The sequence below is a fragment of the Gordonia jinghuaiqii genome (assembly GCF_014041935.1).
Classification (GTDB): Bacteria; Actinomycetota; Actinomycetes; order Mycobacteriales; family Mycobacteriaceae; genus Gordonia; species Gordonia jinghuaiqii.
The window spans coordinates 1,035,876-1,958,621 of record NZ_CP059491.1 but is presented as its reverse complement, the minus strand read 5'-3'; the positions used below and the strand labels follow the sequence as shown (position 1 = coordinate 1,958,621).

Genomic DNA, 922,746 nt, shown 5'->3' with positions numbered 1-922,746 from the left:
AACTCCTCGATACTCTCCCCGCCGTGAGGTCGCGCGGCGGGATCGGCGAACCACACGCCGAGCTCGCCGGGATCGATCTCCTCCGGCGTCCGCCCTACCCACGCACCGGTGTCGAGGGTCCTCAGGCCGTCGTCGACGGCGAACCCGGTATGCCCGGCGAGCAGCCGCGCACTCTCGCGCGTCGCGCTTTCCGGGCCGCAGACACACGGGGCCCAGACATTCGGGCCACCGACACTCGGGGCACCGGCACTCGGGGCACCGGCACTCGGGGTGCCGGCGAGCTTGCCGAGCGCGAGGATGTCCCGACATCCGCGGTCGTCCAGCGACAGGTCACCGCCGAACCGCACCGATCGGTTGGGCCCGGTGCGGCCGGCGGTGACGATCTGCATCTGCCGGGGGGTCGTCGGCTCAGACCCGGTCGACGCCGGACCGTTCCGGTGAAGCGGTGTTCGCCGAGCGCGACATCGCTCCGATGATCAGGGCGAAAGCCACCGTGAGGACGGTCCACAGGATCACCTGATTGGTGATGGCGTAGACGCGGAAGTCCCCCACCACATCACTCGGGAACCCGGGGAACACGATCTGGCCCGCGTCGTTGCGGAGCGGTTCGGGGACCTCGCTGAACGACGGCAACAGTGCGACGGTGGTCGCCACCGCCGCGAGATAGGCGCAGGCACCAACGACCGCGGACACGAGGCCGCCGATGCGCGGTCGCAGCCACAGCGCGAGCACCACGGCGCCGATCGCGACGATCACCGACACGACGCTGATCGTCAGGAACGCACCCGTCCGGTCGCCGATGGTGTCGTCGTCGCCCACCGCGGGCGGATTGGCCGGGTAGGCGAAGAAGGGGACCCCGAACACGGCCACGAAACCGATCGCCCCCAGCGCACCCGCGACCCCGCGGGGGTCGGTGGCCGGGTACCTGTTGCCGAGGTAGCTCCACAACACGGTGAACGCGACGGCGAAGAACGCACCCATGCACAGGGCGAAGACGAGGTTGCCGACGCCGGCACCGAGGTTCTCCTGCATGGCGCGGGTGAACACCTCGCCTCCGTCGCCGTGGGAATGGCCACCGGGTCCGGCCGCGTGGGCGAGGGCTTCCTCGGCTTCCGAGCGCGCCCCCTCGTAGTCGATGGCGTCGGCCACGACGGGTTCGAGATGGATACGCGCGAAGACGAACGAGATGATTCCGGCGATCAGGCCTGCCAACAGGCCCGCGCCGATGAACTTCTTTTCCATGTGAAGTCGACTCCTGAGTCGGCGAGTGGTCGGTTCAGACCGGCTCAGTGGCAGGGAAAGCCGAGGAAGTGGCGGGCATCGTGAACGAATTCGTGCACATGCGTGTCCTCGCCGAAGACGGACACGACGCCCTGGTCGTAGCCGAGGAAGTAATAGGCGAGCCCGGCGAGCAGCACGGTCAGGCTGAGCCAGAGCGCTGCGCTCGCGACCGACAGATTCGGTACCGCCAGCGCGCGTGGTGAGGGTGTGACTGCTTCGGACGTACGGGGAGCGGTCATGGAATTGTCCTTTCGCCGATCTCGCGTCGGAGAGTTGTGGATCAGGTGTCGCCGGCACGGCATCCTGACTCACGTCGTCTCCGGGGCATCGTCGAATCCTCGACCGCATTCCCCGAGTCGGCGTACACAGTGGCGCGACCGTTCCGGATTCTCACCGGATTCCCCGTACAGGCGTGAGGTGACTGTATACCGCGCCCTGTCACACGCGTGAGACATAGTGGAGAGATGCCTCGCCCATCGGTGCTCGATCGATTCACCGCCCCCACCCGGCGATGGTTCACCGGCGCGTTCACCAAGCCGACGGCGGCACAGAAGGGTGCGTGGACCTCGATCGCCGATGGCGCGAACACCCTCGTCATCGCGCCGACCGGTTCCGGCAAGACCCTGGCGGCGTTCCTCTGGGCCCTCGACCGGCTCGCCGCCGAGACCGGATCGCGCACCCCCGGCACCAAGGTCGTCTACATCTCACCGCTCAAGGCGCTGGCCGTCGATGTCGAACGGAACCTGCGTGCGCCGCTGACCGGCATCACGCGGGCCGCGCAGGAGCTGGACCTCCCCGAACCGAACATCACCGTCGGGGTGCGTTCCGGAGACACCTCCGCTGCCGACCGCCGTGCGCTGGTCAAGACACCGCCGGACATTCTCATCACCACTCCGGAGTCGCTGTACCTGATGCTCACCTCCGCGGCGCGGGAGAGTCTCACCGGCGTCGAGGCGATCATCATCGACGAGGTGCACGCCGTCGCGGCCACCAAACGCGGCACCCACCTCGCGCTGACCCTCGAACGTCTCGACGAACTGCTCGACAAACCCGCCCAGCGGATCGGCCTGTCGGCAACCGTCCGGCCCCCCGAGGTGGTCGCGGGCTTCCTGTCCGGCGCGGCCCCGTGCCAGGTGGTGAAACCCAAGGCGGACAAGACCTTCGACCTGCGCGTCGACGTCCCCGTCGAGGACATGGCCAACATCCCGGCACCGCCGTCGGACGCCGACCCCGCCGCGCTCGACGACGCCTTCTCCCCCACCGCCGGATCACTGTGGCCGTATGTGGAGGCCTCCATCGTCGACCAGATCGAGGCGAACCGCGCCACCATCGTGTTCGCCAACTCGCGGCGCCTGGCCGAGAAGCTCACCGCGCGCCTCAACGAGATCCACGCCGAACGGTCCGGCTCGCCCGCCGAGCCGACGGCCAATCCGACGGTCGCGGGCGGCGCCCCGGCATTCGTGATGGGCAGCGGGGCGAGTTCGGGCGCCGAGCCCCTCCTCGCCCGCGCCCATCACGGTTCGGTCAGCAAGGAGCAGCGCGCCCAGATCGAGGACGACCTCAAGGCGGGCAGGCTGGCCTGCGTGGTGGCCACGAGCTCGCTTGAACTCGGCATCGACATGGGCGCGGTAGACCTGGTGATCCAGGTGGAGGCCCCGCCGTCGGTCGCGAGCGGACTGCAGCGGATCGGGCGCGCCGGCCACCAGGTCGGTGAGATCAGCCAGGGCATCCTGTACCCCAAACACCGCACCGACCTGCTGCACTGCACCGTCACGGTCGGCCGCATGCTCGACGGCGCCATCGAGGAGACCAGGGTTCCGCAGAACCCCCTGGACATCCTCGCCCAGCAGACGATCGCCGCCGCCGCGATCGACGACCTCGACGTGGACCACTGGTACGAGGTCGTACGACGCGCCGCGCCGTACCGCGAACTGGGTCGGGGCGTGTTCGACGCGACCCTCGACCTCATCGCCGGTCGCTTCCCCTCTGATGAGTTCGCCGAGCTGCGCCCGCGGGTGAACTGGGACCGCGACGCCGGCGTCATCACCGGCCGGCGCGGTGCCCAACGACTCGCGGTGACCTCGGGCGGGTCGATCCCCGACCGCGGCCTGTTCGGGGTGTTCATGGTGGGCGAGAAGTCCACGCGTGTGGGCGAACTCGACGAAGAGATGGTCTACGAGTCGCGCGTGGGAGACGTGTTCGCCCTCGGCGCCACCAGCTGGCGGATCGAGGACATCACCCACGACCGGGTCCTGGTCTCGCCGGCGTTCGGACAGCCCGGCCGCCTGCCGTTCTGGATCGGCGACGCCATCGGCCGTCCGGCCGAGCTCGGCGCGGCCATCGGCGCGTTCACCGGCACGATCGCCGACCCCGGGAAACTCGACGACCACGCCGAACGGCTCGGGCTCACCGAGAACGCCCGCACCAATCTCGCGGCGCTCATCGCCGAACAACGCGAGGCGACCGGACACCTTCCCACCGACCGCACCCTGGTGGTCGAGCGGTTCCGCGACGAGCTCGGCGACTGGCGGGTGATCCTGCACTCCCCGTATGGCCTCCGCGTCCATGCGCCGTGGGCGAGCGCGATCTCGCAGCGGCTCATGGAGACACTGGGCCTCGAGGGCGCCACCACCGCCTCCGACGACGGGATCATCCTCCGCCTGCCGGACACCGACGACACCCCACCGGGCGCCGAGAAATTCCTCCTCGATCCCGACGACGTGGAACAGCTCGTCACCGACGGCCTCGCCGACTCGTCGATGTTCGCGTCTCGGTTCCGCGAATGCGCCTCTCGCGCATTGCTTTTACCACGCCGCGACCCCGGCCGCCGCGCCCCGCTGTGGCAGCAGCGCCAGCGCAGCGCCCAGCTGCTCTCGGTGGCCTCGAAGTTCCCCGACTTCCCGATCGTCCTCGAAGCGGTTCGCGAATGCCTCCAGGACGTCTACGACCTCCCCGCCCTGCTCGACCTCCTCACCCGCATCCGTGCACGCCGAATCCGCGTCGTGGAGACCGAGACCCCGAGCCCGTCGCCATTCGCGGCGTCGCTGCTGTTCGGTTATGTGGGCGCCTTCATGTACGCCGACGACGCACCCCTCGCCGAGCGCCGGGCGGCGGCGCTGTCGCTCGACACGAGCCTGCTCGCACAGTTGCTCGGTCGCGTCGACCTCCGCGAACTCCTCGACCCGGCGGTCATCGCCGATGTCATCGCCCGGCTGCAGCGCCTCGCCCCCGAACGTCGGGCGCGCGACGCCGAGGACGTCGTCGACGTGTTGCGCTGGCTGGGCCCTCTCGACACCGACGAGGTGGCGGCCCGCTATTGCGGTGCCGATCCGGTGGACGGGGTGCTGAGCGAGCTGCATCGCAGTGGTCAGATCATCTCGGTGAACCACAACCGGCGCGCACTGTGGGCGTCGATCGACGACACCGCCCGATTGCGTGACGCATTGGGAGTGCCTGCGCCGCTGGGTATTCCGGCCGCATGCCTCGAGCCAGTCCCCGATCCGGTCGGTGACCTCATCGGCCGGTACGCACGCACCCACGGCCCGTTCACCGTGCCCGACGCGTCCGCCGCGCTCGGTATCCCCACCGGCGTCGTGCGCGACACACTCACCCGCCTCGCGGCGGAACGGCGTGTCATCGAAGGAGATTTCCTGCCCGAGGCCCCGCCCGCCGATTCCCCGGTCGGGGCCGTCCAGGCTCAGCAGACCAGCCAGTGGTGCCACACCGATGTGCTCGGGCAGATCCGCCGCGGATCACTCGCCGCGAGCCGGGCCGAGGTGGCGCCGGTCGGCACGGAGGTTCTCACCCGGTTCCTCCTCGACTGGCAGCACGCTTCGCCCGGGACGCAGTTACGCGGCGCGGACGGCGTCGCCACCGTGATCGATCAGCTGGCCGGGTATCCGTTGCCCGCCTCCGCCTGGGAGTCCCTGGTGCTGCCCGCACGGGTCAGCGACTACGCGCCGGCGATGCTCGACGAGCTGCTGAGTACCGGCGAGGTCCTCTGGTCGGGGCACGGCCGGATCGGCAGCTCGGACGGCTGGGTGGCACTGCACCCCGCGGACGTCGCCGCGCTCACCCTGCCCGACCCCGACGAGATCGACACCACCACCGTCCACGACGCGATCACCGCCGCGCTGACTCCCGGTGGGGCCCTGCGCTTTCCGCAGATCGCCGCCACCATCTACGGCTCCGAGGCATCACCGCCCACGACGACCCCGGCCGCCGACACCGAGACGGCACTGTGGGACCTGGTGTGGGCGGGGCAGGTCAGCAACGACACCTTCGCACCCCTCCGGGCCCTCCTCCACCCCCGACGCACCCCGTCGTCCCCGCGTTCGGCCCCGGCCCACCGCGCACGAGGGCGCGCGCCGAGACTGCGGGCCGGGCGCCTGTCCGCGCGGTACCTGACCGACCACGCGACGAGCCCCCCGGTCTCACCGACCGCGAGCGGCCGCTGGTTCGCCCTCGACCACCCCTCCACCGGGCCGACGGTCGCGACCCAGGCGCTGTGCGATCAGCTCCTGACCCGCTACGGTCTGATCACCCGGGGCAGCGTCACCGCCGAGGAGGTGACCGGCGGGTTCGCCCGGGTGTACAAGGCGCTCACCGTTTTCGAGGACAACGGACACGTGCGTCGTGGCTACTATGTCGACGGGCTGGGCGGTGCCCAGTTCGCCTCGCCCGCGACGGTCGACGAGTTACGACGCCACGCACTGCCCGACCGCAAACCACCCCGCGAGGCGACCGTCCTGGCCGCTACCGATCCGGCCAATCCGTTCGGCGCCGCGTTGGAGTGGCCCCGATCGCGCGATGCCGACGCCGGGCACCGGCCCGGGCGCAAACCCGGTGCTCTGGTGGTACTCGTGGACGGCGAACTCGTGTGTTTCGTCGAGCGGGGCGGCAAGACGCTGCTCACCTTCACCGAGTCGATCCCGGGCCTGGAATCCGCGGCGGGCGCGTTGGTCGCCCTGGTCCGCGCCGGCCGGATCTCGCGGCTGACCATCGACCACATCGATTCCGAGCCGGTCCGCGCCACCGATTTCGGCAAGGTTCTCGTCGAGGCGGGATTCTCGACCACCCCGCGCGGCATCCGCCTACGGTTCGGTGCCCATGCCTGAAGGCGACACCGTCTACGCCGCGGCGGCCCGGCTGCGCACCGGACTCGCCGGCCGCGTCCTCGAATCGACCCAGTTCCGCACCCCGTCGCTGGCGACCGCCGATCTGTCGGGCCGGGAGGTCATCTCGGTCCGGTCGCGGGGCAAGCACCTTCTGATCGACGTCGGGGAAAGCCGGCCGGGTGCGGCCGACACCCTGAGCATCCACTCGCACCTGAAGATGGAGGGCGCCTGGCACGTCCATGGTCGCGGACAGCGGTGGCGGCGCCCTGCCCACCAGGCGCGCGTCGTGCTGCGCACCGGTGATGTCGAGGCGGTCGGGTTCGATCTCGGGGTCCTCGAACTACTCGCCGACCCCGACGCCGCGCTCTCCTACCTCGGACCCGACCTGCTCGCCGACGACTTCGACCGGAACGAGGCCATCAGCAGGCTCGCAGCGCATCCGGACGACACGATCGGCACCGCGCTGCTCGATCAGCGACTGATCGCGGGCATCGGAAACGTGTTCCGCAGCGAGATCTGCTTCCTGCGAGGTGTCCTGCCCACCCGAGCGGTGCGGGACGTCGATCTGGGACCGATGGTGGACCTCAGCCGACGCCTGCTGTGGGCCAACCGGATGCGATCGGCACGCACAACCACCGGGAACACCTCACCCAACGCCCGCATGTGGGTGTACGGACGACAGGGCCGGCTGTGCAGGCGGTGCGCGACGTTGGTCAAGCGCGACGAATTGCATTCCACGGGAGGCGACCGCGTGATCTACTGGTGCCCCCGCTGCCAGAGTTGATCATTCGACCAGAACTACACCCTGGTGAACCGGATCCAGAATCCGCCTGCGGCCGAGTCGCACTCGCGGTCCAGAGGATTTGGGATCGCGCTGATCGCAAGGTTGTGAGGCCGAATCAGGCTCCGCTACTTTTCGTTCGATCACATGATCCCGATTCCTCCGAGCGAAAGCTGTGAGCAACCGGCGAGCCCGCCTAACCCGATCATCGGCGTGAGGTTCACCCGATCTCGGCACCCGGGTCGGCAACACACGTTGCGTTTCAACAGATCTCGAGCGCGGCCCCGCAGCCGCGCGCCATATGAGCACGCGCTGCTCGACGTTCTTCGAAAGGTTCCTGATGACAACAACCGACAACCAGGACGCGGTCCGTGGCGATGGTGCTGACAGACTGGAGATCAGACGCCGTCCACGGTGGATCTGGATCGCGATCGTACTCGTCGGGGCGGTCACCGTGGCAGCAGGCATGGTGTTCGCAGCTGGCGGTGATGACAAGTCCCCGAACGAGATTGCGGGCGCAACCCTGGTCATCGCAACAGACGAAGGGTGCGCCGGCGAGCAGGCTCTGGTCGAGTTCATTGCCGAGAAAGTCGCCCCGAAGTACGGGATCAAAGTCGAGAATCGCGGGCTCTCCGACAGTACGACCATCAATCGAGCCGTCAGCGAAGGCGAGTTCGCGGGAACGCTCTACCAACACAAACTTTGGCTCAAGCAGGTTCTCGAGGCAAACTCTGACTTCGAGGAGATTGCTGTCACGCCAGTGTTCCGATGGGGCTTCGGCATCTGGTCGGAAAAGTACAACAATCCGGTACAGCTACCTGACGGAGCGACGGTCTCTCTGTACTCCGACCCGGCCAACGAGGCCCAAGGACTATGGCTTCTGGAACGTGCGGGACTGATCAAGCTCGATCCCGACGCCGAGAAGTGGCGCGTCACCCAGAAGGACATCATCGACAATCCCAAGAATCTCAAGTTCTTGTTGCTCGACTTCGCTGCTCAGTCGCGGTCGCTGCCCGACCTCGATGCCGCGGTTGGTTATACCTACTTCTACCAGGCTGCGAAGGTCTCGGAGAAGTACCAGATCTTCGCGCCACCGCCGCCGGACGAGTTCGCGGGACAGCTGACCATCGGCACCAAGTGGGCCGACACGGAGAACATCAAGAAACTGGTCGCAGCATTCAAAGATCCTGCTGTCCAGGAGTTTCTGGCGACTGATCCGAGTGTAAAGGGCGGGCTGCTGCCACTGCAGTGACACCGAGCGGACCAGCACCTTCCGGTCCCTCACTGAAATATGTTGTCCGCTCATACGATTCCACACTTTCGATCGGCGCGATTACAGCGTTGGGCGATGGGGGTCGTTTGCCCGGTTGAGTTTCTGCGGTTCGTCACACGAGTCGCACGCACGTACCCATTTCGAATCAGGTTGACGCGTCAGAGAGGGCCCACATGGCACCGAAGAAAAAGGCACATCTGCTCGGCTTCATGCAGAACGGATTCAACAGCCACGCGACCGGGATGTGGCGTCATCCCCGAGACAAGGTCAATTGGGACTTCGGTCATTACGACTACTGGCAGCACATCGCTCGTGTCCTGGAACGCGGACTCTTCGACGCGATCTTCATCGCCGACCAGCTCGCTCCGTACGCCACATACGAGAACTCGTCGGACGCCAGCGTGAAGTACGCGGTGCAGTTTCCCTGCAACGAGCCATCCACCATCGCGCCGGCGATCGCGACCGTGACCGAACGCCTCGGAATCGGCGTCACGCTGTCCACCGCCTTCGAACACCCTTATTCCATGAGCCGCCGTCTGTCCACACTCGACTATCAGTCGAAGGGTCGCATCGCCTGGAACATCGTGTCATCGTTCTCGCACGGCGAATGGAATGCCTACGGCGTCGACGGCCGCGAGCGAGGAGACCGCTATGAGCGGCTCGAAGAGTACATGGAGGTCTGCTACAAACTCTGGGACTCCTGGGACGACGGCGCGATCATCGCCGACAAGGCTTCCGGCGTCTACGGTGACCCCGCCAAGATTCACGAGGTCGACCACCAGGGGAAGTACTTCAGCACCAAGGGAAGGCATTTCGTCGCGCCGTCACCACAGAGGCACCCGGTGCTGTGGCAGGCAGGCTCCTCGGACCGCGGCCGGGACTTCGCCGCCAAACATGCCGAGGCAGTGTTCGCGGTCCATCCGACCATCAATCGGATGAAGGAGTACTCCGCAGACCTCGAGCAGCGCGCAACCGGACGCTTCGGGCGTGCACCCGGAAGTGTGAAGCGGATCTTCGGACTGCAGACAGTGGTCGGCGAGAGTCGGGCCGAGGCCGAGGACAAGTTCGAACGGATCAAGGAATGCATCCCGCTCGAGGGCGCCCTCGCGTGGATCTCGGGACACTTCGGTATCGATTTTTCGAAGTACTCGCTCGACGACAACGTCGCCGACATCGAAGTACCCGGCATCCAAGGTTTGTTCGAGTCCATCCTCTACGCGAAAGACGGCGCGCCCGTCACCGTGCGCGAGGCTGCCCTCATCTACGCACAGGGCATGGGCATGCCGGTCGCTGTCGGTACGGCTGCCGACATCGTCGATCAGATGGAGGTGTACCTCGACGAGGGCGGCGCCGATGGGTTCATGCTCGCGACAACGTTCACACCGGGCTGCTACGAGGAGTTCGTCGACTGGGTGGTGCCCGAATTGCAGCGACGCGGCCGCTACCGCGAGCGCTACACCGGCACCACCCTGCGCGAGCACCTGCGGGAATACTGAGACAAACCACCACGGACGGCCTGGTCCACCCACGATCGCCGGTACACGAGGTCGGTCTCGAGGCGATGTCGCGACAACCCCCGGAAACCGCCGATCAGGGGGCGGATCAGTCCATCCGTAGTTGGTGTGTGCGGGGCCTACGCCTCAGACCGGGTAGCGTTCGGGTTCCGGTCCGAACTCGAAGCGCCGCGCGCTGATCTCCTCGACCACGATCTCCACGTAGTTGTACTTCATCGTGGGGATCCACGGGCGTAACGGCAGGCGGTCGGCCTCCTCGATCTCGCGGAGCGAGGTGAGGACGCGCGCCGTACCTTTCGCCACCACACTCCAGCCACCGGTGTCGGTGTGCCCGTCGGACTCGAACACCACCCTGCTGTTGACGACGAGTTCGGCGAGTTTGGTGCCCTCGCCGGTGCGCAGCAGTATGCGGCCGTCGCCGGCGTGGTAGTTGACCGGGAAGATGTCGGGTTGACCGTTGACACTCAACCCGATCCGTCCGAGTTCGGTACTGCCGAGCAGGTTCCATGCCTCGTCGGCAGTCAGCACCTGAACCGGATTGTCGACCATGATGTGCTCCTTCTCCCCCGACGTCGATACTGCCGCACCGGCGGTGGGCGCGCCAGGGGACAACGGCTCACCCTCGCGCACGACCGGCCGGAAGGGATCCACCGGCGACCTGCCGGAGCCTCAGTCGGGGACGGGCACCGGCTCCAATATCTGCGGCCGTGCCTCGGGTGCCGCAGCACGTAGTTCATCGGCGGAGTCGTCGTCGGGCTGCTGCTGGGAGGCCACCTCGGCCTCGACGCGCGCGATGTACGTCGCCACCTCGAAGTCGCGTTGTTCGGTGGTCCAGTCGAGGATCGGCGCGAGCAGGTCGGCGACCTCGTCGGCGCAGTCGACACCTCGGTGCGAGTATTCGATCGCGATCCGGGTGCGCCGGGCGAGGACGTCCTCGAGGTGGAGGGCGGCCTCATCGACGGCCGCGTACACCACCTCGACACGCAGGTACTGCGGTGCCGCGGCGAGCGGCTGCAGCAGCGACTTGTCGCCGTCGGCGTAGTACAGCACATCGTCGATCAGTGAGCCGTAGCGATTGAGCAGACGACGAATCCGGTACGGGTGCAAGCCGAATCGGCGCCCGAGGTGTTCGCATTGGTTGATGAGCGCAAAGTATCCGTCGGCGCCGAGCAGCGGCACCCGCTCGGTGATCGACGGCGCCACCCGGGTGGGGATGAAGTCGTTGCACGCGTCGACGGCGTCGGCGGCCATCACCCGGTAGGTGGTGTACTTGCCGCCGGCGATCGAGACGAGACCCGGCGCGACAGTGGCCACCGCGTGCTCACGGGACAGCTTCGAGGTCTGGTCGTCCTCACCGGCCAGCAACGGACGCAGTCCCGCGTAGACGCCTTCGATGTCGTCGTGGCCGAGCTTGGTGACCAGGACCTCGTTGACGCGCTCGAGGATGTAGTCGATGTCGGCGCGGGTGGCTGCCGGATGCGCGAGGTCGAGATTCCAGTCGGTGTCGGTGGTCCCGATGATCCAGTGGGTCTCCCACGGGATCACGAACAACACCGAGTTCGCGGTGCGCAGGATGATCGCGGTCTCGCTGACGATCCGGTCACGGGGAACGACGATGTGCACACCCTTGGACGCACGGACCTTGAAGTGGCCGCGCTGCTTGGACAGTGCCTGTACCTCGTCGGTCCACACCCCGGCGGCGTTGATGACGCAGTGCGCGCGGATCTCGGCAACGTCGCCGGTCTCGGTGTCGCGCACACGAACTCCGAGGACCCGGTCGGATTCGCGGAGGAAACCGATCACCTGCGTCGAGGTGCGGATCACCGCGCCGTAGTTGGCCGCCGTGCGCGCGACCGTGAGGCTGTGGCGGGCGTCGTCGACGACGGTGTCGTAGTACCGGATTCCGCCGATGAGCGAATCGCGTTTGAGTGCGGGCGCCGCGCGCAGGGCGCCCGAACGCGTGACGTGGCGTTGTCCCGGAACCGACTTGGCGCCACCCATACGGTCGTAGAGGAAGATGCCGGCGCCAACGTAGGGCCGCTCCCAGACGCGTCGGGTCAGGGGGTAGAGGAACGGCAGAGGCTTGACCAGGTGCGGCGCCAACAGACGCAGCGACAGTTCGCGCTCCTTCAGTGCCTCACGGACGAGCCCGAACTCGAGCTGTTCGAGGTACCGCAGCCCGCCGTGGAACATCTTCGACGACCGGCTCGAGGTCCCCGAGGCGATGTCACGAGCCTCCACCAGTGCGACCCGCAGACCGCGGGTCGCGGCGTCGAGAGCGGCGCCGACGCCCACCACACCACCGCCGATGACCACGACGTCGAACTGCTCCTCACCGAATCGTCGCCACGCCTCGGCACGGTAGAGCGGACCCATGTCGGCCGGCCGGTCCGGGTTGAACTCGGTGTTCATGTTTGCCGAGCCTAATTGATCTCGGCCGGTGTCACAGCGTGCGACACTGGCCGCGTGCGCAGGACAGGCAAATACGTGGCGGCGATAGACCAGGGCACCACCTCGACCCGGGCGATGATCTTCGACCACAGGGGACGCGTGGTCAGCGTCGAACAACTCGAGCACGAACAGATCTTTCCGCGGGCGGGCTGGGTCGAACACGACGCCGCCGAGATCTGGCGCAACACCCGGCGGGTGGGTGCCGCCGCACTGGCATCGGCCGACCTGACCGCCAAGGACATCGTCGCGTGCGGGATCACCAATCAGCGCGAGACGACGGTGATCTGGGAACGCGAAACCGGTAGGCCCGTGCACAATGCGATCGTCTGGCAGGACACCCGGACCGGCGAGCTGTGCGAACAACTCGCCGGCGACGCCGGGATCGACCGTTACCGCGAACGCACCGGCCTGCCGTTGTCGACGTACTTCGCCGGCCCCAAGGCACGATGGATCCTCGATTCCGTCGACGGCCTGCGCGAGCGAGCCGAGAACGGCGAACTCTGCTTCGGCACAATGGATTCCTGGATCGCCTGGAACATGACCGGCGGCGTCGACGGTGGCCGGCACGTCACCGACGTCACCAACGCCTCCCGCACGATGCTCATGGATCTCCGGACATTGTCGTGGGATCCCGACATCTGTGCCGAGCTGGGCATCCCGATGGCGATGCTCCCCGAGATCCGCAGCTCGTCAGGCGATTTCGGCGCGCTGCGTGGTTCGGGCCCGCTACCCGGGGTGCCGTTGTCGGGCATCCTCGGCGACCAGCAGGCGGCCACCTTCGGTCAGGCATGCCTGGAGCCCGGCGAGGCCAAGAACACCTATGGGACCGGAAACTTCCTGCTGCTCAACACCGGAACCGAGCCGGTGTTCAGTGAACACGGACTGCTCACCACCGTCTGCTACCGGATCGGCGAGGAAAAGCCCCGCTACGCACTCGAGGGATCGATCGCGGTGACCGGTTCGCTCATCCAGTGGCTGCGCGACAACCTCGGCCTGTTCCCGAACGCCTCCGACGTCGAGAGACTCGCCGCCGAGGTCGACGACAACGGCGGTGCATACTTCGTGCCCGCCTTCTCGGGCCTGTTCGCCCCGCGCTGGCGATCCGACGCCCGCGGTGTCATCGTCGGTCTCACCAGATTCGTGAACAAGAACCACATCGCGCGAGCAGCGTTGGAGGCCAGCGCTTTTCAGACACGCGAGGTGATCGAGGCAATGCAGGCCGACTCCGGCGTGACGTTGTCGACGCTCAAGGTCGACGGCGGCATGGTGGTCAACGAATTGCTGATGCAGTTCCAGGCCGACATCCTCGACGTCCCGGTGGTGCGTCCGGTGGTCAACGAGACGACCGCACTGGGCGCGGCCTATGCGGCGGGCCTGGCGGTCGGTTTCTGGGAGAGCGAGGACGACATCCGCGCGAACTGGGCGGAGGACAGGCGCTGGGAGCCGGGCATGGCCGTCGAGGACCGCGATCGGCTCTACGCCGAGTGGAATCGGGCCGTCGAGCACAGCTTCGGGCTGAACTGAGCGGCGGCTACACCACGAAGTCGGCGAGAACGGCCACGACCCCGGCGCTGCCCCCGAGTGCCGCGGCCGCCTCGTAGGCGGCTTCGCGCAGCGCGGCACGGGGAGGCCGGCCTGCGGTGGACGTCGACATCGCCGCCAGAACACATTCGACGGCCCGCGCGCGGCGGAAACTGTCCCGTTGACCGTCGATGTCGCCCCGACGCTGCTGCGCGAAAGCGTCGAAGTCGTGCTGGGCCGCACTCAGCCGCAGCTGCGATGTACCCGACGCGGCGGCGCTGCCCTGCTCACGCCACTGACGTGTCACGTCCCGGATCTCCGGCGTCGACGCGGCCGTCACGTCCATGACGGTGGCGACGAGAAGGTGGAGGCATCGGGTGATGTCCTCGTCGGGTACGGCGTCGACGAGCCGGGCCACACCGCCGGGCAACCGGTCGACGCGGTTCAGCATCCCGACATCCCCGACACCACGCTGGTGTGGCCTCGGCCGGCGGCACTCATGTCGCCTCGGCCGGCCGCGGCGTGACCGGTTGCGACGGCGGTGACCCGGCCGTGTCGACCGGTGCCGGTGCATCGGGGTCCTCGCGCGGCCCGGCCGGCATCGAATGCCCCGCACCCTCGCCCGGTCCGTCGACGGGCTCGGGCGTGGCGTCTGGCGCCGTGGGGAATGCCTGCCGGATCCAGTCGCCGATCACCGGCGGGCCGACGAGCGGCATGTCGCCGACGATCTCCGCGCCGTGCTCGCGGTTGTTCAGGTAGGGAGCGGCCTTGTGTTCGTCGTCCCGCGCCGCCGGGCGTCGACCCGCCGGCGGCGCACCGGCCGGACCCGTCGGGGGCATCGCCGCCGGACGCTGGCCGGCCGGATTCGCCGGGGCGCCGGCCGGTGCCGACGGCGGTGGCGCCGCGGGCGTGGCGGCCGAGAGCGGGACGATCGGTCCGGCACCGCCGGTGCCCGACCCTTCCCTGCCCCATCCGTCCGCCCCCGCCCCCGCCCCGTGGCCGGAACGACCCGCACCGGCCACCGGCACTACGGGAGCAGCTGCGTTCGCCGTACCCTGACCGCCTCGCGGGAGACCGTCGGGACCGCCCGCGCCACCTCGCCCGGAGGAACCCGACGACGGGCCGGACGCGGCGGCAGGCGTCGCCGACGGAGCCGGACCGTTGCCACCCGGCCCGGGCCCGGCCGGAACCGCGGGGGTGGGAGCGACGGGGGCGCCGGAGGGGCCGAAATCGCCGGCGTCGACGGTGTTGGCCGCCTGTCCGCGCGCGGTCTCCGAGCCGAGACCGCCGCCACCCGCCGCCACGGCGTCGGCGCGCGTGAGCCCGTTCGCGCCGCTGCCGTCGCCCGGTAGCCCGGCCTGCACACGGACCATCGGCGACGAGTAGGTCCCCGTCATCAGCTGATCGGCCTCGAAGCGCACCGACGGCGAGGCCTCGGGATGCTCGCGCAGGTGCCGCTGCATCTCCCGCAACCGCGCTTCCTGGGCGCGGGTCGCATCGAGGATGCCGACCGCGCTGCTCATCGCATCGCCGATGTGGGTGGCCGTCTCCGATGTCGCCGTCATGGCGGAGGACAGCCTCTTGCCCGCGTCGAGGGCGGCGTCGGAGGCCAGACCCGACATCTGGTCCCCGAACATGGCATTCATCCGTTCCGCGGCGCGCCGCACGGCGTCGATGGCGGAGAGGATGGTGTCGACGTCACCGCGTGCACGGCCGGGATCCATCGTCGCGAGCTTGTCGAGGATCTCGTCGATGCTCATCGTCGCCCAGTCGGTAGCACCGCCGGAGATCGACCGGTCGCGCGCGGAGGGGTCGGCGTTGTACGACTGTTCGGGCGATGTCACGGCGCATTCCTTGTCGCGGGGTCCGGGCCTTGTCGCGGGGTCCGGGCCTTCTCGCAGGGTTCGAGCCTGGTCGCAGGGGCCGGGCGCAGGGCAGATGGGTACCGACCCTACCGTGACCAGCCGGCGATCGGCGGTCGCCGAGTCGGCCCTGTGCACAGACGCCGTCTGCGGTCAGTCCAGGTCGTCGTGGCGGACCAGCTGACGCGCGGCCTCGGTGATCGATCCCGACAGCGACGGATACACCGACAGCGTCTGCGCCAGATCGCCGACGGTCAGCTTGTTCTGCACCGCGAGCGCGATGGGGAGGATGAGCTCGGAAGCGGTGGGCGCCACCACCACTCCGCCGATCACCACACCGGTGGCGGGGCGGCAGAAGATCTTCACGAAGCCGCGGCGCAGTCCGCTCATCTTGGCGCGCGGGTTGGTCGCGAGGGGCAGCATCACCGTGCGCGCCGGGTATTCGCCGGCGTCGATCGCGTTCTGCGACACCCCGACGGTCGCGATCTCCGGGCGCGTGAAGATCGCCGACGCAACGGTTTTCAGCTTGATCGGGCTGACGCCCTCGCCGAGTGCGTGGTACATGGCGATGCGGCCCTGCATGGCCGCCACCGATGCGAGCGGGAACAGGCCGGTGCAGTCCCCGGCCGCGTAGATACCTGCCACCGACGTGCGCGAGACACGGTCGACCTCGATGTAGCCGCCCTTGCCGATCGCCACCCCGGCACGCTCGAGCCCGAGGTCGGTGGTGTTGGGGACCGAGCCGACGGTCATCAGGACGTGACTGCCGGTGACGGTGGATCCGTCGGCCAGATATGCGGTGACCGAATCACCTGATCGCTCGACCTTGTCGGCGCGGGCGTGCTTGACGAGCTCGACGCCACGTTCGGCCAGAGCGTCCTCGAGCACCAGCGCGGCGTCCTCGTCCTCGTGCGGGAGCACGCGGTCGCGGCTCGACACCAGCGTCACCTTCACACCGAGTTCGGTGTAGGCGTGCACGAATTCGGCGCCGGTCACACCCGAACCGATGACGACGAGGTGTTCGGGCAGTTCGTCGAGGTCGTAGAGCTGACGCCAGGTCAGGATGCGTTCCCCGTCGGGCTGGGCGTCGGGCAGGATGCGCGGCGAGGCGCCGGTCGCGAGCAGCACCACGTCGGCGTCGTAGCGTTCGGTGGTGCCGTCGGGCAGGGTCGCGATGACGCCATGGGTCGATTCGCCGCGCTGCGCCTCGTCGAGGGTCGCGGTGCCGGAGACCAGCTTGACGCCCTCGCTGATGAGCCGTGAGCGGATGTCGGCGGACTGCGCGAAGGCGAGGTCGCGGACGCGCTGATGGATCTGCGGCAACGTGACCATGGCGTCGTCGGTCTTGATGTTGATGCCGAGGTCGACGGCGCGACGGACCTCGGTGCGGACTCCGGTGGAGGCGATGAACGTCTTCGACGGCACGCAGTCCCACAGCACGCAGGCGCCGCCGATCCCGTCCGAATCGATCACCGTGATGTCGGCGCCGTACGCGGCCGCGGCGAGTGCCGCCTCGTATCCGGCTGGTCCGCCGCCGATGATGACGATCCTGGTCACTGTCCACTCCTGTCCTGTCGCCGGGTCCGCCGCGTCCTTCGTGGGGACGCCGTGCGCCGGCTGCGTGTTGTCGTCTTGAACTCGTTGGTGCCGGACCGGGCGATGTCCGACGGCGCCTGGAGGTCTCGCGGGGTGATGCGTCGCTCGGGCCTGGCGAGCCGATCAACAGGTGTTCTCGCCGCCTACCAAACTAGTCGCGTACTGCGCGGCCGTGTGAACTCGGGCGCTGCATCTCCTCCGACGCGGCGCGTCGCGCATAACTCAGATCACATCTGGCCGGGACGCGCCGCTCGGTCACAGCTGCGGCGCGCGGGGGCGGTGTCGGCTACCGCAGTGGCCGTGGACCATCTAGGCTCCATCCGTGCCGATTTATGCCGCCTACGGATCAAACATGCATCCCGAGCAGATGGCCGAGCGCGCGCCCCATTCGCCCATGGCAGGAACCGGATGGCTCCGCGGATGGCGGCTGACCTTCGGCGGCGGCGACATCGGATGGGAAGGTTCCCTGGCCACGGTCACCGAGGACCGCGACAACCCGGATGCGCGCGTCTTCGTCGTCCTCTACGACGTCACCACCGAAGACGAGGACCTCCTCGACCGGTGGGAGGGTTCCGAACTCGGTATCCACCGCAAGATCCGCGCACGCGTCGACACCGCCGACGGTCCGGTCCTGGCGTGGCTGTACGTCCTCGACGCCTTCGAGGGCGGACTGCCCTCGGCGCGTTATCTCGGCGTCATGGCCGAGGCCGCGGAGATCGCCGGCGCACCGGCCGAGTACGTGCAGGACCTCCGGTTGCGCGAGTCGCGCAACGTCGGTCCCGGCCCGGGGGCCGTCGAACCCTAGAGCCCGGGGGCCGTCGAACCCCAGAGCCCGGTCAGGCCAGGCCTGCGGCGCTGCGTGCGTCGAGGACGACGCCGGCGAGAGTGCGCACACCGATCGCGAGGGCACGTTCGTCGAGGTCGAAGTTGGGTGCGTGCAGGTCGACGTGCGGGCCGAATCCGTCCCACACCCCGAGTCTCGCCATCGCGCCCGGAACCTGTTCGAGGTACCAGGAGAAGTCCTCCCCGCCGGGTGACTGCGGGGTGTCGGCGACCGCGTTGGGGCCGATCGCGGCGACCGCACGTTCGAGCATCTCCACGGCGATCTCGTCGTTGACCACCGGTGGCACCCCGCGGAAGTACGACAGGTCATAGCGCACGCCGAGCGGGGCGAGGAGTTCGCCGACGACGCTGCGCACGAGGGGTTCGAGCTCTGCCCAGGTGCCGTGGTCCCCGGTGCGGACCGTGCCCCGCATCCGCCCCTCCTGGGGGATCGCGTTGGCGGCGCTGCCCGCGTTGGCCGCTCCCCACACCATGACCGTGCCCGATCGCGGGTCGACGCGCCGGGACAGGACCCCGGGCAGGCCGGTGATCACGGTGCCCATCGCATAGATCAGGTCACCGGTCAGATGGGGGCGGGAGGTGTGTCCGCCGGCGGAGTGGAGCTGCAGGTCGATGTGGTCGGCCGCCGAGGTCAGCGGACCGGAACGCAGGCCGACGGTGCCGACCGGCAGGCGTGGGTCGCAGTGCAGCGCGAAGATGCGGCCGAGCCCGCTCGTGACCCCCGCCTCGATGGCGTCGAGGGCACCGCCGGGCATGACCTCTTCGGCGGCCTGGAAGATGAGTCGGACTCCCACCGGAAGCGGTTCGGCGGCCGCGAGCAGCTTGGCCACGCCGATCAGGATGGCGGTGTGCGCGTCGTGGCCGCACGAGTGCGACGCGCCCTCGACCGTCGAGGTGAAGGGCAGGCCGGTGTGTTCGGTGACGGGCAGCGCGTCCATATCGGCGCGCAGGCCGATGCGGGGCCCGCCGTCCGGCCCGAGATCGCAGACCACGCCGGTGCCGAGCGGCAGTCGCCGCGGGGTGAGTCCGACGGAGGCCAGTTCACTCAGCACCAGCTCGGTGGTGCGAACCTCCTGCCGGGAGACCTCGGGGTGGGCGTGGATGTCGCGGCGCCACGCGATGAGATCCGGCCCGTGGGCGGCGAGCCACGTGTCGATCGGGTTGGCGGCCGCTGCCGGGCCGGCACCCACGACCGTCATCAGAACACCCCGGGAGGAGTCGGCAGCGCGAGGTCGTCGAGCAGCGGGCCGCGCAGTCCGCGCTTGATGAGTGCGAGGTTGGGACCGACGGTGGCCGTGCGCGCGGCCGCGAGCGCAGCCGCTCGGGCGGTGAGTTGTTCGGCGTCGACCGCCTCGTCGACGATGCCGGCGGCGACCGCGTCGGCGGCCCCGTAGCGTCGGCTGCTGTACATCGCCTCGGTGACGGCCCGGTCGTTCAGTCGGGTCCGCAGGAGCGTGGCCATACCGCGGGTGAACGGCATGTTGAGCGCCGCCTCGGGCAGCGACCAGAACCCGCGCTCGGTGCGCATCAGCACCTGATCGGCGCAGAGGGCGAGCATTGCGCCCGCACCGAAGGCGTGCCCGTTGACGGCGGCCACCGTCGGGACCGGGAGGGTGAGGACCTTCGAGAAGAGCATGTGAACCCGGTCGAGGTAGGCCGGCAGCTTCTCGGGGGCGGCGAAGATGTGATCGGTGTCGAGTCCGTTGGAGAAGAACTTGCCGCCGGCGGTGAGCACCAGCGGGCGCTTCGGATCGGAGCCGACCTCGTCGAGCAGCCGCTCCACCTCGTCGAGCCAGTCCAGCCGGAAGCGGTTCTCGGGGTTCGCTTCGCCGGTCTGATCATCGGGGGCTCCGAGGTGGAGTTCCACGACCTCCCCGGTCTCGTTGAGAAATGGCATGCGCCGACCTTATCGCCTGAGCGCGCGGTCCCGGCGCGCGCGGCCGCAGTCTCGGAGGGTCACGGTCGCGGAGGGTCACGGTTTAGGGTTGGTGCATGGATCCCACAGCCGACGCCGACGCCGCGGCCATCGTCGCCGCGGCCACGATCGCCGCCGAGACCGATGCTGCGGCACACGATGTGGCCGTCATCCTCGGCTCCGGGTGGGCGCCGGCCGCCGAGGCGTTCGGGACACCCATCCGCTCACTGCCGATGGCGTCGATCCCGGGTTTCACCCCGCCGAAGGCGGCCGGCCACGGCGGTGTCATCCATTCGGTGCGCATCGGCGACCGCCGAATCCTGTTGATGCTCGGCCGTATTCACGCTTATGAGGGACACGACCTCGCACGGGTGGTCCACCCGGTTCGGACTGCTGCGGCTGCCGGGGTCCACACGGTGGTGCTGACCAACGCCGCGGGCGGGTTGCGCGAGGACTTGTCGGTCGGTCAGCCGGTGCTGATCTCCGATCACCTCAATCTGACGGCACGTTCCCCGCTCGTGGGTGCGGATTTCGTCGATCTCGTCGACGCCTACTCCCCCCGTCTGCGTGAGCTGGCGCGCCGGACCGCCCCGTCCTTCACCGAAGGCGTCTACGCCGGCCTGCCCGGCCCCCACTACGAGACACCCGCGGAGATCCGGATGCTGCGGACCCTCGGCGCCGACCTGGTCGGGATGTCGACGGTGCACGAGACCATCGCGGCCCGCGCCGCCGGGCTCGAGGTCCTGGGGATGTCCCTGGTCACCAACCTGGCCGCCGGCATGACCGGTGAGCACCTCAGCCACACCGAGGTCCTCGAGGTGGGCCGGAGTTCGGCGGCCCGCATGGGCGAGTTGCTGGCCCGGATCGTCGGCGAACTCTAGGCCCGTCCGCGTCGTTGCGAACCGGCCACACCGGCCGAACCCGAAGGAGCGAGGATGACCTACCCACCCAGCGGGCCCGGCGGCTACCCCAGGGGATACGAGCAGGGGGGATACGAGCAGGGGGGATACGAGCAGGGCGGTTTCGCATCGGGCAGCTATCCGCCGGGCGGCCATCCACCGGGTCCGCCGCGCTCTCCGTGGTCGTCGCCGGCCGTACTGGTCGCCATCGGTGCCGGGATTCTGCTCGTGGTGGTCGGGGTGCTCGCCGCGCTGCTCCTGATCCCCTCCGACGAGGACTCGGCCGATCAGGACACCGCGGCCGGTTCGCAGTCCACGGCGTCGACGTTCACGAGCACGGTCACGCAATCGCCGGCGCCGACCCCCACGACGAACCTCACACCGGCCACGACGCCGACCAGCCGCCCGACCCCGACCGTGGCGGGCGCCGACTGGCAGGGGTTCACCTCCGGGCCGCGGTGCAACGCCGCCGACGACCCGGCGATCGCGATCGGGCAGACGTCCCGGTCGCGCGTCGTCATCTGTCAGGTCGGCTCCGCGACGGGACGCTGGTACTACAAGGGCCTGGCACCCGAGGGCGGCATCGAGGTGCAGTTCCCCACCCGTACCGGTGACACCTTCGAGGCGCGCAACGGGGCGGTCCGCTACATCGTCTCGCCGGCGAGCCTCACCATCGTCGACGGCGGTTCGGTGATCGGCGAGGAGCCGATGCTGGCCTACTGGTCGCTACCCGGCTGAGCCTTCCCGGCTAGCGCGGCCCGAACTGCCTGTCCCCGGCATCGCCGAGACCCGGCACGATGTAGTTGACCTCGTCGAGCCCCTCGTCGACCGCGGCCACCACGAGGCGACACGGGTGACCCGACTTCTCCAGTGCCGCAACACCTTCAGGAGCGGCGACGACGCACACGGCGGTGATGTCGGTCGCGTTGCGCGCCACCAGCAGCTCGATGGTGTGCAACATCGAACCACCGGTCGCGAGCATCGGGTCGAGAACGAAGACAGGCAGTCCTGACAGATCCTCGGGAAGCGATTCCAGATACGGCACCGGCTGTGCCGTCTCCTCGTCGCGGGCGATCCCCACGAACCCGACGTGCGCCTCGGGGACCATCGCATGCGCCTGCTCGACCATCCCGAGTCCCGCACGCAGCACCGGCACGAGCAGGGGCGGTGTGGCCAGGCGCGACCCGGTGTGTGCCCTCATCGGCGTGTTGATCGTCACCTCGACGCTCGGGGCGTCGGCCAGCGCCTCGTAGATCAGCATCTGGGTGAGATCCGACAATGCGGCACGAAACCCGGCGTTGCCGGTCTTCTCGTCGCGCATGGTGGTCAGGCGCGCGGCTGCGAGGGGGTGATCGACGATCAGGCAATCCATGACGACCACCCTATTTCCTGGGCGGGACACGCGTGCGGGTTGGCCGACTCGTCGTCTTCTCCGTCATCGCCTACCATCCCCGTCGCCGGCGACGAGATGGAACCGGCGCGGTCTCCCCCGCGTCTGAGTCCCATGAGCCGCCACCCCATGTCCACCCCGTCCGTCGCACCGCCACCCGATCGTGCGACACCGCACCGACTCTCCGTCGAACCGGTTGCCATGCAGCATTTCTCCGACGCGCACCGGTCGGGCGGTCAACTCCTCGGCGGTCAACTCCTCGGCGGGACCGCCCACGCCGACCAGGCCGCCCTCATCGACCTCGGGATCACGTTCGGGATGATCGGCGCCGAGTTCCTCGCCGCCGTCGTCGAGTTCCTCGAGATCCACCGCCGATGCCTCGACACCGCGGCGGCGGCGCAGCAGCAGCTCGCGGTGCGCGCCGACGACGCCGCCACCCTCTACGCCGCCACCGACCGGACGGCCGCCGAACGGGAACTCACCCTGTGATGATCGCCGTCGAGATTCTCATCGAGCCGCTACGGGTGCTCGTCGCCGCGCTCGGGACCGGGGTCCTGGCACCGGGCAATCCCGCGGAGCAGATCGGCCGGGCCTCGGCCGCCGTCGATGCGGCACGTCGACGGTCCGCGCAGGCCACCGACACCGCACTCGCCCGCTGGGAGGGAGCGGGGGCGGCCGCCGCGGGAGGTGCGGCGGCCTCGATGCAGCGGAACATGGCCGGGCTGGCCGACGGCGGCGACGAGTTCGGGCGTCTGGTGGAGGGCGCGGGACGCACGGTCCACACCGCCGCGATCCAGCTGAGCGGACTGGTGGATTCGTTCGAGCGGCGCGCCCGGGGCCTGGCCGGCGGGCTGTTCACCCCGGCGGGCCTCCTGACGATCCTGCCGGTGGCCGTCGACCACATCGGCCGGGGCATGGAGATCGTCGCCCGCACCCGCGCCGATCTGCGGTCGGACACCGACGCCATGGCCGCCCTGACCCGACGCATCGCCCCCGCGACGATCACGACGGGCTTACCGGGCGCACCGGGCGCACCGGGCACCGGAGGCGGCCTGTCCACGACGCCGGTGGCCGGCGGGGTCCCGATCACACTCCCCGACGGTTCGGTCGCCTACGCACCCGATGAGCGAGCGGCAAAGGCGGTGCGCGCCGCGTTGAGCCAGCGCGGGGTCCCCTACGTGTGGGGCGGCACCACCCCGAACGGATTCGACTGCAGCGGCTTCACCCAGTGGTCGTACCGCCAGGCCGGGCTCGAACTCCCGCGCCTCGCGCAGGAACAGGACACCGCGGGGACCCGGGTGTCGCAGGCGCAACTGCAGCCCGGCGATCTCGCGGTCTGGTCGGGCCACGTGGCGATGTACATCGGCAACGGTCAGATGATCGAGGCAGGCAATCCGGTCGGTGTCTCGCCGGTCCGGACGACCAATCTCGATCAGGTCTTCGAAGGTTTCTTCCGCCCCCGGTGACAACCGTGCGCCGCCTGCGCCGAGGCGGTTCACCGAGCCGTCGCCGGCCCACCACCCGACGTCTGTGGGGGCACTACTGGATTCACGGGCACCAATCGCTAGGCTGTGTCCCCATGGCCGGAGACATCGTCCCGATTGAGCTCGGACTCACCGACGGAAACAGCTTCACCCTCTGGGCGCCCCGCTGGCGCGAGGGTGACGACGAGTGGGAGGCGTTCCTCGGACTCGACGAGGATCTCTACGTCCTGCCCGGGGTCGCCGAGCTCGCGGCGTTCATCCGCAACAACGACGACAACGACCTCGTCGAGCATCCAGCATGGTCGACGGTCGTCGGTCTGCAGGCCGACGAACTGGTCCCCGACGAGCGCCACACCTACGACCTCGTCGGTGTCCCGGAGCTCGCGGCAGAAGACCCCACCGCCGAGGTCATCGCCGAACTCGAGGACGCCCTCGAGATCGTGCGCATCCTGGGCGAGGTCTGCGAACTGACCCCGATCACCAAGTTCTTCAACGGCAATCCGATCCTCGGCGCGGTCACCACCGGGACCCGCAACTTCGACGGGCGCGACGGCACCGACCTCTGGGTGCGCATCGGCCGCCTCATCGCCAAGCACTGGGACGACGTCCTCGACGCGATCGACGAGGTCATCACCACCCCCGAGGTCGACGCGAAGGCCGTCGAGACCGCCGAGGCCGAACTCGAGGCCGCCGCCTCGGCCGAGGACGAGGACGAGCCGACCGAGGACGACGACCTCGAGATCGTCGGCGCCGACACCGACGAGAGCACCGAGGACGACGACGAAGACGAGTCGGACGACGACGAAGACGATCTCGACGATTACGACGACGATGATTTCTGGGCGTCCGTCGGCATCGACCCGATCAAGATCGTCACCGGCGTGGGCGAGTACCTGACGTTGCGCTGCTACCTCGGCGACGACCCGGTCTTCCTCGGCGACAACGGCAAGATCTTCGTGTTCACCTCGGCGCGCTCGCTGTCCCGCTTCCTCGCCGACGACAACGCCCACGACCTGAGGGACCTGTCCACCTTCGAGCAGGTCCGCACCGAGGCCACCGACGGTTCGCTCGAGTTCGACGTCATCGACGACAACGTCTACGTCCTGCCCGGTCTCGCCGACGACATCGCCGACGGCCCCCGCCGCATGGACCGCGACCAGCTCGACCTCGCCGTCGAACTGTTCACCGACGCCGCCGACTACGCCGGTGACGACACGGTGAGCGAGGCCCTCGGCACGACCACCCCCCTGGGCTGGTTCGTCGACTACACCGTCAACCCCGATCCCAAGCGGATGGCCCCGAGCGGCCCGTTCGACAACGAGGCCGAGGCATGGCGCGCGCTGGAGCACGACTTCGAGAGCCGGCTGGTCAAGAAGGGCTGACCCAGAGGGTCCCGCGCGGCCGCGGCCGCGGTCGGGGCCCTTGCAGTGGCTGCAGTGGGTGGCCCTCCGTCGAGGCCTTCAGCCGACGAGCACCGCGTATCCGGGCTTGATCACGTCGTCGATGAACGCGAGCCGCTCGTCGAAGTGGATGAATGCCGACTTCATGGCGTTGACCGTGAACCGCTCGAAATCGGCCCAGCCGTAGCCGAACCGGTCGGCGAGCAGGGCGAACTCCCTGCTCATCGTGGTGCCGGACATGAGCCGGTTGTCGGTGTTCACCGTGACGCGGAACCGTAGCCGTGCGAGAACGTTGAACGGATGCTCCTCCAGCGAGGGGACCGCCCCGGTCTGCACATTCGAGCTCGGACACAGCTCGAGCGGAATGCGCTTGTCCCGCACGATGTTCGCGACCTGACCGAGCCGCGCGCCGTCGAAGGAGTGGGCCGCGAGATCGACCCCGTCGGGCAGCTCGATGTCGTCGAAGACCCGCACCCCGTGGCCCAGCCGGTCGGTACCGCAGAAGCCGATCGCCTCGTGGATCGACGGAAGGCCGAATGCCTCACCGGCGTGAATGGTGAACGGCGCGCAGTTGGCCCGCATGTACTCGAAGGCATCGAGGTGCCGCGTGGGGGGATGACCGGCCTCGGCACCGGCGATGTCGAAGCCCACGACGCCGCGGTCGCGGTATCGCACCGCGAGTTCGGCGATCTCGCGCGAGCGCGCCGCGTGCCGCATCGCGGTGACCAGGCACCGGACGGTGATCCGCTTGCCGCGGTCGGCCGCGATCTGCTCGCCCTCGGCGAAGCCGCGCAGGACCGCCTCCACCACCTCGTCGAGGTCCAGGCCGCTTTCCAGGTGCTGCTCAGGCGCATACCGGACCTCGGCGTAGACGACCCCGTCGTCGGCGAGGTCCTCCACGCACTCGCGGGCCACCCGTTCGAGCGCGCCGACGGTCTGCATCACGGCGACGGTGTGGGAGAACGTCTCGAGGTAGCGCTCCAGGGAGCCGCTGTCGGCGGCATCGCGGAACCACCGGGCCAACGCGGGGGCGTCCGAGATCTGTGTACCGTCCGGGCCGGCGGGCAGTGCGTCGTAGCCAACCTCCTGGGCGAGTTCGAGCACCGTGGCGGGTCGCAGCCCGCCGTCGAGGTGATCGTGCAGGAGCACCTTGGGGGCGAGGGAGATGTTCGCCGGGGTCAGCGTCGTCATGGTGTGAACCTAACGTGGTCGATGATGAGCGGCCGTCCGCCCGCGCCGGGATCGCCGGCATGTTCTGCGATCGTCACCGCATCCACCAGGGCGGCCCGCGCACCCGGGAGCCGCGCCTCGTCCCGGCTGTGCAGTGTGAACAGCGGCTGCCCGGCGCGCACCCGGTCGCCCGGTTTGGCGTGGATGCTCACCCCGGCCTCGGCCGACACCGATTCGCCGGGTCGTGACCGGCCTCCGCCCAGCCGCCATGCCGCGTCGCCGACCGCACGGGCGTCCATGGCGACGACGACGCCGCTGCGGTCGGCGGTGAACTCGTCCCGGTGCCGGGCCGCGGGCAGCTGCGCGTCGGGATCCCCGCCCTGCGCGGCGATCATCGCGCGCCAGGAATCCATCGCCGCGCCGTTGGCGAGGTTCGCCGCCGGATCGGCGTCGGGGAATCCGGCCGCGTCGAGCATCTCGCGTGCCAGCGCCAGGGTCAGTTCGACGACGTCGGCGGGACCACCGCCGGCGAGCACCTCCACCGCCTCGGCGACCTCCACGGCGTTCCCGACGGCCAGCCCCAGGGGCGTGCTCATGTCGGTGATCACCGCACGGGTGTCCACGCCGGCCTCGAGGCCCAGTTCGACCATCGTCGAGGCCAGTTCGCGGGCGTCGTCCTCATCGGGCAGGAATGCACCCGAGCCGGTCTTCACGTCGAGCACGAGCGCGCTGGTGCCCTCGGCGATCTTCTTGCTCATGATCGAGCTGGCGAGCAGCGGGATGGATTCGACGGTGCCGGTGACGTCACGCAGTGCGTAGAGCTTGCGGTCGGCGGGGGCCAGGTCGTCACCCGCGGCGCAGATGACCGCGCCGACCCGTTCGAGCTGATCGATCATCTCCTCGCTGCCGACCTGCGCGCACCAGCCCGGAATGGACTCGAGCTTGTCCAGGGTCCCGCCGGTGTGCCCGAGCCCGCGGCCGGACAGCTGCGGCACCGCGACCCCGAACGACGCCACCAGCGGTGTCAGCGGCAGCGTGATCTTGTCGCCGACGCCCCCGGTGGAGTGTTTGTCGACAGTCGTCAGCGGCCTGCCGTCGCGCCGCAGCCCGGAGAGATCCATACGCCGGCCGCTGTCGATCATCGCCCGCGTCCACGACGCGATCTCCCGGCGGTCCATCCCGCGCAGACAGATGGCCATCAACAGTGCCGACATCTGCTCCGGGGCGACCTCGCCCCGGGTGTACCCGTCGACCATCCAGGCGATCTGGGCGTCGGCGAGCCGGTGCCCGTCCCGCTTGGTGGCGATCACCGAGACGGCGTGGATGGCCTCGTCGGCATCACGTCCACCGGGGTCGGCGCTCATGAACGCACCGCGGCGAGATCGTCGGGGCCGAACGCGTCGGGCAACAGCTCCCCCAGCCTGCGGGGCCCGTCCGGGTGGTCGACGAGCAGCTCGGGCCCGCCGTGCTCGAGCAGGACCTGCCTGCACCGGCCGCAGGGCATGAGGACGGCGCCGCGGGCGTCGCTCACGCTGACCGCGTCCAGAGTCCTCTCACCGCCGGAGACCAGCTGTGCGATCAGCGCGACCTCGGCGCAGATGCCGAGTCCGTATGAGACATTCTCCACATTGCAACCGGTCACGACACGCCCGTCGGGTGTGAGACCCGCGGCGCCGACGGGGTAGCCCGAGTAGGGCGCATACGCTCGCGGAATCATACCGATTGCGCTGTCCCGCAACTCTTTCCATTGACCATCAGAAACCACGTCGCTCTCCCGTCACAGATGCCTACCAGCGAGTAAGATGGATGTCACCGCCACTAAACCTTGGGTAAGGCAAACCTAAGTCGTAATGCCTTGTCGCTCAAATCGGTTCGGGCAATTTACCACCGCAATGGGCTTGGGTTTAGAGTCTTTTTCCATGGGTCCATGGTCGAGTCGGAGCATGCCGATTCGACGCGTCCATCGACGATGTTGGAGGCCACTTTCCCGATGAGCACCTCGACCGAAGTCGCACCTGACCCGGTGCGTCGACGTTCTCTGTACCGCGGCGACCCCGGAATGTGGTCCTGGGTTCTGCACCGCATCACAGGCGTCACCATTTTCTTCTTCCTTTTCGTACACGTACTGGACACCGCGGTCATCCGCGTCGACCCGAACCAGTACGACGCGATCATCGAGACCTACAAGACGCCGATCATCGGCCTCATGGAGATCGCGCTGGTCGCCTGCGTCCTGTTCCACGCCTTCAACGGCGTGCGGCTGATCCTGGTGGACTTCTGGTCCAAGGGACCCAAGTACCAGCGCCAGATGCTGTGGGTGGCCATGACCCTGTTCGTCGTCGTCTTTGCCGCCGGCACGGTCCGCCTGCTGCAGATCATGATCAGCCACCTGTAGGAGACACCAGAGATGACCACCTCGGAAGCCATGGGTGTCGCCAAGACCCTCGGCAAGGAACACGACCGTCCCGCGAGCCTGGACAACCCCCGCTCGCCCCGCAAGCCCAAGGGCGGCAACTTCGAGAAGAACGCATGGTTGTTCATGCGGTTCTCGGGTCTGCTGCTCGTCGTCCTGACCATCGGCCACCTGTTCATCATGCTGGCGTGGGACGGCGGCGTGCACCGCATCGACTCCTCGTTCGTCGCCGCTCGCTGGAGCTCGCCGTTCTGGCAGATCTGGGACCTGACCATGCTGTGGCTGGCCCAGCTACACGGTGGCAACGGCGTACGCACCGTGATCGCCGACTACTCCCGCAAGGACTCGACCCGCTTCTGGCTGAACGTGCTGCTGGGCGTGTCGATGATCCTCGTGCTCGTGCTCGGCACGTACGCGATCCTCACCTTCGACGTCAACAGCGTCGGCTAAAGGAGACCTGAAACATGCAGGAACACCGCTATGACGTCGTCATCGTGGGCGCCGGCGGCGCCGGTATGCGCGCGGCGATCGAAGCCGCCCCGCGAGCCCGCACCGCGGTACTGACCAAGCTCTACCCCACTCGCAGCCACACCGGCGCGGCTCAGGGCGGCATGTGCGCCGCGCTGGCCAACGTCGAAGAGGACAACTGGGAGTGGCACACCTTCGACACCGTCAAGGGCGGCGATTACCTCGCCGACCAGGACGCCGTCGAGATCATGGCCAAAGAGGCCATCGACGCGGTGCTCGATCTGGAGAAGATGGGGCTGCCGTTCAACCGCACCCCCGAGGGCAAGATCGATCAGCGTCGTTTCGGTGGCCACACCCGTGATCACGGCAAGTCGCCCGTGCGCCGCGCGTGCTACGCCGCCGACCGCACCGGTCACATGATCCTGCAGACGCTGTACCAGAACTGCGTCAAGCACGACGTCGAGTTCTTCAACGAGTTCTACGCCCTGGACATCTGCCTCACCGAGAACGAGGACGGCGAGCAGGTCGCCACCGGCGTCGTCGCCTACGAGCTCGCCACCGGTGAGATCCACGTCTTCCACGCCAAGTCGATCGTCTTCGCGACCGGCGGCTCGGGCCGCATGTACAAGACCACCTCGAACGCGCACACCCTGACCGGCGACGGCATGGGCATCATCTTCCGCAAGGGCCTGCCCCTCGAGGACATGGAATTCCACCAGTTCCATCCGACCGGCCTGGCCGGCCTGGGCATCCTCATCTCGGAGGCCGTGCGCGGTGAGGGCGGCATCCTGCGCAACGCCGACGGCGAGCGCTTCATGGAGCGCTACGCCCCCACCATCAAGGACCTCGCGCCCCGCGACATCGTGGCCCGGTCGATGGTGCTCGAGGTACTCGAGGGACGCGGCGCCGGACCCAACAAGGACTACGTCTACATCGACGTGACCCACCTCGGCGAGGACGTTCTCAACGAGAAGCTCCCCGACATCACCGAGTTCGCGCGCACCTACCTCGGCGTCGACCCGGTCACCGAGTACGTGCCGGTGTTCCCCACCTGCCACTACGTCATGGGCGGCATCCCGACCAACATCAACGGTCAGGTGCTGCGCAACAACGACGAGGTCGTCCACGGCCTGTACGCGGCCGGCGAGTGCGCCTGCGTGTCGGTGCACGGCGCCAACCGCCTCGGCACCAACTCGCTGCTCGACATCAACGTGTTCGGCCGGCGTGCGGGTATCGCCGCCGCCGAGTACGCGAACTCCGCCGAGTTCGCCGAGCTGCCCGAGGCGCCGACCGAGATGGTCGACGACTGGCTGGAGCTGCTCCTCAGCGAGCACGGACACGAACGCGTCGCCGACATCCGCACGGAGCTGCAGGCGTCCATGGACGCCAACGCGTCGGTGTTCCGCACCGAGGAGACCCTCAAGCAGGCGCTGGCCGACATCCACGGGTTCAAGGAGCGCTACGCGCAGGTGCGTGTGCACGACAAGGGCAAGCGCTTCAACAGCGACCTGCTCGAGGCCATCGAACTCGGCTTCCTGCTGGAGATGGCAGAGGTCACCGTGGTGGGTGCTCTCAACCGCAAGGAATCGCGCGGCGGCCACGCCCGCGAGGACTACCCGGATCGCGACGACGTCAACTACAAGCGACACACCATGGCCTACAAGAAGGGCACCGATCTCCTCTCGGATATCGAGCTGGACTACAAGCCGGTCGTGGAAACCCGCTACGAGCCGATGGAGCGTAAGTACTGATGACATCTGTTCTGGACAAGCCCGCGCCCTCCTCCGACGAGCCGCCGCTGCCCCCGGTGCCCGACGAGGCCACCATGGTCACGTTGAAGATCTTCCGGTTCAACCCGGAGAACCCCGACGCCCAGGGCTTCGAGAGTTTCCGCGTGCCGGCGCTGCCGACCGACCGCCTGCTCAACCTGCTGCTGTACGTGAAGGGCTACCTCGACGGCAGCCTGACCTTCCGCCGCAGCTGCGCGCACGGCGTCTGTGGTTCGGACGCCATGCGCATCAACGGCGTCAACCGTCTCGCCTGCAAGCTGCTCATGAAGGACATGCTCCCCAAGGACAAGTCCAAGGAGATCACCATCACCATCGAGCCGATCCGCGGCCTGCCGGTGGAGAAGGATCTCGTGGTCGACATGGAGCCGTTCTTCGACGCCTACCGCGCGATCAAGCCGTTCCTGATCACCTCGGGCAACGAGCCGACCCGTGAGCGCATCCAGAGCCAGACCGACCGCGCACGCTTCGACGACACCACCAAGTGCATCCTCTGTGCCTGCTGCACGACGAGTTGCCCGGTGTTCTGGACCGAGGGCTCCTACTTCGGTCCGGCCGCGATCGTCAACGCACACCGGTTCATCTTCGACAGCCGCGACGAAGCCGCCGTCGAGCGTCTCGACATCCTCAACGACGTCGACGGTGTGTGGCGTTGCCGCACCACCTTCAACTGCACCGACGCCTGCCCGCGTGGCATCCAGGTGACGCAGGCCATCTCCGAGGTCAAGCGCGCACTCATGTTCTCGCGCTAAGTAATCCAGACTTTCTCTGCAGCCCGATGACGGCCCGCACCCACCCGGTGCGGGCCGTCTTCGTATCCCGTCGGCTTCATACCTGGCCGGCTTCGTACCCTGCCGGCTTCGTACCCTGTCAGCTTCGTACCCCGTCAGCCCGGGCGTCGGAACACCCCGGCCACGATCGCGTCCACGAGTTCGTCCTCCTCGGCGGGATCGGCCGGCCACCGGAGCATGGCGAGCACCGAGCGGATCGCGAATCGTGCCGAGGCGGTGTCGTCGGGGTCGATGCCGATCAGTTCGACGGCGACGGCGATCACCGCGGGCGAGGTGAGCACGGTCAGTGTCGCGGTGACGATGTTCTCCGAACGCAGGAACTGCCGGATCACCCGGTCGGCGCGCAGCGCGGCCAGCCGCGGCCACGATCGCGGTCCGCGCTCGCTGCGGCCCCGTCATACCCGTGGTGGCCGCGCGGATGGCACCGAGCACCGGTTCGGACGTGGACGCGAGAACCGCCTCCACGAGTGCACCCTTGCCGCCCGCGTGGCGGTAGACGGTCGCGCGTGAACAGTGCGCGCGGCGGGTGTGTTCATCGATGTCGAAGGCGTCGAGTCCACTCTTGGCGATCAGCGCCACGGCCACGATGGTCTGGCACGAGGACGGCTCGGTGTCGGAGTTCCCGGTCGCCGGTCTCGGAGACGCGCTACACGTCCTGGCGACCGCAGACGGCGCACGCCACCGCGATCACCGCACACTCGTCATGCCGTCGGTGGCGCCCGCGAGGATCCGCGCTCCCGAACCGCACATCCGCCGTCTGATCTCCGACGCCTGGGACGCGGGAGTGAACGACGATCGGATCGACTGGATCTCCGCTGTCGCGCAACGTGTTCCGACGTCCGTCGTGGTCGAACTCATCGGGTTGCCCGTTGCCGATGTCGAGATCCTCACCCGATGGGCCGTCGAGACCAACGCACTGATCGACGGCATCATCACACCTGAGCAACTCACCACCGCGCCCGCGGCCGTCGGCGAGGTCACCGACTACCTGTCCCGCGCCCTGACGCGCGAGATCGACACCGGTGAGGGCCACGGGACGGGCCGCACCGTCCTGGCCGATGTCGCGCGGCGTCGCCGACGGGCGCCTCGACCACTCGGCGGCCGTCATGATCCGCTTCCAAGTCGTAGCGGCCGGCGCCGAATCCACCGTGAGTCTTCTGGGCGATCCCGCACACTTCGACGATCCCGCCCGCGTCGACCTCGACCCCACCACCCGACGGCCACACCTCGGCTTCGGCAAAGGGCTGCACCTGTGTGTCGGCGCAGCGCTGGCCCGACTCCAGGCCCGTCTGGCCATCGAACATCTCATCGGCGCGACAACGGGTTTCCGGGTGGAGGTGTCAGAAGCACAACGAGACGACGGCCTGCTCGTCCGCAAACTGACAGCCCTACCGGTGTCGGTGTCGGTGTCGGTGTCGAACTGACGGGCCTGCGCACAGCCGAAGCGGGTACGGAACCGAAGAGACGTGGGGTGCGTCGAAGAAGGACCGAGCGCCAACCGCACCGGCCTTCCCGAACGGAGTTCCCTGTGATCCGCACCTTGTTGTTCCGACTGCTGCTCACCGCGGTGGTGAGCGCAACCCTCGGCGTGGCGGTGTTCGCCCCCGCCCGGGCCGCACCGCACGCGCCGGACGGCGATCGCATCACCATCACCCTGATCTCCGACCGCCAGCACAACAGCGCGGCCGCCTGGTACGACGCGGACGGCCGGCTCCGCACACAGACCGACGTGCCACTGCTACACCAGGATCCGGAGACCAGGCGGTGGTCGGCGTCGATGGTGTACACGAGACGTTCGCCGGGAGTCCCCCTCGACACGCTCTTCCAGTCGGGCGGACGGTTCGCCCGCTGTGAGATCCGCGTGAATTCGGCAGTGGTGGCCGAGCACACGGCGCGCGGTCGCCACGCAACCAGTTCGTGCCGGCCGCGCAACCCATGATCGGCGAACGGATATCGGCTTCGGATCCGGTGTCCGAACCGCTTACGCGATCGGCGTTGTCGCAGTTGGGGAGAGGAATCCCGCATCACGACCGTAAGCTGGCTCTCGTTATGAATACCTGAGCGGGAGTACGCGCATGGCGGACAGCGTCGAGACCGAGGTGATCGAGGGCGGCACCAAAGGGCTCCGTGCCGGTTCGATCGGCCTCCTCGGCAACGTGATCATCGGACTGTCCGCTGTCGCACCGGCCTACAGCCTCGCCGCCACGCTCGGGTACGTGGTCGCCGGCGTAGGCGAGAAGGCACCGGCGATGTTCGTGCTGGCGTTCATCCCGATGCTCCTGGTGGCCTTCGCCTATCGCGAGCTCGCTCGCGACACCCCCGACTGTGGGACCACGTTCACCTGGGGCACAAAGGCTTTAAGTCCGTGGATCGGCTGGATCGGCGGCTGGGGACTGGCTGTATCGGCAATCATCGTGCTCGCGAACGTCGCCGAGATCGCCGCGATCTACCTGTTCCGGTTCCTGAATCTCGCCGGTCTGGCGGAGAGCCTCCTCGCCAAGGTTCTGCTGGGCGGTGCTTTCATCATCGCGATGACATGGATCAGCATCCGCGGCATCGTCATCAGCGAACGGATGCAGGCGGTCCTGATGTTCATCCAGTTCGCGGTGCTCGTCACCGCGAGCCTGATCGCACTGATCAAGGTCGGCACCGGAACGGCGGGCGAACGGGCGATCAGTCCCGAACTGTCCTGGCTGTGGCCCGGCGGACTCGATCAGTCACAGATCGCGGCGGCGGTGATCCTGTGCATCTTCATCTATTGGGGTTGGGACGCGTGTCTGGCGATCGGCGAAGAGACCAGGGACCCCGAGAAGACACCCGGGCGGGCAGCGGTGATCACGTGCGTGATCCTGGTCGCCACGTATGTGCTCGTCGCCTACGCCGTCCAGTCCTTCGCGGGCTTCGGCGACACCGGGATCGGACTCGGCAACGAGGAGAACACCGACGACGTCCTGACCATCCTCGGCGACCCGGTCGCCGGTGGTGCCATGGCGGCCGCTCTCCTCCTGACCGTCAGCGTGTCGGCACTCTCCTCGACGCAGTCGACAATTCTGCCCACCGCCCGCGGAAGCCTGTCGATGGCCGTCTACAAGGCGCTACCGGACAGATTCGCCTCCATCCACCCCGAGTACATGACACCGGCCTTCGGCACCGCGGTGATGGGCGCCGCGGCACTGATGTTCTACCTGGTCCTGTCACTTCTGAGTCAGAACACCCTGGCCGACTCGATCGCGTCCCTTGGTCTGGCGGTCGCGTTCTACTACGGGATCACCGCGTTCGCCTGCGTCTGGTACTTCCGCCGCAGTCTGTTCGGGTCGGTCCGGCACTTCCTCATGCGCGGGCTCCTGCCGTTTCTCGGCGGCACGGCCATGACGGCAGCGTTCATCCGGTCCGCGATCGACATGGTCGCGCCGGATTACGGTTCCACCTCGGTCGGCGGAGTGGGCGGTGTGTTCGTCCTCGGTGTCGGCATGCTGGTCCTCGGTATCCCGTTGATGCTCGCGTGTTGTGCTCACAACAGCGACTTCTTCCGGGGCAAGACGCTGACCGCGAGCACCAAGGTGAAGGCTCCCGATGTCTACTGATCCCCCGCCCGGCGAGCCGGCCGAGATGGTGCGTCCGGTGCACACCCATGCCCGGATCACCGTCGGCTATCTCGCCACGCCGTCCGGCGCCGACGGGGTGGTGCTGGCGGTCGCGATCGCGCGGGTCACCGGCGCTGCCATCGACCTCGTGTGCGTCGTACGGCCGGTCCCCTACGACGGTCAGCCGGGACTCGCGCAGTATCAGCAGCGCGTCGAGGCGCGGGCGGCCGAATGGCTCACCGAGGGCGCGGCTCTCATCCCCGACGGATTCGAGTACCGCACCGTGGTCACCGTCAACGAGTCGTTCGCCGAGGGGCTGGCGTCGTATGCCGAGCAGACCCGGGCGAGGATGATCGTCGTCGGCGGTACGGGCGACGGTCTGCTGCGGCGGCACACACTCGGCACCATCAGCACCGAGCTCGTACACTCCTCTCCGTTACCCGTGGCCCTGGCGCCCCGCGGATATGCCGACCGCACCCACGTCGTTCTCGACACGGTGACGGTCGCCGTGCCGGTCAAACCCGGCGCCGACAATCCCCTGCCGTTCGCCGAGGCCTTCGCCGAGCGCGCCAAACTCGACATCAGGCTGCTCTCGCTGGTCTCGATCGAATGCCCCTTCGACGACGACACGACCCTGCAGGCGCGCGCAGCGCAGGTGGCGATCGCACGCAAGCTCCTCGAGGACACCCGGGCGGCGGTGAACCCGGCCCTCGACGTCGACGTCCTCGTGGCCGACGGCGCCACTCTCGACGAGGCCCTGTCCAACCTGCCCTGGGACGACAACGACATCGCCGCGATCGGTTCCGGGCATCTCGGTCGGCCCAATCGGGTGTTCCTCGGCAGCACCGCCGCACGTATCCTCCGGTGGACCACGGCGCCGGTCGTCGTCGTTCCCAAGAACAGTCTGCCGCCGCAGGAGCTGACCCCCAGAATCGAAGTCCCGCCGACGAACCGACCCCCGGCGTGATCGACGTGGCATCACCTCAGCTGTCGAAGCCGAGTCCGATCCTGTCCATCAGGCCCAGCCAGGCGCCCCGCCTTCCCTGACGGCGTTCGCTTCGCGCGATCTGAGAACGCGTCAGGGTGATCCCCAGCCAGCGGGCGGGCTCGGGCGGAAACGGCAACGGCTTGCTGCGCACCATCTTCAGCGCCGTGCGTTCGGTGCTCAGCCCGTCGACGAGGTCGAGGGCGGTCGCGGCGGCGAAATGCGAGGCACCCACCCCGAGCCCGGTGAAGCCGACGGCGGTGACCACCCGCCCGGCGTGTGAGGTGTCCCAGAAGGCGCAGAATCGCGAGCAGGTGTCGATGACCCCACCCCATGTGTGCGTGGCGCGGATGCCCTCGAGCTGCGGGAACAGTTGCAGGAGATGTTCGGCGAGCAGGGCGAATTCGTCCGGGCGGTACTCGTGGCGGGTGCTGTCGTCGGAGCCGAAATGGTACGGCGTGTCCCAGCCGCCGAAGAGGAGGCGGTCGTCGGCGGTGAGCCGGAAGTAGTGGAAGCGAGGACCGCTGTCGGCCAGTCCTTCTCGTCCCGACCACCCCAACGACGTCAGTTGCACTCCGCTGAGAGGTTCGGTCATCAGCGCGTAGTCCCACACCGGGACGGTGTAGAGCCGCAGGGAACGGACCAGCGCCCGGCTCGCCGACGTCGCGACCACCGCACGGCGGGCCAGGACCTCGCCGTATCCGGTTCGTGCCCTGATGAATTCACTCTCGCCGGGGCGTCCGTCGGCCAGTCCGAGCACCTCGGTGCCCTCGAAGATGCGTACTCCCGACCGCTCGGCGGCCGCCGCCAGTCCGAACGCCAGCTTCGCCGGATCGATGATCATGACGTCGGGGTCGTAGAGCGCGCCGCGCACCATCGGTGAGTCGACCCGGGCACGTGCCGCGGCGGCGTCGAGCAGCACCAGCTTCTCTCCGAGTGCCTGTCCGGCGGCCGCGGTCTCGGCGAGTCCGTCGTACTGCCAGCCGGTCACGGCCAGGTCGAGTTCACCGGTGCGTTCCAGATCGGCGTCGATGCCCAGGCGGCCCAGCGTGGATTCGATCGCGTCGAGGGTGTCGCGTCCCATCCGCAACAGTGTCGGCATCTCCTCGGCGAAGCGTTCGATCCCGTTGCCGAGGCCGTGGGTGAGGCTTGCCGCACAGAACCCGCCGTTGCGCCCGGACGCGTGCTCGGCGATGCGGTCACGTTCCACGAGCACCACCGATCGGTCCGGATTCCGTTCGGCCGCTTGCACGGCCGTCCACAGTCCGGTGAAACCGCCGCCGATCACCAGCAGGTCGGCGGTGACGTCTCCGACCAGGCGGGGCCGAGGCGCGGGCCGTAGATCACGGTCGAGCCAGTACGGCCGGGCCGCGGCCTGCGCCACCACGTCGACGGCCCGCGGCGTGGGACTGTCCGCCCAGGTGCGGCCGGTCACCGCCGTGGGTCGCCGAGCGCGAAGATCGTTCGGTGCCACTCTTTTTCGGCGACGCCGTGCAGGTCGCTCATGACGTGTTTGATGAGCAGGTATTCATCGAGGGAGTAGGTCGACATGTCCTTGCCGAAGCCCGACGCACCGTAACCGCCGTGCGGCATCTCGCTGATGATGGGGATGTGGTCGTTGAGCCAGACGCATCCGGCCCGGATCTCACGCGAAGCCCGTTGCGCCCGATAGACATCGCGCGTCCACGCCGACGCGGCGAGCCCGTAGGCGGTGTCGTTGGCGCGGCGGATCGCGTCATCGTCGTCGGCGAACGAGCTGACGGTCAGCACCGGGCCGAACACCTCGTCGCGATAGATCTCCGAGTCCTCGGCGACGTCGGCGATCAGGGTCGGCGGATAGTGGGCGCCCGGCCCGTCGGGTACCGCGCCGCCGGTCACGATCCGGGCCCCGGACCCCCGGGCACGGTCGACCATCCCGGCGACCTTCTCCCGGTGCGTACGCGAGATCAGCGAACCGAGGTCGGTCGCCGGATCGGTGGGATCGCCGATGACCACCGAGCGCATGAGATCGGCGACCCCGTCGACGAAGTCGTCGTACAGCGACGGCGCGACGATGGCCCGGGTGGCGGCGGTGCAGTCCTGGCCGCCGTTGATGATCGAGGCCGCCACCGCTCCGTGGACCGCGGCCGGGAGATCGGCGTCGTCGAAGACGACGAACGGCGCCTTGCCACCGAGTTCGAGCTGCACCCGGGCACCGGTGGTCGCGGCCCGGGCCATCACCTGACGGCCGACGGCCGTCGAACCGGTGAACGTGACCATGTCGACGCCGGGGTGCCCGGCGAGGTGCGCACCGGCGTCGGGTCCGGTCCCGACCACGATGTTGAGCACGCCGTCGGGCAGACCCGCCTCGGTGGCGAGTCGGGCGAGCGTCAGTGTCGTCAGGGGGGTGATCTCGGCCGGCTTCAGCACCACCGCGCAGCCGGCGGCGAGTGCCGGGATGACCTTCCACACCGCCATCTGCAGCGGATAGTTCCAGGGCGTGACGGTGCCGACGACCCCGACGGGTTCGCGCCGGATCGAGGAGGTGTGGTCGCCGGAGTACTCGCCGCTCGCCTTGCCGTCGAGGTTGCGCGCGACCCCGGCGAAGAACTCGATGTTGTCGATCGAGCCGGGGACGTCGAATTCGGTGGCGAGCCGGATCGACTTGCCGGTGTCCGCGACCTCCTCGGCGATCAGCAGATCCGAATGCTCGGTCAGCGCACGGGCCAGTGCGTGCAGCACGCCCGACCGTTCCGCCGGCGTCGCACCGCCCCACTCCGCCTGCGCCGCACGGGCACTGCCGACCGCGGCGTCGACATCGGCCGGACCTGCGAGTTTCACCGTGGCGACGAGCTCATCCGTGGCAGGATTGACCACACAGTGCTCGGGACCGTCGGCGTGGTGGGGCTTTCCGTTGATCCAGCCGGACGGGATGGCGGTGGCTGACGACATGCCCTGGGAGTCTACCGCCGCCGGTTCGAATTCATGCGGCGTAGTGCGTCTTAGTTGCGGAATCGTTCGGGAAAGTTGCGAATAGATACTGAATCCGTCACGATCGTGGCGTGGCCGAGCCCTCCTCCACCCCCCTCGACGCAACCGCGAAGAAGATCATCGAGCTGCTCCAAACCGATGGTCGGAGCAGTTATGCATCCATCGGCAAAGCCGTCGGACTGTCCGAGGCGGCGGTGCGGAACCGCGTCCAGAAGCTCAGCGAGAGTGGCCTGCTGCAGATCGTGGCCGTCACCGACCCGCTCAAGATGGGGTTCGCACGTGAGGCACTGATCGGCATCCGGTGCACCGGTGACACCGAGGCCCTCGCCGGACGACTCGCCGAACACCCGGAGATCGACTACGTGGTCCTCACCGCAGGCTCCTTCGACATCCTGATCGAGGTGGTGTGCGAGGACGACGATCACTTGCTGACCATCCTCAACAAGAAGGTGCGCGTCCACCCCGAGGTCTTCGCCACCGAGACCCTCGTCTACCTGAAACTCGTCAAGCAGCAATACAACTGGGGAACACGATGACACCGACCACACCGCAGTCAGTGACCGCGCCGGCCGCGCCGAAGTCACTCGGCGAGCGCAGCGCCGCACACCTCTGGGGCCACTTCGCCCGCCACGGGGATGCCATCACCCCGCCGGTGATCACCCGAGGCGAGGGCGTGCGCATCTTCGACGACCGGGGACGCAGCTACCTCGACGGCCTCGCCGGGCTGTTCGTCGTCCAGGCCGGGCACGGCCGCACCGAACTCGCCGAGGCGGCGGCCCGTCAGGCCAAGGAACTCGCGTTCTTCCCACTGTGGTCCTACGCCACCCCGCCCGCGATCGAACTCGCCGAGCGGCTGGCCGCCTACGCTCCGGGCGATCTCAACCGCGTGTTCTTCACCACCGGCGGCGGCGAGGCCGTCGAAAGTGCCTGGAAGCTGGCCAAGCAGTATTTCAAGCTCGTCGGCAAACCCGGTAAGCACAAGGTGATCTCGCGTGCGGTGGCCTATCACGGAACCCCGCAGGGCGCGCTCGCGATCACCGGTGTCCCCGCGCTGAAGGAGGCGTTCGAACCGCTGACCCCCGGTGCGTTCCGCGTGCCGAACACCAACATCTACCGTGCGCCCGATCCGACCGGGACCGGGGAACTCGGCGCCGATCCGAAGAAGTTCGGCCGCTGGGCCGCCGACCGGATCGCCGAGGCCATCGAGTTCGAGGGACCCGACACCGTCGCGGCCGTCTTCCTCGAGCCCGTCCAGAACGCCGGCGGCTGCTTCCCGCCGCCGCCCGGGTACTTCGAACGGGTGCGGGAGATCTGCGACGCCTACGACGTGCTCCTGGTGTCGGACGAGGTGATCTGCGCGTTCGGCCGGATCGGGTCGATGTTCGCCTGCGACGACTTCGGCTATGTTCCCGACATCATCACGTGCGCCAAGGGAATGACGTCGGGTTACTCCCCGATCGGCGCGATGATCGCCAGCGACCGGCTCTTCGAACCGTTCCGCGACGGCACGACGACGTTCGCGCACGGCTACACCTTCGGCGGGCACCCGGTGTCGGCGGCGGTCGCCCTGGCCAACCTCGACATCTTCGAGCGCGAGGGTCTCAACGAGCACGTCAAGACCCAGGCACCGGCCTTCCGGTCCACGCTCGAGCGCCTGCACGACCTGCCGATCGTCGGCGACGTCCGCGGTGAGGGCTTCTTCTACGGGATCGAACTCGTCAAGGACAAGACCACCAAGGAGACCTTCAACGCTGCCGAATCCGAACGTATCCTGCGCGGTTTCCTCTCCGGCGCGCTCTTCGACGCCGGGTTGTACTGTCGCGCAGACGATCGCGGGGACCCGGTCGTGCAGCTCGCACCGCCTCTCATCGCCGGGCAGGCCGAGTTCGACGAGATCGAACAGATCCTCCGGTCGGTGCTGGCCGAGGCGTACACGCTCCTCTGATCCACCTCGCATGCCCTGAGCGCACGGCGATCCGCTGGTAACGTGCGGTCGGTGACCTCGGGGTGGACTCGTCGGACGGTATGTGCGTTGACGGCCGTGCTGGTGTTCGGGCTCTGCACTCTCACGGTCGCTGCGGGCACGACCCCGGCGGCGGCCGTTCCGCTGCCGGCCGACCCGCGGCCCGCGGCCACCACACCGGTCACCGATCACTGTCCGTACAAGATCGGCACACCTCCCGCGGTGGACGAATCCGAGGTCGTCGCACCGGGATCGGCGGCCCCGTCGTCGTTGCCGGTGCCGAACCCGGCCGTCGGCGGGGAGGACCTCGCGTCGTGCGGCGTCGTCGCCGACCCCGCGGCCGGTCCCGTTCCACCCCGCCTGACATCGGCAGGCTGGCTGATCGCCGATCTCGACTCCGGACGCGTCATCGCGGCCAAGGATCCGCACGGCCGGTACCGGCCCGCCTCGACCATCAAGGTGTTGCTGGCGCTGGTGGTCCTCGACGAACTCGACCTCGCCGAGCCCGTCGTCCCGACCCCGGAGGACTGGAGCATCGAGGGCGACTCCTGCGGGATGGGCCCGGGCGGCAGCTACACGGTCCGCGACATGTTGACCGGACTGCTCATGGTGTCCGGCAACGACTGCGCCAACGCACTCGCCCGTGCGCTCGGCGGCGTCGACGCGGCCCTGGCGAAGATGAACGCCCGCGCCGCCGCGCTGGGTGCCACCGACACGCGCGCAGCGAGCCCGTCGGGTCTCGATGCCGCCGGGATGTCGTCGTCGCCCTACGACCTCGCGCTCATCTTCCGGGCCGCGATGACACATCCGACCTTCCGCGAACTGATCTCGCTGCCGGTGTTCCGTTTCCCCGGATACCCGAAGCGGCCCGACGTGCCCGGCGACACCGATCATCCGGCGTACGACATGTACAGCACCAACCGCCTTCTCGTGGACGGTTTCCCGGGCATGCTCGGCGGCAAGACCGGATACACCGACGACGCCCGCAAGACGTTCGTCGGCGCCGCCGAGCGCGACGGCCGATCGATCCTCATCGTGCAGATGTTCGGCCTGTCGGTCGACGGCGACCTGTACTGGGATCAGGCGAAGGCGATGCTGGACTACGGCTTTCGCGCCGATCCGGCGATCTCGGTCGGGCAACTCGTCGATCCTGTGGGGGTCGCGGCGCCGTCGTCGGTCGCTGCCGAACCGACACCGGCCACGCGCCTGGCGGGCCCCGGCACCGATGCCGCGGCGCCGATGTCGGTGCGTGTACTCATCGGACTGGTGGCGGCTCTGGCCGCCGTGGTGCTGTTGCTGCTCGGCCTGAGGTTCGCCGGCAGGAGGTGAGCCGGGCCCTCAGGGCACCGCGACTCCTCAGGGCACCGCGACGATGTGCGCGCGCAGCGATTCGCCGTCGGCGTCGGTCCACCCCTTCGACGCGGCGTAGTCGACCATCTGGCCGAACGCGGCCCGCCAGGTCTCGTCGTCGGCGCGTCCGGACGCGCGCAACAGCTCCTCGATGAAGATCCAGGCGTGCTCGGCACCCTCGGTACGACCGAGCTGCCCGAGGGCTCGCGAGAGATCGTCCTCACCGCCCTCCCCGTGCACTTCGACGTGGAATTTCTTCAGATCGTCCGGTTCGGCGATCGTCGATCGCCCTTCCTCAGGAAACACCAGGATCCGCATGGGCCCGCCTTTCGGGTCGTCTGTTCGGAGTTCAGTCGGCGTCGGCGATGTCGACGAGGCGGTGGGGCCAGACCTCTGAGAGTCGTACCGCAGACAATCCGTGCCGCCGGGCGAACTGCTCGGCTTCGGAGTCGTCGGCCACCTCCGACGATCGTTCGGCGCTCACCAGCACGGCATAGGCGCCGACGGGGGTACATCCGGCGAGTGCGGCCAGTGCGATCGTTGCGCCGGCGAAGCCCGGCAGGCGGACACCGCCGTCGAGCGGTACCCCGACGGGCACCACATGCCCGGGACGGGTGAAGTCCGTGGTCGTCGCGCGCGGGTCCGCGAGCGTCCGCACCGTACGAGCGCGCGCAGAGGCCGAGATACCGGTGCCGGTGTCCCTGGCGTCGACCGTGACCCGCTGCTCGGGACACCGCGTGTCCCGCGAGGCCGCGACGTGAGGCAAGGCGAGACGTTCACAGTGGTCCTCGCCCAGTGCGGCACAGAGGAATCCGCCCGTGTGCCGGATCAGAAAGGCGACCAGTTCCGTGGTCGCATGTTCGGCGGCGATGACCAGCGCGGCGTGACGTGGCGCCACCGTGTCGTCGATGACCACCACAGCCTGACCCCGCCCCATCGCCTCCGTCGCCGTCGACACCGAGGTCCTCGATCCGTCCAGCAGAGTCATGACGAACTCCCTCCGGCGGGCACCAGCCGGTGAAACCCGCTGCGGTGGAAGACGAGCGGCGCACTTGCCGGGTCGGTGTCCAGCGCCTGCACCCGCAGCAGTGCGACCACGTGGTCGCCGGCGTCGATCTCGGCATGCAGGGTGGTGGTCAGCCATCCGCTGGCTCCCCGCAGGACGACGCTTCCGTCGTCGTGGACGTCGAAGTCGACACCGGAGAAACGGTCACCCTCTTTCATCGAGAGTGTCCGGCACGCCGCCCCGTGTTGTTCGGCGAGGATCGTGACCCCCAACCGTGTGGACTCTCGCAGGAGCGGCCATGTCTGAGAGCTCCGCTGGATACACACCGACACCAGCGGCGGGTCGAGCGACACCGCCGTGAAAGTGCTCGCGGCCATACCCAGGGGGCGCCCGTCACGCAGGGCGCACACCGCGACGACCCCGGAAGGGAAGCTCGCGAACACTTCTCGCAACCGGATTGCGTCGATCCCCATTGCGTCGATCCCCTCCGTGCCTGTGGCGATCTGCGTCCCGGTCAATGCTTGCGACTCCGTCATGATGCTCCTCTCCTCACAGGTCGAGAACCAGGCGCGATGTGCACGCACGCGACACGCAGGTCAGGATCACCTCGCCGGAATCCCGTTCGTCGTCGGTCAGCACCGAGTCGCGATGATCGGGTACGCCGTCGAGCACAGTCGCCTCACAGGTCCCGCACGTGCCCTCTCGACACGAGGCGGCGACGATCACCCCGCCCGTCCGCTCGACGGCCTCGAGGATCGTCTCGTCATCGGCGACCGTCACGGTCACCCCGGACAACCGGCACTCGACCTCGAACGCGGTGTCGCCCGCGCGTGGACCGACGGGTTCGACCGGACTGAACCGCTCGGTGTGCAGCGAGCCGGCCGGCCAGGCGGCGGCCGCGGCCTCGGCGGCCGCCAGCAGACCCTCCGGTCCGCAGCAGTACACCCCCACGCGCGCGCGGGGTTCGCCGAGAATCCGCGGCAGGTCGAGCAGACCCACGCTGTCCTGGGGGTACAGATGCACCTTGCCGCCGTATGTCCCGAGCTCGTCGAGGAACGCCATCGAGTCCCGCGTCCGTCCGCCGTAGTGCAGGGTCCAGGCGATCCCGGACTCCTCGGCATGACCGATCATCGGCAGGATCGGCGTGACCCCGATCCCGCCCGCGATGAAGAGGTACTCCTGTGCATCGTCGAGACGAAAGTGGTTGCGCGGACCCCGGACTCGCACGTGGTCGCCGGGGGTCAGGCGGTGAGCGCGTTCCGATCCGCCCCGGCTCTCACGCTCCCGCAGCACCGCCACCCGCCACGTCGGCGCCCCGGGTGTCCCGCACAGGGAGTACTGCCGGACCAGGTCGTCGCCCAGATCGACATCGACGTGGGCACCCGGAGACCAGTCCGGCAGCGCGGTCCCGTCGTCGGTGCCCAGCGTCAGGCTCACCACGTCGATGCCCTGCTCACATATGTCGGTGACGATCACCCGCCTCCACTCGGTGTCGGCAGGCGTTCCCCCGGCGGATGATCCGGCGATCGCGGTTCCGACCGTCCGGGTCATGAGACACCGGGCCGGGGTGCGGGCGCCACCAGGGTCACCAACGCACCCCGCGGGTGTCGATGACGCGGCGCGCCTTGAACGTGGTCGGTTCCAGGGTCCCCGGGGCGAGCACCTCGAACGGGACCCGGATACCGAGCCGATGCCGGAGGACGGCTTCGGCCCGCTCCACCAGAGCGGCCCGCTCATCACCGTGTCGGTCGGGGCCCGCGGCGTGCCAGGCGTCGTCGGTGGCCGCCGACACCTCGGCATGCACGGCGATCTCGTCGAGTGCGCCTTGGGTGGTGACATGAATCCGGAACTCCGGCCCGAGTTCGGGGATGTCGCGCAGGGCGGTCTCGACGGCACTGGGATAGATGTTGGCGCCGCGGATGACGAGCATGTCGTCGAGACGCCCCAGGACCCCCTCGGGCATGCGCGGATAGGTTCGCCCGCACGGGCACGGCGCGTCGTCGAGATAGGTCTCGTCGCCCGGGGCGAAGCGGATCATCGGCTGGGATTCGCGCCACAGGTGCGTGTAGACGACCGCACCGCGTTCGCCGGTCGGGATCGCCGCGTTGGGATCGTCGCGATCGACGACCTCGGTGTACACCTCGTCGGTGATCAGGTGGGTGCCGGTTCCGGCCTCGCATCCCACGCTGGTCTGGAACGGGTACATCTCCGACGTCGATCCGGCGTCGGCGACCGTTGCGCCCCAGCCTTCTTCGATGATCCGTCGCGTTCCGGGCAAGCTGCCGCCCGGTTCTCCGCCGACCAGCACGTGCCGGACCGGGCTCGCACGCAGGTCGACCCCCATGCGCTCGGCCACCGACAACAGGTGGATGCAGTACGACGGCGTCGCGCTGAACACGGTCGAACCGAGTGTGCCGATCATCTCGATGTGCTTCTCGGAGTCGGTGACACCAAGGGGGAAGACCGTGGCACCGATGCGTTCGACACCCTGCAGGACACCCCAACCGCCGAAGAACAGCCCGAACGGGAACCCGATCTGCACGATGTCGTCGGGCCGGACACCGGCACACCACTGCGCCATCGCGTGGACATCGGCGGCGCGGTCCCAGTCGCGCCGCGAGACTGCGTACATCGTGGGGGTGCCCGACGTGCCGGACGAACCGTGAACGCGCGCGATGCCTCCGACGCCGAAATCCTTTGTGTAGGAGCCGAACGGCGGGTGCTCGCGCTGATCCTCGACGAGCATCTTCTTGGTGATGATCGGCACCTTCGCGGTGAAGTCCGCGAGTGAGGTCACGTGTTCGGGGCGGAAACCGGCACGGTCGTAGTGTCTCCGGTAGAACGGCAGCTCCTCGTACACATACCGGAGCTGTTGCTGCATCCGTTCGAGGATGCGACGGTCCCGGTCGGCGGGATCGCATGTCTCGCGTGCCTCGTCCCAGTAGCGGCGCTCGGCGGGCGTCACCTCTCGGTCACCGGTGACGGTGTCGGGGGCGAGCGTGTGTGATGGGGTCATCGATGTCTGTCCTCGGCTGTCTGTCCTCGGCTGGCGGGTACGGGTTCACGCGGGTCGGCTGACCAGTCCTTGCGCCTCGGCCACATCCCAGTACGAGTGGAGACCGCGCACGTGCTGGCCCCCGTCGACGGGGATGAAGTGCCCGGTGACGCGCGCCGCCTGGGCCGACATCAGGAACATGGCGATGTCGGCGATGTCGCTCGCGTGTTGATGCCGCGGCGGACTGATCAGGGTGCGATCGAGGAACTCCTGGCCGATCTGTCCGACCGTGAAGCCCGCGCCCAGCGGCGTGTCGACAGTGCCCGGACCGATCGAGTTGACCCGGATGCCGTGGCGTCCCAACTCGCCGGCACTCACCTTGGTGAACTGCAGGACACCGGCCTTCGCCGCACAGTAGTGGCCGAGACCGTCGGTGGCCGCGATCGCGTTGAGCGAGGAGATGTTGACGATCGAGCCGCCCTCGCCCGCGGTGATCGCCTGATCGGCGAAGGCCTGAGTGCACAGGAACGTCCCCTTGAGGAGAGTGTCGACGATCAGGTCCCACTCTTCCTCGGAGCAGTCGCGGATCAGCGACAACGATGCCGTACCGGCGTTGTTGACCAGATGATGGACAGTCCCGAAGGTGTTGTGGGCCAGCGCGAAAGCCGCACGCACATCGGCCTTGGAAGCCACCGACCCCTCATGCCAGGCCAACCGGTCGGAGTTGCCGAGTTCGGCTGCGGCCGTCTCGATGTTGTCCCCGCTCTTCTCGAGCACCACCACATTGGCACCCGCGTCGAGCAGAGACGCGGTGATGGCCTTGCCTATTCCACTTCCTCCACCGGTGACAAGTGCAGTCCGGCCGGCGAATGCGTCGTCATATCCACTCATCACGGTCACACCCCCAGCGCGGTACGTGCGAGCCGGTTGCGCCGGGCCATGTTCTCCCGAGGGGTGAACTGCGGGGTGACGTAGCGGGCGAACAACTCGAGCGACCGGTTCCACTTGTCGGTGGTCACCCAGTCGCGGCTGTTGATCAGGAACGTCCCGAAACCTCCGGTGACCTCCTCGAGTTCACGGATCTGACGGGTGCAGTCCTCGGGACTGCCGATGATCCACGGAATCTCCTCGACCATCCACTCGAAGGTGAGCTCGGCGTCGTCCATGCCCTCCCCCTTCTTCATGAGAGCACCGAGACCGAGTCCCAACAGGTACTCATACGAGCGGTGTACGCCTTCCCTGATCTCCTTCATGGCCTGATCCTTGCTGTCGGACACGTAGACCTCACGGGTGATCCGCCAGTTCTGGCGCGCGAGGTCGGGGTCGAGCCCGTTCTCCTGCGCCGCACCGACCAGCGCCGCGGCGTGCGCCGCGAGGTCGGGCGCGTTGGGGTAACCGTTGTTGTCACCGGGTGCGAAGTAGACGCTGAGCGCCTTCCAGCCCTTGGCGCCGCACCGGGCATAGTTGTGTGTTCCGGTCAGCCCCGCGATGGCGAACGGCGGAACGTCCTGGTACGGCCCGACCTGGAGCTGACGGTTCTCGTACTTCCAGTACACGCCTTCGTACGTGACCGGCTCGTCGGAGGTGAGGAGCTGCCAGATGATCTCGAGGGCCTCCGCGGTGCGGGGTGCTGCCTCGGAACGTTCCAGCTGGAACAGCGCCTGGTCGGTCGGCAGACCGCCACCGCCGAACCCGTACTCCAGCCGGCCGTGCGTGAGGTGATCGAGGAACGCCAGGCGCTCGGCGACCTGGAAGGGGTCCTGGTACGGGAGGTTCACGACGCCGGTGCCGAGCCGGATCCTGCTGGTGAGCGCGGATGCCTTCGCGAGCAGTAGTTCGGGCATCGGGACGTTCTCGTAGCCACCCGTGTGGTGCTCACCGATCCAGAACTCACTGAATCCCAGCTTCTCCGCGAGGACGATCTCGTCGATGTCCCGGTCATAGGACAGCGACCAGTTCTCGATCGGAGGATGCTCCGGCATCGCGAACAGACCAAACCTCATATGGAACCTCCCTGTAGGAACTGACGTCGACCCGTTGACCAAACGACAGTGTATTTATCAGCGACCTCATAGTGATGCGCCTCACTATCATATGTCAAGTGTTGTCGCTGACACGGAGTTTCTGCAGGACTTTCGAGCACAATGGGCGACCCGGCCGACTTGATAACCAGCCCTACGTCTGTTTATCTTGTGATCGTGAACACAACCCAGTCGCTCTCACCTCCGGTCGGCGTCGACCCTCGGCCGGTGATGGAACGCGCCGGACACGGCGCCTGGACCGTCGCCGGTTCGCGCTGCGCGCGCTGCGCTCGCGCCGTCGCCTACCGGTGGGCGCGTTGCCCCGGCTGCGCGGGCGAGCTCGTTCCGGAGAACTTCGGCGACACCGGGACCGTGTGGAGCCGCACCGTGGTGAACATCGCGGTCGGTCCGCACGTACCGCCGTATGAGATCGCCTACGTCGACCTCGACGACGGCCCCCGCGTCCTGGCGCACGTCACCGGCAACCCGGTGGCGATCGGGGCGGCGGTGCGCCTCGTCGAACCGTCGGCCGACGGCGATCTGAGTGTCGAGGCGGTGCACCGGTGAACCGCGTCGCCGTGCACGGCGTCGGGACGTCCCGATTCGGCCGGCAACCCGACCGGGACCTCCTCGCGCTGGCCGCCGAAGCCGTGACCGAGGCCCTGAGCGACGCGGGTACCGACTCCGTCGACGCGGTGTGGGTGGGCACGGTCTTCGGGGCCCCGGGCGTCGCGCAGCGCGTGCTGCGCAGTCTGGGCATCACCGAAGTTCCGATCATCACGGTGGAAAACGCCTGCGCGAGCGGCACAACGGCGTTCGTCGAGGCACACGAGGCCGTGCGCACCGGCCGGTACGGGCGCGTCCTCGCGCTCGGCGTCGAACAGATGAGCTCGGCGTTCTCCGGTCCCATCGTCCCCGATGCGACCGACCCGGAGGGCGTGAGCGGACTCGCGATGCCCGCGCTCTACGCGATGAGCGCCTCGCGCTACCTCCACGACGGAGCCGTGACCACCGAGCAGCTGGCGGCGGTCTCGGTGAAGAACCGCGCACATGCTGTCGGCAACCCCCGAGCGCCGTTCCGCGATCGGGTCAGCGTCGAGGAGGTACTCGGGTCACGGATGATCGCCGACCCCCTCACGCTGCTGCAGTGCTGCCCGACCAGCGACGGTGCGGCCGCCGCGATTCTCGCGCCGGCCACCGGTACCCCCGGTGAGATCACCGTCCGCGCGGCCGCGATGCGCAGCGGGCGGGTGTGGGATCAGTCCTCTGCGCATGTGTGGGGACACGACATCGTCCGCGACACCGCCACCGATGCACTCGAGGCGGCCGCCATCGATTCCATCCGCGACATCGACGTCTTCGAGGTCCACGACGCCTTCACCATCGGCGAGATCGTCACCACCGAGGCCCTCGGTATCGCCGCGGTGGGTGAGGGCGGCGCCGCGGTGGTGGCCGGGACGACCTCACTCGGCGGTGCCATGCCGGTCAACCCGTCGGGCGGACTGCTGTCCCGAGGCCATCCGCTGGGCGCCACCGGTCTCGCCCAGATCGCCGAGATCACCTGGCAGCTCCGCGGGCAGGCAGCCGCCAGGCAGGTCGACTCGGCGCGGCTCGGCCTGGTCGAGACGATGGGCGGCGGGGTGTCGGTCCTGGATGGAAACGCCTGTGTCATAACAATTCTGGAGGCATCATGAGCACATCGGAAGTGGAGGTGAGCAGCGTCGACCTGCTCGATCCCGCAGCCCTCGCCGATCCCTATCCGATGTTCGCGGCTCTGCGCGAGGACGACCCGGTCCACTGGAACGCGAAGTACCGCTCCTGGTTCATCACCTCGTTCAGCGATGTCACCGAGGCACTCAAAGAGCCCCGGTTCACCTCCAACCGCATCACGCCCTACCGCGAGAAGGTACTCAGCCGTCCCGGCACCGACCCCCTGCTGCGCGAGGCCTTCGGGGTGCTCGACAACTGGATGGTCTTCAAGGATCCGCCCGACCACACACGACTTCGGCGGCTGCTGAGCCGGGCGTTCACGCCGCGCTCGGTGTCACGGATGCGGCCGGCGATCGAGACCATCGCGAACGAACTCCTCGACAAGGTCATCGCACGGGGCGACAGCCACATCGACCTCATCGGCGACTACGCCTACCCACTCACCGCGTCGGTCATCGCCGAGATGCTCGGCGTACCTCGGCAGGACCGTGGCCGTTTCAAAGACTGGTCCGACCAGATCAGCGGGCTGGTCTTCGGCAGTCTCGGCGACGAGGACCGCCACCGCCGCGGGGCGCAGGGCATGACCGAACTCACCGGGTACCTCGGCGACCTGGTCGAGGCACACGAGAGGCGCCCATCCGACGACCTGCTCTCGATGCTGATCGCGGCGCGGGAGAACGACGACTCGCTCAGCCATGACGAGGTCATCGCCACCGGCGTGCTCCTGCTGTTCGCCGGACACGAGACGACGACGAATCTCATCGGCAACGGCATCTCGGCTCTGCTGGAGCACCCCGCACAGCAGGCCGCGCTCGATCGCACCGATCCCGCAGCGGTCAACGGGCTGGTCGAGGAACTGCTCCGTTTCGACGGACCTGCGAAGAGCGTCGTGCGGTTGGTGACCGAGGACATGGTCTGGCGCGGCAAGCGGATGAGCGCCGGCGAGCGGGTCTTCCTCTTCCTCTCCAGCGCCAACCGCGACCCGGACGCCTTCGAGCATCCGGAGACCTTCGACATCTCGCGCCGCCCCGGACGTCAGCTGGGTTTCAGCGCCGGACTGCACTACTGCCTCGGCGCTCCCCTGGCCAGACTCGAGACCGCCATCGCGGTGCCCACCGTCATCGACCGGCTCCCCGGACTCTCGCCGGACCCCGACGACCCGATCTCCTGGGCACCCACCCTGCTGACACGCGGGATGACACGGTTCCCCGCCCGCTACGAACTACCATCAGGTCCAGCCCGCTGATCCCGGCGGCGAGGCCCGAGACCGGGAGCGTCGAGGCCTCATTCGACGAGCGACCGGTTCGACACAGGAGGAACGATGGCCCGCCCGAGCCGATGGACAGAGCTCGTCGAAGCGGCCGGCGAGGAGTTCCGCATCCGCGGCTACGACAGCGCCACCCTCGAGGACATCGCCGCGCGTGTGGGAATCCTCAAGGGCAGCATCTACAACTACGTCCAGAACAAGGAGGAACTGCTGCTCGCCGTCGTCGAACGACCGGCGCAGGTCCTGCTCGCCGACCTCGAACAGCTGCGCAACGACGCCCAGCGGTCGGCAACCGTCCGACTGCGGACGCTGTTCCGGATCCAGGTACGGGTGTTCAGCGAGCACCACCCCGCCGCGTTCGTCTACCTGCGCAACATCGGGCGCACGGATCTGTCGGACAAGTTCGGCAGGTTCACCGAGATGGATGCGCAATACATGGACATCCTCGAGGACCTGATCGCCGACGGCGTCGCGCGCGGCGAGTTCAATCCACCGGTCAGTCCGAGGATCGCGGCGCTGTCCGTGGTCGGCATCCTCAACTGGATGCAGCACTGGTTCACACCGCAGGGCGACGAGCTCGATCGCCGGCTCGCCGACGACCTCTTCGCCATGGCACTGGGCGGACTCACCGCCGGTGGAAGTCTCGCCCACATCTTGGCGAACACGCACGATGCCGAGGCCGTGCCCCGCTGATCACCCGGCCGCGAGCCTCACCGTCCGCGACGCGACAACCAGCCGATCAGCGCACTGAGCGCCGCGCCTACGCCTGCGGCCGCGGCGAGCGTTCCCGCCCGCGGTGTCGGGCTCACCTCGACCGTCGGTGAGATCACCACGGGCCGACGCAATTCCGCGTCGGGGTCTTCCTCCACCTGGTAGTTCTCGTTGATCTGGTCGGTCGCGCACCACGCGGTGGCATACAGCACGACGCGTGACGCGAGGTAGGCGAACACCATCACGCCGAAAACGGGACCGAACGCCACCCCGGCCGGAGATCCCAGCACCGTCCGAAGATACAGGCCACCAAGCGATTTCATCAGCTCGAAGGCGATCGCGATGACCAGTCCGGCCTTCATCGTGTGCGTCATGGGCAACGGCACCAACGGAAGTCGCGCGAGGACGAAGGTGAACAGCGCCCAGCTCGCGAACACCGACACACCGATGGCGACCACCCGGATCACGATCGAGGCCCACGACGCGTCGTCGAGACCTACCCAGGACAACACCGTCCTGGTCAGCCCGCTGTTGCCCAGCGCGGTCACCGCCATCGTTGCGGCGAAAGCGATTCCGAGGAGCGCGAAGGTGACGAGGTCCCCCACCTTCGACGTCACCGGATTGCGATCCACGCGACCGCCGTACATCTCGGTGAAGGCCACCCGGACCCCGGAGATCCACCCGATGCCGGTGAACGCCGCGCCGATCAGGCCCACGATGCCCACCGCGGCACGCGAGGCGATCGCCGAATCGATGACCTTGCTGAGCTGTTCACCGGTTTCCCCCGGCGCCGCGTCGACGACCGCCTGCTGCAGATCCTCCAGGAGCTGAGGCTGACTGGCGAGCACGAACGCGGCGACCGAGAAGACCACCATGATGATCGGCACCAGGGCCAGGATGCCGTTGAAGCTGATCGCCGCGGCGTAGACGTTGCCGCGCCGGTCGTTGTAGCGTTCGACCGTCTTCACGAGATGGTCGATGGCAGGCCATCTCTCGCGCGCCGTGGTGAACGACGACTTTCCCTTGTCGACTGCCGACTTCGCCGAGTCGATCGCGGAGGTCATGGGATGTCGCCTTCCTGATCAGGTCGCGGTGCGTCGCGGCGCCTGGGGACGGTTCACCGCGCAGAGCCCAGGAACCCCACCTTGTCATAGACCGATGCCAGGGTTTCGGAGGCGACTGCCCGCGCGCGAGCCGCTCCGCGCGACAGGATCGCGTCGAGCTCGGCCGGGTCGGAGAGGTAGTTCTCGACGCGTCCGCGCAGCGGGGTGACGAACTCGGCCAGCACGTCGGCGGTGTCGACCTTGAGTTCGCCGTAACCCTTGCCCTCGTATTTTGCGACGAGATCGTCGATGCCCACCCCGGACAGCGCCGACTGAATGGTCAACAGGTTGGAGACGCCCGGTTTGTTCTCCGGATCGAAGAGGATCTCCGAACCGGTGTCGGTGACGGCCGACCGGATCTTCTTGGCCGAGCGCTTCGGGTCGTCGAGCAGATTGATGAGGCCCTTGTCGGTGTCGGCGGACTTGCTCATCTTGGCCGTCGGGTTCTGCAGGTCGTAGATCTTGGCGAATTCCTTGACGATGTGGGCCTGCGGGACCTTCAGCACCTTGCCGAATCGCGAGTTGAACCGCTGGGCGAGATCGCGGGTGAGTTCGAGGTGCTGACGCTGATCCTCGCCCACCGGCACCTGATCCACCTGGAAGGCCAGGATGTCCGCGGCCATCAGGATGGGGTAGGTGAACAGTCCCACGCCGGCGGCGTCGACGCCCTGCTTGGCGGACTTGTCCTTGAACTGGGTCATCCGGCTGGCCTCACCGAAACCGGTGATGCAGGACAGCACCCAGGTCAGCTGCGCGATCTCCGGGATGTGCGACTGCACGTAGATCGTGGACCGTTCCGGGTCGACCCCGACGGCGAGCAACTGGGCGACACTGAGACGCGTGCGCTCGGCGAGCGTCTTCGGGTCGAACGGCACGGTCAGTGCGTGCATGTCGGGAATGAAGTAGAACGCCTCGAAGTCCTCCTGCAACGCCACCCATTGACGCACCGCGCCGAGGTAGTTGCCGAGATGGAAGGAATCGCTGGTCGGCTGGATTCCGGACAGCACGCGTGGGCGGGCGGGGACCGCCTCACCCGACGGTCCTGCGGTGCGCTCTGCGTCGCTGGTCATGGCCCCCAGTTTGTCAGACCGGTTCAGTCGTACTGCACGGTGACCGGGGCGTGGTCGGACCAGCGCAGGTCGTACGCCGCGGCACGCGCCACCTCGGACTTGACCGCACGTTCGGCCAGCGTCTTGTTGGTGAGCTGGTAGTCGATGCGCCATCCGGAATCGTTGTCGAAGGCCTTGCCCCGCCACGACCACCACGAGTACGGGCCGGCGTCCCCGGGGAACATTTCGCGCGTGACGTCACGCCACCCGGAGGTCAGCAACTCGCCGACCCAGGCGCGCTCGTGGGGCAGGAATCCGGGGCTCTTGAGGTTGCCCTTCCAGTTCTTGATGTCGGCCTGCGCCGGTGCGATGTTCCAGTCACCGCCGACGACGACGTGGCGTCGACGACGGACCAGATGGCCCAGATACTCGCCGAACTCCGCCATGAACCGCGCCTTCTCGTCGTGCTTGGCGATGTCCTTGGGCGCCTCGGACATGGCCGCCCCCTTGGGGAGGTAGAGGCTTGCCGCCGTGAGGGCACCCAGTTCGGTGTCGAGGTCGACTTCGAGGTAGCGGCCGAGGTCGTCGAACTCGGCGCTGCCGAACCCGATGCGGACCGCCACGGGCTGCGTCCTGGTCAGCACACCGACCCCGGCGTGCCCCTTGACCGCGGATTCGCTCATCGTCAGATGCCAGCCGTCGTCGAGCGCCGGCGCCAGGGCTTGGCGGGCGAGGTCCTCACCGGCCCGGATCTCCTGCAGCAGGACGACATCGAGACCCGAGGCGTCGAGCCAGGGTAAGAACCCCCGGTTCGTCTCCGAGCGATGCTTGACCGCTGCGCGGATTCCGTTGACGTTGACCGTGGAAATCGATAGTGGCACGAGGCCACATCGTACGGATCGCCACCGACACCCTCGCCGGGTGACCGAGCCCCGGCGCAGCGGCGACCGGCGCCCCCGTGATCCCCCACGACGAGACGCAGAAAGAAGGTAAGGCAAGCCTTGCGGATGCCGTCAACGTATGTAAGCATTGCCTAATCCAGGCACGGAGGTGAGTCCGAAGATGTTCGTCTGCATATGTCGCGCAGTCACGATCGACGAGGTGCATGAGCACTGCGATGCGGGTGCGTACACCGTCGACGCGATCGGCGACCGCTGCGGCGCGGGCGAAGGCTGCGGAACCTGCCTGGACAAGCTCGACACCATCCTGAACGAAAGGCTGTCCACCGCCACGACCGCTGCCTGACCGCATAGTCCCGACCCTCAACCTCGCGCGAGTACGCGCGCGAGGTATTTAGCCGTGTTACGGTTCGTCTGGACATACACGGCGAATGAGAGGCTGTCACATGCGTGGCGACGACGAGGTCATCGAATTGCTGAACGAGCAGCTCACCAGCGAGCTGACGGCGATCAACCAGTACTTTCTCCACGCGAAGATGCAGCAGAGCTGGGGGCTCACCGAGATCGCGGCCAAGACCCGCGCCGAGTCCATCGAGGAGATGAATCACGCCGAGCTCCTCACCGACCGGATCCTGTTCCTGGACGCGCTGCCCAACTACCAGCGGCTGCTCCCCCTGCGCATCGGGCAGTCGATTCGCGAACAGTTCGAATCGGACATGGCCGTCGAGGTCGAGGTCGTCGAGCGACTCCGTCCGGGCATCGCGATGTGCCGCTCCAAGGGCGACATCACCAGCGCCAACCTGCTCGAGGACATCCTCAAGGACGAGGAAGAGCACATCGACTACCTCGAGACCCAGCTCGAGCTGATCAACAAGCTCGGCGAGCAGCTGTACCTGTCGAAGGTGATCGCGACACCCCCGACCAACTCCTGACAGCACCTCCCTTTTCATACGAATGCCGACCGGAATCCGGTCGGCATTCGTGCGTTCAGAGGCTGCGCGTTCAGCGGCTGTGCGTTCAGAGGCTGCGTGCGGTGCCGGACAACCGGCGTCGTTGCGCCGCCAGTGCGACGATCGTGACCGCGATGCCCGCGACGGCCAGCAGCACGCCGACCACCGAGGGCGCTAGGTAGCCGTAGCCGGCGCCCACGACCACGCCGCCGAGGAGCGCGCCCGCCGCGTTGGCGATGTTGAGAGCCGAGTGGTTCAGAGCCGCGGCCAGGGTCTGGGCGTCGGCGGCCACATCCATCAATCGGGTCTGCAGCGCGGGCAGCATCGTCGTCCCGGCAAGGGCCACCAGATAGGTGAGTATCAATGCCGCCCAGGCATTCCCGGCGAGGACGGCGAACGCACCCAATGCCGCGGCGCTGGCCGCGAGGCCACCGAGGATCGCCACGGACACGTTCCGGTCGGCGAGATAGCCGCCGACGAAGTTGCCGGTCACCATGCCGAGTCCGTAGAGCATCAGCGCGAACGGGACCACCGAGACCGACAGTCCCGTGTCCGTCGTCAGCGCCGAGTTGAGGTAGGTGTAGAACGCGAACATTCCGCCGAATCCGACGACACCGATGACCAGGGTGAACCACACCTGCGACCTCTTGAGCGCACCGAGTTCGGTGAGCGGATCGGTGGTCGCCATTCCGGCCAGGCTCGGTAGTGCCCGCATGAGCGCGGCCACGGTCGCGAGGCCGATGACCACGACGATCCCGAACGCCGACCGCCATCCGAAGGTCTCCCCCAGCCAGGCCGCCGCCGGCACCCCGAACACGTTCGCGACCGACAGCCCGAGCATCACCTGACCGATCGCCTTGGCCCGGTTGTGCGGCCCGGCCAGATGGGCGGCGACGAGCGCCGCGACCCCGAAGTACGCACCATGTGGGAGACCGGCCACGAACCGTGCCGCGAGAAGCAATCCGTAGCCCGGCGCCAGGACGGTCGCGAGGTTGCCGACGGTGAATGCGACCATCAGCCCGATCAGCAGGGCACGACGCGACATCCGCGCGGTGAGGGCCGCGATGAGCGGTGCGCCCACGACCACACCCATGGCGTAGGCGGAGATGACGTGCCCGGCGGTGGGCTCGGAGACGTCGAGGGAGCCGGCGATGTTGGGCAGGAGCCCCATCGCGACGAACTCGGTGGTTCCGATGCCGAAGCCGCCGAGCGCGAGGGCGAGAATCGTCCACCGACGCACCTTCGGCGAGACCGGGTTCTCCCGGCGCCCGGTCTGGGCCGCGGAGTCGAGTGGAGAGAGGTCGTCCGGCGCACCGGTGGCGGTAGTGAGAGCGTCAGACACGCTTCGTGCCAACCTCGGCCCCGGCACCACAATTCCCGCGCGCCCGGTGAGTTGATTCACACGATGAGACGCGGGAATCGCGCACCCGCGCCGACGGGGTCAGTCGACCGCGGTATCACTTTCCGAGCTGCTGTTGCCGCTGTCGCTGTTGTTGTCGCTGTCGCTGTCGCTGTTGCCGTTGTCGCTGGTGTCGCCCGCCCCGCCGTCGCTTCCCGAGTCGTCGGTGCCGGCCGGGGAGTCGGCGCCATCCGAGGACGGGTCGGTGGCCGCCGGGAGCTCGTCGTCGGAGGCGGGCACGTCCGCCGGTTCCTCTCCGCTGCCGGTACCGGCGTCCGGACCGGAATCGGGATCCTCGGCAGAGCCGGCCGAGTCGCCCGCCGAGCCTGGTCCCGCGGGCACACCCGTCTCACCCGACGGCGATTCACCAGCGCTGGAGTCGCCGGCAGCCACGTGCCCGGCACTCGATCCCCCAGCGCTTGACCCTCCGCCGCTCGACCCACCGGCATCGGCCGGTTCGGTCGTCGTCGCAGCGGAGTCCTCGCCGATGTTCGACACCAGTGCGGCGAAGCCGACCCTCGACACCTGTACGCCGGCCGGCACGGCCGCGGTGTTCGACCCGGACACGGCGACCGGTCCGACGATCTCACCTGCCCAGTACCGGACGAAGTTCACCGGCAGCATCACGATGCTGCGCACGCTGTCCGCCAGTGCGGTCACCCCGGCGAGCAACCGGTCCGGGGACAACGTCACGATGCCTTGCAGGATGTCCTCGAAGACAAAGACATTCGGCAGGTAGGCGCCGTATCCGAGTTGCGGCAGCGACGGCAGGAACCCCTGCATCAGAGCGACGACCGGCTGCAGATTCGCCAGTTCGATGCCGAACGGGAGGTCCAGCGTCGGCCTCCCCGACAGGAAATCGCCGATCTCGCCGGTGTAGCCGACGTCCCGTGCCCACCCGCCGACGAGTTCGGCGAAGGCCGAGTCGGCGCCGACCATGCAGACACCGGTACCTGCCACGTCGCATGCCACCGGGCGGGTGGACCACTGCTGATCGGGGTCACGCCACATCGCGTAGGGGTAGAGGTTGTGTTTGGTGAAGTAGCCGAGCAGCCCGTCGATCGCACCGATCGGGTCGTGAACGGGGTCGGGGAGATCGCAGATCGGGTCGCCGTCGACGCAGACCGACACGACGCTGCCCTCGAGCACGCCGAATCCGCTGTCGGCATCCGTCTCACCGCGCGGGCCCGACATCGTCAGACCGGGGATGATCCCGATCAACGACAGTTCGATGCCGCGGCCGGTCTTGTCGCCGGTACGGCGGGGGTCGGAATACAACTCTCCGGACAGACCCTCGGTGTTGACGAGTACGTCGTCACTGGTGTCGTCGGGGGTGTTCTCGACGTCGACGAGGCGGTAGGTGCCGTCCTCCCGGGGATCACCGTTCTCGTCGACGGGCGCCGACGTCCCGATCCCCGCGAGCACGTCGCCGGCCACGCGCGCCCCCTGGGAGTAGCCCGCGACGACGACCGGCTTCCCCTGACACGCCGCCTGGTACCCGGATATCGCCCGCGCCGTCGCAGCGGCGCCCTGCCCGGTGCTGTCGTCGTAGCCTGCGGCACCCATCGGCCAGATCGTGGCGGGGTACTCGGCGTCGAGGACTCGATACTTGCCGTCTCCGGTGTACCGGGGATCGTCGTCGGCAGTGCCGGGTGTGTTGTCGGGCCCGATCCCCGTGTAGCGCTGCCGCACCCCGATGAGGCCATCGGCCGGGTCGTTGGTGCCGGCGACGGCGATCACCGCTCCGGCACCGCAGTCCGCGCTCTCCGCAGACGCGGGCGCCCCCGTCATACAGAAAGCGGCCGCGACGGAGAATCCGGTGGCCGAGGCGATCCACAAGGCCCCCCGTCGAAACCGGAGGTGTGTCATCGCAGCCATCGTCGCTCCTACCCGGACCCGGACCAAGTCGCCGATCATTCCGATGCGGCCGGGGCTGCGGTGAACCCTAGATCCACCATGGGCAGACCGACACCGCTGGAACGGCGGCGTCGCCCGCGAGCTGGGCGTTCACGACAGGAGCCACCCAAGTTCACCCGGTCGGACTACACCTTTGAATACACGAATTCCGGGCAGGTGAGGGGGTTCGGTTCGCGGTGACCGGGAGGGTTCTCAGTCGGTCACATCCGTGTTATATCCTTGTCGCCAGGTCATGAGTATCAGCGTTAAGCCCCGGCTTGCTGATCGGCAACCCTCCAACCGCGGTGGGGTGCTCCGGGTGATGACATGGTTGTGGGATCGCACAGCGATGCCCCGGCAAGCGCGGGTCCGAAGGTCGGACCCCAACAGGGTCGAGTTTGGCCCTGCCGACCGTAGAAAGTGATCAATCGTCATGTCTGATGCCCCAGTCGGCAACTCCACCGAAGACACCAATCCAGTCGACAACTGGAGCTTCGAAACCAAGCAGATCCACGCCGGGCAGGCCGCCGACGCCACCACGAACGCGCGGGCCCTGCCGATCTACCAGACGACGTCCTACGTCTTCAACGACACGCAGCATGCCGCGAACCTCTTCGGTCTCGCCGAGCCGGGCAACATCTACACCCGCATCATGAACCCGACCCAGGATGCCGTCGAGCAGCGCATCGCCGCACTCGAGGGTGGCGTCGCCGCGCTCCTGGTCGCCTCCGGCCAGGCCGCCGAGACCTACGCGATCCTCAACATCGTCGAGACCGGTGGACACGTCGTCTCGAGCCCGCGTCTCTACGGCGGGACCTACAACCTCTTCCACTACACGCTGCCCAAGCTCGGCATCGAGGTCAGCTTCGTCGAAGATCCCGAGGACCCCGCCTCGTGGCAGGCAGCGATCCAGGACAACACCCGCGCACTCTACGGCGAGTCGATCTCCAACCCGAACAACGAGATCCTCGACATCAAGGGGATCTCCGAGGTCGCACACCGCAACGGCCTGCCCCTCATCGTCGACAACACCGTCGCCACCCCGTACCTGATCAACCCGCTCGCCCACGGCGCCGACATCGTCGTGCATTCGGCCACCAAGTACATCGGTGGACACGGCACCGCGATCGGCGGCGTCATCGTCGACGGCGGCACCTTCGACTGGCGCGGACAGCGCGACGGTAAGGACCTGTTCCCCGGTTTCACCACCCCCGACCCCAGCTACCACGGTGCCGTCTTCGCCGACCTCGGCGCACCGGCCTACGCACTCAAGGCCCGCGTCCAGTGGCTGCGCGACACCGGTGCCGCCATCTCCCCCTTCAACGCGTTCCTGCTCGCGCAGGGCCTGGAGACGCTGAGCCTGCGCATCGAGCGCCACGTCGCCAACGCGCAGAAGGTCGCGGCGTTCCTGGAGGGTCACGCCCAGGTCGAGTCCGTCGCCTACGCCGGCCTCGAGTCCTCGCCGTGGTTCAAGCGCGGCCAGGAGATCGCGGCCAAGGGCCAGGGCGCGATCGTCGCCTTCGAGATCTCCGGCGGCGTCGACGCGGGCAAGAAGTTCGTCGACGCACTGAGCCTGCACAGCCACGTCGCCAACATCGGCGACGTCCGCTCGCTGGTCATCCATCCGGCCTCGACCACCCACAGCCAGCTGACCCCCGAGGAGCAGCTCGCCGCCGGTGTCACCCCCGGTCTGGTGCGTCTGGCCGTGGGCATCGAAGGTATCGACGACATCTTGGCAGATCTCGAACAGGGATTCGCGGCGGCCAAGTGAGACAGGTGAGGCAGCGTTGTCGGTGAGTATCGACCTGAGCGCGAAAGCGTCTGATCAGCCCGACTGGGAGTCGATCCCGGACGGGCAGCTCGTCGGCATCTCCATCGGCTCGCTGCCTCTGGACAGCGGTGAACGGATCGACGACGTCACCCTGGCGTTCCAGCGCTGGGGGACGTTGTCGCCGACCCGCGACAACGTGATCCTCACGCTGCACGCACTGACCGGCGACTCGCATGTCACCGGTCCCGCCGACGCCGACCACGACACCGCCGGTTGGTGGGACGGTCTGGTCGGTCCCGGCCAGGCCATCGACACCGACGAGTGGTGCGTCATCTCGGCGAACGTCCTCGGCGGCTGTAAGGGATCGACCGGGCCCGGCTCCATCGCACCCGACGGGCAGCCGTGGGGCTCACGGTTTCCGCAGATCACCGTCCTCGATCAGGTCCGCGCCGAGGTCGCCCTGCTGGACCTGCTCGGAATCGACAGTGTCGGAGCGGTTCTCGGCGGATCGATGGGCGGGGCCCGCGCACTCGAGTGGGTCATCGAATACCCCGATCGGGTGCGCAGCGCACTCGTCCTGGCTGTCGGGGCCCGCGCGACCGCCGATCAGATCGGCATCCAGTCCGCGCAGATCGCCGCGATCAAAGCCGACCCGGACTGGTGCGGCGGCAACTACCACGGCACCGGCCGCATCCCGTCGAACGGCATGGGGATCGCACGCCGGATCGCCCACCTCATGTATCGCAGCGAACCCGAACTCGACGCGCGATTCGCCAATCATCCGCAGGGAGAAGAGAATCCGCTGACCGGCGGGCGCTACGCGGTGCAGAGCTACCTCGACCATCAGGCCACCAAGCTGATGGAGCGCTTCGATCCGGCCAGCTACGTCGTACTCAGCGAGGTGCTCAACCATCACGACGTCGGACGCGGTCGCGGCGGTGTCACGAAGGCCCTCAACGAGTGCACCGTCCCCGTGATCGTCGGGGGTATCGACTCCGATCGCCTGTACCCGTTGCGGCTGCAGGTCGAACTCGCCGAAGAACTGGGTAACTGTGTCGGCGGCCTGCAGGTCGTCCGGTCCGAGACGGGTCACGACGGGTTCCTCACCGAGTTCGACGCGATCAGCGACCTGCTGAAGCGTACGGTCGAGCTCGCCCGGCGCGACTGAGCACCCTCACACCACCCTCAGCTCGACGACACCGTCAGCTCGACGACACCCTCAGCGCGGCGCCGGAACTGATGGCACCGGAACTGACGGCACCGGGCTGGCGCCCGACGGCGCCGATCCGGGTGCGGGCTGTTGATCAACGCTCGACTCCGTCGGCGCCGCAGCAGTTTTCCCGAGTTCGCGCTGTTCGGGTGCCACCGCACGCGGCTGGTCCGGTACGGTGCCCGATCGAGTCGGCGCAGCCGGCCCCGAGCGCGCGGACGTGGTCGTCGGGTAGGTGGGCGGCGGCGGTGTCGGCGCCACATTCGGCGGACGCATATCCGGAGGCAGCAGGTCCTGCGGGATCGTCGGTGTCGTTCCGGGAGGGAAGGTCAGGGTCGGCCATGGGAACGGTGACAGCGTGCGCGTGGTGGTGCCCGTCGACGGCCGGGTCGGCGGCAGCTCCGTGGTGGCCCAGGCCGGTGGCTCGCCCCATTCGGGTGGCGGTACCGGCTGCTCCGTCTGGGTCGGCGGCACGAAGGTGGGTTCGACCGGGTTGTCGGAGGTCTGGGTGACCGGTTCGGTCACCGTCGTCGTGGGAACGGGCTCCGGCTCGCTCGTCGTCGCCACGGCGGGAACACTGCTGACCGAGCGCTCCGGCTCGGGGCCCTGCCTGTCGGCGAACGACGAACTGACCGCATAGATCGTCATGAGCATCGCGGCGATGACGGCGCCCGCGACCGCGAGCGGCGTGGCAGAGAGCCACTCGCGCTGGCGGTTTCCGCCGATGAAGGCCAATCGCACTGCACCGGAGTAAGTCTCGTGGGCAAGGAGTGCGGCGCCGGTGGCCACCACGAGCTCGGGGTCCGCGGGGCACACCGTCTCGAGGTCATGGCCGTCGGCGAGGGTGCGGACCATCGGCAGGTTCGCCAGGCCACCGATGAAGACCACGGCCTCCGGACGTACGCCTCGCGACGAGGCACCGGTGACATAGCGGGTGAAGACCTCACGCGCCTCGCGGATCATCGGGGCCAGTGCGTCTTCGACGTGCGTCGCGTTCAGCGACAAGCGTCCCGAACCGCCGGTCGGGGCTCCTCCGGACAGCGGCACCGCCGCGTCGCCGGGAGCGCTGCGCCCGTAGGCGACCTCCTCTTTGGCGGTGCGGCATGCGCTGAGCAGCTCGCTTCGGCCCGGGCGGCTGCGCGACGACTCGTTCAGTGCGGAATTGTCCGCGGTGAGGTTCGCGACGATGGCCCGGTCGAGCCGCCTGCCACTCAGTACCGTGGAGTGCTCGGGGTCGATGACGCGGCCGTCCCGTGGATCGACGGTGTACAACGACATCCCGGTGTCACCGCAGTCGACGACCACGGCTGCGGTGAAGCGATCGATCTCACCGGTGTCGGCGAGGTAGGTGAGAACGCCCTCGGCCTCGCCGAGGAGGCGGACCTGGCGTCGGGGGCCACTCCCCCGTGATCGCAACTGCCGACGCTGGCCGCCCGTGCGGGTGGCGATCCCGATGGGGCCCACCCGGATGTCGGCCTCGCGGGCCGCGGTGAGCATCATGTCGATACCGGCGTTGACGCGTCCGGCGGCGTCCAGGCCGTCGGTGGGGTCGACATCGATGACACGTGAATCGACCACGCTGCGACCGAGATCATCTCGGGTGAGCAGGACGTAATGGATCATGCCGGCCCCTGCGGACACGCCCATCGACGTCACTCGGTTCACTGTGGCGTCATCGGTTGGTGTTGCGGTGATACCTACTCCAGCGGTCGGTGCGTCTGCGAGTGCGCAGCGGAAAATTACCTGGTCACGCGGCCATGTGGACTCAAGGTCACGCTCAGGTCTCTATTGTAATCAATCCGTGCCCAACGCGTCGATCGACGTGGCGAGCCACAACATCGCCCCACCGACCGCGGCCATGGCCGATACGTCGAACAATTTGCCCCTGACCTGCAGCAGACCTGCCTGAGACGACGGGATGAGCGCTCGCAGCAGCGCTCCGACGAGAAGCGCGGCGCCGAAGACGAAGGAACCGCGACGCCAACGGTCGAACATCACGAGCAGCGCTGCGACCAGGACGCCGGCCATGACCAGCAGATACGGGATCTGGACGAGCACCGCACGAACTCCGCCCACCTCGACGGGGGCCAACCGGGGCTCGCCCTGGGGGACCTCATCCGCCGGGATTCTGGGGTCGTTCGGGGATCGGGGGTGAGCGTGCTCACCGTGCCGCTCGTCCTGGGTCACGTGGTGGTGCCGCCCGCGGCTGCGAGAGTCTGCTCTGCGCGTTCGACGACGTTGACGAGAAGGAACGCGCGGGTCAACGGTCCGACTCCGCCGGGGTTGGGCGACACGTGGCCGGCCACCTCCCACACATCGGGATGGACGTCGCCGACGAGTCCGTCGTCGGTACGGCTGACGCCGACGTCGATGACGGCGGCGCCGGGCTTGACCATGTCCGCGGTGATCAGATGCGGTACGCCGGCCGCCGCGATCACGATGTCGGCACGCGAGATCTCGGAGGCGAGATCGGTGGTGCCGGTGTGACACAGGGTGACGGTGGCGTTCTCGCTGCGCCGCGTCAGCAGCAGTCCGATCGGCCGGCCGATGGTGACGCCGCGGCCGACGACCGTGACGCGCGCACCGGCGATCGGGACGTCGTAGCGACGGAGCAGGTGGATGACACCGCGCGGGGTGCAGGGCAGCGTGGATTCCTTGCCCAGCACCAGCCGGCCGAGGTTGATCGGGTGGAGTCCGTCGGCGTCCTTGAGCGGATCGATGCGCTCGAGGGCGGCGTTCTCGTCGAGGTGGCGGGGCAACGGCAGCTGCACGATGTAGCCGGTGCAGGCCGGATCGGCGTTGAGCTCGTCGATCGCCGCGTTGAGTTCCTCGGTGGTGGCGTCGGCGGGCAGGTCCTTGCGGATCGATGCCACCCCGATGCGGGCACAGTCGGCGTGCTTGCCCTTCACGTAGGACTGCGAGCCCGGGTCGTCGCCGACCAGAACGGTGCCCAGGCCCGGGGTGATCCCCGCCAGCCGGAGCTTCTCCACCCGCTCGGCCAGATCTGCGAAGATCTCGTCGCGCGTGGTCTTGCCATCGAGTCGTATCGCCGTCACGCCCGACATTCTTCCACTGGTCGATCCGGTTTCCGTCATCGACGGACCCCGGACCGGAATTCGGCCGGGCGGGTGGAGGGTCCGCCGCCGGGTGAGACGACCTCACCTGCGGTGCGGTGATCACGTCGACCTGCGGGTTCACCACGGTGTGAGGCGGCTACGCTGAGGTCCATCATGTTCCGAATCATGTTCTATCAGCCGTGCATCCCGCCCAATACGGGAAATGCCATCCGGCTGGCCGCCAACACCGGATGCGAGCTTCACCTCATCGAACCGCTGGGGTTCTCGATGTCCGACGCCCAGGTCAAACGGGCGGGTCTGGACTACCACGAGATGGCGAACGTCACCGTTCATCCCAACCTGGTGACGGCCTGGACCACGCTGAAGCCCGAACGCGTCTTCGCGTTCACCGCGCACGCCGACCGCTTCCACACCGACGTGCATTATCAGCCCGGCGATGTGCTGCTGTTCGGTCCGGAACCGACGGGGTTGCCTGCCGAGGTCCTCGACGAGCCCGAGGTCACCGACCGGGTGCGCATCCCCATGCTCGCCGGCCGACGCTCACACAATCTCGCCAATGCGGCGAGCATCGTCGTCTACGAGGCCTGGCGACAGAACGGATTCGACGGGGCGGTCTAACCGACCCGGTACCGCTTGGTGCGGGCGGTGGCGCCGCCGATGAGCGCGACCTTGCTCTTGGGGACACCGAGATGGGAGGCGAGCACCTCGGCGACCGCCTTGTTCGCCCGGCCCTCGGTGGCGGGTTCGCGGACGTAGACGGTGATCGAACCATCGGGTTCGGTCTCGACCAGCGGCCCCTTGCTGCTCCTGGGTTTGACGGTTACCACGACCTGCTGCGACATCGATCTCTTTCCTGAACTCGTCGTCGGATTCATCGGCACGCCCGCGGGCTACTGCCAGTCCCTGGATCTGCTCCCCACTCGAAGATCCATGCGCTGCAATCGATCTGCGACGACAGTCACCGCTCCCTCGGCATTCTGGACCCGCCCGCGCACCAACAGCGCCGGCGCCGTCTGCGCCAGTACACGATACCGCGCCCACAGGCCGACCGAACACACCACATTGACCATCCCGGTCTCGTCCTCGAGGTTGATGAAGGTCACCCCCGAGGCGGTGGCGGGTCGCTGACGATGGGTGACCGCCCCGCCGACCAGCACACGTGAACCGTCCGGAACCGCCAGGAGACGGTCGGCGGCCAGGACCCCCATGGCATCGAGACGAGGGCGCAGGAACTGCGTCGGATACGACATCGGGGTGATCCCGGTGGCCCAGGCGTCGGTGGCGGCCAGTTCGATGTCGGACAGGCCGGGCAGCGTCGGGGTGGTACCCGCCGACTGCAGTTCCAGCTGGTTGTCCCGCACGGTCGCCGCGGCCCCGGCCTCCCAGAGTGCTTGGCGTCTACTTAGTCCGAAGCCGTCGAACGCCCCGGCCCCGGCGAGCCCCTCGAGTTCCTTGGCCGTCAGGTCGGCACGCCGGGACACCTCGGTGATGTCGACATACGGGCCGTCGGCCCGCCGCTCGACGATGCGCTCCGCCGCATCCCGGCCGACACCGCGCACGCCGTCGAGCCCCAGCCGGACGTCGAGTCCGTCGTTCTCCAGCGTCGCGTGCGCGAGCGAGGCGTTGATGTCGGGCCGGTGTACCGCCACCCCGTGTCTGCGCGCATCGGCGACCAGGGTCTGCGGCGAATAGAAACCCATCGGCTGCGCTCTGAGCAGGGCCGCACAGAACGCCGCCGGATGATGCAGCTTGAACCACGACGAATAGAACACCAAGGACGCGAAACTCTGTGAATGGCTCTCCGGGAAGCCGAAATTGGCGAACGCGGCCATCTTCTCGAAGATCCGGTCGGCGGTGTCGCCGGTGATGCCGTGCAGGCTCTCCATCCCCTCGTAGAAGCGTCGGCGCAACCGTTCCATCTTCTCCGGCGACCGCTTGGACCCCATCGCGCGCCGCAACTGATCGGCCTCGGAGGCGTCGAACCCGGCGACGTCGACGGCCAGTTGCATCAGCTGCTCCTGGAACAGCGGCACCCCCAGCGTGCGCTCGAGCGCCTTGTACATCGACGGGTGTTCGACGGTCACCTCCTCCTGCCCGTTGCGCCGCTTGATGAACGGGTGCACCGAGCCGCCCTGGATGGGCCCGGGACGGATCAGTGCCACCTCGACGACGAGGTCGTAGAAGCAACGCGGTTTCAGCCGCGGGAGCGTGGCCATCTGCGCTCGCGACTCCACCTGGAAGACGCCCACCGAGTCTGCGCGGCACAGCATCTCGTAGACGGCGGGTTCGCCGAGGTCCAGAGTGGCGAGGTCGACCTCGAGGCCCTTGTGTTCGGCGAGCAGGTCGATCGCATAGTGCAGCGCCGAGAGCATGCCGAGACCGAGCATGTCGAACTTGACCAGTCCGATGGCCGCGCAATCGTCCTTGTCCCACTGCAACACGCTGCGGTTCTCCATCCGCGCCCATTCGGTGGGGCAGACGTCGGCGATCGGCCGGTCACAGATCACCATGCCACCGGAGTGGATACCCAGATGTCTTGGCATACCGAGGATCTCGCCGGCCAGGTCGGATACGTCGGCGGGTGCGGTGTCGGGCATCTTGGCCCACGCGTCCTGCTGGCCGGGCGCATACCCGAGCGCACGCGCCATGTCCCGGATCGCCGATCTGCCGCGATAGGTGATCACGTTGGCGACCTGAGCACTGCGGTCCCGGCCGTAGCGGCGATAGACGTACTGGATGGCCTCTTCCCGACGATCGGACTCGATGTCGACGTCGATGTCGGGCGGGCCGTCGCGTTCGGGGGCGAGGAATCGCTCGAACAGCAGCTTGTTGGCGACCGGGTCGACGTTGGTGATGCCCAGGGCGTAACAGACCGCGGAGTTGGCGGCACTCCCCCGCCCCTGACACAGGATGTCGTTGGCCTTGCAGAAGTCGACGATGTCGGCGACCACGAGGAAGTAGCCGGGAAAGGTCAGCGCCTCGATGATGGCGAGCTCGTGTTCGATCTGCCGGTAGGCCTGCGGATGTTCGGCGGGCGTGCCGTAGCGGCGGCGGGCGCGGGTCATGGTGAGTTCACGCAGCCAGCTCGCCTCGGTGTAGCCGTCGGGGACGTCGAAGGGCGGCAGCTGCGGAGCGATCAGGCCCAGGTGGAAGGCGCAGTCGGCGGCTATCCCGACGGCATTGTCGATGGCATCGAGGTGCGCGGGCAGCAACCGGGCCATCTCGTCGCCGCTGCGCAGGTGCGCACCGGCCACTCCCGGCATCCAGCCGGCGATGGTCTCGATGTCGGTGCGTGCCCGCACCGCGGCCATCGCCATCGCCAGCCGTCGACGACGGGGCGCGGCGAAATGCGCGCCGGTGGTGGCCACCGTCGGCACCCCCGCGCGTACCGCCAGTCCGGCGAGGACCGCGTTGCGTTCGTCGTCGTCGGCCATGCCCTGCGCGGTCAGTTCGACCACCACGTTGGCATGTCCGTAGGTCTCGATCTGCTCGCGCAGGGCCAGCTCCGCGGCCGGGACACCGCCGCGGTCGAGGGCACGCCGAACAGCACCCTTGCGACATCCGGTGAGGATCAGCCAGTGTCCGTCGCCGGCCCGTGCGAGGGATTCGCGGTCGTAGCGCAGCAGACCCTTCTCCCCGGCGACCATGTGCGCATCGGCGATGGTCCGCGACAACCGTCGATAGCCCTCGCCGTCGCGCGCGAGGACCAGCAGGTGCTCCCCCGGCGGATCATTCTGCCCGGTCCGCGCGACATCGGGTTCCAGCGACAGCTCGGCCCCGAAGACCGTCGGCATCCCGAACTCGCGGGCCGCCTCGGCGAACCGCACGATGCCGTAGAAGCCGTCGTGGTCGGTGACCGCGAGCGCAGCCAGCCCGAGGCGTTGCGCCTCTTCCACCAACTCCTCCGGCATCGACGCGCCGTCGAGAAAACTGTAGGCACTGTGGGCGTGCAGTTCGGCGTACGGCACCGCCGACGAGCCGCGCGAGATGTCGCCGGCCTGATAGGCCCCACGCTTGCGTGACCAGGCGGGGCTGTCGCCGCCGTCGCCGGGGAAGGGCGCCCATTCGCTGGTGTCGGGGCCGAACTCGGTGCCCGGTCGGCCACCGTCCGGTGCCCGACCGGAGAGCACCCGCTCCATCTCCGACCACGTCGGTGGTCCCTGATCCCAGCCCACTCACCCACTCTATCGAACACAGGTTCGACGCGACAGCGAGGTGTTGGGCGCGGACCCCCCGGATCGTTGCCAGCGACCAGAATAAGTGTCACTCTGAGTATCAGACAGATCCCGCCTCGTGGGGGCGAGACATCTGCGGGCACTCCGCCCGCCGACCTGATGGGATCCACCAATGACCAGCTATTTCATCACCGGAGCCAGTGGCTTCATCGGTCGACGCGTCCTCGACCGTCTCCTCGCCGTCGACCCCGACGCAGAGATTCACGCACTCGTACGCGAGTCCTCGATGGCGTCGTTCACGGCGATGCTCGAGGTCCTCGACCTCTCCGCCCGGGTGACACCGGTCACCGGAGATCTCACGGCACCGGGGCTCGGAGTCGATGCCGGCGCGCTGCCGGCGTTCGACCACGTCATCCACCTCGCCGCGATCTACGACATGGCCGCCGACGCCGAGTCGCAACGGGCCGCCAACGTCATCGGCACCTCCCGCGTCGCCGACTTCGCGATCGCCCACGGCGCCCTGCTCCACCACGTGTCCTCGATCGCGGTGGCCGGAGATCACCGAGGCCGCTTCACCGAAATGGACTTCGCAGTCGGACAAGGGTTTCCGACGCCTTATCACCGCACCAAGTTCGAGGCCGAACGTGTGGTGCGCGAACGCGAAGGACTGCGGTGGCGGGTGTACCGCCCCTCGATCGTGGTCGGCGACTCCCGAACCGGGGAGATGGACAAGATCGACGGCCCCTACTACTTCTTCGGCCATCTCGGGATGCTCGGCAGACTTCCCTCGATGCTGCGCCTGCCGATGCCCGATCTCGGCACCCTCAACATCGTGCCCGTCGACTACGTCGTCGACGCGATGGTCGCCCTCCTCACCGTCAACCCCACGCGGAGCGGACTCGTGTTCCACCTCAGCGCCCCGCACTCGCTGACGACCACCGAGATGTACAACGCGCTGGCGCCCGCATTCGACGCGCCCAAGGGATTTAACGCGATCCCGCACACCACCGTCGAGCCGCTGATCGCGTTGTCCGGCAAGGGACCGGCACGAATCGGACGCAACCTCGTCGCCGCACAGCAGGGCATCCCGTCGGCAGTCCTCGACGCCATGACGATGCCGGTGGATTTCCGCGCCGACACCACCATCGCCGTCCTGCACGACTTCGGGATCAGCGTGCCCGACTTCGCCGACTACGCCCCGCGCCTGTGGACGTACTGGTCGCGACACCTCGATCGATCCCGTAACCGCCGCGCCGACCCCCGCGGACCTCTCGTCGGCAAGAACATCCTCATCACCGGCGGATCGAGCGGCATCGGCAAGGCCACGGCGCGCATGTGCGTGGCACGCGGGGCCAACGTGATCATCGTCGCCCGAAGTGCCGATGAACTCGATTCCGCGGCAGCCGAATTGAACTCGACGACGAGCAAGCAGGGCATCCCCCCGGGTCGAGTGGTGGCCTACCGGTGCGACATCACCGACGAGGAATCGGTCAACGCGCTGGTGAAGTCCGTACTCGGCGAACACGGGCATGTGGATGTGCTCGTCAACAACGCCGGCCGTTCCATCCGTCGCGCCACGATGAACTCGGTACAGCGACCCCACGACTACCACCGCGTCATGGCGGTCAACTACTTCGGTGCGGTCAACCTCATCCTCGGCCTGCTGCCCCACATGGTGGTGCGGCAGGCGGGCCACGTGGTGAACGTGACGTCGATCGCCGTTCAGTCCCGCGGTCCACGGTTCGGTGCGTACGCGGCGTCGAAAGCCGCCCTGGAGGCGTTCAGCGATGTGACCGGAACCGAAACCGTCTCCGATCACGTCACTTTCACCAACGTACGACTGCCGTTGGTGAAGACCAGGATGATCTCGCCGACCGAGATCTACGACAATTCGCCTGCGACGTGGGACGTCGACAAGGCCGCCTCCCGCGTACTGCACGCGATCGTCGACCGGCCCAAGCACGTCGACTCGATCGTCGGCACCATCGCCGAGCTCGGACACCGGTTCGTCCCCGGGCTGACCACCCGCATCCTGCATCAGGAGTACCTGCTGTTCGGTGAGTCGGCGGCGGCGATGGGGCGCGGCACACGGGTCGCCCGGAAGTCCGCCACGTGACCGACTCGCCGTACCTGCAGGTCGACACGCCGTACCTGGAGGTCGACACCGAACGCCTCGAGACGAACGTGGCGCGGGTCGCCGACCTGGCGCGGGCCGCGGGCGTCGACGTCCGGCCGCACGCCAAGACCCACAAGTGCGCCGAGATCGCGCGCCGGCAGATCGACCACGGCGCAGTGGGATTGACCGTGGCGACGATCGGCGAGGCCGAGGCGTTCGCCGACGCCGCCGGCACCACCGGCTGCACCGACATCTTCATCGCCTACCCGCTGTGGCCGACGCCGACCAAGGCGGCGCGCCTGCGCTCACTGGCCGACCGTGTGTCACTACGCGTGGGAGTCGAATCGGTCGAAGGCGCACGGCATCTCGGATCGGTCCTCGACACCGGCACCTCATCCCCCGCCGGTCGCGTCGAGGTGCTCGTCGAGGTGGATTCGGGTCAGCACCGAACCGGTGCGTCACCCGAACGTGCCGGGGAGGTCGCGGCGGCGGGTGTGGCCGCCGGGCTCGACGTGATCGGTGTGTTCACCTTCCCGGGACATTCCTACGGCGTCGGCGACACCCGTTCCGGCGCCGCCGAACAGGAGATCAGGGCGCTGCACACGGCGGCCGAGAGCCTGCGGGCGCAAGGCATCGAACCGCGGGTGCGCAGTGGCGGTTCGACGCCGACCATCGCCTTCGTCGCCGATCCGCGCCACGCGGGTGTTCTCACCGAGATCCGGCCGGGCGTCTATCCGTTCAACGACGCCCAGCAGGTGGAGATCGGATCGTGCGGATTCGACGAGGTGGCGCTGACCGCCGTCTCGACCGTGATCCGCCGAGAAGGGCGCCGGATCGTCCTCGACGCCGGCAGCAAGATCCTCGGCGCCGACCGCGCCCCCTGGGCAACCGGCTACGGCAGGCTCCTCGACCACCACGACGCCCGCATCGTGCTGCTGTCCGAACATCATGCGGTGGTGGAGTTCCCGTCCGGCGGCGAGGTGCCCGCGCTCGGGTACATCGTGCGGGTGGTCCCCAACCATGTGTGCAACGCGGTCAACCTCGTCGACGAGCTGGTCGCGATCGGCGGCTCGGACAGCCGATGGCCGGTCATCGCCCGGGGACGCAACACCTGAACTGTTCGCCCCCAGCCTGCGACACTGGACACATGGACCACTCCGGTGACCTCGTCGACCGCACGGCTCCGGCGTATCTGGCGCAGCGGGGACGACGGTCGGTGGTGGTGCGCACGGCAACCCGGTGGCGGGAACTCTCCGGACCGCAGCGATACCAGCTCTACACCAGGTGCACCCTGCAGTCGGTCGTCATCGCCATCTCGGTCGCCTTGAGCGTCTCCGCCCGCACCGAATGGGCGGTTGCCGGGCTGCTTCTCGCCGGGGCGGCCGCCGTCGTCGCACTCGAGGCACAGCCCGACTTCGCCGTCGGGCCGACCGCCCGATGGCGCCGGGGCCTGCTCGTCGGTGCGGTGCTGACGTCGGCAGCGGTCTGGTCGACCGCGGCGGTCACCGCACACACCGCCGCCGAGCGCTTCGACGTCGAGGCGGCACGCACCCTCGGTATGTACGTCGCCTTCCTCGTGGCCCTGTCGGTACTGCCGTTCCCCCGGCACCGCTGGTGGTTGCTGGCCGCGCTGAGTCTCGGATCGGGTGCGCTGCTGTCGGGTTCGGTACCGGGTGCGGTCCGGCTCGCGCTCTACGTCTTCGTCATAGGCGTGGTCATGGTCGGCACCACGCTCGTCACCCAGTGGGGCCTGCACGTCATCGACGACCTCGAACGCGCCAAAGCGGTCGAGGCCAAACTCCGCGTCGCCGAGGAGAGACTGCGCTTCTCACGCGACCTGCACGACGTCGTCGGACGCGGGTTCTCCGCGATCGCCGTCAAGAGCGAGCTGGCCGGCTCCCTGCTCCGCGCCGCCGCAGAGTCCCCCACCCCAGACCGGGGGACCGCGACCGACCGGGCAGCGACCGAGATCGACGAGATCAAGTCCCTCGCCGTCCAGTCGATGGAACAGATGCGTGCGCTGGTCCGCGGCTACCGCGACGTCGACCTGGCGGGTGAGGTCGCCGGCGCCCGATCCCTGCTGTCGGCGGCCGGCTGCCTGCTCGTCGTCGACGGTGAGCCGGCCGAGGTACCCGATCGCCATCGAGAGGTGGCCGCGTGGGTGGTGCGAGAGGGTACGACCAACATCGTCAAGCACTCGGCCGCGTCGACGGCGCGACTGACGCTGCACCCGACGGGGGTGTCCTTGCGCAACGACGGTGTCCCTGCCGATGACTCGCGCACACCGGCACCGCGGTCGGGCCTACGCGGCCTCGCCGAGCGACTCGAGCCCGTGGGCGCAACTCTTGACACCAGCGCGCACGACGATGAGTTCATTCTGCAGATCCGTTGGGAGAACACATGATACCGGTCCTGATGGCCGACGACGAGACTCTCGTGCGCACTGCGATGGCGACGATGCTCGACCTCGAGGCAGACATCGAGGTGGTCGCGCACGTCGAGTCGGGCGAGCAACTCATCGACCTGTGGCGGGCCCGCGTCGTCGCCGGCGAGCCCGTGGCGGTGGCCGTTCTGGATCTCCAGATGACCGGCATGGACGGCATCGACACCGCCATCGAGCTCCTCACCCTCTCCCCCGACGCCGGAGTTCTCGTCGTGACCAGTCACGGACGACCCGGTTACCTCAAACGCGCTCTGGTCGCGGGTGTCCGGGGCTTCCTGCCGAAGACCACCCCCGCCACCACACTGGCGCAGGTGATCTCGACAGTCCATTCCGGCGGCCGGTACATCGATCCCGAGCTCGCCACCGAGGCCATCAGCACCGGCGACTCGGTGCTGACGGCCCGCGAGGCTGATGTCCTCGAGTTCGCCCTCGAGGGAGCGTCGGTGGAGGAGATCGCCCGTCGTGCGCACCTCTCGTCGGGGACGACACGCAACTACCTGTCGTCGGCGATGTCCAAGCTCCACGCATCGAACCGCTACGAGGCCGCCCTCAAGGCCCGCGAACTCGGCTGGATCTGACACCCCTCGCATCAGGCGACCAGTCGTCGGGTCGACCCTCGGAACGCCCACACCGCAACACCGATGAACGCGGCGAACAGCGGAAATCCCATCGCGATCTTCGCGGTCGCGAGCATACCGGTGGCATGCGTCTCGTAGAACCACAGTTGGCCTGCGGTGAGGACGGCGACGGCGATCGCGGCACCGATGGCGATCGGCAGACCGGCTGTGGCGTCGACGATCACGAAGACCACGACCGGAATCGCGGAGTAGATCATCGCCGAGCTGGTCCATCAGGACCTGCTGAGGCTCGGTGGTTTTCGGCCGGAGTCGGGCGCTTCGTTCTTCTGCGTGGCCTCGTCCGTGATGGTGCGCTCCGATCGTTGCCTGATATCGAGCAGCTGGTTGCGCGAGCGTTTGGCGGCCCGGGTCATGACTGCTCCAGCCCGCCGAGATGCCGTGCGAGAAAGCGCTCGACGGCGCGATAGAACGCCATCTGATTCTCCGGATTGACGAACCCGTGGCCTTCGTCGTCGAAGACGAGGTACTCGACGTCGACGCCCCGCTGCCGCAGCGCCTCGACGATGGTGTCGGACTCGGCCTGCACGACGCGGGTATCGTTCGCACCCTGCGCGATGAGCAGCGGCCGACGGATGTCGTCGACCCGGCTGATCGGTGAGCGCGCACGGATCTCGGCGGCCTGCTGCGGGTCGTCGGGATCTCCGAGGTAGCGGTGCCAGTTGTTGGCCAGGGACTCCTTGCCGAGGAACGACGGTTGCGTGCGCAGGAAGTTCTCGAGGTCGGAGATGCCGACGTAGTCGACGGCCGCGGCGAACACGTCCGGGGTGAACGCCGCACCCACGAGTGCCGCGTACCCGCCGTAGGAACCACCCATGATGGCGACGCGGTCACGGTCGGCGTAACCCTCGGCCACGGCCCAGTCGACGGCATCGAGCAGGTCGGTGTGCATCTTGCCGGCCAGCTCACCGATCGCCGCGCGGGTGTGCGCCATGCCATATCCGACGGAGCCGCGAAAGTTCACCTGCAGCACGGCATAACCGCGATTGGCGAGCAGCTGCACCGTTGGCTGGTATCCCCACGAATCGCGGTACCACGGACCGCCGTGGACCAGGACCACGAGGGGCAGTCCAGTCGGATCGATGCCGACGGGCAGGGTCAGGTAGGACGGCAGTTCGAGCCCGTCGCGAGCGTTGATCGTGACCGGGGTCATCGGTGCCAGCGCTTCGGGGTGCAGGTGCGGGAACGGACGGTAGAGCCGACGGCTCTCCCCGGTGGAGTGATCGTAGAACCAGGTCACCTCCGGGTCGCGGTCGTGGGCGAAGCTGACTATCCACCTCTGGCCGCTCTCGTCGGAGGACAGTTCGCCGACATCGCCGTCGGAGAGGGCCTCCAGGTTCTTCAGCACATTCGCGAACTCCGTCGTCAGTGCGTGGATGACCTGCCGTTCACCGAGGTAGCGGACGCCGATGAGTTCGCCGGTGGCGCGGTCACGGATCAGCGCCGACGACATCTCGGCCGCCGCGCGCCGGGCACCGTCGATATCCAGCGTCGGATGCGCATCGACCTCGGTGATCTCACCCGTTCGCACATCGACGCGGACCAGTCCTGTCAGGTCGTCGCCCTCGCTCGAGCCGACCCAGAGCCCGGTGCGGTCCGGGGTGGGTTCCAGCGGCGCCACGCCCAGCGGGCGGTCGTCCCCGTCGAACGAGATGACCGGGATGAATTCGCCTGTCGCCGAATCGAGGCGGGTGACATCGAGACCCCCGTTCGAGGTCTGGGAAAAGCGGAGAAGATCGTTCCCGGGTCCGCGCATCCAGGACTCGGCCACACCCGAGCTCTGCGCCACCATGGAGATTTCTCCGGTGGCTATGTCGATTTCGTGGAGGTCGAACTCACTGGCATCGCGTGCGTTCATCAGAAATGACATCGTTCCCGGTCGGCCGGCGAGCGTGTCGGCGCTGACGACCCGCGCCCCGGGGTACGGGGTGAGATCGACCGAATCCGCGTCATCGGCATCCAGGTCGACGCGGAACAGATGCCAGTTCTCGTCACCTCCGGTGTCCTGCAGGTAGACCAGCCACCGCGGATCGTCGGACCACCGGAAGTTGCGAACGCTGCGCGTCTCGTCCGCGGTGACACAGCGCGGTTCGCTTGCCGGCTCCAGATCCTCGACCCAGACGTTGAGTCGGTTGCGCCACGGGGCGAGAAACGCGATCCGCGTACCGTCGGGTGAGATCGTCGCGCCTGCGCGCTGCGGTGGGCTGAAGAAGTCCTCGAGCGGGATCAGTCCGGGTACGGTGTGTTCTCGTGCCGTCGTCATGCATCGACCCTGCCCGCGACCGGACCTGATCAGTAGTGCCGCCGATCACCGGAATCCCGTGACATTCCGGTGCAACAACCCGTGACAGATGTCAGAGTGCGCTGGTCAGGTGAGATCGAGCCACCGACACCGACGGCGAGTTCGGCGCCGAACGCAGCATCGGCGACCAACCTACCGTCGTCCAGGGTGAAAAGCGACTGACGGGAAGAATCCCATCGGGCGAACGCGTCGTCGCCAGATCCTGAAGGTGATCCGTCACTCGTAGACCCCCTCGACAATCCACTCGCCACCGCGGTAACACAGCAGCAGTGCGCGCGAATCGTCGAGCAACACCTGCGCCCTGGCGATCAGCTCGGTATCGACAGACCCGGCTCCGGCTGAGGTGACCCCGGACCCGGCTCCGCCGGAGGTGACCCCGGACCCGGCTCCGCCGGAGGTGACCCCGGACCCGGAGGTACCGCCGGTACCGACCGGCCAGGGACCCGCCCACCAGCACAGCCCCCAACTCGTCTGTCTGTTCCCGGCCGCCGCCAGCCGGACGGTCACCGGCTCGGCGGTGAACGCGCCGCGGTCGGTCACCTTCACCGGCCGGCCGAGGGCGTCGAGCACACCGATCGAGGTCTCCACCAGCACCGTCGGGCTGGGTTGCGGTAGGCGTCCCGGCCACGGCGCCAACGGATCCCGCGAGGGTGTCAGCTCGTCGCCGAGGGACACCATCGTGATGCGTTCAGCCGGCCCGCGCCCACCGCTGAGCACCGGGATCCGCACCGCATCACCACCGAGCAGCCCCTGGATCCGCACCAGTGACCGGCGGGCGCGTTCCTCCACGTCGGGTTCGCCCGCCGACGAGTCCTCAGAGAGCTGGTAGTGCAGGGCGCCGGCTTCGACGACCTCGACCGGTTCGAGCCGGAGCCGCACGATCGGTGAGTCGGGCCGGGTGTCCCCGGGCTGCGTGGTGCGTCCTGTGCGCCCTCCCCGCCGCGCGCCGATGGTCAGCCACCCCTCGAGCTGCCACCGGATGCGATCGGCGGTCGTCTCCGGCGTCAGCGGTGCGGCGCAGCGCCAGGTCCGTGAATGCTGTTGTCCACGTTCGGTGGTCGCGACAATGGTCAGTCTGGTGCAGGCCACCGCCGCGTCGCGCAACCGACGGTGCAGAGCATCGGCGAGGGTCCGGCCGATGAAGGCCGCGACGTCGATGCGGTCGACCGGAGGATCGCATGTGTGATCGACGTTCAGTTCCACCGGAACACTCCGGCCCGACGGGACACGGCCGGGTAGCGCGTTGGCCAGCCGGTGGGCGATGACCGCATCCGTGGCGAACCGGGTCGCCACATCGGCGACGTCCATCTCGGCGAAAGCGCCGATCGTGCCGATTCCCAGGCGCCGCAACAGATCCACGAGATCAGACCGCGACGGGTCGCTCATGCTCGGTTCGACGGCGAGATCGGCGACCGGCCGGTCCGCGAGGTAGCGTCGGTCCCCGCCCGGTTCCACCTGATGCCCGTGGCGGGCGGCGAGGACCGCGGTGAAGATCTCGTCGGCGATACCCACCTGCGACTCGATACCGCATGCGGACACCACGTCGACGAGTTCCTCGGCGAGCGCCTCCATACCGCCGAAATAGCGGGCCGCCCGGTCGCCGGGGATCACCAGCAGACCCGGCCGGAGCACCTCGAGAGCGGGGATCACCTCGGCCACCGCGGCCACCACCGGCTCGAACAGCCTGCCGTCGCGGTTCTCATCGGCGGCAACGACCGTCATCTCCGTACACAACGCCTGCGCCTGCCGCTTGCGCATGCCGCGCCGGACACCGGCCGCTCGCGCCGACGCCGAACACGCGACCACCCGATTGGCCGACAGCACCGCCACCGGATGCAACGGGGGCAGATCCGCCTCGGCCGCCGCCGCGATCGCCGGCCAGTCCGGACACCACAGCGCCAGAACCCGGTGGACAGAACCGTGCTGGACAGAACCGTGGTGCGACATCAGTTCGCCACCGCCAGCACCGGACGTCCGCTCGTCGCCGAGACCATCTCGACCACGCGGTCGGGGCCGACCCCACCGGTCAGCAACTCGACCTCGGTGCTCTCCGATTGCCGCCCGCGTCCCGAGGCCGTGACCTGCAACCGCATCCCGCCGATGCGGCCGTAACCGCTGCGCGCCGAGTCCAGATCGGTCGTGCCGGCAAGAAGCGGACTGTGCCGATAGGTGAGCACACGCGCCTCGACGGTCAGCTGCGCACCAGGCCACACCCCGCCCGTCACCAGCAGGACCGACGACTGTTTGCGCACGCGTCCCATCACCACCCGTGCCCGTGACGGGGCGATCGACTCGCCGCGAGCTCGCCCGCCCGCCAGGCCGAGCACCACCAGATCCATGCCGTCGAGCAGGACCGCGGCAACCTCGACCGGGTCGGGACCCGGCTCCGGGATGGTGGCGATACGTGAGAGGTCGGCACCCATCTCCACCGCCGACAACAGGTTCAACCGGGGCAATCCGACGATCGCGACCTGCCCACCGGCTCGAGTCACCGAGGCGATCATCGCGACGAGCAGCGAGTTGGCGCCGTCGAGGCACGCCACCGTGCCACGCGGAATTCCCTTGTACGGCAGCACCTCTGACAGAGCATCTGGAACCGGGAGCACACCTGCGCCCCGATCACGCACCTCGACCACATGCTGGTCGGGCCGTCCGGCCATCGCCGCCATGCGGCGCCGCAGACCGGCCAGTTCATCGGCCCGGTCCGACACAGCAGCGCCGCCCGATGCGGCAGCACGACCTGACAAATCCATGACACCCTCCAGTCGACAGTGGTTATTCGAGCGAGCCGGGAAGGTGCGCGCCATCGTGTTTCTCGAACGGTGTGAGGAGTGATCTCGGGTGGAACCCGTCCGCCGATCACTCGAACACTTTTTCGATACTTTGAGAGTAGAACCAACCACCGACAAGCGTCAACCGAGAACCGTCGATGCCCCCCGTGACACGCCAACTCCGCTGCGCCACTGTATTTTTGGGCCACATCAGCACCCCATCGACACAGAATCACCAGCTCAGGCGGCGTCGCCGTGTGTGGCCGGCGTTACTGTCCTCAGCTGGTGATGGCGTGGCGGGATCAGCGTGTGGTGGGGTCGGCGTGTGTGGGGATCAGAACCCGCGTGGAGATCAGAACAAGGTGAGTGCGTGCTGCAACTCGGGCGCGGCGACAGTCGGGGACGCGTCGCTCCCCGACTGCCGCAGACCGCCGGAGCCGGCCAGTCCGTGCCGGTGCACCAGGGGCTGCATCCGGTCCCGCAGCCACGAGGAGTACTCCGGCGTCACATAGGCACCGCGCCCATACAGTCCGCGATAGCGGCGGATCAACGCCGGGTGCTCCTCCGCCAGCCACTCGAGGAACCAGGGCTTGGTCGACGACCGCAGGTGCATCGGGAACGCCGTCACCCCCGAGGCGCCCGCCTCGGCGAGTGCCTCGAGCAAGGCGTCGAGGTGGGCGGTCGAATCGGTCAGGTACGGGATCACCGGGGCCACCATCACGTGCGGGACGATGCCGGCGTCGGCGAGATCGCGGATCAGCGAGAGCCTCGCCTGCGGCGAGGGGGTTCCCGGTTCGATCTTCTTCTGCAGGTCGGGGTCGAGGATCGCCAGCGAGATCCCGACACTCACCGGCACCTGACCCGCCGCCTGACGTAGCAGGGGCAGGTCCCGACGGATCAGCGTGCCCTTGGTCAGGATGGAGAACGGCGTCCGCGACTCGGCGAGAGCCGAGATCACCCCCGGCATCAATCGGTAGCGCCCCTCTGCCCGCTGATAGGGGTCGGTGTTGGTGCCCAGCGCCACCGTCTCGCGCGTCCAGGATCGGCGTCGTAGCTCCTTGCGCAGGACCGCGGCGACGTTGAGCTTGACCACCACCTGGGTGTCGAAGTCATTGCCGGCATCGAGGTCCAGATACTCATGGGTCGGCCGCGCGAAGCAGTAGCGGCAGGCATGGGTACATCCGCGAAAAGTGTTGACGGTGAACTGAAACGGGAGGTGAGATGCCTCCGGCACGCGGTTGAGCGCACTCTTTGCCAGCACCTCGTGAAAGGTGACACCCTCGAAGTCCGGTGTGCGAACCGAGCGGACCAAGCCGGAGCGGCTCAACCCGGGAAGCGCCCCGTCGTCGACCTCCACCGCCTGATCGGACCATCGCATGGGGCGAGTCGAACATACGTACGAGCTGACTGTCAAGTGCAATACTCCCGCCGCCTCGGCCGTCATCACCGCCGGGCCCCTCGGACGCCATCACCGCCGCTATCATCGCCGTATGTCACCCACCGCCGGAACCCGTCATTCACCAGGTCCCCAGTACCTGGTGGCCGGCCGATACCGCCTCAAGTCGCGGATCGGTGGCGGCGGCATGGGTACCGTCTGGCTCGCACGCGACCAGCTCCTCGATCGCGAGGTCGCGGTCAAGCAGGTCATCTCCACCGAGGGCCTCACCGAGGACTCCGCGGAAAATGTGCGCAAACGCGCCATGCGTGAGGGTCGCATCGCGGCGAAGCTGTCGCACCGCAACGCCATCGCCATGCACGACGTCGCCCTCGATCGCGGTGAACCATGGCTCGTGATGGAGTACCTCCCCTCCCGTAGCGTCGCCCAGATCCTCCATGCCACAAAGACTCTCGCGCCCGTCGAAGCGGCCCAGATCGGCGCCCAGGTGGCCGACGCGATGGTCGAGGCGCACGCCGCGGGCATCGTGCACCGCGACATCAAACCCGGCAACATCCTCATCGCCGAGGGCGGCCGGAACACGGGCCTGGTCAAGATCACCGACTTCGGCATCTCCCGCGCCAAAGACGACGTGACCCTGACCCAGACCGGCGTGATCACCGGCACCCCCGCATATTTCGCCCCCGAAGTCGCCCGCGGCGCCGAACCACTGGAGGCGTCGGACGTGTACTCACTGGGTGCGACGATCTACACGATGGTCGAGGGAGAACCGCCGTTCGGCATCGATGACAACTCGATCGCGTTGTTGCACAAGGTCGCCCGCGCCCGGATCAACCCGATGACCAATGCCGCCGAGCTCGGGCCGATCCTGCTGCGGCTGCTCGAACCGAGTCCCACCAAGCGCCCCACGATGGCCCAGGCGCGGGACATGCTCGCCGCTTTCGCAGCCGGCTCGCGCGGCACCCCCGACCAGGTGCTCACCGGACTCATCACCCGACCGGGCACCGGCACCCCGGTGTGGGCTCAACGGACCAACCGTTCATCGACCACCGGGTCGCATCGCCCCGTCGGCGCATCCGGACACGCGGGAGCCACCCGTCCGCCGTACGCCCCCACCATGTCGGCAGACCCCGGCTCGCGCGACGTCCCCGACACCCGCCGGGAAGGCATTCCACCGACGCTCATGTCGACGCCGCAACCGAATTCGGGCACCCGGACCGCTTCCGGACCGCAACATCCTGCGCCCCAACAATATTCATCCGGCAGCTATACGCCCGTCTACGGCCCTCCGCCACGGTCGTCGGGGACGTCGAGCACGGCGTTGGCGGTGTCGATCTTCGTGTTCTTCGCGGTGCTCGCCGTGGTCGTCGTCCTGGCGATCGCGTTGCTGCGCTGAGAATTCGGGCGCTGAGACTTCGGGCGCTGACAATTCGGACGCTGACAATTCGGACGCTGACAGTTCGGGCGCGGTCCCGACCTCTGCAGGCCGCGTTCGAGGCCGGCCGGCCGTCAGCCGATGTGCCGCGTGGCCGCCCAGCGGGTCAGCGCGTTGCGGTTGGACTGCTGGGTCTTGCGCAGCACATTCGACGCATGGGTCTCCACCGTCTTGATCGAGATGAACAGTTCCTCGGCGATCTCGCGGTAGGTGTAACCCCGCGCCAACAGGCGCAGCACCTCGAGCTCGCGACGGGTCAGTGAGTCGAGTTCGGGATCGAGGGGCGGTTCCGGCGCCGCGGACCTGCCGGTGAACGAGTCCAGGACGAATCCCGCCAGTCGCGGACTGAACACCGCATCCCCCTCGGCGACCCGCCGGACCGCGTCGGCGAGCTCCGTTCCGGCGATCGTCTTCGTCACATAGCCGCGCGCGCCGGCCCGGATGGTCGCGATGACGTCCTCCGCGGCGTCGGACACGCTCAACGCCAGGAACACCGGCGCCCCGGCACCCTGCGCGCTCGCATTGATCCGGTCGAGCACCCCACGCAGGACGGCCACACCACCACCGGCCGGCATGTGGACATCGAGCAACACCACATCCGGTGCGGCGGAGACGATCCCGTCGATCGCCTCGGGAACCGTTCCCGCCTCGCCGACGACCCGCAGTCCCGGCTCGTCGGCCAGCTCGGCGCGCACGCCGGAACGGAAGACCGCGTGGTCGTCGACCAGGTACACGGTGCACGTGGCTGCTGTCGTCTCGGCGGTCTCGCCGATGGTGTCGGGGGTCGGATCGGGGCTCATCGCACCTTCCTGTGTTCGGTCGGTCGCCATTGTGCCCGTGCCACATCGCTCTCCGGGTCGGGGCTGACCTGGTCGGGACTCACGGGGCCGGGGCTGACCTGGTCGGGACTGACCGGGCCGGCGACATCGGGGGCGGCGCTGTCTGCGTCGTCCGGCGTCTCCTCGACCGACGCACCCTCGCCGCGCGGCATCATCAGGCCGACGTTGGTGCCCCGTTCGGGTGAGGAGGTGACGCTCACGCGGCCGCCCATCCGTTCCACACGAGCCCGGATGGAGCGGGAGATTCCCTGGCGGTCCTCGTCGACGACGTCGGGGTCGAAACCCACGCCGCGGTCGCGGACGTACACCTCGACCTCGTCCTCGGTGACCTCGCCGTACACGTCGACGGTGCGCTCGCCGGAATGCTTGGCCGCGTTGACCAGAGCCTCCCGGGTGGCGCCGACCAGCGCCGACCAGCGTTTGGCGTCGCGGGCGTTGCGGGGACGCAGGTCGCCGACGGTGATGATCTCCACCTCGATGCCGTACGCGTCCTCCACCTCTGCTCCGACAGTGCGCAGCGCCGCCGCGAGCGAGCCGCGTTCGGTGGCCGGGTCGCCGAACAGCCACGAGCGCAGTTCCCGTTCCTGGCTGCGCGCCAGCCGCGCGACCTCCTCGGGCCGGCCGGCCTTCTTCTGGATCAGTGCGAGAGTCTGCAGGACCGAATCGTGCAGATGCGAGGCGATCTCCTCTCGCTCGGCGTTGCGGATGCGCGCGGCCCGCTCCTCGTTGAGGGTGCGCAGCATCCGCATCCACAGCGGAACCGTCAGCAGCACCACGCCGATGAGGGTCGCGCCTACGGCCAGGATCGTCGAATTGAGTCCACCGAAGCTGCGGTCCCCGGCGACGACGACCACGACGAGCCCGCCGACGACGAGCCCTACACCGCCGATCAGACGTGTCCAGGTGAGAACCGGGGTGCGCGGGGCGCGATGGGATGTGTCGAACTCGCGCCACACCAGGCTGGCCCCGATCGCGATGAACACGAATGGGACGAGGTACTCCGCGGGTGTCCCCGATGCCGCGAATCCCACCACGGCCATGGCCACGAGCCCGATCATCGCCAGGCCCAGGGATTGCCGGCGCTCCCCCGGTGCGGGCGGCGCGGTGTCCTTGCCCGGCGGACAGAAGAACCAGAGCAGACCGTAGGCGGCGACCCCGGCGCCGGCCAGTGCCGCGAGAACCACGAAGACGATCCGCACGCGGAACACCTCGACGCCGAGATGGTCGGCCAGTCCACCGGCGACCCCGGCGACGACACGACCGCCGTCGCGACGCAACAACCGTGGTACCTGTTCGACCTCCGTTCCGCTCACCCCTCGATGGTCCCATGCCGACGCCGTCCGGACATCGGGGTCAACCCCGGTTTCTCCGACGCCGGACTCGGGGTGGGTCCACCCCATCGGTCGTCGCGGTGGCACCGGCCTCCGCGACCCCGGGGTCATCGGGGGACAAATCAGGGAATCACCCGATGTGCGGGGTGCCCCGCCGGCGGCACGATGGTCGTCATGGACACCAACCAGTTCCAGCAGCAGCTCCAGGGCCTGTGGTCGACACGCCCGTATCGTCCGGACGACCGGACCATCGCGGGCGTGTGCACCGGCATCGCGGCCCGGTATCGCGTCGACCCGACCCTGGTGAAGGTCGCCTTCGTCGTCGCAGCGTTCTTCGGCGGCAGCGGGCTGATCCTGTATCTGGCCGCGTGGGTCGCCTTTCCCGGTGCCCAGCGCGCCCGCGCCGACGCATTGCGCGCCACCCACGCCGGATCGGCACACGGCGGCCATCGAGGCGGCCACGGTTCCGCCCACGGACTCGGCAACCCGCAGGTCATCCTGCTCGTCGTGCTGGCGATCGTCGTCGTCACCTCGATCGGCCCCAACCGCACGTGGGGGTCGGGCGGACTCCTCGGCGCGATCCTCATGCTCGGCGGTTGGTTCCTGCTGTACCTGCGCACCCCGACGCCGCCGGTCGGAACCAGCATCGACACCGCTGCGGTCACCGACATCGTCGTCCCACCACCCGCGGCCGGCCAGTTCGAACGCTGGGTACCGCGCGGGATGGGCACCTCAACAGGCTTCCCCGAGTCCGGCTCCCCCGCAGCCGGCACACCCCCGACCGGCACCGAGACCCCAGGAGCGCTCATGACCGGAGCATCCACACACTCGCCCAGCGCACACTCGGCCTCCGCGCACTCGTCCACAGCGCACCCCGTCACCCCCACGCCACGGGTCGATCTCGAGAAGAACGACGCCGGTGCCACCGGGACAGACGTCACCGAGGCAGACGTCACCGGGACCGAAGCCGGCCCCCCGGCCTGGGACCCGCTGGGCGCGGCACGTTTCGCCTGGGATCTCCCCGAGCCGACCGTGCCGGCCGAACCGGCACGGCGGCGTCACCGGTCGCCGCTGACCCTCCTCGTCGCCGGTCTCGCGGTCATCGTGGGGGCGATCGGAGCCGCACTGCACCAGATCGGCGTCGACTGGTTCACCGCGCCGCACATCCTGTCGCTGTGCCTGGCCGTGGTGGGCGCCGGACTGCTCGTCGCCGCGGTCCTCCGACGCCGCACCGGCGAGCACAGCACCGGTCTGGTCCCGATCGGGATCGCCCTCGGTGTCGCCGTCATCGTGACCACGCTGGCCTCGGGAGTGAGCGGACTCTCCAGTCCCCTACCTTCCGGAGGGGCGGGTGAGCGGAACTGGAAACCGTTGACCGAGAACGACATCCAGCCGGAGTACACACTCGGCGCGGGCGAGATGACGCTCGATCTGCGCGAGGTGGAGCTGACCGCGGACCGGAAGGTGAGACTCGAGAACGGGCTCGGGGTCATCAAGGTCCAGGTGCCCGACACCATGAACGTCCGCGCCAGCTGCAACACCGGGGTCGGTGAGGTCACCTGCCCCACCGGACTCGACGGCGGCCGCGACGGCACCGACGGGCCGGTCCTGGAGATCGACGCCCGCACCGGCATGGGAGAGGTACAGGTCCTGCGATGAGCATCCCGTTCGACACCGACGACGACAATGCCGCCACCGGCGACTGCGATCCGACCCATCGCGCACCCGGTCTCGGATTCCTCGGGATCGTCGCTCTCGCGGTCGCCGGCTGGGGACTCGCCGACGGACCCGCACTCCCGGACGCCACCGACCTCGGGTGGGTGGCGGTGGGGATCGGGCTGCTGATCGGCCTGGTCCTGATCGTGTCCGGGGCACGCCCGCGACGCTGAACGACCCTGTCCCGCAGAAGACCCGTCCGGACAAGACGCCGAAAGAAATCGGCCGGTGGCTACCGCCACCGGCCGATCATGGTCGTGTCACTCCCACTCGATGGTGCCCGGCGGCTTGCTCGTCACGTCGAGCACCACGCGGTTGACCTCGGCCACCTCGTTGGTGATGCGGGTCGAGATGACCTCGAGTACCTCGTAGGGCACCCGGGTCCAGTCCGCGGTCATCGCGTCCTCGCTCGAGACCGGACGCAGCACGATCGGGTGGCCGTAGGTGCGGCCGTCGCCCTGCACGCCCACGCTGCGGACGTCGGCGAGCAGCACCACCGGGCACTGCCAGATCTGTGAGTCGAGACCGGCTGCGGTGAGCTCCTCGCGAGCGATGAGATCGGCTTTCCGCAACGTCTCGAGCCGGTCACCGGTCACCTCGCCGACGATGCGGATCGCCAGACCCGGCCCGGGGAAGGGCTGACGCGCGACGATCTCCTCGGGCAGGCCGAGTTCGCGCCCGACCGCACGCACCTCGTCCTTGAACAGCAGGCGGAGGGGTTCGACGAGACTGAATTCGAGGTCGTCGGGCAGGCCACCGACGTTGTGATGGCTCTTGATGTTCGCGGTGCCGCTACCGCCGCCGGACTCCACGACGTCGGGGTACAGCGTGCCCTGGACGAGGAACTCCACCTTCTCCCCGGATTCGGCCTCCTCGCCGAGGACCTCACTCACCGCACCTTCGAAGGAACGGATGAACTCGCGGCCGATGATCTTGCGCTTGGTCTCGGGGTCGCTCACACCCGACAGTTCCCGCAGGAAGGTGTCGGCGGCGTCGACGGTGACCAGCTTGGCGCCGGTCGCGCCGACGAAGTCGTGCTGGACCTGTTCGCGCTCACCGGCGCGCAGCAGGCCGTGGTCGACGAAGACGCACGTCAGGCGGTCGCCGATCGCGCGCTGCACCAGCGCCGCCGCGACCGCGGAGTCCACACCGCCGGACAGCCCGCAGATCGCCCGGCCGTCGCCGATCTGGTCGGCGACCGCGTCGATCAGCGCGTCGGCGATGTTCGACGCGGTCCAGGTGGCCTCGAGACCCGCGATCTCGTAGAGGAACCGGGTGAGGATCTGCTGACCGTGGGGGGTGTGCAGCACCTCCGGGTGGTACTGGACACCGGCCATGCGTCGCTCGAGGTTCTCGAACGATGCGACGGGCGCACCGGGCGTCGAACCGGTGACGGTGAACCCCTCCGGCGGCGACTGCACGGCGTCGTTGTGACTCATCCACACCGGCTGGGTATCCGACAGACCCTGATGGAGGACACCTTCCCCGTTGACCGTCAGCGTGGTGCGGCCGAATTCGCGACCACCGGTGTTGGCCACGTCGCCGCCGAGCTTGTCGGCCATCGCCTGGAAGCCGTAGCAGATGCCGAACACCGGGACGTCGAGATCGAAGATCGCCGGATCGAGGTCAGGTGCGTCCTCGGCGTAGACCGACGACGGGCCACCGGACAGGATGATCGCGACCGGGTTCTTCTCCTGGATCTTCGCGAGCGGGGCCTCATGGGAGATCACCTCGGAGTAGATCCGCGCCTCGCGCACCCGGCGGGCGATCAGCTGCGCGTACTGCGCACCGAAGTCGACGACGAGCACCGGCCGTGGGCCTTCGAGGAAATCCTCTGCAGAAGAATCTGTCACCCGGCCGAGTCTAGTGGGCGTGCACGCGGCCGCCCCTGCGCGCCCCACACGGGTTCCGTGAAATACTCCGCAATCGACATGACTGCATCGCCGGATACCCCAAATCGCTGGTCGCTGAGCATCGGCGACCTCACCCAGGCCGCCGTGTTCGCCGCGCTGATCGCCGCGCTCGGACTACCCGGCACCATCAACATCGGCACCAGCGGTGTACCGATCACCTTCCAGACACTCGGCGTGATCCTCGCCGGAGCGATCCTCGGTCCCAAGAAGGGCACGCTGGCCGTCGTCCTGTTCATGGTGCTCGCGATCGCGGGGCTGCCCATCCTGTCGGGTGGCCGCAACGGCTACACCGCGCTCGCGTCGCCGACCGCCGGCTACTTCATCGGGTTCCTGCCCGCCGTCATCGTGATCGGGGTGCTGACCGCGATGATGATGCCGCGCTACCGGGTGCTGTGGGGCATCGGTGTCAACGCCCTGGGCGGCATGCTCGTGCTCTACGTGTTCGGGACGCTGGGTCTCATCCTGCGTACCGATCTGACGGTATGGGCGGCGATCACGTCCAACGGCCCGTTCATCCCCGGCGACATCGCGAAGGTCGTGGTCGCGGCGCTCGTCGCCGCGCAGGTCCATCGGGGGCGGCCCGGCCTCATCGCACCGCTGCGGTTGTCCGGGCGTGCCGGCGCCGTCGGCCGCTGACCACGCCGTCCATCCCGAAGGCCGGGTACCGATGATCGAGTTCGAGGGTGTCTCGCACGCCTACGACGGGCGCGTCGTGCTGCGCGACATCTCATTGACCCTGTCCGAGAACAGAATCGGGATCGTCGGGGCCAACGGCAGCGGCAAGTCGACCCTCGCCCGGATGATCAACGCACTCGTGGTCCCGGACTCGGGCACCGTGACCGTCGACGGTCTCGTCGTGGCGAAGAACAAGCGTGAGGTCCGACGCCGCGTCGGGTTCATCTTCTCCGATCCCGACCGGCAGATCATCATGCCGACGGTGCTCGAGGACATCGAGCTGTCGCTGCGCCGAACCGATCTCGACAAGTCCCGACGCGCCGCCCGCGCCCGCGAGGTGCTCGCCCGCTTCGGCCTCGCCGACCACGCCGACCATCCGGCGCAGCGACTCTCCGGCGGACAGAAGCAGCTGCTCGCCCTGGCGTCGATCTTCGTGACCGGCCCGGCGATCATCGTCGCCGACGAGCCGACCACCCTGCTCGACCTGCGCAACACCCGGATGCTCACCGATGTCTTCGCCACGCTCGACGAGCAGCTCATCGTCGTCAGCCACGACCTCGACATCCTCACCGGCTTCGACCGCGTTCTCGTCATCGACGACGGCCGGGTCGTCGCCGACGACGTGCCCGCCCCGGCACTCGCCGCCTACCGCGAGCTGATGTCGTGAACGTCCTCGGCGTCTACCGTCCCGGCAACACCGTGCTGCACCGGTTGCCCGCAGGGTTCAAGTTCCTCGCGATGGGCGTGCTCATCCTGGTGTTGTCGTTGACCGTCCGGACCGTGCCCGCGCTGGGCATCGCGACCGTCGGCGTCGCGGTGATCTACGCGCTGGGCGGGATCGGTCCGCGCGACGCGTGGCGACAGCTCCGCCCGCTGATGTGGTTGCTGGTCTTCATCTTCGCGTTCCAGGTGATCTTCACCGACTGGCGCCGGGCGGTCGTGATCTGCGGGGTGCTCGCGCTGTCGGTCGCGCTGGCCACCGTCGTCACGCTCACGACGCGCACCACCGACATGCTCGACACCATCGTGGCCGCCCTCGGTCCGCTGCAGCGGTTCGGCATCCGGATCGACCTCATCGCCATCGCCCTGGCCCTCACGATCCGGGCGATCCCGCTGATGGTCGAGGTGGTGCGGGAGGTCGACGAGGCGCGCAAGGCCCGCGGACTCCGACCGGGACCCCGCATCCTCGTGGCCCCGGTGGTGCTGGCCGCGTTGCGTACCGCCGACGGATTCGCCGACACGCTGACCGCACGCGGCCTCGACTGAGCCCACCGCGGGATTCCGTAGCAACAGTGCGCGCTATGACCGCTGTTCTGATCCGGGACATCGCTGACAGGTGATGTCTCGGGACATCGCTGACACCTGAGCAGGGCGTGGCCAGCATGGTTCATGGCCCAGAAGGTGACGGCGATGGACGTTCGTGCAGCTACGGCGTTGGCGGGTGGAATCGAGAACGTGGCCGAGTTCTGTCGGGAGCAGAACATCAGCCGGCAGACGTTCTACAAGTGGCGGCGCCGCTTCGTCGCTGATGGGCTGGCCGGGCTCGAACCACGGTCGCGCCGACCGCACACAGAGCCGGGGCGTGTGGGTGGCGACGTCGAGGCGCTGGTGATCGCCACGCGGACGCGTTTGCAGTCCGCGGGCCTGGATCACGGGCCGCAGTCGATTGTGTGGACGTTGCAGCGTGAGGGTGCCGATTCGGTGCCCTCACGCTCAACCGTATGGCGAATTCTGCACCGGCACGGGCTAATTGTTGCCGAGCCGGCCAAACGGCCGAAGTCGTCGATGCGGCGGTTCTGCTACGAGCGCCCCAACGAGTTGTGGCAGTCGGACTGGACCGAGTGGCACCTCAGCGACGGCACCTCGGTAGCGATCGCGGGCACAATCGATGACCACTCCCGGTATCTGTGCGCGCTGGCCCCCGACACCGGTGACGCCACCACCACACTGGTGTGGCAGGTGATGCTCGCCGGCATCACCGAATGTGGTGTTCCGTCGATGTCGTTGACTGACAACGGATTTGTGTACACCGGTAAGCATCGTGGATTCGAAACACCGCTGGAGAAGAATCTGCGTGCGCTGGGTACCCGGACCATCAACTCCCGCCCGTATCACCCACAGACCTGCGGCAAGATCGAGCGGTTCTGGCAGACACTCAAACGCTGGCTGAACACCCAACCGGCACCGGCGACCGTCGCGACCTCAACGAGATGCTCGACCGATTCCGCGGCTATTACAACCACAGTCGACCCCATCGTGCGCTACGTGGTGCGACTCCGGCCGAGGCGTTCCATGCCACCGAACACGCCCGGCCGGTCGACCGGCCGTTACCAGCACCAGTGTTCACCACCCGCCAACAGGTCAACCCCAAGCAAGGCAAAATCACTGTGGGCCCCTACTTCGTCCAGGTCGGCAACCGGTGGGGTGGACACACCCTCGACGCCATCTGCGACGACAACCACATCGTCATCTTCAGCGGCACCACCATTGTGCGTGAGTTCGACGCCGACCCCACTCGCCGCTACCAAGGCCAGCGTCGAACCCCCGGCACCCATGGCAAACGACAACCACTTCCGGCAGCATGACTGTCAGCGATGTCCCGAGACAAAAGTGTCAGCGATGACCCGAGACACCACAGCGCGCTATGACCGCACTGTTGCTACGGATTCCGGATCGGGGTGATCGGCAACCGCAACGCGCCAGGAGCATCAGCGGGAACCACCGGCGCCACCGGCACCGTCGGGGTGATGCGCCGGTACGGGTCGCCCTGGGCCGGGCGCCGATCGTCTTCACCCTTGTTGGGCCACAACGCCGCTGCCCGCTCCGCCTGCGCGCAGATCGTCAGGGACGGATTGACGCCGAGGTTGGCCGAGATCGACGCGCCGTCGGTGATGTGCAGCGTGGGGTAGTTCCACACCCGCTGGTAGGGATCGATGACCCCGGATTCGGGATCGTCGGAGATGGCACACCCGCCGAGGTAGTGGGCGGTGAGTGGCATGTTCACCAGGTCGCCCCACGTGCCGCCGGCCATGCCGTCGTTCAGTTTCGCCGCGATCCGCCGAGTTGCCTCGTTGCCCTTGGGAATCCATGTCGGGTTCGGCTCGCCGTGACCCTGCTTGCTGGTGACGTAACGCAGCGGCCCGCGCTTGCGGACGAAGGTGGTCAGCGAGTTGTTGTTGTTCTGCATGACCAGCGCGATGACGGTGCGTTCGCTCCACTGGCGCACGACGAGCAGACGCACCAGCAGGAACGGGTTCTTCGCGACCTGACGCAGGAACTGGCCGAAGCGGTTGCGGCGCGTCCCGCCGTCGGTGAGCAGGGTCTGCAGGTAAGCGATCGCGTTGGAGCCCTTGCCATATCGCACCGGTTCGATGTGGGTGTTCGGCTCGGGATAGAACGACGACGTGATCGCGACACCGCGCGAGTAGTCGTTCTCCGGGTCGATCCGCGAGCCCATCGCACCGAGGATGGACTCCGAGTTGGTGCGCGTCAACCGGCCCATCGCATCCGAGATCTTCGGCAGCGTATCGACTTTCGCGTGGTGCAGCAGCCGCTGGGTGTTGAAGGTACCGGCGGCCAGGATCACCTGTCCGGCCGTGATGGTGCGTCGACGACGCCCCACCGGACCCCACGACGACGAATGGTGCGTACCGACCTCCCACGACCCGTCGGCGCGCTGGACCAGCGAGTCCACGGTCGTGCGGTCGATGATGGTGGCACCGTTGCGTTCTGCGAGTCCGAGGTAGTTCTTCAGGAGGGTGTTCTTGGCGCCCACGCGGCAACCGGTCATACACGCGCCGCACTCGGTACAGGCGGTGCGATCCGGTCCGGCACCACCGAAGTACGGGTCGGGAACGGTCTCCCCCGGCGCACCGGACAGACCGGTCTTGGCCCCGAAGAACACGCCGACGGGTGTGGGGGTGACGGTGTCTCCGACACCCATCTCCGCGGCCACCTCGGCCACCACCCGATCCGAGGACGTGATCGTCGGGTTGGTGACGACACCGAGCATCCGTCGGGCCTGGTCATAATACGGCGTGAGCTCGTCTTCCCAGTCGGTGATGTGATCCCACTGCGGGTCGGTGAAGAACGGCGTCGGCGGCTTGTACAGCGTGTTCGCGTAGTTCAGCGACCCGCCGCCCACACCCGCTCCCGCGAGGATCATCACGTCCTTGAGCGCGTGGATACGCTGGATTCCGTACAGACCCAGCTTCGGGGCCCACAGCCATCGATTGAGCCGCCAGCTGGTCTTGGCGAACTCCTCATCGGCGAACCGACGACCCGCTTCGACGACGCCGACGCGGTACCCCTTCTCCACCAGGCGCAGCGCGCTGACACTGCCGCCGAAACCGGAGCCGACGATCAGCACATCGAAATCGGCCGAGGGGTGCGCGCTCTGCTGCTTGGCTGACATGCAGACGATACTAACGACCGTTGTCACGTACGGGCAGTCAGGTTTACCTAACCTCCACCCCCGAGTGGCCGCACAAAACCACCCTCCACAGCACCGTCGACGACGATATGACGCCGGCATCGCCGTGGAGGGCGGATTGTGGGGGCGGGTTGGTCGACGGGTCGACCGGTCAGGCGCGAACGGAGAGCCCCACCCGCTGGAACTCCTTGAGATCGCAGTAGCCGGCCTTGGCCATGGCGCGACGCAACGCGCCGACGACGTTCAGCTCACCGTAGGGATCGTCGGACGGGCCGTAGAGGACGCGCTCGAGGCTCGGCCGGTCCTCATCGGCGGCAACCTGCAGCAGGGCACCCCGCGGAGTGTCCGGGTGCGCCGCCGCCGACGGCCAGTACCAGCCGCCGCCCGGTGCGGAACTCGTTGCCGCGAGCGGCGTCCCGAGCACGGCGGCGTCGGCACCGCAGGCGATCGCCTTGACGAGGTCGCCGGAGTTGTGGATGTCGCCGTCGGCGATGACGTGGACATAACGTCCGCCGGTCTCGTCGAGGTAATCACGCCGTGCGGCGGCGGCGTCGGCGATGGCGGTGGCCATGGGCACCCCGATGCCGAGCACCTCACCGGTCGTCGTCGCACCCGCTGCCGAGCCGTAGCCGACGATCACGCCTGCCGCTCCGGTCCGCATGAGGTGCAGTGCGGTGCGGTGGTCGTGCACACCGCCGGCGATGACGGGGATGTCGAGGTCGGCGATGAAGGTCTTGAGGTTCAGCGGTTCGCGTGCGACACCGTCGGCATCGGTCTGCGCCACGTGCTCGGCGGAGATGATGGTGCCGTGCACCACCAGGAGCTCGACGCCCGCGGCCAGCAGCGCCGGGGTCAGTTCCGGAGCGTGCTGCGGGCTCACCCGGACAGCCGTGGTGACACCGGCCTCGCGGACCTGTGCCACCGCCTCGGCCAGCAGCCCGCTGTCGAGCGGCGCGGCGTGGAGCCGCTGCAGATGCCGGACTGCCGCATAGGGATCCGGGTCGTTGGCGGCGATCGCGACCAGTTCGGCGATCTTGGCCTCGACGTCGCGATGACGCGCCCAGAGGCCTTCGCCGTTCAGAACACCGAGAGCACCGAGCTTGCCCAGCTCGATGGCGGCCGCCGGCGACACCAGTGCGTCGGTCGGATGGCTGAGGATCGGCGAGGAGAACCGGTAGGCATCGATCTGCCATGCGGTGGATACGTCTTTGGAAGAGCGGGTCCGACGGGACGGGACGATGTTGATGTCGTCCAGCTCGTAGGTCCGTCGGGCTGTCCGGCCCATGCCGATTTCGACGAGGTCACGCACCACTGCGCCTTTCTGCGGGGTTCCAGCTGCACACCGACCCTACGGCGTCCCGCACCGGAGCGGTCCGGCGGGAACGGCCAAGGATGTCCAGCGGGAACGAGGGTGTTCAGCGGGAATAGTAGTTGGGTGCCTCGGTGGTCAGTGTGACGTCGTGCGGGTGGGACTCCTTGAGTCCGGCCGCGGTGATCTGCACGAACCGCGCGGTCTGCAGGTCGGTGATGGTCGACGCGCCGGTGTAACCCATCGCCGCACGCAGGCCGCCGACGAGCTGATGGATCACCTGCGAGAGCGGACCGCGGAACGGCACGCGTCCCTCGATGCCCTCGGGCACCAGCTTCTCCTCCTTGAGGACGTCGTCCTGGAAGTAGCGGTCCTTGGAATACGACTTGGCCTGACCGCGTCCCTGCATCGCGCCGAGCGAACCCATTCCGCGGTAACTCTTGAACTGCTTGCCGTTCACCAGGACCAGCTCGCCCGGCGCCTCGGCGGTACCCGCCAGCAGCGAGCCGAGCATCGCGGTCGACGCACCGGCGGCGAGCGCCTTGGCGATGTCGCCCGAGTACTGCAGACCGCCGTCGGCGATGACCGGTACACCGGCCTTGTGACACACCGCAACCGCCTCGAGGATCGCGGTGATCTGCGGGGCGCCGACACCCGCCACGACGCGGGTCGTGCAGATCGAGCCCGGTCCGACACCGACCTTCACCGCGTCCGCACCGGCGTCGATGAGTGCCTGCGCCGCCTCACGGGTGGCGACGTTGCCGCCGACCACGTCGACACGCTCGCCGACCTCGGCCTTGAGCTTGGCCACCATGTCCAGCACCAGCCGGTTGTGGGCGTGGGCGGTGTCGACGATGATCACGTCCGCGCCGGCGTCGGCCAGGGCCATCGCGCGATCCCACTGCGGGCCGCCGGTACCGACGGCGGCCCCGACGAGAAGTCGGCCGTCGGAGTCCTTGGTGGCAAGGGGATGCTGTTCGGTCTTGACGAAGTCCTTCACCGTGATGAGTCCGGTCAGGCGACCGTTGCCGTCGACGATGGGAAGCTTCTCGATCTTGTGGCGCCGCAGCAGCCCCAGCGCGGCCTCGGCCGAGACCCCCTCCTGGGCGGTGATGAGCGGCGCCTTGGTCATGACCTCGGCGACCGGGCGGCTCTGATCGACCTCGAAGCGCATGTCGCGGTTGGTGATGATGCCGACGAGCTCGCCCTTGTCGTCGACCACCGGCAGCCCCGAGATGCGGTAGCGCGCGCACATCGCGTCGACCTCGGCCAGCGTGTGCGAGGGCGTACAGGTCACCGGATCGGTCACCATGCCGGCCTCGGACCGTTTGACGGTCTCCACCTGACCGGCCTGATCCTCGATCGACAGGTTGCGGTGCAACACGCCCATACCGCCGGCGCGGGCCATCGCGATGGCCATCCGGGACTCGGTGACGGTGTCCATCGCCGAACTCACCAGGGGCACGCGTAGCGTCACGTTCTTGGTCACGCGGGACGAGGTGTCGACGTCGCTGGGAATGACGTCGGAGGCCGACGGCAGCAACAGGACGTCGTCAAAGGTCAGGCCGAGCATTGCGACCTTGCCGGGATCGTCTCCACCGGTGCGAACATGCGTCATCGGACCATCGTATCGACTCCCGTGATGCGGCGATCGTCACACGTCACCCTCGGTGCCGACGCGACGACCGCAGGCGGGATATTTCGTGCCGGCGAGACCTCTGAACGCCTTCGGCGGAACCACCGGGGAATCGGCTACGGTGGTGGTGTGCGTGACCACCTCCCACCCGGCCTCCCGCCGGATCCGTTCGCCGATGACCCGAGCGATCCTGCCTCCGCACTGGACAGTGTGGAGCCGGGTATCCCCCTGGATGAGAACGAGCGGCTCGCGGTCGAGGAAGATCTCGCCGACCTCGCCTTGTACGAGGCACTGTTGGCCCACCGCGGCGTCCGCGGCCTCGTCGTCGTCTGCGAGGACTGCCACGAGGACCATTACCACGATTGGGACATGCTCCGCGCAAACCTGATCCAGCTGCTCATCGACGGCACCGTCCGACCGCACGAGCCCGCCGTCGACCCGCGCCCCGACGCCTATGTGACGTGGGATTACTGCCGGGGCTACGCCGACGCCCGCAACCACCTCGACGACAGTCGCTGACTCTGCCGCGGGCGGACACTTCCACGACGACGCTTCGATAACAACGACACCTCCACAACGACGACTGCGCCCGTACCGATGATCTCTCGGTACGGGCGCAGTCGTGTTCGGTCGGGGCAGGCCGACTCAGCCGGGCCGCTTGGCCGACGCGTCGACGCCGGGGGGCGGTGTCCACGGAATCTCCGGGAACTCGGCGGGAGTGCGGGTCATCGACTTGCTCAGCGTCGGCGCACTCGGCGACTGAGTGTCCTCACTCGGCGGGGCCGAGGGCACCGGCTGTTCGCTCGGCAACGGCTCGTCGGTGGGCTCGGACTGTTCCGCCGGCGGCGGGGTCGGCAGTGTCGTCGACGGCTTCTCGGGTGCCGACGGGTCCTTCGGGTCGATGCGCAGATCCGGGCGCGTGGTCTCGATCGAGGGCAGCACGGAATCCGACGGCGAGGTGGTGGACTCGGTCGCGGGCAGACCGGCACCCGCCCGCAGACGAGTCATCCAGTTGAGCATCTCGTCGCGGAGGTCGTTGTCGCGCATCGGCCCCATGTTGCTCTGCGCCTTGGCGATCAGGCTCGACGCGGCGACGGTGTCACCCGCGGCGATCGCCGCCTCGGCACGCTCGAGGTCGGTGCGGACATCATGGGCCGCCTGGGTTTCCGACGCCGCCTCGGCGAACACGACCTGCTTGATCCCCCATAGCGGATCCCCGGGTTGCGACCCCTCGGAGAGCACCGTGAGCCCGGCGGCGGCGACGATGACGATGGCGGCGGCACCCGACACGACACGCAGATGACGGATCATCCGGCGTCCGCGGCTCGCACGCTGCGAGCTGTCGATGGCGCGTTCGACGTCGTCGATGGAGACCAGCTCGGCCGCGGGCGCCGACACGGCCTCGTTACGCCAGCCCGAGAGCAGTTCGGCCAGTTGGTATTCGGCATCGTCACGCGTGGGGACAGGGACATCGCGGGACAGCGCGTCGAGGAAGTTCTCGTCGAAGCCGACATCGGAGAGGTCGAGTGCATCGTCGCCCAGGGTGTTGAGTCCTGCCAACAGAGCATCGTCGCGGCCATCGCCGGCGAGGCCATCGGCGTCGCGGCGCGCGCCGATCCTGCTCAGGGTGCCGGTCTCCTCATACATGTCAGCACTCACATCCTCGGGGCGAAAGTCGGGTCCGCTGGGATCGGGACCGCTGGGGCCGGGTGCGCGACGGTGCGTCGGCGGCTGCCCGGGTCGTCGTAGCTGATCGCGGCCGTGCACGGAGCGACGTCGGCGCCAATCAGACTCTCCGCTCATCATGACCCCCCGCCCGTTTGAGCTCGTCCTTCAACTTCGCCAGCGCACGGTGCTGGGCCACCCGCACAGCGCCCGCGGTGCTGCCGATCGCCTGGGCCGTCTCCTCGGCGGACATGCCCACGATCAGACGCAGCACCAGCACTTCGCGTTGCTTCTCGGGGAGTATCGCCAGCAGCGCCCGCATCCGCCTGCTGCCGTCGGCGTCGAGGGCGTACTGCTCGGGGCCGCCCGTGACGTGCGACACCTCGGGCACCTCGTCGACCGGATCGGACTTGACGCGCGCGGCGACGCGCATCGCGTCGGCGACCTTGTGCGAGGCGATGCCATAGACGAAGGCCATGAAGGGTTTGCCTTGGTCCCGATAACGGGGCACCGCGGTCATCACCGCCATCAAAGCCTCCTGTGCGATGTCATCTGCGGAGAACAGATGCCGTTCTCCGACTCCGATTCGCCCTCGGCAATAGCGCAGGATGGGTTCCTGCACGCTTTCGAGAACTGACGTGAGAGCGGCACGATCGCCCCGGCTCGCGGCCCGGACAGCGTCGTCCAACTCACCACCTGTCAGCTTCATCGCGTGTAGGAATCCCCGTGTTACAGATCGGTACGACCGGTGTGACCAGTCCTGTTAGGGTGCCCACGCTCGTGACATCACCGGCTGCGCAGACATCTGACACCGCTGACGGCGGCACCAAGGATGTCTTTTCCAGCGGCGATGGCGAGGCAGACCCCCACATACCTTAGCCATCGGCCCCGGCGGTCAACGGCATGCCCTTGCCGATGAGCGTGGCGCGGAGCCGGCGATGCCGCCGCACCTCGCGGGCCGAGGCGGTGCCGGTGCCGACCAGCAGGCTCGTTGCCGCCCACTCCAAAGGCATCAGACCGTGTTCGTCCGCGTCCCGCACGACGACCCTGGCAGCCGTCGACGCCGCCTCGAGATCGCCCAGTCCGGCCGTGGCGGCCGCCGAGATCAGGGCGGTTTTCACCCGATGCCGCACCGGGACGGCGTCGGCCGTGTGGTCGATCATCTGCGCGACGAGGAGATCGCCCGCCCGGGCATGCTCGACGCCCATTCCGACGTCGCCGGAGTAGAGGCCCAGTTCCGCACTCACCCATTCCCATCGGAGCCGGCACCGCGTCGCGGTCAGCCAGTCCCCCGTCACCGCATCCCATGACCACCCGTCACCCGGGGCAGCCGCGGATCCCTGCCCGTCCGCGTCGAGGACCACACGCGCACGCGCCAGGAGCCGGCGGGACGCACCCAACCGCAGCAGACCGAGATTGTCGGCGGCCAGGCCGATCACGGCGTCGGCCATCGCCGCCCGGGTCAGAGAGAACCCGCCCGGCCCGTGGGTGGGGACGATCGACGTCGACATACCGTCGGGCAGAGCCACCGCCGCCGCCCACCCGTCCAGGCCGAGCGCGCGGCGATGACGGCCGCCCTGGCGCATCAGCGATGCGGTCGTGCTGCGGCACAGCGACAACAGTGCCGCCGCCGCGCCGGTGCGGGGCTCGCCGCCGTGCCGCGACCGGATGCACCTTTCCAGAGATGCCAGCTCGGTGAGGGCGGCTGCATAGTCGCCGCGTCCGCCGACCGTCACGGCGCGCTCCCATTCGCACCGCCAAGCCTTCTCGGCGGCAGCTTCGCCGGGCGGTGAAGCCCGCCCGGGTACGCCGGAGCCGTGTCGGCGCAGTTCAGGGGCGTTGTCGAGGGCAGGAGGAGTGTTCTTGGTCACTGGGATCTTTTCGGTTTTCCTGAATTTAACGAACGAGTCCAAACGTTAATTCTCCCGTTAGATCACGCGGGCATCATCAGCAGATTTCGCTGAGGTAAATCGATCCTGTCGACGTCACCACACTCCGTGTCGGCTCCGATCGCTCCCACAGTAGTTCAGCCCATGCATACCCACAGGTCATCCGGTACCCGTGTCACCAATCCAGGGGGTATCGGTATACCCGGAAACCGCTGTGCTAACGCGCACCCGCCGGGCAACCAGTAGTTAACATTTCCGAGACTTTCGCGGAGCGCATGTCCCTTTTCGAGACTATTGACGCGATTTCTCAGGCCCGCTTAATGTGTGCACAGCGTTGCAGTAAATCGACGTTTCTCCACTCAGCACCTCGGTGCGGCCTCACACAAGGAGTAGCTGCCATGCCTCAGCCCAATCATCTCCCCGGCCCCAACGCAGACATCTGGGACTGGCAGATGTCAGGACTCTGCCGCGGCGTCGAGTCGTCGATGTTCTTCCATCCGGACGGCGAGCGGGGTCGTGCACGCGCCCAGCGTGAGCGTCGCGCCAAGGAAATGTGTCATCAGTGCCCCGTCATCGCGCAATGCCGTGAACACGCACTCGCGGTCGCCGAGCCATACGGTATCTGGGGCGGACTGTCCGAGTCCGAGCGCAGCATTCTGATGAAGCGCGGAGTCGGGCGCCGCATCGCCAGCTGACGGGCTCCGGGCCGGCGCATCGCGCCGAGACCTGCGCAACCACCGCAAGAGCCGGGCACCCTCACCTCGAGGATGCCCGGCTCTTGTGGTTGTGCGTCAGTGCGAGTGGCCGTGGCCGGCGTGGCCGGCGGGCTCCTCGGCAGGCTTGTCGGTGATCGCGGTCTCGGTCGTGAGCACCATCCGCGCCACCGACGCGGCGTTGACGACCGCGGAACGGGTCACCTTCACCGGATCGATGATGCCCTCGGCGACCAGGTCGCCGTAGGTGAGGCTCGCGGCGTTGAAACCCGCGCCGTCGCCGCCGTTGGCGACCTTGTCGACCACCACGGCGCCGTCGAGACCCGCGTTGGCGGCGATCCAGTACAGCGGAGCCTTCGCGGCGGCGCGGACCACCCGGACACCGAGTGCCTCGTCGCCGGTGAGCGAGTCGGCGAGCTCGTCGAGCTTCTTCGCCGCCTGGACGATGGCCGAGCCACCGCCGGGGATGATGCCCTCTTCGACTGCGGCCTTCGCAGCTGCCACAGCGTCCTCGACGCGGTGCTTACGCTCCTTCAGTGCGGTTTCGGTGGCCGCACCGACACGGATCACGGCGACACCACCGGAGAGTTTGGCCAGACGCTCGGCCAGCTTCTCCTTGTCCCAGTCGGAGTCGGACTGCTCGATCTCGCGGCGCAACTGTGCCGAGCGGTCGGCGATCGCCTCCTTGGTGCCCGCACCCTCGACCAGCGTGGTGGCGTCCTTGGTCACCACAACACGACGGACCGACCCGAGGACGTCCAGACCCGCGGTCGACAGGCTCAAACCGATGTCGGCGGAGACCACGGTGCCGCCGGTCACGACCGCGAGGTCCTCGAGGAACGCCTTGCGGCGGTCGCCGAAGAACGGCGCCTTGACCGCGACGGCACGGATCGTCTTGCGGATCGAGTTCACCACCAGCGTCGACAGCGGCTCGCCCTCGACATCCTCGGCGACGATCAGCAGCGACTTGCCGGCCTCGACGACCTTCTCCAGCAGCGGCAGGAACTCCGGCAGCGAGCTGATCTTGTCGCGGTACAGCAGCACGAGAGCGTCTTCGAGGACGGCTTCCTGGCTGTCGATGTCGGTGACGAAGTAGGGCGAGAGGAAGCCCTTGTCGAACTGGACGCCCTCGGTGATCTCGAGATCGGTGCTCAGGCCCGAGCTCTCCTCGACGGTGACGACGCCGTCGGCGCCGACCGCGGTCATCGCCTTGCCGACCATCTCCCCGATCTCCTCGTCGCGCGAGGACACGGTGGCGATCTGGGCGATGGCCTGCTCACCGGAGACCGGGGTCGCGGCAGCCAGCAGTGCCTCGCTCAACGCGTCGGCGGCCTTGCTGATCCCCTGCCCGAGTTCGATCGGGTTCGATCCGGCGGCCACGTTGCGCATGCCCGCCTTGACCATTGCCTGCGCGAGAACCGTTGCGGTGGTGGTGCCGTCGCCTGCGACGTCGTTGGTCTTGGTGGCGACCGACTTCACCAGCTGCGCACCGAGGTTCTCGAACGGATCCTCGAGATCGATGTCGCGCGCGATGGTGACGCCGTCGTTGGTGACGCTGGGTCCGCCGAATGCCTTGGCGAGCACCACATGTCGGCCGCGCGGGCCGAGGGTGACCTTGACGGTGTCGGCGAGCTGGTCGATGCCTCGCTCGAGCGCCCGCCGCGCGGTTTCGTTGAATTCAATCTGCTTGGCCATGAATCACTTTCTTCAACGGGAGCCGCTCGAGGCGACGCACACCGCCCCGGTACCCCTGGACGGGGCGCCGGGGCGGTGTGAGACGCGAAAGCGACTTGCGGGTCTGGGTTGCCCGAGTCTTACTTGCCGATGACGGCAAGGACGTCGCGTGCCGAGAGGATCAGATAGTCCTCGCCGGCATACTTGATCTCGGTGCCGCCGTACTTGCTGTAGATGACGGTGTCACCTTCCTTGACGTCGACGGGGACGCGGTTGCCCTGCTCGGTGACCCGACCCTCGCCGACGGCGATGACGGTGCCTTCCTGCGGCTTCTCCTTGGCGGAGTCCGGGATGACCAGGCCTGAGGCGGTGGTCGTCTCGGCCTCAACGGCCTGCACCAGGATCTTGTCCTCAAGCGGCTTGATGTTCACGCTCGCCACGATGTGAGTCCTCAACTTTCGTACTGAGAAAGAATCTGCACGTTCATGGCACTGGGACAAAACCTCGTCGTCGCGGGTATCCGAGGCTTCACTCAGCGCCAACTAGCACTCTATACATGCGAGTGCCAGCACTCAAGGGCGGCGGGTGCAAAAGTCCGACGTGTTCGCTTCCGGCGATACGCGGGGCGCGGCCCAGCGGACTACAGCTGACTCACCCGCACCGACATCGCCGGGTCCGAGGCCACGGTCAGCGGCGAGGGTTCGGCGCCACCGGCGATGACGTGGGCACCGAGCGTCGCGATCATCACGCCGTTGTCGGTGCACAGACGCGGCTTGGGCACCCGCAGCGTGATTCCCGCAGCGCGGCAACGTTCTTCGGCGAGCGAGCGGATACGGGAGTTGGCGGTCGCTCCCCCGCCGAGGACCAGGGTGTCGACGCCGAGGTCGGTGCAGGCGCGCACCGCTTTCATCGTCAGCACGTCGGCGACGGCCTCCTGGAACGACGCCGCCACATCGGCGATCGGAACGTCGATCCCGTCGCGCTCGCACTTCTCGACATACCGCGCCACCGCGGTCTTGACCCCACTGAAGGAGAAATCATGCCGAGAGTCGCGGGGCCCGGTCATGCCCCGCGGGAAAGCGATGGCCCGGGGGTCCCCCTCGCGGGCGGCGCGGTCCAGGGCCGGCCCGCCGGGGAAACCGAGGTCGAGCAGGCGGGCCACCTTGTCGAAGGCCTCGCCGGCGGCGTCGTCGACGGTGGTGCCGAGTTCGACGATCGGCTCGGCGAGATCGGTGACGTGCAGCAGGTGTGTGTGGCCCCCGGAGACGAGCAGCGCGACGCACTCGGGCATCGGGCCGTGTTCGAGGGTGTCCACCGCGACATGGCCGCCGAGGTGGTTCATCGCGTACAGCGGCACGTCCCAGGCCAGTGCATAGGCCTTGGCCGCGGCGACGCCGACCAGCAGGGCCCCGGCCAGCCCCGGACCGATCGTGACCGCGATGGCGTCGGGACGGTCGATGCCCGCGGTCTCGCGTGCCCGGCGCATCGTCGGCACGATGGCCTCCAGATGCGCCCGCGAGGCGATCTCGGGGACCACGCCGCCGAAACGGGCGTGCTCGTCGACACTCGAGGCGACCTCGTCGGCGAGCAGCGTCGCGAATCCCGGGGCACCGCCGTCACCCGGCGTCCAGCGCACGATGCCGACACCCGTCTCGTCGCAGGAACTCTCGATACCCATGACGATCACGCCGGGCCCTCCTCGGGTTCGAGCGGCCGCCCCGAGACCGGGAGCCGCAACATCGTGTAGGCATCCGCACCGGACGGCTGATAGTAGTTGCGCCGGATTCCGGCGGTGCTGAACCCATGCGTCGAGTACAGCGCGATGGCCACCTCGTTGTCGGTGCGCACCTCGAGGAACACCGGCGCGTCGTTCTCGTCGGCGATCGCCAACATGGCTTCCAGGAGCGTCTTGCCGATGCCGCGGCCGCGGTACTCCGGATCGACGGCGATCGTGTGGATCTCGCATTCGTAGGCGTCGGGTCCTCCGAGGGTGGAAAGCCCGGCGTACCCGATGATCTGCGCGCCGGCGCGTTCCCGCGCCGCGAAGTAGGTGTTGTACGGCGCGTTGAGTTCCGCCCGGAACGCCGCGGCCGGCCACGGCGAATCCTCGGCGAACATCCGCTTCTCCAGCTCCGCACACTGCGGGATGTCGTCGTAGGTCAGTGCATCGATGACCAGCTCGGGTGCGGTCATCGCTTCGCCCCGACTTTCCGGGCTTTCTGTTCGACCGCGTCGGGGCGTCGAAGATAGAGCGGGACAAGAGGTTCCGGAGCGACACCGGCCATGATGCCGGGTGCCGCGGCGGCCACGAGTCCGCGCACCGAGGGCACACGGACGCGCGGCGGCGCACCGGCCCAGCCCACGAGCTCCAGATGCGACGCCGAACCCGCGGCCACGCCGATCACGCCGTCCGCCAGATCCCGGGCGAGCTCATCGGCGACGACGGCCGGCGCGGTCACCTCCGGGCCACGCCTGCGCTCGCCGTTCCGATAGAGACCCCAGTAGACCTCGCGCCGGCGGGCGTCGGTGACCACGAGCACGTCCGACGCCGCCGATCCGGCATCGGCCTCCTGCGCGAGGGCGTCCAGCGAGCAGACGCCGTACGCCGGGACGCCGAGCGCGTCGGCGAAGGCCGCACCGGTCGCCATGCCGACCCGCAACCCGGTGAAAGGTCCTGGTCCGCAACCGATCACGACTGCGTCGAGAGCACTGCGGGAAACACCCGATTCGGCGAGCGACTCGGCGATCAGCGTGGTCAGCAGCTCGGCATGGCGACGATGATCGGCCACCACCCGCTCGGCGAGGACGCGCACGTCCGCGATCGAACCGCCCGTCAGCTCGGCCACCCCGGTCACCACCGAGTCGGTCGCGGTGTCGACGGCCAGCACCACCCGCCCGGTTCCCCCGGGCCCGATCACTCGCTCACTCCGACGGGGCTCACTCACCCGGACTCACCCATTCCCATTCCGCATGCCGCACATCCGTATCCACGTCACGACGCAGCCGCACCACGAGGTGCCGGTCGGCCAGTCGCTCGACCACGCCCTCGCCCCATTCGACCACGACCACCGCATCGGCCAGATCCGAATCCAGGTCGAGGGCGTCGAGTTCGTCGAGCCCGCCGTCGCCCACGCCACCGAGCCGATAGGCGTCGACGTGGATCATCGCCGGACCGCCGGGACGGCCCGGCCGGTGTTCGCGGGCGATGATGAACGTCGGCGAGGTGACCCTTCCTACGATCCCGAGACCGGCGCCGATGCCGCGCGCCAGAGCAGTCTTGCCCGCACCGAGCGGACCGTCGAGGATCACCAGATCACCGGCGCGCAGGGTGCCCGCCAGTTCGGCGCCGAAGGCCTCGGTGTCGGCGACATCGGGAAGTTCGCGTCTACCGGCGGCACGATCGCCCAGCTCGCTCATCGGGGTGGCTCACTCGGCCGGGTACCGCGCTTCCACCAGCGGCGCCGGGGTGCGGGCAACGCCTGTCGCGCCCGGTCGACGAGGTCGACGATCGCGTCGGTGACCAGACGCGGCTCCTCCATCTGAACCATGTGTCCGGCTCCCTTGACCACCACCAGGCGCGAATCCCGACCGAGCTGGGAGTACATCCGCACCGAGTTCGGCAGCGGCGTGAGCCGGTCACGGTCACCGCACACGACGGTGGTCGGGACCTGTGCCAGCACCGGCAGCGCAGTGGACTCGTCATGGGTCTCCAACGCGTGCAGGAAGTTCACGATGGTCTCGATCGGCGTGTTCTGGATCATCTTCTCCACGGCGCGGCCCAGGGCCGGACTATAGAAGGTGGGTCCGAAGCTCGCCGCGACCAGGACCGGCTCGAGCGCCTGCCGGGTCAGCCCCCGGCCCGCCTGGACCAGGCGGGGCACCCGTCGCACCGTCATCCGGAAGGCGTCGATCACCGGATTGCTCAGGCCCTCACCGAGTCCCGCCTCGGTCAGGCCGCGTGAGGCCGTCGCCACGAGACCCACACCGGAGACCGGACCATGCGCGGAGAACAGCGCCGGATGCCGGCGCGCGAGTCCCATCAGTGCCATGCCGCCCATCGAATGTCCGACCAGGACAACAGGTCCCACCGGGGCGACGGCCCGGATCACCGCCGCCGCGTCATCGGCGAGCTGCGCGATGGTGCAGGTCTCCGTCGGCGCGGGATCACTGTCACCGTGACCGCGATGATCGTAGAAGACCAACCTGTGGTTGCGGTCGGCCCATTCCTCGGCGAGTTGCTCGCGCTGGAAGTGCCAGCTCGCCAATCGGAGGCTGAAACCGTGCACGAAGACGACGGTGAGATCGGGGGCGGTGGCCTCGGGGGCGGTTTCCTCGGAGGCCGTGCCGAGATCGACGATGCGGACCGCGAGTTCGAGACCGTCGTCGGTGGTCACCGTCGTGGCGCGCTCGCCGTAGAGGGCGGTGAGGTCGGCGTCGGCGTGCGGGTCGGCCGTGCCCACGACCCGGTTCCGCGCGATGTTGCGCGCCGCGCCGAGCGCCGCCATTGCTCCCAGTGCCGCGACCCCGGCCACTCCGGCCAGCAATCCGACGCGCTCGGACTCGTCCATCGCGGTCGCCCCGCTCACTGCCCGGCCACCGCGTCACCGCGGCCCGGGTCGGTGTCACCCTGCACTGCTGCCGCTTCCCCCTGAGCCGCGGAATCCCCCTGAGCTGCGCCGACGTAGCGCCGGACCACCCGGGCACCGATCTGCGAGACGATCTCGTAGTCGATGGTCCCGATGGCATCGGCCCAGTCCTTGGCGGTCGGGGCGCCGTGGTGGCCGGTGCCGAACAACTCCGCCTCGTCACCTTCGCGCACACCGGCACCGCCCGGTCCGAGGTCGACGACGAGCTGATCCATGCAGATCCGGCCGACGCCGTCGAAGAGCCGATCGCCGATCCGCACCCGCAGCCTGCCCGAGAGCAGGCGCGGCACACCGTCGGCGTAGCCGGCGGGGACGACGGCGACGACGGTGTCGCGCGGTGCGACCCAGGACTCGCCGTAGGACACGCCCTGTCCTGCCGCGACGTTCTTGACCAAGGCGATCCGCGCCGAGAGCGTCATCGCCGGGATCAGTCCGAAGTCGCCGTGAGCCGGTACCGGGGTGCGTCCGTACATCGCGATCCCGGGGCGGACCATGTCGCGGGCCAGGTCCGGACGGGTCAGGGCCGCAGGGGAATTCGCCATGTGCACCATCTGCGGGGCGGCACCGAGGCGAGCGAGGTCGGCGACGGCGTCGTCGAGCCGGGCGGCCTGTTCGTCGTTGAGCGGATGGTCCGGCTCGTCACCGCGGGCGAGGTGACACATCACCGCACGCAGCGTCACGGCCTCGTCGGCGTGCGCCTTCGCGACACGCTCGGCGAAATCGGCCCATTCATCGACCGCGACGCCGCTGCGGTTGAGTCCCGTGTCGACCTTCGCGGTCACGGTGGCCTGCACACCGGTGGCACGCGCGGCCGCCACCACGGCGTCGAGCTGCGAGATCGACGAGAGCGCGATGTCGATGCCCTCGCTGACCGCTGCGGCGAAGTCGGCTCCCGGCGTGTGCAACCACGCGGTGATGGGCGCCTCGATCCCGGCCGCCCGCAGCGCCCGCGCCTCGGTGATGTGCGCCACACCCAACTCCGCCGCCCCGGCGGCCAGTGCCGTGCGCGCCACCGGGAGGGCGCCGTGACCATAGGCGTCGGCCTTCACGACCGCCATCACGGCAGCCCCCGAGGCGTCACGCAGCACACCGATGTTGTGGGCGATCGCGCCGAGATCGACCGTCGCGGTCAGAGCAGGGGAAGTCATCGCCGACCATTGTCCCAGATCGACGTGCCGGCTTCTTCCCTGCGGGAGGGATGACCGGGAGATTCGCGTCCTTCTGCGGAGTGCATGTGAGTAGTCACACCGATGTACCGCGATCCGCGGCGCGCTTGACTGGATGCCGACCCTCCTACCGCCCGGCCCGTTCCCGCGAAGGACGCCATGCACGCCACCGTGAATACGCACCACACCCCCGCCGCCCCGCCCGCAAACCCCATCGCCGACGACTTCGTCCCCGTCCCACCGACGGGCCCTGGTGCCCGGACGCGCCCAGGGCTACGCGCCTCGCTCCTGGCGTGGGCCTCGAACGCCGTCGCGTGGGTGGGCTTCCTCGCGGCCATGGTCCTCATCGTCATCTCCTTCGGCAGGGCCCTGTCCGATCAGGACGCGAGCGCATATGCGTACGCCTCGCTGGGTGTGTACCTCGTCGCGGTGCTCGCCACGGCCGGCGCCGGCGCCGGGCTGACGGTCTCGTTCCTCGCGCGCGTCCGGGCAGACGACGTGAACCGTGTGGCCCCGGTCGTAGACCTCATTCTGCTGCTGCTCGTCACTACATTCAGCGCGATGACCGCGGTGTTCCCGTTCGTGTTCGTCCTCGCGGGGCGGTGAACTCCCGGATCGCCGGCCGCAGGGCACCCAGCAGCGCCGACGCCCCGATCGGGGCCCCACAGCTGGCGAGTTCGGCCGCCCGGGCATGGACGCGCGCCGCCGCGGCCCCCGCCTCCTGCGGCGACCGCCCGGCGGCGAGAAGTGACCCGGCGATCCCGGACAGCACGTCACCGGCCCCGGCGGTCGCCGCCCACGACGACCCGGCATCGTTGCCGACGACACGTCCCGAGGGTTCGGCGATCAGCGTGATGCGACCTTTCAGCAGTACCGTGAGCGACCACCGCGAGGCGAGGTCGGCGACCGCGGCGAGACGGTCGGCCCCCACCCCGGCGCCGGTCAGCCGCGCGAACTCGCCGGCGTGCGGAGTGAGCAGGGTCGGGGCCGCGCGTCGGGCGACGAGCTCGGGATGCTCGGCGACGACTGTCAGCGCATCGGCGTCGAGCAGGACCGGCAGGTCGGTGTCCAGCACGGTCCGCAGGGTGGTGAGCGCCGCGTCGTCGGTGCCCATCCCGGGCCCCACGACCCACGCCTGCACCCGACCGGCGTCGGCGAGGTCCGGGGCCGCGACGACCTCGGGAAAGTGTGCGACGACCTCGGCGTGCGCCGACCCGACATAACGCGTCATCCCCGAGGTCGCGGTCACCGCGGCACCCGTGGCGAGGATCGCCGCGCCGGGATAGCGGTGCGATCCGGCGATGATGCCGACCACACCCTGCGTGTACTTGTCGTCTCCCGGGCCGGGCAACGGCCAGTCGATGTCCTCATCCGAGTACGAGAAGAGTTGCGGTGACACCGTTTTCGACGAACCGTCGAACTCGCCGGCCGGGTCGCCGATGCCGATGTCGACGACCACGACGCGACCGCAGACCGGTGCGGCCAGCAGGTGCGCCCGCCGCGGGAACCCGAAGGTCACGGTGATGTCGGCACGAACCGCCGGCGTGTGGACCTCGCCGGTGTCGGCGTCGACTCCGGAGGGCAGGTCCACCGCGACGATCGTCGTCTCCGGACCCAACGCGTCGAAGACCTCCGCGGCGGCCGGTCGCAGCGGTCCGCGGCCACCGATGCCGACCACTCCGTCGATGACGACGTCAAGACCGTCGGGAAGCTGATCCCCGACGCGTCCACCCGCCGCACGGAAGGCGCTCAGCCCCGCCGGATGCGCCTTGTCCGGTGCCAGCAGCACCGCGTGCGTCGCCACCCCGCGTCGTGCCAGGTCCGCCGCGGCGAACAGGGCGTCGCCACCGTTGTCGCCGGCACCGACGACGACTCCGACCGACCGCCCGTAACAGCCGCCGGTGCTGCGTAGCTCGCCCGCGACCACCTGCGCGACGCCGTGCGCGGCGCGGCGCATGAGGGTGCCATCGGTGAGTAGGTGCCCCGACGCCCGTTCGGCGTCGCGGACCTCATCGGCCGTCAGGTGGCGGGTCGGCACGGGTTACTCGACGGTGACCGACTTGGCCAGGTTGCGCGGCTTGTCGACGTCGTAGCCGCGGGCCTGGGCGACGCTGGCCGCGAACACCTGCAACGGCACGGTCGAGACCAGCGGCTGCAGGAGCGTGGGCGTCTTCGGGATCGGGATGAACTCGTCGGCCACCGCGCGGGCGGCCGCGTCGTCGGGTTCGGCGATGACGATGGTGCGGGCACCGCGGGCCTGGATCTCCCGGATGTTGCTGACCATCTTCGAGTGCAGGACCGCACGCCCCTCGGCCGACGGCATCACCGTGATGACCGGCAGACCGTCCTCGATGAGGGCGATCGGCCCGTGCTTGAGCTCACCGGCCGCGAATCCCTCCGCATGCATGTAGGCGAGTTCCTTGAGTTTCAACGCACCCTCGAGCGCCACCGGATATCCGACGTGGCGGCCGATGAACAGCACCGTGTTGTGGTGCGCCAACGACCGCGCGAGCTCGCGGACCGGCTCCATCGTCTCGAGCACCTGCGCGACCGTGTCGGCCATCGCCTCGATCGCCTCGAATTCGCGGGCCACCTCGTCGGCGTACTTCGTGCCGCGGGCCTGGGCCAGCGCGAGACCCACGAGGTAGGCCGCGACGATCTGGGCGAGGAAACACTTCGTCGACGCCACCCCGATCTCCGGTCCGGCGTGGGTGTAGAGCACCGCGTCGGATTCACGCGGGATCTGCGCACCATTGGTGTTGCAGATCGCCAGGACCCGGGCCTTCTGGTCCTTGGCGTGACGCACGGCCTCGAGGGTGTCGGCGGTCTCCCCCGACTGCGAGATCGCCACGACCAGGGTCGAACGGTCCAGGACCGGGTCGCGGTAGCGGAACTCGCTGGCCAGTTCGATCTCGACGGGCAGCCTCGTCCAGTGCTCGATCGCGTACTTGGCCAGGAGCCCGGCATGGTAGGCGGTGCCACATGCGACCACGAACACCTTGTCGACATCGCGCAGGTCATCGTCGGTGAGGCGCTGCTCGTCGAGAACGATGCGGCCGTTCTGGAGATGCCCGAGCAGCGTGTCGGCGATCGCGCGCGGCTGTTCGGCGATCTCCTTGAGCATGAAGAAGTCGTAACCGCCCTTTTCGGCGGCGGCGAGATCCCAGTCGATGTGGAAAGGCTTGCCCACGCGGGGATTCTGCTCGAAATCGGTGATCGTGTAGGAATCGGCGGTGATCACCACGACCTCGTCCTGGCCGAGTTCCACCGCGTCGCGGGTGTGCTCGATGAAGGCGGTCACATCCGACCCGACGAACATCTCACCTTCGCCGACACCCACGACGAGCGGCGTCGACCGGCGGGCGGCGACGATGGTGTCCGCGTGGTCGGCGTGGGTGAACACCAGCGTGAACGCACCTTCGAGGCGTTGCAGTGCGGCGTAGGCGCTGGCGACGAAGTCGCCGGCGGTGGGTCCCAGCGCGTAGTACTTGGACACCAGGTGGACCGCGGTCTCGGTGTCGGTGTCGGAACCGAACTCCACCCCGGCGTCCTCGAGCTCGGCGCGCAGCTCGGCGTAGTTCTCGATGATGCCGTTGTGTACGACGGCGATCTTGCCGTCGTCGCTGGCGTGCGGGTGCGCGTTGCGGTCGGTGGGCTTGCCGTGCGTCGCCCACCGGGTGTGACCGATGCCCGTACGCCCCGACAACGACTCGCGCCCCACGGTCGCGATCTGCTTCTCCAGGTTCTCCATGCGGAGCGCCTTCTTCTGGATCGCGGTGTTGCCTGCGCCGTCGAGGATCGCCACGCCTGCCGAGTCGTACCCGCGGTACTCCATCCGTCGAAGTGCCTCGACGACGATGTCCAGGGCATCGCGGCCCCCCACGTATCCCACGATTCCACACATAGCTAGTCAGCGTACCTGCGCTACGGGGGTCGACGGTGTCACACGTCGGGCCGCGCGACGAGTGCCACAGTCGGGCTCATTCGAGGGTCTGGGGCACCACGATGTTCGGCGCCCCGGCAGGGACCGGGCTCGCCGCTCGACGACGCTTTCGTTCTTTCGCGCCGAGCAGCTTGGCGAACTTGTCCTGCAGCTCCGGCGGATCGTCGAGGTCGACGGCCGGGACCTTGCCGAGCACCGTGTCGGCATCGGCGAACGCCTGGTAGTCGGGGTCGTCGTTCAGGGTGTGCAGCAGGAAACCGGTGGTGAGTGCGCGCGCCGCGGTGTGCGTCTTCTTGTCGGCGCCGTTGCCGCCGATGAGCGACTTGATCGAGCGGTGTTCGATCAAGCCCCGCGCGGTGGCGCCCGGGGGCGTGCGCAGCACCACGGCCGGGGTGTCGTCTCCGGACCCCGTGTGATCGGACCCATAGGCCTGCGCGAGCGGGAGGGCGTTGCCGTCGAGGGTGTCGAGCTCACCGATCGCCGAGACGATGAGGCCCGGAGCGGACACCCGACGCGCGGCCGGGATCAGCGTCGAGGTGGTGGGTGCGGGGAACAGCGCGACGACACCTCGGACCGGCGGTTGCGGTTGACCGTGCAGGACACCCTCGGAGGCGGCGATCACGGCCGCGGCGGCACCGAAGCCGTGACCGGCGAAGCCGACCTTGCGCGGGTCGACGGTGATCGCGCCGAAGCCGAGCGGGACCCGCGACACGATGGACAGGGCCGAACGCAGATCGGCCGCCATCGCCTCGTCGGAGGCCAGGACGCCCCGCTGCCCGGCCGGCACGGCGACGACGATGCCCCAGGACGCGAGATGCTGACAGAAGTCGCGGTAGCGATCCCGTGAGACCAGCCAACCGTGACCGAATGCGATGGCGGGGAGCCGCTCGCCCGCTGCCGGCGTGAACACCTCACCGGGGGTTCCGACGATCCCGAGATCGCCCCGCAGCACCCGGTGGGGGCCGCGACGGGCGAGCACCTTCATCAGTTTCGCGGGCGACTGCGACGGCTTCTGACGCTTCTTGCCTGGCACAGCTGACACCCTATGCGTTCGGTGGCCGCAGATGGGGACTGGCATCGGCCATGTCGGCGGGCAGCATGATCCCCGGCACGGCATCGGCGGCGTCGGCGGTGTTCTCGAGGTCTTCGCGCAAGCGGTCGGTCTCCGACTGCACCGCGTTGCGCCGATGTTCGGTCATGGCGAGCGCGAGATCGCGCTGCGCGGCGGAGAACCGGCGCGACGCCTCGGCGACGTCGGCGGTGGCGTTGCGCGCGAGTGCCTCGATCTGATCGGCGAGGTTCACTGGTCACCTGCCAGTGCGAGATCCCCGGCCGACCGGCCCGGCGAGGCGTCCGGTGCGGTGTCGGGGTCCGGTGCGGCGTCGGGGTCCGGCGCGGTCCGACCGCCACGCGTATCGGCGACGACGTGCGTCGACTCTGTCGAACCCTTCTGTGCGGGTTGCGATTCGGACGTCACCCCGGACATCCCGGCGATGGCGGAACCCGCTGGGGCCGCACTGCGTCCGTCCGCAATATGTCCGTCCGCAAGATGTCCGGCCGTACCGCCTCCCAGCCGGAACGGCACGTCGGCACCGTCGCGCTCCCGGCCCTCCGGAAGCGGTTCGGTCCGGACCGGCGCGGTCTGGGCCGGCTCGGTCTGGGCCGGCTCGGTCTGGGCGAGCGCGCCACCCGGCGCCGTGGGCGTCGGCGGTGCATGCCCGTCCGGGGGTTGGTGGGTGTCCGGTTGCGGGTACGTGAGGTCGCCACGAACCGCAGCAACCCCGGCCGGCGGCGGGGCCTGGGCAGGAGATGGGGTCTGGGCTGACGCGGTATGCCCCCGGGCGGCCTCCACCGATCTCTCGGTCGGGCTCTGATCGACGGGGTAGAGCTCGTCGTCGATGCCGTGCAGGGATCGGTTGAGGATGTCCAGAATCCCGGTGATCCCACGAGTGGTGGCATCGACCGCGGCGGTGAACAGTTCCACCCGCGAGCGGACGTCTTCGATGGCGACACCGAGCGGCACGCGCCCGGTGAGCACGGCCTGCGGAAGCTCGGCCGGTGGCACCCCGGCAGCGGTCGGCGCCGACAATCGCGCCACGGTGAGGTAGAAGGTGCGGAGCAACCGGTCGATACCCGACGCGGCTGCCGCGGTGGCGTCGGTGAGGGTGCGTAACACGTGGAGGTCGGACTCGGCGCGCCGCTGGTGGTCGATGACCGCGCCGATCGCCACCTTCGACGAATCGCTGTTCCAGCCGTCATCGAGGCGGACCTGCTGCTCGGGCAGGTGGTGGAGTTGTTCGGAGACCGCGCGGTGAGCGGACACGAGGACCCGGCTGTCCGCCGAGAGCGCTGCGATGTCGACGAGGTCGATCGTGCGGAGTCCGGCGCGGACGGTGGCGTCGTCGGGCACCGGAACCCCCATCAGACGGCCGGCCGCCAGCAGGTCGGTGAGCGCGCCCGTGCCCGCCTGGGCGTCCTGGCGCAGGATCGTCAGGGAGTCCTCTCCCCGCCTCACCGCGGGTTCACCCCGGATGCGGGCAGCGCGCGCGAGATCTCGCCCGCGACCTGCTCGTCGCCGGCCGACATGGAGATCGCACTGTTGCGCAGGCTGTCGGCGAGCACGCCCGCCGCACGCGCCTGGGCACGTAGACGCTGTGCGAGCGTCGCGCTCATCTCCGAGTAGGTGGCGGCGAGTCGGGCGAGTGTTGCGGCGTCGGGACCGGCCCCCGTATCGGCGGGCGCGCGGTGCGCCCGAACCCACGTCCCGAACTCGTGCGTCGTCAGGTCATCGGCGACAGCCGTCACCACCAACGCCGACCTGCGGTAGTACGCAGCGACCCCGCACACCTGCTCGGTGTCCATCGCAATCTGTCGCACACCGGTGTCGGTCATGTCCCACCCCCTGACGATGCGGTGATCGTACCCATCCACCCGGCCCGCCGTGCCGCGTCGCAGACCCGCACCTTGGACGCAGGCGGGCCCCGCCGGGTTCCCTGTCCGACGTTTTCCGGTTGGGATTTCCGACAACAGCCACCTCGATGCGACCTTTCGCCGATCACATCCATCATCGAGAGTGACATCGACCACACTGGCGTCGAAAGGACATGCAATGAGAACGTCGAAGGCGAGCTTCGGGCTGTGGTACGACTTCCGCAACCCCGCCGGCAACGCCGATGGCAGGGGGTTCGGCGACTTCTATCGCGCGACCCTCGATCAGATCGCGTGGGCCGAGTCCATCGGCATCGACTCGGTGTGGCTCACCGAGCACCACTTCATGGACGACGGCTACACCCCGTCACCGTTCCTCCTCGCCTCGGCGATCGGTGACCGGACGACGACGATGAACATCGGCACCAACCTGGTGGTGTCGCCGTTGCACAATCCGATCCGCCTTGCCGAGGACTCGGCCACCCTCTCCCTGCTCACCGGCGGACGGTTCTCGCTCGGTGTGGGCCAGGGGTACTGGGCGCCGGAGTTCGCCGCCTTCGACCGCCGGCTGATCAACCGGCCGAGCCTGCTCGAGGAGGGGGTCGAGATCGTGCGACGGTGCTGGTCGGGCTCCGCCGAACCGTTCGACGGCAAACGCCTGCGCAAGCCGGCGCTGCCGGTGACCCCGACACCCGAGGTCATCCCCGACCTCCTCGTCGGCGCGATGGCCGACCCGGCGATCGAGCGGGCGGCCCGTATCGGCGACGGGTTCCTCAGTACCCAGAACAGCCACCACGCGTCGTATCTCGACGCGCTCGAACGGCTCGGACGCCCCCGCTCGGAAGGGCGGATCTTCGCCGGCCAGTGGACGATCATCGCCGACGATCCCGAGCGGGAGTGGGCCCGTATCGGCACCCACGCGCTCTACCAGATCAACCAGTACATCGAGATGGGCGCCTTCGGTCCGGTCCCGCAGTTCACCGAACCCGACCAGCTCGTCGACGCCGGGTCGTTCACGCTGTGGGATCCGGCCACCGCCGTCGACGAACTCACGACGCTGCTCCGTCAGACCCCGCAGATCGAGGACGTGCACTTCTGGGCACAGCTGCCCGGCGAGGAGGTCGACAGCGGCAGCGCACGCATCGAACTGTTGGCCACGAAGGTCATCCCCGCGGTCCGGGCCAGGTTGGCCGGCGAGGCATCCGTGGAGGAGGTACACGCATGATCGAGCACCCGGCCGGCGGCCCGTCCGCCCACCCGCTGGTGATCACCGACTTCCTCTACCGTGCGCGAGACATGTTCGGCGACAAGGAGATCGTCGACCATGTCGACGGGGTGGAGGTCTTCCGGTACACCTATCGCGAGTACGCCGACCGGGTGTTGCGCCTGGCCTCGGCGCTGATCGCGAGCGGCGTGGCGCCGGGCGATCGGGTCGGCACCCTGGCCTGGAACCACCGTCGCCATCTCGAGCTCTACCTCGCGGTCCCGCTGGCCGGTGCGGTGTTGCACACCATCAACATCCGGCTCTCGCCCGCAGAGATCGCCTACATCGTCGACCACGCCGACGACACGATGATCTTCGCCGACCCGTCACTGGAGCATCTCCTCGACGACGCTCGCGAACAGCGCCCCGGCATGCCGGTCGTGCAGATCGACGACGGCTCCGCGGACTCCGGCCGGCCGTCGCCGGACTCGATGATCGAGGCGGCCGAACCACTTGCGGCACCCGTCCCGCGGGCGGACGACGATCTGGCCGTGCTCTGCTACACCTCCGGCACGACCGGGGCCCCGAAGGGTGTTGGGTATTCCCACAAGTCGCTGTATCTGCACACGATGGCGGCCTGCCTGGCCGATGGGCATGCCATCTCCGAACGCGACCGCGCCCTGCTGGTGGTCCCGATGTTCCACGCCAACGCCTGGGGGGTTCCGTTCGCCGCCTTGATGTCCGGGGCCGACCAGATCCTGCCGGGACCCCATCCGACCCCGGCGCACATCGCCGGCATCATCGCCGCCGAGCGGGTCACCTACACCGGCATGGTCCCGACCGTGGCGGTCGACCTGCTCGCCCACGCGCGGCGCGCGGGGACCGACCTGACCAGCCTGCGCGCGCTGGTCCTCGGCGGTTCGACGCCGACGCTCGCGCTGATCCGCGACCTCGAGCAACTCGGCATACCCGTCTTCCAGGGTTGGGGGATGACCGAGATCTCGCCGATGGCGACGTTCTCGCGTCCCCCGGCCTTCACCGATGACGACCCGGAACGCCGCTGGGAGCACATCCGCAAACAGGGACGCCTGCTACCCGGTCTGCAGTGGAAGCTCGTCGACGACGGCGAGGTCATGCCGCATGACGGCATCAGCCGCGGGGAAATCCTGATCCGGGGTCCGTGGGTCGCCACCGCCTACTACCGGGCCGAACATCCCGAACGGTTCGACGACGGCTGGTTGCGCACCGGCGACATCGGCGTCATCGACGAGCACGGCTACCTCACGATCGTCGACCGCACCAAGGACCTGATCAAGAGCGGCGGGGAATGGATCAGTTCGGTTGCCCTGGAGGAGGCGCTGCTCGAACACCCCGGCGTGCACGAGGCGGCGGTCGTATCGGTCCCGCATCCGCGCTGGCAGGAGCGGCCGGTCGCCTACGTCGTCGGCGACGCCGGCCTCGACACCGAGGCGGTGCGGGACGAGCTGGCCACCAGGATCCCGCGCTGGTGGGTGCCCGAACTGATCGTGGTCGTCGGGCAGCTCCCGCGCACCAGCGTCGGAAAACTCGACAAACGGTCGCTGCGCGAACAGGCAGCCGGGACCCGTGATTTGTGGGAACCCACAACCGCCGCGGATTCTCCCATTCCGGTCGCGCACGGCGATTCCTAACGTCAGCAGTGTGAAGTTCAGCCTGTTCTACGTGTTGGAGAGTCCCGACGGGGACTTCCGCCGGGCCTACGACGAGATGCTGTCGCAGGTCGAGATCGCCGAGAGCCTCGGATTCGACGGGGTCTGGCTCGCCGAACACCACGGCAGCGCCTACGGCTCGATGCCCTCGCCACAGGTGGCCGCGGCGGCCATCGCGGCCCGCACCACGCGGATACGCATCGGCGTCGCGGTCAGCAACCTGACCCTCGCCTGGCCGGTGCGCATCGCCGAGGACTACGCCATGGTCGACGTGATCTCCGGCGGCCGGCTCGATTTCGGCGCAGGCCGCGGCTACCAGCCCCACGAGTTCCGCGCGATGGGCGTCGGGGACCGACAAGACGTCAGCCGTGAGGTCTTCGACGAGGCCTTCCAGATCGTCACCGGACTCTGGACGAAGGCCGTCGGTGAGCCGTACACCTTCCGCGGCAAGCACTTTCACATCGATGCCGTCGACTGCCGACCGGCTCCGCTGCAACAGCCGACGCCGCCGATCTATGTGGCGTCCATCAGTCCCGAGACCTTCGACCTGGTGGCCGACCACGGGCACAACATGCTCGTGACCCCGACGCTGATGACGTTGCCCGAGCTGAACGGATTCGTGGTCGGCGCCAAACGCACACTCATGCACCGCGGCTGCGATCCGCTCTCCCTCGACTTCCCGATGAACTGGCAGATTCACCTGGCGCAGAACGATGCGCGGGCGGTGGAACAGGCCCGGCCCTGCCTCGAGTGGTACTTCGACAACGTGATGGCGGCGGTCCCCCAGGGTGCGCAGGCACCCGCGGGCTATGAGCGATACGCCGCCCTGGCCGAAGCCGCGGCCGAAGGCGCGATGTCGCTGACCGGCCTGCGCGAGGGCGGCGTGTGCTACGTCGGCGAACCCGACGGACTCGTCCGCGAGATCGAGATCCTCCGAGAGGAGACGGGCCTCGATCACCTCATCTGCTGGATGCGGTTCGGCGGGATGCCCCACGAGCACGTCGTGCGGTCGATGGAACTGCTCGCCGAGCACGTCATGCCACGTTTCGCCGACGCACCACCACTCGTCCCTCGCACCCTGCGCGACGAGGAACCGGCCACTGCCACCGACAGATATTTCGACATCGAGTTCGACGAAGAAGGAGAGTTCCATGAGCTATCTCGCGGTTGAGAACGATCGCCGGATCTACTTCGAGCATCACCGCGGTGACGCCCGTCCGGTGGTTCTGATCCACGGCTGGGCTGCCAACACCCGTTGCTGGGACACCACTGCCCCGGCGCTGAAGGCCGCCGGTCACGAGGTCGTACTCGTCGACCTGCGTGGTTGCGGTCGCTCGGACAAGGACTTCGAGGACGTGTCCATCGGGGCACTGGCCGCCGACGTCGTCAAGGTGGTCGAGCACCTCGGGCTGTCGTCCCCGGTCGTCAACGGCTGGTCCCTCGGCGGTGCGGTGGCCACCGCCGCCGCGGCGTCGCTCGGCTCACGGGCCGCCGGCCTGGTCCTGACCGGCGGTGCGTCGCCCCGGTACACCGCCACCGACGACTGGCCCTACGGCGGAACATCCGACGACGTCGAAGGCGTGCTGGCCGGCGCCGCCGCCAACCGCGCCGACACCTTCCGCGGCGTCGCCGCCGCCGTGTGCGCGACCCCACCGAGTTCCGATGTGCTCGACTGGATCTGGGGAATGTTCCTGGAGATGGGCCCGATCGGCGACGACTCGCTGCGAGACCTCGCCCGCACCGATCTGCGCAAGGAACTCGGCGGCCTCGAGGTCCCGATCCTGCTGCTCCACGGGCGCGACGACGCGTTCGTCCCCTTCGCCGGCGCCCAGGCCGTCCTCGACCTGAACCCGCGGGCGCGCCTGGTGCCCTTCGACGGGTGCGGGCATGCCCCCTTCCTCGAGGACCGTGACCGGTACCTCGCCGAACTGACGGGATTCCTGAAGCAATGAGCCCTGCACCCAAGGTCTGGATCGTCACCGGCGGATCCCGTGGCATCGGCCGGGCGGTGGTCGAAACCGTCACCGCCCGTGGCGATCAGGTGGTCTCTCTCGCGCGAGGCGTGTCCACCACCCCATTCACCCATCCCGCGCAGGTACTGGAACTCAAGGCCGACATCACCGACTCCGAATCGGTGGCGGGCGCGTTGTCCACCGTGAAGGAGGAGTACGGCGGCGTCGACGCGCTGATCAACGTTGCCGGGGTCCACCGCGGCGGCCGCGTCGACGACCTGAGTCGTGAGGCGTGGGATCTGGTGCTGGGAACCAATCTCACCGGTGCGTTCGAGATGTGCAAAGCGACCGTCCCGATTCTCCGACCGGGCTCATCGATCGTGAATGTCGGTGCGGTGGTGGGTCTTCGAGGATTTCCGGGCGACGTGGCCTACGGCTCGGCCAAGGCCGGTCTCAGCGGGCTGACCCAGGTCCTCGCCGCCGAGCTCGCTCCCCGCGACATCCGCGTCAACCTGGTCGTCCCGGGTTTTGTGGATACCGACATGACGTCCGGGCTCAGCGATCGGGCGCGCGCACGCATCGTCTCGTCGATTCCCGCCGGCCGCACGGGACGTCCGGAGGAGATCGCGCAGGTCATCGTCGACGTGGCGGGGTCGACCTACATGTACGGGGCCACGGTGCCGGTCGACGGAGGACTGCTCGGTTCCTTCAGCGGCGGCAACCGGTGACCTGCCACGTCGGGCCACGACAGCGAGTTGTGGCAACCCACAAAAGGACCGGACCAGAGGGGGTGACTCACACCACACAGCCTCATAACGTCGTTGTTGCACACAGTTTCTCGCCCTCGTGGGTGACCGTAAGAAGGAGGCCTTCGATGGCAACCAGCACAGCGCGCCTCGACCCAGACCCGCAGATCACCGCGCAGCAGAACAAGGCTCTGGTCGCGGAATTCATGGAGGTGTTCTCCAGCGGCGACGTCGACGCCATCCTGTCCTTCCTGGCGCCGAACGCCACCTGGTGGGTCGGCGGCACCATCGACGGCATCTCCGGGACGAAGAACAAGGAGGAGTTCGGCGCGATGCTGGCCGGTCTCTCCGCCACCACGAAAACCGGTGCCATCGCACTGAAGCCGCTGGCCTGGACCGCCGAGGGCGACCGCGTCGCCGTCGAGACCGAGTCGTATTCGGAGATGGCGAACGGACGGGTCTACAACAACCTCTACCACTTCGTCTTCGTCGTCCGCGACGGAAAGATCCACGAGGTCAAGGAGTTTCTCGACACCGAGCACACCCGCGCGGTCTTCCTCGACTGAAGTCCCCTCGCCAGCCAGAAACCCTCGAAATCCGATCCCGTTCACCGAAGGAGCCAATGACATGGATGTCGGCGTACTGCTCGTCTTCCAGAACTACCACGACAACGTCAGCGACGAGGAGGTCTTCTTACACGACCTCGAGCTCGGCGTACTGGCCGAAAAGGCCGGTTTCGATTCGGTCTGGTCGGCCGAACACCACTTCGACGACTACTCGATGTGCCCGGACAACTTCGCCATCCTGGCCTACCTCGCCGGTCGCACCTCGAAGGTCATGCTGGGCATCGGTGCCACCATCCTGCCGTGGAACGATCCGCTGCGCGTGGTCGAGAAGGCCATCATGCTCGACCAGATGTCGGGCGGCCGTGTACTTCTCGGCATGGGACGCGGTCTGGCGAAGATGGAGTACGAGGCCTTCGGCATCCCGATGGAGGAGGCCCGCCCTCGCTTCAACGAGGCCGCCGAGATGGTGCTGCGCGGTCTCCGCACCGGCGTCGTCTCCGGCGACGGTCCGATGTACCCGCAGCCCGAGATCGCACTGCGGCCCGCGCCCAACCCGAACACTTCTTGGGACGGAAGACTTTTCGCTGCCGCGATGTCGCCGGATTCGGTACCCGTGGTCGCCGACCTCGGTGTGCAGATGATGACCTTCATGCAGTTCCCGTTCGAGAAGCACGCGGAAGCGATCAACGGATGGAGGCAGATGTTCCGCGACGCCCAGGGCACCGAGCCCGGCCCGCCGGTCATCCAGGACTTCGTCATCTGCCACGAGGACGCCGAGGAGGCCCGGCGCCTGGCCTACGAGCACATCAACCGGTACTTCCTGTCGGTCATCAAGCACTACGACTTCGCGGGCAAGCACTGGCGGGAGACCAAGGGCTACGAGACCTATCAGGCCGGCGCGGACATGATCCGTGAGGCCGGTATGGAAGCGGCCGCCGACGCCTACGTCGAGGCCAACGTCTACGGCACTCCCGAGCAGATCGTGGAGAAGTACGCCCACCGCCACGAGCTCATCGGCGACTTCCTTCCCAACGCGGCCTTCTCCTTCGGCGGACTCCCCTTCGACGAGGCGGAGAAGAGCCTGAAGCTGTTCGGCGAGAAGGTCGTCCCCGAGCTGCACAAGATGACCGCACGGACACCCGCGGGCGTCTGACCGGTCGGACAATGAACACCGCTGCGGCGCCGAGGTTCTCACGGCGCCGCAGCGGTCCCATTCCAACGGCGCCGGAGAATCCCACCGGCATCGCCAGAAGTGAAGGAGGAGCGATGAGCGACACCGCCGTCCACCAGGTGGCCCTCGGGTTCCGGGAGGTGATGGCCCGGGTGTGTACGCCCGTCGCGGTCGTCACGGCCTTCGACGGACAACGCCCACACGGCACCACGGTCAGCGCCTTCACGTCGCTGTCGATGGGGCCGCCGATGATCCTGGTGTCACTCGACCGCGGCTCCGACCTCCTGGCGATCATCCGCCGCACCGGCGCTTTCGGGTTGAATGTCCTCGCCCACGACCAGGCCGACGTCGCGCTCCGGTTCGCCCGAAAGGGCGCGGAAAAGTTCGACGGGGTCGACTGGTCGGCGTCTGCACGTCTCCCCCGCCTCGGCGGCGCGTCGGGCTGGCTGGCGTGTACGACAGAGACCCTCGTCGACGGCGGCGATCACGTCGTCGCACTCGGCACCGTCATCGAGACCGGCGTGACGCCCGCCGCGCCCCTGACCTACCACGACCGGGTGTTCGGCACCCACCGAGCATTCGAGGTCGCATGACGAACACCACCCCGACCCCCATCGGCACCGAGGCCTCGACGCAGTCCGTCGCGCGTGCCGTCGCGGCGATCGCCGCCGGCGGATTCGTCGTCGTGGTCGACGACGACGACCGCGAGAACGAGGGCGATCTCATCGCTTCGGCGGCGTCCATCACCGACGAACAGATGTCCTTCCTCGTCCGCCACACCACCGGCATCATCTGCGCGCCGATGACCGCCGAGCGGGCCCGCCGCCTCGACCTGCCCCAGATGGTCGCCGACAATCGCGACGCGCACGGCACCGCCTTCACCGTCACCGTCGATCACCACGACGCCGGCACCGGCGTCTCCGCCCGCGACCGGGCACTGACGGTGCGGGCCCTCGCCGCCGACGACACCGCCGCCACCGACCTCCGCCGTCCCGGTCACGTGTTCCCCCTGCAGGCACGCGAGGGAGGCGTACTCACCCGCGCCGGCCACACCGAGGCCGCTGTCGACCTGGTCACGATGGCCGGGGCAGGCGACGTGGGGGTCATCGGCGAGATCATCGCCGAGGACGGATCGATGCGCCGGGGCGAGGATCTCCTCGCCTTCGCCGCCCACCACGGACTGCCGGTGCTGCGTATCGCCGACCTGGTGGCCCACCGGGCCGCCGCCGGGACGTTCGTGCGGCAGATCGCCACCGCCGCGATGCCCACCCTCTTCGGCGACTTCCGCGCCGTCGCCTACCGCTCGGACATCGACGACACCGAACATCTCGCACTCGTCATGGGTGACGTGGCCGCCGCCGGCGCGTCCGGCGAAGGGGCGCTGGTCCGGGTCCACAGCGAGTGCCTCACCGGCGACATCGTCGGCTCCCTCCGCTGCGACTGCGGCGCCCAACTCGAGCAGGCCCTGGCCGCGATCGCCGAAGAAGGTTGCGGCGCTGTGGTCTACCTGCGCGGACACGAGGGACGCGGCATCGGGCTCGGCCACAAGATCCGTGCCTACGCACTCCAGGAGCAGGGACTCGACACCGTCGACGCCAACACCGCCCTCGGCCTGCCGGTGGACTCCCGTACCTATGGCACAGGTGCCGCGATCATCTCCGATCTCGGTATCCGACGAGTACGTCTCATCACCAATAACCCGGCCAAGTACGGCGGACTCGGGGGGCACGACCTCGAGATCGTCGGGCGCGTCGTGATGCCGACGGTGCCGACCCCCCACAACGTCCGCTACCTACGGACCAAGCAGGAACGAATGGGCCACGTGCTCCACGGCGATGCACTGGCCGAGACCTCCGGGGCATGACGTCGGTCACAGCCGATTGGTATTGTGAGGACCACCATGGGCTTGAGGTGGTGAGGAGGCCGTGCGGATGACGTCCATCGTGAACCGGACCGGCACCGCTACGGGATCCGGCACCGCTTCCGGTGCCGGCACTTCCTCCGGCGCGGTCGACGGCGCGGCCCACGTGCCCAGCAGGGAACGCGACGTCATCGCCGCGTTCGCCGAGATCACGACCGAGGCGATCACCGACACCAGACTCGAGGATCTGCTCAGCCTGGTCGGCCAGAAGCTCTGTGCGCTCCTGGGCGTCACCCGCTGCTCGGTCTACCTGCGCCACGCGAACGGCAGTTATCGCGGCGCCGCCGGGTTCTGCAAGGAAGCCGGGGACATCACCCAGGCGGTCAAGAAGCAGATCTCCGGTTTCGACGGCGACCTCTTCAGCCAGGAGGTCATCAACACCCGCGCGCCCGTCGTGATCGCCGACGCGCTCAACGACCCGCGTCCCCACCGCCGAACGATGACGCACTGGGATGTCCGCGCGATGCTCGGCGTCCCGCTCACCTTCGACGATGCGGTCATCGGCCTGATCTTCGTCGACAGTCGCGGCCGCGAACACGAGTTCACGCGCGAGGACATCGAGGTGGCCGAACTGTTCGCACGGCTCAGCGCGCTGTTCATCAGCCAGGCCATGCTCAACACCCGCCTGCGCGGGCAGGCCGCCGAGATCGCCCGGAACAACGCGACCCTGGCATACCTCGCCGACGTCCACCACCGGCTGACCAGCGCGGTCCTCGAGGGCGCCAACATCCACCGGGTCGTCGAACTGTTGTCGGAGCTGTCGGCCAAGCCTGTGGTTCTCTACAACAACTCGTTCGAGGTGCTCGCCTGGGCCGCCCCCGAGGCGCTGAAGCTGACCGCACCGCCGGTCATGAGTGCCAAGGTGCGCGCCACCAGCTCGGTTCGCCAGACACTGGCGCAGCTGTCGGTGAGCACGCCGTCGGCGATCGTCCCCGCTCAGCTCGCCGTCGGACTCGGACGCCGACACCTCATGTGCCGCATGGTGATCGAAGGCAAGCAGTCCGGCTTCCTCGGCATCGTCGAAGTCGGCCGGAGCCTGGAGGCACTCGATGCGAACATCGCCGAGCGGGGTGCCACGGTCCTGGCGTTGCAGATGCTCTCCGAACGCCGTCAGATCGAGACCGAGGGCCAGGCCCGCGACGACTACCTGTCGGACCTGTTGCGCAACAGCCGCGACAAGGAGCATCTCATCCGGCGCGGACCGCAGTTCGGCATCGACTTGACCTACCCGCACGTCCTCGTCCGGTTCACCGTCGACGACGCCACCGACAAGCTGACGGCATCGGCGATCCAGTCCCTGGTCACGCGCACGTTCGCCGCGGTGATGTCGATCCCGCCGCCGCCGGCGGTGCGTCTGCCGGGAGCGGTGGTCGTCATGGTCCGCCTCGACTCCGACGACCCCGACGAGGTCGGACGGGTGCGCGACCACCTGTCGATGATCCGGGACCGGCTCGGTACCGAGCTCTCCCTGGGCGCCACGCTGATCTCCGAGATCTGCCGCCAGGCCGTCGACTATCCGCACGCCCACCGCGACCTGCGCGAGATGGGTTCGATCGCAAAATCTTTCGGCTGGGACCAACGGGTGATGACCCTCGACGAACTCGGACTGTTCCGGGTGGTGGTCTCCAGCGGTCACGTGAAGGAGGCGGTGCGCTTCGCGCATTCCTTCGTCGCGACGGTCCGCGAACACGACGACGGCACCCTCCTGGCCACCTGGCGTGCCTTCGTCGCCGCGGACGGCAAGGTGCAGGCCACCGCGGCGGCACTGGATGTCCACGAGAACACGATCCGGTACCGGCTGGGACGGATCAAGGAGATCGCGCGCCGCGATCCGACGTCGCTGGACTGCCTCCTGTCGGCCAAGATGGCCTTTCAGGTCCTCGATCTCGCCGGTCAGTGACGCTCACGCGCTTTGTGGATTCCTCCAACGGCCCGTGGCGGCGACGGTTCTCCCCGGCAACCGATCGCCATAGGTTCGAGTCATGGCTCGCAGCACGATCCCCGACCGCCCCGCCCCGGCCGCCCGACTGCCGGTGGACCCCGATGCCCTGGCGGGATGGATGGACGACCAGGGACTGCCGGGCGGTGACACGATCGACCTCGAGCCCCTCCGCGGCGGCACACAGAACATCATGGTCACCGTCAGCCGAGGCGGCCGCAGATACGTGCTCCGTCGCGGCCCCCGACACCTCCGGCCCCAGTCGAATGCGGTCATCGCGCGGGAGATGACACTGCTGGCGGCACTGAGAGCCACCGACGTCGCCCATCCCCGCTTCGTCGCCGGCACCGACGATCCCGCCGTGCTCGGTGCCACCTTCTACCTCATGGAGCCCGTCGACGGGTTCAACGCCGCCGAGATGCTGCCCGCCGCCTACGCCGCCACTCCCGAGGGACGAAAGGCCATGGGGTACGCTCTCATCGACGCGCTGGCCGGACTGGCGGCGGTTGACCACACCGCCGTCGGCCTGCGCGACTTCGGCAAGCCGGAGGGCTTCCTCGAACGGCAGGTGCCCCGGTGGCTGGCCGAACACGAACGGTTCGCCTCGACACCCGGATATCCCGGTGGCACGTTCGGTGATCTCGAACGCGTGGCCGGCTGGCTCGAGGACAACCGTCCCGGCGACTTCCGGCCGGGACTGCTGCACGGTGATTATCACGTGGCCAACGTCCTGTTCGATCACCGTCGGCCCGAGGTCGCGGCGATCGTCGACTGGGAGATGGCCACCGTCGGCGATCCCCTGCTGGATCTCGGTGTGCTGCTGGCCATCTGGCCCGACAGCGCCCGCCGGCCCGACCTGTACGAGAGCGCCCTAGGGCTGGCCGGCGACCTGCCCACCAGGAGCGAGATCGTCGCGAGGTACGCCGAGCGTTCCGACCGCGATCTGAGCGCGCTGGACTGGTACACGGTTCTCGCGAGTTTCAAACTCGGCATCATCCTCGAAGGCACCTACGCCCGGTCGTGTGACGGCAAGGCACCCCGCGACGTCGGCGAACGTCTGCACCGCTACGCCGAAGGCCTCTTCGGCCGGGCCCGACACGTCATCGACGGGTCCTGACCGCCGGCACGCCCTGCCGTCCTCGACGCGGCCGAACGGTCGGCGTTGTCCGAGAACGATTGACCCGTCGCACCGCACCCGACCCCCACAGAAACGGAGCACCACCAATGGCCTGGGATTTCTCCACCGAACCCGCATTCCAGAAGAAACTCGACTGGATGCGGGATTTCGTCCGCACCGAGGTCTTCCCCCTCGAGACACTGGATCTCGACTGGGATCAGTTGCGCAGGGCGATCGCGCCGCTGCAGGAAGAGGTCAAGGTCAACGACCTCTGGGCGGCGCACCTCGATCCCGAACTCGGTGGTCAGGGATACGGCCAGGTGAAACTCGGCCTGATGCAGGAGATCCTGGGGTCGACCCCGTACGGGCCGCTCGTCTTCGGTTGCCAGGCACCGGATTCCGGAAACTGCGAGATCCTCGCGGCGGTCGGGACCGACGAGCAGAAGCGCCGCTGGCTCCGGCCTCTCCTGGCCGGTGAGTACTACTCCTCGTTCGCGCTCACCGAACCCGACAATGCCGGCGCCGATCCCACCAACCTCACCACCACCGCCGTTCGCGACGGCGACGGGTGGGTCCTCAACGGCCACAAGTGGTTCATCAGCAACGCCGCCACCGCCGACTTCATGATCGTCGTCGCCGTCACCGATCCCGACGCCGAACGCCACCGCCGGACATCGCAGTTCATCATCCCCATCGGCGCACCGGGACTCGACGTCGTCCGCGACATCGGTTCGGTGGAGAATCCCCGCCCGCGTCCACATACCTACGGCTCGCACTGCGAGGTCGTGCTGCGCGACGTCACAGTCGACGACTCGGCGCTGCTCGGAAACCGGGGCGACGGCTTCCTGATCGCCCAGAAGCGGCTCGGCCCCGGCCGGATTCACCATTGCATGCGCTGGATCGGTCAGGCGAGCCGCGCTTTCGACATGATGTGTGAACGGGCCACCTACCGTTACGCACACGGCTCGGTCCTCGCCGACAAGCAGACCGTCCGCAACTTCATCGCCGACTCGGCCGCCGAGATCCAGGCCCTTCGGCTCATGACGCTGCACGCCGCGTGGCGCATCGACGAAGAGGGTACGGCCGCCGCCCGCAAGGACATCGCGCTGATCAAGTTCTTCGGCGCCAAGATCCTGCACGACGTCATCGACCGCGCCCTGCAGGTACACGGTTCCCTCGGCTACAGCGCCGATCTCCCGCTGGAGTCGATGTACCGCGCGGCGCGTGCAGCCCGCCTGTACGACGGGCCGGACGAGGTGCATCGCGACAGCGTCGCCCGTCAGTACCTGAAGGGGTACACGCGTCCGGCCGACGACCGGCCGTCCGAACACATCCCCACCCGTCGCGAGGCCGCGCAGCGTCGCTTCGCCGACCTGCTCGCCGAGCAGCCCTGACCGTCGCTCTCCCCACTCTCCCCACCGTCCCCCACCAGAAAGTGAACACCATGTCTCTCAACGGGAAAACCGCCATCGTGACCGGCGCCGCACAGGGTATCGGACAGGCCACCGCGATCCGTCTCGCCGCAGACGGCGCCCACGTCGTCGCCGCCGACATCCAGGACTGCGGGGTCACTCTCAAGGAGATCGCCGAGAACGGCGGCTCCGCGGAGTCGCTGCGCCTCGACGTGCGCGTGGCCGACGACTGGTCGGCGGCGGTGGAGAAGATCACCGCCGCCCGCGGGTCGATCGACTGCCTGGCGAACGTGGCCGGAGTCGTCAACATGCTCAGCGAGGACACGGTCGTCGGCCTCACCGAGGAGGCGTGGGACGTCGTCATCGGCACCGACCTCAAGGGGGTGTGGCTCGGTATGCGCGCGGTGATCCCCGGGATGATCGACAACGGCGGTGGGCGCATCGTCAACATCTCGTCGATGGCCGCTCTGCGCGGTCTGCCGAACCTGGCCTCGTACTCGGCGGCCAAGGGCGGCGTCGTGGGACTGACCAAACAGGCCGCCTACGAGTACGGCCCGCACAACATCCTGATCAACGCGATCGCCCCGGGCACCATCGACACCCCGATCCTGGCCGACATCACCGAGGAGATGAGGCAGGCGAATGCCAACGCGCACATCGTGCGCCGTCTCGGGCTCCCGTCGGAGATCGCATCCATGGTCGCCTACCTCATGCGTGAGGGTGACTTCCTGACCGGCGAGATCTATCCGGTCGACGGCGGCTGGGCCGCGAAGGGCAACTTCTGAGTCGTCTCAGGCGCGAAGCTCGATGCCGTGAGCGGTCACGGCATCGAGCAGAGCGGTCGGCCGCTGCGCCGGCGGCACGTCGTGCACCAGTGCGAACGAACATCCCAGCGCACGGGCACCGCCGTCGGCGGTCTCGCTGTCACCCACCATGAGCACCTCGTCGGCGGGCACACCGAGCGGATCGAGGGCGGCGTGGAAGATCCTGGGGTCGGGTTTGATCGCACCGACCTCATAGGACAGTGCATACGCCCCGACGAGGTCCTCGACGCCGTGCAGTGCGAGCACCTTGCGGAGGTCGAAGGCGATGTTGCTGACTATGCCGATGGGCACGCCGGCCTCCGACAGCCGGGTCAGCACCTCGACGGTGTCGGCAAACGGCACCCAGGACTCGGGGGCGAGGACCCGATCGTAGAGCGAGTTCGCCTGATCGGCGTTCGACATACCCGCCGCACGCAGGAGTGCGAGATAGCCGACGCGATGGAGCGCAGGATCGAGATCCCTTTTCTCCCAAGCTATTCGATCGTCGCCGTCGACACCGTCTGGCAGGCCGACGGGCTGCACCATCCGCCGGATGATCGTGGCCTGCCGGTCGGGGTCGAACGGCTTCCCCGCGTCGTCGCGCAGGTCGGTGAACCAGTCGTCACGCGCCTCGAAGCGGAACAGGGTGCCGGAGAAGTCGAACAGGACGGCCCGCGGCGCCGGCTGCGGCGTCATGCGCCCGCGGCCCGGACGACGTCGGCGAGACGACGTGCCACCGACAGCGCCTGCTCGGCCGTCGCGGCCTCGACCATCACACGCACGAGCTGCTCGGTTCCCGAGGGACGCAACAGGACCCGCCCGGTCTCCCCCAGCCCGGCCTCGGCGGCGGCAACCGCTTCGTTGACCGAGTGTGATTGCGCCACAGCGTGTTTGTCGGACACGCGCACATTGATGAGCTCCTGCGGCAGCACCGTCACGATGCCGGCGAGGTCGGCCAGTCGCGACGACGTGGTAGCCATGCGCGCCATGAGCATCAGACCGGTCAACGTGCCGTCGCCCGTGGTTCCCGATCCCGGCACCACGATGTGACCGGACTGTTCGCCACCGATCGAGTAGCCACCGCGGCGCAGTTCCTCGACGACGTAACGGTCGCCGACCGCGGTGGTGTGCACCGTGATCCCGGCGTCGCGCATCGCCAGATGCAGTCCGAGATTGCTCATCACGGTCGCGACGAGGACGTTGTCGTGCAACTTGCCCTGGTCGCGCAGGGAGGTCGCCAGCACGGCCATGATCGCGTCGCCGTCGACGATCTGCCCGGTCGAGTCGACCGCGAGGCAGCGGTCGGCGTCGCCATCGTGGGCGAGACCGAGGTCGGCGCCGTGTTCGAGCACCGCCGCCTGCAGCTTGCCCATGTGCGTGGACCCGCAGTCGGCGTTGATGTTGAGGCCGTCGGGTTCGGCGTGGATGGCGATGACGGTCGCACCGGCGTCGGCGTAGGCCAGCGGCGCGAGCTGCGAGGCGGCGCCGTGCGCACAGTCCACGACGACGGTCAGGCCGTCGAGCCGTGTGTCGATCGCCTGCGCGAGGTGGCCGCGGTAGCGGTCACCCGCATCGGGGGCGTCGAGAATGCGTCCGACGGCGGCGCCGATCGGGCGGTCGAAGTCCTCGTCCATCGCGGCCTCGATACGGTCCTCGACCGCGTCGTCGAGTTTGTGTCCGCCGGCGGAGAAGAATTTGATCCCGTTGTCGGGCATCGGGTTGTGCGATGCGGAGATCATCACACCGAGATCGGCGTGGTAGTCCGCGGTCAGGAAGGCAACCGCCGGGGTGGGCACGGTGCCGACGCGGATCGCGTCGACGCCGGTGGCGGCGAGCCCCGCGCAGACGGCGGCCTCGAGCATCTCGCCGGAGGCCCGCGGGTCGCGTCCGACCACCGCACGCGGGCGCCGGTTGGAATCTGTGCCGGAACTTGCTGAGAAAACGACCGCGGCGGCCGAGGCCAGGCGCAACGCGAGCTCTGGGGTGAGCTCTGCGTTGGCCAGGCCTCGGACGCCGTCGGTGCCGAAAAGGCGTGCCAAGATCAGCGCTTGGAGTACTGCGACGCCTTGCGAGCCTTCTTCAGGCCGTACTTCTTGCGCTCGACCGCACGCGGGTCACGGGTGAGGAAGCCGGCCTTCTTCAGGGCGGGGCGATCCTCGGGGGTGACGTCGATGAGTGCGCGGGCGATCGCCAGACGCAGCGCGCCTGCCTGGCCCGAGGGGCCGCCGCCGACGAGCTTGGCGTAGATGTCGAACGACTCGGTGCGCTCGACGAGGACCAGCGGCGCCTTGATGAGCTGCTGGTGCACCTTGTTGGGGAAGTACTCCTCCAGCGAGCGGCCGTTGAGGGTGAACCCACCGGTGCCCGGCATCATGCGAACGCGGACGACGGCCTCCTTGCGGCGACCGACGGTCTGGATCGGACGATCGATGACGATCGGCTCACGGACCTCTTCGACGGCGACGACGACGTCGTCGTAGTCGTCAGCGGCGTCTTCGACGGCCTCCACGACATCCACCGGATCGACGGCTTCCACGGCCTCGATGACTTCCACGACCTCTTCGACGGCGTCGTTGATGTTCTCGTTGCTCACTGAGCCACCTGCTTGATCTCGAAGGGGACGGGGCGCTGGGCCGCGTGCGGATGATTCGGGCCTGCGTAGACCTTCAGCTTCGAAGCCATGGCGTGACCGAGCTTGGTCGACGGCAGCATGCCCTTGATGGCCTTCTCGAGCACGCGCTCGGGGTAGGTCGCGAGCAGCTCGGCGGTCGTGCGGGACTTGAGCCCACCGGGATGGCCGGAGTGGGTGTAGTTCAGCTTGCGGTCGGCCTTGTTGTTGGTCAGCGCGACCTTCTCCGCGTTGATGATGACGACGAAGTCGCCACCGTCCATGTGCGGGGCGTAGGTCGGCTTGTGCTTGCCGCGGAGCAGGTTGGCGCTCTGCACGGCCAGCCGGCCGAGCACCACGTCGGTGGCATCGATGACATGCCACGTACGTGTGATGTCACCGGCCTTCGGGGTGTAGGTAGGCACAGTCGGTCCTCAACTCTTGTCTTTTGGGTGCTGGTCAGGCGTTCGGCGGAGGTTGTTCCCGGCGACCAGTGGGGACCCGGGCCTCTGCTGACCTGCACACACGTGTGTATGGCAGGCGCCGAGCACCAGCGATCCAGGTTACGCGAGAGTGCAGGTCAGGGTCAAAACGCCCACTACTGCCCCACGCGGATGCTCCGGACGGCCTGCGCGCACTCGGCGTCGACCGGCTCGGCCGCGGTGCCGGCCTGGCAGCCGATCGACAGTTGCAATCCGCCGTCGACCACGACGTACCAGCGGATGGCGCCGCCGGACGCGGGCGCCTCGCGGTAGCTGATCACGTCACGACCCGCGTATCGCGTGGCGGCGGAGAACTCGGTCACCACCGCATCGCCGCGCTGATCGATGCGGTTGCGCAGGCTGGTCGCCACCGATTCGCGGGTCGACCCGCTGCGCAGTTCGGTGAGCACGGCGATGATGCGCCGGCCGTCGTCGGCGTCGACGAACACCGCCCGGGAGGTGGTGGGGTCGTCGGTGGTGTCGCTCGGAGTGTCCTGCTCGGTCTGTCGCCAGTCGCTGGGCACGGTCATCGCCGCGCGTCCGAGAGCGACGTCCGAGGACGCGGCGGCGGGAGCGGTGTCGCGTTGCCACACACCCACGGCGGTCGCCCCGATCACGACCAGCGCGGCCATCGCTGCCGCGCCGACCAGCACCCGGCGATCCCGCCACGCGACCCGCGGGCCGGCCGTCGCGGCGGCGACCGTGGCGGGGTCGCGGGTCACCGGAACGGCGTCGTCGGCGGTGCCGCCGGTTCGACGACCGTGCCGGACGACGAGATCACGGTCGACCGCGACCACCCGCCCCGCGATGGCGTGCGCCGCGATCAGCTCGATCGCCGAGGACACCTCGGCCGGGTCGTCGCCGTCGACGAACACGGCCTCGACGGTGTCGTCGACGACCGAGACGACGGACTCACCGACCGGATCACTTCGGTCTGCCGAGACAGTCTGTGTGCCTTTGGCTTTGGTGTCGTGGTCGATCACACCGGACCGTTCGACGGTCCAGCCCTCCGGACGCCGACGCACGATCTGCACGTCCCAGACGGCAGGCCGTGGGTGCGCCGGGTCGGCGGGCGGCTGCGGAATGTGAGTGGTCTCCACGACGGCGCATCGCTGAACGGTGAGATCGGCGTGGCTGCGCGCGATCAAGACGGCGCGCGGCACGAGCTCCACCGGCACCCGTCCGCCGGCATCGGCCAGCGACGATGCACGCCGATGACCCCAGGTACTCGGGTGGCCGACGATCATCGGCCGGGCCCGGTCACCCGAGGCGGCCAGACCGAGCCCGGCGAACACTCGCTGCCAGGCCTGCCGGGTGTGGGCACGTTGCCCGTCGAGCACCACGGTCATCTCGTCGACATTGTCGAGCAGGTACCGGACATCGCGATCGGGGTGACGGAGTCCGGTGTCCGGCTCCCAGATCCGGGGTCGGCCGAAGGCGAGGTCGACCACGATCGGCTCACCCGGATCGGCACGTGCGGAGCCGGGGACCCTGATGCCTGCCGACCGGGGATCCGCCATGAGGGTGCTCCGCCCTATTCCGGAAACGGGAGGTGGGCGACCTGGATCATCTCCTGGGGCCGGATACGGGACACCAGTTCACCGCGGCCCGGCACGAGCGACTGCAACCGTGAACGACCGGTGATGAACCCCTCGTCGCGATCGCCGCTCATGAGCAGGATGTCCGACGACAGATCCTTGAGCCGGGCGATCAACGGGTCGAACATCGCCCTGCCCAGACCTCCCGACCGGCGCGCGAGCACGATGTGCAAGCCGATGTCGCGGGCGTGGGAGGCGAGTTCGACGATCGGCGCCATCGGGTTGCCCGACGACGTGGCCACCATGTCGTAGTCGTCGACCACCACGTACACCTCGGGCTGACCCGCCAGCCACGTGCGGTCGCGCAACTGCTGGACGGTCACGTCATCCGGTGGCATCCGGCTCTTGAGGTAGACCGCCAGCTCGTTCATCAGCGACGCCGCACGATCGGGCGAGCTCGCATACCCGGCGAGGTGGTCGCCGTCGATGATCCCGAGCATGGTGCGGCGGTAGTCGATGAAGACGATCCGCACCTCGTCGGGCGTCGCGCCGGCGACGAGACCGGTGACGATCGTGCGCAACAGGTTGGTCTTGCCGTGCTCGACATCGGCGAACGCCATGAAATGCGGCTGTGCGTCGAAGTCGAGGATCACCGGCGCGAGTTCGAGCTCGCCGACGCCGATGGCCACCTTGTTGGGCGACAACGTGATCCCGGCTTCGGCGACCGCGCGCTGCACCGCGTCGAAATCGATCTCGGTGCTCAGCTTGCGCACCGCCATCGCCGACCGTCCCGGGTAGGCCGCCACGAGCATGTCCACCGACTGTGCGACGCCCGCGGGCAACGATTCGGCGCTGCTGACCGAGTCCAGCCGGGGCAGCGCGATGAGCATGTGCAGTTCCTGTGCGGTGAGGCCGCGCCCCGGCCGGTTCTGCGGGACGAGCGTCGCCGCGCGGCGGCCCATGTCGGAGTCCGACGGGTCACCGAGCCGCAGCTCGATGCGGGTTCCCATCAGGTCGCGGACGGCCGGGCGCACCTCGGCCCACCGGGAGGCGCTCACGATCACGTGGACACCGAAGCTCAGCCCCTGCGCGACGATGGCGGTGATCTGTTCTTCGAGTGACTCGAGTTCGGTGCGCAGCACATTGATGCCGTCGAGCACGAGGAAGACGTCGCCGAAGCGGTCCTCTGCCAGGGGATCGTCGGGTGCGAGGACACCGGAGGCGAACCACGACGCCCGGCGTGCCCGGTAGTCCCGCATCGACTCGATGCCGAGCCGCGCGAACAGCAACTCACGCGCGCGGACGATCGCGCCGACCTCGGCGACCGTCCGCCGCACCGCATCCATGTCGCCGCGCGAGGCGACCGAGCCCACGTGCGGCAGGCCGGCGATGCCGGTGAGGCTGCCGCCGCCGAAATCGAGGCAGTAGAACTGCACCTGCTCCGGGGTGTGCGAGGCCGCTGCCGCCATGATGATGGTGCGCAGCGTGGTCGACTTACCCGACTGCGGACCGCCGACCACCGCGACGTTGCCCGCGGCGGCGGACAGGTCGATGACGAGCGGATCGCGCCGCTGATCGTAGGGCCGGTCGACGATGCCGATCGGCAGCGCGAGCGTACCCGGCATCGCCGGTCGTGCCCAGTCACGTTCGCCGAGAAGGTGTTCCACGGTCGGCGAGGAGTCCAGCGGGGGCAGCCACACGCGGTGCGCGGGCGGGCCGGCCGTCGCCATGCGCCCGATGATCGTCTCCATCAGCGTCGGCACGGGCGCCGACACCGGCTCGAAGTCGGCCGGCGACTCCGGTGCCGGCGGCTCCTCGTCGAGCAGACTCTCGGCGTGATCGAGCAACGAACGCGAGGCGCCGGAGTCCAGGGGTACCGGAAGGGCGGTGAAGACCTTGAGGTTGCCCAGCCGGGCCGACGGGGTGGTCGTCGCGTCGGAGGTCTCGGCGATGGTCGGCGAGTAGTAGGGACCCGAGACGTAGGAGGTGTTGAAGCGCACCGGGTCTGCCGAGTCACACTTGAGGTAGGCCGATCCCGGGACGCTGGGCAGGTGGTAGGCATCGGGAACACCCAGCACCGAACGGGATTCGTTGGCGGAGAAGGTCTTCAGTCCGATCCGGTAGGACAGGTGCGAGTCGAGGCCGCGCAACTTGCCCTCCTCGAGCCGCTGCGAGGCGAGCAACAGATGGATGTGCAGCGAGCGGCCGAGTCGCCCGATCGCGACGAACAGTTCGGCGAAATCGGGTTTCTGCGAAAGCAGTTCGGAGAACTCGTCGACGACGATGAAGAGTGCGGGCATCGGTTCGAGGCGAACGCCCGAGGCGCGTGCGCGCTCGTAGTCGGCGACGTTGGCGTAGTTGCCCGCGGCCCGCAGGACCTCCTGACGGCGGTTCATCTCCCCCGACAGCGCGTCTTTCATGCGGTCGACCATCGACAGTTCCTGCTCGAGGTTGGTGATGATCGCGGCGACGTGGGGCGCGGACTCGAGGCCCAGGAAGGTGGCGCCGCCCTTGAAGTCGACGAGGACGAGGTTGAGTTCGGTCGGCGAATGCGTCGCGAGCATCGCGAGCACCAACGTGCGCAGGAACTCCGACTTACCCGAACCCGTCGCACCGATGCACAGGCCGTGCGGTCCCATGCCGCCGTGCGCGCTCTCCTTGATGTCGAGTTCGACCGGCGCCCCGGTCGGGGTGTAGCCGATCGGCACCCGCAGTCGTTCCCGGCCGCTGCGGCCCCGCCATGCGGTGGCCGGGTCGAATCGGGCGGCGTCGTCGATGCCGAGCAGCGCCGGCAGGCCGGGATCGGCGGAGGTGGCCTCGGATTCGAGGTTGGCCAGCGTCGCCGCGGTGGCCAGCCGGTAGCGGGCCATCCGCCGCGCGATGGCCTCCGCCTCGGCGATGGTCAGCAAGTCCATGTCGGCGAACTCCTCGACACCGGCCGCGCTGCGCGCGGCGACCTTGCCGCCCCGGACGACGAGCTGCAGGCCGCGCCGCACCGCCAGACCGTCGGGCGGGGCCGTCAGGTCGAGGACGGTGACACCCTCCATACCCGCGTCGTTGATGATGCGTTCGTCGCCGGCCACATAGCCGTCGTCGATGACGACCACCAGGTGCGCGCGGTTTCCGCTCGGCGGTGCCGACCGGCTGAACCGGCCGCGCTCCAGCAGATCCGCGGCCATCGAGTTCTCCAGGTCGGCCAGCGTCGGGTAGATCATCCGCATCGGCCCGATGCCGTCACGCAGCGTCGGATGTCCCACGTGCGGAAGCCATTTGGCCCAATCCCAGGCCTCGCCGGCCGGATCGCCGGTGACGATGCCGATGTGGAGGTGGTCGGGTCCGTGGAAGGCGCACAGTTCGACGATCATCGAGCGGATGAGCTCGCGGGTCTCCTGACGCGCCCCCTCGATGTTGATCGCCGGGAAGCCGCGCAGAGAGATCGACGTGGGCAGGCGGTACACCGCCGAATGCGTTCGGACGAAACGTCGGAGTGCCACCATCGACACCGGTTCGATGTCCTCGAGCGGGCCGGTCTCGGGCGGCATGAGCCGGGTGGCGAGACGCTGGACGCCGACTCCCACGCGGACATGGGCGAAGTCGTTGTCGCCGGGACGCCGCTCCCACATCCGCCTGCTGCCGATGACGTCGGGAAGGGCGCGGGGATCGGGATGACTCCAGGTGCGGGCCGCGCGCTGGTTGTCGACGGTGTCGAAGACCTGACTGCGCAGCTGCCCGAGATAGCGGAAGTAGTCCTTGCGTTCCTCGTTGAGCTCACCGGCGCGTTTGCCGCCGCCGCGCCCTCCTGCGGCGAACATGCCGAACATCGACATCAGCATCATCAACGGGAACATCATGAACAGCGGGTTGGACAGGATGTTCCGGCCGCCGGTGACCAGCATCAGCGACACCATGCCGATCACCGCGACCACCATGACCACCGGGAGCAGCTTCATGAGCAGGTTCCCCGGGACCACACGCGGAACGTCCGGCGGCGCCTGGATGTTGACCTCGCCGCCCGGCGTGCGCGGCGGAGTGATGCGCGGACGACGCACGAAACCCTCGGTCGTCGTGACCACGCGTTCCCCCTGACGTGTCGGTCTGTGTATCCGCCGGCGGTCAAACCCGCTGAAGTTGGCTATGTTAGCTGCTGAACCCAGGGGGAGGATTGACCTGATGTCACCTGTGGACGAATTCGCACCGGGGTACCCGACCACGACCGCGGATCAGAACGGGGCCCGTCGCCGCGCGGACACCACGATCGAACCGCAACTCGTGCGGGTGTCGGTGCTGGGCGGGAACACCCAGCTCGACGTCGGGCTACCGGCGGGCATCCCCGTCGCCGGACTCATCGGCGACCTCGTCGCACAGATCGAGTCGCGCAATCCCACCCGGCACGACCCCGACGATCCCGACGCCGACGCGGCCAACCCCGGCCGTCCGCACGACCGGCAGAACCGCTGGACGCTCGCACTCGTCGGACAGGAGCCACTGCCGCTCCATCGATCGTTGTCGGAGTCGGGAATCCGCGACGGCGACCTGCTCCTGCTCACGTCCACGCGAACCGGCGAATCGCCCGTGCTCTTCGACGACGTGGTCGACGCGGTCGCCCGATTGAACGAATCCCAGTTCGTGGGCTGGACCGCCGTCGCCGCGCGAATCCTCGGCCATGCCCTGGCCGTCGTGGCGGCGGTGGCCGCCGCCGCGTCCCCGGTCGCCGCCCGATCATCAAGCGACGCACTGTGGTTCGCGGGCCTGTCGGGTCTGGCCGTCATCGGCCTGGTCACCGCCGCGACGATCGTCGCGCGGTACTACCGGGACGAACCGACCTCGACGATCCTGTCGGTGTGTGCCGCACCCATGGCCTTCGCGACGGGCATGCTCCTGACCCCGGGCCACTTCGGTGCCGCGCACCTGACGCTCGGCTTCGCACTGACCCTGGTCACCGCCGTGGTCACCTACCGGATGACCGCCGTCGGCGCGACCGCCCACAGCGCGGTGACCAGCGCCGCGCTGCTCGGCGCCGTGGGCTGCGGCGCCAGGCTGCTCATCGACGCCTCCGTGTCCGACGTCGCCGCGGTGGTCGCCGCGGTGGGCCTGCTGATGATCGGACTCGCCCCGCGCGCGACGATCCTGCTCGCCAAACTGCCACTGCCACCGGTCCCGACCGCGGGTGCGGCCATCGACGTCTCCGACATCGAGCCGCGGCCCGCGATCGAGGGCATCGGCGCCATCGGCGCGACCGCGCTGCCCAAAGCCGACGCCCTGGAACGACGCTCGTACATCGCCAACGCCTACCTCACCGGGATCGTCGGCGGACTGGCCGCGGTCACCGCGGTCGCAGCCGTGCTCACCGCCTCGCCGCTGGCCGGATTCGAGTGGAAGAACGCGCTCTACGCCGCGATCATCGGCGTCGTGCTGTGCCTGCGGGGCCGTTCCCACAGTGACCTCTTCCAGGCCGCGACCCTGATCATCGGTGGATCGCTGGTGCTGATCGCCCTGCTCACCGGCCTGGCATTCGGCGACGACCAGTGGCCGGTCATCGGATTCGCACTGGGTACGGTGTTCGTGGTCGCCGCCCTGGTCTTCGGCGTCGTGGCGCCCGGCCAGGACTTCTCCCCCGTGATGCGCCGCTGGGCCGAGATCGGCGAGTACATACTCGTCGCACTCATCGTGCCGCTCCTGCTCTGGCTGCTCGACCTGTACCGGATCGTCCGGGAGATCTGATGGGCGGGAACATCTGATGCACCGCGCGCGTACCCGCGTCACCGGTGCCCTCGCCGTGATGCTGGCCGCCACGATGCTCGGGGTGTCGTCGTCTCCCGCCTCCGCTGCCACCCCGCCGCGCATCGACCCCGGGGCCCTGATCCGTTCCGCGCCCGTCGCACCGCCGGAACCGACCGAGCAGAGCCACCTGTGCAACACTCCCGAACTCACCCGGAACGTCACCACACCGACTGCGGCACAAGCGATGATGAACCTCTCCGAGGCCTGGCGATTCAGCCGGGGCGAGGGCCAGCGGGTCGCCGTCATCGACACCGGAGTGACCCCGCACCCGCGACTGGGACGAGTGACGCCGGGCGGTGACTACGTCTCCGACGGCAACGGACTCGAGGACTGCGATGCGCACGGAACGCTCGTCGCGGGCATCATCGCCGCGCGCCCGAGCGCCTCGGATGCCTTCGTGGGAGTCGCCCCGGCGTCGTCGATCATCGCGATTCGTCAGTCCAGCAGCGCATTCGAGAAGAAGGACGATCGTCGGCGCGACTCCGACCCCGCACCTGTCGTCGGCTCCGGCTACGGCTCGGTCCGAACCCTGGCGCACGCCATCGTGCGGGCGGTGGACCTGAAGGCCACCGTCATCAACATCTCCGAGGTCGCATGCGCGCCGGTGGCCGAGAAGGTCGACGACCGTGCTCTCGGTGCGGCCATCCGCCACGCCTACGACCGCGACGTCGTGGTCGTCGCCGCGGCCGGCAACCTCACCCGTGACGGTGCGTGCCAGAACCAGAATCCCGACCCGGCCGCGAGCGACCCAGACGGATGGGCATCGGTCTCGACGATCGCGAGTCCGGCCTGGTATTCGCCGTATGTGTTGACGGTCGGCTCGGTCGACGCCGACACCGGCACCCCGAGCGATTTCAGCCTGCACGGACCGTGGGTGGGCGTCGCGGCGCCGGGAACCGACATCGTGAGTCTCGACAGCAGGCGAGGTTCGGACCGACTCGCTTCGGCGCAGCAGAGCGACGCGGGGCCGGTACCGCTGATCGGGACGAGCTTCGCCGCACCGTATGTCGCCGGTACCGCGGCCCTGATCCGGGCGAGGTTTCCCGACCTGTCCGCCCGCGAGGTGATGGACCGGATCATCGAGACCGCGCATTCACCGGGCACCGGCCATGATCACCGGATCGGTCACGGCGTCGTCGACCCGGTCGCCGCTCTGACCGCGACGCTCCCGGCCGATCGGGCGGTCAGGGCCCAGTCGGCTCCGATCGCGGCTCCCCCGCCCGTCCCCGCGCCGGACAATACGGCGCGCGACGTCGCGATCATCGGCAGTGCGGTCGCCGTCGCGGTCATCGCCGCGGTCCTCGCGATCGCCCTACCTCACCGTCGGGTGCGCACGCTCGATCCCGACGAGTTCTGAGCGGAGTCCGACCCGAGGATCGGGTCCGGTCCCCTATTAGGTGCGTGCCGGACGCAGTTCGCGCGGGAGGGCGAAGGTCAGGGTCTCGTTGGCGGTGTTGATGGTCTCCACCGTGCCGTAGCCGCGTTCGGCCAGGTAGTCGAGCACACCGCGGACCAGGACCTCGGGCACCGAGGCGCCGGAGGTGACGCCGACTGTCGTGACTCCCTCGAGCCACGTCTCGTCGATCTCACGGGCGTAGTCGACGAGATGGCCGGCCTTCGCGCCGGCCTGCAGGGCCACCTCCACGAGGCGAACCGAATTCGATGAGTTCTGCGAGCCGACAACGATCACCAGATCGCATTCGGGCGCCATCGCCTTGACCGCCACCTGACGGTTCTGGGTCGCATAGCAGATGTCGTCGCTGGGCGGGTCGTTGAGCAGCGGGAACTTCTCCCGCAGGCGCTTGACCGTCTCCATGGTCTCGTCGACCGACAGCGTGGTCTGCGACAGCCAGACGAGCTTCGACTCGTCACGGACGGTCACCGCGTCGACGCTGCCCGGGCCGTCGACGAGCTGGATGTGTCGGGGCGCCTCGCCGGCCGTGCCCTCGACCTCTTCATGGCCTTCGTGGCCGATGAGGAGGATGTCGTAGTCGTCGCGGGCGAACCGCTTGGCCTCCTGGTGGACCTTGGTCACCAGCGGGCACGTGGCGTCGATGGTCCTGAGGTTGCGCTCCGCGGCCGTCTGGTGCACCAGCGGCGACACCCCGTGCGCGGAGAACACCACGAGTGCACCCTCGGGCACCTCGTCGGTCTCGCCGACGAAGATCGCGCCGCGTTCGGCGAGGGTCTCGACCACATGCCGGTTGTGCACGATCTCCTTGCGCACATAGACGGGCGCCCCGTGCTTGTCGAGGGCACGCTCCACCGTCTCCACCGCACGGTCGACACCCGCGCAGTAGCCGCGGGGTTCGGCGAGCAGGACACGCTTGGTCTCAGACATGCTTCCCAGGGTACGGGTTACACAGGCCTGCTCGTGATGGCAGAGTGTTGGCATGGATCGCGCACCCTACCCTGCCCGGATCGCCGCAGGTCTGATAGTCACCGCCCTCGAGGAGACGCGCAAACTTCCCGCGCTGCTCATCACCCTGCCGATGACGGCGGTCAGTCAGACGCTGCAGGCCGGCATGCGGGCACAGCAGAACATCGCCGAACTGGCCATCAAGGGCGACGCCGCACTAGAGATGCTGTTCGACAAGCCCGACGAGCAGCCCGAGTGGGCCCGGTTCGACGAGGACGAGCTCGAGGGTCCCGGCGATGCGGCCGCCGCTGAGCCCGTCGAGAAGGTCGAGCCCATCAAGAAGGCCCAACCCGTCGACAAGGCCCAGCCCACCCCGACCACCCTCGACGACGAGATCGCAGAGGCCGCCGACGGGGACTCCCGGGTCGAGCTCGCCGGGGCGGAGAAGGGCACGGCGACGAAGGCCCCGGCGAAGAAGAGCCCGAAGAAGAGCCCGGCGAAGAAGTCTGCCGCCGACACCGCGGCGGCCGACAAGGCCGCCCCCGACGAGGCCCTCGCCGCCCCGCCGCGAGCCGACGCCGGACGGTTCGCGCTCTACAGCTCCGCCCCCGACGAGCTCGTCTCCGAAGTGCCCGCCGCCGGGGTGTCGGTCGGCTCCTCGAATGGTCAGGCGCCCGAGATCGTCGAGTTCATCGACTACGACAGCCTGACCCTGGCCCAGCTGCGTGCGCGGCTGCGGTCGGTCAGCACCTCCGATCTCGAGACGCTCGTCGGCTACGAGAGGGGCAACCGCAACCGGGCGCCGTTCGTGACGATGCTCGAGAACCGGATCACCTCGCAGAACAAGCGCTCCACCGAGGCGTGAGGGGCGCGTGAGCGGACCCGAATCGAGCGCCACACCGCAACGTTCCACCTCACCGAACTCGGCGGAACACCCGTGGCCGGTTCGGACGGTCAACACCAAGATCGCCGACTGGATTCACCGCCTCGGCCAGATCTGGGTGGAGGGGCAGGTCACGCAGATCAGTCGACGGCCCGGCACCCGCACGGCGTTCCTCACCCTGCGCGATCCTGCCGCCGACATCTCGATCTCGGTCACGTGTAGCCCAGATCTGTTGGCGCGCAGCGAAGTTCCCCTCACCGAGGGCAGCCGCGTGGTGGTGCTGGGCCGGCCGAGCTACTACACCGGGCGAGGAACGGTGTCGTTGCGCGTCAGCGACATCCGGGCGGTGGGCATCGGCGAGCTGTTGCTGCGGATCGAACGTCTCCGGCAGCTGCTCGCCGCCGAGGGCCTCTTCGACTCCCGCCTCAAACGGCCGCTGCCCTTCCTGCCCCGCGCCATCGGGTTGATCAGCGGACGTGCGAGCGCCGCGCAGCACGATGTCGTGAGCGTCGCCACCGACCGGTGGTCGGCGGTCCGGTTCGACATCCGGGAGACACCGGTCCAGGGACCGACGGCGGTCGCCCGCATCCTCACCCACCTCGCCGAGCTCGACGCCCATCCCGACATCGAGGTCATCGTCATCGCACGGGGCGGGGGCAGCGTCGAAGATCTGCTCCCGTTCTCCGACGAGGCCCTGCTACGGGCCGTCTCGCGATGTGTGACGCCGGTGGTCAGTGCGATCGGGCACGAGCCGGACAACCCGCTTCTCGACCTCGTCGCCGATCTGCGTGCGGCGACACCGACCGACGCCGCCAAGCGCGTGGTGCCCGACGTCGAGGCCGAGCTGGCCGGCGTCGAGGATCTGCGTCGTCGCAGCGCGCAGGCCCTGCGCAACTGGGTGCGCCGCGAATCCGGCGTGGTGGCGAGTCTGCGCGCGCGACCCGTTCTGGCCAGACCCGGCGTGCTCGTCGACCAGGAGGCCGGCGGGGTCGCCGAACTGGTGCGTGCGCTGCGTCGCGACGTCGTGCGCCACATCGACGCCGAGGAACGACGCCGTGAGCACCTGGCGGCGCGCCTGTCGACGCTCGGTCCCGCCCAGACCCTGGCGCGCGGGTACGCGGTGGTGCAGCGCACCGACACCCCCGATCCGCACGTCGTGAGCACGCTGGCCGACGTGCCCGCCGGTGCCGAACTGCGCATCCGGGTCGCCGACGGCGCGGCCGCCGCACGCGTCACCGAAAGTCCATCCGCTCCCCGCTCCGCCCGGCCGGCCGGAGCACGCGAACCATCAGCCCCGCGCACACGCAGAGGAGACTCGTGAGCACCGACGAGACGTACACCCCGGTGGAGGAACTCGGATACGAACAGGCCCGCGACGAGCTGGCCGACATCGTCACCACCCTCGAACACGGGGGCCTCGACCTCGACGCATCGCTGGCGCTGTGGGAGCGCGGCGAAGCGCTCGCGACCCGCTGCGAGGAACACCTGCGCGGGGCTCGGGAGCAGATCGAGACCGCCATCGCCCAGAAGAGCGGGACGGGTTCGGCGGACGAGGACGACGAGTAGTCAGCCGAATGCGGTGAGCGCCTGCTGATCGAGCGCACCCACCCGGGCGCGTCCGCGGGCGTCGCGGTCCCCCGCGGCGATGAGCGGCAGCCGGTGATCTCCTCCGGCGACGGGTGCGACCGGGTTCAGGTGCCGTTCACAGGTGTCCACGCCGGTCACGCCACCGGAGTCGAGGACGACCTCGAACCGCGCCGGGTCGGCCGCGAAGGACGATGCCCTGATCGGGGTGACCCGACCGGCGGCCGTCGCGGCGCCGGCGCCGTGCACCGGAACGGTGACCACCACCAGCACCGACAGCACCGCGACCAGGACCAGGCGGGCCCACAGAATGTGCACCCAGACCCGGGTCTGAGCAGGTAGCGCCGCCGAGGATGTCCAGCACCGACCGCGAATCCGAGTGAACCACGTGCGCCCGCCTCGCGCGGGCCCGCATCCCCCATACATGAGCGCCTCCTGCCGAGGAGACGCTATGAGTCGGCGAGGCCTTCCTCACGAGTAGTCCGCTACCCGAATCACCGCGCGCCCCGGCGGGAGGCTCGGGGACTCAAAGCGCGGGGACTCAGCCGGGCAGCGGCGCCTGGTTCACCACCGACGACGCGATCGTGTCCAGATCGGCGTCGGAGCCGCGCGAGAGCACCGCGATACGCACGTCACCGAGGTCGGTGATCCAGAAACGTTTGCCCTCGGTGGTCTCGTAGGTCACCCACTGCCGACCGCCCGCCTGCCGCGTGCCGGTTCCCACGATGTCGTCGAAGCCGGCCCCGGACCCGCCCAGGTAGGGCACGAGGACGTCCTCGGGCGCGTCGGTCTGGGTGAGCTGGACGTAGGCCTTGCTGCTGCTGATGTAGCCGACGGTGCTGACCCGATGGCCGTCGATCGCGTCCGACGAGCCGGAGTTGGGGGTCCAGCCCTCCGGTGTCGGCGGCCGGCGGATCGGGAACGGGAGCTCACGGGCGTCGGTGTCCAACGCGGTCACCACGTCGAAGCGGGGCACCTTGCCGTCGGCCGGGTCGTTGGACACACCCACCGAGCAGTTCCCCGACGCGATCGCCACCAACGCACACAGCGCGACCAACGGCACCAACGACCAGAACATGTCCTTGCCGTTGATCAGAATGCGCGGTTTGTCTGCCATGACGCCGAGTATCGCACCAGCAGGGTCACTGACCGAACGCCCGGTGTGACATGCAAGGATGTCCCTGAGACCACCGCCACACAGAGGAGTCGATAGCCATGACCGCCAGTACCAATCAGGCCCCCGATCGTAACCTCGCGATGGAGTTGGTCCGTGTGACCGAGTCCGCAGCGCTCGCGGCCGGGCGTTGGGTGGGACGCGGCGACAAGAACAGCGGCGACGGAGCGGCGGTCGACGCGATGCGCGAGCTCCTCTCGTCGGTGTCGATGCGCGGCGTCGTGGTGATCGGCGAGGGCGAGAAGGACGAGGCGCCGATGCTCTACAACGGCGAGGAGGTCGGCAACGGCGAGGGCCCCGAGTGCGACGTGGCGGTCGACCCCATCGACGGCACCACCCTGATGGCCGAGGGCCGCCCCAACTCGATCGCGGTGATCGCGGTCAGCGAACGCGGCACCATGTTCGACCCGTCGGCCGTCTTCTACATGGACAAGATCGCCGTCGGCCCGGACGCCAAGGGCGCCATCAACATCAACGAGTCGGTCGAGTGGAACATCAACTCGGTCGCCAAGGCCAAGGGCATCGACGTCGCCGATCTGACCGTGATCGTCCTCGACCGCCCCCGTCACGCAGACCTCATCGGTGAGATCCGACAGGCCGGCGCCAAGATCCGGCTGATCTCCGACGGCGACGTCGCCGGCGCCGTCGCGGCCGCCGACGACTACTCGACCGTCGACATGCTGATGGGCGTGGGCGGCACCCCGGAGGGCATCATCACCGCGGTCGCGATGAAGTGCATGGGCGGCGAGATCCAGGGCAAGCTGTGGCCGCGCGACGACGAGGAACGCCAGAAGGCCATCGACGCCGGCCACGACCTCGACCGCGTCCTGACCAACGACATCCTGGTGAGCGGCGAGAACTCGTTCTTCTGCGCGACCGGTGTCACCAACGGTGACATGCTCCGCGGCGTCACCTACCGGCCCAACGGTGCCACCACCCGCTCGCTGGTGATGCGCTCGAAGTCCGGCACCGTGCGTCGCATCGAGGCCGTCCACAAGCCGGCCAAACTCCGCGAGTACGCCCGCATCAACCTCTGACATCGCCCGCGCTGTGGGGTATGTCTCGCCTCGCAGCCCGAATCGGCCCCGCGTCACCACCGGCCACGTGTGCCGGTCACCTCTGACGTGGGGCCTTTTCGACGGGGCGATACGATGCGGTTCGTGAGTGAACCAGCCTCAGCCCCCGAGTTTCTCTACTCCGATCTTCTCCCCACCGGCGCAGACAGCACCCCCTATCGGTTGATCACCACCGAAGGCGTGTCGAGCTTCGACGTCGACGGTCAGAAGTTCCTCAAGGTCTCCCCGGAGGCCATCCGGAAGCTCACCGCCGAGGCGATGCACGACATCAGCCACTTCCTGCGTCCGGCCCACCTCGCGCAGCTCCGCAAGATCATCGACGACCCCGAGGCGTCGGGCAACGACCGCTTCGTCGCCCTCGACCTGCTCAAGAACGTCAACATCTCCGCCGGCGGTGTCCTGCCGATGTGCCAGGACACCGGCACGGCGATCGTGATGGGCAAGAAGAGCGAGGGCGTGCTCACCGGCACCGACGACGCCGCGGCCGTCTCGCGCGGCGTGTACGACGCCTACACCCAGCTCAACCTGCGCTACTCGCAGCTCGCACCGCTGACGACGTACGAGGAGCGCAACACCGGCACCAACCTGCCGGCGCAGGTGGAGATCTACGCCACCGAACAGGGTCCCAAGGGCCCCGAATACAAATTCCTGTTCATGGCCAAGGGCGGCGGCAGCGCCAACAAGTCGTTCCTGTTCCAGGAGACCAAGGCCATCCTGAACCCCACGAGCATCCTGAAGTTCCTCGACGAGAAGATCCGATCGCTGGGCACCGCGGCCTGCCCGCCGTACCACCTCGCCGTCGTGATCGGCGGCACCTCAGCGGAATTCGCACTCAAGACGGCGAAGTACGCCTCCGCTCACTACCTCGACAACCTGCCGACCCAGGGTTCGATGTCGGCGCACGGATTCCGCGACCTCGAGCTCGAGGACGAGGTCTTCAAGCTCACCCAGTCGTTCGGTATCGGTGCGCAGTTCGGCGGCAAGTACTTCTGCCACGACGTGCGGGTGGTGCGTCTGCCCCGCCACGGCGCGTCATGCCCGGTCGCGATCGCGGTGTCCTGCTCGGCCGACCGTCAGGCACTCGGCAAGATCACCGCCGACGGGGTCTTCCTCGAGCAGCTCGAGACCGACCCGGCCAAGTACATGCCCGCTGCCGGTGTCGCCGAGGACATCTCGGGTGGCGAGGTCGTCGAGGTCGACCTCAACCGCCCGATGGCCGAGATCCTCGCCCAGCTCTCGCAGTACCCGGTCAAGACCCGTCTGTCACTGACCGGCCCGCTCGTCGTCGCCCGTGACATCGCGCACGCCAAGATCAAGGAGCGCCTCGACGCGGGCGAGCCGATGCCCGATTACCTCCGCGACCACCCCGTCTACTACGCGGGTCCCGCGAAGACGCCCGAGGGCATGGCGTCGGGGTCATTCGGTCCGACGACGGCGGGGCGCATGGACTCCTACGTCGCACAGTTTCAGGCCGCCGGCGGCTCGATGGTCATGCTGGCCAAGGGAAATCGCTCCAAGCAGGTCACCGACGCCTGCGGCTCGCACGGCGGGTTCTACCTCGGTTCGATCGGCGGACCGGCCGCGCGTCTGGCCCTCGACTGCATCAAGAGCCAGGAGATCATCGAGTACCCGGAACTCGGCATGGAAGCCGTGTGGAAGATCGAGGTCGAGAATTTTCCGGCGTTCATCGTTGTTGACGACAAGGGCAACGACTTTTTCACCGACCCGGGTGGGACCGTGAACGTCCCGCTGAGCGGCATAAGGATCCGATCCAAGGAGTGATTCGTCCATGACCGAGGCAGCACAGGGAGATCAGCAGTACCGCATCGAGCGCGACACCATGGGCGAGGTGCAGGTGCCCGTCGACGCCCTGTGGCGCGCCCAGACGCAGCGCGCGGTGGAGAACTTCCCGATCAGCCATCGCCCGCTCGAGCGCACCCAGATCCGCGCCATGGGACTGCTCAAGGCCGCGTGCGCCACGGTCAACGCCGAACTCGGGCTCCTCGACGCCGAGAAGGCCGACGCCATAGTCGCGGCGGCGACCGAGATCGCCGAGGGCAAACACGACGACCAGTTCCCCATCGACGTGTTCCAGACCGGTTCGGGCACCAGCTCGAACATGAACACCAACGAGGTCATCGCGTCGATCGCCAAGGCCAACGGTGTGGACGTGCATCCCAACGACGACGTCAACATGTCGCAGTCGTCGAACGACACGTTCCCGACGGCAACGCATGTGGCGGCCACCGAGGCCGCGGTCACCGACCTCGTCCCGGCCCTCGACCACCTGCGTAAGGCCCTGTCGGACAAGGCAACCGAGTGGCGCGAGGTGGTCAAGAGCGGTCGTACGCACCTGATGGATGCCGTGCCGGTCACTCTCGGTCAGGAGTTCGCGGGTTATGCACGGCAGGTCGAGGCAGGCATCGAGCGTGTCACCGCGACACTGCCGCGCGTCGGTGAGCTCCCCATCGGCGGCACCGCCGTGGGAACCGGCCTCAACGCACCGGCCGGATTCGGCACCAAGGTCGTCGCCGAGCTCGTCCGTCTCACCGGCGTCGACGCGCTGACCCTGGCCGAGGACAATTTCGAGGCACAGGCGGCGCGCGACGGTCTCGTCGAGCTGTCGGGTCAGCTGAAGACGATCGCCGTCTCGCTGACCAAGATCGCCAACGACGTCCGGTGGATGGGTTCGGGACCGCTGACCGGCCTCGGCGAGATCACCCTCCCCGATCTGCAGCCGGGCAGCTCGATCATGCCGGGCAAGGTCAATCCCGTTCTGCCCGAAGCGGTCACGCAAGTGGCGGCTCAGGTGATCGGCAACGACGCCGCGGTCACCTGGGGCGGCGGCAACGGCGCCTTCGAGCTCAACGTCTACATCCCGATGATGGCGCGCAACGTCCTCGAGTCACTCAAGCTGCTGGCCAACGTCTCCCGGCTCTTCGCCGACCGGTGCATCTCGGGCCTGACCGCGAACACCGACCGGCTGCGCACTCTCGCCGAGAGTTCCCCGTCGATCGTGACGCCGCTGAACAGCGCCATCGGCTACGAGGAGGCCGCCGCCGTGGCCAAGCAGGCTCTCAAGGAGGGCACCACGATCCGCCAGACCGTCATCGACCGGGGACTCATCGGCGACAAACTCACCGAGGAAGAGCTCGACAAGCGGCTCGACGTCCTCAAGATGGCGAACCTGGATCGCGAACGCTGACGCACCCGCCCAGAGCCGCAGGCGAAGTACCGTCGGATCATGACGCCGAAACTGCAGGGGTTCCCCACGGACTGGCACACCGGACTGGTGCTCGTCGCCCATCCCGATGACCCCGAATACGGGATGGCCGCTGCGGTCGCACGCTGGACGGGCGAGGGCAGACGTATCGTCTACGCCCTAGCCTCCAGCGGCGAACGCGGGATCGAAGGGATGCCACCCGCGCAGTGCGGCCCGCTGCGCGAAGCCGAGCAACGCACGTCGGCGTCGATCGTGGGCGTCGACGAGGTGGAGTTCTGGGGATTCCCCGACAGCGACATCCACAACACCCCCGAACTGCGCGCCAAGATCACCGAGACCATCGAACGCGTTGCGCCACAGGTGATCCTGTCACTGTTCGGCGGTGCCGAGTGGGCGCCGGGGATGCCCAACCAGGCCGACCACATGGAGTTCGCCGCCGCGGTACTCGACGCATACGACGCTCTGGCCGATCCGCCGGCGTGGCTGTTCGAGAACGGGCCCGCGGCCACCCATGCGGTGGGCGTCGACGACCAGATCGACGTGGCGGTGCGCTCGCTGGCCGCCCACGACCGCTACCTGTCGGTCCTCGATCCGGACACCCCGGTCATCGACCAGGCCCGCGCCCAGATCGAGATGGCGACGACTCCCCGGAACGGCTCCGGGAACAGGCATGAGGCGGGCTTCGAGCTCAAGCGGGCCCGCTGACCTGCGGTCGCCGGTGGCGGCACCGGCCGCCGACATCTCGACCTCGGTCCGGCCGGAGGTGACTTTCGGCCCCTCGCGTCGTGGCGTCGAACAGTGGATGGTGAGGGGGTCACATTTTCCATCCGCAAGTGTCACTGCACTCAGGTAAAGGTGAATCGCCATCACTGTCACATCAGTTCTTGTCGCTTTGCTCGCAGCCTTCGCCGTGTGCGTCCTCGTCGGACTGTCGGTGTGGTTGCTGGTGCTGTTCGGTGTGCTGACCGGACTGCAGTCGGTCGCATGGGTGACCGAGAGGACCTCGGCGTGGCGGATGCCGTCGGAGTCCGACACATCCATGCCCGACGCATCCGTGTGAGACCGGCGGACGGTCCTCACTCCAGTGGCACGCTCCAGCGTACGTTCAGGCCGTGCCCGCCCGCGGACGTCAGCAACTCGAGCACGCCGTTCGACTCCTCGGCGCGAAGGCGTAGATTCCGGAGCCCGCTGGGCGTCACGTCCTCCGGCAGTCCGACGCCGTCGTCGACGACCTCCACGGTCAGGCGCTCGGCCACCGAGATCGACACGGTGATCGTCGTGGCCTGCGCATATCGGACAGCGTTGCTCAGTGCTTCGCGCACCACGGCCACCACCTGATCGGCCAGACGCGGCCCCACTGCGGAGAGCGGCCCGGCCATGCGCACGTGGGTCAGAAGCGGAAGGTCGTCGATCTGCTGACCGACCACCTCCTGGATGCGTTGACGCAGGCGGGTGACCTCCATGTCCTCGGCCTGCAGATCGAAGACGGTCGCACGCACGTCCTGGACGATGTCCTGAAGGTTGTCGATGGTCCGGGTCAACCGTGTCCGGATGTCCGGCAACTGGGTGCGTTGCAGCGTCGCCTGCAGGCTGAGACCCTCGGCGAAGATCCGCTGGATCACGTGGTCGTGCAGGTCGCGAGCGATGCGTTCGCGATCCTCGAGTACCTGCAGGTGATGCTCCTGCAGGTTCGCCGATGCCAGTTGGAGAGCCAGCGCGGCCTGATCCGCGAAGTTCGCACTCAGGGCCAGCAGATCCTCGGCGAACGGTTCGCGCCCCTCCGCGCGCATCGCGATCAGCACCCCACGGGTCGATTCCACGGTGCGTAACGGCGCGACCATGACGGGTCCGTATCTCGTCGAGGTACCACCGGAGATGTCGTACTCGAGGTGATCACGCAGGATGGGCCTGCGCCGGACGAATGCCGTCCCGGAGGTGGAACCCTCGATCGGCACGGATCGTCCCGCGAACAGTCCCGCGTCGGCGCCTTCGGCGACGGTGACCACGAGTTCGTCGATCTCCTCCACCGGGTCGTCGGGGTCATGTGGTTCGGCGATCAAGACCAGGTCGGCCCCGGACAGGCTCAGCACCTTGCGCGCGATCTCCTCCAGAACCTCTTGCTGGTCGGCACCGGTCAGCAGTTCGGTCATGACGTCGCGGTTGGCCTCGATCCACGCGAGCTGGGCCTGCGCCTGCTCGTACAGCCGGGCATTGTCGATGGCGATACCGGCGGCCGAGGCCAAGGCCTGAATGACGACCTCGTCGTCCTCGGTGAATGCCGCACCGTCCCTCTTCTCGGTCAGGTACAGATTCCCGAAGATCTCGTCACGCACCCGGATCGGCGTACCCAGAAAGGTCGTCATCGGCGGATGAAACCGTGGAAACCCGACCGAGGCGGGATGTTCGGACAATTCGGTCAGACGGACCACTTCCGGTTGATCGATCAGTAGTCCGAGCACACCACGACCGGTGGGTAGAGGCCCGATCGCCGCGCGCAATTCGTCGTCGATTCCCTGGTAGAGAAAGGCGCTGAGTTCGTGTCCGGAACCGCGTACTCCGAGCGCACCGTAGCGGGCGTCGACAAGTCGGATCGCCGCGGCGACGATCGATTCAAGCGTGGTTTCCAGATCCAATCCGGAAGTCACCGCCAGCATGGCCTGCAAGAGCCCCTCGGTTTGTTCCCGCACATCCGAGATCTGGGCAATTCGGTCTCGCACTTCGTCGATCAGTTCATGTAATCGGGTCTGCGACAGCGCATTCCGCAGTTCCCGAGATCTCGGACCCAACTCCGAGAATTCCGAAACCATCTTCGAATCATAGCCAGACGGTGTTGCCGACGCGCCGGTTCAGGCGACAATGCCACGCCCACTCCCGCCATTTCCCCGCTGGTCAATTCTTTAGTCGTGCACATAGTTCACTACCTGCCGCCGACTCGATCTACAATTCACACGGGGGGCTGATGCCGAAGGAGGCGCATCGGCATGACTTCCGTGTTTCTGGTCGACGACCACGAAATAGTCCGGCGGGGGCTGGTCGACCTGCTCGACTCCTCTCCCGGCATCGAGATAGTCGGGGAAGCGGGCAACTGTTCGGAGGCGCGCGTCCGGATACCCGTCGTACGACCCGACGTCGCCGTGCTCGACGTTCGTCTTCCCGACGGCAACGGAGTCGAACTCTGCCGCGAGTTGCTGGAACGGGTCGACGGACTGCGCTGTCTGATGCTGACCTCACTCACCGACGACGAGGCGATGATGAACGCCATCCTGGCCGGCGCCAGCGGTTACGTCATCAAGGACATCACCGGCATGGAACTCGCTCGGGCCATCGCCGAGGTCGGTGCAGGCCGGTCCCTGCTGGACAATCGCGCCGCTGCAGCACTCATGGACCGGCTCCGCGCTCAGCAGGAAGAACCGGAAGGACCCGGTGACGGACTCAGCGAGCAGGAGAGGACCCTCCTGGCGCTTCTCGGTGAGGGCCTGACGAATCGGCAGATCGCAGCCCGGATGCACCTCGCCGAGAAGACTGTGAAGAACTATGTGTCGCGACTTCTGGGAAAGCTCGGCATGGGTAGCCGCACCCAGGCCGCCGTTTACGCCACACGGGCCGCGAGCCACCGCCGGAGGCGGTGACCGGCGGACGATGTCGCCGGCGATCACCGCTGGCACGAGTGCAGGCAGGGCACCTGGAGATCTCGTCCACGTCAGCGACCTCCCAGGGCAATGTGCCCTCGGAGGAACGTGAGAGGGACGAGGTTTTGCTGTCCCCGGAGCGGTTCGCACGAGCACGCCTCCCAGGGCCGGGTCCGTCGACGCACAGCGGGACCTTCGTCCTCACGAAAGGGGCTCTTCGCCGCAAGATCAGCGGGGACCGCGGTCATGTACTTGGGGTACAGGCCCACCCGGGCGGACAGTGCGAGCCACGGAGGAGGCGTTGACCACGTCCACGATCGTCGGAGTCGACGGATCTGCCACCGCTCGCGCGGCGGCACGGTGGGCTGCGCGCGATGCCGAACTGCACCACTCACCCATCGAGCTGGTGGCCTCGGCGTGCCCGTCGGCGGATGTCACCGCCGACGACCCGCACCACTTCGACCCCCTCCTGACCAGATGTGAACGCGCACTGTCGGAGGCCCGCCGAGCCGTCGAGGAGTCCCTCGACGCCCCCGGGGCGACACCGATCGTGACCAGGGTCGTGACCCCGCCGCCGATTCCCGCCCTCCTCGACGCCTCGACCATGGCGAGGATGATCGTGGTCGGCAACCGAGGACACATGGCAGGTCATCGCGTCGCGCTCGGTTCGGTCACCGCGGCGCTGGCCGAGTATCGCCGGTGCCCGCTGACCGTCGTACGCCAGGGGACGTCGGCGACCCTGACGTCGTCCACGGTCGTGGTCGGCGTCGACGGGTCGCAGGCCGGCCGGGTCGCGGCTGCGGCCGCCTTCGAGGAAGCCGCCACCCGGAATGTGCCGGTCACCGTCGTGCACGCCTGGTCCGACGATGACCTCGCCGAACTCTCGGCCGCATACGGTTTCGCCGACTGGCGGGCCCACCGGGCGCGCGCCTCCGCATGGCTGGACGACGAACTCGTCGGCCTCGGTGCGGACTATCCCGAGGTCACCGTGCGGTGTGCAGTGGTCCGTGACCGTCCCGCTCGCGCCCTGCTCGACCACGCCCAGGCGGCGCAATTGCTGGTGGTCGGGGCCCGCGGGCGCGGAGGTTTCGAGCGCATGCTCCTCGGTTCGACGAGCTCGCGCGTACTGCAGTCGGCACGATGCCCGGTGATGATCGTCCCCGACGAGCACTGACATCGATCGCCACAACCAGATGCCATTCGGCCCTATGAGATGCACATCACACGCGGTGACACTGGAATGGTCGCTCGTCCGAGTCAGGACACAGACCGGACAACGAGTAGCGGCCGATCCCAAGGAGAAGGTCCACCGATATGACAGTTGCCTCCACGATGTTCGTGGATGCCCACAGCGCATCGACCGATCGGCACTGCGACAGTTGCGGTCGCAGATTCGGGGTTCGCACCCGAGTGAACCAGGCCGCGCTGGATCACCTGGCCAGGGTCAACGGCTGGGACATCGACGCAAGTGGGACCAGCTGCCCCGGCTGCCGATGTGCCCGCCAGCAACTGACGGGCACATGACAGACCGGTTCGTACGTCAGCGGCCTGCTGGTACGCCGAGACCGAAGAGCGAGGGCACCACGCCGACCAGCTGCGTGAGCAACCCGGTCAGCGCGTCCCCGCCGGGGATCTCTGACGTGGGCGGAGTGGCGCCCGGAGCGGTTTGAGGGGTCGCTCCGGGTGCCTCCCCCGTCGGCGCACCTTGATTGACGCCGATGGTGATCTTCGGATTCTTGGCCGGATCGAGCCAGACCAGGATCTGCTTCATCAGCTCCCGTTCGATGGCGACGCATCCCATCGTCGGCTGGTCGTTGGTGACATGCAGGAACATCGCCGACGCCTTGCCCGGAGTGCGCTCGGGATTGTGCGCGATGTTGACCGCGTAGTCGTAGACCGGCCCCGAGTTGTAGAGGTTCTCACTGTCGCCGCCGGGGCTCTGCGGCTGGCGCACATGCGTGTTGTAGGTGGGCGACTTCATGTCGGAGTCCCACCAGTCCTGCTGGTCGACCTTGAGGTAGGGCATCTTGGTGCCCGGATTGGCCTCGCGGCCGAATGCCTGATCGAGCGCGAAAGTGCCCTGCGGAGTGCGGTGGACGTTGTCCTTCGGCTCACCCATGCCCAACGAACCGAGGAAGGCCTTCGTCGGTCCGATGACGGGCTTCCAGCTCCCGTCGGTTCCGCGTTCGAATGCCGTCAGCGATGCCGTTGTGTCGGTGGCCCGGGGTGCGGTCACCACGATCATCTGGTTCGTCGGCGCACCCGGCGCGCCGGCACCACCGTTGCCCTCGGCGGAGCCCGACCCGCCTGCCAGCTGGTCGAGGATCTCGTCGAGCATCGGGATGCCCGATCCCGGGTTGCTCCCACTCGGCGGCGCCGGCGTGGTCGGTGTGGTGGGTGTAGTCGTCCCCGGCGCAGCAAACGACTGGCCGGCGCCACCAGCGCATGCGGCCAGCACCGCAATCACCAGTAGTCCCAATAGTCTCATTCGCCTCATCAGTAACTTCTGCACCACAACAGTGTGACATCGCGCAAGAGTTCATGAGTCACGTCATGGTCACGGTGAGGTTCTGATCGGATCAAGCCCACCCGGGACGTCCAGCAGGCCGCAAGAAAGAACCCGCCCCCGGACACAAGGCCGGAGGCAGGTTCTCTCGGTGACGCCCGCTCGCTACGCTCCCGGCGCCGCCATCAAAGCGCCCGCTCGCTACGCTCCCGGCGCGCCGCAACCAATGGCGCCCGCTCGCTACGCTCCCGGCGCGCCGCAACCAATGGCGCCCGCTCGCTACGCTCCCGGCGCGCCGGGCCCGAACTCCTCCAGCATCTCCGTCACCAACGCCGCGATCGGCGACCGCTCGCTCCGGGTGAGAGTGATGTGCGCGAACAGCGGGTGGCCCTTGAGCTTCTCGATGACCGCGGCCACGCCGTCGTGCCGGCCGACGCGGAGGTTGTCGCGCTGTGCGACATCGTGCGTCAGCACCACCCGTGACCCCGAACCCAGTCGAGAGAGAACCGTGAGCAGCACGTTGCGCTCCAGCGACTGCGCCTCGTCGACGATGACGAAGGAGTCGTGCAACGACCGGCCGCGGATGTGCGTCAGCGGCAGCACCTCGAGCATGCCGCGGCTCAACACCTCCTCGATGACCTCCGGTGACGCCAGACCCTCGAGGGTGTCGAACACCGCCTGCGCCCACGGACCCATCTTGTCGGCCTCGCTGCCCGGCAGGTAACCGAGCTGCTGACCGCCGACGGCATACAGCGGCCGGAACACGACCACCTTGCGTTGGGTACGCCGCTCCAGGACGGCTTCCAGCCCGGCACACAGGGCGAGTGCGGACTTGCCGGTACCTGCCTTGCCGCCGAGCGAGACGATGCCGACGCTGTCGTCGAGCAACAGGTCGAGGGCCACGCGCTGCTCCGCGGAACGGCCGTGCAGCCCGAAGGCCTCGCGGTCGCCGCGCACCAGCTGCACGCGCTTGTCCGCGTTCACCCTGCCCAATGCGCTGGAGGAGGCACTGAGGAGCCTGATCCCCGTGTGGCACGGCAGTTCTCGCGCGTCGTCGACGTCCACGACGCCCTCGGCGAACATGGTGTCGATCACGGCTGTCTCGACGTCGAGTTCGGTCATGCCCGACCACCCCGACACCACGACGTCCTGCGCGTGGTACTCGTCGGCGGCCAGACCGACGGCACCGGCCTTGACCCGCAACGGGGTGTCCTTGGACACCAGGGTCACGTCCTTGCCCTCGGCGCGCAGGTTCAGGGCGCACGCCAGGATGCGGGAATCGTTGGTGTCGGTGCGGAATCCGGCGGGCAGAACCGCGGGGTCGGTGTGGTTGAGCTCGACCTGCAGGGTTCCGCCGTCATCGCCGATGGCGAGCGGCAGGTCGAGACGGCCGTGTTCGAGTCGCATGTCGTCGAGCATGCGCAACGCCTCACGCGCGAACCAGCCGAGTTCGTGGTGGTGACGTTTGCCCTCGAGTTCGCTGATGACCACCAGTGGCAACACGACGTGGTGTTCGGCGAACCGCATGACCGCCCAGGGGTCGGACAGCAGCACGGAGGTATCGAGGACGTAGGTGCGTGTGGTCACGTGGGGCTCCTACGTTCATGCGGCTCCCGCACAAACCAGATTTTGACTCGACCGGCCGGTCCAGATGTCCGTTGCCTCGGCGTCAGCCGAGGTGGACGAGGACCGGGGCCGGCCCCCTCGCGCTGCTCTCACAAACCACGAATGAACCTCCCGGACGAACCGCTTCCCCGCGGCCCGTCACTGGTCAACGTACGCGCGAAATGCGCTCGCGGCGCGCCGGAGTCGGGTGTGTCTCCGTGAATTGTGGGTAAACCGCCGTATTGTCTGAGCCGGAGACGCAACACGGCGCCACCAGGCATTTTGTCGCCCTGGTGGCGCCGTGTCCATGTCGGATACATCCCAGGCTCGCCGCGAAGCGGACCGTCGCCGATGTCAGCCGCGGGCGCGTGCGAGGATGCGCTGACGCGCCGCCTCGGCCTCCTCGCCGAGCCCTGCGATGCTGTCGAGCTTGACCGCGTCGGCGAGCGTGGCCGCGATCGCCGCCCAGGTCTCCTCGTTCTCGTAGTCGGCGATGAGTGCTCGCTCGTCGTCGAAGTCGTCGACGTCGTGACCGATCGCCTCCGCACGCCCGACCGCCAGGGCCGCGTCGATCGCGACGACGGTGGCGTCCTGGTCGGCGATGATCCCGGCGTTGAGGAACGCGCCGAAGGTGGAGGCCTGCTGCTGGTCGTCGGCGGAGATCTTGGAGAGGATCTCGACGAGGACATCGTCGCCGGCGACCGCCGCGAGCCGCTTGATGAACTGCACGCACTGGTTCTCGTGAACGGCCATCAACGCGAGGACATCGAGCGGTCCGAGAACCTCGACCTGCTCGGTGGTCTGCCGGTAGCCCTTGGTGACGTGGATTCGACGACGCTCCTCGGCGTCCACCGGATCGATCGCGCGACGGACCACGAGGTAGTCGCGCAGCACGATCGCGTGCCGGTTGTCCTCGGCGGTCCAGACGCCGACCAGCTGCCGCCAGTCGGAGAAGGCCGGGAAGTGCTTGGCCAGCACACGGTGGTACGACGGCAGGTTGTCCTTGGTCAGCAGCAGGGCGAGCAGCCCGGCGCGCGCCTCGTCGGACAGCGTGGCCTGTGACGGATCGAAGTCGTCACCGCCCAGGAACGCGAAGTTGCGTCCGTCGTCCCACGGCACCCAGTCGTGCGGGTTCCACGGGCTGGCGGCCGCGTTGTGCTCTTCGGCGATCTCGGGAAGAGCCTTCTCGAGCGCGATGATCAGGTCGTCTTCAGTGAGGGCGTTCATCGGAGCAAGGATACGGACGCGCCCCCCGGCCGGGCAATCCAGGGCCGGGGGGGTGTCCGGGCCGGACTCTGCGGTGTCAGATCCGGCTCATCAGGCCCCACTCCTCCAGGCCGTCGTAGAGCGGGAAGTCCAGGGCGAGCTTGGACACGCGTGCGCGCAGTGCGGTCACGTCGGCCGACTCGCCGGCGGCCAGGGCGGTCCCGATGATGTCGGCGACCTCGGTGAACTGCTCGTCGCCGAATCCACGGGTCGCGAGGGCAGGCGTGCCGATCCGCAGTCCGGAGGTGACCATCGGCGGGCGCGGGTCGAACGGCACCGCGTTGCGGTTGACGGTGATGCCGACGCGGTGCAGCAGATCCTCGGCCTGCTGGCCGTCGAGCGTGCTGTCGCGCAGGTCGACGAGGACGAGGTGGACGTCGGTGCCCCCGGTCAGGACCGAGATGCCGGCCTTGGCGACGTCGGCGCCGGTGAGCCGCTCGGCGAGCAGCTTGGCACCCGACAGCGTCCGCTGCTGACGTTCGGCGAACTCTTCGGTGCCGGCGATCTTGAGTGCGACGGCCTTGCCGGCGATCGCGTGCATGAGCGGGCCGCCCTGCTGGCCGGGGAAGACGGCCGAGTTCAGCTTCTTGGCCCATTCCTGCTTGGCGAGGATGATGCCCGAGCGCGGGCCGCCGAGGGTCTTGTGCACGGTCGAGCTCACGACGTCGGCGTGCGGCACCGGCGAGGGGTGCAGCCCGGCGGCGACGAGCCCGGCGAAGTGGGCCATGTCGACCCACAGGTGGGCGCCGACCTCGTCGGCGATGGAGCGGAACGCCTCGAAGTCGAGGGTTCGCGGGTAGGCCGACCAGCCGGCGACGATGACCTTCGGCTTGACGTCGAGGGCGATCTTGCGCACCTCGTCCATGTCGATGCGGAAGTCCTCTTTGCTCACGCCGTAGAAGGCGTTCTCGTAGAGCTTGCCGGAGAAGTTGAGGCGCATGCCGTGGGTGAGGTGACCGCCGTGGGCGAGGTCGAGACCGAGCATCGTCTCCCCCGGCTCCATGAGGGCCTGCAGCACGGCCGCGTTGGCCTGCGCACCCGAATGCGGCTGGACGTTGGCGAACTCGGCGCCGAACAGTTCCTTGGCGCGGTTGCGGGCGATGTCCTCGACCACGTCGACGTACTCGCAGCCGCCGTAGTAGCGACGCCCCGGGTATCCCTCGGCGTATTTGTTGGTCAGCACGCTGCCCTGCGCCTGTAGAACGGCGCGGGGGACGAAGTTCTCCGAGGCGATCATCTCGAGGGTGTCCCGTTGACGGTTGAGTTCACCGTTCATGGCGGCGGCGACGTCGGGGTCGACCTCTGCCAGGGACATCGAGTTCAGGGACGACGAGTTCGCGGTCATGGCGACAAGTCTAGGGACGGCGCCGGGAGCGAAGCGAGCGGGCCGAGTACTAGACCGCGAGCTCCCGTCGCAGGCTTGCCGGGATGAGTGGTTCGTCGAGGAGCCTGCCGAAGGCGGCGGCGCGGTCGTCGGCGGCGTCGAGCCACTCGTCGAGCAGTTGGTAGCCCTCGACGTAGGTGGTGATGTAGGCGCGCCAGAGCGGCGAGGTGAGGAATCGGAGCATCTGGCGGGCGCGTTCCGGTGGTGCGAGTAGCCAGCGTTGGAGGAATTCGGCGACGGTGTCGGCGTCGGCGTGCCGGTCGTGCAACATGAGGGCGGCGTCCTGGCGCACGGTCAGGAGTCCGTCGCTCGCGTGGGAGACACGCGCGGCACGTTGCGCGTCGAAGCGGAGTCCGAGGTCGGCGTAGATCTCCTGGGCCCATGCGCCCCAGTCCTTGCCCATGATCGCGGCGAGGGCGTGATCGGCGAGGCCTTCGGCCATGAGGCATTGCGGGGTGTTGACCAGGAAGATCGACTGTTCGTCCTGGCCGGCTCCGACGAGCAGTTGTTCTTTGCGGCAGTGTTCGGTGTGGTGACCGGGGTAGGCCTCGTGTGCGATCAGGGCGGGTAGCGAGGACATGTATTGCGTCAGGTCGGCGTTGATCGCGACTCGGGACCGGTAGTCGCCGAGGTAGTAGTTGAAGCCGGACCACGGCTTGTCGGTGACGACCTCGAATTCGACGATCTCGTTGTCGGGCAACGGGTATGCGTTTCGGACTCGTTCCCGCAGTGCGCCGCTGAAGGCCCGGACGCATTCGTCGACCTTCCCGGGCGGGATCTCGTCGGCGCGACGATGGGCGGCGTAGGCGTCGCGCAGCTCGTCTCCGGTGGCGTCCGGGACACCGAGCGCCTCGGCGAGTTGGGTGTGGGCCTGCCGGTAGCGGTCGGGGTCGGCGGCGGTGATGTCGACGTCGAAGTAGGCGCGGACCTCGTCGACGAAGCCGATCTCGTCGCCGGCGAACTTGCGTGCCGAACACTCGAGCGCCCGAAGGTGCCCGCCGATGAACTCCGCGCGTGCCGGGTCGAGGGCGCCGCCGGGCAGTTCGGCGAGCAGCGCGCGGGCGCGTTCGGCGAGGCGGGCCGGGTCGGGCGCAGGCGCGTTCTCGACGTCGGCTTTCAGGGCCGGGTCGCCGGTGTAGGCGTCGACGAATCCACGTTCGAGGCGGTCGAAGGCCAGCCCGAGACGTAGATACTCGATGACCTGCGGATCGCTCGCGGCGGATGCGGCGGCGGCGGTTGGGGACGGGGCCGACGACGCGGCGTCGGGCGGGGGCACCGATGACATATCGGCAGGCTACCGATTGCTGTCATCACTCGCGGCCCTAAGCTGTACGCATGATCACTCGGGCAGCGGTGGGACCGGCGTCGGCGGAGCTGCGCTGATGGCCCGCAATGCCACTGATCGGGACCCCAGTCTGTATCTGGAACTCGACCGGCGGCAGTGGCGGGAGCTCCGTGAGTCGATGCCGCTGGTCCTCAACGAGGACGAACTGGCCGAACTCGTCGGTCTCGGCGAGCAGATCGATCTCGACGAGGTCGCCGACGTCTACCTTCCCCTCTCACGTCTCATCCACTTGCAAGTCGCTGCGCGGCAACGCTTGTTCGCGGCCACGTCGACGTTCCTCGGCGAACGTCAGATCAACCGTCAGGTCCCGTTCGTCATCGGTATCGCCGGTAGCGTCGCCGTCGGCAAGTCGACCACGGCGCGCGTGCTCGCGGCACTGCTCGCGCGCTGGGAGTCCCATCCCAAGGTCGACTTGATCACCACCGACGGCTTCCTGCTGCGTACGGCCGAGATGCAGCGTCGAGGCATACTGCACCGCAAGGGTTTTCCGGAATCCTATGATCGCCGCGCCCTGCTCCGCTTCGTCACCGAGGTCAAGTCGGGGGCACGCGAGGTGGCCGCACCTGTGTACTCCCACCTGGCGTACGACATCGTGCCGAACGTCTTTCACTATGTCCGCCAGCCCGACATCCTCATCATCGAGGGACTCAACGTGCTGCAGACGGGCCCCACGCTGATGGTGTCGGATCTCTTCGACTTCTCGATCTATGTCGACGCCAAGATCGATGACATCGAGGAGTGGTACATCTCGCGGTTCCTGCAGATGCGCACCACCTCGTTTGCCAACCCCGACTCTCACTTTCACGCCTACGCGTCCCTCACCGACGATCAGGCGACGGCCGCGGCGCGGGACCTGTGGACCACGATCAACCGGCCGAACCTGATGGAGAACATCCTCCCGACCCGTCCGCGAGCGTCACTGGTGCTCCGCAAGGACGTCGATCACACCATCAACCGGGTGCGTCTGCGGAAGCTCTGACCACCTGGCGACGTTCGTCGAGTCCGGCCGGATAACCGCCGGCCAGCGCGATGCGGTTCCAGGCGTTGATCATCACGATCGTGGCGACGAGCTGGCCGGCCTGGGTGGCGTCGAAATGCTCTCGCACGGTGTCGAACACGTGGGCGGGGACCCCGTTCTCACCGATCAGCGTGACGCTCTCGGTGAGCGCGAGCGCAGCACGCTCGGCTGGGGTGAACAGCGCACCGGCGTCCCGCCATGTCGCGATCAGCATCAGCCGGTGCGGGTCGATGCCCTTCGCCAGGGCGTCGGAGGTGTGCATGTGCAGGCAGTACGCACATCCGTTGAGCTGGGATGCCCGCAGAACGAGCAGTTCGGCGAGTTCGGGATCGATCCCCGCCGACGACGCACGCTGCAGCGCCACCAACGCCTTGTAGACCGCGGGGTTGTCCTGCGGAATCCACATCCGGGTGGACGGGCGGTGATCGCCGCTCACCGCGAACCACCGACCGGTGTATGCCGACGAGCATCGAGCCACTGGTCGAGAGTCGTCTCGGTGACCACGTCCGGATTGTCCGGCACCAGTCCGCCGCCGCGGATCGCCGGACCGCCGAACGGCACGCCCACCACCCAACGCGGCGACCCCTGTTGAGCCGCAACCGCTTTGGCGACATCCACCAGATCCATCACGGCCGGGCCGGCCACCTCGACCTTCGAGGTGCCCTGCGGACCGGCGACCACGACGTCGGCGAGGGAGACCGCGACATCCGACGCGGCAGCCGGGCGGCACCGCATCTTCGGCACCACCGCGAGAGGCCCGAAGCTCATGGTGCCCATCATCTGCTCGGCGAGTTCGAACCACTGCACCGACGCCACGATGGTCAGTGCGGCCGGGTCGATCGCCTTCCGGTACGCCTCCTCCTGCGCCGCTTTCCCTTGGTAGTAACCGAATTTCGCGTTCACCGCGGGGACATCGGCGTTCACGATGGAGACACAGATGACGTGTGCGACCCGCGCCTGCGCGGCCGCCCGGCCGATGTTGCCGGCGGCGGTGGCGAAGAAGTCGATCGCCTCCTTCGCCTTCAGTGTCTGCAGACTCAGACAGTCGACGACGGCGTCGGCGCCTGCGCACACCTGCGCCAGACCCTCACCGGTGTACGCGTCGACGCCGGTGGCCCGGTTCGCTCGCACCACGTCATGCCCCCGGCCGGCAAGCAGGTCGGCGACCTGACTGCCCAGCACACCACTCGCTCCGATCACCGCGACCTTCATCTTGCTCCTCCTCGGTGGAACATCGTCCTGACGACACCTAGGCTATTGCGTGATTAGCGCAAGAAAGTGGTGCAATTCGGTGGCAGAAAAACGAGCCAATCCCGCAGGCGTCGCACCGGCCGACGACCCGACCCCGGCCGACCCGTGGACCGACGTCGCGCAGCGGCTGGGCACCGACCTGTTCCTCGAACTCCAGCCGGACCCCGACGCCGGCCGGCGTGGCCGAGGAGCGACGCGTCGGCGCGCCCTCATCGAGGCCCTCAGGTCTGCAATCCTCGAAGGCCGGCTTCCGGCCGGGACCGCGTTACCTCCCTACCGTTCTCTCGCCGCCGACCTCGGGCTCGCGCGCGGGACGGTCTCGGCGGTGTACCAGGAACTGATCGCCGAGGGTTGGCTCACCGCCCGGCAGGGGTCGGCGACGCGGGTCGCCGAGGGCTCGTCGCGGCCACCGGCCATGATCGAGGAGTCCTCGCCGGTGACACCGTCGGCGATTCGCCACGACTTCTTCCTCGGCCAGCCCTGCGCCGCGATGTTCCCGCGCACCGACTGGATCCGCGCCACTCGCCGCGTCCTGACCGAGACCGCCGACGACGCCTTCGCGCCCGCACACCCGCAGGGGCGACCCGAACTCCGCTCCGCGCTGGCCGCCTACCTCGGCCGGACGCGGGGGGTGCGTACCACCGGCGGCGAGATCGTTCTCGGCACGTCGGTCTCCTCGGCCCTGGAATTGTTGTCGCGCAGCGTGTTCGGCGACACGATCGCCGTGGAGAGTCACGGACTGCCGTTCCACTGGCAGCCGCTCGAGCGTGGCGGCACCCGCGTCGTACCGATTCCCATCGACCACGACGGCATGGTCGTCGCCGACCTCGAGCACAGCGGCGCGGGCGCCGTCCTGCTGACACCGAGTCACCAGTTCCCCACCGGCGTCGCCCTGTCGCCCGCCCGGCGGATGCAGGTGGTCGACTGGGCACGACGCACCGGCGCGATCATCGTCGAAGACGACTACGACGGCGAGTTCCGGTACGACCGCGATCCCGTCGGGGCACTGCAGGCACTCGGGCCCGACGTGGTGATCCACGCAGGCTCGATGAGCAAGAGCCTCTCGCCCGCCGTACGCGTCGGCTGGCTGGCGCTGCCCCCGCACCTCGTGCAGGTGGTTCTGGATGCCAAGGGAATCCGCGAGCCGGATGCGTCCATCGTCGACCAGCTGGTACTCGCGGAACTCATCGACACCGGCGCCTACGACCGGCACATCCGCCGCAGCCGGCAGGTCTACCGGGACCGGCGCGACGCCCTGGTCGCAGCCCTGGACGAGATCGGCCTGGAACTCCCCGGGATCGCCGCGGGACTCCACGCGGTGATCCCCGTCGATCACGCCGAGGAGGACGCACTCGTCCACCGCGCCTATGAACGCGGGATCAGCATCGTCGGCCAGTCCCTGTTCCGGCATCCGGCGGCCGATCCCCTGCCGTCGGGCGGGGTCGCCGTCGGCTTCGGCACACCCGCACCGTCGACGTTCACCACCGATCTGCGCGCCCTCACCGCACTGCTCGCCGACCGGGCCCCGGCGTGAGCAGCGGCGCTACTTGCCGAAGCGTCGGCTGCGGGCGGCGTAATCGCGTAGCGCGCGAAGGAAATCGACGCGACGGAACTCCGGCCAATAGGCGTCGGTGAACCAGATCTCGGAGTAGGCGCTCTGCCACAACAGGAATCCCGACAGGCGCTGTTCACCCGAGGTGCGGATCACCAGGTCGGGGTCGGGTTGTCCCTTGGTGTAGAGGTTGGCGTCGATGGCCTCGACCGTCACCGCGTCGATCATCTCGGCGGGAGTCGCACCCGCGGCGAGTTTCTCGTCGAGAAGGGCCCGCACCGCATCAACGATCTCCTGTCGCCCGCCGTATCCGACCGCGACGTTGACATTCATCCCGACGCGCTCGCAGGTGCGATCCGCCGCGGCGCGCAGTCGCTGGGCGACCGGCTCCGGCAGCGCGTCGAGCGTGCCGACGATCCGGATGCGCCACTCCCCCTCCGGGGCCGAGATCTCGTCGACGATGTCGGGCACGATCTCGAGGAGCGCGTCGAGTTCCTCCGACGACCGGTTCAGGTTCTCGGTGGACAGCAGATAGATGGTGACGGCCCCGATGCCGAGACCGGCGCACCAGCTGAGCATGTCGGCGATGCGCTGGGCTCCCACGCGGTGACCGTGGCTGACATCGTCGAACCCGGCCTCCCGTGCCCACCGCCGGTTGCCGTCGCAGATGATCGCGACGTGCCGTGGCAGACGGTCGGTGTCGAGGAGCTGGATCAGCCGGCGTTCGTAGACGGTGAGAACGGGGCGGCGCAGCCTGTCGGGCAGCAGCTTCATCGACGCGCCGGCCTGGCCAGTGGATGCTCGGCCGGCTCCGTCCGGGCGTGTGCGTCTTCTCGGCCTCGTGTCACGCCCGACACCTTACGCGCCGTCAGGAGACGAGGCCGATCCTCATCGGGCGCACGGACGACTGGCCCGTAACCCAAGTTACGGTACCGTAGGTTAGGTGAGCACGCTGCTGAATCCGTCCGCGGACGACCGCCCCCGCCTGCGCGGGGTGATCCACCACTACTCCGCCTATGCGGCGGCCGTGGCCGGTCTCGCGCTGGTCGTGGGCGCCGCACTCACCCAGGGCGCCCTCGCGACGGTGACGTGCGCGATCTACGCGGTCACCGTGGTCGGCCTGTTCTCCGTCAGCGCCGTCTATCACCGCGTCCCGTGGAAGACCTCGCGCGCGCGAATCCGGATGAAGCGTGCCGATCACTCGATGATCTTCGTGTTCATCGCCGGCACCTACACCCCGTTCTGCGCGCTGGGCCTGCCCTCCCCGACGAGCTGGTGGGTGTTGGGCGTCGTGTGGGTGGGCGCGCTGTCCGGGGCCACCCTGAAGATCCTCTGGCCGGCCGCGCCCCGCTGGCTCGGCGTGACCCTCTACATCCTGCTCGGCTGGGTGATCGTCGCCGTCGCACCCGCGCTGGCCACCCAGACCGGCGTGGCGGTGATGATCCTGCTCGCGCTCGGCGGCGTCTTCTACAGCGTCGGCGGTGTGCTGTACGCACTGCGCCGGCCCGATCCGTGGCCGGCCACCTTCGGTTACCACGAGGTGTTCCACGTGTGCACCGCGATCGCCGCGCTGCTCCACTACGCCGCCGCCTGGATGCTCATCTCGGGCTGAGGTCTGCCGTCGCCGTGTTGCGGCAGTGACGCCGTCGCCGCATACCGCCCATCGGCGGCGCGAACCGCACCGACGCCATCCCGTCTGCGCTGACCTCCACATTCGCGTCGACGCCGTACACCTCGGCGATCATCTCGGCGGTGATCACCTGCGCCGGCGACCCGAATCCCACCACCCGTCCCGCGCACAACACCATCACCCGGTGGCAGAACATCGCCGCGAGATTGAGGTCGTGCAACGCGGCGTAGCTCGTGATGCCCAGTGAGGCGACAAACCCGAGCAACTCCAATTGATGCCGTATGTCCAGGTGATTCGTCGGCTCGTCGAGCAACAACTCGGCGGGTTCCTGCGCGAGCGCCCGCGCGATCTGGGCGCGCTGCTTCTCACCGCCCGAGAGCGTGTGCCACCGGTCGTGCGCCTTCGACGCGAGTCCGGTGCGCGCCAACACCTCTGCCACCACACGTTCGCCGTGGTCGTCGTCGCCGAAGGTGGAGCGATGCGGAATCCGGCCCAGCCGGACCACATCGATCACCGACAGGTCGACATCGGTGGTCGCGTGCTGCGACACCACTGCCACGCGCCGGGCGAGCTGCCGACGTCGGATCGTGGTGATGTCCGTGCCATCGATGGACACCTCGCCGAGCTGTGGGCGCGCGAGTCCGCCGAGCGCACGGAGCAGCGAGGACTTGCCCGACCCGTTGGGGCCGAGGATGCCGATCATCTCGCCGGGCTCGGCCACCAGGGTCACGTCGTCGAGGACGAGGTTGCCACCCCTCGTCCACGACACCTTGTGTGCGCGAATCGTCATGCGGCACCCCGCATCCGGAACAACAACGCAGCAAAGACCGGGACCCCGATCAGTGCGGTGACCACCCCGACCGGGATCTCTTGAGGCGCAAAGGCGGTACGCGCGATCGTGTCCACCCAGATCATGAAGATCGCACCGGCAACCACCACCGCGGGCACCAGCCGGCGGTGCGCGACGCCCACGACCAGCCGGGTCGCGTGTGGCAGGACGAGCCCGACGAATCCGATCGCACCCACCGAACTCACCAGCGTCGCCGTGACCAGGGCCACGACGACGAGCAGACCACCCCGGACCCACGCCACCGACACCCCGAGGGACGCGGCCGCCCCGGCGCCGAAGGTGAACGCGTCGAGCGCCCGGGCCTGCCACAGACAGATCGCCACACCCAGCGCGGTCGCGAAGGCCGACACCGCGACGTCCCACCAGTCGACCCCGGAGAGCGAACCCAGCAGCCAGAACAGGATGCCGCGGGTGCGTTCGGCGTCGGCGGAGGAGATCACGATGAACGAAGTCAGTGCCGAAAACAGCTGCGTCCCGGCCACTCCCGCCAGCACGATGCGGGCCGTGCCGCCGCCGGCACCGGTCGCCAGGATCATCACCAGCACGAAGGACGCGAGCGCGCCGAGGAATGCGCCGCCGGACAGCGACAGCGCACCCGAGCCCACGCCCAGCACGACCACCGACACCGCGCCGGTCGACGCGCCGGAGGACACACCCAGGACGTACGGGTCGGCGAGTGGATTGCGGAGCAGCGACTGCATGATCACCCCGCACAGGGCCAGGCCCGCCCCGCAGACAGCTGCCATGAGCGCCCGCGGTAGTCGTAGCTCCCATACGATGCTGTCGCGCACCGGCGACAACCCCGACGGCGGACCGCCGAGATGTCCGATCAGCACGCGCATCACATCGCCGACGGACAGTTCGGCGACTCCGATGGTCACCGATGCGCCGAGCGAGAACAGCAGCACGACCGTCCCGGGAACCCAGATCAGACCGCGGAACCGGGTGTGTCCGTTCGCCGTCGCGACCTCGGTGCGCATGCCCGATGTCAGGATGGCGTGTTCCAGTTCCGCAGGGCGGCAGCGACTTTCTCGACACCGTCGACGGTGCGGATCGACGGGTTGAGATCGGCTCCGTTGACCACGGCGTAGCGTCCGGCCCGCACCGCGTCGAGCTTGCTCGTCACCGGATGGCTCTCCAGGAACTCGATCTTGCTCGACAGCGCATCTCCGTCGATGCTGCGGCGGCTCAGGTCGGCGAGCACGATCACGGTCGGATTGCGCTCGGCGACACTCTCCCAGCTCACCTGGGGCCATTCGTCGGTGGTGTCGGCGAAGATGTTGCGCGCCCCGACCGCCTCGGCGATCACACCCGACGATCCACAACACCCGGCCATGTACGGCGTCTTGGTGTCGGCGAACCAGAACACCATCGAGGTCCCGGGACCGGCGTCCATGGTGGCCTCCCGGTGGCGGCGCGCCAGCTCGGAGACCAACTGTTCGCCGCGCTCGGCAACGTCGAAGATCCTTGCCAGTTCCCGGATCTCGCGATAGACCAGCTCCAGTGTGAACGGCTCCTCGCGCGCGCCGTCGGAGTTCACGCTCTCGCCGGACTTGCCGATGCAGTCCGTGGGCGAGAGGTAGGTGGGCACGCCGAGCCGATCGAACTGTTCGCGGTCGGCCACCCCGCCGGCCCCGAGCGTGCCGCCGAAAGATGCTGTGACGAAGTCGGGCTCGGTGGCCAGGACGGTCTCCAGCGACGGCTTGTTGTCGGCCAGGCGCGGCACGCGCGCATTGGCCTGCGCGAGGTTCTCGCGCACTGGGTCGGTCCAGGTCGCGGTGCCCACCATCCGCTCGGCGAGGCCGAGGGACAACAGGATCTCCGTCGATCCCTGGTTCAGCGAGACGACACGTTCGGGTGGTGCGGCGACGGTGGTGGTGTGTCCGCAGTTGTCGAGGACGACCGCGGCGCCCGCCGAAGGCTCGTCGAGGCTCGACGAGCATCCGGCGATGAGCGCGAGAACTGCTGTCGCGCAGGCGAATCTGGTACGGCGAGTAAAACGGGAAAAGTGCATGGCGAGATCGCTCCATGGTCGGGGCCCGTGCGCGAGGCCTGATCAACAAGGCATGCTCGGCCAGTAATCGGACTTCGGCTCCCGCCGTCACCGTTGCGCGTCAGTCCCGGATTCCCACCGGGTTCCCTCGCACGAGCATCAGACCACCGCACGCCGCAGGCGCGGGCGATCCGAACCGGAACTCTACTGCAGGGGTCTGCGGCCCCCTCACCGACGTCCGATCAGCCGCGCGCGAGAGCGGCCAGAACCTCGGCGCTGGCTTCCCAGCCCATGCACTTGTCGGTGACCGACTTGCCGTACACCAGCGGCGTGGCCTCGGGAGACTGGGCGCCCTCCTCGAGGAAGCTCTCGAGCATCACACCGCTGATCGTCGACTCCTCGCCCGCCTCCCGCGCGGCACGCAGCATGGTGCCGATCTCGGTGGCGACCTCCGCCTGACGGAGGTGGTCCTTGCCCGAGTTGGCGTGCGAGCAGTCGATCATCACGCGTGCGGGCAGGCCCGCTTTCGCCAGCGCCTCGGCGGCCGCGGACACCGATTCGGCGTCGAAGTTGGGGCCGCGGGTCCCGCCGCGCAGGATGATGTGGCAGTCCTCGTTGCCCGCGGTCTCCACCACCGCACCGTTGCCGAAGTCGTCGACGCCGAAGAAGACATGCTCGGCCGCAGCGGCTTTCACTCCGTCGATGGCGACCTGGACGTTGCCGTCGGTACCGTTCTTGAATCCGACCGGCATCGACAGACCCGACGCCAGCTGACGGTGGACCTGCGACTCGGTGGTGCGTGCCCCGATGGCACCCCAGGCGACCGCGTCGGCGATGTACTGCGGACTGGTCGGCTCCAGGAATTCGCATCCCACGGGCAGGCCGAGGTCGATGATGTCGAGCAGCAGCGACCGGGCGGTCCGCAACCCGAGCTCGACGTCGAAGGTGTTGTCCATGCCCGGATCGTTGATCAGGCCCTTCCACCCGACGGTGGTGCGCGGCTTCTCGAAGTAGACGCGCATGACGATCTTGAGGCGATCGGCGTACGCGTCGGCCAGCGGCGCGAGACGACGTGCGTAGTCGATGGCGGCGACCGGATCGTGCACCGAGCAGGGGCCGACGATGACGAGGAGACGGTCGTCGCGGCCGGCGAGGATGTCGGCGATCTCGTCACGGTCGCGCTGGACCGCGACGGCCCGGCGGGCGGTCAACGGCAGCTCGCTGCGGACGGAGTCGGGCGACGGGATCGGGCGGAACGCTTTGATCCGGCGGTCCGACGTGGACTCGGACGAGTCGTTCATACGCGTGGGGAGATCCGGCAGTGTGGTCACGTTGTGTGCCTTTCGAGGTCATGCCCTGTCGAGATTGCGTCGAGGCATGCCCGGGTGTGGTCGGAGCCCCGCTCAAATGACAAGAGCAGCGACCGTATGGTCGCTGCTCGGGCTCCGGGTGTTACGTGCGCGCGTTAGTTCAACGCTTCATCAGGCCCCACCCGGAGCCTCGATAAAGCGCCAATAGGCGCGCACGGTGCTGATCACGGCGACCACATTAACACAGGCCCGCGACTGCGCATCGACACACGATCACGGATGACCGCGGTCGATGAGTTCGCTGAGGACGATGATGGATTCGGACTTGTCGACCGGACCCGCCGCCCGGATCCGTTCGAGCGCCTGCTCGAGGTGTCGGACGTCGCGCGCCCGCACACGCAGGATGGCGTCGGCCTGCCCGGTGATCGTCGCCGCGCTGACGACCTCCGGAATCGGTTCCCAGGCCGCCTTGAGCTGGCCCGGCGACATGTTTCCGCGGCAGTACACCTGGACGTAGGCCTCCGTGGTCCATTGCATCGCACGGGGATCCACGATCGCGGTGAAGCCGCGGATGATCCCGTCGTCGAGCAATCGGTCGACACGGCGTTTGACCGCCGGGGCCGAGAGCCCGACCTCCTCACCTATCTGCGCGTAGGTCGCCCGGGCGTCCCGGGTGAGGCACGCGAGGACCTTCGAGTCGACATCGTCGATCGTCCGCAACGGATCGCCTTCTTTCGCCTGTCAAGCGACGATCCGTTGCATTCGCACGCAATTGTCGCCGATTGTTTGCATCGAATGCCGAAGATACGCTCGATCCATGACTTTGACGAGCTCGAATCCCGGGATGCCCGGCCCGGGAGTGAGCACGTCACCACTCCGCGACCCAGCCGAACCACATGTCGCGCGGAACTATTCGCCGATCCCGGTCACCGCCGCGACCGCCGAGGGCGCCTGGATCACCGACGTCGACGGACGACGGCACCTCGATTGCCTCGGCGCATATTCGGCGGTCAACTTCGGCCACCGGCATCCCCGCATCGTCGCTGCCGCGCTCGGGCAACTCGACCGGGTCACGCTGACCAGCCGGGCCTTCCGGTCCGATCGCCTCGAACCGTTCTGCGCCGCACTGGCCGAGCTGTGCGGCAAGGAGATGGTGCTACCCATGAACACCGGTGCCGAGGCCGTGGAGTCGGGCATCAAGGTGGCCCGCAAATGGGGCTACGACGTCAAGGGCGTGCCGGACGGACAGGCAAGGATCGTCGTGGCCGGCGGCAACTTCCACGGCCGCACCACGACGATCATCTCGTTCAGTGATGATCCCGACGCACGGAACGGATTCGGCCCCTACACACCGGGATTCGTCCGCGTCCCCTTCGGCGATGCAGCCGCGCTCGCCTCCGCGGTCGACGAGAACACCGTGGCCGTCCTTCTCGAACCGATCCAGGGCGAGGCCGGGATCATCGTGCCGCCGGATGACTACCTGCCGCGAGTCCGCGAACTGTGCACGCGCCGGAACGTGTTGCTGATCGCCGACGAGATCCAGTCCGGCCTTGGCCGTACCGGCAGGACGTTCGCCGTGGAGCACTGGGGCGTCGTACCCGATGTCTACCTACTCGGGAAGGCACTCGGCGGCGGCCTGCTGCCGGTGTCGGCGGTGGTCGCCGATCGCGACGTCCTCGGAGTCCTGCACCCCGGCCAGCACGGTTCGACCTTCGGCGGCAATCCCCTGGCAGCCGCGGTGGGTCACACCGTCGTCGACATGCTCGCCGAGGGCACCTGGCAGACCCGGGCCGCCGACCTCGGCGCCCACCTGCACGCACGGTTGCGCGAATTCGTCGGCGCGGGCGTCGTCGCCGTGCGCGGACTCGGCCTGTGGGCCGGCATCGACCTCGATCCCGGGCTCGGCTCCGGCAAGGACTTCTGCCTACGCCTGTCCGAACACGGCGTGCTGGCCAAGGACACCCACGGTTCGACGCTGCGCCTGGCGCCACCGCTCGTGGTCACCGAGTCCGAGATCGATTGGGCGATGGACCGATTCGCGACAACCCTGACGGTCAGCGACTTCACGGCGAGCGCCGACGCGGCTCAGACGAGGTGATCGGCGAGCTGATCGGGATCGGTGAGCGGCAGTCCGCAGACCGTGCCGCGGCACACGTAGGCGGCGTCATGCCCGTCGACCGGCCCGCGCCCCTCCAGCAACGGCTGCGAATCACGTTCGCCCGCAACGATGATGGTCCCGCCAGGAGCCACCCGCCAGGCCCGTGCGGTGAGTAGGTGGTCCGATCCGGGGACTTCGGAGACCGCCACCTGCAGCGGACCCGCCACCCGCGCCTCGATCACCGACATCCAGTGCCCGGCCGACCTGGGCAGCTTGGCGACGATCACCGACGCGCGGGCCAGACTGTGCTCCGACAACTCCGCGTAGCCGACGGCCTTGTCGGGCCCGGCGAGTGCCGAGGCGATGAGCAACGCCTCGGCCATCAGCGACGCGCCTGAGGGGGTCGCGCCGTCGATGGGGTCACGTGGTCGCGCGATGAGTCCGGCGCCGGTGGCGTCGAACCAGGCTCCGGGTGCCTGCGGATCCGCGAAGAGCTCGATGGCGGTGTCGAGCAACTCCAGTCCCGTGTCGCGCCACCGCGGGTCGCCGGTGACCTGGAACAGCGTGAGCAGGGCCGTGGTGAGAGCCGCATGATCGTCGAGCCCGCCGTCGGGTTCTCCGACGACACCGCCCAGCGACGACCGGCGCAGGCGGCCGTCGACGAGGTGATCTCGCAGTAGCGCATCGGCGCACCACAGCGCCTCGTCGATGTAGGCCGGGACGCCGAGGCCGGCGCCCGCCTCCGCCAGCGCGGTGACGGCCATCGCGTTCCACCCGGTGACGACCTTGTCGTCGCGGGTGGGCTGGACGCGTGTGGCCCGAGCGCGCAGCAACGCCGCTCGCACCTCGTCGAACCGGTCCGCATCCGAGCCGTCTCGGTCCGCGGGGTCGACCGGTAGCTGCAGCGTCGAACGTCCGTGCTCGAAGGTGCCGTGCCCGGTGACGGCGAACAGCTCCGCCGCCCACCGTCCGTCGTCGTTGCCGAGGACCTCGACGAGTTCGGCCGGGGTCCACACGTAGGTCGAGCCCTCCACGCCGTCGGCGTCGGCGTCCAGCGACGACGCGAAGCCGCCGTCGACCCGGAGGTCGCGCCGGAGGAACTCGACGGTCTCCGCGACGACCCGACGCGCGAGCCGATCGCCGGTGCGGCGGGCGAGGTGCGCGTACACGCGCAACAGCTGGGCATTGTCGTAGAGCATCTTCTCGAAGTGGGGCACCACCCAGGCCGCGTCGACGGAGTACCGCGCGAAACCACCGGCGAGCTGGTCGTAGATGCCGCCGCGCGCCATCGCGGTGAGCGTCCGGGCGGCGGCCTCGAGGGCGAACGGGTCCCTGGTGCGCTCGGCGTGCCTGATCAGCGCCTCGAGCAACGCCGACGGCGGGAACTTGGGCGCTCCGCCGAAGCCGCCGTGCTCTCGATCCTCCTCGTCGAGCACGGTGGTGACGGCCTGCTCGAGCAGCGGGCCGTCGACCGGGACCGCGCCGGCGGGCAGCGGCGGGCTGTTGGCGACGATGTGCTCGCGAACCCTGGCCGCCGTGTCGTCGAGGTCGGCCCGACGCTGCGTCCACGCCTCGGTGACCGCGGCCAGCACCTCACGGAACGACGGCATACCCCCGCGGGACACCGGCGGGTAGTACGTGCCCGTGTAGAACGGTTCCCCGGCCGGGGTGAGAAAACACGTCATCGGCCAGCCGCCCTGCCCTGTCATCGCGACGGTGGCGCTCATGTAGATCGAGTCGATGTCGGGACGTTCTTCGCGATCGACCTTGACGCACACGAAGTCCCGGTTCATCTGCGCTGCGGTGGCGTCGTCCTCGAACGACTCGTGCGCCATGACGTGGCACCAGTGGCAGGCGGCGTACCCGACCGACAGCAGGATCGGGACATCACGCTCGCGGGCCTCGGCGAGAGCGGCGTCCGACCACTCCCGCCAGTGCACCGGATTGTTCTGGTGCTGACGAAGATATGGGCTCGTCGCCGAGCCCAGCATGTTGCGCGAGGTGTCAGGTGTCCGCGGGGCGTCGCTCATCGGTACCAGCGGAACTCGCCTCGGGATCACCCGGTGCCTCCGCATCGACCGGGCCCGGGGCGTCGGTGCCCTCGTCGAAGGCCTGGTCGGCCTCCGGATGGTCGGTGTCGAAGGACGCGGGCAGCTTCTTGAGTTGCCGGCTCATCGACCAGATCAGGAACGCGGTGCCGACGAGCAGCAGCAGGATGACCAGCAGGCCCAACGGCGAGGCCTTGCCGAACTCGGGGCCCTGCGGCTCCTGCGCGAGCACCATCACGGTGTCGACGAATACGGTGTTGTTCATCACGCCTCGATTCCGGCGAACAGATCGGTCTCGGGCAGCGCGGTCTTGACGCGGGTCTTGGCCAACTCGAACTCCTCTGTGGGCCACAGCCGCTGCTGCCACTCCAGCGGCACGGCGAAGAACATGCCGTTGGGGTCGATCTGGGTGGCATGGGCGCGTAACGCGTCGTCACGCTGAGGGAAGTACTTCGCGCATTCGACCTGGGTGGTGACGCGCCCCATCAGATCGCCGCGGCTCGGGTCCCACTTGCTGAGCCACTCGGCGAACGGACTCTCCTGACCGCGGCTCTCGAACTCGTCGGAGAACAACACCATCCGGTCCCGGATGAACCCGTGCGTGTAGTAGAGCTTCGACACCGTCCACGGCTCACCCGCTTCGGGGAACGCCTCGGGGTCGCCGGCCTTCTCGTAGGCGGCGACCGACACCTCGTGGCATCGGATGTGGTCGGGGTGCGGATATCCGCCGTGCTCGTCGTAGGTGATGATCACGTGCGGCCGGAACTCACGGACCACGCGCACGAGTGCCTCGGTGGCCTCATCGAGCGGCACGGTCGCGAACGACCCTTCCGGCAGCGGTGGCAAGGGGTCACCCTCGGGGAGCCCGGAGTCGACGAATCCGAGCCAGCGATGCTGCACCCCGAGCGCGGCCGCGGCCGTCGCCATCTCCTCGCGGCGGACATCGGTCATCCGCTCTTTGATCCCCGGACGATCCATCGCCGGATTCAGAATGTCGCCGCGCTCACCACCGGTGAGTGTGACGACAAGCACTTCGTTGCCCTCGGCCGCATACTTCGCGGTCGTGGCCGCACCCTTGCTCGACTCGTCGTCAGGGTGTGCGTGCACCGCCATCAGACGGAACACCCCCGACTTCGGGTCGTCGGCGTGGGATTCGGTCACAGTTCCTCACCTTCGGATAGCTACTTGTCCCATGGTAGGTATTGACGCGTGAACAGTTCGGACGGGGGCGCCGCAGACGCCGGTGACCCATCGCGCTCGACCGGAGACGCAGGCCGCCCTCGAAGCGGCCCACGCGCCACCTACCCCGAGCGATCAGAGACCGCGCAGACCCGTCGACGCTGGTTCGTCGCACTGTCGGTGCTGGTCGTCGCGGCCGGTGTGACGCTCGCGGCCATCGGATACAGCAAGTTCGGAACTTCCGACGTGTCCGGCGATGCCACCGGCTACGAGATCCTCGACGACTCGACGGTCGCGGTGCAGTTCACCGTCGAACGTTCGGATCCGACTCAGCCCGCAGCCTGTGTGGTCCGCGGACGATCCCGCGACGGTAGCGAGACCGGACGCCGGGAGGTCCTCATCCCGGCCGGCTCGGCCGAGCGGATCGGCTTCCGCGCCGAGATCACGACATCGAAGCCGCCGGTCATCGGCGAGGTCTTCGGCTGCACCACCGACGTACCGGCATACCTGCGACCCTCGGCGTCGTGACCTCGCCGCCGAACGAACCCGGCGACACCCGCGCTCCACGAGCCGCGTTCGCCTCGATCGGCAGCAGCTACTTCCCCATCCTGGTCGCGCTGTTCGTCGGCGTGATGCTCATCAGCAACATCACCGGCACCAAGGGCGTCGTCCTGTTCGACGACTGGCTGAGCGTCGACCTCGGACCGATCCAGATGCAGGGCCTGGTGACCGACGGGGCTTTCTTCCTGTTCCCCCTCGCCTACGTCCTGGGCGACGTGATCAGCGAGGTGTACGGCTTCCGCGCCATGCGACGGACCATCCTCGCCGGTTTCGCCGTGCTGACGCTCGCGTCGCTGTGTTTCTGGCTGACCATTCACCTGCCTGCCGCCGAATTCTATGAAGGCCAGGAGGCTTTCACGACCGTGGCGGGCGTTGTCCCGCAATTCCTACTTGCCGGATTAGCCGGATATGTCGTAGGCGAATTCCTCAATTCCTTCGTGCTTGTCAAAATGAAGGAACGCGCCGGCGAACGACATCTCTGGGCGCGGCTGCTGGGATCGACGGTCGTCGGTGAATTCGCCGACACTCTCGTCTTCTGTTCGATTGCGGCGACGGCGCTGGGTATCTCCACCTGGGGTGACTTCGTGAACTACGCGCTGGTCGGCTTCATCTGGAAGACACTGGTCGAGATCATCATCATGCCGTTGACGTATTTCGTTGTGGGATGGCTGAAACGGGCCGAACCGACCTATCAGCAAGCACTCGGTTCCGCGTCGGGGGACACAAGCAACGTGCCATAGGTCTGATCACCTGGTAACCTGTACGGATACACGGCTCCGCGAGGGGTCGTGTTGCTGCATTTATAGCAGTCCATATGCCCACTGGTGCAAACGGTCGCCGGGGGCGCGGACAACACAAAGGAGTGACCGATGACCGACACCCAGGTGACCTGGCTGACACAAGAGTCGCACGACCGCCTCAAGGGCGAGCTCGACTCTTTGATCGCCAACCGTCCGGTCATTGCCGCCGAGATCAATGAGCGTCGCGAAGAAGGCGATCTCAAGGAGAACGGCGGTTACCACGCGGCGCGCGAGGAGCAGGGCCAGCAAGAGGCCCGCATCCGTCAGCTGCAGGAACTGTTGAACAACGCCAAGGTCGGCGAGGCACCCACCCAGTCCGGTGTGGCCCTCCCCGGTTCCGTCGTCACCGTCTACTACGACGGCGACGAGAAGGACACCGAGACCTTCCTGATCGCCACTCGCGAAGAGAGCGGCCAGGGCGGTCTGGAGACCTACTCCCCCAGTTCCCCGCTCGGCGCCGCACTGATCGACGCCAAGGTCGGCGAGACGCGCGAGTACTCCGTGCCCAGCGGAGCCACCGTCAAGGTGACTCTCGTCAGCGCGGAGCCCTACCACGGCTGAGCAGACCTTCGAACGAGCCCGGGACGGCGTCGTCGTCCCGGGCTCGTTTCGTCGTGGGCTCGAGGCGTCGTGGGCGGCCGGACGGAGCCGGTGACCGATGGACGTCAGTTCGACCGATCGACTTCGATCGAAGTCTGGCGGTCGGGTTGACGTCCACCGGTCACGCGACCGCAGGTCTGTCCAGCCACGGGCGCAGGAGATCGACGAGTTCGTCGCATTCGAGCGTCGCCCATGTGCACCGGATCACCATGATCCCCCGGGCGCGCAACGCGTCCTCGCGGCGCTTCTCCCGGATGAGTGCATCGCGCGTGGTCTCCCCCGGACGCAACAGCCGTCCGTACTTCTGCAGACCGTCGAACTCCCCGACGACGAGCGCGTCCCAGTCGAAGTCGGCGCGCGCCGGTCCGGCGCTGGTCTGAAAGGTGTGCTGAAGGCGGGGCACCGGCAACCCGGCCGCGATCATCTGGGCACGGCTCCACGACTCGCCCACACTCTCCGACGCCGCGTCGGCGAGTGACAAAGCGCGTCGTGCGGTTCCCACGCCTCGCCACCGGCCGCGCGAGTCGATGATGGTCCTCATCACGGTCGGGTCGGCTTCCAGTGCCAGTGCACGATCGAAAACAACCAGCGCCCGGGCGAAATCGCCGTCCATCGCGACGTCCACAGCTGTGCGCTCGAGACTTGTCACCCGAACCTCGTCGACCTCGACGATGTCGTCTGGAGACAACGGTCCGGCATGCACGGCACGGTGTCCGCGTCTGAAGCCGCCGCGCTTCTCCGTCTTGGTGAGATGAACGATCTCGCGTGCGGGGTGCAGTAGCGACAGCCCGTGAACCGCCGCAGCCGAGTCGTGGCTGAGTGCTGCCGTGTCGCGGTCCCGCGCGGAGGTGGCAACCGCGATGGATCTGAGCCGGTACAGGTACTCCCCACCGGCGTCGAGCTCATCGTCGATCGTCCCGACGCAGACACCAGGTGCCAGTCGCACGAGATCCCCTCGTCGGACAGCTGCGGCGACCACATCGTCGCTGATGCCGAGTCGGAGTGTTGCCTCGCGCCTGATGAGTCCGTACCGGTCGGTCGGGAATGTCGTCATCTGTATTGGACGCACCGCGGCGACGATCGGTTCACTTGTGCGGTCGCGCGGCGACCGAGCCTGACCGGCAGACCTCAACCCGACCGGCAGACCTCGATCGAAGTCTGCCGGTCAGTCCGAAGTCCACCGGTAAGTTCACCGCGTACGCCGAGTCTGCGTATGAGAAGCCCTCGTACTCCAGCTGTTCGATCAGCCCGGACTTCGAGAACGCCATCAGTGATGAGTATTCCCGCGCCTTGGCGACTGCGTTCAACTGCTCCGACGTCACCAGCGGCGTCTACGCATCCACCTCCGTCGATGCCACCGACCATTCTTCGGCCGCCTGCACCCACGGCGCGCTGTCAATCGGAGCGTCGACCTCGCCGGGGACCGCGGGGGGCGACACCACCGCCGCGATGCCGAGCGCGGCCGAGGCATCCGACAAATGTTGCCGCACAGCGTCATCCGAACGGACGAACTGCACCCCTCGCTGACCGAATCGCACTGACAACGCCTCCAGACGCGTCGCGAAACGCAGATGCCCCGCGCCCGGCTTCGGGCGCGGGGCATCGGTGAACACAACCGTCAGGCGAGATCGACCTTCACGCCCCCGGAGAACATCGAGTCATGCAGCTCGATCGATGCGGGCGTCGCATCCTTGGGCATGTCGTAGACCAACTTGACGGTCACGGCATTGCCGGGGTTGATGTTGTCCCACACGGGGATATCTGATCCTCCGAGTGCGATCTGGGCCATCGTGTCCGGCTCGAAACTGCGATCCTGGGCGTCGATCAGCTTCTGCCCCGTCGGGGAGAAGCTGTAAGGCTCGTCCGAGGTGTTCTTGACCGTCAAGGTCACGACGACGAACTGGCCCTGCGCCTGCTCCGTGAGGTACGGGTTGTCCCCCACCGACGCCAGCCCCGGCTCGACCTTGGACACCACGAACTCGAATTTGCCGTCGCGCACCGGGGTGTTCAGGCCGGGAGCCGACTCGTCGTCACCGGAACCGCCGTTGTCCGAACCGGCATTGTCCGAACCGCCCTCATCCGACGAAGTCGAATTGCCCGAGCCTGCGGTGTTGCCCGAATCGTCGGAGCCACCGCCGGACGTGGTCGCGATGATGATGATCAGCAGCACCACCACGGCACCGAGGATCCAGGGCCACTTCTTCTTCTTTTTCGCCGGAGGGGTCGGGTACGGCTGCGGCGGAGCGCCGTACTGGGGCGCTCCGTACTGGGGCGCTCCCGGTTGCAGCGGCTGACCGTACTGCTGGCCCGGCTGCACGGGCTGACCGTACTGGGGAGTCTGGCCGTACTGGGGAGTCTGGCCGGGCTGGCCCGGCTGGGGGTTCTGGGGGTTCTGGGGGTCGGTCATCGTCATCCTTTTCCATGTGCGGTCCCTGGGAAGCGGTGCCGCATCCGAAGACACTGTGACATCCAGGTCCGACAAATCCCTTGTCGCACACTGTCATCCGAACGGATGACTTCGCATGATGTCCCAAATCCGTCGTCGCGAACTGCGGATATGCGACAGCACCGGCCGCAGCGCGAGACAGTCGACCGTGCTTGAATGTGACCCATGGCACGTTCGTACCCGCTGGAAACCTTCGACCTCGACTTCTTCGACGAGGCACCCGTCCGACACGTCATCGACGTCCGTCTGCCGGTCACCCCGCAGCGCGCCTGGGCGGAGTTCACCCGTCAGCACACTCTCGACTGGTGTCGTGCGATCAAGACGATCGAGTTCACCTCGCCTGCGCCGTACGGTCCGGGCACCACGCGCAAAGCGGTCCTCGGGCCGGGATACGTCACACTCGAAGAGCACTTCTTCGACTGGACGGAGAACGCCGACGAGGGCCACTACCGCAACGGATTCCGCGTGGAGCGAGCCAACGTACCGGGCATCCGCCGCTTCGGTGAGGCCACCGAGATCTCGCCCACCGATGCGGGCTGCCGTCTCAGATGGACGTTCGCCCTGGAGCTGCCGACCACCTCCCGCGCGGTCACCGCCTTCTCGGGTCCGGCGTCCTCGACCGTGTACAAGACCATCGAAGCCGACACTCTCAAGTACTTCGCCCATCTCGACCCTGCGCAGTAGGGCCGCGCAACAGTACGCGCGTACAAGAGTCGGAACCGACAGGTCAGCGCCGCGCGCTGGTCAGGTCCGCAGAAACCCCGCGGCGGCCAGTGCGCGCCGGACGTCGTGCTGATGGTCGACGCCACGGGTCTCGACGCTCACGGTCACCTGCACCTCACCGAGGTACAGATCGTCGACGACACGTGAGTGCACCACGTCGATGACACTCGCCCCCTGGTCGCGGAGCAATTCCAGCAGGGAGATGAGACCGCCCGGACGGTCGGAGACCGTGGCGGTGAAGGTCAGGAACCGTCCGGCGGCGGTCAGGCCGTGGGTCGTGACGTCACGCAACAGCAGCGGATCGATGTTGCCGCCGGACAGCACGACGCACACCCTCCCCGACAGATCGAGTGTGCCGCCGACCGCCGCGGCGACACCCGCGGCACCGGCCGGCTCGACCACCAGCTTCGCCCGCTCCAGCATCAGCAGCAGCGCGGTACTCAGTTCTTCTTCGCTGACCGTGACGATCTGGTCCACGAGCTCGGTGACGTGCGCGAACGGGACGGCACCTGGCCGCGCGACGGCGATGCCGTCGGCCATGGTGTTCATCGATTCGGCCGGCACGGGGCGCTGTTCGGTCAGCGATGTCGGCCAGGCGGCGGCCTGCGCTGCCTGCACACCGATGATCCGGACGTCCGGGCGTGAGAGACGCACGGCCGCCGCGATACCCGCGAGGAGCCCACCGCCGCCGAGTGGCACGACGATCGTCGACACGTCCGGCATCTGCTCGAGGATCTCGACGCCGACGGTCGACTGACCCGCGACGATGTCGGGGTGGTCGAAGGGATGGATCAGCGCCGCACCGGTCCGCTCGGCGTACCGTTGCGCTTCCACGAGCGACTCGTCGACCGTCGAACCGGCCAGGATCACCTCGGCGCCATAGGCTTTCGTCGCCGCGATCTTGGGAAGCGCAGCGCCGGTGGGCATGTAGACGCGCGCGGCGATACCCAGGTCCGACGCCGACCACGCGACCCCCTGAGCATGGTTGCCCGCGCTCGCGGCGACGACACCGCGGGCCCGCTCCGCCGCCGACAGCCGGGAGATGCGCAGGTAGGCGCCACGCGGCTTGAAAGACCCGGTGCGCTGCAGGTTCTCGCACTTGAGCCACACATCGGCCCCGCTGCGCTCCGACACCACCCGCGACGCGATCACGGGCGTCCGGCGGATCACCCCCGCCAGTTCCTCGGTCGCCTTGTCGATGTCGGCAGAAGTCAGCAACATGTCACCAGTATCCGCCGACGTCGACGGCCGCTCAGCGCAGTGCGTTCTCCAGGTCACCCAGGATGTCGTCGATGTCTTCGATGCCCACCGACAACCGGACCAGGTTGGCGGGGACCTCGAGCAGCGAACCGGCGGTCGACGCGTGCGTCATGGCGCCTGGATGTTCGATGAGGGACTCGATGCCGCCGAGAGATTCGGCGAGCGTGAACACCTCGGTGCGCGCGCAGAACTGCTTGGCTTCCTCGATGCCGCCCTTGACGAGGACCGACACCATGCCGCCGTAGCGTTTCATCTGCCTGCCGGCCACCTCGTGTCCGGGGTGGGCGGTCAGGCCCGGGTACAGCACGGCCTCGATCTTGTCGTGGGACTGCAGGAAGTCGACGACCTTCTCCGCGTTGTCGCAATGGCGATCCATCCGGACACCCAGCGTCTTGATGCCACGCAGCGTCAGGAAGCCGTCGAACGGGCCGGGCACCGCGCCCGCGCCGTTCTGCAGGAACGCGAACGCCTCGTCGAGCTCTTCGCTGTCGGTGACGAGCGCCCCGCCGACGACGTCGGAGTGACCGCCGAGGTACTTGGTCGTCGAATGCAGCACCACGTCGGCCCCGAGGAGCAGCGGCTGCTGCAGATAGGGCGACGCGAAGGTGTTGTCCACCACCAGCTTTGCGCCGGCCTCGTGTGCGATGGCGGCGAGGGTCTCGATGTCGCCGACGTTGAGCAGCGGGTTGGTCGGCGTCTCGGTCCAGATGAGCTTGGTCTCGGAACGGATGGCGTCACGCACCGCCGTGACATCGGAGACCGGTGCCACCGAGTAGGTGATGCCCCACTGGGTGAACACCTTGTCGATGAGCCGGAAGGTGCCGCCATAGGCGTCATTCGGGATCACCAGGTGATCGCCGGGGCGCAGCGTGGAGCGCAGCAGGCAGTCGGTGGCCGCCATGCCGGAGGCGAAAGCCCGTCCGTAGGTGCCGTGTTCGAGGGCGGCGAGGTTCGCCTCGAGGGCCCGTCGAGTGGGATTGCCGGTGCGCGCGTACTCGAAGCCGTCGCGCAGTCCGCCCACACCGTCCTGGGCGAAGGTCGAACTGGCGTAGATCGGGACGTTGACCGCACCGGTCTGCGGGTCCGGCTCGTAGCCGGCGTGGATGGCACGGGTCGAGAAACCTTGCCAGCGAACCGAATCCGCGGCGCTGCGTCGCTCACTCACGTTGGTGCTCCTATCCGACGATCGGGTGGCTCGACACGAAGGCGAGCAGGTCGTGGCGGGTGATGACGCCGATGGGCTTGCCGTCCTCGACGACCATCAGCGCATCGCTGTCACCGAGGGCCTTGGTGGCTGCCGACACCGGTTCACCGGAACCGATGAGCGGGAACGGATCTCCCATATGCGCCGACACCGGGTCGGCCAGGCTGGCGCGACCCTCGAAGACCGCACTCAGCAGGTCGCGCTCGGTGACAGCACCGGCGACCTCCCCCGCCATCACCGGCGGTTCGGCGCCGACGACCGGCATCTGCGACACCCCGTATTCGCGGAGGATCTCGATGGCGTCGCGCAGGGTCTCCTGCGGATGGGTGTGCACCAGGTCGGGGAGCGCTCCGGTCTTGCTGCGCAGCACGTCTCCGACGAGTGATTCCTTGGTGTTCGCGTCGAGGGGGGTGCGCAGGAATCCGTAGCTGCTCATCCACTCGTCGTTGAAGATCTTCGCCATGTAGCCGCGACCGCCGTCGGGAAGCAGCACGACGACCACCGCGTCGGGTCCTTCACGCTCGGCGACCTGCAGCGCGGCGACGACGGCCATCCCGCACGAACCGCCCACCAGCAGACCCTCCTCGCGCGCGAGGCGCCGGGTCATGTCGAAGGAGTCCGCGTCGGAGACCGCGATGATCTCGTCGGGGATGTCCGGGTCGTAGGCGGCGGGCCAGAAGTCCTCGCCGACGCCCTCGACCAGATACGGCCGGCCGGTGCCGCCGGAGTACACCGAGCCCTCAGGGTCGACGCCGACGACCTTCACCGCGCCGTTCGACACCTCCTTGAGGTACCGGCCCGTGCCGGTGATGGTGCCGCCGGTACCCACGCCTGCGACGAAGTGGGTGACCTTGCCGTCGGTGTCGGCCCAGATCTCCGGGCCGGTGGTCTCGTAGTGGCTCTGCGGTCCGGCGGGGTTGGCGTACTGGTTGGGCTTCCACGCACCGTCGATCTCGGTGACCAGACGGTCGGAGACGTTGTAGTAGCTGTCGGGGTGGCTGGGTTCCACCGCGGTCGGGCACACCACGACCTCTGCACCGTAAGCACGCAACACGTTGCGCTTGTCCTCGCCGACCTTGTCCGGGCAGACGAACACGCACTTGTAACCGCGCTGCTGGGCGACGAGCGCCAGACCCACACCGGTGTTGCCCGACGTCGGTTCGACGATGGTCCCGCCCGGCTTCAGCTCACCCGACGCCTCCGCGGCGTCGACCATCCGCACAGCAATGCGGTCCTTGCTGCTGCCACCGGGGTTGAGGTACTCGACTTTGGCGGCAACGAGCCCCGATCCGGGTGAGGTCACCGAGTTGAGCTTGACCAGCGGGGTGTTGCCCACCAGGTCCACGACGTGATTGGCGATGCGCATGCGTCCATGGTCCCAGAGACGCCGCCGACTCCGACACCCGGCTGTTCCCCGGTCCGACTCAGCGCAACCCGACTCAGCGCAACCCGACGCCGCGACGCTCTCGCCGTATGCGGGGCGACCCTTCTCGGCCGGCGGAGTTGGACCCAAGCCCCACTATGCTGGCGCCCGTGTCCCGTTCGACTCGCAGGATGGCCACCTCCGGCAGGGTCTGGCGCGATGTCGGCGCCACGGCAGCGGCCACCGGCGCCTCCGCAGGTGCCGGGTGGGCGGCCTACAACCTGCTCAACAACCAGGCTGCGGCGGCTCGCCTGGTCATCCCCCACCGCACCGACAACGCCCCCGACGGCGACGGTGTCTATTTTCCCGACGGCACCGTCGCGCGCCACACGCGCGACACCCCGGCCGATCTGTTCCTGGTCGTCTTCGGCGACTCGACGGCGGCGGGCCTCGGCGCCGAGACCGCCGACCAGACGCCGGGAGTGCAGCTCGCACGCCGCGTGTCCGCCGAGACCGGCCAGACCGTCCGCTACGCGAACAAGGCGATCGTCGGCGCGACGTCGAAGGGCCTGGCCGCACAGATCGATGCGATGTTCATCTCCCGCGAACGGCCCGACGTCGCCGTCATCCTCGTCGGGGCCAACGACGTCACCGCGCGCAACGGCATCCGTTCCTCGGCACGACGACTCGGCGAGGCCGTGCGCGGGCTCGTCGCCGCCGACGCGCGGGTGGTCGTCGGCACCTGCCCTGACCTCGGTGTCGTCACCGCGATCCCGCAACCCCTGCGCGCGGTCCTGCGTGGCTGGGGGCTTCGTCTCGCGGCCGCGCAGCGTTCGGCGGTGCGGTCCGCCGGCGGCCGGGCGGTTCCGCTTGCCGACCTCCTGACGAAGGAGTTCCTCGCCCGGCCCGATCACATGCTCTCCCCGGATCAGTTCCACCCGTCGGCGGCGGGATACACCCTGGCGGCCGACAACCTGTTGCCGGAGGTGCTCGCCGCGCTCGGCGCATGGGGTCCGACTCCCCTGCCGCAACCGCCGGAGGTGTCCGTGGCCGTCGAAGAAACACGGTTTGTCTCTCGTGTCAGACGGCTGCTGAAGCGTGCTTGACCTGGGAGTATCCCCGATGGCCGACCGTCCGACCAAGCAGATGCTTGGTACGGTAGCTTTGAGGCATGCCAGAAGCAGTGATCGTTGCCCATGCCCGTTCTCCCATCGGCCGCGCGGCCAAGGGATCCCTCAAAGACGTTCGCCCCGACGAACTGTCGAAGCAGATGGTCCAGGCGGCACTCGCCAAGGTGCCCGAGCTCGATCCCGCCTTGATCGAGGACATCCACTGGGGCATCGGTCAGCCCGGCGGACAGGGCGGCTACAACATCGCCCGCGTGATCGCCGTCGAACTCGGCTACGACCACATCCCCGGTGTCACCGTGAACCGCTACTGCTCGTCGTCGCTGCAGACCACGCGCATGGCCCTGCACGCCATCAAGGCGGGTGAAGCCGATGTGCTGATCTCCGGCGGTGTCGAGAGCGTGTCGAGTTTCGGGATCTCCGGTGGCGCCGACGGCGCCCCGAACTCCAAGAACCCGCTGTTCGAAGACGCGATGGCCCGCACCGAACTCGGCGCCGCCGGTGACGCCGGCATCTGGCACGACCCGCGCAAGGACGGCCTGATCCCCGACGTCTACATCGCGATGGGCCAGACCGCCGAGAACGTCGCCTCGTTCACCGGGATCTCCCGCGAGGACCAGGACCGGTGGGGCGTCCTCAGCCAGAACCGCGCCGAGGCCGCCATCAAGTCCGGCTTCTTCGAGCGGGAGATCGACCCGGTGACCCTGCCCGACGGATCACAGGTCACCACCGACGACGGCCCCCGCGCGGGGACGACATACGAGAAGATCTCGCAGCTGAAGCCGGTCTTCCGTCCCGACGGCACCATCACCGCCGGCAACGCGTGCCCGCTCAACGACGGGGCGGCCGCCCTGGTCATCATGAGCGACACCAAGGCCAAGGAACTGGGCCTGACCCCGCTGGCACGTGTCGTCGCGACCGCGGCAACCGGCCTCTCGCCGGAGATCATGGGTCTCGGCCCGATCGAGGCGATCCGCAAGGTCCTCAAGATCTCGGGTATGTCCATCTCCGACATCGACCTCGTCGAGATCAACGAGGCGTTTGCCGTCCAGGTTCTCGGATCTGCGAATGAGCTCGGTATCGACCACGACACGCTCAACGTCTCCGGCGGCGCGATCGCGCTCGGCCACCCCTTCGGGATGACCGGCGCTCGCATCACCACCACCCTGCTGAACAACCTGCGCACCCACGACAAGACCTTCGGCATCGAATCGATGTGCGTGGGTGGCGGTCAGGGTATGGCCATGGTGCTGGAGCGCCTGAGCTGACAGTGCTGGAGCGCCTGAGCTGACGGTTCTCCGGTCTCAGCTGATCGAGACCTGCTCCACCTCGTCGACGCCCCCCGCAGCGCTCGGTCCCCGGACCGCGACGCTGCGGGGGGTTGTTCGTCGGAAGAGGAACCACGCGATGACCGCGGCAGCGCCATCTGAATCAGAAAGAACACGATTTGCGCGCGTCAGATCCGTGGCGAGTCCCTGCCGGGTGAATCTGCGGTGGTCGGCACAGTGTGTGCGCTTCCCATGTCCTTGTGGGTCCGAATGGTCTGATCAGACGACACTGGCCCCGCACCTACAGGTGCGGGGCCAGTGTCGGAACGGGTCACATCAGCTCGGACTAGTCCGAGTTGAAGTAGGTCAGCAGACGAAGGATCTCGACGTACAGCCAGACCAAGGTGACGGTGAGGCCGAGGGCCACGCCCCATGCGGCACGCTCGGGCGCACCCGCACGGATCAGTCGGTCCGCGGCGTCGAAGTCGAGCAGGAAGCTGAACGCGGCGAGCGCGATGCAGACCAGCGAGAAGATGATGGCGATCGGGCCGCCGTCGCGCAGGATGCCTGCCTCACCGGTGAACAGCCCGATGACCAGGTTGCCCAGCATCAGGACGAGGACACCGATCATGCCGGCGAACAGCATGCGGGTGAAACGCGGGGTGACGCGGATGGCGCCGACCTTGTAGACGAACAGCATGCCGAAGAACACGCCGAAGGTGCCGAGGACGGCCTGTCCGATCAGCGATCCGGCCGAGGTGTCACCGGCGACGACCATGTTCGCGAAGACGAACGAGATCGAACCGACGAACAGTCCCTCGAATGCCGCGTAGGCCAGGACGATGGCGGGATTGTCCTGCTTGCGTCCGAACGTCGCCACCAGGACGAGTACCAGGCCGGCGATGGCGCCGACCATCATGAGGGGCAGAGCCAGGCTCATCTGGGCGGACTCGGTGGCCCGGCTGCTGATCGCGAAGTAGGTCGCGACGGCGGCCAGGGTGAGTACACCGAGTGTCATCGCGGTCTTGGTGACCACGTCGTCGATGGTGAGCTGACGAGTCGCCGGGGGTGCCGGCCGGGTGTAGGGGTCAGTGGCCTGACCGTATTGGTTGATGCCGGCTCCGGCGCCGGCCATGCCGGCCCCGAAACCCGCGTACCCGGATTGGTTGTCGCGGACGACGCCGCGCATCACCGGGTTGCTGCTCTCTCGCACGAAGCGCTCCTTAATCGGTACGGATGTATACGGTCTCAACGTCGGGTCTTTCCTGTGAGTTCCCTGCCGGATGCACAAGTCGACCGTGTCGTCGCCGACTTTACCGACTCTTGACTCTCCTGTCGTACATCCCCGTGCAGAAATGCCGTTAGCGCTCAGCCATTGGGCGGACCGCATCGACCGTAGCCAGGTGCGGGTGGCGTCAAGATCGGTCGCGAGTCGCCATCGCCGCGCGCCCCAGGCACACCGACTTCAGCAGCGACTCCGCCTGACTGAAATCCGGGCCCCAGCCGAGTCCCGGCTTCGCCAGCATCAACGACGCGACGCCGTGCGCTGCCGCCCACAGTTCGAGGACCACATCGGCGACATCGTCGTGGCCGAACATGCCCTCGTCGGCGAGCTCGGTGATCGTGGTGACCAGTCGTGCGTACGCACTGGCGGCGAGCACCGCATCCACCTTCGACGGATTTCCCTCATGGGCGGGTTGGGCGAATGCCACGCGGTAGAGCACGGGCGTCGACACCGCGAAGCGGACGTAGGCCATTCCCAGCGCCAGGGCGCGTTCGAGGGGATCGTCGACGCCGTCCGAGGCTGCCGCCATCTCGTCGTCGAGGCGCGCGAAGTATCGGGCGCACACTGCGTCGAGCAGCGCTTCCTTGTCAGCGAAGTGCAGGTAGATCGACGGCGGGGTGACGCCGACGCGGCCGGCGACCGCACGGATCGACATCGCGGTGTCGTCGCCGTGCTCGACGAGGATCTCCCCGGCCGCCTCGATGATCTCCTCGGCGAGGATCTCCCCGGAGCCACGAGGAGATCTGGCCCGTCTGCGTGTCACCACTACTCTCCTGACCTCATCCCGATGGCGATTGCCGGCCGGCATACCGCGCGCGACCCCCGGTAGGAATTCGGTGTCAGACCCTCGACGGCGTTGTCTCGCCGGACCGCCGGGCGTCCCCGCCGAGCTCCGGCACCTCCTCCGAGAGCCCGAACCGGTCGTGGACGCGGCGCAGCGGCCTGGGCGCCCACCAGTTCGCGCGTCCGAGGAGCCGCATGAACGCGGGCACCAGGAACATCCGGATGACGGTGGCGTCCATCAGCACCGCGAGGGTCAAGCCGATCCCGAACAACCGCATGAACGACACCTCCGACGCGCCGATCGCGGCGAACACGATGCTCATCAGGAACGCGGCAGCCGTGATGACCCGGCCGGTGCGCGCGAGGCCCAGTGCGACGGAGTGGTCGCTGGCCGCGCGGGTGCGATCGGACTGCAACCATTCCTCCCGGATGCGGCCGAGCACGAACACCTCGTAATCCATCGACAAACCGAAGGCCACGCAGAACAGCAGGATCGGCACGGTCGCGTTGAGCGTTCCGGTGGCGGTGGTCCCCAACCCGTCGAGGTGACCTTCCTGGAAGAACCAGACCATCGCCCCGAAGGTCGCCGACAGCGACAAGATGTTGAGGACAAGCGCTTTCAGGGGAAGCACGACGCTGCCGGTGAACAGGAACAGCAGCACGAACGTGGCGATGGCGATGATCCCGAGCACCCACGGGAGGTGGGCGTAGATCGACGAGACGGTGTCGTCTGTCGTCGCCGCGAGACCGGTGAACAGCGTCTCGGTGCCGGCGGGCGGCGGTACCGCGCGCAGGTCGTCGAGCTGCGCGATGCCCGAGTCACTCATCGGGTCGCTGTCGGTGGAGATGTTGAGTACGTGTAGGTCCCCGCGACTGTCCTCCGGGCTTCCCGGAGCGATGGGCCGGCCGCGGACATACGTCCCCGCCGACGAGCCTGCGGAGTTGACGTCGGCCACTTCCGACAGTGCCCTGGTGTACTCGGCGAGGGCCTGTCGGTCGGCCTCTCCCTGCACGACGACGGTGACCGCCGCCGACAGGTCGTCTTCGTAACCGTCGCGGATCTCCTGCTGGACGGCATGCGAGCCCGCCGACTCGGGCAGTACCCGGTCGTCGGGGAAGCCCATCTTGATCGACAGGAACGGTGCGCCGAGTACCAGCAGGAAGAGCGTGACCACCGCGGCGACCGGGAGCGCGTGTCGGAGTACCCATTGCACGAGGCGGTACCACCAGGTGTCTTCGGGCCGGCGCGGTCGTGACGTCGGCAGCCGCAGCAGTCGACGCATCGGCTTGCGGGCGTCGAGCGAATCGATCCGGTCGCCCAGCACCATCAGCACGGCGGGGGTCAAGACCAGTGCCGACGCCGACGCCACGATCACCACACCCAGGCCCGCGAATGCGAAGGAGCGCAGGAAGTACTGCGGGAACAGCACCAGGGCGCTCAGCGACAGAGCGACGGTGACCGACGAGAAGGCGACCGTCCGCCCGGCCGTCGCCATGGTCCGCACGATGGCGTCCGGGCGCGCCAGGCCTCGATCGACCTCCTCGCGGTATCGGGTCAGCAGAAGCAGCGTGTAGTCGATGGCGAGCGCCAAACCCAGTGCGGTGGTGAGGTTCAGGGCAAACACCGACACGTCGGTGATCGAGCCGATCCCCCGGAGCAGGGCGAAGGTGAGGATGATCGAGACGATGCCGATCCCCACCGGAACGGCAGCGGCGAGGAGTCCGCCGAAGATGAAGATCAGCACGATGAAGGTGATCGGGATGGCGATGGCCTCGGCGATGAACAGGTCCGACGAGGTCTGATCGTTGACCTGGGCGAAGACGAGCGCCTGCCCCCCGGCACGGATGGTGATGCCTTCCCGCTCGCCGGCCAGGGCCTTCTCGATCTCCACCGCCCGGGCCGGTGCCAGATCCTCTCCCCCGGCGAGAGACGCGATGACCAGGGTGGAGGTCCGGTCGCGACTCACCAGCGCGGAGTCGAGTGCGGGATTGGTCCACACCGAGAGGATCTGGTCCTGGACGTACTCGTTGTCGTCGAGTTCGCCGATGATGCTCTTGCCGACGGCCTGCGCTGTCGGGTCACGGGAGATGTCGACGCCGTCGGGGGCGTCGAGTTTCAGGACGACCTGGATGCCGCCGCGGTTGAAGGTCTCGTCGAGCGCCTTCTCGGCGCGTGCCGAGTCGGAGTTCGGGTCGCTGTAACCCCCTGCGAGGAGATGTTCGGCTGCGGTCGCACCGTAGGCGCCGCAGACCACGAGCAGGATCACCGCCCCGAGTAGCACCCTCTTCGGCATGGAAATGACCAGCCGAGTCATCCGAACCAGCATGCGGTGCCCCTCGCCGTCGAATTTACGGCGTTAAGTTATCAGCAGTAATCTAGTGGGTCAACGATTGTTCACCAGTGTGAACTTATTCGTGGGCCACCATCCCGAGACCGCGCCGGACCGTGCGCAACTCCCGCTCGATGACCGTTGATTCGGAGCCGAGCAGCCCGGTCGACCGGACGATCTCCCGTAGCCGCACCGCCGGACGTGCGACGTCGACGAGGTGATGCAGCGGCGTGCGCCGCAGACCCATCCGCCGCGCCACCGACCGATCGACCCACCGCGTGCTGATCGCCGAGAACGACGACATGAGAAGCGGTCGGGTGAGGGTGTCGACCGCCGAGACCAGCAGGGCGGGCACCGGAATCGGGGAGGCACCGTGGACGACGCCGGGCAGGTCGTAACCCTCCCGGAGCAGTGCCCGGGTGAGCACCTTCGACGAGTCATCCGGTTCGAGTTCGAATTCGCCTGCCACCCGGAACAATTCGCTCGCGGCGTCGTCGTTTGCGGGCAGGAGGTCGTCATCGACGCCGACGACCCAGCCTATCCAGCGCCACAGATGGGTGATCGCTTCCCGCTCGGCGCTGCTGTAGTGGATGCCGAAGTCGCGCGCGACCAGCAGCGGTAGTGCGAGGAAGCCGCATGAGATGGTCATGACCGAGTAGGTCTGGTTGATCGGCACACCCCACTCGGCCTCGTCCCAGGCCGGGGTGTCGGGCCCGTGCGGGTTGCGAAGGATGTCGCGGATGTAGGCATGGAGCAGCCGGATGCGAAGGGTCGCAACCCAACCCGCGTTACCGGGGAGCATCGATCCGGGTGTGGTGGCCTCGGCGACCCACCGTGCGGTGGACTGCACCCGGTCGCGGGTGCCCGACCCGAGTCGCCCGGTGGCGACCAGCGGACGGACGAAACCCTGGGCCTTGAACCCGTAGATCAGTGATTGGTACAGCGTCGAGGCCTGCAACGTGCCGAAGCGCCACCAGGCCCGCGCACCCGACGCCGCGAACGCCGGATCGAACCATGGCGGCGGGACGCTCGCGACCCGCAGCAACTCCGTCATCGACGCAGGCATCTGCAGGCGATCGGAACCGGCCTCCACGTCGATCCCGGCCGCGGATTCTCCGTGGGTTTCCAACAGTTCGACGAGTGTGGAGAACGAGATCCCCAGCTCGCGGGCCTCGGCGATCGCCGCGTCGGCAAGCGGGTCCCCCTGGACGAGGCCGAGCTCCAGACGCTCGACGATGCCGGGATGCCGTTCTCGGACAGCCTCCCAATTGCGCGCCCCGGTCACCGCTGCCGCGTCCATGCCTCGATGATCACCCCCGCACCGGGGGCGGTCAAGGAAACGCGCTCGACTGATGGACGTCGTTTCGGCCGGCAGACTTCGATCGAAGTCTGGCAGTCGAGGTGAAGTCGGACGGATGGCAACGCGCCCACCAACCCGCAGCAGCACGGTCGCCACCGCCGCTGACTATGCTCACCGGGGACGTCCGTCTCCATGACGAGACCCCAGCCCCCATAGCCCAATTGGCAGAGGCAGCCGACTTAAAATCGGCACAGTGTCGGTTCGAGTCCGACTGGGGGCACCGTCACAACCCTGCCGACCTCCGGCCGGAGTGCGCCCACCGAGTTCGGGTGACATCCCGCACGGCGCACCAACGGAAAGGCCCGGTGACGTGCGGCGCAGTGGGCTACGACGGAGCGCCGGCATCCGGCGGCACGTTACCGATCGCGACATTGCGCGCACTCGTGGACCGGTGCAGGGTGGCGACGTCGGCGTCGACCGCAGGCAGGAACTGCGCCACCAGCCCACGTGTCAACCGGTCCCCCACCGCCGAGTTCAACACCGGTTTGAGCCATCGCATGGCCTCGACCCAGCCGGCCGGAACGTCGACATGGTGCTTTCGCTCGGCGAGCCCGCGGACGAAAGCGTCGGCGCACTGTTCCACCGGGAGACGCCGGGACAACGGTCCCGGCAACCGGGACAGGAGCTCATCGAACGCCGACAGGTCGGCACTGGCCTCTTGCACCAGCGGGGTGTCGATCCAGCTCATGTGCGCCGAACCCACGTCCACACCGCGATAACCGACCTCCATCCGCAGCGCATTGGCGAAGTGTTCGACGGCGGCCTTGCTCGCGTTGTACGACGACATGCCGCCCAGCGGGGCGTAGGCAGCCATCGACGATACGATCAGCACATAACCCCGCCGCTCCATGACCGACGGCAGCGCGGCGCGCACCGTGTGGAACACGCCGGTGACGTTGACATCGATCACCCGCCGGAAGGCGGCCGGGTCGACGGCGAGAACCGTTCCGTAACTGGCGATTCCGGCATTGGCCACCACCATGTCGATACCGCCGAACCGTGCGGACCCCGCATCGACCGCGGCCTGCATGTCCGCCAGCGAGGTGACGTCGGAGACGGTCGCGACCGCGTTGTCGGGGCCAAGTGATGCGGCCACCTCGTCGAGCGCCTGCTCGTCGATGTCGGACAGCACCACCCTGGCCCCGTTCGCGACGAGTGCCGTTGCGGTGGCGCGGCCGATCCCCCTCGCCGCCCCGGTGATGAACACGACCTTCCCGGCCACGGATCCCTGACGGCGTCGAAACATGGCTGCCAGTGTGCGCCGGCCGGGTGCCGTCGAGGAGGTGTTCCGCGGAACACTCTCGGCGCGTGGCGGGTTCAGCCCTGTACAGCCGGCGGGCGACTCTTCCCCCGGTACACGAAGGTCCCCACCTGGACGTACGCCATGCGTTCGCTCAACCGGGAGCTCAGCCGCCGGGCGCCGTTGAAAGCGTGGGCATCCTTGCCGATGACCACACGGAGCCGCCCCTTCAGAGTGGCGTCGACGATCCGGCGAGCCGCTTTCTGCGGAGGCATCGCGAAGGCCTTGGCCACCGCTTCGGGCGTCCCCAGCGCCTGCGATGTCTTACGCACCAGATCGGTCCAGATGGTGCCGGGGATGACCGTCGTGACCGTCACGCTCGACCGGGACCCGCGAAGATCCTGGGCCAGGCCGTACCCGAAGAGGGCGACCGCGGCCTTGCTCGCACCGTAGAACGCCGCACCGGGGAACGGAGCGATCCCCGACAGACTGGACGTGATCAGGATGACGCCGCCGTCGGGTCGCTCCTGCAGGTGCGGCAGGAAAGCACGTGTCAGCCACACGGTCCCGAAGAAGTTGACCCGCATGAGCGTCTCGATCCGCTCGTCGGACACCTCCACGATGGTCTCGGTGTCCTGCGGGATCCCGGCGATGTTGAACAGACCGTCGACGCTGCCGGCAGCAGTCCGCACCTCGTCGGGAAACCTCTGCACCGCTTCGCGATCGGCGATGTCGAGCAGGAACGGGAAGAAGCGCGACGGATCGCCGGACAGACGCGCAGTCTCGGCCAATCCCGCTTCGTTGATGTCGGCACCGGCCACCGTAGCGCCACGCTCGATGAGGTCGTGTGCGACGCAGCGCCCGATCCCGTTACCCGCACCGGTCACCACGAACACCTTGCCGGCGACGTCCACATGCCCTCCTCGAGCGTCTACTGGAGGCACCCTAGCAAGCAATTGGTTGGGTGGCCGCTGTGGATCACGCCCACCGTGCGGCGACAGATGGCCGTGGTGGTGTACTCGATGCCATGTCTACTCGGGTTGTCCTGGCCGCCGACTCCTCGGTCGCACTCCTCACCCTCGGCATCTCCGTCTACGCGATCGCCATCCTCGTGTGCCTCGGCATCGCGATCAACGCCGCCCGCTTCGGCCGTCGGCGTACGGCGATCACCATGGGCTGGGTGGTCGGCGTGCTGACCGTCGCCGGAGTCATCGTCGCCATCCTCAGCAGCGTCGCGGGAGGCTGAGGGGGTTTCGAGCGGGGGGTTTCGACAAGCTCAACCGGCAGAACCCGAGCTCAACCGGCAGAACCCGAGCTCAACCGGCGGGAACCCCCAGCTCAGCCGGCCGGCGCCTCCAGCTGGGCGCGCTGACGCGAGATGAACAGACCTGCAAGACGATTCGTCAACCCCGGGGCCGCTCGCTGCATGCGCCAGGAGAGCCGGGCGCGTCGGGGTACGACGAGCAGGGGCTGGTTGCGCGCGACGGCCGTCAGCACCTCACGGGCGAGGCGGTCGGCGTCGTAGGCCCTCGACGACCCCTGACTCGCGAGATAGTAGGACCGGCCGACGAAGCCACCCACCGACCCCTTGTCGAGAATCGGCGTCTCGACCGCCGACGGACAGACCGCCAGCACGCCCACCCCGTGCGCGGCGGCTTCGGTGCGCAGCGCGAGCGACAGCCCGACGACCGCATGTTTGGTCATCACGTAGCTGGTGATGAGACCGGCCGCGACGAGGCCGGCCATGGACGCGGTGTTGATGATGTGCCCGGATCTCTGCTCGATCATCACCGGATATGCGGCCGCCACCCCGTGCACGACGCCGCGGATGTTGACGTCGATGATGGCGTTCCACTGATCCAGTGTCAGCATCTCGGTGGGTCCGCCCCAGGTGATCCCCGCGTTGTTGAACATCAGGTCCAGCCGCCCGCTGCGGGCCACCACGTCGTCGACGACCCGCGTCACCGCGTCGGCGTCGGTCACGTCCAGAGCGACCGCACGCACGGCGCCTCGTTCGTCCGCTGCCTCCGACGCAACACGCTGCGCCGCCGCCAGATCGATGTCGGCACAGGTGACGTCGGCTCCGTCCGCAGCGAGCGCCCGCGTCAGCGCGGCCCCGATCCCGGAACCTCCGCCGGTGACGATGGCGGTCATACCCGCACAACCAGAACCACCGCCACCGGACCTTCTCCGTCCTTCGAGCACCACATCTCCCGTCGCTGCTGTCGTCGATTCACCCCGCCGGAGCCGATCATCGTCCCCCGCTCGCCGCGACCTGGCCGATTTCGAGATTCCGGCACCGTTGCACGCGCGGATCGTCGGCGCGGTGCGGATCCCACGGACGGATCGATGGCGATGTCGAGACGATGCGGACTATCGTCGCCGACAGGTTCCCGCCGCAACACCTGCACCCCGGGGACTCGCAGCACAGGTCACCGCGCCGCGATCGGTGCAGGAAGGGCATGACCATGGATCGTCGGGTACCCAGGCCGCGCGACCTCGCGCCCCTGATGCAGTTCAAGAGACCACAATTCGACGCCAAGAAACGGCGCCTCGACGCCGCGCTCACCGTCGAAGATCTCCGGAGGATCGCCAAGCGTCGTACCCCCAGGGCCGCCTTCGACTACACCGACGGTTCGGCCGAGGCCGAGCTGTCCATCGAGCGTGCTCGACAAGCGTTCTCCGACATCGAATTCCATCCGGCGATTCTGCGCGACGTGTCCCGGGTCGACACCTCGTGCACGATCCTCGGCGGACGGTCGGAGCTGCCGTTCGGCATCGCACCGACCGGTTTCACCCGGATGATGCAGACCGAAGGTGAGTACGCCGGCGCGCGCGCCGCCGGGCGGGCCGGCATCCCGTTCTCGCTGTCGACGATGGGCACCGCGTCGATCGAGGACGTCAAGGAGGCGAACCCGCGGGGCCGCAACTGGTTTCAGCTGTACATGTGGAAGGACCGCGAACGGTCCATGGCTCTGGTCGACCGGGCCGCGACAGCCGGATACGACACCATGCTGGTGACCGTCGACGTCCCGGTCGCCGGCGCCCGGCTGCGCGACAAGCGCAACGGCATGTCGATCCCGCCCGCGCTGACCGCCAAGACGGTGCTGAACGCGATCCCCCGCCCGCAGTGGTGGATCGACTTCCTGACCACCGAACCACTCGCCTTCGCCTCGCTCGACCGCTGGTCCGGGACGGTGGCCGAATTGCTGGACACCATGTTCGACCCGACGGTCACCTTCGAGGACCTGGCATGGATCAAATCCCAGTGGCCCGGCAAGCTGGTGGTCAAGGGCATCCAGACCGTCGAGGACGCCAGAGCGGTCACCGACCTCGGTGCCGACGGCATCGTGCTGTCGAATCATGGAGGGCGACAGCTCGATCGGGCACCCATCCCGTTCCACCTGTTGCCACAGGTGGCGCGCGAGGTCGGCCAGTCGACCGAGGTCATGCTCGACACCGGCATCATGAGCGGCGCCGACATCGTCGCCTCGGTCGCTCTGGGCGCCCGGTTCACACTGGTCGGCCGGGCGTACCTGTACGGGTTGATGGCCGGCGGCGAGGCCGGGGTCGACCGGATGATCGAGATCCTCGGCGAGCAGATCGCCCGCACGATGCGCCTGCTGGGCGTGGCGGCGCTGGAGGAGCTGACACCGGCGCACGTGACGCAACTCGAGCGTTTGGTGCCCCGTCCGCGTCCCTGAGGTTCGAGGATCGCAGCGAACCGGGCACCCGGACGCCCCGGGTCCGCGGACCTACCTCGCCCCGACGGTCTCGCGACGGTGCGGGAGGTAGTCCGCCAACCCGACCGCGAGCGCGATCAGGACGAGGAACCCGGCGGTCGCGAGCCCGATCTGAAAGGCCCGCGCCCAGTCGCCGTGACTGTTCGCGACCTGGGCGAAGAACACCGCTCCCACGAGCGCGATGCCCGCGGCGGCCCCGATGCGCTGGCCGGTCTGCAGGATCCCGCCCGCGATGCCGGCCTTGGTGACCGGCACGGGGTCGAGGCTCAGCGTGAGGTTGGGCGAGATCACCAGGCCGGAGCCGATGCCCGCGACGAGCAACGGCACCGCGGCGGCATATCCGACGCTGTGGCCTGGCACGAACTGGACCGCGATGATCGTCGCGACCATCCCGAGCACCACCAGTCCGAGGCCGATCAGGACGAGCTTGCGACCGACCTTGCCGACGATGTTGCCGCCGATGCTCGCCGACACCGCCGATCCCAATGCGAACGGCGTCACCGCCAGGCCCGCCTGCAGCGCCGTGTAGCCGAGACCCTGCTGAACGAACAGCGTGTAGATGAAGAACACCGTGGTGAAACCGGCGAAATAGACCATCGCGATGATGCAGCCGAGCGTGTACGACCGCAGCGAGAACAGTGAGAGGTCGATGAGTTGCTGACGGCCGGCACGGCCCTGGCGCCGTTCCCACAGTACGAACGCACCGAGCACGATCGCCCCGACCACCAGCAGCAGCCACTTCCGCGCCCCCGGCCACTCCTGGTCCTGGACCATGGGCAGCATCAGGGCGAACACACCGGCACCGAGTAGCAGCACACCCATGGGATCGAAGCTGCCGCGAAGCGGTTGTTTGAGCTCCGACGGCCGCGCCGGGATGAGCCGGATGGCGGCGATGAACGCGACGATCCCGATCGGCACATTGACGAAGAAGATCCAGCGCCATCCCTCGGCGGTCCCGCCGGCCTGGATGAGGACACCACCGAGCAGCGGCCCCACCGCGGTGGAGATCCCGATGGTGGCGGCGAACATGCCGAACGCCCGGCCGCGCTCGGCGCCACGGAAGAGCAACTGGATCAGACCGGAGACCTGTGGAGCGAGGATGCCGCCCGCGACTCCCTGGATGAGTCGCGAGACGACGAGCTGTGTCGGCCCCTGCGCCAGTCCGCAGGCGGTCGACGCCAGGACGAACAGCGTGAGCCCGACGAGGAAGGTCGTCTTCCGCCCGCGGGCGTCGCCGACGCGGCCAGCCGGGACCAGCACGAGCCCGTAGGCGAGCGCATACCCGGAGACGACCCACGAGAGGTCGGCGGTGCTGGCACCGAGCCCCGCCTCGATCGACGGCAGCGCCACGTTGACGATCGAGACGTCGAGCAGCGTCATGAAACCGACCACCAGACACACCGCCAGCGCCTTCCACCGGCGCGGGTCGGGCTGATAGTCGGCGGAGAACGGATTGGCCGGAGTCGACATCGGTCGCCTTTCGGAAAGGGACTTGCCCGTATTGCCCGACACGTCGGTGTGACCTGTCCCACCCCTCGATACCCATTGTGGCAACCCTCCCAAACTTGCACGAATCTGCAAGTTTGCAGGCGCCTGCAAGTTCCGTACCGTGGATGAGGTGCACACCCTCGGACTCCGCGAATCGAAGAAGGCAGCGACCCGCACCGCGCTCGCCCGCGCCGTCCTGCGGCTGTCGACGCGGGATGGCATCGACCAGGTCACGATCGACGCCGTCGCCGCCGAGGCGAACGTGTCCGTCCGCACGTTCCACAACTACTTCGGCGGCAAAGAAGACGCGCTGCTGCATTTCGTGTCGACGTTGTTCGACACCATCGTGGAACGGATCGAGGCCCGGCCGGCCGAGGAGGACCTCTGGTGTTCGGTCCGCACCGCCCTCGTCGAGGCCGCCATGTCGCCCGAGGTCGGCGAACCCGCCGAGATCGTCGAACTGTTCCGGCTCCTCGACACCGAACCAGGACTGACCGCACGAACACGCGACAGCGAACTCGGCGACACCGTCGAGGCCCGCATCGTCGAGCTCTTCGCCCGGCGCGGCCAGCAACCCCATGCGCTCTATCCCCACCTGGTCCTGCACAACGCGATCACGACGGTGCGCGTCGCCCTGGAGTACTGGGTGACCCACCGCGCGTCGCTCGCCACCGATCCCACCGCGGCCACCGACCCGGCCGGGCGCCTCGAACTGTCCACCGTGCTCGAGGCAGCCTTCGATCAGGCGTCGGCCGGTCTCGCGCAACCCGTTTCGGCCGTCGACAAGCTGGCCGCGACATCCCCCAAGGAGCACTGACGTGGCAACACACCTGTATCGGCTCGGACGCTGGACGTACGAGAACCGTTTCAAGACGATCGCCATCTGGGTGCTGGTGCTCATCGGCATGGGGATCGGCGCAACCATGCTGGCCAAACCGACGTCGGAGTCGTTCTCGATCCCCGGCATCCCGTCGGAGAAGGCCCAGGACCTGATGGTCGAGCGCTTCCCTGGCGAACCGGCCTTCGGATCCGACGTCTCCGTCACGTATCTCCTTCGCGCACCGCAGGGTTCGACGCTGACCGAGCCGCAGTACCAGCAGGCGATCGACACGATGGTCACCGACCTCAAGGGCGTCGAGGGCGTCAAGAGCCCCGAGGCGATCGTCAATCCCTTCGACTCCTACGGCACCGAGCAGTCTCCGGGGAAGCTCCGGGAACTGTCGCAGAGCTTCCAGCAGCAGACCTTCGACAAGAGCGCCGAGGAGGCCGCGGCCGACGCCCAGGCCATCTCACCCATCAACTCCGAAGCCACGGTCGCCCAGTTGGGTGCCTCGTTCGACGTCGAGGCATCGTCGGACATCACCGAGACCACCCGCGAGCAGATGGGCAAGGTCGCCGACGACGCCCGCGCCGCCGGTCTCACCGTTGAGATGAAAGGCACGGCCACACAGCAATTCGAGCTCGGTATCACCTCCGAACTCATCGGCATCGGCGTCGGCGCGCTGATCCTGATCCTCACCTTCGCCTCGCTCGTGGCCTGGGGCATGCCCATCATCACCGCCATCGTCGGCGTCGCGATCGGCATGCTCGGCATCCAACTGGGCACCAACTTCTTCGATCTCAGCAATGAAACCCCGATCCTCGCGACGATGATCGGCCTCGCCGTCGGCATCGACTACGCGCTGTTCATCGTGTCGCGGTACCGGCATGAGATCCATCGCTCGTCGAGCCGCGCCGACGCCGCGGGCAGAGCGGTGGGCACCGCGGGTTCGGCGGTCGTGTTCGCCGGAAGCACCGTGGTCATCGCACTCGCCGCACTGGCCATCGTGAAGATCCCGTTCCTCACCGCCATGGGTGTCGCGGCGGCGGCCACGGTGATCGTCGCGGTCCTCGTCGCCCTGACCCTGCTCCCGGCGATCCTCGGGCTGTTCGGGACCAAGGCCTTCGGCGGGCAACTCCCCCGGCTCAACCCCCCGGATGTGGAGCAGCACGAGGCCGAGCGCGTCCACAACGGCCAGCGCTGGGTGCAGCGCATCGTCGCGCGTCCGCGTACGGTCACCGTCGCGATCATCGGCATCCTCGTCGTACTCGCCATCCCGATGGTCGGCCTCAAACTCGCACTGCCCAACGACGGGACGTCCGAGCCGTCGACGACTCAGCGCCAGGCCTACGACATGGTCGCCGAGGGCTACGGCCCCGGATTCAACGGACCACTCGTGGTCGTGGCCGACGGACGCGGGATCGAGGACAGCGGTGAGCGGATCACCGCATTCGACACGCTGGTCGACGACCTCAAGCGGATCGACGGCGTCTCTGTTGCCCAGATCGGCGCCGGCGGCCTCAACGAGGCGCGCGACACCGCGAAGATCACCATCATCCCGTCGACCGCACCGTCGGACGAGGCGACTCCCGAACTCGTCCAGAAGCTGCGAGACATGGAACCGCGGGTGTCGGCGACCACCGGCATCTCCTACGGGGTGACCGGCCAGACCGCGATCGAACTCGACATCTCCGAACGGCTGTCGGACTCACTGATCCCCTACCTGCTGGTCGTGGTGGGACTCGCGTTCATCCTGCTGATCATCGTGTTCCGCTCGATCCTGGTGCCGCTGACGGCAGCCCTGGGATTCCTGCTCAGCGTGGCAGCGACGTTCGGTGTCACCGTCGCACTGTTCACCGACGGGGCGCTGGGTATCGTGGACAACCCGCAACCGGTGGTGTCGTTCCTGCCGATCATGTTGGTGGGCATCGTGTTCGGGCTCGCGATGGACTATCAGGTCTTCCTCGTCACGCGAATGCGTGAGGCCTACGTGCACGGCGCCGACGCCAGGACCGCCGTCGTCGAGGGCTATCGGCACAGCGCCCGCGTCGTGGCCGCGGCCGGGGCGATCATGATCTCGGTGTTCGCGGCATTCATGTTGCAGGACATGGCCTTCATCAAGGTGATGGGCTTCGCGCTGGCCGCCGCGGTGTTCTTCGACGCCTTCGTCGTCCGCATGACCCTGATGCCCGCGGTCCTGACGGTGCTCGGCGACAAGGCGTGGTGGCTGCCGCGCTGGCTCGACCGCATCCTGCCCGACGTCGACATCGAGGGCGAGAAGCTCCGGGTCGCCGGGTCGGGACCGGCCGCCGAGACCGAGGCAGAGGTCCGGACCGGACGATGAGCCACGACCGTCCCGCCGGCGTTCAGCGGCCGGCGGGACGTCGCGGGTTCACTCGGGCTCGACCTCGAACTCCCCGAGCCTCGACCACTCATCGCCGTCGATCGTCGTGTTGATGACGTCGGGCGTCCGCTCGAGGTACTTCGGGAGCTCCTTCTGCGCCTGCTTGAAGTGCGGCGAGGTGACATGGGCTTCGGCGGCGTCGTCGTCGAAGGCCTCGACCAGCACGTAGGTGTGCGGGTCGTCGAGCGACCGCGACCAGTCGAACCACTTGTTGCCCGGCTCGGCACGGGTCGCCTCGGTGAACTCCCGCGACAGCTCGGGCCACTCGTCGGCATACTCGGGCTTGATCGGCCATTTCACGACGATGAGAATCATCCCTCGACCCTAGCTCCCGCGCCGGAGGTCGAGCGTCGCATTATGCGACCGGGACTGTTGCCCGAGGATCGGCTGAACCACGATCTGTCGTCCCAGGATCGTTGTCCCACACCGGGCGCTCCTGAGGCGGGTGCCTGCTCGGGGGGATTCACGAGACCCCGATCCCAGCAACGCCTAGAGTGTGAGACAGACAACAAATGCCGTCACTTCAGGCAACAACGGAGGCACCATGCCGGACATCACCAAGTTCTACATCGACGGCCAGTGGGTCGAGCCCGCTGAGCTCAACCTCGTCGACGTCATCAACCCTGCCACCGAGAAGTCGGCCGGACAGGTCGCCATCGGTAGCGCGGCCGACGTCGACGCCGCGGTCGACGCCGCCCGTCGCGCATTCGTCACCTGGGGACAGACCACCGTCGACGAGCGCCTCGAGGTGCTGAACAAGATCATCGCCGAGTACCAGAACCGCATGGGCGATCTCGCCGCCGCGGTGACCGAGGAGATGGGTTCACCCGTCGGCCTCACCAACGCAGCGCAGGTGCCGATCGGTCTCGGTCACCTCATGACCGCCGCCGCCCAGCTCCCCGACTTCAAGTTCGTCGAGGACCGCGGCACCTCGCGCATCGCCAAGGAGCCCATCGGCGTGTGCGGTTTCATCACCCCGTGGAACTGGCCGCTCAACCAGGTCATGTGCAAGGTGGCCCCGGCACTGGCCACCGGGTGCACCATGGTCCTCAAGCCGTCTGAGGTCGCCCCGTTCTCCGCCGCCATCGTCGCCGAGATCTTCGACGCCGCAGGCGTTCCCGCCGGCGTGTTCAACCTCGTCAACGGCGATGGACCGGGCGTCGGCGCGGCACTGTCGAGCCACGAGGGCATCGACATGATCTCGTTCACCGGCTCCACCCGCGCCGGCATCGAGGTCGCCAAGAGCGCCGCACCGACCGTCAAGCGTGTCGCCCAGGAACTCGGCGGCAAGAGCCCGAACATCATCCTCGACGACGAGGACTTCGCCAAGAACGTCGCCGGCGGCATCGTCACGATGATGATGAACTCGGGACAGTCGTGCAACGCCCCGAGCCGCATGCTGGTCCCGGCCGCGCGCGTCGAGGAGGTCGCCGAGATCGCCAAGGGCGTGGCCGCCGACCTCACCGTCGGTGATCCGACAACCGACGTGCGCCTCGGCCCCGTGGTGTCCGAAGCCCAGTTCGACAAGATCCAGGGTCTGATCGAACGCGCGATCGCCGACGGCGCCACCGCCGTCATCGGCGGAGCGGGACGCCCCGAGGGACTCGAGACCGGCTATTACGTGAAGCCGACCGTGTTCACCGACGTCACCAACGACATGGAGATCGCCCGCACGGAGGTCTTCGGTCCGGTCCTCGTGGTCATCGGATACGACTCGCTCGACGAGGCGATCAAGATCGCCAACGACACCGAGTACGGTCTGGCCGGTTACGTGTCGGGCAAGGACGTCGACGAGGTGCGCAAGATCGGTTCGCAGATCCGCGCCGGCTCGATCTCCCTCAACGGCGCGCAGCTCGATCCCAGCGCCCCGTTCGGCGGTTACAAGAAGAGTGGCAACGGCCGCGAGTGGAGCGACTACGCCTTCGACGAGTTCCTCGAGGTGAAGTCGCTGCTGGGCTTCGGCGCCTGACACTCGACGCTCGATCTCTGCCTGAGTGAGTGAGGGATGCGTATCGGTTTCCGATACGCATCCCTCACTCTGTGTTTCCGGTCCGGAAGTCGACGCGCTCGACCGCCCACGACACCAGCACCCCGGCGATCAGTCCCCAGAACGCCGACCCGATGTTGAGCACGGTCAGGTCCGACACCGACACCAGGAAGGTCACGAGCGCACCCATGGTGAACCGTCCGGTGCCGAACGCTCCGCGGAACGCGCTCTGCAGCGCCGGAAGCAGCGCCAGCCCGCCGACGGTGGCGATGAATGCCGACGGCATCGCCTGCATCAACGCGACGAACATCGGCGCCAGTAGCCCGACGACCACCGCCAGCACCCCGAACGTCAGCGCGGCGGTGTACTGCCGCTCACGGCGACCCCCGGCGACCAGCAGCGCGTTCGTGGGTCCGGTGAGGCACGTCGAGATCGCACCGACCGAGGCGGCCAGCGCCGACCACACCCCGCAGGCGACGGTGATCGCGTTGACCGGCGGCCGGTGACCGGCGACGCGCAGCACCGCCACACCCTGTCCGTTCTGCACCACGATGACGGTGATCGCCAGCGGGACCACCAGCTCCAGCGCGGCACGAAGGGTGAACTCCGGCGCGGTGAACACCGGGACCGCCATCACCGACGACGGCGGGTCGTCGAGGTGGAACGCACCCGTTGCGGCGACTGCGACGGCCCCCACCACGAACGCCCCGATGATCGGCGGCATCCACCGGCTCACCGTCCCGTGGAACTGCAGGGCGAAGAAGGCGACGACGATCGGCGCCGCCACCCACGGGTCGGCCCCGACCGCATCGACGATGTCCAGGCCGAACTGCAGGAACACCCCGGCGACCATGCCCATCACGATCGGCATCGGGATCGCCGACATCGCGGCCCGCACGCGCCCGGTGAGTCCGATGAGCAGGATCAGCAGGCCGGTGAGCAGGAAGGCGCCGACCACCTCCGACCACGCGAGGTGCTGTACCGCGGACCCGACGAGCACGGTGCCCGGGATCGTCCACGCGAAACCCAGGGGCATCCGGTACAGCCAGCTGGCGATGACCGTCAGGATGCCGTTGAGGACGAACACGCCGAAGATCCACGACGTCAGCTGCGCGGTGGTCAGGTCACCCGCGGCCCCGGCCGCCAGGATCACGGCCACCGGACCCGACGCCGCGAAGATCAGACCGATGATGCCGTTGACGACGTAGATGCCGCCCACGTCGCGCATCATCGACGACAGCCCCGGACGCGGGTCACCCCGGACGTCCGTGGCCGGATTCTCGGAGCTCGGTGCAGACATGCGGGGTGACCTCCTCATCCATCGGCCCTCCCCTCCGGCGATGCTAGTTCCGGATTCAGCACGGACAAGGACTCACTTTCCGCCGATTGATCGCCGACATTCATCAATCCACGACGCGGTGCGGCCCACCTGCGTGGCTACGATCGGTCCATGCTGATCCCGCTGTCCGGCGACTCCGGTCCCGTCCTCGACGTCGAGGTGATCGGGGACGGTGAACCACTGCTGCTCATCGAGGGCATGTCCGCGCATCGAGGGATGTGGACCGACGAATTCCTCGCCGAGCTCGTCGGCCACTTCTCCGTGGCCGTCTACGACCATCGTGGGATCGGTGACAGCGGTCGTGTGGACGAACCGTTCTCCATCGCCGACCTCGCCGCGGACGCCCGCGGGGTCCTCGACGGGTTGGGTTGGGACAGCGCCCACGTCCTTGGTACCTCGATGGGCGGCATGATCGCGCAGGAGCTGGTGTCGGCGGCACCGGACCGGGTGCGCAGTGTGGTGCTCGGATGCACCACCCCCGGCGGTCCCGGCGCCCTCGGCACGCCCGGCGTCGTCCGACTGGTCGAGGCGATCGCCTCGCGAGATGCCGCACTCGTGGCGCGCACCGCGTTCGAGGTGAACCTCTCACCCGAGTTCTGCTCACGCCCAGGAGAATTCGACCGCTTCGCCCAGCTGTCGACACAGCGTCGGGTGCCGTCGGCGGTGGTCGGCATGCAGGCTACGGCATGCGCCGGTCACGACACGCGCGACCGGCTGGCAGGCATCACCGTCCCCGCCGCGGTCATCCACGGTGAGGTCGACGAGGTCATCTCGGTAGACCAGGGCGAGCTGCTGGCCGCCTCGATCCCGGACGCCGAACTCGACCGATGGCCCGGGGTCGGGCACATGTTCTGGTGGGAACGCCCGGCCGAGACCGCCGAGGTGATCATCCGCACCGCGTCGCGGAGGGCGTAACGCCGGTCCCCTCCCCGAACGACATTCCTGACATCGGCCCCGCATGATCGGGGGGCCGCGTATGTCAGGAGTTCCATGTTGCACCCGCACCGCGATCAGTCCGTCCCCTCAGCCGACACGGGGTCCGCAGGAAAACCGCGCAGACTTTCCCCACGTCATCGGCTGCTGACCGGGATCTCTGTGGTCGCGATCCTCACCCTCGGACTGTTCGGGGCGAGCACCCTGCTCAACTCGTCGAACACGGCGAGCGCATTGCGCGGGCACCCCGAGAAACTGCGGCCGGGCTGCACCTGGGACACATCCGGGAACTTCGTCCAGAACTGCAAGGTGTGGTCGGAGTCGCAGGGACGCGACGTGATCGTCCAGATCCGCGCCTCCAGCGGTAGCGACAGCGGCATCTACCTGCTCGACGGCATGCGCGCGAGCGAGACCCGATCGGCGTGGACCACCGACGTCCAGGCCGCCAAGGTCTACGACGCCAAGGCCGACACCACCCTGGTCATGCCGGTGGGCGGCGCGTCGTCGTTCTACACCGACTGGGACGGCGGGGCCGGCGACAAGAACGCCACGATCAAGCAGGAGACCTTCCTGACCTCCGAGCTGCCCGGATACCTCGAACGCGAGTTCGGCGTCAGCCCCAACAACAATGCGATCGTCGGACTGTCGATGTCAGGTGGGCCGGCCGTGACGCTCGCCGAGCGGCACCCGGAACAGTTCAAGGTGGTCCAGGCGATGTCGGGGTATTACCAGACCGACAACCCGATCGGCGCGCTCGGCGTCTTCGCCACGCAGACGATGGTCTCCAACTACACCAACGGCATCGTCAACATGTGGGGCGCCCCGGGCGGAACCCGCTGGACCGACAACGATCCGTCCAAGAACGTGAGCAAACTGGCCGAGAACGGGCAGGTCCTGATCATCTCCTCGGGCAACGGGTTCCTGTCGACGTCCGAGATGGCCAAACTCGCCCCGAGGGACCAGATCAGCGCGATGGCACTGGAGATCCTGTCCGCCGTGTCGACCGTGCTGATGCAACTTCAGGCGAAACAGGCCGGCGCATCGGTGATCTCGCTGCCCAACTACGGCGGGCACACCTGGGAGAACTGGGGCCGGGCACTCGGCGACGGCAAGGACCACGTGCTGAGCACGCTGCGCAACAACCCGCCGGTGACCGCCAAGACCACGGTTGTCTCCTCGTCGGGAAGCCCCGATCCCGAGGCACCCGCGAAGGTCACACTCGCCGCGAAGCAGGCCGCCGCCGCCTCTCCCGCACTCGACGCCTCGGTGATCGCAGCCGTCGATGCGTCGCTGGCCGCGACCCCCGAGTCGAGCGTGTCGGCCTCGGCGTCGGCCGGGTCCACCGAATCAGCCGGGGCGCCGGGATCGGTCGACGCCTCACCGAGTGGCGCATCCGAGTCCGTACCTGCCCCATCCGAGGCCGCACCGTCCGGGGCCGCCCCTTCCGAAGTCGCCCCCTCCGAAGTCGCTCCGTCCGATCCGTCGGCCGCGGGCCAGGGGACGTCGGCCGCCGCGGTTCCCTCGGTCACCTCACCCTCCGTAGTCGCACCGTCGTCCGTCGCGCCGGTGAGGTAGCCGCCTGCTGTTAGCGTTCAGCAATGGCCGCAGCCGACGTCTCATCGACCGACCTGGACCTGGCCGAGCTGGTCGGGACCGACACCGTGGCCGTGGTGGTCGCCTCCGGGGTGATCCTCCTCTGGGGGCTGGCACTGGGTGTGTGGAAGTACCACGGCATCCGCACCTCGCCCGATCACACCGCGCACGTCTACGTCGACATCGCGCATCGCGCGGCGCTGATGTACTCGTTCGCGACACTCGTCCTCGCGGCCCTCGTCGAGTTGAGCGACTTCTCCGCCGCTGTCAACCTGGCGGCCGCGTTCGTGCCGATCGTGTTCTTCGTCGCCGCGATCGCCGCTTACTGCTTCCACGGGGCCCTGCGTGACACCACGAATCAGTTCGTCGCACCGACACCGGGGACGTACCTGTTCATGGTCGCGCTCATCGTCGGCGAGATCGGCGGCGTGCTGGTCCTGCTGGCCGGGGTCGTGGCGCGTCTGATGTGACCCCGGCGGGTCAGTGCTCCACGGGCGTGTGCGCGCCCAGCCATTCCACGACCTCGTCGAGCACCACGTCACGCTCGGGTTCGTTGAAGATCTCGTGGAACAGGCCGTCGTAGATCACGAGCGTCTTGTCGGTCGAGTCGGCCAGCCGGTCGACGAGTTCGCTGCCCTTCGGATCGGTGAGCGCATCCTCGCTGCCGTGCATCACCAGGATCGGCAGCTGCAGCGACGGCAGACGGGCGGGGAATGTCTGCATCGTGGCGATCATCGCGCCCCCGAGTCCGGCCGGGATCTTGCCACGCGTCACGAGTGGGTCCGCGTCGTACTCGGCGACCACAGCCGGGTCACGGGAGATGCTCGAGGAGCTCAGCGCCGTGGTGGGCAGACCCGGCGCGACAGTCCCGATCACCTTGGCGAAGCGGATCGCCAGGGCGGGCAGGTCGTCGCCGGGCAGGACCGCCGCCCCCGACAGGATGAGTCCGTCGAGGACGTCCTGGTGGTCGAGCGCGTAATCCAGTGCGATGCAACCGCCCATGCTGTGACCGATCAGGAAGGTCGGCAGGGCGTCGTCGGAGACGTGGGCGATCACCGTGTCGAGGTCGGCGGTGAACTCACCGAAACGGCGCAGTCGCATCCGTTTGCCGCCGGAGCGTCCGTGGCCGACATGGTCGGGGATCGCGACCAGGTACCCGGCGTCGACGAGCCGCTGGGCGACGTACCCATATCGGCGCCCGTGTTCGGCGAGTCCGTGCGCGATCACCACGACGCCGCGCGGCGCCTGCTCTGGGCGGAAGACGTCGTAGACGATGGTGTGGCCGTGGGTGCCGCGAAAGCTGTGTTCTTCCGGTGTCATTCCCTGATCTCGTTCGGTGATGTCGGTTCCGGCGCTGCTGGTCAGCGGTCTCTGTTCCGGTGATCTCGCTTGCGGTGATCTCGCTTGCGGTGATCTCGCTTGCGGCGGTTTCTTTTTCGGGGGTGTCGGTGTCGCGGTCGGTGCGGTGGACCGGTGGGCGCCTCAGCGCCAGCCGAGCCTCGCGGCCACCGACTTGCCCGCCGACTCCAGGGCACCGAGGGGCCGGAGCGCGGCCTCCCCCAGCTCGACCAGCGACTCGACGCGGCCGACGACCCGCTCGAGCCGCTGGACCACGTCGGACATGCGGTCGACGGTCGCATCCACCTGGTCCAGGGTGCCCGACATCCGGACGAGCGTCGCGTCGAGCTTCTCGATGGTCGAGTTCAAGCCGTCCATGGTGGGGCCGAGCCCGTTCAGCGTCTCGCCCATGTCGGCGAGAATGCCGTCGAGCTGCTCCACAGTGACATCCGCGTTCATCGCTGCCTGCGCGAGCTTCCTGATGCGCTGACGCTCGGGCGGCCTCGTTGATGTGTGATCGCCTCTGTCGGCCATGCGCTGGATTATGGCCCATCACCGTCGATGCGGGGGCCCGGTCGGGAGATCCGCACCGCGGCGCCGATCCCCCGTGAGCCTCAGGACAGTTGCGGAGCCACCTTCGACGCCACGAGGTCGAGATGATCGAGATCGGAGAGGTCAAGGGTCTGCAGGTACATGCGGGTCACGCCGAGACCGCGATAGCTCTCGATCTTCGCCGCGACCTCGTCCGGAGTGCCGGCCGCACCGTTCTCCCGCAGTTCCTCGGGTTCCCTGCCGATCGCCTCGGCGCGCCGGCGGAACTCGGCCTCGTCTCGACCGCAGCACAATACGAGCGCGGCCGAGTAGGTCATCGACTCCGGTCGGCGTCCCGTCTCGGTGCACGCGGTCCGCACGCGGCCGATGAGGTCGGCGGCGGCGTCGAGCGGCTGGAACACCACGTTGAACTCGTCGGCGAAGCGCGCCGCGAGCGCCGGTGTCCGCTTCTTGCCACTGCCACCCACGATGATCGGCGGCCGGGGGTTCTGCACCGGCTTCGGCAGAGCCGGGGAGTCCGTGAGCTGGAAGTGTTCGCCCTGGTAGTCGAACGTGCTGCCCACCGGCGTCGCCCACAGACCGGTGATGATCTCGAAGCTCTCCTCGAGACGATCGAAGCGTTCCCTCACCGACGGGAACGGTATGCCGTACGCCGTGTGTTCGGCCTCGTACCAGCCCGCCCCGAGACCCAACTCGATCCGTCCGCCGCTCATCTGGTCGACCTGTGCGACCGAGATGGCGAACGGTCCGGGCAGGCGGAAGGTCGCCGAGGACACCAGCGTCCCCAGCCGAATCCTCGAGGTCTCACGAGCCAGGCCGGCCAGGGTGATCCATGCATCGGTCGGTCCGGGCAGCCCGTCGCCGCCCATGCCGCTGAAGTGATCGGAGCGGAAAAAAGCGTCGTAGCCGAGTTCTTCGGTCGCCTTGGCCACCGCGAGAAGATCGTCGTAGGTGGCACCCTGCTGAGGTTCGGTGAAGATTCGCAATTGCACGTTTTCAACCTACGCCGGGCGGGCACCCACCAGATGCGGCGCCGGTCGCCTCGTCGATCACCGAAAATCGATCACCAATCCAGCCCGCGGGTGATTCCGAATCGCTCACCGCCAGACGCAGAACGTCATATCGACAAAGGAGTCTGATCATGAGAACAATTGCGCGAACAGCTCTCGGCTGTGTTGTCGCGGCCGCGGGCGCGGCCGCCGTGTCCCTCGCCGCCGCCCCCTCCGCAGGTGCGGCACCCTCGCTGTGCCCGGCGCTGCCCGGGCAGGCATCCTCCCAGGCCTCGTGCAGCGCCGAATCCGGCCCCACCGGACTGGCGCTCGCCATCACCGACAACGGCGGCAAGGCATCCTCGACCGCCGACAACTATGCGGGTCCGGCCGCCATCGCACTCGGTCCCGGCGCCACCGTCACGATGAACGGCATCCGACCCGGCCTGGCCATCGGCATCGCAGGCCCGGGCGGTGAAGTCGTCGTCGACGGCGAGAACGGACCGACCTGCAAGGGCCCGTCGTTCGCCGGTGACTTCCAGACCTTCAAGGGCTGCATGAACTGATCCGGTGAATGAACTGATTCGCCGCGTGAACTGACACCGGGGCCGTCGCGGCAAGACGATCTCCGACGCGAAGACGGGCTCAGGAGAACAGGCCCCGCAGGTATGCCGCCTGGCCGATGTGCTGGGCGTCGTCGTCGATCACGCTGACCAGCCGCACACCCAGGGTCACCGGCGGATCCCAGTTGTCGTCGACAATCCGGTCGAGATCCGAATCTGTCAGCGCGGCAATGTATTCGACGCTCACCGCGTGGGTCGCGTCGTAATAGTTCCGCAGCAGCGCGGCATCGTCGACGACAACTCGCGCCGCCTCGTCGGCCGAGTGTCCGTACCCGGTGTCGGCCGGGGAGAACGGAAGACCGAATCGGTCCACCCAGCCACCGCCGACCCACACCTCGTCGGTGCCGGCGACATCGGCGACTTGGACATCCTGCACGCGGGTCAGGTGCCACACCAGCCACGCGATGGTGTTGGCACCGGGCCCCGGCGCCCGGTTGAGCACGTCGGCCGAAAGACCGTCGAGCACCGCATGTACGTTCTCGGCGATTCGCCCGAGTCCGTCTGTCAACACATCCGTCGAACGCATGACGTCGACTTTAGTTCGTCGTGGGCGCAACGATGGCGACTCCGAGGATCGATCGGGATCATTCCTCCGGTGTCCGAACCGATTCACCAGGCCGGGAGCCCCGTCCCCGCACCGCCGTCCGCCCGCAAGATCCGTTTCAACGCCTTCGACATGAATTGCGTTGCGCACCAGTCGCCCGGGCTGTGGCGCCACCCCCACGACAGGTCGTGGGACTACAACACCATCGACTACTGGGTCGATCTGGCCCGACTCCTCGAAACCGGTGGTTTCGACGGATTGTTCATCGCCGACGTGCTCGGCACCTATGACGTCTTCGCCGGCAACGACGAGGCGGCGATCCGGCAGGGCGCGCAGATCCCGGTCAACGATCCGCTGCTGCTCGTCTCGGCGATGGCCCACGCCACCGAGCACCTGGGTTTCGGTGTCACCACCGGCACCGGCTTCGAGCATCCTTACCCGTTCGCCCGGCGACTCTCGACCCTCGATCACCTCACCCGCGGTCGCGTCGGATGGAACGTCGTCACCGGTTACCTGCCGGCGGCCGCCCGCAACATGGGCGCCGACGACCAGCTCGAACACGACGACCGCTACGACCAGGCCGACGAGTACCTGACCGTGCTCTACAAGCTCTGGGAAGGTTCGTGGGAGCGTGACGCCGTGCGCCGTGACCGCGACGCCGGTATCTTCGCCGACCCGGCGAAGGTCCACCACATCGGGCATCGCGGCACACACTTCACCGTGCCGGGCATCCATCTCTCCGAGCCGTCGCCGCAGGGCTCGCCGGTCATCTATCAGGCCGGCGCCTCACCGCGCGGCCGGCGGTTCGCCGCGGAGAACGCCGAGGCCATCTTCGTCGCGGCGCCCACCAAGGCGATCCTGCGCGACGTCGTCGGCAAGATCCGGGATGAACTCGTACTCGCCGGACGCGGACCCTACGACGCCAAGATCTACACGCTCCTCACGATCATCACCGACTCGACGCCCGAGGCCGCACGCGCGAAAGCCCAGGACTACCAGTCGTATGCGAGCGATGAGGGCGCGCTGGTGTTCATGTCCGGGTGGATGGGCATCGACCTCGCGAGCTACCGCATCGACGAGCCGATCGGCAACGTGCACAGCAACGCCATCCAGTCGGCGGTGGCCGCCTTCCAGCAGGCCACCGAGAGCGGCGAGGAGTGGCGGGTGCGCGACATCGCCGCCTGGGGCGGCATCGGCGGCATGGGTCCGGTCCTGATCGGCTCGGGCGACGAAGTCGCCGAGGCCCTGCAGGACTGGGTCACCGAGACCGACGTCGACGGCTTCAACGTGGCCTACGCGGTCACCCCGGGCTCCTTCGAGGACATCATCACCCACGTGGTGCCCGCCCTCGAACGCCGAGGACTCTACGACCGCGCCTACGTCCCTGGGACGTTGCGCCACAAGCTCTTCGGCCAGGGAGACCGGCTGCCGGACAACCATCGCGGCTCCACTTACCGTGTCGGCGGGGTCAATTCGACGATCGACGACTCGATCCGCGAACGCAACCGGCTCGCCCCGGCCGGGGTGGAGTGACGGCGCGATGACGACGAGGGGGGACATCCGATGATCGAGGTCGTGGGACTCACCAAGGTGTTCGGGGTCGGCTCGCCCAACCCCACCACCGTGCTCGACGAGGTCGGCTTCAGCGTCGGTGCCGGCGAGATCTTCGCCGTCGTCGGGCCGTCGGGCGCAGGCAAGAGCACGCTCGCACGATGCCTGAACCTCTTGGAGCGGCCGACATCGGGCAAGGTGATCGTCAACGGCGAGGATCTGACCGCGCTCGGCGCCTCGGGGCTGCGCGACGCGCGTCGACGCATCGGCACCGTCTTCCAGTCGGCGAGTCTGCTCTCGCGCCGGACGGCGGCACAGAACGTCGCCCTGCCACTCGAATATCTCGGGGCCACAAAGGCATCCACGCGGTCGAGGGTGGCCGACCTGCTCGACCTCGTCGGGCTGTCGGACAAGGCCGACCTATACCCGCACCAGCTGTCGGGCGGTCAGCGCCAGCGGGTCGGCATCGCCCGGGCACTCGCACTCAAGCCCTCGGTCCTGCTCTCCGACGAGGCGACCTCCGGGCTGGACCCGGCCGCCACCGACACGTTCCTCCGGCTGCTGGCCGAGGTGCGGGACGAACTCGGCCTCGCGGTCGTGTTCATCACTCACGAGATGGACACCATCGTGCGCGTCGCCGACACCGCCGGCCGGCTCGACCAGGGCCGCATCGTCGAACACGGAAAGCTTCAACAGCTGGTCCTCGACCCCGATTCCGTTCTGGGACGGGCACTCCGGCCGCGCGGGCCGGGCGCTCCGGCCGGCGACGAACAGTGCGCGATCTCGGTGGTCTACAACTCGACGACAGTTCCCGCGGACTGGCTCACACGACTCGGCAAGGAGCTCGATCTCGCGATCTCGGTGCTCGGCGCCACCGTCCAGACCATCGACGGAACCGCCTTCGGGGACCTCACGATCTCGGTGCCGGCCGGGCACGCGTCGGCATTCGTCGGCGCCGCAGCCGAACTCGGGCTCGTCGCCCGCCTGACCGCCGACACAACGGTGGACGCCGCCGGCGCTGCGCGGCCCGGGGACCCGGCGGAGAAGGATGCGGGGGTTGCCGCATGAGCACCGTCAACCTGGCCAACATCACGGTGCCGCTCGACGAGATACCCGATCTGCTGCTCCCCGCCGCCATCGACACCGTGCTGATGGTGAGCATCGTGATGGTCATCGTGATGACGGTCGGGGTCCCGCTCGGTGCGCTGATCCACAACCTCGCTCCGGGCGGCCTCTTCGAGAATCGCGCTCTGCACACACCGCTGTCCTGGGTGATCAGCATCGGGCGGTCCCTGCCGTTCCTGGTGCTGATGACCGCGATCATCCCGTTCACGCGGCTGATCACCGGAACCAACATCGGTATCGCGGCGGCGGTGGTCCCGATGTCGATCGCGGGCATCGCGTTCTTCACCCGCATCGTGGAGAACTCGCTGAGGTCGGTCGCGGCGTCGACGATCGACGTGGCCCGCGCCTCCGGTGGGTCCAACGCCCAGGTCATCTGGAAGGCACAGGTTCCCGAGGCGCTGCCGAGCATCGTCGGCGGCCTGACGATCAACACCATCGCGATGATCGAGTACTCCACCATCGCCGGCACGATCGGCGCGGGCGGCCTCGGGTATGTCGCGGTCACCTACGGCTACCAGCGTTTCGACCAGGGCGTCATGGTCGCCACCATCATCGTGCTCATCATCACCGTGGCCCTGATCCAGGTCGCCGGCGACGCACTCGCCCGCAGCCTCAACCCGGTCACCTCCCGGCGCGTCAACCGCTGACGGCCGAATCCACCCGTCTCGAAAGGCACACCCATGTCACAGGACACCGGCTCCACCACCGACTCATCCCCGAAGGGCCTCGAAACCCCTTCTCCGCCCGGCGCTTCGGATATCGAATTGTCGACGCGGCGCCGCTGGCCGCTCATCGTCGGGGCCCTGGTCGTCGTCGCGGTACTGGCCGGTGTCATCGGCTGGCGGTTCTTCGGCTCCGAGGCGTCCTCTCCCAATGAGACCGCGGGTGCGACGCTGACCGTCGTGACCGCCGAGGGCAACGCATCCGAGCAGGCACTGGTCGAGTTCATCGCCACCGAGGTCGCACCGCGCTACGACATCAAAGTCGCTTTCAAGGGACTGTCGGACTCGACGACGCTCAACCGGGCGGTCAGCGACGGGGAGGTCGCCGGCACCGTGTACCAGCACAAGCTGTGGCTCTCGCAGGTCCTGGAGGCCAACCCGGATTTCGCGGAAGAGGCGGCGACCCCGGTCTTCCGGTGGGGCTTCGGCATCTGGTCGGACAGGTACGGCAACGTGGCCGACCTCCCGCAGAACGCCCGTGTCTCGCTGTACTCCGACCCCGCCAACGAGGCGCAGGGCCTGTGGCTGCTGGAACGCGCCGGTCTGATCACGCTGAAGCCGGGCGTCGACAAGTGGAAGGCCACCCAGAAGGACATCGCCGCCAATCCGCGCAACCTGCAGTTCGTGCTCCTCGACTTCGCCGCGCAGTCCCGTTCCCTGGCCGACCTCGACGCGACCGTCGGCTACACCGAGTACTACCTGGCTGCGAACATCCCGATCGAGAAGCAGATCTATGCTCCGCCTGCTCCCGACGAGTTCGCCGGGCAGCTGACCATCGGCTCGGAGTGGAGGGATACCGACAACATCAAGAATCTCGTCGCGGCGTTCAAAGATCCCGCTGTGCAGGAGTTCCTGCGCACCGATCCGCGGGTGAAGGGCATCCTGCTGCCGCTGTGATCGCGGCGGTACACATAGGCTCACCGCGTGAGCAGCACACATCACCGGCACCGACACGCGCATTCGCTGACCGACATCTCCCACACGTTGTCGCCGTTTGCCCGCTGGCTCGTCATCGGCACACTGGCGGTCACCGCCGTCGCGGTCGCCGTCGGGATGGTGGTGTTGTGGCCGTCGGACTCCGAACATCCTGTCCCGACGCAGTTCCGGTCGGCCGACGGCGGGTCGATCCGCACGGTGGACGGCGAGATCGTCGACCAGTTCCACGCGAACTGCCTGAACTCGGTGGCCGGCGCGGCGCTCGAGACCGCCGACATCCCCGTCAACCCGGTGCCCGGCGGCGCCTGCATCCTCAACGCGGTCCGCTTCCAATCCGGCGACCTGGCCGGGCAGTACACCGTCCTCGAGATCCCCACTAACCAGGCCCAGTCCGGTGCCGCCCCGGACTCGCCCGCGCCGGCACCCGGAGCCCTCGACGAGCCGCAGGCCGGCCAGCCCACCCTGCAGGTCGGGGACGGCATCCGGCTGTCCACGGTCCCCGGCCCGGACGGCGACCGCTACACCTTCTTCGATTTCCAGCGCGGCTCGGCGACGCTCGTGTGGGCGATCCTGTTCATCGCGGCGATCGTCCTGGTCGCGGCCTGGCGAGGCTTCCGGTCGATCATCGGCCTGGCGTTCGCCTTCGGCATCCTCATCGTGTTCACCCTGCCGGCGATCCTCGACGGCTCGTCGCCGGTCGCCGTGGCCGTGGTGTCATCGGCTGCGATCCTGTTCGTGGTGCTCTACCTCGCACACGGCGTCAGCCTGCGCACGAGTTCTGCCCTGCTCGGCACCTTGACGTCGCTGCTCATGGCGGGCTTCCTGAGCTGGGCGGCGATCAAGACGATGAACCTCACCGGGTTGTCGGGCGACCAGACCACCAACCTGCAGGTGTACCAGGGCAACATCTCGGTCAGCGGCCTGCTGCTGGCCGGTTTCATCATCGGTACGCTCGGCGTCCTCAACGACGTCACCATCACCCAGGCGTCGGCCGCGTTCGAGCTCGCCGCCGCGGGGGAACCGAGCCGGCTGGCGACGTTCCGGGCGGCCATGCGCGTGGGCCGCGACCACATCGCGAGCACCGTCTACACGCTCGTCTTCGCCTACGCGGGCAGTGCGTTGCCGCTCATGCTGCTGTTCTCGGTGGCCCAGCAGCCACTCGGCGGGCTGCTGACCACCGATGTGGTCGCCGTCGAGCTGGCCCGCTCCTTCGTCGGCGGCATCGCCATCGCGCTGTCGGTTCCGCTGACCACCGCGATCGCCGCGGCACTCACCACCCCGGTCGGAGCGCAGCGCGGGCCGGCGACGCTCGCCACCGCCTGACGCGCACCTCACCGCACACCCTCGCGGTCAGCACCTGCCCTTGGGGAGTTGCGCCAGGTGCTTGCCGAGCCAGTTGCCCATTCGCGTGAGCATCTTGGTGCCGTCGGTGAACGAGCCGTTCCGCGGGATCGCGGCCATCGACACCGCCACCTGCCCGCCGGTGGTGCTGATGATGCCGAGCTGGCGCACGAGGTGTCCTTGCGACTTCGAGGTCGCCGGTCCCCAGCCGCCCTTCACCGCCGTCACCGCGCCCTGGTCGCGACCGACCTTCGCGATGCCCCACTGCTGGTTGGGCGCCACCGCGCTCATCAACCGGATGATCTGTTCGCTGCCGGGAAGGCACGGGAGATGCGCACCGAAGACCGCCTGGTCGCGCAACGCCCACGATGTATACCCCGGATACGACGGCGGATCGTCGACCTCGGACGACACATGCGTCCGCTGATCGTGGCCCTCCCGCAAGACCGTGGTGACGGCCTCGACCGAGGAATGCCCGCCGCCGAGCACACCCCACAGCTCGCCGGCCGCATCGTTGTCGGAGAAGGTGATCGCCCTGTCCTCCATCGTCGCCACCGCCGGACCGCGTTTGCGCTGCGCGGCCAGGGAGACGGGGATCTTCATCGTCGACCACGCCCGGCCCGCCTTCAGCGAGCCCAGCGAGATGACCTCGTCGCTGCCGATCGGGGCGATCGCGATCCCCATCTGCCCGGGCAGCGACTTGCGCATCGACTTCTGTAGCGCCGAGTAGCTCTTGGCCAGCTTCTTGTCGATCGGTTCGGGTGGTGTGAACCACGACGCGAACGGCTCGGGCAGCGGCGGCAGCACCGGTAGCGGGATCGCGGTCGCCGCGCCGCCACCCACCACCACTGACATTGCCAAAGCACATACGACCAGGGCGAACCTTGTCACAACTTTCACAATTTTCTCCTGAGTCACATTAGACACAGAAGACTAATGCCGGCGGCTCCGCCGGGACCAGCACGTATACCCAATCGGAACCTTGCTGCGACCGGTCTCACATCTCCCGACGGCCGGGTCCCGCCCGGTCCGCCGGTGTCACCTCTCCTCCGAGCAGCGTCCGCGCGGCAAGCGGGGCATGTTGGTGTTGAGCCAGTTGGCCACCGCGTTCAGAGCCGCGATCCCGCCACTCATCGAGCCGCCGACGGCACTCATCGCGACCGCGGCGCGGCCGCCGTCCCGAAAGGTGATGAGTCCGATCTGTCGCACGAGGTAACCCTCGGACAGCCCCGGCCCCCAGCCACCTTTGACCGCCGTGGCCCGCGGGGCGGGCATGATCTCGACGCCCCACTGCTGGTTGCCCGCCACCTGCCCCATGAGCGAGAGCACCTGTTGCGTTCCGGACATACAGGGGAGGCGAGCGGTGAACGTCGCCGCATCGGGCAACGCCCACACGGTCTGCCCGAAAATCGTGAATCCCGCCCGGCGCGCGACCGCAGGCACGACCGTCGTCGGGTCACCGCCCTGCCGCAACACTGCGGTCACGGCATCGGCGGCGGCCTGGCCGCCGCCCAGTGAGGACCAGAGTTCTTCGGCGGACCCGTTGTCGGAGTTGATGATCGCGGCATTCGCCGCGGTACTCGGCCCGTTCTGTCGTTGGGCGGCCACGGCCAGCGGAACCTTGATGGTCGACCACGCGACGCGCGGTGTCGGATCGCCGAGCGTCAGCGCCGGGACAGCGGACCCACCCACCGGCGCGATGGCGATGCCGACCGTGAGACCGGTCGACGACGCCACCTCGGCGAAGCCGGCCGCGAGTCCCGCGTACGGATTCGCCGGGGCCGACGTCGATGACGAGGGGCTCGGAGTCATCGGGTAGCCCGTCGCCGACGACCCGGCGGTGACCGTCACCGTCACCGGTGCCACCGGCTGGGGATCCGCTGTCGCACAACCGGCGACGAGAGCCACGACGCAGCCGAGCGCGGCCGGCGACCATCGGTTTCTCCACGCGCCGAGGAATCGCGTGAGGTTGTCCATGACGCCCATCAGTAGATGTGCACTACAGCGTCGTTGCCGCCCCGGCACGCCACGATCGCCCCTTCCGGCACGCAGGTCATCGCGTAGCTCTGCCCGGTGACCGGGCTGTTGGCGATCACCACCCGCGGCGAACGGCCCGACCCGGCGCGCACATACGCGTCACGTACGGAGAACGCGAACGGACAGCTGGTCACCGACGTACCGACACCGACCGTCGCGTCACACGGTGCCGACCCCGGCGGCGGAGCGGCGGGGCCCGCCGGTGACTGCGGCGCGGTGTCGACGGTCGGCGGTGGCTCCACGGTCTCGGTGACCGTCGGCGTCGTCGGGTCGGCGTCGGCCTGATCGGAGGTGCCCTCGCCCGACCCGGCCAGCAGGATGCCGCCGACCACGGCCAGCCCGACCAGCGCGACCGCGATCAACACGACCAGGATCGGCACGGCGGCCGAACGCTTCCGCGGCGGTGGTCGGTACCCGGGTGGATACCCCGGCGGGGACCCGTACTGCGGCGCCCCGTACTGCGGCGCCCCGTACGGCGCCGGTCCCTGGGCCGGCGCGTAACCCTGCGGACCGTACGGTTGCGGCCCGGACATGTTCGGTGGTGCCGAGAACTGTCCCGAGAACTGCTGGGGTCCCGTGAACTGCTGGGGTCCCGTGAACTGCTGGGGCCCCGAGAGCTGTCGTGTCCCCGGGTGGTCCGCCGGCGCGTGCGGCCCGGTCGGGTGACCCACCTGGGTCGGCTCGTAGCCGGGGCCGGCGGGTGCGATGACCGTGTCGGGTGCCTTGACGAGGCTGATCGTGGGGTGCGTCGACGCCGGCTGCTCGACCAGGTTCGGCGTCGCGGAATCGGCGAGGGCACCACCGGCCAGGGCACCACCGGTCAGGGCACCACCGGTCAGGGCGGCCCGCGCGGCACGGGCGAGATCTCGCGCCGTCGCGGGACGTTCGGCGGGGTCGGCGGCGAGCCCGGTACGGATCACCGCATCCATCGCCGCCGGGACATCGGCGTTGACCGCACTCGGCGACGGCGGCGGAGACAGCACGGCGGCCTTGATGGCGGCGCTGACCGTGGTCGCGGGATGCGGCACCCGGCCGGTCAGACACTCGAACAGCACGCAGGCGAGCGCATAGATGTCGCTGGTCGGGCTGACGGTGGCGGCGTCGAACAGTTCCGGCGCCATGTACGCGATCGACCCGACGGCGGTACCCGTCTGGGTGAGGTGGGTGTCCTCGGCGGCATGTGCGATGCCGAAGTCGACGAGGTAGGCGAAGTCGTTGTCGGTGACCAGGATGTTCTCCGGTTTGATGTCGCGGTGCACCAGCCCTTCGGCGTGCGCGGCATCGAGCGCCGCCGCGACCTGCTCGACGATCGAGACCGCACGTTCCGGTGCGAGCTGCGCCTCCCGGACCAGAAGCGCTCGCAGATCCTCACCCGCGACCAGACGCATGTCGATGAACAGCACGCCGTCGATCTCGCCCCAGTCGTGGATGGGGATGACATGGGGCTCCCCCAGGCGTGCCGCGGCGTGCGATTCGCGCCGGAATCGCTCCTGATACATGCCGTCATCCCCCAGCCCGGGGTTGAGCAGCTTGAGTGCGACGACGCGGTCCTTGGTGGTGTCGTACGCGCGGTAGACCTCCCCCATCCCCCCGCGTCCGAGTAGTGCATCGAGGCGGTACGGCCCGAACTGTGTGTTGACCCGACTCCCAGCCATACGCAGGAGCATATGCCCACAATCGGACATCGTCTGTCGGCCGGACGACCACACATCGGCGGTACCCGCACCCGGTGACGGCCGACCGGTCCCGGCCACGCATGACTACGCTGTGCCTCGTGGCCGCGGGCAGTCGCCTGTCACCCGCCGCCGCGGAGTTTCCGCCGAACACCAAGTGAGGAAGGCACCGACATGCCTGCGCTGACCAAGGGCCAGAACGGCCCGCTGTCGACTTCCGACGTCGTCATCTCCGTCGATCTCGCCACCGCCGCCGACATATCGGCGTTGCTGGTGACCGACCGCGGGGTCGTGCGCAGCGACGACGACTTCGTGTTCTACAACCAGCCGACGGGCCCCGGCGTCCGACTGGAGACCGTGCCCGGCGGGCCTGCGCGACTGCATGTCTCGACCGGGCGGATCCCCGCCGACATCGACGCGGTGCGCGCCGTCATCACCCTCGACGACGCGTCGTCGACCTTCGGCCGCTTCGCTCCCCCGGTCGCCCGCGTCAGCGACACGACCGGTCGCGAGCTCTACGAATTCACCGTCGCCGGGCTGTCGAGCGAGTCCGTCGTCATCGCCCTCGAGGTGTACCGCCGCAACGGCGACTGGAAGGTCCGGGCGGTCGGGCAGGGTTACGCGGGCGGTTTCGCCGACCTCGTCCGCGACCACGGGGTCAGTGTCGACGATGAACCCCAGGCCCCCGCCGCAACCGTCCAGCCGACGCCACCGGCGTACTCGAAACCGCAGGCACCCACACCGCCGGCGCCCACACCTGCTCCCACCCCCAGGCCCACACCGGTTCCCGCGTCGGCGCCCACAGCTGCCCCCACACCGCGCGCGACCGAGATCAACCTGAGCAAGGATCGCCCCGTCAGCCTCACCAAGGGGCAGAAGGTCACGCTGCGCAAAGAGGGCGGCGTCGCCCTCACCAACATCCAGATGGGTCTCGGCTGGGACCCGGTCCGCGGCGGCTTCGGCCGTGGCGGGTCGATCGACCTCGACGCGTCGGTGCTGATGTACTCCGGCGGGAAGTGCGTGGAGACCGTCTACTACGGCCACCTCAACAGCAAGGACCGGTCGGTCCTGCACTCCGGTGACAACCTCACCGGCGAGGGTGCGGGTGACGACGAGGTCATCCGCGTTGCGCTGCAATCGGTTCCGCCCCACATCGATGCGCTGATGTTCATCGTCACGTCCTACCGCGGGCACACCTTCGAGAAGATCGAGAACGCCTACTGCCGTCTGGTCGACGAGACCACCTCCGCCGAGCTCGCCCGCTACACCCTCAAGGGCGGCATGCCGTTCACGGCGGTCGCGATGGCGGTCATCAGCCGCGACGGGGCCACCTGGAAACTGCGGGCGATCGGGGACGGTTTCAACGCCAAGACCCCGAAGAAGGCGCAGCCGCACGTGACCCAGTACCTCTGAGGGCGGCTCGGCACCTCTTCAGGGCGGCTCGGCGCCCTCGCCCGCGATGATCGGGTTCTCCGGGGCGAGTCAGATGACGCCGTGCAGTGGCGGTTCCTCACCTCGGAGGATCCAGCGACCGATGTGCTGGTACTTCCAGCGAACGGGATCGTGGAGGGTGTGGGTGCGGGCGTCACGCCAGTAGCGGTCCAGGCCGCTTCCGGCTGCGGCACTTCGGGTTCCGCTCACCTCGAACAACGCCGACGCGACCGGGGTGACGACGCGGTCGGCCACCGCCTTCGCGGTCGCCACCGCGATCGAGGCCTCCGCGACCCGGTTTCGGCCGGGTGCGTGGCCCGAGTCACCGACGGCCTCGTCGACGCGGCGCCCCGCCGCCGCGAGCGTTGCCTCGGCGGTCGCCACGTCCACCTCGAGTTCGCCGAATCGCTGAACCACCAGCGGATCGTCGACGGCGCGGTCCACCCCGGCCTCGAACCAGGGACGGGACTTGGAGCGCACGAACTCTGCCGCCTCGGCCAGGGCTCCGCGTGCGATGCCCACATCGATCGCGACATGCAGGAGCTGGGCGAAAGCGCCGTAGGCGGTCGGCGTCGACGTCGCCGGTGCACGCGCCACGAGGTCGTCGAGCCCGACCTCGACGCCGGAGAACCGAACGGTTCCCGACCCCGTCGTGCGCTGCCCGACCGCATCCCAGTCGTCGACGATCTCGACGCCCTCGGCATCGGCGGGCACAAACGCCACGTACTCGCCGGGCGTCAGGTCACCGACCGCCACCTCCAGCTTTGCCAGCACGGCCAGCGTGTGCGCGAACAGCGATCCGGTGCAATAGAACTTCTCGCCGTCGACAGCGAAGCGCGCTCCCCGCCCGGTGTCGACGCCGGCGGGCGTCAGTCGGGTCGAGATGTCGGCGATCGTCGTGCCGCCACGCTCGGACTGGGCGTTCGCGATACGACCGCCGGCCAGAACATCGGTGAAGATGCGCTCGGCCAACGCTTTTCCCGCCGACAACCGGACGAGGTTGAGATACACGAAGTGGCTGTGCGGGATCTGCGCGATGCTCGGGTCCGCCGCTGCGAGGATCGCCACGACCTCGGCCAGCACACTCGGCGCGACGTCGAGTCCGCCGAACCGCGCGGGAACCGTCAGCGCCAGCAGACCCGACTCGGACAATCGATCGATCTCGGCATGCGGCAGCCTGCGGTCACGATCGCGCTCGGCGGCACCGATCGCGAACTCCGAAGCCAACTCTCGGGCAACCGACAGGGCCTCGGCCGCGGAACCGATACGTGTGGCCGCACCGGAGGGGGCCTGACTCACCGCGGTCACGCCACCCCCGCGGGTGTCTGTGCGCCCTCGATCTCACGAACCAGCGGCAGAACCTTCTCGCCGAAGTACTCGATCTCCTCCTGGAAGTGCAGGAAGCCACCGAGGATCAGGTCGACGCCGAGACGCTTGTAGGCGACGATGCGTTCGGCAACCTGCTCCGGCGTGCCGATCAATTGCGTACGGAAGCCGTCGTTGTACTGGACCAGGTCCTCGAAAGACGAGTCCGCCCACATGCCCTTCTTGTCCCCGGTCGAGTTGCCCGCCTGCTGCACCGCATTCCGGAAACCCTCCACCGCAGGGCGATTCGCCTTCTCCACGATCTCGCGGAGGGTGTCGCGTGCTTCCTTCTCGGTGTCACGGGCGATGATGAAGCCGTTGAGACCGAACCTGACCTCACGGCGGTGCGCACGGGCGACCGCCCGCAGGTCGTCGAGCTGCTCGGTGACGCCGTCGAAGTCCTTGCCGTTGGAGAAGTACCAGTCGGCGTACCTGCCACCGTTGTTGCGCGCCGCCGAGGAGTTGCCGCCCTGGAACAGTTCCGGGTTGGGGCGCTCGGCGGTGTTGAGCGGCTTGGGCTTCAGCGTGAAGTCGTGGATGCGGTAGAAGTCGCCGCGGTAGTCCACCTCGTCCTCTGTCCAGATCTTCCGGATGACCTCGAGGAACTCCCCGCTGCGGCGGTAACGCTCGTCATGCTCGAGCCACGGCTCACCGAGATGGGTGAACTCGTCCTTGAACCAGCCGCTGACGACGTTGATGGCGAAGCGGCCCTTGGACAGGTGGTCGGCGGTGGCGCCGAGCTTGGCCAGGACCGCCGGATGCCACAGACCCGGATGCACCGCCGCGATGACCTTCAGCCGCTGAGTCGCGAGGAGCAACGCGAGACTGAAGCTCGTCGACTCATGCTGATACTCGGCACCGTAGCTGGCCTCATAGCGGACCTGGGACAACGCGTACTCGAAGCCGTTGTTCTCGGCGGTCTGTGCCAGCTTGACGTTGTAGTCGTAGCCCCAGCTGGTGCGCTGCTCGATGGTGCTGGTGACAAGGCCGCCACTGACGTTGGGCACCCAGTACGCGAACTTGATCTGGTCCGCTACGGATTCGGTGGACACGGCTTACCTCCGAGAGGTCGATGGACGGGACTTGTGGGTCGGGCGTCTTGTGGGTCGGGAATCGATGAGCACCCGGCCAGGTCAGGACGAGGCGGCCCGCAGGCGCGGCAGGAATGCGGTGCGCACCGCTTCCTTCGGTCCGGCCGACGCCGGGTCGAGCAGACCCAGCCGCGCGAGCGCGGGCCGGACGCCGTCGCCGAAGTGGTAGGCCTCTTCGAGGTGCGGATACCCGGAGAGGATGAAGTGTTCGAGTCCGAGGGAGGCGTACTCACCGATGAGGGCGGCGACCTCGTCGTAGGAGCCGACGAGTGCGGTGCCCGCACCGCCACGGACCAGTCCGACGCCGGACCACACGCCGGGATGGATCTCCAGCGAATGCGGATCGTTCATCGATTCGAAACCGGCTCCGCGCCCGTGCAACTCGGACATGCGGCGCTGACCCTCGGATTCCGAGCGGGCCAGGTTGTGCTGGGCTGCCGCGACCTGTTCGGGATCGAGGGCGGAGAGCAGACGAGCAGCCTCGGCCCATGCCTGCTCCGAGGTCTCACGCGCGATGACGTGGAATCGTATGCCGTGCTTGAGCTCTCGGCCCTGGGCGGCGGCGAGACCGTTGACCCAGCCGATCTTCGCAGCGACCGCATCCGGGGTCTCGCCCCACGTCAGGTAGGTGTCGGCATGCCTGGCGGCGACATCACCCGCCGCCGGCGAGGATCCGCCGAAGAAGATCTCGGGTGTCGGGTTCGGTCGACGGCCGAGCTGCGCACCCTCGACGCGCAGGTACTTGCCCACCACGTCGACGGGCTCCTCCTCGGTCCACAGCCTGCGGATGATCTCGAGGTACTCGTCGCAGCGTTCGTACCGTGCGTTCTTGGCGAGGAAGTCACCGAAGGCGCGCTGCTCACCGGACTCACCGCCGGTGACGACGTTGACCAGCAGGCGGCCCTCGGAATGCCACTGGAACGTCGCGGCCATCTGCGCGGCCAGGGTCGGGGAGATCAGGCCGGGCCGGAACGCCACCAGGAACTTGAGGGTCTCCGTGGCGTCGATCAGCGCCGCCGTGGTCAGCCAGGCGTCCTCGCACCACAGACCCGCGGGCGTCAGCACGGCCTCGAACCCGTTGGCCTCGGCTGCGAGGGCCAACTGCTTGAGATACCGAAGATCGGCCGGGCGGTCCCCCGTCATCTGGCTGCCGTGTCCACCCGCGATCAGGTTGCGGGAGTCACCGTAGGTGGGCAGGAACCAGTGGAAATGCAGAGACACCGCGAGGGCACCTTTCGTCGGTCGATCAGCGTGAGCGAACACGACACCGCGCCACGACGACGTCCACGCGCGATGTTCCCCGACAGTGTCCGGTAACAGCGCACGCCGGGGCCAGCGTTGAAATCGCGCTGAGGGCAAGTCGACAATCGGCGACCCGCGCGGTAGGACCGGCGTATCGCCGCAGGTCAGGTCATCTCTCGGACGGACGCCACTGACTCATGCCGAGGAACACCATCACCAGCCGACGCTCGGTGCGCTCGACGATCTCCTGTTCGGCCCCGCGACCGCGGTACTCGCCGTCCAGGAGATCGGCGACCGCGGTCAGCATGATCGTGACGATGAGCTCTGCGGCCAACTCGAGATCGTCGGATTCCCAGCGCGCCAGATCGGGTATGCGCGCGAGGTCGATCGCGAGTTCTTTGGAGAACAGCCGTAGTTCGGTGTCGATGGCGCGTCGGATCTCGGCGATGCCGCCGTGCTGCTCGCGGACGAGGAACCGGAACTGCGACTCGTTCTCGCGTACATGACGCAGGAGAATGTCCAGGGAGTTCTTGGCCGTCGGCATCGCATCGCGCGCGGCGAGGTCGCGTCGCCCCTCGCGGAGCGCCCGGCGCAGCACACGCATCGAGTCCTCGACGAGGGTGACGCCCAGGTCTTCCATCGACGCGAAGTGACGGTAGAAGGCCGTCGGCACGATTCCGGCGCCCCGGGCCACCTCGCGGAGGCTGATGCTGCCGAAGCTGCGTTCGCCGACCAGCGACCTGGTGGTGTCCAGGAGCGCCTGCCGCGTCTGGTTCTTGCGGTCCGCACGCGTGTGGGCCTCGCGGCTCGACTCCCGTGTGCGTGTCACAGCGCCGAGTCTATGCCCCACCCCGGACCGCGAACGGTGCGACCCACCGCGGACCGTGACCGCTGTCACACGACTCAACGCTTGACGCCCGCCCGCGCCCTCGTGTCACACTTGCTGTGTACACATGTACACCGAAATACTTCGAACGGAGCCCAGCCCATGAGCATCCGCACACCCCAGAGCACCACCACCTCCGACACCGCGAGCACCGCCGGCCGTTGGAACCGCATGGTCGGATCGATCGTCGAGGCGGCACTGTCACCGCATCCGGTCGACCGCTACCTCGAATTGCTCGACCCGATGATCACCTGGCGCGACCTCCGCGGCCAGATCATCCGCGTCGAACATCCCACCGCCCGCACCGTCCGCCTGACCATTCGGCCCACCCGCCAGTGGCAGGGGCACGCCGCCGGCCAGTACGTACAGGTCAAGGTCGTCGTCGACGGCGTCCGCCACGCGCGCTGCTTCTCACCGGCGAATGCGGCCGGGAAAGACGGCGACATCGAACTCACGATCACCGCCAACGACGACGGCCTGGTGTCCAAGCACCTGCGCGAGCACGCCCGCGCCGGAGATGTCGTCGGCCTCGAGCAGGCGGACGGAGACTTCGTCCTGCCGGAGACCGACCCGACGTCGGCAGTGTTCGTGAGCGGCGGCAGCGGGATTACACCTGTACTCTCAATGGCCAGAACACTCGTGTCCCGGTCCTACGCCGGACCGATCACCTTCGTGCACTACGCACGTACCGCGTCCGACGTCGCCTACCGCGACGAGCTGTCCGCGCTGGCCGCGGCGCATCCCGGTTTCGACCTGCGCATGCACTACACGCGCGAGGAGGGCGACGGACACTTCGAGGCATCGCACCTCGAGGACGTCCCCGGCCTGACCGACGCCGACGTCTTCGTCTGTGGCCCCTCGGCCCTGATGGACGCGGTGACCGCCGCACACCGCGAGCTCGGCATCTCGCAACCGCTGCACAGCGAGGCGTTCACCCTGGCCGCCCCGGCCGTCGATCCGGAAACGGTCGACGGTGAGCTGACCTTCTCGCAGTCGGGCAAGACGGCATCGAATGACGGCCGCCCCATCCTCGACCAGGCCGAGGCCGCCGGGCTCACACCCGAATCCGGCTGTCGCATGGGGATCTGCTTCTCGTGCACCGCGATCAAGAAGTCCGGCTGCACCCGAAACGTGCGGACCGGCGAACTCGACAGCGAATCCGACACGCAGATCCAGCTGTGCATCAACGCCCCGGTCGGCTCCGTAGACATTCAGATCTGACAGTCATCGAGATCTGACCACCATCGAGATCTGAGCCCATGGGGCACAACACCTCACGACGATCACCCACCCAGAACATCGCCTACCCAGCAGGAGGCACACCATGACCATCGACATCGCCCGCACCACCACCAACACCACCGCGCCGACCCCGGACAGCCTGCCGGTGCCGCTACGAGACCCGGCCACCGAGGCTGCAGATCGGGATCCGAACACGGTCGTCCTGTCCTACGAGCAGGTCGAATCCCTCGGCCGCGACCTCGACGAGCTGCGCGCCCGCGTCGTCGCCGACCTCGGTCAGAAGGATCGCGACTACCTGTACTCGGTCATCCGGGCACAGCGCGGTTTCGAGATCGGCGGCCGCGCGCTCATGTACCTCGGGTTCTTCCCGCCGGCGTGGATCGCCGCTGTCGGCGCACTGTCGGTGTCGAAGATCCTCGACAACATGGAGATCGGGCACAACGTCATGCACGGCCAGTACGACTGGATGCGTGAGGACACCTACAACTCGCGCGAATTCGAGTGGGACACCGTGTGCCCGGCCGACCAGTGGAAGCACAGCCACAACTACCTGCACCACACCTTCACCAACATCCTCGGCGAGGACCGCGACATCGGTTACGGCATCCTGCGCATGGCCCGCGACCAGAAGTGGAATCCCTACTACCTGGGCAACCTCGGCTACGCGACCGCGCTGATGCTGCTGTTCGAGTGGGGCGTCATGCTGCACGACCTCGAGGCCGAGAACGTCATCCAGGGAAAGCGCAAGTGGAGTGACATCAAGGGACTCGTGAAGGGCATGTGGCGCAAGGCAGGCCGGCAGGTCCTCAAGGACTATGTGGTGTTCCCCGCGCTCACCGGGCCGCTGTTCCTGTCCACCCTGGCAGGCAACGCCACCGCCAACCTGGTGCGCAACGTGTGGACCTACTCGATCATCTTCTGCGGCCACTTCCCCACCGGGGCCCAGACTTTCACGTCCGAGGAATGCCAGGACGAGACCCGCGGCCAGTGGTACCTACGCCAGATGCTCGGCTCGGCCAACATCACCGGCAGCCCTTTGTTCCACATCATGAGCGGCAACCTGTCGCACCAGATCGAGCATCACCTGTTCCCCGACATCCCGGCGAGCCGGTACCCGGAGATCTCCGCCGAGGTGCGTGAGATCTGCGAACGCTACGACCTGCCGTACAACTCCGGAACGCTGAGCCAGCAGCTCGGGTCCACCTGGAAGAAGATCGCCAAGCTGTCACTGCCGAACTGGATGACCCGCGACGACGACGATCTGACGGTCATCGTCGAACGCGACAAGCCGTCTGCCGCGTGAAGACCCGCATCGTCTGAGCGTCCGCGCGCGGTTTGAGCGGTGTGCCCCGGGGGTAGCCTCGGGGCACATCGCTACAGGCACGTCCCGCAACCGAGCAAAGGATTTCCGAGACGATGGTCGACAGCATCGAGCGCAACAAGGATCTCTTCCAGGAACTGATCGAATCCACGGCCACCCATGTCGGCCGTATCGCCACGATCATCACCGGCGCGGTCGCGGGAGTGACCCGCGAGATCGGGGAGATCGTCACCGACGGGTTCGAGATGCGCGAGGCCGCGCGCAAGGCCAGAGCCGATTCGGCGGCCGACGACGAGACGTGGGGCATCATCGACGCCGAGTTCGCGTATGCCGAAGTGGCGAACGAGACCGACATGTCGCAGCCGTTCGCCGAATCAGACCAAGCCGAACAAGTGACAGGAGTGGACATGGACCAGGTACCGGACCGGATCGACGTCGGCGAACAGACCGGCATCGACCAGGAGGGCGAGATCTCCCGAGAGGCCGAACTCGCCTCGGACGGCGGGGCAACCGATCAGGACGAACCCGACGTCGCGGACCCGCGTGACGTGGCCGCGTCCGAGCCCCGCATGGATCCGGACGCCGAACTCACCTGACGCGTTTGCGCTCGATGAGAGCGCAGATGTTGCCAAAGCGGGCCCTCATCCGTAGCTTTGTCGTGGTTTGCCGTCGACCGGCAGACCGTCCAACGCTGTCGGACGAGTACGGAGGTCCCGACCATGACGGTGCGTGAGGTTCTCACCTTCCCCAACCCGGTCAACGACTACGCGGCGCGCACCACCGCCGGGTTGGTCGTCGCGCTGGCGATCATCGCCGTGTCGGTGGACAACCCGTTCGTCTACGGCCTGCTGGCACTCGGATTCGTCCTGCGTGTCGCGTCGGGGCCGACGCTGTCACCGTTCGGTCAGCTCTCGGTGCGTGTCCTCGTGCCGACGGTCGTCCGCAAGGAGAAGCTGGTCCCGGGTCCGCCGAAGCGTTTCGCGCAGACCATCGGCCTGGTCGTCAGCGGCACCGCGTTCGTGTTGAGCCTGCTCGGCTTCGGGCTCGCCGCGCAGATCGCCACCGGCGTCCTCATCGCGGCAGCGACACTCGAGGCGGTCTTCGGATTCTGCCTCGGCTGCACGATCTTTGGGTTCCTCCAGCGTCGCGGTGTCATCCCCGAGTCGGTCTGCGAGGCCTGCAACAACATCTCACTGCGGGACCCCGCACCCGCCGCCTGAGTCCCGGAGCTCGCGGCGGGGCGTCACGCAGGGTCAGTCGGTCTTCACCGCGCGATCGGGCACGGTCATCGCCATCATCATGATCTCGGTCTCGGTGTAGTCCCGGCCGGGATGTTCGGCGGCCAGGTGCGCCTGGACCGCGGGGACGAAGTCGGCCTCGAGCTTGGTGATGGACTCGCCGCAGGGGCAACGCAGGTTGTATGCCATGGCTCACATCGTATCGGGCCGAACCGATCAGTCCAGGATGCCCAGCGCGATCCCGTCGAGGATGTCGTGTTCACTCACAACGAGTTCGGTGATGCCTGCACGTTCGGAGAGCACCTTCGCCAGCTCCAGGGTGACCAGTGCCCCGCCGCCGATGACGTCGACGCGTCCCGGGTGCATCGGTCCCAGCGCGGCGCGGTCGGTGCGCGTCATCCCGATGAGGTTCCGGCACACCGCGTCCAGGTCGGACAACGAGATGCGCGACAGATGGATCTTCTCCGAGTCATACTCCGTCAGACCCGCGCCGAGAGCGGCGAGCGTGGTCATCGTGCCCGCGACCCCGACCCACGTGCGGGCCGATTCCACGGGCACCACCGCGAATGCCTCGGCCAGGCGCTCATGTGCGAACTCCTGCGCGGCAGCGATCTCGGCGGCAGTCGGCGGATCGGAGGGCAACGCACGCTCGGTCAGCCGCACACACCCGATGTCGGCCGAGTACGCCGCGGTGACTCCACCCGCGTCGCCGACGACCACCTCCGTCGAACCGCCACCGAGGTCGGTGACGACGAAAGGCCCATCGCCGGAATCGAGTTCGCCGACGGCGCCGCGGAAGGACAGTCGCGCTTCCTCGTCGCCGGAGATGACCTCGGCGATGGCGCCCTCGGACACACAGCCCAGAAGATCGGCGGTCATGGCGAAGAATTCGTCGCGGTTGCCCGCATCGCGCGTCGCCGACGTCGCGACCATCCGGACCTTCTCGACGCCGAGCGCCTCCATCGTCTCGACGTAGTCGGCCAGCGCCGCCCGGGTCCGTTCGATCGACTCGGACGCGAACATGCCGGTGGCGTCGACGCCGTAACCCAAACGCACGACGCGCATCTCACGGTGGAGGTCGATCAGGCGCCCGCCCTCCCCCGGCTTCGCGACGAGCAGGCGGATCGAGTTGGTGCCGCAGTCGACGGCGCCGACGATGCTCACCCGTCGTCCCCAGCAGGCGCGTCGGGTGCCTCAGGTGCGTCGTACTCCGGCCAGTCAGCCGGAATCGCGCTGCCGCGCAACCCGTGTGCGGCGGCGAGGGCGACCGCCTCGTCGCCGAGCGGGTTCACTCCCGGGCCCTTGGCCAGCGAATGGGCGATCAGCACGTGCAGGCACTTGACGCGGTCGGGCATGCCCCCGCCGGTGAAGTCGGTGCCGAGGGACTCGATGGCGTCGCGTTCGGCGAGGTAGCTCTCGTGCGCACGACGATAGGCCGCGGCCAGTTCGGCGTCGGACGCGAGCCGGGCCGTCATGCCCTTCATGACGCCGGCGGACTCCTGCCGACTCGCCTCGGCCGTGAGCCGCGGGTCGGTCAGGTAGTACAGCGTCGGGAACGGCGTACCGTCGGGCAGCCGCGGCGCGGTCTTGACCACCGCGGGCCGCCCGTCCGGGGTGCGATAGCTGACTTCGAGAACACCACGCGGTTCGCGCCCCAATTGCGCTGCGACGGTGGCGAGATCCTCGTCGGACACACCGCTGCCTGCGGGGGCACCGCTGTCGGGAGTGGTCACGTCCGGGCGCTCACTGCGCGGCGGGCGGGGTCGACAGCGTGTCCCAGAGATTGCCGTACCAGGGCGCACGGGCACGCTCTTCGGCGCGCTGGGCAGCCACCCGGCGTGCCTCGTCGGCGGGGAACAACATCACGAGCGGAATCTCTCCTGGCTTGACGAACTGCAGACGCGCCCGCGCCTGGGCCTCGATGTAGGCGGGATCGTTCTGCTCATTGACCTTCTGCTGATAATCGGCGACCTCGCGTCGGAGTTGTTCGTTCGACGCGGTCAGCTGACGGAACTCCGACCGCTGACTGAAGTAGGTCCGCAGCGGCATCGCGAGTGTCAGCGCCACGACGCACACCACGACGACGGTGATCACCAGCGTTGCGAGAGTCGCCGGCGTGACCTCGAAGTTGCGCAGGCGCTGCGGGACGCCGGATCGTGTGCGGATCCGCGGACGCCTGGCCGGTCGTACGCGTTCGGCGTCGCCGCCGGCGTCGTTCCCGTCGGCGGGGTTCCCGGCGGATGTAGCGGCGTCGGACGTCAGGTCTTGTCCGGCAGCCTCGTCCGCCGAACCCGCGACCGCGGGCCCGGTGGGACGAGGGTGCCGCCGCGTGCGACGAGCGCGTTCGCGTGAGCGCGCGTCAGCCCGACGATCGCGCGCACGCTTACGCCCGTCACCGCGGTGACGTCGCCCAGGAGGCATGTCGCCCGAAGCCATGCAGACAGCTAATCACGAACCAAACGAGAAACGCGGGAAGGCGAGGTCGCCCGCGTAGCGTGCCGCATCGCCGAGACCTTCTTCGATGCGCAGCAGCTGGTTGTACTTGGCGACACGCTCGGATCGGGCCGGCGCGCCGGTCTTGATCTGGCCACAGCTGCATGCGACGGCGAGGTCGGCGATGGTGGTGTCCTCGGTCTCACCCGACCGGTGGCTCATCATCGTCTTGTAGCCGTTGTTGTGCGCGAGGGCCACCGCGTCGAGGGTCTCGGTCAGGGTGCCGATCTGGTTCACCTTCACCAGCAGCGCGTTCGCGATGCCCTTGGAGATGCCCTCCTCGAGACGCTCGGGGTTGGTGACGAACAGGTCGTCACCGACGAGCTGAACCCGGTCACCGATCGACTCGGTGAGCTTGGCCCAACCGTCCCAGTCGTCCTCGGCCAGGCCGTCCTCGATCGAGACGATCGGGAAGTCGGAGATGAGCTTCTCGTAGAACGAGACCATGTCGTCGGCCCCGAGCTCCTTGCCCTCGAGCTTGTAGGCGCCGTTGGAGAAGAACTCGGTCGACGCGGCGTCGAGCGCGATGACGACGTCACGGCCGAAGTTGTAGCCGGCCTTGCCGACGGCCTCGCCGATGACGGCGATGGCCGCGTCGGTGTTGGGGAGGTCGGGAGCGAAGCCACCCTCGTCACCGAGCGCGGTGCTGAGGCCCTGCTTGTTCAGCACGGACTTCAGCGCGTGGTAGACCTCGGCACCGCAACGCAGCGCTTCTTTGAAGGTCGGCGCGCCCACGGGGGCGATCATGAATTCCTGGAAGTCGATGCCGTTGTCGGCGTGCTCGCCGCCGTTGATGATGTTCATCATCGGGACGGGAAGGATGTGGGCGTTGGGTCCGCCGATGTAGCGGAACAGGGGCAGTCCCGCCGACTCGGCCGCGCCCTTGGCCACCGCGAGCGAGACACCGAGCAGCGCGTTGGCGCCGATCCGGCTCTTGTCGGGGGTGCCGTCGCAATCGAGGAGCGCCTGATCGACGAGACGCTGTTCCTCGGCCTCGATACCGATCACCGCGGGTGCGAGGTCACCGAGGACACCCTCGACGGCCTTGGTGACGCCCTTGCCCAGGTAGCGCTCGCCACCGTCGCGCAGTTCGACCGCCTCGTGTTCGCCGGTGGACGCTCCCGACGGAACGGCAGCGCGCGTGAAGGTGCCGTCGTCCAGGACGACCTCGACCTCGACCGTCGGGTTTCCCCGCGAATCGAGAATCTCGCGTGCACCTACCTGCTCGATGATTGCCACGACTCAGCCCCAATCTCGGTGGACATGCCGGCTCTGGTGCCGACGGATAGCTCAGAGCCTAGTGGCTGCACCGAGCTCACACGTCACAAGGTCGGACGCAATGCCCTCAGGTCTCGGACTCTCGGCTCAGAAGCGGACGTTCACCGAGTACGCGTTGGCGTGATCGCGCACGTCGAGGACGTAGGCCATCGAGTTGTTGTAGGTCCGGACGGCCTTCTCCCACCCCTTCGGGTCGGTCATGTCGTTGCCCGACGAGACGCAGAGATAGCGGGCGGCCGAGAGTGCCGCGTCGTCGATGTTGTCGGGGTCGGGTACGCCGTCGCCGCTGGCGTCGACGCCGTACCGCTTCCAGGTCTCGGGGATGAACTGGAACGGGCCCATTGCCCGGTCGTGGGTGGGGTCTCCGTCGACGCGGCCGCCGTCGGTGTCGAGGATCTCCATGTTGCCGCGGGTGCCGTCGAGCTTGGCTCCCCGGATGGGCGGGCTGACGTCGCCGTTGTCGGCCACGTCGGACCCGCGGTAGTGCCCGTGTTTGCTCTCGACTCCGGCGATGCCGGCGAGCGTGGTCCAGGCGATCCCGCATTCGGGATGCTGCTGCCGCTGGATCTCGGCGGCATTGCCGTAGGCCTGTAGCGCGACGACCGGGATGCCGGTCGATTCGGAGATCGGCACGGCCCACTCGTGCATCAGGTTGGCGGTGCGCCCGGGCGAGTTGATGTCGATGTAGGGCTGCGGTACGCCCGCGCCCGGCGGGATGCCCTCGGGGATGTCCGGCCTGTTCAGGGACGGGAGGTCGATACAGCCGGCGAGCAACACCGACGCCGCGACCGCCGCGCCACCGGTGACCACCGCAGTCCTCCACGATCGCCGACGTCCCACCACACCCATTCCTGTCCCACTCCTGTCTCGCCGCTGATGGCTCGCTCGCTGCCGGTTCTTCGCTGCCGATGCCTTCGCTGCGGGTTCGTTCGCTGAGTTCTCCTCGCGGGCCGACACCCGGGGAGAACGACAACGATCGCACACCACGGCCGGGTCCTCCACGAGAGAACTCACAGTCATTCCCACAACTGCCGGCGATCCTGTTCGGTTCCCGGGCTACCTCAGAGCTGGTCTTTCCCGACGGTCCGGAACCCGATGTTGCTCGCCGTCGAATCGGGGGTGTTGTGCGATCGCGCGGCGACCCGATAGCGGCGACAGTACGAGTCGTGGCAGAGGTGGCTGCCGCCGCGCAGGACCCGCACGGTCCCGCGGTCCGGCCCCGTCGGGTCGACCGGGTCGGAATTCCGGTAGTAGCGGGCGCTGAACCTGTCGGCACACCATTCCCACACATTTCCCGCGCACTGGTACAGCCCGTAACCGTTGGCCTCGAAGGTGCGTACCGGCGTGGTGCCGACCGGCGCGGCAGGCCGGTCCGGGAAGTCGCCCCGGAAGATGTTGCACCGTGGGTTCTCCTGCGTCGGAGACCGGTCACCCCACGGGAACCGCGCGCCATCGAGGCCGCCGCGCGCCGCGTACTCCCACTGCGCCTCGCTCGGCAGTGCCCGACCGGCCCATGCGCAGTAGGCCAGGGCGTCGTGGTGACTGACGTGTACGACGGGATGATCGGATCGGCCGTCGAGGTCGCTGCCGGGTCCTGCCGGCCGTCGCCACGACGCGCCGGGCACCGCGAGCCACCAGGGCGTGGCGGCCACGGGTTCGCCGGGCGCGGCGGCGTAGGAGTGGAAGACCGCCGACCCGCCGAGGCGTTCGGCGTCGGTCTCGTGTCCGGTCGCGTCGACGAACAGCGCAAAGGCTGCGTTGGTCACCGTCGTGGTGTCGATCGAGAAACCGCTGAGCTCCACGTCGTGGACGGGCGTCTCGCCATCGGTGCGGTATCCCTCGTCGTGGGCGTCGCCCATCGCGAAGCGGCCGGCGGGCACGCTCACGGTGTCGATCGGGTGCTCACCGGTCCCCCGGCTCGCGACCGGTGTGCGCGACACGGACTCGGGCGACGCGGGCTCGGACGACACGGACTCGGATGAGGCGGGTCCGGGCGGTTGGCAGCAACTCACCCGTCCATGATGCCGCGGTCCGTCAGCGCACCGGGGACCAGCGAGGCGAGCCGGCCGATGTCGGCGCGGCCGTGCCGAAAACCGCCCCTGAACAACGCCCTGTGCAGCGGCTCCGACCCCCTGAACCCGCCGACGACATATCGTCGGCCACTGCCTCGTGGAGGGCGCTTTTCAGGGGCGGTCTGACGATCCGTTCCTGGCCGTCACAGTGGATATCCGTGTCGTTCGGCATCTTCTCGGTAGCGCTGTGCCCAGTCCTTGGACCGAGAATCGGACTGCGGTTTCAGTGGCGGCGGCGGCGCCAGGGCCGGGTCCTGGCCGATCTTCTCGAGGACGCGGGCGGTGGCTTTGGTGGGATCGTCGACGAGGTCACGGAATTCGATGTCGAGGGGTTCGATCCGCTCGGCGTCGAACCAGTTGCGCCACTGCCGTTCCTGATCGCGCAGGATTCCGGCGAGGTGCGCGATACCCCCGGCGTGATAGATCGCGGAGTCGTTCTCGGTGTCGTCGTCGGAGCCGTCGTTGCGCCACACCTGGGTCTGCACCGCCCGCCACATCGAGACAGCCTGCGGGACAACGTCGTTCCGGTAAACGTGGACGAACAGCGGATCGGCGCCGTCGAACAACCACCGGACGGCGGTGCGCAGCGAACCCGACCCGATGCGGCTGCGCCCGATGAGCAGCGGCGTCTGGTTCCACATCAGCTTGCCGCCCCAGACACCGTTGTCGGTGCGGCCCGCGTCGAGGACGTCGGCACGCCAGGTGTCCGCGTCCCGCCGGTCCACGACGCCCGGCTCGGACGGGTCGAGCAGTCGGAGGATGGTCGGGTCGCCGACACCGGCGAACCATTCGCGCGGCTGCGGGGACCGCGACGATGCCGCGAAGTACTGGAAGAACTCCTCCGGCCGGCCGGCGACGCCGGTGGCCGCGAGCGATTCCACGAGCAGCGTGCTGCCGCTGCGCTGACTCGCGCACACCAGGTAATCCGACGGTCCCGACGAGGACGTTGCTGACATGAACGATGAGTCTAGCGACGCCGAAACCAGCCGCAAGCTGGCCTTTTACACCCACGCCTGCGAAAAACCTTGACAGGTGGGCCCGGCGTCGCCGACGCCGGAGCCAGCTGCGCCCGTTATGACCGACCCGTGTCAGTCGGTGCCCGAGGTGATCTCCCCGGCGAGCTCGCGACGGGCGCCCTTGGGCCGGCGGGACGGCAACGCCTCCTCCTCCGGTTCCACCTGCGCCGCCTTGGCGTGGAAGGCCGCCATGAAGCGCTGCGCGATGGCCGTCCCGGTGTCCTCGTCGGGCAGCTCGTCATCGGTCTCGGTGCGCCATCGCGCCAACCGCTCGGCAAGGGCGGTGCGCACCTGCGCATGGGACGGGTCGTCGGCGACATTGTTGCGCTCATACGGGTCGGAACGCAGGTCGTAGAGTTCGACGCGCGGCCGATCCCGTTGTATCTCTTGCTGATCCAGAGCTCGCGCGGACGGGCTGTCGGCGATGTCGAGGGGCAGGAGCAGCGCCGGCCGGGCGGCGTAGTTCTCCATGTAGCTGAAATCCTTGGTCCGCACGGCCCGGATCGGGTCGAAGGCATCGTGGTAGGTCTTCTCGGTGAACACCTCGGCACGCACCGCCGCCTCGAGGTGCTCGACGAGTGCCGGCGCGTGCGAATCACCGTCGACCGAGTCCGGGATGTCGACGTCGAGCAACTCCAGCAGCGTCGGTGTCAGGTCCACGCCGGAGAACAGGTCGTCGTAGACCCTCGGCGCGATACCGCGCCGGGTCGGTGGGCGCATGATCAGCGCGACTCCGGTCCCCTCCGCGTACAGGGTCGATTTCGCGCGGGGGAACGCGAGGCCGTGATCGGTGACGAACACGATCCACGTGCTCACCTGCAGACCGAGTTCGGCGACGGTGTCGAGCAGCCGGCCCACCGCGGCGTCGGCCTTGGTGATCGAGCCGTGCAGCCCGGCGAGATCGTCGCGGACGTCGGCGGTGTCGGGCAGGAAACCCGGGACGGCGATGGTGCTGGTGTCGGCGGGCTTGTACTCGTCGGCCGGATAGGGCCGGTGCGTCTCGAAGAACCCGGCGGTCAGGAAGAAGGGCTGGTCGTCGGCACCGTGCCGGCGCAGCCAGTCCTGGGATCGCTCCACGACGTAGTCGCATCGCGAGTCCGACACGTCGACCGAGTCGAAGCCGAGGCGGGCGGGATCGGCACTCTCGTGCTGCATGCCGAACAGCGCCGACCGGTAACCCGCCCCGGCGAGCAGCGACGGCAGTGTCTGCACGTCGGCGAAGTACTCGAACCCGTGATGAGCGAGTCCGACGAGCCCGTTGCGATGCGGGTATCGGCCCGTGAAGAGCGAACCGCGCGCGGGCGAGCACAGTGGCGCGGTCGCGTGTGCGTCGGTGAAACGGATTCCGTCGGCGGCGAGCTCGTCGAGAACCGGGCTCTCGACGCCGTCGGCGCCGTAACTTCCCAGATGCCGTCCGAGGTCGTGCCAGTGCACCAAGAGGACGTTGTCCCTGCCGAAAACGGAGTCGCGGGTGGAGACCATCTGTCCATGATGGCCCAGCCGCCGCCCGATCCGGCGATGGCGGGTGAATTCCGAATCCGACAATCCGGTCGGTACCAGAACAAGCGAGAAGAAATCACGGTACGCATAAGTGCCGGCCTCCGGCGGTGTGCGACTGCGCGTGCGGTCGATGAGGCGGATGGCCCTATGCCGGAAACGTCTTCAGGTCTAACGTTCGGTGTGGTTAGCCTCAGCGAAGTAGCCGGCGCGGACACGCGTCGGAGGGGATGGTGTCAGTGTCTTTCGTCGCCTCGGGCGGCACGTTGTTCGCGGCTGCGGACTCCGCGCCCTCGACGTTCACCCAGATGTTCGGCAGTGGCCTCATCGGTCTCCGCGAAGGTCTTGAAACGGGCATAGTGGTCATGGTTCTCGTGGCCTACGTCGTGAAGACCGGCCGACGAGATGCGCTCAAGTGGATCTGGGCCGGTGTCGGCGCCGCGGTCGTCATGGTCGTCGTGGTCTTCTTCGTGATCCATTTCGGCACCTCGACCATGACGCCGCTCGCGGCCGAGACCATCGCCGGTGTCGCGTCACTGGTCGCCGTCGTGATCGTCACGTTCATGGTGCTGTGGATGAGCAAGGCGGCCTCGCACATCTCCGCCGACCTCCAGAGCGGGATGTCGCAGGCCCTCGTCGCCGGCCGGGCGTCGGTGATGGGGCTGGCGTTCCTCGCCGTCGGGCGCGAGGGCTTCGAGACGGCTCTGCTCATGGTCGGGTATGCCGAGAGTGTCGCGGGCGGTTTGTGGCCGCTGGTGGGTCTGCTGCTTGGCGTACTGGCCGCCGTCGTGCTGACGGTGCTGATCTATCAGGGCGCCGTCCGCCTCAACTTCAGGGTGTTCTTCACCTACACCGGCATCTTCCTGATCTTCGTCGCCGCGGGCATCCTGACCTACGGTGTCGGCGCTCTGCAGACCGTCGGCTGGCTCCCCGGGTTCAACGCGGTCGCCTTCGACGTCTCGGCCGGTTACGACGCGTCGTCCTGGTACGGCACGATCCTCGGCGGCATCTTCAACTTCCGGCCCGATCCCACAGCGCTACAGGTGATCGTGTGGATCGTCTACGTCGCCGTCGTGCTGACCCTGTTCCTGCGCCGACAGGCGAGCGGGCGCCGTGCCCGGCCGCACACCGACCCGGCCGACGCCGAGACCGCCTCCCCCGCTGTGACAACCAACCCTGCGCAGAGCCCGGCATCCGCCGAGACCGCAACCGAGAGGAACCCCCAGTGAATCGCAGAACCGTGGTGGCCGCAGGTGCGGCCGCGGTCGCAGTCGTACCCGTACTCCTGACGGGTTGTACCGAGAAGAGCAGCGCCGACGGCGCCATCGCGGTCACCTCGACGAACGACGCCTGCGATCTCGCGAGCGCCGAGGCGACCACGGGCGACGTCGATTTCGCGGTGACCAACTCCGGCAACAAGGTCACCGAGTTCTACGTGTACGGCAACAACAACCGCGTCCTCGGTGAGGTCGAGAACATCGGGCCGGGCCTGTCGAGCAACCTGACCGTCGAGATCGTCGAACCGGGCACCTACACCGTGGCCTGCAAGCCGGGGATGGTCGGCAACGGTATCCGCAGCGAGATCTCGGTGGGCGGCGAGCGCAAGGAGAAAGCCGACGTCCCCGCGGACGTGACCGCGGCGAAGGCCCAGTATCTCGAGTACGTCCGAAACCAGCTGAACACCCTGCATTCCCAGGTGTCGGAGTTCGTCGGCAACGTCAAGTCCGGCAACCTCGACGCCGCCCGCGCCCAGTTCGGCCTGGCGCGCACCCCGTACGAACGCATCGAGCCGGTCGCCGAATCGTTCCCCGACCTCGATCCCGCGGTCGACATGCGCTGGGACGACACCGAGGACGGCACCCTGCCGTTCACCGGATTCCACCGGATCGAGCGATTCCTCTGGCCGCCGCAGCCCGCCGAGATCGGGAACGCACCGGGTCAGATCACCCCGGCCGACGCCGAGAACGCGAAGAAGACCGACAACGCCGCGACCATCGCCCCGGTCGCCGACCAGTTGCTCGCCGACGTGACCACGCTGCGCGACGAGGTCAACTCCCCCGACTTCGAGTTCGAGACAGCGTCTTTCGTGAAGGGACCGCAGGCCCTGATCGACGAGGTCGCCGCCACCAAGATCGACGGCGAGGAGGACCGGTACTCCCACACCGACCTCTGGGACTTCGCGGGCAACGTCGACGGCTCGGAGACCGCCATCGCCACCTTGCAGCCGATCATCTCCGCCAAGGATCCGGCACTGATGGACAAGATCACCGCCCAGTTCGCCGCGGTACGCGATTCGGTGAACAAGTACCGCTCGGGTGACGGCTACGTCTCCTACACCGAGGTGACCCCCGAACAGCGCAAGGAACTCTCCAACCAGATCGACGCGCTGTCCTCCACGCTGTCCCAGGTACCCGGGATCGTGTTGCAGCAGTGACCGATCCGACGTCAGATCCCCAGACACCGCCGGCAGCGGAGCCACCGACACCGCCGGCGGCGGATGCCTCCGGGCGCCCGCCGCGGCGCGGTCTCTCGCGACGGGCGATGATCGGGGGTGCCGGCGCCGGACTCGCCGCCGCCGCGGGCGGGGTGGCCATCGGCCGGGCTTCGGCGACCTCGGAGCCGCGCTCCCAGATCGTCGGGTTCCGGGGCGCGCACCAGGCCGGGATCGTCACCGCCGCGCAGGACCGGCTGCATTTCGCGAGCTTCGACGTCGTGACCGAGTCGCGCGACGAGCTGATCGCCATGCTCCGCCGGTGGACCGATGCCGCCGAACGGATGACGCGCGGCGAAGAGACCGTCGCCGACGGGGCGACCGGGCTCGGCGACTACACACCCCCGGCCGACACCGGCGAGGCACTCGGCCTGAGTGCGTCGAACCTGACCCTGACCATCGGATTCGGTCCGGGCCTGTTCGGTCCCGGCGCCGCGGCACCCGACCGGCCGGATCGGTTCGGCATCGCCGACCGCAGACCTGCTGCACTCGTGGATCTTCCGATGTTCGCGGCGGAGAAGATCGACCCGGCGCGCTCCTACGGCGACATCTGTGTGCAGGCCTGCGCCGACGACCCGCAGGTCGCCGTCCACGCGATCCGGAACCTGGCCCGCATGGCGTTCGGAGTCGTCGCGGTGCGCTGGTCGCAGCTCGGGTTCGGCCGGACCTCGGCGACCACCCAGTCGCAGTCCACGCCCCGAAACCTGTTCGGGTTCAAGGACGGAACCAACAATCTGCGAGCCGAGGACACCGACCTCCTCGACCGCTGGGTGTGGGTGTCTCCGCAGGACAACCCGCCGGCTGCGCAGTGGATGACCGGTGGCACCTACCTCGTCGCCCGACGCATCAGGATGGACATCGAACCCTGGGACCGGGCACACCTGCTGGAGCAGGAACAGATCGTCGGGCGCACCAAGGCCGCGGGCGCTCCCCTGGGCAAGACCGACGAGTTCGACGACCCCGACTTCCTCGTGACCTCCGGCCGCACACCGGTCATCCCCCGGGACTCGCACGTGCGCCTTGCACATCCGGACAATCTCGGTGGCGTCCGGATTCTGCGTCGTGGCTACAACTTCACCGACGGCTCCGACGGCTTCGGCCACCTCGACGCCGGGTTGTTCTTCATCGCCTTCAACCGCGACACCGGCAAGCAGTTCGTGCCGATGCAGCAGACGCTGTCCCGCAAGGACGCGATGACCGAGTACCTGATCCCGAACGGCTCGGCGGTGTTCGCGATCCCGCCCGGACTGCAGCCCGGCGAGTGGTGGGGTCAGCGGCTGTTCGAGTGAGCTTCCCGAGCGCCCGGTGCCGGCCGGCGCTCAGGCCTCCGGCTCCAGCACGCTCTCCCACGCCCCGCGCGAATCCAGGACGACACCGATCTCGGCGGCGCGGGCCTCCGCGGCGCGCACCTGAGCCATCAGCGCGAGCGCGCGGTCACGTGCCTGCGCCTCGACGCTGTCATCGCCGGCCACAACGGTGACCGTCAGCGTCTCGGCCGGAATCGTCTCCACCGGATAGCCTGCGGCGGTGAGCCTTTCGAGGACCTTCTGCAGCAGCGCCAGCGCGGGCTGCGTCGTGGCGACGCCGTCGAGCACCGAACCGCGCTGCTTCTCGGCGGCCTTGTGTTCTTCCCATTCGCGGATCTGGGTCTCGAGGTCGGAATGTGCGCCGGACAGCACACCGGGTGTGCGGCCCATGACCTTGGAGGTGAAACTGCGTGCGACGTCGTCGATGTCGAACGGGGCGTCGGGGTCGTCAGCGGCGATCCGGGCGTGGAAGAGGACCTGCAGCAGCAGGTCCCCGAGCTCCTCTTTGAGCTCGACGGGGTCACCCGATTCGATTGCGTCGAGGAGCTCGTAGACCTCTTCGAGCAGGTAGCGGCGCAACGAGTGGTGCGTCTGGGTGCTCTCCCACGGCCCGTTACGGCGCAGCGTGTCCATGAGCGCGACGGACTCGAGGAGCGCGGTGCCCGACGCCGGCTGCTCCGGCGGCTTCGTCGCGGCCGCGATGACCTCCTCGCCGCGGGCGATCCTGGCCCGCACGAGCGGGTGGCCGGGGTCGGTGCTGACCAATACCGAGTCGCCGCCGTCCGAGTCTCCGTTGTCGGCCGAGTCCTCGAAGACGGGTTCGACGTGGTCGAGCTCCCACAGCATGGCGGCGGGAACGTCCTCGGTGACCTTCACCGGCCCGGACAACCGTCCGCGCGCGCGGATGGGGATCAGGTCGGGCTGTGCCGGGTCCAGCAGCACCACCGTCATGCGTCGTCACCTTTCTCGACCCCCACAGTCTCGACCCCCGCGTCTCGTCATCAACCTATCCCCCGGCAGTCGCGCCGGAAAACCACCCCCGAAAACCGCCCTGGTCAGCAACTTCGACGACATATTGTCGCCCGTGGCGCCCTGGAGGGCGCTCTCGTGGGGCGGTTTGAGCGGTGCTCAGCCGTTCGGATCCGGCTTGATCTGGGTCAGGAACGTGGTCACGAACTCGATGAGCTCGTCGTCGCGCAGCCGCGCCGAGCCCACGCCTCCGGTACGCGGGATCGGCAGGGTGACCACCGAGGTCGTCGCCCGGAAGGTCGCCGACGGGTAGAGCCGGCGCAGGCGCACCTGTTCGCTGTCGAGCAACTGCATCGGTGAGATCTTGAGACCCTGCCCCGCCAGCCCGATCTCGGCGACACCGCGTTCACGGCAGCGCAGGCGCAGTCGCGCGATCGAGGCGAGCCGGGTGGTCTCGACCGGCGGCGGGCCGTAGCGGTCGTTGAGTTCGACGAGCACCGAATCCACGGCGGCGTCGTCGGCGGCCGAGGCGAGCTTGCGGTACGCCTCGAGGCGCAGACGGTCGGAGTCGACGTACTCGACCGGGATGTGCGCGTCGACAGGTAGGTCGACGCGCACCTCCCCGGTCTCCTGCGTTTCGACCGGCTTGCCGTCGGCCGCAGCACGGTAGGCCTCGACGGCCTCACCGACGAGCCGCACGTACAGGTCGAAGCCGACACCGGCGACGTGACCGGATTGTTCTGCGCCGAGCACGTTTCCGGCTCCACGCAGCTCGAGGTCCTTGAGCGCCACCGCCATACCGGCACCGAGCTCGTTGTTCTGCGCGATCGTCGCCAGCCGGTCGTAGGCGGTCTCGGTCAGCGGACGGTCGGGGCTGTAGAGCAGGTAGGCGTACCCGCGTTCACGGCTGCGCCCCACCCGACCGCGCAGCTGGTGCAGCTGCGAGATACCGAAGTTCTCGGCGCGGTCGACGATGAGCGTGTTGGCGTTGGAGATGTCCAGACCGGTCTCGATGATCGTCGTACAGACCAGCACGTCGTATTCGCGGTTCCAGAACCCCGAGACCGTTCGTTCGAGCTGATCCTCCCCCATCTGGCCATGTGCGACAATGACTCTCGCCTCCGGAATCATCGCCGCGATGTCCCTGGCCGTCTTGTCGATGGTCGACACACGGTTGTGCACGTAGAACACCTGCCCGTCGCGCAGGAGTTCACGCCGGATGGCGGCGGCCACCTGTTTGGGTGCGTAGGCACCCACATAGGTGAGCACGGGATGCCGCTCCTCGGGCGGGGTGAGGATCGTCGACATCTCGCGGATGCCGGCCATCGACATCTCCAGTGTGCGCGGGATCGGGGTCGCCGACATGGTCAGCACGTCGACGTGGGTGCGCAGCGACTTGATGTGCTCCTTGTGCTCCACACCGAAGCGCTGCTCCTCGTCGACGATGACCAGACCGAGGTCCTTCCAGACGATTCCGGTCTGCAGGAGCCGGTGCGTACCGATGACCACGTCGACCTCACCGTTGGCCATCGCCTGGATGATCTCGCGGGATTCCTTGGGATCGGTGAACCGCGACAGGCCACGGACGCGCACCGGGAAGCCGCTCATGCGCTCGGTGAAGGTCTGCAGATGCTGTTGCGCGAGAATGGTTGTCGGCACGAGGACCGCGACCTGCTTGCCGTCCTGCACGGCTTTGAACGCCGCCCGGACCGCGATCTCGGTCTTACCGTAGCCGACGTCGCCGACCACGACGCGATCCATCGGGACGGGGCGTTCCATGTCCGCCTTGACCTCGGCGATGACGGTCAGCTGATCGACGGTCTCGGTGAAGTCGAAGGCGTCTTCCATCTCCTGTTGCCACGGGGTGTCGGGGCCGAAGGCGTGACCGGGGGCGGCGTGGCGGGCCGCGTACAGCTGCACCAACTCCCCGGCGATCTCCCGAACAGCCTTGCGCGCCTTGCGTTTGGTGTTCTGCCAGTCCGACCCGCCGAGCTTGGACAGCGACGGCTGCTCGCCGCCGACATAGCGGGACAACTGATCCAGGGCGTCCATGGGCACGTAGAGCCGGTCGGCCGGCTGCCCGCGCTTGCTCGACGCGTACTCCAGGACGAGGTACTCGCGGCGCGCCCCCGAGACGGTGCGCTCGATCATCTCGACGAACTTGCCGATGCCGTGCTGGTCGTGCACGACGAGGTCACCCGCGGCCAGCGCGAGCGGATCGACCTGGTTGCGACGCTTGGCCGGAAGTTTGCGTCCGTCACGGACATTGGCGACGCGCGTACCGGTGAGGTCGGCCTCGGCGACCACCACCAGACCGGCGTCGGGACACACGATGCCCGCGCGCAGCGGCGCACAGAAGACCGCCACCTCCCCGGGCTCCGGACGGTGCCCGGGCTCGGCGATCACGTAGGGCACCTCGGCCTCGGACAGCCGCTCCCCGACGCGCTGCGCGGTGCCCTTGCCCGCGACGACGATCGCCGCGGTCTTGCCGTCGGCGACATGGGCGCGCAACTGCGCGAAGGTCGCCGCGATCTCACGTTCGTCGCCACGGGGTGCGGGCCCCGGGCCCAGGTCGAGTTCGAGTTCGTCGCCGCTGCCGGTCGCGAGCGGACTGAGCGTCCACCACTGCCGCCCGGTCGCGAGAGTCGTCGTACGCACCTCGTCGAGCGGCCGGTAGGCGCTGGCCTGCAGGTCGATGCCGATGCTCTCCGACGACCGGCCGTCGATCGGCGCCTGCGCACCCATGGCTGCCGCGGTCCAGGACGCCTCGAGGAACTCCGCGCCTGTCTTCGACAGGTCCGACGCCCGCGTCCGCACCTTCTCGGGGTCGAGGATGAGCACACGCATCGACGCCGGGATCACCTCGGTCAGCAACTGCATCTCACCGTCGACGAGCGCGGGGATCAGGGCCTCCATGCCCTCCACCGGAATTCCCTCGGTCAGCTTGCCGAGCATCTCGGTGAGGGTCGGGTCGTCGGGGTTGGCCGCCGCGAGATCGCCCGCGCGCGCACGGACTTTCTCGGTCAGCAGCAGCTCCCGGCCCGGGTGGATACGCACCTCGGTGGTCTCGACCTCGGGCTGGCTGCGCTGGTCGGCCACCGAGAAGGCACGCATCTCGGTGATCTCGTCGCCCCAGAACTCCACTCGCACAGGGTGGTCGGCGGTGGTCGGGAAGACGTCGAGGATGCCGCCGCGAACGGCGAACTCGCCGCGTCGTCCGACCATGTCGACACGCTCGTAGGCCATCTCGACCAACTGGGCCAGCAGGGCGTCGAAGTCGACCTCGATGCCCTCCCGCAGGGTCACGGTGGCGACGTCGGCGAGACCGGGGGCCATCGGCTGGACCAACGAACGAACCGTGGTGACCACGATGCGCAGCGGATTGTCGCCGGGGTTGGCCAGTCGATGGAGTACCGCGAGTCGCTGACCGACGGTGTCGGCGCTGGGCGAGAGCCGCTCGTGCGGCAGCGTCTCCCACGAGGGGAACTGCGCGACGGCATCGGCGTCGTCGAGGAGTTCACCGAGTTCCGCGGTCAGATCGTCGGCCTCACGACCGTTGGCCGAGACGACCAGCAGCGGCGTCTGCGCATCGGCGGCCATGCACGAGACCAGGAAGGGCCTCGCCGCGTCCGGGGCGGTGATGTCGAGCCGACGCTCCTCGCGGCGCTCGTGGACCTCGCGGAAAGACTTGTCCGCACACGCGAGCGCGGCCAGACCGGACAGGGCACGGGGCTTCGACACTCCGCCGATTGTATGTGGCGCCGATCCGCGCACCACCGCCCCCTCAGCTCTCGAGTTCGGCGGCCCGATCGGGCTGGCCTACCCTCATCCGCATGACCGAGAGGGCACCCGACGCCGGACGCACGCGGATCCGTGTCACCGACGCGACCGTCGACGACTGTGAGGCCGTCGCCGAGATCTACGCGCATTACGTGCTGCACACCGTCGCAACCTTCGACTATGTCGTCCCCTCGCCGGCCCAGTGGCAGGCCAAGCATGCGGCGATCACCTCGGCCGGGCGGCCGTTCGTCGTCGCGAGAGCGCTCGACGAGACCGGCTCCGAACAGGTCGTCGGATACGCCTACCTCGGCACATTCCGCACGATGCCGGCCTACGACCTGTCCACCGAGGACTCGATCTACGTGGCTCCGGGCTTCGGCGGTCGCGGGATCGGGTCGACGTTGATGGCGGCGATGCTCGAGCGGACGAACCCCGAGAACGTGCGGCAGATCGTGGCGGTGATCGCCGCGACCGGAGGCGAGGGTTCGATCGCGTTGCACGCCCGCCACGGTTTCGCCGAGGTCGGCCGGTTACGGTCGATCGGCCACAAGGCCGGCCAGTGGATCGACTGCGTCTACATGCAGAAAGACCTCTGGGCCGACGCGCCGGTTCCCTAGTCTCAGCGGTCGAGCCCCGCGGCCTCGGCCGCGGCGTCGGCGAGACCGACCCCGGTGCCCTCATAGATGTGGAAGGCCACGTCCGCTCCCCGGCCGAGCAGTTCGCCGCGCTCGTCGTCGTACTGGGCCACCACGGCCACCGTGCCGTCGAAGTCCCGCTCGGCGACCCGGTCCAGCGCCACCAGGTTGGAGCCGTGAAACGGCATCGCCAGCACCAGCAGTTCGACGCCGGCGACGCCGACACAGCGATCCCAGAACGCCGTCTCGGTGGCGTCGGCCTCGATGACCCGCAGGCCGCGTCCCCGCAGCGCGTCGACCTTGACGGGATCGTTCTCCACGCCGACGACGCTGAGTCCGTATTCGTCGACGAGACGTTCATAGGCAGAACTGCCCACCCGGCCCAGGCCGAGGACCACCGCACGTGCGGGAGCGAGATCGATCGGCGCGTCCTCGGGGTGGCGGCGAGCGGCGGGGGTCGTCGGGACAAAGGCGGACAGCTTGCTCACCAGCCGCGAACCGCGACGGTTGACCAGGGTCGAGAACACGAAACTCGCCGCGACGGCGACGGAGGTGACGACGAGCCAGTCCCCCTCGAGAAGGTCCGCGTCGACCCCGGTGGAGATCACGATGAGGCCGAACTCGGAGAAGTTGGCCAGCGCGAGGCCGGCGAGGATCGAGGTACGACGACGAAGACCGAACAGGGCCAGCACCAGGGTGAACAGCGCGGCTTCGATGGGCAGCAGGAGTACCAGCAGCAGACCCAGGGCAACGGTCTCCGGGGTCGGCGTGACATGGAGACCGATCGAGACGAAGAACCCGACCAGCAGCAGTTCACGAAGGCCGAAGAGGGTGCGCGAGAGCTCGGAGGCGCGAGGGTGTGAGGCCAGCAGCACCCCGATGATCATCGCCCCGAAGTCACCCTTGATCCCCACCGACTCGAACAGCCAGTAGCCGGGCACCAGCGCCATCGTCACGCCGAAGAGGGTCTGCAATTCGCCGTGCCCGAGCCGGTTCCACAGTCGACGGACGATCCACCCCCCGGGGACCAGCAGCACCAGCGCCAGCGCCCACGGGCTCGGTGGCTCGCCGCGCATGGCCGTGAGATAGGCGACGGCGACGACGTCCTGCAGGACGAGGATGCCGATGGCGATGCGTCCGTAGAGGGAATGGGATTCGGAGCGTTCGTCGAGGACCTGCACCACGAACACCGTGCTGGAGAACGACAGCGCGAAGCCGAGGATCGCGAGGGTCTGCCACCCCTCGCCCATCAGCATCCGGACCCCGACCGTCGAGAGGAGACCGAGGAAGCCCGTCGTGAGTCCCATGATGACCGCGAGGTTGATGGCCGTGGTGAGAAAGACCTCGCGCCGGAACAGCATTCGCAGGTCGAGCTTGAGTCCGATGGTGAAGAGCAGGATCGTCACCCCCAGCTCTGCGAGGGTGTCGATGATCGGCAACTCGTCGATCCCCGGCGCATGCAGGATGAACCCCGCCGCCAGATAGCCGACGAGGGTGGGCAACCGGACCAACCGCGCCAGGAATCCGCACACGAAGATCACGACGAGATAGATGCCGACGGTCTCCACTGGCCGGGGTTTCCTCTCCTGCTCGGCCACGGTGCGCACACCACGATGTGTCGGAGATTAGCGGGCTCCGGCGCGCCAGGAGAGGTGACCACGCCGGGCGCCTGAGGGTGGTCCGGCCAGATGCGGACCGGCGATTGTGCGGGGCGAGGTGTCAGGCGTCGTCGACGGTGGTCCGCCGCAGGGGTTCGGTGTACTCCGGCCCGACGAGAGGAGGCTCGGGATCGAGCCGGGTGAGCCCGTTCCAGCACAGGTTGACCAGATGCGCCGCCACGACCTCTTTCGACGGCTCCCGGACGTCGAGCCACCACTGCGCGGTCACCGACACCATGCCGACGAGCGCCTGGGCGTAGAGCGGTGCGAGTGCGGGATCGAAGCCGCGGCGTTCGAAATCCCCGGCCAGGATGTGCTCGACCTGACTGATCGCGTCATTGAGAAGGCTTGAGTAGGTGGCTGTTTCGCCGGTACCCGCCGTGCTGTCGCCGCGGACCAGAATACGGAAACCGTCGGTGCGTTCCTCCATGTAGGTCAGGAGCGCGAGCGCGACCTGCTGGATGCGATACAGCGAACGGTTCTTCGACAGCGACGACGTCACCATCTCCAGCAGGGTCTCCATCTCGCGGTCGACGACCACCGCGTACAAGCCCTCTTTGCCGCCGAAATGCTCGTAGACGAGCGGCTTCGAGACCCCCGCGCGCTGGGCGATCTCCTCGATGGCCGTGCCCTCGTAACCCCGCTCTGCGAAGAGTCCGCGAGCGACCTCGATGAGCTGCAGCCGCCGCTGGGCGCCGGTCATCCGCGCCCGAGGAGCTCGCTGCACCTCGGCCGAACCTTCCGTCGGACGCCCGATCCCCATGCGCCCAGGGTAGGACCAGACCGGTCCAATCCCCCAATGTTGCGGCGATTCGCCTGCCAGACTGCTGACGTGAGGACCGCATGTTGAGCATCGAGGAGATCTCCGCCCGCCTGGAGATCCAGCAGACACTGACCGCTTACGCCACCGCCGTGGACTCCCGCCGGTTCGACGACCTCGACCCGCTGTTCACCGCCGACGCCCGGCTCGACTTCAGCGTGATGGGCGGCGTCGTGGGCAGCCTCGCCGAGTCCAAGGCCTGGCTCGCCGAGATGCTGCCGGCATTCACGGCGTACTGCCACTTCCTCGGCAACCACGAGTTCGAGATCGACGAGTCCCGCGCACGCACCCGCACGATGTGCCTCAATCCCATGCAGACCGAGTCCTCGACATTCCTCATCGGGCTCTGGTACCGCGATGAATGGGAGCTCGTCGACAACCGGTGGCTGATCTCCTCACGCACCCTCGAGAGGTGCTTCGACGCCCAGGTCGCCTGACCGGCTGAGCCCTCCCCTGCCGGTCGAGCCCCGTGCTGCCGGTTGAGCCCCGTCGAAACCCTCAGTACAGGCTCGACCAGTACGACCAGAACCGCACCGCGATCAACACGATCACGACGCCGACGGCCAGGACCAGGACGGCCGCGTGGCTGCGGGCGAGGAACAGCGCGAGCCCCGAGCGTGAGGTCAGTCCGCTCGCATGTGCGTTGCGCACGGTGACGAACACGAAGATCGGCAGCGTGGCCGCCCACACGACCATGCAGTACGGGCACAACGCGCCGATCGAGTACAGGCTCGAGTAGATCAGCCAGCAGATGAACGCCATCGCCAGGGTCACGCCGACCTGCAGTCCCGCCCAGAACCATCCCGCGAACCGCGCGCCGGCGAACAGGGCCGCGCCGATGGTGATCACCACCGCGAAGCCGGCGACGCCGAGCAGCGGATTGGGGAAACCGAACAGCGCGGCCTGCGGCTGCGCCATCACCGACCCGCAGCTCAGCACCGGGTTGAAGTTGCACGACGGCACGTAGTCGGGGTCGGCGGCGAGCTCGAAACGCTCGACCGTGAGCACGAACGACGCCACGAAGCCGATGACCCCGCCGACGCCGAGCACCCAGGCGACGATCCGTGTCCAGGACTTCACCGCATCGGCAAGCAGAGCCGCGTCGTCCTCGGGTTCGGCATCCGGCTCGGTCCTCGCATTGTCGATCACTGTTCCAGGATGACACCTGCGCGGCGAGAGATCGACCCACGGTGCGCCCGTGGCACACTGGATCGGTCCAAATGTCGGCATCGTGCCGCACGCGTGCGTAATGTCGACTCCGACGCCGGGGATGGGACACCGATAGTGCAATTGTGGGATTACATCAGTGACAACGCACGGTCTCTCACGTTCTTGACGTACCAGCATGCGTCGCTGTCGTTTCAGACGGTGCTGGTGGGCACCGTCATCGCGATCGCCGTGGCCGCCCTCGTCTATCGATTGCCGGTCGTGGGCGCCTTGACGTTGACGTCGAGCCGTGTGGCACTGACCATTCCGTCGCTCGCGCTGCTCGCGCTGCTCATCGTCCCGTTCGGACTCGGCGTGACACCGTCGTTCCTGATGCTCGCCTTCTTCGCGATGTTGCCGGTGATCGGCAATGCGGTCGTCGGACTCCGCTCGGTGCCGGCGTCGGTGGTCGAATCCGCACGCGGCATCGGACTTTCGCGCTGGCGCATCCTGTTCACCGTCGAGTTGCCGATCGCGTGGCCGGTGATCCTGACCGGAATCCGGGTGTCGACCCAGATGATCGTCGGTATCGCCGCGATCGTCGCCTATGTACTCGGCCCGGGGCTCGGTTCCCTGATCTTCAACGGACTCTCCCGCCTCGGCGGTGCCAATGCTCTCGAGATGGCGCTCGCCGGAACGATTCTCATCGTGATCATCGCGCTCGTCTTCGACGCGCTCCTGGTTCTGCTCGGCCGACTCACCATCTCCAAGGGACTCTCATGACCGACCTCACCACCTCGCCGACGCGAGACAGCAAGGATCGCAACGTCAGCGGGGAATCGATCCGGCTCGACGGCGTCGTCAAGCGTTATCGCGGTTCGTCCGAGCCGGCCGTCGCACAGCTCGATCTCGAGGTCGAGGCCGGCGACATCGTCGCCTTCGTCGGACCGTCGGGCTGCGGCAAGACCACGACGCTCAAGATGATCAACCGGCTCATCGAACCCACCGAGGGCCGCATCTACATCGGCGGACGCGATGTGACCGAGGAGAACCCGGACTGGCTGCGCCAGTCCATCGGGTACGTGATCCAGTCCGGCGGCCTCTTCCCGCACTGGTCGGTGAGCAAGAACATCGGCGCGATCCCGCGAATCCTCAAGTGGGACAAGAAGCGGATCGACGAACGAACCGAATACCTGCTCGACCTCGTCGGCCTGGATGCGGCGACCTTCGCCGACCGGCTGCCCAAGGACATGTCCGGCGGTCAGCAGCAACGTGTCGGCGTGGCCCGCGCACTCGCCGCCGACCCGCCGGTGCTGCTGATGGACGAGCCGTTCGGCGCGGTCGACCCGATCACTCGGGCACGGTTGCAGGACAAACTGATCGCGATCCAGCACGAGCTCGCCAAGACGATCGTCATCGTCACCCACGACTTCGAAGAGGCCACCAAACTGGGCGACAAGGTGCTGATCCTCTCCGAGGGCGGCCGCGTCGAGCAGTACGCGCCGCCGGAGGAGATCCTCGCCAACCCGGCCAGCCCGTTCGTCGAGGAGTTCGTGGGTTCCGGTGCGACCCTTGCTCATCTGACACTCACCCGCGTGCGCGATGTGGAGATCAGAGATGTCGTGACCGCACGCGTCGGCGAACCCTCCGGCAGCGTCGTGGGTCGTGCCAGGGCAGCCGGTGAGGACTGGGTGGCCGTCGTCGATCAACACGGTCGCCCCCGCGCCTGGCCGTCGATCGCCGAGATCAAGGCCAAACCCGAGATCTCGGACTACCTCGACCCGCGACTTCCCGTGGTCGCCCAGTCGTCGACGCTCAACGACGCCCTCGACTCCATGCTCGCCACCAGCCAGGGCGGTGTGCTCGTCACCGACGGCCGCGGTGCCGTCGTCGGAGCGCTGAACATCGCCGCCGTCATGGAGGCCATCCGCGACCAGCTCGCGACCGTGCGCGACGACGACCACGTCGGCTATCTCGATCACGCCGATGGGTCGGCGCCCGTGGAGACCCCGGTCGTGGCAGCCGACGACACCAGCGGCGACACCACCGTGATCGGCACGCCCGAGCCGAGCGTCGACCGATGACGGGCTTCATCGCCGAGGAAGCCGAGATCACCGCGACCGGTCCGGCGGCAACGCTCGGTTCGGCCGGGGAAGGGCGTCGTGGACGCTTCTCACGCATCCCGGTCGACGTGTGGTTCGAGCCGCTGGTGATCGTCGTCGTCACCGCCGGTTTCGTGATCTGGTACCAGAACACGACTTTCACCGAGACCGAGAGCGCGTCGATGTCGTGGCCCGCCCTGCAGGCGACGATCATCGATCACATCCAGCTGACGCTCGTGGCGACGGTCATCGTGGTGTGCATTGCCATCCCGCTGGGGATCGTGCTCACCCGTCCGTCGATGCGATGGCTCAATCCGATCGTGGTCAACATCGCCAACATCGGGCAGGCCGCACCGGCCATCGGCCTGCTCGTGTTGTTCACCTTCTGGCTCGGCACCGGTTTCAACACCGCCGTCGTCGGTCTCGTCGTCTATGCCGTGCTCCCCATCCTGCAGAACACGATCGTGGGTCTGCGGCAGGTCGATCAGCGGACGGTCGAGGCCTCGCGGGGAATCGGACTGTCCGCCGCTCGCACGCTGTTCCAGGTGGAGTTGCCGCTGGCCGTCCCGGTGATCCTCAACGGGGTCCGGATCGCGCTGGTCATCCTGGTCGGCACCGCGACGCTGAGCACCTTCATCGGGGCACCGAGTCTCGGGACCGTCATCACCACCGGCATCACACTGTTCCTGCCGAAACTGCTTGTCACCGGCGCCATTCTCGTCGCGCTGCTCGCGATGACGATCGACTGGCTGGGCAGGCTCGTCGAGCTCGTCGCGACGCCCCGGGGGATCTCATGAGAGCGCACCGCCCCAGAACCCCTCACCCCAGAGCCCATCGCCGGGCTCTGGCGATCCTGGCCGCGTCGGTGATGACGCTGGTCATGCTGACCGCATGTGGTCTGGTCAGCTCGTCGGGCACCTTCCGCGCCGCCTCGCTGCCCGGCGGTGAACGCCCGCTGGAGGGCACCTCGATCGCGGTGACGTCGAAGAACTTCACCGAACAGGTTCTGCTCGGCAAGATCACCGCCACCTATCTGGCCGCGGCCGGAGCCGAGGTCGACGACCTCACCAACGCACCCGGATCCATGTCCTCGCGGCAGGCCTTGCTCAATGGCGACGCCGACATCGTCTGGGAGTACACCGGCACGGCCTGGCAGACCTACCTCGGCGAGACCGAGACCATCGCCGACCCACAGGAACTCTGGGAACGAGTCCGTGACGCCGAGCGCGCCAACGGCGTCGAGTGGCTACCGTCGGCGTCGTTCAACAACACCTATGCGTTCGCGGCGGCCAGCCCCACCGCGCAGAAACTGAACGTGAAGACCATGTCCGACATCGCCAGGCTCCCCGAGTCGGAACGCACCTTCTGCATCAACGACGAGTTCCTCTCTCGCGCGGACGGTTTCATACCGATGCTCAAGGCCTACGGCATCCCGCTCGGTGAACCGGGCGGCGTCCCGAAGGGCAACCTGACGACCATGGACTCCGGCGTCGTCTACACCTCCACGGCACGCAGCGAACCCTGCAACTTCGGCATGGTCTACTCCACCGATGGTCGCATCAAGAATCTCGACCTCACCGTGCTGGAGGACGACCGGAAGTTCTTCCTGCCCTACAGCGGTTGCGTCGTGATCAACACTGGCCTCCACGAGGCCAACCCGGAGATCGCCGAGCTGATGGCCCCCCTGTCGGCCAAGCTCACCGACCCGCTCATGCAGGAACTGAACGGACTCATCGACATCGACGGCCAGGACCCCGCGGATGTGGCCTACGACTGGCTCATCAAGGAAGGGTTCATCGTTCCGGTGGATTGATTCGGGCACCGGCACTGTTCGTGCGAGCTCACGGCCACCGTCTTCTCGCGGCGCGCCCGAGCTCCGCCACCGGAACACTTGGAGCTCCCCCACCAGGACTCGAACCTGGAATGCCTGAACCAAAATCAGAAGTGTTGCCGATTACACCATGGGGGATCACTGCGCTGACGATTGTGCCACAGCCTTCGGGCAGTCACGTCAGGCCACTGCACGACCTCGTTCCGACTCCCAGACCTCGATCGAAGTCCAGGAGTCGAAACGAAGTCTGCGGGTGATCAGTCCTTCGGACCACCGGCGACGTAGACCACCTGACCGGAGACGAAGCCTGCACCCTCGCTGATGAAGAACGACGCGGTGTGGGCGATGTCCTCCGGCGCACCGATCCGGTTGACCGGGATCTGGCTCGCGGCGGCCTTCTTGAAGTCCTCGAAGGGCACACCCATGCGCTCGGCGGTGGCGGCGGTCATCTCGGTCTCGATGAAGCCGGGAGCAATGGCGTTGGCGGTCACGCCGAACTTGCCGAGCTCGATGGCGAGGGTCTTGGTGAAGCCCTGCATGCCCGCCTTGGCGGCGGAGTAGTTCGCCTGGCCCCGGTTGCCCAGCGCCGAGGTGCTCGACAGGTTGACGATGCGGCCCCAGCCGGCGTCGACCATGTGCTTCTGTGCGGCCTTGGTCACGTTGAACGCACCGCGCAGGTGCACGGCGAGGACGGCGTCCCAGTCGTCGACGGTCATCTTGAACAAGAGGTTGTCGCGCAGGATGCCCGCGTTGTTGACGACGACGGTCGGGGGTCCGAGCTCCTCGACGACCTTGTCGACACCCGCCTTCACCGAGGCCTCGTCGGCGACGTCGGCACCCACCGCGATGGCCTTGCCACCGGCGTCGGTGATCGCCTTGACGGTGTCGGCGCAGGCATCGGCGTCGAGGTCGAGGACGGCCACGGCCAGCCCGTCCTCCGCCAGGCGCTTGGCCACGGCCGCGCCGATGCCCCGGGCCGCGCCGGTCACGATCGCCGTTTTCTGCGTGCTCATCCATTACCTCCGTGTGGTCTGTTCCCGCACCGGAGATCTCCGGTGCGGTTGGTCCGCTCCACCGCGTGCGAGCGAGACGGTCGGCGTCACCCAGGTGCATACCGACCGATCGCTCGGGGATTTGCGGTCCCTTGTTTTCTATCAGGCCAGGTGGCCGGTGAGCCCGGCAACGGCGCGGTGCATTTCTGCCGTCGGCCGCCGGTGCGTAGGATCGCACCCGACGTGCCTGAGCAAACCCGTCCCAGACTCGGGTTGCGGACACCGATTCAGGAGAGGGTGGACATTCGATGACGGGAGCATCGCCATCCGTGGCCGTGATCGTCCTGGCCGCGGGCGCCGGTACCCGCATGAAGTCCACGACCCCCAAGATTCTGCACACCATCGCCGGGCGATCCCTTCTCGGACACGCCCTCCACGGCGCAGCCGACACAGATCCCGATCACCTCGTCGTCGTCGTCAGCCACGAGCGTGAACGCGTCTCCGCCGCCGCTACCGACATCGCGGGCGAACTGGGCCGCACGATCACCGTCGCCGAGCAGGACGCACCCCGCGGCACCGGCGACGCCGCCCGGGCCGGACTCACCGGCCTGCCCGCCGACTTCGACGGCACGATCATCATCACCGCCGCCGACGTCCCCCTCCTCGACGCCGAGACGCTGCGCGGGCTCGTCGCCACGCACACCGCGGACGGCGGCGCCGCCGTGACGCTGACCAGCTTCGACGCCGACGACCCGACCGGGTACGGACGCATCATCCGCGCGGAGGACACCTCCGTGCTGGCCATCGTCGAACACAAGGATGCGACCCCCGACCAGCGGTCGATCACCGAGGTCAACGCCGGGGTGTACGCCTTCGACGCCGCCGCGCTGCGCGAGGGCCTGTCGAAGCTGTCGACCGACAACGTCCAGGGCGAGTACTACCTCACCGACATCGTGGAGATCGCCCGCGACGCCGGCCGGTCCGTTCGCGGCTTCAGCGTGGCCGATCCCGTACTGGTCGCCGGATGCAACGACCGCGTCCAGCTCGCCGCACTCGGCGCCGAACTCAACCGGCGCATCGTGCGACGCCACCAGCTCGACGGCGTGACCGTCGTCGACCCGGCCAGTACCTGGATCGACATCGACGTCACGATCGAACCGGACGTGCGCATCGAACCGGGCACCCAGCTCCGCGGCCGCACGCGCATCGCCACCGACGCCGTCGTCGGCCCCGACACCACGCTGACCGATGTCACGATCGGCGCGGGGGCGCAGGTCATCCGCACCCACGGCAGCGACGCGGTCATCGGCGAAGCCGCCACCGTCGGCCCGTTCGCCTACCTCCGACCCGGCACCACGCTCGGCGTCGCAGGCAAGATCGGCACCTTCGTCGAGACGAAGAACGCGACGATCGGCGACGGCTCCAAGATCCCCCACCTCACCTATGTCGGCGACGCCACGATCGGCGAGCAGTCCAACATCGGGGCGTCGAGCGTTTTCGTGAACTACGACGGCGTGACCAAGCACCGCACGGTGATCGGCGACCACTGCCGGACCGGTTCGGACAACATGTTCGTCGCCCCGGTGACCGTCGGCGACGGGGCATACACCGGAGCCGGAACTGTCGTGCGGCAAGATGTACCGCCGGGCGCCCTCTCGGTCTCGGCGGGCGACCAGCGTGTCATCGAGGACTGGGTCGTGCGCAAGCGGCCCGACACCGCGGCGGCACGTGCGGCGCAGAAGGCTCGCGAACGCGATCCCGGGCCGGCCTGAGGGCAGACCCGCGCCAGACCCCTGTCGCCACCAGCGACAGGTGATTTTCTCAAAACGACACGAACAGAAGAGTTTTCATGACCTGGACCACCGACAACCAGAAGAACCTGATGCTGTTCTCTGGTCGTGCCCACCCCGAGCTGGCCGAAGCCGTTGCCGACGAACTGGGCATCAAGGTGACCCCTCAGACCGCCCGCGACTTCGCCAATGGCGAGACCTTTGTTCGTTTCGAGGAGTCGGTGCGCGGTTCGGATGCCTTCGTCCTGCAGAGCTGCCCGGTCCCGCTGAACCAGTGGGTCATGGAGGCGCTGATCATGATCGACGCCCTCAAGCGCGGCTCGGCCAAGCGGATCAGCGTGATCCTGCCGTTCTACCCCTACGCCCGCCAGGACAAGAAGCACCGCGGACGTGAGCCCATCTCGGCACGCCTGATCGCCGACCTGCTGAAGACCGCGGGCGCCGACCGCATCATCACCGTCGACCTGCACACCGACCAGATCCAGGGCTTCTTCGACGGCCCGGTCGACCACATGCACGCCCTCGGTCAGCTCGCAGGCTACGTCTGTGACACCTACGGCACCGACAACATCACCGTCGTCTCGCCGGACTCCGGCCGTGTGCGCGTCGCCGAGAAGTGGGCCGACGCCCTCAACGGCGCACCGCTGGCCTTCATCCACAAGACCCGTGATCCGTTGGTGCCCAACCAGGTCAAGTCCAATCGCGTGGTCGGCGAGGTCGAGGGCCGCACCTGCGTCCTCATCGACGACATGATCGACACCGGCGGCACCATCGCCGGCGCGGTTCGCGTACTCAAGGACGCCGGCGCCGGTGACGTCATCATCGCCACCACCCACGGTGTGTTCTCCGACCCGGCCGCCGAACGTCTCGCATCATGCGGCGCCAAGGAGGTCATCGCGACCGACACGCTGCCCATCCCCATGGACAAGCGCTTCGCGAACCTGACCGTCCTCTCGATCGCCCCGCTGCTCGCCCAGACGATCCGCGAGGTCTTCGAAAACGGGTCCGTCACAAGCCTTTTCGACGGCATCGCCTGACCCGTCGCTTTCGCCGAAGCCGCGCCCGGCCGTTCTCTGCGAACGACGGGCGCGGCTTTGTTCGGTGACCTCAGGGCGTGTGCGTGGCCTCAGGCTCCGTGCCGTCGCGTTTCCGACGGCGTGACCCCGTACTTGCGGCGGTACGCCGCGGCGAACCGGCCGGTGTGCATGACCCCCCAGCGGGTTGCGATGTCGGTGATGGTCGCGGTCTCGCTTCCGGCGAGCAGATCGTTGTGGATGCACTCGAGCCGAACGTCGAGCAGGTACTCCATCGGGCTGAGCCCGACGCACTCGCGGAAACCCTGCTGCAGGCGACGCGCGCTGACCGCGCCGATCTCGGCGAGTTCGCCGACGGTCCACGGATGAGCCGGATCGAGGTGGATCGCGTCGATCACGCGCTTGACCGTCCGTGGCCGGGTGCCGGCGCAGACCTCGTCGGTCTCGGGCAGCGCCGCGACGACGAGAGCCGTCGTGAGCATGCCGCCGAGTTGCTCGGCCATCCGCTCGTTGCGCAGCAACACACTCTCCGACTGCGCCACCTGCTGACGTGCCGACCGCAGCAGACCCAGCCACTCCGCGCCGGCACCGGTCCGGAGGTCGAGCTGACGGACCAGTGAACGTCCGGGGCGCCCCGCGATCCGGTCGATCTCGCGCTGCAGATAGTCGCGGTCGATCTTGAAGCCGATGATCTCGCACGTCCGGCTCCAGTTGGTGATCACCGTCGGCGTGTCCGGCGGATTGAGCGTCGCCTGACCCGGCTCCGAGACGATCTCGCGACCCTCGGTGATCGACGACAGCCTGCCCGCAAGCGGGATGTTGATGGCCCACGCCCCCGGGTGATCGGAGTCGATCGAGACGTCGGCGCCGAAACCGATGCGGGCGAGCACCGTCGAACCGATCGCGGTGGATTCGAGCCGGTAGCGCGAGGCGTCGTCGCGTGACAGGGGCCGCAGTTCGTGCGGGAAGTACGCGTCGGCGACGACGTGGTGAACCTCGTCCCAGTCGGCGTTGCCCGAGTACACGACACGTTTCGACGTCACTTCATCCCGCGGGACGGGTGCGTCGTCGGTCCCGGTCCCGGGCGGCGGTTGAGCCCTCACGGAGTTCAGCCTAGCTGTGACACCTATCACTTCCCATACCTCCCGGAGAGCCTGATCGCATCGGGTGCGCAAAGCGGATCGCGGCTTCGCAATGAGGATCGACGGTCTGTGATCGCGGTCATACCTTGGGTCCACACCAGCACACGAGCACCTCGGTCATCCGATCGACAAGGTGCGACGACGAAGGAGCTGATCCCCATGGACCAACGGACGATGCGCAACATCTTCGGCCAGTTCGCCAGCGGCGTCACGGTCATCACCTGCGAGAACGGCGAGGGCGAGCGTCATGGCGCCACGGTCACGGCGTTCACCGCGATCTCGCTGGAACCACGTCTGTGCCAGGTGACGCTGACCCGCAAGTCCAAGGCATGCGGTTACCTCGAAGATGCGCCGTTCGCGGTGAACGTGCTGGCCGCCGATCAGCTCGACACCGCCATGCACTTCGCCGGCAAACCGCAGACCCCCGGACCCGAGTGGAACCCGCAGTGGCTGGTCCCGGCCCTCGCCGGTAATGCCGCCACGCTGATCTGCACTCCGTGGGCGTCCTACGACGGCGGCGACCACGTCATCTACGTCGGCGAGATCGTCGACGCCCACGTCGACGCCGACGCCGAACCGCTGTTGTTCTACCGCAGCAAGTTCCATGAGCTCGGCGACCCCTCCGGCGCCGCGGCCTACTGCGGCAGCCTCGACGACCCGCACAGCCGTTGGTTCGACAGCTCGGCCCGGTTCACGCCGAGCTGCGTGCCGATGCCGAACGCCATCCCGGCCTGACCGACGCCCTCCGCACCATCCCGATGACATCCGAATCAACGCCCCGCACAACACAAGTGAGGACCACCATGACCGCAACCGACATCTTCCCCGACACCGAGACCGGCACCGTCGATCGCTCCAAGGTGAACGTCGCCGCCGACTGCGAGGCCAACCGCACCCAGAACTTCGCCTCCAAGCCGATGACCGGCGACGAGTACATCGACTCGCTGCGCGACGACCGTGAGATCTGGCTCAACGGTGAACGCGTCAAGGACGTCACCACCCACGAGGCCTTCCGCAATCCGATCCGCATGACCGCCCGTCTCTACGACGCGATGCACGATCCGGCGACCGCCGACAAGGTCACCGCTCCCACCGACACGGGCAACGGCGGCGTGACGATGCCGTTCTTCCGCGCGCCCAAGTCGTCGGAGGATCTGGTCAAGGACCGCGACGCGATCGCGACCTGGGCCCGGATGACGTATGGCTGGATGGGCCGCAGCCCCGACTACAAGGCCAGCTTCCTCGGTACGCTGCATGCCAATTCGGAGCTCTACGCGCCGTTCCAGGACAATGCCGAGCGCTGGTACAAAGAGTCGCAGGAGAAGGTCCTGTACTGGAACCACGCCATCATCAACCCGCCGGTCGACCGCCAGCTGCCCCCGGATGAGGTGGGCGATGTGTTCATGAAGGTGGAGAAGGAGACCGACGCCGGTCTGATCGTCTCCGGCGCCAAGGTGGTGGCCACCGGATCGGCGATCACCAACTACAACTTCATCTCCCACTACGGCCTGCCCATCAAGAAGAAGCAGTTCGCCCTGATCTGCACCGTCCCGATGGACGCGCCGGGCGTGAAGCTGATCTGCCGCTCGTCCTACACCCAGCAGGCCGCGGTCATGGGCACCCCGTTCGACTACCCGTTGTCGAGCCGCATGGACGAGAACGACACCATCTTCGTCTTCGACAAGGTGCTCGTGCCGTGGGAGAACGTCTTCATGTACGGCGACGTCGACAAGATCAACTCCTTCTTCCCGCAGTCGGGCTTCCTGCCCCGCTTCACCCTGCAGGGCTGCACCCGCCTCGCGGTCAAACTCGACTTCATCGCCGGGCTGCTGATGAAGGCACTCGACTGCACCGGCGCCGGCGGGTTCCGCGGCGTGCAGACCCGCGTCGGTGAGGTCATCGGCTGGCGAAACCTGTTCTGGTCGTTGAGCGATGCCATGGTCCACAACCCCGAGCCGTGGATCGGTGACAACGTGATCCCCCAGCTCGAATACGGCCTCACCTACCGCATGTTCGCCCAGCAGGGCTACCCGCGCGTGAAAGAGATCATCGAGCAGGACGTCGCGTCGGGTCTGATCTACCTGCCCAGCAGCGCCGCCGACTTCAAGAGCCCCGACGTGCGTCCCTATCTCGACAAGTATGTCCGCGGCTCCGACGGCATCGTCGCGGTCGACCGCGTGAAGGTGATGAAGGCGCTGTGGGACTCGATCGGCAGCGAGTTCGGTGGTCGCCACGAGCTCTACGAGCGCAACTACGCCGGCAACCACGAGGGCGTCAAGGCCGAGCTGCTGATGTTCGCCGAGAACCGCGGCACCGTCACCCAGATGAAGGGGTTGGCCGAGCAGTGCCTGTCCGAGTACGACCTCGACGGCTGGACCGTCCCTGACCTCATCGGCAACGACGACGTCAGCTATTTCGGCAACCGCTGATCAGCCTCCCCATCTCTCCAGATCGGAAAGACACACCATGACCACCATCGAACGTCCGACCGCCGCCGGTTCCGGCAGCGCGGCGACCGCGAACTTCGCCGGTGAGCGATTCACCGCCGACACGACTCCCGAACGGCTGTCGGCCATCGCCACCGACGTCTTCGCCGGGTTCAGCGCGCTCATCGACAAACACGAGATCACCTACGACGAGTACCGAGTCCTCAAGCAGTGGCTCATCGAGGTCGGCGAGGGAGGCGAATGGCCGCTGTTGCTCGATGTGTTCGTCGAACACGACATCGAAGAGGTGAATTCGCGAAAGTACAAGGGCTCCAAGGGAAGCATCGAAGGTCCCTATTACCTCGCCGACGCCCCGCTGCTCCCCGCGAAGGCCACGCTCCCGATGCGCCCCCAGGATGCGCGGGAGACACCGTTCGTCCTCCACGGACAGGTGCGCGACCTCGCGGGTGCGCCCTTGGCCGGGGCCACCGTCGAGATCTGGCATGCCGACGCCGAGGGCTTCTACTCCGGGTTCGCCCCGCACATTCCCGACTGGAACCTGCGTGGCACGGTCGTGGCCGACGGCGAGGGCCGCTACGAGATCACCACCATCCGGCCTGCCCCGTACCAGATCCCGACCGACGGACCGACCGGCACATTCATCGAGGCCGCAGGGTGGCATCCGTGGCGGCCGGCACACCTTCATCTGCGGGTGTCCGGAAAGGGTCAGCACCCGATCATCACCCAGCTCTACTTCACCGGTGACCGGTGGCTGGACAGCGATGTCGCCTCGGCGACCAAGCCCGAACTGCTACTCGATCCGAAACCCGATGAGCAGGGCCGTAATTCGGTCCGCTACGACTTCGTACTCGACCCCGAGTAGCGAGGCCGACGGCCGTCCGGGCCCAACCCCCCTGGGGCCCGGGCAGCCCCGGTCACCGCCGGCGGCGTCGCCCGGCGCCGGCGACCGCTGCCACCGCGGCGGCCAGCAGCCCCACCCCTACTGCGATGCCGCCGCCCACCAGCCACCCCGACCCCGTCGGGGTGGCTGAGTCGTTCGGCATCGGTGCCGCGCCCGGCGCCGGATCGAATGCCGGTCCCGCGATGCGATCGACGTCGGCCGGCGAGATCTCCAGATTCGAACACAGGGAAGCGCCCCACTCCCCGGGGCCGGTCTCGACGCCGCCGCCCGGCCAACCGAGGACGACGACGCTGCGGGCGCCCTCCGTCAGGGAAATCCCGCACGCCCCACCGGTCGACGCGGTGACGACGGTGACCGTCGACGGCAGTTGCTTCTTGTACGACCGCTCCACGTCCACCGTGTATCGGGTACCCGAACCGTGCGACGCGGTGTCGACGACCGTCCCGACGACCACGGCCGGCGCCTGCGCGATCGTCTTCTCGACCGGGACCTGGGCGCACGAGCATGCGCACGCCGATCCAGGGGTGAGCGCGGTCAGCGCGAGAACGCAACCCGCGGCGACCGCCAGACCCGATACGCGCCGTCGAATGTCGCGCCGTCGAATGTCTCCGATGCCCATCTCGAGATCCTAAGACGCGGACGGCGAGCACGACGTCGTGAACAGCAGATGACAGACGGCTCAGAGAATCTCGTCGAGCTTGTCGAGCGGTCGCGGAATACGGGTTCCCTTGTCGGTCACCACAATCGGGCGTTCGACGAGAATCGGATGGTCAACCATCGCGTCGAGGATCTCCTGGTCGGAGGCAGAAGCCAGGTCGAGCTCGGCGTACAGCGCCTCACGCTTGCGGACGGCCTGCTGCGGGGTGAGTCCCGCATCGGCCAACAACGTCACGAGTTGCTCGCGGGTGTACGGCTCGTCGAGATACTTCACGACGGTCGGTTCGACACCGGCGTCCCGCAGCGCCTGCAACGCCTTACGCGAGGTCGAACACTTCGGGTTGTGATAAATCGTCGCGTCCACGGTGCACACCGTACCCCGCACGTAGGCGGTGGCCGCCGGGGTCGGTGATCTCATCCTCGCGTGAACTCGACCCGGTCGACGGTGTCGCCGGCGGTGCTGGTGATCACCGCGAGCAGCGCCCTGCCCGGCGGCTGGACGCGGACGGTCACCGTGCCGGCGGTCGTCGCGTCGAGCTGTTCGACGATGGCGTCGTGCAGGGCGGTGACGGTCTCGTCCCCGTTCTGGTCTGCGCGCTCGGCGGGACTCCCCAGCCCACCTTCGTCGAACAGCTGGACGACCACGCCGCGCCCGCGCGCCTGCCACACCGCGTCGACCACGCGTCCAGAACGGGTGCGCGGATGGAGTCGCGCAATCTGGCCTCGAGCAGCGCCGCCCGCGTGACCTCCTCCTCGGTGAGCTCGGGCCCTTCGGCGATCCGAACGAGGAGCGGGCGGGCGATCGAGGTGATGCGTGCTGTACCGCCGCCTCGATCGCCTCGAGGACCACCTCGCGCGGCGCAGCCCTGCTGACCACGCCGAGCACGCCCGCGCGTGCCGCCTCACGCATCAGCGCGGGATGCTCACCGGAGGTGTAGACGAGCACGTTGTGGCCGCGTTCGTGCAGGGGACGGACATTGGCCTCGGGCGTGCTCCCGTCGGCGAGCAACACGATCACGACCCGTGACGGCAAAAAGGACAAAGCCGACCGGCGAAAACCAAGTCACCGCCGAACGACGAAACCCTAGGTCAGTGCCGCCCGGGGTGCCGGCAGGGGCTTGACGAGCGAGGGCAGGGCGAGCGCCGCGATACCGCGCGCCAGCGCCTTGGTCATGTCGAAGTAGTCGAAGTAGTCCCGCCACACCGTGATCCGGCCGTCACGGACCTCGAATCGACCGCACACCCAGAACTGCAGGTGCAGCCGGCCGAAGCGCAGTTCGTCGACCCGCTCGGTGAGGACGACGCCGGCGTCGTCGGCGCTCACATTGATCATGCGGTAGTTGAAGCCGACCGAGTCGTAGCGGGCGACGCCGCCCAGGACTTCGGCGACCTTCTTCTTGCCGCGGAGGGTGGGGAGCGACACGTTGGTGTACGCGATGTCGTCGTCGACGGTCGCCAACGCGGCAGATGTGTCGCCGCGGGCGAATTCGTCGAGCAGCGTCGTCACGATCTCGATCGGGGTATGTGAGGTCATGGCAGGCCAGTATGCCAACCGAACACCACCGGCCGGGCGCGATGTGACATCAGGGCAGGTCATCGACTAACCTGGCCGACGTTGTCTCGGCGAGGGTGACCCAGTCACCGTGATCGGCGCGACCATCGCAGTTTTCCTCGGTACCCTCTGGGCCGGTGAATGTCCGCGGTCGGTGTCCGTGCCCGTCGCTGCTCGTCGCGACGGTAGAAATCGCACACCTGATCACGAGGAGTTCATCATGGTCGCCACGACCACCAAGCTGTCCGTCAACACCCGCACCGAAAAGGGCAAGGGCGCCGCACGTCGCGCTCGCCGCGAGGGCAAGGTCCCCGCCGTGCTCTACGGCCACGGCACCGACCCGCAGCACCTGCACCTTCCCGCGCGCGAATTCGCCGCGATCCTGCGTAACAACGGCCTCAACGCCATCATCGAACTCGACGTCGAGGGCACCAGCCAGCTCGCACTGACCAAGCAGGTCGACGTCCACCCGATCCGCAACTACATCGAGCACGTCGACCTGCTCCTCGTCCGTCGTGGCGAGAAGGTCACCATCGAGGTCTCGATCGTCGTCGAGGGCGACCCAGCACCGGGCACCCTGGTCGTCTCCGACGCCAGCGTCATCGAGCTCGAGGCCGATGCCCTGTCGATCCCCGAGCAGATCGTCGTCAGTGTCGAGGGCGCCGTCGCCGGCACCGCCGTGCATGCCTCGGATCTGGACCTGCCCGAGGGCGTCACCCTGATCGCCGATCCGGAGACGCTCATCGTCGCCATCAACGAGCAGACCGCGTCCACCGAGTCCGACGCCGACGCGGCAGAAGCCGGCGAGGCATCCACCGAGCAGTCCGAGTAAACCAACCCCCGACTACTCGGTACGAGTGGTGAAACTGGTTGTCGGGCTCGGTAATCCCGGGCCCAAGTACGAGAAGACGAGGCACAACGTCGGCGCGATGGTCGCCGACGGCCTCGTCGACTCGGCAGGCGAGCGCTGGAAGGTGCACAAGAAGTCCGGCGCCGAGGTCGCCGAGGTCCGCCTCGGCGGCCGGTCTGTTCTCGTGGCCAAGCCACGCGTCTACATGAACGAGTCCGGCCGGCAGATCGGTCCGCTGGCCAAGTTCTACTCGATCGCACCCGACGACCTGATCGTCGTGCACGACGAACTCGACATCGACTTCGGCGCGGTACGGCTCAAACGCGGTGGCGGCGAGGGCGGTCACAACGGGCTGCGGTCGATCAGCCAGGTGATCGGCACCCGCGACTACCTCCGCGTACGGATCGGCATCGGGCGCCCCCCCGGCCGCCAGGACCCGGCCGACTTCGTCCTCAAGCCCTTCCCCGCGTCGGCGCGCAGCGAGGTCGAACTGCTGATCGGCAACGGCTGCGATGCCGTCGAACTGCTGGTCTCACAGGATCTCGAGGACGCGCAGAACACGGTGCACGCGTGGTGAGCGTGATGGCGACAAGCGTCGCCGTCTAAACTCCCGCGAGAACACTTGTCGAAGGGGATCGCATGGCACAGATCGCGGCACGCACGGGACATCAGAACGTGGCGATGCTGGGCATCGGCGCCTACCGCCCCCGACGCCTGGTCAGCAACGACGAGGTGTGCGAGGTCCTCGACTCCACCGACGAATGGATCTTCGAACGCAGCGGCATCCGGAACCGGCGCTGGATCAGCGGCGACGAGAGCGCACGCTCGATGGCCGCCGCCGCCGCCGAACGCGCCATCGCCAACTCCGGGATTCCCAAGGAGAAGATCGGCGCCCTGATCCTGGCGACCAACAGCTGGAAGACCAAGATCCCCCACGGCGGCCCGATCGTCGCCTACGACATCGGCCTCAACGGCATTCCCGCCTACGACGTCGCCGCCGGCTGCGGCGGCTTCGGGTACGGCCTGGGTGTCGCCGCGGACACCGTCCGCGCCGGCAGCGCCGAATACGTCCTGCTCGTCGGAGTGGAGACGATGTCGGTGGTCATGGACCCCACCGACCGCAACACCGCCTTCATCTTCGGCGACGGCGCCGGCGCGGTGGTCGTCGGACCGAGTGAGGCCAACGGCATCTCCCCCACCGTGTGGGGCAGCGACGGCGAAAATGCGGCGGCGATCGGCCAGAACTGGGACATCCCCGAATACATGGACCGCGCGCAGGCCTACCAGCACAAAGACCCCGACGCCTATCCGGTCGGGCGCATGGTGGTGACCATGGAAGGTCCGCGCGTGTTCCGCTGGGCCGCCATCACTCTGCCCAAGGCGCTGACCACGGTGCTCGAGACATCGGGTGTGAGCTCCGACGACATCGAGGTGTTCGTGCCGCACCAGGCCAACGCCCGCATCAACGAACTGATGAAGAAGAACCTCGGCTTCGCCGACGACCTCCCGATGGCGAACGACATCGAGAACACCGGCAACACCTCGGCCGCGTCGATCCCGCTCGCCATGGAGGAGATGCTGGCCACCGGGAAGGCCAAGGGCGGCCAGACCGCGCTGCTGCTCGGCTTCGGCGCCGGACTCAGCTACGCGGGCGCGGTCGTGACCCTGCCCCCGGCCCCCGAGATCACCAGCTTCGACGACCTCGGCTGACGCCCCGCTCCGCTCCCCCGTGAGCCCGAAAGCTGCGGAGGGAATCACGGAGGACGCTTGTGTTCTTACGCGTTCTCCTTCCGGAACACCGAAGTGCCCCACCAGGTTCCGAGAGCCGCGAGGATCAGCGACGCGACCACTCCCCAGAGAACCTGGGCGCTCGCCAGGTCGCCGCTGAAGGTGTCGCGCACGGCGTCGACAATCCAGCGGAACGGCATGAAGTCACTGAGGCTCTGCAGCCACGACGGTCCCAGAGTCATCGGCAGCAGGATGCCCGAGAGCAACAGGACCGGCATCATCACCATGTTGATGAGCGGGGCCATCACGTCCTCGGACTTGGTGGTCAGCGCCAGGGCGTTCGACGCCGCGGCGCACGCCCCGCCGATGAGCATCGTGATCAGGATGCCGGCGATCACGCCGACCACCGAACCCCGCATACCCATCAGGTAGCCGAGCACCACCAGGATCAACGCCTGCACCAGCAACTGGAGCATGTCGCGCATCAGGCGGCCGCTCAGCAGTGCGGTACGGCTCGCCGGGGTCACCCGCTCGGCCTCGATGACCCCTTCGCGCCATTCCCCGATCAGGCTGAACCCGGCGAACAGCGCACCGAACAGGCCCAGCTGTACGAGGAGCCCCGGGACCAGGAAGGTGTACGGATTGTCTGCTCCGCCCGGGAACTGGGCGACCAACGGCTTGAGCAGCGGACCGAACAGCACGAGGTAGAGGATCGGCTGCATCACCCCGATGAGCACCCAGGCGGGGTTGCGCAGGTTCATGCGGATCTGGCGCCGGAAGACGATGGTGCTGTCGCGGAAGAACGTGGTCATCGGGTGACTCCCTTCGTGCGGGTGTGAGCGGCAGCCGCGGCGTCGCCGGGATCTCGCCTGTCGTCTGCGGTTGCGGCGGAGGCGTTCCCGTCACCGGCGGCTCCCCCGGTCTCGGCTCCCCCGGTCTCGGCTCCCCCGGTCTCGGCGTCGCGCAGCGATCGGCCGGTGAGGGTGAGGAACACGTCGTCGAGCGTCGGCCGGATCACCTCGATCGAATCCAGCGAGATACCCGTGGCGTCGAGGTCGCGGAGCAACGCGGGAAGCGCACGCCCGGCGCGCGGCACCCGACCGCGCACGTGCCGGCCGTCCACGTCGATCCGGCCGCCGCCGTTGCCGCCGGTGACCGAGGCGAGCTTCTCCGCAGCCGTCGTGACGGCGGCGGCGTCGGCGACCTCGAGCGCGACGAGATCTCCGGAGACCTGTGCCTTCAGATTGTCGGAGGTGTCGGCGGCGACGATCCGCCCGTTGTCGATGATGATGATCCGATCGGACAGTTCGTCGGCCTCGTCGAGGTAGTGGGTCGTGAGGAACACCGTCGCCCCACGGGCCGTCCGCAGGCGGCGGATGTGTTCCCACAGGTTGGCGCGGGCCTGGGGGTCCAGGCCGGTGGTCGGCTCGTCGAGGAACACCAGCGACGGCTCGTGCACGAGACCCATGACGATGTCGAGACGGCGCTTCTGTCCGCCGGACATGTTCTTGGGCATACGTTCCCACAGCCCGTCGAGCTGCAACTGTGAGAACAACTCCTGACCGCGACGCGTGGCCTCGGCCCGGGACAGTCCGTAGAGCATCCCGTGGTCGACGATCTCGTCACCGGCCTGCGCCTGGCTGAAGGTGCCGCCGGCCTGCGACACATAGCCGATGCTGCGCCGGACCGACACCGGGTCGGCGACGACGTCGTACCCGTTGACGGTCGCCGTGCCCGCGGTCGGACGTAGCAACGTCGTCAGCATCCGCAGCGTCGTCGTCTTACCCGCGCCGTTGGGACCGAGAAAGCCGACCACCTCCCCTTCGGCGATGTCGAGGTCGACGCCGTCGACGGCCCGGACCTCTCGCTTCTTCTTTCCCTTCCCGGTGTGGAACACCTGGACCAACCCGCGTGCATGGATCATGCGGACTTCCCCTCTTTCGATGCTGTGGTGGCTGGATTGCTCGCCGGTCTTGTCTCGCTGGTCTTGTCTCGCCGTCTTGTCCCGATGGAGCGGGCGCGCACGTCGTCGTGTGCTGATCGTCGTGTTGAGAGGCGACTTTCCGACGCCTGGCGATGTGATCGACCGATCTGGCGACCAGTTTTCATCGCTTCGAGGACAGATCCGGTCCGCTTTTCGGGCGAAGATGTAATGAATCGGAAGGGGGAGCCGCTACTTCCCAGTAAGCGGTGGTGTGGGTACCGTCGTATGTCGGGTCCGTATGTCGGGTCACATATTCGCCGAGCACGTTCTTCGGAAAGGTTCACCATGGCTGTCATCGCGGACACCGCTGGCATCAACAACATCGGAATGCTCGGCATCGGCGCCTACCGCCCCGAACGTGTCGTGACGAATGAAGAGATCTGCCAGCAGATCGATTCCTCCGACGAGTGGATCTACACCCGCACCGGCATCAAGACCCGGCGTTTCGCGCGGCGCGACGAGAGCGTCATGGAGATGGCTGCCAACGCCGGCCGCAAGGCGATCGCCAACGCCCTGCTGCAAGGCTCCGACATCGACGCCGTCATCCTCGCGACCAACACCCACCTGCTGCTGACCCCGGCCGGTGCCACCAAGGTCGCCACCGAGCTCGGCGCCAACGGCGTACCCGCCTTCGACGTCACCGTCGGCTGTGCCGGCTTCGGTTACGGCATGGCGCTCGCCTCGGACATGATCCGCGGCGGCAGCGCGACCAACGTACTGGTCATCGGCGCCGAGCAGCTCTCGGTGGCCCTGGACATGACCGACCGCACCAACTGCTTCATCTTCGGCGACGGCGCGGGTGCCGTGGTGGTCGGACCCACCGAGAACCAGCAGCTCGGCCCGGTGGTGTGGGGTTCGGACGGCTCGCAGTTCAACGCCATCCGCCAGGACTTCGACTGGGTGACGTTCCTCGACAGCGACCGCACCGAGCGCCCGTTCCTGCGCATGGAGGGCACCGCGGTGTTCCGCTGGGCCGCGTTCGAGATGGGCAAGGTCGCCCTCCGCGCACTCGAGGCGGCCAAGATCGGCGCCGAGGACCTCGACGTGTTCATCCCGCACCAGGCCAACGCGCGCATCAACGAGCTGCTCGCCAAGAACCTGAAGCTGCGCGAGGACGCCGTCGTCGCCAAGGACATCGAATACACCGGCAACACCAGCGCCGCGTCGATCCCGCTCGCCATGGAAGACCTGCTCTCCACCGGTAAGGCGCAGCCCGGGCAGACCGCTCTGCTCCTCGGCTTCGGAGCCGGGCTCTCCTACGCCTCACAGGTCGTCCAGCTGCCGCCGGTGCCGTTCGAGTAGGCCGGTTCCACTTTCCGGTCAGCAGTAGGTATCGCTCGGCGATACCTACTGCTGATCGCTTTTCTGGGCGGAACCAGGCGACGCCGCTCGGCGTCCAATACGGGTGCACCTACCTCCCGAACTCCGGCGAACCGCACTCGAGCACGACGGCGTTCTCACCGCTGCTGACGCACGCGCAGCAGGTCTGGACCGTGCAGCGGTCCAACGCAGGCTGGCGGCCGGGGTCTGGCGCCGTCGCGGACGCGGGCTCTATACCGTCGCCGATCACCCGGTGACCCAGCGCACCAAGGTCCGTCTGGCGGTGCTGGCCGTCGGTCCGCGAGCGGTGCTGTCGGGCACCGCAGCCGCGTGGTGGCAGGGCCTCGCCGACGCACCGTCGTCGACGATCACCGTCACCGCACCGCCGGGTCGCCACGCGAGCCCCGTCGACGGCGTACGCGTGCGCTACCGGGACCTCGACGACGCCGAAGTGATCGTCCGATCCGGCCTCCCCGTGACCTGCCTGCCTCTCGCCGTCCTCGAAGCGGCTCTCGAGGACAGCATCACCATCGTCGACAATGCTCTGTTGCGCCGGCGCGTATCCCTGAAGCAGCTGACCACGGCGGTAGACCGTCGAACGGGCACAACCGACGCACACGCACTGACACGGATCATCGAGGCGTTGGGAACCGGTGCGCGATCAGCCGCGGAGCGTGTCGCTGTGGCGCTGCTCGAGGACGCGGACATCGACGGCTGGTCGGCGAACCACCCCGCCGCTGGCTACTTCATCGACGTGGCGTTCCCTGCCCGCCAACTCGCCGTCGAGATCGATGGATTCGCCCACCACCGCGATGCGACGACATTCCAGAACGACCGCAAGCGCCGCAACGACCTGATCGCGTCCGGCTGGACCGTCCTGAACTTCACGTGGGCAGACCTGACCGAACGAGGCGATGACGTCGTCGCTCGCATCCGCCAGGCGCTGTCCGACGCAGCCTGACGCTCAGCTCAGCAGTAGGTATCGCAGACCGATACCTACTGCTGACCGCCTCGCGCGATGCCGACCGCATCACGAGTTTGGTGGCCCCCGATCCGGCCGGTAACCTGGGACCTCGTGAGTTCCGAGGTGATCAGTCGCGAAGTGACGCGTCGTCGAACCTTCGCCATCATCTCCCACCCCGACGCCGGTAAATCGACGATGACCGAGGCGTTGGCGCTGCATGCGCGGATGATCAGCGAGGCCGGCGCAGTCCACGGCAAAGCAGGCCGCAAGTCCACCGTCTCCGACTGGATGGAGATGGAGAAGGCGCGCGGTATCTCCGTCAGTTCGACGGCACTGCAGTTCAACTATGCCGCGGCCGCCACACCGGACCCCGACGTCCCGAACGTGATCAACCTCGTCGACACCCCTGGCCACGCCGACTTCTCCGAGGACACCTACCGCGTGCTGACCGCGGTCGACGCCGCGGTGATGCTCATCGACGCCGCGAAGGGTCTCGAGCCGCAGACGCTGAAACTCTTCCAGGTGTGTCGCCATCGCGGCATCCCGGTGATCACCGTCATCAACAAGTGGGACCGGCCGGGCCAGAGTCCGCTCGAGCTGATCGACGAGATCACCGAACGTATCGGCCTCACTCCCACGCCCCTGTTCTTCCCGGTCGGGATCGCCGGCGACTTCCGCGGACTGCTCGACCGTCGCACCGGCGAGTATGTGCGCTTCACCCGCACCGCCGGTGGCGCCAAGATCGCGCCGGAAGAGCTCATGAGCGCCGCCGATGCGGCCGCCCGTGAGGGCGACGAGTGGACCGCGGCTGTCGAGGAGAGCGAACTGCTCACCGAGATGGGCCAGGACCACGATCAGGAGCTCTTCCTGGCCGGCCAGACCTCGCCGATGATCTTCGCCTCGGCGATGCTGAACTTCGGTGTGCGGCAGCTGCTCGAGGTGCTCGTGGAGCTCGCTCCCCCGCCCGGCCCGCGGACCGACATCGAGGGCAGGCCCCGCCCGGTCACCGATCCGTTCAGCGCCGTGGTCTTCAAGGTTCAGGCCGGTATGGACTCGAGCCATCGGGATCGCTTGGCGTACATGCGAATCGTGTCCGGAGAGTTCGAACGCGGCATGGTCGTCACGCATGCGCAGACCGGGAAGCCGTTCGCCACCAAGTACGCTCAGGCCGTTTTCGGACGTGACCGATCCACCGTCGACACCGCCTACCCCGGCGACGTCGTCGGCCTGGTCAACGCGACCGCACTCGCGCCCGGCGACACGCTGTATGACGGCCCCAAGGTCCAGTTCCCGCCGATCCCGTCCTTTGCGCCGGAACACTTCTCGACGCTGCGGGCCACCACGGCCGACAAGTACAAGCAGTTCCGCAAGGGGATGGACCAGCTCGAGAGCGAAGGCGTCGTCCAGGTGCTGCGCAATGAGACACGCGGTGAGGCATCCCCGGTGCTCGCCGCGGTCGGACCGATGCAGTTCGAGGTCGTCACCGCACGGATGAAGGCCGAGTACAACGTCGACACCATCATCGAGCCACTCGGTTTCAGCCTCGCCCGTCGCACGGACGCCGACAGCGCGGCCGAACTGAATCGTCAGCGCGGCGTCGAGGTGTTCACCCGCACCGACGGCGCGATCCTCGCACTGTTCAGCGACAAGTGGCGCCTGCAGTACATCGAGAAAGAGCATCCCGACCTCACTCTCGAAACCCTTGTCGCGGCTGCGGATTAGCCGATGAGGGGTCGCGCCGGGCGGGCACGTACCGCCGCCACGCTGGTGTGTGCGGTGGCACCGCTGTCGGCCCTGGCGGGATGCGGCGACACCCCGCCGACCGCGACGTCGACAAGCGTCGCGCCCACCGCCACCGCACGGCCCGTCGACCCGGCCGTCTGCGCGAACAAGCCGCCGCAGGGAAACGTCGACCGCACCGGTCAGAACTTCGAGTTCCACCACGGCAACATCAAGGTCGCGATCTCCGACGCCCCGGCGAAGTCGTCCGGTCGGACCCCGGCGGTCACGACCCCCGCAAACGGGACCAGATGTTACGAGTTCGGGCGGTGGGGACCGGCAGACCCGGACGTACCGCCGGACTCATTGCTCTTCGTCTTCAAGGGCGCGGGCTCCGACGGCGCCCAGATCGAGTTCCTGATCAGCGAACTGACCGGCGGGCTTCTGCCCCCGATCGGCGGCACGCGGCCGACCGTCGGACCGTTGAGCGCACCGATCAACGCCCAGATCGGGGTCTCGGTCGACGGGGTCTACCACCACGCGTCGGCGTGCCAGCTCAGCATCAGCGGGATGTCGGGCAAGCTCGCCGCCGGCTCGTTCACCTGCCCGACGGCTGCCCTCGTCGACGCCAACCCGTTCGCGCCCGACGACGACGTACGCTACGACGCCGACGAGTCGTCGACGACGCCGCCGGCCGCTACAGGCGTGGGCGCACCCGAGCACGTCACTCTGACGGGGTTCTTTCAGCTGACCCCGTGAGTTGCCGGGACGGAACAGGTTTCGTCTCGGCTCACCGCCGACGGCAGACTCCGCCGCCGACAGGCGACCCCACCAGTGACGGGCGACTCAGCCCCCGACGATCCGAGCGACCACGGCCGGATCGACGTCGTCGATCGCCGCGGGCTCGAACTCGGGGCTGCGGTCCTTGTCGACGAGTACCGCGCGTACCCCTTCGCGGAAGTCGTGGGTCATCGTGATCTGTTCCGCGGCATGCCGTTCGCGGTCGAAGCACTCGTCGATCCCCGAGCGTGCGCCCGCAGTGATCATCGCGGCGGTGACCCACAGGCTGGTCGGCGACGCGTTTTCGAGCAGCCCGATCATCTCCTGGGCCCACTCGTCGCCCACCGCGCCGCGCAACCCGCCGAGGATGGCGGTGACGTTGTCGTCGGCGAAGTACTCCCCGACCTTTCGCAGCGGAACATCGCTGGTGGCCTCGGTACCCGACGACGCCAGCGCATCGGCCAGCGAGGCACCCGAACGGATGCGCTCGGTCACGTCCGGCAGATCGGCCGATGCGACGAAATGTGTTGCGAGGCCTACCGCGACGGCGTCGATGCCGCGGATGCGGGCGCCGGTGAGGCCCAGCCACATACCGACCCCCTCGGGCAGACGCGGCAGGAAGTAGGTGGAACCGATGTCCGGGAAGAACCCGATCGCGGTCTCGGGCATGGCGATCATCGCCTTCTCCGTGACCACCCGGATCTCGCCGTGCACGCTGATCCCGAGGCCGCCGCCCAACGCAGCGCCGTCGATGAGGCTGACGTAGGGCTTCGGATAGTCGGCGATCAGCTGGTCGAGCCGGTACTCACTGCCGAAGTAGCGGGTGATCGCTGCGGTGTCACCGTCGATGGCGTGCTCGCGGATCGCCCGGATGTCACCACCGGCACAGAACGCCCGATCGCTGGCCGAGGTGACCAGGACGGTGTCGATCGCGTCGTCGTCGCCCCATTCGCCGAGCGTGACGTACATGTCGTCGATCATGCTCTGGTCCAGCGCGTTCAGGGCCTTGGGTCGATCCAGGACGATCTCACCGACGCCGTTGGTCACCGAGGTGCGAAGAAAGGACATGCACTCAACCGTAGCGGTGACAGCACGATCAATCCCGTTGGCAGGTCCCGGGATGTCGGTTACGGTGAGCAACACCGTGCACGCAACCCAGGAGTGATCTGCCGCGATGAAGAACTGAAGTGGCCCCGGCCCGTCGGCGTACCGCCGGCGGACACCACCGACACCCCGTCGGTGCACCCCGACCCACTTCTGGAGCGCTCATGCCCTCTTCCATCGTGCTGTCCGGCGTCTCGTTCACCTGGCCCGACGGGACCGTCGTCTTCGAACATCTCGGCCTCACACTCGGCGCCGAGACCTACGCCCTCATCGGCGCCAACGGCGCGGGCAAATCGACGCTGCTGGCGCTCATCGCGCAGCAACTCCGGCCCACAACGGGAAGCATCAGCGTCAGCGGAGGCGGCGCCCGGACCGATGTTGTCGGGTTGGTGCCGCAGGACCCGCAATCCGATCCCGCGTCGACCGTGGCCGCCGCGCTGGGCATCGACGGGATACGCAACGCTCTCCGGCGTATCGAAGACGGGTCGGTCCGGGCGAGCGACTTCGATCTCGTCGGCGAGGACTGGGATGTCGACGAACGTGCCCTGGGACTGCTCGCCCAGATGGGTCTGCCACCCGACCTCGACCGGCGGGTCGGCGAGATGTCCGGCGGCGAGGCGACCCTGCTGTCGATCGTCGCGGCGCTGATCGGGCAACCCGCCGTCCTGCTGCTCGACGAGCCGACCAACAATCTCGACACCGACTCACGCGCACGGCTTTTCCGAGCCATCGATACTTTTTCGGGCACGGTTGTCGTGGTCAGCCACGACCTCGAGCTCCTCGAGCGCGTCGGCGCGACGATCGAGTTGTATCGGGGCCGGGTCCGACTCTTCGGAGGCCCGTACTCCCACTATCGCGAGATCGTGGACGCCGAACAGGAGGCGGCCGCCTCGGCCGTCGCGACTGCGGCCGGAGATCTGCGCAAGCAGCGCCGAGAACTGACCGAGGCGCATATCAAACTCGACCGCCGAGCCCGCACCGCCGCCACCGCCGAACGCGAGAAACGGGTACCGAAGATCGTCGCGCACAACCGGCGCGGTGAGGCACAGGTCTCAGCAGGCAAACTGCGCAACGCACATCGCGGTGAGGTGGCTGCTGCCGCAACGCGCCTCGAGGAGGCACAGGAGGACATCCGTGACGACCGCACCGCCCGGATCGCCGTCCCCGCCGCCGAGGTGCCCCCGCGCACCCAGGTCATCACCGACGAGCGGCTGCGCATCGACGGCCCGGAGCGGGTCGCGCTGGTCGGGCTCAACGGTTCCGGGAAGTCCACGCTCATCGCCGATCTCGTCGCCCGCGGCGGCATCGTCGTCCCGTATGCGTATGTGCCACAACAGATCGTCTTCGACGACCCGACGGCGTCGATCGCCGACCATGTCACCCGGGCACATCCCGACATCGGTACTCAGGATGTGCGCGCCCACCTGGCACGGTTCCTGTTCCGCGGAGCGCGCGCCGACCGGGCACTCGGCGAGCTCTCCGGCGGAGAGCGCCTGCGGGTGGCACTCGCCGACGCGCTGCTCGGCGACCCGACGCCCAAGCTGCTGATCCTCGACGAACCGACGAACAATCTCGACCTCGACACCGTCACGCAACTCGTCGACGCGCTCGACAGCTGGTCCGGCGCTCTGCTCGTCGTCTCCCACGACACCGGATTCCTGGACCGGATAGGCATCGCGCGACATGTCACGCCGACGGGCGTCGACGCCGAGACAGACCACTGAACTGCACTCGGCGACACCGCGCCCCGCTGCCCCACGGAAGTGACATAGTTCACGCGCGGGCCGCCGACCTCGGCACATAGGTAGTCCCTCACGGTGTGGAAGCCGCACCCAGGTTGAGCGTGATCGTCGTCTCATGATCCGATGACTGTCGGAGCATCACACGTTTTCGCGGTGATGCCGTGTATTCGACGCATGCCGACAGGGAGGCCTTTCGATGACGGTGATCGAGGTGACCGGTGTGCGGCAGAAGCAGGCCTGGGCCGACAAGGTGTTGCCGCCCGTCGAGGAGGTTCGGCCCGGGCTGTGGTCGATCCCGGTGCCGATGGGACCCAACCCGCTCCGCTATGTCCTCGTCTACGCGCTCGCGCTTCCCGACGGCGGTCTCGCGCTGATCGATGCCGGCTGGCCGTCGGACGAGTCCTGGGACGCCCTCGTCGCAGGCATCCGCAGCACCGGCCACGACATCACCGACATCGCCTCGGTCAGCGTGACCCACCTCCATCCCGACCACTTCGGCCTCGTCCCGCGACTCCTCGAACACGTCGACGCGCAGTTGCGGATGCACCGCGACGACGCCCGGTGGCTCCGCCACCACAGCGACGCCGAGGTGGAACGGCAGCTCGCCCAGGCACGCGCGGAGCTCACCCAGCTGGGTGCACCGTCAGACGTCGCCGAGGAGGGACTCGTCGGCTTCATCCGGATGCCCGACGGCCGGACCGTCGACCACGAGCTGACCGGCGACGCACCGCTGGACATCCCCGGCTGGGACCTCCGCGCCATCTGGACACCCGGCCACACCGCGGGCCACCTCTGCTTCGCCGACGACACCGCGGGGATCATCTTCACCGGCGATCACCTGCTGCCGCGTATCAGCCCCAACATCTCCACGAGCCCGATGCAGCCGATCAGCCCGTTGGCCGACTATCTCCTCTCCCTGGCCAACACCGAGAAGATGCGCGACCACGAGGCGTTGCCGGCGCACGAATACCGGTTCCGCGGTCTCGGCAACAGGGTGACCGGACTGATCAACCATCACGAGGATCGGCTGACGGAGATCACCGAAACCGTTGCCGCACATCCGGACAGCACCGCATGGGACATCACCAGGTCGGTGACCTGGTCGCGCCCGTTCGAGGACCTCGATCTCACGCTGAGCCGTCTTGCATTGCGGGAGACCGACGCCCACCTCGTCGTCCTGCGCGAACGGGGCATCCTGTCCTCGACCACGCCGTCGGCGGACGTGGCCCAGGCCACCGACCTCCGCACGATCGAACCGATCCGCTGGTCCCTCGCCACCATGTCCGAGCACCGTATCGCCAGTACCGGAGATCCATCCCACACAGAGAGAAGAATCGCCCCATGAGCGCCGTACTCACCGAGTTCGCCGACGGTGTCGCCGTCATCACCATCAACCGTCCCGAGGCGAAGAATGCGGTGAACCTCGAGGTCTCGGAGGGCATCGCCGCCGCGATCGACGAGCTCGAGTCCCGTGATGACCTCACCATCGGCATCCTGACCGGCGCCGGCGGAACCTTCTGCGCCGGGATGGACCTCAAGGCGTTCTCCCGCGGCGAGAAGGTCTCGCTCGAAGGCCGCGGATTCGGTGGACTCACCGAGGCCCCGCCGAGCAAGCCGCTCATCGCCGCCATCGAGGGCTGGGCGCTGGCAGGCGGATGCGAACTCGCCCTGTCCGCCGACCTCGTGGTCGCCGCCAGCAACGCCAAGTTCGGTATCCCCGAGGTCAAGCGCGGACTCGCCGCGGCCGCGGGCGGACTGCTCCGCCTGCCCAAGATCCTGCCGTACCAGCTGGCGATGGAACTGGCCCTGACCGGCGACCCGCTGACCGCCGAACGCGCCCACCACTTCGGCCTGGTCAACCGGATCACCGAGCCGGGCGGTGCCCTCGCCGGTGCGCGCGAACTCGCCGCGGTGGTCGCCGCCAACGGTCCGCTCGCGGTCCGCGCCACCAAGCAGGTCACCTCGATGGCCATCAACTACACCGACGCCGACCTGATCAAGAAGCAGTGGGAGTACCTGACCCCGGTGTTCACCTCGGACGACGCCAAGGAAGGCGCCCGCGCGTTCGCCGAGAAGCGGCCGCCGCGATGGACCGGCAAATAGCCCACCGACGGGCTCACTAGGATGGGCGTGGTGGACCTGCACCTGGTGACCTACTTCGTGGCGGTCGTCGACCACGGTGGGATCACGAAGGCCGCCCAGTCGCTCTACATCTCGCAGCCGTCGCTGTCCCAGGCGATCCGCACGCTCGAGAAACGCCTGGGCGTGACACTGTTCGATCGCACGGGTCGTCGTCTCGAACTCACCGACGCCGGACGCAAACTCGACGTCGCGGCCCGCCGCATCCTCGCCGACGTCGAGCGCGCGAAGGTGAAGGTCGACGCGGTCCGAGAGTTGCAGGCCGGTCGGGTGGACATCGTGACCTATGCGGCATTCAGCATCGACCCGATCGTGAACATCGTCCGGTTGTTCCGGCAACGCTTCCCGAAGCTCGCGGTGCGCGTGGTCGCCGCCGAGGGGCCGTCGGGGGTGCTCGCCTCCCTGCGATCCGGCGAAGCCGAGATCGGTGTCCTCGATTCCTCGGCCGAACATGCGACGTTCACCGCCATCCCGATGACCGAGCAGGAACTCGTCGTCGCCGCACCACCAGAGCTGGCCGACGGGATGCCCGACACCGTGCCGCGCGCCGCCATTCGAGCGATGCCACTGGTCATCGACCACAGCAATCAGTACACGGGCACCCTGTTCGCCGACCTCATCGACGACGCCGCGGGCAACGTCGTGGTCGACTGCCCGCTCCCCTCTGCGGTCTGGAGTCTCGTCAAGAAGGGCACCGGCGCAACGGTTCTGCCGCGCACGGTCGCATGCCACCAGTTACCCGGCGCCCGTCACCTCGCCCTCGACCCGCCCCTCACCCGCCCCTGGGGCCTGGTGGTGCGATCCGGGTTGCCGTCCCCTGCGGCTCTGGCCTTCATCTCCGCGGCAAAGGTCCACTCCGGGGTCGCCCCCGAACCGACCGAAGTGCGGGATTGGTAAAACCGCAATGGAATTGAGGCAGATAGAATACTTCCTCGCGGTCGTCGAGAACCAAGGCATCGGTGGCGCCGCGTCGGCCCTCGGCGTCGCGCAACCGACTGTGTCCCAAGCTCTTCGGGCGCTGGAACGGGAACTCGGGGTGCAATTGTTCCATCGCATCGGGCGCGGGATGGTGATGTCGGCGGCGGGCCGCACGATGGTGGGTCCGGCCCGCCAGATCATCCGCGATGTCGGTGCCGTCGACGACCTCCTGACCGCGTCGGAGGACGAACTCACCGGCCGCCTCGACATCCTCGCCTTCCCGGCGACAGCGGTGGGACCGCTCGTCGACCTCGTCGCGCAGTTCCGTGCCGAATATCCGCGGGTCACCGTGCGTTTCGGCGAGTTACGCGACGAGACACGCGCCGCGTCGATGATCGAGGACGGTCATTGCGAGTTCGCCGTTGCCCATCTCCCGATAGCCGGCGATGACCTCGAGGTGATCATCATGGGACAACACGAGCACGTGCTGGTGTTTCCGCCGGACGCCGACGTCCCCGACGGCCCGATCCCGCTGGGAAACCTGCCGACGTTCCCGATGGTGTTCGTCCCACGGGGATACTCGGTGGCCGACGAGTTCGAAGAGGCGATCCGGGTCGGGGGTGTGCGGCCTCCGCTGGCGGTGCTGTCCGAACACCGCGAAGAACGCCTCCCGATGGTGGTCGCCGGCATCGGCGCGACCCTGCTGGAGCGGTCGGTGGCCGAGTCGGCCGACGACCCCGTGGTCATCCGCGAGATCGAGCCCAACGTGGTGCGGCCCTTCGCGATCGCCTTTGACCCGGCATCGCTGTCGCCGGTCGGCCAGGCCTTCGTCGAACTGGTTCGGGCTCAAGTGGGTTAGTGGTTTCGATACGGCTCGTCGCAAGCTCCTCGCCTACTCAACCAGCAGAAAGACGGCGCCCCCACCCGCCGACCGAGTAGCGTCGACCGAGCGGAGCGAGGGCGCGTACCGAGGTCAGCTGACGCGTTCGAAGACCGCGGCGAGACCCTGGCCACCGCCTATGCACATCGTCTCGAGGCCGTAACGTCCCTCGCGGCGCTGCAATTCGCGGGCGAGCGAGGCCAGCATGCGTCCGCCGGTCGCGCCGACGGGGTGACCCAGCGAGATGCCGGAGCCGTGCACGTTGGTGCGGTCGAAGTCGCCACCTGCGGCGAATCGCCCGAAGCCCCACTCACGGGTGACGGCGAGCGCCTGCGCGGCGAACGCCTCGTTGAGCTCGATGAGGTCGATGTCGGCCAGGGTCAGACCCGCCTTGGCCAGCGCCTTCTCGGTGGCCGGCACCGGGCCGATACCCATGGTGCGCGGCGGGACGCCCGCCAGCCCCCAGGACACGAGCTTCACGAGCGGACGCAGGCCCAGCTTCTCGGCGACCTCGGTGGTGGTGACGATCGCCATCGACGCGGCGTCGTTCTGGCCGCTGGCGTTACCCGCGGTGACGGTGGCCTCGGGGTCGGCCTTGCCCATGATCGGCCTCAGCTTGGCCAGTGACTCCAGCGACACGTCCGGGCGCGGATGCTCGTCGGTGTCGATGATCTCATCGCCCTTGCGGCTGGGCACCGTCACCGGGACGATCTCCTCGGCCAGTACGCCGTCCTTCTGCGCACGGACGGCACGCTCGTGCGAGGCGACGGCTAGCTCGTCCTGTTCCTCGCGGGAGATCTCGTACTCCTTGCGGAGGTTCTCGGCGGTCTCGATCATGCCGCCGGGCACCGGGTAGTGTTTGCCGCCGGCGGTCGAGCGAGCGCGAACCAGGCTGTCGTGCATGGCGATCCCGGTACGTGCACCACCCCACCGCATGTCCACGGAGTAGAACGACGCGTTGCTCATCGACTCGGCACCGCCGGCGATCACCAGGTCGTTGTCGCCCGCGGACACCTGGTACGCGGCCTGGATGACGGCCTGCAGTCCCGAACCGCAACGACGGTCGATGTGCATGCCGCCCACCGTGATCGGGAGTCCGGCGTCGAGTGCGACGACACGGCCGAGCGCCGGCGCCTCGCTGTTGCCGTTGCAGTGACCGAGGATCACGTCCTCGACCTTCTCCGGGTCCAGGCCGGTGCGCTCGATCAGCCCCTTGAGCGCGGTCACGCCGAGATCGACGGCGGTGAGGCTCTTGAACATCCCGCCGTAACGGCCGATCGGGGTACGTACCGGCTCACAGATGACGACGTCGCGCATGGGGGACCTTTCGGGTTCGGGGAAGAGAAAAGAGTTGGAGGAGAACCACTCTCACATGAAGCGGCCGCCGGTCACCTCGAGGACGGTGCCGGTCATGTACGAGGACATGTCCGAGGCCAGGAACAGGGCGACACTGGCGACCTCACCCACCTCACCTGCGCGGCGCATCGGGATCTCGGCCATCTTCTGATCCCAGGCCTTCTGCGGCATGGCCTCGGTCATCGCCGACCGGATCAGGCCGGGCTGGATGGCGTTGACGCGCACACCGTGGTGGGCCATCTCCTTGGCCGCGGCCTTGGTCATGCCGACGATGCCTGCCTTGGCGGCGGAGTAGTTGGTCTGCCCGACCATGCCCACCTTGCCCGACAGCGACGAGATGTTGACGATCGCGCCCGACTTCTGTTCACGCATGATCGCCGCGGCTTTACGGGTGCCGTTCCAGGTGCCCTTGAGGTGCACCGAGATCACCAGGTCGAAATCCTCTTCGGTCATCGTGCGCATGGTGGCGTCGCGGGTGATCCCGGCATTGTTCACGAGCACATCGAGCGAACCGAAACCGTCGACGGCCTCGGCGAGTAGCGTGTCGACATCCGCGCCGTCGACGACGTTGCATTTCACGGCCCGGGCGACGCCGGCGCCGCCGAGCTTCTCGGCCGCGGCCTGTGCGGCGTCGATGTTGAGGTCACCGAGGACCACCCGTGCGCCGGCCTCCACGAAGGAGCGGGCGATCTCGAAGCCGATGCCCTGGGCGCCGCCGGTCACAACGGCGGTCCGGCCCTCGAGCAGCGGCTGCGGGGTGGTGCTGGGTGACATGTTTCGGTCCTTCCGAGAACTTCGATGTGAGCGTGGTGTGGCGTGCGGGCGGATCGAACTCCGACACCACATTCGACGACTGCCAGCAATCTACCGAGGATCGGCCGCGTTTCACCCACGCGGTTCATACGCAACGGCTATCGCAGTGATCCCGCTTTCGTATTGGACCGCTCACGCCCAACGCGCAAGAGTGACCACATGACCGGAGTGACGCAACCAGAGACCCCAACCTCGTCGCAGGTGAGTGCGGAGGACTTCGCCGACATTCTCGCCGCCACGCGAGAATTCGTCCGCGAGGTCGTGGTCCCCCGCGAGCAGGAGATCCTCGACACCGACGCGATCCCTGAGGACATCCGCCAAACCGCCAAGGACATGGGTCTTTTCGGCTACGCGATCCCACAGGAGTGGGGCGGCCTCGGCCTCGATCTGACGCAGGATGCCGAGCTCGCCATGGAGCTGGGCTACACCTCCCTCGCCCTGCGTTCGATGTTCGGCACCAACAACGGCATCGCCGGACAGGTGCTCGTCAACTTCGGCACCGACGAGCAGAAATCCGCCTGGCTGGAGAAGATCGCCTCCGGCGAGGTCGTCGCATCGTTCGCGCTCACCGAGCCCGGCGCCGGTTCCGACCCCGCAGGCCTGCGGACCAAGGCCGTCCGCGACGGCGACGACTGGGTCATCACCGGGGAGAAGCGTTTCATCACCAACGCACCGCTGGCCGATCTCTTCGTCGTGTTCGCCCGCACCCGCCCGGCCGACGCCGACGGCACCGGCATCGCGGTGTTCCTCGTCCCCGCCGACTCCGCGGGCCTCACCGTCGGCGCCAAAGACCGCAAGATGGGCCAGGAAGGTGCGTGGACGGCGGATGTGCACTTCGACGGCGTGCGCGTGCCCGCCGCAGCACTCGTCGGTGGCAGCGAAGACGTCGGCTACAAAGCCGCGATGATGACTCTCGCCCGTGGGCGCGTGCACATCGCCGCGCTGTCGGTCGGTACCGCGCAGCGCGCACTCGACGAGTCGATCGCCTGGGCGGCCACCGCCACCCAGGGCGGCAGTCCGATCGGCGAGTTCCAGCTGGTCCAGGCCATGCTGGCCGATCAGCAGACCGGTGTGATGGCCGGCCGCGCCCTGGTGCGCGACGCCGCCCGCGCCTGGGTCGAGGGCACCGACCGCCGCATCGCCCCCTCGGCGGCCAAACTGTTCTGCACGGAGATGGTCGGCAAGGTCGCCGACCTCGCCGTGCAGATCCACGGCGGAAGCGGCTACATGCGCGACGTCCCGGTCGAGCGCATCTACCGCGAGGTCCGGCTGCTGCGCCTGTACGAGGGCACCAGCGAGATCCAGCGGCTCATCATCGGACGGAACCTGGTCAAGCGCGCCGCGCGCTGATCCGCATGCGTCGGGCGTCGGGCGTCGGTCAAGAAGTTGTCTTCGGACGACAATGACTCCACACTGATGTCATGGCCGTCTTGACGCGGGGCTCGCTGATCTCCCGTGCAGATGAGCTCATCACCGAGCTCGGCGGTGATGCCGACACCCTCCTTCGGGCCCATGGCATCGACCCGCTGGTAACCGGTGACTTCGACCGGTACATCCGCTACGAGGACGCGGCCGCCGTACTCGGGCACGCAGCTCGCGAATTCGACTGTCCGGACTTCGGATTGCGCCTTGGCGGCATGCAGAGCATCGCATCGTTGGGACCGCTCAGCGTCATCCTGCGCAACGCCGCGACAGTGGGCGAAGCGATCACGAACTTCTGCCGCTTCCTGGGGAACCTCGCACCAGCCGACACCGCGATGCTGTCCACGTCGCCCGGATCGGCGGTCTACTCGTACTCGACGATCCTCCACAACGACTTCGACCGGCGCCAGATGGTGGAGAAGAATCAGGCTCTGGCAATGAACGCCATCAATGTCATGATGGGCGACAGCGTCGGGCCGATGAAGGTCACCTTTCAGCACGAACGGCTCGCACCACTGGAGTCCTACTTCGACGTGTTCGCCTGCCCGGCCGAGTTCGGACAGAGTCAGAACACCATCCACCTGTCGCCGGCACATCTCACCCGTCCCATCGAGGATCGCGACGAAGCCGCACTCACACTCGCCCAGGAGTATCTGTCCAGGGTCCATTCCGGGGTGGCACGGGCCGAGCATGTCAGGGACGTGACGCGGCGCCTGCTTCTGGTCGGAGAGGCCGGTCTCTCCCAAGTGGCCCGGGCGGTATCGCTGCACGAGCGCACCCTGCAACGCGAACTCGCGGCCGAGGGCACCACTTTCGAGAAGATCCTCGACGATGTTCGACGGGCGACGGCCTGGGAGCTCGCGGCAACGGGCTTGCAGGCTTCGCAGATCGCCGTTGCCCTGGGCTATGCCGAACAGAGCAGCTTCACCCGTGCCTGCCGCCGCTGGTACGGCCAGCCGCCGCGCACTCTGCTGAAACAGCGCCGTGGCAGCCGCCCCGAGGATCCGATCTTCTAGACAGGTGGGCCACGCGCCCTTCCACCCGCGATCACCGAACCGACCGATGTCGCCAAATGACAACTCTATGTCGCGTGAGGGCAAGTTTTGTCGACGCAGGCTTGCGACTCTTGTAGGCAACGTCACACGGAATGCAATCACAGGAGCTTTCATGCCTACAGACCCCGCGCCCGCTCCGGGCGTCGGATTCGATCACGTCGATGTTCTGGTCGTCGGCGCCGGCCTGGCCGGGATCGGAATGGGATACAACCTCAAGCGATCGCGACCGGGCCGGAGCTTTGCGATCGTCGATGCGCGAGACTCGATCGGCGGTACGTGGGATCTGTTCCGCTACCCCGGAATTCGCTCGGACTCCGATCTGCAGGCGTAGGACTTCAACCGCGACCGGATCGTTCTCGGCCAGGACCCGATCGACGATCCGGAGCTCCATTTCACATCGGCCACCTCGCCTGACGGTGCCCTCACGAACGCTGCCCTCACGAACACTGCCCCCACGAACGACGCCCCCACGAACGACGCCACCTGACATATGAAGGAGACGGTCCAGTGATGAACTCATCGCCGCCGCATGAATCCCCGACACTCATCGCCAACAATGCTGCCCGGCCGGGTGATCCGACACGATTCGCCGATGCCACCGACGGGGTCAAGCTGGCGATCTACGAGTACGGCGACAGCGATCGACCCACCGCACTGTTCGTCCACGGCTTTCCGGACGACCACAGGGTCTGGGAACCGGCAATCGCTTTGGCGGCCGGCGACTTCCACGTCGTCACCTACGATGTACGTGGTACCGGAGCATCCGGGCAGCCCACCGTTCGGGCCGGCTACGCGATGCCCCAACTGCGTGACGACCTGGCCGCCGTCATCTCCCTCACCAGCCCGGACGCGCCGGTCCATCTGATCGCGCACGATTGGGGCTCGATCCAAGGTTGGTCTGCGGCAACCGATCCGGCTTTCGTCGACACACTCGCCTCGTTCACGTCCATCTCCGGACCGAGCCTCGACATGGCCGGCGCCTGGATACGCCGTGGGCGCCGCCACCCGGGCAACTTGGTTCGTCAGCTCGCCGATTCCTGGTACATCTTCGCATTTCAGTTGCCGTTCCTCCCCGAGATGCTCGTGAGGCGCGGTGTCGTCGAGAAGCTGGTCGCCAGATCCGAGAGCATCGGCGTGCCCGCCGACGTGCAGCCGCCGGCCGGACGCCGGTCCCGTCGCGACGCGATCAACGGTATCGAGCTCTACCGCGCCAACTTTCGCCGTCTGCTCTCACCACGCCCCGCCCGCGCGGTGTGCCCGGTACAGGTCATCGCCCCGAGGGACGACGCCCACGTGACCGTTCCGCTCGGGCTCGAGGCGCCGAAGCCATTCACCGACACCCTGCGCACGCACGAAATACCCGGCAATCACTGGGTGGTGGAACAGAACCCCGCCCTGATCGTCGGCCTCGTCACCGAGTTCATCAGCACCACCGGGTTCATCAGCACCACCGAATTCACCAGCACCGGAGAGCAGCACCAGGACGGAGACCGCGCATGACAATGACACCCCAGCGTCGCAGCGACCCCCGAAAGGTCGCACTTCACGCCCGCAACGTGCACTTCGACTGGACGGATCTGCCGTTCGAGTGGATTCCGGGTGAGCACTTCGCCTCGCACTACATCAACGTCCTCAATCTCTTGCTCCCAGAGGGTGAGCGCTGGTTCGTGCAGGTGTTCAGCGAGATCCTGCCGATGATCCGGGACGACCAGCTCCACGAGGACGTCGTCGGGTTCATCGGCCAGGAAGGCGTCCACGCAGCCTCCCATCAGGGGGTGCAGGACTACTACACAGCCAACGGCCTCGACGTCCGGCCCTACGTCGCGGAGATCGAGGCCATGTTCCGCAAGGTACTCGGAGATCGCGACCTCGAGGGCAAAGCCCGTGAGGAATGGCTGATCGAGCGTGCCGCGATGGTCGCCGGAGTCGAACATCTCACTGCGGTACTGGGGAATTGGAGTCTCAATTCTCCCAAGCTCGATGAACTCGAGTCGAACGAGACGATGCTGGACTTGCTCCGATGGCATGGGGCCGAGGAAGTCGAACATCGCACGGTCGCCTACGACGTCTACAAGCACATCGACGGAAGGTACTGGCGCCGGGTCCGGACCTACGCCGTGGGAGGCGTGCTGCTGTTCTCGCTGTGGTGGCGCGGCGTCAAGTTCCTGATGGCCAACGATCCCACCATCGCGGCCGATGCCACACGGCCCCGCGCCAGAATCGTCAAGCTCATCTGGGCCGAGGCCCGTCATGTCGTCCCCGGACTCGGCACCTTCGCGAAAGCCTCGTGGAAGTATCTGCTGCCGACCTACCACCCGTCCCAGGAGGGCTCGACATCACAAGCCGTCGCGTACCTGGCGAAGTCGCCGGCCGCCATGCGGGCGGACGCTCTGGCGATCAACCAAGCACCATGAGAGATACTGCACACCAGTCGAATCGGAGTCGGCCGCGCACTCGCGGCGTTCGCTACACACCGGGGACCGACATCCCGGACGCATTCGTCTTCCGACTCTTCGAAACGGTGACCGGCACCTGGTGGACCCGCGCCGCAGCACGTTCGGCGGGTGGCCGTCCACCGGTGCGCGCCGTCGATCGTGACCTACGTGTGCGGATCCGCTCTGCCCGCGACGAGACCGGCGATGTCCGGACGCTGTCGTTCACCCGAACCGACGGGCAGATGTTTCCGGCGTGGGACCCGGGCGCTCACGTCGACGTGGTGCTGCCCAGCGGCCGGATCCGCCAGTACAGCCTCACCAGCGACCCCGCCGACCTGCGCACCTATCGGATCGCGGTCCGCCGGATCGACGAAAACCGCGGCGGCGGCGGAGGATCTGCGGAGGTCCACACCCTCGAGCCCGGACAGGAACTGACGTTGAAGGGACCGCGGAACGCATTCCCCTTCATCGATTCCCCGCGCGGGTACGTCTTCGTCGCCGGCGGCATCGGGATCACGCCCATCCTGCCCATGCTCCGCGATGTGGCTCGGCGAGGCGACCCGTATGTCCTCATCTACACCGGCCGCGACCGCGCATCGATGCCCTTTCTCGACGAGATCAGTCAGATCGTGGGAGACCACGACCTCCACATCTGGCCCGACGACGAGTACGGTACGCCCGACGCCGCGAGGATCATCGATCTCGCACCCCCGGGTGCCGCGCTCTACACATGCGGGCCGACGCCGATGGTCGACGCCATCCGCGCACAGATCCCGGACCCGCAGATCGACACCCTGCACTACGAACGATTCAGTCCACCAACGGTTGTCGGCGGAGAGAAGTTCACCGTCCGGCTCGCGAGCACCGGCATGGAGGTACACGTCGAGTCCGACGAGTCCGCACTGACGGCCATCCGGCGGACGAAGCCAGGACAGGCCTACTCCTGTCAACAGGGGTTCTGTGGAACGTGCAAGGTCCGGTTGCTGGACGGCCAGGTGGAGCACCGCGACCACGTCCTGACCGACCGCGAACGCGACGACCACATGATCCTGTGCGTCTCTCGCGCACAGGGCACAATTTCCATCGACGCATAGGAGACCTACTCGATGAAGGCCGTTGTCTGCACACAGGGCGAGCTCACGGTTCAGGAGGTGGACCGACCCGAACCAGGGGCGGGTCAGATACTGATCAAAGTGCTGCGGACCGGGATCTGTGGGTCGGATCTGCACGCCACCAAGGACGCCGCCGAGCTGAATGCGCTGATGCTCGAGTCGGGTTACACGACCGCGATTCGTCCGGAGCAACAGGTAGTTCTCGGCCATGAGTTTATCGGCGAGGTGGTGTCGTACGGTCCGCAGACGCGTGGCCGATGGCCTGCGGGTACGACGGTTACGGCACTGCCCATCCTGCACACCGAAGCCGGAATGCATCTGACCGGGTTCGACATTCACGCAGCAGGCGGCTATGCCGAATACACACTGGTCGAGGAGGCTCTGACATTCCCGGTTCCCGACGGGGTCTCCCCGGACAAGGCGGCGTTCACCGAGCCGCTCACCGTCGCGCGGCATGCAGTACGTCGATCCGGGATCAGCAAGAAGCGCCCAGCCGTTGTCATCGGGTGTGGACCCATCGGCTTGGCCGTGATCCTGATGCTGAAAGCCACCGGCGTCACGACGGTCATCGCCTCCGATCCGTCGCCCGGCCGGCGCGAACTGGCCGCGCGGTGCGGTGCCGATGTGGTCGTCGACCCCAGGGTCCGATCACCCTGGGACGCCCTCACACTCAAGGATCCGGTCAACTCGACGCCTGAACTCCTCGCGTTCGCGCTCACGATGACCAGAGCCGTGCGCCGGATTCCATTCGCCTCGCTGGAGAAGATCTTCTTCGGAGCCGAGCGACTCGGCCGCTCCCCCAGCGGCCCAGTGGTATTCGAATGCGCGGGCGTCCCGGGCATCATCGATCACATCGTCGCCGACGCACCGCTTCGCACGCTGGTGGCAGTGGTGGGGATGTGCACCGAAGTCGACAAGTTCCGACCGGCCGTCGCCCTCAGCAAAGAGATCGACCTCCGGTTCGTGTTCGGCTACGACCCGGCCGAGTTCAGCCAGACCCTGGGCATGATCGCCTCCGGCAAGGTCGACCCGTCACCGCTGCACACCGCGACGGTCGGTCTCGACGGTGTGGCACAGGCATTCAACGATCTCGGCGACCCCGAACGTCACGCGAAGATCCTGATCGATCCGCGTCGCTGAAACGGCCCCGATCGGGCCGACGACGGCGGCCCCGACGACGGGGTGGGTCACTCGATAGCTGAGTGGGTGGGCGCCGGGGCGATCACCGCGGCGACTCCTCTCGAAATACGTTGTGGGGATGCGACTTTCTCGCGCGACGCACGATCGGTCAGCGCGGCGCCATCCGGATGGCGCCGTCGAGACGGATCGTCTCCCCGTTGAGGTAGGCGTTCTCCAGGATGTTCGCGGCCAGCCGGCCGAACTCGTCGGGTCGGCCCAGACGTGACGGGTTGGGGATGCTCGCCGCGAGGGAGGCGCGCACGTCCTCGCGCAGACGGGCCAGCAGCGGGGTGTCCATGGTGCCCGGCGCGATGGTGTTCACGCGGATCAGTTTGCTGGCCAGGTCGCGCGCGGCGACCAGGGTCATGCCGACGATGCCGGCCTTGGACGCCGAGTAGTTGATCTGACCGATCTGACCTTCGAAGGCCGCGACCGACGCGGTCAGGATGATCGCACCGCGCTCGCCGTCGACGGGTTCGACGCGGGCGATGCGCTCGGCGCCCAGCGACAGCGCGAGGAAGGACCCGACCAGGTTGAGCTTGATGACGAACTCGAAGTCCTCGGCCGAACCGGCCTTGCCCTCCTTGTCGAGGATGCGCATGCGGCGGCCCGCGCCGGCGCAGTGCACGAGGCCGCGGAGGCCACCCCGCTCGTCGGCGACGTCGAGAGCGGTGGCGAACTGCTCGGCGTCGGTGATGTCGGCGGCCGCGAAAGTGGCTGCGTCACCGAGTCCTTCGGCGACGGCCTGACCATCGGAGGTCGGCAGGTCGATGAGGGTGACCAGGCCGCCGGCGTCGATGACGCGTTTGGCCGTGGCCAGCCCGAGGCCGGATGCGCCGCCGGTGACGGCGACCGAGAGTCCCTTGAGTTCCATTGTGGTGACGTGCCTTTCGCCTGGGGTGAGCGGCTGATCAGAGGAGTTCGAGGATGGTGGTGTTGGCCATGCCGCCCGCCTCGCACATCGACTGGAGCCCGTAGCGGATCTTGTTGTCGCGCATGTGGTGGACGAGGCGGGTCATCAGGATCGCCCCCGACCCGCCGAGCGGATGACCGACGGCGATCGCCCCGCCGAGCGGGTTCAGGCGCTCGAGGTCGGCACCGGTCTCGGCCTGCCACGCCAGCGGCACCGGCGCGAACGCCTCGTTGATCTCGAACGCCCCGATGTCGTCGATCGACAGGCCGGAACGTTTGAGTGCCTTGGCGGTTGACGGAATCGGGCCGGTCAGCATGATCACCGGGTCGTCGGCGGCGACGACGGCGGTGTGGATACGCGCGATGGGGGTCAGCCCGTGCGACTTCGCGGTCTCCGACGACATGATCAGCAGCGCACCCGATCCGTCGGAGATCTGCGACGAGTTGCCGGCATGGATCACGCCGTCCTCGCTGAAGGCGGGCTTGAGCTTGGCCAGCGACTCGAGGGTGCCGCCACGGCGGATACCCTCGTCACCTTCGAGTACACCGGGGATCGGGGCCAGCTGACCGTCGAAGGCGCCGCGGTCGGCAGCGGCCGCGGCGAGCTCGTGGGAGCGCAGTGCGTACTCGTCGAGGCGCGTGCGATCGAGAGTCCACTTCGACGCGATCATCTCCGCGCCGATGCCCTGGCTGAACTTGTCCACGCCATAGCGGTCGAGGACCGTCGGCGGCTGACTCTCGCCGTTGGGTGCGGCCGAACCCATCGGGACGCGGCTCATCGACTCGACACCGCCGGCGATGACGACGTCCTGCTGGCCCGCGATCACCGCGGCGGCCGCCATGCTGACCGCCTGCTGGCTCGACCCGCAGGCCCGGGTGACGGTGGTGCCGGGCACGCTCTCCGGCCAGCCGGCCGCGAGCACCGCGGTACGCGCGATGTTGCCGGCCTGCTCGGAGGCCTGGCTGACGCAACCCCAGACGACGTCGTCGACGATGGCCGGGTCGATGCCGGTCCGCTCCACGAGAGCCTCGAGGACGTGCGCGGACAGGTCGGCCGGATGGATTCCGGAGAGTGCGCCGCGGCGACGTCCGATCGGTGCGCGGACCGCGTCGACGATCACTGCATCACGCATGAGGTCTCCTAGATGTCGGGGCAGGTGCCCGGGATGGCGAATGGTGCCGGGATGAAGTTGTGGGGGCGAGCTCAGGCCGGTGCGCACCGCGGCACGGATGACGTCGGTGCGGAGGAATCGCCCGTCGCATCGAGCCGACCACGAAGGGACCTGGCAGACAAGTAGATTCCCGCTCACAGACGATGAGGCCCTGCCTATGGGACGTCGGGGTCGTGACGTTCCACAGGTGAGACCTACGAAGATGCACCCTCGATCGTGGCCGCGTGCAGCCGCAGACGCAGGAGGAACACCCAGGCCCTTTTCGAAGTACGACTGGATCACGACGCACCAGAGGAGGCCTGCGACGGCCGGCGTGAGGAACCAGTACGCGACGAACGGACCGACTGCGATTGCCCATGTGCCGAGGCCCTCCGCGAGCACGCACCATTGGCCGGCCCTATCGGAGGGTTAGGTGTATCGCCACCGTCTCATGGCTCCGCTTCGTTGGCTCGGTCTCATTGGCTCGCGCTATCGGACCGTTAGCGCAACACCGTCTACTCCCCTGCCTCCTCTGCGTGCATGCTGAGACTCGGGGACCACTCCTCTGTCCCACGCAGCATCCGCCACCCGGTGCGATCCGCACCGCCGACGACCTCCGGAGAGAACTCACCACCATGACCCGCCTCGCGCAGACCCTGGGACTCACCGAGATCCAGACGGAGATCCTGGCCAACGTCCGGTCGTTCGTCGACAAGCAGATCATCCCCAATGCGCAGGAACTCGAGCACGCCGACGAATACCCGCAGGCGATCGTCGACGGGATGAGCGAGATGGGTCTGTTCGGGCTGATGATCCCCGAGGAATACGGCGGCCTGGGCGAATCTCTCCTGACCTACGCGCTGTGCGTCGAGGAACTGGCCCGCGGCTGGATGAGCGTCTCCGGTGTCATCAACACCCACTTCATCGTCGCTTACATGGTTCGCCAGCACGGCACCGACGAGCAGAAGCAGCGTTTCCTGCCGCGGATGGCGACCGGAGAGGTGCGCGGCGCGTTCTCGATGTCCGAGCCCGAGCTGGGTTCCGACGTCGCGGCGATCAAGACCACCGCCAAGCGGGACGGAGACGGCGGATATGTCATCAACGGCCAGAAGATGTGGCTGACCAACGGGGGCAGCTCCACCCTCGTCGCGGCGCTGGTCCGCACCGAGGAAGGTCACGACAAGCCGCACAAGAACCTGACGACGTTCCTGGTGGAGAAACCGGCCGGATTCGGCGAGGTGCTGCCCGGCCTGACCATCCCGCGCAAGCTGGACAAGATGGGTTACAAGGGCATCGACACCACCGAGCTGATCTTCGACGGTTACCGCGCCGAGGCCACCGACATCCTCGGCGGCGAACCGGGCCGCGGCTTCGGCCACATGATGGACGGAGTCGAGGTCGGCCGCGTCAACGTGTCCGCACGTGCCTGCGGAATCGCCCAGCGCGCCTTCGAACTCGGCGTGAAGTACGCCCAGCAGCGCTCGACGTTCGGCAAGCCGATCGCCGAGCATCAGGCGATCGCCTTCTCACTGGCCGAGATGGCCACCAAGGTCGAGGCCGCCCACCTGATGATGGTCAACGCCGCCCGCCTCAAGGACTCCGGGGAGCGCAACGACGTCGCGGCCGGGATGGCCAAGTACCTGTGCAGCGAATACTGCGCGGAGGTCACCCAGGCCAGCTTCCGAATCCACGGCGGCTACGGCTATTCCAAGGAATTCGAAATCGAGCGACTCATGCGCGACGCGCCGTTCCTCCTCATCGGCGAGGGCACCAGCGAGATTCAGAAACAGATCATCTCCAAGGGACTCCTACGCGAGTACCGCGAGAAGTAGTCTGAACTCCTTCAATCCTTCCCGCTTCCAACATCTTTAGGAAACACACATGCAGCGTCGCATTTTCACCGAGGATCATGAGGCCTTCCGGAAGACCATCCGGGACTTCATCGCCAAAGAGGTCGAGCCCGTCTACCACGACTGGGAGGAGCAGGGCCATCCCCCGCGCGAGTTCTACAACCGCCTCGGCGAACTCGGCGTCCTGGGCATCGAGGCACCCGAGGAGTTCGGCGGCGGCGGCGTCTGCGACTTCACCTACTCGATGGTGATCGCCGAGGAGACCTCCGCGGCGGGCGTCACCTTCGGCAGCTACTCGGTGCACTCCAACCTGATCCTCCCGTACCTGATGGAGTACGCGACGCAGGAGCAGAAGGAGCGCTGGATCCCCGGATTCTGTTCCGGCGACCTCATGTTCGCGATCGCGATGACCGAACCCGGCACCGGCTCGGACCTCGCGAACATCGCCACCACGGCGAAGCTGTCCGAGGACGGCTCGCATTACGTGCTCGACGGCGCCAAGACCTTCATCACCGGCGGCGCCCTGGCCGACCGCATCCTCGTGGTCGCCCGCACCACACCCTTCGATACCGCGAATCGTCGTGCGGGACTGTCGATCCTGGTGGTCGACACCAAGTCCGAGGGCTTCACCGTGGGCCGCAAGATCGACAAGATCGGGCTGAAGGCCTCCGACACCGCGGAGCTGTCGTTCAGCTCGGTCAAGGTGCCCGTCGAGGACCTCCTCGGCGAGGAGGGTGCCGGCTTCACATACCTGAGCCACAACCTCGCCCAGGAACGCCTCACCATTGCGATCGGGGCGTCGGCCACCGCCGCCGCGGCCGTCCAGCACGCCATCGCCTACACCAAGGAACGGACCGTCTTCGGCAAGCCGGTGGCCGCCTTCCAGAACACCAAGTTCTCACTGGCCGAGTGCTCCGCCGACGTCGAGGCGATCCGCACGTTCGTCGACCGCGCGCTCGAACTGCACAACGAGGGCGAGCTGAGCGTCCCGGATGCCGCGCGCGCCAAGTTGTTCGCCACCGAGACCGCGGGCAAGGTCATCGACAAATGCCTGCAGCTCCACGGCGGTTACGGCTATGTCCTGGAGTACCCGATCGCGCGGCTCTACGCCGACACCCGCGTCACCCGGATCTACGGCGGCACCAGCGAGGTCATGAAGACGATCATCGCCAAGGATCTGGGCCTGTAAGCCGTCACCCGGTTCACAGAGTGAGGGATGAGTATCGTTATCCGATACGCATCCCTCACTCTGTGCGCGGCTTGAGCGCGTGATTGACCTGCGCGGCAACGTATCCCGGCCGCTCGACCAGGTCGGCCCAGGTGAAGTTGAGAACAGTCCACCCCGCGACGATGAGTGCGTTGCGACGCTTCCTGTCGTTCTGGAAGACGTCTGCGTCGGTGTGATACGCCATGCCGTCGATCTCCACCGCGACCTTCTCCTGCACGAAGGCGAAGTCCACCTCATAGCTGCCCACCGGATGATTCGCGATCCAGCCCACGATCGCGTATTCGTCGAACAGGTCCACCGTGAGACGTTCGGCTGCAGACCTCGCACCCGAACCGACCACGACAAGCATCTTCGCCATCTCCGGCGCACCTCTGCATCCGCGTCGACGCTGGTAGGCGTCCACCAGCTTGTCGACAGTCACCTTCTTACGCTGCAGCGCCCTGTCCAGGACATCCATCTTTCCTTCGACGGCGCCTTCGAGGACGGTCAGCGGCAGAGCCGTGACCCGAAGGCCCCTCCGGACCACGACGTCGGCATCGTCGAGCTCACGCCGGATGACGGTCGTGCCCCGCACCGGTGAACCGTGCCAACCCATCGGAACGGTGACCGTGCAGGTCGAGGGGCGTGTGGTCACCACGCCGTGCCACCACGCAGCCATCAGACCGCTCACGATCGCGTGCGACGAGACGGACAGGGCCACCAACCGGGTGCGGGTCTTGTCCGTCACCGGGTGATCGGCCAGCCGGTAGACGCCATGGCTTTCGCGCACCCACTGTCCGGACTTCACGCGTCGACCTGTCGCTGCGCGGTCCAGGCCGTGGTCGCGAGCCTCGCCGACGGTGATCACGCCGTCATGCGCCAGCGCGAGTTTCCGCAGTTCAGGTGCTGTCGTCATGAACAAGTGGACGCGGCCGACGTCTCCGGGGTTCCCTCGCCGCCGGCCTCGCCGCGACAGTGCGGGATACGTATCGGTTTCCGATACGTATCCCGCACTGTCGGTCTGGCACCGATCCGCCTCACAGCCCGACCGGTCGTGCCTTAGTATTCCCTGAGCGACTCGGCGGTAGTGGAAGCGATGTGTGCGGTGGTGCGGATGGTTCGGGGCGGGTTCCGGGTGTTGACGACGGTGTTGATCACCGCCTTCGTGACAGCTCTTCTGGTGGCGACGGCGTCACCCGCCCAATCGGCGCCGGTGCGCTACACGGGCGGCCCGTATGTGGCGTTGGGCGACTCACGTGCCTCCGGCGGATTCTTCACCCCGACCCCCGGCTACTTCGCGGGGTGCAAGCGCTCCGCGTTCAACTACCCGACCTTGGTGGCCGCCGCGACGCTGCCGCGCCGCTTCATCGACGCGTCGTGCGCGGGAGCGCAGGCCGCGCATCTGTACCAGGCGTCGCAGCACACCGACGGTGGCCCGAAGACGATCCAGGTGCATCTGGTCCCCCGCGATGCGCAGCTGATCACCGTGAGCATCGGCGGCAACGACATGCGCTGGGCCGCCGTCCTCGGCCAGTGCAAGACCCCCGCGTTCACCGATCGTCGCTGCCGCCACAACCGCCGGCTCGAGAACGAGGTCCGCTGGCGCATCGAACTCATGGAGAACCGGGTCACCCCGGCACTGAAGGCCATCCGAAAGAAGGCCCCCCGCGCGCAGATCATCGTCGTCGGGCTCGGCGGCTTCATCGGATTCCACGGTTGCTGGCCGCTGGTCCCCCTGAGCGATCCCGACGCCCGATGGATGCGTGAGGTCTTCAACCGCGCCAACGGCGCGCTGTGGCGGGCCACCACCAAGGTCGACGGCCAGTTCGTCGACGCCAACCGGCGCTCGGCGGGACACGACGCCTGCAACCTGATCAATCCCTGGTACGAGAGCGGGTTGTCCAACAACATCGCGCTGCCCTACCACGTCAACCAGGCAGGCGCGGTCGCGTTCGCCGCGATGATCAACGGGGCCATCCGCCGGTAGCCCTGCCACGCGGACCCACTAGCGTTTGTCGCGTGGCACATCTACTCGGCGCGGAAACCCTAGGCCTGGAATACCCGACGACGAAGGTCTTCGACTCGGTGTCCCTCGGCGTCAACGAGGGCGACCGTATCGGCATCGTCGGACGTAACGGCGACGGAAAATCGAGTCTGCTCGCGATGCTCGCCGGCCGGATGGAACCTGATTCCGGCCGGGTCACGGTGCGCGGCGGAGTCCGCATCGGCGTCCTCTCCCAGGTCGACGAGTTCGACGACGGCGAGACCGTCGGACACGCCGTCGTCGGCGACCGTCCCGAGCACGAGTGGGCCGGCGATGCGCGGGTGCGCGACGTCATCGGCGGGCTGCTCGGCGACGTCGAATGGTCTGCGCCCACCGACTCGCTGTCGGGTGGTCAGCGCCGCCGGGTCTCGCTGGCCCGGTTGCTGGCCGGCGAACACGACGTCCTCGCGCTCGACGAACCGACCAACCACCTCGACGTCGAGGCCATCACCTGGCTCGCCGACCACCTCAAGCGACGCTGGCCGGCGAATGCGGGTGGGCTGCTGGTGGTGACTCACGATCGGTGGTTCCTCGACGAGGTGTGCACGGTGACCTGGGAGGTCCACGACCGCATCGTCGAGGCGTTCGAGGGCGGATACGCCGCCTACATCCTGCAGCGCGTCGAACGTGACCGGCAGGCCGCGACGATCGAGGCGCGTCGCCAGAACCTGGCGCGCAAGGAACTGGCGTGGCTGCGGCGCGGCGCTCCGGCCCGCACGTCCAAGCCGAAGTTCCGGATCGACGCCGCCAACGCCCTGATCGCCGATGTGCCGCCCGTTCGCGACACCGTCGCCCTGCAGTCGCTGGCCACCGCGCGCCTCGGCAAGGACGTCGTCGACCTCCTCGACGTCTCGGTGTCCTACGGCGACCGCACCGTGCTCGACGGCATCGAGTGGCGGCTCGCGCCCGGTGAACGTACCGGCATCCTCGGCGTCAACGGCGCCGGCAAGTCCACCCTCCTCGGGCTGGTCGCCGGCACGGTCGAGGCGACCGGCGGTCGTGTCAAGCGCGGCAAGACCGTCAAGGTCGCCACCCTGACGCAGCGGCTCGACGACCTCGATCAGTACCTCGACGACCCGGTCCGCAAGGTGATCGCCGACCTGCAGACCACCTACACCTTCGGCGCGGGATCCAAGGCTCAGGAACTGTCACCGTCGCAGCTCCTCGAGCGACTCGGCTTCGACAGCGCGCAGCTCTCGACCCCGGTCAAAGATCTCTCCGGCGGTCAGAAGCGGCGGCTGCAGCTGCTGCTCATCCTGCTCGACGCCCCGAATGTGCTGATCCTCGACGAGCCGACCAACGACCTCGACACCGACATGCTCGCCGCCCTCGAAGATCTGCTCGACTCCTGGCCCGGAACCCTGATCGTCGTCTCGCACGACCGCTACTTCCTCGAGCGGGCCACCGATCAGCAGTTCGCGGTCATGGACGGCAAGCTCCGCCATCTTCCCGGCGGCGTCGACGAGTTCCTGAAACTTCGTGCTGCGCAGTCGAAGTCCAACTCCTCGATGCCCGCCGGTGCGAGTTCATCGGGTGGCGGCGCGGCGGCCACATCGCTGAGCGGCGCCGATCTGCGAGCGGCGAACAAGGAACTGGCGTCGATGGAGCGGCGAATCGACAAGTTGCACAGCAAGATCGACGCGGCACGCACCGCGCTGGCCGATCACGACCAGGCCGATTACCAGGGCTTGGCCGCCGAGACGGAGAGCATCCGCACCATGGAGGCCGAACTCGAAGAACTCGAGGAACGCTGGATGGAGCTCGGCGAAGCGATCGAGTGAGGACTCAGTCGCCGAACGCCTGCCGGATCGCAGCCAGGACGTCGGGCAACGATCCGTCGACGACACTGCTGTGGTCGGCGCGCGCATAGGTCTTGAGGTCGACGTCGACCCCGTTGTCACTCATCGCCGACCGTAGCTTGCGGCTCAGCAGGTACGGGAGAACGGGATCGAGGATCCCGTGCGCGATGGTCACCTTCGCCGGGTAGCCGGAGGTCGGCACCTCCGCATACTCCCGCAACGCATTCCGGAAGGACTGGTCGTCGGTGAACGATCGGTCCACCAGCGATCCCGGCGACACCGACCGCAGCGCGTCGACGAGATCGCCGTTGCACCGGGAGCGCGAACGGTCGAGGAAACGCTTGCCGTCGGTCGTCAGGAAGTCGGTGACGCGCAGCTCGGGGTGAGCGTGATCGAGGCCGGCGAGGGTGTACAGGAACGGGGCACTCAAGACATTGAGTGCCCCGAGGGCGGGGACGCGTGGGCCGAAGATGCCGAACAATTCCTCGAGCAACGAGACCGGGGCGATCGCGACGACGCCCTCGACCGGCAGTTCCGGCGCGTACTCGGGTGCGAGCCGGCCGGCCTGGATCGCCGCGTGCCCACCCTGCGAATGGCCGATCGACACCCAGCGCGCACCTAGTGTGTTCTCGACCGATCGGGCGGCGCGGATCATGTCGATGACCGAGTGCGCGGCCGCACGGCCACCGAGATATTCGTTCTCCCCGGCGGTTCCGAGGCCGGCGTAGTCGGTGGCGGTGACCGCGTAGCCGGCTTCCAGAGCGGCCCGGACCGGCAGCTCGACGCCGTCGCCGAGGCGGTGCCGGGTCGGTGCGCACTCGTCGGCGATGCCGACCGTCCCGTGCGCCCACGACACGACCGGCCACCCGCCGGCGGGCGGCGTCCCCTCGGGCAGCCAGTACACCCCACTCGACATCGCCGGGCGTCCGCGTTGGTCCCGCGTCGCATAGGTCAGACGGGTGCCCGCTGAGGCCGCCGTGGGGAGCTGGTCGTCGGCGACGTCGGCGGTGGTGAACACGAATCCGTTGTCCGGGGCGGCCGCATGCGCGGGCGCCGCGGTGGCGAACAGACCGGTCCAGGCCAGTACGGCGACGACGAGCGCCGCGATACGCATCGGAGGTCTGCCAGGCATCAGACCACTGTAGTGGCCGGCGTCGGGTCGACGGCCCCCGCGTAAGGCGCCGTCGGTGTCCGCAGCGGACCGCGGTCAGTGAGCCTGTTCGGGAGTTCCCAGTACACGCGTGCCCGGCGCCGGACCGCATGCCGTGCGCACGGAGCGGGCCACGCCCGCCCCGGACAGTTCGGCGGCGACGTTGACCGCACTGATCTCGTCGGCGCACAGGAAGGCGCACGTCGGTCCCGAGCCGGAGACGATGCCACCGAGCGCTCCGGCATCGATACCCGCGCGCAGCGTGCGTCGCAGTGTCGGTTGCAGGCTGAGGGCGGCGGGTTGCAGGTCGTTGTGCAGCAACGGGGCCACGGCGCGTGCGTCGCCCGACGCCAGGGCCTGCATCAGATCGTCCGGGCGGCGCAACAGGTCACGCTCGTCGTCGGCGGCGACGCCGCCAGAGCGGCTGTCGCGCAACCGATCCAGCTCGCGATACACCGCGGGGGTGGACAGCCCCTCGCGGGCGAGCGCGAGTACCCAGTGGAACTCGCCGCGCGAGAGCACCTGCATGAGCCGTTCGCCGCGTCCGGTCCCCAGCGCCGTGTTGCCGTGTAGCGCAAAGGGAACGTCGCTGCCGAGATCGGCGGCGATGGCGGCGAGGTCGTCGCGTCCGATGTCGAGTTTCCAGAGCGCGGCCAGCGCCACTAGTGCACCCGCGGCATCGGCACTGCCCCCGGCCATTCCGCCGGCGACCGGGATGGACTTGTCGATGTCGATGGAGACCCGGCCCGTGCGGCCGGCCCAGTCGGCGAGGGCCACCGCGGCACGGACGGCGATATTGGCGCCGTCGGTCGGTACCGATCCGGCACCCTCCCCGCGGACGGTGACGCTCATCTCGTTGGCACGGGCGACACGGATGTCGTCGTGGAGCGACAGGGCTTGGAAGACGGTGACCAGATCGTGGTACCCGTCATCTCGGCGCGGACCCACACCGAGGTGCAGATTCACCTTCGACGGGGCCCGCGCGGTGATGGAGTCGGACACCACCGACAGAGACGTTCGCGGCACAATGATTCAGCCTAGTCTCAGTCGGTGGGAGTCCGCTCAGGGACGCCATCCCCTGGCGACGAGATCGCCGACATCGTCGACGACCAGTATCGCCCCCGCGTCGCGGAGTTCACCCTCGGCGAAGCCGCCGGATCGCACCGCCACGCAGTCGGCCGGAAGGCGGTGTGCCGACTCGATATCCCACACCGTGTCACCCACCACGACCGCTCGCCCACCGCCGGCGCGTTCGAGTGCCACGGAGAGGATGTCGGGTGCAGGCTTCGACGAGTCGGCATCGTCGGAGGTGGTCACGGCGGCGAAGTCGTCCCGGTGCAGTCCCATGGAGTCCAGCGCGGCGTCGGTGAACTCGGACTTGCCCGACGACGCCAGCGCCACCCGGTAGTCGGCGTCGAGCAGACCGCGGATCAGGTCGACGGCGCCCGGCAGCGGTCGCACGTCCGCAAGCATCCCGCGATAGTGCTCGGACCAGGCATCGCGCAGCGTGTCCCCGAGCGACTCCTCGACCTCGTCGCCGCAGATCTCGCCGACCAGACGGTCGCCGCCCATGCCGATCGCGCGGTGGACGCGCCACCACAGGGGCGTCAGATCGTGCGCTGCGAAGGCCCGCATCCATGCCAGGGCGTGCAGGTACGTCGAGTCGATGAGTGTTCCGTCGACGTCGAGGAGCACTGTGTCGATGGTTTCAGTCGTGTTCTGGTCGGGCATCCGTACCTCATTCCGCAGCTGTCGATCACTGGGCGCGCAACTCAACGCCTACACCGATCCGACCGGTTTCGCAGAAGAGTGACCCCGCAGCAGCGACCCGAAACTCGCGACCCCGAAACAGTGACTGCAGAGGAGCAATCGATGGCAACCCGATTCGGCTACACCCTGATGACCGAGCAGGCCGGACCCAAAGAACTGGTCCGTTACGCGGTCGGTGCCGAGGAGGCCGGTTTCGACTTCGAGGTCTCCAGCGACCACTACTTCCCGTGGCTCTCCTCCCAGGGGCATGCACCGTACGCGTGGTCGGTCCTCGGCGCGGTCGCCCACGCGACCGACCGGGTCGAGTTGATGACCTATGTGACGTGCCCCACGATCCGCTACCACCCGGCCATCGTCGCGCAGAAGGCCGCGACGATGCAGATCCTCGCCGACGGACGATTCACGCTCGGCCTCGGATCGGGTGAGAACCTGAACGAGCATGTGGTGGGTGAGGGATGGCCGTCGGTGGCCGACCGTCAGGACATGCTCGCCGAGGCCATCGAGATCATCCGCAAGTTGCACACCGGGGACCTCGTGGACTTCCGCGGCGAGTTCTTTCAGGTCGACGCCGGGCGCATCTGGGACGTTCCGGACCAGCCGGTCCCGATAGGCGTTGCGGTGGCAGGGAATTCGGGGATCGACACGTTCGGCCCGCTCGCCGAGCATCTGATCGCGGTCGAGCCGAATGCCGACCTCGTGACGGCGTGGAACGAGCACTCCTCCACCACGACGATCGGCGAGCAGGGCTCGCGGGCGATCGGCCAGATCCCGATCTGCTGGGACCCCGATCGCGAGAAGGCGATCAACCGTGCGCACGAGCAGTTCCGGTGGTTCGCCGGCGGTTGGGATGTCAACGCCGACCTGCGTACCACCGCCGGTTTCGCGGCAGCGACCCAATTCGTCACGCCCTACGATGTCGCGGGCAACATCCCGTGCGGCCCCGACCTCGATCAGATCGTGGACGCGGTGAAACCCTACTGGGAGGCGGGATTCACCGATGTCGCACTCATCCAGATCGGCGGCGAAACACAGGACGACTTCCTGCGTGAGGCGGCGCCCGAACTTCTGGAGAAACTGCGGGCCGCGTCGAGCTGAGCGGTCATCCGACGCCGATCTGCCTGCGCGGGAGCACCTTTGATGACGGCCAGGTCAGTGGTCCGGACAGGTCAGGTGGTCTGGGCGAGCCGAACGAAGTCGTCGATGTCGAGCCGCTCGCCACGGAGACCGGGATCGATTCCGGCGGCCCGTAGTCGACGCTCCGCTTCGGCGGGCGAGCCCGCCCAGCCCGCCAGTGCCGACCGTAATGTCTTGCGGCGCTGGGCAAACGCGGCGTCGATCGCGGCGAACACCTGCTGGCGCATCACCGGATCGGTGGGGTAATCGTCGGTTCGCTCCACGCGAACGAGGCCGGATTCGACCTTCGGCTCGGGCCAGAACACGTTGCGGCCCACGGAACCGGCGCGGCTCACGCGGCCGTGATAGCGCGCCTTGGCGCTCGGCACGCCGTAGGTGCGGCTGCCGGGACCGGCGGCCAGCCGGTCGGCGACCTCGGCCTGAACCATGACGAGTGCGGTGGTGATCTCGGGGAACAGACCGAGCAGGTGCAACAGCACCGGGACGGACACGTTGTACGGGAGGTTCGCGACGAGAGCGGTGGGCGCCACCGGAAGATCGTCGCGGGTGACATGCAGGGCGTCGGCCAGGATGACCTGGAAACGCTCCTGCCGGCCGGGGGCATACTCGGCGATCGTCGCCGGAAGTCGTTGCGCGAGAACGGGGTCGATCTCGATCGCGACGACTTTCCCTGCCGTTCCCAGCAGCGCCAGGGTCAGCGAACCCAGCCCCGGCCCGACTTCGAGGACGGTGTCCTCGGGACCCACACCGGAGGCTGCGACGATACGTCGAACCGTGTTGGCGTCGTGGACGAAGTTCTGGCCCAGCGTCTTGGTCGGGCGGACCCCGACCTCGGCGGCCAGCTCGCGGATCTGCGCGGGCCCGAGCAGGCGAGGTGCGGCGGCCCCGTCGGGTGTGTCGTCGATCAGCGCAGGCCCAGCTTGGACGAGCAGGACGGCCAGGCGCCCCAGCCCTGCACGGCCTGTGTCTTCGAGGCGACCGCGATCTGCTCTTCGCGGGTGGCGAGGTCGGCGCGGGGGGCGTACTCCAGCCCGCCCCAGCGTTCCCAGGTGTTCTGATCGAACTGCACTCCGCCGTAGAAGCCGTTGCCGGTGTTGATCGCCCAGTTGCCGGTCGCCTCGCAGGCGGCGAGCGCGTCCCAGACCGAGCCGTTCGGCACGAACGGCGCACCGGGCTTGGTGCCGATGCGGACGGTCGCCGCGACGGGCTCGGTCAGCACCTCACTGTTGAGCTTGTCGCGCTTGACCACTTTCCCGTTCACGGTGGTGACCTTATACGTCACCCGCGCCTCCCCGGGCTTCCCCTTCTTCTCGACGACCTTGCGGTCACGGACGAGGCTGGGGTCCTCTTTCTTCACCTCGGGCGGCGCGACGGCCTCGGTGAGGGTGACGTCCTCGGTCTTGATCCGGGTGACGACGACCTTCAGGTTGGGGGTGACCTTGGTGTCAGGTGCCGGGGTGACCTTGTCCTCGGCGTTCAGCGGTGTGCCGAGCGTCTCGAGAAGATCTGCGACGGTGTGCGCGGCGACGGTCGGACGTTTCTTCACGGGCCCGTCGACCAGATTCACCGGCTTGGGCAGGGCGATCTCGATCTTGCCGCCCTTGACCGGCAGCTCCTCGCCGAACTCTGACTCCTCGGCGGCGTGGGCCAGTCCGCGCTCGTCGAGCAGCTGGTCGACGGTCGAGGCATTGGTGATGACGACGTCGCTCGTGCCCTCGATGTCGAGGGTCACTTCCTTGCGGCGGTTGACCTTGATGGTCTGGCCGTCGCCGAAACCGGCGTCGAGTCCGGGGCTGACCTTGTCGCCCTCGGCGGGTGCGAGTCCCTCGGCCTCGAGGAGGCCCTCGACCGACATGGCCATCGTGGGCACGGTCCGAGCGTCGCCGTCGACGTCGATCGTGACGTTCTTGTGCATGGCGACACCCATGATCCCGCCGGCGGCGACGGTGGCGCAGACGGCACCGACGGCCAACCGGGCGCGCAACGAGTCGGACGCGTTGATCTTGGAGAACACCGATTTCGGCGACACTGTTTTGGGCAAGGAAGACAAGAGCACGACATCCTGATAGGGAACACTGACACCCTGTCGACCAGGTGACCATCCGTACTGCCGGAGATTGCGCACGGCGTTGCCGTGGACCGCCGTAGCCGGATGTATCGCTCTGGCCGAGCGGGATCACAGTACGATAACGAACCGGCCAGATTATGGCAAAGGGATGTTGTAGATCCGTCGCGCGTTCCCGCCGAGGATCTGCGCCATCTCCTCGCCGGACACGCCGCGGATGTCGGCGACGGCCCGAGCCGTGTAGGGCAGGCAATACGACTGATTGGGCTGGCCACGGTAGGGATGGGGCGTCAGGAACGGCGCGTCGGTCTCCACCAGGAGCTGCTCGTCGGGCACCAGTTCCGCCGCGACACGGAGTTCTTCGGAGTTGGCGAAGCTCACAGTTCCGGCGAAGCTGAGTATGAACCCGCGGTCCACACATTCCCGTGCAACGTCCCGGTCACCGGAGAAGCAATGCATGATCACGGTCTCCGGAGCGCCCTCGGCGGCCAGGACGTCGAGGAGATCCCGGTCGGCCTCCCGATTGTGGATCATCAGCGGCTTGCCGACACGCTTGGCGAGGTCGATGTGCCAGCGGAACGTCTCGTGCTGCACCTCGGGCGATGCACAGTCGTCGGACCTACCCGGCCAGTAGTAGTCCAGACCGGTCTCACCGACCGCGACGACGCGCGGGTGGCGCACCATCTGCTCGAGTTCGGCGGCCGTCTCGTCGTTCAGGTCGCCGGCATGCATGGGGTGAAGGGCGACGGCGGCGTAGACGCGGTCGTCCCATTCGGCGGCCGCAACCGCCCAGCGCGCGTCGACCATGTCGTCGGCGACGGTGACGACATGGTCGACGCCGACGGCCTGCGCGTGGTCGAGGATCGCGCGCACCGACTCCGCGTCACGGCCTCCGCACGCTGCCAGATGGGTGTGGGCGTCGACGAGGCCGGGAAGTGGCGCCGGGTCCGGCGGCGGTTCGCGTCGACGACGCTTCTTGGCGGCCTTGTTGCTCAGGGTCTCGCCACCGCCGTTCGCACCGGCATCGGGGGTGTCACTCATGGCCCCCACCTTGGCACACGCCCCGCCGCGCCCCCGCCCCGGCGAGCGGGTGGAACACGGCGACTCCTCACGCACCGGCCACCGACATCGGCGGCGACCAGTCGCTGAGCGGCGAACCTCTCGGCGCCTCCGTTTACAGCGCCACCGTTCCCTCGATGACCGTCGCGGTGTCGCCGCCGACCCAGATGTCCTCGCCGTCGTCGTGGATGTGGATGCGGCCCGCACGTCCGATGGCGGCACCCTGTGCGGCGACATAGGTCGCCGGGGCCTGACCGGTCGCGCGCAGCCAGGTCGCGATACCCGCGTTGAGGCTTCCGGTCACCGGGTCCTCGGGCACGCCGATGCCGGGCACGAACGCCCGCACCTCGGCGAAGACCTCGCCCGTCCCCGATGTCTCACCCGATGCCCCGTCACCGGAGCCGTACAGACCGAGCAACCCGACCTTGTGGTCGCCGAGGGCGGGGATGTCGGGGCGGACCTCGAGCACCCGCTCCCCCGACCCGAGTCGAAAGACCATCCACTCCGGCCCGTTGTCGACCCATTCGGCGGCGAGGACCTCGTCGAGGCCGACGCCGAGCGCCGCGGCGACCTCCGCGACGATGCGTGGTTCGACCGCACCCGAGCGCCTCAGCGGCGGCGCCGCGAAGGCCAGGCGCGCACCGGAGCGTCGGAGCCGCACCAGCCCTACGCCGCATTCCTGCACGATGTCCTCGCCTGCGGGCCGTCCACCGGTCGTCAGCCAGGCGTGCGCGGACCCGAGTGTCGGATGCCCGGCGAAAGGCAGTTCACCGTCGGGGGTGAAGATCCGCAGCCGATAGTCGGCGGCCGGATCGGTGGGCGGCAGGACAAATGTGGTCTCGCTCAGATTGGTCCACCGGGCGAAGGCAGCCATCCTGTCTTCGGCGATGCCGTCCCCGTCGACCACCACCGCCACCGGATTCCCCTCGGTCCCGGTGGCGGAGAAGACATCGATCTGGGCGAATCGTCGGGTCATCGGTTCATCGTCTCACCGGCCTCGTGTCCCGGGTCAACAGGTTTCCGGCGTGCGGTTCTCGGGTGCACCGGATGCCCGACGCGCCCTCGTCACACCGCCTCAACGGGCAAAACGGTTGGGCCGCCCGCTCAAACTGCGCCGGAGCGCCGCCGGACGGGTAGCGTTGCGAAGCGTGTTGGGTTTGCCAGATTCGATCTCCGTCGCCCTCTTCGACCTCGACGGCGTCCTCACCGAGACCGCGGTGCTGCACCGCAAAGCGTGGAAGAAGGCGTTCGACGCCTATCTCGCCACGCTGGTCGGCGGCGCCGACTTCGTGGAGTTCACCGACCAGGACTATCTCGACTTCGTCGACGGACGTCCCCGCGACGACGGTGTGCGGGCGTTCCTCGCCTCGCGCGGCATCGTCGACGTCGACGCGGAGACCGTCGACCGGATCGGCAGCGGCAAGAACGACATGTTCCTGGTCAGCCTCGCCGAGGACGGCGGCCAGGCCTACCCCGGGTCGGTGCGTTACCTCAACGCGGCACGTGACGCGGGTCTCCGCATCGCGGTCGTGACGTCGTCGAAGAATGGAGCAGCAGTGCTGGATGCAGCCGACCTGTCGAAGTTCGTCGAGGTCCGTGTCGACGGCCTCGACATCGTCTCGAAGGGTCTGAACGGCAAGCCCGCGCCCGACTCGTATCTGCTGGGCGCCGAGCTGATGGGGGTCGAACCCGCAGCCGCCGCCGTCTTCGAGGACGCGATCTCCGGCGTACAGGCCGGTAGCGCAGGCAAATTCGGCTACGTCGTCGGCATCGACCGCGTCGGCGGCGGACAGGCCGCCGCGATGACGGCGGCCGGCGCGGACATCGTCGTGAACGACCTCGACGAATTGCTCCCCGCATGAGCCCCGAGCACGACCACGGTTTCGGCTTCGAGGTCCACCCCTGGCAGCTGAAGTGGCGTGGCGGCGTCGATCTGGACATGCTCGGCCGCACCGAGACGCTGTTCGCATTGTCCAACGGACACATCGGGTTACGAGGCAGCTTCGAGGAGGGCGAACCGGTCACCCATCCCGGCACCTACCTCAACGGCTTCTACGAGTTGCGCGGACTCCCCTACGCTGAGAGCGGTTACGGCTACCCCGAGTCGGGGCAGACGGTCGTGAACGTGACCGACGGCAAGATCATCCGCCTCCTCGTCGAGGACGAGCCGATGGACCTTCGGTACGGGCGTACCGAAGAGCATGAGCGCACCCTCGACTTCCGCACCGGCACACTGCGTCGCCACACCGTCTGGACTTCACCCACCGGCCGCAAGGTCCGGATCAAGTCCGAGCGTCTGGTCTCGTTCACCAAACGCACGATCGCCGCGATCCGCTACGAGGTCGAGCCCGTCGACGAGGACATGAAACTCGTCCTGCAGTCCGATCTCCTCGCGAACGAGCCGGTGCCGGCCCCGGGCAACGACCCCCGTCTGGCCGCCGCCCTCGACGCCCCGCTGGTCTCCGACCTCGCGACATGCCGCAACTACTGGGGCATGCTGGTCCATCACACCAAGCAGTCCGGGCTGCACATCGCGGCCGGTATGGATCACGAGATCTACTTCCCCGACAAGGCCGACACCTTCATCCGCGCCGACGGCGACCTCGCCCGGCTCACCATCGCGGCCAACGTCCCGAAGGGCAAGAGCCTCACCCTCACCAAGTACATGGGATACGGCTGGTCGGCCCGACGCTCCGTCCCGGCCCTGCGCGCGCAGGTCGATGCCGCGCTGGCCATGGCGATGGAGACCGGCTGGGACTCGCTCAAGGCCGACCAGGTGCGTTACCTCGAAGACTTCTGGCGTGATGCCGACGTCGAACTCGACGGCGATCCCGAACTCCAGCAAGCGGTTCGGTTCGCCTTGTTCCACGTGTTGCAGGCCGGTGCGCGCGGCCAGTCCCGCGCCATCCCGGCCAAGGGCCTCACCGGACCCGGATACGACGGCCACACCTTCTGGGACACCGAGAGTTTCATCCTGCCGATGCTCACCTACACCGTGCCCGCGGCGGCCGGCGAGGAGCTGCGGTGGCGGCACTCCACGATGGACAAGGCCAAGTCCCGGGCCGCCGAACTCGGCCAGCGCGGTGCCATGTTCCCCTGGCGGTCGATCAACGGCGACGAGTGTTCGGGGTACTGGCCTGCGGGCACCGCGGGTGTCCACGTCTCCGCCGACATCGCCAACGCGACCGCCCGCTACCTGCGTGCGACCAACGACGAACAGTTCGAAACCGAGTGCGGTGTCGAACTTCTCGTCGAGACCGCCCGGCTGTTCGCCGGCCTCGGTCATCACGACGTCAACGGCAAGTTCCGCATCGACGGCGTGACCGGACCGGACGAGTACACCGCGGTGGTCAACAACAACACCTTCACCAACCTTGCGGCGCAACAGAACCTGCGTGACGCCGTCGCGGCCGTGCATCGTCGGCCGGACCTCGCCGAACAGTTCGGGGTGACCACAGCCGAAGCGGCGCACTGGGAATCGTGCGCCGACGACATGACGATCCCCTACGACGACGCCCTGGGTGTTCATCAACAGTGTGAGTCGTTCACCCTGCTCGGCGCGTGGGACTTCGAGACATCTGTCGGCCGCTACCCGCTGCTGCTGAACTATCCGTACTACGACCTCTACCGCAAGCAGGTGGTCAAACAGGCCGACCTGGTGTTCGCCACCTATCTGTTCGGTGACGCGTTCACCGCCGAACAGAAACTGCGCAACTTCGACTACTACTACCCGCTGACCGTGCGCGACTCGTCGCTGTCGGCGTGTTGCGAGGCGGTCACCGCCGCCGAGGTCGGCTACCCCGATCTCGCCTACGATCTGCTGGCCGAGTCGGTCTTCACCGATCTGCACGACCTGCACAACAACGTCAGCAGCGGTCTGCACATCGCCGCACTCGCCGGCGCGTGGACCGACTGCGTGGCGGGTTTCGGCGGGATGCGCGACTTCGGCGGGCACATCACGTTCGCACCGCGACTGCCGACCCGGCTGACCTACATGTCGTTTCGCATGATCGTGCGTGACACGAAGATCGTGGTCGCGGTGGACAAGGAGAGCGCCACGTACCGGCTGTTGTCGGGGCCACCCATCAAACTCGCCCACCATGGTGAGCAGTTCACGCTCGAGTCGTCCCCGGTGACCATGCACATCCCTGAACTCGAGTACCGCGAGCCGCCGAAGGCGCCACCGGGTTGCGAGCCGTATCGACGGGAGATGTGACCCGACCTCCGACGACGACCACCCCTTGACATTCACACTGTGTCAAGGGGTGTGATCGGTATCGAAGGAGGTTCGGAGATGACCGACCAGACCACTCACTCACCGGTCGCCGCACTCGTCGACGCGTTGAGCGCTCCCAGCGCATCGACGCGCCTGCGCGCGGCGATGGCCGCAGGCACCCGGCCCGACCCGGCACTCACCGATGAACTGATCCGACGCTGTCGCATCGAGCCCGACTTCTTCGTCCGCGACATGCTGACCTGGGCGTTGACCCGGCTGCCCGCGGATGTGACAGTGCCGCGGCTCGTCGTCGAGCTGAACTCGGAGATCCCGCAGGCCCGGAGTCAGTCGCTGCACACGCTGTCGAAGATCGGCGATCGGTCGGCGTGGCCCTCGATCTCCTCCACACTGCTGCACGACACCGACGACGAGGTCGCGCGGGCGGCGTGGCGGACGGCTGTGGCTCTCGTGCCCGACGAGGAGGTCACCGCGCTCGCCGTCGAGTTGGCCCGTGAACTCGGTCGGGGTCACATGGAGGTGCAGCGCAGTCTCAGCCGGGCCATCGTCGAGCTCGGCGACGCCGCGCTCGGCCCGCTCGGGGCGGCGCGCGCACACCCTGACCCGGTTGTGCGTATCCACGTGGCTGCCACAGAACGCCTCATGGAGGATCCGGACAGCGACTTCGGGGCGGAGGCGGGGACCGCGTGCTGATCGGGGAGGTTGCGCGGCGCTCGGGAGTGAGTTCCCGGATGCTGCGCCACTACGATGCGATCGGACTCGTGCGGCCCACGGGCCGCACCACCGGTGGCTACCGCGAGTACTCCGAGGCAGACATCGAACGGTTGTTCCATGTGGAGAGCCTGCGCTCTCTGGGGTTGTCGCTGCGTGAAGCGGGGCGTGCCCTCGACGATCCCGGCTTCGCGCCCGGAGCACTGATGGCCGATCTCATCGCTGACACCCGAGCGCGGATGGCCGCCGAGGCAAGGCTTCTCGAGCGACTCGAACAGGTCGATTCGGCCGGCCCGGGCGACTGGGAATCGGTACTCGGCGTGATCAGTCTCCTGCATGGTGTCCGATCCGACGATCCGGGGTTCCGTCAGCGCGCAGCCCTGGCCTCCGCGGGCGGCGACCTGCCCGCCGTCGCCCTCGTCGACGCCCTGACCGTCGAACGAGACGAGAACGTGGCCGGCGCTCTCCGCTGGGCCCTGTCCCAGTCCGGCGATGGCGGATTATCCTCCCTCGCAGCACGATCCGGCGACCCGGACCCCGAGGTCCGACGACGCGTGATCGCCGCGATCGGCGCCCTGGACACCCCGCAGATCATCCCGGTTCTGCGCGACGCCGTCGACGACCCGGACTCCGATGTTCGTCGCCACGCTGCCCTTGCACTCGGTGCCCGCGGTGAACCGTCGGCGATCGGCCCTCTCGTCGAGCTCGTCGCCGTCGGGGATCGCGATGTCGAGGCAGCAGAGGTCCTGGGTGAATATCCAGGGGATCCCTCACGGATCGTCGAGGCGTTGACCGGACGACTCGGCACCGATCCCGACCCGGCGGTACGGATGCGCCTCGTCCAGGCACTCGCCGAGATCTCCGGCGCCGCATCGACTTCGGCACTGTCTGCGCTGACGCGTGATCCCGACGTCATGGTCGCGCGGACTGCCGAGGTGATCGGCGGGCACGAACCGAACCGACCGCCCACACCCACACAACTCGACATGGGTGAGTGACTGATGTGACAACTGTTCATTACAGTCCACTGCGGTTCGCCGGTGGGGCGTGAGTGAAAGTGGTTGTTAACAACAATGATTCGCGTGACGCCCCCTGTGGAGAGTTGTGACTCGTCGAACGCATGTGCCCGTACTGTGAATTCATGCCCTCGATCACCGAGATACGCGATCACCTCACCGCACTCGACGTACCGGCGGACCCCACCGGGAAACCAGCGCTCGTTGCGATAGACGAGCTTCGGTTGTTGCGCAACGCCATCGACCACCAGATCGCTGTCCACGTGGCGGCATTCGATGACTCCGGTGCCGCCGAGAAGGTCGGATCGACAACGCGGCGGGTCCTTATCGAGATGGGCATGCCCCCGGCAGCCGCGCACCGCTACAGCCGCATCGGCAGCAGCCTGGAGGCGTTGCCCAAGGTGGCCGACTGCGCCGCCGAGGGGTACCTCGCCACCGAGTGCGTCGACGCGATCGTGCGGGGAATCGCCCATGTCGAGAAGCGTTGCTCCACCGAGCTTTCCGATGAGCAGCGTCAGATGTTCGAATCGGAACTGCTCAGCCAGGCGTTCTCCGGTGCCGCCCCGGCCGAGATCGATGAGCACGCCCGCAGCATCGGGCATCGGATCGCAGACGCTGGTGATGGTGGTGTCCCCGCGGCCGAGGATGCCACGCTGAACTCGGTGACCGGACACGTCACCGGGGACGGTCGGGTGGAGATCGCCGCGGACGTGACCGCGGTGATCGGAGAGAAATTTCTGTCGATGATCGATGAACGTTCCTGTCCCCGGCCCGAACCCGACGGAGCCGCAGACCGCCGCTCGCGGGAACAACGATGGGCCGACGGCTTCGAGGTGCTGCTCGACCAGGCCGCGATCGGCGCGACCGTCACCACCGCCGGGTCGCCGCGCACCCAGGTGCTGGTCACCATCCCGGCCGATGCCACCGAACCCGCACGATTGCCGTGGGTCGGCAGCATCTCCCACGCCACGGCGACACAGCTGTCGTGTGATGCAACCCTGACCGAGATCGTCATCGACGACCAAGGCGTACCGCTAGAGATGGGGACCAGTCAGCGACTGTTCCCGCCACACCTGCGTCGGGCGGTCATCGTGCGTGATGAGTGTTGTGTGAAATGTGGTGCGCCAGCGTCGCATACGCAGGTTCACCACATCGTGCACTGGGCCGATGGCGGTCCGACCGACCTCGGCAACGGCTGCCTGCTGTGTCAACGCTGCCACACCCAGGTGCACCACCACGGCTGGGATGTGGTGATGGGACCCGACCGGCATCCGTGGTTGATGCCGCCGGCCGACATCGACCCTGAGCGCCGACCGCTATCTGCCTACAACCGGCGCACCATGCGACTCGACGACATGCTCGTGTAGGCCGGGTGCGGCGAGTGGAGCCTCGATCACCGGCAGTGCGGTGCGTGGGGAGGCCGGGTACGACGAGCGGCCGGGGGTGAGCCGGGCCGCGGGTGAGTCGGGCTGCGCGGCGCCTCTGGCGGCGTCGAGGAAGATCGTTCTTTGAGAACTCAACAGTGAGCGCGCACGCCGGCACCGGTGGCCACGACGCCAGTCACCTCCGGAGAGTTCTGTGCGGGCTGGGCGCCACCGGAACCAGCACGTCAGCCGCAATCCGGCCGACCAGTCCCGGCAGCAGCCGGCCGGGACGCAATTGGGTGAGCCCGCCGAGGATCGGTAGTCTGTTGGGCACTATGGCACCCGATCTGACCAGCCCTGATCCATTCGGCGCATCGCACGGCGCCGGACGTCCGTATTACCTCACCACCGCGATCGCCTACCCCAACGGCGCTCCGCACATCGGGCACGCCTACGAGTACATCTCCGCCGACGCTCTCGCACGGTTCAAGCGGCTCGACGGATTCGACGTCCGGTTCTTGACCGGCACCGACGTCCACGGCCAGAAGATGCAGCAGACCGCGACCGCCGAAGGTATCCCCACCGCGGAGCTCGCCAACCGGAACTCCGATCGCTTCCAGGCACTTCAGGAGCGTCTCGGGTCCAGTTTCGACCGTTTCATCCGCACCTCCGACGCGGACCACAAGCGCGCCTCGGAAGAGTTGTGGAAGCGCATGAGCGACCGCGGCGACATCTACCTCGACAAATACTCGGGCTGGTACGACGTCCGCGACGAGACGTTCTACGGCGAGGCCGACACCGTGGTCAACGAGGCCGGCGACCGCGTCGCCGCCGACACCGGCCACGTGCTCACGTGGACGGAGGAGGAGACCTACTTCTTCCGTCTGTCTGCCTACCAGGACAAGCTCCTCGAGCTGTATGAGGCCCAGCCGGGATTCATCGGCCCCGATGTCCGGCGCAACGAGGTGCTGAGTTTCGTCAAGGGCGGACTGACCGACCTGTCGGTGTCGCGCACCACATTCGACTGGGGTGTCCCGGTCCCCGGTCACCCCGAGCACGTCATGTACGTGTGGGTCGACGCACTGACCAACTACCTGACCGGCGTCGGCTTCCCCGACGATTCGGACACCTTCGCCAAGTTCTGGCCCGCTGACCTGCACATCATCGGCAAGGACATCATCCGCTTCCACTGCGTGTACTGGCCAGCCTTCCTGATGAGCGCAGGCGTCGAACTGCCCAAGCGGGTCTTCGCGCACGGCTTCCTGTTCAACAAGGGCGAGAAGATGAGCAAGTCGGTCGGCAACGTCGTCGACCCGGAGAACCTCATCGACGAGTTCGGCCTCGACCCGGTGCGCTACTTCTTCCTCCGCGAGGTGTCCTACGGCCAGGACGGGTCGTACTCGGCCGAGGCGATCGTCTCGCGCGTCAACTCCGACCTCTCCAACGAGTTCGGCAACCTCGCCCAGCGCACCCTGTCGATGATCGGCAAGTACTTCGACTCCGTCGTCCCGGCGCCCGGCGACCTCACCGACACCGACAAGACACTGCTCACCCAGGCCGACGGCCTGCTCGAGACGGTGCGCACGCATTTCGACAATCAGGCGATCCACCTCGGGCTCGAGGCCATGTGGTCGACGCTGGCCGACACCAACCGGTACATCTCGGCGCAGGAGCCGTGGAAGCTGGCCAAAACCGACCTCGAGCGGACCGGCACCGTGCTCTACGTCTGTGCCGAGGTCGTCCGGATCGTCGCGCTCCTCTCCCAGCCGGTGATGCCGGAGTCGTCGAACAAGATCCTCGATCTGCTCGAGGTGGGCGCCGACCGCCAGTTCAGCGCGGTCACCACACGCCTCGCGGCCGGAACCACCCTGCCGAAGCCGACGCCGGTGTTCCCGCGGTACGAGAACTGACCCCGACGATCGCATGGTCGTGCCCGCCCTCGATGCGCTCCGGTCATTACAGGCCGAGACCACATCGCGGGGACTGCCGCCGCCGGCAGCACTGATCGGCGACTGGTACGACGCCGACGCCGTCATCGCACCGTCGATCGAGTTGGTCCCCGGCTGCACCCCGCCCGACGACCCGGACCGCTTCTGGTTCGGTTATCTCGGATTCCCGGTTCGCACAGGGGAATCGGCGCTGCCGGCGAATGTCGGCGGTCTCGTCGACGGCGTGCTCGTGCTCCGCGACGGTGCGTGGACTCAGGTCGGCGCGAGCGTGCCGGACTGGGCGCTGGCAGCTCTCGACGTACCGGCACCCCGCCCTGCCCCGGCTGCCGCGCGATGGCAACCCCCGCAACGCGAGCCGCACCTGACCGCCATCGAGCGCTGCCTGGATGCCATCCGGGCCGGCGAGGTCTATCAGGCGTGCGTGTGCACGCGGTTCACCGGAGCGGTGTCAGGCTCCCCGCTCGAGTACTTCGCCGAACTGGCAGGCGCCACGACCCCCACGAAAGCCGCTTTCCTACAGGGCAATTGGGGGACGGTCGCCAGCCTGTCACCAGAGACGTTCCTACGGCGTACCGGCAACATCATCTCGTCCTCGCCGATCAAGGGCACACTTCCGGCCGACGCCGACCCCGACGCGCTGGCCGCCTCCACCAAGGACGTCGCCGAGAACATCATGATCGTCGACCTCGTCCGCAACGATCTGGGCCGCGTCGCGGTCACCGGCAGCGTGCGGGTACCCGAGCTGCTGTCGGTGGTGCCCGCTCCCGGTGTGTGGCATCTGGTCTCCCGCGTGGAGGCGATCCTGCCGCCGGGCACCGGAAACGACGCCCTGCTCGCCGCCGCGTTCCCGCCGGCATCGGTGACCGGTACCCCCAAGCTGCGTGCGATGGAGTTGCTCGACGACTGGGAGGCCGACGCGCGCGGCGTCTACTGCGGGGCCATCGGCATGGCCGGGCCGGGCCGCGCGCTCGACCTCAACGTGGCCATCCGCACCGTGGAGATCACTCCCGACGGCACCGCCGCACTCGGAGTCGGCGGCGGCATCACCATCGACTCGGACCCACTCCGCGAGTGGCAGGAATGTCTGGACAAAGCGGCGAGCATCGTCGGACATGTGAGTGGCCGGGTTACGAGTAGATAACGGTGAACTTCGGTACGATCCCGCCATGACCGTGCCCATCCAGTCGACCACCGACCTGGCGGTGCTCGACCGTGATCTGCGCCTGAACCGCGATGCGATCATGTCCGGCGCCGCCCCACCTCCCGGATTCTCCGGTGACGTCGTGGAGTCCTGGGGTCGGGTTCGGACAGGTGAGCACCGGTTCACCTCCGACGTCCACGCGCCCGGCCAGATCACTCGCGACGAGCTCGAGGCGCGGCGCGCCGCCCACCCACTGCGCGACGCGGTGGAACCGCTCAAGCGGTTGTTCGCGCAGTCCGCGGATGATGCGTCGATGGTTCTGGGCATCTTCGACGTCGACGGCGTGATGCTGTGGCGCGGCGGGTCGTCGGCGATCCTCCCGGAGGCCGACCGTCTCGATCTCGTCGAGGGCAGCAGATGGGACGAGGATTCCACTGCCACCACCGCGGTCGCGCTGGCGATCCGTCATCAGCGTCCGAGCCGCCTGTTCGGCGCCGAACATTACTGCAGCTCACTGCACGGGGTGTTCTGTACCGCGGTGCCGGTGCACGACCATCGCACCGGCGAGATGGTCGCCGTCGCCGGGCTGGCCGGCCCCGCGCTGCAGATGCAGCCGGCGGCAACGGCATTCACGTCTGCGCTCGCCGCGCTGGGCGAACACGAGGTCACGCTCGCCCACCAACGCGAACTCGCCGATCTGCGATTCTCGGGACGTTCCCAACTCGCCGGGCTGCAGGGCCCGGGGTTGCTCATCGACGACGACGGCTGGGTCGCCGAGGGACGCGGTTGCACGCCACCGGTACGGGTGGCCGCCCCGACCGACGACATGCGGCAGTTCGTACCGGGGCTCGGCATCTGTGTCGTCGAACGCCTCGGCAAGGGATGGCTGGTGCGTCCGGCGGGGCCGACGGGACCGGTCCTGGCCGAACTCGATCTCGACGGTGAACCGACGATCACCGTCACCGGAGACGACGAGCCGTGGCGCACCGTCCTCACGCGACGTCACGCCCAGATCCTGCTGCTCCTCGCCGATGCGGGCGAGCAGGGACTGACCTCGCAGCGGCTGAGCCAACTGCTCTTCGGCGACGACACCCACACCGTCAGCGTGCGCGCCGAACTGTCCCGGCTGCGTCGCGTGGTGGGTGCGCTCGTCTCGAGTCGCCCCTACCGGCTCGCACCGCGCGTCGAGCTGCGGGTCACTGCTGATCAGCTCGACGTCTATCGAGCACCGACTGGTAGACGTCGCGCCGCGAGGCACCGGAACCCTGTGTGACCTCGGCGCAGGCATCCTTGAGCCGCATCCCGTCGGCCACGAGCGCCTCCGCGCGATCGGCGAGTTCGTCGATGTCGGGTTCGGCGGCGACGGCGCCCGCGATCACGACGGTGATCTCGCCCCGGACCCCGCCGGCGGCCCAGTCGGCCAGTTCGGCCAGCCCGCCGCGTCGAACCTCCTCGTAGGTCTTGGTCATCTCCCGGCACACCGCCGCACGCCGGTCCGCGCCGAGAATCTCCGCGGCCGCGGCGAGGGTGTCGGCGATCCGGTGCGGCGACTCGAAGAACACGGCAGTGCGCGGCTGATGGAGCAGTTCCCGCAGCCATTCCGCCCGCGCCCCCGGTTTGCGGGGAGCGAAACCTTCGAAGCAGAACCGTTCCGACGGCAGGGCCGACACCGCGAGAGCCGTTGTCACCGCGGACGGTCCGGGCAGCACCGTCACCGGCAAACCGGCCTCCGCGCAGGCCACGACGATCCGATAGCCGGGATCGCTGACCGACGGCATGCCCGCGTCGGTGACGAGCAGTACGGTCTCGCCGCCGGCGATCGCGCTCACCAGGCCCGGCGTGCGCGCCGCCTCGACCTGGTCGTAGTAGCTGACGACGCGGCCGCCGATCTCCACGCCCAGCGCCGACGCGAGCGCGCGGGTCCGACGGGTGTCCTCGGCGGCGACGATGTCGGCGGTCCGCAACGCCGACCGAAGCCGGGGCGACGCGTCGTCGACCTGCCCCATCGGCGTGGCGGCCAGCACGAGCTTGCCGGTGGTGCCGTCGCCGGCGGGTTCGGGGTCGACTTCCGGCTCGGCGGCTCCCGGGTCAACTGCAGGCTCGGCGGCTCCCGGCTCAACTGCAGGCTCGGGGGCTCCCGGCTCGGGGGCTTCCGGCTCGGGGTCCACAGGAACCAGGGGCGTCTCGGACTGGGCGGCATTCATCGACAGCCAGCTTACGAGGGACCATTAGGATCGTGCGGGTGACCATCACCGCCGCGCGCGACACCCACGTGCCAGCCGGTGTGGAAGCCTCCCGGACAGGCCCTCCGCCGCGTCTCGGCCCGGAGATCCCCACGCCCCTGTTCGGTGCGCCGGACCGCGGACGCGGACTCGTGGTCGGCGTCGTCATCGCCCTCATCGCGAGCCTCACCCGGTTCTGGAATCTGAGCCACCCCACCGACAAGGGCACACCCGTCTTCGACGAGAAGCACTATGTGCCGCAGGCCTGGCAGTTGCTGACCGGCGGCAACTGGATCGAGGACAATCCGGCGTACGGCCTGGTCGTTCATCCGCCGGTCGGCAAGTGGATGCTCGCCGCGTCGGAAGCGGTCTTCGGTTACGGCCCCCTCGGGTGGCGCGTGGCACCGGCGATCTCCGGCGTGATCATCGTCGTGCTGATCTATTGCGTGGTGCGCCGACTCACCCGGTCGACGCTGGTCGGCGCCATCGCCGGTGTCTTCGCGATCTGCGACGGCGTGCTGTTCGTGCAGTCCCGGATGGGCATGCTCGACATCTTCCAGACGCTGTTCATCGTCGCCTCCTTCGCCGCGCTGATCGCCGACCGCGATCAGGTGCGCGAACGCATGTATCGCGTGTACCTCGAAGGCCGTATCGACGACAGCCCGTTCGGCCCGCGGATGGGGTTCCGCTGGTACCGCTTCACCGCCGGTGTGATGCTCGGGCTGAACTGCGGCACCAAATGGTCGGGCGTCTACTACGTCATCTTCTTCACGGCGCTGGCCATCGGGTTCGACGTCGCGGCGCGGCGCGCGTTCCACGTCCGGCGACCATGGGTGGGCACCGTCGTCCGCGACGTCATACCGGCGGGCGCAAGCCTCGCGGTGATGCCGGTGGTGATCTATTTCCTCACCTACATCCCGTGGTTCAACAGCGAGACCGCCGTCTACCGCTACGAGGTGGGCAACTCGATCGGCACCGGCGGACCGTTCGCCTGGGTGCCGGGAGCGTGGCGGTCGCTGTGGTACTACGAGTCGGGAATCCTCGAATTCCATTCGGGACTGACCAATTCGGCGGGCAACCAGCATCCCTGGGAATCGAAACCGTGGACGTGGCCGATGAGTCTGCGACCGATGCTCTACGCATTGGAGAACGGCCCCGATCAGTGCGGCGCGGGTGAATGTGTCCGCGCGCAGATGCTCATCGGTTCCCCCGCCCTGTGGTGGTTGTCGCTGCCGATGCTGCTGTGGGGACTGTGGTCGTGGATCGTGCGCCGCGACTGGCGGTATGCCGCGGTACTCGTCGGATACCTCGCCGGCATCCTGCCGTGGTTCCTGGCCCTCGACCGACAGATGTACTTCTTCTATGCCACCGTGCTGGCCCCGTTCCTGGTGATGGGGCTCGCCCTGTGTTGCGGCGACCTGTTGCGTTCGGCGGTGGCCACCGCCCGCGAACGCCCCGAGCGGCGGGCGCTGGCGATCGTGGTGGTCGCCATCTACGTGGGGCTCGTGGTCGCCAACTTCGTGTGGCTGTGGCCGATCCTGACCGGCTCCCCGATCTCCCCCGGCCTGTGGCGGCAACAGATCTGGCTTCCCAGCTGGGGCTGACCGGGCCCACACCGCGACCCGGTCAGCGAGAACTAGAGGCGAGGGCCGGTCGTCTGCCCGCTGTCGGTGGTGCCCGTCGCTGCGGAGTCGCCGGACTCCCCCGCCCCGTTCGCCTGATCGACGTAGTCGGGGTCGATCCGCTCCAGGTGACGCACGGCATCGGCGTCGAAGGACTCGAGCTCACCGGAGGCGATCGCCTTCGCCTGCTCGAGCACGTGCTCGTCGACGCGGGCCGACAGGACGTGGCGGGAGACGATGAGCGGGTCGTGTCGCAGGTCGATGTAGAGCGACACACACATGCCGATCATCACCACGACGAACGGCAGCGCCGCGATGATGGCCATCGTCTTGATGCCGTCCAGAGCGTCGTCACCGCTGATCGCGAGCAGCAACGCCGCGACGACGCCGGTCAGCGAACCCCAGAAGATGGTCACCACCCGTGAGGGATGCTCGACGCCGCGTTGCGAGAGCGTGCCCATCACCAGCGACGCCGAGTCGGCGCCGGAGACGAAGAAGATGGCGACCAGGATCATCACGAGCGTCGAGGAGACGCCGGTCCATGGGAGGTGCTCCAGCACCTCGAACAGGGTGTTCTCACTGGCTGCCGTGGCCGGGTCGAAACCGAGTGTCCCCGCGGTCTCCTGGCGGATCGCGGTGCCGCCGAAGATGCTGAACCAGACCAACGACACCGTCGTGGGAACCACCATCACGCCGACCACGAACTCACGGATGGTGCGGCCGCGACTGATCTTGGCCAGGAACAATCCGACGAACGGCGTCCACGACACCCACCATGCCCAGTAGAAGATCGTCCAGTCCGCCAGCCACTTCTGGCCCTCGGCGGTGATCACCGTGGCCTCGGAGCGAGCGGCGTAGGAGGTCAGGTCGGTGGCATAGGCGCCCAGTGTGGTGGGCAACAGGTTGAGGATGAAGATCGTGGGACCGACGACGAACACGAACACCGCGAGCACCAGGGCCAGAACCATGTTGATGTTCGACAACCACTGGATACCGCGCGCGATACCCGACACCGCCGAGGCGACGAACGCCGCTGTCAGGATCGCGATGATCGCGACGAGCAGCATCTTGGTCGGCTCGTTGACCCAGCCGAGGGTGTCGAAACCCGATCCGATCTGAAGCGCGCCGAGTCCCAGGGACGCCACAGTGCCGAACAGGGTCGCGAAGATGGCCAGGATGTCGATGACCTTGCCGCCGGGACCGTTGACGACCCGGGGACCGAGCAGGCGGGTGAAGACCGCGCTCATCAGCTGGGTCCGGCCCAGCCGGAAGGTGCTGTAGGCCAACGAGAGTCCGACGACGGCATACATCGCCCACGGGTGGAAACCCCAGTGGAACATCGTGGTCGCCATCGCCGCACGGATGTCGTCGGGGCCCACTTCGGGTGGCGGGCTGACGAAGTGGAACAGCGGCTCGTAGGCACCGAAGAACATCAGCCCGATACCCATCCCGGCGCTGAACATCATCGCGATCCAGCTGATGGTGCGGAACTGGGGCTTCTCACCGGTGCGGCCGAGCGGAATTCGGCCGTACTTCGACACCGCCAGGCACACCGCGAACACCACGAAACCCGTCGCGGAGAGGATGAACAACCACCCGAGGTTGGTGGTGATCCAGCCGAGGACGTCGCCGCTGACCGAGTTCAGGCTGTCCTTGTCCGCGATTCCCCACACGACGAAGGCGATGACGAATACCGCGGTGGTCAGGAAAACGACCGGATCGATGGCTGGTCGTGCACGACGTGCAGACACATCCTGTTCACTTGTCATGCACCCAGACAAGCAACGTGGCCTCAGGTATTCAAGTTCGGCCCAGGGCGCGTGTCACCATCTCGACGATGACCTGGTCGTCCAACCCCAGCTCACGTGCGGTTTCCACGAACGTGGTTGCGGCGGCGAAACCGGCGTCGAGCGCGTCGTTGCGTCCGGCCTTGATGAACGATCCCATGCGTCCGCGCGTCTCGATCACCCCGGCGGCCTCGAGTTCGCGGTAGCTGCGTGCGACGGTGTTGGCGGCCACACCCAGCTGCGTCGCGAGAGCGCGCACGGTCGGCAACCGCTCGCCGACGAGCAACGTGCCGTCGGCGATCAGATCGATGATGCCGACCCGAACCTGTTCGTACGGCGGGCGGTCCGAGGCGGCATCGATGTGCAGTGATCCGAGCCCGGCACCGTGCGCGCTGTCTGCTGGACTCATGATTCGCCTCTCACAACAACTCTCGCGCCAGCGGACAAGACATGCACCGCGGCCCACCACGTCCCGAACCGAGTTCCCGGCCCTCGATCTCGATGACCTCGACGCCCGAATCGCGCAGTCGCCGATTGGTTTCCACGTTCCGGTTGTAGGACACCACGACGCCCGGCGCGAGCGCCAGCGTGTTGTTGCCGTCGTCCCACTGTTCACGTTCGGCGGTCACCGGGTCGAGACCGGTGTCGATGACCCGCAGCTTGTCGATCCCCATGGCCTCCGCCGCGGCGTCGAGGAAAGGTCTCTCGCCCGAGACCTTCACGGTGTCGGTGGCGGCATCGTGCGCCAGTGTGAACGCCGACATCGAGTCACGGATGTTGGGATACATCACCACGGCATCGGTGTCGACCATCGTGCAGACGGTGTCGAGGTGCATGAACGCCCGCGCCTGCTGGATCGGCACCGCCAGCACGGTGTGCGCGAGGTGGTCCTCGAAGAGGCTGCGTGCCAATGCTTCCGCGCCGGCGGGTGTGGTGCGCTCCCCCACCCCGACCGCCACGACCCCCGGCGCGAGCAGCAACACATCGCCGCCTTCGACCGGTGCGACCTGCGACTCGTAGGCGCGGCGGGCGCCGGTGAACCGTGGGTGGTGCGCGTAGATCAGGTCGGTGAGCGAGGTCTCACGCGTACGGGCGGGCAGCGCGAGTGAGGTGATCGCGAACCGCGCGCCGATCCAGAACGAACTGTCGCGGGTGAACAGCAGATTGGGCAGCGGCTCGATCGCGAACTCCGGGCCGTGGTGCATGCGGCGCACCAGCGACGACCGCTCCGCGGACGGCGTGATCGGCAACTCGTCGAAGGTCATCCCCGCCATCAGTACATACGCGAGGTCGGCGGCGGCGAGTCCGCGAAGATGCGTGGCGAGGTCCTCGGCGAGGTGCGGCCCGAGGCGGCGTGCGCTCACCGCTGCGGCGATGCCCTGGATGCGGGCGGCGCCGCTGTGGGCGATGGTCTCGGCGAGGAGATCACCCAGCAGATAGACGTCGACGCCGCGGTCACGCAGCACCTCGGCGAACGCATCGTGTTCCTCCTGCGCCCGGCCCACCCACGGCAGGCCGTCGAACAGCAGCTGGTCGCTGTTGCGCGGGGTCAGCCGCCGCAGTTCGTCGCCGGGACGGTGCAGCATCACCGCGCGCAGAGCGCCGACCTCGGAGTTGGCTCCGAGGGCATACCCCTGCTCATCTGGCGTATGCGCCGGGCCCGTCAGCCCTTCACCCGTCATCGCTCAACCGTAATTCGTTTCGTCGCCGTCGGACATCTCATCGACCTTCCGTGTCGGCGCCGGGGTCATGGTGGGACCGTTCCCGACGACCACCGGTGCGGTCTCCCGCGCGAACAGCCACATGCCCAGCGCGACGGCGGCGACCACACCGGTCAACACGAAGGCCGGACCGAAACCGATCCGGTCGGCCACGAATCCGACGACGACGGGCCCGGTGACCGCACCGAGATCCGACGACATGCCGTAGGCGGCGAGCGCCGATCCGCCCTGCTGCCGGTTACCGAGAACGTCGGCGAGTGCGGCCTGATGCGTGGGGGCGAACAGGCCGGAGCCGACACCGGCGAGCACCGACAGACCGAGGGCGACACCGACGTTGGGAGAGAACCCGAGCGCGACGGTCGCGACCACGGTGATCACGAGTCCCGGCAGCATGATGGGGCGTCGTCCGAAACGGTCGGACAGCCTGCCCGCGACCAGGATCGCCAGCACGTTGCCCGCCGCATAGACCGCCAGCACGATCCCGGCCATACCCGCACCGGCACCGAGACTCTCGGTGATGAACAACGGCACCACCGCGACACGCACCCCCATCGACGCCCACCCCTGGGTGAAGTTCGACGCCAGGATCGCTCGGTAGGCGCTGTCGCGCATGGCGGTCCGGAAGCCGATCAGACCGCCCGTGGGGCCCTCCGTCTGATCGGGGGCGATCACCTCGCGCAGCTGTGTGGCCACCACCGTCGACGCGACGAGCAGCGCGACCGCGTACACCACGAACGGCACGCGCAGCCCGAATTCGACGAGCGCCGCACCGATCAGCGGTCCGGTGATACTGCCGATGAGGAAGCCGGCCGAGAAGAAACCCGAGACCTTGCCGCGGATGTCGCTGGGCGCCATGCGGATCAGCAGTGCCATCGCCGAGATGCTGAACATCGTCGACCCGATGCCGCCGAGACCACGGAAAACGAGCAACTGCCAATAGGTTTGGGCGAACGCGCACGCCAGCGTGCTGGCCGCGACTATCAGCAGGCCGGTCAGGTAGATCCGCCGTTCGCCGAATGCGGTGACCAGACGCCCGGTCGCCGGCGCGAACATCAGGCGCATCACGGCGAACGCCGACACCACGGCGGTGGCCGCGGTGAAGGAGACGTTGAAGTTGCGGGCGAAGGTCGGCAGCGCGGGTGCGATGAATCCGTATCCGAGTGCGATGACGACGTTGGCCGACAGCAGCACCCAGATGCCGCGGGGTATCTGTCTCACGGCATCTCGGGCAGATCGTCGAGGGCTTTGGCGGTCAGGGCACGTCCGAGCTCGATCATCTCCGATGCCTTGTGGAAGTCCAGGGTGCGCACGGTCCGGCGGGGTACCCGGATCAGCACGTCGGGCGGATAACCGGCGACCTGATAGCGCGTCAGCGCCTCCTGCATGATGTCGAGCGATCGGCTCAGCACCTCGACGCGTCCCATCCTGTTGGGTTCGCCGGAGGTTTCGGCGAGCGCGCCGGAGGCCCGCACGGCTGCGGTGTCGACCGCGACGGCTCCGCCCGCCTGGGCGGCGGCCGCCCCGGCCACATCGCCGGTTTCGGGGACCTCGGTGGTGTCCGGTGCGGGTTCGGTGTCGTGGCCGACCTCACCCGGAGGCATCTCGGAGCCGAGTCGGTCCCGCATCGACCGCACGAACTCGTTGTCGAGGATGGGCGCGACATTGCGGCGCAGCAGCCCCTTGGACTTGGGCTGGTGGACCGCACCGGCCTCGGGACCGCCGTCGGAGCCCAGGACCACGCCGATCGTCACATCGCTCGGGACGGTCGAGGTGGGCGCGACGGGCAGCGGATCGAGGATGCCGCCGTCGGCGAGCAGCCGGCCGCCGAACTCGTGTGGGCTGATCACGCCCGGGATCGCGATCGACGCGCGCAGGGCGTCAGCGAGGTTGCCGCGGCCGAACCACACGGCACGGCCGGCGTTGAGGTCGGTGGCGACCGCGGTGAACGGGATGGGCAGGTCCTCGATCGCGGTGTCGCCGAGGATCTCCCGCACACGCAACAGGATGCGTTCGGCACCGATGACACCGGGTTTGCTGAGTGAGACGTCGAGCAGCCGCACCACATCGAGCTGGCTGAGACCGGAGATCCAGTCGACGTAGTCGTCGAGCTTTCCCGCGCAGTACAGGCCTCCGACGAGCGCGCCCATCGACGATCCGGCGACCGTGACGATCTCGAATCCGCGGGCCTCGAGCTCCGCGATCACACCGATGTGCGCGTAACCGCGGGCCCCACCACTTCCCAGAGCCAGCGCCACGCGCGACGGTCGAGCCATACCGGCAACAGTACCGCCGGCGATGTGCCGCCTCGCCCCGGACGCGCGCGCGGGCCCTGGCCGGCGAACGACGCTAGGTCTCGTCCATCAGGCGCCGCGGGCCGGGGCCGAGTTTGTTCAGTTCGTCGCCGGGGTTGAGCAGGTGACATTCGCCGAGGGACAGGCATCCGCAGCCGACGCAGGAGCCGATCATGTCGCGCATGTTCTCCAGCAGCGCGATGCGATGGTTGATGTCGTCCATCCACCGTTTCGACGCCGCTTCCCACATCGACACCGACGGCGACTCGTGGTCGCCGAGTTCGGCGAGGACCTCACCGATGACCGACAGCGGGATGCCCGCGACCTGCGACGCGCGGATGAACGCCACGCGCCGCAGCATCGCCCGGTGGTACCGGCGCTGGTTGCCCGATGTGCGCCGGCTGAAGATCAGTCCCTGATCCTCGTAGAACCGGACCGCCGACGGTGCGATACCCGCCCGCAGGGCGAGCTCACCGACCGAGAGCTCGAGCTTCTTCAGCGCCATGGACCGATGGTAGGCACTGGGCGCACCCGCGGGCCGGGCGGACGAGCGCCCGATGCGCGTCGTCAGGCGCCGCGGACCACCATCACCGGGCATTCGGCGTGATGCATCACCTTCTGGCTGGTCGAGCCGAGGAGCAGACCGCGGAATCCGCCGCGACCCCGGCTGCCGACGATGATGAGCGAGGCGTCGGTCCCGGCCGCCTCGAGCAGAGCCTTTGCCGGTTCCTCGGGAAGCACCCGACGTTCGATGCGCACATCGGGGTAATCCTGGGCGTATCCGGCCAGACGTTCGGCCACCACCTCGACGGCGTCCTGCGTCATCCGCTTGACCTCGGCACTGTCGATGCCGTAGCCGTGCAGGGCGTCGGCATCCAGCGGGGTCCAGGTGTGGACCGCGACGAGCGGCACGTTCCGCAGCGAAGCCTGGCGGAACGCCTCGGCGACGGCCACGTCGCTGATCGGGGAACCGTCGACGCCGACGACGACCGGGCCGGAACTGCTGCCCTCGGCCGCGATGACGGCGACCCGACCGTGGGCGTGGGCTGCCACGGTCGTGCTCACCGATCCGAGGAACAGACCCTTGACGCTGCCCAGCCGGCGGGTGCCGACCACGATCATCGCGGCATCCTTACCCAGTTCGAGCAGCACGCGCGCGGCATCGCCGTCGACGATGGATGTCGCGACCGTCACGGTGGGTGCGGCTTCCTTGGCGACGTCGGCCGCCGTGTGGACCGCGTCCGAAGCGTCCTGACGGATCGCGTCGATCACATCCTGCGGGATGACCAGCCCGGGAGCGTAGTCGCTGGTGCTGGCGTCGTAAGCACCGACGATCTTGAGATCGAGGCCCTCGGTCGCAGCTGCCTGCGCTGCCCACCGGACCGCACCGGTTGCCGCATCCGATCCATCCACGCCGACGAGTATCGCGTTCATGTTCCTCGCTCATCTCCTGTTGAATCCGAGGCCGCGGGTGTGGCCTCGGGGTACCGACCGCCGGGCGATCGCGGGTTTCGGTCCCGCCCGGCCCTGGTCTCACCTTCCATCGTGCTCTCCCCTCGTGCAAGCGGCAATAAGCACTAGGTCCTGCCTCAGCTGCGTCAACCCCCGTTCTTCGCGCCGTGTAATCTGGCAGGCACCATGACTTCACCGCTACCACAGAACGGCAACAACGACTTTCGCGCGATGGTCGTCCACATCGTCGTCACGGTTGTCTTCGGGCTCGGTCTGCTGCTGATCGCGCACGCGTCATCGGATTCACTGCAGACCGTGCTCATCATCGCCTCGCCCATCGTGGTTCTCGTCGGGGCGATCGCCATGCTGTTCCGGACCTACCGGGTCTACAAGCGCGGCGGGCGCTGGCAGGTCTGGCAGGGCGGCGCGTGGTTCCTGCTCGTCTTCTTCATCGTCATGCTGTTCAATTCCGCGCCGGTCCTCTTCGAGAGCGGCTGACCGCCTCCGCCGGGATCTCGGCCTCTCTTTCCTCTCGGTTCCACCCGATCTGACCGGTAGACTCGGGGTTTCACGCGATGTGAGGGAGCCACCGTGTCTTTCGATACCACTCACGGCGGTCCTCTCGCTCCCGGCTCACGAGTGGCCGGCCATCGTGTCGAACGTGTACTCCGGCAACGGGCTACGGGGTTCGTCTACCTCGCCACGCCCCCGCCGGGCGCAGTCGTACCACGGCCCGGACAGGTCGTCCTCACCGTCGTCGACCGGAACACATCGGCCGACCCGCGAGCCCTCGCCTGGTTTGCCCGCGCCAACGAATCGGCCTCCGGAATGCGGCATCCCGCCATCGCGCGCGTTGTCGGCCACGGGCTGTCCGACGGTCATGCGTGGGCCGCCACGGCGCCTGTGCCTGCCGCCGACGCCGCACAACTGCTGCAGCGCCATCCCGACGGAATCGACGTCGATCTCGCCGTACGTCTCGTGAGAGTCGTCGGTGACGCCCTCGACGCGGCGCATCGCAAGCGGCTGGTCCACGGCGCCGTCTCCCCCGCCGACATCCTCTTCGCCGTCACCGAGCCGACGCAGATCGACGCCGCGCAGCCGGGGGTCGTCACCCTGACCGGGTTCGGCCTGGCACGACTCAGCGCCACCGAGACCTCGCCGCACCCGTCGAGCGACGTCGCCTCACTCGGCCGCACTCTCGCCGAATTGCTCACCGGTACAACCTCGGTCGCGCGGCACCGGGTGTCCGGAGCGGTCTCCCCGGCCTTCTACGCCGTCCTGGCCCGCGCTCTCGACCCGGGCCCCGATCAGCACTACCGGACGTGCGCGGAGTTCATCCGGGCCGCGGACCTGGCCCTTCACCTCACTCGCACCGACGGGGAGCCGCCGACCGAGGTCATCGGGGCTGCGCCACCTGCCGACGCCGACCCGAACCCGGCAGATGCGACCGACGTCCTGGCCGGCCGATCGCCGGGCGGCAGCACACCGCGCCTGTTTCATCCCGGCGGGCATCCCGACCGTCCGACGGAGATCGTGACCGACCGTCGCGCCGTCGAATCCGGCCCTGGCGAATCCGGCCCCGGTGAATCCGCCGCGCCGGCACCCGGACCCGCTGGGCACGGGGCGCAGTCATCGTCGCCTCCGCACCACCGTTCGCCGCCGGCGCCACGCCGTCGGTTCCTCGCACCGATGCTGGTGGTGCTCGTCGTGGTCGCCGTCGTCGTCGGCACCCTCATCGTGCTCGGTACGCGCAACACCCCGCCGCCATGGCCACCGGCGGTGTCGCCGATCGCTGACGCCTTCCCGCAACTCCTCCCGGCCACCCCGGAATCGCGGGCCTGGCGAGATGCTTCCTGCCAGAACGTGTCTCGTGACGGCATCGACGGCATCACGTGCACAGACCCCGCACAGGTCACCTTCGCCGTCTGGCACACCCCGACGCCGGAATCGCGCCGTGCGGTCACCGCGACGCTGAAAGGGCACCCCGGCAACAAGATCCGGTGGCGCGACGGCCCCGCGTCGGCCAGCCGCGACAGCGTCGTCGACGGCTGGGTGGTCACCAACTTCACCGGCCCGCCGCAGGCGGACCACACCGTGATCACCACCTGGCCCGGGCACACCGGCCGCCAGATCCTCGACGACTGGTGGCGCAGCGCCCCGTTGGGTTGAGTGCGTTGTCTCCGCGATCAGCGCCGGAGGAGCGCGTCGATGCGGTCGGCGACCTCCGCCGCGGTCGACGGCCTGCTCCCGGTCAGTGCCAGGCAATTGGCGATCAGCGCGCGTTCGTCGCGGTCCAGGTTCTCCGACAGCGCCGGCGGCGTGGACAGTGCTGCGCGAATCGCCAAGAGCGGCTGCGCATCCGGCACCTCGCCGTACACGCCCTCGTCGGTGAGGGCACGATGCAGACACGCGCCGAGCGACCAGATGTCGGTCGCCCGCGACGGCACGTCGCCGGCCAGCAGCGCCGGATCCATGTACTGCACCGCGCCCGGCTGCGCGAAACTGGTGATCGGTTCTTCGGCCGCCAGGACCCGCGCGAGGCCCAGATCGGAGATCTTGCCACCGGTGTCGGTGACCATGATGCTCGACGGGGTGATGTTGGCGTGCGCGATCCCCGCCTCGTGGAGGGCGTCCACGCCGCGCGCCGCATCGGCGATCGCGGCCAGTCGTTCGTCCCGGGTCAGCGGCCGGGTCGGGGTGCCCAGCGAACCGAGCGGGAAGTACTCCATCGCATACATGAACTGGCCCTGCAGAACCGCGTCGTACAGCCCGGCCAGGAAAGGCGAGGCGACGGCGGCGAAGGCTCGCAGTTCACGCACTCCGCGCCGGTAGGCGTCGTCACTGCACACCCCGCTGAACACCTTGACCACCACGCGATCGGTGGCCAGACCCAACCGCGCGGGAGGCTCGGCGAGATAGAACGTGCCGTTCCCGCCGACTCCCAGTTTCTGGAGCACGGTGAAATCCGCCAGCTGTTGCGGGATCTCGACAGTGGCCATGTCAGTGCCTCTCCGGTGATGACGACGTGATGTTCGGTGGTGGTGTGTCACGGGCCGCCGGCAGGTCGGCGGCCTCGTCGGCCGGCGCCGGGTAGAGCATCGCCACCCGATCGCTCAACGACTCCTCGCTCGTCCCGGTGTCGTCGACGACGGTCACCGGCGCCGCCACGCCCGAAGCCGGGTCATCACCTGCGGTCACCGTGAACGAGGCGGCGTCCGCCCGGTGGCGGCGAGGGTCCATCACCGTGACGGCGACACCCTGCACGACAACGGAATTCAGGTCGGCCAGCCATCGCCGCCGGGAACCGGCGGCCACGACGGTCAGCGACCTCGACCCGAACAACGCCAGACCGGCTGCCAGCAGTACGGCGGTACGCCCGCTCCGGCTGTCGGCGGCAACGCAGGTGATGGTGCTCCGGCCCGGTCCCGCGCCGGCGGCGATCATCTCGTCGACGACCGCGACCGGCGCGGCCCGAAGTGCCCCGGCCAGATCTCGATTCGTGCTGTCGAGGAAGATGACGTCGGCGTTGGCGTTCTCCGCCATCGCGTCGAGATCAGCCGCGGGGTCGGCGCTGAAGCGGCACAACACCGACGCCGAGCCCGCACCGGTCAACGACGCACCCAACAGGTTCAGCTTCTCGATCGCCGACGCGATGGCGGCGAAGTCGGGTACCACCGGCACCCCGACCTCGAGACGCTGCGCGGTGCGGTCCGGGGCGGTCAGCAGGCCGGCGAGCACCACGTCGTATCCGGTGGTGCAGTCCAGAAGCCTGCGGTGCCTGGCGCGCAGGTCATCGACCGTGCCCGCCGGGTCCCGGAGCACCACCATCACCCGCGGCGCGGTGGCCGCCGCCAGCGCGCGACGCTCGGCGGCGGCGATGTCCTTGACGACCACCGAATCCGGATAGACCAACCGCAGTAGTGGCTCGGTGAGCACGGTGGTCACCAGCGCCATCACCACCAGCATCGCGAACAGCTCGTCGCTGAGCACCCCCAGATCGCGTCCGGCGGTGAGGATGACGAGTTCGGTCAGGCCACGGGTGTTCATCAACACGGCGATGGCGGCGCTCTGCCGTGTGGGTATCGCACTGACCCTGGCGCCCACATAGGCTCCGACGAACTTGCCCGCGATCGCCACCAGCAGCACGAGTGCGAGTTGTCCCAGGCCGGCGAAGCCGATCGAGGTGAGGTCGACGGTGAGTCCGGTGACCACGAAGAACATCGGCAGCAACAGCAGCACACTGATCTGCTCGAGCCGTTCCAGGATGTCCCGGTGCAGTTGTTCGGCACCGGTCTTCGGCATCACCGCGCCGAACATGAACGCGCCGAAGATCTGGTGGATGCCGATGACGTCGGTGGCCGCCGCGGACAGGAACAGTCCGACGAGGATGACCGCGAGGATGTCCGGGGTCAGGCGTCCGGCCCTGTCGCGCCAGGTGATCAGCTTGGCCAGCAGCGGCCGGACGATACCGAACATGACGACCGCGTAGACCAGCGTCATCCCGACGATCTCGGCCACCGCGAGCGGGCTGCCGCCCTGGATGACCGCGATGATGAACGCCAGCATCGTCCACGCGATGATGTCGTCGATCGCGGCCGCGGCCAGGCTGAAGACGCCGGGGACGGTGCGCATCATGCCGCGGTCGGCGAGGATGCGGGCGAGTACGGGGAATGCGGTGATCGACATCGCCACGCCCATGAAGAGCACCATCCCGAGGCGGCCGATCTCCATGCCGTCGACCACGTTGTGTGACGGATAGAGCAGAAGTCCCAGTGCCGCACCGAGTCCGAACGGCAGGACGATCGAGCACACCGAGATGCTCGCCGCGGCTCGCTCCCGCCCGCGAGTCAGGCGCATGTCGAGCTCGAGGCCGACGATGAACATGAACAGGACCAGACCGATCTGGGCCAGTGCACCCAGCAGCGGCCGGACATCGGCGGGGAACAACCATTCGTCGGGGCTACCCGGGAGCAGACCGAACAGGCTCGGTCCCAACGCGATTCCGGCCGCGATCTCGCCCACCACCGCGGGTTGCCGCAGCGCCCGCGCGATCATCCCGCCGATGCGGGCGGCCGCGATGATGACGGCGACATCGAGGAGCAGGAACGCGACCGTGTGTTTGTCCATGTCAGATCCGGGCGTGGTGCGACTCGAAGATGAAGTGCCGTCCCCCGATTCGCACATGCGATCCGGGAACCAGCACATGCGGGCGATGAGGGAGCAGTCGCGTTTCGCGGTTGCCGCCGCTGGGATCGGCGACGAAGGTCCCGTTGGCCGAGCCGAGGTCGACGAGCTGCACCGTCCATTCGACGAGCCGGATCTCCACGTGCCGGCGCGAGAGCTGGCCCGTCTCGTCCTGCACGCGTATCGGTTTGGGCGAACCCGCCGGTCCCCCTCCCACCGTGCCGGGCTCACGCCCGATGACGAGGTCCTCGTCGAGCAGGAAGGTGAAACCGTTGTCGAGCAGCAGCCAGCCGAGCGGTGGACGCTCACCTTCGACGAGGAACGTGGTCAGCTGATCCATTCGGATACCGCAGATGCCGCACAACCATGACTGCGGATGGTTGAGGTGACCACGCGAGCACCGGATGCCGTGCACCATGGCCCGCGATGCCTCGATCCGGACGACCTCGGTCGCGGGTTTCTGATGTTCCTCCTTGGGCAGCGGCGCTCGCGGTCCGAGGGGTTCGGCGAACGGGTCGGCCGGCGGCGGGCCCGGGTCGAGTGGGCGCGGGTCGAGTGGGCGCGGATCGAGTGGGCGCGCGTCGAGTGGACGCGGGTCGGCGGGCAGACGCGGCGCCGACGGGGCCTCGTCGAACACCCCGCCCAGTGGCGTCGAGGTGAACGGCAACGGGTCGGCCTGCGGCGATGCCGGGACTCCCGGCGCCATCCGTTCCGTGGTCCCCATCGGGACGGACTCCGCCGACGGCTCCGCCGCTGAACCGGATTCGACGGCCGGCTCCGGCTCCGGCTCTGGCTCCGGCTCTGGCTCTGGCTCCCCAGCAGCGTCCGGTGCCGACGGGAGATCGTCGACGGGCGAGCGCTTGACCAACGGTTCCGGCGGCGGGGTGGGGTCCTCGGCCCGCAGCGCGGGCGCGGGTGCCGCAGATTCCGGCGCCACCGGCTCCGGCGCTACCGGTTCCGGCTGCCCGGATGCGGCCGGGATCGGGTGAAACTCGGTGCCACGCAGTCCCAACGGCGTGTGCAGCAGCGTTCCGGCAGCCGGGACCACGCCGTCGACGAGGTCGAACCGTTCGTCGCCGACCTCGGCGGGTACGGTCCCGTCCAGATAGAGTCCGAGGCCCTCGAACGGCCACGGCACGGCCTTGTCGTAGGTGTCGCCGGGCGGCGGTTCGATGCGTTTGCCGTCGGTCTCGCCGTAGACCGCGCCCGAGAGGAAGATCGCGATGCCGGCGTTGTCCGGTGCGGCGAAGGCGATGTCGATCTGGTCCTCTGCCGTCGCGACGAGTTGCGCCAGCGCACGCACCAGGTGCCGGCCACGACGCGGGGCGGAATCGGGTACCGCGACGGCGGATTCGATGTCGAGCAGATCGGTGATGAACGCCGCCGGTACCGTGTCGGCCATCAGGCAGAGGAACGCGGGTTTGCGGATCGCGATCCCGGCGCCGGGGATCAGCGTCACCGTCGGCGTGACGCTCGGGATGTCACCCGGGATGGTCACAGGAATCTGCCTCCCTGGAATCGCCAGTGCGGGAAGATCACCCGCAGCGGACCGTTGACCGCGACCCACACCAACAGCCACGTCGAGACGAACTGCACGGCGAACACCAGCGGCGACGGCCGCAACGACTCGGGCAACAGCCCCGTGCCGTGGATGACCAGCCACACCACGATGCCCTCGTTGATGGCCGTCAGTAGACCGAAGAGTGTCGGCCAGTCCTTCTCCCAGCGGAACTGCTGCAGGAGGTGATAGATGAACTCCCAGACGACGCCGAGGACGATGACCGTGAACAGCACGGTGAACGCGACTCGGTAGGTGTCGACGATCGACGGATCACCCGAAGAGATCAGCCACAGGAACGGCGTGAGGACGATGGTCCACAGGCCGCCGAGGATCCCGAGTACCAGTACGCGGGTCTGGATACGTCCCCACAGGGTGGGCAACATGTCAGTCGACTCCCTTGTTGTTCACCCAGCGCCACCACTGGGCGGTCGACCGCCACGGGGTGAGCTTCGCGCAGAAACCCTGCCGCGCAAGATCGTCGACGATCTCGAGAGCCGCGATCTGCAGGCCGAGGAACGTGTCGACGCCCGGGAAGTAGCCGCCGAGCGTCGCGCTGCCGGAGGCATACAGTTTGCCGTTGCCGTTGCGGGTGCCCTTCAGCTCGAAGTCGCGTTCGACGTCCATGCGACCCACCGGATTGATCCCGGCGCCGGTGTGGTCGAGCAGATCCCTCAGCAACCGATGTTCGCGGACATCGGCTTCCAGTCCGGTGCAGTCGATCACGTAGTCGGCGTAGATCTCGAAGGTCCCGTCGGGTCGGTGCTCCTGATGGATGGGCGCGTGCGGGTCTACGCGGACCGTGGTGACCACGCCCTGGCCGCCCGTAGCGGGCACCAGGCTCTCCGCCTTTCCGACGGCGACGCGGTACCAGCCCTCCCGCCGCCCGCGTGCGAGCTGTTCCTGCCAGTCGTCGCGCACCGGCGTGTTGGTGCCGCCCATCTGCTTGTACGCCTCGGCGCGCTCATGCCCTTCGAGCTTGCGCATGCGGGCCTTGAGCTGCCCGCCCCACACCGACTTCGGATAGTTGAACCCCTGGTAGGCCCATCCGTCTTTCCCCTTGCGCCGCATGAAGACGTGCGGGCCGTGGGGTTTGTCGTAGTAGGTCCGGAACAGGTGCACGATCTGCGTCTGCAGGCCCAGGGCGTCACGGTCGTCGATCAGTCGCTGGAGCACGCGTGAGGCGACGATCCCCGCACCGCGGATCACCACGGTGCCGGGTTTGCGATGCAGCGACTGATAGATGTGTTCATGTGACTCGTAGGCGTTGACCACCTTGCTTGCGTCGCGATAGGTCTCGCGGAACGCCTGCAGGTCGGGCAGGAGTTTGATGCCGGGATAGCCGATCGCGACGTGCACCCACTGGCTCCGGAACGCGACGCGCTTGGTCGGCGACGTCCCCTGCGGCGGGGTGAGGATCGTGAAGTACCCGCCACCGGCGCGGCGTCGGATCATGCGTACCTGCCCGCGGCGCAAGCACTTCAGGTAACCGATGCGCTCGCATTCCTTTTCCATCGACTCGAACGCATGCCCGGCCTTCGGAGTGTAATAGTTCGCGAATACGGGCTCCACCAGCACATTCCACAGCGGCCTGAACGTCTTGTCCGCCCACGCCTCGCGAACCGCGTACGACGGGAAACCCCAGATGTTGTCCGGTGTGGACGCCGAGTCCGAACGAAGGCGCTCGCCGCGCGGGATCTGGGACACCCGGGTCAGGTACTCGTAACTGTGCCAGGGCACATCCTGCGGGCCGAGCACCGCGATCCGGTCGGCCGGCACCCCGGAGATCCGCAGATAGTCGACGGTGACGAACGACCCGATGCCCGACCCGACGGTGACGAACGGGATGTCGACGATCGGGATACCGGCGGCCTCGACCATCGCGTCGGTCCAGACATCGGTCTCCACCAACTCGGGAGTGAGGTCCCCGCGGGAACCGCCTTCCGCGCGGCCCGACGCCGGCCCGGGCCGAGGCCTGGGCTGCGGCGATCCGGGCTGCGGCGATCCGGGCTGCGGCGATCCGGGCTGCGGCGATCCGGGAGGAGCGAGGGGTCCCGGACCGGGTCGGGGCGGAACCCGGCGCGGTGCCGGTGGAGGCGGGCCCGGCCGGGGTTGGGACGGGCCGGGCTGGGGTGCGCCGGGCTGGCGCCGGCCGGGCTGGGGCGGGCCGGGCTGGGGCGGGCGAAACCCCGGGCCGCCCGGTTGTGGGACCACCCGCGTCGGCCCCTGCGGAGGCTCGCTCACCGTCGACCTCGCCCAGTGTCGGGGTACCCGACAACCCGGCGGCGATGGGCCACGACGCCGCACGCACCACTCCGCGGGCGGCCGGACAGGTGCGGGACACGACGGGACATCGCTCCTCCAGATGAGCTGACGCGGGCATGAATGGTGCGGTCACTCTAACCCGCGGTCACCGGTCCCACGGGCTGAAATAACCCGACCGAATTACCCCGTCCCGGCAGGTCAGCCCGTAAACGGACATTGCTGCGCCCCGCCGGGACGCCCGCGTGGGCCCATCTGCGGAGCACACCGTGCGTCGACGCGGCGTACCCACGACGCGGCACGACGTCCAGGACGAACGTGACATCGAGTGTTGACAAATAGCAGCCGGCGGCCATACGTTCGGAAGCATCTGCTGTGGTCGCGCTCACCACGACACCGCCCACCCGAAGGACGCGACAATGACAAAAGCACTGACACGGATCACTCCGGACAACCGCACCGACGCCCCGGCGCGCTATGCGCCCGAACACGCCAAGATCGGCAGCGACGACGACTACGGACAGGTGCTCGACGACCTCTCCGCCGCCTCCGTGCACCGCAACTTCGACCCCTACATCGACATCGACTGGGACGCCCCGCACATGGCCATCGTCGACAACGACCCGCGGTGGATCCTGTCCTACGAGGTCGACCCCATCGGCCGGCACCCGTGGTACCAGCAGCTCCCCCAGGAGAAGCAGATCGAGATCGGCATGTGGCGTCAGGCCAATGTCGCCAAGGTCGGGCTGCAGTTCGAGTCGGTACTCATCCGCGGGCTCATGCAGTACAGCTTCAAACTCCCCAACGGCGCTCGCGAATTCCGGTACACCACGCACGAATCCAAGGAGGAGTGCAACCACACCCTGATGTTCCAGGAGTTCGTGAACCGCACCGGGATGGACGTGCCGGGCGCCAAGCTGGGCTACCGGATGATCTCACCGTTCGTCCCGCTGGTGTCGACGATGTTCCCGGTCGTCTTCTTCTTCGGCGTGCTCGGCGGCGAGGAGCCGATCGATCACATCCAGAAGGACTTCCTGCGGACCCGCGCGAGCCTGCACCCGACGATGGCCGCGGTGATGCAGTTGCATGTCGCCGAGGAAGCACGCCACATCTCGTTCGCACATCACTTCATCCGCCAGCAGGTCCCCCAGCGCAATCGATTCCAGCGTTTCCTGCTCTCGCTCACGCTGCCCCTGACCATGCGCATCCTGTGTGGCGCGATCGTGGTTCCCCCGCGCAGCTTCGCCAGGCGATTCGACGTTCCCGACGAGGTCATGAAGGACGTCTTCTGGCGCTCCGATGATTCGAAGCGGTTCCTGCGCAACGTCTTCGGTGATGTCCGCATGCTCGGCGAGCAGAGCGGTCTGATGAATCCGGTCTCGCGACTGCTGTGGCGCGCGCTCGGGATCAGCGGTCGGCCCTCGCGTTTCCGCAGTGAACCCACCTACACCGCGGCCTGACCGCACCCGACCCCAGGTAGCCACCGAGACCATGCCCCACGTCGTCACCCAGGCGTGTTGCGGCGACGCGTCGTGCGTATACGCATGCCCCGTCAACTGCATCCACCCCACACCGGAAGAACCTGATTTCGGCATCGCCGAGATGCTCTACATCGATCCGTCCACCTGCGTCGACTGCGGTGCGTGCGTGAGCGCTTGCCCGGTCGGTGCGATCGTGCCGGGCCACCGACTCCCGGCGGGGCAGGAACGATTCGCCGACGTCAACGCCGCGCAGTATCAGGATTCTGCCGACGGTGCGGCACGCTTCCCGGTGGACCCCTCGCTCCGGTTACCCCTCGCCCCCGTCGACCGCCCACACCAGCTCGCCGTCGACGACCGGGTGTCGATCGGCATCGTCGGGTCCGGACCGTCGGCGATGTACGCCGCCGACGAACTGCTGCGTCAACCTCAGATCTCGGTCACCATGTACGAACGCCTGGACAAGCCGTTCGGACTCGCCCGGTTCGGCGTCGCCCCCGACCACCTGCACACCCGCGGGGTGATGCGCCTGTTCGACGACATCGCCCGCGACCCTCGCCTGGAGATCCTGCTCGACACCGAGGTGGGCCGCGACATCACCCTCGACGAGCTGCGATCACGCCACGCCGGCGTCGTCTGGGCAGGCGGCGCCCCCACCGACAAGTCACTGGATCTGCCGGGTATCGCACACGCCGGGGTCGCGAGCGCCACGTCGTTCGTCGGCTGGTACAACGGCCATCCCGATTTCACCGACCTCGACGTCGATCTCGCCACCGAGCGCGCGGTGGTGATCGGTAACGGCAATGTCGCCCTCGACGTGGCACGGATCCTCGTCGCCGATCCGGACTCCCTCGCCGAGACCTCGATCTCGCGTGCCGCTCTCGCGCAGTTGCGGCGGTCGTCGGTGCGCGAGGTGGTCGTGATGGGTCGACGCGGTCCCGCCCACGCGGCGTTCACGCTTCCCGAACTCATCGGCCTCGTCGACTCGGGTGTGGCCGTCACCGTCGACCCCGCCGACCTCCGGGCACTGCCGGCGGCGGCCGACCTCGACGCGACCGTGCGTGCCAAGCTCGACCTCCTCGCCGAGTGTGCTGCCCGCCCCGAACCGACGGGTCGTCGAATCCGGTTGGCGTTCTACGCCTCTCCGCTGGAAGTGGTTGCCGGACAGGATGGTCGGGCACGCGGTCTGATCGTCGGACGCAATCGGCCGACCACGGACGCGGCGGGCTTCGCCACCGGGATCGAACCCACCGGCGACACCTCCTCGATCGACGCCGGGACCGTGCTCACCTCGGTCGGCTACCGCGGGGTCGCGGTGCCGGGTCTGCCGTTCGACGACGCACGCGGGGTCATCCCCCACCGTGAAGGGCGCGTGATGTCGGGGACGGATCCGGTCACCGGTGTATACGTCACGGGCTGGATCAAGCGTGGCCCATCGGGTTTCATCGGCACCAACAAGACCGACTCGGCCGAGACGGTCGCCTCGTTGCTCGCCGACCTCGAGTCCGGTCGCCTCGGGGTCCCCGCGTCACGTCGCCGACGATTCCGGGTACGCGCGTAAGCGGGCACGGACAGACGACAAGAACGGGTCAACAGGCACGGGGCGATAACAGGCACGGGGCGCGCGTCGGTGGGTCACGATGGATTTCATGTACCAGCGGACGACGACCACCGCGGATCTCTCGACGCTGCCACCGGCGATCGAAGCCGCACTGCGCACCTACGCCGATGAGCATCAGCTTCAGGTCACCGACGACCTGCCTGCCTGGGTGACCCGCAGCCTCAACCCGACGGCCACCTCGTTCCTGGGCAAGATCTTCAAGCGACGAGCCAATCCCACCGATCCCGACTCCGAACATCAGACCCTCGTCGTCCTGCACCCCACCCATCTGATCGTGGTGGTCTCGGGGGCCGAACGAGGCGTCAGCACACTGTCGGTGCCCCTGGCCCTCGCCTCGATCCGCGATCGGCGCATGCCCCCTGCAGGTGGTGGCTCCGAGGTCGCCGAGGGTGGCTTCACCGTCGGGGGTCCGCTCGGCGGTGACGGCCGACAGGGCGACTTCTTCGTCGGTATCGGGCCTCCGGCCGGTGAGCGTTGCCGCGACGCGGTACGCACGGCGATCTCGGCGGCCAAGAACCCCTGATTTCCGGCCCCTTGTTTCGGATCCCACAATTTTGCGACTGATGGTGAATCGTCGGCGTAGTGTCGGCGGCGGATCGCAGCTATATCGAATCGGCCGGCCCGCGAATCGACTCCGCACGCCGGCACACGACCGGGAATGGCGAACATCCCCGGACCACAAGGTGTCACGATCGGAGGACGCGATGCGTCTGCAGCCGGCGAAGGCGTGGTCCACATCGGTCTCCGACCACCGTGCCGTTCGCGTCGTGGACACCCTCTGCCGGGGCTCCGGACAGGTGATGTTCCAGAACAATCCGGTCACGGGCATCCTGTTCATCATCGGAATATGGTGGGGTTCCACGCGAGCCGGCGAGTGGGAGGTCGGACTCGGCGCCGTCGTCGGCCTGGTCGTGTCGACCTGTACCGCCTGGCTTCTCGGATTCGACGCGCAGTCACGCGGGCAGGGTATCTACGGGTTCAACGGGATTCTGGTGGGTGCGGCTCTGCCGTCCTTCCTCCACGTCGACGCTCGCCTGTGGGTGTATCTGGTGGTGGGCGCGGCGGTGTCCACCGTGGTGATGCAGGCGATCTCGAACATCTTCGATACCTGGGGGGTCACTGCGATGACCGCCCCGTTCGTCATCACGACGTGGTTCCTGGTGTTGGGGGCGTTCGCGTTTGCCAATGTCGGTGACGCGTCCCTGCCGAAGGCCGCTCTGCCCCAGCCGCCGTCGACTCCGGACTACGACTTCGGGGTCCTCACCACAGTCGAGATCCTGTTCAAGAACGTCGCGCAGGTGTTCCTCATCGAAAATGTGGTCACCGGCATCATCTTCGTCGTCGCCCTGGCCGTCAGTTCGTGGGCGGCGGCGGTCGCATCGCTACTCGGTTCCGCGCTGGCTCTGGGCACGGCCGTACTACTCGGTGCGAGCGCCGACTCGACCGAGAGCGGCCTGTTCGGCTTCAGCGCCGTGCTCACCGCGATCGCGCTGGGCACCGTGTTCTATTCGCCCGGTTGGCGGGTCGCGGCATTCGCCGCTCTCGGGGTGATCTTCACCGTCATCGTGCAGGGTGCGCTCGACGCCGCACTGGACCCCATCGGCATCCCCACCTTCACCATGCCGTTCGTCCTGGCGACATGGTTGTTCCTCATCCCGCACGAGAAGTTCCGTCCCATCCATCACGACCCCCACAAACGAAAGTTCGCCGCGCAGGCCGACACAGAGTGAGCACACGGAGGTAGCACCGATGCGATCAATGACGCTGGCACAAGAGACGATCAACAGCGGTGACACCGCCTGGGTTCTCGTCTGTGCGGCTCTCGTGCTGTTCATGACCCCGGGCCTGGCGTTCTTCTACGCAGGCATGGTCAGTCGCCGGAACACGCTGGCGATGCTCCAGCAGAACATGATCGCGCTCGGAATCATCACGCTCACCTGGTTCTTCTTCGGATACAGCCTCGCGTTCGGAAACGATCGGGCCAACGGATTCATCGCCGATCTGAGCTTCTTGGGGCTCAAGAACATCGGGGAAGCACCGGATCCCGCCCTCCACGTGGTGACCACCTCGGTCGCGATACCCACGCTGGCCTTCTTCGCCTACCAGATGATGTTCGCGATCATCACGCCCATTCTGGCCACCGGTGCGATCGCCAGCAGGCTCAAGCCGCTGGGCTGGGCGGTGTTCATCGGCATCTGGTCGGTGATCGTCTACGCCCCGATCGCGCACTGGTTGTGGGCACCGACCGGCTGGTTGACCAAGCTCGGAGCCCAGGACTGGGCGGGGGGCATGGTCGTCCACGCCTCCGCCGGCGCCGCCGCACTGGCCCTGCTGATCGTCCTCGGCCGCCGGAAGGTGTGGCCCGACCGGGCACCGCTCCCGCATTCGATCCCACTGGTCATCGTCGGAGCAGGCATCCTGTGGTTCGGCTGGTTCGGATTCAACGCCGGAGACGGCCTCCAGGCCAATGGGGTTGCCGCGCAAGCACTGGTCAACACGCAGGTCGCGGCGGCGGCCGCGATGGTGATCTGGCTGATCATCGAACGTCTGCGGGATGGACACGCGACCGTCCTGGGCGGGGTCACCGGCGCCGTTGCCGGTCTCGCGACGATCACACCCGCAGCCGGTTACGTGAACACGCTGGCGGCGTTCGTCATCGGACTCCTCGCCGGGGTGGTCTGTCACCTCGCGCTCAAACTCAAGACACTGATCCGCGTCGACGACGCACTCGACGTCCTCGCCGTCCACTTCATCGGCGGCGTACTCGGCACGATCCTCGTCGGCTTCTTCGGCGAGGAGGCGATCAATGCGATCGGCCGCGACGGCGTGTTCCACGGCGGCGGTTGGGGCCTCCTCGGCGATCAGTTCATCGCCCTGGGATCGGTGATCGCGTTCTCGCTCGTTCTCACGCTGGTGATCGGGTTCGCGATCGACAAGACCATCGGGCTTCGCGTCGATCCCGACGACGAAGAACATCTCGATGCGACCCAGCAGGGCATGTCCGCCTACACCGACGATCCGGTCCTGCCGATTCCCACCGACGACCCCGCCGCCCGACTCGTGGCGCCACAGCCCGCCGAGACCGGCGAAGGTCTGTACCTCGTCACCGCGATCCTCGATTCGGCCGGCACCGAAGGTGTGGAACAGGAAGTACTCTCCGCCGGCGCGCGGCGTGCGGTGGTGTCGGAGGTGTTCGTCACCGCCGCGGGCCCGGTCGACCACATCGTCCGCGGCCAGTCCCGGCGGGTCACGATGACGCCTCGGGTTCGCGTCGAGATCCTCACCCCTGCACAGTCGGTCGACGATGTGCAGCGGGCACTGTCCGACCTCGGGGATGATCTGGTCCAGATGATCGTCCTGCCGGTGGCCGAGGTGCACGGACCGGCAGCGCGATGACTCCCGCGGCGCCCTCCCGGGCCGATCGTCTCGGCCCCTACACGGTGCTCACGCTGACTCTGGTCTTCGTCGGTGGCGGTGCGGGAACGTTCATCCGCTACCTCGCCGAGAACCTCAATCCCGCTCAGACAGACGAGTTCCCCTGGGGCACGATGCTCGCCAATGTCACCGGGGCCCTCGGGCTGGGGTTGCTCACCGGCTACCTGATGGTCGCCAAGGCGCCTCCGTTCGTCCAGCCCCTGGTGGCGACGGGCTTCTTCGGCGCGTTCACCACGTTCTCCACGTTCGCCGTGGAAGTGGCGCAGCGGCTTCGGGACTCACTCATCGAACTGGCGTTGCTGTACGCCGCTGCCACTCTCGTGCTCGGCCTCACCGCGGCGTTCATCGGGTACCACCTCGGCCGGCGCCTCACCCCGCAGCAGCAGGAGTCCCCGTCATGATGGTTCTGCTGATGATCATCGCCGGCGGGGTGGGTGCACTGGCCCGCTACCTGGTCGGCAAACTCGTGACCCACTATGCCGGTGACGGATTCCCTTGGGGCACATTGGTGATCAACGTCAGCGGGTCGCTGCTCCTGGGGTTCCTGAGCGGACTGTCGATGTATCACGGTTTCACCGCCGACACACGATTCGAACAGCTCTTCCCCACCGTCGTCCTCGGATCGGGCTTCTGCGGCGGCTACACGACCTTCTCGACTTTCACCGTGGACACCGTGAAACTTGGTGACCAGGGACGTCTTCCGGCCGCGGTGGCCAACGTCCTCCTCAGCCTGGTGATCGCCGTCGGCGGTGCGGTCCTCGGCCTGGCGATCGCCGCGGCCACGGCCTGAGCACCGACCTCACATCCGTTCTCGAGTGCTCACTTCCGGATGGGGTCGGTGGGCGCGCGTCCGGTCAGGAGGTGACGTGCGGCCTGCCACAGCGCGACACCCGCCGCGGTCGACACAACCGTGTCGTCGCAGACGAGCCGCACCCAGGCCCCGGCACCGCCGGGGGCGGCGCTCACACCCCAATGCGCGTCGGGGGCGTCCAGATCTGTGAGCGCCTCCTGGAAACGTTCCGAGAGCGCCTCGGCCGAGACCGACGGCGTGAGGACATAGAACGACAGGATCACGTCGTGGTCGGCGAGCACACCGAGCCCGGTGACCCCTCGGTGGCCGGGTAGCAGCCGAGCCCGATCGATGAGTACGGGCTCACCGTCGGGCCGCACCACCTCGAGATCGGTCGCGTAGGCCTCGTACTCGTGCCGCTCCCCCCGGGACAGCCGGCCCGCATACACCGTCTCGCCGACGACCAGTGTCGCCTCCGGATCGAGGGTGACCCTGGTCTGCTGGTAATACCGCGATTCCGCGAACGGGATGATCGGGTCCGGTAGGTACTCCAGGTAGGCGCCCGGCCCCACGTCGAGGTTGACGATCGAGGTGGCGTAGCCGTCGTGCATGCGGTGGATCTTGGTGTGCGCCTGGGTGGTCACGTGGGCTGCGGCACCGGCCTCGACGGTGATGTCCATCCGCTGACGGTCGCCGTGGAGGACCCCGCCCCCGATCGTCATCACGTAGGTGTAGGGCATGTCCGGACGAGACCGGTCGTAGTACAACGGCCGCATGATCTGCAGCGGCGTCTTCTGATAGTGGTGCGTCAGCTCCGTACGCGCCTGAGGGTTCCCGCGTACCCCGAAGGTGAGCTCGAGGACCCCCACCTTCCCCGGGCTCCCGACCGGCATACCTCTCCCGGAGTTCGCGAGGCGGGCGAGTTCGGCGGGGACGCGGTCGCATTCGTAGGCCCGCCGATCGACGGTTCTCCTCGTGTGACCCCCGCCCTCCTCCCCGTGATCTGCGATGAAGCGGGGCCTGGACTCCGGGGTGCCCGAAGCCCTCATCCGGGCACCTTCTGCTGCTGCCACGTCGTCAGGATGGTTTCGTGGAGTTCGTCGATGCCGTCACCCTCGAGGGAATTGGTCAGCACGACGGGCAGCTCACCGCGCACTTTGTGGGCGTCGCTGGTCATCGTCTCCAGATTGGTACGCACGTACTTGGCGATGTCGGTCTTGTTGATCACCAGGATGTCGCTCTCGGTGATCCCGGGTCCGCGCTTGCGGGGCATCTTCTCCCCCTCCGCGGTGTCGAGGACGAACACGAAAACGTCTGCGAGCGACCGTGAGAACGTGAGTGTGAGGTTGTCGCCGCCGGACTCGTAGATCAGGGTGTCCATGTCGGGGAACTCGTGCAGAAGATCCTCCCCGGCAGCGAGATTCATGGTCGGGTCGTCCCGCACCGCGGTGTGCGGACATGAACCGGTCTCGACGCCGATGATGCGGTCGGCGTCGAGTGTCCCGGCGAGTTCGCGCCGCACGTGTTGGGCGTCCTCCTGGGTGTAGATGTCGTTCGTGATCACCCCGGGCGACCGGCCGGACGCGATCAGCTTGGGGACCAGCGCTTCGATCAGCGCCGTCTTCCCGGAGCCGACCGGCCCGCCGATCCCGATGCGCAACACCTGTTCTGACATGTGTGAACCTCTCTGCTGATACCTGGCGAACTCAGGTCGTGAACAACCGGCCGTCGGAGTGCTGATGGTGTGCCGAGGCGATGTCGCTCATCGGGGCGTACCCACCCAGATCGGCGACGGACCGGGCGACGGCCTCGGCGGCGACCGTCTCGACCGTCGTCGCCGACGACCGGATGAGATGCTGTGCGCCTTCATGATCGGTGAGCCTCAACCGCATGGCCGCACCCGCGTAGCTGGCAACGAACGCGAACAGGTCCGAGGTCACCGCCCGGTCCACCTCGACACCGGCTGCGGCGTAGATCACCGCACTGGCCACCGGCTGGCAACCCGGGACGCGTCGTGCGCGGATGAGGTCGGCGTAGGTATCGACGAGTTCGGGCGCGAACAGCTTGCGTCCCAACGAGATCACCTGACGTCCGCTCCTCGTCGACGCGGTCCGCAGTTCCTCGTTGAGTTTGGCGGCGAACAGCAGCCGGTCGATGTGTTCCACGGCCACCCAGTCCTGCCTCGATGCGGCGTCGTGGGCACGGGCGAACGCCGTCGCGTCACCCGGTCCCACGCTCGCCACGAGCAGGTCGGTGAGCAACTCCTCCAGGTCGGCGCCCTCGACGAGTCCCATCTGCCGGAACCCTTCGAGCCCGTGCGACATGGTGTACATGCCGCTGGGGAACGCCGAGTCCGTCAGTTGCAGACTCACCAGCAGTGCGCCGAGGGGTGACGGTCCTGTCGTGGTCAAGCGAGGAAGAACAGCTGGGTCAGCGGCAACGTCTGCGCCGGTTCGATGCTGGCCGGCTCGCCGTCGAGTGTCACCTCATAGGTTTCCGGGTCAACCTCGATCCTCGGAGTCGTGGTGTTGCGCACCATGTTCGCCTTTCCGATGTTGCGCGTGCGTCGCACCGGCCGGATCTGGCTCTGCAGCCCCAGCTTCCCGGGCACGCCGTTCTTGATCGCCGCGTCGGACATGAACGTGATCCGGGTGGTCTGCAGCGCCTTGCCGATGCCGGCGAACATCGGCCGGTAGTACACCGGCTGCGGTGTGGGAAGTGATGCGTTGGGGTCACCCATCTGCGCCCAGCTGACGAGCCCGCCCTTGATCACCATCTTCGGCTTGGCGGCGAAGGAATCGATGGGCCACAGCACGACGTCGGCGAGTTTGCCCGTCTCGAGTGAGCCCACATAGTCCGAAATACCCTGTGTGATGGCCGGATTGATCGTCACCTTCGCCAGATACCGCAACACCCGGAAGTTGTCGTGACCATCGGAGTCCTCGGGCAGGGGGCCGCGCTTGTCCTTGCAGTGGTGGGCCGTCTGGAAGGCGCGGGTCACCGACTCGCCGATCCGGCCCATCGCCTGTGAGTCGGAGGAGAACATCGAGATCACGCCCAGATCGTGCAGGACCGTCTCAGCGGCGATGGTCTCGGCGCGCACGCGGGAATCGGCGAAGGCGAGATCCTCGGGCACGTCGTGGGACAGGTGGTGACACACCATCACCATGTCGAGGAGCTCGTCGACGGAGTTGACCGTGTAGGGCAGGGTCGGATTGGTCGACGACGGCAGCACGTTACCGCTCCCGGCTACGCGGATGATGTCGGGCGCGTGCCCGCCGCCTGCACCTTCGGTGTGATAGGTGTGGATCGCCCGGCCGTTGATCGCCGACAGCGTGTCCTCGACGAATCCCGCCTCGTTCAGGCTGTCGGTGTGCACCGAGATCTGCACGTCGTAGTCGTCGGCGACATCGAGGGCACAGCTGAGTGCGGCCGGGGTCGTGCCCCAGTCCTCGTGGACCTTGAGCCCGGCCGCGCCCGCCTCGATCTGCTCGATCAGGGCATCTCTCATCGAGCCGTTGCCCTTGCCGAGGATGCCCATGTTGACCGGCATGTCCTCCAGCGCCTCGAGCAGACGGTGGATGTTCCACGGCCCCGGCGTACAGGTGGTGCCGTTGGTGCCGTCGGTGGGTCCGGTTCCACCACCGAACAGGGTCGTGATGCCGTTGGACAGTGCGGCTTGGGCCTGCTGGGGCGACACGTAGTGGACGTGGGAGTCCATGGCACCGGCGGTGGCGATGAGATGCTCACCGGCGATGATCTCGGTGCCCGGCCCCACGATCAGCCTCGGGTCCACCCCCGACTGGGTCTGCGGGTTCCCGGCCTTGCCGACCCCGGCGATCAGACCGTCTTTGATCCCGATGTCCGCTTTGACGACACCGAGGATGGGGTCGAGGACGATCGCGTTGGTGATCAGCAGGTCCACCGCACCCTGGGCCTGACTCGCGCGCGGTGACGCCGCCATACCGTCACGGGCGGACTTGCCGCCGCCGTAGACGACCTCGTCTCCGTAATGCCCTTCGGCGTAGTCCTTCTCGATCTCGATGACCAAGTTGGTGTCCGCAAGCCGCACGCGGTCGCCGACCGTGGGCCCGTACAGATCTGTGTACTGCTTTCGGGAGATGACCGCCATCGCCTTGGCCTTCCTGGGGTGTGGAGTGGATCTGGTATATGAGGGAGCCGCTGGTCGCGACCTATTTCTTCGACTTGGAACCCTTGCGCTTGGAGTTCTTCTGATCCGAGTCGTCGGGTTCTCCGTTCTCGAATCCACGCTCGGCCAGACGTCGCATCGCATCGCTCTTCGTCCGCTCGGTGTCGAGGCCCCCGTTCGCCAGACCGTTGAACCCCCAGGCCTGGCGCGCACCGACATAACTCGTCAGGTTGACCTCTTTGGTCTCGCCCGGCTCGAACCGGACCCCCGTGCCGGCCGGGATGTCGAGGTGCATTCCCCAACCTCTCTCGCGTTCGAACCGCATTGCCCGGTTCACTTCGAAAAAGTGGAAATGCGACCCGACCTGGACAGGACGATCGCCGGTGTTGGTGACGCGCAGCGTCGTCGACGGACGTCCCGCGTTGATTTCGATCTCAGCTCCGGAGTGTTCGTAACCCGGTTTCCGACTCGCCATCATGTGCTCCTAGATAAATGGGGATACGACCGACAGAGAACGTGCCGACGGTGGCGCATGACCGTGCCCGTCGCCGTGTTCGTGACCGTGTTCGTGTTCGTGTTCGTGACCGTGTTCGTGGGCGTGTTCGTGCCCGTGAGAATGGCTGTGCCCGTGCGAATGACCGCCGTGCGCGTGATCCGCGCCGGCGTGACTGTGCGCGAATCCGTGGTCATGTGAGGCCGCCAGCGCAGCGAGGATCCCGTTGTCTCCGCGGATGAGCGACGCGTACGCCTCGTCGCGCCGGGCCGCGATGACCCGCGCCATGGCCGCCGGTCTCATGAGGGGCCCGTACATGCGGAGATGGGGCACCGTGTCGATCCCGAAGCGCGTGGAGAAACCGGCCGGCACCACCACACCCACCGGATATCCCAGGCGCTGCAGCCGTTCTGCGGTTGATTCAGCGTCCTGCGGTGAATGCAGGAGACAGACCTCGACCTCCGTGCCCGCACCGTGGGCTCGCACGAGGTGCCCGATGCGATGCAGTTCGGCGTCGGCGAAGGGTTCCGAGGCATGCGCTGCGATGACCAGCGCGGCGTCGGGCTGCTCGGCGTGGACTCGGCGTGCCGCCGCGCGCAGGTGCCCGATCAGATGATCGGGGGTACCGAAAGGCGGGGCGAGCGCCACGGTCGCGCCGTGACGTTCGGACAACCACCGCAGACCGCGGGCGGTTTCGGCGATCATCTGCGCGTCGCGCCCGAAGGTCATCGGCACGACGACCGCACCGCCGCTCCCCGCACGCAGGACAGCCTCGGTGAGAGTGCTACCCGGTAGGGCCACAGTGCATTCCGGAATCGTCGCCGCCAGCTCGGCCAGCTCCTCCCCGGCGCCTGACTCATGGCCTCTGACCAGAATCAGCTGCGAGGGCGCCGGCTGCATCGCTACCCGCCGATCGGATCGTGGCAGGAGATCAGCTTGCTGCCGTCCGGGAATGTCGCCTCGATCTGTAGCAGGGTCACCCGCTCCCGGACACCGGGCAGACAGTCCGACGCCGATACGACGCCCTTCCCGATCTCCATGCATTCCGCGACCGACTTCCCGTCGCGGGCCGCCTCCAGAATCGCTTCGGAGACCAGCGCCTGGGCCTCGCTGATGTTGAGGGGCGTCCCGCGTTCGCGTCGGCGCCGAGCCAACTCCGCGACTTGATAAACAATGAGCTTGTCCAGTTCCCGCGGGGTGAGGTCCATGTCGGCTCCCGATTGTTTAACAGTGTGACCCTGCTCACGCTACGCGACGTTTGCGGACAGCACATCGAATTCGATTTGCGATCGCGCACAATCTTCGTCGACGCACCCCGGGCGCGTCCGGTGCCGATGTCGCGCAGGGTCGCGCGGAGTGCCGGTCCCGGGAGTAGTCTCGACCCCCATGTGGGGGCCGCACGAGACATCGGGGAGCAAACATGGCGGGATGTTCTCGCGTTTCGACTACATCGACGCGGCAGTGGCCGCCGGCGAGCGGTTCGTCGAGCTCGTCGCCGCCGTCGACGACCCCGACACGAGACTGTCCGAGACGCCCGGCTGGACACTGACCGATTGCCTCGGCCATGTCGCCCTGGCGCCGTCACGCTTCCTCGGTCTCGCCCACGGCGAGGGCGAATGGTGTTGCAACGCCGTGGACGTGCCCGATTTCAACGCCAAGCAGATCGCCAACCTGCCGACCAGAGACGTCGGGGCTCTTTCACGACAACTGATCGACGACCTGAACACCCTGGTCGACGAGGTGTCGCACTTTCACGCACAGGTCCCGAAGATGCACTACGACGGGGATCTCCTGATCCGCGCCGACGCCGCACTCGGGCTTCTGATCGGCGAGTTCGTGGTGCACGGCCATGACATAGCGCGTGCGATCGGGGCCCGCTGGTGGGTCGAACCCGAGGTGGTGCTGATGATCATCCGCGCCCGGCAGCAGATCCTGCCGGGCTGGGTCGACACGGCCAACGCGGTCGGACACAACGGCACCTACGACATCCGGCTCCGCGGCTGCGGCGAGAGACACCTCTACGAGTTCACCGACGGCGAGCTGGTGATCGATCCCCCTCGACCCCGTCGGCCCGACGTCCACATCAGCGTCGACCCGACCACGGCGTTGCTTGCCGGGTACGGCCGCCTCTCCACCGCATGGGTGGGGATCACCGGCAAGGCCATCGCCTGGGGAGCCAAGCCATGGCTGGCACCACGCCTGGCACAAAAATTCCTGCCCGCCTGAGTACAGGCGGGCAGGAACTGTTTCACATCAGTGTTGGCTGAGCGTCAGGCAGGCGAACCTGCGGGACGACTCGCACGACGCCCCTGCGGGCGCCCGCCCGAGCGGGGCTGATCGCCCGAGCGTGACTGTCCGGCCGAGCGCGTCTGTCCGGCCGAGCGTGCGTCGGACGTCCGCGGTGCACCCGAAGAACGACGCTGCGAGCCGCTTCCGGCGGTACGCGACTCGTCGCGTGCCGGACGACCGCGGTTGTCACCACGGCTGCCGCGGCTCTCGCCACGGGCCTCACCGCGAGTATCGGTACGGCCGCCGTTGTCGCCACGACCACGTCCCGGACGGCCGCCGCCGCCGCGGCGAGCACCCTGCGAACGCCCACCCTGGGCGCCGCCACGCGCGGTTTCAGCCGCGGCACGTGCCGCCGCCGAGACGCGGGGTGCGCGCTCGCCGACAAGATCGTCGACGGCGCCGGACTTGGGATCGACGCTGATCGGGGTGACCTTGATCTTGGCCTTGCGCAGCAGCTGCGAGAGCTCACGACGCTGCTCGTGCAGGCACACGGTCACGACATCACCCGAGGTGCCGGCGCGCGCGGTGCGTCCCGAGCGGTGCAGGTAGGCCTTGTGCTCGGCCGGCGGATCGACGTGGACGACGAGCTCGATGGCGTCGACGTGCACGCCACGGGCGGCGACGTCGGTGGCCACGAGGACGCGCACGTCACCTTCGCCGAATGCGGCGAGGTTGCGGTCACGCTGGGCCTGGCTGAGGTTGCCGTGCAGGTCGACCGCGGGGATTCCCTCGTCGGTGAGCTTGCGGGCGAGCTTCTTGGCCTGGTGCTTGGTCCGCATGAAGAGGATGCGACGACCGGCGCCCGAGGCCAGTTCGGAGACGAGGCCGGCCTTGTCGGCGGACGACACCTCGAAGACGTGGTGGGTCATCGCGGCGACCGGCGACTCCTCGGAGTCCACCGAGTGGGTGACCGGATTGTTGAGGAAGCGCTTGGCGAGCTTGTCCACGCCGTTGTCGAGGGTTGCCGAGAACAGCATCCGCTGGCCGCCTGGCGGGGTGGCCGCCAGGATCTTGGTGACGACCGGCAGGAAGCCGAGGTCGGCCATGTGATCGGCCTCGTCGATGACGGTGACCTCCACCTCGTCGAGGCGGACGACGCCCTGACGCATCAGATCCTCGAGGCGACCCGGGCAGGCCACGACGATGTCGACGCCACGGCGGAACGCCTGCTCCTGACGGGTCTGCTTCACACCACCGAAAACGGTGGTCACGGTCAGGCCGACGGCAGCGGCGAGCGGCTCGACGACGGCCGCGATCTGGGTCGCGAGCTCGCGGGTCGGCGCGAGGATGAGGCCGGTGGGCGCACCGACGTAACGCTTGACCTCCATCTCGGCCAGTCCTGCGACCAGCGGGATGGAGAAGGCGAGGGTCTTGCCCGAGCCGGTCTTGCCGCGGCCGAGGACATCCTTGCCGTCGAGGGTGTCGGGCAGGGTGTCGACCTGGATCGGGAAGGCGTCGATCTTGCCCTGCGAGGCCAGGACCTTCACCAGTTCGGCTGGGACGCCCAAGGATTCGAAGGACGGCGTGCTATCGGCCGAGGGTGCGGCATCCGGAGTCACGGTTGCCAGGGGTGTTTCGAGTACAGCAGTCATTGCGTGAGCAGGGTTCTTCCTGTGCATGGCACGCGAGAAGCACGGAGTAACAGTGCCGAGGGTCGGTGCCGGTGGCGAACACGCGGGTACGCGGGCTCGTTCGCCGTATGAAAGTCAATGACAGGTGGCCGACATCTCTGTGTGTACCGACCTGCGAGAGAGGCGTTCTACGACGCTAGACGCGGCCCCTGAGGGCGCATCACTTTCAGCAACAGTACGCGCAGGTAACCAATCCCGCGAATCGTTGTGACGCAGGTCGCTTTTCGCCAGTCGGATCGATGCGCCCTCGGGTGGCCCCGCCGACCTGCCCAGCCGGCGAAAACCTCACCGATCGAGCATCTGACGCGCCTGAATACCCTGCCGCACTGGGAGTGCGGATCAGAAGGCCTCGCTCAGCATCACCGCGACGGTGCCGGGTTCGAGCGCATCGAAGACGTGCTCCACATCACCGGGATAGGAGATGTAGTCACCGGCCTCGAGCACCTCGGTGGCATCACTCGGCCCGAGCCGCGCACGGCCGGCACTGATGACGACATGCTCGACGACCCCGCGCGCGTGCGGCGCCGACACCCGCGGTTTTCCGGGCTCGGCCCTGATCACGTACATGTCGCGACGCGAGCCCGGCCTGGCCGTGGAGAGCAGGGTCGCCGAATAGTCCGCGTCGGCGGCCGGGATGACCGGCCCCTCGCCCAGCCGGATGACCTCCACGGTCGGCGCAGGCGAATCCAGCAGCGCCGAGAACTGCACCCCCAGCGCCGTGGAGAGCGCCCACAGCGTCTCCACACTGGGGTTTCCCTCCCCCGATTCCAGCTGCGACAGCGTCGACTTGCCGATACCGGCGCGTCGCGCCAGCTCGGTCAGCGACAGCCCGGCACGCAGGCGTTCCCGCTTCAACGACGCCGCGACCAGCTCTTTGGGGTTGACCGTCCGCGAAGCGTTCACCAAACCGTCCGATCGTCCATCTTGACGAACAAGTCCATGGTGTTCACTATAGTGTCCATGCGTTCGGCTTGGAGAACATTGGACTCTGCGACACTCCGCGCCGTCGCCGTGATGTGCGTGTCGATCCTGGTGATCGGCGCGTCATACGGCGTGGCTGCGCATGGTGCGGGCCTCACCCTGTGGCAGATCGTGCTCATCGCCACCCTCGTGCTCGCGGGCTCGTCGGAGTTCGTCTTCGTCGGAATCCTGGCAGCGGGCGGTGTGCCGATACTGGCCGCCCTCGCCGGGCTGCTGGTCAACACACGCAACTTCGGATACGGACTCGCGGTCGGCAAGCACCTCCGCAGTGTGCCCGAGATCCTGTTCGGCGCCCACCTGATCAACGACGAGACCGCGGCGATGACCACCGCCGAATCGGAACCCCGACGCGCACGGGCCGCATTCCTACTCTGCGGCGTGGGAGTCCTCCTGTCCTGGCCCCTCGGCGCAGCACTGGGGGCCGGACTCGGTGGCGTGCTGGCAGATCCGGAGCGCCTCGGACTCGACGCAGCGTTCCCCGCATTGCTTGCCGCCCTCGCCATACCGGCACTCCGGGAGCGCGCGACCTGGGCGGCTGTCGCCGTCGGCGGGGCCGTCGCGGTGGCGTCGACGCCGTTCCTTCCGGCCGGACTGCCCGTCATCGGCGCACTCGGAGGGTTCGTGGCGGTCGAGGCCGTGCGGGGGATGCGAAATCGGTTGCCGGGCGGCGAGACCGGTCATCAGGTGGCCTCGGCGGACGCGGCGGCCCCCCGATGCTCGGACGGCGCCGTCCACGGGAGGGACCGATGACCTCGGGTCTTGCGCTGGGGATCGGTGTCGCCGTACTGGCCGCCGGAACCTACGCGATGCGTGTCGCGGGACCGGTTCTGCGCAACCGGATCTCGGTGTCCGCGACAGCGGAGAAGCTGATGGATCGGGCCACCGTGGTCCTCCTGGTCACCGTGGCGCTGACCGGCGCACTCTTCGTCGGGCATGATCTCGCCGGTTGGGCACGGCCGGCGGGTGTGACCGTCGGAGTGGCCGCGGCACTGCTGAGGGCTCCGCTCGCGCTGGTCGTGATCCTGGCGGCGGTCACCTCGGCGGGACTGCGGGCCGTCGGGGTCGTTTGAGTGTACGACCGTCGTCGAGCCGACGCCAGCGGCCCTACGCCGAACGGAAGGCCTAGCGCACCACCGCGGGATCTGCGCAGCTGTCGGGAACCGCAACCAGTGAGCACGGCACCGGCAGTCGCGTCGGGCGATACCCCCCGGGCACGCCGCCGGCCCGCGTGATCTGCCGGTACGCCTCGACACCGTCGGTGCGATGCCGCGTCAGCGTCGGATCGCGTTGTATGTCAACGGTGTACAGGCCGAACCGGGCGTCGAAGTCGCCCCACTCGTAGTTGTCGGTGAGACTCCAGTAGTTGTAGGAGACGATGTCGATCCCGTCCTGCGCGGCACGCTGTAGCCAGTACACCGTGTCGCGCAGATGATCGGCTCGACGGTAACCGTCCGGACGTCGCCCGTGCGGATCGGTGGCCAACCCGTTCTCGATGATCCGAATCGGCTTCCCCGGAAACTGCTGCGCCACATGCCGTAGCACGTAGTAGATACTCTCCGGCGCCTGCGAACTCCGCCAGAACTCGCCGAGCGCGCCGTAGGCCACGGATGCATCGGTGACCGAGAACGAGTAATAGTGATCGACGCCGACGAAGTCCATCGTGTCGCGCATACGTTGCGGGAAAACCGATTCCAGCCAGGACTGCACGCCCACGATGGGGTAATACGCCATGTTCGACGACACTTGCGCTCGGGGCTGGACGCGATGGATGTGCCGGTGGATCGCCCGGTGCGCGTCGACGATCCCGTCGGCCATCAAACCCACATTCGCCGGAGACACCCCGCCGTACATCAGTTCACGGCGAACATACTCGGTCGGCTCGTTGAACGTGATCCACAGCGGATCGGCCCATGCGTACCGATCGACGACCCGCGATGCGAAGGCCACCATGTCACCGGCCATCCCCGGCCGGTTCCAACCACCGAGATCCACCGCCCACCCCGGGTGCACCCAATGGTTGAGCGTGATCATCGGCCGCATCCCGGCGTCGACGACGGCGCGGATCACCCGGTCGTAGAAGGCCCAGCCGGCCGGATCGTCCCGGCCGCGAGACGGTTCCACGCGCGACCACTCGACCGACGTGCGATAGATGCCGACGCCCAGCGACTCTGCGCGCGCGATGTCCTCGGCGTATCGGTGATAGAAGTCGACGGCGTTCCCGACCGGGTGATCGACCTTGCCCTGGCGTCCGTACCGCAGCCAGTTGGAATCACGGTTGACGCCCTCGGATTGGAAACCCGATTGGGCCACCCCGAATTCGAAACCGGGACCGAGCCCCGGCACGTCCGCGCGCGCCGGGGCCGTGGTGACAGCCATCGGCAGCAACAGCGCTGCGGCGGTGGCGATCACGAGCGCGGCGCGCAGCCGTCGACGACGCCGCACCCTCGCCTCGGCGGGCTCGTGGACGCGGGTCAGAACGGGCTTCCGGTGAACGGTGCGGCGCGGTCGCACGGCACGCGACGTGGATGTTCGGGGTCGAGCGCGTTCAGCACGAAGTCGGCGGCTCGTCGCGACCCCGCCAATCCCGCGTGTTCGGTGTAGTCGACCGAACAACCGTCCTGCACAACGATGTTGCGGACATTCGACCCTCCAGGCGGAAGACCGGACCAGTACGGGACGACGAGTTCGTCGTAGCGTGTGGCGATGTTGGTGTACTCGATGTTCGGGAGATAGTAGCCGCCCTCGGCGATCTTGCGCAGGAACGCCGCACCGGGATCGAGGTCGAAACAGGCCTGGCACAACGGAACCTGTTCGGGCCGCACGCCCAGGCCCCGGACGAACGGGCCGATGGCGCCGGCGCCGGCCACCGTCGTCCCCCGCCACACCGGCGCCAGGGAGACATACTTGTCGATGCTGTCCGCGCCACCGAGGTACTTCGCGTAGTACGCCGGCACCACGGTTCCCTGCGAATGCCCCACGATGTCGACCTTCGATGCACCCGTCGCGCGCCGCACCTCGGCGACGAAGCCGCCCAGTTCGCGCGCGCTCTCCGACATCAGCCCCATCCCGCCGATGGCGCTGATCGGCCACGGCGCGCCCTTGATCGCACCGTACGTCGGCGTGAAGACGCAGTACCCCTCGTTCTTCAGGAGCGGGACATAGGTACCCCAGTTGGTCTGCTGCGATCCCCCGGTCCCGTGGACCACGACGACCGGGTTCGGGTGGCGGGCCGACGGCGTGCAGTTCCAGTCGTTGGCCCCGGGCAGTGAACCGCCGGGGTTGGTGAGTTCGGCCGGGATGCCGGAGAGAAAGTTGTAGGTGACCGGCAGGGCGTCTGCCCGCGCCGGCGCCGCCGTGGCCGCGAGCACGCCGGTCAGCACCGACACCACCAGCCCCAACAGCAATTTCGAGGACCTCATCGCTCAGAAGCTAACAGCCCCGCTTCGGGCGGGTGGGGCGTTTGACCGGACCCGGTGGCCACGGGGACGCGGCGGTTCGGGCAAACCCGACCCCGGCGGTGCGGGCCCACCACCGCAGTCCGGCCGACGCGCGGTCAATCCTCGACGGCCGCAACCTGTTCCGGGGCCGGGCGGTGATGCAGGGCGACCATGCCGTCCGGCAATCCGGCCGACCCGGCCCCGTACTGTTCCATGACGGCAGGATCGTGTCCGGGCACGATGTGCTCGAGCCCGGGCGCGAGTTCCAGGAGCCGGTCGTAGCCGTCCATCATCTGCACCACGTCGACGATCGCCGGGAACGGGTTGCGTCGTTCGAAGTTCTCGTAGTAGTGCAGCGCGTCGGAGGCGAGTACCACCCATCCGCGTTCGGTGAGCACCCTGACCACCTGCAGGCCGGGCGTGTGCCCGCCGACGAGGTGCAGCTCCAGACCCTCGGCGAGCGTGACCTGCCCGGCAACCTGGTTGACCCGGCCCCTGAAGGACTCCTTCAGCAGCGCGCACACGTCGTCGACCTCGAAGAAGTGGCTCAACTCCGGATGTCGCATCGCCGCACCGGTCACGTAGGCCACCTCCGCTTCTTGCACCCAGATACGCGCGGCCGGGAAGTGATCGAGGTTGCCCGCGTGGTCGTAGTGCAGGTGAGTGACCACCACATCGGTGACCGACTCGGGGTCGATGCCCAGCTCGCGCAGGGCGTCGGTTGGGGTTCGCTCGAGATGGCGGCCGCGGTGCGATCCGCCCTCGACACTGAAGCCCGAGTCGATCGCCACGATCCGCTCCCCGTTGCGGGCCACCCACATGTCGAAGTCCATGCGCATCGTCCCCTCGCGTGCCGGCCCGCGGAGGAAGTTGTCGCGCGCGGGCCGGTCGGCGTGGGCAAGTCTGATGGCGTAGAGCTCGAATGGGTCGCTCATGAGGTGACTCCTGTCCGCTGGTGGTGCCGGGTGAGGTCGGCTTCGGCTTCTGCCGCCTCAGACCGGCAGTTCCGTGCCCTTCGACTCCTTGATCAGCAACGCGCCGATGAGAGAGAGGGATGCCACCAGCATGATGAAGAACGCCGGCGATCGCAGGCTGCCGGTCTCCTCGATCAGCCAGGTCGAGATATAGGGCGCGGTACCGCCGCCGAGAATCGCGGCGAAGTTGAATCCCATCGAGAAGCCGGAGCTTCGCACGTTGGTGGGGAACATCTCGGCGATCACGGCGACGAGGACACCGAGATGTGCGGACACGAGCAACCCGTAGACGATCTGCCCGATGACCGCCGCTACCGGCCCGGTCCCCATGAACATGAACAGCGGGTAGATCAAGACGAGGGTCGAACCCACCGAGGCGATCAGGATCGGCTTGCGCCCGATTCGGTCGGAGAGCTTGCCCCACACCGGGATCAGCACGGTGGCAACGGCGAGCGCCACTGTGCTGGCGACGGCCGCGGACCCCGAGTCGATGAGATCGGCCCTGGTGAAATACGTCCCCAGATAGGTGAACACCAGGTAGTACGACGCTTGTGAGGTCAGTGCGATCATGGTCGTCAGCAGGACGATCTTGCCGTGCTGCCGGAACAGGATGGTCGCCGGCGCCTTGGTCGCCGTCTGCTCTTTGATGTCTTCGAACTTGTGCGACTCTTCCATCTTCTTGCGGAAGACCACGGCGATCACCGTGAACACGACAGAGAGATAGAACGGCACCCGCCAACCCCAGGAGATGAGCTCGTCCTCGGTCAGTGCCAGTTTGAGCATGGCCACGGTGAACGAGCCCATCAGGGTGCCGACCATCAGGCCGAGCATCGTCGTACTGGTGATGAAGCCACGCTTCTCCCGCGGCGCGGCTTCTGCGACATATGTTCCCGCGCCGCCCATTTCACCGCCGGCGGCAAGGGCCTGGACGATCCGGGCCGTCACCAGCAGGATCGGCGCGAGGATTCCGGCGGACTCATAGCTCGGCAGCAGGCCGATACTCGCGGTGGCCACACCCATGCCGCCGACAGCCAGGATCAGCGCGGGCCGACGCCCGTGCCGGTCGGCGATGTGACCGATGACCAGGCCGCCGAGGGGCCGGAACACAAAGGACGCCGCGAACACGGCGAGCGCCAGCAGCAGGCCCGTGGCCGGATCCGACGAGGGGAAGAAGACCACCGCGATGGTGGTCGCCAGAAAGGCGTACACCGTGAAGTCGAAGTACTCGATCGCGGAGCCGACCCCGCCGATCCAGATGGCCTTCCTCACCCCCTTGTCCGGGGAAGCAGCCTGCGTATTCGGTGCCGGGGGCACGGTTTGTTGAGTCACTCGACTGTCCTTGTTCTGAAAATTCTCGGGGTGACCTGTACTCATCTCGGCTCCGACGCGGTTCGCGACGACGAGCCGGCCCGAAACAGAGCCGCCACATGACGATGGAGACCTGCCGCGGTCTCCCGGGACGATCCCCGCCCACGTCGCCGCACCCCTGCTGACGACACGGTAGTCGTGGGTGCGGACGGACACATGGGGTACCTCGTTGGGATCTCACCGGAAGGAACGCAGACAGAGGCCGACAAGCCCACGGACGCTGCCGGCCGGACCGGGCCCCGCCCCGACGGCAACAACCCTGTGCACCGGTCCTGACATCAAACAACCGTGGGTCACGTGATGCCAGTCACGAAGGTAGCAACGTTAGGACCTACGGTCAACAACCAGGTGAACGTGACCTCCGAGACAAACATGCTAACGTTAGGACGTTCATACTTGCGAGTGAATCTACATCCATTGGGAAGTGACCATGACGGACCTATCTCTGCTTCGGACGGTCGAGGGCTCAGCCTGGATCGCTGGCCGTTCCGTCGACGGCGACGATGCCCCGATCAGCCAGATCGATCCCTCCACCGGCGAGCACTTCGACGCCCTCGCGGGATGCTCGACTGCCCTCGTCGACCGGGCGGTGACGACAGCCGACGCTGCTGCCGAGACCTGGCGTTCGATCAACGATCTCGATCGCGGGCGCACGCTGCTCACGCTGGCCGGTCTGTTGCGGAGCAACCAGGACCGGCTCGCACACCTGGAGAGCCTCGACACCGGCAAACCACTGCGACAGGCCAGGGCCGATGTCGAGGCCAGTGCCAAGTACTTCGAGTTCTACGGCGCTCTGTGCGACAAGACGAACGGCGAGGTGTTCCCCACCGACGACGGCGTGCTGTCGTTCTCCCGGTACGAACCGTACGGAGTCGTCGGGCAGATCGTGCCGTGGAATGCACCGCTGAGCCAGCTGGCTCGCGGTGTCGCGCCCGCCCTGGCCGCAAAGAACACGGTGGTGATCAAACCCTCGGAACTCACCCCCTCGACGGCACTGGAATTCGGGCGGTTGACCGACGAGGCCGGAATCCCGCCGGGTGTCGTCAACATCGTTGTCGGACTTGGCAGGTCAACCGGAAGCGCGGTGGTCGATCACCCCCTCGTCCGGCACGTGAGCTTCACCGGATCGGTGAGCACCGGGTCCCAGGTCATGGCCGCCGCGGCACGCCGGGCGGTCCCCGTACACCTCGAACTCGGCGGCAAGTCACCGTTGATCGTCATGGCCGACGCCGATCTCGACGCGGCCGTCGACGCAGGCGCCAACGCGATCATCCGCAACTCCGGCCAGTCCTGCTTCGCCTGCACCCGGGTGATCGTGCAGGACAGCATCCACGACGACTACGTTCGACGGCTCGTCGACAAGGTCGCCCCGCTACGGCCCGGCCGGGGGCTCGACGATCCCGATCTCGGCCCCCTGTCCTCGGCGGCGCAGGTCGAGCAGGTGCTGGCCAAGGTCGCGGGCGCCGTCGACGACGGTGCCACCCTCGCAGCCGGCGGCGGACGCGCCGACGTACCGGACCATCCCGGTGGTTTCTATGTGCAGCCGACCGTGCTGACCGGCGTCGACAACACGATGACGATCGCCCGGGAAGAGGTTTTCGGTCCCGTGCAGTCGATCCTGCGGTTCACCGACCTCGAGCAGGCGATCCAGATCGCCAACGACAGCGAATACGGCCTCGCCGCAGGCATTTTCACGCGTGACTTCACCACGGCCCATCGCGCGGCGGCCGGCCTCAGCGCCGGGCAGGTCTTCATCAACCGGTACGGCGGCGGCGGTGTCGAGTCGCCGTTCGGCGGCTACCGCAAGAGCGGGATCGGGCGCGAAAAGGGCGTCCAGGCACTGCACGCATACAGCCAACTGAAAACGATCATCGGCTTCTACGGATAGACAGGTATCGACATGACCACTGCTCCAGAGACATCCAGCATTCCCGCGGACGCCGCGACCTATTCGGTCGGCATCATCGGACTCGGCGCCATGGGCGGTTCGGTGGCCCACCGCCTCGTCACCGCCGGTTTCCAGACCTTCGTCCGGGACCTCGACCCCGAGGCCGTGACCCGCCTGACCGATCAGGGGGCGAGCATCATGACCGACGAGTCGGTCGCCGGACTCGACGTCGTGTTCACGAGCCTGCCCGACGACCGCATCCTGCGTGCCGCGGTCCTCGACACCGGGCTGCTGGCCCAGCTCCGCGGCAAGATGCTGATCGACCTGAGCACCACGCTGCCCTCCACCATCGAAGAGATCGCCGCGCAGGCACTGCCACTCGATGTGCGCGTCGTCGACGCCCCGGTCTCCGGCGGGCCGCCCGAAGCCCGCGAGGGCCGACTCGTCCTGATGGTCGGCGCGTCCGACGCCGACCTCGAGGCGGCCAGGCCATTCCTCGACGCCATCGGCGTGATCCAGCACGTCGGCGGGGTGGGCAAGGGCAAGGCCATCAAGATCGTCAACAACCAGATGGCCATGGGTAACGTCGCCGTCGCCGTGGAGGCGTTCGCTCTCGGCCGCAAGCTCGGACTCGACGGGCAGCGTCTCTACGACGTCATCAACCAGTCCGGTGGCCGCTCGTTCCACTTCTCCAAGCGAATCCCGTACGTCCTCGAGAAGGACCTCAGTCCGCGCTTCGCCCTGTATCTCGCCGAGAAGGACCTGCGGCTGGCTCTGACCGTGGCCCACGAGGAGTCGTTCTCGATGCCGGCCGCCGCCGCCATCCACCAGATCTTCGAGGCCGGCCGCGCAAAGGGGCTCGGCCAGCTCGACAGTGTCGCGCTGATCCGGCTGTACGAGGAGATGGCGGGCATCGATGCCGCCGGAACCGACTGATCGCGAACCCTGACGAGGAATCGACCGTGCCTTCACTTCGAACCGACTCGCATCACTACAATGCGAAGTCAGGTGTCCCGGGTCCCACCACGACCCGGGACCACAATCGCAGCGTCGACGAGCCGGGAGAGTTGATGAGCGCATCTGCCCTCGACCCCGAGGCAGCCCTGCCGCTTTACCACCAGCTCGCCGACAATCTCCGTCGGCGCATCCTCTCGGGCGAATACCCCGTCGGATCGACACTGCCGTCCGAGCCGCAGCTGATGTCGACGTACTCGGTCAGCCGGGTCACCGCCCGCCAGGCCGTCGGCGTACTGGTGTCGGAAGGTCTCGTGAGCAGGGGCAGCGGACGCGGCACACGCGTGCTCCCGGCCGCGGCCGCCCAGGTCGGTCAGCACTTCAACGGATCGCTGTCGGAACTGATGCGCGAGACCAAACGCTCTGGCGTCAAAGACCTTCGGATCGAACGGCACGCGCCGGTGTCGGAATCGGTTCGGTCGGCGCTGGAACTGACCGACGATTCCGTCGTCCGGGTGTCCCGTACCCGGCACTTCGACGGACGGATCTTCGCCTACAGCGTCGATCATCTGCCAGCGAAGGTCGGTGACCTGATCGACGAGGACAAGCTCGAACGTGATTCGCTGATGACCGTCCTCGTCAATTCCGGCATCGAACTCGCGAGCGCACGGCAGTCCATCAGGGCCGACATCGCCGACGCCGAGATCGCCGCGCGGCTGGACCTGCCGCAGGGGGCGCCGGTACTGACCGTCACCCGCGTGATCTTCGGCCCGGACAAGAAGCCGATCGACTACGTCGAGTCCTACTACCGCGGAGACCGTTACACCTACACGGTCAACCTCAGTCTGGACAACGAGGCCGATTCCCTCTACGAGGGACTCGCCTAACCGGCTACGAGGGACTCGCCCGACCGGGCGAGGGCCTCGCGGCTTCGGCCCGCCGCACCAACACCCTGCGCCTGAATGCGCAGCCGTGATGTCGATTCCGGTGGACCTTCTGCGTGCTCGCGCTGTCGATGCGCCAGAACCTCCCGGTCTCGTTCCCGAACCACGAATAATCGACTCCGAGTCGGAGCACTCGGATCGCCCTACTCAAAGGAGAATCCGATGGACCTCACCCTCAACTCCGAACATCGCGAGTTCGCCGAGGTGGTGCGCCGTTTCGCCGCCGCCAAACTCGCGCCCGACGCGCTCGGTCGCGCCCACGCACACAGCCTCGACCGCGAACTCAACAAGACCCTCGCCGCACAGGGATTGCTCGGCATCACCATCCCCGAGGAACACGGCGGCCAGGGCGGCGATCTGATGAGCGCGGTACAGGCCATCTACGAAGTGGCACTGCACTGCCCCACCTCCGCCGACCTCGTGCAGGCGGGCAACTTCGGTGCCATCCGCACCTTCGCCCAGTACGCGAACGACGAGCAGCGCGAACGCTTCCTCCCCGGCCTCATGTCCGGCGAGAAGATCATCGGCCTCGGCATGACCGAACCCGAGGCAGGCTCCGCCGTCACCGAATTGACCACCACCGCAACCGAAGACGGTGCCGGTTACCGGATCAACGGCACCAAGGTCTTCGGCACCCACAGCGTCGACGCCGACTTCTTCCTCGTCTACGTCCGATTCGGTCCCGGTACCGGCGGAATCGGTTCGGTGCTCGTCGAACGCGGCACCGAGGGGCTGACCTTCGGGCAGCCGACCGAATTCATGAGCGGCGAGAAGTGGTGCCAGCTGTACTTCGACGACTGCTGGATCCCGAAGGAGAACGTGCTGCTCGGCGAGGGCGGCTTCAAGAAGCAGATCACCGGGTTCAACGTGGAGCGACTCGGCAACTCCACCCGCGCCCTCGCGCTCGGTCGCCATGCGTTCAACCTCGCCCGCGACTACGCACTGACCCGCGAGCAGTTCGGCCGACCCCTGTGCGAATTCCAGGGTCTGCAATGGAAATTCGCCGATTGCGCCGTCGAACTCGACAGCGCGCAGCTGCTTCTCTACCGGGCCGTGACCGACCTCGACGAGAACGGTCTGCCGACCGCCTACAACACCGCAGCCGCCAAGCTCGCCGCGAACCGGGCCGGGTTCCACGCCGCCGACGAGGCCGTCCAGGTGATGGGCGGCACCGGCTACAGCCAGGAAGCCCTCGCCGAGTACTGCTTCCGCCGCACCCGCGGCTGGATGATCGCCGGCGGCTCGATCGAGGTCCTGCAGAACCGCATCGCCGAGAACGTCTTCGGGCGTCGCTTCAGCCAGCGGAGGGGCTGATCATGACCAGCGATCACCGCACCACACCGGCCACTTCGGACCTGTCGCACGCGATCCTCTCACCGTCGTCGATCGCGTTGGTCGGAGCATCCGACGACCCCGCCAAGACCACGGGCCGCCCGCTGAAGTTCCTGCGCGCCAGCGGTTACCACGGCCGCATCTACCCGGTCAATCCTCGCCGCGACACGGTCCAGGGCGAGCAGGCGTGGCCGTCGCTGACCGAGTTGCCAGAGGTACCCGAGCACGTGTTCATCATGACCGGCTCCGACGCCGCGGTCGCCGCGGTGGAGGAGTGCGGGCGTCTCGGGGTCACCGTGGCCACCGTCCTCGCCAGCGGCTTCAGCGAGAGCGGACCCGCCGGCATCGAACGCGAACGCCGCCTGATCGAGACCGCCCGCACCTGCGGTGTGCGCCTCATCGGCCCCAGCAGTCTGGGTGTGGCCAACCCGAACAACGGCCTGGTATTGACCGCCAACGCCGCGTTCGCCGAGAAGGATCTGCCCGGCGGATCGACGTTCGTTGCGTCGCAATCCGGTTCGATGATCGGTGCGCTGGCCTCACGCGGCATGGCCCGCGGAATCGGATTCGCCGGACTGGTCTCCACCGGCGGCGAATGCGACCTGTCCGTCGGTGAGCTGTGCGCCGCCACGCTCGACGACCCCGCGGTGACGAGTTACCTGCTGTTCCTCGAGAATCTGCGCGGCGCCGACAAGCTCCGTGAATTCGCCCGCGGTGCCGCCGAACGGGGTAAGCCGGTCACGGTCTACAAGCTCGGACGCTCCGACGCGGCAGCCGAACTCGCCGTCTCGCACACCGGGGCCCTCGCCGGGGCCGACGACGTCGCCGCGGAGTTCTTCGCCGACAACGGGATCGCGCGCGTCGACACCATCGACGGCCTTCTCGAATGCGCACCGCTGGCGGCCCGTCTCCCGATTCGGCCGGCCGGTTCGCCTGCGCCGCGCGTCGGGGTCGTGACCACGACCGGCGGTGGTGCCGCGATGGTCGTCGACCAGCTCGGCGTCCGCGGCATCGACGTGCAACGGGCATCGGACGACACGTTCGCCGAGCTCGCTCGCCGCGGCGTCGAGGCCGCCCCTGCCCGGATCGTCGACGTGACGCTGGCCGGCACGAAATACGAGGTGATGAGTCAGGCACTCGAGGTGCTGCTCGGCACCGGAGAGTTCGATCTGCTCATCGCCGTGGTCGGTTCGTCGGCCCGGTTCAACCCCGAGCTGGCACTGCGGGCGCTCATCGACGCCAAAGATGCGCCCACTCCCCTGGCCGCGTTCGTCGTACCCGACGCTCCAGATGCTCTGACACTGCTGGCCGACGAGGGTATCCCCGCCTTCCGTACGCCGGAGGCATGCGCCGACGTCGTCGCGGCGACGTTCCGTCGTCGACTCCCGCACAGCGCGACTCCGGTCGTGACCCCACCGGCGGAGTCCTCGCCGTCTCGGGTTCTCGATGAGGTCGAGGCCTACGGCTTCCTCGACTCGCTGTCGATCCCGCATGCCCCGGCGGTCGTCCTCGACGTCCCCGACGACGCGGGCCAGACGACCATCGGTTCCCTTCCGTTCTCCTACCCGGTCGTCGCGAAGGTGCTGGATTCGAGGATCGCCCACAAGTCCGATGTCGGTGGCGTCGTACTCCACATCGGCGACGAACAGCAGCTGCGAGATGCCGTGGTGCGGATCGCCGGGTCTGTCGCCGAGCATCGACCGGACGTGGGAGTTCGGCGGATTCTGGTGCAGCCCATGGTGTCCGGCCTGGGAGAAGTCCTGGTGGGTTATCGCGTGGACCCCGACGCCGGTCCGATCGTGATGCTGGCCGCCGGCGGGGAGCTGGCCGAGATCCATCGCGACCGCAGCCTCCGCACCGCGCCCGTCTCTCGCGAGGCCGCACTGGAAATGACCCGAGAGGTCAAGGCACTAGAGCTGTTTCGCGGGTTCCGCGGCCGCGAGCACGGTGACGTCGAGGCGATTGTCGACACCATCGTCGCGCTGTCCGCCATCGCCGAGCGGCCCGGCAACGGCGTCTTCGAGGCCGAGATCAACCCGCTGCTCATCAACGGGGTCGGACACGGTGTGCGCGCGGTCGACGCACTCGTCCGCATCGTAGAAGGGCAGGGATGACCATGACGGTGTGCAGCAGCCACCTCGACGGTGACGTCGTGGTGGTGACCATCGACAACCCGCCGATCAACGCCGGATCACACGCGGTCCGCAGCGGACTCCTCGCCGAACTCGGCAAGGCTGCGGAAACCCCTGGCCTCCGAGGTGTGGTGATCACCGGCGCGGGTGCGAACTTCTACTCCGGCTCCGACATCAGGGAGTTCGACGGCCCCCTGGCCGAACCCCAGCTGCCCGCGGTCATCGCCGCGATCGAATCGCTTCCGGTGCCGGTGGTGGCCGCGATCAGCGGCCTGGCGCTCGGCGGCGGATTCGAACTCGCGCTTGGCTGCGACATCCGGGTCGCCGACCGCAGCGCGGTCGTCGGGCTGCCCGAGGTCGGGCTGGGCATCATCCCCGGTGCGGGCGGCACGGTCCGCTTGCCACGACTGGTCGGCGCGACGAAGGCGGTCGAACTGATCGCCACCGCGGCGAGGATCTCCGCAGAGGTCGCATGCGATCTCGGAATCCTCGACGTGCTCGTCGACGACGACCTGGTGGCTCATGCGGTAACCGCCGCCCGCACCGGTTCCACCCGTGTTCTTCGGGAATCGCCTGCGCCGGAACTGGTCCCGGCAGAGTTCGCCGCGACGGCCGCCCGTGTGGCGAAGAAGGGCAAGAATCGCCCGCACATCCTCGAGGCGATCGAGGCCGTACGCCGATCGACGTCCGAATCCGGGGATGCGGCGCTGGCCGCCGAACGTGAGATCTTCACGCGGCTCCGGGAATCGGAGGAGGCCGCGTCGTTGCGCTATCTGTTCTTCGCCGAGCGTGCGGCGGCGAAGGCACTGCGTGCGGGGACACCCACCGCCGGGGTACCCGGCGTGAACACGGTGACCGTGGTGGGTGCCGGCACGATGGGGGCCTCGATCGCGGCGGCCCTGGTGCTCAAGGGATTCGCCACCACGATCACCGACACCAACCCCGAGGCACTCGGGCGGGCGGTCGAGATCGCGGCAACGGCTGCGGCGAAAGCCGGTCGGGACGAGCCTGTTCTGACCACCACGACCGATCTGTCCGAGGCGGTGCGCGCCGCAGACATGGTCATCGACGCGGTCTTCGAGGACCTCGAGGTCAAGCGCAGCTTGTTCCGTTCCCTGGACGAGATGGCCCCTGCCGGCGCGATTCTGGCCAGCAACACCTCGTATCTCGATCTGAACGACATCGGTTCGGTGGTATCCGATCCGTCGCGAGTGGTCGGGCTCCACTTCTTCAACCCGGCTCATCTCAACCGGCTCGTCGAGGTGGTGGAGACCGCGAGGACCTCACCCGAGGTGATCGCGGCGACCTCGTCGGTCGTCCGGCGGATCGGCAAGACCGGTATCCGCGCCCGCGTCGGCGAAGGGTTCGTCGCCAACCGTGTCTATGCCGCGTACCGCGCGCAGTGCGAGTTCCTCGTCGAGGACGGGTGCTCCCCCGAGCAGGTCGATCGCGCCCTGGTCGGGTTCGGCTTCGCGATGGGCCCGTTCGCGGTGGCCGACATGTCGGGTCTGGACATCGCCTGGGCACGACGCAAGCGCCTGGCCGCCACCCGCGACCCGGAGCAGCGATACGTGCGGATCCCCGATCTGCTGTGCGAGGCCGACCGGCTCGGACGCAAGACCGGCGCCGGGTGGTACTCGTACGCCGACGGCGGCCGAACCGGTACCCCGGATCCGTCCGTCGCCGCCGTCATCGACGCCGAGCGTGCACGAAAAGCCATCGTACCGAGGCACTTTGACGACGAGACCATCGTCCGGCGCGTCATCGCCGCGATGGTGGCCGAGGCCGTCGGCCTACTTGCCGACGGTGTCGCAGCTCAGGCATCGGATGTCGACGTCGCGCTGGTGAGCGGCTTCGCCTTCCCCCGGTGGCACGGTGGACCGCTCCGGTACGCCTCGCGTAACGACCGCTCCTGGCTGGCTGCCGGACTGCGCGAGGTCTACGAATCGTGCCCGGTGACATTCGCGTCGGCACACTCGGCCACGGCCGAGTCGGTGCCGGGCGAGGTTCGAGACCTGCTCGACTCGCTCTAGTACGGCCCGAGCCCGAAAACACCCTGGCCGCACACGTCATCGACGGCGTGTGCGGCCAGGGTGTCTCGTCGGTGGTGTCAGACGGCGGCGACGTCCGGCGTCAGCGACCGTCCGGCGAGTTCCAGTATGCGTTCGGCCCGACGGTATTCCAGCGAGTGAGCCTGACCGGCGGGGATCGCGCTGTTGCTCGCCTGGCGGAGCAGAATGGCTGCCAGCGACGACACGGTCCGGTGCGGGATGACCAGCAGTGTCACTGATTTCTTGCCCGCCGTGAGCGTCATGAGCGGAGGGGTCAGCGGCGAATCCGGTGAATCCAGGCCGGGAAGGCGCCGGAAGCTCGACCAGTTGACGTCGATGCCGGTGATGTCACCGATGAGTGTGCTCGCCGCGGCGAGTACTCCGGGCAGCTCGTCGGCGAGCTGAATGGTGTACGGGTACCACGCGCCACCCACAGGGGCGGCCGGATCGCTACCGAATCGCACGCGGGCAGGCCCCAGCAGGGGCAACGTCTTCACAGCAGGCCCGCAATATCGTGAGCCGACACGACGAACGACGTGACCGAACCGCGTGCGAACCGGGAATCGAGAATGCGAGAAGCTGGGGTTATCACTTGCCACCTGACCTGGTCTCCAGACGGATGAGTTGCCCGTCCGGCACCGGAGACGCCAACAGAGGGTCTGTCAGATGTTCAATCCAGTTGAGCCCAGTCTACCCGCCGTCGGTCCGCGTCACCGGGCGACCGGCCGAAACCACCAAACCTCGTGGTGGTATCGCGGTGCTCGGGGGTGCACCGGCGACGAGCGCAACGCGCCGGCACGACGCGCAGCGCAAGCGAGTGACCGGCGATGTGCGGCACGTCCTCGATCGCCTCGCCCGGTTTCCGGTGGGTTTCCGCTGGTCGACGTGAAAGACGGCCCCACCCGAAGCGCGGGTGAGGCCGTCTGAACTGCGGTATTCGGTGGAGCTATGGGGAATCGAACCCCAGACCTACTCGATGCGAACGAGTCGCGCTACCAACTGCGCCATAGCCCCGGGAGGTCATCGTGCGACCAACCGGAAGCCACTTTAGCAGCCCCACCGCACACCCTCCCAAACGCCTCGCCTGCCGCTAGGCTGGTCCGGTGCCTCGGATGTCTGATCAGCAATTGGCCGGAGTTCTCGACAATGCGGTGGGGGTGATCAATCCGGTTCTCGACGCGCTCGCCGAGCGCGACCCACTGGGTTTGAAGAGCCACACCTTCCACGACGACGACCACTCCGGGTCCCCTCTCGCGCAGGCCCAGCACGCGGCGTCGAAACTCCTCGACGTCGCCGACTGGCCCGGCACCAAGGGGTGGACCGAGCGGTCGATAGACAAGCGTGCGAGCTGGTGGGTGACCCGCATCGGGACGCTGAACACCGGCGTCGTCGCCTTCCCCGGAGTCTTCGGCGTGTGGGCCAAGCGGCTCCCGATCACCCCGTACCTCGGTTTCGCCAACCAGGCGATGGTGCTCGTCGCCATCGCCCGCGAGTACGACGTCACCGACCGCGGCCGCCAGGTGCAGCTCCTCGCATCGGTGCTGTGCGGGCGCGACATCTCTCCTCCCGACATCGCCGGCGAGTCCGCACCTCAGCTGCCCGCCGACCCCAAGGATCGCGAGAAGTCGTTGTTCCGGGCCATCTGGGATGCTGCCAAGCTGCTCCGGGCGGTCGACGACGAGTTCGAGAAGCGTCCGCAACCGATGGTCTTGTTCCGCATGCTGGGCTACATCCCCATCGTCGGCGCACCGGCGACCTACCTGGGCGAGCGCCTGGCATTGTCACGGGCCGCGAAAGCCGGTCAGGCGTGGCTGGATTCGCACGGGAAGCCTGCCTTGTCCAAGTGATGCCGGGGCCTTCGGCACGACTCAGCCCATAAAAGAATCAGCAGTAGGTGTCGCTGAGCGATACCTACTGCTGATCGAGAAGATCCGTCGTCAGCCGACGCGGCGGAACTCGAGGTCCTCGCGGTCCATGCGGCGACGCTGGAACGGCGGCAGGTGGTCGAACACCGGGTCCTCGTCGTCGATCTCGAGAACCGTTGCACCACCGGGGCGTCGGAGCCGGGGCGGCGGGGGTGCCGCCGCGAACTCGGGCACCGCGGCGGCGCGTCGACGACGCTCCTCCTCCGCGCGCGCCGCGCGTCTGGCCCGGGCCAGACGCTGAGCGCGGACCTGCTGTTCGGTCATGACGGCCCGCCGCAGGTACGCGAGGTAGCCGACGAGCATCACCGCCATGACGCCGGTCGCCACCCACCCGGGCGCGCCGACCACGACCCCGGTCGCGATGGAGAGGATCAACAGGACGAACAGCCCCAACGTCACGCGCTGACGTTCGCGGTACTTGAGTTCGCGTTCCTTCTCCGACGAGTAGATGTTGCGACGAGCAGGTCGCTGCGGCCGCGACGAGCGAGCCGCCGCACCACGGTCGTCGGCGGCGTCATGATCGTCGTCGAGATCTGATCCGGGCACCTCTGGCGCCTCGTCCTGTTCGGACTGACGTGAGCTGCGGGCGTAGTCGTCGTACTCGTCTTCGTCGAGTTCGTCTGTCGCGTCCTCGTACTCGGCGTCCTCGTACTCGGCGTCCTCGTACTCGGCGTCCTGATCCTCGTCGGACTCGGAGTCGGCGTCCGCTGCCTCACCGGTCAACTCGGTGTCGGACTCCTCGGTGTCGAACTCGGCGTCGGCGTCGCCATCAACCACGTCGTCATCGTCGAGGTCAGCGTCTTCGAGGTCAGCGTCTTCGAGATCGGCATCTTCGAGATCGGTGTCTTCGGCGTCGGTGTCTTCGGCGTCCGGGGCCTCGACGATCGGCTTCTCGACCTTGTCCGCGGTCGCGCGGCGGACCCGGGTCGAGGAGCCCTCGGTATCCGTGCTCGACTCGTCTGTCTCGGTGTCGGTCTCGTCCGTCTCGGCCTCGACGGTGGCGGTTGCGGTGCGCCGCGACGACTTCCACGACGGGTCATGGGGGTGGCGGGCCGACGAGCGGCGACGGGCGGTCGACGCCGTCGATGCGCGCGATCCGCCACGATGCAACAGGCGCGTCTTGCGCGCCGCATCGGTGGACTTGAGGATCTGCGGACGTCCCTTGATCACCATCGGGACCAGCACGAAGAGCCAGACCGCTACGAGACAAACCCACAATACTGAGTTGGGCATGCGACTCTCCCTTCATTCACTCTGGTCACACGAGGCCACTCCACAATCTAGGGCCGGACGACCTCGGTCCTGCGGAGACGCGCCGTAGGGCAGCCGGATTCGGCCTGTTTCACACAGACCTCTCAGCATCGGGGGCGTGCGACTCGTGAGTCGTGGCTCATGCCGAAAGCGTGAGTGCGGACTGTGAAGAGCAACGCCGTGCCGCCACACGCGGTCACTGGAAGGAGGCTCGTCCCGTCCGGACCAACGCCTCGGCGGCACTGCCGACCACTTCTTCGGCGGTCAGCGCGAACAACATGTGGTCACGCCAGCGCTTGTTGACGTCCATGTACCGCTGCAGGAGTCCCTCCTGGCGAAAGCCGATGTTGGTCAACACCTTCTGCGACGCCACGTTGGCCGGCTGCACGGTCGCGTCGAGACGGTGCAGACCGACCGGACCGAAGCAGTGGTCCACTCCCAGCGCCACCGCGGCAGTCGCGATGCCGTTACCGGCGACCGCCGCGTCGACCCAGTACCCGATCCACGCCGTTCGCACGGCGCCGCGCTGGATGTTCCCGACGGTCATCTGCCCCACGTACCGGCCGTCGAGCTCGATCACGAACGGCAGGATCGCACCGCGCTTGGCCTCGGATTTCAGCACCGCGAACAGCGGCGGCCACGACCCGGGCTGATGCCGGTCGGCCCAGCTGCCCACCCCGGTCGGCTCCCACGGCAGCAGCGTGTTCTGGTTGCGGATCCGCAGATCGCTCCAGGTCTTGCCGTCGCGCATCTTCACCGGCCGCAACGTCACCGTACCGGCACGGATCCGCAGGGGTCCGAGGGTCGCAGGCCAGCCCGGACTGCCCTGTTCGCCACTCAGCCACCTGAACACGAAGCAAAGTTTAAGCGCTGCCACAGAGACATCTGCATGAGACCGGTGTCTCGCCGGTGGCGGTCATCCGCGCTGGGCGAGGAACGCGACCTCCACCTCGTCGCCGGTGCCCAGTTCCTCGACGTCGGGATCGACCATGATCAGGCAGTTCGCGTCGGCGAGTTCGGCGAGCAGATGCGACGAACCCGTCGGCGACGCCCCGAGGACCTGCACGAGATAGTCGCCGGACCGTTCGTCCCGCATCAGCTGGCCGCGCAGGTAGCCCTTGCGGCCGCGAACCGAGGCGATCGGCCCGATGGTGCGCGCCTTGATGACCCGGCGCATCGGCTGGCGCTTCCCGAGTGCGATACGGATGAGTGGCCGCACCATCACCTCGAAGGTCACCAACGCGCTGACCGGGTTGGCGGGCAGCAGGAACGTCGGGACCTCGTCGCGGCCGAGTCTGCCGAATCCCTGGACCGAACCGGGATGCATGGCCACCCGCACGATTTCGAGGTCGCCGAGATCGGAGAGCGCGTCGGCGATGGCCTTCGACGCACTTCCGCCGACGGCACCGCAGATCACCACGATCTCCGACCGGATGAGTTGGGCCTCCACCACTTCACGCATCCGCGACGCCTCCCGCTCGGCGATGCCGACACGGTTGACGTCGGCTCCCGCGTCGCGGGCCGCGGCCGCGAGTGCGTAGCTGTTGACGTCGTAGATCTGGCCGGGCCCCGGGGTGCGGTCGATGTCGACGAGCTCGCTGCCCACCGAGATCACCGACAGCCGTGGCCGCGGATGCACCATGACGCGGGCCTGCCCGACCGCGGCGAGCAGCCCGACCTGCGCGGACCCGATGATCGCGCCCGCGCGCACCGCGACGTCACCGGGCTGCACGTCGTCGCCGATTCGTCGAACGTAGTTGCCGCTCTCCACGCCGTGCCCGACCTTGACCTTCTGGTCACCGCCGTCGGTCCAGCGCAACGGCACCACGGCGTCGGCGAGCGTCGGCATCGGCGCGCCGGTCTCCACCCGCACGGCCTGACGCGGCTGCAGCCTGGTCGGTGTCCGCGATCCCGGTCCCACCTCACCGACGACCGGAAGCGACACGATCATCGGCTCGCCCGCAGTGAGATCGACGAGGTCGGCACCGCCGGTGTCGAAGTCTTCGAGGTCCTCGGGGGCGAGGACACCGGCGAGCCCGACGTCGACGGCCCGCACCGCGTAACCGTCGATCGCGGCCTGGTCGAACCCCGGCATCGGATGTTCGGTGACCACTTCCTCGGCACACATCAGACCTTGCGCCTCGGAGATCGCGACGCGTACCGGCCGCGGCGCCACCGCGGCCGCGGTCACCAGCGTCAGATGATCTTCGACAGACCGCATCTCACCGCTCTTCCCGTCTCACCCGAACCAACGCGACCCCGGACCAGCGTCCGGGGGCGCGCCCTGGATACAACACAGGCAAACGGTATCGGTCGGTCGTGTCGCAACGGTCGAGGCGCGCGGAGGAAGCGTCGCCTCGGTGACCGTGCTGCCGATCAGCTCTCGGTGAGACGCTTCTCGAGCCACTCACGGAGGTCGGGACCGTAATCGTCACGGTCGAGCGCGAAGTCGACGGAGGCCTTGAGGTAACCGCCGGGATTGCCGAGGTCGTGACGTGTCCCCCGATGCACGACGACGTGGACGGGTTCACCTTCCTCGATGAGCAGCGCGATGGCGTCGGTCAGCTGGAGTTCGCCGCCGGCGCCGGGCTTGATGCGGCGGAGTGCGTCGAAGATCTTGCGGTCGAGGATGTAGCGTCCGGCGGCCGCGAGGTTCGACGGCGCGTCACCCGGCTCGGGCTTCTCGACCATGCCCTTGAGCTTCATGACATTGGGATTGTTGGCGTCGGGAAGCGGTTCGACGTCGAAGACACCGTAGGCGCTGATGCGGTCCTCGGGGACCTCGATCGCGCACAGCACCGAACCACCGCGTCGTTGCCGGGTGCGCGCCATGACCTCCAGGACGCCGCCGGGCAGGACCAGGTCGTCGGGCAGGAGCACCGCGATGGCGTCCTCGTCGTCGTCGAGGTAGCTCTCCACGCAACCCACCGCGTGTCCGAGACCGAGGGGCTTCTCCTGGATCACCGAGGCAACCTCGAGCAGGTTCGGCGCGTTGCGGACCTTTGCCAGCATGGATTCCTTGCCGCGGGTGGCGAGGGTGTTCTCGAGGACTAGATCTTCGACGAAGTGCGCCACCACGCCGTCCTTGCCCGGGGAGGTGATGATCAGCAGGCGGACCGCGCCCGCCGACTTCGCCTCTTCGGCGACCAGTTCGATGCCGGGGGTGTCGACCACCGGCAGCAACTCCTTGGGAACCGTCTTGGTGGCCGGGAGGAACCGGGTTCCCAGTCCGGCCGCCGGGACGACCGCGGTGTGCGGGATCGGCGGAGTGTTGGGTACACCTTCGTACTCACTGAAATCATCTTTGTCGGTCGCACTCATGAATCCACCCTAGGACACCTGCGACGCCTCGGCCGGGCGGGCAAGCAGTGACCCAGACCTCACCCACGTCGGGCCCCGCGTTGGATACAGTGCGAGCGGCTCGGCGCAGCGCGCCCCCGCGGCCCCGGGCACCCACTCACGCCGATGTTCGACAGATGACGCGAAGGACGGTCGGGTCTTGACAACCCTCAAGGATCGACTGCGGGAGGAGGCCGCCAACCGGCGGTCGGAAATGTCTCCGGCACAACGAGATCGAGCTGCGGCCGACCTCGCCGAATGGATGTACTCCTGCCCGTTCCGGCTGGAGTACGACGTCACGGTCGCCGCATACGTCCCCGTGGGCACCGAACCGGGGTCGACCGCGATGCTCGACGCGCTGGTCGACCGCGGGGTCACCGTTCTGGTCCCGGTGGTCCCCGACGGTGAGCCCGCCCCACTGGACTGGGCCCGCTACACCGGCCCGCTGTCGCTCGACCGCGGACGGTGGGGACTGCGCGAGCCGGCCACCGACCGGGTCGGGGTCACCGCGATCCGCGCGGCGTCGATGATCCTGGTTCCCGCCCTCGCGGTCGACAAGACCGGCGTGCGCCTGGGCCGGGGCGCCGGTTACTACGACCGGACACTCCACGGCCTTTCGGCCGAGCTGGTCGCGGTGGTCTACGACGAGGAGATCGTCGACGCACTCCCCTCCGGGGACCATGACGTCCCCGTCGGCTGGGCCCTCACCCCGGGCGGAGGATTCCAGGAACTGCGCTGAGTCCGGCGGACGCCCGCCGCGGCGGACCCGGGTACGACAGAACCCGGGCAATGCCGCCGATGTCCGACGGCCCGGTTGCCCGGGTTCTGCAGTGTGGAGTTGTCGTCTCCCCGGTCAGGCGGGTGTCACGGTCAGGCGGGTGTCGCCGCCTTGCTGTCGCTCTTGCCCGAGCTGCTCGCCGAACTCGACGACTCGGACTTCGACGACTCGGACTTCGACGAGCTGCTGCTCGACGACGAACTGTCCGAGGACTTCGACGAGCCGTCGGACGACGGGGACGACGTCGACGTCTCCGACGACGACGCTCCCGAGCGCGAGTCCGTGCGGTAGAAACCGCTGCCCTTGAACACGATGCCGACCGAATTGAACAGCTTGCGCAGACGGCCGGCGCACTGCGGGCATTCGGTCAGCGAGTCGTCGGAGAAGGACTGGACGATGTCGAACTTGTTGTCGCACTCCGTGCAGGCATACGAGTATGTGGGCACCGAAAACCTCCGAAAAGTCAGTAAACGCTAGCCAGTGTAACCGACTTTGGCACTCGCTCATTCCGAGTGCTAAGCCAGGTGGCGTCGAGCCGTATCGGCCTGGGCCGATGGACCCGCGGCGCCGACGAGCTGCGGACGACTCGGGTGCCGACCGCGCGCACCGACGCCGGGTCGTGCAAAGTATCTCCCACGCGCAGTTCAAGACCGGGTCACCCCGCGCCGGAAGTGCGCCTGTCCACACCGACCTGCACGAACGTATCCGCCCTCGACTGATGACCCGAATCGCACCGGAGGCCACCGTGACACGGCCGCGCCTGACCACCCCGCAGGAGCCCAGATGACAGATTTCCTCACTGACCTGAACAGCATCATCTGGAGCAATCCCCTGGTGTATCTGTGCCTCGGCGTCGGCGTGTACTTCTCCATCCGCTCGCGCTTCCTGCAGATCCGGCACGTCCCGGAGATGATCCGGGTGATGCGCACCGGCGAGAGTTCGCCCGACGGGGTGTCGTCGTTCCAGGCGCTGATGATGTCGCTCGCCGGCCGCGTCGGCACCGGCAACATTGCCGGCGTCGCGACGGCGATCGCATTCGGCGGACCGGGTGCGCTGTTCTGGATGTGGGTGATGGCATTCCTCGGGGCGTCGACCTCGTTCGTGGAGTGCACGCTCGGCCAGATCTACAAGACCCGCGACCCGCTGACCAACGAGTACCGCGGCGGTCCGGCCTACTACTTCAGCAAGGCGCTCGCACACACCAGGGCAGCACCGTTCTTCAAGGTCTACGGACTGGTGTTCGCCGCGGTGACCGTGCTCGCCTGTGGTCTCCTGCTGCCCAGCGTGCAGGCCAACTCGATGGCGGTCGCGATGAGTGAGGCCTGGGGCCTGTCCGACTGGACGGTGGCCATCGGCATCATCATCGTGCTGGCGTTCGTGATCGTCGGCGGCGTCAAGCGCATCGCGACCTTCGCGACCGTCGTCGTGCCGTTCATGGCGATCCTGTACATCCTGTTCGCGCTCGTGGTCGTGTTCACGAACGCCTCGCAGATCCCCGAGGTCCTGCGCCTGATCTTCGCCAGCGCCCTCGGCATCGACTCGGTGTTCGGTTCCATCATCGGCGCGGCCGTCATGTGGGGCGTCAAGCGCGGCATCTACTCCAACGAGGCCGGTCAGGGCACCGGGCCGCACGCCGCGGCCGCCGCGGAGGTGTCCCACCCGGCCAAGCAGGGTTTCGTGCAGGCCTTCGCGGTCTACGTCGACACCCTGTTCGTGTGCTCGGCCACCGGCTTCCTCATCATCTCGACCGGCGCCTACCGCGTCTTCGAAGGTGAGAGCGCCGACGGCGCGGTGCTGCAGGACGGCGGGATGCTGTCGGGTCAGGTCGAGGTGGGTCCGGCCTTCGTCCAGGTCGGTTTCGACAGCATGTGGAACGGCGCCGGATCGTCGTTCGTCGCGGTCTCGCTGCTGTTCTTCTGCCTCACGACGATCATCGCCTACTACTACATGGCCGAGACCAACCTCCGGTTCCTGATGGGTAAGGCGTCGACGGTCTACTTCCGGCCGCTGCGCAGCACCCTGGGCTCCAACCTGACCCTGCTGCTGCAGGCCCTGATCCTGGCCTCGGTCGCGGTCGGCTGCGTCTCCACCGCCAGCGACGCCTGGACACTCGGCGACATCGGCGTCGGACTCATGGCCTGGCTCAACATCATCGGCATCCTGATCCTGCAGCAGCCCGCGTTCAAGGCGCTGCGCGATTACGAACGGCAGATGAAGCAGGGCAAGGACCCGGTCTTCGATCCCGTCGCGCTCGGCATCGTCGGGGCGACCTTCTGGGAGTCCTACGGACGCAAGGACTCCGAAGAAAGCGCCACTCTCACCAAGTAACTTCGACGACCCTTCGACGACGCGCCCCGGCCCCCGATTCCGCGAGGGGCTCCGGGCGCGTCGGTCGCACCGGCGGGGCCGCGTCAGCCGCCGATCACGTCCCGGTCGGTGTCGGGGATGTTGTCGCGGTTCATGTCGGCATCGCGGACCTGGCGCGCATCCCAGCGCAACAACACCGCCGCCAGCGCCGCCGAGACCACTGACCCGACGAGGATCGCGGCCTTCGCCGCGGTGGCGTGATCGTCCGAACCGCCCTCGAAACTCAGCTCGGCGATGAGGAGCGCGACGGTGAACCCGACGCCGGTGAGCATGCCGATCGGCAGCAGATCGCGCAGACCGATCGAATCCGGCAGGCGCAGGGGCGTGAACCGGGTCATCACCCACGTGGAGCCCAGGACACCGACCACCTTCCCGACCACCAGGGCGGCGACGATGCCCACGGACACCGGTTGCACGATCGCACCCCCGCCGCCGATCACCGTCACCCCCGCGGCCGCGAAGGCGAAGATCGGCAGGGCGATCGCCGCCGAGTACGGACGGACCGCCTCGCCGAGAACCTCGGTCCGCGGATGCCTCTCGCCGCGGATGGCCACCGCGGGGACCGTGAAACCGAGCAGGACGCCGGCAACGGTGGCGTGGACACCGGAGGCGTGCATCAGCCCCCAGGCGACGAGGGCGACGGGGATCAGCAGCGGCCACCACTTCCACGCCTGCCGCACCAGTACCGCGAAGACGCACACCGCCAGGATCGCGCCGAGCAGCATCACGAAGTCGATCTCGTCGGTGTAGAACGTTGCGATGACGATGATGCCCAGCAGGTCGTCGACCACGGCGAGCGTCAGCAGGAAGGTACGGAGCGCCAGGGGCAGCCCCCGGCCGAAGATCGCCAGGACGGCGAGTGCGAAGGCGATGTCGGTGGCGGTGGGGATCGCCCAGCCGCGCAGGGCCTCGGGATCGCCGAGCGCCACCACGACGACGTAGAACAGCGCCGGGGCGACCATGCCGCCCACGGCCGCCGCGATCGGGACGCCCGCCAGCCTCAGATCACGCAGGCTTCCGGCGACGAACTCGTGTTTCAACTCCACCCCGACCACGAAGAAGAAGATCGCGAGCAGACCGTCGGAGGCCCAGTGGGCCAACGACAGGTGGAGGTGAAGTGCCTGCGGTCCGATCTCGACCGACAGCAGGGAGTCGTAGCTGTCCCGCCAGGGCGAATTGGCCCAGATGACCGCGACCGCCGCGGCGATCAGGAGCAGTGCCCCGCTGGTGGTGTCGAGTGCGGCCCACTGCTGCAGGCGACGCCCTCTGCTCGATCCGGACGTGTCGGCGGTGGTGTCGCGCGGTGGCTGATCGGTCATGTCGTTCCTCTGCTCGGCGGACACGGAGAGTCCTCGTCACGCCACCCGGGCCGGGCAGCGGCCGACCAGACTTCCCGGCACACCGGCGTCGATTCTTCCCTACGACGCGGCGTCGGGCCATCCCGGCTCGCCCGTCCTCGGGCCGGCGGCCTCGCGCCCTCGAGGTTCCGCGGTTGTCCACACCCGGCGCGCGCTCGGCGGGCTTGTGCACAATCGGTCGACGACGCGGCGTCTCCGCCCGTCGTCGACCTAGGGTTCGGCCATGTCGCTGATCACCCGTGATCCCCTCGCGCCACGCCTGCGCGACCGTGTCGGCCACGCCTTGCGTCCCGGGTGGACACGCGGTCTGCTGATCCGACGCGTCGTTGCGGTGGCGCTGGTCGTGGCGGCCGCGGTCGTCGGGTTCGCTGGGTCGCGTGCCGACGGTGAATTCGAGGTACTGGTGGCCGCGCACGATCTGCTGCCGGGCGAGACGGTCGGACCCGACGACCTGCGGCCCCGGATGATGGCGGCATCCGCGGCACCCGGCGGGGTCCTCGTCGACGCGGATCTCGCTCTCGGGCGGACCGTCACGGGCCGGGTTCGCGGCGGAGAGATCCTCACCGACACCCGCCTGCTGTCCTCGCACCTGCCCGCCGACCTCACCGGCACCGGAGATGCCCGGCTCGTGCCGGTCCGGCTCTCCGACGAGGCGATCACCTCGCTCCTGCGCCCCGGCGACGTGGTCGACGTGCTGACCGAAGATGCCGATGTACTCGCGCGACGCGCTGTCGTCGCACTCCATGCGGGTACGCCGGAGACCGGCGGCATCGCCGGCGGGCGCAACGCCCCACGACCGGTACTGCTGGCGATGGACGCGGCGTCGGCACATCGAGTGGCGGCCGCCGGATTGGACACGTCGCTGGCCGTGGTCCTGCACTGACCACGGGATCCGGCCCGCCTGACTCTCCCGGACCGATGCGCGCACGACAACACACGCACCAATCAACTCAAATAGATCGGTTTGCTCACGATCCTGGATAGTGTAAAACGCGGCGGCACCCCACATGTCGGATTTGCGCCGATCGCAACAACCGAATCACCGGAGCAAGAGCGGAATCATCACCGAGGAGAGGCCGGACACGTGCTCAAGGGCTTCAAGGACTTCATACTCAAGGGCAACGTCATCGAGCTGGCGACCGCGGTCATCGTCGGCGCGGCATTCACCGCGATCGTCACCGCGTTCACCGACGGGATCGTCCAGCCGATAATCAACGCGATCCCGATCGGGTCGGACTCCGCTCAGGGACTCGGGTTCCAGATCACCGACAACTCGTCGACGTTCGTCGACATCGGCAGCGTGATCACCGCGGCCATCAACTTCCTGATCATTGCGGCAGTGGTGTATTTCATCATCATCCTGCCGTACAACAAGCTCTACGAACTCGGCGGTTTCGGCAACAAGGCCGAGGTCACCGAGGTCGCACTGCTCACCGAGATCCGCGACCTCCTCGACCCGGACGGCACATCCAAGGCCAAGGTCGAGGCCGAGAGCGACCTGCCGTCGCACCTCAACGATCCCGGCGCGGACCCCGACGAGTACGGTCCGCACTCGGGATCGTTCGCCCCCTACGAGTCCCCGTCCGGAGCAGGCACCACGCAACGGATCTCGGCGCCTCCCTCGTCGGGGCAGTCGTCCCCGCAATCGGCACCTCCCCACTCCGCGCCTCCGCAGAACTGGCCGCCTCAGGGCCCACCGTCCGGCGGACCCGGACAGGGCGGACCCGGACAGGGCGGACCGGGACGGGGCGGACCCGGGCAGGGCGCCCAGCCCTACCCGACGCCGCAACCGGCACCCGGCAATTACCCGCCGCCCGGGAACTACCCACCCCCGGGTAACTACCCGGCCGGGCCGGGTTCGGGATATCCGGGCGAGCAGTACCCGGGCGATTTCCCCGGTGAGGACCCCGACGCACCGGGGCGCCACTCGCGCTGACCGACCAGATCGCACACGGCTTCGGTTCTGACCTCAGGTGGGCGGCACCGGCGGATCGATCCGTTGCACCCACACCCTCGGGCCGTCGGTGAGCGTGAACTCCGCGCGGACCAGCGCATTCCACTTGCGGGCGTAGAGCTTCGACAACTGGGCGTCGCTGGTGCTGCAGGTCAGCGGCAGCCCCAGGCGCCGCGCACGTTCGACGACGGGATCGACCAGCGTGGCCAGCGTCCCGCCCCCACGGTGATCGGGATGTACGAGGGCGAAGATCACCTTGACCGCATGATCGGCGACCTTCGCGTCCTCCGTCTTCTTCTGCAGCTCGGTGAATCGCGAGATGAACCCGTCGATCTTCCGGACGTACTCGCGCGTTCGCGCTTTGAGGCCCTCGTCGATGAGGCCGGCGTCATCGCCGGTCCCGGCCGCCGCGATCAGAGCGATCAGCCGGCCGGATTCGTCGAACACGCCATGGAGACCGCGCAGGTACTCGACGAAGAGCACCTCCCCGTACCAGCGGTACGCGTCGGACTCGGCGTACTCCCCGATGAGCCACCGATAGACCGGAACCTCACGCAGACCGAGCTCGAGCAGGTCGAGCGCACCTTCGCGATCTGAGGCAAGCAGTTGCCGAGTCGTCGTCGCAGCTACGTCCACGCGTGGCGTCACCGGTCCATATCAGCACATTGTCCGCACGTGTTGCGAATCACCGACGCAATGTTCGGTTCGAATTCGACGGATAGTCACATGCCGCTCAGAACTATTTCATTAGCTGTTGTAATCTTCGCGTCGTGGCCGTCGATCGATTTCTGGTCGATGTCCACGTCGCGAGTTCATCGATGAGGAGATATCACATGGCAGAAATCATTCAGGGTGCAATCACCGACGTCATCGTGGAGCTGATCACCGGATCGATCGAGTCGGGCTCGGATAGCATCGAGTAAATCCGGCTCTACTTCGGGACGTCCCGTGGCTTTTGTCGCGGGGCGTCCCTTGGTGTCAGAAAACGATCGGTGTCAGAAAACGATCGGTGTCGGAAAACGATTGGTGTCAGGAACGTTTGGCATCACCGCGATCCTCCCAGAAATCAATCTGCGTCGAACGATCATCGAAGTCGATTTCATGATCCATTCATTTTTCGAGATCGCAAATACCCGATCGCGGGAGCCAAGATCTCCTTTCACCGGGACCGACCAGAGGAATCCCGACCACCTGTAGACTCGTGCCGCCCCACCCACACTGATACGAAGCGAGCACGGTTTCCTTCCCCATCGTGGACCGCAGGCTTTCGCGCATCGTCGAGAAGAAATCGGAGCGCCCGCACCACATGCCCATCACCGGCTCACTGAGCAGAGATGAGGCACGCGCCCTGCTCGCCCTTATCGGCGTCGCAATCCGGGCCACACCCCGCGCTTTCGTGGGCTTTCTGCTCTTCCAACTGGCCACGGTCTTCACCACATTGGCCCAGCCCGCGCTCAATGCCGCGATCATCGACGACGGGATTCTGCGCGGCGATGTCGGCGCGATCAAGCGGGTCGGCGTGATCATGGTCGTGGTGGCCGTGGTGAACCTCGTCGTCGCAATGGGCGCGACGTATCTCGCCTCTCACATCTCGGCCACCGCGGCGCGCGATCTGCGCGCCCGGATCAATCGTCGTATCGGGGCGTTCACCGATCCGCAGGTGGCCCGGTTGGGTCTGTCCAGCCTGTTGACGCGCTCCACCGGCGACGTCGGTCAGATACAGGGCTTCCTGTTCATCAGCCTCACCGTCGTGGTCACCGCACCGCTCATGCTGTTGGGCGCACTCGTTCTCTCGCTGACGCAGGGATGGCGGATGGCGCCGGTCATCGTCGTCGCCGGCGCACTGCTGGTCGCCCTCGTCGCCGTGCTCGTGCGGCGCCTCGTGCCGTGGGCTGCGCGCCTGCAGAGCCGTCTGGACGCCGTCAACCGGGTCCTGCGCGAGCAACTGCGCGGCATCGCGATCATCCGGACGTTCCGCCGCGAGGACCACGAGCGGGCCCGATTCGCCGTCGAGAACGACGAGCTCACCCACGTGGCGCTACGGCTGGGTCGTCTGCAGGTGATGATGCTCCCGGTGGTGACCATCGTGTCGAACCTCGCGGTGGTGGCGGTGACGGCGCTGGGCGCGCTGTTCGTCGACCGGGGGCAGATGCAGATCGGTCAGATCACCGCCACCGTCGGCTATCTGTCGCAGATCCTGCTGGCCGTGTCGCTGCTGACGGTGATCGCCGGGGTCATCCCTCGAGCATTCACCAGCGCCGGACGCATCACCGAGGTGCTCGACACCGAGGTCCTCGACGCGGGTGACGCCGACGCCGACGCACCGTCGAGCCCACCGGCAGTGGTGTTCGACTCGGTGTCGCTGTCCTACCCCGGCGCCGAGGCACCCACCCTCGACGCGGTCTCGCTGTTCTGTGCTCCCGGCACTGTCACCGGGATTCTCGGCGGCACCGGAAGCGGGAAGTCGACCCTGCTGTCACTTCCGCTCCGGTTCGCCGACCCCACGGCGGGAGTGCTGCGGTGGAACGACGAGGACGTCACCACGCTGGCCCCGGCCTGGGTTCGCGCCCGCAGCGCGTTCGTGGGCCAGGACGCTTCCCTCATCACCGGTACCGTCGCCGACAATCTCCGGCTCGGACGCCCGGAGGCCACCGACGCCGAATTGTGGGAGGCGCTGGAGGTCGTCGCGGCGGCCGACTTCATCTCCGCTCGCCCCGGAGGGTTGGAGGCCGCGGTCTCGCAGGAGGGACGCAACTTCTCCGGCGGTCAGCGCCAGCGTCTCGCGCTGGCACGGGCGGTTCTCCGACGACCCTGCCTCTACGTGCTCGACGACCCGTTCAGCGCACTCGACGTCGACACCGAGAAGCGCATCATCGAACAACTGCGGCTCACCCATCCCGATGCGACGATCCTCATCGCCGCGCAACGCGTGTCCTCGGTCGGTCACGCCGATGTCATCGCCGTGTTGGAGGACGGCCGGATCGTCGCCGTCGGGACCGACGAGACCCTGCGGGCCGAGAGCGACATCTACCAGGAGATCGCCTACGCGCAGGCGGTGACCAATGCGTGACCGGACCGGGCGCGCACTCACCCGAGCCGTCCCGGCGTCTACGTCGGCGAAGGAGGTGAAGCCGACACGGCGCGCCTCGGACGGCTCACTGCGGTGGATCGTCGGCCAACTCGACATGAGCAGGGGTCGCGGAGTCGCCATCTCGCTGCTCGCGATCCTCGCGGCGGTCGGTGGCGTGACCGCACCGATCCTGTTCGGAGCGATCACCAACGTGATCGTCGACGGCACGACCGGCGACGCCGCGATGGACTGGGATCGGCTCTGGACCCTGCTCGGAGTTCAGGTGATCGTGTTCGGAGTCGTCGCCGGTTTCACCCTGCTGCAGGGACAGTTGCTGACCATCGCCGTACAGCGGTCGGTGGCCGGTCTGCGCGAACGCATCGAGGACAAGATCCATCGTCTGCCGCTGCGCTACTTCGAGAACACCAAACGCGGTGCCCTCGTCAGCAAGCTGACCGCACACACCGACAACGCGGCAACAGTGATCGCCCCGGTCCTGGTCACCGTGCCCACCAACCTGCTGACGTTGGTGGCGGTGACGGTGGTGCTGTTCGTCATCTCGCCGCTGCTGGCGTGCGTCGCACTGGTCGCCGCGCCGGTGTCGGCGGTGGCAGCCGTGCTGATCGCCCGCAAGGCCAGACCGCATCTGGAGGAGCGGTGGACCTCGACCGCGGCACTCACCGGACACATCGAGGAAGAGCTCAGCGCCCGCCGGATGCTGCAGGCGTACAACGCCGAACCCATCGCCGCCCGACGCTTCGACGACCTCAACAACACGCTGTTCCGGTCGCTGCGCTCGGCGCAGTGGACCGGCGGCTCGCTTCCCCCGGTGCTCTCCGCGGTCAACGCACTGGTCTTCCTGGTCCTCGCCGTGCTCGGCGGCATCATGGTCGTCGACGGGGCTCTGAGTCTCGGCGCGGCCCAGGTGGCGGTGGTCTTCTCCCAGCAACTGACCGGTGCCGTCCGCGAACTGGCGGGCTTCGTGACCAAGGTGCAATCGGGAACGGTGTCGGCGAGCAAGGTCCGCGAGGTGCTCGACGCCCCGGAGGACCCGACAGACGGCGGGATCGCAGCCGGCGCCGCCGCGAGGCCGACGCCGTCCGGAGGGCATCAGTCCCCTCCCGAGATCGTCTTCGACGACGTCGCGTTCTCCTACGAGGAAGACAATCCCGTCCTCGACTCGGTGAGCTTCCGCATGGCTCCGGGTACGACCACCGCGGTCGTCGGGACGACCGGGTCCGGCAAGACCACCCTCACCAACCTGCTCCAGGCGTTCTACACGCCGACGCGCGGGTCGATCACCATCGACGGCGAGGACATCACCGATCTGGGCCCGCACCGGGTCCGCGCCGACATGGCGGTGGTCACGCAGGAGCCGTGGTTGTTCACCGGAACGGTCCGCGAGAACATCGCTTTCGGCTCCGCGGGCGACGCCGACGTGACCGAAGCACTCGTCGACAGCCACGTGGCGCAGATCGTCTCGGCGCTCCCCAACGGCCTCGACTCCCTCATCGGCCAGGACTCGGAGAACCTCAGCGCCGGCGAGAAGCAGCTGGTGACGGTGGCCCGCGCACTCGCCGCCTCGCCGCGGATCCTCATCCTCGACGAGGCCACCAGCGCCGCGGATCCGCGCACCGAACTGCTCGTCCAGCGGGCGCTGAATCGACTCCGGGCCGGCACCACCACGCTGCTGATCACCCACCGCATGGCGACCGCCGCACTGGCCGACCAGATCGTGGTCCTCGAAGATAGGGTGATAGCCGAAGCCGGGACCCATGAGGAGCTGATCGCTGCGGGCGGAGTCTATGCCCGTAGATGCGGCGCCATCCCGAGCACGCCGGACACGGGGTCGGCCCCGCGACGGTGACCAGAAGTGAGCGCCCGCCTGCGGCGCGGACTTCGACTTTCTCGTTGAGGAGGAACACTTGTACAGGTCTCTACGCAGGTTCGGACTGATCGCTGCCGCGCTGAGCATCTCGCTCGTCGCCCCGCTGTCCGGTGTGGCGAGTGCCGTCCCCGGGTTGGTGGATGCGGGATCGCCCTCCGACCGGGTCACCGACATCATCGTCCATTCCGATGCGATGGACCGCGACGTCCCGCTGACGGTCATCAAGCCTGCCGACGAGTCCACGCCGCGCGGAGTGCTCTATCTGCTCAACGGTGCCGGCGGCGGCGAGGATCGTGCCAACTGGCTGGAGAAGACCGACATCGTCGAGTTCACCAGGGACAAGAACCTCTACGTCGTCATCCCCAACGCCGGCGCGTACAGCTACTACACCGACTGGCAGAAGCCGGACCCGGTACTCGGTGTCAACAAGTGGTCGACGTTCCTCGGCAAAGAACTCCCGCCGGTCGTCGACGCCACCTACAACACCTCCGGTCGCAACGCGATCGGCGGCATCTCCTCGTCGGGCACCTCGGTCCTGAACCTCGCCATCGAACATCCCGAGCTGTATCAGGCCGCCGGCTCCTACAGCGGTTGCCCGACGACGTCGGATCCCCTCGGCCAGCAGAGCATTCGTCTCGTCGTCGAGACGCGTGGACAGGGAGACGCCACCAACATGTGGGGCCCGTACAACGGCCCGGGCTGGCGGGCCAACGATCCGGTGATCAACGCCGACAAGCTGCGCGGCAAGAAGCTCTACATCTCCAATGCCGGCGGCCTTCCCGGCCGGTACGACACTCCGCGCCACGTCCAGGATCCGTCGACCCTGGTCGATCAGGTTCTGGTCGGCGGCGTCATCGAAGGCACCACCGGCGCGTGCACGGTTCAGTTGCTGAATCGCCTCGGACAGTTGAACATTCCCGCGACCGTCGACCTCCCGCCGACCGGCACCCACTCGTGGATGTACTGGCAGGATCAGCTGCACCGTTCGTGGTCGTTCTACGAGCGTGCCCTGAGCTGAGCCGGGCCCTGCTCGCCGGTTGCTCACCGACGGCGTGGAAGTTGGTGTAGCCGCAGCATGGCCGCTTCACGCGTTCGGTGTCTCGGGGTCGATGACGAGATTCCGATGCCCGCCCCGGATCTGGACGAACCCGTAATGGCACGGCCCTCGCCGGCCGTCGCAGCCAGGTAGTCCTCCACACCGACACGGATCTCGTCGGAGGGGGATCTCCTCGGAGGGCGGGTCGAGCGGTCACTGAGTCGTGGAGCTTCGTTCGGGTGGTCTCGTAGACGACACAGCCCTCGTCCTGGGCGCGTGCATTCCCGCATCGAGACCCGATCCCGGCAGCAGACGAACAGACATCAACACCGCGGGGCGGGAACCCTTTTCGAATTCCCGCCCCGCGGTGGTGCTGATGGGTCAGCGAGCAGATCAGCCGATGCTGAACGGCTTGCCGTACAGGGTGATGACACCCTTGACCGCGTCGGTGCTGACCGTGACCTTGATCTTGGCCTTGGCCGAGGCGTAGCCCGCGCAACCGTCCATGCCGAACTTCTGCTGGCTGTAGGTCACGCCACCCTTCTTACCCAGGAAGGTGTAGCTGGAGACGTTGTAGTCCTTGTAGGCCGTGTCGCTGCCCGAGGTCTCTTCGATGATCGGGAAGTACGTGGCCTGTCCCGGTCCGAGATTGAAGCCGGCCTCTGCACCGGCAACCACACCGTTATTCGCTTCGACCTGGTCAACCCGCACGCCGGCTTCGGCGCCTGCGCTCGCGCCGAAGTTCACCTGGCAGCCGACGAGGTAACCGGCAGCGATCGATCCGCCCTCGGCCTTGCCGCCGACGGTGACCTTGACCTTGCCCGAGAGCCAGACCTCACGGCTCGTCTGGACGTTGGTGACGGCGCGCTGCACGTTGACGAACTCGTCGAACAGCTGGACGGTGACGGGGGTTCCGTCGACCAGGGTGCGGGTGATGTTGCCACCCGGCAGCGGGCCCGCCGTGGCGCCACCGGCACCCAGGCTGGTGAGGCCCATCGCGACGGCACCGGCAAGACCGGCCGCCGCAACCACGCGACGCGTGATGTTCTTCTTCATGATTCCCCTTCGTGGAATATCAATCTGCTCAGGGCAGATAAGTCAGGTCGTGCTAGTTATCTGCGCCCGCTCAGTTGAGGCTGAAGGGCTGGCCGTACAGGGTGGACTGGATGAGGGTGCCTTCGCCGCTGACCTTGCCGTCGTCGGTGCTGTAACCCTTGGCGCCGATGACCTTGGTGATCGTGCGTGCCGAGGCGTAGCCACCGCACTGCTGGACCTGGACCTCGAACTGGGACAGCTGGATGGCGGCCCTGCCCGAGTCGGACAGATCCTTGTCGGTGATGTCGGCGACGACGACCTCGCCCGGCTTGAGGGGGATGCTGAGGGAGCCCGCGGCATCGAGTCCGGTCAGGTCAATGCCCGCGCCGAGTCCGCCTTGGAGACCGGTGATGTCCACCTGGCAACCGATGAGCAGCTTGACCGCGAGATTGCCGCCGACGCCCTTGCTGGCCTGAGCCTGGTAGATACCCGAAACCACTGCGGAGCGTCCCGAACCGTTGTTGGCCACAGACGGGGCGGGGAGTGCGAACTCACCGGTGCGCCAGGTCTGGATCGACTCGCCGTCGATGCCGGCGGCCTTCTTGTAACCGTTGGCCAGCTTTCCTGCCGCCGCCTCACCGGCACCGATGCCGGCCAGGCCCACGACCGCGGCCGAGGCAATCGCGACCGCGCCCGCGGCGCGGCGCAGCCCAAGCTTGCTGAACTTGCTCATTCGTTCCCTCTCACAGGATTCGGCTGTTACCCCGCGGAATGCACGTACATCCGCAAGTCATGACCCTCGAGCTTCGATGGGCTTCCACACAGATACCACTAAGTGAGCGCTTACGCACTTCTTAGCGGATGTTCAGAATCCTTCGAAGTCCTGGTCAGTGCTGCGTTGTCACTCGCGACAGATCGCAGGACCACTCTCAGCTCCCGACTCTGGGCACCAAGCGTTGTCGAGGCGAACGTTATCGGAGGGGTCTCAAGTGGGGCAACAGGAGGACTCAGGCGTGTCACGAATAGGACACGCACAATCGCAAATGTGAAATCCGCCAGCGATGGAAAGGTGAAAGTTAACGACAGATAAACACGCTGATGCGCCTATGTAGAGGATGTCGCATTTCACTCATAGTGAGGCGGCCGCTGCGCTTCGAACCAATCCTTAGAGCGTCCTGTGTGATGTTCGTCACTCTCGTCGGAGGTGATCTCCGGGAGGTCGGCACCGAAGACCGAGTCGAGCGTCCGGCGCCGGGCAGCACGACGCCGGGCGACCATGTCATCGCTGGTCACCATCGGTTTTTCGGACTTCTCGGGATCATTTTTCACCGGATCAGACGTCCCATTGCGAGGTGGAACACACGAGTTAACCTGGGGTTTTCTTAGCTTAGCTCAAAGAAATTCTGGTATGGCCGCACGGACCGCGTCAGAATTCGCTGATCGACTCGATCACGTATTTCGCGAGCGGGGCGGCGGTGGCCATCCCGTCGCGCACCGCGGCGCGGGAGTTGGCGATGTTGACCACCAGCGTCTGGCCCGAGATTCCGGCCAGCCCGCGCGAAAGTCCGCCGTCGGTGGCCCCGGCCGCGAGCCCGGAGCTCCGCACGGCCTCCTCGATGCCCCGTAGTCGGCGGTCGAGCAACGGTTCGGTGGCCTCCGGGGTCACGTCGCGGGCACCGACACCCACACCGCCCACCGACACCACCAGGTCGACACCGCCGATCACCGCGGTGTTCAGCGCGTTGCGGATCTCCACCTCGTCGCCGGAGACCACGACGGCCGCGTCCACATGGAAGCCCGCCTCGGCGAGCAGTTCGCCGACGAGCGGACCCAGGAGGCTCCGGTCTTCGCCATGTGCGGCCTCGTCGTCGACGACGACGACCAGCGCGCGACCTATCTCTCCGCCCTGCGGCCGGTGCGTGGCCTGCTCGTGGCGTGCGACGAACTCGCGTGCCGCGGCGTCGGCCGCCACCACGTCCGCCGGGTCCACCCGCCCGGGGTCACCCGCGAGCCGGACACCGAGCGCACCCTCCTCGATCCCGGTCTCGGCGGAGATGGCGGTGTTACCGGAGGTGCGGGAACCAGAGTCGGACATGACAGGCCTTTCTAATCGGTCGGACCGTCGAGACGGTCGGTCGTGCTGCGCTGCACCAGCGCCTTCGTCGGGCGCAGGTGCAACCTCGATGAAAAGTTGCACTTGCGGGTCACCGAGCCCCGCGCTCGCCGGTCACTTGACCTCGAGCGTCCCCAGCTTCACCTGTGCGGTCCTGCTCGCACCGTTGACCCGATAGGTCACGGTCACGGTGTCTCCCGGTGCGTGCGAACGCACCGCGGCGACCAGGGCGTCGCCCGAGGAGATCACGCGATCGTCGAGTTTGGTGATCACCGCGTCGGCGGGGATGCCCGCAGCCGCGGCCGGCCCACCCGGTGTCACCGCGGTGACGACGGCCCCGGGAGCGTCGGTGTCTCCGCTCGGACGCACCGACACACCGATGTTGGCGTGACTGGCCTTTCCGGTCGTCTCGAGTTCCTTGGCCACCCGGATCGCCTGATCGATCGGGATCGCGAACCCGAGTCCGATGCTGCCAGTGGCCTGTTCCTCTCCCCCGCCGAGGGTCGCGATGGCGGTGTTGATACCGATCAGCGCACCCCGCGCATTCACCAGGGCGCCGCCGGAGTTGCCGGGGTTGATCGCGGCGTCGGTCTGGATCGCGTCGATCACCGACGTGGTGTTGCTACTGGGATCCCGCGACGTCAGCACCGGGCGGTTGAGCGCACTGATGATGCCGGTGGTGACCGTGCCCGCGAGGCCCAGGGGCGAGCCGATCGCGATCACGTCCTGTCCCACCGCGAGATTGTTCGAGTTGCCGACCGTGATCGCGGTCAGATCGTCGCGCTGGACCTTGATGACCGCGATGTCGGAGATCGGGTCCGCCCCCAGCACGCGGGCTTCGGACCGGGACCCGTCGGAGAAGTTCACCGCGACCTTGGACGCGGGAGCGTTCCCGCCCGCACTCACGACGTGGTTGTTGGTCATGATCACGCCGTCCCGGCTCAGGACCACGCCCGAACCCGACCCGAGGGCACCGCCCGAGGCGACCTCGATCGAGACGACCGACGGGAGCACCCTGGCAGCGACCTCCTGCACCGAGCCCTCCGGGGCAGAGACGGGGTTGTTGTTGCCGTTGGCGCTGGGATCGCCACCGAGCGGACCACTGGTGTTGCTGGTCGAGCCGTTGTCGGAGTCGGCGAGCGTGTACCCGGCGAAACCGCCGACACCGCCGGCGACGAGTGCCAGCACCAGCGCAGCCGCTCCGAGCGCCGCCAGACGTCCGCCGCCGCCCTTCTTCGCCGGAGACCTCGTCGGGTCACCGGCCGGGTCCCCGAAGACGGGCTGGGCACCGGGTTGCGAGCCGTAGGCGCCCGGTCCGGGCGGACCGTATGAAGGTCCCGGGCCGCCGGGACGGCCGTACTGCCCCTGCGGAGGGAACTGGCTGGTGCCGTAGGACGACGTCGGCGCGTTGCCACCGCCATAGGAGTGCGCAGGACCCGGCGAGGGGAACGAACCCGACGGCGGGGCGCCCGGTCCGCCGGAGTCCCGGCCTGGATATCCCGGTGCGCCGTAGGACGGCGTCGGTGACTCGGCTCCGGACGGAGTGGGCGGGTTGGCCCCGCTGTGCTGGCCACCGCTGTGCTGGCCACCCCCGTACGGACCGCCACCTTGCGAACCGCCAGTCGTCATTGTCGTCTCTTCCTCGTCGTCCTGGTCCGGCCGTACACGCCGGGCCGGGTTGTCCCATAGTGGCTGGGTATGGCCGGAACACCTCAACCGTCGTACCCGAACAGCGCCTTCGGTCAACCCTAGGTGATCGGTGAGCAGGTCACCTCGGGTAACACACAGCTGTTCTCCACCCGCGGCGCCGCGTCGAGTGACCCGATGTCACGCGCTTCTCCCCTACTGACGAATCACTTGCGGAGATGGTTCCGCGGCGGTCGCGCGTCCCGGCAGGGTCATCCGGATCAGTGTTCCCCCGAGCGGCGAGGTGTCGGCCACCACGTGTCCACCGTGACGTTCGACCACCTGCCGCACGATCGCCAGTCCCAGACCGGAGCCGGGCATCGAGCGCGACTGCGTCGACCGGTAGAACCGCTCGAACACCAGATCACGGTCCTCCTCGGGGATGCCGGGCCCGGCGTCGGCGACGGTGAGCTCCGCGGTCGACATCCCCACCTGGGTCAGCTCGACGCGCACCGAACGTCCCGGCGGACTCCACTTGGCGGCGTTGTCCAGCACGTTCAGCACCGCCCGCGACATCCCGTGCTGTTCGCCGAACACGTACCAGGACGACAGGTTGGCCTCGAACTCGACGTCGTTGCGGCGCCGCCGAACTCGTTCGAGTGCCTGCTCGACGATCTCGGCGAGGTCGATCTCCTCGTAGACCACCTCGGGGGCGTCCTCGCGGGCGAGGTCGACCAGATCGCCGACGAGCGTGGACAATTCCTCGATCTGGGCGATCAGGTCCTCGCGCAACTCGACCATGTCCTGTTCGGGCACGGCCCGCGCCCCTGGCCGGCTCGCCGCGATCAGCAACTCCAGATTGGTCCGCAGCGAGGTGAGCGGGGTCCGCAGTTCGTGGCCCGCATCGGCGACGAGACGTGCCTGCCGGTCGCGGGACTCGTCGAGCGCCCGCAGCATCGCGTTGAAACTGGCGGTCAGGTCAGCCAACTCGTCGTTGCCGGTCACCGGGATGGGCGTCAGGTCGTTGGTGCGGGCGACCCGCTCCACCGCACGGTTGAGTCGGGCCACGGGTCTCAGTCCGGCCCGGGCGACCGCCGTTCCGGCCAGGGCCGCCAAAGCGACTCCGCCACAACCGACCACGAGCAGCACCCAGGCAAGACGCTTGAGAACCCGGTCGGTCTGGACCAGGCTCTGGGCGAGAACCAGCGTGTTGCCGTCGTCGAGCTTGCGGGTCAGGACCCGCTGGTTGCGGGTGGTGCGCAGGCTCTGCCGAGTGGATCCGGGCACCGCCGGGGCCCGCACGATGTCGCGTTCGACATCTTCGAACGGCACCTGGCCGATGAGATAGGTCTCCCCGCTCGGGGTCACCAGCGCGATGGAGATGCTGGTGGAGAACACGGTTCCGGCGACCAGCTGCTCGGGCTGGTCCCGCAGCACCCCGGCCCGCGCGAGTGCGGCCATCCCGTCGGCTCGGCTCTCGAGTTGCTGATCGACCTCGTTGTACATCGCGCGGTAGACCACGAAGTAGGCCGCGGCGGCCATCAGGCTCACCGAGACCAGCACGACGGTCGCGGAGAGGATCGTGACGCGCGTGCGCAGCGACACCGCCCGCATCAGCGGCATCGGCGCCCGCATCTGCTTCTCCCCGGATCCGGTTGCGCCCCCCGCGTTTCCGGTGAGCAGCCGGGCCAGCCGATCCCGCAGGGCGGAATGGGTCCCGGGTGCGTGCGGGGCGACGGTGGACTTCGACTCGCTGTTCGTCGACGACCGGTCCACTACGGCGGTGTCTCCCGGAGCACGTAGCCGACGCCACGCACCGTGTGGATCAGTCGCGGCTCACCGTCGGCCTCGGTCTTGCGGCGCAGGTAGCCGACATAGACCTCGAGCGCGTTGCCCGAGGTCGGGAAGTCATAACCCCACACCTCTTCGAGGATGCGACTGCGCGACAGCACGCGCCGCGGGTTGGCCATCAGCATCTCCAGGAGCGCGAACTCCGTGCGGGTGAGGCTGATCGAGCGCTCGCCGCGCGTCACATCGCGGGTCACCGGGTCCAGCGACAGATCGGCGAAGGTGAGGGTCTCGGAGTCGGCGTCGGGGTCGGGCGACGCACGCCTGAGCAATGCACGCAGCCGCGCGAGGAGCTCCTCGAGCGCGAACGGCTTGGGCAGGTAGTCGTCGGCGCCGGCGTCGAGTCCGGAGACCCGCTCGGAGACCGAGTCCCGCGCCGTCAGCACCAGGATGGGCAGGTCGTCACCGGCGGAGCGGAGCCGGCGGCACACCTCGAGACCGTCGAGCCGCGGCATCATGACGTCGAGGATGACGACGTCGGGCCGGTCGGCGAGGATCTTCTCGAGCGCTTCGATGCCGTCGCCCGCGGTTTCGACGCTGTATCCGTTGAAGGTGAGCGACCGTCGCAACGACTCCCGAACCGCCCGGTCGTCATCAACCACGAGGATGCGCATGGATACAGTCTTATCCACCCCGGCTGAGATGTGCCTGAGCAACGCCGAAAGCCAGCCGTTCGAGTGCCCCGGCCGGGGCTCACCAGCGGTTCTCTGACGCATCACACCCGTTGCCGAGTGCTGTGAGGTCAAGTTGATGGCTGCGTAACGCCGGCCTTCGGGCCGCGAAACATCCACCTTCGACGCTGGAGGCGTGACGATCTCAGTGCCCGCCCCTTCGGTGACGTCGCGATCGGTGATGTCGCTGTGCGCCTATTGCGGTGTCGGCTGTGGCATGGAGATGAAACTCGACGACGACGCCAACCGCATCACCAAGACCGTCGGTCGCACCGATCACCCCACGAACTTCGGCCGGCTGTGCACCAAGGGTTCGACGACCGCGGACATGCTCGCCGGCGGCGGGCGCCTCGACGCCCCCCTGGTCCGCGAGGACCGCGGCGGTCAGCTCCGGCCCGCCGAGCTCGACGCCGTCCTGTCCGACACCGCACGCCGCCTGCGCGCCATCGTCGACGACCACGGACCCGACGCGGTGGCCCTCTACGTGTCGGGGCAGATGTCCCTCGAGGCGCAGTACCTGTCGAACAAACTGGCCAAGGGTTTCATCGGGACCAACCAGATCGAGTCCAACTCGCGCCTGTGCATGGCCAGCGCCGGCACCGGTTACAAACTGTCACTGGGGTCCGACGGCCCGCCCGGCTCGTATCAGGACTTCGACCACGCCGACGTGTTCCTCGTCATCGGCGCCAACATGGCCGACTGCCACCCGATCCTGTTCCTGCGGATGATGGACCGGGTCAAGGCGGGCGCCAGACTGATCGTCGTCGACCCACGACGTACCGCGACCGCCGACAAGGCCGACCTGTTCCTGCAGATCAGGTCCGGCACCGACCTCGCCTTCCTCAACGGCCTGCTGAACCTGCTGATCAGCAACGGCCACACCGACGACGAGTTCATCGCCTCGTTCACCGACGGTTTCGAACAGATGCCGGAGTTCGCCGCCCAGTACCCACCGGAGGTGGTCGAGTCGATCACCGGGATCGCCGCCGACGACCTGCGCGCCGCGGCCGCCATGATCGGGAACGCGCCGAACTGGATGAGCTGTTGGACGATGGGCCTCAACCAATCGACCCACGGAACGTGGAACACCAACGCGCTCATCAACCTTCACCTCGTCACCGGCGCCATCTGCCGGCTGGGCAGCGGACCCTTCTCCCTGACCGGACAGCCGAATGCCATGGGCGGCCGCGAGATGGGCTACATGGGGCCGGGCCTTCCCGGTCAGCGCTCCGTGCTGTCGGAGGCCGACCGCGACCTCGTGGAAGCCGCGTGGGGTGTTCCGGCGGGGACGCTGCGCACCGACATCGGCGGCGGCACCATCGACCTGTTCCGCCGCATGGCCGACGGCGAGATCAAGGCCTGCTGGATCATCTGCACCAATCCCGTTGCCTCCGTGGGCAATCGGAAGACGGTCATCGAGGGGTTGGAGCGCGCCGACCTCGTCATCACCCAGGATGCCTTCTCCGAGACCGAGACCAACCAGTACGCCGACGTCGTCCTCCCGGCGACCCTGTGGTCGGAATCGACCGGCGTGATGGTGAATTCGGAACGCAACCTCACCCTGTTCGAACCGGCCCTGAACGCGCCGGGTCAGGCGATCCCGGACTGGGAGATCATCGCGCGCATCGCGTCGGAGATGGGCTACGCCGACGCGTTCGACTACTCGAGCGCCGACGAGGTCTTCGCCGAGATCACGCAGTTCGCCAACCCGAACACCGGCTACGACCTGCGTGGCGTCACCTACGACCGGCTCCGTCGGACGCCGATGCAGTGGCCGTGTCCGCCCCCGCCCGACCCGGCGGGCACCACCGACCCGGAGAACACCCCCGACCCGGAGAACACCAAGGCCCGCAATCCGATCCGGTACCTGAACGACGGTCGGAGCCAGACGTTGCACCGCCTCGACGACGGTTCCGTGCCGCACCTGGCCTTCGCCACGCCCACCCGTCGTGCGCAGTTCTTCGCACGCCCCCACCTCGACCCCGACGAACTGCCCGACGACGACTATCCGTTCCTGCTCAACACCGGCAGGCTGCCGCACCAGTGGCACACCATGACCAAGACCGGCCGGGTGGCCAAGCTGAACAAACTCAACCCAGAGCCGTTCGTCGAACTGCACCCCGAGGATGCGCAGCGGCTGAACATCGCCGGCAAGGACAAGGTCGAGGTGGCGTCGCGTCGAGGCCATGCGGTGTTGCCGGCCAGGGTCTCCGACCGCGTACGCCCCGGCAACTGCTTTGTGCCGTTCCACTGGAATGACGTCTTCGGCGAACACCTCGCGATCAACGCGGTCACCTCCGACGCGGTGGACCCGTTGTCGCAGCAGCCGGAGCTCAAGGTCTGCGCGGTGACGCTGACCAAGGTGACCGGCTCCACCGCTCCCGCCGAGGCTGCCCCACTCGCCAACGCACCCAACGGGGCCACCCAACTCGGCGCGGCTCTCGGGGTCTCGGATGTCGCCACCCCGGAGCTCACGTCGTCGGAGCGCACCTACCTGGCCGGACTGGCCGCCGGGATCGGCGCGGCACCGTCGGGGGTACCCACGGTCCCCGGCGACGCCCCGCTGCGCGCCGACGTGCGGATGTGGGTCTCGGGAGTCCTGGCAGGCATGTTCTCCCGGTCCGATCCCATTGTCCCGGTGACCGATTCACCGGGGTCCGATTCACCGGGGTCCGATTCACCGGGGTCCGAGGCCATGGTCGACACCGTCACGGTGCTGTGGGCGTCGCAGATGGGCAACGCCGAGGAACTGGCCACCGAGACCGCCGAACGGGTCAAGGCCAGTGGGCTCAGGGTCGACGCCAGGTCGATGGACGACGTCGAGGTCGAGCAACTGAGCGGCACCGCGCTGTTCGTCACCTCCACCACCGGCGACGGCGATCCACCCGACAACGGGTCGTCGTTCTGGGATGCGCTGAACTCCGAGGAGGCGCCCGATCTCTCCGGCGTCGACTTCGCGGTGCTGGCTCTCGGCGACTCGAACTACGACGACTTCTGCGGCCACGGACGCAAACTGGATGCCCGTATCGGGGAGCTCGGGGGTCGCCGGCTGCTGGACCGGGTCGACTGCGAACCCGACTTCGAGGACACGGCCGGCGGCTGGTTGACCGATGTCATCCGCGCCATCAGCATGGGCAACCGGGCGCCGGCGTCCGGGGTGACCGACGAGCGTGTGACCGTGGTCAGCGAGCCCGCAGACTCGGCCGCCGCCCCGTCGGTGCGCACGGCGTCGGCGTACTCGCGCAAGAAGCCGCTGACCACCTCGCTGGTGCGAAATGTGCGGCTCAACGCCGACGGGTCGCAGAAAGATGTGCGCAACTTCGGGTTCGCGCTGCCGTCGAACACGCTGACCTATCAGGCGGGCGACGCCCTCGGCGTGTGGCCGCTGAACGACCTCGCACTGATCGAGGAGTTCCTGGACCGGGCGAAGCTGGACGGCGCGGCGTCGGTGACGGTCGGCGGTGACGTGATGTCGCTGCATCAGGCGCTGCGCGAACGGCTCGAATTCGCCCGGGTCACACCGGATCTCGTGCGGTTCGTCGGCGATCGGTCCGGGGCGGACGAGTTGAGGACCCTCGTGGCCGCGGGAAACAAGCAGGGCTTCAACGACTGGTCGTGGGGTCGGCAGTCGGTGGATGTGCTCGCCGAACATCCCGTCGTGGCCGGCGTCGAGGACTGGCTGCAGGTGCTCAAACCGATCGTCCCACGGTCGTATTCGATCTCGTCGAGTCCTTTCGAGGATCCCGACGAGGTACAGCTGACCGTGTCGGCGGTGCGCTACAACGTGTTCGGCACTCCACGCGGCGGGGTCTGCTCGACCTTCCTCGCCGACCACGCCGACGAGGAGGAGGTCGGCGTCTTCGTCACCTCGACCACCCACTTCCGGCCGCCCGCCGACCCCGACACCCCGATGATCATGATCGGCCCGGGCACCGGCATCGCCCCGTTCCGCGGCTTCTTGCGCGAGCGAGAGGCATTGGGCCACACCGGCAAGAACTGGCTCTTCTTCGGCGAACAGTACTCGGCCACCGACTTCTACTACCGGGACGAACTCACCACGATGCTCGGGAACGGGTTGTTGACCCGCCTCGACGTCGCCTTCTCCCGCGACCAGGACCGCAAGATCTACGTCCAGGACCGCATGCGCGAACACGGCGAGGAGCTCTACCAGTGGCTCCACGAAGGAGCCCACGTCTACGTGTGCGGCGACGCCACCCGGATGGCCAAGGACGTCGACGCCGCCCTGAAAGGCATTGTTGCGCAGTATGGGCGGCGGTCCCCGGCCGGTGCGGAGTCGTACGTCAAGGCGTTGGCCGCCGACAAGCGGTATGTGCGCGACGTGTACTGACGCAAACCCCGCAAACAGCCGACGCGGTGCCCAATACGTCGATGCACGCCGTGATCCGTGGGGTTTGTGACGTCGGGGTTCACATCCACAAGTCGTCGACGGTCCCGTTGTTGTCCACAAGCACGTGGCTCTCGCGTTCAGGGGAACGAACCACTGAGACGGTTCACGCATGGATGCTCACACCCAGACCCGTCTCGACCGCGGGGTTGCATCATCGTCGACGCTTCAGAAACTGGGGATCACCCGCACTCGACTTCGCCGGCTCATGAAGGACAACACCCTCCGAAAGATCCGTCGCGGCTGGTACGCCACCGCAGACGCGCACCCGACCGTCGTCGCCGCGGTGGCGGCCGGCGGTGTGCTGACGTGTGTGGATGCGTTGCGGCTACACAATGTCTGGGTCCCGCCCACCGGAACGACAGTCCATGTTCGCGGTACCGAGGATTCGCAACGCGGCTCTTCGAATTTCTGCCGCCGTCATGGCCGACCGCCGGCCGCGACGAGCGCCGTCGATGACCTACCGACCGCACTTCAGTACGCCGTACGCTGCCTCGACCACGAAGGTATCGTCGTCGTCCTGGACTCGATCCTGAACAAGAAGCTGACGAACCGAGAGGAACTGGCGGCCGCTCTGAGGGACTGCCCGCGCGCCATCCGAGACCTTCTCGACAAATGTGACCTAGCTGAATCCGGCACCGAGAGCATGGTGCGCCTCAGACTCCGCGCCCGAAACATCACGGTCTCGACGCAGGTGACCATCACCGGTGTCGGACGAGTCGACCTGCTGGTGGGCAACCGCCTGATCATCGAGGTGGACGGGATGGAGTACCACGCCAGCCGCACCCAGTTCGAGCGTGATCGGGAGCGCGACCGGATAGCTGTCGAACTCGGCTACGTGGTGATCAGGTTGACCTACAACCAAGTTGTCTACCAATGGGAGCAGGCCGAGGCGTCGATTCTGACGCTCATACGACGCCGAGAGCATCTACGGCGAACCGGGGTAGATCCCGTTGTCGGCACAAACCCCACCTAGACACTTCGGCGCGCCCTAGGTGTCGATGCCGAAGGCCATCGGTGGGGTATCTGCGCCGGGCGCCTCAGAGCCAGATCACGATCTCCCCGTCGCGGTCTTCGACGCGGTAGACGCCGACAGAGCCGATGCCTTCCGACGCGCATCCGCCGTCGGCGAAGGCGAAGGCGTACTGGTGCAGCGGGCAGACGATCTTGGCGATGTCGAACTGGCCGTCGGCGAGGGGACCGCCGCGGTGCGGGCACACGGCGTCGGTGGCGCGCAGACTTCCGTCGGTCAACCGGAACACGGCGATCTGCCTGTCCTGCACCGCATATGCGCGACTCTCACCGACCTGGAGATCCTCCATCACCCCGACGGCGACACCGGTCTCGGCCGAGACGCGAGTCATCGGACCGGCACCTTCGGAAGCGGCAACAACGGCAGTGCCGAGGTGAACTGGGCGGGCGACTTCGGTTCGGCACGATCGAGCCACGGGTCGACGTAATCCTCGACCGCCTCGTCGATCCCCTGCTGCAGTCCCTCGACGAGCCCGTCCCGGTCATCGACGAGAATCGCGCGGAGTTCCTCGATCCCGATGCGCGGCACGAAGGCATATGTCCGTTCGAGCCACTTGCCCTGCTCGCGGTAGTACTGGATGAAGATGCCGCACAACCGGATCACCTCGGCGGGTGAGTCGACCGTCGCCAGCAGATCACCCTTGCGGATGTGCGCACCGGCGGCACCGCCGACGTAGATCTCCCATTTGCCGTCGCCGATCGCGACCACGCCGAAGTCCTTGCACAGGGCCTCGGCGCAGTTCCGCGGGCACCCCGTCACCGCGAGCTTCAGCTTCGCCGGCGATTCCAGCCCCTGATAGCGCGTCTCGATGTCGATGCCGAGTTGCGTCGAATCCCCGAGCCCGAATCGGCAATAGTCCGTGCCCACACAGGTCTTCACCGTCCGGAAGCTCTTACCGTAAGCGTATCCCGACGGCATGCCGAGGTCCTCCCACACCTTGGGGAGATCCTCCTTCTTGACGCCGAGGAGGTCGAGTCGCTGGCCGCCGGTCGCCTTGATCATCGGGATCGAGTATTTGTCCGCCACATCGGCGATCTTGCGCAGCTGCTCGGGCGAGGTGACCCCGCCCTTCATCTGCGGCACCACGGAGAACGTGCCGTCGCGCTGGATGTTCGCGTGCACACGGTCGTTGACGAACAGCGCACCCGGTTCACGCTTCCAGTCCGAACCCCAGATGATCCGCAGCAGTGACGCCAGCGGCATCTTCGCGGCCGCATCCTCACCGTCGGGTGCGAGCTTGGCGAAGATGTCACTGACCGACCGCAGGTTCTGCCGCCGGATGGCGTCGATCAGTTCGGGTTTGGTCAGCGGGATGGCCGGGACATACCAGTCGGCCGAGGCGTCGGCGGTGAGCGAATCCCCGGCCGCGAGCTCGACGATGTCGGCGACGAGACCCTTGCACGACCCGCAGCCCTTACCGGCACGGGTCTTGGCGCACACCTCCCCCACGCTGGTGCAGCCCGACGCCACGCAACTCATGATGTCGCCCTTGGTGACTCCGTTGCAGTTGCACACCTGCACGTCGTCGGCGAGTTCGGCGGCACCGGTCTCGGCGCTGGGCGTGCCCATGTCGAACAGCATCGAGATGCGTTCGTCGGGCAGCGGGACCTTGTCGTCGAAGGCCTGCGTGAGGAAGTTGACCTTCGAGATGTCGCCGAGCAGCATCGCGCCGATCAGTTTGTTGTCGCGGACCACCACGCTCTTGTAGATGCCGTTGCGCGGTTCGTAGAACTGGACGAACTCGTCGTCCTCCCGTTCGGGCCCCTTGACCCCCATGGCCGCGACGTCGACTCCGGCGACCTTGAGCTTCGTCGTCAACCGCGAACCGTGGTATTCCGCTTTCGGATTCGCGCCGGTCAACACATCGGCGAGCACGACGGCCTGCTCCCACAGCGGTGCGACGAGACCGTAGACCTCGCTGCGATGCTGCGCGCACTCCCCGACCGCGTAGATGAACGCCTCGTCCTCGCAACGCATCTGGTCGTCGACGACGATCCCGCGTTCGACGACGAGCCCTGCGCTGCGGGCGATTTCGACGTTGGGCCGGATACCCGCGGTCACCACGATCATGTCGGCGGGCAACGAGTCACCGTCGGTGAACCCGACGCCGGAGACGGTTCCGTCGTCGTTCCGCATCACCGACGTCGTGCGTTTACCGGTGTGCACGCCCACACCGAGGGATTCGATCTTGTTGCGCAGCACCTTTCCGCCGCGCTCGTCGAGCTGCTGGTTCATCAGGTGTCCGGGCGAGTGCACCACGTCGACGGATACTCCCTGCGACTGCAATCCGTACGCGGCCTCCAGCCCGAGGAGACCGCCACCGATCACGACGGCCCGGACGTGGTCACGCGCGGTGGCCATCTGCAGCATGCCGTTGGTGTCGGAGATGGTCCGGAACCCGAACACGCCGCGGGCGAGTTTGCCGTCGGGTTCACGTAATCCGTCCATGTTGGGGAAGAACGTGTGCGAGCCGGTGGCGATGATGAGCACGTCGAACTCGATCTCCCGGCCCGACGCACACGTCACCGTCTTCGCGAACCGATCGATCGCCTCGGCGCGGTCACCGGCAAAAAGGGTGACGCCGTTCTGGCGGTACCAGGCCATCGGGTTGAGCATCAGATCGTCGTCGTCGACCGTGGACTCACCCGCGAGGACGTGACTGAGCATGATGCGGTTGTAGTTCCCGTACGGCTCGTCGCCGATCATGGTGATGTCGAACAGGTCACCGCCGCCGCGTTCGAGGATCTCCTCGACGGTCCGTGCCCCGGCCATGCCGTTGCCGACCACCACCAGTCGGAGGCGATCCGGGACACCCCGACGACCCGATTGCGCTGCCGACATCAGAAGATGACCATCCCGAAGTCGACGACGACCTCGCCGCTCGCACCTTCCGGCGCGGCGATCAGGAGTTCCAGCGTGGCATCCGGGTCCACGTCCTCGACCACCCGCAGCGGCACGTTGACCGACGACTTGGCCCCCATCGGGAACATCCGCATCGGCTTCCCGTCGCGCACGAGGGTGACGCAGATCAGTTCATCGGAGCTGTTGCCGCCGCGAAAGTACAACGGCTGCGCCGTCATTCCCGGGGGGACGACAAAGGTCAGCGACGCGTCGATGGGTCCCGGCTTGGCGAGACCGGCCCCCGCGAACGTGAAGACGCCCTGGAGGAAATGTGGAGTGCTCGACATGCCGCCACTATCCGCGAGGCGCGTGAAATGCGACTTGCCGCGGTGTTACGGCAGCGTTTTCTGGTTCTCACCAACGTGGTCGGTCGCCGAGAGGGCGACGATCGGGCGTCAGCGCGGAGACAGCGCCCGTTCACGTGCGAGGAAGAAGAACGGGATGGCGGTGGCGATACCCACCCCGAAGGTGAGCACCACCGACGCCAACCACCATGGCAGGATGCGCAGCCGCCGCGCCTCGGAGAACGCCCAGACATGGAATCCGATCACCACGAAGGTGAGGTCGACCATGGCGAAGCGACCGGGCGTCGTCTTCAGGATGTCGCCGACGAAGAAGTCCTTGACCGACGCCGGGCCGTTGCGCTGCACGTACGGGATCGCCAGGGCGTTCTGCGCCACCAGCGCGGTCAGGAACACGGCCAGCAGCGATCGCTGTCGCCACCTCGTGTCGACTCCCTCTGCTGTCACTGCGGCCGGCGTGGTCATCGCGTCTCCTCGAGTCGTCGGTTGGCAGAAATGGTGACACGAGGGCGACATGCTCCGAGGGCGAATCCGCTCCCCGGGGTGCCGGGCAATCAGCTCCGGCGCCACCCCGCGGCACCGACCATCTCCGCGACCTGGGTGAACTTCACCCTCGGACGGCCCTGCTCCTCGCCACGACGCCGTTCGGTGCGGTCGATGGCACGCATGCCCCGGTACCCGATGACGGTCCGCACGCGCTTGCGCACCAACGACGAGAAGGCATCCGGGGCACGTCGGGTGCGTCGCAGCACCCCCGATCGGGCGTCGTCGATGAAGTCCTCGACCGTGCGCGTCGCGCACACCTTGTTGACCCCGATGCCGCCGCTCGGGCCGCGTTTGGCCCAGCCGAGTACGTATCCGCCGGGCACGATCTGGCCCGAGTCGTCGGTGAGGCGACCGTCGACGTTCCGGAAGATCCCGCGGTCGTCGTCGAACGCCACCCCCGGTATCGGGGTCGAACGGTATCCGATGGAACGCACCACGAGGTCGGTGGCGATGTGGTGGCGTCCTTCGCCGGTTCGGACGGTGATCGACTCGACCTGCCCGTCGCCGACGATCTCTTCCGGAGTGCTGTGGAACAGGAAGACGATGCGACGCCGCGCGGGATCTGCCGGGCCGCGGAACGACGACGGGATGTCCACCCCGTCGACGCCGTCGATCACCTCGACCTCGACACCCGGGATCTCCGACAGCGCACGGTATTCCGCCGCCGTATAGGCGGCTGCCGCCTGGTCGCGCCGGCCGAGGAGCACCACCTCGTGCACGTTCTGCTCCCGCAGGATGTTCAGTGCACGGTCGGCGATGTCGGTGGTGGCCAGCAACTCCGGCGGTGACACCAGGATTCGTGCGACGTCGAGCGCGACATTTCCCGTTCCGACAACGACCGCACGACCCGTGGCCGGGTCCTCGGTCGTCCCCCGACGCAACGGTGGTCCCTGCTCGACGCCGGGCACGCCGTTGTACCAGGCCACCAGGTCGGTGGCCGAGGTCGAACCCGGGAGTTCCTCGCCCGGGATGTCCAGTCGCCGTGACTCACTCGCGCCGACCGCGTAGAACACGGCGTCGAAATGGTCGGACAACTCGGCCGGGGTGATCTGGTCGGGACCGTCGCCGACGGTCACGTTGGTGAGCATCGTGACCCGGGGGTCACGGTAGAGCAGATCGAAGCCGCGCAGCACACCCTTGGTGCCCGGATGATCCGGTGCGACACCGGCACGGACCAGGCCGCCCGGCGTCGGGAGCTTGTCGATCACGGTGACCTGCGCCTCGGTCCGGTCGAGCAGCGTACGCAGCGCGTAACCACCCGAGGGACCGGTCCCCACGAGCGCAACCCGCAGGCCGGCAGGCAGTTTGGGAACCTCGGGGTAGGTGACGGTGGAGCCCGACTCCGAGTCGATCGGCTCCCACCCCGACCGCACATCCGGGTTGTGCTTGTAGAAGTCGGCGTTGATGTCGATGAACACCTTGTCGCGCGTGCCGAGCTTGTCCGCGGGGTAGATCGCATCCACCGGGCAGGCGTCGGCGCACGCCCCGCAGTCGATGCAGGCCTCGGGATCGATGTGCAGGATGTCTGAGCTGCCGAAGCCACGTTCCTCTGGCGTCGGGTGGATGCAGTTCACCGGGCACACCGACACGCATGCCGCGTCGCTGCAACATGATTGAGTGATGACGAACATCAGAGCATGTGGGCTTTCCGGTAGTACCGCATGGCGGGCTTGGTCAGCAGGCCGACCTCGTCGAGGAATTCCATGAGGTGGGCACAGCTGCTCCGGATCATCGAGTGGAAGTGGGAGTTGTGCTTCATCTCCCGGAGCGCGCGCTCGGCGTCGAGTCCGGCGTCGGCGAATGCCTGGCCCTGCACCAGGCTGGTCACGATGTAGTAGGCCCCGATAGCCACGGCGAGTGCACTGAACTGGCGTCGCGCCCAGCTCACGCCCTCCAACGATTCGCGCACCTCTTCGCGCGCGAACTTCATGTGGCGCGATTCCTCGAGGACGTGGATCTCGTTGACGGTGCGGATGAAATCCAACACGCGGTCATCACGCATGCAGCCGCGCTGGAAGACGTCCAGAACCTCCTCGGCGACAAGGATTCCCGCGTAGGCGACCTCGTTCTTGGCGGTCATCTTGAAGACCTTGCCGAGCCGGGCGACCTTCTTCGACGGCCGGTAGGAGGTACCGACCATCTTCTCCGAGGCCTTGGCGAACATGATCGAGTGGCGGCACTCGTCGGCGATCTCGGTGAGCGCGAACTGGAACTCGGCACCGTGGTAGTCGCCCAGATACTGATCCCGGATCACCATCTCCTGCAGGATCATCTCGAACCAGATGCCGATGTTCATGATCGACGCGAACTCGTGGCGCGTGACCGAGATGCGCTGCTCCTCGGTGAGTTCGTCCCAGTAGTCGGTCCCGTACAACGACGACCACTCCGGGCTGCAGCCGTATTTGGCGGGGTCCATCGGCTTGGACCAGTCGATCTCGGTCATCGCGTTTCGTGACAGGCGGGCAGCCGAGGCCAGCAGGCGGGTCGACACCTCTTCGGTGCCCTGGTCTCGCATGCTGATGACGTTCTCGGTTCGTTCCATCGCGGCCGTCATGAGTGACTCGCTTCCCGGTCGGCGATCGTGACAATGATCGATGTAATAACAATGCGTGTTGTCAAGATAGCACCGTGGTGTGACCGAGTAAACGATTCGCCGAATATACTGGCCGGTAAGTTCAGTGGCAGCCGGAATCGCTGCAGGTCAGAACCTCTTCAGCACGCCGTTCACTTGGTAGGAGTTCGCATGTCTTCCATCTTCATCACCGGCGGGGCCGCCGGAATCGGTCTCGCCACCGCCGAGCGGTTCGGTCGGGAAGGCTGGACGGTCGGTGTGTACGACGTCGATGCCGACGCCCTCGCGAAGGTGAAGGCCGATCACCCCGACTTCATCACCGGCACGCTCGACGTCCGCGAACCCGAGCAGTGGGCCAACGCCCTGGCCGAGTTCACCTCGCACACCGGCGGAACCCTCGACGTCCTCGACAACAACGCCGGCATCCTGCACGCGGGGAAGATCCACCACATCACCCCGGAGGACATCCGTCGCCAGATCGACATCGATGCACTCGGCGTCGCGCTCGGCGCCCAGGCCGCCTACCCGTATCTGAAGAAGACCCCCGGGGCCCACCTGGTGAACATCGCCTCGGCGTCGGCGATCTACGGCCAGCCCGGAATCGCGGTCTACTCGGCCACCAAGTTCTTCGTCGGCGGGCTCACCGAGGCGCTCGAGCTCGAGTGGGAGCACGACGACATCCGCGCGGTCAGCATCTGGCCGCTGTGGGCCAAGACGGCGCTGGCCTCCGGAGAGACCAAGTCCACCAAGACACTCGGCATCCGGATCACCCCGGAGCAGGTTGCCGACAAGGTGTGGGAGTCGGTGCATCCCACGCGGCAGGACAAGCTCCTGCACCGCACGAGCTACTCGGTGGGAGCCCAGACCCTGTTCCTCGGCAATGCGGCCAAGTTCATCCCCAACTTCCTGAACCGGACCGTCAACAAGTTCATCGCGCAGTAGCCGCCCCGCAAACCCACCACCCCTGGGCATACCCACCCCGAATTTCGGGGTGGGTATGCCCGTCTGTGGTGGGTATGCGGATCAGTGGACCCCGGCAAGTCGCAGACCCTGCGTGAGGAGCGCATGAAACTTCGCCCGGTCGCGCAGGTCTTGCCAGGTCCAGCGAACGACGATGTACCCCTGTGCCCGCAACTTGTCCTCGCGGGCCTTCTCCTCGACGACCGTCTGCCACGGAGGTGTGTCGCTGAGCGCACCGCTGTATTTGACCAGCCCGTCGAACTCGCCCACCAACTTCTCCGCGAGAAGGAAGTCGACGCGAGCGATGAAGGTGCCGTCGTCGTCGACTATCGACACCTGCGGTCGCGGTTCGGGAAGGTCCGCACACTCGAGCATCAGTGCGCGACTGAGTGATTCGCCGACACTCTCGGACTGGGCGGTCGCCAGTGGCAACATCCGCCGGAGCATCTCGACGCCCTTGAAGCGCCGGCACGACTCGAGGATCTCCTGCATTCGCTGCAACTCGGCGCCCTGTCTCAGGGCTGCGTCCAGGACGACCAGCGCCCGGCGCGAGTTCCCGAGACGGGCGACGTCGCATGCCGTGCGGGCGACGGAGGTGACCGCGACGCCGTCGACGACGACCACATCGCGCGGAGCGACCACACCCTGATGGCGCACCACCCGGTCCGTCGTCTTACCCACTTTCGGCGACGTCACATGAACCCGGGTCAGGTCCGGGTAGAGCATCGGGAGTCGATGCATCGCGCCCGCTGACACGTGACTGACGATCCGCGTCGGGCCACCCGCTCGCGCAGCCGCCATTACGGTCATCCGGTGCGTCTCGAGCTTGTCGAGGTCGGCGAGCGTCGAGGAGTCGGCAAAGATCCCCGGCCAGAGTCGCCGCAGTCCGTCATCGGCGACGGAACGCTGCAGCTGCTTGTCGGTGACATGAGGTCCGACAACCTCGGAGCGTAGAACCAGGCCATGTGAGTCGGCGGGAATGTCCATGACGCTTTGACGCAGCGCATGCCCCGCCGGTGCCATGTCTCGCAGATCCACCACAGCTGGACACGTCCTCCCCGAATTCCGGGGTGGGTATGTCCATCGGTGGTGGGTCTGCGGGAGAGCTCAGCGTCGCGCGGTCGGGAGGTGCAGGTTGAACTTGAGACTGACCAGGCGAAGGCCGGTGGCGAGAACAGATCCGACGACGAGCCAGATCCACTGCGGGACCGAACTGTGCGTCGCGCAGACCGCGACGATCGCCGCGCCGAGCACAGCGGGGACCGCGTAGAGGTCCGACGGCTGGAGAAGCAGCGGGATCTCGTTGGAGATCACGTCGCGCAGGACGCCGCCACCCACCGCGGTGAGCAGTCCGACGGTCGTCGCGGCGAAGGGACTCGCATCGACGTCGAGCGCGATGCCCGCACCCACGGCGGCGAACAATCCCATGCCGAACGCGTCGAGCACCAGGATCGAACGGCGCAGCTTCGCGAACGCGGGATGGAAGAAGAACACCAGCAGACTCGCCACGGTGGCGGTGACCACCGGCCCCCAGCCGTTGATCGAGGCGGGCGGACTGATCCCCAGCAGCACGTCGCGCAGAACGCCGCCGCCGACCCCGGTCAGCACGCCCACGGTGATGATGCCCCACAGGTCGAAGTCCTTGCGGACCCCGAGCATCGCCCCCGACGCGGCGAACACCGCGATGCCCGCGAAGTTCAGAACGTCGAGGAGCACGAGAAACCCTTCCTACAGCGGCGCCCACCGAGTGGGCGCCGGCCTCACGTCAGGTGCGGCCGTCGATGACGGCACACGAATGACCGCCCCCGGACTATCCCAGGGGCGGCCATCGGTATGACAATCGCGGTGCCGTGAACGGCAACCGAACGAGGCTAGCGACGATCCAGATCGATGAGGCCGGCGCGAGCAGCCTTCACGAGTCGACGAGGGATCCGCACGGGGACGCCGTTCACCTTCTCTTCTTGCAGTGCGGGGTTGTCTGCCTTCCACTGCGAACGACGACTACGGGTGTTCGCCCGCGACATCCGGCGCTTCGGTACAGCCATGGTTGAGCCCTTCTCTTACTGTGGTCTGCGTGGCCGCTGGTGACGTGACATCACTGATCGGCCCGAGTCAGTGCGCCGATCAGCCCTCGCGGGCGCGGCACACAACCCGACCAGACTACCTGCTGAGGACGCCGAGCTCCAAAATGGCCGCCGTCCACGCGGACCTCAGAAGGACGACCAGGGATTTTCCACCCCGGTGAGCGCGATGACCAGCCAGTACACGACCCACACGACCAGGATGAACGCCCCGATGATGATTGCGGTGAGCGCCAGCCCGTCACCTTTCTGAGCACCCCCGGATGCCGCGATCTGTTTACGCGCGATCACGCCCAGGACCAACCCGATCAGGCCGCCGATCCCGCTGCACAGCAGACCCAGCAACGACGCGACCAACGCCAGCACCGCCAGGGTGCTGGTGGTGGGTTCGGGTCCCCCGCCGTGGGCGTAGGGATTGTCGGCGTCGGGATTGCCGCCGCCCGGACCTTGCCCCCCGTCGTCGGCATGATCGGCGTTGCCGTACCGGTCCTGCTGAGCACTCTGCTGCGACGGCTGGCCATAGTTCGGCGGGCCGCCGGCCGATGGGTCATGGGCCTGGTGTCCGTACTGCTGCCCGGGCGGCCCTTGAGGTGGTCCGCCGTACGGCGGCTGCCCCGGTGCCGATGGCGGCACCCCCTGAGGCGGTTGGCCGTACCCCTGCTGGCCGTATCCGGGCGGTTGGCCATATCCCTGTTGGCCGTACCCGGGCGGCGGTCCATAACCGGGTGGCTGGCCGTATCCGGGTTGTTGGCCGTATCCGGGCGCCTGGCCGGGAGCGTGTGGGGACTGGGGTGCCTGACCCGGGGGTCCCGGTGGCGGGGCGCCGTACTGCTGCGCACCTGGTCCGGCGGGCGGGCGCGTGGAGATGACGCGGGTCGAGTCGTATCCGGACGGGGCAGGACCGTCTGCGCCTCGAGGTGGAGGTGGTGGCGCGGGTGTGGTGCCGGGAGGCGCCACCGGCGTCTGCCCGACTGGATTCGACTGGGCAGGACCCGGCTGGGCAGGCTCCGACGGAGACCCGGGCGTACTGATGATGCGCGTGACCCCGTCGGCGGGACTGTGCGACTCGGGAACGTCGGTGCCGTCGGGGCCTGCTCCCGGCGTCGATGTCACCGGCACGGACCCCGGATCTGAATCCGGTCCGGCCACAGCCGCCTTCTGCGTCGGCTCCCACGGGGAGGGATCGGTGGCAGACGCATCGGGGCCGGGTGGCTGCGGCGCCGCCCGGTCGGAATCTGGCCGGTCGGGTGCTGACGGATCGGGCCCGGACCGAGATGCAGAGGAAGGATCTCGCGGATCCGCGCCTTCGGTGGGATTCGTCATCAGGTGCCCTCACCATCTGTGCACACCGGGTCACGGTGGAAGGATTCATGCGTGCAGCACCCGCTGCACATGAGTCACAGACTAGTGAGAAAACGCCCCGAACAGGGTGGAGTCGAGGATTGACCTCGAAGATCCGACCGCTGAGTCGTTCACTAGTAGTAGTACGAGTCCGTTCCACCGGCGGCCAGCACGATGATGAACAGCACGACCCACACCACGCCGCCGAGGATCGACAGCGCGCCGGTGATGATTCCGGTCAGTCCCATACCCGCGCCGGTCTGGGTGCCGTTCGACTGCTCGATGTCGCGCCGCGACAGAAAACCCAGGACGACGGCGGCGATGCCGATCGGAATCGAGAGGAAGAACGAGAAGAAGAAGCACGCGACCAGCGAGATGACGCCGACGATGCCGCAGACCATCGCGGCGATCGCCTTGCCGTTGGTGCTCTGGGCAGCAGGCGTGCCGTAGCCGTAACCCCCATACTGTGCGGCACCGTACGGAGTGGCCGAACCGTAAGCCGAACCGTAGGCAGGCGCCTGGTAGGGGTCGTTGACCTGACCGTACTGCGCTCCCGGCGGTGTCACCGGAGGCTGTCCGTACGGATCCTGACCGGGCGCGGCGCCGAATCCCTGGCCGCCCGGCTGCGACCCGTACGGGTTCTGGCCGTACTGATCCTGACCATAAGGGTTCTGGCCGTACTGATCCTGACCATAAGGACTCTGGCCGTAAGGACTCTGGCCGTAAGGACTCTGGCCGTAAGGATTCTGGCCGTAGGGGTCCGAAGACGGGCCACCCTGGTGAGAAGGGCCGAACTGCGTCGGAGCGTATTCGTCGGGTGCCTGACCCGACGACTGGTCACCCTTGTTCAGATTCGGACGGGAGCCTTCCGCCGCACCCGAGTTCGGCACAGTCCCCCAGTCGTCCTGGCCCTGACCCGAACCCTGTCCCGGTGGATAACTCACTCACAACCCCCAACTCGATCCGACAGATGCGCCCCAATGCCGTACGAATAGACTTCGCGCAGTGTCTGGCGTCATCTCCGGCTTCACGGTGATCTTCATAGTAGTCGGAGTGGGGTACATCCTCGGACGTACGCAGGTCATCGGCGATCATGCGCACGAGGTTCTGTCCCGGCTGGTCTTCTTCGTCTTCACCCCGGCGCTGCTGTTCCATTCCATGGTGACGTCGGACCTGTCGGTCATCTTCTCCTCGACGCTGGCGATCGCCGGGGGCAGCGCGGTCCTCATGGGCGTCATCTACGTGGCGGTCGCCAGACTCTGGTTACGGCGCCCGGTTCCCGAGCTCGTCATCGGCGGACTCTCCGCGTCGTATGTCAACAGTGTCAACCTCGGGCTCCCCATCGCGATCTTCGTCCTCGACGACGCCTCGTTCATCGCTCCGCTGCTGCTGTTCCAGATCCTCATCTACTCCCCGGTGGCGCTGCTCGCCCTCGACCTGACCGCGCTGGATCGCGACTCCGGCAGGTCCCTGGTCCGTGATTCACTCGTCGCGCCGGTCACCAACCCGATCGTCGTCGGCGGAATCGCCGGCCTGGCGGTCTCGCTGATCGGGTGGACTCCGCCGGCGGCGGTGATGTCTCCGCTGAAGATGCTGGGAGACGCGTCGGTCCCCGCGGCGTTGCTGGCCTTCGGACTCTCGCTGACCGGTGTCGCGGTGTTCAAGAAGGGCGAGAGTCCGCGTCGCGACATCGCGTTGGCATCCGTGCTGAAGATGGTCGTCATGCCGCTGTCCGTCTACGCCATCGCACGATGGGGTTTCGGCCAGGAGGGCGACGCGCTGTTCGCTCAGGTGGTCATCGCGGCACTGCCGACCGCCCAGAACGTCCTCGTCTATGCGACCCGGTATCGACGCGGACAGATCCTCGCGCGTGACACCGCGTTGATCACGACGCTCGCATCGATCCCGACCATCACCGTCATCGCACTTCTGCTCGCGTGACCGACTCGACGTTCAGGCGTCCGGCTGGTCGCGCGGTACGTATTTGACGTCGACGCCGCCCATCAGCGCCAACCCGGTCACCCGGATGACTGGGGCACCGGGTCTCGACGACTTCTGCGACTTTCCGCTGAAGCCGCCCATGATGCCCAGCCCCCCGATCTCGACCGACACCGCCTCAGGGACCTTGATGTCGATGCCGCCCATGATCGCGACGCACTCCACGGTCAGGACCGGTGCGGTGAATTCGACCTCGCGCAGGTCGATGTCGACGCCGCCCATGATGGCGGTGGCGGTGAGCTGATCGGCGACGACCGCCGTCCCCGACAGTTCGCTGCCCGACATGATCGCCAGGCGATGACGGACCGCGGTCTCGGCGCTCCCACCGGTCACGCGCGGGCCGGGTGACAGGCTGGCCGCGGGCATGGGCACACCGAGCTGCGCGACGGGCAGATCATCGGTGAGCTCATCGAGGTCACCGAAAGTCTTGGCCGACAACGCCTTCCCGGCACGTTCCTCGTATTCGACCGGCGACAGACTGCCGTGAGCCATCGCCGCGGAGAGGATTTCGTGGACCAGTTCGCGGTCGGCGTCGGCCGCGCGCAGTCGCGCGCGACGATCGTCGGGCATCGGAAGGTCACCGGGTTGGGTCACGACTCACGACCCTAGTGGCCCGATGACGTGCCGACCACCCTGAAATACACCCCGACACACACCCCGACGTCGGGACCACTGCTGTCGTCTCGTCGGCGGTCGGCGCAACAGACCCCGAAAGTGCCCGCCGAGCGGCATAATTCATCCCGAGTCCGGACGGGGACGCCGACCGGCGCACATCGGAGGCGATCATGGGCCAGCCCGACGACCCCAGCCAGCCCTATGACCCGGGCCAGTCCCGGCCCGGCCGGCCCTATGACCCCAGCCAGCCCTATGACCCCAGTCAGCCCTATGACCCCGGCCGGCAATACGACCCGGGCCAGTCCCCGCCCGGACAACCCTGGCCGCAACAGGCCTATCCCCCACCGCTGCCACCACGTGAGGATCGGGCGGGTATGCGGCGGTGGGGCAAGATCCTCACCGTCGTAGGCGTTGTCCTGCTCCTTCTGTCGGTGACCATCGGCGTCGTGATGGCAGTCGCCGGGATAGGCGATGCGGTGGACAAGGCCTTCGAGGTCAACCCCACCGCCGAGCAGGACTACGACACCGGGGACACCTTCCAGCTGTTCAGCAGCAACACCGAGTCCGGGGTACCGGCATGCGAGATCACCGGACCCGCGGCGCTCGCGCCCGGACCCGGGACGACCAGCGAATTCACTTTCGACGGTTCCGGAGTGGAGTCCTTCGACTCATTCGAGGTCGTCGAATCGGGCACCTACACGTTCCGATGCGATTCGCCCGCGGTCGTCGCATCGATCGACGCGGCCGGGATCTTCAGCGGCGTCGGCGGTGTCCTTCTCGCGGTGTTCGGCGGCGGATTCGGCGGGTTGGTCGCAGTGGTCGGCGTCGTGCTCTGGATCATCGCCGGCCGCAAACCCGCAACCGCCTGAGCTTCGCGGGAGACGGCCGGGGTGACCGGCGTTTGTCAGCCGCGCCGGGGCCCCTTACGTGCCCGCAGGTAGTCACCGACGACGGCGGCCCCGAGTCCGTCGACGTCGGGTGCGACCACCCGGCCGCCGACGCGACGCGCGATCTGGTCCATGAAGTGGGCCAGGCCCGGGTCCTCCCCGAGTCGGAAAAAGGTGATCTGCGCACCGATCCGGGCGACGTGGTCGAGCTCGCGCACCGTCAGCGCGATCGTCTGCGGGTGCGGCGGATAGAAGAAGAACGGCTCACCACTGGGGTCGAGATGTGCGGTGGGCTCGCCGTCGGTGACCACCAGGACGACGGGTTGCGCATTCGGGAACCGCCGGAGGTGCCGCTGGGCGAGCAACAGCGCGTGGTGCAGGTTGGTGCCCTGTTCCATCCGCGGTTGCAGGCCGGTCAGCTCCGAGATGTCGATGGACCGCGCATACCGGCCGAACGCGATGAGGTGAAGCTCGTCGCTCCGGAAACGCGTGGAGATCAGATGATTCAGGGCGATGGCGGTGCGCTTCATCGGCGTCCACCGTCCCTCCATCTCCATGGAGAACGAGGTGTCGACGAGGAGCACCACGGCGGCCTGTGTGCGGGTCTCGGTTTCGGAGACCTCGACATCGCGGACGGTGATCTGGACGCCCGAGCGCGCCATCTCCGACGTGGCCTGCGACGGCTCGTTGGTCTCGGACACGGTGCGCAACACCGCATTCGACACGGTGCGGGTGACGTCCCAGGGGTCGGTGTCGCCGAACTCCCACTCGCGGGACGCGCCGGTGGGCTCGCCGAGTAGACCGCTCTGGCGTGTCTGGCGATCGCCTCGGCGACCCGAGAGCTGCTCGGCGATGTCCCGGAAGATCGACTGCCCCAGCTGGCGCATCGCCTTGGGGCTCAGTCGGAGCTGACCGTCGGAGGTGCGGTCGAAGAATCCCTGTTCGGACAGTGCCTTTTCGAGTTCGGCGAGCATCCGGGCGTCGACGGCCGCTTCGTCCCCCAGCTGACGAGCGAGCGCGTCGAGGTCGATGTCGTCCATCTGCGCGCCGGCGTACTGCTGCGACAGCTGCTCGGAGAGCGCCTCGAGCTCGGAGATGTCACGCAACGCCGCCGCACCCTCACCCAGACCCATCGGCTGGTCACCGGAGAACGACTGCGCGTCGTCCCAGTCGAGTCCGGGGCGCGCCGCACGCAACTGCGAATCCATCTGCGTGAGTTGACTCATGAGGTCCGGCGAGCCGAACGCCTGCTGCGCCAGCTGGTCGAGCTCGGCCCGCTGCTCGGGGGTCAGCGAGTTGTAGAACTGCTGCGCCGCCGCCGCGCGCTGCGCCAGTGAGTCGATGAGTTCGTCGGTGTTGCGCGGGTTCTCCGGGAAGAACTCGCCGTGGGAGTTCATGAACTCGTCGAACTTCTCGGTGGTGTCCTCACCGCGATTGTGCGCCGCGAGTAACTCGTTGAGATCCTTGAGCATCTCCGAGATACGTTGCCGGTCTTGCTCGTTCGCTCCCTCGAGAGCCTCTTTCATCCCCGCGAAACGCTGATCGAGCAATTCCCGGCCGAGGAGGTCCTTGATCTTGTCGTAGTCCTGCTTCGCCTGCGGGCTGCGCCAGTTGTACTCCGACAGCTCCTCGACGGCCTGCGCCGTCGAGGGCGGCAGGCTGCCGATCTGCATCTCGGCGAAGCGGGCGTCGTCGTCGAGATCGCGGGCCAGCTGCTTGCGCTCCTCGAGTACCGCACGATCGAGGAGCTCGCGGATCTCGGCGAACGTACCGTCGAGGTTGCGCTTCTTCAGCAACTCCTGCCGGCGTCGGTTGATCTGCTCGCGCAGCTTGTCGAGCCCACGCATGTTCGGGGTTCCGCGTCGGAGCAACTCACGGAGCGCACGCTGCGGCGACGCGCCGGCCATCACGTCGTCGCCGATGGTCTCCAGCGCCTCACGCAGGTCGACCGGCGGCGCCAACGGGTCGGGCCCGCCGGTGTAGCGCTGATACCGCGAACGGTGAAAGCTCTTGCGCGCCATGGTGCTCTCCCTTACCGATGGTTCGATCTCGCCGAGTCGGCGTCAGCCGTAGAGGGTCTGACCCGATTCGTCGGCTTCCTTACCTATCCGGCGCGCCAGATAGAGGCCTTCCAGTGCCAGCTCGACGGCGCTCGCCCGCTCGCCGTCGATCTCGGCGTCGAGCCGCTCGGCGATCTCGTCCAGCACCCCCGAGGTGTCCTCGGGCGAGGGGATCGAACGCAGGAAGTCCGCGGCACGGACACGGTCGCCGGTGACCACCGGTTCGCCGTTCTCGAGCGCCTCCACCAGTGGCGCCATGTCGATGCCGCCGAGGTGAGCGCGCACCGCGTCGGCGATGGACTTGCGCATGAGGTGCTCGAGGATCTCCAGCTCGCGTCCCTCTTCCCCGGATTCGAACTCGATCTTGCCGCGCAACACCTCGATCACCGATGCCAGGTCGACGACCCGGGCCACCGCCTGATCCTCTCCGGTCACGGCGGCGCGGTGAAGTGCAGCCGCGGCAACGGTTTCGGCGCCGGCGATGGAGAAGCGCGCGGAGACACCCGAGCGCTGATCGATCGACGGATGGTCGCGGGCGTAACGGGTGAACCGCGCCAGGATCTCGGTGATGAAGGTCGGCACACTCGCGGTGAGGTCGGCCTCCTGCTCGATGACCGACACCTCGTCGTCGAGCTCGAGAGGGTAGTGAGTGCGGATCTCGGCGCCGAACCGGTCCTTGAGCGGGGTGATGATGCGGCCGCGGTTGGTGTAGTCCTCCGGGTTCGCGCTGGCCATCACGAGGACGTCGAGGGGCAGGCGCAGCGTGTAGCCGCGGACCTGGATGTCGCGCTCCTCCATCACGTTCAGCATCGAGACCTGGATGCGTTCGGCGAGGTCGGGCAGCTCGTTGATCGCGACGATCCCGCGGTGGGCGCGCGGGATGAGCCCGAAGTGGATGGTTTCGGGGTCGCCGAGGCTGCGGCCCTCGGCCACCTTCATCGGGTCGATGTCGCCGACCAGGTCGGCCACCGAGGTGTCGGGGGTGGCGAGCTTCTCGCTGTAGCGCTGGCTGCGATGACGCCACTCGACGGGCAGGTCGTCGAGGAGGTTGGCGGCCTTGCGGATCGAACCCGGGGTGATGGGTTCATACGGATGCTCGCCCAGTTCGGAACCGGCGATCACCGGTGTCCACTCGTCGAGCAGCCCGACCAGCGTGCGCAGGATGCGCGTCTTGCCCTGGCCGCGCTCGCCGAGCATCACGACGTCGTGGCCGGCGATCAGCGCGCGCTCGAGCTGCGGGATGACCGTCGCCTCGAAGCCCACGATGCCCGGCCACGGGTCGCGGCCCTCGCGGAGCGCCGACAGCAGATTGTTGCGGATCTCGTCGCGCACGCTGCGCTGCACGTGGCCACTGGCACGCAGTTCACCCAGAGTTCGGGGTGATGGATGCCGGGTTTCGGTCGACTGAGAACCATGGGTGGTGAAGTTGTCCTCTGGCACGTGATCCACGCTACTCCGAGTTGTGATGTGCGTGCGTCCCGCAGGTAGGTCGCCTCCGGCCTCAGCCGCCGGGCGGCGCCCAGCCCGGATCCCTGCCGACGAACCCCATCAGGCGACTCGCTGCGTCGGCGTCGGCGGCCACCTCGACCTTCGGTCCGTACTGACCCGAGCTCCGCAGGATCGCATCGATCGGTTCCATACCGCCCAGCAGCCGCTGCGCGTAGCCGGCGTCGAGGTCGGGTGTGCGGCCCTGGGACCGGGCGAGGTCCCAGCTGTGCATGAACACATCGGGGGTGTAGAACTGGTCGACCGCGTCGGCGAGCCGATGTTCGCCGGCCATCGGGTGGCTGAAGGTCGCCTCGGCCGACGGGCCGTCGAGCAGCGCCTGGACCGCGCCCGCGTGCGCCGACCACGCACCGGCCGGGTCGGCGGCGACCGCGGGCCCGCCCGCCAGTGCGATCCCGTCGGCGGCGAGAAATCCGGTGAACCAGTCGACGAGGTGGGCGACCACGTCACGCGCCACCCACCCCTCGACCGGTGTCGGCGCGTCCCAGTCGGCAACCCCGTCGACGATCTCGGTGAAGCCGTCGGCGATCGCTCGATGCCGGGCCGCCGCGTCGAACTCCGTGAGAGTCATCGGGTCAGATCTCCCCTGCGGCGAGCATCTTGTCGAGCGCGGCGTAGCCGTCGTTCACGCCTACCTCCATACCCGAGGCGAGCCAGCCGTCGCGGGCTTCGAAACTGTCGCACAGGGACTGTGCGTGCAGGCGCGTCGTCCCGTCGCCGAGGTCCTCGAACCACAGGGTCTCCAGCGACACCGCGTCGGGCATGTCCAGCCACGTGAAGGTCTGCACGATCTTGTCGTCCGACACCGTATGGAAGCAGCCACGGAAGCCGAACTCCTGCCCCTCGTGGGTGGAGACGTAGCGCCAGCTCCCGCCGTCGCGGACATCCCATTCGATGACGCGACTGGTGATGGCGTCGGGACCGATCCAGCGGACGAAGAGTTCGGGGTCGGTGTGGGCCTTCATCAGCTGGGCCGGGGTGCCGCGGAAGTCACGAGTGATCCGGATGATGGGCACCTCCTTGTCGGCTTCGATCGCGGCCTCGGGGTAGCGGGTCTGGGTTGCGGTCATGACACTTTCCCTTCCTGGTGGAGTGGCAGTTCGTCCTCGAGGTGCTGTGACATCGAGTTCTGGGACATCGAGTTCTGTGACATCGAGTTCTGGGACATCGGTTTCTGGGCCTCGGGGCCGTCGTTCATCTCGGCGAGCAGCACATCGAGACGCTGGTAGCGCTCCTCCGCCCGCTTGCGGTACCGCTCGATCCATTTGGTCACGAGGTCGAACACCTCTGCTTCCAAATGGACCGGGCGGGTTTGGGCCTCCCGGGTTCGGGTCACCAGGCCGGCGTCCTCGAGCACCTTCAGATGCTTGGAGACGGCCTGGATGCTGACGTCATACGGCTCGGCGAGTTCGCTGACCGTCGCATCGGAGACCGTCAGCCGGGCGACCATGTCGCGCCGCGTCGGGTCCGCGAGTGCGGCGAACACCTTGGACAACTCGTCTGCCATCCGTCCTCCTCAACCGTTTGGTTGAATTCAACGATGCGCCCGTCGCGACGCTTTGTCAACCATTTGGTTGAATAGCGCGACAAGAAGAATCCCTATGACGTCGTGCCCGGTAGCCGGGCACAACGTCATAGGGATTCGGAGGTCGGTCAGGCGGGCCCGATGGGCGCGTCGCCCCGCAGCGTGATGCGGTGCATCACCCGACGGTTGTCCCCGTAGTCGCGGTTCGCGTAGTGCAGGGTGTTGCGGTTGTCCCAGAGCACGAGATCTCCCAGACGCCATCGGTGCCGGACGATGTGCTCGGGCTTGGTGAGATGCGCGTAGAGCAGGTCCAGGATGCCGCGGCTCTCCGCCTCGGACACACCTTCGATGTGCGAGGTGAAGCCCGGGTTGACGAACAGCGACTTGCGCCCGGTCTCGGGGTGGATGCGCACGACCGGGTGGCTGACCGGCACCAGCTCGGTCACTTCCTCTCCGTCCCAGGTGTTTCCACGCCCGTTGCGGCGCTGCTTGAGGTAGTAGCCGAACGCACGGTTGCCGTCGTGCACCGCACTCAGACCGTCGATCATCCGCCGCACCGGCTCCGACAGCGACCGGTACGCGAGCTCGGCGTCGGCCCAGTTGGTGTCACCGCCGTTGCGCGGCAACACGACCGGGCGCAGGATCGACCCCATGGGTGGGCCTGGCATGAAGGTGACGTCGGTGTGCCAGACGTCGGCGAATCCGTCGTCGGTGCTGTCGAGGGAATAGACCTCGGCGGGTACATCGCCGCTGTTCCACACCGGATGCCCGAAGGTCAGATCGCCCAGCCGGTTACCGAACTCGATGTGGGCGGCATCGTCGAGGTGCTGGTCACGGAGCACGATGACCTTGTAGTCGATCAGCGCCCGGCGCAGCGCGGCGACCTGCGCATCGGAGGCGGAGGCGACGTCGACGCCGCGGATCTCGGCACCGAAATGGGGACCGAACTCGTCGATGTCGAACTCGACACCGCTCGAGATGGCCGGTGAGCCCGTGGTGCGCTGGGAAGTGGCGGACGGTTGAGACGTGCGGGACTCAGGGGAGGTCGAGGTCGTCATGATGGTTCCTTCGCGGATCGGGTCGAACAGGGCCGGTACCAGGGTTTGCCGGGGGCGAGCCATGGTGCGAACCGTCCGACCAGTTCATCGAGTGAAGGGCCATCGAACGCGTCGGGATGTGCCTGCTCGACACCACCGGACCCGCGCACATCGACGCGCTCGATGAGCGGTCGTGGCAAGGGGCGGCGGTTTCGACGGAGGACACCCGTACTGTCTAACCGCGATCGGCCGCCACCGACAGGATTAATCCCACGCTGAGGAAAAGGGCCTCTACTGGGAGCGATGTCGGTCACGCGACGGCGGCCTCCTTCACCGCCGCCCCCACCTCGGCCCGCAACGCGGCGTACTCGGGTGAACCCCGAAGCTCTTCGGGCCCCACGCCTGTGCGCGGCAGCGGCGAGGTGAGGTCGAGCGCGACGCGGCCGGGACGTCGGGTGAGGACGATGATTCGGCTGCCCAGGAAGGCGGCCTCGTCGGCGCTGTGGGTGACGAACACACTGGTGCGTCCGCTGTCCGAGCTCACCGCGCGCAGATCCTCCTGCAGCCGTTCACGTGTCAGGGCGTCGAGGGCCGCGAACGGTTCGTCGAGCAGGAGCAACGACGTCTCGGCCGCGAGCGCGCGGGCGATCGCCACACGCTGCTGCTGGCCGCCCGAGATCTCCCAGATCCGACGCTGCGCGATGTCCTCGAGCCCCACACGATGCAGGAGCTCGACGCGCCGCGCGGCCCGTTCACCGCGGGGGACCCTGGCGTACTTGAGTGCGAGATCGATGTTGCCGCCCACCGTCTTCCACGGGAACAGCCGCGGCTGCTGGAAGACCACGCCGGAGGTGACGCCGGGCAGTGGCGCGCCGCCCGACACCTCGACCTCGCCCGTCGAGGCCTGCTCGAATCCCGCGATCAGGCGCAGCAGGGTCGATTTTCCGCACCCCGAGGCCCCGACCAGCACCAGGAACTCCCCCGGCGGGATGTCGAGATCGACCGGACCGACGGCCGTGACCGCGCCCGCCCCGGCCCCGTAGGTCTGCGACACGTTACGCAGGCGGATCGCACCGCGTTGTCCCGCGTCCCGGCCGGGGGTCTCGGCGGTGGCGCGATCCCCGGCGTCGACCAGTGGGCTACTGCTGTTCGACGACACCCGGTAATCCCTCTGTGTAGATGGCCTTCCGGAAGGTCTCGAGCGGCGGAGCGGCCGGGATCTGCTGCTGTTCGGCCAGGAACACCGCTGCGCTGTGCAGATTCTCCGCGAGATTGCCGGGTTCTCCCGCGGTGCCCAGCCACGTCGGGCTGGTCAGTTCCGCGACCGTGAGGTAGGTGCCCTGCTTCAACTGGTTCGCCGCATCCTCCGGCGTTGTACCCAACTGTGCGGCCACGGCGTCGGCGGCGGCCTGCGGGTCGTCCTTGATGAGGGTGAGCGCCCGGGCCTGGACCTTGCGCCAGGTGTCGACGACCTCCGGATTCGCCTCGGCGAACTCGCTGGAGACCACACCGAGGTCGAGCGTCGGCTTCCCGGCGGTGGCCAGCTGCCGGCTGGCAACGAGAGTCTTTCCGTCCTGACGCAATTCGTCCAGGGTGGGCAGCCAGGTGTACACCGCATCGATGTCACCGCGCTGCCAGGCCGCCAAGGACGCCTGCGGTTGCAGATCGATGAGGTCGACGTCCTTCGGATTCACCCCGGCCTCGTTCAACGCGGCGAGCAGACTGTAGTGGGCAGTCGAGGCGAACGCGGTGGCCACCCGCTTACCCCTCAGGTCGGCGACGGTGTCGATCCCGGTCCCGTCACGCGCGACGAGTGCCTCGTTGTCACCGGCGACATCGAGAACGAAGGCCACCTGGTACGGGATGTTCAGTGGCGCGGACAGTCCGCGGGCCACCGGGCTGGAACCGATTGCGGCGAAATCGACTTCTTTGGCGACGAAGGCGGTGTTGATGTCGGCACCGGAGTCGAACTTGGTCCATTTGATGTTGTGGTCCGGCAGGGCTTCTTCGAGCCAGCCGTTGTTCTTGACGATCAGGTCGCCGCTGGGGAAGGACTGGTAGGCAATACGGATCGTCGGCTTGCTGCTGTCGCTACCCGAGTTGTCCACCGAGCACCCGACGAGCACCAGCATCACTGCGGCGACCACCCCGAGCGCCACACCGAACCGCGAACGTCCCGGCTTGTTCGAGCGTCGCATCCGGCGAATGCCGGCCCCCCTGCGTGTGAGTGTCATTGCGTGTCAGACCTTTCCGCGCCACGGCACCACTCGGTGCTCGATTGATCGAAGGAGCCCGTCGATGATCAGTCCGGACAGACCGATGGCGATGATGCCGACCAGGACGACGGGAGTGTTGTTGTAGTTGCTGGCATCCTTGACCACGCCACCGATCCCGGGGATACCGTTGAAGAGCTCGGCGGCGACCACCGAGGAGTACGCGATCCCGACGGAAAGTCTTATGCCGGTGAAGGTCTCCGGCAACGCCGACGGCACCACGATGTCCCTGATCACCTCCGACCGGGACGCGCCCAGTGCGCGGGCGGCCTCGATCAGACCCACCGGGGCGGCACTGACCGCCGCAGTGGTCGCCACGGCCGCGGGTGGCAGCGCCGCGAGCGCGAGCAACGTGATCTTCGGCGCCTCGTCGATGCCCAGCCAGATGACGAGCAGGAAGAAGTACGCCAGCGGCGGGAGCGCACGCAAGAACGTGAGCCAGGGTTCGAGCAATCGCCGCAACCAGGCGACCGTCCCCATCGCCAGTCCGAGAAGAACTCCGAGGGCCACGCCGATCGCCACACCGGCGAAGACGCGGCGCAGCGTCATGTAGAGGTGTTCCCACCAGTAGTAGTCGGCATAGCCGCGAACCCCGTTGTGCGTGGTGGACATGTCGACGAAGGCGTCCCACACCGCGCCGAGGCGGGGAACGAAGGTCTCACTCCAGATCCCGCTGACGGCGACCAGTTGCCAGACGCCCGCGAACACCACCACCGACAGCAGCGGCAGTCCTGTCCTGGTGAGCGCCGATCGCAGGCGCGACGAGCCCCGGGCCGGAGCCGCCGTCCGGCCCCCCGCGTCGTCGGGGGTGATGTCCACAAACAAGGTCACCGTGCATGTCTAGACATCGCGAACCCCGGCGACCAGAGTTTTCCTCGTCGAGAGGGAAACTGCCGCCGAATGCGCAGGATGCCGGCTTCATGTGCATGTTGCGTGCCCGTTGCCGGTCGATCCCGTTCAGTGAATCGGCTGGGTCAGGAAACTGCGCGACCACCTCGGCGACTCCCGCCGACCCGACTCGACGCGAGCGCGTAGCGCCGGTCCGGCGGTCTGCCATCGGGGTTCGTTGTCGAGGCCGGCATCGAGCGGGCGGACGTTGCACGCGACCTCTGTCACGACCGACGAGTCCGCGGCCGGCACGGTGGTCACGTGTCGCAGCTTTCCGATAGCTTCGGGCCAGCAACACCCACCACCTATCGACAGAATGCGAAACGGGTGTGACTGTAGTTCACCACTGTGATCGATCGCGGTGCACATCTCCGAACCCATTACGTGCCAACATCATTCACCTCGAAGAGCTTGTGGAAACTCCTCACCCGTCGAACGAATGTTCCCGTACAGTGGAGTCATGCCAGAGCTCGACACACTCCTCGATCAGCTCATCGAGACCAGCCCGCCCGCCGACGACTCCACGGGTGAAACGACATTCGATGCGCTGAACACGCTGCGGTGGATCCGCAACATCGTCGACCATCAGATCGTCACCCACACAGCACAACTCGACGCAATCGGTGTCGCACAAAAGGCCGGTGGCACCACCCGGAAGCTGTTGGTCGAGATCGGCCACGCGCCCGCCTCGGTCAATCGCATCATGCGAAGCGTCGACGGTCTACCCGCGCTGCCCGCTCTGGCTCGTCACGCCGCCGACGGACGACTGTCCACCGAGGTCGTCGACGCCATCGTCCGCGGAATGAGTCACATCGAGACCCGCTGCCCCGACGGGCTTTCCGATGAAGACAAGGGTTCGCACGAGACCGACCTCATCGGCCAAGCGCTGTCGGGTGCGACGCCGGCGCGCGTGCTCGAATACGCCCGCACCATCGGCAACACCCTCGCCGACGCCACCGACACCGGGATGGCCGCCGCCGACGATCCGTCCCTCAACATGGTCAACGCGCACTCCACCGACGACGGCCGTGTCGAGATCCGCGCCGACCTCACCCAGCTCGTCGGGGAGAAGTTCCTGTCGATGATCGACGAACGGTCCTGCCCTCGCCCCGAACCCGACGGCTCCGACGACCGGCGCACCGCCGAACAACGCCGCGCCGACGCCTTCGAACTCATCCTCGACCAAGCTGCAGTCGGCGCCACCATCGACACCGTCGGCTCTCCGCGCACCCAACTCGTACTGACCATCCCCGCCACCGGCGCCGACCCAGCCACCCTGCCGTGGACCGGATCCATCAGCCAGGCCACCGCCCGCCAGATATCGTGTGACGGGACACTCACCGAGATCATCCTCGACGGAGAAGGCGTGCCGCTACAGATGGGGCAAGCCCGGCGATTGTTCCCGGCGCACCTACGCAGAGCCGTGATCGTCCGCGACAGCTGCTGCATCAAATGCGGTGCGCCGCCGTCATATACCCAGGTGCATCACGTCCGGCACTGGGCCGACGATGGTCCTACCGACCTCGACAACGGTTGCCTGCTCTGCCAACGCTGCCACACCCAGGTCCACCATCACGGTTGGGACGTCGTCATGGGTTTCGACCGACACCCCTGGCTGGTTCCGCCCGCCTCGATCGACCCACACCGTCGACCGTTACCGGCCTACAACCGACGCACCATGCGACTCGACGACGCAGCCTGACAGATCGCCCGACAACAGTTCTTCGCGTAGCACCTTGGCGCACCCGGCTCACGCCCGGGACCGCATCCGTCCCTTGACAACTACACAGCGGAACAGGAGGCGACTGGCGTACCCGACTCAGAGATCGCGGGTCGGGTACGCCAGTCGCGCCTCACGACCTGCGCAAGATCCGGGTGGATGACAGTCAGCCGACCGCGAGCCAGGCGGCGAGCCCGAGACCGCAGATGCCGACCACGATCCGAAGAGGTCCGGGCGGTAGGCGCTTGACCACCGGCGGCCCGCACCATCCGCCGGCCAGACAGCCGATGGCCATGGCGAGCGCGGCCCACCAGTTCACGGGCCCGAAGATCATGAAACCGATCGCCGCGACGGTGTTGGCGATCCCGAGGAACACCGACTTGGACAACGCTGCGCGCCACAGCGGTTCACTGGTGACCACCAGCATCAGCGCGAGGATCATGATTCCCGCGCCCGCACCGAAATAGCCGCCGTACACGCAGATCAGCGTGAGCCCGGTGATGAACACCCAGGGACGCTCGACGTGCGCGGTCGCCCAACGTCGTAGAACCGGTTGCGCGAGAAGGGCCGCCGCCGCGATCGCGACCAGAAACGGGACGACGGCCTCGAATGCCTCGGCCGGTGTCATGAGCAGCAGGACCGCGCCGACGGTGCCACCGATGAGCGCCGCGACGGCGCCGACGACCAGACGACGCCGGTCACCGTCGAGCAGTGATCTCCCCGACTGCGCGGTGCTGCCCACCCCGACGGCGACCAGGGCGACGGTGTTGGTCACGTTGGCCGCGATCGGGCTGAGCCCCACCGCGAGTAGCGCGGGATAGCTGACGATGGACGCCAGTCCCGTGATGTAACCGATCAGGCCGGCGCCGAATCCCGCGACGACCAGCAGTGCAAGATCAGTGAGCGAAATGGCGCGCCCCGGTGAGGTAGAGCGTCACGCCCGCCTCCTCGGCCGCCTCGATCACCTCTTTGTCACGGATCGAGCCGCCCGGCTGCGCAACGGCTTTCACGCCGGCGGAGAGCAGTACCTGCAGGCCGTCCGGGAACGGGAAGAAGGCGTCCGACGCACCGACGCTGCCCGCTGCCCGCTCCCCGGCGCGCTGCACGGCGAGATGGGCGGAGTCGACGCGATTGACCTGGCCCATGCCGACGCCGACCGAGGCACCGTCGGAAGCGAGCAGAATGGCGTTGGACTTGACCGAACGGCAGGCACGCCACGCGAATTCGAGATCGGCGAGGGTCTGCTCGTCGGCGGGCGGACCGGCGACGAGGTTCCAGTTGGCCGGATTGTCACCGTCGGCGTCGAGGACGTCGCGCTGCTGCATGAGCAGACCACCCGAGACCGGCTTGGTCTCGATCCCGGTGGCCGCCGGCGGGGTGGCCACCAGCACACGGATGTTCTTCTTGCGGGTCAGCACCGACAACGCACCGTCGGCGAAGCCCGGTGCGACGACGACCTCGGTGAAGATCTCGGCGACCTGCTCGGCCATCTCGACGGTGATCTCGCGGTTCGCCGCGATCACTCCGCCGTACGCGCTGACCGGATCACAGGCATGGGCCTTGCGGTGGGCCTCGGCGATGTCGGCACCCACGGCGATGCCGCACGGGTTGGCGTGCTTGATGATCGCGACCGCCGGGGCGGCGAAGTCATAAGCGGCGCGCCACGCGGCATCGGCATCGGTGTAGTTGTTGTAACTCATCTCCTTGCCGTGCAGCTGCTCGGCAGTCGCCACCCCACCGGTGCCGGAGTTACCGATGTAGAGCGCCGCAGCCTGATGCGGGTTCTCGCCGTAGCGGAGCACCGCCGACCGGGTCCAGGTGGCGCCGGCCCAGCTCGGGAACTGTGAATCATCTTCGGGGGCAACCACACTCGACATCCACGACGCGACCGCCACGTCGTAATCAGCGGTGTGACGGAAAGCCTTGGCGGCCAGCTTCTTCCGGTCGGCCAGCGTGAATCCGCCAGCCGCGACGGCCTCGGTGACCAGGGCGTAGTCACCCGGGTTGACCACCACGGCGACCGAGGGATGGTTCTTCGCCGCGCCGCGCACCATCGACGGACCGCCGATGTCGATCTGCTCGATGCACTCGTCGGGCGTGGCCCCCGAGGCCACGGTCGCGGTGAACGGGTAGAGGTTGACGATGACGAGATCGAATGCGGCGACACCCAATTCGGCCAGCTGGGCGACATGGTCGTCCTTGCGGGTGTCGGCGAGGATGCCGGCGTGGACCTTCGGGTGCAGTGTCTTGACCCGGCCGTCGAGGCACTCGGGGAAGCCGGTCAGCGTCGACACCTCGACCACCGGTACCCCGGTGTCGGCGATGGTCTTGGCGGTCGATCCCGTCGACACGATCTCCACACCGGCTGCCTGCAGCGCGGTCGCGAGATCGGCGAGGCCGCTCTTGTCGTAGACACTCACCAGCGCGCGCCGAATGGGTCGGCGGGAACTGTCAGGGCTGTGTGCGTTCACGGGATGCGGGCCTTTCGTCCATCGATGACTACTCCTCTGGCGACCAGTGCGGTCACCACGTCGGCGAGCAACACGCGCTCGACCGTCTTGATGCGTTCGTGCAGCGTGTCGGCGGTGTCGTCGTCGACGACGGTCACCGCCTGCTGCGCGAGGATCGGACCGGTGTCGACCCCTTCGTCGACGAGGTGCACCGTCGCCCCGGTGACCTTGACTCCGTAGTCGAGGGCCTCGGCCACACCGTGCGCGCCCGGGAACGCGGGTAGCAGCGCCGGATGACTGTTGACGACTCGCCCACCGAAGCGGCCGAGAAAGGCAGGGCCGAGGATCTTCATGAAACCCGCGGTGACCACCCACGCCGGATCTACCGCGGCGACCTCATCGGTCAGCGCGCGGTCCCATGCGGCCCGGTCCGGGTGATCGCCGACGCGGCAGGTGATCAGCGGGATCTCATTGCGGGCAGCGATCTCCTGGGCACGGCACGCGCGGTCGACGACGATGGCTGCGACGGTGAACGTCGCGTCGTCGGCGGCAGTCCGCGCGATCAACGATTCCAGCAGTGAACCGGTACCCGATGCCAGCACCACCAGTGGGGTGCGTTCGGGCGCGGTCGGGGAGGTCACGGCGTCGAGCCTAATCTCCGCACGTGCAGCGGCCCCCGCCGGGTCAGGTGCGAGCCGGGCGGTCGGGCGGGTGGTGACTGCGCCGTCGCGTCGTACCGCCTGCATGCCTGCGGCGGATGGGGGCCGCACCGACAGCGATACCTCGAAGTCGACGATTCAGCGCTGTCATTCAGCGCTGTCGCGGGGCACCCGGGTAGAGGTCGTAGTCGGCGTCGTCGGCGAGATCGGCGTCGTCGAGGTCGTCGACGTAGACCCGGTTCGGCGCCCGCCGGTATGTGGCGCCGTCCTGCGGGCCCGAACCCGCATCGGCGTACCCGGCGTCCTCGTACCCGGCGTCCTCGTACCCGGATTCCCTCTGGTCGCCGGGTTCGTACGTCTCGGCTTCGTACGTGTCGCCGGAGTCCGCGCCGTCCGGGTCCGTTTCGCCGGAGTCCGCCCCGTCCGGGTCCGTGTCTTCGATGTCCGTGTCTTCGGAGTCCTCGTACTCCGCGAACTCGACGTATTCGTCGTCGTCATCGAGGTCCGCGACGATGACGTATTCGTCTTCGTAACCGAGGTCGAACGGGTCGTCGAAGTAGTCCTCACCCATGGCGGCCCGCGCCGCACGAGTCGATGGCAGGAAGGCGTAGACGAGCACGATCAGCAGACCGATCACCGAGATCCACCCGAGGGTGAAGACCCCGGCCGCCGAGACCGTCATCGCGACGTCGCCGAACTCGCCGAGCGAGCCGCCGGAGGACACTGTCAGGATCGCCACCGCCGATGCGGCGACGGCTGCCGCCACGCCCACCGAACGCACGTGCGCCATCGGATCGAGATCGCGGCAACGCCAGCCGACGAAGGCGGCCACACCCGCGGGAATCACCATGCCGACCAGGCCCCAGGCGCCCGCACCGGTCCCCTCGGGCAGCACCGCCAGGACGGGCACGGGCGGGACCGCTCCCCCTCGAACGGTGAAGAGGTCGACGGTCATCGCACCGAGCTGGATGTCGGACCCGACGAGCACCGCCAGCGCACCGACGATGACATTCGGCAAGTACAGAACCGACAGCACGGTCAGCCCCAGGTAGCCGTCGAAGTCGGCGCCGGTCGCGATCAGCTCGCCGATCTGACCGTGGCGCATCAGCATGCGCAGGCATACCAGCAGCGCGCCCGCCACCATCAGCATCAGGGCGGCCACCACGCCGTACCGGAAGCCGCGCCGGTCGGCGTGGGTCACCCCCCAGCGGGCGGCGAAGTCGCGTCGGCGACTCCATCCGATTCCCGCGAGGGCGGCACCGCCGTGGACTCCCAGCGTGTACGCGAAGGCGATCAACGCGCTCGGCGTCTGGACCGGGAGCACCGAACCGCCGTCCATCACGATCGCCAGCGACATGGCGGTGATGAGAAGAGGACCGACGAGGGCCGAGAACACCACGGCACCGATGTCGAACAGGTCGTGCGCGGACCGGCCGCCCGAGCCGCCACCGCCCGTGACGGCCCGGGCGGTCAGGACCGCCGTCCCGGCCGCGACGACCAGCGTCGGCAACAGCGGCAGCACACCGATCGTCACGCCGCTGATCGTCACCGGCACCTGATGGATGGCCAGCCAGCTCGACGCGATCGCACTGGGCAGCCCGGTCAGGCCGCTTCCGGCGAGTAACAACACGGTCAACATCACGACGATGAGGGTCACCAGCGCGACCGCGGGGACGGTGAAGGCCACCACCGCGAGCTGCCGGGCCGAACCCTCGGCGGCGACGCGCTGTGCACGCCGGGATCGTCGCAGGTTACGAAGCTGCGACGCCAAGTTCTCCGCGGTCGAATCAGGCCTGAGGGTGGGCATCGGTATGAGCGTGACACGGGCCCGGCCCGGCCCGTCGTAGACGCGCCGAGGGGGCGGGGAAAGCGAGTCAGGTCACCGGGACCCGCGCCCGGTGGACCGCTGGGACAACGACGGTGCCCCGCCGACGCGGGGTCGACGGGGCACCGAGGAGAAGTGGATCAGCTACCGCTGCCGGTGGGCGGTTCCGGCTTCTGGAACACGGTGGTGCTGTGTTCACCGGAGGGACCGGCACCCGACGGGTTCGCCGACGCACCGGGTGTACCGGCGGACGCGCCCGAGGCACCCGTGGAGTACTGGCCGGGGCGATAGTCGCCATATCCCGACTCGCCGTGGCCCGAGGCCGAAGAGCCGGACTGTGCAGACGAACCACCTGAGGCCGACGAACCACCCGGGACCGACGAAGCACCTGAGGCCGACGACTCGCTCGCGCCGCTCGGCGCCGAGTAGCCGGACTGGCCGGCTGCCGACGACCCCGGGGACTGCGCGTACGACGACGGGTCGTAGCTCGCCGATCCGTGCTGGCCGTACTGCGACTGTGCGGTTCCCGTGCCGTAGCCACTGGCCTGTGCGTCACCGTATCCGGCTGCCTGCTGGCTGCCGGTGGAATCGGCCTGCGAAGTCGCTGAGACGATCGGGCCCGTCGACGAGGCCCCGGCGCCCGTTGCCGGTGCCACCTTGAGCACTGCGGCGTCGATGAGCAGCCACACCACCGAGAGGATCGCCGACAGCAACGAGAAGACCAGCAGCAGAATCGCTCCCGCGGCATTGTCGTCGAAGCTGAGGAACTGGAACAGGGTGATCAGGAACGCGGGCACGGTCAGTGCCACCGCGATCGGCGCCGCCGCCACCTTCACCGACGGGATCAGCGAGAGCAGGGACAAGACTCCCGCGACGACCACGAGGGCGTAGGGAACCGCGTACAGGGTTCCGAACACCTCGGCCGAGACCTCGATCGGTCCGCCCATCGACAGCACCTCGGTCTTGGCCGCGGCGAGGAAGCCCGCGAACAGCACGATGACGCCGAACGCGCCGATCGCACCGGCGAGGATCATCGGCGTGATGGCCGGCAGTCCCTGGCTCGGCTGCTTCACCGGCTGCTGCGACTGACCGTGCTGGCCGTAACCCTGCTGACCCTGCTGGCCGTAACCCTGTTGGCCGTATGTCTGCTGGCCATAGCCCTGCTGACCGTAAGTCTGCTGGCCGTAACCCTGCTGCCCGTAGCCCTGCTGCCCGTAACCCTGGGCGGGGCTCTGGCCGTAACCCTGCTGGCCCTGGCCGTACTGCTGGCCTGGGCTCTGCTGGCTGTACTGTTCGGAGCCAGAGGTCCCTGACCCCTGCGATCCGGTGTTCTGGGCCCCGGCCTGCGGGTAGCCCGACGGGCTCCCGTACTGGCCGTAGGACTGGCCGGACTCGGGCTGCTGCCCGTAGCCCCCCGGTGGATACGTCATGGAGATCTCCTGGTCAGGGGTCAGTAGGTCAGGATCAACGCATCGCGGTCACGGTGACGGCGAGACGGCCGTCTGGCGCCGCGACGCGCAGAACTCCCGACCCACGCTAGTACATATGGCGGTCGCGTCCTATGAATCATCTGGCGACAGACTCCGGTTGGAGTGCTCCCCACCGTACCGGCGTCGGGCCGGTCGGCACCGTCGGTTGACACAGGCATCGGTGCACAGGCGTCTGGACTCGGCGCGCGCGATCACCAGCGGTGGGCACGTCCCTGTTCTGCGTACCAGTCGATGAGCGAGTAGTCGTCGACGGATCTCGGATCGATGTTGACCTCCGTGCGGCCCGCCAGAATCGCGGTGACCGGAACCTCGAGCTTCTTGCCGGTGCGGGTGTGCGGGATGCCCGGGGCCTCGATGACCTCATCGGGCACATGGCGTTTCGACAACCGGTCGCGCACCGCGGCCCCGATCCGTCCGACCAGCGCGTCGTCGAGCACCGCACCGGGCACCAGGGTGACGAACAGCGGCATCCAGTAGGCACCGTCAGGCCCGTCGACCCCGAGGACGAACGCCTCGGCGATCTCCTCGAGCGCCTCCACGATCTCGTAGATGTCGGCCGATCCCATGCGGATTCCGGAGCGGTTCAGGGTCGCATCGCTTCGCCCGTGGATGACGAGGGATCCGCGGTCGGTCACGGTGACCCAATCGCCGTGACGCCACACCGGGTTTGCCCGGGCGGTGTTCTCACCCTGCCACTCGTGCGCGAAATACGCCGCACGGTAACGGGCACCATCGGCGTCGTTCCAGAAATGGACCGGCATCGACGGCATCGGCGCGGTGACGACGAGTTCGCCGACCTCACCCACCTGCGGGGTGCCGTCGGGCGCCCAACTCTCCAGTGCCACACCCAGATATCGGACCGACAGTTCGCCGGGCACCATCGGCACCCCGGTCGAGCCACCGGCGAACGCCGAGACGATGTCGGTGCCGCCGCTGATCGACGAGATCGGCACACCGGCCTTCACATGCTCGTCGACCCAGGTGAAAAGGTCTGCGGCGAGGGACGATCCGGTACTGCCGACCACTCGCAACGATCCGAGGTCATGGTCGCGGCCCGGTTCGAGACCGGCCTTGCGCGACGCCTGCAACTGACCCGGGCTGGTGCCGAAATAGGTGACCTTCTCGTCGTCGACGATCTGCCAGAGCCGGTCGGCATCGGGATACAACGGCGAACCGCTGTAACAGATGATCCTCGCGCCACACAGCAACCCGGCGACCTGATAGTTCCACATCATCCAGCTCAGGGCGGTCTGCCAGAAGAACACATCCTTCGACGACAGGTCACCGTGCAACGCTGCGGCTTTCAGGTGTTCGACGAGCACGCCGCCGTGGCCGTGCACGATGCCCTTGGGGCGACCGGTGGTCCCGGAACTGAACAGCACCCACAGCGGGTGATCGAACGGCACCGGCACCGGACGGGAGCCGTCGGCGGCGGCGCGGACCGCGTCGTCGTAGGCTATCGTCGACGCCCCGTCATCCGCAGCCCCAACACCCCCGGCGTCCCCGACGGCCCCGACGGTGATGTGCGCGACGAGGTCCGGTAGCAGCCCGGCGAGTTCGGCGCTGTCGGCGCGTTTGTCGATGAACTTGCCGTTGTAGCGATAACCGTCGGCAGTGAACAGGACCTTCGGCGAGAGCTGGGCGAGACGGCCCGCGGCGCCCTCCGGTGCGTAATCCTGGCCGCAGCCGGACCAGATCGCGCCGAGACTGGCGGTGGCGAGAAAGGCGACGACGGCCTCGGGGATGTCGGGCAGGTAGGCGGCCACCACATCTCCCGGGGAGATTCCCTGCGCCCGAAGGGTCGACGCGAGACCGGCCACCAGCGCGGGCAGCTCCGCCCACGAGATCTCCGTGCGTCCACCGGCCTCGTCGATGCCGACGATGGCGGCGCCGGGCAGGGATGCGTGCCGCAGCACCGCCTCGACGTAGTTCAGCCGCACCTCCGGAAACCAGTGCGCGCCCGGCATCCGGGCGTCGGCGAGCACGGCGTCGTCTCCGTCGCCGAGCGGTTCGGCCGCGAGCGAATCGAGGTCGAAGAACTCCCACACACCGCGCCAGAACTGTGCGGGCTGCTGCACCGACCACGACCACAGCTGGTCGTAATCGGTTGCCGGAACACCGAATCGGCGCTCCACCAGCCGGCGGAACCCGTCGAGTTGCACGTCGTTCTTCCGCGATGCGGTATCGCCGTCTGTCCGCGATGCGGTATCACCGTGGGTCATCGCAGACGCTCCAGGATGGAGAGGGCCTCGTCGCGCATCGCCACCTTGCGTACCTTGCCGGTGACGGTCATCGGGAACTCGTCGACGACGTGGACGTACCGCGGGATCTTGTGCCGGGCGATCTTGCCGTCGGCGAAGGCACGGAGGTCCTCGGCAGTGAGATCGCCTGCCGGCTCACGCAATCGCACCCACGCCATGAGTTCCTCACCGTACTTCTCATCCGGCACGCCGATCACCTGCGCGTCGAGGATGTCGGGATGGGTGTACAGGAACTCCTCGATCTCGCGCGGGTAGATGTTCTCGCCGCCGCGGATCACCATGTCCTTGATCCGACCGGTGATGCGGACGTAACCGGTGTCGTCCATCTCCGCGAGGTCGCCGGTGTGCATCCACCCGTCGGCGTCGATGGCCTCGGCGGTCTTGTCCGGGTCGTTCCAGTACCCGGTCATCACCGAGTAACCGCGCGTGCACAATTCTCCGGTCTCACCGCACTGCAGGGTCTCACCGGCTCCGGGGTCGACGACCTTGATCTCGAGGTGCGGACCCACCCGGCCGACGGTCGTCACACGTAGTTCGAGCGGGTCGTCGACGCGGGTCTGCGTCGATACCGGCGACGTCTCGGTCATGCCGTAACAGATGGAGACCTGGTCCATGTGCATCCGGTCGACGACCTGGCGCATCACATGTTCGGGGCACGGTGACCCCGCCATGATCCCGGTACGCAGCGACGACAGATCGATCTCCAGGCCGTCGTCGAGCAGGGCGAGTTCTGCGATGAACATCGTCGGGACGCCGTAGAGGCTGGTGCAGCGGTACTTCGCGACAGCCTCGAGCGTGGCCAGCGGATCGAAGGCGGGTGCCGGGATGACCATGGCCGCACCGTGACTCGTCGCCGCGAGGTTGCCCATGACCATGCCGAAGCAGTGGTAGAACGGCACCGGGATGCAGATGCGGTCATCGGCGGTGTAGTCGACCAGTTCACCCACGAGGTAACCGTTGTTGCCGATGTTGCGATGCGAGAGCGTCGCCCCCTTGGGGAATCCCGTTGTCCCGGAGGTGTACTGGATGTTGATCGGATCGTCGGCCGACAACGAGGCCGCGATGTCGGCGACCCGCGTCAGTTCCGCGGCCGACGGTTCGGCGGTGAGTTCCGCCCACTCCGGGGAATCGAACAGCACCACCTCGCGCAGCTCGGGGCAGCGCGCCCGGGCCTCACCCAGCATCGACGCATAGTCCGAGTCCTTGAACCGTTCGGCGGCCAGTACGACGCCGGTGCCGGATTGCTGCAGCGCGTACTCGATCTCGTTCTGGCGGTAGGCCGGATTGAGATTGACGAGGATGGCGCCGATCTCGGCCGTCGCATACTGGGTCAGCACCCACTCGAACCGGTTGGGGGCCCACAGCCCGACCCGGTCGCCGGTCGAGACACCGAGGCGCAGCAGTCCGGCGGCGAGGGCGCGGACGTCGCGGTGCAACTCGGCATAGGTCCACTCGCGGTCGGCCGCGGCGTCGATCAGTGCCGTGCGCTCGCCGTACTGCCCGACGGTGCGCGCCAGCGTGGCACCGATCGTCTCGGTCAGCAGGGCGGGGCTCGGGTCACCCCGGGTGTGTGCGGGCTGGGTGTGAGCGTCGGTGCTCATGTCGTGCTCCGGTCTGTCGGTCGACGGCTCGAAATGGCTTGTCGTGCAGGGTCAGGCGTCGTCGGCGCCGGAATCGGCGGCCGCATCGCCGGAAGGGTCGGCCACTCGCGACAGCACGACCTCGGCCTGGCGGAGAACAGGACCGTCGATCATCTGACCGTCGAGGCTGAAGACCCCGCCCCCGTGCTCGGCGGAGCTGCGCAGGACCTTGTGCGCCCATGCCACCGCCTCATCGGAGGGCCGGTAGCCGTCCCGGATGACGTCGACCTGCGACGGATGGATGCAGGCGGTCGCCGTGTACCCCAGGGCGACGGCGTCGCGGACCTCTGCCCGGAGGCCCTCGACATCGTCGATGTCGAGGTGGACGGAGTCGACGGCGAACTTCCCGTGCGCGGCCGCGGCGATGCGGACCATCGACCGTACCCAGCTCGCGACGTCCCGGTACTCCCCCGGCCGCGCTTCGCCGGGGCCGAACCGACTCGATGTGCCGCCGAGGCCGGCGACGAGATCCTCCGCACCCCACATGAGACCGATGCAGTTGGCCGTGGCGGCGATGTCGTGGGCCCGGGTCGCACCCAGGGGCGTCTCGATCAGCGCGACCGTCTGGAACGCGGTGTCGAGGATCGACGAGACGTCCTCGGCCTTGGCCTGCATGACGACCCGGTAGTTCGTCTCGGCGACGGCGGCGAGATCACGCCGGTAGTCGCCGGTGCCCGCCGGGTTGATCCGCACGATGGTGCGGTCCGGGTCGACGGGGTTGGCCACCAGCGCCTCGCGGGCGGCGACGCGGTTCTCCGGCGACACCGCGTCCTCGAGATCGATGATCACCACGTCCGCACGGTCGAGTGCCTTCTGATACCGCTCGGGCCGGTCGGCCGGGCAGAACAGCAGGGCAGGCCCCGGGGGCAGCCAGGCGTTCGTCAGCTGCGGTCCGACCAGGTGTGAGCCGGATGGGCCCGTACCGCCGGAAGTTCCATCGAAGAACATCGTCGTCACTCCGTCCGTTGCTTGCGAACCAGCGTTGCTCGTGCGGCTCGCGCGACGATGTCGCCGTGCTGGTTGCGTCCGATGTGGGTCAAGTTGACCACGCCCTCCCCTGGACGTGACCGGGATTCGCGTTTACCCGTGCACTCGGTTTCGGCGTACAGGGTGTCACCGGCGAACAGTGGCGCGGGAAAGGCGACTTCGCTGAAACCGAGGTTGGCGACGAGCGTTCCCTGGGTGAGCTGGGATACCGACAGTCCGACGATCGTCGACAGCGTGAACATCGAGTTGATGAGCCGTTGCCCGCCGAAACCGGGCTGCTGCGCCGACCACGCGGCGTCGAGATGCAGTGCCTGCGTGTTCATCGTCAGCGTGGTGAACAGGACGTTGTCGGCCTCGGTGACCGTTCGGCCGGGCCGGTGCTCGTAGATGGTGCCCTCGGTGAACTCCTCGAACCACAGCCCGCGCTGGACGATTCGCCGTCCGTCGCCCTCCGGTGCCGCACCCGGGGATCGCAGCTCGCTCATGCGAATCCCAACTCGCGCGCGATGAGCATGAGCTGCACCTCGGTGGTGCCCTCCCCGATCTCGAGGATCTTGGAGTCGCGGTAGTGGCGGGCCACGGGATAGTCGTTCATGAAGCCGTAGCCGCCGTGGATCTGCGTGGCCGTGCGCGCATTGTCCATGGCCGCCTCACTGGCGATCATCTTGGCGATCGACGCCTCCTTCTTGAACGGCTTGCCGGCCAGCATCTTCGAGGCCGCGTCGTAGTAGGCCGTGCGGGCCACGTGGGCGCGGGCCTCCATCCGCGCGATCGCGAAGGACACCGACTGGTATTCGCCGATCGGTTTGCCGAACGACTGGCGTTCCTTGGCGTACTTGACGCTCTCGTCGACGCAACCCTGAGCCGCACCGGTGGCGAGTGCCGCGATCGCGATGCGTCCCTCGTCGAGGATCGACAGGAAGTTGGCATAGCCGCGACCCCGGACGCCGAGGAGATTCTCCTTCGGTACGCGGACGTCGGTGAAGGTGAGCGGGTGGGTGTCCGAGGCGTTCCAGCCGACCTTGTTGTACGCCGGCTCGGCGGTGAAACCGGGTGTGCCCGCGGGCACGATGATCGTCGAGATCTCCTTCTTGCCGTTCTCCTTGACGCCGGTGACCGCGGTGACGGTCACCAGGGAGGTGATGTCGGTGCCGGAGTTGGTGATGAACTGCTTGCCGCCGTTGATGATCCACGAGTCGCCGTCGTCCCGGGCGGTCGTCGCGGTGGCACCGGCATCGGAGCCCGCGCCGGGCTCGGTCAGACCGAATCCCGCGAGCGCCGTGCCCGCGGTGAGACCCGGCAGGTACTTCTGCTTCTGCTCCTCGTCGCCGAAGCGGTAGATCGGCATCGCGCCGAGGCTGACGCCGGCCTCGAGGGTGATGGCCACCGACTGGTCGACCTTGCCGAGTTCCTCGAGGGCCAGCGACAGCGCGAAGTAGTCACCGCCCATTCCGCCGTACTCCTCGGGGAACGGCAGCCCGAAGAGGCCCATCTTGCCCATCTGAGCGACGACCTCGTACGGAAAGCTGTGTTCGGCATCGTGTTTCGCGGCGACCGGCGCCACCACGGTCTGCGCGAAGTCGCGCACCGTGGCGATGAGGTCGGTGTACTCCTGGGTGAGTTCCATGAGGGCCCTTCTGGTCTCGTTGTCTCTGTCTGTGTGTCGGGGGGCGTGTCAGGACGCGGCAGCGTTCGGCGTCGCGGGGTCGGCGGTGTCGGGGTCGGCGGGGTCGGCGTCGGCCGCAGGGGTCACGACGGCCAGGATCTGTCCGGCATCGACCTTGTCCCCCACGGTCACCGAGATGTCGACGGTGCCGTCGACGGATGCGGTCAGCGCATGCTCCATCTTCATGGCCTCGACCACGACGATCGACGCGCCCGCGGTCACCTCGTCGCCGTCGTGCGCCCCCACCGCGACCACGGTCCCCGGCATCGGACTGACGATCTCGCCGGCGTGCTCGTCGGCGGCCTCGTCGAGCAGCGGGCGGGCCAGGTCGAGAACCCGCGTGCCCGATGGTCCGGCCACCCACCAGGTCTCACCGACCCGGGCCGAGGACCAGGACTGGCTCACACCGTCGACGATGAGCCGGTCGGAGTCGCGGCCGTCGCCGGGTCGGGCCGGTAGGTAGACCACATCGGCCGTCCACGGCGCGCGCGACTCGTCGTCGGCGTATGTCACTGTCGCGGTGCCGGACACCGACTCGGAGTCGGCGGAGTCGACGAGGATCTCCACGGTGCAGTGGTGCCCGCCGCTGACGAGCCGCGTGATGACCGGTGCCGGTTGTCCGACCCGCCAGCCGACAGCCGACGACCAGATGTCGCCGCGCTCCCGTGTCCCGATGCGCGCCAGGCCGACGAGCACCTGCGCTTCGGGTGCGGGTTCGCCCACGGTGTAATCGGATACGAGCCGGTCGAGGAGCTCGGTGTCGAGCTCGGCGTCGATCACGGCCTGGTGACGTAACACGAAGCGGCAGAAGTCGATGTTGGTGACGACGCCGAGCACGCGGGTGTGGGCGAGTGCCTGGTCGAGTCGTTCGAGTGCTTCCTCGCGATCACTGCCGTAGGCGATGACCTTGGCGAGCATCGGATCGTAATCGCTGCCGACGCGCAGACCGTCGAGCATCGCCGAGTCGACGCGCACGCCGCTGCCCGGTGAGGTGTCGGGGTGGACGAGGTGTTCGATGGTGCCGCCGGTGGGCAGGAAGCCGCGGGCGGGGTCCTCGGCGTAGACGCGCGCCTCGACGGCGTGTCCGGTGAGGGTGATCGAGTCCTGCGCGAGGCCGAGTACCTCGCCGCGAGCGACTCGGATCTGCTGTTCCACCAGGTCGATTCCGGTGACGAGCTCGGTCACGGGGTGTTCGACCTGCAGCCGGGTGTTCATCTCCATGAAGAAGAACTCGTCCGGGCGGTGGGCGGACACGATGAACTCGACGGTGCCGGCGCCGGTGTAGCCGACGCTGCGTGCGGCGTCGCAGGCCGCCGCACCGATGCGGGCCCGGGTGTCGGCGTCGAGAAGCGCCGACGGCGCCTCCTCGATGACCTTCTGATGGCGTCGCTGCAGGGAGCATTCGCGTTCGCCGAGGTGGATGACGTTGCCGTGCTCGTCGGCCAGCACCTGCACCTCGATGTGGCGCGGGGTGTCGACGAAATGCTCCAGGAACAGCGCGTCGTCACCGAAGGCCGCACCGGCCTCGCGGCGTGCCCGCTGCAGCGCCGCGGGGAGTTCGGTCGGGTCGGCGACCCGGTGCATGCCCTTGCCGCCCCCGCCCGCGCTGGGCTTGATGAGCACGGGGAATCCGATGTCGGGGGCCGCGGCGATGAGGTCGTCGTCGGTGAGTCCCGGTCGTGACAGTCCGGGGACCACGGGGACCTCGCGTGCGGTGACCGCGGCACGGGCGGCGATCTTGTCGCCCATCGTCGCGATCGCCTCGGTGGGCGGACCGATGAACACGATGCCCGCGTCGGCCAGCGCGGCCGCGAACTTCTGGTTCTCCGAGAGGAACCCATAGCCCGGATGAACAGCGTCGGCGCCGGTCTTGCGCGCGGCGTCGACCACGGCACCGATGTCGAGGTAGCTCTGCGTCGCGGCGGCCGGGCCGATGCGTACGGCGACGTCGGCCTGGTGGACGTGACGGGCGTGGGCGTCGGCGTCGGAGTAGACCGCGATGCTGCGGATACCCATGCGGCGCAACGTGTCGATCACGCGGCACGCGATCTCCCCACGGTTGGCCACCAGGACACTTCGGATGGGTCTGGTACTCACGGTCGGGGTCCTCGGGGTAGGCGGGGCGGGAGGGTCGGGGTGGGCGTCGTCACGACCATCACATCCGGAAGACGCCGTAGCGCGGGTCGGCGAGCGGTGCGTACCTGGCGGTCTCGAGGGCCAGACCGAGCAGGGTTCTGGTCTGGGCGGGATCGATGATGCCGTCGTCCCAGAGCCGAGCCGTCGAGTAGTAGGCGTCGGACTGGCGCTCGAACTGTTCGCGGATGGGCGCCTTGAACGACTCCTCGTCCTCCGCCGACCACTCGCCGCCCGATCGTTCGAGCTGGTTGCGTCGCACCGTGCCCAGGGTGTCGGCGGCCTGGGGTCCGCCCATGACCGAGATCCGCGCGTTGGGCCACATCCACAGGAACCTCGGCGAGTACGCGCGGCCGCACATCGAGTAGTTGCCCGCACCGAAGGACCCGCCGACCATCACGGTGAATTTGGGGACGCGGGCGCAGGCGACGGCATTCACCATCTTGGCGCCGTTCTTGGCGATACCACCCTGCTCGTAGGCCTTGCCGACCATGAACCCGGTGATGTTCTGCAGGAACAGCAACGGGATTCGACGCTGATCGCACAGCTCGATGAAATGTGCACCCTTGAGGGCGGATTCGCTGAACAGGACACCATTGTTGGCGATGATACCGACCGGATGGCCGTGGATGTGCGCGAAGGCGGTGACGAGCGTGGTGCCGTAGTTCGCCTTGAATTCGGTGTATTCGCCTGCATCGCAGATGATCTCGATGACCGAACGAACATCGTAGGGGGTCCTGGGATCGGTGGGCACGACGTCGTAGATGTCACTCTGCGGTCGTAGCGGCTCGCGCGACGGGATCGTCTCCCACTGCGGCGCCTCCCGCGGACCGAGCGTCGCGACGATCTCGCGAACCTTGGCCAGCGCCTGCTGGTCGTTGTCCACGAGGTGATCGGTGACACCGGAGACCGACGAGTGCATCGCGCCGCCGCCGAGGTCCTCGGCGGTGACATCCTCACCGGTGGCGGCCTTCACCAGCGGCGGACCCGCCAGGAAGATGGTCCCCTGGTTGCGGACGATGACCGTCTCGTCGCTCATCGCCGGAACGTAGGCGCCGCCGGCGGTCGAGGAGCCGAGTACCGCGGCGATCTGCGGGATACCCGCGGCACTCATCGTCGCCTGGTTGTAGAAGATCCGGCCGAAGTGGTCGCGGTCGGGAAAGACCTCGTCCTGCTGCAGGAGCATCGCGCCGCCGGAGTCGACGAGGTAGATGCACGGCAACCGGTTGGCCGCGGCGATCTCCTGTGCGCGCAGGTGTTTCTTCACCGTCACCGGGTAGTAGGTACCGCCGGAGACGGTCGCATCGTTCGCGACGATCATGCATTCGCGGCCGGCGACGCGTCCGACGCCGGCGATGACGCCCGCGGCCGGAGCCTTGTCGTCGTACATGCCGAAGGCAGCGAGCGGTGCGACCTCGATGAAGGGGGATCCGACGTCGAGCAGGCCGTCGACGCGATCGCGCGGGAGCAGCTTGCCGCGGGAGACGTGGCGTTCCCGGGCCTTGGCGCCGCCACCCGCCGACACCTCACGCAGGCGCCGGTTGAGGAGGTCGAGATTCTGCTGGTGGGCGGCCCGGAAGCCGTCGAGCGTGCTGGTCACCGTCGACCCTTCAGTTAGTTGGAATTAACTGAGAGGGATGCTACGCGACCCGGTGGTCGGTGTCACGCATCGATTCGCGGCCGAACCGCGACGAACGTGACGCCCGTCACGTCTTCTCGTACTGTGGTGGCAGGCCCACCACCCCGGGCCGCCACAACCGATGCGTCGAACCGCCACCACCCCCGGCATCGACCACCGCACATAGAAGGCCAGGTAACCCCATGACCCTCGCAGACGACCGCGCACACCCGGTGTCCGTGCCGACCCCCGATCGCCGCTCCCGCGACGCACTGCCTCCGGAGCCCGGCATCGCGGGCTTCTCGCTCGACGATCGCTACGCCCGCGAATCGGGCGACATCTACCTCACCGGCATCCAGGCCCTCGTCCGCATGGTTGCCGACCGCGCTCACCTCGACCGCCGCCACGATCTGCGGACCGCGTCGTTCATCTCCGGGTACGAGGGTTCACCCCTGGCCGGTTACGACCTCGAACTCGCCCGCCGACACGACCTGCTCGCCCCCTACGACATCACCCACCGGCCCGGCCTGAACGAAGAGCTGGCAGCGACCGCGGTGATGGGTTCGCAGCTCGCCGCACAGGTCGCCGACCTGAGTCCGGCGGCCGGTGGCGCGCTCCGCGACGGCGTCGTCGGTTACTGGTACGGCAAGGCCCCCGGCCTCGACCGCGCCACCGACGCTCTGCGCCACGCCAACCTCATCGGCACCCATCCGTCCGGCGGTGCGGTGGCCCTCGTCGGCGACGACCCGGGCGCCAAGTCCTCGACGGTCCCCTGCGCCTCGGAGATGGCCCTCGCAGATCTCTACATGCCGATCCTCTACCCTGCCGACTCCCAGGACATCCTCGATCTCGGTGTGCACGCGGCCCTCATGAGTCGGGCGAGCGGGTTGTGGACCTCACTCAAGATCTCCGCCCATGTCGCCGATGGCGCGTCGACCGCGCACGTCGACCCCGCCCGCGTCGCACCCGTATACGGCGGCCTCGGGCGGAGTCCGCATGTGCCCAGCGGGCGACTCCTCGGTGCCGCCCTCATGGAGCTCGAACAGAATCAGCTGACCATCCGCCTGCCCCGCGCGCAGGAATACGCGCGCCTCAACGGCATCAACCGGGTCGTGGTCTCGAGCCCCGACGACCGGATCGGCATCGTTGCGGCCGGCAAGACCTACCTCGATCTGCGCGAAGCGCTGCGCCTGATGAACATCGACGACGACGACCTGCGCCGGCTCGGCATCCGCATCCTCAAACTCGGGATGGTGTACCCGATCGAGCGGGACATCCTGAACCGCTTCGTGTTCGGCACCGCCACCGGCGACCTCGACGAGGTCATCGTCATCGAGGAGAAACGCGACTTCATCGAGACGATGATGCGCGACATCCTCTTCCGCCATCCGCGTGCACCCCGCATCGTCGGCAAGGTCCACGAGGACGGTTCGACGCTGTTCTCCCGCTTCGGCGAACTCGACGTCGACGCCGTGACCCGAGGCCTGGCCGAGCGCCTCGCCCGCCACCAGGTCGACGCGGCACAGACCTGGCTGGACCGACAAGCTCGGCGACGCACTCGAATCGAGCTCCCCCTGGCTGTGCGGACCCCGTACTTCTGTTCGGGGTGTCCCCACAACAGTTCGACGAAGGTCTCCCAGGACACCCTCGTCGGCGCGGGTATCGGCTGCCACGCGATGGTGTTGCTGATGGACCCCCGGCAGGTCGGCGACATCGCCGGCATCACCCAGATGGGCGGCGAGGGCGCACAGTGGATCGGCATGGCGCCGTTCGTGTCCGCCGACCACTTCGTGCAGAACGTCGGAGACGGGACGTTCATGCACTCCGGTTCGCTGGCACTGCGGGCCGCTGTCGCCTCGGGGGTGAACATCACCTACAAGTTGCTCTACAACGGGACCGTCGCGATGACCGGCGGGCAGGACCCCGTCGGTGCGATGGGCCTGCCGCGGTTGTCGTCGCTTCTCCTCGATGAGGGCGTGGCCAAGATCGTCGTCACCACCGACGACCCGAAACATGCTCGGGGGCTGCGCCTCCCGAAATCGGTGGAGATTCGTCACCGCGACGACATGCTCGAGGTCCAGAACGAACTCGCCGCCGTTCCCGGCGTCACGGTACTGATCCACGATCAGCATTGCGCCGCGGAGAAGCGGCGCAAGCGCAAGCGCGGCACCATGCCCACACCGACCCGGCGCGTGATGATCAACGAGCGCATCTGCGAGGGATGCGGGGATTGCGGCCAGAAGTCCAACTGCCTGTCGGTTCACCCCGTGGACACCGAGTTCGGCCGCAAGACCCAGATCGACCAGAGTTCGTGCAATCTCGACTACTCGTGCCTGCAGGGTGACTGTCCGTCGTTCGTCACGGTCACCCCGGGGTCGGCCCGTAACCGGCCGAGCGCCCCCGACATCCCCGCCGACGGTCTCCCCGAACCCGCGGTTCCCGCTGTGCGGGAGACCTTCTCGCTCCGCGTCACCGGCATCGGCGGCACCGGGGTCGTGACGGTCTCGCAGGTCCTGGCGACGGCTGCCGTTCTCGACGGGCACGCCGCACGGACAGTCGACATGACCGGCCTCGCCCAGAAGGGCGGTGCCGTGGTGAGCGACATCAAGATCACCCCGCGCGCGATCGAGCAGGCCGCCAAGGTCGCCGCCGGCGACTGCGACCTCTATCTCGTCTGCGACCCGCTCGTCGGCACCGACCCGGTCAACCTCAAGGTCGCGGCTGCGGAGAAGACCGTCGCGGTGGTCTCGACGACGCAGGTTCCGACCGGCCTGATGGTCATCGACACCGCCGTCGGCTTCCCCGCCGAGGCCGCCGTCCATTCCGTGATCGACGCGCACGTGTCGCGCGGCGTGTACCTCGACGCCGGCGCGTTGTCGACGGCACTGTTCGACGACGAGCAGTTCGCCAACATGCTCATGGTGGGCGCCGCGTATCAAGCAGGGGCGCTGGCCATCTCGGCGTCGTCGATCGAACGGGCCGTGGAACTCAACTCGGTGGCCGTCGAGAAGAACCTGCAGGCCTTCCGCCGTGGACGGCAGACCGTCGCCGATCCCGCGACCGTGTCGGCCACCATCGCCGGACTCCACGGGCCGAGCACGGCCGCCGCCGAGCCGGGGGCCCACGCGCTCGGCGTCGTCGGCGGACTGTCCGGCCTCGACGACGAGCTCACGCGGACCATCGCACTTCGATACGACGACCTCGTCGCCTACGCCGACGAACGTTATGCGCGGGACTATCTCGACGTCGTCACGAAGGTGCACGACGCCGGACACGGGCCTGCCCTGACCGACGCCGTGGCCTGTGGTCTCCACAAGCTGATGGCCTACAAGGACGAGTACGAGGTGGCGCGGCTGACCCGGGACCCGGCGTTCTCCGCGCGGGTCGCCGACCGGTTCGGCGACGACGCCGAACTCGCGGTGCGACTGCACCCACCGACGCTGCGCAACATGGGGATGCGCGAGAAGCTCTCGCTCGGCCGGTGGGCCGATGCTCCTCTGAGCGCACTGTCGAAGATGAAGCGGCTTCGCGGCACCGCGCTGGACCCGTTCGGGCGCAGCGAGATCCGGCGCACCGAACGCGCACTCGTCGCCGAATACCGGGAACTGGTCGACTCGATCCTCGCGGCGTCGGCCACCGGGACGATCACGGAGTCACAGGTGCCGACGGTTGTCGAGCTCGCCGGGTTGCCGGACATGGTGCGCGGCTACGAGAGCATCAAGATGCGCAACGTCGAGCGGTATCGCGCGGAGGTGTCGCGGCTGCGGGCGATCCTGGGGATCTGATCGTCCGATCTTGTTGCGGCGGCGGTGATCGTGCGGTCGGCTGATCAACCGTCGCGGCGGCGTCGAAGCCGTGCGACCACGGTCTGACCGTCGTCGCCCTCGATGGCGTCGACGTCGAAACTCACGTCCGTCTCGAGCCGATTCGCCAGCAGGTCGAACTGTGCGGTGTGCATCTCCATCAACAGGTCTCCCCCGGCCCGCAGCCACACGCGGGCATCGGCGACGAGGGCGGCGATGTGGTCGAGCCCGTCGGGTCCGCCGGTGAGTGCTCTGCGGGGTTCGTGGTCACGCGCCTCGGGGGCCAGGAAGGCGATCTGGGCGTCGGGAACGTAGGGCGGCACCGCGGCGATCACGTCGAGGTGTCCACGAAGCGCCGCCGGCACCGGCTCCAGGAGGGAACCCAGGTGTATCCCGCTGTTCGCGGGGAGGTTTCGGCGGGCATGAGCGAGCGTGGCGGAATCGACGTCACAGACATGAAGCACTGCGGCCGGGACCGACGCGGCGACACTCGACGCGATCGGCGCGACTCCGCAGAAGGGCTCCAGCACAACGGGTTCGCCGAATCCTCCGGCCGCGTCGACCGCAGCCTGCGCCAGCAACAGCGACCGTTGCCGGGGCACGAAGACCCCCGGTCCGACACTGAGCCGGAGATCGCCGAACTGCACCCATCCCACGAGGTGCTCGAGTGGTTGCCCGGCGATACGCCGTGTACTCAGATCGTCGAGTTCGTCTGCGGTACGGGCATGTTCACGCAGGATGCAGACCTCCTCCTCGGCGTACACACATCCCGCACGACGAAACGCGCCCACCAACGGGTCCTCGGGTGGACCCGCATGCAGTGGGCGCGGCGATTCGTCGAACCGGTCGTCAGCCCCGGACTGCGTCATCCTTCTTCAGACCGTACAAGAATGCCGCCGCCATCAGTAGCGTCACCTGCAGGGCTCCGAAGATCAGGCCGATGATGGCGCCGGCCCCGAGATCGAGGAACGGCGGCACCACCAGCGCGGCCGCGAACAGTGCGAGCCACGCGGCCACCCCGATCACCGCGAGGAACGGCAGTGCCCTGCGGTATCTGGGGACCAGCACAAAGCTCGTCGCCACCGCGACCACGCCGAGAACGATGAAGAACTTGCCCGGGTTCAGCACGATCTCGTAGGAGAAGAAGCCCGGGATTCCCCCCTCACCCTCGTCGAGCCGCGTTCCCCATTGGTCGAGTTCCTCGTCGGCACCGGCAGAGACCGTGATCCAGCTGAGGAAACCCATGAAGTAGGTGACGATCCCGGCGACCGCGGAGGCCAGCGCGAAGATCAGCGACAGATCGGGGCGCGGGCCCGGCGCTCGCGGCGCGGGACCCCAGCCGCCGCCCGGATACTGGTACTGCGCATTGGGATCCCACTGCTGACCCGGCATTCCGCCGCTCTGAGGCGGTCCCTGCTGGGCTCCCGACCACTGACCGCCCGGATGGTTGGGCTCGCCTGGGTTCACGGTGTACTCCTCGTCGATGCCGTGGGGCCGACCGGCGAACCGGTGTGATCACTGCACCCGCCCCCGAGAGTCGCGCACTCGCGGCGCGACACCCCGCAAGACTAGATCCTCCGGCGCCCGTCCCGCACCGATCGCCCACTTCGTCCACCCGTCACCTGCCCGGCCGGGAGCGTAGAGTGCGGGATCGATGTCCACGACGCACCAACCGCCCGAGCACGAGACGGATTCCACGCCCCGTCCGCCCACGCGTCGCACCCAGGCCAAGGCCGCCCGACGCGCCGAACTGCTGTCCGCCGCGGCTCGACAGATGGCCGAACGCGGATTCGCGGGCGTACGCCTCGAGGACATCGGCCGGGCGGTAGGGGTCAGCGGACCGGCGATGTACCGCCACTTCTCGTCGAAGACCGAGCTGCTCGACGACATGCTCATCGACATCAGCCGCCGGTTGCACGACGGCGGCGCCGAGGTCGTCGACCGCGGCGAGCCGCCGGCCACCACGCTGGTGGCGCTCATCGGTTTCCACATCGACGTCCTGGTCACGCGCCCCGACCTGATCACCGTGCAGGACCGGGACCTCTCGTCGATGACGCCGGCCGCCAACCACGAGGTGCGTCTGCTGCAGCGCCGCTATGTCGAGCGCTGGGTGGACGTACTGCTCGCGGTGAGCGACGACGAGGGCCGGACCCTCGATCGCGACGAGGCCCGCGTTCGCGTCCACGCGATGTTCGGATTGCTGAACTCCTCGCCACGGCTACCCGCCTTCGACCAGGACGGTCTACGCCGGCTGCTCACCGCGATGGCACTGGCGGCGTTGCGGTGTGAGGTGCCGCCCCCCGACGCCTGACAACCGCGGGGCCTGAGAACCGACGCCCGAGCACCGACGCCTGAGAACCGCGGGCCTCACCAGCCGTCGATGTGCAGTACCGAATCGAGGTCCTTGCGCGGGGCGGGCTTGAAGTCGGTGCCCTTGGTGTAAGCGACCGGGAGCAACACGCCCTGGTGAACACCGTTCGGGATGCCGAGCAGTTCGGCGATCTCCTTCTCGTAATTCAGGTGCAGCGTCGTCCAGGCCGAACCGAGCCCGCGGGCGCGCAACGCCAATGACAGGCTCCACGCACCCGGAAGCAGCGAACCCCAGACACCGGCCTGGTTACCCGCCGGGAGATCGCCGCCGGTGTAGATCGCACCGATGACGAGCACCGGCACCTGACCCATCGTGTCGGCCAGATACTGCGCACTCGACGCGACGCGCTTGCCGGTCTCGTCGCGTGGCGCCTGACCCGCGTAGTACTTCGCGAAGGACTGCGCGTAGTAGTCGGCGACCTTCTGCTTGAGTTCGGGGTCGGTGAGGACGATCCAGTGCCAGGTCTGGCTGTTGCTGCCAGTCGGCGCCTGCAGCGCGACCTCGAGCGCCTCCTTGACCACGTCGAGCGGGACGGGCCGCTCGAAGTCCAGGCGCTTGCGCACCGAGCGGGTCGTGGTCAGAAGCTGGTCGGGGTCGAGTGGCAGCAGATCGGTCATGTGTCTCCTCTGTGAGCGGGGCGGTTCCGTCGTGCACCGGGTTGACAGTGCACCGGGTGGACTGCGCCCTGGGGCACGTCAGTTGCCAACGTACTGACCCGGGTGCCCTCCGACCACGTCGGACACCCCGCGGGCGGAGTCAGATGAGGCCGTGGCGTTCCAGATGAGCGATCAACCCTCTGGTCAACGGCAGATCCCGCATTTCCGCCGGTGAGAACCAGCCCGCGTCGGCGGCATCGTCGCCGGCGGTCACGTCGGTGCTCAGAGCAGTGGCCACGAAGTCGTGGACCTCGAAGACCACTCCGTCGCCGCCGGGGATGTCGACGGACCAGACCCGCTCCCCCACGACGATCCGGATGCCGGTCTCCTCGGCGATCTCCCGGATCACCGCCTGCTCCAACGTCTCCGACGGTTCCACCTTGCCCCCGGGCAGCGTCCACCGTCCCGCCTGCGGGTCGTGCGCGCGTTGGACGAGCAGAAACCGGCCGCCGTCGTCACGGATGACGGCACCCACCGCGAGAATGCGGCGGCTCATCGCGATCGGCCCACAACGAACAGCGCGCCGGTGATGGTGGGGACTGTCTCGTACTGCACGAATATATGAAAACACCCCGGCCCGCGGCCGAGGCCGTCACTCAGACACGCAGCAGGACACGTCGGAGATCGGCGACGTGCTGTGGCGACTCGGCCACCACCTCGTTGCGGAGCGAGCCGATCCCGTCGATCGACACCTCGACGGTGTCACCGGCGGTCAGATACCGCGGCGGGGTCATCGCCCGCCCCACACCGCCGGGCGTTCCGGTGAGGATCAGATCACCCGGACGCAGCGGCACCATCGTCGACAGGTAGCTCACCAGTCGCGCGGGCGAGAACAACAGGTCGGCCACCGCGTGGGACTGCATGACCTCACCGTTGACGGTGGTCCGCAGGACGGCCGTCGAAGTGTCGAACTCATCCGGGGTCACCAGCACGGGACCGACCGGCGTGGATCGCGCCCAGATCTTCCCCTGCAGCCACTCCTGGCTGCGATACTGCCAGCTGCGCATCGAGATGTCGTTGGCGATTGTGTACCCGGCGATCGCGGCCGCCGCCGCTGCCTCCCCTTCCCGGTAGACGGTCTTGCCGATCACCACCACGAGCTCGCCCTCCCAGTCGAGTGCCGGGTCGTCCTTCACCGCGATCACCGGGTCGTCGGGCCCGCAGAGCGTGTCGGGGAACTTCGCGAACACGGTCGGGTACTCCGGGAGTTCGCGACCCATCTCCTCGATGTGACCGCGATAGTTCAGCCCCACGCACATGATCTTGGACGGCGACGCCCCCAGCATGGCCCGCCGCACACCGCCGGCGGCGTGTCGCGCCCCGTCCGCCGCCGCCGCGATCGATCGCCATTCCTCGTGTGCCAGCAGCGAACCCACATCGCGGTGGCCGGTGATCTCGACGTACGAGTCGCCGTCCACCCGGGCAGCGACGGTGGTGCCGCCTAGATCGAGGGTGATCAGTTTCATCGTGGATTCCCTTCTGGTATGACGAGATCGAAGAACCCCCAGTGGGTTCCCTCGGGCAGCACCCCGCTGAGGATGCGCCCGCACTGCTGGGTGACCATGTGCGCACTTCCCCGATGCTGGGTACCGGCATGGCTGTCGCGGAAGAACCGCTGTAATGCGCTGTTGCGCATCACCTGAGCGCCGGCGAACCGGTGGACGAGCTGACTGATCTCGAGTGCGGTCCTGGTGGCGAGACCCGACGCGAGTCGCGTCATGGTCTCCTGCTCGGTGGTCAGATCCGCACCGCGCAGTAGCGTGTCCTCGTGGTCCTGCCAGGTCTCCCGCAGCAGAGCCATGGTTCCCCGCACGTGCGAGTAATGGCGCGCGTACTCGGCGAAGAACTCGTCGCTCGTGACCGGTGAGTCGTGGAAATCCGCCGAATCGCTTCTGCGCCGGGTGAGGTCGCGGAGCTCGTCGAGCATCCGGCGCCCTACGCCCTGCGACCACGATGCCTGGAACAACCCCGCCATCAACGCCGGGCTGAGGCGGTTCACGATGCCGCCCCGCCGGATCCGGTCTCGTCCGACCCGGAAGACCCGGTCGTCGGGGACGTGGACGTCGTCGGCGGCGTAATCGAGGCTCGCGGTGGCGCGCAGCCCGAGCATGTCCCAGTTGTCGATGATCCGCAGCATCGAACGCGGCACCACGCAGACCAGTGGTTCACCGGTGCCCTCCACCGTGACGCCCAGGTTTATGTGCGTGGCCATCGAGACGCCCGGCGCGAATCGCCAGGTGCCGCTGACCCGGTACCCGCCGTCGACACGCACCGCCGTCCCCGAGTGGCCCGCCGAATGCCCGGCGATCAGGGTGGTCCGTTCGGTGTCGAACAGCTCGGCCACCGCCGAGTCGTCTAGGTACACTGCAGCATTGGCGGTCTCGATGGTGAGCGCGCGGACCAGCCAGCCGAGCGAGGCGTCGGCATGCGAGAGTTTCTCGATCACCGTCATCACCTGCAACGGTGTGGCCTCCAGCCCTCCCAGGGCGCCCGGGACCATCAGTCCGAAGATACCGCTCTCGCGGAGCGCTGACTGCACCGCCGGGGTGGGGCGACGCAACCGTTCGCTGTCGGCCGCCTCGCCCTGCAGCAACGGGAACATCGCGTCGAGGCGACCCAGCACCTCGCCGACATCGGCACCTGCCCTGGCTCGGGCGGTCATACCGGTCATCTCACTCTCCTTCCGGTGCCAGCGCACCCCAGGTACCGCGGTAGAACAGGAGCGGACGCGTGTCGTCCTGCTGTCCGTACGCCCGCACCCGGCCGATCACGAGCACGTGATCCCCGCCGTCGTAGCCCGCCCAGGGAGTGCACTGGAAATAGGCCAGTGATCCGTTGATCCGCGGCACACCGTCGTCCACGATCCATTCGATCGGCGCGCCCGCATCCGGCTTGCCGGCGAACTGCAGTGCGGTGGTCAGCTGGTCGGCACCGAGGACGTTGATCGTGAACGGCCGCTCCAGGAGGTAGGTCAGCGCCCTGGAGGTCCGCATCAGCGACACCAGTACCAACGGCGGATCGAGCGACACCGACGTGAACGAGTTCACGGTGACGCCGTGGTAGCGGCCGCCGGACGCGTAGGTGAGTACCGTGACGCCGGTGGCGAAGTTGCCCAGGGTGTTGCGCAGGCGGCGCGGATCCTCCTGCGGTGCAGGCGTGCCGACACCCTCATCGAGCGTCACTGCCGAGGCTGCGGCCTCGTATATCTCGGTGTTCCACATGAGTTCGGTCACGAAGGTGTCTCCCGTCGGTGAAGTGTCCGCTCAGCGGATCACTGGGCCTCGACCAATGCCTGCTTCTCGTCGACGAATGACGTGCCCGTGCCCTCGGGGGCCAGCTTGCGGGCCACCGGGTAGACCACGACGGCCACGACGAACGAGACGAGGAAGCCCAGCGGCAGAACATCGGTGTGCATCAGGACGATGCCGAGCGCGGCCGAGGCGACCAGCGTCCCCACACCGGCCCAGTTCCAGGTCTCGATCTTGTGCGTGGCGTGATCGAAACGACCGCGGCGGACCAGGAAGTAGTCGGCCATCATGACGCCGCACATCGCGAGTGTCATCGCGCCGAGGTAGGCGAGGTAGGTGTTGAACTCCTCGAGGATGCCCCCGGCGATCATGAGCAGCGAGAGAGCGTTGCCGACCACCACCATCAGTGCACGCGAGGGCCGCAGGCCGGTCAGCGAATTCACCAGGTTCACCAGCGACAGCGACCCGGAGTAGGCGTTGATCGCCTGCGCCTTGGCCTGCGCCGCATAGATCGTCACGAAACCGATCCAGCCCGCGAAGATGACGAAGAAAGCGCCGGTGTTGCCCATCACGAAGGCACTGCCCGCAGCGCCGGCCTCGGCCTCCGACATGCCCGCGTTGCGCTCCATCAGATAGGTGATCACCGCCGGCATCCCGCCGATCACGACAAGCGAGCCGAGGACCGTCATCAAGATGTTCTGGGTGAGCGGGCCCGACGCAGCCAGAACGGTGACGTCGCGACGCGTGCGGCAGTACCTGGCGAAGTCGGCGGTGACCAGGGCGATGGTGCCCGCGGTCGCCCCCATGACGCCGATCGCGGCCTCGAGCTTGGGCCACGTGCCGCCGGGCACCACACCCGCGTAGTCGAAGACCACCGACGGCGAGACACCATCTATCACATAGATCTTGACGATCATCCAGACGGTGACGACGAGCGTGACCACGATCAGGAGACCCGTCGCGCGCAGAGCGATCCGGAGGCCGAAGATCGCCAGGCCGATCCACATCGCGCTCATCAGCCCGTAGATCACGATCTTGGTGACCCAGGTGTCCTCGAGTTCCAGCATGAGCAGGGTGCCCTCGTAGAGCAGCGCCGACTCGACGGCGAGGAAGCCCAGGATCATCACCGAGAAGATCAGGGATCCGATGGCGGAGCCCCGCATCCCCAGGCCGAAGAACCGGGAGGTGAGGGTGCTCGACATCCCGGTGTCGAAAGCCATGCGGCCCAGCGACTTACCGAGAAAGAAGCCGAGGATCGCGACGAGTACGCCGGCGAGCAGGCCGACGGTGAAACCGGCCAGGACGACGGTGAAGCCGGCGATGGCGAAGATGACCAGGGCGGTGGCGACGCTCACCGGACTCAGCGACAGGTGCAGCCCGTTCTTGCGGTCGTGTGCGGGCACCGATACCAGTGCATGGTCCTCGGCGGCTGCGGCGAGGGATGATCCGACGGACGGTGACGCCGTTGTTCCGGGCGTCGCCGGGCCCGTGGGCTTTTCGGCGGAGATCGACATGTTGGGGACCTTCTCGGGTGTGGAGGATACGGGATGGCGCGCCATCCGCCGGATCGGACACATGACGCGATCGGCGGGGGTGGGCCGCGGTGTCCCCGTTGACACGCGGCCCACGTCGCCGGCGAAAGGTGGTGACCTGACTCCCCTGATCGGCGATCGGGCGGGGCGGTCAGGAGAAGACGATCAGGAGGAGGAGGAGGCGCCGACGACGGCGATGGCCTCGATCTCGAGCAGGATCTCGGGCTTGGCGAGTGCGCTGACCTCGACCAGGGTGCAGGCCGGGTAGTCGCCGGAGAAGAACTCCTGTCGGGCCTTCCATACCTGGGCGTTCTGGGCGATGTCGGTGACGTAGATGGTCATCTTGACCACGTCGTCCATCCGGCCGCCCGCCGCCTCGGCGAGGTCACGGATCTTGGTGAAGACGACCTTGGCCTGTTCGTACTCGTCGTCGCCGAGGATGGTCTGCCCGTCGTCACCGCGGGCGGTCATCCCTGAGATCATCACGAGGTCGCCGATGCGCAGGCAATTGGACCACATCCGCTCGGCGGGTTCGCGAACGGTCGCGGCGCGAATACGTTGTTTCTGCATGGTTTCTCCCAGTCGAGGTGTCAGGGGTCGGTGGGCGGGAGCCCGTGATGGTCCGGCGGAGCGGGCCGATCAGAGGTCGATCAGGTGGTCCCAGGCCGAGGTTCCGCCCCAGTTGACGCAGACGCTCTGACGCCGCATGAAGCCCTTCCACGCGTCGGAACCGGCGGTACGGCCGCCACCGGTCTCCTTCTCGCCACCGAAGGCCGAGCCGACGTCGGCACCGGTGGTCCCCATGTTGACGCGCACGATGCCGCAGTCACTGCCGCGTGCGGAGAGGAAGGTCTCCAGATTGGTCAGGTTGGTGGTGTGGATGCCCGACGCCAGACCCTGCGCGACGTCGTTGTGAATCGCGATCGCCTCGTCGAGGGAGTCGTAGGTCAGCACGGACACGATCGGTGCGAACGTCTCCTCCTGGGCGATCTCGAACTCCGGTCGAACACCGGTGACGATCGCGGGCTCGACGAAGAGACCCGGGCGGTCGATGACGTTGCCGCCGTACACGACCGTGGCGCCCTGCTGACGCGCCCGGTCGAGCGCGGACCGGTAGTCCTCGACGGCGGTGGCATCGATCAGCGGTCCGATGATGGTGTCGTGATCACGCGGGTCCCCGATCGTGATCTGGTCGAATGCCTTGCCCAGCAGGGCGACCAGCTCGTCGACGATGCTGCGGTGGGCGATCACACGACGGGTGCTGGTGCAGCGCTGGCCGGTGGTGCCGAGGGCTCCGAAGGTGATGGCCTTGGCCGCCAGCGCCAGATCGGCGGTCTCGTCGACGATGCAGCCGTTGTTGCCCGAGCACTCGAGCTGGTACCTGCGGCCCAACGTGGAACCGACGACCTGCGCGACGTGCTTGCCGACACGGGTGCTGCCGGTGAACGACACCATTGCCACACGCGTGTCGGCGACGATCTGCTCGGCGACGTCGTCAGACGCCGGGATCACCAGGGAGAACACACCTTCGCAGCCCAGCTCGGCTGCTGCGACGTTCACCAGCTGCTGGATGGCGATCGCCGTCAACGGCACCCTGGGGCTCGGCTTCCAGACCACGGTGTTCCCACCGATGACGGACAGGAATCCGTTCTGTGCCCAGACCGCGGCCGGGAAGTTGTAGGCAGAGATGACGCCGACGACCCCGAGGGGCAGCCACTGGTCGTACATGCGGTGGTCGACGCGCTGCGACTGCTGGGTGAAGCCGTACAGCATGCGTGCCTGGCCGGCGGCGAGGGTCGCCATGTCGACCACCTCGCGCAGCTCGCCTTTCGCCTCCATCGTCGACTTGCCGGTGTCGAGGCAGACGATCGCCGCGAGCGCGTCGAGATTTTCCTCGACGAGGGCGCCGATGCGTCTGACGAACTCGCCCCGCTTCGGGGCGGGGACGTTTCGCCAGCGCCTCTGCGTCTCGACCGCAGCGGTGATCGCGCGCTCGACGTCGGGGGCGTCGGACGCGGCGACCTGCGCGACGACACTGCCGTCGGCGGGACTCACCGCGTCGATCACGGGGCGCCCGTCGCGCTCGCCCCAGCCGTGGCCGTCGATGTAGGTGCCGGAATGGAGGCTGTCGAGACCGAAACGCGCGAGTGCGCCGGTGGTTTCGAACAGCGGTGTCGTGGTGTTCAGCATGATGATCGGTATCTCCGTGGTTCGGCGGATGCGACCGAGCGGGCGTCGGTCGCGGCGGGGTCAGTCCTTGGCGAGGAAGTCCCCGATGGTCTCGTCGGTGTGGTACTCGGGCTTCTCGTAGTAGTGCGGACCGTCGTAGATCTCGATCAGCACGCTGCGCTCATGGGCGATGGTGGGCCCGTGCGGATGGTCCTTGGGATTCATGTAGAACGAGCCGGGCCGCAACCGGAGCTGTGCGTCGGTGTACTCGTAGTCGCCTTCGAGGCAGTACATGAACTGGTTGGACGCATGGGTGTGCCGGGTCGGGATCGTGCCGCCCTTCTCGTACTCGAGCAGTGCGATGGACGCGCCGGTGTCCGGATTCTTGTAGAGGAAGTACTGCCGGAATCCGTAGTCCGGGTAGTCGATCCACTTGTCGTCGTCGAGATCGGCCTGGTGGATCAGGATCTCGAGGCTCTTCATCGTGTCGGCATCCACCGTCATGGTCGTTCCTGTTCCGGGCGGCCAGCGGCCACCCATTGTTCGTACTCGAGCCGGCTGTCATCGGTGGCGGGGAACACCCCGAAGATGGAGCGGCCCCGCCGGATGTGCATCGCGGCGAACTCTTCGTAGGCTTCGGCGTCGGCGGCCTCGGTCGCGACCTCGGCGGCGAGATGCCCGGGGATCACGACGACTCCGTCGCGGTCGCCGACGAGCACATCGCCGGGATACACCGCCACGCCCGCACAACCGACCGGCTCGTCGAGGGCCACCGGATGCAGGGCGATCGGGGTCGCCGGCGGCGCGCTGCGCACCTGATAACACGGCAATCCCGTCTCGGCGATGGCCGCCGAGTCCCGGAAGCCGCCGTCGGTGACGACCCCCGAAACACCCCGGTGGCGCAGACGGGTGGCCATCATGTCACCCATCGACGAGGCCGCGGTACAACCGAAGGCATCGACCACCAGCACCGATCCCGGCGGGCACTCCTCGATGGCGCGCCGGTGCAGGTTGTCGTCCCGCCCGTATACGGCCATGCTGTCGAGGTCCTCACGGGCCGGGATGAACCGCAGGGTGTACGCCGGCCCGACCATCTGCTCCTGCCCGTCCCGCAACGGCACCGGTCCGCGCATGATCACGTTCCGAAATCCTCTGCGTAGCAGTATGTTCGCGATGGTGGCCGCTCCCACCCGACCGAGGATCGCGCGTGTGGAGCCATCGAGCGCGGGCGTCGCCGTCATTGGAAGAACTCCAGCGGCGGCCGGTTACCCCATTGGGTCGTCTCGCTGGCCGTGCCATTGAACTTCGTGGGCTTGAACGAGGCGTCGACGACATCGCCGTCGGTGTAGTGCTCGATCCGGAATCCGAACGGGTCCTTCCAGTAGTCGAAGATCTGGCTGCCCAGGACGTGCCGGCCGACGCCGATGTCGAGCTGGTGGCCTTGCGACAGCAGATAGTCGTGTGAGCTCATCACCGCGTCGAGATCGGTCACCTCGAACGAACTGTGGTGCACGCCTACCCAATCCGATTGCAGGACGAGCATGAAGTGATGGTCGACGAGCTGTTCACCGAGATCGAGACGGATGAAGGTGCCGACGATCGGCCCGTCGGTGCCCGGTGGGACGAAGTAGTCCGAGTGCAGGAAGTTGAACCGCTCCTCCAGCCACGCCATCGACTCGTCGTGGTCGCTGACGTGCAGGACGAAGTGACCCAACCGCGCGATCGTGCACGGCGCGGTGCCCTGCCGGACGGACGCGTTCACCCTGTTCTTGGTGGTGATGTTGTTGAACGCGAAAGGCTCCCGATCCTCAATCGGTTCGGCCCGCTCGCGCCCCCAGATCGCCCTGATCTCGAAGCCGTCCGGCATGTGCATGACGACCTCGAGCCCGCCGCCCGGTTCGGTCGACTCGGCGACCGCCGACGACCCCGGCATCGCGGCCAGCTCGTCGAGGTCGGCACGCGAACGCACCTCGATCGACGCACCGACGAATCGTTGTCGAGATCCCTTGCGGGCCACGTAGATGTGGTGCTGGGTCCCGGTGCCCCGCATGTAGAGCGTGTTCTCGTCGCTCCCCTCGACGGTGGTCATGCCGAAGTCGGTGAGGAACTTCTCCGCGACGGCGAGGTCGGGCACCTGATAGGTGACCTGTGCGGCATCGATTGCGGTTGCCACTGATGACTCCTCGGAATGATGGACGGTCAGGACTGCGGCAGGATGCTCACGTCGCCGGGGCCGATGAGGTCCGGGCAAGTCCACCCGTCGAGGTCGTACTCGTCCATGGCCGACTGCGCGAATGCCTTCCACTCGTCGAGGAGCCCGCGTCCCCGAGCGCTGAACAGGTTGGTCTGCCGGGTCACGTCGTTGCTGCCGATGTAGTTGATCTCGTACAGCTCGTGGCGCGCACCGAACTCGGTGCCGATGGCATCCCACAGCATCTTCATCACCTTGACGCGTTCCTCGGCATCGATCCCGCCACTGCCGCGCAGGTAGGTGTCGAGGTAGCCGCGGATCTCGGGGGTCTTGAAGTCGTTGGCGTGGGAGTTCAGGTAGATCAGACCGCTGGCGACGACCTGCTCGATGATGTTCTTGATCTTGGGCATTGCGAGCTGGTTCATCACCCGGTAGGCGCCGGCGTGCTGCGGATCGGGCTGGATCATCCCGCCCTTCCACGGAACCTCGCTCTTGGCCATCGCATCCGACAACGCCCAGAAGGTGTTACGCCAGGCGATGACCTCCCCGAGTTGGCTCATCACGCCGTGGAACTGTCCGGCACCGGTGATGTCGAGCGCGCGGGCGAGCAGACCGCACAGGAAGTCGAGCTTGACGGCGAACCGGGTGCATCCGTGCAGCGAGGCGCGTTCGAGGTAGCCCGAGTGGATGTTGTACTTGTTGGCCTGGTCGAGATCGTTGTAGATGAAGACGTTCTCCCAGGGAACGAATACGTTGTCCAGCACCAGGATCGCGTCGTTCTCGTCGAGCCGGCTCGACAGCGGGTAGTCGAATGGGCTGCCGAGCACGGCGGCGCGGTACTCGTTGGAGGTACGGCAGATCAGTTTCACGCCGGGAGAGTTGGTCGGCATGATGAACACCGGTGAGTACGCGGGGTCCTGGATGGCGACCTGCCCGACGTGCCCGACGAATGTGTAGTGGGTCAACGCCGATCCGGTGGCGACGACCTTGGCGCCGGAGACGTAGATCCCCTCCGCGGTCTCCTCGGTGACGTGGATGAAGACGTCCTTGCCGGCGTCCGGCCCGGCACCCCGGTCGACCGGCGGGTTCATGATCGCGTGGTTGACGTACCAGGTCTTCTCCTGTGCCTTGCGATACCAGTTGCGGGCGTTGTCCTCGTATCCGCGATAGAACTCGGCGTTGGCGCCCAGTGTGCCGAGGAAGCAGCCCTTGTAGTCGGGCGAACGGCCCATCCAGCCCCAGGCGATCTTCTGCCACTCGGCGATCGCGTCGCGCTGGGCGACCTGCTCCTCCACCGTGTGCGGGGCGCGGTAGAAGCGGTGGGTGAAGCCGCCCCATTCGGTCGGGATGGTGAGAATGTCCTTGCGGGCCGGGTCGTGAAGCGCGTCGTACATCCGGGCGATCATCCGGGCGGAGTTCCGGAACGCTGGGTGTTCGACGATGTTCTCGACCTTCTCGCCGTAGATCCACACCTCGCGACCGTCGTTCAGGCTGTCGAGGAATTCCTGCCCGGTGAACGGCCGGAACTCGTCCGGCACCGTCTCGGACGCGGTCACTTCCGGAATGGTTGTGGTCATGGTTCGTTCTCCAGTCTTGACAAGGCGTGCTTCAGCCACCGCGAAAAAACGAGTGCTTTCGTGCGGGACGCATCTGGCAACTCCGGTGAGCGGCGTTCCGCAACAGGCGATCCCGTTCGGCGTGGGCATCACAGTGGCATGGAATTCCCCGGCTTTGAAGACTGCCGGGGCAGGCGGTCGGCAACGACGGGAACGACCGCACCGTCGCGGACAGCTCGCGATGACCCGGGTCACATCACCGTGAACGCCGATTGAAGTGCCGGTTTACGCAGCGGTCACAAAACGGCAATCAACACCCGCCATCGCAACTGTGTCGCGCATCACACCCAGAACGTCCCACATATCGGGATGACGGTTGAAGTGGACACGAGTTCGCGATATGCGAGCTTTTCGAGGGGTACATACAAATGCGTATGGCTACGCGTCGAAAGCGTCCTCCGCAGCTTCGCCGACAGCGCGAGAAACGTCGATCCACCGCCGCATGATCGGGGTGACCTCGGCGTCGCGACGCCAGACGACGGTGCCCCGCATCGACTTCAGCCATGACGGTGGGTCCACGAGCGCCACGCCCTGACGGTTCTCGGCGATCTTCCGCGTACTGGGCGCCACCCCCAGGCCCGCCGCGACGAACGGGATCGCGGTCTGTGGCGTCGACACCGACAACACCTCGAGCGTCGGGTCGTCGGCCAGCGCCCTGGTCACCACCTCCGGCATGCCGGGAAATGCCGGAATCGGGTACGGGAGAATCCATCTCCCCCAGCCCCGACCCCCCGGATGGGATTCGTACTGTCGAAACCGCGGAACGGCGAGCTTGACCTCGATGCGAACGATCGATTCCCAATCACAGACCTCGGCGACGAAGTCCGCGAACTGGTCGGGACTGAACGGAACGCATCCGATGTCGAGCTCTCCTGAGCGCACTCCGTCGAGGATCACGTCGGGCGTCGCATCGGTGAGCGTGACGCGTACCCCCGGTGCCTGATCGAGGAACTCCGCGAGCACCTCCGCGACGAACTCGTTGATCACCATCGGCTCCACGCCGACCCGCAGATCGCCGACGACGGCCTCCCCCATCAACGCCAGCGTCTCGGCGATCCGGTCGCGCTCCGTCAGGAGCCGACTCCCGTTGGACAGGAGAAACTGTCCGGCCCTGGTGGGATGCACTCCCTTGGCGGTCCGTTCGAGCAGCCTGACGCCGAGTTCTCGTTCGAGCTTGGCGATCGCCTGGCTCACCGGCGGTTGGGTCATCCGGAGGTTCTTGGCCGCCTGCGACACCGACCCGGCCTCGATGACCGCAGTGAAGTACTCGAGCTGACGGAAGTCCACGGCCTACTCCGGGCTCCGTGCGCCGAGCAGTTCCCCGGCGGCCTGCCATCGCCGTTCGTGTCCCACGACCAGTGCGATCCGACCAGCGAAGTCGCACAGAGAGAATCGCAGCGGGCCCGTACCCGACAAGGCGGCCCACTCGCCTGCCGCGAGGAACTCCTCGAGGCCGGGTCTGTCGGTCGCGCGGGTCGCGAGCACGCTCTCCCACGCGTCGCCGCGCCCGGACGCATTCGGCACCCGCTCGGCGGTGGCGCCGGTGATGACCGATTCGTCGGAACCACTCCGCTGCCGAGCGCGTTCGAGATCCTCCGCATAGGTGTCGTCGTGACCGTCGGAGGTGGGCGCGGGCCGGGTCATCGCGCAGTCCCACGATTCCCACGTATGGCCGTCGACGAGCAGGTCACGCAGGTTTTCCGCCGAGAGCCGGCCGTCTTCGCCCATGCCTCACACCGTATCCCGCCACCGCCGGCCGCCTGGGGTGACGCCCTGCGTCGAACCGATGAGTTCCGTTGACAGGCGGTGTCATACTCACCACAAGTCACATCCTCGACGAGGAGCCACCATGGCCGACACCTTCCGCATCAGCCGATCCGTCACCGTCGACGCCCCGCCCGCCGCGATCCTGGCGAATCTGACCGACTTCCGGCAGTGGGTCCGCTGGTCCCCGTGGGAGGGAGTCGATCCCGACATGTCGCGCGAATACTCCGGTGCGCAATCCGGTGTGGGCGCCAAATACGCCTGGTCGGGCAACAAGAAGGCGGGACGCGGGGCCATGGAGATCACCCGCGTCGACGCCGACCGTGAGGTCGAGGTCCGGCTCGACTTCGAGAAACCGATGAAAACCACCAACACCGTCACCTTCGAACTCGTACCCAGAGGTGAGGCCACGCGCGTGAACTGGGCGATGGTCGGCAAGAACACCCTGTTCAGCCGGGTCGGCGGCGCCCTGGGGTTCCTCGACAGGATGCTCGGCAAGGACTTCGAGAAGGGGCTGAAGCAGCTGAAGGCAGTCAGCGAGAATAGATGACCCGGGTGCGCAGCAGAACGTCGGCAACCGACCTCCGCCGACGATCCACCATCGCCCACGCCAAGCCGATCGCGAACAGTGTGCAGATCACCGCACGCAGTACCGCGACGGCCGGGCGGATGCGCTCACCGTTCTTGTTGACCACCCGCAGACCCATCACCACCGAACCCAGCGTGCGCCCGGACACCTCCCAGCACGTCGCGAGGTAGAGCACGGACACGACCACGAAACCGGTGGTGGTGAAGATGAGGTCGACCTTGGGCATCGAGAACTCGCTGACCGAGACGGCGAATCTCATCAGTGACAGCCCCGCATATCCGGCACCGAGAATCGTCCACACGACGAGCAGATCCAGGAACGCGCCGAAACCTCGGCTGACGATGCCCGCATTCTTGTCGCGGTCCTGCACCGCGTGCGCCCGGTGCACGGGCGCGAGATGCGCAGTGGGACCCGGATTCCGTATCGGCGAGGCGTTCTTCGGTGCGGGGACCCGGGGTTCGGGTGCTACCGGTTCGAGGGCCGCCGGTTCGGGGGCTGTCGGTTCGGGGGCTGTCGGTTCGGGGGCCTTGGGCTCGGCGGTCACTCGGGTGCCCGCCCATCCGACGTCGCCTCACCGGCGATCTGCGCGGAGCGTCGACGCAGGAAACGGTTGACCGCGTCGGCCACTGCGTCATCCGCGCGTTCGCTGGTGCTACGCACGTCGGTCATCACCTCGGCGGTGACCGACGTACTCGCCTCCCGGATGAGATCGGGGAGGTCGACGCCGTCGATGATCTCCTCGGCGAGACCGATGAGGTCCACCCGATCGAGGATCGCCTCTATGTCGATCCTGGCCGCGATCGTGTCGATGTCGATTCGGGCAGCGATCGCGTCGAGGTCGATCCGGGTGGCGACCGAGTCGAGATCGACCTTGCCGATCACCGCGTCGAGGTCGACGAGATCGATCGCGGCCATCAGATCCACCTGCGCCACAGCACGATCGAGGTCGACGGTCTCGATGACGGCGTCGATGTCGATGAGGCCGAGGACCTCGGTGATGACCCGCTTCAGATCTACGTGGTCGAGCACGAGATCGGTGAGGTCGACTTCTTCGGTGAGTACGCCGACCACCTCGCGGATGACGGCTCCCACGACGGTTCGCGTTGTCGACCGGGCCCAGGCGAGCGCCTCGTCGAGGACCTCCTGTGTCCGGGCGCGGGCGCTGGAGACCAGCCCACCGGCGACGGGCAGCCGCTCGGCCGTGTCGACGACGAACCCGGCCAGACGCAGAGAACCCCCGATCACCCGGGGGACCGCGCTTCGCCGCGCCTGGGAGTCCACCGCCGAATTATCGCACGCCACAGGCCCGGTGAACCGTCGTAATCGCGTCACGCCGGTCTCGGCCGGTCCGGCCACCTGACGGTGGGACGCAGCCGGTGGAACGCAGCCGGTGTAACGACGAGATCGGTGCCCCGATATGGTGCGAGAACTCGTAGACGACTGCGCGTCACGTCGGTTACACAGTCTTATGAGAGGTCCTTTCGTCGATGCCCAGTACCTGCTTTCCCCGTGACCCGTCCCGGGCCGACGGCGGCCCCGCAGCTCGACGGCGTACCGCGCCCTCGACCAGATGGCTGCTGACGGCGTGCGGCGTCGCGGCGTTCGCGCTCGCGGTCGGCGGATGTGGCGTTCCGCAGCCGACTGCCGGACCGTCCACGACGGAGACCACGATGACGGCGACCTCCACAGCCGACGAGGCGCTACCGGCGCCGAGCCCTGCGGTCACGGTGGTCGCGGCTCCGGCCGCCGACTCGGCCCTACGGAAGCTGAACTCGCTCGCCGTCAAGGGCCGCGCACCGAAGACCGGCTACGACCGCGCGCTCTTCGGCCAGGCGTGGTCGGATGACGTCGGAGTGGAGGGCGGGCGCAACGGCTGCGACACCCGCAACGACATCCTGCGCCGCGACCTGACGGACATCGCCGTCAAAGCGGGTTCCCACGGGTGCGCAGTCCTGTCCGGGTCACTCGCCGACCCCTACACCGGCACCACGATCCGATTCGTCCGCGGCCAGAGCACCTCGTCGGCGGTGCAGATCGATCACGTCGTGGCCTTGTCGGACGCGTGGCAGAAAGGCGCGCAACAACTCTCGGCTGCGCAGCGTGCCGACTTCGCCAACGATCCGCGAAATCTGCAGGCGGTGGACGGTCCCACCAACCAACAGAAGGGCGCCGGCGACGCCGCCACCTGGCTGCCACCGAACAAGAGCTACCGATGCACCTACGTGAGTCGTCAGGTCGAGGTGAAAGCCGCCTACAAGCTGTGGGTGACCCAGGCCGAGAAGGCCTCCATCACAAGCGTTCTGACCGGGTGCGGCGCTTCCGGCCCGTCGACCGGGTCCCCATCCGGGCAGACACGCACCTCGACCGCCACTCCGTCACCGCCGCGAACCCGCACCCCGGCGCCCGCACCCACCCCGACACCCACCTACACACCGCCTCCTGCCTACGCCCCGCCGGCCGAGGGTCCGTCGTCGGCGTACTTCGCCAACTGCTCGGCGGCCCGTGCGGCCGGCGCCGCACCGCTGTACGCCGGCCAGCCCGGCTATCGCGCCAAGCTCGATCGGGACGGCGACGGGGTCGCCTGCGAATAGCCGGACCTCCGAGGCGGTCAACGAGACGAACCGGACACGAAAAAGCCCGAGCGGCAAACCCGCTCGGGCTTTTCGGTACCTGGCTTCCGGTACTGACAGGCTTACAGGGCGTCGTAGAGCTCCCGGGCCAGCGTGGCGGTCTCGGACGGCGTCTTGCCGACCTTCACGCCTGCGGCCTCGAGGGCCTCCTTCTTGGCCTGCGCGGTGCCGGAGCTACCGGACACGATCGCACCGGCGTGACCCATCGTCTTGCCCTCCGGCGCGGTGAAGCCCGCGACGTAGCCGACGACCGGCTTGGAGACGTTGGCCTTGATGTAGTCGGCGGCACGCTCCTCGGCGTCGCCACCGATCTCACCGATCATCACGATCAGCTTGGTCTCCGGGTCCTTCTCGAACGCCTCGATGGCGTCGATGTGGGTGGTCCCGATGACCGGGTCGCCGCCGATGCCGATGGCGGTCGAGAAGCCGAGATCGCGCAGCTCGTACATCATCTGGTAGGTCAGGGTGCCCGACTTGGAGACCAGACCGATGGGGCCCTTGCCGGTGATGTTGTTCGGCGTGATGCCGACCAGCGCCTCACCGGGGGTGATGATGCCGGGGCAGTTCGGCCCGATGATGCGGGTCTTGGCGCCCTTCTCCACGTTGTAGGCCCACGCGAACGCGGAGTCCTGCACGGGGATGCCCTCGGTGATGACGACCAGCAGCGGGATCTCCGCGTCGATCGCCTCGATGATGGCGTCCTTGGAGAACTTCGGCGGGACGAAAGCGATCGAGGTGTCGGCCCCGGTCTCCTTCATCGCCTCGGCGACCGAGGCGAACACCGGCAGTTCGACGTTGTTGCCGTCGGCGTCGACGTGGCTGACGGTGGTGCCGGCCTTGCGCGCGTTGACACCGCCGACGACGTTGGTGCCGGCCTTCAGCATCAGGGCGGTGTGCTTGGTGCCCTCACCGCCGGTGATGCCCTGGACGATCACCTTGTTGTCTTTGTTCAGAAAGATCGACATTTTCCGTGGCTCCCTTACTTGCTCGCCAGCTCGGCGGCCTTGTCGGCGCCCGAGTCCATGGTTTCGGCGAGCGTGACCAACGGGTGGTTCGCATCGGCCAGGATCTTGCGGCCTTCGTCGACCTTGTTGCCGTCGAGGCGGACGACGAGCGGCTTGTTGGCCTCCGACCCCAGCTTCTCCAACGCGCCGACGATGCCGTTGGCAACCGCGTCACACGCGGTGATGCCGCCGAAGACGTTCACGAAGACGCTCTTGACCTGCTCGTCGTTCAGGATGACGTCGAGGCCGGCGGCCATGACCTCGGCCGAGGCGCCGCCACCGATGTCGAGGAAGTTGGCGGGCTTGACGCCGTTGTGCTTCTCACCGGCGTAGGCGACGACGTCGAGGGTCGACATGACCAGACCCGCGCCGTTGCCGATGATGCCGACCTCGCCGTCGAGCTTGACGTAGTTGAGGTCGTTCTCCTTGGCCTTGAGCTCCAGAGGATCGGTGGCGTCGCGATCCTCGAACTCCTCGTGGCCGGGCTGACGGAAGTCCGCATTGGCGTCGAGGGTGACCTTGCCGTCGAGGGCCAGGATCTTGTCGTCAGGCGTACGGACGAGGGGGTTCACCTCGACGAGGAGAGCGTCCTCCTTGACGAAGACCTCCCACAGCTTTGCGATGGTGACCGCTGCTGCGTCGAGCACCTCGGCAGGCAGATGACCCTGCTCGGCGATCGAGCGCGCGGTTTCCAGGTCGACACCCTTGACGGCGTCGACGGCGACCTTCGCGAGGCGCTCGGGCTTGGTTGCCGCGACCTCTTCGATCTCCATGCCGCCCTCGACCGAGCACATGGCCAGGTAGGTGCGGTTCGAGCGATCGAGCAGGAAGGAGATGTAGTACTCCTCCGCGATGTCGCTGGCCTCGGCGACCAACAGCTTCTTCACGACGTGGCCCTTGATGTCGAGGCCAAGGATGTTGGAAGCGTGGGACTGCGCGTCGTCCGGGGTGGCGGCGTACTTCACGCCGCCTGCCTTGCCACGTCCACCGGTCTTGACCTGGGCCTTGATCATCACAGGCTTGCCGATTTCCTCGGCGATCGCCCGCGCGTCGGCGGCATCATCGGTCACCCGACCGGGTGTGGTGGGAACCCCGTGCTTGGCGAACAGTTCCTTCGCCTGGTATTCGAAGAGATCCATTCAGCTCACCATCTCGTAGATTTGCCCGCGCAAGGGTGTAATGCGGGCCATATCGGACTTTAAACCTGTCCTGAATCGCCACTACGGGCGCACCCTGTGCTTGTGCGACAGATCACTCGCTCGGTCGGGTCTCGCGACGGGTGCCGCACACGGGGGGCGGCGTCACGAGCGCGAGGGGCACCGTGTTCAATACGGGACGGCATTGACACATACCGGACACAGAGATTTTCACGGAGCTGAACCACGGATTCACAATCACGACGAACCCGTCGAAATCGTGTGACTCAGCTCACAAAAACGCGAGAAGCCGCGCCGCACGGTTGGACTTGCCGCAATCATTTCGTTACCGTCGGCTTCAGCGGTTGGTCACAGAAGGATTACGGACGGTACCTTCGAATCCGCGAGAACGAAGAGATGAGGTGGACGATTTGGCGGGACCTGGTGTCTCACGCGGATCGAGCCGCGTCCGATCGGGCGGGTTGATCGATGACTACACAGCGGAGGAGATGACGACGATCATCCCCGTTGTCGACTACGACGACGCCTCCGGTCACGATCTCAGCGATTACGACTTCGACTTCGCGGCCACCGATTCTCGCGAGACGTCCGACGACGCCGCCTGGACCCCGTCGTCCTGGAAGGGCTACTACCGCCCGACCCGCTCGGAGATCACCCAGGACATCCTGATCCCCGAGCACGAGTTCGATCAGTACCGGCATGACGAGCCCTTCGACGTCGAAGGCGCCGAGCTCGACATCCTCGTCGACGACGATTCCGAGGACGAGGCCGATCATCCGCAGTTCCGCACGAACCCGGCGGGCAGTCGCGTCCGCCGCGGCGGCAAGCACCGCATCGCCGCTCCGCCGAACGCCCTCAAGGGTGGCCGCGCAGCACTGATCGCCATGGCCGCCGGCGCGGCCGTCGCCGCCGTGTCCCAGGTGGGCACCGCCGAGGACGCTCCCGCCGCCGCACCGGTCAACGCCGCTGCCGTGAACGATGCAGCCGCCCCGGTGGAGCTCGGTCCCGGAGTTGCCGCCGCAGCGGCACCGACCGACCAGATGAACGTCTTCTCCAACCAGCTGGGTGTCGGCGCCAAGATGGCCGCCGACGAGGCCCGCCGCGATGCACTCGCCCGGCGCCCGCTGTTCACCTCGCCGATCCCGCTCGGCAAGTACGACTTCACGTCCGCCTTCGCCATGCGCTGGGGCACCATGCACGGCGGGATCGACATGGCCGCGCCGCTCGGCACGCCCATCCATGCCGCCACCGACGGCGTCGTCATCAAGGCCGAACCCGCCTCCGGCTACGGCCACTGGGTCCAGATCCAGGCCGCCGACGGCACCGTGACCATGTACGGCCACATGTCGTCCTCGGGCGTCCTGGTGAGCGCAGGCCAGCGCGTCACCGCCGGCGACGTGATCGCCCTGGTCGGCAACGAGGGCTTCTCCTTCGGCCCGCACCTGCACTTCGAGGTGTGGAAGGGTGGCAACACCAAGATCGATCCCGTGCCGTGGCTGGCCGCCAAGGGCGTCAAGCTCGCCGGCTACACCGGCTGATCCGCACCGGCTGATCCGCACCGGCTGAACCACTCCGACTGATCCTGCGCGTCGTCTGACGGCGCCGGGCACCACATCCCCCGCACCCTTCAGGTGCGAACGCGGCGGGCCTCGACGGGCCCGCCGCTTCACCATTGCTAGAGCTTGTCCCCCGGAATGCCGCCCGCGGTGAGCAGGGTGACTCGTCCGGCACTGCCGCCGTAGTCGATGGTGACGCGCTCGGTGGCGCCGGTCCCCTCCTTGGCCACGACCTTGCCCATCCCGTACTTGGGGTGGTTGTGCCGGTCACCGACGTCGAGCTGCACCTGCTTGTTGCGTCCGCGCGCCGGGTCCGTCGAGTACGACGACCGGCCACGGCCCAGCGACCCGCCCGAGAACGAGCCGTCGCGGCCGAACACCCCGCCCGACGATCCGCCGAACCCGCCCCGCGCCGAGCGTCGGGGTTCGGTTCGGCGCCAGTCGATCAGGTGCTGCGGAATCTCTTGCAGGAAACGGGATTCCGGGTTCGACACCGGTTGTCCCCACGATGCGCGGGTGAGCGAACGGGTGAGATAGAGTCGCTGCTTGGCCCGGGTGATGCCGACGTAGGCGAGGCGTCGTTCCTCGCTCAGCTCGTTCGGATCGCCCAGTGCGCGCATGTGCGGGAAATGCCCGTCCTCCCAACCGGTCACGAACACCACCGGGAACTCCAGGCCCTTCGCGGTGTGCAGCGTCATCATCGTGACCACACCATCGCCCTCATCGGGCACCTGATCGGCATCGGCGACCAGTGAGACGCGCTCCAGAAAGGCTGCGAGAGAACCGGGTTCGGGCTCGCCTTCGCGATCCACCTCGGCCTCCGGATCGTCCTGTGCCTCGTCGATCTGCGCGGCGTCGGCACTGAATTCCCTTGCGACGGCGACGAGTTCGTTGATGTTGTCCAGTCGTGCGCCGTCCTGCGGGTCGTTGGACGCCTCGAGCTCGGCACGGTATCCGCTGCGTTCGACGATCGCGTCGACGAGCTCACCGATGTCCGCGGACTCCTCGGTGGCGTCGAGGAAAGCGGTGTCGGCGTCTTCGGTGTCGGAGTCGCCGAAGTGCGTGAGGAAGTCGGTTCGCAACCCCTCGATCAGTTCGACGAAACCACCGATCTGTTTGACCGCCCGCGTGTTCAGCAACGCCACCTTGCCCTCGGCGGCATCGATCAGCGACTCGTAGAAGCTGCGGCCGGTGTTCTCCGAGTGCACCGCGACACAGGCCTCGGCGCGGTCACCGATGCCGCGTCGTGGGGTGTTGAGGATGCGACGGAGGCTCACCTGGTCGTCGGGGTTGGCGACGACCCGCAGATACGCCACCACGTCCCGAACCTCTTTGCGCTCATAGAATTTGGTACCACCCACCACCTTGTACGGGATTCCGTGGCGGACGAACACCTCCTCGATGGCACGCGAGCCGGTGTTGGTGCGGTAGAACACCGCGACATCGGAGTACTTGAAGCTCGACGAGCCGCCGATCGAGTAGTCGGTGAGCTCCTCGATCTCCTTGGCGATGAATGTCGACTCGTCGCGGTCGGAGTCGGCGACGTACCCGACGATGAGTTCACCGTCGCCGGAGTCGGTCCACAGCCGCTTCTCACGACGGTTGGTGTTTCGCGAGATGACTGCGTTGGCCGCGGACAGGATCGTCTGGGTCGACCGGTAATTCTGTTCGAGGAGAACCGTTTCGGCCGAGGGGAAGTCGCGTTCGAACTCTTCGATGTTGCGGATCGTCGCACCGCGGAAGGCATAGATCGACTGGTCGGCGTCGCCCACCACGCACAGCTCCGACGGCTCGAGGCCGCCGGCGGTGGTCTGCTCGCCCACGAGCTCACGGATCAGCACGTACTGGGCGTGGTTGGTGTCCTGGTACTCGTCGACGAGCACGTGCCGGAAGCGGCGCCGGTAGTACTCGGCGACCTGCGGGTGCCGACGCAGCAGCGCGACGGTCTCGCCGATGAGGTCGTCGAAGTCGAAGGCGTTGGCCGCGCGCAGGCGACGCTGATACTCGGCGAAGATCCGCGCGATGGTGACCGCGGTCGGGTCGTCCTCGGCGGCCGACGCCTGGGCCTCGTCGGGCGAGATCAGCTCGTTCTTGAAGTTCGAGATCGCCACCGACACACCACGCGGACTGAACTTCTTCGGGTCGAGCTCGAGGTCGCGGATGATCATGCCCAGCAGGCGTTTCGAATCGTCGGCGTCGTAGATGGAGAAGTTGGAGTTCATCGACTCCAACAGCCCCGACTGCGCCCGCAGGATACGGACACAGGTGGAGTGGAAAGTGGAGACCCACATGTAGGCGGCCCGGGGGCCGACGAGGTCGATGACGCGTTCGCGCATCTCCGCGGCGGCCTTGTTGGTGAAGGTGATGGCCAGGATCTGCCCGGGCGTCACATCGCGCGCCGCCAGGAGGTAGGCGATCCGTCGGGTGAGGACCGCGGTCTTGCCGGACCCGGCCCCGGCGACGATCAGCAGCGGCGCGCCGGCGTGCAGCACCGCCGCCCGCTGCTGCGGGTTCAGGCCGTCGAGCAGGCGCGTGACCCGGTCGTCGGCGCCTGCGCCCCCAGAGGCTGTACCCGTGGAGGCGGCGCCCGCGCGACCGGAGAGAAGGGGGGCAGAAGAAGAGCTGTTCATCGGTTGTCCAGGCTACCCGCACCGACCGACACGTCCCTCCCGGCCACTGCGCGACGGCACACGCGACCCACCGGCGACGCGATGCGCGACGGCGACGACCCGAACACCTGACGGGCGTCCCTCGCCCCGCCGGATGCCCGACACCACGGTCGTCTGATCGGTCGACATACCCGCTGCGTTGCGCCCCCGGACCAGGTGTCCCGCGGCTACGATGACCCGGTATCGCAGGCTCGGGGTGGCCCGTGTGCGGACCATCCGCATGCGCTTACGACGCCTCGGCGAAAGAAAGAGTCGCCATGAAGAGACCGTCCATCGCGCCCGCCGCCATCACCTTCGGTGTCGGGGCACTGGCCCTCATCATCGCGCTCGTCCTGTCGTTCGTGCCGTTCAGCAGCGCGGGCACGGTCGAACCGACGCCTGCCTTCCGCGCCCAGAAGAGCCTCGACGAGGTGCTGTTCAAGATGGCGACGAGTCCGGCGGCCAAGTACACGGGCAAGGTCGACTACAAGTACGCCAACGCCGTGCGCGGCCAGGGCACGGTGGAGTTCACCGACCTCATCGTCACGACGTCGAACACTGCCGAGGGCACGATCTCACTGGGTTCCGAGCAGGGCGAGTACCGCCAGATCGGCAACAGCCCCTTCATCAGCGCACCGAGCGCCCTGTGGGAGACGCTGCTGGTCCAGGACGAGAAGACCAACCTCGACGCCGCACCGCTGGACAACAAGTGGGCCTCGACCCGGTTCACCGGCCTCCCCCGCCTGGGCACGGTCCTCGGCCCCGACAACCTCGCGGGCGACATCGGCAACACCGAACTCGATTCCGAACCGCAGCTCGGCGCCGAGCTCCCCGCACCGAACAAGGGCACGCCCGACGCCCGGCACTGGCCCACCTCCGACCCGCCGATCGAGTTCATCGGCGACAACAAGGTGAAGCTCGGTACGTGGGAGGTCACCTTCGACCCGGCCACCAAGAACGTGACCCACGTCAAGGGCCAGAGCGAGGTGGAGGCGGTCACCTACGACATCGACGCATCGGTGAGCCTGCAGCCGGCCGATCAGGCCCAGAAGGTGTTCGCCAATCAGCGTGCGCTGGTGTCGGACCTCGTGTCGGTGCCCGCTCCGGGACTGTGGATGAAGCAGCCGGTGGTCACCTCCCGCCAGGTCGGCGCGTGCACCCCGGCCGCGTGCGCCTTCGACTACATCGTGCAGGGCAGCCCCTACGCCGAGGATGTGACCGGGCACTTCAACTACGGCTTCACGCTGAACTTCGCGGTGGGCAACCGTCCGCCCGGCGCGGTCGGCGGTGAGTGCAAGGTGGTGCTGCGCGTCGACTTCGGCCGCAACGGCACCACGCGCTGTACCGCGACCAACCTGCCGCCGGCCACCAACATCGGATCGCGCTACACCTACAGCTACCTCGCGTTCCTCGATTCGACCGAGGCCGCCCTCAACGACCTGATCGACAACAACGAGAAGCAGACCAACACCGAGGTCGTCTACGTGCGCACCGGCAACAAGGAGCCGCAGCAGGCACGCTTCGGGGCGAGCGTGACCGGCCTGCCGAGCTACTACGCCATCAAGCGCGGCGACTACCTGTTCGACGGCATCGGCACCGACGGCAACATGCACGTCACGTTCGGCGACGGCTACAAGCAGCACATCGTCGGCGTCGGTTTCGATCCCGCCTGGGAGGGCACCGAGGTACTCAAGAAGCAGATGTCCGAGCAGGTCGGCGCGGCCGGCGACGCCAAGGTCGTCTACTTCACCGCCGAGCCGGAAACCGCCACGGCGTTGCGCCTGCTGATCGCCTCGGAGAACCAGAGCGACAACATCTCCGCCTACCACATCGACTGAACCGGTCCGGTCCCGGAAGTCGCCCACCGGTTCGGGCGGATCAGCCGCCGGCGAACCTCGCCTCGACGGCCTCGCCGACCCGCCCCGCGCCGGTGTGCAGGCGCAGGCCTGCGGTGACCGGACGCACGTCGATCGCATCGCCCCCGCCGTCGAGTCGGACATACATGGCGCCCAGCCCCGCCCGGACCGGCACACGCACCGCGTCCCCGTCGTCGAGTGAGACCTCGATCTCGCCGTCGCGGGTGGCGCAGTAGCTCAGGGCGATGGTCCACACCCACGGGAACAGCGGGCCGTCGAGTCCGAGTTCGGTGGGGCCGGTGACCTCCGGCGCACCGCAGGTCCCGTCGCCCGCGGAGATGAGCCGACGCTGAGTCACCCCGCCGGGCACCAGGTTTCCCGCGGTGTCGAGGACGAGCAGCCGATCGGTGCTCACACCGAAGGCGGGTCGCGGGTCGACGCGCCCGAAGATCCGGCTGATCTGGTTGTCCGGGTAGACCACCGGCTGCAGGATCTCCAGCGGTACCGACTGATCGAGCAGGGCCTGATCCGGCGCCATCTGGTCCGCGCTGTCGTGCAACGACGCGACGGCGGTCTCGAGGTAGTCGCCGGTCGGGTTGTCGCGCCAGGACGCCGAGAACGACACCAGTGACACCAGCGCCGACACGACGGCGAACGCAGCGGCGACCGGCAGCAGCAGGACGCCCGGCGACCGTTCGGCGGCACGCCGCTGCTCGTGTGCCGCACGCGACGGTGCCGCGCACAGCAACGCGACGGCGATCGCCAGCACCAGCGCGGTGTCGGGCAGGTAACGCATGTGCTGGGCGAGTGCGAGGGCCGTCTCGGGGCTCGACCTGTTCCACATCACCGGGATCTGCGCCGCCACGGCGTACAGCGCCGCGGCGAGAAGGATCGCCGCCGCTCCGCGCTTGCGGGTCACTCCCCACCACGCCACCGCGGCCACCACCAGCCAGCCGCCGACGATCATCCAGACCGCCGGGAGGCCCGTGGGCGGGCTCGGTGTCCAGCGGTCCCACTCCCACGGTCCGCCCACCAGTGAGGGCACGATGGCGTGGTTCACCGACCGCCAGACCAGACGTGCGGTCTGCGCCACGGAGTGCTGACCGGCCGTCGGGTCGGAGACGACGAAGTAGACGACCGTCCAGAGCGCCGAGACCACCCCGAGTGAGATCCACAGCTCGCGGCCCGCGCGCAACGTGGGTGTCAGTCTCCGGATGCCGCCGTTCGCCAGAACCGCAGCGACCAGCGCCACCGGGAAGATGAACAGCGACTTCTCGAAGAACGCCAGCGCGATCACGAAGACGACGGTCGAACGGAGCCACACCGCGCGGCGTCGGGACGGGTCGACGTCTCCGCGGCCGAGCCGAACCGCGTCGGCCACGATCCATGCCATCGCCGCCTGCATCGGCAGGGTGTTGAGGCCGGCCGACCACCAGGCGAACGCCGGCACGGTCATCGGGCTGAACAGGTACAGCCCCAGCGCCACCAGCGCACCGCCGCGGGCCTGCGGCGCCAGGACGCGGATCATCCGCCACACCGCGACCGATGCGAGCGCCTGCAGCACGATCAGCGTGACCGCCGCGAGCGTCCAGTTCAGCGGCGCCAGCCAGGTGGTCACCCCGGCCACCAGGAACGCGGCCGGCATGAAGTGGCCGTCGTGACTGTGCCCGAGGTAGTCCCAGGAGATGATCGGATTCGACGACGCCTGTGCGATCAGGACCAGGTCGTCCCAGTAGAAATTGCCGGTCACCGCGAGCACGCCCCGGATGATCAACTGCCCCACGATGAGCGATACCGCGATCAAGGACACCATCCGCGCGTTGGGCATGCGCTCCAGTGTCCATGTGGCGCCGCCACGGCCGCGCGCCGGGCACACCGGCCTCGGGCGCATGACGGCAAGACGCGGCGGCGTGGCAAAATCAGGCCGTGACCGATCACAGCCCGAGCTCCGGAGCGCAAGAACCCCAGCAGACGCCCGGGACGTCCTTCGAGAACTCGATCGACCTCGAGAAGTACCAGCTGAGTTCCGAGGTCGCCGACCTCCCCGACGACATCGACCAGCTACGGCTCGAGATCGACCGCCTCGACGCCGTGATCCTCGCCGCCATCAAACGCCGCTCGGCCGTGTCGAAGAAGATCGGTGCCGCTCGCATGGCCTCGGGCGGACCCCGCCTCGTGCACAGCCGCGAGGTGAAGGTCCTCGAACGCTTCCAGGACCTCGGCCAGGAGGGTCACACCCTCGCGATGCTCCTGCTCCGCCTCGGCCGCGGACCGCTCGGGCGCTGAGAGAACACCCTGCGACGCAGGCAACCGGTGCCGGAGTGATGTGACGGCCGTCGCGGGGGCGGCGGAGACCGCATATTGTTGACAGTCATGACCACCCAGGCCTCTGGCAGCGACTTCACCGGCACCGACCACGGCGACATCACCGCCACGCAGTCCTGGCAGGCACTCGCGGCCCATCAACCACATGTGTACGCAATGCATCTGCGTGAGGTGTTCGCCATCGACCCCGCCCGTGGTACCGAACTCACCGTCGACGTCGGCGACCTGCACATCGACTACTCCAAGCACCGGGTACTGCGCGAAACCCTGGAACTGCTGATGAGTCTGGCGCGGGAGGTGGGCCTCGAGGAGTCCCGCGACGACATGTTCGCCGGCGCCCACATCAACACCTCTGAAGACCGCGCCGTCCTGCACACCGCACTCCGCCTCCCGGCCGACGCGACCCTGACCGTCGACGGCCAGGACGTCGTCGCCGATGTGCACGAGGTACTCACCCGGATGGGTGAGTTCACCGACCGTCTGCGGAGCGGAGAGTGGAAGGGCCACACCGGAAAACAGATCACCGACGTCGTCAACATCGGGATCGGCGGGTCCGACCTCGGCCCCGTCATGGTGTATCAGGCGCTGCGCCACTACGTCGACGCCGGCATCCGCTGCCACTTCGTGTCCAACGTCGACCCGGCCGACCTGGTCAGCACCCTCGCCGACCTCGACGCCGAGACCACGCTGTTCATCATCGCCTCCAAGACGTTCACGACCCTCGAGACGCTCACCAACGCGGCCGCGGCACGCAGCTGGCTGCTCGACGCGCTCGGCGCCGAGTCCGACGCGGTGGCAAAGCATTTCGTGGCCGTCAGCACCAACGCCGACGCGGTCGGCGAGTTCGGCATCGACACCGCCAACATGTTCGGCTTCTGGGACTGGGTCGGCGGCCGGTACTCGGTGGACTCCGCGATCGGGCTGTCGGTGATGGCAGCGATCGGCAAAGAGAGGTTCGCCGAGTTCCTCCAGGGCTTCCACGTCGTCGACGAACACTTCCGGACCCAGCCGCTCGAACAGAACGCACCGGTGATCCTGGGTCTGATCGGGCTCTGGTACAACAACTTCTGGGATACGGGTACGCGCGCCGTGCTCCCCTACAGCAACGACATGGCACGGTTCGCCGCCTATCTCCAGCAGCTGACCATGGAGTCCAACGGCAAGTCGGTCACCGCAGGCGGACACCACGTCACCACCGACACCGGCGAGATCTTCTGGGGCGAGCCCGGCACAAACGGACAGCACGCGTTCTACCAGCTGCTGCATCAGGGAACCCGCATGGTGCCCGCGGACTTCATCGGTTTCGCCGAGCCGACCGACGACCTGCCCACCGGTCCCGACGGGTCGGGCTCGATGCACGACCTGCTGATGAGCAACTTCTTCGCACAGACCAAGGTGCTCGCCTTCGGCAAGACCGCGGACGAGATCGCCGACGAGGGTGTGTCCCCACATGTGGTGGCGCACAAGGTGATGCCGGGAAACCGGCCCACCACCTCGATCCTGGCACCGAAACTGACCCCGTCGGTGATCGGCCAGCTGGTCGCACTGTACGAACACCAGGTCTTCGTCGAAGGCGCCATCTGGGGCATCAATCCGTTCGACCAGTGGGGCGTCGAACTCGGCAAGACCCAGGCCAAGGAACTCCTCGGCACCATCACCTCACCGCAAGCTCCTGCCGGTCACGATGATTCGTCGACCGACGCACTGGTGACGTGGTACCGGGAGCGCCGGGGCCGCGCGGTCTGAGGGGTTTCGACAAGCTCAACCGGCAGAGGAGCGACTCAACCGGCAGGAGGAGCGACTCAACCGGCAGAGGAGCGACTCAACCGGCAGAGGAGCGACTCAACCGGCGAAGTCACTGCCAGTACTCCTCGTCGAAGACCTCGTCGGGGATCTCGCCGCCGGGCTCCACCCCGAGCGCTTGGATCCGGCCCATGATCGCGGCGGCGGTGGCCACGTAGGTCACGAGATCGCTTGACTCGACGTCTCTTTCGGCGGGGTCACCACCGAGGAACTCGTACAGCGCCGGCGGGACGCAGGCGCCCATGTCGAGGGTGCGGGTCCCCGTTGCGGTGCGCCACGCGTCGAAGCTCGCCACGTCGACCGCCTCGGCGATCTCGCCGGTGCGGACCGCTTCGAGGACCTCGTCGACGGTCGCCAGTTCACCGGAGGTCCCACTCGAGGCATCGAACCCGAGAACGGTCTGCGGGTCGGTCGACTCGTCGTCGGCGAGCGTGAAGTAGACGATGCCGCGCCAGTCGGCGCCCAGCGCCTCGATGTCGGTGCGGTCGAAGATCTCGCCCAGCAATTCGCTGACCCGGTCGCGTCGGGTGCCTCCGAAGACCTGGAATGCCCCGGACGCCACGACCTGTCCCTGCTTGTTCGCCACGACGGCCACCTTACGCAGATCAGTCGTCCTGAATGAGTTCAGACTAGTCGGTTCAGACAAAGCGGTTCAGACAAAGCGGTTCAGACAAAGCGGCGGCTGACCGACGCCGGCAGGTACTTGAGCGCAGCCGCGATCGGAGTCCACGGCCACGCCGGCACCGGCGCCCAGGACTTCTCCGCCTCGATGGCCTTCACCATCGCGTCGACGCCCTTGTCGGTGTCGACCATGAGCGAGGTCTTGACCCCGCGGTTGATGTCGGTCTCGATGTACCCCGGCGCCACGATCGACACCGTGATCGGCGAGTTCGCGAACTCGGCCTGAAGTCCCTGCCCGAGCGCGGTGAGACCCGCTTTCGACGCCGAGTACGCGGCCTGCGCCCTGGGCATTCCACGCACCCCCGAGATGGAACTGACCAGCACGAGATGCCCGGCATTCTGGGCGCGGAAGATCTCGAGCGCAGCTTCGGCCTGGGCCAGCGCACCGACGAGATTGGTCTGTACGGTCTCGATGTTGGCCGCCGCCTTGCCCGTTCCGATCGGCGCGCCCTTCCCGAGACCTGCGTTGACGATCACGCGGTCGAGACCGCCGAGTTCATCTGCGAGCTGCCCGAACACCACCGGCACGGCGCCGACGTCGGTGACATCGAGCTGCGCGAGCGCGACCTGCGCGGCCGACGGCCGGATCTCGTCGGCCAGTGTCCGGAGGTTCTCCAGCCGCCGGGCGGCGAGAGCCACCGAACGCCCCTGCGCGGCGAATCGTCGGGCCATGCCCGCCCCGAGCCCCGAGCTGGCACCGGTGATGAGGATCTTCTGCCGAGTCGTCGCCGTCACGGGTCGAACCTACCGACTCGACCACGCGGACTGCCACATCAGCCGCTACGCGGACTGCCACACAAGCCGCTACGCGGACTGCGACATCTGCCGCTACGCGGACTGCGACACGAGGCGTAGCGCACCGACGAGGCGGTCGGTACCCGCACGGTCACCCACGGTGATCCGCGTGCCGGCCGCACCGCACTGCTTGACGGCCACACCGCAACCGCGCAGCATCCGGCCGACGGCCACACCGTCGGGCCCGGGGAGGAACAGGAAGTTGGCGTGGCTCGGCAGGACCGGGCATCCGATCGTGCCGAGGATGCCGGCCATCCGGTCCCGCTCGATCCTCATCGACCGGACCCGCTGGGCGAGTTCGTCTTCGGCGTCGAGCGCGACGGGTACGGCCGCCATCGCGATCCCCCCGACCGCGAACGGCACCTCGTGGCCGCGCAGGGCGGCGATCACCTCCGCGGGCCCGATCCCGTACCCGACGCGGAGGGAGGCCAGTCCGTAGGCCTTGGAGAACGTCCGCAGGACCACGACGCCACGGTGCCGGATCAGCCGCCGCAGGTCCGGAGGTTCCTCGGCGAATTCGACGTACGCCTCGTCGACAACGGTCAGCACGTGCGACGGGACCTCGGCGAGGAACCGGTCGAGGTCGGCTTCGTCCACCACCGAGCCGGTCGGGTTGTGTGGCGAGCAGATCACCACCACCGCGGTGTCGGAGGTGATCGCGGCACGCACACGATCGAGGTCGACGGTGCCGTCGTCGGCGAGATCGACCGTGTCCATCCGCATCCCGAGCATCCTCGCGAGGATCGGGTAACCGTCGAAGGTGGGTGTCGAGGTGACCAGAGCCGGTGTGGTGGTTCCTGCCGCGAGGGCACGACGGAACGCACACTGCAGCACCGCCAGCGCCACCCCGGTGGCGCCCGGCCCGACCGTGACCGCCCCGGCCGGGACGTCCACGTGGGCGGCGATGTGCGCACGGGTGTGTTCCGGCCGGAACTCGGGATACCGGTGGGACTCGAGGACGGCGGCCCGCATCGCCGCCGCCACCGACGGCAGCGGCGCGTAGGCCGACTCGTTGAGGTCGAGCCGGACGTCGGTCCACCCCCGCTCCCCAGGGCCGCCCGGCGGACTCATGGCCGTCCGCCCCATCTCAGCGCTGCGGCGGCGGCGAAGTCGCCGGCATGCGCGAAGGCGGCGGTCATCACGATGTCGCCCTCGCCGATGCGCCCATCGTTGACGGCGTCGTCGAGGGTGACCGGGATCCCGACGGCGAACAGGTTGCCGTACTCGTCGAAGGTGTCGGGGTGATGACTTTCCGGGAGTTCCAGCGCCTCACGCCAGTTGCGCAGGAAGATACGGCTCGGCTGGTTGGTCACCAGCCAGTCGAGGTCCGACGGCGCGACGCCGATCTCGTCGGCCACCTCGATCGCGACCTCGGGCACCATCCGGTTGCCCCGCGCCAGCACCTTCGCGATCTTGGACTCGGTGAACCCGATGTGCAGCTGGCCGGGTCCCGCCTCCCAGTACTTGCGCGGCGGGTCGGAAACCCCGGTCATATCGCCGGAGTACTGCCCGAAGGAATGGCATCGCAATCCCACGATCGGGCTTCCGTTCTCGTCGTCGACGGTGACCACGGCCATTGCCGCGCCATCGCCCGGGATGGCGGCCTGTGCCTTGCCGCGGACCTGCTCCTGGGTGAACGCCTGACCCGCACTGTTCTGCGCCAGCCCGAGCACCGCCTTGCGTCCTCCCCTGGCCCGCAGCAGCGCCGCAGCGATATCGATCATGTGGATGAACGCGGCGCATCCGCCGTTGTGCACGTCGAGGACCGTCGTGGGCCGGATGCCGAGACGATAGGCCAACTCCCCGCCGCAACCGCGCACGGGTACCTCGGGCAGCTGACTGTGGGTGAGGACCACATCGACGTCGTCGAGGTAGTCGTCGCCGTGCCGCTCGAACAGCCCACGCGCGGCAGAGATCATCATGTCTGCCGACGTCTCCCCGTCGGCCGCATGTCGACGGAACGCCGGGGCACGGAACATCACATTGTCCGCGAGTGTGTCGTCCTCGGCGAACTGCGCGTAATACGCTGCGGTCACGCGATTCTCGGGTAGGTACGTGGCGACGTCGATCAGGTTGATCCGCGTGGGTGTCATGACCGCATCCAATCGGGGGTGAGGGGAAGACCGTTGTGATGCCGGTATTCGGCGATGGCGGTGAGGTTGTCGAGTTCGATCTGATGTCCGGGCGCGAACGTCTCCCAGAAATCCCCCACCCATACCGGACGGTCGGGCGGGGCGCTCTCCGGGAAAGGGTTCTCGTCGTAGAACGGGTGATGGCAGTTCACCCAGAGGACAACCGAACCGGGTCGGTCGAACACCACCTGCGCGTCGACGACCCGCATCAGATAGATCATCCACAGGTGGCGACCCTGATCCCATGCGCAGTGGTAATCCACGGTCATCGCATCGGGATTGGCGACCGTGCGAGCGTAAATCTTGGTGTCGGCCCCGAGCCGATCCTCCCCGACCCACAGGCCCGGTTCCCCGGTCTCGGTCAGATCCCGGAGACTGTATGTCCATTCAGCGAGCGATCGCGTGTCCGACAGCCAGTCGAACAGCTCCCGGGGTGGAGCGTCGACGTATCCCTGTACCGGGCAGAACTCGCCGTAGAGCTGGTCGTGGGGATAGACCGACCGCAGCCTGTCCAGTATGAGGGGTGTCGCGATCGGGCGCGGGTGAGACTCGATGCGGACCAGACCGGCCAGGGTCATGGCCTCCTCGCCGAGGTCGGCGAGGACGGGCTGTACTGCTGTCATGGCGATCCTTTCGGGATGAGTGGGGCGAACGGTGGGATCTCGTCGGGATCGACGTCCACGACAAGGCAGTTGGGACCGGACCGGGAGAGCAGGTCGGCGGCGGCGGCCCGCACCGAGGCGGGGTCGGATGCGCGGGCCACGGCCAGTCCGTCGAACATGGCCGCCAATCCGCCGGCGAGATCGGTGGGCCGGAATCTGTTGATGCTGGGCGTCTTCGGGAAGAAGGCGTGTTCCCGGGTGATGCACATCGCGTGTGCGTTGTTGTTCAGGAGGACGACCGTGACCGGTGCCGAGTGCTCGACCGCGGTGTGGATCTCCATCCCGTGCATGAAGAACGCCCCGTCGCCGGCGATGACGACGGTGCGCGAGCGTTCCGGGTCGGCCAGCGAGCGGATGGCGTTGCCGACGCCGGCCGCCAGGGCGTATCCCATACCGCCCATGCCCAGCGCCACGACGAATCGGCCGTGCCCGAAGGGAAGGTGGTGAATGGCTGCGGCACCGGCATTTCCGGCGTCGGCGAAAACCGTGGTGTCCGGGGGCAGCGCGGCCCCGATCGACTCGACGACGGTGCGCATGTCCGGCGTGCGTATGTCCGGCGTGCGTATGTCCGGCGTGCGTATGTCCGGTCCGGACGGGCGTGGCGGCACGGCCAGATGGGTCACGTCGACCGGCTCGCGCTGCCGGGCGCCGGCGCCGAGGCGTCGCCGGATGCCGTCGGTCAGTCGTGCCACACCCGCCCGCAGGTCGGTGCACGGCACGTGGTCTACCTGGCCCGGCATGCGCGGCGGCTCGGAACCGAGGTGGGTCAGCCGAAGTCGTGGAAGCGTGTCGTCGAGGCCGCCCCGGTCGGTCATCGTCAGGCGGCACCCGAGCACCAGACATGCGGTCGACTCCGCGATGGCGCGATGTGCCGACGGATGACCCATGACCCCGGTGACACCCGCGAAACCGTCCGCGTCGGTGAGGATGTCACGACCTCCCGGTGCTGCGACGACGACTGCCCCGAGCGCGCAGGCGAGGTCATCGACCTGCGGCCCGACACCGGCCACCGACGCCTCGGCGCCCACCCAGATGACGGTTGCGCCACCGGATTCGACGATGTCACACAGCTCGTCGGCGACGGTGTCGAGGGCCGTCCCGGGGACGGGCGCGCCACCCCCCGACGCCCACCCGGGCGGAGGAGGCCGCGGCCGGCCGGGAAAGGCCGCGGACTGTACGTCCTTGGGAAGCAACACCGCGGCCGGCAGACCACGGCGCAAGGTCGCGAACGCCGTCGCGAGCGCCACGGGCACCTCGCCGGCGTGCCCGACCACCGAACACGATCCGGTGACGGCCGACATCAACCCGGCGACGTCGACGGTGTCCGGCGGGCAGAGCATGTCCTGGAACGCTCCCCGACCGACCAGCGCGGACGGGGCGGTGCCGATCAGTGCGAGCACGGGCACGCGACTGTCGTATGCCTCGGCCAGCGCGGGCACGACGTTCATCGCGCCGCCGCCCGAGGTCGTCAGCACCACCCCCGGGATGCCGGTGATGCGCGCGGCGCCGTCGGCCATCGCCCCGGCGGCGAACTCGTGCTTGGCGACGACGGCCGTCATCCCCGACGCGCGGATCGCGGCGTCGTAGAGGTCCTCGATGTTGGCGCCGTGCACGCCGAACGCGGTGGTCATCGAGGCCGCGATGAGTTCGCCGACAATGTGATCCGCGACCGTCGGCACAGCGGCGCCACTCTTTTCGGACAAAGTGGGCGTCCGGACCGAACCCGCCGTCACAGCCATACACCAACTCTGCGACGGTGAACCTGAAGGAGCGCTGAAGGCGTCCGCGGGCGTCGGTCGGTCAGCGGATGCGGTAGCCCGCACCCCGAACGGTCTCGATGCTGCGGACCCCGAACGGCTGGTCGATGCGCTTGCGCAGACAGCCGACGTACACCTCGATGATGTTGGGATCACCCTCGTAGTTCTCGTCCCACACCGAGTGCAGGATCGTGGACTTGGAGACGACGGTGCCCGCGTGGCGGATGAGACATTCGAGCACCGCGTACTCGCGCGGGGTGAGGCTGATGGGTGTCTCGCCCCGCCGCACGAGGTGCTCGGCGGGATCGAGGGAGAGATCGCCGACCCGCAGGGTCGCGGGCCGTTCCGGTGCCCCGCGTCGCAGCAACGCCCGCAGTCGCGCCCTCAGCACGGCCCCGGAGATCGGTTTCACCAGGTAGTCGTCGGCGCCGCTGTCGAGTGCGTATACCTCGTCGTCGTCTCCGCCCGTGGCGCTCAACATCAGTACCGGCGTCCAGACAGCGCGTTCGCGCAGGCTCTGCAACACCCGGTTCCCGGTCGTCTCCGGCGCCACCATGTCCAGCAGGATGACGTCGTAGTGACCCTCGGTGGCGCGCCACAACCCGTCCGGGCCGTCGTGCGCCGCTGTCACCGCCCAGCCGTCGTCGACGAGCAGGCGGCGGACCGCCTCCGCCGCGCGGAGGTCATCGTCGATGACGAGGGCATGCACGGTCGCTCATTTCAGCAGGCGCGACATGCGACGATCGGCGAGCACCTTGCCGCCGGTCTGGCAGGTGGCGCAGTACTGGAACGACCGATCGGCGAAGGACACCTCGCGGACGGTGTCCCCGCACACCGGGCACGGCAGGCCGGTGCGGGCGTGGACGCGGAGTCCGGTGCGTTTCTCCGATTTGAGTCGGGCGACCGCCTGACCTTCGAGGCGCCCGGTCGCATCGGTGAGTACCGCGCGCACGGCGTCGTAGAGCGTCTCGACCTGGTCGGCCTTCAGGGTTTTCGACGACGCGAACGGCGAGAGCCGGGCGGTGTGCAGGATCTCGTCGGAGTAGGCGTTGCCGATCCCGGCGATGGTGTGCTGGTCGGTCAGCACATTCTTGATCCGGCCGGTCGTGCCGGCGAGGATCTGCGCGAACTGCTCCGGCGTCAGGTCGAGGGCGTCGGGTCCGAGCCCGGCGATGCGCTCGACGTCGGCGAGGTCACGCACCAGCCACACCGCGAGACGTTTCTGGGTACCTGCCTCGGTGACGTCGAATCCCTCGCCGGGAAGTCCGCAGTGCACCCGCAGGGCGATCGGGCTCTTGCCGCCGGGGCGCAGCGGCTTGGGTGAGAGCTCTTCGCTCCATCGGACCCAGCCGGCCCGCGACAGGTGGATGACGAGGTGCAACATCGGCTCCGACGCGGTTGCCGCCGACCCCGGAATGGTGCGGATGACCAGATATTTGCCGACGCGCCCAACGGATTCCACGATCCGGTCGGTCAGCGCACTGTAGGGCGGGTCGGCGGTCTTGAGCACCGACAACGACGCGACGTCGACCCTGCGGATCGGGAGTCCGGCCGCCCGGCCGTCGACGTAGTCGGCGATGGCGGCCACCTCTGGAAGCTCAGGCATGCCACCAGTGTGCTCTAGTAATGAGATGACTTCCCGACTTTCCGACGCCGAACTGGCTGCCCGGATCGCGCAGGGAGCCGGGGAGGTCCTCCTCGGGATACGTCATGGCGACCTGCTCGGCGGCGCCATGCTCGGCGACGTCGGCGATGCCCTCGCCCAGGCCTGGATCTCGACCGTGCTGCGTAAACATCGTCCGCGGGACGCCGTGCTGTCCGAGGAGGCCGCCGACGTCGGCGACAGATCCACCGCCCAGCGCGTGTGGATCATCGATCCCCTGGACGGCACAAGGGAATTCGCGTCCGGCACCGCCGACTGGGCGGTGCACGTGGCGCTGACCGAGAACGGCAGCGTCACCGAGGCCGCGGTGTCATTGCCCGCCACGGGTGAATTGTTCCGCGCGGACACCGTCGAGAAGCCGGCCGGCGAGCTGACCAGGCGGCTCGTCACCTCGCGGTGGGGCGGCTCGTATGAGACGAGCTATGTGTCCAACCGGTTGGGCCTGCAGATGGTGCCGGTCGGGTCGGCCGGGGCGAAGGCGATGGCGGTCGTGCGCGGCGACGCCGACGCCTACGTGCATGCGGGCGGACAGTACGAATGGGACAACGCGGCTCCTGTCGGGGTCGCGCTCGCGGCGGGTCTGCACTGCAGCCGACTCGACGGTTCGGAGATCGTCTACAACAACCGGCACCCCTATATGCCCGACTTCGTGATCTGCCGCAGCGAGATCCGCGACGACATGCTCGCCGCTCTGCAGCAGATCTGGTGAGCTGACCCGGGGCACTGACCGGGGCACACGCACCGCGTGATCCTTCTCGTTCGGCCGTTCCCCCGGTGAACTGGGGCGATGAACGGATTCGGCGACGCGGTCGTTCGTTCCGGCCCGGCTCTGGTGATCGCCAGGGCCTGCTCCCGCGGGAAGCGCGAATGGAGATCTGCGCGCCCGCCTCGGCCAGTGCGCTCATCCCCGGCTCGATCAGACGCGGTCGGTGGGACTGGTCACCATCCCGGGCGCCTTCGTCGGCATGTCCTCGGCGGTGCCTCGGTCTGGGCGGCGGCCACCATGCAGCTGTTCGTGCTGATCGCACTGTTGACCGTCAGTTCCATCGCCATGCTCGTGACCGTGGAACTCGTTGCGCGTGAGCGACTGTGACGACGCCGGAACTCGCGGGGGGGGGGCGCACAGCTCCGTCCCGACGGTGCCGTCGGTGCCGGTCAGCCGGTCTTTCGCAACAGGTAGATGTCCATGATCCAGCCGATGCGTTCCCGTGCCCGCGCACGCGCCTCGACGATCCGGTCGGTCACCTCACCGACGCGCCCGCTGATGAGGATCTCGTCGTCGGTGCCGACGTAGGCACCCCACCAGATGTGGTCGTCGGGGTCGGCGGTGTGCCGGAAGGCGAGGTCGGCGTCGAGCATGACGATCTGGTTGGTGTCGGCTCCGGCCGGTGTCTCGGCGAGCCGGCGGCCGGTGGTGATGTGGATCGGTTCGCCGACGCGGTTGGCGACGATGCCGTGCGCCGCGGTGAGCGCACTCGCGCTGGTCACGCCGGCTATGACCTCGACGTCGAGGTCGAGATCGTCGCGGGCAGCGAGGTCGTCGACGATGCGCAGGGTGCTGTCGTAGAGGGCCGGGTCGCCCCAGACCAGGAACGCGGCGACCCCGCCGTCGCCGACCTCGTCGCGTAACGCCGCGGCGATCAGCTCCGCCCGTGCCGAATGCCAGCGCCGGACCTCGGTGTCGTAGTCGGCGGGTGACCGGTCGCGCGGCGGGTCGGGAATCTCGACCAGCGAATATCCTTGTCGCGCATGGTTGTCGAGCAGCGCCCGGCGGGTGTCGAGCAGGCCGCTCTTGGCCGTGCCCTTGCCCAGCACGAGGAAGGCGTCGACGTCGGCCATGGCGTCGATCGCCTCCAGGGTGATCTGTCGCGGGCCACCCGGGCCGATACCGATGACACGCAGGGTGATTCGCACGCTCAGATCTTCACCTTCGGCAGCCCGTGCTTGCGCGCGGTCATGTCGAGGACCATCTGACGGGGCGCCAGGCGTCGGAGCAGGAAGACGATGCCCGCCTGGTTTCCCTTGGCGTAGAAGGGCTTCGGATGCTCGGCCAGAGCGGCGTCGACGATCTGGGTGGCCATGTCCTCGGCACTGATGCCGGCGTCCTCGTTGCGCCGCGTGGCGGCGGCGAGGATCTCGTACTCGGCGCGGAAGGGCGAGTTGTCGCCGACGAAGATGCTGCGCCGGTCACCGATACCCGTCGCGATCGTCCCCGGCTCGATGCTGATCATGCGGATTCCGTACGGCGCCAGCTCTCGTCGTGACGCGAGGGCGAAGGCCTTCAGCGCCGACTTGGTCGCGGCATAGTTGGATCGGAAGGCGACCGGGAAACTCGACAACATCGATCCGACCATCACCACGGTTCCCCGACGCCGCTGCCGCATCCCGGGCAGTACCGCCTTGGTGAGCGCGATCGGCCCGAAGACGTTGACGCGGAACAGATCCTCGATGGCCTGCATCGGGGTGTCCTCGAGCGCACCCGCCTGGGATTCGCCGGCATTGTTGACGAGGATGTCGACATCGCCCACGAGTGCGGCACAGTCGGCGGCCGAGTCGTAGTCGGCGTTGTCGAGGCGGACGTAGGTGACACCCGGGATCGGGGTCCGCACCGCGTCGGGGTTGCGGGTGGTGCCGTAGACCCGGTGACCCCTGGCGACGAACTGACGTGCGACCTGCGCGCCGATGCCGCTGGTCGCGCCGGTGACGAGGACAGTCTGTGAACTCACGTCCGCAACGGTAGCGCAGGGCGCCCAGCAGTCAGATGAGCTTGTCGTAGCGGCGGGTGAGAATGCTGAGCTCGGCCGTGACGCGGTCCGTGTCCGGCCCGTAGGGCCGTTCCGGGGCGCGGGTCAGCCAGTCGGAGAGCCGCTGCAGCGGGGTGCGCGTTCCGGGTGGGGTACGGCGGGTCCGGTACACCAGCGCCACGACGCCGGCGAGAAGAACCAGAGCGAGGAGGATCAGTGCGATTGTCATGGCAGTAATCCTCCGCTCGACGAATTCACGCCAACAGTGGCAGAAACGACAACGTTCGCTCATTATCTGCCATACTCGGAGGGTGCTGAAATCCATCGGAGTCCTTCTCCACGGCAACGTCGCGCTGTTCGAGTTCGGGGTGGTGCACGAGGTGTTCGGCCTCGATCGCACCGACGACGGCGTACCCGCCTTCGATTTCCGCGTCGCCTCTCCCGAACCCGGACGGCCACTGCGAGTCGGCAACGGTGTGTCGATCCAGGTCTCGCACACCCTCGACGAGTGCCGCGACGTCGACCTCGTCGTGATCCCGGGCGGCCGGACCGACGGCGATTACCCCGAGGAGATCCTCGACACCGTGCGCGCCGTCGTCGACAACGGCGGCCGTGTACTCACCGTGTGCTCCGGCTCCTTCATCGCCGGCGCCGCGGGCCTGCTCGACGGCCGACGATGCACCACCCACTGGATGCACGGCGCCGCCCTGGCCCGCGCATACCCGAAGGCGCACGTCGACACCGACGTCCTCTTCGTCGACGACGGCCCGATCACCACCAGTGCGGGCACGGCAGCCGGGATAGACGCATCGCTCCACCTGGTGCGCGAGGCGTGGGGCCCGGCCGTCGCCAACCGGATCGCCCGCCGGATGGTCGTGCCGCCGCACCGCGACGGCGGCCAGCGCCAGTTCGTCGACGCCCCGATGCCCTCGTGCACCGACGAGGGCTTCGGCGCACTGCTCGCGTGGCTGGTGGAGAACCTCGACCGCGAGATCAGCATCGACGACATGGCCGCCCGCATGCACATGTCGGGGCGAACCTTCGCCCGCAGGTTCGTCGACGAGGTCGGGGTCTCGCCGCGGCGCTGGCTGACCGAACAGCGCGTCCTGGCGGCGAAGAATCTGCTCGAGTCGACCGACCGGGGCGTCGACGAGGTCGCCCGGTTGGTGGGATTCACCTCGGCGACCCTGCTGCGGCACCATTTCGCGGCGTCGGTGGGCGTCTCCCCACTCGTCTACCGACGCCGGTTCGCCAAGTCCGCGGCGGCCCGATAGCCCGACGGAGAGCCGGACGCGGCGTCGAGACATGCACATCGGTGCGTTGGTGCCCTCGGTAGGATTCGAACCTACGACCTACCCTTTAGGAGAGGGTCGCTCTATCCCCTGAGCTACGAAGGCGTGTGTCCGTCCGTTCTCGCCCCTGACAGGGCCGAGCGCGGACACACGGGAGTCTACGTGAGGGCGGGACGACCCCGACACACCCTCCGTCCGGCATCACCGCGCCGCCGCGGTTACAGTCGAGTCGGCTACGAACCGGGCAATTCGGGCTGTGAGTGTGGACACTGAGGACACCCCGGCGTTGAGGTTCCTGCCAGATTGTGTCCGTACAATTCGTACGGCATGTGTTCGGCGGTTTCATTCGGGGAGGTTCTTTCGTTGGTGCACGCGGCATCGGGATCGGCGCGCACCGCCGACGACGAGACCACGCCGGCAGCGGACACAACCCCCTCTGAGGCCGCGACCACAGCACCTCGCAAGCCCCCGTCCCGCGCCCACACCGCCGATTTCGTCCGGGTGGTGCTGTTCACCTTCGTGGTGGTCGCGCACAGCGTCAACGCCATCAACGGCGGTGCGGACGAGATCCGTGGGGCCAACCTCGTCGGCACCCTCTGCCACCTGACCCGCTACGGATTCGTCGCGGTGACGTTGTACGTGCTCGTCCTGAGCATGCAGGGGCGCGAGATGTCGCCCTGGCAGTTCTGGCGTCGCCGGTTCGGGCTGGTCGTCGGTCCGTATCTGGCGTGGACGTTGATCTACACGATCACCGACCACATCGTCATCGCCGACAATCCCTTCCCGCCCCTGTCGGAGATGGCACCGCGACTGGCGCACGACCTGCTGGTCGGCGAGGGCAAGTACCAGCTGTACTTCCTGCTCATCTCGATGCAGATCTATCTGTTCTTCCCACTCGTCTCGTGGATCTTCGAACGCGGTCGCAGTCGTCCGTGGCTGATGCTGTCCGGCGGCGCCGCGATCCAGATCGCGGTGTTCGTCATCTACCAGTACCTGCCGCGTCCGGCCGGCCAGTCCTGGGACGTCGCTTATCAGCACCTGTGGAAGACGCTGCCGATGTATGCGCTCTTCATCACGCTCGGCGTTCTCGCGGCACAACACCGCGAGACCGTCGACCGCTGGTTGCGCGACCACATGGCCACCGTCGTCCTCGTCGCCGCGGGCTGCGCGGCGTTCACCGTCGCCGGGTATCTGCTGGCCACCTCACCCGGCAACGTGCCGTGGAAGGCCAACACGGCGTGGAATCCGGTGTCGTTGCCGTGGTACATCGGCGGGTTCGTCCTGTTGTGGCTCATCGGGCTGGTCTGGGACGACCGGCGCGCCGCCGGACGCCCAGCCGCCGCGAAGCTCGTCTCGCAGGCGACGCTGCGCGCGTTCGGCGTGTTCGCGGTCCACCCGCTGATCCTCGACGTCCTCGGCCGCGTCGGCTTCCTCAGCGGACTGTTCGAGTGGTTCCCGCACTCGGCGGTGCTGCGCTCGCTCATCCTCATCACCGTGGTGCTCGCGGCGTCGCTGCTGCTGGTGGACATCCTGCTGCGACTGCCGTTCAGCAAATGGCTGACCGCCCGGCCCCGCATCCCCCTCCCCCGACGGGACAAGAAGGTGCGCGGCGAGGTGGTCGGGGCCGAGCCCTCGGGTGCGGCCGAGATGGAGAGCTCTTCTCGCACCCGGGCGGGTCAGTTGTAGCGCGGGTTGTTGAACACCGGGATCTGGATGTTGATCGGCATCCGCAGCTCGGACATGTAGAACAGCACGAACTGACGCAGGAACTCGTCGAAGAGCCAGTACGCCTCACGAGGCATACCGATGTCCAGCAAGCCCTCCCGGACCTGCACGTACGGCCCCCACGCGGTCTCCAGGAGCGGGCTCCAGACCGGCTCACGCGGGATCTGATACCAGTCGGCCATGCGATCGCCGAGTACGAACCTCGTCAGCGCTCCGAGCACTCCGCGTGACAGCAGCGAGAGATCGAGGTTCATGCCGAGATCGAGCAGCATGTCGGCGAGCTTGCGGCCCTCCGGGGTCGGCTCGAGAATCGGGTCGAGGACCTGCCGGGCCTGCGAGTCGGCCGCATCCCAGGACGCCGGGATGTACTCGTCCTTCACGCCCAGCATGTGAGCGGTGACCTGCCACGAGTGCAGGAAGCCCGCGGACTCGTCGCGCGCGATCGGCACCTTCCACTTCTCCAGGTTGCGCATGACGGTGGTGGGCAGGCTGTGCCAGGTGACCATGACGTCGGCCTGACTGATGGGCTTCTTCTCGGTGGCCGAATGCACCCAGTGCGGTGACTGCGGCAGCAGGTGTCGTACGCCGGCATGCGCCATCCTGGTCTTCACACAGGTCACGACCATCTCGCCCGAGGGTTGGTAGGCGTTGAGTGACCCGATGTCGTACCCGAGCTTGGCGGTCTTGGAGATCCTGTCCTTGAGATCCCAACCGCCCTTGGAGTAGTAGACCGCGCGCGCTTCCTTGGGGATGACCGTGCTCATCATGCCGCTGGCGAACCCGTACAGGACGCCCAGATAGGTGCCGCGCTTCTGGTTGAACCTGACCGCGTCGGCCAGCTTGGCCTGGTCGGTCCACGACGGGAGCCGACGCGCGTACTCCATGAAGTCGCGGAGTTCGGCGGGCAGCCCGGCGGGTAGCGGCTGCGAGTTCTTGTGCCAGGTGTTCAGCAACTTGTTGACCCTGGGCGCCTGGCCGCTCTCGATGACCTTGGCGATCACGGGATCGGCCTCGTCGTCGAACATCTGGCGCGGGTCCTGCCCCGCACCGCGTCCCGGCACCGAGTTCGCCGGCGACCACGTCCACGGGGTCGTCGGCGCGACTGCCGCCACCGCACCCGCGGCGCCGACGACGCCGCCCGCACGTAAGAGATTCCGTCTGCTCAGATCTTCCATGACCCCGTCCCATCGCTTTCCATGTATCAATGTGACAAACAACGTAACCTTGTATCATCAGTACCACTCAGTGATCCAGGACACGCCGATTTCTCGATTTTTTGCGATCACGGAAGCGCTGGACGCGATCATGTGACGTGTGAGGGGGTACACGTGCCGACTTTTCAAGCATCATCGACTGCCCAGTTGTCGAGCTCGCTGATCGAGCGTGCCTTCCTCGCGTCGACCACCCCCTCCGACGCCGCTCCGGACCCGACCGCCGAGAAGCTTCTCGACGCCGCCTTCGACCTCTTCTCGCGCCTGGGGGTCCAGCGCACACCGATGGAGAAGGTCGCCAAACGGGCCGGCGTCACGCGCGTGACCCTGTACCGCAAATTCGCCACCAAGGACGCCCTCGTGGACGAGGTGGTACTCCGCGAGTTCCGACGCTACTTCGACCGCTTCCGCTCCGAGATACCGAATGCGGACAGCGTGGCCGAGCGAGTGGTCGTCGGATTCGTCGGTTCCCTGCGGGCCATCTCGGGCAACCCACTGATCGGTGGCATCAACGGCGAGGAGCCGAGCATGCTGATCGAGTCGATGATCGGTGGCGACGGCCTCCTCCTCGCCGTGGTGCAGCAGTTCGTGTCCGTTCAGCTGCGTCGAGAACAGCTGGCGGGCAACATCTCCGACGAACTCGACGTCGAGCTCGTCGCCGAGATGATGGTACGTATCTCGGCGTCGTTCCTCACCGTCCCGAGCCGCGTCGTCGACATCACCGACGACGCACAGCTCGCCGAGGTCGCCCGCCAATTCCTCGTCCCGATGCTGAATACGCCTCGATGACCGCGTTGAGCTGGGAAGATCTAGGAGCTCATCCCGGCTGAGGAGTCCTGCGATGCGATCGTGGTCGGTCATCATCATTCTCGCGGTGTCCCAGTTCGTCATGGTGCTCGACAGCACCGTCATGAACGTGTCGATCTCGGTGGTCGCCGCCGACCTCGACACCACGATCACCGGCATGCAGGCCGCCATCACGTTCTACGCCCTCACCATGGCCGCCTTCATGCTGACCGGCGGCAAACTCGGCGACCTCATGGGGCGTGCGCGCGCTTTCAAGATCGGCGCCGTCATCTACGGCATCGGCTCGCTGACCACCGCACTGAGTCCCAATCTGACGGTCCTGCTGCTCGGCTGGTCGCTGGTCGAGGGTCTCGGCGCCGTGCTGGTCATCCCGGCCATCGCCTCGCTCGCGGCGATCAACTACACCGGCAAGGCCCGGGTGACGGCGTTCTCGATCCTGGGGGCGGTGACCGGGCTGGCCGCCGCCGTCGGCCCGCTTCTGGGCGGACTGATGACCACCTACCTCTCCTGGCGCTATGTCTTCGTGGCGGAGACGGTGGTGATGGTGGTCGTCCTGTTCGCCGCCAGGCTGATCAGAGACGTACCCGCCGACAAGGACGTCCGCATCGACCCGCTGAGTGTGATCGCATCGGCCGGCGGCCTGTCGCTGATCGTCTACGGTGTCCTGCAGTCGAAGACCTGGGGGTGGCTCCGCCCGCAGCATCCACCGGAGATCGGCGGCAACGAGATCGCGCCGCTGGGCGTCTCACCCGTCGCCTACCTGCTGCTGATCGGCGTCGTCGTGCTGTGGCTGTTCGTGCTGCGGCAACGCGCGCTCGTCGATTCCGGTCGCCAGCCGCTCCTGCGGATCGAGTTGTTCCGGATTCGCGCGCTGCGCAGCGGTCTCGGCGGCTTCCTCGCGCAGTACTTCGCGATCGCCGCGCTGTTCTTCGTGGTCCCGGTCTACCTGCAGACGATGCTGGGGCGTGACGCCCTGCAGACCGGGATCAAGATCCTGCCCCTGTCGGTGGGCCTGGTGTTGTTCTCCGTGCTCGGATCATGGCTCACCGCCCGACGATCCGCGCGTTTCATCGCGCGGGGCGGACAGATCACGATGGCGGTCGGCACCCTGTTCGTCATCGCCTCCGTGGGCGCCGACCTGCGCAGCGTGGCGTTCGCGATCGGGATGTTCGTCATCGGAGCGGGTTTCGGGTTGCTGGCCTCCCAGCTCGGCAACGTGAACATGTCCGCAGTGCAGGAGAAGGACACCTCCGAGGTGGGCGGCCTCCAGGGCACCTTCCAGAACCTCGGGTCGTCCTTCGGGACCGCGGTGGCGGGGTCGGTGTTCATCCTGCTGCTGTCCTCGGGATTCCTCACGGCGGTCGACGACACCGAATCCCTCTCCCCCGCAGAGCAACAGCAGATCGTCACCGCCGTGGGCGATGCGGGCGTGCCCATCGTCTCCGCGGACGAGGCGCGCACGCTCGTCGTCGACGCGGGCGGCTCGGACAGTGCCGCTCAGGCGGTGTCGGAGGCGTACACCGACGCCCAGATCGCCGCACTGCAACAGGCGTTGTTCATCGTGTTCGTCCTGTTGGTCCTCGCGCTGCTGTTCTCGCGTCACCTCCCCAGCCGAATCCCCGAACCGGAGAAGGCGAGGGCCGACGAGCCGCGGGCGGGCGACTAGCCCGAGGCACCGACTTTCTTACCGATGGTGACCTCGGTGTGCCGGACGGCCTGCGAGGCGAACGGCCCGACGATCTTGCCGAGCAGCTTGCCTGCGACTCCACCGGGCAGGACGTAGTTGACCTCCACCTGCAGATCGGTGCCCGACCCGCCGTCGGCGTCGGCGAACCGCCAGGTGGTGTTGGCGCCGAAGCCCTCGATGGCCTGTAGCGAGATGAGTTCGTTCTCGACGTATTCGGTGCATTTCACGACGGACTTCAGTGTCTTGGGCCCGACGTCGATCGCCATGGCGAACACCGCGCCGATGCCGCTCGTCTGGTCGGTCGTCGGCTCGAAACGGGTCACCCCGAACATGTACTCCGGGACGTTCTGATACCCCTCGACATAATCGAAGACCTGCTCTCGCGGCCCGTCGATGATTGCCTGATGCCGGACAACTCCCACGCTGATCCCCGTCCTCGTGCTCGGCCCATCGGGTTCGACGGGCCTTCCCGTCCGACCCTATGTGGTCCACACCACCCTCCGCGGCACAACACGTCGAGATGGCACCCCTTCTGATTTGACCCTCGCCGAGGAGTTCGGATATTCCTCAGGGCATGTCCACCTCAACAGGCGGGTGGTCGGAGTTGCTGGCCCGTGAACACCGCGCCGCGGTCTGCGTGTTCGCCGGCGGCATCCTCGTGTTCGCGATCAACACCTTCCTCACCGCTGCGTCGTTGCCGAGCACCATCGCCGACATCGGCGGCGAGGAGTTCTACGCCTGGGTCGTCACCGTCTTCCTGATCGCCTCGGTGGTCGCCTCGATGCTGGTGACACGTGCGCTGGCGCAATTCGGCGCGCGTGGCGCCTATCTGATCGGCTTCAGTACGTTCGCACTGGGCTCACTGGTCTGCGCGGTCACCCCGACGATGCCGATCATGTTGGGAGGACGACTGATCCAGGGACTCGGCGGTGGACTGCTCACCGGTCTCGCGTTCGCGGTCGTGCAGATCGCACTCCCCCGGCGGATCTGGGGACGCGCCATCGCACTGATCTCGGCGATGTGGGGCGTCGGCAACCTGGTCGGTCCCGCACTCGGCGGCATGTTCGCCGAGGTCGGCCTGTGGCGCGGTTCGTTCTGGTTCCTGTGCGCGGTCACCGTCGCGATCGGGGTCCTCGCCGCCCGGGCCCTACCCCGCCAACGCGGTTCCGGCGACCGTGACCCGCTGCCGTGGGCGTCGCTGGCCGCGGTGACCGCCGCGGCGGCTGCGGTCTCGGTGGCCGGCGTCGTGGGTTCGACGCCGATGATCGTCGTGCTGTGTGTGGTCGCCGTTCTCGCGCTGGTCGGCTTCGCCGCCGTCGATCGGCGCGGAGCGATCGGTCTGCTGCCGAGACTCACCTACCTCGCGGGCAACCCGTTGAAGTGGATGTACGTCTCGATCGCGATCCTGGCGATCGGGTCGACCGCCGAGGCCTTCCTGCCGTTGTTCGGTCAGCTGGTCGGCGGGATGTCCCCGCTGGCCGCGGGACTGTTGCCCGCGGCGTTGTCGTCGGGCTGGACCGTCGCCCAGATCAGCAGCAGCACATGGGCGCACGGGAAGTGGGCGACGGCGGCCCGCGTCGCCGGGCCGGCCTTCCTCGCGGCCGGGATGGCCGGTTACGGCATCCTGCAGTCCTCCACCTCGCCGGCGGCGATTGCCGGCTGGTACGCCTCACTCGTGGTCGCCGGGATGGGCATCGGGATGGCGTTCCCGCACATCGCCACCGCCGCGATGAGCATCACCACCGACCCGTCGGAGGCCGCGCGCGCCTCGGCCGGCATCAACTCGGTGCAGATGGTCGCCAACACCGTGGGTTCGGCAGCGGCCGGGCTGCTCGTGAGTCTCGGGTCCGACGATGTCGGCTCGGCCCGGTTCCTGGCCTTCGGTTTCGCCGGCCTCGCGCTGGTGGGTGTGATCTTCGCGGCGATCTCGGTGCGCCCGGCCAGGACCTGACGACAGTGGCCGATTCCCCTGCCGGTCAGCCTCTTCCGTCGTCCGCGAGAACCCGTGCCTCGTCGGCGTCAGGCTCCGGATCGCCGGGGTGTGCGGGCAGGTAGATCAGGGTCAGAAGTGCGGCGAGCGCGGTGACCGCCGCCGCGACGAGGCATCCGGTGGCGAACCCGTCCATGAACCCGGTGCGGGCGACGTCGGCAACGTGTGTCGCCGCTCGCGCGCCCGCGTCGCCGAGAGTCGTCGCGGCCACCCGCGATGCCTCGAGTGCGGCACCGATGGATTCCCGTGCGGGCTCGGCGAATGGTTCGGGGACCTCGGCGGCGTCGAGGTGGTCTCGATACACCGACAACGCAACCGATCCGATCACGGCGACACCGAGGGTGCCGCCCAGTTCTCGTGTCGCGTCGTTGACCGCCGATCCCATCCCGGCCTTCTCCGGTGACACCACACCCATGATCGCCTCGGTGGCGGGTGCGCTGGTGAGGCCCATGCCCACACCGAGGAAGATCATCGATCCGACGATCTGGGCGTAGCCGGTACCCGCATCCATCGTTGCCGCCCAGACGAATCCGGCGCTCAGCGACAACAATCCCGCAGCCACCACGACCTTCGACCCCATGTGAAGGGCCAGGCGCGGGCCGACCAGCGACGACACCGCGATCGCGCCCGCCACCGGGAGCATCCTCAACCCGGTCTCCAACGCTCCGTGATCCCGGACGAACTGGAAATACTGGGTGACCAGGAAGATGAACCCGAACAACGCGAAGAAGGCGGCCGTGATCGCACCGCTCGCCGCGGTGAATCGCAGGTTCGCAAAGAGACGGACATCGAGCATCGGAAAACGGGTGCGCGACTCCTTTACGGCGAAAACCGCCAGGAACGCCGCGGCGGAAGCGAATCCGACGATCGTCGGCGCCGAGGCCCAACCGCGGTCGGGCGCTTCGATGATCGTGTACACGAGGACACCGAGAGCAACCATCGACAGCAGCAGTCCGGCGACATCCAGCGGCGGCGTCGACGGGTCGCGGGAACCCGGGACAAGCCAGAACGCCATGATCAGTGTCGCCAGCGCGGCTGCGCCCACGAACAGCAGAATCGAACCCCACCAGAAGGTTTCGAGCAACGCGCCGCCCACGACGGGCCCCACTGCGACCGACATGCCCGTCGCCGCGCCCCAGAGTCCGATGGCCTTGACACGCTCGGAGCGTTCGGTGAACACGTTGGTCAGGATGGACAGCGTCACCGGATAGACGATGGCCGCCGCGATGCCCGCCAGTGCGCGCCAGGCGATCAGTGTCTCCGGGTTCTGACTCCAGGCGCCCGCCAGCGACGTGGCCAGGAACAGTGTCAGACCGCCGAGGAGAAACCCTCGACGGCCGAATCTGTCACTCAACGATCCGGCGGCGAGAACCAGCGTCGCGAACGCCAGATTGAACGCGTCCACGATCCACAACAGTTCACGGGTGGAGGCGCCGAGATCGGTGACCAGCGATGGCAGAGCGATGTTGACGATCGTCGTCGACACGTTGACCACGAAGACCGCGCTGCACAGCACCAGCAGCACCGCAGCCTTGTTCGTCCCACGCCCCGGTAGCGTCCCCCGATGTGACATAACGAAGTTATAGCACGGCTGCAAAGGATTTCGCCGATCACCGATGTCCACCGGAGACCGGTCGGCCGCCGTGAGAACATGACCCCATGAGCGAAGGGCACGACACGGGTACCGCGGGGACGCCGCCGGAGTCCGTTCGCGACCGGCTGGTCACCGCCACCATCGGGCTGTTGGCCGACGGTGGACCTTCCGAGATCAAGGTCCGTCGCATCGCCGACGAGGCGGGGGTGTCCACCGTCGCGGTGTATCACCACTTCGGTGGCGTGCGCGAGTTGCTCGAAGTTGTTGTCGCCAGCGGCTACCGCGCACTGCAGGCCGCTCTGGAGAATGCGGCCCACGCCGATCCCGACCCGGGCGCCCAGTTGTTCGCGATGGCGTTGGCCTGCCGCGAACAGGCACAAGGCAACCCGCACCTCTACGACATGATGTTCGGACTGTCCACCCGCGGAACCTATCGCCATGTGGCCGACGCCCCGGAAGGCGGACCGGCCGCGCGATTCCTCGAGGCCTACGCGGTGTTCGCCGACGCCTGTCACCGACTGGTCCGCTCCGGACGCATCGCGGTCACCGAAGGGCAGCAGGTGGCGGCCGAACTCTGGAGCACCGTACACGGTTTCGTCACGCTCGAGGTGGCCGGGCACTTCGCACAGTTCGCGGGTCCGGTCGCCGATGTCCTGACCCCGATGGCGATCAACCACCTCGTCGGCATGGGCGACGAACGGTCCCGGGCCGAACGATCCGCGGCCACAGCGGTCGCGTGGTGGGATCTCGAACATGCCCAGGACCGACTCCGTAACCTGAGGTGATGTTGCGACTCGTTGTGGTCCTGACCGCCGCCGCGCTGGTGCTCACCTCCTGTGGCGGCGAAGCCGATGAGCCGACCGCCGCGCCGGTGACCTGCGCGGAGATTCCCAACGGCGAGCTGATCGACGCGCAGGCGGTGTCCGAGGCCCCCACCGACATCGCCACGCGACCCGAGGTCGCGTCGGGCTACCGGACCGGGATGAGACCGGTCGTCACCGAGTCCTACGCGGCGGCGACCGCCAATCCGCTCGCCACGCGGGCGGCGTGTGAGGTGTTGCGCGACGGGGGCACCGCCGCCGATGCGCTGGTCACGGCGCAGGTGGTGCTCGGCCTCGTCGAGCCGCAGTCCTCCGGCATCGGCGGCGGCGCGTTCGCGCTGTATTACGACGCGGCGTCGAACACCGTGCGCGCCTTCGACGGTCGCGAGACCGCGCCCGCCGCCGCGACCGAGACCTATCTGAGCCGGATCAGCCCGACCGATCCTGCACCGCCGGTCCCGAGCGCCCGCGCCTCCGGACGTTCGATCGGCGTCCCCGGGGTCATGCGGATGCTCGAGATGGTGCACGGCCAGTACGGCAAACAGGTGTGGCGCGAGCTCTTCTCCCCGGCGGTCACGCTGGCCGACAACGGGTTCGAGATCAGTCCGCGTCTCGCGGGAGCGATCGCGGCATCGGCGAGGGAACTCGGCGCCGACGAGGACGCACGCGCATACTTCCTTGCCGAGGACGGATCACCCAAGCCGTCGGGCACCACTCTCGCCAACCCGGCATACGCCAAAACCCTTGGCGCACTGGCAACCGACGGCGCAGGCGCCATGTACGACGGCCCACTGGCGCAAGCCATCGTCGACGAGGCGGGCAGCACCGCGGGCGGGATGACACCGAGCCTGATGACCGTCGAGGACCTTCGCGGCTACCGCGCGCTCGCGCGCGACCCCGTCACCACCACCTACCGCGGCCATCAGATCGTCGCGATGCCGGGTCCGTCGTCGGGCGGCATCGCGGTGGCGTCGGCGCTGGGAATCCTGGAGAACTTCGACCTGCCGTCGATGGGCCCGACCGAGGTCGACGCCGACGGCGGGCGGCCGGATCCGGCTGCGGTGCACCTGATCACCGAGGCGCAGCGACTCGCCTACGCCGACCGCGACAAGTACGTCGCCGACCCGGACTTCGTGCCGCTGCCCGGCCGCGGCGTCGAGACGATCCTGGACCCGGCCTATCTCGAGTCGCGGGCCGCGCTGATCCGTCCCGACGCCTCGCTCGGTGAGGCGCCCGCGGGCGATCTCGGGCCGGTACCGCTCGGTTCGCACCCCGGCACCGAACACGGGACCAGCCACATCACCGTTGCCGACCGGTACGGCAACGTCGCATCGATGACCACGACCATCGAATCCGCTTTCGGCAGCTACCACATGGTCGACGGTTTCCTGCTCAACAATCAGCTCACCGATTTCTCCGCCGAACCCCGCGACGACGACGGCACGCTGCTCGCCAACCGGGTGTCGCCGGGCAAACGGCCGCGATCGTCGATGGCGCCGACCCTGATCATGGCGCCCGGCGTCGACGATGCGCCCGCACAGGTGATGGCCGCGCTCGGCTCACCGGGTGGCTCGGTCATCATCCAGTTCGTTCTCAAGACCGTCATCGGGATGCTGGACTGGGGCCTCGACCCGCAGCAGGCGGTGTCCATGATCGACTTCGGAGCGGCGAACACCCCGACCTCCAACGTCGGGGGCGAGCACCCGCTGGTCGACACCGCCGACGACGGCGCCGACGACCCGCTCGTCCGCGGTCTGCACGACCGCGGCGCCGAGGTGTCGGTCGAGGAGCAGTCGAGTGGCCTGAGCGCCCTCCTGCGGCACGACCACGGCTGGATCGGCGGCGCGGATCCACGCCGGGAGGGCGCGGTGATGGGCGACGACGCGACACTGCGGTAGGTGCGTCATGGCCTGCCCGGGCCGGCCGTGTGGTCCGAACGGACGAAATGCGTCGCGAGCAACGTCAGACGACTAGTTTTCCTCAGCGTCACACGCGTGCAACGGGGCGCATACACCCAGCTCATAGCGTCGAACCGCTCGCACCTGCGACACCCCACAGCGACGTCGTCGTGCCGACCTGCACCTGGTCGACGAGAACATCCAGGAGTAACCATGAGTGGCAGCATGTCCCGCCGTCAGGCCATCGAGGCCGTGACGACCTACGACGTGTCCGCGCCCGGCTTCGCCGAGCCGCTGGCAGACACCTTCGGACGCAACGTGTTCAGCTTGTCGGTCATGAAGAAGCGGCTCCCGAAGCACGTGTTCAAGGCCGTTGCCGCGACGATCGACACCGGCTGCGCTCTCGACCCGACCCTCGCCGACTACGTCGCGGTGGCGATGAAGGACTGGGCGATCGAACGGGGCGCCACCCACTACGCCCACGTATTCTACCCGCTGACCGGCTTCACCGCCGAGAAGCACGACTCCTTCCTGGAGCCCGACTCCACCGGGGCGTCGCTGGCCGAGTTCGCCGGCAAAACCCTCATGCAGGGCGAGCCCGACGCGTCGAGCTTCCCCAACGGCGGACTGCGCGGCACCTTCGAGGCCCGCGGATACACCGGGTGGGACGTGACCAGCCCCGCGTATCTCCTGGAGAACCCCAACGGCAACACGCTGTGCATCCCGACGATCTTCATCTCGTGGACCGGCGAGGCCCTGGACAAGAAGATCCCGCTGCTGCGCAGCCAGCAGGCGATGAGCAAGCAGGCGATGCGGTTGCTCACGCTCTTCGGTCACGACGACGTCGACACCGTCGTCTCCTATGCCGGCGCCGAGCAGGAGTACTTCCTGATCGACGAGCACTTCTTCTACGCCCGACCCGACCTGATGACCGCCAACCGGACCCTGTTCGGCGCCCCGCCGTCGAAGGGACAGGAGTTCGACGACCACTACTTCGGCGCCATCCCGGAGCGGGTGCTGTCGTTCATGATCGAACTCGACCGCGAGCTCTTCAAACAGGGCATCCCGGCCAAGACCCGCCACAACGAGGTCGCACCGGGCCAGTTCGAGATCGCGCCGGTCTTCGAGCGTTCCGTCCTCGCCCACGACCATCAGCAGTTGATGATGACCACGATGAAGGCCGTCGCGGAGAAGTACGGCATGAAGTGTCTGCTGCACGAGAAGCCGTTCTCCGGTGTCAACGGATCGGGTAAGCACGTCAACTTCTCGCTGGGCAATTCCAACCAGGGCAACCTGCTCAACCCGGGTGACACCCCGCACGAGAACATGCAGTTCCTCACCTTCTGCGGTGCCATCATCCGTTCGGTCCACCTCTACGGCGGGCTGCTGCGCGCCGCGGTCGCCTCGGCGTCCAACGACCACCGGCTCGGCGCCAACGAGGCTCCCCCGGCGATCATCTCGATCTTCCTCGGCGAGCAGCTGATGGACGTGTTCGAGCAGATCGCCAAGGGCGGTGCGACGGGCTCCAAGGCCGCCGGTGTCATCGAGCTCGGCGTCGACACCCTGCCGCCGCTGAAGGCCGATCCGGGTGACCGCAACCGAACGAGCCCGTTCGCGTTCACCGGCAACCGATTCGAGTACCGCGCACCGGGTTCCAACCAGTCGATCTCCGATCCGATGGTCGCGATCAACACGATTCTCGCCGACTCCATCGAGTACATCTCCAGCGAGTTGGAGAAGCTGATGGGCGAAGGTCTCGAACTCAACGACGCCGTGCAGAAGGTGTTGCAGGAGATCATCAACTCCCACGGCGCGGTGGTCTTCAACGGCAACGGATACTCCGACGAGTGGCAGGAAGAGGCCGCCGCACGCGGTCTGAAGAACCTGCGCACCACCGTCGACGCGGTCACCGAGTACACCTCGCCGGAGGTCATCGAGATCTTCGAGAAGTACGGCGTGCTCTCGGCACGTGAACTCGAGGCCCGCGAGGACGTCATCTTCGAGTACTACGGCCTCACCCTCCTCGTGGAGGCCAAGGAGACCGCCGAGATCGCGAAGACCATGATCTTGCCGGCCGCGATCCGCTACCAGGGCGAGCTCGCCGGTACCGCCGCCTCGCTGAAGATGGCCGGGATCGACGCTCCCACACCACTTCTGCTGGAACTGACCGAACTGATCAGCAAACTCCAGGAAGCACTCGTCAGCCTCGACGCGGGTATCGCCGGCATGCACGGCGAGACCACCTTCGAGGAGTCGAAGTACGCGCTGGAGAACCTGATCCCGGCGATGGCCGGAGTGCGCGAGGTCGCCGACATCCTCGAGTCCATCGTCGCCGACGACCTGTGGCCGCTGCCCACCTACAACGAGATGCTCACGATCCTGTAGGTCGCCGCGTGGCCGGATCAGTATGATCTTGTGCTCGGATCCCGGGCACGAGGTCATACTGCTCGGTCGCGCTACCGCACCCGCAACGAGAGCGCGACGACGAGCCGCGTGGCGGGATCGTCGAGGTCCATCCCGGTGAGCGCCTGCACCCGTCGGATGCGGTAGCGCAACGTGTTCGGATGGATGTGCAGGCTGCCGGCGGCCGCCCGGACGTCCCCGAAGTGGTCGAGGTACGCCCGTAGTGAGATGGTGAACCCGCTACCGTTGCGGGCGTCGAGATCGGCGAGTTCGGAGACCCGCGGATCGACGAGATCCGGGTTCTCCGAGAGCAACCCGACGATCTCGCCGAGCAGCACCCCGGTACGTGATCGCGCCACGGTGGTGACGTCGTCGATCAGCTCGGCCTCACGCGAAGCGGCATCGAGGACGCGGTCGATCTGCGTGCGCAGTTCAGGCACCGCGACAAGGACTTCCGGTCCGGCGACCACCGCGCGGACGCGGACCCCGAACTGTCTGACGCCGGCGTCGACGGACACTCGCGCCCACGCGACCGCGGCATCGGTCGCCACACCGGGCAGGACGACATAGGCACGATCACCGATGGTCGCGGTCACCGACAGTGGGCTGAATGCGCTGGCGTGCAACGTGAGTGCCGACACCCGCGCGGTGTGGTCGGTCGGCGGTGCCGAGAAGCCCACCACGGAGACCGGCGTCGTCGGGTCGACGCCGAGCTGCGCGCCGAGATGATCGGCGGCGATGGCGAGGTCGCCGCGTGCACCCAGGAGCCTGCGGACTGCTTCGTCGTGTTCGGTTCCGGCGGCGCGACGCCGGCCGATCACCCGTGCCGCCACCGCCGCGGCACCGGTCAGGATCTCGTCGGTGTCGCCGGCGAGGCGGCCGGCACCCTGCTGCAGCCAGACGATGCCGAGGAACTCGCCGGAACCGGGTGCGCGGATGGCCACCGCACGACGCGGCCGAAGTCCCAGATCCGCCCGCTCCTCGACGGTGACCACCTTCGAAGAGGTCCGCAGCTCATCCATCACACCCCAGCGCCGAAGCCAGGCCAGCATGTCCGGCGGGCCCTCGCGGCCCAGGATCGACAGCCGGCGGAGCTCGTCGGCCTCGTCGCCCGCGGTGCTGTAGGCCAGGACATGGGAGCGCTCGTCCTCGATGCTGACCAGCCCGCCGGTGCGTCGAGCGACCTCGCCGGCGAGTTCGAACAGGTCCCCCGTGCTGCCGGACCGCATCGACTCGCCGCCGCGCACCGAAGGCCCACGGGCCGTGTCGAGGACCCGGATCACCAGGTTGTAGATCCGCTCCCAGCGGGCGTGCCGGTCTACGGCGATGACCGCGATGCCGAGACGGTCGGCGAGATCGGTCAGCGCCGGTGCGGGGGCCTTGCTCATCACCGCGACCGGGCGGTGGGCGCCCAGATCGCCCAGCAGCTCGACACCTGCCTCGTCGCTCAGACCGACCAGCAGGAACAGGTCGGCCGAGCGGGCCGCGCGGCCGAGACCGTAGTGGAGGTCGTCGACGTCGACCATCGCCAGGCTCGTGACGGGTGCGTCCAGCCCGTGCGGCGAGGTGACCAGGCGTGCCACCGTGCGATCCAGGGCGAGGAGCAGCCTCCCCAGAGCCACGCCAGGCGCTTTGTCCATATCGCCAAGGCTACGTCCACTTCGTTTGCCCATCGGCCATATCGCTGTGTGCGACACCCGGGTGGACTGGCGGAATGGACGCCATCACCGCCCCACCTCGGCCGGCCAACGAGCCGGTGCACACCTATGCCCCCGGTACACCCGAACGGACGCGCATCGTCGACGAGCTGTCCCGCCAGTCCCACGCCGGCCGCCGCGAACTCCCGCACATCATCGGCGGACACCTACATCTCGGGGACGGTACGCCGATCGACGTCGTCCAACCGCATGCCCACCACGAGGTGCTCGGCGTGATCACCAACGCCACGCACGACGACGCCCGCGCCGCGATCGACGCCGCCCGCGATGCCGCGAACGACTGGGCACACACGAGCTTCGACGACCGGGCCGCGGTTCTCCTGCGCGCCGCCGAACTCCTGTCGGGACCGTGGCGGGAGCGAGTGGCGGCCGCAACCATGCTCGGACAGTCGAAATCCGTGCAGCAGGCCGAGATCGACGCCCCCTGCGAGCTCGCCGACTTCTGGCGATTCAACGTCGCCTTCGCGCGCGAGATCCTGGCCGAACAGCCCCAGTCCTCACCGGGCGTGTGGAACAGACTCGATCACCGGCCGCTCGACGGCTTCGTCTACGCGATCACCCCGTTCAACTTCACCGCGATCGCCGCGAACCTGCCCACCGCACCGATGCTGATGGGCAACACGGTGGTGTGGAAGCCCTCCCCCACTCAGGCCTACGCGGCCCAGTACACGATGGCGCTGCTCGTGGCCGCCGGACTGCCGCCCGGGGTGATCAACCTGGTCCACGGCGACGGGGCCGCGGTGTCCGATGTGGCACTGGCAGACGAGAACCTGGCCGGCATCCACTTCACCGGCTCCACCGGGACCTTCCAGCACCTGTGGCGGGAGGTGGGATCGAACCTCGGTTGCTACCGCAACTACCCGCGCCTCGTCGGCGAGACCGGCGGCAAGGATTTCATGGTCGCGCACGCCTCGGCGGACCCACATGTGTTGCGGACCGCGCTGATCCGCGGCGCCTTCGAGTATCAGGGGCAGAAGTGCTCGGCCGCCTCGCGCGCCTACATCGCGCGCTCCGTGTGGGATGCGATGGGTGACGACTTCCTCGGCGAGGCAGCCGAACTCACCTACGGTGACGTGCGCGACCTGTCCAATTTCGGGGGCGCGGTGATCGATCGTCGAGCCTTCGACAAGCAGGTCGCCGCCATCGACCGGGCCAAGTCCTCCGCGGCCCTCACCGTCGCCGTCGGCGGACACTGCGATGACACGACCGGATTCTTCGTACGTCCCACCGTGTTGTTGTCCGACGACCCGGCCGACGAGGCGTTCTCCACCGAGTACTTCGGGCCCATCCTGTCGGTCTACGTCTACGACGATGACGACTTCGAAGACATGCTGGGAGTGGTGGATTCGACGGCCCGCTATGCGCTGACCGGATCGATCATGGCCACCGACGTCGCCGCGGTGGCCCTGGCATCGGACCGCCTGCGCAACGCCGCGGGCAACTTCTACATCAACGACAAGCCGACCGGTGCCGTCGTCGGTCAGCAACCCTTCGGCGGCGGACGCGCGTCGGGAACCAACGACAAGGCGGGGTCGAGGCAGAACCTGTCGCGCTGGACCTCGACCCGCACGATCAAGGAGACCTTCACCCCACCGACGACGTCGCGGTATCCACACATGGCCACCGACTGGACGGGGGTCTGAGGTGGGGGCCATCTTCGACGGCCTGCTGCGACCGACCATCAACGCCGCCGCGCGCAGCGCACGCGTCAGGCAGACCTCGCAGAGATGGGCGGCCACCGAAAAGGTGGTGCGCCGCTTCGTGCCCGGTGACTCCCTCGCCGACGCGGTGACCGCGATCCGCCGCGAACTCGACGACGGACTCCGCGTGACCGTCGACTTCCTCGGCGAGGACACCGTCGACGAGTCCCGGGCCGACGCCACCGTCGAGGCGTATGTGTCCGCGCTACAGGCGATGTCAGTTCTGTCGGCGTCCAGACCGGAACCGGTGCCCGCGGGTGCGTTCGAGGTGTCGTTGAAGCTCACCGCGCTCGGTCAGCTGCTGCCCCGGCACGGGGCGAAGATCGCCGAGGAGAACGCCCGCACCATCATCGAGGCGGCTCGCCGAGCCGGCGCCCTGGTCACGGTGGACGCCGAAGACCACACCACCGTCGACGAGCGACTAGACGTCATCCGGTCGCTGCGCCGCGACTTCCCGGAGACGGGAACCGTGCTGCAGGCCCATCTTCGGCGCACCGAAGACGACTGCGCCGAGTTCGCCGCGACCGGCGCCCGAATCCGCCTGTGCAAGGGCGCCTACGCCGAACCGCCCGCGGTCGCCTACCAGGAGCGGCGTCAGGTCGACGAGGCCTATCTGAAGTGCCTGCGAATCCTGATGAAGGGCAACGGTTATCCGATGGTCGCCAGTCACGACCCGACGATGATCGAGGCGGCCGCGATCATGGCCGCCGAGTTCGGACGTGCGCCGGACACCTGGGAGTACCAGATGCTCTACGGTATCCGCGGCGACGAGCAGCGCCGGCTGGCCGCCGCCGGAGCCCGCGTGCGGGTGTACATCCCCTACGGCACCGAGTGGTACGGCTACTTCGTGCGGCGCCTCGCCGAGAAACCCGCGAACGTGCGGTTCTTCCTGCGCGCGCTGGCGAGCTGACGGCCGCCGTTCTCGGCGAGCCTTCGGTCAGTACCCGGAGAACGAGTCGGTGTGGATTCGCCACGGACGCAACCGGGTCGAGGTGTCATGGCGACGGATCGTCGCCGAGGTGCGTTCGACGAACCCCGGGGTGCCGGAGATGTAGTAGTGCGCACCGGCGGCGTCCGGACCGACGAGTTCGGCGAGCCGGGCCGGATCGTCGACGCCGTCGGCGAGATCGGGGTCGACGACGGTGACCACGCGCGCATTCCTCGAAGTTGCGTTCTCGAGGTCGGCGCCGTAGACCGCGCGCGTCCGGTCGCGCAGGACGTGCACGACGGTCAGCCCCGACAGGTCGGTGTCGGCGCCGGAATCGGTCACTGCCCGCACCATCGACACGAACGGCGTGATCCCGATGCCGGAGGCGATCAGCACCGCCTTCCCTGTCGTCGGGAACCCGCGCGGCAGGACGAAGTCCCCGCCGATGTCGTCGACGTAGGCGCGTGAGACGTGGCCGTCGATGAGTGCCGCCTTGTACGTCGAGGGCTTGCCCGCCACCGTGAACCCGAACTCGACCGGTGCACGGCCGGGCGCGGACACGAAGGAGAACACCCGGCGCGAGCCGGCCCACACCGGCGCCGCCCACCGCGGCACGCTGACGCTCGACCACTGACCCGCCCGGAAAGACGGTGCGCCGCCGACCGGTTCACCGCGCAGGGCGTAGGTCCGCTCGGCCACCGGCACCGCGGTGACGTCGAGCGGTACCCGGCGCGCGGTTCCCGAGGCCAGGCGCACGACGAAGGCGTAGACGCATCCGACGAGCAGCGCCACCTCCGGCACGAAGGCCAGGGTGTAGGCGTCGGTGATCGCGATCGTGTACTGGCAGTGCATGAGCGCGCCCACCAGCGCCGCGTAGACGAGGCGGTGGACCGCGGTGGCGGGCGAGGTCAGCGGCTCGGGCAGCATGATCGCCGCGACGAACAGCATCGGGCTCGACACGAACCAGGTCGACAGGTCCTGACCGCCGCGGGTCAGCTCGACGATGCCGATGGTCACCAGCGATGCCGCGATGAACACCACCGCCAGGCGCCACTCCCGGATCAGCGTGAACACGACCGCACCGATGACGATCATCGGGATGAACAGCGAATCGGCCGCCACCCACCAGAACGGGAAGCTGATCCCCTCGACTCCTGCATAGGCCAGTGCATAGCATCCCACGGCCCCCGCGACCGCGGGGTTGACGATCAGCCGACGACGCCATGCGAGAACGTATTTCGACGCCGCGGCGATCGCCGTCCCGACCGCGACGGTCGCCACCGCCGTGTCCTCCGAACCGCCCGGCAGGACGAAGAACAGGATGAGACCGGTGATGAGCCATGAGTCGGAGTTCGGCGGCACGCGCAGCACCGCGGCGAACAGATAGCCGGCCGCCCCGCTCACACCGACCGCCACCAGCAACCACAGTGCGAGGTCCTCGGGGCCGTAACCGAAGTCGGCGTCGGCCGCGGACACCACGAATGCGCTGATCACGAGGAGCAGGAGTCCGCACAAGACCGCGCGGTAGGGCGTCAGCTGCCGGCGTGCGGCGTCGATCGGCGAAAGGAACCGCGGGAGAATCGATGTCACAGGAACAGCTCCAATCCGGGGATCGCGGTGTGCTCGACACTCCCGTTTCGTCGGATGGTGACGTGGTGGAAACCCTGCGCGTGATGGTCGAAATCGCCACGGAGAAATGCTGCGGGCGTGAAGAACAGCGCGGTCGCGAGACCGTCGGCCTCCATCGCCGTCGGCGCGATCACCCACGTCGCCAGCACCTCCCGCGCCGGTGAGGCGGTGCGCGGGTCGACGATGTGATGCCAGTCCGCCCACGCCCGGCGATTGCTCGCCGACGCGCAGACCGCGCCCTGCGCCACCGTGACCACCCCGATGGCCTTGGTCGCATCGAGCGGATGTTCCAGCGCCACCCGGAGCCCGTCGGCGCGCGGCGAGATCCGCATGTCGCCACTCGCGTCGACGACGAAGTCGTCGGTGACCGCGGCGACGATCTCGGCCACCCGATCGACCGCGAAACCCTTTCCGGCAGCACCGACGTCGAGCAGTGCCGGCCGGTGCAACTCGAGTGCACCCGTGTGGTCGGCGATCACCGCATCCCATTCGGGCGCCACCGGCACCTGCGCCGAGGGGCGCAGCGAGTAGTCGGCGTCGTAGCCGGCATCGGCGAGTGTCTGTCCCACCAACGGCGACACGGCACCTCCGGTGAGGTCATAGAGTCGCCGGTACCAGTCGACGAGCGGCTGATCCGATGCCGCGATCGGGTATCTCCCGGCCCGGCGCGCCATGGCGGCGACCGTCGAATCATCCCGGAACCTCGACCACGCCACGTCGATCCGGTCGATCTCCGCGTGCACGGCGTCGACGGTGTCCGCGGGCAGCGGCGTCGGCGTGGTGATGGTCCACGCCGTGCCCAGCGCGGCGAACTCCCAGTTGTGGGCGGCGGCCAGGGAGGAGGTCAGGCCTGGGCCTCTTCCTTGATCTGCGTGATCGCCTCGTTGAAGCCACCCGAGGTGAGCGACGAGCCCGAGACCTTGTCGACCTCGATCTCGTCGATGTTCTTGCCCACGATGACGTCGGAGATGCCGCCCGCGAACTTGCCCTGATACTCCAGGGACGGCCCCTTGGTCTGGCTGGTGTCGATGGAGACCGCGGTGATGACCGAGTTCGACAGGGTCACCGTCACGCCGACCGTCTGCGGTCCGCCCGGGGAGTTGTACTCGCCCACAGCGGTGTATTCGCCGTTCTCGTAGTCGCCCGAACCCGCGGCCGCCGACGTTCCCGCTGCCGTCCCCGCCGTCGAGTTCCCGGAACCGGAATCCTCCGACGAGCACGCCCCGGCGGCGAGTCCGACGACCGCCATCGCGGCCACCACGCCGCCGGTGCGGGTCAGTGTGGCCGAACGACGAGACGAGGACGCACGTGCTGCGCGCGACGGGGAATCGGTGACGGTGTCGGCGGGGTCGAGGGCCTGAGAACGTGCTGAGGTGGGGGTCATGGCGTCGATTATCTACGATGCCGCGACCGACCGCCCTGACGCCGACCCCAAAGGTCGCCGGACGTCCCGGGCGAGCCTGTCTCAGCGACCCGCCGCGGCCACCCGCGCCTGGATGGCGTCGACGAACACGGTGCGGATGTCGGCGGCGTTCTTCGCGACGTACGTGGTGCCTCCGGTGGCCTCCGAGATCTGTCTGAGCGCATCGGAGTCCGCGTCGTCGGAGATACCGATCGTCAACACCAGGACCGGGCGGGCCGGGTCCTCGAGGCGCTTGAGCTCGGCCAGCAGGCTGTTCAGGGTGATGCTGTCGGGGTCCTCGTTCTGTCCGTCGGTCATGATGATGACGCTGTTGGAGTAGTTGGGGTCGTAGGTCTCCTGGACCTTCTTGAACGCCGCGAGTGTGGTGTCGTACAGGCCGGTGCCGCCGCCCAGATCCGACAGTCCCTCCTCGACGGCCCGCCCGAGGGCGTCGCGATGCGTGCCGCTGCCCGAGCGTGCGTCCAGGCGGCGGATCGGGGCCATCTCCTCCCAGTCCTGACCGGCGCCGTCCTTGTTCACGCTGAACGCCCACCCGCCGACCATCGTGTTGTTCGGGAACAGCTTCAGACCCGTCTGCGACGCGTCGATCAGCAGCCCGGCGCGGGTGGTGCCGCCGACCGGGATCTCCATCGAACCCGAGGTGTCCTGTACGACGAGCGTGCGGATCGGCACCCCGAGGACCTGCCACTGGCGCAGCGCCTTGTCGACCGACGTCGGGTCGCGGAGTCCGAGTTCCTTCACCGGCTCGCCGATCCCGTTGCCGTCGGCGTCGCGGTACCCCGCATCGGTCAGCGCCTTGCGGCCGGCGTCGGTGCCCAGCGCCGCCACCAGAGCGGCGCCGGCGTCGGCCGAGGTCTGCTGACGTGCGGCGGGGGCGGTGTTGACGAGCGGATAGTCGAGCATGACGGTGCCCGTCGCCGGGATCGTCGAGGTCAGCTTCGACCCCTGGTGTGTTCGCATGAACAGCTCGAACTGCTGCTCGGTGGTCACCACCGGCACGCCCGCGGTGTTCGCGAGGTTGAGCCGGGTGCCCTCGTTGTCGTTGGCCAGGCGCGCATTGTTCTGCTGGATCGCCAGGATCGTCATCGCCTCGGTGAACTTCTCCTCGGGAAGCTCACCGGAGTCCACGGCTGCGAGCGCGCCGATGATCGGTGCGTCTCCGGTGCTGGTGTCGACCGGGCTGCCGGTCCGCAGATCCGGCAACGTCATCACCTCGACCCAGGTGCCCAGCTCGGGGACCTTCTCACCGGCGACAACGGTCGGCGTGGAGGCGATCGACGGGGACACCAGGTCGAGTTCCCGGCGCACCTGCGTGGTGACGCGGCGCGCCTGCACCTGCGAATCGGCCACCCACAGGTCGGGCGCGGCCGCACCCTGCGTCAGCAGTCCGGGCACGTCGGCGCCGGCCGCGGTCTGGACGTCGTAGTCGTAGCAGGAGTCCGCGGCGGCCTGCCGCGCGACCTCGCGCAGCGGGCCCGTCATCGCCGAATCGGAGGCCACGGCCACCCGGGTCCGGTCCCCGCAGCCGCTCGAGCCGGTCTGCCAGATGATGACGCCGCTGACGAGGGCGACCACGGCGATCAGAGCGGCGACGGCCCACAGCCAGCCACCGCGGCGGCCGCCACCGGTGTCGCGATGCTCGAACCCGAAGTCGTCATCGCGATCCGACGGCCTCCGCGACGGCGGCGGTCCGGCCGCCCGGGCACCGGCGGCAGAGTCCGCGCGGTTGTTCCGAACAGTCCGGTCGTTGCCGTTCGGCTCGCCACCGGCGCGATCGGCACCAGAGCTGTGACGCCCCATAGTCTCTCGTTTCCCCTCGTATGGCGGTCTGACACCGCCCAACGCCTCGTCGTCCCCACCCGGCGTCGTCCCGCCCGGCACACTTCATCACCGCTCGGCGCATCGACGCGACGGCAGGTGCGACCCGGGCGAGTTCAGGCACGGGTCAGCTGAAAACCTCCCGGAATTTCAGCAGTGACTTACGCAGATCCCCCGATACAGCCATCGCCGCGGTCTTGCCGACCGGCCCGATCAGCGGCAACCCACCCAGATCAACAGTGAAGGTTACTTCCGATCCGCCCGAAGTGGGAGTGATGCCCAGATCCAGCTTCGCCTTGACCCCGCCCTTGCCGCTGCCCTTGAGCCGCACGTGCGTCAGAGGTTCGAACTTCTCGATGACCCAGTCGAAGCGCACGCGGGTGCCCTTGACCTTGACGATCGATGAGATCTCGGTGCCCTTGCCGAGGTCGGCAGACCCCGGAACGGCACTGCGCCAGGCCTCGTGGATCACCAGCCATTCGGGATACCGGGACAGGTCCGACGCAGCGGCCCAGGTATCTTCCGGTGACAGGTCTACTTCGATGGAGTCACTCGTCTTCGCCATGGTCCCAGAGCCTAGTGCCCCCGCTCCGGTGGCCGAACAGGCACGTTCGCTGCTCGGCGCGCGTCTGGTCGGTCACGGGGTGACGATTGCGCTGACCGAGGTCGAGGCCTACGCCGGACCCGACGACCCCGCATCGCACGCGTACACGCGTACCGCGCGTTCGGAGATCATGTACGGCCCGCCCGGGCGGCTGTACGTCTACCGCATCCACGGCCATCACTGCGCCAACATCGTCGTGGCCGGCCCCGGTCCGGCGGCGGCGGTCCTGCTGCGCGCCGGTGCCGTGACCGACGGCATCGAACTGGCCCACGAACGACGCCTCGCCGCGCGTTCGGCGACGGTGTCCGACGACCATCTGGCCCGCGGCCCGGGGAATCTGACCCGCGCCCTCGGGATCACGATGGCCGACCTCGGAACCGACCTCGCCGATCCGACCACCCCGGTGACCCTCGAACCTGCGCAACCCGGCGCGGACGGCGTACGGGTGGTCGCCGGGCCGCGGGTCGGGGTTCGACGCGCCGCAGAAGTGGCGTGGCGCTTCTGGATCGACGGCGAGCCGAGCGTGTCGGCGTACCGGCGTCATCCGCGCGCGGCTCCCTGAACGACTTGTCCCTGAACGGCCTCGCGACGGAACAGGCCCCGAGCGTCCTACTGCGGCGGGTTCTGGGGGTTCGGGTTCTGGGGGTTGGGGTTCTGCGGGTTCGGGTTCTGCGGGTTCTGCGGGTTCGGGTTCTGCGGGTTCTGCGGGTTGTGCGGGTTCTGCGTGCCGACAGCCTTCCGCACCGCATCCTGGGCTTTGTTCACCTGACCCGCGTACTTGTTCTTGGTGGCCTTGTCGATGGCGTCGCCACCCTTTTCGATCAGGTGCGGGTTCTTCTGCAGCGCTGCCCTGGCCTTGTTGACGAGTCCCTTGAGATCCATGACGTCTCCTCGTTCGACGGACCGGACTTCTTCCGGCCACACGCCGCAGAGTTTAGCCCTCGGCGGCGACGGTTTCGATGGGCTGACCGGCATCGGTGCTGTGCGCGGCGATCCACCGGGGCACCACCCGCGAAACCGCCTCCACCAGTGCGATTCCGACCGCCGCGGCGATGAGCGCCACCGAGTTCATCTCCCAGTTCGACGAGTCCAGCCGGAAGAGGTCCTGGGTGAACGGCCACGCGAAGATCAGCACGTAGGCGCCGGCGGAGACCGCGATGAGGATCACTTTCCACCAGTTGTACGGCCGGGCGACGACGGCCAGCACGTACACCGCGATCGCGATCAGCGTCATCAGGGCCGCGGTGGCCGCCTGGGTCTGCGGCGGCGACAGGTTGACCGCGTCGCCGCCGACCTCGACGCCCGTCCCGCCCGGGTTGACGATCACATAGGTCACGAAGGTGCAGAGTCCGACGATGATGCCGTTGGGCACCGCGGTGAGCAGCACCCGGCGCACGAATCCGCGGCGGGCCCGCTCGTTGTTGGGCGCCAGCGACAGCACGAAGGCGGGGATCCCGATGGTGAACCACGCGGAGATGGTCACGTGGATCGGCTGGAACGGGTAGCTCAGCGGGTCCGCGCCGAGCAGTTTGCCCAGCAGCCCACCGATACCGACGAACAACGCGAGCAACACCGCGTAGACGGTCTTGGTGAGGAACAGATTGGAGACGCGTTCGATGTTGCCGATGACGCGTCGACCCTCGCCCACCACGTACGGCAGGGTCGCGAACTTGTTGTCCAGCAACACTATCTGGGCGACCGACCGGGCGGCCGAGCTCCCCGAGCCCATCGCGACACCGATGTCGGCGTCTTTGAGTGCCAGCACGTCGTTGACGCCGTCGCCTGTCATCGCGACGGTGTTGTCCCGCGACTGCAGCGCTTTGACCATGGCGCGCTTCTGATCCGGGCGCACCCGGCCGAAGGTGACCCCGTGTTCGACAACCTCGGCGAGTTCATCTGTCCCCGCGGGCAATTCGCGCGCGTCGACCGAGGTGTCGGCAGATCCGAGTCCCAGTGACGCGGCGACCGCGCCGACCGATCGTGCGTTGTCACCGGAGATCACCTTGACCGCGACGTGCTGTTGTTCGAAGTAGTCGATGGTGTCGCGCGCGTCGGGCCGGACCCGCTGTTCGAGAACCACCAGCGCGACCGGCGTGACCGTTCCGGGTGCGATCTCTCCCACCTCGGGTTCGATGTCGACGGGGACGTCGGTTCGCGCGAGGAGAAGAACGCGTAAACCGGCCGCGCCGATGTCGGAGGCGAGTCGGGCGGTGTCGCCCTCCGGGTCGAGCAGGACGTCGGGGGCACCGATCAGCCAGTGCCCGGCGTCGGCGGCGCCCCCGGCTTCCGGGCGGAGCGACATACCGCTCCACTTGGTCACCGAGGTGAACGGCTTGATGGCCGAGACCGTCCACGCCGGTGGGCTCGGATAGGCCTCGGCAACGGCGATCATGCTGGTGTTGGGCCGCGGATCGTGCGCGGCGAGGGCGGCGAGCACCTGCCCGCTCGTCTCGGCGGACTCGTTGCCGACGAGACGCACCTCGGCCAGCCGCATACCGTTCTCGGTCAGGGTGCCGGTCTTGTCGGCGCACACCACGTTGACGCGGGCCAGGCCCTCGATCGCCGGGAGTTCGTTGACGAGACACTGCCGCTGGCCCAGACGTACGACGCCGACGGCAAACGCGATCGAGGTCATCAGGACGAGACCTTCGGGCACCATCGGGACCAGCGCCGCGACCATCCCGAGCAGCGCGGGTTTGAGGTCGTTGTTGCTGATGAACAGCTGATTGACGATGGTCAGCAGACCTGCGGGGATCAGCAGCCAGGTGATCACCCGCAGGATCTGGTCGATCCCCGACCGCAGCTCGGAGGAGACCAGGGTGAACTTCGACGCCTCGGCCGCCAGCTGAGCGGCGTACGCATCGGCTCCGACCTTGGTGGCCCGGTAGGCGCCGCCGCCGGCCACGACGAAGCTGCCCGACAACACCTTGGCACCGGCGTCCTTGTCGATGGGGTCGGCCTCGCCGGTGAGCAGCGACTCGTCGACGTCGAGTGCGGTGGCCTCGATGATCTCGCCGTCGACGACGATCTGGTCGCCCGCGCCGATCTCGATGATGTCGTCGAGGACGACCTCGTCGGGCGACAACTCGGCGACCTCGCCCTCGCGCCGCACGCGGGGGCGGGTCTGACCGACGATGGCGAGTTTGTCCAGGGTGCGCTTGGCGCGGATCTCCTGAACGATGCCGATCGTCGAATTGGCGATGATGAGCAGGCCGAACAGGCCGTTGATGAACGACCCGGTGAAGGCCACGATGGCGAACAGCACGCCGAGGATGGCGTTGATACGTGTGAACACGTTGGCGCGCACGATGTCCGACACGCTGCGCCCGGACCGGTCCGGCATCGCGTTGACCTGACCCGCGGCGACGCGATCGGCGACCTCCGCTGCGGTGAGACCGGGATTGACCGTCTCCGTCGTCATGCTCACGCCGCAGACCCCGTCGCCGTCATGTCGCAGACCCCGTCACCCTCATCTTGCCGACCCCGCCGTGCTCACGCTGATGCCTCCCACCAACCCGGGTGCGCCACACCGGTCCCGGTGCGGTGTTCGAGGTCGATCGAACCACCCGGTTGCGGCACCAGCACCGTCGGGGCGTCGGAGTGGGTGTGGGCCTGCAGGCGGGCGATCGGCTCGCCCCAGGGGTGCCGCGCCAGGTTGAAGGTGCCCCAATGAATCGGGATCAGTACCGAATCCGACCCGGAACCGGGTGAGACCATCCGGTGGATCGAGAGCGCCTCCTCCGGATTGACGTGGATGTCGGGCCACATCACGTCGTAGGCGCCGACGGCGATGAGCGTCAGGTCGAACGGGCCGAGCTTCGCGCCGACGTCCTCGAATCGCTCGCTGTACCCGGTGTCCCCGGAGAAGAACACGCGGTGGGTGTGCCCGGCGATCGCCCAGCTGCCCCACTGGGTGAGGTTGCGCGCCAGCCATCGACCGGAGAAGTGGCGGGCGGGACCGCAGGTGAACGTCAGCGCACCGCCTGCGGTCTCCACGATCACCTCATCCCACCAGTCGGCCTGCCGGATGCGGTCTTCGCCGATACCCCACGACACCAGGTGGGCGGCGACACCGATCGTCGTCACGAACACGACGTCGGGCTGGGTGGCGGCGATGGTGGTGACCGTGTGCATGTCGAGGTGGTCGTAGTGGTCGTGGCTGATGATGACGACATCGAGGGGCGGCAGCTGCTGCGCGGTCAGCGGCGCCTCATGCATCCGGCCGGGTCCGATGAGCTGACTCGGTGAACAACGCCTGCTCAGGACGGGATCGGTGATGACGCGTGCGCCGTCGATGTCGACGACGGCGGTGGCATGCCCGAGCCAGGTGACCGCGAGATCCGCCGGTGCACCGAACCTGGGTACGGTCACCATCACCGGGCGGCGCGGCTTCCCGGGGCGTCGTGCCATGTCGGTAAACACCTGGAGGTCCGGGTCGCCCTGTGTCGGCGGTTCCGGATTGTCGAAGACACCGTCGCGCAGATGAGGGGACCCGCTGACGTGGGGAGCGATCTCCTCACGGGTGGCGCCGAGCGCGCGGGCCGGTTCGAGCCCGCCGGCCGCGAGCCGCTCGGCCACCGCGTCGGCCATCATCACCCCCGCCGAGCCCACCCGCCGGAGAACCGTGGGGACAGCGTCGGAGTCCTCGGTACCGCTGTTTCCCGTCGTCCCGCCATTTCCAGTCGAGGTCACGTTCACACAGTAATGCGTTCGGCGGTCGGGCGACGGCAACGCGCACACCTCGTACCGACGGCGGCGACCGCCGCCCGGACCACGCCGATGATCTGGGGTTTTCCGTGGTGAAGAATGGGGACATCCGGACATCCACTGATAGGCTGCGGCAGCATCGTCCACCACGCATGCGCCGGCGCATGTGGGCAGAGGAAGTTACCGCAGTGGCTCGGATGTCCGTCGACCAACGTCGAAAAGCACTCGTCGAGTCGGCCTATCGCGTGATCGCCGATCACGGCGTCGAAGGCGCCACGACCCGGCGTATCTGCGCGCACGCCGGAATGCCGCTCGCCAGCTTCCACTACGCGTTCGAAAGTCGCACCGCGCTGCTCTGCGCGGTCATGGAGACGGCGGTCCCCGTCGACATCGAACGCATGCTCCACACCGTGCTCCCGGCCGCGGAGTACAGCGAGCCCCCGAGCCTCGAGGCGATCCGAGAGAACATGGAACGCCAGTTCTTCGCGTTCTACGATCTGCTCAAAGCCGATCCGGGCCGGATGCAGGCCGCGATCGCACTCGGCATCTACGCCCACAACCACCCGGAGCTGCAGCCGGTGGGCAAGGCGATGTACGACCAGCTCTACCGCGTCGCGTCGGCCGGTCTGCACGCCATCGCCGAGCTCACCCACGCCCGCTGGACACGGCCGGTGGAGGAGCTGGGCCCGTTCGTCATCGCGGCCACCAACTCCATCACCCTGATCTACCTCAGCACCGCCGACGACAAGGTCGTCGACAGCATCATCACCGCCGTCGCCGATCAGCTCATCACCTATGTCAGGTTCGACTGACGGTCGCGCGGTGTCGGGGGTCCACGGCGGCACCGCCACCGGCGGCACGTGGCTGACCGATCCGGAGGGTTATTGGGCGGCAATCGATCAGGCGGTCGCTGACGCCGGTCTCGACGCGCCCGTCCTCGCGCTCGATCGTGCCGCGTTGGAGCACAACGCCACGGACCTGATCCGCCGCTCCGCCGGTGTCCCCATCCGGCTGGCGACCAAGTCCGTCCGGGTGCGCTCGGTGATCTCCGACATCACCAGCCGCAGGGGTTTTCACGGCGTCCTCGCCTACGACCTCGCCGAAGCGCATTGGCTCGCCACGACCGCGGGCATCGACGATGTGCTGATGGGTTACCCGAGTGTGCGGCGCAACGCGCTCGCCGCATTCGCCGCCGACGATGTGGCGGTGCGCCGGGTGAGCGTTCTGGTCGACTCGGTCGACCAGCTCGACGTCATCGACGCGGTGGTGTCGCCGGAGAGACGTCCGTCGATCCGGGTGGCCATCGACGTCGATGCGTCCTATCGGCTACTCGGCGGCCGCATACACATCGGGGTTCGCCGCTCCCCGCTGCACTCCCGGCGCGCGGTTCTCGAACTCGCCCGGAACATCGTGGCCCGCAAGGGTTTCGACCTCGTCGGCGTCATGTCGTATGAGGCGCAGGTCGCCGGTGTCGCCGACGACGTACCCGGCAAGGCGGTCGTGAACCGAGCCGTCGGCGCCATGCAACACCTGTCGATGGCCGAGCTCCGGCGCCGCCGCGGCCGGATCATCGCCGAGCTTCGGGAGATCGCCGACCTTGACTTCGTCAATGCCGGCGGCACCGGCTCCCTGGAGGAGACCGCGCGCGACGGTGCGGTCACCGACATCGCCGCGGGCAGCGGTCTTTTCGGCGGACACCTGTTCGACGGCTACCGCCGTTTCCGGCCCGCTCCCGCGCTGGCCTTCGGGCTCGACGTGGTCCGGCGCCCGGCGGTCGACATCGTGACGTGCGCGGGCGGCGGCTGGATCGCGTCGGGCCCACCGGCGGCCGACCGACTACCGAAACCGGTGTGGCCCGCCGGACTCGACTTCGTCGGCACCGAGGCCGCCGGCGAGGTGCAGACGCCGCTGCGGGGACCGGCTGCCGCGGGACTGATGATCGGCGACCGGGTGTGGTTCCGCCACACCAAGTCCGGCGAGGTCTGCGAACGGGCGCGCGAGGTCGCGATCATCGACCGCGACGATACGGGGCACGCCGTCGTGGGTGAGGTCGTGCCCACCTACCGGGGTGAGGGGAGGTGTTTCCTGTGACCGGCACGTCTGTGGCGCACGAGCAACGCTGGCGCAACTGGGGCGGCACCGCGGAGTGCACACCGGCTCGGGTGCTGCGCCCCTCGAGCGTCGCCGAGGTGACGGGCATCGTGCGCGAGACCGCCGAACGCGGGGGGACGGTCAAGACCGTCGGCGCCGGACACAGCTTCTCCCCCATCGCCGTCGCCGACGATGTCCAGCTCGAGCTGTCGGGTCTGCGCGGCCTCGTCGGTGTCGACGGCCATCGGGTGGCGCTGCGTGCGGGGACGCATCTGCACGAGATCCCCGGCTTGCTGGCACCTTTCGGACTGGGCATGGCGAATCTCGGGGACGTGGACCGTCAAACCATCGCCGGCGCCACCTCCACCGGCACCCACGGCACCGGTCTGGCATTCGGGGGCATCAGCACGCAGATCGTCGGCGCGACGATCGTGACCGGCACCGGCGATGTGGTGACACTGGGACCCGACGATGCCGATCTGGCTGCTGTCGCACTGGGTCTCGGCGCACTCGGCGTCGTCGTGGAACTCACCATCGAGTGCGTGGAGGAGTTCCGGCTGCACGCCGTGGAGGGTCCGGCGTCCGCCGACGACGCGATCGCGTCGTTCCTCGATCGCGTCGCATCATCGGATCATCACGAGTTCTACCTGTTCCCGCACACGAATTGCGCCCTGGTGAAGACCAATACGCGCGTCGGTGCCGACACTCCCGTCAGCGGACCGTCGCGCATCAGGCGCTACATCGACGACGAGCTGTTGAGCAACAAGACGCTCCGGCTCCTCTGCGAGGTCGGCAGCCGTGCTCCCCGTCTGGTGCCGGCGATCAACGGCGTCGTCGGGCGCGCTCTGTCCCCTCGCGAGCTGACCGATGCCTCGACCAAGGTGTTCGTGTCCGAGCGCGACGTCCGGTTCCGCGAGATGGAGTACGCCATCGACCTCGACGCCGTGCCCGACGCACTTCGCGAGATCCGGGCGCTGCTCGATCGGCGCAAGTATCTCGTGAGCTTTCCGATCGAGGTGCGTGCCGCGGCCGCAGATGATCTGATGCTGTCCACCGCGGCCGGCCGCACCAGCGGCTACATCGCCGTACATCGTTACCACCGGGACGATCCGGCCGACACGGCCGCGTACTTCGCCGACGTCGAGGCGATCCTGACCGGGCTCGGCGGCCGCCCCCACTGGGGGAAGATGCACACTCGCGACGCCGAGTACCTGCGCAGCGTCTACCCGCGTTTCGACGAGTTCCTCGCCGTGCGTGACCGTTACGACCCGTCGCGGGTCTTCGCCAATGACCATCTGCGACGGGTGCTGGGCGAGTAGGTCTACTGGAGTTCCACGGTCTCGGGCCAGGCCATGGTGTGGCCGAACGCGACGATCTTCTGGAGCTGTCCCCGGGCCGTGAGCCAGATGGGTCCGTTGTCGTCACAGACCACGCTGGGCTGCGGCGTGACAAGGGGCGCAACATGTAGGGGCTCAAGCGTTGTCGCGTCGACTATGGTCAGCAACCAGGACTGGCCACGGGTGCGGTCGACGGCGGCAGGGCCTCGGAGCGGCCACCATGATCGACTGGAGCGATCGGGCGGGTGGCCGATGATCCAGATGTGGTCGCCGACGGCTCCGGCCCGGAAGAACCTCGATGGGATGTGCCGCGTGGTGCCGGGGGTGAGGTCGGGTGTGATGTCGGTGAAGGCGCCGTCCTGCGCGACTCGGAGTGGATTGCCCAGGAGGACAGGATCGTGCGGATGGCGGCCTTCGGTGTCGGGCAGCATCGGACCCGGATGGCAGGTGCCGCTCATCGCGATCCTGGCCGGCCGGTAGCGCCGCGCGCCGGCTGCATCGTCGCATCGGAGAAGGACGACGAAGCTGCCTCCGTCGGCGACGGAGTCGATCGGCGAACCGGTGGGGGTGTCGACCTCGACGGGTTCCGCGCCGGGTGCGTGGATGAGCCACGGCTGGGTCGGGGAACATGCGAGGAAGTGCTCGCCGCGCACGGCGCCGACCGTGGCCGGCACCTCGCTCGTCCGCCGGCCCATCTCGGTGGCTGCGTCGACGCGATAGGTACCGTCGGGCCCGCTGATCCAGCACCCGGACGGAGTGGCCCACACCGACCGACCCCGCGCGACCGGTCCGGGAAACAGATGAGTTGTCGCCGAACCGTCGTCGTCGATCCGCACCGCTGTGGGCAGTTCGCTGTCAATGGCCCACACACGTCCTCCACACGCCGCGACATCGCCCGCGACCAGCCGTGGACGAAGCGGCAACGGGGGGACGTCGTCGAGATCGAGTGTGATCAGGACGCCGATCTCGCAGCGCGACAACGCAGGTGGATCGCCGTCGAACGCGCGCTCATCCGAGAAGAACCTGGGTGACTTCTCCACGGTGCGGTATTCACGACGTCGAGGCACCGGTGCCCACCGCATCGGGGTGTCGTCCCGCACCCAGAACATGGTGGCGACCTGAACACTGGTCACTCGTCCGCGTACCCACCCGTCCGCGTCGATCCCCATGACGCCCATGAACTGTCCGGTCAGCTCGACTCGTCCGGTGAGTGGGCGGCGGCCGCGCCGCGTGGCCGTCCATCCGTCACCGCGTAGAAGCCCGCTCCACCGCCAGCCGTCGCCACTCTTCCGCGGGCCGCGTTCCGCCGGTTCCAGCGTGCCGCGGACGGTTACCGAATCAGGCTCACCCGCAGACGTTTCGGTGAACAGAAGTGGGAATGAGGTGACCACACCGACCTCAGGCGGATCGATCTGGCCGTCGGAGATCGCGAGCTCGTCGACCAGGACGGTCAACGTTCGTCGCCGGTGCGGGCCATCGTGTCGTGCATCGCTCATCGTCTGCGCTCGCATTCGGTGGCGGGCGGAATGGACTCCGTGATCCGCGCGGCGACCTCTACCAGCTCCGGCCTGCGCGTCGCCGGCGCGGCGAGCAATCGGTACAGCTGATCTCGGTCGGTCACCCAGACCGCGGCCGGCTGCGCGGTCACCGAGCGATGCTGGTCGATCCGCCAGCTGGATTTGACTGCGAGCGTCGATGATTCGAGAACGGAGAGGATCGGTACGCGAGGGAGTGGCGTCGCGGGAACGTCGGGTTCGGGAATCGGCCACCACGACCACTCAGGGTCCGTAGTCGACCGGTACGTCAATACCCACGCGTCGTCACCGAGTGCTCCGCCGTCGACAGGCCTCGCGGGTAACCGTTCGTGTGGCCCGAGAGTGAGGTCGTCGTTGACCGTGCTGACCACACCACCGTAGAACAGGCGCGGCGGGCTGCCGGCGAAGAACGGACGCTGGGCCCGCCGAGCCGGGGGCTGCACCGGCCGGCCGACGGCGATCGTGCCGGTCGTTGTGATCCGCACGAGTCGGAGGCGATGCCCGGATGCGTCTCGCGTGGAGAGCGCGACAACGAAATTGCCTGAGCGGCAGTCGATGCCGATACTCCTCGGCCCGCCTTCCGGCATGGCGAGAGGGATCGGATCATTGTTCGGTGAGTGCAGCGTCCAGCCGTGTTCGACGTCGTGGACGATGAGCGCCTCACCGCTGGTCGCTGCATCGGCGATGCCTCCGTGGCAGACCCGATACGCGGGCGAGCCCGCGGTGACGCGGTACAGCCCGTCGGTCCCGAACACCCAGCATCCCGTCGGGGTTGCTGCGACCCTTCGCATGTCGGTGGTTCCCGCAGGGAGCACGTATTCGGTCGCGTGATTCGTTGTGGTGTCGAGCCGTGCGACCAGCGGCAGTTCCGTGTCGGCCACCCAGAGCGCGTCGCCCGCCGCGGAGATGTCACCGGGCACAAGGGATGGGCGTGGTGCGGGCGGAGGTACGTCGTCGAGATCGAGGTCGATCAAGGTGGTCGTGTCTGTGTGGTACACGCGAGTGATTCGACCGCGAACACGTCCCGCATCGATCTTCAGCGTGCTGGTGAAATAGCCGGTCAGTTCGACCGTCCCGCACAACGGCCGGCGGCCGTGCCAAGTGGCGGTCCAACCGTCGCCGCGAAGCAGGCCTCGCCAGATCCACCACGACGCACCCGTACCGTCGTCGCGGTATTCGAATGGTCCGGCGTCGTCAGGCTCCAGCACACCCCGCACGGTCATCAGCCCGTCGGACCGCCTCGAATCACCGGAGAACGGCGGCGATTCCGCCTCGGAGAACGCCAGGGGAAAGTCGGTGATCGCTCCGACTCGAGGTGGCGCCAGCGCTCCGTCACCAAGTGACATCTCCGCGACCCGGACCAGCAAACCACGAGGGCGCCTCATGCGCCTTTCTGCGGACTCGACATGCAGAGCACCGTAGCACCCCCTCGCCTGGCCTGTGGGGCCCCGATCTGGTCCACTGGAGGTCATGCGCGACGTCCTGCGGTCCCTGATCGATCTGATCGATCGCGACGACGCGCGTCCGGTCGCGTTGTGTCGCGTGGTCGGGACGACGGGATCGGCACCGCGCGAGCTGGGCGCGGCGATGATCGTCACCGCCGACGACGCGGTGATCGGGTCGGTGTCGGGTGGCTGCGTCGAATCCGCGCTCGTCCACACCGCCCGTGACGTCCTCGACACCGGCACGGCGGTTGTCGAACACTTCGGCGTCGACGACCCCGACGATCCGGCACCCGGCCTGACCTGCGGTGGGCAGATCGAAGTGTTCGTCGAACGTGTCGAACCGAGCGCGGAACGTCGGGCGCAACTGACTCGCCTTGCCACCGCGCTCGCCGCCGATCAACCCATCGCCTGGGCTACGACACTGACCGCCCAACCCGACTGGTACCTGGCCACCGAGACCTCGCAGCCGCCGTGGCGACACCTCGACCGCGACGTCGCCGATCTGCTCGCCACCGGCCGCACCGGACTCGTCGGCGTCGACGACTGCGACGCCGAACGCGCCCGGCCCGACCGACGTCCCCGGACCTTCGTGCAGACCTTCGCACCGACAGCGCGATTGATCCTGGTCGGCGCCAACGATTTCGTCCGAGCGCTGAGCTCGCTCGGAGCGACCCTGGGAATGCGTGTCACGGTCGTCGACGCTCGCCCGGTGTTCGCGACCGCCGAGCGGTTCCCCGACGCCGACGAGGTGATCGTCGGCTGGCCCGATCGCTATCTGGCAGAACAGATCCGGGATCGGCGGGTCAGCGGCACGACCGCCGTCTGCGTGATGACACACGACCCCAAGTTCGACGTCCCGACACTGCGAACGGCACTCGCCGCACCGACGTTCGGGTTCATCGGCGCACTCGGATCACGACGGACCGTCGACGACCGGAACCGTCGCCTCCGTGAAGCAGGAGTCGACGACGCACAACTCGCCCGCCTGCGCTCACCCCTCGGACTCGACCTGGGCGGTCACACCCCCGCCGAGGTGGCTGTCGCCATTGCGGCGCAACTCATCGCCGAGCGCCACAACGCCTCGGCCACACCGCTTCACCTGGGGGACGGGCCGATACACCACCGGTGACTTCAGGCGCCGGTGAACCGCGGCGCACGCTTCTCGGTCCGAGCCGCACGCCCCTCCTGCAGGTCGGCACTCTCCCACGCGCGCATCGTCGCGGCCGCCCTCCTCCGGCGCGGCGTCGGCTACTCGTAGACCACTCCGACCTCATCGGCGCCCGGCACCGCCTGGCAGGCGAGAATGTACCCCCTCTGCTAGCTCGTCTGCGTCCAGTACGTCGTTGTAGCGCAGCAGTACCTCCCCCTTGACGAGGCGACAGATACACGCGCCACATGTGCCCTCTTCGCAGGCGTATGGAGACTCGACTCCGTGCGACCTGAGCGCGCAGAGCAACGTGGAGTCAGGGCCGCAATCGACCTTATGCGGGTCACCAAAGATGTCGGCACCTCCATCCGGTGCGGTGTTCTCCTCCTTGGCCGGATCAGTGGTGAACCGCTCGAGATGGACCACAGCAGACGGCGACCAGAGCGCAACTCCCTCGACGAAGGAGTCCAGGAATCCTTCAGCCCCACAGGCGTAGACCTCGCCCGAGGCAGACGACGCCGCGAACTTCGCGATGTCCTCGGAAGTTGGGCGTCCCTCCACCGGGCTCTCATGGGGTGTCCCGGATTGCCCGACGGGACGGGGAGCGGGCGGCGGCACACGCCCGTCTTCAGGAACTCGCGGTGAAGACGACCTTTCCACGTATCCGACCATCAATCATATCCAGGAATCCTCTGTCCGCCTTGCCTAGTGAATAGGTTGCGGCTACCGGCGGACGGATCTGGTTCACGCTGCAGAATTCAGTCAGGTCGGCGAGCTGTTCGAGCGAACCCATCGACGACCCGACAATCGTCAACTGCTTCGCGAAGACCAGTGCAATGTTGATCGTCGCCTCGTACCCGGTTGTGGCACCGGGCACCACCATGGTCCCGCCTGCCCGTAAACACTTCAGAGAGTGATTCCACGTAGCCGCTCCGACTGAATCCATCACCACATCGACGTGCTGGGGTAGTCGCGCGTTGACCTCGAAGGTCGCCTCGGCACCGATATCCGCGGCGAAGCGACGAGCCTCGGCACTCGTACCAGTCACCCACACACGCGCTCCGGAGGCTTTCGCCAGCATGATGAGCGCAGTCGACAGACCACCACTCGCTCCTTGCACCAGAACGAGATCATCACTCCCGATCTTGGCTCGTTCAAAGAGCATTCTGTAGGCGGTCAGCCACGCGGTCGGAAGACACGCCGCTTCCTCGAAACTGATGGTGTTCGGGAGTTCGATGAGGTTGCCGGTCGGCACCGAAACAAACGAGGCGAAGGTCCCGTTGAAGCGCTCGGAGAGTACCGATCTCGTCGATCCGTCATCGATGACTGGATGAATGATGACACGCCGCCCCGATTCGTCCAATCCGGCGCCGTCAGAGCCCAGGATCATGGGAAGCCGGCTCGCGGGCAGCCCGATTCCCTTCAGTGCCCAGATGTCGTGGTGGTTCAACGAGGCAGCCTTGACCTCTACGGTGGTCCACCCTTCGCGCCGAGCAGGTTCGGGACGCTCGCCGATTTCCAAAGCAGACATGGGATCGGTCGGACTCGCGCCGACCGCGTACACGGACAGCATCAGACGCCTCCTAATCGAGGATGTGGATGTGAATCGTTCATGTCATTTCTGCACTTCGTCGTAGATCTGATGCCGCACTGACAGATCATCCAGCAGCAGGAGCCGGTATGACCGTCTGGATGGTCCCGCGCCGCTGTTGCGCCGCCGGCCTCCTATCAGCCGACGCGACTCTTCGCCGCGAAGGCCCGAACCGCTGCCTGGAAGTCGGGGCCCGCGATGTTGAGCGCCTGCAAGCGGGCCTCGGCTTCGAGCGCCTGGCTGTACGAGCTGCTGAACGAATCGTTCAGCAGCGCCTTGGTGCTGGCCAACGCCGAGGGAGAGAACCCGCGCAAACGGTTCGCCAGGTCATCGACCGACGCCTCCAGCGCATCAACCCCGACAACCCTGTAGACCAGTCCCAACTCGAGTGCTTCGCTGGCGGTGATGGACTCACCGAGCATGCAGAGCTCCTTGGCCTTGCGCATCCCGACCAATCTCGGGAGTGTCCAGCTCCCGCCACCATCGACACTCAACGCGCGTCGAATGAAGATCTCGCAGAAACGAGCGCGTTCGGATGCGATAACGAAGTCGCACGACAATGCCAAGTTCATCCCGATTCCGACGGCCGCACCGTCCACGGCCGCGATGGTCGGAACCGTCAGCGAAGCCAGCTCGGCGACAACGGTGTTGAACCATTGCATCCGCTCGTGCTGGCTCCGATGCGTCGAGGCCTTGCCCTGGGCCTGGTCGCTGGAGAGATCCGCACCGGCGCAGAACGTGTCACCGGCACCCGCGAGGATCAGGACACGGACCTCCGAGCAGTTCCGAATCTCCGCGAGCGCCTCCTCCAATGCCGACCACATCTCCGTGCCGATGGCATTCTTCTTCTCCGGACGGTTCAATGTGACCCGAGCAAGCCCGTTGTCGACAGTGACCTCGACACGACTCGCTCCGGATCTCACGTCGATTGTCATGGTCCGCACATCACCTCGGCGCCATACGGATCGCTCCGTCGAGGCGGATGGTCTCACCGTTGATCATCGGATTCTCGATGATGTGCGCTGCCAGCATCGCGTACTCGCTCGGCGAGCCGAGTCGCTTCGGATGGGGTACCGAGGCACCCAGCGAATCCCGAACCTCCTGCGACAGGCGACCCAGCAGCGGGGTCTCGAAGATTCCGGGAGCGATTGTCGCCACACGGATCTGCTTGCCGGCGAGATCCCGCGCCGCCACGATGGTCATACCCACGACGCCGGCCTTCGACGATGCGTACGGAATCTGGCCGATCTGCCCTTCGAACGCCGCAACTGATGCGGTCATGATGACGACCCCTCGTTCGCCATCGACACTCTCGTTGCGAGCCATTCGAGCCGCGGCGAGGCGCAGCACATTGAACGATCCGATCAGATTGGTCGTGATGACCTTCGTGTAGTGCTCGAGCGGCGCAGGTTCACCCTGCTTGTCCAGGACGCGCAACGTGTGCCCGCTACCTGCGCAGTGAACCACGGCTCGGATGGGTTTACCGGCCGACTCAGCCAGGTCGAGGGCGGCATTGACGGCCGCTTCGTCGGTGACATCGGCGGGAGCGAACTGCGCTCCGATCTCAGCTGCCACCTCCTCGCCGCGTGACGCCGGCAGGTCGACGATCACCACGGCGGCGCCGGCCTTCCCGAGCGCCTGAGCCGTGGCCAATCCCAGGCCGGAAGCCCCTCCGGTGACAACCACCGAAGACTGGTCGATATTCATGAAATCCTCTCGAATTATGTTGTTGAAGAAGGGATGTTGGATGAAGTCACCCGAGTCGTTCGATGATCGTCGCGTTGGCCATACCGCCTGCCTCGCACATCGACTGCAGTCCGTAACGCCCCCCGGTCTGTTCGAGATTCGTCAACATCGTCGTCATCAGGCGCGCCCCCGAAGCGCCCAGCGGATGTCCGAGCGCGATTGCGCCACCGGCCGGGTTGAGTCGTTCCGGGTCGGCGTCGAATTCGGCCTGCCAGGCGAGAGGCACCGGAGCGAACGCCTCGTTGATCTCGTAGTGGTCGATGTCCTCGAGTGACAGACCCGAGCGACTCAGCACCTTCTTGGTGGCGGGGATCGGGCCCGTCAGCATCAGGACCGGATCGTCCGCAGCCACCGCAAACGAATGGAACCGCGCGCGTGCAACGAGGCCGAGCCGTTCCGCCACTGCGGCGTTGGCCACCAGCATGGCTGATGCTCCGTCCGTGATCTGGGACGAATTGCCCGCTGTCACCGACCACGAGATCTCCGGGAATCGATCGTCTGCCTTCGTCCTGACGAAGGCGGGCTGCAGGCCGGCGAGCTTCTCTGCGGTCGTACCACGACGTGGCGTCTCATCGGTGTCGACGATGCGCTCCCCACCGTCTTCACCCACCACCCGGATCGGCACGATCTCGGCGCGCACGTCTCCACGATCCTCGCGGTTGAGCGCACGTTCATGCGACCGCGCCGCGTAGCGGTCCTGCTGTTCACGATCGAGTTTCCATCGGGAGGCGATGAGCTCGGCCGAGACACCCTGAGGAACGAGCCCGGGTGCGTAACGCTCGGCCACACCTGGACCGTAGGGGTCCATCCCGACCGTCGAGGTCCCCATCGGAATCCTGCTCATGGACTCGACGCCCGCAACGATCGCGAAGTCGTAGACACCGGCCATGATCCCCTGAGCGGCAAAGTGAGCTGCCTGCTGGCTGGAGCCACATTTCCGCTCGACGGTCGTCGCCGGAACGTGTTGCGGGAGACCGGCCGACAACCAGGCCATCCGCCCGATGTTCCCTGCTTGCTCACCGACTTGCTGAACACAACCGACCAGGACGTCATCGATCAATGCCGGATCCAGGTCCACGCGCGACAACAGATTCTTGATCGTCTGTGACAAGAGCTCGACAGCATGCAGACCAGCCAGCGACCCGCCGGCCTTCCCCTTTCCGAGGGGCGACCTGACCGCATCGATGATTACCGCTTCATTCATTCAAAAATCTTTCAGTTCGAAACAGATACGTTGTTGTCATCCGATACCGCACGGCGAGTGCGCCGTACACCAGTCAGGTCTTGACGAGAATGTCGTTCGCCCTGGAGCTGTTGCGTTCCAGTCGCGTGACGACGTCATCGGCGTCCGCGACTTCGGTCTCGCCCTCACGCAGTTGCACCGCGACGCCGAACGCCTCGATAGCGGCGCGGGCTTTGGCTTCGTCGTCGTGTGGCAGGAGCCGGGTCACACGATCGTAGAGTGCGACGAAAGGCTTTGCCGCAGGCAGCAAATAACGCAACCGATTGTTCGGGATGTTCAGTTGTTCGCAGATCTCGTCGCCGGCCCACGCGCGCATCAAACCGTAGGTGAGCTTGCGTTTCTGATCGGCGTCGAGTCGCCGATCAATCGGACCCGGTATGACCTCGTAGCCCTCGATCTCCTCCTCACACATGTAGTCGGTGAGGGATTTCATGAGCGCACGGCAGCCCTCGTCCGCCGGATGCTCGAGCATCTTGACGATCGCCGACTTCCGCTTGAGGTCTGCCCAATCGACGAAGTTCACCTCTTCGGGAATCCCCATGATGTGGCCCACATAGCGCCACAACGCGGTGATGTCCTCCTTGTCCCGCTGGGTGACCTTCATCCCGGCCTTCTGCAGCGCGTCGACAACCGCTTCGGCGAAGAGGCTTCCCATCGTGTAGAGGGAGTCCATATTGCTGACAACCAGGCCCCAATCGTCCCAGTCCCAGTGCTCGTTGCGCGACAAGTGGTAGCGAACAGCCGCATGAATCCATCTGACTTCCATGGTCATTCGGAATCCGTCGCCTCGGCGTTCCATTCCCCCGGGCTTCGACGAGTTCGCCGCCCACCTCAGTGTCTCGATGAGTCGACGCCCAACCTGGTCACGTTCGATGAGGCGTCGACTGAGCACGAGCGGTCGCGACCCTCCGTAGGTACGGAATCCGGCGCCGATTGCCGCGTAGGCCAACGTCATCACAACGATCTTGCCGCCCCGCCAGTAGGCGACACTGCCGCGATGCAGCTGGTTCCAATCGACCCAATCCGGCACGGAGTCAACCGATTCGAAGAGATCGATCAGCTCCTGCGGCGCGTCCGGCACCGACTCGATACCGTCACTCAACGCCTTGTCGAACATTTCTTTGCCGCGACCTTTGAGTGGCTTCAGCGCCTTGTACGCCCGGTAGCCGATCTCGTCACCGGTGTTGTAGTGCGAGGTCAGGAACTCGAGCTCGCTGCGCCCGAAGGTTGCCACCGCCTTTTCGTAGTTGACGGTTCGCCTCAGCTCCCTGCCCGGCGGGACGACCTCGGGGACGTCGAGACCGCGAGGTTGTGCGGTGAGTGGGGACATCAAGACCTCCAGGTGTTTGCTACTTCGTGGTGCTGTGGATCACTCGCTAGGAAGACAGATTACAGTGTTTGTCGTCTGCCGCCAAGGATGGCGGCGATTGTGGGGCAGCTCTGAAGACGGCGGGCGCATTGCACCGCGTAGGCGAGTAACATTGGTTCGGAGAGCGACAACTTCTGTCACTTGTCTTCTAACGAAAGGTGCCCATGCAGTCGGGAGATTCGGTGACGCGCACACGGATTCTGCGCGCCGCGCGCCCAGTGGTCGAGCGGTTCACCGTGAGCAAATTCAGCATGGAGGACGTGGCCCGCGCCGCGGGCATCGCCCGCCAGACGATCTACAAGCACTTCTCCGGGAAAGACGATCTGCTGATCGCGATGTACATCGAGCAGCTTCAGGAGATGAATGAGAACTTGCGCGACGTCGCGGCCGGAACTCCTTCGCCTGAGCAACTGGTGACAATCTTCATCGAGGAGCTTCGGGCGGCACAGGAGTTCCCACTGTTCGACTCCATGCTGGAACCCACCATCGCCCCCCGGATGGCCGAGATGGTGTTCCGGTCGGAGGCAATGTTCCACGCTCGGAACGAGTTCTGGTTCCCCGTCCTGCGCCGATACCTGAACGAGGGCGTGATCGCTCGCGACCTCGACTTCTCCGCGGCCGTCCGCTGGATCACCTACCAGGAGTTCTGGTTTCTCACCCACCCGACAGTGCTGACAACCAATCCCGAGGAGCGGGTTGAGTACGTCAGGAACTTTATCGTTCGTGCCCTGCTGGCTCGGTGAGAAACCAGAAACCTCTGGCGGTCGACATCAGGGTGCGGCTATAGGTCCGAGACGTTCTCGCAATGTCCGCTTCAAGACCTTTCCGGCACCGGAGATCGGCAGGTCCTCGACGACATGGATCTCCCGGATTCGCTTGTAGGGCAATAGCATGGCGTTGACCTCGTCCATCAGCACAGAAGGATCGATGGTCGCACCGGCGGCCGGGACCACGAACCCGACCGGGATCTCGCCGACAGCTTGGTCGGGTCGACCCACGACCGCTGCGCCGTACACCTCGGGCCGAGCTGTCAGAATCTCCTCGATCTCACGGGGATAGACGTTGTACCCCTTGTAGATCAGCATGTCCTTGCTGCGGTCGACGATCGTGAGGTAACCGTCTTCGTCGAGGACTCCGATATCCCCGGTGCGTAGCCAGCCTTCTTCGTCCAGTACCTCGGCGGTCTCCTGCGGGCGGTTGTGGTATCCGCGCATCACCTGTGGTCCACGCACGACGATCTCACCCTGTTCTCCGGTCTCGACCGGCACACCACTGTCAGGGTCGACCAGTCCGATTTCCGTGTCGAAGACGGGCACACCCACAGTCCCGGGTTTTCTGAGCCCCGAGACCCAGGTCGGTCCAATGGCCACCCCCATCGTCGCCTCCGTCAGCCCGTAGCCTTCGGTCACGACCGCGTTCTCGAATCTCGCACGGAGAGCCGCGATGTGGCTACGGGGCAGCGGGCCCGCACCCGAACTGATGTTGGAGACGCTTCCGAGGTCTCGGGTCTCGAGGTCGGGACACGCAAGCAGAGCCGCGTACAGCGCCGGGGCACCGCTGAACGACGTCACCCGGTACTTCTCGGCGTCGGCGAGGTACTTCGCCGGCTGGAACCGGTCGTGCAACACGAGCGTGACCCCCGCGGCAATGGGCACGCTCAACGAACCAACGCATCCCATGGCATGGAACCACGGGGTGAGATTGATCGAGGTACCGGTCCCGAGACGCACCGGCCAGTCGGACTCATGTCCGATCTGGATGAAATCCAGCCTGCCCTCCTCCGCGTTCACCGGAACTGCACCGTGATTCCAAGCGACAAACTGGACGATGTTGGAGACCACATTCCGGTGAGTCAGTTCGACACCCTTGGATCGCCCGGTGGTTCCACCCGTGTACGAGATGTGCGCGAGGTCGCCGACACCGACGTCTGCAACGGCGGAGAGTCCGTCTCCTCGTCCGGATTCGACGAAGTCGTCGAAAGGAACGGAACCCGAAAGGGCCTCCTGCCCCACGTGGATCACCAGAACGACGCCCGTCGCGTCGAGGACTCGGGCCAGGGTCGGGCCCGACATGTCGTGCGTCACCACCGCGCGCGCGGCACAGTCGTTGAGTTGATACTGCAGATCATCCTGCGGTAGCAGCGGATTCGTCGGTGAGTACGTCGCCCCGGCGACGAGCGATCCGTAGTACGCGATCGCGTACTCGATGCAGTTCGGCAGATGAACGGCGACCACCTCACCCGGTGACACCCCCGCTCGCCGGAGGGCATGCGCGAACGAAACCGCCGACGCCCACAGCTCTCGATAGCTGATCGAACGACCGTCCTGCGTAAGGGCGGGCCGGTCACCGTATGCGCACGCAGCCCCTTCGAGAACTGCCTGGACCGTCGTCTCCGGATACCGAAGACCGGCAGCGAACTCTGTCGGCAGAACACTCACCTCAGATCCCCAGCCGATCTGCCAGCAGCCGGCGCTGATGGTCGATCCCACCAAGCAACGTCGCCGATGAATGGGCACGGCGATAGTGGAGGTGGGCGTCGTGCTCCCAGGTGCAGCCGATCCCACCGTGGATCTGGATGTTCTGCCGCGCCGAATACGTGTACGCCTCCGCGGCCATCGCTTTCGCAGTAGGTGCCGCGAGGAAGAATGCGCCCCAATCGACGTCGTCGGCTGCTGCCAGGTCTGTCGCGTGATAGACAGCGGAGCGTGCGACCTCGATCGCCGTCAGCATGTCGGCACACCGATGCTTGATCGCCTGGAAGCTACCGATCCTGCGGCCGAACTGGGATCTGGTCCCCGCGTACTCGACCGCCACGTCCAGACACGCCTGCGCACCACCCAGCTGTTCGGCGGCAATCGCAACAGTTGCGAGAGCCACACCCCGCGTGATGACCCGATCCACGTCATCAGTCGCCACCCGAGTCACCTGCACGTCATCAAAATGCAGGTGGGCCTGCTTCCGAGTCATGTCCGCAGTCACGAGCTGCTCTGCTCGGACACCCCCACGACGGGTGTCCACCGCGAACAACGACGCACTCCCGTTGTGGTCGGCTTCGACGACAACCACGTCGGCCACATGTCCGTCAGGAACATACGTCGCGGTTCCGGAAAGCAGGTACTCATCGCCGCGCCGGGTCACCTTCGCGGTGAACTCGTCGAGCCGCGCACCAGCCGCATTGCGCAGAGCGACCGTCGCGATGACCGAACCCGATGCGATCCCGGACAGGCACTCCTTCTTCGTGACGCTGTCATCGGCCATGCGAAGGATGTTGGCGGTGAGTCCGACTGTGCTCAGATAGGGCGTACCTACAATTGCCCGCCCCATCTCTTCCCAGACGAGTAGCTGTTCGACCGGTCCTGCACCGGATCCCCCGAACTCCTCCGGCAAGGACAGACCCTGAAGGCCCAGTTCGTCAGCCATACGCTGCCAGGTGGCGCGCTCGAAACCCGACACGGACTCCATCTGGACACGCGTGGACGCGCTGTCGAAGTTCGACTGGAAGAACTGCCGGATCGAAGCCCGGAAGGCGTGGTGTTCCTCTTCGAAAACAATGCTCATTGGTCGCTCACCTGTCCTTCAGCTCGCTGAACGGAACATCCCGGTCCACCTGCGGCTCCTTGGGAAGTCCGAGTACTCGTTCGCCGATGATGTTCTTCAAGACCTCATCGGTGCCGCCCGCGACCGACAGAGTCGGCACGAACAGCAAGGTGTTCACGAAGGAGTCACCCTGGGGCGCGCCTTCCCGCCAAGCCGCTCCGGCGGCCCCTGCCAGGGCGAATCCGAACTCCGCCGCGCGATTGGAATAGTCGGTGCGCACCAGTTTGGCGACCGACCCTTCGGGTCCCGGCTGTCGGCCGCTGAGGATGGTGGCCGTGATGCGCTTGCCGAGCAACCCCACCACCGATTCGCGCATCCACAGATCCGCGAGCCGGGCACGAATCGACTCGTCTGCCGACAGGCCCTGCTCCGCGGCGAGATCGATCAACGCCTGCGCCGAGTGCACGTCGTCCATCGGCCGCACCGCCCCGAGCGACACCCGTTCGTTCATCAACGTCGTCGTCGCGGTCTGCCAACCGCGTCCGACCCCGCCGAGGACGTTCTCGGCGGGAATCCGAACGTCGTCGAAGAACACTTCATTGAAGTGCTCGCCACCATCGATCTGGCGGATGGGGCGAACCGTCACGCCGGCGGACCGGAGATCGAGGATGAACATGGTGAGGCCCTTGTGCTTCGGAACGTTCACGTCCGTACGCGCCAGGACGATGCCGAACTCACAGTGGTGCGCACCGGACGTCCACACCTTCTGTCCGTTCAGAACCCACTCGTCACCATCCAGGACAGCCTTGCTGGACAGTCCAGCCACGTCGGATCCCGCCCCGGGTTCCGAGAACAGCTGACACCACACCTCATCTCCACGCAGCATGGGTTCGATGTAGCGCCGCTTCTGCTCCTCGGTGCCGGCCGCCAGGATCGTCGGGCCGCACATCCCGAGGCCGATGATGTAGACGACCAGCGGTAGATCGTATGCACCGGCCTCCTCGTTGAAGACGATCTGCTCCCGCAGGCTCAAGCCCTGACCGCCGTACTCCGTGGGCCAGCTGATACCGGCGAAACCCGCCTCGAACAGCAGCCGTTGGCACTCGCGGTTGCGCTCGACAGCCTCGTGATCGCCGGCACCGACTCTGCGTCGAGAGCCGTCCGGTGTCTTCAACCAACCGTGCTCGGGTGCGGTCTCCGCCAACCATTGAGCCGCCTTGGCGCGAAACCCTGCCAGGTCAGAAATGTCAACGCTCTTTGTCACACGTATGCCCCTTTCCATTCGGGTGTGTACTGCGCCACAGGATGACATATTACGATATCTGTCTCCAGTCGCCGTAGGTGATGGTCGCCCACTCTTTTCGCCTTCCCATGTGTCCTTGACCACACGACAGGTGACAGATTACGTTGTATGTCGCCCTACAAATTGACGACTGGAGATGCAGATGACCTCGGTGGCCTCCCAGAGCCGATCCGTTTCCGCAGAAGGCGCCGACGGCCCCGCTACGCTCGCACACTCGACCCTCGAACGACTGCGACTCACGTTCGCCGACGGACGCACTCGCACGCTCCAGTGGCGGCTCGCCCAACTCGAGGGCCTCGCCCGTCTTCTGAACGAGAACGAGGATGCGATCGTCGCTGCGCTCGACAGCGACCTCGGACGACCCCCAGCCGACGCATGGCTCGCTGACATCGCCGCGGTACTAGCCGAGATCAAAACGGCGCGTTCAGGACTCAAGAAGTGGATGAGTGACACCACCGTGCGCCTGCCACTCATGCAGGCCCCCGGTCGAGGCCGTGTCCACCGGGAGCCTCAGGGAATCGTCCTCATCATCGGACCCTGGAACTACCCGCTGTATCTGACACTCGGCCCCCTGGTCGGCGCATTGGCCGCCGGCAACTGCGCTGTCGTCAAGCCATCCGAGTTCGCACCCCGCTCGTCCGCGCTCCTTGCCGAACTCCTTCCGCGCTACATCGATCGCGACGCGGTCCAGGTCGTCGAGGGCGGCGTACCCGAAACATCGGCCCTCATCGCCGCACGTGTGGACCACATCTTCTTCACCGGCAGCCCGGCAGTCGGAAAGCGGATCATGGCCGCCGCCGCTCCCCACCTGACGCCGGTCACGTTGGAACTGGGCGGCAAGAGTCCCGTGATCGTCGATGATCACGCCGACATCGCCGTCGCCGCGCGTCGCATCGTATGGGCGAAACTGATGAACTCGGGACAGACGTGTATCACCCCGGACTACATCCTTGCGACGGACAAGGTCGCCGACAAGCTCACACGAGCAATCGTAAGAACCTTGAAATCCTTCAGGCCGCAACCGGATCCCGGACTGCGCATCGTGGACTCCCGACAGTTCGACCGCCTTCTCGGCTTGCTGAACGGACACAACGGTCAGATCGTTCACGGCGGTGGCACCAGTCGCGAGGGGCTCACGATAGAACCGACGGTCATCCTGGACCCGGACCCCGACTCCGAAGTCATGCAGGAAGAGATCTTCGGACCGATCCTTCCCATTGTCACGGTCAAGGATCTGAGCGCCGCAATCGATTTCATCAACGCAAGAGAAAAGCCTCTGGCCGCCTACCTGTTCAGCGGGTCACGCACCGCGGCGGATCGTGTGGTTGCCGAGACGAGCTCCGGCGGAGTGGTAATCAACCACATCGGCCTGCACTGCATGGCACCCAACCTCCCCTTCGGCGGCGTCGGGAACTCGGGGATGGGCGCTTACCACGGACGATGGGGATACGAAACGATGAGTCATCGCAAAGCCGTGGTGACCACCTCCACGCGACCTGATCCGCCTCTGCTGTATCCCCCGGCGCGGACTTGGAAGCAACGAATTCTCCGCCGATTCTTCTGAATCCCAACTTCGACAACCACCCGACAAGGAGTTCTACGGTGTTCAACCCGTCTATGGTGATACACGGCCGGCAGGTGTCCTCGCCTGACACCTTCGAGGTCATCAATCCCGCAACCGGTCAGGTGTGTGGCCAAGTCCCTGATTGCACCGACAGCCAGTTGGACGAGGCGATGTCTTCTGCGCTGCAGGCCCAACGCGAATGGGCCGTCGACGCCGACAGGCGTCGGTCCCTGCTCGCCGACTGTGCTCGTCTTCTCACCGAGAACCTGGAGGACATCGCGCGCCTCCTGACCACCGAACAGGGCAAGCCGATCAACGAATCACGACGCGAAGTCGGTGCTGCCGCAGCCTGGTTCGGCTACTACGCGGCGCTCGATCTGCCATCCGAAGTCGTTCAGGATGACTCGGACACATACATCGAGGTGACCCACGAGCCGCTCGGGGTCGTCGCCGCCATCACGCCGTGGAACTACCCGATTCTGCTCGCATCGTGGAAGCTGGCACCTGCCCTCCGTGCCGGAAACACCGTGGTGCTCAAGCCATCACCCTTCACACCGATGTCCAGTCTTCTCCTGGTCCGCACCCTTGCGGAGATCCTTCCCCCGGGCGTCCTCAACGTGATCACCGGACGAGATGAACTGGGCCCCAAGGTCACCTCACATCCAGTTCCCCGAAAAGTCAGTTTCACCGGTTCGACCCAGACCGGTAAACGCGTCGCCGCATCCGCCGCCGCGACCCTCAAGCGGGTCACCCTGGAATTGGGCGGCAACGATGCAGCGATCGTGCTCGACGACGTGGACCCTGCTGCGATCGCCGAGAAGCTCTTCTGGTCGGCCTTCATCAACAACGGCCAGACGTGCATCGCGATCAAGCGGCTCTATGTTCCCGCCTCGCGTCACGAGGATTACGTCTCCGCCCTCGCCGCGATCGCCGACAGCGCAGCGCTCGGCGATGGCGCCCTCGAAACCACCCAATTCGGCCCGATCAACAACACTACTCAGCATCGCCGGGTGGTCTCCCTCATCGATGATGCGGTCTCTCGCGGTGCGAAGATCGTTACGAACACCGACCCTGTGGATGTTGGTGCCGGTTTCTTCCACCGCCCGACCATCCTCACCAGCGTCTCTGACGAAGCGCTCGTTGTCGCCGAGGAGCAATTCGGTCCGGTGCTGCCGGTCCTTCCCTACGAGACGGTCGACGAGGTCCTCGTCCGCGCCAACTCGACGACTGCGGGTCTGGGTGGCTCCGTCTGGGGCACAGACGAGCAGCGGGCGTCTCAGATCGCCGATCAGCTGGTCTGCGGCACCGCATGGGTGAACACTCATGCGGCACCGTCACCACGCGCCGCGTTCAGCGGCGTGAAGGACAGCGGCCTCGGCGTGGAGAACGGGCGCTGGGGACTCGAGGCATTCACCCAGCCGAGGACGCGGTACGTCGCGCGCGCCTGACCACACTCGCCGAGAACCAACCTCCGAACCCGGAAAGGAAACCCGTGGCTCAGCCCCAGGTCGCGACCACCCCTGTGTCATGTACGCAGGACGATCACATACTCACCATCACCATCAACCGCCCGGATGCACGCAACGCCATCAACGGAGCGGTGAACGCCGCGATCGGCGATGCGATCGAACGCGCCGACAAAGACCCGGACGTGCGAGTCGTGATCTTGACCGGTGCCGGTGACAGATCATTCTGTGCAGGAGCAGATCTCAAAGCCATAGCCGCTGGCGAGGAGATCGTTCCGGTCGATGGGGTCCGCGCCGCCTGGGGCTTCGCCGGGTACGTGTCCCATCACATCAGCAAGCCGACCATTGCCGCAGTCAACGGCGTGGCTCTCGGAGGCGGAACCGAGCTCGTCCTCGCATCCGACATCGCGATCGCCTCCGAGAGCGCCGTGTTCGGCCTCCCGGAGGTGAAGAGAGGAATCATCGCCGGCGCCGGCGGGGTCTTCCGTCTGCCGAAGCAGATCCCACCCAAGATCGCCTACGAACTGATGTTCACCGGCGAACCCGTCGATGCCACCACCGCACTGCGCCTCGGCCTGATCAACAGAGTGGTGCCGCACGATCAGGTCCTCGGAGAGGCACTTGTCACCGCGAGGCTGATCGCGTCCAACGCGCCCTTGGCCGTCCAGGCGAGCAAGCGTGTGGCTCAACACATCGTCGACGGTGACGTCTGGTACGAGCAGGATTCCTGGACTCTGTCGGCGTCCGAGCGCGCGGCGGTACGTGCTTCGGAGGACGCCAAAGAAGGTCCCCGCGCATTCGCCGAGAAGCGCGCCCCGGTCTGGAGCGGAAGGTAACGATGGCGATCGCACCTTCCGCCGGGCGCATCCCCAAGTCCTCGGCACCGGTCCGTACTGTCGTCAAACCCTTCCGGGGAGTCGCAGGCCGGGTGGTGCAGAGCGTCGACACCATCGGTCGGGCCGTTCGGTTGACCGGCGAGGTCATCTGGTTCTCCGCCACCGACATCGCCACGCTCCGCCTGCCGGTCGCCGAGGTCGTCGAACAGATGTGGAGACTGTTCAAGGTCACCGCCCTCCCGGCACTTCTGATGGCGGTCCCGATCGGGGCCGAAGTGTCGGTTCAGGTCGGCGGTGTCATGAATCAGGTGGGAGCGAACTCCTTGGCCGGCGCGGCAAGCGGTCTCGGCGTCGTCAGCCAGGGTGCGCCCATGGCCGCCGGGTTGCTGATGTCTGGCGCCGCGGCATCGGCGATCGCTTCCGATCTCGGTGCGCGATCTATCCGTGAAGAGATCGAAGCGATGCGGGTCATGGGAGTGAATCCCGTTCAGCGACTGATCGTCCCGCGATTCCTGGCCATGCTCATGATGGCGCCGGCGCTGTGCATCATCATCATCGCGTCAGGCGTCGCCGCCGGACTCGCGATCTCGTCGAACGTCAATGACGTCGTCCCGGCCAGTTTCTGGCAGAGCTTCGGAGCCTTCGCGACGCCCGTTGATCTCATGTTCTCCGTGCTGAAGGCTCTGCTGTTCGCGCTCATCGTGGTCGTGATAGCGAGCCTGCGGGGACTCGAGGCAAAGGGTGGCCCGAAAGGCGTGGCGAATGCAGTCAATGCGTCCGTTGTGCTTTCCGTGTTCTGCATCTTCATGACAAACCTGATGGTAAGCCAGCTGCAGGTCATGTTCTTCCCCCCACAGATGGCGTGACCGATGAAGGAAACGTGATGACCCAGTCAACCAGAACCACCCTTCGACACCGCTTCGGGCACCGCCTTCGCAGAGCTGCCCAGGATGTGGCACTCGAGGTCGGCCAAGTCGCAGTCTTCGTCTACAAGACCTTCACCATGCTGCCCACCACCTTGCGCCACTATCGCAAGCAGACCGTCAAGACGATGAACGACATGGCCTGGGGCAGTGGCTCGCTCGTTGTCGATGGCGGCGTCGTGAGTCTGATGTTCTTCCTCGGCATAGCTGTCGGCGCCGTCGTAGCGATCATGGCGTTCATGGCCTTCGACCTCCTGGGGTTCGGCGCCCTGACCGGAATCATCGGTTCTTTCGGAAACATTCGAGTGATCGCACCGATCATCACCGGTATCGGCTTCGCCGCCCAGGCGGGCTGCCGGATGACCGCAGAGATCGGCGCGATGCGAATCTCAGAAGAGATCGACGCGACCGAATCGATGGGTCTTCGAGCGATCCCGTTCGTCGTGGGCACCCGGCTCATCGGCGGCATGCTCGTCGTCCTGCCGAGCTATCTGATGGCTCTTGTTGTCAGCTTCGTCACCGGCGGGTTGATCGTCAAGACATTTCACGATCAGCCATCCGGCACCTACGACCACTATTTCGCGCAGTTCGTCACCCTCCCCGATCTGATCGCATCTGTGCTCAAAGCCGTATTGTTCTGCGCGGTGGTCACCCTCATCCACTGCTACTACGGGTACTTCGCCAGCGGCGGCCCCGCCGGTGTCGGACTGGCATCCGGACGTGCCATCCGTGCGAGTCTCGTTGCCATCGTGGTGCTCAATTTCGTTATGACCGTCGCCATTTGGGGCCTGAGTCCCGAACTTCCATTCAAGGGTTGATCTTGTCACGACACACAACGCAAGACTTCATCCGCGGCGATCTCGGCCGCCAGTTACGCACACTCACATTGGTCGGGGTCTCGACGATCGCCGTCCTCGCACTCGTCGTCGGAATCACCAGCATGGTCTACTCGCGGACGTCCGCGCCCGACGGAACCCAGCTCCGGGTAGTCGTCCCGGCCCTGGGACCAGGGATCAAACCAGGCTCGAAAGTACTTCTCAACGGCGCCGAGATCGGCCAGGTCACCGAGGTGGCCACACCTGGAGCCGGCACGGTGAACCTCGATCTCGATCTCGACCCGTCGATGAACTCCGTCCTCACCGATTCCTTGGATCTCGACTTCCGTCCCGAGAACTACTTCGGGATCACCGCGGTGAACATCGTGCCTCGCGACGGCGGCCTACCTTTGCGGACCGGCACTGTTCTGCACCGTGATTCGTCCCCCGACTTCACCATGTCGACAATGCTCGAGCAGGGTTCTCTCGTCGTCGACGGCACTCTGACACGAGATGTGATCGCCAGCCTGGACAAGGTGATGAGATACGCGACCGGTCTCGCCCCGCTCATCCGATCCGGGGTCATCGTGGCCGATACGGTGGCGAGAACACAGCGACACATGCCCACGGTGCTCATGCGCCGCGCGAACGCACTCCTCGAGGAGTTTCCGACCTTCACCCGAAGCGTGTTCGACTCCTTGTACGTGATGACCGAGAGTCCGTACAACATGCTTCCCGACGGATCACGCGGCGTCCCCGAGCAGTTCCATGACCTCACGAATGCCGGCCTGACCCTCGCCTCTTCAGATCTCTTCGGGCTGGCCGGCTCGTTGCTGGCGTCGCACGGCAGCGAACTGACGCCGTTGACAACCTCGGTGAAGTACCTCACCGACCCCTTGCCACAGGCTATCGGCGGCGTAGCGAGCATGGAAAAACTCATGGACGCAATCGACGGACTCGATTCCGCCTTCACCGGGTCCAGACAGCAGAAGGTCTTGCAGCTGCGAGTCGTCCTCGGCGGTTTGCCGGCGATGTCGAGCTCGCTGGCCCGTATGGGCCTGAGCCCAAACAGCCCAGGAGGAGAAAACTGATGTCAGCGCACCGCAAGGCCACGATCTTCGCAGCTCTGAAAGTCGCTTTGGTCGCGGCGGTCACAGTTGCTCTGTTCGTCCTCGTCGTCAATGCCATGCGTAATCCGGTGGAGGGCAAGGCCGCCGAATACAGTGCGGATTTCACCGACGCCTCCGGACTCCACGAGAACGGCGACGTGCGGACGAAAGGGATGCGCATCGGCAAGGTGATCTCGGTCGAGTTGGAAGACCGCGACGACGCTCCCGTGGCGCACGTTCGGTTCACGATGGACCGCAAGTACCGATTGACCGAGAGCAGCAAGCTCGCGATCAAGTACCAGAGTCTAACCGGAATTCGGTATCTGGACTTCACACCAGGCGACGATCCCGGCCGAACCGTGACCGATCTGTCTGCATCCCAGACTATTCCGTCATTCGACATCACCGAGTTGTTCAACGGACTGCAACCGGTGCTGTCGACGATGAACACTGCACAGATCAACGAGTTCAGCGAGAACGCCATTGCTCTCCTCCAAGGTGACGGCAGCGGCTTGGGCCCGATGCTCGACAGTGCCCAGAAACTCGCCGAGTTCGCCACGGACCGCCAGAAGGTGATTTCCACATTGACCAACAACATGGCGCGGATCTCGGACTCGATGGGTGGTCGCTCCCCTCAGGTCATTCAGTTCCTCGAGGCAGCGAACATACCCATGAGCGCCGCAATGAAGGTACTGAACGAATTCGAGAAAACGGCGACCACGGGCCCCGCCCTTGTCGAGCCTATCGAACGCCTTCTCAAAGCTCTGGGTGTCAGCCCCGATCTCGACGTCGATGTGTTCATCCAGCAGCACTTCGACGACATGACCGACGCCCTCCAGTCGTTCCAGCTCATGCCGAGCGCTCTGGCGGGTCTCCAGTTCTCGCAACCCGGGACCGGCGCTCCGAAGAAGTGCAGCAAGGGCCGGGCCCAGCTCCCGACCGATGTCCGGGTCCTGCTGTCCGGCAGTGAGGTGGTCCTGTGCGCACAGTGAACAGACGCGGTCCGATGAAGGTTCTTCAGCGGATCGGTTCGAGCAACATCCTCCTGGGCAGCACCGCTCTCCTTGTGGTGGCGATCATGCTCGCCACCCTCGGGATTCTCTACCTGCGACCACCCGCCCAGAAGGAGATCCGATTCGAAACCACCGACGCGTCCTCGATCTCGATCGGCCAGGACGTGCGCGTAGCCGGGATCAGCGTAGGCAAGGTGACCGGGATGTCGTTGGCACCTGAACAAGTTGTCGTCCGGTTGCGCGTTGATGAGTCGACGAAAGTGGGTGACCAGTCCCGCGTCGAGGTCCGCATGCTGACCCCGGTCGGCGGCTACGCGGTCTCCCTCATACCGCTCGGTCGGAGGACTCTCGTCAGCTCGATTCCGGCCGATCGTGTAACGGTGCCCTATTCCATCGGGGATGTCCTTCAGAGCGCGCCCACCGTGACCGACCACGTGGACGGAACCGATGTGAATGCAAATCTCAAGCAGGTAGCCGCAGCCTTGCAGGGCAACTCGACGTCATTGGAGTCAATCGTCGATGGCATGGGTGCGATCACCGAGGTTTTCGACAAGCAACGGACACAGGTACATCAGGTCGCTGCTCTGGCCGAAGAGTATCTCCAGAGCTTCAACGCGAACCGAGAGTTCATCTTCGGCCTCATCACGAAGATCGATCAGGTCGTGAGCGCATACAACAACAGTTGGGCAGGATTCAACTACACCTACAAACTCCTCGCGAGTGTGACCTACCGTCTGATCCCGTTCGAGAAGTATTACCTGGAGAACAGCGACGAACTCAGATCGAGAATCGTCGCCTTGCGGGACGGCATCAAGGACATCCAGGAGCATATGGGTCCCGCCCTCGACAATCTCGTGAAGATGCGGGGACAGTTCGCCGCCTGGCTGACGCCGACGGGAATGAAGGAAATCGGCGGCGGCTCGTTGTGGGCGAAGAACGTGTGTGTGCCACTGGCCGGACGGGAGTGCTGAGATGAAGTCGCGCAAGCTGAAAATGATCTTGGCGACAACGGTTATCACCGCCGTCGCCGTAACCGGTCTGGTCATCACCAAGGCTGGTGGCACCACGACGAAACCGTCGACCCACCACGCCGGCGGCGACGGGTACTGCGCCGATCTCGATGAGACGATCGGTCTCTACGTGGGGAATCCGGTCACCCAGATGGGTATGAAAGTCGGCGAGATCAGCGCAGTCACGCTTCGCGGAGATCATGTGCAGGTCGAATTCTCCCTGAACGACGGACGTGCTTACCCTGCCGACGTCCAGGCCGTCACCCGCTCGAAGTCGCTTCTCGCCGACCGGAGCCTGGAACTCGTCGGCAACTACCGTTCGGGTGAAATGCTCACGCCGGGAGAATGCATCAACACTGAACGCACGCACACCCCCAAGAGCATCTCCGAGATCGCCGGCTCTGCTTCGGATTTCATCGAGGCGATCACGGATGCCGACTCCGGCGATGTGGAGTCCGCACTCGACGGACTGGATGCAGCTCTTGTAGGAGTCGGTCCTGCTGCGAATACGATGTTCCAGCAAGCTGCCTCGGCTTCCCGAAATCCCGACCAGTTCATCGCCGATATCGGTTCATCGGTCGCGAACATGGCCCCGCTCAATGAATCCGCGCTTCAACGCTGGCCACAGATCATGAGCATCGTGAACCAGATGCCCGAGGTCACCTGGCGCGGCGACGATCTGCTCGGACCGGCCGGCGACTTCTGTCGAGGAGTCGGGTGGATCGTGGCGACCATCTACGACATCCAGCGTAACTACGGCGACGAGTACATCTGGCCGACGATGAGGGGCCCGGTGAAAGACATCATCGCGCTGGCCGCAGCACGCTCTCCCGATCTCCAAAGCCTCTACGGCATGGTGCCGTCGGTTGCTGCCGGGATGCGCGCCCAGGCGAACCTGACGGGTGGGTTGTCCATTCCCTACAAGGCGCCCACTGTTCGAACAAGTCGCGGGGGCACCGTGGACTTGTTGTCGATGATCCTCGGGAAGGCTTCACAATGATGACGATCAAGCGTCTCCGCGGCCTGGTTCACCTCGCGCTGGCGGGTCTTTGCGCGGCCCTTGTCCTGAACGGGTGCTCGCTCAGTCCCCACGATCTGCCGTCAGCGCGCGTCGGTGTGACCACCGACTACCGCGTCATCCTGAAGTTCGCGAGCGTTCTCAACCTTCCAGTCGGAGCAGATGTCCAGTTGGATGGGTTGCGGGTGGGCACAGTCGAATCCACCCACGATTCGGACTCCGGGGTCGACGTCCTCGTCGGCCTCAACGCGTCGGTCAAGATCCCTGCCGACTCGCACGCCATCATCCGCCAGGACACCCTCCTGGGCGATACCTACGTCGCGCTGACCCCACCCCCGCCGTCGTCAAGGCCGATCGAGTTCCTCACCGAGGGAAGCGTGGTGCCCCAAACGCAGACCACGTCGCCTCCGCAGCTCGAGGACACGATCGCAGTACTGGCGAACTTCGTGAACGGCGGAAGCATCCAGAAGGTGCAAGACACCATGGCGACCCTCAACACGACCCTGCCGGCGCTTCAAGACGTGCGGAGTATGGCCACGACGGTTTCCTTGGATCTCGGGAACCTCGCGGAGGGTACAGCCGAGATCGACCGGCTACTCAACGGCCTCGACGCCACGTCTCTCGCTTTTGTGGACAAGTCCGACAAGATCGCCGGGGTGCTCGCACCCGAGAGTGTGCACTACTTCAAACGGGTTGCTCAATCGGTGTTGTCCCACGTCAGCACGCTCCTTCCGTCCGTCGGATCGATCTTCATCGGCGGTATGTGGTTGGTCCCGATGCTGGAGTCCCTCGCCGACACCGCCGAGGCTGGACGCGGGATCTGGGACCAGGCACCCCGCGCTGCGGATCGCTTGACCGAGTTCCTCGAAACCACGCTGTTTCCGTGGATCGAGAGGCCTGCCGTCAACGTCACCTCCGTGAGCACAACAGATGACCGGCAACTCCTCGACGACACCAAGACCGTCCTACGTATGCTGGGGGCAATCCGTTGATCACGAAGAATCGGCTGTCGGTGCTCGCGATGGTGATCTTGGCGGTGGTATCGGTCGCATACATCGTGCAAGTCGGTTTGCACGTGGGGACGCCGGCTCACCGCAACGCCACCGTGGCCGTCCCTGACACCAACGGAATACTCGTCGGTTCCAGAGTTTTGGCCCGCGGAATCGAAGTCGGTCGCGTGACCGACATCAGGCCTACCGCCGCCGGGGCCGAGCTCGACTTCGAGTATGACGACTCGCTGTCCATACCCGTCGACAGCACATTCCGGGTTGATAGCCTTTCCGCACTCGGCGAGGCATACATCGCAGTCCTACCCCACAAGAGTTCGGGTCCGTACCTATCCGACGGCGCCCTGGTCGATTCGAACAATGTCGAGTCATCGACGACCTTCAAGGAACTCTCTGAGCGGCTGACGGTTGCCCTTCGTCAAATCGGCCCCCAGAAGGTTCAAAGGATCTTTCGAGAACTCGACACCGGCTTACCCGAAGGTGGCGAGGTCGTCGCTGACCTCAATCGAGCGGGGAGCATTCTGGCTGCGGAACTCACCCAGCAGCGAGATGCGTTTGTGACTTTACTGGCCACATTGCAGCCTCTGCTCATCCGCAGCGGACCGATCCCGCAACAATTGCGCGAGACCTCGCCCTTGCTCGACGGGTTCGGGCATGCGGTGGTCGAGATCCTTGTGGGCGCGCGGGACGTGACCGTACTGGGCGGGCCGCTGTTCACCGGCATCCGAGACGGGGCCAGCCCGTTCCTCAACGAGTTGCAAGCGTTTCTCGACACGAACTCCGCGAACCTGAACACGATCGGAGTCAACCTTCTGCCCGCGGCGCGGGCCGGCGCCGCTTCACTCAAGTCCGTGGATCTCGGTCGGCTGCTGAACAACTTCGTCGCCGCCACACACCCCGAGGGCGCAGTCACAGTGCACGTACCGATCGGAGGACGTTGATCGCTCGGCCCAATCACCTGACCCCCCCCTCCCCTCAACTGAAAGGTAGGTCGAAATGAGCACCACCACCACGGGCCCGAATCCTGATCTCGACGCCGGCTCCGATTCCGACACCACGACCGGCGACGTCGGTCTCGATACTTCGGACACCACACCTGGTCCGACGACGGATTCACCACCTGTAAGCCGGATCCGCGGGCTGTCGTCCTATCAGATCTCGGCGAAGACCGTCCTGATCGCGTCGACCTTTCTCGCGCTCATCGCGGTGATCGGAGTTCTCGCTGCGATGGTCATCGACAAGTCTTCTCATCTCGACGACGTCGATGCGAGGACAGCCAACGCGGCTCGCGCAGAGCGCGTTGCTCTCGACTACGCCACGGCAGCGGCAAATATGGACTACCAGAACCCAGAGCAGTGGAGAGAGAGCCTGACCTCCGGAACCACACCGGAACTCGCTGCACGGCTGCGTAAAGCATCCACGTCGATGGAGCAACTCATCAAACCGCTTCAGTGGACCTCGACGTCCTCTCCCATCACCGCCAAGGTGGAATCCGAGTCAAACGGGATCTATGACGTGACCGCATTCGTCAACGTGCTCACCAAGAACGCCCAGGCACCGGACGGAATTGAGTCAACGGCGACCTACCGATTGACTATCGACAGCAACCACGACTGGGTCATCACCGAGATCACCGGCATCGGTGGAGACCTGACCGGATCGCAAGGCACCACCGACCTCCCGGCCGATCCCGCTCCCGCTCCCGCGGTTCCGGGCAACTGAACACGACTGAGGAGGAGGTGAAACGTCATGGGTGTTGAGGTCAGTGTCGAGAATCTGACGAAATCGTTCGGTTCGCAGAACATTTGGCGGGACGTGTCGTTGCCACTCCCGGAGGGTGAGGTCTCCGCGCTGCTGGGTCCGTCGGGTACCGGTAAGTCGGTGTTTCTGAAGACGTTGATCGGGTTGCTGCATCCGGAGCAGGGTTCGGTGATCGTCGATGGCACCGACATCACGCAGTGTTCGGCCAAGGAGCTCTATGAGATCCGCAAGCTGTTCGGCGTGCTGTTCCAGGATGGTGCGCTGTTCGGTTCGATGAGTTTGTTCGACAACATCGCGTTCCCGCTTCGTGAGCACACGAAGAAGAAGGAGAACGAGGTCCGCGACATCGTGATGGAGAAGATCGACCTGGTCGGTTTGACCGGTGCCGAGGACAAGCTTCCCGGTGAGATCTCGGGTGGTATGCGCAAGCGTGCCGGCCTGGCGCGTGCGTTGGTGCTGGATCCGCAGATCATCCTGTGCGACGAGCCGGACTCGGGTCTGGATCCGGTGCGTACGGCTTATATCTCGCAGTTGTTGATCGACATCAATGCGCAGATCGACGCGACGATCCTGATCGTGACGCACAACATCAACATCGCCCGGACCATCCCGGACAACATCGGCATGTTGTTCCGCAAGGAGCTGGTGATGTTCGGTCCGCGTGAGCAGCTGTTGACCTCGGAGCAGCCGGTGGTCAAGCAGTTCCTCTCCGGTGACCGGTTCGGTCCGATCGGTATGTCGGAGGAGAAGGACGACGCGGTCGCCGCGCAGGAGGCTGCGATGCAGGCTGCGGGTATCTCCGGTGGCGGTACCAAGGAGGACTTCACCGAGATCATCCCGCAGGTGCAGCCCAATCCCGGTATGCCCGAACGCAAGGCCGTCGCCCGCCACCGCGAGCGCGTGCACGCACTGCTGCCGGAGCTCCCGCCGCACGCGCAGGAAGCGGTCCGCCGCAGCATGGAAGAAGAAGACCAGATCCGCGCCGAAGGCCGCGCACATGCCGCAAATACCGAGTCCTGGCAGGACACACCGACCGAGGTCTCGCCGAAGATCTGAGTCCGTGGGCATACACCGCCTATCGCTCAGAAGAATCCGTCAAGAAAGAATCAGAGAAAGACGAAGTGACTCCTACCAAACGCAGGATCGTGCCTCGCTCCCAAGGGGATCCCCACGACCTGGATGCCCTGCGCTACGAAGTCCGTGAATTCATCGCTCAGCAACAGCTGGCCGGCAAGATCAAGCCCGCAGTGGACTCCTGGCTGACCGGGTGGGACGAGAGCTTCTCCCGCGAACTTGCTGCCCGTGGATGGTTGGGCATGACCGTCCCCACAGAGTACGGGGGCCGCGACCGCAGCTTTCTGGAGAGATTCGTGGTCACCGAGGAATTGCTCGCTGCCGGGGCTCCGGTCGCAGCGCACTGGATCGCCGATCGCCAGATTGTCCCGTCACTGCTGAAATACGGCAGCGAACTCCAGAAGCGCACGTTCCTCCCTGAGATCGCCCAAGGTGCCTGCTTTTTTGCCATCGGTATGAGCGAACCGGACGTCGGCTCTGACCTGGCCGGCGTCAAGACCCGGGCGAAGCAGGTGGATGACGGCTGGTCTCTGAACGGCACCAAAGTCTGGACTTCCGGCGCACATCACGCCGACGCCTTCATCTGCCTTGCCCGAACATCACCGGTTGATCCTGATCATCGCCATGCGGGACTCAGTCAGTTCATCGTCGACCTTCGCTCTCCAGGTGTCGATGTCCGTCCCATCGAATCGATGGACGGCAGACATCATTTCAACGAGGTGATCCTCGACGATGTCGTTGTCCCGGACGACATGGTGTTCGGGACCATCGGCAACGGATGGACACAGGTCACCTCCGAACTCGACTTCGAGCGCAGCGGTCCCGAGCGGTTTCTCTCGACCGCCGTTCTGCTGTCCGCAACGGCCGAACAGATGCGACTCGGCACACTCACTGAACGCTCCGACCTCGGAAAACTGACCGCTCGGCTCACAGGGCTGCACCACATGTCCTCGGCTGTCGCGGCCGCCCTCGAACGACACGAACGTGTTGACGTTTCCGCTGCCGCGGTCAAAGTACTGGGGACGACCACCGAGGGCGACATAGCCGACTTCGCCGACGTCATCGCAGATCCGGCGTCCTGCGACCGCGATTTCAGGGGCCTTGTCGATTCCGCTGTAGCTCAGCGACCCGGATTCACCCTTCGCGGCGGCACCAACGAGATTCTGCGCGGAGTAATCGCGCGAGGATTGGGGATTAGGTAGATGACAGTGACGAACAGTCCCGAAGTCGACCCGGATCTTGCGGAGATGATCTTCGCGTTCTTCCAGGACCGTGGAGAAGCTCACCGCGACATGCACTCCCCCGTTCGGTGGAACCTCGACGTGTGGAACGCGCTCGATGGCCTCGGACTGACAAACCTCACGGCCACCGAGTCTCGCGGGGGTAGCGCCGCGGGATGGCCCGAAGCCGCAGTGCTGCTCGAAGCCAGTGCCTGGCATGGGGTGCGCATACCCTATGCAGAACACGACCTACTCACAGGATGGGTTCGCGACCAGGCCGGCCTGCCCGCCGAACGCGCACGTTACACAATCGGATTCGTAGACGGGGGCGGGCTCGCTCGCCGCGTGCCGTGGGCCGCGGAGGCAGAAGTCCTGACACTTGTGTATCAAGCGGGACCGGGCGTCGTCACTATTTGTGATGTCGCCACCGATGACGCCGACATAACGCCCGGGACGAACCGCATAGGCGAACCCAGAGACGATGTAGCGGTCCCTTTGGAACTGCTGCGCGGCAACGAAACCGACCCTTCGGTGATCACACAACTCAGGCTTCGGGGGTCCCTCGCCCGGACCATTCAGGTGTGCGCAGCCCTCGACCGAGCACTGGACCTCACGGTCACGTACGTCGGAGAGCGCACCCAATTCGGCCGTCCACTGGCAAAGTTCCAGGCTATACAGCATCTTGTGTCCGACATCGCGGCCGAGTCGGCTCTGGCTCGAGCAGCCACAGAAGCGGCACTGTCGGAGTGCGTCCGAACCGAGTGGACCGGGGAGTCACTGGAGTATGCGATTGGCGTCGCCCGATCTTGTGCCGGCCATGCAGCTTCGTCGGTTGCACGGAATGCACATCAGGTACTCGGCGCGATCGGTACCACGCGAGAACATCCGCTGCATCACTTCACTCAGGCCGCGCTCACGTGGCGGAACGAGTACGGGTCGCTACAACAGTGGGACGACACGTTGACCCGGATCGTGACGAATGTCGGACGAGACGGTTTCTGGAGCTTGGTCACACGATGAATGAATACATGGCAGCTGTTGCGCAGGAGCGATTTTCCGAGCTGACCTACTCGGTCACCGACGGCATTGGCACCATCACACTGAACCGGCCGTCGCGCAAGAATGCCTTCACACTCGAGATGGTCGATGCGTGGGCCACAGCTCTACGGTCGGCCCGCACCGACCCTGAGGTGCGGGTCGTCCTCGTGACCGGCTCGTCTGGTTCCTTCTGTGCCGGTGTCGATCTCGAGGACTTCTCCCAGGTGACAACAACTCTCGGTCGTTTCGAGGTTCTCCAAGACCGGGTCCACCGGGTTGCTGCGGCATCTCTGGAACTCGACAAGCCACTCGTCGCTGCGATCGACGGAGTCGCGGTGGGTGCCGGAATGGACATGGCACTCGCCTGCGATATCAGGCTTGCGTCCACACGGGCACGCTTTTGCGAGTCATACATCCGTGTCGGACTGCTGCCTGGGGACGGTGGAGCACACCTACTCCCGCGGATCGTCGGCCAAGCCCGTGCCCTCGAACTCCTGTGGACCGGTCGGTGGGTGGACGCGACCGAGGCACTCGAGCTCGGTATCGTGACGTCGCTGCACGAGCCCGATGCACTCGCGGACGCCGCCGGAGCCCTCTGCCGCCGACTCGCGGATGCACCCCCCGTAGCGGTGCGTGCGATCAAGCGTCTCGTGCGTAACGGTGAACGTGTGGATTTCGCGACGTCACTCGACATGGTCGCTGCCGAACAGGCCGTAGTCCAATCCACCGAGGACTCCACTGAGGCCATGGCGGCGTTCCGCGAAGGCCGCCGACCCTCGTTCTCGGGAAAGTGAGTGCAGCGCAAATGACTGACGGCATAGCTGAGGCTTCCGTGAACAATTCCGTGATCGACCGCCGGTGGTCGTTCACCGAAGCACCTGACCATCCGCACCTCGAGTCGCGCGGGACATTCGTCAACGTGGGCGGAGTGGTTCAACCAGCACCGGCCCCGCGTTTCAGCCGCACTCCACCACCGGTACCGTCGCCTCCTCCTTCGCTCGGGCAGCACACGGACCAACTCTTGCGTGGCGACCTCTCCCCGTGGCAGAAAATGGGCGGTAGTCAGCCATGACGACTATGGATCGCGTCCGTCAGTGCGCCTGCACTGTCGTCACGCTATGCATCATGCCGTTGGCCACCGCCGCCCTGTTACTCGGCAGCATGCTCGCTCTGTTGATCGGCTCCGTGGTCGCTCTCACCCTCGAGCGCTGACGCCGGCCGTTGTTCCGCCCCGTGGCGCTACTGATCAGTGCCCGGTGAACCGCGGCGCACGCTCCTCGGTGCGAGCCGCACGCCCCTCCTGCAGGTCGGCGCTCTCCCACGCGCGCATCATCGCCGCCGCCCTCTCCTCCGGCGCGGCATCCCGGGCGCCGTCACCGTTGAGGACGAGCTTGTAGTGCTGCAGGGTCAGCGGCGCCAGGTCGGCGATGGTCGCCGCCCAGTGCTGCGCGTCGGTCAGATCACCGATGCGGTTGGCGAAACCGAGTGCGTGCGCACGGTCTGCGTTCACCGGGTCGCAACCGATCAACATACCCCTCGCCTGCCCGGCACCGACCAGTGAGACCAGGCGTCGGATCGTCCACTCGTCCACGGCCACACCGATTTTCGCTGCCGGGATGCCGGCGATCGCGTCTGGCGCCATGACGCGCAGGTCCGCGGCCATCGCGAGCTGCAGGCCCGCGCCGATAGCCGAGCCGTTCAACGCGGCGATCACCGGCACCGGTACCGACTCGATCTGCCGCAGCGTCCCGACGAGCGTGTCGAGGAAATCGGGGTCGTACACCGGGCCCGAGAGGTCTGCGCCGGCACTGAACACCGGCCCCCGCCCGGTCACCACAATCGCCCGCGCCCCCGCATCGAGCGCTGCGGTGAAGGCATCGGAGAGCCCGCTCAGCATCTCCTCGTTCAGAGCGTTGCGCTTGTCGACCCGATCGAGCTCGATGGTGACGACGGCTCCGTCGGTGGTGGAGTGAATCATGGGCGCCAAGCGTACCGACCGCAGCAGCTGCGCGGGCCGCGACCGCGAGCCGTGACACAGTGGTGTCGTGCAGATCGAGGACGACACCGATGTTCTGATCATCGGCGGTGGCCAGGCGGCATTGTCGGCGGCGTACTTTCTGCCGCGGTTCGGCCTGGAGAACCGCTACCAGATGCTCGACCACGCACCCGGCCCCGGCGGAGCCTGGCAATTCCGTTGGCCGACCCTCACCCTTGCCACCGCCAACGGCGTCCACGACCTGCCCGGATGGGGCATCACCGACGCGCTCGGCACCGACTGCGGCGCGTTGCCCGCCGCGACCGCGGTGCCCGAGTACTTCGGCCGCTACGAGGAGAAGTTCGGGCTCAACGTCCATCGCCCGGTCCACGTGCGGACGGTTCGACGCGACGGCGACGGCTTCCGCAGCGAACTGGCCGACGGCCGCAGCGTCACGTCGAGGGTGATCATCAACGCCACCGGAACGTGGGACCGGCCGTTCATCCCCCACATTCCCGGCGCCGCCGACTTCCGCGGCAGGCAGCTGCACACGCACGACTACACGACGCCCGCCGAGTTCGCCGGCAAGCGGGTACTGGTGGTGGGCGCCGGCATTTCGGCGATCCAGCTGCTCATCGAGATCGCCCGCGAGGCCCCCGGCAGCCAGACGTTCTGGTGTTCCCGACGCGAGCCGGTATTCAACACAGCCCCGTTCACCCCCGAGCAGGGACGCGAAGCCGTCGCACGCGTGGAACGACGCGTCCGCGCCGGACTCCCGCCGACGTCGGTGGTCTCGGTGACCGGCCTGGCGCTCACTCCGACGATCGCGGCCGCGCAACGCGACGGAATCCTCGCGTGGCGGCCGATGTTCACCCGCATCACCGAGACGGGCGTGTGCTGGGACTGCGGCGCCGACGGTCCGGACACATCCGACGGACCTGCCGCCCTCGACGTCGATGTCATCTTCTGGAACACCGGGTTCCGCAGCGCCCTCGACCACCTGGCGCCGCTGCGCCTGCGTGCGCCCGGCGGCGGGATCACGATGACCGGTCGTCTCGCGACGGTCGTCGAGTCGGATCCCCGCATCCAGCTCCTCGGTTACGGGCCGTCGGCGTCGACCATCGGCGCCAACCGCGCCGGACGCGAGGCGGCACGCGTGGCCGCTGAACTACTGGGCGTCACCTCCCGGCCCGCCGACTGACCGCGAGAAGACACGCTCAGCAGTAGGTATCGCCCGGCGATACCTACTGCTGAGCCGCCTTCTGAGCAACCCATCGGGCATCGATGAGTACCCGGCTGGACTCGGAACCAGATTTCCGTACCGATTCGGGGTTGACAATCTGTTGTGTTTTCACAACACTCAGTCAGGTGAGTCCAATACGCCGTGGGGAAAAGCTCCCCATCTACAACCGCATCGGCGTACTGCGCGCGGAACGGCAGATGTCGCGCGCCGAACTCGCGGCGCTCGTCGGCATCAACGTGCAATCGGTGGGCGCGCTCGAGCGTGGCGACAACTACCCCAGCCTCGATCTCGCCTTCCGCATCTGCGATGTCTTCGACCTACCCGTCGAGGCCGTCTTCAGCCGGACCGAATTCGGCGCGATGTCGGCCGAGCTGTACCGGCGAGAGCCCGCCTCAGACCGCCAACCGCCAGCCCGATCACACCCAGACGATCCCGGAGGACAGTGATGAACAATCCGAACTCGGCGATCCCCGAGGAGGCCACCCCGGCCGTCTGGCGACGCTACGAGGAGTGGCGCGGTCGCAGACACCAGGAGTTCAACGCCAAGTATTCGCACTGGCTGATCTCCTGGCGCAACCGGCGCACCTTTCGCAGGCTGGTGCTGGTGCAGGCGTTCTTCTCGACGCTGCTCGTCGTGAGTTCGGTGTTCGCCTTCCTGAGCACCGGATGGTTCATGCTTCCGTTCGGCATCGGGCTCGTCGGCCTGCTGACGACACTGTCGCTGCTGCGGATCGTCACCGGCTCCATCGCCGACACTCCCGTCACCGCGCTCGACGAGATCCAGGTGGCACAACGCAACTCGGCACGTTCCATCGGTTTCGTGGTGCTGTACGCCCTGATGTTGATCCCCTACGCGGTGCTGATGGTCCTCAGTTTCCGCGACGAGGTACCCGGTCAGTGGGTCTACGGCTGCGCCATCCTGCTGATCACCCTCGTCGTCGCCGCCGTCTCCATGCCGACGATGCTCACCGCGTGGTGGATGGCCGATCCCGATCCAGAAGATCTCGCCGAGATGCGCACCAAGACAACCGACACCGAGGAGAACGCATCATGACCGCACGACTGATCGTCGACGGGCTCCACAAGCGCTATGGAGACCTCGTCGCCCTGCACGACATGACCTTTCACGTCGAACCCGGCGAGATCTTCGGTTTCGTCGGCAGCAACGGCGCAGGGAAATCCACGACGATGCGCATCATTCTCGGTGTGCTGTCGGCCGATTCCGGCGAGGTACGCCTCGGCGACCGGCCCATCGACCTCGACCTGCGACGCCGAATCGGGTACATGCCCGAGGAACGCGGCCTGTACCCGAAGATGAAGGTCGGCGAACAGCTCACCTTCCTCGCGAAATTGCACGGTATGTCGGCAGCGCAGGCGCAGGAATCCGTCCGGCGCTGGACCGATCGGCTGGGTGTCGGCGCACGCTACGACGACAACGTCGCCGACCTCAGCCTCGGCAACCAGCAGCGTGTGCAGCTCGCGGCGGCGCTGGTTCACGATCCCGACGTCCTGGTGCTCGACGAACCGTTCTCCGGGCTCGACCCGGTGGCCGTCGACGTCATGAGTGACGTCCTGAAAGAGAAAGCAGCCGAGGGCATCCCGGTCATCTTCTCGTCACATCAGCTCGACCTGGTACAGCGGCTCTGCGACCGGGTGGGCATCATCACCCGTGGTGAGATGCGTGCCCTGGGCACCGTCGACGACCTGCGTTCCCGTGACGGCGTCACCCTCGAAGTCACCGGACCGCGCTCGGACGTGAGCTGGGCAGACTCCTTGCCCGGCGTCCGCCGCGTCACCTACGGCGAGACCACCCGCCTGCTGATCGACCCCGAACTCGCCGACGACCAGCAGATCCTCTCGGCCGCACTGCGTCACGGTCCAGTGCACCGGTTCGCCACGTCCACACCGTCCTTGACCGACCTGTTCCGAGAGGTTGTATCCGCATGACCACGCTACGAGACATCCCCGACGCTCCCACCGATTCCGGTCCGAGAGCCTCTGCCGCCCAAGCGATTCGCCTCGTCGCCGGCCGCGAGATCGCGACCCGCGCGAAGACCAGGTCCTTCGTCGTCAGCACCGGACTGCTGATGGTGGTGATCGTGGTCGGCGCCATCGTTCTCAACCTCTTCGCCGGAGGCGACGACGCCGAGAAGGTGGCCGTCGTCGGACAACCGACAGCGGTCACCGAGTCCATTGTCGCCGTGGGCGACTCGGCCGGAACCACCATCACCACCGAAGCCGTGGACTCCGCCGAACAGGCACGCACACGCGTCACCGACGGGGATGTCGCAGCCGCCCTGATCCCCGGCGACGCCCCCGGCACCTATGTGATCGTCGGCAAGAGCGGCGTCGAACCCGCCGTGGAAGGCGCCATCAGAACCGCGGTGTCACAGGTCAACCTGAACCAGGCGCTGGCCGACCGTGGTGTGGCCGCGGCGTCGTTGCCGTCGGTCACCATCGCCGTGGAGCAGACCCAGCCGGACAAGCCCGACGAGGGACAACGCCTGGTGATCGCGCTCGTCGGTGTGGTCCTGCTGGTGACCGCGATCATGATGGGCGGCACGATGGTCGCCGTCGGTGTCGTCGAGGAGAAGACCTCACGCGTCGTCGAACTGCTCCTGGCGACGATCAAACCCCTGCACCTGCTGTGGGGCAAGATCATCGGCATCGGGGCCGTCGCCCTGTCGCAGGTGTTGCTGCTCGGCGCCACCGCGCTGATCGCCGGCACCGCGACGGGGATTCTCACCCTGCCCAGCGCGGCGGTCGGCATGTTCGCCGCGGTCATCGCCTGGTTCCTTCTCGGATTCCTGTTCTTCGCCTCGCTGTACGCCGCGACCGGTGCCATCGTGTCCCGCCAGGAAGAACTCAACTCCTCGTCGGCGCCGCTGACGTTCCTGGCCGTCGCGGTGATGTACTCCGGCATATTCGGTGTGCAGGCGATGGATTCGACATTCATCCAGGTGTTGAGCTGGATTCCGCCGTTCAGCGCGGCACTGATGCCGATGCGCATCGCGACCGGCGACACCGACGCCGTCCAGATCATCGTCACCTTCGGTCTGATGGCTGCGGTGTGTGCCGCGGCCATCTGGATCGCGGCCCGGATCTACCAGCGTTCCATTCTGCGCACCGGCTCACGGATCGGCTGGGGTGAGGTGCTCAAGCTCGCCCGCTGACCTCCCGACCGGGATTTCGTAGCGATAGTGCGCACATAAGGCGCTGTGGTGTCTCGGGTCATCGCTGACACTTTTGTCTCGGGACATCGCTGACAGTCATGCTGCCGGAAGTGGTTGTCGTTTGCCATGGGTGCCGGGGGTTCGACGCTGGCCTTGGTAGCGGCGAGTGGGGTCGGCGTCGAACTCACGCACAATGGTGGTGCCGCTGAAGATGACGATGTGGTTGTCGTCGCAGATGGCGTCGAGGGTGTGTCCACCCCACCGGTTGCCGACCTGGACGAAGTAGGGGCCCACAGTGATTTTGCCTTGCTTGGGGTTGACCTGTTGGCGGGTGGTGAACACTGGTGCTGGTAACGGCCGGTCGACCGGCCGGGCGTGTTCGGTGGCATGGAACGCCTCGGCCGGAGTCGCACCACGTAGCGCACGATGGGGTCGACTGTGGTTGTAATAGCCGCGGAATCGGTCGAGCATCTCGTTGAGGTCGCCGACGGTCGCCGGTGCCGGTTGGGTGTTCAGCCAGCGTTTGAGTGTCTGCCAGAACCGCTCGATCTTGCCGCAGGTCTGTGGGTGATACGGGCGGGAGTTGATGGTCCGGGTACCCAGCGCACGCAGATTCTTCTCCAGCGGTGTTTCGAATCCACGATGCTTACCGGTGTACACAAATCCGTTGTCAGTCAACGACATCGACGGAACACCACATTCGGTGATGCCGGCGAGCATCACCTGCCACACCAGTGTGGTGGTGGCGTCACCGGTGTCGGGGGCCAGCGCGCACAGATACCGGGAGTGGTCATCGATTGTGCCCGCGATCGCTACCGAGGTGCCGTCGCTGAGGTGCCACTCGGTCCAGTCCGACTGCCACAACTCGTTGGGGCGCTCGTAGCAGAACCGCCGCATCGACGACTTCGGCCGTTTGGCCGGCTCGGCAACAATTAGCCCGTGCCGGTGCAGAATTCGCCATACGGTTGAGCGTGAGGGCACCGAATCGGCACCCTCACGCTGCAACGTCCACACAATCGACTGCGGCCCGTGATCCAGGCCCGCGGACTGCAAACGCGTCCGCGTGGCGATCACCAGCGCCTCGACGTCGCCACCCACACGCCCCGGCTCTGTGTGCGGTCGGCGCGACCGTGGTTCGAGCCCGGCCAGCCCATCAGTGACGAAGCGGCGCCGCCACTTGTAGAACGTCTGCCGGCTGATGTTCTGCTCCCGACAGAACTCGGCCACGTTCTCGATTCCACCCGCCAACGCCGTAGCTGCACGAACGTCCATCGCCGTCACCTTCTGGGCCATGAACCATGCTGGCCACGCCCTGCTCAGGTGTCAGCGATGTCCCGAGACATCACCTGTCAGCGATGTCCCGGATCAGAACAGCGCACATAAGGCGCACTATCGCTACGAATCGCGTTGTGGGGCGCTAGATCTGCCCGAAACGGCGGAGCGCTTCTTCCCGTTCGGCCTTGTGGTCGACGATCGGCTCGGGGTAGTCCTCGGCGTCCGTGTCGCCCACCCAGCGTCGGATGTACTCGCCCCCGGGGTCGAACTTCTTGGCCTGCGCCTCGGGGTTGAACACCCGGAAGTACGGTGCCGCATCGGTTCCCGTGCCGGCGGCCCACTGCCAGCCGTGATTGTTCGACGCCATGTCACCGTCGATGAGCTGATCGAGGAACCACTGCGCACCCCACCACCACGGCAGGTGCAGATCCTTGACGAGGAACGACGCGGCGACCATCCGCACACGGTTGTGCATGAACCCGGACTCGGCGAGCTGCCGCATCCCGGCGTCGACCAGGGGGAAACCGGTGCGCCCGGCCTTCCAGGCCTCGAACCGCTCGTGGGCCTTCGCGTCGGTGTCGAGATCGATCCCGTCGAACTGGCGGTTCCAGTTGTGCCACAGGCTGTGTGGCCAGTTGTGAAGGACGTCGGCGTAGAAGTCGCGGAAGGCGAGCTCACGCAGGTAGGCCTGCGCACCCGGCCCTCCTCCGAGGTCGCGGACCAGCGTGCGCGGGTGGATGTTGCCGTACTTGAGATAGGCCGACATGCGGCTCGTGCGGTCGGCTGCCGGATCGTTGCGGGCGGCGTCATAGTCGACGAGGTCGTGGGAGACGAACTCCGCCCAGCGTGCGAGGGCGGCGTCCTCACCGGCGGGATACGGCAGTTCGGTTGGCGCAGCGGGGATCTCGATCCGGACGGGCTCCTTCAGCGACGCCGGGTCGACGAGCTGCCCACCGCCAACCGACGACGCGGCGGGCTTGCGCCAGCCGTGGTCACGCCAGCGCTTGTAGAACGGGGTGAACACCTTGTACGGGGTGCCGTCGTCTTTGCTCACCCGGCCGGGTGAGACGAGATACGGCGACCCGGTCGCCTCGAGAGCCGTGTCCCCCAGATTCTCGGCGACGGACTCGTCGCGGCGTTTGCCGTAGGGCGAGAAGTCCTCGGAGATGTGCACGGACTCGGCGTCGACGAGGCGTGCCAGTCGCGGGATCTCGGACTCGGGCCGCCCGCGGACCACCAGCAGTTTTCCGTCGAGCTTGCCGTTCAGCTCACGCAGTGAGTCGAACAGGAAGGCCAGGCGCCGCTCCCCCGCCGACTTCTCCAGCGTCGGGTCCACCACAAAGCACACAAGCACCGACGAATCGGTGCTTGTGGTGGCCGCTGCCAGCGGCGGAAGGTCGCCCAGGCGTAGATCACGCCTGAGCCAGACCAGCGATGAGGTGGACGTCAGCCCACGCCGAGCAGATCGATGACGAAGACGAGGGTCCGTCCGGAGAGTCGGTGCCCGGCACCGGCGGAGCCGTACGCGAGCTCCGGCGGGACGGTCAGCTGACGGCGGCCGCCGACCTTCATCCCCGGGATTCCCTCCTGCCAGCCCGGGATCAACCGGTCGAGCGGGAAGTTGGCGGACTGGCCACGATCCCAGGAGGAGTCGAACTCTTCGCCGGTCTCGTAGTCGACGCCCACGTAGTGGACGTCCACGATGCCGCCGCGCGTCGCCTCGGCACCGTCGCCGACGATGAGGTCGGTGATGGTGAGGTCGGCAGGCGGGGGACCCGCCTGGAACTCGACCTGTGGCTTCTCGGTGCTGGTCACTGGACTCTCCTTTGAGTCGGGCGTTCGGCGGTCAGTCGGGCGGGATCGCTCAGCGATCACCCATCTGAACGTAGTCACGTTCGGTGTAACCGGTGTAGAGCTGACGCGGACGGCCGATCTTGGTGGTCGGGTCCTCGTGCATCTCACGCCAGTGCGCGATCCATCCGGGCAGGCGTCCGAGCGCGAACAGCACGGTGAACATCCGCGTCGGGAAGCCCATCGCACGGTAGATCACGCCGGTGTAGAAATCGACGTTCGGGTAGAGGCGACGCTCGACGAAGTAGTCGTCGGACAGGGCGACCTCTTCGAGTCCCTTGGCGATGTCGAGCAGATCATCCTGCACGCCAAGCGATTCCAGGATCGTGTCGGCAGTCTTCTTCACGATCGCGGCGCGCGGATCGTAGTTCTTGTAGACGCGGTGACCGAAGCCCATGAGCTTGACGCCGGCTTCCTTGTTCTTCACCCGCTTCATGAATTCCTTGGTGTCGCCACCGTCGGCCTTGATCGCGTCGAGCATCTCGAGCACGGCCTGGTTGGCGCCGCCGTGCAGCGGGCCCCACAGCGCGTTGATGCCGCCGGAGATCGAGGTGAACAGGTTGGCCTGCGACGAGCCGACGAGGCGGACCGTCGAGGTCGAACAGTTCTGCTCGTGATCGGCATGCAGGATGAACAGCATGTCGAGGGCCTTGGCGACCTCGGGGTTGACCTCGTAGGGCTCGGCCGGGAAGCCGAAGGTCATCCGCAGGAAGTTCTCGACGAGGCTCAGCGAGTTGTCCGGGTACAGGAACGGCTGTCCGGCCGACTTCTTGTACGCATACGCCGCGATCGTCGGCAGCTTGGCGAGGAGGCGGATCGTCGACAGCTCGACCTGCTCGTCGTCCTTGGGATCGAGCGAGTCCTGGTAGTACGCCGACAGCGCGTTGACCGCACTCGAGAGCACCGGCATCGGGTGCGCGTTGCGGGGGAAGCCGTCGAAGAAACGCTTGAGATCCTCGTGCAGCAGCGTGTGCCGCTGGATCTTGGTGGTGAAATCCTCGAGCTGGGCCGGAGTCGGCAGTTCACCGTAGATGAGCAGGTAGCTCACCTCGATGAAGGTCGACTTCTCGGCGAGCTGCTCGATGGGGATGCCGCGGTAACGCAGGATGCCTGCGTCGCCGTCGATGTAGGTGATGGCCGACTTGGTCGACGCGGTGTTCACGAAGCCACCGTCGAAGGTTGTCAGATTTGTCTCGGCGAGCAGCTTGCCGAGCGCGACCGAGTCAGTGCCCTCGGTGGCCTTCAGGATCGGGAGCTCCAGCTGTCCACCGGGGTAGGTGAAGGTCGCTGAGGCCGTGTCGGACGCCTGGTCGGCTGGGACTGTTTCAGCAGACACACGAACCCCTTACTCAGATCAGAGTTTTACAGTGTCCGGGTAGGACACACAGGTAACAACCTAGTCGCTTCTCAGCTCGCTTGCCCACGGAGGGTCGGCGCCGGGCCTCGACACCGTCATCGCGGCCACCTGAGCTGCGAATTCGGCCGCTTCTCGCCACTGCTGCGCGGTCAGGGAACGCACCGCCGCGGGAGCCAGGGATCCGTTCCGGTCGAGGTGGTGGACCAGCCCTCCCAGGACGCTGTCGCCTGCACCGATCGTGTCGACGACATCAACGGCCGGCGCCGGCACGCTCACCTCGCCCGCCGCGGTACGAACGGTGAGCCCCGTCGACCCGGCCGTGGTCACGACCGCGGCGACGCCGTCGCCCAGCCAGTCGGCCACCGAGCTGCCTGCCGGGCCCTCCCCCAGCCACGCCGCGTCCTCATCGGAGAGTTTGACCAGGTCGACCGAGGTCATCCAGGTGCGGAAACGCCGCCGGTAGCCGTCGGCGTCGCCGATCACCGCGGGACGGATGTTCGGGTCCAGCACGACGAGGCGCCCTTCGGCGTGCGACCGGTGCAGAAGGTTCTCATAGACCGAGGCCCCGGGTTCCAGCACCAGCGACAGGGTCCCGAAGGCCACCGCGGCGACGGTGGGCGCGAACGGCCCCGGGTCGGTCACCGTGCGGTCGGCGGTGCCCTCGACGTAGAACGAGTAGCGCGCCGAGCCGTCGTCGGCGATGGTCGCGAGAGCCAGCGAGGTCGGCTCCCCGCGCCGCTGGATCAGCGTCGTGCCCACACCCGCACCCTGCAAAGCGTCGACGATGGCCTCACCATAGGTGTCGGTGGACACCGCGGACAACAGTGATACCGCACTTCCCAAGCGCCCCAACGTGATCGCGACATTGAACGGCCCACCCCCGAGCGCCGGCTGCAGCGGGGCCAGGCCCCCGGGAACCGGCGCATCCCCCGCCCGCTTCTCCTGTACGACGTCGACGAGCGCCTCACCACAGACGACGATCTCTCTCACTGTGTCTCCTCGGTTCTCGGCAGCTCCGGCGTGTCGTGCCAGTCTGCCACCACGGGCCCGGACCGCCGCGCGGTCGCGGCGGCGGCTCGGGTTGCCGCAGGGGTAGATTCGGTGCATGCGTGAGCTGCCGGCGGGCCCGGATGCGGTGGTCCTCGACTTCTCGGCGGACGAGGCCCCGTCGGCCGCGGTGCTCGACGCCACGCTCGCCCTGCGTGATGCTCTCGACCGCGGGGAGCTGGTCGATGTCGCCGATCTGGTACCGAGCGCACACACCCTTCTGGTGCAGGCGCGGCCCGGACACGGCGTCGACGAGCTCGGCGTCCGCCGGGCGCTGCATCGGCGACGCACCGCCGCCGCCCGTGCCGTCGACGCCGCCGGCGAGATCGTCGTGCCGGTGATCTACGACGGTGATGATCTCGCGGATGTGGCTGCGGCACTGGCCGTTACGATCGGCGAGGTGGTCGACCTGCACTGCCGTACACGATGGCGCGTGCAGTTCATGGGTTTTGCCCCCGGCTTCGGTTATCTCGTCGCCGAGGACGCCTCACCGCACCCGTTCGACGCCGTGGGTCGACGCTGCGAGGCTCGTACGCGTGTGCCCGAAGGCGCCGTCGCCATCGCCGCGGGGTACAGCGCCGTCTATCCCAAGCCCAGCCCCGGCGGGTGGCAGTTGTTGGGCCGCACCGATGTTCGGCTGTGGGATGAGACCGCGGACCCGCCGGCACTGTTCGCCACCGGACGGGTGGTGCGCTTCGTCGACGCGGGGAGCTTCGACGGATGACCGCGGTGACAGTGCTCGCGACCGGCCCTCTCGCGACCGTCCAGGACCTCGGCCGACCGGGCTTTGCGCACCTCGGCGTCCCCACGTCGGGCGGAGCGGACCGCGGTGCACTCACCCTGGCCAACCGCCTCGTCGGCAACGACGAGTCGGCGGCGACCATCGAGACGACACTCGGCGGTTTGCGGATATGCACCGATGGTGACGTGCTGGTCGCGGTGACGGGTGCCGACACCGAGGTGCTCCACAACGGCACCCCGGCCGGTCTCGCGGCGGCGCTGGTGCTGCGGGCCGGTGACGAACTGGCGCTCGCCCCGCCCACCTGGGGTCTGCGCAACTACGTGGCGGTGCGCGGCGGGATCGACGTCGACCCGGTGCTCGGTTCGCGATCCACCGACTCGTTGTCGGGGCTGGGACCGTCTGCCCTGACCGTCGGCACGCGGCTGCCCGTCGGTGATGCGGCGGGCGATTGGCCGCCCACGTCGTCGGCGCCGCCGAACAGCGCGCATCCGCGCGTGGTGGCGCTCGAGTGCCATCGCGGGCCGCGCGCCGACCAGCTCGCGGCGCCGGAGACCCTCGGCGAGGACATCTGGGTGGTCGGCGCCGACAGCAACCGCGTCGGCGTCCGCCTCGACCGGGCCGACGGCTCGTCCGTGCCGCTGCTGCTCCACCGCGATGACGTCGACGAGCTTCGCTCGGAGGGCATCGCGCACGGTTCGGTACAGGTTCCGCCGAGCGGCCGGCCGGTGATCTTTCTCGCCGACCACCCCGTGACCGGCGGCTATCCGGTGGTCGCGGTCCTCACCGCGGCCGCTGTCGACCTCGCTGCGCAGCTCGTGCCCGGATCGAAGATCCGATTTCGGGTGCGCTGATCGAAGATCCGATTTCGGGTGCGCTGATCGCGGGCCGGTCCACGTTTCGGATCTGCCTGTTGAGGGAACGCGTTGAGGGTCCCTGAGACAGGAGGTACCGACGTGAACGATCCATCTGTGAACGATCCGTCTGTGAACGATCTGTCGACCGTGCAGCTCGTCGAGCGTCTGCAGAAGCAGACGACGACGCTTGTCAGGACCGAGCTGCAACATGCGGTCGCGGAGATGAAGGGCAAGGGCACCAAGATCGGTGTGGGCGCGGGGATTTCCGGCGCCGGCACCTTGTTGGCGCTGTTCGGGCTGGGCACCCTGGTGGCGGCCGCGGTCATCGGCTTGGCGAATGTGGTTGCGCCATGGCTGGCGGCGGTGATCGTCGGAGTGGTTCTGCTGGTGGTGGGGGGTGTGACGGCCGCGATCGGTGCGCAGCGCGCGAAGTCCGCGGTCCCACCGGCTCCGGAAAAGACCGTCGCAAGTGTCCAGCGAGATGTCGCGACCGTGAAGGAGCACCTGTAGATGAGCGAGACACACCCCGAGCGGGACGAGAACCCGCCGCCCATCGAGCAGCAGCGTGAGGAGCTCGCCGAGACGGTGGACGCCCTGACCGCGAAGCTCGATGTTCCGAGCAGGCTCAGCGACGCCGCGGCGGATACCGCGGCGACCGCGAAGGTCAAGGCCCAGGAGAACCGCACGGTCTTGATCGGTGTCGCGGCGGCGGCACTGGTCGCCATCGGCGCAGTCGTCGTACTCCGGCGCCGTCGCAGCTGAACCGCGCACCGAAACAGAACCAGTACTGACGAGAGGTTTCGAAGATGAGTGCCGTATCCAAGACCCTGTACAAACCACTGTCGCTGGCGACCAGCGTGCTCGGCGGTATCGCCGCGGGCGCGGTGTTCGGACAGATCTGGAAGCGCATCTCCGACGATGAGTCGGCACCCGATCCGAAGGATCTCGAGCGCAGCAACGTGGAGGTACTCGCCGCCGCTGCGCTGCAGGGAGTGGTGTTCGGACTCGTTCGCGCGGCCGTCGACCGCGCGGGAGCTCGCGGCTACCGGGCGATGACGCACGAGAACCCCGAGTGAGGCGTGACGGTTGACACACCACTGAGACGAACCTAGGCTTCTGTCTCATGACTGAGGTACTGAACGACGCACAGAAAACCTGTCCCGTTCACGCCGCGGACGGAGACTCGAGCGGCAAGGCCTGCCCGGCCGACACCTCCCAGTCCTCGGCCTCGTCGTCGGGGGTCCCGTCCTCGGAGACCCAGATCTCCGAGGACGGTTATGAGGTCGGCGCCGCCGGCGTCAAGCCCGCGCACGAGTACGAGCCACTCGGCCCGGACTCGCTGACCTGGCAGATCTGGGGCACCTGGACCGGCATGTTCCAGGGCCTGTGGGCCGGGTCGATCCAGAACATGCACCCCAAGCTGGGCGCTGCGGTCTGGGATCACTCCGACTTCTTCGGCGAACGCTGGCAGCGCCTGATGCGCTCGCTGTACCCGATCAGCGGAGTCGTCTTCGACTCGATCATCCCCGGCGCGCAGACCGGACTCGAGGTGCGTGACTACCACAAGACGGTCAAGGGCACCATGGAGGACGGTTCGCGCTATCACGCGCTGGACCCCGACGTCTTCTACTGGGCGCACGCCACCTTCTGGTACGGCAATGTCCGGTTGTGCGAGCGCTTCGGACCGTTTCTCACCGAGGACCAGAAGCGTCAGCTCTTCGAGGAGTCCAAGGCCTGGTACGCCCAGTACGGCGTCTCGATGCGACCCGTCCCCGAGACTTACGAGGACTTTCTCGAGTACTGGGATTACATGTGCCGCAACGTTCTTCGCGACCACGTCTCGGTGCGCACAGTACTCGACATCACGCAGTTGCCGCCTCCCCCGTTCCTGAGTTTCATCCCGAAGTCGGTGTGGGACAAGTACCTGGTGCCGCAGAACCAGAAGCTGTTCATGTGGCTCACCACCGGCTTCTACGACGAGCCGATCCGGGAGATCCTCGGGCTGGAGTGGAGCGAGTCCGACGAACGCCGGTTCCGCCTGCTCGGCAAGGGCATCAACATCGTGATGCACAAGCTGCTGCCGAAACGCGCTCTGCACCATCCTCGTCCGCGTGACGCCTTCGACCGCCTCAGCGGCAAGGTCCCGATCGACGCCCCGATCGTGCACACCCCCAAGCGCAACCTCCCGCCGATGGATCAGCGCGACAATCCGATGCACTACTGCCCGGTGACCGCGGCTCGCCGCGCGACTTACCCGGGTGTGCTGACCGCGGACTGAAGCCACCTACCACGCTGGGTCGGGGGCAGTCGTCTACTGCTGCCCCGGTCCGCGTCGCATCGCCTGCCGTACCCGGTCGGCCTCCCGGGTGGCGTACGGATTCGGCCGTCCGGCACGGGAACCGGCGAGTTTGGCCCCGATGTGCTCCCCGACGGTGATGGGTGAATAGCGGCTGCCCGCGCCGACACACGACGGCAGGGTCGCGATCATGGCGCCGATGTTGCCGTCGTGGAAGTACGCCGCGGAGCGTCGGCGCTCGATGGTTCCGTCGACGATGGGTGGCTTCACCCGGTGCAGCGTGGACATCCAGCGTTCGTTTGTCCACCGCGCCATCAGGTCACCGAGGTTGATGAGCAGCGCGCCGTCGGCGGGGCTGACGTCGTGCCACTGCCCTTCGCGGTCGAGGACCTGGAGGCCCTTGACCTGGTCGGCCCACAACACGGTCACGATGCCGTAGTCGGTGTGCTCGCCCATGCCCGTCAGTTCGCCGATTTCACCTGAGTCACCGAGTTCGATCTCGCCGGGCGGCAGTGCGTAGTTGTTCATGCGCAGCACGTCGAGGGAGTGGTCGGTGAAGCCCTCGAAGAAGTCCGCCGGGAGGTCGAGGGCGTCGGCGAAGATCCTGGTCAACGTGTGCGCGACGCGACGGGCCTCGGCGAAATAGGCGGAGACCGCCGCCTCGAACCGGTCGACGGCAGGCCAGGTGTTGTCGGCGTAATGGTCCTCGGGAAGGTCGATGTCGGGGTACTGCTTGGCCTCGACGCCGACGTTGAACGCCTCGAAGAAGTCGTTCATGCGGTCCGGCGACTCGACGCCCAGCGACAACGACAACGACTCCGACTTCGGCGGCGCGTAGCCGCGGTTGATCTCCGGCGGCGTGCGGTAGGCCTTCTTCGCCTCGAGCGGCAGGGCGAAGAAGTCGTCCATGACCGCGGTGAACTCGTCGACCACCACAGCCGGGATCTCGTGCCCGACGATCTGGATGAAGCCGACGGAACTCGCCGCGTCGTCGAACCGGGCCGCCACGACGGCACGCTCGGCGGCATCACCATTGCGGGTGTACGGGGAGATGTCGATGATCGGCACCCGGAAGTCGCTGGTGGCGGCGGTCATGGCGTCCATGGTGACACCGATCTGACCGTCCCGCTGAGCGGACGCCCGCATCGGCTCAGGTCCGCTGACCAGCGCGATAGTGCACGAACGCCGGGATCATCAGCGCAGCGATGATCGTCGCGATCACCACGGCGATTCCGCCGAACGCGGTCGCGGCCGCCACCCCGATCGAGGCTGCCGCCGAGCCGTGCGCGACGTCGGCGATACGGGGACCGCCCGCGACCACCACGATGAACACCCCCTGCAGCCTGCCGCGGACCTCGTCGGACGCGGCGGCGAGCAGGATGGTCTGCCGGAACGCCGCCGAGGCCATGTCCGCGGCGCCGCCGATCATCAGCAGCACCACCGCGACGATGAGCATCGGCAGAGCCGTGCCGTCGGCGAAGGACACCGCGATGCCGGTTCCGGTGATCGCCAGCCCCCAGATGATGATGCACACGATCACCGCGAGCCCCTGCCGCTCCACCCGGGTCACCCAGCCCGAGAAGATGCCACCCACGACCGCACCGGCGGAGATCGCGGTGAACAACAGCGCGAACGCGATGCCGCCGCCCTCGGGTCCGCCGAAGTTCTCGTGAGCCATCTGCGGGAACAGCGCGCGCGGCATGCCGAAGATCATCGCGATGAGGTCGACGAGGAACGACGCCATCAGGATCTTGTGGCCGGCGAGGTATCGCAGGCCGTCGAGGACCGACCGCAGCCCGGCGACCTCGGGGGCCGCCTCGCTCTCGGGCCGCAGCGACGGGAGCAGGACCACCGCGATCAGGGTGGGCACCAGAAACAGCGTGTCGACGAAGTACAGCACCGAGTAGCCGAGCACCGGGATGAGTGCGCCGCCCACCAGCGGCCCGGCGATGGCCCCGGCCTGCATGACCGTCATGTTCAGCGACAACGCGGCCGGCAGGTCCTTGGCGTCGAGCAGACGGGGTAGCACGGCGGTGCGGGTCGGCTGGTTGACCGCGAAGAATGCCTGTTGAACTGCGAACAGCACCAACAGCATCCACACGTTCTGACCGCCCAGCGCGGCCTGCGCCCAGAACAGGGCACTGCACACGATCAGGCCGGCGGTGGTGATGATGAGCAGTGTCCGACGGTCGACGACGTCGGCGAGAGCGCCGCCCCACAGACCGAACACGATCAGCGGGACCAGCCCGAACACGCCGGTCAGGCCGACGTATGCCGAGCTGCCGGTCACCTCGTAGATCTGTGCCGGGACCGCCACCACGGTGAGCTGCGCCCCGACGACGGTGACGATGTTGGCCAGCCACAGACGCCGAAAGTCCGAATTGCGCAGCGGCGTCGTATCGGCGAGGAGTCTGGCCATTCGCACGATCCTAGGACCGGGGCCCAGGCATCGCCTACCGCGTCCGGCCGCACCGGAGGCGGTTAGGGTCGAGGTGTCCGACACCGCCCCCACCGGACCCGCGACGCGAGTGACAACAGGCAAGGTGCGCCATGACCCGACTTCCGGACGACCCCCATCCCGTGCCCGCAGCGGACAGCCTCCTCACGGGTCACGACGTTCACACCGCGACCGTCGGAGAGGTCATCGCCCGGCTCGCCACCGACACCACGACCGGCCTGTCCGATGCCGGGGTGCGCGAGCGCCGCACGACCTACGGCGAGAACCGACTCACCGAGGTGGCCGGTGAGTCCGGATGGCGCAAGATCGTGCGGCTGCTCGCCGACAAGATGACACTCGTCCTCGTGGTGGCCGCGGTGGTCAGCGCCGCGGTGTCCCACGAGTGGGAGACACCAGTGGTGATCCTCGCCGTCATCACCTTCAACACGATCCTCAACTACGTGCAGGAAACCCGGGCAGAGGAGAGCCTGCGCGCACTGCAGAACATGTCGGTGGCCTTGTCACGGGTACGACGCGACGGGCGCGAACATCAGGTCGACCGCACCGAACTCGTTCCCGGCGACGTGGTGCTCCTCGAGGCCGGCGACGCGGTGCCTGCCGACGGACGAGTGGTCGAGGCCGTACGGCTCCAGGTCGCCGAGTCGGCACTGACCGGCGAATCCCACCCCGTCGACAAGACGGTCGACGACCTCGACGATCCTGGCCTCCCCATCGGTGACCGCACGAACATGCTGTTCATGAACACCGAGGTGACCCGCGGCCGCGCAACCATGGTGGTCACTGGTACCGGCATGTCCACCCAGATCGGCACCATCGCGAGCCTCCTCGGCCGAGCCGGCACCGACAAGACCCCCCTGCAGCGTCGGATCGACCAACTCGCGACGCTGCTGACGGGCATCGCGATCGTCGTGGTGGTGATCGTGTTCATCCTCGGACTGTTGCGAGGCGAGTCGTGGTCGGATCTGCTGCTGACCGCGGTGTCGCTGGCCGTCGCCACCATCCCCGAGGGCCTCACGGCCGTCGTCGCCTTCACTCTCGCCCTCGGTGCATCACGTCTGGCCAAACGCGGCGCGATCGTCAAACAGCTGGCCGCGGTCGAGACCCTCGGCAGCACAACGCAGATCGCCACGGACAAGACCGGGACGCTGACCCTCAACGAGATGACCGTCCGCGCCCTGGTCGCGGCCGGTCGTCGTCACCGGGTCACCGGCGAGGGGTACTCGACCGACGGCAAGATCCTCACCGACACCGAGGATGCGCTGCCCGACTTCCACCGCGCGTTCCTGGCGATGGCGTTGTGCAACGACGCATCGGTGAACGAGGGAGTGCTGGTGGGTGATCCGACCGAGGGCGCACTGGTGGTGCTGGCGGAGAAGGGTGGCATCGACGTCGCAGGCGCCCGCGCGAACTACCCACGCCTGGGCGAGGTGCCGTTCGATTCCGCCTACAAGTTCATGGCCACCTTCCACGAGAGCAGCGACCCGGCCGCAGGCGAGAAGTTCCGCTGCTATGCCAAAGGCGCGCCGGACGTGCTGCTGAGCCGGGCGACACGGGTACGCGGAGCCGACGGCGACCGGCCGATCACCGACGCCGATCGCGACGGAATCCGCACCGCCATCGACGCACTCGCACATCAGGGACTTCGCACCCTCATGATCGCCGGCACCACCCTCCCCCGGCTTCCCTCCGATTCGGGGTTGTTCGACGCCGTCGCGGATCTGTCGGTCTACGCCGTCGTCGGGATTCTCGATCCGCCCCGGCCCGAGGCTCGCGCGGCGATCAAGACCGCCCGCGATGCCGGTATCGGAGTCCACATGATCACCGGTGATCATCTGGCGACGGCGTCGGCGATCTGTGGTGACCTCGGGATCGTTGGCGAGGCGATCTCCGGCACCGAACTCGACAACCTCGACGATGCCGAATTGTCGTCGCGTGCAGCGAGCTTCGGCGTCCTTGCCCGGGTGGCCCCGGAGCACAAGATCCGCTACGTGGAGGCGTTGCAGGCCGGCGGCGAGGTGGTCGCGATGACCGGCGACGGCGTCAACGACGCACCGGCGCTCAAGCAGGCCGACATCGGGATCGCCATGGGAATCACCGGCACCGACGTGTCCAAGGGTGCGGCCGAGATGATCCTGACCGACGACAACTTCGCGACCATCATCTCCGCCGTCCGTGACGGCCGCGGGATCTATGCCAACATCGTCAAGTTCGTCAAGTTCCAGTTGACGACGGCGTGGGGCTTCGTGCTGATCTTCCTGACCGCCGGCGTGGCCGGAATCGCCGGCGGCGCACCGTTCACCGCGCTCCAGATCCTATGGGTCAACATCATCATGGACGGCCCGCCCGCCCTCGCGCTGGGTGTCGACCCGACCGATCCCGACACCATGAAGCAGAAGCCACGATCACCGAGCGAGCGGCTGCTGACGACCGACCGGATCCTGCGCATCCTGTTCCTGGGTGTGGTGATGACGGTCGGCACCATCGGAACCATCGTGTTCGCCGACGACGTCTTCCCCGACAGCGCATCCGATCCGTTGTTCGCCACCACGCTCGGGTTCACGACATTCGTCTTCTATCAGGTCTTCAACCTGCTCAACGTTCGCTCGGAACGCGGATCGGTGTTCTCGCTCCAGACCTTCACCAACCAGGCGATCTGGATCTCACTGGTCGCGGTGATCGTGCTGCAGGTCGCGGTCGTCAACGTCGGATTCCTCCAGGATCTGTTCGACACCACCGGCCTCACCGCCGCGCAGTGGGCGTGGGCCGTGGGCGTGGCGTCGTCGGTGCTGGTGGTCGAGGAGGTCCGCAAGGCGATCGTTCGCGCCATGGCGTCGTCGTAGCGCCTTTCCGGTGCGGTGCCGCCCGCGACACCGAAATACGCTGTCCGGTGGGGCTTTCGATCCGAGTCCTTCCGGTTGGCCGCCGACGTGCGGGCCCCGTCAGGGTTGGAGCCGCTCGACCCGCCAGGCGTGGTCGACGTGGGTCAGCCGGACGCGATTGTGCAATCGGTTCGCCCGGCCCTGCCAGAACTCGACCTCGACGGGTCTGATGCGGTAGCCACCCCAGCTGGGCGGCACCGGGATCTCCTCGACGCCGTCGAAACCGCCGTAGCTCTCGGCCACCGCAGCGGTCTTCCGTTCCAGGTCGATGCGGCTCCCGATGGGCCGTGACTGATCCGACGACGCGGCCGAGAGCTGGGAACCGCGAGGCCGTAGTTCCCAATACGCCTGTATCTCTTCGGCACTCACATGTTCGACGGGCCCGCGGAAATGGACCTGCCGTTCGAGCGCGATCCACGGGAAGGTCACCGACGCATACGGATTCGCGGCCAGATGCCGTCCCTTGTCGGAGTCGTAGCCGGTGAAGAAGACCACACCGTCCGCGTCGACGCCTTTGCACAGCACGGTGCGCGTCGACGGCCGAGCTTCGGCGTCGGCGGTGCCCAGGACCATCGCGTTCGGTTCTGCGATACGGGCGTCGAGCGCTTCGCGCAGCCACACATTGAACAGGTCCAGCCAGGGCGGGTCGCCGCGTAACCAGCTGGGGTCGAGATTCTCGCGGATGCCGTCGGCGCCCGCTGCGCGGTCGCCCTCACCGATGTTGGGGGGTATTCCGCCGCCGTAGCCGACACGCATGTTCGGCAGGTCGATGGGTTCACGTGGCTCGTCCAACACCGTCCTGACGCTACTCCGGGACAGGCGTGTTACTCCTGGGTACACGCGGAGCGTCGAGCTGATCTACAGTTCGATTCAGATCGCACGCACGCGGATGCACGACACAGATGTCGAGTGAGGTGGTTGTCATGGCCAACGCAGTTCCCGAGGATTTCGTCACCGGCCTCGAAGGCGTGGTGGCGTTCACCACCGACATCGCCGAGCCGGACAAGAACGGCGGCAACCTGCGTTACCGCGGCGTCGACATCGAAGACCTCGTCGAGAACAAGGTGACCTTCGCCGATGTGTGGGCGCTGCTGGTCGACGGGCAGTTCGGCAACGGTCTCCCGCCGGCCGAACCGTTCCCGCTGCCCATCCACACCGGCGACGTCCGCGTCGATGTGCAGGCCGCGCTGGCGATGCTGGCCCCGATCTGGGGTTACCAGCCGCTGCTCGACATCGACGACGAGACCGCCCGCGACAACCTGGCGCGCGCATCGGTGATGGCCTTGTCGTATGTGGCGCAGTCGGCACGCGGCATCCATCGGCCCGCGGTTCCGCAGCACATCATCGACGAATGTGAAACCGTCACCGCGCGTTTCATGACGCGATGGAAGGGCGACCCCGATCCCCGGCACGTCGCCGCCATCGATGCGTACTGGGTGAGCGCGGCAGAACACGGCATGAACGCGTCGACCTTCACCGCCCGCGTGATCGCCTCCACCGGCGCCGACGTCGCGGCGTCGCTGTCCGGGGCGATCGGCGCGATGTCGGGACCGCTGCACGGCGGCGCTCCGGCGCGCGTGCTGCCGATGATCGAAGAGGTCGAGAACACCGGTGACGCACGGGGACTCGTCAAGGGCATCCTCGATCGCAAGGAGAAGCTGATGGGCTTCGGGCACCGCGTGTACCGCGCCGAGGATCCCCGCGCCCGCGTTCTCCGACGCACCGCACAGGAGCTGGGGGTACCCCGCTTCGAGGTGGCCGCCGCTCTCGAACAGGCTGCGCTCACCGAACTCCGGGAACGACGCCCCGACCGCGCCATCGAGACCAACGTCGAGTTCTGGGCCGCGGTCATCCTCGACTTCGCCGAGGTGCCCACGCACATGATGCCCGCGATGTTCACCTGTGGCCGCACCGCCGGCTGGTGTGCGCACATCCTCGAGCAGAAGCGTCTGGGCAAACTGGTGCGGCCGGCCGCGATCTACACCGGCCCCGCACCGCGTCGTCCCGAGGACGTCGAGGGCTGGGGCGACCTGGTGAAGCCGGGGTTGTAGGCGACGACAATCCTTGGCCGAGCACCCGGACGATCCGGTTGCGTTTTGTCCCGCCTGCCGGGCACAAGCACAACCGGATGAGCCCGGCGATCGGTCACCCGATCTGACGCACCCGGAACCGCCACGTCGATACTCCGGCGACAACCCCTGCCAGACAGAGCATCACCACCACCGGCACCCAGTTCATCGGCTCCACCGGGACGAGCGGCGAGTGGGTGAACGGAGCGAGGTCGGCAAGCCATTGCGGCGGGTCGAACATCCCGGACATCGGGCCGAGGAACAGCGTTGCGACCACGACGAGCCACCCCAGGGGCACCAACACAGGTCGTAACGCGTAGAGCGACAGGGCAATCGACGATACGAGTAGAGCAGCCGGAACCTGCGCGGCCGCCGAGCGCACCGCGGCCCAGCCGAGACCGGCCGCATCGCCACCGGCCACCCATGCCCCCAGGGTCATCGCGGTCGTGGCGGCCACCAGTATCCCCAGCACACCCACCGTGACGAACACGAGATGCGCTCGCAGATAACGGATTCGCGACGTGGGGGTGGCAAGCAACATCTCGGTCCGCCCCGCGTTCTCCTCGGCCCGAAGCCGCGTCGCGACGTTGACCGCCCAGGCGCTGGCCGCGACCGCGAAGAACGCCATCAGCGTGACACCGAACAGTGTTCCGAGCGAGGCTTCGACACCGGAGTGCCGCATGATGTCGGCGAAAACCTCATTGCCCTGCGCCAGGTCGTCGACCGAGGGTTGCAGGAACCCGACGATGAGACCATAGGCGAAGACCGCACCGACCCATGACCACAACAACGGCAACGTCAGCCGTGCCGTCACCGCCTCGATGGACGTCAGACCGCTTGCCGACGCCGGGCCGGGACGTGGCGCGATGAGGCCGGCGCCGAGATCCCGTCGGGTCGACAGCAGCGCCGCCACCGCGACACCGCCGGCGAACACCGCACACGAGGGCAGCGCGAACCAGAGGTTGTCAGCGCCGAACGGGTCGATGAGCTGTGCCCAGCCGATGGGGGTCACCCACCGCAGCCAGGACCATCCTCCGGCCGCATCGGCGACTCCGCGAAGCAGGTATCCGACCAAGATGATCGGCGCCGCAGCCATGTTCGCGATGTGAGAGGTCCGGGCGATCTGCGCGGTCACCAATGCGGTTCCCGCCGCCGCGAGACCGACCGTCGCATACTGCGCGAACACAGCCAGCACCTCCAGGGCGTCCGCGCCGAGCGGAAACAGCATGAGGGACATGCCCGCGGCGACGACGACACCGAAGACCGCGGCGACGACGGCGGCCGCGGCCAGCGGCGCGAGCGGCCCGGTGACGGCGGCCCGCACCAGCTCGGCGCGACCGAGTTCCTCCTCCTTGCGGGTCTGCCGCACCACGAGCAGCACGACGCACACCCCGAGCGCGGCGATCAGGAACAACCCGGCCCGCCACACGGTCAGCGATGCCGTGGAGTCGACGTGATCCAACGGCCCGAGAAGGAAACGGAAGGCAGCGTTCGCGCCCAGCCCCGTCTGCGCTTCGGCGCGAGCCTGCGGAGTCGGGTACGCCGACGCGATGGATGCCGCCGTGGACGCGTTCAGCAGCACGAAGACCCCGAAGGTGACCGCGATCGTCAGCCGCTCACGCCGCAACATCAACCGGAGAAGCAGCATCGTCCCGGTCAGCCCGGAGGCCACCGGCGATGCCACCGCCGTCTCACGGGATCGTGTCGCCGACACCATCATCGGCCACCGGCGTCGGAATAGGCATGCAGGAAGAGCTCTTCCAGACCGGGCGGTTCGACGGACAGCGCCCGGACCTCGGTCGCGGCAAGAGCACGCGTCACCGCCGCGAGCCCGGCGTCGTCGACGGTGAAGGTGGCCGAGGTGCCCTCGGCGTCGAAGTCGTACACGCCGGGGATGGTCGCGAGGTCGTCCAGGACGCCGGCCGCGGTCACAGTGACCCGGGACCGCCGTAGGTGCCGGAGTTCGGCGAGCGTTCCGGTTTGCACGGTGACTCCCGCGCGGATGATGGTCACCGTCTCGCACAGTTCCTCGACCTCGGAGAGGATGTGGCTCGACATCAGGACGGCGGTGCCCTCGGCTGCCCGTTCGCGTACGCAGGCCCCGAACTCGTTGGTCATCAACGGGTCCAGCCCCGAGGTCGGTTCGTCGAGGATGAGCAGTTCGGTGTCCGTCGCCAGCGCGGCGATCAGCGCGATCTTCTGCCGGTTGCCCTTGGAGTAGGTCGACGCCTTCTTGGTCGGATCGAGTTCGAAGCGTTCGATGAGCTCGTTCTTGCGGGTGGCCCCCGGTCGGGTGACCTCCCGCAGCGACAGCAGCAGGTCGATGCACTCGCCGCCGGACAGTTGCGGCCACAGGTTCACATCGCCGGGTACGTAGGCGAGCCTGCGGTGTATCGGGACCGAATCGGTTGCGGGGTCCAGACCGAACACCTCGGCGCGACCGCCGTCGTGGCGGTACATGCCCAGCAGGATGCGGATTGTCGTCGATTTGCCCGACCCGTTCGGCCCGAGGAAGCCCGCCACCTCGCCGCTGTTCACCTGCAGGTCGAGTCCGTCGAGGGCGGTGAACGAGCCGAACCGCTTGCGCAGGCCGGCGGCCTCGATGACGAGCGAACCAGAACTGGCGGGCATGGGGCGAGCTCCTACTGGGCCGGCAACCTTCTCGGCCTCCAGCGTCTCGCACAATCGTCGCCGGCGACAGGGACCACGGTCCTCAGTCTTCGCCGACGCCGCGTCGGGACAGAGTGCCTAGCTCGCCTCGAGCGCCCGCTCGACCACGCGCGCGTCGTCCGAGGCGTCTGCCGCCCACGCAAACCAGTTGTGGCCGCCGTTGCGGTAACCGAAGGAGATGGGCAGGCCGAGCTGTGCCGCCGTCGCCTGCAGAGCGCCCGTCGACACCAGGGCACCGGACTCGAGCACGACTCCGAGTGCGAGTGCGGTCGCCGCCTTCTGCAGGAGCGCGGGCCCCGCGTTCGGATCGGCGGCGAGTTCCTTCTCGAGGACTTTGTTCGCCTCGCGCAGTTCATGGTTGGTGGGGATGCCGTTCCCGGTGGACACGATGATCTTCTGCTTGGTCTCTTTGACCTCACCGATCCGCGACATCACGTCGTGGTGCGCCCACGCATTGCCCGGAGCCTCGGGGTCGCCCCACATGGCGGTCCGGCCGTTCTCGATGTCGGCGCGTTCCTTCTGAATGGCCGGAATCGCCAGCCATCCCACCGGATTGTCCGTCGGGTAATACCCCGAATAGGAGCGTGCGACCTTGAACACCTCGGGGTGGTCGAGCGCGAGAATCACCGCGGGTCCCGCCGACATCGACACTCCGACAATCGCATTCTTCGTGGGATCCACCCCGAAGTTGCGCTTCAGGTAAGCCGGCAATTCCTTACCGATGAACCGGCTCCATTGCGGCGCCACGGATTTGCCGGTCGGGGCCTTCTTCCAGTCGGTCATCCACTCGCCGGCACCTCCGGCCGGAAGCACCAGGGTGTAGCCGGAGCTGTAGGCGGCGGTGGTACCCGCCTCGGGCAGCGTCCACGTGCTGAAGTCGGGGTTGGACCCGAGCCCGTCGAGGAAGTAGATGCCGCGCTCGGTCTGGCCGGGCTTCTTGTCCGACGCACGGACCTGCACGGTCGCCTTGCGCCCCAAGGACTCCGATTCGAAGGTGCACGTCTGGAGGCGCTGGGCACGCTCTTCGGGCGTGCGCCATTCGCATCCCGCATCCGATCGCAGTTCGCCGGGAGCTGCCGCGTGGCCGGGCCCTGCCCCGATCATCCCCGCAGACAGCGCGCAGATCACCGCCACGCCCATCGCCACGACGCGACGACGCGCCGACCAGCCGGGAGCACATGCCATGACCAGACCTCCACAGAACTTCGACCAGAGTGAGGGAGATCTCAGTGCGAGTTCCCGACCGCGTCGGTGACTTTACATAGTCGCCGATTCCGTCGCACGGCACGGGGCAGCGGCCCGCCGCCGATCGCCCGAATCGACGCCAACCCGAGGCGGCCCCGAGGTGTCGGAGGCCACAACCCTAGAATCGAGGACATGAGCGAAGCCGCGACTGCACCGATCACCCTGCCCGCCGACCTGCTTCCGTCGGACGGCCGCTTCGGCTGCGGGCCGTCGAAGGTTCGCCCCGAACAGCTGCAGTCCCTCGTCGACACCGGCGCGTCGGTGTTCGGCACCAGCCACCGCCAGGCCCCGGTCAAGAACGTGGTGGGTTCGATCCGGGAGGGCCTCGGCGAACTGTTCTCGCTACCCGAGGGCTATGAGGTGGTCCTCTCCAACGGCGGGACCACCGCGTTCTGGGATGCCGCCGCGTTCGGCCTGATCAAGCAGCGTTCGCTGCACCTCACCTACGGTGAGTTCTCGTCGAAGTTCGCGACCGTCGCCAAGAAGGCGCCGTTCCTGGACAACCCGGCGGTCATCTCCACCGACCCCGGCACCGCTCCCGACCCGGCCGCGCTGACCGCCGACGACTTCGGCGGCGTCGACCTCATCGGCTGGGCGCACAACGAGACCTCGACCGGTGTCGCGGTACCGGTCGTGCGGCCCGCCGGTTCCGACGACGCTCTCGTCGCCATCGACGCCACCTCCGCGGCAGGCGGCCTGCCGGTGAACATCGCCGACGCCGACGTCTACTACTTCGCGCCGCAGAAGTGCTTCGCGTCCGACGGTGGCCTGTGGGTCGCACTGATGAGCCCGCGCGCACTCGCCCGCGTCGCCGAGATCGCCGCGACCGACCGCTGGTGCCCGGAGTTCCTGTCACTGCCGACCGCCGTCGACAACAGCTCCAAGAACCAGACCTACAACACCCCGGCAGTCGCATCGCTGCTGCTGTTCGCCAACCAGATCGAGTGGATGAACACCAACGGCGGCCTGGACTGGTGCGTCTCGCGCACCGCGGACTCCAGCTCACGGCTGTACCAGTGGGCCGAGGCCAGCTCGTTCGCCACCCCGTTCGTCGCCGATCCCGCCCACCGCAGCCAGGTGGTCGGCACCATCGACTTCAACGACGACATCGACGCTGCGGCGGTCGCGAAGATCCTGCGCGCCAACGGCGTTGTCGACACCGAGCCGTACCGCAAGCTGGGCCGCAACCAGCTTCGTGTCGGCATGTTCCCGGCCATCGAGCCCGAGGACGTCACCAAGCTGACACAGTGCATCGACCACATCGTCGAGCGTCTGTAGATCCGGCGTCGAACATCGGCGTCCACCGGCGCGTCGCGCTCCTTGCTGCGGCGCGCCGGTGGCGTTCCGACAACCGGGTAGCCTGGTTGACACAGACCACATCCGACGCACCCTTCGCTGGTGTCGCACGGGCCCCACGCGTGCTGAACTGCGGTTTTGCCGCGTGTCCCACCGTGAATCGGCAGATCGGTGAGTTAATGTGACCCCAATGCGTGCACCCACCGGAGGAGGAGCAGATGCGTGAGCTCCGCGTCGTCGGAGTGGAAACCGATGGTTCCCACCTCGTCTGCCAGGACCCTCAGTCGGGTGAGAAATTCCGGATCGCCTCCGACGAACGCCTACGCGCCGCGACCCGCGGCGACATCTCACGACTGGGACAGATCGAGATCGAGATGGAAAGCACATTGAGGCCACGTGAGATCCAGGCACGTATCCGTGCCGGTGCGACGGTCGCCGAGGTGGCCGCCGCAGCCGGTGTCGGCATGGACAAGATCGAACGCTTCGCCCACCCGGTACTGCTCGAGCGCACCCGCGCCGCCGAACTCGCCGGTGCGGCCCACCCGATCCGGCACGACGGACCGGCGGTCGCGACACTGGTCGAGTCGGTGAACGAGGGCCTGATCGCTTACGGGCACAATCCGAACGACGCCGACTGGGATGCCTGGAAGGGCGACGACGGATATTGGGTGGTGCAGGTGGCGTGGAGCGTCGGCCGCACCGACAACCTCGCGCACTGGCGATACCAGCCCGGCTCGCACGGTGGCAGCGTCGACCCCCTCGACGACCTCGCCGACGAACTGACCCACCCCGAGACGATCGCGCCGCGCCGTCGGCTCACCCCCGTCGCCGCGCCCGAGGTCGCCGTCGCCGTGGACACCACCTCGGACGGACTCGAAGAGGTGACGATGGACGCGAACACGCTCATCGGCGCCCAGCGCGCGCGTCACGATCGTCGCCCGGACGACGACGGGGCCGTGCCCCTCGACTTCGGGTTCGACGACGAGGAGCAGCCGGCGGAACTGCCGGGTGGGTCCGCGGTGGCACCGACGCCGGCTCCCGAGGCCGGCGGGGACAACGCCGATTCCGGGGCGAAGAAACCCGCCGCGGCGCCCACCGAACAATCCGCGGGTGCCGACCGGCCGCGTCGGAAGAAGACCCGCAAGCCCACGGTCCCCGCCTGGGAGGATGTCCTGCTCGGCGTACGTAGCAACGGGAACACCTGAGTGCCCTCGGCGCGCGCGGCCACCGTGTGGTTCATCGACACCGACGACCCGGCAGCGGTCCTCCGATCCGGGCCGCACAACGACTCCCAACACGCCCAGCAGGTGGCATCAACCATCTACGGCGACAGTGTTCTGGTCCCGATGGTCGACACCGATCTCGCGACCGCTGCAGCCGCCCGTGACAACCACGTCTACGCGGGGTTCTACGGTCCGCTGGCCGTCGTGTCCTGCTCACTGTTCGAGACCGCCAGGCCGTCGACGCTGACCAGGACGCTGTCGTCGATACGTCCGAGTGCCACCACGACTCTGCTGTACACCGAGCCGGACACCTCGCTGGGCGTCTTCGCCCGCTGGGAGGCGGGCACCCTTCGGCGCTCGTTCGCCGCCGACCCCGTGACCATCCACGAGGACCACGGCCTGCCGTTCACGTTCGAGAAGCCGTTCTGGGGCGGTGAATTCCCGCTGAACCACGCCGAGGGCGTCCCGACCGAACCGATGTCCCTTCCGTTCCACCCGGCGCAGCTGGCCGAGGAGGCCAACCGCAGCTGGCTCGGATTCCGCTACACCCATCCGTTGGCGCCGTCGGACCTCGATCCGGCACGGATCACCATCACCTGCTTCTCCATCCGCCCGGCCGAGTACGAGCCGACCGCAGCCGACTTCCAGAACTATCGCGCGGCCACCGCGGCCCGCACCGGGCGACGAGACGCGCCGCCCGAGGTCACTGTTCGTAAGCGCGGTCGTATCCGGGAGTACTTCGGGTTCTGACGCTTTTCGTGGCTCGCTCCGCGGGCACCTCAGGGTGCAGGCGGCCTCAGCGTCCCATCACCAGCAACGCGGTCGACGACGCGATGCCGGCGAGGAATCCGATCAGCAGGCCCCACACGACCCAGCGCCAGACGGGCCGGGCGCGGAACTCCCAGAGGGTCCAGCCGAGGCCCCCGGCGACGACGACCACCGCGGCGATTCCCAGGAAACGTAGGATTCCGCCGATCAGGAAGTACACGCCGACCAGTACGAAAGCGGCGAACAGAGCACACACCGCGGTGACGATGATTCCGAGTGCCCACGGAGTGGGTTCGGTCCCGGCGGGCTCGTCGCGCAGCGGTTCTGGGGCGGTCACTCCCCCATCGTGCCCGACCGCACGCGTTCATAGAACGCGACGGCCGCCGCGGTCGCGACGTTGAGCGAGTCGGTGCCCCGGCTCATCGGGATCCGCGCCTTGACGTCGGTCGACGCCATCGCCGAGGCGGTGAGCCCCGGCCCCTCGGCGCCGACGAGGAATCCGACCTTCTCCGCGTCGACCGCCTCGGCGAGCGGAACGGCATCGGGATCGGGGGTCATCGAGACCAGGCGGAAACCCTCGGCGCGCACGACGTCCAGTCCGCGCGGCCACTCGTCGAACCTGGCGAACGGCACCAGCAGGGCGTGCCCCATCGAGACGCGGACGCAGCGTCGGTACAGCGGGTCGGCGCAGCCCTGGCCGAAGAGCACCGCGTCGACGCCGAGACCCGCGGCATTGCGGAAGACCGAGCCGATGTTCTCGTGGTCGTTGACCCCTTCGAGGATCGCGACGGTCCGCGCGTTCTCGAGCACCTCGGGCACCGACAGCGTCGCCGGCCGGCGCGACACGGCGAGCACACCGCGGTTGAGGTGGAAGCCGACGATCTCCGCCATCACCTCGGCGGAGGTGCGGAAGAACGGGACGCCGGCCAACGACGGATCAGCCAGATCGGCGGCGAGTTCGTCGAGCCGCTTGGCGACACCGAGGAACGCGTGTGTGGGAAATCGGGAGGCGATCATGCGTTGCGCGACCAGCACGCCTTCGGCGATGACCAGTCCGCGGCCGGGCCTGCCGCCGGGCAGCACGGGGAGGTCGGGCCTGCGGTCGACCGAGTTGAGGTCGCGGAAGTCGTCGACCCGCGGATCCGCCGGCTCGTCGATGTCGATCACGTCCACTGCGAGCCCGGGCACCGCAACAGTCTGCCACCCACCTCACTCGGCGTACCTGCCCGGGTCGGGCGGCCCGCGGACGCGCCAAAGCGCCTCGGGCGACGGAATCCGGTAGGCCGATCGGACACCCGAGAGATGCTCGGACCCCACCGGTGTGAAACGGTGGAAGCCGTGACCAGTGTCAGTGTCTCCACTCCGATGTCACGTCTGTCCCTGTCGCGCGCGACCGATGCCGACTGGGACGACATCATCAACACCGACGCCCGTGCCTTTGCCATGCGCAACCCGCTGCCCGACGACGAGCGCGTCGACCTTCGCGGCAAGGTCGCCGACGACGACGTCGTACTCGTGCGCGACACCGGCCTGGACGGCCATCCCCTGGTGGGGGTGTCGATGTTCTACCGGATGTCGATGTCGCTGCCCGGGACGGGCGTCGCCGACGCGGCCGGGCTGTCGTGGGTGTCGGTGGCCTCGACGCATCGTCGACGCGGCATCCTGCGTCGGATGCTCACCACGCTCTTCGAGCAGTGGGAGTCCGAGGACTACACGTTCGCGATCCTCACCGCCAGCGAGGGCACGATCTACGAGCGCTTCGGTTTCGGTCCCGCGTGCTTCGCGAACGACATCTCGATCACGTCGGGTCAGGCGGCGATGCGGCAGGCGCAACCCGAGGGTGCGACCGTGCGCTACGCCGACGCCGACGCGGTCGCGGAGGCGATCCCCGATCTCCACGCCCGCTGGACGCTGACCACACCGGGTGCGCTCACGCGTACACCCGCGTGGTGGAAGCCCATCCTGGCCGACCGGAGGTCCGAACGCCCGCTCTCGGCGAGTGGACTGCACTACCTGCTCCACGCCGACGGCTACGCGAGCTACCGCATCCACAAGGACACCACGGGCGCGGTGCGCGGCGAGATCAACGAGGTCTTCGCCGTCACCGACGACGCCCACACCGACCTGTGGCGTGTGCTGATCAACCTCGACCTGATCCCGGCACTCACCGCGAGCATTCCCATCGACGACCCGCTCCCGCAGAAGCTCGTCGATCCGCGGTCGGCGCCGGTGACCGGGACGTCGGACACCATGTGGCTGCGGATTCTCGACGTCCCGGCGGCCCTCGGCAGCCGGCAGTACGGCGCAGACCTCGATGCGGTGATCGAGGTCACCGACGAGTTCCGCGGCCACGGAGGGGTTTTCGACATCTCGGTCCGCGAGGGCGGCGCCATCGTCGCTCCCGCGGCCGAAAACACAACGCCGACGGTGTCTCTGGACACCTCGGTACTGTCGAGCATCTACCTCGGCGGTGTCGCTCCGTCACGATTCGCGGCTGCCGGGCGGCTCCGCGTCGACTCCCCGACGACGCTTCGAGCGCTTGACCACGCGTTCCTGACCGATCGTGCACCGTTCTCCGGCACGTTCTTCTAGAACGTCAGACGACTTTCGACCTGGCTAGGTCGGTGTCGGCCTGCCCGAGAATCCTGTTGACGATGAGCACCGCCTCTCGCAGGACGTCGCGCTCGTCGGCGGACAGCTCGGCCAGGCGATCGCTGAGCCATGCCTTGCGCGCCGCCAGTTCGTCGGCGACGACGTCGACGCCCTCGGCCGACAGCGTCACGATCGCCTGGCGACCATCCGTCGGATGAGGTTCGCGTTTGATCATCCCCAGGTCGGACAGTGAGGCGATCACGCGGGTCATCGACGGTGGACGCACCCGCTCGGCAGCGGCGAGCGCACCGGGCGTCATCGGCCCCTCGTGGTGCAACGTGTTCAGTGCTGACAGTTGGGTGAGGGAAACCAGTTTGTTCTCTCGTCGGCCCCTCAGGCGCCGCGCGAGGCGAACAACGGCGAGAGACAGATCGCCGGACAGAGTTCCGTCACCTGATGGTGAATGCATCCAACAAGGGTAGGGCAGCAAAACCAGCCTATTACCCTAAGCAAAGCAAATTGACTCATGCGGATGACAAAAATCCGGACAATTGTCGCATAAAAGGACCACAGTCGTTAACCGATGAGGTCGGAGATGGGTCCGCGCGCGAAGTAGGCGACGAAGATGGCCGCCACCAGCCACAGGAGCGGATGCACCGTTCGCGCCTTGCCCGCCGCGGACGCCATGATCACCCAGCTGATGAACCCGATGCCGATGCCGTTGGCGATCGAGTACGTGAACGGCATCGACACGACGGTCAAGAACGCAGGCAGCGCGTACTCGAAGCGGGTGAGATCGACCGCCCTGAGCTGTCCGATCATCATGGCACCCACCACCACCAGCGCCGGCGCGACGGCCTCGAGCGGGATGACCTCGTAGATCGGCGTCAGGAACATCGCGATCAGGAACAGCACGCCGGTCACGACGTTGGCCAGGCCGGTGCGCGCACCTTCGGCGATACCGGACGCCGATTCGACGAAGACGGTGTTCGACGACGCCGAGCCGACGCCGCCGGCGATGGCGCCGGTCCCCTCGACCACCAGCGCGCGTCCGATACCGGGCAGGTTGCCCTTCTCGTCGGCGAGCGCGGCCTCCTTGCCGAGACCGGTCATCGTGCCCATGGCGTCGAAGAAGTTCGACAGCACCAGCGCGAAGACCAGCACCGACGCCGCCAGCACACCGATCCGGGTGAAGGCACCGAAGAGGTCGACCTCGCCGACGAGGCTCAGATCGGGCAGCCCGCCGAGCGCACTGGGGATGTCGGGCACCGTGAGACCCCAACCCGAGGGGTCGTCCATGCTCGAGCCGTAGTCGAAGATCCGCTCGAGCACGATGGACAGCACGGTGGTGATCGCGATGCCGATCAGCAGCCCGCCGGGCACCTTCCGGACCACCAGCACGCCCATCAGCAGCACACCGACGGCGAAGATCAGGGTGGGAATCGTGGAGATCGAGTTGTCGATGCCCAACTGGACCGGGACCGTGGTGCCTGCGGCATCGGGGATGCGCTTGACGAAGCCTGCGTCGACGAAGCCGATGAACGCGATGAACAGTCCGATGCCGGCCGCGATCGCGGCCTTGAGTTCGGCGGGCACCGCGTTGAACACCGCGGTCCGGAAGCCGGTGATCGCCAGCAGCACGATGATGATGCCGTCGACCACGACCAGGCCCATCGCCTCGGGCCAGGTCACCTCCGGCGCGATCGACACCGCCAGCAGGCTGTTGATGCCGAGGCCCGCGGCGATCGCGAACGGATAGTTGGCGACCAGGCCGAACAGGATCGACATCACGCCTGCGACCAGCGCGGTGACCGCCGCGACCTGCGCCAGCGGCAACACGTTGCCGAGGACGTCGGTGTTCTTGTCGCCCCCGGGGATACCGCCGATGATGATCGGGTTGAGCACCACGATGTAGGCCATCGTGAAGAAGGTGACCAGGCCGCCGCGGAACTCGCGGTTCAGCGTCGAACCCCGCTCGGAGATCTTGAAGAACCGGTCCACCCGGCCCCGGGGGGCGGCGGAGACCGACTTCGAGGTGTCGACCTTCGAGGTGTCGACCTTCGAGGTGTGGGCCGGAGCAGTCTCTGCCGGCGAGGTGTCGGTGCGGGCGTCGGACGGCTTCAGGTCCTCGGGCTCACGCGGAACGTCGTTGGGCACGTGCAGAAAGCTACCCTCTGATGCATGCCGGTCACACTCGACGTCCCCGAACTCCCCCGCGCGCTGCGCGCCCCCGAACCGGTGATCGCGTTCGGGATGGTCGCGTGGGCAGTCGCCACGGTGCTCGTCGGCGTCACCGATCTGGGTGGTGACCGGGCATTTCAGGTCTGTCTGGTCGGGCTGGCGGTCGGCCTGCTGGGGACGACGATCGTGCTGGTTCAGCGCGCCGGGGTCCGACGCGGCGACCGCGGGGCGCAGGAGGGTCTGGACTGACCTGACCCGGTTCACCGGGCGACTGCGCGAAGTCGTCGACGCCGGGCTCGTGGTCGAGGACTTCGCGACGCCGCAGCCACATCGACGCGAAGTAGACGCCGCCGGCCAGGATCAGTCCGAGCACGATCAGCGTGGGCACGGTGGCGTCACCGGGCGTGACGAGGACGAACAGTGCGACACCCACCCAGATCAGTGCGGCGACCGCGACCGGCAGCTCGAAGCGCCCGAGACTGAACCCGCCCTCCTTGCGCTCCAGACGCTGCCGGACCACGAGATAGAGCACGACGATCCCGCCGTAGATGAGCACCGGCAGGATGGTCGAGGCGATGATCAGCTCGATCAGTGCGTCGCCGGGCAGGACCACCATGAGCACCACCCCTACCGTCAGGATGAGCAGGGTCGCCGGGACCGGGGTCTGTGTCCGCGGATTGACCCGGCGCATCAGCCGGTGAGCCGGAAACCGTTCGTCACGGGCCATCGCGAAGACCTGCCTAGAGCACGCGGCCATCACCACCATGCCGGCGCCGAACATCGCGAATGCGATGCACACCAGGAGAACTCGCTCGGCGAGCGGTCCCAGTTGATCCCGGATGATCGCCGCGACCGGGGAGCCCCCGCTGCTCACCGCGGCGATGTCCTCGATCGCCACGGTGAGCACGATCAAGAAGATCAGTCCCACCACCGCGGCGGCCACGACGGAACCGACGATCGCGCGTGGCACGCTGCGGAACGGATTCTTGGCCTCCTCCGCGAGATTGGCCGCCGAGTCGAAGCCGACCAGGGTGGTGAGCCCCATGACCATCGCGGCCATGACCCCGCCGCCGATGGCCCAGTAGTCGCGGGAGCCCTCGGCGACACCCCGGGAGGTCAGATTGCCGAGATCACCGCTACCGCTGAAGATCATCACCGCGGCCAGTGCGACCACCAGGACCGCGACGATGGCCAGCTCGACGGCCACCGCGCCGGAGGTGAACAGCCCCAACAGGCGGGTCGAGGCGATGACCAGGATCGCCTGGGCGATGAGGATGACCACCGTCAGTACGCGTGCGGTGTCCTCGTTCTCGGCCATACCCAGCAGCGGCATCAGGGCCTGGCCGGCAAGTGCGTTGTCCATGGCGACCACCGCGATCGCCAGATACCAGAAGCTCAGCCAGCCGAAGAACCAGCCGACCTTCGGGTTCGCCAGCCTCGACGCCCACTGGTACGACGAACCGCTCAGGGCGATACGGGCGGCGAACTGGGCCACCACCAGGGCGATCAGGGTCTGGCCGACGGCGGCGATCACCCAGAGCCAGATCCCCACCGGCCCTGCGGTGGTGAGGACGTTGTCATAGGTGGCGAACACCCCGACGGCCACCGAGATGAAGGCGAACGAGATCGCGAACACCGCGAAGCCGCCCAGCGTTCTGCGGAGTTCCGGCACGTACCCGCTGCCCCGGAAATCGTCGTCGGCGCCGGTAGGCGTCGCCACCACGTCTTCGGCCATCGTCGGACCCCCCTTGGTCCCCGGATCGGGCGCGGTGGCGAGATCAGTGGGACAGGCTGATCACTCGGCCAGGAGCTCGTCCAACCGTTGCGCGAGAATCCCCACTGCGAAACCTAACCGCTCGAACGCCTTGTTGGTGGTCTGTCCGTGATAAAAGCGGTAGTAGATCTGTTGCGCGATCACTCCGGCCCGAAAGAGGCCGAACATCTCGTACCAGCGCCAGCGCTCCGGGGTCATCTCGAATCCCATTCGCTCGCAGTATCTTTCGACGAACTCGGCGCGAGTGATCATGCCGGGCAGGTGCGTCGGGACCCGACGCATGAGCTGGATGGCCTCCGGGTCGTCGGCCTGGATCCAGTAGGCCATCGAACCCGCGACGTCCATGAGCGGGTCACCGAGGGTGGCCATCTCCCAGTCCAGGATGCCGATGACCTCGGTCGGATCGTCCTTGTCGAGGACGACGTTGTCGAGTTTGAAGTCGTTGTGGATGACGCAGTTCGCGACGTCCTCGGGCTGGTTCTCGGCGAGCCACGCCATCACCGGTTCGAAGTCGGGCACATCGTCGGTGTGCGCGTTGCGGAACCGCGCACCCCAGCCCTCGACCTGACGGCGCACATAACCGCGGCCCTTGCCGAGATCGGCGAGTCCGGTCTTGTCCGGGTCCACCGAATGCACCTCGACGAGGGTGTCGATGAAGTTCAGACACAACCGACGTGCCTGGTCGGCGTCGAGCGGGACGTCGGCGGGCCATTCGGTTCGCGGGATGACGCCGTCGATGCGCCCCATCACGTAGAAGTCCGCGCCCAGGACCGACGGGTCGTCGCAGAAGGCCACCATCGGCGCGATGTAACGGATGGCGCCGGCGAGTGCGGACTGGATTCGGTACTCGCGTGCCATGTCGTGGGCGCCGCGCGCCTTGGTGCCCTTCGGTGCCCGACGCAGGATCAGATCTCGGGTCGGATACCGCAGGAGATACGTGAGATTGGATGCGCCACCGCCGAATTGACGTACCTCGGGTAGAGAGTCGAGGCCGGTGGGATCCGCTGCGTTGGCGGCAAGCCACGTCGCCATCTTCTCGACGTCGAATGCGTCTTCGGCACGGACGTCGCCTGCCCCGCTGACCTCGTCAGCCATTGCCCGATCCTCCCCTTCTCAGCGGTACTTGCCGAGCTCGATGCGGGCAACCACGTTGCGGTGCACCTCATCCGGGCCGTCGGCCAAGCGCAGCGAACGTGCGCCCACCCACGCCTGCGCGAGGGGGAAGTCGTCGGTGAGTCCTGCGCCGCCGTGCAATTGGATGGCGAGGTCGATGACGGCGAGCGCCATGTTCGGTACCTCGACCTTGATCTCGCTGACCGCCGACAACGCCTCCCGTGACATCCCCTGGTCGAGGAGCCAGGCGGCGTGATGGACGAGGAGACGCGAGCGGTTGATGGCGATGCGGGCATCGGCGATGCGCTCACTGTTCCCGCCCAGCCGGGCCAGCTGCTTGCCGAAGGCCTCCCGCGAAAGTGACCGGCGGACACCGAGTTCCAGCGCCCTCTCGGCCAGACCTATCGCGCGCATGCAGTGGTGCACGCGTCCGGGTCCGAGGCGGCCCTGCGCGATCTCGAAGGCGCGGCCCGGACCGAGCAGGATGTTCGACGCGGGGACCCGCACATCGTGGAAGCTGACCTCACCGTGACCGAACGGTTCGTCGAAATAGCCCATGGTGGTGAGCATTCGGTCGACCGTGACACCGGGTGCGTCGATCGGGATGAGCACCATGGTGTGGCGCGATTTCCGGTCCGCCTCGGGGTCGGTCACACCCATGAAGATCAGGACCTTGCAGTCGGGGTGGCCGACTCCCGTGGAGAACCACTTGGTGCCGTTGATGACCACGTCGTCACCGTCGAGGACGGCGGTGGCGGCCATGTTGGTGGCGTCCGAGGACGCGACGGCCGGTTCGGTCATGCAGAACGCGCTGCGGATCTCGGCGGTCAGCAGCGGCTCGAGCCACTGCTTGCGCTGCTCCTCGCTGCCGTAGCGGAGCAGCACTTCCATGTTGCCGGTGTCGGGGGCGCTGCAGTTGAAGATGACCGGGGCCAGGCCCGACGAGCCCATCGCCTCGGCGAGCGGCGCGTACTCGATGTTGGTGAGGCCGGTACCGCCGTCGGTACCGAAATCCGCGGCGTAGCGTCCCGCGTGTTCGGCGGGCAGGAACAGATTCCACAGGCCCTGCGACCGGGCCTTGGCCTGGAGCTCGGCGATGAGCGGAGACGGTGTCCACGGGTTGCCGTCGCTCTCGCGCCGACTTTTGATGTCCTGGTGGATCTCGGGTTCGACGGGATCGATCTCGCTGGTCACGAAGTTGCGTACCCGTTCGGTCAGCTCGGCCGACCGCGGCGACGGTGAGAAATCCATACCCGACCGTAGCGCGGGCCACCGATCCCACGCGATCGTTCCGCGCAACCGGCGCGCCGACGCGCCGCCAGCGGGTGGTCAGGCGGCTACTTCCAGTAGAGAGTCGTCCGGTCCGGGCCGGCCGTCGTGCTCACCAGCTTCGCGAAGCAGTTGTCGGGGCCGAAACCCTGGCTGCGACACCAGTTGTTGGCCTCCTCCGGCCCCGGGAACGTCGCCGCGGCGACCGTCACCCACCATCCCTTGTACGAGAACACCGGCCACTCGTCACTCCAGAGGAGCCGAACGTCGTTGAAGCGCAGACGAAGTGCGAGGAACTCGTCCAGGATCGCCTGGTCGTCCCATGTCCGTCCCTCCGCGACGAGTCCGGGCCTCTTGGAGCTGAGCTGTGCGACCCAGCGGTTGTTCAGGTTCGCCGCGATGAACGCACGGTCGGAGTCCGCCTGCAACCGCAGCGCGCTGACGCTGCTCGCGGTCACATCGGCACCGGCCGGGAGCGACGGTCCGGTGGCGGTCGACGACGCCGAGACCCCCGCGTCGGGGATCGTGAGTTGCGGTGCGGCAGCGGCGCTCGGCCCCTTGTCACATTCGACGAGGTACCTCTCCGCTGACGACCCACTCGTCTGCGCGTTCAGCGTGTCCGGCAACCGGAAGAACGTTCCGGGCGGATACGTCAGCTCCAGGGTGAGCGACTTCCCGGCGTCGGCGAGGGAGGGAACGGCCACCGGCGCCTGCTGGAAGTCGAAGTTGCCCGAGGCGACGAGGCCACCGCCGTCGGAGATGGTGATGCGTGTCCGCGGGCCGTACAGGACGTCGCCGCCGGGGCAGTTCGCGGTGACCTTCATCGTCACGCCGAGACCGCCCGCGGAGGTGCGGAACGACTGCGGGGTGAACACCGGTGGCGCCCCGCACGGCGTCACGTACTCCGGTCCCCCGCCGTCGCTGTCGCTGTCGGCGCCGGCGGCTCGGGTGGTTCCGGGGACGATCGCCGCCGGGCCGGTGGGCGCGAACCCGGTGATCGTGGTGCCCGATACGGTGACCAGACGGTCGCCGACGGCGAACGTCAGAGCCGATCCCGGCTCGGTGTTGCCACCGGTGGGGACGTTTCCGATCGCATTCGGCGGCAGCCCCCAGACCGGCGATCCACTCGCCAGGTCCAGGGCGGCGATCCCTCCGTCGGGTGTCGAGGTGATCAATCGTTCGCCATCAGTGACTCCGTGACCGGTGACGCCGGAGTGGCGCGAGGCGGGCGCCTTCCACCGGAGTTGCCCGGTCGGGGCGTCCAGCGCAAGGTACGTGCTGTTCGACCTGTCGAAGACGACCACTTCGCGGTCGTCGGCGACGACCAGGCGTGAACCGAAGACATCGACATCCGGGATCGGAGCGGTCCAGGACGACGACCCGTCCCGGGAATCGACGTACTTTCCGTCCAGGAGCATTCGTCGGCTCTGCGCCGAAGTCGCCACCGTCGGGACGATGGCGTTGCCGCCGGCGAACTCCGACCGCGTGCCGTCGGAGCGGATCACGACAACCTGCCGGTCGGTCACCGACATTCCGTTGGACACGCCGGTTTCGAGGACGAGGGTTCCATCGGGGAATCGACCGATCTCGCTGGACCCGGCCTTCGACACGATGCTCTGACCATCGCCCGCGGAGACCCCGACGACGAGCAAGCCCGCACTCACCACCGTGCCGGCGCCGGCGGTGAAAGCCGACGAGTCACCGCTACCCGGCGCGGCAGTCGGTAAGTCCTCGACCGCTCGCGACCACGCGATCCCCTCGGGGGTGACCTTGTGGAATGTCATCGAGTCCGTCGCCGGACCGTACTGGCTGACGAACGCGGCCTCGCCGTCGTAGGCGACCGGACCTGAACTGGTGGGTATGGTCACGCTGGCCGCAGCTGTACCGGAACGGGTGTCGATGAAGTGGACCTCGTCGTCGCTTCGGCATGCGAGAACGTGATCGACAATCGTGTCCGCGCAGCTGGACACCCGATCACCGAACCTCCAGCGATCCCCGGTTCTCGCGTTGACTCCCATCACCCAGTGCGCGTCGCCGACGCTCGTGAAGGTTCCTCCGACGATCGTCACCAGCGTCTCCCCGTCGGCGATCGCGCCGGGTGTCCCGTATCGGCCTTCGGACGGAATCACCGAGTTGAACGCTTCCCCGCCCATAGATTGCGCGCTGATCGACCACTCCGGACTCGGCGCCGTCGGATACGACCGGGTGAGCTGACCGGCCACCAGGTCTGGTTCGTCCGAGGACTGCGCCTTCCACCACACGACCCCTCCGACGACGAGCGCGAGTACGCACACCAGCGCGATGCCGGCGATGAGGTAGGCGGTCTTGTTGGAGCCGCGCGGAGGCGGCGGCTGCCACCCTTGCGGATAGGGCATCGGGTAGCCCGGAGGCGGCATCATGCCGGGAGGCGGCCCCATCGGGGACGGTCCCATCGGGGGCGGTCCGCCCGCGCCCGGCTGGACGTTCGCCGGCCACGGGCCGCCCGGATACGGGTTGTATACGGGGCCACCGATGTGGGTCGCCGCGAACGGATCCGGATTCGACCCGGACGACGGTCCCGCGAGCGGCTGCGCCGCGTCCCCCGGACCGTCGCCCTTGTTCAGCGACACCCCCGGCACCACTGTCGGCCGTGCGGGCTGGATCGTGGTCGGCGATTCGTCGCCGTCAGGGCTGGTGGACCGGGTCGGGTCACCGTCGGCGGGCGGCCCTGGATGCGACATCCCTACAGTCAATCCCAGACCGGCGTTCACTGACTGTCATCTGGGCGAACGATTTCCGCTGCTCACCGCGGGTCGCACCTCACCGGACGTCGACGCTGCGCGCGAGCGGTTCGCCGCCCGTGCGGGATTCGTATCGCTGCAGCAACCAGATACACAGCGTCACGTAGACCGCGCCGATCAACCATCCCGCCACCACGTCGGTGGTCCAGTGCACCGCCAGCTGAATTCGGGTGAGGCCCACCAGGATCGACGTCAGCGGCGCCAGCACCACGATCCACCGATGTGCGCGCACCCAGGCAGAGCACCGATACGCCGAGACCGCGCACAGCCCGAACACGATCATCGTCATCATCGCGTGGCCCGACGGGAAGGAGAACGTGTCGATGTTCAGCAGGCGGTCTCCGACGGGTGGCCGATCGCGCGCGAACGAGAACTTGAGCGTCTGCATGATCGCGTAGCCGACAGCCACTCCCGCACCGAGGAACACCGCATCGACGCGACGGCGGGTGACGGCCAGCGCGATCACGACGACGCAGGTCAGCACGGTCAGCGTCACCGTGTTGCCGAGCAGTGTGACCACTTTGGCGATCGAGATCCACGGTTCGGAACGGTTCTCCACGACCCAGTTCACGATGTTCTGGTCGATCGTCGTCGGAGAGATGAACATTGCGTCCCAGACCCTTTCCTCGGCGTGGGCGCCCGGTCACACCCCAAGCCGTCCTCAAGTACGCCGCAAGCGTCGCAACGGAAGGTGGTCACCGACAGCCCGACCACTCCAACCTTCCCAGATGAGGACCGCCCGATGACGACCCGACCCACCACGACCGCAAACCCGATCCAGTTACGCCTGCCCGGCCAGGCCGCCGCACCGCAGGGCCCCATCGACCCGTTCATGATGTACGTCATGCATCACGGCTTCCGCCGTGACCTCGCCGATTTCGCCGCGTCCGTGCCGGTCACACCCGTCGACGACGCCGGCACCTGGCGCGCACTCGCCCAGCGGTGGACGATGTTCGCCCACGCGCTGCACCACCACCACAGCGGCGAGGACCTCGAACTCTGGCCGTTGCTGCTCGAACGCTGCGACAGCACCGAACAACTCGTCCTGCAGGCGATGGAAGCCGAGCACGACCAGATCGATCCGCTCCTCGAAGAGTGCGAAGCCGGCTTCACCCGGATGGCCGCCGGGGCCGACGACCAGGCCCGCGCGGGACTGGCCGAGGCACTCCGACGCGCCCAGACGGTCCTCGGCGATCACCTCGCTCACGAGGAGAACGACGCCATCGCCATCGTCCAGCGCCGGATCTCGATGGCGGACTGGCAGGAGTTCGAGGAGAAGATGGCCAAGAGTCTCGGTCTCCGCGAGACCATCCGCTCGGGACCGCTGATGACCAAGGGCCTGACCGGCGCTGACCGCGACGAGGTCTTCACACGGATGCCGACGATCCTGCGGCTGTTGCTCACGCTCGGCGGACCGCGGTTCCGCCGTCTCGACGGCCGCGCCTTCTACTACAACCCGCGCTGATCCCCTGTCACCCACTCGCCCGGCCCGGCGACCGGATGGTCACCTGGCCAGTGAGCGTCCGATCACCAGTCGCTGGATCTGGTTGGTGCCCTCGAAGATCTGCGTGATCTTGGCTTCGCGCATGTACCGCTCCACCGGGAAGTCGCGGGTGTAGCCGTATCCGCCGAACACCTGCACCGCGTCGGTGGTCACCTTCATCGCGGCATCGGTGGCGATGAGTTTCGCGGTCGCGGCGGCCCGCGTGTAGTCGATTCCCGCATCACGACGACGCGCCGCGTCGAGGTAGGTCGCCCGTGCCGAGTCGACGGCGGCAGCCATGTCGGCGAGGACGAAGGACAGGCCCTGGTGATCGATGATCTTGCGGCCGAACGCGCTTCGTTCCTGTGCGTAGTCGACGGCGGCGTCGAGCGCGGCCTGCGCCAGTCCGGTGGCGACCGCGGCGATACCCAGCCGGCCGGAGTCCAGGGCGGAGAACGCAATCTGCAGTCCCTGACCCTCTGCGCCGAGCCGGCGGCCCTCCTCGACGAACGCGTCGTCGTAGGAGGCGCCGGTCGTCGGGACCGCATGCAGGCCCATCTTCTCCTCGGGTTTGCCGAAGCTCAGGCCCTCGGTGTCGCGGGCCACGAAGAAGCACGACACGCCCTTCGATCCCTCACCCGTCCGGGTGAAGACGTTGTAGACGTCGGCGATGCCGCCGTGGGTGATCCACGCCTTGGAACCGTTGATCGTGTAACCCCCGTCCGTCGGTGTCGCTCGGCAGGTGAGCGCCGCGGCGTCGGAACCGGCCTGCGGCTCGCTGAGGCTGTACGCACCGATCAGCTTGCCGTTCAACAAGTCCGGCAGCCACTGCTGCTTCTGCTCGTCGGTGCCGAAGTTGAACAGCGGATGGCAGGCGAGGCCGTGCACACTCACCGCCACCGCGACCGCGGCCCACCGCGCACCCAGTTCTTCGAGCACCTGGAGATAGACCTCGTACGGCTGGCCGCCGCCATCCCATTCGGCCGGGTACGGCAGGCCGAGCAGGCCCGCCTCGCCGAGTTCCGCGAACAACCCGTCGGGGTAGGTCTGATCCTTCTCGTGCTGGTCGACGATGGGCGCCATCCGCTTGTCGGCGATGTCGCGGACCAGCGCGATCAGGTCGCGCGCCTCGTCGTTGGGTAGCAGGCGATCGACCGGCATCTCAGACCTCCAGGTAACAGCACTAGTACTCGAGTCCTCTGCACAGTACTATTTCGGCACCGGTCCGTACAGCCGCCGGAGCAGGAGGTAGTCGCATGCCACCCCAGGGTTTCGCCACCCGGCGGCGCGCCGCGCTGTTCGACGCCCTGCTCGAGCTCTTCCTGCGCGAGGGATTCGCCCACCTGTCGATCGCCGACATCGCGGCCGGGCTCCGATGCTCCAAGTCGACCCTCTACACCCTCGCCGCCAGCAAGGAGCAGCTGGTCACGGCCACCGTGACGCACTTCTTCCGCGCCGCGACCGCCCAGGTGGAATCGCGCGTGGCGGCCTCGGAGAGCCCTCGTGAGCGAGTCGTCGAATACCTGGTCGCCGTGGGTGAAGCCCTGTCACCGGCGTCGGAGGCCTTCATGCGGGATCTCGACGCCTTCGGTCCGACGCGTTCGCTCTACGAACTCAACACCGCAGCTGCGTCGAGGCGGGTTCAGACACTCATTGCCGACGGGGTCTCGGCGGGCGAGTTCCGCAACGTCGACGCCGCCTTCGCCGCCGACCTCGCGGCGTCGATGATGAGTCGCATCCAGCGCCGCGAGGTGTGGGCCGCCACCGGCCTGGACGACGCCGCAGCCTACCGCCAGCTGGCGTCGATCCTGACGGCCGGCATCGACGCGGGGTAGATACCGTAGCCGTCCAGTCCGAGCGTCGCCGCCTCCTCAGACGACCGCCAACGACCGCTCAGTCACGAATGTCGTTGCACGGCCGAAAATCACGTCCTCCTCAGGAGTGTTCGAGGGCAGATTGCCCTCGAACAGTGCTCACGGGGACGAGATTTTCACTGAACCCCCAGCCCCGTCACGCACATCTCGCGCCGGAGCACCCAAGATTGCGTCGGAGATCCGTGTCACCGGCCCTTCGAGGCCCGTCGCTATCGCTCCTCGAACCTCAGCCAGAAGGGGTTGCGCACTCAGGCCAGCGAATCTGATTGCGCCGCTCGCAGACTCGATCCCGACTGAAGTCGCGTGCGATATCGCTTCAGCCTGGCGACTTCGGCCGATGTCGCTGCGCCGGATCGATGTAGCACGCGACATCATTTCCGCGGTACTCAGGAGTGTGCACGTCTCTCGAGGTGCGTCACGCCGTCCTCGACCCACCAGCGGACGCGCACGTCGCGCTCGGACTCACTGCCGCGCACCGTGATCCAGAGCTCATCGTGCAACCGCACCTGACCGCGCGGCACCTCGACCCCGCGCATCGCGCCGAAACGTAACGCGTCGGGGTGCGCCCAGGTCACCGCGTCGCCCTGGTCTCGTACGACGGCCGAGTACTCCTCGGTGGCCAACGGCAGATCGAGCAGGGTGGCCAGCAGCTCGGCGTCGGCCTGCACCACCGTCATGCCGGCGAGCACCGCCTCGTCATCGTCAAGCACCTGCAGAAGCCACGGCTGGTCGACGACGACCGCGCGATCGGTGACGCCTCCGGCCAGCGTGCGCACTCGCTCGGGCACCTCGACATCGCTGGGGTCGATGACGCCGCGCCGGCATGCGGCAACCACCGCAGCATGCACGGACACCGCTGCCCCGGCGCTGATCTCGCGGTCGGGATCGCCGAGCCTGGTCAGCAGGAGCGCCGCGTCGTCGGCGCTGTCCGGCTCCAGCCCGGCGAGCGCACCGACCAGTTCGTCGGCGTGCGGATGGTCCAGCGGATCGATGATGTTCGCCAGTACCTCGTCCGACGGCGCCCGGTACTCACCCAGCAGCAGACCGTCGACCTCCGCGTGACGGCGCAACCACCACGCGGTGTAACCCCGACGGTCGGCCAGGAGCGGCCTGATGTCCTCGTCGGTGGCCATCATCGTCAGCGCCTCCGGCCAGCACCGGTCGTCGACGAGGTCCAGGTCCCTTACCGCCGTGAGCTTTTCGGGATCATCGGCGAGGGAACGCCACCACTGTTGCTCATCGGGGAGGTCGTGGTCGGGCCCGACGGGCAGATCGTCGTCGACGGTGACGAATCCCCAGCCGACGCCCAGCCGACGCAATTCCTCGGCGCCGCACTCGGACACGACGTTCTCGTCGGCGACTCCGAACGGATGGTCCTCGACGAGCACGGCCAGCAACGGACTGTCGGGAAGCAGCAGTTCGTCGGCAGGACGGAGCTCGCCGTCGGTGTCGAGCAGCGCCAGACCCGAGAGCCACGACGGCGCCGCCGCATCGGGATCGGCACGCAGCACCGCGCACACCTCGGCCGCGAGTCCGCCGTCGTCGGCCGCATCGAGGTCTGCGTCCTCGACCAGCACCCGCAGCGCCGGATCGGCGACCGCCTCGGTGATCGAAAGGTCTTGCACCCCGAGACGTTCCAGCAACTCGTGGCGGGCGTCGGCGTGCACGGTGGGAATCCACCGCATCGGTGTCGCGACACGGTCGCTGACGAACAATCCGCGCACCCCGATCGCCATCCGGCCGTCCGACCGCGGAATCGGCAACGCGCCCAACTCCTCGACCTCGCGCGCGGTCGAGACCAACGGCGCCAGTGCGTCATACAGGTCGTGCCACCACGACGGCTCTCGTTGCACACCGACGAGGCGCTCGGCCAGGGCAGCCAGGCCCAGCTCCTCGACGCCGAGCCGCCCCAGCGTCGGAAGGTGTTGCGCCAGTGAGATGTCGGGGTGGACAAGGTCACCGAAGAGCTCGCCGAGGATCTCCGCCAGCCGGTCGGTCAGCCCGAGAAGTACGACCGCACGTGGCGGCACCAGATCATCGCCGCCGGCGGCGGGCAGCCACGCGGCGTCGCGCAGCTGCTCACGGACGGCGTCGATCAGACGCGCGTCGTCGGGATTCCGCGCGAGATGGAGCTCGGGCACGAGCTGCAACCTGCGCACCGGCCCGGTCAATCGGACCAGGTCGACGTAACCGGCTGCCGCGTCGCGGATCTCGGCCTTCGGGTGCAGATGCCGGCGATCGGGAGTGAGAGCGAGGTCGGTGATGCACCGGCACGGCAGACTCAACCCGATGTCGGTGGGGGTGGGCGCGCGCAAGACGTCATGGTCGGGGACGGGTCCGCCATCGGCGTCGACAAGCCACCGGGTTCCGCCACGCGCGACCTCGAGCCAGCGCTGAACGGAGACCGACTCGCCATCGTCGACGGTAACCGTGACAACACTCGAGTTCGCCAGAACATCGTCGACGTCGGGTCCCGCAACCCGCGTCGCGGTCACCTCGACCCCTTCGACGGTGATGCGGCCGAGCGCAGCCAGTTCCACGACAAGGTCGGGTGCCTGCGCCAGCATCGCCTCGAGCAGCGGACCGGCCGACTCACGCAGATGCAACACCACCTCGGTGTCGAATCCGTCGGCGGGCACCGCATCCGATGACCACACCAGACGCAGCACCGGGACATCGGAGCGATCCGCGGGGAGTCCGGCCTTGCGGACGGCCTCCAGCGCGGCGTCCCGGTCGAACAGGACCGATCCGCTTCGCGACCGCACCTCCACCCGATCGGCAACCGTTGCGGTGGCGGTGAATCCGACGCCGAACCGGCCGATCTGGCCCGATCCGGTGCCGCCGCCGGGTTTGGCCGAGACACGCAACGCGGCGAGCGATCGTAGGCCCGGGGCGGTGAGCGGCGCACCGGTGTTGGCGACGTGCAACTCGGAGCCGTCCACCCATACGGCGAGACGACCGTCGACGCCGGCGGCCGACGCGGCGTCGGCCGCATTGGCAGCCAGTTCGGTGAGCAGCCGGTCGCGGTATCCGACGGACACCAGGTCGGCCTCGGCGGCCGCGTCCTCGGCGAGACGAGTCGGCGAGGACACCCACCCGTCGAGGGTCGACGACCTCAGCGCGGCCGTACCGAACGGATCGCTGTTCACGTCAGGGATGTCTCGACGTCCGGGTGCGGCAATGTTCAGGAGCGTGCCGGTTCGGCGTCCCGCGCAGTGATCGACACGACCTCGACGGCACCGTCGTCGTAGGCGTCGTAGGCCGGCGATCCGTCGCCCTTGGGGGGCTGCACATCGGAGTGTGCACCGCAGCCGTACTCGGCCGAGACCACCCGCCCGTCGGCGGCGTACTCGTTGGCACACGCACCGAACCCGGCTCGCAAGGCGCCGGCGAGCGGCACATAGAAGCCGCATGTGCAGCAGGAGTACGGGGCCGCCTGCGCCATCTCGGAGGTGGGTCCGAAGTCGCCGTCGTACCAGCGCTGCGCGGCGTCGGCGCGGCCTTCGCGGCTCAGCAGCCGCTTACGTCCGAGGCCGAGCTCACCGGCGATCTGGCCGATGTCGTCGGGCTCGGGGGAATCGGACTCGAAGCGGAACTCGTCGCCGGTGTCGATCTGGTTGGGCACCAGTCGGGTGTCGTCGGGTTCGGCGGCCAGCAGGTCACCCGGGGCGAGATCGCCGGACACGACACGTTCGACCCACGGCACCCACGGCGGCGCGAGCAGCGAGCCCTCACCGGGAAGCAGCACCACCTCGCTGAGGGTGATCTCGTCGGTACCCGGAGCGCCCGCCAGCACGACGCACCACTGCCAGCCGCGGTAGCCCGCGAGCTCGGCATCGAAGTAGTGTGCGACCGCCCATTCACCCTCGACAACGCTGCGCCGATGCGCGCCGGGCTGCTGACCTTCGTCGAGCAACGCGGCACGTGCGATGTCCACGGCCTCCAACAACCGTCCGCCGTCACTTACCTGAGTCACCGTTCCAGTGTGCAGCATCGCCGACGTGGCCCACACAACGACCCGCTTCAAGCGCCATGCGCCCGAGATGAGGAACAATCGTCAGCGTGATCCCACGGAGTTCCCGACACGACGATGGGCGCGGGACCCCCAGGGGTCCGGCGGGCCAGCATCCCCACCAGCCGCAACCCGATCCTCGCGCGCGCCGGGCCGCGCAACATCCCGGCTCGACGAACTATCCCGCCGACGAGACCCGACAGATGCCGGGGCGCAGGCCCGCACCCGGCTGGGGGCCGCCGCCCGGACCCGGTCCGGGTCGCAACGCCTACCTGCCACCGCCCACCCACAATCCACACCTGCCGCCGCTCGATGATCGTGGCCGGCCGCATCCCGACGACGCCGAGACCCGCGCGATGCCGACCGAGCACGGCCCCCGCACGCCCAAGAAGCTGACCGTCATGCGGGTCGCGGCCATGCGGAGCCGCGAGCTGACCGGCAAGGGCATCGGCAAGATCCATCAGGCCGCCACCGCCGACGGCGCCGACCGGTCCGGACTCACCGCGCTCACCCTGCCGGTGATCGCGAACTTCGCCGCCGACGCCGCGATGGCCGTCGCGCTCGCCAACACCCTGTTCTTCGCGGCCGCGTCGGGTGAATCCAAGACCAACGTCGCCCTGTATCTGGCGCTGACGATCGCACCGTTCGCACTGATCGCGCCGCTGATCGGCCCCATGCTCGATCGCCTACAGCGGGGCCGTCGTATCGCGATGGCCGCGACCTTCGGTCTGCGCGTCGTCCTGGCGTTGCTGATCATGGCCAACGTCCAGTGGAACGACGCGACCCAACAGCTCGAATACGACCCGTGGGTGCTCTATCCGTGCGCCCTGGGTCTGCTCGTGCTGTCCAAATCGTTCGGTGTGCTCAAGTCCGCGGTCACCCCGCGCGTGGTGCCACCGACCATCGACCTGCCGCGGGTGAACTCCCGCCTGACCACCTTCGGCCTGATCGGCGGGACGATCGTCGGCGGGGCGCTGGCCGCGGGCGTGGAGATGGTGCTCGGCAAGCTGCTTCCGCTGCACCTGCCCGGGGCGATGGTGTGGCTGGCGATCGTCGCCGCCGCCGGCGCCTACCTGTGCATGCGCATCCCGTCGTGGGTCGAGTCCACCGAGGGCGAGATCCCCACGACCCTGACCTACCACGGCGAAGCCGCCCGGACGTCCGTGCCCGAACACGAGCAGACGACCAGCGCCCGGGACGGCGCGAAGATGATCGCCGCGAAGATGCGTCAGCCGCTGGGCCGCAAGGTGGTCGCCGGGCTCTGGGGCAACGGCACCATCCGCATCCTGACCGGCTTCCTGACGCTGTTCATCGCGTTCTACGCCAAGGCCCAGCAGGGCGACGCGTCGGACTGGACGCAGCTGCTGCTGCTCGGCGCGGTCGGTGCGGCCGCGGGCGTGGGCAACATGATCGGCAACGGCGTCGGCACCCGACTCGAACTCAAGAACCCGCCGGGCATCGTCGTGTGGGCGACCGCGGCGTGTTTCGTCGTCGCGGTACTCGCCGCGATCTTCGGCAACATCGCCGCGGCCGCGTTCGCCGCGCTGATCGCCTCGGGCACCAGCGCCATCGGCAAGGTGTGCCTGGACTCCTCGATCCAGGACGATCTGCCCGACGAGTCCCGCGCCTCGGCATTCGGCCGGTCGGAGACCGTGCTGCAGCTGTCGTGGGTGTTCGGCGCCTCGCTGGGAGTACTGCTGCCGCCGACACTGTGGATCGGTTTCACCGTCGTGTCGGTGCTGCTGGGCCTCGGCCTGCTGCAGACCGTGATGACCACCCGCGGGAAGTCGCTCGTCCCGGGTCTCGGCGGCAAACGTCCCGACCACGCCGCCCCGACCGTCGCCTTCCGCGCCGCCGGGCACGGCCGGACGACCCCGAGTGCCGCCGACACACGGCCCCACGCCCGCCCGTCGACAGCTCGGATGCCGAGTTCTCAGAAGACACCGACGGCACCCCTCCCCCACCGGGACGGCCGGAGCCACAACCCCGGTGAGCACCCGCCCCACAACGAGACAGGACAACGTCACCCGTGATCAGCAGTGGTGAGAAGAAGGCGCTGGCGATCATCGCCGCCGTGATCGTGGCATTCGTCGCGGTGGTGGGGACCTCGGTGTTCCTGTTGACCCGCAATGCCACCCACGACGACCAGCCCTACATCCACGTCGCCGTCGGCAAGGAACTGCGCACCGTCGAGGCGCTGTGGTGGTGCGACCTGATGCTGACCGAATGCGATCCGGAGATCACCCGCCCGCGGGCGACGGCCGAGGTGCCGGTGGAGGTCGGGACGACAGCGATGTTCACCGTGTCGAGTGAGATCGCCGACGGGCCCTGGAACCTGGCCGCGGTCTACCTGACCCCGAAGGGCCTCATCGAGGACGAACAGCCCCAGGAGGCGGGGAAGTCCTACACGCTCACGCTGAAGTCGACACCCGACCGGGTGCTGCTGGGCGTCACGATTCTGTCCGCCTCGGCCCGCCTCACGCCCGCCGACGAAATCCTTCCGCGGGGTGAGTTCGCCATCCAGACGGCGTCGCAGGAGTACCTCGACGACCTGGGCTGAGGCCTCAGGCGCGTCGACGCGGCCGCCGTGCAGTGGAGACCAGTGGAGTGGAGATCAGCTCTCGAGCTCCCGCGCGACGGCGCGGACGACCTCGGAGATGCGTTGCGCGGTCTTGCGATCGGGGTAACGGCCCTTACGCAGATCGGGCTGGACCTTGGCCTCGAGGAGCGTGATGAGGTCGGCGACCATCCCGTGCAGCTCGTCGGGTGAATGCCGTTTGACGTCCTTACGTGCGGCCTCGCGCACGTTCTTGGAGACACTCGGTGCGGGATCGAGCACCTTGACGCTCAGCGCCTGCGGACCGCGACGACCGGCAGCCATGCCGAATTCCACCCGTTGTCCGGGCTTGAGGGCCTCCACCCCGTCGGGCAGGGCCGACGAACGGACGTAGACGTCCTCGCCGCTCTCCTGAGAGAGAAAGCCGAAGCCTTTTTCCGCGTCGTACCACTTCACCTTGCCGGTCGGCACTGTGCTCACCCTCATCTGTCCGTCAGTACTGCTGAGAAAATCGACCCGTCACAACAAAAGACGCCATCACCCATGCGGTAGCCCGACGGTCGGAACCGTGCGGGCCCAGACGGATGCAAGGCGCCTGCATCCCCATCGTAGCCAACGGGGTACCCCGGGGTCACACCATTACCCCTGTGCACACCTCGCCAGGCGTCGCCGTTGCGACTCGTGCACTACCGTGGAGCCATGCAGAAGACGTCGTCACCGCGGTTGCTGCAGGCCGCCGGGGTGATTTTCGTGATCGGGCTCCTCTCCATCGTGGCGTTGTTCGTGACGCCGCTGGTCACCGACGGCGACACCGCACCGACCGCGGTCTACCTGCTGACAATGTGCGCACCGCTGGGATTCGTCCTGGGCCTGGTGTACGCACTCCGTGCCGGACGCCGAGCCAGGTGAGGACCGTGACCGCAACCATCGACACCACCCCAGATCTCGCCCCCGTCTCCGACGGCAAGGCGCTGCGAGAGGCATACAGCTGCTTCCCGTCCGGCGTCGTCGCCGTGTGCTGCCTCCGACCCGGCGACGGCAACGAGGCGGACGCCGCGGAGGATTCGGCCACGCTGATCGGAATGGCGGCGAGCTCCTTCACGACCGTCTCCCTCGACCCGCCTCTGGTCTCGGTGTGCGTGCAGAACACCTCGACGACGTGGCCGCAGATCCGTAGCGCACCGGCGATCGGTGTGAGCGTGTTCGCCGGCGATCAGACCGACGTGTGCAAACAGCTCGCCGGTCCGTCGCAGCATCGTTTCGACGGCATCACGCCACTGCGCACCGAGCGGGGCGCGATCTTCGTGCCGGGTGCCGCCGCCCATCTGTCGTGCGTCATCCACAACGAGATCCAGGCGGGCGACCACACCGTCGTGTTGCTGGAGATCGAGACCCTGCGCGCCGATCCCGGCGTCGAGCCGCTGGTGTTCCACGCCAGCACCTTCCGTGCACTCGAGGCGCGAAAGAGCCCGGAAACGAAGTGAACGCGAACCCACCATGAGCATCGTCGGCCTCGGACTACCCACTCCACGGCCCCCGCAGGCCGGGGCGTCATCGGGTGTGCCGTCCGACGGGCCGCTGCGCGACACATTCGGTCGCGTCGCCAAGGATCTGCGTGTCTCGGTCACCGACCGCTGCAATCTGCGCTGCAGCTATTGCATGCCGGCCGAGGGGCTGGACTGGATGCCGGCCGATCAGGTGCTCGACACCGCGGAGATGATCCGGGTGCTGACGATCGCGGTACGCGATCTGGGTATCGAACGCATCCGTTTCACCGGCGGCGAACCGCTCCTACGACGCGATCTCGAGCACATCATCTCGGCGGTCTCGGCGCTGCCACAGAACCCCGAGATCGCGATGACCACCAACGGCCTCGGGCTGACCAGACGCATCGGCGGCCTGGTGGAGGCCGGCCTCGACCGCATCAACGTCTCCCTGGACACCGTCGACCGCGCCCGGTTCGCGGAGGTCACCAGGCGTGACCGGCTCGGCGACGTGCTCGACGGCCTGGCCGCGGCCCGCGACGCCGGACTCGCCCCGGTGAAGGTCAACGCCGTCGTCCCCGACCACGCGGACCTCGACGGCCTGCCCGACCTGCTCTCCTACTGCCTCGACCACGGTTACGAACTGCGGATCATCGAACAGATGCCGCTCGACGCCGACCACGCATGGCAGCGGTCGCAGATGGTGACCGCCGACGAGATCCTCGCGACCCTGCGTGCACGGTTCACACTCCTGCCCGACCCGAAGCCGCGCGGCAGCGCCCCGGCGGCCACGTGGCTCGTCGAGGGCCGACAGGCCCCGGGCGGGAGAACCGCCCGCGTCGGGGTGATCGCATCGGTCACACGGCCGTTCTGCGGCGATTGCGACCGCACCCGGCTCACCGCGGACGGTTCGTTGCGCAACTGCCTGTTCGCGACGTCGGAGACCGATCTGCGCACCGCCCTGCGCACGCTGCCAGAGGCCCAGATCGATGCCGCCGTCGCCGCCATCTGGCGCGGCGACATGTGGCAGAAGGCGGCAGGACACGAGGTGAACGCCGCGGGCTTCGTCCAGCCGTCCCGGCCGATGTCGGCGATCGGCGGCTAGGCTCGCCCCCGATGAACCTCACCGTCCGTTATTTCGCCGCCGCGCGCGCCGCCGCGGGAACCGACCAAAGTGTCGTCGAGATCGACCCGTCGACGACGCTCGGTGAACTCGAACGCACTCTCGCCGCCGGAAACCCTTCCCTCGGGACGGTTCTCGAGCGCTGTTCCTATCTGCGCGACGAGGTCGCCCTGGCCGACCGCAGTCGCACGCTCGGCGTGTGCACGACGCTCGACGTACTTCCCCCGTTTGCCGGTGGCTGACACCACACTCACCGTGTGACCTTTATCACATAACGGGGGGGTAACGAGAAGGGCACGGGACGGCCACTAACCCGTTGAACTGCGATGACGGGCAAACTGGGTCGGGGGACCCGATTTCGGCCGAAAAATGAGTTGCGTTCGAGCAGGTGAATCAGCCGAACGAACGACGTACTGTTCGAGTCGACCACCTTCGGGAGGTCACAGCACAACAACCAAGACATAACGTCCCACCGACCGCGCCGAGCCTCGTTCCGTCGGTGGGAACGACAAGCAATCTAGGAACGAGGACGGGGGACCCAACCTCAATCCCCTGAGAACGGACACCACACCAGGTGTCCTCGGGGTTAAGTCCCGGAAGCCTCGGCACACGCCGAGGCGCCTGGGGCCGAGCACCTCTCGCTCGAACCCGACAGCTGACTTCGTAGGCGCGTGGAGAGAGGAATAGATCTATGTCCGGACGTCATCGCAAGCAGACGACCAGCACGACCGCCAAGACCATCACCAAGGTCGCCCTCACCGGAGCCGTTCTCGGCGGCGGAGCCGCCCTCATGGGCACCGGCACGGCGAACGCCGCGACCGACGCCGAATGGAACCAGGTCGCCGAGTGCGAGTCCGGTGGCAACTGGGCCATCGCGACCGGCAACGGATACCACGGTGGCCTGCAGTTCGCGCCGAGCACCTGGAGCAGCCACGGCGGCGGCGAGTTCGCCCCGACGGCCAATCAGGCCACCCGCGAGGAGCAGATCGTCGTCGCCGAGCGTGTGCTGGCCTCGCAGGGCAAGGGCGCATGGCCCACCTGTGGCACCGTCCTCTCGGGTTCGACCCCGCGCACCGCGCCCACCGACACCCCGCGCCAGCTCCCGAAGCTGCCTGACGGCAACGGAAGCTTCAGCTTCGTCAAGGCTCCCGAGGCCAAGTCCACCGAGGACGTCGCCAAGCAGGTCACCACCGCGCTGACCGATGCCGGCGTCAGCCCCGAGGTCAAGAACCTCTGGCACGCCGCCAAGAACAGTGGCGTGGCGCTGAGCCCCGAGCAGATCAAGATGTTCAACGACAACAAGCATCTCCTGCCGCTCCCCTGATCTCCTGCCCTCACGGATCGTCCATCCGTGAGCGGCACGGCAGAGGGCCCCAGTCGAAGGACCCCGCACGATGAGCGATCCGTGCGGGGTCCTTTTCCAATTCAGGCCGAGTTTCCAGTCAGGCCCAGTTTCCAGCCAGGCCGGGTCTTTGATCAGGCCGAGTTGACCCACTCGTCGGTGCCGTCGTCGAAGAACTGGTGCTTCCAGACGGGCAGTCGTGCCTTCACCTCGTCGACGAGGCGGGAGCAGGTCTCGAACGCCGCCCGACGATGGTCGGCGGCAACCGCGACGACGAATGCCACGTCGCCGATCTCGAGGTCACCGATCCGATGCGAGACCGCGACAGCGCGCACGCCATCGACGGCCGACACCTCCTCGACGACCTCGGCGAGGACCTTCGGCGCCGTCGGGTGCCCGGAGTAGTGGAGTGCGGTGACCGTCCGGCCGCCGTCGTGATCGCGGACCGCGCCGACGAAGCCGACCACCGCGCCGGCCTTGCCACCGGCGGCGCCGGCGACCATCGCCTCGTGCGCCGAAAGTCCGATCGGCTCCTCTGACATCGCGGTGTGCACGACGACCGGCATCAGTGGTCTCCTCCACGGATCTGGTCGAGTGCGTGGTGCACGACGCCGCCGAGTACACCCAGGCCGTCGCGCACCCCGCCGGTCGATCCGGGCAGGTTCACCACGAGCGTCGACCCGGCCACCCCGGCGATCCCGCGCGAGAGCACCGCGGTCGGCACGTTCGGCAGGCCCGCTGCGCGGATGGCGTCGGCCAGGCCCGGGATCTCGGTGTCGAGTAGCGGGCGCGTCTGTTCGGGGGTGCGGTCGGTGGGTGTCAAACCTGTTCCGCCGGTGGTGATCACGAGGTCGACGCCGACGTAGATCGCGGCGCGGAGGGCGTCGCCGACCGGCGGCCCGTCGGCCACCACGTCGCATTCGTCCACCTCGAAACCATGCTCGACGAGCCAGGCGTCGATGATGGGTCCGGTGCGGTCGACGTAGACGCCGCTGCTGGCCCGGTTCGACGCGACGACGATGCGGGCAACGCGCGAGCGGGTGTGCGCGGTTGCGGTCTCGGGGGGTCGCGCGGGGTCAGCCATCGGAGTTGTCCGGCCGGTCGCGGTGCCAGTCCCCTGATTTGCCGCCCGTCTTCTCCAGCAGCCGGATGCCGTCCATGTGTGCGCGCCGGTCCACGGCCTTGACCATGTCGTGCAGGGTCAGCCCGGCGACGGCGACCGCGGTCAGTGCTTCCATCTCGACGCCCGTCTGACCGGAGGTGGCGACGGTCGCGGTGACGTCGATGGAATCGGCACCGATGGTGAAGTCGAGCTCCACCGACGACAACGCGAGCTGATGACACAGCGGTATCAGCTCGTCGGTGCGTTTTGCCGCCATGATCCCGGCGATGCGTGCGGTGGCCAGCACATCGCCCTTGGGCAGCCGCGACTCACTCAGCAGGTCGATGACCTCGGCCGTGGTGTGGAAGGTGCCGCCTGCGACGGCTCGACGTCGCGTCGTCGCCTTGGCGCCTACGTCGACCATGTGCGCCGACCCGGAGCTGTCGATGTGGGTCAACCGGGAGCCGTCGGCTCCTCCGGTCTCGCCGAAGCCCGACCCACCCTGGTCAGTCCCGGTGGGCGGCATCGGTGTCAGCGGTTGACGACCGTCTTCGCCTGCACGAAGGGCAGGTCGTCGACCGGTAGCGGGAACTCGGTCTCACCGAAGGGTGAGAGCGCGCCGGAGATATGGGTCGCGAGTTCGGAAACCGCGTGGTCGGCGGCCGCGCCGTCGTCGTCCTGCGGCCAGCCGTTGTCGACGTAATGCTTCTTGCCGGCCTGCTTCTTCGCTGCGCTGTCAGCACCAGATTTGTTTGCCACGTCGAGCATTGTGCCATGTCGTTCGGATGAACAAGTGCCGTGTCCAGGGCATGCCCCCCATGCTGGGGCTATCGTCGTCGCAACACAGTGGTCACGCCAGCAGGAGGCGCCGATGGCCCACCAGCCGGATCAGGTCGCCGGGTACCGCGTGATCGCCCGACTGGGCAGCGGCGGTATGGGCACCGTGTACCTGGTCGAGAACCCGCAATTGCGTCGACGCGAGGCGCTCAAGGTCATCTCCGTCGCCGAGACCGTCGACGAGGAGTTCGCCCGTCGTTTCAGCCGTGAGGCACAGACCGCCGCCGCCCTCGACCACCCGAGCATCGTCACGATCTATCACTACGGTGTCACCGACGGCGACCCGTGGTTCACGATGACCTACCTCGACGGGCAGGACCTGCGCCACACATCCTTGCGGCGCGACGAGATCGCCACCGTCGTGGCGCGCGTCGCCGACGCCCTCGACTATGCCCACGACCACGGGGTGGTCCATCGCGACATCAAACCGGCCAACATCCTCGTCACCCGCCGGGCGATGGACGGGGCCCTCGACCGCGTTGTGGTCCTCGACTTCGGCATCGCCAAGCTCACCACCGCCACCACACTGACCGCGCCGTCGTCGTTCGTGGGCACTCTGGTCTACGCCGCGCCGGAGATCCTCGACGGCAAGCCTGCGGGCCCGGCGTCGGATCAGTACTCACTGGCGTGCACCGCCTACGAGTTGCTGGCGGGGACGACACCGTTCGAGGCCGACACCCAGACCCGCCACATCGTGGCGAAACTGACGACGCCGCCGGACCGGATCAGCGCGCACCGGCCCGAGCTCGCCGCCCTCGACCCGGTCTTCGACCGGGCACTCGCCCGCGGCCCCCTGGACCGGTATCCGACGTGTCGCGCCTTCGCCGAAGATCTGCGCGCCGCACTCGCCGTCGGCGGCCCCGACCTGACGGACAAGCACTCGGAATCCTCTGCCACCCAGATCATCTCGACACCGCGGCCTCATCCACCGGCCCCGGAGACCCTCGCACCGCCACACGGTCCACCCAGGCATGATCAGCGGCCGGGCTTCCAGCCCACACCCAGCGGCACACAACATCTCGCCTCGCCGCCGGGCATCACTCCGCCGCTGGGAGCGTATTCGCAGACCGGCACCCAGGTCGCTCCCCCGCCGGCCTCGTCACGGGAACGCCCGCGCCGGTGGCCGCTGATCGTGGGTGCGGTGAGTGCCGTCGTGTTGCTGGCGGTGGCCGCGGCGATCGCGGTGAGCACGCTGCGCGGCGGCACGGACGACGGCGCCGGATCGGTGGCTGCCGCGGATGCAGCCGCCGAAGTCGCGCTCAGCGCGGGCCTCGGCGCCACCTGCTCGATCCGCGACCAGGTCGCATACTGCTGGGGCAGCAACGACGCCGGACAGATCGGCGACGGCACGACGACCAGCCACCCGACGCCCACCCGCGTCGCCGACCTCGCGAACGTGACCTCGATCAGCACCGGCGGCCCCAACAGCTGCGCCGTCGCCGACGCCACCGCCTACTGCTGGGGAAACAACGACTACGGACAGATCGGCGACGGCACCACCGACGCCCGGCTCACCCCCACCCGCGTCGCCGACCTCACCGATGTGACCGCGATCTCGACGGCCAACTGGGCCACCTGCGCGATTTCGGCGGGCGCTGCTTACTGTTGGGGCACAAACGATTTCGACCAGGTCGGCGACGGTTCGACGGCCAACCAGCACCGTCCGGTGCGCGTCGCCGGACTCGACGACGTCACCGCCATCACCGTCGGCGTGAACTTCACCTGCGCGGTAGCCGCCGGCGACGCCTACTGCTGGGGCCTCAACGACAAGGGTCAGGTGGGCGACGGCACCACCACCAACCGGCCTCGCCCGACGCGGGTCGCCGACCTCGACGGCGCCACCGCGGTCTCGGCCGGCGCGGGCACCGCCTGCGCCGTGGCGGGCGGCAGCGCTTATTGCTGGGGTGCCAACGATTTCGGGCAGCTGGGCGAGGGCAGCACCTATGCGCGCGAGACCGCGACCGCCGTCCCCGACCTCACCGACGTCACCGCCATCAGCACCGGCACCTCGAGCACGACATGCGCGATCGCCGGCGGCACCGCCTATTGCTGGGGTTCCAACGCGTGGGGATCGGTGGGCGACGGCACGCTCGAGGACCGCTGGAAGCCCACCCCGGTCACCGGATTGTCCGACGTCGGCGCGATCTCGACCGGCGAACGCACCTCGTGTGCGTCCGCGGCGTCGAACTTGTACTGCTGGGGATTCAACGCCACCGGACAGCTCGGCGTCGGCGGTTCCGACGACCGCCCGACACCGACGCAGGTCACGTACTAGGAGGCCGTCGAGTCATCTGAATGAAGGGTGCCACGCACCAACATTCGTTCGGTATCGTCCCAGCGTACGTCCCCCGAGGACAGTGATTTCGACCCAGGAAGAGGTGACGCCGTGCCGATGAGTCCCGGCACCCAGATCGCCGGCTATCGCGTGATCTCTCTACTCGGCGCGGGCGGAATGGGCGAGGTCTACCTGGTCGAGAACCTGCAGCTCGAGCGGCGCGAGGCGTTGAAGGTCATCTCGACAGCGGTGAGCGCGCAGCCCGGATTCAACCAGCGGTTCACCAACGAGGCGCGCACGACCGCCAAACTCGACCACCGCAGCATCATCACGATCCACCAGTACGGCATCGAGGACGGCTCGCCCTGGTTCTCGATGAGCTATGTGGAGGGCAAGGACCTCACCGAGGAGCGACTGACCCCGGCGGAGGTGTCGACGGTCGTCACGCAGGTCGCCGACGCCCTCGACTACGCACATCGCCACCACGTCGTGCACCGAGACATCAAGCCCGCCAACATACTTGTGACGCGTGATCCCGCGACCAACGCCGTCGAGCGCGCTCTCGTCCTCGACTTCGGGATCGCGAAACTGGCCGGTTCGGCGAATCTCACCGGCACCCATTCCTTCATCGGGACCGTCGCTTTCTCGGCACCGGAAACGCTCGAAGGCGCCGACGCCACAGCACGATCCGATCAGTACTCACTCGCCTGTACCGCCTACGCCCTGCTCGCCGGACAGCCGCCGTTCGTCGGACAGTCCGAGCCGTCGGTGATGCTCGGCCACATCCAGCGGCCCGTCCCCCACATCGGCCGGTTGCGCGGCGACCTCGCCCACCTCGACCCCGTGTTCCAGCGCGCGCTGGCCAAGGATCCCGCCGCCCGCTACCCCGATTGCCGCAGTTTCGCGACGGCGTTGAACGCTGCCCTCACTTCTCCTGCGGCACAGGGGAACACGATGGTCGCCGCGCCTGTTCCACCACCCACGCTGGTAGGCGGCAGCACCGGGGCGCCGTCGGCTGGGCACCCGCAGTTCCGCGGACAGCACGGGCAGTACACCCCGCCGCCGCAACCGACGATGTCCGGCCCAGGTGCCCCTGGCCCATCGGGCCCGCAGCCGTTGCTGCGCAACCCTTCCGGACCGCAACCGCCGTATTCGTCGGCTCCCCATCCGTCCGGTCCCCACCTCTCGGCACCTCATGGACAACCGGGGTTCCCCGGCACTCCGCCGATGCCGCCCCAGAAGAAGCGCACCGGACTGATCGTCGCCGGAGTGCTCGGCGCGGTGCTGCTGCTCGTGGTGGCCGCGGTCGTCGGGTTGGCTGTTCTCGGCAGCACCGTCGACGACCCGGCGAAGGCCACCGTCGCGCAGCCCGTGGTGGCCACCAATTTCGGCAGCAGCTGCGCGGTGGTCGCGGGCAGCGTGCACTGCTGGGGCGACAACGACACCGGTCAGCTCGGCGACGGCACCACCACCTCGCACACCCGCCCGGTCGCGGTGAACGGCGTGTCGGGGGCCACCGCGGTCACCACCGGGGGCTACCTGACCGGCGAGAACGCCTACGTCGCCACCTCATGTGCCATCGCCGCGGGCGACGCCTACTGCTGGGGCAACAACCACTACGGCGAGATCGGCAACGGCACCGACGGCGCCGCGGTCAACACCGCGGTCAAGGTCGGCACCATCTCCGACGTCAAGGCGATCTCCACCGGCTGGGGCACCACCTGCGCGGTCGCCGGCACCGACGCCTACTGCTGGGGCAACAACGAGTACGGCCAGCTCGGCACCGGCGGCAGTGCCGACCCGGTGTCGGTCCCCACCAAGGTCGGCGGACTCGGCACCGTCACCGACGTCACCACCGCCTACGGCACCACCTGCGCGGTGTCCGACGGCTCCGCATTCTGCTGGGGCGCCAACGACAGCGGTCAGATCGGCGACGGCAGCACCGCGGCACGGTCGACGCCGGTCAAGGTCGGTTCGCTGGCCGACGTCACCGACATCACCATCGGCGGCTACCACGAGTCCTCCGACGACGACGACCCGAACACCAACACCAGCACGTACTTCCACACGACCTGTGCGGTCGCCGGCGGCGAGGCCTACTGCTGGGGTTCCAACGCCTACGGCCAGATCGGCGACGGCACCGCCGAGACCCGGCAGGCACCGGTCAAGATCAACAATCTCTCGGGTGTCCGCACCATCTCCACCGACTGGGGTACCACCTGCGCGGTCTCCGAGGACAAGGGATTCTGCTGGGGCGACGACGACCGCAGCCAGCTGGGCTCGACCGGCGGTTCGGTCAAGATCCCGCGCGAGGTCTCGACCCTCACCGACGTCACCTCGATCTCCACCGGCAACGGGACGTCGTGCGCGATGTCGGCGGGCTCGGTGTACTGCTGGGGCTTCAACAACGACGGCCAGATCGGCGACGGTTCGAGCGGTGAGAGCGCCAACCGAACCACCCCGACGAAGCTGACGATCTAGCCCTGCCGCCTGAGCCCGTCGAAGGCCTACTCCCTCGACCCGATGAGCGCCTCGGACACGGCCCCGGCGGCCGTACGCAGAGCGGTGACCGCGCGGGCGCGCAGATCGTCGTCGAACCGGGCGACCGGCCCCGAGATGCCGACCGCCATCGGCGTCGGTGCACCGGGGACCGCGACCGCCATGCCGCAGACCCCGACCTCGTGTTCCTGCTCGTCGATGGCGACGCCGTCCGCGCGCACCTTCTCGACGGCGGCGAACACGCCGGACAACGACGTGACACTCCATTCGGTGGCGGGGGTGAGCCCGGCCTGGGTGACGTGCTTCAGGATTCGCGCATCGTCGAGTTCGGCGAGGACCGCTTTGCCGACCGCGGTGTTGTGCATCGTGACCCGACGCCCGACCTCGTTGTTGGTGCGCATGCTGTGTGGTGACGGGACCTGCGCCACGTAGATGACCATGTCACCGTCGAGTACCGCGAGACTCGCGGTCTCGCTGAGCTCGGCGACCAGCGAGGCGAGGACCGGCGCGGCCACGGCGCCGAGCTGCCGGTTGGCGACCTCGCCGAGCCGGATGAGCCGGGGCCCCAACGCATACGACCGGTTCGGGAGTTGCCGGACATATCCGATGCCCACGAGTGTCCTCAGCAGACGATGAATGGTCGGCGGCGGTAGCGGCGATTCTGCGGAGAGATGACTCAGCGAACACTCGCCGCCTGCGCGGCCGATCAGTTCCAGCAGCTCGAATGCGCGCTCGACCGACTGCACACCGCCCGAGTTCCCCGCCATCGCCACCTCCACAGTCCGGCATCACGCTACGTTCCGTGATGTGAAACCACAATTGGGGTCCACGCGCGTTCTTGGACTGGTGGGAGTGACCTACCTGCAGTAAACTCCACTCTGCGGAATTACTTTTCCATCAGAACCTCGAAGGGACCCACGTGAGCGTGCAGCCCGGCCGCCTCGGCGCGGCCTTCCTCGCCGAGATCGACACGGCCCTGGCGCCGGCCGACGCCGCGCTGGCAGATCGATACCCGGGCGACGACGGGAGTCGACAGCCGGTCCACACGGTCTACGTCCCCGCCGACCGGTACTCCGCAGACCTCCCCCGACTATGGGGACGTGCAGCACTCGATACCGCCGCCGACCATGGCGGTCTCGCCGCCATCGCCCGTACGACCGTCGCCCACACCGACACCGCTGCAACAGAACTGGCGGCTCTGGTGGAGAACAAGCTGCGCACCGAGCCCATCGAGGATCTGCGTATCGACTTCGAGGACGGATACGGTGTCCGCTCCGACGACGAGGAGGACGCGGCCGTGGCCGCCGCGGTCACCGCGATCCGGGAGGCAGGCGACGCCTCCCCGCCGTTCATCGGTATTCGTTTCAAGTGCTTCGAGGCCGATGTGCGGCCTCGCGGCCTGCGTACCCTCGATCTGTTCGTCTCCGGGCTGGTCGACGCCGGGGATCTTCCCGCCGGGTTGACACTGACACTGCCGAAGGTCACCTCGACCGATCAGGTGGTCGCGATGGTCGCCGTCGCCCGCGAGCTCGAGCGGGTCCACGGGCTCCCGGACGGACGGATCGGTTTCGAGGTCCAGGTGGAGACCCCGCAATCGGTGATGTCCGCCGACGGCACCGCGGCCGTCGCGAGGATGATCCACGCCGGCGAGGGCCGGGTGACCGCGCTGCACTACGGGACCTACGACTACTCGGCGTCCCTCGGGATCGCCGCCGCCTACCAGTCGATGGAACATCCCGCCGCCGACCACGCGAAAGCCGTGATGCAACTCGCCGCCGCCGGAACCGGCGTGCACCTCTCGGACGGTTCGACCAACATCCTCCCCGTCGGGGACCGTGAGGCCGTCGAAGCCGGTTGGGCGTTGCACGCGCGACTGGTCCGCCGTCACCTCGAGCGCGGCTTCTATCAGGGGTGGGATCTGCACCCCGCTCAGCTGGTCACCCGATTCCTGGCCACCTACGCCTTCTACCGCGACGGATTCGACTCCGCCGCAGAGCGTCTGCGCAACTACGCGCACCAGATCTCCTCGTCGGTGCTCGACGAACCCGCGACGGCCCGCGCACTGGCCGGCTTCATCCGGCGCGGCGAACTGTGCGGAGCGCTGACCGTCGACGAGGTCGAGACCGCAACAGACCTGTCCATCACGAAGGTGCGCGAGATCGCGCTCCACCGCCCGCCTGCGCCGGGCGCCTGAACCGAACCACCTGACCCAATCCCCTGGTCCCGCAACACTATCCATCTCTCGAAGGACACCCCGATGACCGCGTCGCCGTATTACACCCCCGCCGGCGGACTCCCGCCGCAGACCGACCTGCTCACCGACCGCGCGGTGGTCACCGAGGCCTACACGGTGATCCCGCGAGGTGTGCTCCGCGACATCGTCACGTCGGTCTTCCCCGAGTGGACCGACACCCGCGCCTGGGTGCTCAATCGCCCGATTCCCGGTGGCGCGCAGACCTTCTCCCAGACGATCGTGGAGGTCGCCCCGGGCGGCGGATCGCAAGCGCCGGAGCCGCAGCCGGAGGTCGAGGGTTTCCTCTTCGTCACCGCCGGTGCGCTGACCGTCACCGCCGAGGGTGAGGAGCACACGCTGACCGAGGGCGGGTTCGGATTCCTGCCCGCGGGCACCGCGTGGTCGGCACACAACCGCGGAGATGTCCCCACGTCCTTCCACTGGATCCGCAAGCGCTACCAGCCGATCGCGGGTCACGAGCCGACCCCGCAGTTCGGCAACGAGCGCGACATCGAACCCTCCGCGATGCCCGACACCGACGGTGCGTGGCGCACCACGCGGATGCTGGACCCACAGAACCTCGCCTACGACATGCACGTCAACGTCGTGACCTTCGAGCCGGGCGGGTCGATCCCGTTCGCCGAGACCCACGTGATGGAGCACGGCCTGTACGTGCTGGAGGGCAAGGCCGTCTACCGGCTCAACGAGGACTGGGTGGAGGTCCAGGAAGGCGACTACATGTCCCTGCGCGCTTTCTGCCCGCAGGCCTGCTACGCCGGCGGGCCGTCGAACTTCCGGTATCTGCTCTACAAGGACGTCAACCGGCAGATCGTGCTCTGACTGCACTCAGCGCTTCACCTGCTCTCGGTTCGCGATACCGCTAGACTCGACCAATTCGTCCGATTCCGGACGTATTGGATCGGCTACGTGTCGAGGGTCCGAGAGGAACACATGGTTCAGGTGGCTTCCCGTCGCGCCGAGTTCGTCGCCGGATTGTTCGTGGCCACACTCATTGCCACCGGTTGCGGTGCAGAACCCGGCGATCCGACGACCTCCGCCACTATTGCCTCCGCCGCTGACGCGGAAAGTGTCACGGCCACCGAGACGACGGTGATGGGCGAGGACGACGTCGAGGTCACCCTCACCGGCCCTCTCGCGGTCAAGTACGCCTCGGCGACCGACGCACAGCGGAAAGCCCTGGGTAAGCCGCTGACCGGGGATCGCAACGCCGGGACCCGAGAGAGCGGCGTCGTGTACCAGCAGTTCCGCGGTGGCGTGATCATCGCGAAGAACAGCGACCCGGCAACGCCTGGCTACATCGTCACCTCCGGCAAGATCCGGGACGCCTGGAACACCGAGCGCGGCCCGGACGGGGTCCCGATGCTCCTCGGCAGCAATGGCTCGGCGGGACCTCTGGGAGTTCCCACGAGCGACGTGACAGTCGACGGCGACCTCGAAGTCGTGACTTTCGAGCACGGCAAGATCATCGAGAACACGACGACCGGCGAGGTCACCGTGACGGTCAACGGCGAGACCGTCCCATCAGGCCTGGATTAGGCGATGAGACGCCGGGTCGCGACAGTCGCCGTCGGCGTGGTGGTGGCGCTCGTGGCCTGCGGATGCTCGGCACAAACCGACCAGCAGTCGTCGACGCGGTCACCGTCTGCCGGCACGCCACGGGCCGCACCCGGGCCTGAGACCGCTCCACCTGTCCCGGCGGGGACCGAGTCGATCGACGTCGTCCGCGTCGAGTATCTCGACTCCGACGATGCCGACCCGGCCGAGAACTGGGCCAATCTGTACCTACCCGCGGGTGCCCGCGGCGACGATTCGCTGCCGCTGGTGACGATCATCCATGGTGGCGGCTGGGAAAGTCGCGCAGGCGCAGAGCAATTCGACGAGATGGCCAGAGACCTCGCCGACCGGGGGTTGGCTGTTTACAACGTGGAATACCGCCGTCTGGGCACCGGCGGAGGGTGGCCCACCACCTTCCACGACGTGGCCAGAGCACTCGACCACGTACCCACGATGGCCGAAACCTATCCCCAGTTGCGAATCGAGGACGAGTTGGTGGTCGGTCACAGCGCCGGTGCGCAATTGGCCGTATGGGGCGGAACCCGCCATCGCCTCACCGACGACGAGGTGGGCTCGCGTCCGGCCTTCGTTCCATCCCGGGTGGTGTCCATCTCCGGCCCACTGGACATGCGCTACGCCGTCGAGCACGGCAACAAACGCGTGATCACCCGCATCCTCGGCGGCACGCCACGACAAGTACCCGAACGCTACGACTCGGTCGATCCCATCCGCAATCTCGACCCCGCGCTACCGGTCATCTTGTTCCATGGACTGGCCGACACCGTTGTCGATCCGAACAACTCCCGCCACTACGCCCGCGCCCTCGACGCCGACGGCGGCTCGGCCGAGCTGCACCTGCTCGACGGCGAAACCCACACCTCACTGGTCCATCGTCAGTCCCCTGCCTACACCCGAATCCTCGACCGGCTCACCGAGATCGCTCGGACCGACATCGATGAGCTGCGAGCTGAATGACCCGAGGGAATCAGGGCTTCAGCCGACAGACCTGCTAAGCCGCGACGTGAATGAACCGTGCGGAGCGGATTGTGTTGTGCTGCTTCCATTCCCACACGGCGTAGAGAACCTCGGTGGTGTACCCGAGGTCCATCCGTCCCCCGCCGACCGGGACCGTCGAGTCAGCGGAGATACGCCCGTCTGGTCTCCAGCCGACCGGTTTCTCGGTCGCCGGAGCCGCCTCTATCTCGGTCCCGTCCGGGCGGTGGAAGGTGAATCGTTGCTGACCGTGCGCGGTGATCGAGAACTCACCGCGATGCAGCGACCGATGACACGACCCGCACAGGAGGATCAGATTGTCCGGATCGGTCCGCCCACCCGCCGACCAGAACTCGACATGATGGGCATGCAGATGACGCGTACGACCGCAGCCCGGCGTCTGACAGCAGCGGTCCCGCACGAACAGCGCCCGCACCAACGCCTTGTTCGGTGCACGCCTACGGTGACCCAGACCCAGCAGCGCGACCTTGCCGGGCTGACCGGGAACGCGACGGCTCACGACATCGCGGGTGGCGGCCCCACACCGGGCCTCGGCCACGTCCTCTTCGGTCAACGCAGGCCCGTCATAGAGATGTGCCGCCTCCACACCATCGCCGGCATGTATCAGGATCTCCGCACCTGGCGCGAGCCCGGGCATCGCGATCCCGTCATGCACCATTCCGGCCATCGCGACCACCGCCGGCGCCACATTCGACGGCACCTGCCGCCACAGATCCCGACGCCTCGACGGAACCATCTCCGAATCCCTCCCGGCATCATGCTCGACCGCATCGGTCCCAGCGTTCCGCGGAACACTCGGCATGGTCGGTAGGTCCGGGTCATCGCAGGTCCGGGTGCGTTCATATTCCGCGCGAACCGCCCCGGCCAGAAACCGCGCCCCGTCGAGCGGACTCAGCGTCATCGACACCGACAGCGACCCGTCAGGGTTCCACTTCCACCGGCCCGTCGACTCCACCGGCGCGCGACTCCCCTCCTCGACACCCTGGTTCCGGTCGATCTGACGCATCGCGCGCACCGCTCGCTCCAGCTGACCCGCGGTACACGACAGCGCCAGGTTCACCAGCTCCTGCTCGCGCTCCGGGGTGGCGATCCGCGTCAACGCCCGCACCTTTGAATACGTCAGCCGCCCCTGCGCGAACGCTGCGCGTATCAGTGACATCTCGACGAGTGCTCGGGCCACACGCACCTGCTCATGCGCGGTGCGCATCGAGATCCCGGCCTTCCACGACAACCAATGCGCGCACGAGGTGATCCCCGGACCCGACCACCCATGCCGCTCATCCCACTCCGCGACCAATTCCAAGAACTGCGCCGTCAACGCGGTGATCTGCGCCGCATACCCGAGCACCCGCTCCTCGAGCACCGCGTCGGACAGCGACGCCGGATCGGCACCGTCGAACATGGACAACACATCGTCACGCGACCGAAAAACACTGACCCCCACAGCAACCCCCCACGGACCGAATCAAGCGGACCTCAGCAGACTATCGACGGCCACTGACAAATCCCGAGGTCACGAGTGTTCCGCGGAACGATGAGAAACCGGCATCCGGCGAGTCAGTCCAGGTGAGTGCTCAGACACGACGAGAGGGAGTCTCATGCCCACCGACACCACCCAGGCGAGACTGATAGCGGCGGCCGCCGATCACATGCTCGCGATGACCGACTCGATCCCCGACACAGACCTGGACCGTCCGACCCCGTGTCGCGGCATGAACCTCGCCGCGCTACTGGCCCATGTCGACGGACTCTCGCAGGGGTTGACGGCCGCAGCGCGCAAAGACTTCGGTCCGTTGACCTCGACGCCGCCCGACCCGGCGCAGAACCCGCAGAGTCAACTGCCGACGGAGTGGCGAGACGAGTTACACCGTCACGTGCACGACCTCGCAGAGTCATGGGCCGACGCCGCGGCGTGGGAGGGCATGACCCAGGCCGGCGGCGTCGAGTTGCCCGCCGAGATCATGGGGATGGTGGCGCTGTCGGAACTGGTCCTACACGGCTGGGATGTCGCGCGCGCCGCGGACACCGCGTTCGACATCCCTGACGAGATCCTTCAGGCCGTCTTCGACTTCCATCATCCGCCGCAACCGCAGGTAGACCGCGACAGAATATTCGGACCGGTGGTCGAGGTGCCCGACGACGCCCCGCTCGTCGACCGACTCGCCGGCCTGGCCGGACGGGACCCGCGGTGGCCGCACGGCCCCTCGGGAATCTAGCCGTTGAACGGCCAGCCGGTGATCTTCTTCTCCCGCGGCGGCGCGTAGGTCCGGACCTTCGACGTCGAGAGTCCCATCCGGACAAGACCTTCGGCGATCGTCACGGCCGACCGCACCCCGTCGACGATCGGGACGCCGGTCGCGGCGCGGACCTGCTCTTCGAGCTCGGCCATCCCGCCGCAGCCCAGGCAGATCACTTCGGCTTTGTCGTCGGCGACGGCCAGCCGGGACTGCTCGACGATCGCCTTGACCGCGCGAACGGGGTCCGACTCCAGTTCCAGCACACCGAGTCCCGACGCCCGCACCGACGCGCAGCGCTGGTCGAGGCCGGCGAGCTTGAGCCGGTCCTCGATCAGCGGGACCGTCCGGTCCAGCGTCGTCACGACCGAGAACTTGTGTCCCAGATATATCGCCGTCGACGCCGCGGCTTCGGTGATGTCGACGACGGGAACCTCGAGCAGCTCCTGCAGCCCTTCTCGGCCGTGTTCGCCGTAACCGGCCTGGATGACGGCGTCATACGGTTCGGGGTAGGCGAGGATCGCGTCCATCACGGCGATGGCGGCGAGGTAGGACTCGAAGTTGCCCTCGCACGATTCGGCGCCGAATCGCGGTGTGATGCCGACGATCTCGGTGCCCGGTGAGGCGACCGAGCGGGCCGAGTCGGCGATGGCCTCGGTCATCGACTCGGTCGTGTTGACGTTGGCGACGAGGATGCGCATCGAATGTTCCTTCTGCTGTCAGTGGGTGCTGGCGACGGAGATCGGCTCGCCCGACACCTCGGCGAACGGTCCGCGACGGTCGGCGACCACCAGGTAGACGACCGCACCCAGACCGGCACCGATGAACCACGAGAACTCCGAGACCACTTCGAAGGCCGGTACGAAGGCCATCACCAGGGCGAAGGCTGCCGTCGGGACGAGGGATGCGATCGCCCGCATGTTCACGCCGCTGCGGTAATGGTATGCCGCATCCGGGGCTTCGGTGAACAACGCCGGCACGTCGATCCGCGAGCGGCGGACGAGCCAGTAGTCGGCCATCACGATGCCGAACAGCGGCCCGAGGAGCGCGCCGAGTCCGCCGAGGAAGTAGTTGATCACCGCGGGAGAGTTGTAGAGGTTCCACGGCAGGATGACCAGGCCGATGATCGCGGCGACGAGCGCTGCGCGCCGGAAGTCGAGGTGGCGCGGGAACAGGTTGGACAGCGCGTAGATCGGTGCGACGAAGTTGGCCATGAGGTTGACCGCGACGGTGAGGATCAGCAGCGCCAGGCAGGCCAGCACCAGCAGGAAGGTGTTGGGAACGGTCTGGACGATGTCCGAGGGCGACTCGATGACCGTGCCGTTGATCCGGAACTGGGCACCGGCGAGGACGATCACGATGCCGCCGAAGAGCAGCATGTTGAGCGGGATGCCCCAGAAGTTGCCACGCACGATGGCTTTTCGCGATTCCGCGTTGCGGGTGAAGTCGCAGAAGTTCAGGACGAAGGTGCCGTAGATCGCGACCCACAGGCTGGCGCCGCCGATGATCTGGAGCCACATGTCGACGCCGGTCAGCGAATCGGGGGTCGACCAGGCGATGGTCCAGTCGGCGTTGCTGAGCATCCAGATGGCCAGCGCGACCATCGTGACCAGGATGATCGGACCGGCGAAGGCCTCATACCGTCGGATCATCTCCATGCCGTAGCTGACGATGACCACCTGGATCACCCACAACGCCACGAAGGAGATCCAGCCGAGGGTCGAGAGCCCGAGGAAGCGGTTGGTGTCCAGGTCGGCGGCCCCGGGGAACAGGGCGATGAGCATGATCCGGAGCACGACCGACGCGAGGTAGGTCTGGATGCCGAACCACGCGATCGCCACGCCACCACGGATGAGGGCGGGGATCTGCGCGCCGCGGATGCCGAACGAGATGCGACTCATGACCGGGAACGGCACACCCGTCTTCTCGCCCATGAATCCGGACAGGTTCAGCAGCAGGAAGAGGAAGACTCCGCCGAGCACCAGCGCCGTCAGGATCTGCCAACCGCCCAGCCCGAGCGCGAACAGGCCGATGGCGAAGGCGTAGTTGCCCAGGCTGTGGACGTCGTTGGCCCACAGCGTGAAGATGTTGTAGGTGTTCCATCGTCGTCCGACCCGACTGGTCGGCGCCAGGTCGTCGTTGTACAGCTTGGGACTCAACCCGGCCGGGACGGTTCCGGGAACGCCGGAGGCGTTCTCGCCGTTCGGGGACGGCGCCGAAGGCACATCGTCGCGGTGGATCGTGGGCGGTTTAGTGCTCATCTCTGCACTTTCGGTCGGACGGTCGATGACCGCGCTCCTACACTGGCGGCCATTCCGTGATGTGGAATCGAGTTTCCGCGTTCCCGATAGTTAGCCTTACGGTCAAGCGCGTTGTCAATAGCACCAGACCGCGCTACTCGCGAGTCGAGTTCCGAAATCACATCAAAAGATTCCACCATGAGGAAAAGTCTGGGTTAGTCTCTGGACCGACACAGGATCCGGCGACCAGCAAGGAGTCCCGCCCCATGACCTCAGAATCCGACGCCCACGTCTCTCCCTCCGACACTGCCGTCTCCGACGCGACCGATGCGCCGTTCGACCTGGTGGTGCGGGGTGAGCAGACGCTGACGACGGCGGGCATCGTGGCGCGCGAGATCGGTATTCGCGACGGCCGCGTCGTCGCCATCGAACCGCTCGGGAGTGGACTGGTCGGCACCGAGGTCATCGAGCTTGCCGACGACCAGGTGATGATCCCCGGATTGGTGGACACCCACGTCCATGTCAACGAGCCCGGCCGCACCGAGTGGGAGGGCTTCGACTCGGCCACCCGCGCCGCGGCCGCCGGTGGCGTCACCACGCTCATCGACATGCCGCTCAACTCGATCCCGCCCACCGTGAATGTCGACGCCCTGGCCGAGAAAAGGGCTGCCGCACAGGGTAAGACCCACATCGACGTCGGTTTCTGGGGTGGTGCCATCCCGGGCAACGAGAATGACCTGCGCGGACTCCACGACGCCGGTGTCTTCGGATTCAAGTGCTTCCTGCTGCACTCGGGAGTGGACGAGTTCCCGCACCTGACGGCCGACGAGATGGAAGCCGACATGGCCAAGCTCGCCGAGTTCGACTCGCTGATGATCGTCCACGCCGAGGACTCCCGGGCCATCGACAACGCCCCGTCACCCGAAGGTGACGAGTACGGGCGGTTCCTCGCGTCGCGTCCGCGCGGTGCCGAGAACCTGGCGATCGCCGAGGTCATCGAGCGTGCGCGCTGGACCGGCGTCCGCGCACATGTGCTGCACCTGTCGTCGTCGGATGCCCTGCCCATGCTGGCCAGCGCAAAGCGCGACGGCGTGAAGATCACGGTGGAAACCTGCCCGCACTACCTCACCCTGCTGGCCGAGGAGGTGCCCAACGGCGCGACGGCCTTCAAGTGCTGCCCGCCCATCCGTGAGGCGGGCAACCGCGAGCTGCTCTGGGAGGGACTGCTGGCCGGCACGATCGACTGCATCGTCTCCGACCACTCGCCGTCGACCGTCGACCTCAAGGACCCCGAGAACGGCGACTTCGGAGTCGCATGGGGTGGAGTCGCGTCGTTGCAGCTGGGGCTGTCGCTGATCTGGTCGGAGGCCAAGAAGCGCGGCATCGGCCTGCCGCAGGTGATTGAGTGGATGGCATCGAAGCCCGCAGATCTCGCCGGCCTGCCGACCAAGGGCCGCCTCGCCCTCGGCTGCGACGCCGACTTCGCCATCTTCGAGCCGGAATCCGCGCAGATCGTCGACGTCAACCGCCTCCACCACAAGAACCCGGTCAGCCCGTACGACGGCCGGGCGCTCGCCGGTGTGGTCAAGGGGACCTGGGTTCGCGGTCAGCGGGTGGACTTCGAAACCGCCCGGGGGCGGATGCTCCGCCGCGGGGACGTCTGAGGCCGCCGCACCGGAGGCAACGATTCTGCGCGGACCGGTACAGTCGATCGAATGAGTTCGGATGACCAGCACACCGGCCTGGCCGATGAGTTGGCCGGCCGTTCCGACGACGAGCTCACTGAGCTCCTGATCGAGCGGCCCGACCTCGCCTCGCCCACCCCGGCAGGCACTCGGGTCCTGGCACAGCGGGCGCTCTCGGCTGCATCGCTGGCGCTCGCCGGGGAGGATCTCGACGTCCTCGCGGTCGCCGTACTCGAGGTGGTCCTCGCGCACAGCGTCACCGCCGGGCATCACGAGGTCCCGGGCCCGGTCGCCGTGCGCACGATCCTCGCCGAACTCAAGGGACACGCCGCCCCCGCCGCTGTCCGTGATCGCATCAATCTCCTTCGCCGTCGCGCCATCCTCTGGGGCGACGACACCGCTCTGTATTCCGGTGCGCACACGGCGTCGGCTCTGCCCTGGAAGGCGCGGCACCTCACCGGCCCCCTGGCCGGACGCACGGGCGACGAAATCGCCGCGATGGTCGCCGGTCTCGACGAGCGCTCCGCGGGCCTGCTGCAAACCCTGGCCCGCGGGCCCGCTCTGGGCCGCAGTCGCGACGCGGCACCCGATGCCGACCCCGCCTCCCCTGTCGCACAACTCATCTCGACGGGCCTGCTGGCCCGGGTCGACGATCAGACCGTCGAGCTCCCCCCGATGGTCGGCGCGGTCATCCGTGAGGAACCCGCTTGGCACACAGACGATCTCGCCCCACCTCCGCTACACGAACCGCGCGCCAAGCCGCGATTCCCGCTCAAGGCCGTCGACGCCGCGGCCGGCGGGGAGGCGCTCGAACTCATCCGCCATCTCTCGCAGTTGATCACCATTCTCGGCGCGACCCCGGCGGCGGTTCTGCGTTCGGGCGCGCTGGGTGTCCGCGAACTCCGCCGCCTGGCAAAGCTCACCGGCCTCGAGACCCAGCGGGTCTCGTTCCTCATCGAGATCGCCGCCTACCTGCGGATCATCGACGCCGGGTTCCCCGAGCCCCCGCCGGCCAATGATGCCGGCGAGCAGGCCTTCGCCCCGACGTCGACCGCCGACACCTGGTTGCATCAGCCGCGCGAACGTCAGTGGCTCGCACTGGCCGACGCCTGGTTGCACATGCCGCGACGCGCCTGGCAGGTCGGCGAACCCGACCGTGACGGCAACGCGCTGGCCACCCTCGGCGCCGAACTGCACGACGCCCATGCCCCGGTCCAGCGTCAGTTGATCCTGTCGACCCTCGCCCAGGCCGACCCCGCGGTGGCCGTGTCCCCAGATGCGGTGCTCGCGAACCTGCACTGGCACCGCCCCCGCCAGATACGTCGCTTCGGTCGTCGGCTCGTCGCCGAAACCTTGCGTGAGGCAAGGGAACTCGGTCTGGTCGCGCACGACGCCCTGACCACCGTCGGGCGTGCGTACACCGTCGAGGATCCACCCGACGCCGATCCCGCCGACACCGACGCCGCAGTCCTCGCCGCGATGCGCAAGGCGCTGCCCGATCCGGTCGACCACTTCCTCACCCAGGCGGACCTGACCCTGACCGTCCCGGGACCGATGACACCCGAGCTCGCCGAGCAGGTGGAGCTCGTCGCCGACCTCGAATCCGGCGGTGCGGCATCGGTTTACCGGGTGTCCCCCGAGAGTGTTCGACGCGCACTCGACTCCGGACGCAGCAGCAACGAGTTGCTCTCGATGTTCACGACCCACTCGAGAACACCTGTGCCGCAGTCACTGTCATATCTCATCGAGGATGTCGCCCGGAAACACGGCCAGCTGCGGGTGGGCGTCGCCTCGGCGTTCATCCGGTGCGAAGATCCGACCGTGCTCGCCGCGGTGTTGCGCAGCCCGGCCGCCGAGGCGCTCGCCCTGCGCGCACTCGCCCCGACCGTCGCGGTCTCGCAGTCGGAACTGCGGGATGTGATCGAGCAGTTGCGGGCGGCGGGATTCGCTCCGGCAGGAGAGGATTCGTCGGGCGCGCTCGTCGATCTTCGTGACCGCGGGAGCCGTGTCACGGTGTCGCGGGCACGGCGCCAGAGTCAGCCGCGTCGGAATACGCCGTCGGAGGCGCAGTTACGGTCGGTGGTCACCCGGATCCGCTCGACCGACCGCGCCGCCGCGGCCACCCCGGTACGCAGCACCGGCACCACCGCGACGCCGGTGCGCGCGACCGGCGGCGGGGAGTCGGCCACCGCACTCATCCAGCTCGCGCTCCGGGCCAACCGCCGGTTGCGTGTCGGATACGTCGACGCCCAGGGGTCGGCGAGTCGCCACGTCGTCACCCCGAAGGTCCTCGGCGCGGGCCAGCTCGTGGCCGTCGAAGAAGGGTCCGACGGTGAGCAACGTTTTTCGCTGCACCGGCTGACCAGCGTCGAACTCCTCGACGCCTGACAGACCTCCGCAGAGACATCATGTGACGGACGTCTCAATCTTGGTAGGGTCGGCCTATGAGCGCGGCACCGGAACTACATGACGGCCCAGTCGCAGACACCTACCAGCACGACCTGGTGGCCCGGATGAAACCGTCGGCGCGGCGTCGTCGGGTGAGGCGTCCGGCCGATCTCGTCACCGCCATCGGACCCACGCTGTCGGTGGCCAATGTGATCATGCAGCTGGCCAACCCGAAGGTCGGGTACGGCGTGCACGAGAGCCGTGTCCCGTCGGGCAACGCGATCAAACGGCCCATCAAGCGGGGACGCACCACCGGCACCTTCCTCGCCGTCGCCCTGATGGGCAGCGACGAGGACAAGGCCTACATCCACGAGAAGGTCGGCCGCATCCACGACCAGGTCTACTCGACCGACACCAGCCCGGTGCGCTACAGCGCGAACGACTCGCGCCTGCAGTTGTGGGTGGCGGTATGCCTGCTCAAATACTTCATCGACCAGTACGAGCTGCTCTACGGCCCGCTGACCGCCGCCGAGAAGGAGACGGTCCTCGCCGACGCCCACCCACTCGGGACCGCGCTCAACGTGCCCGCCGACAAGTGGCCCGCGTCCTACGACGCGCTCCTCGCGTACTGGAATGCCGAACTCGCCGCGTTGCGCATCGACGACCCCGTCCGCGACGAGCTGCGCAGCCTCGCGGACCTGTCCTTTCTCGAGTACCGCGCCGGCACCCTGGGCACGCTCGCCCACGTCACGCTCGGCCCGCTGCTGTGCTACGCCGTCAAGGCGGGCCTGCCGCCGGAGTTCCGCGAGATGATGCACTGGACGTGGACCGAGAGCGATGCCCGCCGCTATCGGACCACCCTGGCCGGATTCCGTCTCGTGGACCCGCTGCTGGCACCTGTCCTGCGGGGCATCTTCCGGGTGAACATCCTCGATCTGCGGCTGCGCCGCAAGCTGGGCATCCCCGTCTTCTAGGTCACATCGGAGCCCGTCGCTGACAAGTGTCGGTGCGATCTGGACAATGGAGCGGGTGACCGATGGACCCCTGATCGTGCAATCCGACAAGACGCTGCTGCTCGAGGTCGACCACCCCGACGCACCGGCGGCCCGCGCAGCAATCGCCCCCTTCGCCGAACTCGAACGCGCACCCGAGCACGTCCACACCTACCGAGTCACCCCGCTCGCGCTGTGGAATGCCCGCGCCGCAGGTCACGACGCCGAACAGGTCGTCGACGCGCTGGTCACGTACTCCCGCTACGCGGTCCCGCAGCCGCTGCTCATGGATGTCGTCGACACCATGGGCCGCTTCGGCCGACTGCAGCTGGTCAAACATCCCGCGCATGGACTCACCCTCGTCAGCAACGACCAGGCCGTCCTCGTCGAGGTGATGCGCAACAAGAAGGTCGCCCCGATGCTGGGTGCCCGCATCGACGACGACACCGTCATCGTCCATCCCTCCGAGCGTGGCCGGCTCAAGCAGGTGCTGCTCAAGGTGGGCTGGCCCGCCGAGGACCTCGCCGGTTACGTCGACGGCGAAGCGCACCACATCGAGCTCGCCCAGGACGACTGGCAACTGCGTGACTACCAGGAGATGGCCGCCGACTCGTTCTGGGCCGGCGGCTCCGGTGTGGTGGTGTTGCCGTGTGGTGCGGGCAAGACGATGGTCGGTGCGGCCGCGATGGCCAAGGCAGGCGCCACGACGCTCATCCTGGTGACCAACACCGTCGCGGGCCGGCAGTGGAAGCGCGAGCTGATCGCGCGCACCTCGCTGACCGAGGAGGAGATCGGCGAGTACTCCGGCGAGCGTAAGGAGATCCGCCCGGTCACCATCGCGACCTATCAGGTGATGACTCGAAAGTCGAAGGGCGAGTACAGGAATCTCGACCTGTTCGATTCGCGCGACTGGGGTCTGATCATCTACGACGAGGTCCATCTGCTGCCCGCGCCGGTCTTCCGCATGACCGCCGACCTGCAGTCCCGCCGCCGCCTCGGCCTCACCGCGACCCTCGTACGCGAGGACGGCCGCGAGGGCGACGTCTTCAGCCTCATCGGCCCCAAGCGCTACGACGCCCCGTGGAAGGACATCGAAGCGCAGGGCTGGATCGCGCCGGCCGAGTGCATCGAGGTCCGGGTGACCCTGACCGATGAGGAGCGCCTGCAGTACGCGGTGGCCGAGCCGGAGGAGAAGTACAAGCTCTGCTCGACGGCCCACACCAAGGTCAACGTGGTGAAGGCCATCCTGAACAAGCACCGCGACTCCCCCACTCTGGTCATCGGCGCCTACATCGACCAGCTCGAGGAACTCGGGCGCGAGCTCGACTGTCCGGTGATCCAGGGCTCCACCAAGAACAAGGAACGTGAGATCCTCTTCGACCGCTTCCGTACCGGCGAATTGCAGACCCTCGTGGTGTCGAAGGTGGCCAACTTCTCCATCGACCTGCCGGAGGCTTCGGTGGCGGTGCAGGTGTCGGGGACCTTCGGGTCGCGTCAGGAGGAGGCCCAGCGCCTCGGCCGGTTGCTGCGCCCCAAGCGAGACGGCGGACAGGCCCACTTCTACTCGGTCGTCTCCCGTGACACCCTCGACGCCGACTACGCCGCGCATCGGCAGCGATTCCTCGCCGAGCAGGGGTACGCCTACCGGATCACCGATGCCGACGATCTTCTCGGTCCGACGATCGGTGAGGGCTCGCAGGGCTGAGCGCCCGTGGCCGGTTGAGCCGCGAAACCCTGGCGAGCCGACCTCAGATCTCGACCAGGCAGTACCCGATCGATTCCGGTTGGTTGAAGTACCAGCGGGTCTCACCCGCCGGACACGACACGGTCGCGTCCGATCGGGTGGCGACGCGCGCGAGCACTGTCTGTGCCGCGGCGTCGCTGGTGCACGGGACCTCGCGGTAGTCGGCCAGCGATCCACCCGGCAGCGGCACCAGATAGCACAGGTCTTCGTAGAAATTCGGGGTGAGGCACAGCTTCTGCGTGCTCGACGGGAAGGTCAGCGTCGAATTCTGTTCGCTGGCGCACGGTGTCGAGGTGGGGATGGCCGCGGCCGCATAGAAGTTGAAGCCGGTGGAGTCGCAGTCGATCTCCGAGGCCAGCACGCTCGACGACGATCCGGGCTGCGAGGCGATGCTGACACATTGTCCGAGCTCGACGTCGTCGGCGCCGTTGATCGCGGCGGGCGTGGTGTCGGGGGTGCGGGTGGCTGGGCTGTCGGCGGTGGTGCCGGCCGGCTGTTCGGTCGGACCCGCCGACCGCGACGTCGATGATCCGGCGGTGGGCGCGCTCGACACCTGGGTCGTCACGTAGACGACGCCCGCGACGATGGCGAGCACCAGGAGCACGGCGAGGGCGCCGAGTGTGATCAGCAGACCCGACTTCTTCTTCGGCGGCGGTGGACCCCCTTGCGCGGGGTATCCACTCTGCGACGGATAGCCGCCGGCCGGCGCAACCGACTGCGGCTGATAAGACGAATACTGTTGCGCCCCTTGCTGATAGCCCGGATGCTGCGGCGCCGGCCGGTACTGCCGAAATGGTTGAACCGGCGGCGGCGCGGCCGGAGGCGGCTGTGGCGTCGTCGAGGGTGCACGCAGCGTCAGGGCGCGTTCGAGTTCGGTGGCGAACTCCCGGCACGAGCTGTAACGGCGGTCGGGCTCTTTCGCGAGTGCGCGGCTGAACACCGCGTCGACGGCACCGGACACGCCGGGACGCAGGCTCGACGGCCGCGGCGGAATCGACTGCAGATGGTGGGCGATGATCGACGCCGAGCTGGCCCCCTGGAACGGCGGTCGGCCGGTGAGGAGTTCGAAGACGGTCGCGGCCAGAGCGTACTGGTCGGCCCTGGCATCGACGGGATCACCGAGCAGCTGTTCGGGAGCCGCATACGCCACGGTGCCGAGGAAGACATTCGTCGAGGTCAGGTGGCTGGCGTCCTGCTCGGACTTGGCAATGCCGAAGTCCGCGAGCAACACCCGCGCCTCCGGCCCGCCGACGCCCTGCAGCAGGATGTTGGCCGGTTTGACGTCGCGGTGCAGCAGGCCGGTGCCGTGGGCGCGGTCGAGCGCCGCCCCGACCGATCGCACGATGGCGATGACGGTCGGGGTGTCGAGTCCCTGCGGGTTCTGGCGCAGCAGCTTGAGCGCATCGATGCCGTCGATGAACTCCATGGCGATCCACAGGTGGCCGTCGTATTCGCCGGAGTTGAAGATCGTGACGATCGAGGGGTGCACGACGCTCGAGGCGTGTTCGGCTTCTTTGACGAAGCGCTGCCGGTACATCGGGTCGCGGCTGAGGTCGCCGGGCAGGACCTTGAGCGCCTCGTTGCGTGGCAGATGCGGGTGCCGGGCGAGGTAGATCTCGCCCATTCCGCCCCGACCGATGAGCCGGATGATCGTGTAGCCGGCGAAGTGTTCGCCGGGATTGCGCGGCATCGCCCCTCCTCATCCGTGTCGGCAGCTCGACTCAGTCTGCCATCAGGCGTCGCTGAGCGAGGTGAGACAGAAGGCGCGCGCTTCGGGTTTGTCGTAGGTGGCCTTGACCTGATCGGCTGCACATTCGATCGATCCGTCACCGCTGGATTCGACGCGATAGATCCCGGCTCCGGTGACCGGGGTGCCCTCGCATTCGATGTTCGTGAAATCCACGAGCGAGCCGCCGGAGGACTGCGGTATCTGATAGCACTGGCCGTCGGCGTAGTTCGGCATCAGGCACAACCGGTCCTTGGTGTCGGGGAACGTCAGGTAGTTCTCGTAGTCACCGCACTCCCCCATGGCAATCTGCGTGGCGACGAACGTCATCTCGTCGGTGTCGCAGTCGGTCCTGGTCGCCTCGACCGTCGAGCTGCCGTCGGCCTCCCGCACCTCGACGCACTCCCCGACCGCCACGTCGGATGGCTCGGACACGTTGTTCGCCCCGCGTCCCGACGAACACGCAGCAAGGACGAACAGCACCGCACACCCCACGACGGCCGCGGACACTCGTACCCCTCGGGCGCATTTCACCGTTCCTGGGTCAGCCATGCAGGGATAATACGCTGCAAAGACGTTGCATGACTCCGCATTCGCCAGAGGTGCGAACACCACAGGATCCGCAGGTGTGCCACCCTGGACCCATGTCATCCGAGGACAGGACCGCGACCCGCCTGCGTCCGTTCGCGACGACGATCTTCGCCGAGATGTCGGCACTGGCCGTCGAGCACGATGCCATCAATCTCGGCCAGGGTTTCCCCGACACCGACGGTCCCGAGTCGATGCTCGACGCCGCGCGACAGGCCATCACCGACGGCCGCAACCAGTACCCGCCCGGCATCGGGGTCCCCGAGCTGCGGCACGCGGTCGCACGTCACCAGCGAGAGCATTACGGACTCGACTACGACGCCGACCACGAGGTCCTCGTCACCGTCGGGGCCACCGAAGCGATCGCGGGTGCGATCGTCGGGCTGGTCGAGCCCGGCGACGAGGTCATCATGCTGGAGCCCTACTACGACTCCTACGCCGCCACCGTAGCCATGGCCGGCGGTGTCCGACGCGTCGTCCCGTTGGTCCCCGACGCCGACGGCTTCCGCCTCGACCGCGATCGTCTCGCGCAGGCGTTCGGGCCGAAAACCTCTGTCGTGCTGATCAATACGCCACACAATCCACTCGGTACGGTGTTGCCGCCGGACGATCTCGCCGAGATCGCACGGCTGTGCATCGACTACGACGCCGTCGCGGTGACCGACGAGGTCTACGAACATCTCGTCTTCGACGGGCGCACCCACACACCGCCGGCAACACTGCCCGGAATGCGCGAGCGGACACTACGGATCTCCAGCGCCGCAAAGACATTCAACTGCACCGGCTGGAAGGTCGGCTGGATCAGCGGCCCAGCGGAGCTGGTGGCCGCGGTACGCACCGCCAAACAGTACATGTCCTACGTCGGGTCCGGCCCGTTCCAGCCCGCCGTCGCGCACGCCCTCGACACCGAGATGGCCTGGGTGCGGGAGTCGGCCACCGCGTTGCAGAACAAGCGCGACCTGATCTCCGCAGCGCTGACCGACTCGGGATTCGCCGTACACCGCAGCGAGGCCTCGTATTTCATCTGCGCCGACCCCCGACCGCTCGGCGTCGACGACGGTGTCGAGTTCTGCCGCGCGCTACCCGAGCGGATCGGCATCGCCGCCGTACCGGTGAGCGTCTTCGCCGACGACCGCGAACCCTGGCGTCACCTGGTGCGTTTCGCGTTCGCCAAACGCGACGAGGTGATCGCCGAGGCCGCGGAGCGTCTGCGAAAGCTCTGACACCGGTCAGCGCAAGGCGGGCTTCACATGCTGCTCGAACAGCTCGAGGTCGGCGAGGTCGTGGGCGATGTTCGGGAAGTAGAAGATGCCGTAGGACATCCCGGCATCGGCGAGGCCGCGGAGATTTGCCGCGACCTTCTCCGGCGTACCGACGGCGGGCATCCCGCGGAACGCACCCATGCTGTTCGACGCCGCGTCGGGTCCGACGGTCTTGGCCAGCCGCGCCTGCAGATCGGCGAGTTTGCGTTCCACCTCGGCGTCGGTCTCGCCGAGGATGACGTTGTAGTTCGACGACCTGACGATCGAGTCGTAGTCGCGTCCGAGGTCGGCGCAATGCTGTTGCAGCACCGACGATTTGTGCGCGAATCCGTCGGGCGTGCCGTCGAAGTTGGTGTAATCTGCGTACTTCGCCGCGATCCGCAGCGTCTTCTTCTCGCCGCCGCCGGCGATCCAGAGCGGTAGCTTTCCCGCGGTCGGCCGGGGTGCGCAGATCGCATCGTCGACGGTGTAGTGCTTGCCGTCGAAGCTCGCCCGCCCCTTCTCCCAGGCCTGCTTCATGATCTGCACGCCCTCGTCGAGACGCGCGAGACGTTCGCCGGCGGAGGGGAAACCGTAACCGTATGCACGCCATTCGTGTTCGTACCAACCGCCGCCGATGCCCATCTGCACTCGGCCACCGGAGATGAGGTCCGCGGTGGCGGCGACCTTGGCCAGGTACATCGGATTTCGGTAACTCATGGCGGTACACATCTGGCCGATGTCGACGCGGCGCGTGGTCGCCGCGATCGCCGACACCAGAGTCCACGCCTCATGGGTCGCCTCGTCGGTGGGCAGCGGCACGGTGTGGAAGTGGTCGTAGACCCAGACCGAGTCCCAGCCGGCCGACTCGGCGCGGTTCGCGACCGACGACATCACCTCCCACTGCGCCGCGGGTTCGATGCCCACGAGGTCGAGACGCCAGCCCTGGGGAATGAAGAGTCCGAATCGCATGTCGTCCAACCTACGCCGCAGGGGGCTCGTCGGCCGGTCAGCCCACCCCGCGGTGCGGCAACGAACCGCGCGTCATGACGGTGCAGTACCCGGTGGTCTCGACACCGTCGACGACGATCCGCGCGAACTGTTCGCGGTGACCGCTCGGGGTCGGCGCACCGTCGAGCAGCACGGACTCGGGTGCGACGAGATCGTAGACATCGTGTTCGACGAGCTCGCCGCGCGGCACTCCGAGGCCGCGCCCGTCGGCGTAACCGCCGTCGTATCCGGTCCCCGCGTAGGCCCACGGGTCGAGCAGCGGTGTCGCGACGATCTCGTGGCGGGTGCCCGCCTCGGATTCGACGACCATCCGCACCGATCGGTATGTCCGGGTTCCGGGCACGAACTCCGGCGTCACATCGGCGATCACCACGGTGGAACGCCGACCGTCGGCACCGATGACCTCGCCGTCGAGATAGGTGACCTGTCCGCGTTGATTCTCGCGCCGGGACACGCAGATACAGCTGTCCGCGGTGGCCGCATACAACACCGTGTGCATCATCGGCGCCGATGCGCGTGCTGCCGGGTCGGCCACCGACCGGTCGATGCCCCCCACGCCCGGGCGGACACCCCACGAATGATCGCGCACCGCCCACCAGTCGTCGACGGTCAGCCGGTCACCATCGACCGCGAGCCATCCGTCCCAGCGCCCGATCTGGTTGTACCGGGTGATCTCCTGGCCGATCCGGCCGGTACTGGCGTCGAGGTAGTGCTCCTCGGTGTAGGGACCGAATGCCGCGGTGAACACGAGTTCGGCTGCAAGTGGCGAGGATTCGCCTGACCAACAGACACGCACCTTGCGGTAGGGCTCGATGATCTCCACCCCGAGGTCCCCGACGGTGGCCTGCGCGGTCTCGGTGACCAACGGCCTCGACCATCGTGAATTGTGTTGCCGCCCGGCGCGTTGAACCGCACCGTATCCGTCGCAGACCCCCATGTTCTTGTACAGCGCCATGCCGGAGATGAATCCGGCGCCGCCGGCGGGGTCGACCCCGGCGAACCAGTACCGATCGTAGAACCGGGGATCGGAGGTGCCGGCGAAGCCGAACGGCCAGGGAACCTGGTGCATCAGCGTCTCGTCGAGCGGGTGCAGTGCGCGGGTGTTCACAGGGCCACCTCGAATGCCTTCTCCAGTCCGCCCCGCAGGTAGCGGGGCGCATAGTCCAACCCCAGGAGCGCGTCGAGGAGCGTTCGTGGTTCGCTCACCAGGCGCCCGAGACCACGGTAGGAGCCGACGAATCGCCAGGCATCGTGCCAGACGGCGTAGTAGGCCAGCTGCTGGTCGGTCGGGCGTCGGCCACCGGCCTCACAGTAGATTCGCAGGAAGTCCTCCCACTCGAAGATGTTCTCGACCGCGGGCCGGACGTACGCGAGATCCTGTGCCGGATCGCCGATTCGGGCGCGCTCCCAGTCCAGCATCGCGGTGAGTTCCTCACCGTCGAGGAGGATGTTGTGGAATCCCGGGTCCCCGTGCAGGAGCACCGGTGTCTCGACCCCCGTCGGCGCATTTGCCGCCAGCCATTCGAACAACAGCGAGCCAAGCGGCGCGGCATCGATACCGATGGCGCGCTCCACGCCGCGCACCAGTCGACGTTGCTCGTCGATGGCGTCCAGGATCTCGCCGCGAGTGGCCATCGGGGGCACCGGTGTCGGCACCGCGCCGTCGATCGCTAGCGCATGCAGGTTGCCCAGCTCCCGCGCCAGGGCTTCCGCGGCCTTCGGCGTGGTGCCCGGGTCCGGCCCGAAGACGTCGCCCACATTGGCCCCGCGGGCTCGGCGGGTCGCGAAGAACGGTCCGCCCAGGGCATTGTCCTGGGGCTCCAGCCACAGCGGCTCGGGTACCGCGACGCCATGGCCGAAGACGTGGCCGACGACGGCGAACTCGTCGATGAGTGTGTGGGCGTCGCGTCCCGGCGCGACCTGCCGCAACACGATCTCTTCCGGCGCCGCGGCATCGCCGTCGATCGTGAGCAGGGTGGTCTTCTTGGACAGGCCGCCGGCGAGCTGCTTCACCGACCGCACACGCACGTCTCGTCCGAGACGTGCGGCGAGATAGGTTCGCACTGCGTCGGGCCGGATCGCCGAGGTCAGCTCCTCCCCGAGCGAATTGCCCTCGGACTCACCGGCGGCGGGCCCATCGGCTTCGATGGTGCGTCCGGCGCCGGGGAGATCGGCGGCGACCAGCGATTCCAGCAGCATCCTCACCGCGGAGGATGCGGGATCGGTCGCGATCGACGCGACCCGCTCGACGACTCCGCAGTACGGATCGGCACCGGCGTCGGGGTCGAAGCCGAACGCCGACAACGCTTCCGCCACACGGGTGCGATGGGCCACCCGGCGTTCGGGCCGAAGGTCCTCTTCCAGCGCCCGATGGAACAACGGGACGGCGGAGGCGAGAATCGTCTCCGCGGCGCCGGCCCCGGCCGCGATCTCGGCGTGGATGGCCTCGCGCACAGCACGTACGGTGACCAATTCGTCTGCGGTGCAGTCGGGGTCAACGGCACGCTCACTGATGGACATCGTCGATCGCTCCTTCTCAGCAGGACCGGAAGTCGGGAACGCGCTTCTCGAAGAAGGCCTTGGCCCCTTCGCGCGATTCCTTGGACCGGAACGAGAGCGCCTGTCCCACCGCCTCGGATTCGATGGCGTCGGCGAACGAACGCTCGAAGGACGCGTTCAGTTGCTGTTTGATGACCGACAACGCGCGTCGCGGACCGTCGGCGAGCCGCGCGGACCAGTCGTCGACGAATCCGTCGAGATCCGCATCGGGGACGCACCGGTTGACCAGGCACATCTCCGCCGCCTCGGGACCACTCACGCGGGCGGCGAGAAACATGATCTCCTTGGCGCGCCCGAGGCCCACCAGCCGCGGCACGAGCCAGGAGCCGCCACCGTCGATGGACAGTCCGCGCTCGGCGAAGATCTCACCGAAGACCGCGGTGTCACTCGCCACCACCAGGTCCGCGCACAGCGCGAGATTGGCGCCGTAGCCGACCGCACCCCCACGCACCTTCGAGATCACCGGCAACGGGAGGTCGTGGATGACCGTGCACAGATGCCCCACCCGTCGCATGAACGTCATCTCGTCGGGCAGGATCCGCTCGGACAAGTCCATTCCCGAACAGAACGACGTTCCGGCTCCGGTGAGTACCACCACCCGGCACCGGTCGTCGCCCCAGATGGTCTCCAGTGCGGCGATGGCCTGATCGACCATCGCCTTGTTCAGGCCGTTCTTACGCTTCGGCCGGTTCAGCGTCAGGGTGGCGACGCCCGAATCACTCACCTCGAGAAGCACTTCCGGCTCCGAGGTGGTCGACGAAGTTGTCTGTGCCGCGGTCATCGGCTTGCATCCTCCAGCAGTCGGGTGGCGAAACGTGCGCGATGGGCGCCCGGGGTCCCGAGATAGACCTCGAGTACCTTGGCGCGCCGCAGATACAGGTGGGCGTCATGTTCCCAGGTGAACCCGATACCGCCGAGGATGTGCAACGACTGGTCGGCGATGATGACCGCGGCGTCACCGCAGGCGGCTTTGGCGGTGCTCGCCGCGACCGACAGGGCGCGGGCGGTCTCCTCGTCCGGACTCTCCAGATGGGCATCGGCCGCAGCGACCGCGACATCGAGTGCCGACCGGCCGAGTTCGAGCTTCATCAGCAGGTCGACGAGCTGATGCTTGATGGCCTGGAACTGTCCGATCGGACGATCGAACTGGATGCGTTCCTTGGCCCAGGCGACCGCCGCGTCGTGGCAGTGCTGGGCGACACCGATCTGTTCGGCGGCGATCAGGATCAGCGAGATGTCCAGAGCCGACGCCAGATTCGACGCGGGTCCGACGACGGTGGCCGGGCATCCGGTGAATGCGAACGATGCCAGCCCCCGCGTCAGATCCAGACCGGTCATCGCCGTGACGGCCAGGCCCTGGGCACCGGTGTCCACGGCCACGACGACCTCGGTGTCGCCGACCCGCACCGGCACGAGCAGGACGTCGGTATCCGACCCGTCGAGGACGAAGTCCACCTGACCGTCGACGGTGATCGTGCTGCCCGGGTCGGTGCGGCCCGAACCGGTGAGCGCGGCGACGACCCGGGTGGAGCCCGCATCCGGCCAGCCGACGGCGATCGCCACCTCATTGGCCGCCGCCCGCGACAGCAGGGCCTCCGCCTCGCCAGTGGCCACGACGCGCAGGAGCGAACCGGCCATCCCGAGAGTCGAGAGGGCCGGCACCACCGCCAGGTTGCGGGCGAGTTCCTCACAGACGAGCGCCATCTCGGCGATGCCCGCGGAGTCCTCGTCGGACTCCGACCCCTCGGCGACGACCAGGCCACCGAGACCCATCTGATCGACCAGGAGCTTCCACAACCGTTCGTCACGGCGGGGTTTCCCGTGATCGTCGAGGTGGTCCCGCGGACCCGATGCCGAGGCATCGCGGACGGCTTCGGCCAGCGCCGAACGCTCCTGCGCGTCGAGTGCCATGTACTTTTCCTTACGCTTTCCGTGCCCGGCGGGCCACGGGAGACACACCTTCGGCAGACGGGAGGGCAACGGTCGCGGTTCCGGGCATCACATTCGCCCCGCGCTGGTTGGTCGCGAAGGTGGTCAGATGCACGACGTGTTCGCCGTCGGAGGTGATCTCCTTGCCGGTGACCTCACCGCCGAGGGTGATGACGTCGGACAGGTAGACGAAGCCGCGGTACTCCGAGCTGCAGTCGGCCACCCAGCCGTTGTCGCCGATCCAGTTGGTCAGGAGCTGGGTCTGCCAGCACTGCCGCTGGAACCCGACGTCGTACTGGAACGCCACGCCCATCGCGTTGGCCGCCGCCTTGTTGTAGTGCACGGCGTAGATCGGTTCACTCGAACCCATCACCGGGTCGCGGAACGACCACGCCGGATGCGCCTGGTAGTCGGCAAGAGCCGCGGCGTGCGCCTTCAGACGCGGGATCGGGGTGCCGCCGCCGGCGATGAAGGCGACCTCGTCGGTCAGACCGATCGGACCCTTGGTGAGGGTCTGCATCGTCTCGCCGACGGTGACATCCTCCCAGAAGCGGGGGGCGGTGCCGCGCGGCTTCTCGGCGAGGACCTGACGCTCGATGGCGACGATCTCGTCCTCCTGCCACGGATGCGGCAGCACCAGCTCGGGCTTCGACGAGTCCTTCCCCGCCTCCTTCGACCGCGACTTCGCCGAACCGCGCTCGAAATTGACCACCTGCCAGTTGATCTCGGCGACCAGCTCGTCGTGCTGGTTGCGGTAGCTGTTCACGAAATGATCGGTCACCATCTGGCCGGCGAACTTGCTGGGACGCGGCCCGGTGAAACCGTCGTACCGACACGTCGCGGTGATGGTGTCACCCCAGTACACCGGCTTGTAGAAGTGCGCCTGTGTCGCGTTGTGAAAAGCGCCGAGTCCCGGCCAGCCGAACTGGATTCCGGAGAAACAACCGATCACGAACGACGGCGGGGCAACCGGGGCACCGTAATCCGAGCGTTGCGCCTGCTCGGCGTCGGTCCACAGCGTGTTGACATCGCCGATGCCGCCGGTGAACTTGGTCACCGCGATGCGAGTCGCCTCTTCGTTGTTGACCGAATGGTCGATGCGCAGGTTGACCCCGGCGCGGGCCTTCATCGACTCGACCATCTCGTCGGTGATGACGGCTTCGGGCATCTTCGCCTCGGTGGTCTTGTCCACCGACTCCGCGGTCGTCATTTGGCGCCCTTTCCCGGGTTCGCGGTCCAGCTGTTTCCGCCGCTGGGGATGCCGGCCTCGGCGACGGCCTTGTCGAGGGCGTCGAGCGTCCAGCGTCCTTCCGACATCAGCTTCCAGTTGGGATCCTTGGTCCACGGCGCGATGCGCTGCACGCGCGAACCGCCGACGAGGAAGACCTCCCCCGTCAACGGGCAGGACGGAGCCAGCAGATAGCCGACGAACGGCGAGACGTTCGCCGGGTCGAAACGGTCGAACTCGCCTTCCTTGCCTGCCAGCGCATCGCCGAAGGCGCTCTCGGTGAGCCGGGTGCGGGCCTGCGGCAGGATCGCGTTGACGCGAACTCCGTAGCGCTGCAGTTCCTTCGAGGCGACCTGCGTGAGGGTGGCGACAGCCGACTTGGCTGCCGAGTAGTTGGTCTGCCCCGGGTTGCCGAAGACACCCGACTCGCTGCTCGTGTTCACCACCGAACCGGAGGTGTCCTTGCCGGCCTTGCTCTGCTCGCGCCAGTAGCGCGCGACCTCACGGGTCATCACGAAGGTGCCACGCAGGTTGACCCGCAGCACCAGATCCCAGTCGTCGTCGTCGATGTTGACCAGCACTCGGTCGCGCAGGATTCCGGCGTTGTTGACCAGGCCGTCGACACCACCGAAGGTGTCGATGGCCGTCGCCACGATGCGGGCCGCGCCGGCCGAGTCGGACACGTCGTCGCCGTTGGCCACGGCCTGCCCGCCGGCGGCCTTGATCTCCTCGACCACGTCCTGGGCCGGGCCGGCCTGTGCGCCGCTGCCGTCCTGGGCGCCGCCCAGGTCGTTGACGACCACACTGGCGCCCTCCGCGGCGAACAGCAATGCGTGCTCACGTCCGATGCCGCGCGCGGCACCGGTCACGATGATCGTCTTACCGTCGAGATGTCCCATGGTTTTCCTCACTTGTCTGCGTCACTACTTGTCTGTGTCATTGGTGTCTGCGTGTACTTCTGCTTGTCCTTGGGGAGCCCCAGGAATCGTTCGGCGACGGTGTTGCGGTGGATCTCGTCGGTGCCGCCGCCGATACGCATTCCCGGCACGCTCAGGACGAGTTCGGACCAGGCGAACGACTGCGGGGCACCGGTGTCGCCGATCAGCCGCGGCCCCAGGACCACGCTCACCAGGTCGCTCAGCGCCTGGAGGTTCGCGGTGAGCGCGAGCTTGCCCAGCGACATCTCGGGTCCGGGTACACCGTTGGCCTTGAGGTTCGCATCGGCCCGCGCTCGCATGGCCTTCGCCGAGGTGACACCCGAGTAGACCTTGGCGAAGGCCTCGACGACCACCGGATCGTCGCCCCGGCCCAGATCGGAGATCCAGGCGGCGAGGTCGTCCATGCGGAACAATCCACTTCCCCCGCTGGAGGAACCGCCGATCGCGTTGCGCTCGTGCATCAGCATCGCGATCGCGACCTGCCACCCCGCACCGACCTCACCGAGCCGATGCGCGTCCGGGACGACGACGTCGGTGAGGAACACCTCGTTGAAGTCGGCGGCCCCGGTGATCTGGCGCAGCGGCCTGACCTCGACGCCGGGGGCGGTCATGTCCACGGCGAAGGCCGTCAGGTTCTTGTGCCGCGGTCCGTCCGAGGTGCGGGTCAGGGCGATGCCGACCTGCGAATAGTGCGCACCGGACGTCCACACCTTCTGTCCGTTCAGTGTCCAGTCGCCGTCGGCGTTCTCGCGTGTCGCCTTGGTCCGCACCGCCGCCAGGTCCGAGCCGGCGGCCGGTTCGCTGAACAACTGGCAGCCGACCACATCGGCGCGACGCAAACCCTTGAGCCACTTCGACTTCGCCTCGGGTGAACCGAACTGCGCCAGCGTCGGCGCCACCATGCCGAGACTGACCGACAGGGGCCCCTTCGACGGGATCGGAAAGCCGCGCTCGACCTTGGCGAAAGCCCGCTCGTACTGCGGCGGCAGGCCGGCTCCACCATCCTCGACGGGGCCGGCGATCCACCCGAAACCGGCGTCGAAGATCGCGCGCTGGTAGTCGAGGGCGGCGGCGAGCTCATCGTCGGTCGATCCGGAGAACAGTGCGTACCGCGACTTGACCGGCTTGGTCGCGGTCACGTCGCCACGATCACGGGTCAGCGAGCCCAGGAACTCGCGGGCTTCGTGGGCGAATTCGTCGACGCTGGGAGTCATTCCATCACCATGCTGTGAGCCATGCCATCACCATTCCATAAAGTCTAGTACTCGACAATCTAATCATAGAATATTCCGGTCGCGATGATCAACGCCGACGATCAGGCGGTGGGTTCCGCCGGGAAGACGGGCATAGGGAACACGGCCGCGTCCGGCACGCCTGACAGACGTGTGGACGCGGCCGTGAGATCCAGCAGCAGCTACGAGGGCGCAGCGACCTCAGACGAGGGTCAGCAACCGGCGATAGACAGCCGAGGCCGCCAGGTCGGAGGGGGCCTCGGTCAGTACCGAGCGCAGGTTCTCCAGAGTCCTCGTCGCCAGCGCGGCGAGTTCCTCGTGATAGCCCTGATAGGACCCGTAATCGGCGGCAGGCGGCGGTGACGGCAGCTCACCCGGCAACCAGTGTCGGGCGTCGGCGAGCCCCGCAGCCAGGGAATCGGCACGGGCGACGAGTTCGAAGCCTGCATTATCCCAGTCGATCTGAGCCAGCACAGCACGGATCTCGATCAATCGCGATCGGGCGTGATCGCTGGTCAGCTCGGGCGCGATGGTGTCATCGAGAATCGCACGGATCCCCGAGATGATCTCCGATGGTTGCGGTCTCACAGCGTCACGCCCTCTTCTCCGGCCAGCATGCCGGTTTCCGCCAACGCCAGCCCCTCCACATAGGTGGTCGGACCGGCCGGCCGGTCGGTGTCTCCGTCGCAGAACCCGCGGACCCCGGCGAGTGCGATCACCGCCAGGCGGAACACACTCATCACCTGCCAGAAATGCAGTCGCGGCCGGTCGACCTCGACACCCGTCGCCGCCGACCACCGCTTCAGGAAGTCCTCCAGGCCCCACCGGCCGTCGATGAAGTGCTCGCGCCGGTAGACCGAGCAGGTGTACCAGCCCAGATCGTCGTGGGCGTCGCCGAGATGCGCCAGCTCCCAGTCCAGCAACGCCGTCAGCGCACCGCCGTCGACGAGGACATTGGCGGGCCGGAAGTCACCGTGGACCAGCGAGACCGGCGCCGGGGAGGGCCGGTGACGGCGCAGCCAGGCCAGCACCTCGCGCAGGCCCGGATGGGGCTCGAGTTCCACCCGGTCCAGTTCGGCCGCCCACCTGTCGATCTCGACCTCGGCGGGATCGTGGGGTACCGGCAGCACTTCGGTCAGACCTGTCGACTCCACGTCGACGCGGTGCACGTCCGCCAGCAGATCGGTGACGGCGCCCGCGAGGTCGAACTGCGCCTCGCGACCGATCCGAAGTGGATCCTTGCTGCGCAACACGGCCCGGTCGGCGCGACCGACGAGGCGGTCGACCACCATCGCCGGGCGCTCCAGTCGGGTCCCGTCGTCGAGCGCGTGGACCGCGGCGACCGGAAGGTCGGTCCGTCCGAGTGCGCGCAGCAGCGCGTACTCCACGTCCCGCGGGGTGTCGACGACACCGCGTGCGGGTTCACGGCGCAACAGCAGCGCCCGGGTCACCCGCCCCGCAGGGGTGTCGAACTCGGCGTCGAACGCCCAGTTCTCCTGAGAGCTGCCGCCGCCGAGCCGGACGGGTGTGGTGAGGTCGGCGATGCCCTGGTCGGCCAGCATGTCGAGCAACGCCGCACGCATGTCGGTGACCATCTCAGGCCTTGGGGCGCGTGGGCGGCAGGGCCTCGGAGTAGCGGCCGTACCCGGGCAGCACCATGTACTCGACGATCCCGTAGCCGACGGAGTCGTTGTGCCGCACCTCGACCAGATGATCCGAACCGGCTTTGGCGTACCGGTAGAAATTCGACCGGTCACGCAGATCCCACTGGTCGTGCTCGGCGGTCAGTTCACCGCGCCAACTGCCCTGTTTCCATCCGTTCCACCCCTCATAGCCACCGCCACGCAGGTGCGCCCGGGCCGGACGCGCGGACAGTTCGAGGTCGATCCGTTCGCCGCCGTGCAGCATCAGGGTGACCCGGCCGCCGACGAGAGTCGGTGCAGCCGCGTCCTTCTCCCATTCGAGGTCATGGTCGACGCCGACGATCACCGGGACCTCGGCGTCGCTGTCGAGCCCGGCGGCGATACCCGCCGACAGGTAGACGGGACGGCCCGGTTCGGACTCCTGCAGGTAGAGGTGTACCGCGAAGTCGGGCAGTTGCAGCGGTGCGAACAGCAGCATCTTCCACTCGGGCCGTTCACCCGGCGGCTGTCCCTCGGCGCGCGGGAGCGGTCGGGTACCCCACGAGTGGTCGCGTTCGCACCACCAGCGTTCCGGTGTCACCTCGATCGATTCGCCCGACGGGGTACGGATCCATCCGCGCGCGCGTCCGTGCTGGACGTAGCGGATCGCATCGTAAGTGGTTCGCGCACGGCTGATCTGGAAGAAGCGTCCCTCCAGGATGGGCTCGAACGTCGCCTCGAAGGTGACGTCGAAAGCGAGTCCGGAGTCGTTGTCGCCGAGGGTGAATCGCAGGGTGCGCATGGGTTCGACGATCTCGCAGGCGAAGTCACCGACGGTCATCTGATGGCTCTGCGGCAGCAACGTCCGCGACAGCCGGACGTTGGTCTGGACGCCGCCGGAGGAGAAGCATGCGAACGCTTCCATCACGTCTTGGTTCGGATACCGGCCGAGGCCGAGGGTGAGAACCGTGTCGCCGGTCGTGGTGTCCTGGAAACTCACCCAGTAGCGTTCGCGCCACGACGGGTCGCTCGTGGCGACCATCGCGTGGGTGAGCGCGGTCTGGTGGGTGAAGTATTCGTCTGCGGGGCTGAGGAACATGACTCACGCCTCTTTCGTCGGTTGCTCGGATGCGGCCGTCTCGATGAACGTCGCCCTGATGGCCTTCTTGTTCAGCTTCTCGCCGGCCAGCGTGGGCAGCGGGGCCTCGCCGATCTGCCACTGCGAGGGAACCTCGAAGTACGCCAGGGTTTTCCGGCAGTGCGCCACGAGTTCCTCCGACGTCACCGGCCGGCCGGCGCGGTGGGTGATCGCCGCCGCGAGTTCTTCGCCGAGGTCGTCGTGAGGAATACCGAAGACCGCGGCCTCCACCACCGCCGGATGCGACAGCAGCGCCTGCTCGACATGCACGCACGCGATGTTCTCGCCGCCGCGGATCACGATGTCCTTGCTGCGCCCGTCCAGGAAGAGGTAGCCGTCGGCGTCGAGGTGGCCGAGGTCACCGGTGTGCAGCCATCCGTCGGCGTCGACGGTGCCGTCGTCGATGCCGAGGTAGCCCAGCATGATCGTGGGGGCGCGCACGAGGACCTCGCCGCTTCCGGTCTCGTCGGGGTTGTCGATCCGCATCTCCACCACCGGGTATGGGCGGCCCACGGTACCCGGGCGCTGCTCGAGGTCCGCGTTGCCTGCGACGGTCATGAATCCGCCGGTCTCGGTCATGCCCCAGGTGTTGGCCAGTCCGCGCTTCTTGAGCTGCGGCAGTTTGGCGACCATGCGTTCCAGCAGCGCGGCCGGCAGCGGCGCGCCGCCGAGTGGGAAGGACCGCAGGCTCGACAGGTCATGGTCGGCGAACTCCGGGTGTTCGAGCAGTCGCACCGCCATCGTCGGCACGCCGCCCCAGCTCTGCACCCGCTCGGCCTCGATCAGGTCGAGGATCTCCCCGGCGTCGAATTTGCCCTCGGTGAGCACCAGCCGGCCGCCGATGATCAGGTTGGTGAGGATGTTGGACACCCCGCCGATGTGGAACAGCGGCGTGCACACCAGCGTGACCGTCTGTGGCGCATCGGCATCGAGGTGTTGCGGGAGCCGTCGCGACCGGGCCAGCAGGTTGTGCTGGTTGGCGATCACCGAGCGGACCGAGAGCTGGACCGCCTTGGGCGCGCCGGAACTGCCCGAGGTGAACAGGATCAGTGCGGTGCTGTCGAGGTCGATTCCCGACGCCGGCTCGACGGACCGCGTTGCCTCCCAGCATGACTCCAGCTCGGCGAGGTCGCGTACAGCGCTCCCCGGCGGCATGTTCGAGGGCGCGTCGGCGAGGATCAGCGCGGGAGCGGTGACGTCGACCGCGTGGGCGATCTCCCCGGCGCTCCACCACCGGTTGGCATACACCGGTACCGCGCCCAGCCACCAGGTGGCCCAGGTGGCCAGCGCGAACTCGGGACGGTTGTAGCAGTGCAGCATCACCCGGTCACCGGGGGTCACCCCGGCGGCGGCCAGCAGCGCGGCGGCCGCGGGCACCGCATCGCGGAACTGCGGGTGCGAGATCCGACGATCCCCCTGCACCAGGTAGTCGCGGCCTTCCCAGCGGCCGGCCGAGTTCAGCACCTCCACCAGCGACGACGGCGTCTGGGCGTACACGCGGCCGGGATGTCCGGCGTAGTGCCCGTCGACGACGTCCTCGCCCCAGATGATCTCGCGGGTCATGCTCACGCTCCGGTCCATCGTCCTTCTCTTTTCTCCTTGAATGCGTTGACCGCCTCCACCGCGTCCGCGCTGCGATTGGACAGGGCTTCGAGATAGAAGCCGGTGTCGAGGACCTGGTCGGTGTTGGCCGACAGCACCCGGTTGAGGGCGCGCTTGGTCAGTTGCGTGGCGATCGGCGGGATGGCCGCGACCCGGGTTGCGAGCTCGAAGGCTTTGTCGTGCAGATCTTCCGGGGAGTCGACGAGGTCGGTTGCCAGGCCCAGATCGACCGCTTCGGGTCCCGTCAGCGCCTCTCCCCACAGCAGTTTGCGCTTGGCGCGGGCGAGACCGGCGCTGAGCGGCCAGGTGACACAACCACCGTCGCCGGCGACGAGCCCCATGTGGACGTGCGGATCGGCCAGCTTGGTGCCCGGGGACACCACGACCGCGTCGGAGGTGAAGATCAGACTGGTCGCCACCCCGAAGCTGCTTCCCTGCACCGCCGTCACGAGCGGCTTGGGGAAGTCGGCGAAGGCCCGGAACAGGCGGCGACCGTCGTCGACCCCTTGCAGCAGCACATTGAGATCGGCGTGCCCGGCCAGGATCGTCTCCATGTCGCCACCGGCGGAGAAATGCCTGCCGGTCGAGGTCCACACCACCGCGCGAACCCCGGTGTCCCGGGCGAGGCCGATCAGCACAGCCGGCAGTTCGTTGACGAGTGTGTCGTCGAAGGCGTTCAGGGTGTCGGGCCGGTTCAGCCGCAACTCGGCGACGTGGCCGTTCCGGTGCACTTCCACCGATTGATACGTCTCTACCGCGTCGGTCATGTCTCTCCTTGCAGGGTGGGCGATCGGTCCGCGCGAACAGCGCAGGTGGTCAGATCCGTTCCACGATGGTGGCGGTCGCCATCCCGCCGCCGGTGCACATCGTCACCAGCCCGGTCGAGAGGTCGCGGCGCTCGAGCTCGTCGATGACGGTCTGGAAGAGCATCGCACCGGTGGCACCGATCGGGTGCCCCAGCGCGATGGCTCCACCGTTGACGTTGACCCGGTCGGGGTCGATCGCCAAGTCCTTGATCACCTTCAGCGGCACGGCCGCGAAGGCCTCGTTGATCTCCCAGAGGTCGATGTCGGCCACGGTCATCCCGGCCTTGCGCAGGCACAGTTCGGCGGCCGGTCCCGGCGCGGTCAGCATGATGACCGGTTCGGCGCCCCGCACCGCCGCGCTGACCAGCCGTGCCCGCGGCGTCAGTCCGTGCGCCCTGGCGTACTCATCCGAGGCGACGACGATCGCCGCGGCACCGTCGACCACGCCGGAGGAGTTCCCGGCGTGGTGGACATGTGCGATCTCGGCCGCCTCCGGGTAGGTCTCGCGACACATGTCGTCGAAGGAGCGGCCGCGGTCGTCGCGGGGCTTGCTGCCCGAGCGCGCGAAGGACGCGGGCAGGCCCGACAGGGATTCCACGGTGGTGCCGGGACGGGCATGCTCGTCGGTCTCGAGGAGCACGGTGCCGTCGGCGTCGCGAACCGGCACGATGCTGCGGGCGAAGCGGTCCTCCTTGATCGCCTGCGCGGCGAGTTCCTGGCTGCGCACCGCGAAGGCGTCGACCGTCTCCCGGTCGAAACCTTCCAGTGTGGCGATGAGGTCGGCCGAGATGCCCTGCGGCACCAGCGGATAACGCTCTCGGAGCCGCGGGTTGTTGGCGTCGAGCGGCTGCCCGTAGCTGTGGCGCGACATCGATTCCACACCACCGGCGACCACCAGGTCCTGCCATCCGGAGAGCACTCCGGTGGCGGCGGTCATGACCGCCTGCTGGGCGCCGCCGCAGAAACGGTTGATGGTCAGGCCCGGCACGGTCACCGGCCAGCCCGCGGTGAGCGCGGCCGAACGGGCGATGTCGTTGGCGTGATCGCCGGCGTGTTCTCCGTTGCCCATCACGACGTCGTCGACGTCGGCGGCGTCGAGGCCGCGCTCGCTCAACGCGGTGAGAAGCCCACCGAGGAGCTCCTGCGGATGCACGCCGTGCAGCGCCCCGGAGGGCTTGCCCTTACCGCGCGGGGTACGGACTCCATCGATGATCCAGGCTTCGCGCATGTTGTCTCCTCGAGTATGTGTTGGTGGATGCGCCGGGCTGTGACCCAGGGCGGCCGGGTGTGGTCAGAGCGAGATCAGTTGGTGTCCGAGCCGGCCGTCGCGCAGCGCCGCCCCGAGTTCGCCGTGCAGGTCGGCGACGCCACCCAGGAGTGGCTCCAGGGTGAGCGCGCGCCGCAGGTAGCGGTGGAAGTCGTGCTCCCAGGTGAACCCCATCCCACCGAGCAGCTGTTGGCAGACGCGGCGGGCGGTGGCGGAGGCGCGGTTCGCCGACACCTTCGCCAGTGCTGCGCTCTGCGCCCCCCCGTCCTGCCGCACACCGTCCTGCCGCACACCGTCCTGCCGCACACCACCGTCTTCCCACGCGGCGGCGGCCGACAGTTCGGCGACCTGATGCCACAGGTGGACGTCGGCCAGTTGGTGTTTGACCGCCTGGAACGAGCCGAGTGCCTGGCCGAACTGCTCGCGGGAGAGCACGTGCTCCACCGTCATCGCCTTCATCGCACCGGTGACCCCGTTGAGTTCATGTGCGAGCGCACGCCGTCCGGCCGCGAGCATCGACGCCCACGCGATCGGCGCGTCGGCGACCGGTTCGGCGATCACGGTGAACTCACCGCGGATGCGCCGCAAGGCCATCGTCGGGTCCAGCGGGTCGCCGGCTTGCGCCGGTGGTGCTGCCACGACGACCAGGGCGACCGCGCCGCTCTCCGACGTGGCCGCGACCAGCACCGGACCGGAGCCGGGGGCGATGAGTCCGTCGAGGATCACCGAATCGCCGCGGCGGGTGCCGGGCACATCACTTCCGCCCAGTGCGGGGAGTGCCACCCGGGTGGTCGGGTCGAGATCGGCGATGCCGGTCGCGTGCGCCATCACCTCGTCGAGCATGGACCCATGGGCGAGGAGCTCGCCCCAGAGCGGGAACAGTGTCCTCACCGCGACCATGGGTTCGTCGTCGAGGAGTTCGGTCCAACCGAACTCCCCGACCGCGTCCCGTGCGTTGTCCGGATCTGTCTGGAGAGCCCGGCGCAGGCTCTCGGTCACCTGGGTGACGTCGTCGGCATCCATTCGCAATCCCTTCGCTCTCAGCGGGGTAGGCCGAGCAGGCGTTCGGCGATGATGTTTCGTTGGATCTCGGCCGCGCCGCCGTAGATCGACGACGCGCGGCTGTAGAGGTAGTCGTTGCGCCAGGCGCCGTCGCCCCCTCCGGGGCCCGAACCGCTGTCGAACGAACCCCCCAGGACGATCTCGTCGGACGCACCCGACATCGCGGCGTCGAAGAGGAATTTCTCGGCCGTGGACATCGCGAGCTTGTCCAGTGAGGTGGTCGATCCGACCGGCTCGCCGGCGGACAGTGCCCGCACGGTGCGACGTGACAGCACCCGCAGGGCCATGAGCAGCTCCAAACTCTCACCGAGGACGGTGTCGTCGACGCCGCCCGCCGCGGCCAGCTCGTCGAGTCGCGACCGCAACCAGATCTGGCGTTGCCATGCGGCCGCACCCCGCTCACCGGCGAGGACATGCATCGTGACCGCCCACCCACCGTCGGGCTTGCCGAGCAGTCGGTCCTCGGGGATGAACACGTTGTCGAAGAACAACGAGCAGAACTCGTCGTCCCCGTTCATGCTGCGCAACAGGCTCACCGTGATGCCGGGGGTGTCCATGTCGAGCAGGAAGGCCGAGATGCCGCGATGTCCCGAGTCGAGGTCACCGGTCCGGGCCAGGAGGACACAGCGGTCGGCCAGCTGTGCCCAGCTGGTCCAGATCTTCTCGCCGGAGACCCGCCAACCGCCTTCGACGGCAACGGCTTTGAGTCGCAAAGAGGCCAGGTCACTCCCGGCACCGGGCTCGGAGAAGCCCTGACACCAGGTCTCCTGACCGCTGAGCAGCCGGGGCAGCACATGCGCGGCGAGTTCTGGCCGGGCGAATTCGGCAACTGCGGGCCCGAGCACCTCCTGCGTCGCGAAGGAGAACGGCGGCGGGTACCCCGCCGCGGCGAGCTCCTCGCTGATGATGCTGCGCAGCATCGGTGCTCCGCCGAGACCACCCATCTCCGGCGGCCATCCCAGGCGGATCCACCCGGAGTCGAACAACATTCGCTGCAACTGACGAAGCCGTCCGAAGATCTCGGTGACCTCGCCGCCTGTCTCCCGGAACTGCTCGAGATCGACGCGGTGGTCGGCCATCCACCGGCGGAAGTCTGCGCGCGCCTGCTCCACGGTGTCGGGAACGGCGAGATCGACCGCGGCAGTGGTCGTCTGTGTTTCGGTCATTGCTGCACCGGTCATGGGGCGGCCACCTCTCCCTCACTCACCATTCCGCCGGCCGCCGCCCGCGGCGCCCACTCGGCCAGCACCGCGTCGGTGTCCTCACCCGGCAGCCGGGGACCGGTCGGGACCGCGGCGGGGGTCCGGGAGAAGCGCGGTGCCGGTGCCGGCTGGTCGATCCCGTCGATCTGGACGAATGCGTCTCGCGCCGTGACATGTTCGGCCTGTGCGACCTCCCAGGGCGAGAGCACCGGGGACACACACGCATCAAGTCCGGCGAACACCGCGGTCCACTCGGCCCGCGTGCGGGAGGCGAAGATCTCGCCGAAACGAGCCCGCAGCGTCGGCCAGCCCTCGCGATCGAGCTGCGCGGGGAGGTCCTCGCCGGACAGGCCGAGCCCGACGAGCAGTTCGGCGTAGAAGCGGCGTTCCAGCGCACCGACGGCCATGTGACCGCCGTCGGCGGTCGGGTAGGTGTCGTAGAACGGGGCACCTCCGTCGAGCAGGTTGGTACCCCGCTCGTGCGACCAGTTCCCGTCGGCGTTCACGCCGTGGACGAAGGCGGTGAGCAGCGCCGCACCGTCGACCATGGCGGCGTCGACGACCTGCCCCCGACCGGAGGTGGACCGTTCGTGCAGCGCCGCCAGGATTCCCACGGCGAGCAGCATGCCGCCGCCGCCGAAGTCGCCGACGAGGTTGAGCGGCGCGAGCGGGCGTTCACCGGCGCGACCGATGGGGTCGAGCGCGCCGGCGACCGCGATGTAGTTGATGTCGTGTCCCGCCAGCGACGCGAACGGCCCGTCCTGGCCGTAACCGGTCATGCGCGCGTACACCAGCCCCGGATTGATCGACTCGAGGTCGGCCGGGCCCAGGCCGAGGCGCTCCATGACGCCGGGACGGAATCCTTCGACGAGCACGTCGGCGGAGGCTGCGAGCCGGCGCACCAGGGCGATCCCCTCCGGCGACTTGAGGTCGGCGGTCACCGAGCGGCGACCACGGACCAGCGGGTCCCTCGGCCGGCGCGGGGTGCGACCGGGTTTGGTCGCCCGATCCACGGTGACGACGTCGGCTCCGAGGTCCGACATCATCATGCAGGCGAATGGCGCGGGTGCCGCGCTGGCGATCTCCAGCACGCGCACACCGTCAAGCGGTCCTGACATCACTACTCCCTCTTGGGTTTTCGCTTGATCTCAGACCGCGGGCTTCTCGAGCACGTGAACCGCACAGGCCGACGCGAGCCCGATCACGTGGGTGAGACCGACCTTGGCACCCTCGATCTGGCGGTCGCCGGCCTCGCCACGGAGGTGGGTGGCGACCTCGTAGAGGTTGGCGATGCCGGTCGCGCCGATCGGGTGGCCCTTCGACAGGAGTCCGCCGGAGACGTTCACCGGGGTCTTGCCGTCGCGCATCGGGGCACCCGAGTCGATGAAGTCACCGGCGCCTCCCGGCTCACACAACCGCAGGTTGTCGTAGTGGATGAGCTCGGCGGTGGCGAAACAGTCGTGGAGTTCGACGAGATCGAGGTCCTCCGGGCCGATGCCGGCCGCCTCATAGGCCTGATCGACCGCCAGGCGCGTGAGGGTGTTGACGTCGGGCTGGACCTGGCCGCCCTCCGCCCACGGATCGGAGGTCATCACCGACGCGGAGACCTTGACCGCGCGCTTGCGCACGTCGGGGTCGAGGGTCTTGAGCTTGGCCCCGGACACCAGCACGACCGCGGCCGCACCGTCTCCGGTGGGACAACACATGGGCAGGGTGTTGGGGTAGCTGATCACCTCCGCCCCGAGGACCTCCTCGAGGGAGAACTCCTTGCGGTACTGGGCCAGCGGATTCAGCGTCGAGTGCAGGTGGTTCTTCACCGCGACCTTCGCGAACTGTTCGGCGGTCACACCGTGCGCGAGCGCGTATTCCGTTCCGGCCTGGGCGAACACGCCGGGCATGAGCCCGGTACCGAGGAGCCCCTCGGTCTTGACCACCGAGCCATAGCGACCCTTGGGAGTGAAGACCTTCTTCTCCCCGGACTTGCGCGCGGCACTGCCGAGCATGCCCATCTTGCCCATCTTCTCCACACCGACGGCAAGGGCCATGTCACATTCGCCGGCCTTGATCCCCATCATCGCGACACGCACCGCGGTGGCCCCGGTCGCGCAGGCGTTCACGACGTTGTACACGGGGATGCCGGTCTGGCCGATCTGCTTCTGCAGGCGTTGCCCGTTGTGGGAGTTGGCCTCGTAGACGTTGCCGAGGGCGAGCATCCCCATGTCGGCCATGGACTGCCCGGAGTCGGCGATCGCGTCGAGCGATGCGCGCGAGGCCAGGTCGAGGAGGTCGAGGTCGGCGAAACGGCCGAACTTGGTCATCGAGGTCCCGATGATCCAGATGTCGTCAGTCATGTTCATGCTCCGATCGGTTCGAATCCGAATGCCACAGCCTTGGTCCCGTCGTCGTCGACGCCCACCTCGAAGGTCACCAGCGACACCTTCATCTCCGGCTGGATGAGGGCCGGATCGGTGATCCCGATCAGGTTGGACTTCACGACGCCGCCCCCGGTGAGCTCGACGACCACCGAGGTGTAGGGACCCGACTTCGAGCCGCGCTGAACGATCGTGAAGCCGCGTACCACACCCTCGGAGGCGAGCCGGCGTGTGCCGAAGGTGGTTCCGAAGCACTTCGCGCAGGCGTTACGCCGATCGAAGTACAGCGCGCCGCAGTCCGCGCACTCCTGCGACACAAGGTGCGGATCGTCGCCTACCACCAGGTAGTCGACCGCCGGGATGGTCTGGGTCATCGAAGCCTCGCTCACGTTTGTCGGCCATACGGACCGTCGGTTATTACTAGAGTACTAGAGTATTTATCACGCGACAATATCCGCGTCGGCCACGCCGCCGCCGCGACACCCCGGGAAAGGCATCACATGCTGTTCGAACCCCAGCCTCAGCCATCGACACCGGAGGCCACCGCACAACTGGTCTACGACCGTCAGCAGATCATCGAGGTCCTGCACCGCTATGCTCGCGCGATCGACCGTTGCGACGTCGAGCTCCTGAAATCGGTCTACCACGAGGACGCCACCGACGCGCACGGCTCCTTCGACGGCAACGCCCACGAGTTCGCCGCCTTCATGGTGCCCCGCCTGAAAGCCCAGACCACCTACGGAATCCACTATGTGACAAACGAGTTGGTGTCGATCGACGGCGACCGTGCATACTCCGAGTCGCTGCTGTTCGGCTACCACCGAGTGCCGGGGGGCTGGGACTCGGTCAGCACGTTCTTCGGCGAGGAGTATGCCGAGAAGTCCCGGGCCACCGGCGACCTCGACGGCGAGCACGAGTACCTGACCGGCGGCCGCTACCTCGACAAGCTGACCCGGCGCGACGGCATCTGGCGTATCTGGCGCCGGCAGATCACGGTGGAGTGGAACCAGTGCCGACCGTCGTCGATGCTTCTCACCGGCGGTCGTGCCGCCTACGACATCCCGGGGGCGCGCGACGCCGGCGACCTCAGCTACCGGTTGTCCTTCGACAACTTCGCCGAGGACATCGGTTGATCGCCCGGCAGCGTTGAAGGACAGACGATCCCGACCCACGCCACGCGTGGGTCGGGATCGTCCGGGATTGCCTGGTGTCAGCGGTTGGTGCGGCCGAGATCCACGGGCAGCTGAATCCCGGTGATGTGACGCGCTTCGTCGGAGCAGATCCACACCACCGCGGCGGCGATGTCCTCGGGCTCGCTACGTCCGTCCGGAAGCGTGGGGTAGAGCAGCGGATCGAGGTCGGGCCGCGTGAGCATCGCCTCCCTCAGGTCCGGCGGGTTGAGTGCGGTGTTGACGCCGTACGGATGCACCGAGTTGACCCGGATGCGCCTGGCGCCGAGCTCGTTCGCCAGCGCCTTGGCCAGGCCGGTGACCCCGTGCTTGGCCGCCACGTAGTCGGCGATCATCGGCAGGGCGGTCAGCCCGGCGACCGAACTGGTGAAGACGATCGCCCCGCCGGTCCCCTGCTCGAGCATCGTCGGGATGGTTGCCTTCGCGGTGTAGAACGCGCCGTTGAGATTGTTGTCGATTGTGGCTCGCCATGTCGCCACGTCGATCTCCCAGGCGGGGGCCGCGGTGGTCATGCCCGCATTGGCGCTCACCACGTCGAGGCGGCCGAGTTCACCGACCCCGCGGTTCACCGCCGCCGCCAGCGCGTCGAAGTCGGTGACGTCGACCTCGATCGCGACCGCGCGCCGGCCCTGGGCCTCCACCAGCCAGGCTGTCTCGGCGAGGTCCTCCGGAGTCGACCCCGGATATCCCGTCGTCGGCAGGTCACGGCAGATGTCCATGGCGATGATGTCGGCGCCCTCGGCGGCGAAGCGCACCGCCTGGGCACGCCCGATGCCCCGGGCCGCGCCGGTGATCAGGACGACCTTGCCCACGTGTCGCCGGGCGACCGGTCCGGAAGGGACCGGCGCAGCTGGTACTTGCGGTATTTGCGGATCGATGGTCATCGCGCTCCCTGGTCACAGTGACGGCTTTGTCAACACCCCCGATGCTATACTACTAGAGTATTTAGACCGCGACTTTCTACGCGAGAACGCGTATGCGAGAGGGAATCACCGTGTCCGAAACCTCGAGTCGAGAACTCAGCCCCTTCGACCCCGCTGCCATCGGCGCCCGGTCGGCACCCAAGAAGGTCTCGTGGACCTCGCGAGACTGCATGCTCTACGCACTCGGCGTCGGCGCCGGCACCGACGACCTGGCCTTCACCACCAACAACACCAAGGGCGTCGAGCAGCGGATGGTGCCGACCATGCCGGTCACCCTCGGCGTCGATTTCAGTGTGCTGAAATCGGCCGGCCGGTTCGACTGGGCCAAACTGCTCCACGCCGAACAGCGCGTGGACATCCTGGGTGACATCCCCGTCGACGGCGAGGCCGAGGCCGTCACCGAGATCACCGAGATGTGGGACAAGGGCAAGGCTGCGCTGATCGTCGCGCAGACCACGGGCACCTCCACCGACGGAAGGCCCCTGTGGCGCAGCTCCGCCGGACTGTTCATCCGCGGCGTCGGCGGCTGGGGCGGCGATCGCGGACCCGCCGGCACGGACGCACCGGCGCAGCGCAACACCGAGCCGGTCAAGACGATCAGCTACCAGACCCGGCCGGACCAGGCCCTGATCTATCGACTGTCCGGCGACTACAACCCGCTGCACTCCGATCCGGCCTTCGCCGCCCGCGCCGGGATGTCCCAGCCGATCCTGCACGGGCTGTGCACCTTCGGCTTCGCCGGACGCGCGGTGCTCGAGGTCGTCGGCAAGGACGCGACACTGTCGTCGATGTCGGCCCGCTTCGCCGGACCGGTCTGGCCCGGCGACACCCTGGATGTCGACGTGTGGCAGCACGAGGACTCGACGGTCGGTTTCGCCGTCCGCGGGCGCGACGACAACGAGGTCCTCACCGGGGGCAGCGCTACCGTGAAGCGATGATGAGCACCCCGGGATGGCAACTGCTGCTGGATCGGATCGACGCCGAAGCCGATCCGATCCGGCGGCGCAACCTCGAGGTGGTGGCGCGACATGTGGTCGAGGAGGTCGCCGGCAACATGCCCGCGCTGATGGCCACACTCGTCGCCGACCCCGAGTATGTCGTGTGGGGCGCATCCGACAGCGTCGGTCCGACCGGATACGACGAGGTCGTCGACTGGTACCACCGGTTGCAGGCCGCCGATCGCAACCGGCTCGACTACGTCATCCACCGGGTCGTCGTCGACGAGGCATGCGTCGTCACCGAGGGCGACTTCCACTACGCGATCCGTGGCAGTGAGCTCGGCGTAGCCGAAACCGAAGCGGGCGAGACCATCTCGGCCGACGAGTTCTACCTGGTCGGCCACCGCACCACCGTGCTGTGGCCGATCGACGACGAGGGTCTCATCGAAGGCGAACACATCTACGCCGGCGAGCGCCACCGGGTGCTCCGCCACCTCGCGCCCGGGGAACTCCCACATCTCGGTCCCCCATCGCGGGCCACTCCGTAGCCCTCCCGGACGAGTGTCAGCCCCCGAGATCATCGATCTCGGGGGCTGACTCCTCACTGCTGTCCTGCCCGTGGGCGTCAGCTGTTGAGCATCGCCGGTAGCCGCTTCCCGATGATCTCCTCGGCGTCGGCCATGATCGAGTCGATGACCTCACGACAGCTGAGGACCTCATCGATCAGCCCCTGGGACTGGCCGGCCCACCACATGCCGCCGTCCATGTTGCCGTCGCCGAGCACCTCGCGGCGTCCGCGTTCCCCCGCCGCCAGGTGCGCCACGTCCGCGAACGTCGCGCCCTCGCGACGGGAGATCTCGGCGATCTCCTCGGAGATCGCATTGCGCGCAACGCGTGCGGTGTTGCGGAACTGACGGAAGACCAGGATGGTCGAGCGTTCGTCGTTCGCGACGATCTGGCGCTTGACGTTCTCGTGCACCGGCGCCTCGGCCGTGGCGACGAAACGGGTGCCCATGTTGACCGCGTCGGCGCCCAGTGCGAGTGCCGCCGCGAGTCCGCTCCCGGTGGCGAATCCACCCGAGGCGACTATCGGAATGTCGAGTTTCCTTGCCGCCGCGGCGATCAGGACCAGGCCGGGCACATCGTCCTCACCGGGATGACCGGCGCATTCGAAGCCGTCGATGCTGATCGCATCGACACCGAGCCCCTGCGCCTTGAGCGCGTGCCGGACGGCGACCGCCTTGTGGATCACCTTCACACCCGCCGCCTTGAACGCGGGAAGGTGGGGCGCGGGATTGGCGCCCGCGGTCTCGACGATCTTCACTCCCCCGTCGATGATCGCGTCGCGATACTCGTCGTAGGGAACGGGTTCCACGGTCGGCAGGATGGTGAGGTTGACGCCGAACGGTTTGTCGGTGAGGTCGCGGACGCGCGCGATCTCCTTGACGAGATCCTCCGGCGACGGCTGGGTGAGCGCGGTCAGGCAACCCAGCGCACCGGCCTCGGCGACCGCCGCGATGAGCTCGGCCGTGCCGACAGCGGTCATGCCTCCGCACACGATGGGGTGGGTGATGCCGAACGTCGTGGTGAATCGGGTTTCCAGCATTGGTTCCTCTCAGTATCGAAGCGGTCCGGCAATGGATGACCATCGCCGGACCGCCTCAGATGTGGGTCTCGTTCCCGCTACAGGATCGTGACCGTCCCGTTGGTTCCGTCGACGGCGATCTTGGTGCCGTTGACGATTCGTTTGGTCGCATCCTTGACGGCCAGCACACAGGGCATGCCCAGTTCACGGCTGACGATGGCAGCGTGACTGAGCGGCGAGCCCACGTTCACCACCACCGCCTCGGCAGAGGTGAAGATGGGCGTCCACCCCGGGTCGGTCACCGGGGCGACCAGGATCTCCCCGGGTTCGAGGTCGGGGGCGTCCTCGGGGTCGAAGATGACCCTGGCGATGCCCTCGGCGACACCGGGGCACGCACCGATCCCGGTGAGCACGTCGCCCGAGACGGCGACGTTCACCGCGGGCGCCTTCTTCTTGGACCACGTGGTCACCGGCGGGATCTCACCGTCGATGATGAAGGGCGGTTCCAGTTCGGAGAGCTGCTCGGACCACTCACGACGCTCGTCGATGGTGGCGGCATAGGCAGCCGGGTCGTCGATGAACTTGTCCAGCTCATCCACCAGGAGCATCGTGAGGTCGTCTGCGCGACTGAGGACTCCGCGTTCGACGAAACGCCGGCCGAGCTCGAACAGCGGCATCCGGCATTCCTGGAGCACCCGGATGGTGTTGGTCTTGGACCGCTCACGGGCCGGCATGTAGACGTCGACGGTGGCGAGCACGGCATCGAAGCCGGCGAGCGCCTCGGGGTCGTCGGCGAGCTTCGCGCGGATCGCCGACGTCACCTCGTCACGTTCGCGGCGCACCCGCTGCGACTGCAGCCGGGGGTTCTTGGCCTCGTCCTGGAATCGCAGACGATCGATCATGCCGAGCGGGATCGTGCGATGCGTTTCCCAGGTCTTGGGCATCGGCGCCCACTCGTCGGTCGATCGCGAGCCGTGTTCGTAGAGGAACTCGTCGAACTTCGCGACGAAGGCGACGACGTCGGAATCCCCCGACGCGCGCAGACGTCCCTCGAGACCGTCGACCCCGGCGTCGAAGGCGGCGGTGAGTGCGGGACTGGCGGCCACCAGGCGCGAGAGGTCCCACATCGCCTGACTCGGCACCGCGGAGGCCACATTTCCCTGACCGCCGGTGAGGCGGATGGTCAGGGTCGCATCGCCCAGCTTGCCGGCCAGTTCGTCGAGCGCTCCGGTGACCACCGAGGACTCGTAGACCATCTTCAAGTGCTTGCGCAGAAAGTGCGGGTAGCGATCGGCCATGATCGCCTTGGCGTGTTCGAGGAGCTCCCGATCGCTCATCGCGGACATGTCCGGACGAACGGCGCGCAGTTGTGCGGCGGCCTCGCGGTCCTCGATCTCGATGTCGTTGCGATGGGTTTCGGTCATCACCCGCTGCACGGAGGCGAGGATTCGGTCGGTGTATTCGGGTTTCGCGTCGTCCGGGTGCGGCACATAGGGCGGTGCGGTGACGTCTCCGAGGTAGGTGCGGTCCATGAGATCCGGTGTCGCGCCGGGCATGCGGACGCCGAACACCCGGGACTGCGACAGGTTGAGGTAGATGTATCCGTGCACCATCCCCTGGATGTCGATGAAGTCCTCGCGGAACTCGTCCTCGTCGAAGGCGCCGAACTCGGCAAGCGCCTTGCGCCACTGGATCTCGTTGCCCATGCCCCCGCCGAAGGACCACATGAGTGGACTCGTGGTGCCGCCTGCGACCTCACCAGTGTTGGCTCGGGTGTAGATGGGGAAGCGTGTACTCAGTGGTGTGTCGATGACGAAGGGTTGGGTGATGTCGACCATTGCGGCGCCTTTCGTGAAGCTGTGAACCTATGATGTGTGCCACACTAGGTTGTCTAATGGTACATTGTCTAGACCTAAACAATCTAGACCCGGGCCGGGCTGGTCGCGGGCAAGGACCGCGAAAGGCACTGTGCCCCATGAAGGTAACGGTCAACGACAATTGCCAGGGCTGTGGCATCTGCGAAGCGACGGCCCCCGGTGTCTTCGCAGTCAGTGACGACGGGGTGGCACAGGTGCTCCTCGAGGACATCCCCGCCGAGCTCGAGGCGGCAGTCAAAGAGGCCATGGAGGAGTGCCCGACCGAAGCCATCGAGGTCGTGTGATCCCCGGGACGCCGCGACTGCTCATCGTCGGGGCATCGCTCGCGGGCCTGCGCGCCGTGGAGGCCGCCCGCAAGTCCGGGTTCGCCGGTGCGATCACCCTCATCGGCGCCGAAAGCGAACTGCCCTACGACCGGCCGCCGCTGACCAAAGAGCGGCTGAAGCTCGACGGACGCCAACCGTCGAAACCACTCAAGAGCGCCGAGGGTCTCGCCGAGCTCGACGTCGAACTCCGACTCGGCCAGAGCGCCGCTTCTCTGGACATCGACTCGCGTACAGTCACTCTCGATTCCGATGAGGTCCTGTCCTACGACGCACTCGTGATCGCCACCGGCGTGCGGCCGCGACTGCTCGACGGCGTCGACGTCACCCATCCCCGCATCCACGCGATACGCACCCTGGACTCGGCAGACGCCTTGCGCGAGTCACTCGCCGAGAACCAACCCGTGCTCATCGTGGGCGCGGGGTTCATCGGTTCCGAAGTTGCCAGCGCTGCAGTGGCATCCGGCCGGTCGGTCACCATCATCGAAGCGGCGCAACACCCGTTGTCTCATGTGGTCGGCATCCAGGCCGGTGCCGCCCTGATGGATCTGCATCGCCGCCGCGGCGTCACCCTGAGGTGCGGCCGCACCCTCGATTCGGTCTCCCCGTTCGACGACCACATCGAGGTCCGGGTCGGCGAGAAGGTGATGTCGGCCGGCTGTCTGGTGGTCGCCGTCGGCACGGTCCCCAACACCGAATGGCTTGCCGGCTCCGGGGTTCCGGTCGACAACGGTGTCCTCTGCGAGCCCGACCTGTCGGTCGAGAGCGGTGTCAGTGCCGCCGGCGACGTCGCGAGCTGGGTGGATCCCCGGTGGGGCGTCCGGCGCCGCGTCGAACACCGCACCAACGCAGCCGAACAGGGCAAGCACGCGGCTGCCACGGCACTCGACCCAGACGGCACCACACCTTTCAGCTCGATCCCCTACGTGTGGACCGAGTGGTACGGCGTGAAGATCCAGGTGATCGGTCAGACCGACGCCGACGAGGAGCTACTTGTCGGCGATGTCGAGGGCGAGAGCTTCGTCGCGCTGTACCGCAAGGGTGCGCAGCTGCGGGGTGCCCTCACCGTCGGCCGCCCGGCGGCCACCCAGAAGTTCCGGAAGCTGTTGACCGACAGAGCTTCCTGGGACGAGGCCGTGACCCTGGCACAAGAACTGGGCTGACACCTGCCCGGCTCGGCGACACCTACTGCTGAGTGGACTCCTCGCAGGAGTATCAGGAGAAGACGCCCGTGTCGAACCAACGCTCGAGGGCCTCACGACGATCGTCGTTGACGTACTCGAGTCGGGTCCCGGTGGATGCCGACCTCGCATAGATGGCCGAGAGCCCACCGTCCCTGCGCCACAACACCGCTTCGACGACCGTGTCGTGCGTCGCCTCGAGCGTGGCGAGGCGTGCCGGCATCGCCGACTCCCAGATGCCGAGGTGGTGGAGGCCTGCACGGGACGCCGAGTAGATTCCCTCACCCTGGGCGGCGATCAGTTCCAGGCGATGCGGTCCGGACCGGCTGTAGACCGCGCTCAGCGTGACCTCGCCTTCGGTACCCGCGAGCCGGTCGTCGAAGCGCGGCACCGTGATCGACGTCGGCTCGTTGAACTCATAGCCGAGCTCGGCGGTGAACCGGGCGGCCGCCTCGCCGATGTCGGCGACGAGAATACCTGAGTGGTAGGGGATCTGAGCTGTCATGAGGAGACCTCCGTGGATGAGCCGGCCGCCCAGGTGAGGGCGTTGGTCACCAGCCGGCGGAAATTCGAGTTGCCGTATGCGGACGGTCCGTCACCGAACTGCAGATACGCGATCCGACTGGCGTCGTGTGGCTTCACCCACCCCACGACCCCACTGCCGGGCTCGTGCTCCCAGCCGTCGCTGGTGTCGCGCCGGCCCCGGACGGCGTTGTAGGTCGAGTAGTGCGTGGTGGTGTCCAGCGGGACGTCGGTCGCCAGGAGCGGGTGCACGTCGTTGTCGACCGCGCACAGGTATGTTTCGTCACGCAGAGCGAACTCCGGGTCGACACCCGCGGTGATCGGATGGCCCTGGTCGAGAACCCTGATCCGCTGGTCGACCTCGTGCCGGTAGCCCGAATCGGGTTGCCCGTCACCGGGAACGAACCGGAACCGGCCGCCGATCAGCGACGCGTACCGCGGCCAGGTCGGCCACGACGCCAGGGCGTGATGAAGGAACACGAATCCGTGCCCGGCGGCGACCAAAGCCTCGAAGTCCTCGCGGAACCGCGTCGGCGGCTCGTGGAGATCGACCGGTGAATGATCGCGATGGAAGGTGTAACCGGGCATGTCGTACATCAGGAATGCGTCCCATTCGGGTGCATTCTCCGGTCGGAAGAAGGTCTGCGCCGCGGGTTGTTCCACCTGGCTGACCTCGACGCCGGGGAGCGCGTCGAGCATCGCGGTGAAGGCATTGCGTTCGAAGTTGTGCCCGCGGGTCACAGCGAGCACACGTAGTGGAGTCGTCATCGGGTCAGTGGGACGCCGTGTTGACCATGCGGTGGACGCCGCGCTTGGACGCGATCCAGCCGGTCATCTGCGGATCGACGTCGATCTTGTCCCCCGAGACCCGCCGGCCGTCCTTGCTGTAGATCCCGATCTGGCCGGCTCTGGTGGTGACACGCACCAGCTCGTTCTCCTCGGGTTCGTAGAGCGCGCCGCTGAACGGATGTCGAAGCCCGTGCATCGCTACTTCTCCCCTGTCATGTACTGGTCCATCAACTGGTGCATCCAGCGGATGTTGTCCTCTTGGTAGGTGGCGAAGGTGACCGTGGGCTTCACCGTGGTCTCGAGGCCGTACTGCACCTTCTCCATGTTGAAGACGTCCTGATCCAGGATGTTGCCCACGATGCCCAGCTCCGAGCGTGTGCCGAAAGGCGTGTCGGCATCCAGTCGCACCTCGGGTGAGGGTGCGGGCCGTTCGCCGGTGAACGGGCTGATCAGGAAGACATCCATGATGCAGGTGCGGTGATCGTCGCCGTTGGGCCGGAACCGGTAGCACAGTTTGTGCACGCCACCCCAGGGCATCATGTTGGGGAAGATCGTGTAGGTGAAGTTGTCCACGAGCTCGCAGTCGGCCCACTCCTCGATCGCGTCACCGAGGAACCCGCGCCACTTCTCGCGGGTGGAGGCCACGATGAACTCACGCGCGGTCTGCCCGTCCTGCGGTGTCACCGGGAGCTTCTCGTCGACGCGGACATCCATCGTCGCGCGCAGCATCTCCTCGGTGGTGGGGTCGCCCTTCATCATCGGGCCGACGACCTCCGACGGGGTGATGAAGCGGGAGAACTTGTCATAGCAGTCGACCTGGCAGATCCCGAACGCCGCATAGGGCACGGTCTGCGGATGTGTGGCAGCGGCATGCCAGCACTCCATGTAGGCCTCCTGCGCCACTTTCCAGTTGCAGCGCAGGACCTTTGACACATGAGCCTCGATGCAGCGGTCCTCGTGGCCCCACTTCGCGAAGTGTTCGGGCAGCTCCCCGAGGTAGTCCTCGAGCGGTGCCGCATCGGGATCGGGGTTGATGAAGACGAACCCGCCCCAGGTGCCGACGCTGATCGATGGCAGGCCGAACTTCGCCTCGTCGACGTGCGGGAACTCCCATGGCGCCGGATTCTGCTTGAACGAACCGTCGAGGTTCCACGCCAATCCGTGGAACGCGCAACGGATCTCCGCACACCAGCCGTCGTGGTCCTTGAGCTGGCGGCCACGGTGCAGGCACGCGTTCGGATACGCGCGGATCTCGTCGGGCGCCGAACGCACGATGAGATAGGACATGTCGGCGATGGAGTAGACGACATGATCACCCACCTCGGGCAGGTTCTCCTCACGACAGGCGAAGTGCCAGGTGCGCTTCCACACCAGCTCCTTCTCCCGCAGGTGCCAGTCACGACTGATATACCGCTCGATGGAGGCCTCGGTGAAATCGAAATCACCGCGACGCTCCTCACGGATGTGTGCCGGCACCTCGCGGGTGTCGAGATCGAGCACGTCTTTGTACGTCAGCAGACGATCGCCGACATCGAGACGCTCACCCATCTGGTCCTCCAAGCTCACTGAGATCGAATGATGAATAGTCTATTAATAGAGTATAGGTTCGCCGCCCGGGGCCTCAGTGCTGAACCCGGGACAACATTCCGCCGTCGACTACCGTGTTGGCGCCGGTGATGAAACCGGCGCGCGGACTCACCAGGAAGGCGATCGCGTCGGCGACATCGTCGACCGAGCCCAGACGCCCCAGCGGAATCCTCGTCTTGAGGTTCTCGTAGACCTCCGGACGCGACTGGCGCACGTGATCCCACGCTCCATCGGGGAACTCGATCGGCCCCGGGGACACGGTGTTGACCCGGATGCCCTCGCCCGCCCAGGCTCGCGCGAGCGCCGATGCGTGATGGAGCACGGCCGCCTTGATCGCCCCGAAGGAGTTGGGCCCGGAGGGAAAGTCCACGTCGAGGGCACTGGTCGAGCTGATCGCCACCACCGCGCCCGAGCCGGACGCGGCGAGTTCCCCGCGTGCGGCCTCGGCAAGGATCGCGAAGGCCTGCAGGTCGCCGCGCGCACTGGCCACCCACGCGTCGTCACCTTTGACGCTGCCCGGCGACGCGTTCGAGACCAGGATGTCGAGCCCGCCGAGTGCCGCAGTAGCCGAGGCGATGAACTCGCGGGCGGAGTCGGCCTGCGACACGTCCACGGTGATGGGGTGCACGTCGCCACCCCGCCCCCGCAACGCCTCGGCAGCGGCGTCGAGCCGCGCGACATCGCGTGCACCGATCACCACCCGGACACCCTCGTCGACGAGCGTCTCGGCGATACGCAGTCCGATGCCCCTGCTCGCCCCGGTGATGACGGCGCGCTTGCCGGTCAGGTTGAGATCCACGTCGATTCCCTTTCGCAAGAAGCACCCAGAACGAATTCGTTCAGCTCTAGATTATTTGTTACTAGAGTACATTAGGAATCCTCACCGTCCTACGAAACGGAGACCTCATGCCCATCGTCCTCACCAAACCCACCCTCGACGTCGGGATCGTGACCACCGACCCGGCACCGATGGTGGAGTTCTACGGCGAGCTCCTCGGGTTGCCCCGCCTCGACGACATCCGGATGCCGGGATTCACCATCATCCGGTTCGAGCTCGGCGACGTGGTGCTCAAGGTCCTCGAATACGACGAGAAGCCCGGGACCCCGGCTGCGACCGGCGGCATCGGCGCCGGCACCGGCATCCGCTACATCACCGTGTCGGTGGAGAAGATCGCCGATGCCCTCGCCGCGTGCCGAGCGTCCACCACCGCGTCCGTTCTCGAGGAGCCCGTCGAGGTGCGCCCCGGCGCCTGGATCGCCTTCGGCACCGATCCCGACGGCAACGTGATCGAGTTCGTGCAGCGCGGCGGGACTCTCTGACCGAACCCGCTGCCGCACAGCGCCGACAGGGGTCGGCACGCTCTCCTCGAGTGTGCCGACCCCTGCCGTTGTCTGCCTGTCCCCTGCCGCGGCCGCTCACGACGCGGCGCGCGCTCAGAACAGCTCGCGCACCTTCGCGACCACCCGGTCCACGGTCGGGAATCCGTTGAGTGCCTTGGAGAACGGCACCGGCGTGTACATGGAGCCGACGCGCCCGACGGGTGCGAGCAGTTCGTTGAACAACTTCTCGTGGATTCGCGAGCTGATCTCGGCGCCCGGCCCGCAGAACTCCGTGGCCTCATGGACGATGACGCACCGGCGGGTGCGTTCCACCGACTCCATGACCGTGGGCAGATCCAGCGGCACCAGACTGCGCAGGTCGATCACCTCGGCCTCGATCCCGGCCGCCGACAGCGCATTCGCGGCGTCGGAGCAGATCGCCACGCCGGTCCCGTAGGTGACCAGGGTGATGTCGGAGCCGGTCCGCAGGGTCGCGGCCCGGCCGAGCGGAATGGTGTACCGGCCCTCTTCGACCGGCTCCTTGACCGAGTACAGGAGTCCCGAGTGCTGGATGAACAGACACGGGTCGGGCGATTCCAGGCATGACTGCAGGAGCCCCTTGGCGTCCACCGGGTTCGACGGCATGATCACGTTGATGCCGGGCGTGTGCATGAACCACGCCTCGAGCGATTGCGCATGCTGGGCGCCGAAGTGGCTGCTGCCGATGACGGTGGTCACCAGGATCGGCGTCGGCGTCGCACCACCGGTCATGTAACGCAGCTTGGCGGCGTGGTTGATCACCTGGTCCAGGGCGAGGGTGATGAAATCGAAGAACATGATCTCGGCCACCGGACGGTAACCGCCGAGTGCCAGACCCACCGCGGTACCCGCGAACGTCCCCTCGGCGATCGGCGTCGACCGCACCCGGTCGCGGCCGAACTCGGTCGAGAGGCCCTTGCTGGTCTTGAACGGACCGCCGATCGGATCCTCCACGTCCTCGCCGAGAACCACGATCTTCGGATCCGCGGCCATCGCCTCGTGGAAACCCGTGTTGATGGCCGCTGCCATCGTCATCGTCTTCTTCTCGCTCATCGGTTCAGACTCCTCACGAACTCGTCATCGGCGAACACATCGGTCTCGAGCGTGTCGGGGTCGGGGAACGGGCTGGACTCGGCGTAGGAGAAGGCGTCGTCGACGTAGTCCTGGGCCCGCTTCTCCACGGCCGTCAATGCCGCATCGTCGAAGATGCCGTTGTCCTTCAACCATGTCCGGAAGCTGGGCGCCGGGTCGCGCTTCATCGCCGCCGCCAGTTCGTCCTTGGGGACGTAACTGAAGTCGGCGGTGCCGGTGTGTCCGGTCAGCCGGTAGTGCACGAACTCGATGAACGACGGACCCTCACCGCGCCGTGCGCGTTCCACCGCGACCCGCAATGCGCGAGTGCTCGCGATCGGGTCGAAGCCGTCGACGCGTTCGGTCGGCATCGCATACGACGCAGCACGTTTGGCCAGGTCGGTGTCGGGCGCGTAGTCGGCGATCGCGGTGTGCTCACCCCACTGGTTGTTCTGGCACACGAAGACCACCGGCAGCTTCCAGAGCGCCGCGAAGTTCATCGATTCGTGGTAGCTGCCGATCGAGGTCGCGCCGTCACCGAACGTCGCGACCGTGGCACGCCCGCCACCGTCGAGCTGGGTCGCCATCGCCAGCCCGACGGCCAGCGGCAGACTCTCCCCGACGATGCCCGTGGTCGCGGTGAAGCCGACTTCCTGATCCTGCAGGTGCATCGGGCCGCCCTTGCCCTTGGACATGCCGTTGGCACGTCCGTACAACTCGGCCATGATCGACCGGAGCGTGGCGCCCTTGGCGAGCGCGTCCCCGAGGTTCCGGTAGGTCGACACCATCCGATCCTCCTTGTCGAGGACGGCACCGAGCGCCGCACAGACCGCCTCCATCCCGCGGACCGGATAGAACGCTGCCGCGAGCCGACCGGCCTTGGCCTCCTTCGCCGATCGCACATCGGCGAGTGTGGTCACGAGCATGAGGTGATACATCGCCTCGAGGTCATCGGTGCCGAGTCCGGCCGTCAGATCGGTCGATGCCGACATATGACCCGCCTCCTTCTTGTGTTTGTTCTTGAGAACTCTGATGTTGCGACTGGTTGACCGGATGACTCAGACCGGGACTTCCACCCGCGCGGCCCGCTTCGCCGCGGCCGCACCGGAGATGCGGCCGAACCCGGCGGCGCTCGACAGCGAGCTCCCCGAGCCCATGTAGACGCGTCCGGAGATGCCACCGGTGCACTCGCCGGCCGCGTACAGGCCGTCGATCGCCTCACCGGTGAGGGAGACAACCGCGCCGGACTCGTCGATCTTGAGTCCGTAACCGGTGTGGGCCACCGCGGTCGGACGCACCTCGACGGCGTAGAAGGGCCCGGTGGTCAACGGATTGAGGAACTTGGCGGGCTTGTTGTAGTCGGTGTCCGCACCGTCGGCGACGAGCTGGTTGTAGCGTTCCATCTCACCGGCCAGCTCCGCGGGCGCAACCCTGATGGCGTCGGCGAGTTCTTCGACGGTGGCGGCGATGTGGACCCGTTCGTGATCGGCGAACAGCTCCATGACCTCGGCGGTGTAGTGCTTGGGACGGAACGGCGCGTGGTTGGGCCACACCTGCTTGTAGGCGTCGCGGTAGCGGTCGGCCTTGTCCGCGGGCGGGCGCACACACGCGTCGTCGAAGATCACGAAGCCGACATTGCCGCGGTTGCGCATGAGGGCATCGAGGATGCCGTACGGTGCCGTCTCGTCGGTGAACCGGCGGCCGTCGCGGTCGACCAGGATCGTCCATCCCGGCAGGAAGGCCTCGTGGACTTTGTCCACACCGGGATTGAGCATCCGCAGGCCGCGGTCGACACCGGTCAGCTGCGCCCCGAGTTGCCCGGCGAACTCCACATGGTCACCGCGGGCGCCGTCGGCGCCGATGTAGAACGTCTCGTCCTTGACATAGGACGACGGGTAGAACTGTTCCAGCAGAGCCGGGTTCGCGCCGAACCCACCGGTCGCCAGGACCACCGATCCCGACGTGAGGGTTTCCCCGCCGGACTCGATCCCGACGACCACCCCGTCCTCGACGACGAGCCGCTCGACACGGCGGCCCAGTGCGATGTCGACCCCGGCCTTCTTGCACGCCGCGGCGAGCGCGGTCACCAGCGCCTGCCCGCCGCCCTCCACGCAATGGCCGCGGGCACGACTCTCGTCGCCGCCGAAGATCATCTGCTCGTAGAACGGGACACCGTTGGCACTCAACCAATCCACGGTCTCGCCGAGGGAGGCCGTCCAGGTGCGCACCGGACCGGCGGACAGATCCCAGCCGTTGATCGACATGTACTCACGGAAGAGTGCGCCCTCCTCGTCGTCGATGCCCGCGGCCTTCTGCAGCTTGCTCCGGCTCGCCATGACGACGCCACCGGCCAGCCGCGAGGATCCGCCGATGACACCTTCGGACTCGACGACCAGCACCGAGGCACCGGCCTCGGTCGCCGAGAGGGCGGCGGACAGACCCGCCGCTCCCGAACCGACGACGATGACGTCGAAATCTCGCTCCGAACCCATTGTTCTCACTCTCCGTTCACGGTCGCGGTCTGCAGCAGACGCAGATGCGCTGATTCATTGAGGCACACCACTTCCCGGTGACCCTTACGGCTTGCCTGCACCAGGGTCAACCCGGTGTAGTGCGGGTGATGGAACACCAGCTTGCGGGCGCCGAGGAACCCGCCGACGAAACCGTTGACGACGGTGCCGTGGGTGACCACCATGACCCGGCCGCCCGCGTGGTGGGCCACGATCTGCTCCACCGCATCGATCGCCTTGGCGCGGATCTCCTCAGCAGTGGTGCCGTAGTCCGAGAAGTCCTCTCGGGCGAACTTGGCCATCATCGTGTTGCCGGGTTTCGCGAGTTCCTCGAAGTGGATGTAGTCGGCCTTGCCCCAGTCGAATTCGGCGAGTCCATCACGAACGGTCACGTCGAGTCCGGCCCGTTGCGCGATGGGCGCGGCCGTCTCGAGCGCACGCGCCTGCGGCGAGCAGTAGAGCGCATCCCAGGGCCCCATCTCGGCGAGACGCATCGCGACCAGTTCGGCCTGGCGTCGCCCCTCCTCCCCCAGCCCCGGGTCGCCGGGATCGCGGCTGTCGGCGGCGGGCATCGGCAACGCGTGGCGGATCAGCATCAGCTCCATCAGGCCTGCGCCTCCACTGCCGCCTGAGACGGCGACCATGGTCTGACGTTGAGCTCGCGGATCGACCATCCCTCACCCGGTCGATGCCAGAACCGGTGCACCGAACCGTATTCCGGGGCAAAGATCCGCACGGATGACACCCCCAGGATCCACGCGGTGAACACGTTGATGACTCCGCCGTGGCACACCGCCACGACATTCTCGCCGTCGTGGTCGGCACGCAGCGATTCGATGGTGTCGAGTACGCGGGTGCGGAAGTCGTCCAGCGTCGTCCCCCACGGTGTGAGATCACCGGCCAGGTAACGCTTCCAGATCTCGGCACCGTCCTCGTAGTGCAGATAGGCACTGCCGCGGTCGAATTCGCTGAGTCCCTCGCGTTCGCCCACCGGCACATCCGGCCCGGCGGCGATCTGCGCGGTCTCGCGTGCCCGCCGCAACGGCGACGAGTACACCGCCGAGTACCCGTCGGCGGTGATCAGTTTCCCGACGCCGCGAGCGTGGTCGGCACCTGCCGCGCTCAGCGGAGGGTCGATCCCGGCATCACCGGAAGCCGCACGTACGGGCTCACCGTGTCTGACAAGCGAGAGGATCACCTGGCACGCCCTTTCCCTTTACTTGTGACGTGAGTCGCAACTAGAGTCATACTCTATCACTAGATCTTTCAGTTCTAGAGTAATCAACGAAAGGGCGAATCCGCCATGACGACCGCACCGGACACCTCCGCCGGACGCTGCCCCGTCCATCCACAGGAGCAGTTCGCACAACTCACCATGCGCGACCGGGACCTCGTGCGATGCCCCTTCCCCGTATACGCAGGCATGCGCGAGGAGGCGCCGGTGATGTGGAACGACCGCCTCAACGCCTACATCATCAGCCGCTACGAGGACATCCGCGAGGTCCTGCGCGACCCGATGACCTACTCCAGCCTGCAGGCCTCGGGCCCGACTTCGGTGACCCCGCTCGCCCGCCGGGTGGCGACCGACGACTCGTTCTCCGAGGCCACCCGTGCCGCCGCTCGCCGGCGCCTCGAACTCGCCGAGTACCCGGTCCTGATCAACTCCGATCCGCCCGAGCACCGCCGGCAGCGGTCGCTGGTCGCCGCGGCCTTCACGCCGCGACGGATCAAGGAGATGGAGCCGCACATCCAGTCCATCGCCGACGAGCTCATCGACGCGATGGCACCGGAAGGCGAGACAGACATCGTCGCGGACTTCGCCCTGCCGCTCCCGATGATCGTCATCGCCGGCCTCCTCGGCGTGCCGTCGGACATGATGCACACATTCAAGGACTGGACCGGCGCGTTCACCAAGGGCGTGGGGGCGATGGATCTGACCCACGAGGAGATCGCCGATCTCTTCCGGTCGACCAACGAGTTCTACAGCTACTTCGCCGCCGAGATCGAGCGCCGCCGGGAAAAGCCGAAGGACGACCTGATCGGAACCCTGCTCAACGCCCGCCTCGACGGCGAGACACCGCTGAGCGACGAAGAGCTCCTGCAGATGCTCGTGCTCTTCCTGGTCGCAGGGAACGAGACCACGACCAACCTGATCTCCAGCATGGTCTACCACCTCCTCGGCGACCCCGACCTGCTCGCCCGGCTACGGGACGACGAGGAGCTCATCGCCCCCTTCGTCGAGGAGTGCCTCCGTCTGCAGTCCCCGACGCAGGGTCTGTTCCGCACCGCCACCACCGACACCAGCATCGGAGGCGTCGACATGCCCGCGGGCACGATGGTCTTCCTGCTCTACGCCTCGGCCAACCGGGACGAGGAGGCATTCTCCGATCCCGACACCCTCGACCTGGACAACCCGAGCACCCAGCACCTGGCGTTCGGCCGCGGCGAGCACGTCTGCCTCGGTGCCAACATCGCCCGCCGCGAGGCATTCATCGCGGTCAAGACGCTGATCACCCGGCTCACCGATCTGGAACTCGCGGTGCCCGACGACGACGTCGAGTACCAGCCGAGCTTCATCCTGCGAGGCCTGGCAACCCTGCCGATACGGTTCCGCAAGACCACAGCCTCCCAGAGCGATGGGCCCGCACCCACGGAAGTGGACATGTGATCGCAGTCTCAGTTAGACTCCCCAAATACTCTACATCTAGATGATCGGTCATTAGACAACTGTCTGTGATCGACACCGTCTGCGGACGACACATCGCCGCCCGATTCGAAAGAGGGATTTCGTGGCCCACGAGCTCGCCATCCTGCAAGCCGCCCGACTCAAGGGACGACTGTCACCCGAACTCGCCGCCACCTCGGCAGGTATCGACATCGACACCGCCCAGGGCGTGATCGCCGACCTCCGCGACGCCGGCAACCTGAAAGGCGAACCGTCGGTCCGACTGACGCCCGAGGGCAAGATCGCACTGGCCGAGCTCGTCGACGCCGAGCGCACCACCGTCGATCACGAGGCCCTCGCCGCGCTCTACGAGGAGTTCGACGACCACAACACCGCCCTCAAGCAGATCATCACCGACTGGCAGATCCGCGACGGCGCGCCGAACGATCACACCGACGCGGCCTACGACGGGGGCGTCATCGATCGTCTCGTCGCGCTCGACGCCGCCTTCCAGCCGCTGGTCGCCCGCATCACCGGACAGGCCCCGCGTCTGCTCACGTTCGCGCGGCGCTTCACCAATGCGATCGAGCAGCTCCGGGGTGGCGACACGAGCTATGTCGCCCGCCCGATCGCCGACAGCTACCACACCGTCTGGTTCGAGTTCCACGAAGAATTGATCGGCCTCCTGGGTCTGAGCCGGGCCGAAGAGGCCGCAGCCGGCCGCGCCGTCTGAGAAAGGTTCGTACGTCATGACTTTCATCTGGCTGGGGGACACCCCCGACCTCGATCCGGCTCTTGTGGGCGGCAAGGCACGCAGCATCAACCGCATGCGCGCCCTCGGCCTGCCCGTGCCACCGGCATTCGTTCTCTCCACCGCCCTCTGTGCCGAGGTCAATGCCAACGACGGTCGCCTCACCGAGGAGATCAAGGACCACCTCCGCGCCGGTCTCGACGAGCTCGAGAAGGCTGCGGCCAAACGGCTCGGCTGCGACGAGGCGCCGCTGCTCATCTCGGTCCGCTCCGGCGGAGCCAAGAGCATGCCCGGCATGATGGACACCATCCTCAACCTCGGGATGAACGACGCCGTGCAGTCGCGGATCGCCCAGATCACCGGCGACTCGGCCTTCGCCGCCGACACCCACCGTCGCTTCCTCGAACAGTTCGAGCGGGTCGTCGGGGCGCCGTCCACGGGCGATCCGTGGTCGGATCTGGTTCTGGCGGCCGAGGCCGTCTTCGCATCCTGGAACTCGCCCCGCGCGCGCTCCTACCGCAACCATCACGGCATCGGTCACGACGGCGGGACGGCGGTCACCGTGCAGGCCATGGTCTTCGGCAACCTCGACGACAAGTCCGGCACGGGTGTGCTGTTCAGCCGCAACCCCCTCACCGGAGACCCGGCCCCCTACGGCGAATGGCTACCTCGGGGTCAGGGTGAAGACGTCGTGTCGGGCCGCTTCGACGCACTGCACCTGGATGAACTCAAGCAGCAGCTACCCGCGGTCCACGATGAACTCCTCGAGGTGTCGGCTCGGCTCGAGAAGATCGGCGCCGACGCCCAGGACATCGAGTTCACGGTCGAGAGCGGCACACTGTTCATCCTGCAGACCCGTTCGGCCAAGCGGTCACCGCAGGCGGCAGTGCGCATCGCGGTCACCCTGGCCGAGGAAGGCATCATCAGCCGCGGCGAGGCCGCGGCGATGGTCACCGACGCCCAGATCGCCGCCGCCACCGCACCGCATGTGGACCCGGTCGCACGCCGATCGGCAACCCTGATCGCCAGTGGACTCCCGGCCTGCCCCGGCGTGGCCACCGGCCGGGTGGTCGCCGATTGCGAAGCGGCCGAGGATCTTTCCGACGACGGCGTCCCCGTGGTCCTCGCCCGACCCACCACCGATCCCGACGACGTCGCCGGCATGGTCGTCTCGGCCGCCATCGTCACCGAGATCGGCGGCTCCACCAGCCATGCCGCTGTGGTCAGTCGCGAACTCGGGACCCCCTGCGTCGTGGGTTGCGGCAAGGGCACCCTCGACGCACTCATCGGCCAGGTGGTCACCGTCGACGGCACCAATGGCGAGGTCTTCGCCGGCGAGGTCCCGCTCGCACGGACCGACGGCGTCGAGCGCGAGGCCGCCGACCTGCTGCGCAAGTGGGCCGCCGAGTCGGCACTGAAGGTCGCGCAGTGACGTTCGCAGCCCAGATCGCCGCGCAGCGTCCCGCCGAGGTGGCGCTGCGCGACGCCGACGAGGAGCTGTCCTGGCAGCAGGTCGACGATCGGCTTCGCCCGACTGTCAACGCTCTGCTCGCACAGGATCTCGGACCGCTCCGCCGCGTGGCGATCCTGGCGTCCAACTCGGCCGCCACCCTGCTCGGTTATGTGGCCGCCACCCTGTCCGGCTCGTCGGCGGTCGCCGTGAACTCTCACCTCACCGCACCGGAGACCGCCTACATCCTCGAGGACTCCGAGGCGCGACTCGTGTTGTGCGACACCACGACCGTCCAGGTCGCGGCGGAGGCCGCCCAACTTGCCGGGGTGGCGACCGTCGTGGCATGGGACGCTCCCGGCACCGCCGACGCCCAACTCCCCGACGGTGTGGTGCGCCTGGCCGACTGGTGCGCCGACGACTCCGAACCGCGCACGGATGTCGAGCCGATGCGCACGCTGGTCTACACCTCCGGAACCACCGGACGCCCCAAGGGCGTCGAGCTGCCGTTCACCTCGTGGGCCGGGGGCGCCGACATCACCGAACATCTGGCCGGGCTCGCCGCCAACCGGATGGTGGCCTTCGGGCGGCATCTCGCCGTCGGGCCGCTGTACCACTCGGGCCCACTCACCTCCACCCGCCTGTTCGCCGGCGGCGTCCCGGTGACCGTACTCGGCAAGTTCGACGCCGAGGCCACCCTGACCGCCATCGAGCGCGACCGCATCGGGTCGTCGATCATGGTGCCCACACATTTCCAGCGCCTGCTCGCCCTGCCCGCGGAGCGCCGCGCCCGCGCCGACGTCTCGAGCCTGCGCTACGTCCTGCAGGTCGGCGCCAAATGCCCGTCCCCGGTGAAGCGGGCGATGATCGACTGGCTCGGCACGATCGTGTGGGAGAGCTACGGCGCCAGCGAAGTCGGCACCACGTGCATGATCAGCGCGCAGGAGTGGCTCGATCGACCCGGGTCGGTGGGACGGGCCGTCCCACCGTTCGAGGCCTACATCGCCGACGCCGACGGCAACCCCGCTCCGGCCGGAACCGAAGGCCCCCTGTGGTTTCGGGACACATCCGGACACGGGATCAACTACACGTCGGGAGTCCGCACCGGAAGCGAGTTCACCCTCGGCGAGATCGGCCGGATGGACGACGACGGTTACGTCTGGATCACCGACCGGCTGTCGGACATGGTGGTGTCGGGCGGGGTGAACATCTATCCCGCCGAGGTCGAGCAGGCACTGAGCAGCCTCCCCGAGGTCGCCGACGTCGCCTGTTTCGGGATTCCGGATGAGGCAATGGGTGAGCGCCTCGTCGCGCTCGTCGTGCCGGTCGACAGCGAGAATCCGCCGACACCCACCGACATCGTCGCTCACAGCCGTACCCTGCTGGCCGGTTACAAGATCCCCAAGGAGATCCACCTGACCGACTCACTGCCGCGTACCGCGGTGGGCAAGCTGGACAAGAAGACGATGCGCACACGCCACAACTCGGTGGCCGCCGCGCTGTAGGGTTCAGGTATCGCCCGGACGCACCATGAGTTATATATAGTCGATCAATGGCGTATTGATCAGATGATCGCAATGGGTTGAGGGGAACACACGTGGCGCGCTCGAAGAGGATGCCCGACATCACCGATCCGGTGGATTGGGCAGGGCACTACTGGGAGCAACAAGGCCTGGACGGCGACGAGCAACGCTTCCTCGCGTTGACGTCTTTGTTGCGTTACCAGCGCATTGTCGCCGATTCGGTCGAATCCGAGCTCAAGGCGCACGGCCTGAACATGACCGACTACCTTCTCCTGATGACGTTGCAGCTGTCGGAGACCGGCACTCGGCTGATCTCGAGCCTGGCACGCAATCTGCTCGTGCACGCGACCACCGCCACCCTCGCCACCGATCGCCTCGAAGCGCGCAAGCTACTCGAACGCAGTCCGCACCCGACAGATCGCCGTGCGACCTGTGTCACGATCACCAAGGCCGGCCGCGCCAAGGTCGACGACGCCACTCGCGCGCTCACCGCCGTCGACTTCGGCATGAAGGGCAGCACCATCAAGGACGTGCAGCAGCTTCGCGCCGCCTTGACCGCGATGCGACACTCGGCCGGAGACGCCTAGAATCTCTGGTAAAGCCATTACTCTAGTACTAGAGTAATGGCATGCCTCCTGCCCTGCCTGGTTCCGTCGGAGTATTCACCAGTCTCGCCCGCGCGAGGCGCAGCGGGCTGGCCGACACCGCCCGCGCTGCCGAAGCCGCCTCATTCCGGACACTGTGGCTCGCCGACGTCCGCGGTGACACCGCTTCCCTGACCGAGGTCACCACGGCGACAACGGAACTCGTCGCCGCAACCGCGGTCCTGAGCATCTGGGACCTGGCGGCCGCCGACCTCGCCCGGACGTGGAACGATCCGCACGGCCGGATGATGCTGGGCGTGGGCGTCAGTCATCCGTCGATGGCGCCCGCAGGCCGGTACCGGAATCCCCTCGCACTGCTCGAGAATTACCTCGAGATCCTCGAACAGAGCTCCCCGCAACCGATCCCCTGCGTCGTCGGCGCCAACGGCCCCAAGATGCTCGAACTCGCGGGCCGGCGCGCCGCCGGGGCCATCACCCAGCTCGTGACCCCGGAACGTACTGCACGTCAACGCGCCTGGCTCGGACCCACCGCATTCCTGGCCACCGAGGTCAAGGTGGTCACCACCGGTGACGCCGCCGATCGCCGCCGCCTCGGTCGCGCCAACCTCGCGAACTACCTCTCCCTACCCGGCTACCAGAAGAACCTCCGGGCAATGGGTTTCGACGACCGCGACTTCGCCGACGGCGGCAGCGACCGGCTCGTCGACGCACTGGTCGCTGGGCCTGATCCCGACCAGATCACCGAGCGCATGACGCAACAACGCGACGCCGGCGCCGATCACCTCGCCCTCCACGTCCTCAGCGACTCCGACGCTGCGCCCGTGTCGCTGTGGACCGGCCTCGCCCTCGAACTCCCCGTGGTCACCGACACCCCCGCCGCCACAGACCCCAACTGAAGGACATTCCGAATCCATGACCCCATCCACGCCTCCCACCCAAGCCTCTGCCGACGCCCTTCCCCGACTCTGGTCGGCCGACAATTTCCGTGACCTCGCCGGGACCGGACGCGGCTATCCCGCCGCCGGCGGCAACCTGCGTCGAGGAGTCCTGTTCCGCTCCAACCGCCTCGAGCTGAACGCCGACGACCTCGCCACCATGTCCACGTTCGGCCTGACCGCCATCCACGATCTACGTGAACCCGGTGAGGTCACCAAACACCCGAACGTCGAGGTCCCCGGGGCCCGCTGGCATCACCATCCGGTCCCCGGCATCCCGCAGGCCGAGGTCGAGTCGCTGATGACCGCGGCCCAGACCTACGACGCCATGGTGGTGAACTATCAGACCTTCGTCACCGACCCCGAGTGCCGGGCCGGGCTCTCCAGCCTGCTGCGCACCATCGCCCGAACGCCGGGCCCACAGTTGTTCCACTGCGCCGCAGGCAAAGACCGGACCGGCTGGGCCGCGGTCCTGCTCCATCACATCGCCGGCGTCGACCGCGCGGTGTCGCTGGAGGATTACCTGCTGACCGACACCTATGCGGTCAACAGCCGTCAGGCCACGCTCGATTCCATCCTCGAACACCTGGGTTCCGAACGTGTCCCGGCCTACGAGCCCGCCTTCGGTTGCGACAGCAGGTACCTCGATGTCTCCTATGCCGCCGCCGACGCCACGTACGGCAGTATCGACGGTTACCTGTCGCAGGGACTCGGGCTCGAGGACGCCGACCTCGAAGCGATTCGCGTCCGCCTCGTGCAGTGAGCTCCCCGCGGGAGTGAGGCCGGTGGTATCGGGCCGGGAGTCGGGCACACAACCGACTCCCGGCCCGAGTTCTGGAGGGCCGGAGACCGTCCCTTTCCGCCCCAACTATATCCGATGATCAATTATTCATCTCTAGAGCACCTCGCCGTCGAGTCTCACACTTCGGTCGCAGCAAGGGAAACTTACAAGCAGTCCGGACTGTTTGTGTTACGGTGTCGCTGTGACCGAGGACACCACCACTCCGCGACGGCGTACGCAGGCCGAACGCACCGCGGCGACGCGCACCCTGATCCTCGACGCCGCCGTGCAGGCACTGGTCGAGGTCGGTTACGCGGCCACCACCACCCAGGAGGTCAACCGCCGCGCAGGCGTCTCGCGGGGCGCCCTGCTGCACCACTTCCCGACGCGGGAATCGCTTGTGGTCGCCGCGGTCGGACACCTCGTCGAGCGGCGGCTGGCCGAGATGCTGTCGCGTCCGCGCACCGGTGACGAGGGCCTGGAAGTCCTCATCGAGGCGTTCAGCGGACCGTTGTTCGACGCCGCGCTCGAACTGTGGGTGGCCGCCCGCTGCGATGTCGGACTGCGCACCGCGATCATCCCGCTCGAGCAGCAGGTCTCCGACGCCCTGGCCGTCGGATGCGCCGAACTGTTCGGCGACCGATACACCTCCGCCGAACTCGAGCTCTCCATCGAACTCGCCCGCGGCCTCGCGGTCTCGCGCATCCTGCGCTCCCCCGACGCCGACCGAGCCTTGATCGACCGTCTTCTGCCCGTCTGGAAGGACCTCCTCAACCATGACTGACATCAGTTCCGCCCCGCAGCATCAGATACCGGAGCACCAACCGTCCGAGCGCGTCGACGTCCTGGTCGTCGGGGTCGGCTTCGGCGGTCTCGCCGCGTTGCACCGCCTGCGCACCGACCATCCGGCGCTGCAGACCCTGGCCATCGAACGTGGCGACGGCGCCGGCGGCGTGTGGCGTGAGAACGACTACCCCGGTGCCGCCTGCGACGTACCGACCTCGCTGTACTCGCTCTCGTTCGCACCCAACCCGGACTGGTCGCACACCTACGGGCGACGCCACGAGATCCATCAGTACCTGCGTTCGGTCGCAGCCGATTTCGACGACCAGATCCGTTACAACTGTGCGCTGACGTCGGCCCGGTGGGATGGCGAGGCGCAGGAATGGGTCGTGGACACCACATCCGGCGAGATCCGATGCCGCTATCTCGTGGCCGCGCCCGGAGCCTTGTCCGAGCCCGGGCTGCCCGCTGTCCCCGGCGCGGAGGAGTTCACCGGCACGATGTTCCACTCCGCGCAGTGGGACCACTCCCACGACCTGCGCGGCCGCCGGGTGGCGATCGTCGGGACCGGCGCGTCGGCGATCCAGATCGTGCCCGAGATCGTGGACACCGTCGAACATCTCACCGTCTTCCAGCGCACACCCGCCTGGGTGGTGCCGCGCATGGATCGCACCATCGGATCGTTGGAGCGGTCGATCTACCGCCGCGTGCCCGGCGTACACCGGCTGGTCCGGCGCATGGTGTGGGCCTACCGTGAGGCCTACGTGCTGATGATGGCCCGCAATCCCAAGCTCCTGCCCATCGCCAAAACCCTTGCTCTGGCGCAACTTCGGGTTCAGGTCCGCGACCGTGCGATGCGTCGTCGACTCACCCCCGACTACACCATCGGATGCAAGCGGATGTTGTTGACCAACAAGTGGTTCCCGGCTCTCCAGCGCGACAACGCCACCGTCACCGGCGCGATCACCCGCCTCACCGAGCGCGGCGCCGTCGACGATCAGGGCCGCGAACACGAGGTCGACACCGTCGTGTTCGCCACGGGCTTCACTCCCACCGAACCGCCCATCGCACATGCGATCACCGGTCGTGACGGCAACACGCTGGCGCAGACGTGGGACGGCTCGCCGCGCGCCTACCGCGGTGTGGAGATCCACAACTTCCCCAACCTGTTCTTCCTGTACGGCCCCAACACCAACCTGGGTCACAGCTCGATCGTGCTGATGCTCGAGCCGCAGGCCTATTACATGAGCAAGGTCATCGCCGAACTCTCACGTTCGGGACGCACGACCTTCGAGGTCACCCAGGCCGCTCAGGACCGCTACAACGCCGAACTCGATCCCGAACTGGAACGCACGGTGTGGAACTCGGGTGGTTGTTCGAGCTGGTATCTCGACTCCACCGGCCGCAACTCCGTGATGTGGCCCAAGTTCACCAGCGACTTCCGAGCGATGATGGCCACCTTCGACGCCGCTGATCACCGCTTCGACGACGCGATCCCCGCCCAGCCCGCCGAACCCGCCGGCCCCGCCACCGAACCCGAGAGGACAGTCGCACAGTGACCGCCACCCATTCTTCCGATCACTACGACGCCATCGTCATCGGCTCCGGTTTCGGCGGGTCGGTGGCGGCGCTTCGGTTGACCGAGAAGGGTTACCGCGTCGCCGTCGTCGAATCCGGGCGTCGCTTCACCGACGGCGACCTGCCCAAGACCAGCTGGCGCGTCAAGGATTACGTCTGGGCACCGGCGCTGGGAATGTTCGGCGTGCAGCGCATGCACCTGTTGCGGGACGTGCTGGTGATGGCCGGGGCCGGGGTGGGCGGCGGATCGCTGAACTACGCCAACACGCTGTATCGCCCGCTGCCGGCCTTCTTCGACGACCCGCATTGGGGCTCGATCACCGACTGGGCCGCCGAACTCGACCCGTATTACGACCAGGCCTCGCGCATGCTCGGCGTGACCACCTATCCCAAGGTCACCCCCGCCGATCGCGTGATGCGCAAGGTCGCCGAGGAGATGGGCGCCGGCGACACCTTCGTGCACACTCCCGTCGGCGTGTTCTTCGGCGAGTCGGGCAAGACCGTCGAGGATCCGTTCTTCGGCGGCGCCGGCCCCTCGCGCACGGGCTGTACAGAATGTGGCGCCTGCATGACGGGCTGTCCGGTGGGAGCGAAGAACACGCTGGTCAAGAACTACCTCTACCTCGCCGAACAGGCCGGTGCCGATGTCATCCCGATGACCACCGTGGACACCGTTCGTCCGCGCGCGGGCGGCGGCTACGTCGTCGGCGCCCATCGCACCGGCCGACGCTGGTCGCGTCGCGGGCGCCGGTCGTTCACCGCCGATCACGTGGTGTTCGCCGCCGGCACCTACGGCACCAACAAGCTGCTGCTGGACATGCAGCGCAGCGGCCGCCTGCCCGGGCTGTCGTCGCGCCTGGGCAAGGTGGTCCGCACCAACTCTGAGGCCGTGCTGGCCGCCACCGCCCGCGATCTCGAGACCGACTACACCCAGGGCGTGGCGATCACCTCGTCGTTCCATCCCGATGCGCACACCCACATCGAGCCGGTGCGATACGGCAAGGGCAGCAACCTCATCGGGTTGCTGCAGGCACTCCTCGTCGACGGCGACGGCCGGATTCCGCGTCCCCTGCGAGCCCTGCTCGAGATGGTGCGGCATCCGCTGGTCACCCTGCGCAGCCTGTCGGTTCGACGCTGGTCCGAGCGGACGATCATCGCGCTGGTCATGCAGACCGACGACAACTCACTCGAGTTGTTCTCACGCCGAGGCCGTTTCGGCCCGATGCTGCGCAGCAAGCAGGGTGCGGGCGACCCGCCGCCGACGTGGATTCCGGTCGGTCACGACGCGGTGCGCAAGATGGCCCGCGAGATCGACGGCGACGCAGGCGGTTCGATCGTCGATCTGCTGAACATCCCGATGACCGCCCACTTCCTGGGCGGTTGCTCGATCGGCCGCTCCGCCGACGACGGGGTCGTCGACCCGTATCACCGCGTGTTCAACCACCCGGGGCTGCACGTCGTCGACGGTTCGACGGTCTCGGCCAACCTGGGCGTGAACCCGTCACTGACGATCACCGCGCAGGCCGAACGGGCACTGGCGATGTGGCCGAACGCCGGTGAGGCCGACCCGCGGCCCGAACTCGGGGCGTCGTACCGTCCGGTCCGCCCGGTGGAGCCGGCCCATCCGACGGTTCCCGCTCATGCCCCCGGCGCACTGCGGTTGCCGATCACGCCGGTGCTGAGGATTTCGTAGCAATAATGTGCTCATAGCGCGCTGTGGTGTCTCGGGTCATCGCTGACACTTTTGTCTCGGGACATCGCTGACAGTCATGCTGCCGGAAGTGGTTGTCGTTTGCCATGGGTGCCGGGGGTTCGACGCTGGCCTTGGTAGCGGCGAGTGGGGTCGGCGTCGAACTCACGCACAATGGTGGTGCCGCTGAAGATGACGATGTGGTTGTCGTCGCAGATGGCGTCGAGGGTGTGTCCACCCCACCGGTTGCCGACCTGGACGAAGTAGGGGCCCACAGTGATTTTGCCTTGCTTGGGGTTGACCTGTTGGCGGGTGGTGAACACTGGTGCTGGTAACGGCCGGTCGACCGGCCGGGCGTGTTCGGTGGCATGGAACGCCTCGGCCGGAGTCGCACCACGTAGCGCACGATGGGGTCGACTGTGGTTGTAATAGCCGCGGAATCGGTCGAGCATCTCGTTGAGGTCGCCGACGGTCGCCGGTGCCGGTTGGGTGTTCAGCCAGCGTTTGAGTGTGCCAGAACCGCTCGATCTTGCCGCAGGTCTGTGGGTGATACGGGCGGGAGTTGATGGTCCGGGTACCCAGCGCACGCAGATTCTTCTCCAGCGGTGTTTCGAATCCACGATGCTTACCGGTGTACACAAATCCGTTGTCAGTCAACGACATCGACGGAACACCACATTCGGTGATGCCGGCGAGCATCACCTGCCACACCAGTGTGGTGGTGGCGTCACCGGTGTCGGGGGCCAGCGCGCACAGATACCGGGAGTGGTCATCGATTGTGCCCGCGATCGCTACCGAGGTGCCGTCGCTGAGGTGCCACTCGGTCCAGTCCGACTGCCACAACTCGTTGGGGCGCTCGTAGCAGAACCGCCGCATCGACGACTTCGGCCGTTTGGCCGGCTCGGCAACAATTAGCCCGTGCCGGTGCAGAATTCGCCATACGGTTGAGCGTGAGGGCACCGAATCGGCACCCTCACGCTGCAACGTCCACACAATCGACTGCGGCCCGTGATCCAGGCCCGCGGACTGCAAACGCGTCCGCGTGGCGATCACCAGCGCCTCGACGTCGCCACCCACACGCCCCGGCTCTGTGTGCGGTCGGCGCGACCGTGGTTCGAGCCCGGCCAGCCCATCAGCGACGAAGCGGCGCCGCCACTTGTAGAACGTCTGCCGGCTGATGTTCTGCTCCCGACAGAACTCGGCCACGTTCTCGATTCCACCCGCCAACGCCGTAGCTGCACGAACGTCCATCACCGTCACCTTCTGGGCCATGAACCATGCTGGCCACGCCCTGCTCAGGTGTCAGCGATGTCCCGAGACATCACCTGTCAGCGATGTCCCGGATCAGAACAGTGCTCATAGCGCGCATGATCGCTACGAAATCCCGTGGGTCACCACACCCCGGGCGGCCGCAGCTGGATGCTGATCCGCGCTCCGACGCCACGCACCTTTGGAACGGCATGCTCCCAGGTGCGTTGGCAGCTGCCGCCCATGACGAGCAGGTCGCCGGAGGAGAGGGTGAACTTCAGTGATCGGCCACCGCCCCGCGGCCGCAGCATCAATGGCCGTGGGGCGCCGAGGGAGACGATCGCGACCATCGTGTCGTGTGTCGACGCCCGGCCGATGCGGTCGCCGTGCCAGGCGACCGAGTCGTTGCCGTCGCGGTAGAGACTGATTCCGGCGGTCGCGAAACCGTCGGGCAGCTCCTCGCGGTAGTGATCGCTCAACTCCGCGCGCATGCCGGTGATCAGTTCGTCGGGAAAGCGTTGGTGTGCCTGATAGATGGAGACCAGCCGCGGCACCTCGACGACCCGGTCGTACATCTGGCGGCGTTCTGCTCGCCACGGGACGTTCTCGCGGAGCCGGTCGAAGAGTTCGTCGGGCCCGTTGACCCAGCCGGGGCACAGGTCCACCCACGCGCCGTCGGTGAGCGGTCGGCGCGTCGTCGAGGACCTCAGGTCACCTAGCGTCGGCTCAACCGACTGTTCGGCGAACAACGAGCCCTGGATGCCGATGGACATGGGCCGAGCCTACACCGTCATCGAACACCCATTCGATAGTCCGCGAATTTCGCGCTCACAAGTTCCGTTTCCGCTCACCGTTCAAGAGTGAGCGGGAACGGAATGGATGAGCGAAACCCCGGGCTACCCCCCACCCAGATGCCCACTCAGGCGGCCATACCGGTCGGCACTGGAATCGTCGAGCCCGACGACGGTGACCTTCTTACCCTTGGCCTGGTACTTCGTGGTCACCGCGTCGAGCGTCGCGACCGTCGACGCATCCCACACGTGCGCCTCGCTCAGATCGATGACGACGTTGTCCGGGTCGCCGGCGTAGTCGAATTGGTAGATGAGGTCGTTGCTCGACGCGAAGAACAGCTCGCCCGTCACCTTGTAGACCCGGGTGTCGGCGTCGGGACTCTTCACCTCGACCACTTCGGTCAGGTGCGCGACGCGTCGGGCGAACAACACCATCGCCGTCAGCACACCGACGATGACGCCGTACGCCAGATTCGATGTCGCGACCGTGACCGCCACCGTCGCCAGCATCACCGCGGTTTCTGATTTGGGCATGCGGCGCAACGTCTTCGGGTTGATGCTGTGCCAGTCGAACGTGCCGACCGACACCATGATCATCACCGCCACCAGCGCGGCCATCGGGATGAGCGCGACGATGTCCCCCAGTCCCACACACAGAATCAGCAGGAACAGTCCAGCGAGGAACGTCGAGATCCGGGTGCGTGCACGGGATTCCTTGACGTTGATCATCGTCTGGCCGATCATCGCGCAACCGCCCATGCCGCCGAAGAATCCGGTGACGATGTTGGCAACGCCCTGGCCGACGGCCTCGCGGGACTTGTCGGAGTGGGTGTCGGTGATGTCGTCGACGAGTTTGGCGGTCATCAGCGATTCGAGCAGTCCGACGATCGCGATGGCCAGCGCGTAGGGAGCGATGACGCGCAGGGTGTCCCATGTCAGCGGGACATCGGGGAACAACAGGGTCGGCAGGCTGTCGGGCAGCTCGCCCTCATCCCCGACGTCGGGCACCGACAGGCTCGCGACGACGGTGATCGCGGTCAGCAGCACGATGGCCACCAGTGGCGCGGGTACCACCGTCGTCAGTTTCGGCAGCCCGACGATGATCGCGATGCCGACGGCCACCATCGGATACACCAGCCACGGCACACCGAGTAGGTGCGGCAGCTGGGCGGCGAAGATGAGGATGGCCAGCGCGTTGACGAAGCCGACCATCACGCTGCGCGGGATGAAGCGCATCAGGCGTGCGATGCCGAGCGCGCCGAGGACGATCTGGAAGACGCCGCCCAGCAGCACCGCCGCGATCAGGTGGTCGAGCCCGTGGCTGGCCACCAACGGCGCGATGACCAGCGCCACGGCTCCCGTGGCCGCGGAGATCATCGCCGGCCGGCCGCCGACGATCGCAATGGTCACCGCCATGGTGAACGACGCGAAGAGACCGACACGCGGGTCGACGCCGGCGATGATCGAGAACGAGATCGCCTCGGGGATCAGCGCCAGCGCGACGACCAGACCGGCCAACACCTCGGTGCGCAGCCGACTCGAGGAACGCAGAGTGAGCCAGACGGATTGGCGGTCGGCGGGCGAGACCGTGTCGGTGGCGGCCATCGCCGAGCTCCTTCGCGTCAGGGTCGTGAACCCGCGAAACTCTACGCGCAACCTAACGGGCACTCACATCGGCGCCGACGGGCCCTCGGCTCGTCGACGCAGGTCGCGATGCGTCGTCGACGCGCTCCCGTGACCTAGGCCACATCACACGCGTTGCGACGCGTACCCGACTGTGGTGAGGTGACCCTCGGCACCACCCCGTCTCCATGCTTTAATCAATTCGTTATAAGACCGCGATGACCGAGAGAGTTTGATGAAGCGCACCCGTATCGCCGCCACCCTGCTCGCCGCCACCGCCCTGGCTCTGCCCGTGGCCCCGGCCACCGCCGACCCGCTGGGGGACCTGTTCGGCAGCGCCAGCGGAAGTCTCGACTCCGGCAGCGCCGCTCTGGGATCGTCCGGCGACAAGGTGACCCACTACGGCAAGCTCGGCCGGCCGGGTGCACCGAACGGCGTGAAGTCCATCAACGTCTGGGTCTACACGCCCAACAAGACCGCGGCCATCACGCCCGGCACCTACCCGAAGAACTCGCGTCTCGGGGTGCGCTGGAACTCGATCATCAACTCCGGCCCCATCGTCGACGGCAACGAATGCCGTATGGAGGTCCGCCTGTCCGGACCCAAGGTGCCCAAGGCGGCGTCGCTGTTCAAGACCCGGGACTGCACCGCGGTGAAGTCCTACTTCTTCAAGGGCGGCGGCGATTTCACCATCCGCGTCACCGACACCATCTCCGGCGCGTCGAACAGCATCAACTTCAGCGTCCAGTGACGGACTGACCCGCCCCACCGGGACGGGTCAGCCGGTGAGCACGCCGATTCAGCCTGCGGTCGTGACGTCGAACTTCTCCGCGGTGAGGCGTTCGGATTCGGCCCAGAGCGCTGCGCGGAATGCGGTGTCGTCGGCCGACTTCCGGTAGCTGTTGCGTCCGGGGGCGCCGCGCAGTCCGAAGAACTCCGTGGGCCCGAAGTACGTTCCCGACTCCACATCCGGCATCGTCGCGGCGTAGATCTGCGGGAGTGCACCGCCGGCCGCGGACTGCGCGATCGGCAGCTTGTTGCCCAGCTTCGCCACGAAGTCGGTGAAGTTCTCGCTACGCCCCTGCAATTCCGTTGCGGCATAACCCGGATGGGCGATCAACGACTTCTTCGACGATCCGGTCTCGGTCAGCCGCGCAGCCAATTCCTTGCCGAACATGAGGTTGGCCATCTTGGAGTCGCCGTAGGCCTGCCAGCGTCGGTACCGGCGTTGTTGCCAGTTGAGGTCGTCGAGCTGGATCCGTCCGATCTGGTGGACGCCCGACGACACGGTCACCACGCGGTCGGAGATCTTGGGCAGCAGCAGCGCGGTGAGCGCGAAATGTCCGAGATGGTTGGTGCCGATCTGCATCTCGAAGCCGTCGGTGGTGCGTCGAAGCGGCACGGCCATGAGCCCCGCATTGTTGACCAGCACGTCGGCCCCGGTCAGCCCGGCCGCGAAGGTCCGCACCGATTCGAGGTCGGCGAGGTCGAGTTGCGCCACCGTCGCCTTGGGCCCCAGCTTCGACGCCACGGCGTCGGCCTTCGCGGTGTTGCGGCATGCGAGTACCACGTCGGCACCGGCGCCGACGAGCGCCTTGGCCGTCTCCGCGCCCAGGCCGCTGTTGGCGCCCGTCACCACGAACGTGCGGCCCGTCTGGTCCGGGATGTCTGCTGTAGTCCAGCCACTCATCGTGTCCCCCTTGGATGTTGTGTCGCCCGGCGTCGACGCCGGGTCGTTCGGCCCACGCTATTGACGTGCCCGGAGCACGTCAACGCTTCGATCACGCCCGGAGGTGTCATCCCCCGAAGAAGGTCGACAGCCGCAGCGGGTTGACGCCGACGATGCGTCGAGCCGGACGCAGCAGGTCGGCGAACAGATTGCTCGACGACCCCAACCGCTGGACCAGTTCGGAGGGCGCGTAGAAGTCGGTGGGTTCCGACCGGCCGCGCATGATGCGGCTGCCGAGCAGTTCCCAGTGCTCGGCTTCGTCGCCGGCGGCCTCGATGGCCGCCTCGATGGCCGCCCCGCTCGCCAGCGCGGGGATGCGGCCGGTCTTGGCCATGTCGGACAAGCGGGCGCACTCGTTGACCGGGTCGCCGATGACGGTGTACTCGTAGCGACGCTCGGCACCGATGTTGCCGGCGAACGCCTCTCCGTAGGACACCCCGATCCCCCATCGGATGTCGAGGCTCTGCGCCAGACGGTCGGCGAGATCCCGGGCGGCGGCCAGCACGGCTCCGGCGGGGTCATCGATCTCCACGGGCGCACCGAAGACCGCGAGCGCGGCATCGCCCTCGAATTTGTTGACGAAGCCGGCATGCTGGTCGACGACGTCGGCCACGATGCTGAAGAACGCGTTGAGCAGGGCCGCGGTGTCGTCGGGACTCTGCTGTTGGGCGAGCCGCGTCGAGCCGACGATGTCGACGAACAGCACCCCGACGTGGGCGTTGGTGCCGTGCATGCCGACGCCGTCGGAGATCGCGAGCTCGGCGACGGTGTCACCGACGTGCCGGGCGAAGATCTCGCGCATCCGGTCGCGTTCGGCAAGGCCCTCGACCATCTGGTTGAAACCGTGTTGCAGCACACCGAGTTCCGACGAGTCGTAGACGGGCACGCGGGCGTTGTAGTCGCCGCTGTCGACGCGGTGCACCGCGCGCCGCATCTCGGTCAGTGGGTCGGTGATGGCTTGTCCGACAAGGGCGATGACTCGCGCGCCGGAGACCAGTCCGACGATGGTCAACACCACCGTCGTCCAGTCGACCGCGCCGTGCACGTCGGGGAGCATGCCGGTCCACCGGCCTGCGTTGACGATCAACAGACCCACCATCGGCACCGCCGAACTCACCGCCCACACCGCGAGCATCCGGACGCGCACACCGTTCATGACGTGATTGGTGGGGAAATCCTCCAGCACGACGACGGACAGCGGTCGCGCGGCCCGCTCGGCGAAAAGGTAGGTCAGACAGGCACTCGACAACCCGGCGAGCGTGAACGCCACTCCCACCCCGACGACGGTCGACAGCGTCAGTTCCGAGGCGATCAGCACGTAGAACAACACTGCCGCGTACCAGGCGATGACCGTGACGAAGAGCTGCACGAGCGGGATGCGCTGAACAGCACGCCGACGAGCGTGGTCGGCGGGCCGGCAGCTGATGAACCAGCGCAACTGTGGTCGCACGGCGATGAGCCCGAGGATCACGTTGGTGAGGATTCCGACCACGATGGCCCCGACGACGACCGGGAAGTTCGGTGCGCCGAGCGTCTCGGCGAAGGTGAGTTGCCCACCGTTGAACGCGAGTTGGACGAGCAGGAAGGTCTCGACGCCGATCAGGGCGTTACTGACGACGACCGCCGTCATCGCGGTGATGGCGGCGTGCCGAGCGATCCGGCTGCGCACCTCCGGCCCGATGCGGGCCCACCCGCGCGGGCTCGGAACCGACGAGATGCCCCACAACAAACCCGCGGTGCGCCGACGCAGTCGCGTCCACGGCACACCACGGCTGGTGCGGCGTGGTCCCATCAGCATCTCCTGCCTACCGGCGTTCTTTGGAAGCGTACCGAAGAGCCTGTTCCCCCAAGTGAGTCCAACGAACCGTTCAGCGAACAGCGCACGCCCTCACCGCTGGTCGAGTCGCCCCCCACCGCCTCCCCGGACACGACAATGGACCGGCACCTGCGCCGGGTGGGCGCTGGTGCCGGTCCATCGGCCGACCATGACTCCGGGGGTGGCGAGTCAGGGCCGGGGTCTGAGGTGAATCAGGCCTGGAGAGCCTCGATCTCGAGTGTGATGGTGATCTTGTCGCCGAGGACGACGCCGCCACCCTCGAGCGGCATGTCGATGTCGATGCCGAATTCCTTGCGGCTGATGACGGTCTTGGCCTCGAAGCCGGCGACCGTGCCCTGGCCCATGCCCGGGTTGGTGCCCTCGAACTCGAGGTCGAGGGTGACCGGCTTGGTGACGCCCTTGAGGGTGAAGTCACCGTCGAGCTTGTAGTCGTCGCCGTCGGCGCGGACACCGGTGGAGACGAAGGTGGCCGTCGGGTACTTCTCGGCGTCGAAGAAGTCCGCGGACTTGATGTGGCCGTCGCGCTGCTGGTTCTTGGTGTTGATCGAGGTCACGTCGATCTCGGCCTGCACGGCCGGGGTGCCGTTCTCATCGACGGTGATGGTGCCGGAGAAGTTGTCGAAGGTGCCGCGCGCCTTGCTGACCATCAGGTGCTTCACGGAGAAGCCGACGGTCGAGTGCACGGTGTCGATGGTCCAGGTGCCGGCGGGGATCGGGGCCTTGACGGTGGTTGCAGCAGTCATGTTGTGCGTCCTTCCAAAGAATGTCGGAGAGTGGGTCTCGGGTGAGCTCGCGGGCCGTCGTGACCCATCACCAGAAGCTAACCGGACCCCGGTCCGATTTCATCCCCGCAGTCGCCGAAATTGGGTGTGATACGCGACACAGCTGACATTTTCGCAGGTGAGGCCCCTAGCCGACGAGCGCGATCTACTTCCAGGCGAAGACCGGCTGCTCGAACCCGTCGACGCGGGTGGCGCGGTCCTGCAGGACCACCTCGGCGAACTGGTAGATCACCGCGGCGGTCGGCGCATGCACCAGCGAGCCGACGATCGGCAGCTGGATCACCGGCTTGTCCGATTGCGGGATGGTCAGGAACCGGGGTTCCACCATCAGCTCCTCGAAGGTCACGAAGAACAGCAGCGCCACCTCGTCAGGGTTGGGGGTCGGCTCCTGGTACTCCTCGGCCCAGCACACGATCGGGGTGATGACGAAACCCGAGCGCGTCGGATAGTCGTCGAGCGCACCGAGGACAGAGCTCTCCGGCAACTGCACGCCGAGTTCCTCGTCGAGTTCGCGTAGACCTGCGGTGATGTAGTCCTCACCCGGGTCGAGTCGCCCACCCGGCAGCGCGAACTGCGCGGCATGACGACGCATCGTCGAGGGACGTTTGCACAGCCAGATCCCCTGCCGGCCGTCCTTCTCCGCGACGGTCAGCACCACCGACGCGGCCCGGGCACCGGGGACGTCGACCGTTCGGCGCTCAAACTTGTCGACACGTGCCGCCGCCACTTCCCGTTCCAGGTGAGTCACACCCTCAGTTGATCACGCGTTCCGTCCGACACCGTGACCGCCCGTCCGAGGTGGTAGCTCACGACGCTGAGGGCGAAAAGTCCGATCGCGAGGTTGACGATCGCACCGAAGCCCTCGATGGCGAAGTCGACGAGCGCGTTGGACAGCATGAACACCAGCGCGGCGATGCGCAGGCCCCGCAGGGGCCCCACGTCGGCGATGCCGCGGTGCCGGGCGACCATCGCCGGAAACGCCAGCGCGACGGTGACGATGCCGCTGAGGAACAGAATCCACGTCGCGGTGTGGTTGCTGGACAGTTCGATGTAGATGTCGAGTTCGTCGCTGCGCTCGGCGGTGAAGTAGAAGCTGAGCGCCCCGACGACGACCGTGCCCACCGACGCCACGACCAGTCCCCAGCCGACGATCGAGACCCAGCGCGGGCTGCGGAAGAAGCCCGGGATCAGCGCGACCGCCCGGTCGCGCAGCCTCATCAGGCGGTCGGGTGTGCCCTCACTCGATTCGAGGAGGGCCCGGACGTGGCCGATCGTCTCCGCGTCGAGCCCTTTGACGCCGGCGAGTTCGAGGAACTCCTCGGCCTGGCGTCGACGACGCTCCGGCAGGCCGTGCGCCACACCGTCGGCGGCGATCACCGCGGCGTTGGCGAGAGCTTCGACGCCGGTCGGGCGCTTGACATCTCGGACGATCCGGCTGATCAGCAGCACCAGGACGACGAGCACGTACATGATCTCGGCCGACGGGCCGTAGAAATAGTCGTTGTCGCGGGTGACGAACTTGCCGACCTCGTCGAGGAACAACCCGAACCCGATGCCGCCCAGCACAATCGCGACCACCCGTGCCGTCGCCCCGAGGAAGAGCCATCCGGTGACCAGCGCCAGCATCATCGCCGCGCCGCCCCACAGCGCATGCGCGATGTGCAGGGTGCCGCTGCCGATCTGCGGGTACCCCGTCAGCTGAAGATAGAGCCGGGTGATGAGGATCGTGGCGATCGCGATGATCAGGAACCACTCGACCGCCGCGGTGCCGTACACACTCCGAACGACCACCGAGGTGGTGCGAGTTCTCATGCGAGGGATTATGTCCGGTTTCCGGCCACGCAGGCGTCATCGACGCAGAATCGGACACAAAAGCCCCGAAACGCCCCCGGCTACGGCTGCCCGAGGAGGAACGCTGCAACTGCGAAGGCGATCAGCACCAGGGAGATGGCGCAGCCCAACAGCACCTGTTTGCCGGTGGACATGGGTGCGTACGGGTCCTTGTATTCATACCGGTACGTCGGTGCTTCGACGTCGAACTCGGCTGCCGAGTGTCGCGGCTCGGCTCCCCTGGGTGTCGTCGTCGGATCAGAATTGCTGGAAGTGTGTCGCATCGGTCCCCCCGGACGTTGTGTTGTGTACAGATCGATCTTTGACGGTCGACATGGATGGCGCAGCTACCCGACGGTCGTCTGTTCGGGTGATTCTGATGTCGCAGTTGCCAGTTGGACAGCCGGCCAGTGAGACGGTTCACATGCGGCAAGATGCTTTGGGCACAAAAAATCCCCAACAGCGAAAGCTGCTGGGGATTTGTTGTGGTGGCCAGAGTCGGGATCGAACCGACGACCTTCCGCTTTTCAGGCGGACGCTCGTACCAACTGAGCTACCTGGCCGGAAGGTGCCGGTTCAATGAACCGAAACCTTTTGGCGACCCTGACGGGACTCGAACCCGCGACCTCCGCCGTGACAGGGCGGCGCGCTAACCAACTGCGCCACAGGGCCTTGTTAAATTATCTGCACGGTCCTCGTTGCCGAGTTCCGCACAGGCGTACCCCCTACGGGATTCGAACCCGCGCTACCGCCTTGAAAGGGCGGCGTCCTAGGCCGCTAGACGAAGGGGGCCGGTCGTGTTCTCCGTTGGGAGCTCGCATAGCTTATGACAGGTCTCGAGCAAACCACAAATCGCGTGGTCAGGGGTATAAAACGCCCGTTTTGGGTACCAGCAGGCGACACGCCTGGAGGGCCCCGTTCGGACCGCCGCAGCAGGCTGTAAACTCATCGACGCCCCGGCTCGCCGGGGTCCTGCCCCTATAGCTCAGTTGGTAGAGCTACGGACTTTTAATCCGCAGGTCCCAGGTTCGAGCCCTGGTGGGGGCACCAGCACGGCGGCTCGTGATCACAGAGCCGCCCGCCTCTTCCCCGCCACGAGCACCGCGCCGTCAAGGCGAACCTGCTCCGTGAACCACCCCCGCATGACCGGTTTGCGCACTATAGTTCCGCTGTCCGGCTGATCTGCCGGACTTCGCACGGGCGGGGGAATTCGGCGTGGCGCAACTGTTCAGCGGGACCTCATGACCGTCTTCTCCTCGAGCGTAGCGAGACCCGCATGAGCGCCGATTTCAATGCAGGCGTCGACGCGATGCTCCGGGCGGCGTCGCAGCATCGCGCGCAGCAGGCCGATGCGATCGGTAGCCGGCGCAGGACATCTGCGGCCGTGGCGACCGAGTATTTCCGGCACGTCGTGCCGATGGGAGCCGAGGCCTTCTCGGTGCTGGCTCGGCGGGGATTGCCGGTGCGCTCGGGCGACCCGAGCGGGCACGACCCTCGGGCCCGCTACATCAGACTGTCACCGTCGGGCACGGTCAAGGATCCCGGCGCGTGGGCCCGCGGAACGTTCTTTCTGACCGATCTCAGATTCCTCCATGCCAGCGGGTTGCTGATCCACCGCGATTGCCTGCGTTACCGCTCCGGCGAAGCAGAGAGGTACCGGCGCGGCGGGGGTATCGGAGAACCGCCGCCCCAGCCCCCACGTGGTGTGCAGCCGTCCAGCGACGGCCTGTTCACCTGGTATGACGAGGCGGGTCTGCGACACGAGTTCACGCGGACCTACCGCGCACTGTCCGGCGGCCCGCTCAGCGACATCCTCGCCCCCGAGCGACGCCCCGCCACCGACAACGATGGGTTCGTTCACGTCGATTTCGATTCCGACACAACGTATGTGGCGTGGCAGTTCCTGGACGGCGGGGCGTCGAAAGGGGCCATCGGCGACTACCTTGCCGACGATCTCCGCGTGGAAACCCTGCACGCGTATCTGACGCGCCTTGTCGCGCACGAGGTTGTGTTGCAGGAACGGCGGGTCGGCCCGTGAGTATCACGCGAGAGTTCGACGACGCCTTTCACGCCGGGGTTGCCCGTCTCCGCGGTGCCGCCGCCGAGCACTCCACCCGCGTGAGAGAGAGCCGCACGTTGGGCGCCGAGGCTGCCAGACATGTGGTGACAGTGGCCACGCCGTTGTTCGCCGCGGCGTTCGCCCGCTTGCAGTCAGAGGGTTTCCCGGCCCGTCGCCTTCCCACCGGAAACAAAGGGATGTTCAACACGGCCACCGAACCGGTGATCAGCACCATCGACGACACGAAGTCATGGGGACAGCAGGCCAAGATGTTCGGCCCGTTCCTCCAGATCGGGATGTACATCACCTCGAGCGGCCGATTCTTCATCACTCCCGATGTGCGCACCATGAAGCAGGAGGACAAGGACGTCGTCCCGGTCTTCAACAGTCTTGTTCCACCCAAGTACGCGCAGAGCGACCCCAATGTTCGCGGTGGGATGCGCTGGTACCGGCTGGAGGATGCCGTCGAAGTCCAGGCTCGCGAGATCGCCTTCCAAGCCTGCACTGTCCCCAGCCTGGGCCAGGCCACCGAACGTCACTTGGCAAAGAAGATTCTGGTCGACGAGTCGACCGGCGACGTCCACGTCCTCTGGACCGACTACGACATGCCCAAACTCGACGTGGTCCCCGGGGTCGGGAACGAGCGTATGGAGCCGATCCGGCCGGGGATTCCTTTCCAAGGGCGCCACATCGAATCGCTCGAGGCCTATGTGCAACGGCTCGTTGCCCGCAAGATCGTGTTGTCCGGCAGAGGGAGTCGCTGATGAGCACGTTCGGCCCGAAGGCCGGGACGCCGCAGCACCTGACGTGGACCGACGCCGCCTACGCGTCGTACGTCGCCGAGATCTGCGCCATCGGTCTTCACCTGCGCAAGCACCTCTTCGACCTCAACCTGGCGTACCCGACCGACCCGAACCTCAAAGGTCGTCGGCTTGCCCAGGCCGTTCTACCACTCAACCGGAATTCGACTGCCTGGAAGTGGGGTGAGATGACCGACAACCCCAGGTTGGGCCCGTTGGAGCACACGAGTAGCGAGATGCTGGTGCACCCCAACGGGTTCATCTGCGCACACCGGAAAGTGATCGTGGAGGTTGCTTCTCTGGACCGCAATCGCCGGTGGGACCGGAACCCACGGCTGGTGGTTCCGAAGAAGGCGATCACGAGCAACTACAGAGCCTCGTGGTACGACCCCGACGCCATCATCGAATTCGCCCGGCCCTCGATCCCGCCGCTCAACATCGGACTCCCCGATCTGGTCGCCCGCCACACAGCCGGCGACGGCGAAGTCAGCCGGTTCGTGAACTTGGCCAACGTCGTCGTGGCCACCGACATCGGCCGGACCGGGTACGTCTGGAACTTCCGCCGGTCCGATGAGTTCCGCGTCGGCCGCCAGATCGGTTCGTCGGACTACCATTTCGAATCTCTGCCCTCGTACTACGGGCGTATTCTCGCCCGCGAGGTCATTGCGGCCGAAAGGGCGAAACGGTGATCGACGAGCGCCTGGCGATGGCGATCAACCGCAAGATCGACGGGTTCCTCACCGAGGTCGCTCAGGGCACGAATGCCAAGGCGAAGGCCCTTCGTCGAGCGAGTGACGAGGCCACGGTCACGGCGCGGGCATTCGTCCAGCAGGTGGAGCCGCTGGGGCGGCAGGCATACTCTCAGCTGTCTGCCGAGAAGATCGGGCGGATCGGTGATCGCCGCAACGTCCTCGCGCTGCGTGACACCACCGGAGTGCCTGGCACCGTGCAGCCGTTCACATTCGGCCCCTTCACCCGCCGACACCAGTACCTCCACCGGTTCGGTCTGCTGTCGTCGACGATCGAACTCACCTACTGGCAGGGACGAGCCGAGGAGCTGCGCAGAAACGGAAGTGTCGACACTCCCCTGATGCCGCCGCCGACCGCGAAACCGGACGCGTCGGGCATGTTCCGGTGGTACGACGAGTCGGAGTTGCGGGAGCTGACGATCACCGACTGGGCGTACGGGTCTACGGCGGACTCGCTCGCCGCCGTCCGGTCCAGGGGGCGCGACCTTCCCTGTACATCCACCGACGCGGCAAACCTCTTCCTCGACACCGACACCGGTCAGACGTACATCGCGTGGAGCTACGACCGTCTTCGCGGCGTCCTCGTGAGCGTCCCGGGCGTCCACTTCGAGGAGGTCCCGCAAGTGGGTACGCAGATCGCTCCGCACACCTGGATCGAGTCGACCGACGACTACGTGGCCCGGATCATCGCCTGCGAGTTGGCGATCGATGACGTCCGCCGGTCACGATATCGGAGGTAGGGCAATGACTTTCGGATTCGACGACGTTGCCGGCGGCGCCGCCGACCGCTTCCGGACGGAGCGGGACCAGCAGGCGGCGGCGGTAGAACGCTCGGCGGCCGCGGACTGGGAGGAGCGACGCGAACTCACCCTCCACTTCATCGAGGCCATCCGCGCGCCTCTGCAGGTGGTGTACGCGAGGCTGTTGTCGGAAGGCATCACACCCAAGAAGAGCAAGCTGAGCAGCAAGAGTTTTCTGCGCACCACGCATGAACAACTCATCTGGATCGGCGGCAGGATCGATGCCGGGTTCACGAACGAGCAGTACGGCCCGTTTCACCGCTTGATCAACTCGATCAACTCCGACGGCGACTTCTTCTGGACCGAGGTGATCGAGTTCCGCCGGCCGGGCGTGCACGGCGACGGCGGGATGAACGACGTCGGCCGGATCGAGCGCCCGTTCTCCCGCGAGATCAAGCCGCCCCGGAACGCCGAGAAACGCCTCCGCAGCAAGGCCGTCTTCTGGTCGGATCGCAGCGATTCGCTCGAGTTCACCGCGTACTACATCGCTCAGTCGATCTGTTCGGTCTCCTCGCTCCACAACAGCAACACGTCCGGCATCACCGGCACGATCGTCGTCGATCGCAGCGACGGGTTGGTCTACTTCCGATGGACGGGCGCCGAAAACCGCCGCACCGACGATGACATCCTGGGAGACAAAAGCCGCGCCCCCGCCATCGTGCCGTCCCGTCTCGAACCGATCGAGGACTACGTCGCTCGCGCGGCCGCCAGAACCATTACGCTGCATCGGCTTGAACAGCCACAATCGGCGTCGTCGCGGCGCGGGTCACGGCGGTAGTGGGCGGATTCTGTCTTTTGATCCGCAGGTCCCAGGTTCGACCCTGGTGGGGCACTACGGCCTTTTCTCCCCCGCCGACACACTTTCAGCCCGCCCCCACCGAAACCGCGGTTCCAGCGGCGGGAACACGAGTGTCATCGCGGCGCCGAGCGTGAACCAACTCCGGATGATCCGGAATGTCAGGTACTCCGGGATGTAGAGCAGGGCGCGCCATTGTCTCGCCAGCATGCACACCAGGATCGCGACCAGTAACGGCAGACCGAGAATCGTGGCGATGACCGGCACCCAGCGCAGACCCGGGAATGTCGGGCCGAAGACGAGGAGCGCGATCGTGGCGGCCACGAGCAGCGGCGCGAACATCGCACGTCGCGCGGCACTGGCGAGCTGGAACGGAAGGGTGACCGCGCCGGCCATCGAATGGGTGTTGAGCAGCATCTTCCGGTTGTGACCGGCGACGTGGTAGATGCTGCGGAACCAGCGCGTGCGTTGCTCGCGCAGGTGGGCCCAGCTCTGCGGGGTCTCGCTCCAGTAGACGACCGCCGGGTCGGCGATCACGCGGTACCCCGCCGCGCTGATGCGCAGACAGATGTCGGTGTCCTCACCGTTCATGCCCTGCACGATCGGACCCGCGGCGTCCAGCGCAGCACGGCGATAGACCGTCAGCATGCCCGGCACACCCATGACGCCGTCGAAGCCGTTGAGCCCGACCTGATAGAACGCGTGACGCAGCAACACCTCGATGAGGCGCACCCGATCGATGTAGGTCCGGCGCTCGGTCGGCAGCGGTAGTCCACCGACGGCTCCGACGTCGGGATCGGCGAGGTGCCGCATGGAGACGGCCAGACAGCTCGGGCCGATGATCGTGTCCGCGTCGATCCGGACGAGGAAGTCCTCGGTGATCTGCGCGATTCCGCTGTTGAGGGCGATCGCCTTGCCCGGCTCGCGGCATTCGAGGACCTCGCCGACGAGGTCGGTATTGGCGGCGATGGCCGCGCGCGCCACGGCGATCGTGTCGTCGGTCGACAGGTTGTCGACCACGTAGATGCGCACCTTCCCGGCGTACCGGCGCGCAGCCTCCCCCGCGGCGGCGATGGTGTCGGCGATCGAGTGTGCCTCGTTGTGGGCGGGCACCAGGATCGCGAGATCGGGAGCGAAATCCATGCCGCGCCGGCGGGAGCGGGTGACCAGCACCAGGCCGATGAGCGCCACCTGGATGATGAACGCCTGCTGCGCCAGGAACACTCCCGGCCCGACGCCGCCGAGCAACGCCGCCGAACGCATCCAGCCGATCTGGTCCACCCAGTGCACTTCCACCCACGTCGCCACGGCGAAGGCGACCCCGAGCGGTATCACCAGCCGCACCCAGCTGTGCCAACGAATTCGTTTCTGCCGAGCGGCTTTCGGGAGCGGACCAGCCGGCGGCAGAACCGCATTGGTGCACAACACGATCGGGAACAGCACCAATGCCAGCAGCGCCGTCAGGACCTGCTGGGCGAACACCTCGATGGTGACCGAGGTGAACCTGCCCACCATCAGCGCGGCGAAATCGATGAGCAGGGAACTGATCAGCACACCTGCGACGAGTTCGACGGCGATCAGCAGGCGACGCCACAGGTTCGAGTGGATCCAGAACGCGAAGACGATGAAGAACGTGAGCAGGAACAACCGGACCGGCATCAGCGAGTAGAGCCCGTCGCCGGTGAAGAAGACCAGATCCCTGTTCCCGTTGCCCACTCTCGTGTTGGCGAGCACGGTGAACGTGAGCTGCACGATCAACGAGCACCCCGCGAAGGCCAGCAGGAAACCGTTGACCCGCGCGGCCGGTTCCGGCCGGGCGTAGCGTACCGGCGTGCTGTCGACCGACCGGAAATGTTCCTTGGCCGCCTCGACCTCCGGGATGCGGGCCGGTTCAGCGGTCACGGCGGTGGTGTTCGCTCGGGCGGGTGCGGAACCACACGCCCGGCCTCGTCGACCACCAGTGCCCGGCCACCGGTGGGGACGATCAGCGCCGCCTCACGTCCCAGTGGCGGGAGCAACACATCTGCGGGATCCCCCACCGGGGTGATCAACAAACCCGTTGCACCGCTTTGCGTCGCAGCCGTCTGCAGGACCAGTCCGTTGCTCATCGACGTGACGTCGACGCCGGCCGCCTCCAGGCGATCACCCGAAAGTGCCACCGGCGCCGCGATACCGGCGATCGGCATCGCCCCCAGGAGCACGAACGGCCGCCCGTCCGGCGTACGCTCCCACACGAACTCGAGCGATCCGTAGAGCCCGGAGAATTCCGCCAGCGCAGGAACCAGCGCCGACACGGTCTGCGCCGGGTTACGCGCCGCCACCGCCGGCAGGGCTGTCTCGAAACCCGACGCGAATGCCGCCGGGAGAGCGGTGAATCCCGCGCCCTCCGCGCGGCCCACCAGTGCCGAATCGGGCGACAGTGCAACGGAGTACGGCGCCTCGCGGACCTGACATCCCGCGATGTCCCGGTCCCGCGACACCGTGATGGTCAGCTGATTGCGCACCTGTGTCGCGGCGGCGGGCAGCGGCGCGTCCACCCAGTCGGTGGTGCCCGGGGCCGTCAGGACCCGAGACGCCACGAGCTGTCCGTTGAGTTGGATCTGGGTCAGCCAGCGGGAGCCGGGCGGTGCCGGCGGCACCTGGAAACCCAGGCGTGCCGATTGCGGTGCCCGCCCGCCGGGCAGGTCGGCCAACGAGTACGCCACCCGCCACGCGCGCGACCGCGTCACCTGGACCGCCGAGGTGTCGAGTCCCAGCTCAGCGAGCGACATCACCGAGCCACGCCGCGGTTCCGTCTCCTGGGTGCGCGGGGTGGAGAACGCCGCGTCGGCGATGACGTCGGCACCTCCGGCCCGGAACGGCACGGTGACGTCGCCCGACGTCCCGACCACGGCGAGTACGCTGCGATCGCCGAGGCGTCCGGTCAGGATGCTCCCGGTGGCGCCATCGGTGGGCTCCCATCCCAGCCCCGCCAGCGCGGTGACCGGACCGATCAGGATCGTGCTGTTGCCGTCCCGCACGTCACCGGAGGCGTCGACGACCCGGACCTCGTAACCCTCGCGGGTCAACGCGACCCCGACCCGGGTGGCGGTCTCGATCCATCCACGGGCGAGCTCACCGGACGAGTCTCCTTCTGGTGGGACGATTCTCAGCGTCACTCGCTGACCGAGACCGGTCACGACGTCCCGAACACTCTCCAGCGGCGAGTCGAGATCCCCCGTCACGCGGGTGCCGCGGGCGTCGAGGACCACCAGCGCGCCCAGTTCCCGGTCGGGCACACACTGCTCGTCACCGCTTGCCCCACTCAGACGCACCTGGACGTCGATCGCATTGTCCTCGACGGCGCGCTGCGGAATCGCGACCTCGATATCGAGCTCGCGTTTGCCGTCACCGAGGCGCTCGACGTGTCGCATGGCGCCGTCGATGAACACCTTGAGAAAGACCGGCCGGGACACCTCGGCCTGTGAGCGACCGGAGAGAATCAGTCTGGTGTCCGTCACCCGCGCATCCTGCGGGCGGGTGAAGGTGAACGACGACGAGGTCGTGTTGTCGTCGCTGAGGACCACATCATCGCCCGACCCCGCGGTCGACAGCGTCTGCACGAAGTCGGTTCCTGCGGTGGCCGTCGGACCGTCGCCGCCGCTCGCCGGGATGAACCAGTTCGGCCGCAGCCACACGAACACCAGTACCAGTACGGCGACGAGCGCGAAGAACAGCAGTGCCCGACGCGGCAGCCACGTGGCGCGTGTGGATTCGGGGTCCTCGTGTGTCATGAACGGGTGACCGCGATCCGGCGATCACGGTTCCAGAACGACACGGACGGAATCCGAAAGAGGTCGCAGCGCTCGGCGTACTTCGTGGCGACCTCCACCGACTCCTGTAACAGCCCCTCTTCCAGCAGGATCGGTGCGAATCCCAGCGCGACGAGCTGGTCGTTGTCCGCGGCCAGGTCGTTCTCGTCGCTCTCGGCGCGGGGGTTGCCCACGTACTCGACCTCGGCACCGACCAACCGCTGCAGCAGCTGCGCAAGGTCACGCACGCGGTGGGTCTCGGCGATCTGGTTCATGATGCGGACCCGCCCGTCTCGGACCTGGTCGACGGACTCCACGGCTAGCCGGATACATCGGACCGTGTCCTGGAGATTGATGAACGCACGCGTCTGGCCGCCGGTGCCGTGCACCGTCAACGGATAACCGATCGCTGCCTGCATCAGGAAGCGGTTGAGCACCGTCCCGAAGTCGCCGTCGTAGTCGAATCGATTCACCAGCCGGTCGTCGAGTCTGGTCTCCTCGGTCTGGGTGCCCCACACGATCCCCTGATGCAGATCGGTGATGCGAACGCCGTCGTTGCGCGCATAGAACTGGAAGAGCAGCTGATCCATCGACTTCGTCAGGTGGTAGACGCTGCCCGGGCGTGTCGGGTAGAGGATCTCGCGGACGACGGGTTCACCGTGGCGGTCGGGAAAGCTGACCGTCAGATATCCCTCCGGAAGATTGAACGGGGCGGTGTCGTATCCGTACACACCCATGGTGCCCAGGTGCACCAGATGCGCATCGGACTCGCATTCGACGATCGCGGCCAGGATGTTGTGGGTCGCGTTGACGTTGTTGTCGACGGTGTACCGCTTGTGCGCACTGTCTTTCATGGAGTACGGGGCGGCCCGTTGCTCGCCGAAGTGCACGATCGCTTCGGGATCATGGTGACGCAGGACTGCGAGGAGCCCGTCATAGTCGTGCGCCACGTCGAGCTGGATGAAGTCGATGGACTGCCCGGTGACCTCGCGCCAGCAGTCCAGTCGCTGAGCGATATCCGCGATCGGGGTGAGCGACTGGACACCGAGCTCGTCGTCGATCTGTCGACGGACCAGGCTGTCGACGATCACCACCTCGTGTCCTGAACTGGAGAGGTGCAGAGCACTCGGCCATCCGCAGAACCCATCGCCACCGACAACCACAATCTTCACTTGACTACCGCCTTCAAAATGTCGTCCCAACCCCTTCGGGAGTCATTAGACACTGAAACGATGACAAATTCTCGTTCATCGCCCCTCACGGCGGGAATCGGCGTGCCTCGCACCCAGGGCGGCCCCGAAGTCACGCCCAACACGGTGCGGCCCCTACTTAGACACGCGAACAGGGTGCAAATCTGAGACATATCCGCGGCCGGTCGACGCCGGGCTCGAACGCATCATTCACGACGGTCCGACGAACCACTTCACGCCAATTGTTCGCCTTTTGGAGCGCATACCCAAGGCACAGAAGCGGAGTCGTCGAACCGTGTTTCATCGACCGACAACATAAAGTGGTCAGTAGACAAAACGGCCATCAACAAGCAGAGATTGTCAACCCGCAACCCCTAAGCGAGGATTACGACCTGGCCACGCCGACCTGATCGCACCCCCGGGCCACATTCGCCCACCATCGCCGCAGCTCACAGCGAAAAGGGCTGCCACCAGCGGGTATGCATGACATCGCACGTTGTCTAATTCAGGCGACTTACACGACCGTCCGGCTTTACGGAAGAACTCACAACAATCGTCGGATACAGCGCTTTTCGGCCCTCAATGGCATTTGACCGATCTGGCAGGAAAACACTCAGGTGTTCAACCGAGCCATTCATGAGTAGGAGGCCGCCGCCACCAACAATCGCCTGTAGTCCCGCCGATCCAACAGGTCTATACGTGTGTGTAAATGCGGCGAAATCATCTGTACTGTCCCAATTGCCAAGGGGGCAGGAACCAAAGACACTCGCGGAACCGTCCCTCTTGGATCTACTCAGGGGGGAGTACATGAGCTTTCCAATCGATCGGGTCACACGCGCTTTCATCGGCGCGGAGAGTGTTCCGGCCCAGATGCCGTCGACGTCGCAGGGGTGGCTCACGCAATATGCAAGGCAGGTGTCCTGGACCGATTTCGCCGTCATTTCGATCGCCGTGCTCGCCGGACAGTTCATCCGGTTCGGCGGAGATCTGATGCGTCCCATCGGGCACGACGGCATTCCCGCGCTGCTGGTCACGGCCACACTCATCGTCGGATGGCAGGCTGCGCTGCGGATCGTGCAGGCTGCCGATCCGCGCATCCTCGGCGCCGGACCGGTCGAGTATCACCGCGTGCTGACCGCCTGTTTCGGCTTCTTCGGCGCATGGGCGATGGTCGATCTGGTTCTCAACCTCGCCATCGCCCGCGGATTCATCGCGATCATCCTGCCGGCCGGCACACTGATGCTCATCGCCGGCCGCTGGGCCTGGCGCCGTCACCTGACCACGGGCCGCGAGCGGGGCCTGTTCCTGCGATCTGTGCTGGTCGTGGGCTCGAGGGCATCGGCGAAAGCCCTCATCGAGCGTCTGAACAAGAACCCGGCACTGGGTTATCGGGTCGTCGGGGTGTGCCTCACCGATCCCCCGACCCTCACCCCGCTGCCGGCCTTCGGCGGCCAGAGCACCGACGGCTCAACCGCCGACGTCCCGGTCTTCGCCGGGTATGACCGCGCCCCCGAACTCGTGCGCACCTGCGGCGCCAACACCGTGGCGGTCACCTCCGCCGACGCGCTCGGCCACCGGGCGATGCGCGAACTCTCCTGGGAACTCGAGAGCTGTGACGTCGACATGCTGGTGGCCCCGGGCCTCATCGACGTCGCCGGCCCGCGGATCACCATGCGGCCGGAGGCGGGTCTGCCCCTCCTGCACATCGACAAGCCCAAGTACAAGGGCGCCAACAAGTTCCTGAAGCTGACCTTCGACAAGATCGCCACCACCATTGCACTGCTGGTGCTTTCACCGGTCCTGATGGTGTGCGCGCTGGCGATCAAGATCGACAGCCGGGGGCCGGTGTTCTACCGCGCCGAACGCATGGGACCCAACAACGAGCCGTTCACCATGTGGAAGTTCCGCTCCATGGTGGTCGACGCGGACACCCTGCGCGCGGGCCTCACCCATCTCGACCAGGGCAACGGCGTCCTGTTCAAGCTGCACACCGACCCTCGTGTGACCCGCGTCGGACGCGTCATCCGGCGCTACAGCCTCGACGAACTGCCCCAGCTCTTCAACGTCCTGGGCGGCACGATGAGCCTGGTCGGTCCGAGGCCGCCACTGCGCGCGGAGGTGGAATCCTACGACCGCGTCGTCCGCCGCCGGATGCTGGTCCGCCCCGGGATGACCGGGCCCTGGCAGGTTTCCGGACGCAGCGACCTCTCCTGGGACGATTCGGTCCGGCTCGACCTCTCCTACGTCGAGAACTGGTCCTTGACAGGCGATCTGGGAATTCTGTGGCGCACCGCCAGCGCCGTGGCCTCCCGCCGGGGCGCCTATTGAAGCCCCACCGGCGCACGTCCCCGACCTTCCCGGCGAGACCGCCGGACCTGCTCTGACATCAACGGAGATACGAACATGAAGAAGGCTTTGATCACCGGGATCACCGGTCAGGACGGCTCCTACCTCGCCGAACTGCTGCTGTCCAAGGGTTATGAAGTGCACGGCCTGATCCGCCGGTCGTCGTCGTTCAACACCGGACGGATCGATCACCTCTACCAGGACCCGCACGACCCGTTCGCCCGGCTGTTCCTGCACTACGGCGACCTCAGCGACGGCGCTCGCCTGGTCACGCTACTGGCGTCGATCGGCCCGGACGAGGTCTACAACCTGGCCGCCCAGTCGCATGTGCGGGTCAGCTTCGACGAGCCCGAACACACCGGTGACACCACCGGCATCGGGTCGGTCCGCCTGCTGGAGGCCGTGCGTCAGGCCGGCCTCAACTGCCGGTTCTACCAGGCGTCGAGCTCGGAGATGTTCGGCGCGTCACCGCCGCCGCAGAACGAGGACACCCTGTTCTACCCGCGCTCGCCCTACGGTGCGGCGAAGGTCTACTCCTACTGGGTGACCCGCAACTACCGCGAGGCCTACGGACTGTTCGCGGTCAACGGCATCCTCTTCAATCACGAATCACCCCGTCGCGGTGAAACATTCGTGACCCGCAAGATCACTCGTGCGGTGGCTCGCATCAAGGCCGGGGTCCAGAAGGACCTCTACATGGGCAACCTCGACGCCGTGCGCGACTGGGGTTACGCCCCCGAGTACGTCGAAGGCATGTGGCGGATGCTGCAGGCCGACGAGCCGCAGGACTATGTGCTCGCCACCGGCGTGCCGTTCACCGTCCGCGACTTCCTCGAGCACGCCTTCGATCACGCCGGTCTGGACTGGCACGATCACGTCTCCTTCGACGAGCGTTACCTGCGCCCCACCGAGGTCGACTCGCTGATCGGCGATGCGTCGAAGGCCGAACTGGAGCTGGGGTGGCGGGCCGGGGTCCGGGCACCCGAACTCGCCCGCATCATGGTCGACGCCGACATCGCCGCCCTCCAGTGCGAGGGCACCGAATGGATCGACACACCACGCCTGGTCACCTGGAGCCGCGCGTCATGACCGAATCGCGTTGGGGGCAGGGAACACTCGGGCGGTCGTCGACCGTGTACGTCGCCGGGCATCGCGGTCTCGCCGGTTCCGCGCTGGTACGCGCGCTGCAACGCCGCGGGATCCACGACGTTGTCGGCCGGACGAGCCGTCATCTCGACCTCCGCGATCGGCACAGCACCTTCGCGTTCTTCGCCGAGGCACAGCCCGACATCGTGATCCTCGCCGCCGCGAAGGTCGGCGGGATCGCCGCGAACAACACCTGGCCGCTGGACTTCCTGTCGGAGAACCTGCGGATTCAGGTCAACGTGCTCGACGCCGCTGCCGCGCACGGCGTCCAGCGTCTGCTGTTCCTCGGGTCGTCGTGCATCTACCCCAAGTTCGCCGAACAGCCGATCCGCGAAGACTCGCTGCTCACCGGCCCGCTGGAGTCGACCAACGATGCCTACGCCATCGCCAAGATCGCGGGCATCATGCAGGTCCAGGCCACGCGCCGGCAGCACGGGTTGCCGTGGATCTCGGCGATGCCGACCAACCTCTACGGGCCCGCCGACAACTTCTCCGACGACACCGGTCACCTGTTGCCGGCGATGATCCGACGCTACGAATCGGCGCGCCGGGGGGCCGCGCCGAGCGTGACCAACTGGGGCACCGGCACTCCGCGACGCGAACTCCTGCACGCCGACGACATGGCGGAGGCCTGCATGGTCCTCCTCGAGCACTACGACGGCCCGCAACAGGTCAACATCGGAACCGGCGTCGACCACACGATCGCCGAGATCGCGGCCATCGTCGCCGACTCCGTGGGCTACGACGGCGAGGTGCACTGGGACCACAGCAAACCCGACGGCACGCCACGGAAACTGCTCGATGTCAGCACCATTCGTGAACTCGGCTGGCGACCCACCATCGCCCTCGAGGAGGGCGTCGCGCAGGTTGTCCAGTGGTACCGGGAGGCGTCAGATGTTGTCCGGGTCTGAGGCGTCCGGGATGACCGTCGTACTGACCACCACCGTGCGCGGGGCGACGTCGCCGCGAACCTCCGCGGCGGCGCCGACGACCGCCCCTCGCCCGATGGTGACGGGACCGGTAACTGTGGCCCGCAACGTGATCCACGCTCCGTCGTCGACGACGAGCTCACCGGTCCCGGCCGGCGAGCGCAGTGTCGCCGACTGGGACACGACGACGTCGGCACCGATCCGTATCGGCCCCGCGTTGTCGAGCGTCACCGCTTCACCGATCCACGAGTCCGCGCCGATCACGAGCCGGCCGGGCCAGGTCACCGTCACCCGGGGCCTCATCAGAACGCCCCGCTCGATCTGTGCACCCCACGCTCGAAGTACCGCCAGCCGCACCGCATTCGGCACAAAGACCAGCCGGATCGCGCGCATCACGAAAGGCCAAGCCAGCGATGACAACTGAGCTAACACGTTCGCCATCCTATCCAACCGTCCGGCCGCTCGGGCCGGTGAGCGATGTCGCCGGGCCCCGGCTCGGGCCGTCCCGCCGCCGGTGCGTGGACTTCATCGCCATCAACTACGCCCCCGAGGTCACCGGAATCGCGCCCTACGTCACCGACATCACGCGCCGGCTCGCGGCCCGTGGGTGGAGCGTCCGGGTCATCACCGGGTACCCGCACTATCCGCAGTGGCATCTCGACGGCGAGATGTCGGACTACACCTCGACCGTCGTCGATCACGGTGTGATCGTCGTGCGGGTGCCGCACAGCATTCCCGCAGGTGCGGCGATGATTCCGCGGTCGCGGATGGAACTCGAATTCGGTATGCGGGCCATCGCCGCTCACCTGCGGCCGGAGGCCGTCACCGTCATGGCCAGCCCGCCGCTCATCGCGTCGGCGATGGTGATGATGCGCCGCAAGGTGGGCCGCCGCCGTCTGTCGCCGATGGGTGTGTGGGTGCACGACCTGTACAGCCAGGCGGTCAGCGAAGCCGCCTCCGGCGGGTCGGTGAGTCGCACGCTGGTCGGCAGGCTGGAGAGGTTCGCGCTGTGTGCGGCCGACGAGGTCGCCGTCGTGCATCCGCGCTTCGGCGAGATCATCGTCGACCGTCTCGGGGTGAATCCCGACGTGGTGACGCATGTGCGCAACTGGACGCAGGTGGTCCATCCGCCGCGGATCGACCGCGACTCCGCGCGCGAACAGCTCGGCATCCCCGCCGACGCGATCGTGGCGGTCCACGCGGGCAACATGGGTCTCAAGCAGGGTCTGGAGAACCTCGTCGACGCCGCGAAAGTCGCCGGCGCCCGGGGTGGATCGTCGGCGCAGAAGCTGCACATCTACCTGCTGGGCAACGGAAATCAGCGTCGGCAACTGGAGGAGCGGGCCGGGGACTGTGCGGCCATCACCTTTGTCGACTCACTGCCCGACCACGAGTTCCACCTGATGCTGTCGGCCGCGGATGTGCTGGTGGTCAACGAGAAGCCCGGCGTGGTGGAGATGTCGTTGCCGAGCAAGCTCACCACCTACTTCAGCTACGGCCTGCCGGTGGTGGCCGCGGTCGCCGACGACGGCATCACCGCCGGTGAGGTCCGCCGGTCCGGCGCCGGGGTCGTCGTGCCCGCCGGTGATCCGTCGGCACTGGTCGCCGCCATCACCCGCGTCGCCACCGACACCGCCGCCGCTCGCGCGATGGGAGCGGCGGGCGTCGCCTACTCGCACGAGGTCCTCGGCGCCGACGCGGCCGTCGAACGCTTCGAGATGTGGCTGCACAAGCTGGCCCAGCATGCGCGGGTGACGTCATGACCGTCATGAACATCCCGACCACCACGACGGCGCGCGCGGAGATCACCTCCGACGTCGAGCCACGGCGGCTGCGCGACTACGTGGTCGACAAGTCCGACCGCGGACGCAACCGGATCTGGCTGATCACCTGGCTGGGGATGGGCCCGATCTTCCGTAGTGGGCTGGGAGGCAAACGTTTCCGCAGCGCGCTGCTGCGGATGTTCGGCGCCGGGGTCGGTGCCGGGTGCGACATCCACCGTTCGTTCCGGGTGCATTACCCGTGGAAACTCGACCTCGGTGAGCGGGTACACGTCGCCGACGGGGTGTGGATCGTCAACCCGGAGCCGGTGTCGGTGGGTGCCGATTGCCTGCTCGGCGCACGCACCGTCATCTGTTCGGGCGGGCACGATCACAAGTCGCCGACGTTCACCCGCACCAGCCAGGCCGTGGTCGTCGAAGACCGGTGCCGCCTCGGCGAGGGAGTCACCGTGCTCAAAGGCGTGGTGCTGAAAGCTGATTCCGAGGTGCCGTCGGGCGCTGTGGTCATCCCGTCCACCCGCGCCACCCGGAGTGGTGCCGCGTGAGGATTCTGCAGGTGCTGACACTTCTGTCGCGGGCCGGGGAGTTCGGCGGCCCGGCGACCGTCGCGGTCAACCAGTGTCGCGCGCTGGCCGAACGCGGACACGACGTGACGCTCATCGCCGGGTCGTTCGACGGCCCGGCGATGGCGCCGAACGTGTCCGGTGTTCGCATCCTGACCTTCACCACCCGGACCCTCGGCGCCGGACCCAGCTTCTCGCGCATCGTCTCACCGACCATGTTCCGGTGGATCTGGTCGCACGCCGCGGAGTTCGACGTCGCCCACATCCACCTGAGCCGTGACTTCGTGACCCTGCCCGCCGCACTGTTGCTGTCGCGGCGCGACATACCGACACACGTCCAGACGCACGGGATGATCAACCCGCGACCTGCCCTCCCCTACCAGGCGATCGACCGGACCCTCACCATTCCCGCGGTCCGCAACGCGCACACCGCCTTCTATCTCAACGACGCCGAGCTGACCAAGCTCCGGTCTGCGATCGGCCGCGGCGCCCAGTATGCCCACCTGGGGAACGGGGTACCGCTACCCGAACGCACCGGGCAGGTCACCGCGAGCGACGATCTCCCCGAGGTGCTGTTCCTGGCCCGGCTGCATCCCCGGAAACGAGCTCTCACCTTCGCGCGCGCCGCCATCGCACTTGCACCGCTGTTCGACGCCCGGTTCACCATCATCGGACCCGACGAGGGTGACGGTGCCGCACTCGACGAGATCCTCGGGTACTTCGGCACCACCGTCGACGCCGACGTCGCGGGCCGGATCACCCGGATGCCCGCCATCCCGGCGAGCGACGTCCCCGGCAGGCTCGCCCGCGCCACGGTCTATGTTCTTCCGTCGGTGCACGAGCCGCTGCCCATGTCGGTCCTCGAGGCGATGGCCGCAGGTCTGCCGGTGATCGTCACCGACACCTGCGGATTCGCCGGGCTCGTCGCAGACGCCGACGCGGGGCTCGTCGTCGACGACACGGTCGGGAGCCTGATCACCGCACTCACCACGCTTCTCGCCGATCCCCGGCGCGCACGCGACATGGGGCGACGCGGACGACGTGCCGTCGAACAGCACTGGGGAATCGCGTCGATCGCAGAAGAACTGGAGAAGCGTTATGCCACAGCTTCTTGACACCGTGACCTTCTCGATCCTCGTACCGTCGTTCAATCCGGGCCGGTACTTCGAGCACGCCATCCGGTCGGCGCTTCACCAGATGGGTGCCGGCGACGAGATCATCGTGCAGGACGCGTGCTCGACCGACGGCACCCAGGACGTCCTGGCTGCGCTCGTCAACGAGGACCCGCGGATCACGGCCGTGATCGAAGAGGACGGCGGCCAGTCCGACGCCCTCAACCGTGCGCTCGCACGGGCCACGGGGCAGTGGGTCATCTGGCTCAACGCCGACGACATCCTCCTCGACGGCGCACTGCCCGCCGTCCGTGCGGCGTTGCGCGAGAACACCGACGCGTGGGTCCTGACCGGTGATCATCAGCTGCTGCGCGCCGACGGCGACGTGGCGGGCACGTTACGCGGACGCCCCATCGAGACGCGAACCCTGTTGCGGCGCTCCACCTGTGCGTCGTTCTCCGGTTCGGTGATCCTCCGTCGCGACTTCCTCACCGAACTCGGCGGTTTCGAGACCGAACTGCACTGCACGATGGACTACTCGCTGCAGTTCCGGATCGCCGAGGCTGTGCCGCGGCAGAGCGCGATCCCGGTGCCGATCGGTGCGCTGCGCTTCCACGACGCGTCGAAGTCGGCGAACCTGTGGCGGACGTTTCTGAGCGAATCGTTCCGGCTGCGGATGCGGTACGCCGGGTCGGTCACCGAACGCGCCCTGGGCGTCTTCGGCACCGCCGAACAAGCGTTGTCGTTCCTCGTCTTCCGTATTCGCCTGACACCCACGTATCGAAGGTTGCGCGGTGTCCTCCACCGTTGAGCAGCGTCGGGACAGCACCCGATCCGGACTGGCCGGTGACGCCGCCCGGCGAATTCTCGCCAGGGTGGCGAGCTCGGCCATGCTCGGGATCTTCCTGCTGCTCCTCGCGCGCCAGCTGACCGTCGACTCCTTCGGCCAGTACATCCTCGCCTACACGGTGGGGATGGTCATCGGACTCGCCGCCGGGTTCGGCGCGCCGGTCCAGGTCATGCGGGTCAGCGCGGCGGGCGGTTCCGCGGCTGCCGCGCGGCTGTATGTGGTTCATTCCGTATCGGTCTCGGCCGTGTTCCTGATCGCCGCCGGAGGGTTGCTGTACTGGGAGCCACCCGCGATCGTGGTCGCCGGCGGGGTGTTCGCGTACTCCGACACCGTCGGGAACTTCGCCCAGAACTTCCTGGCGGGCATCCGGGCGCACACCGCCGCAAGCTGTCTCGTCGTCGCGCAACGGGCTCTGCCGCTGATCGCGTGGGGCGCCCTCGTCGCCGACGGTCGCGGCATCGACGCCTCCTCGCTCATCTGCATCTTCGGGGTCACCGCGGCCGTCGCCCTCCTGGTACCCGCCGTCTCCGCCGGACTCCGCGTCCTGCACCACGCGATCACCGCGTTCGACGACCGGTCCGAGCGGCCCACCGCACCGTTCTGGGCGCTGTCGGTGTCCGGAGTGCTGTCGCAACTGCAGGTTTCGGCGCTGGCCTTGTTCGCGCCCCCGCTGACCGTCGGCTACTTCGCGATGGCCACCCGGGTCACCGGTCCGCTCACGCTGTTGTCGGCGGCGATGTCCACCGTGGTGGTCCCCGAGCTGTCCGACAACGTCGACGACGGGTCGACCTTCTCCCGGATCTACCGTCGCTACCGCAACGGCATCATCGCCTACTGCGTCCTCGTCGTACTCGCGGCGTGGCCGATCTCATGGGTGATCCTCCAGATCATCGGAACCAAATACGCTCCGGCGCAGCCGATGCTGGTCGGCATGATCGTCGCCGCGGGGATCTCGTCGATCTCGCAGGCGATCAGCGCGAAGTACATCGCCGTGGGGCGCCCGAACATCGTGACCACCGCCATCGTCGCCGGCGGGTCGGCGACACTCGCCCTGCTGGCCCTGGCCGGACACCTCGACCGTCTCGACATCATCTGGCTGATCCCGATCGCCGGCCAGTTGCTCGTCCTCGCAACCATGCTCTCCGACAGCCGCACACGTGGAACCGTGACACGCTCCTACCCGACGCCCCCCGCTCTGACACCCACCGCTCTGCCACCCTCCGATCCGACACCCCCCAACCGGCAGCACGCCATCCGAAAGCACGGGGAGAAGGTTCTTCTGCTCCTCGCGGTCGTCGCGGTGGCGGTCACCGTCGTACTGACCCTGGGAGGGCATCGCGAGCGCGACCAGCCGGCCGTCGCCGCCGAGACCGCCGCGGTCGTGCCCACCGCCACCGGCTCCGACGCCCCTGTCGTCAACACCGCAGGTGAGTCGGTCACGATCCTGGTGGTCGGCGACAGCTTCACCGAGGGAACGGCGTACGGCGGCAAGGGCAGCTCCAACTGGACGCGGATCGCCCAGTCCCGGTTGTCCGGCGAGCGTCTCAACGCGTGCCCGGTGCTGCTGCGGGTGTCCGGACGCGGCGGTGCCGGCTACCTCACCGCCGGTGTCCGGCACACCACGTTCGTGTCCGAGGCCGAACGTCTCCTGACGCGTGACGTCTCGGCGATCGTGGTGGTCGGCAGCGGAAATGATCTGTCGCACCCGTTGCGTCAGTACCGCACCGCGGTGAACGGCACCATCCGCGCCATCAAGAAGGCACGCCCGCGAATCCCCGTCGTCATCGTCGGGCTGTCCTGGATTCACGATCAGCCGGTGGCCGGTGAGTACCGCGACGCGAACGCGGTTCTGGCCGGCGCGGCGAAACGCAACGGCGCCACCTTTGTCGATCCGATCACCGCAGGCTGGTACTCCGCATCTCATGATCACTCGATCGTCGGATCGGACCTGCGCCACCCCACCGACGAGGGGCACGCGATCATCGCCGACCGCATGACCCCGATCCTGGAGAATCTGGGCCGTCAGGGGACGTGCGAATGATGTTCGTACAGAGAACTTCTCGACGCTTCGGGGTCCCGACGCCTGTGCTGGTCTTCGGCGTGCTCGGATGCCTGGGTCTCATCGTCGCGGTCGCGGTGTCCACGTTCGCCGCTCAGAACAGCATGGTGCAGGCCACGTCGCGTGTGGTGCTCACCTACGAACGTGACGCCCTGGACCAGCCCGGCGACTTCGATCCGACGCCGACGATGTTGCTCACCAAGAGCATCGAGTCGTACTCGTCGCTGGTGACCAGTGAGAACTTCCTGCGCCGGGTCATCGACACCCACGACATCGCGATGACCACCGGTGAACTGCGTTCGGCGGTGTCGATCACCTCGCCGCGGGACACTACGATCATGGACTTCACGGTGCGGGGCGAGGATTCACGGGTCGTCGAGGCCGCTGCCCTGGGCATCGGCCGGGAGTTCACCGCGGCGCTGGCCGAACTCGAGGCGCCGTCACCGATCGAGTCGCTCGTGCTCGCGCCCGTCGAGGTGGACCGCACGTTCCCGAACGCACTGCTGCGCACCACGGTGCTTGGCGGTCTTGCAGCGCTCACCACGGTCCTGCTCGCCGTGATGTTCGTTCGACGCCGCTCCCACTCACACTCCCCCCTCACCACACACGCCACTGACATCTGGAGGACACGATGAAGCGACCCAACAAATGGCTGAGCCTGCTCGTCTGGCTGCTCCCGCCGTCGGGGGTGAAGAACACGCTGCTGCGCGTGCTGGGCAACTCTGTCGGCGACGACGTCACGATCGGGCCGAATCTCGTTGTGGGATGCGGCTTCTTCCACATCGGTGACCGCTGCGTGATCTCCCCGTTCAACGTCTTCCGGCAGCTGGCGGCGGTCCAGATGGAGAAGGACAACTTCATCGGCCGGCTCAACCAGTTCACCGCCGCACCGTCGTATCAGAAGTTCAGTGATCGCGCGGGTGTGCTGTCGATGGCCGAGCAGTCCGCGGTCACCAATCGCCACTACTTCGACTGTTCGGGCCGCGTCGACATGGAGCCCTACAGCGCCGTGGGCGGCACCCGCAGCATCCTGCAGTCCCATGAGATCGACATCGTCGAGAACCGCACCACGATCGGCACCATCACCATCGGCGAGCGCAGTCTCACGGCGACGGCGTGCCTGGTCCTGAAGAACGCTCGGATTCCGGCGTTCTCGCTTGTCGCGGCGGGTTCGGTGGTGACCGCCTCGTCGGATGAGTCGCCCGGCGACGCCGGACTCTACGCCGGCGCGCCCGCCAGGTGGCGTCGCGAGCTGCCCGAATGCAAATGGTGGTACCGCACCTCGTACGCAACACCGGTGCGAGAGGTCCGGGATTTCTGATGCCCCGCCTTCTCACGCTGTGCGTCGCCCTGGCCGCGGCCGGCGTCGTCGGGTTCAGCTCGGCGTGCGCCGTCGAGTCCACCGAACGCGTCGACGACAGGGTGGCGTCACCGCACGGCGCGGCGGTCCAGGTGGACTATGCGACGGCGTCCGCAGTGCCACCGGGGTTCGTCTCCATCGAACGTGGTCGCAGCACCCACCCGTTGCGGGTCTCCGATGGCCGGATGCTGCACGGGAACTCGACCGGCCCCAACGCCGCGTCGTATGTGGCCACCGACCTCTCCCCCGCCCGGGTGACGCGCATCGGTGCCACGGTGAGTTTCACCGGCGACGACGACGCGTCGATCGCGCTGCTCGTCAGCGCCGCCCCGGTCCCCGAGAACGAGTCTCAACCGGCCCCGCATGCCGCGGTGCACTTCGTCGCGAGGCGCGCGGGCTGGTCGTATGCGATCTGGGAGGCCGGTGACGCGAGCCAAACCGTTCTGGGACAGGGCACTTACCAGACGGCGTTCGATCGCGACGGCGCGCGGTTCGAGATCGAACTCGCCGGTGACCGGGCGAAGGTGTACCTGCCCGATGCGACGTCGATCGTGTTCTCCGACCCGCGAATCGCCGAGTTCGCCGGCGGCTGGGCCACCTGGGAGCTGTACGAGGCTTCCGCCGGGACCGCGCCCGCCTCATTCCGGGAGTTGTGGGTGTCGTGACCGTGATCGTCGCGACGCTGTTCGTCGCCCTGGTGCTGTTCGTGCTCGCCGCTCGCGACAAGGACTGGGTTCAGCGCGTCGACCCGTTCCTGTGCGCCTGGTTGAGCTCCATCACCGCCTGGCCGGTGATCGTCATCTACGCTGCGGCACCGGCGATCTGGGCGTCGGCCGACGCGGCCGGGCCGGTCTTCGCGGTTCTGCTGTACGGTCCGGCTGCCGGATTGAGTGTGGCGGCGGCGCTGCGGGCTATTGCGACGCATGGCTGGCGGATCGATCACTCGGCGGTGATCCTCGGGCTCCTGATGGTCTACGCCTGTGCCGCGATGGTGATCGACGGCTCCGGCCGCATCATCAACATCGGCATGTCGATGGCGATGCTCGTCGGGTTCATCTTCCGCTACCGGTCATTCGGGCTCGACGACGTGGCCCGCGCCGCGCGTATCGCGCTGGTGGTGACGTCGGCGAGTCTGTTGATGTCGGTGGCGTTCAACTCTTCTCGCGTGGTCGGTGCGTGCCGGATCGACAAGTGCACCGACCTGGGTGCGGTGCTCACCTCACCGTTCGCCGGTAACGGCAACCTCGCCGGCATCACGATCACCGCACTGCTGCCCTTCGCGGTGTATCGCATCGCGATGTGGCGGGTGCTCGCCGCGGTGGGCGGTGTCGCGCTGATCGGCATGCTCGCCGGTAGCCGGACCGCTTTCGGCGGTATCGCGGTTGCGGGTTTCCTCGGTGTGCTGCTGGCCATTCCGTCGGTCACACCGCGGTTGCGGAACCTGCTGCTGGGTCTCGCGGTGGTGGCCAGCGCGGTCTACTCACTGTTCCCGCTGTACATCGGATACACCAACGCCGACTACAGCCTGCGCGGCTACCTGTGGAATCAGGCGCTGCGCGAGATCCCCGACCAGTGGTTCTTCGGTCACAACCCGGCCTACTGGGTGGAGTCGGGTGCCTCGCTGCTGTTCAAGGCCAACTACTCACCGCACAACGGCTGGCTGGAAATCCTTTTGTCCGTGGGCGTGTGGGGCGTCGGCCTGATCATTCTCGCCGCCGTCGTCAAGGTGGTCGAGATCCCCGACGGCACAACGCGTGCCTACCTGCTCGCGTACTTCAGCACGATCCTGGCTCTCAGTTCGCTCGAAGCGGTCTACGTGCCGTACTTCCTCGGCATCGCCCCGTTCGCGGCGTTGCTGCCCTATTTCCTGTACCACCACCCTCCGGCCCAACCCCCTTCGCCCGTGGCCCGCCACGAGGTGCTCACCGACACACAGATGGAGTCCCGATGAAAGTCATCAGCGCTATCGCCGGCAAATGGATGCTCGTCGTCGCATTCACCCTCCTCGGGCTCGTTGCCGCCATGGGGTATTCGCTGCTGCAACCCCAGACCTACGTGGCGACCGTCCGCACCTACATCGCCACCGGAACCTCCGACATGCTCGAGGCCTACCAGGGCAATCAGGCCGCGCGGGCGAGCATTCAGACCTTCGCAGTGCTGGCCACCGACCCGACGGTGGCTCAGCGCGCCATCGAACGCTCCGGGGTGGACATCTCGCTGCAGGAGTTCCTGCCCGAGATCTCGGTGAGCGTGCCGCCGCAGACCGTCATCCTCGACGTCTCGGTACAGGACGCCTCCTCGCAGGACGCCGAGAAGCTCTCCACCGCCCTCGCCCAGGAACTCGTCGGCATGGTGACCGACCTGCAAGAGCCGACGAGCGGCGGCCCGGGCGCGCTACGGCTGGTGGTGGTCGACCCCAATTCCCAAGGCGCCGTTCGCCAGCAGCTGATCGATCCGATGCTGCTCGCCGTCGGCGCGATCGCCGGTGCGCTGCTCGGCACGGTTCTTGCGCTGCTCCTGCAGCGGCGGGGCAAATCGGGTGCGGAATCCAGCGAGCCCGACGGTCCGGGCACAGATGAAGCGGAGGTGACGATCAACCGCAACCCCGACCTGATGGTCCAGCCGGCGACGAGGTCCAACCTGCTGGTTGAGCCCGCCACGAGCCCCAACCTGATGGTTGAGCCGGCGACGAGCGAAGCGAGGAGCCGAGTCGAAGCCACCCCCACCGACCGCCCAGTAGCCGCCCCCTACTCCGCACGCCACACCGTCAGTCGGCACTCGGCGACGCGGCGCGCGGGAATCCACGCCGGGACGGGGCGACACGGCTGAACTGCACTCAGGACTTCTCGACCAACCGAGCCGGGTTTCCGGCGTACACCGAGTTCGGAAGACAGTTCTCCACGACCACCGCGTCGGCAGCGATCACGGCACCCTCACCCACGGTGACGCCGGGCAGGATGACAGCTCCCGCCCCGATCCTGGCCCCCGCTCCGATCAGAACCGGACTTGCGGTGACGTGCCCGCCGTCGCGGCTGGGCACGTCACCGAGAACCGTTCTGCCCGTGACAATTCGAACACCCGACCCGATCCGTACGCCGTTTCCCACGTAGATCGGCGCGACGGCATCGAAGTAGGCTCCCTCGCCGATTGAGACATCACGCCCGCCGAAATAGACCTGGGGATCGACCGTGCTGGCCGCGACGTCCAGACCCAGGACCTTCAGGAGCCGCCACCGAAGGCGCCGCGGCACCAGCGATGACGCCACCACCCCGTTGACGAGTCCGTCGCGCCGTCCAACCCCCGACATGCCCCTGTCTGCCCCCATTCGACCATCATCACCGACGGGGGCGTCCTGGGCTACGTCGCATCTGTCCCCTGTTCAGACGGATTCACTCGCTCGAGACAGGACAAGGGTTCGCCCGGTCGTGGCCGCGTACCCCATGACCGCGCGTATCGACACTCAGAGCCGCGCCGGGCCACGAGCATCGGTTACCGCCGTCACCCCCGTGGCGCTGCACTCTCGGCGGCTGCCGTCGGCGACTCCGCGTCCTGTGAGCGCACGTCTGCGCGCGCTGCACGCCGGTTGCGGAGCTTGTCGTACTGTCTTCGTGCCGGGACCTCGACGACCCAGTAGAGCGCCACGCCGACAGCGACTGCCAGCGTCACAGCGATCGCGGCGGTGACGGGTAGCGGCAGAGACTCCGTGTGGTCCAGGACGATCCTGACGATGCCGAGATGGACCAGGTAGACGCTGTAACTTGCAAGGCCGATGGTTTGCACGATCCGCAGGTTGGAGACACTCGAGAACCATTGGTGGACACGGGTACTGGTCGCCAACATCCCGTAGAGGATCACGATGCATGTCGCGACGCTCTGCATCGTGTACCGGAACGTCTGCTGGAACCACTCATCGCGCAGACCGACACTGGCCAGGAAGATCGCGGCCGCGCCGAACAGTGCCCATGTTGTGCCCGACAGTGTTCGCCATCTGCTGTCCGATTCGCTCTGCTGCCACCGGTAGAGGATGACGGCCGCAATGATGCCCCACGCCAGACTGTCGGCCCTCGTATCTGACCCGTAATAGATGCGATCGGCCACCGCCTCATTCCCCGGCTCGGCGAGCATGACGCGTAGGACGGTGGCCCCGACAACCGTCGCAATCGCAACACCGGTCAGCCATGGCACCGCACGCCGGCTCCTTGCCAGCCACACCCAGAGGAGTGCGAACACGATGTAGAACTGTTCCTCGATCGACAGACTCCACACCGGCCCCGACCCCGGCAGTACATCCGGGTCGTTCGGCATCATCCAGTTGAAGTAGAAGAACGTCTGGCCGGCGAATGCAGCCCAATCAATGTGCGCGAACATGGAGTAGATCAGAGTCGGGATGATCAGCACCACGACCAGCGGTGGAAGTAACTTCACCATCCGCCGTATGTAGAACCCGCCGAGGTCGAATCCGTCGGTCTTCTGCCACTCCTTGAGCAGGACGGTGGTGATGATGAATCCGGAGATGGCAAAGAAGATGGTCACCCCGGATCCACCGGGAACGATGTGCCCTAGACCGGCATGACCGACCACCACAATGAGAACAGCGAACGCGCGCAGTGCATCGACATGCGCATAACGATTCTTCATACGGATTACCCGACAATCTTTTCGTGGTTGATCGAATTATTCACCCGGCGACGGTGATTCGCAATCCGAATGCCTTCGCTCCGACTAAATATAAGCCGATACCCAATAGCTCAAGGACCTGACGAATTGCCGGCCAGCTGAAGTACTCCGAGGAGCCGATTCGCAATCGCAGAATGGCCTCGGTCATTGGGGTGAAAATCATCGCCTTCACCGTTTGTGCCGAGCGCTTCACGCCCTGCCGGCCCCCGAAGTTGGGTGTCTTGGAACAGATCACTCAGCGGTAGATACCTGGACCGAGCAGAACCGCATTCATCGGCGATCACCGAGTCATACGGCTCAGCCTTCGACGGCGGCCGCCACACACCCATGCACACCACGGCCGCCGAGGGGTTCACCGCCCGAACCGCGCCGATCAGATCTCGGTACTGACGACGGAACTCGTCAATGGGGGTTGGTGGCGCCAGCAGGTCGTTGGTGCCCAATTCGATGACCACGAGCTCAGCAGGCACGACGGGCGTCGCCATCGCAGCGACTTGGGCCAGTCGGGCCCCACCTTTCGCGACAGAATGATCGTCGGTGGCCAGGGCCTGCTTCATGGTCGCTGTCGCCACCTCGCGGAACGAGTCCGCATAGGTGGCCGCGCCGGACCCTCTGGTTATGGAATCGCCGAGATACAGAACTCGAAGGTCACCACCGGCCGTGGCGGCGACGTCGATCGGGTCCGGCAGGCGCGTAACGGACTTCAGTGGTTGTGCAGGCTCCTCCGAACTGCCGCACGACACAACCGCAGCGCATCCGACCATCACGAGTGTGATGAGGACGTATCGCAGACGACCTCGAGAGGCGGGGGTGGAACCTGATCGGCGGGCGGACACCGGACCCATCAGCTCGGCGCCCCCAGGACTCCCTGCAGTGCGCCGACAACAGGCTTGGGCGAGCCGTTGAACCGGTACAGGCCGAAGTTCATGTTGTCGTCAGCCTTGTTCGCCGACAGATCCTGCGAGTTGAAGATGAAGAATGCTGCTACCCATGGGAGCGCATTGGCCCGATTGACCGCGTCGGTGATGATGGTCGCCTGTACGGCTTCTGTGGTCGAGCTCGGCGTGGTCCCGGTCGGCTGCCCGAACTCGGTGACCCATATCGACTTGCCGGAGTCACCGTTCGCCACCATCGTCGCCCGTGCGGCAGGCAGGACCGCCGCGCCCCCACCATCCCCACCGCGAGGATCTCCGGTGATCGGGTACGGAAGTGTGTAGGGGTGGACGCCTATGCCGTTGAAGTAGTTCTTCGCCCCGAGCGCATACAGGCCGTTGACGAATGCCGTGTCCCGCGTCTCGGCACGTGAACTCGACAGCCCTCCAGTGATCACCGCCTGGTGACCACCGGCGGCGCGGATGCCGTTGAATGCCGCCTTCAGCAGCGGAACGTACTGATCCGCGGTGGGCGGGAGCAGATAATGGGAGAGGTTGGGCTCATTCCATATCTCCCACGCGGCGACCCGTGGCGAATACCGCAGAGCCACCTGACGAGCGAACTCCCCGAACGTCGCGGGATTCGCCGGAGCGTTGCCATTGGCGAACGGGTTGGCACCCGGCTTCTGCGCCCAGACCGGAGCGGGGCCCTCGAGGTTCATCAGAATCGACAGGCCCCGGCCCCGTGCGGCGTTGACCGCGGAGTCGAGCCTCGTCCACGAAAATGACGTCGAATTCGACGGTTGGATGAGATTCCATTTCGCCGAGATTCTTATCGCGCTCGCTCCGGTCGCTCGAATCTTCGCAGCCTCGTCCTCGAAGTCGGCGCCCGAATACTGCGTGGAAACCGAGGCAACACCTATCGGAATACGTGTCGCGGCGTGCGACGTCGTCGGCGTGCCCACCATGGTGAGGGCCACGCCGACGATCGTCATGATCGAGATCCCGAGACGACGCACTCTGTCCTCCAAATCAATCCACGCGGTCCTGCCTCCGGCCCCTCAGTTCTGGGACTGGAACGCAGAATCATCGAAACCCATCCGCTACCCCGCCATCGTCTGATGAGCGAGGAAGCGAATGGTGCCTATCATTGCCGACGCAGCTCAGAAAGAGTCCGTCAGGCGTAAATCCGCGGGATCTCCACAGATCACTTACGCGCCGACCTCGTCATGTTTCCCGAGTCGGAGTGTGCACCCTGTGAAGCGGTGTCAACGCTGATGGTGTGATCCGAGCTGGCTCCCTTGGCTTTGGGGAGGTCCGAACCGTAGTAGGCGTAGCGGTACTCGGTGTCCCGGACCGCTGCGTCGTTGAGCACACAGCCGAGCACCTTGAGGCGCGCCAACGAGAGCTGTGACATGACCTGCTCGAGCTGCGGGCGAGTCGTCCGTCCCGAGCGGGCCACGAGCAGCACACCGTCCATCCACTGGCCCACGGCCACCGCGTCGGCGACCGGGAGCACGGGCGGGGTGTCCACGATCACGTGGTCGTACCGTGAGGCGAGCTCGTCGAATCCCTTGCCGGCTCGCTCGGATGCCAACAGTTCGCCGGCGTTGGGCGGGATCGGACCGGAAGCAAGGATGTCGAGGTTGCGGAACCCACTCGGCTGCACGACGTCCTGAATGCCTGCATCCCCGCGCAGGTAATCGGTCAGGCCGATTGCGCCGTCGACCGCCAGCCGGCTCCCCAGTCCCGGCTTGCGCAGGTCTGCGCCGACGAGGATGACACTGCGACCGAGTTCGGCCAGTGCGAGGCTGAGATTGACAGCCGTCGTCGTCTTCCCGTCGCCGGGCGCAGGGCTGGTCACCAGAATCCGCGGGCAGTCAGCGTCGACCGCGACGAACTTCAGGTTGGTGCGCAGACGCCGGTATGCCTCCGCCGTCGGCGATGCACCGCCGGCGAAGTCAGCTGTGCGGTCCGAGTCCAACTCGTGGGAGGTGGGCACCGTCGCGAGCACCGGTCCGAGCCCGGTGGATGTGAGGTCCTCCTCGTTGCGGACGCGGGTGTCGAGTCGGTAGAACGCCAGCATCGCGAGAGCTGCGATTGCCAAGCCGCCCAGGACACCCAGCGCGATGTTCAGCGCTGTGTTCGGGGACACCATGTCATTGGTGGAGGACGCGGGCGTGATGACGGTCAGTGTGGCGACCGGCCGACCACCGTCGATCGGCCGCTCCAGGGAGGACACGTAGCCGACCATCGAGCTCGCAACCGCGTTCGCCAACTTGGCGGCCTCGTCGCTGTTCGAATCGACAGCCGCGATGGTCAGCAGGACGGTCCCCGGCTTGCTGGTCACCGAGATCTGCGAGCGCGCATCGGCGATGGACAGCGGGAGGTCCGACTCCTCGATGGCGCGACCGAGTACGGCATCCGATTGGGCCAGTTCGGCGTAGGACACCATGCGTTGCTGCGACGCCAGCGAACCCTGGTAGGCGCTCTGCGCATTCGTATCAGTTGCCGAGGTCGAATACAGCACCGCCTCGGACTGGTACTTCGGGGTGGTGAGCAGGCTCGCGCCGAGCCCCACGAGGGCACCGACGACAACGCAGGCGACCACCACCCACCACCGGCGCACCACTACAGCGCGCACTCGACGCAGAGTCTGTTGCGCTTTGCCGGCCGCGGAGCCTGGCGATTCACCTGGGGGCGAGGTCGCGGGCGCTGGTCCATTGAATACCGCAGTCATAGTTGCTCTCCTTGCGAAAAACTCGGGCCGGCCGTTTGCTCAAGCCGGTCAATCATTGGGAAGAGAGCCGCCATGGCCCGCATCCTCGCGTATCTCATCGAACGCTGAAAACCTCGGAAATATCCCGTCGGATACTCGCCGGCACAACACCATCCGGTTCGGGCACACCGAACGCGATACCCACCGCGATCCGCTCACCGGGCTGCAGCGACAGCCCCTCGGCCAGTGCCCTCTCCTCGGCAAAAGTGTTGCCGAACTGGAGCAGACACGATCCGATTCCCTTCCACTGCAGCGCGTAAACCAGTGTCATCGCGAACAGTCCGGCGTTGAGGTATCCCTGGTTGCGTTCGCCGTAGAAGTCGAGACTGCGTGTGTCGAAGGTGACCACCGCGAGACGGCAGGTGTCGAAGTCGACCCCACCCGTGCCGTGCAGCGTCCGGTACAAGAGTTCTTTGGACTTGGGATCGTCGAAGACCCGCAAGCCGACCATCTGCCGGTTACATGCCGACGGCGAGCGCATGGCCAGTTCGATACACAGCTGCAGGTCGTCGTCGGAAACGGGCAGGTCCGTGAAGCGACGGGTCGAATGCCTGCCGCGCACAAAGTCTTCGAAGGGCAGTTCTTTCCACGAGCTCGAGTCGAGTTGGGTTGCGGTGGCAACGCCGCCACGGAACCCGCGATCGCTCGGGGTCGCAACTTCGATCAGTGCGTCGAGCCTGCCGCGGATGGAGGCGGCCTGCACATCGTTCTCGCGGGACTTGATGAAGTCGGTCCAGGAGCGCAGCACCTCGACCCCGATCGAGAAGGCCGACGACGTCCGCGTCTCGGGCGACGACTTCTCGAGTCGTGCCATGAGATCTTCGGCTTTGCTCCGGCCGAAGACGCGTGCGTTGCGGTACGAGAGACCCTTCTCGAGCGAGTGCGACAAGATCATGATCTTGTACTGCTCGTGTTCGGGGTCGGGGCCACCGTCGAGCAGATGGCGGCTCATGAACGTCGCGTCGGCGAAGTACTCCTTGTAGACCTTAGCCCTCTTCACGGTTCGACGAAGAGCCTGCGACTGCTTTAGGCGTGCTTTCAGATTCATTGGTCACCTTCTTTCGGATGAGTCTGAAGACAAATGGTTCGGTCGCCAGGACGGCGAGCGAAATAACTAGGAAGAAAACGATTTTGAGTACAAGAGTCCACACGCCGCCGAACGGCTGGGATACCGCGGGAACCAGGAACATGGCGAAGGCGACACTCAGGACCCCGATCACTTGCAGCCGCAGGACGCGGGTCCAGGGGATCCCGGCGCCGTCGGCTCGGAGCGCGAGTCGACAGGCGAGTCCGCTCATCATCAGTCTCTGAACGAGTTGTGCCACTGCCACCCCGGTCAAACCCCACATGAAGGCCAGCGGGATCGCAGCCGCCAGCGAGACCACGCTGGAGCTCGTGGAGACGACCATCGCGGGCCGTGTGCCCCGTTCGAGGAACAACAGCTCGGTCAGAGACGGGTAGTAGATCGATTTCACCATCATCGACAGTGCAAGGATCGGGACGATCGACGCCGCGTCGTGAAACGACGCCGGAGTGAGGATCGCCAGTGCTTCCTCACTGAAAATTGCTGCGGCTGCCGCGATCACGACGTTGACTGCCACGAATCCGGCGATCAGATCGTGGATCCGCACCCGCCATCCGGGAGCGGCCCGTTTGGCTTCGGTGAAGTAGAACGGCATGAATGCCCGGTGCATCGCGGTCTGCACCGCGTCGATCACGTTGACCACGTACATCGCGATGTTGAACAGGCCCACCGCGGTCGCATCGAGAACCCGGAGAATGATGAGGCGCGTGGCAAATGCCGTGGCCTGCAGGGAAACCGCGTGCGGCATCATCGGGAGCGAGTAGGACAGGATCTCCCGAACATCGGAGAGTCGGAACCTCGTCCACAGCGCACCTGTCCGCATGGCGTCGACGATGCACAGCAGCGCAGTGACACCGTTGGCGCAGAGCAGTGCCAACGACGTTCCGGCAACGCCCATCTCGGCCGGACCGACGAAGGCGATCGTGAACGCCGCGTTCATCAGGAAGTACCCGACCGAGCAGACGACGAACCGATTCGGCTTCTCGGAGGTCTGCAGGAATGACAGGTAGACCAGGGTGATCGGCTGGAAGACGACGGCGACGATTGCCAGGGCAACGGCAGGATAGAAGTCGAGCCCGGGGAAGACGGCGTCGCCGTACAACGGCGCACCGAGGAGCAGGACCACCGCGAGCAGCAGGCCGGTGGACGTGAGCACCGTGACCACCGCCGTCAGCGCCACCTTGCGGCGGCGTAGTGCAGCGGCATCGTCGCGCTCGGCCTCACTCAGGTGGCAGTAGCGCATCACACCGTAGTCGAGGCCGAGGGTGGCGATGGTCGACATCAACAGCGTCGCCGTGACGAGCATGCTGAAGTAGCCGTACTCGTCGGGGGTGAGCAGTCGCGTGTAGACCGGCAGCAGGATTGCCGACGACAGCTTCTGCAGCAACGATGCGGCGATGTAGATGGTCGAGTTCCTCGCCACCGTCGGGCGAACGCTTGCGGTCATAGACGGCTCCGCAGCGTCTCCACCATTTCCTTGGTGATGGCCGTCGCATGACCGCGCTCGCGTTCCAGGTTGGCCTCGATCACCTCGCTGCCGAGCGGGTCCGGGGCAAAGGCCAACTGCTCGATCCGGTTGAGCATCGCGTTCAGTCGCTCGGGACTGATCGTGGTGAGGTCGAAGTAGCGGTCCAGGCAGTCCATCTTGCCGAGGATGTTCTTGATCTTGCTCTCGTAGCGGCCATAGGTCGACTCGGTGTCGAAGGACACGAACCTGGCGCCCGACCGGATGCTCATGCAGGTTCCGTGGAAGAAATCCGTCACCACACAGTCGAAGTCACCGAAGGCGTCGACGAACTCCTGCGGTGTCAACCGGATGAAGCGGGTGTTGTCCTGCCGGGTGAAGCAGGAGTAGATGTCTGCTCGTCCACCGAGCCGTTCCGCGATCTGGCTGCCGATACCGCGGTTCTTGACCATCACCAGAATGCGTGGCCGCCGCGATACTGCTTTGGACTCTTTTCGCGCGTGGTCCACGCTGCCGAGTGGACGATATTGCAGTGTCGGGTCGATGATCTCGACCACCGGCCGGGCGATCAGTTCGTCGACCAGTGTCCGGGTGGTGGCGTCACGCACCGTGATGTACGAGTAGTCCTCGAGCGAGCTCTTCAACACGTCCCGGTCGGCAGGCTTGAGCGTGCTGATGTCCAACCGGTTGGCCGACGTCGCGAAACTGGCTTTGGGTCCGGGTAGACGGTTGGGCAGGTAGTAGATGCTGTCGATGCCGATGTGGGCGAGATTCCACACCTCGTCCGACCCGGTGATGTAGCCGTCGTAACGCTTCTCGAGAAAGTCTGTCGCGGACTCGCGGTCCTCGATGTTGATCCACCGCGAATCAATCTGCGGCAGCAGCGGTTTGATGTACCGACGCATCGCAGCGAAGTTCCTCACCCGCGACACACCGAAACTAGGGTTCCTCGGGTTGGCGATCGACATCAGGCGGCGACGTCGCACCGCCCCCACGTCGGTGGGGACGAGTTCGAAGTCGATGTCGGGTGCACATTCCGACAGCACCTTGTGGGTGGCGTAAGCCTGGAGAACCGTCCCGTAGTTCTCCGACTGTGTCAGGGTCACAATTCCGACCCTGGTCTTACCGTTCGGCGACTTCACGACCGACATCGCTTCCTTCCTCGAGACGAGCCGCGACCGCGCGCTCATGAATCCACCGTTCGATCAAGGCGAGCACCAAGAACAAGGCCACCCAGTACGAGGTGTGCGTGATCAGCCGGGACGTGATCAGGACAAAGACGGTGTAGGTGATCAGGAGACTCGCCATTCGCGAACTGCGGCCCAGGTATACGAGTGCACAGACGTACACCGCGATGCCGATGAACCCGACCTCCATGTAGACGCGCAGAGTGTCGTTGTGCAGCTGCGAGTTCCAGTAGGTGCCGAAATGGCTGTCGACGAGGTTGGTGAGCAGAGGGTTCAGCGACCCGAAACCGGTTGTCTGGGGAAGAAGTCCGGTGGCGATCTGATAGATCTCCCAGCGCCCGGTGGTGACCGTGTTGATGTCGATGCCGAAGCGTTCGGACGCCATCTCGACGAAGCCCTGCGAGTACACGTATTTGACCATGAACGGGCTCGCCACACCGACGGCTGCGAGTGCGTACAGGTAGCGGCGAGACGCGGGCTTCGCGGACCGAAGCCAGCGTGATGCGACGATCATCGCCGGCGCCAGCACGAACGATGCCCGCTTGAGAGACAGCATCGTCATTCCGGCGGCGACGAGCGCCAGTGCCTTGCGATTCCGGAACACGAAGTACGCCTCGACGATCAGCAGGTCGTGCGCGAACGACGACTCGAACGGCGAGCTCGACGACGACCAGCTGACCTCCGTGAGGCTCGCCAGGCTGAAGTCGGTGGAGAACGCGAGTACGAAGTACACCGCGTAACGCGCGAGCAGAATGATCGCGTAGCCGTCGAGCTGTTTGGTCGAGGCCGTGTTCACGACACACAGGGCGATGAGCGCGGGCCCGAGGATGAAGAACACCTGCCCGGCCCCGGTCCAGGTGAGCGTCTCGGTGGCCGAATACTCGCGAATCCAGGAGACGATCATGATCACCGCCGAGGCCCCGGCGAGTACCGAGAACGAACGCAGGAAGTGGAGTTCACCGAGACTGTGCCAGCGGGTCACGACGAGCCATGCGATCCGCGCCGCACTCGCTACCAGCAGCAACCCGAATGCCGCGTAGTACAACCCCTTCGGCGCATACCCCGTCATGTAGATGACGTGCAGGAACGCATAGAGCGTGAACAGTGCCAGGAAGGTCCACTGGACAGCCCGGCCAGTGGTGGCACGCCGCGGTTGCGCGGCGAGCGGCACCGGGTCGGCGACGACCGGTCCCGGTAACGGCAACGATCTGGTCATGAGGCGAGTCCCCGCACGTAGTCCCACGACTCGTCGGCGAGAGCCTTGAGACGTGCGCTGACCTCGGCGGCGTCGTAGTCGGCCGAGGACGGCAGGTCCTGGCTTCCGGTGACGGCCAGGCGTTCGAGGCCCACGGACTGAAGCAGGTCGGTCAGCCGGGCGGCGCCCTTGTCCGGTAGCACCGGGTAGACCGGACGTCCGAACATGAGGCTGAAGGACAAGCCGTGGAACGAGTCGGTGATCACCGCGTCTGCGTCGCGAAAGAGTGCGACGAAGTTCTCGGGCGGAACCAGGTAGTGGCTTCGACCGCGCGCGCCGACGAGTCGTTTGACGTCCACGTTCACCCGTCGCAGCGGCAATCCGGTGCGGCGGCACAGCTCTTCGGCGCGGCGCGTGAACTCGGAGGTGTTGTGCAGCTGGTAGGCCAGCACGTAGGGCCGGGCCGGCCGCTTGACCTGTGCGGCGAACTTCGCCCAGAAGTCCCGTCCGTGAAGAAGAACCGGGTCGACGTCTCGACGAACCGTGACGCCGAACTCATTGAGTGTGGGGACCGCGGACGGTTCCCGGACCGAGACCGACTGGAAGTCGCCGAGCAATCGCCGTGTCTCGACATCATCGGTGGGTACACCTGATCCGAAACTGGCTGCGTAACTGTACTTCTTGTGCGCGTCCCGGACTGGCTGCAGGAAGTAGGCCTCGTCGAGGGCGCCGTGGATGACATTCCAGACCTGGTCGCTGCCCACGACGATGCGATCGAAGTCCTCGGCGATCGCGTGCACGTCGGTTCCCGCGGTGATCTTGCGGGTGAGACGCAGGTTCTTCTTCTGGAACCCGCGGAACCGGCTCGCCATCACTGCGTAGTTGGGCCCCTGGATTGCCAGGTAGGCGGCGCTGCGCAGAGCCGAGTTCCGCATGCGGGACTCGCGGAGGCTGGCGGTCGCCAACCCGAAGCGACTGTCGGAGGGGGGCACGTAGTCGACGACGCGGACGTCGGCTCCCGACTTGGCCAGGGCCTCCTGCAGCGCGATCGCCTGCAGGAGTGAGCCGTAGTTCGGATAGCAGTGCCGAGTCAGTATTCCGACCCTGCTCATCACGCAGCCCCCTTCGAGCGAGTCGTCTTGGCCACGTCGGTCCGGCTGGCGCGAGAAGTCCACGAGACCGGCGCCTTCGGCTGCGACTCGTACACCGAGCGGAGCACGTCGGAGACGACCGCGGTGGACACGTGGGTGCGCGCCCATTCGCGGCACGACTCTCGTACCGCCTGGCGCTCTTCACCTTCACGGGCACAGCTGATCATCGCTTCGGCGAGGACCTTCGATGCCTGGGTCTCGTCGATGTCGCCGAGGCTGACCAGGGTCACCTCGTCGAGACCCTGGAACGTCTCCCACTCCCCCACGTCGGAGTACACCGCGGGCGTGCCGCAGGCGAGCGACTCGAGGATCACCATCGGAAGCACCTCGGCGCGGCTGGGCAGCACCGTGGCCGTGGCTGCCGCCAGATGGGCGGTGACGTCGTCGCGGTCGAGCCGGCCGATGTAGCTCACGTTGCGCTGCGTGCTGGCGAGGAGCTTGGTCGCCACGTCCGAGTTGCCTTCCTCGAGCGGGCCGGCGATGAGCAGCCGCGCGTCGGGCATGGCCTCTTCGACGAGCGGCCACGCGTTGAGCAATCGGTCGATTCCCTTGCGGTCGCCCACTTCACCTGCGAACACAAAGGTCGGCGGGGTCTCGTCGGAGCTATCACCATGCGGCGCATCGTCGGTCATCAGCGACGACGAGATCGGGTTGAGCACGATGGCCGTGTCGATCTCGGGGTCGATCCGCTCGACCAGACGCTGATGGCGGCGCCCCAGGCATATCGCTGTGGTGGCCGACTTCAGGATCAGCTTGGTCAGGCGCGGGTACTTCTCGACGTGACGGTCGAAGTCTGCGCCGTGAAGAGTCACCACGCAGGGCTTCCGCAGCGCGCGAGCCACCAGAACGACCATTCCCTCGCGGATGAAGCTGCCGAACTCGCTGAGGTGGACATGCGCAATCGTCCAGTCGTTCCTGGTGAGGATCAACCGCAGCGACACGTGCGCCGCCAGTCCCAACGAGGCGATCCCGCGCTTCGATCCCCATGTGGGCATCGCGATCTGTTCGTAAGGGCCGGAATCCATCTCGATGTACTCGCGGATCACGGTCGCCATGCCGCCCGCCCCGGTCGGTTCGGGTCCGATCTGGACGACGACCTGACTGTCGGCAGCCGGCGAATCCTCGCCGGCCTTACGGCCGGCGCCCTTGGCGGCCAGCTCCCGCTGCACCACCGAAGTCTCAGATGCCCACGCCGCCTGAGCAGCGATCGGGAGGAACTTGGGTCCCTCGAGCAAGTAGCGGCGCCACAGCCGCTTCGGCTCACTGGCCAGTCGCCACAGCCATTCGAGGGCGAGCCGTTGAACGATCTGCGGTGCACGTCGAACCTTGAGCGCCGCGAAGTCGACCGCCGCTCCCGACCCGACATACACGGCCGGGGGGAGGCTCTCTTTCCACTGCGCGTACCAGCTCTCCTGCTTCGGCGAACCGAGGCAGAGGAACACCACGTCGGGCTTGAGCTCCTGGAGCCGGGCGACGACCTCTTCGCTGGCAGGGTCGTCGACGCCGTCGACAAAGGGGAACGGGACCGCGAGCACGTCGGCTCCGGTCATGTCGCGGAGATTGGACGCGGCCAGGTTCGCGACGCTGGTCTCACCGCCGGTGATCACGATCCGCCAGCCGGTGTCCCCGGCTTTTCGGCAGACGTCGAAGAGTAGGTCGGCACCGGTGTTGCGTTGAACCGGCCGCGACCCGAGGAATGATGCGAGCTTCGCCACCGGGACCCCGTCGAGTAGCGCGAGATCGGCGTGTGCATAACCCTTTCGGGACTCTTCAGAGGTTTCCAACCGGATCAGATGATCGACGTTTGGGGTGACGACGAGACTGGTGGTCTGTGACTGCACCAGTGCCTGAACACGGTCGAGCACGTCGTCGATGCCCCCGACGACCACCGGCACCCCGCCGATGTACAGGTTCTCCCCGGCCCACGTAATTACATTCGAATCGTTCATTTCATCCTCAAAGCTCGGGTTCAGCACGCACAAAGCACGTAGAAAAACTGGGTTTTCAGTACGCGCCTTCTTTGGCGAACACCGCCTTCACCGTCCGCCAGAGGATGATGAAGTCCTGCATGATCGACCAGTTCTCGACGTAGGAGAGGTCCAGTCGGACCGATTCCTCCCACGAGAGATCCGATCTACCCGAGACCTGCCACAGGCCGGTGATGCCGGGCTTGACGAGCATCCGCCGCGCAACCCGGCCGTCGTAGCGTGCGACTTCCTCCGGCAGCGGAGGTCGCGGGCCGACCAGACTCATCGACCCACCGAGCACGTTGAGCAGCTGAGGCAGTTCGTCCAGGCTGTACCGGCGGATGAATTTGCCGACTCGGGTGACCCGCGGATCTGCCCGCATCTTGAAGAGGACCCCAGCACCTTCGTTCTGTGCTGCGAGGTCGTCCTTCTGCGCTTCCGCGTCCTGGACCATCGAGCGGAACTTCCACATCAGGAACGGCTTGTTACCCACACCGACTCGCGTGGCCTTGTAGAACACCGGCCCCTTCGAGTCGAGTTTGACCGCGATGGCGACTGCCAGCAGCACCGGCGATATCGCGATCAGAACCGCCGCAGCCACCAGCTTGTCGAGCATCAGCTTGCGGAAGCGGTTGGCCCCCTCGTACCGGGGCTTGTCGATGTGCAGCAAGGGCAGTCCCGCAACGGGTCTGACCAGCATCCGGGGACCCGCCACGTCGGTGACACCCGGCGACACCAGCATCTCGACGTAGGCGTCCTGCAGTTCCCAGGAAAGGTCCTGCATCGCTCGATGACCGATCGCTTCGGCCGAGGTGACCGCGATCGTCGTTGCACCGGAGGCGAAGATGGCCCGCGTGACGTCGTCGAAGTCGCCATACACGGAGACCTCTTTGTCTCCGACAGTGACGTGGGACATCCGAGTTGATTCGCCTGGTGGCAGGCACACACCGACCACTTCGAACCCCAGTGCCGGGTCAGCGACCAGACGTTCGATCAGTGGCTTGGCCGACCGTTCGGTGCCGACAACGAGGAGCTGATCCAGGTGGATTCCTTTGAGTCGTTGCCAGCCCAGGCGCTGACGCCAGGCCCAACGGGACACCAGCAAGCCGAAAGTTCCGAGCGGAAGCGCGATGGCCAGGAATCCTCGGGCTACGTCGAGCTTGAGGAGCAGATCGACGATCGCGAGGGTTCCGAAGACTGCGAGGCATGAGGTGGTGACGCGGCTGTACTCCTCCGAACCGGAGCCGACAATCCGTCTGTCGAGCGTGCCGCCGACTCGCAAAGCGACCAGCCAAGCCGCGATGAGGCCCACGGAGATAAGGACAGACGAAACGCCGAACTTACCCGACGCCGGGGTCAAGCTCCCGGGGCCGAACCTGAAGATCTGCGCGAACGCCACCGCCCCGATGACGAGGATCGCGTCGGTCCAGGCCAGGCGACGGACGTACCTCAAGGTCCACGACCGGGCGTTGGCCTCGCGTCGCGCAAGAGGATATAGCCGCCGGCTTCGCGAACCCGGCTGGCCCGCAGCTCTCTCCTCTATCTGACGACCGGTGCTCACGCCGGTCGCCCCATTTCGAACCCCCGCCCCCCGACCCTTCTGCTGGTCATAGCAGGACGTCCTTTCAGACCTCAGAACAAATCCGCTCGTGCGGAATGCAGCAACATGGCAACCGAGGACTTGGCCTCTCGACTCTGCAATACCCCGATGTGGGATTGCTTTCGAGACACCGGACGCCCTCAGCCTCATCCCTCAATGGATGTCCCGACAGTAATGCAGGCCCACATGGTTAGCAACAGAAAGGATCATTAATAGAGCACGTGAGGATCGCTAATGCTGCCAATTTTGACCGCTCCCGAAGTCCGTTGCAACCAGGTTGCGGACGGATTGAATACAGCTGCACAGCAGCACCTTTCGATGCGATATCCGATTTCGGGATACGCTGATCATCCAGCAGGTGCGTAACTGCGCAGAAACACTGAACAGCATGACGGCATCCAGAATTGCGCTGAATGTGGTCTTCAAGACACACAAGATGGCACAATTTGTTCGAGTTAATCGAAGTCGCATCCTGTTAGTTCTTCGTTTCTTCAGGTACAGGGTATGCTGCGCATCGTGCTTTGGAACCATTCACAAAACACTCTCGATCTTCGGCGGCCACCGCACTAAATCAACGCGCTGGTTCCGTCCGTGCCGGCCACCGCCCGCTTCGACCGTCTTGCCGGCTGGTCGACCCCGACACTGCGATGGTGAAGTTGAGATCAGTGCGTGAGCGTTCGACGATGCCGCAACAAAGCGGCCGCCTGATGCGGCGAGCACCGTGGCGCAGACTGCTGGCCGTTGCCGTCGTGGCGGCCCTGTTGGCAGTGACCGCGTTCTGGGCGGTCGGGTATCAACTCTTCTACCGCGAACACCAGGACCCGCTCCAGCGCGTGGACGCCATCGTCGTGCTGGGTGGCGACGATGACGGACGCGAGGACTACGGACTACAGCTCGCCCGCGCCGGCTACGCCGACACTCTCGTCATCTCCAACCCGCACCGTTACCACAAGGGCTCCGATCCAGTCCGCCGCGCCCACATGAGGACGCTGTGCAACTCGAGCACCGCCGAGCGCAAGGTCGTGTGCTTCGAACCCGAGCCGACGACCACACGTGGCGAGGCCATGTTCGTCCGCGATCTCGCCGCCAGCCGCGGCTGGACGTCGGTCATGGTCATCAGCTGGCGCTACCACCTCGTGCGGGCACGCTACATCTTTGGACAGTGCTACTCGGGCGAGGTAGTCATGCGGAGCGTGCCGCGGTCCTACGCGAGATCGGCTGGTGAATGGACGAACGAATTCGTCTACCAATACGCAGCACTAGCCAAAGCAGCAGCTGTAGCGTGTTAGAGCCGTCACTAGGCAGAATCGTCACCACACCATGTGCGAGCAGCGCTGCGTCACGGCAGACAAACTACGGCCGCGCCTGATCATCACGATGCACCCCTACGGTTGACACCCAGTCAGCACAACACGCTGGGATTCACCCGACGACGCACCGTTCGTGGCTGGTCGGATCGATCAGCTGACGGCGGGACTCTCAGCTTTCATCAATGGAATCGGCGAGCACCCAACAGCTGAAGCCACCGCCCGCACAGTTCTCCGCCGCAGTTGATCGGCAGGCTGCGAGGGGTTGGTACAGCCCCATTGCACTGGCACACAGAAATCAGTCCACGGAGACCCGACGCGGGTCGGGCGGTCCTGCGCGAGCGCTGACACTGCTCGACGCAGCCTAAGCCCAATCCGCAAGGTTGACGTCCACTGCCTGAATAGTCCCCACGAGTAACCCATCACGCCGAGCGCGGCATATTCAAACGGACGATCCCACGTTCCGCCAGAATCTTCCGGGCAGGCGTTGTGAACAGAACTATCAACATCAGAAACAGGCCAGCCGTTCCGACCAATAGTAGAATAACGCACCCATTTAGCGTCGATGAATCAATCGATAATAGCGCTCTAGACGCCATATAAACAACGAGGGCTCCACCGCCATTCACGAGAATTACAGGAATCACCTGAGCAACAAGCTGGCGGTATCTATTGGCGAAGATCGGTTTACCGCCGATACGACCAAAGACGAGCAAAGCGAACAATCCCACCCAAGCCGATGTCGAATGCGCGACGGCCGCCCACACCGGCTGATGCGTGAAGTACAGCGCCCCGAGAAAAGCGACCATGGTTGCGAGGCCAGAACCGATGGACACCCGGACAGCAGACAGATTTCTGAGCATCTCTAATGCGTTCGTCACCAGCCCGGTGAGAACCTGCGCAATACACCCAAGAGAAAGTATCGCACAGAGCTGGATTGCCGGGTCCCAGCCCGGGCCCAGCCATATAGGAATCAAAATCGGAGAAACTATAGCAAGGGTGATATAGGGCAGTGCAATTATTGGAATCGCGACCAAGAACATGTCGCCAACCGCATCACGCATTCTCGATGCGTCCACAGTTCGGTATACGGGAGCAATTACGCGATACAGCGCACCCAACACTGTCGCTGAAACCGTTATAGTAATCGAAGCAGCCCGCGAGAACTGACCGACAGGCTCTGGGCCTGCCACGAAACCCAATGACCACGTTGGCAGAAGAGACAGGACCAGAAAGCCAAGGTTCTGGATCATCACACCGATACCGTGAAGGTGCGTTCTACTAGCCCCGCGAAGAACAACCGAATAACGGCGATCTCTGCAAATCGACGAAAGTAGCCCGCCGGCCGCGGTCGAGATCAGCGGTACAAGCGCAAGCCCGCGCGCATCCCTCGTCACATAGATGACTGTCGCGGCCACACCAGCGGAGAGGATATACCCGGTGATGAGTATCGCGGCATCAATTCGCGCATGCGACTCACGCCTGAACAGAGCACCTTCTAACGCGCAAATTGGGCCGGCAAACAGAGCTATAACAAACACTTGCGTGTATATTGCCGACCCTAAGGAACCAAAGAGTTCATAGCATCTACCGCTTACAACAAGGAGCAACAGCGCTGCAAAGAGGCCCCCACACGCGGCGAAAACACGCATTCGAAAGACAGTTGCATCGCTCAAATCACGCTCGGACAGAATTACCGAAACCACAGCAGACGATACCGGTAAGTTCAACAATCCGTATAACGAAAGCGCGATTGCAAACTCACCAAAATCCGTCGGCGAAAGGACCCTTGCGGTGAAAGCTGAGTACACAAACTGGCCCACAACAGTACTCAATTGCGCCGTAAGCATCGTCGCGGCACCCGTCCATACTGTCCAGCTACGCGTCCTTGCCACGACCACCACCTTCTTACGCCCAGGCCTTCAACCCAGCGGCACCAAAAGCACTATTCTTGGTTAAGATAATCCCGAAATAGACTTCTTCGACGCAGTAGTCGATTCGCATTCATGGTCGAATTGACCTGGTCTTAAACCTGGGATGTGGTGAGACACGTCAGAGTCGATTCTCGCCTGTTGAAGACCGCGACGATTACGCGCACCACCTCTCGTTGTGTCGAAACCATGACTACCCCTGCGCACCGATCTCTGTTCGCTCTCTTTGGGCATACTGAGCGAGATCCTCAATCCGCAAGTGAGGCCTCATCCCTAGATCCCCAGATCCGCAGATGCGTCGTTTCGACTGCAAATCCATCACGTGTGAAATCGTGGAGCCTGCAGTCCGGTCGGTGCAACCAATTCCGAACAGTACTCCAAAATATTGCCTCAATCCCAGTTATCACTCATCACTCTCCTGACCGGTCGCCCATGCTTGCAGCCTCTCGGCGCGACTTCGACCCGCCAATGACAATCCAGAATCCCAGAACACTACAAGTACCATTGAAGGAGGTAAACCCACCGAAAGACGATCAGCAAGCGGAGCAAAGCAACCACGGGAGTGTATCGGGTTCACACGGCCCTGGCCACGCAAACTTACGAGCAGCATTGTGAAGGCCAGGCCGCATAATCAACCCTGTCCGCAAGACAATCATGCCCTCTATTGCCAGGAACGCTTCGAAAGATCCGTTTCTCACCGGTCGGACCCGGTTCCGCTATCGTGGCAGGACGCGTGTGGCCTGCCGAAATTCTGATCAAGCGGAACGCGACGTCGGCGCCGCTCTAGGCATGGATGGTCATGCTCGTGTGCGTAGTCATCCTGGTTGCATGCTTGGTGCTGGCGTCCAACAAAGATGCGCCGACAGTCGCGTCCGAGGCCGCCTCGGCCACCGGAACCATTTCTGTGGTGCAGGCGAAATCGGCGACCATCACTTTCGCGACAGTGCGGAGCGCGGCCTAAGTCATGCGAAGACCATTCCGTGCTTGGCGACTCTCATGGGTCCGACCGCAGCGGCTGGACGTCGCCCCTCGGTTCGGCAGTCAGCGCGCCCTGGGACCGGCCCTGTCCCCGCGCGGTATTGGAAGACCACCGGAGCGGATCAGGGCGTCGTGACTCAACTCCGTGATGGAACCACCCATAACTGTCGGCCCCCCGAAGCGTCGCTCTGTTGGTCGATGGCGCGCCATCGAGCGCCGAAGGTCAGATGCTGTGGAACGAGAACGTGCTGGAGGCGTTCGGACTACCGGTTCCTGTGCAACGAGTGACAGCGCGGGATTATTGGATCGGCGCCTCACCGTCGCTACTAGAGCTTGACAGACCGACGCGCGTGTCCCCCGGCCACGGGATAGGCATGCCCCGGAGGAGGTGACCATACTGTCCTGATGCCGGACCCCTTCCATTCCCTCGTGATCATGAATCTGCTCTTCGTCGTGGGGGCATGGTGCCTGGCTCGACCGAGCTACCCCGCGGCAGCAGCCCTCGTGGTCATCGCAGTCGCCTGGTTGTTCCTGAACGACCCCATCGAAGGCCGGGTGCTCGTGTCGTTCACCGTCGATCACGGGATCACCGAATCCGACATCCTGTCCCTCGCGGCGGTCGTCGTTGCAGCCGTCACCGTGCGAAGGCTGCGCGTGCGCCAGGAGTGATCCAGGCGGTCGGAGTCGCTGACCCACCTGCCTGCCTTAACTCCGAAGCCCTACGCACCCACAATCCGGTAGATCCGGAACTGCGGCGTCCCGCTGGGCGTCATGACCGTCATCGCCACCGTCGCGATGCCGGCACCGTCGGCCCAGAGCGTCGGGTAGCGGACGTTGATGGCGTCGAGTGAACCGAGGCCCGTCGGGCGCTGCGTCAGGATGTACTGCACCCCCAGTTCCGCAGGGTTGTTGAGCTTGGCGAAGAAGTCGAAGTCGCTGCGTACCACGAACTGTTCGGGTCGGTCGGAGGACAACCACACGCGTGAGACACCGAAGGTGTCGACGAGGACGGACCCTTCGGGCAGGTTCTGGTTGTCGAGCCAGGCGGCGACGTTGCCCGACACATCGCCGAACCAGTAGAACCAGAAGTCCGACGGCGGGTAGCGATCCGGCCAGAACGCAGAACGCAGCCCGTACTCCTCCTTGCCGATGGCAGGGTTGAGCATCGAGGTGGCGGTCACCGGGAGCGAGGTGGCCAGGGCCGCCGCCATGAGCGCGGTGAGGAAGGTCCCTTCGATACGCGGTCTCCGCAAGCTCCGACCGCTACTCAGGGAACGGAGGGATCTCTGCCGGGTGACCACGATGATGGCGATGATCGCCAGCGGGGTGGCCGTCAGATAGAACCGGAACCACCCGAACGTGGAACCCAGGATCACTGCCGACATCTGGAACAGCAGGACCGAACCGAAGATGGTCGCGACCACCGCCGCGTCGACCCTCCTGCGTCGGATCGCTCTCCAGCCGACGATCGCGAGCACCGCCGGCAGCAGTGGCTGCATACCCAACAGGTTGGCGGCGATGACCTCGACCAGAGGGCCGGCACCGACATCCTCCGCCGAGATGATCCCGGCGACCGCCACCTGCGCCGAGTTGCCGTACTGCGAGGAGAACTGCGAGAACGCACTTCCGTCCAGTAACCACCCGACGACTGCCCACAGGACGAAGGCGGTGGCCGCGGGCATGGCGACGATGGTGGCGTCGTGCAACCCGAAGGCCGCGCCCTGACGCCACGCCGCCCGGTCCCCTCGCCCACCGGGACGGTTGTGGAGCGCCGAGACGACGAACACCCCGACCGCGACGGCGGCCGCCACCGGGAGTGCCTCGTAGCGCGTCAGGTACGCCAACCCCAGCGCGACACCGGCCACCACCAGGTCGATGACGTGATACCGGTTGACCCACTTCAGCATTCGCCGACAGGCCCACAGCAGGAAGAACAGGAACGGCGCCTCGCTCATGCCCATCCCGGCGTAGAGGACGATCATCGGATTCAGCGCAAACGCCGCGACCGCGGTCCACCTCATGATCCGGCCGCACCGGTAGTCGAGCGCGATGCGGCGAACCTGCCAGCCGGCACCGGCCATGAAGAACGCGCTCATCACCGCACCGACGAACCCGACGCGCCGCACCTCGGGCCACTGGTTCAGCGGCCAGTGCGCAGACAGTTCGACCAGCGGGATCTCGACCAGGCTCGGCAACGGATTCCAGACGAAACCGATGGCCCCTAGATGCGGGTCGCGACTCCAGATGGTGAACGCCGCGTTGCCCACCCGGCTACTCGCATCCGGATTGATGTACCCCACGACGAGGTACAGGTAGACACCGACAGCCAGATACCCGACCAACAGCGTGACGAACAGCGCGACACCCCACCACTGCCCCGGCGTCACCCGCCGCGCGCGGCCCTCGGGGGCCGCCCTGACGGAGACGTCAACTGCGGGTGCGCGGTCGCGCAGCGCAGTGGTCATGGTCGTGCGTCGTCGCCCTGGTCGGTTGCACCTCTGCCGCGCAGTCGCTTTCGCACCACCAGCGAACCCAAGGCGATGAGCACCGCGAGCGCAACCACCGCGACGCTGATACCCAGCCACAACACCCAGCTGGTGCCGACCTGGTCGACTTCGGTCCTCGGCCCGTCGGCTCTGACGGTCATCAGTTCGGTCTGACCGGCCCGCCCGGCGGCCAGGACGTCGCCACGAAGGTTGGCGAGTTCACCCTCCTGCTCGTCGAGGAAGGTGAACAGCGGGGCGACGAGGTCCCACGAGCCCGACGTGCTGACCAGCACAACGTTCCGGGAGTTCTGCGCGAACGCCTGAATCGTGCCCAGCCCCTGCGGGATCGACGCACTGACCTGCGATGCGAGATCGATGACGTTCGAGGAATCCTCGGTACCGAGGGGCGGATCGAGCGCTTGAGCGTGGGCGGCGTCGGCCACGATGAGTGCACCGTTGCTGCTGTTGATCGCCTGATCGAGATCCACCAGGACCGGCGACAACGCCATCGCCGACGAGCGCTGAACCGAGGAGATGAGCTGCGCGGCGGCGTTGAGCTGACCGGGGTCGGTGCCGTCCATCGCGACCTGGACCGTCGGCTGCCAGCCCAGCGGTATCGAGGAGAAGCCGCCCATCCTGACCGGGGTCTCGTCGCTCGACGCCGTCGACGACGGGTCGATCTGGAAGGTCAGCGGCACACTGTCGCGGAGGCAACCGCCCGATCGCGGCTCGTAGGAGACCTTGAACTCCAGCGGCTCGTTGGCCGCGACCTGCGCTGCGGGAATGGTGAACTGGGAGTCCAGGGTGCCGGATGAGTTGAGGACGGTCGTGTACAGCACCTCGCCGCCGCTGATGGCGGTCACGGTCGCGTACGCGTCGCCGACCACCGGGGTGTAGCGGGCCCGAAGGTGGACATTCACCTCACCGGGCCGTCCCAGTGCCAGCGTGGTCGGGTCGAAACCGGGGACGAGCGTCGCGGTCCCGAGGACGTCGGCGGACTGCCGACCCGAGAACTCGCCGAATGTCACCGAATCCGATCCCTGAATCTGTCGCTCCCCCACCGCGTTCACCGCCGCGCTGGTGGTCTGCGCGAGGCCGGTGAGATTGTCGCGGAACAGGGCGACCTGGTTCGGCAACGACGTCTGGTCACCGGAGACGACGAGAGTGGCATCGGGACGCCCGGCTGCCTCGAGGCGGACGCCACCCGGGCCGGACTCCTCGCGAACGACGATCGTGCGTTCCAGCGGGTTGCGTGATCGCGGCGTCATACCGCCGGACACCTCGACGACGTTGACCGAGACCCGCTGCGGCCGATAGTGATCGGCGATGGCTGCGACGAGTCCCAGCGTGGTCTGCGTGACTGCGGCACTCGGCTTCTGGGGCGTGTAGATCGTCACCTCACTCACCACCGAGCCGAAGACCTCGTGAATGCTGTCGGGCACCTGGGCGGTACCCGCATAGGAGACGGAGAGATTCGTGAACGTCACCTCCGGGTCGGGCCCGCACACCGTGGCGTCGTCGAAGTTGCGCAACGTCAACCGGAGATCGGCGCGGCCGTTGGACACCGGAATCGAGGTCAGCGGCACCGAGAACGGTGTGCTGAGCTGCTGCGGACCGAAACGCGGCACCCGAATGGTGGCGACGATGGTCCCGTCGGTGCGGGCCACCTGGACAAAAGAATCGGTGACGTTGGTCGCCGAGGCGACGACACCGCTCAGCGTCGTCGGCGTCATCCCCTCGGGGACGGGCACGCTCACACTCGTGGCAACGTCCTCGGTGTCGATGTGCACGGAGGTGCCCAGGCCCAGCTGGCGCCACTGCAGCGTCGTCGTGGCGCCGTCGGGTGCGGCCGCAGCCGGTGCGGCGAGGCTGCCGAGGACGAGCACCGCCACGGCAAGAATCAGCAGCCTGGCACCCCAGGACCGACCCCGCGCGGATCGGCCACGCGGATACCGCATCCGATGTTGCTCACGGATTGCGTTGGACATCGTCAGACCCCTTCATCGCGCCGGGAGTGCCGGGCATCGCCGACAATCCGTGCACGGTCTTCTCCCAGTAGGACGGTTTGTAGATGAGTTGCGCCACGCTCTTGACCGCGGCCATGGACTGCAAGAACCAGTAGCCGGGAACGATCAACGCGGCGCCGAGCAAATAGGGCTTGTCCCGGGTGCGGGCCGACACCACACCGAGCATGACGGTTGCGAGGTTCCCGACCGTGAACATGAACAGGCACAGGTAGAACACCGGACCGGGGAACAGGTCGCGCATGAAGTCGGGCTTGCCGGCGAACCACACCAGGAGCAACGTCCAGAACGCGAGGTTGAGGGTGTTCGCGATCGGCATGCCCGCCGTCAGGTTCGCGATGCGCAACGTCGGCACGATCCCGAGTTCACGCACCATCGCGAACGGCCGGCGGGTGTGGACCAGGAAGGTCTGCAGGTAGCCCTTGTACCAACGGGATCGCTGTCGGACCCAGTTCACCACGTCGGCGTTGGCCTCTTCCTCGGTGAGCGAGTCCAGCACCAGCGTGCGATACCCGTACCGGGCGAGACGAATACCGAGGTCCGCGTCCTCGGTGACATTGAACGCGTCCCAGCCGCCGACTTCGCGCAACACGTGGGTGCGGATGTGGTTGGACGTACCACCCAGCGGGATGACGCACTTCGACGCACTCAGTGCCGGCAGCATGTACGAGAACCACTGGTCGTATTCGATGGCGAACCAGCGGGTCAACAGGTTGTCGCGCTCGTTGAAATAGCCCAGACGCGCCTGCACGGAGGCCACCTCGGGCGGGCTGGCTGCGAATATCGCCGCTGCCCTGCGTAGTTGGAGTGGATCGGGGATGTCCTCGGCGTCGTAGATGGTGACGAGTTCACTGCGTTCCGACGGCAGGCTCATCGCGTGGTTGCACGCCTTGGGTTTGGTGCGCGGTTCACTCGGCGGCACCAGGACCGGGGTGATGCCGTCGAGGTCGGCGTGTTCGATCGCTTCGATGGTGTCGTGGTCGTCCATCTCGAGGACGAGCAGGATGTCGAGCTTGTCCGCGGGGTAGTCGATCTTGCCTACGCCGGCAACGAGATTCGCGACGATCTCGGGTTCCCCGTAGACCGGCAACAACACCGTGTAGACGGGTAGGTCGGCGTCGGGGATCGCGCGAGCTTCGTCGTCGGTCACGGTGAGCATCCCGCGTCCGGACATGCCGCGCGCGACGAGTACGAACTTGTCGACGCTGGAGACCAGAAAGTACACGGCGCAGATGCTGAGGATGACCGACAGAGTGTCGTCCCAGGACACGAGGAATCCGATCGTCACCGCGAGAGCGACGGCGATCAGGATGAGCCGTTGTGCGGTGCTCAGAGGTTGCCGCGCCGACAACGCCGACACGCTCAGATCGATCACACCACTGGTGGTGGTGCCGGGGGTGTGAGAAGCGCCGGCAGCGTCTCGCACCGGGCGGAGAGGCCTCACGCCATCGGTCGTTCCACCGAGCGGATCATCGACCACGCGAGTTCGGTGAGTGCGGTATCGAGCGCGGAGCTGTCGGCGTCCATGCCGTCCTCTTCGCCACCGCCTCGCACGAGCCAACCCAGAGGTCCGGTGACCGTGGTCGAGTAGCTGGGCGCTCGAGGTGTGGCAACTTCTTCGGTGCGCGACTGGTCACGGGCAGCCATGAGATACACGGCCATGTACCGATCTCCTCCTGCCGTCTGGACGCGCCATCCCCAGAAGCGGCCCGTCCACAACGCATCGTCGGAGGTGCGGACGGCGTCGAGGGTGTTTGCGATGACGCCGATCTCGCGGTGCTGCTCGTCGACCGACGACGGCGTCGAGGTGATCGATGCGGGCGGCACGGTCTCGTACCAGAGGCCGCGGCGGTAGTTGGCGAAGCGCCCGTAGTCGGCGGTCGAGTAGACGTCCAGATAGGCCGCGGTCAGCGGGGTCGACGCCGCGCCGGTCCCTGCGGAGGGAGTGACGCGATAACGCCGAACGTCGCCATCGGAGCCCATGACGCCCGAGCCCCAGTCGAACAAGCGCGGGTCGGAGATGTCCATTCCCTCGGCGCGGAGCTGGGTGACCCAGTCATCGGCGATCAGCGGTGGGCCATCGGGATTGAAGGCGTTCTGCGGGTGGGGTGCCACTCCGAGGATGACCAGCGCAACCAGCCAGCCGGCAGTCAGGCCGACGACCGTCTGCTTCGGCAGCACAGCGGGCGACTGCTGCTCGGTTCTGCCGGCACGCAATCGCACGACGATCGCGATCGCGGTCACAGCCCCGGCAGGCACGGAATACGCGAGGGCCGGGGTGTCGTCGAACGCGGCGACCAGGGCGAATCCGACCACGCCGGCGACCGCTGCAGTGATCAGCGCGACCCGCACATGAGCGCGCAGCGACATGTAGGTCACCACGAGGCCGAGGCCCACCGTCAGCGATCCGAAAACCGCCGTCGTACCGCCCAGCATCTGCCCCACCAGCAGGAAGTTCGGTGGGAAACAGATGAGGATGAACAGCCAGACGAGGTAGTCGCGCACCACGCGCCGGATTCCGAAGGTGACGATCGAGGCGGCGAACACCCAGAGAAGCAACGGGATCACGTCGGCGTGCCAGAACGCCGCGACGGCGGGGATTCGCGGGATCACCAGGGCGGCGGTCAGCCCGAGTGCACCCCCGACCACAACGACCAGGATGCGGTCGAACTCGGTGTCGCCGATATCGCGTCCACGGGAGCTGACGTCGAGACCGAAGGCGATCATCAGCCCCCACACCGGCACGAACAGCAGGTATGCCGTCGGTGAACCCTTGACAGCGGCGTCGAAGATCATCGCGAGGGCCGGCGCGAAGGCCAGCATCGCGGGCCCGACCGTCGCGAGGTACCGAACTCCCAGGGACATCTCGCGCTTGGCGGTGATCGCCGCCCAGGCGTCCCGCGGGCCACCGAATCCGCTCGGTCGGTGAGTACGAGCTCGAGTGGCGTCGACGTACGGCGCCGCTGTCGGCACGTCAGGCTTCAGAACAGTCACGGTCCCTCCCCAGGACAGCGCCCAGCGAGTGAGCTTCGGCGCCACACGCGATCCGTCGCCAACCTCTGGAGGTCTCCCCTGACGAGCGAATCACGATCAGTAGGAACACTAACCGTCAAAAGGTAGATACACCACGCAATTTCGCGACCATTGGTCTGAACGAGTGAACAGTGACGTCGGGTGCCATATCGTCCCCGGGCACCGGTTCGGTCCAATCATGTTGCTGTTGTGGATGTTTGGGTTGACAGGTTCGCCCACGTGTGGCTCGCCCCTGTATCGATCGTGACCGACCTCACCCGCCCAGACGTCCCCGCTGCGCACAGGCCTCCCGTTCACCGGGACACCGAAGCGACGATGAAATTACCAGTGACACAGCGAATCACAACGCATGCTTGTCGTCGCGCAACCAAAGCGGGATGGTCAGGCTTGGCCCGCCGCCGTGTTGTGAAGTGGGTGTTGGATCACATCCAACTGAGTCGCTCGACCCAGATATGGCGAATCACAGGAGTATTCACAATCCAGGCTTGTCGTCGCGCAACCAAAGCAGGACGGTCCGATCCCCCCAAGGCTGCCGTAGTCCTTCAACAGTGGCGTAACCCTCGACAGCTCGGTCACGTACCCAGTCGGGGCGGCGGATACCGCAGCGATCTCGATTGCTCACAACCGTGGCTTGTTGTCCCGCAAGAAATGCGGGTAGGTCTGGGCCGGGGGAGCTTCGACAAGCTCAACCGACAGAGGAGCGCTCAACCGACAGACAGAGCCCTCAACCGACAGGCGGGGCGCTCAACCCACAGACGGACGCTCCGACAGTCGGGCCCGGGCGTGTACGGCGTCGACCGCCTCGAGGAACGGCGGGATGAAGAACTTGGCACCAAGGACGCAGCAGGCGTGGCCGCCGTCGACCTCGAAGCGTTGGGCGCCGGGGATGCCGTCGAGCAGCAGTTGCTGGCGTTCGGGCTCCACCACGCGGTCGCGGATGGAGACCACCACCGCGGTGGGGACGTCGATCTCGTGCAGCCAGCTGCGAGAGTCGAACTGCCCCAGTCCGTTTCCGAAGTCGCCGAGGTGTGACAGCGGCGTCGAGAAGAACTGTCGCAGAGCCCAGATCGAGGTGTGCGACGTCGTCTTGTTCAGGCTCTTCTCCGAGACGCGCGGCAGCAGGCGGTAGATCGGGTTGAGGATGCGTCCCGTCCGCGCGGAGGATGCGCGGTGGCGGGGGTCGCGGGTGCTGAAGAACGGGCCCGTCGAACACAGCACCAGACCTGCGACCCGCTCGGGATGGCGGCGCCACACGAGCTGCGCGATGCCCCCGCCCATCGAGAAGCCGGCGGCGATGAAACGGTCGATGCCCAGCACGTCGGCGAGGGCGACCACGTCGTCGGCGCAGTCGCGCAGGTCGAAGTTCTCCGACTCGATGCCACGGCCGTGCCAGCGCGCGTCCATCGTGATCACGCGGTAGCGCTCGTTGAGCGCCGGGATCGTCGGGTACCAGCACAGCAGCCCGGTGGTAAGCACCGAATGCAGCAGGAACACCGCGGGGGCGTCACGCGGACCCGAGTCGGTCACGTAGGCACGACCGCGTCCGGGGAGCTCGACCATCCGGCCCTCCGGGATATCCGTGGCCGGGTAGGGCGTGAAGACATGACGGGCGGCGCGTGCGGCACCGTGGACAAACTCGGGGATCACCCTGACAACGGTACGTGAGATGCTCATCACATGATCGACATCGCCCGTCCGAAAATCGAGGGATCGATCGGCGTCGCCGACGGTGGTCGTCGAATCGGGTTCGCCGAGTATGGGTCCGCCACCGGACGAGCCATCATCTGGCTCCACGGCACGCCCGGCGCACGACGCCAGATCCCCGTCGAAGCGCGTGCGTACGCCGCTGACCGGCATGTACGCCTGATCGGGCTGGACCGCCCGGGTGTCGGATCGTCGACGCCGCACCGCTACGCCGACGTCGCCGACTTCGCCCCAGACCTGGAAGAAGTCCTCGAAGCGCTGGGCATTGACGAGTTCGCGGTGATCGGACTGTCCGGCGGCGGACCGTACGCGCTCGGCGTGGCGCACGCGATGCCCGACCGGGTGGTCGCGGCCGGAATCCTCGGCGGCGTCGCCCCGACGGTGGGGCCCGACCGCATCGGCGGCGGCGCGATGAAACTCGGGTCAATCCTGGCGCCGATCGTCGATCGCGCGGGCGCCCCGATCGGCAAAGTCCTCAGCACCGCGCTGGGGTTCGCCCGGCCCATCGCCGACCCCGCCATCACCATCTACGGCCGGCTCTCACCGCAGGCCGACCGCGAACTTCTGGCGCGCCCCGAATTCCGGGCCATGTTTCTCGACGACCTACTCCACGGCGGCAGCCAGCGGATGGAAGCACCCTTCGCCGACGTCGTGGTGTTCGCGCGGGACTGGGGCTTTCGCGTTCCCGACGTGCGCGTCCCCGTGCGCTGGTGGCATGGCGACCACGACCACATCATCCCGTACGCACACGGCGAACACATGGTCTCGCTACTCCCCGACGCCAAGCTGTTCGAGCTGTCCGGCGAAAGTCACCTCAGCACGCTTCACATGGCCACCGACATCATCGACGAACTGCTCACGCTGTGGGACCAGTCGCGGCCGGTCCTGGGTGAGTAGTCGGTCCGGTGTCGTGCGAGCTGGCCGCAATCGAATCCCCTACGGCGCCGTCGCCGACAACCCGGCGGCAAGGCCCAGTGCCACGGCCATGAGGACCAGCTCGATCGATGCCGCGCGGATCGACGCGGCCTCGGTGGTGCGGTGACGTTGCACCGCGGGTAACCAGCGGCGTCGATGCCAGGCGGCGACGCCGATGAGCACAGCCAGCACCACCACCTTGGCCAGCAGGACGCGACCGTAGCCGGTGGTGACGAGGGCCGGCAGGTCGTCGACCTCGATCAGTCCGGCGATGATGCCGGTCAGTGCGATCACACCGACCGCCCACGGCGCGCGGCTGGAGAAGGCGGGCAGGCTGCGCGCCCACCCCGACCGTCCGCGCACCGACATCGCCAGCGCCGCAAGCAGCCCCACCCACCAGGCCGCGGCCAGCGCGTGGGCGCCGACGAGCACTGGGCCCCAGGCGGAATTGCCGGCGTGACCGGTGATCGAGGTGGCCAGCACCCCGATCGCCGCGAGCGCCCCCACCACCAGGACCGGGATCTCCACCCCGGTCAGCAGATCGAGGACCGTCCACCCGAGGATCAGCAACCCGGCCACCAGCGCCACCATTTCGGGGGCGTCGGAGGTGAGGACGTTCCCGAAGTCGCCGGCCGTCACGTCGAGGACGTCGATGCCCGACCGTTCGGCGGTCCGCACCCACGCGCTGATCAGCACGGCCAGCACCCACACGCCGGCCAGCGCACCGATCACGCGTGACGACGGCGCGGCGTCGACCGTCGGCAACACACCGAGGCCGAGCAGCACCACCGAGACGCCGAGCGCGACGGCCGCGGGTACGGCGACCATGTCGGGTCCCGCGGGTCGGGCGAGCAGCCAGCTCACCGCGAGTCCCCCGAGGAGGGTCGTGGCACCGAACAGAACCGGCACCCCGGCCACGACCCTCACGCGTCAGCTCTTCTTCGACGAGGGGCGTCGACTCAACCAGAACACGACACCCAGACCGACGACGAGAACCACGGCGGCACCGATGATGAAGTACCACACCGGAATACCGTCGTCCGACGTCTCATCGGCAGCCTCGATCGCGGGCCCGGGTTCACCGTTGCCCTCGACAGCGAGGTCGAAGCTGCGCTGCCCGCTGATCACATGCCCATCGGCGGAGGTGACCCGGTAGTTGACGACGTACGTGCCCGCCGGACCGAGTTCGCGCACCCCGACCCGGAACTGTGTTCCGTCGACGGTCGGCTCACCGGACTGCCAGTAGTGATCGTCGGGGCCGACGACATTGAGCACCGCATACGACGACTGGACCGGCTCGTTGAACGTCAGCGTGATGGCCTCGGGGCCGGTCTGCAGTGTCGCGCCGTCGGCAGGATCCGACGACACCAGACGCGAATGCGCCGACGCCGCGGGCGCCGCCCAGGTGCCTACCAGTCCGAGGCAGGCCAGCGCCGCCAGAACGAGGACGACGGGGCGTCGAACCCGACGACCGTTACGCATTGCCGCCACGGCCGTTGCGTCGAACCGCCATCAGCGCGGCCACACCGAACACAGAGCCCAGCACGCCGACGATGAGTCCGATGCCGCCGAGCCAACGGGCTGCGGAGTCCTCGGAGGAGCTCGACTCCGCCGACGCCGTGTCGGTGGTCTGCGGGGTCGCCGAGGCGTGGTGGCCGTCGGCGCTCGCCGGAGCCAGGGTCAGTGTGGGCGCGGGCTTCTCCGGCTCCTCGCCGTCCGCGGGGGTCGGCTGATTCCAGTCGGCCTTCTCACCGTCTGCGTAGGTCTGCAGGGTGGGGAGCTCGACGGTCTCCTGCTCGGGGAACGGTCCGCCGGAGAAACGGAACTGCGCGAACTGTCCGACCGGGACGCCCGGCGATCCGGGGTCGGCGGTCCAGGTGATCTCGGTGACGAGGTCGTCCTTCTTGGTGACGACCGTCTTCCACCCGGGCATCACCTCCGGACGCGCCGACTTCAGACCCGGCAGCGTCACCTGCAGCGACGTGGTGGGTGCGACGTCGGACTCGTTCGGGACCACCAGCGACACGACGCCGTAACCGCCCTGGGTGAGCGTCGGGGCGTTGGCGGTGACATGCGCCGACGCCGCGCCGACACCGGTCAGCGAAGCGAGACCCACGACAGCGGCGGCCGTGGCGGGCAGGACGATGCGGCGGGCGATCACTGCCCGCGGAGAACTGATCTTCATGTGTGTTCTTTCGATGAGGTCGGATTCCGACGAGGTCGGATTTCATGGACGAGCACGCGCGTGACGACCCCAGGCCTGTTGACCTGGGGTGAGTCGTCAGAATCCGCGGGGAGGTCCCCGAACGCCGGTGCCGCCGAGCGCGGGTACGGCCAGAAGAAGCGGCTGCGTCCAGAACGTCCGGGGCGCGGCGGGTGCGCGTGACGTCACCGGCGGGACGAACGAGCGGATGACCGACCCGACGGACGCGAGCAGATGCGCTCCGACGACGATCAGGACCGCGCTGAGCGGGATCGCCAGCAGATGCGTGATCAGCATCGACAGCGCCGACGGGGCATGCACCGCGTGCCCGGCGTCGACCGTGAGCGTGGCGTGGCAGGCGACCTGCGCGGCGGTCAACACCGCCGTCGTCGACGCTGCGGCCGGAACCAATCGTCGACGCCGCGTCATCAGCAGCATCGATGCGACCACGCCGATCGCGACGCTCAACACCACGCCCGACGAGCTGGGCATCGCACCGCTCGCCGCACCGTGCGCGGCGACCGCGACCGTGGGCACCACACCGACCGCGGCGACGCGCGAGAACGCATCGGGCGCGCGGACGGTGTGAGGCATGCCTTACATCCTAAGGAGTGGTCTCGCGAGCGGAGCGAGCAGAGGTCGCCTGAGCGGAGTTGGCAGGCTCGCAGATAGGGCGAGCGGTGGTCGGCTACCGAGCGGAGCGAGCAGTGGTCGGCTACCGGGCGGTGAGAGGGGCTGGCCGTGCGTCGACGTGACCGACTCAGCCAACCCGACCACCGCATCGGGCCGCGATGAAAGAATCGGGCCATGTCGCAATCACCGCCGGGCGTCGAGGTTCGCGAGCTCTCGTCCCCCGACGAGCTCGAAGAGCTGATGCGGATCTTCGACGACGTGTGGCGGCCCGACCCGACCAACCGTCCTGTCGGCACCGACATGTTGCGCGCACTGGTGCACACGGGCAACTACGTGGCCGGCGCGTACATCGGGGACGACCTCGCCGGCGGAAGCGTCGGGTTCTTCGCCACCCCCGTCGGCGAGGCGCTCCACAGCCACATCACCGGGGTCACCCGTCGCGGCCGCGGCCATCAGGTCGGTTACACGTTGAAGATGCATCAGCGGGAGTGGGCGTTGAGTCGCGGATTGTCGACGATCACGTGGACCTTCGATCCGCTCGTCGCACGCAACGCGCATTTCAACATCACCAAACTCGGGGCGACGCCGGTCCACTACTACGAGGACTTCTACGGCGAGATCGGTGATGAGCTCGGCGGAGACGCCGACTCGGATCGTGTGCTGATGTCGTGGGATCTGGGCTCGGGTGATTCTGGGTCGGGCGTGGGCGGTTCTGGCTCGGGCTCGGCGGGTTCGGGCTCGGTGGGTTCCGGCTCGGCTGGTTCTGACTCGGTCGACGAGTTGCTCGCCGAGGGTGCGGTGTCGGTCATCGACGTCGACGATCCGTCTCGTCCCGTGGCGCACCATGAGCGAGTCACCCCGGAGACGGCCGTCGTCGTCGCAGTGCCGCGCGACATCGAGGCGATGCGGGTGAATGCCCCGCTGGAGGCCGCGCGGTGGCGGATTGAGTTGCGAGACGCGTTGTCGCCGTTGCTCGTCGAAGGTGATGGCCGGCGTGCGGTCCGGTTCCTGCGGACGGGGCACTACGTGTTCGGCCCGGCAGGCTCGGGGGTTCGGTGAGCGACGAGCTGCTGCCGTCCGACTGGCATCGACATCCCTTCACCCTGGCCGACGTACTGCCCGCCGCCACCCGCTCCCTGGGGATCTCCGACGCCGACGTCGGTCTGGTTGTGCCGCCGGGTGATTCGGTGGTGGTGCTGTTGATCGATGGTCTGGGCGCGACGCTGCTCGAGGAGTACGCGGAGTTCGCGCCGACGCTACGCGAACTGTCGTCGACTACGCTGCGTGCCGGCTTTCCCGCGACCACCGCCACGAGCATCCTGAGTCTGACGGTCGGAGCGTCGTGCGGGGTGCACGGGATCATCGGCTACAGCTTCCGGCCCGACGACGACTGCCGGACCCGCGGCTCGCGGCGCGTGCTCAACTCGCTGCGCTGGAGCCTCGACGACGCCCAGGGCCCCTCGGCACTGATGACCTACCCGCCGGCGCTGGTGCGCACCGAGCCGGGTTGTCTGGAAGCGCTTGCCGCCGAGGATGTTCGGGTGACATATGTGATGCCTGCCGAGTTTCGGGGCACCGGCCTGACGATGGCCGCATTCCGCGCACCCGGACAATACCTGCCCGCAGTGACACCCGACGGGATTCGCGAGGCAGTACTGACGACGGTGCGTCGACGCAACAGACACCGGCGATTCGTCTACGCCTACTACAGCGAGCTCGACACGGCCGGCCACATTCATGCACCCGGGTCGGACCCGTGGTTGCAGCAATTACGGACCGTGGACCGACTCGTCGCCGATCTCTCGACGGAACTGCCGGTCGGGACAACGCTTCTCGTGACCGGTGATCACGGGATGATCACCGCCGACCGCGCGATCGACATCGACACCACCCCTGCCCTTCTCGAGGGAGTCGACACAGTGGCCGGCGAGGCACGCGTGCGGCACATCTATACGGGCTCGGGTGCGGCCGACGAGGTACTGAGCGGGTGGTCGGGATATCTGGGCGACTCGGCGCACGTCGCCTCACGTGAGCAGACCATCGACGAAGGCTGGTTCGGGCCGGTGGTGACCGACCAGGTGGCCCGCCGGATCGGCGACGTCGTCGCAGTCGCACGCGGTTCGACGACCCTGACGCGCAGCAAGAACGAGACCATGGAGTCGATGATGCTCGGCCACCACGGCGCCTGGACGGCCGCCGAACAGCTCGTGCCGCTGATCGTTGCGGCGGGATAGAACTTTTTTCTTTAGGGATTTTCCTGGTGTTTGTCCGGGGCGTTTATGGACGGATCCGGTCATATTCTGGTGCAGTTGGTAACTCCTGTGACGGAACCGGTGAGCGTATAGCCTTCCCATCCCAAATTCTGGGATTTCGAACATGTTGTGGCGCAACCAATTCCCTGTGGAGAGTTCTCGCCATCGCTCAAATGTTCGGCTACCTTGGAGTCATGCCCGAACTCGCCCACCTCCTCGATTCCCTCATCGAGACCGAACTCCCCACAGACGACTCCACCGGTCGCGCGACGTTCACCGAACTGGATACCCTCCGCCTGATGCGTAACGCGGTTGAGCGCCAGATCGTGGTGCGCGCAGCAGAACTCGCGCGATTGCGCGTGGCTGAACGCAGCCACTCGACGCTGCCGAAACTGTTGATCGAGATGGGTTTCGCACCCGCCGCCGCCGCACGTATCGTGCGGATCGTCAACGGGCTGGGCCGACTGTCCGCAGTCGCCGGCCATGCTGCGGACGGGCGCCTGTCGGCCGAGATCGTCGACGCCATCATCCGAGGGATCGCCCACATCGAACAACGCTCCCCCACAAATCTTTCCGACGACGAGGTGTCGGTCTTCGAAACCGAACTGCTCACCCAAGCGCTGTCCGGGGCCACACCCGCCGAAGTGCTGGCCCGAGCACACACGTTGGGCAACATTGTCGCCGAGGCCGACGGTGGCATTCCTGCCGCCGAGGACCCCGCACTCAACAGCGTCTCCCATATCCTGACCGACGACGGTCGCGTCGAGATTGCTGCCGATCTCACCCAGGTCGTCGGCGAGAAGTTCATCGCCATGATCGACCAACGCTCCACACCCCGCCCCGAACCCGACGGCGCCGAGGATCGCCGCTCGGCCGGGCAACGACGCGCCGACGCCTTCGAACTCATCCTCGACCACGCTGCCCTCGGTGCCACCCTCGACACCGCCGGAGCACCACGCACCCAACTGATCCTGACCATCCCCGCCGACGCCACAGACATGAGCGCGCTCCCGTGGACCGGCACCATCACCGACGCCACCGCCCGCGCCCTCTCCTGCGACGGGACACTGACCGAAGTCATCATCGACGCCGACACCGTCCCGCTACAGATGGGACACGACAAACGAATCTTCCCGCCTCACCTGCGCAAGGCCGTAGTCATCCGGGACCGATGCTGCATCAAATGCGGTGCACCACCGTCACATACCCAGGTACACCATCTGCGGCATTGGGCCGACGACGGGGACACCTCCCTCGACAACGGATGTCTCCTCTGCCAGCGCTGCCACACCCAAGTCCACCACAACGGCTGGGACATCATGATGGGCTTCGACCGCCACCCCTGGCTGATCCCACCGGTCGACATCGACCCACAACGCCGACCGCTCCCCGCCTACAACCGCCGCACCATGCGACTCGACGACGCCGCCTGACAGCCCACACTCTTGCGGCAGTGTGAACCGCATACCGGACCATACTGCCGCAACAAGCGTTCTCGAAAACCGGGACCGCGCACGATCATTGACAACTCCACAGTGGAAAGGGTGTCCTGGGCCTGGAGCCCGGGTCACCCGGTGGATTCGACGCGGCTCAACCCGCGGTCGGGGGCGACCAACCCCCGCTGGCCGAGTAGGCCCGAGGGGCCACCCGAGGTCCGCGATCGAGGCCACCCCACCGCTCAACCAGCGGTCCGACGCGGAGTCAGTTGCCTGCGTCGTCGTCGGTCACCAGGTCCAGGCGCACACCGAGCAGACGGACGGGCCGCTCGAGTTCGAACTTGCCGAGGAGGTCGGCGACGACGGCCTCGAGTTGGTCGAAGTCGACGCTCGGGTTGGGCAGCTTCCTCGATTTGGTTCGCGTGTAGAAGGTGGTGGTGCGTACGGTCACCGCCACACGGAAGGGCAGTCGTTCCTCGGCGAGGACCTGGTCGAGCAGCTCGCGGAGCAGCCGGGCGGCTGCCGCGCGCATCTCGGTGGGGTCGGTGAGGTCCGTGGCGAAGGTGTGCGATTTGGAATGCGAACGGGCGAGCCAGGGTTCGGCGGTGATCGCCGAGTCCCCACCGCCGCGACACAGCACGTACAGCCAATTGCCCTGATGTGGGCCGAAAGTGGCGATCAGGTCGTCGCGGGGTGTGGCGATCAGGTCGTTGACGGTGTCGATGCCGGTTGCGGCGAGTTTGGCCGACGTCTTGGGTCCGACGCTCCACAGGTCGCGGGTGGGCCGCTCCCCCATCAGGTCCAACCAGTTGCGGTCGTCGAGGAGGAAGACGCGCGGGGCGTCGACAACGGTGCCGGGCACCGCACCCGGCGGGCGCTTGGCGAAACCGGTGGCCATCTTCGCGCGTTGCTTGTTGTCGCTGATCCCGACGCAGCTCGTCAGGCCGCTACGGGCGAGGATGTCGCGCCGGATTCGTTCGGCGAGGTCGATGATGGCGGCGTCGTCGTAAGGATCATCCTCGGCACCGCGGGCACTCACACCCAGGAATGCCTCGTCCCAGCCCCACACCTCGACGGGATGGCCGGTGGCCCGCAGGACGTCCATCACGTCGGCCGACGCGGCGTCGTAGGCGCCCATGTCCAACGGCAGATAGATCGCGTCGGGCAGCTTGCGGTAGGCGGCACGCAGCGGCATGCCGGCGCGAACGCCCACGTCACGCGCCTCGTACGACGCGCACGTCACCACCTTGCGTGCCTCGGTGGGGTCGCCGTTGCCGCCCACGATGACCGGCACGCCGGCGAGTTCGGGACTGCGCAACCGCTCGACCGACACCTGGAACTGGTCGAGGTCGACGTGCAGCAGCCACCGATAGCGTTGCGGAACCGACGTGGTCACCTCGCCCAGGGTAATCACCGATGAGCGAGATCCGATGGACGAACGCGGACCAACCCGGCCGCCCCCAGAAGAACCCGGCTCGGGGTCAGCCGGCGATCCGCACGTCCACGTCGCCCATTCCCGCCGCCCGGCACGATGTGCGCAGCGAATGAGGGTTGTAGCGCAGCACCGACAGCTGATGGTCCGCATCACTTCCCTCGGCGAAAGCGGCACTCGCCGCGGTGATGTGGCCGGCCAGACCGGCGAGCGTCGTGGCGTCGAACATCGACACCACGCGGGTCAACACCTTCTCCAGCAGCGCGCGATCGCGATGCAGCGGCGGTGGCACCAGATTCAGTGCCGGAGAAGCTGTTCCGCAGTTCGTGGGATCGGTCAGCGCATGCGTGGCGACGAGCAGGAACGCGACGGCGACCATGACTCGCGCCCGACCGTCATCTGCCCGATCCAGATCGGCCGCAAGGGCGCCGTACACCCGCACCGGCGGCGACGAATTGCGTTCTGCCACCTCACGATCTGCCTCGAGCAGGCCGATCGAAGCCAGTGCCTCGTCGCGCGGCGACGAGATGGCCGCGGCAGCAGTCGCATCCGACAGCATTGTCCGCAGATGGCCGACCACAGCCTGATGCCGACGCAATGCGGCGTCGATCTCATCGGCGATGTCGACGGTCACGCCGAACGAGGATGGAAGCTCCGAGAGCGCCCGGTATCCGGGCAGGACGATGAGTTCTTCGATGTCGATCGCCTCGACGATCGCTGACGGTTCAAGAAACTTTCGTGCGCCACGCCTCGACGCGCGCACCGATAAAGTGCTGGTCAACTGAGCCCCTCCACGTAGACCACAACCGATGCCGAGGAGCGAAGCGCCCGCCCCCCAGTTGACCCCCATGCGCCCCGACACCCCCCGCGTGGTGTCGGTCATACAGCGCACACTGAGAGTACGCCTTTTCGCGCTCCTTTGTGAGTCGAATGACTGAAACGCCCGAATATGACGCCGGGCACGCCTAACCCGGCCGCACCTGCCTGCCGCTCGGCGCCAGTCGATCTAGGGTCGCACCATGAGGCATTTCAAGGTCCGTGTGGCCGGCGGTCGCTCGGTGATGGTCCGGGACACCGGCGGACCCGACAGCGGCGAATCCACCGTGATGTACTTCCATGGCACGCCGGGTTCTCGACTGGAACCCGCGTTCGGGGACGCGATCTCACAGCGTCTCGGCGTCCGCGTGATCAGCTTCGATCGGCCCGGATACGGTGAATCCGATTCGGCCGCAACCACACTGCGCATCGTCGCCGACGATATCGGTGCCATCGCGGACGCAGTGGGAGTCGAGCGTTTCGCCACCTTCGGATGGTCCGGCGGCGGACCGTTCGCCCTCGCGAGCGCTGCGGCGCACGGCGATCGGGTGACACGCGTCGGGGTGTCGGGCGGACTCGCGCCCATGCAGGAGATGCCCGGTGCGCGCGACGCCCTGACCGAGAACGACCTACTGGCGCTGTCCCATCTGCCCGCCGAACCGGAGCGGGCCGCCGACGAGTTCCTCGCCGGGAACCGGGAGTTGCTCGACGGCATGATGTCGGTGCGGGACGACGCCGCGGCACCCTGGGTCGACTGGATGTGGGCCGACAGCGATCCCGAGGTGGTCGCCGACAAGGACGCACGGCGGTCGCTGTGGGTCTCGTTCCGAGAAGGATTGCGGCAGGGTCCGATGGCGATCGCCTGGGACAACGTGGCGTTCGTCGGACCGTGGGGGTTCGAGCTCGCCGACGTCGTGTCACCGGTTCACCTCTGGTACGGCACCCGTGACGCGATGGCACCTCAGGCCAACGGCGAATGGCTCGCGAAGACACTCCCGCATGCCGAGTTGACGCTCGTCGAGGGAGAAGGACACCTACTGCCGCTGCAGCATTGGGAAGAGATGCTGCAGTCGGTGACCGCCGGCGGTTGACGTGGGGAACGCACTTGCCGGGGCGATTGAGATCAGGAAGTGGCCGGTGGCCGCTCGTTCAGCGCGGCGTCGACGAGCAGCCGGCGTTCGGCGCGGGCCACGTGGAGCCGGGTCGCGGCGACCGCGTCGGGATTGACCGACACCGACGTGATGCCCATCTTGACCAGCAGTTCCGCGAACTCCGGGTTCGTCGACGGCGCCTGCCCGCACAGCGACGACGTGATGCCGCACCGGCGGGCCGTCGTGATGATCGTCGAGATGGCGTCGAGGACAGCCGGGTCGGTGCCGTCGAACAGTTCGGCGCACGATTCGGAATCGCGGTCGACGCCGAGAATGAGCTGGGTGAGGTCGTTGCTGCCGATCGACACCCCGTCGATCCCGGCGGCGACATACTCCGGCAGCCAGTACAGCACCGAGGGCACCTCGGCCATCACCCACCGGTGCAGGCCGCGCTGGTCGCCCAGTGGGCTCTCGTCGATCAGCTCCAGGCATCGTTCGAGTTCCCAGCGGGTCCGCACGAACGGCAACATGACGTGGATGTTGGGGTGCGTCTCGCGGGCCCGCGCCAGCGCTTCGAGCTCGAGCCGGAAGACGTCGGGCTCGCGGACGTAGCGGTAGCAGCCGCGGAACCCGATCATCGGATTGCGTTCCTCCGGCTCGAAGGCCTCACCACCTTCGAGGCCACGGAACTCGTTGCTGCGCAAATCGGTCGTGCGATACACCACCGGCCGTGACCCGAAGGGACCGGCGATGCGGCCCAGAGCGTCGGCCATCGCCGACACGAAGCCGCTCGACTCGCCGTCGGCGATCACCGCCCGCGGGTGCCGACCCGACAACGCCTCGGTCAGCAGGAACTCGGCGCGCAGCAACCCCACCCCGTCGACGTCGGTGGCGCCGACCTCGGCGGCGTGCTCGGCCGAGGCGAGGTTGACGTAGATCTTCGTCGCGGTCACGAGTCCCGAGGGTTGCTGCGGTGCAGCAGGTCCGGCGTCGACCCTCGCCGCCGGTCGCGCGGCGACGCGGCCGGCCAGTACGTCGCCGGACGCGCCGTCGACGGTCACGGTCGAACCTTCCTCGAGATCGTCGGTGCCCGTGCGGGTTCCGACGATGCACGGCACGCCGACCTCACGGGCGACGATCGCGGCGTGGCAGGTCACCCCACCGCGGTCGGTCACCACCGCCGACGCGCGGCGGATGGTCGGCAGCCAGTCGGGATCGGTCATCGGCGCCACCAGCACCTCGCCGTCGACCAGCAGGTGCCCGTCGCGCGGCGAGTGCAGGATGCGCACCGCGCCGGTCGCCACCCCGGGGGCCGCCGCCAGCCCGTGCAGCAGCACCTTTCCCGACGACGTCCCTTCGCTGCTCACCGGTCCGGACGAGGCGTCCTGCGCATCGGATCCGTGGCGGTCCAGCGTGGTGATCGGCCGGGACTGGACGATCCAGATGCGTCCCCGCGGGTCGATGGCCCATTCCATGTCCTGCGGGCGGCCGTAATGGCGTTCGGCCTTGATCGCCAGCCGTGCGATCGTCTGCACCGCGGCGTCGTCGATGACGGCTGTGGACCGCCCCGACGGCATCGGTTCTCGACGATCGTGACCGTCGGCGCCGCGCACGATCCGGTACTCCTGGTTCCCGAGACTGGTCTCGAGCACCGCGCAGTCCGACTTCGAGACGACGAACGTGTCGGGGGTTACGGCTCCGGACACGACGGCCTCGCCCTGACCTGCGACCGCCTCGACGACCAGATGGTCGAGGTCACCGGTGACGGGGTCGGCGGTGAACACGATTCCCGCGGTCACCGATTCGACCATCTTCTGTACGACGACCGACATCAACGGCTCGGTGGTCAACCCCTTCTCGGCGCGGTAGGTGACGACCCGCGGGGAGTACAGCGACGCCCAGCAACCCACGATCGCAGTCGTCAGGTCCTCGTAACTGCCGATGTTGGTGAACGAGGCGTTCATGCCCGCGAAGGAGGCGTCCTTGCCGTCCTCACCGATCGCCGACGACCGGACCGCCACGTTCGCGTCGAAGCCGTCGTCGCCGCGCAGACTCCGGTAGGCGGCGAGCGCCTCGTCGGCGACCTGCGGCGCGATGCCGGCCTTGGTGACCATGTCGGCCATCCGCCGGCTGAGTTCGGCCATTCGCGCGTCGTCGCCGACAGCGTTCAGCGCCTCGCGGTGGGCGGCGAGAAGCTCCGCCCGAATCCCGCCGTGTTCCATAGACGTCGCGAACGCGTCGGCGGTCAGGGCGAACCCGTCGGGCACCGGCAGGCCCGCCGAGACGAGCTCACCCAGGTTCGCCCCCTTGCCGCCGACGAGCGACACCTGCTCGAGGCCCAGTTCCGCGAAGGTCAGCACATGCGTCATGTACTCACGATGGTCCACTACGGACGTCTCCCCAAGTGACCAACGGCGGGGACTGAGATGTCATAGGTCCCCAGCGGCGACCGGCGCTCACACCCCTGCGGGTTCAGGTGCCTCGGCGTTCAGGTCCCGCGCGATCGACTCGATCAACTGGTCGACCTCCGCGTCCTCACCACCCGGATAGTCGGCAACGTACTGCTCGAGTCGCTCTCGTTGTGCATCCAGCAGTTTCTGGGCCTCCTTGGCTCCGGCCGGGGTGATCATCGCCAGGCCGTGGCCCACGGTGATCAGCCCGCGGTCCTGGAGCCGATGGGCCGTCTCCTCGACCTTGTCCCTCGGGGTATGCGAGACCTTGGACATCGAACGCACGTCGAGCGTGCCCTCCTCGGCGACCCTGCTGACCATCCACGCCTCCCCGCGCGACAACCGGCTGCCCGCGGTGTCGGCCACCACCTCCCACGCCCGCAGCTTCTCGTCACGGGAGAGTGCGCGCCACAATTGAAGCCGCAGCTCCTCCACGGACGACCGTCCGCTCGCCATCCCGAACGATGTCCCCACGTCGGGCATCTTGGTCACCTCACGTAGCGGGACCTCCGGCCACAACCACAACAGCGCGAAAGCCAGCACCCCGATCGGAACGGCTACGAGGAAGACGGTCTCGAATGCGTGGGTGTAGCCGTCCAGGAACCAGTTCTGAACATCCGCCGGGCAGCTGCGCAGCGTTATCGTCGAGGCCTGCAGAACCTCCTCCGAACATCGCCCGACGGCGCCGACGGGCCGGGCATCGGACAGCTCCGCGCCCAGTCGCGCGTTGAAGACCGCGCCGAACGCGGCCACACCGACCGCCGATCCGATCGTGCGGAAGAACGTCACCCCGCTGGTGCCGGTCCCGAGGTCCCGATACGCGACCCCGTTCTGGACGGCGAGGATCAACACCTGCATTACCATGCCGAGACCGAGGCCGAGTACGAACAGGTACAGCCCGATCATGAGGTCCGACGACGACCGCTCCATCGTGGACAACAGGTACAGACCAACCGTGAAGACGGCGGTCCCGATGATCGGGAACACCTTGTAACGCCCTGTCCTGCTGATGATCTGGCCGCTGCCGATCGCGGTGATCAACAAACCGATCATCATCGGGATCATGGTCAGACCCGACTCGGTCGGCGACTCCCCACGCACGTGCTGCAGGAACATCGGCATGAACGTGATGGCACCGAACATCGCGAAACCGACGACGAAGCTGACCGCCGACCCGACCGAGAACACCCGATTGGCGAAGAGCCGCAACGGGATCACCGGCTCCGGCGCAAACCTCTCAGCGAAGACAAAAGCGACAATGCAGACCACCCCCAGTGCGCTGAGCCCCAGAACCAGGGCCGACGACCAACCCCAGGTGTCACCGAAACTGGTCACCAGAACGATGCAGGTCGCCGCCGAGGCGAGGAGGAAGACCCCGAGGTAGTCGATCCTCGGCTTGGTCTGACCCGTCGTGGTCGGCAGCAGGAAGACGATTGCCACCAGTGCGATCGCGCCGACCGGCAGGTTGACGTAGAAGACCCACCGCCAGCTCAGATTGTCGACGAGGAAGCCGCCGAGCAACGGTCCGGCGACACTCGCGATGCCGAAGACCGCGCCGAACATGCCCTGGTAACGCCCACGTTCACGCGCCGAGACAACGTCGCCGATGATGGCCTGTGCCAACACGATCAGGCCTCCGCCACCGACCCCCTGCAGCGCCCGGAACGCGATCAGCTGCCACATGGAACCCGCCACGCCGCACAGGGCGGAACCGGCCAGGAAGATCACCACGGAGAGGATGAACAATGGCTTGCGGCCGAGCAGATCTCCCAGCTTGCCCCACAGCGGCGTCGTAACGGTGGTGGCCAGCATGTAGGCGGTCACGACCCAGCTCAGATGAGCAGCCCCGCCCAGGTCATTGGTGATCGTCGGCAACGCGGTCGAGACGATCGTCTGGTCGAGTGCGGCCAGGAGCATCGCCAGCATCAGTCCGGTGAAGATCGCGTAGATCTTCCGCTTGTCGACTTCTTCCGCCGGCGCACTCGCGTCCGCACTCGTGGCTTCGGTCATGTTCCGGTCCTGTCCTCGACGGCCCCCGGTGTTGACCTTTCGAGTCTCGCAGATGACCGCCGCGCACATGCCGGAAAGCGAAGCTCACCGCAGCGCGGTCGTGCTCAGTGACCGTCCTGCGGCGGGGCCGCGGATTGTTGATCTGCGAGAATCTGCCGGGTCCAGCGGTCGACGTCGTCCCAGTCGCGGGCGTCGCCGTACTTGCCACCCATCAGCCGGAAGACGATGCGGCCGAACCCCGGCCAGTCGCCGCGCGCGATGGCGCCGGCGAATGCGCGGTGGGCGCGCAGCGAGCCGGCGGTCTCCAACGCCGCGACCGCACGCGCGAGTGGTGTCCGTGGACGCAACAACTTCGCGACGCGCGGGGACAGGAACGTCGACGTGGCGCCGACCGAGGACACCGAGAACGCCCACACCGGCGCCGAGGCCGAGGACGGGGAGGAGTTCGGGGATGCCAGCGTGTCGGCGATGCGGCGCGCGATCCCCTCGGTCGACCCGTGGGCACTCGCGTAGGCGACCACACTGCGCATAGTCGAACACCTGCCTGTTTGTGTGCGCGGTCAGCTCTCGGTCTGGACGACCATGACCGGGCAGGGCGCCACCTGGATGACGGCCTGGCTTGTGGAGCCGAGCAACAGCCCGCGGAATCCGCCACGGCCACGGGTACCGACGACGACCAGCTGAGCCGATTGTGCGGCGTCGACGATCTCGTCCGCGGCATTGCCGATCGCGACGTGCCTGTCGACCTTGACGTCGGGATGGACCTCGACATAGCCGGCGAGCTGCTCACCGAGCAACTCTTCGGCTTCCTCCCGCAGACGTCGGATCACCTCTTGTCCCCCGCCGAAGAACGCGGCGCTGGAGAAGCCGCCGAAGGCGTGCACGGCGAGCAACGAGGTCTGCAGCAGGTCGGCCTGGACGAAGGCGGCGGCGATCGCGGCATGGGAGGTCGGCGAACTGTCGACCCCGACGACCACGGGTCCGGCCACGGGCGGCTCATCCGCCACGAGCACCACCGGGCAGTGCGCGTGGGCGGCCGCGTCGGTACTGACCGATCCCAGCAGCAGACCGCTGACACCGCCGAGACCTCGCCTGCCCATCACCAGCATGTGGGCATGGGCCGAGGCGTGCCGGAGTGCGAGCGCAGGTGATCCGGCGACGATCTGGCCGTTCACCGACACGCCCGGGTCGACGTCCTGCGCCAGCTGCACACCGGCCTCGATGGCACGTGTTGCGGCGGCATGCATCTCGTCGACGACGGTTTGCGACGGCATCATCGCCATGGGCGCATATCCTCCGGGCACCGTGCCGACGGCGGAAACGACTCGCAGTTCGCGCTTCTCGCGCGCCGCCGCATGCACGGCCCAGCGGACGGCGAGCAGAGCGCAGTCGGAACCGTCGACCGCGACCACGATCGGCCCGAGTGATTCTTCCGGTGAATCTGCCATCGGTAACTCCCTTGTCGGTGTGTTGTCCCCTCACCGCGCCTGTCGTCGGTGGTGCCGTCGACTGGCGTGTGCGAGGTCGGGATTCGCCGCTCGGGCGGCGTCCGGCAGGCCGAACTGATCGGCGTGCTGATGTGACACTCCGTCGCGAACTCCGCGCGCGAGAACGACGATCATCGCGACGACGGTGCCGGCCATGCCCGCGATGAGGACGACGCGCGCGATCGTCGACCACGGGACGGTGCCGTCGTCGAAGTCGAAGGGAAACACCTGCCAGATCCGGATGAGCGCGGAGAGCGAGATCGCATTCGCGACCAGGTCGCCGGCCGCTTTGACCAGCGGACGATCGACGACGAGATAGACGGAGTTGGTCACGATGACGGCGATCAGCGACGCACTGACCCAGCCGACGACCTGATCGACTTCGCCGGTGAGGAACGGAATCCGTTCCCAGCCCGGCCACCCGAGAAGTGCGACGAGGAGCACGACGTTGACGGCCACTGTCGCCGAATAGCCGATTCGCTTGCGTGAGAGCGTGACCCGGTCAGACTGCGACACGCCGCGCCGGTCGCGAGAACTGTGCGATTCCGACGTGGTCACGGTCTGCACTCCGAGTTCGAGGGGCATTGCCGAGGAGCCTACGCCCGCGGGCACCTGCGGTCTCTCTCATCGTCGAATCGGTGCGGAGGTGGGTCCTGAGTCGGAGGTCACGACTTGGCCGCCGAAGGTCCCGCTCCCGCCGCAGGCCACCCCGGCACCGGACTCAGCCGCTGACGGCCGCCCAGATGAAGAACACGATCCACGCGATCGCACCCAGGATGGTGATGACCATCGTCGTCGTCGTGAGCGCGTCGAGCCGGCCACCGGCACGACTGATACCGCGGTCACGGTGAACCCGTCGGCGCCCTCGCGGACGAGGACCGCCACGTCGCAGGTGCCCGCGCCGAAGTCGAAGACAGACATGCGTTCGTCGCCGCTGACGTCGTGCCCGCGGTGCACGTATTACCAGGCTGCGGCAAGGGATTCCGAGGCGATGCGCAATCTGTCTGCTCGGATGCCCGCGCGTTGCGCGGCGCGTCGCAGAACACTCTTGCGTCGTTCACTCCAGCGGTCCGGGTGGGTCAGGATGGTCGAGTCGAACCCCGGCAACCCGCTGTGTCGCAACGCCTTCTGATGCACATGCGCCAGCACCGCGCCGATGAGGTCCTCGATCGGCCAGAACGAGTCGACCAGTTCGCGCCTACGACACCGACTCCGACGGCACCTTCGACACCGCCGTCTGAAGGCCTGGCACACAGACCCTCACCCCGAATCCTGGTCGTGATCACGCGGCCGGGATTTCGGCTGTCGATCGTCGAGCGGCGGTCGTTCGACATACTGTCCGATGTGCGAACTGACCTCACTCTGGCCGACGACGGCCGCGGAACCATCGGATCACTGGAGTTCGCGATTCCGGTATGGGCCACCGCCACCGCCCTGGTACTCGTCCTGATCGTCGCCTGGCTGTTCGGTTCCATCGCCAAGTGGCTGCTGCGGCGCCGCGCGCGCCTCAACACGACCACCTGCATGGTGCTGTCGATCCTGGGCACCGCCGTCGGCCTGTTCATCGCCGGTGCCGTCGACCACCGGTTGGACCTGTGGAGCCTGGTCACCGTCGTTCTCGGGCTGGTGAGTTCCATCGTGGCCGTCGCCACGTACGGCACGGTTGCGGCGCGACTGCAGAGTCCGCCCGACATCACCATCGCCGAGCTGCTCTCCTCCGGCGAATCCGAACGGGTGGAGTTCAAGTCGACTGCCCGGGTGAACCTGCGGAACAAGCAGAAGGACCTCCAGATGGAGCAGGTCATCGCCAAGACCGTGTCCGCCTTCCTCAACTCCGAGGGCGGGAACCTGCTGATCGGGGTCGCCGACGACGGCACTCCCCTGGGCCTCGATCCCGACTTCGGGACCCTGCGTTCGCCCGACGCCGATCGGTTCGAACTGTGGCTGCGCGACATGCTCACCGCGACCCTGGGCCAGAGCACGGCAGCGGCCGTGGGAATCACCATCGAGCCGGTGAAGGCTGCCGGTGCCGACGAGGCCGGCGGCGCCGACACCGCCGATGTTCTGGTGTGCCGCATCGAATGCGCTCCGTCGCCGCGGCCGGTGTACCTGCGCGGACCGAAGAACAACGCGCAGCCCGAGTTCTGGGTACGGGCAGGCAACTCGACGCGGCAGCTCAGCGTGGACCAGGCCGCCGAATACGTCATGCACCGCTGGCCCCTCGGCGCAGGCCGTGCCGTGGCCGCCCAGATCCGCGCGGCCGCCCGGTTCTCGGCGAGCTGAGCTGGCACGAGCAGCCGCCCCGCTGGGTATGCCGGGTCGCCCCTGAAAACCTCGTCCATCTCAGGGTGTTCCGAGGGCAATTTTCCCTTTGAGCAGCCTCAGGAGGCTGAGATTTCACGGCGCCTCGGGTCATCGCGGCGTCGAATACGGTGCCGGTCGGGTCCGGTGACCGCGCGGATCTCCTGGAGGACCTCATCCCAGCCGTACAGGACATCGTCGTAGGTGAGCCGCATGGTCATCCAGCGATCGATCAGCGTCATCCGGTCTCGCCTGCGATCGTTGCGGAAGGTCTCCTCGTCCGAGTGATACGACCGGCCATCGCATTCGATCAGCAGTGCACCGGTGCGCAGATCCGCGCGCACGTGCCCGCCGATCGACGGTTGGACCTGCACGTTGAATCCGGCACCGATCAGTCGGAGACGCGCGATGGTCTCCGTACCCGATTGCGAGCGTTCGTCGCAGCGTCCGAACAGATCCATCACCGCCTTGGCGACCCGACCCATGTCTGCCTGGATGTCCGGGATGGTCAACTGCGTGGTGTTGAGAACCGAATCCACGGTGGCGATCCAGTCCTCCGCGGTCAGACATCGCGCTGCACAGTTGAGTGCCATCGGGATCGAATCGACCGCGGTCGTCACGGGTAGCGCGCTGCCATATCCCTGACACCACCGGAACGGTCCGCCCGGGCGGGCCCTCGACTTCATGTGCTTGCTCAGCCGTACGTGAGTCTCGTTGTACCCCTGAGGTATCCAGATCCCGGTCGCCCCATGACCCTTGTGAAACCGCAACGCGCTGACGCACGTCAGCGCGCCGCCTGCGGCGACAGCCGAGACAACGCGCGGGTCGGCGGCGTCCGTGCGGACCCACCCGTGGGCAACGGAGACCAGCCGTCCGGCGTGCCGAGCGTCCCTGACCGCCGTGGGCGACCACCCGATCGACGCGAGTTCCTTGAGCGAGTAGACACCGGATTCTTCGATCATGCTTCGTTGGACGCAGCCGGCCGCCCCGCGGTTTCGGTATCCGGGCGGGCGGGACGATCGGGCCGTGGCAACAACTCCCGATGAGGACCGGAACTGTCCTCGATCCCTGAGATCGTGGTGACATCACCACAGCAGCTCAGGAGGAAAGCCATGAACTGGACACTCGAACTCGTCATCCTGCCCGTCAGCGACGTCGACCGAGCAAAGGACTTCTACTCGAAGATCGGCTTCCACGCCGACCACGACCAGGTCGTCTCCGAGGACATTCGCTTCGTGCAGATGACGCCGCCCGGCTCGGCCTGCTCCATCGCCTTCGGCAAAGGACTCACCGACGCCGCGCCCGGATCGGTGAAGGGACTGCAGGTGGTCGTACCCGACATCGACGAGGCCCGCGACCACCTGTTGTCGGTGGGCGTCGACCCCGGCGAGATCGACCGGCAGGCCTGGGGACATTTCGTCCACTTCGACGACCCCGACGGCAATCACTGGGCCGTGCAGTACATGCCGTACCGCCAGAACTGACACCCGAGGCGACCGGCGCCGGACCGGCCCCTCGCTACCGTGGGGTATGCGTTCCCCCATCGACGACTATCTCCAGCGGGTGCTCCGAGAGTGCCGTGACGACGGCGGCGGCGAGATCGCTGCCGGCAACCGCGAACTCGAGCGGGCGGACCCGTCATCCTTCGGTATCGCGCTGGCCACCATCGACGGCACCGTCTACACCGCGGGCGACGCGGACCACGAGTTCTCCATGCAGTCCATCGCCAAGGTGCCCGGCTACGCTCTCGCCCTTCGCGACCGCGGACTCGACGGCGTGCTCGAGCGAGTCGACACCGAACCGTCGGGCGACGCCTTCAACGAGATCTCACTCGAAGCCCAGACCGGACGGCCGCGCAACGCGCTGATCAATGCCGGCGCGGTCGCCGTGCACGACATGATCGCGGGGGCCGACGCGTCCGAACGGGTGGACCGCATCGTCGACTTGGTGAGCACTCTTGCCGGCCGCGAGGTGTCGGTCGACGAGAAGGTGCATGCCGCCGAGCTGGAGTCCGACGACCACAACACCGCGCTGGCATACCTGTTGCGCGCGGCCGGGAAACTGGACTGCGAACCCGAAGAGGTGGTCGACGGTTACGCCGCCCAGTGCGCGATCCGGGTGAGCTGTCGCGATCTCGCCGTCATGGGATCTGTCCTGTCCAACGGAGGCCTCTCGACCACCAGCGACGAACGACTGCTGGACGGCTGGATCGCCCGCCACCTGCTCTCGGTGATGGCCACCTGCGGGATGTACGACGGAAGCGGCAGCTGGATGGCGAGGGTCGGCATCCCCGCGAAAAGCGGCATCAGCGGCGCCATCCTCGGAGTTCTCCCCGGCCAGGTCGGGCTCGCCGTGTGGTCGCCGCGACTCGACGCGCAGGGCAACAGCGCGCGTGGCGTCGCGGTGTTCGAGCGCCTGTCGCGGGACATGGAACTGCACATGATGCACGTCGCGCCCTCCGGCCGGCCCGCGCTCCGATCGGTCTCCGAACGCGACGGCGCGACCTTCGTCGAACTGCAGGGCGACGTACGGTTCGCCGGCGCCGAGATCGTCGCGAGTCGTGCCTGCGAAGGATTCTCGACCACGGCCGTGGTCATCGACCTCACCCACGTCCGGGTGATGGACGACGCCGCGCGTCGCCTGGTTCGTGAAGTGGAGCAACGGCTTCCGACGACCACGACACCCGCATCGAGGATCCGCACAACCTCATGGACGACGCGCCGGACGACGACCAGCGCTGAGCCCTGACGCGTCGCGGTCCGGGCGGCGCAGAGCCCGATGAATGTGGCCAGAAAGCACCCGGCATCCGCCCACCTAGACTGGGTGGATGTCGGGGCAGAGGTTCCAGCGTCTGTGGCTCGCGACCCTCGCGGTGATCGTGGTCTTTGTCGGTGTCACGCCATCGGCCGTCGTCGCCGCCCCGGGCACCCGCCCACCGGTGGTCGTCTCGTCGTCGTCCATCGCCACCCAATGCGCGGGCAAGCCCGTCCGGGTCGCTGCCCGCTGGTACTTCCCACCAGAGCGACCCACGGCGCTCGTCTGGCTCCAGCACGGCTTCTCCCGGACCGCGGCCAACCTCGACACCCTGGCCCGCTCGTACGCGAACGCCGGCTTCCTCGTCGTGAGCCCGACGCTGGACTCGGTCAACCTCGGCGGATGCACCGTCGCCCACAACATCGCCGACAATGCGGCATTCGCCCGGACCATCGGCGGCGTGTTCGGGTCGGGCCGGGACGCCGACAGCCCGCTTGCGGCAAGCCTCATCCGAGCACGAGACGTCGCCCATCGCCGCGACGTGACGATGCCGTACCGGATGGTCTTCTCCGGGCATTCAGCCGGTGGCGAGTTCGTCGTGGTGGCGGCCGACGCGCTCCGCCGCGCCGACCCGCTCGCCTACCGACGCCTGGCCGGGCTCATGCTCCTCGACCCCGTCAACTCCTTCTTCGGCACCCACTTCGCTTCCGCCGCAGCATCTCTCGACGCAGCCCGGCTCCCGATCCGCGTCGTGGCGTCGCAGCCGTCGGTGTCCAACTCCTTCGGGTCCGGAGTGTCGATCCTGCAGCGGACGACGCGGCAGGAGTTCCTCGGCTCGCGGCTGGTCACCGGTATCCACATCGACGCCGAGGGCGATTCGACCGACCTGATCGGCGAACTGTCCGAGCTGGGCGTGCCGCGTCCCCGCAACGGCCGGGTTCTCCGTGCTCTCGCCACCGGATGGTCGTCGGACATGGTCACCGACTCGGTGACCGCGACCTACTACCCCGGCGGCCGCTACTACGACCTGTTGCTCGGCACCCGCACCGTCACCACACTGGACACAGATGCGCCCCGCACTCGATGAGTGCGGGGCGCATCTGCGCTGGATTCGTAGCGATAATGCGGCAATAGCGCGCATTATCGCTACGAAATCCGGCTACCGGTATTCGTTGGAGAAACCGTAGTCGTCCAGCGGCACCGCAGCGCCGGCCGGAGCACCGAAGGTGCCGTCCGGGCTGTAGTAGGTGTCGTCGTAGGACGGCACCGCGTACGCCGCGGCACGTGCCTCTTCGGTCGGCTGAACCTGGATGTTGCGGTAACGGTTGATACCGGTACCGGCCGGGATCAACTTGCCGATGATCACGTTCTCCTTCAGACCGATCAGCTTGTCGCTGCGGCTGTTGATCGCTGCGTCGGTCAGGACACGCGTGGTCTCCTGGAACGACGCCGCCGACAGCCACGACTCGGTTGCGAGGGAGGCCTTGGTGATACCCATCAGCACCGGACGTCCGGCGGCGGGCTCGCCACCCTCGGTCACGACCTTACGGTTGGCCGCCTCGAACTCGGCGCGCTCCACGAGCGAACCGGGCAGGAACTCGGTCGAACCGTGATCGATGATCGTCACGCGACGCAGCATCTGACGCACGATGGTCTCGATGTGCTTGTCGTGGATCGACACACCCTGGCTGCGGTAGACCTCCTGGACCTCGTTGACCAGGTGGATCTGCACCTGACGGGGACCCATCACGCGAAGCACCTCGTGCGGGTTGGCCGAGCCCTCCATGAGCTGCTGGCCGACCTCGACGTGGTCACCGTCGGCCAACAGCCGCTCGGAACCGTCGTCGTGCTTGAACACGCGCAGACGCTGACGCTTCGAGATCTTGTCGATGACAACCTCTTCGGAACCGTCGTCCGGGATGAGGGTGATCTTGTAGAAGCGGTCGTCGTCCTCGAGACGCACCCGGCCCGAGACCTCCGCGATCGGCGCGACGCCCTTGGGGACGCGAGCCTCGAAGAGCTCCTGGACGCGCGGCAGACCACCGGTGATGTCGTCGCCGACGCCACCCTGATGGAACGTACGCATCGTCAGCTGGGTACCGGGCTCACCGATCGACTGGGCCGCGATGATACCGACGGCCTCGCCGATGTCGACGAGCTTGCCGGTGGCCATCGAACGGCCGTAACACATGGCGCACACGCCGGTGCCGGTCCCACAGGTCAGGACCGAACGGACCTTGACCTGCGTGATCCCGGCAGCGAGGAGAGCCTCGATGGTCGGGTCGCCCAGGTCGTGACCGCGCTCGACGATGACGTTGCCGTCGGCGTCGAGGGCGTCGGACGCCAAGGTGCGGGCGTAGGTCGAGGTCTCGACATGCGCGTCGCGGATGAGCGTGCCGTCGGCCTGCTTCTCGGCGATCGTCGTGGTGATGCCGCGCTCGGTACCGCAATCGGTCTCGCGCACGATGACGTCCTGGCTGACGTCCACCAGACGACGGGTCAGGTAACCCGAGTCAGCGGTACGAAGTGCCGTGTCCGCCAGACCCTTACGGGCACCGTGCGTGTTGATGAAGTACTCGGCGACGGTCAGGCCCTCGCGGAACGAGGACTTGATCGGCCGCGGGATGAACTCACCCTTCGGGTTGGTCACCAGACCCTTCATGCCCGCCAGCGAGCGGATCTGGGTCATGTTGCCCGCCGCACCCGACTTGACGATCATCGGGATCGGGTTGTCATCCGGGTAGTGCGCCTCCATGGCCGCACCGACCTCTTCGGTCGCCTGCTTCCAGATCTCGACCAGCGAATCGCGACGCTCGTCCGGGGTGAGGGCACCACGCTGGAACTTGCGCTCCAGACCGTCGGCCCGCTCCTCGTACTTGTCGAGGATCTCCGCCTTCTGCGGCGGCACCAGCACGTCGGCCATCGAGATGGTGACGCCCGAACGGGTGGCCCAGTGGAAGCCGACGTCCTTGAGCTTGTCGACGGTCTGGGCGACCACGATCATCGGGTAACGCTCGGCGAGATCGTTGATGATCACGGCCTGACGCTTCTTCGGCATCTGCTCGTTGACGAACGGGTACTGGATCGGCAGCAGCTCGTTGAACATCACGCGACCCAGGGTCGTCTCGATGTCCCACGGCTGACCGAACTTCCAGCCGTCCGGGAACTGCTCGGCCTCGATGTCGGCCGGCGGACGCTGATCGGTCAGACGCACCTTGATCTTCGAACGCACGGTCAACGCGCCACGGTCGACGGCCATGATGGCCTCCGACGGGGTCGAGTAGACACCGCGCTCGACGTCGTTGTCGGTTGCCGGCGTGTACTCGCCGATCGCACCCTCCTGGAGGGTGGTCAGGTAGTACAGACCGGTCACCATGTCCAGACGCGGCATGGCCAGCGGGCGGCCCGATGCCGGCGACAGGATGTTGTTGCTCGACAGCATCAGGATGCGAGCCTCGGCCTGCGCCTCCGCCGACAGCGGGAGGTGCACGGCCATCTGGTCACCGTCGAAGTCGGCGTTGAAGGCCTCACACACCAGCGGGTGGAGCTGAATTGCCTTGCCCTCCACCAGCTGCGGCTCGAAGGCCTGGATGCCCAGGCGGTGCAGCGTCGGTGCACGGTTCAGCAGCACCGGGTGCTCGGAGATGACCTCTTCGAGGACGTCCCACACGGCCGGACGCTGACGCTCGACCATGCGCTTGGCCGACTTGATGTTCTGAGCCTGGTTCAGGTCGACCAGACGCTTCATCACGAACGGCTTGAACAGCTCGAGAGCCATCAGCTTCGGCAGACCACACTGGTGCAGCTTGAGCTGCGGACCGACGACGATGACCGAACGGCCCGAGTAGTCGACGCGCTTACCGAGCAGGTTCTGACGGAAACGACCCTGCTTGCCCTTGAGCAGATCGCTCAGGGACTTCAGCGGGCGGTTACCCGGTCCGGTGACCGGACGTCCACGACGTCCGTTGTCGAACAGGGCGTCGACCGACTCCTGCAGCATCCGCTTCTCGTTGTTCACGATGATCTCGGGGGCACCGAGATCGATCAGACGCTTGAGGCGGTTGTTGCGGTTGATGACGCGGCGGTACAGGTCGTTGAGGTCGGAGGTCGCGAAGCGGCCACCGTCGAGCTGCACCATCGGACGCAGCTCCGGCGGGATCACCGGCACGGCGTCGAGGACCATGCCCAGCGGCGAGTTGCCCGACTGCTGGAACGCCGCGACGACCTTGAGTCGCTTGAGCGCACGCAGCTTCTTCTGGCCCTTGCCGCTGCGGATGGTCTCGCGCAGCGACTCGGCCTCGGCATCGATGTCGAAGGTCTCGAGGAGCTTCTTGATCGCCTCGGCACCCATCGAACCCTGGAAGTACTCGCCGTAGCGCTCTTCGAGCTGGCGGTACAGCTTCTCGTCGATGATCAGGTCGCCCAGCGAGAGCTTGACGAACTTGTCCCAGATCTCGTCGAGACCGTCGAGCTCGCGCTGCGCGGAATCACGCATACGACGCATCTCGCGCTCGGCACCGTCACGCACCTTGCGGCGCACGTCGGCCTTGGCACCCTCGGCCTCGAGCTCGGCGAGATCCTGCTCGAGCTTCTGCTGACGCTCGTTCAGATCGGCGTCGCGCTGATCGGCGACGTTCTTCTTCTCCACCTGCATCTCGGCCTCGAGGGTCGAGAGCTCGTTGTGGCGAAGCTCGTCGTCGACCGCCGTGATCACGTAGGCGGCGAAGTAGATGATCTTCTCGAGATCCTTCGGCGCCAGGTCGAGCAGGTAGCCCAGCCGGCTCGGCACACCCTTGAAGTACCAGATGTGCGTGACCGGTGCGGCCAGCTCGATGTGGCCCATGCGCTCACGGCGCACCTTGGCCTTGGTCACCTCGACGCCGCAGCGCTCACAGATGATGCCCTTGAAGCGGACGCGCTTGTACTTGCCGCAGTAGCACTCCCAGTCACGGGTGGGGCCGAAGATCTTCTCGCAGAACAAGCCGTCCTTCTCGGGCTTGAGCGTGCGGTAGTTGATCGTCTCCGGCTTCTTGACCTCGCCGTATGACCAGTTGTGGATGTCGTCGGCCGTGGCCAGGCCGATCTTCAGTTCGTCGAAAAAGTTGACGTCGAGCACTTGTTACCTTTCCAGAGCTCTGTTGTCAGTGGGCGCGGGCGCCAGGGGTGAATCCGGCGCCCGGCCCGGGGTGGTGAGGGTCAGTTCGCGAGATCGTCGACAGTGGCCGACTCGTTGCGCGACAGATTGATACCGAGGTTGGCAGCTGCGCGCTCCAGGTCCTCGTCATCGGTGTCGTGCATCTCGATGGCGGCACCGTCGGAACTGAGCACCTCGACGTTCAGGCACAGCGACTGAAGTTCCTTCAGCAGCACCTTGAACGACTCGGGGATACCCGGCTCCGGGATGTTCTCGCCCTTGACGATCGCCTCGTAGACCTTCACGCGGCCCACCACGTCGTCCGACTTGATGGTGAGCAGCTCCTGCAGGGTGTAGGCGGCACCGTATGCCTGCATCGCCCAGCACTCCATCTCACCGAATCGCTGACCACCGAACTGCGCCTTACCACCGAGCGGCTGCTGGGTGATCATCGAGTACGGGCCGGTCGAACGAGCGTGGATCTTGTCGTCGACCAGGTGGTGCAGCTTGATGATGTACATGTAGCCGACCGACACCGGGTACGGGAACGGCTCGCCGGAACGACCGTCGAACAGCGTCGCCTTGCCGTCGCCGTTGACCATCACATCGCCGTCGCGGTTGGGCAGCGTCGAGGACAGCAGTCCGGTCAGCTCCTCTTCGCGAGCGCCGTCGAACACCGGGGTCGCGGTGTTGGTGTCGGGCTCGGCCGAGTACATGTCCTCGGACAACCTCGACGCCCACTCCGGGACGCCCTCGGCCACGTTGATGTTCCAGCCGGCCTTGGCGACCCACCCGAGGTGGGTTTCCAGGATCTGGCCGATGTTCATACGACGCGGCACACCGTGGGTGTTCAGGATGATGTCGACGGGGGTGCCGTCGGGCAGGAACGGCATGTCCTCCTGGGGGAGGATCTTGCCGATGACGCCCTTGTTGCCGTGACGGCCGGCGAGCTTGTCGCCGTCCTGGATCTTGCGCTTCTGGGCCACGTAGACGCGGACCAGCTCGTTGACACCGGGAGCGAGATCGTCGTCGTCGTCACGGCTGAACACGCGCACGCCGATGACCTTGCCGGTCTCGCCGTGGGGCACCTTCAGCGAGGTGTCGCGGACCTCACGGGCCTTCTCACCGAAGATGGCACGCAGCAGACGCTCTTCCGGGGTCAGCTCGGTCTCGCCCTTGGGGGTGACCTTGCCGACCAGGATGTCGCCGTCACGGACCTCGGCACCGATACGCACGATGCCGCGCTCGTCGAGATCGGCGAGGACCTCGTCGGAGACGTTCGGGATGTCCCGGGTGATCTCCTCGGCACCGAGCTTGGTGTCGCGGGCGTCGATCTCGTGTTCCTCGATGTGGATCGAGGTGAGCACGTCCTCTTCGACGAGGCGCTGGCTCAGGATGATCGCGTCCTCGTAGTTGTGACCCTCCCACGGCATGATCGCCACGAGCAGGTTCTTGCCGAGCGCCATCTCACCGTTCTCGGTGCAGGGGCCGTCGGCGAGGACCTGGCCGGACTCCACGCGCTGACCCTCGTCCACGATCGGACGCTGGTTGGCACAGGTGCCGTGGTTGGAACGCGCGAACTTCCGCATGCGGTAGGTGTCGCGGGTGCCTTCGTCGGACATGACGGTGATGTAGTCGGCCGAGACCTCTTCCACCACACCCGTCTTCGACGACACGATGACGTCACCGGCGTCGATGGCGGCACGGAGCTCCATGCCGGTGCCGACCAGGGGCGCCTCGTTGCGCACCAGCGGCACGGCCTGACGCTGCATGTTCGCACCCATCAGGGCGCGGTTGGCGTCGTCGTGCTCGAGGAACGGGATCATCGCGGTGGCGACGGACACCATCTGACGCGGCGAGACATCGAGGTACTCGACGTCGGTGGCGCCGACGAACTCGACCTCCGAGCCCTTCTTGCGCACCAGGACGCGCTCGTCGGTGATGAGACCGCTGCCGTCGAAGTTGGTGTTCGCCTGACCGATGAGGAAACGATCTTCCTCGTCTGCGGTCATGTACTCGATCTCGTCGGTGACGACACCGTCGACGACCTTGCGGTACGGGGTCTCGATGAAGCCGAACGGGTTGACCCGTGCGTACACCGAGAGCGAACCGATCAGACCGATGTTCGGACCCTCAGGGGTCTCGATCGGGCACATGCGGCCGTAGTGCGACGGGTGGACGTCGCGCACCTCGAGGCCGGCACGCTCACGGCTCAGACCACCGGGGCCCAGCGCCGAGAGACGACGCTTGTGGGTCAGACCCGACAGCGGGTTGTTCTGATCCATGAACTGCGACAGCTGGCTGGTTCCGAAGAACTCCTTGATCGCCGCCACGACGGGACGGATGTTGATCAGGGTCTGCGGGGTGATCGCCTCGACGTCCTGGGTGGTCATGCGCTCACGCACGACACGCTCCATACGCGAGAGGCCCACGCGGATCTGGTTCTGGATCAGCTCGCCGACGGTACGCAGACGACGGTTGCCGAAGTGGTCGATGTCGTCGACCTCCACGGGAACCTCGACGCCGCCGGGCACCGTCATGTAGGTGGTGGCGTGCGGATCGGCCTCGTGCAGACGCACCAGGTACTCGACGGTCGAGATGATGTCCTCGCGGGTCAGCGTCGACTCACCCACCATCGGGTTGCCGGTCAGACCCAGCTTCTTGTTGATCTTGTAGCGACCCACGCGTGCGAGGTCGTAGCGCTTGTCCTTGAAGAACAGGTTCTCCAGCAGGTTCTCCGCGGACTCCTTGGTCGGCGGCTCACCCGGACGCAGCTTGCGGTAGACCTCGAGCAGAGCCTCGTCCTGGTTACCGGTGCTGTCCTTCTCCAGGGTCGACATCATGATCTCGGAGAAACCGAAACGCTCGGTGATCTCCTCGGTGGTGAAACCGAGCGCCTTGAGCAACACGGTGACCGGCTGGCGACGCTTGCGATCGATACGCACGCCCACGGTGTCGCGCTTGTCGACGTCGAACTCGAGCCACGCACCGCGGCCCGGGATCACCTTCACCGAATGCAGCGTCTTCTCGGTGGTCTTGTCGATCGCCGAGTCGAAGTACACGCCGGGGCTACGGACGAGCTGGCTCACCACGACACGCTCGGTGCCGTTGATGATGAAGCTGCCCTTTTCGGTCATGATCGGGAAGTCGCCCATGAAGACGGTCTGCGACTTGATCTCACCGGTGTTGTTGTTGATGAACTCCGCGGTGACGAACAAGGGCGCCGCGTAGGTCATGTCCTTGTCCTTGCACTCCTCGACGGAGGCCTTGACCTCGTCGAAGTGCGGCTCGGAGAAGGACAGGGACATGGAACCGGAGAAGTCCTCGATCGGGGACAGCTCGTGGAGGATGTCCTCGAGGCCTCCCGTCGGGTTGTCATCTCCGCGGGCAATCGCCTTGGCGCGCCACTCGGGCGAACCGACGAGCCATTCGAAAGAATCGAGTTGGAGGTCGAGGAGGCCGGGAACCTCCAGTGGCTCACTGATCTTTGCAAACGACGCGCGATGCGGCGCGCCGGGGATTGTTGAGGTGGACTGGCGGTTGACTGCCAAGATGCGTCCTTCCAACACGACGTTATTCACAACCTAGATGTGCGGTACTGGCTTGATGGGCCGTTCGCTGGTGACACCTGTGGAATCGGCGATCACCGCAGCACACACAAATAAGAGTGGCCGTAGAAGGATCGGTAGATGGACAGGAGGCAGCCAGCGCAACGTCCAACTGTAGCAGAAAATAGACGCACTTTGTCAAGCCCGTCTACGAAGCGATTTCGCGCGGGTGGCTGCCTGCACGTCGATCGCTGGTGACAGCGTGGCCCGACAACGCCTCCACGTCAAGCGCTACGCGCGAAATTCGCGAAGATTTCCGCGCTCCTCGCACGATGCCCGCGGAATCGTGCGAGGAGCGTCCGACTCAGAACGGTTCGACGGCCTCGATGCGCCACTGTTCGCCCTCGCGGACCAAGGTGAACTGGGCACGCGGAGCGCCGCTGTTGGTCGCCATGCTGTTCTGGGTCTCGCTGACCACCAGGTTGGCGATGACCGTCGCGCGTGCACCGTCGTCGGCGCCGGAGAGGTCCTTCACGCCGATGGCGTCGACCCGGCACTCGGCGCCGGTCTTGGTCTGCGTGATGAGGTCGCGCTGAGCCTTGAGGGTCTCGTCGAACTCGGTACGGGCCTGACCCGTCAGCGCGTCCTGCGCACGCTTCTGCCAGGCGTCGAGCTCGGTGTGGTCGTAGCCGAACACCGCACAGATGCGGTCCTGCGCCTGCGAGGTGAGCTGCGACGTCGCCTGCTTGTCGACGAAGGCCTTGTTGGGCCCGATGCTCGCACCGGGGTGGAACGCGAGGATCGCCGCGACGATGCCCAGCACGACCGCGGCAGCGGCCAGGATGCGCGTGAGCGAGCCGAGCCCACTCCCCCGCCTGCCCCGGCGCCTCTCGGTGGGCGGCGCGGACTCCGACATGCCATGCGGCGAGGTTCCGCCCGGGCCCGACGGCGCCGGGTCGCCCCGGCGCAGAGTCGACACCCGCGACACCGGCCGCTTGGGCTTGGTGATCGAGACCTTGCTCGTCTCGGGCTCACCGGTCTCAGGCTTGCTCGTCTCGGGCGTGCCGGTCTCGGGCTTGCTCGTCTCGCGCTTGCTCGTCTCGGGCTTGCTCGTCTCGGGCTTGCTCGTCTCGGGCTTGCTCGGGGGCGCGTCGACAGGCGTGTCTTCGGCCGGCGTGCGCGTCTCGGCAGTGCGGCCGGCGACCTTGGGCGTCGGTCGGCGCTTCTGCTTCTTGCCGTTGCGTTCGGGTGCCATCAGTTACCGCCTCCTGTGGCGGGGGCCGGCGCCGCAGCGCCACCCCCGTCGGCGTAGACGATGCCCTCCAGGCCGACGATGTTCTCGGCCTTCCAGGCGTCTCCGTCCTTGGTCATCGAGACGTCGAAGCCGCGCGTCTCGTCGACGCCGGGCTGGTTGGGACGCTCGAGAGTGGTCACCACGTACACGAGGACCTTGGCCGTCTGCTCGTCGGCGTTGACCTCGCTCGGCGCGCTGCGCAGGAGCCGCGCGTTCAGCTTGGCGGTGCCGGGACCGGCCTGCCCGAGCATGTCGAGCACGCTGCCGTCCTTGCCGCCGAGGACCTCGTCCTTGGCCTTGCCCGTCAGCGACGCCTCCGCGCGGCTCTTGAAGCCGTCGAGGTCGCCCGGGTCGATGGTGGTGACGTTGAGGACGGCCTGCTCGGCCGCCTGGGTGGCCGCATCACGCGTCTGCTGCGCCGGATACTCGTCGAAGTAGACGTTCCAGGCACGCACGCCGAACACGGCCACTGCCACCACGGCCACGAGCACGGCGGCACCGGCCAGTACGACGGGTGCACGCTCCGCGGCCCGTCGAAGGGCCGGGCGACTGCCGGAGGGCTTCTTCTCTGTTGATTCAGGGGTGCCAGTTGATTCAGGGGTGCCAGTCATCGCAGAACTCACTGTATATATCGCTCCTGAGCGCAAGCCAAGGCCCGCCGACCGCTGCACTTGACGCAGATCGGCCGGCGACGCCGGGGCCTCGCCCTACTTGGGCCGCACGCCGAGGAGCGCTGCGAGCTGCTGGGCGAGCGGGTTGAGGTTCAGCCTGTCGGGGTCTTTCTTGGGGGTGTTGTCCCAGGGCTGCGGGTATGCCGGATTGGCGTACTGCGCGCGCTCCGCACCGCGGACACCCGTCGGGTTGCCCAGCGGCACAGTGCACTTGGCCTCGGTGTTGAACGCGAAGTCGTCGTAGTGCACGTCGAAGTTCGGGTTCTTGCGACGGGCCTCGGCCAGCACGGCGTCGGTGCTTTCGTAACCGCGGGTACATGCCGCCGGGTTGTTGGTCTCGAGCACCACACCGAAGTGGATCTGACCGTCGCCCGGGGCAGGCGCGTGGCTGCCCGCCGACAGCGCCGACAGCATCGCGAACGTCGTCGAGGTGTTGTAGGTCGCCGGTTCGATGGTGCGGGCGACCTCGGCGAGATCTCCGACGACCTTGGAGAGGTCGTTGCCGTTCTTCTGGATCAGCTCGGAGATCTGCGTCGCCGACAACGTGCCCGTCGTCAGCAACCGGCGCAGGTCCGGGTCGGCCGAGGCCAGTGTCGCGGTCACCAGATTCAGGTTGCGCGACCAGGTGAGGATCGCGTCGGACTGATCGGCTTGCGTGTCGAGCACGACGTTCGAGCTCTGGATGAGCGCAACGGTCTCGCTCAGATTGTCGACGCCGGCGCGCGAGAGCTTGCCGAGCGAGTCCACCAGGCGGGTGAGGTTCTCGCCCTGCCCGTTGAATGCCCTGCCGAGTTCGGTGATGACCGTGTTCAGGTCGTCCACCGGGATCGAGGAGGTGAAGTCGATCGCCGAGGCGACCACGTCTTCGAGGGGTTCGGGCAGGGAGTACTTCGTGATCGTGTCGCCGCCCTTGAGGTACGGCCCCTCCGACGACGTCGGCTGCAGATCCACGAACTGCTCACCGATCGCCGACCGTGAGGCGACGACCGCGGTCGCCGACGCCGGGATCTCCGGACCGCCGGTGTCGATGTCGAGTGCCACGTCGACGCCCTCGGGCGTGAGCGTCAGCGACCCGACCCGACCCACCGGTACACCCTGATAGGTGACCTCGGCGTTGGTGAAGATGCCGCCGGAATCGGGGAGCTGCGCGGTCACCGTGTACATGCCGACACCTGCCAGCTTGTCCAGCCGCGCGTACTTCGCCCCGACGTAGACCAGGGCGACGAGTCCGACGACGACGAACACGATCAGCTGGATCTTGACCAACTTGCCGATCATCGACCTGCTCCTGTCGGGTTCGACTCCGCCGACGGCTTCGCCGGTGACTGACCGGGCGACTTGGGCGAGAGTCCCATCGCGGCCAGCGGGCCGTCGAGAATTCCCTGCCCGGGCGCCGCCGGTGTCGGCATCGGACCCGCCTGGTCGGCGGACCGGGAGAACGACGTGGGGTAACGGCCACCCGACGGCGGCGTGTTGGGTCCCGGACGTGAGTTCGGGGCCGGCGGCAGCAGGGTGATCGTCGGCCAGCCGTACCGCGGCCCGTTGCCGCCGTAGTACGGGTTACGCGGGTCCACGGGCACGTTCACGCGGGCCGGGGGCGAGTACTTCGGAGTCCCCTGCCCCACGCCGAGCGCCTCGAGCTGGTTGAGCACGCGGAGGTCGAGCGTCATGAACAGGTTGGTCGCATCGCCCTTGACGCCGGGCAGCAGCCAGTCCGGGAACGGGTGCGTGAGCAGCAGCGGCGCCGCGGTGATGATGTCCGGGGCCGCCGCGGCGAGCTGGGTCAGCACCGGACGCAACGCCTTGAGGTCGTTGATCAGGGCCTTACGCGACTTGCCGAGGACGTCGGTGCCGACCTGACCGAGCTGGTCGAGTTTGGTCAGCAGTTCGACGAATTGCGGACGCTGCTCCTCGAGCACCTCGATGCCCTCGGGCAGCTGCTTGAGGATGCGGTCGATCTGCGCGGTCTGGGCCGCCGTCCGGGTCGACAGCTCGGCCAGCCCGTCGATCGCGGTGACGATGTCGTCGCGCTGCCGGTTGAGACCGGCGATGAGATCCTCGGTCTGGTTGATCAGGCTGCGCACCTTGTCGGTCCGGCCGTCGAGAGTCTTGTTCAGCTCGGTGACGATCGGCTGCAACTGGTTGAGGCCACCGCCGTTCAGGAGCATCGCGAGTGCACCGAGGACCTGCTCGATGTCGGTGGCGGTGCGGGTGCGCGACACCGGGATCGGCTCGCCGGGGTTCTGGCGCGGTGCGTCGGCACTGCCGTCCGGCTCCGACAGCGAGACGAACTTCTCGCCGAGCAGCGACGTCTGCTGCACGCTCGCCTCGGCCTCGTCGGACAGGTCGACGTCGTTCTTGACCTCGACGGTGACCTGAGCGAACCACTGGTCCTTGGGCACCTCCACCTTGGTCACGCGACCGACGGGGATGCCGTCGCGTTTGACCATCGACTGCGGCACCAGGTCGAGCACGTCGTCGAACTGGATCTTGTAGGTACGTGCGTCGCCGCCGGTGTCGACGCCGCCGGGTAGCGGCAGCGACTGGATGCCGCCGGACATACAGCCCGACACCAGCAGGGTCAGCGACAGCGCCGCGCCGGCCAGTGCCGTGCGCATCGACGTTCGGTTCATCAGTTGCCTCCGCGGGGTCGCGGGGTCGTCGAGGCCGGGGCCTGCGACGGCTTCGGGGTCGACGTGGCCGCCGGGGTACGCGAGGCCGACGGGGACCGGGAAGCCGACGGGGTGCCGAGCTCGGGATCGGGGTTGCCCTGGACGGTGCCGGGCACCGGAGCACGCTGCAGCTTGTTGTTGCTCATGATCCCGAACGGCAGCACCGGCAGAAGCGGCTCGAGTACGCCGCTCTGGATCTGCTTGCCGATGGCCTCACACTGGCTGATCAGCGGTCGCAGGGTGTTGCTGAACTGGTCGGCCGCCGGATTGCCCGGCAGCAGCGCGCCCAGGTTGAGCAGACGACACTGCGCACCGATGAGATCCTGGAGGTCGGGGATGGTCAACCGCATCGAGAGGGTTCCCGACTCGGCGTCGTAGGCGTTGATCAGGTTGCTGACCGTGACCGGCAGAACCGTCAGGACCTCTTTGAGGTTGTTCTTCTGGTCCAGCAGCGCCTGGGTCGTCGGCTGCAGATCCTTCACCGTCTCCCCGATCTGCTCGCGATTGTCGGCGAGGAAGGTCGCCACATCGCCGAGCGCGATCGAGAGCTTGTTCAACGACGCCGCGAGCTGGTCGCGTTCACCGGCGAGGAACTGGTTGAACGACGCCATCTGCGTGTTGAACTGGCGCACCTGGGTGTCGTTCTCGCGCAGCGCCCCGACGAAGGTGTTGAGGTTCTTGACCGTGTCGAACAGGTTGCCCCGTGAGTCGCTGAGCGTCGTCGACGCCTTGGACAGACCTTCGATGGCCCGGCCCAGCGCCTCGCCGTTGCCCTCGAGGTTGGCGGCACCGGTCGTGACGAGCTCGCTGACCGCGCCCTGCCGGCCGGTCCCGTCGGTCTTGTTCGCCCCGTCCGGGCCGAGTGCGTCGGACAGCTCCTTGACGCTGGCGTAGATCTGGTCGATCTCCACCGGCACCATCGTCTCGTCGACGGAGAGGGTGATGTCGTGCGGCGCCTTCTCACCACCGGAGTACGCGGGGGTGAGTTGCACGTACCGGTCGGCGACGACCGACGGGATGATCTGCACCGCACGCACATCCGCGGGCAGTTCGACGCCGCGGTCGACGGTCATCGTCACCTTGACGGTCTCGCCCTGCGGCGTGACCGAGTCGACCTTGCCGACCGCGACGCCCAGGACGCGGACGTCGGAACCGGAGTAGATGCCGACCGAACGCTTGAAGGTCGCGGTGATCTTGGTGGTCCCGACGGAGGAGAACACCCACCACAACGCACCGGCGATGACGAGCGCGAGGATCAGTCCCAGAACGATCATCACGATGTGTCGCGGCGTGAACCAGCGGCCGGGGCCCGAGGTCTGGGTCAGGTCTGGTGTGGTCATCAGCCTGCCGCCGTTCCGCCGTTGTTCTGCAACTGCTGCTTGTTCGGCGGCCGCGTCGTGTTCTGCTGCGGCAGCGCAGGCGGCAACAGGTTCACGACCGACGACTCGAACCAGCGGCCGTTGCCGAGCACGTTGGCATAGAGGCGGTAGAACGGCGCCATGTACTTGATGGAATCCCGGATGTTCTGGTTCTGACGGGTGAGCAGCTCATTGACGCCTTTCAGCGCGTCGAGCGCCGGTCCGATCTGTTCCTCGTTGTCGCGCACGATGCCGGTCAGCGAATCGCCGAGGCTGGTGGTGCTGGCGAGCAGCGCGGAGATGCTGCGCTGACGGTTGTTGAGTTCGTCGAGCAACTGTCCGGCACCGCCGATGAGTCGCACGAACTCCTCGTTGCGGTCGGCCAGGATCTTCGAGGTGTCCTTGGTGGCCGCGAGCAGCCGCTGCACTTCCTGGTCGCGGCTGGCGATCGTCTGCGAGAGGCGGGCGATGCCGTCGAGCGCGGGACCGGTGTTGCCCGCGGTTCCCGAGAAGGTGTCCGACAGGACCCGCATCGACTCGGCGAGCTGGTCGTTGTCGAGGTCGCCGATCTGCTCGGCGGCCCCGGAGAACGCCTCGATGACGTCGTAGGGCGCGACGGTGTCGGTGAGCGCGACGTCGGGGTCGGCCGGTTCGCTGCCACGGGGATTGAGCGACAGGAACTTCTGGCCGAGGATCGTCTTGATCTGGATCGACGCCTGGGTCTGGTCGCCGATCCACGTGTTCTCCACGCGGAAGGTCACGTTGACGCGGTCGCCGTCGAGTTTCACACCGTCGACCTCGCCGACCTTCACACCGGCCACGCGCACCTCGTTACCGGGCTTGAGCCCGGCGGCCTCGGTGAACTTCGCGGTGTAGCGCGCTCCGGCGCCCAGCAGGGGCAGCTCGGCGAGGTAGAACGAACTCAGCCCGAGCATCAGCAGGATCAGGATGCCGATGGCACCGATGCTGACCGGGCTGCGTCGACCACCGAAACGGCGATGCGGATGTTGCTTCGGCGCATCGGCCTCGTCGTTCGTCTCGGCATCGCGCCCGGAGTTCTCTGCATTGTTGTCTGCCATCGTGGTCACCCCCCTGGCCGTTCGTCGGCCCAGCAACGTGTTGCCGCGCTGGTGTAGAGCACATGATTGATGTCGGGCAGCGGCACCAGCGGCTGCGTCAGGACCGGCGACTTGCCGTTACCCGCCACGACGTCGATACCGCACAGATAGAACTGGAACCACGACCCGAATGTCGCCGCCCGACCGATCTTCTGGAGCTTGATCGGAAGGTTGGTCAGGGTCTCCTCGATGTCGTCGTCACGCTTGTTGATCTGGTCGGCCAGCGACTTCAGACCCGCGATGTCGCCCTGGATGGACGGACGTGTGGCGCCGAGGATGTTGGCGGTCACCGAGGTCAGGTTGGACACCGAGGTGATTGCCGACCCCACCGAACCGCGTTGTGCCGCAAGGCCGGTCACGAGCTTCTCGGTGTTGTCGAGCAGACTCGTGAACTCTTTGTCGTTGCGGTTGACGGTGTCGAGGACCTTGGTCAGGTTGGTGATCAGCTCGCCGATCACCTCGTCCTTGTCGGCGATGGCGTTGGTCAGATCCGCGGTGTCGCTGACCAGGCGCGTGATCGAACCGCCCTGCCCGTCGAAGACCTTGATGATCTGTTCGGTCAGCTTGTTGACGTCGGATGCCGACAGCTGCTGGAACAGTGGGCGGAACCCGTTGAACAGCTCGGTCAGGTTCACCGGCGGATGGGTGTCCTTGCGTCCGGCGACCAGGCCGAAGGTGTGACCCTGCGGCACGGTCTGCGACGGGTCACCCGCACCGCGCTCGAGCGCGAGGTACCGCAAGCCGGTGAGGTTGCGGTAGCGGATGTAGAGCTGGGTGCCGTCGGGCAGTCGGTCGCGATCGACGTTGAACGAGACCATGGCCCGGTTGCGCTCGTACACCTCGACCTTCTCCACCTGTCCGATGCGCACACCGGCGATGCGCACATCGTCGCCGGCGTTGAGCAGCGTCGCGTCGGTGAAGACGGCCTTGAACTTCGCATCTCCGCCGCCGCCGGCGTTCGCGATGGTGACGGCGAGCAGACTGGTGGTGACCACGGTGACCACCCCGAAGACGATCAGTTTGATCAGCGGTCCGACGATCGACTTCATTTGATGTCGACCTTCGCACCCTGCAGGGCTCCCCCACCGATCATGGTCACCCAGGTCGGCACGGATTCCGGCGACTTACCGCTCGTCGCCCCGTAGATCACCTGCAACTGCTTGCGGTACTCCGGATCGTCGAACGGATTGGACTTCACCGCGACGGGCTTCGCCGCGGGACCGACCGATCCGGCGGGCACGCCGCTGAACTGCGGCTGCGGCAGCTCGGTGACGGTGCGGGAGCCCGCGTTGCGTGACGGCGGCTGGTAGCTGCCGTCGGCGAGGCCACCGCCGGGGTACTGCGGGAACGGGCGCCCGTTGGTGGCGGGCTCGTAGCACACGGCGGGCGGATCGAGATCCATGAAACGGGGTTCGTCCTGGTTCGGTAGGTAACGGCCACGGGGATTGACGAACTGCAGGTTCACTCGGACACCGGGGTTCTTGGTGCCCTGGCCGACGATCTTGCGCGACTCGGGGACCAGACCCGCGAAGTTGCGGAACGTGCAGACGAAGGTCGGCGACTGCTTGGCCAACCCGACGAGGAGCTGTTCTGAGTCGACGGCGAGGTCGATCAGGTTGGTGCGGTTGGCGCGCAGCCAGCCGGTGAGGTCGTCGGAGGCGACACCCAGGGTGGCGATCAGCGTCCGCAGATCGTCCTGACGCTCGACGATGGTGTTCGTCGTCGTGCGCAGCGAGTCCAACGCGTCGACCACGTCGGGCAGTGCCTGCGAGTAGGTCTCGGAGAAGGTCGCCAGGCCTTCGATGGTGCCCTCGAGGTCGGGCAGGTTCTCGTTGATCTCCCCGAAGATCTGGTCGAGTTCCTCGAGCGTCGTGCCGAGTTGCTCGCCGCGACCCGACAGCGCCGACGACAGCGACGTGAGGGTGGCGTTGAGGTCCTGCGGCGGGATGGCCTCGAGAACGGGTAGCAGCTTGTCGAACAACTGCTGGACCTCCATGGCGTTGCCGCTGCGGTCGGTCTGGATGGTCGCGCCGTTGCTCAGGGTCGGTCCGGTGTTCTCCTCCGGGACCTGCAGCGCGACGTAGCGCTCGCCGAACAGCGTCTTCGGCAGGATGCGGGCGGTGGTCTTGTCCGACAGCGTCGAGGCCTGGTCGGGGTTGAGTCCCAGGACCACCTCGACGGAACCGTCGGGTCCGGGTTTGACCTCACGCACCTCGCCGACGGTCATGCCGCGCGCCTTGACGTCGGCGTTGGCCGGCAGCGCGTTGCCGGTGGAGTCGGTCAGCAACGTCACGTCGGTGAACTCGGTGAACGTCTTGTTGAACTTGGTGATCGTCGCGGTCAGGAACAGCGCTACCACGAGGAAGAAGACGATCCCGAGAAGCCGTTTGCGCACTACCGACACAGCTAACCCCCCACCCGAACCGTCGTCGTGGTACCCCAGATCGCCAGACCCAGGAAGAAGTCGAGAACCGCGATGAGCACCAGGGCCGCACGTACCGCGTGGCCGACCGCCACACCGACGCCGGCGGGACCGCCCGATGCGTAGTAGCCGTAGTAGCAGTGCACCAGGATGATCACGAAGGCGAACACCAGCACCTTGCCGAACGACCACAGGACGTCGGCCGGTGGCAGGAACAGGTTGAAGTAGTGGTCGTAGGAGCCGCCGGACTGACCGTTGAAGACCGTCGTCACCACGCGTGAGGCGAGGTAGGCCGACAGCAGCCCGAGGACGTAGAGCGGGATGACGGCGATGAAGCCTGCGATCACGCGGGTCGAGACCAGGAACGGGATCGACGGCACGGCCATCGTCTCGAGGGCGTCGATCTCCTCGGAGATCCGCATGGCGCCGAGCTGGGCGGTGAAGCCACAACCGACCGTCGCCGACAGCGCGAGGCCGGCGACCAGCGGCGCCACCTCACGGGTGTTGACGTAGGCCGACAGGAAGCCGGTGAGGGCCTGCGAACCGATCTGGTCGAGCGCGGCATAACCCTGCAGACCGACGACGACGCCGGTGAACCCCGACATCAGCACCATCACGCCGATGGTGCCGCCGATGACCGCGAGTCCGCCCGAACCGAACGCGACTTCGGCGAGAAGGCGCAGCACCTCGCGGGTGTAGTGCACCAGGGTCTTCGGGATCCACGCGAGCGTGCGCCCGTAGAACGACATCTGCTCGCCGGCACCGTCGAGTACCTTCAGCGGTTTGCCCAGCTGCTTGCGGGCCTCGTACATGAGGTACTCGGGCCTGCTCTTGGCGATCGTGACGCCGCCGCCTTCGGTCACGTCTAGCTCCCCTTCGGCGGGACGACCTGCAGGTAGACCGCAGTGATGATCAGGTTGGCCAGGAACAGCAGCAGGAAGGTGATGACGACGCTCTGGTTGACCGCGTCACCCACGCCTTTCGGTCCGCCCTTGGGGTTGAGGCCCTTGTACGACGCGACGACGCCGGCGAGAACACCAAAGATCGCGGCCTTGAGGGTCGAGACCCAGAGGTCGGACAGTTGGGCCAGGGCACCGAACGACGCCAGATACGCGCCGGGCGTTCCGCCCTGGACCACCACGTTGAAGAAGTAACCACCACCGATGCCGATGACGGCGACCAGACCGTTGAGCAGCATCGCCACCAGCACCATGGCGAGCACACGGGGCACCACCAGACGCTGGATCGGGTTGATGCCGAGCACCTCCATCGCGTCGATCTCCTCACGGATGGTGCGCGAGCCGAGGTCGGCGGCGACCGCCGACCCGGCCGCACCCGCGATGAGCAGCGACGTCACCAGTGGTGAACCCTGCTGGATCACCACCAGCACGCTGGCCGCGCCGGTGTACGACTCGGCACCGAGCTGCTTGATGAGCGAGCCCGTCTGCAGCGAGACGATGGCACCGAACGGAATCGCGATCAGTGCCGTGGGCAGGATCGTCACACTGGCGATGAACCACGCCTGCTGGATGAACTCCCGCCACTGAAACGGGCGCACAAAGGTCTGGCGTGCAACATCGACGAAGAGCTGAACAATATTGCCGGTCTGTGCGAGAGCACCTGTTCCGGCTTGTGCGATTCGATCGACGCCACGCGTGGTGGCACTGGTCATCCCTGCGGTGTCCGCCCTTCGTTCCCGTCAGCACGGTGAGCGGGCCTGGTCAACGTCTCACCGGGTGTGTGCCACTGCTCGGTCGGTGCATCGCTGCCGCCGTAGTCGATCACGTCTGTCTTGGAATCTGCCACCGCGACATTTCCTTCGGGCGCCGCAGTCCATTCGTTGCCGCCGTTGTCCCCGGGGTCCCGGCCGCTGGCCATGTTGTCGGCGTGGGCGCGCCCCTCCGCACGGATCTGGTCCTCTTCCTCCATGCTGCGGCGGATCGCCTCCTGCGCGTTCTGCGGCAGTTCGGGCAGCAACTCGTGCACCCGCTCGCGGTGGCGGGCGACGGCCTTGCGTTCGGGCATACCGGGATTGGGCTGCACCTGCGGGATGATCTCGGTGAAGTCCTCCTTGGTACCGCCACCGGAGATACCCGCGGCCTGCATGGCCTCTTCCTGCTTCTGGACCGCTGTGTCCTTCTCCTCCGACATACCGATCGGACCGAACCGGTCACCGGAGAGGAACTGCTTGACCACCGGCTGCTCCGAGGTCAACAGCTGCTCACGCGGACCGAACATCACCAGCTCCTTGCGGAACAACATGCCGATGTTGTCCGGGATGGTCCGGGCGATGTTGATGTTGTGCGTCACGATCAGGATCGTCGCGTCGATCTGCGCGTTGATGTCGATCAACAACTGCGAGATATAAGCCGTACGCACCGGATCCAGACCCGAGTCCGGCTCGTCGCACAGGATGATCTGCGGATCCAGCACCAACGCCCGCGCCAGGCCGGCACGCTTGCGCATACCACCGGAGATCTCACCGGGAAGCTTGTCCTCGGCACCGGTCAGACCGACCAGGTCGATCTTCTCCATCACGATGTCGCGGACCTCGTTCTCCTTCTTCTTCGTGTGCTCACGAAGCGGGAACGCGATGTTGTCGAACAAACTCATCGAACCGAACAGCGCACCATCCTGGAACAGCACGCCGAACAGCTTGCGGATCTCGTAGAGCTCCTTGGCCGAACACTGCGTGATGTCGGTGCCATCGATGATCACCGAACCCTGCTCCGGATGCAGCAACCCGATCAACGTCTTGAGGAACACCGACTTACCGGTACCCGACGGACCCAGGAGTGCAGAGACCTCACCCTCAGGCAGAGTCAGGGAGACATCACGCCAAATGTTCTGAGAACCGAACGACTTGGTGAGTCCTTCGACACTGACCTCAACACCCACAACTTCCTCCAGACGATCGCTGCCCCCGAAGGCGGCCACGGTGTGACCGCACACCAACCGGCGGCATTGTGGTTGGGGTCACTGTAACCGACGGGACCCCCACGACAACGCGACCGGAGTTCTCCAGCGTTGGCCACGGGAAAGCTACCAACGAGTAACCCTCTCCGCGTCGATGACAATATCCGATGGTGCGCCGTGAGGGAAGTCGGGTGCGACCCTCCGTGTGACGTCCACCGCAACGCCTCTGCCGACCTGCACGACAGCCGCCCACGCACTGCCAGACCTCGTTTCGAGGCTGCGACGTCGATCGAGGTCGTGTGTTCGGAGTGAGGTCGCGGGCGACTTCGTTTCGAGTCTGGTGACCATCAGTCGACCAGCCCTATGGCGACCAGCCTGGGCCGCAGCATCTCGACGAGTTCACCGCGCTCCAAGTCCGACCATGTCCAGCGCACCACCATGATGCCCAGCGCCCGCAGCGCGTCTTCGCGTTTTTTCTCTCTGACCAGTGCGTCACGGGCGCTCTCGCCGGGCCGGAGCAGCCGGTCGTACTTCTGTAAGCCGTCGAATTCGCCGACGAGGAGCCCTTCCCAGTCGAAGTCAGCCCTGGCCTCGCCCGAGGATGTCTGGAACCGATGCTGGAGTCGGGGCGTCGGTAGACCGGCGGCGATCATCTGTGCGCGGCTCCACGACTCCCCCACACTCTCCGAGAGCACATCCGAGCAGGTGAATGCTCGACGGGCGACGCCGACGTTCTTCCACCCCGCGCGATCTTCGAGCATGGCTTCCATCACGGCCGCGTCCGCGCCCGTGGCGAGCGCCCGGTCGAACGCGACCAGCGCCCGTGCGAAGTCGCCGCCCATCGCGATGTCCACCGCTGTGCGTTCGAGACTCGTCACTTCGACCCCATCGACGATCACGATCTCCTCGGGAGGCAGCGGACCGTTGTGAACGTGGCGGTGCCCTCGGACGAATCCACCGGTCCCCGAGCGTTTGGTGAGGTGGACGGTCTCACGCTCGGGATGCAAGGTGTCCAGCCCGTGCACTGCGGCCGCCGATTCGTGACTCAGTGTCGAGGTCCCACGGTCCCTGGCCGAGGTTGCCACTGCGATCGAGCGACGACGGTAGAGAAGGTCGGAGAGGTCCGGGCCGTCGAGATCAGTGCTCGCCGGCACCCAGACCCCGGGCGCCAGCCGGAGAAGCTGCCCGCGGCGAACCGCGTCGGCGACGGTGTCGTCGGCGATCCCCATCCGGAGCGTGGCCTCGCGGCGGATGAGACCGTATCGATCCGACGGGAGCTTCTCGGGCGGGGGCAGGGTCATGCGGGTTGGACGCAGCGACAGCCGGTCCGGGTTCCCGGAATTGTCGTCGAGAAGGTCAATGGCGACTCGCGGGTCGGAAACGATGTCGCGTGCGACATCGATCCGAATATCCGACGTCGATCGAAGTCGGATCGTCGAAGCGAAGTCGCGCGCGACTTCATTTCGCCGGGTCAGGCACCGACCCCCGACAGCAACGAGCCCGGAACAGCGATGCTGTTCCGGGCTCGTGAACGCTTGACGCGTGAAAAGCGGTCTTACTTGATGGAGACCTTGGCGCCGGCCTCTTCGAGCTTGGCCTTGGCAGCCTCGGCGGCGTCCTTGTCGACCTTCTCCAGCAGAGCCTTCGGAGCGCTCTCGACGAGGTCCTTGGCTTCCTTCAGGCCCAGGCCCGAGACGACCTCGCGGACGACCTTGATGACCTGGATCTTCTTGTCGCCTGCGCCCTCGAGGACGACGTCGAACTCGTCCTGCTCGGCAGCAGCCTCGGCAGCAGCCGGAGCACCGGCAGCGGCGACGGCAACCGGAGCGGCAGCGGTGACCTCGAAGACCTCTTCGAACTTCTTCACGAAATCGCTGAGCTCCAGCAGAGTCAGTTCCTTGAACTGATCGATGAGCTCGTCAGCGGTGAGCTTCGCCATGGTGGCGTCCTTCCTGTCTGTCCCCGTACGGGGGTTGGTGTACATCCCCGTACGGTTCGGGGATTGGCTTGGTGCGGCGAATTATTCGCCGGCTTCGTTCTTCTTCTCCTGCAGGGCCGCGGCGAGACGCGCCACCTGCGATGCCGGCTGGTTGAACAGACCGGCTGCCTTTGCCAAGTTGCCCTTCATGGCACCGGCGAGCTTGGCCAGCAAGACCTCACGGGTCTCAAGGTCGGCGATCTGCTCGATCTCGGCAATGGACAGCGCGCGGCCGTCCATGTACCCGCCCTTGATGACCAGAGCCTTGTTGTCCTTGGCGAACGTCTTGATCGCCTTCGCGGCCAGAACCGGCTCACCTTCGATGAAGGCGATCGCGGTCGGACCGGTGAACAGCTCGTCGAGCCCTTCCACGCCCGCCTCTGCGGCGGCACGCTTCACCAGGGTGTTCTTGGCGACGGAGTAGGTTGCACCCTCACCGAGGGAACGTCGCAGTGTGCTGATCTGGGTGACGGACAAGCCACGGTATTCCGTGACAACCGCCGCCGTGGAGCCCTTGAACTGCTCTGCGATCTCCGCAACTGCGGCGACCTTTTCGGACTTGGCCATACTTCGCCTCCTCTCCTCGTCACTTGAGTTGGTCGAGTTCAAACCGGGGAGCGACGGGCTTCGGGGAGGCGAGCGAGGGCTGAGACGACAAACGCCCCGGCACACAGAAGGCACGGGGCGTGGAACGCGCACACTCGAAAGTGTGGGGCTACATCCTCGTTCATCCTGCGTGGGCCGGCGACCTCGTCGCGCCTTCGTCCGGGAAATCCCGACGACCAACGGTCTCTGGTTGAACCGATACGACGCACGGGTGTGCGCCACATCGAGGACTAGGCTACGCGGACGTGGGCGTACACACCAAATCGTCGGACATGCACGGCCCCGGTGACCGGGCCCAGGCCGCCGCGGACGCCATCTGCGGACGACATCTCCGGCGTGCCCTGTGGCTGCCGGGCACGCGAATGGCGGCCGTCGCCTGGCCCCTCGGCCGGGTCGCGTCACAGTTCGGGTCGTGGCACTACTGGTGGCACGCGCACCTCGTCGACCTCCTCGTCGACGCCGCGATCCACCGGCCCGGAGCCACGCGCCACGGCGACCGCTCCTTCGATCCCGACCGCTCTTTCGATCCCGACTTGGCCGACGACGTCGTACGCCTGTTGCGCGGGATCAGGATTCGCAATCTGGGCCGTTGGACCAACGACTACTACGACGACATGGCATGGCTCGGCCTCGCGATCGAACGCGCCGACCGCCACCTCGATCTCGACCACAGCCGCGGCCGGCGCGTCCTGACCCGGCGGATGCTCGACGCCTGGTCCCCCGAAGACGGCGGCGGGATCCCCTGGCGCACAGCCGACCAGTTCTTCAACGCCCCCGCCAACGGTCCGGCGGCGATCCTCCTCGCCCGAACCGGTCACGTCGAACGCGCGGTCGCCATGTGCGACTGGATGGATGACAACCTCATCGACCCGGACACACACCTGGTCATCGACGGCCTCAAGAAGCAGCCCGACGGGTCACTGAAGGCCGAGACCGGCACCTACACCTACAGCCAGGGCGTGGTGCTCGGCGCCGAACTCGAGGCGTTCCGCGCAACCCGCGACCAGAGGCATCTGGACCGCCTCGCGCGATTGCTGGGCGCCGTCGAACGCCACTCGTGCACCGGCGGGGTGATCAACGGCGGTGGCGGCGGTGACGGCGGCCTCTTCCACGGGGTGCTCGCCCGTTACCTGGCGTTGATCGCGACGGACCTGCCCGATGTAGTCGGATCGGATGAATTGCGGGCACGCGCAGCGCGAATCGTGACCTCGAGCGCCGAGGCCGCGTGGACCAACCGGAACGCGGTCGACGGGCACGTCATCTTCGGCAGCGAATGGCGGCGCAAAGCGGTGATCCCGACCGAATCGGGCGCGAAAGCCCAGTTCGTGGCCGGTGCGGTGAATCCGTCGGAGGTCCCCGAACGCGATCTGTCGGTGCAGCTGTCGGCGTGGATGGTCCTCGAGGCTGCGGCGGCGATCGATCTCGCACTGCCCGAACACGACCCGCGACGACCGAGCATGGCCAAAACGAGGCCGCCTGGTTAGCCATCCGATACCTGAGTTGGGTTATTGTTCAGCCAACGCGTGAAGTGACCTGAAACACACTGGATTCCGTGCCACGGGAGACAGCCCAGGAAACCCACGACCGACACGAGGGGTGTCGGTGTCCACCCGGCCATGTCGATCCGTGCACGTCAGACAGCGCACACGCGGTGTACACCCGACCCCAGGCAGGGTGATGCACCATGACGTACCAGTTGGAGCCGGCAGAATCGCGTGTCCGCCGCGTCCCGTCATCACACCCCCGCACCACCGGTGCGCCCCGTTTCGGCACCCTCCCGCTCGGCGATCCGACCGGCGGCGCCGACGGCATCCGCTGGCGCGAACAGGTCGACGGCAAGCAGCTCTATCCCCGCGTCGTCATCGACCGGGACGTCTCGGTCACGATGAGCGACGGCGTCGTCCTGCGCGCCACCGTCATCCGCCCGGCCAACCGGTTCGGCCAGACCGTCCTGACCCCCTATCCGGCCATCATCAACATCAACCCGTACAACCGCGCGGCGATCGACTTCATCGACCAGACCCTGCACGCACCCGGCCTCGGTAAGGCGCTGCACACCGCGTCCCGCTCGATCGACGCGACCGGCACCGCCCTCGAAGGCCTGACGACTCTCACCAAGACGTTGTCCGGCGGCGTCTTCGACGTGTTCGGCATCAACCGCAACCTCGTCCGCAGCGGCTACGTGCAGGTCGTCGTCGATGTGCGCGGAACCGGCGCCAGCCACGGCAAGTGGGAGATCCTCGGTGCCCGCGAGCAGCAGGATTCGGTCGAGATCATCGACTGGGTCAGCGAACAGGAGTGGTGTGACGGCACCGTCGGACTCGCTGGGTGGTCCTATTCGGCGATCAACTCCCTGCAGGCCGCCGACAAGAAGCCGCCGCAACTGAAGGCCGTCTTCGCCGTCGAGGGTTGCGACGACATCGTGCGCGACATCTACATCACCGGCGGCATGCCGTCGGCGTTCATCCCGGTGTGGCTGTCGGCGGTGAACTTACTCAAGTGGGTGCCCAACCCCGCCAACGTGATCCGCGACATCGTCCGCGGCGACGCACTGCGCTGGGTCATCGACCGGATCAAGTCCCCGGCCACCGAACTGCCCTCCCTGCTCTGGGGTTTCCTCACCGCCCGCGACCCACGGATCTTCGACGACCCGTACTTCGACGAGCGCGACCCCGTCGTCGACCGTATCGAGGCGCCGACGTTCACCGTCGGGGCCTGGCATGATCTGTTCGGCCGCAGCGCAACCGGCGTCTACGAGCGCCTGCAGATGGAACCGGGCCGCAAGCAGATGATCGTCGGCGACGGGTATCACCTCGATGTCGGATCGGGTTACGGCGGCAGCTTCGCGCCACCGCGCCTCGACGTCCTCGAGCGCGCCTGGTTCGACCGCTGGCTCAAGGGCCACCACAACGGGATCGAGTTCTACGGTCCGGTCACGATGCTTCAGCAGGGCGGGGCCTGGACCGCCGGCGAAGACTTCCCGCGTCCGGGCGTCGAACCCACGCGGCTCTACCTGCACGCCGAACAATCCGCCACCGCCGAGCACGCCATTCACGACGGCTCGCTGAGTTCAGCTCCCGCTCAGAGTGTTACGTCGTTGCACATCCGTCCGGACACCCGCGGGCTGCGCTCGCGCGACATGACCCAGGTGACCGCGGGCGCGACGATGGTCCTCGGCGCCGACTTCGCCAAGGACGCACGATTCCAGGAGCGGGGCGCGCTGTCGTTCACCACCGCCCCGGTCGTCGCGGCCACCCCGATCAGCGGCGCGATGAACCTGCGCCTCAACGTCGCGACCACCGCGCACGAGGCCATCTGGGCGGTGACCGTGAATGACGTTGCGCCCGACGGCACGTCGACGGTCCTGACCAACGGTGCGCTGTCGGCGTCGAATCGGGCGCTCGACCGCAGCAAGTCGAAGTACGACGCGGCGGGCAATCTGCTCTCGGCCCACCACTACCTGTCACGTAAGCGCAAGCTGCCGGTACCCGCCGACGAGCCGGTGCGCATCGACGTCGACCTCGTCCCCACCGATGCGGTCCTGCAGCCCGGCCACCGGCTGCGCGTCGACGTCTACGCCGCGAGCCTGCCGCGCTACCTGACGGTCGTCCCCGACCTGATCAAGGCCCGGGGCCGGAGGCAACGCCTGGTCCTCGACCCCGAACACCCGAGTTATCTGACCCTGCTGGCGGGCAGCGGGTTGCGCTGAGGCGGTGTTCCCACGGTCCGGGGAGAACCCACAGACCGCCCACGCACCACTGATGGGGTTGCCGAGTCCGGCGTCACCGGTCGTCGTTCGGGTCGGGATGTCGAACGCACGGGGAATCGGAGGAGACGTCGACGGTCGGCGCCGCGCCTGCCGGGGTGTCGTCGACGGAGATACTGACGCTGAAGCCACGCGCATCCACGGCACTCACATCACGCAGACCGTCGACGGACCCGACCTCGGGAACCTCGAAACCCACGTCTCGTAGCGTCTCCAGCCCGGCGAGGAGCCGCGGGAGGTCGGCGATGGGATGGCTGACCTCACGTACCTGGTAGCGCCATGGCGGACCGTCCGGCATCAGAGTCTTCCGGCTGGTCGCGCAGCCGTACCGGACCACCAGGTTGACGTTCTCCGGGGTGTTCTCGATCCGGATGAACTCCGGGTCCACCAGTGCCATGTTGTCGTTGATCGCCTGCCACACCTCGGCTTTCGACATCGAGGGCGCCGACTCAGCCGGCGATGACTCCGACGCCTCCGGCCGCTCGTCGGGTGTCCCGGTGCAACCGCCCGCCACGCCGGCAAACAATGCGACGACACCCGCGAGCATCCACCGGGAAGTCCTGCCCGGCCCGCCCCGGGTGGACATGCGTGCCGCCCTCATCGCGGGAAGGGTCCCGGCGCAAGGATCTTCGGCGGCTGCGGCGGTTCCGGATCGCCACCCAGCGATTCCAGCACGAGGTCCGGCCCGCGCCGCCAGTACGGCGTCGGGTCCTCACCCGTGATGACCTTGACCATGTTCGCGAACGCGTCCGAGGCCGGATCGTTCCAGTAGTTGCCGTGACCGCTCGGCCCCCACACGAGTTCACCGTCGTGTTCTCCCGACCCGTACAGGCCGGTGTCGAGACGCTTCACGCCCGGCGTCGAGTCCGGGTCTCCTCCGTGCTGACTCCCGCCGGCGCTCTGCGAGAAATGCACGGGATCACCGGGCGCGGTGAGCGAGTACCTCTCGACGTCCGGATTCGGGTTCTGCCACGGGCCGTCGAGGACGCCGGTCCCGGCCGACGACGCGTAGATCACCCGATCGGCGTTGAGCCCCAACTGTTCTGCGGTACCCACGACGGCTCCCCCGTAGGAGTGCCCGATGAACGTCGTCTTCGCGTCGGGGGCCACCGCGTCCAGTGTCCGGTCGAGTTCTCGTCCGAACTCGACAAGTCCCGGTGCCATGTTGTTGGCGGGTGTCGTGTCGAAGGCGTGATTGTCCGACAGCAGGGGCCAGGGCAACAGATCCTGTGGGAGGTCGCCGTTCATGTACAGGATCACCGGTCCGTCGGTCGCGTTCGCCAGATTCCATGCGGCCGCGTGATTGGTGTTGCTGCCGTTGAGATTGGTCCCGGTGCCGGGTACGTAGACGGCCGCGTTTCTCGTTCCCGGCCCGATCCCGCCGATGATCTCGATCATCCGGCCGGTTGTGGTGTTCTCGAAACCTAGGAAGGTGCGTTCCACCTGCCGTCCGGTCACCGGATCCTCCACGCCACCCAGCATCTTCACCAGCTGATCGATCCGGCTCTGGTCGGGCTGCTGCTTCTGCCTCTCGTCGATCAGCGCGTTGCGGATGTTCGTCTCGTTCGCATCGATGCGCACCGGGAACGGCACACCGTTCATGTTCCCGATCGCCTGCGGGTCGGCCTGCCCCAGTCGTCGTAGCTGCTCGGGGGTCAGGCTCGCCAGCAGCGACGCGCGTTGATCCGGTGTCAGCGTCCGCAGGTGGGTGACGAGGTGGTCGGGGTCGCGCGGCCCGAGACCGGGGATGTGGATGTCGGGCTGGCCGTTCACCATCGACGCGAGGTCGCCCGAGAGGGCCTCGAGTCGCGTGCCGTAGGTCTCGTCGAGCTCGTCGACCGTGCCCAGGCCGCCACTGATCGCGTTCTGGATGGTCCTGACCTCCTCGGCCTTGTCCGGGTCGGGGTGCGAGACCGTGCCGTCGTCGGCGACGGTGAACCCGCCGGCGACGGCGGAGTCGACCGCGCGCAGGAGGTGCTCCCTGGCGAAACCGAGATCCCGTGCGGCATCACCGGTTTCGTCGGCGATCTGGTTCAGCACATTGCGGACCTCGCCACCGTGGTCACGTTCCTGGTCCATCCTGGTGTTCGCCGCGTCGCGCGTCTGCCCGAACCAGGACCCCGCGCCGTCGATGGACCGGACCGCGGAGTCGAGCGCACCGTCGAGGACCGAGGCGTTCGCCGCCGCAACACCGCCGGCCGACCCCAACGCACCGGTGTCCCAACCGCGCAACTGGGAGATGGTGGGGCGCATCAGCGTTCGGAGAGGCCGCGCAGGCGGTCGGCAGCGACGCCGTCGGTCTCCTGCGCTCGCGAGTTGAAGGTGCTCAGCGCGTCGCCCAGTGCGGTCAGTCGGGTCCCGATGGAGTCAGTGCACTGCTGTGCCGGACCGCCGATGCTCCTGGCGGCCGCCAGCGTCCGGCTGCCGGTACCCGTGATCGCCGCAAACGCCGAGAAGTCGGCCCGGCCCACCGCATCGCCCTGCGAACGCCAACCGGCGGCGATGTCGGACACCTCGGACGGCAGGATGCCGAAACGTGCGGACGGGATCGTCGGCTCGCCCGGGGGCGCGGGTACCGGTCCCGGTTCGGCCGGCATGGGGTGCCGAGGCGGAGTCGTCGACGGCGGCACCGATGTCGGTGTCGCAGGTGTCGTCGGTACCGCAGGTGTTCTCGGTGTCATGCGCTGTGCCCCGTTCACAGTGCGCGGGCGATACCGCGCTCGTATGTCGCCGTCACGATACAGCGATGCGACCTCGGCGGGGCGAACACAACGCGCCACCGGTCATCCGGTCGGCGGAGGGACCGCCGTCATCCGACCCCGGAGTCGGCGAGGATCACGCGGTAGACGAACGCGGCCTCCGGCCCCAGGACCAGTCCCACCAATTCCACGAGTGTCAGCACGAAACCCCGGCCGTGGGCCGGGCCGGTCGTCCCGTCGAGGTGGTGGGCCAGTTCGTGCAGGACGACGAGTTCGCGCAGCGCCCACCGTCCCTCCCCGGTCACCGGGATGGCGATCTCCCCGCCGATCCGCACGCCGTCGGAGTGCCGGACGGAGGCGGCATAGTGCGCGGAGGTCTCGCCGCGTCGTGCACGCACCGACACCGGCAGGGCCGCTCCGGGAAAACTCGCCCGCACGCCGCGCAGGTCCAGCACGCGACGCACGTAGTCCTCGATGGCCTCGATCGTGGCGAACCGCGCCTCGGCCGGGAGCGTGAGCTCGGTTCCGGCCAGTTGCACCACACGCGACGACGACGCGGTGTCGAAGAGCCGGTGCACGAGATGTTCGGCCTCGTAGAAACGGGCACGCCCGGTGTCGCGCTCTCTCACGGCATCACCAATGATGGTGGGGATCCACCGGAGTCGGGGGTCGACGACACCCCGCAGTCCGTCGCGACCTTCGGGGTCCTCGGTGCGCTGATGACCATCGCGGGCGCCACCTCCCTGTCGCGAGCTCTCGGCCGAATGTATGTGTCGATCTGGGATGTCACCAAACTGCCACTGCGCGCCTTCCGGCGCCGGATCGTCGTGCTCTTCCTCATCCCCGCTGCGGTCGTCGTGCAGGGACTGTGCACCGGCAGCCGGATCGCACTGCCGGCGCCGGCCTCGGCCACCATCGGCAATTTCGGCACCCTCGGCGTCGTCTTCATCACGATCACCTGGCTGTTCGTGTTCGCCGCGATCCTGGTGATCACCGCGATCATCATGCACGCGGTGGTCACCGACGACGGTCGCGTGGGGCGACGCCTAGGCCTCGAGAGCGCCTCGGGTCCCGCCGAACTCGCGGTCGGCGCCGATCTTCGCCCGACGACCCGCGTGATCCCCCGCCCGCCGAGCCGCCTCGGAGTAGCCCGCCGACGCACTCGACGGCCGCCACGTTCCGCGCGCCGTGGACTCGCTGCGATAGAAGTCGGTCACCTCGAGTTCCTTGTTGCGCAGGGCGAGCGCCGTCGAACGTGCGGTGTCGCCGGACTCCCGCTCGGCCGCGATCGCCTCCTCGCGCGCGGCGTCCCGGGCCTCGGCGAGCCGCTTTCCGATGCGTTCGGCGAAGGCCGACTGGAAGTTGAGGCGAGCGGTGATCGGCGAGAGCGGCTTCTCCTCGATCACGCGCCGGTTCCGCCAGCCGGTCTTCTGGGTGACGACCCGCGCGAACGTCTCCCCCTTGTAGGCACCGGAGCGCAGGTAGGCGTCGCTGGCGGCGACCATCTGCACGATGAGGGACGTGTAGAGCGCCTCGCTCGCGTCGATGTCGGCCTCGTAGCCGTAGGCCAGGACGAAGGTCGAGTTGCCCGCGACGTCGACGGTCACGTCGTTGGCGGCGGCGATGGCCACGAAGAGCTGGACGTAGGTGCGCAGTCCCCGTTTTCCCGGCTCGCCGATCGCGATCTGCCGCGAGATCGGGGTGACCTGCTTACGGGCGGCCGGGTCGTGGGCGCGCGCCACGGCGAGGTCGATCGACGACGCCGTCGCCAGCCGCTGGGCGGCCTGCATGAACGTCTCCGCCTCATGCTCGTTGTCGGTGTTCTCCGCCTGACGCAGGAGAGCCGAGATCCGGGTGAGCAGCTTGTCGTCGCGCATATGTCTCAGACTATCCAGCGCCCGATTCGGTTCCATCGGGCCGCGGATCGGCCGGCGACGACGCCTCGACCACCGTCAGCACCAGGGCACTGCCCGCGAGCGCGATCGCGACCCATAGGCCGGCGACGCCCCAGTGCCGCTCGGCGAAACCACCGCCGACCGCACCGAGGACGAACACCGGCCACATCCAGAACACGGCCAGCCATGCCCAGGGCCGGTCGGTGCCCAGCGACGCGACGAGTGCGTGTGCCGATTTCACCAGTGTCCCGGTGACATAGGTGAGTCCCCCCTCGACCGACGACGTGTGCGACAGCGCCGAGTTGATCGCCCCCGTCGCGTACGCGATCACGATCATCCCGGCGGTCGGCGACACCGTGACCGCGATCAGCGTGCCGAGAAGGAGCGTGCCGGTCACCGTGACGAGAACCCAGACCGGGGAGCGGGGCCCGCCCCACCTGCTGATCGCGCCACCGCCCACCGCGCCGGCGAAAAAGGCCACCACCAGCCCGGCGACCAGCGCCAGCGTCGACCATCGCGACGCCGCAACCGATGCGCCCATGATCGTGGAGTTACCCGACATGAAGGCGACGAAGCTGCCCTTCAGGACGACGAACGCGATGGCGTCGATGAACCCGGCGAGAAACAGCAGCTGCGCCGCGATCGCGATGTCGGAGTGCCTGCCGGCCGGGAACGCCATGGGCACGAATCTACGTCGCGCGCCGGCCCGGCGTCGCGGTCGCGGACCGGCGTCGGGTCGGTGTCGAGCGGTTGTCGCGAACCGCCCGGGTCAGCGCTTCTCGCAGGCGATGCCGTCGCCGTCGCGATCGCTCTCGTCGTTGGCGTCGTAGAGGGCCTGGTCGACGGTGAAGCCGGTGACCGGAGTGCCCGACGTCGAGTCGACGGCACCGGGCTCGCCGACACCATGCGGATAGTCGGCGTTGAGGGCCGAGCAGTTGGCGTAGTCCGTCGCGGCCGCGGCAGGCGCCGCCACCATCAGCGGGGCCACCGCCATCGATGTCGCAGCCAGGAATCCGAGGACGATCTTTCGCGAGCAACGCATTGTGCTTGACCTTCTTCTGTGTGTCCCCCGACACCTCATCTCGATGACGTCACGCTACGGGGCCGCGCTCCGTTCATCGGCACACATCGGCAAGATTGGTCCGGCCGACGGACACGCCGAGACCACGCACGATCGCGACCTCCGGTGATTCTCGACAGCGCGGAAACCCGCTACAGCCCGAACCGCGCCTGCATCCCGCGCAACGTCTCGGCCGATGCGACCAGCCCGGCCCGCTCCGACTCCGACAACGGGATGTCGAGCTGGGCCTGCGCGCCACCACGGTCGACGACCGTCGGCAACGACAGGCACACGTCGCCGAGGCCGTCCACCCCGGTTGCCAGGGTCGAGACCGGCAGGACCCGGTGCTCGTTGTTGAGGACCGCTTCGACGATGCGCGTCGACGCCAGGCCGATCGCATAGTTGGTGGCACCTTTGCCCTCGATGATGGTGTAGGCGGCGTGCACCACCTCATGCTGGATGAGTTCCCGCGCAACGGCGTCCATGGCGGGCCGGCCCGGCAGCGGCTTCCACTGCAACAGCGGCACACCGCCGATCGACGCCGAACTCCACAGCGGGATCTCGCTGTCGCCGTGCTCGCCGATGATGTAGGAGTGCACGCTCTGCACCGCGACGCCGCAGTGCCGGGCGATCAGGAACCGCAGGCGCGAGGAGTCCAGGACGGTGCCGGAACCGAAGACCTGGTTCGGCGGGAGGCCGCTGATCTTCTGCGCCGCGTAGGTGACGATGTCCACCGGGTTGGTCACCATGATGTAGATGGCGCGGGGGGCGGCCTCGATCACCCCGGGCAGGATCGACCGCGTCAATCCGATTGTCGCCTCGGCCAATTCCAGCCGGGACTGCCCTGGTTTCTGTTTGGCACCCGCGGTGAAGACCACGACGTCGGCGTCGGCGCACACCGACACGTCGTCGGAGCCGATGACGTCCGCGCGCGGCACGAACTCCAGGCCGTGGGACATGTCGAGCACCTCGGCGGTGACCTTGGCCGTGTTGATGTCGAGCAGGGCGATGGTGCGCGCCACACCCCTGATGAGCGATGCGTAGGCGATCGAGGTACCCACCGCGCCGGCGCCGACGATCGCCAGCTTCGTGGGTCGGGCTGCTTCCATCCTGCTCCACCTCCATGGGTCTCGCGTGGACCGGCGCGAGTTCGACGCCGCCCGCGGACGACCCCATTCTCACCGACGCGGCTCCGTGGCGCATCGCGGTTGCCGTGTTCTGGCCTCCGTCCGCGTGCCGTCAGGTCGGGTTGCCCGGTCGGGAGGCCGACGACACTCGTTCATAGATGCGAAATACCTTCGACCGGACGACGAAAATCGGACATACTCTCGCATACCGTGTACTGGCCGATTCGGACATTTCCGACGCCGATCCAACTTCGAGGAGACGACCATGAGACGTTCGCCGGGACTCGCCGTCGTGACAGTTGCCGCCGCCGCGACCATCGCTGCCGCCACCATGACCGCAGCCCCCGCCGTCGCCGCGCCGGGGACGTCGCCGATCGACTTCGGAAGCCTGTCCCTCCCGCTCCCCGGGGCACCGGGCGGCAACCTCGGTACGGGCCACCCCCTGGGAGTGGTCGCGATCAGCACACGGGTGACGAACAGTCTCGGCCGCGAACTCGCACCGAACCGCTACAGCAGACCCTTCGCGCCGACGGTGACGTGGTCGACGCACACCCGCAGTGCCGCGCCGGTGCGTGGCAACAACTGCCAGATCGAGGTGACGTTCACGGGTACGACGCATCCGACCCATAAGTCGACGGCATGCCAGGGCAGTGTCGAGATCCCCAGTTCGTACTACACGCAGCCCGGCTTCTACACCATCACTGCCGCCGAACGGATCGCCTTCGTCAAGAATCCCAAGTCGTTCAGCATCGAGTGAACCTCCCTGCCTGACGAAGCCCCCTGGAACAGACCGTGTGCCAGGGGGTTTCGTCGTATCCGCACCGTAGTCGGCGTACCGGCACCCGGCCGCCGCCTGCTAGAGCGACTCGAGCAGCTCCGGCAGCTTCTCGTCGATCGTGCCGGTGTGGAAGTCGGCGTCCTGGAACCACTCGGTGCCCAGCACATCCCGCAGGAAGCCGAGCGTGGTGATCGGCCCGTCCCACAGGGTCTCCCCCGCTGCACGCGTCGCGCGTGCGATCGCCTGCTCCCGCGAGGCGCCGGCCACGACGACCTTGGCGACCATCGAGTCGTAATGCGGTTGGATCGTCGAACCGGAGACGACGCCGGTGTCGACACGGACACCCGGCCCGGCCGGGAACGTCACCGAGTTGACCGCGCCCGGACAACCGAAGAAGTGGAACTTCGGGTTCTCGGCGTTGAGCCGGAGTTCGATGACCGCGCCGCGCATGGCGATCTCCTCCTGCTTCACCCCGATCGGCTCGTCGAACGCGATCCGCAGCTGCTCGACCACCAGGTCGACGCCGGTGAGTTCCTCGGTCACGCCGTGCTCCACCTGGATTCGCGTGTTCATCTCGATGAAGAAGTACTCACCGGACGGATCGACCAGGAACTCCACGGTGCCGGCAGAGGTGTAGCCGACGGCGGCGGCCAGAGCCACGGCCGACGCATGCATGGCCGCGGCGACCTCCCGGTCCAGGGTGGGGGCCGGAGCCTCCTCGATCACCTTCTGGCGGCGACGCTGCAGCGAGCATTCGCGTTCGAAGAGGTGGACGACGTTGCCCTGGGAGTCGCCGAGGATCTGCACCTCGACGTGCCGCACCTGTTGCAGGGACCGCTCGAGGTAGAGGCCGTCGTCGCCGAAGGCGCCCTTGACCTCACGACCGGCTTCCTCGAACTGCTTCGCGAGCTCCCCGGCGTCGGCGGCGGCCCGGATGCCCTTGCCACCGCCACCGGCCCGGGCCTTGACCAGCACCGGATAGCCCACCTGCTCGGCGGCGGCCAGAGCGGCGTCGGCGTCGGCGAGCAGGTCACTGCCCGGCACCACGGGAACCCCCGCGTCGCGGGCGGTGCGTCGTGCGGTCTCCTTGTCCCCCATCAGCGCGATGACATGCGGGGACGGGCCCACCCACCGGAGTCCGGCATCGATCACGGCCTGCGCGAAATCGGCGTTCTCCGAGAGGAATCCGTACCCGGGATGGATCGCCTGCGCACCGGTGCGCCGTGCGGCGTCGAGAATCGCCTCGGGGCGCAGGTAACTCTGCGCGGCGGCAGCGGGCCCGATCTCCACGGCCTCGTCGGCGAGCCGCACGTGCAGGCTGTCCGCGTCGACGTCGGAATGCACCGCGATGGCGGTCCAGCCGAGGTCGTGGCACGCACGGATCACCCGGACCGCGATCTCGCCGCGATTGGCGACCAGGACGCGCCGCGGAGGCGTCGGCGGTTGCGGCGACAACCCGGACATCACGGCACCTCGAAGGTGGCGATGACCTGCCCGGCGTCGACCTGGGCGCCGTTGTCCACGGCGTATCCGGTGAACACCCCGGCGAACTCGGCCTCGATCGGGGCGAACATCTTCATCACCTCGACGACGCCGATCTGCTGGCCCACCTCGACGGTGTCACCCGGCTTGCAGAACGCCTCGCTGTCGGGATCCGGGCGGTGCCAGAACATTCCGGGGGTGGGGCTGAGCATCTCGGTCATGGTTGTTATTCCTTCGGTCGGACGGCGGGTGGAACGGTGGAGCGGTCGGAGGACCGACTACGCGATGGCGGCGACGGCGTTGTCGACGTGTTCGGCGTGCTCGCGCCGCAACCGCAGCGCGGTGTCGATGTCGACGGGGGTGAACGTCACCCGGTCGGGCGCCTTGGCCTGGGCGAGGAGGTCGAGATCGGCGGTGATCACAGTGCCCAGGGTGACGAACCCGCCGCCGGTCACCGCATCGCGCAGCAGGCAGATCGGTTCCTCGCCGTTGGGTACCTGGATGGACCCGAGCGGGTAACCCAGCGACACCACGTTGCTCGGGTTGTCGCCGGCGCCGAACGGCGCTTCCCGCTCGACGAAGTCCAGCGGCTCGCCCCGGAAGCGGTAGCCGGTGCGATTCGATTCCGGTGACAGCTGGTACTCGCGTTCGGTGAAGTCCCGCAACGACTCCGAGACGAAGCGGTAGGCCGCGAGGCCCAGCACGGTCCGCACCTCGAAGTGCGACGAGGGCACCGGACGGAACCGCGTCGGCAGGTGACGCCCCTCCTCGACCGCGCGCGTGCGCGGACCGATCGGCAGCACGTCCTTGGGGCGCAGGGCCCGGCCCTGGAATCCGCCCACACCCGAGGGCATGTAGGTCGAGCGGCTGCCCATCACCAGCGGCACGTCGATCCCGCCGGCGAAGGCGATGTACGCGCGTGCCCCGCTGCGGATCGGCCCGAGCCTGAGCTCGGCACCGGCGGGCAGCCACAACGCCGTCCAGGACGGGTGCACCGCGCCGTCGATGATGACGTCGACGTCGGCGCCGGTGACCGCGACCGTGCAGTCGGTGTCGGAGACCACCGACGGACCCATCAGTGCGGCCTCGAGTGTCGCCGCCGACGGACCGTTGCCGACCAGTGCGTTGGCGATGCGATGCGCGAACTGGTCGAGCGCACCTGCCGGCGGCATCGCCATCGCGAGCCTCCCGGGCCGACCGAGGTCCTGGACCGTGGTCTGCAGTCCGGGTTTGACGATCGTGATCATCGGAGTTCTCCTACCAGGGATCGGGTGTACCCGAGCGGATCGGCGGTGAAGGCCTGGAGATCGAATTCGATGGCCGCCCGGTTCATCTCGTAGGTCCCCGCCTCCACGGCGGACTCGACCTCGTCGTAGCCGGACTGATCCACCGGCCGGTACTTGACGATCGTCGGCGCCGGCAGCAGCACCGGGGACTCGGTGAAGCCGGGACGTGTCATCGTCAGATCGACGACGGGCACCGCGGCGCGGCCGAGGAGCTGGAATCCCCCGGGCGCCTCCGACGGGTAGATCGTGGCCTGGTTGCCGCCGTGACCGAGAGACCTTGCGGGGGTCTGGGTTCGGGGACGAAGGTACTTCGGCACGTCGATCTGCATGTCCTGCGGCACGAGCTGCACGCATTCGGCGTTGCCGGGTATGAAGTTGTTGAAGGTGACGATGAACGGATACGCCGAGTGCGCGGCGATCAGGTCGTCGACCTTGTCGAAGCCGTTGACACGCGCGGTGTAGGCGAGGTCGGTCTCCTCCGGGGAGGGGTGCCGGTCCCGGAACTTCGCGGTGACCTCCCGAGTCCACGGATCGTCGTAGAACACCGGGATCTCGACGATCGCGGTCGGGATGGTCGGCGCCTTCTGACGGTCCGACTCCACGATCCGCTGGTGGAGCCCGATGAGCAGCGGGACCACGTCCCGGGGGTCGAGATCCTCGGGGCGAACCCGGATCATGTAGCTCACGTGTGCGGGCACGACGTCGACGACGCCATCGACGTCCATCGCGACGATGGACGCCGCGATCGACTGAACCTGCAGTGCCACTTCGAGATCCATTGACTCGGACAGTTCGACGAACACGAACTCGTCACCGCCGAAGCTCAGGCGTGCCCCGCCGGGCAGGACGAAGTACTCCGGTTTCACCCCTCGCCTCACTTCCGGCCGACGGGACGTACGTCGATGCCCTCGGCCTCGAGACGGCGCCGGACCGCGGTGGCGACCGCGACCGCGTTCGGGCGGTCGCCGTGAATGCAGAGCGAGGTCACCGGCATCGGGATCGTCGCACCGGTCACGGTCTCGACGGACCCGCGGGCCATCTGTACGGCACGCGCGGCGACGGCCTCCGGATCCTTCTCCGCCGGAACGGGTTCGATGACGTTGAAACCGTTGTCGTCGAAGTCGAGGTCGGCGGCGTTTTCCGGCGTGACGGGCAGACCCGCGGCGACGACCGCGTCGAGCGCCGCACCGGGCGACATCACCAGCGGGATCCCGGCCTGCACGCTCTGGATCGCGCGCGCCATGGCGACGGCGAGTTCGGCGTCGCGCACGGTGGTCCCCATCAGCGAGCCGTGCGGCTTCACATGGGTGAGTTCGATGCCCTCGTCGGCGGCGATCGCGGTCAGTGCCCCCACCTGGTAGAGGACGTAATCGACGGTGTCGGAGACGGTTGCCGGGATCGCCCGGCGGCCGAAGCCGAGGAGATCGGGGTAGCCCGGGTGCGCGCCGACGGCACAGCCGGCGTCGCGGGCACCCGCGACGGCCTTGCGCATGTTGACCGGGTCTCCGGCGTGGTAGCCGCAGGCGATGTTCACCGTCGACACGACGGCGAACAGTTCCTCGTCGGCACCCAGCTTCCACCGACCGAAGCTTTCACCGGCGTCGGCATTGAGATCGATGGACAGAGTCATTTCATCTCCCTATCAGGACTGTTCGGAGCGGTTCGGGTGTGGGCCGGCGGGCGGGGAACTCGCCGGCCCACACCCTCGGCCATGACGGCCGAGGCCCACATCGTGCCGCGGGTCACAGGGGGTGGGAGGACCCGCGGCACGACGTGGGTGGTTCATCACTGCTGGACGCAGCCCTTCAGACCCTTCGGGGTCTGACCGGCCTCGACCAGTCCTTCCTTCCAGCCCTCGTCGCACGACGCGCGGGTGTAGATGCGGCGGCTCTCCGGCTGGGCGAAGTCGTTCATGTCCGGCAGCGGCTGCACGGTCGGGAACGGGTCACCGGTCCGAGCAGCGTCGATCGTGGCCTCCGGCAACAGATCCTGGTTGAAGATGATGGTGACGAAGCTGTCGTCGACGCCCTTGAAGTAGTTGCAACCGTCCTCGAAGGTGGTGCCCGGGCATTCCTTCGCGGTCTCGGTGGTGGTCCACGGCATCGGCATCTCGATGTTGTTCGGCACGCCCTCGGCGCCGTTCTCGAGGATGTGGAGGCCGACCTTCATGGCCACGGCACCCTGTGCGGGCGCCGAACCCGAGGCGACGCCGGGCCAGCCTGCGCCGAGCTGCTTCACGAAGTAGTTGCTCGACTCACCGGTGACCGGGACGCGCTTGCCCACGGCCTGCAGTGCCTTCACCACGCCGGCTTCGCCGTCCTGCGACCACACGCCGTCGACGTCGGGATGCGCGGCGAGCGCCTTGGCGGTCTGCTGCTGGCTGACCGAGGAGTTCCAGTCGCCGTGGTATTCGGAGATGACCTGGATGCCCGGGTACCGGTCGAACACGGCCTTGGCGGTCTCGTAGTGGACGGTGTCGGTGGCGGTGCCGGCGACGCCGCGGTTCATGAAGATCTTGCCCTTGCCGTCGAGCAGGTCGACGAGCGCCTCGGCGGTCTGCGCACCGAAGAACGGCTTGGTCTTGTCGTCGACGCGCGGTCCGGTGATGAAGGCGACGTTGTAGGCGCAGGGGGCGTTGACGGTGGAGTCGTAGAAGACGAAGGTCACACCCTGCTCACATCCCTGCGCGACAACGGGATCGAGCGCCGTCGGGGACAGCGGGTAGGACACGATCAGCTTGGCGCCGGAGGAGATCATCGACTGGATGTCGGAGATCTGCTTCTGTACGTCGGTGCCCGAGATCTGCTTCTGCACGGTGTACTTCTCGGCGTACTGCGGCGACTTCGCGACCGACATCGCGAGGTTCGCGGCCTCGTCCTGCCAGTTGTTACCGCTGTAGGAGAGGTTCAGGAAGACCTTTTGCTGGCCGTCGTCGGAGCCGCCCCCGCACGCGGCGATGCCGAAACAGGCCGCCGCGGCCACGGCGACCGCGGCCACCTTCCGGAAGTGCTTGTTCATCGTTCTTCTCTCTCTCGGTGGGGAATTCGGTGTCGCCGCGCTCTGCGTGTGGAACACCGGAACGACGGCGAGGCGATTGCGACACAGCCGGAAGGCCGTGTCGCAGGGAAAACTGCGTCAGCGCTTGGCGGTCTGGAACACCCGGTTGCCCAGGAGCGCCGCGACGATGATGAGGCCGTAGAGGACCTGCTTCCATCCCTCGGCGAGGCCGGCCGCACTGATGTCGGTACCCAGCAGCGTGATCAGGATCGCGCCACCGATGGTGCCGATGACCGAGCCGGCGCCGCCCCGGATCGACGAACCGCCGACGACGACGGCCGTGATGCTCGGCAGGAGCCAGCTGTTGCCGATGCTGAGGTCGGCTCCCGAGGAGTACCCCAGCAGGGCGATCCCGGCCAGTCCGTAGGCGATTGCGGCGACCGCATAGGTCAGGACATAGGTGCTGATCACGGGCACCCCGGACAGCCTTGCGGCAGTGGGACTCCCACCGACGGCGAAGGCGCGGCGACCGAGCACGGAGCGGTGCTGGATCACCCAGGCGAGGATGCAGACCACCAGCAGCATCCAGATCGGGGTGCTGATGCCGAGGATCGAGGAGTTCCCGAACCACGACGCGAGCTGCTCGGGCGACTGCTGGGCGGGGGCACCGCGACTCACCCCGAGCAACAGCGCCGCGACGATCGAACCGGTCGCCAGCGTCACGATGAACGCGGGGAATCCGGCGAGACCGACCAGCAGTCCGTTGACCACGCCCACCACGGCACATCCGGCCAGGGTGAGGACGACGGCGACAGGCAACGACATCCCGTCGGAGACCAGCCGACCGGTGAGGTAGGCGCCGAGGGTGACCACCGTTGCCAGGGACAGATCGATTCCGCCGGTGAGGATCACGATCCCCTGCCCGAAGGCGACGAGCACCAGGAACAGGCTGAGCACCAGTGTTCCGTCGATCAGGGACCAGGACGGGAAGTTCTCACTTGCCAGGCGCGACAACGGGATCGCTGCCAGGAGCAGCAACCACACGATGGCGGTCTGGGAGCGCAGCCGTTCCTTGAGGGCCGGGCCCGAACTCGTGATCGTTGCGACCATCAGCTCCGTACTTCCTTTCGCGTGGCGGCCCCGGCGAGCGCCGGATCACCGGAAACGCTCGCAGATGACACGGATTCGACTGTGGCGCTCCCGCTCTCGGAACCGTCGACCTGTGCACCGTAGGGCCGGGCGTCGTCGGAGCCGGATTCGGCCGCCGGGCGTCGCCGGGTGGTGAGGAATCGTCCGGCCAGCGGGATCGCGAGCGCCAGGATGATGACGATGCCCTGGCAGGCGCCGACCCAGAAGTCCGCCACACCGAGACCGAACAGCACCTTGGGGATGGCCATCAGGGTTGCCGCACCGAACATCGCGGCGATCACGCTGCCCCGTCCGCCCTTGAAGCTGATCAGGCCCAGCGCCATCGCGGCGAAAGCCGTGAGCTGGAACGGGGTGCCGGCCGCCGGGTTGCCGGTCGCCGTGGTCCCGGCGAGCATCGCGCCGGCCATTCCGTAGAGCAGGCCGGCGAGCACCCATGCGGAGAACTCGGCGGCACGGACCGGGACACCGGACAGGCGGGTCGCCTCACGGTCACCGCCGAGGGCGACCACGGCGACACCGGTCCGGGTGTTGCGGAAGACGAGCCAGGCCAGCGCCACCACCAGCATCACGATCAGCGCCATCGGCACCGTACCGCCGACGCTCTTCTGCACGAACGAGGTGAAGTCGAGTGGGATCGTGCCGCCCGGGGCGGGCAGGACCACCAGCGCGAGACCGGTCACCACGATGTGCACCGCCAGGCTGACCGCCAGGGACTGCAAGCCCAGGAACACCACCAGGAATCCGTTGATCGCACCCGCGATCATGCCGACGGCGAGGACCAGCGCGACGATCATCCACGGCGACGACGCCCCTGCCATCTGCGTCGCGCAGATGACGTTGGTCAGCGAGATGACACCTGCCACAGACAGATCGAATCCGCCGGTCAGCAGCACGAGGGTGGTTCCCGCGGCCGCCAGTGCCAGCGGCGCCACCAGCGCCATGAAGTTCCCGAAGGAGTAGCTCGTCCCCTCCTGCGGAGAGACCGCCAGCAGGATTCCGTAGACCACCGCGAAGATGCCCACCGCGGGCAGGGTGACCGACCAGCGACCCCACAACTGCCTCAGCACATCTGTACTCATGCCGATTCCTTTCCGGCGGGTTCCTGTTCGGCCGCAGCCGAACCCTGCTGTGTCGATCCGTGCTGTGTCGATCCGTGCTGTGTCGATCCGTGCTGTGTCGACCCGTTCCAGGCGAGCGCCGCGCTCATCACCGCGGTCTCACTGATGTCCTCGCCCACCAGCTCACTCACGATGCGTCCGCCGGCGACCACGTAGACGCGGTCGCACAGGCCGACGAGTTCGGGGATCTCGGTCGAGTAGAGAACCACCCCGCGGCCCTTGTTGGCGAACTGCCTTGTCATCTCGTAGATCTCGAACTTCGTCGCCGCGTCGACGCCACGCGTGGGATCGAAGAGCAGCAGGCATGCGGGATCTCGTGCGACGGCCCGGCCGAAGATGACCTTCTGCTGGTTTCCGCCGGACAGGTCCGAGATGCGCTTGGCGAGCATGGGTTCGGGGAGATTGACGCGTCCGGCGGCCTCGAGCGCCACCTTCTGTTCGCGGCTCCGGTTGATCACCGGACCGGCCGAGAAGGTCCGCATGCTCGCGACCGTCAGGTTGAACTCCGAGCTCATCTCGGCGAACAACGCCTCGGTCTTGCGTTCCTCGGGAACCAGCGACGTGCTCACCGACGCGTCCCCGCGGTCGATGTCGATGGACCCGCCCAGCCTGCGGACCTGCCCGTGCAGGGCATAGACGAGATCCTTCTGGCCCTGGCCCTCGAGCCCGGCCAGTCCGACGATCTCGCCGCGTCGTACCTCGAGATCCGCCTCGCGCAGACGATCGCCCGCGGCAAGGGATTTCACACTGAGGACCACGTCGTCGACATCGGTGTGGTGCCGGCGGGCCGGGAAGCTCTGCTCGAAGGACCGGCCGATCATCATCTCGACGAGCTCGGTCTCGTTCACCGATCCGCGCTCGAACTCCCCGACCGTACGCCCGCTGCGCAGCACTGTGCCGCGGTCGCAGATCTCCTCGATCTCGGGCAGCTTGTGGCTGATGTAGATGACGGCGGTGCCGGCGGCGGCGAGCCTGCGCACGGCGTCGAAGAGCCAGTCGGTGTCGGGCAGCGCGCCGGTCGGCTCGTCGAGGACGAGTAGCTTCGGGTCCTTCGCCATCGCCGCGACGATCTCGACCCGCTGCCGGGTCGCGAGATCGGCGTCGGCGATCAGCAACGCCGGGTCGACGGATTCGAGCCGGAAACGAGCGAGGATCTCACTCGCGCGCCTGCGCATCGCCTTGCGGCTGACCAGGCCCGCCCGTCCACGGGGCAGCTCGGGCCAGCACAGTTTGGTGGCGACGTCGACGTTCCCCGGCGAGCTCAGTTCCTGGTACGCGATACCGAGACCGGCCGCGCGAGAGGCCGCGGGGCGCCCGAGTTCCAGTGTCGCACCGTCGATGCCGACGGTTCCCGCGTCAGGGGTGACCACACCGGCGAGCACCTTCATCAGGGTGGACTTTCCCGCCCCGTTCTCCCCCAGCAGCCCGTGCACCTCACCGCGGGCGAGGGACAGATCGACGCCGGCCAGTGCCCGCGTCGCGCCGAAGGACTTCTCGACCCCCTCGATACTGATGTATCCCATTCGATCCTCACACTTCGCTCGTCTGCCGGACAACACCATTGCAGAACTGTCTTTCTGTTCAACAGTCAACCAGCGATTGTTTTCGCCCGCGTACTTTTCGTGTTTCCACCGTGTTACGGCGGCTGGTCGTGTCCCAAATTCGTCCCCCCGAGACCCTGCTGGCCGCGCCGGATCGCCCCACTGTTGAACAAATGGCGCTATCTTAGCCGCATGGATCTCTCAGACTTCGTGACGCTTCAACGCACCACGACGCCCCAGCAGGTCGCCGACGGACTCCAGGACATGATCCTCAAGGGCGCACTGCTTCCCGGCGATCGCATCAACGAGAGCACCCTGTCCCGCGACCTCGGAATCTCCCGCAACACCATGCGTGAGGCCGTGCGCCTGCTCGAGGCGACAGGCCTGTTGCGGCCACATCCCCGGCGCGGGATGCAGGTCTGGGACCCCACCGACGCCGAGATCCTCGATCTCTTCGCCGCGCGGTTCCACCTCGAGACCCTCGGGGCCCGGCAGGTCTCCGACGACATCGACCTCGGCGGCGTCCGCAAGGCCTTCGACGAGTTCGCCGCAGTGCTCGCCGACCACGATCCCGACCGCATCGTCGAGAAGGACCTCAAGGTCCACGAATCGATAGTTGCGTTGTTGGACAATGCATTCCTGACGTCGGTCTTCGAGCAGTTGCTACGCCAGATCCGGTTCTTCGCGTTCCTGTTGTCGATCGAGGAGCGCGAATACGAGGACCACGACAAGCTTCGCGCCGAACACGAGGCCATCGTGAAGGCCATCGAGTCACGCAATCCTGACCGTGCCGTCGAGGTCGTCGGTGACACCGTCCTGCTCACCCGCGACGAAGTTCGCGAGGCCATCCGCAAGCGCCGGGCCCGGGAGTCGACGGTCTGAGACGACCCCGGGGCCCGGCGTCGCGCCGGGCCCACGGTGTCCATCAGCCCTTGAGCACCGGGCCGGCGGCCGCCAGCTCGGTCAGGAATCGGTCGGCGTCGGCGGCCGAGAACGCCAGCGGCGGACGGATCTTCAGCACGTTGCCGTCCGGTCCGCTCGCCGAGATCAGCACCCGACGGTTGCGCAGGTCGTTCACCAGGTCGGCGGCCCTGACCGGATCCGGGTCGCCCGCCGCGTCGACGATGTCGACCCCGAGGAAGTAACCGATACCGCGCACCTCGGCGACCGCGTCGTACGGCGCGAGCACCTCTTCGATCCCGCTGCGCAACGTGGCACCGACGGTGCGTGCGCGTTCCTGCAGTCCTTCCTGCTCGATGACGTCGAGTACCGCGTTCGCCGCCGCGATGGGAACCGAGCTTCCGCCGAAGGTGTTGAAGTATCTGACATTACGACCGAAATCCTCGGTCACCTCGCTCCGGAAGATCACCGCCGCGACGGGGATGCCGTTGCCCATCGGCTTTCCGATGGTGACGAGATCGGGGGTGATGCCGTGCCGCTGGAATCCCCACCAGGACTCACCGAGTCGGCAGAACCCCGGCTGCACCTCGTCGGCGACGTAGAGACCACCCGCGTTGTGGACCTCCTCGACGATCGGCTGCAGGAAGCCCGCCGGGTCGGAGAAGACGCCGTCACTGGAGAAGATGCTGTCGGCGAAGAAGGCGGCGAGACCGTAACCGTGCCGCTGCAGATCGGCTATGGCGCCGCGGATCTGGTCGCGCATGTAGTCCTGCATCGAACCCGGCGCGAGACGCTGGTCGGGGGCCTTGATCGTGCGGACGTGTGATCCGAGCGGAGAACCGATGCCCAGGGACGGCGAGAAGGCAGCAACCTCCGACGTGAGGCCGTGGTAGGCACCTTCGGTGACGATCACGCCCTGGTTGCCGGTGTGGTACCGAGCGACGCGGAGAGCGAGGTCGTTGGCCTCGGAACCGGTGCAGGTGAAGGTCACCCGGTTCAGTTCGTCCGGAAACGTCGCGACGAGGCGCTCGGAGTAGGCGACCAGCGACTCCTGGACGTAGCGCGTGTTGGTGTTCAGACGCTGCATCTGCGCGTGCACGGCGCCGACCACGTGCGGGTGACAATGCCCCACGCTCGGAACGTTGTTGTAGACGTCGAGGTAGTCGTTGCCGTCGGCGTCGAACAGGTGCGCCCCTTCCCCACGCTCGACCGCCAGCGGCTCCCGGTAGAACAGGCGGTAGCCGGGCCCGAGGACGTCCTCGCGCCGCTCGATCAGCTTCCTGGTACGCGGCTCGACGCGGTCGGCGTCGGCCGGATCGTAGGCGTTGACCATGACGGGCTTGCTCATCGCTGGTGTGCTCCTTCAGGTGATTCGAGTTCGGAGTTGTCTGATGCCACAACCGATGCCGCCTCCGCGCCGCGACGTGCGCTCCGCTCGGCGGCGGCACGCAGGCGACTGCGCACGTCGCCGGCGTCGACCTCGTGGGCACGGCGCAGGTAGGTCCAGTCACGGGCTGCATGGGTGACGAGATAGGCGTGTCGCTCGGGATCGCCGTGTGCGCGCCAACGCACGACGAGGGCCCGCAACAACAGGCGCCCGAGAGCGATCTCGCGCAACAGTTCGACGGCGTCGGCCGGCAGCGGGCGGGTCTCGAGGTAGCCGTCGAGAAAGTCCAGGGCGTGCCCCCACGGATCCGTCTCGTCGACGCCGATCAGGTTCGCCATCCCGACCGCGACGTCGAATGCCACGCAGGTGTGCACCACGTCACCGAAATCGATGATGCCGGTGACGAATTGCGGGTCCTGTGAGTCGACCACGGCGTTGTACGGACTGAAGTCGCCGTGGATCACCTGGCGTTCGAGGTCGTCGAGACGCGGCGCGACCGTGTCGCAGTACTCGGCGAAGACGGCATCTGCCAGGGTTCGTGAGGGCTCGTCGTCGACGAAGGTCAGCAACTCCGACAGCTTGTCGAAATTGCCCATGTCCCAGAGCAACCGGCGCTTGTCACGGGGATGGGAGAACCCTTCCATCGCCACGGTGAGCCGGCCGAGCATCTTGCCCGCCGCGGACCAGTGCGTCGCGGTCCGGGCGCCGTCCTTGAGGAGGTCACCCGGAACGTAGCTCAGCACCCGCAGGATTCGGGGGTAGGGCTCGGTGCCGGGGATGACGACCTCGCGGGCGGAGTCCCTGGTCGGGATCACCCGTTGGACCGGGAGGTCGGGACTGGTCACCTCCAGATGGACCATCGCCGCCGTCTGCAGGTCGACCAGTTCCGGATCCTCGGTCGCCGGCGAGCATTTGACGAGGTAGTCACGATCATCGCGCAACCGGAAGGTGTCGTCCTTCTCGGTGGCGATCGGTTCCAGATGCCCGCGGAGGCCGTAGTTCTCGACGAGCAACTGCTCCACCAGGGCGCGGTCGACGGGCTGTTGCGGCGCGGCGACCGCGGTCTCGACGAGTACCTGTTCGAAGAAGCTCATGGTGCGTTCGGTCATCGCCCGCGCACCACGGAGAGGTAGCGCAGGTTCTGGTACTCCTCGATGCCCTCTGCTCCGCCTTCGCGACCCACTCCCGAGTCCTTGACACCGCCGAAGGGAGCCGCGACGTTCGAGATCAGACCGGTGTTGATGCCGACCATCCCGGCGTCGATGGCCCGGCCGACGCGGCTCGCGCGATCGATGTCCTGGGTGAAGACGTAGGACGCGAGCCCGTAGGACGTGTTGTTCGCGGCGGAGATGACCTCGTCCTCGTCGTCGAAGATGCTGACGATCGCGATGGGACCGAAGATCTCCTGATCGCGGAGCGGCGATTCCAACGGCACGTCGACGACCAGGGTGGCGGGCACGAAGCTACCGGTCGAGGGGACCGAACTACGCGCGCGGACCGTGCCGCCCGCGGCGACCGCGGTGTCCACGATCTGTGCGCACTTGGCCTGTGCGCGTTCGTCGATGACGGCGCCGACATCGGCGCCGTCGGCGAATCCGTCGTCCACACGCAGGGCATCGATGCGCTCCGCGAGCTTGTCCACCACCGGTCCGGCGATGCTGCGCTGCAGGTAGATCCGGTTGGCGGCCACACACGACTGCCCGGAGTTGCGGAACTTGGCGAGCATGATTCCCTCGACCGCGCGATCGACATCGGCGTCGTCGAAGACGAGAAGCGGTGCATCACCGCCGAGTTCGAGCGAGGTCTTGGCGAAGTGCGCCGACGCCTGCTCGTGCAGGAGCCGTCCGACACCGGTCGATCCGGTGAACGACACCTTGCGCAGCCGTGCGTCGGACAGCAGCGGCTCGCTGATCTCGGCGGGGCGGGTGGTGGTCAGCAGCGAGACGACGCCGGCGGGCACCCCGACCTCGAGCAGCACGTGGACGAGCACATACGCCGACAACGGGGTCAGCTCCGACGGCTTGAGGATCACCGTGTTGCCCGCCGCGAGGGCCGGGGCGACCTTGCGGGTGACCATGGCGAAGGGGAAGTTCCACGGCGTGATCAACAGGCACGGACCCACCGGACCACGTTCGACGACGATGTCGGTGGAACCGTCCGGAGAAGTCGCGATGCGACCGCCGAGTCGGACGGCCTCCTCGGCATACCAGCGGAGATACTGTGCACCATAGGCGACTTCACCCTTGGCCTCGGCGAGCGTCTTCCCGGTTTCGGCGCAGATCACGACGGCGAGATCGTCCGCGACCTCGAGGACCCGCGCATACGCGGCCATCAGCAGGTCGGCACGCGCGATCGGGCTGGTCGCCGACCAGCCGGCCATCGCGGCCACCGCGGTGTCGAGCGCGGCACGCGCGTCGGCCTCGCGCGCGTCGGCCACCGTCGCGATCTCCGCACCGGTCGCGGGTGAGGTGACCGCGAGCGTCCGCGGTTCGGCAGGCGATCGCCAGTGCCCCACGTGGATACCCGTCTCGAGATGCCCGAGCAGCTCGCTACCCGCCCAACCAGTCATCGTTTGCGCCTCTTTCCTACTGTTCAACAGTCCAACTGTTAGTCGAACAGTACTGGAGGGTCGACGTTCGCGCGCGGTGAACCTCGAAAATTCGCGTTCGGAGCGCACTCAGGGGGACGAGAGAACTGCGGCGTCGGGTTTCCTATGGGCGGAATGCCTCACCGGATGGTGAGGGCCTGCCCGGCGACCATCAACACCACCGAGTCGGAGGTATCTGCGATCGCGGCATTGAGACGGCCCAGCTCATCTCGGAACAACCGGCCCGACGCGGTGGCCGGCACGACGCCGCTGCCCGCCTCGTTGCTGACCGCCACCACCGGCGCTTCGCACGACTGCCAGGCATCGAGCAGCTCCGCGACGTCGCCCCGGACACCGGTCAGATCCCCGCTGTCCCATACCTCGTGATGGTCGAGTCGCGCGGTGAGCCAGGTGCCCAGACACTCGATGAGAATCGGACTGCTCGCCGAACGCAGAACCCCGGGCACGTCGGTGGTCTCGAGCGTGGTCCACGACGCCGGCCGGCGGGCGCGGTGCAGTTCGACGCGCCGGGCCCAGTCGGGGTCGTCGGCGCGGCGTCCGCCTGCGGCCACATAGACCACCTCGGCGGCATCGCCGAGAAGAGCCTCGGCGTACCGCGACTTACCCGACCGCGCACCCCCGGTGACAAAGGTGCGGTGGCCGCGCGTCGTGCCGTCAATCGACGCGACACCACCCACGGTCACGGTTTCCCCATCGCGCCCCGGCCGCGCACCGACCTCCGCGAGTCGTCGGCGTAGCTCACCCACCGGCGGATTGTGATGGCCGAGGTGCACCGCGACGAGGTCGGTGGAATCGGTGGCCGCGCCCACGGCGCGCATCGACTCGACCATCTTCCGAAATCCGTTGAGGCCCAGGTGGCCCGATGACAGGTCGTCGTGGTCACCGAAGGTCTCCTCGAGGAACACCGTGTCGTACCGCGCTCCGGCCACAGAGTCGAAGAAGGGCCGCGGCCACATCCCGGTGTCGGTTGCCCACAAGAATCGCGCACCGTCGGCGCCGGTCACGTCGTAGAGTACGGCGTCGCCGTCGGCGAAGACCCGATGCCGCGCGGGCAGCACTCGAACATCGTAGTCCCCCAGTTGAATCCGGTCTCCCGCCGCAACCGGCACGAACGTCACCGGATCGTCGGGGCCCACCCAGTCCCGGCAGGTGTCCAACGCCTCGGCGGGTCCGACCAACTGCAGTTCGCCCAGCCCGTGAACCCACGACCGCGACAACAACATCTGCGGTCCGAGATGGTCGGAGTGCGCGTGCGTGACGAGCACATACCGGACACCGGCGAGGGATCGGCCGAATCGTGCTGCAGCTCCAGGTATCTCGGGACCGCAGTCGAGCATCAGGGTGTCGTCCACGAGCGCTGCGGTCTGGCCTCGGATCTCCGAGGTCGCCGCGGCGTCGACGCAGGACGCGCACCGGCAGAACGGATTCGGCCAACCGTCGGCGGCACCGGTGCCGAGCAGCACGACCTCCATCACTCCGGCCCGTCCGCGACGTCGGGCGGGGTCGACCGCAGCGGCAGCACCGCGGGACCGCTCCGCCGGTCGAGTACCTCCACGCGCGCGGCGTACACCTCGTTCAACCGGGCAACGGTGAGCACCTCGGCGGGCGGCCCGTCGGCGACGATGCGCCCGCGGTCGAGCAGCACGAGACGTTGGCCGTACTGCGCCGCCGAGGTCAGGTCGTGCATCGCCGCCAGCACGGTCAGCTCCCGGTCTCTGCGCATCGAGTCCACCAGGTCGAGAACCTGCTGCTGGTGGCCGATGTCGAGTGCGCTGGTCGGCTCGTCGAGCAGCAACACACGCGGCTGCTGGGCGAGCGCGCGGGCCAGCACCACCCGTTGCAACTCGCCGCCGGACAGCGCGGACGCCTGACGCGGCGCGAACTCCCCGAGTTCGAGACGCTCGATCACACTGTCCACCACGGCCAGGTCATGCTTGGTCTCGCTGCCGAACCTCGAGATGTGCGGGGTACGGCCCAGACCGATCAGCTCACGCACCGTCGTCCCCTCGGGCACGACGGGCCGCTGCGGCATCAGTGCGACGGCCCGCGCGATCTCGCGCCGCCGCGCACCCCGGGGCTGCACACCGGCGACGTCGAGATGGCCGCTCGCCTCGACCAGACCCGCGAGTGCGTGCAGCAGCGTGGTCTTCCCCGATCCGTTGGGCCCGACGAGGGAAACCCAGGCGCCGGACGGGATCTCGAGGTCGACGTCGTGCAGGACCTCGACCCCGCCCCTGGCCGCCGAGACACCCCGGCACACCACCGCGGGGTCCGATCGGCGGGTGCTCATACCGCCGCACCCCGACTGCTGCGCCGCAGCACGAACAGAAAGAAGGGCGCACCGATCGCGGCCGTGACCACCCCGATGGGCAGCTCGGCCGGGGACATCGCGGTCCGCGCCACGACGTCGGCGAGCACCAGGAACGCGGCACCCACCAGCAGCGAAAGCGGAAGCAGCAGACGATGACCCGGCCCGACGAGCAGACGAACCGCATGCGGGATCACGATGCCGACGAATCCGATGAGTCCGCTGACCGCCACCACCGCCGCGGTCCCCAGTGTCGCGACGCAGACGAGCAGCAGCCGCACCCGTTCGGGACGGATTCCCAGGCTCGACGCCTCGATGTCACCGACCGCCATGACGTCGAGTGTGCGCCCGAACAGTGCGATGACCGCGACACACACCAGCACGTACGGCGCCACGGCCACCACCTCCGACCATCCGTCGGTGCCCAGGCGTCCCAGCATCCAGTTGTAGACCTGCCGCAGGGTGTCGTCGTGCTGCTGCATCAGGAAGGTCTGGATCGCGTTGGCGAAGGCGGCGACCGCCACGCCGGCCAGGATGATCACCACCTCGGAACGACCGCCTCCCACCGTGCGCCCGAGGGCGTAGGTCGCGGCGACGGCGACCAGACCTCCGGCGAAGGCCACGATCGGCAGGCCGACGGAACCGATCACCCCGCCCGCCACGATCGCGACCGTGGCCCCGAGCCCGGCGCCGCTGGAGACACCCAGCAGATACGGGTCTGCGAGGGGGTTACGGAAGACGCCCTGGTACGCGGCACCGGCGATCGCGAGCATCGCGCCGACGATCACGCCGAGCACCATCCTCGGCATCCGAACCTCCCACAGGATGGTCTGCTGACGTGCGGTCAGCCCGGAGTCGATGTCGATCAGCGGCAGCCGGTCCAGAAGATCGAGGATCACACCTTTCGCCGTCAGGCCCGCGGGTCCGACGAGGACCGCGAGCAGGCACGCGCCGAGCAGCCCGACGACAGCGCCGCCGAGCACCCAGTACCGGCGTCTCACCATCGACGGGCGACCTGTGATGGTCTCGAGATCCGTGAGCGCCCGGGGACCTGCGGCGTCACGGCACCGGTTGCGCGTCGACCCCGGACACGACGCGGGCGATCTCACGGACCAGGTCGACGACGCGCGGCCCCCACCGGCTGGCGATGTCCTCGTCGAGCACGTGCACCTGCCCGGTCTCCACCGCACGCAGGTCGCCCCAGCCGGCCCGCCCGGCGACCTTCTGCGGTGTCACCGCACAGCACTGGGAGTCGGCGAGGAAGATGAGTTCGGGGTCCTGGGAAATGATGTGCTCGGCGGAGAGCTGCGGGTATCCGTTGCCGCCGGTGGCGATCGATCGCAGACCGAGGAGCCGGTAGATCTGGCCGAGGTAGGTGTCGTCGGTGACGGAGTAGAAGGTGTCGTCGAGCTCGTGATAGTAGGTCAGCGGGACCTCACGCAACGGCAGGGTGCGCACTATCTTCTCGATCTCGCCGCGCATCGACGCCGTCAGATCCGTGGCGGTGTCCCCGTGCCCGGTGGCCGTGCCGACCTGCTCGATCTGCGCATACGTCTCGTCGAGGTCCTTCGCGGCCGGGATCTGCAGTACCTCGACGCCGACGCGGTCGAGGCCGGCGGCGATGTCGTTGTTGTCGTCGGAGAGGACGACGAGGTCCGGATCGTGGGCCAGGATCGCCTCGAGATTGGGTGTGTACCCCGACAGCGCGGTCCGCGGTGCGTCAGCCGGGTGATCCGACTGGTCGTCGACCGCGACGACCTGGTCCCCCGCCCCGACCGCGAAGAGCATCTCGGTGGTCGTCGGACTCAGCGAGACGATCGACCTCGGTGTGCCGGAGGAGACGGCGGAATCGCCGTCGGACGTCGGAGTCGAACTCCCGCAACCGATCACCGCAAGCAGCGTCGACAACAGAACGATCACCGGCACGGCAGTACGAACACGGATCTTGGCCACGAGGCCCGACCTCCCGAAATGTGAGAACAGGGGCAGACAGAGCACGAGGGGCCCGGCACTTGCTGCCGGGCCCCTCGTGGGAATCTCGTTCTGCCAGATGAGCGCTGGGGTCGGTCAGACCTGGGGCGCGTCGGTGAAGTTGCGGCTCACCTGCGGGTCGACCGGGATACCCGGGCCCGTCGTGGTGGAGACGGTGACCTTCTTGATGTAGCGGCCCTTGGCAGCCGACGGCTTGGCGCGCATGATCTCGTCGTAGGCGGCGCCGTAGTTCTCGGCCAGCTGGGCCGGATCGAACGATGCCTTGCCGATGACGAAGTGCAGGTTCGCTGCCTTGTCGACGCGGAAGTTGATCTTTCCGCCCTTGATGTCGTTGATGGCCTTGGTGACATCGGTGGTCACCGTGCCCGTCTTCGGGTTCGGCATCAGGCCACGCGGTCCGAGGACACGCGCGATGCGGCCGACCTTGGCCATCTGATCCGGGGTCGCGATCGCGGCGTCGAAGTCCAGCCAACCACCCTGGATGCGCTCGATCAGATCCTCGGCGCCGACCTCGTCGGCACCGGCGGCGACGGCCTCGGCGGCCTTGTCGCCGGCGGCGAAGACGATCACGCGGGCAGTCTTACCCGTGCCGTGAGGCAGGTTGACGGTGCCTCGAACCATCTGGTCTGCCTTACGGGGGTCGACGCCCAGACGGATCGCGACCTCGACGGTCGCGTCGGTCTTCTTCGACGACGTCTCCTTGGCCAGCTCGACAGCCTCCAGCGGGCTGTAGAGCTTGGACTTGTCGACCTTCTCGGCCGCGGCCGCGTAGGCCTTGCTCTTCTTGCTCATGTGCTCTGTTCCTTCTCCGCCGTCACTGCGGCGGGGGTTTGTGGTGCGGGCCGAGCCGGCCCTCCCACGTGGGGTTCTTCAGGTCGAGTGGTCCCAGGCGTCAGCCGAGGACCTGACGAGACCGATCAGCCTTCGACGGTGACCATGACGCGAGTTCGCAAGCTCACTCGACGGTGATGCCCATGGACCGAGCAGTACCGGCGATGATCTTCGCGGCCTGGTCGATGTCATTGGCGTTCAGGTCTTCGGCCTTGGTCTTGGCGATCTCACGGACCTGGTCCATGCTCACCTTGCCGACCTTGTTGGTGTGGGGCTCGCCGGAGCCCTTCTGCAGGCCTGCGGCCTTGAGCAGGAGCTTCGCAGCCGGCGGGGTCTTCAACTTGAAGTCGAAGGAGCGATCTTCGTAGACGAAGATCTCCACCGGGATGACGTTGCCGCGCTGCGACTCGGTCGCGGCGTTGTACGCCTTGCAGAACTCCATGATGTTCACGCCGTGCTGACCAAGCGCCGGACCCACGGGCGGGGCCGGGTTTGCCTGGCCTGCCGAGATCTGGAGCTTGATGATCCCGGCGAGCTTCTTCTTCTTGGGAGGCATCTTCTGTTCCTTGCTTGTTTCCTTGCGAATTCACGCCCGCTGGAGACGTGAAAGTCTGTATTTGTCTGCTTCTCGCTCCCTGAGGTGCGAGCGAGCCCTGCCCTCCCGCTCCCTGAGGTGCGAGCGGAGCGAGCCTCGAAGGGTCAGATCTTCTCGACCTGGTTGAAGGCGAGTTCCACCGGGGTCTCGCGACCGAAGATCGACACGAGCACCTTGACCTTGCGCTGCTCGGCGTTGACCTCGCTGATCGACGCCGGGAGCGTGGCGAACGGGCCGTCCATGACGGTCACCGACTCGCCGATCTCGAAGTCGACCTCGATGGAGTTCGACGCGGCAGCGGCTGCTGCCTCGACACCCTCGGCGGCGGAGCCACGCGAGGAGGGCTTCTTGGCCTCGGTCCGCGGCATCAGGAACTGCAGCACCTCGTTGAGCGAGAGCGGCGACGGCTTGCTGGTCATACCGACGAAACCGGTGACGCCCGGAGTGTTGCGCACGGCGCCCCACGACTCGTCGTTGAGTTCCATGCGGACGAGGATGTAGCCCGGCAGCACCTTGCGGTTGACCTTCTTGGGCTGGCCGTTCTTGATCTCGGTGACCTCTTCGGTCGGAACCTCGACCTGGAAGATGTAGTCGCCGACGTCGAGGTTCTGCACACGGGTCTCGAGGTTGGCCTTGACCTTGTTCTCGTAACCGGCGTAGCTGTGGATCACGTACCAGTCGCCCGGGGCGCGTCGAAGCTGCTTGCGGAGCTCCTCGACCGGGTCGACCTCTTCGGGCTCGGGCTCCTCGGAAGCGGCCTCCTCGGAAGCAGCGTCCTCGTCGCCTTCGGCGGTCTCCTCGGTGCCGTCGGTCTCGACGTCCACCTCGGACTCGACGTCCACCTCGGTCTCGACGGCGTCAGTCTCTGGCGCGTCGACATCGACGTCGGCCACCTCGGCGGTGTCGGTCGATGCGAGTTCGTTCTCCGGGGTGCTCACTGCAGCCCACGCTCCTTATGGTTCATCTGGCGATCGTTCCGTCGCCCGGCCGAGCCCACCGCGTGGGTCAGCCGAACAACCAGAGGACGCCCTTGGCGAAGGCGAGGTCGAGGCCGGAGATGAACGCGGTCATGATGATCACGAACACGAGCACGACGATCGTGTAGGTGATCATCTCGCGCCGCGTCGGCCAGATGACCTTCTTCAGCTCGGCGACGACCTGAGTCAGGAACAGCCAGATCCGAACGAACGGGTTCCGGCTCTCCCCGGCAGGCGCCTTCTTCTTTGTCTTGCGTTCCTTGACGGCAACCGTGGATCCCGAACCGGAATCGGTGTCACCGTCGGTCGCACCCGTCGACGTTCGACGCCCACGAGCCGAGCGCTTACCGGACGGACGCAGCTCCTTGGCGGTGTCGGTCGACTTCTCGTCGGCCCCCACCGCGTCGGCGGCTTCGTCGCGACCGTCGAGCTCGGCCGCAGCCGAATCGGCCGAAGAACCCTCTGCGGATTCTTTGGCGCGGGCAGCCCGGTCTCGCTTGCTCAACTTCGCGGTCCTCTCGTCAACGTGTGCCCTTCACCAGGGCAGGGGCGACAGGACTTGAACCTGCAACCTGCGGTTTTGGAGACCGCTGCTCTGCCAATTGAGCTACGCCCCTTTGCGACTTCCCCACCGGGGTGGTTCCGCTGCCGTCCTTCTCGATCCCGGCCTCGCGACCGTGCCGGCGATTCTTCGCCGACAAAACCAACGCGCCACCCTATGGGTAGCGCGCAAGCCTGAATCAATCAGACACTTCAGTGTAGATCACGGGGCCCTCGGAACCCAAAACGCCTGTCCTCGTGCCCTCGACCGACCGTACACGTCCAATCGGGCCACACCGTCGAAACGCCTGATCGGCAAACCCGGCACGTGTTCGAATTCAGGTGCGGCGGAGAGGTGTTCGACGGCACGGGTCAGTTGAACTGGATGACCGCCTGGGCCCGGCCGAAGATGCGGCGGTCGCCCTGTTTGGCGGTGATCGCGATGGTGCCCCGACGTGTCTGCGGGTCCAGCGACTTGATCTTGCCGCTGAAGTCGACGGCCGCGCTGTCGTCGGCGGGGACGTACACCGGGCTCGTGAAGCGCACGTTGTACTCACAGAAGGCCGCCGGATCGCCGATGAACCCGGAGATGAAGCTGGCCCCGAGACCCATCGTCTGCATGCCGTGGGCGACGACGTCGTCCATGCCTGCGGCGCTGATGACGTGATCGGAGAAATGGATGGGGTTCGGGTCCCCGGCGACGCCGGCGTAGTTGGTGAGGTTGCCGCGCGTGAGCAGATAACGCTTGCCCGGCAGCTCCTGCCCCTCGGTGAGTGTGTCGAAGTCGATCGCGGCGTACGCGCCGGGCCGCTGTGTCGGGTCGGGCAGGTCGTAGCGGCCGGTCTCGGGCTCGACGGTCCGGGCGGGCTGCCCGACCTCGTCGATCTTCATCATCACGTGATCGAGGGAGGCCTCGAGTTCGGGGTCGACGTCCATGCCGGGACGGGCGGCGAGCGACGTCCAGGTGGTCATGACCGGCTCGCCGTGCTGGTTCCAGATGATGTTCTTGGTGACCATCAGGTCGATCATCTCGGGACTTTTGACGTGACGGAAGGACTCGAGCGAGACGTCGCAGATCAGGCGATCGCCGACCTTCATCGGCTGGTGGTAGACCAGCCGCTGGTCGGTCTGCATGATCTGCCACAGGTCGTAGCCGGTGATCACGTCTTCGAAGAGTTTGCGCTGGGCGATGATGCCGAAGACGGACACGTAGGTCGGTGCGGCGATCAGCGTGTCGTGGCCGAGGGCGCGGGCGGCGTCCTCACTCCAGTGGGTGGGGTGCGCGTCCTGCACGGCCATGGCGTGCTTGCGCACCTCCTCACGGCCGATCTCGTAGTAATCCTCGACCGTGTAGTGGAAACCCACCAGCGATGCCGTGTGCGCGGCGATCTCCTCGGGGGTGGGTTTGGTGCCGCTGCTCTCGGACTCCGCGATCCGGTCCTGGTCGGTTCCGCCGCTGTGTGACATTGCTGTCGCTCCCTTCGCCTGACCGCCCGGGAGGCCCGGATCGGGGTACGTGGATCACCGCCGGTGATCCACCGCGCCGCGGTGCGCGTGTGAGTTCGGTTGGTGGTGCGCCGAATTCTCGACGCGGCCCTACGGCCGGGGCGGTTGCGAAACGAACCGCCCGGGCCGAGGTCCGGTCACAGCAATACGGGCTGCCTCACTGGGAGGCAGCCCGTATTGCTGGTCTTTACCGGAATGGCCGACGAGGTGAGGCGTCAGCGCGATTCCTTGTGCGCCTGGTGCTTGCCGCAGTTCGGGCAGAACTTCTTGATCTCGAGACGATCGGGATCATTGCGGCGGTTCTTCTTGGTGATGTAGTTACGGTGCTTGCACACCTCGCATGCCAAGGTGATCTTGGGGCGAACATCTGTTGAGGAGGCCACTTGGTTGCCTTCTTTCGGGTGGTACGTGTGGTCGGGTTCGGCAGTTCCCTCAGGGCTTGCGACCCTTGCGCTCGGTTCCGGACGGACCCGATGTGTAGCGGTGGAGGGACTCGATCCCTCGACCTCACGATTATGAGTCGTGCGCTCTAACCAGCTGAGCTACACCGCCCCGCGGACATTCTCGTCCAGCGAGCCCCCTGACGGAATCGAACCGTCGACCTTTTCCTTACCATGGAAACGCTCTACCGACTGAGCTAAGGGGGCGTGCCCGAACATCTGGTGTTCGGAGCCTTAACGAGGTTACACACTTCCATCCGTGCTAGACAAATCGCTGGTCAGAGACTGTCCGTTGCGCACTTCTGGGTGGGTGTCCCACGTCGTGGCAGGTATAGGATTCGAACCTATGTAGCTTGCGCGACGGATTTACAATCCGCTCCCTTTGGCCGCTCGGGCAACCTGCCGTGCCGCTCTGCAGGCCGTGTGTGACAGCCGTTTGAACAACGCCGTGAAGGATACAACGAACCATACGGCCACACGCAAACCGGCAGGTCGCCGCACGGGTTTCCGCAGGTCGCGATCCGCGGCCCGCGGTGGTCGCACTCGTGGCCACCGTCGCCGGCGAGCGGTCGCCGGACACAGGACGGCGCCGTGTGGGACACAGGACGGCGCGGTGTCGAAACCCCCATGGCATACCCTGTCGTCCATGGCTGATTCATCGTTCGACGTGGTGAGCAAGGTCGACCGCCAAGAGGTCGACAACGCCCTCAACCAGGCCGCCAAGGAGCTGTCGCAGCGTTACGACTTCCGCGGCACCAACACCGGCATCGAGTGGTCCGGCGAGGAGAACATCGTGATCACCTCCGACGCCGAGGAGCGCGCGCAGGCGGCCCTCGAGGTGTTCAAGGAGAAGTTGATCCGCCGCGACATCTCCCTGAAGGCGTTCGACGCCGGTGAGGTCGTGGGCTCGGGCAAGACGTTCAAGATCAGCGGTTCGCTGGTGCAGGGCATCGACTCCGATCACGCCAAGAAGATCTCCAAGAAGATCCGCGACGAGGGCCCCAAGGGGGTCAAGGCACAGATCCAGGGCGACGAGCTGCGCGTCTCGAGCAAGAAGCGCGACGACCTGCAGGCCGTGATCTCCCTGCTCAAGGGCGAGGACTTCGGTATCGCCCTGCAGTTCGTCAACTACCGCTAGGCGCCACCCCCGCCCGCCGAGCGGGTCCTTCGATGTGGTCGAGATCGCACCGCGGGGGCGTCGGAAACCGAATCGCGCGTTGCGTCGTTCGAATGAATGAGGCGCCCACACTCCGCGGGCGGCAGCCGGGTCGACCCCGCAGGCCGCGCGCGGAGTCCCAGTCCCCGGGCGCCGGACAGACGAGGACCCGATGCATTTCAACGGATTGAAGACAGCGGCCCTGCTGGGTGTGATGTCGGCGATCATCGTCGGCATCGGCGCACTGTTCCAGAGTCCCCTGATCCTGTGGGGCTCGGTGATCGTCGCCGTCGGCGTGAACGCCTACGTCTACTTCAACAGCGCGAAGATGTCCCTCAAGGCGATGCACGCCCAGCCCGTGACCGAGCTGCAGGCGCCGGTCATCTACCGGATCGTGAGGGAACTCGCGACGGCGGCGCACCAGCCCATGCCCGCGCTCTACATCTCCCCCACCGAGTCCCCCAACGCCTTCGCGACGGGCCGTAACCCCAAGAACGCCGCGGTGTGCTGCACCTCGGGGATCTTGCAGCTGCTGAACGAACGGGAGCTGCGCGCCGTGCTCGGCCACGAGTTGTCGCATGTGTACAACCGCGACATCCTCATCAGCTCGGTCGCCGGTGCGATGGCCGCGGTGATCAGTGGACTGGCGAACTTTGCGATGTTCATGGGCGCGTTCGGGGGCCGCGACAACGCCCCGAATCCGTTCGCGATGCTCCTCATCGCCCTGCTCGGACCGATCGCCGCGACCCTGGTGAAGTTGGCGGTGTCGCGGTCCCGGGAGTTCCAGGCCGACCAGTCCGGCGCCGAGCTCACCGGTGACCCACTGGCGCTGGCGTCGGCACTGGCGAAGATCTCCGGTGGCATACAGGCGGCACCGCTGCCGCCTCAGCCCGACATCGCGGCTCAGTCGCACATGATGATCGAGAGCCCGTTCCGCGCCACCGACCGAATGGCTCGCATGTTCGCCAGCCACCCGCCGACCGAGGAGCGGATTCGCCGCCTCCAGGAGATGGCGCGCGGCGGTCACTGAGGGCGGCGGTCACCGAGGGCGGCGACACACCCGGCCCCGCGCCGCTGGGTGAGCGGCAGGCGGGTCTGGCGGCCGGGCGAATCAGCCGACGCGCTCGATGGTGTAGTCCACCAGCGACGACAACGCCCGGTGCGCAGGCGACTCGGGAAGCTCGGCCAGCATGCCGTGGGCCTCGTCGGCGAATTGCTGCAGTCTGGCGCGGGCAGCGGCCATCCCGGCCGACCCGGCGAGCAGGTCGATCGCCTCGGCCACCTCGGCGTCGTCGGTCAGCGGGCGCGGCGACCCGCCCTCGCCGATCAGCAGCTCACGTAGTCGCGCCGACGTCGCGTCGTCGCCGGTGATCGCGTACAGCACCGGCAGTGTGTGGACGCCCTCGCGCAGGTCGGTGCCGGGTGTCTTCCCCGAGTCCAGGGAGACCGAGCTGATGTCGATGATGTCGTCGGACACCTGGAAGGCGACGCCGACGATGTCGCCGATCCGCGACAGTCGTTCGATGTCGTCGGCGGTCGCACCCGACGCCATGGCGCCGAAGCGGGCCGCGGCGGCGATCAGCGACCCGGTCTTCTCCCACACCACCTGCAGATAGTGCTCGATGGGGTCGGCTCCGGGCTTGACCCCCACCGTCTCGCGCATCTGGCCGGTGACGAGTTCGGCGAACGTCTCGGCGATGATGCGCACGGCGTCGGGCCCGAGTGTGGAGACCAGTCGTGAGGCCCGCGCGAAGAGGAAGTCGCCGGAGAGGATGGCCACGCTGTTGGTCCAGCGGGCGTTGGCACTGGGTGCGCCGCGGCGCATCTCGGCCTCGTCCATGACGTCGTCGTGGTAGAGCGTGGCGAGGTGGATCATCTCCACGACGGTCGCCGAGGTGATGACCTCGTCGGATCCCGGGCGCGGCCCGAACTCGGAGGCCAGGATCGCGAACATCGGCCGGAACCTCTTGCCCCCGGCCTTGGCCAGGTGGGTCGCCGCCTCGGTCATGACGTCGTCGCCGGAGGAGAGTTCACTCAGCAGCAGGTCCTCGACCTTCTGCAATGAGGAGCGCACCGTCTCGGCGAACTCATCCGACACCAGGTCCACCCCGGCGAATGTGGACTTCACGTGAACGCGGCCCCATCTCGTCTGATCCGGCAAATTTTCTCGTCGGCGGATGGCGGGTCGCCCCGTCCACCCCACCTGCCTGCTGAGCCTAGCCCGTCGGGCGTGCGGACATACTGGTCGGGTGAGTAGGGACACGGCGGGTACGGACATGACGACACGCGACGCGAACACCTTGCCCGAGCATGCCGACGTACTCGTCGTCGGCGCGGGCCCCGGCGGCTCGGCCGCCGCGGCGCACGCGGCCGCCGCCGGGCGCGAGGTCGTCCTCGTCGATGCCGCGGTGTTCCCCCGCGACAAGACCTGTGGTGACGGACTCACCCCGCGCGCCGTCGCCGAGCTCGACGCCCTGGGCCTGGGCGCATTGCTGGCCGACCGCCCGCGCCTGGACGGTCTGCTGCTCAACGGCTGGGGTGCGCGGCAGCAGATCCGCTGGCCATCGGGACGGTTCCCCTCCTACGGCAGCGCGATCGCGCGGACCGAGTTCGACGACGCGATCCGCAGGCATGCGGCGTCGGCCGGCGTGCGAATGGTGCAGGGCGCCAAGGCCGTCGACGTGACGATGGACGGTGACCGGGTCGGTGCGGTGACCTTCTCGACTCCCTCCGGTACCCGACAGGTCCGCATCCGTGACCTCGTCGTCGCGGACGGTGTCCGCTCTGGTCTCGGCAAAACCCTCGGGCGGCAGTGGCATCGGGACACCGCCTACGGTGTCGCCGCGCGCGCATACGCGCCGTCGGCGCGGGCCGACTCCCACTGGATGGGTTCACATCTGGAGCTCCGCGGCCCCGACGGCGCCCTGCTACCGGGCTACGGCTGGGTCTTCCCGCTCGGCGGGGCGGGCGGCGGCCTGGTGAACGTGGGCGTCGGTGCGCTGGCGACCTCGAAACGACCGGCGCAGATGGCACTTCGGCCGATCCTCGAGCACTACGCCGCGATGGTGCACGACGAGTGGGCCCTGGACGGCCCGCCCGTCCGGATCACCTCGGCACTCCTCCCGATGGGCGGGGCCGTGACCGGGGTGGCGGGCCGCAACTGGATGCTGATCGGCGACGCCGCTGCCTGTGTCAATCCGCTGAACGGCGAAGGCATCGACTACGCCATGGAGACCGCGCGCCTGGCCGTCGAACTCCTCGGAGCCGACGACTACACCACCCGCTGGCGCGACACCCTGGTCGGCCACTACGGGCTCGCCTTCTCCGCAGCACGACGCCTCGCCGGCCTGCTGACGATGCCGCAGACGGTTCCCCTGCTGGGCCGCCCCGGCATCCGGTCGCCGCAGCTGATGTCCCTCGTCGTGCGGGTGATGGGCAACCTCATCACCCCCGACGACGCCGACCTCGTCGCCCGGGCCTGGCGGACCGCCGGACGGCTCTCCACCCGCGTCGACCCGCGTCCGCCGTTCTCCTGAGGACCGGCCGAACGTGCGCGCGCGGCGTATCGTCCCCGGTCAGAGACCCCTTCCCCCAAGTGGGAAGGAAACGGAACCGCGGGCATGACCGACCCGACCTACCCCTGCGACAACCTTCTCCGCAGGACGAAGTTGAAGTATTTGTTCAGCATGTAGGCCTTGCTGAGGTTGATCGGTTCACCGGCACCGGAGTAGGTGACCTCATCCATCAACATCGCGGGTGAGCCCGGCTCGACGCCCAGCTTCTCGGCGATCTCCTCCGACAGCGCGAGAGCCAGCAGGGTGCAGTCGCTGTAGATACTGCCCATGTCAGGGAGCCCGGCGAGCACGTCGAGCACGGAGCCGTCGAACCGTTCCTCGAGCATATCGCGCGACGCCACCTCGAGAGGCACGATGTCGACGATCCAGCCGATACGCTTCCCGCCGAGCAGCTTCACCCGGCGGATCTCGACCGCAGGCGTTCCCGGGCGCAAACCCAATGCCGCCGCCGACGCCTTGTCCAGACCGATCTCGGTGACCTCCAGATCCCTGGTCGTCACCTTCTTGCCCTGCGACGCCGCGTAGGTCTCGACCGACGCGAGCTGGGACAATCCGGAGGACAGGACCTCCGGCGTCCCGACGACAACACTTCCCCGGCCCTGCTGGGACCGGATGTACCCGGCTTCGTTGAGCCCGGCGAGCGCGGCCCGGACGGTGATGCGGGAGACGTCGTATCGCCGACACAGGTCGGCCTCGGACGGCAAGTACTCCCCGGGCGGGACCAGGCCCGACAAGATGAGGTCCTCGAGCAGGGCGGCGCGGACCTCGGTGGCGAGGTTGCGGCCACGGCGAGATCCAGACCTGGACGTGCGGCCGGCGCCGTTCATGGGCACATGGCTCTGTGGCATGGCGCCATTCTGACACGCCGAATGTCCCGGATCCGTGCGTGAAAAGCGCGATACGTGTTGTTAACAAAGAGAAACACAACTTGTAATACAAGTGCAGGACCCTTCTTCCGTGCCCAGTTGTATTACAAGTAGAGGAGTCCCACGGTGAATGACCTGGTGCGTGGAACATTCACCATCGCAGGCGCTTTGGTGATCGACGATGCACGGGTCGAACAGCTCGACGTCGACGTCACCGACGGCATGATCGTCGGACTGCGCGGACACCAACACCCCGAATCCGCCGGACGCACCAACGGGATCGACCACGTCATCGACGGCCGTGGCCGCGTTCTCGTGCCCGGATTCATCGATCTACACGCGCACAGTGCGATTCGGCTCTTCTCCGATCCCGAACTGGCACCCAAGATCGCCTCCGGGTTCACCACCGAACTCCTCTGCCCCGACGGCCTGGGCCCCGCCCCCGTCCGGGCCGACGGCATCGAGGACCGGCGCACCTACCTCGCCGGACTCGAACCCGGTGCAGCTCCGTGGAATTGGAGCGGACTCGCCTCCTACCTCGCAGCCGTGGACGTGGCGCGTCCGTCCACCAACATCGTCACCTGCGTCCCACACTCGGCAGTGCGCGAGGTCGTCATGGGTCCGGCGGCACGACGCCCGTCCCGTGCGGAGCTCGACGAGATCCAGCAACTCGTGGCCGAATGTCTCGATGCCGGAGCACGAGCGGTGTCGTTCGGCCTCATCTACGCGCCGGGCCTCTACGCGGAGTCCGATGAGCTCGTCGCCGTCGCCGAGGTCGCGGCGTCCTACGGTGTGCCCGTCGTGCCGCACATCCGCAACGAGGCCTCCAAGATCCTCGACTCGATCAGCGAATTCGTCTCCGCCGCCGAGAATACCGGTGCCCCACTGCACATCTCGCACTTGAAGCTCATCGGCAACCGTGAGCTCCTCGATCAGCTGATGGACCTGTGCACCGATGCGGCCGACAAGATCTCGCTCACCTTCGACCAGTACCCCTACGGTGCGGGCAGCACACTGTTGTCCGCCCTGCTGCCGCCGCATGTCTTCGCCGAGGGTTCCCGCGGTGTGCTGGCACGTGTCTCCGACGACGCAGAGCGCCGCCGGATGGCCGGCGAGATGCGCAACGGCCTCGACGGGTGGGAGAACATCCTCGGCTCGGTCGGCCCGGAGAACGTCCTCATCGTGCAGGCCGCGGGCGATCGCGGCGTCGAGATCGGCAAAAGCGTCGCCCAGATCGCCGACGAACAGCACTGCTCACCCGAGGACGCGGTCTTCGACCTCCTCCTCGACACCAATCTGGACGCGGCGATGATCGACCACTACGCCACCGAGGAAGTCGTGACCTCGATCTTCGGCCATCCCCTCGCCATGGTCGGGTCCGACGCCGTGTTCGCGCCGCGCCCCCACCCCCGCCTGTACGGGACCTCGGCACGGGTCCTGGGGCGCTATGCCCACCGCGATCACCTGATCTCGGTCCAGGATGCGGTGCGCCGCATGACCAGTCGGCCGGCCGACCTCCTCGGACTCACCGACCGCGGCCGCATCACCGAGGGCTTGCGTGCCGACCTCGTCCTACTCGACCTCGACGAGTTCGTCGACACCGCAACCTACGACGACCCGTGCAGCCTGAGCCCGGGCGTCGACACGGTGTTCGTGGGCGGCGTCGCCGCGTGGCGCAACGGTCGCCACACCGGTGCGCGCACCGGGCAGGTCCTCACCGCCCCCATTCCGCACTAGAACACCGCTCCGCGCCAGACCACATCCCCTTTCCCAACCAATCCGCATGAATGGAGCACCAATGACGGTCCCCGCGTACGCGATCGACGAAGCGTCGATGATCGAGTTCCTCACCCGCTACGTCGCGGCCCGCAGCTACTCCACCGAGGAGTCCGCCGCCGCGACGCTGCTGACGGCCGAGATGGAGAAGCTCGGCTTCGGCGTCGAGGTCGACGAGTGGGGAAACCTCATCGGCACCATGCACCTGGGTGAAGGCCCCACGGTCCTCATCGATTGCCACATGGACACCGTCGTGGTCACCGACGAGAGCGTGTGGGAACACCACCCGTGGGGTGAGATCGCCGACGACGGACGGTTCTACGGCCGCGGTACCGCGGATATGAAGGGCCCCACCGCCTCCGCGCTCTACGGGCTGGCCGCCCTGAAGAACGGGAGCGTCGGCACCTTGGTGCTGTCCGGCACCATCGCCGAGGAACTCGCCGAGGGCCCCGCGCTGATCAAGGTGTGTGAACGGGTCGAGCCCGACTTCGTGATCACCGCCGAGTCGACGAACCTCAGGCTCAACCACGGTCAGCGCGGCCGCGGCGAGGTCCTGGTGAGCGTGCACGGCAAGTCGAGCCACTCCGCCCACCCGACCGCGGGCATCAACGCCGCGCAGGTGATGGCAGACGTCATCACCGCACTGCGCGACATCCCGGTCCCGCATCAGGAGGAGCTCGGCGACGGCATCCTGGTCCTCACCGACATCATCTCCCGCCCCTACCCAGGCCTGTCGGTCCAGCCCGATCTGTGCCAGGCCACCTACGATCGCCGGCTCCTGGTCGGCGAGACCGAGGAGAACGTCCTCGGACCGATCCGCGAGATCGTCGGCGAGATCTGCGCCAAGCACGGCACCACCGGCACCGTGGAGATCGCATACGACGACTTCACCACCTATAACGGCACCCACGTCCGGTTCCCGAACTTCGCCCCCGCATGGCTGACCGACCCGGAGAGCGCACTCGTCACCGAGGCGCAGGCCGCACTCGCTGCGGCGGAACTGCCGTCCGAGCTCGGCACCTACAAGTTCTGCACCAACGCATCCGGTTCGGCCGGCAAGCTCGGCATCCCGTCGATCGGCTACGGTCCCGGCGAAGAGGACCAGGCCCACACGGTCGACGAGTCCATCTCCGTCGCCGACCTCGCCCGTGCCGCCGTCGGATTCGCGGCCATCGTCGACAGCATCCTCACCTCCGGGGCACGTGCATGACCGCCGCGTCACAGGTCATCGTCAACGACACCCACGACCCGACTGCGGTCGAACCGCTCGAGGGCGCGGCTGTCCGCGACTTCCACCGCGGCCTGCCCGGATACGAGCCCACTCCTCTTCTCGATCTGCCGATGATCGCCGAGAGACTCGGTGCTGCACGGGTCTCGGTGAAGGACGAGTCGAGCCGCCTCGGTCTGCCCGCCTTCAAGATCCTCGGCGCGTCCTGGGCGGTGGCCCGCGAGGTGGACCGGCGTCTCGGTGGCGCCGGCTTGCGGACCGTCGATGAGCTCCGGGAAGCAGTTGCTGCGCAAACTGTCTCGCTGTCCCGCCTGACCACGCTGGTGGCGGCCACCGACGGCAATCACGGCCGCGCCGTCGCCCGGATGGCGGCGCTGCTCGGACTCTCGGCGATCATCCTCGTGCCCCGCGACATGGTCCCGGCACGCATCGACGCCATCGCGAGCGAGGGTGCGGAGGTCATCGTGCACGACGGCGATTACGACGAGACCGTTCGTCGTGCCGCGACGATGGACTCCGACACGCACGCCGTCATCGCCGACACCGCGTGGCCGGGCTACGACGAGGTTCCGCGCTGGGTCGTCGAGGGTTATGCGACGATCGCGAACGAAGTTCTGGAACAGCTGTCAGCCCAGAACATTCCGGCTCCCACGGTCGTGGTCGTGCAGGTCGGCGTCGGGTCCTTCGCCGCCTCGATGGTCCGGTCGTTCGCACCGACCGGCGCCCGGATGATCGCGTCCGAGCCGGTCTCCGCCGACTGCCTGGCACCCAGCATCGCGGCGGGCACACCGACGCATTCGAGCGGCACGATCGATTCGATCATGGCCGGCCTCAACTGCGGCGAGATCTCGCCCATCGCCTGGCCGACCCTGCAGGCCGGAGTCCAGAGCGCCGTCACCGTCACCGACGACGGCGCCCGCGACGCGATGCGCCTGTTCGCCCGCGCCGGCGTCGAGTCCGGGGAGAGCGGCGCCGCAGGCCTCGCGGCCCTGCTGGCCCAGCCCGGACTCGTCCGCTCCGATGATCATGTCCTGCTGATCAGCACCGAGGGCATCACCGATCCGGTCGCCTATGCCGAGATCGTCGGCGCCATCCGAGCCGAGGTCTCCGCATGACCCGTCGAATCCTGTTGCGCGGTGGCCATGTCGTCGACGAACAATCGATCACCCACGTCGACGTGCTGATCATCGACGGCGCCATCGCCGAGATCGGCCAGCTCGGCGAGATCGCAGACGCCGAGATCGTCGACTGCACCGGCAAGCTCGTGCTGCCCGGCGGCGTCGACGCGCACACCCACATGGACTCGAAGTCCTTCGACCCGGCAACCTCCGACGACTTCTACACCGGCACCCGCGCCGCGGCCGTCGGCGGCACGACGACGATCATCGACTACAGCGCCCAGCTGCCCGGCCTCGACGTCTGGGACTCGGTGCAGTCGCATGCGGCGGACGCCGCCGACAAGGCCGTCATCGACTGGGGACTGCATGCCCAGATCGCGCGGTTCGACGACACCCTGCCCACTCAGCTCGGCGAGCTGGCACGGTCCGGTGTCACCAGCGTCAAGACCTTCATGGCCTACCGCGGCGCGCTGATGCTCAACGACGGCGAGCTGTTCGAGGTGCTGCGCACTGCTGGGTCGGCCGGCATGCAGGTGTGCGTCCACGCCGAGAACGGCGACGTCATCGACGTCCTGGCCCGCGATCTCGTGAACAAGGGCGTCACCGGTCCGCGTGGACACCTGCTCTCCCGCCCGCCGGAGACCGAGGCCGAAGCCGTCTCGCGCGCCATCCGGATCTCCCGCATGGCCGACGCCCCGCTCTACCTCGTTCACCTCTCCACCGAGGAGTCCGCACAGCTCGTCGCCGAGGCCCGTCGTGAGGACTGGCCGATCACCGCCGAAACGTGTACGCACTACCTCACTCTCGGCCCCGAGTTGTACGACGCCCCGGACTTCGAAGGAGCGAAAGCGGTACTCACCCCGCCACTTCGGGAGAAGCACCATCACGATGCCCTCTGGTCGGCCCTGGACACCGGCGTGCTCGGCATCGTCAGCTCCGACCATTGCCCCTACTGCTTCGACGGCCAGAAGTCGCTGGGCCGCGACGATTTCCGTCGCATCCCCAACGGCGGCCCCGGCGTCGAGCACCGGATGATCGTCACCTGGTCCGAAGGTGTCGCGTCCGGCCGGCTGACGCCGAACCAGTTCGTCAAGGTGACCGCCGCGGAACCGGCCCGACAGTTCGGCCTCTACCCCCGAAAAGGCGTTCTGGCACCGGGTTCCGACGCCGACATCGTGATCCTCGACCCCGAGGGCACCACGTCGGTCAGCGCCGAAAACCAGGTCCAGAACGTCGATTACACGCTCTGGGAGGGATGGAGCCTGACCGGACGGATCGACGCCGTCTACTCGCGCGGCGATCTCATCGCTCACGACGGTGTCCTGACCGCCGAGGGCGACCGTGCGGGCCGCGGCCGGTATCTGACCCGCGCATCCGCCGGCACCGGTCTCACAACCCCCTGAAAACCGTTCCCCGCCCCGACCACCTCAGACCCAGGACATCGACCATGACCACTTCCGACCTCGAGCTGCGGCTCGCGCGGATCGAAGCGAACACCGCGATCGACCACCGCATGTCGTCATATCTACGCTCGTGCGACATCGACAAGGACGTCGACGACATCGTCGCCCATTTCACCCCCGACGCAATCTGGGAAGGCGTGGGCCGCAACGTGTCCTTCGGCCGGGCCCAGGGCCGCGAGGCGATCGCCACGCACTTCGCGACCGTCTTCACCCGTCAGCCGTTCACCCTGCACTACATCGCCAACACCATCATCGACGTCGATGCCGGCGCAACATCCGGCCGCGGTCGCTGGATGTGCATCGAGCCCACCGCGATCCGGAACGGGACACTGCCGGCCTGGGTCGGCCTCGACTACGACGTGACGTTCACCCTCACCGACGGCGCGTGGCTCATCAGCCATCTGCAGGTCGACACCCTCTTCGCCTCGCCCTACCACATCGGTTGGGTCGCAGACCGTTTCACCGATATGACCGCAACCGAGCCCTACCCTGGCCTCGACTCCGCACTCCTCTCCCTGCCGAACACCGAAGGAGCACAGCTGTGAGCACTTCAGCGGACACCCTGACGTTGGCCGACATCCCGGTCATCGACATCTCCGGCCTGTCGTCGCCGAACATGGCCGACCGCCTGTCCGTGGCCGCCGAGATCGACGAGGCCAATCGTCGCGTCGGCTTTCTCGTGATCACCAACCACGGCGTCGAAACATCGCTGATCGAGAAGATGCACGCCGAGTCCGAGGCCTTCTTCGCCCTGCCCGCCGAGGCGAAAGAAGCCGCCGCCGTGTCAGACCCGGACATCAGCCGTGGTTACATGCCGCCGCGGGCCCGTTCGCTGGGCGCCTCGACCACCGGCATGGGTGAGCGTGATTACGTCGAGTACTTCTCGATGGGTTCCCCGCGATTCAACGGAAGCGGACTCTTCGACCACGGCAACGTGTGGCCCGAAGGACGCGACGAGATGCGTCAGACCTGGGAGACCTACTTCGCCGCGATGGAGGATCTCGCCGACCGCCTCCTCCGGGGATTCGCGCTCGCGCTGGGAGTGGAGGAGGACTTCTTCCGCGCCTCCTGCGACGAGCACTGCTCGGTGCTGTTCGCCAACGGTTACCCACCCGTCAGCGACCAGACCGTGCCGAACGAGGTCCGCCTCGGTCAGCACACCGATTACGGCAGCGTCACCATCCTCTACCGCGACGAGCGCCCCAGTGGACTGCAGGTGCTGCAGAACGGTGAGTGGCTCTTCGTGCCGGACATCCCGGGCTCCTACGTCGTCAACATCGGCGACCTCATGGCGCGGTGGACCAACGACCGCTGGGTCTCTACCCAACACCGCGTCGCCAACCCGCCCGTCCTCCACCTGGGCAACCGCCGACTGTCGATCCCGTTCTTCCACCAGCCCAACGTCGACGCCGTGATCGAGGCGGTTCCCACCACCGTGGGACCGGAGGGTCCGAAGTACCCGCCGATCACCTCGGGTGACAACTACCTCGAGAAGACCCGAAAATCCACCTCTGCCTACTGAATCGACGAGAACCATGACCCGACGTGTCCTTGTCATCAATCCCAACTCCAGCGAGTCGATGACCGAGATGATCGCGACCTCCGCCCGTAACGCTTCGCCCGGCAGTCACATCGAGGTCCTGCGAATGACCGCGTCGCCGGAGGGCATCAACACCCGTGCCGACGAAGAGGTCGCCGTCGGGGCCATGCTCGACCACGAGGTGACCGGTCGGCTCGACGACTTCGACGCGATCGTCGTCGCATGTTTCGGCGATCCGGGTGTCCCCGAACTCCAGGCGCGCACCACTCGCCCGGTCCTCGGGATCGCCCGTAACACACTGGAATACGCTGCGGCGACGCACGGCGGATTCGCGATCGTCGCGGCGTCGAAAGATGCCGAACCGATCATGAGCGACCTCGTCGTCGCCTACGGGCTGACGGATCGATGCCGATCGGTCACCTCCGTGGGCATCGACGCCGCCGCCCTGGCCCGCGGGGGCACGCAGCACCGTCCGGCGATCACTGCCCACATCCGCGATCTCCTCACCACTCTCGACAACGGGGTCGAGAGCGTCGTACTCGGCTGCACAGCTCTCGCGCCGCTGGCGCAGGACCTGGAAACCGAGCTCGGCATTCCCATCCTCGATCCTGTGAACAGCGCGGTTCGCTCGATCGTGTCCTAACCCACGGAATCCGTTCGAAACCAACCTATTTCCACGGATTCCAACTGCCCGAAAGGACCCCCATGGCCATCATCGACCCCCCTCGGGAGGCCGTGGACCCGCCGCCCGGCGGGCCCACCCAACTCAAGAACGACGACCTCGCACCGGTCCCCACCGGAAAACGCACCTGGGGCGCGTGGAGTTACACGGCGCTGTGGCTCGGCATGGTGCACAACATCTTCGGCTTCGCCGTCATCGGCAGCCTCATGGGAACCGGCCTCACCGCGGTCCAAGCCCTCGTCTCGGTGCTCATCGCCTGCCTCATGCAGGTCTGCCTGCTGGTGGTGACCGGACGGATCGGCAGTCGCTTCGGCATCCCGTTCCCCGTCTGGGCCCGTTCGGCATTCGGCATCTGGGGCAGCAACATCCCGGCCATCCTGCGCGGCATCACCGCGGTCTTCTGGTTCGGTATCCAGAACTATCTCGGCGCGTCTGTCCTCAATGCACTGTTCAGCCAGGTCTTCGCTTGGTGGCGCGACATGAGTGGCGAGTTCATGGGTCTCAGCTCCAACATGTGGCTGTCGATCCTGATCTTCTGGTCGATCAACTTCATCGTCATCCACCACGGCATGGAGACGGTCCGCCGCTTCGAGGTCTGGGCGGGTCCGCTCGTGCTGGTGGTCATGGCCGTCCTCGTCGGGTGGGCGATCGACGCCGGCAACGGACTGGGTCCGGTGTTCGACACCTCCGACGCCACCCACGACACCGTGCCGGCCTTCGTCGCCTACGGCCTCATCCCGGCGGTGGCGACATTCATGAACTCCGGCTTCATCACGATGATCCTGAACTACCCGGACCTCGCCCGCTTCGCGAAGTCGAACAAGTCACAGACCATCGGAACCCTGATCGGCCTCCCGGTCGGCACCTTCGTCTACTACGCCATGTCCGCGATCGTCGTGTCCGGGACGCAAGCGAAGTACGGTGAGGCGCTGTGGGATCCGGGTGCCGTGCTGACGGCCATCGGAATCCCTTGGGTCACGATCGTCGGCGCGATCCTGCTGACCATCGCCACCATCTCGGTCAACATCCCGGCGAACCTCGTGTCTCCGGCCTACGATCTGGTCAACCTGTTCCCGAAGGTGTTCACCTTCAAGACCGCTGCAGTGACAGCCATCGTCGGCGCCTTCCTGTACTGCCCGTGGTATTGGATGCGTGACGCGGCAAGCTTCTATGACCTGCTGGCCAACCTGGGCACGTTCCTCGGACCGGCCACCGGCATCATGGTCGCCGACATCGTCATCCGCCGTGGTCGCCTCGACGTCGACGAGCTGTACCAGGTACACGGACGCTATCGCTTCTTCAACGGTTTCAATCCGGTGGCCGTAGGCGTGCTGGTCGCGACCACCGCCGGCGTGCTGGCGCTGAAGCTGATCCCGTCGGTGTCCGACCTGTACCTGTACAGCTGGTTCATCTCGGTGGCTGTTGCCTTCGTCGCCTACGCCGCGATCGCGTCGTGGATCAATCGCAACACCGACGGCGTCCTGCGCCGCGGCATGGAACCCAGCGGAACCAAGGGCGAGGAACTCGCCGAAGGCGCCATCTGGTGACCTCCTCCTCGAGCCGGGGCGGGGACGGCATCGCGATCAAGGTGATCGTGCCGTTCCCGCTCCCGGCGGATGCCGTCCGCAGACGGGCACACCAGCTCTCACCGGAGATGCTCGGTGAGAACGTCACCGTCACCTACGTGCCGGTGCGCGGGGGCGGGAGCCTCGCCGACAGCGCCTATGACAACTTCCTGATCGAGTGGGGCGTCATCGAGGCCGGGCTGACCGCACAGGACGAGGGATACGACGCGGTGTGCATCGACACCGCCTCCGACTCCGGCCTGGCCGTCTTGCGCTCTCGCCTCGACATCCCGGTGGTCGGACCCGGCGAGGTCGCCATGCACGTGGCGACGATGCTGGGCCGGAAGTTCTCGATCATCAGCACCTTCGATCGCTGGGCGCACAACTGCCGGCGCAACGCCGTCACCTACGGCATGACCCACGCGCTGGCGTCGACCCGGTCCCTGTCCGACGATGCTCCCGATGTGGAACGGCTCCTCACCGACAAACCCGAGGTCATCGACGCCCTGTGCGCTCTCGCCGAACGAGCGGTCGCCGAGGACGGTGCGGACACCGTCGTGCTCGCGAGCACGACGATGCATCAGGCCGTCCCCGTCCTGCGTGAGCGGTTGACCGTGCCGGTCGTCGATCCGGGTCCGTGGTCGGTGCGACTGGCCGTCGACATGGTGTCGCTCGGGGTGACCCACAGCCGTCGCGCCTTCCCTGCACCCGGGGTGCTCGACGACGCGATGATCAGACTGCTGCCCGGCAACCCCGTCGGGGCCGAGGGGTCGGCCGCCATCTCCGGAACGAGCCAGCGCCGGAGATACGACGACAAGACCGGCGTCACCGACTAGCCGGGACCCCTCAGGACTCCAGCGTGACCGTGGGAGGAGACGCCCCACCGACGCCACCGGTCGGCAAACCTGCAACGTCTCGACACACCCGGCCGCACCCGAAGAGACATCGTCTCGGTATCGTTTCAACAAAATGTGGCGCCCGCCACAGTGTGCAAGAATCAGGCCACCCGTCGACCCAGGAGACGCCGCGATGTCCACCGCATCCACCCTCGCCACGCGAGCCAAGCACGCCGTCCAGAACCGGGTGGCCAAGCGCTATCACCTCCGCGGCGAGATCGACCACATGGATGCGGTCGCCGACCCGAGCGCCGTCGCCCGCGCACTGGCCACCCGGGAGTTCCCCTGGGGTATCACGCAGGCGCTGAGTTTCGCACTCTTCCGCACCTACGCGGTGCCGTCGGTCGGTGACCTGCTGTACAGGACGAGCCAGTTCACCGAATCGACGCAGAAGCGCTACGACGACACCGTCCTCCTGCTCGACGCCCCACTCGAGCACGGCGTCGACAGCCCGGCCGGGCGCGCGGGCATCCGGCGCATCAACCAGATGCACGGCATGTACGACATCCCCAACAGCGACTTCCTCTACGTGCTGGCCACATTCGTGGTCTGCCCGGTCGAATGGGTCAACGCCTACGAGTGGCGCAAGCTCACCAATCACGAGATCCTGGGCCTCACCAACTACTACCGCCGGCTGGGTCAACTCATGGGCCTCAAGGACATCCCGGAGACCTACGACGAGTTCAAGCAGTTCTACGAGGACTACGAGACGGCCAACTTCGCCTTCAGCCCCGACGCCCTCGCGGTCGCCGATTCCACCCTGGATCTACTGGGCACCTTCATGCCCTACAAGCTGTTGCCCCGGCCCGTGGTGCGACGGATGTCGTTCGCGCTCATGGACGATCGGCTACTCAACGCCTTCCGGTACCCCAAGCCGACCGCGGTCGAACGCATCCTGGTGCGCGGTGGCCTCAAGGCCCGCGGACTCGCGATCCGGCTATTCTTCCCCCCGCGGACCGAACCGCTCTTCGGCCGCCAGACCAAGCAGATCCGCAGCTACCCCAACGGTTTCCGGCTCGACGAGCTCGGCACCTTCGGCCCGGGCTGCCCGGCTCCGAAGAGCGAAAAACCCAGCACTGCACCACAATCCACCGGCTGCCCGGTGCCGCATGACCTCCTCGCCGAGGAAGTACAGCAGGCCGCTGGTTCCTGACCCTTCGAGGCTCGCTTCGCTCGCACCTCAGGGAACAAAAGGCAGCTTTCGCTCGCACCTCAGGGAGCGAGTTGATGTCGCCGCGACCCCGCCCCTACCGGCCGCAGACCACGGCAAAGTCGAACGGTTCCACCGCACCCTCGCTGACGGGTGGGCCTACGCCCGCCACTATCACTCTGAGGCTGAACGCCGAAACGAACTACCCGGCTGGTTGCACTTCTACAATCACCACCGAGCCCACTCCGCCATCGGAGGCCAGCCCCCGATCACCAGGCTGACCAACCTCCCTGGACATCACACCTAACGACCGAGAACTTCGTCCACCTCAGGGACATCCAAGGGCAATATGCCCTCGGATGGCGCTCACGGGGACGGAATTTTCGTCGGCTCGGGCCGCTGCCGCCCACCCGACGCGACTTCTGCGTGGCTCTTCGTTCGCACCTCAGGGAGCAGCCGGCGACGAGGCCGGAATCAGGCCCGCGCGGAATGGATGGCCGCGACCCCTCCGGTCATGTTCTGCCAGCGCACGTGCTCGAAGCCCGCCTCGCGGATCAGGTCGCCGAGCGCGAACTGGTCGGGCCACGCCCGGATCGACTCGGCCAGATAGACATACGCCGCCGGGCTGCTCGACACCTTGGTCGCGACCGCGGGCAGCGCCTTCATCAGGTACTCCATGTACACGGTGCGGAACGGCTTGAGGGTCGGCGTCGAGAACTCGCAGATCACCAGTCGCCCACCGGGTTTGAGTACGCGTCGCAACTCGGCCAGGGCCTTGGTCACGTCGTTGACGTTGCGCAGGCCGAAGGAGATGGTCGCCGCGTCGAAGGAGTTGTCGGCGAAGGGCAACGCCAACGCGTCGGCCGCGACCTTCGGCACATCACGGTGCGCGCCTGCCTTGAGCATGCCGAGCGAGAAGTCGGCGGCGACACAGTGCGCACCGGAGGAGGCGAGCTCGACTGTGGAGACGGCGGTGCCTGCGGCCAGGTCGAGGACGATGTCGCCGGGCCGCAGTTCGAGGGCCTTGCGGGTCTTCTTGCGCCACCCGCGATCCTGCCCGAACGACAGCACCGTGTTGGTGAGGTCGTAGCGACGGGCCACGCCGTCGAACATGGCCGCAACCTCGGCCGGATCCTTGTCCAGACTCGCTCGTTCCGCCAGACTCGCTCGTTCCGATGGTGTCGCGCCCGTCGATGCCATGCCGCTCACGCTACCGCGCACCGCGGCCGGAACGCTCAGGCAGGTCGGCCCACCCCGGTCGCGACATCCGCGCCGGTCACCGAGGTGTAGTGCCCCACCAGCTCCGCGCAGACCGACGACCACGTCCGTGACCGCACCGCCGCGACAGCGGCCCGGCCGAATGCGGCGCGCACGGACTCGTCCAGCAGGGATTCGACGATCCCGGGCAGCTTCTCGGCGAAACCGGACACCTCGAGCAGATAGCCGGTCCGGAACGGCGACACCAGGTCACGCGGTCCGCCCGCATCGGGTCCGACGACCGGCAGTCCGCTTGCCATCGCCTCCTGGATCGTCTGGCAGAAGGTCTCGTGCTCGCCCGCGTGCACGAACACGTCGAAGCTCGCGTAGGCACGTGCCAGTGCCTCGCCGCGCAGTTCGCCGGTGAACACCGCACCGTGCAGCAGTCGTTCGAGCCGTGGCCGCTCCGGACCGTCCCCGACGATGACCACACGAACCCGCGGGTCGCCCATCAGCCCGGACAGCCGTTCGACGTGTTTCTCCGGTGCCAGCCGTCCGACGAACCCGACCACGAGCCGGTCGCGCGGCGCGCCGGGGTCGAGTTCGCCGGCGTCGGCCAGCCAGCGCGCGCGCATCGCGTCGTCCCGCTTGTCCGGCGAGAACAGCCCGACGTCGACGCCGCGTCCCCACCGCCGCAGCCGCGGCACGCCATGCGAGGCCAGGACCTCCATCGCGGCCGTCGACGGCGCGAGGGTGAGGTCGCACATCTCGTGCAGCCTGCGCGTGTACCGCCACGCCATCTTCTCGACCGCGCCGAGGCGATACGCCGCGGCGAAGCCTGCGACGTCGGTCTGGAACACCGCCACCACCGGTACCCCCAGGGCGCGGCCGGCGAGTGCGCCGGCGGCGCCGACGACGAACGGTGAGGCCAGGTGCACGACGTCCGGCCCGAAGTCACGCAGCGTGCGGTACAGCACGGGTGCGGGCACGCCGACCGGCAACGACGTGACCCGCGGAACCTTGACCGCGGGCAACAGGTGCACCGGCGTGCGCCGCCCGACCTGCCGCCGTTCGACCTGGCCCCGCCCGAGTTGCCCCCGCCCGCCGGGCGCACCCCGCGGCGTGTCGGGTGCGATCACGACGGCCGTGTGACCGGTGGACTCCAGGTGGTCGACGACCCGCAGGACGGAGTTGACCACCCCGTTCATCTGGGGCAGGAAGCTCTCGGCGACGATCGCGACGCGCATGTCCACATGGTCGCGACGCCGCGTGACCTGCTCGCACGATCGACGTGTCGGGGCGTCGAACTCGTGGTGAATTCGTTGTGGGCCGGCCCACCCGGCGCCGATCGGCGGTACCGCGCACCGCGCTCACCGTGCACAGTGGATGCGTGCCCGCCCCCGACCTGCTCCTGCTGAGCCGCTGGCTCACGCCCGTCCCGGAGTTCCTGCGCACCCGCACCGGCGCGGGCGGACGCATCGGCTACCTGCCGACGGCGTCGTCGATCTATCCCGACCAGGCCTGGCTCGATCTGGAACGCGCGACCCTTCGCGACCAGGGCTTCGTGGTCTGCGAGCTCGACCCCGAACTCGTCTCCGCGGCGGCGTTCACACGCACACTCGGCGAGATCGACGCCGTCTTCGTCGCGGGCGGCAATGTGTTCCACCTGCTCGGCGCACTGCGTCTCGCGGGCGCCGACCGTCCGCTCGTCGACGCCGTCCGTGCCGGCCTCCCCTACATCGGTGTCAGCGCGGGGGCCGCGATCACCGGACCGGACATCGCACCACTGTCGCTGCTGGACAACCCGGGAGAGGCCGCACCGCTGGCCTCGACGCTGGGGCTGGGTCTGGTCGACGTCATCGTCGTACCGCATGCGGAGGGCACGGTCGGCGGACGAGGTCCGGTGGACGCGACCCGGGAGCGGTTCGCGGCCGAGCACCCGCTGCACTTCCTGCGCGACGACGAGGCGCTGGTGGTCTCGGGCGAGACCCGCACGGTCATCTCGGGCTGACGGTCTCGTCCCGGCTGGTGTCCTCGGCCTTGGTGTCCACGGCCTTGGTGTCCTCGGCCTTGGTGTCCACGGCCTTGATGTCCACGTCCCCGGAAGTCTCCTCGTCGGCCCCGGCGGTTCCGTCCCGGCGGGTCCACCGCCTGCTGGCCTCGGCGACCCCGACCATCAGCAGCCCGATCACCACCCACGCCCCGACCATCACCGACAGCGCCGGGATGATCGACAGCACGGCGGTCCGGCCGGTCGGTCGCGCGAGGTCGGGGTTGTACACCGCGTAGTCGACGCTGATCCGCTGTCCCTCGCTGAGCTCGGTGGGGTACAGCAGACCGAACTTGGGACTGTGGAACGACCCGTCGGGCGTCTGGAAGTTCACCGCGGCGTGGAGACTGTCGACAGAGACGACCTCGGCCATCACGGTCGCCTTGCTCTCCTCGATCGAGGAATCGTTCTTGAAGCAGCCCGCGATGAGGGTCAGCGCCATGAAGGTGATCGTCACCCCGACGACGAGCAGCCCGAGCTGCACGCGTCGCTGGATCACCGGATTCATGCCGTTCAGCGTAGCGGGCACGCCATCGGCGGCACCCGCCTACCGCAGGCGAGCGGCGATCGACGCGTGCACCGTCCGCAACCTCTCGCGGTCGGTCGCGACCTCTACCACCTCGATACCCCCGGCGGCCGGCTCCTCGCCCAGCACCGCGGCCAGCTCGTCGACGCCGACCCGACGATGCGGGATGTGGAAGCCGGCGCACATCGACGCGATGTCGGTGCGGTGCGGTGTGCCGAACACCCGCTCGTAGGCGCCCGCATACTGACCGGAGTTGTAGCGCGGATCGCCCTGCTCGAGCAGCCCGAAGATCCCACCGCCGTCGTCGTTGGCGACGACGATCCGCAACGACGACGGACGCGGCTCGCCGGGCCCGATGACCAGGCCGGTCGCGTCGTGCACAAAGGTCAGGTCGCCCATCAGCGCGATGGTGCGACCCGACGGGTTGTCGCGGTCCAGTGCCAGCGCGGCGCCGATGGCCGTCGAATTGGTGCCGTCGATCCCGGCGACACCGCGGTTGGACAGCACCCGCACCCCGTCGGCGACGCGTCCCGCCAGCGCGACGTCGCGGATCGGGTTGCTCGCCCCGACGACCAGCTGGTCACCGGGGGCCATCGCGTCGCTGACGGCCCGGGCCACGTGCAGTCCGGTGGTCGGTCCCGGCTCGTCGAGCTCGGCGGTCACCGCGAACGACACGCGCTCCTGTACCGCCGCGCACTCCTTGAGCCACTCCTCGCGCGGTTGTCCGACGACCTCGATGCGGGTGCCGGTGGCGTAGACGTTGCCGGAGACATCCGGCCAGCGCGGACCCGTGGTCAGGGCGTACACCCGCACCTCCGGATCGGCCAGCAGCCGTGACACCCCGCGGTGCAGCGTCGGCCGGCCACAGATGATGGCCTGCTGCGGTCGCACCGAACCGAGCGCCAGCGGATGAAGCGGGGTCACCGCGCGCGGAGCGGTCGGCTCGGCGACGGTCGGCACCCCGGCCAGTCCGGGATGCACACCGGACCCGTGACCCGACACCACGACGGTGTCCAGCGACAGGTCGATGGGCAGCGGGACGTCGAGTCTGCCGACGGGTGCCTGCGTCCACGGCAACCCGCCGGGTCGTCCGGCGAACGCCCCGAGGGCGGTCGGCGAGGCCGGGTCGGCGATGTCCTCCGGGTCGGGAACCAGCGGTTCCCGCAACGGGATGTCGAACTGCACCGGTCCGGCGTTGCCGGTGCGCGCGCCGCGGGCAGCTGCCAGCACCCGGCCCACGGCCGAACGCCACTGGCTGTTGGTGTCGAGGTCCTGTTCGGCGAGGCCGAGGCTGATCGCCGCGCGCACCTGGGTGCCGAAGATGCCGAACTGTTCGACGGTCTGGTTGGCGCCCGAGCCGAGCAGCTCGTACGGACGGTTGGCGCTGACCACCACGAGCGGCACGCGCGCATAGTTCGCCTCGAACACCGCAGGCCCCATGTTCGCGACCGCGGTGCCGCTGGTCATCACGATCGGCACCGGACGGCCCGACGACACCGCCAGGCCCAGCGCCAGATAGCCCGCCGACCTCTCGTCGATGCGCACGTGCAACCGCAACCGGCCCGCCACATCCGCGGCGTGCAGAGCGAATGCCAGCGGCGCGTTACGCGACCCGGGACACAGCACCGCCTCGTCCACCCCGCACCGGATCATCTCGTCGACGATCACCCGCGCCTGCAGTGTCGACGGATTCGGGGTCGACGGATTCGGGGTCGACGGATTCGGTCCGGAACCGTGGGCCGTTCGATTCATTCCACAAGGTTAGGGACTCGAAGTCCCGGCCCTGCGCCGGGGAGCGGCGTTACCCTCGCCACGTGGGCTTTTACGACGACCGAGTCCTGCCGCACCTGATCGAGGCCACCTGCGGGATGGCAGCGCTGACCCCGCTGCGGAAACAGGCGTGCGCACCCCTGTCCGGCCGGATGATCGAGATCGGATTCGGTTCGGGCCTCAACGTGGGCGTCTACCCGCCGGCGCTCACCGAGGTCGCCGCGGTCGAACCGTCCGACGTCGGCTGGTCGATGGCCACCGACCGCGTCGCCACCTCCACGGTGCCCATCGAGAGAGCAGGCCTCGACGGCCAGAAACTGCCGTTCGACGACGAGTCCTTCGACGCTGCCCTCACCACGTTCACGCTGTGCACCATCCTCGACGCGTCGGCCGCGCTGGCCGAACTGCGACGCGTGCTCCGTCCGGGCGGCACGCTGGCGTTCCTCGAACACGGCCGTGCGCCCGACGCGAGCGTCCGACGCTGGCAGGGCCGCCTCGAACCGATCCAGAAGCGTGTCGCCGGGGGCTGTCACCTCACGCGGGACGTGCGGGCCGAGCTCGCCGACGCCGGCTTCGCAGTCGGCGCCGTCGACGCCTTCTACCAGCCGGGAGTCCCGAAACCCTTTGGCGCACTGAGCCTGGGGACAGCGCAACCCGCCTGAGATCCGCGACCGCCGCACGGCCCTGCCCCAGCGCACGCGGGACCGGCGTCTTACTGTGTACACGATGCGTCGTTGGATCCTGCTGGCCGTTCTCACCGCCGCCGCGACGCTCGTGCTCGAGACCTTCGACGTCGACGCCGCCGCCCTGTTCGCCGGCCTCGTCATCGCCGGAGCGTTGGCCATCGCCGGGCGCGCGCCCCGGGCACCCGGCAGCTCCCAGAGCGAGGACACCGACGACCCGCCGATCGTCCCGCGCTGGGCGTTCGTGGCCTCGCAGGGCGTGCTGGGCGTGTACATCGGGACGATGGCCGACCCGCAGACCGTGAGCGGACTGGGGACATCGTGGTTCCCGGTGCTCGTGATCGGTGTGGCCACCCTGGCCATCTCCGTCGCATGCGGGGCGCTGCTCGGTTTGCACCGCGACGTCGACCCGCTGACCGGGTCGCTCGCGCTGGTCGCCGGCGGCGCGTCCGGGCTCGTCGCGCTCACCCGCGAGTTCGGCGGCGACGAGCGGATCGTCGCGGTCGTGCAGTACCTGCGCGTCGCGCTGGTCACCATCACCATCCCGCTGGTCGCCACCCTCGTGTTCGGCGAGCAGGGCGGTGCGGTCGGGGACGGACCGGCGTCGTGGACCGACCAGGCCTGGGGCCTGCTGCTGCTGGCGACATGTCTCGGCGTCGGCATACCTCTGGGCCGGTTCCTGCACCTGCCCGCGGCGGGTCTGCTCGGCCCGCTCGCCCTGGCCACGGTCGCCGAGCTCACCGGCGTCGCCGGCGACGCCGAGGTGTCGGCCGCACTCCTCACCGTCGCCTATGCGGTCATCGGCTGGCAGGCCGGACTCGGGTTCACGATGGAGCGGTTGCGTGCGATCGGCCGCATCCTTCCCTACGCACTGGTCCTCATCCTCGCCATCGGGGCCGGCTGCGCGCTGCTGGGCGTCGCGCTCTCCGTGTGGACCGGCGAGTCGATGTTCGACTGCTACCTCGCGACCACCCCGGGCGGCATCTACGCGGTCCTCGCCGCGGCCACGGGCGCCGGCGGCAACGTCGCCTTCGTCGTCGCCGCCCAGATACTGCGAGTGCTGCTCATGCTGTTCGTCGCACCCTTCGCGGCCCGGTTCGCCGCCCGGCGCGCCTGATCGGCAACGGCGGTGACCGACTCGGCGGGTACCTGTGACCGGCGTCCCACGTAAGGTCGGGAAGATGAGCGGGGAATCGACCACCGAGACCACATCCACCTCCCACGGCCGCGAGTTCGACGTCGTCGTCTACGGCGCCAGCGGCTTCGTCGGCGCACTCACCGCGCGGTACCTGGCCGATCACGCACCCATCGGCACCAAGATCGCGCTGGCGGGGCGCAACGAGGCCAAGCTGAGGCAGACCCGCGAGGCTCTGCCGCTGCGTGCCCACGACTGGCCACTGGTCATCGCGGACGCGAACTCGCCGGCGGCGCTCGACGCGATGGTCGCGCGCACCCGGGTCGTCTGCACCACGGTCGGTCCCTACCTCAAATACGGCGAGGCACTGCTGATCGCCGCCGCCACCGCGGGCACCGATTACGTCGACCTCACCGGCGAGGTCCCCTTCGTGCGGTACTCCATCGACAAGGCCCACGACGTCGCGACGGCGTCGGGCGCCCGCATCGTGCACTCCTGCGGTTTCGACTCGGTGCCCTCCGACATCACGACCTACGCGCTGCACAGGAAGGTCGACGCCGACGCCGCCGGCGAGATGACCGACACCACGCTGGTGGTGGCGTCGATGCGCGGCGGCATCTCCGGCGGCACGATCGACTCGATGCGCGTCATCGCCGAGGAGGCCAGAAACGCCCCCGCACGACGCCTCATGCTCAATCCGCAGGCCCTGTCCAGCGGTCCCGGCGACGTCCCCCGCGTCAGTCTGTCCGACGAGCCGAGCGACCTGTCCATCATCAACGCGAAGAAGGTCGACCCGTCGCTGCGGGGCACGCTGGCCCCGTTCTTCATGGCCGCGCACAACACCCGGATCGTGCGACGCTCGAATGCGTTGCTGGACAACGCTTACGGCAAGAACTTCCACTACGCCGAGACCATGAGCGTCGGCGGCATCCCGGCGGTGTCGACCCTCGCGGCCGGCGCGGTGGCGGTCGGCACCGGCGCGTTCATGGGCGCGATGAGCTTCGGACCCACTCGACGCATCCTCGACCGGCTGCTCCCCAAGCCCGGCGACGGTCCGAGCGAAAAGGCCAGGGAGAGTGGCTACTTCGTCGTCGACACCTTCACCCGGACCACCACCGGCCGGCGCTACCGGGCCCGGATGCGGGCCCAGGGCGACCCCGGCTACAAGGCCACCGCGGTGATGCTCGCCGAATCCGCGCTCGCCCTCGCGCTCGACCGCGACCGATTGCCCGACCGCGTCGGCGTCCTGACGACCGCCGTGGCGATGGGCGACGCACTCATCGATCGCCTCCGCAACGCCGGATTCACCATCGAGGCAACCGAACTCACCGATTAGGCCCCTCGGGGCACCCCTGCCGAAAGCGTCGAAAAAAACTGGCACTCTCTTGCCGTGAGTGCTAGACGAGTGTCGGAACCGGTGCTATCTTCGTTGTCAGTACAGCGATGAACTGCTCGTCAAACGGGTGGCGAGCAGCCTTGTGACACAGGAGGTGAAGTGCTGTGCTTCGTTTCGATCCCTTTTCCGACATGGATGCCTGGACCCGAGGCATGATGACCGGTTCAGCGGCCGGAACCGCGCGTACGCCCCGATTCATGCCACTTGACCTCTACAAGGTCGCCGATCACTACATGCTCGTCGCCGATCTCCCCGGGGCAGACCCGGGCTCGATCGACGTCAGCGTCGACAACGGAGTTCTCACGTTGTCCGCACAGCGGAGCACCCCGTCCGACGAGGGTGTCCAGTGGCTGACGAGCGAACGATTCTCCGGCACCTACCGCAGGCAGCTCACGCTCGGCGACTCCATCGACAGTTCCCGCATCTCCGCCCGCTACGACAACGGCGTGCTCACCGTGACGATCCCGTTGGCCGAGAAGGCCAAGCCGCGTCGCATCGAGGTGGAGAGCTCCAGCAGGCCGCAGGCCATCGAGACCGGGACGGTCACGTAACGCCGGACCTCATCGACCAGGGGTTTTTGTTTCTCTGATCCATCGGGAGGCGCCATCGATTCACGACACAACCTGAACACAGAACACTGATCCGAGCCGGGGCGGTCGGCTCGCCGGACGGCGAGCGGGCCGCCCCTCTACTGTGTGCCGAACAGTTCCTCGAGCGGCTCGGGACGGCCGAACAGGTAGCCCTGGGCATAGTCGAACCCGAACTCCTCGAGCATCGGGACCATGTCCTCGGACTCGATGCCCTCGGCCACCATCCGCACCCCGGTCGCGGCGGCCATCTCGCCGATCGCGCGGACGACGGCGCGATCGGATGCGCTGTCCCCGAGCTGCGCGATGAGGGTCCGGTCGACCTTGAGCACATCCACGGGCAGGTCCCGCACATAGCGCAGGGCGGAGAAGCCCGCACCCAGGTCGTCGATGCAGATCGTGCATCCGAGGTCGTGAAGCGAGTCGATGGCGCGGGCGGCCGAGGAGTCGACACGGATCGCCTGATCTTCTCGGACCTCCACCCACACGCGTGACGGATCGAGGTCGTGCTCGGCGATCAGGCCACCCACATAGGCCACGATGCCGTTGTCCCACAACTGCTGACCCGAGAGATTGATCGAGACGAAGGTGTCGGGCCCGCTCGCCTGGGTGATACCACCGGCGAGATCGCGGATGGCCTCCCCGATCGCGTGCCGGCCGATCGGCGCGAGGAGCGAGATCCCTTCGGCGACAGCGAGAAACGAATCGGGCGCGAGAACGCCGGACTCGGTGTGCCACCGCAGGAGCGACTCGTAGCCGACGACGCGGCGGTCCTCCACGGCGACGATGGGTTGATAGAAGACCGAGAAGTCACGTTCCACCGACCGGGTGAGCCATCCGGCGAGATCCACTTCGGCACGGATTCTGCGCCGCATGTTCGGCCGGGCGAAGACGACCGCGACCCGCTGGTCGAGAGCCATGCACAGTGCCGCGTCGGCGTGGCGGATGAGATCATCGTCGTTCTCGGTGCCGGCCAGGTCGTCCCCGACCGCGACGCCCATGCAGACGTCGAGGAACCAGCTGCGGTCGCCGGCGCTGACCGTGTGCGCGCCCAGCTTTGTACGGGCCGCATCGATGAGGGCGTTTCGGCCGCGCGCGTCGTCGTCCCCGTCGGCGGGAGGAAGGTAGATCAGCCACTGCAGGTCCGAGCGGCGGCGGAATTCCGCACGCGGACTGATGGGCTTGAGCACCTGCTCGACGAACAGATCGGCTATCGCCACCGACTCGTCCTGTCCGTAGGCGACGGCCGCGCGGTGGTAGGGGTCGACGGACACCGCGATCACCGACGTGCCAAGCCTCAACACTTCTTCACGCGCTGCGTCCGATCCCCCCGGGCGGCGAACATCGAACGCCGCAGTCAATCCCCCGGGGGCACTGTACCCGGAACCGGCACATTTCGGTCGCAGAACAGTCGGCAAGGCTCAGCGCCGCAGTGACCGATATGACCGTTCTCACATTAGTGATGCGGCGTGGCGGTTTGCCGTAAACGCACCAATACCTGAAGTCGCCGCGACGTCTGCGTTGTTTGTTGGTTTAACCCGTCGTGACGAGCCGGGACCTGCGCGACACCCCGGAGAATCGATTAACTCGCGACGCGAACGACAACTTCTCCCTTATCCCCGATTAGTTGCGGAACACAGTTTCATTTCGGTGATGACAGCACGGCTAACGATTCCCTGGTGGGCCACAAAACTGCTGGTAAGGTACATCCATTGCCTGGGAGTAGGTTGGTTTCCAAAGCCTTCGATTTCACCTATGACAACTCAGCTGCAGAAATTCGACAGTTCGACAACCTCGCGGCTGACCCGTCGGCCGCCGACGGAAAGCGGTTCCGATACATGGGCTTGATCAGGAGGGTGCTCCGCCGTTACGACGCGCGGTCGATGGCCACGCTGATCAGCACCGGCGGAGTGCTGCCGCTCCCGGTCATCAGTCTGCTGGCGCCGGACACCCTTTATCCGGGCGGCATGCCGGTTCTGCTCATCATCTGGTCGTTCATCGCCGTCGTATTCGTCGTCACCACGATCCGGGCCCGGCTCTCCGACGTCGAATTCGCTCTCCTGGGCGGTCTCGGGATCATCGGCATCGGCGGCACCTCGATGATCCTCGCGTCCCCGCGCTCGTCGGCCCTGGTCCTGGCGATCGTGGCCGTCGTCCCCGCCATCGGCGCGATCTCCGCGACGCACAAGATGATCCTGTCCCACCTGACTCTCGCGGTGGTCTGCAGCGCGATAGTCCTGGGTTTCACCACCGGCACCGGTCCGGAGTTCCTGATCAGCTTCGGTTCGATGGCGGGACTCATCGTCGTGCCCGTGTTCCTCGTCGTCGCCCTGCGCAAGTCCATGGAGGCGGTGCTCGACCAGCAGACGCGGCTGGTCGGTATCGACCCGTTGACCGGACTGCTGAACCGCCGCGGATTCCTGATCCGCGCCTCCCAGCTGCTGTCGGCGGCCCGTTCGTCCACCGGCCGGATCGGCATCCTGCTCCTCGACGTCGACCACTTCAAGAAGATCAACGACCAGTACGGCCACCTCGCCGGCGACGGCGTGCTGCTCAGCGCATCGGCGGCGATCCGCGAACACGCCCCGGTCGGTTCCGAGGTGTGCCGCTACGGCGGCGAGGAATTCCTGATGTTCCACGTCGTGCACGACGAGGACGAACTGTGGCTCTGTGCCGAACGACTCCGCGCCGCGGTCGCGGCGGCGGCCCCGGTCACCGTGAGCGTCGGCGGTGTCTGCGCGCCGCTGCTCGCCGCCAGGGACCACCCGGTGGGCACACCTCTCGACATCGCCTACTCCACCGACGACGTGATCGGCAACCTGCTCGGCAGCGCCGACGAGTGCGTGTACCAAGCCAAAGAAAAGGGCCGCGACACCACGGTGATCACCTCGGTCGACGCCGTCATGTGGAACGACGGCGCCCCCAGTGCCCACGCGGCCGATGCCGAGCGGACGGCGTCACCACCGTCGGCAAGCCTGTACGAGGTCTTCTATCGGCGTCCGGCCGACTTCGTCGAGATCGAGACCCGCACCAGCGGCCGGTGAGTCTTCGCATCGGACTGCAGCGCGTCGGCCTCGTCGCGCATCCGGCGCCACGTCTCGGGCGAGGTGTGCTCGGTCAGGCGGGCACGGTCCCACCACATGAGCCGAGTACGGTACCGCTCGTCCGGGAACGGGGTCGGGGACACCGACTCGTCGACGCGTCCGCCGCCGGACTGCCAGCGCCGGAGCACGTGATCGGCCGCGGTCGCCATCATGTGGTCGACGCCCGCCATCTCCATGATCACCAGGCCCAGCCGCGAGAGCTGCCCGGCGACGGTGGCGGCGATCGGTGAACGTTCGTCCACCCACGCCGTCTTGACCTCGACGATGCCACCCGCGAGCCGCTCTTCGATCGCGTTGACCAGCTGGACCTGACCCGGCTGACCGGCCCACTCGACCAGCGCGTGCGACTGTGCCGCAGCGTCGAAACGGGGCTGTACCCGCAGGCCACCGACAACTTTGCCGGTCTGGTCGAGGACGGCGTAGAACAGCGCGGTGCCCACTCCGGTGACGACCTCGTCGTACTCGAGCGCGGCGGCGCATCCGTGCCGGTGGTAGGAGGCGTCGGCTCCCGAGAGGTACTCGTGCCACAGATCCGGCTCGCGGCGCGGGCTCGCGGCCACCACCGAATACGCGGTGCCGGTCTCTGGTGCGACCGATCGCAGCGTGCCGGTGCGGACCACATCGTCGGTAGTGGTGATCGTATTCATCGCAGTATTCTGCCTTCCGGAAATAGGAAATTTAGAGACGAGATCTCCCCTGACCCCGCGTGTAATGCTGCCACATTGACACATTTGTGCACTGCCTCAAGCGCACTTTCTTATGTAGATCCGGTGCATTGCCGTGTTGGCACCGCGCAATCGGGTGCGCCACCATGCTTGTATGCACACCTCGCCGGCAACTGCTGCAACCGTCTACCCGCAGGCCGAACTCCCGGCTCTGCTCACCGACGATCCGACCGTGATTGTGTCCGACATCACGCCGCAAACGTCTCGGGCGCTCGACGAGCTGCTCCCGGCGGTCGAGGCCACGCTGCGCGACGAGCCGCCCCGGTTTGTGCACTTCCCGTGGCGCAAGACCGTCGTGAAGATCCCCGGACCGCTCGCTTTCCGTCGACTCCGACTTGACCGCAACCGACACAAGATCACGTGTACCCAGCTCGAAGCCGCCGGTAACCTACGGATCGGTGTCGTCGGGCTGAGTGTAGGCCACGCGATATCTCTCACCCTCGCACTCGAAGGTCTCGCCGGCGAATTGCGCCTCGCCGATTTCGATGATCTCGAACTGACAAATATGAATCGAATTCCAGCGACGCTGATGGATATCGATTCCAACAAAGCCGTGGTCGCCTCCAGGCGGATTGCAGAAATCGATCCCTATCTGACCACCGCGGTCTTTCCGGATGGCATTACAACCGAGAACATCGATCAGTTCCTCACCGGACTCGATCTCGTTGTCGAAGAATGCGATTCGTTCGATGTCAAGGTTATGGTCCGCGAGAAGTGCCGATCTCTGGGTATCCCGGTTCTGATGGAAACGAGCGACGGCGGAACCCTCGACGTCGAGAGATTCGATCTGGAACCCCAGCGACCCCTCTTCCACGGCCTCGCCGGTGATCTCTCCGTCGAGGACCTCGTCGGCCTCAGCCGCGCACAGCTCACCCCCCTCGCGGTGAAAGTGCTGGAACCGGCCAAGGTGACCGCGGCGATGGCAGCCTCGGCCATCGAACTCGACCACACGGTCACCGCGTGGCCACAGCTTGCAGGCGATGTCCTGCTCGGCGGTGCGACGGTCGCCGCTGCGGTCCGGCGACTGGTGCAGGGCAGGCCGTTGCCCTCGGGCCGAGTGCGCTTCGACCGTGACCGCTGGCTCGACGGCCTCGAGGATCCGTTCGTCGCGGCGAGTACCTCCGGGACGACCGGCACCTCCGCGGACGACGCGGCCACCGGCACCGTCGTCGTGCCCACGCCGGAGAACGCGATCGCGGAGATGACCGACCGTGAACTCATCGTCCATGCCGCGACCCGGGCACCGTCGGCGGGCAACCAGCAACCGTGGCGGATCACCGCCGACGACGACGCGGTGACGATCACCCTCGACCCCGCCCGGACCTCGACGCTCGACGTCGGTCATCGGGCCTCGGCGGTCGCCGTGGGTGCCGCCCTGTTCAACGCGCGGGTCGCCGCAGCGAGCCGCGGTGTCCTCGACGACGTCGAGATCTCCGGCGACGAGACTTCGCTCGCCGGGAAAGTCCTGCTCAAGGGGATCGGGACCGGGACCCGCTCCCCCGAGGCCGAGGCGGAGCTCGGTGCTCTGCTCGCGCGGAGTACGCGACGCGGCAACGGCGACGCGTCGCAGCCGTCGGCCGTCGAACTCGCGAGCCTGCAGGACGTCGCCGGCACCGACACCACCCGGCTGTTGGCTCTCACCGATCGCGACGAGATCGCGCGTTACGCATCGATCATCTCCCGCTCGGACCGTGCGCGGTTCCTGACCCCCGAGCTGCACCGCGAGATGTTCCAGGAGCTGACCACCGATCCGGCCGCACCGGAAGGCATCGCCGTCGCCTCGCTCGATCTGCCCCCGGCGATGGCCGGCATGCTCGACGTACTGCGCCGGGCCGACGTGATGGCGTTGCTCGACGAGTGGGGTGGCGGCGAAGCGCTCGGCGCGGACGCCGCCAAGCGGGTCTCGTCGTCGTCGGCGATCCTGCTCCTCGCCCAGCGTGGGACGGCACCCGCCGACTACCTACGGGCCGGTCTCGTTGCCGAACAGCTCTGGGTGACCGCCGAACGGCTCGGTTACGCCGTCCACCCGATGACGCCGACGTTCCTCTACGCCCTCGACGACGAGACCGCCCGCACGCTGTCGAGCAATCGCGGCGACGAACTCGCCGGACTGCGTCGCGAGACCGGTGAGCTCTGGCCGCTCGGCGACGACGAGGCGCCGACGATCGTGCTGCGCCTGTCGCGGACGAGTGTTCCCGTGGATGTGAGCCGGCGCATCACCTTCTGAGGAGGTGTGTTGCCGGACCGCGGGACTCCCAGACCTCTAGGCCTGGCCGGGGTTGAGCTTGATGAACAGCGCGTCCATCTCGGCGCAGAGCCGGTCGCCGTCGTGCAGGGTGCCCTTGATGAACACCTTGCGGCCGTCGACCTTCTCCGCCCAGGCGCTGATGCGCAGCGGCTTGTTCAGCGGGGTGATCGAGCGGTACTGCACGTTGAGGTAGGCGGTACGGCTGACGTGCTGCACCGCAACGGCCGAGGCGAATCCACCGACGTCGTCGAAGGCGACCGCGACGTGCCCGCCGTGGGCGGCGTTGTTGCCGCCGAGGTGGAAGTCGCGGAACGTCAGCTCGGCGACGACACCGGCGTCGGTCACCTCGGTCACCTCATACGGCGGCAGCGTGATGTTGCCGCGTGACGGGAGGTCGATGCGCGTACCCGCGGGCGACTGCCATTCGTCGATCCGGGCCTTCGCGAGCCGCTCGTTGACGGCGGTCAGATGGTCGATGAGTTCGGCCACCTCCGAATCGTCGGGGCAGGCGTAGCGCGCGTTGTCCATGAGCAACCGGACCTGCTCGCTGAACTCGCCGTACCTCGGGCCACCGCGCTCGGTGGTGATCGCCGTGTGCGCCCGGAAGCCACCTTCGTGGGGGTCTTCTTCGACGGTCTCGACAGCGCGATCGTTTGCATCACTCACCCGGCAACCGTATAAGAAGCCCGGGATCAGCCAGTGGCGAGGGAGCCCCGCGGGGCCGGTCCGCCGCCGGCAGGTGGCATGGCGGCTCCTGGGTCCGGTCAGGCCCCACTTCGGTGCGTGTCGTCGTTCGCGCCATCGGCCCGCCGGTGATCGGCGAGGTCCACACACACCGCACCGCGGGCCAGGCGTCGCGTCGAATCCGGGACATAGTCCGGAACCCCGCGCGGCCCGCGCTCCTTCTCGTCACGGATCTTGACCGCTCGCCCGATAACGACGGCGATCACCACCGACAACACGCACCAGCCACCCCCGATGACCAGAATCCACCCCCATACAGCCATGAGGACAGCTAACCACCCAAAACTGAGATTCTGGTGATGTTCGAGGTAAGTTCGGCAGCTCAACGGCGAATCGGCAGTGATCTGCGCCCAATTCGTGCCGTCATCGTGACCAAATGCGCATTCGCGCGGCCTTGCGGCTCCGCCCGTGCACCCCATCGCCCGACCGTCGGTTCGCACCGGCCCGCGATTAGGCTGAGCGCATGAGTGCGACGCCCGACACCGAGACCACCGCTGACCAGCCGCAGCCGTTCGATCCGTCGCAGTGGGTCGACGTGCCGGGATTCGCCGACCTCACCGACATCACCTATCACCGCCACGCGGGCCAGGGCCGCGAGTACGGCATCGTGCGGATCGCCTTCGACCGGCCCGAGGTCCGCAACGCGTTCCGGCCGCACACCGTCGACGAGCTGTACCGAGTCCTCGACCACGCTCGCCGCAGCCCCGATGTGGGCACCATCCTGCTCACCGGCAACGGACCGAGCCCCAAGGACGGCGGGTGGGCGTTCTGCAGCGGCGGCGACCAGCGCATCCGCGGCCGTTCCGGCTACCAGTACGCCACCAGCCATGATTCCGACGTCGCCGGCGCGGGTGCCGACACCGTCGACGCCGCACGGGTGAAGGCCGAGGGCGGGCGCCTGCACATCCTGGAGGTCCAGCGCCTCATCCGCACGATGCCCAAGGTCGTCATCGCGGTGGTCAACGGCTGGGCGGCCGGCGGCGGCCATTCGCTGCATGTGGTGTGCGACCTCACCCTCGCCTCGGCCGAACACGCCCGGTTCAAGCAGACCGACGCCGACGTGGGTTCGTTCGACGCCGGTTACGGCAGCGCCTACCTCGCCAAGCAGGTCGGCCAGAAGTTCGCCCGCGAGATCTTCTTCCTCGGTGAGGCCTATGACGCCGACACCATGCACCGCATGGGCGCGGTCAACCGCGTTGCGCCGCACGCAGATCTGGAGACGACCGCCATCGAGTGGGCGCGGAAGATCAACGGCAAGTCGCCGACGGCACAGCGCATGCTGAAGTTCGCCTTCAACCTCACCGACGACGGGCTCATGGGCCAGCAGGTGTTCGCCGGTGAGGCCACCCGCCTGGCCTACATGACCGATGAGGCCGTCGAAGGGCGAGATGCGTTCCTGGAGAAGCGCGATCCGCGGTGGGACGACTACCCGTACTACTACTGAACTCTCACCACCGGTCGAGCACTACCGGTCGAGAAGCATCGAGATCACCCGCGGGACAACAGCATCGCACCCGCTGCGCGTTGGCTCGAGTGCCGATCGCCGCAAACCGTCGCCGCGCCGCCTCGCCTGAACCGACGCGGAAATCGCGTCCGCCTCAGCACCACCGAAGGGCAATCTGCCCTCGGAATCCGCTGAGATGGATGCGATTTCACGGAGATCCCCGGGAATCGCCGACCCCTCCGACGGCTAGTCCTCGGCTCCGCACGCCGGCACATCGACCTTGACTGTCGGGTCGTCGACCAGCGGCTGGATGGGCACCTCGGCCTCACCCTTCGCAGTGGTCGGCTCGTCGATCTTCAGCGTGATCGTCACGGTCTGTCCCGGTGGGATTCCCACGCGCGTGGAGTAATACGGCCGGTCGTGCAGTGTCTGCTCGACGTAGAAGGCACCACCCTCGCCGAGTGTCATCTCCTTGAGCACGGCGCCCTTGGTCGTCAGGAACTCGACGTTCGCGAGGTTGGTGCCCTTGTTCACCGACAGGTCGGTGCCCAGCCCTCCGGCGACATAGTCGGTGAGGTCGGTGGTGTCGAGGGTGTTGGTGAGCTTGACCGTGATCGTCGATTCGCGCGTGTCGCCCGTGCACGGCCCGGACGTGTAACTGATGTCGCGTCGTAGGTAGTAGTCGAGTTTGGTGCCCGAGGCGTTGCCGATCGCGACCTGCAGGTAGGGCGAGGTGGTGTCGGAGATCTGATGGCCCAGATTGGTGGTCTCGAGGATCTTCTGTTCCTCGCCGGTCGTGCTGTAGACCATGATCCGTCGCTCGTGCACGCCGCGCCCGAGCGCCTCGAGCAGCTTGCGCGTGCTGCCCCCGGACGTGATGAGCTTCTTCACCACGGCTCCCGAGATGTTCTGCAAGTAGTCTTTTCGCGCCTCGTTGTCCGTGGCGTATCGCTGATACGCGGTGGACAGCGTGATGGGTACGACGTTGTCGGCGGTGATCTTCTCACCGTCGGGCAGCGTCACCGTCCCGACGACCTCGAGGACATACTTCAGCGCGATCGGGTCGAGCGCGATCGCGCCGTCGAGCCGCTGGCCGGTCTGCGCCCTCCAGTTGGCGATCCAGATCTGTGCGGCGTCGGTGAAGTCGGCGCTGAGGTTTCCGTTGCGGAAGTCGGTGTAGGGCTTGTAGTACGAGTAGATCGCGTCGTACTCCGGACCCAGGTTGATCGTCGGTGTCGCCGGATCGCGGAACTCCGAGTTCGCACCCAGTTCCGGTATGGTCACGCGGCCGTCTGCCGCTCTGAGCACCGCGAATCCGCCTACGAGACCGCCGGTTCCGCGTGCTTCCGAGGGGGTCTGGAACGCCATGAAGTAGTTTCTCGGCCCGGTCGATCCCAGCATCGACGGGACCAGCTGTGCGGCGATGTTGGTCGCCTGGACGGTCGAGTCCGCGGCGTCGACCTGGTCGGCCAACTGGGTCTTGGCATCGGCAACCACACCGAGCCAGCTCGGGTTGATCGAGGACACCTGTTCGGCGACGGCGGCCGACTTCTCGGCCACCGACTGCAGGGCCGGCTGGGCGTCGCGGAGCAGCTCGAGGTTCACCGTGTTACCGGTCCGCAGCTGATCGGGGTCGAGGACCGACGCGAGGTCGGCCGCCGGAACCAGGACGTCGGCCGACAGCGACTCGACCGCATCGCTCATCTGCTGCACCGACTTCAGCGGCGATCCGAGCGCGGGAACCGCGGCGACGGCCGACCAGAGCAAGCCGTGCGACCTCTCCGAGGCGTCCTCCGCCCGCGCGGCCGCCGATTCCGCCGCGGCCCGGGCGCCGGCCTGGTCGCCGTCGAGCATCAGCGTCCTGGCCTGACCGGCGTCGGTGCGCACCGATTCCAGGTCGCCCTTCACCTTCAGCGCCGAATACGCGAGCCAGGCCACCGCGGCGGCTGCGAGTACGACCACCACCGCGAGGATCTGTACGGCGCGGTTGCTCACCATACGGCGGATCATCGGCTCTCCCCCGTCGACCGCTCACCGGCGGGACCGGACGCATGGACCTGCCCCGCAAGCCATCCGGTGACCGTTTCCACCTTGGGTTCGATCTCGGCGAACACGCGGTCGAAGTCCTCACGCGGGCGACCCATCGGATCGACGATGTCGAGCAGGCCGGAGTTGGGATCGATGCGTCCGCGGCCGGCGATGATCTCCGTCAGCGAACCGATGTCGGTGAGCGCCGCGAACTCGGTGAGGGTGAACACCCGCTTCCACCGGACCGGCGCCATCTGCTGAACGGCGGCACGGTGTTCCCGGCTCATGCACAACACCAGGTCGGCATCGCCCAGCATGGGAGGGCGCAGGTATCGGGCCTCGAATCCTTCTGCGTTGTAGCCGTTTTCGGTGAGCACTGCGGCGGAGTGCGGATGGATCGGCGCTCCGTTGAGCGCGCCGACACCCGCACTGGTCGACGAGACCGGCACGCCCGCCCTGGTCGCCAGGGCGTCCAGGACACGCTCACCGATCGGCGAGCGGCAGATGTTGCCGGTACAGACGAACAGGATCGACATCTGCCGGGCCGGTTCGTCCGGGGACGACCCCTGTCCGGACGATCCCTGTCCAGACGATCCCGGCCGATCGGATTCGGTCACCATTCCTCCTCGATTCTGCGGGCCATCCGGCGCATCACATCCGGATGCCCCAGCTCCGCGTGCGTCGTGCCGGCGGTCATCACCTCGACACTCGTCCCGTCGGCCGCCTCGACGGCCCTCATCCAGCGTGTGCTGTCCGGATTGTCGTCGGCGGCAACGTAGATGACCTTGCCGACGCCGATCGGCCGCAGGTCGTATGCCCGCGCCGCCGCCGCCATCGCCCGCGTTCGATCTTCGAACCGTTGCAGCGCTTGCGGATCGTGCTGCTCGGCGGCCGCGCGCAGCGGATGATCGTCGGGCAACAACTCGTCGTCGCCGACCTCCCGCAGTTCCGCAGGGGTGCGCGAGTCGAGGATCATCAGGGTCGCGACCTGTTCGCCCGCGTCGACGAGCCGGCGGGCGACCTCGTGGGCGATCAGCCCGCCGAGCGACCATCCGACGAGGGTGTAGGGACCCTTCGGTTGCGCCTGCCGCAGCGCGGCGACATGCAGGGCCGCGATCTCGTCGAGAGTGGACGGGAGTTCGCGGTCGGCGAGCACGAGTTCGGGCAGTTGCAGTCCGAAAGCCGCGGCCGAGCGCAGGGATTCGCCGAGCGCGCGGAACGGTTCGACGGTGCCCGCCGCGGTGTGCACACACCAGACCACCCGACGCCCTGTCACGCTGTCGGTCTCTGTCACGCTGTCGGGCAGCGTGGTTCGCGACAGCGGCACCACGCGTCGAGCGAGCGGCCCGGGCTCTCCGGCCGTTCCCGCCTCGAGGGCGCGGGCGATCTCGGCGGGCGTTCGGCAGGTGAACAGGCGTGCGGCGTCGATGGTCATCCCGGTGCGCCGGGCGAGTTCGTCACGCAGCACCAGCAGTGCGAGGGAGTTGCCGCCGGCTGCGAAGAAGTCGTCGTCCATGCCGACCTGCAGGGCGGTCTCGTCGTCGGCGAGCACGGTGCGGAAGGACTCGAGAACAGCTGTCTCGAGCGGGTTTTCGGGCTCCCGTGCCGAACTCGACCACACCGGTTCGGGCAGGCGCTTCTCGTCGATCTTGCCCGCACCGGTCAGCGGTAGCCCGTCCATCTCGATGAAGCGGCTCGGCACCATGTGGCGGGGCAGCACCGCGCGGCATTCGGCGGCGAGGTCGTCGGCGGGTACCGGCGAGACGACATACGAGACGAGCGCGGGGCCCACCGGACCCTTCCGCAGGACGGTGACCGACCGTCGGGCGCCGGCCCGAACGATCACCGCATCGATCTCGGCGGGTTCCACCCGCTGTCCGCGGATCTTGACCTGACGGTCGGCGCGGCCGAGGTAGACGAGCTCACCGGTGTCACGGTCCCACCGCACCAGGTCGCCGGTGCGGTAGCGGCGCCGGCCCTCGGGTCCGGCGACGAAGGTCGCGGCCGTCGACTCCGGATCACCGAGATAGCCGCGGGCGAGCCCGGTCCCGCTGATGTACAGCTCGCCGACGACGCCCGGCGGCACATGTCGCAGCCGGGTGTCGAGCACCTCGGCCCCGATACCTGGCCGCGGATGCCCGAGGCGGATCGGGTCGCCGTCGCGGTAGGCGCTGGTGGAGACCGTCACTGTCGTCTCGGTGGGCCCGTAGATGTTCATCACCTGGGCGTGACCGGACCAGGCTGCGGCGAGGTCCGCCGGCAACGCCTCACCGCCGATGTAGACCAGACGCAACGAGGTGATGGCCCCCGGTTGCAGTGTTTGCATCACCGACGGGGTCGCGGTGAACACGCTGACACCCGTGTCGTCGAGGAATCGGGACAGATCCCGGCCGCCGGAGACCTCGGCGGGCACGACGACCAATGTCGCTCCCGCGGCGAGCGGCAGCAGCATGTCGTGCAGCGTGGCGTCGAAGCCGGGGCTGATCGCCATCCCGACCCGATCCGACGGTTCGACGTCGCCCAGGGACGCAACCCGGTGGACACCGCGGTGGGTGACCCCGACGATGTTCGGTGTGCCGGTGGTACCCGATGTCGTGATGATGTAGGCGAGGTCGTCGCGCGACACGCGTGTGACCGGCTCGGGCACAACGTGTCCCGACTGATCCTTCGGGGGTTGCGGCGGGATGTCGGATGGTCCGATCGCGGTGGCGCGCGCCCCGGCGATCACGTGATCGATGCGTGCGGCCGGGTAGGTCACGTCGACGGGCACGCAGATGCCGCCGATGCGGCTCACGGCCCAGATCGCGACCACCGATTCGACGGATCGGGGCACCACGACGGCCACCGCTTGCCGCGCACCGAGGCCACGTGCGATCAGTGCCCGGGCGGTGACCGACACCCACGCGTCGAGTTCGCGATAGGTGAGGGTCCTGGTGCCGTCGGCGATCGCGGGACGATCGGGGAATGCCGCGACAGCGTCGGTGAGCAGTTCACCGAGCAGGGGCTCGGCATCGGTCGTCGACGCCGGTTCCGCCCGGCGCAGGACGAATGCGCGTTCGGCCTCGGTGAGGGGTTCGATCGCCGCCACCCGGCACGAGGGGTCACCGGTCACCGCCTCGACGGCCGCGACCACACGCTCTCCCAGCCCGCGGATCACGCTCTCGTCGAACAGATCTCGTGCGTGGTGAAGTTGGATCCGCCACCCGCCGGAATCGGCGACGGCGACGATGTGCAGGTCGAACTCACTGCGGGGAGCCATCTGATCGAAACCCGCCCCGACGGCGGCGAAGTCGGGTGAGGGCATCACGCCGGCCGATTCCGGTTCGACCACGGAGAACGCCACCTGCACGAGAGGGTGACGACCGGGCACTCGCGGCGGATCGACGAGCGCGACGACGTCGTCGAGGGCGATGGCGGCATGGTCGAGCGCGGCGAGGTCGTCGTCGCGGACCCGCTCGATGAGTTCACCGACCGTCGCGTCGGGGGCCACCCGGGTGCGCAGCACGACGGTGGAGATGAGCATGCCCACCGTGGCGGCGCTGTCGGCGTCGCGCCGCAGCGACGCCGGTGTCGCGACCGCGATGTCGTCGGAGCCGGCTTGGGCTGCCAGCGCGAGGACCGTGGCGGCGTGCAGGACATGGAAGTCGGTGGCTCGCGCTCGCCGCGCGGTCGATGAAACAGCCTGGGCAGCACCATTTGTGAGCCGGTACTCGACCATCGAGGTCCGCAGATCGCGCTGTTCGGGCCGACGCTGGGCGAGGTCGAGTTCGCCGCTGTACCCCTCGAGCGCGTGTCGCCAGTGGTCGAGCAGTTCGGGACGGGTGCGGTCCTCCTCGACAGCCATCCGCCGGGCGATGACATCGAAGCCGACCGGTGCGGGTCCGAGCTCCTCACCGGCGAGGAGCTCGCCGAGCTCGCTCGCCACGATGGCCGCGGACTCGCCGTCCAGGGCGATGTGGTGGGCCACGATGATCACCGCGACCGGGCCGTCGATCCCGTGGCCCGTCCGGCCGGTCACCAGCCACGCCCGGACCGGCGGGTCGCCGGCGAGATCGAATGGTGCGGCGAGGGTTTCCATCACCTGGGCGGCGGCACCGGACTCCTCGCCCGGGGCGTCGAGCACGGCGGCGGCGAGCACGGCGGCGTCGAGTTGCCGGACCACCGGCCGCCATCCGTCGAGGACTCGCTGGCGAGGCCCGGCCGGAGTGGAGAGGTAGCGGGTGCGCAGGGCGGGGTGGCGGCCGATGACCGTCTCGACCGCGGTGACCACGTCGGACTCGGCGATGCCCGCGGGCACGGGCACCACCACGGGCACGGCGTAGATGGCGACCTGACCGAGCATCTGTGCGCCCACCCACATCCGTCGCTGGGTGGGAGCCAATGGTCCGTCGGCGGAGTCGGTGTCGCCGGCCACCGGGGTGCCGGCACGTGAATGCCCGGGCGCGCCGGTGTCCGTCGCCTGCTCGCGATCGAGTTGCGAGACGGCGCCCGCGAGCGCAGCAGGCGTCGGGTGCTCGAAGAGCAGACGGGTGGGGATCCGGATGCCGAGGTGGCGTCCCAGCGCCGAGGTGACCCTGGTGGCCGACAGCGACGTGCCGCCGAGCGTGAAGAAGTCGTCCGTATCGCCGACCTCCGGCGCCGCCGTGCCGGGCACACCTCCCCCGAGGACGTCGGCCATGATCGTGGCGATCTCGTCGGTGAGCCCGGCGTCGACGGCGGCGTCGACGGCGGCGACCACCGACGACTCGGAATCCACAGGTGTGGCCGCCGTGCCGAACTCGTTGCCCGCGGCAACAGGGAAGACCTGATCGGGATCCTCGGCGGCGGCGAGCAGCATCGCGCGGAAGTCGTCGAGCAGGGCGCGCGCGACCTGCGCCGGGATGTGGCCTGAGTGCACCACGGTGATGTGCAGTTCGTCGTCGTGTTCGGCGAGGACCACCTCGACGTCGAACTTCGCGTCGACCGTCGTGGTGGCCTCGGAGAGGAGCGTCGCCGACACCCCGGACAGGACGATGTCCCCGGATGCCTGCGGCAGGACGTCCTGATTGACCAGCAGGACCGTGATCAGCGGATCGACGCCTTCCCTGGCGTCGGGACGGACCGTCCGCGCGACGTCCTCATAGGGCACCTCGCTGTGCGGGAGCGCGGCCAGTGCCGCGTTGCGCGCCTGCTCGACGAACTCGCGGATGGGTGCGTCGGGGCGCAGCCGGGTGCGCAGGGCGACGGTGTTGACGAACATGCCCACCACCGATTCCCATTCGGGTGCGTGGCGGCCGTGCACCGGCACACCGATCACCGTGTCCCACTCCCCCGTCCACTGACCGATGACCGCCGTCAGCGCCGCGTGCGCGACCTGGAAGACGGTGGCCGAGAGCGACTTCGCGGTCTGACGGAGGGATTCGGTCCCGTCGATCGACCCGTGGATGCGGCCGGTCACGCCGGTCGTGTCGACGTCGCGCCGGCCCGGGAGTCGCAGCGGCCCCGGCGCATCCCCGAGCGTCGAGGTCCAGAACCGCAGTTCCCGCGCATACCGGCCGGCGGGGTCGGACGGGTCACCGAGCCGGTGGAGTTGCCACTGGGTGAAGTCGGCGTAGGTGAAGGCCTCGTCGGCGGGCACCGCCAGCCGCTCCCCCTCGTACGCGCGGATCAGATCGGCGAGCAACACACGCACCGACCATCCGTCGATGGCGATGTGGTGCAGAACCGCCGCGAGGTACAGCTCGGAGTCCTCGGCCCCCTCGACCTCGAAGACCGCCGCGCGGAAACCGGTCTCGTTCTCGAGATCGAACGGTCGGCGCAGATAGTCGGTGATCTGTTCCTCGAGGCCGTGGGGACCGGCGGCGGCGTCGACGACGCGGTGCCGCAGCACCGGACTGCGGTGTTCGATCCGTCGCTGCAGCGGGCCGGTGGCCGAGTCCGGGTAGACGGTGCGGAGTACCGCGTGCGCCCCGACGACCTCGTCGACCGCCTTGCGCAGGCGTGCGAGGTCGACGCGGCCGTGGAACCGCAACACCACCGGGACGTGGTACGCGGTCGATCGCGGATCGATGTGATGGTGAATCCACATGCGTCGCTGGGGATATGCCAGCGGCAACTGTTCCGGCACGGGCAGTCGCGCCGGTGCCGGCGACGAGCGGCGCTGGTCGGTGTCCGGATCGTCGAGGAGCTCGGCGACGCGGCCGGCGACCCCACTGATCGTCCGTGCCTCGAACAATGTGCGGACGCCGATCTCGGCCCCGGTCACCGACGACAACCGGGACGTCACCTGTGTCGCCGACAGCGAGGTGCCGCCCTCGGCGAAGAAGTCGGAGTCGGCGACCATCGACTCGGCCGGTCGCCCGAGGACCTCGGCCCAGACCGCTGCGACGAGTTCCTCGGTCATCCCGGCCGGTGCACGACCGGCACCAGGACGTCCGTCCGCCGTCGGCCCGGAGAGGTCGGGGTCGGGCAGGGCGGCCATGTCGATCTTGCCGTTACGGCCGATGGGCAGGTCGGGCACCGCGACGAACGCGCCGGGAATCATGCTGCGCGGCAAAATATGTGACAGTTGTGCCGGCAACTCGTCGAGGCCGGACCCGGCGGCGGTGTCGCCGACCACCCACGACACCAGGATCTTCTCCCCGGCGGCGGTGGTGCGGGTGCCGGTGACCGAGGTCGCGACACCGGGCAGGCCCGAGAGTGCGGCGTCGATCTCGGCCGGTTCGAGCCGGATGCCGCGGATCTTGACCTGATCGTCGGTGCGGCCGTGGATGACGTAGGTGCCGTCCGCGCGCCGGTGCACGAGGTCACCGGTGCGGTACATGCGGCGTCCCGGACCGGTCGGGTCGGCGACGAAGGCGGCGGCGGTGGTGGCCGGATCGTCCAGATATCCACGGGCAAGGCAGTTCCCGGCCAGGTACAACTCGCCGACGGTGTGGTCGGGCACGGGCCGGAGAGCGGAATCGAGGACGTGCATGGTCACGCCGGCCAGTTCTCGGCCGATGTGAACGGGCCCGGCGGGGCTCGACGAATCCCCGGCATAGCGTGCGCTGCTCACCGCGACGGTCGCCTCGGTCGGGCCGTACTCGTTGCTCAACGCGCGATCACGTGCCCACTCGCGGACGAGCGCAGTACCGAGCGGTTCGCCGCCGACGGCCACATGGCGCACCTGCGGCAACTCCTCCGGCCGCAGGGTCGCCAGGACCGACGGGGTGGTGAGCAGGACCGTGACGTCCTCGGCGTCGACGAGGTCGGCGAGCTCGTCGGCGGCGATCACCTCGGGCGGGCACAACACGATGGTCGCGCCGACGATCCGGGGCGGGACCACACCCATCAGGTGAGCGTCGAATCCCGTTGCGTACGTGTGCAGCACGCGGTCGTCCGGGGTGAGCCGCAGCCGGTCGACGGTGTCGCGCGCCCAGTCGGCCAGGCCTCGATGGGTGACCTGGACACCCTTGGGCGTGCCGGTCGTGCCGGAGGTGAAGGTGATGTAGGCGATGTCATCGAGCGACACCGGACGCACACGCTGGTCGTCGTCGAACGGCTCGCCGGTCACCGAACTCGTTGTCTCCGAAATCAACTCGTCGACCGCCCAGACCGGCGTACCCGCGGTCACCTCCACGTCCGACGCCCCGGCGAGGGTGAACACCGCCGCGGGGCGGCAGCGGTCGATGATCATGCGACGACGCTCGGGCGGATCGGCGGGGTCGATGTTGACGAAGGCGGCGCCCGCGCGGGCGATCGCTGCGGTCGCGAGGACCCCGAACACCGATCGCGGCAGCAACGCCACGACCACGTCACCGGCGCCGATGCCGTGCTCGACGAGCACGCGAGCGAGAGAGGTCGAGAGGCGGTCGAAGTCGGCGCGGCCGATCTCGGGGCCGTACCCGGGGACCGGGTACCGCCGGTCGACGACGGCGACCGTGTGGGCTTCGGCGGCGCCGGCTCCGACTGGTCGCCCGGACAGGAGCGTGCCGAGCGTCTCCGGCTGCCGGCGAGCCGGTTGTCCGGTGTGCACCGACGATTCGGGAGCCAGCAGCGACACGACCGGACGTTCGGGGTCGGCCACTCCGAGGCGCAGCGTCTCGACGACGAGTCCACACAGCGCTTCCAGTCGGTCCGCGGTGGCCACCGTATCAGTGCAGGCCATCGTCAGATGCAATGCGCCGTCGCGCCGGTACATCGACACGTCGACTCCGAACAGAGGTACGCCGAACGCTCCCGCGCTCCCCAGCTGCGAGGTCCCCGGCGCCGAACTCCCGGCAACCGGAGTCTCGGACCCCAGCAGCCCCGCGGCGACCACCTCATCCGGCACCGCCCCGAACGACACCTCGAACAGGGGCGTTCCCGCTCCCGCGCGGCGAGGGTCGGCGATCTCGGTGATCTCGGTGAGCGGCAGGTCGGCGTGGGCGAACGCACCGAGGTCCACCGCGGTGACCGCGGCGATCAGCGCGTCGAACGAGATGTCGAGATCGACCGGGGTGTGCAGCGGCACCGCACGGGCGAACAGTCCCGGCACCGGGATCAACTGCGGATCGATCCGCCCGGACAGGGCGGTGCCCACGGTGACCACGTCGGTGTTGCCCTGACGTGCCAGCACGGCCGCCAGCGCGGTGTGCGCGACGATGAACGGGGTGGTGCGCCGCACGACGGCGAGATCGTCGAGGGCAGTGGTCGTCGTCTCGTCGAGGGCGGCGTGCGCTCGGTGGACGGTGACGTCGCCGCCGGCGTGCGCGTCCGTTGCCGCCTGCAGGTTGACCTCCGGCAGCCGCAACGGTTCGACGGGACGCGCGAACGCCGACTTCCAGTGCGCGACCAGTTCCTCATGCCTGTCCGCCAACGTGGCCTGCCGCCATGCCGAGTAGTGGCGGTAGTCGACGTCGTGGGATGCCGGCAGTGTGCCGCCGAGCGCGGCGTCCAGCTCTGCGGCGAGGATCGGGAAGGACTCGCCGTCGACGGCGATGTGATGAACCACGACCAGGAGCCATGTCACGCCGTCGACCTCACGGAGTCGCAGGCGCCAGGGCAACGACGTCGCGAGATCGATCGGACCGAGCATCGCGCCGAGTTCGTCGGCCACATCACCCGCGGAGAGCCGCCGTGCGTCCGCCCCGAGCTGCGCGTCCAGGTGGGCGAGCACGTCGGCGTCGCTCCACCGATTCTGCACCGGAACCCGTTCGCGCACAACGAAGGAGGTGCGCAGGGCGTCGTGCCTGGTCACGATCTGCGCCAGCGCGCGGCGAGTGTCTGCGGGCGAGGCCTCGACCGGTAGCGCCAGCGGCATGAGGTAGCCGGTGAAGTCGGGTTCGGTGCGCCACCGCAACCACAGGTCCATCTGTTCCGGGGTGAGCGGCATCTGCTCCGAGACGTCCCGATGGTCGGCCGGGCGGGACCGCGCGTGAGCGGATGTGCTCGCGGACAACGTGTCCGGGAGCTGCAACTCGTCGTGAATCCGCGCCGCGAGCTCCGCTACCGTCGGAGCGTCGAAGACGTCGGCGACGCTGACCCGGTGGCCCATTCCGGCGAGGGTGGCGGCGAGCCGGGCGGCCGACAGCGACGTACCGCCCGCCGCGAAGAAGTTGGTGTCCGCGCCGATGCCGGTGGTGTCGCTGCCGGTGACCGCCCCCATCGCGGTGGCCACGACCTGCTCGTCCGGACTCAGTGCCCGAGACCGGGCGGCGGAGTTCTCGGCGAGCACACCGATCAGCTTGTGCCGGTCGAGCTTTCCGGTCGAGGTCATCGGCCAGCCGTCGACGATGGCCAGTCGCGCCGGGACGGTGTGCGCGGGCAGCCGTTCGGCGCATGCGGTCAGGATCGATTCCTCGTCGAGCCCGTCGAGGACGTCGAAGTCCGCCAGTCCGTCCTCGGTGACGAAGGCGAGGAGGCGTTCGTCACCGGCACGACGCCCTTGGTCGACCAGGACGCGAGCGTCGCCGACACCGGGGATACCGCGCAGTACGGCGACGATCTCCCCGAGCTCGATGCGGTACCCGCGGATCTGAACCTGATCGTCGTTGCGGCCCAGGTAGATCAGGCTCCCCGGCGCGATCTCGCGCACGCGGTCACCGGTGCGGTACATCCGGCGGCCGCCGCCCGCGGGGTCGGCGACGAACCGGGTCGCGGTCAGCCCCGACGCATTGTGATAGCCGAGCGCCAGCTGGTCACCGACGACATACAGTTCGCCGACGGCGCCATGCGGCACCGGTCGGAGCTCGCGGTCGAGGACCATCACGTCGGCGCCGTCGAGCGGTGCACCGACATGGCTGCGTTCGTCGTCGACGTCGACGTCCACCGCGGTGAGGTGCACGGTGGTCTCGGTGATGCCGTACATGTTGACCAGCCGGACATCCGGATGTTCGGCCGCCCAGGTACGCAAGGTGGCCGGTGCCAGCGCTTCTCCGCCGAACACCACGGCGCGCAGAGACGCGGGCGGCTCGGGTACGCGCACCGTCGGGTCGGTGAGAAGTGCGAAGGCCGTGGGGGTCTGGGACAGGACCGTGACACCGTGGCGATCGAGCGCCGACGCCAGGAGACGTGGGTCGCGGACTGCGGTCTGCTCGACGGCGACCACGGTGCCGCCGGCGGCCAACGCTCCCAGGATCTCCCAGACCGAGAAGTCGAAGGCATACGAGTGCGTCCAGCTCCAGACGTCCTCACCGGTCGCGCCGATGGCGTGCAGGGCGGCTCCCAGCATCGCCGCCAGGTTGCGGCGGGTCACCATCACCGCCTTCGGCACCCCGGTCGACCCGGAGGTGTGGATCACGTAAGCCGCACCCGGGATCGGTTGCGCCACACCCATACCCACACCAATCGATACTGTCGGTCCGTCCTCGATGAGTGCGGCCGGTGCGGTGGTGGCGAGAATCAGATCGATGCGGGATTGCGGATGGTCCGGATCGATCGGTACGTAAACGGCGTCGGCCATCAGGGTGCCGATCATGGCCACCACCGTGTCGGCACCGCGACCCATGATCAGCGCCACGCGGTCACCCGGCCGCACCCCCAGCTCGCCGAGCTCCGACGCTATCGCGCGAGCACGCTCGACCAGCCCGCCGTAGGAAAGCCGTTGCTCACCCGCGACGACGGCCGGGAAATCCGGGGCGAGCGCCGCGCGACGCACGAGGGCATCGACCGGATCGACCGGCGCGGTTCGGCGCTGTCCGTCGCCTGCGCGCGGTGACAGCGAGCCTGCCGGCACGCAGCGCGCGATCCGGTCCGGCGGTGCCGCCGAGCCGAGCGCGGCGACGGTCTCCACGAATCGGTCCAGCAGATGTTCGGCGGCCACCGGGTCGACGCGGTTCTCGGCGATCGTCAGGGTGAGCGACAGGCCCTGCTCGTCGTCGATCAGGCTGAACTCCAACGCCGTTCGCGCCTCGCCGGTCGGGATCGTCTGCACCCGGTCGAACACGTCCGACCCGGCGGGATCGGGGCGGGAGGCGTGGTAGGCGAAGATGACGTCGGCCAGCCCGGTGGGTGCCGCGTCGGCGTGGGCGATCGCCCCGGCGAGGTCCTTCCCGACCGTGGCGAGTGCCTCGTCGACGCCACTGCGCCGAATGCCGACGGTCCGGACGGGCACGGTTTCGACGAACATGCCGACGGGGCGCAGTTCCTCGGTGGTGAATCGTCCGGAGACCGGCATCGACATCACGATGTCGTCGGTGTCGCAGTACTCGGCCAGCGTCGCCGACAATGCCACGCACAGGAGTGTGTTGAGGGTCGTCCCGGCGTGTGTCGCGCGCGCGACGGCGGCCTCGCGGACATCACGGCCGAGGAGGCGGTGCCGGTAGGTCGCCGGCCCGGCGGTGAGTCCGCCCGGTGCGGCGCGGGCCGGTTCGGGTAGCGACAGGCCGGCGGGCGCGTTCCGCATCGTGCGGGTCCAGAAGATCTCGGCCGCAGAGGTTTCGGCCGCAGGGGTCTCGGCTACGCCGCGTGCCTGCAGAGCTGCACTGAAACCGGGTGCCTCATCGGTCCACACCGGCTCGACGCCCGCCGTTCGCGCGCGCACCGCGTGAGCGAAGTCCTCGACCATGATGTGCAGCGACCACTCGTCGATCGCGATGTGGTGGGCGACGAGCACCAGCTCGGTCCGTTCGCCGGTGGCGTCGATGACCGCGCGCCACGGCGCATCCACGGTGAGGTCGAACGGCGCCGACACCGCGATCTCGGTGCCGGTGGAATCCAGTGTGGCGCTGGTGATCGGCGCGGCGGCGCGTGCCTCGACCTCGTCGCGGACGCTTGCCACGGGCTCGCCGTCGACATCCGGATACACCGTCCGCAGGGCTTCGTGTCTGGCCGCGACATCGATCAGCGCGGCGCGCGCGGCGTGAGCGGAGACGTCCGGCGCGAGGGTGAGGCGGACCGCGAGGTGATACACGCTCGCCCGCCGGTCGGCCCGGTTGAGCAGCCAGATCTCGTGCTGGGCGCGGGTCGGCCGGTAACTGACCGAACCCGACCCGCCGAGCCGGCGCGGGGCCGCGGCGTCGATGACGGCGGCGAGTTCGGCCGGCGTCGTCACGTCCGCGAGATCACGCACGTTGACGACGACGCCCAGCGAGTCACCGAGATGGGTGGCGAGTTGCAGAAAGCCCAGCGACGTGGCGCCGAGCTGGACCAGTTCGTCGTTCATGGACGGGCGTGCCACACCGAGAACATCGGTCAGTGCCCCGGCGACCGCCACCTCGGTCGGTGTCTCCGGGTCACGATGTGCCGCATATGTGTCGGGCGTTGCGTCGATGAGCCGCGCGACGGTCCCCCGGTCGATGTTCCCCGACCGGTCGGTCGGCACCGCGTCCAGGACGACGACGCGTCGAGGTCGCGCGACCGCGGGGACCTCGGCGTTGACCCGGCGCCGCACCGCGGCCCGCACCCGCCGGGCGTCCTGCACCGGCCCGGCTCCATCGGCGGTCGCCTCCAGCACGACGCCGACGTCGATGTCGGCGTCGGCCCCCGGTCCGGACACCACCACCGCCCACGCGACGCCCGCGACCTCCGCGGCGGCGCGTTCGAGTGCGGCGAGATCGACTCGTGCGCCGTTCACGGGAACGACCTCGGCTGCCCGGTGATCGACGACGAGGGTCCCGGTGCCCGGGTCGAGGTGTCCCCGATCGCCAGTGGCGATCATCCGTTCACCCGGCCGCCACGGGCAGGCGACGAAGCCTGCCGCGGTACGTCCGGGTTCGCCGGTGAAGCACTGGGGCAGAGGTTGTCCCGCGACGTAGATGTCTCCGGCGACCCCGTCGGGCACCCGCCGCAACCGGTGGTCGAGGACAGCGATGTCGACGCCCGGCCGCGGCGGTCCACTCGCCAGCGGACGATCTGTCGACGTATCGGGAGAGATGCGTCCCGGCAGGGTGTACGGACCGAGCGCGCCGAGCGGGAAGTAGGGCGTGAAGACGTCTCGGCCGAATGCCAGGCGCACAGTCGGGGCGGGCGCGAGATCCTCGCCGACGACCAGCACCGTGGTGGCCCGGATCGCATCCCCGTCGCCGGGCGTTCCGCTCCCCGCGATGCCGAGAAGGTCTCCGGGAGTGACGATCACATGCGTGTCGTGGTCGGCGGACCGGTCGACCAGCCGGAGTCCGTGGGCCGCTGCGGCGATCAGCTCCAGGTGTGCCGCCCAGGATGAGTCCGACGCACCGAAGGCGAGGCGACCGTATCCCAGATCTGTTGCAGCGGAGTCGAACACACCCTGGTCGAGGAGCGCCGCGAGTGCGCGCTGCGGGACCGCGACGACCCCTGCGCGCGACGCCCGGCCACCGCGTACGGCGACGTAGCACGCGACGTCGTCGGCGGTCGGCTGTCCGGGCGCCGACGTCGACGGCGCGGTCTCGGCAATATCGGCGAGAGTACGGACGGCGACTCCACTCCCGCCCATGCCCGGCGTGTCGCCGTCGGCGATGACGAACAGCGGCCGGGAGGCATCGACCATCTCGTCCGTGACCGCGTGCGGCGCCTGCGGATCCAGCAGGACGACCGCGGCTCCGCTGGTCGCGACGGCCCACCATGCCACCAGGCGGTCGATGCCCGGCGCGAGTGCGATCGCGACCGCAGTGCCGGGGCGCGCGCCGAGCGTGTGCAGCCGGGCCGCGAGGTCGCGCGCTCGCCCGGCGAGCCGATCGAAGGGCAGCATCTGCCGCGTCGACGACGCACCGGCGGTCTCGACGGCGAGCGAGCGCCCGTGCCGTGCGGCAGCGGCCGCGAGTGCCTGCGGCACGGTGTCCGGCCTCGGTGACGTCGAAGTGAGCTCCCCGCCGCCGGCCGGCGGAACGTACAACGGAAGATCGTCGATGCGGCTTTCCGGGGCCCGCAGCAGTGCGTCGGTGAAGGTGTCCAGCATCGCGAGGAACTGGCGATGGTGCTGGCCGACCTCGGCGTCGTCGTACCGGTTGGGATTGGCCTCCACGCCGATCATCAGCGACGGCTGCTCGCCGTCACCGGGCACCGGGTAGATGTTGATGGTGAGGTCGTCGGCCGGCCCCACCGTGAGGATGTGGAACGTGGCTGTTGCTTGCCCGCAGGGGAATTCGCGGTCGAACAGCATGAGGTTCAGCATGGGTCCGGAACGTTCCTGCGCGGCGGTGCGCGGGGTCGCGCCGCTCGCCTCGTCGGCGGCGACGTCGGCCCAGATGTCCTCGCCGCGGAACCGCTGATGCCGCAGGGCGCCCATCAGGGCGGCCTGAGTGGTGCGCAGCGCGTCGATGACGGTGGCCTCACCCGTGACGCGGGTCCGGAGCGGCACGATGTTGGCCACCGGCAGCGGTGTGGCCCGCAGGGCGGCCGTGGTGCGGGCGGCCACCGGGAACTGGAAGATGACCTCGTCGCCCTGGGCGGCGGCGCGTCCGAGATAGGCGGCGAAGGCCGCGACGAGAACGTTGGGCAGGATCGTCGACCGTTCCTGCGCGACCTGGCGCAGCCGGGCCATGGTGTCCTCGGGCACGGCACCGGCGACGCGGCGGGCGACGGCCGCCGGACGACCCTGGCGGTGTGCGAGCGTGGCGGGGATCCCGACGCCGGACATGGTCTCGCGCCAGTACGCGCGATCGGTGTCGAAGCGCGTGGAACCGCGGTATTCGGCGTCGGCACGCGCGGGCAGATCGAGGTCGACGGGCGCGACCTTCGGGGCCGGTTCGCCCGTCACCGCGGAGTGATAGGTCGCGAGCGCCTCGACCGTCCGGTCCTTGCCCCCCATGCCATCCGAGAGCAGGTGATGTCCGCGGATGTAGAGCAGGTACTTCTCTTCGGCGAGCCGGAACAGGCAGCCGCGCGCCGTGCGATCCACGCGCGGATCCAGGGCTCGCGAATAGTCCTGCTCCATCATGGCCTCGGCTGCCGCGCGGGGGTCTGCTCGATCGCGCAGGTCGATGATGTCGGGCCAGTAGTGCAGCGACGGATCATGAATCCCGACCAGCCCGGACTCGGTCTCCTCGAACCGCAACTGCGTGAACTTCGCACCCTGGACCGCGGCGCTCGTGGCACGCAGGAACAGCTCGGCGTCGATCGGACCGTCGATCTCGACATACTGGGCGACGTTGATGGGCACATCGGGCGCAGCCTGCTGCGTGAACCACAGGGAGCGCTGGGCCGCACTGAGAGCGAACCGCCGCGCCGGGTCCGGTGTGGACATCTCGGAGGCCGGCGAGTCGTTCACGGGCGTCCCGCCCGAACGCTCACCGGGTCCGTGGGACCGCGACCTCATGGGCCAGGCCGACCGTCTGTTCCCCCCGGTCCGGCATTGCGCACCCTGTCGACACCATCGGCGGATGGGTCGGCCTCACGAGCAATGGGGTCCGCCGCACAAGAAAATGGCATGGATCGGCCGCATGAACGAAACTTCGGCGTGGAAGAATTCAACGCCTTGCCTCACCACTCACCATGCGCCGTCCTCTTTCACATTGACCGCCGTCGACCTCGACTGATCAGTCCGGCCTCTTCACCACCGAGCTCACGTGGCCGTTGCCTACCGATCTCCGGTAAGCGCCGATAACCGCCGATTTCGGTGGGGTCCACGACTGCTCGCATTCCCCGGCAATCGACCGTTGATCTCTGCACCAGCACTTTTGGGCGAATGCCGTTGCGTGCCGGGCGCGGATACCAAGAGCCTATGGGACGGGTTGGCGCCTCACAACTTGGGGCCGCGCCCACCGATACGACCATTAGCGGTGTAATGGAGAAATGCATTCCGCGCAATCCGGGGAAAGCGGAAATCGCATGTGGTTAATTGGCTGAATTCACGTTCTCAGATGGGTGTCGAACTCTGGTGAATCCGAGCCGGAAATGCCGAGCACTCGGCTCCGCAAACCGCAACGGCGGCCTGAGAATCCAGGCCGCCGTTGCAGAGTGCGAGGAGTGAACCCCGCGGAAGATCGCTCGGGTCTCAGCCGCCGAAGACGTCCCGCAGCTGCTCGACCTCGGCGACACGCTCGGCGTGCGTCGGAGCGGTCGGCGAGGCGAGAATGCAGGTGACGCCTGCCTCACGGAAGGCCGCGACCCGCTCGGCGACCTGCGACTTGGAGCCGATGAGCGACATCGCGTTCACCAGGTCCTCTGGGATCGCCGCGGCGGCCTCGACCTTCTTGCCGTCGAGGTAGAGGTCTTGGACGAGCTTGGCCTCCTCGACATATCCGTAACGGACGGCGAGCTGGTTGTAGAAGTTCTTGCCGCGGGCCCCCATGCCACCGATGTAGAGCGCGGCGTGATGGCGGACGAGTTGCCTGGCGTTGTCGATCTGCTCGGCGTCGTCGGAGATCCGGGCGGTGGCCTGGACAACGATGCCCAACTCGCCCAGGGACGGGTCGCGCTTGGCCCGGCCCGCGGCGAGCGCCTCGCCGAACGCGGCGTCGATGTGCTCCGGATGGAACAGGATCGGCTGCAGTTCGTCGAACATCTCCGCGGCGAGCTCGATGTTCTTGGGCCCGATGGCGGCCAGCAGCAGCGGGATGTTGTCGCGCACCGGATGGTTGATGATCTTCAGCGGTTTGCCCAGGCCCGAGCCGCCGTGCTCCTTGTCTAGCGGGAGCGTGTAGTGCTTGCCCTGATAGTTGAGCTTCTCGCGACGCCAGACCATCCGGCAGATCTCGGCGTGCTCGCGCGCCCGGCCCACGGGGTAGTCGTATTTGACGCCGTGGAACCCCTCGATCACCTGCGGGCCCGAGGCGCCGATACCCAGCACGGCTCGGCCGCCGCTGATGTAGTCGAGTCCGGCTGCGGTCATCGCCAGGTTGGTGGGGGTACGCGAGAACATCGGCAGGATCGCCGTCTGCAGTTCCATCTTCTCGGTCTTGGCGGCGATGTAACCGAGCTGGGACACCGCGTCGAAGCTGTACGCCTCGGGTACGGCGATGCGCTCCACCCCCGCGGCCTCGAAATCGGCCAGGTTGTTGATGGTCTCGCGGAAGTCGCCCGCGTAGTTGATCGGCATGCCCAGCTTCATCGATGTCATGCCGTCGGATTCTTCCACAGCGCGGCGAAGTTTCCGAGGGCCCTGCCGAGCGTTCGATCGCTGTGCGCTCTTACCTCGTTTGCGCTGCGAAGATGTGCCGACAGGCCGGGAACCGGAGGGTGATGTTCGCCGTAACTGCGCCAGGTATTTAGGAATTTGAGCGTCCAGCACCCACAATTGGGGACATGAGCGGCGAGATGCTGATCCTGGTGCTGTTGGTGATCACGGCCCTCGGCTTCGATTTCACCAACGGTTTCCACGACACCGGCAACGCCATGGCCACCTCCATCGCGACCGGCGCGCTCAAGCCGAAGGTCGCCGTCGGTCTCTCCGCGATCCTCAACCTGGTCGGCGCCTTCCTCTCGGTGGAGGTCGCGGCGACCATCACCAAAGACGTCCTCGAGATCCAGCAGACCTCGGGCCCCGACGCAGGCGAACTCGTCGGCGGGTTGTCGGCGACGACGGCGTTGCTGATCATCTTCGCCGGGCTCATCGGCGGCATCCTGTGGAACCTGTTCACCTGGTTGTTCGGTCTGCCGTCGAGCTCCTCACACGCATTGTTCGGCGGCCTGATCGGCTCGGGTCTCGCGGCCGTCGGCGTCGGCGGCATCAACTGGTCGGGCATCACCTCGAAGGTGTTGATCCCCGCACTGCTCGCACCGCTGATCGCCTGTCTCGTCGCCGGATGCGGCACGTGGCTGGTCTTCAAGATCACCCGCAAGATCGCCGACTCCGACAAGGAGGGCGGCTTCCGGTACGGACAGATCGCGACGGCCTCGCTGGTCTCCCTCGCGCACGGCACCGGCGACGCACAGAAGACGATGGGCGTGATCGCCATGGCGCTCATCGCGACCGGCCACCTCGAGGCGTCGAGCGTCAGCCACGGACTCCCCTTCTGGGTGGTCTTCAGCTGCGCCGCGGCGATCGCGATCGGTACCTACCTCGGCGGCTGGCGCATCATCCGCACCCTGGGCAAGGGGCTCGTCGAGATCACCTCACCGCAGGGCATGGCCGCCGAGGCGTCATCAGCGGCCATCATCCTCACCTCGAGCGCCGCAGGCATGGCGTTGTCGACCACCCAGGTCGCCACCGGGTCGATCCTGGGTTCCGGACTGGGCCGCAAAGGCGCACAGGTCCGCTGGTCGGTCGCGGGCCGGATGGCGGTCGCCTGGGTGACCACCCTGCCGGCCGCCGGCGCGGTCGGCGCGATCTGCTACTTCCTTGCCCATCTGCTCGGTGACGTGACGGGGGCGCTCCTGATCTTCGGGCTGCTGGTCACCGCGGCGGCCTACATGTACTGGCGGGCACAGCAGAACAAGGTCGACTCCGAGAACGTCAACGCCGACTGGGTCGAGGAGGCCGAGCCCGGCCTCCCGCTGCCGACGACGCCGGCCGAGATCATCGAGCAGCGCGACCCGGAGAGGACCGCGTAGCCGTGGAGACCATGGAAGCGATCGTCAAGGTCCTCATCGTCGGGCTGGTGCTCGGTGCCGGCCTGCCCGCGCTGTTCGCCGTCGGAATGCGCCTGCAGTCGACTCCGGACGGTGCGGGGTACGGCGGTTCGGCAACGGACGCGCAACACCGGGTCCGACGACTCCTCGCCTACGCGATCTACGGGTTCGTCGCACTGGTGATCATCACCGGAATCCTCTGGATCACCCGGCAGACGATCTACTACTACACAGGCATCAAGATCTTCCCCTTCGGGTACAAGTGACATCGTCGTCACTGCCGAAGGCCGCCCAACGCACACCGTTCCGGCAGTTGTCGGAGACGTGCGCTCACCGAAGAACGGAGATCCGCCCGTGGACCGCCCACAGTTCCTCACGAGGGTCGTGGAATGGTTGCGCGACGGTTACCCCGACGGCGTCCCGCAGGGTGACTACATCCCGCTCGTCGCGCTGCTGCGCCGGCAGCTGAGCGAGGACGAGGTCGTCCAGGTGTCCTCGGAGCTCATCCAGGAGTCACCGCCGCCACCCGAGCCGATCTCGAAGGTCGACGCGGGAGTGAAGATCACGCGCTACACCCATGAGTTGCCGCACGAGGACGACATCGCCCGGGTCAGGGCGCACCTCGAGGGTTCGGGCTGGCCGTTCGGCAACGAGGCCCCGTCCTGAGAGTTCTGCGGCCCCTGGAGATGCCGTCGACGCCCGACGTCCTCGGACGCCTCGACGACCTCGCGGCAATCCTGGACGGCTCGACGACGGTCCTTCCCGTTCCCGCCGACGTACGTGCGGCCACCGAACTGGGGACGGCACTCGGCGCCGACGAGCCCATCGACGACGCCTTCTCGCTGGTGATCTCGACCTCCGGGTCCACCGGAACACCCAAGGGCGCGCAGCATTCGCCTGCGACCCTGGCCGCCTCGGCGCGGGCGACCGCCCGCCGACTCGGCGGCCCGGGCAACTGGCTGCTCGCGCTGGCACCCCATCACATCGCCGGCCTGCAGGTTCTGCTCCGCGCAGTCGCCGCCGGTCACACCCCCGCCGTCCTCGACATGCGCGCCGGATTCGATCTCGAGTCGTACGTGCGTGCCGTCGAGGAGTTCGACGCACCGCGGCGGTACACCTCGTTCGTACCGACCGAACTGATCAAGGTCCTCGAACATCCGGCCGCGACCGCCGCCTCACGCGGATTCGACGCGATTCTCGTCGGCGGTGCCGCCACGCCGAAACCGCTGCGGGACCGCGCGCTGGCGGAGGGGTTGCCGATCGTCGCGACCTACGGCATGAGCGAGACCGCGGGCGGCTGCGTCTACGACGGCCTCCCACTCGAGGGCGTCGAGGTGCACATCGTCGACGCCGGGCCCGACGGTGTGGGCCGCGTCGTGCTCGGCGGTCCGGTCGTCGCGCACGGATACCGGTATCTGCCCGGCCATCCCGCCTTCGCCGAACCCGGCCGGTTCCGCACCGACGACCTCGGCTCCGTCGACGAGAACGGCGTGCTGACCATCGTGGGCCGGGCCGACGAGGCGATCTCCACCGGCGGGCTGACCATCGTGCCGCAGGTGGTCGAGGCCGTGATCCTCGACGATCCGGCCGTGAGCGACTGCGCCGTCGTCGGTCTGCCGGACGACCGGCTGGGCGAGAAGGTGGTGGCGTTCGTCGTGGTCCGCGCCGGGGAACGTCTGGATCCGAAGCGGATTCACGACGCGGTGGCCGAACGCCTCGATCGCTACGCCGCACCACGGGAGGTCATCGAACTCGACGAACTCCCCCGTCGTGGCCCGGGAAAGGTCGATCGTCGCGCACTGCGGGCCCGATTCGGTTCGTGAGGGCCAGGCCCCACGTCGCGGTGGCGACGATCCGAGAGGCCACTCGGCATCGGCGCCGACCGTCCCTCGTGAAACCATGGCGTGGTGGCAACCCCGAAGCAGTGGATCGAAGGCGCACGTCCCCGCACCCTGCCCAACGCGATCGCCCCGGTGGTGGTCGGTGTCGGCGCGGTGCGCGAACTCGGTGACGTCACCTGGTGGAAGGCCGTTCTCGCGCTACTCGTCGCGGTCGCCCTGATCATCGGGGTGAACTTCGCCAACGACTACTCCGACGGCGTGCGCGGCACCGACGACGACCGCGTCGGCCCGATGCGGCTCGTCGGCTCGCGGGCAGCGACACCGGACGCGGTCAAACGGGCCGCCTTCCTGTGCTTCGGGATCGGCGCGGTCTGCGGACTCGCCCTCGCGATCACGACCGCGTGGTGGCTGATCGTCGTCGGCGCCGTCTGCATCGCGGGCGCCTGGTTCTACACCGGCGGCAAGCGACCGTACGGCTACATCGGCCTCGGTGAGATCGCGGTGTTCACGTTCTTCGGCCTGGTCGCGGTGATGGGCACCCAGTTCGTGGTGAGCGGTCGGGTCGACTGGATCGGGCTGGTGTGCGCGATCGGTGTCGGCGCCATCTCGACGGCGGTGCTGGTGGTCAACAATCTGCGCGACATCCCCAGCGACACCGAATCCGGCAAGATCACCCTCGCGGTCCGCCTGGGCGACAAGCGCACTCGTCTGTTGTTCGCCGCTTTGGTCGCCGCACCCCTCGTCGTGAGCATCGTGCTCGTGATCGCGACCCCGTGGGCGCTGCTCGGACTGCTTGCCGCACCGCTGATGTGGATCGCGTACCGCCCTGTGCGCAGCGGCGCCGTCGGGCCCGCGCTGATCCCGTCGCTGGGTGCCGCCGGACAAGCGATGCTGGCGTGGGCGGTACTCACGGCGGTCGGGCTCGTCCTGCCCTGAGTCACGACGCAGGTGCCTGATCGGTTCTGACGATCAGACCCCGGCCGATCAGACCCCGGCGTCGACCTCGGGCAGGTCGGCCCAGACTGCGGCGCGGAGATCGTCGGCGGTCGTGGCCGATTCGATCAGGGTGCGCGACGCGTCGTCGGCGGTGTCGATGATCCCGAGCAAGAGGTACTCGGCGCGCAACTGACGGTCACCGCGTTCGCGGGCGATCTCCATCGCCCTGCCGAACGCTGCTCGGGTGTCGGACGAGAAACGTGGACGCGACCCGCGACCCCGCGGTCCCCGACGTCCACGGCCGGGCTCCCACGGACCGCCCTCACCGGGAAACGGACCGCCGGGCCCGAAACCACCTGGCCCGAAACCGCCCGGCCCGAAACCGCCCGGCCCGAAACCGCCTGGGCCCCAGGGGCCGGCACCGAGAACGGCGGGGTCGCAGTCGGGGCGCGATCCTCGTCCACGGTGCGGTCCATGCCCATGCCCGTGGCGCCGGCCGTGACCCCTGCGACCTTCTCCTCTGCGACCCTCTCCTCGTCCCCTGGGACCCCGCTCGCGGCGCTCGCCCCAGCCCTCGGAGAGGTCCTCACCGAAGCGGCCACGCACGGCCTCGCGGACCTTGTCCAGATCGATACCGATGCTGCGCAACGCTTCTCGATCTTCTTCGTATCGCTGCGTGGCCGACTCGTCGTCGGAGGACGATTCGCCATCGGCCGGGTCGGCGTGGTCGGCGTGGTACGCACGCACCACTTCCCTGGCCGATGCGAGGGTCAGTCCCCGGTCGGCAAGGAAATCGAACAGCGGACTCCGTGCGTTGCAGAGCATGCCCAGGATCAGGTGGTCGTTGCCCAGCTGCCGGTGACCCAGGTCGCCGGCCTCCTGCGTGGCGAAAGCCAGCAGCATCTTGTCATCGCGACTGATTCGCTCAAACATCTGTGTCTCCTTCTGGCCCACTTGCGCGGGCCTCACGTTGTGAGTGCTTCTGATGCACGGCCTGGCGGCTGATCTGCAGCACTTCCGCGATCGCCTGCCAGCTCCACCCGTTGGCCCGGGCGTTGGCCACCTGCACGTCTTCGAGCCGGTCGGCCAAGGTGCGCAGCGCACGGACCGCAGCCAGCCCTCGGGCGGGATCGCTGCTCGCAGCGTCCCCTGCCAGGTCGGCGCTCTGTGCGTCGTGTGCGGTGTCGGTGCTCTGGTCGTCGTGCATGATGTCAGGTTATGTTGACATCATGGCGCTGTCAACATTTATTGACAGCCCTCACCCACGAGGTCCGCGCCGGACATGCCGCAGTCGTGTTGCGCTTCCCCCGGCAGCCGGGCACGAAAGCAACACGATCCCGCGGGGAACGGGCAGATTCAACCAGCAGATCGGGCGAGCTCACGGCAGCCGGAGAGCACGCTCACCCACGTCACTCGTTCTGGATCGATTCGCTGATGTTCATCCGCGCCGCACGGACGGCCGGCACGAATGCGCCGATGAGGCACAATGCCACCGCGATGCCGATGAACAGCAATGCCGATGGTCGCGGTGAGTAGATCACCGTCAACGAGGTTGTGATGCTGAGGATCTCATTGCTGAGCAGATGCATCAGGGTGCCCAGCACGGCTCCCAGCACCGAGCCGACCAGCGCCACCGCACCCGCCTCCGCGAGGACCATGCGCGAGATGAACTTCCGTGACGCACCCATCGCACGCAGGACGCCGAGCTCGCGGCGTCGTTCGAGAACCGACAGCAGCAACGTGTTCAGCAACGCGATCGCCGCCGCACCCGCGACGATCCATTGGATCGCCACCGCGAAGGCGCCCGCCTGTTGCACCGTTGCCTGCGTCGCCTTCAAAGCCTCGGCGCCACTGTAGACACTGATCGGCTTGTTTCCGGTGGTCTGGATGTCGGCGACCAGCAATTCCAGCTGCCGCTGAATCTGTTCCGGATCGGCACCCGGCGCAGTGATGACCTGCAGATAGGTGTCACCGGCACGGTCGTACCACTCCCCCAGCAGCTCCTGCGACATCGCCGCGACCCCCGAGTCCAGCGACACATAGTCGACGGTGTCGCGCACCACGGCCTGCCGCGGCCCACTCGGCGTGGCGAGTTCCACCGTGTCCCCCGACGTCACATCGAGAACGCGCGCAAGCACATTCGACAGCAGGATGCCGTCGCCGGCCAGAACCTGCGCCACCGCCTCGGGAGATGCCTTGCGCATGAACGGGGCCCGCGAATCGGGCTCCAGGCCCTGTACGTTCGCCTTGCTCTCACCGATGTTGACCGCAGCCCACTGGCCGCCGACGACCTCGGTCACGCCCGGCACCGCCGCGACCTCCCCGGCCAGCGACGCCGGCAGGATCGGCCCCAGCGGAAGACCCGCCGCCGACGACGAGGACACATAGAAGTCAGGGTCGCCCAGACCGTCGAGCGATTTCGACATCGACGACACCAGGTTGTCCAACGCACCCGAGGTTCCGATGCCCACCGCGATCGCCACCGCGACCGTCATGAGCGTCGCCCAGGCACGTCGCGGCGCCCGCTCGGTGTTCACCGACGCCAGCCGGCCGGGTCCGGCGAACCAGCGTGCGACCCGAACCACCGCCCACGACAACGGCTTCGACACCGCGAAGCAGACCAGCAGCGCACCGACCAGGTAGAAGACCCCGGCGAGGATGGCCGGCCGCCCCGGGACGGTGGACACGATGACCCAGGCCGCGATCACTCCGGCGACACCCACCACCCCGGCGACGACCACCGCGGGACCCCGGCGGGCAGCCGAGTCGGACACCTCGACCGGCGCCATCGCCTCCACCGGCGACACCGAGAACACCGACCGCGCCGCGAGCGTCGTCGCCGCCACACAGGCCAGCACGCAGGCGATCACCGCCACCGCCGGCGCATACCCCGGCAGGTGATAGTTGATGACCGTGCCCACCGTGTCGGGCGGCGGCTCGGGCAGGCTGCTGATCACTGCCCGCCCGGCGAGGATCCCCAGCGGGATGCCGAGGACACCGCCGACGAGGCCCATCAGGGCGGCCTCGCCGAGCATGTCGCCGACGAGGTGAGATCGCTTGCCCCCCAGCGCCCGGATCATGGCGAGGGATCTGCGCCGCGAGGCGACCGCCATGTTCATGGTGTTGAACACCAGGAACGCCGCGATGACCAGCGACACCAACGAGACCAGCAGCGTGGCGTCACGGGTCACCGAACTCGCGACCTCGGCCTGCTTGGCCCGGAAGTCCGGATCGACCACGACGGCACGGCCGTCCACGATCCCTTCGATCTCGGAACGCACCGCACCGACATCCGCCCCCGGCTCGGTGACGATCAGGATGGAATCGAGCCGGCCCTCGAGTCCGACGAGGCGCTGCGCCAGATCGACGTAGGCAAAGATGAAGCGGCCGTTGTTGAGTCGCGCCGCCTGCTCGTTGTCGATGACCTCGAGGACTTCCACCTCGACGCCACTGACCGTCAGCTTCTGGCCACGTTCCAGGCCCAGCCCGGGTCCGGCGAACACCCCGGTGCGGAGACGGTCGACGTCGATCGTGCCGGACTGTTCCTGCGCAACGGCCGCACGCAGGTCGCCCGACAGCTGGGTCACCCGCTGATCGGAGCCGAGCAGCGGAACCGACGAGTCGTCGATGACCACCGATCCCCGGATCATCGGCACGACGGCCTTCGCGCCGTCGACATCGCGCCGGATCTCACCGGCCAGCGACTGGTCGACGCCGGACGAGGTGATGCCGGCGACCTCGATGTCGGCGGTTCCCGACACGGCATTGTTGAAGTCGCGCACCGACTCCGACGTCGAACCGTAGGTCCCCAGCACCGCGATGAGCAGCGCCGACGAGACGACCACCACGGCGAGGGAGGTGAACAGCCGCAAGCGGTGGGTCCGGATCTCCCGGAGGTTGAGCAACCGGATACGGGTGAGACCGGCGATCAGGGCTTCGACGCGGCCAGGCTCCGCACTCCCCCGCCGGTCTGACGGGACATCGCCGGGCACTAGGCGATCTTTCCGTCGCGCACCGTGATCGTGGTGTCGGCGACCTCGGCGGCCTTGGGGTCGTGGGTCACCATCATCACGAGCCGGTCGGCGGTGTCGTGGGCGACCTCCGAGAGCAGCTCGAGCACCGATTCGCCGGTCTTGGAGTCGAGGTTTCCCGTCGGCTCGTCGGCGAGCAGGATGGTCGGGTCCATGATCAGCGACCGCGCGATCGCGACACGCTGCATCTGACCACCGGACAGCTCGGACGGCCGGTGGTCGACTCGGTCGGCGAGCCCCACACGCGCAAGCAGTTCGACGGCACGCGGTTTGGCCTTGCGCAGCGACTGGTTGTCCAGCAGGCGCGGCAGCGCGACGTTCTCCCACGCCGACATCGTCGGTACGAGGTTGAAGAACTGGAAGACGAAGCCCACCCGGTGACGCCGGAACTCCGACGCGGCGGTGTCGTCGAGTCGGCCCAGGTCGACCCCGTCGATACTGATCCGACCCGAGGTCGGCGTGTCGAGCGCGCCGACGACGTGCAGCAGAGTGCTCTTTCCCGCTCCGGAGGGACCGACCACGGACACGAACTGTCCGCCCTCGATCGAGAGATTCAGGCCGTCGAGGGCGCGGACACGTTCCTCACCCATCTGGTACTCGCGCACCAGGTCGACCGCTTCGACCAGCGCACCACGGGGTTCCACCGACATCCCCGGATCGTAGCCCACCCGGGGTTGCGGGCCGGGTCGGGTCAGTGTGTCCAGCGACCCGTCGCGAAGAACTCGTCGAGCACATCCTGCGCCGGGGACAGGTCGAAAGACTGTGCAGCGAGCCATGTGTCGTCGAAGTAGGTGGTGGCGTAGCGATCCCCGTGATCGCACAGCAGCGTCACGACACTTCCGGCGGTACGCGAGGCGACCATCTCGGCGACGAGTGAGAACGCGCCCCACATGTTGGTGCCCGTCGATCCGCCGACTCGTCGGCCGAGGAGGTCACTCACCCGGCGTGCTGTCGCGATCGACGCCTCGTCGGGGACCCCGATCATGCGGTCGATGACCTGGCTGATGAACGACGGTTCCACGCGCGGGCGACCGATGCCCTCGATCCGTGACCCGACCTCACCGGTGAGTGATCCGTCGGCGGTCTCATAGGCCGGCAGGAACACCGAGTTCTCCGGGTCGACCACCGCGAGCCAGGTGTCGTGCCGTCGATAGCGCACGTACCTCCCGAGGGTTGCCGAGGTCCCACCCGTACCCGCTCCGACGACGATCCAGGTGGGGATCGGATGGTCCTCGTCGGCGAGCTGCGCGAAGATCGATTCGGCGATGTTGTTGTTGCCGCGCCAGTCCGTGGCACGTTCGGCCATCGTGAACTGGTCGATGAAGTGTCCGCCGAGCTCGGCCTCCAACCGAAGCGCCTCGGTGTACACCTCGCCGGGATGGTCGACGAAATGGCAACGCCCGCCGTGCCGTTCGATGAGGGCGGTCTTCGCCGGCGACGTGGTCCTGGTCATCACCGCGATGAACGGGACGCCGATCAGTTCGGCGAAGTATGCCTCGCTGACCGCCGTCGACCCCGACGACGCCTCGATGACCGGTGTGCCGGAGACCACCCAGCCGTTGCACAGCGCGTACAGGAACAGCGACCGTGCGAGCCGGTGCTTGAGCGAGCCCGTCGGATGTGTGGACTCGTCCTTCAGATACAGGTCGACGCCCTCCTCGCCACCGGGGCCCGACCAGCGCGACCAGGCGGGCAGCGCGACGCGCAGCAGGTGGGTGTCGGCACTGCGACGCGCGTCCGCCTCGATCAGGCGGACGGCGTTCTGCGCCCAGGCGCGGTCGGCACGCCGGTCGACGACCCGCGTCGGCCTCATCGGACCCCGGCCGACGTCATCGCCGTGCCGCCGGAATCAGTTGTCGCCACGGAGGCGGGACTGGAGGTCGTCGTGCTTGGAACGGCGACTCGCCTCGAGCGCCGCGATCTCGCCGTTGACCTTCAGACGCAACGTCTTGAACAGCACCATGCCGAGTGGCAACGCGATCAGGACGCCGAAAACGGCGGCCACGAGGAAGGGCACCTCGACACCGACCAGGCGGCCGCCGAAAAGGATGATCGCCGCGACCGCGACAACGAGGAGCAGCCTCGCAAACGTGTAGGCGAACAAGGCGAGCGCCAGAGTCATCGGACGGCCACCCGCGGACGGGGTGGGGTCTCTACGGGCAGTGTCTTTCCGGGCAGCGTCATCGGAGTCTGCGATCGGGTCCAGCGGTTCACTCACGCCTCCAGCGTACTGGGCACCCGTCGCCGCCCCGCAGGTCGCAGGGCTTTGCACGCTCTTTACCTCCCGCTGACGGTTCGAGTACCTGGGCGATTTGCGTGTATTCATGAAGAACTCGTCCATCACGTTCCGAGCCGCATCGCCTCCACCGGCGCACCGACCGGGCACTTAAGCACCAGGAGGAATCGTGACCAGCATCGAACCCGCAGCACAGGCGGCCTATATAACCCCGGGCCTGGCAAGCCAGCACACCCTGACTCCCGGCCAGGTGGCCGCCATGTTCAACGTGAACCCCAAAACCGTCGCCCGGTGGGCCAGTTCGGGCATCCTCGGTTCCATCCGCACGCCGGGTGGTCATCGTCGCTTCCGCGAGGAGGACGTCGTCGCACTCCTCAACCGTCGCACCCACTGACCTCGCGACCACTCGCCGGATCGCTCGCTCCTGGCGGAACCGGACTCATCCGGCCGGTCCGGATCGGACACCGGACGGCGGAGATCTCACCGGCCGATCTGCGACTCACGTAGGCTGGTCGTCGGGAGGTTGCCATGACTTATCTGTTCGCCGTTCTCGGTCTGCTCGCCATCGGTTTCCTGATGTGGCGAGCCTTCGGACCGCAATCCGACGGCACCGGCGACGCGCCTCCGGCCGGCGGTCACCGCGGGCGCACCCGAGGCCCTGTCGGCCCCGACGATGATCCCGATTTCCTCCGCGACCTGGACAACAAAACCCGCGGAACCAACGGCACCGACGGCGACGAACTCTGACGCGTGACGCCCGCCGATCAGCCTGACACCGGATTCAGAATGCCTCTTCGGAACATACCCAAGGGTAGGGTAAGGTCCATTCCACCATTCACTCCGCGAGGGCTGATCCGAGAGAAGGCGCCGTTGAACCCGGGACGATCTCCGCATGGGGCGTCGACCGATGACGACCAGAGTTTCGCCGAGAAGATCGGTTACCTGTTCGAACACAGCCGTGACGAGAACGGCATCCGCTACACCGGGAAGAAGATCGCCGAGAAGGCGAACCGTCTGGGCTACTCCCTGTCCGACGCCTACATCTCCCAGCTGCGTACCGGCAAGGCCCGCACCCCGTCGTTCCGCACGGTCGAGGCCATCGCCCGCGCCTTCGACGTGAGCGTCACCTACTTCCTGTCCAACCCCGACGAAGATCTGGAACGCGTACGGCAGCAGCAGAATTACGTCGAGATGCTCCAGATCACCGGGAGCCATCTGTCAGGTATCGACATGGGTTCACTGAGCACCGGCACCATCGACGCCCTGATCGATCTGCTGAAACTGGTGAAGTCGCAGGCACTCGCCAAGCAGACCGAGACGGCGACGACCGACGTTCCCGGCTGACGTCGACTCGGCCGGCTCCGACTCGGCCGGCTCCGGCTCAGCCGGCTCCGGCTCAGCCGGCTCCGGCTCAGCCGGCTCCGGCTCAGCTGGTCCCAGGCTCAGCTGCCCCGACCCCGAAAACCCGGATGACCACCCCCGCAGATGTCGCGGAGGTGGTCGGCTGCCGTTCGGGGTGGTCTACAGGCCCGCGTAGGAATGCAGGCCCGACACCACCAGGTTGATGATGAACAGGTTGAACAACATCGCCACGAAGCCGGCGACGTTGATCCAGGCCGCGGCGTTGTTCCGCCAGCCGGCCGTCGCACGTGCGTGCAGATAGGCCGCGTAGATCACCCAGGCGATGAACGACACCGTCTCCTTGGGGTCCCAGCCCCAGAATCGGCCCCATGCCGCCTCGGCCCAGATGGCTCCGCATATGACACCGAGTCCGAACAGCGGGAAACCGATCACGACACACTTGTAGGCCAGCCGGTCCAGGCTCTCCGCCGACGGCAGGTGTTCGACGATGCGTCGCACCGCGCCACCGATACCCGGACGGCTCGCCAGGGCCGCGGACTCCTCGGGCGTCGACGCCGCCCACCGGAGCTTGGCCAGGTACAGGATGCTCGCGACGCCGGAGACCAGCAGGATCCCCGATGAGACCGAGATGATCGACACGTGGACGGCCAGCCAGTAGGACTTCAGGGCGGGCACGACGGGTGCGGCCTGCGTGTAGAGCCAACGGCCTGCGATGAACATCAGCAGGATGACCGGCAACAGCACGAAGGACAGCAGCGGACGATGCTCGCGCTTGCGCAGGATGATCAGGCCGGCAATGACGCCCGCGGCACACGTCATCGAGATGAACTCGTACATGTTGCCCCACGGCGCACGCTCGGTCGCGATGCCGCGCAACACGATCGAGCCGATGTGGGCGGCGAGTCCGACGACCACGACCGGCAGCGCCATGTTGCCGAGCTTCTCGCCCAGGGTCCGTCGCGTCGGACCTTCGAGGCGGCCCGGGACACGCGGTTGCTCCCCGGCGGCGCCGGTAGTGCCGGCGTTCACCAGTTGCTTCTCTTCGAGGCGCCGGCCACGAACGGCGGCGAGCGCACCGAGGAACAGGATGACCGCGACGACGTAGATCGTGATCGCCGTGCCGAACAGCAGATCGGAGTACCGCGCGAGCGTCTCGTCGATCGGCATCGCGTCGACGGGAAGTGCGGTCGTTAGGACGTTCATGTGGTTCCTTTCGCCGGCTGCTCAGAGCCGCCGGGTCGTCCGCCGAGAGACGGCGTCGCCATCGGCGACGAGATCGGCCGCCTGCTCGTCGAAGCCCTCACCCCAGCCGGCCTGATCGGTACGAGCCAGCCCGGCAATCTCTACTACAGTACGTCGTTGCGAATCGCTCCGGTCACCGTCGTCGGTGGTGGTGGCTTCGGCGGCGGTGGTGACAGGGACCGGAACCAGCCGCGCCCAGATACGCCGGCGCCGGATCAGCAGCGACACGAGCAGCCCGCCGAGCATCACCACGGCGCTGACGAGCACCCAGACCTGGGCGGGGTCGTGCGAGACCTGAACCGACACCCAGCGCTCGTAACCGTCGAAGGTCACCGTCGTGCCGTCGGCCAGGGTGTGGCTCTGCCCGACCGCGAGGTTGACCTGCGCCTGGCGCTGGAGACGGCCCTGTTCGATCAGCTGCTGGTCGAGGGAGTAGACGTTCTGCGGTTTCCCGGTGTCCAGGCCGGTGTCGCCCTTGAAGATGCGGATGGCGACGAACGGATCGTCGGGCACGGGAGACGACGACGACAACAGCGTCCCGTGGAACGACGCGGTCGGCGCGAACAACCCCTCGATGGCGATCTGGTTCTTTCGGCGCTCGTCGGCGTCGGGGTAGAGACCGGCGGGGGTGTCGAAGCGCGCCGCACCCGAGGACAGCATCGTCTGGAGTTCGTCGGGGACGAACGGTGTGGTCTGCGTGCGCTTCTCCCCGTTGGGGAAGGTGACCGAGAACGTCGGCGCGAAACCGTTGCCCAGCACGTACACGCGGTCGCCGGCCACCCGCAGCGGCTCGTTGACACGCACCGAGGTGGAGTCCCAGCTCGCCGGGTCGCCCAGGTTGTTGACGTTGCCGTCGGCGCCCTCCGCGTAGCGGATCGTCGCGTCGTACATGTCGGGCTGACCGCTGGGCAGGAAGGTCGCCGAGAAATCGTCGACGCGGAAGCAGAACGGCGACAGGTCCGTGCCGTCGACGAGATTCCCCGCGCGGAAGGAGTCGTAGACGGCGGTGGAGGTGTTGCACATCCCCTGCTCGCCGTCGGCGACGAGGCTTCTCGTGCCCTCGTAGCCGTACATCTTGCCGACCGCGATCGACACCAGCAGGGCCAGCAACGCGAAGTGGAAGACCAGGTTGCCGAACTCGCGGAGGTAGCCCTTCTCCGCGGACACCTCGACGCAGCCGTCCGGGTGGGCCTTGGTGGGTTCCCGGACGACCACCTCGCGGCGCCAGCCGCGCAGCCTGCCGTTGATGCGCTCGGCGATCTCCTCCGGCGTGCCGTCGACGGTGTGCGTCACGTGGCGCGGTAGCCGCGACAGATTCCGCGGTGCGGCAACGGGTTTCGCACGGAGGCTGTGGAAGTGCTCGACCATTCGCGGCGTGAGGCAACCGACGAGCGAGATGAACAGCAGCACGTAGATCGCGGTGAACCAGGCACTGGAGAACACGTCGAACAGCTGCAGCCGGTCCATCCAGGTGCCGAGCGTGCCACGGCTGTCGATGTACTCGAGCGTCTTGGTCTCGTTGAGCTCGCGCTGCGGCAGCAGTGCGCCCGGGATCGCGGCGAGAGCCAGCAGGAACAGCAGGAGCAGCGCGGTGCGCATCGACGTCAGCGACCGCCACAGGTTGCGCAACGGCCACAACACGCGGCGCCTGACCCAGTGCGGCTTCGGTGTCCCCGGCTCGGGGGTGTCCACCCGGGGACGGTCGGTCACATCAGTCATCGGTCACATCAGTCATCAGGGAAACACACTCAAATCGGTAGTTCGGTGTCGGTGACGAAGCGGACCTGGACCCAGACGATGAACTGATCCCACCATCCCGTCAGCAGGGCGACGCCGACGGCGATGAGCATCACGCCGCCGACGACCTGGATGGTGCGGGCGTGGTTGCGCAGCCAGCCGAGGCTGCGCAGGGCCCACGCCGAGGAGAACGCGAGGACGACGAACGGGATGCCGAGTCCCAGGCAGTAGGCGACGATCAACGTCACGCCCTTGGCGGCGGTGGACCCCTCGGTCCCGCTGACCGTCGCGATCACCGCCGCGAGTGTCGGCCCGAGGCACGGGGTCCATCCGAGCGCGAACACCGCGCCGAGGAGCGGGGCGCCCACGATGTTGGAGATCCGACGCGGCTCGAGACGCACCTCGCGCTGCAGCGCGGGGACCAGACCGATGAACACCAGACCCATCAGGATGGTGACCGCGCCGCCGATACGCTGCAACAGTTCACGATTCAGGACGAAGGTGCTGGTCACACCGAGGACGGTCGCGGTGGCCGCAACGAACACGACGGTGAAGCCGAGCACGAACAGACCGGCCGCGAGGGCCACTCGTGACCGGCCGCTCTTGATGCCCTCCCCCACCTTGACCGCGGGCGCCTCCGCGCCGACGAGGCCCGCGAGGTACGACAGGTACCCCGGGACGAGCGGGACGACGCACGGCGAGGCGAAGGAGACCAGGCCCGCCAGCACGCATGCGGCGAAGGCCAGCAGCAGCGGTCCGCTGGACACGGTGTCGGCGAAGGTGTCGCCGATCGACGACGCCACGACGACGGTGGAGAGCTCAGGCGACACGGTTCACCCCGAACCCGTCTGCTCGGCCGCGACCCGCTTGACCGTCTCGTCGAGCTCGTTCTCCGAGATGGCCTTGAGGAACACCGCGGCCGGCCGATGCTGCCGGTCCAGGACGATCGTCGTCGGCACCACCGACGTCGGGGTCGTCAGCGCCGCCAGGGAGATGCCGGGGAAGTCGTAGATCGACGGGAAGCCGACGTTGCGGTCGATCACGAAGTCCTTGGCAGACTCACGGTCGTCGCGCAGGTTGATGCCGAGGAACTCGACGCCGTCGGCACGGTTGTTCTCGAAGACGCGCTCGAGGTCGTCGGCCTCGCCGCGGCACGGCCCGCACCAGGAACCCCAGACGTTGACCACCACGACCTTGTCGGCGAACCGCTCGTCGGCCAGCGACAGCGGCGCCTCGGTGACGAGGTCCTCGCCGGTGAGCTCCGCGATCGGCTTGCGCTGCTCGGGGGCGTAGGTGATGACGGTCTGACCGCCCGGCGAGACGAACTGGAAGGTGTTCCCCTGGGCGACCGCGTCGTCGCCGGTGCCGCAGCCCCCGACCACCAGGACCAGGGCCGCCAGCACTACCGGCAGGAGGAACTTACGCACTACTTCAGACCTTCGGGCTCGAGAATGTGGATCCGCTCACGCACCGGTGACCAACGGGTCGGAGGCCCCGGCCGGTTCGGAGTAGATGATGTCGACGAGGGCGTCGTCGTCGTAGATGAGGCTGGTCAGCGAGGCCAGGGAGCACTGGCGGCGACGCGGGTCGTGCCAGAGACGCTGACCTTCGAGGAAGCGGCGCAGCGTGTACACGGGCAGCTGATGGCTGACGCAGACGGCTTCGTGGCCGCGGGCGGCGTCGCGGGCCTTGTTGGCCGCGGCGAGCATGCGGTGCGCGAGCTGGATGTAGGGCTCACCCCACGACGGTGTGAACGGGTCGCGCAGTTTGGGCCAGTGCCGGGGCTTGCTGAGGGCGCCGTCGCCGACGGAGACCTTGAGGCCTTCGAAGACGTTGTCGGCCTCGATGAGTTCGTCGTTGGTGATGATCGAGAGGCCGTGGGCGGCGGCGATGGGCGTCGCGGTCTCCTGTGCGCGTTGCAGCGGGGACGCGAACACGGCCTTGATGTCGTGATCGGCGAGGGTCTCGGCCACCTTGTTCGCCTGTGCGCGGCCGGTGTCGGAGAGCCGGTAACCGGGGAGGCGGCCGTAGAGGATGCCCTCCGGATTGTCGACCTCTCCGTGGCGCATCATGTGGACGATCGTGTGCATCAGGCGTTGTCCCCCGGGGTGGCTGCGGTCGCGGCGGCCTGCGCTGCCGCGGGCAGCGCGTCGGCGATCTGCGAGAAAGCATCCTCGTCGAGTGCCGCGGACACAAACCAGGCCTCGAAAGCGCTCGGCGGAGCGTACACGCCGCGTTCGAGCAGCGCGTGGAAGAACGGCGCAAACCGCCAGGTCTCGCTGGCACCGACACCCGCGTAGTCGAAGATCGGGATGTCGGGGTCGGTAGTGAAGAACACACTCAGCAGGTTGCCCGCCTTCTGCACGCGGTGGGTCACCCCGGCCTCGGTGAGCGAGTCGGTGAGCAGCGTCGCGAGGCGGTCGGCGTTGGCGTCGAGCCTGCGGTAGACCTCGACGTCGGCGTGGCGCAGGGTCGCGAGCCCGGCGGCGACGGCGACGGGATTACCCGACAGCGTGCCCGCCTGGTAGACCGGCCCGGTCGGGGCGAGACGTTCCATGACGTCGGCCCGCCCGCCGAACGCGGCGGCCGGCAGGCCTCCGCTCATGACCTTGCCGAAGGTGTACAGGTCGCCCGCGACGCCTTCGAGGCCGTACCAGCCGCTCGGGCTCACCCGGAACCCGGTCATCACCTCGTCCATGATGAGCAGCGCCCCGTGGCGGCGCGTGATCTCACGCAGGCCGGCGTTGAAACCCTCCACCGGGGCGACGGCACCCATGTTGCCGGCGGCGGCCTCGGTGATGACCGCGGCGATGTCGTCGCCGAACTTCTCGAACGCCTCGGCGACCGCGGTGAGGTCGTTGTAGGGCAGGACGATCGTGTCGTGCGCGGATGCACCGGTGACCCCGGGGGTCGTCGGCAGGCCCAGCGTGGCGACGCCGGACCCGGCGGCGGCGAGCAGCGCGTCGACGTGGCCGTGGTAGCAGCCGGCGAACTTGATGATCTTGGAGCGGCCGGTGTAGCCGCGGGCCAGGCGGATCGCCGACATCGTGGCCTCGGTACCCGAGTTCACCAGGCGCACCCGCTCGACGGGGTCGACGCGGCCGATGATCTCCTCGGCGAGTTCGATCTCGGCCTCGGTCGGCGCACCGAACGACAGTCCGCCCGCCGCGGCCTTCTGAACGGCTTCGACGACGGCGGGGTGCGCGTGACCCAGGATCATCGGACCCCAGGAGTTCACGAGGTCGACGTAGGTGCGCCCGTCGGCGTCGGTCAGGCGACAGCCCGCGGCGCTCGAGATGAAGCGCGGCGTCCCGCCGACCGCCGAGAAGGCACGGACCGGGGAGTTGACGCCACCCGGGATGGCCTGCGACGCGCGGGCGAAAAGCGCGGCCGAGGCGTCGGCGCCGGCGGCGGAGGGGGCATCAGCGGAAGGGGTCACGGCCTACAGTGTTCCAAACGGCACCCGGTGACCCAAATCGCCGCTGGTCGGAGCGGTCTTGAGCGTGACGGGGGCGTCAGTTCGGCGTCATCGCCAAGGCCTTGCGCACCTGTTCGGCGATGGCCTCCTGGCCGCGCTCGTTGGGATGGACGGCACCCGGGCCCGGGGTGGTCATCGGCTCGATCCAGCGCTGGTCGCCCGCGCACGCGTCGTGGCCCTCGGACTCCTGCGACATGTCGACGAAGCGTGCTCCGGTCTCCTGCGCGGCGCGTCGGCCGTAGGTGGTGAGTGCCGTCTGGAGGTCGCGGATCATCGCGACGTCGCCGTCGGCGATGCGCATCTCCGGGTAGCAGCCGATGGTCGGCGGCAGAAGCCACGGATAGCCGGCGAGCAGGATCTCCGCGTTCGGCGCCTCGGCCTTCACGTCGCGCAGGGCCTGACGCACCGCGGGATAGATGTCTTTCTCCACCGGATCGATCAGCGACTTCCCGTACTTGTCGGTGCAGGGCGAACCCGTCAGGTCGGTGGCCGCGACCTCGCCGCACAGTTCGATGGCCCGGCCGTAGGTCTTCTTGTCGTTGCCGCCGATCATCAGAGTGACCACGTCGACGTTCTCGTCGAGGGCGTCGAGTTGCGGCGGGATCCCCTCCTGCTGGGAACCGCGGAAGTCGGCGGTGTCGGCGCCGGCGCAACTGACGTCGGTGAGGTCGTATCCCTCCTCCGCGGCGACGATGTGCGCGAAGTTCTTCGACGACCGCTGACAGTAGATCGGGGAATCCTCCACCAGGGGACCGGTTCCGGTACCCGAGGCGAAGCTGTCGCCGAGGTTGACCAGGCGCACCCGGTTCTGCTCGCTCACCGCCGAACTCCCGGGCGGGCCCTGCGCCGAGGTGACCTTCGCCGGGGACGGTGTCGCGGCCTCCCCCGATGTCCCGTCGCTCGAGCAGCCCGCTGCCGCGAGGGCGACGACCGCGATCGCGACGACCACCCCTCGCGTCGACATGGGCGATCGGCGGCGACCACTGCTCCTGCGTGCGTCCATCCCGCCATCGTGCGTCCGATCCGAGTCGGTCGGCAACCACCACCTGTCCGAGTAGCGTGAACCCGGCAGGGGTGACCCGCCGCCGCGGGGCCCACAGCCGAGCAGTGAGGATGTGAATCCGCATGAGCGACCGCCCAGTTCCCGGCCGGGCAGCAGTTCCCGCCCAGACAGCAGTTCTGGACCCGCAGGCAGTTCTCACCGGGGTGCCCACCGGCCTGTGGATCAACGGACGGTCTACACCCGCCGCCGACGGCGCCACCTTCGAGGTCTACGACGCGGCGACCGAGGAATCGCTGGTGTCGGTGGCCGACGCCGGGGTGGACGACGCGCGTGCCGCTCTCGATCACGCGGTCGCCGCATCCGCCGACTGGGCGGCCACCGCACCTCGCGAACGCGGCGAGATCCTGCGTCGGACCTTCGACCTGCTCACCGACCGGGCCGACGAGATCGCCATGCTGATGACCCTCGAACTCGGCCGCGCCCTACCCGACAGTTGTGCCGAGACCAAGTACGGCACCGAGTTCCTGCGCTGGTTCGCCGAGGAGGCGGTCCGCATCGACGGCCGGTTCTCCCGGGCTCCGGCGGGCAACGGGCGAATCCTCGTCGCCCACCAGCCCGTCGGGCCGTGCCTGGCGATCACACCGTGGAACTTCCCGCTCGCCATGGGCACACGCAAGATCGGGCCGGCGCTGGCGGCAGGCAACGTGATGATCGTGAAGCCTGCGCGCGAGACACCGCTGACCATGCTCGCGCTGGCCGAGGCGTTCGCCGAGGCCGGTCTGCCGCCCGGTGTGCTGTCGGTGCTGCCGACGAGTTCGAGCGGCGAGGTCTCGTCGGCGCTGATCACCGACGATCGGATTCGCAAGATCAGCTTCACCGGTTCGACGCCGGTGGGACGCAACCTCCTCGGCCAGGCCGCCGAGCGTATCCAGCGCACCTCGATGGAACTCGGCGGCAACGCACCGTTCCTGGTGTTCGACGACGCCGATGTCGATGCCGCGGTCGAGGGCGCGTTCGCGGCCAAGATGCGCAACGGCGGCGAGGCGTGCACCGCGGCCAACCGGTTCCTGGTGCAGTCCGGCGTCGTAGAGGAGTTCACCGGCAAGCTCGTGGAGAAGATGGCGGCGGTACGGATGGGGCCCGGCTACGAGCAGGACGTGACGCTCGGCCCACTGGTGAACGCCGACCAGCGCGACAAGGTCGCCGCGGCCGTCGAGCAGGCTGTCAGCGACGGCGCCCGGGTTCGCCTGGGGGGTGAGCGTCCGGAGGGACGCGGATTCTTCTATCCCGCAACGGTTCTCGACAACGTCGACCCCTACGCCGCGGTGACGCGCGAGGAGATCTTCGGTCCGGTCGCGGTGATCAGCACCTTCGACGACGAGGCCGACGGCATCGCGGCCGCCAACTCGACCGAGTACGGATTGGCGTCGTACTTCTACAGCCGCGATCTCGAGCGCTGTATGCGCGTCGCGGATCGACTGGATTCGGGCATGGTCGGGGTCAACCGTGGCGTGATCTCCGATGCCGCAGCACCGTTCGGTGGCATCAAGCAGTCGGGCATCGGCCGCGAGGGCGGCAGCGAGGGCATCGACGAGTATCTGTCGGTGAAGTACATCGCCCTGACCTGAGGCGTAACGGCCCGATTGACGGTCGTTCGACGACGATTTGACGTTGTTACGTATGTGACTGGTGATGCAGGTGTTATCGATCCGATACCTGTGTGGACGTACTCATCCCTAGACTCGGACACCATGCGCCGAAGAACCCTCATGTCCACGGTGGCCGCGGCCGCGGTCGCCGCGACGGCCTCGGTCGCCATCACATCCGCACCGAACGAGCCCGTTCGGAGCATCGAGAAAACCGCGATCAGTACCGATTTCGGCAGCGTCGACCTGGGCAGTTCCGAACTGGGAACGCCCAACAGCGTCTTCCTGTGGGAGAACCCGGGTGCGCGCTACATCGTCGTGCTGGGCGCGAAGTTCGGCACGCTGGGCCAGACCCCGCAGATCCTGACCCAGCGACTCAATGTCGCCGCGAATCTCGCGAAGAAGCATCCCTTCAACCGCATGATCGTCTCCGGCGGCGACACCCACTGGCTGCCCGTCTCCGAAGCACAGTTCATGAACCTCGGCCTGATCCGACGCGGAATCCCCATGTGGCAGATGGTCAACGAGGGCCGCTCGACCTCGACCGTGCAGAATGCGCAGTACACCGTCGGCATGATGAAAGCGATGGGCGCCTCCGGCGCGGTCATCGTCACCAACGGCTTCCACATGGAACGCGCCATGAAGAACTTCCGCGACGCCGCCAAGAAGCAGGGCGCACGGATCACCTTCCGTCCGGCCTACGCGTAACCGATTCCCCGCGTAAGGGTTTCGTTCCCGCCGGATCGCTTCCCTCCCGCCCATTGGATCCAATCAGCGGGAGGGAAGCGACACCGCGGGAACGTTTTCGGCATTCTCAGGATGTGGCGCCGAGCGAGCCCAGAGCTCGTTTGAGCGGGCCCAGCAGGCCCGACTCGCCGTCCATGTCGGCGGCGAGGTCGCGAACACCGCGGACGACGTCACGATCGCGGTCGACGAGTAGACCGTCGACGCGCTCGTCCAACAGCCAGTGCGCATCGGTTGCCGCGAAAGCAGCGACCGCGTCGAGAACCATCTCCATCCGGCGGACGCGTGAGGGCCCGCGCCTTCGCAGACAAACCACCGGAATCGGTTCTTCACTGTATCCGCGACTCCCCGAATACCAGCCCGGGACCACGGGACGCGGAACTAAGAATCTCCACCCATCGTCAACCAGAAATCGCGACCGCCCGGTTCCGCGCGAGGATGCGCAGAGCATCTCGGCGCCCGACGTGATTGGGCACGATCACGGTCACCAGATCGATCGGTGCGCTCGCCATGCGCGCACCGGCGCCGTCAGGCGGTTCATCACGGGAGTCATGGCGACATCATGCCGGGTGGTTGTGACACGGCGATGCGAACCCGCGCGTCAGAGTCCCATCGAACTAGTGCGACATCCTCTCCGCTGATGCCATGGCGGTCATACTCGGCCGACCGCCACTACGCGTCGGACTCGGCCAGCTGATTCGAGTCGCCGCCCATTCCCGAGGGTTGGGACAACAACCTCTCCCGTTCCTTCGCCACCACCTCACGTGCCAGCTCGGCCTCGGAGATGTCGACGGCCTCGGGCGCGATCTTCGCTATGTCGCTTTCGCGCGCGAAGTCCTGGAACAAGGCGCTTTTGGTTTCCAGGATCTCGGTGATCCGCCGATCGACTCCTTCCTCGCTGAGGAGGCGATGCACTTGAACGCTTTCCAGCTGTCCCATACGGCGGGCGCGAGCGATCGCCTGCCACTCGGTGGTGGGTTTGAGTTGCGGTTCGCAAATCACGACCATCGACGCCGCCTGGATGTTGAGCCCCACGCCACCGGCCACAATCTGTGCGACAAGAACCGCGCCGTGTCCTGCAGCCGAGAATTCGTCGACCATCGCCTGACGACGAGCTGCCGGCACCGAACCGGTCAACGGACCGAACACCTGGCCGGGGAGCGCTGCGGTGACATCCTCGAGCACCTGACGGAAGTGGGAGAATACGATGACCCGCCGTTCGTTCGCTTTCGCTTCGGACACTAGGTCCAGCAGACGCGAGATCTTGATCGACTTGGCACCCCGGGCCATCGCGGCCTGCCGCATGGCCATGAAGTTGCCCTCGCTCACTGCAGATCGATAGGCGGCGAGGTCTGCGGGTGACATCGGGAGCCACTCGTTCACTTCCACCAGGTCGGGTAACTCGGTGAGGACGTCTTCCTGGTTGCGACGAAGATATGCCGGCGCAACCTGCTGACGGAACCTGCGGGGAGAGAGTTCAGAGTCATCGACCGTTAGATCCGGGCGGAGATATTCGACGAGGCTTCGGAACTCGCCGATGCGATTCTCCAGTGGCGTACCGGTGAGGAGAATGGTCCGTGGAACGGCGTCGATGAGCGCAGCCACCCTCCGCGATCGTTGCGCGCTCGGGTTCTTGATGTAATGCGCTTCATCAACAACGACGCAGGCGATGTCGCGAGTGCGGAACGTTTGCTCGTTCAACCAGGCCAGGGTCTCGAAGGTCGTGACCGCAACTCCACCGTCCCGAACCCACTGTCGCAGTGCGGAACCCCGCAGAGGACCGTGAAGTCGGTGAGGGTGCAACGTCGATTTCGCCGAGACCTCGCGCATCCAGTTCGTCACGACAGCAGCCGGGCAGATCACGAGTGAATGATGAAACCCTTTTGCCCGTAGGTGTGCGAGCACCGCGAGGGCCTCGACTGTCTTGCCGAGGCCCATCTCGTCACCGAGGATGACCTTCTTCTGGGTGATCGCGAAGCGCGCCCCGAAGCTCTGGTAGCCGCGCAACGACGCCTGTAGGTACTCCGTGTCGAGCTCCTGCTTGCGCACCGCAGCGATGATTTCCTCGGACAGATCTCCGTGGATCTTGGTTTCGTCTTCGACGACCAGTCCGAGTTCGGAGAGCATGGCGAAGTAGTCGGCCGGTCGGGCAAGGAAGTCGTCCCATGGATCCCGCGCGGAACCGCCGGCTTCCTCGACCTGCTGCTGGTAAGCGCACACCGAGACTGCCTCGTCGACGAACGCACGCGAGGTACCCCGCCCCTCGCCGAACACAACGAAGCACTCGGGCCTCGCCCCCAGCTTCGGGATCAGCGGGGCCAGCGACCGCGCCGCCGCGATCTGCCCCTCGGTGGGCTTCGTCTTTCGATAGACATCCCAGCGCGCGAGCGCCGACAGCAGTGACGTGGTGTGCTGCTCACGACTCTTGATGTCGATACGGACCGGCATGTCGTCGTAGACGGTCTGCCAGAGGGTCTGGGCGGCACCCCGGATGTGCTGTGCGCTGGTCTTACCGATGCCCGGCAGCGACTCGAGGGAATTCGTCTGTCGCAGCACCTCTCGCACCGTCGTGATACCGGCGTCGGTCAACGCAGACACCCGCAACCGGTCCCGCGTCGCTTCTCGGAGTCGCTCGACCGGCATTTCGCGAATGAGTTTTTCGGTCTCGGCCCGTCGAACACCCGTCCCTGCATCGAGAGCTGCCTTTCGGGCAGCAGCCTCAAGCTCAGCAGCCTGGGTGACCGAAGCAATCGCCGCAGGTAGTTCCTTCGTCACGGCGGCGCTGATGAGACCAGCCGCACTGAGGCTGGGCCAACGAGCGGTCAGGCCCACCAAGTCACTTGTGGCGAGATCGAGGTCGTGGACCTCCACGTCGCCGACCGGGTTGGACAGCTCGCTCAGCTGGTCCGCAATCCGTGACTCCTCGATCCACGTGTTAAAGCTTTCCAGCGCCCCGCTGGCTGTGACAGCGGTTGCGCGGCGTGTCGGGCCGGCGAAGAATCGGCGCGCACCGAGAAGGACCTGCGCATCACGAAGGGCAGCGGCCGCGTCACCGGTGAGTGCAGCGATCGCCTGTTCGGCGTCGGCGGCCAGCGGAGGTAGCTGCGTACGCCGCGCGATCGCAGTCAGCGCGGCAGTGTCCTGCGCGAAGAGGGGTAGAACCCGTACCACGCCGGAGTGGCCGCTCGGGGCGACGACGCGTGCAAAGAGTGCGTCTAGCGCTGCGGCGCCCTCGTCGGCAACCTGCCCTCGAACCGCGGTAACCGTCTCGGCCTGCTGGATCGTGTGCCGGACCGCATCGGACATTGCCCGGATGCGATCGCGTTCGACTCGTCTCAATTCGCTACTACCTCGCTCTACGTCGAGGTGAGGATATCCAAGCGCCCTGACCACTCTGAAGCTCCCTGACCGCCGTAGGGCCTAACCAACGCGGCTAGGCTTGGCCGTCGACGTGGAGGATGAAGTTGCTGCTCGAAGATCTGAAGGCCGGCCTGCGGATACAAGGTGTGATTCCCGGCCAGGTTGTCACAGTCCTCGCCGCCCAGGCCCACGGCGCCGACGCTGTCGAGCTCACCTACAAGACCACCTCCGGCGGGCTGGGACAGCAGGTCGTCTTCCGCAAGGACGGAGGCTGCCCTGTCGGTCGCAACCAGCGGCAGTCGGGCGTTCGACGCGCCGGCGGCGGACTTCAAGCTCGTCGCGGAAGTTCAGCGAATCCAGCTGGCGGGACTCTTCGACCCCATGCTCGCCGTCGCGACCAGTGATGTCCGTCCCCTGCCGCATCAGATCCGTGCTGTCTACGGTGCACTCCTGCCTCGCACCCCCTTGCGTTTCCTTCTCGCGGACGATCCGGGTGCAGGCAAGACGATCATGGCAGGCCTGTACATCAAAGAGTTGGTCCTTCGTGACGACGTGCACCGGTGCCTGATCGTCGCGCCTGGCGGCCTGGTTGAGCAATGGCAGGACGAGCTGTACTTCAAGTTCGGGTTGCGGTTCGAGCAGTTGACCACGCAAGTCTTCGACAGCCCCGTCGACGTCAATGCCTTCGATAGCCATCCGCTGCTCATCGCGCGAATGGATCAGCTCTCTCGCAACGAGCAGCTCCAGAAGCAACTCAGAGAAACCGAATGGGACCTGATCATCGTCGACGAGGCGCACCGGATGGGTGCCCACTACTTCGGCAACAAGGTCGAGAAGACCAAGCGTTTCCTGCTCGGAGAGATGCTCGGCACCATCACCCGCCACTTCCTCCTGATGACCGCCACTCCCCATTCCGGCAAGGAGGAGGACTTCCAGCTCTTCCTGAGCCTGATCGACCGCGACCGCTTCGCAGGCAAGAACAGCAAAACCGCGAACACGGACGGCATCATGCGCCGCATGGTCAAGGAAGACCTGCTGACATTCGAGGGCAGGAAACTCTTCCCCGAACGCATCGCCCAGACCGTTCCGTAGGAACTCACCGAACGCGAGTACGACTGTATGAAAAGGTCACCGCCTATGTCCGAGAGGGCATGAACCGAGCCGACCGGCTCGATGGCAAGCGCAAGAACACAGTCGGGTTCGCGATGACCGTGCTCCAACGGCGACTCGCATCGAGTCCCGAAGCCATCTACCAGAGCTTGCGACGGCGCACCGCCCGCCTCGAACGGCGCAAGATCGAAATTCAGAACGGTACGTTTCGCGAGGCGGCCCCGCTCATCAACGAGGACAGCATCTACGCCGACGACCTCAACTCAGAGGAACTCGAAAACCTCGAAGAATTGTTGCTCGACTCCGCCACCGCGTCGCAAACCCTGGCGGAACTGAACGCCGAGCTCGCCGAGCTCGCCGAGCTGACCGGGGTCGCCCGGCAGGTGCGCGATTCGGGGACGGACCGCAAGTGGGCAGAGCTGTCGACGATCCTGCAGGACCACGCACTCATCGTTGACAGCAACGGCGTTCCTCGAAAGTTGATCGTCTTCACCGAGCACCGCGACACTCTCGAGTACCTCCAGCGCAAGATCGGCGCACTCTTCGGCCATGCCGGAGCGGTTCGGGCAATTCACGGCGGTGTCCGTCGTGCAGATCGACGGCGGATCACCGATGAGTTCACCAAAGACCCCAGTTGCCGGATCCTGATCGCCACCGATGCTGCCGGCGAAGGCCTCAACCTCCAGGCTGCACATCTGATGGTCAACTATGACCTGCCCTGGAACCCCAACCGCATCGAACAGCGCTTCGGGCGAATCCATCGCATCGGACAGGAGGAGGTGTGCCGCCTGTGGAACATCGTCGCGCACAACACACGTGAGGGCGAGGTGTTCACGCGGCTCCTGGACAAGATCGACGAGCAGCGGAAGGCTTACGGCGGCAAGGTCTTCGACGTTCTCGGTGAAGCGTTCACCGGAACACCGCTTCGTGAACTGCTGAAAGAGGCAATCAGATACGGCGACCTGCCAGAAGTTCGGTCAAAGATGGACGAGATCATCGATCAAACGGTGGGCGAAGGCCTGACCGAACTTCTCGACGAGGGCGCCCTCGCTGCCGAGCATCTGACAGATGCGGACTTGGCGACGTTGCGCACAGCCATGGGCGACGCGCACTCGCGGCGGTTGCAGCCTCATTACATCGAGCTAGCGTTCAAGACCGCGTTCGCCCGTGTCGGTGGACGCACCGTCCGGCGCGAGCAGGGTCGGTACGAAATTCCCGTTGTGCCCCAACATATCCGGGCAGGAAAACACGGTCCGATCGCCAGTCACTATCAGCGTGTGTGCTTCGACCTCTCCCGGGTGAAGCCCGACAACCTCGCCCACGCAGATCTCCTCGCTCCGGGTCATCCTCTTCACGACGCCATGATGGAGAGCGCCATCCATCAACTTGGTCGGGCCCTAAACACCGGAACCGTTCTCGTCTCCCGCGATCTCGAACAACCCCACCTGCTTGTCGGAGTGATCGAGGAGGTGGTCGATGGGACCGAGACCTCCGTGGCGCGTCGCTTCGGCTACGCGTATGTCGACAGCCAAGGCACGGTTACCCCCGCTGGCCCGGCTCCCTACTTGGATTGTGCTGCGGCACCTAATGTTCCCTCGGTCGATCACGCGCGGGCGCTGCCGTGGCTCGGGGAAGCCGAAGACAAGGCGACCAGCTGGATCGTCTCCAACCGTCTACCGGAGTATCTAGCCGAAGTTCGCCCACGCCGCGCGGCTGAGCTCGCCAGGACCAGGACCCTTGTCACCGAGCGGCTGTCCGCCGAATCCGAGCGTCTACTCCTCGACGCGACGGCCGCCGCGTCGAAGGAACGCGCAGGAGAGCTGCCCAGGGAAACCTCAGAGAGCCTCAAGCGGAAGGCTGTCGAGATCGATCGCCGTCTGCGCGAACGTCTTTCGCTCCTCGACCAGCAAGAGCACATGAAGACCAAGCCTCCGCGACTGCTCACCGCAGCGCTGGTCCTCCCCCTGCGGATGGTCGAGAACGATCTACCTCCGACTGCTCTCCTGCAAGCCAGGGACGGCAGCGCGGTCGACCGGCGCGGCGTCGAACGCGTGATCGCCGCTGAGCGTGCGCTCGGACGCAACCCCGTCGTGCAAGGTATCCAGAGCTCTGGCTACGACATTCTCTCCATCGACTCCAGCGGCACCACCTACCGGATCTCGGTGAAGGCCGCGGTGTACGGCACCACCGACATCTTCGTCTCCCACAGCGAAGTCATGGTCGGTAAGAACGTCGGCCCCGACTATCGCTTGGCCCTCGTGCTTGTCCATCCGGACCATCTCGGACGCGACGAGATCCGATACGTCGAGAATCCTTTTGAGCACACGAATCTCGGCGACTTCGAGAGCACCGGGGTTCGCGTCGACTGGAACAAGAGCTGGGTTAAGGGCAGCCACCCGTTCTAGTCAACCGACGCGGTCGAGCGCGCGCCACTTCGACGGCCACCTTCCCGTCGGCGACGCACGCGGCGGCAGGAGCGAAACGACCCCTCTCGCTCGACCACAAAGCACTCGAAGCATCAGAATCCCGGGTACTTTCGCCAAATCGTCCCGCCATCTCGACCGTCGAGATCCCAGTGGGTGAAGTCGAGTAGGTCTGTGGCAACTTCTGTGATGACGTCGCGAAGTTCCAGTTGTTCCAACCACGCGGCCGGAATCGCATTGACACCGTACTGCGCACCCAGGAGGCTTCCTGCGATCGCGCCGGTGGAGTCGGAGTCGCCGTCGTGGTTGACGGCGATCACCACCCCTTGCTCAAGGCTGTCCGAAACCAAGGCAGCGTAGATCGCGATGGCGAGCGCCTCTTCAGCAACCCATCCCTGGCCAATTCTGGCGATCGCTTCCGCATGTGGTGCACCGGAATCTGCAAGTGCTAGCGCTGCGGTAATCGCGCCGAGCGTTTCCTCGTGGTCCGATTGTTCAATGAGTACGGCTGTCGCGGCGTCAACGGCTTCGCGCAAGCCGACGCCGTGAACCAGCGAACAAATAACCGCAGCAAACACACCCGCAGTCAGCCTGCCAGTCGGGTGTCCGTGAGTTAGTGCCGCCAACCCGTCGCCAAGCTCGAATGCTCTGACGGAAGAAGACTCCGGATATCCGTCACCGAGGGTCGCGGTAAACAGACCCGCAGGAGCTACGCGCATCACTCCCCCGCATCCTTTGCTGTCGTTGCGAGCCGACTGCCCGAGATGGCTCATTTCACGCAGGGCGGACAGGCAGGTGTTACCAGGCTCCCGCCTGTGATGCAGTTCAGGGTGTGCGACCAGCCATCCCGGATCCCCGTCGATCATCAAATCCCTCGGCGACTCCTCACCCTGTGTCTGTAACCACCTCAGGTAGGCGTGCGCGGTGACACCCACTTCAGAAGTGACTCCTTTCAGACACCCCCGAACCCAGCTTCGCAGCAGTCCCTCCGCGGTGAACAGCGTCATCTGCGTATCGTCGGTGACCGTGCCGGTCCCGCCGAATGCGGGCTCAAACTGCCTGATTCCGTCCGGACCGAACGCACTGAGAATCTGGGTTCGGGACATGAACTCGACTGGCGCACCCAGTGCATCACCGGCCGCTCCGCCGAGCAGGCAGCCGAGGTATCGGGTCCGAGTATCTACTGCTGGAGTAAGTTCCGACGAGTGTGTGCTCGAGATGTACGGATGCCATCCGTGCTGGCGCCAACGCCCACTTGGCCGACGCGCCTTGACCTCTCGCAGACTCTTGCCGACGTACTTGGCTTCCAGCTCGGCGTCTGGCGCGCCGGTGTATCGCCATAGTTTCGGAATCGGGCGACCCCGGTCGTCGCGCGTGTGATCCCAGCTTTCCGCGCGATGAACTGCACGGACGATGTCGTCGGCGAATACAAACACCGGCAGATCAGGGACGTCTCTTATCGCTCCAGCCCTCCAGTCACCGCGCGCCCAGGCGTAGATTTCGTCCGGTGTCGCATCGGGGCGCGATGCCGCGTTCACCTTTATAAGCGCGCACGTACGCGGAAGGTCAGGTACCGGCTCGGCCGAATACAAAGTCACAAGTTCTTCGGCGCGACGAAGACCGAACTCAGCCGACACATGGCCACCCTGGACGTTGGTGAGGGTCGTCCCTGCCACGGTCATCAGATCAATCATGGCTTGCTCGATTGCAAACGCCTCACTGTCCGGGGTCGAATTGCCTCCTATCGCGTGCCGCAAAATCCAGTGTTCGACGCCGAAGCCCTCTTGGAAGATCTCACGAATACGGCCCTCCTTGGCTGAGCGGGTGGTCTCCGAATCCTCGGAGCCGACCAGTTCAGACCGGTCTGGTTTCGCATTGCCGATCGCCGCTTGGACGTGCTGATAGACCCGATTACCCTTGCCTTTGCCGACATAGAAGACCTCACCGTTTCGTGAGTCGACGAGCGCGTATACGTAGACACCCAGTTTGGTCCGCACCTCGACCGGAACACTGTCCGGAACAACAGCTGCGGGAGCATGCGCAGGGCGCAGTAGTGACACCATCAGATCACTGAGAGTCCCGATGCCATCGCCTTCTCCAGCAATTCCCGCCCTGAGCGAGGCGACCGCACTACTGGAATCGCGGAAGCGTCGTCCCGAAGATCGGGCCATCCACGCGGCGGTTTCGAGGACGTTCTCGGCACCCGTGGTGGCCTGCCCACCTTCCATAGCAAGAGTCTTAGTGAACTCGCTGACTGCGTCAGCCGGCAGTTCCACGACTGCGATTCCCGTCATCGGTTCTCCTTCGTGTCCATCAGTGGTGGCTTCTGTCCGCTGCCAACCTCGCGCGCGACGACCCTCGCGATACTCGGCATGATCCCTCGCCGCAATCTCGAGTGCAGAGCCCCAACCTCTAATTCGTCGGCCACGGCGTCAGTAAAATCCGACGGACCAGCGCCCTTCATGGTAAACCGGCGACGAAGTGCGGAAACTGTAGGCATCACACGTCAGATAGGCCACAACTTTCGCCGCCGCCTGTTCGTGTTTCCACCCCTGTTCTCCCGTGACCCGAAGGGATTTCGCTTTCAGGGCACGCGCTCGTTGTTTCGTTCCTGTCAGGACGTCCTGCCACGACTCCTTCGACACGTCGGCTCGGACGATATAGATCGCGTCCTGACCCGCCATGGGGCTCACAGCCACCGCGTGCTCGGAGCCGCCAGACATGATGACCAGGACGTGGTAGTCGGATAACGCACCGCTCAGGGTATCGCGCGCTTTCAGTGACGGGTCAGGGCGAATGAGCCGAAACTGGAGGCCTACAACCCCAGTCATCTTTGACTGAACCATTTCGAGCACACTCAATCTGTCCTCGTCGTAGGCCACCGGCCGAGGCCGACGTAGCCGGCGCGTCTCCTCGTCAGCCTTGATCTGCTGAAACGCCGACCGGGTGCCCGGGGGGAGTATTTGCCGATCCAGGTACTCGGCGGGCGGTTTGGGTGGACCGAGTTGTCGCGCGAGGCTCGCGAGCTCGTCGAACTCTCCGGACAAGATTTGGTCAGTATCGACGATTGTCTGCCACCTTCGGTCTTCGAACTGACCAAGTTCTCGAGTGACATAACGATAGGCTTCGCGAGCGTTGGCAGATAGTGGCGTGCCAGACCCTTTACCCTCTAATCGCGACACCCGGTCGGCAGCGGACTCCACAGCCCGGGTTGCATTGTCTATCCACGTATCATCAGACGTCATCGCAACGGCGACCAACGAGTCAAGCAGTTCGTGCGCTTGATCAACGTGTTGTTCGTCGGCGGACTTGATTTGGTTCACGAGGCTTCCAAGAGTCAATTCAGGATTCGAAAGCGGCCCATGCCAGCCAACATCATCGCGTAGCGCGCAGACCCTCTCGCGTTCTCGATTGACAGTGTCAGCAATGAGACGCAGCTGCTCTGTGGGATCGTCTGGATACCGGACTTTACCCTCTCCGTGATCCCGAATGAATCGCCATCCGAGATAAGTACCAGCCTGCTCTGGGCTGAACCGCGAAAGTTTCGCTGACATCGATCGATCTGCTTCGCAAATCGCGGGAAGTGCGGCGAGCAAGCGATTAATGTTGTACATCGCGCACGTTAACCTCTGTCCTGTTAATTTGTCCCGCTCGCAATCGCTACTTGGTTGAGGTAGCCGACAGCCGCCTTCATCAGCTCGGCCAGCGTGTCGGCCGAGATCCGGGACCGTTACCGGCTGCATCGATAGCGTCGAGCCACATCTGCAACATTCGCTCCTTCGCGTCAGCCCCCGGACGCACCGTGGGTGTCCGTGTCAATTCAGCGTGGGGCGCCGGAGCACACACGGTGGGGTTACCGTAGTCGACGACGCTGACATTCGCCGGAGGAGCGCGCCCCGTTCAACTGTCCGGGCGACGCCTACCCGATGTCGTGCCCGAGCCCCACACACGTGGGAGACCCGGCAGCCGTGGACTGACGACACGTAGATCCTCATCGCTCGGCCGCGCGCAGAGCACGTTCGCCGACCGCCGCTTACCCGGGCCGACAGAACACCAGCTCCAGCCGAGACGCGGAAAAACCCTCCAGCGCAACCTCAAACCACTGTGCCGGTTTCACCACCGCATCGAAACCTTCGGCAGGTGGCGCGACTCCCAGGACGAGTACCTCGCCGTGTGGTTCGAAGCTCCCACCGGCCATACGTACCTGGGCAACCCATACTCCGGCGAGACCTGTTCGCGTCGTTGAAGACCCAGCCACCCGATCACCCGGCGCGGCAGAGACTTACCGACGACGCGACCACCGCACCGACACCCATCGTCGACAGCAAGACGCGTGGGACCGAAACAACCCGCCACCGTTCTGACACAGAACAAGTGCGCGGGCGGCTGAAGGCCGACGTCGATCCGCCGAAGTAATGAATCCGCTCAGGGGTAATTCTCGAAGCGGTATTCGACACCGCAGGCACGGATGGCTTCGTCGAGTCGGTAGGCGTTGTCGCCGGACCAGCGCTGTTCGAGCAGATCGATGACATCGGCGTCGGGTTCCCCGCCGAGTGCAACCACTAGCGCCGGCACGTCCTCCGCGTTGATCGAATAGAAGTATTCGTATTCGCCATCGTCACTCATGCTCGCCGTTACCGGGCCGAGGTCTTGTCCGCTGATCAGAAGCGAGCCGTCGCGTTTAATGCGGGCGTCGAGTTTAAGGCAACTCCCGTCCGCGCGGCGCTCGTTCAGGAGGGTCACGCTCCGGCTCGCGTCGCGTTGCTCAACAGGAGACGCAGGGGCCGGGGCGGGATCGACAGTGTCGGACGTCCAGCCAAACGTAGCGGCGGCGGCGGACGCGGACCCGCGTCCCCACAATGTCAGTCCGCTCGTACTTGGAAACCCGACAAGATCACGGAGCAGCCAGTTGAACTCAGCGGCAACCTTTGCCGCGTCGCCAACTGTGACGGTCTTGTGGAAGCTCTCGGGCGCGTTCTCGAATTGTTCCCAGCCGCGTGCCAAGAGTTTTCGAACAGAGTCATCATCGAAGCCCGACTGGGTGAAGTCGAGGTTGATCTCACCGGATCGAGCCCATGCGCCGATGCGTCGGCCGATCAAGGGGTTCCCGTCCAACCCGATCAGGAGAGCGTCCCCGTAGTCGAGTCCGGCTTCGCCGCTGAATCGTGCGAGTGACAAAACAACGAACATTTCGAGGTCGTTCCAGTCGATCCCGCCGCCCTCTGAAAGCGTGCCTTGAAGAGGCCAGAGGTCATCGGACTCCACGTCCGCGTCAGCCATCGTGAGGCCCATCGCTTCAGGGAACGCCTGAAACACCAGGCTCGCCGTTGTGTCCACCATCTCGTCCACTGCATCGGGTTCGAGCGCGACATACTCGGCTAGAATCGACGTCAACCGATTGGCCTCGTCAACGCCGAATCGGTCGACGAACTCGTCGATCGCAGGCTGGGAAAGTTCGTTCGGAAGGTCCGGTCGGCCAATGACGATCGCGGCGCGCGGGTACAGGTCGAATGTCGGATGCGATTCGAGGTCAAACTGGACAAGTTCCGCCAGTCGAGTACCGGCGCCGGGAATCAGATCGCGGACACGCTGATCCAACCGGTGGTTTTCGAGGATCTGGTTTGCCGCAGCGAAGGCCCGAGCGTAATCCTCGTCGAGCCCCTGCTCCTGTTCGGAACGGACGTGCAACTCGGCAGCTTCCCGCCACTCGTATGCCGGCGGGCCGAACTGCAAGGCAGCGGCCGCGCGCAGTGCGAGTGCCGCGAAGCGTTCTTCAGCCTCCTTCCAGGACAGGCCGCGGAGCCATTCCATCACCATGTCGCGGTTGAGGCCAATTGTCCTCGTGGACTGGTCGATTCGGTACGGACCGGCGGCCTCATTTTCCGAGCCGATCTGGAACCATTCGACCGAAGCGCTCCCTGCGCATCCGGCCGCGCCCAACACCTCGCCGACCAGACTTGACGCACTCTCTCGAAGTGCGTCCCAGTCGTCGTTCTCCATTAGGTCTCCTTGCTTCGGACTTGCCTCGTCCTCGTCCTCTACCTCTTCGTACTCCGCACATCACGTTCGACGACGGTCGCCTGCCCTGGCCGGCAGAACACCAACTCCAGCCGAGACACTCTCTCCCCGGTTGCATTTCGCAGCAGATCGGCGTAGATCGCGAGTTGCGCCCAGTACGCCTCGAGGGTGTCAGCGGACACTCCGACGTCGGTCTTGTAGTCGACGATGACCAACGAACCGTCGTCGTCGCGGTACACCAGGTCCGCGATGCCCTCGACCACGGTGACACCGTCGGGCCCGGGACCGGCGAGCTGCATCTCCTGCCAGTACTCGCGGACGGCAGCCCGCTGAACCGGTGCCGACTGCAACGCCGACCGAGCCAGCGCCACGAACTGATCCGCGTCGACGACGCCCGCGAGTGCGGCCGCGCGCCGGGCAGTCTCGTCGAATTCGTCATCGACAGCAGTACCCAACCCGACCTGTTCGAGCAGCGCGTGCAGGGCGGTACCCAGCGTCGCGCCGCTGTCAGGGCTCGCGGTGCCGACCGGGACCTGTTCGGCTACCGGCGCCGTCAGCCGTCCGGAATCTCGGTACCCCTGCAGAACAGAGGCTTCGGCGTCATCGACGCCGTGGACGATCCGCGTCGCCGAGTAGGAGGCCCGGAGCGACGAAGCCGTCTCGATCGCAGCGGTCTCTGCCGCCCAGTCGACCCAGTCCTGTCGTTCGTGCTGGGCGATCGCTTCGTCGTCGCGCCTGACCGGTTCGACGAGCTCGGGGACGTCGTTGGGCAAACCCTCCAGTGCGGGTGCGAGCGCGGCTCCCCAGGATGCGTTCTTCCCGACGTATCCGGAGACCGCGAGGTGACTCTCGGCGCGCGTGCACGCGACGTACAACAGGCGCTTCTTCTCCGCCTCGGCGTGCGCCTTCTCGGTCTTTGCCGCTGCCTCATAGCCTTTCGACGTCACGTTCTTCGACGCGCATGCCTGCAGCTGCTCGTCATAATCCCACAGCAGCGGTTCGGGCTGGCTGCGGAATCCGCCGCTCATGCCGGCGACGACGACCATCGGGAACTGTAAGCCCTTGGCGGCATGGATGGTCATGATGCGCACGGCGTCGACACCGATCTCGGGGAGGACGGTCTCGGCGACGCGCGCGTTCTCGTCGGCCTGGGTGGCGGCCCAGTCGATGTAGTCGCGCAGCGAGCCGCGGTCTTCGGCGTACCAGGCGCGGGCCTGGTCGATGACGAAGCGGAGACGCCGCCAGACGTCGCGGTGACGGGGCGAGTCCATGGACACCTCGAACACCCGACGATCCGTCGCCTGGCGGCTCAGCAGTGCGCCCGGGTTCAGGCCCCCCAGTTCCAAAGACAGCGCCCTCAGGTATGCACATGCGGCCGCCACCGGCGACCCGGCCAACTCTGTGGTGGGCGCGTCGGCGTAGATGCTCCATCGGCCGTCGGCGGCTTTCCAGCGGAGCAGGTCGTCGTCACCGCAGCCGAACAGTGGGGTACGCAGGGCGGCGACGAGTGCGGCCTCGTCTGCCGTGTTCGCCAACGCGCGACAGGTGACGAGGAGGTCGTGCACCTCTTGCGTCGAGTACACCAGACTCGATGCCTCCGAACGGAACTCGATGCCCGCGGCGTCGAGGCTCTTCTCCAGGAACGGCAGTACCGCGCGCGACGGGATGAGGATGCAGATGTCCTTCCAGCGCAACGGGACATGCTGGTACGCATCCCCGTCGAATGTCTCCTTGCACCAGCCGTTCTCGATGGCGGTGGCGATGATCTTCGCGACGTCGCGCGACTCGCGTGCGCGGAGGGCTTCGGCGGGAGAGAGTGCGTCCTCGTCATCGACGGGTTCCTCGGTGTCGGGGAAGACGAACGGCTTGGGCCCCCAGGAGAGGTCCCAGCGGGGTCGGCCCGGGGCCGGGTCGAGCGGCGTGTAGTCGGGCTGCACGTGATGCTCAGCGACGATGAGCCGGCCGAAAACAGCGTTGACCCAGTCGAGAACGGGCCGCGTGGACCGGAAGTTGGTGGTCAGCTGTACGACATCAGCGGGCGGGGTGCCATCCCGCGCGGACATGTACGCCGCGATGTCGGCGCGCCGGAAGCGGTAAATGGACTGTTTTGGGTCGCCGACGGTGAAGAGCCGGCCGGCTTCGTCTCGACCGGCGACGATGCGTTGTGCCAGTGTGAGTTGCAGCGGATCGGTGTCCTGGAACTCGTCGAGGAGGACGCGCTGGTAGCGCTGATGGGCGGTCGCGGCGACCTCCGGCTTTCCGAGTACGTCGCGGGCCAGGACGAGCAGGTCGTGGAATTCGAGCTGGCCGCTGCGCTGCCGCTCGCGCGCCTCCTCGAGGACGATCTCCGACAGGTGGCGGACCACGACGCGCACCGCGCCGTCGACGTAGGTGCCGACCACGTCGGAGCAGATCTCCTCGCGCAGCGCCTTGGCGGCGGCCTTGATCTCTTTGCATTGCGCCACACCACCGCGCCACGCGGACCCCCGACCCACGTTGCCGAGCTTCGGGCACAGGTCCACCATCGGAACCCACCCGAAGGAATCGCGTTCCGCGGCAACCAGGATCCGCCATTCACGGAGTTCCTCGAGTTTGACCGCGAGCTTGTCCTCCGGATCGAGACAATCGTCGAGCTTGTCGATGATGGCGTCGGTCTCCCACAAGATGCGGTCGATGTCGGCGGGTGCGATGCCCTGCGGGTCGTCGTCGAGAGTCAGGCGATCCCAGTTGCGGTCCA

At 67.6% G+C, this 922,746-nt stretch carries 808 protein-coding genes, 12 tRNA genes, 13 pseudogenes and 3 riboswitches (2 of these 836 running past the window's edge); of the genes and pseudogenes, 348 read left to right on the top strand and 485 right to left on the bottom strand.

Annotated elements, in window-relative coordinates:
- The 3 genes in view from H1R19_RS08730 to H1R19_RS08720 are tightly spaced (at most 44 nt apart) and all read right to left on the bottom strand, a layout consistent with a single transcriptional unit that may run on beyond the window.
- Positions 1–389: the 5' portion of a histidine phosphatase family protein gene (locus tag H1R19_RS08730; RefSeq protein ID WP_219851221.1), read on the bottom strand. The gene continues 214 nt to the left of window position 1, outside the view; the window shows 389 of its 603 coding nt (coding positions 1–389); it begins with the start codon at positions 387–389; its stop codon lies off the left edge, out of view.
- A gap of 19 nt (positions 390–408) precedes the next feature.
- A complete protein-coding gene (locus tag H1R19_RS08725; protein ID WP_219851220.1) occupies positions 409–1,242 on the bottom strand; it encodes a CbtA family protein in 834 nt (277 codons plus the stop codon).
- Between the two features lie 44 nt (positions 1,243–1,286).
- Positions 1,287–1,520 (bottom strand): CbtB domain-containing protein, encoded by a 234-nt coding sequence (locus H1R19_RS08720; RefSeq protein ID WP_188331554.1) that lies wholly within the window; start codon positions 1,518–1,520, stop codon positions 1,287–1,289.
- A 36-nt stretch (positions 1,521–1,556) separates the two neighbouring features.
- Positions 1,557–1,725, bottom strand: a riboswitch (cobalamin riboswitch).
- 20 nt (positions 1,726–1,745) lie between these two features.
- On the opposite strand from H1R19_RS08720, the gene H1R19_RS08715 reads away from it, so the two are divergent.
- From H1R19_RS08715 to H1R19_RS08700, 4 genes are all read left to right on the top strand, one after another.
- Complete coding sequence (locus tag H1R19_RS08715; RefSeq protein WP_219851219.1) at positions 1,746–6,398, top strand: ATP-dependent helicase; 4,653 nt, start codon at positions 1,746–1,748, stop codon at positions 6,396–6,398.
- Positions 6,391–7,182 carry an Fpg/Nei family DNA glycosylase gene (locus tag H1R19_RS08710; protein WP_188331556.1) on the top strand — a complete coding sequence of 264 codons (792 nt, stop codon included), beginning with the start codon at positions 6,391–6,393 and terminating at the stop codon, positions 7,180–7,182. Before H1R19_RS08715 ends, H1R19_RS08710 begins: the two co-directional genes overlap by 8 nt.
- Before the next feature lie 337 nt (positions 7,183–7,519).
- Complete coding sequence (locus tag H1R19_RS08705; protein WP_188331557.1) at positions 7,520–8,431, top strand: MetQ/NlpA family ABC transporter substrate-binding protein; 912 nt, start codon at positions 7,520–7,522, stop codon at positions 8,429–8,431.
- A 194-nt stretch (positions 8,432–8,625) separates the two neighbouring features.
- On the top strand, positions 8,626–9,948 hold the full coding sequence (locus H1R19_RS08700) for an LLM class flavin-dependent oxidoreductase (protein ID WP_188331558.1): 1,323 nt from the start codon (positions 8,626–8,628) through the stop codon (positions 9,946–9,948).
- A 144-nt stretch (positions 9,949–10,092) separates the two neighbouring features.
- On the opposite strand, the gene H1R19_RS08695 is transcribed toward H1R19_RS08700, so the two are convergent.
- Positions 10,093–10,515, bottom strand: coding sequence for a pyridoxamine 5'-phosphate oxidase family protein (locus H1R19_RS08695; RefSeq protein ID WP_188331638.1), 423 nt, complete (start codon positions 10,513–10,515; stop codon positions 10,093–10,095).
- 120 nt (positions 10,516–10,635) lie between these two features.
- Complete coding sequence (gene glpD / locus H1R19_RS08690; RefSeq protein WP_219851218.1) at positions 10,636–12,378, bottom strand: glycerol-3-phosphate dehydrogenase; 1,743 nt, start codon at positions 12,376–12,378, stop codon at positions 10,636–10,638.
- 75 nt (positions 12,379–12,453) lie between these two features.
- On the opposite strand from glpD, the gene glpK reads away from it, so the two are divergent.
- The gene (glpK, locus tag H1R19_RS08685; protein ID WP_188331639.1) at positions 12,454–13,941 is read left to right on the top strand and encodes a glycerol kinase GlpK; all 1,488 of its coding nucleotides are present in this window, start codon (positions 12,454–12,456) and stop codon (positions 13,939–13,941) included.
- 7 nt (positions 13,942–13,948) lie between these two features.
- Here the strand turns inward: glpK and H1R19_RS08680 are convergent, their stop codons facing one another.
- From H1R19_RS08680 to H1R19_RS08670, 3 genes are all read right to left on the bottom strand, one after another.
- Positions 13,949–14,389: a hypothetical protein gene (locus tag H1R19_RS08680; RefSeq protein ID WP_188331560.1), complete on the bottom strand. Its 441-nt coding sequence runs from the start codon at positions 14,387–14,389 to the stop codon at positions 13,949–13,951.
- A gap of 46 nt (positions 14,390–14,435) precedes the next feature.
- Positions 14,436–15,782 carry a hypothetical protein gene (locus tag H1R19_RS08675; RefSeq protein ID WP_219851217.1) on the bottom strand — a complete coding sequence of 449 codons (1,347 nt, stop codon included), beginning with the start codon at positions 15,780–15,782 and terminating at the stop codon, positions 14,436–14,438.
- Positions 15,783–15,953: 171 nt separating this feature from the next.
- Complete coding sequence (locus H1R19_RS08670) at positions 15,954–17,357, bottom strand: NAD(P)H-quinone dehydrogenase (protein WP_188331562.1); 1,404 nt, start codon at positions 17,355–17,357, stop codon at positions 15,954–15,956.
- 361 nt (positions 17,358–17,718) lie between these two features.
- Between H1R19_RS08670 and H1R19_RS08665 the strand changes: the two genes are divergently transcribed.
- Entirely contained in the window at positions 17,719–18,201 is a 483-nt protein-coding gene (locus H1R19_RS08665; RefSeq protein WP_188331563.1) for a gamma-glutamylcyclotransferase family protein, read from the top strand.
- Positions 18,202–18,232: 31 nt separating this feature from the next.
- On the opposite strand, the gene H1R19_RS08660 is transcribed toward H1R19_RS08665, so the two are convergent.
- Positions 18,233–19,438, bottom strand: coding sequence for an amidohydrolase (locus H1R19_RS08660; protein WP_219851216.1), 1,206 nt, complete (start codon positions 19,436–19,438; stop codon positions 18,233–18,235).
- Complete coding sequence (locus H1R19_RS08655) at positions 19,438–20,136, bottom strand: enoyl-CoA hydratase/isomerase family protein (RefSeq protein ID WP_188331565.1); 699 nt, start codon at positions 20,134–20,136, stop codon at positions 19,438–19,440. Before H1R19_RS08655 ends, H1R19_RS08660 begins: the two co-directional genes overlap by 1 nt.
- A gap of 95 nt (positions 20,137–20,231) precedes the next feature.
- On the opposite strand from H1R19_RS08655, the gene H1R19_RS08650 reads away from it, so the two are divergent.
- Positions 20,232–21,035, top strand: coding sequence for a purine-nucleoside phosphorylase (locus H1R19_RS08650; RefSeq protein WP_219851215.1), 804 nt, complete (start codon positions 20,232–20,234; stop codon positions 21,033–21,035).
- Positions 21,036–21,089: 54 nt separating this feature from the next.
- Positions 21,090–21,791, top strand: coding sequence for a hypothetical protein (locus H1R19_RS08645; protein ID WP_219851214.1), 702 nt, complete (start codon positions 21,090–21,092; stop codon positions 21,789–21,791).
- A 10-nt stretch (positions 21,792–21,801) separates the two neighbouring features.
- On the opposite strand, the gene upp is transcribed toward H1R19_RS08645, so the two are convergent.
- Positions 21,802–22,425, bottom strand: a complete 624-nt coding sequence (gene upp, locus H1R19_RS08640; RefSeq protein ID WP_219851563.1) for a uracil phosphoribosyltransferase — start codon at positions 22,423–22,425, stop codon at positions 21,802–21,804.
- 147 nt (positions 22,426–22,572) lie between these two features.
- Between upp and H1R19_RS08635 the strand changes: the two genes are divergently transcribed.
- The 3 genes from H1R19_RS08635 to H1R19_RS08625 all read left to right on the top strand — a co-directional run bounded on the left by H1R19_RS08635 (position 22,573) and on the right by H1R19_RS08625 (position 25,309).
- Complete coding sequence (locus H1R19_RS08635) at positions 22,573–22,932, top strand: type VII secretion target (RefSeq protein ID WP_244970917.1); 360 nt, start codon at positions 22,573–22,575, stop codon at positions 22,930–22,932.
- Entirely contained in the window at positions 22,932–23,909 is a 978-nt protein-coding gene (locus tag H1R19_RS08630; RefSeq protein WP_219851212.1) for a C40 family peptidase, read from the top strand. The genes H1R19_RS08635 and H1R19_RS08630 overlap by 1 nt, the downstream gene beginning before the upstream one ends.
- A 113-nt stretch (positions 23,910–24,022) precedes the next feature.
- The gene (locus H1R19_RS08625; protein WP_188331571.1) at positions 24,023–25,309 is read left to right on the top strand and encodes a primosomal protein; all 1,287 of its coding nucleotides are present in this window, start codon (positions 24,023–24,025) and stop codon (positions 25,307–25,309) included.
- A gap of 78 nt (positions 25,310–25,387) precedes the next feature.
- Here the strand turns inward: H1R19_RS08625 and H1R19_RS08620 are convergent, their stop codons facing one another.
- The 3 genes from H1R19_RS08620 to H1R19_RS08610 are packed head-to-tail and all read right to left on the bottom strand — an operon-like array spanning position 25,388 to position 28,262.
- The gene (locus H1R19_RS08620; RefSeq protein WP_219851211.1) at positions 25,388–26,518 is read right to left on the bottom strand and encodes an adenosine deaminase; all 1,131 of its coding nucleotides are present in this window, start codon (positions 26,516–26,518) and stop codon (positions 25,388–25,390) included.
- Positions 26,515–27,861 (bottom strand): thymidine phosphorylase, encoded by a 1,347-nt coding sequence (locus H1R19_RS08615; RefSeq protein ID WP_219851210.1) that lies wholly within the window; start codon positions 27,859–27,861, stop codon positions 26,515–26,517. Before H1R19_RS08615 ends, H1R19_RS08620 begins: the two co-directional genes overlap by 4 nt.
- Positions 27,858–28,262 carry a cytidine deaminase gene (locus H1R19_RS08610; protein ID WP_188331574.1) on the bottom strand — a complete coding sequence of 135 codons (405 nt, stop codon included), beginning with the start codon at positions 28,260–28,262 and terminating at the stop codon, positions 27,858–27,860. The genes H1R19_RS08615 and H1R19_RS08610 overlap by 4 nt, the downstream gene beginning before the upstream one ends.
- A 225-nt stretch (positions 28,263–28,487) precedes the next feature.
- On the opposite strand from H1R19_RS08610, the gene sdhC reads away from it, so the two are divergent.
- Genes sdhC through H1R19_RS08590 form a run of 4 tightly spaced genes read left to right on the top strand, consistent with a single transcriptional unit; the run spans position 28,488 to position 31,917 of the window.
- Positions 28,488–28,892: a succinate dehydrogenase, cytochrome b556 subunit gene (gene sdhC / locus H1R19_RS08605; protein ID WP_188331575.1), complete on the top strand. Its 405-nt coding sequence runs from the start codon at positions 28,488–28,490 to the stop codon at positions 28,890–28,892.
- 12 nt (positions 28,893–28,904) lie between these two features.
- Positions 28,905–29,360: a succinate dehydrogenase hydrophobic membrane anchor subunit gene (locus H1R19_RS08600; RefSeq protein WP_188331576.1), complete on the top strand. Its 456-nt coding sequence runs from the start codon at positions 28,905–28,907 to the stop codon at positions 29,358–29,360.
- Between the two features lie 14 nt (positions 29,361–29,374).
- Positions 29,375–31,129 (top strand): succinate dehydrogenase flavoprotein subunit, encoded by a 1,755-nt coding sequence (sdhA, locus tag H1R19_RS08595; RefSeq protein WP_219851209.1) that lies wholly within the window; start codon positions 29,375–29,377, stop codon positions 31,127–31,129.
- Positions 31,129–31,917 (top strand): succinate dehydrogenase iron-sulfur subunit, encoded by a 789-nt coding sequence (locus H1R19_RS08590; protein ID WP_188331578.1) that lies wholly within the window; start codon positions 31,129–31,131, stop codon positions 31,915–31,917. Before sdhA ends, H1R19_RS08590 begins: the two co-directional genes overlap by 1 nt.
- Before the next feature lie 134 nt (positions 31,918–32,051).
- Here the strand turns inward: H1R19_RS08590 and H1R19_RS23400 are convergent, their stop codons facing one another.
- From H1R19_RS23400 to H1R19_RS08580, 3 genes and pseudogenes are all read right to left on the bottom strand, one after another.
- A complete protein-coding gene (locus H1R19_RS23400) occupies positions 32,052–32,288 on the bottom strand; it encodes a hypothetical protein (RefSeq protein ID WP_308258829.1) in 237 nt (78 codons plus the stop codon).
- A gap of 181 nt (positions 32,289–32,469) precedes the next feature.
- Positions 32,470–32,535 (bottom strand): annotated as a pseudogene (locus H1R19_RS23395) (TetR/AcrR family transcriptional regulator); the annotation flags it as partial.
- 108 nt (positions 32,536–32,643) lie between these two features.
- Positions 32,644–32,937, bottom strand: a complete 294-nt coding sequence (locus tag H1R19_RS08580; RefSeq protein ID WP_219851208.1) for a hypothetical protein — start codon at positions 32,935–32,937, stop codon at positions 32,644–32,646.
- Between the two features lie 77 nt (positions 32,938–33,014).
- On the opposite strand from H1R19_RS08580, the gene H1R19_RS08575 reads away from it, so the two are divergent.
- The 4 genes from H1R19_RS08575 (at position 33,015) to H1R19_RS08560 (ending at position 36,507) form a co-directional block, all read left to right on the top strand.
- Positions 33,015–33,380 carry a cytochrome P450 gene (locus H1R19_RS08575; RefSeq protein WP_219851207.1) on the top strand — a complete coding sequence of 122 codons (366 nt, stop codon included), beginning with the start codon at positions 33,015–33,017 and terminating at the stop codon, positions 33,378–33,380.
- Positions 33,381–33,484: 104 nt separating this feature from the next.
- Positions 33,485–33,895 (top strand): hypothetical protein, encoded by a 411-nt coding sequence (locus H1R19_RS08570; protein WP_219851206.1) that lies wholly within the window; start codon positions 33,485–33,487, stop codon positions 33,893–33,895.
- Positions 33,896–34,031: 136 nt separating this feature from the next.
- A complete protein-coding gene (locus tag H1R19_RS08565; RefSeq protein WP_219851205.1) occupies positions 34,032–35,540 on the top strand; it encodes an APC family permease in 1,509 nt (502 codons plus the stop codon).
- Positions 35,530–36,507 (top strand): universal stress protein, encoded by a 978-nt coding sequence (locus H1R19_RS08560; RefSeq protein WP_372632486.1) that lies wholly within the window; start codon positions 35,530–35,532, stop codon positions 36,505–36,507. Before H1R19_RS08565 ends, H1R19_RS08560 begins: the two co-directional genes overlap by 11 nt.
- A 16-nt stretch (positions 36,508–36,523) precedes the next feature.
- Here H1R19_RS08560 and H1R19_RS08555 read toward each other — a convergent pair whose 3' ends face one another.
- Together H1R19_RS08555 and H1R19_RS08550 are read right to left on the bottom strand one after the other, a co-directional pair.
- On the bottom strand, positions 36,524–37,960 hold the full coding sequence (locus H1R19_RS08555) for an NAD(P)/FAD-dependent oxidoreductase (protein ID WP_219851204.1): 1,437 nt from the start codon (positions 37,958–37,960) through the stop codon (positions 36,524–36,526).
- On the bottom strand, positions 37,957–39,456 hold the full coding sequence (locus H1R19_RS08550) for a gamma-aminobutyraldehyde dehydrogenase (protein WP_219851203.1): 1,500 nt from the start codon (positions 39,454–39,456) through the stop codon (positions 37,957–37,959). The genes H1R19_RS08555 and H1R19_RS08550 overlap by 4 nt, the downstream gene beginning before the upstream one ends.
- Positions 39,457–39,566: 110 nt before the next feature.
- On the opposite strand from H1R19_RS08550, the gene H1R19_RS08545 reads away from it, so the two are divergent.
- Genes H1R19_RS08545 through H1R19_RS08535 form a run of 3 tightly spaced genes read left to right on the top strand, consistent with a single transcriptional unit; the run spans position 39,567 to position 42,787 of the window.
- Positions 39,567–40,031, top strand: a complete 465-nt coding sequence (locus tag H1R19_RS08545; protein ID WP_219851202.1) for an Lrp/AsnC family transcriptional regulator — start codon at positions 39,567–39,569, stop codon at positions 40,029–40,031.
- Positions 40,028–41,440, top strand: coding sequence for an aspartate aminotransferase family protein (locus H1R19_RS08540; protein WP_188331584.1), 1,413 nt, complete (start codon positions 40,028–40,030; stop codon positions 41,438–41,440). The genes H1R19_RS08545 and H1R19_RS08540 overlap by 4 nt, the downstream gene beginning before the upstream one ends.
- A gap of 51 nt (positions 41,441–41,491) precedes the next feature.
- Entirely contained in the window at positions 41,492–42,787 is a 1,296-nt protein-coding gene (locus tag H1R19_RS08535) for a D-alanyl-D-alanine carboxypeptidase family protein (RefSeq protein ID WP_219851201.1), read from the top strand.
- Between the two features lie 27 nt (positions 42,788–42,814).
- On the opposite strand, the gene H1R19_RS08530 is transcribed toward H1R19_RS08535, so the two are convergent.
- The 7 genes from H1R19_RS08530 to H1R19_RS08500 form a co-directional block, all read right to left on the bottom strand.
- Positions 42,815–43,126, bottom strand: a complete 312-nt coding sequence (locus H1R19_RS08530) for a hypothetical protein (protein WP_188331586.1) — start codon at positions 43,124–43,126, stop codon at positions 42,815–42,817.
- A gap of 31 nt (positions 43,127–43,157) precedes the next feature.
- Positions 43,158–43,796: a 3,4-dihydroxy-2-butanone-4-phosphate synthase gene (locus H1R19_RS08525; protein ID WP_219851200.1), complete on the bottom strand. Its 639-nt coding sequence runs from the start codon at positions 43,794–43,796 to the stop codon at positions 43,158–43,160.
- Complete coding sequence (locus H1R19_RS08520; protein WP_188331641.1) at positions 43,793–44,287, bottom strand: flavin reductase family protein; 495 nt, start codon at positions 44,285–44,287, stop codon at positions 43,793–43,795. Before H1R19_RS08520 ends, H1R19_RS08525 begins: the two co-directional genes overlap by 4 nt.
- Before the next feature lie 76 nt (positions 44,288–44,363).
- The gene (locus H1R19_RS08515) at positions 44,364–45,365 is read right to left on the bottom strand and encodes a PDR/VanB family oxidoreductase (protein ID WP_219851199.1); all 1,002 of its coding nucleotides are present in this window, start codon (positions 45,363–45,365) and stop codon (positions 44,364–44,366) included.
- A 34-nt stretch (positions 45,366–45,399) separates the two neighbouring features.
- Positions 45,400–46,830 carry a phenylacetate--CoA ligase family protein gene (locus tag H1R19_RS08510; protein WP_219851198.1) on the bottom strand — a complete coding sequence of 477 codons (1,431 nt, stop codon included), beginning with the start codon at positions 46,828–46,830 and terminating at the stop codon, positions 45,400–45,402.
- 45 nt (positions 46,831–46,875) lie between these two features.
- Entirely contained in the window at positions 46,876–47,700 is an 825-nt protein-coding gene (locus H1R19_RS08505) for an SDR family NAD(P)-dependent oxidoreductase (RefSeq protein ID WP_219851197.1), read from the bottom strand.
- Between the two features lie 5 nt (positions 47,701–47,705).
- A complete protein-coding gene (locus H1R19_RS08500) occupies positions 47,706–48,812 on the bottom strand; it encodes an LLM class flavin-dependent oxidoreductase (RefSeq protein WP_188331591.1) in 1,107 nt (368 codons plus the stop codon).
- Between the two features lie 195 nt (positions 48,813–49,007).
- Here H1R19_RS08500 and H1R19_RS08495 point away from each other — a divergent pair, with 195 nt between their 5' ends.
- From H1R19_RS08495 to H1R19_RS08480, 4 genes are all read left to right on the top strand, one after another.
- Entirely contained in the window at positions 49,008–49,397 is a 390-nt protein-coding gene (locus tag H1R19_RS08495) for a Zn-ribbon domain-containing OB-fold protein (RefSeq protein ID WP_244970915.1), read from the top strand.
- Positions 49,394–50,524, top strand: a complete 1,131-nt coding sequence (locus H1R19_RS08490) for a thiolase family protein (RefSeq protein WP_219851195.1) — start codon at positions 49,394–49,396, stop codon at positions 50,522–50,524. Before H1R19_RS08495 ends, H1R19_RS08490 begins: the two co-directional genes overlap by 4 nt.
- Positions 50,521–51,786 (top strand): cytochrome P450, encoded by a 1,266-nt coding sequence (locus H1R19_RS08485; RefSeq protein WP_188331594.1) that lies wholly within the window; start codon positions 50,521–50,523, stop codon positions 51,784–51,786. The genes H1R19_RS08490 and H1R19_RS08485 overlap by 4 nt, the downstream gene beginning before the upstream one ends.
- Positions 51,787–51,861: 75 nt before the next feature.
- On the top strand, positions 51,862–52,500 hold the full coding sequence (locus H1R19_RS08480; protein WP_219851194.1) for a TetR/AcrR family transcriptional regulator: 639 nt from the start codon (positions 51,862–51,864) through the stop codon (positions 52,498–52,500).
- Between the two features lie 17 nt (positions 52,501–52,517).
- Here the strand turns inward: H1R19_RS08480 and H1R19_RS08475 are convergent, their stop codons facing one another.
- From H1R19_RS08475 to H1R19_RS08465, 3 genes are read right to left on the bottom strand one after another with little or no spacing between them, the layout of a single operon-like run.
- Entirely contained in the window at positions 52,518–53,582 is a 1,065-nt protein-coding gene (locus H1R19_RS08475) for a YhjD/YihY/BrkB family envelope integrity protein (protein ID WP_219851193.1), read from the bottom strand.
- Between the two features lie 53 nt (positions 53,583–53,635).
- On the bottom strand, positions 53,636–54,691 hold the full coding sequence (trpS, locus tag H1R19_RS08470) for a tryptophan--tRNA ligase (RefSeq protein ID WP_219851192.1): 1,056 nt from the start codon (positions 54,689–54,691) through the stop codon (positions 53,636–53,638).
- Between the two features lie 23 nt (positions 54,692–54,714).
- On the bottom strand, positions 54,715–55,551 hold the full coding sequence (locus H1R19_RS08465; RefSeq protein WP_219851191.1) for an exodeoxyribonuclease III: 837 nt from the start codon (positions 55,549–55,551) through the stop codon (positions 54,715–54,717).
- A 181-nt stretch (positions 55,552–55,732) separates the two neighbouring features.
- On the opposite strand from H1R19_RS08465, the gene H1R19_RS08460 reads away from it, so the two are divergent.
- Positions 55,733–55,915: a (2Fe-2S)-binding protein gene (locus H1R19_RS08460; protein WP_188331642.1), complete on the top strand. Its 183-nt coding sequence runs from the start codon at positions 55,733–55,735 to the stop codon at positions 55,913–55,915.
- A 100-nt stretch (positions 55,916–56,015) separates the two neighbouring features.
- Positions 56,016–56,501, top strand: a complete 486-nt coding sequence (bfr, locus tag H1R19_RS08455) for a bacterioferritin (protein ID WP_219851190.1) — start codon at positions 56,016–56,018, stop codon at positions 56,499–56,501.
- 85 nt (positions 56,502–56,586) lie between these two features.
- On the opposite strand, the gene H1R19_RS08450 is transcribed toward bfr, so the two are convergent.
- Positions 56,587–57,861 (bottom strand): MFS transporter, encoded by a 1,275-nt coding sequence (locus H1R19_RS08450; RefSeq protein WP_219851189.1) that lies wholly within the window; start codon positions 57,859–57,861, stop codon positions 56,587–56,589.
- Between the two features lie 99 nt (positions 57,862–57,960).
- Positions 57,961–59,709, bottom strand: coding sequence for a PE-PPE domain-containing protein (locus H1R19_RS08445; protein WP_308258828.1), 1,749 nt, complete (start codon positions 59,707–59,709; stop codon positions 57,961–57,963).
- Positions 59,710–60,063: 354 nt separating this feature from the next.
- A riboswitch (SAM riboswitch) is annotated at positions 60,064–60,184 on the top strand.
- 63 nt (positions 60,185–60,247) lie between these two features.
- Here H1R19_RS08445 and H1R19_RS08440 point away from each other — a divergent pair.
- Entirely contained in the window at positions 60,248–61,585 is a 1,338-nt protein-coding gene (locus H1R19_RS08440) for a bifunctional o-acetylhomoserine/o-acetylserine sulfhydrylase (protein WP_188331602.1), read from the top strand.
- Positions 61,586–61,601: 16 nt separating this feature from the next.
- The gene (gene metX, locus H1R19_RS08435; RefSeq protein WP_219851187.1) at positions 61,602–62,753 is read left to right on the top strand and encodes a homoserine O-acetyltransferase MetX; all 1,152 of its coding nucleotides are present in this window, start codon (positions 61,602–61,604) and stop codon (positions 62,751–62,753) included.
- 51 nt (positions 62,754–62,804) lie between these two features.
- On the opposite strand, the gene H1R19_RS08430 is transcribed toward metX, so the two are convergent.
- The 3 genes from H1R19_RS08430 to H1R19_RS08420 all read right to left on the bottom strand — a co-directional run bounded on the left by H1R19_RS08430 (position 62,805) and on the right by H1R19_RS08420 (position 65,851).
- On the bottom strand, positions 62,805–64,442 hold the full coding sequence (locus tag H1R19_RS08430; protein ID WP_219851561.1) for a hypothetical protein: 1,638 nt from the start codon (positions 64,440–64,442) through the stop codon (positions 62,805–62,807).
- A gap of 147 nt (positions 64,443–64,589) precedes the next feature.
- Positions 64,590–64,886 (bottom strand): DUF3017 domain-containing protein, encoded by a 297-nt coding sequence (locus H1R19_RS08425; RefSeq protein ID WP_188331644.1) that lies wholly within the window; start codon positions 64,884–64,886, stop codon positions 64,590–64,592.
- 92 nt (positions 64,887–64,978) lie between these two features.
- Positions 64,979–65,851 (bottom strand): bifunctional methylenetetrahydrofolate dehydrogenase/methenyltetrahydrofolate cyclohydrolase, encoded by an 873-nt coding sequence (locus tag H1R19_RS08420; RefSeq protein WP_188331604.1) that lies wholly within the window; start codon positions 65,849–65,851, stop codon positions 64,979–64,981.
- A 174-nt stretch (positions 65,852–66,025) separates the two neighbouring features.
- Here H1R19_RS08420 and H1R19_RS08415 point away from each other — a divergent pair, with 174 nt between their 5' ends.
- On the top strand, positions 66,026–66,490 hold the full coding sequence (locus H1R19_RS08415; protein WP_188331605.1) for a tRNA (cytidine(34)-2'-O)-methyltransferase: 465 nt from the start codon (positions 66,026–66,028) through the stop codon (positions 66,488–66,490).
- Here the strand turns inward: H1R19_RS08415 and H1R19_RS08410 are convergent.
- Complete coding sequence (locus H1R19_RS08410; RefSeq protein ID WP_188331606.1) at positions 66,487–66,714, bottom strand: DUF167 domain-containing protein; 228 nt, start codon at positions 66,712–66,714, stop codon at positions 66,487–66,489. The two genes, H1R19_RS08415 and H1R19_RS08410, sit on opposite strands and share 4 nt — an antisense overlap.
- 48 nt (positions 66,715–66,762) lie before the next feature.
- On the bottom strand, positions 66,763–70,047 hold the full coding sequence (locus H1R19_RS08405; protein ID WP_219851186.1) for an error-prone DNA polymerase: 3,285 nt from the start codon (positions 70,045–70,047) through the stop codon (positions 66,763–66,765).
- Between the two features lie 172 nt (positions 70,048–70,219).
- Here H1R19_RS08405 and H1R19_RS08400 point away from each other — a divergent pair, with 172 nt between their 5' ends.
- The 4 genes from H1R19_RS08400 to H1R19_RS08385 are packed head-to-tail and all read left to right on the top strand — an operon-like array spanning position 70,220 to position 75,184.
- Positions 70,220–72,163, top strand: a complete 1,944-nt coding sequence (locus tag H1R19_RS08400) for an SDR family oxidoreductase (RefSeq protein WP_219851185.1) — start codon at positions 70,220–70,222, stop codon at positions 72,161–72,163.
- Entirely contained in the window at positions 72,160–73,278 is a 1,119-nt protein-coding gene (locus H1R19_RS08395) for an alanine racemase (RefSeq protein WP_244970914.1), read from the top strand. The genes H1R19_RS08400 and H1R19_RS08395 overlap by 4 nt, the downstream gene beginning before the upstream one ends.
- 32 nt (positions 73,279–73,310) lie before the next feature.
- Positions 73,311–74,567, top strand: a complete 1,257-nt coding sequence (locus tag H1R19_RS08390; RefSeq protein WP_219851184.1) for a sensor histidine kinase — start codon at positions 73,311–73,313, stop codon at positions 74,565–74,567.
- A complete protein-coding gene (locus tag H1R19_RS08385) occupies positions 74,564–75,184 on the top strand; it encodes a response regulator transcription factor (RefSeq protein WP_219851183.1) in 621 nt (206 codons plus the stop codon). The genes H1R19_RS08390 and H1R19_RS08385 overlap by 4 nt, the downstream gene beginning before the upstream one ends.
- Before the next feature lie 11 nt (positions 75,185–75,195).
- On the opposite strand, the gene H1R19_RS08380 is transcribed toward H1R19_RS08385, so the two are convergent.
- The 5 genes from H1R19_RS08380 to H1R19_RS08360 form a co-directional block, all read right to left on the bottom strand.
- The gene (locus tag H1R19_RS08380; RefSeq protein WP_188331611.1) at positions 75,196–75,441 is read right to left on the bottom strand and encodes a DUF3159 domain-containing protein; all 246 of its coding nucleotides are present in this window, start codon (positions 75,439–75,441) and stop codon (positions 75,196–75,198) included.
- A 152-nt stretch (positions 75,442–75,593) separates the two neighbouring features.
- Complete coding sequence (locus tag H1R19_RS08375) at positions 75,594–77,504, bottom strand: S9 family peptidase (RefSeq protein WP_219851182.1); 1,911 nt, start codon at positions 77,502–77,504, stop codon at positions 75,594–75,596.
- 255 nt (positions 77,505–77,759) lie between these two features.
- Positions 77,760–79,490, bottom strand: a complete 1,731-nt coding sequence (locus H1R19_RS08370; RefSeq protein WP_219851181.1) for a DNA polymerase Y family protein — start codon at positions 79,488–79,490, stop codon at positions 77,760–77,762.
- On the bottom strand, positions 79,490–80,296 hold the full coding sequence (locus H1R19_RS08365) for a hypothetical protein (protein ID WP_219851180.1): 807 nt from the start codon (positions 80,294–80,296) through the stop codon (positions 79,490–79,492). The genes H1R19_RS08370 and H1R19_RS08365 overlap by 1 nt, the downstream gene beginning before the upstream one ends.
- Before the next feature lie 370 nt (positions 80,297–80,666).
- Positions 80,667–81,692, bottom strand: a complete 1,026-nt coding sequence (locus H1R19_RS08360) for an Rv2578c family radical SAM protein (protein WP_219851179.1) — start codon at positions 81,690–81,692, stop codon at positions 80,667–80,669.
- A gap of 112 nt (positions 81,693–81,804) precedes the next feature.
- Between H1R19_RS08360 and H1R19_RS08355 the strand changes: the two genes are divergently transcribed.
- Positions 81,805–83,106, top strand: a complete 1,302-nt coding sequence (locus H1R19_RS08355; RefSeq protein WP_219851178.1) for a serine/threonine-protein kinase — start codon at positions 81,805–81,807, stop codon at positions 83,104–83,106.
- Positions 83,107–83,219: 113 nt separating this feature from the next.
- Here H1R19_RS08355 and H1R19_RS08350 read toward each other — a convergent pair whose 3' ends face one another.
- Together H1R19_RS08350 and H1R19_RS08345 are read right to left on the bottom strand one after the other, a co-directional pair.
- A complete protein-coding gene (locus H1R19_RS08350) occupies positions 83,220–83,945 on the bottom strand; it encodes a LuxR C-terminal-related transcriptional regulator (RefSeq protein WP_244970913.1) in 726 nt (241 codons plus the stop codon).
- Positions 83,942–85,297 carry an ATP-binding protein gene (locus H1R19_RS08345; protein ID WP_219851177.1) on the bottom strand — a complete coding sequence of 452 codons (1,356 nt, stop codon included), beginning with the start codon at positions 85,295–85,297 and terminating at the stop codon, positions 83,942–83,944. Before H1R19_RS08345 ends, H1R19_RS08350 begins: the two co-directional genes overlap by 4 nt.
- 183 nt (positions 85,298–85,480) lie before the next feature.
- Here H1R19_RS08345 and H1R19_RS08340 point away from each other — a divergent pair, with 183 nt between their 5' ends.
- Together H1R19_RS08340 and H1R19_RS08335 are read left to right on the top strand one after the other, a co-directional pair.
- A complete protein-coding gene (locus H1R19_RS08340; protein WP_219851176.1) occupies positions 85,481–86,974 on the top strand; it encodes a PspC domain-containing protein in 1,494 nt (497 codons plus the stop codon).
- Entirely contained in the window at positions 86,971–87,204 is a 234-nt protein-coding gene (locus H1R19_RS08335) for a hypothetical protein (protein ID WP_188331620.1), read from the top strand. Before H1R19_RS08340 ends, H1R19_RS08335 begins: the two co-directional genes overlap by 4 nt.
- Before the next feature lie 87 nt (positions 87,205–87,291).
- Here the strand turns inward: H1R19_RS08335 and guaA are convergent, their stop codons facing one another.
- Positions 87,292–88,884, bottom strand: a complete 1,593-nt coding sequence (gene guaA / locus H1R19_RS08330; protein ID WP_219851175.1) for a glutamine-hydrolyzing GMP synthase — start codon at positions 88,882–88,884, stop codon at positions 87,292–87,294.
- A gap of 78 nt (positions 88,885–88,962) precedes the next feature.
- Between guaA and H1R19_RS08325 the strand changes: the two genes are divergently transcribed.
- The 5 genes and pseudogenes from H1R19_RS08325 (at position 88,963) to H1R19_RS23455 (ending at position 92,204) form a co-directional block, all read left to right on the top strand.
- Positions 88,963–89,580 (top strand): biotin transporter BioY, encoded by a 618-nt coding sequence (locus H1R19_RS08325; protein WP_188331622.1) that lies wholly within the window; start codon positions 88,963–88,965, stop codon positions 89,578–89,580.
- Between the two features lie 31 nt (positions 89,581–89,611).
- Positions 89,612–90,286, top strand: a complete 675-nt coding sequence (locus H1R19_RS08320) for an energy-coupling factor ABC transporter ATP-binding protein (protein WP_188331623.1) — start codon at positions 89,612–89,614, stop codon at positions 90,284–90,286.
- A complete protein-coding gene (locus H1R19_RS08315; RefSeq protein ID WP_188331624.1) occupies positions 90,283–90,885 on the top strand; it encodes an energy-coupling factor transporter transmembrane component T family protein in 603 nt (200 codons plus the stop codon). Before H1R19_RS08320 ends, H1R19_RS08315 begins: the two co-directional genes overlap by 4 nt.
- A gap of 123 nt (positions 90,886–91,008) precedes the next feature.
- Positions 91,009–91,677 (top strand): annotated as a pseudogene (locus H1R19_RS23460) (helix-turn-helix domain-containing protein); the annotation flags it as partial.
- Between the two features lie 152 nt (positions 91,678–91,829).
- Entirely contained in the window at positions 91,830–92,204 is a 375-nt protein-coding gene (locus tag H1R19_RS23455; protein WP_425323651.1) for a hypothetical protein, read from the top strand.
- A 74-nt stretch (positions 92,205–92,278) separates the two neighbouring features.
- On the opposite strand, the gene H1R19_RS08305 is transcribed toward H1R19_RS23455, so the two are convergent.
- From H1R19_RS08305 to guaB, 3 genes are all read right to left on the bottom strand, one after another.
- On the bottom strand, positions 92,279–94,033 hold the full coding sequence (locus H1R19_RS08305; protein ID WP_219851174.1) for a GMC family oxidoreductase N-terminal domain-containing protein: 1,755 nt from the start codon (positions 94,031–94,033) through the stop codon (positions 92,279–92,281).
- Between the two features lie 169 nt (positions 94,034–94,202).
- Positions 94,203–95,360, bottom strand: coding sequence for a GuaB3 family IMP dehydrogenase-related protein (locus H1R19_RS08300; RefSeq protein WP_188329751.1), 1,158 nt, complete (start codon positions 95,358–95,360; stop codon positions 94,203–94,205).
- A 106-nt stretch (positions 95,361–95,466) separates the two neighbouring features.
- Positions 95,467–96,978: an IMP dehydrogenase gene (gene guaB, locus H1R19_RS08295; protein WP_188329752.1), complete on the bottom strand. Its 1,512-nt coding sequence runs from the start codon at positions 96,976–96,978 to the stop codon at positions 95,467–95,469.
- Positions 96,979–97,125: 147 nt separating this feature from the next.
- On the opposite strand from guaB, the gene H1R19_RS08290 reads away from it, so the two are divergent.
- A complete protein-coding gene (locus H1R19_RS08290) occupies positions 97,126–97,515 on the top strand; it encodes a DUF5319 domain-containing protein (RefSeq protein WP_188329753.1) in 390 nt (129 codons plus the stop codon).
- A gap of 126 nt (positions 97,516–97,641) precedes the next feature.
- Here the strand turns inward: H1R19_RS08290 and H1R19_RS08285 are convergent, their stop codons facing one another.
- The 3 genes from H1R19_RS08285 to H1R19_RS08275 all read right to left on the bottom strand — a co-directional run bounded on the left by H1R19_RS08285 (position 97,642) and on the right by H1R19_RS08275 (position 100,532).
- On the bottom strand, positions 97,642–98,799 hold the full coding sequence (locus H1R19_RS08285) for an anti-sigma-D factor RsdA (RefSeq protein WP_188329754.1): 1,158 nt from the start codon (positions 98,797–98,799) through the stop codon (positions 97,642–97,644).
- Positions 98,783–99,370, bottom strand: a complete 588-nt coding sequence (locus H1R19_RS08280; RefSeq protein WP_188329755.1) for a sigma-70 family RNA polymerase sigma factor — start codon at positions 99,368–99,370, stop codon at positions 98,783–98,785. Before H1R19_RS08280 ends, H1R19_RS08285 begins: the two co-directional genes overlap by 17 nt.
- A 166-nt stretch (positions 99,371–99,536) precedes the next feature.
- Positions 99,537–100,532, bottom strand: coding sequence for a hypothetical protein (locus tag H1R19_RS08275; RefSeq protein WP_188329756.1), 996 nt, complete (start codon positions 100,530–100,532; stop codon positions 99,537–99,539).
- A gap of 416 nt (positions 100,533–100,948) precedes the next feature.
- On the opposite strand from H1R19_RS08275, the gene H1R19_RS08270 reads away from it, so the two are divergent.
- Positions 100,949–101,245 carry a WhiB family transcriptional regulator gene (locus H1R19_RS08270; RefSeq protein ID WP_188329757.1) on the top strand — a complete coding sequence of 99 codons (297 nt, stop codon included), beginning with the start codon at positions 100,949–100,951 and terminating at the stop codon, positions 101,243–101,245.
- 96 nt (positions 101,246–101,341) lie between these two features.
- Here the strand turns inward: H1R19_RS08270 and groL are convergent, their stop codons facing one another.
- The 8 genes from groL to alr all read right to left on the bottom strand — a co-directional run bounded on the left by groL (position 101,342) and on the right by alr (position 108,731).
- On the bottom strand, positions 101,342–102,958 hold the full coding sequence (gene groL, locus H1R19_RS08265; RefSeq protein ID WP_188329758.1) for a chaperonin GroEL: 1,617 nt from the start codon (positions 102,956–102,958) through the stop codon (positions 101,342–101,344).
- Positions 102,959–103,077: 119 nt separating this feature from the next.
- Positions 103,078–103,377 (bottom strand): co-chaperone GroES, encoded by a 300-nt coding sequence (gene groES, locus H1R19_RS08260; protein WP_219851173.1) that lies wholly within the window; start codon positions 103,375–103,377, stop codon positions 103,078–103,080.
- A 200-nt stretch (positions 103,378–103,577) separates the two neighbouring features.
- A complete protein-coding gene (gene tsaD / locus H1R19_RS08255) occupies positions 103,578–104,624 on the bottom strand; it encodes a tRNA (adenosine(37)-N6)-threonylcarbamoyltransferase complex transferase subunit TsaD (RefSeq protein ID WP_188329759.1) in 1,047 nt (348 codons plus the stop codon).
- Positions 104,621–105,130 (bottom strand): ribosomal protein S18-alanine N-acetyltransferase, encoded by a 510-nt coding sequence (gene rimI, locus H1R19_RS08250; RefSeq protein WP_188329760.1) that lies wholly within the window; start codon positions 105,128–105,130, stop codon positions 104,621–104,623. Before rimI ends, tsaD begins: the two co-directional genes overlap by 4 nt.
- Positions 105,127–105,882 carry a tRNA (adenosine(37)-N6)-threonylcarbamoyltransferase complex dimerization subunit type 1 TsaB gene (gene tsaB / locus H1R19_RS08245; RefSeq protein WP_244970911.1) on the bottom strand — a complete coding sequence of 252 codons (756 nt, stop codon included), beginning with the start codon at positions 105,880–105,882 and terminating at the stop codon, positions 105,127–105,129. Before tsaB ends, rimI begins: the two co-directional genes overlap by 4 nt.
- Positions 105,875–106,354: a tRNA (adenosine(37)-N6)-threonylcarbamoyltransferase complex ATPase subunit type 1 TsaE gene (gene tsaE / locus H1R19_RS08240; protein WP_188329761.1), complete on the bottom strand. Its 480-nt coding sequence runs from the start codon at positions 106,352–106,354 to the stop codon at positions 105,875–105,877. Before tsaE ends, tsaB begins: the two co-directional genes overlap by 8 nt.
- Positions 106,351–107,505: an alpha/beta fold hydrolase gene (locus H1R19_RS08235; protein WP_372632125.1), complete on the bottom strand. Its 1,155-nt coding sequence runs from the start codon at positions 107,503–107,505 to the stop codon at positions 106,351–106,353. The genes tsaE and H1R19_RS08235 overlap by 4 nt, the downstream gene beginning before the upstream one ends.
- Positions 107,506–107,519: 14 nt before the next feature.
- The gene (gene alr, locus H1R19_RS08230) at positions 107,520–108,731 is read right to left on the bottom strand and encodes an alanine racemase (protein ID WP_188329763.1); all 1,212 of its coding nucleotides are present in this window, start codon (positions 108,729–108,731) and stop codon (positions 107,520–107,522) included.
- Positions 108,732–108,908: 177 nt separating this feature from the next.
- Between alr and H1R19_RS08225 the strand changes: the two genes are divergently transcribed.
- Positions 108,909–109,355 (top strand): hypothetical protein, encoded by a 447-nt coding sequence (locus tag H1R19_RS08225; protein WP_188329764.1) that lies wholly within the window; start codon positions 108,909–108,911, stop codon positions 109,353–109,355.
- On the opposite strand, the gene H1R19_RS08220 is transcribed toward H1R19_RS08225, so the two are convergent.
- The 6 genes from H1R19_RS08220 to H1R19_RS08195 form a co-directional block, all read right to left on the bottom strand.
- Complete coding sequence (locus H1R19_RS08220; protein WP_219851171.1) at positions 109,303–110,787, bottom strand: NAD(P)H-hydrate dehydratase; 1,485 nt, start codon at positions 110,785–110,787, stop codon at positions 109,303–109,305. The two genes, H1R19_RS08225 and H1R19_RS08220, sit on opposite strands and share 53 nt — an antisense overlap.
- A gap of 3 nt (positions 110,788–110,790) precedes the next feature.
- Entirely contained in the window at positions 110,791–112,653 is a 1,863-nt protein-coding gene (gene glmS / locus H1R19_RS08215) for a glutamine--fructose-6-phosphate transaminase (isomerizing) (protein ID WP_219851170.1), read from the bottom strand.
- A gap of 76 nt (positions 112,654–112,729) precedes the next feature.
- Positions 112,730–113,725, bottom strand: coding sequence for a dienelactone hydrolase family protein (locus H1R19_RS08210; RefSeq protein WP_219851169.1), 996 nt, complete (start codon positions 113,723–113,725; stop codon positions 112,730–112,732).
- A 10-nt stretch (positions 113,726–113,735) separates the two neighbouring features.
- On the bottom strand, positions 113,736–113,996 hold the full coding sequence (locus H1R19_RS08205; RefSeq protein WP_188329768.1) for a hypothetical protein: 261 nt from the start codon (positions 113,994–113,996) through the stop codon (positions 113,736–113,738).
- Positions 113,993–115,207 carry a hypothetical protein gene (locus H1R19_RS08200; RefSeq protein WP_219851168.1) on the bottom strand — a complete coding sequence of 405 codons (1,215 nt, stop codon included), beginning with the start codon at positions 115,205–115,207 and terminating at the stop codon, positions 113,993–113,995. The genes H1R19_RS08205 and H1R19_RS08200 overlap by 4 nt, the downstream gene beginning before the upstream one ends.
- A complete protein-coding gene (locus tag H1R19_RS08195) occupies positions 115,204–115,584 on the bottom strand; it encodes a hypothetical protein (protein ID WP_219851167.1) in 381 nt (126 codons plus the stop codon). Before H1R19_RS08195 ends, H1R19_RS08200 begins: the two co-directional genes overlap by 4 nt.
- 217 nt (positions 115,585–115,801) lie before the next feature.
- Here H1R19_RS08195 and H1R19_RS08190 point away from each other — a divergent pair, with 217 nt between their 5' ends.
- The 13 genes from H1R19_RS08190 to H1R19_RS08130 all read left to right on the top strand — a co-directional run bounded on the left by H1R19_RS08190 (position 115,802) and on the right by H1R19_RS08130 (position 130,121).
- Positions 115,802–116,845 (top strand): LLM class flavin-dependent oxidoreductase, encoded by a 1,044-nt coding sequence (locus H1R19_RS08190; RefSeq protein ID WP_219851166.1) that lies wholly within the window; start codon positions 115,802–115,804, stop codon positions 116,843–116,845.
- Positions 116,842–118,494, top strand: a complete 1,653-nt coding sequence (locus H1R19_RS08185) for a long-chain-fatty-acid--CoA ligase (protein ID WP_219851165.1) — start codon at positions 116,842–116,844, stop codon at positions 118,492–118,494. The genes H1R19_RS08190 and H1R19_RS08185 overlap by 4 nt, the downstream gene beginning before the upstream one ends.
- Positions 118,495–118,504: 10 nt before the next feature.
- Positions 118,505–119,683 carry an LLM class flavin-dependent oxidoreductase gene (locus H1R19_RS08180; protein WP_188329773.1) on the top strand — a complete coding sequence of 393 codons (1,179 nt, stop codon included), beginning with the start codon at positions 118,505–118,507 and terminating at the stop codon, positions 119,681–119,683.
- Positions 119,664–120,464, top strand: a complete 801-nt coding sequence (locus tag H1R19_RS08175) for an alpha/beta fold hydrolase (RefSeq protein WP_188329774.1) — start codon at positions 119,664–119,666, stop codon at positions 120,462–120,464. Before H1R19_RS08180 ends, H1R19_RS08175 begins: the two co-directional genes overlap by 20 nt.
- Positions 120,461–121,192 carry an SDR family oxidoreductase gene (locus H1R19_RS08170; RefSeq protein ID WP_188329775.1) on the top strand — a complete coding sequence of 244 codons (732 nt, stop codon included), beginning with the start codon at positions 120,461–120,463 and terminating at the stop codon, positions 121,190–121,192. Before H1R19_RS08175 ends, H1R19_RS08170 begins: the two co-directional genes overlap by 4 nt.
- A 146-nt stretch (positions 121,193–121,338) precedes the next feature.
- Positions 121,339–121,776, top strand: a complete 438-nt coding sequence (locus H1R19_RS08165) for a nuclear transport factor 2 family protein (protein ID WP_188329776.1) — start codon at positions 121,339–121,341, stop codon at positions 121,774–121,776.
- Positions 121,777–121,837: 61 nt separating this feature from the next.
- Positions 121,838–122,929, top strand: a complete 1,092-nt coding sequence (locus H1R19_RS08160) for an LLM class flavin-dependent oxidoreductase (protein WP_188329777.1) — start codon at positions 121,838–121,840, stop codon at positions 122,927–122,929.
- A gap of 113 nt (positions 122,930–123,042) precedes the next feature.
- Complete coding sequence (locus tag H1R19_RS08155; protein WP_188329778.1) at positions 123,043–123,540, top strand: flavin reductase family protein; 498 nt, start codon at positions 123,043–123,045, stop codon at positions 123,538–123,540.
- Complete coding sequence (locus H1R19_RS08150) at positions 123,537–124,811, top strand: bifunctional 3,4-dihydroxy-2-butanone-4-phosphate synthase/GTP cyclohydrolase II (protein ID WP_219851164.1); 1,275 nt, start codon at positions 123,537–123,539, stop codon at positions 124,809–124,811. The genes H1R19_RS08155 and H1R19_RS08150 overlap by 4 nt, the downstream gene beginning before the upstream one ends.
- Positions 124,812–124,878: 67 nt before the next feature.
- A complete protein-coding gene (locus tag H1R19_RS08145) occupies positions 124,879–126,768 on the top strand; it encodes a helix-turn-helix domain-containing protein (protein WP_244970910.1) in 1,890 nt (629 codons plus the stop codon).
- An 82-nt stretch (positions 126,769–126,850) separates the two neighbouring features.
- Positions 126,851–127,924 (top strand): phosphotransferase family protein, encoded by a 1,074-nt coding sequence (locus tag H1R19_RS08140; protein WP_219851163.1) that lies wholly within the window; start codon positions 126,851–126,853, stop codon positions 127,922–127,924.
- A 107-nt stretch (positions 127,925–128,031) separates the two neighbouring features.
- Positions 128,032–129,318, top strand: coding sequence for an acyl-CoA dehydrogenase family protein (locus H1R19_RS08135; RefSeq protein WP_219851162.1), 1,287 nt, complete (start codon positions 128,032–128,034; stop codon positions 129,316–129,318).
- Between the two features lie 50 nt (positions 129,319–129,368).
- Positions 129,369–130,121, top strand: a complete 753-nt coding sequence (locus H1R19_RS08130; RefSeq protein ID WP_188329782.1) for an SDR family NAD(P)-dependent oxidoreductase — start codon at positions 129,369–129,371, stop codon at positions 130,119–130,121.
- A gap of 6 nt (positions 130,122–130,127) precedes the next feature.
- Here H1R19_RS08130 and H1R19_RS08125 read toward each other — a convergent pair whose 3' ends face one another.
- The 6 genes from H1R19_RS08125 to eccCa form a co-directional block, all read right to left on the bottom strand.
- Positions 130,128–130,835, bottom strand: a complete 708-nt coding sequence (locus tag H1R19_RS08125) for an HAD family hydrolase (RefSeq protein ID WP_188329783.1) — start codon at positions 130,833–130,835, stop codon at positions 130,128–130,130.
- Positions 130,832–132,178 (bottom strand): phosphoglucosamine mutase, encoded by a 1,347-nt coding sequence (gene glmM / locus H1R19_RS08120; protein WP_219851161.1) that lies wholly within the window; start codon positions 132,176–132,178, stop codon positions 130,832–130,834. The genes H1R19_RS08125 and glmM overlap by 4 nt, the downstream gene beginning before the upstream one ends.
- Before the next feature lie 2 nt (positions 132,179–132,180).
- A complete protein-coding gene (rpsI, locus tag H1R19_RS08115) occupies positions 132,181–132,732 on the bottom strand; it encodes a 30S ribosomal protein S9 (protein ID WP_188329785.1) in 552 nt (183 codons plus the stop codon).
- Positions 132,729–133,172, bottom strand: coding sequence for a 50S ribosomal protein L13 (rplM, locus tag H1R19_RS08110; protein ID WP_188329786.1), 444 nt, complete (start codon positions 133,170–133,172; stop codon positions 132,729–132,731). The genes rpsI and rplM overlap by 4 nt, the downstream gene beginning before the upstream one ends.
- 173 nt (positions 133,173–133,345) lie before the next feature.
- Positions 133,346–134,749, bottom strand: a complete 1,404-nt coding sequence (locus H1R19_RS08105; protein ID WP_219851160.1) for a type VII secretion-associated protein — start codon at positions 134,747–134,749, stop codon at positions 133,346–133,348.
- A 14-nt stretch (positions 134,750–134,763) separates the two neighbouring features.
- Entirely contained in the window at positions 134,764–138,840 is a 4,077-nt protein-coding gene (gene eccCa, locus H1R19_RS08100; protein WP_219851159.1) for a type VII secretion protein EccCa, read from the bottom strand.
- Positions 138,841–138,937: 97 nt separating this feature from the next.
- Here eccCa and eccD point away from each other — a divergent pair, with 97 nt between their 5' ends.
- Together eccD and mycP are read left to right on the top strand one after the other, a co-directional pair.
- On the top strand, positions 138,938–140,488 hold the full coding sequence (gene eccD, locus H1R19_RS08095; protein WP_219851158.1) for a type VII secretion integral membrane protein EccD: 1,551 nt from the start codon (positions 138,938–138,940) through the stop codon (positions 140,486–140,488).
- A 16-nt stretch (positions 140,489–140,504) separates the two neighbouring features.
- The gene (mycP, locus tag H1R19_RS08090) at positions 140,505–141,905 is read left to right on the top strand and encodes a type VII secretion-associated serine protease mycosin (RefSeq protein WP_219851157.1); all 1,401 of its coding nucleotides are present in this window, start codon (positions 140,505–140,507) and stop codon (positions 141,903–141,905) included.
- Positions 141,906–141,941: 36 nt separating this feature from the next.
- On the opposite strand, the gene H1R19_RS08085 is transcribed toward mycP, so the two are convergent.
- On the bottom strand, positions 141,942–142,889 hold the full coding sequence (locus H1R19_RS08085; RefSeq protein WP_188329791.1) for a 4-hydroxy-3-methylbut-2-enyl diphosphate reductase: 948 nt from the start codon (positions 142,887–142,889) through the stop codon (positions 141,942–141,944).
- Positions 142,890–142,941: 52 nt separating this feature from the next.
- Here H1R19_RS08085 and H1R19_RS08080 point away from each other — a divergent pair, with 52 nt between their 5' ends.
- The 3 genes from H1R19_RS08080 to H1R19_RS08070 are packed head-to-tail and all read left to right on the top strand — an operon-like array spanning position 142,942 to position 145,356.
- Positions 142,942–143,772, top strand: a complete 831-nt coding sequence (locus H1R19_RS08080; protein ID WP_219851156.1) for a lipid droplet-associated protein — start codon at positions 142,942–142,944, stop codon at positions 143,770–143,772.
- Positions 143,773–143,779: 7 nt separating this feature from the next.
- Entirely contained in the window at positions 143,780–145,111 is a 1,332-nt protein-coding gene (xseA, locus tag H1R19_RS08075; RefSeq protein WP_188329793.1) for an exodeoxyribonuclease VII large subunit, read from the top strand.
- A complete protein-coding gene (locus tag H1R19_RS08070) occupies positions 145,108–145,356 on the top strand; it encodes an exodeoxyribonuclease VII small subunit (protein ID WP_219851155.1) in 249 nt (82 codons plus the stop codon). The genes xseA and H1R19_RS08070 overlap by 4 nt, the downstream gene beginning before the upstream one ends.
- On the opposite strand, the gene H1R19_RS08065 is transcribed toward H1R19_RS08070, so the two are convergent.
- Both H1R19_RS08065 and H1R19_RS08060 read right to left on the bottom strand, forming a co-directional pair.
- The gene (locus H1R19_RS08065) at positions 145,357–145,692 is read right to left on the bottom strand and encodes a hypothetical protein (RefSeq protein WP_188329795.1); all 336 of its coding nucleotides are present in this window, start codon (positions 145,690–145,692) and stop codon (positions 145,357–145,359) included.
- 223 nt (positions 145,693–145,915) lie between these two features.
- Positions 145,916–146,491: a DUF4245 domain-containing protein gene (locus H1R19_RS08060; protein WP_188329796.1), complete on the bottom strand. Its 576-nt coding sequence runs from the start codon at positions 146,489–146,491 to the stop codon at positions 145,916–145,918.
- Between the two features lie 98 nt (positions 146,492–146,589).
- On the opposite strand from H1R19_RS08060, the gene glpX reads away from it, so the two are divergent.
- The 5 genes from glpX (at position 146,590) to H1R19_RS08035 (ending at position 151,907) form a co-directional block, all read left to right on the top strand.
- On the top strand, positions 146,590–147,585 hold the full coding sequence (glpX, locus tag H1R19_RS08055) for a class II fructose-bisphosphatase (protein WP_188329797.1): 996 nt from the start codon (positions 146,590–146,592) through the stop codon (positions 147,583–147,585).
- 114 nt (positions 147,586–147,699) lie between these two features.
- Positions 147,700–149,406, top strand: coding sequence for a fumarate hydratase (locus H1R19_RS08050; RefSeq protein WP_223205205.1), 1,707 nt, complete (start codon positions 147,700–147,702; stop codon positions 149,404–149,406).
- Between the two features lie 7 nt (positions 149,407–149,413).
- The gene (locus tag H1R19_RS08045) at positions 149,414–150,829 is read left to right on the top strand and encodes a class II fumarate hydratase (RefSeq protein WP_188329799.1); all 1,416 of its coding nucleotides are present in this window, start codon (positions 149,414–149,416) and stop codon (positions 150,827–150,829) included.
- A gap of 39 nt (positions 150,830–150,868) precedes the next feature.
- Positions 150,869–151,552, top strand: coding sequence for a PIG-L deacetylase family protein (locus tag H1R19_RS08040; RefSeq protein ID WP_188329800.1), 684 nt, complete (start codon positions 150,869–150,871; stop codon positions 151,550–151,552).
- Between the two features lie 187 nt (positions 151,553–151,739).
- Entirely contained in the window at positions 151,740–151,907 is a 168-nt protein-coding gene (locus H1R19_RS08035; RefSeq protein WP_244970909.1) for a hypothetical protein, read from the top strand.
- Positions 151,908–151,923: 16 nt separating this feature from the next.
- Here the strand turns inward: H1R19_RS08035 and H1R19_RS08030 are convergent, their stop codons facing one another.
- Positions 151,924–153,654: a GAF domain-containing sensor histidine kinase gene (locus H1R19_RS08030; protein WP_188329801.1), complete on the bottom strand. Its 1,731-nt coding sequence runs from the start codon at positions 153,652–153,654 to the stop codon at positions 151,924–151,926.
- 174 nt (positions 153,655–153,828) lie between these two features.
- On the opposite strand from H1R19_RS08030, the gene H1R19_RS08025 reads away from it, so the two are divergent.
- On the top strand, positions 153,829–154,476 hold the full coding sequence (locus H1R19_RS08025; RefSeq protein WP_188329802.1) for a response regulator: 648 nt from the start codon (positions 153,829–153,831) through the stop codon (positions 154,474–154,476).
- Between the two features lie 301 nt (positions 154,477–154,777).
- The gene (locus tag H1R19_RS08020) at positions 154,778–155,650 is read left to right on the top strand and encodes a universal stress protein (RefSeq protein WP_219851154.1); all 873 of its coding nucleotides are present in this window, start codon (positions 154,778–154,780) and stop codon (positions 155,648–155,650) included.
- Positions 155,651–156,016: 366 nt separating this feature from the next.
- Here the strand turns inward: H1R19_RS08020 and H1R19_RS08015 are convergent, their stop codons facing one another.
- The 5 genes from H1R19_RS08015 to H1R19_RS07995 all read right to left on the bottom strand — a co-directional run bounded on the left by H1R19_RS08015 (position 156,017) and on the right by H1R19_RS07995 (position 162,522).
- Positions 156,017–156,964, bottom strand: a complete 948-nt coding sequence (locus H1R19_RS08015; RefSeq protein WP_188329804.1) for a L,D-transpeptidase family protein — start codon at positions 156,962–156,964, stop codon at positions 156,017–156,019.
- 297 nt (positions 156,965–157,261) lie between these two features.
- On the bottom strand, positions 157,262–158,569 hold the full coding sequence (phoH2, locus tag H1R19_RS08010) for an RNA 5'-3' helicase PhoH2 (protein ID WP_188329805.1): 1,308 nt from the start codon (positions 158,567–158,569) through the stop codon (positions 157,262–157,264).
- A gap of 372 nt (positions 158,570–158,941) precedes the next feature.
- Entirely contained in the window at positions 158,942–159,814 is an 873-nt protein-coding gene (locus tag H1R19_RS08005; protein WP_219851153.1) for an acyl-ACP desaturase, read from the bottom strand.
- 76 nt (positions 159,815–159,890) lie between these two features.
- On the bottom strand, positions 159,891–161,198 hold the full coding sequence (gene glyA, locus H1R19_RS08000) for a serine hydroxymethyltransferase (protein WP_280527230.1): 1,308 nt from the start codon (positions 161,196–161,198) through the stop codon (positions 159,891–159,893).
- Positions 161,199–161,247: 49 nt separating this feature from the next.
- Positions 161,248–162,522, bottom strand: a complete 1,275-nt coding sequence (locus H1R19_RS07995) for a DUF885 domain-containing protein (RefSeq protein WP_244970908.1) — start codon at positions 162,520–162,522, stop codon at positions 161,248–161,250.
- Positions 162,523–162,619: 97 nt separating this feature from the next.
- Here H1R19_RS07995 and coaA point away from each other — a divergent pair, with 97 nt between their 5' ends.
- Positions 162,620–163,561: a type I pantothenate kinase gene (coaA, locus tag H1R19_RS07990; protein WP_188329807.1), complete on the top strand. Its 942-nt coding sequence runs from the start codon at positions 162,620–162,622 to the stop codon at positions 163,559–163,561.
- Here coaA and H1R19_RS07985 read toward each other — a convergent pair.
- Both H1R19_RS07985 and H1R19_RS07980 read right to left on the bottom strand, forming a co-directional pair.
- A complete protein-coding gene (locus tag H1R19_RS07985) occupies positions 163,533–164,006 on the bottom strand; it encodes a carboxymuconolactone decarboxylase family protein (protein WP_188329937.1) in 474 nt (157 codons plus the stop codon). The two genes, coaA and H1R19_RS07985, sit on opposite strands and share 29 nt — an antisense overlap.
- A gap of 26 nt (positions 164,007–164,032) precedes the next feature.
- The gene (locus H1R19_RS07980; RefSeq protein ID WP_188329808.1) at positions 164,033–164,812 is read right to left on the bottom strand and encodes an SDR family oxidoreductase; all 780 of its coding nucleotides are present in this window, start codon (positions 164,810–164,812) and stop codon (positions 164,033–164,035) included.
- A 79-nt stretch (positions 164,813–164,891) separates the two neighbouring features.
- Between H1R19_RS07980 and pdxR the strand changes: the two genes are divergently transcribed.
- On the top strand, positions 164,892–166,385 hold the full coding sequence (gene pdxR, locus H1R19_RS07975; protein WP_219851152.1) for a MocR-like pyridoxine biosynthesis transcription factor PdxR: 1,494 nt from the start codon (positions 164,892–164,894) through the stop codon (positions 166,383–166,385).
- A 9-nt stretch (positions 166,386–166,394) separates the two neighbouring features.
- On the opposite strand, the gene H1R19_RS07970 is transcribed toward pdxR, so the two are convergent.
- Positions 166,395–167,177 carry an isoprenyl transferase gene (locus H1R19_RS07970; RefSeq protein WP_188329810.1) on the bottom strand — a complete coding sequence of 261 codons (783 nt, stop codon included), beginning with the start codon at positions 167,175–167,177 and terminating at the stop codon, positions 166,395–166,397.
- Between the two features lie 169 nt (positions 167,178–167,346).
- Here H1R19_RS07970 and trhA point away from each other — a divergent pair, with 169 nt between their 5' ends.
- Entirely contained in the window at positions 167,347–168,015 is a 669-nt protein-coding gene (gene trhA, locus H1R19_RS07965; RefSeq protein ID WP_219851151.1) for a PAQR family membrane homeostasis protein TrhA, read from the top strand.
- Here the strand turns inward: trhA and H1R19_RS07960 are convergent.
- The 5 genes from H1R19_RS07960 to H1R19_RS07940 form a co-directional block, all read right to left on the bottom strand.
- Positions 168,002–168,823, bottom strand: a complete 822-nt coding sequence (locus H1R19_RS07960; RefSeq protein ID WP_219851150.1) for an ABC transporter ATP-binding protein — start codon at positions 168,821–168,823, stop codon at positions 168,002–168,004. The two genes, trhA and H1R19_RS07960, sit on opposite strands and share 14 nt — an antisense overlap.
- The gene (locus tag H1R19_RS07955; RefSeq protein ID WP_219851149.1) at positions 168,820–169,863 is read right to left on the bottom strand and encodes a FecCD family ABC transporter permease; all 1,044 of its coding nucleotides are present in this window, start codon (positions 169,861–169,863) and stop codon (positions 168,820–168,822) included. Before H1R19_RS07955 ends, H1R19_RS07960 begins: the two co-directional genes overlap by 4 nt.
- Before the next feature lie 8 nt (positions 169,864–169,871).
- The gene (locus tag H1R19_RS07950; RefSeq protein WP_219851148.1) at positions 169,872–170,897 is read right to left on the bottom strand and encodes an ABC transporter substrate-binding protein; all 1,026 of its coding nucleotides are present in this window, start codon (positions 170,895–170,897) and stop codon (positions 169,872–169,874) included.
- Positions 170,898–171,118: 221 nt separating this feature from the next.
- Positions 171,119–172,207 (bottom strand): 3-deoxy-7-phosphoheptulonate synthase, encoded by a 1,089-nt coding sequence (locus H1R19_RS07945; protein ID WP_219851147.1) that lies wholly within the window; start codon positions 172,205–172,207, stop codon positions 171,119–171,121.
- A 252-nt stretch (positions 172,208–172,459) separates the two neighbouring features.
- Positions 172,460–172,906 carry an Lrp/AsnC family transcriptional regulator gene (locus H1R19_RS07940; RefSeq protein ID WP_188329816.1) on the bottom strand — a complete coding sequence of 149 codons (447 nt, stop codon included), beginning with the start codon at positions 172,904–172,906 and terminating at the stop codon, positions 172,460–172,462.
- 97 nt (positions 172,907–173,003) lie between these two features.
- Here H1R19_RS07940 and rocD point away from each other — a divergent pair, with 97 nt between their 5' ends.
- On the top strand, positions 173,004–174,284 hold the full coding sequence (rocD, locus tag H1R19_RS07935) for an ornithine--oxo-acid transaminase (protein ID WP_219851146.1): 1,281 nt from the start codon (positions 173,004–173,006) through the stop codon (positions 174,282–174,284).
- Here the strand turns inward: rocD and H1R19_RS07930 are convergent.
- Genes H1R19_RS07930 through mca form a run of 3 tightly spaced genes read right to left on the bottom strand, consistent with a single transcriptional unit; the run spans position 174,272 to position 177,493 of the window.
- Positions 174,272–176,275: a thioredoxin domain-containing protein gene (locus tag H1R19_RS07930; protein WP_219851556.1), complete on the bottom strand. Its 2,004-nt coding sequence runs from the start codon at positions 176,273–176,275 to the stop codon at positions 174,272–174,274. The two genes, rocD and H1R19_RS07930, sit on opposite strands and share 13 nt — an antisense overlap.
- A 13-nt stretch (positions 176,276–176,288) precedes the next feature.
- On the bottom strand, positions 176,289–176,597 hold the full coding sequence (locus H1R19_RS07925; protein ID WP_188329818.1) for a hypothetical protein: 309 nt from the start codon (positions 176,595–176,597) through the stop codon (positions 176,289–176,291).
- On the bottom strand, positions 176,597–177,493 hold the full coding sequence (mca, locus tag H1R19_RS07920; protein ID WP_188329819.1) for a mycothiol conjugate amidase Mca: 897 nt from the start codon (positions 177,491–177,493) through the stop codon (positions 176,597–176,599). The genes H1R19_RS07925 and mca overlap by 1 nt, the downstream gene beginning before the upstream one ends.
- A 48-nt stretch (positions 177,494–177,541) precedes the next feature.
- On the opposite strand from mca, the gene H1R19_RS07915 reads away from it, so the two are divergent.
- From H1R19_RS07915 to greA, 3 genes are all read left to right on the top strand, one after another.
- On the top strand, positions 177,542–178,039 hold the full coding sequence (locus tag H1R19_RS07915) for a DUF4307 domain-containing protein (RefSeq protein WP_188329820.1): 498 nt from the start codon (positions 177,542–177,544) through the stop codon (positions 178,037–178,039).
- The gene (locus H1R19_RS07910) at positions 178,036–178,812 is read left to right on the top strand and encodes a queuosine precursor transporter (protein WP_219851145.1); all 777 of its coding nucleotides are present in this window, start codon (positions 178,036–178,038) and stop codon (positions 178,810–178,812) included. The genes H1R19_RS07915 and H1R19_RS07910 overlap by 4 nt, the downstream gene beginning before the upstream one ends.
- A gap of 129 nt (positions 178,813–178,941) precedes the next feature.
- Positions 178,942–179,433 carry a transcription elongation factor GreA gene (greA, locus tag H1R19_RS07905; protein ID WP_188329822.1) on the top strand — a complete coding sequence of 164 codons (492 nt, stop codon included), beginning with the start codon at positions 178,942–178,944 and terminating at the stop codon, positions 179,431–179,433.
- A 160-nt stretch (positions 179,434–179,593) separates the two neighbouring features.
- On the opposite strand, the gene H1R19_RS07900 is transcribed toward greA, so the two are convergent.
- From H1R19_RS07900 to H1R19_RS07885, 4 genes are read right to left on the bottom strand one after another with little or no spacing between them, the layout of a single operon-like run.
- Complete coding sequence (locus H1R19_RS07900) at positions 179,594–180,526, bottom strand: hypothetical protein (protein ID WP_219851144.1); 933 nt, start codon at positions 180,524–180,526, stop codon at positions 179,594–179,596.
- Positions 180,527–180,557: 31 nt separating this feature from the next.
- A complete protein-coding gene (locus tag H1R19_RS07895; RefSeq protein ID WP_257865674.1) occupies positions 180,558–180,794 on the bottom strand; it encodes an Ltp family lipoprotein in 237 nt (78 codons plus the stop codon).
- 9 nt (positions 180,795–180,803) lie between these two features.
- A complete protein-coding gene (locus tag H1R19_RS07890) occupies positions 180,804–181,085 on the bottom strand; it encodes a hypothetical protein (RefSeq protein WP_188329824.1) in 282 nt (93 codons plus the stop codon).
- Positions 181,086–181,090: 5 nt separating this feature from the next.
- Positions 181,091–181,879: a DUF4352 domain-containing protein gene (locus tag H1R19_RS07885; RefSeq protein ID WP_188329825.1), complete on the bottom strand. Its 789-nt coding sequence runs from the start codon at positions 181,877–181,879 to the stop codon at positions 181,091–181,093.
- Between the two features lie 204 nt (positions 181,880–182,083).
- Between H1R19_RS07885 and H1R19_RS07880 the strand changes: the two genes are divergently transcribed.
- Positions 182,084–182,602, top strand: a complete 519-nt coding sequence (locus H1R19_RS07880; RefSeq protein ID WP_188329826.1) for an SRPBCC family protein — start codon at positions 182,084–182,086, stop codon at positions 182,600–182,602.
- Positions 182,603–182,662: 60 nt separating this feature from the next.
- Here the strand turns inward: H1R19_RS07880 and ilvA are convergent, their stop codons facing one another.
- Genes ilvA through H1R19_RS07865 form a run of 3 tightly spaced genes read right to left on the bottom strand, consistent with a single transcriptional unit; the run spans position 182,663 to position 186,471 of the window.
- Positions 182,663–183,862 carry a threonine ammonia-lyase gene (ilvA, locus tag H1R19_RS07875; protein WP_188329827.1) on the bottom strand — a complete coding sequence of 400 codons (1,200 nt, stop codon included), beginning with the start codon at positions 183,860–183,862 and terminating at the stop codon, positions 182,663–182,665.
- Between the two features lie 31 nt (positions 183,863–183,893).
- Positions 183,894–185,066 carry a cystathionine gamma-synthase gene (locus H1R19_RS07870; RefSeq protein WP_188329828.1) on the bottom strand — a complete coding sequence of 391 codons (1,173 nt, stop codon included), beginning with the start codon at positions 185,064–185,066 and terminating at the stop codon, positions 183,894–183,896.
- 10 nt (positions 185,067–185,076) lie between these two features.
- The gene (locus H1R19_RS07865) at positions 185,077–186,471 is read right to left on the bottom strand and encodes a cystathionine beta-synthase (RefSeq protein WP_188329829.1); all 1,395 of its coding nucleotides are present in this window, start codon (positions 186,469–186,471) and stop codon (positions 185,077–185,079) included.
- A 188-nt stretch (positions 186,472–186,659) separates the two neighbouring features.
- Between H1R19_RS07865 and H1R19_RS07860 the strand changes: the two genes are divergently transcribed.
- Together H1R19_RS07860 and H1R19_RS07855 are read left to right on the top strand one after the other, a co-directional pair.
- Positions 186,660–187,574 carry an SGNH/GDSL hydrolase family protein gene (locus tag H1R19_RS07860; protein ID WP_188329940.1) on the top strand — a complete coding sequence of 305 codons (915 nt, stop codon included), beginning with the start codon at positions 186,660–186,662 and terminating at the stop codon, positions 187,572–187,574.
- Positions 187,575–187,639: 65 nt separating this feature from the next.
- Positions 187,640–188,863, top strand: coding sequence for an acetyl-CoA C-acetyltransferase (locus H1R19_RS07855; RefSeq protein WP_188329830.1), 1,224 nt, complete (start codon positions 187,640–187,642; stop codon positions 188,861–188,863).
- A gap of 346 nt (positions 188,864–189,209) precedes the next feature.
- Here the strand turns inward: H1R19_RS07855 and H1R19_RS07850 are convergent, their stop codons facing one another.
- The 4 genes from H1R19_RS07850 to H1R19_RS07835 form a co-directional block, all read right to left on the bottom strand.
- Positions 189,210–190,076: a Bax inhibitor-1/YccA family protein gene (locus H1R19_RS07850; RefSeq protein WP_188329831.1), complete on the bottom strand. Its 867-nt coding sequence runs from the start codon at positions 190,074–190,076 to the stop codon at positions 189,210–189,212.
- 202 nt (positions 190,077–190,278) lie between these two features.
- The gene (locus H1R19_RS07845) at positions 190,279–190,914 is read right to left on the bottom strand and encodes a TetR/AcrR family transcriptional regulator (protein ID WP_219851143.1); all 636 of its coding nucleotides are present in this window, start codon (positions 190,912–190,914) and stop codon (positions 190,279–190,281) included.
- A gap of 73 nt (positions 190,915–190,987) precedes the next feature.
- Positions 190,988–193,258, bottom strand: coding sequence for an MMPL family transporter (locus tag H1R19_RS07840; RefSeq protein ID WP_219851142.1), 2,271 nt, complete (start codon positions 193,256–193,258; stop codon positions 190,988–190,990).
- Between the two features lie 82 nt (positions 193,259–193,340).
- Complete coding sequence (locus tag H1R19_RS07835; protein ID WP_219851141.1) at positions 193,341–194,561, bottom strand: oxygenase MpaB family protein; 1,221 nt, start codon at positions 194,559–194,561, stop codon at positions 193,341–193,343.
- A gap of 206 nt (positions 194,562–194,767) precedes the next feature.
- Here H1R19_RS07835 and H1R19_RS07830 point away from each other — a divergent pair.
- Positions 194,768–194,841: transfer RNA gene (locus H1R19_RS07830), tRNA-Leu, on the top strand.
- A gap of 105 nt (positions 194,842–194,946) precedes the next feature.
- On the opposite strand, the gene H1R19_RS07825 is transcribed toward H1R19_RS07830, so the two are convergent.
- Entirely contained in the window at positions 194,947–195,867 is a 921-nt protein-coding gene (locus tag H1R19_RS07825; protein WP_188329835.1) for an SDR family oxidoreductase, read from the bottom strand.
- Between the two features lie 71 nt (positions 195,868–195,938).
- Positions 195,939–196,775 carry an SDR family NAD(P)-dependent oxidoreductase gene (locus H1R19_RS07820; protein WP_219851140.1) on the bottom strand — a complete coding sequence of 279 codons (837 nt, stop codon included), beginning with the start codon at positions 196,773–196,775 and terminating at the stop codon, positions 195,939–195,941.
- A 113-nt stretch (positions 196,776–196,888) separates the two neighbouring features.
- On the opposite strand from H1R19_RS07820, the gene H1R19_RS07815 reads away from it, so the two are divergent.
- Complete coding sequence (locus H1R19_RS07815; RefSeq protein ID WP_188329837.1) at positions 196,889–197,107, top strand: hypothetical protein; 219 nt, start codon at positions 196,889–196,891, stop codon at positions 197,105–197,107.
- Positions 197,108–197,199: 92 nt separating this feature from the next.
- Here the strand turns inward: H1R19_RS07815 and H1R19_RS07810 are convergent, their stop codons facing one another.
- On the bottom strand, positions 197,200–198,015 hold the full coding sequence (locus tag H1R19_RS07810) for an SDR family NAD(P)-dependent oxidoreductase (protein WP_188329838.1): 816 nt from the start codon (positions 198,013–198,015) through the stop codon (positions 197,200–197,202).
- Positions 198,016–198,329: 314 nt separating this feature from the next.
- Here H1R19_RS07810 and H1R19_RS07805 point away from each other — a divergent pair, with 314 nt between their 5' ends.
- Positions 198,330–199,565: an alpha-hydroxy acid oxidase gene (locus H1R19_RS07805; RefSeq protein WP_280527236.1), complete on the top strand. Its 1,236-nt coding sequence runs from the start codon at positions 198,330–198,332 to the stop codon at positions 199,563–199,565.
- 51 nt (positions 199,566–199,616) lie between these two features.
- On the opposite strand, the gene H1R19_RS07800 is transcribed toward H1R19_RS07805, so the two are convergent.
- Entirely contained in the window at positions 199,617–201,074 is a 1,458-nt protein-coding gene (locus H1R19_RS07800) for an MFS transporter (RefSeq protein ID WP_219851138.1), read from the bottom strand.
- A gap of 148 nt (positions 201,075–201,222) precedes the next feature.
- Between H1R19_RS07800 and H1R19_RS07795 the strand changes: the two genes are divergently transcribed.
- The gene (locus tag H1R19_RS07795; RefSeq protein ID WP_188329941.1) at positions 201,223–201,909 is read left to right on the top strand and encodes a TetR/AcrR family transcriptional regulator; all 687 of its coding nucleotides are present in this window, start codon (positions 201,223–201,225) and stop codon (positions 201,907–201,909) included.
- Position 201,910: 1 nt separating this feature from the next.
- The gene (locus H1R19_RS07790) at positions 201,911–204,256 is read left to right on the top strand and encodes an MMPL family transporter (RefSeq protein ID WP_219851137.1); all 2,346 of its coding nucleotides are present in this window, start codon (positions 201,911–201,913) and stop codon (positions 204,254–204,256) included.
- 48 nt (positions 204,257–204,304) lie between these two features.
- Here the strand turns inward: H1R19_RS07790 and H1R19_RS07785 are convergent, their stop codons facing one another.
- Entirely contained in the window at positions 204,305–204,631 is a 327-nt protein-coding gene (locus tag H1R19_RS07785) for a putative quinol monooxygenase (RefSeq protein ID WP_188329842.1), read from the bottom strand.
- 229 nt (positions 204,632–204,860) lie between these two features.
- Here H1R19_RS07785 and H1R19_RS07780 point away from each other — a divergent pair, with 229 nt between their 5' ends.
- Positions 204,861–206,285 carry an aldehyde dehydrogenase family protein gene (locus tag H1R19_RS07780; protein ID WP_219851136.1) on the top strand — a complete coding sequence of 475 codons (1,425 nt, stop codon included), beginning with the start codon at positions 204,861–204,863 and terminating at the stop codon, positions 206,283–206,285.
- Between the two features lie 64 nt (positions 206,286–206,349).
- On the opposite strand, the gene H1R19_RS07775 is transcribed toward H1R19_RS07780, so the two are convergent.
- Complete coding sequence (locus H1R19_RS07775; protein WP_219851135.1) at positions 206,350–207,603, bottom strand: benzoate/H(+) symporter BenE family transporter; 1,254 nt, start codon at positions 207,601–207,603, stop codon at positions 206,350–206,352.
- A 150-nt stretch (positions 207,604–207,753) separates the two neighbouring features.
- On the opposite strand from H1R19_RS07775, the gene H1R19_RS07770 reads away from it, so the two are divergent.
- From H1R19_RS07770 to H1R19_RS07760, 3 genes are all read left to right on the top strand, one after another.
- The gene (locus tag H1R19_RS07770) at positions 207,754–208,557 is read left to right on the top strand and encodes an alpha/beta fold hydrolase (protein ID WP_188329845.1); all 804 of its coding nucleotides are present in this window, start codon (positions 207,754–207,756) and stop codon (positions 208,555–208,557) included.
- A gap of 75 nt (positions 208,558–208,632) precedes the next feature.
- On the top strand, positions 208,633–210,150 hold the full coding sequence (locus H1R19_RS07765) for an alpha/beta hydrolase (protein ID WP_219851134.1): 1,518 nt from the start codon (positions 208,633–208,635) through the stop codon (positions 210,148–210,150).
- A gap of 23 nt (positions 210,151–210,173) precedes the next feature.
- Positions 210,174–210,638 (top strand): hypothetical protein, encoded by a 465-nt coding sequence (locus H1R19_RS07760; RefSeq protein ID WP_188329847.1) that lies wholly within the window; start codon positions 210,174–210,176, stop codon positions 210,636–210,638.
- A 10-nt stretch (positions 210,639–210,648) separates the two neighbouring features.
- On the opposite strand, the gene H1R19_RS07755 is transcribed toward H1R19_RS07760, so the two are convergent.
- From H1R19_RS07755 to H1R19_RS07745, 3 genes are all read right to left on the bottom strand, one after another.
- The gene (locus H1R19_RS07755; RefSeq protein ID WP_219851133.1) at positions 210,649–211,488 is read right to left on the bottom strand and encodes an alpha/beta hydrolase; all 840 of its coding nucleotides are present in this window, start codon (positions 211,486–211,488) and stop codon (positions 210,649–210,651) included.
- A gap of 162 nt (positions 211,489–211,650) precedes the next feature.
- A complete protein-coding gene (locus H1R19_RS07750; protein ID WP_188329849.1) occupies positions 211,651–212,040 on the bottom strand; it encodes a DUF948 domain-containing protein in 390 nt (129 codons plus the stop codon).
- Between the two features lie 80 nt (positions 212,041–212,120).
- The gene (locus H1R19_RS07745) at positions 212,121–213,050 is read right to left on the bottom strand and encodes an LLM class F420-dependent oxidoreductase (protein WP_188329850.1); all 930 of its coding nucleotides are present in this window, start codon (positions 213,048–213,050) and stop codon (positions 212,121–212,123) included.
- Between the two features lie 149 nt (positions 213,051–213,199).
- Here H1R19_RS07745 and H1R19_RS07740 point away from each other — a divergent pair, with 149 nt between their 5' ends.
- Positions 213,200–213,613 carry a hypothetical protein gene (locus tag H1R19_RS07740; protein ID WP_219851132.1) on the top strand — a complete coding sequence of 138 codons (414 nt, stop codon included), beginning with the start codon at positions 213,200–213,202 and terminating at the stop codon, positions 213,611–213,613.
- A gap of 79 nt (positions 213,614–213,692) precedes the next feature.
- Here the strand turns inward: H1R19_RS07740 and H1R19_RS07735 are convergent, their stop codons facing one another.
- Entirely contained in the window at positions 213,693–214,196 is a 504-nt protein-coding gene (locus H1R19_RS07735; protein ID WP_188329852.1) for a mycothiol transferase, read from the bottom strand.
- A 150-nt stretch (positions 214,197–214,346) separates the two neighbouring features.
- Here H1R19_RS07735 and H1R19_RS07730 point away from each other — a divergent pair, with 150 nt between their 5' ends.
- Genes H1R19_RS07730 through H1R19_RS07710 form a run of 5 tightly spaced genes read left to right on the top strand, consistent with a single transcriptional unit; the run spans position 214,347 to position 219,871 of the window.
- A complete protein-coding gene (locus tag H1R19_RS07730) occupies positions 214,347–215,747 on the top strand; it encodes an LLM class flavin-dependent oxidoreductase (RefSeq protein WP_188329942.1) in 1,401 nt (466 codons plus the stop codon).
- A 30-nt stretch (positions 215,748–215,777) separates the two neighbouring features.
- A complete protein-coding gene (locus H1R19_RS07725; RefSeq protein ID WP_223205210.1) occupies positions 215,778–216,833 on the top strand; it encodes a methionine ABC transporter ATP-binding protein in 1,056 nt (351 codons plus the stop codon).
- Positions 216,830–217,537 carry a methionine ABC transporter permease gene (locus H1R19_RS07720; RefSeq protein ID WP_188329853.1) on the top strand — a complete coding sequence of 236 codons (708 nt, stop codon included), beginning with the start codon at positions 216,830–216,832 and terminating at the stop codon, positions 217,535–217,537. Before H1R19_RS07725 ends, H1R19_RS07720 begins: the two co-directional genes overlap by 4 nt.
- A 33-nt stretch (positions 217,538–217,570) precedes the next feature.
- Positions 217,571–218,509 carry a MetQ/NlpA family ABC transporter substrate-binding protein gene (locus H1R19_RS07715; RefSeq protein WP_188329854.1) on the top strand — a complete coding sequence of 313 codons (939 nt, stop codon included), beginning with the start codon at positions 217,571–217,573 and terminating at the stop codon, positions 218,507–218,509.
- A 27-nt stretch (positions 218,510–218,536) separates the two neighbouring features.
- Positions 218,537–219,871, top strand: a complete 1,335-nt coding sequence (locus tag H1R19_RS07710) for a YibE/F family protein (RefSeq protein ID WP_188329855.1) — start codon at positions 218,537–218,539, stop codon at positions 219,869–219,871.
- Between the two features lie 27 nt (positions 219,872–219,898).
- Here the strand turns inward: H1R19_RS07710 and H1R19_RS07705 are convergent, their stop codons facing one another.
- The 3 genes from H1R19_RS07705 to H1R19_RS07695 form a co-directional block, all read right to left on the bottom strand.
- Positions 219,899–220,744 (bottom strand): serine hydrolase, encoded by an 846-nt coding sequence (locus H1R19_RS07705; protein WP_188329856.1) that lies wholly within the window; start codon positions 220,742–220,744, stop codon positions 219,899–219,901.
- A 183-nt stretch (positions 220,745–220,927) separates the two neighbouring features.
- Positions 220,928–221,866 (bottom strand): serine hydrolase, encoded by a 939-nt coding sequence (locus H1R19_RS07700; RefSeq protein ID WP_188329943.1) that lies wholly within the window; start codon positions 221,864–221,866, stop codon positions 220,928–220,930.
- 8 nt (positions 221,867–221,874) lie between these two features.
- Positions 221,875–223,581: a serine/threonine-protein kinase gene (locus tag H1R19_RS07695; RefSeq protein ID WP_223205211.1), complete on the bottom strand. Its 1,707-nt coding sequence runs from the start codon at positions 223,579–223,581 to the stop codon at positions 221,875–221,877.
- A gap of 192 nt (positions 223,582–223,773) precedes the next feature.
- On the opposite strand from H1R19_RS07695, the gene H1R19_RS07690 reads away from it, so the two are divergent.
- Complete coding sequence (locus tag H1R19_RS07690; protein WP_188329858.1) at positions 223,774–225,012, top strand: TerD family protein; 1,239 nt, start codon at positions 223,774–223,776, stop codon at positions 225,010–225,012.
- 69 nt (positions 225,013–225,081) lie between these two features.
- On the opposite strand, the gene H1R19_RS07685 is transcribed toward H1R19_RS07690, so the two are convergent.
- The 4 genes from H1R19_RS07685 to H1R19_RS07670 all read right to left on the bottom strand — a co-directional run bounded on the left by H1R19_RS07685 (position 225,082) and on the right by H1R19_RS07670 (position 229,557).
- Positions 225,082–226,338, bottom strand: coding sequence for an SfnB family sulfur acquisition oxidoreductase (locus H1R19_RS07685; RefSeq protein ID WP_188329859.1), 1,257 nt, complete (start codon positions 226,336–226,338; stop codon positions 225,082–225,084).
- Positions 226,335–227,447, bottom strand: coding sequence for a dimethylsulfone monooxygenase SfnG (sfnG, locus tag H1R19_RS07680; protein WP_188329860.1), 1,113 nt, complete (start codon positions 227,445–227,447; stop codon positions 226,335–226,337). The genes H1R19_RS07685 and sfnG overlap by 4 nt, the downstream gene beginning before the upstream one ends.
- Before the next feature lie 81 nt (positions 227,448–227,528).
- Positions 227,529–228,707: an LLM class flavin-dependent oxidoreductase gene (locus H1R19_RS07675; RefSeq protein ID WP_188329861.1), complete on the bottom strand. Its 1,179-nt coding sequence runs from the start codon at positions 228,705–228,707 to the stop codon at positions 227,529–227,531.
- Between the two features lie 190 nt (positions 228,708–228,897).
- Complete coding sequence (locus tag H1R19_RS07670; protein WP_188329862.1) at positions 228,898–229,557, bottom strand: TetR family transcriptional regulator; 660 nt, start codon at positions 229,555–229,557, stop codon at positions 228,898–228,900.
- 159 nt (positions 229,558–229,716) lie between these two features.
- Between H1R19_RS07670 and H1R19_RS07665 the strand changes: the two genes are divergently transcribed.
- From H1R19_RS07665 to H1R19_RS07650, 4 genes are all read left to right on the top strand, one after another.
- Positions 229,717–230,835 carry a ferredoxin reductase gene (locus tag H1R19_RS07665; protein ID WP_188329863.1) on the top strand — a complete coding sequence of 373 codons (1,119 nt, stop codon included), beginning with the start codon at positions 229,717–229,719 and terminating at the stop codon, positions 230,833–230,835.
- A 103-nt stretch (positions 230,836–230,938) separates the two neighbouring features.
- Positions 230,939–232,159 (top strand): fatty acid desaturase family protein, encoded by a 1,221-nt coding sequence (locus H1R19_RS07660; RefSeq protein WP_188329864.1) that lies wholly within the window; start codon positions 230,939–230,941, stop codon positions 232,157–232,159.
- 113 nt (positions 232,160–232,272) lie between these two features.
- Positions 232,273–232,773: a hypothetical protein gene (locus H1R19_RS07655; protein WP_188329865.1), complete on the top strand. Its 501-nt coding sequence runs from the start codon at positions 232,273–232,275 to the stop codon at positions 232,771–232,773.
- Between the two features lie 123 nt (positions 232,774–232,896).
- Positions 232,897–233,397: a DUF4395 domain-containing protein gene (locus tag H1R19_RS07650; RefSeq protein WP_188329866.1), complete on the top strand. Its 501-nt coding sequence runs from the start codon at positions 232,897–232,899 to the stop codon at positions 233,395–233,397.
- A gap of 33 nt (positions 233,398–233,430) precedes the next feature.
- Here the strand turns inward: H1R19_RS07650 and H1R19_RS07645 are convergent, their stop codons facing one another.
- From H1R19_RS07645 to H1R19_RS07605, 9 genes are all read right to left on the bottom strand, one after another.
- Positions 233,431–233,604 (bottom strand): hypothetical protein, encoded by a 174-nt coding sequence (locus H1R19_RS07645; RefSeq protein ID WP_188329867.1) that lies wholly within the window; start codon positions 233,602–233,604, stop codon positions 233,431–233,433.
- Between the two features lie 27 nt (positions 233,605–233,631).
- Positions 233,632–234,579, bottom strand: a complete 948-nt coding sequence (locus tag H1R19_RS07640; RefSeq protein ID WP_188329868.1) for a Ppx/GppA phosphatase family protein — start codon at positions 234,577–234,579, stop codon at positions 233,632–233,634.
- Positions 234,576–235,148, bottom strand: coding sequence for a DUF501 domain-containing protein (locus tag H1R19_RS07635; RefSeq protein ID WP_244970907.1), 573 nt, complete (start codon positions 235,146–235,148; stop codon positions 234,576–234,578). Before H1R19_RS07635 ends, H1R19_RS07640 begins: the two co-directional genes overlap by 4 nt.
- Before the next feature lie 10 nt (positions 235,149–235,158).
- Positions 235,159–235,836 (bottom strand): septum formation initiator family protein, encoded by a 678-nt coding sequence (locus H1R19_RS07630; RefSeq protein WP_188329945.1) that lies wholly within the window; start codon positions 235,834–235,836, stop codon positions 235,159–235,161.
- A gap of 27 nt (positions 235,837–235,863) precedes the next feature.
- The gene (gene eno, locus H1R19_RS07625; RefSeq protein WP_188329869.1) at positions 235,864–237,147 is read right to left on the bottom strand and encodes a phosphopyruvate hydratase; all 1,284 of its coding nucleotides are present in this window, start codon (positions 237,145–237,147) and stop codon (positions 235,864–235,866) included.
- A gap of 126 nt (positions 237,148–237,273) precedes the next feature.
- Positions 237,274–238,035: a lytic transglycosylase domain-containing protein gene (locus tag H1R19_RS07620; RefSeq protein WP_188329870.1), complete on the bottom strand. Its 762-nt coding sequence runs from the start codon at positions 238,033–238,035 to the stop codon at positions 237,274–237,276.
- A 212-nt stretch (positions 238,036–238,247) separates the two neighbouring features.
- Positions 238,248–239,198 (bottom strand): formylglycine-generating enzyme family protein, encoded by a 951-nt coding sequence (locus tag H1R19_RS07615; protein ID WP_443984638.1) that lies wholly within the window; start codon positions 239,196–239,198, stop codon positions 238,248–238,250.
- 203 nt (positions 239,199–239,401) lie between these two features.
- Positions 239,402–240,214 carry a trehalose 2-sulfotransferase gene (gene stf0, locus H1R19_RS07610; protein ID WP_188329872.1) on the bottom strand — a complete coding sequence of 271 codons (813 nt, stop codon included), beginning with the start codon at positions 240,212–240,214 and terminating at the stop codon, positions 239,402–239,404.
- A 132-nt stretch (positions 240,215–240,346) separates the two neighbouring features.
- Positions 240,347–241,756 (bottom strand): sulfatase family protein, encoded by a 1,410-nt coding sequence (locus H1R19_RS07605; protein ID WP_219851130.1) that lies wholly within the window; start codon positions 241,754–241,756, stop codon positions 240,347–240,349.
- A gap of 245 nt (positions 241,757–242,001) precedes the next feature.
- On the opposite strand from H1R19_RS07605, the gene efeU reads away from it, so the two are divergent.
- From efeU to efeB, 3 genes are read left to right on the top strand one after another with little or no spacing between them, the layout of a single operon-like run.
- Positions 242,002–243,000: an iron uptake transporter permease EfeU gene (gene efeU, locus H1R19_RS07600; protein ID WP_188329874.1), complete on the top strand. Its 999-nt coding sequence runs from the start codon at positions 242,002–242,004 to the stop codon at positions 242,998–243,000.
- Positions 242,997–244,205 carry an iron uptake system protein EfeO gene (efeO, locus tag H1R19_RS07595; protein ID WP_188329875.1) on the top strand — a complete coding sequence of 403 codons (1,209 nt, stop codon included), beginning with the start codon at positions 242,997–242,999 and terminating at the stop codon, positions 244,203–244,205. The genes efeU and efeO overlap by 4 nt, the downstream gene beginning before the upstream one ends.
- Positions 244,202–245,551: an iron uptake transporter deferrochelatase/peroxidase subunit gene (gene efeB, locus H1R19_RS07590; protein ID WP_219851129.1), complete on the top strand. Its 1,350-nt coding sequence runs from the start codon at positions 244,202–244,204 to the stop codon at positions 245,549–245,551. Before efeO ends, efeB begins: the two co-directional genes overlap by 4 nt.
- Before the next feature lie 30 nt (positions 245,552–245,581).
- On the opposite strand, the gene H1R19_RS07585 is transcribed toward efeB, so the two are convergent.
- Positions 245,582–246,520 carry a nucleoside triphosphate pyrophosphohydrolase gene (locus tag H1R19_RS07585; RefSeq protein ID WP_219851128.1) on the bottom strand — a complete coding sequence of 313 codons (939 nt, stop codon included), beginning with the start codon at positions 246,518–246,520 and terminating at the stop codon, positions 245,582–245,584.
- 177 nt (positions 246,521–246,697) lie between these two features.
- The gene (gene mfd, locus H1R19_RS07580; RefSeq protein WP_219851127.1) at positions 246,698–250,279 is read right to left on the bottom strand and encodes a transcription-repair coupling factor; all 3,582 of its coding nucleotides are present in this window, start codon (positions 250,277–250,279) and stop codon (positions 246,698–246,700) included.
- Between the two features lie 92 nt (positions 250,280–250,371).
- Here mfd and H1R19_RS07575 point away from each other — a divergent pair, with 92 nt between their 5' ends.
- Positions 250,372–250,935, top strand: coding sequence for a GNAT family N-acetyltransferase (locus H1R19_RS07575; RefSeq protein ID WP_219851126.1), 564 nt, complete (start codon positions 250,372–250,374; stop codon positions 250,933–250,935).
- A 2-nt stretch (positions 250,936–250,937) separates the two neighbouring features.
- Here the strand turns inward: H1R19_RS07575 and H1R19_RS07570 are convergent, their stop codons facing one another.
- Complete coding sequence (locus H1R19_RS07570) at positions 250,938–252,521, bottom strand: cation:proton antiporter family protein (protein WP_188329946.1); 1,584 nt, start codon at positions 252,519–252,521, stop codon at positions 250,938–250,940.
- A gap of 151 nt (positions 252,522–252,672) precedes the next feature.
- On the bottom strand, positions 252,673–253,374 hold the full coding sequence (locus tag H1R19_RS07565; protein ID WP_188329880.1) for a TetR/AcrR family transcriptional regulator: 702 nt from the start codon (positions 253,372–253,374) through the stop codon (positions 252,673–252,675).
- Between the two features lie 80 nt (positions 253,375–253,454).
- On the opposite strand from H1R19_RS07565, the gene H1R19_RS07560 reads away from it, so the two are divergent.
- Complete coding sequence (locus tag H1R19_RS07560) at positions 253,455–253,868, top strand: nuclear transport factor 2 family protein (RefSeq protein WP_188329881.1); 414 nt, start codon at positions 253,455–253,457, stop codon at positions 253,866–253,868.
- 61 nt (positions 253,869–253,929) lie between these two features.
- On the opposite strand, the gene H1R19_RS07555 is transcribed toward H1R19_RS07560, so the two are convergent.
- On the bottom strand, positions 253,930–254,580 hold the full coding sequence (locus H1R19_RS07555; protein ID WP_244970905.1) for a vitamin K epoxide reductase family protein: 651 nt from the start codon (positions 254,578–254,580) through the stop codon (positions 253,930–253,932).
- Between the two features lie 135 nt (positions 254,581–254,715).
- Between H1R19_RS07555 and H1R19_RS07550 the strand changes: the two genes are divergently transcribed.
- The 4 genes from H1R19_RS07550 to H1R19_RS07535 all read left to right on the top strand — a co-directional run bounded on the left by H1R19_RS07550 (position 254,716) and on the right by H1R19_RS07535 (position 258,492).
- The gene (locus tag H1R19_RS07550; RefSeq protein ID WP_188329947.1) at positions 254,716–255,360 is read left to right on the top strand and encodes an ABC transporter permease; all 645 of its coding nucleotides are present in this window, start codon (positions 254,716–254,718) and stop codon (positions 255,358–255,360) included.
- Positions 255,357–256,661 carry an ATP-binding cassette domain-containing protein gene (locus H1R19_RS07545; RefSeq protein ID WP_219851124.1) on the top strand — a complete coding sequence of 435 codons (1,305 nt, stop codon included), beginning with the start codon at positions 255,357–255,359 and terminating at the stop codon, positions 256,659–256,661. Before H1R19_RS07550 ends, H1R19_RS07545 begins: the two co-directional genes overlap by 4 nt.
- The gene (locus H1R19_RS07540; protein WP_219851123.1) at positions 256,658–257,476 is read left to right on the top strand and encodes an ABC transporter permease; all 819 of its coding nucleotides are present in this window, start codon (positions 256,658–256,660) and stop codon (positions 257,474–257,476) included. Before H1R19_RS07545 ends, H1R19_RS07540 begins: the two co-directional genes overlap by 4 nt.
- A gap of 71 nt (positions 257,477–257,547) precedes the next feature.
- Positions 257,548–258,492 carry a glycine betaine ABC transporter substrate-binding protein gene (locus H1R19_RS07535; RefSeq protein WP_372632121.1) on the top strand — a complete coding sequence of 315 codons (945 nt, stop codon included), beginning with the start codon at positions 257,548–257,550 and terminating at the stop codon, positions 258,490–258,492.
- An 84-nt stretch (positions 258,493–258,576) separates the two neighbouring features.
- On the opposite strand, the gene H1R19_RS07530 is transcribed toward H1R19_RS07535, so the two are convergent.
- Positions 258,577–258,648: transfer RNA gene (locus tag H1R19_RS07530), tRNA-Gln, on the bottom strand.
- Positions 258,649–258,767: 119 nt separating this feature from the next.
- A complete protein-coding gene (fabG, locus tag H1R19_RS07525; protein ID WP_219851121.1) occupies positions 258,768–259,523 on the bottom strand; it encodes a 3-oxoacyl-ACP reductase FabG in 756 nt (251 codons plus the stop codon).
- 287 nt (positions 259,524–259,810) lie between these two features.
- Here fabG (H1R19_RS07525) and glmU point away from each other — a divergent pair, with 287 nt between their 5' ends.
- Positions 259,811–261,274 carry a bifunctional UDP-N-acetylglucosamine diphosphorylase/glucosamine-1-phosphate N-acetyltransferase GlmU gene (gene glmU / locus H1R19_RS07520; RefSeq protein ID WP_219851120.1) on the top strand — a complete coding sequence of 488 codons (1,464 nt, stop codon included), beginning with the start codon at positions 259,811–259,813 and terminating at the stop codon, positions 261,272–261,274.
- Positions 261,275–261,351: 77 nt separating this feature from the next.
- A complete protein-coding gene (locus H1R19_RS07515; protein ID WP_188329889.1) occupies positions 261,352–262,329 on the top strand; it encodes a ribose-phosphate diphosphokinase in 978 nt (325 codons plus the stop codon).
- An 89-nt stretch (positions 262,330–262,418) separates the two neighbouring features.
- On the opposite strand, the gene H1R19_RS07510 is transcribed toward H1R19_RS07515, so the two are convergent.
- Positions 262,419–263,369, bottom strand: a complete 951-nt coding sequence (locus H1R19_RS07510) for an AraC family transcriptional regulator (protein ID WP_244970964.1) — start codon at positions 263,367–263,369, stop codon at positions 262,419–262,421.
- 258 nt (positions 263,370–263,627) lie between these two features.
- On the opposite strand from H1R19_RS07510, the gene H1R19_RS07505 reads away from it, so the two are divergent.
- The 3 genes from H1R19_RS07505 (at position 263,628) to catA (ending at position 266,777) form a co-directional block, all read left to right on the top strand.
- The gene (locus tag H1R19_RS07505; RefSeq protein WP_188329891.1) at positions 263,628–264,203 is read left to right on the top strand and encodes a flavin reductase family protein; all 576 of its coding nucleotides are present in this window, start codon (positions 263,628–263,630) and stop codon (positions 264,201–264,203) included.
- Positions 264,204–264,271: 68 nt separating this feature from the next.
- The gene (locus H1R19_RS07500; protein WP_188329892.1) at positions 264,272–265,897 is read left to right on the top strand and encodes a 4-hydroxyphenylacetate 3-hydroxylase family protein; all 1,626 of its coding nucleotides are present in this window, start codon (positions 264,272–264,274) and stop codon (positions 265,895–265,897) included.
- 37 nt (positions 265,898–265,934) lie between these two features.
- Positions 265,935–266,777 carry a catechol 1,2-dioxygenase gene (gene catA, locus H1R19_RS07495; protein ID WP_219851118.1) on the top strand — a complete coding sequence of 281 codons (843 nt, stop codon included), beginning with the start codon at positions 265,935–265,937 and terminating at the stop codon, positions 266,775–266,777.
- Positions 266,778–266,829: 52 nt separating this feature from the next.
- Here catA and H1R19_RS07490 read toward each other — a convergent pair whose 3' ends face one another.
- The 4 genes from H1R19_RS07490 to H1R19_RS07475 form a co-directional block, all read right to left on the bottom strand.
- Positions 266,830–267,435 (bottom strand): hypothetical protein, encoded by a 606-nt coding sequence (locus H1R19_RS07490; RefSeq protein ID WP_219851117.1) that lies wholly within the window; start codon positions 267,433–267,435, stop codon positions 266,830–266,832.
- Between the two features lie 60 nt (positions 267,436–267,495).
- Complete coding sequence (gene arsC / locus H1R19_RS07485) at positions 267,496–267,837, bottom strand: arsenate reductase (glutaredoxin) (RefSeq protein WP_219851116.1); 342 nt, start codon at positions 267,835–267,837, stop codon at positions 267,496–267,498.
- A 50-nt stretch (positions 267,838–267,887) separates the two neighbouring features.
- The gene (locus H1R19_RS07480) at positions 267,888–268,154 is read right to left on the bottom strand and encodes a hypothetical protein (protein WP_188329896.1); all 267 of its coding nucleotides are present in this window, start codon (positions 268,152–268,154) and stop codon (positions 267,888–267,890) included.
- Positions 268,155–268,557: 403 nt separating this feature from the next.
- Positions 268,558–269,007, bottom strand: a complete 450-nt coding sequence (locus tag H1R19_RS07475; RefSeq protein WP_219851115.1) for a limonene-1,2-epoxide hydrolase family protein — start codon at positions 269,005–269,007, stop codon at positions 268,558–268,560.
- Positions 269,008–269,245: 238 nt separating this feature from the next.
- Here H1R19_RS07475 and H1R19_RS07470 point away from each other — a divergent pair, with 238 nt between their 5' ends.
- The 3 genes from H1R19_RS07470 to H1R19_RS07460 all read left to right on the top strand — a co-directional run bounded on the left by H1R19_RS07470 (position 269,246) and on the right by H1R19_RS07460 (position 271,585).
- Positions 269,246–269,857, top strand: a complete 612-nt coding sequence (locus H1R19_RS07470) for a 50S ribosomal protein L25/general stress protein Ctc (protein WP_219851114.1) — start codon at positions 269,246–269,248, stop codon at positions 269,855–269,857.
- A gap of 28 nt (positions 269,858–269,885) precedes the next feature.
- The gene (gene pth / locus H1R19_RS07465; RefSeq protein ID WP_219851555.1) at positions 269,886–270,452 is read left to right on the top strand and encodes an aminoacyl-tRNA hydrolase; all 567 of its coding nucleotides are present in this window, start codon (positions 269,886–269,888) and stop codon (positions 270,450–270,452) included.
- Positions 270,453–270,514: 62 nt separating this feature from the next.
- The gene (locus tag H1R19_RS07460; RefSeq protein ID WP_219851113.1) at positions 270,515–271,585 is read left to right on the top strand and encodes a beta-ketoacyl-ACP synthase 3; all 1,071 of its coding nucleotides are present in this window, start codon (positions 270,515–270,517) and stop codon (positions 271,583–271,585) included.
- A 65-nt stretch (positions 271,586–271,650) separates the two neighbouring features.
- On the opposite strand, the gene H1R19_RS07455 is transcribed toward H1R19_RS07460, so the two are convergent.
- Together H1R19_RS07455 and H1R19_RS07450 are read right to left on the bottom strand one after the other, a co-directional pair.
- Entirely contained in the window at positions 271,651–272,415 is a 765-nt protein-coding gene (locus H1R19_RS07455; protein WP_188329901.1) for an ABC transporter permease, read from the bottom strand.
- Positions 272,412–273,527 carry an ATP-binding cassette domain-containing protein gene (locus H1R19_RS07450; RefSeq protein ID WP_244970904.1) on the bottom strand — a complete coding sequence of 372 codons (1,116 nt, stop codon included), beginning with the start codon at positions 273,525–273,527 and terminating at the stop codon, positions 272,412–272,414. Before H1R19_RS07450 ends, H1R19_RS07455 begins: the two co-directional genes overlap by 4 nt.
- Positions 273,528–273,872: 345 nt before the next feature.
- Here H1R19_RS07450 and H1R19_RS07445 point away from each other — a divergent pair, with 345 nt between their 5' ends.
- From H1R19_RS07445 to H1R19_RS07430, 4 genes are all read left to right on the top strand, one after another.
- Positions 273,873–274,889 (top strand): beta-ketoacyl-ACP synthase III, encoded by a 1,017-nt coding sequence (locus tag H1R19_RS07445; RefSeq protein WP_188329902.1) that lies wholly within the window; start codon positions 273,873–273,875, stop codon positions 274,887–274,889.
- Between the two features lie 103 nt (positions 274,890–274,992).
- On the top strand, positions 274,993–275,868 hold the full coding sequence (locus tag H1R19_RS07440; RefSeq protein ID WP_188329903.1) for a type IV toxin-antitoxin system AbiEi family antitoxin domain-containing protein: 876 nt from the start codon (positions 274,993–274,995) through the stop codon (positions 275,866–275,868).
- A gap of 114 nt (positions 275,869–275,982) precedes the next feature.
- Positions 275,983–277,593: a peptide chain release factor 3 gene (locus tag H1R19_RS07435; RefSeq protein WP_219851112.1), complete on the top strand. Its 1,611-nt coding sequence runs from the start codon at positions 275,983–275,985 to the stop codon at positions 277,591–277,593.
- A gap of 3 nt (positions 277,594–277,596) precedes the next feature.
- Positions 277,597–278,349 (top strand): hypothetical protein, encoded by a 753-nt coding sequence (locus tag H1R19_RS07430; protein ID WP_219851111.1) that lies wholly within the window; start codon positions 277,597–277,599, stop codon positions 278,347–278,349.
- An 87-nt stretch (positions 278,350–278,436) separates the two neighbouring features.
- Here the strand turns inward: H1R19_RS07430 and H1R19_RS07425 are convergent, their stop codons facing one another.
- Positions 278,437–279,438 carry an enoyl-CoA hydratase/isomerase family protein gene (locus H1R19_RS07425; RefSeq protein WP_219851110.1) on the bottom strand — a complete coding sequence of 334 codons (1,002 nt, stop codon included), beginning with the start codon at positions 279,436–279,438 and terminating at the stop codon, positions 278,437–278,439.
- A 200-nt stretch (positions 279,439–279,638) separates the two neighbouring features.
- Between H1R19_RS07425 and H1R19_RS07420 the strand changes: the two genes are divergently transcribed.
- From H1R19_RS07420 to H1R19_RS07400, 5 genes are all read left to right on the top strand, one after another.
- Positions 279,639–281,198, top strand: coding sequence for an ABC-F family ATP-binding cassette domain-containing protein (locus tag H1R19_RS07420; RefSeq protein WP_219851109.1), 1,560 nt, complete (start codon positions 279,639–279,641; stop codon positions 281,196–281,198).
- A gap of 214 nt (positions 281,199–281,412) precedes the next feature.
- On the top strand, positions 281,413–282,561 hold the full coding sequence (locus H1R19_RS07415; RefSeq protein ID WP_219851108.1) for an MBL fold metallo-hydrolase: 1,149 nt from the start codon (positions 281,413–281,415) through the stop codon (positions 282,559–282,561).
- Positions 282,558–283,319 (top strand): crotonase/enoyl-CoA hydratase family protein, encoded by a 762-nt coding sequence (locus H1R19_RS07410; protein WP_219851107.1) that lies wholly within the window; start codon positions 282,558–282,560, stop codon positions 283,317–283,319. Before H1R19_RS07415 ends, H1R19_RS07410 begins: the two co-directional genes overlap by 4 nt.
- A gap of 21 nt (positions 283,320–283,340) precedes the next feature.
- Entirely contained in the window at positions 283,341–284,252 is a 912-nt protein-coding gene (locus H1R19_RS07405) for a LysR family transcriptional regulator (RefSeq protein WP_188329910.1), read from the top strand.
- Between the two features lie 7 nt (positions 284,253–284,259).
- Complete coding sequence (locus H1R19_RS07400; protein WP_188329911.1) at positions 284,260–285,132, top strand: LysR family transcriptional regulator; 873 nt, start codon at positions 284,260–284,262, stop codon at positions 285,130–285,132.
- A 114-nt stretch (positions 285,133–285,246) separates the two neighbouring features.
- On the opposite strand, the gene H1R19_RS07395 is transcribed toward H1R19_RS07400, so the two are convergent.
- Together H1R19_RS07395 and fabG (H1R19_RS07390) are read right to left on the bottom strand one after the other, a co-directional pair.
- A complete protein-coding gene (locus tag H1R19_RS07395) occupies positions 285,247–286,470 on the bottom strand; it encodes an acetyl-CoA C-acetyltransferase (protein ID WP_188329912.1) in 1,224 nt (407 codons plus the stop codon).
- Between the two features lie 51 nt (positions 286,471–286,521).
- Entirely contained in the window at positions 286,522–287,283 is a 762-nt protein-coding gene (gene fabG, locus H1R19_RS07390) for a 3-oxoacyl-ACP reductase FabG (protein WP_219851106.1), read from the bottom strand.
- 198 nt (positions 287,284–287,481) lie between these two features.
- Between fabG (H1R19_RS07390) and H1R19_RS07385 the strand changes: the two genes are divergently transcribed.
- The 7 genes and pseudogenes from H1R19_RS07385 (at position 287,482) to H1R19_RS07355 (ending at position 294,486) form a co-directional block, all read left to right on the top strand.
- The gene (locus tag H1R19_RS07385) at positions 287,482–288,672 is read left to right on the top strand and encodes an acyl-CoA dehydrogenase family protein (RefSeq protein ID WP_219851105.1); all 1,191 of its coding nucleotides are present in this window, start codon (positions 287,482–287,484) and stop codon (positions 288,670–288,672) included.
- Positions 288,673–288,743: 71 nt separating this feature from the next.
- Positions 288,744–289,760 carry an AraC family transcriptional regulator gene (locus H1R19_RS07380; RefSeq protein WP_219851104.1) on the top strand — a complete coding sequence of 339 codons (1,017 nt, stop codon included), beginning with the start codon at positions 288,744–288,746 and terminating at the stop codon, positions 289,758–289,760.
- Positions 289,761–289,911: 151 nt separating this feature from the next.
- Positions 289,912–290,121, top strand: a pseudogene (locus tag H1R19_RS07375) (NAD(P)-binding protein); the annotation flags it as partial.
- Between the two features lie 188 nt (positions 290,122–290,309).
- Entirely contained in the window at positions 290,310–291,299 is a 990-nt protein-coding gene (locus H1R19_RS07370; protein ID WP_219851103.1) for an alpha/beta fold hydrolase, read from the top strand.
- Complete coding sequence (locus H1R19_RS07365) at positions 291,296–292,213, top strand: metal-dependent hydrolase (RefSeq protein WP_219851102.1); 918 nt, start codon at positions 291,296–291,298, stop codon at positions 292,211–292,213. The genes H1R19_RS07370 and H1R19_RS07365 overlap by 4 nt, the downstream gene beginning before the upstream one ends.
- 107 nt (positions 292,214–292,320) lie before the next feature.
- Positions 292,321–293,328, top strand: a complete 1,008-nt coding sequence (locus H1R19_RS07360) for a PDR/VanB family oxidoreductase (protein ID WP_244970903.1) — start codon at positions 292,321–292,323, stop codon at positions 293,326–293,328.
- Positions 293,329–293,340: 12 nt separating this feature from the next.
- Positions 293,341–294,486: a zinc-binding dehydrogenase gene (locus H1R19_RS07355; RefSeq protein ID WP_219851100.1), complete on the top strand. Its 1,146-nt coding sequence runs from the start codon at positions 293,341–293,343 to the stop codon at positions 294,484–294,486.
- Positions 294,487–294,634: 148 nt separating this feature from the next.
- Here the strand turns inward: H1R19_RS07355 and H1R19_RS07350 are convergent, their stop codons facing one another.
- Together H1R19_RS07350 and H1R19_RS07345 are read right to left on the bottom strand one after the other, a co-directional pair.
- Positions 294,635–295,399: an SDR family NAD(P)-dependent oxidoreductase gene (locus tag H1R19_RS07350; protein ID WP_188329920.1), complete on the bottom strand. Its 765-nt coding sequence runs from the start codon at positions 295,397–295,399 to the stop codon at positions 294,635–294,637.
- A 37-nt stretch (positions 295,400–295,436) separates the two neighbouring features.
- Positions 295,437–296,570, bottom strand: coding sequence for a thiolase family protein (locus H1R19_RS07345; protein ID WP_188329921.1), 1,134 nt, complete (start codon positions 296,568–296,570; stop codon positions 295,437–295,439).
- 653 nt (positions 296,571–297,223) lie between these two features.
- On the opposite strand from H1R19_RS07345, the gene H1R19_RS07340 reads away from it, so the two are divergent.
- Both H1R19_RS07340 and H1R19_RS07335 read left to right on the top strand, forming a co-directional pair.
- The gene (locus H1R19_RS07340) at positions 297,224–298,420 is read left to right on the top strand and encodes an acyl-CoA dehydrogenase family protein (protein ID WP_188329922.1); all 1,197 of its coding nucleotides are present in this window, start codon (positions 297,224–297,226) and stop codon (positions 298,418–298,420) included.
- A gap of 49 nt (positions 298,421–298,469) precedes the next feature.
- Positions 298,470–299,627 carry an acyl-CoA dehydrogenase family protein gene (locus tag H1R19_RS07335; RefSeq protein WP_188329923.1) on the top strand — a complete coding sequence of 386 codons (1,158 nt, stop codon included), beginning with the start codon at positions 298,470–298,472 and terminating at the stop codon, positions 299,625–299,627.
- Positions 299,628–299,682: 55 nt separating this feature from the next.
- Here the strand turns inward: H1R19_RS07335 and H1R19_RS07330 are convergent, their stop codons facing one another.
- Positions 299,683–300,561: a DUF559 domain-containing protein gene (locus tag H1R19_RS07330; protein WP_188329924.1), complete on the bottom strand. Its 879-nt coding sequence runs from the start codon at positions 300,559–300,561 to the stop codon at positions 299,683–299,685.
- A gap of 198 nt (positions 300,562–300,759) precedes the next feature.
- On the opposite strand from H1R19_RS07330, the gene H1R19_RS07325 reads away from it, so the two are divergent.
- Together H1R19_RS07325 and H1R19_RS07320 are read left to right on the top strand one after the other, a co-directional pair.
- On the top strand, positions 300,760–301,632 hold the full coding sequence (locus H1R19_RS07325; RefSeq protein ID WP_244970963.1) for an SGNH/GDSL hydrolase family protein: 873 nt from the start codon (positions 300,760–300,762) through the stop codon (positions 301,630–301,632).
- Positions 301,633–301,664: 32 nt separating this feature from the next.
- Positions 301,665–303,470: an ABC-F family ATP-binding cassette domain-containing protein gene (locus H1R19_RS07320; RefSeq protein ID WP_219851098.1), complete on the top strand. Its 1,806-nt coding sequence runs from the start codon at positions 301,665–301,667 to the stop codon at positions 303,468–303,470.
- Between the two features lie 4 nt (positions 303,471–303,474).
- Here H1R19_RS07320 and H1R19_RS07315 read toward each other — a convergent pair whose 3' ends face one another.
- The 3 genes from H1R19_RS07315 to H1R19_RS07305 all read right to left on the bottom strand — a co-directional run bounded on the left by H1R19_RS07315 (position 303,475) and on the right by H1R19_RS07305 (position 306,369).
- Complete coding sequence (locus H1R19_RS07315; protein WP_219851097.1) at positions 303,475–304,620, bottom strand: lipase family protein; 1,146 nt, start codon at positions 304,618–304,620, stop codon at positions 303,475–303,477.
- Between the two features lie 75 nt (positions 304,621–304,695).
- A complete protein-coding gene (locus H1R19_RS07310; protein ID WP_188329928.1) occupies positions 304,696–305,664 on the bottom strand; it encodes a 4-(cytidine 5'-diphospho)-2-C-methyl-D-erythritol kinase in 969 nt (322 codons plus the stop codon).
- A gap of 36 nt (positions 305,665–305,700) precedes the next feature.
- Positions 305,701–306,369 (bottom strand): HAD family hydrolase, encoded by a 669-nt coding sequence (locus tag H1R19_RS07305; protein ID WP_188329929.1) that lies wholly within the window; start codon positions 306,367–306,369, stop codon positions 305,701–305,703.
- Positions 306,370–306,510: 141 nt separating this feature from the next.
- On the opposite strand from H1R19_RS07305, the gene H1R19_RS07300 reads away from it, so the two are divergent.
- The gene (locus H1R19_RS07300) at positions 306,511–307,503 is read left to right on the top strand and encodes an LLM class F420-dependent oxidoreductase (RefSeq protein WP_219851096.1); all 993 of its coding nucleotides are present in this window, start codon (positions 306,511–306,513) and stop codon (positions 307,501–307,503) included.
- A 71-nt stretch (positions 307,504–307,574) separates the two neighbouring features.
- Here H1R19_RS07300 and rsmA read toward each other — a convergent pair whose 3' ends face one another.
- From rsmA to H1R19_RS07280, 4 genes are all read right to left on the bottom strand, one after another.
- On the bottom strand, positions 307,575–308,483 hold the full coding sequence (gene rsmA / locus H1R19_RS07295; protein ID WP_188329948.1) for a 16S rRNA (adenine(1518)-N(6)/adenine(1519)-N(6))-dimethyltransferase RsmA: 909 nt from the start codon (positions 308,481–308,483) through the stop codon (positions 307,575–307,577).
- Positions 308,447–309,571 carry a resuscitation-promoting factor gene (locus tag H1R19_RS07290; RefSeq protein ID WP_219851554.1) on the bottom strand — a complete coding sequence of 375 codons (1,125 nt, stop codon included), beginning with the start codon at positions 309,569–309,571 and terminating at the stop codon, positions 308,447–308,449. The genes rsmA and H1R19_RS07290 overlap by 37 nt, the downstream gene beginning before the upstream one ends.
- A 174-nt stretch (positions 309,572–309,745) precedes the next feature.
- The gene (locus tag H1R19_RS07285; RefSeq protein WP_219851095.1) at positions 309,746–310,648 is read right to left on the bottom strand and encodes a TatD family hydrolase; all 903 of its coding nucleotides are present in this window, start codon (positions 310,646–310,648) and stop codon (positions 309,746–309,748) included.
- Between the two features lie 133 nt (positions 310,649–310,781).
- On the bottom strand, positions 310,782–311,642 hold the full coding sequence (locus H1R19_RS07280) for a PhzF family phenazine biosynthesis protein (RefSeq protein ID WP_219851094.1): 861 nt from the start codon (positions 311,640–311,642) through the stop codon (positions 310,782–310,784).
- A 172-nt stretch (positions 311,643–311,814) separates the two neighbouring features.
- Here H1R19_RS07280 and H1R19_RS07275 point away from each other — a divergent pair, with 172 nt between their 5' ends.
- The 8 genes from H1R19_RS07275 to H1R19_RS07240 all read left to right on the top strand — a co-directional run bounded on the left by H1R19_RS07275 (position 311,815) and on the right by H1R19_RS07240 (position 322,354).
- Positions 311,815–312,528, top strand: a complete 714-nt coding sequence (locus H1R19_RS07275) for an HAD family hydrolase (protein WP_219851093.1) — start codon at positions 311,815–311,817, stop codon at positions 312,526–312,528.
- Entirely contained in the window at positions 312,525–314,882 is a 2,358-nt protein-coding gene (locus H1R19_RS07270; protein ID WP_219851092.1) for a glycoside hydrolase family 65 protein, read from the top strand. Before H1R19_RS07275 ends, H1R19_RS07270 begins: the two co-directional genes overlap by 4 nt.
- A 78-nt stretch (positions 314,883–314,960) precedes the next feature.
- Positions 314,961–315,593, top strand: a complete 633-nt coding sequence (locus tag H1R19_RS07265; RefSeq protein WP_219851091.1) for a HEAT repeat domain-containing protein — start codon at positions 314,961–314,963, stop codon at positions 315,591–315,593.
- Complete coding sequence (locus H1R19_RS07260; protein WP_219851090.1) at positions 315,587–316,609, top strand: HEAT repeat domain-containing protein; 1,023 nt, start codon at positions 315,587–315,589, stop codon at positions 316,607–316,609. Before H1R19_RS07265 ends, H1R19_RS07260 begins: the two co-directional genes overlap by 7 nt.
- Positions 316,610–316,752: 143 nt before the next feature.
- Entirely contained in the window at positions 316,753–317,994 is a 1,242-nt protein-coding gene (locus H1R19_RS07255; protein ID WP_219851089.1) for an HNH endonuclease, read from the top strand.
- A 332-nt stretch (positions 317,995–318,326) separates the two neighbouring features.
- Positions 318,327–319,901, top strand: a complete 1,575-nt coding sequence (gene metG / locus H1R19_RS07250; protein WP_188329955.1) for a methionine--tRNA ligase — start codon at positions 318,327–318,329, stop codon at positions 319,899–319,901.
- A 13-nt stretch (positions 319,902–319,914) separates the two neighbouring features.
- The gene (locus H1R19_RS07245) at positions 319,915–321,081 is read left to right on the top strand and encodes an aminodeoxychorismate synthase component I (protein WP_219851088.1); all 1,167 of its coding nucleotides are present in this window, start codon (positions 319,915–319,917) and stop codon (positions 321,079–321,081) included.
- Between the two features lie 25 nt (positions 321,082–321,106).
- Positions 321,107–322,354: a helix-turn-helix domain-containing protein gene (locus H1R19_RS07240; RefSeq protein WP_219851087.1), complete on the top strand. Its 1,248-nt coding sequence runs from the start codon at positions 321,107–321,109 to the stop codon at positions 322,352–322,354.
- Here H1R19_RS07240 and rsmI read toward each other — a convergent pair.
- Entirely contained in the window at positions 322,278–323,285 is a 1,008-nt protein-coding gene (gene rsmI, locus H1R19_RS07235) for a 16S rRNA (cytidine(1402)-2'-O)-methyltransferase (protein ID WP_257865672.1), read from the bottom strand. The two genes, H1R19_RS07240 and rsmI, sit on opposite strands and share 77 nt — an antisense overlap.
- Positions 323,286–323,323: 38 nt before the next feature.
- Here rsmI and H1R19_RS07230 point away from each other — a divergent pair, with 38 nt between their 5' ends.
- Positions 323,324–324,907: a dolichyl-phosphate-mannose--protein mannosyltransferase gene (locus tag H1R19_RS07230; RefSeq protein WP_219851086.1), complete on the top strand. Its 1,584-nt coding sequence runs from the start codon at positions 323,324–323,326 to the stop codon at positions 324,905–324,907.
- Between the two features lie 32 nt (positions 324,908–324,939).
- Here the strand turns inward: H1R19_RS07230 and H1R19_RS07225 are convergent, their stop codons facing one another.
- The 7 genes from H1R19_RS07225 to H1R19_RS07195 all read right to left on the bottom strand — a co-directional run bounded on the left by H1R19_RS07225 (position 324,940) and on the right by H1R19_RS07195 (position 332,158).
- The gene (locus tag H1R19_RS07225; RefSeq protein WP_188329960.1) at positions 324,940–326,694 is read right to left on the bottom strand and encodes a BCCT family transporter; all 1,755 of its coding nucleotides are present in this window, start codon (positions 326,692–326,694) and stop codon (positions 324,940–324,942) included.
- 31 nt (positions 326,695–326,725) lie between these two features.
- Positions 326,726–327,121 carry a GntR family transcriptional regulator gene (locus H1R19_RS07220; RefSeq protein WP_219851085.1) on the bottom strand — a complete coding sequence of 132 codons (396 nt, stop codon included), beginning with the start codon at positions 327,119–327,121 and terminating at the stop codon, positions 326,726–326,728.
- Positions 327,122–327,131: 10 nt separating this feature from the next.
- Positions 327,132–328,394, bottom strand: coding sequence for an arginine deiminase (locus tag H1R19_RS07215; protein WP_219851084.1), 1,263 nt, complete (start codon positions 328,392–328,394; stop codon positions 327,132–327,134).
- 3 nt (positions 328,395–328,397) lie between these two features.
- Complete coding sequence (locus H1R19_RS07210; RefSeq protein ID WP_188329963.1) at positions 328,398–329,651, bottom strand: MFS transporter; 1,254 nt, start codon at positions 329,649–329,651, stop codon at positions 328,398–328,400.
- Complete coding sequence (locus H1R19_RS07205) at positions 329,648–330,706, bottom strand: patatin-like phospholipase family protein (protein ID WP_188329964.1); 1,059 nt, start codon at positions 330,704–330,706, stop codon at positions 329,648–329,650. Before H1R19_RS07205 ends, H1R19_RS07210 begins: the two co-directional genes overlap by 4 nt.
- A gap of 73 nt (positions 330,707–330,779) precedes the next feature.
- Positions 330,780–331,229 carry a redox-sensitive transcriptional activator SoxR gene (soxR, locus tag H1R19_RS07200; RefSeq protein ID WP_188329965.1) on the bottom strand — a complete coding sequence of 150 codons (450 nt, stop codon included), beginning with the start codon at positions 331,227–331,229 and terminating at the stop codon, positions 330,780–330,782.
- 62 nt (positions 331,230–331,291) lie between these two features.
- Complete coding sequence (locus H1R19_RS07195) at positions 331,292–332,158, bottom strand: universal stress protein (RefSeq protein WP_219851083.1); 867 nt, start codon at positions 332,156–332,158, stop codon at positions 331,292–331,294.
- Between the two features lie 204 nt (positions 332,159–332,362).
- On the opposite strand from H1R19_RS07195, the gene H1R19_RS07190 reads away from it, so the two are divergent.
- A complete protein-coding gene (locus tag H1R19_RS07190; RefSeq protein ID WP_188329967.1) occupies positions 332,363–332,674 on the top strand; it encodes a hypothetical protein in 312 nt (103 codons plus the stop codon).
- 93 nt (positions 332,675–332,767) lie between these two features.
- Positions 332,768–334,345, top strand: a complete 1,578-nt coding sequence (locus H1R19_RS07185) for a protein kinase family protein (RefSeq protein WP_219851082.1) — start codon at positions 332,768–332,770, stop codon at positions 334,343–334,345.
- A gap of 17 nt (positions 334,346–334,362) precedes the next feature.
- Here the strand turns inward: H1R19_RS07185 and H1R19_RS07180 are convergent, their stop codons facing one another.
- Genes H1R19_RS07180 through H1R19_RS07160 form a run of 5 tightly spaced genes read right to left on the bottom strand, consistent with a single transcriptional unit; the run spans position 334,363 to position 341,285 of the window.
- Positions 334,363–335,175, bottom strand: coding sequence for a protein kinase domain-containing protein (locus tag H1R19_RS07180; RefSeq protein WP_219851081.1), 813 nt, complete (start codon positions 335,173–335,175; stop codon positions 334,363–334,365).
- A gap of 1 nt (position 335,176) precedes the next feature.
- Positions 335,177–337,303 (bottom strand): cation:proton antiporter, encoded by a 2,127-nt coding sequence (locus H1R19_RS07175; protein WP_188329970.1) that lies wholly within the window; start codon positions 337,301–337,303, stop codon positions 335,177–335,179.
- Position 337,304: 1 nt separating this feature from the next.
- Positions 337,305–338,858, bottom strand: coding sequence for an FHA domain-containing protein (locus tag H1R19_RS07170; RefSeq protein WP_219851080.1), 1,554 nt, complete (start codon positions 338,856–338,858; stop codon positions 337,305–337,307).
- Positions 338,855–339,304, bottom strand: a complete 450-nt coding sequence (locus tag H1R19_RS07165; RefSeq protein WP_188329972.1) for a hypothetical protein — start codon at positions 339,302–339,304, stop codon at positions 338,855–338,857. Before H1R19_RS07165 ends, H1R19_RS07170 begins: the two co-directional genes overlap by 4 nt.
- Position 339,305: 1 nt before the next feature.
- A complete protein-coding gene (locus H1R19_RS07160) occupies positions 339,306–341,285 on the bottom strand; it encodes an FAD/NAD(P)-binding protein (RefSeq protein WP_372632118.1) in 1,980 nt (659 codons plus the stop codon).
- Between the two features lie 314 nt (positions 341,286–341,599).
- Between H1R19_RS07160 and H1R19_RS07155 the strand changes: the two genes are divergently transcribed.
- The 7 genes from H1R19_RS07155 (at position 341,600) to crcB (H1R19_RS07125) (ending at position 348,504) form a co-directional block, all read left to right on the top strand.
- Positions 341,600–342,640, top strand: a complete 1,041-nt coding sequence (locus H1R19_RS07155; protein ID WP_219851079.1) for an AurF N-oxygenase family protein — start codon at positions 341,600–341,602, stop codon at positions 342,638–342,640.
- A gap of 31 nt (positions 342,641–342,671) precedes the next feature.
- The gene (locus H1R19_RS07150; RefSeq protein WP_188329974.1) at positions 342,672–344,219 is read left to right on the top strand and encodes a 4Fe-4S binding protein; all 1,548 of its coding nucleotides are present in this window, start codon (positions 342,672–342,674) and stop codon (positions 344,217–344,219) included.
- 79 nt (positions 344,220–344,298) lie between these two features.
- A complete protein-coding gene (locus H1R19_RS07145) occupies positions 344,299–344,802 on the top strand; it encodes a hypothetical protein (protein ID WP_188329975.1) in 504 nt (167 codons plus the stop codon).
- 181 nt (positions 344,803–344,983) lie between these two features.
- Complete coding sequence (yut, locus tag H1R19_RS07140) at positions 344,984–346,009, top strand: urea transporter (RefSeq protein WP_188329976.1); 1,026 nt, start codon at positions 344,984–344,986, stop codon at positions 346,007–346,009.
- A gap of 28 nt (positions 346,010–346,037) precedes the next feature.
- Positions 346,038–347,675, top strand: coding sequence for an ammonium transporter (locus H1R19_RS07135; protein WP_219851078.1), 1,638 nt, complete (start codon positions 346,038–346,040; stop codon positions 347,673–347,675).
- Positions 347,672–348,115: a fluoride efflux transporter CrcB gene (gene crcB, locus H1R19_RS07130; RefSeq protein WP_219851077.1), complete on the top strand. Its 444-nt coding sequence runs from the start codon at positions 347,672–347,674 to the stop codon at positions 348,113–348,115. The genes H1R19_RS07135 and crcB (H1R19_RS07130) overlap by 4 nt, the downstream gene beginning before the upstream one ends.
- Positions 348,112–348,504 (top strand): fluoride efflux transporter CrcB, encoded by a 393-nt coding sequence (crcB, locus tag H1R19_RS07125; protein ID WP_188329979.1) that lies wholly within the window; start codon positions 348,112–348,114, stop codon positions 348,502–348,504. Before crcB (H1R19_RS07130) ends, crcB (H1R19_RS07125) begins: the two co-directional genes overlap by 4 nt.
- Positions 348,505–348,533: 29 nt before the next feature.
- On the opposite strand, the gene H1R19_RS07120 is transcribed toward crcB (H1R19_RS07125), so the two are convergent.
- The 7 genes from H1R19_RS07120 to ureA all read right to left on the bottom strand — a co-directional run bounded on the left by H1R19_RS07120 (position 348,534) and on the right by ureA (position 354,355).
- Entirely contained in the window at positions 348,534–349,553 is a 1,020-nt protein-coding gene (locus H1R19_RS07120; RefSeq protein WP_219851076.1) for an urease accessory protein UreD, read from the bottom strand.
- Positions 349,550–350,179, bottom strand: a complete 630-nt coding sequence (ureG, locus tag H1R19_RS07115) for an urease accessory protein UreG (RefSeq protein ID WP_219851075.1) — start codon at positions 350,177–350,179, stop codon at positions 349,550–349,552. Before ureG ends, H1R19_RS07120 begins: the two co-directional genes overlap by 4 nt.
- Positions 350,180–350,210: 31 nt before the next feature.
- Complete coding sequence (locus tag H1R19_RS07110; protein ID WP_244970901.1) at positions 350,211–350,915, bottom strand: urease accessory protein UreF; 705 nt, start codon at positions 350,913–350,915, stop codon at positions 350,211–350,213.
- Entirely contained in the window at positions 350,912–352,636 is a 1,725-nt protein-coding gene (ureC, locus tag H1R19_RS07105) for an urease subunit alpha (protein ID WP_188329981.1), read from the bottom strand. The genes H1R19_RS07110 and ureC overlap by 4 nt, the downstream gene beginning before the upstream one ends.
- 61 nt (positions 352,637–352,697) lie before the next feature.
- Positions 352,698–353,129, bottom strand: a complete 432-nt coding sequence (locus tag H1R19_RS07100; protein WP_188329982.1) for an urease subunit beta — start codon at positions 353,127–353,129, stop codon at positions 352,698–352,700.
- Between the two features lie 9 nt (positions 353,130–353,138).
- Positions 353,139–354,047, bottom strand: a complete 909-nt coding sequence (locus H1R19_RS07095) for a sirohydrochlorin chelatase family protein (protein WP_219851073.1) — start codon at positions 354,045–354,047, stop codon at positions 353,139–353,141.
- A 2-nt stretch (positions 354,048–354,049) separates the two neighbouring features.
- On the bottom strand, positions 354,050–354,355 hold the full coding sequence (gene ureA / locus H1R19_RS07090; RefSeq protein ID WP_188329984.1) for an urease subunit gamma: 306 nt from the start codon (positions 354,353–354,355) through the stop codon (positions 354,050–354,052).
- Between the two features lie 220 nt (positions 354,356–354,575).
- On the opposite strand from ureA, the gene H1R19_RS07085 reads away from it, so the two are divergent.
- Positions 354,576–355,373, top strand: a complete 798-nt coding sequence (locus tag H1R19_RS07085; RefSeq protein ID WP_219851072.1) for a maleylpyruvate isomerase N-terminal domain-containing protein — start codon at positions 354,576–354,578, stop codon at positions 355,371–355,373.
- A 44-nt stretch (positions 355,374–355,417) separates the two neighbouring features.
- Here the strand turns inward: H1R19_RS07085 and H1R19_RS07080 are convergent, their stop codons facing one another.
- Both H1R19_RS07080 and H1R19_RS07075 read right to left on the bottom strand, forming a co-directional pair.
- Complete coding sequence (locus H1R19_RS07080) at positions 355,418–357,028, bottom strand: DEAD/DEAH box helicase (protein WP_188329986.1); 1,611 nt, start codon at positions 357,026–357,028, stop codon at positions 355,418–355,420.
- 378 nt (positions 357,029–357,406) lie between these two features.
- Complete coding sequence (locus H1R19_RS07075) at positions 357,407–357,970, bottom strand: helix-turn-helix domain-containing protein (protein ID WP_188329987.1); 564 nt, start codon at positions 357,968–357,970, stop codon at positions 357,407–357,409.
- A 57-nt stretch (positions 357,971–358,027) separates the two neighbouring features.
- On the opposite strand from H1R19_RS07075, the gene H1R19_RS07070 reads away from it, so the two are divergent.
- Both H1R19_RS07070 and H1R19_RS07065 read left to right on the top strand, forming a co-directional pair.
- Positions 358,028–358,798, top strand: coding sequence for an AzlC family ABC transporter permease (locus tag H1R19_RS07070; RefSeq protein ID WP_219851071.1), 771 nt, complete (start codon positions 358,028–358,030; stop codon positions 358,796–358,798).
- Entirely contained in the window at positions 358,795–359,118 is a 324-nt protein-coding gene (locus H1R19_RS07065) for an AzlD domain-containing protein (protein WP_219851070.1), read from the top strand. Before H1R19_RS07070 ends, H1R19_RS07065 begins: the two co-directional genes overlap by 4 nt.
- A 52-nt stretch (positions 359,119–359,170) precedes the next feature.
- Here H1R19_RS07065 and H1R19_RS07060 read toward each other — a convergent pair whose 3' ends face one another.
- From H1R19_RS07060 to H1R19_RS07045, 4 genes are all read right to left on the bottom strand, one after another.
- Positions 359,171–360,424, bottom strand: coding sequence for a family 1 glycosylhydrolase (locus H1R19_RS07060; RefSeq protein ID WP_219851550.1), 1,254 nt, complete (start codon positions 360,422–360,424; stop codon positions 359,171–359,173).
- 95 nt (positions 360,425–360,519) lie between these two features.
- Positions 360,520–361,467, bottom strand: coding sequence for an esterase/lipase family protein (locus tag H1R19_RS07055; protein ID WP_219851069.1), 948 nt, complete (start codon positions 361,465–361,467; stop codon positions 360,520–360,522).
- Positions 361,468–361,601: 134 nt separating this feature from the next.
- Positions 361,602–362,420: an N-acyl homoserine lactonase family protein gene (locus H1R19_RS07050; RefSeq protein WP_219851068.1), complete on the bottom strand. Its 819-nt coding sequence runs from the start codon at positions 362,418–362,420 to the stop codon at positions 361,602–361,604.
- A 57-nt stretch (positions 362,421–362,477) separates the two neighbouring features.
- Positions 362,478–363,788 carry an MFS transporter gene (locus tag H1R19_RS07045; protein ID WP_219851067.1) on the bottom strand — a complete coding sequence of 437 codons (1,311 nt, stop codon included), beginning with the start codon at positions 363,786–363,788 and terminating at the stop codon, positions 362,478–362,480.
- 469 nt (positions 363,789–364,257) lie between these two features.
- Here H1R19_RS07045 and H1R19_RS07040 point away from each other — a divergent pair, with 469 nt between their 5' ends.
- The 6 genes from H1R19_RS07040 (at position 364,258) to H1R19_RS07015 (ending at position 373,110) form a co-directional block, all read left to right on the top strand.
- Complete coding sequence (locus H1R19_RS07040) at positions 364,258–365,715, top strand: aldehyde dehydrogenase family protein (protein WP_219851066.1); 1,458 nt, start codon at positions 364,258–364,260, stop codon at positions 365,713–365,715.
- A 12-nt stretch (positions 365,716–365,727) separates the two neighbouring features.
- Positions 365,728–366,651, top strand: coding sequence for an NAD(P)-dependent oxidoreductase (locus H1R19_RS07035; RefSeq protein WP_188329994.1), 924 nt, complete (start codon positions 365,728–365,730; stop codon positions 366,649–366,651).
- 134 nt (positions 366,652–366,785) lie between these two features.
- On the top strand, positions 366,786–367,556 hold the full coding sequence (locus H1R19_RS07030) for a GntR family transcriptional regulator (RefSeq protein WP_188329995.1): 771 nt from the start codon (positions 366,786–366,788) through the stop codon (positions 367,554–367,556).
- A gap of 219 nt (positions 367,557–367,775) precedes the next feature.
- Positions 367,776–368,927 carry an acyl-CoA dehydrogenase family protein gene (locus H1R19_RS07025; RefSeq protein ID WP_219851065.1) on the top strand — a complete coding sequence of 384 codons (1,152 nt, stop codon included), beginning with the start codon at positions 367,776–367,778 and terminating at the stop codon, positions 368,925–368,927.
- Positions 368,928–368,929: 2 nt separating this feature from the next.
- Entirely contained in the window at positions 368,930–371,059 is a 2,130-nt protein-coding gene (locus tag H1R19_RS07020) for an acetate--CoA ligase family protein (protein ID WP_219851064.1), read from the top strand.
- A complete protein-coding gene (locus H1R19_RS07015) occupies positions 371,056–373,110 on the top strand; it encodes a 3-hydroxyacyl-CoA dehydrogenase NAD-binding domain-containing protein (protein WP_188329998.1) in 2,055 nt (684 codons plus the stop codon). Before H1R19_RS07020 ends, H1R19_RS07015 begins: the two co-directional genes overlap by 4 nt.
- Positions 373,111–373,187: 77 nt before the next feature.
- Here the strand turns inward: H1R19_RS07015 and H1R19_RS07010 are convergent, their stop codons facing one another.
- A complete protein-coding gene (locus H1R19_RS07010) occupies positions 373,188–373,625 on the bottom strand; it encodes a DUF5994 family protein (protein WP_188329999.1) in 438 nt (145 codons plus the stop codon).
- Positions 373,626–373,807: 182 nt separating this feature from the next.
- Between H1R19_RS07010 and H1R19_RS07005 the strand changes: the two genes are divergently transcribed.
- Positions 373,808–374,017 carry a hypothetical protein gene (locus tag H1R19_RS07005; RefSeq protein WP_219851063.1) on the top strand — a complete coding sequence of 70 codons (210 nt, stop codon included), beginning with the start codon at positions 373,808–373,810 and terminating at the stop codon, positions 374,015–374,017.
- 52 nt (positions 374,018–374,069) lie between these two features.
- Here H1R19_RS07005 and H1R19_RS07000 read toward each other — a convergent pair.
- Positions 374,070–374,142 (bottom strand) — tRNA-Ala (locus H1R19_RS07000).
- An 89-nt stretch (positions 374,143–374,231) separates the two neighbouring features.
- Here H1R19_RS07000 and H1R19_RS06995 point away from each other — a divergent pair.
- Positions 374,232–374,975, top strand: coding sequence for a hypothetical protein (locus tag H1R19_RS06995; RefSeq protein ID WP_188330000.1), 744 nt, complete (start codon positions 374,232–374,234; stop codon positions 374,973–374,975).
- Between the two features lie 90 nt (positions 374,976–375,065).
- Here the strand turns inward: H1R19_RS06995 and H1R19_RS06990 are convergent, their stop codons facing one another.
- The 4 genes from H1R19_RS06990 to H1R19_RS06975 form a co-directional block, all read right to left on the bottom strand.
- Positions 375,066–376,286 (bottom strand): gephyrin-like molybdotransferase receptor GlpR, encoded by a 1,221-nt coding sequence (locus H1R19_RS06990; RefSeq protein ID WP_219851062.1) that lies wholly within the window; start codon positions 376,284–376,286, stop codon positions 375,066–375,068.
- 214 nt (positions 376,287–376,500) lie between these two features.
- On the bottom strand, positions 376,501–377,157 hold the full coding sequence (locus H1R19_RS06985) for a GNAT family N-acetyltransferase (RefSeq protein ID WP_188330002.1): 657 nt from the start codon (positions 377,155–377,157) through the stop codon (positions 376,501–376,503).
- 63 nt (positions 377,158–377,220) lie between these two features.
- A complete protein-coding gene (glp, locus tag H1R19_RS06980) occupies positions 377,221–378,525 on the bottom strand; it encodes a molybdotransferase-like divisome protein Glp (RefSeq protein WP_188330003.1) in 1,305 nt (434 codons plus the stop codon).
- Between the two features lie 155 nt (positions 378,526–378,680).
- Positions 378,681–379,625, bottom strand: coding sequence for a UTP--glucose-1-phosphate uridylyltransferase (locus tag H1R19_RS06975; protein ID WP_188330004.1), 945 nt, complete (start codon positions 379,623–379,625; stop codon positions 378,681–378,683).
- A 178-nt stretch (positions 379,626–379,803) separates the two neighbouring features.
- Here H1R19_RS06975 and H1R19_RS06970 point away from each other — a divergent pair, with 178 nt between their 5' ends.
- A complete protein-coding gene (locus H1R19_RS06970; protein ID WP_188330005.1) occupies positions 379,804–380,382 on the top strand; it encodes a 5-formyltetrahydrofolate cyclo-ligase in 579 nt (192 codons plus the stop codon).
- 131 nt (positions 380,383–380,513) lie between these two features.
- On the opposite strand, the gene H1R19_RS06965 is transcribed toward H1R19_RS06970, so the two are convergent.
- A complete protein-coding gene (locus H1R19_RS06965) occupies positions 380,514–380,867 on the bottom strand; it encodes an FmdB family zinc ribbon protein (RefSeq protein ID WP_188330006.1) in 354 nt (117 codons plus the stop codon).
- A 337-nt stretch (positions 380,868–381,204) separates the two neighbouring features.
- Here H1R19_RS06965 and H1R19_RS06960 point away from each other — a divergent pair, with 337 nt between their 5' ends.
- Complete coding sequence (locus H1R19_RS06960) at positions 381,205–382,749, top strand: alanine/glycine:cation symporter family protein (RefSeq protein ID WP_219851061.1); 1,545 nt, start codon at positions 381,205–381,207, stop codon at positions 382,747–382,749.
- Positions 382,750–382,832: 83 nt separating this feature from the next.
- Here H1R19_RS06960 and nhaA read toward each other — a convergent pair whose 3' ends face one another.
- Positions 382,833–384,107 (bottom strand): Na+/H+ antiporter NhaA, encoded by a 1,275-nt coding sequence (gene nhaA, locus H1R19_RS06955; protein WP_219851060.1) that lies wholly within the window; start codon positions 384,105–384,107, stop codon positions 382,833–382,835.
- 262 nt (positions 384,108–384,369) lie between these two features.
- On the opposite strand from nhaA, the gene H1R19_RS06950 reads away from it, so the two are divergent.
- Together H1R19_RS06950 and mscL are read left to right on the top strand one after the other, a co-directional pair.
- Positions 384,370–385,029, top strand: a complete 660-nt coding sequence (locus H1R19_RS06950; RefSeq protein WP_219851059.1) for an SAF domain-containing protein — start codon at positions 384,370–384,372, stop codon at positions 385,027–385,029.
- A 201-nt stretch (positions 385,030–385,230) separates the two neighbouring features.
- Entirely contained in the window at positions 385,231–386,082 is an 852-nt protein-coding gene (mscL, locus tag H1R19_RS06945; protein WP_219851058.1) for a large conductance mechanosensitive channel protein MscL, read from the top strand.
- A gap of 33 nt (positions 386,083–386,115) precedes the next feature.
- On the opposite strand, the gene H1R19_RS06940 is transcribed toward mscL, so the two are convergent.
- The gene (locus H1R19_RS06940; RefSeq protein WP_244970900.1) at positions 386,116–386,736 is read right to left on the bottom strand and encodes a hypothetical protein; all 621 of its coding nucleotides are present in this window, start codon (positions 386,734–386,736) and stop codon (positions 386,116–386,118) included.
- Between the two features lie 670 nt (positions 386,737–387,406).
- On the opposite strand from H1R19_RS06940, the gene H1R19_RS06935 reads away from it, so the two are divergent.
- From H1R19_RS06935 to H1R19_RS06925, 3 genes are all read left to right on the top strand, one after another.
- Positions 387,407–389,170, top strand: coding sequence for an ABC transporter ATP-binding protein (locus H1R19_RS06935; RefSeq protein ID WP_219851549.1), 1,764 nt, complete (start codon positions 387,407–387,409; stop codon positions 389,168–389,170).
- 115 nt (positions 389,171–389,285) lie between these two features.
- Positions 389,286–391,037, top strand: a complete 1,752-nt coding sequence (locus tag H1R19_RS06930; protein ID WP_372632116.1) for an ABC transporter ATP-binding protein — start codon at positions 389,286–389,288, stop codon at positions 391,035–391,037.
- 58 nt (positions 391,038–391,095) lie between these two features.
- A complete protein-coding gene (locus tag H1R19_RS06925) occupies positions 391,096–392,076 on the top strand; it encodes an alpha/beta hydrolase (RefSeq protein ID WP_219851055.1) in 981 nt (326 codons plus the stop codon).
- A 411-nt stretch (positions 392,077–392,487) separates the two neighbouring features.
- Here H1R19_RS06925 and H1R19_RS06920 read toward each other — a convergent pair whose 3' ends face one another.
- From H1R19_RS06920 to H1R19_RS06895, 6 genes are all read right to left on the bottom strand, one after another.
- Entirely contained in the window at positions 392,488–393,150 is a 663-nt protein-coding gene (locus tag H1R19_RS06920; protein WP_219851054.1) for an MspA family porin, read from the bottom strand.
- Between the two features lie 70 nt (positions 393,151–393,220).
- Positions 393,221–393,862, bottom strand: coding sequence for an MspA family porin (locus H1R19_RS06915; RefSeq protein ID WP_219851053.1), 642 nt, complete (start codon positions 393,860–393,862; stop codon positions 393,221–393,223).
- A 693-nt stretch (positions 393,863–394,555) separates the two neighbouring features.
- Positions 394,556–395,224 (bottom strand): MogA/MoaB family molybdenum cofactor biosynthesis protein, encoded by a 669-nt coding sequence (locus H1R19_RS06910; protein ID WP_188330017.1) that lies wholly within the window; start codon positions 395,222–395,224, stop codon positions 394,556–394,558.
- 132 nt (positions 395,225–395,356) lie between these two features.
- Positions 395,357–396,871, bottom strand: coding sequence for a S1C family serine protease (locus tag H1R19_RS06905; protein WP_188330018.1), 1,515 nt, complete (start codon positions 396,869–396,871; stop codon positions 395,357–395,359).
- A gap of 213 nt (positions 396,872–397,084) precedes the next feature.
- Positions 397,085–398,572 (bottom strand): sensor histidine kinase, encoded by a 1,488-nt coding sequence (locus tag H1R19_RS06900; RefSeq protein ID WP_188330128.1) that lies wholly within the window; start codon positions 398,570–398,572, stop codon positions 397,085–397,087.
- Between the two features lie 71 nt (positions 398,573–398,643).
- The gene (locus H1R19_RS06895) at positions 398,644–399,330 is read right to left on the bottom strand and encodes a response regulator transcription factor (RefSeq protein ID WP_188330019.1); all 687 of its coding nucleotides are present in this window, start codon (positions 399,328–399,330) and stop codon (positions 398,644–398,646) included.
- Between the two features lie 238 nt (positions 399,331–399,568).
- Here H1R19_RS06895 and H1R19_RS06890 point away from each other — a divergent pair, with 238 nt between their 5' ends.
- Together H1R19_RS06890 and H1R19_RS06885 are read left to right on the top strand one after the other, a co-directional pair.
- On the top strand, positions 399,569–403,735 hold the full coding sequence (locus tag H1R19_RS06890) for a bifunctional nitrate reductase/sulfite reductase flavoprotein subunit alpha (protein ID WP_219851548.1): 4,167 nt from the start codon (positions 399,569–399,571) through the stop codon (positions 403,733–403,735).
- A gap of 169 nt (positions 403,736–403,904) precedes the next feature.
- Positions 403,905–404,768 (top strand): endonuclease domain-containing protein, encoded by an 864-nt coding sequence (locus H1R19_RS06885; protein ID WP_219851052.1) that lies wholly within the window; start codon positions 403,905–403,907, stop codon positions 404,766–404,768.
- Positions 404,769–404,832: 64 nt separating this feature from the next.
- On the opposite strand, the gene H1R19_RS06880 is transcribed toward H1R19_RS06885, so the two are convergent.
- From H1R19_RS06880 to H1R19_RS06855, 6 genes are all read right to left on the bottom strand, one after another.
- Positions 404,833–405,156, bottom strand: a complete 324-nt coding sequence (locus H1R19_RS06880; RefSeq protein WP_188330021.1) for a Rieske (2Fe-2S) protein — start codon at positions 405,154–405,156, stop codon at positions 404,833–404,835.
- Complete coding sequence (gene nirB / locus H1R19_RS06875) at positions 405,153–407,666, bottom strand: nitrite reductase large subunit NirB (RefSeq protein WP_219851051.1); 2,514 nt, start codon at positions 407,664–407,666, stop codon at positions 405,153–405,155. Before nirB ends, H1R19_RS06880 begins: the two co-directional genes overlap by 4 nt.
- Positions 407,666–408,013, bottom strand: a complete 348-nt coding sequence (locus H1R19_RS06870) for a molybdopterin oxidoreductase (RefSeq protein ID WP_188330023.1) — start codon at positions 408,011–408,013, stop codon at positions 407,666–407,668. The genes nirB and H1R19_RS06870 overlap by 1 nt, the downstream gene beginning before the upstream one ends.
- A gap of 108 nt (positions 408,014–408,121) precedes the next feature.
- On the bottom strand, positions 408,122–408,493 hold the full coding sequence (locus tag H1R19_RS06865; protein WP_188330024.1) for a DUF2834 domain-containing protein: 372 nt from the start codon (positions 408,491–408,493) through the stop codon (positions 408,122–408,124).
- Positions 408,494–408,582: 89 nt separating this feature from the next.
- Positions 408,583–410,205 carry an FAD-dependent oxidoreductase gene (locus tag H1R19_RS06860; RefSeq protein ID WP_219851050.1) on the bottom strand — a complete coding sequence of 541 codons (1,623 nt, stop codon included), beginning with the start codon at positions 410,203–410,205 and terminating at the stop codon, positions 408,583–408,585.
- Entirely contained in the window at positions 410,205–411,128 is a 924-nt protein-coding gene (locus H1R19_RS06855; RefSeq protein ID WP_188330026.1) for an AurF N-oxygenase family protein, read from the bottom strand. The genes H1R19_RS06860 and H1R19_RS06855 overlap by 1 nt, the downstream gene beginning before the upstream one ends.
- Before the next feature lie 189 nt (positions 411,129–411,317).
- Here H1R19_RS06855 and H1R19_RS06850 point away from each other — a divergent pair, with 189 nt between their 5' ends.
- Positions 411,318–412,088 carry an SDR family oxidoreductase gene (locus H1R19_RS06850; RefSeq protein ID WP_188330027.1) on the top strand — a complete coding sequence of 257 codons (771 nt, stop codon included), beginning with the start codon at positions 411,318–411,320 and terminating at the stop codon, positions 412,086–412,088.
- Between the two features lie 81 nt (positions 412,089–412,169).
- Here the strand turns inward: H1R19_RS06850 and H1R19_RS06845 are convergent, their stop codons facing one another.
- From H1R19_RS06845 to H1R19_RS06825, 5 genes are all read right to left on the bottom strand, one after another.
- Positions 412,170–413,129 carry an endonuclease domain-containing protein gene (locus H1R19_RS06845; protein ID WP_244970899.1) on the bottom strand — a complete coding sequence of 320 codons (960 nt, stop codon included), beginning with the start codon at positions 413,127–413,129 and terminating at the stop codon, positions 412,170–412,172.
- An 84-nt stretch (positions 413,130–413,213) separates the two neighbouring features.
- Positions 413,214–413,822, bottom strand: a complete 609-nt coding sequence (locus H1R19_RS06840) for a trimeric intracellular cation channel family protein (RefSeq protein WP_219851049.1) — start codon at positions 413,820–413,822, stop codon at positions 413,214–413,216.
- 155 nt (positions 413,823–413,977) lie between these two features.
- Positions 413,978–414,151: a 50S ribosomal protein L32 gene (gene rpmF / locus H1R19_RS06835; RefSeq protein WP_188330030.1), complete on the bottom strand. Its 174-nt coding sequence runs from the start codon at positions 414,149–414,151 to the stop codon at positions 413,978–413,980.
- A gap of 165 nt (positions 414,152–414,316) precedes the next feature.
- Positions 414,317–414,820, bottom strand: coding sequence for a DUF4190 domain-containing protein (locus H1R19_RS23190; RefSeq protein WP_244970898.1), 504 nt, complete (start codon positions 414,818–414,820; stop codon positions 414,317–414,319).
- An 842-nt stretch (positions 414,821–415,662) separates the two neighbouring features.
- Positions 415,663–416,472, bottom strand: coding sequence for a DUF4190 domain-containing protein (locus H1R19_RS06825; protein WP_219851048.1), 810 nt, complete (start codon positions 416,470–416,472; stop codon positions 415,663–415,665).
- 61 nt (positions 416,473–416,533) lie between these two features.
- Between H1R19_RS06825 and H1R19_RS06820 the strand changes: the two genes are divergently transcribed.
- Positions 416,534–417,469, top strand: a complete 936-nt coding sequence (locus H1R19_RS06820; protein WP_188330032.1) for an AEC family transporter — start codon at positions 416,534–416,536, stop codon at positions 417,467–417,469.
- A gap of 12 nt (positions 417,470–417,481) precedes the next feature.
- Here the strand turns inward: H1R19_RS06820 and H1R19_RS06815 are convergent, their stop codons facing one another.
- Complete coding sequence (locus H1R19_RS06815; protein WP_188330033.1) at positions 417,482–418,120, bottom strand: DUF1707 SHOCT-like domain-containing protein; 639 nt, start codon at positions 418,118–418,120, stop codon at positions 417,482–417,484.
- Between the two features lie 191 nt (positions 418,121–418,311).
- On the opposite strand from H1R19_RS06815, the gene H1R19_RS06810 reads away from it, so the two are divergent.
- Positions 418,312–419,010: a hypothetical protein gene (locus tag H1R19_RS06810; RefSeq protein WP_219851047.1), complete on the top strand. Its 699-nt coding sequence runs from the start codon at positions 418,312–418,314 to the stop codon at positions 419,008–419,010.
- A 35-nt stretch (positions 419,011–419,045) separates the two neighbouring features.
- Here H1R19_RS06810 and H1R19_RS06805 read toward each other — a convergent pair whose 3' ends face one another.
- The 10 genes from H1R19_RS06805 to H1R19_RS06760 all read right to left on the bottom strand — a co-directional run bounded on the left by H1R19_RS06805 (position 419,046) and on the right by H1R19_RS06760 (position 428,578).
- Positions 419,046–421,049, bottom strand: coding sequence for a vWA domain-containing protein (locus H1R19_RS06805; protein ID WP_188330035.1), 2,004 nt, complete (start codon positions 421,047–421,049; stop codon positions 419,046–419,048).
- Positions 421,050–421,091: 42 nt separating this feature from the next.
- The gene (locus tag H1R19_RS06800) at positions 421,092–422,537 is read right to left on the bottom strand and encodes a sigma 54-interacting transcriptional regulator (RefSeq protein ID WP_188330036.1); all 1,446 of its coding nucleotides are present in this window, start codon (positions 422,535–422,537) and stop codon (positions 421,092–421,094) included.
- 52 nt (positions 422,538–422,589) lie between these two features.
- Positions 422,590–423,165: a maleylpyruvate isomerase N-terminal domain-containing protein gene (locus tag H1R19_RS06795; RefSeq protein WP_219851046.1), complete on the bottom strand. Its 576-nt coding sequence runs from the start codon at positions 423,163–423,165 to the stop codon at positions 422,590–422,592.
- 4 nt (positions 423,166–423,169) lie between these two features.
- Entirely contained in the window at positions 423,170–423,664 is a 495-nt protein-coding gene (locus H1R19_RS06790) for an SRPBCC family protein (protein WP_219851045.1), read from the bottom strand.
- Positions 423,661–424,101: an ArsR/SmtB family transcription factor gene (locus tag H1R19_RS06785; protein ID WP_219851044.1), complete on the bottom strand. Its 441-nt coding sequence runs from the start codon at positions 424,099–424,101 to the stop codon at positions 423,661–423,663. The genes H1R19_RS06790 and H1R19_RS06785 overlap by 4 nt, the downstream gene beginning before the upstream one ends.
- A 146-nt stretch (positions 424,102–424,247) precedes the next feature.
- Positions 424,248–425,177 carry a TauD/TfdA dioxygenase family protein gene (locus tag H1R19_RS06780; RefSeq protein ID WP_188330040.1) on the bottom strand — a complete coding sequence of 310 codons (930 nt, stop codon included), beginning with the start codon at positions 425,175–425,177 and terminating at the stop codon, positions 424,248–424,250.
- Between the two features lie 289 nt (positions 425,178–425,466).
- Positions 425,467–426,315: an ABC transporter ATP-binding protein gene (locus H1R19_RS06775; RefSeq protein WP_219851043.1), complete on the bottom strand. Its 849-nt coding sequence runs from the start codon at positions 426,313–426,315 to the stop codon at positions 425,467–425,469.
- Positions 426,296–427,390, bottom strand: a complete 1,095-nt coding sequence (locus H1R19_RS06770) for a taurine ABC transporter substrate-binding protein (protein ID WP_372632038.1) — start codon at positions 427,388–427,390, stop codon at positions 426,296–426,298. Before H1R19_RS06770 ends, H1R19_RS06775 begins: the two co-directional genes overlap by 20 nt.
- A gap of 6 nt (positions 427,391–427,396) precedes the next feature.
- The gene (locus tag H1R19_RS06765) at positions 427,397–428,260 is read right to left on the bottom strand and encodes an ABC transporter permease (RefSeq protein WP_219851042.1); all 864 of its coding nucleotides are present in this window, start codon (positions 428,258–428,260) and stop codon (positions 427,397–427,399) included.
- 126 nt (positions 428,261–428,386) lie between these two features.
- Positions 428,387–428,578: a hypothetical protein gene (locus H1R19_RS06760; protein ID WP_188330043.1), complete on the bottom strand. Its 192-nt coding sequence runs from the start codon at positions 428,576–428,578 to the stop codon at positions 428,387–428,389.
- A 178-nt stretch (positions 428,579–428,756) separates the two neighbouring features.
- Between H1R19_RS06760 and H1R19_RS06755 the strand changes: the two genes are divergently transcribed.
- The gene (locus H1R19_RS06755) at positions 428,757–430,019 is read left to right on the top strand and encodes an HNH endonuclease (protein ID WP_219851041.1); all 1,263 of its coding nucleotides are present in this window, start codon (positions 428,757–428,759) and stop codon (positions 430,017–430,019) included.
- A gap of 184 nt (positions 430,020–430,203) precedes the next feature.
- Here H1R19_RS06755 and H1R19_RS06750 read toward each other — a convergent pair whose 3' ends face one another.
- The 12 genes from H1R19_RS06750 to H1R19_RS06695 all read right to left on the bottom strand — a co-directional run bounded on the left by H1R19_RS06750 (position 430,204) and on the right by H1R19_RS06695 (position 446,748).
- On the bottom strand, positions 430,204–430,947 hold the full coding sequence (locus H1R19_RS06750) for a sulfite exporter TauE/SafE family protein (protein WP_219851546.1): 744 nt from the start codon (positions 430,945–430,947) through the stop codon (positions 430,204–430,206).
- A complete protein-coding gene (purH, locus tag H1R19_RS06745) occupies positions 430,934–432,508 on the bottom strand; it encodes a bifunctional phosphoribosylaminoimidazolecarboxamide formyltransferase/IMP cyclohydrolase (RefSeq protein ID WP_219851040.1) in 1,575 nt (524 codons plus the stop codon). The genes H1R19_RS06750 and purH overlap by 14 nt, the downstream gene beginning before the upstream one ends.
- The gene (gene purN, locus H1R19_RS06740) at positions 432,505–433,128 is read right to left on the bottom strand and encodes a phosphoribosylglycinamide formyltransferase (protein ID WP_188330046.1); all 624 of its coding nucleotides are present in this window, start codon (positions 433,126–433,128) and stop codon (positions 432,505–432,507) included. The genes purH and purN overlap by 4 nt, the downstream gene beginning before the upstream one ends.
- A gap of 169 nt (positions 433,129–433,297) precedes the next feature.
- A complete protein-coding gene (locus H1R19_RS06735) occupies positions 433,298–434,953 on the bottom strand; it encodes a cell division protein PerM (RefSeq protein ID WP_219851039.1) in 1,656 nt (551 codons plus the stop codon).
- Between the two features lie 158 nt (positions 434,954–435,111).
- Positions 435,112–436,401, bottom strand: coding sequence for a DUF5336 domain-containing protein (locus H1R19_RS06730; RefSeq protein ID WP_188330048.1), 1,290 nt, complete (start codon positions 436,399–436,401; stop codon positions 435,112–435,114).
- Between the two features lie 251 nt (positions 436,402–436,652).
- Positions 436,653–438,683, bottom strand: a complete 2,031-nt coding sequence (locus tag H1R19_RS06725) for an acetoacetate--CoA ligase (protein WP_219851038.1) — start codon at positions 438,681–438,683, stop codon at positions 436,653–436,655.
- The gene (locus tag H1R19_RS06720; protein WP_219851037.1) at positions 438,680–440,323 is read right to left on the bottom strand and encodes an AMP-binding protein; all 1,644 of its coding nucleotides are present in this window, start codon (positions 440,321–440,323) and stop codon (positions 438,680–438,682) included. Before H1R19_RS06720 ends, H1R19_RS06725 begins: the two co-directional genes overlap by 4 nt.
- Before the next feature lie 51 nt (positions 440,324–440,374).
- Positions 440,375–441,310 (bottom strand): HpcH/HpaI aldolase/citrate lyase family protein, encoded by a 936-nt coding sequence (locus H1R19_RS06715; RefSeq protein WP_244970897.1) that lies wholly within the window; start codon positions 441,308–441,310, stop codon positions 440,375–440,377.
- Between the two features lie 5 nt (positions 441,311–441,315).
- Positions 441,316–441,834 (bottom strand): MaoC family dehydratase, encoded by a 519-nt coding sequence (locus H1R19_RS06710; protein ID WP_219851036.1) that lies wholly within the window; start codon positions 441,832–441,834, stop codon positions 441,316–441,318.
- On the bottom strand, positions 441,831–442,976 hold the full coding sequence (locus H1R19_RS06705) for an acyl-CoA dehydrogenase family protein (protein WP_219851035.1): 1,146 nt from the start codon (positions 442,974–442,976) through the stop codon (positions 441,831–441,833). The genes H1R19_RS06710 and H1R19_RS06705 overlap by 4 nt, the downstream gene beginning before the upstream one ends.
- A gap of 48 nt (positions 442,977–443,024) precedes the next feature.
- Entirely contained in the window at positions 443,025–445,112 is a 2,088-nt protein-coding gene (locus H1R19_RS06700; protein ID WP_219851034.1) for an acetyl/propionyl/methylcrotonyl-CoA carboxylase subunit alpha, read from the bottom strand.
- 58 nt (positions 445,113–445,170) lie between these two features.
- Positions 445,171–446,748 (bottom strand): carboxyl transferase domain-containing protein, encoded by a 1,578-nt coding sequence (locus tag H1R19_RS06695; protein ID WP_219851033.1) that lies wholly within the window; start codon positions 446,746–446,748, stop codon positions 445,171–445,173.
- Between the two features lie 221 nt (positions 446,749–446,969).
- Here H1R19_RS06695 and H1R19_RS06690 point away from each other — a divergent pair, with 221 nt between their 5' ends.
- On the top strand, positions 446,970–450,551 hold the full coding sequence (locus H1R19_RS06690; RefSeq protein ID WP_219851032.1) for an indolepyruvate ferredoxin oxidoreductase family protein: 3,582 nt from the start codon (positions 446,970–446,972) through the stop codon (positions 450,549–450,551).
- A 44-nt stretch (positions 450,552–450,595) separates the two neighbouring features.
- Here the strand turns inward: H1R19_RS06690 and H1R19_RS06685 are convergent, their stop codons facing one another.
- A complete protein-coding gene (locus tag H1R19_RS06685) occupies positions 450,596–451,438 on the bottom strand; it encodes a class I SAM-dependent methyltransferase (protein ID WP_244970896.1) in 843 nt (280 codons plus the stop codon).
- On the bottom strand, positions 451,419–452,036 hold the full coding sequence (locus H1R19_RS06680) for a DUF5336 domain-containing protein (RefSeq protein ID WP_219851031.1): 618 nt from the start codon (positions 452,034–452,036) through the stop codon (positions 451,419–451,421). The genes H1R19_RS06685 and H1R19_RS06680 overlap by 20 nt, the downstream gene beginning before the upstream one ends.
- A 187-nt stretch (positions 452,037–452,223) precedes the next feature.
- On the opposite strand from H1R19_RS06680, the gene H1R19_RS06675 reads away from it, so the two are divergent.
- Complete coding sequence (locus H1R19_RS06675) at positions 452,224–452,880, top strand: TetR/AcrR family transcriptional regulator (RefSeq protein ID WP_219851030.1); 657 nt, start codon at positions 452,224–452,226, stop codon at positions 452,878–452,880.
- Positions 452,881–452,936: 56 nt separating this feature from the next.
- On the opposite strand, the gene H1R19_RS06670 is transcribed toward H1R19_RS06675, so the two are convergent.
- From H1R19_RS06670 to H1R19_RS06605, 14 genes are all read right to left on the bottom strand, one after another.
- Positions 452,937–453,557 (bottom strand): nitroreductase family protein, encoded by a 621-nt coding sequence (locus H1R19_RS06670; RefSeq protein WP_219851029.1) that lies wholly within the window; start codon positions 453,555–453,557, stop codon positions 452,937–452,939.
- A 139-nt stretch (positions 453,558–453,696) separates the two neighbouring features.
- Positions 453,697–454,092: an NUDIX hydrolase gene (locus tag H1R19_RS06665; RefSeq protein WP_219851028.1), complete on the bottom strand. Its 396-nt coding sequence runs from the start codon at positions 454,090–454,092 to the stop codon at positions 453,697–453,699.
- 100 nt (positions 454,093–454,192) lie between these two features.
- Positions 454,193–455,062 carry a fumarylacetoacetate hydrolase family protein gene (locus H1R19_RS06660; RefSeq protein WP_188330061.1) on the bottom strand — a complete coding sequence of 290 codons (870 nt, stop codon included), beginning with the start codon at positions 455,060–455,062 and terminating at the stop codon, positions 454,193–454,195.
- Positions 455,059–456,267: an acyl-CoA dehydrogenase family protein gene (locus tag H1R19_RS06655; RefSeq protein WP_219851027.1), complete on the bottom strand. Its 1,209-nt coding sequence runs from the start codon at positions 456,265–456,267 to the stop codon at positions 455,059–455,061. The genes H1R19_RS06660 and H1R19_RS06655 overlap by 4 nt, the downstream gene beginning before the upstream one ends.
- A 1-nt stretch (position 456,268) precedes the next feature.
- Positions 456,269–456,829, bottom strand: a complete 561-nt coding sequence (locus tag H1R19_RS06650) for a flavin reductase family protein (protein WP_219851026.1) — start codon at positions 456,827–456,829, stop codon at positions 456,269–456,271.
- A 38-nt stretch (positions 456,830–456,867) separates the two neighbouring features.
- Entirely contained in the window at positions 456,868–458,358 is a 1,491-nt protein-coding gene (locus H1R19_RS06645; protein ID WP_219851025.1) for a purine-cytosine permease family protein, read from the bottom strand.
- A gap of 183 nt (positions 458,359–458,541) precedes the next feature.
- Positions 458,542–458,946, bottom strand: a complete 405-nt coding sequence (locus H1R19_RS06640) for a RidA family protein (RefSeq protein WP_219851024.1) — start codon at positions 458,944–458,946, stop codon at positions 458,542–458,544.
- A 69-nt stretch (positions 458,947–459,015) separates the two neighbouring features.
- A complete protein-coding gene (locus H1R19_RS06635) occupies positions 459,016–460,566 on the bottom strand; it encodes an aldehyde dehydrogenase family protein (RefSeq protein ID WP_219851023.1) in 1,551 nt (516 codons plus the stop codon).
- A 60-nt stretch (positions 460,567–460,626) separates the two neighbouring features.
- Positions 460,627–461,049, bottom strand: coding sequence for a cupin domain-containing protein (locus H1R19_RS06630; protein ID WP_188330064.1), 423 nt, complete (start codon positions 461,047–461,049; stop codon positions 460,627–460,629).
- Positions 461,046–461,786 carry an RraA family protein gene (locus tag H1R19_RS06625; RefSeq protein ID WP_188330065.1) on the bottom strand — a complete coding sequence of 247 codons (741 nt, stop codon included), beginning with the start codon at positions 461,784–461,786 and terminating at the stop codon, positions 461,046–461,048. The genes H1R19_RS06630 and H1R19_RS06625 overlap by 4 nt, the downstream gene beginning before the upstream one ends.
- Positions 461,783–462,718 carry a VOC family protein gene (locus tag H1R19_RS06620; RefSeq protein WP_188330066.1) on the bottom strand — a complete coding sequence of 312 codons (936 nt, stop codon included), beginning with the start codon at positions 462,716–462,718 and terminating at the stop codon, positions 461,783–461,785. The genes H1R19_RS06625 and H1R19_RS06620 overlap by 4 nt, the downstream gene beginning before the upstream one ends.
- A gap of 26 nt (positions 462,719–462,744) precedes the next feature.
- Complete coding sequence (locus H1R19_RS06615) at positions 462,745–464,313, bottom strand: 4-hydroxyphenylacetate 3-hydroxylase N-terminal domain-containing protein (RefSeq protein ID WP_188330067.1); 1,569 nt, start codon at positions 464,311–464,313, stop codon at positions 462,745–462,747.
- Between the two features lie 417 nt (positions 464,314–464,730).
- On the bottom strand, positions 464,731–465,639 hold the full coding sequence (locus tag H1R19_RS06610) for a LysR family transcriptional regulator (RefSeq protein WP_188330068.1): 909 nt from the start codon (positions 465,637–465,639) through the stop codon (positions 464,731–464,733).
- A gap of 3 nt (positions 465,640–465,642) precedes the next feature.
- Positions 465,643–466,080 (bottom strand): hypothetical protein, encoded by a 438-nt coding sequence (locus H1R19_RS06605; RefSeq protein WP_219851022.1) that lies wholly within the window; start codon positions 466,078–466,080, stop codon positions 465,643–465,645.
- Positions 466,081–466,201: 121 nt separating this feature from the next.
- On the opposite strand from H1R19_RS06605, the gene H1R19_RS06600 reads away from it, so the two are divergent.
- The gene (locus H1R19_RS06600; RefSeq protein WP_219851021.1) at positions 466,202–466,666 is read left to right on the top strand and encodes an SRPBCC family protein; all 465 of its coding nucleotides are present in this window, start codon (positions 466,202–466,204) and stop codon (positions 466,664–466,666) included.
- Here H1R19_RS06600 and H1R19_RS06595 read toward each other — a convergent pair.
- Together H1R19_RS06595 and H1R19_RS06590 are read right to left on the bottom strand one after the other, a co-directional pair.
- The gene (locus H1R19_RS06595; protein WP_219851543.1) at positions 466,650–467,129 is read right to left on the bottom strand and encodes an RDD family protein; all 480 of its coding nucleotides are present in this window, start codon (positions 467,127–467,129) and stop codon (positions 466,650–466,652) included. The two genes, H1R19_RS06600 and H1R19_RS06595, sit on opposite strands and share 17 nt — an antisense overlap.
- A gap of 116 nt (positions 467,130–467,245) precedes the next feature.
- Positions 467,246–467,986, bottom strand: a complete 741-nt coding sequence (locus tag H1R19_RS06590; RefSeq protein WP_244970895.1) for a hypothetical protein — start codon at positions 467,984–467,986, stop codon at positions 467,246–467,248.
- A 206-nt stretch (positions 467,987–468,192) separates the two neighbouring features.
- On the opposite strand from H1R19_RS06590, the gene H1R19_RS06585 reads away from it, so the two are divergent.
- Complete coding sequence (locus H1R19_RS06585; protein WP_219851020.1) at positions 468,193–469,296, top strand: GmrSD restriction endonuclease domain-containing protein; 1,104 nt, start codon at positions 468,193–468,195, stop codon at positions 469,294–469,296.
- Positions 469,297–469,397: 101 nt separating this feature from the next.
- Here the strand turns inward: H1R19_RS06585 and sucD are convergent, their stop codons facing one another.
- Positions 469,398–470,300: a succinate--CoA ligase subunit alpha gene (sucD, locus tag H1R19_RS06580; RefSeq protein ID WP_188330072.1), complete on the bottom strand. Its 903-nt coding sequence runs from the start codon at positions 470,298–470,300 to the stop codon at positions 469,398–469,400.
- Between the two features lie 14 nt (positions 470,301–470,314).
- Positions 470,315–471,478, bottom strand: coding sequence for an ADP-forming succinate--CoA ligase subunit beta (gene sucC, locus H1R19_RS06575; protein WP_188330073.1), 1,164 nt, complete (start codon positions 471,476–471,478; stop codon positions 470,315–470,317).
- A gap of 419 nt (positions 471,479–471,897) precedes the next feature.
- On the opposite strand from sucC, the gene H1R19_RS06570 reads away from it, so the two are divergent.
- Positions 471,898–473,034, top strand: a complete 1,137-nt coding sequence (locus H1R19_RS06570) for a M23 family metallopeptidase (protein WP_188330074.1) — start codon at positions 471,898–471,900, stop codon at positions 473,032–473,034.
- 137 nt (positions 473,035–473,171) lie between these two features.
- On the opposite strand, the gene H1R19_RS06565 is transcribed toward H1R19_RS06570, so the two are convergent.
- Positions 473,172–475,682, bottom strand: a complete 2,511-nt coding sequence (locus H1R19_RS06565) for a UvrD-helicase domain-containing protein (RefSeq protein WP_219851019.1) — start codon at positions 475,680–475,682, stop codon at positions 473,172–473,174.
- Positions 475,683–475,978: 296 nt separating this feature from the next.
- Between H1R19_RS06565 and H1R19_RS06560 the strand changes: the two genes are divergently transcribed.
- On the top strand, positions 475,979–477,538 hold the full coding sequence (locus H1R19_RS06560; RefSeq protein ID WP_219851018.1) for a hypothetical protein: 1,560 nt from the start codon (positions 475,979–475,981) through the stop codon (positions 477,536–477,538).
- Positions 477,539–477,578: 40 nt separating this feature from the next.
- Here the strand turns inward: H1R19_RS06560 and H1R19_RS06555 are convergent, their stop codons facing one another.
- Positions 477,579–479,384, bottom strand: coding sequence for a hypothetical protein (locus tag H1R19_RS06555; RefSeq protein WP_219851017.1), 1,806 nt, complete (start codon positions 479,382–479,384; stop codon positions 477,579–477,581).
- A gap of 98 nt (positions 479,385–479,482) precedes the next feature.
- Here H1R19_RS06555 and H1R19_RS06550 point away from each other — a divergent pair, with 98 nt between their 5' ends.
- Together H1R19_RS06550 and pgi are read left to right on the top strand one after the other, a co-directional pair.
- Positions 479,483–479,842, top strand: coding sequence for a chorismate mutase (locus tag H1R19_RS06550; RefSeq protein WP_188330078.1), 360 nt, complete (start codon positions 479,483–479,485; stop codon positions 479,840–479,842).
- Between the two features lie 87 nt (positions 479,843–479,929).
- Positions 479,930–481,627 carry a glucose-6-phosphate isomerase gene (gene pgi, locus H1R19_RS06545; protein WP_188330079.1) on the top strand — a complete coding sequence of 566 codons (1,698 nt, stop codon included), beginning with the start codon at positions 479,930–479,932 and terminating at the stop codon, positions 481,625–481,627.
- A gap of 109 nt (positions 481,628–481,736) precedes the next feature.
- On the opposite strand, the gene H1R19_RS06540 is transcribed toward pgi, so the two are convergent.
- The 8 genes from H1R19_RS06540 to H1R19_RS06505 form a co-directional block, all read right to left on the bottom strand.
- Positions 481,737–482,270: a hypothetical protein gene (locus tag H1R19_RS06540; protein WP_219851016.1), complete on the bottom strand. Its 534-nt coding sequence runs from the start codon at positions 482,268–482,270 to the stop codon at positions 481,737–481,739.
- An 80-nt stretch (positions 482,271–482,350) separates the two neighbouring features.
- Complete coding sequence (locus H1R19_RS06535; RefSeq protein ID WP_219851015.1) at positions 482,351–483,100, bottom strand: SDR family oxidoreductase; 750 nt, start codon at positions 483,098–483,100, stop codon at positions 482,351–482,353.
- 93 nt (positions 483,101–483,193) lie between these two features.
- Positions 483,194–484,231: a pyridoxal phosphate-dependent aminotransferase gene (locus H1R19_RS06530; RefSeq protein WP_219851014.1), complete on the bottom strand. Its 1,038-nt coding sequence runs from the start codon at positions 484,229–484,231 to the stop codon at positions 483,194–483,196.
- Positions 484,228–485,253 (bottom strand): 3-oxoacyl-ACP synthase III family protein, encoded by a 1,026-nt coding sequence (locus H1R19_RS06525; protein WP_219851013.1) that lies wholly within the window; start codon positions 485,251–485,253, stop codon positions 484,228–484,230. Before H1R19_RS06525 ends, H1R19_RS06530 begins: the two co-directional genes overlap by 4 nt.
- Complete coding sequence (locus tag H1R19_RS06520; RefSeq protein WP_219851012.1) at positions 485,250–485,915, bottom strand: SRPBCC family protein; 666 nt, start codon at positions 485,913–485,915, stop codon at positions 485,250–485,252. The genes H1R19_RS06525 and H1R19_RS06520 overlap by 4 nt, the downstream gene beginning before the upstream one ends.
- The gene (locus tag H1R19_RS06515) at positions 485,912–487,585 is read right to left on the bottom strand and encodes a thiamine pyrophosphate-binding protein (RefSeq protein ID WP_244970961.1); all 1,674 of its coding nucleotides are present in this window, start codon (positions 487,583–487,585) and stop codon (positions 485,912–485,914) included. Before H1R19_RS06515 ends, H1R19_RS06520 begins: the two co-directional genes overlap by 4 nt.
- Before the next feature lie 169 nt (positions 487,586–487,754).
- Complete coding sequence (locus H1R19_RS06510) at positions 487,755–488,420, bottom strand: response regulator transcription factor (protein ID WP_219851010.1); 666 nt, start codon at positions 488,418–488,420, stop codon at positions 487,755–487,757.
- A 6-nt stretch (positions 488,421–488,426) separates the two neighbouring features.
- A complete protein-coding gene (locus H1R19_RS06505; protein WP_219851009.1) occupies positions 488,427–489,317 on the bottom strand; it encodes a DNA-formamidopyrimidine glycosylase family protein in 891 nt (296 codons plus the stop codon).
- Positions 489,318–489,342: 25 nt separating this feature from the next.
- On the opposite strand from H1R19_RS06505, the gene H1R19_RS06500 reads away from it, so the two are divergent.
- Positions 489,343–490,083: a 3'(2'),5'-bisphosphate nucleotidase CysQ gene (locus tag H1R19_RS06500; RefSeq protein ID WP_188330088.1), complete on the top strand. Its 741-nt coding sequence runs from the start codon at positions 489,343–489,345 to the stop codon at positions 490,081–490,083.
- Positions 490,084–490,217: 134 nt separating this feature from the next.
- Positions 490,218–490,467 (top strand): annotated as a pseudogene (locus tag H1R19_RS06495) (ABC transporter permease); the annotation flags it as partial.
- Between the two features lie 62 nt (positions 490,468–490,529).
- Here the strand turns inward: H1R19_RS06495 and cobF are convergent.
- The 3 genes from cobF to H1R19_RS06480 are packed head-to-tail and all read right to left on the bottom strand — an operon-like array spanning position 490,530 to position 492,347.
- On the bottom strand, positions 490,530–491,288 hold the full coding sequence (gene cobF / locus H1R19_RS06490; RefSeq protein ID WP_219851008.1) for a precorrin-6A synthase (deacetylating): 759 nt from the start codon (positions 491,286–491,288) through the stop codon (positions 490,530–490,532).
- Between the two features lie 2 nt (positions 491,289–491,290).
- Entirely contained in the window at positions 491,291–492,100 is an 810-nt protein-coding gene (locus H1R19_RS06485) for an SDR family oxidoreductase (RefSeq protein WP_219851007.1), read from the bottom strand.
- Between the two features lie 31 nt (positions 492,101–492,131).
- Positions 492,132–492,347 (bottom strand): hypothetical protein, encoded by a 216-nt coding sequence (locus tag H1R19_RS06480; RefSeq protein WP_188330091.1) that lies wholly within the window; start codon positions 492,345–492,347, stop codon positions 492,132–492,134.
- A gap of 82 nt (positions 492,348–492,429) precedes the next feature.
- Here H1R19_RS06480 and H1R19_RS06475 point away from each other — a divergent pair, with 82 nt between their 5' ends.
- On the top strand, positions 492,430–493,392 hold the full coding sequence (locus tag H1R19_RS06475; RefSeq protein WP_219851006.1) for a GlxA family transcriptional regulator: 963 nt from the start codon (positions 492,430–492,432) through the stop codon (positions 493,390–493,392).
- A 47-nt stretch (positions 493,393–493,439) separates the two neighbouring features.
- On the opposite strand, the gene H1R19_RS06470 is transcribed toward H1R19_RS06475, so the two are convergent.
- A tRNA-Arg gene (locus H1R19_RS06470) sits at positions 493,440–493,515 on the bottom strand.
- 261 nt (positions 493,516–493,776) lie between these two features.
- Here H1R19_RS06470 and H1R19_RS06465 point away from each other — a divergent pair.
- Positions 493,777–495,096 (top strand): acyltransferase, encoded by a 1,320-nt coding sequence (locus H1R19_RS06465; protein WP_219851005.1) that lies wholly within the window; start codon positions 493,777–493,779, stop codon positions 495,094–495,096.
- On the opposite strand, the gene H1R19_RS06460 is transcribed toward H1R19_RS06465, so the two are convergent.
- Entirely contained in the window at positions 495,087–496,310 is a 1,224-nt protein-coding gene (locus tag H1R19_RS06460) for an oxygenase MpaB family protein (protein ID WP_219851004.1), read from the bottom strand. The genes H1R19_RS06465 and H1R19_RS06460 overlap by 10 nt on opposite strands.
- Positions 496,311–496,463: 153 nt before the next feature.
- Between H1R19_RS06460 and H1R19_RS06455 the strand changes: the two genes are divergently transcribed.
- Both H1R19_RS06455 and H1R19_RS06450 read left to right on the top strand, forming a co-directional pair.
- Positions 496,464–497,135 (top strand): TetR/AcrR family transcriptional regulator, encoded by a 672-nt coding sequence (locus tag H1R19_RS06455; protein ID WP_244970894.1) that lies wholly within the window; start codon positions 496,464–496,466, stop codon positions 497,133–497,135.
- 52 nt (positions 497,136–497,187) lie between these two features.
- Positions 497,188–498,819, top strand: coding sequence for an MFS transporter (locus H1R19_RS06450; RefSeq protein WP_219851002.1), 1,632 nt, complete (start codon positions 497,188–497,190; stop codon positions 498,817–498,819).
- Here H1R19_RS06450 and H1R19_RS06445 read toward each other — a convergent pair.
- Positions 498,816–499,262 (bottom strand): SRPBCC family protein, encoded by a 447-nt coding sequence (locus H1R19_RS06445; RefSeq protein ID WP_188330097.1) that lies wholly within the window; start codon positions 499,260–499,262, stop codon positions 498,816–498,818. The two genes, H1R19_RS06450 and H1R19_RS06445, sit on opposite strands and share 4 nt — an antisense overlap.
- 152 nt (positions 499,263–499,414) lie before the next feature.
- Here H1R19_RS06445 and H1R19_RS06440 point away from each other — a divergent pair, with 152 nt between their 5' ends.
- Complete coding sequence (locus H1R19_RS06440; protein WP_188330098.1) at positions 499,415–500,791, top strand: MFS transporter; 1,377 nt, start codon at positions 499,415–499,417, stop codon at positions 500,789–500,791.
- Positions 500,792–500,816: 25 nt separating this feature from the next.
- Here the strand turns inward: H1R19_RS06440 and H1R19_RS06435 are convergent, their stop codons facing one another.
- On the bottom strand, positions 500,817–502,403 hold the full coding sequence (locus H1R19_RS06435; RefSeq protein ID WP_219851001.1) for an MFS transporter: 1,587 nt from the start codon (positions 502,401–502,403) through the stop codon (positions 500,817–500,819).
- Positions 502,404–502,489: 86 nt separating this feature from the next.
- Between H1R19_RS06435 and H1R19_RS06430 the strand changes: the two genes are divergently transcribed.
- The 3 genes from H1R19_RS06430 (at position 502,490) to H1R19_RS06420 (ending at position 507,528) form a co-directional block, all read left to right on the top strand.
- Positions 502,490–503,209, top strand: coding sequence for a TetR/AcrR family transcriptional regulator (locus tag H1R19_RS06430; protein WP_219851000.1), 720 nt, complete (start codon positions 502,490–502,492; stop codon positions 503,207–503,209).
- Positions 503,209–505,143 carry a gamma-glutamyltransferase family protein gene (locus H1R19_RS06425; RefSeq protein ID WP_219850998.1) on the top strand — a complete coding sequence of 645 codons (1,935 nt, stop codon included), beginning with the start codon at positions 503,209–503,211 and terminating at the stop codon, positions 505,141–505,143. Before H1R19_RS06430 ends, H1R19_RS06425 begins: the two co-directional genes overlap by 1 nt.
- A 213-nt stretch (positions 505,144–505,356) precedes the next feature.
- Complete coding sequence (locus H1R19_RS06420) at positions 505,357–507,528, top strand: glutamine synthetase III family protein (protein ID WP_219850996.1); 2,172 nt, start codon at positions 505,357–505,359, stop codon at positions 507,526–507,528.
- 71 nt (positions 507,529–507,599) lie between these two features.
- On the opposite strand, the gene H1R19_RS06415 is transcribed toward H1R19_RS06420, so the two are convergent.
- Positions 507,600–509,186, bottom strand: coding sequence for a PucR family transcriptional regulator (locus H1R19_RS06415; protein ID WP_219850991.1), 1,587 nt, complete (start codon positions 509,184–509,186; stop codon positions 507,600–507,602).
- Between the two features lie 74 nt (positions 509,187–509,260).
- On the opposite strand from H1R19_RS06415, the gene pruA reads away from it, so the two are divergent.
- Positions 509,261–510,907 (top strand): L-glutamate gamma-semialdehyde dehydrogenase, encoded by a 1,647-nt coding sequence (gene pruA / locus H1R19_RS06410; RefSeq protein ID WP_219850989.1) that lies wholly within the window; start codon positions 509,261–509,263, stop codon positions 510,905–510,907.
- Position 510,908: 1 nt separating this feature from the next.
- A complete protein-coding gene (locus H1R19_RS06405; RefSeq protein ID WP_219850987.1) occupies positions 510,909–511,874 on the top strand; it encodes a proline dehydrogenase family protein in 966 nt (321 codons plus the stop codon).
- A gap of 27 nt (positions 511,875–511,901) precedes the next feature.
- Here the strand turns inward: H1R19_RS06405 and H1R19_RS06400 are convergent, their stop codons facing one another.
- The 5 genes from H1R19_RS06400 to H1R19_RS06380 all read right to left on the bottom strand — a co-directional run bounded on the left by H1R19_RS06400 (position 511,902) and on the right by H1R19_RS06380 (position 517,327).
- Positions 511,902–513,482, bottom strand: a complete 1,581-nt coding sequence (locus H1R19_RS06400; RefSeq protein WP_219850985.1) for an oxidoreductase — start codon at positions 513,480–513,482, stop codon at positions 511,902–511,904.
- Positions 513,479–514,369: an FAD:protein FMN transferase gene (locus H1R19_RS06395; RefSeq protein WP_372632113.1), complete on the bottom strand. Its 891-nt coding sequence runs from the start codon at positions 514,367–514,369 to the stop codon at positions 513,479–513,481. Before H1R19_RS06395 ends, H1R19_RS06400 begins: the two co-directional genes overlap by 4 nt.
- Positions 514,366–514,905 (bottom strand): FMN-binding protein, encoded by a 540-nt coding sequence (locus H1R19_RS06390; protein WP_219850983.1) that lies wholly within the window; start codon positions 514,903–514,905, stop codon positions 514,366–514,368. The genes H1R19_RS06395 and H1R19_RS06390 overlap by 4 nt, the downstream gene beginning before the upstream one ends.
- 81 nt (positions 514,906–514,986) lie before the next feature.
- Positions 514,987–516,744, bottom strand: a complete 1,758-nt coding sequence (locus H1R19_RS06385) for a substrate-binding domain-containing protein (RefSeq protein WP_219850981.1) — start codon at positions 516,742–516,744, stop codon at positions 514,987–514,989.
- A gap of 145 nt (positions 516,745–516,889) precedes the next feature.
- On the bottom strand, positions 516,890–517,327 hold the full coding sequence (locus H1R19_RS06380) for a type II toxin-antitoxin system Rv0910 family toxin (protein WP_188330109.1): 438 nt from the start codon (positions 517,325–517,327) through the stop codon (positions 516,890–516,892).
- Between H1R19_RS06380 and H1R19_RS06375 the strand changes: the two genes are divergently transcribed.
- Positions 517,305–517,928 carry a DNA-3-methyladenine glycosylase gene (locus H1R19_RS06375; protein ID WP_219850979.1) on the top strand — a complete coding sequence of 208 codons (624 nt, stop codon included), beginning with the start codon at positions 517,305–517,307 and terminating at the stop codon, positions 517,926–517,928. The two genes, H1R19_RS06380 and H1R19_RS06375, sit on opposite strands and share 23 nt — an antisense overlap.
- A gap of 47 nt (positions 517,929–517,975) precedes the next feature.
- On the opposite strand, the gene H1R19_RS06370 is transcribed toward H1R19_RS06375, so the two are convergent.
- The 3 genes from H1R19_RS06370 to H1R19_RS06360 all read right to left on the bottom strand — a co-directional run bounded on the left by H1R19_RS06370 (position 517,976) and on the right by H1R19_RS06360 (position 522,064).
- A complete protein-coding gene (locus H1R19_RS06370; protein WP_219850977.1) occupies positions 517,976–518,248 on the bottom strand; it encodes an antitoxin in 273 nt (90 codons plus the stop codon).
- A 52-nt stretch (positions 518,249–518,300) separates the two neighbouring features.
- Positions 518,301–520,787: an HAD-IC family P-type ATPase gene (locus H1R19_RS06365; protein WP_223205300.1), complete on the bottom strand. Its 2,487-nt coding sequence runs from the start codon at positions 520,785–520,787 to the stop codon at positions 518,301–518,303.
- Positions 520,788–520,858: 71 nt separating this feature from the next.
- The gene (locus H1R19_RS06360; RefSeq protein ID WP_372632019.1) at positions 520,859–522,064 is read right to left on the bottom strand and encodes an MBL fold metallo-hydrolase; all 1,206 of its coding nucleotides are present in this window, start codon (positions 522,062–522,064) and stop codon (positions 520,859–520,861) included.
- A gap of 206 nt (positions 522,065–522,270) precedes the next feature.
- Here H1R19_RS06360 and H1R19_RS06355 point away from each other — a divergent pair, with 206 nt between their 5' ends.
- The 3 genes from H1R19_RS06355 to H1R19_RS06345 are packed head-to-tail and all read left to right on the top strand — an operon-like array spanning position 522,271 to position 525,483.
- Complete coding sequence (locus H1R19_RS06355) at positions 522,271–522,885, top strand: TetR/AcrR family transcriptional regulator (RefSeq protein ID WP_219850975.1); 615 nt, start codon at positions 522,271–522,273, stop codon at positions 522,883–522,885.
- Entirely contained in the window at positions 522,869–524,164 is a 1,296-nt protein-coding gene (locus H1R19_RS06350) for a type III PLP-dependent enzyme domain-containing protein (RefSeq protein ID WP_219850973.1), read from the top strand. The genes H1R19_RS06355 and H1R19_RS06350 overlap by 17 nt, the downstream gene beginning before the upstream one ends.
- Positions 524,152–525,483: a D-arabinono-1,4-lactone oxidase gene (locus tag H1R19_RS06345; protein ID WP_219850971.1), complete on the top strand. Its 1,332-nt coding sequence runs from the start codon at positions 524,152–524,154 to the stop codon at positions 525,481–525,483. The genes H1R19_RS06350 and H1R19_RS06345 overlap by 13 nt, the downstream gene beginning before the upstream one ends.
- Positions 525,484–525,485: 2 nt before the next feature.
- On the opposite strand, the gene H1R19_RS06340 is transcribed toward H1R19_RS06345, so the two are convergent.
- Entirely contained in the window at positions 525,486–526,997 is a 1,512-nt protein-coding gene (locus tag H1R19_RS06340; protein WP_219850969.1) for a hypothetical protein, read from the bottom strand.
- Complete coding sequence (locus H1R19_RS06335) at positions 526,994–528,382, bottom strand: NHL repeat-containing protein (RefSeq protein ID WP_219850967.1); 1,389 nt, start codon at positions 528,380–528,382, stop codon at positions 526,994–526,996. Before H1R19_RS06335 ends, H1R19_RS06340 begins: the two co-directional genes overlap by 4 nt.
- Before the next feature lie 124 nt (positions 528,383–528,506).
- Here H1R19_RS06335 and H1R19_RS06330 point away from each other — a divergent pair, with 124 nt between their 5' ends.
- Positions 528,507–529,610, top strand: coding sequence for an XdhC family protein (locus tag H1R19_RS06330; protein WP_219850965.1), 1,104 nt, complete (start codon positions 528,507–528,509; stop codon positions 529,608–529,610).
- A gap of 141 nt (positions 529,611–529,751) precedes the next feature.
- Here the strand turns inward: H1R19_RS06330 and H1R19_RS23450 are convergent, their stop codons facing one another.
- The 6 genes from H1R19_RS23450 to H1R19_RS06300 all read right to left on the bottom strand — a co-directional run bounded on the left by H1R19_RS23450 (position 529,752) and on the right by H1R19_RS06300 (position 535,538).
- Entirely contained in the window at positions 529,752–530,300 is a 549-nt protein-coding gene (locus H1R19_RS23450) for a 2Fe-2S iron-sulfur cluster-binding protein (protein WP_372632016.1), read from the bottom strand.
- The gene (locus H1R19_RS06320) at positions 530,257–531,201 is read right to left on the bottom strand and encodes a zinc-binding dehydrogenase (protein ID WP_219850961.1); all 945 of its coding nucleotides are present in this window, start codon (positions 531,199–531,201) and stop codon (positions 530,257–530,259) included. Before H1R19_RS06320 ends, H1R19_RS23450 begins: the two co-directional genes overlap by 44 nt.
- Positions 531,202–531,356: 155 nt before the next feature.
- Positions 531,357–532,154 (bottom strand): enoyl-CoA hydratase/isomerase family protein, encoded by a 798-nt coding sequence (locus H1R19_RS06315; RefSeq protein WP_219850959.1) that lies wholly within the window; start codon positions 532,152–532,154, stop codon positions 531,357–531,359.
- Positions 532,155–532,164: 10 nt separating this feature from the next.
- Positions 532,165–532,926 carry an SDR family NAD(P)-dependent oxidoreductase gene (locus tag H1R19_RS06310; protein WP_219850957.1) on the bottom strand — a complete coding sequence of 254 codons (762 nt, stop codon included), beginning with the start codon at positions 532,924–532,926 and terminating at the stop codon, positions 532,165–532,167.
- Between the two features lie 46 nt (positions 532,927–532,972).
- Entirely contained in the window at positions 532,973–534,169 is a 1,197-nt protein-coding gene (locus H1R19_RS06305; RefSeq protein ID WP_219850955.1) for a thiolase family protein, read from the bottom strand.
- Positions 534,170–534,242: 73 nt separating this feature from the next.
- The gene (locus H1R19_RS06300; protein ID WP_219850953.1) at positions 534,243–535,538 is read right to left on the bottom strand and encodes an oxygenase MpaB family protein; all 1,296 of its coding nucleotides are present in this window, start codon (positions 535,536–535,538) and stop codon (positions 534,243–534,245) included.
- Positions 535,539–535,741: 203 nt separating this feature from the next.
- On the opposite strand from H1R19_RS06300, the gene H1R19_RS06295 reads away from it, so the two are divergent.
- Positions 535,742–536,320 carry a TetR/AcrR family transcriptional regulator gene (locus H1R19_RS06295; RefSeq protein WP_219850951.1) on the top strand — a complete coding sequence of 193 codons (579 nt, stop codon included), beginning with the start codon at positions 535,742–535,744 and terminating at the stop codon, positions 536,318–536,320.
- Positions 536,321–536,347: 27 nt separating this feature from the next.
- Here H1R19_RS06295 and H1R19_RS06290 read toward each other — a convergent pair whose 3' ends face one another.
- The 3 genes from H1R19_RS06290 to H1R19_RS06280 are packed head-to-tail and all read right to left on the bottom strand — an operon-like array spanning position 536,348 to position 540,501.
- Positions 536,348–538,015, bottom strand: a complete 1,668-nt coding sequence (locus tag H1R19_RS06290) for a class I adenylate-forming enzyme family protein (RefSeq protein ID WP_219850949.1) — start codon at positions 538,013–538,015, stop codon at positions 536,348–536,350.
- Position 538,016: 1 nt separating this feature from the next.
- Entirely contained in the window at positions 538,017–539,135 is a 1,119-nt protein-coding gene (locus H1R19_RS06285; RefSeq protein WP_219850948.1) for an acyl-CoA dehydrogenase family protein, read from the bottom strand.
- A 7-nt stretch (positions 539,136–539,142) separates the two neighbouring features.
- Positions 539,143–540,501: an acyl-CoA dehydrogenase family protein gene (locus H1R19_RS06280; protein WP_219850946.1), complete on the bottom strand. Its 1,359-nt coding sequence runs from the start codon at positions 540,499–540,501 to the stop codon at positions 539,143–539,145.
- 58 nt (positions 540,502–540,559) lie between these two features.
- Here H1R19_RS06280 and H1R19_RS06275 point away from each other — a divergent pair, with 58 nt between their 5' ends.
- The 17 genes and pseudogenes from H1R19_RS06275 to H1R19_RS23180 form a co-directional block, all read left to right on the top strand.
- Entirely contained in the window at positions 540,560–541,981 is a 1,422-nt protein-coding gene (locus tag H1R19_RS06275; protein ID WP_372632013.1) for an aldehyde dehydrogenase family protein, read from the top strand.
- A gap of 38 nt (positions 541,982–542,019) precedes the next feature.
- Positions 542,020–543,429, top strand: a complete 1,410-nt coding sequence (locus H1R19_RS06270; RefSeq protein WP_244970893.1) for an aldehyde dehydrogenase family protein — start codon at positions 542,020–542,022, stop codon at positions 543,427–543,429.
- Positions 543,430–543,473: 44 nt separating this feature from the next.
- Positions 543,474–544,283, top strand: a complete 810-nt coding sequence (locus H1R19_RS06265) for an enoyl-CoA hydratase-related protein (RefSeq protein WP_219850942.1) — start codon at positions 543,474–543,476, stop codon at positions 544,281–544,283.
- Positions 544,284–544,285: 2 nt separating this feature from the next.
- Positions 544,286–545,149, top strand: a complete 864-nt coding sequence (locus H1R19_RS06260) for an MlaE family ABC transporter permease (RefSeq protein ID WP_219850941.1) — start codon at positions 544,286–544,288, stop codon at positions 545,147–545,149.
- 17 nt (positions 545,150–545,166) lie between these two features.
- Positions 545,167–546,024, top strand: a complete 858-nt coding sequence (locus tag H1R19_RS06255) for an MlaE family ABC transporter permease (RefSeq protein ID WP_219850939.1) — start codon at positions 545,167–545,169, stop codon at positions 546,022–546,024.
- Positions 546,025–546,026: 2 nt separating this feature from the next.
- Entirely contained in the window at positions 546,027–547,112 is a 1,086-nt protein-coding gene (locus tag H1R19_RS06250; RefSeq protein ID WP_219850937.1) for an MlaD family protein, read from the top strand.
- The gene (locus H1R19_RS06245) at positions 547,112–548,122 is read left to right on the top strand and encodes an MlaD family protein (protein WP_219850935.1); all 1,011 of its coding nucleotides are present in this window, start codon (positions 547,112–547,114) and stop codon (positions 548,120–548,122) included. The genes H1R19_RS06250 and H1R19_RS06245 overlap by 1 nt, the downstream gene beginning before the upstream one ends.
- Before the next feature lie 14 nt (positions 548,123–548,136).
- Positions 548,137–549,114, top strand: a complete 978-nt coding sequence (locus H1R19_RS06240) for an MlaD family protein (RefSeq protein ID WP_219850933.1) — start codon at positions 548,137–548,139, stop codon at positions 549,112–549,114.
- Between the two features lies 1 nt (position 549,115).
- Entirely contained in the window at positions 549,116–550,153 is a 1,038-nt protein-coding gene (locus tag H1R19_RS06235) for an MlaD family protein (RefSeq protein WP_219850932.1), read from the top strand.
- The gene (locus H1R19_RS06230; protein WP_219850930.1) at positions 550,153–551,163 is read left to right on the top strand and encodes an MlaD family protein; all 1,011 of its coding nucleotides are present in this window, start codon (positions 550,153–550,155) and stop codon (positions 551,161–551,163) included. Before H1R19_RS06235 ends, H1R19_RS06230 begins: the two co-directional genes overlap by 1 nt.
- Complete coding sequence (locus tag H1R19_RS06225; protein WP_219850928.1) at positions 551,160–552,119, top strand: MlaD family protein; 960 nt, start codon at positions 551,160–551,162, stop codon at positions 552,117–552,119. Before H1R19_RS06230 ends, H1R19_RS06225 begins: the two co-directional genes overlap by 4 nt.
- A 55-nt stretch (positions 552,120–552,174) precedes the next feature.
- Positions 552,175–552,900, top strand: a complete 726-nt coding sequence (locus H1R19_RS06220; RefSeq protein ID WP_219850926.1) for a hypothetical protein — start codon at positions 552,175–552,177, stop codon at positions 552,898–552,900.
- 27 nt (positions 552,901–552,927) lie between these two features.
- Positions 552,928–553,995 (top strand): ABC transporter ATP-binding protein, encoded by a 1,068-nt coding sequence (locus tag H1R19_RS06215; RefSeq protein ID WP_219850924.1) that lies wholly within the window; start codon positions 552,928–552,930, stop codon positions 553,993–553,995.
- 65 nt (positions 553,996–554,060) lie between these two features.
- Entirely contained in the window at positions 554,061–555,215 is a 1,155-nt protein-coding gene (locus H1R19_RS06210; RefSeq protein ID WP_244970892.1) for an acyl-CoA dehydrogenase family protein, read from the top strand.
- Positions 555,216–556,253 carry an acyl-CoA dehydrogenase family protein gene (locus H1R19_RS06205; RefSeq protein ID WP_219850922.1) on the top strand — a complete coding sequence of 346 codons (1,038 nt, stop codon included), beginning with the start codon at positions 555,216–555,218 and terminating at the stop codon, positions 556,251–556,253.
- 8 nt (positions 556,254–556,261) lie between these two features.
- Positions 556,262–557,065 carry an enoyl-CoA hydratase/isomerase family protein gene (locus tag H1R19_RS06200; protein WP_219850920.1) on the top strand — a complete coding sequence of 268 codons (804 nt, stop codon included), beginning with the start codon at positions 556,262–556,264 and terminating at the stop codon, positions 557,063–557,065.
- A gap of 77 nt (positions 557,066–557,142) precedes the next feature.
- A pseudogene (locus H1R19_RS23180) lies at positions 557,143–557,343 on the top strand (CoA transferase); the annotation flags it as partial.
- Positions 557,344–557,517: 174 nt separating this feature from the next.
- On the opposite strand, the gene H1R19_RS06195 reads toward H1R19_RS23180, so the two are convergent.
- Positions 557,518–558,249, bottom strand: a complete 732-nt coding sequence (locus H1R19_RS06195) for an enoyl-CoA hydratase (RefSeq protein WP_219850918.1) — start codon at positions 558,247–558,249, stop codon at positions 557,518–557,520.
- Between the two features lie 67 nt (positions 558,250–558,316).
- Between H1R19_RS06195 and H1R19_RS06190 the strand changes: the two genes are divergently transcribed.
- The 5 genes from H1R19_RS06190 to H1R19_RS06170 all read left to right on the top strand — a co-directional run bounded on the left by H1R19_RS06190 (position 558,317) and on the right by H1R19_RS06170 (position 562,662).
- Positions 558,317–559,447, top strand: a complete 1,131-nt coding sequence (locus tag H1R19_RS06190) for an NAD(P)-binding domain-containing protein (protein ID WP_372632007.1) — start codon at positions 558,317–558,319, stop codon at positions 559,445–559,447.
- Between the two features lie 167 nt (positions 559,448–559,614).
- Positions 559,615–559,935 (top strand): helix-turn-helix transcriptional regulator, encoded by a 321-nt coding sequence (locus tag H1R19_RS06185; RefSeq protein WP_219850916.1) that lies wholly within the window; start codon positions 559,615–559,617, stop codon positions 559,933–559,935.
- Positions 559,935–560,543 carry a hypothetical protein gene (locus H1R19_RS06180; protein ID WP_188330121.1) on the top strand — a complete coding sequence of 203 codons (609 nt, stop codon included), beginning with the start codon at positions 559,935–559,937 and terminating at the stop codon, positions 560,541–560,543. Before H1R19_RS06185 ends, H1R19_RS06180 begins: the two co-directional genes overlap by 1 nt.
- Positions 560,540–561,436 carry an ABC transporter ATP-binding protein gene (locus tag H1R19_RS06175; RefSeq protein WP_188330122.1) on the top strand — a complete coding sequence of 299 codons (897 nt, stop codon included), beginning with the start codon at positions 560,540–560,542 and terminating at the stop codon, positions 561,434–561,436. Before H1R19_RS06180 ends, H1R19_RS06175 begins: the two co-directional genes overlap by 4 nt.
- Entirely contained in the window at positions 561,433–562,662 is a 1,230-nt protein-coding gene (locus H1R19_RS06170) for an ABC transporter permease (RefSeq protein ID WP_219850914.1), read from the top strand. The genes H1R19_RS06175 and H1R19_RS06170 overlap by 4 nt, the downstream gene beginning before the upstream one ends.
- A 96-nt stretch (positions 562,663–562,758) precedes the next feature.
- Here H1R19_RS06170 and H1R19_RS06165 read toward each other — a convergent pair whose 3' ends face one another.
- The 5 genes from H1R19_RS06165 to H1R19_RS06145 all read right to left on the bottom strand — a co-directional run bounded on the left by H1R19_RS06165 (position 562,759) and on the right by H1R19_RS06145 (position 568,135).
- Positions 562,759–563,934 carry an IS481 family transposase gene (locus H1R19_RS06165; protein WP_342354914.1) on the bottom strand — a complete coding sequence of 392 codons (1,176 nt, stop codon included), beginning with the start codon at positions 563,932–563,934 and terminating at the stop codon, positions 562,759–562,761.
- 145 nt (positions 563,935–564,079) lie between these two features.
- A complete protein-coding gene (locus H1R19_RS06160; protein WP_219851536.1) occupies positions 564,080–565,369 on the bottom strand; it encodes a cryptochrome/photolyase family protein in 1,290 nt (429 codons plus the stop codon).
- Positions 565,370–565,383: 14 nt separating this feature from the next.
- On the bottom strand, positions 565,384–565,752 hold the full coding sequence (locus H1R19_RS06155) for an FKBP-type peptidyl-prolyl cis-trans isomerase (RefSeq protein ID WP_188331708.1): 369 nt from the start codon (positions 565,750–565,752) through the stop codon (positions 565,384–565,386).
- A 49-nt stretch (positions 565,753–565,801) separates the two neighbouring features.
- A complete protein-coding gene (locus H1R19_RS06150) occupies positions 565,802–567,124 on the bottom strand; it encodes a citrate synthase (RefSeq protein WP_188331707.1) in 1,323 nt (440 codons plus the stop codon).
- Positions 567,125–567,184: 60 nt separating this feature from the next.
- Positions 567,185–568,135, bottom strand: coding sequence for a carbohydrate kinase family protein (locus tag H1R19_RS06145; RefSeq protein WP_219850910.1), 951 nt, complete (start codon positions 568,133–568,135; stop codon positions 567,185–567,187).
- A 115-nt stretch (positions 568,136–568,250) separates the two neighbouring features.
- On the opposite strand from H1R19_RS06145, the gene H1R19_RS06140 reads away from it, so the two are divergent.
- The 6 genes from H1R19_RS06140 to H1R19_RS06115 all read left to right on the top strand — a co-directional run bounded on the left by H1R19_RS06140 (position 568,251) and on the right by H1R19_RS06115 (position 572,066).
- Positions 568,251–568,916 carry a 5-oxoprolinase subunit B family protein gene (locus H1R19_RS06140; protein WP_219850908.1) on the top strand — a complete coding sequence of 222 codons (666 nt, stop codon included), beginning with the start codon at positions 568,251–568,253 and terminating at the stop codon, positions 568,914–568,916.
- Positions 568,913–569,785: a 5-oxoprolinase subunit C family protein gene (locus H1R19_RS06135; RefSeq protein WP_219850906.1), complete on the top strand. Its 873-nt coding sequence runs from the start codon at positions 568,913–568,915 to the stop codon at positions 569,783–569,785. Before H1R19_RS06140 ends, H1R19_RS06135 begins: the two co-directional genes overlap by 4 nt.
- Before the next feature lie 117 nt (positions 569,786–569,902).
- Entirely contained in the window at positions 569,903–570,298 is a 396-nt protein-coding gene (locus H1R19_RS06130; protein ID WP_188331714.1) for a phage holin family protein, read from the top strand.
- Complete coding sequence (locus tag H1R19_RS06125) at positions 570,299–570,550, top strand: DUF3618 domain-containing protein (protein WP_188331703.1); 252 nt, start codon at positions 570,299–570,301, stop codon at positions 570,548–570,550.
- Between the two features lie 44 nt (positions 570,551–570,594).
- Positions 570,595–570,864: a DUF4235 domain-containing protein gene (locus H1R19_RS06120; protein WP_188331702.1), complete on the top strand. Its 270-nt coding sequence runs from the start codon at positions 570,595–570,597 to the stop codon at positions 570,862–570,864.
- Positions 570,865–570,911: 47 nt separating this feature from the next.
- Positions 570,912–572,066 (top strand): oxygenase MpaB family protein, encoded by a 1,155-nt coding sequence (locus H1R19_RS06115; protein WP_188331701.1) that lies wholly within the window; start codon positions 570,912–570,914, stop codon positions 572,064–572,066.
- A 33-nt stretch (positions 572,067–572,099) separates the two neighbouring features.
- Here the strand turns inward: H1R19_RS06115 and H1R19_RS06110 are convergent, their stop codons facing one another.
- Both H1R19_RS06110 and H1R19_RS06105 read right to left on the bottom strand, forming a co-directional pair.
- Positions 572,100–573,188, bottom strand: a complete 1,089-nt coding sequence (locus tag H1R19_RS06110) for an isopenicillin N synthase family dioxygenase (RefSeq protein ID WP_188331713.1) — start codon at positions 573,186–573,188, stop codon at positions 572,100–572,102.
- 46 nt (positions 573,189–573,234) lie between these two features.
- Entirely contained in the window at positions 573,235–574,503 is a 1,269-nt protein-coding gene (locus tag H1R19_RS06105; RefSeq protein ID WP_188331700.1) for an MFS transporter, read from the bottom strand.
- Positions 574,504–574,634: 131 nt separating this feature from the next.
- Between H1R19_RS06105 and H1R19_RS06100 the strand changes: the two genes are divergently transcribed.
- Positions 574,635–577,382, top strand: coding sequence for a cation-translocating P-type ATPase (locus H1R19_RS06100; RefSeq protein ID WP_219850904.1), 2,748 nt, complete (start codon positions 574,635–574,637; stop codon positions 577,380–577,382).
- 99 nt (positions 577,383–577,481) lie between these two features.
- Here H1R19_RS06100 and pdxH read toward each other — a convergent pair whose 3' ends face one another.
- Complete coding sequence (gene pdxH, locus H1R19_RS06095) at positions 577,482–578,177, bottom strand: pyridoxamine 5'-phosphate oxidase (protein WP_223205719.1); 696 nt, start codon at positions 578,175–578,177, stop codon at positions 577,482–577,484.
- Between the two features lie 167 nt (positions 578,178–578,344).
- Between pdxH and H1R19_RS06090 the strand changes: the two genes are divergently transcribed.
- Positions 578,345–579,472, top strand: coding sequence for a citrate synthase 2 (locus H1R19_RS06090; protein ID WP_188331697.1), 1,128 nt, complete (start codon positions 578,345–578,347; stop codon positions 579,470–579,472).
- A gap of 94 nt (positions 579,473–579,566) precedes the next feature.
- Here the strand turns inward: H1R19_RS06090 and H1R19_RS06085 are convergent, their stop codons facing one another.
- The 3 genes from H1R19_RS06085 to H1R19_RS06075 all read right to left on the bottom strand — a co-directional run bounded on the left by H1R19_RS06085 (position 579,567) and on the right by H1R19_RS06075 (position 583,345).
- Complete coding sequence (locus H1R19_RS06085; protein ID WP_244970891.1) at positions 579,567–581,174, bottom strand: ABC transporter permease; 1,608 nt, start codon at positions 581,172–581,174, stop codon at positions 579,567–579,569.
- Positions 581,175–581,206: 32 nt separating this feature from the next.
- A complete protein-coding gene (locus tag H1R19_RS06080) occupies positions 581,207–582,121 on the bottom strand; it encodes an ABC transporter ATP-binding protein (RefSeq protein ID WP_219850902.1) in 915 nt (304 codons plus the stop codon).
- Between the two features lie 117 nt (positions 582,122–582,238).
- Entirely contained in the window at positions 582,239–583,345 is a 1,107-nt protein-coding gene (locus H1R19_RS06075; RefSeq protein WP_244970890.1) for an alpha/beta hydrolase, read from the bottom strand.
- Positions 583,346–583,537: 192 nt separating this feature from the next.
- Here H1R19_RS06075 and serC point away from each other — a divergent pair, with 192 nt between their 5' ends.
- The 3 genes from serC (at position 583,538) to H1R19_RS06060 (ending at position 586,674) form a co-directional block, all read left to right on the top strand.
- The gene (serC, locus tag H1R19_RS06070) at positions 583,538–584,683 is read left to right on the top strand and encodes a phosphoserine transaminase (protein ID WP_188331695.1); all 1,146 of its coding nucleotides are present in this window, start codon (positions 583,538–583,540) and stop codon (positions 584,681–584,683) included.
- Positions 584,684–584,919: 236 nt separating this feature from the next.
- Entirely contained in the window at positions 584,920–585,906 is a 987-nt protein-coding gene (gene sepH, locus H1R19_RS06065; protein ID WP_219850900.1) for a septation protein SepH, read from the top strand.
- The gene (locus H1R19_RS06060) at positions 585,907–586,674 is read left to right on the top strand and encodes a DUF6928 family protein (RefSeq protein WP_219850899.1); all 768 of its coding nucleotides are present in this window, start codon (positions 585,907–585,909) and stop codon (positions 586,672–586,674) included.
- 46 nt (positions 586,675–586,720) lie between these two features.
- Here H1R19_RS06060 and H1R19_RS06055 read toward each other — a convergent pair whose 3' ends face one another.
- Positions 586,721–587,029: a DUF2537 domain-containing protein gene (locus tag H1R19_RS06055; RefSeq protein WP_244970889.1), complete on the bottom strand. Its 309-nt coding sequence runs from the start codon at positions 587,027–587,029 to the stop codon at positions 586,721–586,723.
- Positions 587,026–587,880, bottom strand: coding sequence for a TrmH family RNA methyltransferase (locus H1R19_RS06050; RefSeq protein WP_219850897.1), 855 nt, complete (start codon positions 587,878–587,880; stop codon positions 587,026–587,028). Before H1R19_RS06050 ends, H1R19_RS06055 begins: the two co-directional genes overlap by 4 nt.
- Positions 587,881–588,057: 177 nt before the next feature.
- Between H1R19_RS06050 and H1R19_RS06045 the strand changes: the two genes are divergently transcribed.
- Complete coding sequence (locus H1R19_RS06045) at positions 588,058–589,284, top strand: GNAT family N-acetyltransferase (RefSeq protein ID WP_244970958.1); 1,227 nt, start codon at positions 588,058–588,060, stop codon at positions 589,282–589,284.
- A 4-nt stretch (positions 589,285–589,288) separates the two neighbouring features.
- Here H1R19_RS06045 and H1R19_RS06040 read toward each other — a convergent pair whose 3' ends face one another.
- Positions 589,289–589,753: a MarR family winged helix-turn-helix transcriptional regulator gene (locus H1R19_RS06040; RefSeq protein WP_219850893.1), complete on the bottom strand. Its 465-nt coding sequence runs from the start codon at positions 589,751–589,753 to the stop codon at positions 589,289–589,291.
- 107 nt (positions 589,754–589,860) lie between these two features.
- On the bottom strand, positions 589,861–591,285 hold the full coding sequence (locus H1R19_RS06035) for an NCS2 family permease (RefSeq protein WP_372632709.1): 1,425 nt from the start codon (positions 591,283–591,285) through the stop codon (positions 589,861–589,863).
- Between the two features lie 180 nt (positions 591,286–591,465).
- Between H1R19_RS06035 and H1R19_RS06030 the strand changes: the two genes are divergently transcribed.
- Positions 591,466–591,714, top strand: a complete 249-nt coding sequence (locus tag H1R19_RS06030; RefSeq protein WP_188331688.1) for a DUF2530 domain-containing protein — start codon at positions 591,466–591,468, stop codon at positions 591,712–591,714.
- A gap of 31 nt (positions 591,715–591,745) precedes the next feature.
- On the opposite strand, the pseudogene H1R19_RS06025 reads toward H1R19_RS06030, so the two are convergent.
- The 5 genes and pseudogenes from H1R19_RS06025 to H1R19_RS06005 form a co-directional block, all read right to left on the bottom strand.
- Positions 591,746–593,200 (bottom strand): annotated as a pseudogene (locus H1R19_RS06025) (APC family permease); the annotation flags it as partial.
- Between the two features lie 60 nt (positions 593,201–593,260).
- On the bottom strand, positions 593,261–594,334 hold the full coding sequence (locus H1R19_RS06020; protein ID WP_219850889.1) for a phosphotransferase family protein: 1,074 nt from the start codon (positions 594,332–594,334) through the stop codon (positions 593,261–593,263).
- A gap of 18 nt (positions 594,335–594,352) precedes the next feature.
- Positions 594,353–595,603: an acyl-CoA dehydrogenase family protein gene (locus tag H1R19_RS06015; protein ID WP_188331686.1), complete on the bottom strand. Its 1,251-nt coding sequence runs from the start codon at positions 595,601–595,603 to the stop codon at positions 594,353–594,355.
- Between the two features lie 86 nt (positions 595,604–595,689).
- Entirely contained in the window at positions 595,690–598,341 is a 2,652-nt protein-coding gene (locus H1R19_RS06010; RefSeq protein WP_219850887.1) for an outer membrane protein assembly factor BamB family protein, read from the bottom strand.
- Positions 598,342–598,420: 79 nt separating this feature from the next.
- Positions 598,421–599,008, bottom strand: a complete 588-nt coding sequence (locus tag H1R19_RS06005; RefSeq protein WP_219850885.1) for a phosphatase PAP2 family protein — start codon at positions 599,006–599,008, stop codon at positions 598,421–598,423.
- A 135-nt stretch (positions 599,009–599,143) separates the two neighbouring features.
- Here H1R19_RS06005 and H1R19_RS06000 point away from each other — a divergent pair, with 135 nt between their 5' ends.
- Positions 599,144–599,866, top strand: a complete 723-nt coding sequence (locus tag H1R19_RS06000) for a hemerythrin domain-containing protein (protein WP_188331683.1) — start codon at positions 599,144–599,146, stop codon at positions 599,864–599,866.
- A gap of 39 nt (positions 599,867–599,905) precedes the next feature.
- Here the strand turns inward: H1R19_RS06000 and H1R19_RS05995 are convergent, their stop codons facing one another.
- Positions 599,906–601,045, bottom strand: coding sequence for an acyl-CoA dehydrogenase family protein (locus H1R19_RS05995; RefSeq protein WP_219850884.1), 1,140 nt, complete (start codon positions 601,043–601,045; stop codon positions 599,906–599,908).
- A 95-nt stretch (positions 601,046–601,140) separates the two neighbouring features.
- Here H1R19_RS05995 and H1R19_RS05990 point away from each other — a divergent pair, with 95 nt between their 5' ends.
- Entirely contained in the window at positions 601,141–601,719 is a 579-nt protein-coding gene (locus H1R19_RS05990) for a TetR/AcrR family transcriptional regulator (RefSeq protein ID WP_219850882.1), read from the top strand.
- Positions 601,720–602,144: 425 nt separating this feature from the next.
- Here H1R19_RS05990 and H1R19_RS05985 read toward each other — a convergent pair whose 3' ends face one another.
- Positions 602,145–604,907 (bottom strand): sacsin N-terminal ATP-binding-like domain-containing protein, encoded by a 2,763-nt coding sequence (locus tag H1R19_RS05985; protein WP_219850881.1) that lies wholly within the window; start codon positions 604,905–604,907, stop codon positions 602,145–602,147.
- Positions 604,908–604,942: 35 nt separating this feature from the next.
- Entirely contained in the window at positions 604,943–605,734 is a 792-nt protein-coding gene (locus H1R19_RS05980) for a DUF3027 domain-containing protein (protein ID WP_219850880.1), read from the bottom strand.
- A gap of 86 nt (positions 605,735–605,820) precedes the next feature.
- Between H1R19_RS05980 and H1R19_RS05975 the strand changes: the two genes are divergently transcribed.
- Positions 605,821–607,803, top strand: coding sequence for an MFS transporter (locus H1R19_RS05975; RefSeq protein WP_219850879.1), 1,983 nt, complete (start codon positions 605,821–605,823; stop codon positions 607,801–607,803).
- Positions 607,800–608,330 (top strand): DUF2771 family protein, encoded by a 531-nt coding sequence (locus tag H1R19_RS05970; RefSeq protein ID WP_219850878.1) that lies wholly within the window; start codon positions 607,800–607,802, stop codon positions 608,328–608,330. The genes H1R19_RS05975 and H1R19_RS05970 overlap by 4 nt, the downstream gene beginning before the upstream one ends.
- Positions 608,331–608,384: 54 nt before the next feature.
- On the opposite strand, the gene H1R19_RS23345 is transcribed toward H1R19_RS05970, so the two are convergent.
- On the bottom strand, positions 608,385–608,798 hold the full coding sequence (locus tag H1R19_RS23345) for a cold-shock protein (protein ID WP_188331709.1): 414 nt from the start codon (positions 608,796–608,798) through the stop codon (positions 608,385–608,387).
- A gap of 228 nt (positions 608,799–609,026) precedes the next feature.
- Here H1R19_RS23345 and H1R19_RS05960 point away from each other — a divergent pair, with 228 nt between their 5' ends.
- The 5 genes from H1R19_RS05960 to H1R19_RS05940 all read left to right on the top strand — a co-directional run bounded on the left by H1R19_RS05960 (position 609,027) and on the right by H1R19_RS05940 (position 612,258).
- Positions 609,027–609,236: a hypothetical protein gene (locus H1R19_RS05960; RefSeq protein ID WP_219850877.1), complete on the top strand. Its 210-nt coding sequence runs from the start codon at positions 609,027–609,029 to the stop codon at positions 609,234–609,236.
- Positions 609,237–609,241: 5 nt separating this feature from the next.
- On the top strand, positions 609,242–609,811 hold the full coding sequence (locus H1R19_RS05955; protein ID WP_219850876.1) for a flavin reductase family protein: 570 nt from the start codon (positions 609,242–609,244) through the stop codon (positions 609,809–609,811).
- Between the two features lie 13 nt (positions 609,812–609,824).
- Positions 609,825–610,916, top strand: coding sequence for a GTP 3',8-cyclase MoaA (moaA, locus tag H1R19_RS05950; RefSeq protein ID WP_219850875.1), 1,092 nt, complete (start codon positions 609,825–609,827; stop codon positions 610,914–610,916).
- Between the two features lie 11 nt (positions 610,917–610,927).
- Positions 610,928–611,176: a MoaD/ThiS family protein gene (locus H1R19_RS05945; protein ID WP_188331673.1), complete on the top strand. Its 249-nt coding sequence runs from the start codon at positions 610,928–610,930 to the stop codon at positions 611,174–611,176.
- Positions 611,177–611,435: 259 nt separating this feature from the next.
- Positions 611,436–611,620, top strand: a riboswitch (cyclic di-AMP (ydaO/yuaA leader).
- A 5-nt stretch (positions 611,621–611,625) separates the two neighbouring features.
- Positions 611,626–612,258 (top strand): transglycosylase family protein, encoded by a 633-nt coding sequence (locus H1R19_RS05940; RefSeq protein WP_219850873.1) that lies wholly within the window; start codon positions 611,626–611,628, stop codon positions 612,256–612,258.
- Positions 612,259–612,410: 152 nt separating this feature from the next.
- Here the strand turns inward: H1R19_RS05940 and H1R19_RS05935 are convergent, their stop codons facing one another.
- From H1R19_RS05935 to H1R19_RS05920, 4 genes are read right to left on the bottom strand one after another with little or no spacing between them, the layout of a single operon-like run.
- Positions 612,411–612,842 carry a molybdenum cofactor biosynthesis protein MoaE gene (locus H1R19_RS05935; RefSeq protein ID WP_219850872.1) on the bottom strand — a complete coding sequence of 144 codons (432 nt, stop codon included), beginning with the start codon at positions 612,840–612,842 and terminating at the stop codon, positions 612,411–612,413.
- Complete coding sequence (locus tag H1R19_RS05930) at positions 612,842–613,360, bottom strand: MogA/MoaB family molybdenum cofactor biosynthesis protein (RefSeq protein WP_219850871.1); 519 nt, start codon at positions 613,358–613,360, stop codon at positions 612,842–612,844. The genes H1R19_RS05935 and H1R19_RS05930 overlap by 1 nt, the downstream gene beginning before the upstream one ends.
- On the bottom strand, positions 613,353–613,904 hold the full coding sequence (moaC, locus tag H1R19_RS05925) for a cyclic pyranopterin monophosphate synthase MoaC (RefSeq protein ID WP_219850869.1): 552 nt from the start codon (positions 613,902–613,904) through the stop codon (positions 613,353–613,355). Before moaC ends, H1R19_RS05930 begins: the two co-directional genes overlap by 8 nt.
- Positions 613,905–613,909: 5 nt before the next feature.
- Positions 613,910–614,146, bottom strand: coding sequence for a hypothetical protein (locus H1R19_RS05920; RefSeq protein WP_219850867.1), 237 nt, complete (start codon positions 614,144–614,146; stop codon positions 613,910–613,912).
- Positions 614,147–614,249: 103 nt separating this feature from the next.
- Between H1R19_RS05920 and H1R19_RS05915 the strand changes: the two genes are divergently transcribed.
- Together H1R19_RS05915 and H1R19_RS05910 are read left to right on the top strand one after the other, a co-directional pair.
- The gene (locus tag H1R19_RS05915) at positions 614,250–616,490 is read left to right on the top strand and encodes an RCC1 domain-containing protein (RefSeq protein ID WP_219850865.1); all 2,241 of its coding nucleotides are present in this window, start codon (positions 614,250–614,252) and stop codon (positions 616,488–616,490) included.
- A 111-nt stretch (positions 616,491–616,601) separates the two neighbouring features.
- Positions 616,602–618,971, top strand: a complete 2,370-nt coding sequence (locus tag H1R19_RS05910; RefSeq protein ID WP_219850863.1) for a protein kinase domain-containing protein — start codon at positions 616,602–616,604, stop codon at positions 618,969–618,971.
- Positions 618,972–618,997: 26 nt separating this feature from the next.
- Here the strand turns inward: H1R19_RS05910 and H1R19_RS05905 are convergent, their stop codons facing one another.
- The gene (locus H1R19_RS05905; RefSeq protein WP_188331665.1) at positions 618,998–619,756 is read right to left on the bottom strand and encodes an IclR family transcriptional regulator; all 759 of its coding nucleotides are present in this window, start codon (positions 619,754–619,756) and stop codon (positions 618,998–619,000) included.
- 152 nt (positions 619,757–619,908) lie between these two features.
- Between H1R19_RS05905 and H1R19_RS05900 the strand changes: the two genes are divergently transcribed.
- The 4 genes from H1R19_RS05900 to H1R19_RS05885 all read left to right on the top strand — a co-directional run bounded on the left by H1R19_RS05900 (position 619,909) and on the right by H1R19_RS05885 (position 623,772).
- On the top strand, positions 619,909–621,183 hold the full coding sequence (locus tag H1R19_RS05900; protein WP_219850861.1) for a DUF6986 family protein: 1,275 nt from the start codon (positions 619,909–619,911) through the stop codon (positions 621,181–621,183).
- 63 nt (positions 621,184–621,246) lie between these two features.
- Positions 621,247–622,062 carry a bifunctional allantoicase/(S)-ureidoglycine aminohydrolase gene (locus tag H1R19_RS05895; protein ID WP_219850859.1) on the top strand — a complete coding sequence of 272 codons (816 nt, stop codon included), beginning with the start codon at positions 621,247–621,249 and terminating at the stop codon, positions 622,060–622,062.
- Positions 622,063–622,173: 111 nt separating this feature from the next.
- Positions 622,174–622,779, top strand: a complete 606-nt coding sequence (locus H1R19_RS05890; protein ID WP_219850857.1) for an LGFP repeat-containing protein — start codon at positions 622,174–622,176, stop codon at positions 622,777–622,779.
- A gap of 3 nt (positions 622,780–622,782) precedes the next feature.
- Positions 622,783–623,772 carry an alpha/beta hydrolase gene (locus H1R19_RS05885; RefSeq protein WP_219850855.1) on the top strand — a complete coding sequence of 330 codons (990 nt, stop codon included), beginning with the start codon at positions 622,783–622,785 and terminating at the stop codon, positions 623,770–623,772.
- 34 nt (positions 623,773–623,806) lie between these two features.
- Here H1R19_RS05885 and H1R19_RS05880 read toward each other — a convergent pair whose 3' ends face one another.
- Positions 623,807–625,213, bottom strand: a complete 1,407-nt coding sequence (locus H1R19_RS05880) for an HNH endonuclease signature motif containing protein (RefSeq protein ID WP_219850854.1) — start codon at positions 625,211–625,213, stop codon at positions 623,807–623,809.
- A 196-nt stretch (positions 625,214–625,409) separates the two neighbouring features.
- Between H1R19_RS05880 and H1R19_RS05875 the strand changes: the two genes are divergently transcribed.
- Positions 625,410–626,027, top strand: coding sequence for a TIGR03086 family metal-binding protein (locus H1R19_RS05875; RefSeq protein ID WP_219850853.1), 618 nt, complete (start codon positions 625,410–625,412; stop codon positions 626,025–626,027).
- Here H1R19_RS05875 and H1R19_RS05870 read toward each other — a convergent pair.
- Positions 626,024–626,746: an aspartate/glutamate racemase family protein gene (locus H1R19_RS05870; RefSeq protein ID WP_219850851.1), complete on the bottom strand. Its 723-nt coding sequence runs from the start codon at positions 626,744–626,746 to the stop codon at positions 626,024–626,026. The two genes, H1R19_RS05875 and H1R19_RS05870, sit on opposite strands and share 4 nt — an antisense overlap.
- Positions 626,747–626,764: 18 nt before the next feature.
- Complete coding sequence (locus tag H1R19_RS05865) at positions 626,765–628,306, bottom strand: NCS1 family nucleobase:cation symporter-1 (protein ID WP_188331657.1); 1,542 nt, start codon at positions 628,304–628,306, stop codon at positions 626,765–626,767.
- A gap of 245 nt (positions 628,307–628,551) precedes the next feature.
- On the opposite strand from H1R19_RS05865, the gene allB reads away from it, so the two are divergent.
- Genes allB through H1R19_RS05845 form a run of 4 tightly spaced genes read left to right on the top strand, consistent with a single transcriptional unit; the run spans position 628,552 to position 635,055 of the window.
- On the top strand, positions 628,552–629,949 hold the full coding sequence (allB, locus tag H1R19_RS05860; protein ID WP_219850849.1) for an allantoinase AllB: 1,398 nt from the start codon (positions 628,552–628,554) through the stop codon (positions 629,947–629,949).
- A gap of 51 nt (positions 629,950–630,000) precedes the next feature.
- Positions 630,001–632,358, top strand: a complete 2,358-nt coding sequence (locus H1R19_RS05855; protein WP_219850847.1) for a helicase-associated domain-containing protein — start codon at positions 630,001–630,003, stop codon at positions 632,356–632,358.
- Between the two features lie 56 nt (positions 632,359–632,414).
- Complete coding sequence (locus H1R19_RS05850; RefSeq protein ID WP_219850845.1) at positions 632,415–633,332, top strand: oxygenase MpaB family protein; 918 nt, start codon at positions 632,415–632,417, stop codon at positions 633,330–633,332.
- Positions 633,333–633,387: 55 nt separating this feature from the next.
- Positions 633,388–635,055: a DNA repair helicase XPB gene (locus tag H1R19_RS05845; protein ID WP_342354913.1), complete on the top strand. Its 1,668-nt coding sequence runs from the start codon at positions 633,388–633,390 to the stop codon at positions 635,053–635,055.
- 43 nt (positions 635,056–635,098) lie between these two features.
- On the opposite strand, the gene H1R19_RS05840 is transcribed toward H1R19_RS05845, so the two are convergent.
- Together H1R19_RS05840 and H1R19_RS05835 are read right to left on the bottom strand one after the other, a co-directional pair.
- Positions 635,099–636,784 (bottom strand): serine/threonine-protein kinase, encoded by a 1,686-nt coding sequence (locus H1R19_RS05840; RefSeq protein ID WP_219850843.1) that lies wholly within the window; start codon positions 636,782–636,784, stop codon positions 635,099–635,101.
- Between the two features lie 42 nt (positions 636,785–636,826).
- Positions 636,827–637,372, bottom strand: coding sequence for a pyridine nucleotide-disulfide oxidoreductase (locus tag H1R19_RS05835; RefSeq protein ID WP_219850842.1), 546 nt, complete (start codon positions 637,370–637,372; stop codon positions 636,827–636,829).
- A 92-nt stretch (positions 637,373–637,464) separates the two neighbouring features.
- Between H1R19_RS05835 and H1R19_RS05830 the strand changes: the two genes are divergently transcribed.
- Complete coding sequence (locus H1R19_RS05830) at positions 637,465–638,631, top strand: pyridoxal phosphate-dependent aminotransferase (protein WP_219850841.1); 1,167 nt, start codon at positions 637,465–637,467, stop codon at positions 638,629–638,631.
- A gap of 6 nt (positions 638,632–638,637) precedes the next feature.
- Here the strand turns inward: H1R19_RS05830 and H1R19_RS05825 are convergent, their stop codons facing one another.
- From H1R19_RS05825 to H1R19_RS05735, 19 genes are all read right to left on the bottom strand, one after another.
- Positions 638,638–639,621: an LLM class F420-dependent oxidoreductase gene (locus tag H1R19_RS05825; protein ID WP_219850840.1), complete on the bottom strand. Its 984-nt coding sequence runs from the start codon at positions 639,619–639,621 to the stop codon at positions 638,638–638,640.
- A 37-nt stretch (positions 639,622–639,658) separates the two neighbouring features.
- Entirely contained in the window at positions 639,659–640,768 is a 1,110-nt protein-coding gene (locus H1R19_RS05820) for an Rv3169 family protein (RefSeq protein WP_244970888.1), read from the bottom strand.
- Positions 640,765–642,180 (bottom strand): phosphotransferase family protein, encoded by a 1,416-nt coding sequence (locus H1R19_RS05815; protein ID WP_219850839.1) that lies wholly within the window; start codon positions 642,178–642,180, stop codon positions 640,765–640,767. The genes H1R19_RS05820 and H1R19_RS05815 overlap by 4 nt, the downstream gene beginning before the upstream one ends.
- Before the next feature lie 16 nt (positions 642,181–642,196).
- On the bottom strand, positions 642,197–643,000 hold the full coding sequence (locus tag H1R19_RS05810; protein ID WP_219850838.1) for an enoyl-CoA hydratase/isomerase family protein: 804 nt from the start codon (positions 642,998–643,000) through the stop codon (positions 642,197–642,199).
- The gene (locus H1R19_RS05805) at positions 642,997–644,130 is read right to left on the bottom strand and encodes an acyl-CoA dehydrogenase family protein (RefSeq protein WP_219850837.1); all 1,134 of its coding nucleotides are present in this window, start codon (positions 644,128–644,130) and stop codon (positions 642,997–642,999) included. The genes H1R19_RS05810 and H1R19_RS05805 overlap by 4 nt, the downstream gene beginning before the upstream one ends.
- Before the next feature lie 10 nt (positions 644,131–644,140).
- Entirely contained in the window at positions 644,141–645,358 is a 1,218-nt protein-coding gene (locus H1R19_RS05800) for an FAS1-like dehydratase domain-containing protein (RefSeq protein ID WP_219850836.1), read from the bottom strand.
- Positions 645,355–646,275, bottom strand: coding sequence for an SDR family oxidoreductase (locus H1R19_RS05795; protein WP_219850835.1), 921 nt, complete (start codon positions 646,273–646,275; stop codon positions 645,355–645,357). The genes H1R19_RS05800 and H1R19_RS05795 overlap by 4 nt, the downstream gene beginning before the upstream one ends.
- Positions 646,276–646,283: 8 nt before the next feature.
- On the bottom strand, positions 646,284–647,528 hold the full coding sequence (locus H1R19_RS05790) for an acyl-CoA dehydrogenase family protein (RefSeq protein WP_219850834.1): 1,245 nt from the start codon (positions 647,526–647,528) through the stop codon (positions 646,284–646,286).
- 219 nt (positions 647,529–647,747) lie between these two features.
- The gene (locus H1R19_RS05785) at positions 647,748–648,134 is read right to left on the bottom strand and encodes a hypothetical protein (protein WP_219850833.1); all 387 of its coding nucleotides are present in this window, start codon (positions 648,132–648,134) and stop codon (positions 647,748–647,750) included.
- Complete coding sequence (locus H1R19_RS05780) at positions 648,131–649,141, bottom strand: phosphotransferase family protein (RefSeq protein WP_219850832.1); 1,011 nt, start codon at positions 649,139–649,141, stop codon at positions 648,131–648,133. Before H1R19_RS05780 ends, H1R19_RS05785 begins: the two co-directional genes overlap by 4 nt.
- Position 649,142: 1 nt before the next feature.
- Positions 649,143–650,267 carry an Rv3169 family protein gene (locus H1R19_RS05775; RefSeq protein WP_219850831.1) on the bottom strand — a complete coding sequence of 375 codons (1,125 nt, stop codon included), beginning with the start codon at positions 650,265–650,267 and terminating at the stop codon, positions 649,143–649,145.
- A 3-nt stretch (positions 650,268–650,270) separates the two neighbouring features.
- Complete coding sequence (locus H1R19_RS05770) at positions 650,271–651,869, bottom strand: class I adenylate-forming enzyme family protein (RefSeq protein WP_219851532.1); 1,599 nt, start codon at positions 651,867–651,869, stop codon at positions 650,271–650,273.
- 2 nt (positions 651,870–651,871) lie between these two features.
- On the bottom strand, positions 651,872–652,675 hold the full coding sequence (locus H1R19_RS05765) for an enoyl-CoA hydratase/isomerase family protein (RefSeq protein ID WP_219850830.1): 804 nt from the start codon (positions 652,673–652,675) through the stop codon (positions 651,872–651,874).
- Positions 652,676–652,724: 49 nt separating this feature from the next.
- Positions 652,725–653,942 carry an acetyl-CoA C-acetyltransferase gene (locus tag H1R19_RS05760; RefSeq protein WP_219850829.1) on the bottom strand — a complete coding sequence of 406 codons (1,218 nt, stop codon included), beginning with the start codon at positions 653,940–653,942 and terminating at the stop codon, positions 652,725–652,727.
- 63 nt (positions 653,943–654,005) lie between these two features.
- Entirely contained in the window at positions 654,006–655,004 is a 999-nt protein-coding gene (locus H1R19_RS05755; protein WP_219850828.1) for an acyl-CoA dehydrogenase family protein, read from the bottom strand.
- A 17-nt stretch (positions 655,005–655,021) separates the two neighbouring features.
- Positions 655,022–656,224, bottom strand: a complete 1,203-nt coding sequence (locus tag H1R19_RS05750) for an acyl-CoA dehydrogenase family protein (RefSeq protein WP_244970887.1) — start codon at positions 656,222–656,224, stop codon at positions 655,022–655,024.
- Positions 656,221–657,363, bottom strand: coding sequence for a CaiB/BaiF CoA transferase family protein (locus H1R19_RS05745; protein WP_219850827.1), 1,143 nt, complete (start codon positions 657,361–657,363; stop codon positions 656,221–656,223). Before H1R19_RS05745 ends, H1R19_RS05750 begins: the two co-directional genes overlap by 4 nt.
- Positions 657,364–657,393: 30 nt before the next feature.
- Positions 657,394–658,602: a thiolase family protein gene (locus H1R19_RS05740; RefSeq protein ID WP_219850826.1), complete on the bottom strand. Its 1,209-nt coding sequence runs from the start codon at positions 658,600–658,602 to the stop codon at positions 657,394–657,396.
- Positions 658,599–658,991, bottom strand: coding sequence for a Zn-ribbon domain-containing OB-fold protein (locus H1R19_RS05735; RefSeq protein WP_219850825.1), 393 nt, complete (start codon positions 658,989–658,991; stop codon positions 658,599–658,601). Before H1R19_RS05735 ends, H1R19_RS05740 begins: the two co-directional genes overlap by 4 nt.
- A gap of 126 nt (positions 658,992–659,117) precedes the next feature.
- Here H1R19_RS05735 and H1R19_RS05730 point away from each other — a divergent pair, with 126 nt between their 5' ends.
- A complete protein-coding gene (locus H1R19_RS05730; RefSeq protein ID WP_219850824.1) occupies positions 659,118–659,750 on the top strand; it encodes a nuclear transport factor 2 family protein in 633 nt (210 codons plus the stop codon).
- Between the two features lie 77 nt (positions 659,751–659,827).
- Here H1R19_RS05730 and H1R19_RS05725 read toward each other — a convergent pair whose 3' ends face one another.
- A complete protein-coding gene (locus tag H1R19_RS05725) occupies positions 659,828–660,691 on the bottom strand; it encodes a mycofactocin-coupled SDR family oxidoreductase (RefSeq protein WP_219850823.1) in 864 nt (287 codons plus the stop codon).
- Between the two features lie 110 nt (positions 660,692–660,801).
- On the opposite strand from H1R19_RS05725, the gene H1R19_RS05720 reads away from it, so the two are divergent.
- The gene (locus H1R19_RS05720) at positions 660,802–661,668 is read left to right on the top strand and encodes a MaoC/PaaZ C-terminal domain-containing protein (RefSeq protein WP_244970886.1); all 867 of its coding nucleotides are present in this window, start codon (positions 660,802–660,804) and stop codon (positions 661,666–661,668) included.
- Positions 661,665–662,216: a nuclear transport factor 2 family protein gene (locus tag H1R19_RS05715; protein WP_219850821.1), complete on the top strand. Its 552-nt coding sequence runs from the start codon at positions 661,665–661,667 to the stop codon at positions 662,214–662,216. The genes H1R19_RS05720 and H1R19_RS05715 overlap by 4 nt, the downstream gene beginning before the upstream one ends.
- Before the next feature lie 77 nt (positions 662,217–662,293).
- Here the strand turns inward: H1R19_RS05715 and H1R19_RS05710 are convergent, their stop codons facing one another.
- On the bottom strand, positions 662,294–663,274 hold the full coding sequence (locus H1R19_RS05710) for an NAD(P)H-dependent flavin oxidoreductase (RefSeq protein WP_219850820.1): 981 nt from the start codon (positions 663,272–663,274) through the stop codon (positions 662,294–662,296).
- Positions 663,275–663,351: 77 nt separating this feature from the next.
- Entirely contained in the window at positions 663,352–665,091 is a 1,740-nt protein-coding gene (locus tag H1R19_RS05705; RefSeq protein WP_219850819.1) for a PEP-utilizing enzyme, read from the bottom strand.
- Between the two features lie 29 nt (positions 665,092–665,120).
- Between H1R19_RS05705 and H1R19_RS23390 the strand changes: the two genes are divergently transcribed.
- Together H1R19_RS23390 and H1R19_RS05695 are read left to right on the top strand one after the other, a co-directional pair.
- Complete coding sequence (locus H1R19_RS23390; RefSeq protein ID WP_308258840.1) at positions 665,121–665,414, top strand: ferredoxin; 294 nt, start codon at positions 665,121–665,123, stop codon at positions 665,412–665,414.
- Positions 665,411–666,616 (top strand): NAD(P)/FAD-dependent oxidoreductase, encoded by a 1,206-nt coding sequence (locus H1R19_RS05695; RefSeq protein ID WP_219850817.1) that lies wholly within the window; start codon positions 665,411–665,413, stop codon positions 666,614–666,616. The genes H1R19_RS23390 and H1R19_RS05695 overlap by 4 nt, the downstream gene beginning before the upstream one ends.
- 52 nt (positions 666,617–666,668) lie before the next feature.
- Here the strand turns inward: H1R19_RS05695 and H1R19_RS05690 are convergent, their stop codons facing one another.
- The 5 genes from H1R19_RS05690 to H1R19_RS05670 all read right to left on the bottom strand — a co-directional run bounded on the left by H1R19_RS05690 (position 666,669) and on the right by H1R19_RS05670 (position 670,331).
- Positions 666,669–667,139, bottom strand: coding sequence for a VOC family protein (locus H1R19_RS05690; protein ID WP_219850816.1), 471 nt, complete (start codon positions 667,137–667,139; stop codon positions 666,669–666,671).
- The gene (locus tag H1R19_RS05685; RefSeq protein ID WP_219850815.1) at positions 667,136–667,924 is read right to left on the bottom strand and encodes a ThuA domain-containing protein; all 789 of its coding nucleotides are present in this window, start codon (positions 667,922–667,924) and stop codon (positions 667,136–667,138) included. Before H1R19_RS05685 ends, H1R19_RS05690 begins: the two co-directional genes overlap by 4 nt.
- A gap of 4 nt (positions 667,925–667,928) precedes the next feature.
- On the bottom strand, positions 667,929–668,141 hold the full coding sequence (locus tag H1R19_RS05680; RefSeq protein ID WP_219850814.1) for a hypothetical protein: 213 nt from the start codon (positions 668,139–668,141) through the stop codon (positions 667,929–667,931).
- 2 nt (positions 668,142–668,143) lie between these two features.
- Positions 668,144–669,493, bottom strand: a complete 1,350-nt coding sequence (locus H1R19_RS05675) for an aromatic ring-hydroxylating oxygenase subunit alpha (RefSeq protein ID WP_219850813.1) — start codon at positions 669,491–669,493, stop codon at positions 668,144–668,146.
- A gap of 73 nt (positions 669,494–669,566) precedes the next feature.
- On the bottom strand, positions 669,567–670,331 hold the full coding sequence (locus H1R19_RS05670; protein WP_219850812.1) for an SDR family NAD(P)-dependent oxidoreductase: 765 nt from the start codon (positions 670,329–670,331) through the stop codon (positions 669,567–669,569).
- A 107-nt stretch (positions 670,332–670,438) separates the two neighbouring features.
- On the opposite strand from H1R19_RS05670, the gene H1R19_RS05665 reads away from it, so the two are divergent.
- The gene (locus H1R19_RS05665; RefSeq protein WP_219850811.1) at positions 670,439–670,852 is read left to right on the top strand and encodes a VOC family protein; all 414 of its coding nucleotides are present in this window, start codon (positions 670,439–670,441) and stop codon (positions 670,850–670,852) included.
- A 114-nt stretch (positions 670,853–670,966) separates the two neighbouring features.
- Here the strand turns inward: H1R19_RS05665 and H1R19_RS05660 are convergent, their stop codons facing one another.
- From H1R19_RS05660 to H1R19_RS05640, 5 genes are all read right to left on the bottom strand, one after another.
- Positions 670,967–671,944: an alpha-ketoacid dehydrogenase subunit beta gene (locus H1R19_RS05660; RefSeq protein ID WP_219850810.1), complete on the bottom strand. Its 978-nt coding sequence runs from the start codon at positions 671,942–671,944 to the stop codon at positions 670,967–670,969.
- Positions 671,941–672,954 (bottom strand): thiamine pyrophosphate-dependent dehydrogenase E1 component subunit alpha, encoded by a 1,014-nt coding sequence (locus H1R19_RS05655; RefSeq protein ID WP_219850809.1) that lies wholly within the window; start codon positions 672,952–672,954, stop codon positions 671,941–671,943. Before H1R19_RS05655 ends, H1R19_RS05660 begins: the two co-directional genes overlap by 4 nt.
- Positions 672,955–673,020: 66 nt before the next feature.
- Positions 673,021–674,454 (bottom strand): FAD-dependent oxidoreductase, encoded by a 1,434-nt coding sequence (locus H1R19_RS05650; protein WP_219850808.1) that lies wholly within the window; start codon positions 674,452–674,454, stop codon positions 673,021–673,023.
- A 5-nt stretch (positions 674,455–674,459) separates the two neighbouring features.
- On the bottom strand, positions 674,460–675,116 hold the full coding sequence (locus H1R19_RS05645; RefSeq protein WP_219850807.1) for a histidine phosphatase family protein: 657 nt from the start codon (positions 675,114–675,116) through the stop codon (positions 674,460–674,462).
- A complete protein-coding gene (locus tag H1R19_RS05640) occupies positions 675,077–675,670 on the bottom strand; it encodes a histidine phosphatase family protein (RefSeq protein ID WP_219850806.1) in 594 nt (197 codons plus the stop codon). The genes H1R19_RS05645 and H1R19_RS05640 overlap by 40 nt, the downstream gene beginning before the upstream one ends.
- A gap of 105 nt (positions 675,671–675,775) precedes the next feature.
- Between H1R19_RS05640 and H1R19_RS05635 the strand changes: the two genes are divergently transcribed.
- The 10 genes from H1R19_RS05635 to H1R19_RS05590 all read left to right on the top strand — a co-directional run bounded on the left by H1R19_RS05635 (position 675,776) and on the right by H1R19_RS05590 (position 687,236).
- Positions 675,776–677,140 carry a cytochrome P450 gene (locus tag H1R19_RS05635; RefSeq protein WP_219850805.1) on the top strand — a complete coding sequence of 455 codons (1,365 nt, stop codon included), beginning with the start codon at positions 675,776–675,778 and terminating at the stop codon, positions 677,138–677,140.
- Between the two features lie 121 nt (positions 677,141–677,261).
- Complete coding sequence (locus H1R19_RS05630; RefSeq protein WP_219850804.1) at positions 677,262–677,870, top strand: hypothetical protein; 609 nt, start codon at positions 677,262–677,264, stop codon at positions 677,868–677,870.
- 16 nt (positions 677,871–677,886) lie between these two features.
- Positions 677,887–679,320: a pyruvate, phosphate dikinase gene (locus H1R19_RS05625; RefSeq protein ID WP_219850803.1), complete on the top strand. Its 1,434-nt coding sequence runs from the start codon at positions 677,887–677,889 to the stop codon at positions 679,318–679,320.
- Entirely contained in the window at positions 679,317–680,843 is a 1,527-nt protein-coding gene (locus tag H1R19_RS05620) for an AMP-binding protein (protein WP_219850802.1), read from the top strand. Before H1R19_RS05625 ends, H1R19_RS05620 begins: the two co-directional genes overlap by 4 nt.
- 92 nt (positions 680,844–680,935) lie before the next feature.
- Complete coding sequence (locus tag H1R19_RS05615; RefSeq protein ID WP_219850801.1) at positions 680,936–681,448, top strand: MarR family winged helix-turn-helix transcriptional regulator; 513 nt, start codon at positions 680,936–680,938, stop codon at positions 681,446–681,448.
- 41 nt (positions 681,449–681,489) lie between these two features.
- Positions 681,490–682,362 carry a TIGR03620 family F420-dependent LLM class oxidoreductase gene (locus H1R19_RS05610; RefSeq protein ID WP_219850800.1) on the top strand — a complete coding sequence of 291 codons (873 nt, stop codon included), beginning with the start codon at positions 681,490–681,492 and terminating at the stop codon, positions 682,360–682,362.
- 16 nt (positions 682,363–682,378) lie between these two features.
- Positions 682,379–683,164 carry a tyrosine-protein phosphatase gene (locus H1R19_RS05605; protein WP_219850799.1) on the top strand — a complete coding sequence of 262 codons (786 nt, stop codon included), beginning with the start codon at positions 682,379–682,381 and terminating at the stop codon, positions 683,162–683,164.
- 220 nt (positions 683,165–683,384) lie between these two features.
- Positions 683,385–683,966: a TetR/AcrR family transcriptional regulator gene (locus H1R19_RS05600; protein WP_219850798.1), complete on the top strand. Its 582-nt coding sequence runs from the start codon at positions 683,385–683,387 to the stop codon at positions 683,964–683,966.
- Entirely contained in the window at positions 683,959–685,524 is a 1,566-nt protein-coding gene (locus H1R19_RS05595; RefSeq protein ID WP_219850797.1) for a flavin-containing monooxygenase, read from the top strand. Before H1R19_RS05600 ends, H1R19_RS05595 begins: the two co-directional genes overlap by 8 nt.
- Positions 685,521–687,236 (top strand): GMC oxidoreductase, encoded by a 1,716-nt coding sequence (locus H1R19_RS05590; protein WP_219850796.1) that lies wholly within the window; start codon positions 685,521–685,523, stop codon positions 687,234–687,236. The genes H1R19_RS05595 and H1R19_RS05590 overlap by 4 nt, the downstream gene beginning before the upstream one ends.
- A gap of 74 nt (positions 687,237–687,310) precedes the next feature.
- Here the strand turns inward: H1R19_RS05590 and H1R19_RS23170 are convergent, their stop codons facing one another.
- From H1R19_RS23170 to H1R19_RS05575, 4 genes and pseudogenes are all read right to left on the bottom strand, one after another.
- Positions 687,311–687,820: a transposase gene (locus H1R19_RS23170; protein WP_244970756.1), complete on the bottom strand. Its 510-nt coding sequence runs from the start codon at positions 687,818–687,820 to the stop codon at positions 687,311–687,313.
- 16 nt (positions 687,821–687,836) lie between these two features.
- Positions 687,837–688,484: pseudogene (locus H1R19_RS23165) on the bottom strand (helix-turn-helix domain-containing protein); the annotation flags it as partial.
- 140 nt (positions 688,485–688,624) lie between these two features.
- The gene (locus H1R19_RS05580; RefSeq protein ID WP_219850795.1) at positions 688,625–689,254 is read right to left on the bottom strand and encodes an alpha-ketoglutarate-dependent dioxygenase AlkB; all 630 of its coding nucleotides are present in this window, start codon (positions 689,252–689,254) and stop codon (positions 688,625–688,627) included.
- A 123-nt stretch (positions 689,255–689,377) separates the two neighbouring features.
- Positions 689,378–690,877: a SulP family inorganic anion transporter gene (locus H1R19_RS05575; protein ID WP_219850794.1), complete on the bottom strand. Its 1,500-nt coding sequence runs from the start codon at positions 690,875–690,877 to the stop codon at positions 689,378–689,380.
- 253 nt (positions 690,878–691,130) lie between these two features.
- On the opposite strand from H1R19_RS05575, the gene H1R19_RS05570 reads away from it, so the two are divergent.
- Complete coding sequence (locus tag H1R19_RS05570) at positions 691,131–691,646, top strand: hypothetical protein (RefSeq protein ID WP_188331820.1); 516 nt, start codon at positions 691,131–691,133, stop codon at positions 691,644–691,646.
- Between the two features lie 48 nt (positions 691,647–691,694).
- On the opposite strand, the gene H1R19_RS05565 is transcribed toward H1R19_RS05570, so the two are convergent.
- The 9 genes from H1R19_RS05565 to H1R19_RS05525 all read right to left on the bottom strand — a co-directional run bounded on the left by H1R19_RS05565 (position 691,695) and on the right by H1R19_RS05525 (position 697,865).
- Positions 691,695–692,585 (bottom strand): oxidoreductase, encoded by an 891-nt coding sequence (locus tag H1R19_RS05565; protein ID WP_188331821.1) that lies wholly within the window; start codon positions 692,583–692,585, stop codon positions 691,695–691,697.
- A gap of 106 nt (positions 692,586–692,691) precedes the next feature.
- Positions 692,692–694,416: an adenylate/guanylate cyclase domain-containing protein gene (locus H1R19_RS05560; protein WP_219850793.1), complete on the bottom strand. Its 1,725-nt coding sequence runs from the start codon at positions 694,414–694,416 to the stop codon at positions 692,692–692,694.
- A gap of 236 nt (positions 694,417–694,652) precedes the next feature.
- A complete protein-coding gene (locus H1R19_RS05555; protein ID WP_219850792.1) occupies positions 694,653–695,204 on the bottom strand; it encodes a YceI family protein in 552 nt (183 codons plus the stop codon).
- A 184-nt stretch (positions 695,205–695,388) separates the two neighbouring features.
- On the bottom strand, positions 695,389–695,991 hold the full coding sequence (locus tag H1R19_RS05550) for an NUDIX hydrolase (protein ID WP_219850791.1): 603 nt from the start codon (positions 695,989–695,991) through the stop codon (positions 695,389–695,391).
- Positions 695,988–697,034 (bottom strand): hypothetical protein, encoded by a 1,047-nt coding sequence (locus tag H1R19_RS05545; RefSeq protein ID WP_219851530.1) that lies wholly within the window; start codon positions 697,032–697,034, stop codon positions 695,988–695,990. Before H1R19_RS05545 ends, H1R19_RS05550 begins: the two co-directional genes overlap by 4 nt.
- Before the next feature lie 101 nt (positions 697,035–697,135).
- Positions 697,136–697,357 carry a hypothetical protein gene (locus tag H1R19_RS05540; RefSeq protein ID WP_188331857.1) on the bottom strand — a complete coding sequence of 74 codons (222 nt, stop codon included), beginning with the start codon at positions 697,355–697,357 and terminating at the stop codon, positions 697,136–697,138.
- Positions 697,358–697,559: 202 nt separating this feature from the next.
- Positions 697,560–697,636 (bottom strand) — tRNA-Phe (locus tag H1R19_RS05535).
- A 32-nt stretch (positions 697,637–697,668) separates the two neighbouring features.
- Positions 697,669–697,745, bottom strand: a tRNA-Asp gene (locus H1R19_RS05530).
- Between the two features lie 47 nt (positions 697,746–697,792).
- Positions 697,793–697,865: transfer RNA gene (locus tag H1R19_RS05525), tRNA-Glu, on the bottom strand.
- 182 nt (positions 697,866–698,047) lie between these two features.
- On the opposite strand from H1R19_RS05525, the gene H1R19_RS05520 reads away from it, so the two are divergent.
- From H1R19_RS05520 to H1R19_RS05495, 6 genes are all read left to right on the top strand, one after another.
- Positions 698,048–698,123 (top strand) — tRNA-Lys (locus H1R19_RS05520).
- Between the two features lie 226 nt (positions 698,124–698,349).
- Complete coding sequence (locus H1R19_RS05515; RefSeq protein ID WP_219850790.1) at positions 698,350–699,111, top strand: hypothetical protein; 762 nt, start codon at positions 698,350–698,352, stop codon at positions 699,109–699,111.
- Complete coding sequence (locus H1R19_RS05510; protein ID WP_219850789.1) at positions 699,108–699,896, top strand: hypothetical protein; 789 nt, start codon at positions 699,108–699,110, stop codon at positions 699,894–699,896. The genes H1R19_RS05515 and H1R19_RS05510 overlap by 4 nt, the downstream gene beginning before the upstream one ends.
- Positions 699,896–700,621, top strand: coding sequence for a hypothetical protein (locus H1R19_RS05505; protein WP_219850788.1), 726 nt, complete (start codon positions 699,896–699,898; stop codon positions 700,619–700,621). Before H1R19_RS05510 ends, H1R19_RS05505 begins: the two co-directional genes overlap by 1 nt.
- Positions 700,618–701,421, top strand: a complete 804-nt coding sequence (locus tag H1R19_RS05500; RefSeq protein WP_219850787.1) for a hypothetical protein — start codon at positions 700,618–700,620, stop codon at positions 701,419–701,421. Before H1R19_RS05505 ends, H1R19_RS05500 begins: the two co-directional genes overlap by 4 nt.
- A 4-nt stretch (positions 701,422–701,425) precedes the next feature.
- Positions 701,426–702,259, top strand: a complete 834-nt coding sequence (locus H1R19_RS05495; protein WP_219850786.1) for a hypothetical protein — start codon at positions 701,426–701,428, stop codon at positions 702,257–702,259.
- Between the two features lie 54 nt (positions 702,260–702,313).
- On the opposite strand, the gene H1R19_RS05490 is transcribed toward H1R19_RS05495, so the two are convergent.
- The 3 genes from H1R19_RS05490 to H1R19_RS05480 are packed head-to-tail and all read right to left on the bottom strand — an operon-like array spanning position 702,314 to position 707,240.
- Complete coding sequence (locus H1R19_RS05490; RefSeq protein WP_219850785.1) at positions 702,314–704,179, bottom strand: glycosyltransferase family 2 protein; 1,866 nt, start codon at positions 704,177–704,179, stop codon at positions 702,314–702,316.
- A complete protein-coding gene (locus H1R19_RS05485) occupies positions 704,176–706,050 on the bottom strand; it encodes a hypothetical protein (RefSeq protein ID WP_219850784.1) in 1,875 nt (624 codons plus the stop codon). The genes H1R19_RS05490 and H1R19_RS05485 overlap by 4 nt, the downstream gene beginning before the upstream one ends.
- Positions 706,047–707,240 (bottom strand): NAD-dependent epimerase/dehydratase family protein, encoded by a 1,194-nt coding sequence (locus tag H1R19_RS05480; RefSeq protein WP_219850783.1) that lies wholly within the window; start codon positions 707,238–707,240, stop codon positions 706,047–706,049. The genes H1R19_RS05485 and H1R19_RS05480 overlap by 4 nt, the downstream gene beginning before the upstream one ends.
- Positions 707,241–708,065: 825 nt before the next feature.
- On the opposite strand from H1R19_RS05480, the gene H1R19_RS05475 reads away from it, so the two are divergent.
- The 3 genes from H1R19_RS05475 (at position 708,066) to H1R19_RS05465 (ending at position 711,661) form a co-directional block, all read left to right on the top strand.
- The gene (locus tag H1R19_RS05475) at positions 708,066–709,586 is read left to right on the top strand and encodes a sugar transferase (protein ID WP_219850782.1); all 1,521 of its coding nucleotides are present in this window, start codon (positions 708,066–708,068) and stop codon (positions 709,584–709,586) included.
- A 75-nt stretch (positions 709,587–709,661) separates the two neighbouring features.
- A complete protein-coding gene (gene gmd, locus H1R19_RS05470; RefSeq protein WP_188331834.1) occupies positions 709,662–710,693 on the top strand; it encodes a GDP-mannose 4,6-dehydratase in 1,032 nt (343 codons plus the stop codon).
- Positions 710,690–711,661: a GDP-L-fucose synthase family protein gene (locus tag H1R19_RS05465; protein ID WP_219850781.1), complete on the top strand. Its 972-nt coding sequence runs from the start codon at positions 710,690–710,692 to the stop codon at positions 711,659–711,661. The genes gmd and H1R19_RS05465 overlap by 4 nt, the downstream gene beginning before the upstream one ends.
- Here H1R19_RS05465 and H1R19_RS05460 read toward each other — a convergent pair.
- Positions 711,641–712,072, bottom strand: a complete 432-nt coding sequence (locus tag H1R19_RS05460; RefSeq protein WP_244970885.1) for an LbetaH domain-containing protein — start codon at positions 712,070–712,072, stop codon at positions 711,641–711,643. The two genes, H1R19_RS05465 and H1R19_RS05460, sit on opposite strands and share 21 nt — an antisense overlap.
- Before the next feature lie 77 nt (positions 712,073–712,149).
- On the opposite strand from H1R19_RS05460, the gene H1R19_RS05455 reads away from it, so the two are divergent.
- From H1R19_RS05455 to H1R19_RS05410, 10 genes are read left to right on the top strand one after another with little or no spacing between them, the layout of a single operon-like run.
- Entirely contained in the window at positions 712,150–713,442 is a 1,293-nt protein-coding gene (locus H1R19_RS05455) for a glycosyltransferase family 4 protein (RefSeq protein WP_244970884.1), read from the top strand.
- The gene (locus H1R19_RS05450; RefSeq protein WP_219850778.1) at positions 713,439–714,005 is read left to right on the top strand and encodes an LbetaH domain-containing protein; all 567 of its coding nucleotides are present in this window, start codon (positions 713,439–713,441) and stop codon (positions 714,003–714,005) included. The genes H1R19_RS05455 and H1R19_RS05450 overlap by 4 nt, the downstream gene beginning before the upstream one ends.
- A gap of 11 nt (positions 714,006–714,016) precedes the next feature.
- The gene (locus H1R19_RS05445; protein ID WP_244970883.1) at positions 714,017–715,138 is read left to right on the top strand and encodes a glycosyltransferase; all 1,122 of its coding nucleotides are present in this window, start codon (positions 714,017–714,019) and stop codon (positions 715,136–715,138) included.
- Positions 715,122–715,946 (top strand): glycosyltransferase, encoded by an 825-nt coding sequence (locus tag H1R19_RS05440; protein WP_219850776.1) that lies wholly within the window; start codon positions 715,122–715,124, stop codon positions 715,944–715,946. The genes H1R19_RS05445 and H1R19_RS05440 overlap by 17 nt, the downstream gene beginning before the upstream one ends.
- Positions 715,930–718,026 (top strand): GDSL-type esterase/lipase family protein, encoded by a 2,097-nt coding sequence (locus H1R19_RS05435; RefSeq protein WP_219850775.1) that lies wholly within the window; start codon positions 715,930–715,932, stop codon positions 718,024–718,026. The genes H1R19_RS05440 and H1R19_RS05435 overlap by 17 nt, the downstream gene beginning before the upstream one ends.
- Positions 718,023–718,679 (top strand): YveK family protein, encoded by a 657-nt coding sequence (locus H1R19_RS05430; RefSeq protein WP_219850774.1) that lies wholly within the window; start codon positions 718,023–718,025, stop codon positions 718,677–718,679. The genes H1R19_RS05435 and H1R19_RS05430 overlap by 4 nt, the downstream gene beginning before the upstream one ends.
- Entirely contained in the window at positions 718,676–719,365 is a 690-nt protein-coding gene (locus H1R19_RS05425; RefSeq protein ID WP_188331843.1) for an acyltransferase, read from the top strand. The genes H1R19_RS05430 and H1R19_RS05425 overlap by 4 nt, the downstream gene beginning before the upstream one ends.
- Entirely contained in the window at positions 719,365–720,069 is a 705-nt protein-coding gene (locus H1R19_RS05420; RefSeq protein ID WP_219850773.1) for a hypothetical protein, read from the top strand. Before H1R19_RS05425 ends, H1R19_RS05420 begins: the two co-directional genes overlap by 1 nt.
- Entirely contained in the window at positions 720,066–721,355 is a 1,290-nt protein-coding gene (locus tag H1R19_RS05415) for an O-antigen ligase family protein (protein ID WP_244970882.1), read from the top strand. The genes H1R19_RS05420 and H1R19_RS05415 overlap by 4 nt, the downstream gene beginning before the upstream one ends.
- Positions 721,352–722,233 (top strand): YveK family protein, encoded by an 882-nt coding sequence (locus H1R19_RS05410; protein ID WP_244970881.1) that lies wholly within the window; start codon positions 721,352–721,354, stop codon positions 722,231–722,233. Before H1R19_RS05415 ends, H1R19_RS05410 begins: the two co-directional genes overlap by 4 nt.
- 7 nt (positions 722,234–722,240) lie before the next feature.
- Here the strand turns inward: H1R19_RS05410 and H1R19_RS05405 are convergent, their stop codons facing one another.
- The 12 genes from H1R19_RS05405 to H1R19_RS05350 all read right to left on the bottom strand — a co-directional run bounded on the left by H1R19_RS05405 (position 722,241) and on the right by H1R19_RS05350 (position 737,234).
- Positions 722,241–722,729 (bottom strand): DapH/DapD/GlmU-related protein, encoded by a 489-nt coding sequence (locus H1R19_RS05405; protein ID WP_219850771.1) that lies wholly within the window; start codon positions 722,727–722,729, stop codon positions 722,241–722,243.
- Positions 722,730–722,902: 173 nt separating this feature from the next.
- Positions 722,903–724,042 (bottom strand): acyltransferase family protein, encoded by a 1,140-nt coding sequence (locus tag H1R19_RS05400; protein ID WP_219850770.1) that lies wholly within the window; start codon positions 724,040–724,042, stop codon positions 722,903–722,905.
- A gap of 110 nt (positions 724,043–724,152) precedes the next feature.
- Positions 724,153–724,845: an SGNH/GDSL hydrolase family protein gene (locus tag H1R19_RS05395; RefSeq protein WP_219850769.1), complete on the bottom strand. Its 693-nt coding sequence runs from the start codon at positions 724,843–724,845 to the stop codon at positions 724,153–724,155.
- Positions 724,846–724,925: 80 nt separating this feature from the next.
- The gene (locus H1R19_RS05390; protein WP_219850768.1) at positions 724,926–725,948 is read right to left on the bottom strand and encodes a cellulase family glycosylhydrolase; all 1,023 of its coding nucleotides are present in this window, start codon (positions 725,946–725,948) and stop codon (positions 724,926–724,928) included.
- Between the two features lie 212 nt (positions 725,949–726,160).
- Positions 726,161–727,597, bottom strand: coding sequence for a tyrosine-protein kinase domain-containing protein (locus tag H1R19_RS05385; RefSeq protein WP_244970880.1), 1,437 nt, complete (start codon positions 727,595–727,597; stop codon positions 726,161–726,163).
- 190 nt (positions 727,598–727,787) lie between these two features.
- A complete protein-coding gene (locus H1R19_RS05380; protein ID WP_219850766.1) occupies positions 727,788–728,732 on the bottom strand; it encodes a nitroreductase family protein in 945 nt (314 codons plus the stop codon).
- On the bottom strand, positions 728,719–730,263 hold the full coding sequence (locus H1R19_RS05375; RefSeq protein WP_219850765.1) for a lipopolysaccharide biosynthesis protein: 1,545 nt from the start codon (positions 730,261–730,263) through the stop codon (positions 728,719–728,721). The genes H1R19_RS05380 and H1R19_RS05375 overlap by 14 nt, the downstream gene beginning before the upstream one ends.
- The gene (locus H1R19_RS05370) at positions 730,260–731,387 is read right to left on the bottom strand and encodes a polysaccharide pyruvyl transferase family protein (RefSeq protein WP_219850764.1); all 1,128 of its coding nucleotides are present in this window, start codon (positions 731,385–731,387) and stop codon (positions 730,260–730,262) included. Before H1R19_RS05370 ends, H1R19_RS05375 begins: the two co-directional genes overlap by 4 nt.
- Before the next feature lie 16 nt (positions 731,388–731,403).
- Entirely contained in the window at positions 731,404–732,684 is a 1,281-nt protein-coding gene (locus H1R19_RS05365) for an O-antigen ligase family protein (RefSeq protein ID WP_219850763.1), read from the bottom strand.
- Positions 732,681–733,775, bottom strand: a complete 1,095-nt coding sequence (locus tag H1R19_RS05360; protein WP_219850762.1) for a polysaccharide pyruvyl transferase family protein — start codon at positions 733,773–733,775, stop codon at positions 732,681–732,683. The genes H1R19_RS05365 and H1R19_RS05360 overlap by 4 nt, the downstream gene beginning before the upstream one ends.
- Positions 733,775–735,763 (bottom strand): WecB/TagA/CpsF family glycosyltransferase, encoded by a 1,989-nt coding sequence (locus H1R19_RS05355; RefSeq protein ID WP_219850761.1) that lies wholly within the window; start codon positions 735,761–735,763, stop codon positions 733,775–733,777. Before H1R19_RS05355 ends, H1R19_RS05360 begins: the two co-directional genes overlap by 1 nt.
- Positions 735,764–735,818: 55 nt before the next feature.
- Positions 735,819–737,234, bottom strand: a complete 1,416-nt coding sequence (locus H1R19_RS05350) for a sugar transferase (protein ID WP_244970879.1) — start codon at positions 737,232–737,234, stop codon at positions 735,819–735,821.
- An 830-nt stretch (positions 737,235–738,064) separates the two neighbouring features.
- On the opposite strand from H1R19_RS05350, the gene H1R19_RS05345 reads away from it, so the two are divergent.
- Complete coding sequence (locus H1R19_RS05345; protein WP_244970878.1) at positions 738,065–738,670, top strand: YdcF family protein; 606 nt, start codon at positions 738,065–738,067, stop codon at positions 738,668–738,670.
- A 440-nt stretch (positions 738,671–739,110) separates the two neighbouring features.
- On the opposite strand, the gene H1R19_RS05340 is transcribed toward H1R19_RS05345, so the two are convergent.
- Positions 739,111–740,583, bottom strand: a complete 1,473-nt coding sequence (locus tag H1R19_RS05340) for an oligosaccharide flippase family protein (RefSeq protein ID WP_219850759.1) — start codon at positions 740,581–740,583, stop codon at positions 739,111–739,113.
- A 1,419-nt stretch (positions 740,584–742,002) separates the two neighbouring features.
- Here H1R19_RS05340 and H1R19_RS05335 point away from each other — a divergent pair.
- Positions 742,003–742,266, top strand: coding sequence for a hypothetical protein (locus H1R19_RS05335; protein ID WP_219850758.1), 264 nt, complete (start codon positions 742,003–742,005; stop codon positions 742,264–742,266).
- 50 nt (positions 742,267–742,316) lie between these two features.
- Here the strand turns inward: H1R19_RS05335 and H1R19_RS05330 are convergent, their stop codons facing one another.
- From H1R19_RS05330 to H1R19_RS05310, 5 genes are all read right to left on the bottom strand, one after another.
- Positions 742,317–744,062 (bottom strand): glycosyltransferase family 39 protein, encoded by a 1,746-nt coding sequence (locus H1R19_RS05330; protein ID WP_219850757.1) that lies wholly within the window; start codon positions 744,060–744,062, stop codon positions 742,317–742,319.
- The gene (locus H1R19_RS05325) at positions 744,059–746,071 is read right to left on the bottom strand and encodes a hypothetical protein (protein WP_244970877.1); all 2,013 of its coding nucleotides are present in this window, start codon (positions 746,069–746,071) and stop codon (positions 744,059–744,061) included. Before H1R19_RS05325 ends, H1R19_RS05330 begins: the two co-directional genes overlap by 4 nt.
- On the bottom strand, positions 746,052–747,479 hold the full coding sequence (locus H1R19_RS05320; protein WP_372631875.1) for a glycosyltransferase family 2 protein: 1,428 nt from the start codon (positions 747,477–747,479) through the stop codon (positions 746,052–746,054). Before H1R19_RS05320 ends, H1R19_RS05325 begins: the two co-directional genes overlap by 20 nt.
- Positions 747,480–747,547: 68 nt before the next feature.
- Complete coding sequence (locus tag H1R19_RS05315) at positions 747,548–749,101, bottom strand: hypothetical protein (RefSeq protein ID WP_219850756.1); 1,554 nt, start codon at positions 749,099–749,101, stop codon at positions 747,548–747,550.
- 783 nt (positions 749,102–749,884) lie between these two features.
- On the bottom strand, positions 749,885–750,787 hold the full coding sequence (locus H1R19_RS05310; protein ID WP_244970876.1) for an alpha/beta fold hydrolase: 903 nt from the start codon (positions 750,785–750,787) through the stop codon (positions 749,885–749,887).
- Positions 750,788–750,817: 30 nt separating this feature from the next.
- Here H1R19_RS05310 and H1R19_RS05305 point away from each other — a divergent pair, with 30 nt between their 5' ends.
- Positions 750,818–751,741, top strand: a complete 924-nt coding sequence (locus tag H1R19_RS05305) for an alpha/beta fold hydrolase (RefSeq protein WP_188331734.1) — start codon at positions 750,818–750,820, stop codon at positions 751,739–751,741.
- Between the two features lie 39 nt (positions 751,742–751,780).
- Here the strand turns inward: H1R19_RS05305 and H1R19_RS05300 are convergent, their stop codons facing one another.
- From H1R19_RS05300 to H1R19_RS05285, 4 genes are all read right to left on the bottom strand, one after another.
- On the bottom strand, positions 751,781–752,686 hold the full coding sequence (locus tag H1R19_RS05300; protein ID WP_219850754.1) for a copper resistance D family protein: 906 nt from the start codon (positions 752,684–752,686) through the stop codon (positions 751,781–751,783).
- Between the two features lie 3 nt (positions 752,687–752,689).
- Positions 752,690–753,241 carry a copper resistance CopC family protein gene (locus H1R19_RS05295; RefSeq protein ID WP_219851525.1) on the bottom strand — a complete coding sequence of 184 codons (552 nt, stop codon included), beginning with the start codon at positions 753,239–753,241 and terminating at the stop codon, positions 752,690–752,692.
- Positions 753,234–753,944 (bottom strand): YcnI family copper-binding membrane protein, encoded by a 711-nt coding sequence (locus H1R19_RS05290; RefSeq protein WP_219850753.1) that lies wholly within the window; start codon positions 753,942–753,944, stop codon positions 753,234–753,236. Before H1R19_RS05290 ends, H1R19_RS05295 begins: the two co-directional genes overlap by 8 nt.
- A gap of 96 nt (positions 753,945–754,040) precedes the next feature.
- A complete protein-coding gene (locus tag H1R19_RS05285) occupies positions 754,041–754,556 on the bottom strand; it encodes a YtxH domain-containing protein (protein ID WP_219850752.1) in 516 nt (171 codons plus the stop codon).
- Between the two features lie 213 nt (positions 754,557–754,769).
- Here H1R19_RS05285 and H1R19_RS05280 point away from each other — a divergent pair, with 213 nt between their 5' ends.
- The 3 genes from H1R19_RS05280 to H1R19_RS05270 all read left to right on the top strand — a co-directional run bounded on the left by H1R19_RS05280 (position 754,770) and on the right by H1R19_RS05270 (position 758,280).
- The gene (locus tag H1R19_RS05280; RefSeq protein ID WP_188331740.1) at positions 754,770–755,654 is read left to right on the top strand and encodes a GNAT family N-acetyltransferase; all 885 of its coding nucleotides are present in this window, start codon (positions 754,770–754,772) and stop codon (positions 755,652–755,654) included.
- Positions 755,651–756,829 (top strand): alkaline phosphatase family protein, encoded by a 1,179-nt coding sequence (locus tag H1R19_RS05275; protein WP_219850751.1) that lies wholly within the window; start codon positions 755,651–755,653, stop codon positions 756,827–756,829. The genes H1R19_RS05280 and H1R19_RS05275 overlap by 4 nt, the downstream gene beginning before the upstream one ends.
- A 191-nt stretch (positions 756,830–757,020) precedes the next feature.
- Positions 757,021–758,280: an HNH endonuclease gene (locus H1R19_RS05270; protein ID WP_219850750.1), complete on the top strand. Its 1,260-nt coding sequence runs from the start codon at positions 757,021–757,023 to the stop codon at positions 758,278–758,280.
- 268 nt (positions 758,281–758,548) lie between these two features.
- On the opposite strand, the gene H1R19_RS05265 is transcribed toward H1R19_RS05270, so the two are convergent.
- The gene (locus H1R19_RS05265; protein ID WP_219850749.1) at positions 758,549–759,679 is read right to left on the bottom strand and encodes a DNA polymerase IV; all 1,131 of its coding nucleotides are present in this window, start codon (positions 759,677–759,679) and stop codon (positions 758,549–758,551) included.
- An 85-nt stretch (positions 759,680–759,764) separates the two neighbouring features.
- Positions 759,765–760,496, bottom strand: a complete 732-nt coding sequence (locus H1R19_RS05260; protein ID WP_219850748.1) for a hypothetical protein — start codon at positions 760,494–760,496, stop codon at positions 759,765–759,767.
- A gap of 238 nt (positions 760,497–760,734) precedes the next feature.
- On the opposite strand from H1R19_RS05260, the gene H1R19_RS05255 reads away from it, so the two are divergent.
- Positions 760,735–761,622, top strand: a complete 888-nt coding sequence (locus H1R19_RS05255) for an alpha/beta fold hydrolase (RefSeq protein ID WP_219850747.1) — start codon at positions 760,735–760,737, stop codon at positions 761,620–761,622.
- A gap of 32 nt (positions 761,623–761,654) precedes the next feature.
- Here the strand turns inward: H1R19_RS05255 and ppsA are convergent, their stop codons facing one another.
- From ppsA to H1R19_RS23385, 6 genes and pseudogenes are all read right to left on the bottom strand, one after another.
- The gene (ppsA, locus tag H1R19_RS05250; RefSeq protein ID WP_219850746.1) at positions 761,655–763,991 is read right to left on the bottom strand and encodes a phosphoenolpyruvate synthase; all 2,337 of its coding nucleotides are present in this window, start codon (positions 763,989–763,991) and stop codon (positions 761,655–761,657) included.
- An 87-nt stretch (positions 763,992–764,078) separates the two neighbouring features.
- Complete coding sequence (locus tag H1R19_RS05245; RefSeq protein ID WP_188331747.1) at positions 764,079–766,082, bottom strand: MDR family MFS transporter; 2,004 nt, start codon at positions 766,080–766,082, stop codon at positions 764,079–764,081.
- Positions 766,083–766,186: 104 nt separating this feature from the next.
- A complete protein-coding gene (locus H1R19_RS05240) occupies positions 766,187–766,612 on the bottom strand; it encodes a flavodoxin domain-containing protein (RefSeq protein WP_219850745.1) in 426 nt (141 codons plus the stop codon).
- A gap of 30 nt (positions 766,613–766,642) precedes the next feature.
- Positions 766,643–767,530 carry a universal stress protein gene (locus H1R19_RS05235; RefSeq protein ID WP_219850744.1) on the bottom strand — a complete coding sequence of 296 codons (888 nt, stop codon included), beginning with the start codon at positions 767,528–767,530 and terminating at the stop codon, positions 766,643–766,645.
- A gap of 30 nt (positions 767,531–767,560) precedes the next feature.
- Entirely contained in the window at positions 767,561–768,154 is a 594-nt protein-coding gene (locus H1R19_RS05230; protein ID WP_219850743.1) for a hypothetical protein, read from the bottom strand.
- A 255-nt stretch (positions 768,155–768,409) separates the two neighbouring features.
- Positions 768,410–768,763 (bottom strand): annotated as a pseudogene (locus tag H1R19_RS23385) (Hsp70 family protein); the annotation flags it as partial.
- Between the two features lie 150 nt (positions 768,764–768,913).
- Between H1R19_RS23385 and H1R19_RS05225 the strand changes: the two are divergent.
- On the top strand, positions 768,914–769,852 hold the full coding sequence (locus H1R19_RS05225; protein WP_219850742.1) for an AlbA family DNA-binding domain-containing protein: 939 nt from the start codon (positions 768,914–768,916) through the stop codon (positions 769,850–769,852).
- A gap of 98 nt (positions 769,853–769,950) precedes the next feature.
- On the opposite strand, the gene H1R19_RS05220 is transcribed toward H1R19_RS05225, so the two are convergent.
- A complete protein-coding gene (locus tag H1R19_RS05220; protein ID WP_219850741.1) occupies positions 769,951–770,832 on the bottom strand; it encodes a hypothetical protein in 882 nt (293 codons plus the stop codon).
- Positions 770,833–770,982: 150 nt separating this feature from the next.
- Between H1R19_RS05220 and H1R19_RS05215 the strand changes: the two genes are divergently transcribed.
- The 3 genes and pseudogenes from H1R19_RS05215 (at position 770,983) to H1R19_RS05205 (ending at position 773,711) form a co-directional block, all read left to right on the top strand.
- Entirely contained in the window at positions 770,983–771,354 is a 372-nt protein-coding gene (locus H1R19_RS05215) for a VOC family protein (RefSeq protein WP_188331752.1), read from the top strand.
- 46 nt (positions 771,355–771,400) lie between these two features.
- Positions 771,401–772,611 (top strand): annotated as a pseudogene (gene glsA, locus H1R19_RS05210) (glutaminase A).
- Positions 772,612–772,697: 86 nt separating this feature from the next.
- Positions 772,698–773,711: an alpha/beta fold hydrolase gene (locus tag H1R19_RS05205; RefSeq protein WP_219850740.1), complete on the top strand. Its 1,014-nt coding sequence runs from the start codon at positions 772,698–772,700 to the stop codon at positions 773,709–773,711.
- A gap of 72 nt (positions 773,712–773,783) precedes the next feature.
- On the opposite strand, the gene H1R19_RS05200 is transcribed toward H1R19_RS05205, so the two are convergent.
- The 16 genes from H1R19_RS05200 to rplJ all read right to left on the bottom strand — a co-directional run bounded on the left by H1R19_RS05200 (position 773,784) and on the right by rplJ (position 796,302).
- Positions 773,784–777,740 carry a DNA-directed RNA polymerase subunit beta' gene (locus H1R19_RS05200; protein WP_188331755.1) on the bottom strand — a complete coding sequence of 1,319 codons (3,957 nt, stop codon included), beginning with the start codon at positions 777,738–777,740 and terminating at the stop codon, positions 773,784–773,786.
- An 80-nt stretch (positions 777,741–777,820) separates the two neighbouring features.
- Positions 777,821–781,327, bottom strand: a complete 3,507-nt coding sequence (rpoB, locus tag H1R19_RS05195) for a DNA-directed RNA polymerase subunit beta (protein WP_188331756.1) — start codon at positions 781,325–781,327, stop codon at positions 777,821–777,823.
- Between the two features lie 343 nt (positions 781,328–781,670).
- Positions 781,671–782,561: a hypothetical protein gene (locus H1R19_RS05190; RefSeq protein ID WP_219850739.1), complete on the bottom strand. Its 891-nt coding sequence runs from the start codon at positions 782,559–782,561 to the stop codon at positions 781,671–781,673.
- Entirely contained in the window at positions 782,561–783,211 is a 651-nt protein-coding gene (locus H1R19_RS05185; RefSeq protein ID WP_219850738.1) for a hypothetical protein, read from the bottom strand. Before H1R19_RS05185 ends, H1R19_RS05190 begins: the two co-directional genes overlap by 1 nt.
- 96 nt (positions 783,212–783,307) lie before the next feature.
- Positions 783,308–784,549, bottom strand: a complete 1,242-nt coding sequence (locus H1R19_RS05180) for an MCE family protein (RefSeq protein WP_219850737.1) — start codon at positions 784,547–784,549, stop codon at positions 783,308–783,310.
- Positions 784,546–785,904 (bottom strand): MCE family protein, encoded by a 1,359-nt coding sequence (locus H1R19_RS05175; RefSeq protein WP_219850736.1) that lies wholly within the window; start codon positions 785,902–785,904, stop codon positions 784,546–784,548. Before H1R19_RS05175 ends, H1R19_RS05180 begins: the two co-directional genes overlap by 4 nt.
- Positions 785,904–787,283, bottom strand: a complete 1,380-nt coding sequence (locus H1R19_RS05170) for an MCE family protein (RefSeq protein WP_219850735.1) — start codon at positions 787,281–787,283, stop codon at positions 785,904–785,906. The genes H1R19_RS05175 and H1R19_RS05170 overlap by 1 nt, the downstream gene beginning before the upstream one ends.
- A complete protein-coding gene (locus H1R19_RS05165; protein ID WP_188331762.1) occupies positions 787,283–788,380 on the bottom strand; it encodes an MCE family protein in 1,098 nt (365 codons plus the stop codon). Before H1R19_RS05165 ends, H1R19_RS05170 begins: the two co-directional genes overlap by 1 nt.
- A gap of 5 nt (positions 788,381–788,385) precedes the next feature.
- On the bottom strand, positions 788,386–789,468 hold the full coding sequence (locus H1R19_RS05160; RefSeq protein ID WP_188331763.1) for an MCE family protein: 1,083 nt from the start codon (positions 789,466–789,468) through the stop codon (positions 788,386–788,388).
- Positions 789,465–790,823, bottom strand: coding sequence for an MCE family protein (locus H1R19_RS05155; RefSeq protein ID WP_188331764.1), 1,359 nt, complete (start codon positions 790,821–790,823; stop codon positions 789,465–789,467). The genes H1R19_RS05160 and H1R19_RS05155 overlap by 4 nt, the downstream gene beginning before the upstream one ends.
- A 2-nt stretch (positions 790,824–790,825) precedes the next feature.
- Positions 790,826–791,653: an MlaE family ABC transporter permease gene (locus H1R19_RS05150; protein WP_223205737.1), complete on the bottom strand. Its 828-nt coding sequence runs from the start codon at positions 791,651–791,653 to the stop codon at positions 790,826–790,828.
- Between the two features lie 53 nt (positions 791,654–791,706).
- Positions 791,707–792,513 carry an MlaE family ABC transporter permease gene (locus tag H1R19_RS05145; protein ID WP_188331766.1) on the bottom strand — a complete coding sequence of 269 codons (807 nt, stop codon included), beginning with the start codon at positions 792,511–792,513 and terminating at the stop codon, positions 791,707–791,709.
- The gene (locus H1R19_RS05140) at positions 792,510–793,739 is read right to left on the bottom strand and encodes an ABC transporter ATP-binding protein (RefSeq protein WP_219850734.1); all 1,230 of its coding nucleotides are present in this window, start codon (positions 793,737–793,739) and stop codon (positions 792,510–792,512) included. Before H1R19_RS05140 ends, H1R19_RS05145 begins: the two co-directional genes overlap by 4 nt.
- A gap of 365 nt (positions 793,740–794,104) precedes the next feature.
- Entirely contained in the window at positions 794,105–795,058 is a 954-nt protein-coding gene (locus tag H1R19_RS05135; protein WP_219850733.1) for a type IV toxin-antitoxin system AbiEi family antitoxin domain-containing protein, read from the bottom strand.
- A gap of 254 nt (positions 795,059–795,312) precedes the next feature.
- On the bottom strand, positions 795,313–795,696 hold the full coding sequence (gene rplL / locus H1R19_RS05130) for a 50S ribosomal protein L7/L12 (protein WP_188329720.1): 384 nt from the start codon (positions 795,694–795,696) through the stop codon (positions 795,313–795,315).
- 81 nt (positions 795,697–795,777) lie between these two features.
- Positions 795,778–796,302 carry a 50S ribosomal protein L10 gene (gene rplJ / locus H1R19_RS05125; RefSeq protein WP_188329719.1) on the bottom strand — a complete coding sequence of 175 codons (525 nt, stop codon included), beginning with the start codon at positions 796,300–796,302 and terminating at the stop codon, positions 795,778–795,780.
- A 284-nt stretch (positions 796,303–796,586) separates the two neighbouring features.
- On the opposite strand from rplJ, the gene H1R19_RS05120 reads away from it, so the two are divergent.
- Together H1R19_RS05120 and H1R19_RS05115 are read left to right on the top strand one after the other, a co-directional pair.
- Positions 796,587–797,825 carry a glycoside hydrolase family 76 protein gene (locus H1R19_RS05120; protein WP_219850732.1) on the top strand — a complete coding sequence of 413 codons (1,239 nt, stop codon included), beginning with the start codon at positions 796,587–796,589 and terminating at the stop codon, positions 797,823–797,825.
- A 200-nt stretch (positions 797,826–798,025) separates the two neighbouring features.
- Positions 798,026–800,050, top strand: a complete 2,025-nt coding sequence (locus H1R19_RS05115) for a CocE/NonD family hydrolase (protein ID WP_219850731.1) — start codon at positions 798,026–798,028, stop codon at positions 800,048–800,050.
- 73 nt (positions 800,051–800,123) lie between these two features.
- Here the strand turns inward: H1R19_RS05115 and H1R19_RS05110 are convergent, their stop codons facing one another.
- The 4 genes from H1R19_RS05110 to H1R19_RS05095 form a co-directional block, all read right to left on the bottom strand.
- Positions 800,124–800,708, bottom strand: a complete 585-nt coding sequence (locus tag H1R19_RS05110; protein ID WP_219850730.1) for a hypothetical protein — start codon at positions 800,706–800,708, stop codon at positions 800,124–800,126.
- Positions 800,705–802,360, bottom strand: a complete 1,656-nt coding sequence (locus H1R19_RS05105) for an alpha/beta hydrolase (RefSeq protein ID WP_219850729.1) — start codon at positions 802,358–802,360, stop codon at positions 800,705–800,707. Before H1R19_RS05105 ends, H1R19_RS05110 begins: the two co-directional genes overlap by 4 nt.
- Positions 802,360–802,704, bottom strand: a complete 345-nt coding sequence (locus H1R19_RS05100; RefSeq protein ID WP_244970956.1) for a hypothetical protein — start codon at positions 802,702–802,704, stop codon at positions 802,360–802,362. Before H1R19_RS05100 ends, H1R19_RS05105 begins: the two co-directional genes overlap by 1 nt.
- Positions 802,705–802,916: 212 nt before the next feature.
- A complete protein-coding gene (locus tag H1R19_RS05095) occupies positions 802,917–803,435 on the bottom strand; it encodes a TIGR04338 family metallohydrolase (RefSeq protein WP_219850727.1) in 519 nt (172 codons plus the stop codon).
- A 45-nt stretch (positions 803,436–803,480) separates the two neighbouring features.
- Between H1R19_RS05095 and H1R19_RS23160 the strand changes: the two are divergent.
- Positions 803,481–803,849, top strand: a pseudogene (locus H1R19_RS23160) (hypothetical protein); the annotation flags it as partial.
- Positions 803,850–803,852: 3 nt separating this feature from the next.
- Here H1R19_RS23160 and H1R19_RS05090 read toward each other — a convergent pair.
- From H1R19_RS05090 to H1R19_RS05075, 4 genes are all read right to left on the bottom strand, one after another.
- On the bottom strand, positions 803,853–804,683 hold the full coding sequence (locus H1R19_RS05090; RefSeq protein ID WP_219850726.1) for a DUF2786 domain-containing protein: 831 nt from the start codon (positions 804,681–804,683) through the stop codon (positions 803,853–803,855).
- 10 nt (positions 804,684–804,693) lie between these two features.
- The gene (locus H1R19_RS05085) at positions 804,694–805,380 is read right to left on the bottom strand and encodes a YoaK family protein (RefSeq protein WP_219850725.1); all 687 of its coding nucleotides are present in this window, start codon (positions 805,378–805,380) and stop codon (positions 804,694–804,696) included.
- 90 nt (positions 805,381–805,470) lie between these two features.
- On the bottom strand, positions 805,471–805,743 hold the full coding sequence (locus tag H1R19_RS05080; protein WP_188329710.1) for an excalibur calcium-binding domain-containing protein: 273 nt from the start codon (positions 805,741–805,743) through the stop codon (positions 805,471–805,473).
- A gap of 170 nt (positions 805,744–805,913) precedes the next feature.
- Complete coding sequence (locus H1R19_RS05075; RefSeq protein ID WP_188329709.1) at positions 805,914–806,870, bottom strand: L-lactate dehydrogenase; 957 nt, start codon at positions 806,868–806,870, stop codon at positions 805,914–805,916.
- A 283-nt stretch (positions 806,871–807,153) separates the two neighbouring features.
- Between H1R19_RS05075 and H1R19_RS05070 the strand changes: the two genes are divergently transcribed.
- Positions 807,154–807,645 (top strand): hypothetical protein, encoded by a 492-nt coding sequence (locus H1R19_RS05070; protein WP_219850724.1) that lies wholly within the window; start codon positions 807,154–807,156, stop codon positions 807,643–807,645.
- A gap of 99 nt (positions 807,646–807,744) precedes the next feature.
- Here H1R19_RS05070 and H1R19_RS05065 read toward each other — a convergent pair whose 3' ends face one another.
- The 9 genes from H1R19_RS05065 to H1R19_RS05025 all read right to left on the bottom strand — a co-directional run bounded on the left by H1R19_RS05065 (position 807,745) and on the right by H1R19_RS05025 (position 817,221).
- Complete coding sequence (locus H1R19_RS05065; protein WP_219850723.1) at positions 807,745–809,130, bottom strand: acetyl-CoA carboxylase biotin carboxylase subunit; 1,386 nt, start codon at positions 809,128–809,130, stop codon at positions 807,745–807,747.
- Positions 809,130–809,369, bottom strand: coding sequence for an acetyl-CoA carboxylase (locus H1R19_RS05060; protein WP_219850722.1), 240 nt, complete (start codon positions 809,367–809,369; stop codon positions 809,130–809,132). Before H1R19_RS05060 ends, H1R19_RS05065 begins: the two co-directional genes overlap by 1 nt.
- A gap of 57 nt (positions 809,370–809,426) precedes the next feature.
- Positions 809,427–810,395 (bottom strand): 5-oxoprolinase subunit C family protein, encoded by a 969-nt coding sequence (locus H1R19_RS05055; RefSeq protein ID WP_219850721.1) that lies wholly within the window; start codon positions 810,393–810,395, stop codon positions 809,427–809,429.
- Positions 810,392–811,300 (bottom strand): 5-oxoprolinase subunit B family protein, encoded by a 909-nt coding sequence (locus H1R19_RS05050; protein WP_219850720.1) that lies wholly within the window; start codon positions 811,298–811,300, stop codon positions 810,392–810,394. The genes H1R19_RS05055 and H1R19_RS05050 overlap by 4 nt, the downstream gene beginning before the upstream one ends.
- A gap of 8 nt (positions 811,301–811,308) precedes the next feature.
- Positions 811,309–812,064 carry a 5-oxoprolinase subunit PxpA gene (locus H1R19_RS05045; RefSeq protein WP_188329704.1) on the bottom strand — a complete coding sequence of 252 codons (756 nt, stop codon included), beginning with the start codon at positions 812,062–812,064 and terminating at the stop codon, positions 811,309–811,311.
- Positions 812,065–812,219: 155 nt separating this feature from the next.
- Positions 812,220–813,452, bottom strand: a complete 1,233-nt coding sequence (locus H1R19_RS05040; protein WP_219850719.1) for a sugar ABC transporter substrate-binding protein — start codon at positions 813,450–813,452, stop codon at positions 812,220–812,222.
- A 117-nt stretch (positions 813,453–813,569) separates the two neighbouring features.
- A complete protein-coding gene (locus H1R19_RS05035) occupies positions 813,570–814,541 on the bottom strand; it encodes an ABC transporter permease (RefSeq protein WP_219850718.1) in 972 nt (323 codons plus the stop codon).
- On the bottom strand, positions 814,541–815,659 hold the full coding sequence (locus H1R19_RS05030; protein WP_188329701.1) for an ABC transporter permease: 1,119 nt from the start codon (positions 815,657–815,659) through the stop codon (positions 814,541–814,543). Before H1R19_RS05030 ends, H1R19_RS05035 begins: the two co-directional genes overlap by 1 nt.
- Complete coding sequence (locus H1R19_RS05025; protein WP_219850717.1) at positions 815,656–817,221, bottom strand: sugar ABC transporter ATP-binding protein; 1,566 nt, start codon at positions 817,219–817,221, stop codon at positions 815,656–815,658. The genes H1R19_RS05030 and H1R19_RS05025 overlap by 4 nt, the downstream gene beginning before the upstream one ends.
- A 210-nt stretch (positions 817,222–817,431) precedes the next feature.
- On the opposite strand from H1R19_RS05025, the gene H1R19_RS05020 reads away from it, so the two are divergent.
- Positions 817,432–818,121, top strand: coding sequence for a GntR family transcriptional regulator (locus tag H1R19_RS05020; RefSeq protein ID WP_188329699.1), 690 nt, complete (start codon positions 817,432–817,434; stop codon positions 818,119–818,121).
- 43 nt (positions 818,122–818,164) lie between these two features.
- Here the strand turns inward: H1R19_RS05020 and H1R19_RS05015 are convergent, their stop codons facing one another.
- The 17 genes from H1R19_RS05015 to H1R19_RS04935 form a co-directional block, all read right to left on the bottom strand.
- Entirely contained in the window at positions 818,165–819,487 is a 1,323-nt protein-coding gene (locus tag H1R19_RS05015; RefSeq protein WP_188329698.1) for an aspartate aminotransferase family protein, read from the bottom strand.
- Positions 819,484–820,635, bottom strand: a complete 1,152-nt coding sequence (locus H1R19_RS05010) for a phosphotransferase (protein ID WP_219850716.1) — start codon at positions 820,633–820,635, stop codon at positions 819,484–819,486. The genes H1R19_RS05015 and H1R19_RS05010 overlap by 4 nt, the downstream gene beginning before the upstream one ends.
- Positions 820,632–822,095 carry an NAD-dependent succinate-semialdehyde dehydrogenase gene (locus H1R19_RS05005; RefSeq protein WP_188329696.1) on the bottom strand — a complete coding sequence of 488 codons (1,464 nt, stop codon included), beginning with the start codon at positions 822,093–822,095 and terminating at the stop codon, positions 820,632–820,634. Before H1R19_RS05005 ends, H1R19_RS05010 begins: the two co-directional genes overlap by 4 nt.
- A 158-nt stretch (positions 822,096–822,253) precedes the next feature.
- Complete coding sequence (locus H1R19_RS05000; protein ID WP_219850715.1) at positions 822,254–823,606, bottom strand: bifunctional adenosylcobinamide kinase/adenosylcobinamide-phosphate guanylyltransferase; 1,353 nt, start codon at positions 823,604–823,606, stop codon at positions 822,254–822,256.
- Positions 823,606–824,424: an ABC transporter ATP-binding protein gene (locus tag H1R19_RS04995; RefSeq protein WP_219850714.1), complete on the bottom strand. Its 819-nt coding sequence runs from the start codon at positions 824,422–824,424 to the stop codon at positions 823,606–823,608. The genes H1R19_RS05000 and H1R19_RS04995 overlap by 1 nt, the downstream gene beginning before the upstream one ends.
- Positions 824,421–825,446, bottom strand: coding sequence for a FecCD family ABC transporter permease (locus H1R19_RS04990; protein ID WP_188329693.1), 1,026 nt, complete (start codon positions 825,444–825,446; stop codon positions 824,421–824,423). Before H1R19_RS04990 ends, H1R19_RS04995 begins: the two co-directional genes overlap by 4 nt.
- 55 nt (positions 825,447–825,501) lie before the next feature.
- Complete coding sequence (locus H1R19_RS04985) at positions 825,502–826,386, bottom strand: ABC transporter substrate-binding protein (protein WP_372631872.1); 885 nt, start codon at positions 826,384–826,386, stop codon at positions 825,502–825,504.
- Between the two features lie 123 nt (positions 826,387–826,509).
- Entirely contained in the window at positions 826,510–827,226 is a 717-nt protein-coding gene (gene rplA / locus H1R19_RS04980; RefSeq protein WP_188329691.1) for a 50S ribosomal protein L1, read from the bottom strand.
- Positions 827,227–827,389: 163 nt separating this feature from the next.
- Positions 827,390–827,821 (bottom strand): 50S ribosomal protein L11, encoded by a 432-nt coding sequence (gene rplK / locus H1R19_RS04975; protein ID WP_065629250.1) that lies wholly within the window; start codon positions 827,819–827,821, stop codon positions 827,390–827,392.
- A gap of 143 nt (positions 827,822–827,964) precedes the next feature.
- Positions 827,965–828,798, bottom strand: coding sequence for a transcription termination/antitermination protein NusG (gene nusG, locus H1R19_RS04970; protein ID WP_219850712.1), 834 nt, complete (start codon positions 828,796–828,798; stop codon positions 827,965–827,967).
- A 67-nt stretch (positions 828,799–828,865) separates the two neighbouring features.
- A complete protein-coding gene (gene secE, locus H1R19_RS04965) occupies positions 828,866–829,342 on the bottom strand; it encodes a preprotein translocase subunit SecE (RefSeq protein WP_188329689.1) in 477 nt (158 codons plus the stop codon).
- 39 nt (positions 829,343–829,381) lie between these two features.
- A tRNA-Trp gene (locus H1R19_RS04960) sits at positions 829,382–829,454 on the bottom strand.
- A 295-nt stretch (positions 829,455–829,749) separates the two neighbouring features.
- Positions 829,750–830,844: a fused (3R)-hydroxyacyl-ACP dehydratase subunits HadA/HadB gene (locus H1R19_RS04955; protein ID WP_188329688.1), complete on the bottom strand. Its 1,095-nt coding sequence runs from the start codon at positions 830,842–830,844 to the stop codon at positions 829,750–829,752.
- A gap of 254 nt (positions 830,845–831,098) precedes the next feature.
- Positions 831,099–831,266, bottom strand: a complete 168-nt coding sequence (gene rpmG, locus H1R19_RS04950) for a 50S ribosomal protein L33 (protein WP_003929651.1) — start codon at positions 831,264–831,266, stop codon at positions 831,099–831,101.
- A 95-nt stretch (positions 831,267–831,361) separates the two neighbouring features.
- Positions 831,362–831,435: transfer RNA gene (locus H1R19_RS04945), tRNA-Met, on the bottom strand.
- A 22-nt stretch (positions 831,436–831,457) separates the two neighbouring features.
- Positions 831,458–831,530, bottom strand: a tRNA-Thr gene (locus tag H1R19_RS04940).
- A 116-nt stretch (positions 831,531–831,646) separates the two neighbouring features.
- Positions 831,647–831,727: transfer RNA gene (locus H1R19_RS04935), tRNA-Tyr, on the bottom strand.
- A 242-nt stretch (positions 831,728–831,969) separates the two neighbouring features.
- Here H1R19_RS04935 and H1R19_RS04930 point away from each other — a divergent pair.
- Together H1R19_RS04930 and htpX are read left to right on the top strand one after the other, a co-directional pair.
- Positions 831,970–832,461, top strand: coding sequence for a YajQ family cyclic di-GMP-binding protein (locus tag H1R19_RS04930; RefSeq protein WP_188329687.1), 492 nt, complete (start codon positions 831,970–831,972; stop codon positions 832,459–832,461).
- Between the two features lie 190 nt (positions 832,462–832,651).
- On the top strand, positions 832,652–833,509 hold the full coding sequence (gene htpX, locus H1R19_RS04925) for a zinc metalloprotease HtpX (protein WP_219850711.1): 858 nt from the start codon (positions 832,652–832,654) through the stop codon (positions 833,507–833,509).
- Between the two features lie 81 nt (positions 833,510–833,590).
- On the opposite strand, the gene H1R19_RS04920 is transcribed toward htpX, so the two are convergent.
- A complete protein-coding gene (locus H1R19_RS04920) occupies positions 833,591–834,607 on the bottom strand; it encodes a polyprenyl synthetase family protein (RefSeq protein ID WP_219850710.1) in 1,017 nt (338 codons plus the stop codon).
- A 148-nt stretch (positions 834,608–834,755) separates the two neighbouring features.
- On the opposite strand from H1R19_RS04920, the gene H1R19_RS04915 reads away from it, so the two are divergent.
- Positions 834,756–836,015 (top strand): geranylgeranyl reductase family protein, encoded by a 1,260-nt coding sequence (locus H1R19_RS04915; protein WP_188329684.1) that lies wholly within the window; start codon positions 834,756–834,758, stop codon positions 836,013–836,015.
- Positions 836,016–836,113: 98 nt separating this feature from the next.
- Here H1R19_RS04915 and H1R19_RS04910 read toward each other — a convergent pair whose 3' ends face one another.
- Positions 836,114–836,902, bottom strand: a complete 789-nt coding sequence (locus tag H1R19_RS04910; protein WP_188329683.1) for a GntR family transcriptional regulator — start codon at positions 836,900–836,902, stop codon at positions 836,114–836,116.
- A gap of 144 nt (positions 836,903–837,046) precedes the next feature.
- Here H1R19_RS04910 and H1R19_RS04905 point away from each other — a divergent pair, with 144 nt between their 5' ends.
- The 11 genes and pseudogenes from H1R19_RS04905 to H1R19_RS04855 form a co-directional block, all read left to right on the top strand.
- Positions 837,047–838,657, top strand: a complete 1,611-nt coding sequence (locus H1R19_RS04905; RefSeq protein WP_219850709.1) for an N-acyl-D-amino-acid deacylase family protein — start codon at positions 837,047–837,049, stop codon at positions 838,655–838,657.
- 61 nt (positions 838,658–838,718) lie between these two features.
- A complete protein-coding gene (locus tag H1R19_RS04900) occupies positions 838,719–839,906 on the top strand; it encodes a YgeY family selenium metabolism-linked hydrolase (RefSeq protein ID WP_188329681.1) in 1,188 nt (395 codons plus the stop codon).
- A complete protein-coding gene (locus tag H1R19_RS04895) occupies positions 839,903–841,039 on the top strand; it encodes a diaminopropionate ammonia-lyase (protein ID WP_219850708.1) in 1,137 nt (378 codons plus the stop codon). Before H1R19_RS04900 ends, H1R19_RS04895 begins: the two co-directional genes overlap by 4 nt.
- Positions 841,036–842,445 carry a dihydropyrimidinase gene (gene hydA, locus H1R19_RS04890; protein ID WP_219850707.1) on the top strand — a complete coding sequence of 470 codons (1,410 nt, stop codon included), beginning with the start codon at positions 841,036–841,038 and terminating at the stop codon, positions 842,443–842,445. The genes H1R19_RS04895 and hydA overlap by 4 nt, the downstream gene beginning before the upstream one ends.
- A 44-nt stretch (positions 842,446–842,489) precedes the next feature.
- Positions 842,490–843,050: a nuclear transport factor 2 family protein gene (locus tag H1R19_RS04885; RefSeq protein WP_219850706.1), complete on the top strand. Its 561-nt coding sequence runs from the start codon at positions 842,490–842,492 to the stop codon at positions 843,048–843,050.
- Positions 843,047–844,027: an isopenicillin N synthase family dioxygenase gene (locus tag H1R19_RS04880; RefSeq protein WP_219850705.1), complete on the top strand. Its 981-nt coding sequence runs from the start codon at positions 843,047–843,049 to the stop codon at positions 844,025–844,027. Before H1R19_RS04885 ends, H1R19_RS04880 begins: the two co-directional genes overlap by 4 nt.
- Positions 844,028–844,040: 13 nt before the next feature.
- A complete protein-coding gene (locus H1R19_RS04875; protein ID WP_219850704.1) occupies positions 844,041–844,688 on the top strand; it encodes an aspartate/glutamate racemase family protein in 648 nt (215 codons plus the stop codon).
- A gap of 62 nt (positions 844,689–844,750) precedes the next feature.
- Positions 844,751–846,274: a cytosine permease gene (locus H1R19_RS04870; RefSeq protein ID WP_188329675.1), complete on the top strand. Its 1,524-nt coding sequence runs from the start codon at positions 844,751–844,753 to the stop codon at positions 846,272–846,274.
- Positions 846,271–847,128 (top strand): aspartate/glutamate racemase family protein, encoded by an 858-nt coding sequence (locus H1R19_RS04865; protein WP_219850703.1) that lies wholly within the window; start codon positions 846,271–846,273, stop codon positions 847,126–847,128. The genes H1R19_RS04870 and H1R19_RS04865 overlap by 4 nt, the downstream gene beginning before the upstream one ends.
- A gap of 193 nt (positions 847,129–847,321) precedes the next feature.
- Positions 847,322–848,341 carry an oxygenase MpaB family protein gene (locus H1R19_RS04860; RefSeq protein ID WP_219850702.1) on the top strand — a complete coding sequence of 340 codons (1,020 nt, stop codon included), beginning with the start codon at positions 847,322–847,324 and terminating at the stop codon, positions 848,339–848,341.
- An 83-nt stretch (positions 848,342–848,424) separates the two neighbouring features.
- Positions 848,425–848,645: pseudogene (locus tag H1R19_RS04855) on the top strand (integrase core domain-containing protein); the annotation flags it as partial.
- A 167-nt stretch (positions 848,646–848,812) separates the two neighbouring features.
- Here the strand turns inward: H1R19_RS04855 and H1R19_RS04850 are convergent.
- The gene (locus tag H1R19_RS04850) at positions 848,813–849,538 is read right to left on the bottom strand and encodes a demethylmenaquinone methyltransferase (protein ID WP_219850701.1); all 726 of its coding nucleotides are present in this window, start codon (positions 849,536–849,538) and stop codon (positions 848,813–848,815) included.
- Positions 849,539–849,573: 35 nt separating this feature from the next.
- Positions 849,574–850,782, bottom strand: coding sequence for a glycosyltransferase family 4 protein (locus H1R19_RS04845; protein WP_219850700.1), 1,209 nt, complete (start codon positions 850,780–850,782; stop codon positions 849,574–849,576).
- A gap of 143 nt (positions 850,783–850,925) precedes the next feature.
- Between H1R19_RS04845 and H1R19_RS04840 the strand changes: the two genes are divergently transcribed.
- Positions 850,926–851,546, top strand: coding sequence for a Type 1 glutamine amidotransferase-like domain-containing protein (locus H1R19_RS04840; protein WP_188329670.1), 621 nt, complete (start codon positions 850,926–850,928; stop codon positions 851,544–851,546).
- Here the strand turns inward: H1R19_RS04840 and H1R19_RS04835 are convergent.
- Both H1R19_RS04835 and menD read right to left on the bottom strand, forming a co-directional pair.
- Positions 851,533–852,093 (bottom strand): hypothetical protein, encoded by a 561-nt coding sequence (locus H1R19_RS04835; protein ID WP_244970875.1) that lies wholly within the window; start codon positions 852,091–852,093, stop codon positions 851,533–851,535. The two genes, H1R19_RS04840 and H1R19_RS04835, sit on opposite strands and share 14 nt — an antisense overlap.
- A gap of 39 nt (positions 852,094–852,132) precedes the next feature.
- Entirely contained in the window at positions 852,133–853,863 is a 1,731-nt protein-coding gene (gene menD, locus H1R19_RS04830) for a 2-succinyl-5-enolpyruvyl-6-hydroxy-3-cyclohexene-1-carboxylic-acid synthase (RefSeq protein WP_219850699.1), read from the bottom strand.
- Positions 853,864–853,925: 62 nt separating this feature from the next.
- Here menD and H1R19_RS04825 point away from each other — a divergent pair, with 62 nt between their 5' ends.
- The 4 genes from H1R19_RS04825 (at position 853,926) to H1R19_RS04810 (ending at position 857,646) form a co-directional block, all read left to right on the top strand.
- On the top strand, positions 853,926–854,543 hold the full coding sequence (locus H1R19_RS04825) for a class I SAM-dependent methyltransferase (protein WP_219850698.1): 618 nt from the start codon (positions 853,926–853,928) through the stop codon (positions 854,541–854,543).
- Positions 854,544–854,607: 64 nt separating this feature from the next.
- The gene (locus H1R19_RS04820; RefSeq protein ID WP_219850697.1) at positions 854,608–855,681 is read left to right on the top strand and encodes an AbrB family transcriptional regulator; all 1,074 of its coding nucleotides are present in this window, start codon (positions 854,608–854,610) and stop codon (positions 855,679–855,681) included.
- 64 nt (positions 855,682–855,745) lie between these two features.
- Positions 855,746–857,035, top strand: a complete 1,290-nt coding sequence (locus H1R19_RS04815) for a saccharopine dehydrogenase family protein (RefSeq protein WP_188329666.1) — start codon at positions 855,746–855,748, stop codon at positions 857,033–857,035.
- Between the two features lie 164 nt (positions 857,036–857,199).
- Positions 857,200–857,646 carry an Hsp20/alpha crystallin family protein gene (locus H1R19_RS04810; protein WP_188329665.1) on the top strand — a complete coding sequence of 149 codons (447 nt, stop codon included), beginning with the start codon at positions 857,200–857,202 and terminating at the stop codon, positions 857,644–857,646.
- A gap of 137 nt (positions 857,647–857,783) precedes the next feature.
- Here the strand turns inward: H1R19_RS04810 and H1R19_RS04805 are convergent, their stop codons facing one another.
- Positions 857,784–858,986, bottom strand: a complete 1,203-nt coding sequence (locus H1R19_RS04805; RefSeq protein WP_219850696.1) for an EAL domain-containing protein — start codon at positions 858,984–858,986, stop codon at positions 857,784–857,786.
- 534 nt (positions 858,987–859,520) lie between these two features.
- Between H1R19_RS04805 and H1R19_RS04800 the strand changes: the two genes are divergently transcribed.
- Positions 859,521–860,726 (top strand): GGDEF domain-containing protein, encoded by a 1,206-nt coding sequence (locus tag H1R19_RS04800; protein WP_219850695.1) that lies wholly within the window; start codon positions 859,521–859,523, stop codon positions 860,724–860,726.
- Here the strand turns inward: H1R19_RS04800 and H1R19_RS04795 are convergent.
- Positions 860,672–861,433, bottom strand: a complete 762-nt coding sequence (locus tag H1R19_RS04795; RefSeq protein WP_188329662.1) for a hypothetical protein — start codon at positions 861,431–861,433, stop codon at positions 860,672–860,674. The two genes, H1R19_RS04800 and H1R19_RS04795, sit on opposite strands and share 55 nt — an antisense overlap.
- A 172-nt stretch (positions 861,434–861,605) precedes the next feature.
- Between H1R19_RS04795 and H1R19_RS04790 the strand changes: the two genes are divergently transcribed.
- The gene (locus H1R19_RS04790; protein ID WP_219850694.1) at positions 861,606–863,738 is read left to right on the top strand and encodes an Rv1355c family protein; all 2,133 of its coding nucleotides are present in this window, start codon (positions 861,606–861,608) and stop codon (positions 863,736–863,738) included.
- A 36-nt stretch (positions 863,739–863,774) separates the two neighbouring features.
- On the opposite strand, the gene H1R19_RS04785 is transcribed toward H1R19_RS04790, so the two are convergent.
- Both H1R19_RS04785 and H1R19_RS04780 read right to left on the bottom strand, forming a co-directional pair.
- On the bottom strand, positions 863,775–864,425 hold the full coding sequence (locus tag H1R19_RS04785) for a PaaI family thioesterase (RefSeq protein WP_188329660.1): 651 nt from the start codon (positions 864,423–864,425) through the stop codon (positions 863,775–863,777).
- A 98-nt stretch (positions 864,426–864,523) separates the two neighbouring features.
- A complete protein-coding gene (locus tag H1R19_RS04780) occupies positions 864,524–864,766 on the bottom strand; it encodes a hypothetical protein (protein ID WP_188329659.1) in 243 nt (80 codons plus the stop codon).
- 200 nt (positions 864,767–864,966) lie between these two features.
- Here H1R19_RS04780 and H1R19_RS04775 point away from each other — a divergent pair, with 200 nt between their 5' ends.
- A complete protein-coding gene (locus H1R19_RS04775; protein ID WP_188329658.1) occupies positions 864,967–865,947 on the top strand; it encodes a 1,4-dihydroxy-2-naphthoyl-CoA synthase in 981 nt (326 codons plus the stop codon).
- Between the two features lie 246 nt (positions 865,948–866,193).
- Here the strand turns inward: H1R19_RS04775 and H1R19_RS04770 are convergent, their stop codons facing one another.
- The 4 genes from H1R19_RS04770 to H1R19_RS04755 form a co-directional block, all read right to left on the bottom strand.
- The gene (locus tag H1R19_RS04770) at positions 866,194–867,957 is read right to left on the bottom strand and encodes a DUF4012 domain-containing protein (protein ID WP_219850693.1); all 1,764 of its coding nucleotides are present in this window, start codon (positions 867,955–867,957) and stop codon (positions 866,194–866,196) included.
- Positions 867,954–868,511: a low molecular weight protein-tyrosine-phosphatase gene (locus H1R19_RS04765; RefSeq protein ID WP_188329748.1), complete on the bottom strand. Its 558-nt coding sequence runs from the start codon at positions 868,509–868,511 to the stop codon at positions 867,954–867,956. Before H1R19_RS04765 ends, H1R19_RS04770 begins: the two co-directional genes overlap by 4 nt.
- A 77-nt stretch (positions 868,512–868,588) precedes the next feature.
- Positions 868,589–883,600, bottom strand: a complete 15,012-nt coding sequence (locus H1R19_RS04760) for a non-ribosomal peptide synthetase (protein ID WP_244970874.1) — start codon at positions 883,598–883,600, stop codon at positions 868,589–868,591.
- 726 nt (positions 883,601–884,326) lie between these two features.
- Positions 884,327–885,391 (bottom strand): LLM class F420-dependent oxidoreductase, encoded by a 1,065-nt coding sequence (locus tag H1R19_RS04755; protein ID WP_188329656.1) that lies wholly within the window; start codon positions 885,389–885,391, stop codon positions 884,327–884,329.
- Between the two features lie 185 nt (positions 885,392–885,576).
- Here H1R19_RS04755 and H1R19_RS04750 point away from each other — a divergent pair, with 185 nt between their 5' ends.
- The 5 genes from H1R19_RS04750 to H1R19_RS04730 all read left to right on the top strand — a co-directional run bounded on the left by H1R19_RS04750 (position 885,577) and on the right by H1R19_RS04730 (position 889,619).
- Positions 885,577–886,824 carry an inorganic phosphate transporter gene (locus H1R19_RS04750; protein ID WP_219850692.1) on the top strand — a complete coding sequence of 416 codons (1,248 nt, stop codon included), beginning with the start codon at positions 885,577–885,579 and terminating at the stop codon, positions 886,822–886,824.
- Positions 886,825–886,826: 2 nt separating this feature from the next.
- Positions 886,827–887,108 (top strand): hypothetical protein, encoded by a 282-nt coding sequence (locus H1R19_RS04745; RefSeq protein ID WP_219850691.1) that lies wholly within the window; start codon positions 886,827–886,829, stop codon positions 887,106–887,108.
- A gap of 88 nt (positions 887,109–887,196) precedes the next feature.
- On the top strand, positions 887,197–887,508 hold the full coding sequence (locus H1R19_RS04740) for a DUF3349 domain-containing protein (protein WP_188329653.1): 312 nt from the start codon (positions 887,197–887,199) through the stop codon (positions 887,506–887,508).
- Between the two features lie 20 nt (positions 887,509–887,528).
- Complete coding sequence (menE, locus tag H1R19_RS04735) at positions 887,529–888,665, top strand: o-succinylbenzoate--CoA ligase (protein ID WP_219850690.1); 1,137 nt, start codon at positions 887,529–887,531, stop codon at positions 888,663–888,665.
- Positions 888,666–888,749: 84 nt separating this feature from the next.
- Complete coding sequence (locus H1R19_RS04730) at positions 888,750–889,619, top strand: 1,4-dihydroxy-2-naphthoate polyprenyltransferase (RefSeq protein WP_188329651.1); 870 nt, start codon at positions 888,750–888,752, stop codon at positions 889,617–889,619.
- 48 nt (positions 889,620–889,667) lie between these two features.
- On the opposite strand, the gene H1R19_RS04725 is transcribed toward H1R19_RS04730, so the two are convergent.
- From H1R19_RS04725 to H1R19_RS04700, 6 genes are all read right to left on the bottom strand, one after another.
- Positions 889,668–890,552, bottom strand: a complete 885-nt coding sequence (locus H1R19_RS04725; protein WP_219850689.1) for a Clp protease N-terminal domain-containing protein — start codon at positions 890,550–890,552, stop codon at positions 889,668–889,670.
- Positions 890,545–890,826 (bottom strand): helix-turn-helix domain-containing protein, encoded by a 282-nt coding sequence (locus tag H1R19_RS04720; RefSeq protein WP_188329649.1) that lies wholly within the window; start codon positions 890,824–890,826, stop codon positions 890,545–890,547. Before H1R19_RS04720 ends, H1R19_RS04725 begins: the two co-directional genes overlap by 8 nt.
- 202 nt (positions 890,827–891,028) lie before the next feature.
- Positions 891,029–893,611 (bottom strand): FtsX-like permease family protein, encoded by a 2,583-nt coding sequence (locus H1R19_RS04715; protein WP_219850688.1) that lies wholly within the window; start codon positions 893,609–893,611, stop codon positions 891,029–891,031.
- Positions 893,611–894,300, bottom strand: coding sequence for an ABC transporter ATP-binding protein (locus tag H1R19_RS04710; RefSeq protein ID WP_188329647.1), 690 nt, complete (start codon positions 894,298–894,300; stop codon positions 893,611–893,613). Before H1R19_RS04710 ends, H1R19_RS04715 begins: the two co-directional genes overlap by 1 nt.
- A gap of 41 nt (positions 894,301–894,341) precedes the next feature.
- Positions 894,342–895,463: an L-cysteine desulfhydrase Cds1 gene (gene cds1, locus H1R19_RS04705; RefSeq protein WP_219850687.1), complete on the bottom strand. Its 1,122-nt coding sequence runs from the start codon at positions 895,461–895,463 to the stop codon at positions 894,342–894,344.
- A gap of 36 nt (positions 895,464–895,499) precedes the next feature.
- The gene (locus H1R19_RS04700; RefSeq protein WP_188329746.1) at positions 895,500–895,772 is read right to left on the bottom strand and encodes a DUF4229 domain-containing protein; all 273 of its coding nucleotides are present in this window, start codon (positions 895,770–895,772) and stop codon (positions 895,500–895,502) included.
- A 283-nt stretch (positions 895,773–896,055) separates the two neighbouring features.
- Between H1R19_RS04700 and H1R19_RS04695 the strand changes: the two genes are divergently transcribed.
- From H1R19_RS04695 to H1R19_RS04685, 3 genes are all read left to right on the top strand, one after another.
- Positions 896,056–896,280, top strand: a complete 225-nt coding sequence (locus tag H1R19_RS04695; protein ID WP_219850686.1) for a BldC family transcriptional regulator — start codon at positions 896,056–896,058, stop codon at positions 896,278–896,280.
- 134 nt (positions 896,281–896,414) lie between these two features.
- On the top strand, positions 896,415–896,633 hold the full coding sequence (locus tag H1R19_RS04690; RefSeq protein WP_219850685.1) for a hypothetical protein: 219 nt from the start codon (positions 896,415–896,417) through the stop codon (positions 896,631–896,633).
- A 123-nt stretch (positions 896,634–896,756) separates the two neighbouring features.
- Complete coding sequence (locus H1R19_RS04685; protein WP_188329643.1) at positions 896,757–897,230, top strand: helix-turn-helix domain-containing protein; 474 nt, start codon at positions 896,757–896,759, stop codon at positions 897,228–897,230.
- A 177-nt stretch (positions 897,231–897,407) separates the two neighbouring features.
- Here the strand turns inward: H1R19_RS04685 and ccsB are convergent, their stop codons facing one another.
- From ccsB to H1R19_RS04650, 7 genes are all read right to left on the bottom strand, one after another.
- Positions 897,408–898,451, bottom strand: a complete 1,044-nt coding sequence (ccsB, locus tag H1R19_RS04680) for a c-type cytochrome biogenesis protein CcsB (RefSeq protein WP_188329642.1) — start codon at positions 898,449–898,451, stop codon at positions 897,408–897,410.
- Between the two features lie 21 nt (positions 898,452–898,472).
- Positions 898,473–900,209 carry a cytochrome c biogenesis protein ResB gene (gene resB / locus H1R19_RS04675; RefSeq protein WP_188329641.1) on the bottom strand — a complete coding sequence of 579 codons (1,737 nt, stop codon included), beginning with the start codon at positions 900,207–900,209 and terminating at the stop codon, positions 898,473–898,475.
- Between the two features lie 29 nt (positions 900,210–900,238).
- The gene (locus H1R19_RS04670) at positions 900,239–901,057 is read right to left on the bottom strand and encodes a cytochrome c biogenesis CcdA family protein (RefSeq protein ID WP_188329640.1); all 819 of its coding nucleotides are present in this window, start codon (positions 901,055–901,057) and stop codon (positions 900,239–900,241) included.
- Positions 901,058–901,060: 3 nt separating this feature from the next.
- Positions 901,061–901,654, bottom strand: coding sequence for a TlpA family protein disulfide reductase (locus tag H1R19_RS04665; protein ID WP_219850684.1), 594 nt, complete (start codon positions 901,652–901,654; stop codon positions 901,061–901,063).
- A gap of 36 nt (positions 901,655–901,690) precedes the next feature.
- Positions 901,691–902,317 carry a histidine phosphatase family protein gene (locus tag H1R19_RS04660; protein ID WP_188329638.1) on the bottom strand — a complete coding sequence of 209 codons (627 nt, stop codon included), beginning with the start codon at positions 902,315–902,317 and terminating at the stop codon, positions 901,691–901,693.
- A complete protein-coding gene (gene hemL, locus H1R19_RS04655; RefSeq protein ID WP_188329637.1) occupies positions 902,317–903,666 on the bottom strand; it encodes a glutamate-1-semialdehyde 2,1-aminomutase in 1,350 nt (449 codons plus the stop codon). The genes H1R19_RS04660 and hemL overlap by 1 nt, the downstream gene beginning before the upstream one ends.
- Before the next feature lie 76 nt (positions 903,667–903,742).
- Entirely contained in the window at positions 903,743–904,708 is a 966-nt protein-coding gene (locus H1R19_RS04650; protein WP_219850683.1) for an SGNH/GDSL hydrolase family protein, read from the bottom strand.
- Positions 904,709–904,830: 122 nt separating this feature from the next.
- Here H1R19_RS04650 and H1R19_RS04645 point away from each other — a divergent pair, with 122 nt between their 5' ends.
- Together H1R19_RS04645 and H1R19_RS04640 are read left to right on the top strand one after the other, a co-directional pair.
- Positions 904,831–906,336 carry an NAD-dependent succinate-semialdehyde dehydrogenase gene (locus tag H1R19_RS04645; RefSeq protein WP_219850682.1) on the top strand — a complete coding sequence of 502 codons (1,506 nt, stop codon included), beginning with the start codon at positions 904,831–904,833 and terminating at the stop codon, positions 906,334–906,336.
- Between the two features lie 123 nt (positions 906,337–906,459).
- On the top strand, positions 906,460–907,062 hold the full coding sequence (locus H1R19_RS04640; RefSeq protein WP_188329635.1) for a YdcF family protein: 603 nt from the start codon (positions 906,460–906,462) through the stop codon (positions 907,060–907,062).
- A 106-nt stretch (positions 907,063–907,168) separates the two neighbouring features.
- Here the strand turns inward: H1R19_RS04640 and H1R19_RS04635 are convergent, their stop codons facing one another.
- Together H1R19_RS04635 and H1R19_RS04630 are read right to left on the bottom strand one after the other, a co-directional pair.
- Positions 907,169–907,366 carry a hypothetical protein gene (locus H1R19_RS04635; protein WP_219850681.1) on the bottom strand — a complete coding sequence of 66 codons (198 nt, stop codon included), beginning with the start codon at positions 907,364–907,366 and terminating at the stop codon, positions 907,169–907,171.
- A gap of 404 nt (positions 907,367–907,770) precedes the next feature.
- The gene (locus H1R19_RS04630) at positions 907,771–910,404 is read right to left on the bottom strand and encodes a DEAD/DEAH box helicase (protein WP_244970873.1); all 2,634 of its coding nucleotides are present in this window, start codon (positions 910,402–910,404) and stop codon (positions 907,771–907,773) included.
- Between the two features lie 158 nt (positions 910,405–910,562).
- Here H1R19_RS04630 and H1R19_RS04625 point away from each other — a divergent pair.
- Positions 910,563–913,973 (top strand): annotated as a pseudogene (locus H1R19_RS04625) (helicase-related protein).
- Positions 913,974–914,086: 113 nt separating this feature from the next.
- Here H1R19_RS04625 and H1R19_RS04620 read toward each other — a convergent pair.
- The 5 genes and pseudogenes from H1R19_RS04620 to H1R19_RS04605 all read right to left on the bottom strand — a co-directional run.
- Positions 914,087–915,211 carry an ADP-ribosylglycohydrolase family protein gene (locus H1R19_RS04620; RefSeq protein WP_372631870.1) on the bottom strand — a complete coding sequence of 375 codons (1,125 nt, stop codon included), beginning with the start codon at positions 915,209–915,211 and terminating at the stop codon, positions 914,087–914,089.
- 420 nt (positions 915,212–915,631) lie between these two features.
- Positions 915,632–916,054, bottom strand: a pseudogene (locus H1R19_RS23445) (LEM-3-like GIY-YIG domain-containing protein); the annotation flags it as partial.
- 369 nt (positions 916,055–916,423) lie between these two features.
- Positions 916,424–917,605, bottom strand: a complete 1,182-nt coding sequence (locus H1R19_RS04615) for a hypothetical protein (protein ID WP_219850679.1) — start codon at positions 917,603–917,605, stop codon at positions 916,424–916,426.
- A gap of 811 nt (positions 917,606–918,416) precedes the next feature.
- Positions 918,417–919,991: a hypothetical protein gene (locus H1R19_RS04610; protein ID WP_219850678.1), complete on the bottom strand. Its 1,575-nt coding sequence runs from the start codon at positions 919,989–919,991 to the stop codon at positions 918,417–918,419.
- A 38-nt stretch (positions 919,992–920,029) separates the two neighbouring features.
- Positions 920,030–922,746 carry the 3' portion of a UvrD-helicase domain-containing protein gene (locus tag H1R19_RS04605; protein ID WP_219850677.1) on the bottom strand. The gene runs 526 nt beyond the window's last position, so the window shows 2,717 of its 3,243 coding nt (coding positions 527–3,243); its start codon lies off the right edge, out of view; it ends in the stop codon at positions 920,030–920,032.

Coding starts and splice junctions, on each gene's coding strand:
- H1R19_RS05990 (WP_219850882.1), top strand. CDS start 601,141: ATGCCACCCCAGGGTTTCGCCACCCGGCGGCGCGCCGCGCTGTTCGAC.
- H1R19_RS05895 (WP_219850859.1), top strand. CDS start 621,247: ATGACCGCGTCGCCGTATTACACCCCCGCCGGCGGACTCCCGCCGCAG.
- H1R19_RS06460 (WP_219851004.1), bottom strand. CDS start 496,310: ATGGAAGATCTGAGCAGACGGAATCTCTTACGTGCGGGCGGCGTCGTC.
- H1R19_RS04850 (WP_219850701.1), bottom strand. CDS start 849,538: ATGGCATCGACGGGCGCGACACCATCGGAACGAGCGAGTCTGGCGGAA.
- H1R19_RS07540 (WP_219851123.1), top strand. CDS start 256,658: ATGACGGGCTTCATCGCCGAGGAAGCCGAGATCACCGCGACCGGTCCG.
- H1R19_RS04790 (WP_219850694.1), top strand. CDS start 861,606: ATGCACACCTCGCCGGCAACTGCTGCAACCGTCTACCCGCAGGCCGAA.
- H1R19_RS05160 (WP_188331763.1), bottom strand. CDS start 789,468: ATGAAGTCGATCGTCGGACCGCTGATCAAACTGATCGTCTTCGGGGTG.
- H1R19_RS06075 (WP_244970890.1), bottom strand. CDS start 583,345: ATGGCATGTGCTCCCGGCTGGTCGGCGCGTCGTCGCGTCGTGGCGATG.
- H1R19_RS05355 (WP_219850761.1), bottom strand. CDS start 735,763: ATGAACGATTCGAATGTAATTACGTGGGCCGGGGAGAACCTGTACATC.
- H1R19_RS07620 (WP_188329870.1), bottom strand. CDS start 238,035: ATGGGTGTGGTGGGACGTCGGCGATCGTGGAGGACTGCGGTGGTCACC.
- H1R19_RS06110 (WP_188331713.1), bottom strand. CDS start 573,188: ATGGACGCCATGACCGCCGCCACCAGCGACTTCCGGGTGCCGATCATC.
- H1R19_RS04885 (WP_219850706.1), top strand. CDS start 842,490: ATGACCACTTCCGACCTCGAGCTGCGGCTCGCGCGGATCGAAGCGAAC.
- H1R19_RS07195 (WP_219851083.1), bottom strand. CDS start 332,158: ATGAACGCGATACTCGTCGGCGTGGATGGATCGGATGCGGCAACCGGT.
- H1R19_RS06340 (WP_219850969.1), bottom strand. CDS start 526,997: ATGAGCGATGCACGACACGATGGCCCGCACCGGCGACGAACGTTGACC.
- H1R19_RS07175 (WP_188329970.1), bottom strand. CDS start 337,303: ATGGACAAACACACGGTCGCGTTCCTGCTCCTCGATGTCGCCGTCATC.
- H1R19_RS07930 (WP_219851556.1), bottom strand. CDS start 176,275: ATGCTGGGCTCGGCGACGAGCCCATATCTTCGTCAGCACCAGAACAAT.
- H1R19_RS07040 (WP_219851066.1), top strand. CDS start 364,258: ATGACGGACCTATCTCTGCTTCGGACGGTCGAGGGCTCAGCCTGGATC.
- rplJ (WP_188329719.1), bottom strand. CDS start 796,302: ATGGCCAAGTCCGAAAAGGTCGCCGCAGTTGCGGAGATCGCAGAGCAG.
- H1R19_RS05560 (WP_219850793.1), bottom strand. CDS start 694,416: ATGGGACCACGCCGCACCAGCCGTGGTGTGCCGTGGACGCGACTGCGT.
- H1R19_RS05030 (WP_188329701.1), bottom strand. CDS start 815,659: ATGAGTACAGATGTGCTGAGGCAGTTGTGGGGTCGCTGGTCGGTCACC.
- H1R19_RS05855 (WP_219850847.1), top strand. CDS start 630,001: ATGAGTTCGGATGACCAGCACACCGGCCTGGCCGATGAGTTGGCCGGC.
- H1R19_RS04725 (WP_219850689.1), bottom strand. CDS start 890,552: ATGTTTGAGCGAATCAGTCGCGATGACAAGATGCTGCTGGCTTTCGCC.
- nhaA (WP_219851060.1), bottom strand. CDS start 384,107: ATGACCGATCAGCCACCGCGCGACACCACCGCCGACACGTCCGGATCG.
- H1R19_RS06000 (WP_188331683.1), top strand. CDS start 599,144: ATGACGACCCGACCCACCACGACCGCAAACCCGATCCAGTTACGCCTG.
- cds1 (WP_219850687.1), bottom strand. CDS start 895,463: ATGAGGCCGACGCGGGTCGTCGACCGGCGTGCCGACCGCGCCTGGGCG.
- H1R19_RS08635 (WP_244970917.1), top strand. CDS start 22,573: ATGTCCACCCCGTCCGTCGCACCGCCACCCGATCGTGCGACACCGCAC.
- soxR (WP_188329965.1), bottom strand. CDS start 331,229: ATGGCGCTGAAGAAGCTCGAGCTCTCGGTCGGTGAGCTCGCCCTGCGG.
- H1R19_RS06440 (WP_188330098.1), top strand. CDS start 499,415: ATGTCCACCTCAACAGGCGGGTGGTCGGAGTTGCTGGCCCGTGAACAC.
- H1R19_RS07950 (WP_219851148.1), bottom strand. CDS start 170,897: ATGCACTTTTCCCGTTTTACTCGCCGTACCAGATTCGCCTGCGCGACA.
- H1R19_RS06860 (WP_219851050.1), bottom strand. CDS start 410,205: ATGTTCGTCATCACTCAATCATGTTGCAGCGACGCGGCATGCGTGTCG.
- H1R19_RS06115 (WP_188331701.1), top strand. CDS start 570,912: ATGACTGAGGTACTGAACGACGCACAGAAAACCTGTCCCGTTCACGCC.
- H1R19_RS05920 (WP_219850867.1), bottom strand. CDS start 614,146: ATGCTCGACGTGGCAAACAAATCTGGTGCTGACAGCGCAGCGAAGAAG.
- H1R19_RS07340 (WP_188329922.1), top strand. CDS start 297,224: ATGACCCGCCTCGCGCAGACCCTGGGACTCACCGAGATCCAGACGGAG.
- H1R19_RS08320 (WP_188331623.1), top strand. CDS start 89,612: ATGATCGAGTTCGAGGGTGTCTCGCACGCCTACGACGGGCGCGTCGTG.
- H1R19_RS05085 (WP_219850725.1), bottom strand. CDS start 805,380: ATGGCGTTCCCGGCCGGCAGGCACTCCGACATCGCGATCGCGGCGCAG.
- H1R19_RS05765 (WP_219850830.1), bottom strand. CDS start 652,675: ATGACCGACGCGGTAGAGACGTATCAATCGGTGGAAGTGCACCGGAAC.
- H1R19_RS07365 (WP_219851102.1), top strand. CDS start 291,296: ATGACAATGACACCCCAGCGTCGCAGCGACCCCCGAAAGGTCGCACTT.
- H1R19_RS05800 (WP_219850836.1), bottom strand. CDS start 645,358: ATGACGACCGCGGAGTCGGTGGACAAGACCACCGAGGCGAAGATGCCC.
- H1R19_RS07660 (WP_188329864.1), top strand. CDS start 230,939: ATGACCATCGACATCGCCCGCACCACCACCAACACCACCGCGCCGACC.
- H1R19_RS06090 (WP_188331697.1), top strand. CDS start 578,345: ATGGCCAACGCAGTTCCCGAGGATTTCGTCACCGGCCTCGAAGGCGTG.
- H1R19_RS07350 (WP_188329920.1), bottom strand. CDS start 295,399: ATGGAACTCAAGGGACTCTCGGTCGCCGTCACCGGCGGCGCATCCGGC.
- H1R19_RS06645 (WP_219851025.1), bottom strand. CDS start 458,358: ATGTCGATCTCCGCCGAAAAGCCCACGGGCCCGGCGACGCCCGGAACA.
- H1R19_RS06870 (WP_188330023.1), bottom strand. CDS start 408,013: ATGTCGAGCACTCCACATTTCCTCCAGGGCGTCTTCACGTTCGCGGGG.
- H1R19_RS05110 (WP_219850730.1), bottom strand. CDS start 800,708: ATGAGGGCGGCACGCATGTCCACCCGGGGCGGGCCGGGCAGGACTTCC.
- H1R19_RS06260 (WP_219850941.1), top strand. CDS start 544,286: ATGGCGATCGCACCTTCCGCCGGGCGCATCCCCAAGTCCTCGGCACCG.
- ureA (WP_188329984.1), bottom strand. CDS start 354,355: ATGGACCTCACCCCGCGGGAACTGGACAAGCTCATTGTTTATCAAGTC.
- H1R19_RS07050 (WP_219851068.1), bottom strand. CDS start 362,420: ATGAGCGACCCATTCGAGCTCTACGCCATCAGACTTGCCCACGCCGAC.
- tsaE (WP_188329761.1), bottom strand. CDS start 106,354: ATGAGCGAGCTGGGCGATCGTGCCGCCGGTAGACGCGAACTTCCCGAT.
- H1R19_RS05070 (WP_219850724.1), top strand. CDS start 807,154: ATGAGACGTTCGCCGGGACTCGCCGTCGTGACAGTTGCCGCCGCCGCG.
- crcB (WP_219851077.1), top strand. CDS start 347,672: ATGACTCCCGCGGCGCCCTCCCGGGCCGATCGTCTCGGCCCCTACACG.
- H1R19_RS06805 (WP_188330035.1), bottom strand. CDS start 421,049: ATGGCGCGCAAGAGCTTTCACCGTTCGCGGTATCAGCGCTACACCGGC.
- H1R19_RS07265 (WP_219851091.1), top strand. CDS start 314,961: ATGACCGACCAGACCACTCACTCACCGGTCGCCGCACTCGTCGACGCG.
- H1R19_RS05005 (WP_188329696.1), bottom strand. CDS start 822,095: ATGACTGGTTGGGCGGGTAGCGAGCTGCTCGGGCATCTCGAGACGGGT.
- H1R19_RS05610 (WP_219850800.1), top strand. CDS start 681,490: ATGCCTCCTGCCCTGCCTGGTTCCGTCGGAGTATTCACCAGTCTCGCC.
- fabG (WP_219851106.1), bottom strand. CDS start 287,283: ATGTCACCCAGCACCACCCCGCAGCCGCTGCTCGAGGGCCGGACCGCC.
- H1R19_RS05840 (WP_219850843.1), bottom strand. CDS start 636,784: ATGCCGCGCAATCCCGGCGAACACTTCGCCGGCTACACGATCATCCGG.
- H1R19_RS06230 (WP_219850930.1), top strand. CDS start 550,153: ATGACGATCAAGCGTCTCCGCGGCCTGGTTCACCTCGCGCTGGCGGGT.
- H1R19_RS07700 (WP_188329943.1), bottom strand. CDS start 221,866: ATGGACAACCTCACGCGATTCCTCGGCGCGTGGAGAAACCGATGGTCG.
- H1R19_RS08565 (WP_219851205.1), top strand. CDS start 34,032: ATGGCGGACAGCGTCGAGACCGAGGTGATCGAGGGCGGCACCAAAGGG.
- sdhA (WP_219851209.1), top strand. CDS start 29,375: ATGCAGGAACACCGCTATGACGTCGTCATCGTGGGCGCCGGCGGCGCC.
- H1R19_RS04815 (WP_188329666.1), top strand. CDS start 855,746: ATGAGCGGGGAATCGACCACCGAGACCACATCCACCTCCCACGGCCGC.
- H1R19_RS05035 (WP_219850718.1), bottom strand. CDS start 814,541: ATGGTCGCAACGATCACGAGTTCGGGCCCGGCCCTCAAGGAACGGCTG.
- H1R19_RS04650 (WP_219850683.1), bottom strand. CDS start 904,708: ATGGACGCACGCAGGAGCAGTGGTCGCCGCCGATCGCCCATGTCGACG.
- rpmF (WP_188330030.1), bottom strand. CDS start 414,151: ATGGCTGTACCGAAGCGCCGGATGTCGCGGGCGAACACCCGTAGTCGT.
- H1R19_RS08175 (WP_188329774.1), top strand. CDS start 119,664: ATGAGCTATCTCGCGGTTGAGAACGATCGCCGGATCTACTTCGAGCAT.
- H1R19_RS05360 (WP_219850762.1), bottom strand. CDS start 733,775: ATGAGCAGGGTCGGAATACTGACTCGGCACTGCTATCCGAACTACGGC.
- H1R19_RS06790 (WP_219851045.1), bottom strand. CDS start 423,664: ATGACCGCAACCCAGACCCGCTACCCCGAGGCCGCGATCGAAGCCGAC.
- glpX (WP_188329797.1), top strand. CDS start 146,590: ATGACCGCCAGTACCAATCAGGCCCCCGATCGTAACCTCGCGATGGAG.
- H1R19_RS07605 (WP_219851130.1), bottom strand. CDS start 241,756: ATGGTCTCCACCCGCGACTCCGTTTTCGGCAGGGACAACGTCCTCTTG.
- H1R19_RS08500 (WP_188331591.1), bottom strand. CDS start 48,812: ATGAGGTTTGGTCTGTTCGCGATGCCGGAGCATCCTCCGATCGAGAAC.
- H1R19_RS08505 (WP_219851197.1), bottom strand. CDS start 47,700: ATGAGTGGATATGACGACGCATTCGCCGGCCGGACTGCACTTGTCACC.
- H1R19_RS08710 (WP_188331556.1), top strand. CDS start 6,391: ATGCCTGAAGGCGACACCGTCTACGCCGCGGCGGCCCGGCTGCGCACC.
- H1R19_RS06565 (WP_219851019.1), bottom strand. CDS start 475,682: ATGAACAGCTCTTCTTCTGCCCCCCTTCTCTCCGGTCGCGCGGGCGCC.
- H1R19_RS06655 (WP_219851027.1), bottom strand. CDS start 456,267: ATGACCGGTATGACCGCCCGAGCCAGGGCAGGTGCCGATGTCGGCGAG.
- H1R19_RS08415 (WP_188331605.1), top strand. CDS start 66,026: ATGTTCCGAATCATGTTCTATCAGCCGTGCATCCCGCCCAATACGGGA.
- H1R19_RS07505 (WP_188329891.1), top strand. CDS start 263,628: ATGGACCAACGGACGATGCGCAACATCTTCGGCCAGTTCGCCAGCGGC.
- H1R19_RS07020 (WP_219851064.1), top strand. CDS start 368,930: ATGACCAGCGATCACCGCACCACACCGGCCACTTCGGACCTGTCGCAC.
- H1R19_RS05540 (WP_188331857.1), bottom strand. CDS start 697,357: ATGCGACACACTTCCAGCAATTCTGATCCGACGACGACACCCAGGGGA.
- H1R19_RS05230 (WP_219850743.1), bottom strand. CDS start 768,154: ATGCCCCTCGAACTCGGAGTGCAGACCGTGACCACGTCGGAATCGCAC.
- H1R19_RS06235 (WP_219850932.1), top strand. CDS start 549,116: ATGAAGTCGCGCAAGCTGAAAATGATCTTGGCGACAACGGTTATCACC.
- H1R19_RS04910 (WP_188329683.1), bottom strand. CDS start 836,902: ATGCCACAGAGCCATGTGCCCATGAACGGCGCCGGCCGCACGTCCAGG.
- H1R19_RS07425 (WP_219851110.1), bottom strand. CDS start 279,438: ATGTCCTTTCTTCGCACCTCGGTGACCAACGGCGTCGGTGAGATCGTC.
- H1R19_RS04700 (WP_188329746.1), bottom strand. CDS start 895,772: ATGACTCTGGCGCTCGCCTTGTTCGCCTACACGTTTGCGAGGCTGCTC.
- H1R19_RS05105 (WP_219850729.1), bottom strand. CDS start 802,360: ATGCGCCCCACCATCTCCCAGTTGCGCGGTTGGGACACCGGTGCGTTG.
- H1R19_RS06890 (WP_219851548.1), top strand. CDS start 399,569: ATGTCGCTGTGCGCCTATTGCGGTGTCGGCTGTGGCATGGAGATGAAA.
- H1R19_RS05555 (WP_219850792.1), bottom strand. CDS start 695,204: ATGACTGCTGCAACCACCGTCAAGGCCCCGATCCCCGCCGGCACCTGG.
- H1R19_RS06380 (WP_188330109.1), bottom strand. CDS start 517,327: ATGGCGAAGACGAGTGACTCCATCGAAGTAGACCTGTCACCGGAAGAT.
- gmd (WP_188331834.1), top strand. CDS start 709,662: ATGAAGAAGGCTTTGATCACCGGGATCACCGGTCAGGACGGCTCCTAC.
- H1R19_RS06560 (WP_219851018.1), top strand. CDS start 475,979: ATGAAGAGACCGTCCATCGCGCCCGCCGCCATCACCTTCGGTGTCGGG.
- H1R19_RS23450 (WP_372632016.1), bottom strand. CDS start 530,300: ATGGTCGGATACGTGGAAAGGTCGTCTTCACCGCGAGTTCCTGAAGAC.
- H1R19_RS07420 (WP_219851109.1), top strand. CDS start 279,639: ATGCCCTCTTCCATCGTGCTGTCCGGCGTCTCGTTCACCTGGCCCGAC.
- H1R19_RS07760 (WP_188329847.1), top strand. CDS start 210,174: ATGGCCGCAGCCGACGTCTCATCGACCGACCTGGACCTGGCCGAGCTG.
- H1R19_RS07255 (WP_219851089.1), top strand. CDS start 316,753: ATGCCCTCGATCACCGAGATACGCGATCACCTCACCGCACTCGACGTA.
- H1R19_RS08375 (WP_219851182.1), bottom strand. CDS start 77,504: ATGACGACGGCACGAGAACACACCGTACCCGGACTGATCCCGCTCGAG.
- glp (WP_188330003.1), bottom strand. CDS start 378,525: ATGCGGTCTGTCGAAGATCATCTGACGCTGGTGACCGCGGCCGCGGTG.
- H1R19_RS07995 (WP_244970908.1), bottom strand. CDS start 162,522: ATGTCATCGGTGCCCCCGCCCGACGCCGCGTCGTCGGCCCCGTCCCCA.
- H1R19_RS08285 (WP_188329754.1), bottom strand. CDS start 98,799: ATGAGCGGAGAGTCTGATTGGCGCCGACGTCGCTCCGTGCACGGCCGC.
- H1R19_RS05880 (WP_219850854.1), bottom strand. CDS start 625,213: ATGTTCGACGGTGCCGATCCGGCGTCGCTGTCCGACGCGGTGCTCGAG.
- H1R19_RS05090 (WP_219850726.1), bottom strand. CDS start 804,683: ATGCGCGACGACAAGCTGCTCACCCGGATCTCGGCTCTCCTGCGTCAG.
- H1R19_RS06990 (WP_219851062.1), bottom strand. CDS start 376,286: ATGCCCAACTCAGTATTGTGGGTTTGTCTCGTAGCGGTCTGGCTCTTC.
- H1R19_RS06165 (WP_342354914.1), bottom strand. CDS start 563,934: ATGGACGTTCGTGCAGCTACGGCGTTGGCGGGTGGAATCGAGAACGTG.
- H1R19_RS07880 (WP_188329826.1), top strand. CDS start 182,084: ATGGCACGTTCGTACCCGCTGGAAACCTTCGACCTCGACTTCTTCGAC.
- H1R19_RS06030 (WP_188331688.1), top strand. CDS start 591,466: ATGCCGGTCACACTCGACGTCCCCGAACTCCCCCGCGCGCTGCGCGCC.
- H1R19_RS04690 (WP_219850685.1), top strand. CDS start 896,415: ATGACTTATCTGTTCGCCGTTCTCGGTCTGCTCGCCATCGGTTTCCTG.
- H1R19_RS06915 (WP_219851053.1), bottom strand. CDS start 393,862: ATGAGCAAGTTCAGCAAGCTTGGGCTGCGCCGCGCCGCGGGCGCGGTC.
- H1R19_RS07765 (WP_219851134.1), top strand. CDS start 208,633: ATGTTGCACCCGCACCGCGATCAGTCCGTCCCCTCAGCCGACACGGGG.
- H1R19_RS07885 (WP_188329825.1), bottom strand. CDS start 181,879: ATGACCGACCCCCAGAACCCCCAGAACCCCCAGCCGGGCCAGCCCGGC.
- H1R19_RS07285 (WP_219851095.1), bottom strand. CDS start 310,648: ATGAGTGACACCCCCGATGCCGGTGCGAACGGCGGTGGCGAGACCCTG.
- H1R19_RS08045 (WP_188329799.1), top strand. CDS start 149,414: ATGACCGAGGCAGCACAGGGAGATCAGCAGTACCGCATCGAGCGCGAC.
- H1R19_RS07065 (WP_219851070.1), top strand. CDS start 358,795: ATGACCTCGGGTCTTGCGCTGGGGATCGGTGTCGCCGTACTGGCCGCC.
- H1R19_RS07395 (WP_188329912.1), bottom strand. CDS start 286,470: ATGCGCGACGTCGTCATCTGTGAGCCGGTACGTACCCCGATCGGCCGT.
- H1R19_RS06305 (WP_219850955.1), bottom strand. CDS start 534,169: ATGAATGAAGCGGTAATCATCGATGCGGTCAGGTCGCCCCTCGGAAAG.
- H1R19_RS05595 (WP_219850797.1), top strand. CDS start 683,959: ATGACTGACATCAGTTCCGCCCCGCAGCATCAGATACCGGAGCACCAA.
- H1R19_RS05665 (WP_219850811.1), top strand. CDS start 670,439: ATGCCCATCGTCCTCACCAAACCCACCCTCGACGTCGGGATCGTGACC.
- H1R19_RS07735 (WP_188329852.1), bottom strand. CDS start 214,196: ATGCGTTCGACGGATGTGTTGACAGACGGACTCGGGCGAATCGCCGAG.
- H1R19_RS06295 (WP_219850951.1), top strand. CDS start 535,742: ATGCAGTCGGGAGATTCGGTGACGCGCACACGGATTCTGCGCGCCGCG.
- H1R19_RS06735 (WP_219851039.1), bottom strand. CDS start 434,953: ATGCCCACCCTCAGGCCTGATTCGACCGCGGAGAACTTGGCGTCGCAG.
- H1R19_RS05270 (WP_219850750.1), top strand. CDS start 757,021: ATGTTCGGCTACCTTGGAGTCATGCCCGAACTCGCCCACCTCCTCGAT.
- H1R19_RS06355 (WP_219850975.1), top strand. CDS start 522,271: ATGTCCGTCGACCAACGTCGAAAAGCACTCGTCGAGTCGGCCTATCGC.
- H1R19_RS08660 (WP_219851216.1), bottom strand. CDS start 19,438: ATGACGGTCGTGGGTGCCGGCCCGGCAGCGGCCGCCAACCCGATCGAC.
- H1R19_RS04955 (WP_188329688.1), bottom strand. CDS start 830,844: ATGTCACACAGCGGCGGAACCGACCAGGACCGGATCGCGGAGTCCGAG.
- H1R19_RS07430 (WP_219851111.1), top strand. CDS start 277,597: ATGAGGGGTCGCGCCGGGCGGGCACGTACCGCCGCCACGCTGGTGTGT.
- H1R19_RS08650 (WP_219851215.1), top strand. CDS start 20,232: ATGGATCCCACAGCCGACGCCGACGCCGCGGCCATCGTCGCCGCGGCC.
- H1R19_RS06450 (WP_219851002.1), top strand. CDS start 497,188: ATGCGATCGTGGTCGGTCATCATCATTCTCGCGGTGTCCCAGTTCGTC.
- H1R19_RS05995 (WP_219850884.1), bottom strand. CDS start 601,045: ATGCCGGTCGATCGCCTGCTACCCAACGACGAGGCGCGCGACCTGATC.
- rplK (WP_065629250.1), bottom strand. CDS start 827,821: ATGCCTCCCAAGAAGAAGAAGCTCGCCGGGATCATCAAGCTCCAGATC.
- metG (WP_188329955.1), top strand. CDS start 318,327: ATGGCACCCGATCTGACCAGCCCTGATCCATTCGGCGCATCGCACGGC.
- H1R19_RS08715 (WP_219851219.1), top strand. CDS start 1,746: ATGCCTCGCCCATCGGTGCTCGATCGATTCACCGCCCCCACCCGGCGA.
- H1R19_RS07190 (WP_188329967.1), top strand. CDS start 332,363: ATGACTTCACCGCTACCACAGAACGGCAACAACGACTTTCGCGCGATG.
- H1R19_RS05145 (WP_188331766.1), bottom strand. CDS start 792,513: ATGACCAGTGCCACCACGCGTGGCGTCGATCGAATCGCACAAGCCGGA.
- H1R19_RS05405 (WP_219850771.1), bottom strand. CDS start 722,729: ATGGGGGCAGACAGGGGCATGTCGGGGGTTGGACGGCGCGACGGACTC.
- H1R19_RS07385 (WP_219851105.1), top strand. CDS start 287,482: ATGACCGGAGTGACGCAACCAGAGACCCCAACCTCGTCGCAGGTGAGT.
- H1R19_RS08695 (WP_188331638.1), bottom strand. CDS start 10,515: ATGGTCGACAATCCGGTTCAGGTGCTGACTGCCGACGAGGCATGGAAC.
- H1R19_RS07100 (WP_188329982.1), bottom strand. CDS start 353,129: ATGGCGAGTCGGAAACCGGGTTACGAACACTCCGGAGCTGAGATCGAA.
- H1R19_RS04750 (WP_219850692.1), top strand. CDS start 885,577: ATGAGCGGCGAGATGCTGATCCTGGTGCTGTTGGTGATCACGGCCCTC.
- H1R19_RS08480 (WP_219851194.1), top strand. CDS start 51,862: ATGGCCCGCCCGAGCCGATGGACAGAGCTCGTCGAAGCGGCCGGCGAG.
- H1R19_RS04915 (WP_188329684.1), top strand. CDS start 834,756: ATGACGACACGCGACGCGAACACCTTGCCCGAGCATGCCGACGTACTC.
- H1R19_RS07740 (WP_219851132.1), top strand. CDS start 213,200: ATGAGAACAATTGCGCGAACAGCTCTCGGCTGTGTTGTCGCGGCCGCG.
- H1R19_RS04635 (WP_219850681.1), bottom strand. CDS start 907,366: ATGGTTCTCGACGCGGTCGCTGCTTTCGCGGCAACCGATGCGCACTGG.
- H1R19_RS08680 (WP_188331560.1), bottom strand. CDS start 14,389: ATGCTGAACCGCGTCGACCGGTTGCCCGGCGGTGTGGCCCGGCTCGTC.
- H1R19_RS06690 (WP_219851032.1), top strand. CDS start 446,970: ATGACCCTCGCAGACGACCGCGCACACCCGGTGTCCGTGCCGACCCCC.
- H1R19_RS06170 (WP_219850914.1), top strand. CDS start 561,433: ATGACCACGCTACGAGACATCCCCGACGCTCCCACCGATTCCGGTCCG.
- H1R19_RS07715 (WP_188329854.1), top strand. CDS start 217,571: ATGTCACAGGACACCGGCTCCACCACCGACTCATCCCCGAAGGGCCTC.
- H1R19_RS07900 (WP_219851144.1), bottom strand. CDS start 180,526: ATGACGACATTCCCGACCGACCGGTACGGACTCATCAGGCGCGAGGCA.
- H1R19_RS06195 (WP_219850918.1), bottom strand. CDS start 558,249: ATGATTCACTCCACCACCGACGGAGCCGTCGTCACCATCGAGCTCGAT.
- H1R19_RS05025 (WP_219850717.1), bottom strand. CDS start 817,221: ATGGGATACATCAGTATCGAGGGGGTCGAGAAGTCCTTCGGCGCGACG.
- stf0 (WP_188329872.1), bottom strand. CDS start 240,214: ATGTCAGCAACGTCCTCGTCGGGACCGTCGGATTACCTGGTGTGCGCG.
- ureC (WP_188329981.1), bottom strand. CDS start 352,636: ATGGCGGTCATCTCCCGAAAGCAGTACACAGATCTGTACGGGCCCACG.
- H1R19_RS06675 (WP_219851030.1), top strand. CDS start 452,224: ATGTCCACGACGCACCAACCGCCCGAGCACGAGACGGATTCCACGCCC.
- H1R19_RS08530 (WP_188331586.1), bottom strand. CDS start 43,126: ATGCGGATCCTGGTGTTTCCTGAGGAAGGGCGATCGACGATCGCCGAA.
- sucD (WP_188330072.1), bottom strand. CDS start 470,300: ATGTCGATCTTTCTGAACAAAGACAACAAGGTGATCGTCCAGGGCATC.
- H1R19_RS06905 (WP_188330018.1), bottom strand. CDS start 396,871: ATGACGACTGGCGGTTCGCAAGGTGGCGGTCCGTACGGGGGTGGCCAG.
- H1R19_RS05825 (WP_219850840.1), bottom strand. CDS start 639,621: ATGCGATTCGGACTCTTCATTCCCCAGGGCTGGCGTCTCGACCTCGTG.
- H1R19_RS05830 (WP_219850841.1), top strand. CDS start 637,465: ATGTCATCCGAGGACAGGACCGCGACCCGCCTGCGTCCGTTCGCGACG.
- H1R19_RS05935 (WP_219850872.1), bottom strand. CDS start 612,842: ATGCCGGTCGTCGTGCACACCGCGATGTCAGAGGAGCCGATCGGACTT.
- H1R19_RS07155 (WP_219851079.1), top strand. CDS start 341,600: ATGACAAAAGCACTGACACGGATCACTCCGGACAACCGCACCGACGCC.
- H1R19_RS04930 (WP_188329687.1), top strand. CDS start 831,970: ATGGCTGATTCATCGTTCGACGTGGTGAGCAAGGTCGACCGCCAAGAG.
- H1R19_RS05135 (WP_219850733.1), bottom strand. CDS start 795,058: ATGACCCTGCCCCCGCCCGAGAAGCTCCCGTCGGATCGATACGGTCTC.
- H1R19_RS05865 (WP_188331657.1), bottom strand. CDS start 628,306: ATGAGCACTAAACCGCCCACGATCCACCGCGACGATGTGCCTTCGGCG.
- H1R19_RS05240 (WP_219850745.1), bottom strand. CDS start 766,612: ATGCGCAGTGTGGTCGCCTACGCGAGTGCCCACGGGTCGACCGAGGGG.
- H1R19_RS07345 (WP_188329921.1), bottom strand. CDS start 296,570: ATGCGTGATGCAGTGATCGTCGACGCGGTCCGCGCACCGATCGGACGT.
- H1R19_RS05735 (WP_219850825.1), bottom strand. CDS start 658,991: ATGACCCAGACCATCCCGGCGGTCGACTACCTGGTGGTAGGCGACGAT.
- H1R19_RS08140 (WP_219851163.1), top strand. CDS start 126,851: ATGGCTCGCAGCACGATCCCCGACCGCCCCGCCCCGGCCGCCCGACTG.
- H1R19_RS07515 (WP_188329889.1), top strand. CDS start 261,352: ATGACCTGGACCACCGACAACCAGAAGAACCTGATGCTGTTCTCTGGT.
- H1R19_RS06505 (WP_219851009.1), bottom strand. CDS start 489,317: ATGCCTGAGCTTCCAGAGGTGGCCGCCATCGCCGACTACGTCGACGGC.
- H1R19_RS06670 (WP_219851029.1), bottom strand. CDS start 453,557: ATGACCGATCTGCTGCCACTCGACCCCGACCAGCTTCTGACCACGACC.
- H1R19_RS05710 (WP_219850820.1), bottom strand. CDS start 663,274: ATGCTGGAAACCCGATTCACCACGACGTTCGGCATCACCCACCCCATC.
- H1R19_RS05245 (WP_188331747.1), bottom strand. CDS start 766,082: ATGACCGAAGCCACGAGTGCGGACGCGAGTGCGCCGGCGGAAGAAGTC.
- H1R19_RS05945 (WP_188331673.1), top strand. CDS start 610,928: ATGAACCTCACCGTCCGTTATTTCGCCGCCGCGCGCGCCGCCGCGGGA.
- H1R19_RS06330 (WP_219850965.1), top strand. CDS start 528,507: ATGCGCGACGTCCTGCGGTCCCTGATCGATCTGATCGATCGCGACGAC.
- H1R19_RS07925 (WP_188329818.1), bottom strand. CDS start 176,597: ATGAACAACACCGTATTCGTCGACACCGTGATGGTGCTCGCGCAGGAG.
- H1R19_RS04755 (WP_188329656.1), bottom strand. CDS start 885,391: ATGACATCGATGAAGCTGGGCATGCCGATCAACTACGCGGGCGACTTC.
- H1R19_RS07150 (WP_188329974.1), top strand. CDS start 342,672: ATGCCCCACGTCGTCACCCAGGCGTGTTGCGGCGACGCGTCGTGCGTA.
- H1R19_RS07085 (WP_219851072.1), top strand. CDS start 354,576: ATGTTCTCGCGTTTCGACTACATCGACGCGGCAGTGGCCGCCGGCGAG.
- H1R19_RS08155 (WP_188329778.1), top strand. CDS start 123,043: ATGAGCGACACCGCCGTCCACCAGGTGGCCCTCGGGTTCCGGGAGGTG.
- H1R19_RS05495 (WP_219850786.1), top strand. CDS start 701,426: ATGACTTTCGGATTCGACGACGTTGCCGGCGGCGCCGCCGACCGCTTC.
- hydA (WP_219850707.1), top strand. CDS start 841,036: ATGACCCGTCGAATCCTGTTGCGCGGTGGCCATGTCGTCGACGAACAA.
- H1R19_RS08475 (WP_219851193.1), bottom strand. CDS start 53,582: ATGACCTCCGCGATCGACTCGGCGAAGTCGGCAGTCGACAAGGGAAAG.
- H1R19_RS07960 (WP_219851150.1), bottom strand. CDS start 168,823: ATGACGATTCGCGCACACAAGGTGTCGTGGACGAGGGGTGGCAACCTC.
- H1R19_RS05725 (WP_219850823.1), bottom strand. CDS start 660,691: ATGACCATCGATCCGCAAATACCGCAAGTACCAGCTGCGCCGGTCCCT.
- moaC (WP_219850869.1), bottom strand. CDS start 613,904: ATGCCGCCCACCGGGACTGACCAGGGTGGGTCGGGCTTCGGCGAGACC.
- glyA (WP_280527230.1), bottom strand. CDS start 161,198: ATGACCGCGAACTCGTCGTCCCTGAACTCGATGTCCCTGGCAGAGGTC.
- H1R19_RS06010 (WP_219850887.1), bottom strand. CDS start 598,341: ATGTCGCATCCAGGGCCGCCCGCCGACGGTGACCCGACCCGGTCCACC.
- H1R19_RS08005 (WP_219851153.1), bottom strand. CDS start 159,814: ATGAACGCCCTCACTGAAGACGACCTGATCATCGCGCTCGAGAAGGCT.
- H1R19_RS08590 (WP_188331578.1), top strand. CDS start 31,129: ATGACATCTGTTCTGGACAAGCCCGCGCCCTCCTCCGACGAGCCGCCG.
- H1R19_RS08600 (WP_188331576.1), top strand. CDS start 28,905: ATGACCACCTCGGAAGCCATGGGTGTCGCCAAGACCCTCGGCAAGGAA.
- H1R19_RS05505 (WP_219850788.1), top strand. CDS start 699,896: ATGAGCACGTTCGGCCCGAAGGCCGGGACGCCGCAGCACCTGACGTGG.
- H1R19_RS05625 (WP_219850803.1), top strand. CDS start 677,887: ATGACTTTCATCTGGCTGGGGGACACCCCCGACCTCGATCCGGCTCTT.
- ureG (WP_219851075.1), bottom strand. CDS start 350,179: ATGTCAGAACAGGTGTTGCGCATCGGGATCGGCGGGCCGGTCGGCTCC.
- H1R19_RS04820 (WP_219850697.1), top strand. CDS start 854,608: ATGCGTCGTTGGATCCTGCTGGCCGTTCTCACCGCCGCCGCGACGCTC.
- H1R19_RS07840 (WP_219851142.1), bottom strand. CDS start 193,258: ATGCTGGTTCGGATGACTCGGCTGGTCATTTCCATGCCGAAGAGGGTG.
- H1R19_RS05220 (WP_219850741.1), bottom strand. CDS start 770,832: ATGATCGAAGAATCCGGTGTCTACTCGCTCAAGGAACTCGCGTCGATC.
- H1R19_RS08560 (WP_372632486.1), top strand. CDS start 35,530: ATGTCTACTGATCCCCCGCCCGGCGAGCCGGCCGAGATGGTGCGTCCG.
- H1R19_RS06530 (WP_219851014.1), bottom strand. CDS start 484,231: ATGAGTCCGCCGGGCGGCCCTGGGGAGCGGGGGTGGACCGACGTCCGG.
- H1R19_RS07475 (WP_219851115.1), bottom strand. CDS start 269,007: ATGACCTCACATACCCCGATCGAGATCGTGACGACGCTGCTCGACGAA.
- H1R19_RS07165 (WP_188329972.1), bottom strand. CDS start 339,304: ATGTTGCCCACCCTGTGGGGACGTATCCAGACCCGCGTACTGGTACTC.
- H1R19_RS06515 (WP_244970961.1), bottom strand. CDS start 487,585: ATGACCACCGCGTTCGGCGTGCACGGCGCCAACATCGAGGACCTCTAC.
- H1R19_RS06910 (WP_188330017.1), bottom strand. CDS start 395,224: ATGTCCGACTCTGGTTCCCGCACCTCCGGTAACACCGCCATCTCCGCC.
- H1R19_RS05420 (WP_219850773.1), top strand. CDS start 719,365: ATGCCCCGCCTTCTCACGCTGTGCGTCGCCCTGGCCGCGGCCGGCGTC.
- H1R19_RS05940 (WP_219850873.1), top strand. CDS start 611,626: ATGTCCGGACGTCATCGCAAGCAGACGACCAGCACGACCGCCAAGACC.
- H1R19_RS07060 (WP_219851550.1), bottom strand. CDS start 360,424: ATGGCTGTCACCACGGCCCCGGCGCGCGCGGACGTGCCGGGGCTCGGT.
- H1R19_RS07380 (WP_219851104.1), top strand. CDS start 288,744: ATGGCCGTCTTGACGCGGGGCTCGCTGATCTCCCGTGCAGATGAGCTC.
- H1R19_RS04720 (WP_188329649.1), bottom strand. CDS start 890,826: ATGCACGACGACCAGAGCACCGACACCGCACACGACGCACAGAGCGCC.
- H1R19_RS06240 (WP_219850933.1), top strand. CDS start 548,137: ATGAAGGTTCTTCAGCGGATCGGTTCGAGCAACATCCTCCTGGGCAGC.
- H1R19_RS06785 (WP_219851044.1), bottom strand. CDS start 424,101: ATGGCAGACGAGTTGTCCAAGGTGTTCGCCGCACTCGCGGACCCGACG.
- H1R19_RS08350 (WP_244970913.1), bottom strand. CDS start 83,945: ATGAGCCCCGATCCGACCCCCGACACCATCGGCGAGACCGCCGAGACG.
- trpS (WP_219851192.1), bottom strand. CDS start 54,691: ATGACCAGCGACGCAGAGCGCACCGCAGGACCGTCGGGTGAGGCGGTC.
- H1R19_RS07725 (WP_223205210.1), top strand. CDS start 215,778: ATGATCGAGGTCGTGGGACTCACCAAGGTGTTCGGGGTCGGCTCGCCC.
- guaB (WP_188329752.1), bottom strand. CDS start 96,978: ATGACGCATGTTCGCACCGGTGGAGACGATCCCGGCAAGGTCGCAATG.
- H1R19_RS07335 (WP_188329923.1), top strand. CDS start 298,470: ATGCAGCGTCGCATTTTCACCGAGGATCATGAGGCCTTCCGGAAGACC.
- H1R19_RS06615 (WP_188330067.1), bottom strand. CDS start 464,313: ATGACCACAACCATTCCGGAAGTGACCGCGTCCGAGACGGTGCCGGAC.
- sucC (WP_188330073.1), bottom strand. CDS start 471,478: ATGGATCTCTTCGAATACCAGGCGAAGGAACTGTTCGCCAAGCACGGG.
- H1R19_RS06600 (WP_219851021.1), top strand. CDS start 466,202: ATGGCCGACACCTTCCGCATCAGCCGATCCGTCACCGTCGACGCCCCG.
- H1R19_RS07575 (WP_219851126.1), top strand. CDS start 250,372: ATGACCGAGAGGGCACCCGACGCCGGACGCACGCGGATCCGTGTCACC.
- H1R19_RS06390 (WP_219850983.1), bottom strand. CDS start 514,905: ATGACCCCCACCTCAGCACGTTCTCAGGCCCTCGACCCCGCCGACACC.
- H1R19_RS04900 (WP_188329681.1), top strand. CDS start 838,719: ATGACGGTCCCCGCGTACGCGATCGACGAAGCGTCGATGATCGAGTTC.
- H1R19_RS06660 (WP_188330061.1), bottom strand. CDS start 455,062: ATGAAACTGATCACCCTCGATCTAGGCGGCACCACCGTCGCTGCCCGG.
- H1R19_RS07470 (WP_219851114.1), top strand. CDS start 269,246: ATGGTCGCCACGACCACCAAGCTGTCCGTCAACACCCGCACCGAAAAG.
- H1R19_RS08655 (WP_188331565.1), bottom strand. CDS start 20,136: ATGCCATTTCTCAACGAGACCGGGGAGGTCGTGGAACTCCACCTCGGA.
- H1R19_RS04800 (WP_219850695.1), top strand. CDS start 859,521: ATGGGCTTGATCAGGAGGGTGCTCCGCCGTTACGACGCGCGGTCGATG.
- H1R19_RS04765 (WP_188329748.1), bottom strand. CDS start 868,511: ATGTCGATCCTGTTCGTCTGTACCGGCAACATCTGCCGCTCGCCGATC.
- H1R19_RS06005 (WP_219850885.1), bottom strand. CDS start 599,008: ATGTTCATCTCTCCGACGACGATCGACCAGAACATCGTGAACTGGGTC.
- H1R19_RS05295 (WP_219851525.1), bottom strand. CDS start 753,241: ATGCGTAACGGTCGTCGGGTTCGACGCCCCGTCGTCCTCGTTCTGGCG.
- H1R19_RS08355 (WP_219851178.1), top strand. CDS start 81,805: ATGTCACCCACCGCCGGAACCCGTCATTCACCAGGTCCCCAGTACCTG.
- H1R19_RS08385 (WP_219851183.1), top strand. CDS start 74,564: ATGATACCGGTCCTGATGGCCGACGACGAGACTCTCGTGCGCACTGCG.
- H1R19_RS05685 (WP_219850815.1), bottom strand. CDS start 667,924: ATGACGACTCCACTACGTGTGCTCGCTGTGACCCGCGGGCACAACTTC.
- H1R19_RS06175 (WP_188330122.1), top strand. CDS start 560,540: ATGACCGCACGACTGATCGTCGACGGGCTCCACAAGCGCTATGGAGAC.
- H1R19_RS06335 (WP_219850967.1), bottom strand. CDS start 528,382: ATGTCACTTGGTGACGGAGCGCTGGCGCCACCTCGAGTCGGAGCGATC.
- H1R19_RS05740 (WP_219850826.1), bottom strand. CDS start 658,602: ATGAACATGACTGACGACATCTGGATCATCGGGACCTCGATGACCAAG.
- H1R19_RS07690 (WP_188329858.1), top strand. CDS start 223,774: ATGCCTGCGCTGACCAAGGGCCAGAACGGCCCGCTGTCGACTTCCGAC.
- H1R19_RS05770 (WP_219851532.1), bottom strand. CDS start 651,869: ATGACCCGCGAGATCATCTGGGGCGAGGACGTCGTCGACGGGCACTAC.
- H1R19_RS06080 (WP_219850902.1), bottom strand. CDS start 582,121: ATGCCCGCCAGTTCTGGTTCGCTCGTCATCGAGGCCGCCGGCCTGCGC.
- H1R19_RS08165 (WP_188329776.1), top strand. CDS start 121,339: ATGGCAACCAGCACAGCGCGCCTCGACCCAGACCCGCAGATCACCGCG.
- H1R19_RS06710 (WP_219851036.1), bottom strand. CDS start 441,834: ATGAGCGAGCTGCGATCCCCGGGTGCGGCACCGGAGGGCGACGGACGG.
- H1R19_RS08150 (WP_219851164.1), top strand. CDS start 123,537: ATGACGAACACCACCCCGACCCCCATCGGCACCGAGGCCTCGACGCAG.
- H1R19_RS06385 (WP_219850981.1), bottom strand. CDS start 516,744: ATGGGGCGTCACAGCTCTGGTGCCGATCGCGCCGGTGGCGAGCCGAAC.
- efeU (WP_188329874.1), top strand. CDS start 242,002: ATGGTGTCAGTGTCTTTCGTCGCCTCGGGCGGCACGTTGTTCGCGGCT.
- htpX (WP_219850711.1), top strand. CDS start 832,652: ATGCATTTCAACGGATTGAAGACAGCGGCCCTGCTGGGTGTGATGTCG.
- H1R19_RS05255 (WP_219850747.1), top strand. CDS start 760,735: ATGAGGCATTTCAAGGTCCGTGTGGCCGGCGGTCGCTCGGTGATGGTC.
- H1R19_RS08630 (WP_219851212.1), top strand. CDS start 22,932: ATGATCGCCGTCGAGATTCTCATCGAGCCGCTACGGGTGCTCGTCGCC.
- H1R19_RS04860 (WP_219850702.1), top strand. CDS start 847,322: ATGTCCACCGCATCCACCCTCGCCACGCGAGCCAAGCACGCCGTCCAG.
- H1R19_RS08125 (WP_188329783.1), bottom strand. CDS start 130,835: ATGACGCCGCAGCCGGCGCCGCGGGCCGTCCTGTTCGACTTCTCCGGC.
- H1R19_RS08445 (WP_308258828.1), bottom strand. CDS start 59,709: ATGACGGGGGCGCCCGCGTCTGCGGAGAGCGCGGACTGCGGTGCCGGA.
- H1R19_RS06605 (WP_219851022.1), bottom strand. CDS start 466,080: ATGGGCGAAGACGGCCGGCTCTCGGCGGAAAACCTGCGTGACCTGCTC.
- H1R19_RS07560 (WP_188329881.1), top strand. CDS start 253,455: ATGTTGAGCATCGAGGAGATCTCCGCCCGCCTGGAGATCCAGCAGACA.
- H1R19_RS07585 (WP_219851128.1), bottom strand. CDS start 246,520: ATGACGGTGGTGCTGCTGGACCCGGCACAGCCCGACCTGATCCCCATC.
- H1R19_RS07855 (WP_188329830.1), top strand. CDS start 187,640: ATGCCAGAAGCAGTGATCGTTGCCCATGCCCGTTCTCCCATCGGCCGC.
- H1R19_RS07695 (WP_223205211.1), bottom strand. CDS start 223,581: ATGGCTGGGAGTCGGGTCAACACACAGTTCGGGCCGTACCGCCTCGAT.
- greA (WP_188329822.1), top strand. CDS start 178,942: ATGACCGACACCCAGGTGACCTGGCTGACACAAGAGTCGCACGACCGC.
- H1R19_RS05715 (WP_219850821.1), top strand. CDS start 661,665: ATGATGAGCACCCCGGGATGGCAACTGCTGCTGGATCGGATCGACGCC.
- H1R19_RS07970 (WP_188329810.1), bottom strand. CDS start 167,177: ATGAAGCTGCTGCCCGACAGGCTGCGCCGCCCCGTTCTCACCGTCTAC.
- glmS (WP_219851170.1), bottom strand. CDS start 112,653: ATGTGTGGAATCGTGGGATACGTGGGGGGCCGCGATGCCCTGGACATC.
- fabG (WP_219851121.1), bottom strand. CDS start 259,523: ATGAGCACGCAGAAAACGGCGATCGTGACCGGCGCGGCCCGGGGCATC.
- H1R19_RS08380 (WP_188331611.1), bottom strand. CDS start 75,441: ATGATCTACTCCGCGATTCCGGTCGTGGTCTTCGTGATCGTCGACGCC.
- H1R19_RS05175 (WP_219850736.1), bottom strand. CDS start 785,904: ATGAACCGAACGTCGATGCGCACGGCACTGGCCGGCGCGGCGCTGTCG.
- H1R19_RS06215 (WP_219850924.1), top strand. CDS start 552,928: ATGGGTGTTGAGGTCAGTGTCGAGAATCTGACGAAATCGTTCGGTTCG.
- H1R19_RS05100 (WP_244970956.1), bottom strand. CDS start 802,704: ATGCCGGCCGAACCGGGACCGGTACCCGCGCCCCCGGGCGAGCCGACG.
- H1R19_RS07865 (WP_188329829.1), bottom strand. CDS start 186,471: ATGCGCATCGCCAATCACGTCGTGGACCTGGTGGGCAACACCCCGCTG.
- H1R19_RS05165 (WP_188331762.1), bottom strand. CDS start 788,380: ATGGCAGACAACAATGCAGAGAACTCCGGGCGCGATGCCGAGACGAAC.
- H1R19_RS05235 (WP_219850744.1), bottom strand. CDS start 767,530: ATGGCAGATTCACCGGAAGAATCACTCGGGCCGATCGTGGTCGCGGTC.
- H1R19_RS05575 (WP_219850794.1), bottom strand. CDS start 690,877: ATGGCCGCCACCGACACGGTCTCGCCCGCCGACCGCCAATCCGTCTGG.
- mycP (WP_219851157.1), top strand. CDS start 140,505: ATGCACCGCGCGCGTACCCGCGTCACCGGTGCCCTCGCCGTGATGCTG.
- H1R19_RS07955 (WP_219851149.1), bottom strand. CDS start 169,863: ATGCGCACCGAGGTCGCGACGGCGAACGGACACACCCGGTTCCGCGGT.
- rimI (WP_188329760.1), bottom strand. CDS start 105,130: ATGACCGCACCCGAGCTGGTCATCGATGCACTGACCTACGACGACATC.
- H1R19_RS06950 (WP_219851059.1), top strand. CDS start 384,370: ATGTCGCTGATCACCCGTGATCCCCTCGCGCCACGCCTGCGCGACCGT.
- H1R19_RS06300 (WP_219850953.1), bottom strand. CDS start 535,538: ATGTCCCCACTCACCGCACAACCTCGCGGTCTCGACGTCCCCGAGGTC.
- H1R19_RS07630 (WP_188329945.1), bottom strand. CDS start 235,836: ATGCCTCCTGGGCGACGTCACCGCGGTGACGGGCGTAAGCGTGCGCGC.
- H1R19_RS08030 (WP_188329801.1), bottom strand. CDS start 153,654: ATGGTTTCGGAATTCTCGGAGTTGGGTCCGAGATCTCGGGAACTGCGG.
- H1R19_RS05780 (WP_219850832.1), bottom strand. CDS start 649,141: ATGGTCACCGACATGCGTGCGGCGTTGCTCGACATGCTGGCCGACCAG.
- H1R19_RS07860 (WP_188329940.1), top strand. CDS start 186,660: ATGGCCACCTCCGGCAGGGTCTGGCGCGATGTCGGCGCCACGGCAGCG.
- upp (WP_219851563.1), bottom strand. CDS start 22,425: ATGGATTGCCTGATCGTCGATCACCCCCTCGCAGCCGCGCGCCTGACC.
- H1R19_RS05805 (WP_219850837.1), bottom strand. CDS start 644,130: ATGGCACTCGACGCGCAGGAGCGTTCGGCGCTGGCCGAAGCCGTCCGC.
- H1R19_RS07280 (WP_219851094.1), bottom strand. CDS start 311,642: ATGACCCGACGATTCGCCCAGATCGATGTCTTCTCCGCCACCGGGACC.
- H1R19_RS05915 (WP_219850865.1), top strand. CDS start 614,250: ATGGCCCACCAGCCGGATCAGGTCGCCGGGTACCGCGTGATCGCCCGA.
- H1R19_RS05285 (WP_219850752.1), bottom strand. CDS start 754,556: ATGCCTCACACCGTCCGCGCGCCCGATGCGTTCTCGCGCGTCGCCGCG.
- H1R19_RS05375 (WP_219850765.1), bottom strand. CDS start 730,263: ATGACCGCAAGCGTTCGCCCGACGGTGGCGAGGAACTCGACCATCTAC.
- H1R19_RS05330 (WP_219850757.1), bottom strand. CDS start 744,062: ATGACCACTGCGCTGCGCGACCGCGCACCCGCAGTTGACGTCTCCGTC.
- H1R19_RS07030 (WP_188329995.1), top strand. CDS start 366,786: ATGAGCGCATCTGCCCTCGACCCCGAGGCAGCCCTGCCGCTTTACCAC.
- H1R19_RS08525 (WP_219851200.1), bottom strand. CDS start 43,796: ATGACTCTGCTGGACGGATCGAGGACCTCGGTGTCGACGGCGACGGAG.
- H1R19_RS06665 (WP_219851028.1), bottom strand. CDS start 454,092: ATGAGCCGCCGCATTCTCGCGGTGGGTGCCGTCATCCGTGACGACGGC.
- H1R19_RS06730 (WP_188330048.1), bottom strand. CDS start 436,401: ATGACGTATCCACCGGGGGGCTACGGGCAGCAGCCCGAGTCCGGCCAG.
- serC (WP_188331695.1), top strand. CDS start 583,538: ATGAGCGAAGCCGCGACTGCACCGATCACCCTGCCCGCCGACCTGCTT.
- H1R19_RS06275 (WP_372632013.1), top strand. CDS start 540,560: ATGACCTCGGTGGCCTCCCAGAGCCGATCCGTTTCCGCAGAAGGCGCC.
- H1R19_RS06415 (WP_219850991.1), bottom strand. CDS start 509,186: ATGGACAAAGCGCCTGGCGTGGCTCTGGGGAGGCTGCTCCTCGCCCTG.
- H1R19_RS06895 (WP_188330019.1), bottom strand. CDS start 399,330: ATGCGCATCCTCGTGGTTGATGACGACCGGGCGGTTCGGGAGTCGTTG.
- H1R19_RS06850 (WP_188330027.1), top strand. CDS start 411,318: ATGTCTTCCATCTTCATCACCGGCGGGGCCGCCGGAATCGGTCTCGCC.
- pdxH (WP_223205719.1), bottom strand. CDS start 578,177: ATGCGTGTCGGCTACGGCGGCGGAATACCCCCCAACATCGGTGAGGGC.
- H1R19_RS08195 (WP_219851167.1), bottom strand. CDS start 115,584: ATGACCGACACCGGTGTGCGACAGATTGCGATGGACACCGAGCAGGTG.
- H1R19_RS06020 (WP_219850889.1), bottom strand. CDS start 594,334: ATGGCTGACGAGGTCAGCGGGGCAGGCGACGTCCGTGCCGAAGACGCA.
- H1R19_RS07300 (WP_219851096.1), top strand. CDS start 306,511: ATGGCAACCCGATTCGGCTACACCCTGATGACCGAGCAGGCCGGACCC.
- H1R19_RS05065 (WP_219850723.1), bottom strand. CDS start 809,130: ATGTCCGGGTTGTCGCCGCAACCGCCGACGCCTCCGCGGCGCGTCCTG.
- H1R19_RS05425 (WP_188331843.1), top strand. CDS start 718,676: ATGAAGCGACCCAACAAATGGCTGAGCCTGCTCGTCTGGCTGCTCCCG.
- H1R19_RS05930 (WP_219850871.1), bottom strand. CDS start 613,360: ATGGCTGACCCCGCGCGACCCCCCGAGACCGCAACCGCGCACACCCGC.
- H1R19_RS05290 (WP_219850753.1), bottom strand. CDS start 753,944: ATGAAGATCAGTTCTCCGCGGGCAGTGATCGCCCGCCGCATCGTCCTG.
- H1R19_RS07460 (WP_219851113.1), top strand. CDS start 270,515: ATGGCACAGATCGCGGCACGCACGGGACATCAGAACGTGGCGATGCTG.
- H1R19_RS05365 (WP_219850763.1), bottom strand. CDS start 732,684: ATGACCAGATCGTTGCCGTTACCGGGACCGGTCGTCGCCGACCCGGTG.
- H1R19_RS06685 (WP_244970896.1), bottom strand. CDS start 451,438: ATGACGCAGTCCGGGGCTGACGACCGGTTCGACGAATCGCCGCGCCCA.
- H1R19_RS08390 (WP_219851184.1), top strand. CDS start 73,311: ATGGACCACTCCGGTGACCTCGTCGACCGCACGGCTCCGGCGTATCTG.
- H1R19_RS04645 (WP_219850682.1), top strand. CDS start 904,831: ATGAGCGACCGCCCAGTTCCCGGCCGGGCAGCAGTTCCCGCCCAGACA.
- H1R19_RS08540 (WP_188331584.1), top strand. CDS start 40,028: ATGACACCGACCACACCGCAGTCAGTGACCGCGCCGGCCGCGCCGAAG.
- H1R19_RS05675 (WP_219850813.1), bottom strand. CDS start 669,493: ATGGGTGAGCGTCTCGATGTCGGCGATCGTCTGCTGACGTACAAAGAC.
- crcB (WP_188329979.1), top strand. CDS start 348,112: ATGATGGTTCTGCTGATGATCATCGCCGGCGGGGTGGGTGCACTGGCC.
- pruA (WP_219850989.1), top strand. CDS start 509,261: ATGGACGCCATCACCGCCCCACCTCGGCCGGCCAACGAGCCGGTGCAC.
- H1R19_RS06370 (WP_219850977.1), bottom strand. CDS start 518,248: ATGGATCTCAAGGGACTCGTCAACAAGGCCAGGGCAGCGCTGCAGAAG.
- H1R19_RS05760 (WP_219850829.1), bottom strand. CDS start 653,942: ATGCGCGAAGCCTGGATCATCGATGGAGTCCGTACCCCGCGCGGTAAG.
- H1R19_RS05885 (WP_219850855.1), top strand. CDS start 622,783: ATGAGACGCCGGGTCGCGACAGTCGCCGTCGGCGTGGTGGTGGCGCTC.
- H1R19_RS06770 (WP_372632038.1), bottom strand. CDS start 427,390: ATGACACTCACACGCAGGGGGGCCGGCATTCGCCGGATGCGACGCTCG.
- H1R19_RS05705 (WP_219850819.1), bottom strand. CDS start 665,091: ATGGTCGACATCACCCAACCCTTCGTCATCGACACACCACTGAGTACA.
- H1R19_RS07705 (WP_188329856.1), bottom strand. CDS start 220,744: ATGTCAGTGGTGGTGGGTGGCGGCGCGGCGACCGCGATCCCGCTACCG.
- H1R19_RS06845 (WP_244970899.1), bottom strand. CDS start 413,129: ATGGCACCGGCGGGGCATGCGCTGCGTCAAAGCGTCATGGACATTCCC.
- H1R19_RS04630 (WP_244970873.1), bottom strand. CDS start 910,404: ATGTCCGATGCGGTCCGGCACACGATCCAGCAGGCCGAGACGGTTACC.
- H1R19_RS06100 (WP_219850904.1), top strand. CDS start 574,635: ATGACCCGACTTCCGGACGACCCCCATCCCGTGCCCGCAGCGGACAGC.
- H1R19_RS05280 (WP_188331740.1), top strand. CDS start 754,770: ATGTCGCAATCACCGCCGGGCGTCGAGGTTCGCGAGCTCTCGTCCCCC.
- H1R19_RS06105 (WP_188331700.1), bottom strand. CDS start 574,503: ATGGCCAGACTCCTCGCCGATACGACGCCGCTGCGCAATTCGGACTTT.
- H1R19_RS06640 (WP_219851024.1), bottom strand. CDS start 458,946: ATGCAGAAACAACGTATTCGCGCCGCGACCGTTCGCGAACCCGCCGAG.
- rsmI (WP_257865672.1), bottom strand. CDS start 323,285: ATGAATGCCGCCCAGTCCGAGACGCCCCTGGTTCCTGTGGACCCCGAG.
- H1R19_RS04615 (WP_219850679.1), bottom strand. CDS start 917,605: ATGTACAACATTAATCGCTTGCTCGCCGCACTTCCCGCGATTTGCGAA.
- H1R19_RS08645 (WP_219851214.1), top strand. CDS start 21,090: ATGACCTACCCACCCAGCGGGCCCGGCGGCTACCCCAGGGGATACGAG.
- H1R19_RS07565 (WP_188329880.1), bottom strand. CDS start 253,374: ATGGGGATCGGGCGTCCGACGGAAGGTTCGGCCGAGGTGCAGCGAGCT.
- H1R19_RS05215 (WP_188331752.1), top strand. CDS start 770,983: ATGAACTGGACACTCGAACTCGTCATCCTGCCCGTCAGCGACGTCGAC.
- H1R19_RS07545 (WP_219851124.1), top strand. CDS start 255,357: ATGACCGACCTCACCACCTCGCCGACGCGAGACAGCAAGGATCGCAAC.
- sdhC (WP_188331575.1), top strand. CDS start 28,488: ATGAGCACCTCGACCGAAGTCGCACCTGACCCGGTGCGTCGACGTTCT.
- H1R19_RS08085 (WP_188329791.1), bottom strand. CDS start 142,889: ATGTCTGAGACCAAGCGTGTCCTGCTCGCCGAACCCCGCGGCTACTGC.
- pgi (WP_188330079.1), top strand. CDS start 479,930: ATGACCACCCAGGCCTCTGGCAGCGACTTCACCGGCACCGACCACGGC.
- H1R19_RS06365 (WP_223205300.1), bottom strand. CDS start 520,787: ATGACGACGGAGACGGTCAATCCCGGTCTCACCGCAGCGGAGGTCGCC.
- H1R19_RS06420 (WP_219850996.1), top strand. CDS start 505,357: ATGAGTGGCAGCATGTCCCGCCGTCAGGCCATCGAGGCCGTGACGACC.
- yut (WP_188329976.1), top strand. CDS start 344,984: ATGCGTCTGCAGCCGGCGAAGGCGTGGTCCACATCGGTCTCCGACCAC.
- bfr (WP_219851190.1), top strand. CDS start 56,016: ATGCGTGGCGACGACGAGGTCATCGAATTGCTGAACGAGCAGCTCACC.
- H1R19_RS08305 (WP_219851174.1), bottom strand. CDS start 94,033: ATGTCAGCCAAGCAGCAGAGCGCGCACCCCTCGGCCGATTTCGATGTG.
- H1R19_RS08170 (WP_188329775.1), top strand. CDS start 120,461: ATGAGCCCTGCACCCAAGGTCTGGATCGTCACCGGCGGATCCCGTGGC.
- nirB (WP_219851051.1), bottom strand. CDS start 407,666: ATGTCGGCAGCGCAATCGGGTCGTCGGGGTGTCCCGGATCGCCTCCGA.
- H1R19_RS07095 (WP_219851073.1), bottom strand. CDS start 354,047: ATGCAGCCGGCGCCCTCGCAGCTGATTCTGGTCAGAGGCCATGAGTCA.
- H1R19_RS08550 (WP_219851203.1), bottom strand. CDS start 39,456: ATGTCGTCAGCCACCGCCATCCCGTCCGGCTGGATCAACGGAAAGCCC.
- H1R19_RS04895 (WP_219850708.1), top strand. CDS start 839,903: ATGACCGCCGCGTCACAGGTCATCGTCAACGACACCCACGACCCGACT.
- H1R19_RS04995 (WP_219850714.1), bottom strand. CDS start 824,424: ATGAGCACCCGCCGATCGGACCCCGCGGTGGTGTGCCGGGGTGTCTCG.
- H1R19_RS05440 (WP_219850776.1), top strand. CDS start 715,122: ATGCCACAGCTTCTTGACACCGTGACCTTCTCGATCCTCGTACCGTCG.
- H1R19_RS07785 (WP_188329842.1), bottom strand. CDS start 204,631: ATGATTCTCATCGTCGTGAAATGGCCGATCAAGCCCGAGTATGCCGAC.
- H1R19_RS07370 (WP_219851103.1), top strand. CDS start 290,310: ATGAACTCATCGCCGCCGCATGAATCCCCGACACTCATCGCCAACAAT.
- H1R19_RS07720 (WP_188329853.1), top strand. CDS start 216,830: ATGAGCACCGTCAACCTGGCCAACATCACGGTGCCGCTCGACGAGATA.
- H1R19_RS08620 (WP_219851211.1), bottom strand. CDS start 26,518: ATGACGACGCTGACCCCGGCGAACATCTCCCTCGCCCCCAAGGTGCTC.
- H1R19_RS06135 (WP_219850906.1), top strand. CDS start 568,913: ATGACCGCGGTGACAGTGCTCGCGACCGGCCCTCTCGCGACCGTCCAG.
- H1R19_RS08040 (WP_188329800.1), top strand. CDS start 150,869: ATGACGCCGAAACTGCAGGGGTTCCCCACGGACTGGCACACCGGACTG.
- H1R19_RS07450 (WP_244970904.1), bottom strand. CDS start 273,527: ATGATCCATGCACGCGGGTTGGTCCAGGTGTTCCACACCGGGAAGGGA.
- H1R19_RS08190 (WP_219851166.1), top strand. CDS start 115,802: ATGAGAACGTCGAAGGCGAGCTTCGGGCTGTGGTACGACTTCCGCAAC.
- H1R19_RS08185 (WP_219851165.1), top strand. CDS start 116,842: ATGATCGAGCACCCGGCCGGCGGCCCGTCCGCCCACCCGCTGGTGATC.
- H1R19_RS08280 (WP_188329755.1), bottom strand. CDS start 99,370: ATGAAGCTGACAGGTGGTGAGTTGGACGACGCTGTCCGGGCCGCGAGC.
- H1R19_RS08720 (WP_188331554.1), bottom strand. CDS start 1,520: ATGACCGCTCCCCGTACGTCCGAAGCAGTCACACCCTCACCACGCGCG.
- H1R19_RS05430 (WP_219850774.1), top strand. CDS start 718,023: ATGATGTTCGTACAGAGAACTTCTCGACGCTTCGGGGTCCCGACGCCT.
- H1R19_RS06975 (WP_188330004.1), bottom strand. CDS start 379,625: ATGAGTGCGACCGACAAAGATGATTTCAGTGAGTACGAAGGTGTACCC.
- H1R19_RS08410 (WP_188331606.1), bottom strand. CDS start 66,714: ATGTCGCAGCAGGTCGTGGTAACCGTCAAACCCAGGAGCAGCAAGGGG.
- H1R19_RS08365 (WP_219851180.1), bottom strand. CDS start 80,296: ATGGATTTGTCAGGTCGTGCTGCCGCATCGGGCGGCGCTGCTGTGTCG.
- H1R19_RS06180 (WP_188330121.1), top strand. CDS start 559,935: ATGAACAATCCGAACTCGGCGATCCCCGAGGAGGCCACCCCGGCCGTC.
- H1R19_RS04875 (WP_219850704.1), top strand. CDS start 844,041: ATGACCCGACGTGTCCTTGTCATCAATCCCAACTCCAGCGAGTCGATG.
- H1R19_RS06480 (WP_188330091.1), bottom strand. CDS start 492,347: ATGACAATCGCACTGATCCTCCTCGCTCTGGTTCTTCTCGCCGGCGTC.
- H1R19_RS07805 (WP_280527236.1), top strand. CDS start 198,330: ATGGATCGTCGGGTACCCAGGCCGCGCGACCTCGCGCCCCTGATGCAG.
- H1R19_RS07835 (WP_219851141.1), bottom strand. CDS start 194,561: ATGGACGCGGCAGCGGTGACCGGGGCGCGCAATTGGGAGGCTGTCCGA.
- H1R19_RS06015 (WP_188331686.1), bottom strand. CDS start 595,603: ATGGATTTCTCACCGTCGCCGCGGTCGGCCGAGCTGACCGAACGGGTA.
- H1R19_RS06585 (WP_219851020.1), top strand. CDS start 468,193: ATGCCCAGTACCTGCTTTCCCCGTGACCCGTCCCGGGCCGACGGCGGC.
- H1R19_RS05150 (WP_223205737.1), bottom strand. CDS start 791,653: ATGTACGAGGCCCGCAAGCAGCTGGGCAAACCGCTGAAGGTACTCGAC.
- H1R19_RS05075 (WP_188329709.1), bottom strand. CDS start 806,870: ATGGAAGCAGCCCGACCCACGAAGCTGGCGATCGTCGGCGCCGGCGCG.
- H1R19_RS05325 (WP_244970877.1), bottom strand. CDS start 746,071: ATGTCCAACGCAATCCGTGAGCAACATCGGATGCGGTATCCGCGTGGC.
- H1R19_RS06500 (WP_188330088.1), top strand. CDS start 489,343: ATGACTTCCCGACTTTCCGACGCCGAACTGGCTGCCCGGATCGCGCAG.
- H1R19_RS08050 (WP_223205205.1), top strand. CDS start 147,700: ATGCGGTTCGTGAGTGAACCAGCCTCAGCCCCCGAGTTTCTCTACTCC.
- H1R19_RS07015 (WP_188329998.1), top strand. CDS start 371,056: ATGACCATGACGGTGTGCAGCAGCCACCTCGACGGTGACGTCGTGGTG.
- H1R19_RS07665 (WP_188329863.1), top strand. CDS start 229,717: ATGAGCATCCGCACACCCCAGAGCACCACCACCTCCGACACCGCGAGC.
- H1R19_RS05655 (WP_219850809.1), bottom strand. CDS start 672,954: ATGTCGGCATCGACCGATCTGACGGCCGGACTCGGCACCGATGACCTC.
- H1R19_RS06425 (WP_219850998.1), top strand. CDS start 503,209: ATGTTGCGACTCGTTGTGGTCCTGACCGCCGCCGCGCTGGTGCTCACC.
- H1R19_RS05010 (WP_219850716.1), bottom strand. CDS start 820,635: ATGACCGAACGCACCATGAGCTTCTTCGAACAGGTACTCGTCGAGACC.
- H1R19_RS07730 (WP_188329942.1), top strand. CDS start 214,347: ATGAATTGCGTTGCGCACCAGTCGCCCGGGCTGTGGCGCCACCCCCAC.
- H1R19_RS07490 (WP_219851117.1), bottom strand. CDS start 267,435: ATGGGCATCGGAGACATTCGACGGCGCGACATTCGACGGCGCGTATCG.
- H1R19_RS07305 (WP_188329929.1), bottom strand. CDS start 306,369: ATGCCCGACCAGAACACGACTGAAACCATCGACACAGTGCTCCTCGAC.
- H1R19_RS07055 (WP_219851069.1), bottom strand. CDS start 361,467: ATGAGGTCCTCGAAATTGCTGTTGGGGCTGGTGGTGTCGGTGCTGACC.
- H1R19_RS05170 (WP_219850735.1), bottom strand. CDS start 787,283: ATGACCACACCAGACCTGACCCAGACCTCGGGCCCCGGCCGCTGGTTC.
- ppsA (WP_219850746.1), bottom strand. CDS start 763,991: ATGACGCATGTGCTGACCTTCGCGGAACTGGGCCTCGAGCAGGTGTCG.
- H1R19_RS07325 (WP_244970963.1), top strand. CDS start 300,760: ATGGTTCGGGGCGGGTTCCGGGTGTTGACGACGGTGTTGATCACCGCC.
- H1R19_RS06705 (WP_219851035.1), bottom strand. CDS start 442,976: ATGGAACTCACCCAGGAGTACACCGACCTCATCGCCACGGTGCGCGAC.
- alr (WP_188329763.1), bottom strand. CDS start 108,731: ATGACTTCCCCTGCTCTGACCGCGACGGTCGATCTCGGCGCGATCGCC.
- H1R19_RS05345 (WP_244970878.1), top strand. CDS start 738,065: ATGCCGCAACAAAGCGGCCGCCTGATGCGGCGAGCACCGTGGCGCAGA.
- H1R19_RS06635 (WP_219851023.1), bottom strand. CDS start 460,566: ATGCTGAACACCACGACACCGCTGTTCGAAACCACCGGCGCACTCGCG.
- H1R19_RS07400 (WP_188329911.1), top strand. CDS start 284,260: ATGGAATTGAGGCAGATAGAATACTTCCTCGCGGTCGTCGAGAACCAA.
- H1R19_RS05680 (WP_219850814.1), bottom strand. CDS start 668,141: ATGCACGGGCTTCGACATCCGTTCAGCGGCGCGCTCTACGAACCCGAG.
- H1R19_RS06140 (WP_219850908.1), top strand. CDS start 568,251: ATGCGTGAGCTGCCGGCGGGCCCGGATGCGGTGGTCCTCGACTTCTCG.
- H1R19_RS04640 (WP_188329635.1), top strand. CDS start 906,460: ATGCGCCGAAGAACCCTCATGTCCACGGTGGCCGCGGCCGCGGTCGCC.
- H1R19_RS06930 (WP_372632116.1), top strand. CDS start 389,286: ATGAGCAGGGGTCGCGGAGTCGCCATCTCGCTGCTCGCGATCCTCGCG.
- H1R19_RS06755 (WP_219851041.1), top strand. CDS start 428,757: ATGTTCCCGTACAGTGGAGTCATGCCAGAGCTCGACACACTCCTCGAT.
- sepH (WP_219850900.1), top strand. CDS start 584,920: ATGCGTGAGCTCCGCGTCGTCGGAGTGGAAACCGATGGTTCCCACCTC.
- H1R19_RS05580 (WP_219850795.1), bottom strand. CDS start 689,254: ATGTCCATCGGCATCCAGGGCTCGTTGTTCGCCGAACAGTCGGTTGAG.
- H1R19_RS08025 (WP_188329802.1), top strand. CDS start 153,829: ATGACTTCCGTGTTTCTGGTCGACGACCACGAAATAGTCCGGCGGGGG.
- H1R19_RS05690 (WP_219850816.1), bottom strand. CDS start 667,139: ATGACAGCTCAGATCCCCTACCACTCAGGTATTCTCGTCGCCGACATC.
- H1R19_RS05850 (WP_219850845.1), top strand. CDS start 632,415: ATGAGCGCGGCACCGGAACTACATGACGGCCCAGTCGCAGACACCTAC.
- menE (WP_219850690.1), top strand. CDS start 887,529: ATGCCGTCGACGCCCGACGTCCTCGGACGCCTCGACGACCTCGCGGCA.
- H1R19_RS06855 (WP_188330026.1), bottom strand. CDS start 411,128: ATGACGGCCGCGATGGAACGAACCGAGAACGTCATCAGCATGCGAGAC.
- H1R19_RS06430 (WP_219851000.1), top strand. CDS start 502,490: ATGAGCGAAGGGCACGACACGGGTACCGCGGGGACGCCGCCGGAGTCC.
- H1R19_RS07775 (WP_219851135.1), bottom strand. CDS start 207,603: ATGTCTGCACCGAGCTCCGAGAATCCGGCCACGGACGTCCGGGGTGAC.
- H1R19_RS05745 (WP_219850827.1), bottom strand. CDS start 657,363: ATGTCAGGACCGCTTGACGGTGTGCGCGTGCTGGAGATCGCCAGCGCG.
- H1R19_RS07985 (WP_188329937.1), bottom strand. CDS start 164,006: ATGTGGATTCCGCAGGACAACCCCGCGGTCTACAAGGCGTTGGTGGCG.
- H1R19_RS04610 (WP_219850678.1), bottom strand. CDS start 919,991: ATGGAGAACGACGACTGGGACGCACTTCGAGAGAGTGCGTCAAGTCTG.
- H1R19_RS06310 (WP_219850957.1), bottom strand. CDS start 532,926: ATGAATATCGACCAGTCTTCGGTGGTTGTCACCGGAGGGGCTTCCGGC.
- H1R19_RS05410 (WP_244970881.1), top strand. CDS start 721,352: ATGAAAGTCATCAGCGCTATCGCCGGCAAATGGATGCTCGTCGTCGCA.
- H1R19_RS05730 (WP_219850824.1), top strand. CDS start 659,118: ATGCTGTTCGAACCCCAGCCTCAGCCATCGACACCGGAGGCCACCGCA.
- H1R19_RS08225 (WP_188329764.1), top strand. CDS start 108,909: ATGCACGCCACCGTGAATACGCACCACACCCCCGCCGCCCCGCCCGCA.
- H1R19_RS04770 (WP_219850693.1), bottom strand. CDS start 867,957: ATGATCCGCCGTATGGTGAGCAACCGCGCCGTACAGATCCTCGCGGTG.
- H1R19_RS04845 (WP_219850700.1), bottom strand. CDS start 850,782: ATGCGCGTCGCGATCGTCGCCGAGAGCTTCCTGCCCCAGATGAACGGG.
- groL (WP_188329758.1), bottom strand. CDS start 102,958: ATGGCCAAGCAGATTGAATTCAACGAAACCGCGCGGCGGGCGCTCGAG.
- H1R19_RS06920 (WP_219851054.1), bottom strand. CDS start 393,150: ATGAAGAAGAACATCACGCGTCGCGTGGTTGCGGCGGCCGGTCTTGCC.
- H1R19_RS08615 (WP_219851210.1), bottom strand. CDS start 27,861: ATGAGCGCCGACCCCGGTGGACGTGATGCCGACGAGGCCATCCACGCC.
- H1R19_RS05180 (WP_219850737.1), bottom strand. CDS start 784,549: ATGATCGGCAAGTTGGTCAAGATCCAGCTGATCGTGTTCGTCGTCGTC.
- H1R19_RS07225 (WP_188329960.1), bottom strand. CDS start 326,694: ATGACAAGTGAACAGGATGTGTCTGCACGTCGTGCACGACCAGCCATC.
- H1R19_RS07535 (WP_372632121.1), top strand. CDS start 257,548: ATGACGCTGGTCATGCTGACCGCATGTGGTCTGGTCAGCTCGTCGGGC.
- H1R19_RS05305 (WP_188331734.1), top strand. CDS start 750,818: ATGATCGACATCGCCCGTCCGAAAATCGAGGGATCGATCGGCGTCGCC.
- H1R19_RS04795 (WP_188329662.1), bottom strand. CDS start 861,433: ATGAATACGATCACCACTACCGACGATGTGGTCCGCACCGGCACGCTG.
- H1R19_RS06040 (WP_219850893.1), bottom strand. CDS start 589,753: ATGCATTCACCATCAGGTGACGGAACTCTGTCCGGCGATCTGTCTCTC.
- H1R19_RS08135 (WP_219851162.1), top strand. CDS start 128,032: ATGGCCTGGGATTTCTCCACCGAACCCGCATTCCAGAAGAAACTCGAC.
- H1R19_RS07330 (WP_188329924.1), bottom strand. CDS start 300,561: ATGACGACAGCACCTGAACTGCGGAAACTCGCGCTGGCGCATGACGGC.
- H1R19_RS05795 (WP_219850835.1), bottom strand. CDS start 646,275: ATGGGACATCTCGACGGTAAGACGATCATCGTGACCGGTGCCGCGCGC.
- H1R19_RS05190 (WP_219850739.1), bottom strand. CDS start 782,561: ATGGCACCCGAACGCAACGGCAAGAAGCAGAAGCGCCGACCGACGCCC.
- H1R19_RS06200 (WP_219850920.1), top strand. CDS start 556,262: ATGGCAGCTGTTGCGCAGGAGCGATTTTCCGAGCTGACCTACTCGGTC.
- H1R19_RS06715 (WP_244970897.1), bottom strand. CDS start 441,310: ATGTTCTTCGATGGAACTTCCGGCGGTACGGGCCCATCCGGCTCACAC.
- H1R19_RS05460 (WP_244970885.1), bottom strand. CDS start 712,072: ATGCGCGCGATCCGGCTGGTCTTTGTGCCGAATGCGGTGCGGCTGGCG.
- H1R19_RS05515 (WP_219850790.1), top strand. CDS start 698,350: ATGAGCGCCGATTTCAATGCAGGCGTCGACGCGATGCTCCGGGCGGCG.
- H1R19_RS08270 (WP_188329757.1), top strand. CDS start 100,949: ATGCCTCAGCCCAATCATCTCCCCGGCCCCAACGCAGACATCTGGGAC.
- glpD (WP_219851218.1), bottom strand. CDS start 12,378: ATGAACACCGAGTTCAACCCGGACCGGCCGGCCGACATGGGTCCGCTC.
- H1R19_RS07135 (WP_219851078.1), top strand. CDS start 346,038: ATGACGCTGGCACAAGAGACGATCAACAGCGGTGACACCGCCTGGGTT.
- H1R19_RS05790 (WP_219850834.1), bottom strand. CDS start 647,528: ATGACTCCCAGCGTCGACGAATTCGCCCACGAAGCCCGCGAGTTCCTG.
- H1R19_RS07980 (WP_188329808.1), bottom strand. CDS start 164,812: ATGAAGGTCGCGGTGATCGGAGCGAGTGGTGTGCTGGGCAGTCAGGTC.
- H1R19_RS07650 (WP_188329866.1), top strand. CDS start 232,897: ATGACGGTGCGTGAGGTTCTCACCTTCCCCAACCCGGTCAACGACTAC.
- H1R19_RS07240 (WP_219851087.1), top strand. CDS start 321,107: ATGACCGTGCCCATCCAGTCGACCACCGACCTGGCGGTGCTCGACCGT.
- H1R19_RS05045 (WP_188329704.1), bottom strand. CDS start 812,064: ATGACTCTGTCCATCGATCTCAATGCCGACGCCGGTGAAAGCTTCGGT.
- resB (WP_188329641.1), bottom strand. CDS start 900,209: ATGACTGATGTGACCGACCGTCCCCGGGTGGACACCCCCGAGCCGGGG.
- H1R19_RS05815 (WP_219850839.1), bottom strand. CDS start 642,180: ATGTCCATCAGTGAGCGTGCCGTTGACCCCGACTGCACCGCAGACGAA.
- H1R19_RS06555 (WP_219851017.1), bottom strand. CDS start 479,384: ATGCCCAACGCGCGGATGGTGTCCTTGATCGCGGTATCGCTCATCGTG.
- H1R19_RS06630 (WP_188330064.1), bottom strand. CDS start 461,049: ATGACGGTGGATGCCGACACGATGAAGAGCCTCGAGATCCTGATCCAC.
- H1R19_RS05660 (WP_219850810.1), bottom strand. CDS start 671,944: ATGAGCGAGAAGAAGACGATGACGATGGCAGCGGCCATCAACACGGGT.
- H1R19_RS05000 (WP_219850715.1), bottom strand. CDS start 823,606: ATGGAGGTCGTGCTGCTCGGCACCGGTGCCGCCGACGGTTGGCCGAAT.
- H1R19_RS08145 (WP_244970910.1), top strand. CDS start 124,879: ATGACGTCCATCGTGAACCGGACCGGCACCGCTACGGGATCCGGCACC.
- H1R19_RS06780 (WP_188330040.1), bottom strand. CDS start 425,177: ATGACGACCTCGACCTCCCCTGAGTCCCGCACGTCTCAACCGTCCGCC.
- H1R19_RS08370 (WP_219851181.1), bottom strand. CDS start 79,490: ATGTCGCACCACGGTTCTGTCCAGCACGGTTCTGTCCACCGGGTTCTG.
- H1R19_RS07800 (WP_219851138.1), bottom strand. CDS start 201,074: ATGTCGACTCCGGCCAATCCGTTCTCCGCCGACTATCAGCCCGACCCG.
- H1R19_RS05395 (WP_219850769.1), bottom strand. CDS start 724,845: ATGGTCGGATGCGCTGCGGTTGTGTCGTGCGGCAGTTCGGAGGAGCCT.
- H1R19_RS04775 (WP_188329658.1), top strand. CDS start 864,967: ATGAGTGCGACGCCCGACACCGAGACCACCGCTGACCAGCCGCAGCCG.
- H1R19_RS06120 (WP_188331702.1), top strand. CDS start 570,595: ATGAGTGCCGTATCCAAGACCCTGTACAAACCACTGTCGCTGGCGACC.
- H1R19_RS23455 (WP_425323651.1), top strand. CDS start 91,830: ATGCTCGACCGATTCCGCGGCTATTACAACCACAGTCGACCCCATCGT.
- H1R19_RS07415 (WP_219851108.1), top strand. CDS start 281,413: ATGACGGTGATCGAGGTGACCGGTGTGCGGCAGAAGCAGGCCTGGGCC.
- H1R19_RS05810 (WP_219850838.1), bottom strand. CDS start 643,000: ATGACCGCGGCACAGACAACTTCGTCGACCACCTCGGAGCCGGAAGTG.
- H1R19_RS08360 (WP_219851179.1), bottom strand. CDS start 81,692: ATGCGATGGTCCGATCAGGCGGTGGAGGTCGACGACGGGGCGCTTCCC.
- H1R19_RS05835 (WP_219850842.1), bottom strand. CDS start 637,372: ATGGCTGACCCAGGAACGGTGAAATGCGCCCGAGGGGTACGAGTGTCC.
- H1R19_RS06255 (WP_219850939.1), top strand. CDS start 545,167: ATGACCCAGTCAACCAGAACCACCCTTCGACACCGCTTCGGGCACCGC.
- H1R19_RS06625 (WP_188330065.1), bottom strand. CDS start 461,786: ATGACGGCGACGCCCGCGCTCGATGGCTCCACACGCGCGATCCTCGGT.
- H1R19_RS06245 (WP_219850935.1), top strand. CDS start 547,112: ATGTCAGCGCACCGCAAGGCCACGATCTTCGCAGCTCTGAAAGTCGCT.
- H1R19_RS05060 (WP_219850722.1), bottom strand. CDS start 809,369: ATGACCGAGATGCTCAGCCCCACCCCCGGAATGTTCTGGCACCGCCCG.
- H1R19_RS07825 (WP_188329835.1), bottom strand. CDS start 195,867: ATGTTTCGACGCCGTCAGGGATCCGTGGCCGGGAAGGTCGTGTTCATC.
- H1R19_RS05870 (WP_219850851.1), bottom strand. CDS start 626,746: ATGCGCATCCTCGTCGCCAACGTCAACACGACCGAGTCGATGACCGAG.
- H1R19_RS07080 (WP_188329986.1), bottom strand. CDS start 357,028: ATGACTGCTGTACTCGAAACACCCCTGGCAACCGTGACTCCGGATGCC.
- H1R19_RS05960 (WP_219850877.1), top strand. CDS start 609,027: ATGCAGAAGACGTCGTCACCGCGGTTGCTGCAGGCCGCCGGGGTGATT.
- H1R19_RS06435 (WP_219851001.1), bottom strand. CDS start 502,403: ATGTCACATCGGGGGACGCTACCGGGGCGTGGGACGAACAAGGCTGCG.
- H1R19_RS08520 (WP_188331641.1), bottom strand. CDS start 44,287: ATGGGGATCGACGCAATCCGGTTGCGAGAAGTGTTCGCGAGCTTCCCT.
- H1R19_RS07205 (WP_188329964.1), bottom strand. CDS start 330,706: ATGGCTCGACCGTCGCGCGTGGCGCTGGCTCTGGGAAGTGGTGGGGCC.
- H1R19_RS05570 (WP_188331820.1), top strand. CDS start 691,131: ATGAAGCGCACCCGTATCGCCGCCACCCTGCTCGCCGCCACCGCCCTG.
- H1R19_RS07120 (WP_219851076.1), bottom strand. CDS start 349,553: ATGAGGGCTTCGGGCACCCCGGAGTCCAGGCCCCGCTTCATCGCAGAT.
- H1R19_RS05485 (WP_219850784.1), bottom strand. CDS start 706,050: ATGACACACGAGGACCCCGAATCCACACGCGCCACGTGGCTGCCGCGT.
- H1R19_RS05605 (WP_219850799.1), top strand. CDS start 682,379: ATGACCCCATCCACGCCTCCCACCCAAGCCTCTGCCGACGCCCTTCCC.
- H1R19_RS05775 (WP_219850831.1), bottom strand. CDS start 650,267: ATGTTCCTCAGCCCCGCAGACGAATACTTCACCCACCAGACCGCGCTC.
- H1R19_RS08515 (WP_219851199.1), bottom strand. CDS start 45,365: ATGACCCGGACGGTCGGAACCGCGATCGCCGGATCATCCGCCGGGGGA.
- H1R19_RS05335 (WP_219850758.1), top strand. CDS start 742,003: ATGCCGGACCCCTTCCATTCCCTCGTGATCATGAATCTGCTCTTCGTC.
- H1R19_RS07180 (WP_219851081.1), bottom strand. CDS start 335,175: ATGGCCACTGTCGAGATCCCGCAACAGCTGGCGGATTTCACCGTGCTC.
- H1R19_RS08335 (WP_188331620.1), top strand. CDS start 86,971: ATGAGCATCCCGTTCGACACCGACGACGACAATGCCGCCACCGGCGAC.
- H1R19_RS05040 (WP_219850719.1), bottom strand. CDS start 813,452: ATGAACAAGCACTTCCGGAAGGTGGCCGCGGTCGCCGTGGCCGCGGCG.
- allB (WP_219850849.1), top strand. CDS start 628,552: ATGACCTCAGAATCCGACGCCCACGTCTCTCCCTCCGACACTGCCGTC.
- ilvA (WP_188329827.1), bottom strand. CDS start 183,862: ATGTTGCTGACTTCTGCCGACATCGACAAGGCGACCGAGGAACTGGCG.
- H1R19_RS05565 (WP_188331821.1), bottom strand. CDS start 692,585: ATGAGTGGCTGGACTACAGCAGACATCCCGGACCAGACGGGCCGCACG.
- H1R19_RS06520 (WP_219851012.1), bottom strand. CDS start 485,915: ATGACAGCAGTACAGCCCGTCCTCGCCGACCTCGGCGAGGAGGCCATG.
- H1R19_RS05635 (WP_219850805.1), top strand. CDS start 675,776: ATGACGACCGCACCGGACACCTCCGCCGGACGCTGCCCCGTCCATCCA.
- glmU (WP_219851120.1), top strand. CDS start 259,811: ATGACGGGAGCATCGCCATCCGTGGCCGTGATCGTCCTGGCCGCGGGC.
- H1R19_RS08510 (WP_219851198.1), bottom strand. CDS start 46,830: ATGACCCCATCACACACGCTCGCCCCCGACACCGTCACCGGTGACCGA.
- H1R19_RS05890 (WP_219850857.1), top strand. CDS start 622,174: ATGGTTCAGGTGGCTTCCCGTCGCGCCGAGTTCGTCGCCGGATTGTTC.
- H1R19_RS06350 (WP_219850973.1), top strand. CDS start 522,869: ATGTCAGGTTCGACTGACGGTCGCGCGGTGTCGGGGGTCCACGGCGGC.
- H1R19_RS08460 (WP_188331642.1), top strand. CDS start 55,733: ATGTTCGTCTGCATATGTCGCGCAGTCACGATCGACGAGGTGCATGAG.
- H1R19_RS08105 (WP_219851160.1), bottom strand. CDS start 134,749: ATGGCGGATCCCCGGTCGGCAGGCATCAGGGTCCCCGGCTCCGCACGT.
- H1R19_RS07770 (WP_188329845.1), top strand. CDS start 207,754: ATGCTGATCCCGCTGTCCGGCGACTCCGGTCCCGTCCTCGACGTCGAG.
- H1R19_RS08235 (WP_372632125.1), bottom strand. CDS start 107,505: ATGGACGAGTCCGAGCGCGTCGGATTGCTGGCCGGAGTGGCCGGGGTC.
- H1R19_RS06045 (WP_244970958.1), top strand. CDS start 588,058: ATGTCACGTCTGTCCCTGTCGCGCGCGACCGATGCCGACTGGGACGAC.
- H1R19_RS05905 (WP_188331665.1), bottom strand. CDS start 619,756: ATGGCGGGGAACTCGGGCGGTGTGCAGTCGGTCGAGCGCGCATTCGAG.
- H1R19_RS05650 (WP_219850808.1), bottom strand. CDS start 674,454: ATGGGTTCGGAGCGAGATTTCGACGTCATCGTCGTCGGTTCGGGAGCG.
- H1R19_RS06220 (WP_219850926.1), top strand. CDS start 552,175: ATGAGCACCACCACCACGGGCCCGAATCCTGATCTCGACGCCGGCTCC.
- H1R19_RS08080 (WP_219851156.1), top strand. CDS start 142,942: ATGGATCGCGCACCCTACCCTGCCCGGATCGCCGCAGGTCTGATAGTC.
- rplL (WP_188329720.1), bottom strand. CDS start 795,696: ATGGCGAAGCTCACCGCTGACGAGCTCATCGATCAGTTCAAGGAACTG.
- H1R19_RS05400 (WP_219850770.1), bottom strand. CDS start 724,042: ATGAAGAATCGTTATGCGCATGTCGATGCACTGCGCGCGTTCGCTGTT.
- H1R19_RS06935 (WP_219851549.1), top strand. CDS start 387,407: ATGCCCATCACCGGCTCACTGAGCAGAGATGAGGCACGCGCCCTGCTC.
- eccD (WP_219851158.1), top strand. CDS start 138,938: ATGTCACCTGTGGACGAATTCGCACCGGGGTACCCGACCACGACCGCG.
- H1R19_RS06525 (WP_219851013.1), bottom strand. CDS start 485,253: ATGACACCCACGCGGATCAACCTGATCGACGTCGCCACGTACCTACCC.
- moaA (WP_219850875.1), top strand. CDS start 609,825: ATGAGCATCGTCGGCCTCGGACTACCCACTCCACGGCCCCCGCAGGCC.
- H1R19_RS05755 (WP_219850828.1), bottom strand. CDS start 655,004: ATGGATGCCGACGACGTCACCCAGGTGACCGAGAGCCTGCGCCGGGCT.
- H1R19_RS07405 (WP_188329910.1), top strand. CDS start 283,341: ATGGGCGTGGTGGACCTGCACCTGGTGACCTACTTCGTGGCGGTCGTC.
- H1R19_RS08575 (WP_219851207.1), top strand. CDS start 33,015: ATGTCGCGCGGCGTCGCCGACGGGCGCCTCGACCACTCGGCGGCCGTC.
- H1R19_RS04780 (WP_188329659.1), bottom strand. CDS start 864,766: ATGGCTGTATGGGGGTGGATTCTGGTCATCGGGGGTGGCTGGTGCGTG.
- H1R19_RS08485 (WP_188331594.1), top strand. CDS start 50,521: ATGAGCACATCGGAAGTGGAGGTGAGCAGCGTCGACCTGCTCGATCCC.
- H1R19_RS04870 (WP_188329675.1), top strand. CDS start 844,751: ATGGCCATCATCGACCCCCCTCGGGAGGCCGTGGACCCGCCGCCCGGC.
- H1R19_RS06375 (WP_219850979.1), top strand. CDS start 517,305: ATGGAGTCACTCGTCTTCGCCATGGTCCCAGAGCCTAGTGCCCCCGCT.
- H1R19_RS08625 (WP_188331571.1), top strand. CDS start 24,023: ATGGCCGGAGACATCGTCCCGATTGAGCTCGGACTCACCGACGGAAAC.
- H1R19_RS07445 (WP_188329902.1), top strand. CDS start 273,873: ATGGCTGTCATCGCGGACACCGCTGGCATCAACAACATCGGAATGCTC.
- H1R19_RS05020 (WP_188329699.1), top strand. CDS start 817,432: ATGGATCTCTCAGACTTCGTGACGCTTCAACGCACCACGACGCCCCAG.
- H1R19_RS06795 (WP_219851046.1), bottom strand. CDS start 423,165: ATGACTCTCACGGAGTTCGACGCGGCGGCCCGGCATCGAGCGATCGCC.
- H1R19_RS07815 (WP_188329837.1), top strand. CDS start 196,889: ATGTCTACTCGGGTTGTCCTGGCCGCCGACTCCTCGGTCGCACTCCTC.
- H1R19_RS07035 (WP_188329994.1), top strand. CDS start 365,728: ATGACCACTGCTCCAGAGACATCCAGCATTCCCGCGGACGCCGCGACC.
- coaA (WP_188329807.1), top strand. CDS start 162,620: ATGGCCCGCAATGCCACTGATCGGGACCCCAGTCTGTATCTGGAACTC.
- H1R19_RS06810 (WP_219851047.1), top strand. CDS start 418,312: ATGGGCCAGCCCGACGACCCCAGCCAGCCCTATGACCCGGGCCAGTCC.
- H1R19_RS07025 (WP_219851065.1), top strand. CDS start 367,776: ATGGACCTCACCCTCAACTCCGAACATCGCGAGTTCGCCGAGGTGGTG.
- H1R19_RS08340 (WP_219851176.1), top strand. CDS start 85,481: ATGGTCGTCATGGACACCAACCAGTTCCAGCAGCAGCTCCAGGGCCTG.
- H1R19_RS07755 (WP_219851133.1), bottom strand. CDS start 211,488: ATGACACCGGAAGAACACAGCTTTCGCGGCACCCACGGCCACACCATC.
- H1R19_RS07070 (WP_219851071.1), top strand. CDS start 358,028: ATGCGTTCGGCTTGGAGAACATTGGACTCTGCGACACTCCGCGCCGTC.
- H1R19_RS07810 (WP_188329838.1), bottom strand. CDS start 198,015: ATGACCGCCATCGTCACCGGCGGAGGTTCCGGGATCGGGGCCGCGCTG.
- H1R19_RS05450 (WP_219850778.1), top strand. CDS start 713,439: ATGACCGTCATGAACATCCCGACCACCACGACGGCGCGCGCGGAGATC.
- H1R19_RS07220 (WP_219851085.1), bottom strand. CDS start 327,121: ATGAGTCCAGCAGACAGCGCGCACGGTGCCGGGCTCGGATCACTGCAC.
- H1R19_RS06720 (WP_219851037.1), bottom strand. CDS start 440,323: ATGAGCACCGACGCTCACACCCAGCCCGCACACACCCGGGGTGACCCG.
- H1R19_RS05115 (WP_219850731.1), top strand. CDS start 798,026: ATGACGTACCAGTTGGAGCCGGCAGAATCGCGTGTCCGCCGCGTCCCG.
- H1R19_RS08130 (WP_188329782.1), top strand. CDS start 129,369: ATGTCTCTCAACGGGAAAACCGCCATCGTGACCGGCGCCGCACAGGGT.
- H1R19_RS05875 (WP_219850853.1), top strand. CDS start 625,410: ATGCCCACCGACACCACCCAGGCGAGACTGATAGCGGCGGCCGCCGAT.
- H1R19_RS04710 (WP_188329647.1), bottom strand. CDS start 894,300: ATGTCGGTGGAACCCCGTGGTGCGCTGGTCGAAGCGGTCGACCTGGTG.
- H1R19_RS05205 (WP_219850740.1), top strand. CDS start 772,698: ATGTCGGGGCAGAGGTTCCAGCGTCTGTGGCTCGCGACCCTCGCGGTG.
- H1R19_RS07655 (WP_188329865.1), top strand. CDS start 232,273: ATGGTCGACAGCATCGAGCGCAACAAGGATCTCTTCCAGGAACTGATC.
- H1R19_RS05465 (WP_219850781.1), top strand. CDS start 710,690: ATGACCGAATCGCGTTGGGGGCAGGGAACACTCGGGCGGTCGTCGACC.
- H1R19_RS05645 (WP_219850807.1), bottom strand. CDS start 675,116: ATGGTCGCCGTCTCAGGCGGCAGTGGAGGCGCAGGCCTGATGGAGCTG.
- H1R19_RS06315 (WP_219850959.1), bottom strand. CDS start 532,154: ATGACAATCGACGTGAGATCCGGAGCGAGTCGTGTCGAGGTCACTGTC.
- ccsB (WP_188329642.1), bottom strand. CDS start 898,451: ATGAACGTCCTAACGACCGCACTTCCCGTCGACGCGATGCCGATCGAC.
- H1R19_RS07410 (WP_219851107.1), top strand. CDS start 282,558: ATGAGCGCCGTACTCACCGAGTTCGCCGACGGTGTCGCCGTCATCACC.
- H1R19_RS05080 (WP_188329710.1), bottom strand. CDS start 805,743: ATGCGTTGCTCGCGAAAGATCGTCCTCGGATTCCTGGCTGCGACATCG.
- H1R19_RS06880 (WP_188330021.1), bottom strand. CDS start 405,156: ATGACTCGCGTCTCGGCCGAGACCGGTGTCGCCGTCGGGGTGATGGAG.
- H1R19_RS07645 (WP_188329867.1), bottom strand. CDS start 233,604: ATGGCATACAACCTGCGTTGCCCCTGCGGCGAGTCCATCACCAAGCTC.
- H1R19_RS06960 (WP_219851061.1), top strand. CDS start 381,205: ATGACAGATTTCCTCACTGACCTGAACAGCATCATCTGGAGCAATCCC.
- H1R19_RS04835 (WP_244970875.1), bottom strand. CDS start 852,093: ATGAATCCGGTGATCCAGCGACGCGTGCAGCTCGGGCTGCTCGTCGTC.
- H1R19_RS07215 (WP_219851084.1), bottom strand. CDS start 328,394: ATGACGGGTGAAGGGCTGACGGGCCCGGCGCATACGCCAGATGAGCAG.
- H1R19_RS08725 (WP_219851220.1), bottom strand. CDS start 1,242: ATGGAAAAGAAGTTCATCGGCGCGGGCCTGTTGGCAGGCCTGATCGCC.
- H1R19_RS08440 (WP_188331602.1), top strand. CDS start 60,248: ATGTCTGATGCCCCAGTCGGCAACTCCACCGAAGACACCAATCCAGTC.
- H1R19_RS08700 (WP_188331558.1), top strand. CDS start 8,626: ATGGCACCGAAGAAAAAGGCACATCTGCTCGGCTTCATGCAGAACGGA.
- H1R19_RS06725 (WP_219851038.1), bottom strand. CDS start 438,683: ATGACCCACGGTGATACCGCATCGCGGACAGACGGCGATACCGCATCG.
- H1R19_RS06885 (WP_219851052.1), top strand. CDS start 403,905: ATGGATGCTCACACCCAGACCCGTCTCGACCGCGGGGTTGCATCATCG.
- H1R19_RS06205 (WP_219850922.1), top strand. CDS start 555,216: ATGACAGTGACGAACAGTCCCGAAGTCGACCCGGATCTTGCGGAGATG.
- H1R19_RS04990 (WP_188329693.1), bottom strand. CDS start 825,446: ATGGTGAGACGCCGGTACTGGGTGCTCGGCGGCGCTGTCGTCGGGCTG.
- menD (WP_219850699.1), bottom strand. CDS start 853,863: ATGAATCGAACGGCCCACGGTTCCGGACCGAATCCGTCGACCCCGAAT.
- H1R19_RS06125 (WP_188331703.1), top strand. CDS start 570,299: ATGAGCGAGACACACCCCGAGCGGGACGAGAACCCGCCGCCCATCGAG.
- H1R19_RS07315 (WP_219851097.1), bottom strand. CDS start 304,620: ATGCCTGGCAGACCTCCGATGCGTATCGCGGCGCTCGTCGTCGCCGTA.
- H1R19_RS04660 (WP_188329638.1), bottom strand. CDS start 902,317: ATGCACACGATCGTCCACATGATGCGCCACGGAGAGGTCGACAATCCG.
- H1R19_RS07750 (WP_188329849.1), bottom strand. CDS start 212,040: ATGGCCGACAGAGGCGATCACACATCAACGAGGCCGCCCGAGCGTCAG.
- H1R19_RS07145 (WP_188329975.1), top strand. CDS start 344,299: ATGGATTTCATGTACCAGCGGACGACGACCACCGCGGATCTCTCGACG.
- H1R19_RS07270 (WP_219851092.1), top strand. CDS start 312,525: ATGAGCCCCGAGCACGACCACGGTTTCGGCTTCGAGGTCCACCCCTGG.
- H1R19_RS08400 (WP_219851185.1), top strand. CDS start 70,220: ATGACCAGCTATTTCATCACCGGAGCCAGTGGCTTCATCGGTCGACGC.
- H1R19_RS07500 (WP_188329892.1), top strand. CDS start 264,272: ATGACCGCAACCGACATCTTCCCCGACACCGAGACCGGCACCGTCGAT.
- H1R19_RS07780 (WP_219851136.1), top strand. CDS start 204,861: ATGCCGGACATCACCAAGTTCTACATCGACGGCCAGTGGGTCGAGCCC.
- H1R19_RS05475 (WP_219850782.1), top strand. CDS start 708,066: ATGAGCTTTCCAATCGATCGGGTCACACGCGCTTTCATCGGCGCGGAG.
- H1R19_RS08430 (WP_219851561.1), bottom strand. CDS start 64,442: ATGGGCGTGTCCGCAGGGGCCGGCATGATCCATTACGTCCTGCTCACC.
- H1R19_RS06285 (WP_219850948.1), bottom strand. CDS start 539,135: ATGAGCATTGTTTTCGAAGAGGAACACCACGCCTTCCGGGCTTCGATC.
- H1R19_RS06320 (WP_219850961.1), bottom strand. CDS start 531,201: ATGCTGTCCGTGTACGCGGTCGGCGCGAGTCCGACCGATCCCATGTCT.
- H1R19_RS08060 (WP_188329796.1), bottom strand. CDS start 146,491: ATGGCAGACAAACCGCGCATTCTGATCAACGGCAAGGACATGTTCTGG.
- H1R19_RS05390 (WP_219850768.1), bottom strand. CDS start 725,948: ATGACGATCGTCGGCGTGGCCCTCACCATGGTGGGCACGCCGACGACG.
- H1R19_RS07455 (WP_188329901.1), bottom strand. CDS start 272,415: ATGACCACGTTCTTCCGCGACAGCACCATCGTCTTCCGGCGCCAGATC.
- H1R19_RS05185 (WP_219850738.1), bottom strand. CDS start 783,211: ATGACTGGCACCCCTGAATCAACTGGCACCCCTGAATCAACAGAGAAG.
- H1R19_RS05015 (WP_188329698.1), bottom strand. CDS start 819,487: ATGAGCAAGCCCGTCATGGTCAACGCCTACGATCCGGCCGACGCCGAC.
- H1R19_RS05750 (WP_244970887.1), bottom strand. CDS start 656,224: ATGACCGGTGCAGCAATGACCGAAACACAGACGACCACTGCCGCGGTC.
- rocD (WP_219851146.1), top strand. CDS start 173,004: ATGACTTTGACGAGCTCGAATCCCGGGATGCCCGGCCCGGGAGTGAGC.
- H1R19_RS08160 (WP_188329777.1), top strand. CDS start 121,838: ATGGATGTCGGCGTACTGCTCGTCTTCCAGAACTACCACGACAACGTC.
- H1R19_RS07355 (WP_219851100.1), top strand. CDS start 293,341: ATGAAGGCCGTTGTCTGCACACAGGGCGAGCTCACGGTTCAGGAGGTG.
- H1R19_RS06865 (WP_188330024.1), bottom strand. CDS start 408,493: ATGACCACGCCGGCCGCAGTGACAGCAGAGGGAGTCGACACGAGGTGG.
- H1R19_RS07245 (WP_219851088.1), top strand. CDS start 319,915: ATGGTCGTGCCCGCCCTCGATGCGCTCCGGTCATTACAGGCCGAGACC.
- catA (WP_219851118.1), top strand. CDS start 265,935: ATGACCACCATCGAACGTCCGACCGCCGCCGGTTCCGGCAGCGCGGCG.
- H1R19_RS08325 (WP_188331622.1), top strand. CDS start 88,963: ATGACTGCATCGCCGGATACCCCAAATCGCTGGTCGCTGAGCATCGGC.
- H1R19_RS23390 (WP_308258840.1), top strand. CDS start 665,121: ATGATGTGTGCCACACTAGGTTGTCTAATGGTACATTGTCTAGACCTA.
- H1R19_RS05055 (WP_219850721.1), bottom strand. CDS start 810,395: ATGATCACGATCGTCAAACCCGGACTGCAGACCACGGTCCAGGACCTC.
- H1R19_RS08015 (WP_188329804.1), bottom strand. CDS start 156,964: ATGAGACTATTGGGACTACTGGTGATTGCGGTGCTGGCCGCATGCGCT.
- rplA (WP_188329691.1), bottom strand. CDS start 827,226: ATGAGCAAGAAGAGCAAGGCCTACGCGGCCGCGGCCGAGAAGGTCGAC.
- H1R19_RS08705 (WP_188331557.1), top strand. CDS start 7,520: ATGACAACAACCGACAACCAGGACGCGGTCCGTGGCGATGGTGCTGAC.